General features: G+C 72.3%; 817 protein-coding genes, 15 pseudogenes and 1 riboswitch (1 of these 833 running past the window's edge). Of the genes and pseudogenes, 425 read left to right on the forward strand and 407 right to left on the reverse strand.

From position 1 onward, the window contains the following. Positions 1-2536: PQQ-dependent sugar dehydrogenase (locus DI272_RS02460; RefSeq protein ID WP_181387066.1), on the reverse strand; the 2536-nt coding region annotated here is incomplete at its 3' end. 817 nt (positions 2537-3353) lie between these two features. On the opposite strand from DI272_RS02460, the gene DI272_RS02465 reads away from it, so the two are divergent. Then, complete coding sequence (locus tag DI272_RS02465) at positions 3354-5501, forward strand: glycoside hydrolase family 9 protein (protein WP_109493479.1); 2148 nt, start codon at positions 3354-3356, stop codon at positions 5499-5501. Between the two features lie 294 nt (positions 5502-5795). After that, positions 5796-7136, forward strand: a complete 1341-nt coding sequence (locus DI272_RS02470) for a jacalin-like lectin (protein WP_109493480.1) — start codon at positions 5796-5798, stop codon at positions 7134-7136. 195 nt (positions 7137-7331) lie between these two features. Here DI272_RS02470 and DI272_RS02475 read toward each other — a convergent pair whose 3' ends face one another. Further along, positions 7332-8471, reverse strand: a complete 1140-nt coding sequence (locus DI272_RS02475; protein ID WP_109493481.1) for a CdaR family transcriptional regulator — start codon at positions 8469-8471, stop codon at positions 7332-7334. Positions 8472-8558: 87 nt separating this feature from the next. On the opposite strand from DI272_RS02475, the gene DI272_RS02480 reads away from it, so the two are divergent. The 14 genes and pseudogenes from DI272_RS02480 to DI272_RS02545 all read left to right on the forward strand — a co-directional run bounded on the left by DI272_RS02480 (position 8559) and on the right by DI272_RS02545 (position 22041). Then, the gene (locus DI272_RS02480; RefSeq protein ID WP_109493482.1) at positions 8559-9614 is read left to right on the forward strand and encodes a ferredoxin reductase; all 1056 of its coding nucleotides are present in this window, start codon (positions 8559-8561) and stop codon (positions 9612-9614) included. A gap of 7 nt (positions 9615-9621) precedes the next feature. After that, positions 9622-10740 carry an acyl-CoA desaturase gene (locus DI272_RS02485; protein WP_109493483.1) on the forward strand — a complete coding sequence of 373 codons (1119 nt, stop codon included), beginning with the start codon at positions 9622-9624 and terminating at the stop codon, positions 10738-10740. 261 nt (positions 10741-11001) lie between these two features. Further along, positions 11002-11133 (forward strand): annotated as a pseudogene (locus DI272_RS02490) (transcriptional regulator); the annotation flags it as partial. Between the two features lie 8 nt (positions 11134-11141). Beyond that, a complete protein-coding gene (locus DI272_RS02495) occupies positions 11142-12887 on the forward strand; it encodes a SulP family inorganic anion transporter (protein WP_109493484.1) in 1746 nt (581 codons plus the stop codon). After that, positions 12884-13294, forward strand: coding sequence for a pyridoxamine 5'-phosphate oxidase family protein (locus tag DI272_RS02500; RefSeq protein WP_109493485.1), 411 nt, complete (start codon positions 12884-12886; stop codon positions 13292-13294). The genes DI272_RS02495 and DI272_RS02500 overlap by 4 nt, the downstream gene beginning before the upstream one ends. Next, a complete protein-coding gene (locus DI272_RS02505; RefSeq protein ID WP_109493486.1) occupies positions 13294-13719 on the forward strand; it encodes an ATP-binding protein in 426 nt (141 codons plus the stop codon). The genes DI272_RS02500 and DI272_RS02505 overlap by 1 nt, the downstream gene beginning before the upstream one ends. Positions 13720-13771: 52 nt before the next feature. Then, a complete protein-coding gene (locus tag DI272_RS02510) occupies positions 13772-14230 on the forward strand; it encodes a hypothetical protein (RefSeq protein ID WP_109493487.1) in 459 nt (152 codons plus the stop codon). A 97-nt stretch (positions 14231-14327) separates the two neighbouring features. Then, positions 14328-14696, forward strand: coding sequence for a metalloregulator ArsR/SmtB family transcription factor (locus DI272_RS02515; RefSeq protein ID WP_109500642.1), 369 nt, complete (start codon positions 14328-14330; stop codon positions 14694-14696). A 151-nt stretch (positions 14697-14847) separates the two neighbouring features. Then, positions 14848-15330, forward strand: a complete 483-nt coding sequence (locus DI272_RS02520; RefSeq protein ID WP_109493488.1) for an NADH-quinone oxidoreductase subunit B family protein — start codon at positions 14848-14850, stop codon at positions 15328-15330. Beyond that, complete coding sequence (locus DI272_RS02525) at positions 15327-17360, forward strand: proton-conducting transporter membrane subunit (RefSeq protein WP_109493489.1); 2034 nt, start codon at positions 15327-15329, stop codon at positions 17358-17360. The genes DI272_RS02520 and DI272_RS02525 overlap by 4 nt, the downstream gene beginning before the upstream one ends. After that, positions 17360-18316 (forward strand): respiratory chain complex I subunit 1 family protein, encoded by a 957-nt coding sequence (locus DI272_RS02530; RefSeq protein WP_109493490.1) that lies wholly within the window; start codon positions 17360-17362, stop codon positions 18314-18316. Before DI272_RS02525 ends, DI272_RS02530 begins: the two co-directional genes overlap by 1 nt. Next, entirely contained in the window at positions 18313-18993 is a 681-nt protein-coding gene (locus tag DI272_RS02535; protein WP_109493491.1) for a hypothetical protein, read from the forward strand. The genes DI272_RS02530 and DI272_RS02535 overlap by 4 nt, the downstream gene beginning before the upstream one ends. Continuing rightward, entirely contained in the window at positions 18993-20555 is a 1563-nt protein-coding gene (locus DI272_RS02540) for a proton-conducting transporter membrane subunit (RefSeq protein ID WP_109493492.1), read from the forward strand. The genes DI272_RS02535 and DI272_RS02540 overlap by 1 nt, the downstream gene beginning before the upstream one ends. A 4-nt stretch (positions 20556-20559) precedes the next feature. Then, the gene (locus tag DI272_RS02545) at positions 20560-22041 is read left to right on the forward strand and encodes an NADH-quinone oxidoreductase subunit C (protein ID WP_109493493.1); all 1482 of its coding nucleotides are present in this window, start codon (positions 20560-20562) and stop codon (positions 22039-22041) included. Positions 22042-22182: 141 nt separating this feature from the next. Here the strand turns inward: DI272_RS02545 and DI272_RS44395 are convergent, their stop codons facing one another. The 5 genes from DI272_RS44395 to DI272_RS02565 form a co-directional block, all read right to left on the reverse strand. Next, the gene (locus DI272_RS44395; RefSeq protein WP_181387067.1) at positions 22183-22335 is read right to left on the reverse strand and encodes a DUF6126 family protein; all 153 of its coding nucleotides are present in this window, start codon (positions 22333-22335) and stop codon (positions 22183-22185) included. A 36-nt stretch (positions 22336-22371) separates the two neighbouring features. Beyond that, a complete protein-coding gene (locus DI272_RS02550; protein ID WP_181387068.1) occupies positions 22372-22848 on the reverse strand; it encodes an ATP-binding protein in 477 nt (158 codons plus the stop codon). Beyond that, positions 22845-23183, reverse strand: a complete 339-nt coding sequence (locus tag DI272_RS02555; RefSeq protein WP_109493494.1) for a helix-turn-helix transcriptional regulator — start codon at positions 23181-23183, stop codon at positions 22845-22847. Before DI272_RS02555 ends, DI272_RS02550 begins: the two co-directional genes overlap by 4 nt. Positions 23184-23188: 5 nt before the next feature. Beyond that, positions 23189-23413, reverse strand: a complete 225-nt coding sequence (locus DI272_RS02560) for a hypothetical protein (protein WP_258314438.1) — start codon at positions 23411-23413, stop codon at positions 23189-23191. A gap of 105 nt (positions 23414-23518) precedes the next feature. After that, positions 23519-24211: a restriction endonuclease gene (locus DI272_RS02565; RefSeq protein ID WP_109493496.1), complete on the reverse strand. Its 693-nt coding sequence runs from the start codon at positions 24209-24211 to the stop codon at positions 23519-23521. A gap of 207 nt (positions 24212-24418) precedes the next feature. On the opposite strand from DI272_RS02565, the gene DI272_RS02570 reads away from it, so the two are divergent. Beyond that, a complete protein-coding gene (locus DI272_RS02570; protein ID WP_258314864.1) occupies positions 24419-25747 on the forward strand; it encodes a M1 family metallopeptidase in 1329 nt (442 codons plus the stop codon). Positions 25748-25817: 70 nt separating this feature from the next. Here the strand turns inward: DI272_RS02570 and DI272_RS02575 are convergent, their stop codons facing one another. The 3 genes from DI272_RS02575 to DI272_RS02585 form a co-directional block, all read right to left on the reverse strand. Continuing rightward, positions 25818-27059 (reverse strand): serine hydrolase, encoded by a 1242-nt coding sequence (locus tag DI272_RS02575; RefSeq protein WP_258314439.1) that lies wholly within the window; start codon positions 27057-27059, stop codon positions 25818-25820. Positions 27060-27220: 161 nt separating this feature from the next. Then, a complete protein-coding gene (locus DI272_RS02580) occupies positions 27221-27733 on the reverse strand; it encodes a DUF2231 domain-containing protein (protein WP_109500644.1) in 513 nt (170 codons plus the stop codon). Between the two features lie 257 nt (positions 27734-27990). Next, positions 27991-28575 carry a sigma-70 family RNA polymerase sigma factor gene (locus tag DI272_RS02585; RefSeq protein ID WP_109493499.1) on the reverse strand — a complete coding sequence of 195 codons (585 nt, stop codon included), beginning with the start codon at positions 28573-28575 and terminating at the stop codon, positions 27991-27993. Between the two features lie 428 nt (positions 28576-29003). Here DI272_RS02585 and DI272_RS02590 point away from each other — a divergent pair, with 428 nt between their 5' ends. Both DI272_RS02590 and DI272_RS02595 read left to right on the forward strand, forming a co-directional pair. Continuing rightward, positions 29004-29471, forward strand: coding sequence for an SRPBCC family protein (locus tag DI272_RS02590; RefSeq protein WP_109493500.1), 468 nt, complete (start codon positions 29004-29006; stop codon positions 29469-29471). A gap of 76 nt (positions 29472-29547) precedes the next feature. Then, a complete protein-coding gene (locus DI272_RS02595; protein ID WP_109493501.1) occupies positions 29548-30570 on the forward strand; it encodes a MerR family transcriptional regulator in 1023 nt (340 codons plus the stop codon). A 106-nt stretch (positions 30571-30676) separates the two neighbouring features. On the opposite strand, the gene DI272_RS02600 is transcribed toward DI272_RS02595, so the two are convergent. Together DI272_RS02600 and DI272_RS44115 are read right to left on the reverse strand one after the other, a co-directional pair. After that, entirely contained in the window at positions 30677-31630 is a 954-nt protein-coding gene (locus DI272_RS02600) for an AfsA-related hotdog domain-containing protein (RefSeq protein WP_109493502.1), read from the reverse strand. 91 nt (positions 31631-31721) lie between these two features. Next, entirely contained in the window at positions 31722-32300 is a 579-nt protein-coding gene (locus DI272_RS44115) for a hypothetical protein (RefSeq protein WP_146238307.1), read from the reverse strand. A gap of 197 nt (positions 32301-32497) precedes the next feature. Between DI272_RS44115 and DI272_RS02605 the strand changes: the two genes are divergently transcribed. The 4 genes from DI272_RS02605 (at position 32498) to DI272_RS02620 (ending at position 36158) form a co-directional block, all read left to right on the forward strand. Beyond that, positions 32498-32992, forward strand: a complete 495-nt coding sequence (locus DI272_RS02605; RefSeq protein ID WP_109493503.1) for an SRPBCC family protein — start codon at positions 32498-32500, stop codon at positions 32990-32992. Beyond that, positions 32985-34604 carry an NAD(P)/FAD-dependent oxidoreductase gene (locus tag DI272_RS02610; protein ID WP_109493504.1) on the forward strand — a complete coding sequence of 540 codons (1620 nt, stop codon included), beginning with the start codon at positions 32985-32987 and terminating at the stop codon, positions 34602-34604. Before DI272_RS02605 ends, DI272_RS02610 begins: the two co-directional genes overlap by 8 nt. 160 nt (positions 34605-34764) lie before the next feature. Then, positions 34765-35217: a hypothetical protein gene (locus tag DI272_RS02615; RefSeq protein WP_109500645.1), complete on the forward strand. Its 453-nt coding sequence runs from the start codon at positions 34765-34767 to the stop codon at positions 35215-35217. Between the two features lie 41 nt (positions 35218-35258). Continuing rightward, positions 35259-36158: an SDR family oxidoreductase gene (locus DI272_RS02620; RefSeq protein ID WP_375138023.1), complete on the forward strand. Its 900-nt coding sequence runs from the start codon at positions 35259-35261 to the stop codon at positions 36156-36158. A 191-nt stretch (positions 36159-36349) separates the two neighbouring features. Here DI272_RS02620 and DI272_RS02625 read toward each other — a convergent pair whose 3' ends face one another. Genes DI272_RS02625 through DI272_RS02635 form a run of 3 tightly spaced genes read right to left on the reverse strand, consistent with a single transcriptional unit; the run spans position 36350 to position 39869 of the window. Next, positions 36350-37903: an FAD-dependent oxidoreductase gene (locus DI272_RS02625; RefSeq protein ID WP_109493505.1), complete on the reverse strand. Its 1554-nt coding sequence runs from the start codon at positions 37901-37903 to the stop codon at positions 36350-36352. Continuing rightward, positions 37900-38631 (reverse strand): class I SAM-dependent methyltransferase, encoded by a 732-nt coding sequence (locus DI272_RS02630; RefSeq protein ID WP_109493506.1) that lies wholly within the window; start codon positions 38629-38631, stop codon positions 37900-37902. The genes DI272_RS02625 and DI272_RS02630 overlap by 4 nt, the downstream gene beginning before the upstream one ends. 44 nt (positions 38632-38675) lie before the next feature. Beyond that, on the reverse strand, positions 38676-39869 hold the full coding sequence (locus DI272_RS02635) for a lycopene cyclase family protein (protein ID WP_109493507.1): 1194 nt from the start codon (positions 39867-39869) through the stop codon (positions 38676-38678). Between the two features lie 479 nt (positions 39870-40348). On the opposite strand from DI272_RS02635, the gene DI272_RS02640 reads away from it, so the two are divergent. The 6 genes from DI272_RS02640 (at position 40349) to DI272_RS02665 (ending at position 46593) form a co-directional block, all read left to right on the forward strand. Further along, positions 40349-41614 (forward strand): polyprenyl synthetase family protein, encoded by a 1266-nt coding sequence (locus DI272_RS02640; protein ID WP_109493508.1) that lies wholly within the window; start codon positions 40349-40351, stop codon positions 41612-41614. A gap of 20 nt (positions 41615-41634) precedes the next feature. Continuing rightward, complete coding sequence (locus DI272_RS02645) at positions 41635-43233, forward strand: phytoene desaturase (RefSeq protein ID WP_109493509.1); 1599 nt, start codon at positions 41635-41637, stop codon at positions 43231-43233. After that, positions 43230-44261, forward strand: a complete 1032-nt coding sequence (locus tag DI272_RS02650) for a phytoene/squalene synthase family protein (RefSeq protein WP_109493510.1) — start codon at positions 43230-43232, stop codon at positions 44259-44261. Before DI272_RS02645 ends, DI272_RS02650 begins: the two co-directional genes overlap by 4 nt. A 95-nt stretch (positions 44262-44356) precedes the next feature. Then, complete coding sequence (locus DI272_RS02655) at positions 44357-45385, forward strand: DUF5914 domain-containing protein (RefSeq protein ID WP_258314865.1); 1029 nt, start codon at positions 44357-44359, stop codon at positions 45383-45385. Positions 45386-45578: 193 nt separating this feature from the next. Then, a complete protein-coding gene (locus DI272_RS02660) occupies positions 45579-45920 on the forward strand; it encodes a DUF3140 domain-containing protein (RefSeq protein WP_109500648.1) in 342 nt (113 codons plus the stop codon). A 100-nt stretch (positions 45921-46020) separates the two neighbouring features. Beyond that, the gene (locus tag DI272_RS02665; protein WP_109493511.1) at positions 46021-46593 is read left to right on the forward strand and encodes a DUF4383 domain-containing protein; all 573 of its coding nucleotides are present in this window, start codon (positions 46021-46023) and stop codon (positions 46591-46593) included. A gap of 148 nt (positions 46594-46741) precedes the next feature. Here the strand turns inward: DI272_RS02665 and DI272_RS02670 are convergent, their stop codons facing one another. After that, positions 46742-48172, reverse strand: coding sequence for an endo-1,4-beta-xylanase (locus DI272_RS02670; protein WP_109493512.1), 1431 nt, complete (start codon positions 48170-48172; stop codon positions 46742-46744). An 833-nt stretch (positions 48173-49005) separates the two neighbouring features. Between DI272_RS02670 and DI272_RS02675 the strand changes: the two genes are divergently transcribed. Next, on the forward strand, positions 49006-50472 hold the full coding sequence (locus DI272_RS02675) for a non-reducing end alpha-L-arabinofuranosidase family hydrolase (RefSeq protein ID WP_109493513.1): 1467 nt from the start codon (positions 49006-49008) through the stop codon (positions 50470-50472). Between the two features lie 152 nt (positions 50473-50624). On the opposite strand, the gene DI272_RS02680 is transcribed toward DI272_RS02675, so the two are convergent. Further along, complete coding sequence (locus DI272_RS02680) at positions 50625-51254, reverse strand: TetR/AcrR family transcriptional regulator (protein ID WP_109493514.1); 630 nt, start codon at positions 51252-51254, stop codon at positions 50625-50627. 298 nt (positions 51255-51552) lie between these two features. On the opposite strand from DI272_RS02680, the gene DI272_RS02685 reads away from it, so the two are divergent. Both DI272_RS02685 and DI272_RS02690 read left to right on the forward strand, forming a co-directional pair. Then, complete coding sequence (locus DI272_RS02685; protein ID WP_109493515.1) at positions 51553-52575, forward strand: LacI family DNA-binding transcriptional regulator; 1023 nt, start codon at positions 51553-51555, stop codon at positions 52573-52575. 232 nt (positions 52576-52807) lie between these two features. Beyond that, entirely contained in the window at positions 52808-53938 is a 1131-nt protein-coding gene (locus DI272_RS02690) for a cellulose binding domain-containing protein (protein ID WP_109493516.1), read from the forward strand. Positions 53939-54031: 93 nt separating this feature from the next. Here DI272_RS02690 and DI272_RS02695 read toward each other — a convergent pair whose 3' ends face one another. The 4 genes from DI272_RS02695 to DI272_RS02710 form a co-directional block, all read right to left on the reverse strand. Then, entirely contained in the window at positions 54032-57109 is a 3078-nt protein-coding gene (locus DI272_RS02695) for an NACHT domain-containing NTPase (protein WP_181387069.1), read from the reverse strand. A gap of 151 nt (positions 57110-57260) precedes the next feature. Continuing rightward, complete coding sequence (locus tag DI272_RS45075; RefSeq protein ID WP_258314441.1) at positions 57261-57686, reverse strand: hypothetical protein; 426 nt, start codon at positions 57684-57686, stop codon at positions 57261-57263. A 115-nt stretch (positions 57687-57801) separates the two neighbouring features. Further along, positions 57802-58215 carry a VOC family protein gene (locus tag DI272_RS02705; RefSeq protein ID WP_109493518.1) on the reverse strand — a complete coding sequence of 138 codons (414 nt, stop codon included), beginning with the start codon at positions 58213-58215 and terminating at the stop codon, positions 57802-57804. Next, positions 58212-58796, reverse strand: coding sequence for a dihydrofolate reductase family protein (locus DI272_RS02710; protein ID WP_109493519.1), 585 nt, complete (start codon positions 58794-58796; stop codon positions 58212-58214). Before DI272_RS02710 ends, DI272_RS02705 begins: the two co-directional genes overlap by 4 nt. 669 nt (positions 58797-59465) lie before the next feature. On the opposite strand from DI272_RS02710, the gene DI272_RS02715 reads away from it, so the two are divergent. The 4 genes from DI272_RS02715 to DI272_RS02730 all read left to right on the forward strand — a co-directional run bounded on the left by DI272_RS02715 (position 59466) and on the right by DI272_RS02730 (position 62883). Then, positions 59466-60701, forward strand: coding sequence for a sodium:proton antiporter (locus DI272_RS02715; protein ID WP_109493520.1), 1236 nt, complete (start codon positions 59466-59468; stop codon positions 60699-60701). Next, complete coding sequence (locus DI272_RS02720; RefSeq protein ID WP_109493521.1) at positions 60688-60975, forward strand: hypothetical protein; 288 nt, start codon at positions 60688-60690, stop codon at positions 60973-60975. Before DI272_RS02715 ends, DI272_RS02720 begins: the two co-directional genes overlap by 14 nt. Next, positions 60972-62270 (forward strand): ArsB/NhaD family transporter, encoded by a 1299-nt coding sequence (locus tag DI272_RS02725; RefSeq protein ID WP_109493522.1) that lies wholly within the window; start codon positions 60972-60974, stop codon positions 62268-62270. Before DI272_RS02720 ends, DI272_RS02725 begins: the two co-directional genes overlap by 4 nt. Before the next feature lie 136 nt (positions 62271-62406). Further along, positions 62407-62883, forward strand: coding sequence for a CBS domain-containing protein (locus DI272_RS02730; RefSeq protein WP_109493523.1), 477 nt, complete (start codon positions 62407-62409; stop codon positions 62881-62883). A gap of 81 nt (positions 62884-62964) precedes the next feature. Here DI272_RS02730 and DI272_RS02735 read toward each other — a convergent pair whose 3' ends face one another. Continuing rightward, complete coding sequence (locus DI272_RS02735; RefSeq protein WP_109493524.1) at positions 62965-63612, reverse strand: peroxiredoxin-like family protein; 648 nt, start codon at positions 63610-63612, stop codon at positions 62965-62967. A gap of 125 nt (positions 63613-63737) precedes the next feature. Here DI272_RS02735 and DI272_RS02740 point away from each other — a divergent pair, with 125 nt between their 5' ends. Further along, a complete protein-coding gene (locus DI272_RS02740) occupies positions 63738-64346 on the forward strand; it encodes a TetR/AcrR family transcriptional regulator (protein ID WP_109493525.1) in 609 nt (202 codons plus the stop codon). Positions 64347-64672: 326 nt separating this feature from the next. On the opposite strand, the gene kdpC is transcribed toward DI272_RS02740, so the two are convergent. From kdpC to DI272_RS02765, 5 genes are all read right to left on the reverse strand, one after another. After that, positions 64673-65287, reverse strand: coding sequence for a potassium-transporting ATPase subunit KdpC (kdpC, locus tag DI272_RS02745; protein ID WP_109493526.1), 615 nt, complete (start codon positions 65285-65287; stop codon positions 64673-64675). 6 nt (positions 65288-65293) lie between these two features. After that, positions 65294-67429, reverse strand: a complete 2136-nt coding sequence (gene kdpB / locus DI272_RS02750; protein WP_109493527.1) for a potassium-transporting ATPase subunit KdpB — start codon at positions 67427-67429, stop codon at positions 65294-65296. After that, positions 67426-69090, reverse strand: a complete 1665-nt coding sequence (kdpA, locus tag DI272_RS02755; protein WP_109493528.1) for a potassium-transporting ATPase subunit KdpA — start codon at positions 69088-69090, stop codon at positions 67426-67428. The genes kdpB and kdpA overlap by 4 nt, the downstream gene beginning before the upstream one ends. Before the next feature lie 9 nt (positions 69091-69099). Continuing rightward, positions 69100-69189, reverse strand: a complete 90-nt coding sequence (kdpF, locus tag DI272_RS02760; RefSeq protein ID WP_016434100.1) for a K(+)-transporting ATPase subunit F — start codon at positions 69187-69189, stop codon at positions 69100-69102. A gap of 324 nt (positions 69190-69513) precedes the next feature. Further along, complete coding sequence (locus DI272_RS02765) at positions 69514-70560, reverse strand: CdaR family transcriptional regulator (protein WP_109500649.1); 1047 nt, start codon at positions 70558-70560, stop codon at positions 69514-69516. Positions 70561-70793: 233 nt separating this feature from the next. Between DI272_RS02765 and DI272_RS44400 the strand changes: the two genes are divergently transcribed. Then, positions 70794-72659: a hypothetical protein gene (locus tag DI272_RS44400; RefSeq protein ID WP_181387070.1), complete on the forward strand. Its 1866-nt coding sequence runs from the start codon at positions 70794-70796 to the stop codon at positions 72657-72659. Between the two features lie 37 nt (positions 72660-72696). Here DI272_RS44400 and DI272_RS02775 read toward each other — a convergent pair whose 3' ends face one another. The 3 genes from DI272_RS02775 to DI272_RS02785 form a co-directional block, all read right to left on the reverse strand. Next, positions 72697-74643, reverse strand: coding sequence for a hypothetical protein (locus DI272_RS02775; RefSeq protein WP_258314442.1), 1947 nt, complete (start codon positions 74641-74643; stop codon positions 72697-72699). Between the two features lie 233 nt (positions 74644-74876). After that, positions 74877-76292 (reverse strand): C40 family peptidase, encoded by a 1416-nt coding sequence (locus DI272_RS45080; RefSeq protein WP_258314443.1) that lies wholly within the window; start codon positions 76290-76292, stop codon positions 74877-74879. A 157-nt stretch (positions 76293-76449) separates the two neighbouring features. Continuing rightward, entirely contained in the window at positions 76450-77529 is a 1080-nt protein-coding gene (locus tag DI272_RS02785; protein WP_109493530.1) for an endonuclease/exonuclease/phosphatase family protein, read from the reverse strand. A 303-nt stretch (positions 77530-77832) separates the two neighbouring features. On the opposite strand from DI272_RS02785, the gene DI272_RS02790 reads away from it, so the two are divergent. The 3 genes from DI272_RS02790 (at position 77833) to DI272_RS02800 (ending at position 81428) form a co-directional block, all read left to right on the forward strand. Next, on the forward strand, positions 77833-78528 hold the full coding sequence (locus DI272_RS02790; RefSeq protein ID WP_109493531.1) for a response regulator transcription factor: 696 nt from the start codon (positions 77833-77835) through the stop codon (positions 78526-78528). Continuing rightward, complete coding sequence (locus tag DI272_RS02795) at positions 78521-79630, forward strand: HAMP domain-containing sensor histidine kinase (RefSeq protein WP_109493532.1); 1110 nt, start codon at positions 78521-78523, stop codon at positions 79628-79630. The genes DI272_RS02790 and DI272_RS02795 overlap by 8 nt, the downstream gene beginning before the upstream one ends. 286 nt (positions 79631-79916) lie before the next feature. Beyond that, positions 79917-81428 carry an FG-GAP repeat protein gene (locus DI272_RS02800; RefSeq protein WP_109493533.1) on the forward strand — a complete coding sequence of 504 codons (1512 nt, stop codon included), beginning with the start codon at positions 79917-79919 and terminating at the stop codon, positions 81426-81428. Positions 81429-81540: 112 nt separating this feature from the next. Here the strand turns inward: DI272_RS02800 and DI272_RS45085 are convergent, their stop codons facing one another. The 3 genes from DI272_RS45085 to denD all read right to left on the reverse strand — a co-directional run bounded on the left by DI272_RS45085 (position 81541) and on the right by denD (position 84053). Continuing rightward, positions 81541-81669, reverse strand: a complete 129-nt coding sequence (locus DI272_RS45085; RefSeq protein WP_258314444.1) for a hypothetical protein — start codon at positions 81667-81669, stop codon at positions 81541-81543. A 134-nt stretch (positions 81670-81803) separates the two neighbouring features. Beyond that, complete coding sequence (locus DI272_RS02810) at positions 81804-82766, reverse strand: alpha/beta hydrolase family protein (protein ID WP_109493534.1); 963 nt, start codon at positions 82764-82766, stop codon at positions 81804-81806. A 255-nt stretch (positions 82767-83021) separates the two neighbouring features. Beyond that, positions 83022-84053 (reverse strand): D-erythronate dehydrogenase, encoded by a 1032-nt coding sequence (gene denD / locus DI272_RS02815; RefSeq protein ID WP_109493535.1) that lies wholly within the window; start codon positions 84051-84053, stop codon positions 83022-83024. Positions 84054-84188: 135 nt separating this feature from the next. Here denD and DI272_RS02820 point away from each other — a divergent pair, with 135 nt between their 5' ends. Both DI272_RS02820 and DI272_RS02825 read left to right on the forward strand, forming a co-directional pair. Next, complete coding sequence (locus tag DI272_RS02820; protein ID WP_181387071.1) at positions 84189-85007, forward strand: phytanoyl-CoA dioxygenase family protein; 819 nt, start codon at positions 84189-84191, stop codon at positions 85005-85007. Continuing rightward, the gene (locus tag DI272_RS02825) at positions 85004-85315 is read left to right on the forward strand and encodes a hypothetical protein (RefSeq protein WP_109493536.1); all 312 of its coding nucleotides are present in this window, start codon (positions 85004-85006) and stop codon (positions 85313-85315) included. Before DI272_RS02820 ends, DI272_RS02825 begins: the two co-directional genes overlap by 4 nt. Positions 85316-85367: 52 nt before the next feature. Here the strand turns inward: DI272_RS02825 and DI272_RS02830 are convergent, their stop codons facing one another. Next, the gene (locus tag DI272_RS02830; protein ID WP_258314445.1) at positions 85368-88202 is read right to left on the reverse strand and encodes a LuxR family transcriptional regulator; all 2835 of its coding nucleotides are present in this window, start codon (positions 88200-88202) and stop codon (positions 85368-85370) included. A gap of 114 nt (positions 88203-88316) precedes the next feature. On the opposite strand from DI272_RS02830, the gene DI272_RS02835 reads away from it, so the two are divergent. The 8 genes from DI272_RS02835 to DI272_RS02870 all read left to right on the forward strand — a co-directional run bounded on the left by DI272_RS02835 (position 88317) and on the right by DI272_RS02870 (position 100059). Further along, complete coding sequence (locus tag DI272_RS02835) at positions 88317-90971, forward strand: LuxR family transcriptional regulator (protein WP_109493537.1); 2655 nt, start codon at positions 88317-88319, stop codon at positions 90969-90971. A gap of 22 nt (positions 90972-90993) precedes the next feature. Then, positions 90994-91983 (forward strand): alpha/beta hydrolase, encoded by a 990-nt coding sequence (locus DI272_RS02840; protein ID WP_109493538.1) that lies wholly within the window; start codon positions 90994-90996, stop codon positions 91981-91983. Between the two features lie 36 nt (positions 91984-92019). After that, the gene (locus DI272_RS02845; RefSeq protein WP_109493539.1) at positions 92020-93054 is read left to right on the forward strand and encodes a helix-turn-helix domain-containing protein; all 1035 of its coding nucleotides are present in this window, start codon (positions 92020-92022) and stop codon (positions 93052-93054) included. Then, a complete protein-coding gene (locus DI272_RS02850; RefSeq protein WP_258314446.1) occupies positions 93051-94064 on the forward strand; it encodes a helix-turn-helix domain-containing protein in 1014 nt (337 codons plus the stop codon). The genes DI272_RS02845 and DI272_RS02850 overlap by 4 nt, the downstream gene beginning before the upstream one ends. A 277-nt stretch (positions 94065-94341) precedes the next feature. Further along, the gene (locus DI272_RS02855) at positions 94342-95310 is read left to right on the forward strand and encodes an alpha/beta hydrolase (protein ID WP_109493541.1); all 969 of its coding nucleotides are present in this window, start codon (positions 94342-94344) and stop codon (positions 95308-95310) included. A 19-nt stretch (positions 95311-95329) separates the two neighbouring features. After that, on the forward strand, positions 95330-96046 hold the full coding sequence (locus tag DI272_RS02860; RefSeq protein WP_109493542.1) for an alpha/beta fold hydrolase: 717 nt from the start codon (positions 95330-95332) through the stop codon (positions 96044-96046). 243 nt (positions 96047-96289) lie between these two features. Then, entirely contained in the window at positions 96290-99301 is a 3012-nt protein-coding gene (locus tag DI272_RS02865; RefSeq protein ID WP_109493543.1) for a glycosyl hydrolase, read from the forward strand. A 110-nt stretch (positions 99302-99411) separates the two neighbouring features. After that, the gene (locus tag DI272_RS02870; protein WP_109493544.1) at positions 99412-100059 is read left to right on the forward strand and encodes a dihydrofolate reductase family protein; all 648 of its coding nucleotides are present in this window, start codon (positions 99412-99414) and stop codon (positions 100057-100059) included. Between the two features lie 42 nt (positions 100060-100101). Here the strand turns inward: DI272_RS02870 and pgm are convergent, their stop codons facing one another. Further along, the gene (gene pgm / locus DI272_RS02875; protein ID WP_109493545.1) at positions 100102-101742 is read right to left on the reverse strand and encodes a phosphoglucomutase (alpha-D-glucose-1,6-bisphosphate-dependent); all 1641 of its coding nucleotides are present in this window, start codon (positions 101740-101742) and stop codon (positions 100102-100104) included. 146 nt (positions 101743-101888) lie between these two features. Here pgm and DI272_RS02880 point away from each other — a divergent pair, with 146 nt between their 5' ends. Both DI272_RS02880 and DI272_RS02885 read left to right on the forward strand, forming a co-directional pair. Next, complete coding sequence (locus tag DI272_RS02880; protein ID WP_109493546.1) at positions 101889-102536, forward strand: class I SAM-dependent methyltransferase; 648 nt, start codon at positions 101889-101891, stop codon at positions 102534-102536. A gap of 36 nt (positions 102537-102572) precedes the next feature. Further along, positions 102573-102917 (forward strand): annotated as a pseudogene (locus tag DI272_RS02885) (hypothetical protein). Here DI272_RS02885 and DI272_RS02890 read toward each other — a convergent pair. Both DI272_RS02890 and lexA read right to left on the reverse strand, forming a co-directional pair. Next, positions 102898-103875, reverse strand: coding sequence for an endonuclease/exonuclease/phosphatase family protein (locus tag DI272_RS02890; protein ID WP_109493547.1), 978 nt, complete (start codon positions 103873-103875; stop codon positions 102898-102900). The pseudogene DI272_RS02885 and the gene DI272_RS02890 sit on opposite strands and share 20 nt — an antisense overlap. 124 nt (positions 103876-103999) lie before the next feature. Continuing rightward, the gene (lexA, locus tag DI272_RS02895) at positions 104000-104671 is read right to left on the reverse strand and encodes a transcriptional repressor LexA (RefSeq protein WP_109493548.1); all 672 of its coding nucleotides are present in this window, start codon (positions 104669-104671) and stop codon (positions 104000-104002) included. Positions 104672-104885: 214 nt separating this feature from the next. Between lexA and DI272_RS02900 the strand changes: the two genes are divergently transcribed. From DI272_RS02900 to DI272_RS02910, 3 genes are all read left to right on the forward strand, one after another. Continuing rightward, positions 104886-105341, forward strand: a complete 456-nt coding sequence (locus DI272_RS02900) for a pyridoxamine 5'-phosphate oxidase family protein (protein WP_109500653.1) — start codon at positions 104886-104888, stop codon at positions 105339-105341. A 104-nt stretch (positions 105342-105445) separates the two neighbouring features. Continuing rightward, positions 105446-106816 (forward strand): diacylglycerol kinase family protein, encoded by a 1371-nt coding sequence (locus DI272_RS02905; protein WP_109493549.1) that lies wholly within the window; start codon positions 105446-105448, stop codon positions 106814-106816. Beyond that, entirely contained in the window at positions 106809-107405 is a 597-nt protein-coding gene (locus DI272_RS02910) for a phosphatase PAP2 family protein (RefSeq protein WP_109493550.1), read from the forward strand. Before DI272_RS02905 ends, DI272_RS02910 begins: the two co-directional genes overlap by 8 nt. 104 nt (positions 107406-107509) lie before the next feature. Here the strand turns inward: DI272_RS02910 and DI272_RS02915 are convergent, their stop codons facing one another. After that, positions 107510-107941 (reverse strand): helix-turn-helix domain-containing protein, encoded by a 432-nt coding sequence (locus DI272_RS02915; RefSeq protein WP_109493551.1) that lies wholly within the window; start codon positions 107939-107941, stop codon positions 107510-107512. 79 nt (positions 107942-108020) lie between these two features. Between DI272_RS02915 and DI272_RS02920 the strand changes: the two genes are divergently transcribed. Further along, positions 108021-108872, forward strand: a complete 852-nt coding sequence (locus DI272_RS02920; protein WP_109493552.1) for a class I SAM-dependent methyltransferase — start codon at positions 108021-108023, stop codon at positions 108870-108872. Positions 108873-108990: 118 nt separating this feature from the next. Continuing rightward, on the forward strand, positions 108991-109695 hold the full coding sequence (locus tag DI272_RS02925) for a GNAT family N-acetyltransferase (RefSeq protein WP_109493553.1): 705 nt from the start codon (positions 108991-108993) through the stop codon (positions 109693-109695). Positions 109696-109734: 39 nt separating this feature from the next. On the opposite strand, the gene ppdK is transcribed toward DI272_RS02925, so the two are convergent. Beyond that, positions 109735-112422, reverse strand: a complete 2688-nt coding sequence (ppdK, locus tag DI272_RS02930) for a pyruvate, phosphate dikinase (RefSeq protein ID WP_109493554.1) — start codon at positions 112420-112422, stop codon at positions 109735-109737. Between the two features lie 9 nt (positions 112423-112431). Continuing rightward, entirely contained in the window at positions 112432-113331 is a 900-nt protein-coding gene (locus DI272_RS02935; RefSeq protein WP_109493555.1) for a universal stress protein, read from the reverse strand. 164 nt (positions 113332-113495) lie between these two features. Between DI272_RS02935 and DI272_RS02940 the strand changes: the two genes are divergently transcribed. The 12 genes from DI272_RS02940 to hypE all read left to right on the forward strand — a co-directional run bounded on the left by DI272_RS02940 (position 113496) and on the right by hypE (position 124831). Continuing rightward, positions 113496-114317 (forward strand): universal stress protein, encoded by an 822-nt coding sequence (locus DI272_RS02940; protein WP_109493556.1) that lies wholly within the window; start codon positions 113496-113498, stop codon positions 114315-114317. Between the two features lie 76 nt (positions 114318-114393). Then, entirely contained in the window at positions 114394-114888 is a 495-nt protein-coding gene (locus DI272_RS02945) for a hydrogenase maturation protease (RefSeq protein ID WP_109493557.1), read from the forward strand. Beyond that, positions 114885-117176, forward strand: a complete 2292-nt coding sequence (gene hypF / locus DI272_RS02950; protein ID WP_109493558.1) for a carbamoyltransferase HypF — start codon at positions 114885-114887, stop codon at positions 117174-117176. The genes DI272_RS02945 and hypF overlap by 4 nt, the downstream gene beginning before the upstream one ends. A 6-nt stretch (positions 117177-117182) precedes the next feature. Then, positions 117183-117440, forward strand: a complete 258-nt coding sequence (locus tag DI272_RS02955) for a HypC/HybG/HupF family hydrogenase formation chaperone (RefSeq protein WP_109493559.1) — start codon at positions 117183-117185, stop codon at positions 117438-117440. Between the two features lie 118 nt (positions 117441-117558). Further along, positions 117559-118692, forward strand: coding sequence for a 4Fe-4S dicluster domain-containing protein (locus DI272_RS02960; RefSeq protein ID WP_109493560.1), 1134 nt, complete (start codon positions 117559-117561; stop codon positions 118690-118692). Next, positions 118692-119156 carry a Crp/Fnr family transcriptional regulator gene (locus DI272_RS02965; protein WP_109493561.1) on the forward strand — a complete coding sequence of 155 codons (465 nt, stop codon included), beginning with the start codon at positions 118692-118694 and terminating at the stop codon, positions 119154-119156. Before DI272_RS02960 ends, DI272_RS02965 begins: the two co-directional genes overlap by 1 nt. Next, on the forward strand, positions 119153-119959 hold the full coding sequence (locus DI272_RS02970) for an FAD/NAD(P)-binding protein (RefSeq protein ID WP_109493562.1): 807 nt from the start codon (positions 119153-119155) through the stop codon (positions 119957-119959). The genes DI272_RS02965 and DI272_RS02970 overlap by 4 nt, the downstream gene beginning before the upstream one ends. Continuing rightward, the gene (locus tag DI272_RS02975) at positions 119959-120720 is read left to right on the forward strand and encodes an oxidoreductase (protein WP_109493563.1); all 762 of its coding nucleotides are present in this window, start codon (positions 119959-119961) and stop codon (positions 120718-120720) included. The genes DI272_RS02970 and DI272_RS02975 overlap by 1 nt, the downstream gene beginning before the upstream one ends. Then, the gene (locus tag DI272_RS02980; RefSeq protein ID WP_109493564.1) at positions 120717-122078 is read left to right on the forward strand and encodes a Ni/Fe hydrogenase subunit alpha; all 1362 of its coding nucleotides are present in this window, start codon (positions 120717-120719) and stop codon (positions 122076-122078) included. The genes DI272_RS02975 and DI272_RS02980 overlap by 4 nt, the downstream gene beginning before the upstream one ends. Then, on the forward strand, positions 122071-122706 hold the full coding sequence (locus DI272_RS02985; RefSeq protein WP_258314447.1) for a CBS domain-containing protein: 636 nt from the start codon (positions 122071-122073) through the stop codon (positions 122704-122706). The genes DI272_RS02980 and DI272_RS02985 overlap by 8 nt, the downstream gene beginning before the upstream one ends. Beyond that, positions 122703-123800, forward strand: coding sequence for a hydrogenase formation protein HypD (gene hypD / locus DI272_RS02990; protein ID WP_109493566.1), 1098 nt, complete (start codon positions 122703-122705; stop codon positions 123798-123800). Before DI272_RS02985 ends, hypD begins: the two co-directional genes overlap by 4 nt. Continuing rightward, positions 123797-124831 (forward strand): hydrogenase expression/formation protein HypE, encoded by a 1035-nt coding sequence (gene hypE / locus DI272_RS02995; RefSeq protein WP_109493567.1) that lies wholly within the window; start codon positions 123797-123799, stop codon positions 124829-124831. Before hypD ends, hypE begins: the two co-directional genes overlap by 4 nt. 440 nt (positions 124832-125271) lie before the next feature. Here hypE and DI272_RS44120 read toward each other — a convergent pair whose 3' ends face one another. The 4 genes from DI272_RS44120 to DI272_RS03015 all read right to left on the reverse strand — a co-directional run bounded on the left by DI272_RS44120 (position 125272) and on the right by DI272_RS03015 (position 129160). Then, positions 125272-125862, reverse strand: a complete 591-nt coding sequence (locus DI272_RS44120) for a hypothetical protein (protein WP_146238308.1) — start codon at positions 125860-125862, stop codon at positions 125272-125274. Between the two features lie 212 nt (positions 125863-126074). Continuing rightward, on the reverse strand, positions 126075-127121 hold the full coding sequence (locus DI272_RS03005) for an Acg family FMN-binding oxidoreductase (protein ID WP_109500654.1): 1047 nt from the start codon (positions 127119-127121) through the stop codon (positions 126075-126077). A gap of 80 nt (positions 127122-127201) precedes the next feature. Continuing rightward, positions 127202-128107, reverse strand: coding sequence for a universal stress protein (locus DI272_RS03010; protein ID WP_109493568.1), 906 nt, complete (start codon positions 128105-128107; stop codon positions 127202-127204). 171 nt (positions 128108-128278) lie between these two features. Then, positions 128279-129160 (reverse strand): universal stress protein, encoded by an 882-nt coding sequence (locus tag DI272_RS03015; RefSeq protein WP_109493569.1) that lies wholly within the window; start codon positions 129158-129160, stop codon positions 128279-128281. Between the two features lie 192 nt (positions 129161-129352). On the opposite strand from DI272_RS03015, the gene DI272_RS03020 reads away from it, so the two are divergent. After that, positions 129353-130354 carry an Acg family FMN-binding oxidoreductase gene (locus tag DI272_RS03020; RefSeq protein WP_109493570.1) on the forward strand — a complete coding sequence of 334 codons (1002 nt, stop codon included), beginning with the start codon at positions 129353-129355 and terminating at the stop codon, positions 130352-130354. 84 nt (positions 130355-130438) lie between these two features. Here DI272_RS03020 and DI272_RS03025 read toward each other — a convergent pair whose 3' ends face one another. Together DI272_RS03025 and DI272_RS03030 are read right to left on the reverse strand one after the other, a co-directional pair. Further along, complete coding sequence (locus DI272_RS03025) at positions 130439-131434, reverse strand: Acg family FMN-binding oxidoreductase (RefSeq protein WP_109493571.1); 996 nt, start codon at positions 131432-131434, stop codon at positions 130439-130441. A gap of 79 nt (positions 131435-131513) precedes the next feature. Further along, positions 131514-132383 carry a CBS domain-containing protein gene (locus tag DI272_RS03030; RefSeq protein ID WP_109493572.1) on the reverse strand — a complete coding sequence of 290 codons (870 nt, stop codon included), beginning with the start codon at positions 132381-132383 and terminating at the stop codon, positions 131514-131516. Between the two features lie 264 nt (positions 132384-132647). On the opposite strand from DI272_RS03030, the gene DI272_RS03035 reads away from it, so the two are divergent. The 4 genes from DI272_RS03035 (at position 132648) to DI272_RS03050 (ending at position 137946) form a co-directional block, all read left to right on the forward strand. Next, positions 132648-135446 (forward strand): cation-transporting P-type ATPase, encoded by a 2799-nt coding sequence (locus DI272_RS03035; protein ID WP_258314448.1) that lies wholly within the window; start codon positions 132648-132650, stop codon positions 135444-135446. Beyond that, the gene (locus DI272_RS03040; protein WP_109493573.1) at positions 135443-136102 is read left to right on the forward strand and encodes a TrkA family potassium uptake protein; all 660 of its coding nucleotides are present in this window, start codon (positions 135443-135445) and stop codon (positions 136100-136102) included. The genes DI272_RS03035 and DI272_RS03040 overlap by 4 nt, the downstream gene beginning before the upstream one ends. Next, positions 136099-136755: a TrkA family potassium uptake protein gene (locus tag DI272_RS03045; protein ID WP_109493574.1), complete on the forward strand. Its 657-nt coding sequence runs from the start codon at positions 136099-136101 to the stop codon at positions 136753-136755. The genes DI272_RS03040 and DI272_RS03045 overlap by 4 nt, the downstream gene beginning before the upstream one ends. A gap of 153 nt (positions 136756-136908) precedes the next feature. Next, positions 136909-137946, forward strand: a complete 1038-nt coding sequence (locus DI272_RS03050) for an Acg family FMN-binding oxidoreductase (protein WP_258314449.1) — start codon at positions 136909-136911, stop codon at positions 137944-137946. 333 nt (positions 137947-138279) lie between these two features. Here the strand turns inward: DI272_RS03050 and DI272_RS03055 are convergent, their stop codons facing one another. Beyond that, positions 138280-138516 (reverse strand): DUF1918 domain-containing protein, encoded by a 237-nt coding sequence (locus DI272_RS03055; protein WP_375138024.1) that lies wholly within the window; start codon positions 138514-138516, stop codon positions 138280-138282. A 153-nt stretch (positions 138517-138669) separates the two neighbouring features. Continuing rightward, entirely contained in the window at positions 138670-139452 is a 783-nt protein-coding gene (locus DI272_RS03060; RefSeq protein WP_109493576.1) for a hypothetical protein, read from the reverse strand. A 451-nt stretch (positions 139453-139903) separates the two neighbouring features. On the opposite strand from DI272_RS03060, the gene DI272_RS03065 reads away from it, so the two are divergent. The 3 genes from DI272_RS03065 to DI272_RS03075 all read left to right on the forward strand — a co-directional run bounded on the left by DI272_RS03065 (position 139904) and on the right by DI272_RS03075 (position 142994). Further along, positions 139904-141133, forward strand: coding sequence for an FAD/NAD(P)-binding oxidoreductase (locus DI272_RS03065; protein ID WP_109493577.1), 1230 nt, complete (start codon positions 139904-139906; stop codon positions 141131-141133). Between the two features lie 40 nt (positions 141134-141173). After that, positions 141174-142559: an MBL fold metallo-hydrolase gene (locus DI272_RS03070; protein WP_109493578.1), complete on the forward strand. Its 1386-nt coding sequence runs from the start codon at positions 141174-141176 to the stop codon at positions 142557-142559. 147 nt (positions 142560-142706) lie between these two features. Further along, positions 142707-142994 carry a hypothetical protein gene (locus DI272_RS03075; protein WP_109493579.1) on the forward strand — a complete coding sequence of 96 codons (288 nt, stop codon included), beginning with the start codon at positions 142707-142709 and terminating at the stop codon, positions 142992-142994. On the opposite strand, the gene DI272_RS03080 is transcribed toward DI272_RS03075, so the two are convergent. The 3 genes from DI272_RS03080 to DI272_RS03090 are packed head-to-tail and all read right to left on the reverse strand — an operon-like array spanning position 142985 to position 145083. Next, positions 142985-143458: a DsrE/DsrF/DrsH-like family protein gene (locus DI272_RS03080; RefSeq protein ID WP_109493580.1), complete on the reverse strand. Its 474-nt coding sequence runs from the start codon at positions 143456-143458 to the stop codon at positions 142985-142987. The genes DI272_RS03075 and DI272_RS03080 overlap by 10 nt on opposite strands. Positions 143459-143491: 33 nt before the next feature. Next, a complete protein-coding gene (locus tag DI272_RS03085) occupies positions 143492-143809 on the reverse strand; it encodes a TusE/DsrC/DsvC family sulfur relay protein (protein ID WP_109493581.1) in 318 nt (105 codons plus the stop codon). Between the two features lie 32 nt (positions 143810-143841). Beyond that, the gene (locus DI272_RS03090; RefSeq protein WP_109493582.1) at positions 143842-145083 is read right to left on the reverse strand and encodes an NAD(P)/FAD-dependent oxidoreductase; all 1242 of its coding nucleotides are present in this window, start codon (positions 145081-145083) and stop codon (positions 143842-143844) included. A gap of 163 nt (positions 145084-145246) precedes the next feature. Here DI272_RS03090 and DI272_RS03095 point away from each other — a divergent pair, with 163 nt between their 5' ends. After that, on the forward strand, positions 145247-145705 hold the full coding sequence (locus DI272_RS03095; protein ID WP_109493583.1) for an OsmC family protein: 459 nt from the start codon (positions 145247-145249) through the stop codon (positions 145703-145705). A gap of 97 nt (positions 145706-145802) precedes the next feature. After that, a complete protein-coding gene (locus tag DI272_RS03100) occupies positions 145803-146072 on the forward strand; it encodes a DUF1876 domain-containing protein (protein ID WP_181387504.1) in 270 nt (89 codons plus the stop codon). A 158-nt stretch (positions 146073-146230) separates the two neighbouring features. Here the strand turns inward: DI272_RS03100 and DI272_RS03105 are convergent, their stop codons facing one another. Next, positions 146231-147247, reverse strand: coding sequence for a GerMN domain-containing protein (locus tag DI272_RS03105; protein WP_258314450.1), 1017 nt, complete (start codon positions 147245-147247; stop codon positions 146231-146233). Between the two features lie 200 nt (positions 147248-147447). Between DI272_RS03105 and DI272_RS03110 the strand changes: the two genes are divergently transcribed. Further along, positions 147448-147966 carry a flavodoxin domain-containing protein gene (locus DI272_RS03110; protein ID WP_109493585.1) on the forward strand — a complete coding sequence of 173 codons (519 nt, stop codon included), beginning with the start codon at positions 147448-147450 and terminating at the stop codon, positions 147964-147966. A gap of 101 nt (positions 147967-148067) precedes the next feature. Here DI272_RS03110 and DI272_RS03115 read toward each other — a convergent pair whose 3' ends face one another. The 13 genes from DI272_RS03115 to DI272_RS03175 form a co-directional block, all read right to left on the reverse strand. Beyond that, entirely contained in the window at positions 148068-148490 is a 423-nt protein-coding gene (locus DI272_RS03115) for an Hsp20/alpha crystallin family protein (RefSeq protein WP_109493586.1), read from the reverse strand. Positions 148491-148691: 201 nt separating this feature from the next. Continuing rightward, entirely contained in the window at positions 148692-150107 is a 1416-nt protein-coding gene (locus DI272_RS03120) for an NAD(P)(+) transhydrogenase (Re/Si-specific) subunit beta (protein ID WP_109493587.1), read from the reverse strand. A gap of 6 nt (positions 150108-150113) precedes the next feature. Continuing rightward, positions 150114-150425, reverse strand: a complete 312-nt coding sequence (locus DI272_RS03125; protein WP_109493588.1) for an NAD(P) transhydrogenase subunit alpha — start codon at positions 150423-150425, stop codon at positions 150114-150116. After that, the gene (locus tag DI272_RS03130) at positions 150422-151537 is read right to left on the reverse strand and encodes an NAD(P) transhydrogenase subunit alpha (RefSeq protein ID WP_109493589.1); all 1116 of its coding nucleotides are present in this window, start codon (positions 151535-151537) and stop codon (positions 150422-150424) included. Before DI272_RS03130 ends, DI272_RS03125 begins: the two co-directional genes overlap by 4 nt. A 51-nt stretch (positions 151538-151588) precedes the next feature. Next, positions 151589-152602 carry a zinc-dependent alcohol dehydrogenase gene (locus DI272_RS03135; RefSeq protein ID WP_109493590.1) on the reverse strand — a complete coding sequence of 338 codons (1014 nt, stop codon included), beginning with the start codon at positions 152600-152602 and terminating at the stop codon, positions 151589-151591. A 123-nt stretch (positions 152603-152725) separates the two neighbouring features. Further along, positions 152726-153796 carry a zinc-dependent alcohol dehydrogenase family protein gene (locus DI272_RS03140; protein WP_109493591.1) on the reverse strand — a complete coding sequence of 357 codons (1071 nt, stop codon included), beginning with the start codon at positions 153794-153796 and terminating at the stop codon, positions 152726-152728. Positions 153797-153986: 190 nt separating this feature from the next. After that, on the reverse strand, positions 153987-154400 hold the full coding sequence (locus DI272_RS03145) for an Hsp20/alpha crystallin family protein (protein WP_109493592.1): 414 nt from the start codon (positions 154398-154400) through the stop codon (positions 153987-153989). 45 nt (positions 154401-154445) lie between these two features. Then, entirely contained in the window at positions 154446-154955 is a 510-nt protein-coding gene (locus tag DI272_RS03150) for a flavodoxin domain-containing protein (protein ID WP_109493593.1), read from the reverse strand. Between the two features lie 45 nt (positions 154956-155000). Next, complete coding sequence (locus tag DI272_RS03155; protein WP_109493594.1) at positions 155001-155732, reverse strand: CBS domain-containing protein; 732 nt, start codon at positions 155730-155732, stop codon at positions 155001-155003. A 13-nt stretch (positions 155733-155745) separates the two neighbouring features. Then, positions 155746-158442 carry a bifunctional GNAT family N-acetyltransferase/acetate--CoA ligase family protein gene (locus tag DI272_RS03160; RefSeq protein ID WP_109493595.1) on the reverse strand — a complete coding sequence of 899 codons (2697 nt, stop codon included), beginning with the start codon at positions 158440-158442 and terminating at the stop codon, positions 155746-155748. Between the two features lie 169 nt (positions 158443-158611). Beyond that, positions 158612-159487 (reverse strand): universal stress protein, encoded by an 876-nt coding sequence (locus tag DI272_RS03165; RefSeq protein WP_109500658.1) that lies wholly within the window; start codon positions 159485-159487, stop codon positions 158612-158614. A gap of 5 nt (positions 159488-159492) precedes the next feature. After that, entirely contained in the window at positions 159493-160515 is a 1023-nt protein-coding gene (locus tag DI272_RS03170) for a zinc-dependent alcohol dehydrogenase (protein ID WP_109493596.1), read from the reverse strand. Positions 160516-160552: 37 nt separating this feature from the next. Next, positions 160553-161458 (reverse strand): universal stress protein, encoded by a 906-nt coding sequence (locus tag DI272_RS03175; RefSeq protein WP_109493597.1) that lies wholly within the window; start codon positions 161456-161458, stop codon positions 160553-160555. A gap of 185 nt (positions 161459-161643) precedes the next feature. Here DI272_RS03175 and DI272_RS03180 point away from each other — a divergent pair, with 185 nt between their 5' ends. Further along, a complete protein-coding gene (locus DI272_RS03180; protein ID WP_109493598.1) occupies positions 161644-163365 on the forward strand; it encodes a SulP family inorganic anion transporter in 1722 nt (573 codons plus the stop codon). A 10-nt stretch (positions 163366-163375) separates the two neighbouring features. Here the strand turns inward: DI272_RS03180 and DI272_RS03185 are convergent, their stop codons facing one another. Beyond that, positions 163376-164299 carry a carbamate kinase gene (locus tag DI272_RS03185; RefSeq protein WP_109493599.1) on the reverse strand — a complete coding sequence of 308 codons (924 nt, stop codon included), beginning with the start codon at positions 164297-164299 and terminating at the stop codon, positions 163376-163378. A 241-nt stretch (positions 164300-164540) separates the two neighbouring features. On the opposite strand from DI272_RS03185, the gene DI272_RS03190 reads away from it, so the two are divergent. The 3 genes from DI272_RS03190 to DI272_RS03200 all read left to right on the forward strand — a co-directional run bounded on the left by DI272_RS03190 (position 164541) and on the right by DI272_RS03200 (position 166532). Next, positions 164541-165005 (forward strand): cyclic nucleotide-binding domain-containing protein, encoded by a 465-nt coding sequence (locus tag DI272_RS03190; protein ID WP_109493600.1) that lies wholly within the window; start codon positions 164541-164543, stop codon positions 165003-165005. 48 nt (positions 165006-165053) lie between these two features. Continuing rightward, positions 165054-165716 (forward strand): CBS domain-containing protein, encoded by a 663-nt coding sequence (locus DI272_RS03195; RefSeq protein WP_109493601.1) that lies wholly within the window; start codon positions 165054-165056, stop codon positions 165714-165716. A 111-nt stretch (positions 165717-165827) separates the two neighbouring features. Then, entirely contained in the window at positions 165828-166532 is a 705-nt protein-coding gene (locus DI272_RS03200) for a response regulator transcription factor (protein WP_109493602.1), read from the forward strand. Between the two features lie 33 nt (positions 166533-166565). On the opposite strand, the gene DI272_RS03205 is transcribed toward DI272_RS03200, so the two are convergent. After that, entirely contained in the window at positions 166566-169229 is a 2664-nt protein-coding gene (locus DI272_RS03205) for a cation-translocating P-type ATPase (protein WP_109493603.1), read from the reverse strand. Then, complete coding sequence (locus tag DI272_RS03210) at positions 169226-170116, reverse strand: universal stress protein (RefSeq protein ID WP_109493604.1); 891 nt, start codon at positions 170114-170116, stop codon at positions 169226-169228. Before DI272_RS03210 ends, DI272_RS03205 begins: the two co-directional genes overlap by 4 nt. A 300-nt stretch (positions 170117-170416) precedes the next feature. Between DI272_RS03210 and DI272_RS03215 the strand changes: the two genes are divergently transcribed. The 6 genes from DI272_RS03215 (at position 170417) to DI272_RS03240 (ending at position 177638) form a co-directional block, all read left to right on the forward strand. Beyond that, positions 170417-171301, forward strand: a complete 885-nt coding sequence (locus tag DI272_RS03215; RefSeq protein WP_109493605.1) for a universal stress protein — start codon at positions 170417-170419, stop codon at positions 171299-171301. Between the two features lie 27 nt (positions 171302-171328). Further along, positions 171329-173662, forward strand: coding sequence for a heavy metal translocating P-type ATPase (locus DI272_RS03220; RefSeq protein ID WP_109493606.1), 2334 nt, complete (start codon positions 171329-171331; stop codon positions 173660-173662). A gap of 48 nt (positions 173663-173710) precedes the next feature. Then, positions 173711-174679: an ABC transporter ATP-binding protein gene (locus DI272_RS03225; RefSeq protein WP_109493607.1), complete on the forward strand. Its 969-nt coding sequence runs from the start codon at positions 173711-173713 to the stop codon at positions 174677-174679. 6 nt (positions 174680-174685) lie between these two features. After that, a complete protein-coding gene (locus DI272_RS03230; protein ID WP_109493608.1) occupies positions 174686-175855 on the forward strand; it encodes an ABC transporter permease in 1170 nt (389 codons plus the stop codon). Beyond that, positions 175852-177027 carry an ABC transporter permease gene (locus DI272_RS03235; RefSeq protein WP_109493609.1) on the forward strand — a complete coding sequence of 392 codons (1176 nt, stop codon included), beginning with the start codon at positions 175852-175854 and terminating at the stop codon, positions 177025-177027. The genes DI272_RS03230 and DI272_RS03235 overlap by 4 nt, the downstream gene beginning before the upstream one ends. 113 nt (positions 177028-177140) lie before the next feature. Next, on the forward strand, positions 177141-177638 hold the full coding sequence (locus tag DI272_RS03240) for a hypothetical protein (RefSeq protein WP_258314451.1): 498 nt from the start codon (positions 177141-177143) through the stop codon (positions 177636-177638). Positions 177639-178003: 365 nt separating this feature from the next. Here the strand turns inward: DI272_RS03240 and DI272_RS03245 are convergent, their stop codons facing one another. The 3 genes from DI272_RS03245 to DI272_RS03255 are packed head-to-tail and all read right to left on the reverse strand — an operon-like array spanning position 178004 to position 182021. Next, the gene (locus DI272_RS03245) at positions 178004-180373 is read right to left on the reverse strand and encodes a glycoside hydrolase family 65 protein (protein ID WP_109493610.1); all 2370 of its coding nucleotides are present in this window, start codon (positions 180371-180373) and stop codon (positions 178004-178006) included. After that, complete coding sequence (locus tag DI272_RS03250; RefSeq protein ID WP_181387072.1) at positions 180370-181143, reverse strand: HAD family phosphatase; 774 nt, start codon at positions 181141-181143, stop codon at positions 180370-180372. Before DI272_RS03250 ends, DI272_RS03245 begins: the two co-directional genes overlap by 4 nt. A gap of 2 nt (positions 181144-181145) precedes the next feature. Continuing rightward, a complete protein-coding gene (locus DI272_RS03255; RefSeq protein WP_109493612.1) occupies positions 181146-182021 on the reverse strand; it encodes a universal stress protein in 876 nt (291 codons plus the stop codon). A gap of 219 nt (positions 182022-182240) precedes the next feature. Between DI272_RS03255 and DI272_RS03260 the strand changes: the two genes are divergently transcribed. The 3 genes from DI272_RS03260 to DI272_RS03270 all read left to right on the forward strand — a co-directional run bounded on the left by DI272_RS03260 (position 182241) and on the right by DI272_RS03270 (position 183537). After that, positions 182241-182462, forward strand: coding sequence for a hypothetical protein (locus tag DI272_RS03260; protein WP_109493613.1), 222 nt, complete (start codon positions 182241-182243; stop codon positions 182460-182462). Positions 182463-182564: 102 nt separating this feature from the next. Beyond that, the gene (locus DI272_RS03265) at positions 182565-182942 is read left to right on the forward strand and encodes a hypothetical protein (protein WP_109493614.1); all 378 of its coding nucleotides are present in this window, start codon (positions 182565-182567) and stop codon (positions 182940-182942) included. A 109-nt stretch (positions 182943-183051) separates the two neighbouring features. Next, positions 183052-183537 (forward strand): universal stress protein, encoded by a 486-nt coding sequence (locus tag DI272_RS03270; RefSeq protein WP_109493615.1) that lies wholly within the window; start codon positions 183052-183054, stop codon positions 183535-183537. Positions 183538-183684: 147 nt separating this feature from the next. On the opposite strand, the gene DI272_RS03275 is transcribed toward DI272_RS03270, so the two are convergent. The 3 genes from DI272_RS03275 to DI272_RS03285 form a co-directional block, all read right to left on the reverse strand. Continuing rightward, the gene (locus DI272_RS03275) at positions 183685-183891 is read right to left on the reverse strand and encodes a hypothetical protein (RefSeq protein WP_109493616.1); all 207 of its coding nucleotides are present in this window, start codon (positions 183889-183891) and stop codon (positions 183685-183687) included. Between the two features lie 400 nt (positions 183892-184291). Continuing rightward, positions 184292-185728 (reverse strand): MBL fold metallo-hydrolase RNA specificity domain-containing protein, encoded by a 1437-nt coding sequence (locus tag DI272_RS03280; protein WP_109493617.1) that lies wholly within the window; start codon positions 185726-185728, stop codon positions 184292-184294. 174 nt (positions 185729-185902) lie between these two features. Continuing rightward, positions 185903-186589, reverse strand: a complete 687-nt coding sequence (locus tag DI272_RS03285) for a CBS domain-containing protein (RefSeq protein ID WP_109493618.1) — start codon at positions 186587-186589, stop codon at positions 185903-185905. A 286-nt stretch (positions 186590-186875) separates the two neighbouring features. Between DI272_RS03285 and DI272_RS03290 the strand changes: the two genes are divergently transcribed. From DI272_RS03290 to DI272_RS03310, 5 genes are all read left to right on the forward strand, one after another. After that, positions 186876-187769: a universal stress protein gene (locus DI272_RS03290; protein ID WP_109493619.1), complete on the forward strand. Its 894-nt coding sequence runs from the start codon at positions 186876-186878 to the stop codon at positions 187767-187769. Between the two features lie 171 nt (positions 187770-187940). Then, positions 187941-188516, forward strand: a complete 576-nt coding sequence (locus DI272_RS03295; protein WP_109493620.1) for a 2-oxoacid:acceptor oxidoreductase family protein — start codon at positions 187941-187943, stop codon at positions 188514-188516. Further along, positions 188500-189741 carry a pyruvate ferredoxin oxidoreductase gene (porA, locus tag DI272_RS03300; RefSeq protein WP_109493621.1) on the forward strand — a complete coding sequence of 414 codons (1242 nt, stop codon included), beginning with the start codon at positions 188500-188502 and terminating at the stop codon, positions 189739-189741. Before DI272_RS03295 ends, porA begins: the two co-directional genes overlap by 17 nt. Then, positions 189738-190742 (forward strand): thiamine pyrophosphate-dependent enzyme, encoded by a 1005-nt coding sequence (locus tag DI272_RS03305; protein WP_109493622.1) that lies wholly within the window; start codon positions 189738-189740, stop codon positions 190740-190742. The genes porA and DI272_RS03305 overlap by 4 nt, the downstream gene beginning before the upstream one ends. Then, on the forward strand, positions 190739-192364 hold the full coding sequence (locus tag DI272_RS03310) for an NAD(P)-binding protein (protein ID WP_109493623.1): 1626 nt from the start codon (positions 190739-190741) through the stop codon (positions 192362-192364). Before DI272_RS03305 ends, DI272_RS03310 begins: the two co-directional genes overlap by 4 nt. 35 nt (positions 192365-192399) lie before the next feature. Here DI272_RS03310 and DI272_RS03315 read toward each other — a convergent pair whose 3' ends face one another. Together DI272_RS03315 and gap are read right to left on the reverse strand one after the other, a co-directional pair. Further along, positions 192400-194130, reverse strand: coding sequence for a GAF domain-containing sensor histidine kinase (locus DI272_RS03315; RefSeq protein WP_109493624.1), 1731 nt, complete (start codon positions 194128-194130; stop codon positions 192400-192402). Positions 194131-194253: 123 nt separating this feature from the next. Next, positions 194254-195282 (reverse strand): type I glyceraldehyde-3-phosphate dehydrogenase, encoded by a 1029-nt coding sequence (gene gap / locus DI272_RS03320; RefSeq protein ID WP_109493625.1) that lies wholly within the window; start codon positions 195280-195282, stop codon positions 194254-194256. A 176-nt stretch (positions 195283-195458) separates the two neighbouring features. On the opposite strand from gap, the gene DI272_RS03325 reads away from it, so the two are divergent. After that, complete coding sequence (locus tag DI272_RS03325) at positions 195459-195827, forward strand: hypothetical protein (protein WP_258314452.1); 369 nt, start codon at positions 195459-195461, stop codon at positions 195825-195827. Between the two features lie 87 nt (positions 195828-195914). Here DI272_RS03325 and DI272_RS03330 read toward each other — a convergent pair whose 3' ends face one another. The 4 genes from DI272_RS03330 to DI272_RS03345 all read right to left on the reverse strand — a co-directional run bounded on the left by DI272_RS03330 (position 195915) and on the right by DI272_RS03345 (position 200386). Next, complete coding sequence (locus DI272_RS03330; RefSeq protein ID WP_109493627.1) at positions 195915-196748, reverse strand: universal stress protein; 834 nt, start codon at positions 196746-196748, stop codon at positions 195915-195917. Positions 196749-196886: 138 nt separating this feature from the next. After that, positions 196887-197327, reverse strand: a complete 441-nt coding sequence (locus tag DI272_RS03335; protein ID WP_109493628.1) for a pyridoxamine 5'-phosphate oxidase family protein — start codon at positions 197325-197327, stop codon at positions 196887-196889. Between the two features lie 245 nt (positions 197328-197572). After that, positions 197573-198478, reverse strand: coding sequence for an SDR family oxidoreductase (locus DI272_RS03340; protein WP_146238309.1), 906 nt, complete (start codon positions 198476-198478; stop codon positions 197573-197575). 420 nt (positions 198479-198898) lie between these two features. Further along, positions 198899-200386 (reverse strand): alpha/beta hydrolase, encoded by a 1488-nt coding sequence (locus DI272_RS03345; RefSeq protein ID WP_109493629.1) that lies wholly within the window; start codon positions 200384-200386, stop codon positions 198899-198901. 148 nt (positions 200387-200534) lie between these two features. On the opposite strand from DI272_RS03345, the gene DI272_RS03350 reads away from it, so the two are divergent. The 11 genes and pseudogenes from DI272_RS03350 to DI272_RS45090 all read left to right on the forward strand — a co-directional run. Beyond that, the gene (locus DI272_RS03350) at positions 200535-201791 is read left to right on the forward strand and encodes an ATP-grasp domain-containing protein (RefSeq protein ID WP_181387073.1); all 1257 of its coding nucleotides are present in this window, start codon (positions 200535-200537) and stop codon (positions 201789-201791) included. Next, positions 201788-202621, forward strand: a complete 834-nt coding sequence (locus DI272_RS03355) for a Rossmann-like domain-containing protein (RefSeq protein ID WP_109493631.1) — start codon at positions 201788-201790, stop codon at positions 202619-202621. Before DI272_RS03350 ends, DI272_RS03355 begins: the two co-directional genes overlap by 4 nt. Further along, on the forward strand, positions 202618-203691 hold the full coding sequence (locus tag DI272_RS03360) for a PLP-dependent cysteine synthase family protein (protein ID WP_109493632.1): 1074 nt from the start codon (positions 202618-202620) through the stop codon (positions 203689-203691). The genes DI272_RS03355 and DI272_RS03360 overlap by 4 nt, the downstream gene beginning before the upstream one ends. After that, complete coding sequence (locus DI272_RS03365) at positions 203688-204737, forward strand: dipeptide epimerase (RefSeq protein WP_109493633.1); 1050 nt, start codon at positions 203688-203690, stop codon at positions 204735-204737. The genes DI272_RS03360 and DI272_RS03365 overlap by 4 nt, the downstream gene beginning before the upstream one ends. Then, positions 204721-205965: an MFS transporter gene (locus tag DI272_RS03370; protein WP_109493634.1), complete on the forward strand. Its 1245-nt coding sequence runs from the start codon at positions 204721-204723 to the stop codon at positions 205963-205965. Before DI272_RS03365 ends, DI272_RS03370 begins: the two co-directional genes overlap by 17 nt. Before the next feature lie 11 nt (positions 205966-205976). Beyond that, on the forward strand, positions 205977-206765 hold the full coding sequence (locus DI272_RS03375) for a class I SAM-dependent methyltransferase (protein WP_109493635.1): 789 nt from the start codon (positions 205977-205979) through the stop codon (positions 206763-206765). Positions 206766-206787: 22 nt separating this feature from the next. Continuing rightward, complete coding sequence (locus DI272_RS03380; RefSeq protein WP_109493636.1) at positions 206788-208359, forward strand: ABC transporter substrate-binding protein; 1572 nt, start codon at positions 206788-206790, stop codon at positions 208357-208359. Then, entirely contained in the window at positions 208356-209309 is a 954-nt protein-coding gene (locus DI272_RS03385; protein ID WP_109493637.1) for an ABC transporter permease, read from the forward strand. The genes DI272_RS03380 and DI272_RS03385 overlap by 4 nt, the downstream gene beginning before the upstream one ends. Then, entirely contained in the window at positions 209306-210148 is an 843-nt protein-coding gene (locus DI272_RS03390) for an ABC transporter permease (protein ID WP_109493638.1), read from the forward strand. The genes DI272_RS03385 and DI272_RS03390 overlap by 4 nt, the downstream gene beginning before the upstream one ends. Next, positions 210145-211803: an ABC transporter ATP-binding protein gene (locus DI272_RS03395; protein ID WP_109493639.1), complete on the forward strand. Its 1659-nt coding sequence runs from the start codon at positions 210145-210147 to the stop codon at positions 211801-211803. The genes DI272_RS03390 and DI272_RS03395 overlap by 4 nt, the downstream gene beginning before the upstream one ends. Continuing rightward, positions 211800-212128 (forward strand): annotated as a pseudogene (locus DI272_RS45090) (VOC family protein); the annotation flags it as partial. The gene DI272_RS03395 and the pseudogene DI272_RS45090, both read left to right, overlap by 4 nt. Before the next feature lie 48 nt (positions 212129-212176). Here the strand turns inward: DI272_RS45090 and DI272_RS03405 are convergent. Then, positions 212177-213472 (reverse strand): hypothetical protein, encoded by a 1296-nt coding sequence (locus DI272_RS03405; protein ID WP_109493640.1) that lies wholly within the window; start codon positions 213470-213472, stop codon positions 212177-212179. 193 nt (positions 213473-213665) lie between these two features. Here DI272_RS03405 and DI272_RS03410 point away from each other — a divergent pair, with 193 nt between their 5' ends. Beyond that, complete coding sequence (locus DI272_RS03410; protein WP_109493641.1) at positions 213666-214235, forward strand: hypothetical protein; 570 nt, start codon at positions 213666-213668, stop codon at positions 214233-214235. A gap of 30 nt (positions 214236-214265) precedes the next feature. Here the strand turns inward: DI272_RS03410 and DI272_RS03415 are convergent, their stop codons facing one another. The 4 genes from DI272_RS03415 to DI272_RS03430 form a co-directional block, all read right to left on the reverse strand. Beyond that, the gene (locus DI272_RS03415; RefSeq protein WP_109500661.1) at positions 214266-215324 is read right to left on the reverse strand and encodes a P1 family peptidase; all 1059 of its coding nucleotides are present in this window, start codon (positions 215322-215324) and stop codon (positions 214266-214268) included. Between the two features lie 93 nt (positions 215325-215417). Continuing rightward, positions 215418-220619, reverse strand: coding sequence for a family 43 glycosylhydrolase (locus tag DI272_RS03420; protein ID WP_109493642.1), 5202 nt, complete (start codon positions 220617-220619; stop codon positions 215418-215420). 274 nt (positions 220620-220893) lie between these two features. Then, complete coding sequence (locus DI272_RS03425; RefSeq protein ID WP_109493643.1) at positions 220894-221346, reverse strand: iron chaperone; 453 nt, start codon at positions 221344-221346, stop codon at positions 220894-220896. 119 nt (positions 221347-221465) lie between these two features. Then, complete coding sequence (locus DI272_RS03430) at positions 221466-222014, reverse strand: FABP family protein (RefSeq protein ID WP_109493644.1); 549 nt, start codon at positions 222012-222014, stop codon at positions 221466-221468. A 177-nt stretch (positions 222015-222191) separates the two neighbouring features. Between DI272_RS03430 and DI272_RS03435 the strand changes: the two genes are divergently transcribed. From DI272_RS03435 to DI272_RS03445, 3 genes are all read left to right on the forward strand, one after another. Then, entirely contained in the window at positions 222192-222911 is a 720-nt protein-coding gene (locus tag DI272_RS03435) for a DinB family protein (RefSeq protein WP_109493645.1), read from the forward strand. 177 nt (positions 222912-223088) lie between these two features. Beyond that, a complete protein-coding gene (locus DI272_RS03440; protein ID WP_109493646.1) occupies positions 223089-224537 on the forward strand; it encodes a hypothetical protein in 1449 nt (482 codons plus the stop codon). Beyond that, positions 224534-225679 (forward strand): hypothetical protein, encoded by a 1146-nt coding sequence (locus DI272_RS03445; RefSeq protein ID WP_109493647.1) that lies wholly within the window; start codon positions 224534-224536, stop codon positions 225677-225679. The genes DI272_RS03440 and DI272_RS03445 overlap by 4 nt, the downstream gene beginning before the upstream one ends. A gap of 6 nt (positions 225680-225685) precedes the next feature. Here DI272_RS03445 and DI272_RS03450 read toward each other — a convergent pair whose 3' ends face one another. Together DI272_RS03450 and DI272_RS03455 are read right to left on the reverse strand one after the other, a co-directional pair. Next, positions 225686-226147 carry a GNAT family N-acetyltransferase gene (locus tag DI272_RS03450; RefSeq protein WP_109500662.1) on the reverse strand — a complete coding sequence of 154 codons (462 nt, stop codon included), beginning with the start codon at positions 226145-226147 and terminating at the stop codon, positions 225686-225688. 33 nt (positions 226148-226180) lie between these two features. Next, positions 226181-226840 (reverse strand): YceI family protein, encoded by a 660-nt coding sequence (locus DI272_RS03455; protein WP_109493648.1) that lies wholly within the window; start codon positions 226838-226840, stop codon positions 226181-226183. Between the two features lie 454 nt (positions 226841-227294). Here DI272_RS03455 and DI272_RS03460 point away from each other — a divergent pair, with 454 nt between their 5' ends. Further along, on the forward strand, positions 227295-228050 hold the full coding sequence (locus DI272_RS03460; RefSeq protein WP_258314453.1) for a carbonic anhydrase: 756 nt from the start codon (positions 227295-227297) through the stop codon (positions 228048-228050). A gap of 166 nt (positions 228051-228216) precedes the next feature. After that, positions 228217-229020 (forward strand): polyphosphate kinase 2, encoded by an 804-nt coding sequence (gene ppk2, locus DI272_RS03465; protein WP_109493650.1) that lies wholly within the window; start codon positions 228217-228219, stop codon positions 229018-229020. Positions 229021-229078: 58 nt separating this feature from the next. On the opposite strand, the gene DI272_RS03470 is transcribed toward ppk2, so the two are convergent. Further along, complete coding sequence (locus tag DI272_RS03470) at positions 229079-229441, reverse strand: helix-turn-helix transcriptional regulator (RefSeq protein WP_109493651.1); 363 nt, start codon at positions 229439-229441, stop codon at positions 229079-229081. 209 nt (positions 229442-229650) lie between these two features. Beyond that, complete coding sequence (locus tag DI272_RS03475; RefSeq protein ID WP_109493652.1) at positions 229651-230025, reverse strand: hypothetical protein; 375 nt, start codon at positions 230023-230025, stop codon at positions 229651-229653. A gap of 384 nt (positions 230026-230409) precedes the next feature. Here DI272_RS03475 and DI272_RS03480 point away from each other — a divergent pair, with 384 nt between their 5' ends. Together DI272_RS03480 and DI272_RS44405 are read left to right on the forward strand one after the other, a co-directional pair. After that, complete coding sequence (locus DI272_RS03480) at positions 230410-231594, forward strand: globin domain-containing protein (protein ID WP_109493653.1); 1185 nt, start codon at positions 230410-230412, stop codon at positions 231592-231594. Positions 231595-231852: 258 nt separating this feature from the next. Continuing rightward, the gene (locus DI272_RS44405) at positions 231853-233796 is read left to right on the forward strand and encodes a PAS domain S-box protein (protein WP_181387074.1); all 1944 of its coding nucleotides are present in this window, start codon (positions 231853-231855) and stop codon (positions 233794-233796) included. A 27-nt stretch (positions 233797-233823) separates the two neighbouring features. On the opposite strand, the gene DI272_RS03495 is transcribed toward DI272_RS44405, so the two are convergent. Continuing rightward, positions 233824-235515: a GAF domain-containing protein gene (locus DI272_RS03495; RefSeq protein ID WP_375138105.1), complete on the reverse strand. Its 1692-nt coding sequence runs from the start codon at positions 235513-235515 to the stop codon at positions 233824-233826. 162 nt (positions 235516-235677) lie between these two features. Further along, a complete protein-coding gene (locus DI272_RS03500) occupies positions 235678-236373 on the reverse strand; it encodes a response regulator transcription factor (protein WP_109493655.1) in 696 nt (231 codons plus the stop codon). 296 nt (positions 236374-236669) lie between these two features. Here DI272_RS03500 and DI272_RS03505 point away from each other — a divergent pair, with 296 nt between their 5' ends. Next, positions 236670-237101 carry a pyridoxamine 5'-phosphate oxidase family protein gene (locus DI272_RS03505; protein WP_109493656.1) on the forward strand — a complete coding sequence of 144 codons (432 nt, stop codon included), beginning with the start codon at positions 236670-236672 and terminating at the stop codon, positions 237099-237101. A 93-nt stretch (positions 237102-237194) separates the two neighbouring features. On the opposite strand, the gene DI272_RS03510 is transcribed toward DI272_RS03505, so the two are convergent. Continuing rightward, positions 237195-237821, reverse strand: coding sequence for a DoxX family membrane protein (locus DI272_RS03510; protein WP_109493657.1), 627 nt, complete (start codon positions 237819-237821; stop codon positions 237195-237197). A gap of 258 nt (positions 237822-238079) precedes the next feature. On the opposite strand from DI272_RS03510, the gene DI272_RS03515 reads away from it, so the two are divergent. The 3 genes and pseudogenes from DI272_RS03515 to DI272_RS03525 form a co-directional block, all read left to right on the forward strand. Next, positions 238080-238472 (forward strand): STAS domain-containing protein, encoded by a 393-nt coding sequence (locus DI272_RS03515; RefSeq protein ID WP_109493658.1) that lies wholly within the window; start codon positions 238080-238082, stop codon positions 238470-238472. A 396-nt stretch (positions 238473-238868) separates the two neighbouring features. After that, on the forward strand, positions 238869-239453 hold the full coding sequence (locus DI272_RS03520; protein WP_109493659.1) for a hypothetical protein: 585 nt from the start codon (positions 238869-238871) through the stop codon (positions 239451-239453). Positions 239454-239559: 106 nt separating this feature from the next. Then, positions 239560-239951, forward strand: a pseudogene (locus tag DI272_RS03525) (class I SAM-dependent methyltransferase); the annotation flags it as partial. A 106-nt stretch (positions 239952-240057) separates the two neighbouring features. Here DI272_RS03525 and DI272_RS03530 read toward each other — a convergent pair. Then, complete coding sequence (locus DI272_RS03530; RefSeq protein WP_109493660.1) at positions 240058-240663, reverse strand: YciI family protein; 606 nt, start codon at positions 240661-240663, stop codon at positions 240058-240060. Between the two features lie 189 nt (positions 240664-240852). Between DI272_RS03530 and DI272_RS03535 the strand changes: the two genes are divergently transcribed. Together DI272_RS03535 and DI272_RS03540 are read left to right on the forward strand one after the other, a co-directional pair. Next, on the forward strand, positions 240853-241734 hold the full coding sequence (locus DI272_RS03535; RefSeq protein ID WP_109493661.1) for a fructosamine kinase family protein: 882 nt from the start codon (positions 240853-240855) through the stop codon (positions 241732-241734). A gap of 157 nt (positions 241735-241891) precedes the next feature. Continuing rightward, complete coding sequence (locus DI272_RS03540) at positions 241892-242347, forward strand: tellurite resistance TerB family protein (RefSeq protein ID WP_109493662.1); 456 nt, start codon at positions 241892-241894, stop codon at positions 242345-242347. 87 nt (positions 242348-242434) lie between these two features. Here the strand turns inward: DI272_RS03540 and DI272_RS03545 are convergent, their stop codons facing one another. From DI272_RS03545 to DI272_RS03555, 3 genes are all read right to left on the reverse strand, one after another. After that, positions 242435-242821 carry a BlaI/MecI/CopY family transcriptional regulator gene (locus DI272_RS03545; protein ID WP_109493663.1) on the reverse strand — a complete coding sequence of 129 codons (387 nt, stop codon included), beginning with the start codon at positions 242819-242821 and terminating at the stop codon, positions 242435-242437. Between the two features lie 154 nt (positions 242822-242975). Continuing rightward, positions 242976-244649: a cellulase family glycosylhydrolase gene (locus tag DI272_RS03550; protein ID WP_109493664.1), complete on the reverse strand. Its 1674-nt coding sequence runs from the start codon at positions 244647-244649 to the stop codon at positions 242976-242978. Positions 244650-244760: 111 nt separating this feature from the next. Next, on the reverse strand, positions 244761-246446 hold the full coding sequence (locus DI272_RS03555) for a hypothetical protein (RefSeq protein WP_109493665.1): 1686 nt from the start codon (positions 246444-246446) through the stop codon (positions 244761-244763). Positions 246447-246683: 237 nt separating this feature from the next. Between DI272_RS03555 and DI272_RS03560 the strand changes: the two genes are divergently transcribed. Further along, positions 246684-247610: a GNAT family N-acetyltransferase gene (locus DI272_RS03560; RefSeq protein ID WP_109493666.1), complete on the forward strand. Its 927-nt coding sequence runs from the start codon at positions 246684-246686 to the stop codon at positions 247608-247610. Between the two features lie 23 nt (positions 247611-247633). Then, entirely contained in the window at positions 247634-248410 is a 777-nt protein-coding gene (locus DI272_RS03565) for a class I SAM-dependent methyltransferase (RefSeq protein ID WP_109493667.1), read from the forward strand. On the opposite strand, the gene DI272_RS03570 is transcribed toward DI272_RS03565, so the two are convergent. From DI272_RS03570 to DI272_RS03595, 6 genes are all read right to left on the reverse strand, one after another. Next, the gene (locus DI272_RS03570) at positions 248386-249027 is read right to left on the reverse strand and encodes a class I SAM-dependent methyltransferase (protein WP_109493668.1); all 642 of its coding nucleotides are present in this window, start codon (positions 249025-249027) and stop codon (positions 248386-248388) included. The two genes, DI272_RS03565 and DI272_RS03570, sit on opposite strands and share 25 nt — an antisense overlap. Positions 249028-249086: 59 nt before the next feature. Continuing rightward, positions 249087-249419, reverse strand: coding sequence for a hypothetical protein (locus DI272_RS46160; RefSeq protein WP_375138025.1), 333 nt, complete (start codon positions 249417-249419; stop codon positions 249087-249089). After that, the gene (locus DI272_RS03580; protein WP_109493669.1) at positions 249416-249868 is read right to left on the reverse strand and encodes a flavodoxin family protein; all 453 of its coding nucleotides are present in this window, start codon (positions 249866-249868) and stop codon (positions 249416-249418) included. Before DI272_RS03580 ends, DI272_RS46160 begins: the two co-directional genes overlap by 4 nt. Positions 249869-249926: 58 nt before the next feature. Then, complete coding sequence (locus DI272_RS03585) at positions 249927-250613, reverse strand: hypothetical protein (protein ID WP_109493670.1); 687 nt, start codon at positions 250611-250613, stop codon at positions 249927-249929. Between the two features lie 102 nt (positions 250614-250715). Beyond that, a complete protein-coding gene (locus DI272_RS03590; protein ID WP_109493671.1) occupies positions 250716-253052 on the reverse strand; it encodes an FtsX-like permease family protein in 2337 nt (778 codons plus the stop codon). Continuing rightward, on the reverse strand, positions 253049-253741 hold the full coding sequence (locus DI272_RS03595; protein WP_109493672.1) for an ABC transporter ATP-binding protein: 693 nt from the start codon (positions 253739-253741) through the stop codon (positions 253049-253051). Before DI272_RS03595 ends, DI272_RS03590 begins: the two co-directional genes overlap by 4 nt. A 230-nt stretch (positions 253742-253971) precedes the next feature. Here DI272_RS03595 and DI272_RS03600 point away from each other — a divergent pair, with 230 nt between their 5' ends. The 4 genes from DI272_RS03600 to DI272_RS03615 all read left to right on the forward strand — a co-directional run bounded on the left by DI272_RS03600 (position 253972) and on the right by DI272_RS03615 (position 258008). Then, positions 253972-255258, forward strand: a complete 1287-nt coding sequence (locus DI272_RS03600) for a sensor histidine kinase (protein ID WP_109493673.1) — start codon at positions 253972-253974, stop codon at positions 255256-255258. Then, a complete protein-coding gene (locus tag DI272_RS03605; protein WP_109493674.1) occupies positions 255243-255965 on the forward strand; it encodes a response regulator transcription factor in 723 nt (240 codons plus the stop codon). Before DI272_RS03600 ends, DI272_RS03605 begins: the two co-directional genes overlap by 16 nt. A gap of 183 nt (positions 255966-256148) precedes the next feature. Continuing rightward, positions 256149-257324 (forward strand): alanine--tRNA ligase-related protein, encoded by a 1176-nt coding sequence (locus tag DI272_RS03610; RefSeq protein ID WP_109493675.1) that lies wholly within the window; start codon positions 256149-256151, stop codon positions 257322-257324. A 120-nt stretch (positions 257325-257444) separates the two neighbouring features. Beyond that, entirely contained in the window at positions 257445-258008 is a 564-nt protein-coding gene (locus DI272_RS03615; RefSeq protein ID WP_109493676.1) for a hemerythrin domain-containing protein, read from the forward strand. Positions 258009-258113: 105 nt separating this feature from the next. On the opposite strand, the gene DI272_RS03620 is transcribed toward DI272_RS03615, so the two are convergent. The 7 genes from DI272_RS03620 to DI272_RS03650 form a co-directional block, all read right to left on the reverse strand. Then, positions 258114-258626 (reverse strand): hypothetical protein, encoded by a 513-nt coding sequence (locus tag DI272_RS03620; protein WP_109493677.1) that lies wholly within the window; start codon positions 258624-258626, stop codon positions 258114-258116. A gap of 114 nt (positions 258627-258740) precedes the next feature. Beyond that, positions 258741-260264: a methionine--tRNA ligase gene (gene metG / locus DI272_RS03625; RefSeq protein ID WP_109493678.1), complete on the reverse strand. Its 1524-nt coding sequence runs from the start codon at positions 260262-260264 to the stop codon at positions 258741-258743. A 228-nt stretch (positions 260265-260492) separates the two neighbouring features. Next, positions 260493-262223, reverse strand: coding sequence for an amylo-alpha-1,6-glucosidase (locus tag DI272_RS03630; protein WP_109493679.1), 1731 nt, complete (start codon positions 262221-262223; stop codon positions 260493-260495). Between the two features lie 86 nt (positions 262224-262309). Beyond that, positions 262310-263134, reverse strand: coding sequence for a carbohydrate ABC transporter permease (locus DI272_RS03635; RefSeq protein WP_109493680.1), 825 nt, complete (start codon positions 263132-263134; stop codon positions 262310-262312). Next, positions 263131-264087: a carbohydrate ABC transporter permease gene (locus DI272_RS03640; protein ID WP_109500664.1), complete on the reverse strand. Its 957-nt coding sequence runs from the start codon at positions 264085-264087 to the stop codon at positions 263131-263133. The genes DI272_RS03635 and DI272_RS03640 overlap by 4 nt, the downstream gene beginning before the upstream one ends. Before the next feature lie 20 nt (positions 264088-264107). After that, positions 264108-265355, reverse strand: a complete 1248-nt coding sequence (locus DI272_RS03645; RefSeq protein WP_109493681.1) for an extracellular solute-binding protein — start codon at positions 265353-265355, stop codon at positions 264108-264110. 222 nt (positions 265356-265577) lie between these two features. Beyond that, on the reverse strand, positions 265578-266597 hold the full coding sequence (locus tag DI272_RS03650) for a LacI family DNA-binding transcriptional regulator (protein ID WP_109493682.1): 1020 nt from the start codon (positions 266595-266597) through the stop codon (positions 265578-265580). Between the two features lie 261 nt (positions 266598-266858). Between DI272_RS03650 and DI272_RS03655 the strand changes: the two genes are divergently transcribed. Further along, a complete protein-coding gene (locus tag DI272_RS03655; RefSeq protein WP_109493683.1) occupies positions 266859-270512 on the forward strand; it encodes a LamG-like jellyroll fold domain-containing protein in 3654 nt (1217 codons plus the stop codon). A gap of 33 nt (positions 270513-270545) precedes the next feature. Here DI272_RS03655 and DI272_RS03660 read toward each other — a convergent pair whose 3' ends face one another. Continuing rightward, a complete protein-coding gene (locus DI272_RS03660) occupies positions 270546-271220 on the reverse strand; it encodes a DNA polymerase beta superfamily protein (RefSeq protein WP_109493684.1) in 675 nt (224 codons plus the stop codon). A gap of 139 nt (positions 271221-271359) precedes the next feature. Here DI272_RS03660 and DI272_RS03665 point away from each other — a divergent pair, with 139 nt between their 5' ends. Then, positions 271360-272058 (forward strand): lipoprotein, encoded by a 699-nt coding sequence (locus DI272_RS03665; protein WP_109493685.1) that lies wholly within the window; start codon positions 271360-271362, stop codon positions 272056-272058. Positions 272059-272071: 13 nt separating this feature from the next. On the opposite strand, the gene DI272_RS03670 is transcribed toward DI272_RS03665, so the two are convergent. The 8 genes from DI272_RS03670 to DI272_RS03705 form a co-directional block, all read right to left on the reverse strand. Beyond that, entirely contained in the window at positions 272072-272710 is a 639-nt protein-coding gene (locus DI272_RS03670) for an SRPBCC family protein (protein ID WP_109493686.1), read from the reverse strand. Beyond that, on the reverse strand, positions 272703-273056 hold the full coding sequence (locus DI272_RS03675) for a helix-turn-helix transcriptional regulator (protein WP_109493687.1): 354 nt from the start codon (positions 273054-273056) through the stop codon (positions 272703-272705). Before DI272_RS03675 ends, DI272_RS03670 begins: the two co-directional genes overlap by 8 nt. A 237-nt stretch (positions 273057-273293) precedes the next feature. Next, positions 273294-273809 carry a hypothetical protein gene (locus DI272_RS03680; protein WP_146238310.1) on the reverse strand — a complete coding sequence of 172 codons (516 nt, stop codon included), beginning with the start codon at positions 273807-273809 and terminating at the stop codon, positions 273294-273296. 54 nt (positions 273810-273863) lie between these two features. After that, the gene (locus DI272_RS03685; RefSeq protein WP_109493689.1) at positions 273864-274643 is read right to left on the reverse strand and encodes an alpha/beta fold hydrolase; all 780 of its coding nucleotides are present in this window, start codon (positions 274641-274643) and stop codon (positions 273864-273866) included. Positions 274644-274863: 220 nt separating this feature from the next. Further along, a complete protein-coding gene (locus DI272_RS03690) occupies positions 274864-275100 on the reverse strand; it encodes a hypothetical protein (RefSeq protein WP_109493690.1) in 237 nt (78 codons plus the stop codon). A gap of 82 nt (positions 275101-275182) precedes the next feature. Beyond that, complete coding sequence (locus DI272_RS03695; RefSeq protein ID WP_109493691.1) at positions 275183-275623, reverse strand: Lrp/AsnC family transcriptional regulator; 441 nt, start codon at positions 275621-275623, stop codon at positions 275183-275185. 4 nt (positions 275624-275627) lie between these two features. After that, on the reverse strand, positions 275628-276977 hold the full coding sequence (locus DI272_RS03700; protein WP_109493692.1) for a transaminase: 1350 nt from the start codon (positions 276975-276977) through the stop codon (positions 275628-275630). Positions 276978-277465: 488 nt separating this feature from the next. Then, the gene (locus tag DI272_RS03705) at positions 277466-278950 is read right to left on the reverse strand and encodes a helix-turn-helix domain-containing protein (protein WP_258314454.1); all 1485 of its coding nucleotides are present in this window, start codon (positions 278948-278950) and stop codon (positions 277466-277468) included. A gap of 196 nt (positions 278951-279146) precedes the next feature. Between DI272_RS03705 and DI272_RS03710 the strand changes: the two genes are divergently transcribed. The 7 genes and pseudogenes from DI272_RS03710 (at position 279147) to DI272_RS03740 (ending at position 285358) form a co-directional block, all read left to right on the forward strand. Then, a complete protein-coding gene (locus DI272_RS03710; RefSeq protein ID WP_181387076.1) occupies positions 279147-279767 on the forward strand; it encodes an L-threonylcarbamoyladenylate synthase in 621 nt (206 codons plus the stop codon). A 160-nt stretch (positions 279768-279927) separates the two neighbouring features. After that, complete coding sequence (locus DI272_RS03715) at positions 279928-280683, forward strand: dienelactone hydrolase family protein (protein ID WP_109493693.1); 756 nt, start codon at positions 279928-279930, stop codon at positions 280681-280683. Positions 280684-280870: 187 nt separating this feature from the next. After that, the gene (locus DI272_RS03720; RefSeq protein WP_109493694.1) at positions 280871-282070 is read left to right on the forward strand and encodes a glycoside hydrolase family 64 protein; all 1200 of its coding nucleotides are present in this window, start codon (positions 280871-280873) and stop codon (positions 282068-282070) included. Positions 282071-282113: 43 nt separating this feature from the next. Next, a complete protein-coding gene (locus DI272_RS03725; RefSeq protein ID WP_181387077.1) occupies positions 282114-282359 on the forward strand; it encodes a hypothetical protein in 246 nt (81 codons plus the stop codon). 7 nt (positions 282360-282366) lie between these two features. Beyond that, positions 282367-282647, forward strand: a pseudogene (locus DI272_RS45095) (VOC family protein); the annotation flags it as partial. Between the two features lie 217 nt (positions 282648-282864). Continuing rightward, the gene (locus tag DI272_RS03735; protein WP_109493695.1) at positions 282865-283761 is read left to right on the forward strand and encodes an MHYT domain-containing protein; all 897 of its coding nucleotides are present in this window, start codon (positions 282865-282867) and stop codon (positions 283759-283761) included. Between the two features lie 94 nt (positions 283762-283855). Next, on the forward strand, positions 283856-285358 hold the full coding sequence (locus tag DI272_RS03740; RefSeq protein ID WP_109493696.1) for a metallophosphoesterase: 1503 nt from the start codon (positions 283856-283858) through the stop codon (positions 285356-285358). A gap of 137 nt (positions 285359-285495) precedes the next feature. On the opposite strand, the gene DI272_RS03745 is transcribed toward DI272_RS03740, so the two are convergent. The 3 genes from DI272_RS03745 to DI272_RS03755 are packed head-to-tail and all read right to left on the reverse strand — an operon-like array spanning position 285496 to position 288689. Then, positions 285496-286473 carry a TauD/TfdA family dioxygenase gene (locus DI272_RS03745; protein ID WP_109500667.1) on the reverse strand — a complete coding sequence of 326 codons (978 nt, stop codon included), beginning with the start codon at positions 286471-286473 and terminating at the stop codon, positions 285496-285498. Between the two features lie 50 nt (positions 286474-286523). After that, positions 286524-287120, reverse strand: coding sequence for an AAA family ATPase (locus DI272_RS03750; protein ID WP_181387078.1), 597 nt, complete (start codon positions 287118-287120; stop codon positions 286524-286526). A gap of 21 nt (positions 287121-287141) precedes the next feature. Beyond that, positions 287142-288689 (reverse strand): glycoside hydrolase family 32 protein, encoded by a 1548-nt coding sequence (locus DI272_RS03755; RefSeq protein WP_109493697.1) that lies wholly within the window; start codon positions 288687-288689, stop codon positions 287142-287144. A 147-nt stretch (positions 288690-288836) separates the two neighbouring features. Between DI272_RS03755 and DI272_RS03760 the strand changes: the two genes are divergently transcribed. From DI272_RS03760 to DI272_RS03775, 4 genes are read left to right on the forward strand one after another with little or no spacing between them, the layout of a single operon-like run. Beyond that, the gene (locus DI272_RS03760; RefSeq protein WP_109493698.1) at positions 288837-290246 is read left to right on the forward strand and encodes an extracellular solute-binding protein; all 1410 of its coding nucleotides are present in this window, start codon (positions 288837-288839) and stop codon (positions 290244-290246) included. Further along, positions 290243-291196: a carbohydrate ABC transporter permease gene (locus tag DI272_RS03765; protein ID WP_109493699.1), complete on the forward strand. Its 954-nt coding sequence runs from the start codon at positions 290243-290245 to the stop codon at positions 291194-291196. Before DI272_RS03760 ends, DI272_RS03765 begins: the two co-directional genes overlap by 4 nt. 16 nt (positions 291197-291212) lie before the next feature. Next, positions 291213-292067, forward strand: a complete 855-nt coding sequence (locus tag DI272_RS03770) for a carbohydrate ABC transporter permease (protein WP_109493700.1) — start codon at positions 291213-291215, stop codon at positions 292065-292067. Continuing rightward, on the forward strand, positions 292064-293443 hold the full coding sequence (locus tag DI272_RS03775; RefSeq protein ID WP_109493701.1) for a glycoside hydrolase family 32 protein: 1380 nt from the start codon (positions 292064-292066) through the stop codon (positions 293441-293443). Before DI272_RS03770 ends, DI272_RS03775 begins: the two co-directional genes overlap by 4 nt. Here the strand turns inward: DI272_RS03775 and DI272_RS03780 are convergent. Further along, positions 293406-294470, reverse strand: coding sequence for a LacI family DNA-binding transcriptional regulator (locus DI272_RS03780; RefSeq protein WP_109493702.1), 1065 nt, complete (start codon positions 294468-294470; stop codon positions 293406-293408). The genes DI272_RS03775 and DI272_RS03780 overlap by 38 nt on opposite strands. Before the next feature lie 106 nt (positions 294471-294576). Here DI272_RS03780 and DI272_RS03785 point away from each other — a divergent pair, with 106 nt between their 5' ends. The 3 genes from DI272_RS03785 to DI272_RS03795 all read left to right on the forward strand — a co-directional run bounded on the left by DI272_RS03785 (position 294577) and on the right by DI272_RS03795 (position 296575). Next, the gene (locus DI272_RS03785) at positions 294577-295407 is read left to right on the forward strand and encodes an aldo/keto reductase (protein WP_109493703.1); all 831 of its coding nucleotides are present in this window, start codon (positions 294577-294579) and stop codon (positions 295405-295407) included. A 41-nt stretch (positions 295408-295448) separates the two neighbouring features. Then, on the forward strand, positions 295449-296042 hold the full coding sequence (locus DI272_RS03790) for a DNA polymerase ligase N-terminal domain-containing protein (RefSeq protein WP_109493704.1): 594 nt from the start codon (positions 295449-295451) through the stop codon (positions 296040-296042). Between the two features lie 98 nt (positions 296043-296140). Continuing rightward, positions 296141-296575 carry a cupin domain-containing protein gene (locus tag DI272_RS03795; protein WP_109493705.1) on the forward strand — a complete coding sequence of 145 codons (435 nt, stop codon included), beginning with the start codon at positions 296141-296143 and terminating at the stop codon, positions 296573-296575. Here the strand turns inward: DI272_RS03795 and DI272_RS03800 are convergent, their stop codons facing one another. The 4 genes from DI272_RS03800 to DI272_RS03815 all read right to left on the reverse strand — a co-directional run bounded on the left by DI272_RS03800 (position 296576) and on the right by DI272_RS03815 (position 300692). Continuing rightward, a complete protein-coding gene (locus tag DI272_RS03800) occupies positions 296576-298915 on the reverse strand; it encodes a SpoIIE family protein phosphatase (RefSeq protein WP_109493706.1) in 2340 nt (779 codons plus the stop codon). It abuts the gene before it with no gap. A gap of 99 nt (positions 298916-299014) precedes the next feature. Beyond that, positions 299015-299482 (reverse strand): peroxiredoxin, encoded by a 468-nt coding sequence (locus DI272_RS03805; protein WP_109493707.1) that lies wholly within the window; start codon positions 299480-299482, stop codon positions 299015-299017. Continuing rightward, a complete protein-coding gene (locus tag DI272_RS03810; protein WP_109493708.1) occupies positions 299479-299859 on the reverse strand; it encodes a MauE/DoxX family redox-associated membrane protein in 381 nt (126 codons plus the stop codon). Before DI272_RS03810 ends, DI272_RS03805 begins: the two co-directional genes overlap by 4 nt. An 83-nt stretch (positions 299860-299942) precedes the next feature. Further along, positions 299943-300692 (reverse strand): helix-turn-helix transcriptional regulator, encoded by a 750-nt coding sequence (locus DI272_RS03815; RefSeq protein ID WP_109493709.1) that lies wholly within the window; start codon positions 300690-300692, stop codon positions 299943-299945. Between the two features lie 54 nt (positions 300693-300746). Here DI272_RS03815 and DI272_RS03820 point away from each other — a divergent pair, with 54 nt between their 5' ends. Continuing rightward, complete coding sequence (locus tag DI272_RS03820; protein ID WP_109493710.1) at positions 300747-301916, forward strand: MFS transporter; 1170 nt, start codon at positions 300747-300749, stop codon at positions 301914-301916. Here DI272_RS03820 and DI272_RS03825 read toward each other — a convergent pair. From DI272_RS03825 to DI272_RS03835, 3 genes are all read right to left on the reverse strand, one after another. Beyond that, positions 301874-302389 (reverse strand): MarR family winged helix-turn-helix transcriptional regulator, encoded by a 516-nt coding sequence (locus tag DI272_RS03825; RefSeq protein ID WP_109493711.1) that lies wholly within the window; start codon positions 302387-302389, stop codon positions 301874-301876. The two genes, DI272_RS03820 and DI272_RS03825, sit on opposite strands and share 43 nt — an antisense overlap. Before the next feature lie 374 nt (positions 302390-302763). Further along, positions 302764-303417 carry a TetR/AcrR family transcriptional regulator gene (locus DI272_RS03830; RefSeq protein ID WP_109500669.1) on the reverse strand — a complete coding sequence of 218 codons (654 nt, stop codon included), beginning with the start codon at positions 303415-303417 and terminating at the stop codon, positions 302764-302766. 253 nt (positions 303418-303670) lie between these two features. Continuing rightward, positions 303671-304363: a TetR/AcrR family transcriptional regulator gene (locus tag DI272_RS03835; RefSeq protein ID WP_109493712.1), complete on the reverse strand. Its 693-nt coding sequence runs from the start codon at positions 304361-304363 to the stop codon at positions 303671-303673. A gap of 116 nt (positions 304364-304479) precedes the next feature. Here DI272_RS03835 and DI272_RS03840 point away from each other — a divergent pair, with 116 nt between their 5' ends. The 5 genes from DI272_RS03840 to hemC all read left to right on the forward strand — a co-directional run bounded on the left by DI272_RS03840 (position 304480) and on the right by hemC (position 309353). Then, positions 304480-305232 carry an SDR family oxidoreductase gene (locus tag DI272_RS03840; protein ID WP_109493713.1) on the forward strand — a complete coding sequence of 251 codons (753 nt, stop codon included), beginning with the start codon at positions 304480-304482 and terminating at the stop codon, positions 305230-305232. An 80-nt stretch (positions 305233-305312) separates the two neighbouring features. Next, positions 305313-306293, forward strand: a complete 981-nt coding sequence (gene ligD, locus DI272_RS03845) for a non-homologous end-joining DNA ligase (RefSeq protein ID WP_109493714.1) — start codon at positions 305313-305315, stop codon at positions 306291-306293. A 210-nt stretch (positions 306294-306503) separates the two neighbouring features. After that, complete coding sequence (locus DI272_RS03850) at positions 306504-307235, forward strand: NPP1 family protein (RefSeq protein ID WP_109493715.1); 732 nt, start codon at positions 306504-306506, stop codon at positions 307233-307235. Between the two features lie 116 nt (positions 307236-307351). Continuing rightward, positions 307352-308359, forward strand: coding sequence for a questin oxidase family protein (locus DI272_RS03855; RefSeq protein WP_109493716.1), 1008 nt, complete (start codon positions 307352-307354; stop codon positions 308357-308359). 58 nt (positions 308360-308417) lie between these two features. Beyond that, positions 308418-309353, forward strand: a complete 936-nt coding sequence (gene hemC, locus DI272_RS03860) for a hydroxymethylbilane synthase (protein ID WP_109493717.1) — start codon at positions 308418-308420, stop codon at positions 309351-309353. A 12-nt stretch (positions 309354-309365) separates the two neighbouring features. Here the strand turns inward: hemC and DI272_RS03865 are convergent, their stop codons facing one another. After that, a complete protein-coding gene (locus DI272_RS03865; RefSeq protein WP_109493718.1) occupies positions 309366-309881 on the reverse strand; it encodes a hypothetical protein in 516 nt (171 codons plus the stop codon). 425 nt (positions 309882-310306) lie between these two features. Between DI272_RS03865 and DI272_RS03870 the strand changes: the two genes are divergently transcribed. Then, positions 310307-311098 (forward strand): SigB/SigF/SigG family RNA polymerase sigma factor, encoded by a 792-nt coding sequence (locus DI272_RS03870; protein WP_109500670.1) that lies wholly within the window; start codon positions 310307-310309, stop codon positions 311096-311098. A 4-nt stretch (positions 311099-311102) separates the two neighbouring features. Here DI272_RS03870 and DI272_RS03875 read toward each other — a convergent pair whose 3' ends face one another. Continuing rightward, a complete protein-coding gene (locus DI272_RS03875; protein WP_109493719.1) occupies positions 311103-311435 on the reverse strand; it encodes an ANTAR domain-containing protein in 333 nt (110 codons plus the stop codon). Positions 311436-311594: 159 nt separating this feature from the next. Here DI272_RS03875 and DI272_RS03880 point away from each other — a divergent pair, with 159 nt between their 5' ends. Then, entirely contained in the window at positions 311595-312398 is an 804-nt protein-coding gene (locus tag DI272_RS03880) for a VOC family protein (protein ID WP_181387079.1), read from the forward strand. Here the strand turns inward: DI272_RS03880 and glgX are convergent. Both glgX and DI272_RS03890 read right to left on the reverse strand, forming a co-directional pair. Further along, on the reverse strand, positions 312370-314493 hold the full coding sequence (glgX, locus tag DI272_RS03885) for a glycogen debranching protein GlgX (protein WP_109500672.1): 2124 nt from the start codon (positions 314491-314493) through the stop codon (positions 312370-312372). The genes DI272_RS03880 and glgX overlap by 29 nt on opposite strands. Positions 314494-314519: 26 nt before the next feature. Next, positions 314520-315005 carry a pep a2 gene (locus tag DI272_RS03890; protein ID WP_109493720.1) on the reverse strand — a complete coding sequence of 162 codons (486 nt, stop codon included), beginning with the start codon at positions 315003-315005 and terminating at the stop codon, positions 314520-314522. 245 nt (positions 315006-315250) lie between these two features. Between DI272_RS03890 and DI272_RS03895 the strand changes: the two genes are divergently transcribed. The 10 genes from DI272_RS03895 to DI272_RS03940 all read left to right on the forward strand — a co-directional run bounded on the left by DI272_RS03895 (position 315251) and on the right by DI272_RS03940 (position 330655). Next, the gene (locus DI272_RS03895) at positions 315251-315556 is read left to right on the forward strand and encodes a DUF5133 domain-containing protein (RefSeq protein ID WP_109493721.1); all 306 of its coding nucleotides are present in this window, start codon (positions 315251-315253) and stop codon (positions 315554-315556) included. A 73-nt stretch (positions 315557-315629) separates the two neighbouring features. Then, positions 315630-317609 (forward strand): alpha-1,4-glucan--maltose-1-phosphate maltosyltransferase, encoded by a 1980-nt coding sequence (locus DI272_RS03900; RefSeq protein WP_109493722.1) that lies wholly within the window; start codon positions 315630-315632, stop codon positions 317607-317609. Then, positions 317606-319324 (forward strand): maltose alpha-D-glucosyltransferase, encoded by a 1719-nt coding sequence (gene treS, locus DI272_RS03905; RefSeq protein WP_109493723.1) that lies wholly within the window; start codon positions 317606-317608, stop codon positions 319322-319324. Before DI272_RS03900 ends, treS begins: the two co-directional genes overlap by 4 nt. Positions 319325-319352: 28 nt before the next feature. After that, entirely contained in the window at positions 319353-320789 is a 1437-nt protein-coding gene (locus tag DI272_RS03910) for a maltokinase (RefSeq protein ID WP_109493724.1), read from the forward strand. A 4-nt stretch (positions 320790-320793) separates the two neighbouring features. Then, positions 320794-322995, forward strand: coding sequence for a 1,4-alpha-glucan branching enzyme (gene glgB, locus DI272_RS03915; RefSeq protein WP_109493725.1), 2202 nt, complete (start codon positions 320794-320796; stop codon positions 322993-322995). A 64-nt stretch (positions 322996-323059) separates the two neighbouring features. Beyond that, on the forward strand, positions 323060-324145 hold the full coding sequence (locus tag DI272_RS03920) for a glutamate--cysteine ligase (protein WP_109493726.1): 1086 nt from the start codon (positions 323060-323062) through the stop codon (positions 324143-324145). Positions 324146-324332: 187 nt separating this feature from the next. Continuing rightward, the gene (locus DI272_RS03925; protein ID WP_109493727.1) at positions 324333-326234 is read left to right on the forward strand and encodes a long-chain fatty acid--CoA ligase; all 1902 of its coding nucleotides are present in this window, start codon (positions 324333-324335) and stop codon (positions 326232-326234) included. Positions 326235-326348: 114 nt separating this feature from the next. Then, positions 326349-326753: an ATP-binding protein gene (locus DI272_RS03930; RefSeq protein ID WP_109493728.1), complete on the forward strand. Its 405-nt coding sequence runs from the start codon at positions 326349-326351 to the stop codon at positions 326751-326753. Positions 326754-326954: 201 nt separating this feature from the next. Then, positions 326955-328319: an NAD(P)/FAD-dependent oxidoreductase gene (locus DI272_RS03935; RefSeq protein ID WP_258314456.1), complete on the forward strand. Its 1365-nt coding sequence runs from the start codon at positions 326955-326957 to the stop codon at positions 328317-328319. Positions 328320-328390: 71 nt separating this feature from the next. After that, positions 328391-330655, forward strand: a complete 2265-nt coding sequence (locus DI272_RS03940; protein WP_258314457.1) for an FUSC family protein — start codon at positions 328391-328393, stop codon at positions 330653-330655. 137 nt (positions 330656-330792) lie between these two features. Here the strand turns inward: DI272_RS03940 and DI272_RS03945 are convergent, their stop codons facing one another. The 3 genes from DI272_RS03945 to DI272_RS03955 form a co-directional block, all read right to left on the reverse strand. Next, positions 330793-331638 carry a DUF1206 domain-containing protein gene (locus tag DI272_RS03945; RefSeq protein WP_109493730.1) on the reverse strand — a complete coding sequence of 282 codons (846 nt, stop codon included), beginning with the start codon at positions 331636-331638 and terminating at the stop codon, positions 330793-330795. Between the two features lie 76 nt (positions 331639-331714). Continuing rightward, positions 331715-332548 carry a SigB/SigF/SigG family RNA polymerase sigma factor gene (locus DI272_RS03950; protein ID WP_109493731.1) on the reverse strand — a complete coding sequence of 278 codons (834 nt, stop codon included), beginning with the start codon at positions 332546-332548 and terminating at the stop codon, positions 331715-331717. 183 nt (positions 332549-332731) lie between these two features. After that, positions 332732-333238, reverse strand: a complete 507-nt coding sequence (locus DI272_RS03955) for an ATP-binding protein (RefSeq protein ID WP_109493732.1) — start codon at positions 333236-333238, stop codon at positions 332732-332734. Between the two features lie 225 nt (positions 333239-333463). Between DI272_RS03955 and DI272_RS03960 the strand changes: the two genes are divergently transcribed. The 3 genes from DI272_RS03960 to DI272_RS03970 all read left to right on the forward strand — a co-directional run bounded on the left by DI272_RS03960 (position 333464) and on the right by DI272_RS03970 (position 335932). Further along, positions 333464-333685 carry a hypothetical protein gene (locus DI272_RS03960; protein WP_109493733.1) on the forward strand — a complete coding sequence of 74 codons (222 nt, stop codon included), beginning with the start codon at positions 333464-333466 and terminating at the stop codon, positions 333683-333685. A gap of 42 nt (positions 333686-333727) precedes the next feature. Then, on the forward strand, positions 333728-335206 hold the full coding sequence (locus DI272_RS03965; RefSeq protein ID WP_109493734.1) for an aminotransferase class I/II-fold pyridoxal phosphate-dependent enzyme: 1479 nt from the start codon (positions 333728-333730) through the stop codon (positions 335204-335206). A gap of 273 nt (positions 335207-335479) precedes the next feature. Then, on the forward strand, positions 335480-335932 hold the full coding sequence (locus DI272_RS03970) for a cyclic nucleotide-binding domain-containing protein (protein WP_109493735.1): 453 nt from the start codon (positions 335480-335482) through the stop codon (positions 335930-335932). Positions 335933-335948: 16 nt separating this feature from the next. Here the strand turns inward: DI272_RS03970 and DI272_RS03975 are convergent, their stop codons facing one another. Further along, entirely contained in the window at positions 335949-337247 is a 1299-nt protein-coding gene (locus DI272_RS03975) for an MFS transporter (protein ID WP_109493736.1), read from the reverse strand. Between the two features lie 46 nt (positions 337248-337293). On the opposite strand from DI272_RS03975, the gene DI272_RS03980 reads away from it, so the two are divergent. Beyond that, positions 337294-337842, forward strand: a complete 549-nt coding sequence (locus DI272_RS03980; RefSeq protein ID WP_109500674.1) for a LysR substrate-binding domain-containing protein — start codon at positions 337294-337296, stop codon at positions 337840-337842. On the opposite strand, the gene DI272_RS03985 is transcribed toward DI272_RS03980, so the two are convergent. Further along, positions 337831-338556, reverse strand: coding sequence for a TetR/AcrR family transcriptional regulator (locus tag DI272_RS03985; RefSeq protein ID WP_109493737.1), 726 nt, complete (start codon positions 338554-338556; stop codon positions 337831-337833). The genes DI272_RS03980 and DI272_RS03985 overlap by 12 nt on opposite strands. A gap of 112 nt (positions 338557-338668) precedes the next feature. Here DI272_RS03985 and DI272_RS03990 point away from each other — a divergent pair, with 112 nt between their 5' ends. After that, positions 338669-339889 (forward strand): saccharopine dehydrogenase family protein, encoded by a 1221-nt coding sequence (locus DI272_RS03990; RefSeq protein WP_109493738.1) that lies wholly within the window; start codon positions 338669-338671, stop codon positions 339887-339889. Between the two features lie 108 nt (positions 339890-339997). Further along, positions 339998-340252: a WhiB family transcriptional regulator gene (locus tag DI272_RS03995; RefSeq protein ID WP_109493739.1), complete on the forward strand. Its 255-nt coding sequence runs from the start codon at positions 339998-340000 to the stop codon at positions 340250-340252. Here DI272_RS03995 and DI272_RS04000 read toward each other — a convergent pair. The 4 genes from DI272_RS04000 to DI272_RS04015 all read right to left on the reverse strand — a co-directional run bounded on the left by DI272_RS04000 (position 340208) and on the right by DI272_RS04015 (position 344953). Then, a complete protein-coding gene (locus DI272_RS04000) occupies positions 340208-342043 on the reverse strand; it encodes a HAMP domain-containing sensor histidine kinase (RefSeq protein ID WP_109493740.1) in 1836 nt (611 codons plus the stop codon). The genes DI272_RS03995 and DI272_RS04000 overlap by 45 nt on opposite strands. After that, positions 342040-342720, reverse strand: coding sequence for a response regulator transcription factor (locus DI272_RS04005; RefSeq protein WP_109493741.1), 681 nt, complete (start codon positions 342718-342720; stop codon positions 342040-342042). The genes DI272_RS04000 and DI272_RS04005 overlap by 4 nt, the downstream gene beginning before the upstream one ends. Positions 342721-342739: 19 nt before the next feature. Then, positions 342740-343477, reverse strand: coding sequence for a L,D-transpeptidase family protein (locus DI272_RS04010; RefSeq protein ID WP_109493742.1), 738 nt, complete (start codon positions 343475-343477; stop codon positions 342740-342742). Positions 343478-343567: 90 nt separating this feature from the next. Further along, on the reverse strand, positions 343568-344953 hold the full coding sequence (locus DI272_RS04015) for a M1 family metallopeptidase (protein WP_109493743.1): 1386 nt from the start codon (positions 344951-344953) through the stop codon (positions 343568-343570). Between the two features lie 140 nt (positions 344954-345093). Here DI272_RS04015 and DI272_RS04020 point away from each other — a divergent pair, with 140 nt between their 5' ends. Then, the gene (locus DI272_RS04020; RefSeq protein ID WP_109493744.1) at positions 345094-345441 is read left to right on the forward strand and encodes a DUF488 domain-containing protein; all 348 of its coding nucleotides are present in this window, start codon (positions 345094-345096) and stop codon (positions 345439-345441) included. A gap of 75 nt (positions 345442-345516) precedes the next feature. On the opposite strand, the gene DI272_RS04025 is transcribed toward DI272_RS04020, so the two are convergent. Next, complete coding sequence (locus tag DI272_RS04025; protein WP_109493745.1) at positions 345517-347190, reverse strand: FAD-binding dehydrogenase; 1674 nt, start codon at positions 347188-347190, stop codon at positions 345517-345519. A 16-nt stretch (positions 347191-347206) separates the two neighbouring features. After that, entirely contained in the window at positions 347207-347824 is a 618-nt protein-coding gene (locus DI272_RS04030; protein ID WP_109493746.1) for a TetR/AcrR family transcriptional regulator, read from the reverse strand. Between the two features lie 119 nt (positions 347825-347943). Here DI272_RS04030 and DI272_RS04035 point away from each other — a divergent pair, with 119 nt between their 5' ends. The 4 genes from DI272_RS04035 to DI272_RS04050 all read left to right on the forward strand — a co-directional run bounded on the left by DI272_RS04035 (position 347944) and on the right by DI272_RS04050 (position 351935). Then, positions 347944-348573 (forward strand): alpha-ketoglutarate-dependent dioxygenase AlkB, encoded by a 630-nt coding sequence (locus DI272_RS04035; RefSeq protein WP_109493747.1) that lies wholly within the window; start codon positions 347944-347946, stop codon positions 348571-348573. A 110-nt stretch (positions 348574-348683) separates the two neighbouring features. Further along, on the forward strand, positions 348684-349916 hold the full coding sequence (locus tag DI272_RS04040) for an acyltransferase (RefSeq protein WP_258314458.1): 1233 nt from the start codon (positions 348684-348686) through the stop codon (positions 349914-349916). Continuing rightward, on the forward strand, positions 349906-350652 hold the full coding sequence (locus DI272_RS04045) for an MBL fold metallo-hydrolase (RefSeq protein WP_109493749.1): 747 nt from the start codon (positions 349906-349908) through the stop codon (positions 350650-350652). Before DI272_RS04040 ends, DI272_RS04045 begins: the two co-directional genes overlap by 11 nt. A 41-nt stretch (positions 350653-350693) precedes the next feature. Beyond that, positions 350694-351935 (forward strand): DUF4032 domain-containing protein, encoded by a 1242-nt coding sequence (locus DI272_RS04050; RefSeq protein ID WP_109493750.1) that lies wholly within the window; start codon positions 350694-350696, stop codon positions 351933-351935. Between the two features lies 1 nt (position 351936). On the opposite strand, the gene DI272_RS04055 is transcribed toward DI272_RS04050, so the two are convergent. After that, positions 351937-352815: a universal stress protein gene (locus DI272_RS04055; protein WP_109493751.1), complete on the reverse strand. Its 879-nt coding sequence runs from the start codon at positions 352813-352815 to the stop codon at positions 351937-351939. A 63-nt stretch (positions 352816-352878) separates the two neighbouring features. On the opposite strand from DI272_RS04055, the gene DI272_RS04060 reads away from it, so the two are divergent. From DI272_RS04060 to DI272_RS04080, 5 genes are all read left to right on the forward strand, one after another. Next, positions 352879-353238 (forward strand): VOC family protein, encoded by a 360-nt coding sequence (locus tag DI272_RS04060; protein WP_109493752.1) that lies wholly within the window; start codon positions 352879-352881, stop codon positions 353236-353238. A 67-nt stretch (positions 353239-353305) separates the two neighbouring features. Further along, positions 353306-354982: an FAD-dependent oxidoreductase gene (locus DI272_RS04065; RefSeq protein ID WP_109493753.1), complete on the forward strand. Its 1677-nt coding sequence runs from the start codon at positions 353306-353308 to the stop codon at positions 354980-354982. Next, on the forward strand, positions 354979-356436 hold the full coding sequence (locus DI272_RS04070) for an ATP-binding protein (RefSeq protein WP_109493754.1): 1458 nt from the start codon (positions 354979-354981) through the stop codon (positions 356434-356436). Before DI272_RS04065 ends, DI272_RS04070 begins: the two co-directional genes overlap by 4 nt. Then, entirely contained in the window at positions 356433-356786 is a 354-nt protein-coding gene (locus tag DI272_RS04075) for a UBP-type zinc finger domain-containing protein (protein ID WP_109493755.1), read from the forward strand. The genes DI272_RS04070 and DI272_RS04075 overlap by 4 nt, the downstream gene beginning before the upstream one ends. 54 nt (positions 356787-356840) lie before the next feature. Next, the gene (locus DI272_RS04080) at positions 356841-359774 is read left to right on the forward strand and encodes an AAA family ATPase (RefSeq protein ID WP_109493756.1); all 2934 of its coding nucleotides are present in this window, start codon (positions 356841-356843) and stop codon (positions 359772-359774) included. A gap of 7 nt (positions 359775-359781) precedes the next feature. Here DI272_RS04080 and DI272_RS04085 read toward each other — a convergent pair whose 3' ends face one another. The 5 genes from DI272_RS04085 to DI272_RS04105 form a co-directional block, all read right to left on the reverse strand. Next, positions 359782-360972 carry an SGNH/GDSL hydrolase family protein gene (locus DI272_RS04085; protein WP_258314459.1) on the reverse strand — a complete coding sequence of 397 codons (1191 nt, stop codon included), beginning with the start codon at positions 360970-360972 and terminating at the stop codon, positions 359782-359784. Next, on the reverse strand, positions 360969-363317 hold the full coding sequence (locus DI272_RS04090) for a glycoside hydrolase N-terminal domain-containing protein (RefSeq protein ID WP_109493757.1): 2349 nt from the start codon (positions 363315-363317) through the stop codon (positions 360969-360971). The genes DI272_RS04085 and DI272_RS04090 overlap by 4 nt, the downstream gene beginning before the upstream one ends. A 19-nt stretch (positions 363318-363336) precedes the next feature. Further along, positions 363337-365124, reverse strand: a complete 1788-nt coding sequence (locus DI272_RS04095; RefSeq protein WP_109493758.1) for a carbohydrate-binding protein — start codon at positions 365122-365124, stop codon at positions 363337-363339. A gap of 27 nt (positions 365125-365151) precedes the next feature. Beyond that, positions 365152-366324 (reverse strand): ROK family transcriptional regulator, encoded by a 1173-nt coding sequence (locus tag DI272_RS04100; RefSeq protein ID WP_109493759.1) that lies wholly within the window; start codon positions 366322-366324, stop codon positions 365152-365154. A gap of 140 nt (positions 366325-366464) precedes the next feature. Then, entirely contained in the window at positions 366465-368222 is a 1758-nt protein-coding gene (locus DI272_RS04105) for a M4 family metallopeptidase (protein ID WP_109493760.1), read from the reverse strand. 326 nt (positions 368223-368548) lie between these two features. Here DI272_RS04105 and DI272_RS04110 point away from each other — a divergent pair, with 326 nt between their 5' ends. The 5 genes from DI272_RS04110 to DI272_RS04130 all read left to right on the forward strand — a co-directional run bounded on the left by DI272_RS04110 (position 368549) and on the right by DI272_RS04130 (position 374771). After that, positions 368549-369763, forward strand: coding sequence for a serine hydrolase domain-containing protein (locus DI272_RS04110; RefSeq protein WP_375138026.1), 1215 nt, complete (start codon positions 368549-368551; stop codon positions 369761-369763). Positions 369764-369860: 97 nt separating this feature from the next. After that, positions 369861-371156, forward strand: coding sequence for a CAP domain-containing protein (locus DI272_RS04115; protein WP_109493762.1), 1296 nt, complete (start codon positions 369861-369863; stop codon positions 371154-371156). A gap of 83 nt (positions 371157-371239) precedes the next feature. Continuing rightward, positions 371240-371917 (forward strand): AIM24 family protein, encoded by a 678-nt coding sequence (locus tag DI272_RS04120; RefSeq protein ID WP_109493763.1) that lies wholly within the window; start codon positions 371240-371242, stop codon positions 371915-371917. Positions 371918-372059: 142 nt separating this feature from the next. Further along, the gene (locus DI272_RS04125) at positions 372060-373019 is read left to right on the forward strand and encodes a threonine/serine dehydratase (protein ID WP_109493764.1); all 960 of its coding nucleotides are present in this window, start codon (positions 372060-372062) and stop codon (positions 373017-373019) included. A gap of 141 nt (positions 373020-373160) precedes the next feature. Continuing rightward, on the forward strand, positions 373161-374771 hold the full coding sequence (locus DI272_RS04130) for a serine/threonine-protein kinase (RefSeq protein WP_181387080.1): 1611 nt from the start codon (positions 373161-373163) through the stop codon (positions 374769-374771). Here DI272_RS04130 and DI272_RS04135 read toward each other — a convergent pair. Next, positions 374763-376178 carry a serine hydrolase gene (locus tag DI272_RS04135; protein WP_109493765.1) on the reverse strand — a complete coding sequence of 472 codons (1416 nt, stop codon included), beginning with the start codon at positions 376176-376178 and terminating at the stop codon, positions 374763-374765. The two genes, DI272_RS04130 and DI272_RS04135, sit on opposite strands and share 9 nt — an antisense overlap. A gap of 84 nt (positions 376179-376262) precedes the next feature. On the opposite strand from DI272_RS04135, the gene DI272_RS04140 reads away from it, so the two are divergent. The 4 genes and pseudogenes from DI272_RS04140 (at position 376263) to DI272_RS04155 (ending at position 379665) form a co-directional block, all read left to right on the forward strand. Next, positions 376263-377237: an LLM class F420-dependent oxidoreductase gene (locus DI272_RS04140; RefSeq protein ID WP_109493766.1), complete on the forward strand. Its 975-nt coding sequence runs from the start codon at positions 376263-376265 to the stop codon at positions 377235-377237. A gap of 116 nt (positions 377238-377353) precedes the next feature. Then, positions 377354-378409 carry a hypothetical protein gene (locus tag DI272_RS04145; protein ID WP_181387081.1) on the forward strand — a complete coding sequence of 352 codons (1056 nt, stop codon included), beginning with the start codon at positions 377354-377356 and terminating at the stop codon, positions 378407-378409. Between the two features lie 62 nt (positions 378410-378471). Next, on the forward strand, positions 378472-378906 hold the full coding sequence (locus DI272_RS04150) for an SsgA family sporulation/cell division regulator (protein ID WP_109493767.1): 435 nt from the start codon (positions 378472-378474) through the stop codon (positions 378904-378906). Positions 378907-378971: 65 nt separating this feature from the next. Beyond that, a pseudogene (locus DI272_RS04155) lies at positions 378972-379665 on the forward strand (DUF2238 domain-containing protein). On the opposite strand, the gene DI272_RS04160 reads toward DI272_RS04155, so the two are convergent. Together DI272_RS04160 and DI272_RS04165 are read right to left on the reverse strand one after the other, a co-directional pair. After that, positions 379586-380074 carry a DUF6328 family protein gene (locus DI272_RS04160; protein ID WP_109493769.1) on the reverse strand — a complete coding sequence of 163 codons (489 nt, stop codon included), beginning with the start codon at positions 380072-380074 and terminating at the stop codon, positions 379586-379588. The pseudogene DI272_RS04155 and the gene DI272_RS04160 sit on opposite strands and share 80 nt — an antisense overlap. Before the next feature lie 60 nt (positions 380075-380134). Continuing rightward, positions 380135-381118 (reverse strand): aldo/keto reductase, encoded by a 984-nt coding sequence (locus DI272_RS04165; RefSeq protein WP_109493770.1) that lies wholly within the window; start codon positions 381116-381118, stop codon positions 380135-380137. A 137-nt stretch (positions 381119-381255) separates the two neighbouring features. Between DI272_RS04165 and DI272_RS04170 the strand changes: the two genes are divergently transcribed. Next, entirely contained in the window at positions 381256-382935 is a 1680-nt protein-coding gene (locus DI272_RS04170; RefSeq protein ID WP_109500678.1) for a cholesterol oxidase substrate-binding domain-containing protein, read from the forward strand. Here DI272_RS04170 and DI272_RS04175 read toward each other — a convergent pair. The 3 genes from DI272_RS04175 to DI272_RS04185 all read right to left on the reverse strand — a co-directional run bounded on the left by DI272_RS04175 (position 382932) and on the right by DI272_RS04185 (position 386302). Then, entirely contained in the window at positions 382932-383522 is a 591-nt protein-coding gene (locus DI272_RS04175; RefSeq protein WP_109493771.1) for a TetR/AcrR family transcriptional regulator, read from the reverse strand. The genes DI272_RS04170 and DI272_RS04175 overlap by 4 nt on opposite strands. Continuing rightward, a complete protein-coding gene (locus DI272_RS04180) occupies positions 383519-384973 on the reverse strand; it encodes an MFS transporter (protein ID WP_109493772.1) in 1455 nt (484 codons plus the stop codon). Before DI272_RS04180 ends, DI272_RS04175 begins: the two co-directional genes overlap by 4 nt. Positions 384974-385087: 114 nt before the next feature. Beyond that, on the reverse strand, positions 385088-386302 hold the full coding sequence (locus DI272_RS04185) for an FAD-dependent monooxygenase (RefSeq protein WP_109493773.1): 1215 nt from the start codon (positions 386300-386302) through the stop codon (positions 385088-385090). Positions 386303-386616: 314 nt separating this feature from the next. Here DI272_RS04185 and DI272_RS04190 point away from each other — a divergent pair, with 314 nt between their 5' ends. After that, the gene (locus tag DI272_RS04190) at positions 386617-386967 is read left to right on the forward strand and encodes a tyrosinase cofactor (protein ID WP_109493774.1); all 351 of its coding nucleotides are present in this window, start codon (positions 386617-386619) and stop codon (positions 386965-386967) included. A 31-nt stretch (positions 386968-386998) separates the two neighbouring features. Then, complete coding sequence (locus DI272_RS04195; RefSeq protein WP_109493775.1) at positions 386999-387823, forward strand: tyrosinase family protein; 825 nt, start codon at positions 386999-387001, stop codon at positions 387821-387823. 10 nt (positions 387824-387833) lie between these two features. Here the strand turns inward: DI272_RS04195 and DI272_RS04200 are convergent, their stop codons facing one another. Further along, positions 387834-388538 (reverse strand): ribonuclease H, encoded by a 705-nt coding sequence (locus tag DI272_RS04200; protein ID WP_109493776.1) that lies wholly within the window; start codon positions 388536-388538, stop codon positions 387834-387836. 503 nt (positions 388539-389041) lie between these two features. Then, complete coding sequence (locus DI272_RS04205; protein WP_109493777.1) at positions 389042-389836, reverse strand: VOC family protein; 795 nt, start codon at positions 389834-389836, stop codon at positions 389042-389044. Positions 389837-389979: 143 nt separating this feature from the next. Here DI272_RS04205 and DI272_RS04210 point away from each other — a divergent pair, with 143 nt between their 5' ends. From DI272_RS04210 to DI272_RS04225, 4 genes are all read left to right on the forward strand, one after another. Continuing rightward, positions 389980-390981 (forward strand): zinc-binding alcohol dehydrogenase family protein, encoded by a 1002-nt coding sequence (locus tag DI272_RS04210; RefSeq protein WP_181387509.1) that lies wholly within the window; start codon positions 389980-389982, stop codon positions 390979-390981. A gap of 108 nt (positions 390982-391089) precedes the next feature. Further along, positions 391090-392604: an alpha-N-arabinofuranosidase gene (locus DI272_RS04215; RefSeq protein WP_109493779.1), complete on the forward strand. Its 1515-nt coding sequence runs from the start codon at positions 391090-391092 to the stop codon at positions 392602-392604. A 53-nt stretch (positions 392605-392657) separates the two neighbouring features. After that, on the forward strand, positions 392658-393701 hold the full coding sequence (locus tag DI272_RS04220) for a LacI family DNA-binding transcriptional regulator (protein WP_258314460.1): 1044 nt from the start codon (positions 392658-392660) through the stop codon (positions 393699-393701). A 302-nt stretch (positions 393702-394003) separates the two neighbouring features. Further along, positions 394004-394912 (forward strand): SGNH/GDSL hydrolase family protein, encoded by a 909-nt coding sequence (locus tag DI272_RS04225; RefSeq protein ID WP_109493780.1) that lies wholly within the window; start codon positions 394004-394006, stop codon positions 394910-394912. A 17-nt stretch (positions 394913-394929) separates the two neighbouring features. Here DI272_RS04225 and DI272_RS04230 read toward each other — a convergent pair whose 3' ends face one another. Beyond that, positions 394930-395412, reverse strand: coding sequence for a VOC family protein (locus DI272_RS04230; RefSeq protein ID WP_109493781.1), 483 nt, complete (start codon positions 395410-395412; stop codon positions 394930-394932). Between the two features lie 120 nt (positions 395413-395532). Here DI272_RS04230 and DI272_RS04235 point away from each other — a divergent pair, with 120 nt between their 5' ends. From DI272_RS04235 to DI272_RS04245, 3 genes are all read left to right on the forward strand, one after another. Beyond that, positions 395533-396747 carry an epoxide hydrolase family protein gene (locus DI272_RS04235; RefSeq protein WP_109493782.1) on the forward strand — a complete coding sequence of 405 codons (1215 nt, stop codon included), beginning with the start codon at positions 395533-395535 and terminating at the stop codon, positions 396745-396747. A gap of 129 nt (positions 396748-396876) precedes the next feature. Next, positions 396877-397515 carry a ClpP family protease gene (locus tag DI272_RS04240; protein WP_109493783.1) on the forward strand — a complete coding sequence of 213 codons (639 nt, stop codon included), beginning with the start codon at positions 396877-396879 and terminating at the stop codon, positions 397513-397515. A 1-nt stretch (position 397516) separates the two neighbouring features. Then, positions 397517-398119, forward strand: a complete 603-nt coding sequence (locus DI272_RS04245) for a ClpP family protease (protein WP_109493784.1) — start codon at positions 397517-397519, stop codon at positions 398117-398119. A 15-nt stretch (positions 398120-398134) separates the two neighbouring features. On the opposite strand, the gene DI272_RS45950 is transcribed toward DI272_RS04245, so the two are convergent. Beyond that, a complete protein-coding gene (locus DI272_RS45950) occupies positions 398135-398698 on the reverse strand; it encodes a RodZ family helix-turn-helix domain-containing protein (RefSeq protein ID WP_109493785.1) in 564 nt (187 codons plus the stop codon). A gap of 82 nt (positions 398699-398780) precedes the next feature. On the opposite strand from DI272_RS45950, the gene DI272_RS04255 reads away from it, so the two are divergent. Beyond that, positions 398781-399563: a class I SAM-dependent methyltransferase gene (locus DI272_RS04255; protein WP_109493786.1), complete on the forward strand. Its 783-nt coding sequence runs from the start codon at positions 398781-398783 to the stop codon at positions 399561-399563. A 126-nt stretch (positions 399564-399689) separates the two neighbouring features. Next, positions 399690-400577: an RNA polymerase sigma factor SigF gene (locus tag DI272_RS04260; RefSeq protein WP_109493787.1), complete on the forward strand. Its 888-nt coding sequence runs from the start codon at positions 399690-399692 to the stop codon at positions 400575-400577. A gap of 39 nt (positions 400578-400616) precedes the next feature. Here the strand turns inward: DI272_RS04260 and DI272_RS04265 are convergent, their stop codons facing one another. Continuing rightward, positions 400617-401084, reverse strand: a complete 468-nt coding sequence (locus DI272_RS04265; RefSeq protein ID WP_109493788.1) for an ATP-binding protein — start codon at positions 401082-401084, stop codon at positions 400617-400619. Positions 401085-401180: 96 nt separating this feature from the next. Then, the gene (locus DI272_RS04270) at positions 401181-402479 is read right to left on the reverse strand and encodes a DUF6777 domain-containing protein (protein ID WP_109493789.1); all 1299 of its coding nucleotides are present in this window, start codon (positions 402477-402479) and stop codon (positions 401181-401183) included. 161 nt (positions 402480-402640) lie between these two features. On the opposite strand from DI272_RS04270, the gene DI272_RS04275 reads away from it, so the two are divergent. Continuing rightward, positions 402641-403927: a streptophobe family protein gene (locus tag DI272_RS04275; protein WP_109493790.1), complete on the forward strand. Its 1287-nt coding sequence runs from the start codon at positions 402641-402643 to the stop codon at positions 403925-403927. Here DI272_RS04275 and DI272_RS04280 read toward each other — a convergent pair. The 4 genes from DI272_RS04280 to DI272_RS04295 form a co-directional block, all read right to left on the reverse strand. Beyond that, the gene (locus tag DI272_RS04280; protein WP_109493791.1) at positions 403914-404903 is read right to left on the reverse strand and encodes a serine/threonine-protein kinase; all 990 of its coding nucleotides are present in this window, start codon (positions 404901-404903) and stop codon (positions 403914-403916) included. The two genes, DI272_RS04275 and DI272_RS04280, sit on opposite strands and share 14 nt — an antisense overlap. Then, the gene (locus tag DI272_RS04285) at positions 404893-405438 is read right to left on the reverse strand and encodes a hypothetical protein (protein WP_109493792.1); all 546 of its coding nucleotides are present in this window, start codon (positions 405436-405438) and stop codon (positions 404893-404895) included. Before DI272_RS04285 ends, DI272_RS04280 begins: the two co-directional genes overlap by 11 nt. Continuing rightward, complete coding sequence (locus DI272_RS04290; RefSeq protein ID WP_109493793.1) at positions 405438-407774, reverse strand: FHA domain-containing protein; 2337 nt, start codon at positions 407772-407774, stop codon at positions 405438-405440. The genes DI272_RS04285 and DI272_RS04290 overlap by 1 nt, the downstream gene beginning before the upstream one ends. Positions 407775-407847: 73 nt before the next feature. Beyond that, positions 407848-408258, reverse strand: a complete 411-nt coding sequence (locus tag DI272_RS04295; RefSeq protein WP_109493794.1) for a hypothetical protein — start codon at positions 408256-408258, stop codon at positions 407848-407850. A gap of 345 nt (positions 408259-408603) precedes the next feature. On the opposite strand from DI272_RS04295, the gene DI272_RS04300 reads away from it, so the two are divergent. Next, positions 408604-408990, forward strand: coding sequence for a nuclear transport factor 2 family protein (locus tag DI272_RS04300; protein ID WP_109493795.1), 387 nt, complete (start codon positions 408604-408606; stop codon positions 408988-408990). Between the two features lie 60 nt (positions 408991-409050). Then, entirely contained in the window at positions 409051-409326 is a 276-nt protein-coding gene (locus DI272_RS04305) for a DUF1905 domain-containing protein (protein ID WP_109493796.1), read from the forward strand. Between the two features lie 12 nt (positions 409327-409338). Here the strand turns inward: DI272_RS04305 and mgrA are convergent, their stop codons facing one another. After that, positions 409339-410334: an L-glyceraldehyde 3-phosphate reductase gene (gene mgrA, locus DI272_RS04310; RefSeq protein ID WP_109493797.1), complete on the reverse strand. Its 996-nt coding sequence runs from the start codon at positions 410332-410334 to the stop codon at positions 409339-409341. Positions 410335-410493: 159 nt separating this feature from the next. On the opposite strand from mgrA, the gene DI272_RS04315 reads away from it, so the two are divergent. The 3 genes from DI272_RS04315 to DI272_RS04325 all read left to right on the forward strand — a co-directional run bounded on the left by DI272_RS04315 (position 410494) and on the right by DI272_RS04325 (position 413523). After that, positions 410494-411411 carry a LysR family transcriptional regulator gene (locus DI272_RS04315; protein ID WP_109493798.1) on the forward strand — a complete coding sequence of 306 codons (918 nt, stop codon included), beginning with the start codon at positions 410494-410496 and terminating at the stop codon, positions 411409-411411. 68 nt (positions 411412-411479) lie between these two features. Further along, a complete protein-coding gene (locus DI272_RS04320; protein WP_109493799.1) occupies positions 411480-412979 on the forward strand; it encodes a carotenoid oxygenase family protein in 1500 nt (499 codons plus the stop codon). 28 nt (positions 412980-413007) lie between these two features. Further along, positions 413008-413523: a DinB family protein gene (locus tag DI272_RS04325; RefSeq protein ID WP_109493800.1), complete on the forward strand. Its 516-nt coding sequence runs from the start codon at positions 413008-413010 to the stop codon at positions 413521-413523. Here DI272_RS04325 and DI272_RS04330 read toward each other — a convergent pair. Together DI272_RS04330 and DI272_RS04335 are read right to left on the reverse strand one after the other, a co-directional pair. Next, positions 413505-414575: an adenosine deaminase gene (locus tag DI272_RS04330; RefSeq protein ID WP_109493801.1), complete on the reverse strand. Its 1071-nt coding sequence runs from the start codon at positions 414573-414575 to the stop codon at positions 413505-413507. The genes DI272_RS04325 and DI272_RS04330 overlap by 19 nt on opposite strands. 77 nt (positions 414576-414652) lie before the next feature. Then, complete coding sequence (locus DI272_RS04335; protein ID WP_109493802.1) at positions 414653-415057, reverse strand: VOC family protein; 405 nt, start codon at positions 415055-415057, stop codon at positions 414653-414655. A 315-nt stretch (positions 415058-415372) separates the two neighbouring features. Between DI272_RS04335 and DI272_RS04340 the strand changes: the two genes are divergently transcribed. Next, positions 415373-415831, forward strand: a complete 459-nt coding sequence (locus DI272_RS04340) for a pyridoxamine 5'-phosphate oxidase family protein (protein WP_109493803.1) — start codon at positions 415373-415375, stop codon at positions 415829-415831. 25 nt (positions 415832-415856) lie between these two features. Here DI272_RS04340 and DI272_RS04345 read toward each other — a convergent pair whose 3' ends face one another. The 3 genes from DI272_RS04345 to DI272_RS04355 all read right to left on the reverse strand — a co-directional run bounded on the left by DI272_RS04345 (position 415857) and on the right by DI272_RS04355 (position 419872). Then, positions 415857-416750, reverse strand: coding sequence for an aldo/keto reductase (locus DI272_RS04345; RefSeq protein ID WP_181387082.1), 894 nt, complete (start codon positions 416748-416750; stop codon positions 415857-415859). A 75-nt stretch (positions 416751-416825) separates the two neighbouring features. Further along, positions 416826-419210: a phosphoketolase gene (locus DI272_RS04350; protein WP_109493805.1), complete on the reverse strand. Its 2385-nt coding sequence runs from the start codon at positions 419208-419210 to the stop codon at positions 416826-416828. Positions 419211-419431: 221 nt separating this feature from the next. Continuing rightward, entirely contained in the window at positions 419432-419872 is a 441-nt protein-coding gene (locus DI272_RS04355; protein WP_109493806.1) for a pyridoxamine 5'-phosphate oxidase family protein, read from the reverse strand. Positions 419873-420253: 381 nt separating this feature from the next. Between DI272_RS04355 and DI272_RS04360 the strand changes: the two genes are divergently transcribed. Then, positions 420254-420865 carry a hypothetical protein gene (locus tag DI272_RS04360; RefSeq protein WP_109493807.1) on the forward strand — a complete coding sequence of 204 codons (612 nt, stop codon included), beginning with the start codon at positions 420254-420256 and terminating at the stop codon, positions 420863-420865. A gap of 283 nt (positions 420866-421148) precedes the next feature. Here the strand turns inward: DI272_RS04360 and DI272_RS04365 are convergent, their stop codons facing one another. Together DI272_RS04365 and DI272_RS04370 are read right to left on the reverse strand one after the other, a co-directional pair. Next, on the reverse strand, positions 421149-422579 hold the full coding sequence (locus DI272_RS04365; RefSeq protein ID WP_309221647.1) for an aldehyde dehydrogenase family protein: 1431 nt from the start codon (positions 422577-422579) through the stop codon (positions 421149-421151). 26 nt (positions 422580-422605) lie between these two features. After that, complete coding sequence (locus tag DI272_RS04370; protein ID WP_109493809.1) at positions 422606-423043, reverse strand: MarR family winged helix-turn-helix transcriptional regulator; 438 nt, start codon at positions 423041-423043, stop codon at positions 422606-422608. 78 nt (positions 423044-423121) lie between these two features. On the opposite strand from DI272_RS04370, the gene DI272_RS04375 reads away from it, so the two are divergent. The 6 genes from DI272_RS04375 to urtE all read left to right on the forward strand — a co-directional run bounded on the left by DI272_RS04375 (position 423122) and on the right by urtE (position 429205). Further along, positions 423122-424234 (forward strand): substrate-binding domain-containing protein, encoded by a 1113-nt coding sequence (locus DI272_RS04375; RefSeq protein ID WP_109493810.1) that lies wholly within the window; start codon positions 423122-423124, stop codon positions 424232-424234. A gap of 207 nt (positions 424235-424441) precedes the next feature. After that, positions 424442-425719: an urea ABC transporter substrate-binding protein gene (urtA, locus tag DI272_RS04380; RefSeq protein ID WP_375138027.1), complete on the forward strand. Its 1278-nt coding sequence runs from the start codon at positions 424442-424444 to the stop codon at positions 425717-425719. Positions 425720-425782: 63 nt separating this feature from the next. Continuing rightward, positions 425783-426679 (forward strand): urea ABC transporter permease subunit UrtB, encoded by an 897-nt coding sequence (gene urtB / locus DI272_RS04385; protein ID WP_109493811.1) that lies wholly within the window; start codon positions 425783-425785, stop codon positions 426677-426679. After that, positions 426676-427764 (forward strand): urea ABC transporter permease subunit UrtC, encoded by a 1089-nt coding sequence (urtC, locus tag DI272_RS04390; protein WP_109493812.1) that lies wholly within the window; start codon positions 426676-426678, stop codon positions 427762-427764. Before urtB ends, urtC begins: the two co-directional genes overlap by 4 nt. Continuing rightward, positions 427761-428513 carry an urea ABC transporter ATP-binding protein UrtD gene (gene urtD, locus DI272_RS04395; RefSeq protein ID WP_109493813.1) on the forward strand — a complete coding sequence of 251 codons (753 nt, stop codon included), beginning with the start codon at positions 427761-427763 and terminating at the stop codon, positions 428511-428513. Before urtC ends, urtD begins: the two co-directional genes overlap by 4 nt. Beyond that, on the forward strand, positions 428513-429205 hold the full coding sequence (gene urtE / locus DI272_RS04400) for an urea ABC transporter ATP-binding subunit UrtE (RefSeq protein WP_109493814.1): 693 nt from the start codon (positions 428513-428515) through the stop codon (positions 429203-429205). Before urtD ends, urtE begins: the two co-directional genes overlap by 1 nt. On the opposite strand, the gene DI272_RS04405 is transcribed toward urtE, so the two are convergent. After that, the gene (locus DI272_RS04405; protein WP_109493815.1) at positions 429195-430361 is read right to left on the reverse strand and encodes an RNA polymerase sigma factor; all 1167 of its coding nucleotides are present in this window, start codon (positions 430359-430361) and stop codon (positions 429195-429197) included. The genes urtE and DI272_RS04405 overlap by 11 nt on opposite strands. Continuing rightward, positions 430358-430714, reverse strand: coding sequence for a YciI family protein (locus DI272_RS04410; protein ID WP_109493816.1), 357 nt, complete (start codon positions 430712-430714; stop codon positions 430358-430360). Before DI272_RS04410 ends, DI272_RS04405 begins: the two co-directional genes overlap by 4 nt. A 98-nt stretch (positions 430715-430812) precedes the next feature. Between DI272_RS04410 and DI272_RS04415 the strand changes: the two genes are divergently transcribed. Beyond that, positions 430813-431853: an acyl-CoA dehydrogenase family protein gene (locus DI272_RS04415; RefSeq protein WP_109493817.1), complete on the forward strand. Its 1041-nt coding sequence runs from the start codon at positions 430813-430815 to the stop codon at positions 431851-431853. An 86-nt stretch (positions 431854-431939) separates the two neighbouring features. Here the strand turns inward: DI272_RS04415 and DI272_RS04420 are convergent, their stop codons facing one another. The 5 genes from DI272_RS04420 to DI272_RS04435 form a co-directional block, all read right to left on the reverse strand. After that, positions 431940-433085, reverse strand: coding sequence for an LLM class flavin-dependent oxidoreductase (locus DI272_RS04420; protein WP_109500681.1), 1146 nt, complete (start codon positions 433083-433085; stop codon positions 431940-431942). Between the two features lie 193 nt (positions 433086-433278). Next, positions 433279-433362: a putative leader peptide gene (locus tag DI272_RS46165; protein ID WP_366877399.1), complete on the reverse strand. Its 84-nt coding sequence runs from the start codon at positions 433360-433362 to the stop codon at positions 433279-433281. Positions 433363-433523: 161 nt separating this feature from the next. Next, a complete protein-coding gene (locus tag DI272_RS04425) occupies positions 433524-433709 on the reverse strand; it encodes a hypothetical protein (RefSeq protein ID WP_109493818.1) in 186 nt (61 codons plus the stop codon). Between the two features lie 88 nt (positions 433710-433797). Further along, entirely contained in the window at positions 433798-435891 is a 2094-nt protein-coding gene (locus DI272_RS04430) for an MMPL family transporter (protein ID WP_109493819.1), read from the reverse strand. 141 nt (positions 435892-436032) lie between these two features. Next, entirely contained in the window at positions 436033-436467 is a 435-nt protein-coding gene (locus DI272_RS04435; RefSeq protein ID WP_375138106.1) for a MarR family winged helix-turn-helix transcriptional regulator, read from the reverse strand. A gap of 177 nt (positions 436468-436644) precedes the next feature. On the opposite strand from DI272_RS04435, the gene DI272_RS04440 reads away from it, so the two are divergent. The 3 genes from DI272_RS04440 to DI272_RS04450 are packed head-to-tail and all read left to right on the forward strand — an operon-like array spanning position 436645 to position 441112. Further along, positions 436645-438174 (forward strand): SDR family oxidoreductase, encoded by a 1530-nt coding sequence (locus DI272_RS04440; protein ID WP_109500682.1) that lies wholly within the window; start codon positions 436645-436647, stop codon positions 438172-438174. A 46-nt stretch (positions 438175-438220) separates the two neighbouring features. Next, positions 438221-439594, forward strand: coding sequence for a deoxyribodipyrimidine photo-lyase (locus DI272_RS04445; RefSeq protein ID WP_109493821.1), 1374 nt, complete (start codon positions 438221-438223; stop codon positions 439592-439594). A gap of 12 nt (positions 439595-439606) precedes the next feature. Then, entirely contained in the window at positions 439607-441112 is a 1506-nt protein-coding gene (locus DI272_RS04450; RefSeq protein ID WP_109493822.1) for a cryptochrome/photolyase family protein, read from the forward strand. Positions 441113-441170: 58 nt separating this feature from the next. Here the strand turns inward: DI272_RS04450 and DI272_RS04455 are convergent, their stop codons facing one another. Together DI272_RS04455 and DI272_RS04460 are read right to left on the reverse strand one after the other, a co-directional pair. Beyond that, positions 441171-442418: an NAD(P)/FAD-dependent oxidoreductase gene (locus DI272_RS04455; RefSeq protein ID WP_109493823.1), complete on the reverse strand. Its 1248-nt coding sequence runs from the start codon at positions 442416-442418 to the stop codon at positions 441171-441173. A gap of 137 nt (positions 442419-442555) precedes the next feature. Continuing rightward, a complete protein-coding gene (locus tag DI272_RS04460) occupies positions 442556-443584 on the reverse strand; it encodes a MerR family transcriptional regulator (RefSeq protein ID WP_109493824.1) in 1029 nt (342 codons plus the stop codon). Positions 443585-443701: 117 nt separating this feature from the next. On the opposite strand from DI272_RS04460, the gene DI272_RS04465 reads away from it, so the two are divergent. Together DI272_RS04465 and DI272_RS04470 are read left to right on the forward strand one after the other, a co-directional pair. After that, positions 443702-444307: a sigma-70 family RNA polymerase sigma factor gene (locus tag DI272_RS04465; RefSeq protein WP_109493825.1), complete on the forward strand. Its 606-nt coding sequence runs from the start codon at positions 443702-443704 to the stop codon at positions 444305-444307. 358 nt (positions 444308-444665) lie between these two features. Beyond that, complete coding sequence (locus DI272_RS04470; RefSeq protein ID WP_109493826.1) at positions 444666-445106, forward strand: SPW repeat protein; 441 nt, start codon at positions 444666-444668, stop codon at positions 445104-445106. 99 nt (positions 445107-445205) lie between these two features. Here DI272_RS04470 and DI272_RS45100 read toward each other — a convergent pair whose 3' ends face one another. Both DI272_RS45100 and DI272_RS04480 read right to left on the reverse strand, forming a co-directional pair. Beyond that, positions 445206-445424: a hypothetical protein gene (locus DI272_RS45100; RefSeq protein WP_258314463.1), complete on the reverse strand. Its 219-nt coding sequence runs from the start codon at positions 445422-445424 to the stop codon at positions 445206-445208. A gap of 28 nt (positions 445425-445452) precedes the next feature. Then, positions 445453-446190: a phosphotransferase gene (locus tag DI272_RS04480; RefSeq protein WP_258314464.1), complete on the reverse strand. Its 738-nt coding sequence runs from the start codon at positions 446188-446190 to the stop codon at positions 445453-445455. Between the two features lie 45 nt (positions 446191-446235). On the opposite strand from DI272_RS04480, the gene DI272_RS04485 reads away from it, so the two are divergent. After that, a complete protein-coding gene (locus tag DI272_RS04485; protein ID WP_258314465.1) occupies positions 446236-446781 on the forward strand; it encodes an AAA family ATPase in 546 nt (181 codons plus the stop codon). On the opposite strand, the gene DI272_RS04490 is transcribed toward DI272_RS04485, so the two are convergent. Then, on the reverse strand, positions 446774-448219 hold the full coding sequence (locus DI272_RS04490) for a hydrolase (protein WP_109493829.1): 1446 nt from the start codon (positions 448217-448219) through the stop codon (positions 446774-446776). The two genes, DI272_RS04485 and DI272_RS04490, sit on opposite strands and share 8 nt — an antisense overlap. 277 nt (positions 448220-448496) lie before the next feature. Here DI272_RS04490 and DI272_RS04495 point away from each other — a divergent pair, with 277 nt between their 5' ends. After that, positions 448497-448760, forward strand: a complete 264-nt coding sequence (locus DI272_RS04495) for a GlsB/YeaQ/YmgE family stress response membrane protein (protein ID WP_109493830.1) — start codon at positions 448497-448499, stop codon at positions 448758-448760. Positions 448761-448856: 96 nt separating this feature from the next. After that, positions 448857-449729 (forward strand): GNAT family N-acetyltransferase, encoded by an 873-nt coding sequence (locus DI272_RS04500; RefSeq protein WP_109493831.1) that lies wholly within the window; start codon positions 448857-448859, stop codon positions 449727-449729. Between the two features lie 179 nt (positions 449730-449908). On the opposite strand, the gene DI272_RS04505 is transcribed toward DI272_RS04500, so the two are convergent. Both DI272_RS04505 and DI272_RS04510 read right to left on the reverse strand, forming a co-directional pair. Next, entirely contained in the window at positions 449909-450856 is a 948-nt protein-coding gene (locus tag DI272_RS04505) for an NAD(P)-dependent oxidoreductase (protein WP_109493832.1), read from the reverse strand. A 56-nt stretch (positions 450857-450912) separates the two neighbouring features. Then, positions 450913-451689, reverse strand: a complete 777-nt coding sequence (locus DI272_RS04510; RefSeq protein ID WP_109493833.1) for a GNAT family N-acetyltransferase — start codon at positions 451687-451689, stop codon at positions 450913-450915. 100 nt (positions 451690-451789) lie between these two features. Here DI272_RS04510 and DI272_RS04515 point away from each other — a divergent pair, with 100 nt between their 5' ends. The 3 genes and pseudogenes from DI272_RS04515 to DI272_RS04525 all read left to right on the forward strand — a co-directional run. Further along, positions 451790-452269, forward strand: a complete 480-nt coding sequence (locus tag DI272_RS04515; protein ID WP_109493834.1) for a nucleoside deaminase — start codon at positions 451790-451792, stop codon at positions 452267-452269. Positions 452270-452399: 130 nt separating this feature from the next. After that, positions 452400-454424: a diguanylate cyclase domain-containing protein gene (locus tag DI272_RS04520; RefSeq protein ID WP_109493835.1), complete on the forward strand. Its 2025-nt coding sequence runs from the start codon at positions 452400-452402 to the stop codon at positions 454422-454424. Then, a pseudogene (locus DI272_RS04525) lies at positions 454358-454966 on the forward strand (class I SAM-dependent methyltransferase); the annotation flags it as partial. The gene DI272_RS04520 and the pseudogene DI272_RS04525, both read left to right, overlap by 67 nt. A gap of 66 nt (positions 454967-455032) precedes the next feature. On the opposite strand, the gene DI272_RS04530 reads toward DI272_RS04525, so the two are convergent. Beyond that, positions 455033-455668 carry a chaplin gene (locus DI272_RS04530; protein WP_309221648.1) on the reverse strand — a complete coding sequence of 212 codons (636 nt, stop codon included), beginning with the start codon at positions 455666-455668 and terminating at the stop codon, positions 455033-455035. A 295-nt stretch (positions 455669-455963) separates the two neighbouring features. On the opposite strand from DI272_RS04530, the gene DI272_RS04535 reads away from it, so the two are divergent. Next, positions 455964-457565 (forward strand): alpha/beta hydrolase, encoded by a 1602-nt coding sequence (locus DI272_RS04535; RefSeq protein ID WP_109493837.1) that lies wholly within the window; start codon positions 455964-455966, stop codon positions 457563-457565. 88 nt (positions 457566-457653) lie between these two features. Here DI272_RS04535 and DI272_RS04540 read toward each other — a convergent pair whose 3' ends face one another. Beyond that, on the reverse strand, positions 457654-458082 hold the full coding sequence (locus DI272_RS04540) for a MarR family winged helix-turn-helix transcriptional regulator (RefSeq protein ID WP_109493838.1): 429 nt from the start codon (positions 458080-458082) through the stop codon (positions 457654-457656). 79 nt (positions 458083-458161) lie between these two features. Here DI272_RS04540 and DI272_RS04545 point away from each other — a divergent pair, with 79 nt between their 5' ends. Beyond that, complete coding sequence (locus DI272_RS04545) at positions 458162-458584, forward strand: PaaI family thioesterase (protein ID WP_109500683.1); 423 nt, start codon at positions 458162-458164, stop codon at positions 458582-458584. A gap of 1 nt (position 458585) precedes the next feature. Here DI272_RS04545 and DI272_RS04550 read toward each other — a convergent pair whose 3' ends face one another. Both DI272_RS04550 and DI272_RS04555 read right to left on the reverse strand, forming a co-directional pair. Then, a complete protein-coding gene (locus DI272_RS04550) occupies positions 458586-459845 on the reverse strand; it encodes an arginine deiminase (RefSeq protein ID WP_109493839.1) in 1260 nt (419 codons plus the stop codon). A gap of 19 nt (positions 459846-459864) precedes the next feature. Then, a complete protein-coding gene (locus tag DI272_RS04555; RefSeq protein WP_109493840.1) occupies positions 459865-461283 on the reverse strand; it encodes a basic amino acid/polyamine antiporter in 1419 nt (472 codons plus the stop codon). Positions 461284-461395: 112 nt separating this feature from the next. On the opposite strand from DI272_RS04555, the gene DI272_RS04560 reads away from it, so the two are divergent. Both DI272_RS04560 and DI272_RS04565 read left to right on the forward strand, forming a co-directional pair. Further along, positions 461396-462496 (forward strand): chemotaxis protein, encoded by a 1101-nt coding sequence (locus DI272_RS04560; protein WP_109493841.1) that lies wholly within the window; start codon positions 461396-461398, stop codon positions 462494-462496. Between the two features lie 43 nt (positions 462497-462539). Continuing rightward, positions 462540-462962: a hypothetical protein gene (locus DI272_RS04565; protein ID WP_258314466.1), complete on the forward strand. Its 423-nt coding sequence runs from the start codon at positions 462540-462542 to the stop codon at positions 462960-462962. 9 nt (positions 462963-462971) lie between these two features. On the opposite strand, the gene DI272_RS04570 is transcribed toward DI272_RS04565, so the two are convergent. After that, positions 462972-463385, reverse strand: coding sequence for an SsgA family sporulation/cell division regulator (locus tag DI272_RS04570; protein WP_109493842.1), 414 nt, complete (start codon positions 463383-463385; stop codon positions 462972-462974). A gap of 190 nt (positions 463386-463575) precedes the next feature. Between DI272_RS04570 and DI272_RS04575 the strand changes: the two genes are divergently transcribed. After that, positions 463576-465150: a sigma-70 family RNA polymerase sigma factor gene (locus DI272_RS04575; RefSeq protein ID WP_109493843.1), complete on the forward strand. Its 1575-nt coding sequence runs from the start codon at positions 463576-463578 to the stop codon at positions 465148-465150. Between the two features lie 263 nt (positions 465151-465413). Then, positions 465414-466838, forward strand: a complete 1425-nt coding sequence (locus DI272_RS04580; RefSeq protein ID WP_109493844.1) for a PP2C family protein-serine/threonine phosphatase — start codon at positions 465414-465416, stop codon at positions 466836-466838. Between the two features lie 93 nt (positions 466839-466931). Here DI272_RS04580 and DI272_RS04585 read toward each other — a convergent pair whose 3' ends face one another. Next, the gene (locus DI272_RS04585; RefSeq protein WP_109493845.1) at positions 466932-468422 is read right to left on the reverse strand and encodes a hypothetical protein; all 1491 of its coding nucleotides are present in this window, start codon (positions 468420-468422) and stop codon (positions 466932-466934) included. Positions 468423-468730: 308 nt separating this feature from the next. Between DI272_RS04585 and DI272_RS04590 the strand changes: the two genes are divergently transcribed. Together DI272_RS04590 and DI272_RS04595 are read left to right on the forward strand one after the other, a co-directional pair. Further along, on the forward strand, positions 468731-469870 hold the full coding sequence (locus DI272_RS04590; protein ID WP_109493846.1) for an aminoglycoside phosphotransferase family protein: 1140 nt from the start codon (positions 468731-468733) through the stop codon (positions 469868-469870). A gap of 272 nt (positions 469871-470142) precedes the next feature. Beyond that, positions 470143-472089: an N-acetylmuramoyl-L-alanine amidase gene (locus DI272_RS04595; protein ID WP_181387084.1), complete on the forward strand. Its 1947-nt coding sequence runs from the start codon at positions 470143-470145 to the stop codon at positions 472087-472089. Between the two features lie 12 nt (positions 472090-472101). On the opposite strand, the gene DI272_RS04600 is transcribed toward DI272_RS04595, so the two are convergent. The 9 genes from DI272_RS04600 to DI272_RS04640 all read right to left on the reverse strand — a co-directional run bounded on the left by DI272_RS04600 (position 472102) and on the right by DI272_RS04640 (position 481702). After that, a complete protein-coding gene (locus tag DI272_RS04600) occupies positions 472102-472599 on the reverse strand; it encodes a hypothetical protein (protein WP_109500685.1) in 498 nt (165 codons plus the stop codon). A 117-nt stretch (positions 472600-472716) separates the two neighbouring features. Then, positions 472717-475599 (reverse strand): AAA family ATPase, encoded by a 2883-nt coding sequence (locus DI272_RS04605; protein WP_109493848.1) that lies wholly within the window; start codon positions 475597-475599, stop codon positions 472717-472719. 108 nt (positions 475600-475707) lie between these two features. Next, positions 475708-476316, reverse strand: a complete 609-nt coding sequence (locus tag DI272_RS04610; protein ID WP_109493849.1) for an ABATE domain-containing protein — start codon at positions 476314-476316, stop codon at positions 475708-475710. Between the two features lie 23 nt (positions 476317-476339). Continuing rightward, on the reverse strand, positions 476340-477242 hold the full coding sequence (locus tag DI272_RS04615; RefSeq protein WP_109493850.1) for a universal stress protein: 903 nt from the start codon (positions 477240-477242) through the stop codon (positions 476340-476342). A gap of 153 nt (positions 477243-477395) precedes the next feature. Continuing rightward, positions 477396-477638, reverse strand: a complete 243-nt coding sequence (locus DI272_RS04620; RefSeq protein WP_097260181.1) for a DUF397 domain-containing protein — start codon at positions 477636-477638, stop codon at positions 477396-477398. Positions 477639-477744: 106 nt separating this feature from the next. After that, a complete protein-coding gene (locus DI272_RS04625; RefSeq protein WP_109493851.1) occupies positions 477745-478911 on the reverse strand; it encodes a thiolase domain-containing protein in 1167 nt (388 codons plus the stop codon). Beyond that, positions 478908-479951 (reverse strand): thiolase domain-containing protein, encoded by a 1044-nt coding sequence (locus DI272_RS04630; protein ID WP_109493852.1) that lies wholly within the window; start codon positions 479949-479951, stop codon positions 478908-478910. The genes DI272_RS04625 and DI272_RS04630 overlap by 4 nt, the downstream gene beginning before the upstream one ends. Next, a complete protein-coding gene (locus DI272_RS04635) occupies positions 479948-480889 on the reverse strand; it encodes a Zn-ribbon domain-containing OB-fold protein (RefSeq protein WP_109493853.1) in 942 nt (313 codons plus the stop codon). The genes DI272_RS04630 and DI272_RS04635 overlap by 4 nt, the downstream gene beginning before the upstream one ends. Positions 480890-480901: 12 nt before the next feature. Next, positions 480902-481702 carry a crotonase/enoyl-CoA hydratase family protein gene (locus DI272_RS04640; protein ID WP_109493854.1) on the reverse strand — a complete coding sequence of 267 codons (801 nt, stop codon included), beginning with the start codon at positions 481700-481702 and terminating at the stop codon, positions 480902-480904. A 166-nt stretch (positions 481703-481868) separates the two neighbouring features. Between DI272_RS04640 and DI272_RS04645 the strand changes: the two genes are divergently transcribed. Both DI272_RS04645 and DI272_RS04650 read left to right on the forward strand, forming a co-directional pair. Next, a complete protein-coding gene (locus tag DI272_RS04645) occupies positions 481869-483479 on the forward strand; it encodes an acyl-CoA synthetase (RefSeq protein WP_109493855.1) in 1611 nt (536 codons plus the stop codon). 116 nt (positions 483480-483595) lie between these two features. Next, entirely contained in the window at positions 483596-485368 is a 1773-nt protein-coding gene (locus DI272_RS04650; RefSeq protein WP_109493856.1) for a sulfatase, read from the forward strand. Positions 485369-485372: 4 nt separating this feature from the next. Here DI272_RS04650 and DI272_RS04655 read toward each other — a convergent pair whose 3' ends face one another. Genes DI272_RS04655 through DI272_RS04665 form a run of 3 tightly spaced genes read right to left on the reverse strand, consistent with a single transcriptional unit; the run spans position 485373 to position 487468 of the window. Next, the gene (locus DI272_RS04655) at positions 485373-486059 is read right to left on the reverse strand and encodes an alpha/beta fold hydrolase (protein ID WP_109493857.1); all 687 of its coding nucleotides are present in this window, start codon (positions 486057-486059) and stop codon (positions 485373-485375) included. Positions 486060-486096: 37 nt separating this feature from the next. Continuing rightward, on the reverse strand, positions 486097-486963 hold the full coding sequence (locus DI272_RS04660) for an alpha/beta fold hydrolase (RefSeq protein WP_109493858.1): 867 nt from the start codon (positions 486961-486963) through the stop codon (positions 486097-486099). Between the two features lie 46 nt (positions 486964-487009). Then, positions 487010-487468 (reverse strand): hypothetical protein, encoded by a 459-nt coding sequence (locus DI272_RS04665; protein WP_109493859.1) that lies wholly within the window; start codon positions 487466-487468, stop codon positions 487010-487012. A gap of 145 nt (positions 487469-487613) precedes the next feature. Between DI272_RS04665 and paaK the strand changes: the two genes are divergently transcribed. Further along, positions 487614-488909 carry a phenylacetate--CoA ligase PaaK gene (gene paaK, locus DI272_RS04670; protein ID WP_109493860.1) on the forward strand — a complete coding sequence of 432 codons (1296 nt, stop codon included), beginning with the start codon at positions 487614-487616 and terminating at the stop codon, positions 488907-488909. 60 nt (positions 488910-488969) lie between these two features. On the opposite strand, the gene DI272_RS04675 is transcribed toward paaK, so the two are convergent. Beyond that, positions 488970-490463 carry an acyl-CoA synthetase gene (locus DI272_RS04675; RefSeq protein ID WP_109493861.1) on the reverse strand — a complete coding sequence of 498 codons (1494 nt, stop codon included), beginning with the start codon at positions 490461-490463 and terminating at the stop codon, positions 488970-488972. 63 nt (positions 490464-490526) lie between these two features. Here DI272_RS04675 and DI272_RS04680 point away from each other — a divergent pair, with 63 nt between their 5' ends. After that, positions 490527-492920: a penicillin acylase family protein gene (locus DI272_RS04680; protein WP_109493862.1), complete on the forward strand. Its 2394-nt coding sequence runs from the start codon at positions 490527-490529 to the stop codon at positions 492918-492920. A gap of 54 nt (positions 492921-492974) precedes the next feature. On the opposite strand, the gene DI272_RS04685 is transcribed toward DI272_RS04680, so the two are convergent. The 3 genes from DI272_RS04685 to DI272_RS04695 all read right to left on the reverse strand — a co-directional run bounded on the left by DI272_RS04685 (position 492975) and on the right by DI272_RS04695 (position 496876). After that, positions 492975-494120: a toll/interleukin-1 receptor domain-containing protein gene (locus DI272_RS04685; protein WP_181387085.1), complete on the reverse strand. Its 1146-nt coding sequence runs from the start codon at positions 494118-494120 to the stop codon at positions 492975-492977. Between the two features lie 78 nt (positions 494121-494198). After that, entirely contained in the window at positions 494199-495770 is a 1572-nt protein-coding gene (locus DI272_RS04690) for an acyl-CoA synthetase (protein ID WP_109493864.1), read from the reverse strand. Next, positions 495767-496876 carry a nitronate monooxygenase family protein gene (locus DI272_RS04695; RefSeq protein ID WP_109493865.1) on the reverse strand — a complete coding sequence of 370 codons (1110 nt, stop codon included), beginning with the start codon at positions 496874-496876 and terminating at the stop codon, positions 495767-495769. Before DI272_RS04695 ends, DI272_RS04690 begins: the two co-directional genes overlap by 4 nt. A gap of 104 nt (positions 496877-496980) precedes the next feature. Between DI272_RS04695 and DI272_RS04700 the strand changes: the two genes are divergently transcribed. The 3 genes from DI272_RS04700 (at position 496981) to DI272_RS04710 (ending at position 503049) form a co-directional block, all read left to right on the forward strand. Further along, positions 496981-498744: a serine hydrolase domain-containing protein gene (locus DI272_RS04700; protein WP_109493866.1), complete on the forward strand. Its 1764-nt coding sequence runs from the start codon at positions 496981-496983 to the stop codon at positions 498742-498744. A gap of 139 nt (positions 498745-498883) precedes the next feature. Beyond that, complete coding sequence (locus tag DI272_RS04705) at positions 498884-499267, forward strand: toll/interleukin-1 receptor domain-containing protein (protein WP_181387086.1); 384 nt, start codon at positions 498884-498886, stop codon at positions 499265-499267. Between the two features lie 20 nt (positions 499268-499287). Then, positions 499288-503049: a HEAT repeat domain-containing protein gene (locus DI272_RS04710; protein ID WP_181387087.1), complete on the forward strand. Its 3762-nt coding sequence runs from the start codon at positions 499288-499290 to the stop codon at positions 503047-503049. Positions 503050-503061: 12 nt separating this feature from the next. Here the strand turns inward: DI272_RS04710 and DI272_RS04715 are convergent, their stop codons facing one another. The 6 genes from DI272_RS04715 to DI272_RS04740 all read right to left on the reverse strand — a co-directional run bounded on the left by DI272_RS04715 (position 503062) and on the right by DI272_RS04740 (position 510326). After that, positions 503062-504630 (reverse strand): NAD(P)/FAD-dependent oxidoreductase, encoded by a 1569-nt coding sequence (locus DI272_RS04715; protein WP_181387088.1) that lies wholly within the window; start codon positions 504628-504630, stop codon positions 503062-503064. 209 nt (positions 504631-504839) lie between these two features. Then, a complete protein-coding gene (locus tag DI272_RS45955) occupies positions 504840-507083 on the reverse strand; it encodes a serine/threonine-protein kinase (RefSeq protein WP_109493869.1) in 2244 nt (747 codons plus the stop codon). 63 nt (positions 507084-507146) lie between these two features. After that, complete coding sequence (locus DI272_RS04725; protein WP_109493870.1) at positions 507147-507989, reverse strand: oxygenase MpaB family protein; 843 nt, start codon at positions 507987-507989, stop codon at positions 507147-507149. A gap of 9 nt (positions 507990-507998) precedes the next feature. Next, the gene (locus DI272_RS04730) at positions 507999-509177 is read right to left on the reverse strand and encodes an acyl-CoA dehydrogenase family protein (protein WP_109493871.1); all 1179 of its coding nucleotides are present in this window, start codon (positions 509175-509177) and stop codon (positions 507999-508001) included. Between the two features lie 137 nt (positions 509178-509314). After that, positions 509315-510079 carry a CbtA family protein gene (locus tag DI272_RS04735; protein ID WP_109493872.1) on the reverse strand — a complete coding sequence of 255 codons (765 nt, stop codon included), beginning with the start codon at positions 510077-510079 and terminating at the stop codon, positions 509315-509317. 25 nt (positions 510080-510104) lie between these two features. Further along, the gene (locus DI272_RS04740) at positions 510105-510326 is read right to left on the reverse strand and encodes a CbtB-domain containing protein (RefSeq protein ID WP_109493873.1); all 222 of its coding nucleotides are present in this window, start codon (positions 510324-510326) and stop codon (positions 510105-510107) included. Positions 510327-510363: 37 nt separating this feature from the next. Further along, positions 510364-510518, reverse strand: a riboswitch (cobalamin riboswitch). Positions 510519-510613: 95 nt separating this feature from the next. On the opposite strand from DI272_RS04740, the gene DI272_RS04745 reads away from it, so the two are divergent. Continuing rightward, on the forward strand, positions 510614-511195 hold the full coding sequence (locus DI272_RS04745; protein ID WP_109493874.1) for a histidine phosphatase family protein: 582 nt from the start codon (positions 510614-510616) through the stop codon (positions 511193-511195). Positions 511196-511225: 30 nt separating this feature from the next. Here the strand turns inward: DI272_RS04745 and DI272_RS04750 are convergent, their stop codons facing one another. Continuing rightward, on the reverse strand, positions 511226-511600 hold the full coding sequence (locus DI272_RS04750) for a ferredoxin (RefSeq protein ID WP_109493875.1): 375 nt from the start codon (positions 511598-511600) through the stop codon (positions 511226-511228). A 105-nt stretch (positions 511601-511705) separates the two neighbouring features. Between DI272_RS04750 and DI272_RS04755 the strand changes: the two genes are divergently transcribed. Both DI272_RS04755 and DI272_RS04760 read left to right on the forward strand, forming a co-directional pair. After that, a complete protein-coding gene (locus tag DI272_RS04755) occupies positions 511706-512056 on the forward strand; it encodes a DUF6479 family protein (protein ID WP_109493876.1) in 351 nt (116 codons plus the stop codon). Between the two features lie 66 nt (positions 512057-512122). Next, the gene (locus DI272_RS04760; RefSeq protein WP_109493877.1) at positions 512123-512476 is read left to right on the forward strand and encodes a hypothetical protein; all 354 of its coding nucleotides are present in this window, start codon (positions 512123-512125) and stop codon (positions 512474-512476) included. A gap of 19 nt (positions 512477-512495) precedes the next feature. On the opposite strand, the gene DI272_RS04765 is transcribed toward DI272_RS04760, so the two are convergent. Both DI272_RS04765 and DI272_RS04770 read right to left on the reverse strand, forming a co-directional pair. Next, positions 512496-514025: a carboxylesterase/lipase family protein gene (locus DI272_RS04765; protein WP_109493878.1), complete on the reverse strand. Its 1530-nt coding sequence runs from the start codon at positions 514023-514025 to the stop codon at positions 512496-512498. A gap of 115 nt (positions 514026-514140) precedes the next feature. After that, complete coding sequence (locus DI272_RS04770; RefSeq protein WP_375138107.1) at positions 514141-516288, reverse strand: RICIN domain-containing protein; 2148 nt, start codon at positions 516286-516288, stop codon at positions 514141-514143. A gap of 255 nt (positions 516289-516543) precedes the next feature. On the opposite strand from DI272_RS04770, the gene DI272_RS04775 reads away from it, so the two are divergent. The 5 genes from DI272_RS04775 to DI272_RS04795 all read left to right on the forward strand — a co-directional run bounded on the left by DI272_RS04775 (position 516544) and on the right by DI272_RS04795 (position 520558). Further along, positions 516544-517176 carry a bifunctional 4-hydroxy-2-oxoglutarate aldolase/2-dehydro-3-deoxy-phosphogluconate aldolase gene (locus DI272_RS04775; protein ID WP_109493880.1) on the forward strand — a complete coding sequence of 211 codons (633 nt, stop codon included), beginning with the start codon at positions 516544-516546 and terminating at the stop codon, positions 517174-517176. After that, entirely contained in the window at positions 517173-518189 is a 1017-nt protein-coding gene (locus tag DI272_RS04780; protein ID WP_109493881.1) for a sugar kinase, read from the forward strand. Before DI272_RS04775 ends, DI272_RS04780 begins: the two co-directional genes overlap by 4 nt. Positions 518190-518515: 326 nt before the next feature. Then, positions 518516-519508, forward strand: a complete 993-nt coding sequence (gene dhaK, locus DI272_RS04785) for a dihydroxyacetone kinase subunit DhaK (RefSeq protein WP_109493882.1) — start codon at positions 518516-518518, stop codon at positions 519506-519508. Positions 519509-519555: 47 nt separating this feature from the next. After that, positions 519556-520155, forward strand: coding sequence for a dihydroxyacetone kinase subunit DhaL (dhaL, locus tag DI272_RS04790; protein ID WP_109493883.1), 600 nt, complete (start codon positions 519556-519558; stop codon positions 520153-520155). Continuing rightward, positions 520148-520558 carry a PTS-dependent dihydroxyacetone kinase phosphotransferase subunit DhaM gene (locus DI272_RS04795; RefSeq protein ID WP_109493884.1) on the forward strand — a complete coding sequence of 137 codons (411 nt, stop codon included), beginning with the start codon at positions 520148-520150 and terminating at the stop codon, positions 520556-520558. The genes dhaL and DI272_RS04795 overlap by 8 nt, the downstream gene beginning before the upstream one ends. Before the next feature lie 102 nt (positions 520559-520660). On the opposite strand, the gene DI272_RS04800 is transcribed toward DI272_RS04795, so the two are convergent. After that, positions 520661-521359 carry a glycoside hydrolase family 75 protein gene (locus DI272_RS04800; protein WP_109493885.1) on the reverse strand — a complete coding sequence of 233 codons (699 nt, stop codon included), beginning with the start codon at positions 521357-521359 and terminating at the stop codon, positions 520661-520663. Positions 521360-521796: 437 nt separating this feature from the next. On the opposite strand from DI272_RS04800, the gene DI272_RS04805 reads away from it, so the two are divergent. Together DI272_RS04805 and DI272_RS04810 are read left to right on the forward strand one after the other, a co-directional pair. Continuing rightward, complete coding sequence (locus DI272_RS04805; RefSeq protein ID WP_109500687.1) at positions 521797-522735, forward strand: fibronectin type III domain-containing protein; 939 nt, start codon at positions 521797-521799, stop codon at positions 522733-522735. A 166-nt stretch (positions 522736-522901) separates the two neighbouring features. Continuing rightward, a complete protein-coding gene (locus DI272_RS04810; protein ID WP_109493886.1) occupies positions 522902-523435 on the forward strand; it encodes a hypothetical protein in 534 nt (177 codons plus the stop codon). Here the strand turns inward: DI272_RS04810 and DI272_RS04815 are convergent. The 4 genes from DI272_RS04815 to DI272_RS04830 form a co-directional block, all read right to left on the reverse strand. After that, on the reverse strand, positions 523423-523989 hold the full coding sequence (locus DI272_RS04815; RefSeq protein ID WP_109493887.1) for a PadR family transcriptional regulator: 567 nt from the start codon (positions 523987-523989) through the stop codon (positions 523423-523425). The genes DI272_RS04810 and DI272_RS04815 overlap by 13 nt on opposite strands. 29 nt (positions 523990-524018) lie before the next feature. Then, positions 524019-526034, reverse strand: a complete 2016-nt coding sequence (locus DI272_RS04820; RefSeq protein ID WP_109493888.1) for an NADPH-dependent 2,4-dienoyl-CoA reductase — start codon at positions 526032-526034, stop codon at positions 524019-524021. A gap of 100 nt (positions 526035-526134) precedes the next feature. Next, entirely contained in the window at positions 526135-526503 is a 369-nt protein-coding gene (locus DI272_RS04825; protein WP_109493889.1) for a hypothetical protein, read from the reverse strand. 106 nt (positions 526504-526609) lie between these two features. Continuing rightward, positions 526610-527482 carry a hypothetical protein gene (locus DI272_RS04830; RefSeq protein WP_109493890.1) on the reverse strand — a complete coding sequence of 291 codons (873 nt, stop codon included), beginning with the start codon at positions 527480-527482 and terminating at the stop codon, positions 526610-526612. Positions 527483-527738: 256 nt separating this feature from the next. Here DI272_RS04830 and DI272_RS04835 point away from each other — a divergent pair, with 256 nt between their 5' ends. Further along, on the forward strand, positions 527739-529820 hold the full coding sequence (locus tag DI272_RS04835; protein ID WP_109493891.1) for a SpoIIE family protein phosphatase: 2082 nt from the start codon (positions 527739-527741) through the stop codon (positions 529818-529820). Between the two features lie 116 nt (positions 529821-529936). Further along, positions 529937-530647, forward strand: coding sequence for a hypothetical protein (locus tag DI272_RS04840; protein ID WP_109493892.1), 711 nt, complete (start codon positions 529937-529939; stop codon positions 530645-530647). A gap of 211 nt (positions 530648-530858) precedes the next feature. Here the strand turns inward: DI272_RS04840 and DI272_RS04845 are convergent, their stop codons facing one another. Together DI272_RS04845 and DI272_RS04850 are read right to left on the reverse strand one after the other, a co-directional pair. After that, positions 530859-531671, reverse strand: coding sequence for a putative protein N(5)-glutamine methyltransferase (locus DI272_RS04845; RefSeq protein ID WP_109493893.1), 813 nt, complete (start codon positions 531669-531671; stop codon positions 530859-530861). A 172-nt stretch (positions 531672-531843) separates the two neighbouring features. Next, on the reverse strand, positions 531844-532881 hold the full coding sequence (locus DI272_RS04850; protein WP_109493894.1) for a hypothetical protein: 1038 nt from the start codon (positions 532879-532881) through the stop codon (positions 531844-531846). A 100-nt stretch (positions 532882-532981) separates the two neighbouring features. On the opposite strand from DI272_RS04850, the gene DI272_RS04855 reads away from it, so the two are divergent. The 4 genes from DI272_RS04855 (at position 532982) to DI272_RS04870 (ending at position 535514) form a co-directional block, all read left to right on the forward strand. Beyond that, positions 532982-533413: a MarR family winged helix-turn-helix transcriptional regulator gene (locus tag DI272_RS04855; protein WP_109493895.1), complete on the forward strand. Its 432-nt coding sequence runs from the start codon at positions 532982-532984 to the stop codon at positions 533411-533413. A gap of 41 nt (positions 533414-533454) precedes the next feature. After that, on the forward strand, positions 533455-534060 hold the full coding sequence (locus DI272_RS04860) for a sulfite oxidase-like oxidoreductase (protein ID WP_109493896.1): 606 nt from the start codon (positions 533455-533457) through the stop codon (positions 534058-534060). After that, positions 534053-534817 (forward strand): ferredoxin reductase, encoded by a 765-nt coding sequence (locus DI272_RS04865; RefSeq protein WP_109493897.1) that lies wholly within the window; start codon positions 534053-534055, stop codon positions 534815-534817. Before DI272_RS04860 ends, DI272_RS04865 begins: the two co-directional genes overlap by 8 nt. Before the next feature lie 109 nt (positions 534818-534926). Further along, positions 534927-535514, forward strand: coding sequence for a hypothetical protein (locus tag DI272_RS04870; protein ID WP_109493898.1), 588 nt, complete (start codon positions 534927-534929; stop codon positions 535512-535514). Positions 535515-535548: 34 nt separating this feature from the next. Here DI272_RS04870 and DI272_RS04875 read toward each other — a convergent pair whose 3' ends face one another. Continuing rightward, entirely contained in the window at positions 535549-536931 is a 1383-nt protein-coding gene (locus DI272_RS04875) for an 8-oxoguanine deaminase (RefSeq protein ID WP_109493899.1), read from the reverse strand. A gap of 102 nt (positions 536932-537033) precedes the next feature. On the opposite strand from DI272_RS04875, the gene DI272_RS04880 reads away from it, so the two are divergent. The 3 genes from DI272_RS04880 to DI272_RS04890 all read left to right on the forward strand — a co-directional run bounded on the left by DI272_RS04880 (position 537034) and on the right by DI272_RS04890 (position 540156). Next, complete coding sequence (locus DI272_RS04880) at positions 537034-538002, forward strand: acetylxylan esterase (RefSeq protein ID WP_109493900.1); 969 nt, start codon at positions 537034-537036, stop codon at positions 538000-538002. Positions 538003-538105: 103 nt separating this feature from the next. Beyond that, complete coding sequence (locus DI272_RS04885; RefSeq protein ID WP_109493901.1) at positions 538106-539272, forward strand: serine hydrolase domain-containing protein; 1167 nt, start codon at positions 538106-538108, stop codon at positions 539270-539272. Between the two features lie 119 nt (positions 539273-539391). Next, the gene (locus DI272_RS04890; RefSeq protein WP_109493902.1) at positions 539392-540156 is read left to right on the forward strand and encodes a GntR family transcriptional regulator; all 765 of its coding nucleotides are present in this window, start codon (positions 539392-539394) and stop codon (positions 540154-540156) included. Between the two features lie 62 nt (positions 540157-540218). Here the strand turns inward: DI272_RS04890 and DI272_RS04895 are convergent, their stop codons facing one another. Then, positions 540219-540950, reverse strand: a complete 732-nt coding sequence (locus DI272_RS04895; protein ID WP_109493903.1) for a class I SAM-dependent methyltransferase — start codon at positions 540948-540950, stop codon at positions 540219-540221. A gap of 105 nt (positions 540951-541055) precedes the next feature. Between DI272_RS04895 and DI272_RS04900 the strand changes: the two genes are divergently transcribed. From DI272_RS04900 to DI272_RS45120, 5 genes and pseudogenes are all read left to right on the forward strand, one after another. Next, positions 541056-541454, forward strand: coding sequence for a nuclear transport factor 2 family protein (locus DI272_RS04900; protein ID WP_109493904.1), 399 nt, complete (start codon positions 541056-541058; stop codon positions 541452-541454). 596 nt (positions 541455-542050) lie between these two features. Next, positions 542051-542188 carry a hypothetical protein gene (locus tag DI272_RS44415; protein WP_181387089.1) on the forward strand — a complete coding sequence of 46 codons (138 nt, stop codon included), beginning with the start codon at positions 542051-542053 and terminating at the stop codon, positions 542186-542188. 4 nt (positions 542189-542192) lie between these two features. After that, positions 542193-543020, forward strand: coding sequence for a class I SAM-dependent methyltransferase (locus DI272_RS04905; protein ID WP_109493905.1), 828 nt, complete (start codon positions 542193-542195; stop codon positions 543018-543020). A 235-nt stretch (positions 543021-543255) separates the two neighbouring features. Continuing rightward, positions 543256-544383, forward strand: a complete 1128-nt coding sequence (gene rho / locus DI272_RS04910; RefSeq protein WP_219933839.1) for a transcription termination factor Rho — start codon at positions 543256-543258, stop codon at positions 544381-544383. Between the two features lie 217 nt (positions 544384-544600). Further along, positions 544601-545440, forward strand: a pseudogene (locus tag DI272_RS45120) (D-alanyl-D-alanine carboxypeptidase); the annotation flags it as partial. A gap of 59 nt (positions 545441-545499) precedes the next feature. Here DI272_RS45120 and DI272_RS45960 read toward each other — a convergent pair. From DI272_RS45960 to DI272_RS04990, 15 genes are all read right to left on the reverse strand, one after another. Beyond that, positions 545500-546876: a glycosyltransferase 87 family protein gene (locus DI272_RS45960; protein ID WP_109493908.1), complete on the reverse strand. Its 1377-nt coding sequence runs from the start codon at positions 546874-546876 to the stop codon at positions 545500-545502. Continuing rightward, positions 546873-548261, reverse strand: coding sequence for a polyprenol phosphomannose-dependent alpha 1,6 mannosyltransferase MptB (gene mptB, locus DI272_RS04925; RefSeq protein WP_181387090.1), 1389 nt, complete (start codon positions 548259-548261; stop codon positions 546873-546875). The genes DI272_RS45960 and mptB overlap by 4 nt, the downstream gene beginning before the upstream one ends. Positions 548262-548604: 343 nt before the next feature. Continuing rightward, a complete protein-coding gene (locus tag DI272_RS04930; RefSeq protein ID WP_375138028.1) occupies positions 548605-549528 on the reverse strand; it encodes a glutaminase in 924 nt (307 codons plus the stop codon). Positions 549529-549586: 58 nt separating this feature from the next. After that, positions 549587-550999, reverse strand: coding sequence for an aspartate ammonia-lyase (gene aspA / locus DI272_RS04935; protein WP_109493910.1), 1413 nt, complete (start codon positions 550997-550999; stop codon positions 549587-549589). A 114-nt stretch (positions 551000-551113) separates the two neighbouring features. Further along, positions 551114-552130, reverse strand: coding sequence for an asparaginase (locus tag DI272_RS04940; protein WP_109493911.1), 1017 nt, complete (start codon positions 552128-552130; stop codon positions 551114-551116). Positions 552131-552206: 76 nt separating this feature from the next. Next, on the reverse strand, positions 552207-553661 hold the full coding sequence (locus DI272_RS04945; protein WP_109493912.1) for an amino acid permease: 1455 nt from the start codon (positions 553659-553661) through the stop codon (positions 552207-552209). Next, positions 553658-554341, reverse strand: a complete 684-nt coding sequence (locus DI272_RS04950) for a FadR/GntR family transcriptional regulator (protein WP_109493913.1) — start codon at positions 554339-554341, stop codon at positions 553658-553660. Before DI272_RS04950 ends, DI272_RS04945 begins: the two co-directional genes overlap by 4 nt. 159 nt (positions 554342-554500) lie before the next feature. Further along, the gene (locus DI272_RS04955) at positions 554501-555337 is read right to left on the reverse strand and encodes an undecaprenyl-diphosphate phosphatase (RefSeq protein WP_109493914.1); all 837 of its coding nucleotides are present in this window, start codon (positions 555335-555337) and stop codon (positions 554501-554503) included. A 45-nt stretch (positions 555338-555382) separates the two neighbouring features. Further along, the gene (gene crcB, locus DI272_RS04960) at positions 555383-555736 is read right to left on the reverse strand and encodes a fluoride efflux transporter CrcB (RefSeq protein ID WP_109493915.1); all 354 of its coding nucleotides are present in this window, start codon (positions 555734-555736) and stop codon (positions 555383-555385) included. Beyond that, a complete protein-coding gene (locus tag DI272_RS04965; RefSeq protein WP_109493916.1) occupies positions 555733-556119 on the reverse strand; it encodes a DUF190 domain-containing protein in 387 nt (128 codons plus the stop codon). The genes crcB (DI272_RS04960) and DI272_RS04965 overlap by 4 nt, the downstream gene beginning before the upstream one ends. Then, a complete protein-coding gene (crcB, locus tag DI272_RS04970) occupies positions 556116-556574 on the reverse strand; it encodes a fluoride efflux transporter CrcB (protein ID WP_109493917.1) in 459 nt (152 codons plus the stop codon). The genes DI272_RS04965 and crcB (DI272_RS04970) overlap by 4 nt, the downstream gene beginning before the upstream one ends. Before the next feature lie 61 nt (positions 556575-556635). Continuing rightward, positions 556636-557598, reverse strand: coding sequence for an SMP-30/gluconolactonase/LRE family protein (locus DI272_RS04975; protein ID WP_109493918.1), 963 nt, complete (start codon positions 557596-557598; stop codon positions 556636-556638). A 29-nt stretch (positions 557599-557627) separates the two neighbouring features. Next, entirely contained in the window at positions 557628-557915 is a 288-nt protein-coding gene (locus tag DI272_RS04980; protein WP_109493919.1) for a helix-turn-helix domain-containing protein, read from the reverse strand. Positions 557916-558106: 191 nt separating this feature from the next. After that, positions 558107-559666, reverse strand: a complete 1560-nt coding sequence (locus tag DI272_RS04985) for a glycosyl hydrolase 53 family protein (RefSeq protein ID WP_109500689.1) — start codon at positions 559664-559666, stop codon at positions 558107-558109. A gap of 131 nt (positions 559667-559797) precedes the next feature. After that, positions 559798-561819 carry a beta-galactosidase gene (locus DI272_RS04990; protein ID WP_109493920.1) on the reverse strand — a complete coding sequence of 674 codons (2022 nt, stop codon included), beginning with the start codon at positions 561817-561819 and terminating at the stop codon, positions 559798-559800. Between the two features lie 182 nt (positions 561820-562001). Between DI272_RS04990 and DI272_RS04995 the strand changes: the two genes are divergently transcribed. From DI272_RS04995 to DI272_RS05020, 6 genes are all read left to right on the forward strand, one after another. Further along, positions 562002-563330, forward strand: coding sequence for an ABC transporter substrate-binding protein (locus DI272_RS04995; protein WP_109493921.1), 1329 nt, complete (start codon positions 562002-562004; stop codon positions 563328-563330). Further along, complete coding sequence (locus DI272_RS05000) at positions 563327-564250, forward strand: carbohydrate ABC transporter permease (protein ID WP_109493922.1); 924 nt, start codon at positions 563327-563329, stop codon at positions 564248-564250. Before DI272_RS04995 ends, DI272_RS05000 begins: the two co-directional genes overlap by 4 nt. Then, positions 564247-565152 (forward strand): carbohydrate ABC transporter permease, encoded by a 906-nt coding sequence (locus tag DI272_RS05005; RefSeq protein WP_109493923.1) that lies wholly within the window; start codon positions 564247-564249, stop codon positions 565150-565152. Before DI272_RS05000 ends, DI272_RS05005 begins: the two co-directional genes overlap by 4 nt. Next, positions 565149-566180: a LacI family DNA-binding transcriptional regulator gene (locus DI272_RS05010; protein WP_109493924.1), complete on the forward strand. Its 1032-nt coding sequence runs from the start codon at positions 565149-565151 to the stop codon at positions 566178-566180. The genes DI272_RS05005 and DI272_RS05010 overlap by 4 nt, the downstream gene beginning before the upstream one ends. 168 nt (positions 566181-566348) lie before the next feature. Then, complete coding sequence (locus DI272_RS05015) at positions 566349-566693, forward strand: VOC family protein (protein WP_109493925.1); 345 nt, start codon at positions 566349-566351, stop codon at positions 566691-566693. Between the two features lie 47 nt (positions 566694-566740). Continuing rightward, a complete protein-coding gene (locus tag DI272_RS05020; protein WP_109493926.1) occupies positions 566741-567130 on the forward strand; it encodes a MarR family winged helix-turn-helix transcriptional regulator in 390 nt (129 codons plus the stop codon). 43 nt (positions 567131-567173) lie between these two features. Here DI272_RS05020 and DI272_RS05025 read toward each other — a convergent pair whose 3' ends face one another. Continuing rightward, positions 567174-567587: a nitroreductase family deazaflavin-dependent oxidoreductase gene (locus DI272_RS05025; RefSeq protein WP_109493927.1), complete on the reverse strand. Its 414-nt coding sequence runs from the start codon at positions 567585-567587 to the stop codon at positions 567174-567176. Positions 567588-567727: 140 nt separating this feature from the next. Here DI272_RS05025 and DI272_RS05030 point away from each other — a divergent pair, with 140 nt between their 5' ends. Both DI272_RS05030 and DI272_RS05035 read left to right on the forward strand, forming a co-directional pair. After that, on the forward strand, positions 567728-568381 hold the full coding sequence (locus DI272_RS05030) for a TetR family transcriptional regulator (protein ID WP_109493928.1): 654 nt from the start codon (positions 567728-567730) through the stop codon (positions 568379-568381). Positions 568382-568504: 123 nt separating this feature from the next. Then, positions 568505-569491: an AraC family transcriptional regulator gene (locus tag DI272_RS05035; protein ID WP_109493929.1), complete on the forward strand. Its 987-nt coding sequence runs from the start codon at positions 568505-568507 to the stop codon at positions 569489-569491. A gap of 246 nt (positions 569492-569737) precedes the next feature. Here DI272_RS05035 and DI272_RS05040 read toward each other — a convergent pair whose 3' ends face one another. The 8 genes from DI272_RS05040 to gndA form a co-directional block, all read right to left on the reverse strand. Next, positions 569738-570145, reverse strand: coding sequence for an SseB family protein (locus tag DI272_RS05040; RefSeq protein ID WP_109493930.1), 408 nt, complete (start codon positions 570143-570145; stop codon positions 569738-569740). Between the two features lie 103 nt (positions 570146-570248). Next, positions 570249-571001, reverse strand: a complete 753-nt coding sequence (locus DI272_RS05045; RefSeq protein WP_109493931.1) for an acyl-CoA dehydrogenase family protein — start codon at positions 570999-571001, stop codon at positions 570249-570251. Between the two features lie 94 nt (positions 571002-571095). Continuing rightward, positions 571096-574074: a carbohydrate binding domain-containing protein gene (locus DI272_RS05050; protein ID WP_109493932.1), complete on the reverse strand. Its 2979-nt coding sequence runs from the start codon at positions 574072-574074 to the stop codon at positions 571096-571098. A gap of 325 nt (positions 574075-574399) precedes the next feature. Further along, on the reverse strand, positions 574400-574966 hold the full coding sequence (locus tag DI272_RS05055) for a cysteine hydrolase family protein (protein WP_109493933.1): 567 nt from the start codon (positions 574964-574966) through the stop codon (positions 574400-574402). Continuing rightward, entirely contained in the window at positions 574963-576435 is a 1473-nt protein-coding gene (locus tag DI272_RS05060) for a cytosine permease (protein ID WP_109493934.1), read from the reverse strand. The genes DI272_RS05055 and DI272_RS05060 overlap by 4 nt, the downstream gene beginning before the upstream one ends. A 49-nt stretch (positions 576436-576484) precedes the next feature. Then, entirely contained in the window at positions 576485-576943 is a 459-nt protein-coding gene (locus tag DI272_RS05065) for a (2Fe-2S)-binding protein (protein WP_109493935.1), read from the reverse strand. Positions 576944-576960: 17 nt separating this feature from the next. Next, the gene (locus DI272_RS05070; protein ID WP_109500690.1) at positions 576961-579039 is read right to left on the reverse strand and encodes a molybdopterin cofactor-binding domain-containing protein; all 2079 of its coding nucleotides are present in this window, start codon (positions 579037-579039) and stop codon (positions 576961-576963) included. A gap of 379 nt (positions 579040-579418) precedes the next feature. Beyond that, the gene (gene gndA / locus DI272_RS05075) at positions 579419-580858 is read right to left on the reverse strand and encodes an NADP-dependent phosphogluconate dehydrogenase (protein ID WP_109493936.1); all 1440 of its coding nucleotides are present in this window, start codon (positions 580856-580858) and stop codon (positions 579419-579421) included. Between the two features lie 229 nt (positions 580859-581087). Between gndA and DI272_RS05080 the strand changes: the two genes are divergently transcribed. Both DI272_RS05080 and DI272_RS05085 read left to right on the forward strand, forming a co-directional pair. Next, complete coding sequence (locus DI272_RS05080) at positions 581088-582533, forward strand: glyceraldehyde-3-phosphate dehydrogenase (RefSeq protein ID WP_109493937.1); 1446 nt, start codon at positions 581088-581090, stop codon at positions 582531-582533. 216 nt (positions 582534-582749) lie between these two features. Continuing rightward, entirely contained in the window at positions 582750-584126 is a 1377-nt protein-coding gene (locus tag DI272_RS05085) for a Tat pathway signal sequence domain protein (RefSeq protein WP_109493938.1), read from the forward strand. Here DI272_RS05085 and DI272_RS05090 read toward each other — a convergent pair. Both DI272_RS05090 and DI272_RS05095 read right to left on the reverse strand, forming a co-directional pair. Continuing rightward, a complete protein-coding gene (locus tag DI272_RS05090) occupies positions 584123-584716 on the reverse strand; it encodes a TetR/AcrR family transcriptional regulator (protein ID WP_109493939.1) in 594 nt (197 codons plus the stop codon). The genes DI272_RS05085 and DI272_RS05090 overlap by 4 nt on opposite strands. 22 nt (positions 584717-584738) lie before the next feature. Further along, positions 584739-586799, reverse strand: a complete 2061-nt coding sequence (locus DI272_RS05095) for a discoidin domain-containing protein (RefSeq protein ID WP_109500691.1) — start codon at positions 586797-586799, stop codon at positions 584739-584741. 424 nt (positions 586800-587223) lie between these two features. Here DI272_RS05095 and DI272_RS05100 point away from each other — a divergent pair, with 424 nt between their 5' ends. The 14 genes from DI272_RS05100 (at position 587224) to DI272_RS05165 (ending at position 600470) form a co-directional block, all read left to right on the forward strand. After that, a complete protein-coding gene (locus tag DI272_RS05100; RefSeq protein ID WP_181387091.1) occupies positions 587224-587913 on the forward strand; it encodes a tetratricopeptide repeat-containing protein in 690 nt (229 codons plus the stop codon). Then, positions 587834-588046, forward strand: coding sequence for a tetratricopeptide repeat protein (locus DI272_RS46170; RefSeq protein ID WP_375138108.1), 213 nt, complete (start codon positions 587834-587836; stop codon positions 588044-588046). Before DI272_RS05100 ends, DI272_RS46170 begins: the two co-directional genes overlap by 80 nt. 124 nt (positions 588047-588170) lie before the next feature. Further along, complete coding sequence (locus DI272_RS05110; protein WP_109493942.1) at positions 588171-589028, forward strand: SDR family oxidoreductase; 858 nt, start codon at positions 588171-588173, stop codon at positions 589026-589028. 130 nt (positions 589029-589158) lie between these two features. Continuing rightward, on the forward strand, positions 589159-589758 hold the full coding sequence (locus tag DI272_RS05115) for an acyltransferase (protein WP_109493943.1): 600 nt from the start codon (positions 589159-589161) through the stop codon (positions 589756-589758). 281 nt (positions 589759-590039) lie between these two features. Beyond that, positions 590040-591206: a hypothetical protein gene (locus DI272_RS05120; protein WP_109493944.1), complete on the forward strand. Its 1167-nt coding sequence runs from the start codon at positions 590040-590042 to the stop codon at positions 591204-591206. Continuing rightward, positions 591203-591985: a WecB/TagA/CpsF family glycosyltransferase gene (locus tag DI272_RS05125; RefSeq protein WP_109493945.1), complete on the forward strand. Its 783-nt coding sequence runs from the start codon at positions 591203-591205 to the stop codon at positions 591983-591985. The genes DI272_RS05120 and DI272_RS05125 overlap by 4 nt, the downstream gene beginning before the upstream one ends. After that, positions 591985-593244, forward strand: a complete 1260-nt coding sequence (locus DI272_RS05130) for a nucleotide sugar dehydrogenase (RefSeq protein WP_109493946.1) — start codon at positions 591985-591987, stop codon at positions 593242-593244. The genes DI272_RS05125 and DI272_RS05130 overlap by 1 nt, the downstream gene beginning before the upstream one ends. A 3-nt stretch (positions 593245-593247) precedes the next feature. Beyond that, positions 593248-594381 (forward strand): non-hydrolyzing UDP-N-acetylglucosamine 2-epimerase, encoded by a 1134-nt coding sequence (gene wecB, locus DI272_RS05135; RefSeq protein ID WP_109493947.1) that lies wholly within the window; start codon positions 593248-593250, stop codon positions 594379-594381. 48 nt (positions 594382-594429) lie between these two features. Continuing rightward, positions 594430-595287 (forward strand): chain length determinant protein, encoded by an 858-nt coding sequence (locus DI272_RS05140; protein WP_109493948.1) that lies wholly within the window; start codon positions 594430-594432, stop codon positions 595285-595287. Beyond that, a complete protein-coding gene (locus DI272_RS05145) occupies positions 595250-596839 on the forward strand; it encodes a lipopolysaccharide biosynthesis protein (protein WP_109493949.1) in 1590 nt (529 codons plus the stop codon). The genes DI272_RS05140 and DI272_RS05145 overlap by 38 nt, the downstream gene beginning before the upstream one ends. Positions 596840-596985: 146 nt before the next feature. Then, on the forward strand, positions 596986-597966 hold the full coding sequence (locus tag DI272_RS05150) for a hypothetical protein (RefSeq protein WP_181387092.1): 981 nt from the start codon (positions 596986-596988) through the stop codon (positions 597964-597966). Further along, positions 597963-598763: a glycosyltransferase family 2 protein gene (locus DI272_RS05155; protein WP_109493951.1), complete on the forward strand. Its 801-nt coding sequence runs from the start codon at positions 597963-597965 to the stop codon at positions 598761-598763. The genes DI272_RS05150 and DI272_RS05155 overlap by 4 nt, the downstream gene beginning before the upstream one ends. A gap of 64 nt (positions 598764-598827) precedes the next feature. Next, a complete protein-coding gene (locus tag DI272_RS05160) occupies positions 598828-599505 on the forward strand; it encodes a hypothetical protein (RefSeq protein WP_109493952.1) in 678 nt (225 codons plus the stop codon). Continuing rightward, positions 599499-600470 carry a class I SAM-dependent methyltransferase gene (locus tag DI272_RS05165; protein ID WP_109493953.1) on the forward strand — a complete coding sequence of 324 codons (972 nt, stop codon included), beginning with the start codon at positions 599499-599501 and terminating at the stop codon, positions 600468-600470. The genes DI272_RS05160 and DI272_RS05165 overlap by 7 nt, the downstream gene beginning before the upstream one ends. A 1-nt stretch (position 600471) precedes the next feature. Here the strand turns inward: DI272_RS05165 and DI272_RS05170 are convergent, their stop codons facing one another. Next, on the reverse strand, positions 600472-601371 hold the full coding sequence (locus DI272_RS05170) for a glycosyltransferase family 2 protein (protein WP_109493954.1): 900 nt from the start codon (positions 601369-601371) through the stop codon (positions 600472-600474). After that, positions 601368-603395 (reverse strand): O-antigen ligase family protein, encoded by a 2028-nt coding sequence (locus DI272_RS05175; RefSeq protein WP_109493955.1) that lies wholly within the window; start codon positions 603393-603395, stop codon positions 601368-601370. The genes DI272_RS05170 and DI272_RS05175 overlap by 4 nt, the downstream gene beginning before the upstream one ends. An 89-nt stretch (positions 603396-603484) precedes the next feature. Here DI272_RS05175 and DI272_RS05180 point away from each other — a divergent pair, with 89 nt between their 5' ends. Continuing rightward, the gene (locus DI272_RS05180) at positions 603485-604156 is read left to right on the forward strand and encodes a hypothetical protein (RefSeq protein WP_109493956.1); all 672 of its coding nucleotides are present in this window, start codon (positions 603485-603487) and stop codon (positions 604154-604156) included. A 14-nt stretch (positions 604157-604170) separates the two neighbouring features. Here DI272_RS05180 and DI272_RS05185 read toward each other — a convergent pair whose 3' ends face one another. From DI272_RS05185 to DI272_RS05220, 8 genes are all read right to left on the reverse strand, one after another. Beyond that, complete coding sequence (locus DI272_RS05185) at positions 604171-605217, reverse strand: glycosyltransferase (protein ID WP_109493957.1); 1047 nt, start codon at positions 605215-605217, stop codon at positions 604171-604173. 75 nt (positions 605218-605292) lie between these two features. Beyond that, entirely contained in the window at positions 605293-608859 is a 3567-nt protein-coding gene (locus DI272_RS05190) for a DUF4082 domain-containing protein (RefSeq protein WP_258314467.1), read from the reverse strand. A 93-nt stretch (positions 608860-608952) separates the two neighbouring features. Next, entirely contained in the window at positions 608953-610053 is a 1101-nt protein-coding gene (locus DI272_RS05195) for a DegT/DnrJ/EryC1/StrS aminotransferase family protein (protein ID WP_258314468.1), read from the reverse strand. A gap of 17 nt (positions 610054-610070) precedes the next feature. Further along, complete coding sequence (locus DI272_RS05200) at positions 610071-610760, reverse strand: NeuD/PglB/VioB family sugar acetyltransferase (protein ID WP_109493960.1); 690 nt, start codon at positions 610758-610760, stop codon at positions 610071-610073. Next, positions 610757-611896 carry a DegT/DnrJ/EryC1/StrS aminotransferase family protein gene (locus DI272_RS05205; protein ID WP_109493961.1) on the reverse strand — a complete coding sequence of 380 codons (1140 nt, stop codon included), beginning with the start codon at positions 611894-611896 and terminating at the stop codon, positions 610757-610759. Before DI272_RS05205 ends, DI272_RS05200 begins: the two co-directional genes overlap by 4 nt. Then, positions 611893-612879 (reverse strand): SDR family NAD(P)-dependent oxidoreductase, encoded by a 987-nt coding sequence (locus DI272_RS05210; RefSeq protein ID WP_109493962.1) that lies wholly within the window; start codon positions 612877-612879, stop codon positions 611893-611895. Before DI272_RS05210 ends, DI272_RS05205 begins: the two co-directional genes overlap by 4 nt. 32 nt (positions 612880-612911) lie before the next feature. Then, on the reverse strand, positions 612912-614021 hold the full coding sequence (locus DI272_RS05215) for a Gfo/Idh/MocA family protein (protein ID WP_258314469.1): 1110 nt from the start codon (positions 614019-614021) through the stop codon (positions 612912-612914). Then, positions 614021-615460 (reverse strand): sugar transferase, encoded by a 1440-nt coding sequence (locus tag DI272_RS05220; RefSeq protein ID WP_109493964.1) that lies wholly within the window; start codon positions 615458-615460, stop codon positions 614021-614023. The genes DI272_RS05215 and DI272_RS05220 overlap by 1 nt, the downstream gene beginning before the upstream one ends. Positions 615461-615825: 365 nt before the next feature. Between DI272_RS05220 and DI272_RS05225 the strand changes: the two genes are divergently transcribed. From DI272_RS05225 to DI272_RS05240, 4 genes are all read left to right on the forward strand, one after another. Further along, entirely contained in the window at positions 615826-616674 is an 849-nt protein-coding gene (locus DI272_RS05225; RefSeq protein ID WP_109493965.1) for a glycosyltransferase family 2 protein, read from the forward strand. 149 nt (positions 616675-616823) lie between these two features. Beyond that, complete coding sequence (locus DI272_RS05230) at positions 616824-618083, forward strand: MFS transporter (RefSeq protein ID WP_181387093.1); 1260 nt, start codon at positions 616824-616826, stop codon at positions 618081-618083. Positions 618084-618459: 376 nt separating this feature from the next. Next, positions 618460-619482 (forward strand): TolB-like translocation protein, encoded by a 1023-nt coding sequence (locus DI272_RS05235; protein ID WP_109493966.1) that lies wholly within the window; start codon positions 618460-618462, stop codon positions 619480-619482. Between the two features lie 136 nt (positions 619483-619618). Next, positions 619619-621013: an MFS transporter gene (locus DI272_RS05240; protein WP_109493967.1), complete on the forward strand. Its 1395-nt coding sequence runs from the start codon at positions 619619-619621 to the stop codon at positions 621011-621013. Positions 621014-621055: 42 nt separating this feature from the next. Here the strand turns inward: DI272_RS05240 and DI272_RS05245 are convergent, their stop codons facing one another. From DI272_RS05245 to lnt, 4 genes are all read right to left on the reverse strand, one after another. Beyond that, positions 621056-622981 (reverse strand): GAF domain-containing protein, encoded by a 1926-nt coding sequence (locus tag DI272_RS05245; RefSeq protein ID WP_109493968.1) that lies wholly within the window; start codon positions 622979-622981, stop codon positions 621056-621058. 68 nt (positions 622982-623049) lie between these two features. After that, positions 623050-623850: a 3-hydroxybutyrate dehydrogenase gene (locus DI272_RS05250; RefSeq protein WP_109493969.1), complete on the reverse strand. Its 801-nt coding sequence runs from the start codon at positions 623848-623850 to the stop codon at positions 623050-623052. A gap of 54 nt (positions 623851-623904) precedes the next feature. Beyond that, the gene (locus tag DI272_RS05255) at positions 623905-624384 is read right to left on the reverse strand and encodes an NUDIX domain-containing protein (protein WP_109493970.1); all 480 of its coding nucleotides are present in this window, start codon (positions 624382-624384) and stop codon (positions 623905-623907) included. Between the two features lie 10 nt (positions 624385-624394). After that, on the reverse strand, positions 624395-626005 hold the full coding sequence (lnt, locus tag DI272_RS05260) for an apolipoprotein N-acyltransferase (RefSeq protein ID WP_109493971.1): 1611 nt from the start codon (positions 626003-626005) through the stop codon (positions 624395-624397). Positions 626006-626272: 267 nt separating this feature from the next. Here lnt and DI272_RS05265 point away from each other — a divergent pair, with 267 nt between their 5' ends. Further along, positions 626273-627343, forward strand: a complete 1071-nt coding sequence (locus DI272_RS05265; protein WP_109493972.1) for an O-antigen ligase — start codon at positions 626273-626275, stop codon at positions 627341-627343. A 2-nt stretch (positions 627344-627345) separates the two neighbouring features. Here the strand turns inward: DI272_RS05265 and DI272_RS05270 are convergent, their stop codons facing one another. Beyond that, on the reverse strand, positions 627346-627891 hold the full coding sequence (locus DI272_RS05270; protein ID WP_109493973.1) for a hypothetical protein: 546 nt from the start codon (positions 627889-627891) through the stop codon (positions 627346-627348). Positions 627892-627975: 84 nt separating this feature from the next. After that, positions 627976-628761, reverse strand: a complete 786-nt coding sequence (locus tag DI272_RS05275) for a glutamate racemase (RefSeq protein ID WP_109493974.1) — start codon at positions 628759-628761, stop codon at positions 627976-627978. 39 nt (positions 628762-628800) lie between these two features. Here DI272_RS05275 and DI272_RS05280 point away from each other — a divergent pair, with 39 nt between their 5' ends. Then, positions 628801-630006 carry a glycosyltransferase gene (locus DI272_RS05280; protein WP_109493975.1) on the forward strand — a complete coding sequence of 402 codons (1206 nt, stop codon included), beginning with the start codon at positions 628801-628803 and terminating at the stop codon, positions 630004-630006. Between the two features lie 7 nt (positions 630007-630013). Here DI272_RS05280 and DI272_RS05285 read toward each other — a convergent pair whose 3' ends face one another. Further along, entirely contained in the window at positions 630014-631306 is a 1293-nt protein-coding gene (locus DI272_RS05285; protein ID WP_109493976.1) for a TerD family protein, read from the reverse strand. 297 nt (positions 631307-631603) lie between these two features. On the opposite strand from DI272_RS05285, the gene DI272_RS05290 reads away from it, so the two are divergent. From DI272_RS05290 to DI272_RS05305, 4 genes are all read left to right on the forward strand, one after another. Beyond that, the gene (locus tag DI272_RS05290; RefSeq protein ID WP_109493977.1) at positions 631604-632041 is read left to right on the forward strand and encodes a DUF6643 family protein; all 438 of its coding nucleotides are present in this window, start codon (positions 631604-631606) and stop codon (positions 632039-632041) included. 43 nt (positions 632042-632084) lie between these two features. Next, complete coding sequence (locus DI272_RS05295; RefSeq protein ID WP_109500693.1) at positions 632085-632912, forward strand: MOSC domain-containing protein; 828 nt, start codon at positions 632085-632087, stop codon at positions 632910-632912. Between the two features lie 174 nt (positions 632913-633086). After that, positions 633087-633692: a hypothetical protein gene (locus tag DI272_RS05300; protein ID WP_109500694.1), complete on the forward strand. Its 606-nt coding sequence runs from the start codon at positions 633087-633089 to the stop codon at positions 633690-633692. Positions 633693-633801: 109 nt separating this feature from the next. Beyond that, positions 633802-636240, forward strand: a complete 2439-nt coding sequence (locus DI272_RS05305; RefSeq protein WP_181387094.1) for a right-handed parallel beta-helix repeat-containing protein — start codon at positions 633802-633804, stop codon at positions 636238-636240. A 7-nt stretch (positions 636241-636247) separates the two neighbouring features. On the opposite strand, the gene DI272_RS05310 is transcribed toward DI272_RS05305, so the two are convergent. After that, positions 636248-638533 (reverse strand): hypothetical protein, encoded by a 2286-nt coding sequence (locus DI272_RS05310; protein WP_109493979.1) that lies wholly within the window; start codon positions 638531-638533, stop codon positions 636248-636250. 290 nt (positions 638534-638823) lie between these two features. Here DI272_RS05310 and DI272_RS05315 point away from each other — a divergent pair, with 290 nt between their 5' ends. Both DI272_RS05315 and DI272_RS05320 read left to right on the forward strand, forming a co-directional pair. Next, positions 638824-639636 (forward strand): DeoR/GlpR family DNA-binding transcription regulator, encoded by an 813-nt coding sequence (locus DI272_RS05315; RefSeq protein ID WP_109493980.1) that lies wholly within the window; start codon positions 638824-638826, stop codon positions 639634-639636. 71 nt (positions 639637-639707) lie between these two features. After that, entirely contained in the window at positions 639708-640214 is a 507-nt protein-coding gene (locus tag DI272_RS05320; protein WP_109493981.1) for an SRPBCC family protein, read from the forward strand. Here the strand turns inward: DI272_RS05320 and DI272_RS05325 are convergent. Continuing rightward, positions 640182-641315: a PLP-dependent cysteine synthase family protein gene (locus DI272_RS05325; RefSeq protein ID WP_109493982.1), complete on the reverse strand. Its 1134-nt coding sequence runs from the start codon at positions 641313-641315 to the stop codon at positions 640182-640184. The two genes, DI272_RS05320 and DI272_RS05325, sit on opposite strands and share 33 nt — an antisense overlap. A gap of 344 nt (positions 641316-641659) precedes the next feature. On the opposite strand from DI272_RS05325, the gene DI272_RS05330 reads away from it, so the two are divergent. Next, positions 641660-641983: a hypothetical protein gene (locus DI272_RS05330; RefSeq protein ID WP_109493983.1), complete on the forward strand. Its 324-nt coding sequence runs from the start codon at positions 641660-641662 to the stop codon at positions 641981-641983. Between the two features lie 187 nt (positions 641984-642170). Next, complete coding sequence (locus tag DI272_RS05335) at positions 642171-642707, forward strand: ATP-binding protein (protein WP_109493984.1); 537 nt, start codon at positions 642171-642173, stop codon at positions 642705-642707. A gap of 26 nt (positions 642708-642733) precedes the next feature. Here DI272_RS05335 and DI272_RS05340 read toward each other — a convergent pair. Next, a pseudogene (locus tag DI272_RS05340) lies at positions 642734-643057 on the reverse strand (glycosyltransferase); the annotation flags it as partial. 3 nt (positions 643058-643060) lie between these two features. Beyond that, the gene (gene glyA / locus DI272_RS05345) at positions 643061-644317 is read right to left on the reverse strand and encodes a serine hydroxymethyltransferase (RefSeq protein ID WP_109493986.1); all 1257 of its coding nucleotides are present in this window, start codon (positions 644315-644317) and stop codon (positions 643061-643063) included. A 326-nt stretch (positions 644318-644643) separates the two neighbouring features. Between glyA and DI272_RS05350 the strand changes: the two genes are divergently transcribed. After that, positions 644644-645441 (forward strand): IclR family transcriptional regulator, encoded by a 798-nt coding sequence (locus tag DI272_RS05350; RefSeq protein ID WP_109493987.1) that lies wholly within the window; start codon positions 644644-644646, stop codon positions 645439-645441. A gap of 117 nt (positions 645442-645558) precedes the next feature. Here DI272_RS05350 and DI272_RS05355 read toward each other — a convergent pair whose 3' ends face one another. From DI272_RS05355 to DI272_RS05395, 9 genes are all read right to left on the reverse strand, one after another. Further along, the gene (locus DI272_RS05355) at positions 645559-646149 is read right to left on the reverse strand and encodes a sarcosine oxidase subunit gamma (protein WP_109493988.1); all 591 of its coding nucleotides are present in this window, start codon (positions 646147-646149) and stop codon (positions 645559-645561) included. Continuing rightward, positions 646142-649405 carry a sarcosine oxidase subunit alpha family protein gene (locus DI272_RS05360; protein WP_109493989.1) on the reverse strand — a complete coding sequence of 1088 codons (3264 nt, stop codon included), beginning with the start codon at positions 649403-649405 and terminating at the stop codon, positions 646142-646144. The genes DI272_RS05355 and DI272_RS05360 overlap by 8 nt, the downstream gene beginning before the upstream one ends. 25 nt (positions 649406-649430) lie before the next feature. Further along, complete coding sequence (locus tag DI272_RS05365; protein ID WP_109493990.1) at positions 649431-650663, reverse strand: sarcosine oxidase subunit beta family protein; 1233 nt, start codon at positions 650661-650663, stop codon at positions 649431-649433. A gap of 37 nt (positions 650664-650700) precedes the next feature. After that, positions 650701-651561: a bifunctional methylenetetrahydrofolate dehydrogenase/methenyltetrahydrofolate cyclohydrolase gene (locus DI272_RS05370; RefSeq protein WP_109493991.1), complete on the reverse strand. Its 861-nt coding sequence runs from the start codon at positions 651559-651561 to the stop codon at positions 650701-650703. 13 nt (positions 651562-651574) lie between these two features. Further along, entirely contained in the window at positions 651575-654013 is a 2439-nt protein-coding gene (locus tag DI272_RS05375; RefSeq protein ID WP_109493992.1) for an FAD-dependent oxidoreductase, read from the reverse strand. A gap of 204 nt (positions 654014-654217) precedes the next feature. Next, positions 654218-655180 (reverse strand): ABC transporter substrate-binding protein, encoded by a 963-nt coding sequence (locus DI272_RS05380; protein WP_109493993.1) that lies wholly within the window; start codon positions 655178-655180, stop codon positions 654218-654220. 13 nt (positions 655181-655193) lie between these two features. Continuing rightward, the gene (locus DI272_RS05385; protein WP_109493994.1) at positions 655194-657197 is read right to left on the reverse strand and encodes a proline/glycine betaine ABC transporter permease; all 2004 of its coding nucleotides are present in this window, start codon (positions 657195-657197) and stop codon (positions 655194-655196) included. Beyond that, entirely contained in the window at positions 657194-658282 is a 1089-nt protein-coding gene (locus DI272_RS05390; RefSeq protein ID WP_109493995.1) for a glycine betaine/L-proline ABC transporter ATP-binding protein, read from the reverse strand. The genes DI272_RS05385 and DI272_RS05390 overlap by 4 nt, the downstream gene beginning before the upstream one ends. A gap of 20 nt (positions 658283-658302) precedes the next feature. Next, the gene (locus tag DI272_RS05395) at positions 658303-659772 is read right to left on the reverse strand and encodes an aldehyde dehydrogenase family protein (protein WP_109493996.1); all 1470 of its coding nucleotides are present in this window, start codon (positions 659770-659772) and stop codon (positions 658303-658305) included. A 215-nt stretch (positions 659773-659987) separates the two neighbouring features. Between DI272_RS05395 and purU the strand changes: the two genes are divergently transcribed. Further along, entirely contained in the window at positions 659988-660860 is an 873-nt protein-coding gene (gene purU / locus DI272_RS05400; RefSeq protein WP_109493997.1) for a formyltetrahydrofolate deformylase, read from the forward strand. A 57-nt stretch (positions 660861-660917) separates the two neighbouring features. Here the strand turns inward: purU and DI272_RS05405 are convergent, their stop codons facing one another. Together DI272_RS05405 and betA are read right to left on the reverse strand one after the other, a co-directional pair. Continuing rightward, complete coding sequence (locus DI272_RS05405; protein ID WP_109493998.1) at positions 660918-661754, reverse strand: methylenetetrahydrofolate reductase; 837 nt, start codon at positions 661752-661754, stop codon at positions 660918-660920. 3 nt (positions 661755-661757) lie between these two features. Beyond that, entirely contained in the window at positions 661758-663434 is a 1677-nt protein-coding gene (betA, locus tag DI272_RS05410; protein ID WP_109493999.1) for a choline dehydrogenase, read from the reverse strand. A 202-nt stretch (positions 663435-663636) separates the two neighbouring features. On the opposite strand from betA, the gene DI272_RS05415 reads away from it, so the two are divergent. Further along, a complete protein-coding gene (locus tag DI272_RS05415) occupies positions 663637-664383 on the forward strand; it encodes an IclR family transcriptional regulator (protein WP_109494000.1) in 747 nt (248 codons plus the stop codon). Between the two features lie 2 nt (positions 664384-664385). Here DI272_RS05415 and DI272_RS05420 read toward each other — a convergent pair whose 3' ends face one another. The 8 genes from DI272_RS05420 to DI272_RS05455 form a co-directional block, all read right to left on the reverse strand. Beyond that, positions 664386-665516 (reverse strand): aromatic ring-hydroxylating dioxygenase subunit alpha, encoded by a 1131-nt coding sequence (locus tag DI272_RS05420; RefSeq protein WP_109494001.1) that lies wholly within the window; start codon positions 665514-665516, stop codon positions 664386-664388. A gap of 130 nt (positions 665517-665646) precedes the next feature. Beyond that, positions 665647-666807, reverse strand: coding sequence for an NAD(P)/FAD-dependent oxidoreductase (locus DI272_RS05425; RefSeq protein ID WP_109494002.1), 1161 nt, complete (start codon positions 666805-666807; stop codon positions 665647-665649). Further along, complete coding sequence (locus tag DI272_RS05430) at positions 666804-667166, reverse strand: bifunctional 3-phenylpropionate/cinnamic acid dioxygenase ferredoxin subunit (protein ID WP_109494003.1); 363 nt, start codon at positions 667164-667166, stop codon at positions 666804-666806. The genes DI272_RS05425 and DI272_RS05430 overlap by 4 nt, the downstream gene beginning before the upstream one ends. A 195-nt stretch (positions 667167-667361) precedes the next feature. Next, positions 667362-667991 carry an MBL fold metallo-hydrolase gene (locus tag DI272_RS05435; protein WP_109494004.1) on the reverse strand — a complete coding sequence of 210 codons (630 nt, stop codon included), beginning with the start codon at positions 667989-667991 and terminating at the stop codon, positions 667362-667364. After that, positions 667991-669076, reverse strand: a complete 1086-nt coding sequence (locus DI272_RS05440) for an S-(hydroxymethyl)mycothiol dehydrogenase (RefSeq protein WP_109494005.1) — start codon at positions 669074-669076, stop codon at positions 667991-667993. The genes DI272_RS05435 and DI272_RS05440 overlap by 1 nt, the downstream gene beginning before the upstream one ends. A gap of 268 nt (positions 669077-669344) precedes the next feature. Continuing rightward, the gene (locus DI272_RS05445; RefSeq protein ID WP_109494006.1) at positions 669345-671906 is read right to left on the reverse strand and encodes an ABC transporter permease; all 2562 of its coding nucleotides are present in this window, start codon (positions 671904-671906) and stop codon (positions 669345-669347) included. Continuing rightward, positions 671903-672679 carry an ABC transporter ATP-binding protein gene (locus DI272_RS05450; RefSeq protein WP_109494007.1) on the reverse strand — a complete coding sequence of 259 codons (777 nt, stop codon included), beginning with the start codon at positions 672677-672679 and terminating at the stop codon, positions 671903-671905. The genes DI272_RS05445 and DI272_RS05450 overlap by 4 nt, the downstream gene beginning before the upstream one ends. Then, positions 672676-672957 carry an SHOCT domain-containing protein gene (locus DI272_RS05455; protein WP_109494008.1) on the reverse strand — a complete coding sequence of 94 codons (282 nt, stop codon included), beginning with the start codon at positions 672955-672957 and terminating at the stop codon, positions 672676-672678. Before DI272_RS05455 ends, DI272_RS05450 begins: the two co-directional genes overlap by 4 nt. 175 nt (positions 672958-673132) lie before the next feature. Between DI272_RS05455 and DI272_RS05460 the strand changes: the two genes are divergently transcribed. From DI272_RS05460 to DI272_RS05480, 5 genes are read left to right on the forward strand one after another with little or no spacing between them, the layout of a single operon-like run. Then, positions 673133-673711: a TetR/AcrR family transcriptional regulator gene (locus tag DI272_RS05460; RefSeq protein ID WP_181387095.1), complete on the forward strand. Its 579-nt coding sequence runs from the start codon at positions 673133-673135 to the stop codon at positions 673709-673711. A gap of 16 nt (positions 673712-673727) precedes the next feature. Next, the gene (locus DI272_RS05465) at positions 673728-674312 is read left to right on the forward strand and encodes a DUF4865 family protein (RefSeq protein WP_109494010.1); all 585 of its coding nucleotides are present in this window, start codon (positions 673728-673730) and stop codon (positions 674310-674312) included. Then, positions 674309-675220, forward strand: a complete 912-nt coding sequence (locus tag DI272_RS05470) for a phosphotriesterase (RefSeq protein WP_109500695.1) — start codon at positions 674309-674311, stop codon at positions 675218-675220. The genes DI272_RS05465 and DI272_RS05470 overlap by 4 nt, the downstream gene beginning before the upstream one ends. A gap of 40 nt (positions 675221-675260) precedes the next feature. Next, positions 675261-675452, forward strand: a complete 192-nt coding sequence (locus DI272_RS05475; RefSeq protein WP_109494011.1) for a DUF1272 domain-containing protein — start codon at positions 675261-675263, stop codon at positions 675450-675452. Position 675453: 1 nt separating this feature from the next. Beyond that, the gene (locus DI272_RS05480; protein ID WP_109494012.1) at positions 675454-675852 is read left to right on the forward strand and encodes a tautomerase family protein; all 399 of its coding nucleotides are present in this window, start codon (positions 675454-675456) and stop codon (positions 675850-675852) included. Positions 675853-675863: 11 nt separating this feature from the next. On the opposite strand, the gene DI272_RS05485 is transcribed toward DI272_RS05480, so the two are convergent. Next, complete coding sequence (locus DI272_RS05485) at positions 675864-677333, reverse strand: ketol-acid reductoisomerase (RefSeq protein WP_109494013.1); 1470 nt, start codon at positions 677331-677333, stop codon at positions 675864-675866. 88 nt (positions 677334-677421) lie between these two features. On the opposite strand from DI272_RS05485, the gene ilvY reads away from it, so the two are divergent. After that, positions 677422-678273 carry an HTH-type transcriptional activator IlvY gene (gene ilvY, locus DI272_RS05490; protein ID WP_109494014.1) on the forward strand — a complete coding sequence of 284 codons (852 nt, stop codon included), beginning with the start codon at positions 677422-677424 and terminating at the stop codon, positions 678271-678273. Between the two features lie 19 nt (positions 678274-678292). On the opposite strand, the gene DI272_RS05495 is transcribed toward ilvY, so the two are convergent. Both DI272_RS05495 and DI272_RS05500 read right to left on the reverse strand, forming a co-directional pair. Beyond that, on the reverse strand, positions 678293-678727 hold the full coding sequence (locus tag DI272_RS05495) for an RpiB/LacA/LacB family sugar-phosphate isomerase (protein WP_109494015.1): 435 nt from the start codon (positions 678725-678727) through the stop codon (positions 678293-678295). A 54-nt stretch (positions 678728-678781) separates the two neighbouring features. Next, entirely contained in the window at positions 678782-679489 is a 708-nt protein-coding gene (locus tag DI272_RS05500; RefSeq protein ID WP_109494016.1) for an SDR family NAD(P)-dependent oxidoreductase, read from the reverse strand. A 101-nt stretch (positions 679490-679590) separates the two neighbouring features. On the opposite strand from DI272_RS05500, the gene DI272_RS05505 reads away from it, so the two are divergent. After that, positions 679591-680430 carry a helix-turn-helix domain-containing protein gene (locus tag DI272_RS05505; RefSeq protein ID WP_109494017.1) on the forward strand — a complete coding sequence of 280 codons (840 nt, stop codon included), beginning with the start codon at positions 679591-679593 and terminating at the stop codon, positions 680428-680430. A 30-nt stretch (positions 680431-680460) separates the two neighbouring features. Here the strand turns inward: DI272_RS05505 and DI272_RS05510 are convergent, their stop codons facing one another. Both DI272_RS05510 and DI272_RS05515 read right to left on the reverse strand, forming a co-directional pair. After that, a complete protein-coding gene (locus tag DI272_RS05510) occupies positions 680461-681711 on the reverse strand; it encodes an ROK family protein (protein WP_109494018.1) in 1251 nt (416 codons plus the stop codon). A gap of 36 nt (positions 681712-681747) precedes the next feature. Next, positions 681748-682389 carry an alpha-ketoglutarate-dependent dioxygenase AlkB gene (locus DI272_RS05515; RefSeq protein ID WP_109494019.1) on the reverse strand — a complete coding sequence of 214 codons (642 nt, stop codon included), beginning with the start codon at positions 682387-682389 and terminating at the stop codon, positions 681748-681750. A gap of 68 nt (positions 682390-682457) precedes the next feature. Between DI272_RS05515 and DI272_RS05520 the strand changes: the two genes are divergently transcribed. Next, the gene (locus DI272_RS05520) at positions 682458-683585 is read left to right on the forward strand and encodes a methyltransferase (RefSeq protein WP_109494020.1); all 1128 of its coding nucleotides are present in this window, start codon (positions 682458-682460) and stop codon (positions 683583-683585) included. 33 nt (positions 683586-683618) lie between these two features. Here the strand turns inward: DI272_RS05520 and DI272_RS05525 are convergent, their stop codons facing one another. After that, positions 683619-684470 (reverse strand): ketose-bisphosphate aldolase, encoded by an 852-nt coding sequence (locus DI272_RS05525; protein WP_109494021.1) that lies wholly within the window; start codon positions 684468-684470, stop codon positions 683619-683621. Between the two features lie 2 nt (positions 684471-684472). Then, a complete protein-coding gene (locus DI272_RS05530; protein ID WP_109494022.1) occupies positions 684473-685363 on the reverse strand; it encodes an SIS domain-containing protein in 891 nt (296 codons plus the stop codon). A 144-nt stretch (positions 685364-685507) separates the two neighbouring features. Here DI272_RS05530 and DI272_RS05535 point away from each other — a divergent pair, with 144 nt between their 5' ends. Further along, a complete protein-coding gene (locus DI272_RS05535) occupies positions 685508-686287 on the forward strand; it encodes a DeoR/GlpR family DNA-binding transcription regulator (protein WP_109494023.1) in 780 nt (259 codons plus the stop codon). 94 nt (positions 686288-686381) lie between these two features. Beyond that, a complete protein-coding gene (locus DI272_RS05540; protein ID WP_109494024.1) occupies positions 686382-688199 on the forward strand; it encodes a glycoside hydrolase family 15 protein in 1818 nt (605 codons plus the stop codon). Positions 688200-688321: 122 nt separating this feature from the next. On the opposite strand, the gene DI272_RS05545 is transcribed toward DI272_RS05540, so the two are convergent. Beyond that, on the reverse strand, positions 688322-689239 hold the full coding sequence (locus DI272_RS05545) for a hypothetical protein (RefSeq protein ID WP_109500696.1): 918 nt from the start codon (positions 689237-689239) through the stop codon (positions 688322-688324). 182 nt (positions 689240-689421) lie between these two features. Here DI272_RS05545 and DI272_RS05550 point away from each other — a divergent pair, with 182 nt between their 5' ends. After that, a complete protein-coding gene (locus DI272_RS05550; RefSeq protein WP_109494025.1) occupies positions 689422-691689 on the forward strand; it encodes a cation-translocating P-type ATPase in 2268 nt (755 codons plus the stop codon). A gap of 148 nt (positions 691690-691837) precedes the next feature. Here DI272_RS05550 and DI272_RS05555 read toward each other — a convergent pair whose 3' ends face one another. After that, positions 691838-692533 (reverse strand): type 1 glutamine amidotransferase domain-containing protein, encoded by a 696-nt coding sequence (locus DI272_RS05555; RefSeq protein ID WP_109494026.1) that lies wholly within the window; start codon positions 692531-692533, stop codon positions 691838-691840. A 49-nt stretch (positions 692534-692582) separates the two neighbouring features. On the opposite strand from DI272_RS05555, the gene DI272_RS05560 reads away from it, so the two are divergent. Next, on the forward strand, positions 692583-693527 hold the full coding sequence (locus tag DI272_RS05560; protein ID WP_109494027.1) for a LysR family transcriptional regulator: 945 nt from the start codon (positions 692583-692585) through the stop codon (positions 693525-693527). Positions 693528-693530: 3 nt separating this feature from the next. Here the strand turns inward: DI272_RS05560 and DI272_RS05565 are convergent, their stop codons facing one another. Further along, on the reverse strand, positions 693531-694487 hold the full coding sequence (locus DI272_RS05565) for a zinc metalloprotease (RefSeq protein ID WP_258314470.1): 957 nt from the start codon (positions 694485-694487) through the stop codon (positions 693531-693533). A 200-nt stretch (positions 694488-694687) separates the two neighbouring features. Between DI272_RS05565 and DI272_RS05570 the strand changes: the two genes are divergently transcribed. From DI272_RS05570 to DI272_RS05590, 5 genes are all read left to right on the forward strand, one after another. Next, positions 694688-695026, forward strand: coding sequence for a hypothetical protein (locus DI272_RS05570; protein ID WP_109494028.1), 339 nt, complete (start codon positions 694688-694690; stop codon positions 695024-695026). Beyond that, complete coding sequence (locus DI272_RS05575; protein WP_258314471.1) at positions 695016-695630, forward strand: hypothetical protein; 615 nt, start codon at positions 695016-695018, stop codon at positions 695628-695630. The genes DI272_RS05570 and DI272_RS05575 overlap by 11 nt, the downstream gene beginning before the upstream one ends. 128 nt (positions 695631-695758) lie before the next feature. Further along, positions 695759-696979, forward strand: coding sequence for an acyl-CoA dehydrogenase family protein (locus tag DI272_RS05580; RefSeq protein WP_109494029.1), 1221 nt, complete (start codon positions 695759-695761; stop codon positions 696977-696979). A 179-nt stretch (positions 696980-697158) separates the two neighbouring features. Then, the gene (locus tag DI272_RS05585; protein ID WP_109494030.1) at positions 697159-697860 is read left to right on the forward strand and encodes a response regulator transcription factor; all 702 of its coding nucleotides are present in this window, start codon (positions 697159-697161) and stop codon (positions 697858-697860) included. Between the two features lie 60 nt (positions 697861-697920). Then, positions 697921-699021, forward strand: a complete 1101-nt coding sequence (locus tag DI272_RS05590) for an acyltransferase family protein (RefSeq protein ID WP_109494031.1) — start codon at positions 697921-697923, stop codon at positions 699019-699021. Positions 699022-699032: 11 nt separating this feature from the next. Here DI272_RS05590 and DI272_RS05595 read toward each other — a convergent pair whose 3' ends face one another. Further along, on the reverse strand, positions 699033-700040 hold the full coding sequence (locus DI272_RS05595; protein ID WP_109494032.1) for a serine/threonine-protein kinase: 1008 nt from the start codon (positions 700038-700040) through the stop codon (positions 699033-699035). A gap of 132 nt (positions 700041-700172) precedes the next feature. After that, positions 700173-700667 carry a GNAT family N-acetyltransferase gene (locus DI272_RS05600; protein ID WP_109494033.1) on the reverse strand — a complete coding sequence of 165 codons (495 nt, stop codon included), beginning with the start codon at positions 700665-700667 and terminating at the stop codon, positions 700173-700175. Between the two features lie 26 nt (positions 700668-700693). Here DI272_RS05600 and DI272_RS05605 point away from each other — a divergent pair, with 26 nt between their 5' ends. Continuing rightward, complete coding sequence (locus DI272_RS05605) at positions 700694-701224, forward strand: CGNR zinc finger domain-containing protein (protein ID WP_109494034.1); 531 nt, start codon at positions 700694-700696, stop codon at positions 701222-701224. Positions 701225-701248: 24 nt separating this feature from the next. On the opposite strand, the gene DI272_RS05610 is transcribed toward DI272_RS05605, so the two are convergent. Beyond that, complete coding sequence (locus DI272_RS05610) at positions 701249-702304, reverse strand: glycoside hydrolase family 5 protein (RefSeq protein WP_109494035.1); 1056 nt, start codon at positions 702302-702304, stop codon at positions 701249-701251. A 280-nt stretch (positions 702305-702584) separates the two neighbouring features. Between DI272_RS05610 and DI272_RS05615 the strand changes: the two genes are divergently transcribed. Continuing rightward, positions 702585-705233 (forward strand): NACHT domain-containing NTPase, encoded by a 2649-nt coding sequence (locus DI272_RS05615; protein WP_109494036.1) that lies wholly within the window; start codon positions 702585-702587, stop codon positions 705231-705233. Positions 705234-705286: 53 nt separating this feature from the next. Here the strand turns inward: DI272_RS05615 and DI272_RS05620 are convergent, their stop codons facing one another. Continuing rightward, positions 705287-706441, reverse strand: a complete 1155-nt coding sequence (locus DI272_RS05620) for a S1 family peptidase (RefSeq protein ID WP_109494037.1) — start codon at positions 706439-706441, stop codon at positions 705287-705289. Between the two features lie 247 nt (positions 706442-706688). On the opposite strand from DI272_RS05620, the gene DI272_RS05625 reads away from it, so the two are divergent. The 7 genes from DI272_RS05625 to DI272_RS05655 all read left to right on the forward strand — a co-directional run bounded on the left by DI272_RS05625 (position 706689) and on the right by DI272_RS05655 (position 720530). Continuing rightward, positions 706689-714497: a type I polyketide synthase gene (locus tag DI272_RS05625; RefSeq protein ID WP_109494038.1), complete on the forward strand. Its 7809-nt coding sequence runs from the start codon at positions 706689-706691 to the stop codon at positions 714495-714497. A gap of 37 nt (positions 714498-714534) precedes the next feature. Next, positions 714535-715992, forward strand: coding sequence for a tryptophan 7-halogenase (locus DI272_RS05630; protein WP_109494039.1), 1458 nt, complete (start codon positions 714535-714537; stop codon positions 715990-715992). Positions 715993-716067: 75 nt separating this feature from the next. Further along, a complete protein-coding gene (locus tag DI272_RS05635) occupies positions 716068-717276 on the forward strand; it encodes an MFS transporter (protein WP_258314472.1) in 1209 nt (402 codons plus the stop codon). Between the two features lie 245 nt (positions 717277-717521). Beyond that, positions 717522-718355, forward strand: a complete 834-nt coding sequence (gene modA, locus DI272_RS05640) for a molybdate ABC transporter substrate-binding protein (protein ID WP_109494040.1) — start codon at positions 717522-717524, stop codon at positions 718353-718355. Then, entirely contained in the window at positions 718352-719245 is an 894-nt protein-coding gene (gene modB / locus DI272_RS05645; RefSeq protein ID WP_109494041.1) for a molybdate ABC transporter permease subunit, read from the forward strand. The genes modA and modB overlap by 4 nt, the downstream gene beginning before the upstream one ends. Then, positions 719242-719451 carry a hypothetical protein gene (locus DI272_RS05650; protein WP_109494042.1) on the forward strand — a complete coding sequence of 70 codons (210 nt, stop codon included), beginning with the start codon at positions 719242-719244 and terminating at the stop codon, positions 719449-719451. The genes modB and DI272_RS05650 overlap by 4 nt, the downstream gene beginning before the upstream one ends. Next, positions 719448-720530: an ABC transporter ATP-binding protein gene (locus DI272_RS05655; RefSeq protein ID WP_109494043.1), complete on the forward strand. Its 1083-nt coding sequence runs from the start codon at positions 719448-719450 to the stop codon at positions 720528-720530. Before DI272_RS05650 ends, DI272_RS05655 begins: the two co-directional genes overlap by 4 nt. Positions 720531-720578: 48 nt before the next feature. Here the strand turns inward: DI272_RS05655 and DI272_RS05660 are convergent, their stop codons facing one another. After that, entirely contained in the window at positions 720579-721418 is an 840-nt protein-coding gene (locus DI272_RS05660; RefSeq protein ID WP_219933889.1) for a sulfite exporter TauE/SafE family protein, read from the reverse strand. Positions 721419-721519: 101 nt separating this feature from the next. Here DI272_RS05660 and DI272_RS05665 point away from each other — a divergent pair, with 101 nt between their 5' ends. The 5 genes from DI272_RS05665 (at position 721520) to DI272_RS05685 (ending at position 727796) form a co-directional block, all read left to right on the forward strand. Further along, entirely contained in the window at positions 721520-722290 is a 771-nt protein-coding gene (locus tag DI272_RS05665; protein WP_109494045.1) for a helix-turn-helix transcriptional regulator, read from the forward strand. 168 nt (positions 722291-722458) lie between these two features. Then, positions 722459-723634 (forward strand): MFS transporter, encoded by a 1176-nt coding sequence (locus DI272_RS05670; RefSeq protein ID WP_109494046.1) that lies wholly within the window; start codon positions 722459-722461, stop codon positions 723632-723634. A 93-nt stretch (positions 723635-723727) separates the two neighbouring features. Then, positions 723728-725926, forward strand: coding sequence for an MMPL family transporter (locus tag DI272_RS05675; RefSeq protein WP_109494047.1), 2199 nt, complete (start codon positions 723728-723730; stop codon positions 725924-725926). Positions 725927-725931: 5 nt separating this feature from the next. Next, entirely contained in the window at positions 725932-727161 is a 1230-nt protein-coding gene (locus DI272_RS05680; RefSeq protein WP_181387096.1) for a sensor histidine kinase, read from the forward strand. Then, on the forward strand, positions 727158-727796 hold the full coding sequence (locus tag DI272_RS05685) for a response regulator transcription factor (RefSeq protein WP_109494048.1): 639 nt from the start codon (positions 727158-727160) through the stop codon (positions 727794-727796). The genes DI272_RS05680 and DI272_RS05685 overlap by 4 nt, the downstream gene beginning before the upstream one ends. A 36-nt stretch (positions 727797-727832) precedes the next feature. On the opposite strand, the gene DI272_RS05690 is transcribed toward DI272_RS05685, so the two are convergent. After that, positions 727833-728264, reverse strand: coding sequence for a DUF4240 domain-containing protein (locus DI272_RS05690; protein WP_109500701.1), 432 nt, complete (start codon positions 728262-728264; stop codon positions 727833-727835). Positions 728265-728334: 70 nt separating this feature from the next. Then, positions 728335-729134 (reverse strand): IS5 family transposase gene (locus DI272_RS05695; protein WP_181387513.1). Its coding sequence is split into 2 segments (ribosomal slippage): positions 728335-728786 and positions 728786-729134, totalling 801 coding nucleotides; the frame shifts between segments, so codons are not numbered across the junction. A 48-nt stretch (positions 729135-729182) separates the two neighbouring features. On the opposite strand from DI272_RS05695, the pseudogene DI272_RS05700 reads away from it, so the two are divergent. Both DI272_RS05700 and DI272_RS05705 read left to right on the forward strand, forming a co-directional pair. Then, positions 729183-729821 (forward strand): annotated as a pseudogene (locus tag DI272_RS05700) (cbb3-type cytochrome c oxidase subunit I); the annotation flags it as partial. Then, positions 729818-730135 carry a hypothetical protein gene (locus DI272_RS05705; RefSeq protein ID WP_109494050.1) on the forward strand — a complete coding sequence of 106 codons (318 nt, stop codon included), beginning with the start codon at positions 729818-729820 and terminating at the stop codon, positions 730133-730135. The pseudogene DI272_RS05700 and the gene DI272_RS05705, both read left to right, overlap by 4 nt. Positions 730136-730146: 11 nt before the next feature. Here the strand turns inward: DI272_RS05705 and DI272_RS05710 are convergent. Together DI272_RS05710 and DI272_RS05715 are read right to left on the reverse strand one after the other, a co-directional pair. After that, positions 730147-730401: pseudogene (locus DI272_RS05710) on the reverse strand (ricin-type beta-trefoil lectin domain protein); the annotation flags it as partial. Between the two features lie 25 nt (positions 730402-730426). Continuing rightward, on the reverse strand, positions 730427-731086 hold the full coding sequence (locus tag DI272_RS05715) for a TetR/AcrR family transcriptional regulator (protein WP_109494051.1): 660 nt from the start codon (positions 731084-731086) through the stop codon (positions 730427-730429). Between the two features lie 192 nt (positions 731087-731278). On the opposite strand from DI272_RS05715, the gene DI272_RS05720 reads away from it, so the two are divergent. Continuing rightward, a complete protein-coding gene (locus DI272_RS05720; RefSeq protein WP_109494052.1) occupies positions 731279-732523 on the forward strand; it encodes a YncE family protein in 1245 nt (414 codons plus the stop codon). Positions 732524-732526: 3 nt separating this feature from the next. On the opposite strand, the pseudogene DI272_RS45130 reads toward DI272_RS05720, so the two are convergent. The 4 genes and pseudogenes from DI272_RS45130 to DI272_RS05735 all read right to left on the reverse strand — a co-directional run. Further along, positions 732527-732788: pseudogene (locus DI272_RS45130) on the reverse strand (glycosyltransferase); the annotation flags it as partial. Positions 732789-732803: 15 nt separating this feature from the next. After that, positions 732804-733601 (reverse strand): MerR family transcriptional regulator, encoded by a 798-nt coding sequence (locus DI272_RS05725; protein WP_109494053.1) that lies wholly within the window; start codon positions 733599-733601, stop codon positions 732804-732806. Between the two features lie 51 nt (positions 733602-733652). After that, on the reverse strand, positions 733653-735515 hold the full coding sequence (locus DI272_RS05730) for a cellulase family glycosylhydrolase (RefSeq protein ID WP_109500702.1): 1863 nt from the start codon (positions 735513-735515) through the stop codon (positions 733653-733655). Positions 735516-735602: 87 nt separating this feature from the next. After that, positions 735603-737582 (reverse strand): translation factor GTPase family protein, encoded by a 1980-nt coding sequence (locus DI272_RS05735; protein WP_109494054.1) that lies wholly within the window; start codon positions 737580-737582, stop codon positions 735603-735605. Positions 737583-737813: 231 nt separating this feature from the next. Between DI272_RS05735 and DI272_RS05740 the strand changes: the two genes are divergently transcribed. The 7 genes from DI272_RS05740 (at position 737814) to DI272_RS05770 (ending at position 745286) form a co-directional block, all read left to right on the forward strand. After that, entirely contained in the window at positions 737814-738287 is a 474-nt protein-coding gene (locus DI272_RS05740) for a (2Fe-2S)-binding protein (protein ID WP_109494055.1), read from the forward strand. Beyond that, on the forward strand, positions 738284-740644 hold the full coding sequence (locus DI272_RS05745; RefSeq protein ID WP_109494056.1) for a xanthine dehydrogenase family protein molybdopterin-binding subunit: 2361 nt from the start codon (positions 738284-738286) through the stop codon (positions 740642-740644). The genes DI272_RS05740 and DI272_RS05745 overlap by 4 nt, the downstream gene beginning before the upstream one ends. Further along, positions 740641-741495 (forward strand): xanthine dehydrogenase family protein subunit M, encoded by an 855-nt coding sequence (locus DI272_RS05750; protein ID WP_109494057.1) that lies wholly within the window; start codon positions 740641-740643, stop codon positions 741493-741495. The genes DI272_RS05745 and DI272_RS05750 overlap by 4 nt, the downstream gene beginning before the upstream one ends. 6 nt (positions 741496-741501) lie before the next feature. Beyond that, positions 741502-742392, forward strand: a complete 891-nt coding sequence (locus tag DI272_RS05755; RefSeq protein ID WP_109494058.1) for a MoxR family ATPase — start codon at positions 741502-741504, stop codon at positions 742390-742392. Positions 742393-742463: 71 nt separating this feature from the next. Continuing rightward, the gene (locus DI272_RS05760; RefSeq protein ID WP_258314473.1) at positions 742464-743564 is read left to right on the forward strand and encodes a VWA domain-containing protein; all 1101 of its coding nucleotides are present in this window, start codon (positions 742464-742466) and stop codon (positions 743562-743564) included. After that, entirely contained in the window at positions 743557-744660 is a 1104-nt protein-coding gene (locus DI272_RS05765; RefSeq protein ID WP_109494060.1) for an XdhC family protein, read from the forward strand. Before DI272_RS05760 ends, DI272_RS05765 begins: the two co-directional genes overlap by 8 nt. 11 nt (positions 744661-744671) lie before the next feature. Next, positions 744672-745286, forward strand: a complete 615-nt coding sequence (locus DI272_RS05770) for an SRPBCC family protein (protein ID WP_109494061.1) — start codon at positions 744672-744674, stop codon at positions 745284-745286. Here the strand turns inward: DI272_RS05770 and DI272_RS05775 are convergent, their stop codons facing one another. Both DI272_RS05775 and DI272_RS05780 read right to left on the reverse strand, forming a co-directional pair. Further along, positions 745287-746207 (reverse strand): aminoglycoside phosphotransferase family protein, encoded by a 921-nt coding sequence (locus DI272_RS05775; RefSeq protein WP_109494062.1) that lies wholly within the window; start codon positions 746205-746207, stop codon positions 745287-745289. Between the two features lie 215 nt (positions 746208-746422). Further along, positions 746423-746923: a metallophosphoesterase gene (locus tag DI272_RS05780; protein ID WP_109494063.1), complete on the reverse strand. Its 501-nt coding sequence runs from the start codon at positions 746921-746923 to the stop codon at positions 746423-746425. Between the two features lie 159 nt (positions 746924-747082). Here DI272_RS05780 and DI272_RS05785 point away from each other — a divergent pair, with 159 nt between their 5' ends. Beyond that, the gene (locus tag DI272_RS05785; RefSeq protein ID WP_109494064.1) at positions 747083-749038 is read left to right on the forward strand and encodes a glycosyltransferase; all 1956 of its coding nucleotides are present in this window, start codon (positions 747083-747085) and stop codon (positions 749036-749038) included. Positions 749039-749106: 68 nt separating this feature from the next. Here DI272_RS05785 and DI272_RS05790 read toward each other — a convergent pair whose 3' ends face one another. The 4 genes from DI272_RS05790 to DI272_RS05805 all read right to left on the reverse strand — a co-directional run bounded on the left by DI272_RS05790 (position 749107) and on the right by DI272_RS05805 (position 754619). Continuing rightward, positions 749107-749925 carry a class I SAM-dependent methyltransferase gene (locus DI272_RS05790; protein WP_146238311.1) on the reverse strand — a complete coding sequence of 273 codons (819 nt, stop codon included), beginning with the start codon at positions 749923-749925 and terminating at the stop codon, positions 749107-749109. Positions 749926-749968: 43 nt separating this feature from the next. Then, complete coding sequence (gene rfbB, locus DI272_RS05795; protein WP_109494066.1) at positions 749969-750943, reverse strand: dTDP-glucose 4,6-dehydratase; 975 nt, start codon at positions 750941-750943, stop codon at positions 749969-749971. Next, positions 750940-752007 carry a glucose-1-phosphate thymidylyltransferase gene (locus tag DI272_RS05800; RefSeq protein ID WP_109500703.1) on the reverse strand — a complete coding sequence of 356 codons (1068 nt, stop codon included), beginning with the start codon at positions 752005-752007 and terminating at the stop codon, positions 750940-750942. The genes rfbB and DI272_RS05800 overlap by 4 nt, the downstream gene beginning before the upstream one ends. A 158-nt stretch (positions 752008-752165) precedes the next feature. After that, entirely contained in the window at positions 752166-754619 is a 2454-nt protein-coding gene (locus DI272_RS05805; protein WP_258314474.1) for a SpoIIE family protein phosphatase, read from the reverse strand. A 187-nt stretch (positions 754620-754806) separates the two neighbouring features. On the opposite strand from DI272_RS05805, the gene lanKC reads away from it, so the two are divergent. The 4 genes from lanKC to DI272_RS46175 all read left to right on the forward strand — a co-directional run bounded on the left by lanKC (position 754807) and on the right by DI272_RS46175 (position 761211). After that, the gene (gene lanKC / locus DI272_RS05810) at positions 754807-757407 is read left to right on the forward strand and encodes a class III lanthionine synthetase LanKC (RefSeq protein WP_109494067.1); all 2601 of its coding nucleotides are present in this window, start codon (positions 754807-754809) and stop codon (positions 757405-757407) included. 61 nt (positions 757408-757468) lie between these two features. Next, the gene (locus DI272_RS05815; protein WP_109494068.1) at positions 757469-757585 is read left to right on the forward strand and encodes a SapB/AmfS family lanthipeptide; all 117 of its coding nucleotides are present in this window, start codon (positions 757469-757471) and stop codon (positions 757583-757585) included. Between the two features lie 84 nt (positions 757586-757669). After that, positions 757670-759367, forward strand: a complete 1698-nt coding sequence (locus tag DI272_RS05820; RefSeq protein WP_109494069.1) for an ABC transporter ATP-binding protein — start codon at positions 757670-757672, stop codon at positions 759365-759367. Then, positions 759364-761211: an ATP-binding cassette domain-containing protein gene (locus DI272_RS46175; protein ID WP_375138029.1), complete on the forward strand. Its 1848-nt coding sequence runs from the start codon at positions 759364-759366 to the stop codon at positions 761209-761211. The genes DI272_RS05820 and DI272_RS46175 overlap by 4 nt, the downstream gene beginning before the upstream one ends. On the opposite strand, the pseudogene DI272_RS05830 reads toward DI272_RS46175, so the two are convergent. After that, a pseudogene (locus tag DI272_RS05830) lies at positions 761134-761826 on the reverse strand (LuxR C-terminal-related transcriptional regulator); the annotation flags it as partial. The gene DI272_RS46175 and the pseudogene DI272_RS05830 sit on opposite strands and share 78 nt — an antisense overlap. A 158-nt stretch (positions 761827-761984) precedes the next feature. Between DI272_RS05830 and DI272_RS05835 the strand changes: the two are divergent. After that, positions 761985-764144, forward strand: a complete 2160-nt coding sequence (locus DI272_RS05835; protein ID WP_109494071.1) for a PP2C family protein-serine/threonine phosphatase — start codon at positions 761985-761987, stop codon at positions 764142-764144. A 121-nt stretch (positions 764145-764265) separates the two neighbouring features. On the opposite strand, the gene DI272_RS05840 is transcribed toward DI272_RS05835, so the two are convergent. Then, entirely contained in the window at positions 764266-765630 is a 1365-nt protein-coding gene (locus DI272_RS05840) for a S1 family peptidase (protein ID WP_109494072.1), read from the reverse strand. Between the two features lie 199 nt (positions 765631-765829). Between DI272_RS05840 and DI272_RS05845 the strand changes: the two genes are divergently transcribed. From DI272_RS05845 to DI272_RS05865, 5 genes are all read left to right on the forward strand, one after another. Then, a complete protein-coding gene (locus DI272_RS05845) occupies positions 765830-766243 on the forward strand; it encodes a PaaI family thioesterase (RefSeq protein ID WP_109494073.1) in 414 nt (137 codons plus the stop codon). A 470-nt stretch (positions 766244-766713) separates the two neighbouring features. Next, positions 766714-766929: a hypothetical protein gene (locus DI272_RS05850; protein ID WP_079308961.1), complete on the forward strand. Its 216-nt coding sequence runs from the start codon at positions 766714-766716 to the stop codon at positions 766927-766929. A gap of 117 nt (positions 766930-767046) precedes the next feature. Beyond that, the gene (locus DI272_RS05855) at positions 767047-767853 is read left to right on the forward strand and encodes an HlyD family efflux transporter periplasmic adaptor subunit (protein WP_109494074.1); all 807 of its coding nucleotides are present in this window, start codon (positions 767047-767049) and stop codon (positions 767851-767853) included. Continuing rightward, positions 767850-770072 carry an NHLP family bacteriocin export ABC transporter peptidase/permease/ATPase subunit gene (locus DI272_RS05860; protein WP_109494075.1) on the forward strand — a complete coding sequence of 741 codons (2223 nt, stop codon included), beginning with the start codon at positions 767850-767852 and terminating at the stop codon, positions 770070-770072. The genes DI272_RS05855 and DI272_RS05860 overlap by 4 nt, the downstream gene beginning before the upstream one ends. Position 770073: 1 nt before the next feature. Beyond that, entirely contained in the window at positions 770074-772890 is a 2817-nt protein-coding gene (locus tag DI272_RS05865) for an NHLP bacteriocin export ABC transporter permease/ATPase subunit (RefSeq protein WP_109494076.1), read from the forward strand. Between the two features lie 4 nt (positions 772891-772894). Here DI272_RS05865 and DI272_RS05870 read toward each other — a convergent pair whose 3' ends face one another. Next, the gene (locus DI272_RS05870) at positions 772895-773407 is read right to left on the reverse strand and encodes an SRPBCC family protein (protein WP_109494077.1); all 513 of its coding nucleotides are present in this window, start codon (positions 773405-773407) and stop codon (positions 772895-772897) included. Between the two features lie 5 nt (positions 773408-773412). Further along, positions 773413-773757 carry a helix-turn-helix transcriptional regulator gene (locus tag DI272_RS05875; RefSeq protein ID WP_109494078.1) on the reverse strand — a complete coding sequence of 115 codons (345 nt, stop codon included), beginning with the start codon at positions 773755-773757 and terminating at the stop codon, positions 773413-773415. Positions 773758-774012: 255 nt separating this feature from the next. On the opposite strand from DI272_RS05875, the gene DI272_RS05880 reads away from it, so the two are divergent. From DI272_RS05880 to DI272_RS44420, 3 genes are all read left to right on the forward strand, one after another. After that, positions 774013-775518 (forward strand): MFS transporter, encoded by a 1506-nt coding sequence (locus DI272_RS05880; protein WP_109494079.1) that lies wholly within the window; start codon positions 774013-774015, stop codon positions 775516-775518. Between the two features lie 177 nt (positions 775519-775695). Then, a complete protein-coding gene (locus DI272_RS05885) occupies positions 775696-776700 on the forward strand; it encodes a hypothetical protein (protein ID WP_109494080.1) in 1005 nt (334 codons plus the stop codon). 14 nt (positions 776701-776714) lie between these two features. Continuing rightward, positions 776715-776885, forward strand: a complete 171-nt coding sequence (locus tag DI272_RS44420) for a hypothetical protein (protein ID WP_181387098.1) — start codon at positions 776715-776717, stop codon at positions 776883-776885. A 165-nt stretch (positions 776886-777050) separates the two neighbouring features. Here the strand turns inward: DI272_RS44420 and DI272_RS05890 are convergent, their stop codons facing one another. Further along, a complete protein-coding gene (locus DI272_RS05890; RefSeq protein WP_109494081.1) occupies positions 777051-777473 on the reverse strand; it encodes a protease inhibitor in 423 nt (140 codons plus the stop codon). A 324-nt stretch (positions 777474-777797) separates the two neighbouring features. Here DI272_RS05890 and DI272_RS05895 point away from each other — a divergent pair, with 324 nt between their 5' ends. The 4 genes from DI272_RS05895 (at position 777798) to DI272_RS05905 (ending at position 780771) form a co-directional block, all read left to right on the forward strand. Beyond that, positions 777798-778376 carry a hypothetical protein gene (locus tag DI272_RS05895; RefSeq protein ID WP_109494082.1) on the forward strand — a complete coding sequence of 193 codons (579 nt, stop codon included), beginning with the start codon at positions 777798-777800 and terminating at the stop codon, positions 778374-778376. Next, a complete protein-coding gene (locus DI272_RS44425; RefSeq protein ID WP_181387582.1) occupies positions 778367-778528 on the forward strand; it encodes a hypothetical protein in 162 nt (53 codons plus the stop codon). Before DI272_RS05895 ends, DI272_RS44425 begins: the two co-directional genes overlap by 10 nt. Positions 778529-778609: 81 nt before the next feature. Next, on the forward strand, positions 778610-779779 hold the full coding sequence (locus DI272_RS05900; RefSeq protein WP_109494083.1) for a lactate 2-monooxygenase: 1170 nt from the start codon (positions 778610-778612) through the stop codon (positions 779777-779779). Continuing rightward, a complete protein-coding gene (locus DI272_RS05905) occupies positions 779776-780771 on the forward strand; it encodes a 2-hydroxyacid dehydrogenase (protein ID WP_109494084.1) in 996 nt (331 codons plus the stop codon). Before DI272_RS05900 ends, DI272_RS05905 begins: the two co-directional genes overlap by 4 nt. Here DI272_RS05905 and DI272_RS05910 read toward each other — a convergent pair. From DI272_RS05910 to DI272_RS05920, 3 genes are all read right to left on the reverse strand, one after another. Next, a complete protein-coding gene (locus DI272_RS05910; protein ID WP_109494085.1) occupies positions 780746-782365 on the reverse strand; it encodes an RICIN domain-containing protein in 1620 nt (539 codons plus the stop codon). The genes DI272_RS05905 and DI272_RS05910 overlap by 26 nt on opposite strands. A 487-nt stretch (positions 782366-782852) precedes the next feature. Next, entirely contained in the window at positions 782853-783230 is a 378-nt protein-coding gene (locus tag DI272_RS05915; protein ID WP_109494086.1) for a toxin Doc, read from the reverse strand. Positions 783231-783233: 3 nt separating this feature from the next. Next, entirely contained in the window at positions 783234-783479 is a 246-nt protein-coding gene (locus tag DI272_RS05920; protein ID WP_109494087.1) for a hypothetical protein, read from the reverse strand. 137 nt (positions 783480-783616) lie between these two features. On the opposite strand from DI272_RS05920, the gene DI272_RS05925 reads away from it, so the two are divergent. Together DI272_RS05925 and DI272_RS05930 are read left to right on the forward strand one after the other, a co-directional pair. After that, on the forward strand, positions 783617-784108 hold the full coding sequence (locus DI272_RS05925) for a methylated-DNA--[protein]-cysteine S-methyltransferase (RefSeq protein ID WP_109494088.1): 492 nt from the start codon (positions 783617-783619) through the stop codon (positions 784106-784108). Positions 784109-784121: 13 nt separating this feature from the next. Further along, on the forward strand, positions 784122-784847 hold the full coding sequence (locus DI272_RS05930) for a 2OG-Fe(II) oxygenase (RefSeq protein WP_109494089.1): 726 nt from the start codon (positions 784122-784124) through the stop codon (positions 784845-784847). A 15-nt stretch (positions 784848-784862) separates the two neighbouring features. Here the strand turns inward: DI272_RS05930 and DI272_RS05935 are convergent, their stop codons facing one another. After that, entirely contained in the window at positions 784863-785474 is a 612-nt protein-coding gene (locus DI272_RS05935; RefSeq protein ID WP_258314475.1) for a hemerythrin domain-containing protein, read from the reverse strand. Between the two features lie 172 nt (positions 785475-785646). Between DI272_RS05935 and sigJ (DI272_RS05940) the strand changes: the two genes are divergently transcribed. Then, positions 785647-786567 (forward strand): RNA polymerase sigma factor SigJ, encoded by a 921-nt coding sequence (gene sigJ, locus DI272_RS05940; RefSeq protein WP_109494090.1) that lies wholly within the window; start codon positions 785647-785649, stop codon positions 786565-786567. Continuing rightward, on the forward strand, positions 786564-788009 hold the full coding sequence (locus DI272_RS05945) for a cytochrome bc complex cytochrome b subunit (protein WP_109494091.1): 1446 nt from the start codon (positions 786564-786566) through the stop codon (positions 788007-788009). The genes sigJ (DI272_RS05940) and DI272_RS05945 overlap by 4 nt, the downstream gene beginning before the upstream one ends. Before the next feature lie 107 nt (positions 788010-788116). Here the strand turns inward: DI272_RS05945 and DI272_RS05950 are convergent, their stop codons facing one another. Further along, positions 788117-790360 carry a glycoside hydrolase family 9 protein gene (locus DI272_RS05950; RefSeq protein WP_109494092.1) on the reverse strand — a complete coding sequence of 748 codons (2244 nt, stop codon included), beginning with the start codon at positions 790358-790360 and terminating at the stop codon, positions 788117-788119. Positions 790361-790513: 153 nt separating this feature from the next. Beyond that, positions 790514-793609, reverse strand: coding sequence for a glycoside hydrolase family 2 TIM barrel-domain containing protein (locus DI272_RS05955; RefSeq protein ID WP_109494094.1), 3096 nt, complete (start codon positions 793607-793609; stop codon positions 790514-790516). Positions 793610-793894: 285 nt separating this feature from the next. Here DI272_RS05955 and DI272_RS05960 point away from each other — a divergent pair, with 285 nt between their 5' ends. Further along, the gene (locus DI272_RS05960) at positions 793895-796279 is read left to right on the forward strand and encodes a SpoIIE family protein phosphatase (RefSeq protein WP_109494096.1); all 2385 of its coding nucleotides are present in this window, start codon (positions 793895-793897) and stop codon (positions 796277-796279) included. A gap of 94 nt (positions 796280-796373) precedes the next feature. Here DI272_RS05960 and DI272_RS05965 read toward each other — a convergent pair whose 3' ends face one another. Next, positions 796374-796952 carry an RNA polymerase sigma factor gene (locus tag DI272_RS05965; RefSeq protein WP_181387099.1) on the reverse strand — a complete coding sequence of 193 codons (579 nt, stop codon included), beginning with the start codon at positions 796950-796952 and terminating at the stop codon, positions 796374-796376. A gap of 9 nt (positions 796953-796961) precedes the next feature. Here DI272_RS05965 and DI272_RS05970 point away from each other — a divergent pair, with 9 nt between their 5' ends. From DI272_RS05970 to DI272_RS05980, 3 genes are all read left to right on the forward strand, one after another. Further along, positions 796962-798314, forward strand: coding sequence for a serine/threonine-protein kinase (locus DI272_RS05970; protein WP_109494099.1), 1353 nt, complete (start codon positions 796962-796964; stop codon positions 798312-798314). Positions 798315-798392: 78 nt separating this feature from the next. Then, the gene (locus DI272_RS05975) at positions 798393-799067 is read left to right on the forward strand and encodes a DUF4232 domain-containing protein (protein ID WP_109494100.1); all 675 of its coding nucleotides are present in this window, start codon (positions 798393-798395) and stop codon (positions 799065-799067) included. Positions 799068-799167: 100 nt separating this feature from the next. After that, the gene (locus tag DI272_RS05980) at positions 799168-800424 is read left to right on the forward strand and encodes an arsenic transporter (protein WP_109494102.1); all 1257 of its coding nucleotides are present in this window, start codon (positions 799168-799170) and stop codon (positions 800422-800424) included. Between the two features lie 12 nt (positions 800425-800436). On the opposite strand, the gene DI272_RS05985 is transcribed toward DI272_RS05980, so the two are convergent. Then, complete coding sequence (locus DI272_RS05985; RefSeq protein ID WP_258314476.1) at positions 800437-802335, reverse strand: RICIN domain-containing protein; 1899 nt, start codon at positions 802333-802335, stop codon at positions 800437-800439. Between the two features lie 321 nt (positions 802336-802656). Beyond that, complete coding sequence (locus tag DI272_RS05990; protein ID WP_109494106.1) at positions 802657-803529, reverse strand: helix-turn-helix domain-containing protein; 873 nt, start codon at positions 803527-803529, stop codon at positions 802657-802659. A 70-nt stretch (positions 803530-803599) separates the two neighbouring features. Between DI272_RS05990 and DI272_RS05995 the strand changes: the two genes are divergently transcribed. Continuing rightward, positions 803600-804397: a phytanoyl-CoA dioxygenase family protein gene (locus tag DI272_RS05995; protein WP_109494108.1), complete on the forward strand. Its 798-nt coding sequence runs from the start codon at positions 803600-803602 to the stop codon at positions 804395-804397. A gap of 13 nt (positions 804398-804410) precedes the next feature. Here DI272_RS05995 and DI272_RS06000 read toward each other — a convergent pair whose 3' ends face one another. From DI272_RS06000 to DI272_RS06010, 3 genes are all read right to left on the reverse strand, one after another. After that, positions 804411-805379, reverse strand: coding sequence for an aldo/keto reductase (locus tag DI272_RS06000; RefSeq protein WP_109494110.1), 969 nt, complete (start codon positions 805377-805379; stop codon positions 804411-804413). Between the two features lie 71 nt (positions 805380-805450). Then, complete coding sequence (locus DI272_RS06005; protein WP_109494112.1) at positions 805451-805966, reverse strand: flavoprotein; 516 nt, start codon at positions 805964-805966, stop codon at positions 805451-805453. An 18-nt stretch (positions 805967-805984) separates the two neighbouring features. Next, positions 805985-806443, reverse strand: a complete 459-nt coding sequence (locus tag DI272_RS06010; RefSeq protein WP_109494114.1) for a nuclear transport factor 2 family protein — start codon at positions 806441-806443, stop codon at positions 805985-805987. 112 nt (positions 806444-806555) lie between these two features. Here DI272_RS06010 and DI272_RS06015 point away from each other — a divergent pair, with 112 nt between their 5' ends. After that, on the forward strand, positions 806556-807113 hold the full coding sequence (locus tag DI272_RS06015; RefSeq protein WP_109494115.1) for a TetR/AcrR family transcriptional regulator: 558 nt from the start codon (positions 806556-806558) through the stop codon (positions 807111-807113). On the opposite strand, the gene DI272_RS06020 is transcribed toward DI272_RS06015, so the two are convergent. Next, the gene (locus DI272_RS06020; RefSeq protein ID WP_109494117.1) at positions 807108-807296 is read right to left on the reverse strand and encodes a ferredoxin; all 189 of its coding nucleotides are present in this window, start codon (positions 807294-807296) and stop codon (positions 807108-807110) included. The genes DI272_RS06015 and DI272_RS06020 overlap by 6 nt on opposite strands. Before the next feature lie 12 nt (positions 807297-807308). Further along, positions 807309-808523 (reverse strand): cytochrome P450, encoded by a 1215-nt coding sequence (locus DI272_RS06025; protein ID WP_109494119.1) that lies wholly within the window; start codon positions 808521-808523, stop codon positions 807309-807311. A 343-nt stretch (positions 808524-808866) separates the two neighbouring features. Here DI272_RS06025 and DI272_RS06030 point away from each other — a divergent pair, with 343 nt between their 5' ends. After that, complete coding sequence (locus DI272_RS06030) at positions 808867-809490, forward strand: LysE family transporter (protein WP_181387100.1); 624 nt, start codon at positions 808867-808869, stop codon at positions 809488-809490. 9 nt (positions 809491-809499) lie between these two features. On the opposite strand, the gene DI272_RS06035 is transcribed toward DI272_RS06030, so the two are convergent. Beyond that, entirely contained in the window at positions 809500-809934 is a 435-nt protein-coding gene (locus DI272_RS06035; RefSeq protein ID WP_109494121.1) for a nuclear transport factor 2 family protein, read from the reverse strand. A 157-nt stretch (positions 809935-810091) separates the two neighbouring features. Between DI272_RS06035 and DI272_RS06040 the strand changes: the two genes are divergently transcribed. Continuing rightward, entirely contained in the window at positions 810092-810541 is a 450-nt protein-coding gene (locus DI272_RS06040; RefSeq protein ID WP_109494123.1) for a nitroreductase family deazaflavin-dependent oxidoreductase, read from the forward strand. 79 nt (positions 810542-810620) lie between these two features. Here DI272_RS06040 and DI272_RS06045 read toward each other — a convergent pair whose 3' ends face one another. Then, entirely contained in the window at positions 810621-811625 is a 1005-nt protein-coding gene (locus DI272_RS06045; protein WP_109500707.1) for a cation diffusion facilitator family transporter, read from the reverse strand. Positions 811626-811761: 136 nt separating this feature from the next. Here DI272_RS06045 and DI272_RS06050 point away from each other — a divergent pair, with 136 nt between their 5' ends. Further along, positions 811762-812790 (forward strand): glutathione S-transferase family protein, encoded by a 1029-nt coding sequence (locus DI272_RS06050; RefSeq protein ID WP_109494125.1) that lies wholly within the window; start codon positions 811762-811764, stop codon positions 812788-812790. A gap of 25 nt (positions 812791-812815) precedes the next feature. Next, complete coding sequence (locus tag DI272_RS06055) at positions 812816-813127, forward strand: DUF4235 domain-containing protein (protein ID WP_109494126.1); 312 nt, start codon at positions 812816-812818, stop codon at positions 813125-813127. Positions 813128-813249: 122 nt separating this feature from the next. Here DI272_RS06055 and DI272_RS06060 read toward each other — a convergent pair whose 3' ends face one another. The 3 genes from DI272_RS06060 to DI272_RS06070 all read right to left on the reverse strand — a co-directional run bounded on the left by DI272_RS06060 (position 813250) and on the right by DI272_RS06070 (position 814432). Next, positions 813250-813642: a VOC family protein gene (locus tag DI272_RS06060; protein ID WP_109494128.1), complete on the reverse strand. Its 393-nt coding sequence runs from the start codon at positions 813640-813642 to the stop codon at positions 813250-813252. A 79-nt stretch (positions 813643-813721) separates the two neighbouring features. Beyond that, positions 813722-814186, reverse strand: coding sequence for a pyridoxamine 5'-phosphate oxidase family protein (locus DI272_RS06065; protein ID WP_109494130.1), 465 nt, complete (start codon positions 814184-814186; stop codon positions 813722-813724). A 51-nt stretch (positions 814187-814237) separates the two neighbouring features. Then, on the reverse strand, positions 814238-814432 hold the full coding sequence (locus tag DI272_RS06070) for a hypothetical protein (protein ID WP_375138030.1): 195 nt from the start codon (positions 814430-814432) through the stop codon (positions 814238-814240). 53 nt (positions 814433-814485) lie between these two features. On the opposite strand from DI272_RS06070, the pseudogene DI272_RS06075 reads away from it, so the two are divergent. Both DI272_RS06075 and DI272_RS06080 read left to right on the forward strand, forming a co-directional pair. Then, positions 814486-815335: pseudogene (locus tag DI272_RS06075) on the forward strand (amidohydrolase family protein); the annotation flags it as partial. A 191-nt stretch (positions 815336-815526) separates the two neighbouring features. Next, positions 815527-817233 (forward strand): hypothetical protein, encoded by a 1707-nt coding sequence (locus tag DI272_RS06080; protein WP_258314477.1) that lies wholly within the window; start codon positions 815527-815529, stop codon positions 817231-817233. Positions 817234-817361: 128 nt separating this feature from the next. Here DI272_RS06080 and DI272_RS06085 read toward each other — a convergent pair whose 3' ends face one another. Genes DI272_RS06085 through DI272_RS06105 form a run of 5 tightly spaced genes read right to left on the reverse strand, consistent with a single transcriptional unit; the run spans position 817362 to position 821707 of the window. Next, positions 817362-818612, reverse strand: a complete 1251-nt coding sequence (locus tag DI272_RS06085) for a cytochrome P450 (protein ID WP_109494132.1) — start codon at positions 818610-818612, stop codon at positions 817362-817364. After that, positions 818609-819214 carry an ATP/GTP-binding protein gene (locus DI272_RS06090; protein ID WP_109494134.1) on the reverse strand — a complete coding sequence of 202 codons (606 nt, stop codon included), beginning with the start codon at positions 819212-819214 and terminating at the stop codon, positions 818609-818611. Before DI272_RS06090 ends, DI272_RS06085 begins: the two co-directional genes overlap by 4 nt. After that, the gene (locus tag DI272_RS06095; RefSeq protein WP_109494135.1) at positions 819195-819566 is read right to left on the reverse strand and encodes a DUF742 domain-containing protein; all 372 of its coding nucleotides are present in this window, start codon (positions 819564-819566) and stop codon (positions 819195-819197) included. The genes DI272_RS06090 and DI272_RS06095 overlap by 20 nt, the downstream gene beginning before the upstream one ends. Next, the gene (locus tag DI272_RS06100; protein ID WP_109494137.1) at positions 819563-819973 is read right to left on the reverse strand and encodes a roadblock/LC7 domain-containing protein; all 411 of its coding nucleotides are present in this window, start codon (positions 819971-819973) and stop codon (positions 819563-819565) included. The genes DI272_RS06095 and DI272_RS06100 overlap by 4 nt, the downstream gene beginning before the upstream one ends. A gap of 6 nt (positions 819974-819979) precedes the next feature. Next, a complete protein-coding gene (locus tag DI272_RS06105; RefSeq protein ID WP_109494139.1) occupies positions 819980-821707 on the reverse strand; it encodes an ATP-binding protein in 1728 nt (575 codons plus the stop codon). A 1586-nt stretch (positions 821708-823293) separates the two neighbouring features. Between DI272_RS06105 and DI272_RS45140 the strand changes: the two genes are divergently transcribed. Next, on the forward strand, positions 823294-823794 hold the full coding sequence (locus DI272_RS45140) for a helix-turn-helix domain-containing protein (RefSeq protein ID WP_258314478.1): 501 nt from the start codon (positions 823294-823296) through the stop codon (positions 823792-823794). A gap of 36 nt (positions 823795-823830) precedes the next feature. Here DI272_RS45140 and DI272_RS06120 read toward each other — a convergent pair whose 3' ends face one another. Further along, complete coding sequence (locus tag DI272_RS06120; protein ID WP_109494143.1) at positions 823831-824307, reverse strand: GNAT family N-acetyltransferase; 477 nt, start codon at positions 824305-824307, stop codon at positions 823831-823833. Positions 824308-824402: 95 nt separating this feature from the next. Here DI272_RS06120 and DI272_RS06125 point away from each other — a divergent pair, with 95 nt between their 5' ends. After that, positions 824403-824765, forward strand: a complete 363-nt coding sequence (locus tag DI272_RS06125) for a DUF1304 domain-containing protein (protein ID WP_109494145.1) — start codon at positions 824403-824405, stop codon at positions 824763-824765. Next, positions 824762-825319, forward strand: a complete 558-nt coding sequence (locus tag DI272_RS06130; RefSeq protein WP_109494147.1) for a TetR/AcrR family transcriptional regulator — start codon at positions 824762-824764, stop codon at positions 825317-825319. Before DI272_RS06125 ends, DI272_RS06130 begins: the two co-directional genes overlap by 4 nt. A gap of 3 nt (positions 825320-825322) precedes the next feature. Here the strand turns inward: DI272_RS06130 and DI272_RS06135 are convergent, their stop codons facing one another. Further along, positions 825323-826192, reverse strand: a complete 870-nt coding sequence (locus DI272_RS06135) for a hypothetical protein (RefSeq protein WP_109494149.1) — start codon at positions 826190-826192, stop codon at positions 825323-825325. Between the two features lie 99 nt (positions 826193-826291). Next, positions 826292-827251, reverse strand: a complete 960-nt coding sequence (locus tag DI272_RS06140; RefSeq protein WP_109494151.1) for a GlxA family transcriptional regulator — start codon at positions 827249-827251, stop codon at positions 826292-826294. A gap of 71 nt (positions 827252-827322) precedes the next feature. Between DI272_RS06140 and DI272_RS06145 the strand changes: the two genes are divergently transcribed. The 3 genes and pseudogenes from DI272_RS06145 (at position 827323) to DI272_RS06155 (ending at position 829198) form a co-directional block, all read left to right on the forward strand. Continuing rightward, positions 827323-828273, forward strand: a complete 951-nt coding sequence (locus DI272_RS06145) for an NADP-dependent oxidoreductase (protein ID WP_181387102.1) — start codon at positions 827323-827325, stop codon at positions 828271-828273. Positions 828274-828412: 139 nt separating this feature from the next. Further along, positions 828413-828610, forward strand: a pseudogene (locus tag DI272_RS06150) (MarR family transcriptional regulator); the annotation flags it as partial. 207 nt (positions 828611-828817) lie between these two features. After that, positions 828818-829198, forward strand: a complete 381-nt coding sequence (locus tag DI272_RS06155; RefSeq protein ID WP_109494155.1) for an anti-sigma factor antagonist — start codon at positions 828818-828820, stop codon at positions 829196-829198. 6 nt (positions 829199-829204) lie between these two features. Here DI272_RS06155 and tuf read toward each other — a convergent pair whose 3' ends face one another. Further along, positions 829205-830398 (reverse strand): elongation factor Tu, encoded by a 1194-nt coding sequence (gene tuf / locus DI272_RS06160; RefSeq protein ID WP_109494157.1) that lies wholly within the window; start codon positions 830396-830398, stop codon positions 829205-829207. A 60-nt stretch (positions 830399-830458) separates the two neighbouring features. Further along, positions 830459-831412, reverse strand: a complete 954-nt coding sequence (locus tag DI272_RS06165; protein WP_109494159.1) for a ribose-phosphate pyrophosphokinase — start codon at positions 831410-831412, stop codon at positions 830459-830461. Between the two features lie 199 nt (positions 831413-831611). On the opposite strand from DI272_RS06165, the gene otr(A) reads away from it, so the two are divergent. Then, complete coding sequence (gene otr(A) / locus DI272_RS06170) at positions 831612-833468, forward strand: tetracycline resistance ribosomal protection protein Otr(A) (RefSeq protein ID WP_109494161.1); 1857 nt, start codon at positions 831612-831614, stop codon at positions 833466-833468. Positions 833469-833522: 54 nt separating this feature from the next. On the opposite strand, the gene DI272_RS06175 is transcribed toward otr(A), so the two are convergent. Next, positions 833523-834713: a cytochrome P450 gene (locus DI272_RS06175; RefSeq protein ID WP_109494163.1), complete on the reverse strand. Its 1191-nt coding sequence runs from the start codon at positions 834711-834713 to the stop codon at positions 833523-833525. A gap of 143 nt (positions 834714-834856) precedes the next feature. On the opposite strand from DI272_RS06175, the gene DI272_RS06180 reads away from it, so the two are divergent. Then, positions 834857-835519 (forward strand): DUF4230 domain-containing protein, encoded by a 663-nt coding sequence (locus tag DI272_RS06180; RefSeq protein ID WP_109494164.1) that lies wholly within the window; start codon positions 834857-834859, stop codon positions 835517-835519. Positions 835520-835538: 19 nt separating this feature from the next. Here DI272_RS06180 and DI272_RS06185 read toward each other — a convergent pair whose 3' ends face one another. The 6 genes from DI272_RS06185 to DI272_RS06210 are packed head-to-tail and all read right to left on the reverse strand — an operon-like array spanning position 835539 to position 839261. After that, positions 835539-837293, reverse strand: coding sequence for a complex I subunit 5 family protein (locus tag DI272_RS06185; RefSeq protein ID WP_109494166.1), 1755 nt, complete (start codon positions 837291-837293; stop codon positions 835539-835541). Then, positions 837293-837640 carry a sodium:proton antiporter gene (locus tag DI272_RS06190; protein ID WP_109494168.1) on the reverse strand — a complete coding sequence of 116 codons (348 nt, stop codon included), beginning with the start codon at positions 837638-837640 and terminating at the stop codon, positions 837293-837295. The genes DI272_RS06185 and DI272_RS06190 overlap by 1 nt, the downstream gene beginning before the upstream one ends. After that, positions 837640-838380 (reverse strand): hydrogen gas-evolving membrane-bound hydrogenase subunit E, encoded by a 741-nt coding sequence (gene mbhE / locus DI272_RS06195; protein ID WP_109494170.1) that lies wholly within the window; start codon positions 838378-838380, stop codon positions 837640-837642. Before mbhE ends, DI272_RS06190 begins: the two co-directional genes overlap by 1 nt. After that, entirely contained in the window at positions 838377-838637 is a 261-nt protein-coding gene (locus tag DI272_RS06200) for a hydrogenase subunit MbhD domain-containing protein (RefSeq protein WP_109494172.1), read from the reverse strand. The genes mbhE and DI272_RS06200 overlap by 4 nt, the downstream gene beginning before the upstream one ends. Then, positions 838630-839082, reverse strand: coding sequence for a monovalent cation/H+ antiporter complex subunit F (locus tag DI272_RS06205; RefSeq protein ID WP_109494174.1), 453 nt, complete (start codon positions 839080-839082; stop codon positions 838630-838632). The genes DI272_RS06200 and DI272_RS06205 overlap by 8 nt, the downstream gene beginning before the upstream one ends. Continuing rightward, entirely contained in the window at positions 839079-839261 is a 183-nt protein-coding gene (locus tag DI272_RS06210) for a hypothetical protein (protein ID WP_109494176.1), read from the reverse strand. The genes DI272_RS06205 and DI272_RS06210 overlap by 4 nt, the downstream gene beginning before the upstream one ends. A gap of 219 nt (positions 839262-839480) precedes the next feature. Here DI272_RS06210 and DI272_RS06215 point away from each other — a divergent pair, with 219 nt between their 5' ends. Then, on the forward strand, positions 839481-840038 hold the full coding sequence (locus tag DI272_RS06215; RefSeq protein WP_109494177.1) for a VanZ family protein: 558 nt from the start codon (positions 839481-839483) through the stop codon (positions 840036-840038). 3 nt (positions 840039-840041) lie between these two features. Here the strand turns inward: DI272_RS06215 and DI272_RS06220 are convergent, their stop codons facing one another. Next, positions 840042-840815: a sulfite exporter TauE/SafE family protein gene (locus DI272_RS06220; RefSeq protein WP_109494179.1), complete on the reverse strand. Its 774-nt coding sequence runs from the start codon at positions 840813-840815 to the stop codon at positions 840042-840044. Positions 840816-841002: 187 nt separating this feature from the next. Here DI272_RS06220 and DI272_RS06225 point away from each other — a divergent pair, with 187 nt between their 5' ends. After that, positions 841003-842232 carry a glycoside hydrolase family 16 protein gene (locus tag DI272_RS06225; protein ID WP_109494181.1) on the forward strand — a complete coding sequence of 410 codons (1230 nt, stop codon included), beginning with the start codon at positions 841003-841005 and terminating at the stop codon, positions 842230-842232. A 16-nt stretch (positions 842233-842248) separates the two neighbouring features. On the opposite strand, the gene DI272_RS06230 is transcribed toward DI272_RS06225, so the two are convergent. Further along, positions 842249-842485, reverse strand: coding sequence for a hypothetical protein (locus DI272_RS06230; RefSeq protein WP_109494183.1), 237 nt, complete (start codon positions 842483-842485; stop codon positions 842249-842251). 65 nt (positions 842486-842550) lie between these two features. Between DI272_RS06230 and DI272_RS06235 the strand changes: the two genes are divergently transcribed. The 3 genes from DI272_RS06235 to DI272_RS06245 all read left to right on the forward strand — a co-directional run bounded on the left by DI272_RS06235 (position 842551) and on the right by DI272_RS06245 (position 845506). Further along, the gene (locus DI272_RS06235) at positions 842551-843591 is read left to right on the forward strand and encodes a PHP domain-containing protein (RefSeq protein ID WP_109494185.1); all 1041 of its coding nucleotides are present in this window, start codon (positions 842551-842553) and stop codon (positions 843589-843591) included. A gap of 53 nt (positions 843592-843644) precedes the next feature. Beyond that, complete coding sequence (locus tag DI272_RS06240; protein ID WP_109494187.1) at positions 843645-844328, forward strand: HAD family hydrolase; 684 nt, start codon at positions 843645-843647, stop codon at positions 844326-844328. 218 nt (positions 844329-844546) lie between these two features. Continuing rightward, entirely contained in the window at positions 844547-845506 is a 960-nt protein-coding gene (locus DI272_RS06245) for an SDR family NAD(P)-dependent oxidoreductase (protein WP_109494189.1), read from the forward strand. 36 nt (positions 845507-845542) lie between these two features. Here the strand turns inward: DI272_RS06245 and DI272_RS06250 are convergent, their stop codons facing one another. Both DI272_RS06250 and DI272_RS06255 read right to left on the reverse strand, forming a co-directional pair. After that, positions 845543-847090, reverse strand: coding sequence for a helix-turn-helix domain-containing protein (locus tag DI272_RS06250; protein ID WP_109494191.1), 1548 nt, complete (start codon positions 847088-847090; stop codon positions 845543-845545). Continuing rightward, the gene (locus tag DI272_RS06255) at positions 847087-847368 is read right to left on the reverse strand and encodes a helix-turn-helix transcriptional regulator (protein ID WP_181387103.1); all 282 of its coding nucleotides are present in this window, start codon (positions 847366-847368) and stop codon (positions 847087-847089) included. Before DI272_RS06255 ends, DI272_RS06250 begins: the two co-directional genes overlap by 4 nt. Before the next feature lie 127 nt (positions 847369-847495). Between DI272_RS06255 and DI272_RS06260 the strand changes: the two genes are divergently transcribed. After that, positions 847496-848524: an SDR family oxidoreductase gene (locus DI272_RS06260; RefSeq protein WP_109494194.1), complete on the forward strand. Its 1029-nt coding sequence runs from the start codon at positions 847496-847498 to the stop codon at positions 848522-848524. Between the two features lie 24 nt (positions 848525-848548). On the opposite strand, the gene DI272_RS06265 is transcribed toward DI272_RS06260, so the two are convergent. From DI272_RS06265 to DI272_RS06275, 3 genes are all read right to left on the reverse strand, one after another. Further along, the gene (locus tag DI272_RS06265) at positions 848549-848782 is read right to left on the reverse strand and encodes a hypothetical protein (RefSeq protein WP_109494196.1); all 234 of its coding nucleotides are present in this window, start codon (positions 848780-848782) and stop codon (positions 848549-848551) included. Positions 848783-848867: 85 nt separating this feature from the next. After that, on the reverse strand, positions 848868-850157 hold the full coding sequence (locus DI272_RS06270) for an ROK family transcriptional regulator (RefSeq protein ID WP_109494198.1): 1290 nt from the start codon (positions 850155-850157) through the stop codon (positions 848868-848870). 333 nt (positions 850158-850490) lie between these two features. Next, entirely contained in the window at positions 850491-851399 is a 909-nt protein-coding gene (locus tag DI272_RS06275) for a DUF3626 domain-containing protein (RefSeq protein ID WP_258314479.1), read from the reverse strand. A 109-nt stretch (positions 851400-851508) separates the two neighbouring features. Here DI272_RS06275 and DI272_RS06280 point away from each other — a divergent pair, with 109 nt between their 5' ends. Then, the gene (locus tag DI272_RS06280; protein WP_109494202.1) at positions 851509-852003 is read left to right on the forward strand and encodes an FBP domain-containing protein; all 495 of its coding nucleotides are present in this window, start codon (positions 851509-851511) and stop codon (positions 852001-852003) included. Positions 852004-852025: 22 nt separating this feature from the next. On the opposite strand, the gene DI272_RS06285 is transcribed toward DI272_RS06280, so the two are convergent. After that, positions 852026-852595 carry a TIGR03086 family metal-binding protein gene (locus DI272_RS06285; protein ID WP_109494204.1) on the reverse strand — a complete coding sequence of 190 codons (570 nt, stop codon included), beginning with the start codon at positions 852593-852595 and terminating at the stop codon, positions 852026-852028. Between the two features lie 117 nt (positions 852596-852712). Here DI272_RS06285 and DI272_RS06290 point away from each other — a divergent pair, with 117 nt between their 5' ends. After that, positions 852713-853948, forward strand: coding sequence for an aromatic acid exporter family protein (locus DI272_RS06290; RefSeq protein WP_109494206.1), 1236 nt, complete (start codon positions 852713-852715; stop codon positions 853946-853948). A 267-nt stretch (positions 853949-854215) separates the two neighbouring features. Continuing rightward, positions 854216-855421, forward strand: a complete 1206-nt coding sequence (locus tag DI272_RS06295) for a lactonase family protein (RefSeq protein WP_109494208.1) — start codon at positions 854216-854218, stop codon at positions 855419-855421. On the opposite strand, the gene DI272_RS06300 is transcribed toward DI272_RS06295, so the two are convergent. Both DI272_RS06300 and DI272_RS06305 read right to left on the reverse strand, forming a co-directional pair. Then, positions 855389-856114 carry a DUF2470 domain-containing protein gene (locus DI272_RS06300; RefSeq protein WP_109494210.1) on the reverse strand — a complete coding sequence of 242 codons (726 nt, stop codon included), beginning with the start codon at positions 856112-856114 and terminating at the stop codon, positions 855389-855391. The two genes, DI272_RS06295 and DI272_RS06300, sit on opposite strands and share 33 nt — an antisense overlap. A 150-nt stretch (positions 856115-856264) precedes the next feature. Further along, on the reverse strand, positions 856265-856873 hold the full coding sequence (locus tag DI272_RS06305) for a TetR/AcrR family transcriptional regulator (RefSeq protein WP_109494212.1): 609 nt from the start codon (positions 856871-856873) through the stop codon (positions 856265-856267). 108 nt (positions 856874-856981) lie between these two features. Between DI272_RS06305 and DI272_RS06310 the strand changes: the two genes are divergently transcribed. Further along, the gene (locus DI272_RS06310; RefSeq protein ID WP_109494214.1) at positions 856982-858493 is read left to right on the forward strand and encodes a cytochrome P450; all 1512 of its coding nucleotides are present in this window, start codon (positions 856982-856984) and stop codon (positions 858491-858493) included. Positions 858494-858505: 12 nt separating this feature from the next. Here DI272_RS06310 and DI272_RS06315 read toward each other — a convergent pair whose 3' ends face one another. Further along, positions 858506-859327, reverse strand: coding sequence for a pentapeptide repeat-containing protein (locus tag DI272_RS06315; protein ID WP_109494216.1), 822 nt, complete (start codon positions 859325-859327; stop codon positions 858506-858508). 142 nt (positions 859328-859469) lie between these two features. Between DI272_RS06315 and DI272_RS06320 the strand changes: the two genes are divergently transcribed. Then, positions 859470-859670: a DUF5999 family protein gene (locus DI272_RS06320; RefSeq protein ID WP_109494218.1), complete on the forward strand. Its 201-nt coding sequence runs from the start codon at positions 859470-859472 to the stop codon at positions 859668-859670. A gap of 1 nt (position 859671) precedes the next feature. Here the strand turns inward: DI272_RS06320 and sigJ (DI272_RS06325) are convergent, their stop codons facing one another. From sigJ (DI272_RS06325) to DI272_RS06370, 10 genes are all read right to left on the reverse strand, one after another. Continuing rightward, the gene (sigJ, locus tag DI272_RS06325) at positions 859672-860565 is read right to left on the reverse strand and encodes an RNA polymerase sigma factor SigJ (RefSeq protein ID WP_109494220.1); all 894 of its coding nucleotides are present in this window, start codon (positions 860563-860565) and stop codon (positions 859672-859674) included. Positions 860566-860649: 84 nt separating this feature from the next. Then, on the reverse strand, positions 860650-861393 hold the full coding sequence (locus DI272_RS06330) for a PIG-L deacetylase family protein (protein ID WP_109494222.1): 744 nt from the start codon (positions 861391-861393) through the stop codon (positions 860650-860652). A 65-nt stretch (positions 861394-861458) separates the two neighbouring features. Beyond that, positions 861459-862760, reverse strand: a complete 1302-nt coding sequence (locus DI272_RS06335) for an alpha/beta fold hydrolase (RefSeq protein WP_109494224.1) — start codon at positions 862758-862760, stop codon at positions 861459-861461. A gap of 103 nt (positions 862761-862863) precedes the next feature. Continuing rightward, positions 862864-863889: a LacI family DNA-binding transcriptional regulator gene (locus tag DI272_RS06340; protein WP_109494226.1), complete on the reverse strand. Its 1026-nt coding sequence runs from the start codon at positions 863887-863889 to the stop codon at positions 862864-862866. Between the two features lie 79 nt (positions 863890-863968). Then, positions 863969-865393: a BNR repeat-containing protein gene (locus DI272_RS06345; protein WP_109494228.1), complete on the reverse strand. Its 1425-nt coding sequence runs from the start codon at positions 865391-865393 to the stop codon at positions 863969-863971. 32 nt (positions 865394-865425) lie between these two features. Continuing rightward, positions 865426-865746 (reverse strand): L-rhamnose mutarotase, encoded by a 321-nt coding sequence (locus DI272_RS06350; RefSeq protein ID WP_109494230.1) that lies wholly within the window; start codon positions 865744-865746, stop codon positions 865426-865428. Between the two features lie 44 nt (positions 865747-865790). After that, a complete protein-coding gene (gene rhaS / locus DI272_RS06355; protein WP_109494232.1) occupies positions 865791-866870 on the reverse strand; it encodes a rhamnose ABC transporter substrate-binding protein in 1080 nt (359 codons plus the stop codon). A gap of 30 nt (positions 866871-866900) precedes the next feature. Then, the gene (locus tag DI272_RS06360; RefSeq protein WP_109494233.1) at positions 866901-867908 is read right to left on the reverse strand and encodes an ABC transporter permease; all 1008 of its coding nucleotides are present in this window, start codon (positions 867906-867908) and stop codon (positions 866901-866903) included. After that, positions 867901-868941, reverse strand: a complete 1041-nt coding sequence (locus tag DI272_RS06365) for an ABC transporter permease (protein WP_109494235.1) — start codon at positions 868939-868941, stop codon at positions 867901-867903. The genes DI272_RS06360 and DI272_RS06365 overlap by 8 nt, the downstream gene beginning before the upstream one ends. A 40-nt stretch (positions 868942-868981) precedes the next feature. After that, complete coding sequence (locus DI272_RS06370) at positions 868982-870499, reverse strand: sugar ABC transporter ATP-binding protein (RefSeq protein ID WP_109494237.1); 1518 nt, start codon at positions 870497-870499, stop codon at positions 868982-868984. 273 nt (positions 870500-870772) lie between these two features. Between DI272_RS06370 and rhaI the strand changes: the two genes are divergently transcribed. From rhaI to DI272_RS06400, 6 genes are all read left to right on the forward strand, one after another. After that, positions 870773-871942: an L-rhamnose isomerase gene (rhaI, locus tag DI272_RS06375; RefSeq protein WP_109494239.1), complete on the forward strand. Its 1170-nt coding sequence runs from the start codon at positions 870773-870775 to the stop codon at positions 871940-871942. Positions 871943-872057: 115 nt separating this feature from the next. Next, positions 872058-874097 carry a bifunctional aldolase/short-chain dehydrogenase gene (locus DI272_RS06380; RefSeq protein ID WP_109494241.1) on the forward strand — a complete coding sequence of 680 codons (2040 nt, stop codon included), beginning with the start codon at positions 872058-872060 and terminating at the stop codon, positions 874095-874097. Between the two features lie 8 nt (positions 874098-874105). After that, positions 874106-875539, forward strand: a complete 1434-nt coding sequence (locus DI272_RS06385) for a rhamnulokinase family protein (protein WP_109494242.1) — start codon at positions 874106-874108, stop codon at positions 875537-875539. A gap of 71 nt (positions 875540-875610) precedes the next feature. Next, positions 875611-876366: a (Fe-S)-binding protein gene (locus DI272_RS06390; RefSeq protein ID WP_109494244.1), complete on the forward strand. Its 756-nt coding sequence runs from the start codon at positions 875611-875613 to the stop codon at positions 876364-876366. Further along, positions 876363-877832 carry a LutB/LldF family L-lactate oxidation iron-sulfur protein gene (locus tag DI272_RS06395; protein ID WP_109494246.1) on the forward strand — a complete coding sequence of 490 codons (1470 nt, stop codon included), beginning with the start codon at positions 876363-876365 and terminating at the stop codon, positions 877830-877832. The genes DI272_RS06390 and DI272_RS06395 overlap by 4 nt, the downstream gene beginning before the upstream one ends. Further along, positions 877829-878485, forward strand: coding sequence for an LUD domain-containing protein (locus DI272_RS06400; RefSeq protein ID WP_109494248.1), 657 nt, complete (start codon positions 877829-877831; stop codon positions 878483-878485). Before DI272_RS06395 ends, DI272_RS06400 begins: the two co-directional genes overlap by 4 nt. On the opposite strand, the gene DI272_RS06405 is transcribed toward DI272_RS06400, so the two are convergent. Beyond that, positions 878458-881514: an alpha-L-rhamnosidase gene (locus DI272_RS06405; protein WP_109494250.1), complete on the reverse strand. Its 3057-nt coding sequence runs from the start codon at positions 881512-881514 to the stop codon at positions 878458-878460. The two genes, DI272_RS06400 and DI272_RS06405, sit on opposite strands and share 28 nt — an antisense overlap. A 261-nt stretch (positions 881515-881775) precedes the next feature. Here DI272_RS06405 and DI272_RS06410 point away from each other — a divergent pair, with 261 nt between their 5' ends. The 3 genes from DI272_RS06410 (at position 881776) to DI272_RS06420 (ending at position 884827) form a co-directional block, all read left to right on the forward strand. Further along, on the forward strand, positions 881776-882930 hold the full coding sequence (locus DI272_RS06410) for an ABC transporter ATP-binding protein (RefSeq protein ID WP_109494252.1): 1155 nt from the start codon (positions 881776-881778) through the stop codon (positions 882928-882930). 180 nt (positions 882931-883110) lie between these two features. After that, positions 883111-884346 carry a glycosyltransferase gene (locus DI272_RS06415; protein ID WP_109494254.1) on the forward strand — a complete coding sequence of 412 codons (1236 nt, stop codon included), beginning with the start codon at positions 883111-883113 and terminating at the stop codon, positions 884344-884346. 55 nt (positions 884347-884401) lie between these two features. Then, positions 884402-884827, forward strand: coding sequence for a DUF3224 domain-containing protein (locus tag DI272_RS06420; protein ID WP_109494255.1), 426 nt, complete (start codon positions 884402-884404; stop codon positions 884825-884827). Here DI272_RS06420 and DI272_RS06425 read toward each other — a convergent pair. The 5 genes from DI272_RS06425 to DI272_RS06445 form a co-directional block, all read right to left on the reverse strand. Beyond that, complete coding sequence (locus DI272_RS06425; protein WP_109494257.1) at positions 884824-885750, reverse strand: hypothetical protein; 927 nt, start codon at positions 885748-885750, stop codon at positions 884824-884826. The genes DI272_RS06420 and DI272_RS06425 overlap by 4 nt on opposite strands. 83 nt (positions 885751-885833) lie before the next feature. Beyond that, complete coding sequence (locus tag DI272_RS06430) at positions 885834-886460, reverse strand: hypothetical protein (RefSeq protein ID WP_109494258.1); 627 nt, start codon at positions 886458-886460, stop codon at positions 885834-885836. Positions 886461-886497: 37 nt separating this feature from the next. Continuing rightward, on the reverse strand, positions 886498-887433 hold the full coding sequence (locus DI272_RS06435) for an ABC transporter substrate-binding protein (protein ID WP_109494260.1): 936 nt from the start codon (positions 887431-887433) through the stop codon (positions 886498-886500). Then, positions 887430-888101 (reverse strand): ABC transporter permease, encoded by a 672-nt coding sequence (locus DI272_RS06440; protein ID WP_109494261.1) that lies wholly within the window; start codon positions 888099-888101, stop codon positions 887430-887432. The genes DI272_RS06435 and DI272_RS06440 overlap by 4 nt, the downstream gene beginning before the upstream one ends. After that, positions 888098-888778 (reverse strand): ABC transporter permease, encoded by a 681-nt coding sequence (locus DI272_RS06445; RefSeq protein ID WP_109494263.1) that lies wholly within the window; start codon positions 888776-888778, stop codon positions 888098-888100. Before DI272_RS06445 ends, DI272_RS06440 begins: the two co-directional genes overlap by 4 nt. Positions 888779-888946: 168 nt before the next feature. Here DI272_RS06445 and DI272_RS06450 point away from each other — a divergent pair, with 168 nt between their 5' ends. The 4 genes from DI272_RS06450 to DI272_RS06465 all read left to right on the forward strand — a co-directional run bounded on the left by DI272_RS06450 (position 888947) and on the right by DI272_RS06465 (position 893515). After that, complete coding sequence (locus DI272_RS06450; protein WP_181387104.1) at positions 888947-889732, forward strand: ABC transporter ATP-binding protein; 786 nt, start codon at positions 888947-888949, stop codon at positions 889730-889732. 3 nt (positions 889733-889735) lie between these two features. Then, positions 889736-891046 (forward strand): FtsX-like permease family protein, encoded by a 1311-nt coding sequence (locus DI272_RS06455; RefSeq protein WP_109494267.1) that lies wholly within the window; start codon positions 889736-889738, stop codon positions 891044-891046. A gap of 262 nt (positions 891047-891308) precedes the next feature. Beyond that, positions 891309-892166, forward strand: a complete 858-nt coding sequence (locus DI272_RS06460) for a MoxR family ATPase (RefSeq protein WP_109494269.1) — start codon at positions 891309-891311, stop codon at positions 892164-892166. Further along, positions 892163-893515, forward strand: coding sequence for a VWA domain-containing protein (locus DI272_RS06465; protein ID WP_109494271.1), 1353 nt, complete (start codon positions 892163-892165; stop codon positions 893513-893515). The genes DI272_RS06460 and DI272_RS06465 overlap by 4 nt, the downstream gene beginning before the upstream one ends. 121 nt (positions 893516-893636) lie before the next feature. On the opposite strand, the gene DI272_RS06470 is transcribed toward DI272_RS06465, so the two are convergent. From DI272_RS06470 to DI272_RS06490, 5 genes are all read right to left on the reverse strand, one after another. Continuing rightward, a complete protein-coding gene (locus DI272_RS06470) occupies positions 893637-894002 on the reverse strand; it encodes a cupin domain-containing protein (protein ID WP_109494273.1) in 366 nt (121 codons plus the stop codon). Positions 894003-894081: 79 nt separating this feature from the next. Next, the gene (locus DI272_RS06475) at positions 894082-895062 is read right to left on the reverse strand and encodes a threo-3-hydroxy-L-aspartate ammonia-lyase (protein WP_109494275.1); all 981 of its coding nucleotides are present in this window, start codon (positions 895060-895062) and stop codon (positions 894082-894084) included. Further along, entirely contained in the window at positions 895059-895736 is a 678-nt protein-coding gene (locus tag DI272_RS06480; RefSeq protein WP_109494277.1) for a transcriptional regulator, read from the reverse strand. Before DI272_RS06480 ends, DI272_RS06475 begins: the two co-directional genes overlap by 4 nt. A 138-nt stretch (positions 895737-895874) precedes the next feature. After that, positions 895875-896051, reverse strand: a complete 177-nt coding sequence (locus DI272_RS06485) for an endo-1,4-beta-xylanase (RefSeq protein WP_375138031.1) — start codon at positions 896049-896051, stop codon at positions 895875-895877. Between the two features lie 60 nt (positions 896052-896111). After that, positions 896112-897698: a glycoside hydrolase 43 family protein gene (locus tag DI272_RS06490; protein ID WP_109500709.1), complete on the reverse strand. Its 1587-nt coding sequence runs from the start codon at positions 897696-897698 to the stop codon at positions 896112-896114. Positions 897699-898064: 366 nt separating this feature from the next. Between DI272_RS06490 and DI272_RS06495 the strand changes: the two genes are divergently transcribed. Both DI272_RS06495 and DI272_RS06500 read left to right on the forward strand, forming a co-directional pair. Continuing rightward, positions 898065-899708 (forward strand): RICIN domain-containing protein, encoded by a 1644-nt coding sequence (locus DI272_RS06495; RefSeq protein WP_109494278.1) that lies wholly within the window; start codon positions 898065-898067, stop codon positions 899706-899708. Between the two features lie 91 nt (positions 899709-899799). Further along, complete coding sequence (locus DI272_RS06500) at positions 899800-901008, forward strand: cellulose binding domain-containing protein (protein ID WP_109500710.1); 1209 nt, start codon at positions 899800-899802, stop codon at positions 901006-901008. 103 nt (positions 901009-901111) lie between these two features. Here DI272_RS06500 and DI272_RS06505 read toward each other — a convergent pair whose 3' ends face one another. From DI272_RS06505 to DI272_RS06515, 3 genes are read right to left on the reverse strand one after another with little or no spacing between them, the layout of a single operon-like run. Then, positions 901112-901603 (reverse strand): universal stress protein, encoded by a 492-nt coding sequence (locus DI272_RS06505; RefSeq protein ID WP_109494281.1) that lies wholly within the window; start codon positions 901601-901603, stop codon positions 901112-901114. Between the two features lie 3 nt (positions 901604-901606). After that, positions 901607-902866: an SLC13 family permease gene (locus tag DI272_RS06510; protein ID WP_109494283.1), complete on the reverse strand. Its 1260-nt coding sequence runs from the start codon at positions 902864-902866 to the stop codon at positions 901607-901609. A gap of 15 nt (positions 902867-902881) precedes the next feature. Then, positions 902882-903847, reverse strand: coding sequence for a pirin family protein (locus DI272_RS06515; RefSeq protein WP_109494285.1), 966 nt, complete (start codon positions 903845-903847; stop codon positions 902882-902884). A gap of 109 nt (positions 903848-903956) precedes the next feature. On the opposite strand from DI272_RS06515, the gene DI272_RS06520 reads away from it, so the two are divergent. The 3 genes from DI272_RS06520 (at position 903957) to DI272_RS06530 (ending at position 905327) form a co-directional block, all read left to right on the forward strand. Beyond that, on the forward strand, positions 903957-904448 hold the full coding sequence (locus tag DI272_RS06520; RefSeq protein ID WP_109494287.1) for a MarR family winged helix-turn-helix transcriptional regulator: 492 nt from the start codon (positions 903957-903959) through the stop codon (positions 904446-904448). Then, the gene (locus DI272_RS06525) at positions 904445-904903 is read left to right on the forward strand and encodes a winged helix DNA-binding protein (RefSeq protein WP_109494288.1); all 459 of its coding nucleotides are present in this window, start codon (positions 904445-904447) and stop codon (positions 904901-904903) included. The genes DI272_RS06520 and DI272_RS06525 overlap by 4 nt, the downstream gene beginning before the upstream one ends. Positions 904904-904979: 76 nt before the next feature. Then, a complete protein-coding gene (locus DI272_RS06530) occupies positions 904980-905327 on the forward strand; it encodes a tetratricopeptide repeat protein (RefSeq protein WP_109494290.1) in 348 nt (115 codons plus the stop codon). A 90-nt stretch (positions 905328-905417) separates the two neighbouring features. Here the strand turns inward: DI272_RS06530 and DI272_RS06535 are convergent, their stop codons facing one another. Beyond that, a complete protein-coding gene (locus DI272_RS06535; protein ID WP_109494292.1) occupies positions 905418-906803 on the reverse strand; it encodes a PepSY domain-containing protein in 1386 nt (461 codons plus the stop codon). A gap of 131 nt (positions 906804-906934) precedes the next feature. Here DI272_RS06535 and DI272_RS06540 point away from each other — a divergent pair, with 131 nt between their 5' ends. After that, on the forward strand, positions 906935-907582 hold the full coding sequence (locus DI272_RS06540; protein WP_109494294.1) for a peptide deformylase: 648 nt from the start codon (positions 906935-906937) through the stop codon (positions 907580-907582). A 43-nt stretch (positions 907583-907625) separates the two neighbouring features. Here the strand turns inward: DI272_RS06540 and DI272_RS06545 are convergent, their stop codons facing one another. Further along, a complete protein-coding gene (locus DI272_RS06545) occupies positions 907626-909044 on the reverse strand; it encodes an NAD(P)/FAD-dependent oxidoreductase (RefSeq protein ID WP_109494296.1) in 1419 nt (472 codons plus the stop codon). A gap of 125 nt (positions 909045-909169) precedes the next feature. Here DI272_RS06545 and trxA point away from each other — a divergent pair, with 125 nt between their 5' ends. Next, complete coding sequence (trxA, locus tag DI272_RS06550; RefSeq protein ID WP_109494297.1) at positions 909170-909556, forward strand: thioredoxin; 387 nt, start codon at positions 909170-909172, stop codon at positions 909554-909556. 25 nt (positions 909557-909581) lie between these two features. Here trxA and DI272_RS06555 read toward each other — a convergent pair whose 3' ends face one another. Genes DI272_RS06555 through DI272_RS06565 form a run of 3 tightly spaced genes read right to left on the reverse strand, consistent with a single transcriptional unit; the run spans position 909582 to position 912565 of the window. Then, a complete protein-coding gene (locus tag DI272_RS06555) occupies positions 909582-910760 on the reverse strand; it encodes a 4-hydroxybenzoate 3-monooxygenase (RefSeq protein WP_109494299.1) in 1179 nt (392 codons plus the stop codon). Positions 910761-910799: 39 nt separating this feature from the next. Beyond that, a complete protein-coding gene (locus DI272_RS06560; RefSeq protein WP_181387105.1) occupies positions 910800-911846 on the reverse strand; it encodes a LacI family DNA-binding transcriptional regulator in 1047 nt (348 codons plus the stop codon). A gap of 38 nt (positions 911847-911884) precedes the next feature. Beyond that, the gene (locus DI272_RS06565) at positions 911885-912565 is read right to left on the reverse strand and encodes a TetR/AcrR family transcriptional regulator (protein WP_181387106.1); all 681 of its coding nucleotides are present in this window, start codon (positions 912563-912565) and stop codon (positions 911885-911887) included. Positions 912566-912667: 102 nt separating this feature from the next. Here DI272_RS06565 and DI272_RS06570 point away from each other — a divergent pair, with 102 nt between their 5' ends. After that, a complete protein-coding gene (locus DI272_RS06570) occupies positions 912668-913231 on the forward strand; it encodes an NADPH-dependent FMN reductase (RefSeq protein ID WP_109494301.1) in 564 nt (187 codons plus the stop codon). Positions 913232-913307: 76 nt separating this feature from the next. On the opposite strand, the gene DI272_RS06575 is transcribed toward DI272_RS06570, so the two are convergent. Continuing rightward, positions 913308-914213, reverse strand: a complete 906-nt coding sequence (locus DI272_RS06575; RefSeq protein WP_109500713.1) for a LysR family transcriptional regulator — start codon at positions 914211-914213, stop codon at positions 913308-913310. Between the two features lie 132 nt (positions 914214-914345). Here DI272_RS06575 and DI272_RS06580 point away from each other — a divergent pair, with 132 nt between their 5' ends. Further along, positions 914346-914537, forward strand: coding sequence for a hypothetical protein (locus DI272_RS06580; protein WP_109494303.1), 192 nt, complete (start codon positions 914346-914348; stop codon positions 914535-914537). Positions 914538-914577: 40 nt separating this feature from the next. On the opposite strand, the gene DI272_RS06585 is transcribed toward DI272_RS06580, so the two are convergent. Then, complete coding sequence (locus tag DI272_RS06585; RefSeq protein ID WP_109500714.1) at positions 914578-915459, reverse strand: LLM class F420-dependent oxidoreductase; 882 nt, start codon at positions 915457-915459, stop codon at positions 914578-914580. Between the two features lie 548 nt (positions 915460-916007). Continuing rightward, on the reverse strand, positions 916008-916320 hold the end of the coding sequence (locus DI272_RS06590) for an Lrp/AsnC family transcriptional regulator (RefSeq protein WP_258314480.1). The gene runs 761 nt beyond the window's last position; the window shows 313 of its 1074 coding nt (coding positions 762-1074); its start codon lies off the right edge, out of view; the stop codon is at positions 916008-916010.

The raw sequence follows: 916320 nt of genomic DNA on the forward strand, positions 1-916320 counted from the left end.
TACCGTCCGCCGTCCCGGCGTTCGCCACGTCCAGACACTTGCCGTTCACCCCCTTCACCGGACCCGTGTGCGTTCCTCCGCCCGCGGTGGTGAAGGCGAACTCGTCGACGTCGAACAGGGCGCCACTGCCGCCCTTGAAGACGAGGTACAACTTCGTGGTGCCGCTGGGCTGGTCGGCCAGTCCGGCGGTCACGTCCTGGAAGGTCTCCCAGTCGCCGGTGACCGGTACGGTCGCCGTTCCGAGGAGGGTTCCGGTCGGCGATCCGGAGCGGACCTCGAGGGTGCCGCCCGCTCCCGCCGAGGAGACCCGGGCGGTGAATCCGGTGGTGTCGGCGAGGGCGTACGGCGTGAAGGCGATCCAGTCGCCGTTCTCGATGTTTCCGACGGTCTTGCCGCCGTGCGCCGCGGCATGGCTGATGACGTCCACGCCGGAGGAGTCACCGTAGTGCTCGGCCTGCCGGTGGGAGGGCTGGGTGATGTGCTGGTCGTGCGTGGTCAGCGCGGGCTGGCCGCCCGCGCCCTTGTCGGTGTACTCGGCGTCGATGACACCGAAGATGTTGGCGTTGGGGTCGTGCTCGCCGTCGGCCAGGGTCTGGAGTGTGCCGGTGCATCCGGTCGCCGAGGTCTGCGGATGGCCGTGGCTGTCGTGTCCGACGATGAAGGACACCTTCACCTTGGAGCAGTCGATGGTGCCGTCCTCCGGATCGGTCACCGTGACCTTGAACGGGATCGCGGCTCCGAAGTCGTGGATGCTGCCGTTGGCGGGCAGATCGAGCCGTACGGTGGGCGCGGTGTTGCCGACCGTGATCTGCACGGACGCGGTCGCGGTCTTCCCGGTCGGGTCCGTGACCTTCAGCGTGGCCGTGTACTGGCCGTTGGTGGTGTAGGTGTGGGAGGGGCCGGCGGCCGTGGAGGTCGCACCGTCTCCGAACGTCCAGGCGTAGCTGAGAGCGCCGCCGTCCGGATCCGCGCTGCCGGACGAGGAGAAGGAGACGGTCAGGGGTGCTGTTCCGGAGGTGACGTCGGCCTTGGCCTGCGCGGTCGGCGCGAGTCCGTCGATGGCGTGCTCGATGCGGTACAAGGCGGAGTTCGCGTCGCCGTTGAAGTAGCCGGTGCCGTAGTCCAGGACGTACAGCGCGCCGTCCGGCCCGAAGGCCATGTCCATCACCTGAGTGCCGCTCCAGGGGAAGGAGTTGATGGACTGGACGGTGCCGTCGGCGCCCGCCTCGATGCGTTTGATCCAGCGGCGCCCGAACTCGCCCGCGAAGAAGTCGCCGTCGTACTCCTGCGGGAACTTGACGTCAGAGGCCGACGCCGCGTCGTACCGGTAGACGGGTCCGCCCATCGGGGACTCCGAGCCGCCGCCGAACTCCGGTACGGAGGTGCCGTTGTAGGGAATCCAGGCCGGCTGTGCCGCGGGCAGATCCGTGAGACCGGTGTTGTTCGGTGAGGTGTTCCTGGGCGCCGCGCAGTTGAACGTCGCGCCCGAGGTGCCGGTGGCGAAGTCGTAGTCGACGTAGGCGTCATTGCGGCCCGTGCAGTACGGCCAGCCGTAGTTGCCGGCCTTGGTGATGCGGTTGAACTCGACCTGACCCTCGGGGCCGCGGCCGGCCGAGGCGGTTCCGGAGTCGGGGCCGTAGTCGCCGAGGTAGACGATGCCGGTGGCCTTGTCGACGCTCATGCGGAAGGGGTTGCGGAACCCCATCGCGTAGATCTCGGGGCGGGTCCTGGCGGTGCCGGGCGGGAAGAGGTTGCCGCCCGGGATCGCGTACGTCCCGTCGGCGTTGACCTTGATGCGCAGCACCTTTCCGCGCAGGTCGTTGGTGTTGCCCGCGGAACGCTGGGCGTCGTAGGCCGGGTTGCGGGAGGCCCGCTCGTCGATCGGGGTGAAACCGTCCGAGGCGAACGGGTTGCTGTCGTCGCCCGTCGACAGGTAGAGGTTTCCGGCCGCGTCGAAGTCGATGTCCCCGCCGACGTGACAGCAGATGCCGCGGGAGGCGGGAACGTCGAGGATCTTCTTCTCGCTGGCCAGGTCCAGGGTGTTGTCGGCCTTCAGCACGAACCGGGAGAGCCGGTTGACGCCGTCGAACGGCGTGAAGTCGGAGGCGGTGCCGTCGGAGGGGGCGTCCCCGCCAGGGGTGCTCAACTGAGGGGCGTAGTAGAGGTAGACGAAGCGGTTGGATGCGAAGTCCGGGTCCGCCGCGATGCCTTGCAGACCTTCCTCGTCGTGGCTGTACACGGTGAGCTTGCCGGCCACGGCGGTGTTGCCGTTGGCGTCGGTCCGCCTGACGGTGCCGTCGCGCGAGGTGTGCAGGACCGACCGGTCGGGCAGCACCGTCAGGGTCATGGGCTCGCCCATCTCGGCCACGCCCTTGGCGAGCGTGACCTGCTGGAACACCGGGGCCGCCGCGCTCGCGCCGGCCGCCTGATCCGACGGTGCGGCGGCAGCGGTGCCCGGGGCGAGGCAGCCGACGGCACACACCACCGCCAGCGCCAACGTACGGACGAACCTGGGTCTGAGCAGTCTTGTGCGCACAGAGTCTCCCGAGGGGTGGGGGTGGCAGCAGGACACAGCGGTCCTGACGAGGGGAGAACAGGCGCGCGCCGTCGCGCCGTTGAACGGCCACATGCACGTGACCGGTTCATTTCAAGGAAGTTAGCGGCCTTGGTGCGGACGCGTAACCCCTTTCGCATCCGATCCTTCGACTTTTTCCTTGATCAGGACAAAGTCGAGAGCCCGAGCGAGCCGATCCGCCCGTCCCCCTGGAAGGGCGGTCGGGCGCTGCGTGGGCAGGGCGGGGACAGTCATGGCGGAATTCGAGGTGCCTGGGCCGGAGCCGGACCGGGAACGTGCGCCGGAATACCAGGCCGGCAAGCGAAACCCGGCCCTTCAGTCCGGCATGTGGGAGTACGCGGCGAGCTCGTTCCGACTGGTCGCCGGTCTGGCGCCGCCCCTGGACGCCCTCGCCGCACGGCTGCGGTTGGACGTCGAGCGGAGCTGGGGGACCTGGGCGCCGTGGATGCGGCGATGTTCCGCATCCAGAGGATCGACTTCGCGCTCAGCCGACCGAAGGGTAACCCTCACCCCGATGTCCTCGTCCGAGTCGCCCGCACTCAGACCGGCCTCGAGGCGGCCCTCGACGTTCTGCTCGACGCCCTCGGGATCGACACCGAAGCGATGACGTTCCGCGCCGACGGTGAGTTCGGATTCATCGATCTACGGAACGGCCTCAAACCAGCACTCCCCGTACGCACCTTGATTGACGGGGCATCATGCTCATGCCATTCTCGGCGATGGGAGCGCTCCCAAACCTCACTCCCATCTCACGTCACCCCTCTCACAGGAGCCGCTCATGCCCGCGTTCACCTTGTTACGGCGCCCCAGCCGCCCCCTCACCGCCGCCCTGCTGACGAGTTCGCTGCTCCTCGGCGGCTTCCTCGCTGTCCCGGCGGCCGCCGCGGGGACCACAGCGGTGCGTGTCAATCAGGTCGGCTACCTGCCCGACGGCCCCAAGCGCGCAACGGTCGTCACCACGGCCGCGCAGTCGCTCACCTGGCAGTTGAGCAATGCCTCCGGCACGGTGGTCGCCTCCGGCTCCACGGTCCCGCGCGGTGCCGACACGGCCTCCGGTCAGTCGGTCCAGGTCGCGGACTTCTCGTCGTACCAGGGCACGGGCTCGGGATACGTCCTGAGGGTGGACGGCAGCAGCAGCGACCCGTTCGACATCCGCGCGAACCTCTACGACGGGCTGCGCTCGGACGCGATGGCGTTCTTCTACCACCAGCGCAGCGGCATAGCCATCGACGCCTCCCTGGTCGGTTCCGCCTACGCGCGCCCCGCCGGGCACCTCGGCGTCTCGCCGAACAAGGGAGACACCTCCGTCCCCTGCCAGTCCGGGGTGTGCGACTACACCCAGGACGTCAGGGGCGGCTGGTACGACGCGGGCGATCAGGGCAAGTACGTGGTCAACGGCGGCATTTCCACCTGGCTGGTCGTCAACTCCTTCGAGCGGGCCGAGCGCGTCGGCAAGGAAGCGGCCCTGGGCGACTCGACACTGAGCGTCCCCGAGCGGGGCAACGGCGTTCCCGACGTCCTGGACGAGGCGCGCTGGGAGCTCGACTTCCTGATGCGGATGCAGGTGCCCGCCGGCAAGCCGTACGCCGGGATGGCCTTCCACAAGATTCATGACGCGGCCTGGACCGGCATCCCGACCCGCCCCGAACAGGACGCCCAGCCGCGCGAGTTGCACCGGCCGTCCACCGCGGCGACCCTCAACCTCGCGGCGACCGCCGCCCAGTGTGCCCGGGTCTTCCGCCCGTACGACGCGGCGTACGCCGACCGCTGCCTGGCGGCCGCCCGCCGGGCCTGGACGGCGGCGCAGGCCAACCCCGCGATGTACGCGCCGGATTCGGACAGCACGGGCGGTGGCGCCTACGGCGACAGCCAGGTCAGCGACGAGTTCTACTGGGCTGCCGCCGAGCTGTACGCGACGACCGGTGAGAGCGCCTACCGGGACGCGGTCACCTCCTCGTCCTGGCACACCGCCGCGAACGCCTTCACCTCCTACGGCTTCGGCTGGGCGGACACGGCCGCGCTCGGCCGGCTCACCCTGGCCACCGTCCCCAACGGGCTGCCCGCCTCCGACCTCGCCCGCGTGCGCTCCTCGGTGGTCTCGGCCGCCGACGGGCACCTGTCCACGATGGCCGGACAGGGCTATGCGGTGCCCATCCCTTCGGACGGGTACTTCTGGGGCTCCAACAGCGAGGCCGCCGACAACGCGGTCGTCATGGCCGTCGCCGGGGAGCTGACCGGTGACGCGCGCTACCGCGCCGGGGTGCTGGAGGCGCTGGACTACCTGCTAGGCCGCAACGCTCTCGGGCAGTCCTATGTCACCGGCTACGGCGAGAAGTCCTCGCGCAACCAGCACCACCGCTTCTGGGCACACCAGTCGGACTCCTCGCTGCCCAACCCGCCGGCCGGTTCGCTCGCAGGCGGCCCCAACAGCGGGCTGCAGGATCCGGTGGCGCAGGAGAAGCTGGCCGGTTGCGCACCGGCCGCCTGCTACATCGACGACATCGGCTCGTACTCCACCAACGAGGTGGCCGTCAACTGGAACGCCCCACTGGCCTGGCTCGCCGCGTACGCCGCCGAGCGCACGACCGACGACGGCGGTCAACAGCCCACGGGGTCCTGTGCCGTGACGTACAAGGTGGACAACGCCTGGAGCAACGGGTTCACCGCGACCGTGACCGTCAAGAACACGGGCTCCACCGCGGTGGACGGCTGGCAGCTGACGTGGAGCTACCCGGGCGGTCAGCGCGTCACCAGCGCCTGGAACGCCTCCGTCACCCAGAGCGGCGCCGACGTCACCGCGCGCAACGTGGACTGGAACCGGACGGTCGCACCCGGCGCGACGGTGAGCTTCGGGGTCCAGGGCTCGCTGAGCGGCAGCAACCCGTCCCCCACCGCGTTCGCCCTCAACGGCAGCGCCTGCGACTGAGAGCCACGGCCCGCCGCAGTACCGCGACAGCGGTTCATCTCCTGCGGCGGGCCGTGCTCGGCGACGACCGGGAGCCGTGGCCGGTCGCGGTCGGCGAGGAGTCAGGAACACCGGTCCCGGACCCGGCCATGCTCGGAACTCCCCCTCCGGCTGCGGCAAAGCTGTGAATGTTGTTGTCCAGGATGTTCACGGGTTGGAAGGGACTGGTAAGACTTTGTCGCTACGTTCTGACATGCCCTCAGCAAGTCAGTCCCTCTCCGGATCCGCTTCACGCACCCCCAGGAGACACCCCCCATGCGCAGACTCCTCGCCTGCCTGGCAGCGGCGGCCGCCGCTCTCGGCGGGCTCACCGCGGCCGCCTCCACCGCGGCAGCCGCCGACGCGGGCACCTTCAGCGTCCTCAGCTACAACGTGGCCGGCCTGCCCGAGAGCCTCTCCAGCGCACCGACGCCCCGCGAGTCCAGCACCACGGCGATCGGCCAGCGGATAGCGCCGTACGACATCGTCCACGTCCAGGAGGACTTCAACTACCACGCCTACCTGTACGCGGCCGACACCGCCCACGCCTACCGGACGCCGACGAGCGGCGGCGCCGGCATCGGCAGCGGACTCAACACCCTGTCGAAACTCCCTTACGACGAGGGCGACTTCGAGCGGGTGCGCTGGAACTCCTGCCAGTACGACTCGGGTGACTGCCTGACGCCCAAGGGCTTCACCTTCATGCGCGAACGCCTGGCCGAGGGGGTGTACGTCGACTTCTACAACGTCCACACCAACGCGGGCACCAACGACGGCGACCTCGCCTCCCGCGCGGACAACCTCAACCAGCTCACCGCCTTCATCAAGAGCCACTCGGCGGGCAACGCGGTCGTCGTCATGGGCGACACCAACACGCGCTACACCCGCTCCGGCGACACCATCGGCGAGTTCGCCGCCGCCAACGGCCTCACGGACGCCTGGGTGCAGCTGATCCGCGGCGGCACCCCGCCCGCCAAGGGCAGTGACGCCCTGGTCTGCGACCAGACCCAGCCGACCGTTCCCAACACCTGCGAGGTCGTCGACAAGGTCCTCTACCGCGGCAGCAAGCTCGTCTCGCTCGACGCCACGTACTACAACAACGAGCACGCCAAGTTCCTCACCACCGACGGGCTCATGCTCTCCGACCACGACCCGGTCACCGTCGGCTTCTCCTGGTCGCGCAACGCCGCCTTCCAGCTCAGCGACCAGTTCGGCGGCCCGCACGGCGACTACTTCACCGACATCGACAGCGTCCCGGCCGGCGCCCGCGCCACCACTGTCGGTGTGCGGGCCGGTTCCCGCGTCGACCAGCTGAGCCTCACCCTCGCCAACGGCACCACGCTCGCCCACGGCGGCACCGGCGGCACCGCGGCCTCCCTCGCGCTGGGCAGCGGTGAGTACGTGACGACCGCTCAGCTCTGCCAGGGCGAGAAGGACGGCCACACCCGCATCTTCTACGCCAAGTTCACGACGAACCTCGGCCGCACCCTGGCCGGGGGCACGACGACCTCCGACTGCGTGACCCGCACGGCACCGTCCGGCTGGCAGATCGCCGGGCTCCACGGCCGCGCCGGCGACGAGGTCGACAAGATCGGGTTCATCTACACGCAGCGCTGACGCCCGTCGCCGCAGAACCGGCTCCGACGCTTCATGCCGTGCCCCCGCCCTCGGGTCGGGGGCACGGCCGTGTCAGGCCACGATGCCGCCCGGCGCCTGGTCGGGCCTGCGGTCCAGACGTGCACTCAGATCGCAGGGAGGCCTTCGTATCCATGGCCTTCCACTCGCCTCGGCCCCCACAGCGCGCGGTTCGGGTCAGCCGACCCGAAGACCCACCGCCAGCGTCAGTTCAAGGACCCGGTGCGGCGATGCGAGATCCGGGAACAGCTCCCGCAGCTGCGACATCCGGTAGCGGACGGTCTGGGGGTGGACGAACAACTCCGCCGCCACCTCCTCCCGCCGGCCCTGATGCAGCAACCACGCCCGCAGCGTCTCCTCCAGCCGCCGTGCCGTCGCGGCAGGCAAGGTCCGCAACGGTGCGAGGGCGCGGGCGCGCAGGTCTGCGAACGCGTCCGCGTCGGCGCTCAGCACCAGCTCCGGCAGGTGGTCCTCGGTGTCGCGGATGCCGGAGCAGAGGGAGCGCGCGCGGACGGCGCGGGCGTACGAGACGGACGCGCGTGTCCACGGCCGGGCGGGGCCGACCACGGCGGTGCGCTCGGTCAGTTGCCGCAGGAGATGTGAGCGGTCGGCATCGGGGACGAGCAGCACACCGGTGGCGTCCGGCAGATCGTCGAGGACGAGGGTGCCCGGGTCGAGCGTGCGGTAGGCGGGCCGGGCCTGGGCGGCGGGCAGCAGGACCGCGGTCAGCGAGACGGGAGGCTGCCACCCGGCCCGCTGGGCGGAGACGAGCAGCACGTCCGGGGTCGCGCCGGCGAGAAGGTCGCGGGCCAGGTGCTCCAGGTGGCGCTCGTGCTCCCGGCCCCGGGCGGCCAGTTCGTCGGCGTGGCCCGCGGCGCTCGCGGCGGAGAGCTCGTCGATGTAGGCGAAGGTCAGCTCGGCGAACTTGGCGACCTCGGCGGCGGGCAGACCCGCGGGTACGGCACCCGCGGCCAGGCACCGCCAGGCCACGCGGGCGCCGACGCGGTACGCGCTGAGCAGGGCGTCCATCGAACGGCCGTCGCGCACCTCGCCGCGGCCCAGCTCGTAGGCCGCGTCACCACCGTCGCCGCCCGTGGCGTTCCCGCTCGCGAGGTCCAGGTAATGCCCCAGGGCGGTGCGGACGGCCCGGCGGATCGTGGCGCCCATGTGGCCCGAGAGGGCGTTGGCGTAGGGCGGGACCTCGTCGATGATCGCCTGCACGACCTCGTCGGCGGTGGTCTTCAGCGCGGCGCGAAGTACGGTGACCGTCGTCTCGTCCAGGGCCAGTTCGCTGGCCCTCCGGGTTACTTGGCTCACGTTTTTATTCCCTGCGAACAATTCCACCGACCAGATTCACGTCCTACGGTCAGGACTTTACGCCCTGAGACGCAGCAAGCTGGGGGCATGACGAGTACTGCCCTGCGCAGCAGGGCGTGGAAACTGCTGGAGATGGTCACGACGCCGCTGCTGCCGTCGGACTACCTGGACCTGGTCAGCCCGCTGCGGGCGGGCGCCGACCTGCGTGGCCGGATCGAGGCCGTGCACCCCGAGACGGATGACGCCGCGACCATCGTGATCAGGCCGGGACGGGGCTGGCGCGGCCACACCGCCGGTCAGTACCTGCGGATCGGGGTCGATGTCGACGGGGTGCGCCTGTGGCGTGCCTATTCGCTCACCTCGCCGACCGACCGCCAGGACGGCCGCGTCACCATCACCGTGAAGGCGATCCCGGACGGCAAGGTCAGCAACCACCTGGTCCGCAGGGCGAAACCGGGCACGCTGATCCAGCTCGACCAGGCGACCGGTGACTTCGTGCTGCCGCGGACCCGGCCGGCCAAGGTGCTCTACCTGACGGCCGGCAGCGGCATCACGCCCGTGATGGGCATGCTGCGCGACACCGAGTTCGACGACGTCGTCATGGTCCACTCCGCGCCCCGGCCGCAAGACGTGATCTTCCGCAGCGAGTTGCACGACCTGGTCGCGCAGGGGCGGCTGCGGCTCACCGAGCTGCACACCGACACCGACGGCATGCTCGACATCGCCCGTCTCGACGCGCTCGTGCCCGACTGGACCGAGCGCGAGACCTGGGCCTGCGGGCCCGCGGGTCTGCTCGACGCCGCCGAGAAGCACTGGAGCGAACACGGCGTCCCGGAGCGCCTGCACACCGAACGCTTCCGCCCCAGCGTCGTCGTCGCCGGCGACGGCGGCGAGGTCACGTTCAGCACCACCGGCAGGACCGTCGACGCGGACGGCGCCACGCCGTTGCTGGACGTCGGCGAGGAAGCCGGCGTGCTGATGCCGTCCGGGTGCCGCATGGGCATCTGCTTCGGCTGCGTCACGCCGCTCAAGGCGGGCGCCGTCCGCGACCTGCGCACCGGCGAGATCACCGAGGCCGAGCCGGGCGTCCTCATCCAGACCTGCGTGTCCGCCGCGGCGGGCCCCTGCGACCTCGAACGGTAGGAGCATTTTGACCGCCATCGACCCCACCGCCCATCTGACCGCGGAGCAGATCGAGGAACTCGGCCGCGAGCTGGACGCGATTCGCGACGAGGTGATCGCCGACCGCGGGGAGAAGGACGCCGCCTACATCCGCAAGGTCATCTCGGCGCAGCGCAAGCTGGAGATGGCCAGCAGGGGTGTGCTGCTGTTCTCGATGTTCCCGCCCGCATGGCTGATCGGCACCGCCGGTCTGTCCGTGGCGAAGATCATGGACAACATGGAGATCGGCCACAACGTCCTGCACGGCCAGTGGGACTGGATGCGGGACCCGAAGATCCACTCCACCACCTGGGAGTGGGACCACGTCTCGCCGGCCGACCAGTGGAAGCACTCGCACAACGAGCTGCACCACACGTACACCAACGTGATCGGCAAGGACAACGACCTCGGCTACGGCATCATGCGCGTCGACGAGGACCAGAAGTGGCACCCCTTCCACCTCGGCCAGCCGCTGTGGAACTTCATCAACGCCTGCTTCTTCGAGTACGGCATCGCCGCGTACGACCTGGAGCTCGGCAAGAACCTGCACAAGCGCCGCCGCAAGAACCCGGAGTTCCGCGCGCGGGCCAAGGCGGTGGGCCGCAAGATCCGCAAGCAGGTGCTCAAGGACTACGTGATCCACCCCCTGCTGTCGGGCCCGTCGTTCCTCCCCACGCTCGCCGCCACGTTCACCGCGAACCTGGTCCGCAACATCTGGTCCCACTCGGTGATCATGTGCGGGCACTTCCCCGAGGGAGTGCAGGTCTTCGAGCGCCGGTCGATCAACGGCGAGACCCGGGGCCAGTGGTACCTGCGCCAGATGATGGGCTCGGCCAACATCAGCGGCAGCAAGGCCATGCACTTCATGACCGGCAACCTGTCGCACCAGATCGAGCACCACCTGTTCCCCGACCTGCCGAGCAACCGGTACGCCGAGGTCGCGGTGAAGGTGCGCGCGCTGTTCGAGAAGTACGAGCTGGAGTACGTCACCGGGCCGCTGCCCAAGCAGGTGTTCTCCGCGTGGCGCAAGGTCGTCCGGCTTTCCCTGCCGAACAAGAAGCGCAAGGTCACCACGCCGGACCGCGAGTGGGAGCTCGTCGCCTCCTGAGGCCGTCGTCGGGCCAGGGGTGCACGAGGTCACGTGCTCCCCTGGCCTTCTCTGCGCCTCTCGCACGCCACTTCTCTCTTCACTATCACGACATATCGTCACAAACCAGATAGCTGAATTGCTAAATTTTGCAATTGAGCACATGCTGTGACGGCTGCGCCCGTCCGTTCTGACCGGTAGCCGCGGGCGCAGCGCTGACCTGTGTGACGTGTGCCGTGTCCGACCCGCGTGGGTGGGGTCTTCGTAGGGAGCCGAGGAGCCGTGTCCGTTCCGCTGTACCAGGCCGAGGCCGAGTTCTTCCGGATGCTGGGACATCCCGCACGGACACGGGTGCCGGAGTCGCTCCAGGACGGGCCGATGCCGGTACGGGACCTGCTCGTCGCCATCCGGGTCGCCGCGCGATGACCACGGGATGCAGCCGGGCGTGGACCCGGATCGGCTCGTTGCTGCCCGGTCGTGCCGATCTAGCCGAGACGCGGCGCGATCCGCGGCGGGATCTGCTGGCCGGGTTGACCGTGGCGATCGTGGCGCTGCCGCTCGCCCTCGGTTTCGGGGTCTCCTCGGGTCTGGGCGCGGCGGCGGGGCTGGCGACCGCGGTGGTCGCGGGCGCGCTCGCCGCGGTGTTCGGTGGATCGAATCTGCAGGTGTCGGGGCCGACCGGCGCGATGACCGTGGTCCTCGTCCCGATCGTGGGCGCGTACGGTCCGACGGGCGTCCTGACAGTGGGGCTGATGGCCGGCGTCATGCTGGTCGCGCTCGCCGCGCTGCGGGCCGGCCGGTACATGCAGTACGTGCCCGCTCCGGTGGTCGAGGGCTTCACGCTCGGCATCGCCTGCGTGATCGGCCTTCAGCAGATCCCCAACGCGCTCGGCGTGCCCGCACCCGACGGGGACCGGGTGCTGGTGGTGGCCTGGCGGGCCGTCGAGGCGTTCGCCACGTCCCCGAACTGGACCGCCCCGGCCTTCGCTGCCGGGGTGGCCGTGGTGATGCTGGCCGGGGCCAGGTGGCGGCCGACGGTGCCGTTCTCCCTGCTCGCGGTCGTCGCCGCCACGGTCATCGCCCAGGTCGCGGGCCTGGACGCGGCCAAGCCGATCGGTGACCTGCCGTCCGGACTGCCCGCCCCCTCGCTGTCCTTCCTGCACCTGGGCTCGCTGGGCAGCCTGCTGGCCCCGGCCGTGGCGGTCGCGGCCCTGGCCGCGCTGGAGTCGCTGCTGTCCGCCTCGGTCGCGGACGGCATGACCGTGGGGCACAGGCACGACCCGGACCGGGAGCTGTTCGGCCAGGGCCTCGCCAACATCGCGGCGCCCCTGTTCGGCGGAGTCCCGGCGACCGGCGCCATCGCCCGTACCGCCGTCAACGTCCGCACCGGCGCCGGTTCCCGGCTGGCCGCCCTCACCCACGCCGCGATCCTCGCCGTCATCGTCTTCGCGGCCGCGCCCCTCGTCTCCCGGATCCCGCTCGCCGCGCTCGCCGGTGTCCTGCTGGCCACCGCCGTCCGCATGGTCGAGACCGGCTCGCTCAGGGCGATGGCCAAGGCCACCCGTTCCGACGCGCTGATCCTCGTCCTGACCGCCGCCGCGACCCTCGCCCTGGACCTGGTCTACGCCGTGATCATCGGCCTGGCCGCGGCGGGCGCCCTCGCCCTGCGTGCCGTGGCCCGGCAGGCCCGCTTCGATCAGGTGCCGCTGGACCGGGGCGACCACAGCGCCGAGGAACACGCCCTGCTGGCCGAGCACATCGTGGCGTACCGCATCGACGGCCCGCTCTTCTTCGCCGCCGCCCACCGCTTCCTGCTGGAACTCACCGGCGTCGCCGACGTCCGGGTCGTCATCCTGCGCATGTCGAGGGTGTCCACCATGGACGCCACCGGCGCCCTCCTCCTCAAGGACGCCGTGGAAAAGCTCCACCGCCGCGGTATCGCCGTCATGACCTCGGGGATCCGGCCCGGGCAGCGCCAGGTCCTCGACTCCGTGGGCGCACTCGACCTGCTGCGCCTGGACGGCCGGGAGTACGCCGGCACACCCGAAGCGATCCGCGCCGCCCGCGATCACCTGGAGATGGCGGGTGTCCTTCCTGCCGTCCCGGCACAGAGGCCGCGGACGGCGAGCCCGAAGACCGCAGACGTCAGTGAGGAACCAGTCCGATGAGCACCACTCCCGCCACCGCGCGCATGGTCGAGGTCTCCGGCGCGGAGGCGCTGTGGCTGGTGGAGGGCAGCAGCCTGGGGCGGCTGGTGTTCGTCCAACGCGAGCTGACCGTCGTACGACCGGCCCGGCACGTGTGGGAGTACGGCAGGCTGGTGGTGCGCACCCCGGTACAGGCCGCCGCCGTACCCGTGACAGCCGCCTACCACGTGGACGAGATCCGCGCCGTACAGGGCACCGGCTGGACGGTGACCGTGAGCGGGCCCGCCGAGGTGGTCGGCGACCCGCACGAGGCCGCCCACTACCGCCGCGCCCTCACCGGCTGGACGCACGGCCCGCACGACACGATCCTGCGCGTCCACCCCCAGACGGTCACCGGCTTCCGCCTCGCCCGCGGGACGGAGGGGTGATGGCCGGCCGGTCGGAGACCCTGCCGCACCGGCACGTGCTCACGCTGCCGAACCAGTCGGCGGCGGTCCGCGTCGCCCGGCAGACCGCCGAACAGGCTCTGATCGAGTGGGGAATCGGCCTGCGCCACCCCACCGTCGATCCCGCACTGCTGATCCTCAGTGAACTGGTCACCAACTGCGTGCGGCACGCCTCCCCGGTCTCCCCGCAGGTCACGGTGATCTACGCGGCCGGCACCGACTGCCTGGCGTTCGCCGTCCACGACCGCCACCCCTTTCAGCCATCGCTGTACGCGTCCGTCACCGGCACGGGAGCCGGGGGTCTGGGCACCGTCATGGAACTCGTGCTGGGGCTGGGCGGCACCGCCGTCGTCCGGGCCGACGCCGACGCCCTGGGCAAGAGCATCTGGATCACCCTGCCGCTCTGAGCGCACAGCAGTCCCCCGACAAGCCCCCGCAGAAGGAAGTCAGTTCACTGCCATGACCATCGACTGGCGCTACACGATCGAGCAGGACCTCGGCATTCTTGCCGTCGCCGGATATCTGGGCCCGGATGCGGTCCGCCGCTTCTCGGGGGCGGTCGGCTGGGTGCTCGCGCGCGGCACCGGGCCGGTCGTCGTGGACCTCGGCGCGCTGCGCAGCTGGTCGGCCGAGGGGCAGCTGGCGATCGCCGAGGCCGCGGTGCGGCTCGCCGCCGCGGGCCGCAGTCTGGAGCTGGCCGCGATCCCCGCCGACGGCTCCCTCGTCCCCGCCGGTGACGGTCCGGACATCCCCGTCCACGCCGACCTCGGCGCGGCCCTCGCGGCCCACAGCACCCGGCTCGAAAGGGCGGGTGCGCAGCGCCACGAGTGGCGTACCAGCGGCTTTCCCAGCGGGGAGCCGGTCGGCGACCAGGTGAGCTCCGGTACCAAGGCACGCCCGATCCCCACAGCGGAGTGATTCTCACGCAGACTTCCACCCCACCACGTAAGTAATTGCTAATGTTGGCAATTACTGAGGTCGTCATCGCTGGATGCAGCACGAGTGGGTGGATGCGATGCACCGACACGAGTCGAGGAGTACGCCGCTGTACCAGCTCAAGGCCGAGTTCTTCAAAACGCTCGGGCACCCCGCCCGTATCCGGGTCCTGGAGCTGCTGAGTGAGCGCGAGTACGCGGTCGCCGAGATGCTGCCCGAGGTCGGCATCGAGCCGGCGCATCTTTCCCAGCAGCTGGCGGTGCTGCGCCGGGCGAACCTGGTCGTCACCCGCAAGGAGGGTGCGACCGTGCACTACTCGCTGACCGACCCGCACGTCGCCGAGCTGCTCAAGGTCGCCCGGACCATTCTCTCGGGTGTGCTGGCCGGCCAGGCCGAGCTCCTCGCCGATCTGGAGGCGGCACAGGGAGAGGCGAGGCCGCCGTCGTGACGGCTGCCCTCGATCGGCGTCCGTCTTTGTCGCGAAGTCGTGTCAGCGGATCACCTCACCAGGGCAAAGCATCGGAAAAGTGCCGTAACTCCACTGGCGGGTGGGCGTGTTGGTCACCCGCGGAGCGTCCTCACCATCGCAGGGAGGGTTCATGGGCCTGTTGCGCAAGATCCGTGCCACCGGGCGGGTGGCCGAGCCCGCGCCGCCCCGGCCGGAGGGCGAACCACCGCCGGCGGCACGGGAGTTCGGCGGCTCGGTGCAGGTGCGGTGCGTGGACGCCGGGTCCTGCAACGGCTGCGAGATCGAGATCGCCGCGGCCTTCAACCCGGTGTACGACGCCGAGCGGTACGGCGCCCGCCTGGTGGCATCGCCCCGGCACGCGGACGTGGCGCTGGTGACCGGGCCGGTGACGCGCAACATGGCCGAGCCGCTGCGGCGCACGGTGGCCGCGATGGGCGAACCGCGACTGGTGGTCGCCGTCGGGGACTGCGCGATCAACTGCGGTGAGTTCGCCGGGGGTTACGGCGTCGAGGGCGCCGTCGCCGATGTCGTGCCCGTCGATCTGGCCGTGCCCGGGTGTCCGCCGGAGCCGGACGAGATCGTGGCGGCGCTCAGGCGAGTGACCGGGCGATGAGCACGATTCCGGCGGCCCTCACGACGGCCACGGCACTGGGCGGCGCGGGCGCGCTGGCCGGCGTCGGACTGCCGTACCGGGTGCGCGTCCCGGTCGTGGGGGTGCTGACGGCCGGTGTGGGGGTGGCGGGTGGTACGGCGGGGGTGGCCGCACTGGGCGGAAGCCGCTGGGCGCACGCGCTTCCCGGGGTGCTGCCGCTGGCCGGGACGCAGCTGGCGGTGGACGCGCTGGCGGGCTTCTTCGCGGCGGTGGCGGGGGCGGTCGTGGCCGCGGTCGCCGTGTACGGCATCGGCTACGCGGGCGGGCACGGGGCACACGGGCTCGGCTCGCGCACCGCGCAGGCGGTGTTGCCGCTGTTCGCGCTCACCCTGGTGCTCGTCCCCGTGGCCGCGTCGATGTCCACGTTCCTGGTGCTGTGGGAGCTGATGGCGCTCGCCTCGCTGCTGCTCGTGCTCGCCGAGCACCGGGATCGCGCGACGGTGCGGCAGGCCGGCGTCTGGTACGCGGTGATGACCCATGTGGGCCTCGTGCTGCTGCTGACCGGGTTCGCGGTCTTCGCCGGGCAGGCCGGCGGCGAGACCTTCGCCGCCTTGCGGGCCGGCGCGCCAGGTGTCTCGCCGACCGTGCGGGGACTCGTCTTCGTGCTGCTGGCGGCCGGGTTCACATCGAAGGCGGGCGCCGCCCCGTTGCACGCCTGGCTGCCGCGGGCGCATCCGGAGGCGCCCAGCCCCGTCTCGGCGTTGATGAGCGCCGCCATGGTGAACCTAGGCGTCTACGGCCTGGTGCGGACCGGGTTCGATCTGCTGGGCGGCGGACCCGCCTGGTGGTGGCTGACCGTCCTCGCGCTCGGCGGGCTGTCCGCGGTCTACGGCATCCTCCAGGCGGCGATGGCCTCCGACCTCAAACGGCTGCTGGCGTACTCGACGAGCGAGAACATGGGCCTGGTCCTGATCGGCGTGGGAGTGGCCGGACTGTTCGCCTCGTACGGCGAGCGGCCGTTGGCCGCGCTGGCGCTGACGGCGGCGCTGCTGCACGTGGCCAACCACGCGGCGTTCAAGGCCCTGTTGTTCTGCGCGGCGGGCGCGGTGCTGCGCGCCACCGGGGAACGGAACCTGGACCGGCTGGGCGGGCTGCGCGCCCGGATGCCGGTCACGGCGGGGCTGTTCACCGTCGCCGCACTGGGTGCGGTGGCGCTGCCGCCGGGCAACGGGTTCATCAGCGAGTGGCTGTTGCTGCAGTCCCTGATCCACGGGCTTCAGGTACCGGGGGTGGCTCCGGCTGTCGTCCTGCCGGTCGCCGTGGCGCTGATCGCGCTGTCGGCCGGGCTCGCGGCGGCGGTGTTCGTCAAGGCGCTCGGGGTGGGCTTCTTCGCCCGGCCGCGCAGCGAGCAGGCCGCCGCGGCCAAGGAGGCGTCCCCCTTGATGCTCGCCGGGATGGGCCTGCTCACGGCCTTCTGCGCGGCCTTGGCGGTGGTACCGGGACTGCTCGGTGACAGTCTGGACCGGGCGGTCACCGCGACCGGCCTGCCGGGCAGCGGGGCGGTGTCGGGCGGCGGCGCACGGGTACGGCTCACCGCCGTCTCCGCCGCACTGTCGCCCCTGTGGATCGTCGCGGCGCTCACCGCCGCACTCCTGCTCGCCGCCGGCCTGCCCCGGCTGAGCGCACGCCGCCGGCGCCGGAAGCACGCCCGGCTGTGGGACTGCGGCGGCGGAGCCCCGACCCCGCGGATGGCCTATACGGCGACCTCGTTCGCGGAGCCGCTGCAACGCGTCTTCGACGACGTCCTCGCCCCCGAGCAGGACGTGGACGTCACGCCGGTGCGCGAGTCGTCGTATCTGGTGGAGCGGGTGCGCTTCTCCCGGGCGGTGCCCGACCGCATCGAACACCGGCTGTACGAGCCGGTGTTGCGGACGCTGGCCGGTACGGGCCGGGCGGCCCGGCGGTTGGCGGGCGGCAGCGTGCACCTGTATCTCGGTTACGGCTTCATCGGCCTGGTGATCCTGCTCCTGGTGCTGGCGGTGGGCTGGTGATGAACGCCATCGGATACGCGGCTGTCGCGGGCCAGGTCGTCGTGGTCGGCGCGGGTGCGCCGCTGCTGACCGGCTGGATGCGGCAGGTACGGGCCCGGCTGGAGGGCCGGGCCGGGGCCGGGGTGCTGCAACCCTGGCGCGATGTGCGCAAGTTGCTGCGCAAGGAGCCGATCACCCCCGTGGGAACGGGGCCGGCGTTCCGGGCCGCGCCCGCGGTGCTGGTCGCCACCACCGTGGTGGCGGCCGGGCTGGTGCCGCTGCTGTCGACCGACACCCCGGTCAGCGGCCATGCCGACCTCGTCGTCGTGGTGGCGTTGATCGCGCTGGGCACGCTGACCCTCGCACTGGCCGGCCTCGACACGGGGACCGCGTTCGGGGGGATGGGCGCCTCCCGGGAGATGACGGTGGCCGCGCTCGTGGAGCCGACCATCCTGTTGTCGGTGTTCGCCCTGTCGATACCGGCGGGGACCACCAACCTTCCACGGATCGTCTCCGGTGCGGTCCACGAACCGGGCCGCCTCGCCTCCCCGGCGGGCCTGCTGGCCACGGCCGCGCTGGCGGTGGCGGTGCTGGCGGAGACCGGACGGCTGCCGGTCGACAACCCCGCCACCCACCTCGAACTGACCATGATCCACGAGGCGATGGTGCTGGAGTACGCCGGACCCGACCTGGCCCTGGTCGAACTCGGCGCCCAGCTGCGGCTCACCCTGCTCCTCGGGCTGCTGTCGTCGCTGTTCGTGCCGTGGGGCATCGCCACCAGCGCATCCTGGGCCGCCCTGGGCGTGGCCCTGGTGGCGTTCGCGGCGAAGCTGGTGCTGCTGGGCGCGGTGCTCGCGGCGGCCGAGGTGTGCTGGGCCAAGGTGCGTCTGTTCCGGGTGCCCGAGCTGCTCGCCGGTTCCTTCCTGCTGGCGCTGCTCGCGGTGACGTCGTCGTACTTCCTGAGCGGAGCGTCATGAGCGAGACCCTGTTCACCCAGCTCCTGGACCTGGCCTGCGGCGCGTTCCTGCTGGCGGCGGTGATCGTGCCGTGGCGGCGCGAACTGGCCGCGATCGTCCGCGTCTTCGCCTTCCAGGGCATCGCCCTGGCCGCCGTCGCCGTCCTCCTCGGCGCGCACGAGGAGCGGTGGGACCTGGTCGGCATCGGCCTGGGGGTCGGCCTTCTGCGGGCGGGTGTGCTGCCGTACGTGATCCGCCGCGCCCTGGCCGCCCTCGCACCCGGGCCCGGCTACAGCGAGGAGGTCCGTGAGACGCAGCCACTGGTGAACGTGGCCGCCTCGCTGCTGACCGCCGCCGCACTCACGCTGCTCGCCTACGCGGTGGCCCGCCCGCTGACCGAGCTGAACCCCACGCCCGCCACCCGGGCGCTGCCGGTCGGCCTCGCCGTGGTGCTGATCGGCTTCTTCGTGCTGGTCACCCGGCGGCGCGCGCCGGCCCAGGTGGTCGGCTTCCTCCTGCTGGACAACGGCATCACCGCAACCGCCTTCCTGGCCACCTCCGGGGTGCCGCTGATCGTCGAACTCGGCGTCTCCTTCGATGTGTTGCTGGCGGTACTGGTGCTGCAGATCCTCACCACGCGGATGCGGGAGGCGTTCGGCACCACCGACATCGACGACTTGCGGGAGCTGCACGACTGATGAACGCGATGTCGACCGCCGCGCTCCTGACCACGCCCGCCGCCGTGCCGCTCGCGGTCGCCGGGGCGTACGCCCTGGCAGGGCTGCGCGCCCGCGAGCCGATCCCCGCCGAAGGGCCCGTGGCACGCCCGTCGGGCTCCCTCCTGGTCGTGACGGCACCCGGACCCGAGGCAACACCGCGGCGGCACCTGGCAGTTCGGGCCGGACTCGTCTCACCCGCCGTGATCCTGCTGTGCGGCAGCCTGCTGGCGGCCGGCGTCCTCGACGGCGGCCCGCGATCGGCGTACTCCGGGCTGCTGCGCGCCGATGCCCTGACCGCATGGATGCTGCTGGTCATCGGCGCGGTCGCGCTGATCGCCTGCGCGTCGAGCCCCGCGTACCTGACGGAAGAGCGGGCCTCCGGGGCAGCCGTGTGCCGCTACCAGAGCCTCGTGCACGCCTTCCTCGCCTGCATGTGCCTGGCCGTGGTGACCGCCAACCTCGGTGTGCTGTGGGTGGCGGTCGAGGCGACCACCATTGTCACCGCGTTCCTCGTCGGGCACCGGCGCGCCCGTGCCTCGGTGGAGGCCGCGTGGAAGTACGTGGTGATCTGTTCGGCCGGTATCGCGCTCGCCTTCCTCGGCACCGTCCTCGTCTACTACGCCGCCCGGCAGGCAGGCATCGCGGAGGCCTGGGCACTGGACTGGCCCACCCTCGTCGCCCGCGCCGACCGCCTCGATCCGGCGGTCACCCGGCTCGGCATCTCCCTCGTCGTCCTCGGCTTCGGCGCCAAGGCCGGTCTCGTCCCGCTGCACGCCTGGCTGCCCGACGCCCACAGCCAGGCCCCCGCTCCGGTGTCCGCGCTGATGTCCGGCGTCCTGCTGTCGGTCGCCTTCGCCGCCATCCTGCGCTACCGGGTCATCGCCGACGCGGCTCTCGGGCCCGGCTTCACCCGGGCCCTGCTGGCGGGCATCGCCCTGCTCACCCTCGCGCTCGCCGCCGCCCTGCTGCTGGCCCAGCGCGACCACAAGCGGATGCTGGCCTATTCGTCCATGGAACACATGGGCCTGATCGCGCTCGCCGCGGCGATCGGCGGTCCGGCGGCCCTGTCCGCCGCGCTGCTGCACATCGCCGGCCACGGACTCGCCAAGTCCGTCGCCTTCTGCGCCTCCGGCCGCATCCTGCACCTCACCGGTACGACGAGGATCGACCGCGTGCACGGACTGCTGGCTCAAGTTCCCTGGCTGGGTGGGGTGTTCGGGCTTGCCGTGGCCGCGCTGCTCGGGTTCCCGCCGTTCAGCCTCTTCGCCTCCGAACTGGGTATCGCCCGCGCCGGATTCGCCGCGGCAGACGGACTGGGCTGGGTCATGGCGGTGGCCCTGCTGCTGGTCCTGATCAGCTTCGCCGCCCTCGCGACCCGCACCGCGCACATGGTGCTCGGCCCGGGCGCACCCGCGGGGGAAAGCCCGTCCGGCGGGTGGCCGCTGCTGCTGGGGCTGGCCGCCTGCGCCGCCCTGGGCGTGGCCACCGGCCCGCTCACCGACCTGCTGGACGCCGCCGCCCACGCGATCGGAGGCCACTGACCCCATGCGCAAGACCTATCAGGCCAGCCCTGTCACCCTGCCCCAGCACGCCGAGAGCCTCCTCTCCCAGGGCCACCGGCTCGCCCTGGTCGCCGCGCACACCGACGAGACCGGACCCCGCGTGGTGTATCTGTTCGTCAGCGGCCCGCCCGACACCCGGGTGGAACTGCACGTCCGTCTCGACCCCGACCATCCGCAGGTGCCCAGCCTGGCCCATCTGTCCTTTCCCGCGGGCCGGTTCGAACGGGAGATGCGGGACCTGTTCGGCATCGTCCCCGTCGGCCACCCGCTGCGCCGCCGCCTCGTCCGGCACTTCCACTGGCCCCGCGGCTGGTACCCGATGCGCCCCGACGCCGGACCGCCGCCCGACTTCGGCGAGCAGGAGGGGCCGTACCCGTTCCTGGAGGTGGAGGGCGAGGGCGTCTACGAGATCCCCGTCGGCCCGGTGCACGCCGGCCTGATCGAACCCGGGCACTTCCGCTTCTCCGTCGTCGGCGAGACCATCCTCAAACTCAAGGCCCGCCTCTGGTTCGTCCACAAGGGCATCGAGAAGCTCTTCCAGGGCCGCTCGGTGGCGGCCGGACTCCCGCTCGCCGAACGCATCAGCGGCGACACGGCCGTCGGGCACGCCCTCGCGTACTGCCTGGCCGTCGAGGAGGCCACCGGCACCGAGGTCCCGCCCGAGGCCCAGCACGCCCGCGCACTGCTCCTCGAACTGGAGCGTGTCCACAACCACGTCGCCGACCTCGGCATGCTGTGCAACGACGTCGGTCACGGCATCCTCAACGCGCACGCCCAGCGCGTACGAGAGCAACTCCTGCGCCTCAACAAGGAGGTCACCGGACACCGGCTGCTGCGCGGCGGCGTCCTGCCCGGCGGTGCCGCTCTCCGCGCGCTGCCCGACCCTGCCCTGCTGACGGCGCTCGGCGCGGACATCCGGGAGATCGCGGACCTGGCCCTGAGGCATTCCACCGTCCGTGACCGCTTCACCGGCACGGCCGTCCTGCACACCGCCGCGGCCCGGGAGATCGGCTGTCTCGGCTATGTCGCCCGCGCCAGCGGGATCGCCGACGACGCCCGCATCGCCCACCCCTTCACCGACCACGGCACACGACTCACCGGGTCCGTCCACGACAGCGGCGATGTCCTGGCCCGCTTCCTGGTCCGTGCCGAGGAGATCGACGTGTCCCTCGCCCTGGTCGCGCAGTTCAGCGAGGAACTCCGCGCACCCGCAGCCGTCCTGGCACCGACACCCGCGCCCGGTACCGGTCCCCGTACGGGGGTGGGTCTGGTCGAGGGCTGGCGCGGCACCATCGCCACCCGCGTCGAACTGGCCCCCGACGGCACGCTGGCCCGCGTCAAACCGGTGGACCCGTCCTTCTTCAACTGGCCCGCTCTGCCGGTGGCGTTGGCGGACACGATCGTCCCGGACTTCCCGCTGACCAACAAGAGCTTCAACCTGTCGTACGCGGGCAACGACCTGTAGGTCGTCAAGGCGTCCCGTCGGGCCCGGGACGTCCGACACCGTTCACGACAGTTGGCCATGTGGGACGGTTCGTCGAGCAGCAGGGACGCGACGGGACATCTGGTGGGCGGCGGCCGGGTACGGCCCCGCGAAGGGCCCTCGCTATGTGCCGGCGTGCTCGCCCAGGTAGAAGAGCAGCCACACGAAGCCCGCGAACACATGGGTGCCGAAGATGTAGAAGCCGGCCCGCAGCGCGACACCACGCTCCTTCCGGCTCTCCGCATCCCGGGGCTTGCCGTTCTTGCCTTCGCTCACCGTGCCGTTCCCTTCTTCCGTCCTGCCGTGGGGTGGCTACAGGGGTATCTCGAACCTGACGCGGACGACCTTGCCGGTGTGGTCGACGGCCGGCTCCGCGCTCAGCTCACCGTCGTAGTCGGCGGCGAGTTCGGCCACCATCCGCAGCCCGGCGCCCATGCCTTCGAGCGTGAGGTCCGGCAGACGCGGTTCGCTGTCGGCGACACTGACGACCAACTGGTCGCCGGCGACCGTCATCCCCACCTCCGTCAGCGGCGAGTGCGGGGCGTGGCGCAGCACGTTGGCGACGAGCTCGCTCACCACCAGCAGGACTCCGTCCGCGAACGCGGACCCGGCGTCGACACCGGCCTCGCCGAACTGCACAGCCACTGCCTCCCGGGCTTCGCGCACCGCGTCGGGCCCCACACGGACCGAGGTGACGTGCCGCCGCAGCGGAGCCCGCACGGGCCCGACGACCGTGGCGGGGCCGCCCCGGTGCCACCGCGTCCGGAACCGGCGGGCATCCCCCGTCATCGCACCGACTCCGTTTCGCGCAGCTCAGCGAGCAGATCCTGCCGCCCGGCCAGCAGCACGGACAGGATGCGCCGTGCCGCCGCGAGCAGCTCGGCGACATCGCCGCCGGCCAGCTCGTAGACCACCGTCGCCCCGGTCCGGGTGGCGGTGACGATCCCGGAGCGGCGCAGCACCGCCAGCTGCTGCGACAGGTTCGACGGCTCGACCTCGATCTCCGCCAGCAGCTCACGCACCGGCTTCGGCCCGTCCTGCAACAGCTCCAGCACCCGGATCCGCACCGGGTGCCCGAGCATCCGGAAGAACTCCGCCTTCGCCTCGTACAGGGGAACAGGCATCCGGATCACTCCCCTTCGCTCTCGGCCGCGGCGGGACCGACGTCGATTCCGTGCCGCCGAGCCACTCGCACCGCGTCGTCCAGCTCGTCCTGAGCCACGGCCACGGCATACGCGTCCTCGGTCTCCAGCGCCGCCCCGAGAGTCGCTCGCGCCTGGCACACCCGCGCCAGCAGCGCTGCGGCGACCACCGAACCGCCCATCCGGGCCTCCTCCCGACGGCCGCGCTTCACGGCAACTAGTGAATTGAAGAACTCTTCAAGAGTAAGGCACGCAGCCGCGCCCGAGAACCTGGCCGAGCGTGACGGCATCCGATGCCGTCGGCAGGTTCACGGATGTCAGGCGGGCGGGTTGCGTTTCGCTCTGCCGTCGCCGCGCCCGCTCAGGGGAATCAGCGTCTCCAGACGTGCACCCCTGACCCACGCTCCCAGCAGATCCCGGTGCAGGGCCGCGATGTCCTGCCGCAGCGCCAGACCCTGCGCGGCCTTGGTGAACGTACGGCAGGTGGTGACGAAGACAGCGACGTCCGCGCCGTGTTCCAGGCGGGCGGTGCCGACGAACTTCTGCATGTCCTGGGAGGACACACTCCGCTCGGGTGCGTACTTCTTGCACTGGACGACCAGTTTGCGGCCGTCCGGGAGGTGGCCGACGACGTCGGCCCCCAGGTCGCCGCTCCGGCCGCTGACGACCACGTTCGTACAGCCGTCCCTGCGGCACAGGTCAGCGACGAAGCGCTCGAAGTCCTGCCAGTCCAGCGCGTCGACCTCCGTCATCGACAGCTCCCTGGCCTTCGCCTCTTCCCGAGCCCGCCACTCCCGGTCCTGACTTACGGCGTCCCGGTGCGCACGCCACAGCAACCAGCCCGCCCCGATCACGACGATCACGGCCGGCACTGCCACCACGAACGGCCACACCGCCGCCCAGTTCCCCGCCACCCACACCACGGCGACGGCCGCTGCCGCGATGCTCCAGCCCTGCACCTGCCGACGCGTACGCTTCCCGGACGACCGGCGCCGTCGTCGTTTCGCCATCGCTCCCCCGATCCTCCGCCCCCGCCAAGCATTCCCTGACGCCTCCACACCCCAACTTCTTTGACTCGCAATCAGGCGCCCGACTGTCAGCACCGTGTGCACCGTGTGCACCGTGTGGCAGGATCCGCTGCCATGTCGTCGTTTCGTGCACCCGTGGGATGGTCAAGAGCCGCTCGCCGTCTGCTCGTTGTCCCGCTCAGCGTCCTGATGGCGGCGGGCGCCACCGATGCTGCCGCGACAGCACCCGCACCGGCACCAGCGCACGAAGCCGAGACCGCGACGCCTGAAGGGCTCCGCTACGACGTGTCCCTGCGCAGCGACGCCGACGGCTCCCACTGGGCCGGCCGCCAACGGGTGTCGTTCGGCAACGCCTCCGCCAGACCCCTGCGTGAGGTGTACCTCCGTCTGTGGGGCAACGGCGAGGACAAGTGCGGCACGGCGGGCACGCCGCGCGCGGTCGAGGTGTCCAGGATCGACGGCGGCACAGCGGGCCGCCTCACCGTGGACTGCACCGCGTTGCGCATCACCTTGCCGAAGCCGCTCGCGCACGGCGAGCGGACGGACCTCTCCTTCGACGTGTCCATCACCGTGCCCCAGCGCAACAACCGCTTCGGCCGCGAGGGCGCGTTCCGTTTCCTGGGCAACGCGCTGCCGGTGCTCGCCGTGCACGATGCAAAGGGGTGGCACCTCGATCCGTATGTGTCGACCGGCGAGAGCTTCTATGCCCTGGCGAGCGACTTCCATGTGCGCATCGACCACCCCTCCGCCCTCAAGGTCCCGGCCACGGGCCGCACTTGGACCAGCCCCGGCGAGCCCGGACGCACGGTCACGCACAGCGTCGCGCACCGGGTGCGGGACTTCGCATGGGCAGCCGGTCCGTTCCGTACGGCAACGGACACCTCACCCGGTGGTGTGCGCGTGAAGTCGTACTGGGCGCCGAACACACCCGCGGCGGGTGTACGCCTCAACCGCAAGGACGGCGTCGCCGCCGTCGACCGGTTCGGCGAGGAGTTCGGCCGCTATCCCTACGGCGAGATCGACTTCGTGATGACCAAGGACTTCGGCGGCGGTATGGAATACCCCGGCCTGGTCATGCTCGGCACCACCGAGGAGGGCAGCGCCGTCGTCCACGAGGTGGCCCACCAGTGGTGGTACGGCATCGTGGGCAACGACGAGTACGACGCCCCCTGGCTGGACGAGAGCTTCGCCCAGTACGCCAACGCACGCTTCTACGGCTGGGACACCCGCGACTGCTGGTCGGACGTCGACTGGCCGAGCGAGCACGCCGCGATCACCAACTCGATGGCCTACTGGAGCAGCCATCCGGGCGAGTACCACCTCGTCTACACGGCCGGCCCCTGTGCCCTGGCCGACCTGGAGCGCACCATCGGCGCCGGCGCGATGGCGCGACTCCTCAAGCGGTACGCCCACGACCACTGGTACGGCGTGTCCACCACCGCCGACTTCAAGAAGGCCGCGCAGTCCGTGACGGGCACCGACCTGGCTTCCTTCTGGGCGAAGCACCGCATCCGGTGAATCCGCCGGTCGCCGTGGCAGTGCGGCAGCCACCGCGACCGAGGGGGTGGAAGAGGTGCGTCCTCGCCGCTCAGGCGCCGCAGAACTCGGCGTCGACGACCCGCTGTTCGTGGACGTTCCAGTCGCCGTTGAAGTTCAGCGACAACGCGTGATCGCCGTCCGCCGTCACCATGGTCTGCGAGATGGAGCCCTGGATGCCGCCGTTGTGCCCCCACACCTCGGTGCCGCACGACAATGTCATCTTCATCAGCCCCAGGCCGTAGGAGAAGTTCGGCAGACCCTCGATCGACACCGTCGTCATCATCTTCTTCAGCTCCGGCTCTTTCAGGAGTCGGCCGGAGAACAGGGCCCGGTAGAAGCGATTGAGATCCTGGTTGTTGGAGATCATCTCTCCGGCGGCGCCCGCGAAGGAGGGGTTCAGCTCGGTGACGTCGTAGACGGTGCCGCCGGGCTCCCCGGGGCCGGCGAGTTCGCCGGTCAGCTTCGAGTAGGCGCGTCCGCTGGGCCCAGGGACGCGGACGCGGGTGCCCGGCACGCTGGTGGAGTTCAGGTGCAGGGGGCGCAGGATGCGCTGCTCGATCTCGTGGGCGTAGGAGTGGCCGGTGGCCTTCCGGATGACCATGGAGGCGATGACGTAGTTGGTGTCGGAGTAGCTCCAGTCGTCGCCGGGAGCGAAGGCGGGCCGGTGGGTCATGGCGAGCCGGACGATGCGGTGGGGCGTCCAGGTCTCGTAGCGGTGCTGGAGGAAGTCGGTGCTGAACTCCTGCCGCTTGAAGGTTTCGTCGTCGGTGTAGCTGTAGATGCCGCTGGTGTGGTTCAGGAGCTGCCGTAGCTTGATCTTGCTGCCGTCGTTGCCGTTCCCCGCCACCAGACCCGGTAGCCAGTGATCCACGGTGTCGTCCAGGCTCAGTCTGCCCTCGGCCTCCAGCTGGAGCATCACCGTGGCCACGAACGTCTTGGTGATCGAGCCGACGCGGAAACGGTCATCGGCGCGCGGCTTGCGGCCGGTTGTCAGATCTGCGGTGCCCGCGCGCCCCGCCCAGGTGGTGTGCCCCAGCTCGGCGCGCACGATGCCACCGGGCGGTCCTTCGTGGACCACCGACTCCAAGGCCGTACGGGTGGCCTCGTGCCCGGCCCGCGCGGCCGAGGCGTCCTGGGCGCCTGCGGCCGACGCGGGCAGGGTGAGCCCTGTGGTCAGCACGGCCGCCGCCATCGCGCCGACGGCCGCGATCCGCGTCCCGCGCCCTGCCCGTCTGCGAGCTCCCCGCTGGGACGAACGTGCCTCGTCTGCTGCGTGCGTGTGCTCGTACACGAAGGACTCCTCGAGTGGTGGTGCCGACCGGAGGGCCCAGTATTTTCGATCAAGGTCTGGGGCCGGGATACCGGCAGCCACCGGCTTGCGGGTGGGGCTAACCCCCGCCCGCCCACCGATCGCACGCCTCACCGCGGCCGTCGAGGCGCGTCCGCCGCGCGTCAGTCGTCGTCGCCGCCCGAGGCCGTCTTCGAAAAGCCGTCGTGCCACGCGGCCTTCGCCCCCGAGTCCCCGATGCGATAGACGTCCACGGAGGCTCCCACGGCCACGACGAGCGACAGCACGATCGTCGCGATGCGTACCGGCGCAGCGGACCACCGTGTGCGGCGCGAGCCATCGGTTCCGGAGGCGAGAGCCTGGCGGGTCGCCCACCAGACGAGCAGCGACAGCGCGAACAGACCCACGGCCCAGGGCAGCAGACCGTCGCCGAGCTCGGCGTGCCTGCGCACCAGCGCGTTGCTGTCGACGTGTTCCTCCAGCCACTCCCCCGCTTCCGTGGTCAACGGCACGCTCGCGAGCGCGACCAGGGCGAACAGCGGCAGCACGATGCCCATGCGCCGCGCCGCGCCCGGCCAGATCGCGCAGACCGCCAGCGCCAGCGCGGTCAGGGGAACCAGCACGACGACGACATGCACGAGCAGGATGTGCGCGGGCAGGCCGTTGATCAGGTTCATGGGGGCGTCCTCCACCGGGTCGGGCACACACGAGGTGCCGGTCAGGCGCGCCACCCTGGCACAGCAACTTCTCAGGTTCCTCTGAACGTGCGTGCCGCCGGGAGCATGCGCGAGCCGACCGGCACCACACGGGTGGCGCCGGTCGGCGTCGATGCCTCGTCCTTCGCCCGTCTCAGCTGTGGCGTGAGCCCGTGCGCCTGGTCGTCATCCGCTGCCGACCGGCACAGCTGACTCACTTCGCCGCTCGTGCGTCGGTGTCACGCGGCGCAGACGACGCGGTCGTCCTCGCGGAGACGGCAGGCGAGGCGGCGCAGCCCGCGGCGGGCGTGACTCTTGACCGTTCCCAGGGGCAAGCCGGTGAGCTCGGCGATCTGGGTCTGGGTGAGGTCGTCGTAGAAGGCGAGGTTGAGGACCCGGCGTTGCGGTGCCGGAAGCTGCGACATCTCGTCCGCGAGCAGGACCCGGTCGATGGCGGCCTCCGGCCGCACGGTCTCGTCGGTCCGCAGCAGCAGCTGGGCGCCCGCGGCGGCGACCAGTTCCGTGCGGCGCGTGCGAGCCGCCAGCGCGTCGGCGATCTTGCGCCGGGTGATGCCCGTGAGCCACCCGGGCAGGGTGCCGCGGTCGGGGGCGTATCCCGCCCGGCCGCGCCACGCGGCGAGGAAGACCAGCTGGGTGACGTCCTCCGCCTCCCTCGCGTCCCCCAGCGAGCGCCGGGCGAGGGTGTACACGAGGGAACCCCACCGCTGGTACATGGCCGCGAGGCATGCCTCGTCCCCGCTGAGGAATCCGTCCACCAGCGCGCTGTCGTCGGTGTCCGCGTCGGTTCGCTGTGCGGTCGTCATGGCTGCTCCTCCGCCGGTGCTGGCGGGCGCCGAGGGCGACGCCTGCTCCTCTACAGTGCGGATTCGATGCGAGTGGGACAACTCGCATCGCCTCTGCATCGAATTGCGCGAAGGCGGCCGGGCAGGACGGGACAGGGCCGGACCAAGGGTGCGACGGGTTCTGTGACCTCACTGTTCAAGGAGCCGGCTGGCAGTCAGGGGCGGAGCCCGCAGCAGCTCTCGGGGCGTCTCAAAACGCTGCAACGCAGTCTGCTTGGCGGCCGATTCGTCGGCATCTGCCTGGACGCCGCTGACCGCTCTGCCGTCGGCCCCGGCGGTCGCCCCGCGGCCGAACGCAGGTCGCGGCCCGTTCCTGCATCCGTCAGGCGTCCGGATGAGGAACGGAGCATGGCGGGAAAGAGCAGCGCACGGCCGAACGGGAGGCCTTTGTGATCGAAGTCGAGCGTGTCATGATCCTGCATCACCCGGTGACCGACGTCGTGAGTTTCCTCGCCGACTTCGCGAACACCGAGATGTGGGACCCCGGCACCGTCACCTGCGAGCGGATCGGCGGCGGCCCGCTGACCGTGGGCTCCGAGTGGCGAAACGTCTCCGTCTTCCGGGCCCGCCGTACCGAGCTGCGGTACCGGCTGACCCGCTACGACCCCGACCACCTGACCTTCGTCGGGCACAACAGCACGGCCACCTCCACCGACGACCTGCGTTTCGCGGAGGACGGTGCACGGACCCGGCTCACCTACCGGGCCCGGATCGAGTTCGCGGGGTTCGCCCGGCTGGCCGCCCCCCTGTTGAAGCGGGAGTTCGAGCGGCTCGGCGACGGGGTGGCCGAACGCCTGCCCCGTGCCGTCGACCACGCCCTGGGGGACCCGCCGACGGCAGGCGGCCGCGTCCTGTGAAGAGCGCCAGGAGACCACTCATGCCGCGGGCGGTGCGCACGCACGCCCGCTCCGCCCGGTGCGTCGGGACTTCCCCATGGACGTGAACGAGCCGGAGACAGCGCTGTCCGCGGAGGCCGGGGTGACGACCGGGTTCCTCGCCAGACGTCTGGGCGTGTCGCCCACGACGCTGCGCTCGTGGGACCGCAGGTACGGGCTCGGCCCGGCCGCCCGGACCGAGGGACGCCACCGCCGGTGGACGCCGGACGACGTCGCCATGGTCCTGGAGATGTGCCGGCTGACCGCCGCCGGCATTCCACCGGGCGAAGCCGCGCGGGCCGCCAAGAACCTCACCCGCGGGAGCCAGGCGCGCGAGACGCCCGCCCCGCTCCCCCGTGCCGTGGTCGAGGACTCCGGCTCCCCGTTCGCCTCGCGATCAGGCAGCGGCCTGCCGCTCGGAACGGTGCGGCAGGAGTGCAAGGGTCTCGCGCGCGCCGCCGTACGGCTGGACGCCGCAGCCGTGCAGGAGCAGATCACGGCATCCGTCCGCACGCACGGGCTGGTCGTCGCGTGGGACGAGATCCTGGCCCCGGCCCTCCAGGCCGTCGGACGCAAGTGGGAATCGGCGGGCGAACGCTATGTCGAGGTCGAGCACCTGCTGTCGTGGCACATCTCGGCGACGATCCGGCACGTCTACGTGAGTGCCGCGGGCGCCCGGGCATCGTCGTCGTCGGCTCCGGTCGTCCTCGCGTGCATGCCCGGGGAACAGCACACGTTGCCGTTGGAGGCGCTCAACGCCGTGCTCGCGGAGCGGGGGGCGGCCACCCTCATGCTGGGCGGCGCGGTCCCGGCGGCGGCGCTGCTGGCCGCGGTGCGACGGGTCGGGCCGAGCGCGGTCGTCCTGTGGTCGCAGTCCTCGGTGACGGCGGCCCTGGAGTTGGTCCAGCACGTCGCCGCCACCCACTGGGGCATCCGCGGCGCCCGCACCCGCAGCTCGGTCATGCTCACAGGTCCCGGCTGGGGACGCACTGCGCGCCCCGGGCTGCTGCGCCCGCGCGGCCTGCACGAGGCCCTGATCATGCTCGACGCGCTGGAGAGCAGGGGCTCCCAGGGCGCGTGAGGCACAGGCGCCCGGTGCGCGATCGTACGAAGCTGTCGGCCTCGCCCCAGGAGAAGAGCGAGGCCGACGGCTTTTCCGCGGGGCAGAAATGCGCGCCGCGTGACAGTCAGGTCCTCAGCAGACCGACGGCACCGGTCGCCACCACACGTCCGGCTGCCGTCACGACGTAGCGAGCCCCTCCCGCCTCGAACGCCACGTCGATCTCGGCGCCCCGGTCCGGAACCGGCGACCTGACGTCCGTACGCAGCCCCACCACCGCGCGCGCCGTCATCCCGCAGGACAGCAGCACCGCCTGCCGCCCCGCCTCCAGTACGGCCGCTGTGGTCAGCCTGCTGGGCCGGCCGGGCAGCAGCACCGGGTGGGCGGGGTCGCGCGGGACGATGACCAGGCGGCCATGGGGGCCACGGGCCAGCAGTACGTCCGGGGCGGCCGCCGCGCCCACCGCGGCGGGGGCCGGGTGCAGCAGCCCGGGGACGGGCGGCACCGCGCCGGTCGGCTGCGGCTCGTCCCCGAGCGGTGCCGCACAGCCCATCACACAGGTCGCGAAGATCCGCCCGGCGTACAGGTACTCCGCCGTGACGCGGAAGGAGACGGCGCTGCCGGCCCGTACCACGAGGTCGCTCAAGGTCAGCCGGACCGCCACGTCCGTGGCGCTGCCGCTCTCCATCGGCGCACAGCCCGGAAGCAGCCCCAGGCTCACCGACAGCACCTCGTAGTCGGCTTCCGTGGCCGTGGGGAGGTGACGGCGTTGCACGGCCACCGCGAGCTGCCGGGTGGACTCGACGACGATCAGCGGATGGTGCGCCACGGTGGTGGTGCGTTCGTTGAGGGGGTGCGTGCGCGGCCACTGGCAGCGGCCCTCGAAAGAGCGGTCCCCCAGCCGGCGCAGGGAGAGCACCAGCAGGGACGACATCGTCTCAAGGCCCAGAGCGTGCCAGGTGAGCACCGCGTCCGCGTCGACCGCGGTCGGATCACTCTGCGACGGCGTGTCGCGCGGCGGCCGAGCAAGGATGTCGAAGGGCTCCGCGGCCAGGACCGCCCCGTGGGCTGCGCTGTTCATGCAGCACATTCGGGTCGTCATCCGCCGCCGGATGCACAGCGGTGGCAAGGGCTCGCGGTCGCCCCGCGCTCGACGCCGGCGCCACCGTGTCTCAGGCGGCCCGGCGCCCCTGTGTGTCCGTCTGCCGGGCGGGAGCCGCGCGCGTCACCCGGTACGTCGTCTTCGTCGGGTCGACGACGGGCTCGCCCAGGACGATCCGCCCAGCCTCACGCAACTCCTCGCACACCGCCGTCGGCAGGGCCACCCAGCAGCCTCCGCCGCGTGCTCCCCGCCCGGCCGGGAGCCAATATCCGTAACGAGGCGGCCGGTTGGCGCGGACCGTGAGAAAGACCGGCGTGTCCGAGTCCCTGATGATGCGCAGCACGTCGGACGAGCGCGTCCCGGGCGGGGCACCGGGGTCCGGACAGCGCGGTGGGGAGGGAGCAGGCGGCCGGGCGGCCCCGGTGACAACCGCGGGTCCGGCGGCTTCGTGGTCACCGCGTCTGGGAGCGGGCACGGCGCGGAGCCCGTCGAGTCCGTCGAGCCCGTCGAAGGAGACGCGGGGCGCGCGGGTCGGGGCGGGGCGAGCGGCGAGGAGCATCGGCACGTTTCTTTCCTGAGAGGCGGCCACGGCACCGCTCACCCGTTCGGCCGCGGTGTTGATCTTGCTGGTGTGCAGGTGCGCGCCCACCGCTGTCAGGGCGGCCCGCCCCGCACGCCTACCCCCTGTCGAGCCGACTACCCGCCCGATCCGACCGGGGTCACGTGCCCGGTGGGGACGCGGTCGCTGCCCGGGCCCGTCCGCGGGACGAGGCGGGGGCGGTTGGCCTGGTCACGGAAGGGCACTCGCCGATCTGCCAGGACAGGCGAGTGCGCAGGGAGGCACACGTGGCGGTGCAGCATCGTTTGATCAAGGCCGGCCCGGACACGGTCTGGGGCGTCCTGGCCGATGGTCACCGCTACGCGACATGGGTGGTGGGAACCGACTCGTCGCGGCCCGAGCGCGGCCGGTGGCCGCAGAAGGGCGCCTCGCTCGGATATCTGGTCCGGCTGGGCCCCCTGCGCCTGCGCAACGAGACAGTGGTGCGCCGCTGCCAGGAAGGGTCCGTACTGGAGCTGGAGGCGCACGCGGCACACCTGGGCACCGCCCGGATCGCCATCGAGCTGCGGGACTGGGGCGAGCACTGCCTGGTCACCATCGACGAGCACCCGCTCCAGGGCGCGGGCGGCACCCTGCACAACGTGGGTCTGGACGTGGTGATCCGGCTGCGGCTGCGTGTGATGCTCGCCCGGCTCGCCCGGCACTGCGAGCAGTCGGCCCCGGACGGACAGCGGCCGGAGGTCCCCGTGGCGAACCGCGCGGGAGGCGGCCCCGATGACTGACGCGGTGGTGATCGGAGCCGGGCCCAACGGGCTGGTGGCCGCCAATGTGCTGGCGGACGCCGGCTGGAGCGTGGAGGTGCTGGAGGAGCAGCCCGAGCCGGGCGGCGCGGTCCGCCACGACCGCGGGGTCCACCCCGACTTCGTCAACGACCTCTTCAGCTCGTTCTATCCCCTGGCCGCCGCCTCCCCGCTGCTGTCAGCGCTGCGCCTGGAGGACCACGGACTGCGCTGGAGTCATGCGCCGCGGGTGCTGGCTCACCCGCTCGGCGACGGACGCTGTGCGGTGCTGGACCGCCGTATCGATGCCACGGCCGCCTCGGTCGAGGAGTTCGCGCCGGGCGACGGCGCGGCGTGGCAACGGCTGTTCGACCTGTGGCTGACCGTCCGCACGGACCTGCTCGACGCCCTGTTCACCCCCTTCCCGCCGGTGCGGGCCGGCGTCCGGCTCGCCCGCACCCTGCGCGCGGCGGGGGGCCTGCGCACGGCACGCACGCTGGTGCTGCCGGTGCGCCGGATGGGCGAGGAGGAGTTCCGGGGCGAAGGCGGCCGGCTGCTGCTGGCCGGCAACGCCCTCCACGCGGACCTGGCGCCCGAGTCCGCGGGCAGCGGCGGCTTCGGCTGGCTGATGTCCATGCTCGGCCAGACGTACGGCTTCCCCGTACCCGTCGGCGGGTCCGGCGCGCTCACCGACGCGCTGGTACGACGGCTGCGCGCGCGAGGCGGACACCTGCGCTGCGGGGAGAGGGTCGAGAAGATCGTCGTACGGGACGGACGTGCCCTCGGCGTGCGCACCGCCACCGGACTGGCGGTGCCGGTGCGCCGGGCCGTGCTCGCCGATGTCGCCGTGCCCACCCTCTACCAGGACCTGGTCGGCGCCGAGCACCTGCCCGCGCAGCTGCTGGAGGACCTCAGGCGCTTCCAGTGGGACTTCGCGACCTTCAAGGTCGACTGGGCGCTCGACGCACCGGTGCCCTGGCGGGCCGAACAGGCTCGCACGGCCGGCACCGTCCACCTGGCCGACGGCATGGACGAACTCACCCGCTTCGCCGCCCAGATCGCCATGCACCAGGTACCGGACCGCCCGTTCGCCCTGTTCGGCCAGATGACCACGGCGGACCCGTCCCGCTCCCTCCCGGGCACCGAGTCGGCCTGGGCCTACACGCACGTCCCCCGGGACATCCGGGGCGACGCCGGCGACGAGGACATCACCGGCGCGTGGGGACCGGCGGACCAGGAGCGCATGGCGGACCGGGTCGAACGCCAGGTGGAGCGGTTCGCCCCCGGCTTCCGGTCCCGTATCAGGGCCCGCCGCGTCCTCGCGCCGCCCACCCTCCAGGCACTCGACGCCAACCTTCTCGACGGGGCGATCAACGGCGGCACGACCGCCGTCCACCAGCAGCTCGTGCTGCGGCCGGTACCGGGCACCGGTCGCGCGGAGACCCCCGTCCAGCACCTGTTCCTGGCCTCGTCCGGCGCCCACCCCGGCGGCGGGGTGCACGGCGCTCCCGGCGCCAACGCCGCGCGGGCCGCGCTGCGCGCCCACCGGGCGCCGGGCCTGGCCCGCGCCCAGCACCTGCTCGCCCGTCGCGGCCGAACCGGAGACAAACGCTGATCGGGACGGCGGGCCGCCGGCGCATCCGATCAACCGTCCCGCCAGGAAGCAAGGAAGGTACGCCGCCCTTCGTTGCCCCGCGTCGAGGGCGCGGGGCAACGGCCAGAGCCCCGGGAGCACCATGAACGACCACGCCGACCGCCCGACCCCCGGGAGCACGATGAACGACCACACCGACCGCCCCGACCCCTGTCACCGACGCCCCGACGGCCTGTCCGACAAGACCGTCGAGGCCCTCGGAGCCCTGTCCAAGGCGCTGGAGACGACCGAGCGGGCCCGTGGCCACCTGTACAGCTTCCACCAGTTGACCGGCGGAGCCGATCTGGAGCTGGACCGCGCGGTACGGCTGCTGCACGAGGCCGGGCACCCGGAGTGGGCCGAGAAGGTGCGCTCGGAGATCCTGGGCCGCAATGTCATCCCCGGCCGGTGGACGTTCCAGATCGTCGAGGCCTACAACGACACCTACTACCGGCCCTTCCAGGAACTGGAGCGCAGCGCGGTCCGCGACCTGGCCGAGGGCCGTGACCACCTCTACGAAGCGGAGATGAAGGAAGCCCGCCGCACTCGTGGCCACCCCGCCCACACGGCACGTCCGCCCGCGGACGACGAGTGAGGCACCGCCGACAGGCCGTCCGGCGGCCGGAGGAGAAGCCCATGCACAGCAGCCCCGTGCGCAGCAGCCCGGTGCGGGAGCGCACCGTAGTGGTCACCGGTGCCGCCCGCGGACTCGGTGCCGCTCTCGTGCACGACATCGCCCGGCGCGGCGGCAGGCCCGCACTGCTGGGCCATGAGGGGGACCGGTTGCAGGAGATCGCCTCCCGGCTGCCGGGCCCGGCCCTGGCGATCGAGGTGGACGTCACCGACATGGCGGCACTGGAACGAGCCGCGGACGAGGTACGCCGTCGTCTCGGCCCACCGTCGGCGGTGATCGCCAACGCCGGCATCGCGGCAGGCGGCGACTTCGCCGCCACCGACCCCGACGAATGGCGCAGGGTGGTCGACGTCGACCTGACCGGCAGCGCTCAGACCGCGCGCGCCTTCCTGCCGGACCTGCGGACCACGGCCGGCTACTACCTCCAGATCGCCTCCCTGGCCTCGCTCGCCGCCGCCCCGATGATGAGCGCCTACTGCGCCGCCAAGTCCGGCGTGGAAGCCTTCGCCCACGCCTTGCGCGCCGAGGTGGCCCCGCAGCGCGTCGCCGTGGGGATCGCCTACCTGAACTGGATCGACACCGACATGGTGCGCGATGCCGACGAGACCGCCGTTCTGCGGGAGCTGCGTGCCTTCATGCCGGCACCCGCCCGCCGGGTACGCAGCGCCGAATCGGTCGCCGCCCGGCTCGTGGACGGCCTCGAACGCCGGCGTACGGCCGTGTACGCGCCACCGTGGCTACGGCTGCTGCAACCGGTGCGCGGCGCGGTGCCCCCGGTCCTGCTCCGTCTGCCCGGCCGCACGCGGCCCCTGCTGGAGGCCGGTCTGTCGGCACGGCCCACCGGCCCGCTCGGCGCCGGGGGCGCCGCGGACCGCGCCGCGACCCGGCGCACACGACCCTGACGACCCGCCACGTCCCACGGTCAGGTCGGGCACGGGTCCTCAGCGCGGGCCCGACCGTCCCGCGGACACCTCGTCCGACCCCGCGGTCGTGCCCCCCGTACAGAGCCATCGGCCCCTTGCCGTCGGAGCTGTGGCTGATGGGGCGGGCGGCAACTCCTCAGGGTTGACGAGTCACCGCCCGTTCCACGAGGTCAGGCGAGACGGGCGAGCTGTCGCAGCACGGCGCCGCGGCCGCCGTCCGGGACCGTCCACAGGGTCTGGCCCCTGACGCCCCACCGTTCCAGCAGGGCGTTGGCCGCGAGGAAGCCGCTGGTGGCCGCGCGTTCCATGAGCGCCACCGGCAGTTCGGTGCGGACCAGGTCGCCGGCGACGACGAGCCCGGGATCACTGGTGCGTACGGTCGGCCGGTCGGCATAGCCGCCGACCGGGAACAGGGGGCAGTCGGCCCGCCACTCGTGCCGTGCGTCGACCACCGTGGCCGTACGGGTCTCCGGATACACCCGGTGCAGCTGCTCCACCAGACGTTTCTGTTCCACGTCCCGGGCCACGCCCTCGGACAGGGCGTAGGCGTGCAGTTCCACCACGGAGCCCCCGGTGCGCGAGGCCCAGCGCGCCGCCTCGCCCTCCCAGCGGTCCAGGACGCTGACGTTGTCGAGGGTGCCGTAGCCGCTGGTGCCGAGGAAGCCTGGCCGGTCCGCGGCCACCGGGCGGTCCAGCCACAGCCGGGACACCAGGAAGGGCGGCGCGGTGCGCAGCGCGGCGACCCGTTCGCGCCACGCGGCGTCGGCCAGTCGCCGGGAGCGTGCCACCAGCGAGCGCAGTCCTGCCGCGTCCAGCGCCAGGACCACCGTGTCGTGGCGGTGTTCGCCCGATCCCGCGGTGACGACGAAGCCCCCGTCCGGCCGGGGCTCCACCGACTCCACCGGGGTGGCGGTACGCAGGTCCGCGCCGTGACCGGCGAGGTAGGCGGCGAGGGGGTCCCACAGAGCGGTGGGAAACGGTTCGTCCGGCACGTCGAACAGCAGGCCTTCGGCCGAGCCGAGGAAATAGATGTGGAACATCAGCACCATCTCCGCCGCCGACAGTTCGCGCGGGTCGGCGAAGAAGCTCCGGGAGAACACCTCGAAGGCCAGGTGGTGCGCGGCCTCGGGGAAGCGGATCGCCCGGAGGAAGTCGTGGGCGCTGACGTCGTCCAGCCGGGTGTAGACGCCGGGGACGCGGACATCCAGCAGGGGCAGGGCCGCCCTGGGGCTCATGCGGGCCAGGTCGCGCAGGCCGAAGGTGGGGCTCAGGGCGACGAACCCCAGGGCGCTCCAGGGCGGGGTGCGCGGCACGTGCCGGAAGCTGTCCTGCATCCCGTCGGCGTGCCGCAGGGGGTAGTCGGGCAGTGCGCGCAGCCGCTCCAGCCCGGGATCGGTACGGCGCAACAGTCCGCGCAGGTTGTAGTACTGGCGGAAGAAGGCGTGGAAGCCGCGGCTCATGGTGACGCGGGTGCCGTCCCCGAGGACTGTCGGCCAGCCCGCGAGCCGGCCGCCGAGGGTCGGCTCGCGTTCGTAGAGCGTGACCCGAACGCCCCGCTCGGCCAGCGCCGTTGCGGCTGCGAGCCCGGCGATGCCGCCGCCCACCACCGCGGTCGACACAGCGCGGTCCCCGCTCACGCGTTCCACGCCGGGGACGGGCAGCACGGCGCGGGCACGCCGGTCCCTGCCGCGTCGGACGGCCGCCTGCCGTCGCGGCGCGCTCACCGGGCGGCCTCGGCGCCGCCGGCCGGACGGCGGGCGACCACGGTGTGCGTGATGCCGGTCTGCCACCCCGGCAGGGGCAGCACCCGGACGTCGGTGAAGCGGGCGCCGCGCACCCGGGCGGCGAAGTCCCCCGCCGTGTCGAACTCCACGACGCTGCGCCACAGATGGCGGTACAGGTCACCGTCGCCGAGCAGGGTCGCCACGGGCAGGACCAGGCCCCGGCAGACTCCGGTCCACACCGCGCGGTCGACGGCCCGGCCGCTGAGGGTGTACTCGTGCACCGCCAGCCGGCCGCCGGCGGCGAGGACGCCGTGCACCGAGGCAAGCACCGCGTCGGGATCGGTGACGTTGCGGAAGAGGTAGGCGGCGAAGACGGCGTCGAACGGTCCCCGTACGCCCGCCTGCGCCAGCCGTTCCGCGGGGGACTGCACGAATCTCACGCCGGCCGGCCACCGTTTGGCGGCAGCACGTTCGAGCATGCCGGCGGAGGCGTCCACCGCGGTGATCTCCGCGTCGGGCAGTACCTCGGTGAGCGCCGCCGTGGAGGCGCCGGTACCGCACCCGAGGTCCAGCACCCGCAGGCCGCCGCCGTGGCGCGGCAGTCCGAGGCGGCGCACGGAGCGGCGCAGGTGGGCGTGGTAGCCGGGGTTCGCGGCCACCAGCATGTCGTAGCTGCGTGACGCGTGGTCGAACGCGGCGGCCAGGTCCTCGTCGCGCAGCACGCTCATGCGGTCTCCTCGGTCGGGGTGCACAGAACTCCTTCGTGCCGTCATCACGGTCCGGGAAAAGGCCTGCGGGGAAGCCAGAGCAGTTCCGCGGCCGAGCGGAGCATCGGCAGCACCGGCGTACGGCTGCCCAGGGTGAGGTCCTCGGTCAGCCGGGTCCGGCCGTCGAGGAAGCGCAACAGCCGCTCCGCGGGCACGTGCGCGAAGAGGCGGGAGAAGAAGGCCGCTCCGTCGACCCGTCCGCTGTCCAGAGCCCTGAGCAGGACGGCGTCCATGGCGAGCGAGCGCGCCGAGTGGGCGGGCGGTGGCTCCGGGCGGCGGCCCGCGTGCAGGGCCGCCGCGATCGCCCGTGTCTGGCGCTGGACGGCGGAGAAGGTGTAGCCGGTCGCCGGCCGGGTGGCGCCTCCCGCGGCCCCGATACGGAAGACCGAGGGCGCCGAGCGGCGGGCGAAGCGCGCGTCGGTCATGGGGATCACCCCGGTCTCGGTCGCCATCACCTCCAGGGGTCCGAGCCCCAGGACGTCCTCCGTGTAACCGCGCAGTTCGGCCTCGTAGGCCTGGCGGGACAGCGCGGCACGGGAGAACCGGGTGTACTCCACCAGTGCCTCGCGCGGGCTGGTGGGCAGCACGTATCCGAAGGCCAGGCCGTCGGCCGGCTGCGGGACCCGGAAGTCCATGAACTCCACCGTGCCGGGGTCGAAAACGGGCCGCTCGGTACGGACGAACCAGCCGTGGAAGTGCTGCAGCAGGGTGGTCCGGGCCGCGGGCAGGCTGCCCAGTGGCCGGGAGTCGAAGACCCAGCGCGCCCGCACCATGAGGGGGCGTCCCCGGTCGTCCCGGGCGCGGATCTCGGCTCCGTCGGCGGCGCCGTCCACCGTCTCCACGGCCGCTTCCAGCCAGCGGACGTCCCGGTGGTACGCCAGTTCACGGTCGACCAGGCGCTCGAAGTCGGTGGAGCGGATCATCTTGTAGGAGAGCGGCGCGATGTCGTCCTCCAGCGGACGGCCCGCGGGGGTGTGCACGCGCAGGCGCCGCCATGTCGCGGTGACCGCGGCATCGTAGGGTCCGGGACCGTCCTCCCAGAAGCACCAGGTCCGCTCCGGCGGCCGGAGCCGCCCGGGCGGGGCGTCCAGCAGGACGACTGACGTGCGCCGGGCGCCGGGAGCCGACCGTGCGAGTCGGTGCGCGAGGGACAGTCCCGCCGCTCCCGCGCCCACGATGGCGACCTCGGCCTCCCACATGTCCCCTCTTCCCTCCCCCGCGCGCCGCGCCGGGTTCCTGCGGCCGGCGGGACGGGCAGCTGCTCGTCGGACTCCTTCCGTGCAAACGGTAGACACGGATGCAGGCAGGCCCGGGAAACCGGCGGACGACGCGCAGAGGGCGCGGAGACAGCACAGCGGTGCGCGGGTCACCTCGGCACGGGACGGGTGGGGCGGGTGCCTTTCGCGCGTGGCCCACCGGGGTGCGCGGCGGGGCCGGGTGGCCGCTCCGCCGTGCGGGCGGTGGTCGGCCCGCCGACCATGGTCGGGACGGGCTCGGCCCCGCCTGGCACCACCGCTCGGAGCATCGTGCGGTCTTCGGGCCGCGTGGCGCCGTCCACGTCCCTGTTCGGCGCCGGTGACGAATCACGGCTTTCGGCCGCGACGGCGCATCCGGGCGGGCCGCTCGTGAAGAAGGCCTTCGGTCAGGCAGATGCGCGAGCGACATGAGAGGAACCGGGATGCGCCCCATCGAGGCGACGGATCACCCTGTGGCCGGGAGGTCGCCAGGCCCCCGTCCCACCCCGGCCCGCCTGGCCCTGGACGACAGGTCTCTGCGCGTCGTGGACGCCGATGTGCCCGCCGCCGTGGGCCGCGTGCTGAAGTCCGTGCTGGCGGACCGTGTGGAGCGGGCCACCGCCATGGACCCCGATTTCGGCCGTGATCTGGCCGAGCGGCTGGCGCGCTTCACCCTGGACGGGGGCAAGCGCATACGGTCCCGGTTCGTGTGGTGGGCGATGCGCGCCTGCGGGGGTGGAGCCGCCGAGGCCGATGCGGCCCTGCACGTCGGTGCCGCACTGGAACTCATCCAGACCTGCGCGCTGGTCCACGACGACGTGATGGACGGATCCCGACTGCGCCGCGGGCGGCTCGCGCTGCACGCGGACGTCGCCGCCCAGTACGCCGAGACCGTGCCCGGCGCCGCGGGCGCCCGCTTCGGGGAGGCCGCGGCGATCCTCGCCGGGGACCTGGCCCTGGCCTGGGCGGACGACCTGGTCGCGGACGTCGAGGCGCCCCGGCCACGGGTCCGTGCCGTACGGGACCTGTGGAGCGTCATGCGCACCGAGATGGTGGCCGGGCAGTATCTCGACCTCCAGGGGCAGGCGATCTCCTCGCGGTCCCTGCGGCGGGCGATCCGCGCCGCCTGTCTCAAGAGCGCCCTGTATTCGGTGGAACGTCCGCTGGCGCTGGGCGCCGCCCTGGCCGGAGCGGATGCCGCACGCAGCCGGGCCCTGTGCTCGGCGGGCCGGTGCGCCGGGATCGCCTTCCAGCTCCGCGACGACCTCAGCGACGTCTTCGGCGACCCCCGGCACACCGGCAAACCCGTCGGCGGTGACATCCGGGCGGGCAAGCCGACGTACCTGGTGGCCGTGGCGCACGCACGGGCCGAGGCGACCGGCGACCGGCGGGGCCTTGCCGTGCTGCGCCGCTCCCTCGGCCGCGCCGACCTGCCCGAGAGCCGCCTCACCGAAGTCCGTGACGTCCTGATCGCCACCGGCGCGCGGGACATCGTCGAGGCGAAGATCGACCGGCTGGCCGGCCATGCGATGCGCCATCTGGAGTCCGCCCAGCTGGCGCCGGAGGGCCACCTGCCGCTGCGCGACCTGCTGCTCGCCACGGCGGGTTCCGCCGCCTCTCCCCCGCCGCCACCGGGCCGCCCGGGCGGCGAGGACGGTCTGCCCGTCTCCCTGTTGCTGACCGCAGCCGTCGAAGGCGCCACCCGATGAGCCCCCTAGGAGCCCGATCGATGACCAGAACCGTTCCGGGACGCACCGACCACGTCGTGGTGGTCGGCGCCGGCCTCTCCGGTCTGTCCGCCACCCTGCATCTGCTGGGCGCGGGCCGCCGGGTGACGCTCGTGGAGCGTGACCCGCTGCCCGGCGGCCGGGCCGGACGGCTCGACCACCACGGCTACCGCATCGACACCGGTCCCACCGTCCTGACCATGCCCGACCTGGCGGACGAGGCCTTCGCGGCGGTCGGCGACAGCCTGCGGGCCCGTGTGGACCTCATCCCCCTGCACCCGGCCTACCGCGCGCTCTTCGCCGACGGCACCCGCCTCGACGTGCACACCGACGCGCAGGCGATGGAGTCGGAGCTGGAGCGGTTCGCCGGGCCCCGGGAGGCCGCCGGGTACCGACGGCTGCGCCGGTGGCTGGAGGATCTGTACCGGGCTCAGATGCGGCACTTCATCGATGCCAACTTCGACTCGCCGTTCGCCCTGCTGACGCCCGATCTGGCACGGCTGGCCGCGCTCGGCGGGTTCGGCCGCCTCGACGCGCGGATCGGCCGTCACCTGCGCGACGAACGCGTGCGCCGGGTGTTCTCGTTCCAAGCGCTGTACGCCGGAGTTCCCCCGGAGCGCGCCCTCGCCGCGTACGCCGTGATCGCCTACATGGACACCGTCGCCGGCGTGTACTTCCCCCGGGGCGGCATGCACGCGCTGCCGCAGGCCATGGCGGACGCCGCCGCCGACGCGGGCGCGGAGCTGCGCTTCGGCCAGCGGGTGACCCGGCTGGAGCGCACCGGCGACCGCGTCACCGCCGTCGTCACCGACCAGGAGCGCATCGCCTGCGACGCCGTCGTCCTCACCCCCGACCTGCCGGTCGCCTACCGTCTCCTCGGACACGCGCCCCGCCGCCTGCTGCCGCTGCGGTTCGCGCCGTCGGCCGTCGTCCTGCACGCCGGCACCGACCGGACCTGGCCCGCGCTCGCCCATCACACCCTGTCCTTCGGGGCGGAGTGGCGGCGCACGTTCGACGAACTGACCCGGACCGGGCAGCTGATGAGCGATCCGTCCCTGCTCATCACCCGCCCCACCGCCACCGATCCCTCGCTCGCCCCGCCCGGCCGCCATCTGCACTACATCCTCGCCCCATGTCCGAACACCGCCATCGGCCCCGACGCCACCACCTGGGCCGAGCTGGCGCCGCGTTACCGCGACAGCGTTCTGCGAGAGCTGGAGCGGCGCGGCTTCGAGGGCATCGCGGACGCCGTGCAGGAGGAAACCCTCATCACCCCCGCCGACTGGCAGGAGCAGGGACACGCGGCCGGCACCCCCTTCTCGGCGGCCCACACCTTCCCGCAGACCGGTCCGTTCCGGCCTCGCAACCTCGTGCGCGGCACCGAGAACGCCGTCCTCGCAGGCTGCGGCACCACCCCGGGCGTCGGGGTGCCCACCGTGCTGCTGTCCGGCAAGCTCGCCGCGGCCCGGATCACCGGGCGGCACCGGGCGCGCCCGCCCAGGCGTCGGCGGCCCGCCCCGACCACTTGGACCACCGCGGACACGACGGCCGCATCCGGCAGCCGCACCCCGCCGGCAACCTCGAAGGGAACTCCCGCATGACCGCCCGTGAACTGGACGCGGCGGGCATCACCGACCCGGCGCTGCGCGAGGCCTACACCCGCTGCCGCCGGCTCAACGCCCGGCACGGCCGGACCTACTTCCTCGCCACCCGGCTGCTGCCCGTCGAACGCCGCTCCGCCGTGCACGCCCTGTACGGCTTCGCCCGCTGGGCCGACGACATCGTCGACTCCCTCGACGCCGACATTGCGCCCCACGTCCGCGCGAGCGAACTGTCCCGCCTGCACCGGCAGCTGGAAAAGGGGCTGCGGGAGGGTGCCGGCCCCGAACCGGTGGTCCTGGCCCTCGCCGACACCGCCCGCCGGTACGACATCGACCACCGTCACTTCAGCGACTTCATGGCCGCCATGCGCAGCGACCTGAGCGTCACCGACTACCGGACCTACGCGGAGCTGCGGGCGTACATGCACGGTTCCGCCGCGGTGATCGGACTCCAGATGCTTCCCGTCCTGGGCACGGTGGTCCCCCGTGACGAAGCCGCCCCTCACGCCGCCGCCCTGGGCGTCGCCTTCCAGCTGACCAACTTCCTGCGCGACGTGGGCGAGGACCTCGACCGCGGCCGGGTCTACCTGCCCGCCGACCTCCTGCACGCACACGGCGTCGACCGGGACCTGCTGACGTGGAGCCGAGCGACCGGCAACCGCGACCCGCGCATCACCGAGGCGCTCAGGGCCTTCGAGGACCTCACCCGCGGCGTCTACCGCGAGGCGGCCCCCGGGCTGGCGATGCTCGACCCGGTCGCGCGCCCCTGCATCCGCACGGCGTTCGTCCTGTACGGCGCCATTCTGGACGCCGTCGCCGACGACGGGTACGCGGTACTGCACCGCCGGTCGGTGGTGTCCCGGCGACGGCGCACCGCGGTGGCCGTCGACGGGGCGGTACGGCTGGCAGCGGCGCGGATCGCGCACGGTCGCGGTCGGCCCCGGCAACCCGCGATCCCGCTGTCGCCTGCCCCGCTTCCCACCCCGTCCGACGCCGTCGACGGGCCGCTGCACAAGGAGGCCGTGTGAGCTCCGACCCCGTCGACGGCCGCCCCGGCGACCGCTCGGACGGCACCTCTCGGCCGGCCCGCCCCGTCCGGCCCGACCGTCGTGGACGGTTTCCGCTGTCCGTGCGCCGCAACGCCGTGGACTGGGAACGCCAGCGCCCGACCTGGCGCGAGGCGCGGCCCGCCGTCATCGCCGACGCGCTCAAGCGCGCCCAGACGCGGCCGTCCGGGAACTGGTATGTCGTGGGCGCCACCAGGGACGTACGGGACGACCGCCCGCTGGGCCGGACGATCGCCGGGCAGGAGGTCGTCGTCTGGCGCGGCGCCACGGGAGAACTGGTCGCCGGACCCGGCGTCTGCCCGCACCTCGGCGCACCGCTGCGCGACAGTCCGGTGAGCTGCGGCACTTTGGTCTGCCACTGGCACGGGCTCGGCCTTCGGGGCACCGCGTTCGCGGGCTGGGAGCCGCTGCCGGTGCACGACGACGGGCTGCTGGTGTGGGTGCGTCTGGACGACGTGGGCGGCGAACCACCGCTGGCCGCACCGGTGGTGCCGGTGCGGCCCGCGCCGGCGGGGGCGGTGTCGGCGGTGTACGTCGGCGTCGGTACCTGCGAACCCGAGGACGTCGTGGCCAACCGGCTCGATCCCTGGCACGGCGCCTGGTTCCACCCGTACTCCTTCGTCGACCTGACGGTCGTGTCGCCGGTCACCGCGAAGCGGAGGGACGAGGGGGGCGGCAATCGTGAACCCGGCGCCTCGGACGGAGCCGGTCCGGGGGACGAGGACGGTTTCACCGTCGACGTGTCGTTCAAGGTCGCCGGGCGGCTCGTCGTACCGGTACGGGCCGTGTTCACCGCCCCCGAACCCCGTACGGTCCTGATGCGCATCACCCGGGGTGAGGGCGCCGGGTCGGTGGTGGAGACGCATGCGACCCCGCTCGGCACCGACGAACACGGCCGTCCCCGGACCGCGGTGGTGGAAGCGGTGGTGGCGGCCTCCGATCGCCCCGGGTTCGCCGTGGCCCGCCGGATGACGCCGCTGCTGCGCCCCCTCATGCGGGCCGCGGCGGGCCGGCTGTGGCGCGACGATCTCGCCTATGCCGAACGGCGCTGGCTGCTCCGCTCGACCGGCCGCTTCCCGGGCTGAGAGCGGGGCAAGGGTGCCGCCTTCCGGAGGGAAGCGCCCGGAAAGCGGCACCTCGGCGAGCCCGTGTGCCGATCACCCCGGCGAACCGACCGGTCCGAGCGCGGTAGAGCGCTCCGCCGCACGGGAACCCGGCGGCCAGGAGGCTGTCGGCATGACCGGAGCCGTCAGCCAGGACACGGGAAGTGAGCCGCGCATGGACATGGACAACCAGCAGACATGGAGCGAGTTCCGCGATCTGGTCACCATGGCGCCCGCGGAACTGGAGAAGTGGCTCAAGACACCGGAGTCCCGGGACGCGGGACAGCACCAGGGAGGCGGCGAGTCCACCGGCCACGCCTCCGGCCGCCGCATCGTCGGCATCCTCCGCACCCGCAAGGACGACCTGTCCGACGCGGACTACCAGCACATGCGCAAGGTCGTCGGCTACGTGCGCCGCCACCTGGCACAGCGCCCTTCCGGGGACATCACCGACACGACGTGGCGCCACTCGCTCATGAACTGGGGTCACGACCCCCTCTCCGGCAAGGGCCGCTGACAGCCAGCCGCCGCGGTCCACGAAGCTGGCGGCAGGTGCAACCGGCGGCGCCGTATCCACAGAAAGGGGGACATACCCACTAGGGAGAGGATGACCTGTCATGCAGCTTCGCGACAAACTGCCGGTCGATCACCGGCTGGCCACCGTCCACCGCTACGGCGCCGCGTTCTGCGGGGTGGTCCTGCTGATCTTCGGCATCCTCGGCTTCGCCGACCAGCTCCGCCCCTTCAACACCGACGGCGACACCGTCGCCGGCATGACGACGAACGGCGTCCTCAGCCTCATCTCCGTCGTCGTCGGCCTCGCGCTGATCGCCGGCGGCGTGGTCGGCGGCAACTTCGCGTCCACGCTCAACATGACGGTGGGGACCCTCTTCCTCCTCAGCGGCTTCTGGCACATCTTCGTGCTGGACAAGTCCGCGAACTTCCTCGACTTCGGCATGACCAACGTCATGTTCAGCTTCGTCATGGGCCTGGTGATCCTGACCTTCGGCATGTACGGCCGCGTGACCAGCAAGCTGCCCCACGACAATCCGTACTGGCGCCGCCGCCACCCGCGCCAGGCGGCCAAGGAATCCCTGGCCCGGCGCCGGGCCGCGGCCGGAGCGCTCGGCTCCGCCGACATCCCGGCCGCAGCGCTTCCCGGTGCGACCGCCGACGGCACGGCCCGCTGAGCGGCGTCACAGCAGACATGCCGACCGGCCCCGGGACGCCGCCATCACGGCAGCGGCCGGGGCCGGCCGGCGGTTTCCTGCGGACAGGGCGAGGCAGGCCCGGCGTCAGACGGTCATCGGTTCCCGCCCCTCTCCACCGCGGGGTTCATCAGGTGCGGGTCCAGCGCTGGTTGCTGCCGCCCGAGCAGGAGTAGAGCTGGATCAGGGTGCCGTTCGCGGTGCCGCTGCCGACGGCGTCGAGGCAGAGGCCGGACTGGACTCCGACGATGGACCCGTCGGAGTTCAGGCGCCATTTCTGGTTGTCGCCGCCCCAGCAGCTGTAGATCTGGACCTTGGCGCCGTTGCCGGTGCCGGCGGCGTCCAGGCACTTGTTGCCGTAGACCCTGAGCTCACCGGCGGAGGTGGACGTCCACTGCTGGTTGGTGCCGCCGTGGCAGTCCCACAGTTGGAGCTGGGTGCCGTCGGTGGTGCTGGCGTTGGGGACGTCCAGGCAGCGGCCCGAGGCGACGCCCTTGATCAGCCCGGCGTCCGAAGGGGGCGTGGTGGTGCCGCCGTTGAGTGCGTTGAGGACGGCGGTGTAGGCGGGCTTCTTGCTGCCGTCGCCGTTGAACAGCAGCGGCGTCTGGTCCGCTCGCCAGGAGTCGGTGTCGCGCACGCCCCAGACGGTGATGCCGAGGCAGCGCGAAACGGCGAGGCAGTCGTTGGTCACGTTGGCGTAGGTCGTGGCCGGGGCGCCCTGGATGTCGAGTTCCGTGATGGCCACGTCGACGCCGAGGGCGGCGAAGTTCTGCAGGGTGGTGCGGAAGTTGCTGTTGTAGGGGCTGCCGCTGTTGAAGTGCGACTGGAAGCCGACGCAGTCGATCGGCACGCCACGCTGCTTGAAGTCACGGACCATGGAGTACATGGCCTGGGTCTTGGCCCAGGTCCAGTCCTCGACGTTGTAGTCGTTGTAGCAGAGCTTCGCGGCGGGGTCCGCGGCGCGGGCGGTACGGAAGGCGACCTCGATCCAGTCGTTTCCGGTGCGCTGCAGGTTGGAGTCGCGCCGGGCTCCCGAACTGCCGTCGGCGAAGGCCTCGTTCACGACGTCCCACTGGGCGATCTTGCCCTTGTAGTGGCTCATCACACCGTTGATGTGGTCGATCATCGCCTGGCGCAGTGTGCTGCCGCTGAGGCTCTGCATCCACCCGGGCTGCTGGGAGTGCCAGGCCAGGGTGTGTCCGCGGACCTGCTTGCCGTTCTGGACCGCCCAGTTGTAGACGCGGTCACCGGCGGTGAAGCTGAACTGGCCCCGCTGCGGTTCGGTGGCGTCGATCTTCATCTCGTTCTCGGCCGTCACCATGTTGAACTCGCGGCCGGCGATCGACGTGTACGTCGAGTCGCCCAGCCTGCCCGAGGCGATGGCGGTACCGAAGTAGCGGCCGCTCTGCGCCGCCGCGGCGCCGAGGGTGCTTTCGGCGGCGTGCGCGGCGGGCGGTGCGACCAGTGCGGCGGCCGCGCTGAGGACGCCGATGAACAGCACCAGCAGCAGACTGCGGATTCTCCGGCGGACACCGGGTCCGGGAAGGGCGTAGAAGCCCATGGCTGTGCCTCCAAAATAGACATCACGGAATGACGGGAGCCCAGGGACACCCCGGTCGTGGGACCGGGGCGAACTCGACCGGCGCATGCGGCGCCCGGTCGGCCCTCGGGTGACGTTCGGCGCGCGGCAGCGCTGTTTCGGCACAGGCACGGAGGTACTCCATCGCGGCTCAGCCGGTGGCCGTCACTCGGCGTCGCGTACCTCTCCATCTGCACGAAGAGTCAGCTGCGCCGGTGCGGACCGCACCGGAACGAAACGGGGTGGCGCAGGTGCTGTGGTGCGTGGATGGGCCGTGCGACGGCGGGTGGATCGGTGGTGCGTCGCGGGTGGCGCACGGCAAGGGCGGTTCGACATTTCGAACTGCGGTCGGCCCTTGGTGAGGGATGATTGAGGCATTGACGGTGGATCGTCAATACATTCGACAGAGAAAGTTGCTCCACTATCTCCGAAACATTCGGAGATGGATTTGGCCGTGCGACCGTCTGCGACTGACGCCGCCGGAAGACATCACGCCCCCCAGACCGCGATCGAAGCGAGTACAGGAAACAGTCGCTTCACCTTCGCGCCCCTGGTCAGCCCCCTTGAAATCGTGAGCCGTACGGCTCCTTCCCCGCCGGTTCCCAGGCTTGCGCGACACCTCGCCACCCCCCGAAGTCGGGGGGCTGTTTGCAGACAGAACAGCGACAGACCTTGACCGAGGGACCCCTCATTTCTATCTTGTGGCGTCGAAAGATCCGTGAACTCCTCGAATGTTTCGAGGAATTTCATCTCCGGCCCACCGCTCCGCGGTTCGCCGACGCCACCTCGCCCCGCGCCCCCAAGGAGGCACTCAGATGCGGTCGCGCCACCCGTCAACGGTTCCCCTCAGACGCTTACTCGCCGTCCTTGCACCGCTGCTGCTCGTGGCCACCTTCCTCGGCGCCCAGCCCGCCAGCGCGGCGACCGTCGACACCAACGCCTCGTACGTGCTGATCAACCGCAACAGTGGCAAAGCGCTGGACGTCTACAACATGGCGACCAACGACGGCGCCCGCATCACCCAGTGGACCAGAAACGATCAGAGCCAGCAGCAGTGGCAGTTCATCGATTCCGGCGACGGCTACTACCGCCTCAAGTCCCGCCTCTCGGGCAAGGTGCTGGACCTGTACAACTGGTCCACCGCGAACGGCGGTTCGATCGTCCAGTGGACCGATCTGAACGGCACCAACCAGCAGTGGCGACTGGCCGACAGTTCGGACGGGTACGTCAGGCTCATCTCGCGCCACAGCGGCAAGGCCCTCGAAGTGCAGGGCGCCTCCACCGCCGACAACGCGAACATCGTCCAGTACGACGACTGGGGCGGCACCAACCAGCAGTGGCAGCTCGTCAAGGTCGGCACCGACACGCCCGGCGCGTGCGATCTTCCGTCGACGTACCGCTGGTCGTCGACGGGCGCACTCGCGCAGCCCAAGTCGGGCTGGGTCTCTCTGAAGGACTTCACCGTCGCCCCCTACAACGGCAAGCAACTCGTCTACGCCACGACGCACGACACGGGGACGAGCTGGGGTTCGATGAACTTCGGCCTGTTCAGCAACTGGTCGGACATGGCCTCCGCCAGCCAGAACACGATGTCGTCCGCCACCGTCGCGCCCACTCTCTTCTACTTCGCGCCGAAGAACATCTGGGTGCTCGCCTACCAGTGGGGCGGGACCGCTTTCTCCTACCGGACATCGAGTGATCCCACCAACCCGAACGGCTGGTCAGCGCCGCAGGTGCTGTTCTCCGGAAGCATCTCCGGCTCCGGAACCGGACCGATCGACCAGACACTCATCGGCGACGGAACGAACATGTATCTGTTCTTCGCCGGTGACAACGGCAAGATCTACCGGGCCAGCATGCCGATCGGGAACTTCCCGGGCAGCTTCGGCAGCACCTCCACCGTCGTCATGAGCGACACGACGAACAACCTGTTCGAGGCACCGCAGGTCTACAAGCTTCAGGGTCAGAACCGCTACCTCATGATCGTCGAGGCGATCGGTTCACAGGGCCGCTACTTCCGCTCGTTCACGGCCACCAGCCTGAACGGCACGTGGACACCCCAGGCCGCCACCGAGAGCAACCCCTTCGCCGGCAAGGCCAACAGCGGCGCCACGTGGACCAACGACATCAGCCATGGCGAACTGATCCGCACCAGCGCGGACCAGACCATGACCGTCGACCCGTGCCACCTACAGCTGCTCTACCAGGGGCGCAGCCCCAACTCAGGCGGCGACTACGGCCTCCTCCCCTACCGTCCCGGGCTGCTGACTCTGCAGCGCTGACGGCACACCCCGAGTCCGCCCTCCGCCAGGGCCGGACCGGCAGCACGGGGCGGACCCGGCAACAGGCCGGGTCCGCCTCGTTCGGGCATGCAAGCCGACCTGGTCGCCGTCGGCCCCCGGGCCGTCCGCGGGGCCGGTCCAAGGTCCTGAATCTACCGGGACACATCCCGCAGCTGGGCAAGCCCGCTGAGAAGAAGATCGAGACCGAAGGAGAACTCCTCCTCGATCGGAACCGGCATCACCCCGGCAACAGCGACAGTGGCGGGGAACACGTCCGGGTCCACGCTCCGGAAGAAGGCCGCCGACTGCGTGTCGTCAACTTGCCCCGCACCGCCGTGCCCGTTGACCTGTACGGCGAAGCCGAGGACATAGCGCGCCAAGGTCGCGTACGCGTACGCGGCAGCTCGCGGCGGGAACCCGCTGCCGAGCAGCACCGCCACACAGTGCTCCCGAAGGGCCATGGCGTTCGGTCCCAGCGGAATCTGCTCGACCATGAGACGCGCCGCGTTCCGGTGCCGGGCCAAGGCGTCGAACATGGTGTGCGCGACCGTCCGCAGCGCCTGCTGCCAGCCCATCGCGAGGAGTTCGTCGCCGTCCAGCTCCACCACGCCGAACATGCGGTCCACGACGTGGGCGACCAGAGCCGCCCGGTTGTCGAAGTGCCGGTACAGCGTCGCCGTACCCGAGCCCAGACGCTGGGCCAGCGTCCGCATCGACAGGGCGTCGGAGCCTTCCTCGTCCACGATCCGCAGCGCTGTGGCGACGATGCGCTCCAACGGCACCGGCGGCCGCCCCGGAGAACGCCGAGCCGATGCCGCGCCCGCTCGCGCAGGACCAGGTTCTGCCACGGAATGTCCCACCTCCTCGCACGGCACCTTAACAGCGACGCCGTAGCCGATATGACGAGCGCCGGTCGGGCGCTCCGCGTACCCTCCCGCTCACTCACCTCCCCAGCCGACGACGGGAGCGCTCCCAGCGCTCTCGCATGCCATGGCCCCCACTCTCCCCGCACCCCGGGCAAAGTCATGTGCTCGCCACCCCCGCCCCCGTAAGATCGGTGATCTCGTGGGGGAGGTGGTCATGGGCAGACAGCGCCCGGCGACGCCGACGCTGGAGGAGGTGGCCGCCCGCGCCGGGGTGGGACGGGGCACGGTCTCCCGCGTCATCAACAACGCCGCAGGCGTCAAGGAGTCGACGCGCCGGAAGGTGCAGCGAGCCATCGAGGAACTGGGGTACGTGCCCAACCTCGCGGCTCGTTCCCTCGCCGTGCGGCGGGCCGACGCGATCGCCCTGGTCATGACGGAACCGGACTGGCGGCAGTTCGCGGAGCCCTTCTTCTCGGAGATCGTCAGCTCGCTCGGGGACGCGCTGTCCGGCACCGGAATGCAGCTGATGCTGACCCTGGTCCGCTCGGACGCCGAGCGGCAGCGCTTCCTGGAGTACGCGCGCGGCGGCCGCGTCGACGGCGTCCTGCTGATGTCGGTGCACGCCGGGGACCCACTGCCGGACATGCTCGCCGAGGCCCGGTTGCCGACCGTACTGCTGGGGCGCCGCTCCGGCGACGAGTACGTCAGTTACGTCGACGTGGACAACGTTGGCGGCGCCCGCAGCGCCGTCTCCCATCTGGTGCGACGAGGCCGCCGGAGGATCGCCACCATCACCGGGCCGGCCGACATGTACGTCACCCAGTGCCGACTGCGGGGCTACCAGGAGGCCCTGAGCCTTGCCGGCCTGGAAGGCGGGCAGACGCTCGTCGCCGAGGGCGACTTCACGGCGGAGAGCGGACGCCGCGCCATGGCCGAGCTCCTGCGGCGGCAGCCGGAGATCGACGGCGTCCTCGCCGCGTCGGACACCACGGCTGCGGGAGCCCTGGAGACGCTGCACTCGGCTGGACGCCGGGTGCCCGAGGATGTCGCCGTGATCGGTTTCGACGACTTCCCGCTGGCCCAGCAGACCGCACCCCGGCTGACCACGGTGCGTCAGCCGATCGAGGCGATGGGGCAGGCCATGGTCCGGCTGCTCCTGGAGGAGATGGAGGAGGGCGCCGTGGCCTGGCGGCACGTCATCCTCCGCACGGAACTGATGGTGCGCGAATCCACCTGACCGCCGCCGGGTGACGGGTGCGGGGAGCTCTCCTCCCTGTACCGTCGCGCTCCGCCGCGGGGTCCGTTTCCGACCTGCGCCTCACCGATCGGTCCCCTCCCTTTGCGTCGAGAGTCTTGTCATGAACCTGAATCATCTCTAGTGTCCGTGCCGACCGAGGGAATGGGAGCGCTCCCAACAGCCACCTGGGGACGCCTCCCCGAATCCCCCCATCCCTCCGAAGAGGATCCGCATGCGACCTCCACCACGCCACGCCCGCAGCGCGCGGGGCATCCTCGGCGCGCTGCTCACCTCACTCGTCTCGCTCGCCGCGCTTCTGACCACCGCGTCGGGGGCACAGGCCGACACCACGATCTGCGAACAGTTCGGGACGACGACCATCCAGGGCCGCTACGTCGTCCAGAACAACCGCTGGGGCACCAGCGCCACGCAGTGCATCGCCGTCACCGACTCCGGGTTCAGGCTCACGCAGGCCGAGGGCTCCGTCCCCACCAACGGCGCTCCGAAGTCGTATCCGTCCGTCTACAACGGCTGCCACTACACCAACTGTTCGCCCGGCACCAGCCTTCCCGCGCAGCTCAGCACCATCTCCAGCGCGCCGACGAGCACCTCGTACAGCTATGTGAACAACGCGGTGTACGACGCCGCCTACGACATCTGGCTCGACCCCACGCCCCGGACCGACGGCGTGAACCGAACCGAGATCATGATCTGGTTCAACAGGGTCGGATCCGTCCAGCCCGTGGGCGCCCCGGTCGGCTCCGCCACCGTGGGCGGGCGCGAGTGGCAGGTGTGGTCCGGAAACAACGGCTCCAACGACGTGCTGTCGTTCGTCGCCCCGTCGGCGATCAGCAGCTGGAGCTTCGACGTCATGGACTTCGCCCGGCAGGCCGTCTCCCGGGGACTGGCGCAGAGCAGCTGGTACCTGACCAGTGTTCAGGCGGGCTTCGAGCCCTGGCAGAACGGCGCGGGCCTCGCCCTGACCTCGTTCTCCTCGACCGTCAACAAGGGCTCCTCCGGTGACCCGGGAGGCCCCGGCGGCTCGGCGGCCTGCAAGGTGGCGTACACCGCGAACGTCTGGCAGGGCGCGTTCACCGCCGATGTCACCGTCACCAACACCGGTTCCTCCGCGGTCAACGGCTGGAAGCTCGCGTTCACCCTGCCCTCCGGACAGCAGATCACCAGCGCCTGGAACGCGACCGTCTCCCCTTCCTCGGGAGCTGTCACGGCGAGCAACGTCGGCTACAACCAGCAGATCGCCGCCGGCGGCCAGGCGTCCTTCGGATTCCAGGGCACCTACGGCGGCACCTTCACCAAGCCCTCGGGCTTCAGCCTCAACGGCACGGCCTGCACCACCGTTTGACCTCCGCGCCCACGCCGGGGCCCACCCGCTTCCTCCCCAGGGAACGGCGGGCCCCGGCCTCCGTACCCGGGGTGCCCGGCGCGTCGGCGCACCCTACTCGGGGGCTTGTCGGTCCATCAGCCGGATCAGCAGCGGGAGTTCGTCGTCGAGGAGGTCCGCCAGGGCCTGGCGCCGCGCCATGGGCCGGGCGACCCACAGGACGCCGGCGAAACACAGAAGTCCCACGGTGAGCGACTTCCAGGTACCCCACCATGCGGCCAGGGCGAGGAGGCAAGTGACAGGGACGGCGAAGACGAACCAGATCCAGAAGGCCAGGCGCACGGCACGAACGGGCCGGCTCCAGCTCCACAGTCTCCGCAACGGCACCTTGCCCAGCAGCAGGAACGCCGCGCTGCCCAGGCTCAGCGCCAGGAAGACGACGCTGAGCCAGCCCTGTACACCCCACAGCCGGCCTTCGCGCACGATCGCCACGGTCTTGGCGCCGGGTGCGACGGACAGCATGAAGTAGAAGGGAAGAAGCACGGGGAGCCGCGTGGCGAAGTCGTACTTGAGCAGGGAAGAGCCCGACTCCCAGGCGTCCCTGGTGGCGATGCCCTTGGACATGAGCACCTGCACCGCCCGCACGCACAGCTCAGGGCGCAGCCACTGCAGGACGCGCACACGTACGTCCGGCACCCCCGCCGCCGCTGCCACCCGTCGCGCAAGGTCAGCACGCGCGGCAGCCTCGCTGAACGGCGCCGCGGCCGGGGAGGCGTGGGAGGCGAGCCGGCGTCCCAGCGAGCCCGGTCCGTGCCGGTCGAGGAGTTGTGCCGTGGCTCCCTCTTCACCGAACAGGGCATCGAGGTCCGACCGGAGCCCTGCATCGAGGTCGTCCGCCGTCAGCCTGAGGCGTCCAGGGCGCGTGGCCACGTCCTCGACCAGGACCAGGGGCATCACCAGGCGCGGGTCGGGCTCGGTCGCCTCAGGTGGCGCCGCGCCCGCCCTCGCGGCCTCGTGGAGGAGCGCGACGAGCATCTCCGGGACGCTCGAGAGCCACAGACCAGGGAGGCTCTCGGAGTAGGGCTCCCACACCCAGGACCAGCTCAGCCAAGTCCTGCGCACGCGCAGGGACCTCGGCAGGTTCCGCATGGCTTCCGCCGCCTCCGGGTCTTTGAGGAGATCGGCCAGCAGGAAGGCCAGGTGCCAGGAATCCTCGGGCGATTCGCCTGTCGTCAGTTCGTCGAGCATGCCGCCCATCGCCAGGACGGCTCTGGGTGTCCGGATCATCCAGAGCGTCCGGGCGACGAGGGTCAGCGGCAGCTCGTCCCGCATCTCCCGCAACGCACCCACCGCTACATCGCCCAGGGCCACCAACGCCTCCTGAGCGTCGGGCGAGGAGGTCATGCGCGAGGCGAGAAACCGTGCCGCACGGGGTGAACGGGTGGCCACCAACGCCTGGACCGCAAGGCGTGCCCGCTCCGGTGCGGTGGCGGTCTCGGCGGTCGTGCACAGCAGCGCGAAGACACCGAGGCCGCGCGGCCGGCGGTCCGCGGCGACCAGACCGAACGCGGCCACGACCGCATCCGCCTGCGCGGACCGTGGCGCGTCGGGCACGAGCCGGGAATGGAAGTCGCTGACGATCCCGTCGGCAAGGGCGTCGTCGACCACGTGCGCGTCAGCCAGGCACTGGAAGGCGAGCAGGGGGTCGGCAGCGAGAACCTCGCGCACCACGTCGGAACAGTCTCGCGTGACGGCGCCGCACCACAGGCGGACGGTCTCCCGCCAGACTTCGGGGTCGCGTCGGTAGCGCTCCAGAAGCATGTCCGGTTCGTCGCCGAGCGCCATGGCGGCCAGGTATTCCTGAAGGGTCAGGTGAGCGAACTGGAAGCGCTCGCCGTTGTCGAGCGACAGCAGCAGACCGCTGCGGTCGACGATCTCGCCGAGCATGTCCTCGGCGCTCTCGGCCGGGCGACCGTAGCGCTCCAGTACCTCGCGCAGGACGCTGAGGACCTTCTCCGACGGAACCGCCAGCCGGTCGTAGGCGTCCGGGGGGACGTCCTGCGCGGCCAGGGCGAGACGTCGGAGAGCTGCTCGTTTCACCGGCTGCGCGAACCGTGCGTCACGCTGGCGGTCCCGCAGCAGGCTGACGGTGACCTGGTCGTAGAAGTCGGTCCTGTTGTGCGGCAGGGCCTGGCCGGTGCCCGCGTACTCGTAGCTGTACAGGTACGCGATCATCGTCAGCAGCAGCGGGTTCCGGGCCAGCGGCATCAGCTGCGGTGTGTCGTGCAGCGCGCCCAGCAGCTGTTCCACGGTGTCGGGCTCGAGCGTCGAAGGCCAGGGCCAGCCGTACAGGAAGCGTTGGATGAGTCGATCGTCGAACTCCTCCACCCGTACGACGGGAATGGCCTCGTCGGCGAACTCCCCCCGGTAGACCGCGATCCGGCACGTCACGACCATCCGGCACCGGTCGTACGCGTGCAGGAAGCGCCGTACTTCGTGAACGATCCTGGCGCGCTGCGCCGTCGGCACCTCGTCGAGTCCGTCGAAGTACAGCGCGAGCCTGCCGTCCGCCAAGGCGCGTTCGACCCAGGTGCGCGCGTTGGGGAAGTCGTGCTCGGCGAAGTGGTCGACGATGTGCCCGATGAGGTCGTCCGTGTCCAGGTCCACCGAGTGCAAGGGCAGCAGGACCGGTACGTCGGTGCACACCCCCAGAACGACACGATGCCTGCGGCGCGGGTCGTACCACGTGCGGGACGGCGTCAACTCGGGGCGGTAGCGTCGATGTGCCCAGGCCAGCACGGTGTGCCTGAGCAACATGGTCTTGCCGGCGCCCGGCGCTCCCAGCACCACGGCCCGGCGGCAGTCCCGCAGCGTGATCTCCGCCTGCTGATGTTCGGTTTCGGTACCGAAGCCCGTGGCGGCGCGCAGCGGGACGTAGATGGAGGCCATGTCCATCGCCTGGTGCTCGTCCGGGCGGAAGGAGACGGAGAAGCGGGCATGACGCTCGTACAGCTTGACGGTGTAACGACGCAAAGCGGTACGGCGGAGCAGAGCGCTGCCCGCCAGCCGCCGGTACACGACAGCGGCCGTACGGTCCACCGCGAGCTTCAGCCAGTCCTTGAGCTTCAGCACGAGCACCCCGAGGACGAACGCCCCCGCGGCCGGAAGCCAGTCCCGCAGCTGATCCCCCACCAGCGCCCCCCGCCTGCCCCGGACATGAACGGCTCGGGCACGCCCCGCCGTTGTGCACACGACCTGTCCATCCATGGGATACCAGCCGCACCACCGGCCCGGCTATGCGCCGGCAGCGGTCGCCGCCGGCGCGTGGGACGCCCGCTTCGTGTCACACCGCGGCGATCCCCTGCATCCCGGAGTCGGCGTACAGGAACTTCGCGTCCCGCGTCACCGCCAGGTCGATGACTCCCTGGGACCGGACCGACGGCGGGGTGGCCACGCCGACGTCGTTCGTCAGCGCGAGCCTGCCGTGGGTGCCGGTGCGGTAGCCGGTGACGGTGGAGTTGCCGGTGTTGCCGCCGCAGAAGAAGTCACCGGCACGCTCCGGCCGGCACAGCGTTTCCTGGCCGTCGGGCAACGGCCGCTGGACGACCTGGAGCCGGCCGTCACCGCCCGCGTTCATCACCTTCGCGAGGGAGCCGAGCACGGTGATGGAGGCCGGTAACTCCCCGCCGGAGCCGACGGCGAGGACTGCGCCTCCGGTGGCCGGCAGCCGGATCTGCAACGGTGACCTGCGCCTGGTGTGCCTGCTCATGCGGACGGCACCGGAGTTGCCACTGTGGCAGGAGGGGCAGGGCGGAATCACCGCCACGTCAGGCTCTCGTAGGGTCCGCCGGAGACGGGGAGGCTCAGGGCTCAGGGCTCAGGGCTCAGGCGAAGTCTGCTTCCGTGATGCCGTCCAGGTGGCCGGGCGGCCATTCCACCAGCTCGATCCGGTAACCGTCGGGGTCCGTGAGCCACGACGTCTTCGGGCCGTCCGGACCGCCGGGGAACTGGAGGGGGCCGGGCTCCAGGCCGGCTTCGGTCAGTGTCTTCAGCGTGGTGGCGAGCGTTTCCACCTGGATCGCGAGGTGGTCGAACCCGCTGCCCACGTCGACCGGCGCGTCGCCGGGACGGTGGACCAGTTCGAGCGAGGCCGCCGGTTCCCCGGGGAACTTGAGGATCACCAGGCGAGCCCCGTCACCGACCTCGACCCGGCCCAGTTCGACGTAGCCCAAGGCGGTGTAGAAGCCGAGCGAGCGGGCGAGGTCGGTGACGCGGTAGGAGACGAAGAGCGTCTTCACGCGGCCTCCTCGGATCGACGTACCTGGTAGCGCAGGTGGGTGACGTCCCGGTCCTCGAGCCGTCGGACGAGGTCGAGTTCGGTGTGCTGACCGCCGAGGTGGTCGAAGAGTCGCCGGCCGCCCCCGAGGAGGACCGGAACCAGGTGGATCTCCATCTCGTCCAGCTGCCCGGCCCGCAGCAGTGCCTGGGCCGCGCCCGCCCCGTGGACCATGACCGGCCGGTCCCCGGCGGCTGCCCGGGCCTGCCGGGCGCAGTCCTCGACGTCGGTGACGAAACGCGCGTGGCCGGGTGGCACGTCCCCGTCCTCCACCTGGTGGGTGAGGACGAAGATGGGGACGCCGTCGTGGTGGTCGCCCTGCCAACGCCCCGCGAGTTCGAAAGTCCGTCGGCCGGAGATCAGCGCGCCGGTCGCCAGCGCCTCGCGGTAGACCTGGCCGCTCGGACCGTCGGACTCCCGGTCGTCGAGCCAGTTGAACAGCCGTCCACCGCCGCGTCCGAGTTCCTGTCCCGGCCGGTCGTCCGGGCCGGCGATGAAGCCGTCGAGCGACATCGACATGTACAGCCGAATCGGAGCGTTCATCCTGGCCTCCCTCTCTCCTCCATGACACCGCCGTCCGGCAGCCTCGGAACCGCCGACGCGGCCGGGATGTCACGAGGAAGACTTCAGGCAGGCGGCAAACTCATCGGCCCGAAGCAGCCCCTGGGGTGCTCAGCAGGCCACCGCCCCTGTCCGGCAGTGGTACGCCGTCACGCCTCATGCTCCCGAGGATCACGTCCGTTTCCGAGCCGCAGCAGCTGGGACAGCAGGTCGGCGCGGCGCAGCAGGGGCTCCAGCACGTCGCTCAGCACATCCGTGGGGTGACCGGCAGGAGGCCCGCCGCCGACGGGTGTCTCCCCTCGCCCGCACGCACGCGCTGAGAAGCCCCCCGGCCTCTGCCACCGCCCGGGCATCCGACGCACCTCCTTCATAGAGCGGCCCAACGCGGCTCTCGTTGAGAAGACTGCTGACAGCGCCTGAGAGTTGTGTCGGCTGCCGAGGGGGTGCCCACACAGGCTGCGCCACCGCGCCCGCCTTGGCACAGGCTCCCCGGCTCTTGTTGCCGGGACGCGGCAACAAGCGGCACGTCAGCGTGCGGGTCAATGACCTGTCAATGCCGCGTAAAGAACGTGTAGGGTTCCTCGCGGTGTGCCGGGAAGCCTGGTCGGCGATGCACAGGACAGCTGTCTTTGCCGATCGGGGGTTCAGGTCATGGTGCTCGTCGTGGTCTTCGGCGCGGCGCTGCTCATCGCGGTGCTGCTGTCCGGGCTCGCCGCCCGGACCGTTCTGTCCACGTCCCTCCTCTTCCTGGCCGGCGGGGCTCTGGTCAGTGACGGCTTCCTCGGGCTGATCCACATCACGCCGGACAGCGAGATCGTGTCCGTGACGGCCGACCTTGCGCTGTTCGCGGTGCTGTTCACCGACGGCATGCATGTGTCCTTCCCCAAGCTGCGCGCGAACTGGCGCAACCCGGCCCGCGCGCTCGGGCTCGGCATGCCGCTCGCGTTCGTCGGCATGGCGCTGGTCACGCACTTCCTGGTGGGGCTGGACTGGACGACGTCCTTCCTGGTGGGTGCCGTACTCGCCCCCACCGACCCGGTGTTCGCGTCGGCGATCGTCGGCCGCAAGGAAGTCCCGGCGAAACTGCGGCAGTTGCTGAACGTGGAGAGCGGCATCAACGACGGGCTCGCCCTGCCGGTGGTCCTCGTCCTGATCGCCGCGGCCGGGCCGACGTCGGGGCACGCCGAGGCCGACCTCGGGAAGATCGCCCTGGAGCTGGTCCTCGGGCTGGTCTTCGGTGTCGTACTGCCATGCGTCGTGATCGAGCTCGTACGGTTCCGGCTGCTGGGCGCCGAGCCCAAGCTGCAGCCGCTGCTGCCGCTGGCGATCGGCGTGATCCTGTACGCCCTGTGCCACCTCACGCACGCCAACCCCTACCTCGCGGCGTTCTCCGCGGGCGCGGTGCTCACCGCGCGGTCGGGGGAGGCGAAGGACGTGTTCGAGCCGCTCGGCGAGGCGCTCGCGGAGCTGGCCAAGTTCGCGGCGCTGCTGGTGTTCGGCGCCCTGCTCACGCCGTCGCTCTTCGGGGACCTGTCCTTCGCCGGGTACGTCGCGGCCGTCCTGGCGATCGTGCTGATCCGGCCGGCCTCGCTGCTGCTGTCGCTGCTCGGCACCCGGTTCACCCGGCAGGAGAAGCTGGTCGCCGCCTGGTTCGGCCCGAAGGGCTTCGCCTCGGTGGTCTACGGGCTGCTGGTGCTCCAGGCCGGCATTCCGCAGGGCGAGGAGGCGTTCACGCTGATCGCCGTGTGCATCGCCTTCTCGATCGTCGCGCACAGCTCCACCGACGTCCCCATCGCCTGCCTCTTCCACGTCGAGGACATCGCCGGCGTGGACGGCACCGTCCCCACACCTGTCACCCCGAAGGAGGCCGCCCGTGTCGGCGCATGAACTCGCCGAGCCCTGTCCGTCCGTGTCCACCGACGGCGCCGCCGTCGCGCCCGTCTCGCAGCTCGTGGGGCGCACGGTGACGCGGTGGCTGCCACGCCGCGGGTTCCGGCCCCCGGCGGTCGGACCGAACGTGAACGTCAGGCACATCGCGGCCCGGATGGCCCGCACCCGTGCACCGCTGGTCGCGGTCGCCGAGCGCGGCGCCGCCCGGATCCGCCGGGGCGGGGCCGTGACGGCCGCCCGTCCGACGGAACGACTCGCCGGAGGATCGTGAACGGCTGGCAGAGCTGGGCGGCGGTCGTCGTCTTCGTCGCGACGTACGCGCTGATCATCAGCGAGAAGATCCACCGAGTGGCGGCGGCTCTCGGGGGCGCCGCCCTGATGCTGGCCATCGGCGCCACCGACGACAAGTCGGCCTTCTTCTCCGAGCACGCGGGGGTCGACTGGAACGTCATCTTCCTGCTCATGGGCATGATGATGATCGTCGGCGTGCTCAAGAGGACCGGCATGTTCGAGTACCTGGCCATCTGGGCGGTGAAGCGGGCGCGGGCCCGGCCGTTCCGGGTGATGGTGATGCTCGTCGTCATCACCGCCCTCGCCTCGGCGCTCCTCGACAACGTCACCACCGTGCTGCTGATCGCCCCGGTGACCCTGCTGGTGTGCGAGCGCCTCGCGCTGCCGGCCGCGCCCTTCCTCATCGCCGAGGTGTTCGCCTCCAACATCGGCGGCACCGCGACCCTGGTCGGCGACCCGCCCAACATCATCATCGCCAGCCGGGCGGGCCTGACCTTCAACGACTTCCTGGTCCACCTCGCCCCGCTGTCCGCGTTCCTGACCGTTGTGCTCGTCGTGCTGTGCCGTTTCCTGTTCCGCAGCTCCTTCGTCTACGACGAGACACGCGCCCTGGAGGTCATGGCGCTGGAGGAGCGCGAGGCCATCCGCGACCCCCGGCTGCTGATCCAGGGCCTGGTGGTCCTCACCCTGGTCGTCGCCGGCTTCGTGCTCCACCCCGTGCTGCACTACGAACCCAGCATCGTCGCGCTGCTCGGCGCCGGTCTGCTCGTCGCGGTCTCGGCCGTCGAGACCGGTGAGGTCCTCAGCGAGGTGGAATGGCCGACTCTCGCCTTCTTCGCCGGACTGTTCGTCATGATCGGCGGCCTCATCGAGACCGGCGTGATCGGCGAGATCTCCAGGTCTCTCGCCGACGCCATCGGTGACAACGAACTCGGCGGCTCCATGCTGCTGCTCGGCGCCTCGGCCGTACTGTCCGGCATCGTCGACAACATCCCCTACGTCGCCACCATGGCCCCCATCACCGCCGACCTCGTGCACACCATGGGCGGCGACCCCGACCACGTCATGTGGTGGGCCCTGGGCATCGGCGCGGACCTCGGGGGCAATGCCACCGCGATCGGCGCCAGCGCCAACGTGGTCGTCCTGGGCATCGCCGAACGCAACCGCCAGCCCATCTCCTTCTGGCAGTTCACCAAGTACGGCCTGGTGGTCACGGTCGTCACCGTGACGCTGTCGGCCGGGTACGTGTGGCTGCGTTACTTCGCCCTGGCCTGAGAAGGAGGTCCGCGCCTGGTCATCCGGTGTGCGCCCGGCACGGCCGCCGCGTATGTTTCGCGTCAATGTCCTGGCTCACGCTCCGCAGCTGTACGAGGCTGAGTACAGGAATGTTCCGAGGGATGAGGAGTCCGCCGTGCGCGCCCGTGATCTGGCGGTCGGATACGAGACCGTGAGCGTGGACAGTGACGCCCTGGACGCGGCCCGGCTGCTGGCCGAGCACCGGCTTCCGGGTCTGCTGGTGCTCGACGAGCGGGGCGAGCCGAAGGCGATCCTGCCCGCGTCCCAGATGGTCAAGGTGCTGGTGCCGGCCTATGTGATCGAGGATCCGACCCTCGCCGCGGTGGTCGACGAGAAGCACGCCGACCGGCTGTGCGCGTCGTTGGAGGGGCGCACCGTCGGCGACTGCCTGTCCAGCAAGGCCGAGCCGCCGCCCATCGCCGCGCCCGACGACACCGCCCTGGAGGTGGCCGCGCTGATGGCCCGGGTGCGCAGCCCCCTGGTGGCGGTCGCCGAGAAGGACAAGGCCGGAACCCACCTGATCGGCGTGATCACCGCCTCCCATCTCCTGCACGAGCTGCTCGGCGCCACGGGACGGTCGGACAAGGGCTGAGAGCCGGGGTGGCCCTCGTCCGTCCGGCACCGCCCGCCCTGCCGGAGCAGCGGCATGCCGGGCAGCGGCACCTGCGCCGGCTCAGTCCAGTGCGTCGAGGGCGGCGAGGATGTCGGCCGGTTCGGCGCGGGCGGTGTAGTCGGTGTTCACGAACGCCCAGCGGATCAGGCCGTCGCGGTCGATGACGTAGGTGGCGGGCAGTGGAAGTGTGCGCGGGTGGCCGTCGTTGACGCGCTGGAGGTCGAAGCCGAGCTTGTCGTAGACGGCGGCGAGGTCCTCGGGAAGGTCGAAGGCGAGGCCGTACCGCTGGGCGGTGTCGGAGCCGAGGTCGCTGAGGACGTCGAAGGCGAGGGCGTGCTTCTCGGTCAGGGACAGGGACTCGTCGGGGATCTGCGGAGAGAGAGCCACCAGGCGGGCGCCGCGGGCGGTGATCGCGTCGTGGTGCTGCTGGAGGGAGCGCAGGGCGATGTTGCAGTACGGGCACCAGGCGCCGCGGTAGAAGGTGAGCACCACCGGCCCGGCAGCCAGCAGATCGTCCAGGGCCACCGTCCGCCCGGTCGCGGAGGGCAGACTGAAGCGCGGGGCCCGGTCTCCTGCGGTCAGGGCGCGATCGGCCTGGCCGGAACCGGCGAGTTCCTGCCCGGCCCGGCGCATGATCTCGCGTGTCTCGGCGGGGATCTGCAGCCGGCGGGCCTCGTAGAAGGCGCGCAGCTCGGCGTTGAGGGTCATGGAAGGGCTCCTCCTGGCGTACGGGTGGGCACGGCACACGCCGCTCAACTTGGAACGACCGTTCCAAGATAACCCGGGCACGCGTATCCTGGAACCCTCGTTTCAAGATGACGGAGTGACACGACGTGCCGGACATCAAACACTTCGACCCGGACACGGCCCTGGACACGGCGGTCCGGCTGTTCTGGCGCCAAGGCGCGGCCTCGACCGGCATCCAGGACGTCGTGACCGCGACCGGGCTCAACCGCTCCAGCCTGTACGCCACCTTCGGCGGCAAGCAGGAGCTGTACCGCGCCGCCCTGCGCCGTTACATCGAGCAGCGCTCCCAGCCGGCGTTCCGCCGCCTCGCCCAGGACGAGCGGGGCCTGCCGGCCATCGCGGACTTCTTCGCCGAACTGATCCGGGCACGGTGCTCGGGCGAGCACGCCCGCTGGGGCTGCATGGTGTCCAACGCGCACGCGGGCGCCGAGAACGGCGACCCGGAGGTGCGCGGTCTTCTCGACCGGCATCACCAGCAGTTCCGGGAGGCCCTGCGCACGGCGCTCGGCACGGCCGGCGCCCGGGGCGACCTGAGCCCCGACGTCGACCCCGACACCGCCGCCGACCTGCTGGCCCTGCTCGCCTACGGCGTCAACCTGCGCTCCCGTGCCGGAGCGGACGCGAGCGCCCTCGGCAGGACGGTCACCGCGGCACTCGCCTCACTCGCCTCACTCGACGGCCGAGCGAAGCCGTAGCCACCACTCCGCTCCGGTTCCGTGCAAGGCATCGCCGTACCGCTGCACTGGACGGCGTTCTCCACGACGGCGGCAGGCATCCGCCTCGTACGTACGGGCCTTGAGGTCGACCGCGAGGGCCCTGAGAAGCCGGTGACCGCCCTCCGGCACCAGCGCCCGCGTCTACGCAGTGCCGCCTTCCGTGCCGTGCTTGCGCTGACGGGAGCCGCAGACGCGTCGCCGTCGCCGATCCCGTCCGCTGCTGATGGGGACGAGGCTGCGGCGGGAGCCGACGGCCGGGCGACGGCTCCCCTCGCGAGCTCCCGCGATCCGCTGCGGGGACACGATCAGCTCTGATCGGCCAGTTCCTTGAGCGCGATGTTCAGGTCCAGGACGTTGACCCGGGGTTCGCCGAGGAACCCCGCGGTGCGCCCCTGGGTGTGATCGTCGACGAGCTTCTGCACCCGGGCCGCGGTCAGGCCGTTCGCCCGGGCCACACGCTGGACCTGAAGGTCCGCGTAGGCAGGCGAGATGTCCGGGTCGATCGCGGAGGCCGAGCCCGTGACCGCGTCCACGGGCACCTTCGACTCGGGCACGCCGTTGAACTCGGCGACCTGCCTTTTCGCCGCCTTCACGGCCTTGACCAGCCGCGGGTCACTGGCGCCCAGCTGGCTGGAGCCGGTGGCGAGCGGGTCGTAGCCGCTGTTGGAGGGCCGTCCCTGGAACCACGTGGGGTCGGGCTTGTCGGTGCCGGGCAGGTCCCAGCGCTGGCCGATCAGCTGCGAGCCGACCTCCTTGCCGCCGGCCTCGACGACCGAGCCGTTGGCCTTGTCGTGGAAGAACGCCTGGGCGATCCCCGTCACGGCCAGCGGGTAGAGGATGCCGGTCACCACGGTCAGGACGAGCAGCATGCGCAGTGCCGCCCACGCCAGACGTCCGGTGTTCGCTACGGAGTTGTTCATGGTCCTTCACCCGATCCCGGGGATCAGAGAGATGAGCAGGTCGATGAGCTTGATGCCGAGGAACGGGGCGATCAGCCCGCCGAGGCCGTAGATGCCGAGGTTGCGCCGCAGCATCCGGTCGGCGCCCATCGGCCGGTAGCGCACGCCCCTGAGGGCGAGCGGCACCAGGACGATGATGATCAGCGCGTTGAAGATCACCGCGGACAGGATCGCCGACTCCGCCGAGGCCAGGCCCATGATGTTGAGCCTGTCCAGGGACGGGTACGCGACCGCGAACATGGCCGGGATGATCGCGAAGTACTTCGCGACGTCGTTGGCAATGGAGAACGTGGTCAACGCGCCCCGGGTGATGAGGAGTTGTTTGCCGATCTCGACGATCTCGATGAGCTTGGTCGGGTTGGAGTCGAGGTCGACCATGTTGCCGGCCTCCTTGGCGGCCGACGTGCCGGTGTTCATCGCGACACCGACGTCCGCCTGGGCCAGCGCGGGCGCGTCGTTCGTCCCGTCACCGGTCATCGCGACGAGCTTGCCGCCGGCCTGCTCCCGCTTGATGAGGGCCATCTTGTCCTCGGGCGTGGCTTCCGCGAGGAAGTCGTCGACACCCGCCTCCTCGGCGATCGCCTTGGCGGTCAGCGGGTTGTCGCCCGTGATCATGATCGTCTTGATGCCCATGCGGCGCAGTTCCTCGAACCGCTCCCGCATGCCCTCCTTGACGACGTCCTTCAGGTGGACGACCCCCAGCACGCGGGCGCCCTTGTCGTCCTCGACGGCGACCAGCAGCGGCGTGCCACCCGCCTCGGAGATCCGGTCGGTCACCCGCTGGGCGTCCTCGGCGACCGTGCCGCCCCGCTCCCGGACCCACGAGAGGACCGAGGCGGTGGCACCCTTGCGGATCTTCCTGCCGTCGACGTCGACGCCGGACATGCGGGTCTGCGCGGTGAACTCGATCCATGTGGCGTGCGCCAACTCGCCCTGGTGCCGCTCGCGCAGGCCGTACCTCTCCTTGGCGAGGACCACGACCGAGCGGCCCTCCGGCGTCTCGTCGGCCAGCGACGACAGCTGGGCGGCGTCGGCCACCTCGGCCTCGGTGGTGCCGCGCACCGGCACGAACTCCGCGGCCCGGCGGTTGCCGAGGGTGATGGTGCCGGTCTTGTCGAGCAGCAGCGTGGAGACATCGCCGGCGGCCTCGACCGCACGGCCCGACATCGCCAGGACGTTGCGCTGGACCAGCCGGTCCATGCCGGCGATGCCGATCGCCGACAGCAGGGCGCCGATCGTGGTCGGGATGAGGCAGACCAGCAGCGCCGTGAGCACGATCATCGAGGTCTGCTTGTCGGCGCCCGCGTAGACCGCGAACGGCTTCAGCGTGACGACCGCCAGCAGGAAGACGATCGTCAGCGACGCCAGCAGGATGTTCAGCGCGATCTCGTTCGGCGTCTTCTGCCGGGCCGCGCCCTCGACCAGGTTGATCATCCGGTCGATGAAGGTCTCGCCCGGCCGCGTCGTGATCTTGATGACGACGCGGTCGGAGAGCACCCTCGTACCGCCGGTCACGGCGCTCCGGTCACCGCCGGACTCCCGGATGACGGGCGCCGACTCACCGGTGATGGCCGACTCGTCGACGGAGGCGACACCCTCGACGACGTCACCGTCGCCCGGGATGATGTCGCCTGCCTCGCAGACGACCAGGTCGCCGATCTTCAGCTCGGTGCCGGCGACCACGGTCCCGTCGAGCTTGCGGGCGACGGTGTCGGTCTTGGCCCTGCGCAGCGTGTCGGCCTGTGCCTTGCCCCGCCCCTCGGCGACCGCCTCCGCCAGGTTGGCGAAGACGACGGTCAGCCACAGCCAGCCCGCGATGGTCCAGCCGAACCAGTCGCCGGGGTCCTTGACCGCGAGCACGGTGGTGACGACCGAGCCGACCAGGACGACGAACATCACGGGCGACTTGACCATCATCCGAGGGTCGAGCTTGCGCAGCGCGCCGGGCAGCGACGTCCACAGCTGCTTGGGGTCGAACAGCCCCGCACCGACACGTTGTGCGTCCTGGTGCCCGCTGGGCACGTCCGGGTGCGGCGCGAGGGCCGCGGTGGTGGGAGACGTCTGCGACACGGCGTCCTCTTGCTTCTTGATGTGGGTGGTCATGCCGCCAGCCCCTCGGCGAGGGGCCCCAGCGCCAGGGCCGGGAAGAACGTCAGACCCGTGATGATGAGGATCGCGCCGACCAGAAGGCCGGTGAACAGCGGCTTCTCGGTGCGCAAGGTGCCCGCCGTGGCGGGTACGGGGTTCTGCCCGGCGAGCGAGCCGGCCAGCGCCAGCACGAACACCATCGGCAGGAAGCGGCCCAGCAGCATGCACAGACCGAGCATCGTGTTGTGGTAGTCGGTGTTCGCGCCGAAGCCCGCGAAGGCGGAGCCGTTGTTGTTGGACGCGGATGTGTAGGCGTACAGCACCTCGGAGAACCCGTGCGCGCCGACGTTCGTCATCGACGACTCGCCCTTGCCCAGCGCCATCGCCAGCGCCGTGCCGATCAGCACCAGGGCCGGGGTGACCAGGATGAAGCAGGCGGCCAGCTTGATCTCGCGGGTGCCGATCTTCTTGCCCAGGTACTCCGGCGTACGACCGACCATCAGACCGGCGATGAACACGGCGATGACCGCCATGATCAGCATGCCGTAGAGGCCGGACCCGACGCCGCCGGGTGCGATCTCGCCGAGCATCATGCCGAGCAGCAGCACGCCGCCCGACAGGCCGCTGAAGGAGTCGTGGAAGGAGTTCACCGACCCGGTCGAGGTCATCGTCGTGGAGACCGCGAACAGGGCGGACGGCCCCTCTCCGAACCGCTGCTCCTTGCCCTCCATGGCCCCGCCCGCGAGCTGCGAGGCGGTCCCCGGGTGCGCGTACTCCACCACCGTCACCGCCACCACTGCGGCGAACCAGATGACGGCCATCGCGGCGAGGACGGCGTGGCCCTGCTTGGCCGAGCCGACCAGCGTGCCGAAGGTGCGCGGCAGCGAGAACGGGATCACCAGCAGCAGGAAGATCTCCAGCAGGTTGGTGAAACCGTCGGGGTTCTCGAAGGGGTGCGCGGAGTTGGCGTTGAAGAAGCCGCCGCCGTTGGTGCCCAGGTTCTTGATGGCCTCCTGCGAGGCGACGGCACCGGGGCTGATGGTCTGCTTGTCGCCGGTCAGCGTGGTGATCGAGTGGAGGTCGCCGAAGTTCTGGACGGCACCCGCCGCGACCAGCAACACCGCCGCGACCACGGAGACCGGGATCAGGACGCGGACGGTGCCGCGCACCAGGTCGGCCCAGAAGTTGCCCAGCACGCCGGTGCGGGACCGGGCGAAGCCGCGCACCAGGGCGACGGCCACCGCGATGCCCACAGCCGCGGAGACGAAGTTCTGCACGGCCAGGCCGGCCGTCTGGGTGACGTGGCTCATGGCCACCTCGCCCGAGTACGACTGCCAGTTGGTGTTCGACACGAACGAGGCCGCGGTGTCGAACGCCTGGTCCGGGGCGATCGGCTTGAAGCCGAGGGACAGCGGCAGCTTGTCCTGCACCCGCTGCAGCACGTACAGGAACAGCATGCTCACCGTGGAGAAGGCCAGCACTCCCCGCAGATAGGCGGGCCAGCGCATCTCCGCGTCGGGGTCGGCGCCCACCGCGCGGTAGATCCACTTCTCGGCCCGGAGATGCTTCGTCGAGGAGAAGACGGCGGCCATGTGGTCGCCGAAGGGACGGTGCACCAGGGCGAGCGCGCCGATCAGCGCGGTCACCTGGAGCACGTCAGCAAGAACGGGGCTCATGTCGGGTGCTCAGAACCTCTCCGGGAAGATCAGGGCGAGGACGAGATATCCCAGCAGGGCGACAGCCACGACGAGGCCGACGATGTTCTCGGCGGTCACAGCTTCGCCACCCCTTTGGCGATGAGAGCCACCAGCGCGAACACCGCGACCGTGGCGACGACGAAGGCCAGATCGGCCATCGCAAGCTCCTGGATGAGGTTCGAAGTTGAACGGACCTCTAGAGGGAACCCCCTGCGCCGCCCCTGTTCATCGGCCCTTGACGCAGCCCTGACGCGGGGCTGTGGGCCCTTGACGAATCCCTGACGCGGGCCGGCCCGTGATCACTCTCCGACGGGCGTCCGGCCGGGGTCCAGCGGGAGTCCGGCGAGGGCGCCGGCGCTGCTGAGCCGGGCCGGGTGCAGCTGCAGAAACCGTCCGTGGCGCTCAGACCTCGCGCTCCGGCCAGCCGAGAAGCCGGGCACCGATCACCGCGGTCTGAAGGGTGTAGCGGTGCACGGGATCGGCCGGGTCGGCGCCGGTGAGCTTGTGAATGCGCTCGAGACGGTACGTCATGGCGCGGACGCTCAGATTCAGGCGGCGGGCGGCCTCGGCGCTGACACAGCCGGAGTCGAAGTACACGGTCAGCGTGTCGACGAGCGGCTGGGCGCCACCGCGGGCGGTCCGGAGTGGGCCCAGGGTGTTGCGGACGAGGTCGGCCATGGCCTGCCGGTCGCGGGTCAGCACCGGGTAGACGAGAAGGTCCGCGGAGCGCAGCACGGGCTCGTCCAGCTCCAGGCGGTCCGCCAGGTCCAGCGCGTTGAGCGCCTCCTCATAGGAGTGGACGACGCCGCCGGCGCCGGGATGGGCACGGCCGATGGCGACCCGGCCGGCCTCCGTGGCCGCGTACGCCTGTTTGGCGAAGAACGTCAGGACGTCGTCCTGGTCACCGGGCGCGATGCAGATCAGCCGTCCGTCCTTGGTGGTGAGCAGGATCCGCCGGTCGCCGAACCGGGCGACCAGCGCACTCTCCACCTGTCGGGTGGCGGGGTGGGTGTCGTCGACAGGAAGGTCCCCCTGGGCCACGGCGACCGCATGCGCCCGGGACAGCAGCAGGCCGAAGCGTTCGGCGCGCTCGGCGAGGCGCCCCAGGTCGCTGCGGCCGTAGAGCAGGTCGTCGATGAACTCCCGCCGGGCGGCCTCCTCCTGACGTACCGCAAGCTTCTGGGCCCGTTCATGCCCCTCGGCGAACGCGTCGATCGCCTGCTCGACCGCGGCGAACACCCGGTCCGCCCCGACGCCCGGGAGCGCGGGGCACACCGTGGGGGTCGCGGCCAGATGGCGGCGTACGAGGACGCGCAGGCCGTGGCCCTTCTCCGCGGCGCGTTCCCCTTCGGCCCGCAGGAACTCCAGTTCGCCCCGGGAGAGCCGACGGCCGGTGGTGCACACGTCGGTGAGTACGCGGGCATACGCCTCCCAATACTCGTCGGACATCTCCGGCCCCGTCACTCGTCCTCCCGCTTTCTTGATGCGCTGCTGACCATTCCCTGACGCGGTGGCCAAGACTGGCAGATGCCGGCCCGGTGAGCGCACCCGGTACCGGGCAGGCGTGCGAGCGATCCGCGAGGACCGGACGGACCGGACGGACGGGACGCCCCGAGGTCCGGAACCCTCCGACGGCATCAAACCGTTTCAGTGGCGTCGGTCGTCTGCCGCATAATCCTGGCGTGTCCGAGACCCCCGTCCCGATACCGTCGGGCTCCGTTCCCGCAGGTGCGCCTGCCTGGTCGTCCGCCGACGCCGCCCAGTGGGCCCAGGCCCGCTCCGCGTCCTGGTCCCGGCCCAGTTGGTCGGTGTCCGCGCTGCTGATCACCGTCGTATGGGCGGTCGCGGTGGCACCCGTACCGCCGTGCAGCGATGCGGCGCCCTGCGGGCCGCAGTGGGGCGACCTGACGGAGGTGGGCCTGGCTGCCGGGCTGCTGTACTGGCTGGCCCGACTGCCGGAACTCGCCCTGGTGGCGGCACCCGCGCTGGCCGCCCTGGTGGCCTGGGAGGAACTGCCCGGCAGCGGCCTGATGTCCCAGGCCGCGAACATCGCCGTGATCGGTGCCCTGGCCTTCGGCTGGGCCGCGGCCCGCGAGCGGCTGGCCGCCCGCTCCAGGCAGCGCCGGCTCGCACAGCGGGCTGCCGGGGTGCGGCACCGGCTGCCGGAGCCCGTCGGCCCCCTCATGAGAGGCACGCTCCCGCTCGCCGCCGGGCTGGTCCTGTGCGCCGTGTCCGTCTGCGCGGCCCTGTCGGCGCTGGACGGCATCCGCACCGACGAGCAGCACGCGGCCCGGGCCACCCACATCACCGCGCAGGTGATCAGCCGCGGCGAGGACAGCATGCAGGTCCGCGCCGAAGACGACCGGCGGCTCACCGTAGACGCGTTCTACCCCGAGGACTACGGCGTCGGCAGCACGGTGACCGTGCTGCAGGACGGCTCGTGGCGGCGCCTGGTGAGCGAACCGTACGACGCCTTCGGTCCGCAGCTGCTGATGCTGGCCGCCGGGCTGCCCGGACTCTGCCTGCTCGCCTCCGGCGTCCTCGCCCGTCGCAGGGCCGCAGCACTGCGCCGGGCACCGGTGCCGGCCCTTCGCGTGCTGGAAGCCACGGACCGCGCAGGCCGCACCCGGGTCTACGCCGCCGACGACACGTTGGCACGCACGCCGCTCTTCACGTGCCTGTGCACGACGGCGCTCCGCGACCGCGACGGGTCGGCGAGCCGCTTCGCCTCCGCTGACGACGACTCGGAGGGCTCCCCCGTCCTCGACACACGGCTGCACGAAGCGGTCATGTTCGGCGCCCCCGGCGAGGGCGGCGAACTGGTCCTCGTCACGACCGACCGAGCGGGCCGCCCGACCGTGCTCCGCACGGCCGGACCGGGCCGCCTTCCCCGCACCGACGAGCAGTTCCTCCCGACAACCACGGCCCCCACGGACGCCGACACCGAGACCGACACCTCGGACACGCAGCAGCGGGCCCGAACGACCCACGTCGCCGCCACCTTGAAGACCACCGGCCACCCCCTGCACTGGGGACCGGGCCTCGTCGCCCGCACCGCCGGACTGGCCCTCACCGCAGGCGTGACAGCCGGACTCTCCTACGCCGCCAACTCCCTCGCCACAGACGGCTTCCACTGGGAACTCATCCCTCTCCTCGCCCTCCCGCTATGGCTCCCCTTCGCGGCCGTCCTCCTCAACTGGCGCGTCACCGCGGACAACACCGGCCTGTGGCTGACCGGCGCCTGGAGCACACAGCACGTCCCCTGGGAGCGGCTGCGAGCAGCCACGTACACCGCCGAGGGCACCGTCGAAGTGCACCAAACCGGCGGCGGCACCTGGCATCTCACGGCCCTGGGCGAACCCCGCCTCGAACGACGCCTGCGACTGCGCCCGTCGTACACCCGCATGACGGAGGAAATCACCGCCCTGCACGCCCACCCCGAGGTGCGCCCCACCGAACCAAGCGAACCACGCACCCACGGCCTGCCCCTGGGCCCCGTCCTGCTCCTCCTCGTCGGCGTCATCACCGCGGCCGTGGTCATCGGCTGAGTGCGAGGCGCGGGGGCGGGCCGTCAGCGGTCGGTGGTCAGCCGACGAGGTCGGTCTGTTCCAGGAAGGCGCGGTCCTCGGCCAGTTCCGCAGCGCCCTTGTCGGCCAGGGCGTTCACGGCCGCGTTGAAGCGTGCCTGGGAGGTGGGGTGGTCCGGTCCCAGGAGGTATTCCTTCAGGGTGCGGCGATACGGCGCCATCGCATCGTGGGCCGGCTCACGCACCGCCCGCAGGATCTGCGGCAGCCGGGCGCAGTCCCGGTCGAGGAGATAGGCGCCGCCGGCGGTGGTGTAGGCGGCCCGGAACGCCTCGTCGGACAGATCCTGGGCGTTGGTCAGGACGTACGGCTTGAGACTGGCCACGAAGTCGGCCACCACCGAGGACACGTCACTGATGAGCAGGTCGGCCTGGTTGAAGCAGGCATACAGGGTCGGCAGCCGGTCGACGATCACGCTGTGCCGCACGGTGCTGCGGCTGTCCCAGAACAGCCGGTGCCATTCGGCGTGCAGCTCCTGCCACTCGGCCGCCCCGTCCAGCCCGGGCAGCCGCGCGTCGCGGGTCTGCTGGGCGTCGTCGCCGTCCTGCCGTCCGCTCAGTTCGTCCAGGCGGGCCTGGATCTGCGCCAGCCGCGGCCGGACGGCGGCGAGAGCGGCCTGCGCCCGCCCGGCCCCCCGCCGCTCATTGTCGGCNCGGATGGCCCGGTCGGCGTCCGCCGCCTGCGCCGAGCGCTTGCCGGTGAGCGGATGCGGCTTGTACAGCACCCGCACGTCCTCGGCCAGGAGTTTCTCGATCAGGCGGGTGCCCATCGGGATCAGGGAGGTGTGGCAGTCGTCGTCGCTCCAGCCCTCCCAGGTGGGGGCGTACAAGACCGTGGGCAGCGGCCCCGGCGTGTGCTCGCCGTGCAGGCGGATCGGCGCCAGCTGCGGGCGCCCGACCTCCACGATCGCCGCGTCGCTGATGGCGTGCCGCACCCGCCGGTAACGGTCCCGGCCGGCCCGCCCGGCCACCCAGATCTCGTCGTAGACCTTGCTGACCCGGTTGCTGCTGGCCAGCTTGTCACTGTCGCCGTGGCCGATGAAGACATGCTTGGCCTCCGCCACCCGCAGCATGTGCACATTCTTTCCGGCATTGCCGGGATAGAGCACGACCCGCACCCCGGACAGCTCCAGCTCCGCCAGATCGTCCGCCTTGGGCACACACAGCACCGGCAGCCGGGTACGGCTGAGATACCGGAACGAGGCCCGCTCACGAAGAATGATCAACGGACGCCGGTCCAGCTGCTCCAGCGTCTCGATCCACATGTTCACCTGGTACATGAAGTCCCGCGACACCGCGGCAAAGCTGAAATACAGCGTGACCTCGGGCCCATACGCGGCGAGTTGACGGTTCACCTCGGCGAACACGTCTTCTCGCGAGGGCATGTGACGTGCCCTCAGGTACTGGCCCGCCAGGGCGAGCGCCGCCACCGCCGTGACACCGACGGTCAGCGCGAAGCCGGCGTACGCCCATCCCCAGGTACCCGTGGCCAGCGCCACCAGGAAGCCTGCATGGGCCGGAAGGTCCAGATGCAGCAACTTCCGCAGGAAACGCCGGAACAGCAGCGCCGGGGGTTCCTTCGGGATGGGCAGCGCACTCATGTCGAGGTTGCGCACCACCAGCGGCAGCACCCGGCGCCGCCGGATCGCGTGATGCACAGCGGTGTACAGCATCATCAGCGCGAAATGGACGCCGAACACGGCCAGCCCGGTGACCAGCACGGCGCCCGGCGCGCCCATCCGGTCGGCCAGCGCGAGCACCATCACCGTCCGCACGGCGAACCGCAGCGTGCGGTCCATCTGAAGCGCCGCCAGTCGGCGCACGAACGTCGGCGAGCGGACGTGCAACGCCTCGTCGGCGACGTAACTCACCGCGGACGCCACCGCGAAGCCGCCCAGCCACGGCAGCAACGCGAAGACCGGCAGCGCCATGAAGCCGGCTGCCAGCAACAGGACAAGAAAGAGGTCAGTCGCCCCACGTACCCGCAGAACACCACACAACTGACGCACCCACACAGACAACATTCCCCCCACGGAACGGAACTGAGCACGGTGGTAACACCGTTGGTCGCCAGTTCGACCCGGGCGGGCCACGCAAGGTTGTGCGCCCCGAGATCACGAAACGTTCAGCTTTGGTTCATGAAAGGTTCAGGCTGTTGTGGACTGCGGACGGGCCCAGGGTTTCAGGCCGGGCGGATCGCTCCCTTGATCGCGGACTGCCCGGCGAAGAACACCGACTCCTCGCGGACGGCAGCTCCCGGGCCGGGAGCGTGGATCATCATGCCGTTCCCGGCCCAGATGCCCACGTGCCCGAGGTCGTCGTGGAAGAAGACCAAGTCCCCCACCTGCACGTCGGCGAGGGCGACCGGCGTCCCGAACTCGGCCTGCGCCTGAGCGGTCCGTGGGAGTGTCACCCCGGCCACCTTCCAAGCGGCCTGGGACAGACCGGGCGCGTCGAAGGAGCCCGGACCGGCCGCACCCCACACACACGGGCGGCCGATCTGCTCCCGCGCGAAGGCGATCACCCGCTCTGCCTTCGTGCTGTGGCCTGCGCCCGCGGAGGGCGTGGGCCCTTCGAACGGGGCGGGCGCCGGGGGCGTGACGGCGGGAGGTGTGTAGGCGGCGGCAGCGGTGGTGAAGGTCGGGGCGGTGAAGGACGGAGCCGCCGGATCGGTGAACGCCGGCGCGTGAAGCGGCAGTTCAGCGACTGGCGCGATGTACGCGGTGACCGGATCGGTGATCGGATCGGCAGGCAGATCCGTGAGATACGGGGCTGTGGGCACGGTGGGCTCGGGCAGCGGCCAGTGCGACCCGTTCTCGCCGACGACCGGCAGCGGACCCGTCCGCCACATGTCCTCCTCCGGCCGGGTCTCGAAGACCTCGACAGGCGGGATGGACACGGAGGGGCCGCCGGCCAACTCCGGAACAGGGCTGACGTCGAACTCCGGAACAGGGCTGACGTCGAACTCCGGAACAGGGCTGACGTCGAACTCCGGAACGGGGCCGTGGGTCAACTCCGGAACGAGGCCGTGATTCAACTCCGGCACCGCGCCGACGTTCAACTCCGGTACAGGTGCGGCGTTCAGCTCCCCTACGGGCCCCGCAGGCAGTGCCGGCGACGGCGGACCGCTCGGCGCCGGGGACGCCGCTCCGCCTGCCGGCTCGCGCGCGCTCTCGCGAGCGCCCGCGCCAGCGCTTCGGGCGGCTTCGAGGGCAAGGGGCTCGCCGGTACGTCCCGCGGGGCGACCGGGCTGCGGCGCGCGGGCCGGTCGGATCGGTGGGTCAGTGCGCTGCGGTCCGCGTCCGTCCGGCCGGGACGCGGGGACGGTCGGGCCCAACTTGGCCCGGGCCGCGTCGAACCACTGCCGGGTCAGATCCACGAGCGCCGGCTCGGACACCTGCTGGGAACTCCCCCGGCCGGCCCCGGCCCGCTGTCGCGGAATCGCGGCGGCGCGGGTGGCGTTGAAGGTGCCCGTGTCGCTCTCGGCCCTGTCGTAAAGGCTGTTGATGCGCCGCCGGACCTCGTCGTGGCTCGGCGCCTCGCCCCCGCCTGCCGACGCGGCACCTGAGGACTGCGAGAGCAGGGGTTCCGGCGACATGGGGCGGGCTCCTTCCGTGCGAGAGCGCACGAGACGCGCCATCGATCAACGGACGTCGTGCGGGCAGCGCCCAACCTAGCCAACTTGTGATTCTTTCGTGAAGGTTGACGGGTTAAATGCCCGATACGCTTCTGTGACCTTCGTCGCCTCGCCCGGCTCACCAGCTGATTCCGGCCGCCACCGGAAGATGGTCGCTCCCCGTCGCCGACAGCACCCACGAGTTCTGCGGCTGCACTCCCCTGACCATGATCTGGTCGATCCGAGCCACCGGGAATGCCGCCGGCCAGGTGAAGCCGAAGCCGTCCCCGGCCGTCTCCTGGACCGAGCGGAGCTGTGCGGTGAGGGTGCCGAGGGCGCGGTCGTCCGTGGTGCCGTTCAGGTCGCCGAGCAGGATCACCCGCTCGCTCCGGTCGGCGGCGACCGCCTCACCGAGGGCCTGCGCGCCCCGGTCGCGCGAGTCGGTCCAGAAGCCTCCCCGGGGCATCAGGCGGACGGAGCCCAGGTGGGCCACGTACACCGTGAGCGGGCCACGGTCCGTGGCGACGGTGGTGCGCAGCGCCCGGTTGTAGCCCATCTTCTCGGCGGCCGACTTCGTGGCGCCCAGCGGCCCGGCGTCCTGCTTGATGTCGACCGGGCGGGTGCCCGACAGCGGCAGCCTGCTCCACAGCCCGACCGTGCCCAGCACCGCGTGGTGGGGGTACGCCGTCGCCAGTTCCTTCTCGTAGGTTCCCTTGGCCTGCTCGGTCAGCTCCTCCAGCGCCAGCACGTCCGCCCCGGACGCGGCGAGGTCGCGGGCGGTGCCCGCCGGGTCGGGGTTGTCGGCGCCGACGTTGTGACTGACCAGGGTGAGATCGGCGCCGCCGTGGGACTTGTCGGTGAGCAGTCCGCCGAAGAGGCTGAACCACACCGTCGTCGGCAGCAGCAGCGCGACGACCGCCGCGGCGGAGCGCCGCCACAGCGCACCGGCCAGCAGCGGCGGCACCAGCAGCCCGAACCACGGCAGGAAGGTCTCCACCAGGCTGCCGAGACCCCCGCGGTCCGGGAGCTGCGCGTGCAGCAGCATGGTCAGGCCCAGCAGCAACGCCGGCGCGGCGAGGAGCGGGCCGCGTCTCCAGGGGCCCGGCCGAAGGCCGGCGCGGATCGCCCGGCGGACGCCCGCGCGCCAGGTACCAGGGCCGGTGTCCCGCCGTTCGCCGCCTTCCCGCTCGGTCCGCTCCGGGGTGTCGACCTGCACCATGGTGTGCCCTTGCTCCTTCTTGCTGCCTGTCACTGTCAATTACCGTCCGCGACTTCCGCACGGTTCGCGGTGCCGGAGTTCGTTCTCGTGGAGACCGCCGCCCGCAGCACCTGGTGCGGCATGGAGGAGGGGGCGTTCGCGGCGGCTCCGGCGGACGAGGGCGGCGCGGCCGAAGCGGCCGAAGAAGGGCCCTGCCGGGGACGTGGTTCGGGTCATACGGCCAGTCAAGGCGGCACGGTGTTGCCGTCCCGTATGCGCTTTTCGATATGCCGACGATATGTGTCGGCTCGTAGCCTTGGTGCCATGCGTGTGCTGATCGTGGAGGACGAACCGTTTCTGGCCGAAGCCGTCCGCGACGGGCTGCGCCTGGAAGCGATCGCGGCCGACATCGCGGGGGACGGCGACACCGCGCTGGAGCTGCTGAGTGTCAACAGCTACGACATCGCCGTCCTCGATCGCGACATCCCCGGACCATCCGGCGACGAGATCGCCAAGCGCATCGTCGCCTCCGGCAGCGGCATGCCGATCCTGATGCTCACCGCGGCCGACCGCCTCGACGACAAGGCCTCCGGATTCGAACTCGGCGCGGACGACTACCTCACGAAACCCTTCGAGCTGCGCGAACTCGCGCTCAGGCTCAGGGCGCTGGACCGCAGACGGGCCCACAGCAGGCCGCCGGTGCGGGAGATCGCGGGGCTGCGCCTCGACCCGTTCCGCAGAGAGGTCTACCGGGAGGGCCGTTTCGTCGCGCTGACCAGGAAGCAGTTCGCCGTGCTCGAAGTCCTCGTCGCGGCCGAAGGCGGGGTCGTCAGCGCCGAAGAGCTGCTGGAGAGGGCCTGGGACGAGAACGCGGACCCGTTCACCAACGCGGTCCGCATCACCGTGTCCGCCCTGCGCAAACGGCTCGGCGAGCCCTGGATCATCGCCACCGTGCCGGGCGTCGGCTATCGCATCGACCCACGACCGGAGGCCGCGGGCGGCGGAGGAGACCGTGGATAGGCGGCCCGGATGGAGCGTCCGCCTCAAACTCACCCTCAGCTATGCCGGGTTCCTGATGCTCGCCGGTTCCCTCCTGCTCGCGGCGGTGTGGTTGTTCCTCCTGCGGTACGTCCCCAACCGCGCGATGCTCTACAACCCCGACGACCGGCCGGACGGGGTCTTTCCCATCCGGTCCGCCCTGCTGGAGGTCTTCGCCCCGCGGGCGGCCGCGGTCCTGGCGTTCCTGCTGGTGTTCGGGCTCGTGGGCGGGTGGATCCTCGCCGGCCGGATGCTGGCCCCGCTGACCCGCATCACGGACGCCGCCCGGCTGGCCACCCACGGCTCGCTCGCCCACCGGATCAGGCTGCCGGGGCGCCGCGACGAGTTCCGTGAACTCGCCGACGCCTTCGACGCGATGCTCGCCCGGCTGGAGGCGCACGTCGCCGAGCAGCAGCGGTTCGCGGCCAACGCCTCCCACGAGCTGCGCACTCCGCTGGCGATCTCGAAGACCCTGCTCGACGTGGCCCGCAGCGATCCGCGGGCCGACACCGGTGAACTCGTCGAACGCCTCCACGCCGTCAACGCCCGGGCGATCGACCTCACCGAGGCACTGCTCCTGCTCAGCCGCGCCAACCAGCGGTCGTTCACACGGGAAGCCGTCGACCTGTCCCTCCTCGCCGACGAGGCCACCGAAACGCTCCTGCCCCTCGCCGAGAAGCACGGCGTCACCATCGAGACCGGCGGCGACATCGCGCCCACGAGCGGATCCCCCGCGCTCCTGCTCCAGCTGACCACGAACCTCGTGCACAACGCGATCGTCCACAACCTGCCCGAAGGGGGCACCGTGCGGGTGGCCACGAGCCTCCGCCCCGCCACGGCGGTGCTCACGGTCGAGAACACCGGCGAGCACCTCACCCCGGAGCTGGCCGCGACCCTCACCGAACCGTTCCAGCGCGGCACCGAACGCATCCACGCCGACCACGCCGGTGTCGGCCTCGGCCTGGCCATCGCCAAGTCCATCACCCAGGCCCACGACGGGACCTTCACCCTGACACCCCGCCCCGCGGGCGGCATCCGCGTCACCGTGGAACTGCCACGGCCCGCTCCGGACACCGGGGGGTGACGACCCGCCAGGCGCCCCTTCCAGGGCGCCGAGGAGGTCAGGGCGCGTACGACGAAGGGGCCGGCCCCGCCGAGGACGGCCCTGCCCTGTCGGGACTCCGCAACAGATGTCACCACCGCGTCACAGCTCTCCCGGGCACCACAACTCCCGGCGGGGCACCCGTGTCGAACCTCGCGTCGGACCAAGACCAGCCGACTGACGGATCTTTGACGGATCTCTGACGCACATCTGACGGATCCCTGACGGATCTCTGACGGACCATCAACCTTCAACGGGGGAAACAGACATGGGCTTCACCCTGCGCACCACCCGCCGTACCGCGGGCTCGGCCGCCGTGGCCGCCGCCTCCTTCCTGGTGCTGGCGGGAGCGGGCATTCTGGCCGCGCCCACCGCGTTCGCGGGCGTCCCCGGCGGCACCGCCGCCGCCGACCGCAACAGCGACTTCAACGGCGACGGTTACAACGACGTCGTCATCGGTGCCCCGGACGGCACCGTCGACGGCAAGGAAGGCGCCGGTTACGTCACCGTGCAGTACGGGGCGCCCAACGGGATCGGCACCGGCAACACAGTGCCCGAGGGACATGTGCAGCTCGTCAGCCAGTCGTCGCCCGGCGTGCCCGGAACCTCCGAGTTCGGCGACCGCTTCGGGCAGGCGATCGCCACCGGCGACCTGGACGGCGACGGATACGACGACCTGGTCGCCGCCGCACCCGGCGAGGACGAGGGAAGCGTCGAGGACGCCGGCTGGGTGACCGTCCTGTACGGCTCCGCGCAGGGCCTGGACGCCGGGCGCACGTCGAGCATCACCGCCGCCCGGCCCACCGCCGACGCCCGCTTCGGCCTGTCGGTGGCCGCCGCGCGCTTCACCGGGGACATCGACGCCGACCAGCTCACCGTTCTCGACCAGGGGGGTCTGAACGTCTTCACGTACCACGCGGGCGTCCTGCGGCAGGTCGGCACGCCGCACTCCGCCGGTCACGCCCTCAACGGCGCCTACCTGACCACCGGCGACTACGACCGCAACGGCTTCGCCGACCTCGTGGTCTCCGGGTACAGCCCCGACGACGACTACGCCAAGGGCTGGTCGGCGCTCTACTCCGGCGGACCCGAGGGCCTGGCCTACCAGCGTGACCTGCACGGCGGTCTGGGCTCGGCCTCCGGCGACATCGACGGCGACGGGTACGACGACCTCGTCGTCGGCCAGCTCAGCGGCGTGGACGACGCCACGGGCGACGCGGACGCGCCCGGCGGCCTGATCGGCGTGTACTACGGCGGCCAGGACGGTCCCGCCGGCACCCAGGGCCCCGGTACCGCCCCGCAGTGGTGGTCGCAGAACTCCCCCGGTGTGCCCGGCACGGGTGAGCGCGGCGACGCCTGGGGCAACGACCTCTCGGTGGCCGACGTCGACGGTGACGGCCGCGCCGATGTGGCGGTCGGTGCGCCCGGCGAGGACGTGGGCACCGTCGCCGACGCGGGCGCGGTGTGGCTGCTGCGCGGCTCGCGGTCGGGGCTGACCGGCACCGGCGCCCAGTCCTTCGACCAGAACAGCGCGGACATCCCGGGCGCCGCCGAGGCGAGCGACGCGTGGGGCGCCCAGGTACGGCTCGTCGACACGGACGGCGACGGCCGGGCCGAGCTCGTGGCCGCCGCGCCGGACGAGAACGCCGGCGACGGCGCGGTGTGGCTCCTGCCCGCGAGCGGCAGCGGACTGCTCGCCGACGGCTCCCGGTCCTACGGGGCGGCGGCTCTCGGCGGCAACGCCCATGGCGCCCACTTCGGCTCGGTGATCGACGAGTAGATCCACAAGGCAGTCACGGGCTGCCACCGGTCGTCCGACGGGCAACGAGCCGCCGAGTGCGGCTCGTTGCTCATGGTTCCCTCCGGCGTCCGCATGCCTTTCGCCCCCTGCCTCAGCCGTACCGCAGGATGCGCGGGGCGAAGGTGCCCTCGGGGCCGTCCGCGCGGCCGACCGACCACACCGGCGCCGTGCCCGGTACGGGCGCCGACTGCAGCGTCCGGGTGTCTCCGTCCCCGGCCACCGCCGGTTCGCCGTACCCGGTGAACGACTGTCCGTTCCAGACGAGAAAATCGGGTCCGGGGACCAGCGGCGGCGTGCTGCCATCACGGGTCCCGTCGGCCCCGCAAGGCTCCCCGTCTCGTCGGGTGGCCGGGGCTACGCCTGGCGCAGGGCGCCCAGCAGCAGCGGCAGGGAGCGGTGCAGTTCGCGCTCCCAGTACGGCCAGTCGTGGGTGCCGGGACCGTAGAAGTCGGTGGTGAGCCGCACTCCCGCCGACTTCAGCCGGTCGGCGACGGCGTGGTTCATCTCGTTGAGCAGCGCCTCCAGGTCGTCGTGGGCGCCGGGCGGGTCGAAGGGGCCGGCGGTGCCGTCGCCGCTCGACAGGAAGACGGAGGCCGAGCGCAGCCGGTGCGCGAGGTAGTACGGGTCGTGTGCCTCCCAGACGGCGCGTTGGGCCACCGGGTCGCCCCACATCGCGAGCGGGTCCTCGCCGTACTCCCGCAACAGGTCCATCAGGCCGTACGGGAAGTCGCCGTACAGGGGATGCACCACGCCGCTGTAGCTTGCCGCGGCCCGGAACATGCCGGGGTGGTGCGCGGCGTAGAGAAGGGTGCCGAGGCCGCCCATGGAGAGGCCGGCGATCACCCGGCGGTGGCCGGCGCCGTAGCCGTGCTCCAGCAACGGGAGCAGCTCGCGCAGGTGGAAGGTCTCCCAGGCCGGCGGGCCGCCCTTGCCGTGGTTCCACCAGTCGCTGTACCAGCCGGTGGGGCCGCCCTCGGGCATGACGACCAGCGTGCCGCGCAGTGGGGTCAGCGAGGCGACGTCGGTCTCGCGGGTCCAGCTGTCGTAGGTGTCGCAGCAGCCGTGGAGCAGGAGGAGCACCGGCCACCGCTGGTGCTTGTTCCGCTCGTTCCAGCCGTCCGGGGTCAGCAGCCGTACCTTGGCGGTCCGGCCCAGAGCGGGCGACGAGACGGTCAGGTCGATCAGCCGGGTCCCGGCCTTCTGCTCGGCCACGACCCGGGCGCCGCCGGTTCCGCCGTCACCGCCGGCCGCCGCGGTAGCCGTCGCGGTCCCCGGCAGGACCGCCATGACCAGGGCGACCAGGGCTGTCCAGATCATCGGACGGGCGCGACCAGGGTGCACGGTGAGCCTCCACTTCCAGCGAACCGCACGACTGCGGCCACGACTACGGCTGCGGATCTGTACCACCGGGGAGCGTACGGATCGCTGGGACACGGGTCACTACGCCAGACTGCTGAAGTTCGGCGGAAGGCAGGGTTCCTGCGGCAGTCGCGCGCGAGGAGTGCCCCCGCGGCCCCCGCTGCGGCCCGAGGGCGCACGTCGCGCGCCCCGTGGTCCACCGGACTTCGTGCCTCAGGGCGCCAGTCGGCGGCGTACGTGATCCGCCAGCGCCTCGGGATGATCGGCGGCATAGTCCCGTACGACCGCTTCGAAGGTCGCGTCGGGCAGGAGGCCCAGGTCTGCCGCGCGGCGGTTGTCGAAAATGGCGGGCCAGGACCCGACGAGGGCCTCCACGGCCGGGGCGGGGGCCACGGTCACGAGATCGGCGGTCTCGGGGCCGGCCAGCCGCCGCAGCGTGTCGAGCATGTCGGCCACGGAGACGGTGAGCGCGGGCACGTTCACCGGGGTCGCTTCCCGGAGCTGTCCCGGACCGCTGCCCCGCCCGGCCTCCGCGATGCGCAGCAGGGCCCGGACCGTGGTCCGCGGCGAGGCCAGCGCCAGCTTCAGGTCGGGGGGCACCGGGCACACGGCCGGCTGTCCGGCGAGGGGTTCGCGGATGATCCCGGAGACGAAGCCGGAGGCGGCCGCGTTGGGCCGGCCCGGCCGGACCGCGACGGTCATCAGCCGGGCGACGCGTCCCTCGACGAAGCCGCGGCGGGTCATGTCCGCGATGAGCTGCTCGCACATCAACTTCTGTGTGCCATAGCTGGATCGGGGCGCCGGCAAGGTCGTCTCACCGACGGGCGGCGTGGCTTCCCCCGCCGCCGGCCGCCCGTAGACGGCGATGCTGCTGGTGAACACCACCCGCGCCGTCGGCCCGCCGGCCGCCGACTGCGCCCGGGCCGCCTCCAGCAGCGCACGGGTGGCGTCGACGTTGACCCGCATCCCGAGGTCGAAGTCCGCCTCGCACTCGGCGGACACCGCCGCGGCGAGATGGAACACGACGTCCACCGGCTCCGCGAACACCTCGGCGAGGCGGTCGACCAGGTCGCCGGTCACCACCCGTACGACCGGGTCCGTGCTCTGCCCATGGTCTGCCGGGGCGACCCGATCGACCGACACCAGCCCGGTCACCGGTGTCCCGGCGAAAGACCGGGTGCGCAGCAGCTCCCTCACCAGCAGGCGCCCCACGAAGCCGGACGCGCCCGTCACCACGACCCGCACGCGACATTCCCCCTCATCGGACAGTCGTCCTGCCGTCCCCGATTGTCCTCCGTCTGCTGCCGCATGGTGAAAAATCACCAGTGCTCGTCGATTACGGCCCATTTCAGCAACCGCGGTTGATCCTAGGCTCGCCGCATGTCAACCACACCTCAGCTGTTGAGCAGCGTCCAGATGGCGCGGTTCGTGGCGCACGGTTTCCTGCGTCTGGACGACGTCGTGCCCGCGGAGATGAACCGGGAGGCGCTCGACACCCTCCCCGCCGGGCTGCCCTCCGTGCCGTACGGCACCCCCGTGCCGAAGGCGTTCCCCGAGGGGTCGTTCGCCCGCAGGCTCGTCGAACTGCCGGCCGTGGCAGGGGCGTTGCAGAGTCTGGTGGGGCCGGACCCGACGGTCGACCACCACTTCGTGCACACCCGGGAGCCGTACGAGGGCAAGGCGCAGCCGCTGCACGCCGACGCCCTCATCGATGTGCGGCCCGACGCGTTCGACGTGCAGCTCATGTACTACCCGCAGGATGTGACCGCGGACATGGGCGGCACCCTCGTGGTGCCGGGCAGCCATCTGCGTCGTATCAACGAGTCCGACATCGGCCGCTACCAGAACCTGCTCGGGCAGACCCGGCTCACCTGTTCCGCCGGCACCGTCATGCTGCTGCACCACGGGATCTGGCACGGCGGGCGGCGCAACGACAGCGGCACCGTCCGGCACATGTACAAGATCCGTTTCAACCCGACCGTGCCGCAGGTGGGGCTGTGGGACACGTCGGACGAGAACTCCCCTGCCGTGCGCGCGGAGTTGGCGCACACCTTCCCCTGGTACGAACCGGCCACCGGGCGGCTGGAGATCCACCACCGCATCCAGTTGTGGCGCGCCCTGACCGGCGACCCCGGCTTCGACATCGACCACTGGGCGACCCGTATCGCCAACCGACCCGCCCTCAGGAGCCAGGCATGACCCGCACCGACGACACCATCGCGCAGCTCCCGGCGGGTACCAGGCGCCAGCAGGTCCTGGTCCTGTACCTGGGTTCCTCCGCCCTGGACGCGGATGTCGTCGGCTGGGCCCGCTACGACGGCACCGGCGCCGCCAGCCCCACCACCGGCGACGGTGACGAACCTCCGTACCGGACGGGCGTCGCCGCCCTGCTGGACGGCTGGCGGCTCTTCCAGGCCGCGCAGCTCATTCCGCCTTATCCGGGGGCGGAGCACGAGACGTCCTTCCTCAAGCACGAGTTCTTCTTCGAGAAACTCGTCGACCTGTGAGGCGATGAGCGGGGCGCCGGGCCCGGTCACCGGCTGGGGCGGCGGATGCTCGTCAGTCGGTGCTCGGCAACCGGCCCAGGGCATCGCGCAGTTGGGCTCGGCCGGTGACGCCGAGCTTGGGGAAGATCTTGTGCAGGTGGTAGCCGACGGTGCGCGGCGAGAGGTAGAGCCGGGCGCCGATGTCGCGGTTGGTCAGGCCCTCCGCCGCGAGTCGGGCGATCTGCATCTCCTGCGGCGTCAGACCGGCCGGGGCGTCGGCCTCGGTGGCGGGCGTCAAGGTCACGCCCGCCGCGCGGAGTTCCGCGGTGGCCCGGTCGGCCCAGGGGCGCGCGTCCAGTCGTACGAACGTGTCGAGGGCGGCCGTCAGATGGGGGCGGGCCTCGGCGGTGCGGCGGCGGCGCCGCAGCCACTCGGCGAAGTCGAGGCGGGCGAGGGCGTGTTCGAAGGGCCAGCGGGCCGCCTCGGGGTCGTCGGTCGCCGCGCGGAAGTGGGGTTCGGCGTCCTCGGTTTCGCTCAGCAGGGCCTCGGCGCGGTGCACGATCGCGGCCAGCCGGGCGGAGCGGGGCTGTTCGAGGGTGCGCTGTACGGCGTCGAGGACGGCGCGGGCGTCATCGGTCCGGCCGGCCCGGACGGCCGCGGCGGCGAGATCGGCGAGGTGGTAGAGGGAGGCGTGGTAGTGGACGGGGGCGGGACGGGCCTCGTCGGTGAAGGTGCCGCGCAGTCGCTCGTACGCCGTCTCGTGGTCGCCCTCCGCCAGGGCCGCCAGAGCGAGCGCCTGGCGGTGACGCACGTACAGGCTGCGGGAGTTGCGCAGGTTCCGGCCGCGGACCGCGTCCGCCACCTGGGCCCGCGCGCCGGCGTGGTCGCCGCGGGCGGCGCGCAGGGCGGCCTGGAGGATCGGCGATCCGACGGTGACGTTGTCCGCGCCGGCCTCCGTCGCCATCCAGTAGGCCTCCTCGGCGGCGGCCCGGGCCGCGTCCCAGGACCCGCTCTCGAAGTGCGCCAGGGCCAGGGCCTGGGCGACGGTGCAGTTGGCGCCGGCGGTCGCGGACCTGCGCAGGTGGTCCCCGGCCCGGCCGAGGAGACGCACGGCCTCCTCGGTCTCGTCGAGTATCCAGGCCGCGCCGCCGAGGGTGACGAGCCCGGACAGGGTGCGGTCGGAGTCGTCCGGCAACGTGGCGACGGCGGCGGCCAGGTTCTTCAGCAGGTGCGGCCGGTCGGTGAACGGATCGGCCGCCGCCCAGGTCCAGACACGCTCGGCTCCGTCCGGATGCGGTGCGACGAGGCCGTCGATCCGCTGGATGTCGTGCCGGTGGCGGGGGTCGCCCGAGTTGTACGCCGGGGTCGCCGCGGTGCCCAGGGCGCTCAGGGCGAGGGCCGGTGCGGGGGCGGCCATGGACTCGGCCACGGGGAGCAGGAAGGCCAGGGCGTCGTCGTGCCGCAGGGTGACGGCGAGGGACCAGCCGGCGCGCAGGGACGCCTCGGCGCGGAGTCGGGGGTCGTCGGTCAGCGCGCTGACGCGGCCGGCGATCTCCCCGACCCATTGCGGGTGCCCCGCGTACATGGCGGATTCGGCCGCGGCCAGCAGGCGGCGGGCGCGTTCCTGCGGGGCGGGGGTGAGTTCCGCGGCGCGTTCGAGGGCGGTCGCCGCGGCGGCGTGTCCGCCCCGGTGCTGAAAGCGGCGCGCGCTCTCGGCCAGGGCGTCGGCGATCTCCTCGTCGGGGCCGAGGGCGGCCGCGGCGAGGTGCCAGGCGCGGCGATCGGGTTCGTGGGCGAGCCCGGCGGCGAGGGTGAGGTGGGCGGCACGGCGTTCGGCGAAGGTCGCCGCCTGGTGGACGGCGGAGCGGACCAGCGGGTGCCGCAGCCGCACGTGGCCTCCCTCGACCCGTACCAGTCCCGCCTGTTCGGCGGGTTCCCAGACCTCCGGGCCGCCGACGTCCGGGATGTCCGAGAGCTGCGCGGTGCCCGCGGCCGCCACCAGCAGCAGGGCCCGTCGCGTCGCGGCCGGCAGTGCGGGCAGGCCGGCGGCGAAGAGGTTCTCCAGGCGGGCGGTGAGGGGCAGGGCGTCGGCCGCGGCGAGATCGTGACCGCCCGGATCGCGGGCGTGAGCACGACTGAGCTCGATGATCGCCAGGGGGTTTCCCGCCGCCTGGGCGAGGATCTGCGAGCGTATCCGGCCGCGGGGCGGCTGCGGCTGCGCGTCCAGCAGCCGCCCGGCCGCGGCCCGGTCCAGCGGGCCGGCGGTCAGATGCGGGAAGTCACGGTCGAAGCGCGCCGGCACGGCTGCCTCGCGGGCCGCGAGCAGCAGCACCACGGGTGCTCCGTCGAGGCGCCGGGCCGCGAAGGCGAGGACGTCCAGGGAGCCGACGTCCAGCCACTGGGCGTCGTCGACGGCGATCAGCAGCGGGCGCTCCGCCGCGGTGTCCATCAGGAGCGCCAGCACCGCGGCCCTGATGGTCAGGGGGTCCGGTGCCGCCGCCGGTTCGTCGGCCCGGTCCATGCCGAGCGCGTGACGCAGGGCGGCGCGCTGGTATGCGGGCAGCCGGTCGACGCCGTCGAGGGCGGGGCGCAGCAGCTGGTGCATCCCGGCGAAGCCGAGGTCCTGCTCGCCCTCACAGCCGCGGACCCGCAGCACCCGCCGTCCGCGCTCCGTGGCCTGCGTGGTCGCCCGGTCGATCAGGGCGCTCTTGCCCGCCCCCGGCTCGCCGGTCAGCACGAGAACACGGGGGCCGTCGCCGTCCGCCGCGTCGATCAGCTGTGTGATCCGCGCCAGTTCTCGCTCCCTGCCGAGCAGTGCGGGTCCGTGTTCCTGCGCGGCCCCGAAGTCACCGAAGCCGCTGATGCCACCGAAGTCCATGAAGTCCCGTTCTTGCCCGTCACCGCTCATGCCCCATCCTGCCAGGCGCCCGCACCCCGACCGGTCACATGACAGAAGCGCGGCTCGCCCGCCCGCTGGCAGCATCCGAGCAGCGGGCAGAGCGCGGGGATCGGGAGTGCGGCAGTGGGTGAGGAAGCGGACGTCGACCGGCTGCTGCGGGAAGCCGGCGGACCGCGGTGCTTGCTGGTGCTGGGGGAAACCGGCAGCGGCAGGACCCGGCTGCTGCGGATCGCCGCGCGGAAGGCCGCCGCCGACGGGGCCCGGGTGCTGGCGGCGGGTGCCTGTCCGTCGGAGGCGCGGCAGTCGTACGCCTGTCTGCACCAGCTCCTGCTGCCCGTCCAGGACGCGTGCGTAGCGCTCGCGGAGCCCGAACGGCGGGCCCTGCGGGCCCTTTTCACGCCCTCGGCACGCGACGGCCTGCCACGGGACCGGGAGCTGTCCACCGCCGTCCTGGCCCTGCTGACCCATCTCGCGCGCACCGGCCCGGTGCTGCTGGCCGTCGACGACCTCCAGGACTGCGACCGCGACTCCTGGGCCGTGCTGTCCTTCGTGACCCGGCGGCTCACCGACCCGGCCGTCACCGCGCTGTTCACGGCGTGCGGCGACGCTCCGCCTCCCGGCCTTCCCGCCGGCATCCCGGTACGGCGGCTGCGCCCCCTGACACCGACGGCAGCCGCCCGGCTGCTGGATGCGCAGCCCGGTGCGCCCACCGGACGGGCCCGGCTGGAGCTGCTGCGGCAGGCGGCGGGAAACCCTCTGGCGATCATCGAACTCAGCCGTGCCGCGGAGCGGCCCGGGTTCGTCCCGCACCGGATCACCGCGGTCCTGGACGCGCTGCCGGACGACACCCGACGTGCTCTGCTGTACGCGGCGACCGCCGAACCGCAGGAGGAACTCGCCCTCGTGATGGCCGCGTTGGGCACCCACGACCTGGGCGTGTGGGCGCCGGCGGAGGCGGCCGGAGTGATCACCGTCACCGACGGGCGCCTCAGCTTCCGCAGCGCGCTGCTGCGTGTCGCGGCCCTCCAACGGCAGCCGGCGAAAATGCGGCAGCGGGCCTACCGCGATCTGGCCGCGCGGTCCGCCCACCACGCCGGGGATCTGCCGGTCCGGTCCGCCCACCACACCAAGGATCTGACAGTCCGATCCGCCCACCACGCCGGATACCTGGCCGCGGCGGCCGTCGGCCCCGACGAATCCGTGGCGGCGGCGCTGGAAGAGGCGTCCGGCCGGGGTGACCGGTTCACCGCGGCCCGCGCGCTGGAGCGGGCCGCGCGTCTCAGCCCCCTCGCCCCGGACCGTGCCCGCCGTCTCACCGCGGCCCTCACCGCCGCGAGCGACCTCGGCGACCCGGTTTGGGTGCGCGATCTGTACGCGGCGCTGGCCCGGACGCTGCCCGGCGCGGAGGTGTCGGCTGCCGCGGCCTGTGCGCTGAGCGGGGCGCTGTCGCTGCAGTCGTACCAGCGCGAGGCGTTCGACCTGCTGCTGCGGGCGGCGCACCACACGCCCGCGGACGACGCCCCGGCGCTCTTCGCCCTGGCGGCCGTCGCGACGGGCATCGCCCGTCAGTCCGGGCTTCCCGAGCATGCGCGGGAGGCGGGCCGGATGGTCGGCGTGCATGCCGACGACGGTCCGCGGCCCACCGACGTCCTGGTGTCCCTGGCCACGCGAGCCGCGGCGGTACCGGGACTGAGCCGAGCGGAGCACCTGCTCACGGCGGCCACGCTCGCCCACCGCACCGACGACTCCGACCTGTGCGCGGAGCACTACCGCCGGGCGAGCGAACTGCTGCGCGCCGGAGGCGCCCTGGGCCCGCTGGCCCGGACCCTGCCGGACCAGGTGGACGCCCTGCTGGGCCTCGGGCGGTGGACCGAGGCCGAGGCCCTGATCGAGGAGGGTCTCGCCCATGCCGCCGTCCACCACTGGACCCGCATCGAGCTGGACCTCCAGGCCCTGCGCAGCACGCTGCGCGCCCTGCGCGGCGAGAGCGGGCCGGACACGGTGTCCACCGCCCCGCACCCGCAGGCCTTCAGCCTGTACGAGAACCGGGCCACCCACGCCCGGATGCTGCGGGCCTGCGGTCTGACCGCGCTGGCCCTCGGGGACGCGGAGGGCGCCTTCCGGCATCTGCGGACCTTGTTCACGGACGACGGTGATCCCCTGGACCCCTTCCTGTCGCCGCGGTGCATCGCCGAACTCGCGGTCGCCGCCCAGCGCACCGGCAAGCAGCGGGAGACGGCGCACGTCCTCGCCCGGGTCCGGCGCGGCCAGGGGGACCGCCCGACGACCCGGATGACCCTGCTCATGCACCACGCGGCGGCCCTGGTCGACGAGGACGCGGACCCCGAGCACCACTTCCAGCTGGCCGTGGTCAATCCGGAGGCGGCGCGCTGGCCGCTGGAACGTGCCCGGGCCCGCCTGGACCACGCCATATGGCTGCGCCGGCAAAGGCGGCAGCTGGAGGCACGCGCCCAGCTGACCGACGTACTGGAGACGGCCGTCCGCCTCGGCGCCCGGCAGCTGGCCGAGTCGGCGCGCGGGGAACTGCGCGCGAGCGGGGTGGCCGAGGCACCTCCCACCGAGAGTCCGCTGGCAGAACTGACCGCCCAGCAACGGCAGATCGTGCGGCTCGCCGCGAAGGGCCTGTCGAACCGCGAGATCGGCGAACAGCTCTTCCTGTCACCGCGTACGGTGGGCTCGCACCTCTACAACGTCTATCCCAAACTCGGCGTCAGCAGCCGCCACCAACTGCGCGATCTCCTCGTGTGCGAGAAGTGACCGGGCGAGAGGCGGACACCGCATGGATCCGGACGGGCCGCACCCGTCCCCTCAGGTTCTCGAACCGCTGGCACAGCGCCTCGTCGACGCGTCCTCGGCACCGCCGTTTCTCCACGAGCTGTCCCCGGCGGTCGGCCGTCAGGCCCTGAGGGAGTCCCAGGTGCACCGGATCGAGGATTTCGCGGTGGACGCCGTCTTCCAGGTGGCACCCGTGGGGCCGACGGGCCTGGTGGGGTTCTGGCTCTTCAGACCCGCCGGAACGCGCGGACCGCTCCCCGCCGTGCTCTACGCCCACGGCGGCCGGTGGATGCTGGGAGACGCGCAGACCCACGCACGGCTGATCAGCGACCTCGTGGTCGGGGCGGGTGTGGCCGCGGTCGTGCCCGAGTACAGCCGCACCCCCGAGGCCCGCTACCCCGTGGCCGTCGAGGAGTGCTACGCGCTGCTGGCCTGGCTGGCGCGTCATGCCGCCGAACTCGATCTGGAACAGGACCGGTTGGCGGTCGCCGGGGACTGTGCGGGCGCCACCCTGGCCATCGCGCTCACCCTGCTGGCGAAGTCGCGCGGCGGCCCGCGCATCCACGCCCAGCTGCTCTACTACCCGATCACCGACGCACGTTGCGCCAGCGCCTCCCAACGGCAGTTCGCCGAGGGCTATCTGCTCACCCGGCAGGCCCTGCGCGCCTATTGGCACCAGTACAGCGACGACCCCCGGCGGCTGGCCGAGCCGACCGCCTCCCCGCTGCGGGCCGACCGGGCTCAGCTGGCGGGGCTGCCGCCGGCGTTGGTCATCACGGCGGAGGCGGACGTGACACGCGACGAGGCGGAGCAGTACGCGCGGCGGCTGCGCGGGGCGGGCGTCGAGGTGACCGCGGTCCGCTATCTCGGCACCGTCCACGACTTCGTCTCCCTCACCGCCCTGCGCGACAGCCCCTCGACCCGGGCCGCCGTGCGGCAGGGCGCCGCCTTCCTGCGCGCCCGGCTCGGTCGCGCCAACCAGTCGACCGACTGATGCGTGCGGCGACCGGCCCCAGGCAGGCTGACGGTTATGTCAGCCTTCTACGATTCCTTCACGGAAGACGACTGCGCGACCACGGAAGACGACTGCGCGACGCGTCGACGCGGCCAGGTGTTCTGCACCCGTTCGGTGCCGCCCCGCGAGAGCCTGGAGTTCTGGCACGACGCCGTGCTCGCCACGCTGGTGGGGATGGACATCCGCACGGAGAGCGGGACGTACGACGCCACGATGCGCACGGACCGCCTGGGCGAACTCCGGATCACGACGGTCGACTGCGACCCCGGAGAGGTGCATCGGGACGCGCGCAACGTCGCCCGCGGGGACGGCACGCAGGTGTTCGTCGCCGTGCAGGCCAGCGGCACCGCCCAGGTCGAGCAGGACGGCCGGGCCACGGAACTGCGGCCCGGGGACCTCGCGTTCTTCGAGACCGTACGTCCGTACCGCACCCGTTTCCCGCAGCGGTTCCAGCTGAAGATCTTCGCCGTGCCCCGCGGTCTCCTCGGGCAGTCGGAGGCGGCCCTCGGACGGCTCACGGCACGGGCCCTCCGCCCGCAGGGCGGGCTCGCCGCACTGTTGTCGCCGTTCATGTCACGGCTGGCGGACACCTCGGAGACCTACTCCGGGCCGGTGGCCGACCGGATCGCCGGGAGCGTCGTCGCCCTGCTGGCCACGGCCGCCGCGCAGCAACTGGACGGGGAGCCGGCCGCTCTGCCGGGGGCCGAGCGGGTGTTGCTGCTGCGCGTCCAGCGGTTCATCCGCTGGAATCTGGCGGATCCCGGCCTGAGCCCCGCGGTCATCGCCCGGGCGCACGGGATCTCGGTGCGCTATCTGCACCGGCTGTTCGAGCAGGAGGGCACGACGGTCGGCCACTGGATCCGCCGGCTCCGGCTCCAGGAGTGCCGCAGGGAACTGACCGACACCGCGGGCCTGGGCGGTGTCGCCCGCCGCTGGGGCTTCAGCGGCACCGCGCACTTCGGACGGGCGTTCCGCCGGGAGTACGGCACCTCCCCCACCGACTGGCTGCTGGGCGAACGTGACCGCCGCCGCTGCCTGGAGGCGTCTTGAAGGAGCGTGATCGTCGACGGCAGTCGTTCTCCGCCGCGTACGGCGATGTCGGGCTGGTCACCGGGGCGGACCCGGCGTCCTGGCGGGGTGCCCCGCGCCTGCTCCATCTGGGCATGCTCCAGGTCGCGACGGAGGAATGCGACGCCGGGGAGATCGTACGGACCGCGCGCGACGTGACGGCGGACGGCCGGACCCACCTGTGCGCCCGCCTCCAGCTCCGGGGCAGCGCGCTGGTGTCCCAGGACGGCCGCCGCACGCGACTGCGCCCGGGGCGCCTGGCCTTCTACGACGCCGGCCGGCCGTTCAGGGTGGTGCTGCCGGAGGCACAGCGGGCGCGCATCCTCATGGTCCCGCGCCCTCTGCTCAGACTGGGCGAGACGGAGATCCGGCGGATCACCGCGAAGGCGGTCGGCGACCCGCCCGACAGCCCGGCCGCGCTGCTGCTTCCGTTGCTGGACGGACTGGTGCGGGAGCTCGAATCGGTCGCGACGGCCGCCCGCGAGGAGCTCACACGCGCCGTCGTGGACCTCCTCGCGGCCTTGGCCACCGATCAGTCGACCAGCCCCGAGCCAATGACTGCCGAGCCAGTGACTGCGGGGTTGGGCGGTGCGGGGTGCGTCCGTGCGGGGCATGTCGGTTCGGCGCATGTCGGTACAGGGCACGTCGGCGCGGGGCAGGCCGCGATGCTGGACCGCATCAAGGCCACCATCGAAACCCGCCTGGGCGAGCCCGAGCTCTCCCCAGGGCTCCTCGCCGCGGAGCACGGCATCTCCCTGCGCTATCTGCACAAGCTCTTCCAGCAGCGGGGCACCACGGTCGGCGGCTGGATCCGGCGACGCCGACTGGAAGCGTGCCGGGCCGAACTCGCCCGCCCGTCGGCGGCCGGCCGCCCCATCGCCGTCGTGGCCGGCCGCTGGGGTTTCGTCAGCCCCGCCCACTTCAGCCACGCCTTCCGCAAGGCCTACGGGGTCTCCCCGGCGCGGTACCGGGAGCAGCGGCAGGGCGGCTGACGGGCCGCGGCGGGCCGGGTGCGGGCAGGTCACGGCAATCCTGGAGCAGGTGCGCCCCGCGTCGGCAGGAAGCTCGACGGCCCGTGTGCCGCCCGGTGCCTCCCCCGCGGTCCTGTGCTCCCACCTGCTGTGCCCTGCCGGACCGGCACCGGCTCTCACCTGCTGTGCACTGCCGGACCGGCACCGGTGCACTGGTGAGCAATCGCCCCCGGCTCCGCGGTTCTAGCGTCCTCACCGAGGCGCCCGCACAGCGCAACCCAAGATCGAGGAGAACCCCATGTCCGACGCCGTCGAGCCGGTCCAGCCGGTGCTGGAGCCCGCAGCCCAGGCCTTCGCCGAGGCGACCGCCAACCCGCCCTACCTCTTCGACCTGGGCCCGGCCGAGGGCCGCAAGGCGGTCGACGAGGTGCAGTCCGGCGACATCGCCAAGCCCGCCGTCGACGAGGAATGGATCACCGTCGACGGCGGCCCCACCGGCAGTGTCCGGGCCCGCATCGTCAAGCCCGCCGGCGCCACCGGCACCCTCCCGGTCATCCTCTACCTCCACGGCGCCGGCTGGGTGTTCGGCAACGCCCACACCCACGACCGCCTGGTCCGCGAACTCGCCACCGGCGCCGAAGCCGCCGTCGTCTTCCCCGAGTACGACCTCTCGCCCGAGGCCCGCTACCCCGTCGCCATCGAGCAGAACTACACCGTCGCCCGCTGGATCGTCACCGACGGCGCGACCAGGAACCTCGACGCCGACCGCATCGCCGTGGCCGGCGACTCCGTCGGCGGCAACATGAGCGCCGCCCTCACCCTGATGGCCAAGCAGCGCGGGGACGTCCCCCTCGTCCAGCAGGTGCTGTTCTACCCGGTCACCGACGCGAGCTTCGACACCGCCTCCTACCACCAGTTCGCCACCGGCTACTTCCTCCGCCGGGACGCCATGCAGTGGTTCTGGGACCAGTACACGACCGACGCGGCCGAACGCGCCCAGATCACCGCCTCCCCGCTGCGCGCCACCACCGCACAGCTCACCGGCCTGCCCCCGGCCCTGATCATCACCGGCGAGGCCGACGTCCTGCGCGACGAGGGCGAGGCCTACGCCAACAAGCTCCGCCAGGCCGGCGTCCCCGTCACCGCCGTGCGCTACCAGGGCATCATCCACGACTTCGTCATGCTCAACGCCCTGCGCGAGACGCACGCCGCCGACGCCGCCATCGACCAGGCCGTCACCACCCTGCGCGCCGCGCTGCACGGCTGACCGGGAAGGAGCACCGCACATGTCCACCACTCCCACCGTCCTCCTCGTGCACGGCGCCTTCGCGGACGCCGGCAGCTGGGCCGGGGTGATCGAGGAACTCCAGGGCCACGGCATCCCTGTGATCGCGCCGCCCAACCCGCTGCGCGGCCTGGCGTCCGACTCCGCCTACATCGCCTCCCTGGCGTCCCAGATCGACGGCCCGGTCGTCCTCGTCGGCCACTCCTACGGCGGTGCGCTCATCACCGTGGCCGGTGTCACGGAGAACGTGGTCGGTCTGGTCTACGTGGCGGCCTACGTCCTCGAAGAGGGCGAGAGCCTGGGCGAGTTGCAGGGCCGTTTCCCGCTCTCCCCGCTCGTCGGCAGCCTCAAGCAGTGGACGTATCCGGTTCCGGGTGGTGACCCGGCGGTCGAGGTCACCATCGCCGAGGACGCCTTCCCGTCGGTGTTCGCCGCCGACGTGCCCGCGGACGTCACCAAGGTGCTCGCGGCGGCCCAACGCCCCCTGGCCGCCTCGGCGTTCGAGGAGACGGCGCCGGTGGCCGCGTGGCAGTCCAAGCCGTCCTGGGCGCTCGTCGCCGGCGCGGACGAGGCGATCAACCCCGAGGTCGAGCGCTTCGGCGCCGAGCGGGCCGGGGCCACGATCGTCGAACTGGACGGCGCCTCGCACGCGGTGGCGGTCTCGCGGCCCAAGGAGGTCGCCGACCTCATCCGTGCGGCGGTCCGCGCGACGAGCTGACACGGCGAAGGAGCGGCGCGGCCGGACATCCGTACGGTGTCCGGCCGCGCCGCCTCCGTCGGGAGCCCGAGCCGGCTGCACCGCACACGGTTCCGGGAGCCCGGGCCGGCTGCACCGCGCACGGTTCCGGGAGCCCGGGCCGGCTGCACCGTGCACGGATCTTGACGCCAGGAGGACGCCGAGATTAGCGTTCCGGCGTTTCCACTCTATTGAATCGTTTCAATACCTCTCCTGGGGCGAAAAATGCACAAGCCCGTTCCGCAGCGTGGCGGGATTTCCCGGCGTACCGTGCTGGCCGCTTCCCTGGCCGCGGGTGCGGCCTCGGCGCTCACCGCGACCGGCATCACGAGCGCCGGTGCCGCTCCCCTGACCGGCCCGCAGCAACTGTCCGGCACCTGGTTCGCCTCCGCTCCGCGCGCCGTGCGCCCCAAGTTCCGCTGGTGGTGGCCGGACGGCCTCGTCGACCCGGCGGAGATCGCCCGCGAGATCGACCAGATCGCCGACGCCGGCTTCGGCGGGGCCGAGATCGCCGCCGTCCACCACAGCATCAAGGACAAGTCCGTCCTCGACACCGCGCACCACGGCTGGGGCAGCACCCCCTGGCGCGAAGGAGTCGAGGCCGCTCTGCGGCAGGCCGCCCGCCGGGGCCTGACCGTCGACCTCACCCTCGGCCCCAGCTGGCCCGTCGCCGTCCCCGGCGTCACCCCCGACGACGAGGCGGCCGCACAGGAACTCGCTTACGGCCGCGCCTCCGTGGCCGCCGGCACCACCTATCAGGGGCCGGTCCCCGAACCGGTGCGCCCGGCCGCGAGCGGCGTCACCTCGCGCACCCTGCTCGCCGTCCAGGCGGCCCGCGTCGAGCCCGCCAACGCGACCCGCAAGGAAACCGGCCTCGACCTCGCAGGCGTCCAGGACCTCACCGGCACCGTCGAGGACGGCGCCCTGACCTGGACGGCGCCCGCCGAGGGCGACTGGGTGCTGATCTCCTACTGGCAGCGCAGCACCGCCCAACAGCCCGAGTCCGGCCCGCACTCCGCGCCCGCCGCCTACGTCGTCGACCACTTCAGCCCCGCGGGCACCGCCGCCGTCACCGGCTTCTGGGAGCGCTCCGTCCTGACGGGCACGGTCCGCAGGCTCCTCAAGGCGGCGGGCGGCGCGTTCTTCGAGGACTCCATCGAGCTGGAGACCGACTCCCTGGTGTGGACCTCGGCACTGCCCGAGGCCTTCGAGCAGCGCACCGGCCGCCCGCTGCTGCCGTATCTGCCGGCCCTGGTCCTGGACAAGAGCAACCAGGTCTTCGCCTTCGAGGCACAGCTCACCCGGCAGATCCGCCACGACTTCTGGGAGACCGTCTCCCAGCTGTTCAACACCCACCACGTCACCGCCCTCAGGGACTGGGCGCACTCCCTCGGCATGCGACTGCGGTCGCAGCCCTACGGCCTCCAGACCGACGCCATCGCCTCGGCCGCGCTCCTCGACATCCCCGAGGGCGAGTCGCTGGGCTTCAAGAACCTCGACGACTACCGGTGTCTCGCGGGCGGCCGGGACATGGCCGGGCACACGGTCCTGTCCTGCGAGTCGGGCGCCTACAACGGCTCGGCGTACAGCACGACCTGGGACCGGTTCCTGCGGACCATGGGCGGCGCCTACGCGGCCGGTGTCAACCAGACGGTCGTGCACGGCTTCTCCTATGCGACCGCCCCGGGTGTCAGCTGGCCGGGCTTCGCCGCGTTCAGCCCGTACAACGGCGCTGCCGGTTACGGCGAGTCATGGGGGCCGAGACAGCCCACCTGGCGGCACGCCGAGGACATCGCGGGCTACCTCGGGCGGGTCCACCAGGTTCTGCAGACCGGCACCCCGCAGATCGACGTCGCCGTCTTCCGGCAGACCGGCTACACGGCGACCGGCATCGGCGCCTCCTGGTTCACCTCGACCGGCGTCCCGCTCGGCTGGACCCACCAGTTCCTCAGCGGCCCCCTGCTCGACCTGCCCGCAGCCCGGGTCGCGGACGGCCGTCTGGCCCCCGACGGGCCCGCCTACAAGGCCCTGTTCGTGGAAGGTGACTTCTTCTACTCCTCTGCTCCCACCCTGGCCCTCGCCGACGCGCGCAAGCTGCTCGACCTGGCCCGGGCCGGGCTGCCCATGGTCCTGCTCGGCGCCTTCGACCAGGCGCTGACCCCGGGTGTGCCCGGCCAGGACGAGACGGTACGGCTGCGCGAGGTCCTCGCCACGCTCCTCGCCCTGCCCCACGCCAGGGCCGTCACCGACAAGGCCGCGGTCGGCGACGCCCTCACCGCTCTCGGCGTCACCCCGGACGCCCGGTACGCCACCTCGTCCACGCTCCTCAACTTCCACCGCGTCACCGGCGACACCGACCTGTACTACCTCTGCAACGGCAAGCACGCCGAGACGGTCAAGCCGCCCGTCGCCGCCGTCGACCACGACATCACCCTGCGCCCGACCAGGCGCGGCACGACCGTCCCGTACCGGCTTGACCCCTGGACGGGAGAGGTGACCCGCATCGGCCGTTACACCGAGGACGACAACGGCATCACCCTGCGCGTCAGCCTCGAACCCGGACAGGCCACGGTCATCGCCCTCGGCCGCCCGGGGCTGTTCGGGGACCGCAACGGCGCCCGGCAGCACGCCGTGGCCGCCGACGCCGACAGCGTGCTGTTCACCGACCGCGGGCTGGCCGTCCGCGCCGCGGCCGCCGGTACCTACACCACCCGCCTCTCCGGAGGCCGTACGGTCACCACCGCGCTGCCCGCGGTGCCGGCCCCGGTGACGCTGGACCGGTGGCGGCTCGACGTCGAGGACTGGTACCCCGGCTCCGCGCCGACCGACACCGAGGTCGTCCGGCGCACGCTCAGCCTCGACGCGCTGCTGCCGTGGTCGCAGATCCCCGAGCTCGCCGACTCCGCCGGCCTCGGCCGCTACCGCGCCACTGTGACCCTGCCCGCCGACTGGTCCTCGGCCCACGGCGCGGTCCTGGAACTGGGCGTGGTCAGCGACACGTTCCGGGTGACGGTCAACGGCGTGCGGCTGGCCCCCGCCGACCGGCTCCACCCGGTCGTGGACCTGGGCGGGCGGGTGCGGCCCGGCACCAATGTGATCGAGGTGGAGGTGGCCACGCCCCTCATCAACCGTCTCCGGGTCAGCCGGCCGACCGTCTTCGGCACGGCCGCCCGCCAGGCGTACGGCCTTTCCGGGCCCGTCCGTCTGGTGCCGTACGCCCAGGATCTGGTGGACTGACGACGAGCCGGCGGGGCAGCACCCCGGGTTCTTCGCCGGCTCGGTGACCGGAAGAACGGGAAGAACGGGAAGAACGGGAAGAACGGGAAGAACACCAGGAGGCGTCCGCCATGTCGCTCGTCCGTGTCCACAACTTCTCCGTCTCGCTCGACGGCTTCGCCACCGGCGAGGGGCTGAGCCTCGACGCGCCCTTCGGCCACGCGGGTGAACGGCTGCACGAGTGGATGTTCGCCACCCGCTGGTGGCAGGAGACGAGCGGCGGCTCCGGCGGCGGCAGCGGGCTGGACGACGTCTTCGTGCGGCGGTTCACGCCGGACATCGGCGCCGAGATCATGGGCGCCGGGAAGTTCGGACCCCCCGGGTGGCACAAGGACCCGGAGTGGAAGGGCTGGTGGGGCCCGAACCCGCCCTTCCACACACCGGCCTTCGTCCTCACCCACCACCTGCGGGAGTCGATCGAGATGGAGGGCGGCACGACGTTCCACTTCCTCGACACCTCGCCCGCGAAGGCGCTGGAGGCCGCCCGCGAGGCCGCGGGCGGCCTGGACGTACGCATCGGCGGCGGCCCCTCCACCATCCGCGCCTTCCTCGCCGAGGGCCTGATCGACCACCTGCACGTCGTGGTCGTCCCGATCGTCCTCGGTCGCGGTGTACGCCTCTGGGACGGGTTGGAAGGCCTGGAGAAGGACTACGCCGCGGAGGCCGTCTCCTCGCCCAGCAGGGTCACTCATCTGACGCTCACGCGCCGGGTGTCGTGAGCCGGCTCCGCCGGGCGCCCCGGCGGAGCCGTTCCGTCCGCGTCAGCTGCCGAGCGCGGCCAGCACCACGGCCTTGGCCTCCTCCTGGACCTGGCGCAGATGATCGGGGCCGAGGAAGGACTCCCCGTAGATCTTGTAGACGTCCTCGGTGCCCGAAGGGCGGGCTGCGAACCAGGCGTTGGCGGTGCCGACCTTGATGCCGCCGAGGGCGGCGCCGTTGCCGGGGGCCTCGGTGAGGACCGTGGTGACCGGCTCGCCGGCGAGGGTGTCGGCGGTGACCTGGCGCGGGGACAACTTCGCGAGCAGGGCCTTCTCCTCGCGGGAGGCCGGGGCGTCGACGCGGGCGTAGGCGGGGGCGCCGAAGCGGTCGGTGAGCCCGGCGTAGTGCTGCGAGGGGGTCTTGCCGGTGACCGCGGTGATCTCGGAGGCGAGCAGGGCGAGCAGGATGCCGTCCTTGTCGGTGGTCCACACCGAGCCGTCGCGGCGCAGGAAGGAGGCGCCGGCCGACTCCTCGCCGCCGAAACCGAGGGTGCCGTCGGACAGACCGTCCACGAACCACTTGAATCCGACGGGGACTTCGACCAGCGGGCGGCCGACGTCCGCCGCGACCCGGTCGATCATGCCGGACGACACGAGGGTCTTGCCGATCCCGGCGCCGGCCGGCCACTGCTGCCGGTGCGAGAACAGGTAGGAGATCGCCACGGCGAGGTAGTGGTTGGGGTTCATCAGGCCCCCGTCGGGGGTGACGATGCCGTGCCGGTCGGCGTCGGCGTCGTTGCCGGTGGCGATGTCGAAGCGGTCGCGCTGCTCGATGAGCGAGGCCATGGCGTACGGGGAGGAGCAGTCCATGCGGATCTTGCCGTCCCAGTCCAGGGTCATGAACCGCCAGGTGGGGTCGGCGAGCGGGTTCACCACGGTGAGGTCGAGGCCGTGCTGCTCGGCGATGCGGCCCCAGTAGGCGACCGAGGCGCCGCCCAGCGGATCGGCGCCGATACGGACACCGGCCGACCGGATCGCGTCCAGGTCCAGGACGCTCGGCAGGTCGGCCACGTAGGCGCCGAGGAAGTCGTGACGACCGGTGCCGGGGGCGGCCAGGGCGCGGGCGTACGGGATGCGTCGTACGTCCTTCAGGCCGCCCGTGATGATCTCGTTGGCGCGGTCCTGGATCCAGGTGGTCGCCTCGGAGCCGGCCGGGCCGCCGCTCGGCGGGTTGTACTTGAAGCCGCCGTCGGCGGGCGGGTTGTGCGAGGGGGTGACCACCACGCCGTCGGCGAGGCCGGAGGCGCGGCCGCGGTTGTGGGTGAGGATGGCGTGGGACACCGCCGGGGTGGGGGTGTAACCGTCGGTCTGGTCGATGAGGACGGTCACGTCGTTGGCGGCGAACACCTCCAGGGCCGTGATCCGGGCGGGCTCGGACAGGGCGTGGGTGTCGGCGCCGAGGAAGAGCGGGCCGTCGGTGCCCTGGGCGGCGCGGTACTCGCAGATGGCCTGGCTGGTGGCGGCGATGTGGTCCTCGTTGAACGCCGCCGCGAGCGCCGAGCCGCGGTGTCCGGAGGTGCCGAACGCCACGCGTTGCCCGGGCTCGGCCGGGTCGGGGTGCAGGGCGTAGTACGCCGTGACCAGACGGGCCACGTCGATGAGGTCCTCGGGCCCGGCGGCCTGTCCCGCTCGCGCGTCCTGCATTTCCCCGCTCCTCCGCAAGAGTCGACCAGTGCGTACGGCCCTCATTCTCTCCTGTCCGGGGCGGGGGGACGCTCATCGGGCGGCCGTTGTGGCACGCGGGCGGTGGATGCGACGATGCAGGTCGGCGAGGGAAGGGGAGCATCGACGTGCCGCACGAGGATCAACGGCCGCCTGCCGCAGTCCTGTTCGACGCGCTGGGCGCCGACTACGAGAAGGCGTTCGCCCACGCGCCCGCACATCTGGCGGCGCTGGAGTGGCTGAGCGAGCGGCTGCCGCCGGAGGCGCGCGTCCTGGACGTGGGCAGCGGCACCGGACGTCCCACCGCGGCCGCGCTGGTCGGGGCGGGGCACTCGGTGCTGGGGGTGGACGTCTCCCCCGTCATGGTCGAACTCGCCGCCCGTCAGGTGCCCGAGGCCGAGTTCCGGCACGCCGACATCCGTGAACTCCCGCTGGAGCCGGAGTCGTTCGACGGGGTGTGCGTGTTCTTCTCACTGCTGCAGATGACCCGGGCCGAGCAGTCGGCGCTGCTGCGGCGGCTGGCCCGGGCCCTCCGGCCCGGGGGGCATCTGGTGCTGGCCACGGTGCCCGCGGACGTGGAGGACATGGAGGTCGTCTTCATGGGCCGCCCGGTCCGCGCGACGAGCTTCGCCGAGGACGACGCCGTCGCCGTGGTGGAGGAGGCGGGCCTGACGGTGCTGTCCCGACACCGGTCCACCTTCACCCCGAACCATCCGGAGGCCGGCCCCGAACCCCACCTCTTCCTGCACTGCCGCCGGGAGCGGACGCAGCGCTGACACGCCCGAGCGGGATCAGGTCCCCGGACCTGGTACCTGTCGTACATCGCGTACCCGAAACCCCGGTGCCACGGAGACAAGGGCGAGAAGAACGCGGCCTTCCGTCCGGCCGACACCCCGCCGGACGTCTTCTCGCCCGGCGGCGCCACACACTAGAAGCGGGTCACCGGCCGGGAGGGGGATTTCCTCTACGTGCCCGTCGGCGGCCTGCACGCCCTCAAGAACGTGACCGACGAGCCGATGTCCATGCTCATGCTGTTCTCCCCCGGCGCCCAGCGCGAGGAGTACTTCGAGCAAGTCGCGGAGATGACCCGGCGCGGCAGCCGGGAGGAGCTCAAGGAGTTCCGCATCCGGCACGTGATCAGGGGGTGGGGGCCGTGAATTCCACCCACATCGGATAGTGGTCGGAGATGTGGAAGGACAGCTCGTTCAGGGTGTGTTCGCCCTGGAGCTGCGGCACGAAGTCGACCTGACCGCCGGCGCCGGCCTCCAGGGTCAGCACGGGCCGGTTCTGCCCGCCCTGGGTGAACCAGGCGATCTGGTCGTAGAAGTGCCCGGCGCCGGGGTCGTCGAAGATGGTGCGGGGCAGACCGGCCAGCTGCGGGGCGGGGACGAGGCCGGTGGAGGTGAAGGCCTCGAACAGCGGGTCGCCGACCCGGTCGATGTTGAAGTCGCCCAGCGCGATGAGGTTGTGGTCCCAGCCGAACTCGCGCTCCGCCCAGTCCGCCAGCCACCGGGCGATCGCGCGCAGTTCGGGCACCCGGTCGGCGGGCGGACCGCCGAACCGGACGTGCAGGGTGACGAGGATGAAGGTCTGTTCCCGCCACAGGAAGCTGACCGCGTAGGGGGTGCGGGCGAACTGCCGGTCCAGTTCCCCCCTCCCCAGGTCCGCCCCCTGTTCGAGAGGGACGACGAGTTCGCAGGCCAGACCGGACGGCTTGACGCGCCGGGTGTCGAAGAGGAACGCCAGTCGTTCGGGGTTGGCGTCCTCGCCCCTGGTGACGTCGGTGAGGATGAACGCCCAGTGCTCGCCGAGCAGTTTCATCAGGTGGCGCAGGGCCCGCAGATCCCCGCGCACCTCCTGTACGGCCACCACGTCGAAGCGGCGCAGCACGGCGGCGATCATGTGCAGGTCGGTGAAGTTCCGTTTCGGAGACGCGCCCTGCGGGGTCGTCCAGTCCTTGGTGAGGCCGCCGAACACCCGGAGGTTCCACGTCGCGATCCGCAGCCGCGTTCCTCCGGGCCTGCCGGGCAGCATCGCGTCGAGGGCCTCCTCCCAGCGGGCGACACGGTCGGACACGCGCTGGGGCGGCGCCAGCACATCAGCTTCTCTCGGCATGACAGGGCCTCCTCCGCTGCGGACGGACACGTCGAGCGTCGAAGAGGCGGGCGGGCCGGGGCAAGAGCCCATTGCGGTGACGCCAGGGCTCCGAGGTCGCGGGGCGAGTCGACCGGTGGAGCGTTCAGAGCACGCGCAGGACTCCGACGACCTTGCCGAGGATCTGGGCCTGGTCGCCGGGGATCGGCTCGTAGGCGGGGTTGCGGGGCATCAGCCAGACCCGTCCGTCCTGGCGGCGGAGCACCTTGACGGTGGCCTCGTCCTCCAGGAGCGCGGCGACGATGTCTCCGTGGTCGGCGCTGTCCTGGCGTCTGACGGTGACGATGTCGCCGTCGCAGATCGCCGCCTCGATCATCGAGTCGCCGGACACCGTCAGGGCGAACAGGTCTCCCTCACCGACGACTTGCCGGGGCAGGGAGTACACGTCCTCGACCATCTCGGCGGCGAGCAGCGGGGCACCGGCGGCGATCCGGCCGACGAGGGGCACCTCGACGGGTGCCGTGCTGCGGTGCCCCAGGTCGGGGGCCCAGGAGGGGCGGACCTGGTAGGCGCGGGGGGTGTGCGGGTCGCGGTAGAGGACGCCCTTGCGTTCCAGCACCATCAGCTGGTGGGCGACCGAGGACGTGCTGGCGAGTTCCACGGCCTGGCCGATCTCCCGCATCGACGGCGGGTAGCCCTGCCGCGCGACCGTCTCGGTGATGTAGCGGACGATGGCCGCCTGGCGGCTCGTCAGCTCTCCTTCGGCGACCCGGGGCCCCGGGGGACGGCCCCGGCGGGCGGGCGCGGTGTTCTCCATCCGGGGCACCTCCGTGCAAGATCCTTACGCAATGTGACCATAACCCACACTCCCCTCCAATTGGAACACTGTTTCGATCGAGAGGGCCAGACCTCCTCCCCGAGGGCGACGGGACCTGGCGGTAGCGCGGGTGTGACGTCTCCCAGGTCGCCGGGGTGCCGGTCCTTCGCCCCGGGACCAAGGACGGTGGGCAAGCGGCGTGCGGGTGCGCACCATGGGCGCCGTGACCTCTCACCCTTTCGATGTGGACGCGTTCCTGGACCGGCCGTTGACCGCCCGCCTGGCCACGAACGGACCCACCGTGCGGCCCCTGTGGTTCCTGTGGGAGGAAGGCGCCTTCTGGGTGCTCACAGGCCCGTGGACGCGGCTGTTCGGTCGGGTCGAGGTCGACCCGCACGTCTCGCTCGTGGTGGACGAGTGCGATCTCGTCACCGGCCGGGTCCGGCAAGTGGTCGCCCGGGGAGCGGCCGAGCTCGTGCCGTTCGACGTACCGCGTGGCCGCCGCAAGCTCACCCGTTGCCTCGGCGCGGACGAGACACGGTGGGACGACCGGTTCGTGCGTTATCTGTACGACGACCCCGGTGAACGGGGGACCGTGTGGTTGCGCCTGACGCCCCGTTCGCTCCGTGCCCGCGACCTGAGCTGCTCCGTACCGGCACTCGGGGACTGACCACGGCACCGCGGCCGGGCAAAGGACTGCGGTCCGCCGATCTTTGCGTGGACAATGGCAGCGACCACCCCACACCTGGGACCTCATCCATCGCCCGGAGCGTCATGAACACGGCCTCAGCGACGAACCGCCCCGAGTCGAGCGGCTTCGACGGGCGGGCGCGGGCGCTTGCCAGGCTCGCCCTGCTCTGTCTCGCGGGCGCCGTCGCGTCCGTGGCGGCCGGTGCGAGCCAGCTGCTGATCCTGCTGGCGGGCCTGTGCGGGCTGGGGCTGGCCGGCGCGGGCATCTGGTGGGGCTTGGCTCACCGGGGGCTGGCGCGGCTGTGCGGTGCCCTGCTGGCCGTGGCCGCGCCGGTGGGCGTCCTCGTCCTGTACGCCGTGTCGGGCCTGTGGCTGTTCGCGGTGGCGGCGCTGGGAGCGTGGACCGCGGCGCTGGCCTGCGCCAGGAGCGCGCTGCGGCGGCGCCGCAGGCCGCACGGCATGCGCTCGCGGTCCGTACGGCCGCCCGACCGCCCCGTGCTGATCATGAATCCGCGGTCCGGTGGCGGGAAGGTCGGCCGGCACTCCCTGGTGGAGCGGGCCGAGGCACTCGGTGCCCGGGTGATCCTGCTCGACCTGGACACCCGGCCCGATCCGGCGGCGCTGGCCCGGCAGGCCGTCGCCGAGGGCGCGGATCTTCTCGGCGTGGCCGGCGGCGACGGCACGCAGGCGTTGGTCGCGGCGGTGGCCGCCGCCCACGACGTGCCGTTCATGGTCCTGGCCGCCGGGACCCGCAACCACTTCGCCATGGACCTGGGGCTGGACCGCACCGACCCGGCGACCGGCCTGGACGCCCTGACCGACGGCGTGGAACTCCGGGTCGACCTCGGCGACGTCGCCGGGCGGCCGTTCGTCAACACGGTCTCCTTCGGGGCGTACGCCGAGATCGTGCAGAGCCCCGACTACCGCGACGCCAAAGCCGTCACCGCGCTCGACCAGCTGCCGGACCTGCTGGCCGGGGAGGGCGCCGCGAAGCTCCAGGCCCGGGCCGACGGCGAGCCGCTGCCGGTGCCGCAGGCGCTCCTGGTGAGCAACAACCCCTACGTCCTCGCCGACCCGCTGGGCGCGGGGCGCCGGTCCCGTCTCGACTCGGGCCGGCTGGGCGTGCTCGCGGTCCGGATCGAGGGTGCCGCCCAGGCGGCCGAACTGGCGTTCCGGGGCGAACGCGCCAGTGGCATCACCTCGCTGACCGCCCGTCGGGTGACCGTCGAAGCCGAAGCGGACCGGATTCCGGTGGCCGTGGACGGCGAGGCGCTCACCCTGCCGCCGCCGGTGGTGTGCGCGGTGCGGCCCGGCGCGCTGCGCGTGCGGGTGCCCCGGCAGCGTCCGGGCGCGCCCTACACGGCCCCCTCCGTGGACTGGCGGCACATTGTCCGCCTCGCCCTCGACCGTCCCTCCCCCACCACCAGCACACCGCAGGAGCACAGCGATGCCTGACCGCCCGCAGCGTGACCACGACGCCTCCCGAGCGCTGTTGCACGATCTCGCCGCCCTCGACCAGGCGCTGTACGAGGCCGTGACGGTCACGCACACGCCGACCCTGGACCACGCCCTGCGCCGGCTGTCCGCGGCGGCCGACCACTCCAAGATCTCGTTCGCGGTCGCGGGCCTGCTCGCCCTGTGGCCCGGCCGGCCCCGGCGCGCCGCGGTCCTGGGCGTCGCGGCCATCGGCCTCGCCTCGACGACGGCGAACCTGCTGGGCAAGCGGCTGGTACGGCGCCCGCGTCCGCACCGGGCCGAGGACTCGCCGTTTCCCGGGCGGCACGTGCCCATGCCGAAGTCCGCGTCGTTCCCCTCCGGCCACACCGCGTCAGCCGTCGCCTTCGCCGCCGCGGTGGGCCCGGCGCTCCCCGCCGCCACGCTGCCGCTCGGGCTGCTCGCCTGCGCGGTGGGCTACTCCCGGGTCCACACCGGCGTGCACTACCCCGGTGATGTCATCGCGGGCGCCGTCCTGGGCACCGGTGCGGCGGCCGCCGTGCTGGCCGCCACCGGATGGGACGGCCCCCACCGCAACCGGCTTCCCTGATGCCCCCAGCCCCCCAGCCCCACCGCAACCCGCTTCCCCGATGCACGCCGACCCCCAGCACACCCGGCTTCCCCCATGCCGTGCCCGTCGGCCTCCGCGCGGGATCAGCCCGGGCCCGGGGTTGCTTTCCCCGGTGCCGTCACGACGCCCGTCGCCGCCGCCCTCAGCAGGCCGCGGAAGGTGGGGCACTCCATGTGGCTCGGCGCGGGGCAGGCGGCGGCGTGTCGCAAGGAGTCGCGCAAGACGGCCAGTTCCCGCATCCGCTCCTCCAGTTCCTCCGCCTTGGCCGCGAGCATCCCGCGGTCGATGTCCGGCCGCCCGTCCGGCGCGAACACGCGCGCGATCTCGTCGAGCGAGAAGCCCGCGGTGCGGCCCAGTGCGATCAGCGCGAGGCGTTCGAGCACGCCGGGGTCGTACTGCCGGCGCAGGCCGCGGCGGCCGACGGGGGTGATCAGCCCCTTCTCCTCGTAGTACCGCAGGGTCGAGGCGGGGACGCCCGCGCGTCGCGCCACCTCGCCGATGTCCAGGACCGTCATCTTCTTGACCTCAAGTCGGCTTGAAGTAGCACGCTGTCATTCCGAACCCGACGATGGCAAGCAGGCACAGGAGACGCTCATGGAGTTCAAGCACCCGACCGAGGACGACCAGGCGGCCCGCTGGGCCCGCGCCGGCCACATCTGGGTGGAGAAGCAGGAGTTGCTGGACGGCCTGCTCAGGCCGCTGGAGGAGGTGCTCGTCGAGGGGATGCCCGCCGACACCGGGGGCCGGGTGCTCGATGTCGGCTGCGGCACCGGGAGCACCACGGTGGCCGTCGCCCGGCGACTCGGTCCGGGCGGGCGGTGCGTCGGCGTCGACATCTCCGCACCGATGATCGCCGCCGCCCGGGAACGCGCGGAGCGGGCGGGCGTGGCGGCGTCGTTCGTCGTGGCCGACGCGGCGGACCATCCCTTCGAACCGGCGAGCTTCGACGCCGTCGTGTCGCGCCTCGGTGTGATGTTCTTCGATGACCCGGTCCACGCCTTCACCCAGTTGCGGAGCGCGGCCGGGGACGGGGCCCCGCTGCGGTTCGTCGCCTGGCGCGGCGCCGCGGAGAACCCCTTCATGACGACGGCCGAACGGGCCGCCGCCCCGCTGCTGCCGCAGCTTCCGGCCCGGCGGCCGGACGGACCGGGCCAGTTCGCCTTCGCGGACCCGGACAAGGTCCGCGGCATCCTGGCACGGAGCGGCTGGGGCGAGATCGGCATCCGGCCGGCCGAACTGCCCTGCACCCTGCCGACAAGCGAACTGGAGGGCTACATCACCCGCCTCGGGCCCCTCGGCATGGTCCTCCCGGACGTGGACGAGGAGACCCGGCCGAAGGTGGTGGACGCGGTCCGCGCCGCCTTCGAACCGTTCGTGCACGGCCCCGAGGTCCGTTTCACGGCGGCCTGCTGGGTGGTGGAGGCCCGGGCCGCGGCATCGCGGTAGCCCAGGCCACCGGCCGTTCTTCCGCGGCGCGGCAGTGGGGCGGTTCGCTGCGGGCCGGGACGTACCATTCCCGGGGCCGAGCCGACCGGTCCCCGCACGTGACGAAAGGCCCCGCACGATGACGACCAGCGATGTCACCGCGCTCGACGACCCGGTGGGGTCGTCGCTGCGCGGTCCCCACGCGCACCTCGGCCGGCGACTCGGCCGGGCCGCGAGCTACGTGCCGGGGGTGGCGACCTTCTCCGCGGTGCCCGCCGACGCGGAGGCCGCGGACTGGGCGGATCTGGCCCAGTTGCTCGGGGGCGGCCAGTTCGCGGATCTGTTCAGCTGCACCGCCACCCCGCCAGACGACTGGGAGCCGGTGTTCGTCCTGGAGGGCCGGCAGCTGATCCGGCCCGCCGACAGCTCGGTGGAGCAGGTTGCCGCCGTCGGCGAGGCCGAGGTGGTGGAGCTGGGCGCCGCCGATGTGCCCGAGATGCTCGACCTCGTCACACGGGCCGAACCGGGGCCGTTCTGGCCGCGCACCCATGAACTCGGCACCTATCTCGGCATCCGCGACGGCGGGCGGCTGGTGGCCATGGCGGGTGAACGGCTGCGGCCGCCGGGCTGGACCGAGATCAGTGCCGTCTGCACCGCGCCCGAGGCTCGGGGGCGCGGCCACGCCCGGCGCCTGGTCGGCTCGCTCGCCGACCGCATCACCTCGCGCGGCGAGCGCCCCTTCCTGCACGTGGCCGAGGGCAACTCCGGTGCGCTCGCGCTCTACGAGCGGCTCGGCTTCGAGAGCCGGAAGCAGGTGACCTTCCGCGGTTTCCGTACCCCCTGATGTCCCCGAGGGGGCAGCAGGGGGTACAGGTACGGCCGGTCACCTGGTGTCGCTGTTCCCGGCCCGGTCCGCCACGGCCGCCCGGCCCGCCTCCAGCCGGGCCGCGGGGATGCGGAACGGCGAGCAGGAGACGTAGTCCAGACCGGCCCGGTGGAAGAAGTGGATCGAGTCCGGGTCGCCGCCGTGCTCGCCGCACACGCCCGTCTCCAGGCGGGGGTTGACGGCACGGCCGGCCTGTGCGGCCAGTTCCACCAGGCGGCCGACGCCCTCCTGGTCGATCGTCTCGAACGGCGAGGTCGTGAACACGCCCTTGTCCAGGTAGAGCGGGAAGAACGAGGCCTCGGCGTCGTCGCGGGACAGGCCCCAGGTCGTCTGGGTGAGGTCGTTGGTGCCGAAGGAGAAGAAGTCGGCCGCCTCGGCGATGTGTCCGGCGGTGAGGGCGGCGCGCGGGAGTTCGATCATCGTGCCGATGGGCAGGTCGAGCGGGGTGCCGGTCTCCGCCGCGACCTCGGCGAGGACCCGCTCCGTCTCGGCCCTGGCCAGGCGCAGTTCCTCGACCGTGGCGACGAGCGGGATCATGATCTCGGCGCGCGGGTCACCGCCGTCGCGCAGCCGCCGGATCACGGCCTCCGCCACCGCCCGCACCTGCATGGCCATCAGGCCGGGCACGGCGAGTCCCAGGCGGACGCCGCGCAGGCCCAGCATCGGGTTCTGCTCGTGCATACGCTCCACGGCGTGCAGCAGGGCCCGCTCGTGCGGGTCGGGGTGCGCGCGGGAGGCGAGGCGGACGGCGAGTTCGGTGCGGTCGGGCAGGAACTCGTGCAGCGGCGGGTCGAGCAGCCGGATCGTCACCGGCAGGCCGTCCATCGCCTCGAGGATGCCGGTGAAGTCCGCGCGCTGCAGCGGCAGCAGGTCGGCCAGCGCCTTCTCCCGTGCCGTGTCGTCGCGGGCCAGGATCATCGCCTCGACCAGACTGCGGCGTTCCCCGAGGAACATGTGCTCGGTGCGGCACAGGCCGATGCCCTGGGCCCCGAGGGCGCGGGCGCGGACGGCGTCCTGCGGGGTGTCGGCGTTGGCCCGCACCTCCAGGCGGCGTACGGAGTCGGCGTGCGCGAGGGCGCCCAGCACGGCCCGCGTCAGCGACCCGGTGGCGGTGCCGCTCTCCAGGGCGCGGCCGACCTCGGACGCGGTGAGCCGCAGCGCGCCCTTGTGGACGGTGCCCGCGGTGCCGTCGACGGAGACGATGTCGCCCTCGGCCACGACGATGCCCTCGGCGGTGGTGAACCGGCGGGCCACCGGGTCGACGGCGAGGCCGTCCGCACCGCAGACGCAGACCTTGCCCATGCCGCGGGCCACGACGGCCGCGTGGCTGGTCTTGCCGCCCCGGCTGGTCAGGACCGCCTCCGCGGCGATCATGCCGGGCAGGTCGTCGGGGGTGGTCTCGCGGCGGACCAGGACCGTCTTCTCGCCGGCGGCGGCCCGTCGTACGGCCTCGGCGGAGTCGAAGACCACGGCGCCGACCGCCGCCCCCGGTGAGGCAGGCACGCCGTGCGCGATGGGCACGTCGGCCGCGGTGGTGGCAAAGCGGGGGAACATCAGCCGGGTCAGTTCGGTGCCGTCGACACGGACCAGGGCCTCGTCGGCGGTGATGGTGCCGTCCTCGCTCAGGTCGTGGGCGATACGGAAGGCGGCCTCGGCGGTGCGCTTGCCGACACGGGTCTGCAGGATCCACAGCTTGCCGCGCTCGATGGTGAACTCGATGTCGCACAGGTCGCGGTAATGCTCCTCCAACGTGCGCAGGTGGTCGCCGAGTTCGACGTAGGCGCGCGGGTCGATCGACTTCAGCGCGCTGAGCGGCAGGGCGTCGCGGACACCCGCGACGACGTCCTCGCCCTGGGCGTCGGGCAGGTAGTCGCCGTACATGCCGCTGCGGCCGGTGGCCGGGTCACGGGTGAAGGTGACGCCGGTGCCGGAGTCGGGGCCGAGGTTGCCGAAGACCATCGCCTGGACGTTGACGGCGGTGCCGAGGTCCTCGGGGATGTGTTCGCGCCGGCGGTAGACGCGGGCGCGTTCGCCGTTCCAGGAGTCGAAGACCGCGCGGATGGCACGGGTGAGCTGGTCGGCGGGGTCCTGCGGGAAGTCCTCGCCCGTCTCCCGGCGGATGACGTCCTTGAACTCCTCGGTGAGCGCGGCGAGTTCGCCGGTGTCCAGGTCGTGGTCGTCCGTCGTGCCGCGCCGGGCCTTGTGGGCGGCGAGAGCCTGCTCGAACAGGTCGCCGTCCACGCCCATCACGGTGCGGCCGAACATCTGGATGAGCCTGCGGTAGGAGTCCCAGGCGAACCTCTCCTGCCCCGACGCCTTGGCGAGCCCGGTGACGGACTGGTCGTTGAGGCCGATGTCGAGGATGGTCTCCATCATGCCGGGCATGGAGAAGCGGGCGCCCGAGCGCACGGACACCAGCAGCGGGTCCTCGGGGGCCCCCAGAGTGCGGCCCATCGCGCGTTCCAGGGCGGCGAGGGCGGCGGCCGTCTCGAAGCCGAACTCGGGCGGCTCCTCGCCGGTGGCCAGGTAGACCTTGCAGGCCTCGGTGGTCACCGTGAATCCGGGCGGGACGGGCAGCCCGAGGCGGGTCATCTCGGCGAGCCCGGCTCCCTTGCCGCCGAGCAGGTCGGCCAGCTCCCGGCTGCCCTCGGCGAATGCGTAGACATACTTGACCGGCGCGTTCATCGTGGCCTCTCAGTCGTGGGGTACGACGGCCACGGGGCAGCCGACGTGATGGATGGCGGCGTGGGCGACGGGGCCGGTGCGCGGTCCCGTCGGGCGGTCGGTGGCGCGGCGGCCCACGACCAGCAGGCTCGCGCCGGACGCGGCGCGGACCAGCACGGACTGGGCGCGCCCCTCGGTGACGGTCTCGGCGACCTCGATCTCTGGGTACTTCTCGCGCCACACCTGGAGGACGGCGGTCATGAAGCCGAGCCATTCGTCCGCGCGCTGCGGCTCCTGCACCAGGCCGATGTCGCCGGGTCCGAGCGCGATCGCGGACGGCTGCTGCCAGGCGTGCACCACGCGCAGCCGGGCGGAGCGCAGCCGGGCGGCCTCGAAGGCGAACTCGATGACCTCGTCGCAGGGGTCGCCGAGGTCGAGGGCGAGGACGACGTCCCGGTAGGGGGTGCGGGTGGACTCGTGGCCGTCGGCGGCCGGGACGTGCTCGTCCGTCGCGGTCTCCTCCGCGCGGACCAGGACGACGGGCCGGGTTGCCCTGGCGACCACGCCGAGGGCGACGGAGCCGACCACGAACCCGGTGAAGCCGCTCAGGCCGCGCGAGCCCAGCACCAGCAGGTCGGCCCGGTCGGCGGCGCGCAGCAGGGCGGCGGTCGCGGGCCCCTCTACCTGTTCGTCCTCGACGCGGACGCCGGGGCAGGCCCGCTGGACGCGTTCCTCGGCCTGACGCAGGCAGCGCCGGCCCAGGTGCCGTGCGGCAGCCGTGGCGGTTTCGCCGTTCTGGCGGGGATGCCAGCTCCAGGCGTGCAGCAGTTTCAGCGGCCGGTCCCGTCGTACCGCCTCCCGGGCGGCCCATTCGGCTGCGGCGAGGCTCTCGGCGGACCCGTCGACTGCGGCGATGACGGGCAGAAGCATGACGCGCACCTCCCTGCGGTCGTCGGCTGCTCCACCTCAGCGTCGTCCTGCGGGCTACCGGCAGGTATGGGCCCCAGGGGCCCGTTCCGGGTCCGTTCGGCCCCCTGTGCGGGACCCGGCCGGGCGGTCAGGGTGAAGGTCGTAGTCCGGAAAGGCGGCACACCATGGGCCGAATGATCATCGCCGGCGTCGACCGGTCCGCCCGCAGCAGGGCGGCGGCCGACTGGGCCGCGCGTGAGGCGCTGCTGCGCGGTCTGCCGCTGCGTGTGGTGCATGTGACCGCGCCGGACGACCCGGCCGCCGCCGAGCGGCCGTACCGTCCCGAGGCGGTGGCGGACCGGGTGCTCGCCGAACTCGTCCGGCGCCACCCGCGGTTGACGGGCGATGCCGACACCGTCGCGGGTACGCCCGTGGCCGCCCTGCGGGCGCTCGCCGAGGACGCCGAATTGCTGGTGCTCGGTCTGCGCGGCGAGGGCGGCCACGCCGGTGTCGCCGTCGGGTCGACCGCCGCGGCGCTGGCCGTGGCCTGCCCGGGCCCGCTCGTGCTGGTGCCCGGCGCCCTCGCCGGCGAGGAGCCGACGGGCCCGGCCGACGGGGTCGCCCTGGGGATCGACGCCCGGCACCCGGCCGGTGCCGCGGTCGACCTCGCCTTCGAGGCGGCCCGGCTGCGCGGTGCGCGGCTGCACGCCGTGCACGCCTGGACGCTGCCGGCGCGGGCGGCGCGCACTCCCTTCCCGGTCCTGGAGGAGGACCGGGCGACCTGGGAGGACCAGGAGGTGCAGACGCTGTCCGACGCGCTGCGGCCGTGGCGCGGCACGTACCCGCACGTCGACGTGCTGGAGGACGTGGTGCTGTTCACCCCCGCCGAGGCGCTCGCCCACACGGCCCTCAACTCCGGCCTGGTGGTGACCGGCCGCCGGTCGGGCGGCACGGTGCTGGCCCTGCTGGAGCACGTGCGCTGCCCGGTCGCCGTCGTACCGGCGTGAGCCGTCCCGGTCGGCCCTCGCGACGGGGCCCTTCGGCCCCTGTGAGCCGGGGCGCCCGCACCGCACCGTGAGAGACATGCAGAGGCGTGGTCGGATCGCCGTCATCGGCGTCGGGAACGAGTTCCGGCGCGACGACGGCGTGGGCTGGGCCGTGCTGGCCCGGCTGCGCGAGCGGTCGCTGCCGCCGGGCACCGACCTGGCCACCTGCGACGGCGACCCCGGCCGGCTGATCGGCCTGTGGGAGGGCGCCCGGCTCGCGATCGTGGTCGACGCCGCCCACGCCCACCCCGGCACCCCGGGCCGGGTCCACCGCCTGGAGCTCGACGCCGGGCTCCTCGACCGGCCGCCCACCACCAGCTCGCACGGCCTGGGCCTCGGCGAGGCCGTCGAACTCGCCCGCGTCCTGGGCCTGTTGCCGGAGCACCTGGTCGTCTACGCCGTGGAGGGCACCGACAGCGCCCTGGGCACCGGCCTGTCCCCCGCCGTCGCGGACGCCGTCGAGCCCCTCGTGGCGGCCGTCGCGGACGAGATCGCGCGGGGCGCGGATGCACCGGCGAGGGGGCCGGCATGACCGTGCGCCGCTTCCAGGTGGAGGGGATCGTGCAGGGCGTCGGCTTCCGTCCGTTCGTCTACCGCACGGCGGCCGAGCTGGGCCTGGACGGCTGGGTGGCCAACGTCAACGGTCATGTGGAGGGCGAGGTCGCCGGGCCGCGCCGGGCCGTCGAGGAGTTCGCCGTCCGGCTGCGCACCGACGCCCCGGCCCTGGCCAGGGTGCGGCGCGTCCGGCTCACCGACAGCCCCGGCAGACCGTCGTACCGGGAGGGCTTCCGGGTACGGCACAGCGCGCCCCGCGCCACCGACACGACACCGCGCGAGATCCCGCCGGACGCGGCGACCTGCGCCGCCTGCCTGGCCGAACTGCGCGACCCGCACGACCGGCGGCACCGCTACCCGTTCATCAACTGCACGGACTGCGGCCCGCGCGCCACCATCATCGAGGACCTGCCCTACGACCGGGTCCGCACGACCATGCGCCGCTTCCCGATGTGTCCGGCCTGCGCGGCCGAGTACACCGACCCCGGCGACCGGCGCTTCCACGCCGAACCCGTCGCCTGCCCTGTGTGCGGACCCCGGCTGGCCTGGGGAGAGCTGCGCGGCGAGGACGCGCTGCGGGCCGCGGTGAAGACGGTCGACGAGGGCGGAATCGTCGCCGTCAAGGGGCTCGGCGGCTACCAACTGGTGTGCGACGCGGGCGACTCGGCGGCGGTGGCGGAGCTGCGGCGGCGCAAGCGCCGTCCGGCGAAACCGTTCGCGGTGATGGTCGGCGGCCTCGACGCGGTGGCCTCACTGGCCCGGTGCGGCGCGAGTGAGCGCACGGCCCTGACCTCACCGGAGCGGCCCGTGGTGCTGCTCGCCCGGCGCCGGTGGCGCGGGACGGTGCCGCCGCTGGCCCGCGAGGTGCACCCGGGGCTTAACCAGGTCGGCCTGTTCCTGCCCACGACCGGCCTGCACCACCTGCTGCTCGACGGGCTCTCCCGGCCGCTGGTCGTCACCAGCGGCAATCTCACCGACGAGCCGATCGCCGTCGACGACACGGAGGCGGCCCGGACGCTGGCCTCGGTCGCGGACGGGTTCCTCACCCACGACCGGCCGATCCGCTCCCGCTACGACGACTCCGTGGTGCAGTTCACCGGCCGGACCCGGATCACGGTGCGCCGGGCGCGCGGGCTGGCCCCCGCCCCGCTGCGGCTGGCCGTGCGGGAGCCGGTGGCGGGCGTGGGCGCCCAGCTGAAGCACACGGTCACCCTGGCCGCCGACGGCCGCGCCCACCTCGGGCCGCACACCGGGGATCTGGCCGACCTGGCGACCTACGACGCGTTCGTGGCGACGTACGAGCATCTCAAGCGGCTCACCGGCATCGAACCGCGCGTCCTGGCGCACGATCCGCACCCCGGCTACCTGTCCACCCAGTGGGCCGAGGCGCAGTCGCTGCGCCGCATGCCCGTCCAGCACCACCACGCGCACGTGGCCGCGTGCGCGGCCGAGCACGGGGTGCGGGGGCCGTTCCTCGGCGTCGCCTACGACGGTCTCGGGCTCGGTGACGACGGCACCCTGTGGGGCGGGGAGATCCTCGTCGCCGATCTGAGCGGCTACCGCCGCGTGGGCCGGTTCGCGACCGCGCCCCTGCCCGGCGGCGACGCGGCGGTACGCCACCCCTCCCGCACCGCGCTCGGCCATCTGCTGGGCGGCGAGACCCTGGGATTCCCGCGCCCGTACCCGTGGCTCACCCGGCCGTTCACGGACCGGCTCGACCCGGCCGAGGTCGCCGCCGTGAGCGCGATGATCGCACGGGACGTCAACTGCCCGCGGGCCTCCAGCGCGGGCCGCCTCTTCGACACGGTGGCCTCGCTGCTGGGGCTGTGCGACCGGGTGAGCTACGAGGGCGAGGCGGCCGTGCGGCTCGAAGCGGCGGCGGGCGGCACGTGTGCCGTGCCGCTCGCCCATCGCGTCGTCCGGGAGTCCGGTCTGTGGGTGTACGACCCCGCGCCGACCCTGGCCGACCTGCTGCGCAGACGGCTCGACGGGGAGCCGGTGGAACTGCTGGCCGCGGCCTTCCACGCGACGCTCGCGACCGTCACCGGGGAGCTCGTGGCGCGGGCCGTGGCGCAGGGCGCGCCCCGCACGGTCTGCCTGGGCGGCGGCTGCTTCGTCAACCGGCGGCTGCTCACCGAGGTCGAACGCCGACTGCGCGCGCAGGGACTGCGGGTGCTGGTCGGGGGTCAGGTCCCGGTCGGGGACGGTGGCATCAGCTACGGCCAGGCGGCGGTCGCCGCCGCACGGCTGGCCGGGGAGAGGTGAGCGCGCATGTGCCTGGGCATTCCGGGCCGGGTGGTGGAGGTCCACGACGACGCGGGCCTGCGGATGGCGACGGTCGACTTCGGCGGGATACGGCGCGAGGCGTGCCTGAGCTGCACGCCCGAGGCCGAGGCCGGCTCGTACGTCATCGTGCACGTCGGCTTCGCCATCACCCTCGTCGACGAGACGGAGGCCCGGCGGACGCTGGAGGTGCTGCGGGCGATGGCCGGGGCGGTCGAGCAGGAGCTGGGCGAGCCGTTGCCGTGAGGCGGGCGGGACCCGGTCGGCCCGTCAAGGGGGCCGGTCAGCCCCTGTCGCCGGACCGCCGTCCGGTCCGAACCTGACAGTGGACGAGCACGTGGGGCCCTACCTCCTGGAGGATCGCATGAGCGTCACCACAGCCCCGGCCCTCCTCGACCGTGACGGTCTGAACGCGCTGGTCGCAACGCTGGTGGCGCAGGGGCGGACCGTGGTCGGACCGACCGTCCGCGACGGTGCGATCGTGCTCGCCGAGCTGGACTCGGCGGACGCGCTCCCCTTCGGCTGGGGCGTCGAACTGGACGCCGGGCGCTACCGGCTGGTGCGCCGCGCGGACGGGGCCGCCTTCGCGCACAGCGCGGGACCGCAGTCGTGGAAGAACTTCCTGCACCCGGCACGCGAGCGGCTGTGGAGCGCCGAGCGGACGCCGCAGGGAGACGTCTCCTTCACCGCGGAGGAGCCCGCCGCCCCGTCGTACGCCTTTCTCGGTGTGCGGCCCTGCGACCTGCGGGCCATCGCGATCCAGGACCGGGTGCTGACCGGCGGACGCCACACCGACGGCGGTTACGCCGCGCGTCGCGCCCGGACACTGCTGATCGCCGCGGAGTGCACCGAGCCGGGCGCGACCTGCTTCTGCGTCTCCACCGGCGGCGGGCCCGCCGCCGACCCCGGGTACGACCTGGCGCTCACCGAGGTGGACGGCCGGTTCCTGGTCCGGGTCGGCAGCGACGAAGGCGCCGCGCTGCTGGCACAGCTCCCGCACCGGGACGCCGGACCGGACGCCGAGGAGACCGCCCGGGCCCGGGTGGACGCGGCCCGTGAGCGGATGGGCCGGGCGCTGCCGCCGGTCGATCTGCGGGCCCTGATGGGCGGGAGCCTCGCCGCCGAGCGCTGGGACGACGTCGCCGCGCGCTGTCTGACCTGCGGCAACTGCACGATGGTCTGCCCGACCTGCTTCTGCACGACCACGGAGGAGGTCACCGACCTCACCGGCGACCACACCGAGCGGTGGCAGCGCTGGGACTCCTGCTTCGACCTGGACTTCTCCTATCTCCACGGCGGCGCGGTCCGCTCCTCGCCGCACAGCCGCTACCGCCAGTGGCTGACCCACAAACTCGGCACCTGGCACGACCAGTTCGGCACGTCCGGGTGCGTCGGCTGCGGGCGCTGCATCGCCTGGTGCCCGGCCGGCATCGACATCACCGAGGAAGTGGCCGCGCTCGACGCCGAGCGGACGGCCCGGGGAACGGAGGCGGAGTGATGGCCCCCTCGATCGCCCTGCGCATGAACCACGCGCTGCCCGCCGAGCACCGCGACCGGCTGCTGCGTGTCGCCCGCGAGGCCCACTTCCCGCAGGGCACCCGCCTGTTCGAGGAGGGCGGGCACGCCAACCGCTTCTGGATCCTCCGGGACGGCACCGCGGCCCTCGACCTGCATGTGCCCGGCCGCCGCGCCCCGGTCGTGGAGACGCTCGGCGTCGGTGACCTGGTCGGCTGGTCGTGGCTGTACGAGCCGTACGTGTGGCAGTTGGGCGCCGGGGCCGTGACGGCGGTGCGGGCCTACGAGTTCGACGCCGTCGCCGTGCGGCTGATGTGTCTGAACGACCCCGAGTTCGGCCGGGCCGTGGAGCACTGGGTGGGCCGGGTGCTCGCCCACCGGCTGCACGCGGCCCGCACCCGGCTGCTGGACCTGTACGGCCCCTACGGCAGCGGCGGTGCGCGATGACGGATGTCCCGGTGCCCTACCGCGTGGTCGACCGCAGGCCGGAGACCGCGGACACGGTCACCCTGTGCCTGGAACCGGTCGCCGCCCCGCTGGACGACTTCGCGCCGGGCCAGTTCGCGATGGTGCACTGCTTCGGCCGCGGCGAGATCCCCGTCTCGGTGAGCTCCGTACAGGCCACCGGCGGGCTCGCGCACACGATCCGCGCGGTGGGGGCGGTCTCGTCGGGACTGTGCGAGGCGCAGGCCGGGGACGTGCTGGGCGTGCGGGGCCCGTACGGGGTCGGCTGGGAGCCGGAGCGGGCGCACGGGCGGGACGTGGTCGTGGTCGCGGGCGGCATCGGGCTGGCACCGCTCCGGCCGCTGATCCTGCGGGCGCTGGCCGAACCGGCGGCGTTCGGGCGGGTCAACGTGCTGATCGGGGCGCGGACCCCGGCCGATCTGATGTCCCGCAAGGAGATCGAACACTGGCCGACCTCGTACACCGGCGTCACCGTGGACCGGCCCGACCAGGAGTGGCGCGGGGACGTCGGGCTCGTGACCATGCTGCTGGACCGGGCGGCCTTCCACCCCGCGCGCGCCGCGGCGTTCGTCTGCGGGCCGGAGCCGATGATCCGGGCCACGGCCCGCGACCTCGTCTTCCGGGGCGTGCCCGCGGAGCGGATCAGGGTCTCCCTGGAGCGGAACATGCGCTGCGCGACCGGGCACTGCGGCCACTGCCAGCTCGGCCCGCTGCTGCTGTGCCAGGCAGGGCCGGTCGTGGACTGGAGCCATGCCGAACCGCTGCTGTCGGTAAGGGAGTTGTGATGAAACCGACCCTCGCCGTGTTCAAGCTGGCCTCCTGCGACGGCTGTCAGCTCACCCTGCTGGACTGCGAGGACGAACTCCTGGCACTGGCGGGCCAGGTGGAGATCTCGCACTTCCTGGAGGCCTCCAGCTCGGTAGCGGGCGGACCGTACGACCTGACGCTCGTCGAGGGCTCGGTCACCACGGCCGCCGACGCCGAACGGGTCCGCGCGATCCGTGCCGCCTCCCGCCATCTGGTCACGATCGGGGCGTGCGCGACGGCCGGCGGCATCCAGGCGCTCCGGAACTTCGCGGACGTCGACGCCTACCGGCGGGTGGTCTACGCGCACCCCGAGTACATCGACACGCTCGCCACCTCCACCCCCGTGTCGGCCCATGTGGACGTCGACTTCGAGCTGCGCGGCTGCCCGATCGACAAACGGCAGCTCATCGAGGTCATCACCGCCTTCCTCGCCGGGCGCAGGCCGGACGTGCCGAACCACAGCGTCTGCTTCGAGTGCAAGCGCCGCGGCACGGTGTGCGTCACCGTCGCCCACGGCACCCCCTGCCTGGGGCCGGTCACGCACGCCGGGTGCGGGGCCCTGTGTCCGGCGTACCAGCGGGGCTGCTTCGGCTGCTTCGGGCCCTCCGGGTCGGTGAACCTGCCCGCGCTCATCCCGGTGCTGCGCCGCGACGGCCTCGACGAGGACGACGTCCAGCGCTTCCTGCACACCTTCAACACCGCCGCTTTCGCCGCTCACGACAAGGAGTTGTCACCGTGACGCACCGTGGAGCCCGTGTGCTGCACGTCGGCTCGCTGTCCCGGGTCGAGGGCGAGGGCGCGCTGCGCCTGCGGGTGCACGACGGGACGGTCACCGAGGCACGGCTGGAGATCTACGAACCGCCGCGGTTCTTCGAGGCGTTCCTGCGCGGCCGTTCGTACACCGAACCGCCCGACATCACCGCCCGGGTGTGCGGCATCTGCCCGGTGGCCTACCAGATGAGCGCCTGCGCGGCGATCGAGGACGCCTGCGGGGTGCGGGTCGATCCGGTGATCCGCGAGCTGCGCCGGCTGCTGTACTGCGGGGAGTGGATCGAGAGCCAGGCCCTGCACATCTACCTGCTGCACGCCCCGGACTTCCTGGGCCGTGCGAGCGCGATCGAACTGGCCCGCACGCACCGGGCCGAGGTCGAGCGCGGGCTGCGGTTGAAGAAGGCGGGCAACTCGCTGATGGAGCTGCTCGGCGGGCGGGCGGTGCATCCCGTGAACGTCCGCCTCGGCGGCTTCCACCGGGTGCCGACGCGCCAGGAACTCCGTCCGCTGCACGAGGAGTTGAAGCGGGCCCTCGACGACGCCTGGGACACCGTCCGCTGGGTGGCGGGCTTCGAGTTCCCGGACGCGCGCGTCGAGGCCGACCTGCTGGCGCTGGCCGAGCCGGACACGTACGCCATCGAGGGCGGCACACCGACCGTGCTGCGCGCCGACGGGACCGGAACCTCCTTTCCCGTAGGGGACTTCACCGGGCACGTCACCGAGACCCACGTGCCGCACTCCACCGCGCTGCACTCCCGGCTGGACGGGCGGCTCCATCTCACCGGCTCCCTCGCCCGGTTCGCGATCAGCGGGGCACGGCTGTCGCCGGCGGCGCGGGAGGCGGCCGTGGCGGCCGGGCTGGGCGATCCCCGCGAGGGCGCCGTGTGCCGCAATCCGTTCCGGTCGATCCTGGTGCGGGCCGTGGAGACGCTCTACGCCGTCGACGAGGCCCTGCGGATCATCGGCTCGTACGAGCCGCCCGAGCACCCCTACGTGGAGGTGCCGCCGGTCGCGGGGGTCGGGCACGGCGCCACCGAGGCACCGCGCGGGCTGCTGTACCACCGCTACGAACTCGACGCCGACGGCCTGGTCGCCGATGCGCGGATGGTGCCGCCGACCGCGCAGAACCAGGGCGCGATCGAGGCCGACCTGCGCCGGATCGCCCAGCACGCCATCGCCGAACAGGACGCGGGTGACGCCGAGTTGACGCAGCTGTGCGAGCGGGCGATCCGCAATCACGACCCGTGCATCTCGTGTTCCACCCATTTCCTCGACCTGACGGTCGTGAGGACCGCAGGAGACACTGCGGGAGGCTGCGATGTCTGAATCCCCTGAATCCCCGTACACCGTGAGCGATGTGATGACCCACACGGTCATCGCCGTCGGACGCGACGCGTCCTTCAAGGAGATCGTCGGCCTGATCGACCAGTGGAAGGTCAGCGCCCTGCCGGTCCTCGAGGGCGAGGGCAGGGTGGTCGGCGTGGTCTCCGAGGCCGACCTGCTGGCCAAGGAGGGCGTCAAGGGCGACGACGACAAGGTCCTCGACCTCGTCGAGCGGGCCAAGGCCGAGGCGCTGACCGCCGGTGAGCTGATGAGCACGCCCGCCGTGACCGTCCACGCGGACGCCTCGGTCGCCGAGGCGGCCCGCATCATGGCCCGTCGGCGGGTGAAGCGGCTGCCCGTGGTGGACGCGATCGGCATCCTCCAGGGCGTGGTCAGCCGCAGCGACCTGCTGAAGGTGTTCCTGCGGCCCGACGAGGAGATCGCCGGCGAGATCGTCCACTCCGTGCTGACGAAACTGCCGGTCACCACTCCCCTGTCGGTCACGGTCTCCGACGGCGTCGCCACACTGTCCGGCTCCGCGGCCGAGCGCACCTACATGCCCATCGTGGCGCGGGCCGTGCGGGCGGTCGAAGGAGTCGTCGACGTGCGGCTGGAGCTCACCCACCGATGAAGTATCTCGACGAGTACCGCGACCCGGTCCTCGCCCGGCGTCTGCTGGACGAGCTGCGGCGGACGGCCACGCACCCCTGGCGGATCATGGAGGTGTGCGGCGGCCAGACCCACACCCTCGTCCGGCAGGGCATCGACGAGCTGCTGCCGGCCGGGATGCGGATGATCCACGGCCCCGGCTGCCCGGTCTGCGTCACCCCGCTGGAGACCCTGGACCGGGCCATGGCCGTCGCCGCCCGGCCCGGGGTGATCCTCACCAGTTTCGGCGACATGCTGCGCGTGCCCGGCACCGACACCGATCTGCTGTCGCTGCGGGCGCGCGGGGCGGACGTACGGGTCGTGTACGCCCCGATGGACGCCGTACGGCTGGCGGCGGAGCATCCGGAGCGTGAGGTGGTGTTCCTGGCCGTGGGGTTCGAGACCACGGCACCCGCCAACGCGACAGCGGTGCTGCACGCCGCCCGGCTCGGCCTCACGAACTTCTCCATGCTGGTCAGTCATGTCCTCGTGCCGCCCGCCATGACCGCGCTGCTCGACGACCCGGACTGCGAGGTGCAGGCGTTCCTCGCGGCCGGGCACGTGTGCGCGGTGATGGGCTGGCGGGAGTACGAGCCGATCGCCGCCCGGTACCGGGTGCCGATCGTGGTGACCGGGTTCGAGCCGCTGGACCTGCTGGAGGGCATCCTGCTGGCCGTACGGCAGCTGGAGTCCGGCCGGTCCGAGGTGGAGAACCAGTACGCGCGAGCCGTGCGTCGGGCCGGGAACACCGACGCGCAGGACGCCGTGCGCGCGGTCTTCCGGGTGACCGACCGGGCCTGGCGCGGCATCGGCAAACTGCCCGGCAGCGGGCTCGAACTCACCGAGGAATACGCGCGGTTCGACGCGGCCCGGCGCTTCGACGTGGGCGGGCTCAGCCCGGTCGAGGACCCCGACTGCATCGCGGGCTCGATCCTCACCGGGGCCCGGCTGCCCACGGACTGCGCGGCGTACGGCACCCGTTGCACCCCCCGCCATCCCCTGGGCGCGCCCATGGTGTCGTCCGAGGGCACCTGTGCCGCCTTCCACGCGGCCGGACGTGTCAGGAGTACGTCATGACGATCGAGTGCCCCGCTCCCCGTCACGAGGACGAGGTCGTGCTGCTCGGCCACGGTGCCGGGGGGCGCCTCACCGCGGAGCTGCTGGACCGGCTGATCCTGCCGTCCGTGGGCGGTGATCCCGGTCCCCTGGAGGACGCGGCGCTGCTGCCCGGCTACCGCGAACTGGTCATCAGCACGGACAGTTTCGTCGTCAGTCCGCTGTTCTTCCCCGGCGGGGACATCGGCTCCCTCGCCGTGCACGGCACCGTCAACGACCTCGCGATGCGGGGCGCGTGGCCGATCGCGCTGTCCGTCTCCCTCATCGTCGAGGAGGGGCTGCCGCTGGCCGAACTGCGGTCCGTCATGGAGTCGTTGGGGAAGGCGGCGCAGGAGGCCGGGGTGCCGGTGGTCACCGGCGACACCAAGGTGGTGGGGCGGGGCGCGGCCGACCGGCTGTTCGTCAACACCACCGGTGTCGGACAGCGGCACGGCTCGCTGCATCCGTCCGCGGCGCTCGCGCGGCCCGGCGACGCGGTGCTGCTGTCCGGGCCGATCGGGCTGCACGGCACGACCGTGCTGAGCACCCGCGAGGGCCTCGGTTTCGAGGGCGACATCGCCTCGGACAGCCGGCCCCTGCACCGCCTGGTCCGGGCGCTGGCCCCGTACGGCGCGGACGTCCACGTCCTGCGCGACCCGACGCGCGGCGGCCTGGCGGCGGCCCTCAACGAGATCGCCCGCGACTCCGCGGTCACCGTCGAGATCGACGAAAGCGCGGTCCCGGTCCCCGAAGCGGTCGCGGCCGCCTGCGATTTGCTGGGCCTCGACCCGCTGATCGTCGCCAACGAGGGCTGCCTGGTCGCCTTCATCTCCGCCGACGCGGCCACCGACGCCCTCGGCGCGATGCGATCGCTGCCCGAGGGTGCCCAGGCGGTACGGATCGGCGAGGTCGCCGCCGGGGAGGCACAGGGCCGGGTGGTGCTGCGGACGCTGGTGGGGGCGCGGCGGATCGTGGAGATGCCGTTGGGGGAGCAGTTGCCGCGGATCTGTTGAGGGGGGTGGGGGTTGCGGCTGAGTGGACCGAGGGCTGCGGTCGGGTGGGCCAGGGGCTGCGGTCGGGTGGGCCAGGGGCTGCGGTGGGGTGGGCCAGGGGCTGCGGTGGGGTGGGCCCCCGGGGGCGGAGGGCTTCGAGGGGGCGGGGGGCGGTCTGAAGGCTGAGAGCCCCCCCCCCCCNCCCCCCCCCCCCGGGGGGCGATGGCCTGGAGGCTGCGGGCCGGGGGCGATGGCCTGAGGTGACAGGCACGGGAGGGACGGGGCTGCCAGGCGCGGGATGCCGAGGGCGGCGGGCGGCGGGCGGCGGGCGGCGGAACGCCAAAGGCCGGCGCACGCGAGATGTCACGGGGCGTCCGGTTTGCAGGCGGCGGGTCAGGGCGGGCTGACAGGTGGTGGCCTGCCAGAGGGCTTGGGGGCGTCGGGGGTTGGGGGGCCGAGGGTCAGCCGGTCTTGTGGCCCCAGCGTGGGCCGACGTGGGCCCACTCCGTGTCCCACTGGGCCATGCGCCGTCGGTCCAGGCGGTTGTGGAGGACCCAGCCGAGGGGCAGTACGACCAGGCTCGCACACACCGCGGTCGCCGCGCCCAGGACGACGCCCTGGAGTTCCGCCTCTTCGCTGCTCACGGGCGGCGTGGCCAGGTCGCCCTGCCGGTCCAGCCAGATCCGGGTCACGCTGCCGGCCTCGATGCCGGGCTCGACCCGGGCCAGCCCGGTGCGGGTCGAGCCGTCCGACGCCGTCCAGCGCACCTTGGCCCAGGTGTAGTCGTCCGACGAGGTGGAGGCGGTGGCCGTGTCGGAGGCGTCCTGGATGAGGACGGCCGACACGGGGTGGCGCTGGCCCCGCCGGTCGTCGAGGCTCTGCTCCACCGCGCGGGCGGTCACCATGCCGGCGACGGCTCCCGCGACGAGGCCCAGGAAAAGGAGGGTGAGCAGCAGCCAGGCCTCGACGACGTCGCTGCGGCGCCTGAGCGGGTTGCGCCGCCACCGCCACAGCCACACCCGCCGTGCCTTCCCGCGAACCGTCCGCGTCATCGTCCGACACCTCCTCGCGGGCGGACCACAGCCCGTGTCCGCTCCTACCGACGAATCTCCCAGGTGCGGCACCGTGCGCGGCAGGGGCCGACCGGGCGTCCGCCAGGGACCTCCGGGTGCGTTCGGCACCCGACCGGCCCAGCGGTCCATCGGCCCAGCGGCCCGGCGGCGCGGCGGCCCGGCGGTACATCGGCCCACCGCCCCGCCGGCGCTCAGGACGCCGGTCCGGGCAGGGCCGTCACCGCGCCGGTCCGGGCGGCGTACAGCGCCGCGGCCGGGGACCGGCGCGGCGAGGCCGACACGTGGGTGGGGTAGCCCAGCCGCAGGACCATCTGCGCGGACCGGTCCCCGATGAGGCGTGCCTGCAACTCCGCCCGCAGCTCCGGCAGTTCGAGCGGCTGGGTGTGGAAGCCCGCCATGACGCCGTGGGCCGCCGCGTACAGCAGGACCCGCTGCAGCGCCTGGCCCGCCCGCAGCCAGTCCAGCCGGGTGTCGTGCGGGGTGCTGAGCACGACGACGGTGCCCGTGCGCGCGGTCCACCGCCGGGGCCGGCGGTCGCAGTCCATGACCACGCCCGTGTAGTCGCGCCCCGCGAGGAGCGAGCCGTCCGCCGGGAGCCGGCACGCGTCCCGGGACACCCGCTCCCACCAGGGCCGCCGGGCGTGGCCCGACCAGCCGCTGATCTCGGCGGCGTGCCCGGGGTGGGCGCGGTGCGTGGCCTCCGCGGCCCGTACCCACTCCCCCAGCATCCGCAGCTTCTCCGGGTTGTCGACGGTGTGCAGCAGGGCGCCCTCGGCCCTGGCCTGGTCACGCAGTCCCTCGATCAGGGACCACGGCACGGGTGTGGGGTCGAACGGCCCGCGCTGGGTGTGCCGCCGGGTCAGCGCGCGTTCCATCTCCCGCACCCGCCCGGTCACCGGGGCGTGCGCGCCCCAGGCCACATGGGCCAGGAAGGCCTGGTCGGCGGGGACCGGGAGCGGTGTCACGACGGGCCGGAAGCCCAGGTTGCGTACGGCGACCCGCACGTTGAACAGCGCGGCCCCGCAGCTGATGACCATCTCCCGGCCGGCCGGGTCGGTCAGGGGCAGCCGGCGCCCGCCGTCGGCGTGCACCTCGAAGCCGCGGTCCCGGCCCTCGTCGACGAAGAACCAGGGCTGGGTGTTGTGCACGGAAGGCGCGCAGCCGGCGGCGCGGGCGAGGTGGAAGGCCGCGCGCCCGCGGGGCGCGGAATCGAGAGGTGCGGTGTCTGTGTAGGTCATGGACATGTTGGCCACCCTTCGTGTGCCGTCCGGCTCCGGCGTCCCGGCCGGCTGTCGCGCTTCTGGAACCGCCGTTCGTGTCACCGGTGGGGAACAACGGCCACGGGAGCGCTGGAGTGGTGCAGAACGGCGTGCGTGACCGGTCCGATGTGCGCGCCGAACGGGGAGCGGCGCACGCGCCGTCCCACGACCAGCAGGGACGCCTCGCGGGAGGCGTCCACGAGGAAGTTGGCCGCCCGGCCCCAGCGGGACTCCTCGACGACCTCGACGCCGGGGTGCTTCCCTCGCCACGGGAGCACGGCCTCGGCCAGGTCCTTGGCCTGCTGGGTGCTCAGTTCGCCGTGGTACGCCAGGTCCGTGGGAAGCCGGTAGGCGTAGTAGGGCGGCGGGTTCCAGCCGTGCACGATCCGCAGGGACGTCCGCCGCCGCACCGCGGCGTCGAACGCGAACGCGAGCACCGTGTCGTCGGGGTCCTCCGTGTCGAGTCCGAGCACGACCGGACGGTACGGCGTCGTCGCGGACGGCATGCCCGTCGGGTCCGGGACGTGCTCGTCGGCGGCCTGTTCGCCGGCCCGGACGAGGACGACGGGGCGCTCGGCGTGGGCGACGACGCTCAGGCCCACGGAACCGACCATGAAGCCTTCGACACCACTGAGGCCGCGAGACCCCAGGACGAGGAGTTCGGACTCCCCGGCCAGGGCGGGGAGGACTTCGAAGGCGCTGCCGACGACGCGCTCCATGGTGACGTCGAGGCCGGGGTGACGCGACCGGAGTCCCGCGGCGGCCTCGCGGGGGATGCGCTCGCTCCAGTGCTGGAGGGTTTCGGCGCTCAGCACCGCCGACTCCGCCATGGCGTCGGGTATCCCCTCCCAGATGTTCACCAGCCGCAGCGGCAGCCCGCGCAGCTTCGCCTCCCGTGCCGCCCACTCGGCGGCGGCCCGGCTCTCCGACGAGCCGTCGAAACCCACGGTCAGGGTGCGGGGCATGGTCTCCACCTCCCCAGTAGGTCCTAGGACTTCAGCGTCTCGGAAGGCGCGTTCGGGGAGCAGGGGCCGCAGGTCCCCGGGCCGGACCGACCGGCCCCATCGGGTCCGCTTGGGCTCGCGCGGAACCAGGGCCGACGGAGCTCGCACTTGCAGCACCCGGGCGCACGGCGCTCACCCGTGCGGGACGACGGCGACGGAACAGCGGGCGTGGTGCAGCAGGGTTCGGGTGACCGGTCCGATGCGAGGAGCGAGGCGGCCGTCGCCGGTCCTTCGCCCCACGACGGCCAGGGCGGCCCCGCCCGACGCACGCACCAGCGCGTCGGCGGCCGTTTCCGCCACGACGGTCTCGACCACGGGCACGGTCGGGAACTTCTCCCGCCACGGGCGCAGCAGCGCGGCGAGCGTCTCTTCCTGCGCGTCGGACGGGCGCGCGGTCCCGTCGACGGCCCGTGCCGTCGCGGGCGGGGACGCGTGGATCACGTGCAGGACGGTCGTACGGCATCGCGCGGACGCGAAGGCGAACTCGATCAACTCGTCGCAGGGGCGGGAGATGCCGAGGCCGAGGACCACGTCGCGGTACGGGATCTCGGGTATCTCCTCCGGAGAGATGCCGTCCGGGGCCGGCAGGTGTTCGTCGGCGGAGCTCTCCCCCGCGCGGACGAGCACCACCGGGGTCCCGGACCGGGCCACGACCTGCTCGCAGACCGCGCCGACGGCCCCGCCCGTCGCATCGCCGCGGCCGCACGCCCCGAGGACCAGCAGTTCCGCCTCGCCGGCCGCCGCGAGCAGCGCGGCGACCGGCGGGTCCGGCACGGCCCGTCCCGTGATGCGCAGGCCGGGGTGCGCGGCACGCACTCCGGCGGCCACGCGCTCCAGCACCCGCTCCCCCTCCTGTGCGGGGGCGTCGGCGCCGGAAGGCACGGCGGCCGGCCACCGTGGCGTGTGCACGAGCCTCAGCCCGGCACCCCTGCGCAGGGCCTCCCGGGCCGCCCAGTGGGCGGCGGCGAGGCTCTCGGCTGTTCCGTCCACTCCCGCGGTCACGTGCCGAAGCATGATGTGCACCTCCTGCGTCCAGAACCGTCCTCGAGGAGATCGTGCGCCCACCGCCGAACGACGGGCCCGGGGCTGTCCGGTGCCCCCTTGGGGCCGTACGGCCCCTCCTCGGCCCCGTGCGGGCCCAGAACACTGGGCAGCGTCCGACAGCGCGTCCCGGGGGCTGCGTCCCGCGGGCGGGGAGGAGTTCCGATGCCGACCGCACTGCTCGCGCCCCCGACGCTGGAGACGCTGATCTCGGCCGCCGTGGCCGCGCCCTCCATCCACAACACCCAGCCCTGGCGGTTCCGGCTCGATCGGGACACCGCGACGCTGGAGGTCCGGGCCGTGGCGGACCGCGGCCTGCGCCACATCGACCCCAGCGGCCGTGCCCTGCACCTGTCCGTGGGCTGCGCGGTCCTCAACCTCCGGGTGGCCGTGGCCCACTTCGGACGGGAGCCGGTGACCCGGCTGCTGCCCAGGCCCGGCGAGCCGGATCTGCTGGCGACCGTACGACTCGGCGGTCCGGTCCGCAGCGGGGCGGCGCACCGCCTGTACGAGGCTGTGTGGCACCGGCACAGCAGCCGGTCCCCGTTCTCCGAACTTCCCCTGCCCGCCGCGGTGCTGGCCGAACTGGGCGAGGCCGCGCACACCGAGGGCGCCCTGCTGAGCCGCCCGGGTCCGGGCGGGACCGAGCGGCTGCTGCGGCTCACCCGGGACGCCGAGCAGCGCAACACCCTCGACGCCGACCGGGCCGCGGAGAGCCGCCGCTGGGTGCACGAGCCGACCGAGGCGTCCCTCGGGATACCGCCGTGGGCGCTGGGGCCGCAGGACTTCCTGGAGCGTCTCCCCATGCGGGACTTCGGCGCCCACCGGCACCCGTCCGCGCTGGCCGGCCGCCTCTTCGAGCAGCGGCCGGCGATCGCCGTGCTGTCGACCGCGCACGACCGCAGGGCCGACTGGCTGCGCGCCGGGCAGGCCCTCGAACGGGTCCTGCTGGTGGCCACCGCCCACGGTGTGCGGGCGTCCCTGCTGCACCAGGCGCTGGAGTGGCCGGACCTGCGCGAGCAGTTCGCGTCCGCCGAGGGCGACCGCCGCCACCACGCCCAGATGGTGATCCGGCTCGGCTACGGCCCCGAGGGCCCGGCGTCTCCGCGGCGTTCTGCGCGGCAGGTGGTGGACGAGGGCGAGCTGTCCGTACAGCTGCCGCGATGACGCGGCTCTCCGGCGTCCGGACGAGCACCCGGACGGGCACTTGGACAGCGACGGGCGCGCGGACAGCGCGTTCGGACGGAGCGCTCAGGTGACGTCCAGGACGTCCCGCACGGGACGGCGCGGTGTGGCCGGACCCAGCGGCCCGTAGCCGAGACGCAGCACCATCTGGACGGGGCCGTGGCCGGCCACCGGGTCGCGGGCGAGTGTGCGCAGGTCACCGCTCTCCAGCGGATGGGAGGTCAGCGACGCGGCCAGTCCGGCCGACGTGGCCTCCAGCAGGACGCGTTCGAGGGCCTGTCCGGCGCGCAGCCAGTCGGCCGTGGTGTCTGCGGGCGTGGACAGCAGCGCCAGGTGCGGACTGCTCTCGAAGGAGACGCTGCCGCGGTCGGCCACCGGGCGGCGGCCGGCGAAGTCGCGCTGTGGTGCGCGGCCGTCCCGTCGGCGCGGCCCGAAGGCGTACTCGGGAACGCCGTCGGTGGCGATGTCTGCCTCCGGACCGAGCCTGGTCCAGCGTTGCAGGTCCTCCCGGCTCGACGGGTCCAGGGCGTCGCGGCTCTCCGCGTCGCGGACCAGGTCCAGGACGGCCTCGATGTGCCAGGACCCCGGGAACAGCAGTTCGGCGCCCTCCTGGGCGGCTGCGGTCCGCAGCGCGTCCCGTACGTCCCCGGGGAGGTCCTTCTCGTCGAAGGGGTAACGGCTCGTGTGCCGTTGCCGGATGGCGGGGTGGAGCCGGGCCAGGTCGTCCGCTTGCCGGTCGGTCCCGGTGGCGTCGGTGAGTCGTACGGCGGCGAGCGCCGTCGGGTCGTCCGGGTCCGGCAGCAGCCGCACCTGCGCGGACAGGCCCGCGTGCGCGGCGGCCACGCGCAGATTGAACAGTGCGGCGCCGCAGCCGATGTGCAGCGCCCTGTTGTCGGGGTCGGTGCGGCGCATGGCCCGGCTCAGGTCGGCGCGCAGCAGCAGGAGGCGTTCGCCGGTGACGAGGCGGAACCTCCAGGGCTGGGCGTTGTGCATCGACGGTGCCGCCGTCGCGTCGGCGATCAGCGAGGTCACCGTTTTCATGTCCAGGTCCCGCTGCGTCATCGTGGCCTCCTCGGCCCGGGCGCGTGCGGCGCGCCGGTCTGCCTGTTCTCTCCGCCGAGCGGTCCTCGCACCGGCGCGTTCACACGGTCGCGACGAGCTGGTCCGCCACCTCCACCACGTCCGCGATCCGCGCGATCTCCTCGCTCAGTCGCGGGATCAGCTGCGCGTTCAGCGAACCGGTCAGGGTGACCGTGCCGTTCTCGACGTGGACGTGGACGTCGGCGGCGGCGCCGGCGAACGCTCCCTCGACCACGCGGGAGACGACCTCGGCCCGGATCGCCGCGTCGTCCCGGACCAGGGCCTGCAACAGCTCGCTGCGGCTGACGACACCCACCAGGCGGTCCTGGTAGTCCGTGACGAACACCTGCCTGATCCGGGAGCGGGCGGCCGTGCGGGCCGCTTCCACCACCAGGGTTCCGGGCTGCACGGTGAGGGCCGGCGCGGACATCAGCGTGGCCGCGGTCTCACCGCCGTCCGCGCGCGACCGGCGGTGCAGCAGGCCGGCGAGTGCGCCGGCCCGCTCGGGCACGGCGAGGGTCGCCGCCTTCGCGAGCAGGTCGGACTCGGCGACCACGCCGATGACATGCCGTTCGGCGTCGATCACGGGCGCGGCGCCGGTCTGCCGGCGGGCCAGCATCCGGGCGACGTCCAGGAACGGCATGTCGGCGCGGACACCGGTGACCGGCCGCTTCATGATGTCGCGCACCCGCAGCTCCGTGACGGGCACCGGACCGTGCCCGGCACGGCTCACCGCCATGATCCGTCCGGAGCCCGGGGACGCGGGGGGCGTGTCCGCGGTGGCGGCCCGTGACGACGGGGAGGCCATGACCTGGAGGTAGCGGACCATCAGATCGGGGCGGCGGCCTTCCGGGCGTTCCGCGCGGGCGGGCAGCTGGCGCCGTGCCTCGGCCGACGCGGCGCCGTGTTCCCGTGTCTCTCGGTCGTTCATGGCAGCTCCCGGGGTGTGCGAGGGCCGATTCCGCCGTCTCCACCGTCACGCCGGAGGCCCGGTACCGGGCAGGGGCCGTACGGCCCCTGTCGCAGGACGAGCAGCCCCTGCGAGTGCAATCCGCCCGTTTCGGGACAGCGGCTGACCGCGGTGGTCGCGGCAGCAGGGCCGCCCGGGCCGCTCCGGGGCCGGGCGGCCCATGGTGGTGAACGGGCGGGACGTCGAGGCTGGTGCCGAGATCGTCATCGCAGTCCGGAGGTCCCCGTGGGCGACGACAGTGTCACGGACCGGCGCGCACCCGCCGATGTCCCGCTCACCGGCCCGCGTCCGCGTCCGCCGCTGCAACGGCTGCGTCCGGACGAGGTCTTCGCGGCCCTCGACGTCTCGCCCCGCGGCCTGACCGCGCGGGAGGCGGAGCTGCGGCAGCGCCGCTACGGTCCGAACGAACTGCCGGCCCCGCGTCGCCAGGGGCTGGCCCGCCGGTTCTGGAGCCAGTTCACCGATCTGTTCGCGATCGTCCTGCTGGTGGCCGCGGGGCTGACCTTCGTCGCCTACACGCTCCAGGACCCGCGTGACACCGGCAATCTCCAGCTGGCCTTCGCGATCCTCGGGGTGGTCGTCCTCAACGCGGTGATCGGTTTCGTCCAGGAGTACTCGGCGGAGCGCACCGCCCAGACGTTGCAGGCCATGGTGCCGCACACGTGTGTGGTGCTGCGCGACGGTGAACGCCGGGAACTGCCCACCGCGGCGCTCACCCCGGGCGACGTGATCGTGCTGGAGGCCGGTGACGCCGTCCCGGCGGACTGCCGTGTCGTCGAGGCCCACGGACTGACGGTGAACAACGCCTCCCTCACCGGGGAGAGCGCGGCGGTGGGCCGGGGCAGCGAGGCCACGGACGCGAGCGCGGTGCTCGACTCGCGCAACTGCGTGTTCATGGGCACCACGGCGGTCGCCGGATCGGGCAAGGCCGTCGTGTTCGCCGTCGGTGCCGACACCGAGTTCGGCAGGATCTTCCGGCTCACCCAGGAGGCTCCCGAGCAGAAGACGCCGCTGCAGCACCAGGTGGCCTCCATGGCCCGCCGGGTGGCGGCGCTGGCCGTGGCGATCGGCACGATCGTGCTGGCCGTGCGGCTCCAGTCCGGCCAGCCGCTGGTGTCGACGTTCGTGTTCGCGCTCGGGGTCATGGTGGCGCTGGTGCCCGAGGGCCTGCCCGCCACCCTCTCGGTGTCGCTGGCGATCGGCGTCCGGCGGATGGCGAACCGTCAGGCCCTGGTCAAGCGGCTGCTGGCGGTGGAGGCGCTCGGCTCCACGACCGTGATCTGCACCGACAAGACCGGCACGCTGACGCAGGCCGAGATGACCGTCACGCGGGTGTGGAGCGGCGGCGGGACGCACGAGGTGTCCGGCATCGGGTACGCCCCCGTCGGCGCCGTCGCCGATCCGGGCCCCGTACGGGATCTGCTGCGTACCGGGGTGCTGTGCTCGGACGCCCGGCTGCTGCCGCCGGACGACGGGGCCGGCTGGCGGATTCTCGGCGACACCACGGAGGGCGCGCTCCTCGTGGCGGCCGTCAAGGCCGGTCTGGACCCCGGCGCCGAGCAGACCGCCGCGCCCCGGATCGGCGAGTTCCCCTTCGACCCGGCCCGCAAGCTGATGAGTACCGTCCACCGCTTCCCCGAGGGCACCGTGGTGTGTGTCAAGGGCGCGCCGCAGGAGCTCCTGGCCCGGTGCACCCACCTCGCCGGCGGCGACACGGTCCGGCCGCTGACCGACGCGGCGCGCGCCTCGGTGTCGGCGGCGAACGACGCCATGGCCGCGCAGGGACTGCGCGTCCTCGGTGTGGCCCGGCGCCGGGCCGACGCCGTCCCCCGTGCCCTGGAGGAGGCCGAGTCCGCTCTGACGTTCCTGGGGCTGGTCGGCATGTTCGACCCGCCGCGCGCGGAGGTCTCCGCCGCCGTGCGGGCCTGCCGCCGGGCCGGGATCCGCATCGTGATGGTGACCGGCGACCACCCGCTGACCGCGGAGGCCGTCGCCCGCCGGGTCGGCATCGTCACCCACCCGGCGCCGACAGTGGTGACGGGGTCCTCCCTCGACACCATGACCGGCGCCGCGCTCGACGCGCTGCTGGCGGAGCCGGGAGAGCTGCTGCTGTGCCGGGTCAGTCCCGAGCACAAGATGCGGGTGGTGGCCGCGCTCCAGGCGCGCGGCGAGGTCGTGGCGGTGACGGGCGACGGCGCCAACGACGCGCCCGCGCTCAAGCACGCGGACATCGGCGTGTCGATGGGCGCCTCCGGCACCGACGTGGCCCGCGAGGCGTCGGTCGTGGTGCTGCTCGACGACTCCTTCGCCTCCATCACCACGGCGGTGGAGCTCGGCAGGTCCGTCTACCGCAACATCGGCAAGTTCCTGACCTACCTCTTCAGCCACAACATCGCCGAGCTCGTGCCGATCCTGGTCGCCACCTTCGTGGGCTTCCCGCTGGTGCCGCTGACCGCGGTGCAGATCCTCGCGATCGACCTGGGCTCCGATGTGCTGCCCGCCCTGGCCCTCGGCGCGGAGCCGCCGGAGCCGGACACGATGGAACGCCCGCCCCGGGCCCGCCGTGAACGGCTGTTCTCCGCCGGGCTCGTCCGCCGGTTCCTGTTCCTCGGGATCGTCCAGTCGATCGGGGTGTGCGCGGTCTTCTTCTGGCAGGTGCACTCCTCCGGCATCCCGTACGCGGACTTCACCAAGGACACCCCCGCCTACCACAAGGCGATCACCCTGACCCAGGCGGCCATCGTCGTCAGCCAGTTCTTCAACGCCCTGGCCGTGCGCACGGACCGCGAGAGCGTCTTCCGCGTCGGCCTGTTCTCCAACCCCCGGCTGCTCGCCGCGGGTTGCTTCGGCATCGCCCTGATGGCCGCGATCAGCTATGCGCCGCCCCTGCAGGCGGTGTTCCACACCGCGCCCATCGGCGTCGTCGACTGGGCGGTCCTGGTCGGCTTCGGGGTGCTGGTACTGGCCGCGGAGGAGACGCGCAAAGGGCTGCGGCGCGCTCGTCAGAAGGAGGAACGACCATGAGGGTCATCATCGTGGGCTGCGGCCGCGTGGGGTCCGCGCTCGCTACCCGCCTGGCCGGCGAAGGGCACGACGTGCGCGTCATCGACCGCGATCCCAGGACCAGCGGGCTGCTGCCCGGCGGGTTCCCCGGCCGGGTCCTGCACGGCAACGGCTTCAGCCGGGCGCTCCTGGAGGCGGCGGGCATCGAGCACGCCGACGCGTTCGTCGCGGTCACCTCGGGCGACAACACCAACATCGTCAGTGCCCGGACCGCGAAGGACACCTACCGGGTGCCGATCGTCCTGGCCCGTATCTACGACCCGCGGCGCGCCGACATCTACCGGGATCTCGGCATCCCCACCATCGCGAGCGTGCGGTGGACGGTGCACCGGATCCACCAGATGCTGCTGCACCGCCATCTCACCCCCGAGCTCGGCTTCGGCAACGGCGAGACCCTGGTGGTCCGTTCCGGACTGCCCCCGCATCTGACCGGCCGGCGGCTCGGCGAGCTGGAGGTCGACGGCGAGATCCGGCTGGTCGAGGTCACGCGTGGCGGACGGTCGTTCCTGCCGACGCGCAACACCCCGGCCGAGCCCGACGATCTCGTCACCTTCGCCGTGTCCGCCGAGGCGCTGTCCCGGCTGCGCGGCTTCCTCGACAAGGAGCTGGGCACATGAAGGTACTCATCGCAGGCGCCGGGCGACTGGGCAGGCAGGTCGCCCAGGTCATGGCGGCCGCCCACAACCAGGTGACGGTCGTGGACCGGGACGACGGCCGTGTCGCGGCCCTGCGCGGGCAGCTGCCGGTGCGGCTGGAGACCGGCGACGCCTGTGAGCCCTCCGTGCTGGAGCGGGCCGGTGCCCACACCGCGGACCTGGTCATCGCCACCACCGGCGAGGACGAGGACAACCTCGTCATCTGCCTGCTCGCCAAACGCCAGTTCGCCGTGGACCGGGTGGTGGCCCGGGTCAACGACACCGAGAACGCCTGGCTGTTCGACCAGAGCTGGGGCGTCGACGCCGCGGTGCCCGCCGCGATGCCCCTCGTCTCCCTGATCGAGGAGGCGACCGGCGCCACCGACACCGTCGCCCTGCTGCGGCTGAGCAAGGCGGGAGTGAACGTGATCGAGACGACCATCACGACCCGTTCCCGAGCGGCCGGAAGCGCCCTGTCCGACGTGGCGGTCCCGCCGGGCACGGTCGTGGCGGCGGTGCTGCGCGACGGCGCCCCCGTCGCTCCCGCCCCGGAGCTGGTGCTCGCGGCGGGCGACGAGCTGCTGGTGGTCTCGCACGCGGCGACCGAGGACGAGGTGCACGCGGCCTTCCAGTGATCTCGACGGCGTACGCCCGCGCGAGCCCCCCGAGTTGGGCCGTACGGGCCGCAGGAGGGGACGGGTGGCTCCTCCCCCGCGGGTCGCCGCGGCACGACGATGGCGGCAGGACCGAGCAGGACCGACGCACGACAGACACGGAGGTGGTGCGGCATGTCACGACCGGGCGTCACCGGGGTCGAAGGCTCCGCCACCGAGGCATCCCCCTCGTCCGGGGATTCCGGAATCGACCACGCGGCCACCCACTTGGTCCGCGCGGCCGTGACCGCGCCCTCGGTCCACAACACCCAGCCCTGGCTGTTCACCCGCCGCGAGGGGGAGCTCGACCTGTACGCGGACCCCTCCCGCCGGCTCCGCCTCACCGACCCGGACGGGCGGGAGCAGCTCATCAGCTGCGGCGCGGCGCTGTTCAACGTGCGCCTCGCCATGCGCCGTCTGGGGTTCGCACCGGTGCTGCGATCGTTTCCCGACCCGCGCGACCCATCCCGTCTCGCCCACATCGGCTGGGGCCCCCACGCCAGGCCGGGCACTGAAACCTCGCTGATGTACCGCTCGATGCGGCAACGGCGCACGCACCGCGGCCCGTTCCAGCCGTTCCCGCTCTCGCGGCAGCTGGTCGGGGAGCTGCGCGCGCAGGCCCGGGCCGAGGGCGCCGAGCTGCGGACGATGGAGTCCGTTCATGCCCGGCGCCACCTCGCGGAGCTGGTGCGCACGGCCGAGGCCATCGATCGCGACGACCCCGGCCGGGTCGCCGAGCTGCTCCACTGGACACGGGCCGCCCACGGCGGATGCCCGGACGGCGTCCCGCTGGACGCCTGCACCACCGACCCCGACGGCACCGGCCTGGCCGGGCGCGACTTCCTCCGTCTCATGTCCGCCCCGCCTGCCGCCCCCACGGTGAGCTGGCCGCCCGGTACGGGGCTCGTCGTGCTCCTCACCACGCGGCACGACACCCGGGAGGACTGGCTGCGCGCCGGACAGGCCCTGCAGCGGGTACTGCTGCACGCCACCACCCGCTGGACCGCGGCCGCCTTCCACACCCAGCCCCTCGAAATACCGTGGTTGCGTGCCCAGTTGCGCACGGCGCTCGCCCTCGGCGACTTCCCCCAGCTGATCCTTCGCCTCGGTCACACCACCCGTGGCCGGACGATCCCGCGCCGCCCGGTCGACGCGGTCCTGACGGCGGGCTGAAGGCCCCGGACGGTGACACCCTGCGCATGGTCCGGGCGAGAGGCCGAGCGGCCCCGACCGGGGTCCCTTTCGGCACATCCCTCACGCATATGCGCGCCGGACAATGGAGACGGCGCGGAGGCGGCACCCCCGGAGCCCCGCGCCGGGAACACTCCGGTGGATGGGCACACCGGAGTGGCGTCCGCGGTTCGCGGCAGTGGCCGGACGCGTGCCCGCTCGGTGGACCGACCCGTGCGGGCACTTCCGTGCACGGCCCCCTCTCGGCGGCCCGGTCGCACCGGGGCGTCGCGCCACGCCCGTCTCCTCATGAGGCGACGGGCGTGGCGCGGTGGCTCAGTTCGTGCCGGACGCTCCGCCTTCACCGGCCGGCATCCCCTGACCGTGGGCGACGTGGCGGATGTGCGCGTCGGGACCCGGGAACACCAGGGTGACCCGGTCCGTGTCCGACCAGTACACGTCGTACGGGGGCGTCCCGTCCTCGTGGTGAAGTCCGACGATCTCGCCGTCGCGCTTGGTGACGCCGGTGGTCGGGCTCTCGACGACGAGTACATCACCCAGTTGAGCTCGCATGATCTCCACCCACTTCTCCGCAGGACTGCTCCTGCCCCCACGGTGGCACGGCTCGGCATTGCGCCGCATGGGCTCGAGAACCCGATCCCAGGGGGCCGAACGGCCCGCTTTCCGGGTCGTCCGGCCCGCGAACGGCCCTGCGTGGCTCAGCGATCATTGCGCTTGATAGAGCTTCCGGTCGTCGAGGTCGTAGTAGTAGTTGGCTTCGGCTGTGTACGAAAGGGAAGCGAAGGACTTTCCCTTGTAATCGATCTCGGTCACGCCGCGCTCACCCCCGGAGATCCAGTGCAGACGTGCGGTCCAGGCCGCGTAGCCGCGGGTTCGCGTGGAGATGATGAATTGTTCGGGGTCACCGGATGACACCTTGTAGGGAAAACCTGGATTGTTCGGCTGCACGACGTCCGTGTCGCAGTTGTCGCACAGCAGGCGCGCACGGGGCTTGGCCGCGTCCAGGTCGACGTCGTAGGTCCGTGCCGACATCCCGCTACCACATTGCGTTCCCATGGACACCAAATTGCCGGGCAACGTGCGATGGTGTCGCTTCATGACAATGTCGAGGCCGGTGAGGACGATCGCTTTCTCGTCGGCACCCTGCACGGTGACTTGCACCTCGCCTCCCGTCGGCAGTTCGCTGCCCTCCGCGCGTAAGGTCCGGTCGATGACGTCGCCTCTCTCCCGGGGGGCGGTGCCGGCGAGCGCGTTCGTCAGTTTGCTCGCGACCCGCCACGGATCCCTGCGCCAGAGCCAGGTGTTGTAGGACTCGTCGTCATGGGTCATCACGGTGACGATCGGCTTTCCGGGCTGCGGCTCGGACTCCGAAAGACCCGAGAACAAAGACGCGCCGCCTTGCTGCAGCCATCCCCCGACCACGGAAACCGTGATCGCGGTCACCGCGGTGACGAATGCCGGTCTGCGCCACCACCTGACCTGGCTCACGACTCCACCGGCTCCTTCGCCGGAATCGTCGCCACTTGATGATCGCCCGCCCTCACCGCTCACAGCATGCCCTTTCCGGTCTTTCCTGGACCCGCCACACTAGCGGCGCGCATATCGCCGATACGCGGGTTTCCCGACGCGGCTCCGGCACGGGAGGCACTGGCGGGGCGCACGGCATCGGGCGCGCGCCCCGCCCCGTCCGAACGGGCAGCGCCCTTTCCGTCTTGGCTCGTTCTCGACCCCGGCATCGGCCGCGTATTGCCTCTCGGGCAATTACCGCCGGGAACATTTGCACCCTTTCCGCAGGCGGCCGTAACCTCTGCGGCACGATACCCCCGGGGGTAATTAAAGAAGCAACAAAACGGCCCGGAGGTCACGTGACCCGTGCCGTCCATGATCCGAGCAAGCACCCGTCCGGCGCCCGAGCGCGCCTCACTGGAAGGAGCCCGTCTTGGCCGCCACCCCCTCCCCCTCCGACGCACCGCTCTCCGGCCGTCACCGTGTCGCCGTCGTCGGCGGCGGCAGCGCCGGCATCAGCGTCGCCGCCCGGCTGCGCCGCGCCGGCGTCACCGACATCACCCTGATCGAACCGTCCGACACCCACTGGTACCAGCCCCTGTGGACCCTCGTGGGCGGCGGTCAGGCGCCCCTGCGCAGCACCCGGCGCCCCGAGGGATCGGTCATCCCGGACGGCGTGCGCTGGATACGCCGTCGCGCACTGGCCGTCGACCCCGAGACCCGCACCCTCACCCTCTCCGGAGGCGCCGAACTCACCTACGAGTACCTGGTCATGGCGCCCGGCATCCAGCTCGACTGGGGCGGCGTGCCCGGTCTCGCCGAGGCCGTCGGCCACGACCGGGTGAGCAGCAACTACGCCCCCGAGTACGCCCCGCGCACCTGGGAGCTGATCAAGGACATGCGCTCGGGCACCGCGGTCTTCACCCACCCGGCGACCCCGCTGAAATGCGGCGGCGCACCGCAGAAGATCGCCTACCTGGCCGCCGACCACTGGCGCCGGCGCAAGGTCCTCGACGACATCCGGATCATCCTCGTCATCCCCGACCCGGCGCTGTTCAAGGTGCCCGCCTGGTCGCAGGTCCTGGAGAAGGTCGCCGAACGCTACGGCATCGAGGTGCGGCTGCGCTGCGAGATGACCGCCGTGGACGGCGCCGCCCGCGAACTCACCGTCACCGACCACGCCGACGGCACGAAGGAGACGATCGGTTACGACCTCCTGCACGCCGTGCCGCCGCAGAGCGCGCCCGACTGGATCAAGGCCGGACCGCTCGCCGACCCCGCCAGTCCGCAGGGCTTCGTCGCCGCCGACCGGCACACCCTGCGACACCCCTCGCACGCCGAGGTCTTCACGCTCGGCGACGTGGCGAACCTGCCCACCTCCAAGACCGGCGCCGCGGTGCGCAAGCAGGCCCCGGTGGTGGCCGGCAACCTGCTCGACATCATGAACGGCCGTACGCCGTCGCACCGTTACGACGGCTACACCTCCTGCCCGCTGGTGACCGCCCGCGACCGGATGCTGCTCGCCGAGTTCGACTACGACCTCAACCCCACGCCCACGTTCCCGCTCCTCGATCCCTTCAAGGAGCGGCGCACGATGTGGGCGTTCAAGCGCTACGGCCTGCCGCCGATCTACTGGCACGGCATGCTCACCGGCCGCCTCTGATCCCGACGCCGAACCCTTCTCGCACGGAGGTCACTGGACCATGTTCTTCACCCAGTACTACCTCGACTGCCTCTCCCAGGCGTCCTATCTGATCGCGGACGAGACCACCGGCAGAGCCGTCGTCGTCGATCCGCGCCGCGACGTCTCGGAGTACCTCACCGACGCCGCCGCACACGGTTTCACCATCGAGGCGGTCATCAACACCCACTTCCACGCCGACTTCCTCGCCGGACACCTGGAGCTCGCCGACCGCACCGGCGCCTGGATCGGCTACGGACGGCGCGCGGAGGCCGAGTACCCCATCCGCGAACTCGCCGACGGGGACCGCATCGCCCTCGGCGACGTCCAGCTCCAGATCCTCGAAACCCCCGGCCACACCCCGGAGTCGATCAGCGTCCTGGTGTACGAGCACGCCGACGACCCCGTCCCCTACGGCGTGCTGACCGGGGACGCGCTGTTCATCGGCGACGTCGGCCGACCGGACCTGCTGGCCTCCATCGGCGTCACCGCCGACGAACTCGGCCGCATGCTCTACGACACCGTCCAGCACAAGCTGATGGCCCTCCCGGACGCGGTCCGCGTCTTCCCCGCGCACGGTGCCGGGTCCGCCTGCGGCAAGAACCTCTCCACCCGGCGCCAGTCCACCATCGGCGAGCAGCGCGCCACCAACTACGCCTGCCGGCCCATGAGCGAGGAGAAGTTCGTGTCGCTGGTGACCGAGGGCCAGCCGTCCGCACCCGCCTACTTCGTCTACGACGCCATCCTCAACCGCAAGGAGCACGGCCTGTTCGACCCGGCCACCGCGCCCCGGCCGCTGTCGGTCGCGGAGTTCATGGCACGGCGCGCGGCCGGAGCGGTCGTCCTCGACGCCCGTTCCCCGCAGGACTTCGCTCCCGGGCATCTGCGCGGCTCGCTCAACGTCCCCGCCGACGGCCGCTTCGCCGAGCAGGCCGGCATGGTCGTCGCCCCCGAACAGGACGTCGTGGTGATCGCGCCGCAGGACCGGGAGGAAGAGATCGTCACCCGGCTCGCCCGGATCGGCTTCGACAAGGCCGGCGGGTATCTGCGCGAACCCGAGGGCGCCTTCCCGGACCTGGCCGACGAGATGGAACAGGCCAGTCGGCTGACCGCCGACGAACTGCGCCGCCTGCTGGACGGCGACGAACCCCCGCTGGTGCTGGACGTGCGCAACGCCGCCGAACGCGAGGAGGGCCGCATCGAGGGCTCGTTGCACATCCCGCTGGCCGAACTCGCCCGCCGGGCCGCCGAGATCCCGGCCGGCCGGCCGCTCGTGGTGCACTGCGCGGGCGGCCACCGCTCCGCCATCGCCGCCAGCCTGCTGCGCCACCGGGGCCGTACCGACGTCTCCGACCTGCTCGGCGGCTACGGCGCCTGGCTCGCCCTGCCCACCCGGACCGAGGCCTGAGCCATCGCGTCGCCCGCGGCGGCCGGGCCCCGAACGGAGAGGCGGAGGAGGGAACAATCCGGCCCCGACCGGCGCTGTTCCTGGTACCAAAGCCCCGTATGTGCGACCCGCCGGGGCCCACCGACCGGACGGAGGAGCGTGAGCATCATGGCGACGGCAGGACATGACCGGCCCGCGGCGGGCGAGAGCGGTTCCCTCGTGACCGCCTGCGGGCGCAGGATCGCCGTGCGCGGCCTGCGGCTGCCGCCCGCCGGCCGGCCCATCCGGCGGATCGCCCTGGACGTCGGCCGCGACCAGGGCGACGAGCCGGGCGTGTGGGCCGCCCTCACCGCGGACGAGGCCCGTGACCTGGCCCGGCTCCTGCTGACCCAGGCCGCCCTGGCCGAGCGCGGCACCGAGCCCGGCGCTCCGGTGCGGCCGGGCACTCAGGTGTAGATGATCTGCCCGCCGGCCGCGTGCCCGTAGAACTCGCCGACGGTGATGATGCCCTGCACCTGGTCCACCAGGTCGTCCTCGGCGAGTTCGAAGAGGTCGACGGACGCCTTGCAGGCGTAGATGCCCGCTCCGGTGTCGGAGATCATCTCGATGAATTCGGGGATGGGCGGGATGTCCAGCGTCTCCATCTTGCGTTCCATGTACCGGGTGACCAGGTCGGGGACGCCCGGCAGACCGCCCAACAGGGTCGGCAGGTGCAGGCCCGGGTTGCCGACGGTGGCGAGCTTGATGTGCTCCCAGCGCTTCTTCGTGATCGCGTCGAGGCCGAAGAAGGTGAAGAACAGGTCGGCCTCGATGCCCTCGGCACGGGCGCCGTTGGCCATGATCAGGGCCGGGTAGATCCCCTCCAGGGACCCCTTGGAGACGATGATCGAGACCTTCTCGATGGTGGCGGTGTCGGCCATGACGGCTCGCACTCCTTCCGCAGGCTCAGGGCCTCAGATGCAACCGCGCGGCTTGGGGATTCCGGCGATCTTCGCGGCGGTCTTCGCCGGGCCCTTGGGGAAGAGCTGGTACAGCTCCTTGACGCTCACGCCGGACGTCTTGCCGAGCACGCGCACCGTCGGGCCGGTGCCCTTGGCGGCGTACTGCTCGCGCATGAAGCGGATGACCGTCCAGTGCCGGTCGGTGAGTTCGGTGATGCCCTGCTCGCGGGCGATCTGCGCGGCCATCGGCTCGCTCCAGCGGCCGGGGTCGGTGAAGAAGCCCTCGTCGTCGACCGGGACGGCCGTGTCGGCGTAGGTGGCGGTGGGCATGGTCGGGTCCTTTCCTGGCGGTCGGCGGAGGTTCAGGCGAGGCTGTGCGACTTGCCCTGCTGGGGCATCTCCGCCCCGATGCCGGGCAGTTCACGGCCGGGCAGCAGGGCGTGCCAGTACAGCCACTCGAAGGCCAGCTTGCCGAGATGGTTGGCGTACGACTCCTTCAGCAGCGGCAGGCCGACCGCGGTCGGGAAGTGGCCGGGCAGCGGTTCGGTGTCGTAGTTGAAGTCGATGAGCAGGGCCTTGTGGAAGCCGGTCTCGACGAAGCAGTTGGTGTGGCCGTCGTAGGAGGGCTCCACGGGCCGTCCGGCCAGGAGGCGGGCGATGTTGCCGGTGAGCGTCTCGCCCTCGAAGTGGGCCACCGAGCCGGCCTTGGAGGCGGGCAGTCCGGCCGCGTCGCCGAGGGCGAAGACCTCGGGACGGCCGGGGTGCTGGAGGGTGTGCGGGTCGACGGGGACGAAGCCGAGTTCGTCGCCGAGCCCCGGGGAGCGGTCCACGTAGGCCGCGCCGCCGTGCAGCGGTACGACGACGGCCAGGTCGAAGGGGATCTCGCGGTCGTCGTACGACACCAGCCGCCCGCCCGGGCCGTCGACCTCGCCGAGCGTGAACTCGGTGACCAGTTCGACACCCTTGTCCGCGAGGAGGCCGCCCAGCGCCTTCGCGGCGACCGGCTTGGTGAACGCGGCGTCCAGCGGGGTGGCGTACGTCAGCCGGACCCGGTCGCGGATGCCGCAGCGCCGGAAGTACCAGTCGGCGAGGAAGGCGAACTCCAAGGGGGCGACCGGGCACTTGAGCGGCAGATCCGCCACGTCGACCACGACGCGACCGCCTCGGAAGTGTTCGAGCGCGTGCCGCAGGCGTACGGCGCCCGGCAGGTCGTAGAAGGTGAAGACCTTCTCGCCCCAGCCCGGACCGGTCAGCCCCTCGGTCTCCTCCGGCAGCAGCCGGGCTCCGGTGGCGACCACGAGGATGTCGTACGCCACCCAGCCGCCGACCGCGAAGTGGACCCTGCGGGCCTCCAGGTCGACCCGGTCGATGCGGGCCCGCTGGTAGTCGATGCCGGCGTGCAGCTGGTGCGGCCGGGAGCGGACGAGGTGGCGCGGCTGGGCCAGGCCGAACGGCACGAACAGCAGGCCCGGCTGGTACACGTGGTCGTCGTCCTGGTCGACGACCGTGATCCGGCACTCGTCGGCGTCGTACATCCGCCGCAGCCGGTTGGCGGTGAGCGTACCGGCGGTGCCCCCGCCGAGAATCACGATGTGTGTGCTCATGCCTTCACTGTCGTACCGGCGACGCAGGTGGGGCATGGGCCGCAGGTCCCTGCCACGTGTACCCACCCGGGTATGTCTTCGCCCGCTCGGCCCCTCGCCCGGCGGTACCGGGCGCGCTGCACTGGAGGTACCTACACGGCGTACGGAGCAGGGAGGTCCGGTCATGACCGGCACGGCGCAGCAGACTCTCGCCACGGTTCGGCCTCAGGGGACGGAGGTTGAGGTGCACAGCCTGGAGGTCACTCACGTCCACGGCGACGCGTACGCGGTGGAGGTCCGCGGTCACCAGCTCCTGGTGGACCAGCCCACGGAGGCGGGCGGTACGGACACCGCGCCCACACCGACCGAACTCTTCGCCGCCTCCCTGGCGACCTGCGTCGCCTTCTACGCGGGCCGTTACCTGAAGCGGCACGGCCTGCACCATGCGGGGCTGCGGGTGCGTGCCGAGTTCACCATGGCCACCGACCGGCCGGCCCGCGTGGGTACCGTCCGGGTGGTCATCGCGCTGCCGCCCGCCCTGTCGGAGCAGCGCCGGGCCGCTCTGCTGGCCGTGGCCTCGCACTGCACCGTCCACAACACCCTGCACGAGCCGCCCGAGGTCAGCGTGGAGCTGGCGCCCTGAGCAGCGAGGTGGTGAGGGCCGTTCGGCTCCTGGACCGGTCGCCGTGGCGGGCGCAGGCTGGAAGCGGAGGACGAGAAGCGGGACGGAAGTGATCACGATGGAAGCGAAGCAGTGGACCGTGCACATCTACATCAGCGAGGAAGGCGACGAGACGCATGCGCGCGCCGTCCTGGCCACGCGGGACACCTCGAAGCTCACGGGCCGGGGCCTGGCCCGCCGCAACCCGATCGACCGGCCCATTCCGGAGATCGGCGACGAGCTCGCCGCGAGCCGCGCCCTGGAGGACCTCGCCATCCGGCTGCACGACGTCGCCGCCGACGACATCGTGGAGCTGGCCGGGCCGGTCCGGGCGTGGATTCAGGCGTGACGTGTGAGGGGGCGAGCCGGACAGCGGAACGCGACGAGGTGGGGCACGGATGCCGACCGTGCCCCACCTCTTCTCTTCTTCTCTTCGCGCCTCTCTTCTTTTCTCTTCGCGCCTCTCTTCTTTTCTCTTCGCGCCGGGCCGTCAAGGGCGCCGGACGGTCACCGCTGGACCGTCAAGGGCACGGTGTCCTCGACCACCGCGTGACCGTCCTCCAGCGAGTTCCAGTACGCGGTGAGCAGGCCGGTGCCGGAGCGGGTCGCCCGGTAAGGGATCGTCACGTCGAACGTGCCGCGGGTGCCGGTCCCCGAGGTGGCCGTGACGTAGACGTCGGCCGCGGTGCGCCCCGCCGCGTCGGTGATCTTCAGTTTGAAGGTCGCCTCGAACGTGTTGGCGCTGCCCCAGACCCGGAGCGGGGCCCGGACGGTGTCTCCGATCAGGGGCGACTCGACGAGGATCTGCGGGGCGAGGTCCTCGAAGTCGGCGCGGCCGACGGGGTGGTTGAGGACGATGCCCTCGCCGCCGAAGGACGTCACCGGCTTGCCGTCCAGCTCGAACCGCACCTTCTCGATCGACGGGAACCGGGTCGCGGTGAAGACGACCTGGGCGAGCCGCGCCTGCATCGACAGGCTTCCGCCGCCGTCGTCGTAGCGCCCGGACAGATCGATCGTCGCCACATGACGGCGCACCACGACGGAACGCAGCGTCGTTCCCGAGGGAATGGCCGTGGTGCGGCCGTAGCGGCTCTCGTACCGGCTGGGCCCGGCCAGCAGGGCCCGTAGGGCCCCGGCCGCGGTGGTCGGCGCGGTCACCATGCGCGGTGCGGGCGAGACCTGTTCTCCGTGCAGGAAGTACACCGACGTGCGGACCTGGTGGGGGGCTGTCGGCTTCGGTGTCGTGGTCGGTCCGTTCGCGGTGCCCGGGGAGGTGGGGGCGGTGGGGGCGGTGGGGGCGGTGGTGCCGCCCTGGCCGGGGGTGGTGGTGCCGCCGTCGGTCCCTCCCGTGGTGCCGCCCGTGCTCGGGGTGCTCGTCCGGTCGGCGCCGGGGGACGTACCCCCGCTGCCGTCCTCCTGTCCGCATGCGGTGGCCAGCGACGACGCCAGTACGACGGTCGTGGCGAGGACCAGTGTGCGGCGCATTCGGTGCGGCCTGTGCGTGGTCGCGTTCTCGACACTCATGGCAGCCTCCTCCGACACTTCCAGCGAACTCCGTCCGTCGAGTCGCCCCAAGTGCCGTACGGGTCCGGGCGGATGGGCCGTCCGGGCGCCCGCCGGAGCCTGTCGGCCCATCGCCCGCCGCCCCGGTCCGGGCCCATCGTGGGAGCGACAGGCTGTCCCGGGAGCCCCCCGAAGGGGTCGAGGAAGGTCGAGGTGAGGTCATGGACGTCCTGGTGGGGTACGCGACCGCGCACGGCTCCACCCGTGGGGTCGCCGAACGGATCGCCGCCACGATCGGTCGGGCGGGTCTCAAGGCGGAGGCACGGGCCCTGGAGACGGTGGACGACGCCGACGCCTACCCGGCGTTCGTCCTCGGCAGCGCCGTGCACGACCAGACGTGGCTGGAGCCGGCGAAGACCTTCGTGCGGGACAACCTCGACATACTGGGTTCCCGGCCCGTGTGGCTGTTCAGCGTCGGCATGCCGGGCGCGCTGCGCGGACCGTGGAAGCGGCTGGCGCCGAAGGAGATCCCGGTGATTCTCCGCGCGCTGCCCGCGGAACTGCGCTACCGGAGCCACGAGTTGTTCTCCGGTGTGATCTCGTCCGCCCAGCTGTCCCGCTCCGGTCGGGTGCTCTTCCACCTGTTGGGCGGCCGCTTCGGCGACTACCGCGACTGGGGCGCGATCGACGCGTGGACGTCGGGCATCGTCGAGGAGCTGACGCGCGACAGCCGTGCGTGAGGTGTCGCGCCGCGGGTCCGTCATGGGCCCGGCCCGGCAGCACCGTGCGCAGCCGGGTGACCGCGCCGGCTGCGCACGTGGTGCGACCCGGGGGGACGTGCTCAGCCGTGCCGCACCGGGATGGTCCGGGTGCCTGCCTTCGCCTCGGGCACCGGGACCGTGATGGTCAGGACGCCGTCCTTGTACTCCGCGGTCGCCTCGTCACCCTTGGCGCCGGCCGGGAGCCGGACGGAACGGGTGAAGGTCCCGTAGCGGAACTCCGTGCGGTGCTTCTCCTCGGTCTGCTCACCGCGCTCGGCCCGCAGGGTCAGGACGCCCTCTGTGACGGTGATCTCGACGTCCTTGGCGGGGTCGATCCCCGGCAGCTCCGCCTTCAGCACGTATGTCTCGTCCGCGAGGTGCTCCTCGATGCGGATGCCGTGCGTCCCGACGGCCATGTGCGCTCCGGGCAACCCGCCCTCGACCCAGCCGAACAGGTCGGGCAGCGTGGGCCAGAGGGGCAGCCGCTCGATCATGCCGCTCATGTCTCCCTCCTCCTTGCCTGCTTCTTGCTGCTTCTTGCTGCTTCTTGTCTGCCGCGTTCTGCGTCTTTCTGCGTCTTTCAGCGTCTTTCTGCTTCCTGCCTGATGCTTTCCTTTCCGTCACTTCCAGCGTCGCGCCGCCAGGCCGCGCCGCGCGTGGGCCGAGCGGTCCCGGCGGGGAGCCACTCGGCCCTGGCGCCCCGCTCAGGTGACGAACTCGGCGACGGCCGCCTTGAGTTCGGCCAGCCCCTGCTTGGCGTCGGTGAAGAACATGCCGGTCCTGGGGTCGGTGTAGAGCTCGTTGTCGACGCCCGCGTAGCCGTGCCCCATGGAGCGCTTGATGACGACGACGCTCTTCGCCCTGTCCACGTCGAGGATCGGCATCCCCGAGATCGCGTTGCCGGGACGCCGGGCGATCGGGTTCGTCACGTCGTTGGCGCCGATCACCAGGGCGACGTCCGCCTGCGGGAACTGCGGGTTGATGTCGTCCATCTCCTTGAGCTGGGTGTAAGGCACGTTCGCCTCGGCCAGCAGCACGTTCATGTGGCCCGGCATCCGGCCCGCGACCGGGTGGACGGCGTAGCTGACGTCGATGCCGTGGTCGGTCAGCAGCTTTGCCAGGTCTCCCAGTTCGTGCTGGGCCTGGGCGGCGGCGAGGCCGTAGCCGGGGACGAGGACGACCTTGCTCGCGTAGGCCAGCTGGATCGCCACGTCGTCGGCGGAGACCGACCGCACCTGGGCCGGGGCGCCGGAGCCGGCCGCCGCGGGCGCGCTGTCGCCGGTGCCGAAGCCGCCGACGACGATGCCGGCGACGGACCGGTTCATCGCGTCGGCCATCAACTTGGTGAGGATGCCGCCGGAGGAGCTGACCAGCATGCCCGCGATGATCAGCGCGGTCTCGTCGAGCACGAAGCCCGCCATGGCGACCGCCGAACCGGTGAAGGCGTTCAGCAGGGCGATGACCACGGGCATGTCGGCGCCGCCGATCGGCAGCACCATCGTCACGCCGAACAGCAGCGCCACCGCGGTGAGTCCGTACAGGGCGGCGCGGGACTCCGGGACCAGCACCAGCCAGACCGTGCCGGCGACGAAGGAGGCGGGCAGCAGCGCGTTGAGGCGGCGCGCTCCCGGGAACACCACCGGCGCCCCGGAGACGACACCCTGCAGCTTGCCCGCGGCGACCAGTGAGCCGGAGAACGTGACCGCGCCGATGACGATGTCCAGCGCGGCGGGCAGCGACACCCGCGCCCCGATCGCGGCCGGGGTGTCGGCCTGCAGCAGGTCGTTGACCGCGATCAGTGCGGCGGCCCCGCCGCCGACCGCGTTGAAGAGGCTGACCAGTTGGGGCATGGCGGTCATCCGCACCTCGCGCGCGGCCCACAGCCCGAGGGCGGCGCCGAGGAGGCCGCCGCTGCCCAGCACCAGCCAGCCGGTGCGGCTGATGGCGCCCTCGTCGGCCACCAGCCACACGGTGGCGGCGACGGCGACGCTCATGGCCGCGCCGGACAGGGTGTTGCCGCGGCGCGCGGTGCGTGGGTGGTTCATCAGGTGCAGGCCGAGCACGAAGCAGGCCGCGGCGGCCAGGAAGACGTAGTGGACGGTGTCGGAGACGGTGTTCACGGCGGCTCACACCTCCGTCTTCTCGCGGGCCGGCGGCCTGGCCTTGAACATCCGCAGCATCCGGTCCGTGACGACGTACCCGCCGACCACGTTCATGGCGCCGAACACCATCGCCACGAAGGCCAGTGTGTACCCGACCCAGGTGTGCGCCCCGGCCGCGATCAGCATGGCGCCGACGACGACGATGCCGTGCACGGCGTTGGAGCCGGACATCAGCGGGGTGTGCAGGGTAGCGGGGACCTTGCTGATGACTTCGATGCCGACCAGCACGCTCAGCACGAACACGGTGACCGCGGTGAGCAGGTCGAGGTCGTTCATGACGGTCCGCCTCCCAGCAGGGCTCCCGTGATCTCGTCGGCCGGGTCGAGGACGAGTTCGCCGTCGCGTACCAGGTGGCGCAGGAGCGCGACGAGGTTGCGGGCGTACGCCGTGGACGCGGCGGTGGCCATCGCGGACGGCAGCCGGCCGGCGCCGATCACGGTGACCCCGTTGTCGAGGACGTCGGTCTTGTCGGGCTCGGAGCCCTCGACGTTCCCGCCGAGTTCGCCCGCCGCCAGGTCGACGACGACCGAGCCCGGCGTCATCCGCTCCAGGGCCGCGGTGCTGACCAGGAGCGGGGGCCGGCGGCCGGGGACCTGGGCGGTGGTGATCACGACGTCGGAACGCGCGATGTGCGCCTCCGTCGCCTCGCGCTGGTCGCGCTGTTCCCGGGCGGTCAACTCCCTTGCATAACCGCCCTGTCCGGCGCCCGGTCCCGGCTGCGGAGGGCTCTGGACATCGAGGAACCGGGCGCCCAGCGATTCCACCTCCCCTCGTGACTCGGGGCGTACGTCGTACGCCGTGACGACGGCGCCGAGGCGGCGGGCGGTGGCGATCGCCTGGAGTCCGGCCACGCCGGCGCCGAGGACCAGCACCTGGGCGGGGCGCATGGTGCCCGCCGCGGTGGTCAGCATCGGGAAGAAGCGGTCGTAGGACTCGGCGGCCAGCAGCGCCGCCTTGTACCCGGCGACACTGGCCTGCGAGGTCAGCGCGTCCATGGACTGGGCGCGGCTGAGGGTGCGGGGCAGCAGGTCCAGGCTCACCGTGCGTACGCCGCGGCGGTGCAGGTCCGCCACCAGGTCGGGGTGGCGCAGCGGCTCCAGCAGCCCGGCCAGGGTCTGCCCGGAGCGCAGGGCCCCGGCGGTCGCCGGGTCCGGCGGCCCCACGCACAGGACGACGTCGGCCCGTGCGTACAGGTCGTCGGCCGCCACGGCCTCGGCGCCGGTGGCGGTGTAGTCGGCGTCGGTGAACCAGGCGCCGGCCCCCGCTCCGGTCTCGACGAGGACGTCGAGACCGGCCCGGCGCAACAGGGTGACGGTCTCGGGGACGAGGGCGACGCGGCGTTCGCCGGGTGCCCTCTCCCGTACGGCTCCCACGGTGACGGTGGCCATGATCTGCTGCCTCTCCCCCTGGGCCCGGTGTCGCCGGGCACACGGAACTGGTCAGAACTGGAAGACGAGCCGTGCCTCGGCCCGGCCGCCGAGCACCTCGCCGAAGGAGTCGTTGACCTCGTCCAGGCGCCGTGGTTCGGCGATGACCTGGGTGCGTCCGGCGGCGTGCAGGGCGAAGACCTCGGCGAGGTCCTGGCGGGTGCCGACGATGGAGCCGAGCACGGAGATCCCGCCGAGCACGGTCTCGAAGATCGGTACGTGGACGGCGGCGTCGTCGGCGGGCAGGGCGACCATGACGAGGCGTCCGCCGCGGTTGAGGGACCGGTAGGCCTGCTCGAACGCCTTGGGCGCGGCGGCGAGCACGACGGCGACATCGGCGCCGCCCGCCTTCCTGATCTCCTCGACCGGGTCGTGGCTGCGCGCGTTGACGATCTGGTCGGCGCCGAGCCGGTGGGCGAGGCCGAGCTTGTCGGGTTCGAGGTCGACGGCGGTGACGAGGCCGCCGACGAGCCGCGCGTACTGAAGGGCGAGGTGGCCGAGTCCGCCGACGCCGAAGACGGCGACGCGTTCGGCCGGGACCACGCGGGCGACCTTGACCGCCTTGTACGTGGTGACGCCCGCGCAGGTCAGCGGTGCCGCGTCGATGGAGCTCACCCCGTCGGGGACGGCCACGACCGCGCCCGCGTTCGCGACGGCGTACTCGGCGTAGCAACCGTCCACGGAGTAGCCGGAGTTGACCTGGGACTCGCACAGGGTCTCCCAGCCGGAGACGCAGTGGCGGCAGGTGCCGCAGGAGGAGCCGAGCCACGGGACGGCGACCCGCTTGCCGACGAGCGACTCCGGCACGCCGGTGCCCACGGCCTCGACCGGGCCGACGCCCTCGTGGCCGGGGACGAAGGGCGGTTGCGGCTTGACCGGCCAGTCGCCGTGCGCGGCGTGGATGTCGGTGTGGCAGATCCCGGAGGCCTCCATGCGGACGAGCACCTGGCCGGGGCCCGGCTCGGGCACGGGCCGGTCCTGGATCTCCAGCGGCTTGCCGAAGCCGGTGACGACAGCTGCCTTCATGTTCCGCTCCTCCATTGGTGCGGCACCGTGGTGCCTTGATGCGCGTGACCGAACGCAGCCCGGCCCCGGCCGCGAGGGAGAAGCCGCCCGGCAGCGCGGCCCCCGCGGCAGGGACCCTGGCCGTCAGACGGCCGGCACGGCGACGACGTCGTGCCGCGGTCCGCCGAGCACCACCTTGAGCGCGCCGGTGTCGGCGGCGCGGGCGAAGACGTCGTACGCCTCCTCCATGGCGTCCAGCGGGAACGTGTGGGTGACCAGGGACGAGGTGGGCAGCCTTCCGGCGGCCGCCATCCGCAGCAGGGTGGGCGTGGAGTGGGTGTCGACGAGACCGGTGGTGATGGTCAGGTTCTTGATCCACAGTTCTTCGAGGTGCAGGGTGGCCGGCCTGCCGTGCACACCGACATTGGCCACGTGCCCGCCGGGCCGCACCACGCGGGTGCACAGCTCGAAGGTCTCCGGCACGCCGACGGCCTCGATCGCCACGTCCGCGCCGAGTCCGTCGGTGAGGTCGGCGATCAGCTGCTCGGGGGACTCGCCGGCGAGGGCGACCGCGTCGGCGCCGAACGACCGGGCGGCGTCCAGCCGGGACGGGGCGAGGTCCACGACGACGATCCGCTCGGGCGCGAACAGCCGTGCGGTGGCGACGGCCGCCAGTCCGATGGGGCCGGCGCCGACGACGGCGACGGTGTCCCCGGGCCGTACCCGCCCGTTGAGCACGCCCACCTCGTAGGCCGTCGGGAAGATGTCGGCCAGCAGCACGGCGTCCGGGCCGTCCAGGGTGCTGGGCAGCGGGTGGACGGACAGGTCGGCGTACGGGACCCGGACGTACTCGGCCTGGGTGCCGTCGATCAGGTGGCCGAGAATCCAGCCCCCGCCGCCCCGGCACTGACCGTGGACGCCTTCGCGGCAGTAACGGCAGCGTCCGCAAGCGGTGATGCACGAGACGAGCACCCGGTCTCCCGGGCGGACCGTGCGGACGTCGCCGCCGACCTCGACGATCTCGCCGACCGCCTCATGGCCGAGGACGGTGCCGGGGCGGACCTCGGACACGTCGCCCTTGAGGATGTGCAGGTCCGTTCCGCAGATGGTGACGGTGTCGACCCGGACGATGGCGTCGGTGGGTTCCTTGACACCGGGATCCGGGACGTCCTGCCAGGAGGACTGTCCCGGGCCGTGGAAGACGAAGCCCTTCATGACGATGCCTGCCTTTCTCCCCCCGCAGTTCCAGCCTGTCCCGCCGGGACGGGCCTCCGCTTGGGCCGGTCGGCCCCGCAGGACCGCCGGAGGGTTCCTTCGGACCCCCGAGAAGTTCCTGCACGGCAGAACCGTCCGCGCACCCGGTCTCCCCGGCCCGGGTGCGCGGACGTGGCGGCACGGGCCCCGATCAGCCGTGCCGCACCGGGATGGTCGTGGTGCCCGGCTTCGCCCTGGGCACCGGGACCGTGATGGTCAGCACGCCGTCCTTGTAGGCGGCGGTCGCCTTGTCGCCCTCCGCGCCGGCGGGCAGCCGGACGCAGCGGGCGAAGGTGCCGTACCGGAACTCGGTGCGGTGCTTCTCCGTGAGCTCCGCGCCGCGCTCGGCGGTCAGCGTCAGCAGCCCGTCCTCGACGGTGATCTCGACGTCCCGCGCAGGGTCGAGGCCGGGGAGCTCGGCCCGCAGCACGTACGCCTCGTCCGTCAGGTGCTCCTCGATACGGATCGGGTGCAGTCCGGGAACACCGTGCGTCCCGGCGTGACCGGCCTCGACCCATGCGAACAGGTCGGGCAGGGCCGGCCGGCCGTGCAGCCGCTCGATCATGTCTGTCTCTCCTCACTCCTCGACCGGATCGGCACCGCCACGCGTTCAGCTCGCCGTGGTGTCCTTCGTCAGCTCGTCGGCGATGCCCCGGGCCCATTCCTCGATCCGGGCGAAGTCCCGGAAGTCGCCGCCCTTGCCGTTGCGGACGATCATCTTGGCGATGCGTCCCTGAGCGCCCTCGACCAGGCAGCCGCCGAAGGTGACATGGCCGCGGGCGTCGAGCCGTTCCATGGCACGCCGGACACCGGCCACCGGCGGGATGTCCTTCTCCGACGCGGAGGCGTCCAGCGGTCCGCTGCTGAACAGCCACAGCGGCTTCTCGGCGAGTGCGCGGTGCTGGCGGCGGACGAAGCGACGCGCGTGCCGGTGCCAGCGCCCGCCGTACAGGCCTCCTCCCACCACCACGGCGTCGTAGCCGCTCACGCTGTCGACGGAGGCGGCGGGCCGGGCCCATGCCTGGAGGCCCGCCTTGTTGAGCACTTCGGCGACGGTCTGGGCGATCTGTGCGGTGGATCCGTTCGTCGTCCCGTAGGCGACCAGCACGCCACCAGACATGACGGTCCACCTCCTCTCGGTACCTGGATTCCTGGGTTACTGGGCTCAGAGCTTGCGGAGCCAGTCGTCACCGATGCCGTGCAGCGCCTGTGCCGCGGGCTCCACGTGGGAGTCGTCCAGGCGGTAGGTGAGCTTGCTGACGACATCGACCACGCCGTCGATCTGACGGGTCATCGAGACGGCGATCTCCGTCTCGCTCTTGCGCTCCATGTGTCCGGAGAGCGTGACGACGCCCTGCACCACGGTCACCTCGACACTGCGCGGCGGCAGCCACAGGGCGCGGACCAGTACCTCGTCGATGATTTCCGCGCGGATATCGGCGTCGGGCCGCAGGAAGACCTGGAGCAGGTCGCGGCGGGTGACGATGCCGACCAGGCGCTGCTCCTCGTCGAGGACGGGCAGCCGCTCTATGTGGTGCTCGGCCATGGTGCGGGCGGCCTCGACGATGGTGTCGTCGGCGAAGACCGTGACGGGCGGCGCGGTCATCAGCCGGCCTGCCGTCCGGGCCCGGGCCTTCACCGCCCGTGCGCGGCCCCGCCGTGTGAGCGCGGCGAACCGGAAGCGCTTCTTGGGTTCGTAGGGGTCCGGGGCGTCGGCCTGCCGGACCATGAGATCGGTCTCGGAGATGACACCGACGACCCTCTCGTCCTCGTCGACCACCGGCAGTCCGCTGATGCGGTGCTCGCCCAGCAGCCGGGCCACTTCCTTGAAAGGCGTGCCGTACTGGGCGCGGACGACGTCCGTGGTCATGACGGAGCCGACCTTGTTGTGCTTCATGGTTGTTCCCTCCTCAGCGGAGACGGCGCAGATACGGGTCCTGGGGCCTGCGCGGCAGCAGGCGTACGCGCGCATCGAGCACGGTGACTCCGCCCGGTGTCGCGAGAACGGGGTTGAAGTCGGCCTCGGCGAGCTGCGGCAGGTCGCTCGCCATGCGGGAGAGCCGCAGCAGGAGTTGTTCGAGGCCTTCGAGGTCCACGGGCCGGGCGCCGCCGGCTCCGAAGAGGAGCGGGGCGCAGCGCGGTGCCGTGATCAGGTCGTGCACGTCGTGGTCGGTGAGCGGGGCGAGCCGGGCGGCGTGGTCGGAGAGGATCTCGGTGGCGGTGCCGCCGAGCCCGAAGAGCACGAGCGGTCCGAACACCTGGTCCTGCACGACCCCCGCGAACAGCTCGGTGCCCCGGTCGGCGAGCGGCTGCACGACGACTCCGGTCAGCAGGCCGGCGAACCGGGTCTCCAGATCCCGGTAGGCGGCCCGGACTTGGGAGTCGCCGCGCAGGTCGAGGTGGACCGCGTGCTCGGCGGTCTTGTGCAGCAGTCCCGGCCAGTGGCCCTTCATGACGACCCGGCCGTCGGCGCCGTGCAGCCGCTGGGCGGCCAGGACGGCACCGTCCTCGGTGTCGGCCCACGCCCAGGGCAGTTGGGGGATGCCGTAGCAGTCGAGGAGCTCGGCGCAGGCACGCGGGTCGAGCCAGCCGCCGTCCTCATGGGTCCGGAGCCAGGCCTCCACGACGGCGTGGGCGCGTTCCGTCTCCACGCCGGCGAGGTCGGGGACCGTCCCGGCGGGGCGGGCGAGCCAGGCCGCCCGGCGGGCCGCGTGGGCCAACGCCCGTGCCGCCGCCTGGGGTTCGGCGTACGACGGGACGGCGCCGCCCGCCGTGGTCGGCAACAGCTCGACGGGCAGGGCCTGTTCGAGCCGGACCGCGGCGACCGGCTTCGCCAGGTGTCCGGGGGCGCCGGTGAGGGCCCGGACGAGGTCGTCGCCGGTCGCCGCGGCGACCGCAGTGGGGACCAGGGCCACGAGGACGGCGTCGATGCCGCCGTGCCGCACGATCCGGTCCACACAGTCCATGAGCTGCCCCTCCGAGACGGCGGCGGTCGCGTCGACGGGGTTGCCGACGGCAGCGCCCTCGGGGAGCACGGCGAGCAGTTCGTCGATGAGTTCGGGGGTGGGCGCCGGCAGCGTGAGTCCGGCCTCGGCACAGGCGTCGGCGGCGAGGACGCCCGCGCCGCCCGCGTTGGTGACGATCAGGACGCGGGGTCCGGCGGGCAGCGGCTGGGAGTGCAGCAGGGCGGCGGCTTCGAGGAGTTCGCCGACCGAGCGGGTGGCGGTGATGCCGGCCTGCGTGAACAGGGCGCCACGGGTCATGGTGCGGGTGGCGGCGGCCGCGGTGTGCGAGGCGGCGGCGCGTCGTCCGGCCTCGGTGCGGCCGGCGTCGACCGTGAGGACCGGCATCCGGCGGGTGACGCGGCGGGCGGTGCGGGAGAAGGCACGGGGACTGCCGAAGGACTCCAGGTGCAGCAGGGCGAGGTCGGTGCGGCCGTCGCTCTCCCACCACTGGAGCATGTCGTTGCCGCTGACGTCGTACTTGTCGCCGAGGGAGGCGAAGGAGGAGACGCCGATGCCGAGCCGGGACATCCCGTCCAGCAGGGCGATGCCGACGCCGCCGGACTGGACGGCGACGCCCGCGGTGCCGGGGCGCGGGTGGCCGGCGGCGAAGGTGGCGTCGAGGCGCAGTGCGGGGTCGGTGTTGGACAGGCCGAGGCAGTTGGGGCCGACGAGTCGCATGCCGTGTTCGCGGCAGGCCGTCAGCAGTGCCTTGGCCTGGTCGGCGTCGAGTCCGGCGGTGACGACGAGGAGGGCGCGGACGCCTGCCTTGCCGCACTCCTCGGCGGTCTCGGGGACCATGGGCGCCGGTACGGCGAGCACGGCGAGGTCCGGGGTCCGGGGCAGGGCGGTGACCGAGGGGTGGCAGGGCACGCCGAGGATGGCGTGCGCGGCGGGGTTCACCGCGAACAGCTGTCCGGTGTAGCCGCCGGTGCGCAGTTGGTGCAGCACGGCCCGGCCCACCGAGCCGGGCTTGCGTCCGGCGCCTACGACGGCGACCGTGCGCGGGCGCAGCAGGGGTTCCATGCTGGCGACGTCGGCGGCCCGGCCGCGTTCCTCGACCGCGTCGAGGTAGGTGTCGCTGTCGTCGAGGGCGATGGTGCAGCGCACTTCCGGGCCCTCGAAGCGGCGGGCGGTGCGCAGGCCGAGGTCGGCGAAGAGCCGCAGCACCTCGTGGTTCTCGCACAGCGCGTCGGCCGTGAAGGTGGTGATGCCCGCGGCGCGCGCGGCCGAGACGAGATGCTCGACGAGAAGGGTGCCGACGCCGCGGTGGTGCAGTCCGTCGGCGACCGCGATGGAGATCTCGGCCGTGCGGGCGTCGGGTTCGCCGCCGGTGTCGTACTCGGCGAGACCGATCACCTGGCCCTCCGTCTCGGCCAGCAGCGCCCGGTACCCGGGGTGCGCGGTGCAGGCGCGGTCGGCGGCCATCTCGGCGGAGCGACGGCTGGCGGCGAAGAAGCGCAGCCGGAGGTTCTCCGGGGACATCTCCTCGTACAGCCCCTGGAGTTGGTCGTGGTCGTCCCGCCGCACCGCACGGATACGGACCGTGCGGCCGTCCGCGAGCAGGGCGTGGACGGGGGGCCGGCTGAGTGCGTCGTCCGTCATGACGGATCTCCTCACAGGTCTTCTCGTCACTTAGAGCGTCCAGCGGTCGGGGCCGCGCTCCCATGGGCCGCCCGGGGGGCTCCGCTGGGCCGGTCGGCCCTCGTCGGAGGGACCGGCTCGCCGCGCGGCCCACGGACCGGGGTCCGGGACCGCGCGGCGTGTGCGCGGCTCACACCGGATGCGGTACGACCGCCACCGGGCAGGCCGAGTGGTGCAGGACGGTGTGGGCGACCCGGCCCAGTTGCAGCCCCAGGTGTCCACTGCGCCGCTTCGCTCCCACCACCAGCAGGTCGGCGCCGTGCGAGGCGGCCACCAGGACGCCGCGCGCGGGGCCCTCGACCGTGCGGGACCGCACCTCGACGTCGGGCGGAGCGTCCCGCAGCGCGTCGGCCACGGCCTTCGTGGCCTCCTCCTCGTGCAGCCGGGCGGGTGCGTCGGCCAGCAGCGGGTGGTCGGTGGTCTCGTGCGCGGGACACCGCCACGCCTTCACGGCCTCCAGGGGCACGTGGCGCCGCCGGGCCTCTTCGTAGGCGAACTTCCTTACGGCCGCCGCCTCTTCGGGGTCCTCGCCGACGCCCACCACGACGCGGCCGTGGGTGCCGTGCGCGGCCTTGGTGTCGTGGTTGCCGCGCAGCACGATCACCGGGCAGTCGGCGTGGGCGGCGACCGTCAGGCTGACGGAGCCCAGCAGCGCCTCGGCGAGGCCGCTGCGGCCACGGGTGCCCACCACCAGCACGGAGGCGTTGCGGCCCTCGCGCACCAGGGTGTACTCGGGCTCCTCGAAGACGACGTCACCGGTCACCTTCAGTTCGGGCCGGCGTGCCTGGACGCGTCGGGTGGCACCGGCGACGACGTCCTGGGGCAGCACCTCGGCGGATTGCCTGCCGAGATCCCGGGCGAGGGCGGCGCCCTCGTAGCGGTCCCACCGGCAGGCGTACACCACCCGCAGCGGCACACCCCGCAGTGCGGCCTCGTCGGCCGCCCAGTCCGCGGCGCGCAGGCTCGGCTCGGAGCCGTCGACGCCGACGACGACAGGCAGTTCCATCACGTTCACCTCCCCAGAGCGAGGTCGAAGACGATGCGGGCCTTGACCTGGCCGCGCAGCACGTCCTCGATCGACTCGTTGACGGACGACAGCGGCCTGGTCTCGCTGATGACCCTGGTGCGGCCGGCCGCGTGCAGGTCGAACACCTCGGCGAGGTCCTGCCGGGTGCCGACGATGGAGCCGATCACGCTCGTCCCGTTCAGGACGGTGTCGAAGATCGGCACCTGGATGGTGCCGTGCGCGGGCAGGGCGACCATGACGAGCTTGCCGCCGCGCCGCAGCCCGGAGTTGACGGCCGTGAAGGCGGCCTCGTTGACGGCCAGGGCGATCGCGGCGTGTGCGCCGCCGTGTTCCTTGAGCACCTGGGCGACGTCCTGCTTGCGGGCGTCGATGACGAGGTCGGCGCCGAGCTCCGCGGCGAGTTCCAGCTTGTCGTCGGTGACGTCGATCGCGGCGACGGTGGCCCCGGCGATCTTCGCGTACTGGAGGGCGAGATGACCGAGCCCGCCGACGCCGGAGATCGCGACCAGTTGGCTCGGGCGCACTCCCGCGACCTTGAGTGCCTTGTACGTCGTCACACCCGCGCAGGTCAGCGGGGCGGCGTCGACGGCGCTGACGCCGTCGGGCACCGGCTGGGCGAAGTCGGCCCAGGCGAGCATCTTCTCGGCGTAGCCGCCGTCGCAGCCGTACCCGGTGTTGATCTGCTGCTCGCACAGCGTCTCCCAGCCGGACAGGCAGTGCTCGCACCGTCCGCAGGCCTTGCCGAGCCAGGGCACGGCGACGCGCTGTCCGAGGCTCAGGTGGGTGACGCCGGCGCCGAGTTCCTCGACGATGCCGACGCCCTCGTGGCCGGGTACGAACGGGGGGCTGGGCTTGACGGGCCAGTCGCCGTGCGCGGCGTGGATGTCGGTGTGGCACAGGCCGGAGGCCTCGACCCGGATGCGGACCTGGCCGGGGCCGGGTGCCGGGTCGGGGCGCTCCTCGATGACCAGGGGCTCACCGAAGGCTCGTACGACGGCTGCCTTCATGGGGCAACTCCTTGCTGGGTGGAGGGGGTTGGGGGGCTCAGTGGTGGGCGACGACCGCGACGGGCGCGGCGGCGTGGTGCAGCACGGCGTGCGCGACGGGGCCGATGTGCGCGCCGAGCGGACTGCGCCGGACACGCCGGCCGACGACGACCAGGCAGGCGTCGCGGGCGGCGTCCACCAGCCGGTTGCCGGCGCTGCCGGACATCGACACCTCGGCGACCTCGACGTCCGGGTACTTCTGCCGCCAGGGCTTCAGCGCCTCGGTCAGGGCCGTGGCCTGCTGGCGGACGATCTCGTCGTGCAGATACGGGTCGGCGGACAGGCCGTAGACGTAGTAGGGCGGCAGGTTCCAGCCGTACACCGCACGCACGCCGGTCCCGCGCCGGGCGGCGGTCTCGAAGGCGAAGCCGATGACGGTGTCGTTCGGGCTGTGCGGGTCCAGGCCGAGGACGACGGGCTTGAAGGGGGTGGCGGCCGACGGGATGCCGACCGGGTCCGCCTCGTGCTCGTCGGCGGCCTGCTCGCCGGCCCGGATCAGGACGACGGGCCGTTCGGAGTGGGCGATGACGGACAGGCCGACCGAGCCGACCATGAATCCGCCGATCCCGCTGAGTCCCCGCGATCCGAGGACCAGCAGTTCGGCGTCCTCGGCGGCCTGGAGGAGAACCTCGGCAGCGCTGCCGGGCACCTGCTCCACGTGCACCTCGACGCCGGGGTGGCGCAGCCGCAGGCCCTCGGCTGCCTCGCGGGGGATGCGCTCGCTCCAGTGCTGCTGGGTCTCCGCGCCGAGCAGCGGGGCCTGGGCCATGGGGTCCGGGACGGGCTCCCAGACATTGACGATCTTCAACGGCAGTCCGCGCAGCTTCGCCTCGCGGGCCGCCCATTCGGCGGCGGCCCGGCTCTCGGCGGAGCCGTCGAGACCTGCGACAACGGTGCGCACCATGGTTCTGCCTCCTGTCGGTTTCCGGGTTCAGCGTCGCCCCCGGTGACGGGGGTGCAGCAGGGGCCGCAGGTCCCCGCCAGGGGCCGACCGGCCCACCGGCGGGCGGTACGGCCGAGGGACTGAACGGCCCTTTGCCGCCGGGCGTACGCTCGCCGAACCTGAAGGCAGCCGGCGAAAGGAACCCCATGTCACACGGCTCGGGCAGACGCGGCCCGCAGTGGCGTCGGCTCGCGCCCGGCCTCGTCGCGCTGGCCGGCTACCGCCGGGCGTGGCTGCGCGGTGATCTGCTGGCGGGGGTCACGGTGGCGGCCTATCTCGTGCCTCAGGTGATGGCGTACGCGGGCGTGGCCGGGCTGCCGCCGGTGGCCGGGCTGTGGGCGATCCTGCCGGCGCTCGGCCTGTACGCGGTGCTGGGTTCCTCGCGGCTGCTGTCGGTCGGCCCGGAGTCGACGACCGCCCTGATGACGGCGACGGTGGTGGCGCCCCTGGCGGGAGCGGACCCGGGCCGCTACGCCGCGCTGGCCGCGACGCTCGCGGTGACGGTCGGCCTGCTGTGCCTGGCGGCCCGGCTGCTGCGGCTCGGTTTCGTCGCCGACCTGCTGTCCCGGCCGGTCCTCATCGGGTACCTGGCGGGGGTGGCCCTGATCATGATCGTGGACCAGCTGCCGAGGCTGACCGGCGTCGGCACCTCGGGGTCGGGGTTCTTTCCGCAACTATGGTCCTTCGCACACCACTTGAGACAGCTCGACCCGGCCACCACGATCTTCTCCGCCGTCACGCTCGTGTTCCTGTTCACCGTCGCCCGGCTGTTCCGCACCGTTCCCGGCCCCCTGCTCGCCGTGGTCCTCGGGACCGCGACCGTGGCCGTCTTCGACCTCGACGGCCACGGCCTGAAGGTGATCGGTGACGTGCCCTCGGGCCTGCCCGCCTTCGCGGCCCCCGACCTGACCGAACTGCCGCGCCTGGTGCTGCCCGCCCTGGGCGTCCTCCTCGTCGCCTACACGGACGTCGTGCTCACCGCCCGCGCCTTCGTCACCCGCGACGAGACCGGGCCGGGCCTCGACGCCGACCAGGAGTTCCTGGCCCTGGGCGCCGTCAATCTGGGCTCCGGCTGGCTCCAGGGCTTCCCGGTCAGCAGCAGCGCCAGCCGCACCGCGCTCGCCTCCTCGGCGGGCGCCCGCAGTCCGGCGTACTCGCTGGTGGCAGGGGTGGCGGTGCTCTGTGTGCTGCTGTTCCTCAGCCCGCTGCTGACCCGTACGCCGTCGGCGGTGCTGGGCGCGCTCGTCGCGTACGCCGCGGTTCGCATGATGGATCTGTCGGGCTTCGCGCGCCTGGCCTCCTTCCGGCTCCGCGAACTGCTGCTGGCGGTCGGCTGCCTGGCCGGCGTGCTCACGCTGGATCTGCTGTACGGGGTGCTGGTCGCCGTCGGTCTGTCCGTCGCCGAGCTGCTCAGCCGGGTGGCCCGGCCGCACGACGCGGTGGAGGGGCTGGTGCCCGGGGTGGCCGGCATGCACGACGTGGACGACTATCCGCAGGCCCGGACCGTCCCCGGGCTGCTCGTCTACCGCTACGACTCCCCGCTGTTCTTCGCCAACGCCCAGAACTTCCACCGCCGCGCCCTGGCGGCCGTCGAGCAACAGACCGGCCCGGTCCGCTGGTTCGTCCTCAACACGGAGGCGAACGTCGAGGTGGACATCACCGCCCTGGACGCGGTGGACACCCTGCGGCGCGAACTCACGGCCCGCGGGATCGTGTTCGCGCTCGCCCGGGTGAAGCAGGATCTGCTGGACGACCTGGAGGCGTACGGGCTCGTCGCCTCGGTGGGCCGGGAGCTGATCTTCCCGACGCTGCCGACGGCCGTGGCGGCGTACCGCGCCTGGTGCGCCCGGCAGGAGGGCGCACACTGACCGGCTCCGGTCAGGCCTCCGGCAGTTCGGGCCGTACCAGCGTCCCCGAACGGCCGTGCACGATCTCGTACGCCGCGTCCAGCGCGCCGATCGCGGCGAGCCGACCGGTGTTCTCCACGAACCGGGCGGCCGCCTCCGTCTTCGGCCCCATGGAGGCGGGGTCGTAGTCGGCGGCACGGAGTTCGGCGGGTGTGGCGTCGAGCACCGGCCGCCGCTCGGGGGTGCCGTAGGCGGCGTAGACATTGGGGACGTCGGTGAGGACGAGCAGGAAGTCGGCCTTGACTTCCTCGGCGAGCCGGGCCGCGGCCAGGTCCTTGTCGACGACCGCCTCCACCCCGCGCAGCGCTCCGGTGGCCCAGTCGGAGACGACGGGGACGCCGCCGCCTCCCCCGCACACCACCACGCAGCCCGTCTCCAGCAGCACCCGGACCGTGTCGCACTCCAGGACCCGTTCGGGCTGCGGTGCGGGCACCACCCGCCGCCGGCCGCCCTGTGTGCTGATCATCGTCCAGCCGTGCTTGGCCGCCAGGAAGTCGGCGACCTTGTCCGGGTAGGCCGGCCCGACCGGCTCGGTGGGCCGCTCGAACGCCGGGTCGTCGCCGCGCACCTGGGTGTGGGTGAGCAGGGAGACGACCCGGCGCCCGGGCAGCGCGTCCTGCAGACCGCGCACCAGGAGGGTGCCGATCAGGCCCTGGGTCTGGGCGCCGAGCAGGTCCACCGGGTAGGGCTCGACGAGCGACCGGTCGGCCACGCTCTCGGTCGCCAGCAGGCCGAGCTGCGGGGTGTTGCCGTGGGTGACGACCAGGTCGTGCTCATGGGCGAGGGCCGCGACGGCGGTGGCCACGCGGACGACGTTCGCCCGCTGGACGTCGGCGTCGGGGCGCTCGCCGCGGCGCAGCAGGGCATTGCCGCCGAGGGCGACGACGATACGCATGGCTGGACTCCTCGCTCGCGGTCCGGTGGAGCTCGTCCCATCGAACGGCGTTCCGGACCCTGTCCACAGGGTGCTGAACGGCATCGACGCACTGCCGCCCGGCCCTGCGGCGGGGCCGGGTGGCCCATGGTCCGGTCCCGGCGGGAAGGCCACGCTGGTGGTGGTAGCTCCGTATGCCGTCCACGCGGCCCGCGCGCACCGTCCCGGGCCCGTGCGGCACACGACTGTCTGGAGGCACGCCATGAACGCACCCGCAACGACGAGCATGCCGCGGGCGCTGCCTGCCGCGCACCGGGACCGCCTGATGGAGATCGCCCGTGAGGTCGCCTTCCCCGAGGGCGTCCGGCTCTTCGAGGAGGGCGCCCACGCCGACCGGTTCTGGATCGTCCGCACCGGCACGGTCGACCTGGACATCCGGGTGCCGGGCCGGCGGGCCGCGGTCATCGAGTCCCTCGGGCACAACGAACTCGTCGGCTGGTCCTGGCTGTACCCGCCGTACATCTGGCACCTGGGCGCGGGAACGGCGTCGCCGCTGCGCGCCTACGAGTTCGACGCGGCCGCCGTGCGCCGGATGTGCGAGGACGACCCGGAGTTCGGCCGGACGATCGCCCGGTGGGTCGGCGAGGTCGTCGCCCATCGCCTGCAGTCGGCCCGTACCCGGCTGCTCGACCTGTACGGCCCCTACGGCAGCGGCGGAATGCGCTGACCTGGCCCCCGTGCCGATCTCGTACCGATCTCGTACCAAGGAGTCACCGTGTCCGGAACCCCGCACATCGTCAGTGACGTGATGACCCGCGACGTGGCCTGTGTGCGCCGCGACGCCGCCTTCAAGGACATCGTGCGCGCCATGCAGGACCGCAAGGTCAGCGCGCTGCCCGTGGTGGACGGCGGCGGCCGGGTCGTCGGCGTGGTCTCCGAGGCCGATCTGCTGCCCAAGGAGGAGTTCCGCGACAGCGACCCCGACCGCTACACCCAGCTGCGCCGGCTGGCCGACCTGGCGAAGGCCGGTTCGGTGACGGCCGGCGAGCTGATGACCGCGCCCGCCCTGACCGTGGAGCCCGACGTGACGCTCGCGCAGGCCGCGCGCACCATGGCGCGGGCCCGGGTCAAGCGGCTGCCCGTCGTCGGCGCCGACGGACGCCCGGTGGGCATCGTCAGCCGGGCCGACCTGCTCAAGGTGTTCCTGCGCGACGACGAGGACATCGCGGAGGAGGTGCGGCGGGAGGTCGTCGTCTATCTGTTCCCGACCCAGGCGGACGCGGTGCGCGTCGAGGTGCACGACGGCGTCGTGCGGCTGGGCGGCCGGGTCCGCGACAAGTCCCTGGTGCCGGTGGCGGCCCGGCTGGTCCGCGCGGTGGAGGGCGTCGTGGACATCGAGTTCCGGCTCGACCACGGCGAGGAAGCGGATCTTCACTGATCCTGCGCGGGACTGGGGCCGGTCGGCCCTGGTGAAGTCGGCCCCGGCGGGTGACGATCGTTTCACGGACAATTGCGCCGTCCGTCACTCACCCGTGAGCTAGGGGCCGACATGACCGAGGTACGCACCTTTTCGGCACAGGACCCGATCCGTGTCTTCCTGCTCGACGACCACGAGGTCGTCCGGCGCGGCGTGGCGGACATGCTGGACGCCGAGCCCGACATCTCCGTCGTCGGCGACGCCGCGAACGCCGAGCACGCCCTGGTCCGTGCCCCGGCCGTACGGCCGCACGTGGCCGTTCTCGACGTCCGTCTGCCGGACGGCGACGGCATCACCGTCTGCCGTGAGCTGCGCAGCAGGATGCCGGAGCTGGCGGTGCTGATGCTGACCTCGTTCGACGACGAGGAGGCCCTGCTCGACGCGATCATGGCCGGCGCGTCCGGCTATGTCCTCAAGCAGATCAAGGGCTCGGACCTGGTGTCCGCCGTGCGCACCGTCGCCACCGGCCAGTCGATGCTCGACCCCGCGACCACCGCCCGTCTGATGCGCTCGCTGCGCACCGAGCCGGTCGAGGCCCCGGCGGAGGCGCCGGAGCTGGCGGGGCTGTCCCCGCGCGAGCGGGAGATCCTCGCGCTGATCGGCGACGGGCTCACCAACCGGGAGATCGGGAAGCGGCTGTACCTGTCGGAGAAGACCGTCAAGAACCACATCTCCCGGCTGCTGGCCAAGCTCGGTGTGCAGCGGCGGGTGCAGGCGGCGGTGCTCGCCACCCACCTGGAGCATCCGGAGGGGGCCGAGGAACGCCCGGCCCGCTGATCCGCCGGCCTCGCGGTCGCCCCGGACGCCACGTCAGGCCGCGCGTCCCGCCGGCCGCCGTACCGCCCGCGCGGCCAGCTCCACCGGCAGCACCGTCGCCGCCGTGCCCAGGCACAGGGCCCACTGCCCCGCGTCCAGCGGAACCGTGCCGAAGACCGTGCGCGCCCACGCCACGTGGACGGCGACCACCTGCACGGCGAGCATGCCGGCCAGGCACAGCCACAGGGTGCGGTTGCGCAGCTGGTGGCGGCCCAGCAGGGGGCCGTCGTCGGCGCGGGCGCACAGCGAGTTGAAGAGCTGGAACAGCACGAACGTGGTGAAGGCCATGGTCAGCGCGGTGTCCGTGCCGACCCGGTCGCGGGCCAGGGCGAGCAGGCCCACCGTGCCGAGGGCCATGACGGCACCGGCCCGGGTGATGGCCATGAGGCGACGGGCGTCCAGGATGCGCTCCGCCGGGTCGCGCGGCGGATGCCGCATCACGTCGTCGCGGGCCGGGTCGACGGCCAGGGCCATGGCGGGCGGCCCGTCCATGATGATGTTGATCCACAGCAGCTGGGCCGCGGTCAGCGGGGCGGGCAGGCCCGCCAGCGAGGCGCCCAGCAGGGTGAGGATGGCGCCGATGTTGGTGGCGAGCTGGAAGCGGACGAACTTGACGATGTTGTCGTAGATGGCCCGTCCCTCGCGGACGGCCCGCACGATGGTGGAGAAGTCGTCGTCGGTGAGGACCACGTCGGCGGCCTCCTTGGCCACGTCCGTGCCGGTGCGGCCCATCGCGACACCGATGTGCGCGGCCCGCAGCGCGGCCGCGTCGTTCACCCCGTCGCCGGTCATGGCGACGATGTGGCCGCGGCTCGTCAGGGCTCGTACGATCACCACCTTGTGCTCCGGGGCGACCCGGGCGAACACCCCGATGCCGTCGATGCGCGCGGCGAGCTCGGCCTCCGTCATCCGGTCCAGCTCGGCGCCGGTCACCACGTCCCCGGCGATGTCGAGTTCGCGGGCGATCGCCGCCGCGGTGTCGGCGTGGTCGCCGGTGACCATCTTCACGGCGACGCCCGCCGAACGGCACAGCGCCATGGCGTCCCGGGCCTGGGGACGCGGCGGGTCGGCGATCCCGGCGACCGACACGAGGGTCAGCGGGGGCAGTGCCGTCGCGTCCGGCGGGTCGTCGGTGACCGCGGTGGCCGCGCCGAGCACCCGCAGGCCCGAGCCGCCGAGTTCGGCGGTGACGGCGAGGACCCTCGCCCGCTGCCCGGCGTCCAGCGGGCGCACGCCGTCCTCGGTGAGGATCTCGGCGCACCGCTCCAGCAGGACGTCCACCGCTCCTTTGACGTGGACGCGGGTGCGGCCGTCGGGGTCGGTGTGGAAGGTGGCCATGAACTTCGTGGCCGCGTCGAAGGGCAGCTCACCGGTGCGCGGCAGCTCGGCCCGCAGCCCGTCGGCGTCCATGCCCGCCTTCGCGGCGAGGACGACGAGGGCGGCCTCCGTGGGGTCGCCGACATAGCCCTCGTCGGTGAGGCGGGCGTCGTTGCAGAGGACGAACGGCAGCACCGCGTCGAGGAGCCGCCCGGCCGGGCCCTCGGCACCATGGACGACACCCTTGGTGCCGTACCCCTCACCCGTGACCTCGTGCAGCCGGCCGGCCGTCCAAAGGGCCCGGACGGTCATCTCGTTGAGCGTCAGCGTGCCGGTCTTGTCGCTGCACACGACCGTCGCCGAGCCGAGCGACTCCACGGAGGCGAGCCGTTTGACGATGGCCCCGCGGCGGGCCATCCGGTGCACGCCGAGCGCGAGGGTGAGGGCCAGGACGGCGGGCAGGCCCTCGGGGATCGCGGCGACGGCCAGGGCCACGGCCCGCAGCGCGAGGTCGGCGAGCGACTCGCCCTCGACGAGGGCGACGATCGCGTAGACGGCGACCGCGATGCCGCTGAGCAGCGCCAAGCGCCGTCCCAGGCTGTCCAGTTGGATCTGGAGGGGGCTGGCCGGTTCGGGCCCGGTGCGCAACGACTCGGCGATCGCGCCGAGTTGGGTGCGCATGCCGGTGGCCGTGACGACCATCTCCGCGCGGCCACGGGTGACGGCCGTGTTCATGAACAGCATGCCGGTGCGCTCCGCGAGGGGCACCGGGCCGGTCGCGGCGGTGTTCTTGGCGACCGGCTGGGACTCGCCGGTCAGGGCCGCCTCGGCGACCTCGACCGACTCGGCGACGGTCAGCCGTCCGTCGGCCGGCACCCGGTCGCCCGCCTCCAGCAGGACCACGTCGCCGGGGACCAGGGTGTGCGCCTCGACGAGGCGTTCCTCGCCGTCGCGGCGGACCCGGGCGGTGGGCACGAGCATCCTGCGCAGCGCCTCCAGGCTGCGCTCGGCGCGGCGTTCCTGGAGGTAGCCGAGGACGGCGTTGATCTGCAGGACGACGGTGATGACCAGGGCGTCCTTGACGTCTCCGATGGCTCCGGCGACGACCGCGGCGATGAGCAGGATGCCGATGAGCCAGTTGCGGAACTGGTCGAGGAACTTCAGCCATTCGGGCCGCCGGGCGGGCTCGGCCAGCCGGTTGGGGCCGCAGTCGGCCGCGCGCTCGGTGGCCGCTGCCGCGCTCAGACCGGTCGCCGGGTCCACGCCCAGGCGGGCGGCGGCTTCCACGGCGTCCAGTTGGTGGACTTCGGGAAGGGCCGGGACGGTCGAGGGGGCGCTCACGGCCGTTCCTCCCCCGACCGGACGACGGCGACCGGGCAGTCGGCGTGGTGCAGCACGGCCTGGCTGACCGAACCGAGGAGCAGCCCCGCGAATCCGCCGTGGCCGCGTGCGCCGACCACAAGGAGCCCGGCCTCCGACGTCGCCTCGATGAGGCTGTGCCGGACACGGCCGCGCACCAGCCTGCGGTGGACGGCGACATCGGGGTACTTCTCTCGCAGTCCCCCCAGTGCCTCGGAGAGCACCCGCTGCTCCTCGTCGCGCAGCCGGTCCTCGTCGTAGGTCACGAAGGGCGGGTCGGCGGGGCCGTCGTAGGCACGCTCGGTGCGGGTGTTCCAGATGTGCAGGGCGATCATGTCGGTGCTGTGCAGGGATGCCTGGGCGAAGGCGAACTCGACGGCGCCGCGGGAGGCGGGGGAACCGTCGACGGCGAGGAGGACCGGCCCTGCCGGGCGGGGACGGCCGCGGACCACCAGCACCGGGCAGGCGGCGTGCGCGGCGAGGTGACCGGCGGTGGAGCCGAGGAGCAGGCTGCCGAAGCGGCTCAGGCCACGGCTGCCGACGACGGCCAGCGAGGCGGTCCGGGACTCGGCCTCCAGGACCAGCACCGGTTCACCGACGACGACCTCACGCTCCACCGCCACGCCGGGCGCGGCCTTCCGGGCGCGCCGTTCGGCCTCGGTGAGCGTGCCGTCGATCAGCTCGCGCAGACCGGCGGCGCCCGGGGTCCAGGGCGCCGCACCGGTGGGCGGCACGTGGGCGGCGGGCCAGCCGAAGGCGTGCACCAGGCGGAGCCCCACGCCGCGCAGCACGGCCTCGCGCGCCGCGACGGCCACGGCCGTCAGGCTCGACGGTGAACCATCCACTCCCACCACGACGGGACCGCTCATCGCTCTCCCCTTCTCCGGCTGCCCTGCCCGCGCGAGCCCCTGTCCGGCCTCCCCCCGGGGGCAGGTGCGCGTGGCCGGGCATCCTGTGCGCCGATGCGACGGCCGGGCGGTTCTCGCCTCGTCACTCCTTCGTCCTCCCAGCCTCGGCCCGCCGGCCTACCGCGCACAGGGCCGTCCGGGCCAGCGGAACGCCCCATCCGGCCCTCGCCCGCCCGGCGCCGCGCTCGGACGCTGAAAGCAGGGGGAGCACGCGCGCGGCCGCGTCGGCAGAGGGGCCGCGCCGACAACCGGAGGTGCGTGATGACCGGACCTGTCGTCGTAGGGCTGGACGGATCGCCCGCGAGCGTGACCGCCGCGTGGTGGGCCGCCCGCGAGGCCGTGGACCGAGGTCTGCCGCTGCTGCTGCTCCACTCCTGGACCACCCAGCCGCTCAACGTGCCGGTACCGCAGGAGGCGCTCAGCAAACAGCGCTACGGCGGACAGGTGCTGCAGCGCACCGAGGCCGAGCTGCTGCACCGCCACTCCGGTCTGTCGGTCACCTCGGAGCTGGTGTCCGACCCTGCGGCCCAGGCGCTGCTGGCCGCCGGGGAGACGGCGTCCCTGCTGGTGCTGGGCTCCCGCGGACACGGCTCGGTGGCGAGTTTCCTGCTCGGCTCGATCAGCCTGCACGTCCTGGGGCTCGCCCACTGCCCCACCGTGGTGGTCCGCGCCGGTGACCCCGCCGTCCCGGAGGGGTGGCGGCCCACGGCGGACGACCGGGGCGAGATCGTCGTCGGCGTGCAGCACAACGGGCCGACCATCGCCCCGCTGCTGGAGTTCGCTCTCACCACCGCCCAGCTGCACCACACGCGCGTGCTCGCGGTACGGGCGCTGCCGCTGTCGTCCCTGATGACGCATCCGCAGGCGCTGACCGAACCGGGCGACGAGGCCTGGCAGGCGGTGGAGCACGGGCGGCTGGCCGCCGAACTCGCCCCGTGGCGGGAGAAGTTCCCGGATGTGGAGCTCGAGCAGCGGATCGACCGGGGCGCCCCGGCCCAGGTGCTGCTGGCCGCCTCCGCGCACAGCAGGCTGACCGTGGTGGGCCGCCGCCGGCATCCGTCCCGCGTCACCTGGAAGCTCGGCCCCGTCGCGCACGCGGCCCTGCACCACATGCCGTGCCCGGTCGCCGTGGTGCCGCACGACTGAACACCGTCGACGCGGGGGAGGGCCGTCATGGACCGTACGCCTTGGAGCAAGGAGCTGCGCCGGCTGGGGGCGACCGTGTCCCGCGTGCCGTCGCTCGAGACACTGCTGCTCGCGGACACGGCCGTCGCGCTCACGGTCGGGGGGATCTTCCGCCTGGCCGGGGCGACCGGGCCGGCCGACCTGTGCTGGGCGCTGGGGACGGTCGTCGCCGTCGTGCCGGCGGTGGGCTGGGTGCTGGAGGCGCTGCGGCGCGGCAAGGCGGGCGTGGACCTGATCGCCGTTCTGGCCCTGGGCGGCACCCTGGCCGTGCGCGAGTACCTGGCCGGTGCCCTGATCGCCCTGATGCTGGCCACCGGCCGCACCCTGGAGACCGCGGCGCGGCGGCGGGCCTCACGCGATCTGCGCGCCCTGCTGGCGCACGCGCCGCGCACCGCCCGGCGCCGCACCGGCACGGAGGTGCGGACGGTGCCGTTGGCCGAGGTCGCCGTCGGTGATCTGCTGGTCGTCGGTCCCGGCGAGGTCGTGCCGGTGGACGGACGCGCGGTGGGCTCGGCCGCCGAACTCGACGAGTCGGTACTCACCGGCGAGCCGCTGACCGTGCGCCGGCCGCCGGGCGAGCCGATCCGCAGCGGTGTCGTCAACGCGGGCGGCGCCTTCGAGGTGCGCGCCACGGCGACCGCCGCGGACAGCACCTACGCCGAGATCGTCCGCCTGGCCCGGCGTGCCGGCGCGGAGTCGGCTCCCGTGGTGCGGCTGGCCGACCGGTACGCGGCCTGGTTCCTGCCGCTGTCGGTGGCCGCGGCCGGACTGGCGTGGCTGGTCAGCGGTTCCGCGGTGCGGGCGGTGGCGGTCCTGGTGGTCGCCACACCCTGTCCGCTGCTGCTGGCGGCACCCGTCGCCGTGGTCTCCGGTCTGTCGCGGGCCTCACGGCTGGGCGTGGTGGTCCGGGACGGCGGCGCGCTGGAGAACCTCGGGCGGGCGCGCACCCTGCTGCTGGACAAGACCGGCACCCTGACCGTGGGCCGGCCGCGGGTGATCGACGTGGTGGCGGCACCGGGCTGGCAGCCGACGCAGGTGCTGCGGCTGACGGCGTCGCTCGACCAGTACTCGCCGCACGTCCTCGCCCGCGCCGTCGTGGACGCGGCCCGCGAACGGGGGCTGCGGCTGTCGGTCCCCGTGGACGTGGCGGAGGAACCGGGCCGCGGTGCCGTCGGCACCGTCGCGGGACGCCGGATGGGCGTGGGCCGCCTGGACGGTCGTACCGGCAAACCGGGCTGGGCCCGCGCCGCCGACAACCGGGCCGTCCTCGACGGGGCGACCGTCGTCTGGCTCACCGTCGACGCCCGCCCGGTCGGCGCCGTGCTGCTGCGCGACCCGCTGCGCCACGACGCGCCCCGCACCCTGCGCCGGCTGCGGGCGGCGGGCATCGGGCGGCTGGTGATGCTCACCGGTGACCGCGCCGACCCCGCCCGCGAGGTCGGCGCCGTCCTCGGACTCGACGGGGTGCGCTCCGGGCTGTCCCCCGCCGACAAGGTCGACGCGGTCCGTGCGGAGCGCGGGCGCGCGGTCACCGTCATGGTCGGCGACGGTGTCAACGACGCCCCCGCCCTGGCCGCCGCCGACATCGGTGTGGCGATGGGCGCGTGCGGCTCCACCGCCTCCTCCGAGGCCGCCGACATCGTGCTGACCACCGACCGGGTGGACCGGCTGGCCGACGCGGTCGCCATCGCCGTGCGGTCGCGGCGCATCGCCGTGCAGAGCGCGCTCGGCGGGATGCTGCTGTCGCTCGCCGCGATGGCGGCGGCCGCCGCCGGGCTGCTGGCACCGGCGGTCGGCGCCCTGCTCCAGGAGGGCATCGACGCCGCGGTCATCCTCAACGCCCTGCGCGCCCTGCGCGACGACCGGCCGGACCGGCCGGCGCTCACCCCGTCCGCGGAGTCGCTCATCCATCGTTTCGCCGCCGAACACGACGACCTTCAGGACGTGCTGGAGGCGGTACGCGCCGCCGCCGACCAGCTCTCGGACAGCGCGGGCCCGGCGTCCCTGGCCCCGGTGGCCGAGGTGCACCGGCTGCTCACCCAGCGGCTGCTGCCGCACGAGCACGCCGAGGAGCACCAGCTGTACCCGGCGCTCGCGCCGACGCTCGGCGGCCCCGAGGCCACGGCCCCGATGAGCCGCGCCCACGCCGAGATCGACCGCCTCGCCCACCGCATCGCCACCCATCTCGACCTTGCGGGCCCGGACGGCTCCCCCACCCCGGAGCAACTGGACGACCTGCGGGCCTGCCTGTACGGGCTGCACACCGTCCTGCGCCTGCACTTCGTCCAGGAAGAGGAGAACTACTTCTCCCTCGCGCCCTGATCTTTCTCCCGCTCCCCGGTCCCTTCTCTCGCACGCCGAGGTGATGCCATGAACACCCCCGTGGGGAACTCCGACGCCGTGCTCGACTGCGTGCACCTGGTCCGCCGGTTCGGCGAGCGCACCGCCGTGGACGACGTGAGTGTGCGGATCGCGCCGGGCGAGACGTACGGCCTGCTCGGGCCCAACGGCGCGGGGAAGACGACGACGATCCGGATGGCCTGCGGCCTGCTGCGTCCCGACGCCGGGACGGTGCGCGTCGCGGGCCTGCCGATGACCACGGCCGCCGGACCGGCCAAGAAGCTCATCGGCTTCGTCCCGCAGGACGTGGCCCTCTACCCGGATCTGAGCGTCCGGGAGAACCTGCGCTTCTTCGGCCGCCTGTACCGGCTCTCCCGCCGCGCCCTGGAGCGCCGCGTCGACGAGGTCCTCGACCTCATCGAGCTGCGCGACCGTGCGGGCGACCGGGTGGACTCGCTGTCCGGCGGCATGCGCCGGCGCCTCAACATCGGTGCCGGGCTGGTGCACTCACCGACGCTGCTGGTGCTGGACGAGCCGACCGTCGGTGTCGATCCGCAGAGCCGGCACGCGATCCTGGAGAGCGTCACCCGGTTCGGTGAGGAGGGCATGGCCGTCCTCTACACCACGCACTACATGGAGGAGGCCGAACGGCTCTGCGACCGCGTCGGCATCATCGACCGCGGCCGGCTCGTCGCCGAGGGCAGCCCCCGCGAACTGGTGGCGCTGGTGGCCGAACGCGACCGCGTCCGGCTGTCCGCCGCCGGCAACCTCGCCTCGTACGCGGATGCCTGCGGCCGTTTGGGGCGCGTCGAGGGCGCGGCCCGCACCGGCGATCACGGCGAGGTGGTGGAGCTGGTCGTCAAGGACGCGCGCAGCCTGCTGCCGGACCTGCTCGACCTCGCCCACGAGCAACAGGTCGACATCCGCAGCGTGGAGATCGACGAACCCGACCTGGAGGCGGTCTTCCTCCAGCTGACCGGCACCGCCCTGAGGGAGTGAGGAGCCGTGCGCGTCGTCCTCGCCATCGCCGCCAAGGACCTGCGGCAGCGGCTGCGGGACCGGTCGGCCTGGGTGATCGTGTTCCTGGCCCCGGTGCTGATCTCCGCGCTGATGGCCCTGGCGTTCAACAACAACTCCGAGTTCCGCGCGAACATCGGCGTCGTCGACCTCGACCGCGGCCCGGCCGCCACCGGGCTCACCCAGGTCCTGAAGAGCCCGGAGCTGCGCGGCACGGTCCAGGTGCGGTCCTACGGCGACGAGAGCGCCGCCCGCCGGGCGGTGGACGCGGGCGGTGTGCACGCCGCGATCGTCGTGCCGAAGGGGTTCACCCAGGCACTGCACGGCGGCACCGCCGCACCCGTGCAGGTCCTGGACAGCGTCGACTACGGACTCCAGGCCCAGCTCGCCCGCGCGGTCACCGAGTCCTATGTCGCCCAGGTCAACGCCGACCGGCTCTCGGTCGCCACGGCCGTCGCCGCGGGCGCACCGCAACGGGACGTGCCCGAACTCGCCGCACAGGCGGCCCTGTTGCGGCTGCCCGAGGAGGTGCGGGCGGAGGGACTGCCCGACGACGCGCTCAAGGTGATCAGCTACTTCGGGCCGAGCATGGGCATGTTCTTCGTGCTGTTCACGGTCGGCTTCGGGGCGCGCGGCTACTTCATCGAACAGCAGCAGGGCACCCTCGACCGGATCGCCGCGGCGCCCGTCGGGCGGGGAGCGCTGCTGCTCGGCAAGTCGGTGTCGACGTTCGTGTACAGCCTGGCCGGGCTCGCCACGGTCACGCTGGTGTCGTGGCTCGCGTTCGGGGCGAGCTGGGCGGACCCGCTCGGGGTGGCGGCGCTCAGTGTGGCGATGGCGGTGTGCGTGGTGTGTCTGACCGCGCTGGTCATCGCGCTGGTGCGGACGGAACAGCAGGCGCAGGGGCTGGCCTCCGTCCTCGTCTTCGCGCTCGTGCTGCTCGGCGGCAACTTCGTCTTCGCCTCCGGCACCACTCCGCTGATCCGCCGCCTCGCCCTGTTCACGCCCAACGGCTGGGCGCTGCGCGGCTTCACCGACCTGGGCACCGGGGTGCGCGGCTGGGCGGCGGTGGGCGCCCCGCTGCTGGGCATCGCCGCGTTCTCGGCGGCCGTGGCCGCGGTGACCGCTCTGCTCCTTCGGCTGAGGAGGACGGCATGACCGCTCTCGCCGTGACCCGGGCGACGCTGACACGTGTCCTGCGCGACCGGACCGCCCTGTTCTTCATGGTGCTGCTGCCGATCGCCATCATCGTCGTCATCGGGGTGACCGTCAGCGGCTTCGACCAGTTCCGTATCGGGCTGGTCCCCGCCGCCCGTCCGGGCCCGGTGGCGCAGGAGCTGGCCTCGGACCTCCGGTCCGCGCCGGGCCTGCGGACGCGGACGTACGACTCGGCGCAGGACGCCCGTACCGCGCTGCGCCGCGCCGAGCTGGACGCCGTGGTCGTGGTGCCGGCCGGTCTCGACGCGGACGTACGGGCCGGGCGCGCCGTCGCCGTGCGGGTGCTGGTGGAGCCCACGGGGAGCGCCGGGCACGGGGCCGTGTCCTCGGTGTCGGCCGTGGTCGCCGAGCACGGGGCGCGGCTCCAGGCCGCCGCCTTCGCCGGGGAGCGGATCGGCGGCACCTTCGACGCGAACCTCGCGCTCGCCCGCGGGGCGGAGCGGGTGTCCACGCCGATCGCCGTCCAGGCGCAGACCGTCAACGGCGAGAGCGACTACCTGCCGCTCGGCTACAGCTACAGCACCCCGACCATGCTGGTGCTGTTCGTGTTCATCAACGCCCTGGCGGGCGGCGCGACCATCGTGGCGACCCGCCGCACCGGCGTGTACGCGCGGGCCCTGGCGGCGCCCGTCCCCGCCCGCACCCTCGTGGTGGGCGAGACGCTCGCCTATCTGCTGCTGGCCGTCGCGCAGTCCCTGCTGATCGTCGGCATCGGGGCGCTGGCCTTCGACGTCGCGTGGGGCGATCCGCTGGCCGCGGGTGTCCTGATCGCCGTGTGGGCGCTGGTGGGCACGGGGGCCGGGGTGCTGGCGGGGGCGCTGTTCCGGACGCCGGAGCAGGTGCACGCGGTCGGTCCCGCCCTCGGTATCGGGCTGGGCATGCTGGGCGGCTGCATGTGGCCGCTGGCGCTGGTGCCGGACTGGCTGCGCACGGCCGGGCACGCGGTGCCGCAGGCGTGGGCCGTCGACGCGTGGACGACGCTGCTGTCCCGCGACGGGGACCTGCCCGCCATCCTGGGCGACCTGGCCGTCCTGACGGGCTTCGCGGCCGTGCTCGTCACGCTGGCCTCCCTGGCCCTGCGGCACAGGCTTGTGACCAGCCCCGGCAGTTGACCCCCGACCGGCCCTGCACCTCGGGCCGGTCGGCCCCCGGGGCGACCAACCGGCCCGCGCTGTACTGGAGTTGAGGAACACGCCGGTTCCTCCCCCAGGAGAGGAGTCATGGCATGGCAACGTCACGCACACTGCGGCGGATCGCGCTCATCGGTGCGGTGCTGGCCGTCGGGGCCGCGCTGCCGACGTCCGCGACCGGCGTCCGCACCCGCACCACGGCCAGTGTCTCGACCGTCAGCACGCCCGCCCGGGACGGGAGTCCGAGGTCCACGATCGACCGGGTGGCCGACTTCTACGGCGCCTACATCGACGTGCTGTACGACTCGGGTCGCGGCCGGCTCGCCGATTCCCTGCGCGAGCACTATCTGACGCCACGGCTGCGCGCCGACCTGGCCCGCTGGGAGAAGACGCACCACAAGGACGGCGTCCTGCGCGCCAAGGGTGTCCCGGCCGCCTGGAAGGTCGTCTACAACGACAGCGGGATGGGCCACTGCTGGAGCAGGGTCACGCTCACCTGGGAGGACTCCGGGAACCGGGTCCACCACATGCGGCTGCTGGTCCGCTCCGATCTGGAGACGCAGCTCATCTCCGGTATCCAGATCGCCGCGTGAAGGAGAGCGGCCCAGGAGAGCCGCAGCGCCGACACCGCGGCTCCCGCCGTCTGCCCGCCGGTCCGGAGGCCGGACCGGCGGAGCACCCGCGCGAGGGACGGTCCCATGAGACGGCCTTCGCGCACCGCCCCCGCGACCCGAAGCCATCGGGGGCCCCATCGGGCTCGCCCACCGTCCCGTCGCTCCCCGTACGACCCGTGCGACCTGCACGACCTGCACGACCTGTGCGAAGGAGTTCCGACCGGACGTCGTGAGTCCTTGCGTCCAGCCTGCGGGCCGCTGCCACCGCCTCGGAGGGGCCGAGCGGGCCCGGTCCGTGTGCCGACCGTCCCGCAACGGGGGCCGGACGGGGCGTGGCGCGTCGTTCAGTCCGGCAGGACCAGGTGCCCCGTCTCCCCCGGCGCCAGGCTCACCGCACGGTCCGGCAGCCGCACGTCGATGGGTGTGGCGTCGGACGACGGCACCGTGATCTCCAGCCGGCCGCGCTCCAGGTGGAGCCGTACGCCCCAGTGGCCCTGGTAGCGGAGGTTGTATCCGTAGGAGGAGAGTTCCGGCAGCGGCACCGGGTCGAGCCACAGGGCCCCGCCCCGTGTCTCCAGGCCCGTCAGTCCGCGCTGCACCAGGTCGAGGGTGCCCGCCATGGCGCCGAGGTGGATGCCCTCCCCGGTGGTGCCGCCCTGGATGTCGGCGATGTCGCCCTGGAGGGCCTCCTGGCAGTACTTCCAGGCCTCCCCCCGCCTCGCGCGGGCCAGCACCCAGCCGTGCACGAGGCCGCTGAGGGTGGAGCCGTGGCTGGTGCGGTGCAGGTAGTGATCGACGGTGCGGTGCCATGTCTCGTCGTCGAGCCGCAGCCCCAACCGGTCGAACAGGAACCGCAGTTCGGCCGGCGAGAAGAGGTAGCCGAGCATCAGCACGTCGGCCTGCTTGGACGCCTGGTAGCGGTTGACGCTGTCGCCCTCCGCCTCCAGGATCCGGTCCAGGCGCCGGATGTCCCCGTAACGCCTGCGGTAGCCGTCCCAGTCGAGCTCGGCGAGGTCGCCGTAGCCCTCGAACTGGCTGATGACACCGGCATGGAAGGGCACGTGCAGGGTGCGGGAGACGTCCTCCCAGACCTCCAGCTCGCCCCCGTCCAGGCCGGTGCGCTCGACGAGTTCGCGGCGACGGGGTTCGGGCAGGGCGTCGAGCAGTTCCAGGGTGCGGGTCAGGACCCAGGCGGCGGTGACGTTGGTGTAGGCGTTGTCGTCGAGGCCGGGGGTACGCGCGCCGGGGTAGGCCTCGTGGTACTCGTCGGGGCCGACCACGCCCTTGATCCGGTGGCGGCCGAGACGGTCGTCGTAGACGGCGGAGTCGGCCCAGAAGCGGGCGATCTGCAGCAGCATCTCGGCGCCCTTGGTGTGCAGGAACTCCATGTCGCCGCTGGCCTCGCAGTACTGCCAGATGTTGTAGGCGACGGCCGAGCCGACGTGGTGCTGGAGCCGGGAGTGGTCGGGCAGCCAGCGGCCGGAGCGCGGGTTGAGGTGGAGCTGCTGGGTCTCCTCGCGTCCGTCGCTGCCGCTCTGCCAGGGATACATGGCACCCTTGCGACCCGCCTGCCGCGCGGCCGTGCAGGCCTGCTCCAGGCGGCGGTGGCGGTAGCGCAGCAGGGCGCGGGAGACCTCGGGGAAGTGCAGGTTGAGGTAGGGCAGGACGAACAGCTCGTCCCAGAAGACATGGCCGCGGTAGGCCTCGCCGTGCAGGCCCCGCGCGGGCACGCCGACGTCCAGGTCCGCGGTGTGCGGGGAGAGCGTCTGCAGGACGTGGAAGAGGTGCAGCCGGAGGATGCTGCCCGCCTCCCCGGCCACGTCCAGGGCGGCCCGGCGCCACAACTGGTCCCAGGCGGTGAGGTGCGACTCCAGCAGTTCGTCGAAGCCCGGGGCACGGCCCACCCGGTCGACGGCGGCGTACAGCGGGTCGCTGATCGCCGGGTCGCGGGAGGTGTGCAGGGCGACCGTCTTGTCGACGGTGACCGTGCGGCCGGGTGCCAGGCCCAGGCTCACCTGCTGGACGGCGCACGGCAGTTCGTGCCGTACGGTGACGGGCGCGTCGGCGGTCAGCCGGGACGCCATGCCGATGCGGATGTCCGAGGTGCGGGTGCGGCAGCGCAGCCACACGGTGCCGGGGTCGGCGGTGCCGGTGTGCACATGGGTGAGATGGCGGCCGTCCAGGTCCCGGTAGCGCGGCACGCCCGCGTTGGTGACACCTCCGTCGAGGGCGGCCTCGACGTCCAGCGTGCCCGCGAAGCCCTCGGCCGTGAACTCGGTCCGCAGGAGCGCCAGATGAGGGTCGGCCATGTGCACGACCCGCTGCTGACGCACCGTCAACACCTGTCCCCCGCCCAGGTCGTAGCGGGTACGCCGTTCCAGCATCCCGGACTCGGTGAGCAGGGTGAGCCGGTGGTCGAGCACCGGCGTGCCGTCCGGGGTGAGCCAGGACCCGCCCGCGAGCCGGAAGCGCAGCGGCAGCCAGTTGGGGACGTTGACCATGTCCTCGTTCTCGACGCCGCGGCCCGCCACCTCGGAGGTGAGCCGGTTGTAGCAGCCGGCGACATAGGTGCCCGGGTAGTGCACGTCGTCCGCCGCGCACTCCGGCAGCGCGCCCCGGGTGGCGAAGTAGCCGTTGCCCAGCGTGCACAGCGACTCACGAAGCCGTTCGTCGGCGGGCGCGTAGCCCTCGTACTCCCAGGTCCAGCCCGTCACTTCGTCTCTCCTGCCACAACCAGTTCCGCGAGATCCCGTACGACGATGTCGGCACCGCTGTGCAGCAGCCGGTCCCCCGAGTCCCCCGTGGCGGCGCGGTCCACACCGACCACGAGGGCGAACCCGCCGCGCCGGCCCGCCTCCACGCCGGCCAGGGCGTCCTCCACGACGGCGGCGCCGGCGGCGGGGACGCCGAGGCGCCGTACCGCCTCCAGGAACAGGTCGGGCCGGGGCTTGCCGGGCAGGGCGAGCCGGGCGGCCTCGCCGCCGTCCACGAGCACGTCGAACAGGTCCAGCACTCCGGCGCGGTCGAGCAGTTCGCCGGCGTGCCGGGAGGCGGAGGCGGCCGCGACGGGCGTCCCCGCCCGGCGCAGGACGCGCACCAGGCGGACCGTGCCGGGGTAGGCGTCGACGCCGTGCGCGTGCAGCCGCTCGACGAACAGCCGCTCCTTGTCGGCGGCGACGGCCCGCACGGTGGCGTCCGAGGTGTCGAGGCCGCGGGAGGCGAGGAAGGCGGCGGCGCCGTCGAGGCGGGACTTGCCGTCCACGTGGCGCAGGTAGTCGTCGTGGACGTCGAACGGGCGCCGCAGGGCCGGATCGTCCGGCGGATGCGCGCCCAGGAAGGCGTCGAAGGCCGTCTTCCACGCCGCGGCGTGCACCCGGGCCGAATCAGTGATCACCCCGTCGGTGTCGAAGACGACGGCCCGGATGTCGCGCAGGGCGGGGGCGAGTGCCTCGCCGAGGTCCGCGGGGGTGTCGGGGCGGCCCACGGTCACACCGGCTGCGGAACGACGGCGACCGGGCAGTCCGCGTGGTGCAGCAGTGTGTGTCCGACGCGGCCGAGCTGGAGACCGAAGTGGCCGGTCCTGCGGCGCGCCCCGATGATCACGAGGTCGGCGGCGGCGGACCGGTGCAGCAGCACCTTGCGGGCCGGTCCCTCCACGGTGGCCCGGCGCACGGGGACTCCGGGATGGTCGGCCGCGGCGTCGTGGAGTACCGCGTCGAGCAGGGCGGACGCCTGTTCGGCGTGCTCGTGGGCGGCGTGTCCGGCCAGCAGCGGATGGTCGGCCGTCTCGTGCTCGGGGCAGCGCCAGGCGCGCACGACGTCCAGGGTGCAGCGGCGTGCCTCGGCCTCGCGGAAGGCGAACCGCACGGCCTCGCCGGACGTGGCGGGTTCACCGGCGCCGAGGAGGATCCGCTCGTGGGTGCCCTCCCGGCCCGCGCGGTCGCCGCGGACGACGATCACCGGGCAGTGGGCGCGGGCCGCCACGGTCAGGCCGACCGAGCCGAGGAGCAGTCCCTGGAGCTCGCCCCGGCCGCGGCTTCCCGTGACCAGGACGGAGGCGTTGTGGCCTTCGCGCAGCAGGGCGTCGACCGCCTCGTCGGCGATCACCTCGGTGGACACCTTGACCTGGGGGTCACGGCGGTGGGCGCGTTCGGCCGCGATGCCGACGACGTCGTCGGCCATCACCTGTTCGGAGGGCTGGTCCCGGCTCTCCGGCGGCAGGGCGCCCTCGTACCGCTCCCACAGGGACGCGTACACCAGGCGCAGCGGCAGCCCGTGCCGGGCGGCCTCGTCCACCGCCCAGTCGACCGCCAGCAGGCTCGACTCCGATCCGTCCACACCTACGACCAGGGGCAGCTCCATGGCTTCCACCGCCTTCTGTCGGGCTGCACCGTTGCAGCGCGGAGCTCCACTCTCACCGTCCCATGCGCGGGCGCACGACAGGAGGGGTGAATCGGCCCTGACCGGGGCCGATCGGCCCCTGGGACGGGCATCGCCGACCGGAGAAGCTGCAAGTGAGAACCGGAGAGAGGGCGCTTCCATCAGGAAGCGGGCTCGTCCGGGCGAACAAGGGGGACGGTCATGATTCCTGTCATCCTGATCGGCGCGGTCGTACTGGGCGCGGGCATGGTCTTCGGCTACAGCTCCGTCATCGTCGGTCTGGTTCTGATGCTCGCGGGCCTCATCGGCCTCACCGTCTTCATGTCCACGCCGGGCACGGTCCGGCGCCCGGGCGACCGGGAAACGGTCGTCGAGCGGCGCTACATGGGCAACCACGACGACCACCACAAGTACCACGCGTGACCACTCGTGGTGCTGCGGGTGGCCGCGTGCGCGGGCCTGCTCACCGATGTCCATGCGCCGTCCGGACTCCGGTCGGGGCGGCGCCGAACGGGAGTCCCTGCCGTGATCACCGCACTGGTCTCCGTCTTCCTGTTCGTGCACGGGCTCGTCCATCTGACGGTCTGGCTGCCGCGGCAGGCGGACCGTCAGCCCTTCGACCCCCGGTACTCCTGGGCACTCGCGGCGGCAGGCCTGCCGCGGGCCGGGGCCATGGACGCGGCCGCGATCGGCCTCGCCTCGGCCACCGCCGTGCTGTACCTCATCGCGGGGCTGGCCACGGCGGTGCAGAGCAGCGGCTGGGCCGCCGCGGCGCTGACGGCGGCGGCCGTCGGGCTGCTGCTGAAGACCCTGTGGTTCAACCCGTGGCTGTCGCTCGGCGTACTGCTCGACGCCGGCGTCATCACGGCCGTACTGCTGGCCTGGCCGGGTTCGCTGTACTGAACGGCGGCCCGGCAAGGGACTGTTCGGCACCCGTGCTGTCCCCCTCGGCTCACGTCGGTGTGCCTGATTCCCGGCACGCTGGAAACCCGGAACGCCGAGGGAGGCAGCCATGACGCGATGCGTCACCGAGAACAGCATCGTCGTGGGCGTCGACGGGTCCGACGCCTCCAAGGCCGCTCTGCGCTGGGCCGCCGAGCAGGCCCGGGCGCTGCACGCGGTGGTCGTCGCCGTCCATGCCTGGGAGCCGGTCGGCGCCGGGCACGCGCCCTACGCGCCCGTGGCGGCCCGGCCGACGCCCGCGGAGCAGCAGCTCAAGGCCGCGGAACTGCTGGCGTCGACAGTGCGCACGGTGTTCGGCCCCCGGATCGGGGATCGGGTGCGTGCCGTCGTCGTGGAGGGGCAGCCCGCCCGGGTGCTCCTGGAGCAGGCACGCGGAGCCCTCCTGCTCGCTCTCGGCCACCAGGTCGACACCGCGCACGGGCGGCCCGCTCTGGGGCCGACCGGCCGCGCGTGTCTGCGGGGCGCCGGCGTTCCGGTGGTGGCCGTTCCCGCCGAAGCCGGGCACCCGGCGCTGCGGGCGGTCGGAGCGGCATGACGGAGCAGGAGCAACAACGTGGCGGAAAGGTCCGCCGTCGTCTTCAGGACCGGTTCCTGGACCGGCCGGCATGGCCGACGGACGACACAGGACCTGGGGGACCGTCTGCGAGGTGTGCGGGCCGAGGCGGGTGCGCGCCCCGGTCGCTCAGCAGGAAACAGAGGTGCGGTGGTCCGTGGTACCGGTACGCGGCGGGGTCTGCGCGGGCGCCGTCGGCGGCCGGTGCGTGCGCCGGTTGATCCGGCGCAGTGCCAGCTCGTCGAAGAGCGCGGCGAGCGCGAAGGTCAGGCCCATCGCCGCGAACAGCAACAGGGCGAACCTCTCCCAGAACTCCGGTGTCAGACTCGTGCCCACTGTCCTCGCCCCCTCCTCGGTCGGCGTCGTGTCCCTCACACCTCCAGCAAACTCCGGCACGGCACGGAACACATGAGCCGACCGGCCCGGGCCCGGGGCCCGCGCGTCCCTTGTCGTCGGGCACCGCGTCCCGAAGGGCCGACCGGCCCCTTGTGTCCGGTGCCGCCCGGCCCGTGATCGGGGGTCGGTGGCCTCATGGTCCGCACGCCGGGGGCCGACGAGGATTCCTGGTACGCGCGATGCCGGCGCGGCCGGCACATCGCGGACGGCCCTCCAGGAGGCGACGATCATGAAGCGGATACAAGAGGCCAAGCGCCCCCGGACTCCGCGTCAGCCGGAGCCGCAGGATCTGCGCACGCCCTCCGGGCGCCCCATGCCCTACTGAACGGCCCCGCCGGGGTCAGCGGACGAGCACCCGCTCCCCCGAGCGCGGTACGACCGCCGTCCAGCCCAGCGTCCGGTCGATCCGGTCCCGCAGGGCGGCGGCCGCCTCCGGCTCCCCGTGCACCAGGTAGGTGGCGTGCGGCGCGGGCGCGTCCCGCAGCCAGTCGACGATCTGCCCGGCATCGGCATGGGCCGAGAAATGCGGCAGGTTCGCGACCTGCGCGCGGACCGGCACGTACTCCCCGAACATCTTCAGCACCTGAGCGCCCTCGACGAGGTCCCGGGCGCGGGTGCCCTGCGCGGCGAAGCCGACCACGACGACCGCGTTGCGCGGGTCGGGCAGCAGCCGGCGCAGATGGTGCAGGACCCGCCCGCCGGTGGCCATCCCGGACGCGGAGACGATGACGGCCGGTCCGCCGGTGTGGCCGAGGTCCACGGACTCCTGGAGGGAGCGGACCGGGCGGAACGGTTCGGGGCCGAGTGCGGCCGGGCCGGCCTCGATCACGTCGGGCCGCAGCTCGGGGGCCTTGGCGAGGACGGCGTCCCGGTAGACGTCGAGGGCGGCCAGGGCCATCGGGCTGTCGACGTACACCGGTACGGCGGCCGGCAGCGTCCCGGTGCGGCGGAGCTCGGCGAGCTCGTGCAGGACCACCTCGGTGCGGTCCAGGGCGAAGGCCGGGATGACGACGGTCCCGCCGCGGGCCAGGGTGCGGCCCAGTACCTCGGCGAAGCGTGCCCGGCCCGCCTCCTCCTCGTGCCACCGGTTGCCGTAGGTGGACTCCATCAGCAGGACGTCCGCCCCGGTGAACGGCTCCGGCGGCAGCAGCAGCGGATGGCCGGGGCGGCCGAGGTCGCCGCTGACGGCGAGGGTGTGTCCGTCCTCCAGGGTGAGGTGGGCCCAGGCCGAGCCGAGGATGTGCCCGGCCGGGTGCAGGGTGAGCCGGGTGCCGGTGGCAATGTCGACCTGGGTGTGCACGGGAACGGGGTCGAGCAGCTTCAGGGTGCGGTCGACGTCCGAGTCGTCGTACAGGGGCTGTGCGGGCCGGTGCTTGGACCAGCCGTGTTCGTTGGCGTGGTGCGCGGCCTCCATCTGGAGCTTGGCGCTGTCGCGCAGCACGATCTCCATCAGGCGTGCGGTGAACTCCGTCGTGACGATGCGGCCCCGGAAGCCGTGCCGGGCCAGCCGCGGCAGGTAGCCGCAGTGGTCCAGGTGGGCGTGGGTGACGACGATCGCCTCGATGTCGGCGCCGTCGCAGGGCAGTTCGCGCCAGTTGCGCCGGCGCAGGTCCGCCAGGCCCTGGAAGAGGCCGCAGTCGACGAGGACCCGGGCGTGGTCGCTCTCGACGAGGAACTTGCTGCCGGTGACCGTTCCCACTCCGCCCAGGAACGTCAGCAGCGCCGGCCGCGACCGCGGCGCGGTGTTCTCCTCCGGTCCTGCCACCACAGTGATCATGAGGTCGCTCTCCTTCTGGACGGGGGCCGGCCGGCCCTGGTGACTCCGTGGACGGTGTGGTCTGCTGGAGGTAGGGAAAGGACCCGACGGCGACGCGGGGAAGCGGCCCGCAGCCGCGCACCGCGCAATCAGGATCCGCGAGAAGCGGATGGGGTCCTTTCCGCTGTGCCGTGCTCAGGTCCCGTCCACGAGATCGGGGTCGAGGACCGGCCGCCGCGGCGGGCCCATGAGCGCGCTGTCCACGTCGACCACGCCTTCCACGGCCCGTGCGAGCCGTACGGCGACGGGGACGAGCGCGGTGTCCCGGACCCGCCCGGACAGGGTGACGACGCCGTCGCGCACCTCCACCCGGACCGGTTCCAGCGGGTCGGGGAAGAGCGGCTCGACGACCTCCCGGCGCACTTCCTCGGCGATGTCCGCGTCCGTGCGCAGAAAGACCTTGAGCAGGTCGGTGCGGCTGACGATGCCCGTCAGGACACCGTCGCCGTCGACGACCGGAAGGCGTTTGACCCGGTGCCGGGCCATGATCCGGGCGGCCCGGGCGAGGCTGGCCTCCGCCTCCACGGTGACGGCGGGTGCCGTCATGAGCTCGCCCGCGGTACGCACCTGGGCCCGGGCGAGCGCCTCGGGGCGGCGCAGGCGGGTGTCCGCGTCGGGGTCGTGTGCGCGGAACTCCTCCTTGGGCAGCAGGTCGGCCTCGGAGACCACGCCCACCACCCGGTGTCCGTCGTCCACCACCGGCAGCGCGCTGACCTGCCAGCGCCGCATGGCCTTCACGATGTCCTTGAACGTCGCGGCGCTCCCCAGGGCGACGACGGTGTGGGTCATCACGTCACTCACGAGGCGGGGGGTGTCGTGCATGGGGGTCTCCGGCGGTGCTCGGCGCTCGTCACGGGGACGACGTCCGTCTCCAGACTGGGGCGGGCGGCCCGCCGCGGGCTTGGGCCGACCGGCCCTCGTCAAGGGCCCCGACAGGGCAATTCGCCCGCCCCGTGCCGGCCTCGGGTCCGCGGCACGTTCCGAAGAGGCCGTTCGGCCCCTTCCCGGGCCGGGTCAGCCCCTGCCCCCGCCGGACCCGCGCGGGGACGCTGGTGACGAAGGGATCCGCGCAGCGGCGCGCGGACACTGATCCGGGGAGGTGAGGTCTGTGCCTCGCCCCGTTGTCGTAGGACTGGACGGTTCGCGGGAGAGTCTCGCCGCCGCCGAGTGGGCGGCCCGGGAGGCGCTGCGGCGCGGTCTGCCGTTGCGCCTGGTGCACGCGTGGGAGGGCGGGGCCACGGCCGGCGAGCCGGGGCTGCCCGAGCTGGCGGCGCCCCGGTACTGGTCGGAGCGGATTCTCCGCGGCGGTCTGGACCGGCTCGGCGAAAGCTATCCGCAGGTACGACTGAGCGCCGATCAGGTTCCGCACTCCGCGCCCGACGCCTTGGTGGCCGTGGGCGACGAGGCGGAGCTGCTGGTGCTCGGCAGCCGGGCCTTCAGCGGCTTCGGCGGTTTCATGGCCGGTTCGGTGGCGCTGGCGACGGTGGCCCGGGTGACCCGGCCGGTGGTGCTGGTACGGGCCCACCAGCGTCTGGAGTCCGAGCATCTGCCGGATGCCGGGGGCGGTCCTTCCGTCAGGACGCCGTACCGGGAGGTGGTGGTCGGAGTCGATCCCGCGCACCGCTGTGACGAGTTGCTCGCGTTCGCCTTCGAGAGCGCGGCGATGCGCTCCGCTCCGCTGCGCGCGTTGTTCGCGTGGCGGATGCCCTATGTGCAGAGCGCCGCGGAGGCCAAGGTCCGCGAGGCCATGGGCCGGCACGCCGAGCGGGCTCTTCGCGCGGTGCTCGGGCCGTGGCGGGAGAAGTTCCCGCTGGTGGAGATCAGCGAGATCACGACGGAAGGGCGAGCGGCCGAGCGGTTGACCCACGCCGCTCAGGACGCCGGCCTGCTGGTCGTCGGCCGCAAGATCCGGCCGGCCCGCGTCGGCACGCACACCGGGCCCGTGGCGCACGCGGTGATGCACCACGCCCGCTGCCCGGTCGCCGTCGTTGCCCACGAGTGAGCGGCGACCGGCGGATCGGGATCGTCCTTGCCCGGCCCGGCAGCAGGAGGCCGGACCGGGCAAGGGCCGCGCCGGAGCCCCTCGGCCTCGTTCGGGGGACGTTCGGCCCCTCGGGAGAGCGCGCCGGGGAGCGTTACGACGGATCTCAGGCCCGTACGTGAGGAGGGTGCCGTGTTCCAGGTTCGTATCCACGGCCGGGGCGGCCAGGGGGCCGTCACGGCGGCGGAGTTGCTGTCGGTGGCGGCGTTCGTCGAGGGCCGCCACGCGCAGGCGTTCCCGAGTTTCGGTTCGGAGCGCACCGGGGCGCCGGTCATGGCGTTCTGCCGGATCGACGACCGGCCGATCCGGGTCCGTGAGCCGGTCACCCGCCCCGACGCCCTGGTGGTCCAGGACGCGACGCTGCTGCATCAGGTGAACGTCCTCGAAGGACTCCGCCCCGGCGGCCCGGTCCTGGTCAACTCCCCGCGCGGGGCCGGCGAGCTCGGTCTGGAGTCCCTCACCGGCCCGGTCCTCACCGTCCCCGCCACCGCGCTGGCCCTGCGCCACGTGGGCCGCCCGGTGCCGAGTGCCGTCCTGCTGGGCGGGCTGGCCGCGCTGACGGGCTGTGTGTCCGTCGACGCGCTGGAGACCGCGATCCGGGGCCGGTTCCCCGGCGTGCTGGGCACGAACAACGCGGCGGCCGCCCGCGAGGCCTACGACTACGTCGAGGTGCTGTGCAAGGAGCACGCTCATGCTGAAGCAGACTGAGGGCTCGCGCGCGGTCGCCGAGACCGTCGCGTCCTGCCGTCCGGAAGTGATCGCCGCCTACCCGATCTCCCCCCAGACCCACATCGTCGAGCAGCTCAGCCGCCTGGTGAAGTCCGGTGCGCTCAAACCCTGCGAGTACGTCAACGTGGAGTCGGAGTACGCGGCGATGTCGTTGTGCATCGGCGCCTCGGCGGCCGGTGCCCGCACCTACACGGCGACGGCGAGCCAGGGCCTGCTGTACATGGTGGAGGCCCTCTACAACGCCTCCGGGCTCGGGTTGCCGATCGTGATGACGGTCGCCAACCGGGCGATCGGGGCGCCCATCAACATCTGGAACGACCACAGCGACAGCATGTCCCAGCGTGACTCGGGCTGGATCCAGCTGTACGCCCGCGACAACCAGGAGGCGGCCGATCTGCATCCGCAGGCCTTCCGGCTGGCGGAGGAGCTGTCGCTGCCGGTGATGGTGTGCATGGACGGCTTCGTGCTGACGCACGCCTGGGAGCGGATCGAGGTGCCGGAGCAGGCGCAGGTCGACGCGTTCCTGGCGCCGTACGAGCCCCGTCAGGTGCTCGATCCCGACGAGCCGGTGTCGATCGGCGCGATGGTCGGCCCGGAGGCCTTCACCGAGGTGCGCTATCTCGCGCACGCCAAGCAGATGCAGGCGCTGGAGGCGATCCCGGACATCGCGCGGGAGTTCCGGCGGGCGTTCGGGCGGGACTCCGGGGGCCTGATCCATCCCTACCGGTGCGAGCGCGCCGGCACCATCGTCGTGGCGCTCGGCTCGGTGCTGGGCACCGTCTGCGACGTCGTCGACGAGATGCGCGCGGACGGGGTGCGGATCGGGGCGCTGGGGATCACGTCCTTCCGGCCGTTCCCGCTGGAGGCGGTGCGGACGGTGCTCGGCGGCGCGCGGCGGGTGGTCGTGCTGGAGCGCGCGCTCGCCGTCGGTGTCGGCGGGATCGTCTCGCAGAACGTGCGCACCGCGCTGTCGGGCATCCGGCTGGACGGGCACACGGTGGTCGCCGGGCTCGGCGGGCGCCCGATCACCAAGGAGTCGCTGCACCGGCTGTTCGCCGACGCGGTCGGCGGGCGGCTCGGGCATCTGGAGTTCCTGGACCTCGACACCGGCCTGGTGGAGCGGGAGCTGGCGCGGATGGCGCAGTCCCGCAGGTCGGGGCCGTCGGCGGAGAACATCCTGCGCGATGTGGGGAGCAACCGATGAACGCCGCTCAGCAGGTGAAGTTCTACCAGGTGGGCAGTTTCGCCGCCGGGAACCGGCTGCTGGACCCGGAGTTGCGGTCCGACCAGGCCGATCCGGACCGCTCCAACGCGCTCACCTGCGGCCACCGCGCCTGCCAGGGCTGCGGCGAGGCGCTCGGCGCCCGGTACGTCCTGGACGCGGCGCAGCGGGCGAGCGGCGGCCGGGTGATCGCGGTCAACGCGACCGGCTGCCTGGAGGTGTTCTCGACGCCGTACCCGGAGACCTCCTGGCAACTGCCCTGGCTGCACTCGCTGTTCGGCAACGCCCCGGCCGTCGCCTCGGGGGTCGCCGCGGCGCTGCGCGCCAAGGGCCGCACCGACGTCCGGGTGGTCGGTCAGGGCGGGGACGGCGGCACCGTCGACATCGGCCTGGGCTGTCTGTCCGGCATGTTCGAACGCAACGACGACGTCCTGTACGTGTGTTACGACAACGAGGCGTACATGAACACCGGCGTGCAGCGCTCCGGGGCCACTCCCCCGGCCGCGCGCACGGCGACCACCCAGACGGTCGGCGAGGCGCCCGGCGCCCCCTTCGGCCAGGGCAAGAGCCTGCCGTTGATCGCGATGGCGCACGAGATCCCGTACGTCGCCACCGCCACCGTCGCGGGGCTGCGCGACCTGGAGGCCAAGGTGCACCGGGCGATGGGGCTGCGCGGCGCCCGCTATCTGCACGTCCTGGTGCCCTGCCCGCTCGGCTGGGGCACGGCCTCCTGCGACACGGTCCGGATCGCGCGGCTGGCCGAACAGAGCGGCCTCTTCCCGGTGTTCGAGGCCGTCGACGGTGAGGTCACCGAGGTGACGAAGATCCGCCGACGGGTGCCCGTCGAGGAGTACCTGCGCCCGCAGAAGCGGTACGCGCACCTCTTCGAGCCGGAGGTCCGCACGGACGTCATCGCCCGCCTCCAGTGGACGGCCGACCGGAACATCAAGCGCTTCGAGCTGGCCGAGGAGGTCGTGCCGTGAAGGACAAGCCGTTCGCGATCACCCTGGACGTGGGCTCCAGTCTGGCCAACCGGACCGGCGCCTGGCGCACCGAACGCCCCGAGTACGTCCACCGGTTGCCGCCGTGCAACGCGGCCTGCCCGGCCGGTGAGAACATCCAGCAGTGGCTGTTCCACGCGGAGAACGGCGACTACGCGTCCGCGTGGCGGGAGCTGATGCGGGACAACCCGCTGCCGGCCGTGATGGGCCGGATCTGCTACCACCCCTGCGAGACCGCCTGCAACCGCGTCCAGGTCGACGACGCGGTCGGCATCAACTCCGTCGAGCGCTTCCTGGGCGACGAGGCGATCCGGCAGGGCTGGACGGTCGAGGCCCCGCCGGTCACCTCCGGCAAGCGCGTCCTCGTCGTCGGCTCCGGCCCCGCCGGGCTGTCCGCCGCCTACCATCTGCGGCTGCTGGGCCACGAGGTGACGATCCGTGAGGCGCAGGACCGGCCGGGCGGCATGATGCGCTACGGCATCCCGCGCTACCGGCTGCCGCGCGAGGTGCTGGACGCGGAGATCGACCGCGTCCTGGCGCTCGGCATCACCCTGGAGCTCGGCACGCGCGTGGACGACGTCCTCGCGGCGCAGCGGGACGGCGGTTTCGACGCCGTGTTCCTGGCCGTGGGCGCGGGCATCGGCCGCCGCGCCTACATCCCGGCGGGCGACAGCGCCCGCGTCCTGGACGCCGTGACCCTGCTGGGCGGCATGGAGGGCGAGGGCCCGCCGCTGCTGGGCCGCAGGGTCGCCGTCTACGGCGGCGGCAACACGGCCATGGACGCGGCGCGTACCGCCCGCAGGCTCGGCGCGACCGATGCCGTGGTGGTCTACCGCCGCACCCGCGACCGCATGCCGGCGCACGACGAGGAGGTGACGGAGGCCCTGGAGGAGGGCGTGCGGATGAAGTGGCTGTCGACCATCAAGCACGCCGACGGCGGCCGGATCACCATCGAGCGGATGAAGCTCGACGCGACCGGATTCCCGCAGCCGACCGGCGAGTTCGAGGAGCTGGACGCCGACACGGTGGTCCTCGCCCTCGGCCAGGAGTCCGACCTGTCCCTGGTGGAGGGCGTCCCGGGGCTCGCCGTGGACCACGGCACGGTCGAGGTCGCCGACGGGCTGATGACGGGCCGTCGGGGCATCTTCGCCGGGGGCGACATGGTGCCCGCCGAGCGCACCGCGACCGTGGCCGTGGGACACGGCAAGAAGGCCGCCCGGCACATCGACGCCCATCTGCGGGGCACCTCCTACCAGCCGGGCCCGAAGCACGCGCCGGCCGCCTTCGACCGGCTCAACACCTGGTACTACGCCGACGCCCCCGCCGCCGTGCGTCCGCGGCTCGAACTCGCCCGCCGCGTCTCGACGTTCGACGAGGTGGTCCAGGGCCTCGACGAGTCCACGGCGCTCTTCGAGGCGCGCCGCTGCATGTCGTGCGGGAACTGCTTCGAGTGCGACAACTGCTACGGCGTCTGCCCGGACAACGCGATCACGAAGCTGGGACCGGGAAAGGGGTTCGCGATCGACCTGGACTACTGCAAGGGGTGCGGGCTGTGCGTGGCCGAGTGCCCCTCCGGGTCCATGGAGATGCTGCCGGAGGAGTGAGGGCGGTGCGGCACGGGGGGTGACCCGGGGCGGGGTTACCCCTCCTCGCGGGGCACCGGCACCCGCCACTCCAGCCTGGTCCCGCCGCCCTCCGGCGTGCCGATCTCGAAGTCGCCGCCCAACTGCCGGGCCCGCTCGGCCATGTTGGCCAGCCCGCTGCGCCGCCCGTCGGCCGGGACACCCACCCCGTTGTCGGCCACCGTCAGCCGCACCTCGCGGCCGTCGGTCTCCAGGGCGACCTCGGCACGGTCGGCGCGGGCGTGCCGGGCGACATTGGTCAGCGCCTCGGACAGCACGGCCGTCACCTGGTCGGCGATCTCCCGCGGCACGTCCGTGTCGACGAGGCCGACCATGCGGACGCTGGGGGCGAAGCCCAGCACGGTGGCGGCCTCGCCCGCAGCCCGCACGACACGGGCGCGCAGTCCGGTGCCCGCGGCTCCGTCACGGGCCCGCAGCCCGAAGATGGTCGACCGGATGATCTTGATGGTCTCGTCCAGGTCGTCGACCGCCCGGACCACCCGCTCGGAGGCCTCCCGGTGGTCGATGAAACGGCCGGCGCTCTGCAGGGTCATGCCAGTGGCGAAGAGCCGCTGGATGGCGAGGTCGTGCAGGTCGCGGGCGATCCGGTCGCGGTCCTTGAGCAGTGCGATCTGCTCGGCGTCCTGGCGGCGCTCGGCCAGCTCCAGCGCGATCGCGGCCTGTGCGGCGAAGCCGTGCAGCGGCTCGGTCTCCTTTTCGGAGAACGCCGTCCGGCCGGTCTCCCGCGCCAGCAGCAGCACACCGCGCAGGCCCTCCCCGGTGCCGATGGGCACGGCCACGGCCGCACCGAGACCGGTGAAGCGCGGCTCGGCGTTCGCCACCCGCTCGTCGCGGGAGACGTCCGGGCTGGTCACCGGGTTGCCACTGGCGAAGGCCCGCCCGATCAGGCTGTTGTCCGCGGACAGGACGAGCCCGTAGTGCGCCTCGGCACCTGTTCCGACGGCGAGTTCCACCCGCAGCGAGTCGGTGCCCTCCAGCGGCATGGCGATCACGGTGAGGGCGGCACCGGTGATCTCCCGGGCGCTCTCGGCGATCAGCGCGAGGGCCGCGCCGCGTTCGCTGCCGGACATCAGGTTCTGGGTGATGTCCGCGGTGGCCCGCAGCCAGCGCTCCCTAAGCCGGGACTCCTCGTACAGCCGGGCGTTGTCGATGGCGACACCGGCGGCGACGGCGAGGGTCGACAGCACCGACTCGTCCTCCTCGTCGAACTGCACCCCACCCCGCTTCTCCGTCAGATACAGGTTGCCGAACACCTGGTCCCGCACCCGGATGGGAACGCCGAGGAAGGTGTTCATCGGTGGATGGTGCGCCGGGAACCCGTAGGAGGAGGGGTGTTCGGAGAGCTTCACCAGCCGCAGCGGCTCCGGGTTGGTGATGAGCTCCCCGAGGATGCCGTGCCCCTCCGGGTACGGGCCGATCCGGGCGATCTGCTCCTCGTCCACACCGACGGTGTGGAAGGCCGACAGCCGCTTGCCGTCGGGGCCGATCACGCCCAGGGCCGCGTACTGCGCGTCGACCAGGGCCGCGGCGGCCTCCACGATGCTGTGCAGGGCCTGCTCCAGGTCGAGTTCCCGGCCGACCGAGAGCACCGCCTCCAGCAGGCTGTGCACCCGGTCGCGGGTGCCGCGGGCAGCGTCCAGCCGCGCCTGCAGCTCCTCCAGCAGCTCGTCGAGCTTGAGCTGCGGCAGCCGTACGCGAGCCTCCCCGGCCTGCTCAAGGCTTCCCACCCGTGCTCCTCCACGTCTCCTCGGCGCATTCGGGCCGACCATCGCGGTCAAGTGCCACGGTAATGGTCCACGGCGAGGAGCGATACAGGATCTGAGCAGGTGGAAGTGACCGGGGAGCCGCTGTCAGCCGCGCCCCAGCCGTGCGGCGACGTACTCGGTGAGGTCCAGGAGGCGGTTGGTGTAACCCCACTCGTTGTCGTACCAGCCGAAGACCTTGACCAGCTCGCCGCTGGCCTGGGTGAGCGGGGCGTCCAGGACGCACGAGGCCGGATCGCCGACGATGTCGCGGGACACGATCGGCGCGTCGGACACCCGGAGCACGCCCTTCAGCGCCCCGTCGGCGGCCTCCCGGAAGGCCGCGTTGACCTCGTCCGCGGTCACCGGCCGCTCCAGCACCACCGTCAGGTCGGTCAGCGAGCCGTCCTCCACGGGCACGCGCACGGCGATGCCGTCCAGGGTGCCCGCCAGCTCCGGCAGCACCAGCCCCACGGCACGGGCGGCCCCGGTGCTGGTCGGGATGATGTTGACGGCGGCGCTGCGGCCGCGGCGCAGGTCCTTGTGCGGTCCGTCGAGGACGACCTGGTCGTTGGTGTAGCCGTGGATGGTCGTCATGAGACCCTTGTCGATCCCGAAGGACTCGTCGAGGACCTTCACCATCGGCGCCACACAGTTGGTGGTGCAGGAGGCGTTGGAGACGACGTGGTCGCGCTCCGGGTCGTAGGTGTCCTCGTTCACCCCCATCACGACGGTGGCGTCGACGCCCTTGCCCGGCACGGACAGCAGCACCTTGCGGGCGCCCGACCTCAGGTGAAGGCCGGCGTCCTCGCGGGTGCGGAAGCGTCCAGTGGACTCGATGACGATGTCGACGCCCAGCTCGCCCCAGGCCAGGGCGGCCGGGTCCCGCTCGGCGGTCACCGCGATCCGCCGGCCGTCCACCGTGAGGGAGTCGCCGTCGTGTTCGACGGTGCGGCCGATACGGCCGTACGTCGAGTCGTACGCCAGCAGGTGCGCCAGCGCCGCCGGGGAGGTGATGTCGTTGACCGCCACGACCTCCACCGGCGCGCCGGCCGCCCGCTCCGCGCGCTCCAGCACGAGGCGCAGGTAGTTGCGGCCGATGCGGCCGAATCCGTTGATGCCCACGCGCACGCTCATGTCCTTCGTCCTCCTGATCGGTGTCCGGTGGTTGCGGTGCGCTCCCAGCCTCCAACCGGGGCCCCCGTAGAGGGAGGGCCTTAAGGGGGCGATGTCCGGGCCACCTGGCCCTGGGAGCGGGTGCCCGCGGGCGGGAGGGTGGAACCGTCGGAAGAGATCAGAGGGAGATGGGACACATGGCGTTCAGCGGCATCCAGGTGCGGGCGACGGGCAACGTCGACGCCGAGGCGCTCGGGTACGTCCGGGCGAAGATCGCGGCGGCCTTCGAGCGGCCCGGGCTCCCGGACGTCAGCGGTGAGGTGCGGGTCACCCACGCGACGGCACAGCACGTGGCCCAGCCGTGGTCGGCGGCGGCCGAGATCCGGGTGGGCGACGCCCTCGTCGTCGTCCACGCGCAGGAGGCGAGCGCGCACGAACTGGCCGACCGGTTGCAGGACCGGCTGCGCGGACGCGTCGACCGCGCGGCCCATCGGGGCGACGAGACGCGCAAGACGGCGACCCCGCCGCCGTGGCGCGGGGGGCCGGGTACGGATTCCGACGTGTGAGTCATGTGGGTGAGGGGTGGGGCGGCCCGGTGACCTGACCGTGTCACCGGGCCCGCCCCACCCCCTTCGTGCGGGTCACGCCTGCGCTCATCGGGTCGTCGGCACCAGCACCACGGGGCAGTGTGCGCGGTGCAGCAGCGTGTGCGCCACCGGTCCGAGCTGGGGTCCGAGGCGGCTGGTGCGGCGGTGCGCGCCGATGACGACGACGGCCGAGTCGCTCGTGGCGGCCAGCAGGGCGTGCGCCGGCCCGGTGCGGACCGTGCGGGGCTCCACGCCGACGCCGGGGTGCTGCTCCGCCAGCCGGGCGAGGCTGAAGCGCGGTACGGCTTCCTCGGCCCGGTCCTCCCGGTCGAGCCGCCGCTGCCCGGGGCTGGTGGCGGGGATCGGTGAGGGCAGCTCGGGGGTGATGTGCCGGTGGGTGCGGGCGTGCAGGACCCGCAGCCGGACGGCACGGCGCTCCGCCTCGTCGAAGGCGTACGCGGCGGCGTCGGCGTCGGAGTCGTCCTCCAGGCCCAGCAGCACCTCCCGTCCGCCGTCGCACGGGTGGTCACCGCGTACGACGAGCAGCGGGCCCCGCACCCGTGCGGCCAGTCGCAGGCTCACGGAACCGGTCATCAGGCCGGTGACGCCGTTGTGGCCTCGGGTGCCCACGACGGTGAGCGCCGCGTCCGCGCTCTCCTGCGCGAGCGCTCGTACGGGGCTGCCCGTGACGGCCCGGGAGGTCACCGTCAGGTCAGGGTGGCGTTCCCGGACGCGGGCGACGGCCGAGGCGAGGACCGGGCCGGCCTCGTCGCGATCGGGCACGGCGTAGACGATCCGCAGCTCGGCAGCGCGCCGAGCGGCCTCGTCCGAGGCCCAGTCCAGTGCCCGTACGGCGACCAGCGATCCGTCCGTTCCCACGACTACGTGCTGGGGAGTCATGTCCTCTCCTCCTCTGCTCTGTGCTCCCGATGCTCGTCCGCCCGGACCGTCCGGGGCAGGGGCCACGCGAACCCCGGTGGGGCGCCGTACGGCCCCTGTCACGGGGCCGTACGGTCCGGACCGGCGGCCGGACGCCGGTCAGTCGCCGAGGTTGACGCCGTAGAGCGTGCGCCCGCCGACGAGGGCGCGACCGGTCACCAGGTCGGCCTCGATCCGGATGAAGACCTCCGCGGGCGAGGGCACCCAGGAGCGCGGCCCGGTGCGGATCAGGCGGTCGTGCTCGGCCGGGTCCGTGACGACGGAGGCCGCGCCGGTGACGACGACGCTCCAGCCGGAGTGCGCGACGGCGTCGACCTGGTCGGCCTCGAAGGCGACGATCGTGCCGTCTATGGCGCGGGCCAGCTCCGAAGCGGCGGCGGTGCGCAGCAGCACCGCGCCGTCGCCGTCCAGGCAGAAGTTGACCGGGAGTACCGCGGGCAGGGCCTGGCGTGTGTGGACGATCCGGCCCACGGGCACCCCGGCCAGCAGTCGCAGGCATTCCTGCCGATCGAGTTCACGGAAACCGTCGTTGGGATACATGGCCAGACCGTCTTTCGCCGGAAGCGGCAGGCGTGCGGTGCACGTCGTCCGTCCATCGTTGGCGACGGGGCGCCGGGCGCGAAGGGCCGTCAGTCCCGGGTGCGCCGGCCAACGGCCCTGTCACTCCGCGGCCCGGCGTCCAGTGACAGCCGGCGGGCGCCGGTGTCCGCCGGTGTCCTCGGCGACACACGGCCGACGGGCCGCCGGCAGCGCGCCCGATCCGGCGGCCCACGGGCGCGCCGGGTCTACGCCTCTTCGCCTGTCGCCGGAGTTCGTGCTTTGTCTTCACCTGTCCCCGCCGTCCGCGCCCCTTCTTCCCCCGCGCCCGGCGTCCGCGCGGCACGTGACTTGCTCAGCTGCTTGAGGAGCACCGCCTCCAGCAGGCTGGTGACGCGCAGCGGGGCCAGTCGGCGGGCCCGCCACAGGGTGGTCGTGCCCCGGCCGGGGAAGGCCAGGACGCGCCCCCTGGCCAGGGCGCGTTCGGCGGCGCGCAGCACGACGTCGGGATGGATGCCGGGGGCGTCACTGATGACGTCGGGATGGCTGCGCTGCATCTCGGTGAGCATCGGTGTCTCCACGGCGGGCGGGCAGACGCACACGACCCGGACGCCGCTGCCGGCGCACTCCCGGGCGAGGACCTCGGCCATCGCCACGACGGCGGCCTTGGAGGCGGAGTAGGCCCCCACGGAGGTCATCGGCACCCATCCGGCGATGGACGCCACGATGATCAGGTCGCCGCGCCGCCCGGCGGCCATGCGGGGCACGACCGCGCGGGCCACCTGGACGCTGCCGAGGTAGTTGACGCGCACCAACTGCTCGATGTCGGACAGGGGTTGGTCCAGGAGCCGGCCCACGCGGGCGATGCCGGCGCTGTGCACGACCCGCGTCGGGGTGCCGACGGCGGCCGCCACGTCCTGGAGGGTCCGGTCCAGTGCGGCGGCGTCCGTGACATCGCAGGGGAAGGTGTGCAGGCCCTGGTGGCGGGGCAGGTGCGCGAGTCGCTCGGTGTCGATGTCCACGGCCGCCACCGGGTGGCCGCGCCGGGCGTAGGTGAGGGCGGCGTGTCTGCCGATGCCGCTGGCGGCCCCCGTCACGAGGACGGCGTGCGGGCCGGTGTCCGAAGTGGTGCCGCCCTGCCTGCTTCCGTTCACGTCGGCTCCCGGGGGAAGGGGGTCACGGAGGTCCGGAGGCGACGCACCGCTGCCCCGCAGCAGAATCCACGCCCACGCCTCGGCGGTCAACCGCACCGACACCGCGCCGGGCACCCTTGGCACCGACACCCGCGCAGCGCCCCCACCCTCGTCCCACCGGACCGTGCCGACGGACGCGCCGAGCGGGAGCGGCGCCTCCGCAGGCATCACCATCCCGCCAAGTGCCGGGCGGGGCGGCTCAGTTCGACCTCACCCAGCCCCCGATCCCGACGCGCGGCGGAACGGCGGGGCCGGGATCCCTCGGCGTCACCTCCTTCCGGAGCCGGTTGCGCGGCGGAAGGGCGGGGCCGGGATCGTCCTCGGCGTCACCTCCTCCCGGAGCCGGTTGCGGCCGAGCCGGAGCGTGTGGTGGGACCGCCCTCACGGCGCCTCGGGAAGCCCGGGGCCGGTGCAGCGTACGTCCGTCGTCGGCACCGTGCCGTCGACGAGGTAGGCGGCCGCGGCGCGGTCCACGCAGGCGTTGCCGCGGCTGGCGAAGACGCCGTGCGAGTAGTCGTCGTCGAGGGTGACCAGGCGGGAGCCGGGCAGGACGTGGCGCAGTCGGCGGGCTCCCTCGATGGGGGTGACGGGGTCGTGGGCGGAGGCCACCAGCAGCAGGGGCGGGGCGTCGGGGCTGCCGAGCGGGGTGCGGTGGGCGGGGCGGTGGTGCCAGTAGGCGCAGGCGGACGCCTCCATGCCGGTCAGCACGGGCTGGGGGTCCAGGCCGCGGGTGCGGCGGATGTCCGCGAGGATGCGCCGGGGGGTGGGGCCGGGGCCGTCGGCGCACTTGGTGATGCGGTTGGCGGCCTCGTAGGTGCGTGAGTCGGGGCTGTCGAAGGAAGTTGCGGGCCGGAGGGCGTCGACGGTGCCGGCCCGCAGGTAGGCACGCAGGCCGTCGGCCAGGCCCGCCCAGCGTTCCGTGCGGCCGAGGGCCCGGTACACGGCGCGGTCGAACTCCGCGGGGCCGAAGCCGGCGACCGGGTCGACGGCGAGGCCGTCACGGACATCCAGGTAGGCCTGGCGGACGGCTGGCGCCCGGTCGCCGAGGGCGAAGCGGTCGGCGTGGGCGGCGGTCCAGGCGAAGAAGGTGTCGCGCTGGCGCAGCAGGGCCCGGCTCTGCACGACGTCGAAGTCGTACCAGTCCCAGGGGCCGACGACGCTGTCGAGGACCATGCGGCCGGTGCGCTGCGGGAAGCGGGCGGCGTAGGCGGCGCCGAGGTAGCTGCCGTAGGAGACGCCGAGGAAGTTCGTCGCCGGTTCGCCGAGCGCGGCGCGTATCGCGTCCATGTCCTGGGCGATCTGCTCGGTGGAGAAGTACGCCAGCACGTCGCCCTCGCGCGCCGCGCAGTCGTCGGCCAGGTGGCGCAGGGAGGTGAGGTAGGCCCGTTCCGCGGCCGGTCCGACGGGGACGGGGTCGGCGCCCGGGCTGTCGAAGAGGCCGCCCATGGTGCCGCAGTCGGCGGGGGCGCTGTGGCCGGTGCCGCGCGGGTCGAAGCCGATGACGTCGTACGAACGCCGGACGCTCTCGGGGAGTTTGGCGCGCTTGGTGACGGCGTAGGGCAGGCCGGAGCCGCCCGGGCCGCCGGGGTTGACCAGCAGGACACCGCGGCGCTCGGCCGGGGTCCCGGAGGCGGGGACGCGGGAGATCGCCACCGTGATGCGGGCGTCCTGGGGGTGGTTCCAGTCGAGTGGGACGTCGACGCGGGCGCACTCGACGCGGTCGGGGGCGGCGGGTTCGGGGACGGAGTCGGGGCAGGTGCCGAAGCGCGGGGCCTCCGTGTGAAGGGCGGTTGCGGACTGCGCGGGGGCCGCGGGCAGCAGGGCGGCCACGGCCGTGAGCGTGGCGAGCAGGGTGGTGCGACGAAGCAAGGGGCTCTCCGGGGAGGAGGGGCGGTAAGGGACTGGTAAATGAAAATGATTATCGATAGCTTGTCTGAGCGCAATGCCCGGCCCCTCCCGTCCGAGGGTTTCCCCGGGCTGCCCTGATTGCTGAACCCACCGCACGAAAAGGGGAGTTGTGGCTCATCTGCTAATGGTCGAGAGCTGGGTCGGGTCGATGAGCAGACTGCTGCCGAGGGCCATCCGGGAGGGCGGGCACGAGTTCACCTTCCTCACGCGCGACCTGCACCACTACCTCCGCTCGGCGCCCGAGGGCACCGCCCACCCGCTGCTCGGCGCGCGCAACATCGTCACGGCCGACACCAACGACACCGGCTCCCTGCTGCCCGAGATCGAGCGGCTGCACGCGGTGCTGCGCTTCGACGGCGTCCTCACCTCCTGCGACTACTACCTGCCGGCGGTGGCCCGGATCGCCGGGCAGCTGGGCCTGCCCGGTCCCGGTCCGGAGGCGGTCGAGAACGCCTGCCGCAAGGACGCCACCCGTCGGGTCCTCGCCGACGCGGGGGTGCCCGGGCCGCGCTACGCCGTGCACGAGGAGTGGGCCGATCTCGCGCGGGCGGCGCGGGAGATCGGCTATCCGCTGGTGGTCAAACCCGTCGACCTGTGCGCGGGCATGTTGGTGCGGCGCGTCGACGACGAGGCACAACTGGCCGCCGCTGTGGCCGCGTTAGCCGACTTCCCGGTCAACGCCCGCGGTCAGCGGCGGGATCCGGCGGTTCAGCTGGAGGAACTGCTGGACGGCCCCGAGGTGAGCGTCGAGACCGTTTCGTACGCCGGTGCCGTCCACGTGGTGGGGGTGACCGACAAGAGCATCGGCGGGGCGCCCGCGTTCATCGAGACCGGGCACATGTTCCCGGCCGCCCTGCCGGCCGCCGACACCGAGGCCGCCGAGCACACCGCCCTCGCCGCGCTCAAGGCGCTCGGCCTCACCGACGGGGTCGTGGCGCACACGGAGATCAAGCTGACCTCCGCCGGCCCGCGCGTGGTCGAGGTCAATCCACGGCCCGCCGGGAACCGCATCACCGAGCTGGTCCGTCATGTGACCGGCGTCGACCTGGCCGCCGCCTTCGTGGAGGTCTCCCTCGGCCGAGCGCCCGATCTGCGGGGCGGTGAGACCGGCTTGCGCAGCGCGGCCATCGGGTTCCTGGTACCGGAGCGTCCGGGCACGCTCGAAGCGCTGGGCGGCGCCGAACTCCTGGACGCACCAGGGGTGCTGGAGGTGCAGCTCGCCGAGCCCGGCCGGCCGGTGAAGGCGGCGGGCAGCAACAACGAGTACCTGGGCCACGTCATGGCGGGCGACGCCGACGGCCCCGGCGCCCGCGACCGGGTCGAGACCCTGCTGGGCGAGCTGCGCTCGGGGCTGGTGATCCGATGAGCACGGTCACCGGCACCCTGACGTTCGACGCTCTCCTGGCGCGCGTCCGCGCCGGTGAGCTCGGCCCGGACCCGGCCGCGCAGCGCATCGCCGTGGCCTTCACAACGCGCCAGGCGGTACGGCACGACGGCCGCGGCACCGGCTACCGCAACGAGGTGCTCAGTCTGCGTCTCGGCTCGGCCGTCGGCTCCTGCGCGGTCGAGCCCGGGGCGCTGCCCGACGGGGCGGTGGAGGAGTGCGTGGGCGCCGATGTGGCCACGCTGCTCGCCCATCCGCTGCTGCCGGTGCGGGTGGCCGCGCTGGACGCCTATCTGATGCACGTCACCCCCCACACGCCGGAGCACGGGGCGCGGACCGCCGCGCTGCCCGCCGGGACGTCGCTGGAGAAGTCCCGCGCGCGGGCCAGGGCCGTGATCGGGCTGCTGGATCTGCCCGCGGGCGCGACCGTGCTGGTGGTCGGGGTCGTCAACTCCCTTCTGGAGGAGCTGCGTTCGCGTGGGCTGCGCTATGTGCCCTGCGATCTCAAGGGCGGGCTGACGGAGTGGGGCGAGGCCGTGGTCACCGACGCGCTCGCCGCGGCGGACCGCTGCGACGCGCTGCTGGTGTCGGGGATGACACTCGGCAACGGCACCTTCGATCCGCTGCGCGAGCACGCGCTCGGGCACGGCAAACAGCTGGTGGCGTTCGCGCAGACCGGCAGTGCGGTGCTACCGCGTTTCCTCGGTGACGGGGTGAGCGCGGTGTGCGCCGAGCCGTACCCGTTCTTCTGGCTCGACGGTGGCGCGGGTGTCGTCCACCGCTACGCCTGCGGTCCGGAGGGCGGGCGATGACCACGGCCGTCCGCCCCGTCGCCCGCCCGGAACTGCTCACCCTCCTCGGCCGCACTCCCCTGGTCCGGGTCACCGCCGAACTGCCCGGCCCGCACCCCGGCTTCTGGGCCAAGCTCGAAGGGCTCGCGGCGGGCGGCATGAAGTCCCGGGCCGCCGTGTCGATGCTGCTGGGCGCCCGGCAGCGGGGTGAACTTCGGCCCGGCGCACCGGTGGTGGAGTCCACGTCCGGCACGCTCGGCATCGGGCTCGCCTTCGCGGGCCAGGCCCTCGGCCATCCCGTCGTCCTGGTCGGCGACAGCGAACTGGAGCCGTCCATGCGGCAGTTGCTGCGCTCCCACGGGGTGCGGCTGGAGATCGTCGACCGTCCCGCGCCGCGGGGCGGCTGGCAGGCCGCACGCCTGGCACGGCTGCGGGAACTGCTCGCGCTACTGCCCGGCGCGTACTGGCCGGACCAGTACAACAACCCCGACAACAGCGCCGGTTACGCCTCGCTGGCCGCCGAAGTCATCGACCGGCTCGACCACCTGGACATCCTGGTGTGCAGCGTCGGCACCGGCGGCCACAGCGCCGGGATCATCGGCCCGCTGCGGCGCCGGTGGCCGGCGCTGCGGCTGATCGGCGTCGACTCCACCGGCTCGACCATCTTCGGCCAGCCCGCCCGGCCCCGGCTGATGCGCGGCCTGGGCAGCAGCATCCACCCGCGCAATGTCGCCTACGACGCCTTCGACGAGGTCCACTGGGTCGGCCCCGCCGAGGCCGTCGACAGCTGTCGGCGCCTGGCCCGCGGCAGTTTCGTCAGCGGGGGCTGGAGCACCGGCGCCGCGGCCCGCGTCGCCGCCTGGGCCGCCCGCGTCCATCCCGGCGCGGTCGTCGCCACGGTCTTCCCCGACGGCCCGCACCGCTACCTCGGCACCGTCTACGACGACGGCTTCGCCACCGCCCACGGTCTCGACCCCGCCACGGCCGCCACCCGCCCCGTGGAGATCCCGCATCCGCGCGCGGCCGAGGCCACCGGCTGGGTGCGCTGCACCCGTGTCGCCGATCCCCTGCTCCCGGAAAGGACCCCGTGAAGGCCAGCCTGCGCACCGTACGCCTCGCCCTCGCCGAGCCGCTGCGCATCTCCCGCTCCACCATGTCCGCCCGCGACGCCGTCTGGCTGACCGTCGAGCACGACGGGGTCACCGGCCACGGCGAGGCCGTCACCAGCGTCTACTACGGGCTCGGCACCGCCGCCCTGGAACGGCTCCTCACCGCCGCGGGCACGGCCCTGGCCCGCTTCCCCGATCCCGAGAGCGCCCTGTACGACGGTGAACCGACGGCCGCCGGTACACCCCCGGCCGTGACCGCGGCCGTGGAGGCGGCCCTCCTCGACCTCGTCGGCAAGCGGGCCGGCCGTCCGGTCCACCGGCTGCTCGGCACCGCCGAGCCCCCGGCCGCGGCCACCGCCCGCACCATCGGCATCACCGCACCGGCCGACGCGGCCGCCCAGGCCCGCAGGCTCGCGGCGAGCGGCTTCCAGGTCCTCAAGGTCAAGGCGGGCGCCGTCGACCCGGAGGAGGACGTGGAGCGCGTCCGCGTCATCCGCGACGCCGCTCCCCGGGCCAGGCTGCTCCTCGACCCCAACGGCGCCTGGACGGTGCCCCAGGCCGAGGCGCTGCTCCCCCGGTACGCCGAGATCGGCGTCGAGGCCGTCGAGCAGCCGCTCGCACCGGGCACCCCGGAGGCCCTGGGCGCGCTGGCCGAGCGCTCACCACTGCCGGTCATCGCCGACGAGGACGCCATGGACCTGGAGGACGTGCGCCGCCTGGCCGGACGCGTCCAGGGCGTCAACGTCAAGCTCGCCAAGTGCGGCGGCGCACGGTCCGCCCTGCGCATCGCCTCGTTGCTGCACGGCAGCGGCACCGACCTCATGCTCGGCTGCCTCACCGCCAGCTCCCTCGGTCTCGCGCCCGCCGTGCACCTCGCCGACCGCGCCCGCTGGACCGACCTCGACGGCCACCTGCTGCTCGCCCACGACCCGTGGACCGGCATCGGCGGCCAGGACGGCGTCGTGCGGACAAATGGCCTTCCGGGGCTGGGAGTTGTGGAGGTGGAGGCGTATGAAGACGTGGCGTGAGATGCGCCGCTTCCCCGTCGCCGTCCAGCTCCTGCTGGTCAACCAGCTCGGCGTCAACACCGGCTTCTACCTCCTCATCCCCTACCTCGCCACCCACCTCACCGACAACCTGGGCATGTCGGCGGCGGTCGTCGGGATCGTCCTCGGGGTGCGCAACCTCAGCCAGCAGGGCCTGTTCATCATCGGCGGCTCATCCTCCGACCGGCTCGGCGCGCGCGGCGTCATCATCGCCGGATGCGCCCTGCGGACGGTCGGGTTCGCGCTGTTCGCGCTCGGCGACGACCTGGCCGTACTGCTCGCCGCGTCCGTGCTGAGCGGGCTGGCGGGGGCGCTGTTCAACCCGGCCGTGCGCACCTACATCGCCCAGGAGGCGGACGGGCGCAGGGCGGAGGCCTTCGCGCTGTTCAACGTGTTCGCCACGACCGGTGCGCTGATCGGTCCGCTGCTGGGCAGCGCGCTGCTGCTCGTGGACTTCCGCACCTCCGCGCTCACCGCGGCCGGCATCTTCGCCGTCCTCACCGTCGCGCAGGCCCTGGTGCTGCCCGCCCGGGAGGCCGCGCCCAGCAGGGGCACGGTGCTCGCCGACTGGCGCGAGGTGCTCGGCAATCGCGCGTTCCTCGCCTTCGCGCTCGCCATGGTCGGCATGTTCACCCTGGAGAACCAGCTGTATCTGCTCCTTCCCGACGGCGCCCGGCAGGCCACCGGCTGGGACGGCGCGGCCGGGCTCGTCTTCGTCGTCGGCACCCTCACCAACCTGGCACTCCAACTGCGCATCACCCGGGCCCTCAAACAGCGCGGGAACCGGGCGCGTTGGATCGCCACGGGCCTGGGCCTGATGGCGGTCGCCTTCCTGCCGCCCGCCCTGGCCGTGGACTCCTCCGGCCATCCCGTCCTGCGCGCGCTGCCGGTCCTGGCCGGCGCCCTGCTGCTCTACCTCGGGGTGATGGTCGCCCAGCCGTTCGTCATGGAACTGATCCCCGGCTTCGGCCGCAGTGAGCTGACCGGCACCTACTTCGGCATCTTCTACGTGGTGTCCGGCATCGCCGCCGCCGTCGGCAACACCGTCGTGGGCTGGGCCATGGACGCCGGGGAGCGCGCCGACGCCGGCTGGCTGCCCTGGGCGTGCTGCGCCCTGTTCGGGCTGGCCTCGGCGCTGGGAGTGGCCTGGCTGCACCGGACGGGCTCACTGCCGACGCCGTCGCGACCCGCCGTACCGGCGACGGTCTGAGGAGGAACCGGATGACTGGTCCGCGCAACCTCCTCACCGACCACCCCGAGCTGTACGAGGCCCGCTTCCCCGACCCCGACCGGCTGGCCGGACGCTGGACGGAGGACTGCCTGCGCCGGCACGGCGCCGGACCGCGCGTCCTCGACATGGGCTGCGGCACCGGCCGCGACGCCGCGTACCTGCACGGCGTGGGCCGCACGGTCACCGGCGCCGACCTGTCGGAGGCGATGCTCGCCCATGCCCGCACTCACCACCCCGGGCCCGAGTACGTCCACGCCGACCTGCACGGGTTCGACGTGGGCCGGTTCGACGCCGTGGTGTGCCTGGACAGCGCGCTGCTGTACTGCCATACCAACACCCAGCTCGACGCGTTCCTCACCTCCTGTCGCCGGGCCCTGTCATCCGGTGGACTGCTCGTCGCGGAGCTGCGCAACGGCGCGTACTTCCTCGGCCGCACCGACCTGCTGGACCGGCCCACCGCCAACTCCTTCATCTGGCAGGGCACCGTCCACCGTTCCACGACCACGCTCACGCTGGACCGCACGGCTCAACTCCTGCGCCGCACCCGCGTATGGACCGCGGACGACGGCTCGCAGCCGGTCGAGCAGCGCTCGGCGTGGCGGCTGCTGTTCCCGCAGGAGCTGCGGCACCTGCTGGCCGCGCACGGCTTCGAGGTCCTGGAACTCCACGACGGCCCCGGCCCGCGCACCGAACCCCCGTGGCAGGACGGCCGGTTGCCCGGCGACACGGCGGACGCGGACCGGCTGCATGTCGTCGCGCGCCTCAATTTCCCTGTCTGATCCCATCCTTCAAGGACCATCCATGTACGACGAACGTCATCCCGGCCTGCGTCGCCGCGGTTTCCTCGCCGCCACCTCGCTCGGCGCGCTCGCCCTCACCACCGGGTGCGGCAACAGCGGCGACAGCGGCGACAGCGACACGAAGAGCCACGGTGCTCCGCGGCGCGGCGGGCGGCTGCGTGCCGCCTTCGCGGGCGGCGGCGCGAGCGAGACCCTCGATCCGCACCTGGCCAACCTCTTCGCCGACGTGGCCCGCGCCAAGGCGCTGTACGACAAACTCGCCGACTACGGTGCCGACCTCTCGGCACAGCCCCGGCTGGCCGGCAAATGGGAGTCCAACAAGACCCTCGACCGCTGGCAGGTCACCCTGCGCGAGGCCACCTTCCACGACGGCAGGCCGGTCACCGCCGCGGACGTCCTGTACAGCTACCGCCGGATCGCCGACCCCGAGAAGGCGTTCCGCGCCAAGGCGTCCCTGGAGCCCATCGACCTGGCCGCCAGCCGCGCCACCGGGCAGCGGTCGATCGAGTTCGTGCTCAAGCGCCCCACGGCCGAATTCCCCAACGTGCTCGCCGCGTTCGGGGCGTACATCGTCCCGGACAAGGCGACCTCCTTCGACGACAGGCCGATCGGCTCCGGCCCCTTCCGGTTCGTGTCCTTCGCCCCCGGCCGCTCCGCCGTCTTCCGCCGGTACGACGACTACTGGGAGGGCGCCCCGCACCTGGACGAGCTCGAGTTCGTGGTCGCCAACGAGGAGTCGGCCCGCGTCAACGCCCTGCTCGGCGGACAGGTCGAGTACGCGCACGAGCTCAACCCGACCACCGCCCGCGCCCACGAGGGCAGGGGCCGGATCGAGATCGTGCGGCTGCGCAACAGCGCGATGCAGGCCTTCTGCATGAAGACGGACCGGCCGCCGTTCGACGACCCCAGGGTGCGGCAGGCGTTCTTCCTCATCGCCGACCGCAAGGAACTCGTCGACGGGGCCCTGTCCGGGGCGGGGGTCGTCGGCAACGACCTGTTCGGCAAGGGGTACGAGTACTACGCCGCCTCCCTCCCGCAGCGCGAGCAGGACCTCGCCAGGGCCCGTGCCCTGCTCAAGCAGGCCGGAGCGGAGAACCTGAAGGTCACCCTGGACACCTCGGCGGTCGCCGCCGGGTTCACCGAGGCCGCGAGCATCTTCCGCGACCAGGCCGCCCGGGCCGGCGTCACGATCGACGTGAAGATGGGCAGCAAGGACTCCTACTGGGCCGACATCCTGAACAACGGCACCCTGTGCTGCTACCGCTCCGGCGCCATGCCCATCGAGGCCCACATCTCCCAGCGGCTGCTCACCGGCTCCACCACCAATGCCACCAAGTGGCAGCACAAGGACTTCGACGCCCTCTACGAGCAGGCCCAGTCCACCCGCGACGAGACGGCGCGGGCCGCCGTCTTCGACCGGATGCAGCGCCGCCTCCACGCCGAGGGCGGCTTCCTGGTCTGGGGGTTCGCCGACTGGATTCTCGGAACGGCTCGCTCGGTGCGCGGAGTCGAGACCGAGGCACCCGCCAACACGCTGGACTGGGCGCGCTTCGACAAGGTCTGGCTGGCGTGAGCGGACTGCGTTCCTTCGTCGCCCGGCGGCTGCTCCTCGGGGTCGCGCAGACCGTGGCCGTCGTGCTGCTGGTCTTCGCGCTCACCGAGGCGCTGCCGGGCGACGCGGCCGTGGCCCTGGCCGGCGACCAGCCCGATCCGGCGCGGATCGCCGCGATCCGCGAGACCATGCGCCTCGACGAGCCCGCCCACGAACGGCTGGCCGGCTGGGCGGCGGGTCTGCTCCACGGCGACCTCGGCACCTCGCTGGTCTCCGGCCGCCCGGTCGGCCAGTACATCGCCGACGGTTTCGGCCCTACCCTGCTGCTGGCCGCGCTCACCCTGGCACTGCTCGTGCCCCTCGGGTTCGGCCTCGGCGTGTTCGCCGCCCGCCACGAGGGCCGCCTGGCCGACCGGTTGATCAGCTCGGTGACGCTCGCGGTGTACGCGGTGCCCGAGTTCGCCCTCGGGGTGCTGCTGGTGACCGTCCTGGCGCTGCAACTGGCGTGGCTGCCGCCGACCGCCGTCGGCTACGGCACGGACCTGATCGGCCATCCGGCCGCGCTCGTCCTGCCGGTGCTGGTACTGCTGGCGCGGCCGGTGTGCTCGCTGTCCCGCCTGGTCCGCGCGGGCATGATCGACGCCCTCGCCTCGCCCTACGTCGCGCACGCCCGCCGCTACGGGATACCGGGTTCCCGCGTCCGCTACGCCCACGCCCTGCCCAACGCCCTCGCCCCCGCCGCCCAGCAACTCGCCCGGACCGTCGACTGGCTGCTGTGCGGTGTCATCGTCGTGGAGGCGCTGTACGTGATCCCGGGCCTCGGCACCGTGCTGCTCGACGCCGTCGCCGAACGCGACGTGCCGGTGGTCCAGGGGCTCGCCGTGGTGTTCGGCGTCCTGACCGTCGTGCTGAATCTCGGCGCCGACCTCGTGGCCCACCGGCTGGCTCCCCGGGCGGGGGTGGTCGCATGAGCAAGGTGCGCACGGGGCGCTTCGCGGCCGGGGTCGCGATCATCGCCGTACCGCTGCTGATCGCGTTGCTGGGGCCGGTGTTCGCGGGTCGGCCGGGGCCGCGGGCAGCGTCGTTCACGCTGGGCGGCGGTCACTGGCTCGGTACCGACTTCGTGGGCCGGGACGTGTGGCGGCAGGTGCTGCACGGGGGCCGACCGGTCGTACTGACCGCGCTGGCCGCGACCGCGCTGTCCTACCTCGTGGCGCTCCCCGTCGGTCTGGCCGCGGCGCTGACCCGGCGGCGCCGGCTGGAGGAGTTGCTGATGCGGCCCCTGGACGTGCTGCTCGCGGTGCCGTCCCTGCTGCTGATCCTGCTGGCCGCGACCGTGTTCGCGCCGGGCGCCGTCGGGCTTGCGCTGCTGGTGGCGCTCGTCAACGTGCCCGATGCGGCGCGCCTGGTGCGGGCCGCCGCGGCGGAGGCCGCCGCCCGGCCCGCGGTCGAGGCGCTGCGCATGCAGGGCGAGACCTGGTGGCGGATGGCCGTCGGCTATGTCGGCCGGTCCATCCTGCGCACCCTGGCCGCCGACGCCGGAACCCGGCTGACCGGTGTGCTGTACCTGGTCGCCACCGCCGCGTTCCTCGGCGTGGGGGTGGCCCCGGACGCCGCCGACTGGGCCGTCATGGTCGACCGCAACCGTACGGGCCTGTTCGTCCAGCCGTGGGCCGTCGTCGTCCCCGCCCTGCTGATCGTCGCGCTGACGACGGGCACCAATCTGCTCTTCGACGCGGCGCTCGGGGGCGACCGAGCCGGCGGCCCGGACAAGCCCCTGCTGCGGGCGGGAAGTGAAGCACGCGCGTGAACCACACGGAAGACAACACCCGTCCGGCCGGGGAGCCCTTGGCCGAACTGTGCGGCCTGCGGGTCGAGGTGGACGGCAGGGCGATCGTCGACGGAGTGCGCCTCAGGGCGCTGCCCGGCCAGGTCACGGCCCTGGTCGGTGCGTCCGGCAGCGGCAAGACCACCACCGGCCTCGCCCTGCTCGGCGAGTTCCCGCGCGGCGCCCGTGTCACCGGTGAGGTGCGCCGGGCCGCCGACGGTCCGGTGGGCTACGTCCCGCAACACCCCGCGGCCGTGCTCAACCCCGCCCGCCGGATCTCCGCGCTCCTCACCGACATCGCCCGCGCCCAGGTGACCGAGCTGCCGCGCGCGCGGCGCCGGGCGGCGGCCCGCGAACGCGTCCTGCACGCCCTGACCCAGGCCCAACTACCGGACGCAGAAACGCTGTTGGGACGTCATCCCCACCAGCTCTCCGGGGGGCAGCAGCAGCGCGTCGTCCTCGCGCAGGCGCTGCTGCTGGGCGCCCGGGTGGTCGTCGCGGACGAACCCACCACCGGACAGGACGCCCTGACCAAGAGCCGGGTCGTCGAGCAGTTGGCGGCCCTCGCCGCCCGCGGCATCGCCGTCGTCCTGCTCAGCCATGACCTCGACGTCGTCAGGGCCCTCGCGGACGAGGTGATCGTCATGCGCGCGGGCCGGGTCGTGGAATCGGGGCCGCCGCAACGCCTGTGGACGGCACCCCGGCATCCATGGACGCGGGAACTGCTCACCGAACAGCCGTGGTGCACGGCGGCCGAGTCCTCCTCCGGGCGCCCCGTCCTGCAGATCCGTGACCTCGTCGCCCGCCACCGCGACACCGCCGCGCGCGGCAGGACCGAGGTGCTGCGCGCACCCCGGCTGGACCTGCACCGGGGCGAATGCCTGGCCGTCGTCGGCCGCTCCGGCAGCGGCAAGACGACCCTCGCCCGCTGTCTGGCCGGGCTGCACCGCGACCACGACGGTGACGTCCTCCTCGACGGCATCCCGCTGCCGCGCAGCCTGCGCGCCCGCAGCCGCGCGCAGCTGGCGGCCGTCCAGTACGTCTTCCAGGACGCGCGCGCCGCCTTCGACGAGCATCGGCCGGTGCTGCACCAGGTCGCCCGCACCGCGGTCCGGCTGCGCGGCACCGACCCGGACGCCGCGACGCACGAAGCCCTCACCACGCTGGCCGGCCTCGGGCTGGAGGAGGACCTCGCCCGGCGGCGCCCGGGGCGGCTGTCCGGCGGTGAACTGCAGCGCGCCGCCCTCGCCCGTGCCCTGCTGGCCCGCCCCCGCGTCCTCGTCTGCGACGAGATCACCTCCGGCCTGGACACCGTCACCCGGCGCGGCATTCTCGACCTGCTCACCATGCTGCTCGCCGAGCGCGGGGAGGACCTGTCCCTCGTCCTGATCACCCATGACCTGGAGACCGCCGCCATCGCCCACCGCATCGCCGTGCTGGACGCGGGCGCCGTCGTCGAACAGGGGCCGGCCCGGCGCGTCCTCACCGACCCGCGCCATCCGTTCACCAGGTCGCTCATGGGCAGTACGTCTCGTCGACCGGCCGCACAGGAGTCGCCGACCGTCCAGGACAGCGACCGGCCTACAGGCGTCCCACCGTCGCAGCGGCAGGCACCGCCGGCGAGAAGAACACCATGACCGAGCAGAAGACCGCCGCTCCGCAGGGCTGCACCAGCGTCGCCCCGTGGGTCGTCACCGACGGCACAGGCGCCTTCCTCGACTTCGTCGCCCAGGCGTCCGGCGGTGCGGAGCTCGCACGGGTGGCGACCGAGGACGGTCTGATCGGACACGGTGAGATCTCGGCGACATCTGGTGGGTGGTCAGCCAGATGGAGGACGTACCCGAGGACGAGATGTGGGAGCGGTGGCGGCGGCCGGTGTACGCCGAGGCGATGCGCGTGGCCCAGGAGACGCTGGACGCCGAGCTCGGCGGACGGCGCGAAGGACGCAGCAGCGCGCCCGTCACGGACAGGGACTGGCCTGGCCTGCCTCCGAGCCCGGGAGGAGGTGTTCTACGGCGTGTCGCTCGCTTGGGGCACCGCGGCCCGGATCTCGCGCAGAAGCGTCTCGTAATGCTCGCCGTAGGTGACCACGCCCGCGTACACCGCGTCGAGCGCGGCCCGCAGCGGGTCCGCCTCGGCCGCTCCGGTCACGGCCGGAAGCGCCATGTGCGGCTGGGACACCCGCAGGGACGGATCGGGGGCGCCGAACGTGACCGCCATGGTGGACGAGCCGGCCCAGGAAACCCGCCCGGGCTCCCGCGGCGGGCTCGACGACTCCGCAGCGGCAGCCGCGGGACCGACCAGCTGAGGGGTCTCCGCCGCTGACACCCCGGCCCGTGGCGCTGACGGCTGGAACGGGGGCCGCTCGGGCGGGACGGCCTGCCCCACGGTCCCGGCGGGGGCGTGCGGGTCGGCGGCCAGGGTCTGCCACATCTCGGTCCAGTCATCGAACGGCGGCGGCAGCGGACACCCCTGCGCCAGCGCGGTGAGACCGTCGGCAACCCAGTCGAGGGCGGTGAGACCGGACTGCTCGCACGCCCGGCGGGCCGCCAGCAAGGCCACCGCGCGCTGCACTTCGGGTCCGGCGGCGTCGATGGCGTGGACCAGGGGCGGGTCGAAGGGCAGCAGACCACGGACGTTGCCGCGGACCTCGCGCAGCGCCTGGCTGGGCGACTGCCCGCCCCACTCCCAGCGTTCCAGGGCCTGCTGGTGCTCCCGCTCGGCCTGCTCCAGTGCGAGCCGCTCACGGCGCTCGGCCTCGGCCCGCTCCTCGGGGGTCGGCGGCGGCGGTTGCTCGCGGGCGTAGGAATGCCAGTAGGCGGCGGTCCGCGACGTCTCCTTGACGACGCGGTCGGCCTGCGGCGGGGCAGGCCAGAACTGAAGCAGATAGCAGTCCAGTTGTGGTTCGGAGCCCAACCGGGTGTCCTCCTCGCGCGCCCGGTCCATGCCCTTGGCGCAATAGCGCACCCGGTAGTCCATCTCCGCCAGGTCCAGGTCCCACGCGGCCTCCCACGCCCACTGCACCAGCCGGCTCTCCGCGGAGGCGGGGCGGAAGGACACCTCCACCACGTCCTCCCACTGCGGGTCCAGGGGCGGGGGTTCCTCATGGATCTCGACGGTGAAGCCGACGTCGCCCGTGTGCAGACCGGTCGACAGCCACAGGGCGCCCGGTACGGCCGCGCCGCACATCCCGGCGCTCTGTCCGGCGAAGGACTCGGCGAGATCCGGGCCGTGACTGTCCGGGTCGCTCTCGACGTAGATCTGCCCGTAATGGACGTGCACTTCGCCCTCGACCGGCCTGCGCATCGCTGCCTCCCCTGGGATGTGCTCGTCACCCTAATGACGGCCACTGACAGCGGCGGGAGGCGTTGCGTTCCCTGGTGCCCAGGCACAGCACCCTGAAGTGCATCACCCACCACCCGCCGGGGTGCGGGAACCGCCGGCCCCTCTTGCGCATACGGTGAGCACAGCTTCGTGACGTGCGCGAGAAGGAGACAGGATGAGCGGGCGGCGGCCTACCGGGTCCGGCGGGTTCGTGAAGGTGTGCGGACTGACCCGGGAGGAGCACATCGACTGGGCCATCGAGCTGGGCTACGACGCCATCGGGATCGTGGTGACCCCCAAGAGCAAGCGGTACTGCCCGCCCGAGCGAGCCGTGGCGCTCGCCGCCCACGCGCACGGGCGGATTCCGGCGTTCGCCGTCGCCCTGGCCCATGCCGAGACCCAGGACGTCGCCGAGCACTTCGACACGATCCAGGTCTACGAGATGGCCGACATCCCGAATCTCGCCCTCGCGTCCGGCACCCCGCCCGAGCACCCGGACGCCCTTCAGTACTTCTTCTACGACGCCAGCACGGGCAGCGGGGTCTTCGCGGACATCCCCGAGTGGGTCCGTGACGTGCCCGGACGGGTCGTGATCGCCGGCGGGCTGGACGAGCACAATGTGGCGGGCGTGATCGACGCCTACGCCCCGTTCGGGGTGGACGTCTCCAGCAGCGTCGAGACCGCGCCGGGGATCAAGAGCCGGGAGAAGATGGCCGCGTTCATCGCCGCGGCCCGCTCGCGCTGACCCGCCGCGGAGCGAGCCGGGCCCGCCCGTTCACCGCAGCAGGGCGAGCAGCGGTGCCGCGGGGAGCGGATGCCGGGTGTCCCCGTGCGGGCCCGTGGTCGTGGTGGCGGTCAGCAGGGAGTTGAGGACGGCCTCCTCCACGGCGTCGAGCACGGCGACGAAGAGGGGGTCGAGCCGGTCGTCCGACAGCACGGCCGGTCCGGCGGGCTGCCCCAGGGGACGGGTGCCGAGGGCGAGCCCGTAGTCGCCGCTGCCGTGGCCGTACCCGGCACCGACCCGGGCCAGCGCGTAGACGGACCGCCGTGCCAGCCGGGTCAGCTGACGGGCGTCCAGTGGAGCGTCGGTGGCGGTCACGACCATGCAGGAACCACGGTCGGGACCGGTCTCCGGCGCGGGCAGACCGACGTCGGCGGGCGTGACCGTACGTCCCGAAACCCGCAGCGTGCCGCCGAAGTTGGCCTGCACCAGCACCCCCACCGTCACCTCCCGGCCCGCCACCGGCACCCGCCGGGACGAGGTGCCCACACCGGCCTTGAAGCCGAGCGCGGTGGTCCCCGTGCCCGCCCCCACACACCCCTCGGCCACCGGTCCGCCGGACGCGGTCTCCAGGGCGGCATGGACGTGTTCCGCACGGACGGGTCGCGCCCGGATGTCGGACAGCAGCCCGTCGTTGCACTCCCCCACGACCGGATTCAGGCTCCGCACATCTTCGTTGCCCGGCCGCTCCAGCAGCCAGCCGACCAGCGCGTCGGCGACCCGGAACGCGGAGAGGGTGGAGGTGAGCAGCACCGGCGTCTCCACGGCGCCGAGTTCGGCCAGCTGCGTGGCGCCCAGCAGCTTGCCGTACCCGTTGCCCGCGAACACCCCGGCCGGCAGCGGACGTGCGGGGCTCACCCCGTCGGGCACGATCGCGGTGACGCCGCTGTGCACCCGCGGCGCGTCGACCAGCGTGGCGTGCCCGACGCGCATGCCCGGCACGTCGGTGAGCGCGTTGTGGGCACCCGTGGGCAGGTCCCCGACGCCCAGGCCGAGGTCCCGGGCCCGCGGGCGGCCGGCGGAGCAGGGCGGGCGGGGAGCCGTGGCGTTCATGATCGGCACCCTACGCGAGCGCGGTTCCCCACCTCGCCGGACGGCCGTGGCGGCGCGGGCAGCCGTCGCAGCCCGCGCCGTCCGGGGTCCCGTTCAACCTCGGGCGGTGCCGAAGGTGATGATGCCGGCCATCTTCGGGCTGGTGGCGTTGTCGTAGCCGACGTCGCCGCCCGCCTTCTTCCAGATCCTGATGCGGTACGAGTCCGTGGTGGCCGTGACCCGGAACGCGTAGCCGCCGGCACCGGCGACCGTGCCGGAGCCCTGGTAGACGGCCTGGGAGCCGGTGACCACGAGCCAGTCGGAGCCGGTCGAGCGGAACTTCAGCCGGGCCGGGCCGAAGTCGAAGGACGCCCACCCCGTGGGCACGGCGGCCCCCTTCTCGTACCGGGCCACGAAGGAGAAGGCGGCCTTGCCGGTCAGGTCCGGGCGGGCGGGACAGGCCCCGGCCGGGGAGGTGAAGACGCCGGTGCCGAACACGGGCCCGGCCGCGCGGTCGTACACGACCAGCTCGGGGAGGGTGGTGGCGTCCGAGGCGCCGTCGTCGTCGGTGATCGTGATCACCGGGCGGCGGATACCGGCCTTGGTGTAGGTGTGCTCGGCCCGGCAGCCGGTGGCGGTGATCCTGCCGGGCTGCGGTGCGCCGCCGTCCTTCCACTCGACGGTGCAGGTGTGGGTGTCGGAGCCGCCCGGGTCGGTGAAGGCGGCCGTGACGACGGCCGTCCTGCCGACGGACACCGCCGACTCGGGTCCGGTGGCGGAGGTGACGGCCGGGGCCGCGTTGGCGGTCTTCACGGTCGCCGTGTCGCTGCTGCGGCCTCCGGTCAGGGTGAGGGTGTAGGTGCCGTCGTCGGTGCAGGTGACCGTGGTCCGCGCCGCCGCCGGTTCGGCGAAGGTGCAGGGTGCCCCGTCCTCGGCCGTCCACTTCGGGCTGCCCGCGCCCGAGAGGGTGCCGTGCAGGGCGACCGCCTCGCCTTCGGTGCCCTCGGCGTCCGGGCCGGCGTGCACGATCGTGACGGGGTCGATACCGGTGAGCGTCGGAACGACCTTCTTGATCAGGCCGTCCGCGTCGAACTCCATCTTGTCCACGGTCGTTTCGCGATGCGTGCCGTCACCGCCGGGGACGGCGAACCGGTGATAGGCGATGTACCAGTCGTCGGTGCCGGGGACGTGGACGACGGAGTGGTGGCCCGTCCCCTTGATGCCGAGCGACAGGTCCTTCTCCAGGATCACCCCGCGCTTGGTCCACGGACCGGTGGGCGAGGGGCCGGTGGCGTAGGCGACCCGGTAGTTCTCGTCCCGGGTGTCGTTCTCCGACCACATGAAGTAGTAGGTGCCCTTGCGCTTGATGACGAAGGAGCCCTCGTTGTAGCCGCCGGGGGTGATGTCCTTCGTCTTCGCGGTGCCGAGGGAGACCATGTCGGCGTTGAGCGGCGCGACGTAGGCGTGGCCGTTGCCCCAGTACAGGTACGACGTGCCGTCGTCGTCCGTGAACACGGCCGGGTCGATCATCTGGCCGCTGAACTGGCCCGCCTTGAGCAGGGGTTGGCCGAGCGCGTCCTTGAACGGGCCGGTCGGCGAGTCCGACACCGCGACACCGATGCTGGCGTCGGCGCAGAAGTAGAAGTAGTACTTGCCGTCCTTCTCGGCGATGGTGGGCGCCCAGGCCCTGCTGTCCGCCCAGGAGATGTCGGGGCCGAGGTCGAGGATGACGCCGTGGTCCTTCCAGTGGACCAGGTCGGTGGAGGAGTACGCCTTGAACTGGGTGCCGCTCCAGCCCTCGAAGCCGTCGGTGGTCGGGTAGAGGTAGAAGGTGTCACCGAAGCGGACGATGTTCGGGTCGGCGTTGAGGCCGGGCAGCACCGGGCTCTTCATGACGAGCGCGGCGACCGTCCAGGTGCGCTTCTTGCCGTCGGAGCCCGTCACTTCGTACGTCACCGGCTTGCTGAGGTCCTGGACGCTGCCGGACGCGGGGCTGATCGCCGCGCCGTGCGCGAGGGTGAACTCCGGTGCCAGCGCGGTGAGATCTGTGCCCTCCGTCATCGGCAGCGTGATCCTGCCGCCGGCGTTGTCGATGATCGCGTCGACCTTCAGGCCGGTCTGCGTGGCCTTGGCGATGCCCGCGGTGTTGCCGCTGAGCTCCATGACCTCCGCGGCCGTGAGGGCGCGGTCGTAGATGCGGAAGTCGTCGACCTCGCCGCCGAAGTAGGGGTCGGCCGCGTACAGGGAGCGGCCGATGTAGCCGCTGTAGTCCTTGTTCGCGTCGTACAGCTCGGACGGCGTGATGCCGGTCGTGGTGCGGGCCGCCTCGATGCCGTCGACGTACAGGACCATCGTGCCGGTGGTGCCGTCGAGGGTGACGGTGACGTGCCGCCACTCGCCCGGGGTGAGCTGCGAGCCGGCCGTCAGTTTCGACTCGGCGGACCAACTCGCCTTGGTGATGGCCGAGTAGAGGCTGGAGCCGCCGTTGGAGGGAGTGGCGAAGAGGTACTTGTCGCTGTCGGGGCCGAGGCCGAACAGCCACTGGAAGCTCGCGCCGCCCTGCCACTTGGCGTACGCCGACACGGTCACGCTGCCGGCGTTCTTCAGGACCCCGTTGGGGATCTTCACGTACGGGGACGTGGCGGAGTCGCCGGACATCTTGAACGAGCCGCCGTCGACTCCGGTGCCGAAGGCGGGAGTTCGGACGTAGGTCCCGTGGTGGCCGTGGCCGCTGGCGTCGCGGGCGATGTTGCCGCCGGCCTCGTCGAAGTCGTACTCCAGGAGCAGGTCGGCGGGGACGTCCGGGCCCTCCTGCGAGACGGTGACCTCGGCCCGGACCGGGAGTGCGGCACCGTCGGGCAGGCTGCCGGTGACCGTGAAGGTGCCGGGCTGCGCGTACTTCGACGCGGGAACGTCCTCCCAGGTGACGGCGACGGGGCGCTTGACGCCGTCGGCGTAGGTGGCGATCACGGTGGCCGGGAGAACGGGGGCCTCGCCGGTCCTGGTCTGCACGTCCACGCTCTCGACGCTCTCCACCAGCTGGTCGGGCTGGTAGGCGCGCAGCAGGCGGTCGTACTCGGCCTGGGTGACCGGCAGGACGGTGCCGTGGCGGGGCTTGGCGGGCAGGTCGTAGTCGGTGGCCGGGGTCCAGACTCCGGAGTCGAGGTCGGTCGTCTCGAAGGGGAGGTAGCCGCGACCGCCGAACTCGTCGAGGAACGCGTACCACTTCTCCTCGGTGTTGGACTTGAACACCAAAGGTCCTTCGGCGGCGCTCATCGCGCCCTTGCCGATGCCCTCGGCCACCGCGGTCCACGAACCCAGGATCGAGTCGCTCTTCTCCTCGAAGATGAACTTGCTGTTGGGGGTGGAGGAGGTGTTGTTCCGCTCGTCCTTGGACAATCGGTAGTAGGTGCCGTCGTGCCGGATCATCGTGGAGTCGATGACCGAGTAGCCGCGGTCGATCCAGACCTTGGGCTCGCTGAAGGTGTAGAAGTCGCGCGTGGTGGCGTACATCATGCGGTTGTAGGTGTCGCCGGAGTGCGCCTCGTTGTCGTACAGCTTCGAAGCCCAGAAGACGACGTACTCACCGCGCTCGGCGTCGTAGAACGCCTCCGGCGCCCAGGTGTTGCCGGCGCTGTCCGGGGAGACCTTCACCAGGCGCTGGTTCGTCCAGTGGACCAGGTCGGTGGACTCCCAGACCATGATGGATTTGCTGCCGCTGCGCTGGGCGGCGTCCCAGTCGCCGTTGCCGTAGATCCGCAGGTCGGTGGCGATCTGGTAGAACTTGTCGCCCTCCGGGGAGCGGATGATGAACGGGTCGCGCAGGCCCTTCTCGCCGAGCGTGGAGGTCAGGACGGGCTTGCCGTCGTTCAGCTCCCGCCACTTGAGCGGGTCGTCGCCCTTGCTGAGGGCGGCGTAGAGCTGTTCGCCGTCCGCGGTGCCCTCGCCGGTGAAGTAGCTGAACATGTAGCCCTTGAGGGCCTGTTTCGCGGGGAGTTCGGGGACCTCGGCGGTGAAGGTGCGGGTCGTGCTCGCCGTGCCCTTGGTGACGGTGGCGGTCAGCTCGACGGTGGTGGCGCCGTCGCCGTGCGCGGGCCGGTGGACCACGCCGTCGGCGGTGATGACGTCCGGATTCGCCGAGGACCAGGCGACCTTGGTGCCGTGGTCGGCGTCCGCGGGGAGGGTGAGGTTGCCGCGTACGTCGTCGAGGTTGTGGACGGTGAGTGCCTGCGCGGCCTGCTCGGTGGCGGTCTTGTCGTCGAAGTCGGGCAGGACGGTGATCGCGAAGGTCCTGGTGTCGCTGACCGTGCCCTTCTTCAGGGTCGCGGTGAGCGTGGCGTGCGCGTCCGGTGCGCCTGCGGCGGGGCGGGTCACCTTGCCGGTGTCCGAGACGGCGGCGGTGTTGTCGCTGGCCCAGCTGATCGTGGAGCCGCCCGCCGTACCGGTCTTCGGCAGGTCCAGGTCGGCGGTGACGGCGCTGGTGTCGCCCAGGTCGAGGGCGGCCTTGTCGTCGGCGACGCCCTGGGTGGCGACGGGAAGGGACAGCTGCTCCACCTCGGCGGCGTCCAGGGCACGGTCGTAGACCCGGAAGTCGCGGATGCGGCCCTTGAAGAGCTTGTCGCCCGAGTAGACGGACTTGCCTATGTAGTTGGCGGTGGTGGTGCCGGAGCCGATGGCGCCGGGGGTGGTGCTGACCGAGGTGTTGCGGCCGACCTCGACGCCGTCCTCGTAGAGGATGCCGGTCGAGCCGGTCTGCGTGTAGGTGAGGTGCTTCCACACCGCGCGGGTGAGGTTGTGCGAGTCCGCCGGCCTGGTCGTCTGCTCCGTCGACCAGTTGCCGGTCGCTATGGAGGTGCGCAGGGAGTTGCCGGTGGTGAACAGGTAGCCGTTGCCGCTGCTGCCGCTGGAGTTGCCGAAGCCGTAGATGAAGTACGGCGTGGTCTGCGCCGAGTCGATCAGTACGTCCGTCGAGACGGTGATCGCGGTCATGCCCTTCATGACGTCGTTCGGCACCTTGACGTAGGTGTCGGAGCCGTTGAAGGCGAGGCCCTGGCCGGTGTCCGACCAGTCGGCGGTGCCGTTGACGGTGCCGTCGCGGCCGTTTCCGGAGGCGTCGGTGACGGTGCTGCCGGAGGCGGCGTCGAGCTTGTACCAGAGGGCCAGTCCGTCGGTGACGTCGGCGGTGCCCGCGGCGGTCGCCGCGGTCGCGGAGGTGACGGGAGCGGTGAGGCCCAGGAACAGCGACACGGCGGTCAGGCCCGCGAGGCGGCCCGCCCGGCGTCTCGCGCGGGTACGCGGACGTGCGAGGTGCGTCATGTGGGGTTTCCCTGCTGAGGCGTGGCTGACGGGGGGAGGGAGGGCAAGCAGGAGTCAGCCGGGAACGGGCGCCTCGGCCATGGGCGCCCTGACGTTTCGGCTGGGTGACGTCGTGTTGCGAGAGTGTCAAACGGGTTGTGGGGCAGCGTCAAGAGGTTTCGAACAATGTCCGACCCGTCGAACAGCCGATGTCATCAGGGTGCAACAGCGGGAGTTCCACGCCGTGTTGGCGTACGCCCACCGAGCCGGGTGGACGTACGCCGGAGGCCCGGTCTCAGCCGACGGCGCGCTTCACCAGCGCCCCGATCCGTTCCTCCACCTCGGCCGTCACCTCGGTCAGGGCGAAACCGGCCGCCCACATCGGGCCGTCGTCCAGCTGCGCGAGGTCGCTGAACCCGAGGGTCGCGTACCGCGCCTTGAACTTCTCCGCGCTCTGGAAGAAGCAGACGACCTTGCCGTCCAGCGCGTAGGCCGGCATGCCGTACCAGAGCTTGGGCGCGAGGACCGGGGCGGCGGCGGTGACGACGGCGTGGACCCGTTCGGCCATCACCCGGTCCGAGTCCTGCATCTCGGCGATCTTCGCGAGCACGTCCCGCTCCGCCTCCGCCGCCTTGTCCGCGTTCGAGCGACGGCTCGCGGCGGTCTTCATCTCCCGCGCGTGGTCCTTCATCGCGGCGCGCTCCTCGGCCGTGAACCCCTCGTACGCGCTGCTTTCCGTGCCGGCCATGGCAGATCTCCCCGTGTGTGGATCTTGCGGTGCGGGACTTCGGGACGGGACTTTATCCCGATCATGCGGGAGGGGACATACCCGCGCGACCGCGACTCGGGGCGGGTGCGCGACGGCGGTCAGCCCCGGTCCGCGCGCCGCAGTTCCGCCGTGAGGTGGTGCTGCAGCGGCTGGCCGACCGCCGCGAGATCGTGGACGAACGTGAGCGTGTCCTCGTCGGTCAGCGTGTAGCGGCGGCGGGTGGCCTCGACCTCCTTGGCCGTGGGGGTGAGCGCCACCTGGTGGGTGGCCAGGTCGACGGCGTCCTCCGTGGCCCGCCCGACGGCGATCTCCGCGATGCCGGTCGGCTGGGTGATCAGGGCCTCCACCCGCCCGTCGGGCTGCATGCGCCACCAGCCGCTCTCCCGGGCGGCCGGGCGCAGCGGGGTGTCGTCCGCGTCGATCAGCCAGGCCCTGGCCTCGTACCGGAGGAACGGCCGGCCGTCGTGGCTGAAGGTGACCTCCTGGGCGTAGGCGAAATCCCCGTCGAGCGTCGGGTATCCCCCGCGGCCCCGGCCGCGCCAGGTCCCCAGAAGGCCGAGCACCGGCTTCAGCAACGCGTGCGGTGCGGGTGTCCCGTCCGGCTCGTGGGCGTCGCGGTAGGGGTGGTCGGGTACGGGGTGGGACATGGTGGGGCCTCTCCTGGGGGTGAGCCGGCGGGATCGCGCCGGCGGCGGGAAAAGCCTAGGCGTCGTGGGAGCAACCGCGTTTCCGCCGCCGGTAATTCACTCGCCCGGCCGGAGCCCCCGCCCCTAGGCTCCCCCCTCGGACCAGGGACGCGACACACGACCGCGAGGAGAGCCCCCATGGAGACGCCCGGCTCACGCACCGACCGTTTCGGCCTGCTGCTCGACCAGTTCGACCGCGCCCGGGAGATGGCCGAGGTCCGGCTCATCGGCCTCGGCGACGAGGAGTACCTGTGGGAGCCCGCACCCGGCTGCTGGTCGCTGCGGCGCCGCGGCGAGGCGGTGACGCCGCGGGCGTTCGGGCCCGGTGACTGGGTGCTCGACCTCGGCGCGCCGGACATCCCGGCGAACGAGTACGAGGAGGTCGCCCGGCAGGCCGCCTCCGGCATGTCCGTCGAGAAGATCGCCGAGGACTGGAGCGTCAGCGTCGAACGGGTCCAGGAGGTCCTCGACCACACCGGTCCGCTGGAGCCCGACAGGACACCGGTCACCACCATCGCGTGGCGCCTCGGGCATCTGCACTTCGAGTTCGCCGGAGCGTGGGAATGGGCCTTCGGCGAGCGGCGTCAGGACCCGAAACTGATGGTCGACTTCTCGCCGTCGGCCGCCGTGACGCTGGAGCGGTTCTGGCCGGTGATCGACCGCTGGCGGGAGAGCGTGGGCCGGATGACCGAGGAGCAGCTCGACACCGTCGGGTTCTCCCAGTACCCGTACGGCGGCGACGCCGACGAGCCGTACATCAGTGTGCTGTGGGGCGCGAACCTCGAGTTCATCCACCACATGGCGGAGATCGCGCTCCTGCGCGACCTGTGGCGGGCCCGCTCCGACGGTGCCCGGTAGCCGGTGCCCGGGGCCGGCGAAATGCCGTGGAGGCGCGGCTCGGCGGCGTGTTAACGTCCACGCGCCGGCCGCGGGACTTCGGTGCGACTTCCGGAACCTGCCTGTACAGCAATGATTCGCAGCTCGTGCCCTCATTCCCCGGCCGGCATTCGGCACCACGGGGGGCGGAGCACAGGCATGGAGTCGTTCGGGGATCTCGTCGCGGCCGACGACGTGCTGCTGTTCGTCAACGCGGCGATCACCGCGACCGGGCAGCGCGAGTTCCACTCCGACGCGGGCGCCCAGCGGCTCTCCCTCGAATTCCTGCACGCGTACATGCTCGGCAACTACCGGGATCTGTACGCGGGTGTGCTGGCCCTCGACATCAACGACCACAACGCCGCGCTGATCGTGCGCGGGCTGCTGGAGACGTCCGCCGAGGCCACCGCGGAGCAGCGCCGCAGCGAGGGCCGGCTGATCGCCGGGCGGCTGGCGCTGCTGCCGCCCCAGCGGGTCTACGGGCTGTTCCGCGCACTGCGTCGGGCCGGGGTGAACAACCGCCGTACCCGCGCCCTGCTGCGCGACTGGCTGGCCGCCCGGCCCGATCTGGCCTTCGACGCGGTCAAGTACCGGAGCGGCCTGAAGCAGGCCCTGCGGCACGCTCATCTCGCGTCGGCCGGCGACGAGTTGGGCACGTTCCTGTTCGCGCCGCTGAGCCGCGCCCACTACGACACCCCGATCCTGGAGACCTGGCGCCGTGCGCACTACGAGCAGGCGGCGGTCTACGAGCTGCCGTACACCGTGGCCGAGGGCTTCGCGGCGAAGCACGGCATTCCGCGTGCCGTCTTCCTGGAGCGGATCGCGCCCCGGCTGACGCGGCTGGAGACGCTGCGGCTCCAGGAGGCGGCGGTGCGGCAGGGCGCCGCGGCGGTCGCGGTCGATCTGGCCCGGATGCCGCTGACGCGGCTCGCCGGGTATGTGCTCTCGCTGCCCGCCTCCGAGCGGGTCGAACGGCGTGATGAGCTCACCGGCGCGCTGCGGGCGGCTGCCGCGCGCGTGGCCGGTGCGCACCGCGGCACGTGGGGCCAGGTCACCGCCGTACTGGACGACAGCTTCTCCTCCTACGGTTCGGGAGTGAAGCGGCGTCGGCCGCTGGTGGTCGCCCTCGCCTGCCACTACCTGCTCGAAGCGCTCGCCGGCCGCTATGCCGGGCTGTGGACCTCCGGCCGTCGTGACGCCCTGCTCGCGCATCCGGTCGGTCCGACCCCGCTGGGCGAGCGGATTCTCGACGCGCTGGAGACGGCCCCGGACCGGCTGGTGATCGTCTCCGACGGCTGGGACAACGCCCCGCCCGGGCTGGCGGCGGAGGTGCTGCGCGTCTGGCGCACCCGTCTCGATCCGGAGCGCCGCACGAGTGTGGTCCACCTCAACCCGGTGTACGACGCCGACGACTTCGACGTACGACGGCTCGCGCCGAGCGTGCCGACCGCGGGTGTCCGTGACGCGGAGGATCTGCCGGCGCTCGTGGAGATCGCGCAGTTCGCCGAGGGGCGGACCGGGCTCGCCGAGCTGACGGCCTATCTGGACGCCCGCGCGGAGCGGCTCGCCGCCGTGCCGGGGCAGCGGGCGAACGGGGGCGCGCGATGACGTCGTACAGCAAGGCTCAGGCGCCCTTCGCCGCCTCCTCCGGCCTGTTCGACGGGTTGCGGACGCGCCCCTCGCAGGTGTGGGGTGCGGTACGGCTGGTGCCCCTGGTGCGGGCCGAGCCGGTGACGGACCTGCGGCTGCATCCGCGCGTCCACGCCGGTCCCGGCGTGGTCGACCTGGGGCGTGCGGGCAGCTACTGCTCCTACATCCCGCACAGCTTCGTCGCCGAGTGGACCGGGGACGGCTCCCCCGCCGCCGCCTACGGCACCCAGCTGGCCGGGAGCCGGGCGGAGCAGGAGCCGGTGGCGGCGGCGCGGCTGCACTTCCATCGCCGGATGGCCCGTCAGGAGGCCAGGGGGCGGCTGCGGTTCCTGCCGCTGCACCTCGCTCTGGAGGGCTATCTCGCGCTGCACTTCGGCGGCCCCGCCGTCGCGTGGGAGGAGTGGTCGCGGCAGGCCCTGCGGCAGGGACTGTCACCGCGCGTCGAGGCCGCCTGTCTGGGACTGCAGGTGCCGGGGCTGGCCGACGCGCTGAGCGTCTTCGAGATCCATCCCGGTCAGTGCGGCGTCCTCGTCCATCTGGCCGACGCGCTGGCCGCCGTGTTCGTGGTGCCGCATCCCGACGACTACCGCACGCTGCATCCGACGCTGGTGCAGGACCTGTACGGCGATCTGGTGCACCACTACGCGACGCTGATGCCGCCGGTGGCGGACTTCCGGGCGCGCATCGCCGACGCCGGTATCCGCTCGCCGGCCGAGCTGCGGGCGGCCGCCGTGGCCCAGACGGAACAGTGGGAGGAGTTCCACGACGCGACCATGGCGGCCGGGCTGGTGGAGCAGGAGAGCGTCTGGCAGCCGGTCCGGCGGATGGGCCGCTTCACGCTCTCCCGGTTCCTGCCCGAGTTCCGTCCGAAGCGGGACAACCACATCGGCGAGGCGATCACCGACGAGCACGGCCGGACCGTCTACCTCAAGACCTTCCGGCTCTCCGAGAACCAGGTCCGCCGCGGTCACCTGCTCAGCCGTCTGGCCGCGCACGACTGGCATCTCGCGGACACGGCGGCCGAGTTCGGCATCGACAGCGCCGCGCTCGGCAAGCGCCTGGAGAGCGCCGGCTTCGGTCATCTGCTGCGCCGGCGCTGACGCGGCTCAGCGCGTACGGTGTGCCCGGTCCGCCGGCACGCGGACCATGTACACGTCCACCTCGTCCTCGGACTCCGGCGTGAACCCGTGCCGCTCGTACAGTCTGCGGGCCGCGCTGCCCTGGAGGACGTTCAGCCGGGTCAGGGCCCCCTCCCGGTCGGCGCGTTCCAGCAGGCCGCTCAGGACGGCCGAGCCGATGCCCCGGCCCTGGAGCTCCGGGGCGAGGAGGAAGTGCTCCAGCCAGTAGGCGTCGCCGGCCGGCCGCAGTGCCACGCAGCCGGCCAGGGCGCCGGCCACCTCGATCGCCCAGGTGTGCTCGGGCTGGTACGCGTCGCGCAGCCGCTGCCGCACCCGGTGCTCGTCGTAGCGGCCGAGCCGCTCCAGGTCCGCCCTCATCACGACGGCCCGGATCTCGGCGAACTCCTCGAGATCCGCTGCCGTCGCCGCTCGGAGTTCCCAGTCCGCCATGATCATGATCATATCGTCCGGGACGGTACCGCCTCAGCCGGCGGGAGCCGTGCGGATGGCCGCGATGTCGAACTGGAGGCGTACCTTCTCGCTCACCATGGCCCCGCCTTCGGCCAGCCTGGAGCTGTAGTTAAGGCCCCACTCCGTGCGGTCGATCGTCGTGGTGCCGTCGAAACCCGCCCGCTGGTAGCCGAAGGGGTCGGTGACCTGACCGATGTAGGTGAGTTCGAGGACCACGGGACGGGTGGTGGCCCTGATGGTGAGGTCGCCGGTCATGCGGTAGACATCGTTGCCGACGGGTTCCACGGCGGTGCTGGTGAAGCGCATCCGGGGATGGTTCTTGGAGTCGAAGAAGTCGCGGCCCACGAGGTGGGCGTCGCGCTGCTCCACTCCGGTGTCGACGCTGGCCGTGGACACCGTGATCTCCGCCTGCGAACGGGACGGGTCCCGGCCGTCGAAGTAGAGACGGCTCTGGTATTCCGTGAAGGCTCCGCGGACCGTGGTCACCATGGCGTGCCGTACGGAGAAGCCGATCCTGCTGTGCGCCGGGTCGATGACCCATTCACCGGTCAGGGCGGCCAGGGCGGGGTCCGGGAGAAGTGCGGTGGGGGCGCCCGGACGGCCGGTGGGGGGTTGGGGGGTGAGTGTGGGCTCCGTGCGGCGGAACGGAGTGCCACGGCTGAACAAATTCATGATTCACCTAGTTACTGCACGGGAGTTGACGAGGCAAGTCCGCCCGGGGAATTGGCGAAATATCCACAGGTCCCCCATCCAACTCCCCCCTCATCAAAGGATTCTGACTACTTCTCGTCGTTTTCCGCCGGCGCGCGAAAATCGAAGTCAGCATAGTTTTCAGGCATTTCAGGGCGTGTCAGCATGGCCGGAGAAAAGGTGCATACCCATTCCGTGCGGCGCTCTTTGTACAGGCTGCCTCACTTCGAGTGCGGACCTGGAGGCATGTGAATGAGTCAGTCCCGAATTCCCCCGCGCACAGCCCGTGGTCCGCGGCGGGGCTGCCCCCGCGGCCCGCCGCCGCCCCGGGTGCGGGTCAAGCAGGATCCATCGTCCCGTCATGCTTCTCCCCTGTTTTGCCCCGCTGTTGGCAACGCGACGGACCAGATCGGGACTCGGACCTACGTTCCTCTCCGTGACCTCTCAAGCCACCCCCGACAGGCCCGTCCGCCGCACTTTCCTGCGGGCCGGACTGACCGGCGCCGCCGCCCTCGGCACCGGCCTCGCACTCGGCGCGTCCCCGGCCTCCGCGGCCCCCGCGGTCTCCGCCGCCTCCACGCCCTCCCCGGCGGCACGTCCTCGGCCCGGCACACCCGACGAGGCGCTGCGGGAGCTGGCGGCGGGCAATCGCCGCTGGCGCACCTTCCACGAGCGGCACCCTGACGAGACACCGGCCACCCGCCAGGCCCTGGTCTCGGGACAGCACCCCTTCGCGGTCGTCCTCGGCTGCATCGACTCCCGGGTCCCTCCGGAGCTCGTCTTCGACCAGGGACTCGGCGACCTGATGACCGTGCGCAGCGCGGGAGAGGTGCTGGACGAGGCCGTGCTCGGCAGCATCGCGTACGGGGTGCTGGAGCTCGGAATACCCCTCGTCCTCGTCCTCGGCCATCAGTCGTGCGGCGCGGTGCGGGCGGCGGTGGAGGCGGAGGAGTCCGACGAACCCCTGCCCGCGCACATCCAGTACCTGGCCGACCAGATACGACCGAACATCGATCACGGCGAGGAAGGTGACGCCCGTGTCGACGCGACCATCGACGCCAACGTGCGGGCGGTCCGCGCGCGGCTGGCGGCGGAGCCCGACCTCGCGGCGAAGGTCGCGGGCGGCGAGCTGGCCGTCGTGGGTGCCCGCTACGAGTTGAGCACGCAGCGCGTGCACCGCATCGCCGGCTGACGGAGGAGCACGGGGGGGGCGGCGCCGGCGTCGTTCCAGCCGACGTCGCCCGATGGCCCCCCGAGGGTTCCGACGGCCCCGGCGTTCCCGCCTGCCGGACCTCGCGCTGATCGGACAGTACTGTGCCGACACGGGGACCCGACCACGTAGGCGAAGAGGTGGACGCATGGCCGGCAAGGCGAAGGAGAAGGTGTCACGCAAGGTCTACGAGCGTGAACTGCTGCGTCTGCAGACGGAGTTGGTGAGGCTCCAGGAGTGGGTGCGGGCCGAGGGGGCCCGGCTGGTCGTCGTCTTCGAGGGGCGGGACGCGGCCGGCAAGGGCGGCACCATCAAGCGGGTCTCCGAGCACCTCAACCCCCGCGTCGCCCGGATCGCGGCCCTGCCGAAGCCGACCGAGCGGGAGCGGACGCAGTGGTACTTCCAGCGGTACGTCGAGCATCTGCCGGCCGCCGGGGAGATCGTGCTGTTCGACCGGTCCTGGTACAACCGGGCCGGCGTGGAGCACGTGATGGGTTTCTGCACCAAGGAGGAGTACCAGCTGTTCCTGCGCCAGTGCCCGATCTTCGAGCGGATGCTGGTGGAGGACGGCATCCTGCTGCGCAAGTACTGGTTCTCGGTGAGCGACACCGAGCAGCAGGACCGTTTCCGGCGCCGCCTGGAGGACCCGCTGCGGCGCTGGAAGCTGTCCCCGATGGACCTGGAGTCGCTCACCCGCTGGGAGGCGTACTCCCGCGCCAAGGACGAGATGATGGTGCACACCGACATCGCCGAGGCCCCTTGGTACGTCGTCGAGAGCGACGACAAGAAGCGGGCCCGGCTCAACATGATCGCCCACCTCCTCGACTCGGTGCCGTACCAGGAGGTGCCGCCGCCCGTGCTCGAACTGCCCGAGCGCCCGGCCTCCACCGGCTATGTACGCACCCCGCGCGATCTCCAGACCTACGTCCCCGACCACGCGGCAGATCTCTGACGGCCCCCGCGCGGCTGATCTCCGACGGCTCCCGCGCGGCGGTCACCTCGCCGTGCCGTCATCCGCCGGTGTGCACGGGCTCCACGGGAGTGTCGTCCGCCTGGCGCAACTCGGCGAGCAGCTGGTGCTGGCCGGTGAGCAGTTCGGTGAGGATGCGGCGGGCGGCGCGCAGGAGTTCGGCGACGTCGCCGCCTGCGAGCGCGTAGCGGACGGTCGAGCCCTCCCGCATGGACACGACGATGCCGGATCTGCGCAGCACGGCCAGTTGCTGGGAGAGGCTGGACGGCTCGATCTCGATGTCGGCGAGCAGATCCCGTACGGACACGGGCCCGTGCTGGAGGAGCTCCAGCACCCTGATGCGCACGGGGTGGCCGAGCATGCGGAAGAACTCCGCCTTGACCTGGTAGAGGGGGGCCTGCATGGATGCTCGCTCCTTGTCGGCTGGGTGGGACTGCGGCTGCCGGGGTGCGACGGCACCTGAGGGGGCACCGCCGCATCACAGGCCGCCCTCGGATGCCGATCCTTCACGCCCCGGGCCGTGCGCGAACACACATTGGGACCATGCTGATGTGGTGACTTGAAGAAGTCTTCACATGATGGGCAGCAGTGGCCCCGGCTGCGTCGCCCGAGTCAGATCTCGATCACCTCCTCGACGCGTTTGAGCTGGTGCCGGGCCATGGCCAGGTTCGAGCGGGCCTTGTCGAGGACGAGGTAGAGGAACAGGCCGTTGCCGCTGCGGCCGGTGACCGGGCGGATCAGGTGGTACTGGCTGTCCAGCGTGATCAGCACGTCCTCGATACGGCTCTTGAGGCCGATCTGCTCCATCGTGCGCACCTTGGCACGGACCACGTCCGTGTTGCCGGCCGCGGCGACCGTGAGATCCAGGTCCTTGCCGCCGCCGAGCGTGCCCAGCGCCATTCCGCTGGTGTAGTCGACGACCGCGGCTCCCAGGGCCCCCTCGATCCCCGCCATCATCTCCTTCAACGACACTTCCACACTCGCCACAGTGCCTCCAATGGCTCCATTGACTGCGACGGACCGGCGCCGCCGGACCGCCTCGATGCCACGGACCGTACGCAAGCGGCCCGCCCGTCAGGACCGACTCTCTGGGACTGATCTGTGACGGCCGGACAACGACCGAACAACGGCGCGACCGGATCGTTCGGTTGTCCGGAACTTCCGTGATCGACCAAGAAGTTGACGCCCCGGCCGCCGAGCCGTCGCCGGATCGCATCCCGACCCCGAGGGTCCCTCCTGCAATAGGGCCGGTCGGCCCTGGACTCCGTGCCCATGGGGCCCTGGAGCACCCGAGGGGCCGGGGACGAAGGTGGTGTGTCGCGGGGCCGATGCCCCGCGCTCCCTTGTTCCACCTCTTTTCCCGGAGGCTTCATGCTGTCCGCAGAGTCCGCCACCGTCGTTCGGGCCACGCTGCCCGCCGTGGCCGGAGCCCTCGACGAGATCACCACGCGCTTCTACGGCGCGATGTTCCGCGACCGCCCCGAACTGCTGGACGGAATGTTCAACCGGGGCAACCAGGCCAGCGGGGACCAGCGCCGGGCACTGGCCGGGTCGATAGCGGGCTTCGCGAGCGCGCTCCTCGCCGCCCCGGACACCCGCCCGGACGCGCTGCTGGCGCGGATCGCCCACAAGCACACCGCGGTCGGGGTCACCGAGGACCAGTACACGATCGTCCACAAGTACCTGTTCGGTGCGATCGCCGAGGTCCTCGGCGACGCGGTCACCCCGGAGGTGGCCGCGGCCTGGGACGAGGTCTACTGGCTGATGGCCGGCGCCCTGATCGCCCAGGAGGCCCGTATCTACCTGGAGGCCGGTGTCGAGCCGGGCGAGGTGTGGCGGCCGTGGACGGTCGTCGAGCGGAACGAGGAGACCTCCGACGTGGTCTCCTTCGTGCTGCGTCCCGCCGACGGCGCCCCGGCCCCCGAGGCGAAGGCCGGGCAGTACGTCAGCGTCCGGGTCCTGATGCCGGACGGTGTGCACCAGTTGCGCCAGTACACCCTGTCCGGCGACCCCGGTGGGGAGCTGCGCCGTATCACCGTCAAGCGGGTGGGCGGCGGAGAGGTGTCCACCCTGCTGCACGGCACGGTGCGTGTCGGCGACGAGCTGACCCTCTCCGCGCCCTTCGGTGACGTCGTCCTCGACGAAGCGGACACCCCGCTCGTCCTGGTCTCCGCCGGCATCGGCTGCACGCCCATGGTCGGCATGCTCGCCCACCTCGCCGCCACCGGCTCCACCCGCCGGGTGCTGGCCCTGCACGCGGACGTCTCCCCCGGCACCCACGCCCTGCGCACCGAGACGCGCGCGCTCACCGAACGGCTGCCGGACGCCGAAGCCGTGTTCTGGTACGAGCGTTTCGGGATCGCCGAGCCCGGGGCCCGCTCCGGCCTGATGGACCTCGACGGGCTCGACGTGCCGTCGGACGCCACCGTGTACCTGTGCGGCCCGCTGCCGTTCATGCGCGCCGTCCGTGCTCAGCTGCTGGACCGGGGTGTCCCGCCGCGGCACATCCGCTACGAGGTGTTCGGCCCCGACCTGTGGCTGGCCGACGCCTCCTGACGCGGAATCACCCGTCCGCTCCACCGGAGACACCGGACGACTCGCCGGGCCGGATTCCCGTCGGCACCCTCACCGACCGGGATCCGGCCCGCTTGTTTCCTGGCCGTGATCACCGCCCCGACGCGAGACGGGCAACGAACGTCCATGCGGCGGACAGGTTCCGCCCGGGTACGGACAGTAAGCGACAAAGCGTCTCGATTCCCGTCCGAGTGCGGTGAGATGACCCGAACCGTCACCGGCAGTGGGTTGGGGAGAGACATGGGCCTGATTCCAGTACGGGACGTGGCGGACGGCCCGCAGCGGACGCCGTGCGCCTGCGGAGAGTCCGCCCCCCTCGGGCCGGGCGCCGCCGAGGACCGGTTCCGCGGCCTGCTGGAGGCGGCACCGGACGCCATGGTCATCGTCGACGACAGCGGCATCATCAAACTCGTCAATGCCCAGACCGAGGCCCTGTTCGGCTACCGCCGCGAGGAACTCCTCGGCCATCCGGTGGAGTTGCTGATCCCGCACCGCTTCCGCCCGCACCACACCCGGCACCGCGGGGGCTACGCCGCCAACCGCCAGGTCCGCCCCATGGGCGCCGGACTCGATCTGCACGGACTGCGCAAGGACGGCACCGAGTTCCCGGTCGAGATCAGCCTCAGCCCGCTGGAGACCGCGGACGGGCTCCTGGTGTCCGCCGCGGTCCGTGACGTCAGCGACCGCAGAGCCGCCGAGGCCCGGATCAACGAACTCGCCGCGCTGGTGGAGTCCTCCCAGGACGCGATCCTCGCCAAGACCCTCGACGGCTACATCACCTACTGGAACGCCGCGGCGCAGAACCTCTACGGCTACACCGCCCAGGAGGTCATCGGCCGTCATGTGTCCGTGCTGGCCCCGCGGGAGAAGCGCGAGGAGATCACCGCCCTGCTGCACCGGCTGCGGCACGGGGAGAAGGTCGAGCACTTCGAGACGCTGCGCCTGACCCGCGCCAACGAGCTGCTGGACGTGGACGTCACCCTGTGGCCCACCCGCGACACCCAGGGCCGGATCTTCGGCGCCTGCGCCATCGTCCGGGACATCAGCGACCGCAAACGGGCCGAGGCCGAGCTCACCGTCCTCTACGAGCAGCAGCGGCACATCGCGCTCACGCTGCAACGCAGCCTCATGGGCACCCCGTCCGCGGTCCCGGGGCTGGCGACCGCGAGCCGGTACCGGCCCGCCACCCAGGGCGCGGGCGTGGGCGGCGACTGGTTCGACCTGATCCCCCTGGGAGCCGGCCGGGTGGGGGTCCTCATCGGTGACGTGATGGGCCGCGGTCTCGAAGCCGCCGCCGTGATGGGCCAGTTGCGCTCCGCCGCGCACGCCCTGGCCAAGACCGGCATGCAACCCCGCCAGCTGATGCAGGCCCTGGACACCTGCGTCGCCGACCTGGACGTCCCCGACCAGCTCGTCACCTGCTGCTATCTGGTCGTGGCCCCGGACAGCGGAACCGTTACTGTCTGCTCGGCCGGTCACCTGCCCGTGCTGGTCGCTCCCCCGGGCTGCGGCGTCTCCGGCCTGACGACCCCGGTGAACGCACCGCTCGGCGTCGGCGGCATCCTCTACGAGCAGTCCTGCGCGGACATACCGCCCGGCTCCACCCTCGTCCTCTACACCGACGGGCTGATCGAGACACCCGGCAGCGACATCGAGGTGCGCCTCGGGCAGCTCACCTCCGTCCTGGACGGCTTCTTCGTCGACGCCCCCGATCTGGAGACCGCCGCGGACCACGTCCTGACCAGTCTGCTGCCCGACGCCGACAGCCACGACGACGACGTGACCCTGCTGCTGGCACAGCTTCCGGCGGCGCCGCTGGCGGCGGTCACCACCGATCTGCCCGCCCTGCCGTCCTCGGTGCCGGAGGGACGCACGTTCCTCAACAAGGCGCTCGTCGCCTGGGAGTGCACCGGCCCGGCGGAGGAGGCCCGGCTGCTGCTCTCCGAGATCCTCACCAACGCGGTCCAGCACGCCGAGGGCCCCATCGCGCTGCATCTGTGCCGGACCGCCACGGACCTCACGGTCGAGGTGAGCGACCGCAGTCCGCACCTGCCGCAGCCGCGGATCGCGGCGGAGGACGAGGAGTCCGGCCGCGGCCTGCTGCTCGTCCGTACCCTGGCCGACGGCTGGGGGGTACGTCCCACCGACGAGGGCAAGACCACGTGGTTCACGCTCAAACTGTGAGACGCACCCGCGTACGGGACGCGGCCGCTACTTCTCCTGGACGGGCACCCGCCACACGAGCGTCGTCCCGCCGCCGGGCGGCGAGGTCGACTCCAGTTCCCCGCCCAGCTGTTCGGCGCGTTCGGCCATGTTGCGCAGTCCGCTGCGACGGCCCCCGGCCGGGATGCCCACACCGTCGTCCGAGACGGTCAGCCTGAGCTCACGGCCGTCCGTCTCCAGCACCACGTCGGCGCGCGTCGCACGGGCGTGCCGGGCGACATTGGTCAGGGCCTCGGACAGGACGGCCACCGCGTGCTCGGCGACGTCCTTGGCCACATGGGTGTCGAGCAGGCCTTCCATCCGCACGCTCGGCGCGAACCCCAGCACCGGTGCGGCCTCCCCGACGACACGCACCACGCGGGCCCGCAGACCGGAGCCGGGGGTGTCCTCGCGGGCCCGCAGGCCGAAGATGGTCGACCGGATGATCTTGATGGTCTCGTCGAGGTCGTCGACCGCCCGCACCACGCGCTTCGACGCCTCGGGGTGGTCGATGAAGCGGCCCGCGCTCTGCAGGGTCATGCCGGTGGCGAAGAGCCGCTGGATGGCGAGGTCGTGCAGGTCGCGGGCGATCCGGTCGCGGTCCTGGAGGACGGCGATCTGCGCGGCATCACGCCGGCGCTCCGCGAGCTCCATGGCTACCGCGGCCTGCGCGGCGAACGCCTGGAGCGGCTCGATCTCCTGTCCGGAGTACGGGGGGTGGCCGGCCGGCCGCACCAGCAGGACGACGCCCCGGACGCCCTCCCCCGTCCCGATCGGCACGGCCACCGCGGGACCGAGCCCGGTGGCGCCCGCCGGGACCGAGGCGATCCACGGGTCCCGTGAGACGTCGGCGACGGTGGCGGGGACCCCGCTGGAGAAGGCCCGGCCGACCAGCCCGTCGTCCACGGGAGCCAGGAGGCCGCGGTAGGCCTCGGCGCCCTCTCCGATGGCCAGCTCCGTCGTCAGCGAGCCGGTGCCCTCGACGGGGACGGCGACGAGCGCGAGCTCGGCGCCGGTGATCTCCCGGGCCCGTTCCGCGATCACCCGGAGGACCTTGCCGCGCTCACTGCCGGACATCACGCTGTGCGTGATCTCCGCGCTCGCCCGCAGCCAGCGCTCCCTGAGCCGGGACTCCTCGTACAGCCGGGCGTTGTCGATGGCGACACCGGCGGCGACGGCAAGGGTCGACAGGACCGACTCGTCCTCCTCGTCGAACTGCACCCCGCCGCGCTTCTCCGTCAGATACAGGTTGCCGAACACCTGGTCCCGCACCCGGATGGGAACGCCGAGGAAGGTGTTCATGGGTGGGTGATGGGCCGGGAACCCGTAGGAGGAGGGGTGTTCGGAGAGCTTCGCCAGCCGCAGCGGCTCGGGATGGGTGATCAACTCTCCGAGGATGCCGTGCCCCTCCGGGTACGGGCCGATCCGGGCGATCTGTTCCTCGGAGACGCCGACGGTGTGGAAGGCGGACAGCCGCCTGCCGTCGGGGCCGATCACGCCGAGGGCCGCGTACTGCGCGTCGACCAGGGCCGCGGCGGCCTCCACGATGCTCCGCAGCGCCTGCTCCAGGTCGAGCTCGCGCCCCACCGAGAGCACCGCCTCCAGCAGGCTGTGCACCCGGTCACGAGTGCCGCGGGCCGCGTCCAGCCGGGCCTGCAACTCCTCCAGCAGCTCGTCCAGCCTCAGCTGCGGCAGCCGCATCCGGGCCTTCGAGAACTCCTCGGAGCTTCCCACCTGCGATCCTCCAGGTCCCGTCCGCCCCGCGGCGGCCGACCGTGCCAGTTTCCTGCCACGGTATCGGCCCGCCCGAGCGGACGGTAAGGAGCCCCTGGTGATCACGTCGGGGCCCTGTCGGGGCCCTGATCAGTGGCCGTCCTGCCGGAGCCGGTCCTGGGCCTGGGTGGCTATGACGGCGGCCTGGATGCGCCGCTCCACGCCGAGCTTGGCCAGCAGCCGGGAGATGTGGTTCTTGACGGTCTTCTCGGCGAGATACAGCCGCTGCCCGATCTGGCGGTTGGTGAGCCCCTCGCCGATCAGGGTCAGGATCTCCCGCTCCCGCTCTGTCAGTCCGGGCAGCGCCTCGGGCTCCTCCTCCTGCTGCTGGCCCTGCCGGAGCCGGGCCATCAGCTTGGTGGTGGCGCTGGGGTCGAGCAGCGACTGGCCCGCGGCCACCGTGCGCACCGCCGACACCAGGTCGGAGCCCTGGATCTGCTTGAGGACGTACCCGGACGCCCCGGCCATGATCGAGTCCAGCAGGGCCTCCTCGTCGTCGAAGGAGGTCAGCATCAGACAGGTCAGCTCGGGCATGCGGGAGCGCAGCTCCCGGCAGACGGTCACGCCGTCGCCGTCGGGCAGGCGCACGTCGAGGACGGCGACCTGCGGGCGCAGGGCGGGGACCCGGACCAGGGCCTGCTCGACGGTGCCCGCCTCGCCGACGACGGTGATGTCCGGTTCGTCGTCGAGCAGGTCGCGCACTCCGCGCCGTACCACCTCGTGGTCGTCGAGCAGGAAGACCCTGATCGGGTTGTCGGGGCCGGGCTGTCCCGCGCCGTCCGCCATTGAACGCTCCTCGTTCCGTGTGCCGTGCCGGTGCCCGCTCGTGGGTCATCGGCTCCTTCTGGAGATCTTTCTCGTTCCCGGGTCGAAAGACCAGGGCCGGTCGGCCCTCTTTCGACCCGGGCCGCGTCCGCGAGGGGCCGGAGGGACGGCGGGCAGGGCCGAACGGCCCTAGCCCCCGCCGGACGCCAGGGCGTTCCATCGGTCTGTCCCCTACCCGCAGCACGCACCGTCACTCGCAGCGCGCTCAGCCACCGGCAGCACGCAGGGTCGACGCCGCAGCCTCACGGAAGACCTTCATGACCATCAAGAGGGAACTGGACAGCTCCGAAGCCCTGAGACTGCTCGGTGGGGTGTCCCTGGGCCGGGTCGTCTTCACACGGCACGCGCTGCCGCAGATCCGCCCGGTCAACCACGTGGTGGACGGCGGCGACATCGTCATCCGCACTCATGAGGGCGCCGCCCTGACCTCGCACACCCGGCAGGCGCCCAGCACCGGCGTGGTGGTCGCCTACGAGGCCGACGTCATCGACCCCGACACGCACCTCGGCTGGAGCGTCGTCGTCACGGGGTACGCCCGTCTGGTGACGGACCCGCGTGAGCTGGCCCGGTACCGGGAGATGCTGCGGCCCTGGGTGGACCGGACGATGGACTACGCGGTCCGGATCCGCCCCGATCTGGTGACCGGGGTCCTGCTCACCGCGGCGGACGCGGCGGTCCCGGATGCCTGAGCGGCACCGCCCGACGGGCCGCCGGTCTCCCCCGCACAGCCCGGGGCCCCGCCGCGTCAGTGCGGCGGGGCCCCGGTCATGGGCGGGGTCGGTTCAGATCAGCCAGCGGTTCCGGCTGACGAAGGGCAGTCGCGCCCAGAGCTTGCCCAGCCCCCAGGTGGCACCGGCGCCCGCGGCCGCGAGGGCGATCAGGACGACGGCGTACACGAGGTGGTAGTCGGCGAACGGGTTGGTCGACATGCTCGCGGACCCGTCGGACAGGTGCTTGGCGGGCGGCCACTCGGCGATCCACATCAGGGCCATCATCGCCGTACCGGCGACGGCGGCGAGCCGCAGCCCGATGCCCGCGATCAGCGCGAGACCGATGCCGAGGAGGCCGAGCATGAACAGCCAGTCGGCCCAGCCGGCCCCGGCCCAGTCGTGGAACGTGGACTCCATCGGACCGGCGGCGACCCCGCTCAGGAAGCCCTTGGTGGGCGAGCCGCCGTCGATCCAGCCCTTGCCGGACGGGGTGGCGTAGCCGAAGCCGAAGGTCTTGTCGAGGAACGCCCACAGGAAGACGAAGCCGGTCAGGACGCGGAGCACGGCCAGGACGTACGGGCTGGTCGCGGTCGCCGTGGTGGCAGCGCTCGCCTCGGTCGTGGGCCTCGCCGTCCCGCTCCTGCGCAGGGACGGGAAGCGGAATCCCGGGTGACGGTGCGGGTGATCGTGAACGGCCATGGTGCTCATCCCTTCCAGGGGTGATGCTGGGGCACTCGACGACGGTCGTCGCACCTTCAATGTCCCGCTCCGCCACCCCGGCCCGGAGGGGCTGCGAGGCCCGTGGCAGGGGGCCGAACGTCCTTGTCCGCAGGGCCCTTTCAGTACCGGGCGCACCGGGCCGGCCCGCTGTCGGCCGGCGTTCGCCGCACGGCCGACCTCCCGAACAGGGCCGTCCGGCCCTTCCGCGCGGGCCCGCGCACGGGGTTGGCTCACACCATGTTCAAGGACCACGAGGTGTCCGCCCCCAGCCACACGGAACGTGTCGTCGACGACACGACCGTGGTGGAGCTGTGCGGCGAGATCGATCTGTGCACGGGGCCGCCGCTGTCGGCCCGCCTCGACTCGCTGACCGCCGTACCGTTCCCCGACCTGGTGCTGGACCTGCGTCAGGTGGCCTTCATCGACTGCAGCGGACTGCGCACCCTGTGCCGCGCCCGCAACCGGGTCCTCGCCCGCGGCGGCCGGCTCCGTCTGGTCATCGAGAGCGCCCGGCTGCTGAGCATCCTGCGGTGCGTGGATCTGGGCGAGGCGTTCGAGGTGGTGCCCGGTCCGCCCGACGGTGCCCGCCCCGCGTCCCGCGCGGATCGCGTCGCCGCCACCGCCTGCTGACGGAGCGGCACCCAGCTGTCCGCCCCGGCATGCGGGGCGCAGCGCGCGTCGGGCCGCTGCATCGGCCGGTGCGGCAGCGATGCGCGCAGCCCGTGCGCGACGGTGACCGGCAGGGCGTGTCGAGCGCGAACTCCCGCACGGACGCCGGTCCTTCGACGGCCGGCCTGTCGTGGCGCGACGTGACGGGGCGCCGGCCTTCCCCCGGCAGCTGTCGGGCGGGGCCGCCGCCCCCGTGGCCGACGGCACGTGCCGGTCTCCCCGCGTGGGCTGAACGGCCCCTGCGGCGTCCGCACTTGGGCCCGAACAGCCCGGCGATGCCGTCTGGTCGGCCCCTGCCCGTCAGGTGCGGCGCGATGTCACCTTCCTGGGAGTGGCAGACAGAAGGAGGTGCCACCGATGCGCGGCGGCAGGCGTACGAAGCAGTGGTGGTGGCGGTGGCGGAGCAATCCGCTGCGCCGACGTGACGACGTTCTCGAGGCGTGGCTCGTGCTGGCCGCGTGGGTCCTCGTCGTGGTGGGCGGGACGTTCGCCGGCGCGGTGGCCGCCCGTGCCGCCGACGAGACCTTCGCCCGGCAGCGCGCCGATCGCACCCCCGTCCGGGCGGTGCTCCTGGCCGACGTTCCCCGCACGACCGGGGCCAGGGGCAATGTGTACAGCGACCGCGCGATGGCGAAGGTCCGCTGGACGGCCGCCGACGGCTCCCGCCGTACCGGCAGCACCCTGGTGGACGCCGGGCTGCGCACCGGGTCCACGGTCACCGTCTGGACGAACCGGCAGGGCGACCTCACCAGCCGGCCGCCCGGCCCGACCGACGCGGCCGTCGAGGCGGGCTTCCTGGGGGCGGGCGCCGCCCTCGCCCTGAGCGGCCTCGTGATCGGCGCGGGAGCGGCCGCACGGTGCCGGCTCGACCGGCGCCGGATCGCCCAGTGGGGCAGGGAATGGGACATGGTGGGCCCGCGGTGGGGTCACAAGACCGGCTGACGCCGCGACGCCTCGGCAACGGGCCCTCTCAGCCCCGGAGCGCACAGAACCCATATCGGTACGACTATCGGAAAACTATTTGTAGCGGCACCGAAGGAGCATTTCTGTGAGCACCCCCGCCGACGCGTCCGACTACGGGAACCTGCGGCTCGACCGCACAGGTCTGGCCGCGGCCTTCGACGCCCTCGGCGACCGCTACGACGAAGCCTTCCCGCACAAGGAGGGGCAGGTCACGGCCGCCGAGTGGCTCATCAGGTCGTTGCCGACCGGCTCCCGCGCGCTCGATCTGGGGTGCGGCACGGGCATTCCGACCGCGCTCCAGTTCGCCGAGGCGGGTTTCGAGGTCGTCGGTGTCGATCTCTCGGACGGCATGGTGGCGCTGGCCGCAAACATGTGCCCGCCGGGGTGTTCCACCGGGCGGACATCGCCGATCTGCGCCCCGGCGGCCCGCTGGAGCCGGGCCGTTTCGAGGCGGTGGCGGCCCTGGTCGACCAGCTGTCGGGGCGCTGGGGGGCGAGGAGACTGAGCATGGGCAGAATGGTCTGGTTCGAGCAGCGGTTGCCCGACGACGCCCTCCGCTGAGCACACGCGCCCCCCCTGCCGGTCAGTCCGCCGGGCGGCCGCCGAACCGCCAGTCATGGATCTCGACGCTGTCGTAGCGCCCGGCCGTGGCGTACGGCTCCCCCGCCATCATGGCCTCGGCGGCCGCGCGGTCCGCCAACTCGGCCAGCACGGCGGTGCCCAGCCAGGTGACACCGTCCTCGGCGAGCAGCGGGCCGTACGCGATCAGCCGGTCGCGGTAGCCGTCGTCGAGATGGCGCCGCTGCGCCGCGTCCAGGGGACCGAGGTCCGCGATCGGCTCCGGCCCGCCCTGCGCGATGATCAGGAAGCGACTGAATCCGGCCGTCGTTCCCGCGTACTCCCACATGGTGCGCCCCAGCGTGTTGCGCCAGCGGCGGATGAGCACGTCACGGTAGACACCGGCCCGGTAGTTGGGTTCCTCGAACGCGAACCGCTGCGCGGCGGCGGCGTCGGGCAGGTCGACGATGTGCATGCTGCCGGTCACGCCGTCGCCCTCGGCCGGGAACGTGGGCCCCCGCGCGATCATCTCCTCGGCGTAGCCGTCCATGAACGTCCAGTGGTCCTCGTTCAGTTGCATGCGCAGGTCGAGGGAATCCTCCCTGTCCCGGCAGTAGACGAAGTACTCCATGTCGCTCCCCTGGTTCACATCGCTGATACGCGTCGCCGGTCACGGCGGCGGTGCACATCGTCTCCCGAATTCGATCTTCCGGTGTCCGTGTTCATGACGGCGGCCCGCACTTCCTCGACGCACCGGCTCATAGACTCGTGGGTCGGATGTGAGGGAGGTCGTCATGGTGCCGGCCGTGGAGTGCACCGTATGAGCGGTGAAGGCGTCGACCGTACGGGCGGTGAAGGTCCCGAAGCCGTGGCGGCCCGGCTCACCGGGCGGGCCGTGGTGTCGCGGCGGCGGCTCGCCGGGGCCGTCACCGAAGTCGTCCTCGACGACGGGCCGGTGATCGTCAAGGACGCCGGCGGCTCCGGGGCGGCGCAGGCCGAGGCCGCGGGGCTGGGGTGGCTGGCCGAGGCCGGTGCGGTGCGGGTGCCGGCGGTGCGCGGACGTGACCGGCAGTGGCTGGTCACCTCCTGTGTCGCGCAGGGGCGTGCGGGGGCCGCGGCGGCGTCCCGGTTCGGCCGTGAGCTGGCCGCGCTGCACGCCACCGGTGGCGACGCGTTCGGCGCCCCGCCGCCGGGCGGCCCGAGGGACGCGTACATCGGCACCGCCCCGATGAGCAACGTGCCCGGCGACGACTGGCCCGACTGGTATGCCCGGTACCGGGTGCTGCCCTATCTGCGCCGGGCGGTCGACGCCGGCACGCTGCGGCCCGCCGAGGCCGCCGTGTTCGAGCGGGTCTGCGAGCGGGTCGACCGGCTGGCCGGCCCCGCCGAGCGGCCCGCGCGACTGCACGGCGACCTGTGGAACGGCAATGTGCTGTGGGGCGCCGACGGCCACGTCCGGCTGATCGACCCGGCGGCGCACGGCGGACACCGCGAGACCGACCTGGCCATGCTCCAGCTGTTCGGCTGCCCGTATCTCGCCCAGGTGCTGGAGGGCTACCAGGAGGCGGCCCCCCTCGCACCGGGCTGGCGGCAGCGCGTCGGCCTGCACCAGCTGTTTCCGCTTCTCGTCCACACCGTGCTGTTCGGCCGCTCCTACGCCGAACAGGCGCTGGCCGCCGCCCGCCCCTACGCGGGTCTCTGACCTCACGCCGGCCGCGGCGAGGACCGCGGTGTCAGGATGACGGCGGATCTCCGGAACTTCTCGGCCCGGCCGCTAGTTTCTACGTTGCTGTAGACATAAGAGGGTGCCGGTCCGTCGTCGGGGCGGGTCGGTCACCGAGAGACCTTTGGGAGTTCGCATGGCTCTGTGGGACCGCATCAAGGACTCGGCATCGACGATGCAGACCCAGCTCGTGGCGAAGAAGAACGACCTCAAGAGCGGCGCGTTCCGCGATGCCAGCATGGCGATGTGCGCCCTGGTGGCCGCCGCCGACGGCACGGTGGACCCCTCCGAGCGGCAGCGGGTGGCCCAGCTGATCGCCTCCAACGAGGTGCTCCAGAACTTCGACGCCATGGACCTCCAGCGGCGCTTCGACGAGAACCTGAACAAGCTCACGGCCGACTTCGCGTTCGGCAAGGTGAGCGTGCTCCAGGAGATCGGGAAGGCGAAGAAGAAGCCGGCCGAGGCGCGTGCCGTGATCCAGATCGGCATCGTGATCGGCGGGGCCGACGGCGACTTCGACAAGACCGAGCAGGCCGTCGTCCGCGAGGCCTGCTTCGCGCTGGACCTGCCGCCGCACGAGTTCGACCTCTGAGACGAGTGCCCGGCGGCGCCTCACCACAGAGGCGTCGCCGCGCAGGACCGGGCCAGCGGCACGGAGACGGACACCCCGACGGGGGTCTCAGTCCGACTTTTCGCTCTCCGCCCGCCCCAGCAGCTCCCTCAGCAGCCGCTCGTCGTCGGGTTCGAGGGAGGTGACGAAGCTGGCCAGCACCGCCTCCCGGTCGCTCTCGCCGTCGAGGAGCCTGCGCATCCGGTGCGCGGCGAGTCCCGCCTCGTCGGACACGGGCGTCCACGCGAAGGAGCGGCCCGCGCGCTCGCGGGTCACCACCCCCTTGGCCAGCAGCCGGGTCAGGATCGTGATCACCGTCGTATAGGCCAGATCCGCGCCGAGCCGCTCCTGCACCCAGCCCGCGGTCGCCGGTCCGTCCGCCTCCCGCAGGGCGGACAGGACCTGCACCTCCAGCTCGCCCTGCCCCCGTCGCCGAGGACGCCGGTGATCCGTCACTCCCTGTCTCCCTTCCGCTGCCGCGCACGTCACGGGCGGTCCATCGTAAGGACACCGGGGTGCGGACCACACCTCCCCGCGCCAGGCGGTGACTGACCGGCGGCAAGGTGCCGCCGGTCAGCGCGGAGGAGCCGGCCCTCGGCCGGAGACGGGATCAACCGGTCGCGCAGGCACTGCCGTTCAGCGTGAAGGCGGTCGGCGCCGCGTTGGTCGTGCCCTTGGCGCCGATGAAGCCGACGGTCACCGAGCCGGCGGCGGGGATGGTGGAGGTGTAGGACGCGGGGGTGACGCTGACGTCCGCCCCGCTCTGGGTCGGGGTGCCGCCCCACATGTTGGAGATCGTCTGGCCGTTGGCGAAGGAGAAGCCGAGCGTCCAGCCGTTGACGGCGGTGCTCCCGGTGTTGCGGAGGGTGATCTCGCCCTGGAATCCGCCCTGCCACTCCCCCACGATCCGGTAGCCGACCGAGCAGTCGAGCGCCGGGGCCTTGCCGGTCGTGACGTTGACCGTCGCCGAGCGGGCCGAGCGATTGCCCGCCGCGTCCCGGGCGTAGACGGCGAAGGTGTACGCCGTCTCGGCCGAAAGACCGGTCACCGTCACCGAGTTGGTGGTGGAGGCCGCGACCTTGGTCTCGGTGCCGCCGCTGACGCGGACGACGTCGTACCCGGCGACGCCGACGTTGTCGGTGGACGCGGTCCAGGTGAGGGCCGCGGAGGTGGCCGTCACCGCCGAGGCGCTCGGCGTGCCGGGGGCCGTCGGGGCCTGGGTGTCGCCGGTGCCGCCCCCGCCGTAGATCGTGGCTTCCTTGGCGGTCTGGGCGATGCCGTTGGTGCCGTTGAAGATGCGCTGTCCCCAGGAGCTGAGCCGGTTGGGGTCGAAGTCGACGGCGAGGTCGAGGATCGGGTCGGTGTTGCCGCTCCAGGACCAGGCCAGGTAGCCGAGGTCGAGTTGCTCGGCGGTGGCCATCATGGTGTCCTCGTCGGGGTCGCCCCACTGGTCGGCGGGGCCGCCGAACTCGCCGATGAGGATGGGGAGTTTGGCGTTGACGAAGGCGTTGAGGTAGTCGGTGATCTCCGCCGCGGTGTCGAAGACGCTGTACATGTGGATGGAGAAGATCAGATTGCCGGTGGTGTCGGCGTTGTAGACGCTCTGGGCGTTGGCGCGCATGACGCCCTGCCAGTCCTGGCCCCAGTTGGGCGCGTCCACCATGATCGTGTGCTGGAAACCGGCGTTCCGCAGCTTCTTGATCGCGGCGATGGTGGGGTCGGTCCAGCCCTCGGGGTTGGTGTTGCCCCAGGGCTCGTTGCCGATGTTGATGACGATGTAGTTCTCCTGGCCCGCCAGGACGTCCTTCAGGCCGATCCAGTAGTCGGCGGCCTGGTCCAACGTGCCGGCCGCGCTGTCCTCGCCGTATCCGGTGGTGTCGTGCACCTCCAGGACGCAGATGAGGCGGTTGGCCTTGCACTGGGTGACAACGTTGGCAACGTCCGCCGCGCTGTTGGCGGTCCAGCGGTGACCGTCGGCCAGGACGACGCGGACGGCGTTGGCGCCGAGCGCCTTGATGTCCGACAGCGACTGCGTCTCGTTCGGATACCAGGTGTGGGCGTGGTTGACGCCACGCATCACGAAGTCGTTGCCGTTGCCTTCGACCAGGCGGCCGTTGCTGATGTGCAGGCCGGTGGCCTGGACGCCCGGCGGCTCGGCCTGGGCGTGCGCGGCGGCGGGCCACAGGGCACCGAGGAGGACGAGCCCGAGCAGGGCCGCCGCCAGGCGGGCGAGGAGGCTGCCTGCTGTCGTGCTCTTTCTTGTCGTGCTTCTTGTTCTTCTCACTGCGACTCCTGGGAGTGAGCGCCAAGAAACTCAGGCTGGGAGGAGAGTTGTATGGGAGCGCTCCCATACAACCGACCGCGCCAGGTACACGTCAAGAGAGCGCGCAAGACCTCATCCGCAGCACCCCTCCTCCGGCACCGGCCCCGCGTCGAGCCGGCAGAAGCACGACGCCTCGATCGGCACGTCCGCCAGCGCGACCGCGATCTTCAGCTGCTGGGCGACGATCCGCGCCTCCCCCGCCCTGCCGAGCCGGACCAGGCACTCGTGGAACCCGTGCAGGGCCCAGACGTTGCCCGGATGCTGCACCGCGCGCGGCAGCGTGTCGTCGAGCCCGAGGTCGGCGCGGTAGACCGCCTCGGCCTCGGCGACCCGGCCCTGTTCCAGAAGCAGGGCTCCGTAGGCGTGCCGGGTGGGTTGCATCCAGCCCCAGGGTTCGTCATAGGGCAGGTTGTCGTCGAGTTCGACCGACCGTTCCAGGGCGGCGAATGCGGCGTCGAAGTCGCCTTTGCGGTAGGCGAGTTCGCCGTCGAGCATCGCGGCGGCGACGGCCAGGACGTCGGCACAGGTGTTGTTGAAGAGCATGCGCGACTCCGGGACGCGGGTCACCGCCTCCTGGAAGAGGGCGCGTTCGGCCTCGGCCGCGGGAATGCGGCCGAGGGCGGACAGGGCCACCCCGCGGGCGTAGTGGAGCATCGCGGTGGTCACGCAGTACAGCCGCGGGTCGGCGGGCAGGGGCAGTTCGAGGAGGTCGGCCCAGCGGCCGAAGCGGATCAGCACGTGGACCCGCATGGCGAGGAAGCCCTCCAGCCAGTCGGCCATGGGCGGGCTCTGCACGCGCAGCAGTTCCTCCGGGACGGATGCCTCCAGCTGGGCGGCGGTCTCCAGCGCGACCCGGGACTGGCCGAGGAACATCGCGCCGTAGATCTTGAAGTGGTAGTTGTGCGACCGGTAGAGGGTGTAGAAGTTCATCGCCCCGGCCCGGGCGCGGTACTTCTCGTCGGCGGCGACGGCCGCGCTGTTGTCCGCCACCACACGGCGGTAGTCGCCGCAGAGCACGTCCAGGTGCGAGGGCATGTGCTGGAGGTGCCCGGCGTCGGGGACGAGCCCGCGCAACCGGTCGGCGACGGGCAGGGCCGTCTCGGGGGTCGGGGACATCTCCATGAGGTGGATGTACAGGTGCAGCACGCCCGGGTGCCGTTTGCCCGCGTCCGAGGCGAGCACCCGGTCGAGGACCGCCTTGGCCTCCAAGGTGCGGGCGCCTTCCGCCGGTTCGCCGGTCCGGAGGTTCCACAGCCGCCAAGGGGTGAGGTTCAGCAGGGCGTCGGCGTACAGGGCGGCGATGTCGGCGTCGTCGGGGGCGAGTTCATGGACGGCGCGCATGCTGTCGGCGTAGGGCGCGTTCCACACCGCGCAGTCCGCGACCGGGCTGGCCCGCGGATAGCGGGCGCGCAGCGCGCCGATGAGGGACCGCTCGACGGGGGTCGCGGCGGTTCGCGCCTTCTCATGGGCCCGTTCCACGGCGGCGTGGGTGCGCTCGACGGTCCGGGCCAGGTCGTCGCCGTCGAAGAACTCCCACGGCTTGTTGTAGTGGGGGCCGAGGGCGTAGGCGATGCCCCAATGAGCCATGGCGCAGTCGGGATCGGCCGCGGCGGCGGCCTCGAAACAGGCGACCGCCTCCTCGTGGTGGAAGGCGTACGTCCACACCAGCCCGCGGTCGAACCACCGTTGGGCCTCGGGCGACGACGTGGTCACGGGGCGGCCATGGCTGCCGAGGTCGTAGTACTCCGTGTGCTCCATACGAATTCCCCGAGCGTGAGCAGGGCCTGGATTCGCGACGTTACCGGGTGTTTTGTACCCGACACGCCGAGAACCGGTTCCGCCGGTCCGCGCTCAGCCCTCGCGTTCGTCCGGCACCGCCGCCTCGCAGGGCGGCAGAATCCCGGCGCAGAGACGCCGCTGCGCGGGCGGACCGCATCGGTCCGGGGCTCCGAAAACCCGTTGCGGCCGCCCGCCGCCCCCAGGACCCTGGCCCTCATGCCTCCTCTCCTGCGCCCCGCTCGGCTCGCCGACGCGCCCGCGATCACCGAGCTGCTCAACCTCGTCGACGAGATCGAGATCGGCCGGCGCGAGACCGACCTCGCCACCGTCGAGGCCGATCTCCGGCGTCCCGATGTCGACCTGGAGCGCGACTCCTGGCTGGCCTTCGCCGGGGAGCGGCTGGTGGCGTACGGGCTGCTGTGGGACGACTCCGGGAACGAGCGGATCGACATCGACCACTACGTCCTGCCCGACCACCAGGAGGCCGGGGAGCACCTCTTCGACGCCATGCAGCTCCGCGCCGTCGAGCGGGCCCGGGGCAACGGCGCCGCCAAGGCCGTCGTCCATCTGCACCTCAACACCCGGCCGACCCTGGACACTTCACTGATCGAAGCCCGGGGCTGGTCCGTCGTACGCCGCTACCACGTGCTGCAACGCCGCCTCGACCGGGCCCGGGACCGCGCCCCGGAGGCGCCCGCCGGGGTGCACCTGCGTCCCTGCACCACCGAGCCGGACCGCCGCCGCGTCCACCAGCTCTACCAGGCGGGCTTCGCCGAGCACTTCGACTTCCAGCCGCGCACCTACGGCCAGTGGCTGCACGACATCGACGCCGAGCGCCTCGACTGGTCGCTGGTGTGGATCGTGGGCACCGAGGAGCTGGGGGACACCGGGTTCCTGCTCGCGCGGGACGACCGTGCGGCCATGGGCTGGATCCGCAGTGTCGGGGTGCTCCGGGAGGCGCGGGGCCGGGGGCTGGGCGGGCTGCTGCTGCGCCAGGCCTTCGCGGCGTTCGCCGCCCGCGGACGGGACACCGTGGGGCTCGGGGTGGACACGGCCAACGCCACCGGCGCGCCCGAGCTGTACGGGCGCAACGGGATGTCTCTGCACTACGCCGTCGATACTTGGGAGGCGGTGCTGACCTGATCGTGGCGGCGAAAGGCGCGCGTATGTCCTCGACCCGGGATTTCTACGACGACCTGGCCTGCGACTACCACCTGATGTTCGCGGACTGGGACGCGAGCACGGCCCGCCAGGCCGCCGTCCTCGACACCCTCGTCCGACGGCGGCTGGGCGCGGGCCCGCAGCGCGTCCTGGACTGCTCCTGCGGGATCGGCACCCAGGCGATCGGGCTGGCCGGGGCCGGGTACGACGTAGTCGGCAGCGACCTCAGCCCCCGCGCCGCCGCGCGCGCCGCGGTCGAGGCGGCCGAGCGGGGCCTCCGCCTCCCGACGGCCGCCGCGGACATGCGCCGGCTGCCGTTCGCGCCGTCGGTCTTCGACGTCGTGGTGTGCGCCGACAACTCGCTCCCGCACCTGCTGTCCGCAGCGGACGTCTCGGCGGCGCTGGGCGAGATGCGCCGCGTCCTGCGGGACGGCGGGCTGCTGGTGCTCACGGTCCGGAACTACGACGAACTGCGGCGCACCCGGCCCGCCTCGACACCGCCCCAGGTCAAGGAGACGCCGGACGGCCGGGTGATCACCTTCCAGCTCTGGCACTGGCACGAGGACGGCGAGCGCTACGACCTGGAGCACTTCCAGGTGATCCCCGCGGGGGACGCCTGGACGGTACGGCGGCGGACGGCCACCTACTGGGCGCTGTCCCGGCCGCAGTTGACGCGGCTTCTCGCCGGGGCGGGCTTCGCCGACGTCACCTGGCACGCGCCGGAGGCGACGGGGTTCCACCAGCCGGTCGTGACCTGTCAGGTGCGGCGGGCCAGCACATAGGCGCGGCGGGTCTCCGCCTCGTGGGCGTAGTGGGTGCGCTCCAGTCTCATCTCCACCGTGAAGCCCCCCGATGCGAGCAGACCGGCGATGTGCGCCGGGTCGAGGAAGCGGAAGTCGACGTCCACCGGGTGCCCCCACCACTCGTCCAGGTGCCGGACCTCCTCGCCGATGTGGAAGGAGAGGAGGAGCAGGCCCGCGGGGCGCAGGACCCGGCGCATCTCCGCGAAGGCGCGGGGCAGTTCGCCGGGGTCGAGATGGATGACGGTGTAGAGCGCGACCAGGGAGCCGAATTCCGCATCTCCTGCCGGGAGTTCCAGCAGGTCGCCCTGGCGGAACTCCACCGCCGGGAAGCGGGCCCGGCCCGCCGCGACCATGCCGGCGGACAGGTCGACGCCGACCGTGCGCGCGCCCCGCTCCGCGAGCCAGGCGGCCACATGGCCCGGTCCGCAGCCCAAGTCGCCCACCGGCGCCCCCGGTTCGGTCTGTTCGAGGAGAGCGGTGAGCAACGCCCGGTCGAGGGGCTTGCCTTCGAGCTCGGCATGGAGGCGGGTCGTGTACTCCTGGGCCACGGTGTCGTAGCTGTGCCGGACGGAGTCGTGCCGCGCGTGATCGTCCATGGGCTCAGCATGCCAGCCACGGTCCCGACGGCCCGGCGCGCGTCACCGCGCGGCCGGCGTCACCGGGGTCCGGAGGCGGGGCGTACCAGGCCGGCCGGGTAGGCGATGACGGCCAGTCGGGCGCGGTCGCGGGCGCCGAGCTCGGTCATGGCGCGCCGGAACGGGGGTGAGAGCAGCGCCTCCCCGGCCGCGACGGTGCGGATGCCCGCGAGCAGGGCGTCGGTGGTGACGTTCTTGCCGAGGGGCGGCGGCGCGACCGTCCGTGCCGGGATTCTCCGCGGTGGTCGTGCCTCCCGGTACGGCGTCGACGCTGCTGAACGTCCCCTGGCCGCCGGCGCGGTCCGTCGTCCGGAGGGAGGGCAGGGGCCTTTCCTTCCCTGCGGCCCGGTCACTCCATGAGGCCGGCCGCGACCGTCGCCCCCAGTTCCCGGCACGCCTCCACATCGGGCTTCTCCGGCGCCCCGGTCACCGTCACGGGGTTGGCGGCTCGGCGCCAGCCGAGGCCCGTGGTGACGGACTCGACGGCGCGCACCGCGCCGGTGACGTCGTTGCCGCCGTGCACGTAGTAGCCGAAGGGCCGTCCCCGGGTCTCGTCCAGACACGGGTAGTAGACCTGGTCGAAGAAGTGCTTGAGGGCGCCGGACATGTAGCCGAGGTTCGCCGGGGTGCCCAGCAGGAAGCCGTCGGCGGCGAGCACGTCGGACGCGGTGGCGGCGAGCGCGGCCCGCCGTACGACCTGGACGTTCTCGATCTCCGGGTCCGTCGCCCCGGAGACGACGGCTTCCAGCAGCGCCTGGCAGTGGGGCGAGGGCGTGTGATGCACGATCAGCAAGGTAGCCACACCCCGAACCCTGCCGTCGGCCCGGCGCCCGGCGCAAACGCGACGGGCGCCGTGTCGGCTACTTCACCTGGCCGGCGAAGATCGCGGTCTCCGACTCGTAGTCGGGTGCCACCTCGATCTGGAGGAAGGATTCGCCCTTGGGCAGTTCGCAGCCCCACGGCACGGTCAGGGAGCGGCCGGCGAGGATGCTGGTGTCCGGCAGGCCGTCGAGTCCGTCGTCGTAGATGGCCTCCCCTTCCTTGCCCTCGTCGCCGTAGGCGCAGTTGACCGTCATCATCGAGGCGTCGACCTTCTTGTCCGACTTGTTGACGATCTTGATGGTGAACTTGGCGTACGGGGTCCTCTCCGGGGACGCGTACTCACTGGAGACCGCGCGAGTGATCTTGGTCAGGCTGATCTCGACGTCGTTGTCATAGGCGATGGTGTCGCCGAACCCGTAGGAGTCGTCGCCGGATTCCTCGGTCGGCGCGGCGGACTCCTCGTCGGCGGCGGTGTCGCCGGTCTCGGCCGGCACCGTCTTCGTGACGGTGACGGTCGGCGCCGCCTCGGCCTCGCCGTCGCCGGTCACGCTCGCGGTGACGACGGCGGCGAGGACGGCCGCGACCACCGCCGCCCCGGCGGCGATGAGGACCGTGGCGGTCTTCTTCGGCGCCGGAGACGGCTGCGGGGGCTGCGGGTAGTAGCCCGGCCCGGGCGGCGGGGTGTAGCCGGGCATGGGCGGCGGCGGAGTGCTGTCGTGGTTCATGGTCCCCCCAGGGATGTTTCTGTTGCGCGATCAATCATCGCCCGCGAAATCACCCTTGTGGAGATGCCGTAATGAAAATGTGCTGATGGGGCGCCGGTCGGGCTATTCCGTGCGAAGCGCCGTCGCCGTCCGGGCGTTGGCCGCCCACCCCGCCGGCAGGAGCGCGCCCAGCACGGCGATGATGACGCCCGCGAGGCCCAGCACCACCAACTCGGGCGCGTCGTACACGTCGAGGACGGCCTTCGGCAGTCCGGTGCCCGCGGCCTCGGCCATCCGCGGCAGCACCACGCCGTGCAGCGCGTACCCGGCCGGGACGCCGATCAGGCCGCCGAGCACGCCGATCCCGGCGACGGACGCGAGGACGAGGCTTACGGTCTGCCGCGGCGACATGCCGAGCGCCTTGCACACACCCAGGTCGTGGACGCGCTCCCGGGTGTCCAGGACCACGGAGTTGAGCACCCCGAGACCCGCCACGGAGACCAGCATGAGGGTGAGCAGCGCGGCCATCGTGTCGATGACGAGGATGAGACCGCCCTGCCCCGAGGGGGCGTTGGCCTGGGCGTCGCCGCCCAGCGGCCGCACCGTCTCCGAGAGGTCGCGCGCGTAGGCGGCGGCGTCGACGCCCCGGTCCAGGTCGACGAGGAACATCTGCGGTCCGATCGCGGGGAAGTCGGCGAGCTCGGCGGAGATGTCCAGCACGTCGTCGGAGGTGCCGAAGGCCTCTCCGACGATCCGCAGCGTCCTCGTCTCCTCGCCGATCCGCACCCGCACGGTGTCACCGACCTTCGCGCCGGTGCTCTCCAGGAAGCGCCTTTGCACCACGGCCTGCCCCCGGCCGGTGAGCCAGTGCCCGGACACGATCTCGTCGTGACCGTCGCCCAGGTCGCCCTGGTAGAGCACGGCCCGGACCCTGCCGGACACCCCGGCCACGGCGGCGTCCGCCTCGGACCGGCTGTAGTGCGAGGCGGTCCCCTCCTGCGCCTCGACGGCGGCCCGGATCTTCGCGGGGTCGGAGGCGACGACCCCGGTCGCGTCCGGTGGTACGTCGGTCGGACCGGCGAACACGCTGACCGCGGCGCGGCTCTCGGGGTCGCCCGCCACGCTGACCACGTGCAGCGAGGTCGTCAGCCCCACCGCGAAGGTCGCCGCGACGGTACCGAAGGCCACCGCGAGCAGCATGGCGAGCGCCCGCACCGGGTGGGCGAAGGGACTCGCCAGCCCGTAGGTGACCGCGCGCGGCAGCGGCAGCCGCCCCGCCGCCCGCTGCGCCCACTGGCCGCGTCCGGTGCGCGGTGCCCGGCCGACCGCGATGGCCTCCACCGTGCGCAGCCGCCCGGCCCGCAGGGCGGGAACCAGCGCCGCGACCCCCACGACGAGCAGCGCGACACCCGCCACGAGGACGTCCACCCACCACGCCACCGTCAGCGAGACGGCCCCGTAGACGGTCTCAGCGTCCGCGAGCAGCGGGAGCGCCATCAGGTTGCCGAGGACGACGCCCAGCGCGATGCCCGCGGTGGCGGGGACGAGCGCCTGGGCGACGTAGGCCCGGACGACCTCGCGGGGCGTGAAGCCGATGGCCTTGAGGATGCCGATGCGGCGCAGGCTGGTGCCGACCGCGCCGCTGATGACACTGCCGACGATGATCACCGACATGACGATGCCGAGGATGCCGAAGGCCACCAGGAAGGGGATCGTCGGTGCCGCGTTCCGGTCGGCGGCCCGCTTGGCGTCCAGCCACGACTCGGCGCCGAGCAGCGCCCCGGACGGCACTGCGGCGCCCAGCTTCCTGCGGTCGGCGGCGATGGCGCCCTTGCTGCCCGCGGAGTCGAACCGGTAGAGCATCTGGCTGGTGACCTGCGTGTCCTTGGACGCCAGCGCACTGACCTGGGCGGGTGTCGCCCAGGCGTCCGCGGTCCGGCTGACCGACCGGGCGAAGCCGACGACCTTCAGCGCCGGGCTGTCCGGGGCGTCCGAGGTCTTGAGGGTGTCGCCGATCCGGAAGGCGGGGCCGCTGAAGGCGTCGTCGAGGACGATCTCGCCCGGCCCGGTCGCCCACCGCCCGGACTTCAGGTCGAGCCGGTCGACGTCGGTGCCCGGACCGGAGCGCCCGGCCAGTGTCATCGCCGGGACGTGCCGGCCCTGCCCGTCGACGGCGTTGACCGTCGTGGCGGGGTACGGCCCGGCGCTCGCCGTGACGCCGTCGAGCCGTCCCGTGGCCCGCAGTTGTGCCGCGCCGGCCTTGGCCGGGTCGAACGCGACGGTGAGGTGCGCGCCGTCCTGCCGGGCGAAGGCGTGGTCGAAGGGCGCGCTGGTGGCGACCATGAGCGACCCCGCGACCACGGCCGCGGCGACGGCCATCATCGTGGCCAGCGCGATCACCACGGTCTGGACCCGGCGCCGGCTCACCCCGGACCGTACGACCCGTGCGAGGGCGCTCATCGGACGGCCTCCGCCTGGGTGTCGAGGGCGAGGTGGCCGTCGACCAGATGGATGGCGCGGTCGGCGCAGGCGTCGGCCAGGGACGGGTCGTGGGTGACCAGCACGATGGTCTGGCCGCCCCGGTGCAGTTCCCGCAGCAGCTCGCGCACGTCCCGGCCGGAGGCGGTGTCGAGGGCGCCGGTCGGTTCGTCGGCGAGGAGCAGCGCGGGCTTGTTGATCAGCGCCCGGGCCACCGCGACGCGCTGCCGCTCACCGCCGGAGAGCCGCCCGGGGTAGGCGCGGGCGTGCTTCTGGATGCCGAGCGCCTCCATGAGCTCGTCGGCGCGGGCGGCGGTCCTGCGCCGTGCGGTGCCGGTCAGCTGGGCGGGCAGCTGGATGTTGTCGCTGACGGTGAGGTCGTCGAGCAGGTTGAAGAACTGGAAGACCATGCCGATCTGTTCGCGGCGGAACCGGGCCAGCGCGTGCTCGCCGAGCCGGTCGATGCGCTGCCCGGCCACGGTCACCGTGCCGGTGGTGGGCTTGTCGAGGCCGGCGACGAGGTTCAGCAAAGTGGACTTGCCGCTGCCCGAAGGGCCCGTGACGGCGAGCGCCTCACCCTGCGCGACCCCGAGGTCGATCGGGCCGAGCGCAGGTGCGCCCGCGTTGTCGTAGCGCTTGGCCACGCCCGTCAGTTCGATCACTTCAGTCATGGGTGTCGTCCGTCCTTGCGGTCGAGTGGGCCGCCCCTGTGCGGCCGCTGTGCCGGCCTGGTGAAGGTAGGCGCGCGAGCCACGGCCCCGCGTCGGCCGGGGCACCGACATGCGGCCGTTCCCGCGGAGGATCCGCCGGCGGGGTCATCCCTGCGGCGTACGCCCCGAGGACGGTTCGCTGGTCGCTCGGGGGGACGCGGGCACGGCCGGGCGGGCCGCACAATGTGCGGATGGACACGGAGGACCGCCGCGGACGGCGTCGGCAACTGCTCGAAGCCCTGCGACCGGAGCCGCGGCCCGGCCCGCAGGCGCGGCGGTCGAAGTACTACGACGTGCTGCTGGCCGTGCTGCTGACCGTGGTCGCGCTGATCGTCGCGGCGCGCTTCCCTGGAGACGGGCCGATCGACGGTGCCACGAAGGTGATACCCGGCGTCCCCCCGCCACCGGGTCCGGGTCCGGACCCGCTGGTCCCGGACGCCGAGGGTGTCGTGCCGCCCTGGCCGCTGATCGTGCTGTCGGCGCTGCCGCTCGTCGTCCGACGGCGGTATCCGCTGGCGGTGTTCGGGATCGTGGTGTCCGCGGTGCTGTCCATCGGCGAGGAGGCCTCCTGGATCAACGTGCTGACGTGTGTCATCGGCGCGTACACCGCCGTCATGTACAGCAGGTACCGGGTGGGATCGATGGCCGCGCTGGTGCTCGTGGCCGTGCTGGCGGGGGTCACCTTCCGCGGGACGGAGCCCATCCTGCCCGGCTGGACCAGCCCCGCCGTGGTGCTGCTGGTCGCCGGGGTGCTGGCCGGGGTCGTCCGGTTCTGGCAGCGGCGGACGGCGGACGGCCGCGAGCGGTTCGAGCGGCTGGAGCGGGACCAGCAGGAGGCGACACGTCGGGCGGTCGCGGAGGAACGGGCCCGGATCGCCGCCGAGTTGCACGACGTCGTGACCCACAATGTGAGCGTGATGGTCATTCAGGCGGGGGCGGCGCGCAAGGTGATGGACACGGAGCCGGAGCGGTCGAAGGAGGCGCTGCTGGCGGTGGAGGCGGGCGGCCGGGCCGCGATGGCCGAACTGCGCCACGTCATGGGGCTGCTGGCGGCGCCGGACCCCGACCGGCCCGAGGCGCTGGAGCCGCAGCCGGGGCTCGCGCAGCTCGACGCGCTGATCGTGCGGGTAAGGGCCGCCGGCACGCCGGTCGGCGTCGCGATGTCCCTGCCGCCCGAACCCCTGCCGTCCGGCGTCGACCTGACGGCGTACCGGGTGGTCCAGGAGGCGCTGACCAACACCATCAAGCACGCGCCGGGGGCCGATGCCTCCGTCACGGTCGGCTACAGCGACGACAGACTGGAGATCGAGGTGGTCGACACGGGGGCCGTCGGCGACGCGGCACGGGCGGACGGCAACGGCCGCGGCCTCATCGGGCTGCGCGAGCGACTGGCCGTCTACGGCGGGGAGTTGGCGGCCGGCCCGACGCCGGCCGGCGGCTACCGCGTCAGAGCCCTCGTCCCGTGGCGGGCCGCGTGAGCGGGGCGGCGCTGCGCGCCGTCATCGCCGACGACCAGGCCCTGGTGCGGACCGGCTTCGGGATGATCCTGGCCGCGGACGGCATCGAGGTGACGGCGGAGGCGGCCGACGGCGCCGAGGCGGTCACCGCGGTCCGGCGGACGAGGCCCGATGTCGTGCTGATGGACATCCGGATGCCCGGCATGGACGGCATCGAGGCCACCCGCCGCATCCTCGCCGACGACACGGCGGCCGGCACCCGCGTCCTCATCCTCACCACGTACGACCTCGACCACTACGTGTACGCGGCGCTCACCGCGGGCGCCTCCGGCTTCCTGCTCAAGGACGTCACCCCCGAGCACCTGGTCGCCGCCGTGCGCCTCGTGCAGTCCGGCGACGCGCTGCTGGCACCGGTGATCACCCGCCGGCTGATCGAGCGCTTCGCCCAGCACGAGGAGCCTCGCCCCACGGTGTCCCTGCACCGCGACCTGTCCGGTCTGACGCCGCGCGAGCTGGAGGTGCTGCGGCTGCTCGCGACGGGCCTGAGCAACGCCGAGCTCGCGGAACGCCTCTTCCTCAGCCCCACCACGGTGAAGACCCACATCGGCCGCATCCTGTCCAAGCTGGACCTGCGCGACCGCGTCCAGGCGGTCGTCCTCGCCTACGAGACGGGACTGATCACCCCGGGAAATACGGAAGACGTTCCGGGCCCGGATCGTTACCGTTGACCCATGGAGGTCACCCAGCACACCCGCACCGCAGCCGCGCGAGCGACCAGCTCCCCGGCTGCCGACGCCTGACCTCACCCTCTCTCCCCCGGCGGCCGGAAACGGGCCGCCGGTGCAGTGTGCTTCGCCTTCCTGCGCGTCTCCGCGGTTCTTTCCGGTCCCCCGACCCGAAGGACCATGACCATGGACACGGACCGCACCCTGCGCACCTTCACCGACTTCTACGTCGAACGCGGCCACCACCTGATCACCGGCAGCACCCTGCTTCCGCCGCCCTCGGACCCGGTGCTGTTCACCACCTCCGGAATGCACCCCCTCACCCCGTACCTGGAGGGCCGCCCGCACCCGCAGGGCCGCCGCCTGCTCAATGTCCAGCGCTGTCTGCGCACCACCGACCTGGAGGAAGTCGGCGACCCCACCCATCTGACGGTGTTCGAGATGCTCGGCTCGTGGTCGCTGGGCGACTACGGCCATTCCCAGAGCCTGCGCTGGGGGTACGAGCTGCTGCGCGACGGGTTCGGCATCCCCGAACGACGGTTGTACGCCACCGTCTTCGGCGGCGACGACCAGGTCGGCCAGGACACCGGATCGCTGCGCACCTGGGAGGAGTTGGGCGTCCCCGTGGAGCTGACCGTGGAGGACAACTGGTGGTCCAACGGTCCCGTCGGCCCGTGCGGCCCCGACTCGGAGATCTTCGTGTGGACCGGCGGCTCCTCCCCCGAGGGCACCCCCACCACCGACCCGCGCTGGGTCGAGGTCTGGAACCACGTCGGCATGCGCCACCACCGCCACGAGGACGGCAGCCTGTCCCCGCTGTCGCAGCCGAACATCGACACCGGCATGGGCCTGGAGCGCCTGCTGACCATTCTCCAGGGCCGCGACTCGGTCTACGACACGGACCTGTTCGAGCCGTGGACGCGCCTCCTCCCGCGCCTGTGGGACCTCGACGAGCCGTCGTTCCGCCTGGTCTGCGACCATCTGCGGTCCGGCGTCGTCGTCATCGGCGACGGCGTACGGCCCTCCGCCACCGGGCGCGGCTATGTCCTGCGCCGCCTGATCCGCCGCCTCCTGACCACCCTCTGGCAGCAGGACCCCACCCGCACCCTGTCCGACCTGCCCCGGGAGCTGGTGGAGCACACCCTGGACCACTTCCGGCTGCCCGTCGGCACCGACCCGGTCCTCGGCCTCCTCAAGGACGAGGAGGTCCGCTTCGGCCGGCTCCTCGACCGGGGCCACCGTGTGCTGTCCCGACCGCGATACCAGGGGCGGCTGACCGAGGAGGACTACCGCTACCTGCACGACACCCACGGTCTGCCCCGCGATCTCGTCACCGGTCTGCGGAGCCTGCGGCACCGATGAGCTGCCGCACCCGCTCCTGACCAGGTCGCCCGGGCCGCGTTACCGCCCGGGCGGCCGGGGCACTCGGGGCCGTGGCGGCTCCCCTCCCGGAGTCGTCTGGTCCGGCCGGAGGTGGAGAGCATGGGGCACGGTGGAAACGTCATCGACGAGCTGGTGACCGATCACCGCGAGGTCGAGGAACTGTTCGGTCGCATCGAGGCGCTGCCGTCCGGCGACAAGGATCGCAAGGTCCACGCCGACCAGGTCACCATGGAACTGGTCCGGCACTCGGTCGCCGAGGAGGCCTATCTGTATCCCGCCGTGCGGGAGCATCTGGCGAACGGCAACACCCTCGCCGACCGGGAGATCGAGGACCACTCCAAGGCCGAACAGCTCATGAAGGACCTGGAGTCCTGCGAGGCGGGGGACCCCGAGTTCGACCGGATCGTCGGCGAGCTGATGGCCGAGGTGCGCTCGCACATCGCCGACGAGGAGGAGAACCTGTTCCCGCAGCTCCGCGCGGTCTGTCCGCCGGACCGGCTGGACGAGCTCGGCGACAAGATCCGCATGGCCAAGAAGGTGGCGCCGACCCGGCCGCACCCGTCCTCCCCGAGCGAGCCGCCGGCGAACAAGCTGCTGGCGCCGGGTATGGGCCTCGTCGACCGGATGCGCGACGCGCTGACCGGCCGCGGCAAGAAGGACTGACGAAGGACTGACGGGAACGGGCCGCGGGCACGGTGGACCGACGGGGACGGTCCACCGGCAGCAGGGCCAACGGCGACACGACACACAGAAGGACCGCCTCCGTCCTCAGGCGACGAGCGGCTCCCGGGGGCCGAGGAGGTCCAGGAGCCGCGCGCGATGCAGTTCCGCGACGGGCGCGACGAGGTCGGGATGGCGCAGCAGCGCCGCCGCCCTCTGGTCGCGCTCGTCCGGCGCGGTCAGGCGCCGGAACTCCGCCGGCGTCCCGACCAGGTGGTCACCCTCCCCCACCGCGACCGCGGCGAGCCGGGCCAGCTCCGGGTCGGTGAGCAGGCAGAGGGCCCAGCTGGCGACGACCTCGTCCACCCAGGTGCGCCAGGCCTCCTCCTGGCGGTGGTCCGCGCCGGTGATCCGGTCGAGTCGCGCCGAACCACCAGGTCCCGCCATCTCCACCAGCCCGGCATCCATCGACGTCGGGTAACACAGCCATGCCGCCACGGTCGCGGCCTGCCGCGCCTGCACCTCGCAGAGCGCCGCGGCCAGCGCTCCGCCGGAGGCGGGATAGGCGCGCGTCAGCCACTGGGCGGTCGCCGCGATGACCGGGGAGAGATCTGCCTGCACTGCCGAACCGTCCGAACTGCCGGGTGAGGGGGTGCGAAAACGGTAGCCCGCGCGGCCGTTCCACGGGGAATCCGTGACCTCGACGAGACCTCCGCCCCATGCCCGGACATGCGGTCAGCGCGGCTCCTGGAGGCGGGCGAAGAGCGGTGACGCCTCCGGGAGCGAGCGGTCGGCCGGCGTCACCTGACGGGCGACGCGCTCCGCCGCGCCCGGGACGAAGGGCCGCAGTTCCTCGGCCAGGACGCGGCATGCCGTGACCAGCGCGGCGAGGACCGCGTCGAGGCGCTCGGCGGCGCCGGCGTTGCCCTGGCGTTCCGCACGGGCCAGTTCCCAGGGACGGGTCGCGTCGATGCAACGGTTGGCCTCCTCCACGATCTCGCGGACGGCGTCCAACGCCCGGCGGAAGTCGTAGCCCGCCAACGCGGCATCCACCCGCCCCGGCGCCGTCCGGCACACGTCGAGCAGGGCCGTCACCGCGAACCGGTCGGTACCGGGTTCCGGCACGACCCCGGCGCGGTACCGGTGGACCATCGTCACGATCCGGTGGACCAGGTTCCCCAGCCCGCCCGCGAAGTCCGCGTCCGCGCGGGCGATCAGCCGGTCGACGGTGAAGTCGGCGTCCCCGACCCGGGGAACGTCGCGCAGCAGCCACCACCGCACCGCGTCCGTGCCGTACGCGGCGGTCAGGGCGACGGGGTCGACGGCGGCTCCGCTCCCCGACTTGCTGATCTTGCGCCCACCGACCGTCAGATAGTCGTGGACGAGGATGTCGGTGGGCAGCGGCAGGCCCGCCGACAGCAGCATGGCCGGCCAGTAGACGGCGTGGAAGCGTACGACGCCCTTGCCGACAAGATGGACGCGGCGGTTTCCGCCGGCCCACCACCGCTCGTAGGCGGGGCCGTCGGTGCCGTAGCCGAGGCTGGTGACGTAGTTGCCGAGGGCGTCCCACCAGACGTAGACGACCTGGTCGGGGTCGTCGGGCACGGGGATGCCCCAGCCGCGGGCACGGGTGTGCGAGCGGGAGACGGAGAAGTCGTGCAGCCCGCCCTCGATGAGTGCCAGGACCTCGTTGCGGCGCGCGGCGGGTTCGATGCGCAGGGCGCCGCCGGTGATCAGTTCGCGGAGGCGGTCGGTGTGGCGCGAGAGCCTGAAGAACCAGTTCTCCTCGGCGACCCGCTGCGGCACGGTGCCGTGCTCGGCGCAGCGGCCGTCGACCAGTTCCTCCGGGGTCCAGAACTGCTCGCAGCCGACGCAGTAGAGGCCCTCGTACGCCTTGCGGTACAGGTCTCCGGAGGCCGCGCAGCGACGCCACAGCCGTTCCACACCGATGCGGTGGCGGGGGTCGCTGCTGGTGCGGATGAAGTCGTCGAGGGACAGCGCCAGGGGGTCGCGCAGGGCGGCGAACGCGTCGGCGTTGCGGTTCACCAGGGTCTGGACGTCGACGCCCGCGGCCTCGGCGGCCAGCACGTTCTTCAGCGAGTTGTCGTCCGTGCCGCTCAGCAGCCGGACGTCGGCGCCGCGTCGGCGGTGGTGCCGGGCGAGCGTGTCGGCCTGCACCAGCTCCAGCGCGAAGCCCAGGTGCGGGCGGGCGTTGACGTAGGGAATGGTGGTGGTGATGTAGTGGCGTGGTGCGGTCATCGGTCCTCCTGCCGGCGGCGGGACCCGGTTCACGCAACGCGTCGAGGCCCCGTCCCGGGGCCTCGGATTCGGTGTGCGTCCGTGCTCAGCAGCCCCTGTGCGGGGGCATCATCCGGTGCTGAGTCGAAGGCGTGATCATGCGGTCGAGGGTAGCAAGGGGCCTTGGCGGCGGGCATCTGCTTTGTCGGGGCGTCCTCCGGGGGCGGTCGTCGTGTGAGGTCGGCCCGGTCAGCGGCCGTCGCGGTGCGCGTGCGCCTCGGCCAGCAGGAGGTACGCGGCCGCGGTCCAGGTGTAGGCGCGGTCGCGCAGGCCCGTGCCGGTGAGGGCGTCGAAGTTCTCGGCGAAGCCGTGCGCCTCGCACAGGGCACGGAAGCGGGCGCTGATGTCGTCGGCGAGCCGGTGGTGGCCGGCCCGGCGCAGGCCGTCCTCCACGAGGACGGTGGCGGGGGCCCAGATGGGGCCGCGCCAGTAGCCGTCGGCGAGGTAGTGCGGGGAGGTGGTGAGTTCGGTGGCCAGCCCGTACGGCGTGAGGTGGGCCTTGATGCGGTCGGCCAGCGCGCTGCCGATCTCGGCGGGCAGATGCTCGCCGAGCACGATGGGCATCAGGTCGAGCAGGCTGGAGGTGCTCCAGGTCTCCCCCGTGGCGACGCCGCGGGCGACGAACCGGTCGCCGGTCCACAGCTGGCCGAGGAGCGCGGCCTGCGTCTCCTCCGCCGCCCGCGTCCACCGACGGACGTGCTCCTGCTCGCCGACCTCCGCGGCGAGGAAGGCGAGTTCACGCATCTGCAGGACCATGAAGGCGGCCAGGTCCGCGGTGACGACCACCCGCTCGGGGTCGAAGGTGGTGGCGTTGTCCCAGCCGCTGTCGTTGCCGTGCTGGTAGTGGGGCAGTTCGGCGCCGGGGGCACGCCGGGCGGTCAGCCAGAAGTCGGTCCAGCGCGCCAACCGCTGGTAGGTCTCGGCCAGTTCGGCCCGGCTCGGCGGCGTCGGCAACCGGCGGCGCAGATGGCCGAAGGCCCAGCCGTGGATGGGTGGTTTGACGAAGTTGTGGAGCACCTCGGAGTGGGTGACCGAGTCGGGCAGGGCGCCACTGCCGTCCTGATGGTCGAAGGGCAGGTGGAACTGGTCGAGCGCGAGGCCGGGGCAACCGGGGGCGAGGGCAAGGGCGTTGAAGCAGTGGTCCCAGCTCCAGACCTTGTCCATCCAGTGCTTGGACATCAGCACACCGGGCCGGGTGACGAGCCCCGCCGGCCGTACGGTCGCCGACCAGACGACGTAGGCGGCGAGTTCGGCGGCCGGAGTGTCGGGCGAGCGCCAGGGGGCCACGGCGTCGACGAAGTCGGCGAAGGCACCCTGCGCGCGCTTGACGACCTCGTCGAAGGCCGTCGAGGCCGTGTAGGGCGGGCTGGCGGTGTCGAGTTCCTCGATCGCGAGCTCCCAGCCGTCGCCCGCCGTCGCCCCGACGGTGAGTCCGCGGTCGGTGCTGCCCAGGCTCTGCTCGCCGGCGGTGTCGGTGGTCGTGCCGGACAGCACGGTGACGCGGTAGCGGCGGCCGGTCTCGTACGACGTGAACACGTGCGCGTCGGCCGCCGGGTCCCGGAAGAAGTACGTGCCGCTGAACGGGGTCAGGGCCTGTTCCGCCGCGAACACCCCGATGTGCAGGCCGCTGCCCCGCAGCCGCACGGTGTCCGGCGACTCGTAGGCCAGGTCGATGCGGCCGCCTTCCGCGGTCCAGGTGAGCCGTCCCGGGGTGGCCCGGCGCTCGGTCCGGGCGCGCTCGCCCCCGGTCAGGGGGACCAGGCGCAGGACGGCGTGCATGCCGTTCTGGTGCGAGACGAGGTGGAGGTCCTCGGCGTACGTCTTCTCCGCCACCACCGGGGAGATGTCGAACCACGACCCGTAGGTGCTGAAGGGGATGTCGGAGAGGGAGAAGGCCGGGCCGGTACGGGCGACGGTCATGAAGGGGCAACTCGTTTCTTGGGCGAGGGCAGGCCGACGGGTCGGCCGGGACAGGCGGGGCGGGCGGCGCGGGACAGGCCGGGGCTTCAGTCCTTCACGGCACCGGCGGTCACACCGGCGGCGACATGGCGCTGGGCGAGGACGAGGATGACCGCGGCGGGAAGCGAGGCCACGACGGCGGTCGCCATGATCGCGTTCCACTCCTGGTTGTTGTTGCCGATGTAGTGGTAGATGCCGAGCGTGATCGGCTCGTGGGCGCCGCCGTTGACGAGGGTGCCGGCCAGCACGAAGTCGGACCAGGACCACAGGAACGCGAACAGCGACACCGTGACGACGGCGTTGCGGCTCATCGGCAGCACGACGGACCAGAAGGTGCGCAGCGGTCCGGCGCCGTCGGTCCGCGCGGCCTGGAGGAGTTCGCCGGGGATGCCGGACATGAACGCGGTGAAGATGAGCACCGCGAAGGGGACGGCCAGGGTGGAGTCGGCGACGATGAGACCGGGGACGGACTGGAGCATGTCCAGCTGGAGGTAGATGGCGTAGAAGCCCATCGCCATGATGATGCCGGGGATCATCTGGGCGGCCAGCAGGAGGAAGCTCAGGACGCCGCCGCCGCGCGGGCGCAGCTTGGCCAGGGCGTAGCCGGCGGGCGCGGCCAGGGCCACGGTCAGGGCCACGGTGCCCAGTCCGACGACGAGGCTGGTGCCCAGGTAGGGCAACTGCTCGTCGAGGACCGTGCGATAGCCGGCCAGGGTGCCGTGCACCGGGAACAGGTCGGGTGGGCTCTTGCGCATGTCCTGGTCGCGGGTGAAGGACACGTTGACCATCCAGTAGACCGGGAAGAGCATGATCCCGGTCAGGAGGACGCCGATCGCGGTCTTTCCCCAGCCGCGCTTGCCGTTCGGGTTCATGACAGCGCCTGCTTTCTCTGCACCCGTACATAGACCAGGCCGAAGGCCAGGGCGGCGACCACGAGCAGGTTGCCGACGGCCGCGCCCGGGCCGAAGGCGGGCACCAGGTTGCCGAAGCCGAGCTGGTAGGACCAGGTGGCGAAGGTGGTGGACGAGTCGGCGGGACCGCCCTTGGTCATGATCCAGATGATGTCGAAGACCTTGAGGGTGTAGACGAGGCCGAGCAGCAGGGTGATCGCGGACACCGGGCGGAGCAGCGGGAAGGTGATCCGCCAGAACCGCTGCCAGGCGTTCGCGCCGTCGATGGCGGCGGCCTCGTACAGCGAGGCCGGGACGGACTGGAGGCCGCTGTAGAGCACGACCAGGTTGAAGGGGACGCCGATCCAGATGTTCGCGATGATCACCGAGGTCAGTGACCGGTCCGGTGCGGTCAGCCAGTTGACCTGATCGATGCCGACGGCGCTCAGCAGGGCGTTGACGACGCCCGATTCGCTGTTGAGCATCCACGACCAGGTGGAGGCCGACACGATCAGCGGCAGCAGCCAGGGCACCAGGAACAGGGCGCGCAGGGTGGCCGAGAGCCGGAAGTGCTGGTTGAAGAAGACGGCGAGGGCCAGGCCCAGGGCGTACTGGAAGGCCAGGCACACGGCGGTGAAGACCACGGTGTGCACAAGGGCGGGGGCGAAGGTCGGATCGTCCAGGACGGTGCGGTAGTTGGCGAGGCCGGTGAAGGGTGCGTCGCCCTGGACGAAGGAGCGGACGGTGTAGTCGCGCAGGCTCAGGTCGAGGTTGCGGTAGAGCGGATAGGCGTAGAAGAGGACGAGGTAGAGGGTGACCGGGGTGAGGAAGGCCCAGGCTGCCCACTGCTGGGAGGTGGGGCGGCGGCGCGGTGCGCGGGGGGCCGGGTCGCTCGACGCGGCTCGGCCGTCCGGCTTGTGGGCGGTGACAGCCATCAAGGAGCCCTGGTGTGCGGTCACTTGACGGCCGACTGGGCTGCGGCCAGGGCGTCCTTCGGGGACTTCGAGCCGCTGAGGGCGGACTGGACGGCCTTCCACATCTGTTCGGAGATCTTCGGGTACTTGGTGCCGAGGTCGTCGCTCGTCCGTCCCCTGGCCGCCTTGACCGCGTCCACCCACGGCTTCAACTCGGCGTTCGCGCTGACCTGTTTGGCCTGGACCTCGCTGGTGGGTGCCACGTAGGACAGCGTGGTGTCGGTGTCGTAGAGGTTGTCGGTGTTGGTCAGGCAGGCGACCAGCTTCTGCGAGGTGGCGTAGCGGCCGGTGTCGCCCTGGACGGGGAGGGTGACGAACTCGCCGCCGGTCGGGGCCGCCGCGGTGCCGCCCCGCGCGCCGGGTATCGGCAGGACGCCGTACGCGAAACCGGCCTTCTTCGCGTTGGCGAGCTGCCAGGTCCCGTTCTCGGCGAAGGCGTAGTCACCGCTCGCGAACTCCTGCCAGCTGGTGGTCTGGGTGTTGTTGATGACGGAGTTGGGCGCGTACCCCTTCTTCACCCAGTCGGTCCACAGCTGGAGGGCGGCGGTGCCCTCGGCGGAGTCCAGTGCGGTGAGCTCGGCGCCCGCTCCCCAGAACCACGGCAGGAACTGGAAGCTGCCCTCCTCGGTGCCGATCGCGGAGAAGGTGATGCCCTTCTTGCCGGCCTGGTCGACCTTGGCCAGGGCCGCGGTCAGGGAGGTCCAGTCCTTGACCGAGGCGATGTCGACGCCGGCCTCCTTCAGGACCTCCTTGTTGTAGTAGAGGGCGAGGGTGTTGGCGCCGATCGGGGTGCCGTAGGTCTTGCCGCCGGTCCGGCCCGCCGCCAGCAGGTTGGGGTCGGTCTCGGAGGTGTCCAGCTTGTTGTCGTCGGTCGTGGTGAGCACGCCCGCCTCGGCCAGCGTCGAGACCACCGGGTTGTCGACGACGAGGAGGTCGGCGGAGTTGTCCTGCTGGGCCGCCAGCAGCGCCTTGTTCGGCAGGTCGCTGGTGTCGAAGGCGGTCCGCTTGATCTTCACGCCGGCCTCGGTGCCGCAGGAGTCCAGCAGCTTCGCCCAGGCCGAGCTCTTGTCGAACTGCGGGTAGGGGTCCCAGATCGTGTACGTCCCGCTGTCCGCCGTGTTCGAGCCGGCGCCGTCCGAGCCGGAGCCGCAGGCGGTGGCGGTGACGGCGACGGCCAGGGCGGTGAGGGCGGCGGCGGTCAGGCGGCGGTGCCTGGGGGTGCTGTTCATCGCGGGTTCCTTCGGGTTCTTGGCATGCGGGCGCCGGGGCACGGGCTTTTCGAGCATGGCGGTGCCGAAGCAGCGGCACGCGTTCGGGCATGGCGGTGCCGAGGCAGCGGCACGGGCCTTCGGGCACGGCGTGCCGGAGGCAGTGGGCTGCCGGGCGGAACGGGCACGGCGAGCGGCGCCGTGCCGCGAGGGCGCTGGGAAGGGTTTCCGAGAGGGCCGGGGTCAGGCGGTGGCGGCTCCCGCGGGGCCGGTGCTGGCCCGCAGCGAGATCGGCGGCGTGAGCAGATGGTGGCGGGGTGGCGAGGCGGGCTGGTCCAGCCGCTCCACCAGCAGCTCGACGGCGAGTCGGCCCAGCTCGGCCGCCGGTACGTCCGCCGCGGTGAGCTGCGGTGTCACCGTCTCCGCCCAGCGGCCCGCCACGACCCCGGTGACGGAGAAGTCCCGCGGCACATGGCGGCCCGCCTGGGCGAGGCCCCGGTAGAGGCCGCCCAGGGCGGCCTCGTTCAGGGTGACCAGGGCGGTGGTGTCCGGGTCGTCGTGCAGGATGCGTTCCACGCAGCTCTGGCCCGAGGCCGCGTCGTCCCCGCAGCAGTACGTCCGGACCGTCAGCCCCCGCTCGGCCGCGGCCTTGGTGAAGCCGTCCAGGCCGCGGTGCGCGGACTCGTACCCGGCCCGCATCAGCTGCTCGGGCCGGTTGACGAAGGCGACCCGGCGGTGGCCGAGGTCCGCCAGGTGGTGGACGCAGGCCGCCGCGAGGGCGGTGTGGTCCAGGGCCACCCACCAGCCGCCCTCGGGGCGGGCGGTGCGTCCGATGGTGACGGAGGGGAAGTCCAGCTCGGCCAGGTGATCGACCCGGTCGTCGGTCAGCCTGATCTCCATCAGGATCGCGCCGTCGACCCGCCGCTCCCCCAGCAGCCGCTGGAAGGAACGGTCGCTGTCGACGCCGCTGGGCGACAGCAGCACGTCGTAGTCGTACGCCGCGGCGGCCTCCACCACGCTGCCGATGAAGTCCAGCTGCATGCCCGTGTAGTGGTTCCCGGCCGGCGGGAAGACCAGGCCGAGCGTGCTGGTCCGCCCGTTGGCCAGGGCGCGGGCGCTGGCGCTGGGCCGGTAGCCCAGTTCGTCGACGACCTGCTGGATCTTCCGGCGGGTCTCCTCCGAGACGGGACGCTTGCCGCTCAGTGCATAGGACACGGTGCTCCGCGACACACCGGCCCGGCGGGCGATCTCACCGATGTTCACGGCGACTCCTTGTCGGGAGAGAGGCGAACTCCGACTGTCGAACCGGTTCGCGTGAAGTGACGGTAGGAAGCACCCGTGGCGCTGTCAACACCCCGGACAGCATCAGGACTTCCTGCTGTCGAGGGGATTGCCCGCCCGATACCCCGGTGCTAGCTTGCCGAACCGGTTCGACAGGAAGATCCGCAGCGACCGCCGGTCCCAGAACCGTGCGCCGTCGAACGGGTTCGCATTGCCGTTACTCAAGGATCGAGGACGCAATCCATGTCATCCCCCGACAGACCGGCGCGGCGCCGCGCCCCTGCCGCCGTGGCCCTGACCCTCGGCGCGGGCCTGCTGGCCGCACCCGTCGCGCCCGCGCAGGCGGCCGACGTGCCCGGGCCCACCGCCCGCTACACCTTCGACCAGGACGACCTCGCCTCCGGCCGGATCACCGACAGCTCCGGCAACGGCCTGACCGCGACCCTGGTGAACGGCTCCACCGCCCGCTCGGTCGACGGCACCGGCGGCGGCCGGGCCCTCTCCCTGCCGGGCGGGGCCCCGACCTCCGACGGCGCCTACGTCCGCCTGCCCCGCGAGGTGGTCGGCGACGCCAGCGACCTGACGGTCTCCGCCCGGGTGAAGTGGAGCGGCGAGAAGTCGTCCTGGCAGCGCATCTTCGACCTCGGCACCGACACCACCAGGTACCTGTTCAGCACTCCGTACAACGGCGGCGGGCTGTTCCAGACCTCGGTGACCACCGGCGGAGGCGGCGCGGAGGCCCAGGTCCGCGGCTATGCGATGCTGCCGGCCGACGAGTGGCGGACGGTCACCGTCACCCTCGACACCACCGCCGGCCGGCTGACCACCTACCTCGACGGCGTGGCGGTCTCCTCCGCGGCGACCGGCATCAAGGCCAGGGAACTGCTGGGGGATTCGGCCACGGCGGCCGGTTACATCGGCAAGTCCTTCTGGCCCGACCCGCTCCTCAAGGGCGCCATCGACGACTTCACGGTGTGGCACTCGGCGTTGAACGCGGAACAGGTGGCGGGCCTGGTCGACGCCGTCCCGACCGTCGGCGAGCTGTCGCGGACCTCCTTCGACGTCCGCACGACGACCGGAACCGCCCCGTCGCTCCCCGCCGCCGTCCGCTCCGCCTTCTCCGACGGCTACGACCGCGACACCCCGATCGTCTGGGACGCCGTACCGCCCGAGAAGTACGCGCGGCCCGGCACCTTCACCGTCCCGGGGGTGGCGGCCGGACGGGCCGTCGAGGCCACCGTCACCGTGGTCCGCGAGGGAGCCCTCACCGTGGATCTCGGCTCGGACACCGGCGCGTTCCACGGCGGCGCGTCCGGCACCCTCTACGGCGTGTACGGACCGGACGTCCCGACGAACAACCTGTTGGAGGGCATGGGCCTGCGCACGGTCTCCACCAAGGCGCAGGACGGGCCGCAGCACCCCGGTGCCGACGCGCTGGAGGTGGTGAAGCCGCTGGCCGACTCCACCGACGGCGATGTGTACATCTACATGACGGACATCCACCGCGGATTCCCGTACGAGTGGCCGGGCGACACCCCGGCGGAGAAGCTCAAGCTCTACGAGGACAAGCTCGCCCGGCAGGTCGACCAGGTGCTGCAACTGCCGAGGGAGTACCAGGACAACATCGTCTTCGTGCCGTTCAACGAGCCCGAGGGCAACATGTTCGGCACCGGGCAGTGGAGTTACGACAAGGTCAGCTGGCTCACCGACCCCACCGCCTACTTCGCCGCCTGGGACTCCGCGTACCGGCTCATCAAGGGCAGGATGCCGGACGCCCGCATAGCCGGCCCCAACACCAGCGTCCTGTACGACCAGGTGAAGGGCTTCCTGACGCACGCGCTGGCCGCCGGCACCCTCCCGGACGTCATCACCTGGCACGAGCTCAGCCACCCGGAGGCGGTCCGGGAGAGCGTCGCCGAGTACCGCACGTGGGAGAAGGATCTGTTCGAGGGCACAGCCCGGGAAGGCACCCGGCTCCCCGTCAACATCAACGAGTACGCGTTCAACTACCACACCTCGGTCCCGGGCCAGATGATCCAGTGGGTGTCCGCGATCGAGGAGTCCAAGGTGGACGCCGACATCGCGTACTGGAACATCGACGGCAACCTGTCCGACTCCGCCGTGCAGTCCAACCGCGGCAACGGCCAGTGGTGGCTGCTGAACGCGTACGCCTCGATGACCGGGCACACCGTGACGGTGGCCCCGCCGTTCCCCGGCCAGAACTACACCATGCAGGGTGTCGGCACCCTCGACACCGGGAAGAAGCAGGCCCGGCTGCTCTTCGGCGGGTCCACCGGCAAGGGCCACATCACCTTCGACAACGTCCCGAAGAAACTCTTCGGCGGCCAAGTGCACGCCTGGGTGAGGGAGATCGAGTGGAGCGGCCAGGTCGGCGACAACTCCGGCCCGAAGCTGCTCACGGAGACCGACCTGAAGGTCGGTGACGACGGCACGGTGGTCATGGACTTCGGCGACGGTGGTCTGCCGACGCTGAAGGAGTCCTCGGCGTACGAGATCGTCCTCAGCCCGGCCGGGAAGGCGCAGGGCACGCAGGCGCCGCCGGTGCGCTGGCAGGGTTCCTACGAGGCGGAGGACGCCGCGCACTCCGGGTCCGGCTGGTCGAAGAACGGCCCCGAGGGGTCGCCGCGCGACGTGTCGAAGTTCTACACCTCCGGCGGCCACGACGTCGGCGGCCTGCGCACCGGCTCGGACGTCGCCCTCGACTTCACCGTGGACGTGCCCGCGGACGGCACCTACGACCTGAGCGTCTTCGCCAACTCCCTCAACACCTACGACAAGGTGCAGGAGCAGGGCCCCACCAACGTCTTCCTGCGTGTCGACGGCAAGGCGGAGGGCGAGCAGGAGCTGCATCTGCCGCTCGGCTACAAGTGGGTGGTGTGGGACCACACCGACACCCAGGTGCGTCTCACCAAGGGCAGGCACACCCTGACGCTCGCCGCGAAGAGTCACGACGGCAAGCGCACGACCAAGGGGGACGCCATCGTCGACCGCCTCACCCTGGCACTCCCGGACGGCTCCGCCGGCACCCGCGTGTACGAGGGTGAGCTGGCCTGGCTGGGCGGTGGCGCCCGTGCCGTGTACGACCTGCCGCGGCGCGCGGCCACGGGGTCGGGTGCGGCCCGGCTCGCGCAGGGCCAGACGGCCACGTTCTGGGTCTACTCCCCCGCCGACCGCGAGGCCACGATCGACGTGGCCACCCTCGGCGGCACCGGTGCCCGGCTCGCCGTCAACGGTCACGGCGTCCTGCGCCTGGCCAAGGGCCGGAGCAGCGTGGCGGTCTCCCTCTCGGGCGGCGTCAACAAGGTGACCCTGACCGGCGGTTCGACCCCGGTACTGGTGGACCGCCTGTCGGTCACGCCCACCGAGGGCACCCTGCCGAGCCGTACGTACCGGGCCCGGGACGCGGTCCTCGCGGGCTCGGCCGAGCTGACCCCGCTGTCCCTGGCGACGGACGGGACGGCCGTCACGGGCGTCGGCGGTGCACCGGGCAACGCCAACACCGCGACGTTCACCGTCTCCGCTGACCGGGCCGGTCTGCACGCGCTCCGCATCCGCTACTCCAACCCCGAGCAGTCCGAGGCCACCCACTACAACCCGGACCCGCTCGCCCGTCACGCCGACATCAGCGTCAACGGCGGCGAGCCGCAGCGGGTCGGCTTCCCGCACAGCTTCCACCGGAACAACTTCTGGGAACTGACCGTCCCGGTCCGGCTGGAGAAGGGAGCGAACACTGTCACCTTCCGCTCCGAGGAACTGCCGGACTTCGACGGCACGACCTACGCCTCGGACACCTTCCCCGGTGTCCTGCTCCGGTCCCGGTACGCGCCGCTGATCGACCGCATCACGGTCACGCCGTACGCGAGGGAGGTCCGGTGAGGTGAGCGGCGCGGGCGCGCCCCGAGTGGTGCGCTACACCGCTGCCGTCGCGTAGAAGTGCGCCCGCACGCGCAGCAACCACGCCTCCACGGCCGCCTCGTCGGGCTGTTCGGGCAGTGCCGTGCGGGTCTCGGCGAAGGCCGCCTCGTAGTGGGCGAGGAGCGGGCGCGCGGCGGTCGGGTCGGCGGCCACGCGGTCGCCGAACTCGACGTACTCCTCCGGGTCGTCGAGGCGGATCGTGAGGGCACCGGTGGTGTACAGCTCCAGGCCCTGGTGGCACAGCCGCTTGAGATGGCGGGCGTGCTTCGCGGTGCGGGCGCCCGCCTCGCGGCCCTCCAGGCGGCGGAACTGCTGGGTGGCGTACCCGAGATAGGCGTCCCGGACCCGCTTGGCGCTCAGGAACGAGGTGCGCAGGCCGATGAGTTCGTCGCCGAGCGGCGTGCGCACCTCGTACAACTCCGCGGGCAGCCAGGCGAGTTCCATGGCGGTGGGGTTGCCGCTCAGGGCGAGTCGGCACCACTTGGCGGCCTCGTGCAGGGTGCTGTCCGGGTCGGTGCTCACGTGCGACTCCTTCGGCCGGTGCAGGCCGTGCAGGGCCTCGGTGGGCGCGGCGAACATGCCGAGGCGGTCCACGTCGGAGCACGCGTGGGCGAGGCCGTAGGCGGTGGAACCGACGATGCCGGACAGCAGTACGTTCGGGACGGTCATGGTCGGTCACCTCTCCTCGGGGTGGGGTCGTGTGGGTTCATTGTGGTGACCTGCGAGGATGCGGTCATCACATTTTCTGTGCGGGTGAACCGAGGGAGACGGCGCGGTGCTGGCAGGGGCGGGGAAGGCTTGGCGGCGGATGGCTCACGCGGCCTTGCTGGCGGGCGTGTTGGCGGGCTGTTCCGGTGCCGGTGCCGGGGAGGACGGCGCGGGGCAGGACAGCGACTCGCCGTCGAGCCCCTCGGCGAGCGCGGCGAAGAGCTCCCCGACGAGTACCGCGACGAGTACCGCCGCCCGCGCCGAGGGCGGCGGCACGATCGGGGCGGCCGGCTCCGCCTGTCTGCTGCCGGTCCGTTTCGACCTCGCCGCCGAGTGGAAGGCGGACGCCATCGACGGCTCGGCCGCGGACGCCGAGGCGAAGGGCGGTGACACACCAGTGGCCGACGAGGACCTGGCTGCGCTGCTGCGTCAGGGGCCCGTCACTGTGGTGTGCGAGGTGGACGCCAAGCCCGCGGGGCACCTCGGCTTCCTCCGGGTCTTCACCGGCGGGCCGGGCGAGGGCGGCGACGCCCGGGCCGTACTGGAGGGCTTCGTCGCGGCCCAGGACGGGGCGACGAAGGCGAAGTACGGCACGTTCGAGGCGGGCGGCCTCCCCGGCGTCGAGGTCGACTACCTCTCCACCAACGAGCTCCTGGGCGAGACGAAGCAGGAGTGCGCCTTCGCCGTCGTCACGCCCGACGGGCCGGTCGTCGTCCACCTCGGCGGCGCGGACACGGAGGAGCACCAGGACATGCTCCCGGCGTACGAACTGGCGAAGAAGACGCTGCACACCGCCTGAGCGGACGGCTCCTTCAGCCCTGCTCGCCCGTGTAGAAGGCGATCGTCGCGGCGGTCGTGGACTCGACCGTCCCGGCGTCCGCGCCCGACGCGCTGTACGCCGCGCCCCAGGCGTTGCCGGAGAGGGTCGCGCACTTCTTGCCCTCGTCCGAGAGCTGCCAGGCCACCGCCTCCTCCTGGGTCATGGCGCCGCCCGCGAGGTGCAGGGCGAGGCCGAGGGACATGAGGTCCCAGCCGACTCCGGTGGCGCCCGGGCCGTACCGGCCCCAGAACTCGTCCGGTACGACGGCCACGTGCTCCAGCACGAACACGGTCCGCCCGTCGTCCTCGGGCGTCAGCCGGACCTCGACCTCGCTGAAGCCGGGGTCGGGTCCGAACAGCCAGCTCACCCGCAGCCGTTCGGGCTCCACGCACTCGAGGATCTCGCCGCCGGCCTGGCCCTCAAGCTGGTAGTGGCCGCCGACCTTGAAGTCCCCGCTGACCGGAAGGAACCAGCGGCTGATCCGCTCGGGGGACGTCACCGCGTCCCACACGTCGGCGATGTCGGCGTCGTAGGTGCGCCGCAGCAGCACGGTGCGGGCCTCACCCGCGTCGACCTTGCGGCTGCCGACCTCCCGGTGGAGCCGGTTGATCTCGTCGGCGAAGTCAGTCATCTGCGCTCGTTTCCTCTCTCGTTCTCCGCTCGCGCTCACCTCGCGCGAGCTCCGTGGCCAGCGCGTCGAGGCGCTGCTCCCAGAACCCCCGGAACCGGTCCAGCCAGGCGTCCACCTCCCGGAGGGGGTCGGCCTGGACGGCGTAGAGCCGTCGCGTTCCCTCGGCCCGTACGGACGCGAATCCGTTGTCCCGCAGCACCCGCAAGTGCTGTGAGACGGCCGGTTGGGAGATCCCGAACTCACTCCGGATCACCGCGCTGACCTCGCCCGACGTCTGCTCACCCGAGGCAAGCAGCTCCAATATCCGGCGTCTGACCGGATCTCCCAGTACGTCGAAGGCGTGCACGGTCCCGACTATGCCACGAGCCACTTATATAAGACAACACTTAAATAAGCCGCCCTTTTCGGTTGTTCCGCCGCGCCCTCGGGCAGGCGGGGCGGTCGGGCCGGGAGTCGGGGGCCGGTGATGACCGTGCGGATATGTGCGGGCCGCGGTTGGCCAGCCAATGGTCCGGAACAGCGGTGCGGTGCGCGCGCTGCGACGCCCTCCGGTCACGCCTTGGGATGGTGACGACGCAAAGGCTCAGTCGTCGGCCTCCCGGCGCAGGTACCAGACCGTCGCGGCAACTGCCGCCAGCCATACCGCCGTCACGGCGACCGGACCGCCGATCAGGTCGCCGTACTTGTAGGACGGCATCGCGAGGACGACGGCGAACCAGGCGACCAGTCCCCACCTGCCGAACGACCGCGGCAGGTCCCGCCCCGCCCGGAACACGACGACGCCGCCCGCCCCCATGCCGTAGAGCCCGGCCGCGAGCAGGGCGAGGGCGAGGGCGGTGTCGAACGCGGGGTCGTCCTGCGCCGCTCGGACCTCGAAGGCGGTCAGCACCGTGAAGGCGCCCAGCAGGACGGCGCCCGTTCCCCACACCCGTCGCCACCCGGCGCGCCGGCGGCGCCGGACCTCCTGGTGGGTCAGTCCCTGCGCACGGCGCCGCTCCGCGTCCCGCCGGGAACGCCGTGCGGCCCGCAGCCGGTCCCTGCGCCTACGGATCTCACGCCGTCGGCGCCGCCCGGCCGTCTCTCCCCAAGGTCCGGCCATCAGCCGACTCCCCCCGTCGTCCCCTAGGGAGGAGTTCCCGGCCCGGCCGCTGATTCAGGCCGGGACCCTCACGAACCGCTCCAGCGCCCGGGTGAGTTCCTCCGGTTTCTCGACCGGGAGCTCGTGACCGGCGTCGATGATGCGGACCTCGGCGTCCGGATACGCCTTCGCCATCCGCAGCATCTGCCGCACCGGCAGTTGGATGTCGTGGTAGCCGTGGATCATCAGGGTGGGGACACGGATCTCGCCGACCCGGTCCAGGACGTCGAAGGCGCGCATGGCGCCGTACAGCGTCATGACGACCTCGCGCGGGGTGGCCGCCGAGGCCTTGATGTACGCGCGGATCTCGTCGCGCGGATAGCCGGGAGCGAAGGCGCGCTTTATGTTGGCGGCGACGAACAGCTTGAAGGGCAGCAGCGTCGAGGCGCCCATCAGCAGCCCCCTGCCCCGGCTGTAGGTCATGCGGCCGATCGAGTCGACCAGCACCAGGCGCTCGACCCGCTCGGGGTGGGCCAGCACGATGGTCTGCGCGATCATGCCGCCCATCGAATGGCCGACGAGGACGCACCGCCCGACCTCCAGGTGGTCGAGCAGGGCGAGAACGTCGTCGGCAAGCTCCGCGACCGTGCGCACTCCGGCCCCGCCGCTCTCGCCGTGGCCCCGCAGGTCGAGCCGGATCACCCGGCGCTTCGGGGCGAAGTGCGCGAACTGGTGGTCCCAGCGGTGCCGGTCGGCCGTCCAGCCGTGGACGAACACCAGGGGCACGCCCTCGCCGTCGCGCGGGCCCTCGTCGTCGTACGTCAGCGCTGCGCCGTCGACTTCGAGCTGCGGCATGGCGGCCTCCCTGCGGTCCCGTTGGTTACTGACCGGTACGGTAGCCGTCCGCCGGGCCGTCGTCACCGTGCGGTGGGCCACTGCGTCCCGCTCGTGCAGACCGATGGGGCCACTGCTTCCCGTTCGTGCAAACCCGTGGGGCCACTGCCTCTCCCCCGAGTGCGCCCATGACGAGGCGCCCGGCCGGGAGAACCGTGCCGGGCGCCGCCATGAACCGGGATCAGCCGCCGTTCAGCCGCGCGCGCAGGAGCCCCTTGCCGAGCTCGGCTCCCTTGCGGCTGTCCGCCTGGGCCTTGCGGAAGAGGTCGGCGACCTCACTGTCCTTCTCGCGTTCGGCGTCCTGGATGTACGACTCCAGGCGCAGCGCGTTGCTGAGGCACGCCTCGACGTACCAGATGAGGTTGTAGTCCTTGTCCGGCGTACCGGTCACGCCGCCGGTCTCCGTGCTGCTGGTCATGAGGGCCTCCTCCAGCGGTTGTCGTTCCGGGGCTGGCCGGGTACCCGCTCCGCGCCGCTCAATCAGCTTCCGCGCAGGTCTGTCAGCCGACGTCCCACAGGAACCGGTGGGTGTGGATGCCGAAGTAGGGGAACGAGCGGACCTCACGGACGCCTTCGACGGCCCGTACGACGTCGTTGACGAAGTCCAGCAGGTCCCGCGGGCCCGGCGCGACCACCTCGACGAACAGGTCGAAGCCGCCGGAGGTCAGCACCGAGTAGACCACCTCGGGGCGCCCGGCGAGTTCGTCGGCGACGGCACGGGGGTCGCCGTCCACGCCGATGCCCAGCAGGGCCATGGCCTGCCCGCCCATGGCCATCGGGTCGGTGACCCCGACGACCTGAACGGCCTTGGAGTCCAGCAGGCGTTGGAGCCGCTGCCGGGCGGCGGACGCGGAGAGGCCGACCTTGGGACCGAGGTCGGCGTAGGCGATACGGCCGTCGGTCTGGAGTTCGCGCAGGATGGCGCGGTCGATGTCGTCCATGGGCTCAGCCCGCCAGCTCGGCGAGGGCGGCGGCGAAGACCTCGGTGTGGGTGTCCACGTCGCTGTCGGTGGTGTCGGGGCACATCAGCGCCATGTTGTGGAAGGGCGTCATGAGGATGCCCCGGTTGGCGAGGTGGAGGTGGAGGAAGTCCTCCAGCTCCTCGTCGGCGGCCGCCGCGGACTCGGTGCCGGTGCGGGGTGCGGGGGAGGCGAAGCGGTACTCGGTGCGGGCGCCGAGCCGGCTCACCGACCAGGGCAGCGCATGGGCGTCGATGCCCGCGCGGACACCCGCCTCGAAGCGCTCGGACAGCTTCGCCATGTGGGCGAACGCGTCGTCGGTCAGCACGTGTTCGAGAGTGGCGCGCATCGCGGCGACCGAGAGGGCGTTCCCGGCCAGGGTGCCGCCGACGCCGCCCATGTCGACGAGGTCGAGGTCGGCCCGGCCGAGGAGCCGGTCGGCGAGTTCGGCGGACAGGCCGTAGGCGCCGGCGGGGATGCCGCCGCCGATCGCCTTGCCGACGGTGAGCAGGTCGGGCTCCAGGTCCCAGGCCGCCGTGCAGCCGCCGGGTCCCGCGGAGAGGGTGTGCGTCTCGTCGTTGATCAGCAGAGTGCCGTGCCGCCGGGTCAGCTCGCGCACGCCCGTCAGGTATCCGGGCTCCGGCAGCACGATGCCGATGTTGGTGAGGGCGGGCTCCATGAGGACGGCGGCCACGTCGCCGTGGGCCAGCTCGCGCTCCAGCTGCTCCAGGTCGTTGAACTCGGCGACCCGGCTGGTGAGCGTGACGTCGCAGGGCGCACCCACGTTGCCGGGTCGGGCCGTGCCCGCGCCGTCCGGTCCGACGACGATGAGGGACTCGTCGACGCTGCCGTGGTAGCTGTAGCTGTTCACGAGGATCTTCGGGCGGCCGGTGACGGCCCGCGCCAGCCGGATCGCCCACCGGTTGGCGTCCGTCGCGGTCAGCGAGAAGCTCCAGCGGGCCAGTCCGAAGCGGCGGGTCAGTTCGGCGCCGACCCACTCGGCGTCCTCGGTGGGCAGCATCGCGGTCGCCCCGCCGAGCTCGGCGAACCGGCGCTGGACGGCCTCGGCCACGGGCGCCGGGGAGTGTCCGGCCATGGCGCCGGTGTCGCCGAGGCAGAAGTCGACGTACTCATGGCCGTCGATGTCGGTGACCCTGGCGCCCCGGGCGCTGTCCAGGTAGCGCGGGAAGGGGCCGGCGGTCTTGTTCATCCAGGTCATCGGGACCCGTCCGAAGAGATGGCCGGCGCGCGCGTAGGCCTCGCGGGAGCGCGGGCAGCGCCGCTCGGCCTCCGCCCTCTCGCGGGCCAGCAGGTGCTGAAGGCGGGTGCGGTCCATGGGTACCTCTGACGGTGAGTGCCGACTGATCGACGGCAGGGTACGGCTGAAAACGCACTGATCTCAAGCATTGAGAACTGATTCAATTGCCGTGACAATCGATTCGAGCGTCGGACGACCGGTCTCGGGTGTCAGACGACGGGTCTCGGGTGTCAGACCACCAGGCCCGGGCGCCAGATGGCCAGTCTCAGGTGCCGGTCGACCCGTCTCAGGTGCCGGTCGGCCCGTTGCAGATGTCGGCCGACCGGTCAGGAGTGCCCGCTGCCCGCGTGCCGGTCGCCGGCCGCGTCGGCTTCCGGCTGAAACGGGTGCAGGGGCGCGACCGGTCCCCCGTACCGGTCGCGCCCCTGCGGCTCGACGAACTTACGTGAATGACCGCGCGATTGTGAATCGCGTTCATGCCAGATGCGGCGCCCCGGGCACTCACCTGTGCACAGGTGAGTCCGAATAGCACGCTTTCTGACGGTGCACCACCCCCGGCACGACGCCTATCGGGTGAGCCGAGGCTGCTCGACGTCCCCCGTCGCCAGATGGGCGAGGACGACCTCGTACAGGTCGCTGCCGCCCGCCAGCAGCTGGCGCTGGAGCACCGGTTCCGCGCTGCGCACATGCTCGCGCACGGTCTGCGCGTGCACGCCGAGCGCCTGCGCGGTCCGCTCGGAGTTGCCGCCGGCGGCGATCCACGTGCGCACGGTGCGGCGCAGATCACGGGCGTCCGCGGCGAGGCGTCCGACGAGATCCTGGCCCCAGGTGCGCAGGGCGGGTCCGGACAGCACCTCCCCCAGCCCGGCGGGCGCCCCGAGTTCGGGCGTCGCGACGACGGGCGCCGGCTCCAGGCAGACCTGGGTGTTGAGCGCCAGATGGACGACGGCCCGGGCGGTGAGATCGGAGAAGGACACGCCCAGCAGCCCCTCGACCCGCTCCATCCGGGCCCGCACGGTGTTGCGGCTGACGCCGAGGACCTTGGCCGCGTTGACCGCGGTGAACTCCAGACCGAGCCGTGTGGTGGCGAGGAGCTCGGCCCGGGTGTGGTGGGCCAGCGTGTCGAGGGGGCGCAGCAGATGGGCCGTCCAGCTGCGCAGGAGCGCGGGGTCCATCAGGCGTTCGGGGTGGGTGCGTTCGGCGTAGACCGCCGCGTTGTCCGGGCGGAAGCGGGCGACCGCGAGGGCGCTGACGGCCTGCCCGTAGGCGACGGAGGTGCGGGCCAGGCCCTGCCGGGCGCTGCCGCCGAGGAAAGTGCCGGGACGCCGGCCGATCACCGCCCGCAGCTCCTGGGCCGCGGCGTCGCCGGGTACGACGACGATGACGTGCTGGTCCATCGCGGGGCAGCGCACGACGAGGGCGCGCTCGGCGGTGGCGTGCAGGCACTCCGCCAGCAGCTGCTCGCGTTCCCCGGCGGGGCTCTCGACGACATAGACGCAGGCCGAGTCGGTGTCGAGCAGCCCCGGCCACAGGCCCGCGGCGACGCGGCGGGCCGAGACGACGTCCTCCACCATCAGCAGTTGCAGGATCGCCAGCCGCAGGTCGGACGTGGCCTGTCGCAGCCGGTGCCCCGCGGCGGTCGACTCACGTGCTCTGAGCAGGAGTTCGACGACCTGCGCGGTGTGCGTCACCATGTCGGAGGCGCGCCGGTCGAACGGGGCGTCGCGGGAGACCGCCAGCACACCCGCCGCGGCCGTGCGCGGCTGCCCGACCCTGACCAGGCGCTGGTGCTGTCCCCCGGCCTCCCAGGCGGCGGAGGCGATCCGGCCCGTGACGAGGTCGGCGACGAGGGCCTCGTCGAGCGGCAGAGGGGTGCCGGCGAGGAGCGTCCCCGTGTCGTCCTGGAGGACGGCCGCGCCCTGCACCCGGTCCGCGAGCCAGGCCACCACCCGCCGTACATCCCGCCCGGTCGGCCGCAGGTGCTCCAGCAGTTGCTGCGCCCACGGCACCTCGGCGTCCGTCCTCCGCGCGCCGTCCTCGCTGCCCGCCACGTCGCCCTTCTCCTCGTCCCTCGCCTCTGCCTCGCCCTGCCGGTCCCGGGACGGTACCTCACCCCCGGGCGGGGGTCTCCCCGTCACACACGGCCGTACGAAGTGCCGAACACCGGCCCGCGAACCGAACGGTCCGTAGGTCCTCTCACCACCCTCCCGCACGGCCGACGCGTCCGGAACGGCATAAGCTCGGCGAATGGCGAAGTACTTCGACGTGCACCCCGACAACCCCCAGCCGCGCACCATCTCCCAGGTCGCGAACAGCATCCGGGACGGGGCACTCATCGCGTATCCGACGGACTCCTGTTACGCGCTCGGCTGCCGCCTCGGCAGCCGTGACGGCATCGAGCGCATCCGCACGATCCGCCATCTGGACGACCGGCACCACTTCACCCTCGTGTGCCAGGACTTCGCTCAGCTGGGCCAGTTCGTACGGGTGGACAACGACGTGTTCCGTGTCATCAAGGCCTCGACACCGGGCAGTTACACGTTCATCCTGCCGGCGACCCGGGAGGTGCCGCGCATGCTGCAGCACCCGAAGAAGAAGACGGTCGGCGTCCGCATCCCCGACCACGTCGTCACCCAGGCCCTGCTCGCCGAGCTGGGCGAGCCGCTGCTCTCCAGCACTCTGCTCCTGCCCGACGAGGACGAACCGATGACCCAGGGCTGGGAGATCAAGGACCGCCTCGACCATGTACTGGACGCGGTGCTCGACTCCGGCGAGTGCGGCACCGAGCCGACGACCGTCATCGACTTCTCCGACGGCGAGGCGGAGATCGTGCGGCGGGGAGCGGGCGACACGACGCGGTTCGAGTGAGCAGAGCGTGCGCCGAGGGGCTTTCGCATCCTGACCACGGAGTACTGGGGCAGGGGGCCTCGCGGTCCACTTACATGCAGCATGAAACGATATCCGCCGGCCCGCCCCACCCCAGGGCCGGCGAGCCGCTCGCCACCGCATGCACAGAGAGGCACCCCCCATGACCTCCGTACAGGGAACAGCCGTGGACATCCGTACCGCGGACGGCGTCGCCGACGCCTATCTCGCCCGCCCCGACGACGGGCTCCCCCACCCCGGCGTCCTGCTCTACCAGGACGCCTTCGGCCTGCGCCCGCACCTGAGGTCGATGGCCGACCGGCTCGCCGCGGAGGGGTACACGGTCCTGGTGCCCAACGTCTTCTACCGGCACGGCCGTTCGCCGGTGTTCGAGCTGCCGGAGTTCATCGACACCGACGCGCGGCCCGACCTGTGGCACGCGATCGGCCCCGTCATGCAGTCCCTCACCCCCGAGCTCGCGATGCGCGACGCCGGCGCCTACCTGGCCTGGCTGGCCGAGAGCCCGTTCACGGCCGACGGTCCGGTGGCGCTGACCGGCTACTGCATGGGCGCCCGGCTCGCCCTGCTCACCGCCGGCACCTACCCGGACCGGGTGGCCGCCGCGGCCGGCTTCCACGGCGGCAGGCTCGCCACCGACGCCCCGGAAAGCCCGCACCTGGTGGCCGAACGGGTCACCGCCGAGCTGTACTTCGGGCACGCCGACGAGGACCCCTCGATGCCGCCGGAGCAGATCAAGCTCCTGGACGACACCCTCACCGCGGCGGGCGTACGGCACCGCAGCGAGGTCTACCCCGGCGCGCACCACGGCTACACGCAGGCCGACACCGCGGCGTACCACCACGAGGGCGCCGAGCGGCACTGGGCGGCGCTGCTGGACCTGCTGAAGCGGACGTTCTGAAGCAACCTCGGGGCGGCGCACCGGGCCCCCGTGACCGCCGCCCCGCCCCTCCCCGCTCCCTCCCCCTTCGGGCGCATTCCGTCGATCTCATTGACATGCCCGCGTCGCAGCGCAACTCTGAGAGCGCTCTCACAAACAGGTACGGACCAATCTCCGTCCCTCCCCTATCCCCCCACGGAGGTGGAGAGTGCTCGGACGACTCAGGCATCGGCTCCTGGCGGCGGCAGGATCGGCAGCCCTGCTCGGCGCGCTGCTCACACTCGGCGCGCCGACGACCGCGAGCGGCGCGGTACCCGCCACGATCCCGCTCAAGCTGACCAACAACTCGGGCCGCGGCGACCCGGTCTACGTCTACAACCTCGGCACGAACCTGGCGACCGGCCAGCAGGGCTGGGCGGACGCGGACGGCACCTTCCACGCCTGGCCCACGGGCGGCAACCCGCCCACGCCGGCACCGGACGCGTCGATATCGGGCCCGGCGGCGGGCCAGTCGAAGACGATCCGCATCCCCAAGTTCTCGGGCCGCATCTACTTCTCGTACGGCCAGAAGCTGGTGTTCCGCCTGACCACCGGCGGTCTGGTGCAGCCGGCGGTGCAGAACCCGAGCGACCCGAACCGCGACATCCTCTTCAACTGGTCGGAGTACACGCTCAACGACTCGGGCCTGTGGCTCAACAGCACCCAGGTCGACATGTTCTCCGCCCCCTACGCGGTCGGCGTCCAGCGTTCCGACGGCACCACGATCAGCACCGGCCGCCTCAAGTCCGGTGGCTACAAGGCCGTCTTCGACGCCCTGCGCGGCCAGTCGGGCGGCTGGGCCGGCCTGGTCCAGACCCGCGCCGACGGCACGGCACTGCGCGCCCTCTCCCCCGCCTACGGCCTGGAGACCGGGGCCCTGCCGGCCTCCGTCCTGGACGACTACATCAACCGGGTCTGGCAGAAGTACGCCACGACGACCCTCACGGTGAGCCCGTTCGCCGACCAGCCGAACACGAAGTACTACGGCCGGGTCTCCGGCGGCGTCATGAACTTCACCGACTCCTCCGGCGCGGTCGTCACCAGCTTCCAGAAGCCGGACGCCAGCAGTGTCTTCGGCTGCCACAAGCTCCTCGACGCCCCGAACGACGCCGTCCGCGGCCCGATCTCCCGCACGCTGTGCGCCGGCTTCAACCGCTCGACCCTGCTCACCAACCCCGCCCAGCCGGACACGTCGTCGGCGTCCTTCTACCAGGACCCGGTGACCAACCACTACGCCCGCGTCATCCACGGCCAGATGGCGGACGGCAAGGCGTACGCGTTCGCCTTCGACGACGTCGGACAACACGAGTCCCTGGTGCACGACGGCAATCCGCTCCAGGCGTATCTGACGCTGGACCCGTTGAGCTGAGCCGTCCGGAACGACCAGCGCGGTGCGGGATGCCGGGACCCCGATGACGACCACCCACCGCACGATCACCAACCCGCCCGCCCCGCACGACCCGACACCGTCCGGCTCCCGCCACGCGGTGTCGGCGTCCGGTGAACTCGCCCACATCGGCGGCCAGTACGTACGCCTCCAACGCCACCGACGCCCCGGCACCGGGCGGCTTCGCGGCGCAGTCGGAGCGGCGTTCGCCCGGGCGCCCGCCCGGACGCCGAGGCAGGTTCTCGGCGGCACAGAGGAGGGGTGGACGTAGAGGAGGGATGGACGCAGCCGACGGGAACGTTCTGGCGCGGGGCCGCGTGGCGACCAGGCTGCCGGCGCAGGACCTGGACCGGGCGCGGCGGTTCTACTCCGAGGTGCTCGGCCCGGAGCCCGTCGACGAGCGGCCCGGTGGCCTGCTGCACCGTTGCGGCGGAACGGAGTTCGCCCTGTTCAGCTCGGCGGGCGCCGCCTCCGGCACGTCCACCCGGATGGACTGGGAGGTCGCGCCGCCTGGTTCCGGGACAGCGAGGGCAATCTGCTGGGCATCGGGGAGCCGGTGGCGTGCGAGCGACGGCGGGCCGACCGGCCAGGCAGCGCCGCAAGAAGTCACGCGCCCCACAGGCACGATCATGGCCCGATCTCGCCCCCATGTGACCGAAGTGAACACACAGCAGTCCAGAGTTCCTCTGTTACTCCCGGTAAATGCTTGCTTTATACGGCCCTTACGGCGTAGACCTTGCCCCCAGACCTCGCGTGACTCTGGGGGGAGTTGGCGTATGGAAGGCACCGTCGACGGATTCCGCTACGGCGCGGTGACCCCGGTCGCGGCCTATGTGATGGCGTGTCTGGGAGGGGCCCTGGGGCTGCGCTGTATCGTGCGGTCGCTGCTGAACACCCAGTCGTGGAAGCCCGGTTGGCTGGCGCTCGGTGCCGCGTCGATCGGGTGCGGCATCTGGACCATGCACTTCATCGCGATGATCGGGTTCCAGGTCGAGGAGACCCGCATCCGCTACGACACGGGCCTCACGCTTCTCAGCCTGGCCGTGGCGATCGTCGTGGTCGGCATCGGAGTCTTCATCGTCGGCTACCGCGGCGCCGGCACCGCCAGCCTGTCCTTCGCGGGCATCGTCACCGGGCTCGGCGTGGCGGCGATGCACTACCTGGGCATGTACGCCATGCGCCTCAACGGCGCCATCAACTATGACGCGTTGACCGTCGGCCTCTCCATCGTCATCGCGATCGTCGCCGCCACCGCGGCCCTCTGGGCGGCCGTCACCATCCGGGGCTTCCTGACCAGCCTCGGCGCCAGCCTGGTGATGGGCGTCGCCGTCTCGGGCATGCACTACACGGCGATGGCCGCCGTCTCCGTCCATGTGCACGGCACCACCGGCGGCGCCTGGGCCGGCGCCTCGGCGTCCTCGCTGCTGCTGCCCATGCTGGTGGGGCCCGTCATCTTCCTCGTGCTGGCCGGCGTGGTCGTGATGTTCGACCCCCTGCTGGTGCTGGGCGACGGCGACTGGAACCGCCCCACCGCGCATCGCAGGCCGGCCGTGCGACCCGCCGAAGGGACGACCCCCGCACCGACGCACAGTTCGCTCTTCGAGACCCCCACCGGCCCCACGAGCGCACGCCCGCACCCGTACGACACCCCGCGACGCACCGTCGAACGGTGACCCGGCCCCCAACAACCGCCCTTCCCAGGTCCGTTCACCGGCAGCATGCCTCCCCGCCGACCGGCCTCTCCTAGATCATTGTTACGGTGCACCGGTGTCTGACTCTTCACGTGATACCGCCGAGGGCGCCGGCTGGGGTGCCGCCGAACGCGGCGAGTACGAACGCCGGATGCCGTCCGAGGTCGAGAAGATCTCCTGGCTCGACCCCCGGATGCTGTGGGCGGCCCGCAACGGCGTGCTGGCCTCCTGGTTCGGCGACCCGACGGGCCGGACCAGAAGCCGCTGGGTCGCCCAGCGGGCCGCGGCCGGCGCACCGGCGGACAAGGTGATCCGGCGCGACGACCCGGACCGCTTCTCCTTCATGGTCATCGGCGACACCGGCGAGGGCGACGCACCGCAATACGCTGTCGTGCCGGGCTTTCTGAGGATCAGTCAGGACACCAGCTTCACGGTGCTCGCCAGCGACGTGATCTACCCCGTCGGCAGCGCCGACGACTACGGCACCAAGTTCTTCCGCCCGTACCAGGACTACCGGGCGCCCATCTACGCGATACCCGGCAACCACGACTGGTACGAGGACCTCGGCGGGTTCATGCGCGTCTTCTGCGACGACGCCCCACCGCTCACCCCCGAACCCGCCCCGCGCCCGCTCAGCCGTGCCTGGCTGCGCTCCCTGCTCTGGCACCGCCCGCGTCGCGGCGACGGCCGACACCTCGACGAGGCACGGCAGTTGAGGTCCGCACCGGCCCAACAGGCCGTCCAGCCGGGCCCGTACTGGGCGATCGACGCCGGACCGGTGCGGATCATAGGCATCGACACCGGACTGCTCGGCACCCTCGACGCCGAGCAGGGCGCCTGGCTGCGCGAGGTGTCCCGGGGGCCGCGCCCGAAGATACTGGTCACCGGCTCGCCCCTGTACGTGGACGGCGAGCACCACCCCTGCCCCATCGACGGCGGCGGCACGGTCGACGACATCGTCCGCGACCCGGCGCACCACTACGTCGCGGCGATAGGCGGCGACATCCACAACTACCAGCGCTACCCGGTCGACGTGGACGGCCGCACCATCCAGTACGTGGTCTCGGGCGGCGGCGGTGCCTTCATGCACGCCACCCACACCATCCCGCGCGTCGACATCGCGAACGTCACCGAGGACACCTTCCGCTGCTATCCCCTGCGCGGCGACTCGCTGGCCTTCTACAGCAGGCTCTACGGCCGTCGGCTGCGGCTGCGCCGCTTCTTCACCCTCACCGACGCGGAGGCGGCGGCCGTCGTCGCCGAACGGCTGCGGATCCGGCCGGGCCGCGCCCCCGGCCCGGCGGCCCGCATCACCTGGCGCACCCGTCTGGTCGCCGGGTTGCTGGGCACCGGGCGGCGCCCCGACCGGCCGAAGCGGTTCCGGCTTCCCGTGCGGAAGATCTACACCCAGTTGTTCTCACCGAGTTCGGCGACGTACAGCCCGCCGTTCTTCAAGTGCTTCCTGCGCCTGGACGTCACCCCGGAGTCCATGAGGCTGCGCTGCCACGCGGCGACCGGCAACCTCGCCCAGGAGCTCGATCCGCCGGTGGAGGACGAGGTCACCATCGCCCTGACCTGAGGGCAGCACGCCGGGACACGGCCGGGTCGGCCCCGCCGCACGCCATCGACCCATGACCCGTGGCGGGGCCGTGCCACCCGCCCTGGAGCACGAGAATCACGTCCCCATCCCCGCTGTCGGCCGGTCGGCGGCCAGGCTCACCACCGCCCTGCCCCGGTCCCCACGATCGGCTCCGACGGCTCGCCGTCCACGCCCACCGGCACGTCCCCGGCCAGCATCACCCGGTGCATGGTCCGGGGGTAACCGAGGTGGGCGTTGTCGCTCGGGGCGAGATGGATGGTGGCCCGGTTGTCCCAGAACGCCACGCTGCCCGGCTCCCAGCGGAAGCGGACCGTGTACTCGGGCCGCACCGCCTGCTCCAGCAGCAGCTCCAGCAGGGCCCGGCTCTCCGCCCGGGAGACGTCGGCGATCTGCTCGACGTAGTAGCCGTTGACGTACAGGATCCGCTCCCCCGTCTCCGGATGGACGCGGACCAGCGGGTGCAGCGAGGCGACCTGGTGGTCCAGCAGGTGGCGCACGTAGGCGTCGTCGCCGGGGCGGGGCTGGTAGCCGACGCCAAGGCGGTGTTCGGCGCGCAGGCCGTCCACGAACCGCCGTACCGGGGCGGAGAGTCCGGCGTAGGCGGCGGCCAGGTTGGACCAGGTGGTGTCGCCGCCGTACGGCGGAACGGTCTCGGCCCGCAGGATCGTGGCGGCGGGCGGGTCGATGCGGGCGCCGTGGTCGCAGTGCCAGCCGCGCAGCAGGGTGTGCCGGCGGCGCTGGAGCCACTCGTCGTGCTCCATGCCGAACCTCCCGCCCAGCTCCAGCCGGTCGGCGGTCGTCTCCACCGCGGGGAAGTCCGGCGGCGAGGCGCTCCCGCGCTTGCGCAGCACGACCGGTTCGCCGAACCGGCGCGCGAACGCGACATGCCCGGCGTGGTCGAGCTTCTGGTCCCGGAAGAACACCACCTTCCACCGCAGGACGGCCGCACGGATCGCGGCGACCACGGTGTCGTCGAGTTCCCCGGCCAGGTCGACACCCGTGATCTCCGCCCCGATGTGTCCGGCGACCGGTTTCACCTCGATCCCGGGGATGCCCTCCGCTGCCGTCGCGTCCATGCCCGTGTTCGTCGTCATGCGTGCTCCGTCGGTCGTCCGCGGCTCCTTGACGAAGATCGTGTCAGCGATCACGGGCCCTGGCGACAGTGCCCGACCAGGATCTCCTCCACCAGGTCGGGCACGGACCGTCCGCTGGTGTCGATGCGGCGCAGTCCGGCCGCGTCGACGGATTCCCGCATCAGCTGCTGAAAGCGCCTGGTGCGGGCGAGGAACGTGTCGACGAGCTGCCGCTCCTCGGCCGTCGCCGCCGCGTAGCGTGCCGACGCGTGCATCCTGTCCGCCAGCACCTCGTCGTCCGCGGTGAGCCAGACGGCCTCCGTGTGCGGGACGTCGAGCGCGGCGACCCGGCCGGGCCAGAGCGCGGAGCCCTCCAGCACCAGGCCCGGCCCGTCGCCGCGGGCATGCTCGGTGACGATCTCCTCGATGCGCGGCCACAGGCGTGCGTAGTGGTCGAGCACCGAGCGGATCAGCTCGTCGACGCCGAGCGTGCCGTAGTGCTCGGCGACGTGCGGCGGCACCTCCCGCTCCGGTGTCCGCCAGGGCCGGCCCGGGTGCCGGGCCAGCAGATCCGTCGGCCGATACGCGAACCCGAGCCGCTCGGCGGCGGCCCGGGCCACGGTCGACTTGCCGGTGTGGGACGTCCCTCCGATGAGCAGCACGCGCATGCCACCGACCCTAGTGGGGCCTCACACGGCGAACTCGCGTATCACGGTGTTCCGGAAGACCGCCGTGCCGTCGATCGAGAACAGTGCCAGCCCGGTGTCGACCAGGTACGGGAACGCCTCCGAGGAGTGCACGTGGCGACCGTCGTCGACGAACATCTCCACCGACGTGCGGTCGACGAGGATGCGCAGCTTCACCGTGCGGGCGGACGCGTCGAAGGGGCTGTGGCTCTCCTGCCACCTGCCGGAGGCGTCGGGGTTGACGGTGTTGCGGCGGTTGAGGAACGCGTAGTCGCCGTAGACGCCCGCGTCGATGTGCCGGCTTCCGTCGGCGGAGCGCCGCAGCTGGAGGCCGGCGCCGGTCAGCGACTCCCAGGTGATCTCGGTCGTCACCTCGTAGGAGATGCCCGTGTGGTCGAGGACGCGGGTGCCGGACACCGGCAGGTCGCCGAGTTCGATCGTGCGGGAGACGTGGTCGTCCAGGGTGGCCACCGGCCGTGACGCCAGGTAGTAGGTGCCGGTCGCGGCTCGTTTCAGGGTGAGCTCACGGACGATCGAGTCGGTGCCGTTGAAGCCGTCGCAGTCGATGGTGGGGGTCGTGTTGGCGTAGTCCCAGTTGTTGAGCCAGCCGATCGCGTACCGGGCGCGGTCGTCGAGGGTGCCGTCGGCATCGCGCTTCTCGAAGGTGACGGCCCCGTACCAGTCCCAGCCGTGGTCGAGCCACTGCGGATCGCTCGCGTCGGCGGTGAAGGCGGTGCCGTCGAAGGAACCGGTCCAGTACGCGTACGTGTTGGGCAGCCCGGACGCCTTGCCGTTGGCGCTCGCTCCCAGCACCCATTTCACGGTGCCGTCGGAGGCGGTGATGCGGAACAGGTCCGGGCATTCGAGGACGCCGATGCCGTCCTTGACGAAGTCGCCCGCGTACGTCCAGGACCTCAGGTCCGCCGAGTGGTAGAAGCCGATCTTGGTGTTCTCGGCGAGGGCCATGACCCAGCGGCCGCGTTCCTCGTCGCGGATCACCTTGGGGTCGCGGAAGTCGCGCACACCGGGGTTGGGCAGCACCGGGTCGGTGCCGTGGTTGCGGAAGGTGCGGCCGCCGTCGGTGGAGTAGTACAGGAACTGCTCCTGGTGGTCGGTGCCGCCGCCGGGCGACATCGTGACCAGGGCGATCACCGCGCCCGCGCCGAAGCCCGCGGTGTTCTCGGTGTCGACGACCGCCGAGCCCGACCAGACGTCGCCGTTGACGGTGGTGTCCTTCGGTACGGCGATCCCCTGGTCGGTGAAGGAGACCAGGTCCCGGCTGGTGGCCAGCCGCCAGGCGGTGCCCGCCTCGGTGCCGCCGGTGAGGTAGTCGGGGTTGTAGAGGTAGTAGTAGTGGTACTCGCCGTCGATCCACACCGGTCGCTGGGGGTCGTTCTTCCACTGGTCGGGGACCGTGAAGTGGTACGCGGCGCGGTAACTCGCGCAGGTCCCGGCCGCCCTGGGTCTCGCGGTGGCCGGTGACGCCGGCAGCAGGGCACCGGCCGCCCCGGCCGCCGAACCCACGAAGAGCGCTCTTCTGGAAACTGTCATGGCCTCAGGACTGTGCGACCTAACTCGTTAAAGGTCAAGGGTTCTAACTCGTTAAAGGAGAACCTGTCACGAGCCTTGACAGCACCGCGTCACCCTTCCCATCATCTGGGGCGTCAACCCTGAACTAACACGAGTTAGGCCCGTTGGATGACCGACTCGCACTTCTCCCGCCGCGCGCTGTTGCGGTACGGCGCCTACGGCGCGGGCGCCGCCGCGCTGGCCGGTACCGCCGCGAGCTGGGACCGGCTCACCGGAGCCGACATACCCGGCAGGGACGACGGTTCCCTCGTCGTCGCCACCCTCGGCCCGGCCTACGGCCCGGAGGCGATCCGCACGCTCACCGAGGGCTTCAAGCGGGTCCACCCCGACATCAAGCTGCGGATCAACGCGGTGCAGGCCACCGACTGGTCGGACTTCTTCGCGAAGATCCTCACCCAGATCGCCGCGGGCACCGCCCCCGACCTCGTCTACGTCGCGACCGAGGGCGTCCAGTTGTTCGCCCAGCGCCTCGGCGTCGCGCTGGACAAGTGGGTGAAGCGGGACGCGGACGAACTGCGCGAGTACTTCGCCGACGTCCACCCCTCGCTGGTCGAGTCGATGATGTACGAGGGGAGCCTCTACCAGCTCCCCGTCGAGTTCAACGCCGCCGACATCTACCTCAACAACCAGGTCCTGAAGCGGGCGGGCGCGTCCTTCCCGGCCGCCGACTGGACCCGCGACGACTTCACCGCGCTGCTGCGGGACATGAAGAAGTCCAGCGGTTCGCAGTTCACGCCGTACTTCTGGACCAACCGCCTGTGGGGCGGGGTGGTGCCGTGGCTGTTCGCCAACGGCACCAACCTGCTGAGCGAGTCCAAGGCGCCGGGCGGCGCCTGGCTGTGGGACTCCTTCTATCCGGCCGCCGACCGGCGGGGCCGCGGCGGCGGCTACCGGTGGACGACCCCGCAGGCCACCCACGAACGCGTGGAGGAGGCGTACGACTACCTCGCCTCTCTCATCCAGGAGGACCTGTGCACCCGCCCCGAGGGCGGCAACGGCCAGAACCTCATCGGTGTGTTCTCCACCGGCCGGGTCGGCGTCACCCCGGCGGGCGGCTTCTGGGCGGGCGGTCTGAATCTGGCGGGGATGAAGCCCGGCAGCTTCGACGTGCAGTACTTCCCGCGCTGGCGCACCCAGCGCATGCAGTTCGGCGCCGCCGGCTATGCCCTGCTGCGGACCTCGAAACGGCAGGACGAGGCATGGGAGTTCATCAAGTTCGCCGCCCGGCGGGACACCCTGATGCGGCTCTTCGAGACCAACCAGACCACCCCGGCCCGCCGTTCGATGCTGACCGCCGACCGCTACCGGGAGATGGGCCCGAACCACTGGCAGGTCTTCTACGACACCCTCGACAAGTTCCCCGACACCGGGCCGATCCCCGCCCCGCCGCAGGTCGCCGAGGTCGAGCAGGTACTGCTCAAGCACACCGGGACCGCCCTCGCCTCGCGCCGCTCGGTGGCCCCCGCGCTGCGCCGGATGCAGTCCGACCTGGAGACGGCCATGGAGCGTGACGTATGACGAACACCCAGATACCGCCCGTACGGCCGCGGCCGCCGGCCGCACCGGAGGCTCCCGCGCCCCGGGCGTCCGCCCGTGACCGCGGCACCCGGCTGCTGGCCGCGCTGTTCCTGGCGCCGACGGTCGTCGGCATCGTGATCTTCACGGTCGTCCCGATCGCCGGATCGGTCGTGCTGAGCCTCTTCCACTGGAACGTGATCGACTCGCCCACGTTCGCCGGTGCGGCCAACTACCGGGAGATGGTGAGCGACTCGACCGTTCTGGTCTCCTTCCGCAACACGCTCGTGTTCATGGTGCTCGCGGTGGCGCTCCAGTTGTCGATCGCGCTCGTCCTCGCCCTGGCCGTCAACGGACGTATGCCGGTGTGGCTGCGGTCGGTGTTCCGCTCGGCGTTCTTCTTCCCCCTCATCCTCTCCGCCGCGTCGATCTCGGTGGTGATGAAGTACTTGTTCAACCAGGACTTCGGGGTGGTGAACTGGCTGCTCGGGCTGATCGGGATCGCTCCGGTGCCCTGGCTGACCTCGGAGAACTCCGCGATGGCGGCGGTGATCCTGGTCTATGTCTGGCAGCAGTTCGGCTTCTCGTTCCTGCTGTTCGTCGGCGGTCTGAACAACATCCCCAAGGAGATCCACGAGGCCGCCTCCCTCGACGGCGCGACCGGGCTGCGCAAGCACCTCAGCGTCACGCTGCCCCTGCTGTCGCCGACCCTGCTCGTCGCGTCGGTGGTCGGCATCATCAACGCGCTCCAGGTCTTCGAGCAGCCGTACGTCCTGACCGACGGCGGGCCCGGCGACTCCACCCGCACCGTCGTGATGGTCATCTACGAGACCGCGTTCGAGCAGCTCCGTTTCGGCGAGGCGTCCGCCGTGGGCGTGCTGCTGTTCGTGCTCGTCATGGCGGTCACCGCCCTCCAGTTCCGGCTCAGCCGGCGTTTCGTCCACTACCAGTGAGCCGGGTGAACTCCCCATGAGCCAAGCGACCCTGACCGCGAGCCGGGCACGGCACACCCTCGCGCCCTGGGCGCGGATCGCCGGACTGGCGATCTGCGCCCTGCTGACCCTGGGCCCGGTCATCTGGACCGTCTCGACCTCGCTGCGCACCCCCGCCGAGTCCTTCGACCTGCCCCCGAAGATCATTCCGACCAGTCCGACCGTGGAGTCGTATCGCGGGGTCTTCGACCAGATCGACGTGTGGCTGCTCGCGCTGAACTCCACCCTGGTGACCGGATTGATCGCGGTCGGCCAGATGATCACGGCCGGACTCGCGGGCTATGCCTTCGCCCGCCTGGAGTTCCGTTTCAAGAAGCCGCTGTTCGGTCTGGTCCTGGCGACCATGATGGTCCCCCTGCAGGTCACGATCGTTCCGGTGTTCCTGGTGCTCAAGTCGATGGGGCTGACCGACACGCTGCTCGGTCTGATCATTCCGGCGTTCCCGACCGCTTTCGGCACCTTCCTGATGCGGCAGTACTTCCTCGGCATGCCGAAGGACCTGGGCGAGGCCGCGATGCTGGACGGCTGCGGGCCCTGGCGGACCTTCCGCTCGGTCTACGCGCCGCTGGCCACGCCCGGCCTGGCGATCGTCGGCGTGCTGGCCTTCAACTACCACTGGAACGAGTTCTTCCGCCCGCTGATCCTGGAGACCTCCGGCCAGAACTACACCCTGCCGCTGGGTCTGGTCTCCCTCCAGGGCAACCTCGGCACCGGCTCCATCTCGGTGGTCCTCGCCGGTGTCGTGCTCTCCATGATCCCCGCCGTCGCCGTGTTCGTCGTCGGCCAGCGCCCTCTGCGTGAGGGCATCACGTCCGCAGGAGTCAACCGTTGAACGTCGACCCCGACGCCCCGCGTTTCCGGGTCCGCCCGCCCGCCCACTGGATCAACGACCCGAACGGGCCGTTCCGTTGGCGGGACCGCTACCACCTCTTCTACCAGCACAACCCGGACGCCCCAGTGCACGCGAACGTCCACTGGGGCCATGTCTCCAGCCCCGACCTCGCCCACTGGGAGCACCATCCGATCGCGCTCACACCGACCCCCGGCGGCCCCGACGAGGCGGGCTGCTGGTCGGGCTGCGTGGTCGACGACGACGGCGTGCCGACCGCCGTCTACACCGGCATCGACCGCCGGCACACCGGCCTCGGCGCCATCTGCCTGGCCCGGGCGGTGGTCCCGGACGACGAGACCCTCACCGACTGGAAGCCGCTGCCCGCACCCGTCGTGAGCGGACCGCCGGACGGCCTGGACGTGGTGATGTTCCGCGACCCGTTCGTCTTCCGCCGGGGCGGGCGACGCTGGGCCCTGGTCGGCGCGGGCCATGCCGACGGCACGCCTTCGGTCCTGCTCTACGACTGCGACGACCTGGCCGACTGGCGGTTCGCGGGCGTGCTGCTGGACGGCAACGACCCTGTCGCGACGCAGGTGTTCGGCGACAAGGCCGTCGGTTGGGAGTGCCCGCAGCTGTATGCGACGGCGGGCGGGGAGTGGGTGCTGGTGGTGTCGCTGTGGGACGGCGACCCGATGACCACCGGCTGTCTGACGGGCCGTCTGGAGGCCGACGGCGAGGCCGGATTGCGGTTCGTGGCGCGCGGCGGCGGCCAACTCGACCACGGGCGTGACTTCTACGCCCCCGCCGTGCTCCAGGAGTCGGACCGGGCCCTGCTGTGGGGCTGGTCCTGGGAGGCCCGCGAACAGGGGGAGGTCGACCGCGCGGGCTGGGCCGGCACCCTCACCGCGCCCAGGGTCGTCGGCGTCCATGCCGACGGGGCCCCGAGCGTCGTACCGGCGCCGGAACTCGAACTGCTGCGCGCGCCCGAGCCGTTCGTGACCGCGCCGCGGGAGCGCACCCCGCTGCCGCGGTCGTACGACCTGACGGTCACCGCGCGCACCCGGACGACCGTCGCTCTGCTGCGGTCGGCCGGGGGCGCGGAGCTGACCGTCCGGCTCGATCCGGACGAGGGCACCGTGACGGTGGACCGCGGCGGGTGGCCGCGTCCGGGGAGTGCGGCGCCGATCGTGGTGCGGGTGCCCGCCCGGCGGGTGCGCATCCTTGTCGACGGCTCCCTGCTGGAGGTGTTCGCCGACGACCGGGCGACGGTCACCGAACGGGTCTACCGGCGCGGCGACGACGTACCGGAGCTCACCGTGACGGGGTCCGGGGCGACCGTCATCGGATGGGAGCAGGTCCCACCGACGAGCGGGTGATCACCGGACAGGCGAGACGCCGTACCGTCGCGGGCGGCGTCCGGCCCGTCTCGATCGCGTCCAGGAGCAGCCGCGTCGCCGCCTCGCCCATCGCCCGGTGCGGCAGCGCGACCGTGGTCAGCGGCGGCGAGAGGTGGGCGGCCATGTGCTCCTGGTCGTCGTAGCCGACCACGGACAGGTCCTCGGGGACGCTGATCCCGAGCCGGGTCGCGGCGTGCAGGACGCCTGCCGCGACCCGGTCGTTGTAGCAGAAGATGCCGGTGGGGCGGCGGTCGGCGGGCACCCCGTCGAGCAGCCGGAGCGCGCCCTCGTGGCCGCCGGAGATCTCGCCGCCCGTCCGCACCACCCACTCCTTCGGCACCGTGATGCCCTCGGCGCGCAGGGCGTCGCGGAAGCCGCGCAGCCGTTCCACGGAGGCGATGTCGTCGAGGCCGCCGACATGGGCGATCCTGCGGTGGCCCGCGTCGAGGAGCAGACGGGCCGCCGTGCGGCCGCCGGCACGCTCGGCGGGGATGACGGCGGGCAGCGAGTCGTCCTCGGGGATGCAGTTGGCGAGGACGGAATGGGTGCGGTGCAGTCCCTCGGGGACCCGGACCCGGCGCAGCGAGAACGCCGCGTAGATGATGCCGTCCACGCGCCGGTCGAGGAGTTCGGCGACCGCCGCGTCCTCCTTGGCCGGGTCGCCGCCGGAGTCGACGGTCAGGACGAGGTGCTCGCTGTCCCAGGCGGTCTCCATGGCGCCGCGCAGCAGCCGGCCCGCGAAGGGCGAGGAGGCGATCTCGTCGGTGACCAGGCCGATCACGGCCGTACGGCGGCGGCGCAGGCCGCGGGCGACGGGGTCGGGGCGGTAGCCGAGCTGGGCGGCGGCCCGGCGGATGCGTTCCTGGGTGGCGGGCGAGAGGTTGCCCTCGGCGCGGCCGTTGAAGACGAAGGAGACCGCGGTGTGCGAGACCCCGGCGAGCCGCGCCACATCCCGTGACGTGGGGCGTCCGGTGCCCGTCGGCTGCCGCTCCTCGGTGCTGCCCATGCCGTCCGCTGTCCTCATTTCGCGCGTTGTCCCGCCGTCCACTTGATCACCGCTCACCCTATCCGTGAGGCTGGAAGGAGGACATGGTCGAGGGAAAGGTCCTGCAGTGATCAGCATCCCGGCACACACGCTCAACGACGGCACGCGGTTCCCGGCCATCGGCCTGGGCACCTGGCCCCTGGACGACGCGGAGGCGGAAGGGGCGGTGGCCGGGGCGCTGGGCATGGGCTACCGCCTGGTCGACACGGCGACGAACTACCGCAACGAGGCCGGTGTCGGGCTCGGCATCGCCCGCAGCGGTGTCCCGCGCGAGGAGGTCGTGGTGACCACCAAGGTCCCGGGCCGCCACCACGGCTACGAGGAGACCCTGGCGTCCTTCGAGGAGTCCCGCCGCCGCCTGGGGCTCGACTACGTCGACCTCTACCTCATCCACTGGCCGCTCCCCCGCGTCGACAAGTACGTGGACTCCTGGCGGGCCATGATCAAGCTGCGCGAGGACGGCCTCGTGCGGTCGATCGGGGTCTCCAACTTCACTCCGGAGCACATCGAGCGGCTGGAGAAGGAGACCGGCGTACTGCCGTCCGTCAACCAGATCGAGCTGCACCCGCTCTTCCCGCAGGAGGAGCTGCGGGCCTTCCACGCCGCGAAGGGCATCGTCACCGAGAGCTGGAGCCCGCTGGGCCACGGCTCCGACCTGCTGGACGACCCCGTCGTGTCCGGTGTCGCCGAGGCCCACGGGGTGACGCCCGGGCAGGTGGTGCTGCGCTGGCACACCCAGCTCGGCGCGGTCCCGATCCCGAAGTCGTCCGATCCTGAGCGGCAGCGCGCGAACCTCGACGTCTTCGGCTTCGAACTCGACCCCGCCCAGCTCACGGCGCTCGCCGACCGCAGCCACCGGCGCATCGGCGGCGACCCGGAGACGCACGAGGAGTTCTGAGCCCGCGGGGTACTCGGTGCGGCCCGGCGAAGGAGGCACGGATGGCTGAGCGGGAGCGGCTGCGGGACTACCACGGCAAGCGGGACTTCGGCCGGACCGGAGAACCGCGGGGGCGGCGGGCGCCGGCGGGCGCCGGGCCCCGGTTCGTCGTGCAGATCCATGACGCGAGCACCCTGCACTTCGACTTCCGCTTGCAGGTGGGCGACGTTCTGAAGTCCTGGTCGGTACCCAAGGGGCCGTCGGGCGATCCCCGCGACAGGCGACTGGCCGTGCCGACCGAGGACCATCCGCTGGAGTACGAGGAGTACGAAGGGGTGATCCCGTCGGGCGAGTACGGCGGCGGGACCGTGATCGTGTGGGACCGCGGGACGTTCGAGCCGCTCAGCCACGACCGGAAGGGGCGGCCCGTCGGCTTCGAGGAGTCGCTGGACCGCGGGCACGCCACCTTCCGGCTGCACGGGGAGAAGCTGCGCGGCGAGTACGCCCTCACCCGGTTCCGCACCGGGAAGGACGAGTCCTGGCTGCTGGTGAAGGGCTCCGCGGACCGCGCGCGGCGGCAGGGGACGCCCGATCCGCGCCGGGCCCGCTCGGTCCGTTCCGGCCGCACCCTCGCCCAGGTCGCCGGGGACGGCTGATGACAGTCTGCTGAACCTGCCCCCAACTGCCCCGCCCTGCCTCTATGTTCGCAGCGGTACGTCGTCGATCGACCGCTCGAACCCCTGGAGGCCCTCGTATGCGCACGTCGCTCCGCGTCGGTACGGCCGCGGCGGTGGCCGTGGCCGCCGTCCTCACCGGTGGCACCGCTGGTGCCACGCCGCCGGGTCCCGGCGTCACCGCGAAGCTGATCAGCCAGAAGACCGTGGGCGACACGGACTACGTCGTCCGGGAGATCACGGTTCCGCCCGGTCAGGCCACCGGCTGGCACTACCACGACGGCCCGCTCTACGCGTTCGTGCGGCAGGGCACGCTGAGCCACTTCGACTCCACCTGTGCCTCCGACGGGGTGTACGACCAGGGCGACTTCGTCCAGGAGCCGGCCGGTCCGGGCCATGTGCACATCGGGCGCAACCTCGGCGACACCCCGCTCGTTTTGGACGTGCTGTACGTGCTGCCGCACGGCTCGCCGTTCTCCGAGGACGCGCCCAACCCGGGCTGCGCGTTCGAGTGATCAGGGGGGCGGCAGCGGCTGTTCGGCCCAGATCGTCTTGCCGGAGCCGGTCTGTCTGCTGCCCCAGCGCTGGGTGAGCTGGGCCACCAGCAGCAGTCCGCGCCCGCCCTCGTCGTAGGCGTGGGCGCGGCGCAGGTGGGGTGAGGTGGAACTGCCGTCGGAGACCTCGCAGATGAGGCTGCGGTCGCGGATCAGGCGGAGCTGGACGGGTGGTTGGCCGTACCGGATGGCGTTGGTGACGAGTTCGCTGACGACGAGTTCGGTGACGAAGGCGGCCTCGTCCAGTCCCCAGGTGGTCAGTTGCTCGGTGGCGGCCTGCCGGGCCTGGGCCACCTGCGCGGGGTCGGGCGTGATGTCCCAGGTGGCGACGCGGTCCGCGCCGAGCGCCCGGGTGCGGGCCAGCAGCAGGGCCACGTCGTCGCTGGGCTCCTCCGGCAGGACGGCCTTCAGGACCGTGTCGCACAGGGCGTCGAGGGAAGTCGCGGGCGCGGTCAGCGCCCGGCACAGTTCGCTCGTCGCGTGGTCGATGTCCCGGTCGCGGTCCTCGACGAGGCCGTCGGTGTAGAGGGCGACGATCGCGCCCTCGGGCAGGTCCATCTCGGTGGCCTCGAAAGGCAGGCCGCCGACGCCGAGCGGGGGCCCCGCCGTCATGGGGACGCATTCCGCGGTTCCGTCGGGCAGGAGGAGGGCGGGCGGCGGATGGCCGGCGGCGGCGAACGTGAGACGGCGCGAGACGGGGTCGTAGACGGCGTAGAGGCAGGTCGCGCCCAGTTCCGCCACCTCCTCGTCGCCGTCGTGGGCGGCGAGGTGGGAGACCAGGTCGTCGAGGTGGGTGAGGAGTTCGTCGGGCGGCAGGTCGACGTCGGCGAGGGTGCGGACGGCCGTGCACAGGCGGCCCATCGTGGCGGAGGACGCGATGCCGTGGCCGACGACGTCACCGACGACCAGGGCGACCCGGCTGCCGGACAGCGGGATCACGTCGAACCAGTCGCCGCCGATGCCGGCGAGCGAGCCGGACGGCAGATAGCGGTGGGCGACCTCGACGGCGGCCTGGCCGGGGAGCCCGCGCGGCAGCAGACTGTGCTGGAGGGCCAGGGCGGTGGTGCGTTCGCGGGCGAAGCGGCGGGAGTTGTCGACGCAGACCGCGGCCCGGCTGGCGAGTTCCTCGGCGAGGGCGGCGTCGTCCTGGACGTAGGGGTCGGAGTGGCCGATGCGGACGGTGACGGCGACCCCCAGCATGGTCCCCCGGGCCCGCAGCGGCACCGCGATCATCGAGTGCGCGCCCTCGCGGTAGCGCTTGCCCCGGGGTGCGCGGGCGTTGCGTTCCCGGACCCAGCGGTCGAAGGCCGGGTCCCCGGCGCGGCCGAGCACGGCGCGGCCCTCCCGCATGGCGCGCGCGGGCGGCGAGTACGGCGGGTAGACGTCCGTGAAGCCCAGGTGCACGGCGGCCTCGGGGGTGCCCTCGGTGGCCGAGCCGTGGGCGACCCGGCGCAGCACGAGGTCCTCGGGCAGCATGCTCGGCGGCTCGTCGGGGCCGAGCACCCATTCGAAGAGGTCGGCGCTGGCGAAGTCGGCGAACCGGGGCACCACGAGCGAGACGAGTTCCTCGGCGGTGCGGACGACGTCCAGGGTGGTGCCGATGGCGTCCGCGGCCTCGTTCAGCAGGGCCAGCCGTTGCCGGGCCCAGTGCTGCTCGGTGCTGTCGAAGGCCGCCAGGGCCACGCCGACGAGTTCGTCGAGGGCGTTGCGCACCGGCCACATCTCGATGTTCCAGGCGTGGTAGCGGCTGCCGGAGGGGGCGCGGGTGTGGCTCTCGTAGTGCAGGGGCCGGCCGGTCTCGGCGACGTGCCGCAGATGCCGGCCGAAGCCCGGGCTGTGCTCGGCGTCCTCGACGGCCGCGGCGAAGTGGCGGCCGAGCAGGTGTTCCTCGGGGACTCCCATCACCTGGCAGGCGGCGTCGTTGAGCCGTAGGTAGTGCTGGTCCGCGTCGAAGACCGCCATGGCCATGGAGGCCTGCTGGAAGGCCTGTCCGGCCAGGGTGGGATCGGCTTCGGCGGGCTGCTCGGCGGTGATCACGAATCCGGCGGGCGCTCCGTCCGGGCCGAGCACCTCGCAGGCCCGCAGGGGCACGGCGACGGGTGTGCCGTCGCGGTGGCGCAGCAGGACGGTGCCCGCCCGGGCCGCGACGGCCTCGGGCGGCGGGTCCTCGGCGAGCAGCTCGTACGCCGCACGTCCCACGGCCTCCTCGGCCGGGTAGCCGGTCAGTCGCCGGGCACCGTCGCTCCACCCCGTCACCGTGCCGCGGGCGTCGATGATCGCCGCGGCGGAGGCGTGCTCCATAGCGTCCAGGATGGTCCCTTTGCCGCACCGCATCAACCTCGGTACGGCCTCCAGGACTCGGGCGTCACACAGAGGTGCCCTGCCGGCCCCGGCCCCGCGTCACTTCCGATGGGCCCGCAGGGCGGCGAGCGCCTTGTCGGCGTGGGTGTTCATGCGCAGTTCGCTGCGGACGACCTCCAGGACGGTGCGGTCCTGCGCGATGACGAAGGTGACCCGCTTGGTGGGCGCCAGCGAGAACCCGCGGGTCACACCGAACCGCTCCCGGATCGCCCCGTCCTCGTCCGACAGCAGCGGCATGCCGAGCGCGTGCTTGCCGGCGAACTCCTGCTGGCGCGCCACGGAGTCCCCGCTGATGCCGACGGGGCGAGCGCCGACGGCGGCGAACTCGGCGGCCAGGTCACGGAAGTGGCAGGCCTCGGCGGTGCAGCCCGGCGTCATCGCGGCCGGGTAGAAGAACAGCACGATCGGCCCGTCGGCCAGCAGCGAGGTCAGGCTGCGCGGCGTGCCGGACTCGTCCGGCAGCTCGAAGTCCTCGATCGTGTCACCGACCGCTATCGCCTTGGTCATGCCCGGCCCTTTCCGTTGTTCGCGACGTTGCGTGCCCACAGCACGAGGGGGAGTTGCAGCGGCAGCCGTCCGAGGGCGGCCGCTTTCTGCGGAGCGGGCCGGTCGCGCCAGTCGACGGCCATCTTCACGTTGGCGGGGAAGACCCCGACGAAGAACGCGGCCGTGGCGAGCGCCGCCGCGCGCCGGGTCCGCGGCAGCGCCACCCCGGCGGCCAGCGCCAGCTCCACGGCACCGCTGGCGTACGTCCAGGTCCGCGGCTTGCCCGGCAGGGCGCTGGGGACGATGGCGTCGAACTGGCGGGGGTTGGCGAAATGGGCGGCGCCCGCGGTGGCCAGCAGGCCGGCGAGCAGCAGGGGGGAGCGTTGGGACCGCGGCACGGTTCCTCCTATGGGGGGCCTGCCGCGCGATATTACTGGACGGTACAGGCAGGTCGTGCGGCGGCCTCCCCCGGCCGCCTCGCCTACGGGGAACGCCGGTTGTGGGTTCCGGGGGTGTGGCCGAAGGAACGGCGGAAGACGTCGATGAAGGCGCTGGTGGAGGACCAGCCGCAGCGGTGGGCGACGGTGGTGACGGGGTGGCCGTCGGCCAGCATGCGCAGGGCGTGGTAGAGGCGGGACTGGGTGCGCCACTGCGGGAAGGTCATGCCGAACTCGGCGCGGAAGAGGCGGCTGAGGGTGCGCTCGCTCGCGCCGGTGGCGGTGCCCAAGGCGGCGAGGGTGCGGGGGTCGGCCGGGTCGGCGTGGAGGATCTCGCAGACGGCGGCGAGGCGCGGATCGGTGGCGGTGGGCAGGCGCAGGGGCTGCTGGGGCGAGGCGCGGAGCTGGTCGCGCAGGACGCCGAGCAGCCGCCCGCGTTCGGGGCCGCGGTCGTCGGGGTCGCGGGTGTAGGCGACGATCAGCTCGCGCAGCAGCGGGCTGACGGCGAGGACGGTGGGGGCGTCCAGGCCGAGCGGGTTGTCGTCGGCGGGCAGACCGACCAGGTGCAGGCCCAGGTGGCCGTGGGCGCGGTGGGCGTGGACCGTGCCCGCGGGGACCCAGATGGCGCGGTTGCCGGGTGCGAACCAGGTCCCGGCGTCGGTGGTGACGGCCAGGACGCCCGAGCCCGCGTAGACGATCTGGTGGTCGTCGTGCCGGTGGGCGTCGATGCGCGCGCCGGCGGCCAGGCTCTGCGCCCGGGTCGGTGCGGTCGGAGTATGGCGGATGTCCGGCACAAGCAGGCAGATTATCGGAAGCACGCCATCCACCGGCGCCGGGACGATCGGTTCATGACCGCGATACGCCCTCTCTCCCTGGGGCATGCCTGCGTCGACGTCTATCAGGGTGCCGTCGCCGCCCTGGTGCCGTACTTCGTCGCCGAGCGTGCCTACACCTACGCCGCCGCCTCGGGACTCGTGCTCGCCGCGTCGCTGCTGTCGTCGGTGGTGCAGCCGCTGTTCGGGGCGCTCACCGACCGGTGGGCGATGCCGTGGCTGCTGCCGCTGAGCACGCTGACCGGCGGGGCGGGGGTGGCGCTGAGCGGGGTCACGGACTCGTACGGGCTGACGCTCGCGGCGGTGGCCGTCTCCGGTGTCGGGGTCGCCGCCTACCACCCGGAGGCCGCCCGCGCGGCCCGCGCCGCCGCACGCGGCAGCCACGCGGCGATGGGCTGGTTCGCGCTGGGCGGCAACGTGGGTTTTGCCGCGGCGCCGCTGCTGGTCATGGCGGTCGTAACGGCGGGCGGTCTGCGCGCCACCCCCCTGCTGGTCGTGCCCGCGCTCGCGGGGGCGGTCCTGTGTGCGGCGGGGGTACGCGCCGCGGGCGACCGGGCGGGGACGTCCGCTGCGACCCGTGACCCGGGCCACGACGACTGGTCGTCGTTCCTGCGGCTGTCGGGGGCGATCGTCTGCCGGTCGGTGGTGTTCGTCGGCCTGAGCGCGTTCGTCTCGCTGTACGTCCGTCAGCGCACCGGCGGCGGGAACGCGGTGGGCACCGCCGCGCTGTGCGTGCTGTACGCCGGGGGCGCCTTCGGCACGGTGCTGGGGGGCCGGCTCGCGGAGCGGTACGGGCGGCTGACGGTCGTGCGGTGGTCGTACGTCGTGACGGTGTTCGCGGTCGCGGGCGTGGTGCTCGTGCCCGGCCCGTCGGTCCTCGTGTGCGTCGGGCTCGCCTCGGCCGGGCTGTATGTGCCGTTCTCCCTGCACGTCACGCTCGGGCAGGACTGTCTGCCGCGCCGGGTCGGCACCGCGAGCGGGGTCACGCTGGGGCTGACCGTGAGCGTGGGCGGACTGGCCGCCCCGGCGGTGGGTGCCCTCGCGGACGCCACGTCCTTGCAGGTCGCCCTGGTTCCGCTCATCGGCCTGCCGATGGTGGGCCGGCTGCTGCTGTGCGGGCTGCGGGAGCCGGGCCGCGAGGCTCAGGCGGTGCCCGCCGGCTCCGGCTCCTCGTCGACGGCGTAGGCCAGGAAGTCGTCCACCATGCGGTGGAACAGCGCGGCAAGCTGGCCCAGCTCCTCCGGCGACCACTCCGCCAGGGCGAGCATCATGCCGCGCGCCCCGGCGTCCCGGACCCGGTCGACGGCCTGGCGGCCGGCCTCGGTGAGTTCGATGCGCTGGGCGCGCCGGTCGTCGGGGTCGGGGACCCGGGTGACATGGCCGGACTTCTGCAACTGCTGCACCGTGCGGGTCACGTGCGAGGCCTCCACGCCCAGCCGGCTGGCCAGTTCCCCCGGCCGCAGCGGCTCGGAGTCGGCGATCTGCCGCAGCAGCGCCACGGCGGCACGGTCCAGGGGCACTCCCGCGAGCGCCATGAGCCGTTCGTGCCGCCGGGCGCGCGTGCTCAGGTAGGTGATGCGGGTGAGCGCCCGCTCGATCTCTCTCACCTCGGCGGGCACGGGACCGTCGGGGATCTCGGGCAGCGGTGGCATGGACATACGAGCCATTTCACCCTACCGTTGCGTAACTCAAGTAATCTACTGCGGGCGTTACCCGACGCCCTGCGCGGGAGCGACCCCTGCCACCGCACCGGCGGCAACCGCCTGCCGGCACCCCCGGATCACCTTCGGCGGCATGTCATGGCCGCGCAGGAACCCGTACGCCTGAAGCCGAGCTCGCCCTCGCCGGCGTCGGGCGGGGCCTTGGCCGTACATCCGGGCCGGTCGGGGTCCGCACCGACCGCGGGCAGCGGGTCGATGAGACCGCGGCAAACTCGGGGCGGCGTGCGGCACTTCGGGCGCGGCGCCGGGCGCCTCAGGCGCGAGCCAGGGGCTTTCTGACATGACCCGGCTCACACCGAAGGTGCCCGCCCTCAGCGTTCCGGCGTCACCGGTGCCTGCCACAGCCCGATGACCGCGTCGGCGAGACCGGACGCGGTCTGCTGCCAACTGGCGCGCGGGGTGGGGGTGTTGTGGGCGAGGGCCCGCTCACGCTCGGCGGAGACGTGCAGGATGAGGTGGCGGGCCATCTCCCCGCGTTCGGCGCGGACTTCGGCGGGCAGCTCGGGCAGACAGCGCCTGAGCCCCTCGACGATCTGCCGCAGCGACGGGGAGGATAGGGACTCCTCGACCATGATCCGGTGCAGCGCCGGGTCGGTCGCGACCTGGGCGCAGAACCGTGCGTACCAGGTGGGGCTGCCGAGGGCCGCCAGGTGCTCCGGAACCGGGCGTACCAGGCAGTCCACCCAGTCCCGTACGTCCGTGGAGTCGCCGATCCCGGCCAGCAGCCGGACCCGGATCTCCTCGATCCGTGCCGCGTGCTTGCGGATGATGGCGCGGACCAGGTCGTCCTTGGTGCCGAAGTGGTAGCCGACGGCGGTGTTGTTGCCCTGTCCGGCGGCCTCGCCGACCTGGCGGTTGGAGACGGCGTAGACACCTCGCTCGGCGAACAGCCGCTCGGCCGCCGTCAGGATGAGCTCCCGGGTCGCGCTGACCTGCTCCGCCCGTACCGCCCTGCCTGCCGCCATCGTCGCCTTCCGTCCGTTCGCCGTGTCGACGTACCCGAGTTCCGTCATGCCGAGTTCCGTCACGCCACGTTTCCTCATGCCGAGGACGGAAGCCTACGCAACAGCACGTCAGGGGCGCTTCCACGGTCCCGCGTGCACAGCGGACCCGCTCCGGCCCCGAGCCGCACGCCCCCGGCCGGCGTCGGCCATGACGGCCCGCACGAAGGCCGTCATCAGGGGCGCAGGAGCGCGAAGCCATGGCCGCCGCGCCGACTCAGCCGGCGGCGAGCTCGTCCAGCCACTGCTGGAGCAGGCCCGACTCCGCCGCGGTGAACGTCTGCGGCGGTGCGGCGCGCAGCCGGGCGGCGAGCGTGGCTGCGGCGACCGGCACGCCGTCCCCCCGCACTTCTTGCCGCTCGGGCGCGGCGGGACGGGTGAGCGAGTCGATCACCGCGTCGCGCAGCCGGGTCGCGAACGCCGGGTCCGGGTACTGCTCCGGCCTGGTGAGCATCGACAGCGCCGCACCGACGTTGGCGGACATGATCACCTGGGTGGCGACGGCGGGCGGCACGGTGAGGCGTCCGGCCGCCGCGCAGCGTTCGAGGATCGCGTGCAGCAGGGCGTGGGCCTCGCGGGCCGCGGCGGGCGGGACGGTCAGCTCGGGCGAGTACATCAGCCGGTAGTGGTGGGGGTGCTCCAGCGCGAAGCGCATGTGGTTGTCCCAACCGTTCCTGAGGTCGGCGACGGGGTCGTCGCCGGGCCGGGCCGCCCGCTTGGAGGCGAGGTACTGCTCGAATCCGCGGTCCACCACGGCGGCCAGCAGTCCGGCCTTGTCACCGAAGAGCCGGTAGAGCATCGGCGCCCCGACCCCGGCCGCCTCGCACACGGCCCGCGTAGAGACATCGGCGGCCGGCGCCTCGGCCAGCAGCCGTGCGGCGGCTTCCAGGATCTTTTCCCTCGCGTCCATGGGTGAACGGTACGTCATTCGTAGCGTCGATACGAGTAGGAGTTAGCGCCGCTACGATCCTGTGTTATCGTTGCTACAAGAATGACGTAGCGCCGCTATCACACGAGGGAGCCATCATGACCACCACCGAACCCGGCACCGAACAGCGCGTCGCGATCGTGACCGGCGGTTCGCGCGGCATCGGGCGCCGGATCGCGCGGCAGCTCGCCGCCGACGGTCTCGCCGTCGTGGTCGGCTACGCGGGCAGCGAGGACGCGGCCGACGAGGTCGTGCGCGAGATCGAGGCCGCGGGCGGCAGCGCCTTCGCCGGCCGCGCGGACGTCGGCGACGAGGCCGAGGTCGCCGCCGTGTTCGACCGGGCCGAGACGGTGTACGGCGGTGTGGACGTCGTGGTGCACGCGGCGGGCCGGATGCCGTTGGCCCCGCTCGCGGAGCTGGACCTGAGCGAGCTCGACGCGCTCTACCGCACCAACATCCGCGGCATCTTCGTCGTCGACCAGCAGGCCGCCCGGCGACTGCGTCCGGGCGGGGCGCTCGTGAACCTCTCGTCCTCGGTCGTCGGCCTCGCCTTCCCCGGCTACGGCGCCTACGCCGCGAGCAAGGGCGCGGTCGAGGCGCTGACGCTGATCCTCGCGCGGGAACTGCGCGGCCGTGACGTGACGGTCAACGCCGTGGCGCCCGGCCCGACCGCGACCGACCTCTTCCTCGACGGCAAGGACGAGGAGACCGTCGCCCGGCTGGCCGCACAGCCCCCGCTGGAGCGCCTGGGCACCCCGCAGGACATCGCCTCCGTGGTGTCCTTCCTGACCGGCCCCGGCGGGCGCTGGGTCAACGGGCAGGTGCTGCGGGCCAACGGCGGCATCATCTGAGGCAGCCCCGACGGACGCCGTTCAGGGGAAACCACCCGGCAAGGGGCGTGCCGGAGCGAGCGCCCGTCGACAACTGAGCCGTGAGCCTCCCCCTGATCCCGCCCATGCTGGCCACCCCCGGCCCCCTGCCGCCCGCCGCACAGGACGCCCGCTGGGCCTACGAGACCAAGCAGGACGGCCAGCGCGTCGTGGCCTACCTGGCCGGGGACGGAAGCGTCCTGCTGCGCGCCCGGTCCGGGGAGGAGATCACCGCCGCCTATCCGGAACTCGGGTCGCTGGGCGGCGCCCTCGGCAAGGTTCCGGCCGTCCTGGACGGGGAGATCCTGGCGCTCGACGAACAGGGGCGCGCCGACTTCCAGTTGCTCCAGTCCCGGATGGGCCTGGCCCACGCGCCCGCACGGGCCGCACGGAAAGCGGCCGAAGCACCCGTCCATCTGGTGCTGTTCGACGTGCTGCACCTGGCGGGCCGGCCCCTGATCACCCTGCCTTACCTGCGACGGCGTGAACAGCTCCAGGAGCTGGCCCTGGAGGGCCCGTTCTGGTCCACGCCGGGCGCCCTCGTCGGCCACGGCGCGCAGGCCCTGGAGGCCACGCGCGCGCACGGCCTGGAGGGCCTCGTCTGCAAGCGGCTGGACTCGGTGTACGAGCCCGGGGTGCGCTCCCGCGCCTGGATCAAGATCCGGAACATGCAGAGCGAGGACGTGATCATCGGGGGCTGGCTGCCCGGCAAGGGGCGGCTCACCGGTCTGCCGGGCGCCGTGCTGATGGGGCAGCGGGCCGCCGGGCGGCTGCGGTATGCCGGCAGCGTCGGCACGGGGTGGAGCGAAGCGGAACGGACGCACCTGGCGGAGCTGTTGCGGGCCGCCGCCACGGACACCTGCCCTTTCAGCCCGGTGCCGCGGATCGCGGGCGCCCGCTGGGTGCTGCCCCGGCTGGTCGGGGAGGTCCGCTACAGCACCCGCACGCGCGCGGGTCTGCTGCGTCAGCCGTCCTGGCTGCGGCTGCGACCGGACCTCGCCCCGGAGGAGTCGGCGGCCGACCTGCCGGACGATCCGGTCTGAAATGCCGGACACGATCCGAGCGTTCGGACGTTTGTTACCTGTGAGTCGCTTACGACCTCTTGGCGCGGACATGAAAAGCCGGGAAGCTGTCCTGGCCCGGGAAGTGGAACTTCCCTTTCCCCCACAGCCGTTGGGCTGCGCCCGCATCAAGAGGAGGACGCAGTGTCATCACAGCGTTCCGGAACTCATCGCAGGAGATGGGCCGTCGGCATGGCCGGCGCCGCCGCTCTCGTGCTCGCCTTCCCCAGCACGGCCCTGGCCGCCCCGCCCTCGGCGCTGCCGACCAGCGCCGAAGCCGCCGAGTACACGTACCAGCCCGCCTTCGACTACGACACCGACGGCTGCTACCCCACCCCCGCGATCGGACCCGACGGCACCGTCAACGGCGGCCTGCAGCCGACCGGTTCGCTCAGCGGCGACTGCCACGACCTCGCCGATCTGAACAACACCAACAGCTACTCGCGCTACAAGTGCAACAACGGCTGGTGCGCCTACATGTACGGCCTGTACTTCGAGAAGGACCAGGCCCTGGCGAACAGCAGCATCGGCGGCCACCGGCACGACTGGGAGCACGTCGTGATCTGGGTGCAGAACGGCGCGGTCCAGTACGTGTCGACGTCGAACCACGGCTCGTTCACGGTGACCGCGGCCTCCGGCGTCCGCTTCGACGGCACCCACGCGAAGATCATCTACCACAAGGACGGCATCAGCACCCACTGCTTCCGGCTCGCCAACTCGGGCGACGAGCCGCCGGAGAACGCCAAGGGCACCTGGCAGTACCCGCCGCTGGTCGGCTGGAACGGCTACCCGTCGACGGCCGTCCGCGACAAGCTCAGCGCGTACGACTTCGGCAGCGCCAACTTCGGCCTGAAGGACGCCAACTTCGCCGCGCACCTCAGCTCGGCCAAGCCCTCCGGCATCGCCTTCGACCCGAACGCCTGACCACCCGAGCCGCTGGCCGGCTCAGCCCTCGGGCGCGGGACCTAGGTCCCCGGCACCCGCCGGTTTCCGCCCCGCGCCCGATCACGGGCCTCCCGTGCGCCGCATACCGTCTGGTCATGACCACGACCGGACACCTCGAAGAAGCCCTCGAACGCCTCCACACCGCCGGCCCGGAACGCGACGGCTGGCTGACCAACCACGCCCCCATGGTCGTCGAGGCCCTCGCCGCGCACGGCCAGGAGAGGGCGGTCCACCGCTGGGTGGATCTCTACCAGGACAAGCTGGAGGACTTCCCCGACCGCTCGGAGCCGGTCACGGACGCCAACTGGGCCGAGGCGCTGGGCGATCCGCGCCGGATCGCCGACTGGACCGACTACTACGCCCGCACCCTCGCGGAACAGCCCTGGCGAGACGTCCTCGCCACCTGGTGGCCGCGGCTGCTGTCCGGCATGTACGGCGGCGCCACCCACACCATCATCCGCGTCGGCCACGCCGTGCGCGCCCTCGAAGCCGCCGAGAACGCGCCCCGCACAGCCGAGTTCGCGCATGCCCTCGGCTACTGGGCGGCACGGCACCAGCCGGTCACCGGTGTCACCGCCGTGCCGGGCGCGCCGACGGCCGCCGAGGCGCTGGACGCCGTCCCCGCCATCGCCCCGGGCACCGTGGGCTTCCGCAAGCGTCTGGCCGCCGTACACCGACTGCCCGTCTGGGCGGACGACGTGCACGACCCCGACACCGCCCGCGCCCGCCTCACCGAACTCGTGCACGCCGCGACCCACCGCTACGCCACCCACGGCCACGGCGAGCCGACCATGCTCGTGCACGCGGCCACGGCCCCCAACGCCGTGCTGCGCAGCCTGGATTCGCTGCCCCGCGAGCTGTGGGCACCGAGCCTGCACGCCGCGTGGACCGCGTCCGCGGCGGTGACCGCGATGTACGGGCCGGTGGAACCGGTGCTCTACACGCCTCCCGCCCGCCTCACCGCCGAGGAGGTCGTCGAACGCGCCCTCGCCCATGGCGACGAGCACGTCATCAAGCTCACCGACACCGCCCTGGACGTCGGTGACGAGCAGGCTCTGGCCGCCGCACTGCGCTCGGTGGAGATGAGCGATCCGCTGGTCTGACTCCACGGGTCCACCGGTACGGCAGGGAGTGACCACCGTGAGGGTCTATCGTGTCCGCATGTCCGTGCCCGAGCTGATCCGTATCGTCTCCCGCGACTCGCCCATGGCGCTGGCCCAAGTGGAGCGTGTCCGCGCCGAGTTGACCGTCCTGCATCCCGAAGTGCGCACCGAGGTCGTGCCGGTGAGGACGACCGGCGACAAGTGGCTGGGCGACCTGTCCGAGGTGGAGGGCAAGGGGGCGTTCACCAAGGAGGTCGACGCCGCGCTGCTGGCGGGCGAGGCCGACCTCGCGGTGCACTGTGTGAAGGACGTGCCCGCCGACCGGCCGCTCCCGGCCGGCACCACGTTCGCCGCGTTCCTCAAGCGCGACGACATCCGGGACGCCCTGATCCACCCCGACGGGCTCACCCTGGACGAGCTTCCCGAGGGCACCCGGATCGGCACTTCCTCGGTGCGCCGGGTGGCCCAGCTGGCCGCCACCCACCCGCATCTTCAGTGCGTGCCCTTCCGGGGCAACGCCAACCGGCGGCTGGCGAAGCTGGCGGCCGGGGAGGCGGACGCGCTGCTGCTCGCGGTGTCCGGCCTGGAGCGCATCGGCCGTGCGGACGTGATCAGCGAGATCCTCTCCCCCGAGGCGATGATGCCGCCGATCGGCGCGGGCATCCTCGCCCTTCAGTGCCGGGAGGGGGACACCGAGCTGATCGACGCGGTCAGCGGACTGGGCGACCCGGACACGCACCGGGAGGCGACCGCGGAGCGCATGTTCCTGCACGTCCTCCAGGGGCACTGCAACAGCCCGATCGCCGGGTACGCGCGCGTGGACCACGGTGGCGAACTGTCCCTGCGGGCCTGCGTGTTCACCCCGGACGGCAAGACCCGGCTGAACGCCCACGAGTGGGCGGGCCGCCTCGACCCGGCCACGCTCGGCACGTCGGTGGCCGTGGCGCTGCTGCGCCAGGGCGCCCGCGAGATCATCGACGGCATCCCGCACTGACGGCGACGACCGTCAGGCGGTGCCCTCCTCGGCCTGGTCCCGCAGGAAGTTGCTGACCTGGTGGGCCAGGCCCTCGCGCACCGTGCCCGGCTGCACGACACCCTCCGACAGGCCGATCCCGCCGACCCACAGCCGCCGGTCGGCCCAGTCGTCGTCGACCCGCACCTGGATCTGCACGTCGACCTGGTGCAAGGAGGCCTCCGGGCCGGCCGCGTAGAGCACGGCGGTGGCCCGGCGCAGCGGGTAGACGTCGAAGCCCTCGATGAACTGCGAGTTGCGCCAGTCGATGAACGCGCTCTCACCGTCGGGGCCGACCCGTACGTCGATCTGACCGTCCTCGAGGTGGATGGTGGCGTGCCGGCCGCCGCGGTTCTCGACGGTCACCCGGAGACAGAAATAGGTGAGCCCCTCGGCGGCGTCGTCGCGTCCGCGTGGCGGCTCCGCGGCCTCCAGACGGTGGACGCGGACACGCAGGCCGGCATGCTCGTCGTACTCCTGCCAGTCCCCGACCACGTTCGGCTCGTACACAATCCACCTCTCCACCCACCAGAGAGCTGCTTCCTATCTGTGTGCTCAGTGCACTGTCAAATGAGCAGAATGCGCTGTGGCCAGCCCATTCACCCCCTTTGATCAGCGATCATGCCGTGCGCAGCAGGAATCCCCCCGGAGCGCTCCTCGCGCCGCGGTCGGGCGTGCCGCACATCACGTCCGCCCGCATGATCACCGAGCGTCGCGGCCGCCGCCCCCGGGGACGGCCGGGATCTGGACGCCCTCCCCGTGTCCGGAAATGAGTTTGAGGCGGTTTGTAGCGGGAATTCGCTTTTATGTGCTTCGGACAGGAGGCACGTCCATGGGAGCCGCTCTTCGGCCCCGGCGTCCTCCGCCTGTCGTCCGCACAGCGCTCCTCCCATGGTGTTCGACCTATCCGGCACCCGCTGAGGGAGGTGCGCATGATGCCTGTCACGAGCAGGACGAAGCCGCACCCGCATGACGACGCCCCCGACACCACCGATGACTTCGCCCGGCTGATCGAGCTCCCGGACGGGCCCGAGCGCCAGGCGCTGCGCGACGAGCTGATCCGGCTGTGGCTGCCCATGGCCGAGCGGATCGCCGTCCGCTTCAAGGGCCGCGGCGAGTCCCTGGAGGACCTGTACCAGGTCGCGGCCCTCGGGCTGGTCAAGGCGGTCGACCACTACGACCCGCGGCGCGGCCACGCCTTCGAGGCGTACGCGGTGCCGACCGTGACCGGCGAGATCAAACGCCACTTCCGCGACCACATGTGGACGCTGCACGTACCGCGCCGGGTCCAGGATCTGCGCAACCGGGTGCGGCGCTCGGCGAAGGAGCTGTCGCAGACGGTGTCGGGGCGGCCCCCGACCGTCGCCGAGATCGCCGAGCACGCCCAGCTCACCGAGGACGAGGTGCGCACCGGGATGGAGGCGCTGGAGTGCTTCTCCGCGCTGTCCCTGGAGGCGGAGATGCCCGGCACCGACGGGTACGCCCTGGGTGACGCCCTCGGCGGTCCGGACCCCGGCTACGACGTGGTCGTCGACCGGGTCTCCGTCGCGCCCTGCCTGCTGGCCCTCCCGGAACGCGAGCAGACCATTCTCTATCTGCGGTTCTTCCGTGGAATGACCCAGAGCAGCATCGCGCGGCAGCTCGGCATCTCGCAGATGCACGTCTCCCGGCTGCTCAGCGCGTGCTTCGCCAGACTGCGCACGGAACTGGAGGCGGAGGCGCGCTGAGCGGTCACTCCGAGGGGGCCCCGGGGATCTGGGTCGGGCCGATGCGGTCCAGGGCCGCTTCCAGCTCGGCCCGGATCTCCGGGGGCATGTGCCCGTCACGGCCCCAGATCAAGATGAGTTCCGCGACGTTGCGGAGCTTGATGTTCGTCCGCTGGGACACCTCCCGCAGGACCACCCAGCCCTCGTCCGGCGTGACCCGGCCGAGAGCGACCATCATGCCGATGGCCTGGTCCACCACGGCGTGCGAGGCGACGGCCTCCTTCAGCTGCTCGACCTCTTCCTGCAGCTCGAAGATGCGGTCGCTCTCGTCGGACGAATCGTGCGATGCCGGTTTCACTCCTCCATCCTGCTCACTCGCGCGGCCCAGTGCCACCGGGTTCGGGGTGTCGTTTCGAGGGCCTCGCGGGGGTACTCGACAGGCGCCCGGCGCGGTTCCGGTTGGACACTGGAGACAGACCGCCTGCCGCCGGGCCGGCGAGACCAGGACGCGACTGACATGAATCACGACATGAGAATTCCCCGGGGCACGACGGACGTCGTCTCCACGCACTCGGTGTTCGGCGCACCCTGCTGGGTGAGCCTGACCAGCCGCGACCTGGAGACCACCGAGGGGTTCTACGCCGCCGTGCTGGGCTGGGAGTGGCGGCCGGCCAAGCTCGGCGACCGGTTCCGGATGGCGGTGGTGGGCGACACACCGGTGGCGGGGATCGCCGCGGTCGCCTCGATGTGGCAGATGGCGGTCGCCTGGACGCCGTACTTCGCGGTGCGCAGCGCCGACGAGGCGGTGGCCCGGGCCCAGGAGCGCGGCGGCACGGCCGCGGTCGGCCCGCTGTCCTTCCCGCCGGGACGGGCCGCGCTGCTGGCCGACCGGGACGGCGCGGCCTTCGGGATCTGGGAGGGCGAGCTCTTCTCCGACTGGGAGAGCTGGCGCCGCGCGGCACCGGCCTTCATCCGCCTGCACACCCGGGACGCCTTCGACGCCGCGATCTTCTACGGCGAGATCCTCGACTGGGCGTCGGACCGCCCGGGGTGCTGCGAGGTCAACTACGAGGGCGGCGAGGTCGTGCTGCGCAGCCAGGGCGAGATCGTGGCGCGGATCGAGTCGGGCGCGCTGGGCGCGGCGCCCGACCCCACGATCCGCCCGCACTGGCAGGTGCACTTCGCGGTGTCGGACGTCTCCGCCTGCACCCGGGCCGCGGAACTGCACGGCGGCAGCGTGTTGTCCAAGAGCGGCGACGAGGCGGTGCTGCGCGACCCCGACGGCGCCCAGTTCACCGTGACGTCGCGCCCGGCCCGCTGACCGGCGCGCTCGCCGAGGGCCGCGACAACACCACCAGGCTGCGCGCCCCGACGCTCACCACCGACTCCGCCTTGTGCTCCACCTCGTCCGCACCCTGCGGTTCCGCGGTGTCGATCAGCGTCGTCCAGCGTTCGCCGTACGCGGGTTCCGGCAGCCGGAAGTCCACCGGCTCCCAGTAGCTGTTCAGCAGCAGCAGGAAGGAGTCGTCGACCACCGGGCGGCCGCACGCGTCGGGTTCGGCGATGGCGTCGCCGTTGAGGAAGGCACCGACGGAGTGCGCGTCGGGGCGCAGCCAGTCGGCGTCGGTCATCTCGCGCGCGTCGGGCGCGAACCACACGAGGTCGGGCAGCGGCTGACCCGCGTACGTCACGGTCTCCCCGCGGAAGTAGCGGCGCCGGCGCAGCACCGGGTGGGCGGCGCGCAGGGCGACGACGTACCGGGTGAAGTCCGCGAGGTCGCGCTGTGCGCCGGTCAGCCGCCAGTCGATCCAGGAGACCTCGTTGTCCTGGCAGTAGGCGTTGTTGTTGCCGCGCTGGGTGCGGCCGAGTTCGTCGCCGTGGCAGAGCATCGGGATGCCCTGGGAGAGCAGCAGGGTGGCGAGCAGGTTGCGCTGCTGACGGGCGCGCAGTTCCAGGATCTCGGGGTCGTCGGTCTCCCCCTCGGCCCCGCAGTTCCAGGAGCGGTTGGCGCTCTCGCCGTCGCGATTGCCCTCGCCGTTGGCCTCGTTGTGCTTGTCGTTGTAGGAGACGAGGTCGCGCAGGGTGAAGCCGTCGTGCGCGGTCACGAAGTTGACGCTGGCGCGCGGGCGGCGCCTGCTGTGCTGGTACAGGTCGGAGGAACCCGTCAGCCGGGACGCGAACTCGCCGAGCGAGCCGGGCTGGCCGCGCCAGAAGTCCCGTACGGTGTCCCGGTACTTGCCGTTCCACTCCGACCACAGCGGCGGGAAGTTGCCCACCTGGTAGCCGCCCTCGCCGACGTCCCAGGGCTCCGCGATCAGTTTGACGCGGCTGATCACCGGGTCCTGCTGGATCAGGTCGAAGAACGCCGACAGCCGGTCCACCTCGTGGAACTGCCGGGCCAGGGTCGCCGCGAGGTCGAAGCGGAAGCCGTCGACGTGCATCTCGGTCACCCAGTAGCGCAGCGAGTCCATGATCAGCTGGAGCACGTACGGGTGCCGCATCAGCAGGCTGTTGCCGGTGCCGGTGGTGTCGTAGTAGTGGCCCCAGTCGCCGTCCACCAGCCGGTAGTAGGAGGCGTTGTCGATGCCGCGGAAGGAGAGGGTGGGGCCCCTCTCGTTGCCCTCGGCGGTGTGGTTGTAGACGACGTCCAGGATCACTTCGAGGCCGGCCGCGTGCAGCGCCTTCACCATCGCCTTGAACTCGGCGACCTGGCCGCCGCGGGTGCCGTGGGCGGCGTAGGCGTTGTGCGGGGCGAAGAAGCCGATCGTGTTGTAGCCCCAGTAGTTGGCCAGACCGCGGTCCTGGAGGACGCCGTCGTGCACGAACTGGTGGACCGGCATCAGCTCGACGGCCGTCACCCCGAGGGACGTCAGGTGGCCGACGACCGCGGGGTGGGCCAACCCGGCGTAGGTGCCGCGCAGTTCTGCGGGGACCTCGGGGTGGGTGCGGGTCAGGCCGCGGACGTGGGCCTCGTAGATGACCGTGTCCGCGTACGGCCGGCAGGGCGGGCGGTCCGTGCCCCAGTCGAAGTCGGGGTCCGTGACCACACCGAGCATGGTGTGCCCGGCGCTGTCGGCGTCGGGGGTGTAGAGCGAGGGGTCGTTGTCCGTCCGGCCGTCCACCGCCCGGGCGTAGGGGTCCAGCAACAGCTTCGCCGGATCGCAGCGGTGGCCGAGCTCCGGCTGCCAGGGCCCGTGCACCCGGTAGCCGTACCGCTGCCCCGGGCCGATCCCGGGCAGGTAGCAGTGCCACACGAAGCCGTCGACCTCGGCGAGCGGAACGCTGTGATGGCTGCCGTCGTCGTCGACGAGGACCAGCTCCACGCACTCGGCGACCTCGCTGAACAGCGCGAAGTTGGTGCCCTTTCCGTCGAACGAGGCACCCAACGGGTAGGGGTGCCCGTTCCAGACGGGCACCCCTGCCGTGCGTCGGCGCTTCGCGGTCACCGGGCGTCCTCCAGGACGCCGCCCGCGACCGGTTCCTCGCGGGGCACCTGGAGCACCTCGCGCAGGCTCGGCGCAGGCGCCGTCGGCACCAGCGGGACGCGTTCGCCGGCCCTGGCGCGCTGCGAGAACCAGATGACCTTGCTGCCGGTCTCCGTGGCGCAGCAGCCCCAGCCGTCGCTCGTCGCGGCGATGTGCTCCAGGCAGCCGCGGAGTTCCTGGTCCGGGCGCAGATCGCGGTCGTTGTCCCCGACAGCGGTGATCAGATGCTGGCCGTTCCACCACATCTCGATCGATGTCTCCTTGTCGGTCGCGTGCTCGTCGATGGCCTTCAACAGCATCTCGGCACCGCGGCAGACGGGCTCGACGAGGGGGTCGAGATCCCAGTACCGGAGATGAGCGGCCAGAATGCGCTTGACCTGGCCGACCCGCTCCGGGGTGACTTCCACGTCGAGGTGGTAGTAGCAGGGCACTGCGGTCTTCATCTTCGTTGGCTCCTCACCGGCGAAGCTCCGCCGCCGCCTCGCCCCTGCGGGACGAGCCCCGAACGCGGAGCGTGAGCAGTGATCGCTCCTGAGTCACCTCAAGCGTGCGAGGGCTACGCCATTCGTGCAACACGAGCACCTCGCCGCGACAGCCGCAGCTCACGAGACGGTTGAAGATCCAACAAGACGCTGCGTCGTCACACGTGCACCATGGGTGAAACTCCCCACGGAAGGTGAACCGCGCCATGCTGCTACCGGCCAAGGCCGAAGTCGCCCGGCAACTGCGGCGGTACCGGGCCTGGGAGCGGATGATGCTCGCCTCCCCCGCCGACCGCACCGTCCGGGCCACGTTCGAGGACTCGGGATACACCCTCTGCGTGCTCATGGGGAAGCGCTGCGCCCGGGAGGCCGCCGACGCCGCCGAACGCTTTCTGCGGATCGGCCTCGTGCCCTACCTCCAGGAGCAGGACACGCAGCTCTGCGGCACCGCTGCCGCGCCCGTGCACCGGGGCCCGCCGGTGGTGCTGACGCGTTCCCCCGCGGGGAGGTAGATCCCTTCCGGCGCAGCTTGGACCCCCGGCCGGGCCTCATGGCCCGGCCCTCGGCACGGCGGAGGCGAGATCCATGAGTGCGAGCGAGACCATCGGCCGCATCCCGGTGCGGGACGTCCGCCCGGTTGTCGACGGCGGCCGGAGCCCGGCCAAGGCGGTCGAGGGAGAAACCTTCGAGGTCACCGCCACGGTGTTCCGTGAGGGCCATGACGCGGTCGCCGCGAACGTCGTCCTCACCGACCCCGAGGGCCGGCCCGGCCCCTGGACGCCGATGCGTGAACTCGCCCCCGGCACCGACCGCTGGGGCGCCGAGGTCACTCCCGGCTCGGTGGGCCGCTGGACGTTCCACGTCGAGGCCTGGGGCGACCCGATCACCACCTGGCGCCACCACGCCCGCATCAAGATCCCCGCCGGCATCGACGTCGGTCTGGTTCTGGAGGAGGGCGGCGAGCTCTACCAGCGGGCGGCGACCGGCGTGCCCGAGCCCTCGGACCGGGCACTGGTGCAGGCCGCGGCGGACGCCCTGCGCGACGACTCCCTGACCGTCTCGGCCCGGTTGGCGGCGGCGTTGACGCCGCGGGTGGACGCGGTGCTGGCGGCCTATCCGCTGCGGGAGTTCGTCACCGCCTCCGAGCCGCTGCCGCTGCTGGTGGAACGCGAACGCGCCCTGTACGGCGCGTGGTACGAGTTCTTCCCCCGCTCCGAGGGCACCCCGCAGCGCCCGCACGGCACCTTCCGCACCGCGGCCCGCCGCCTGCCGGCGATCGCCGGCATGGGCTTCGACGTCGTCTACCTGCCGCCGATCCACCCCATCGGCACCACCTTCCGCAAGGGCGCGAACAACACCCTGTCGGCCGGGCCGGACGATGTGGGGGTGCCCTGGGCGATCGGCTCGCCCGAGGGCGGCCACGACGCGGTCCATCCGGATCTGGGCACGCTGGAGGACTTCGACTTCTTCGTCGCCGAGGCCGCCCGGCACGGCCTGGAAGTGGCGCTGGACTTCGCCCTGCAGTGCTCGCCGGACCATCCCTGGGTGCACAAGCACCCGGAGTGGTTCCACCACCGCCCCGACGGCACCATCGCCTACGCGGAGAACCCGCCGAAGAAGTACCAGGACATCTACCCCATCGCCTTCGACGCCGACCTGGACGGCCTGGTCGCGGAGACCGAGCGGGTGCTGCGGCACTGGATGGACCACGGGGTGCGGATCTTCCGGGTGGACAACCCGCACACCAAGCCGGTGGTCTTCTGGCAGCGGGTGCTCGCGGACATCAACGCCACCGACCCGGACGTGATCTTCCTGGCGGAGGCGTTCACCCGCCCGGCGATGATGCACACCCTCGCCCAGATCGGCTTCCAGCAGTCCTACACCTACTTCACCTGGCGCAACACCAAGCAGGAACTCACCGAGTACCTGACCGAGCTGTCCGGCGAGGCGGCCTCCTACATGCGGCCCAACTTCTTCGCCAACACCCCCGACATCCTGCACGCCTACCTCCAGCACGGCGGCCGGCCCGCCTTCGAGATCCGCGCCGTGCTGGCCGCCACCCTCTCCCCCACCTGGGGCATCTACTCGGGCTACGAGCTGTGCGAGAACACCCCGGTACGCGAGGGCAGCGAGGAGTACCTGCACTCGGAGAAGTACCAGCTCCGGCCCCGCGACTGGGACACCGCCGACACCATCGCCCCCCTCATCACCAGGCTCAACGAGGTCAGGCGCCGCCACCCCGCGCTCCGCCGCCTCAGGAACATCCGCTTCCACACCACCGACAACGACGCCGTGATCGCGTACAGCAAGCGCAGCGGCGCGGACACGGTTCTGGTGGTCGCCAACCTCGACCCGCACCACACCCAGGAGGCCACGGTCTCGTTGGACATGCCACAACTCGGCCTGGACGGAGGCGCGTCCATGGCGGTGCACGACGAACTGACGGGTGAGACCTACCAGTGGGGCAGGAGCAACTATGTGCGCCTGGAACCCGGTCGGGCTCCCGCGCACGTGCTCCACGTCCGGCCATCGACAGCGCACATCGGAGGGTCAAGCGCGTCATGACTGTCAACGAGCCCGTTCACGACACCTTCGAGGACACCCCGGCCAAGGACCGGGACCCCGACTGGTTCAAGCGCGCCGTCTTCTACGAGGTGCTGGTCCGCTCCTTCCAGGACAGCAACGGCGACGGCGTCGGCGACCTCAAGGGCCTGACCGCCAAGCTCGACTACCTGCAATGGCTGGGCGTCGACTGCCTCTGGCTGCCGCCCTTCTTCAAGTCACCGCTGCGCGACGGCGGTTACGACGTCTCCGACTACACCGCCGTGCTGCCCGAGTTCGGCGACCTCGCCGACTTCGTGGAGTTCGTCGACGCCGCCCACCAGCGCGGCATGCGCGTCATCATCGACTTCGTCATGAACCACACCAGCGACCAGCACCCGTGGTTCCAGGAATCGCGTGCCAACCCCGAAGGCCCGTACGGCGACTACTACATGTGGGCCGACGACGACAAGCAGTACGCCGACGCCCGGATCATCTTCGTCGACACCGAGGCCTCCAACTGGACCTTCGACCCGGTCCGGCAGCAGTACTTCTTCCACCGGTTCTTCTCCCACCAGCCCGACCTCAACTACGAGAACCCGGCGGTCCAGGAAGAGATCCTGGCGGCCCTGCGGTTCTGGCTGGACCTGGGCATCGACGGCTTCCGCCTGGACGCCGTCCCCTATCTGTACGCGGCCGAGGGCACCAACTGCGAGAACCTGCCCCCCACCCATGAGTTCCTGAAGCGCGTGCGCCGCGAGATCGACCTCATGTACCCGGACACGGTGCTGCTGGCGGAGGCGAACCAGTGGCCCGAGGACGTCGTCGACTACTTCGGCGACTACCGGTCCGGCGGCGACGAATGCCACATGGCCTTCCACTTCCCCGTCATGCCCCGCATCTTCATGGCCGTCCGCCGGGAGTCCCGCTACCCGGTCTCGGAGATCCTCGCCAAGACCCCGGCCATCCCGCAGAACTGCCAGTGGGGCATCTTCCTGCGCAACCACGACGAGCTGACGCTGGAGATGGTCACCGACGAGGAACGCGACTACATGTGGGCCGAGTACGCCAAGGACCCACGGATGCGCGCCAACATCGGCATCCGCCGCCGCCTCGCCCCCCTCCTCGACAACGACCGCAACCAGATCGAGCTGTTCACCGCCCTGCTGCTGTCGCTGCCCGGCTCGCCGATCCTCTACTACGGCGACGAGATCGGCATGGGCGACAACATCTGGCTCGGCGACCGCGACGCCGTCCGCACCCCGATGCAGTGGACACCCGACCGCAACGCCGGCTTCTCCACCGCCGACCCCGGACGGCTGTTCCTGCCGACCATCATGGACCCGGTCTACGGCCATCAGGTCACCAACGTCGAGGCGTCGATGTCGTCGCCCTCGTCGCTGCTGCACTGGACCCGCCGCATGATCGAGATCCGCAAGCAGAACCCGGCGTTCGGACTCGGCACCTTCACGGAACTCCCGTCCTCCAACCCCGCCGTCCTGGCCTTCCTGCGCGAGTACGAGGACGACCTCGTGCTGTGCGTGCACAACTTCTCCCGCTTCGCCCAGCCGACCGAACTCGATCTGCGTGAGTTCGACGGCCGCCACCCCGTGGAGCTGTTCGGCGGGGTGCGATTCCCGGCCATCGGCGAACTGCCGTACTTGCTGACGCTGGCGGGACATGGCTTCTACTGGTTCCGGCTCTCCCGAGTCGCATCCCGCATCGGTCGACGACTTTGAGCGTGTGCCCACGAAAGGACGCCTCACCATGCCGAAGACCGCCATCCCGAGCCCGATCGGCACGGCCGTCACGGGGCCCATGGCCTCGCTGGCCGGGCTGCTGCGCGACTGGCTGCCCCGGCAGCGCTGGTTCGCGGGCAAGGACCGGCCCGTCACGGACCTGGCACTGCTGTCCCTGACGGAGTTGTTCCCGGGCTGTCTGCATCTGCTGGTCCACGCCGGACCCGCGGCCGTCCCCGCCCCCGGCGGCACCACGACCGCGTCCGGGGACTGCTACCAGCTGCTGCTCGGCGTACGGCAGCACCTGTCGCCACGGCTGGGCCGGGCGTTGATCGGACGGGCGGAGACCGGGCCGCTGGCCGGGCTGACGGTGTTCGACGCGCTCCAGGACCCCCGGTCGGCACAGCTGCTCCTGGACCGGCTGCGGCACCCGGGCGCGGCGGGCCCGCTGCGCTTCGAGGCCGACCCGTCGGTGCCGGTGCCGACCGGGCTCGTGCCGCGGGTGCTGGACGCCGAGCAGTCGAACTCCTCGCTGGTGTACGGCGACGCGTTCATCCTCAAGGTCTTCCGGCGCATCCAGCCGGGCGTCAACCCCGACCTGGAGGTGCCGGGCGCGCTGGCCGGGCAGGGATGCGGGCGGGTGCCGGCGCCCGTGGCCTGGTTCCGGACGACGCATCCACACCAGGCCACGCTCGGTGTGCTCCAGCCGTTCCTGCCGAACGCCTCCGACGGCTGGGCCCTGGCCCTGGCGGCGCTGGCCCGCGGCGAGGACTTCACAGCCGAGGCCCATGAGCTGGGCCGGGCCACGGCGGACGTCCATCTCGCGCTGGCCGCCGCGTTCCCGGCCGGGGCCGCCGCGCCGGGCGGCCCGACGGCCGGCCGGCAGAACGGCTCGACGCCCGCCGGCGTTCCCGGGGACCCCGGTACCGCCCAGAACAGCCGCACGGCGGCGGCGATGACCGAGCGATTGGCCTCCGCCGCGCACTGCGTCCCGGCCCTCCAGCCCTTCGTACCGCATCTGCGGACGGCCTTCGCCGCCCTGGAGACCTGCGATCCCGGGCCGCCGGCCCAGCGCATCCACGGCGATCTGCACCTGGGCCAGGTGCTGCGGGCCGGGCGCGAGTGGTTCGTCATCGACTTCGAGGGCGAGCCGTCCCGCCCGCTCGCCGAGCGCCGCAGCACGCATTCCCCGGTCCGGGACATCGCCGGCATGCTGCGCTCCTTCGACTACGCCGCCCGGCAGCGCCGCCCCTGGCGTCCGGAGTGGGCGCGCCGCTGCCGGGAGGCCTTCTGCGCCGGCTACGCCGCCCGGGCCGGCTGGGACCCCCGCAAGAAGCACGGACTGCTGCGCGCCTACGAGACGGACAGAGCCGTGTACGAAGTCCTGTACGAGGCCCGGCATCGCCCCGACTGGCTGCCGGTGCCCATGGCGGCGATCGAACGACTCGCCGTAAGGGGAGGCTGAAGCCATGGCTCTGCGTGACACCTCACCCCCCGAGGCGGGCGGCCCGGTCCCCTGCCGTGCCGCACCCGCCCTGGACCCTGGCGACCGGGCCCGTCTGCTGGCGGGCGCCCACCACAACCCGCACGCCCTGCTGGGCGCCCATCCGGTGCCCGGCGGGATCGCCTTCCGGGCGCTGCGCCCGTTCGCGCGGGCCGTGAGCGTGGTCGTCGACGGGGAGCGCAGCCGGCTCGTCTCGGAGGGCGACGGACTCTTCGCCGGCGTCCTGCCCCTGGCCGCGATCCCCTCGTACACCCTGCTGGTGGTGTACGAGGACGGTGAGCACGAGGTCCACGACCCGTACCGCTTCCTGCCCGCCCTCGGCGACACCGACCTGCATCTCATCCGTGAGGGCCGGCACGAGGAGCTCTGGACGGCGCTCGGTGCGCAGCCCATGACCCACCAGGGCGTCACCGGCACCCGCTTCACGGTGTGGGCGCCCAACGCGCAGGGGGTGCGGGTCGCCGGGGACTTCACCTGCTGGGACGGCACCGCCTTCCCGATGCGCTCGCTCGGTGCGTCCGGGGTGTGGGAGCTGTTCCTGCCGGGGATCGGCGAGGGCACGCGGTACAAGTTCGAGATCACCTCCCGGTCGGGCCATCGCTTCCTCAAGGCGGACCCGATGGCCCGTCAAGCCGAGATCCCTCCGGACACCGCGTCGATCGTGAGCGTGTCGCACTACGAGTGGGGCGACGCCGAGTGGATGGCCCATCGGGGCGACGTTCCCGTGCACGAGGCGCCGTTCTCCGTGTACGAGGTCCATCTGCCGTCCTGGCGACCGGGGCTGACGTACCGTCAACTCGCCGAGGAGCTCCCGGCGTACGTCAAGGATCTCGGCTTCACCCATGTCGAGTTGATGCCGGTCGCCCAGCACCCCTTCAGCGGTTCGTGGGGCTACCAGGTGACCGGCTTCTATGCGCCGACGGCCCGGCTCGGCTCGCCGGACGACTTCAAGTACCTGGTCGACGCCCTGCACCGGGCGGGCCTCGGCGTGATCATGGACTGGGTGCCCGCTCATTTCCCCAAGGACGACTGGGCGTTGGGCCGGTTCGACGGGGAGCCGCTGTACGAGCCCGGGGACTGGCGGCGGGCGGAGCATCCGGACTGGGGGACGTACGAGTTCGACTACGGGCGGGTCGAGGTGCGCAACTTCCTCGTCGCCAACGCCGTGTACTGGTGCGAGGAGTTCCACATCGACGGGCTGCGGGTGGACGCGGTGGCCTCGATGCTCTACCTCGACTACTCCCGGGACTCCGGCCAGTGGACGCCCAATGTGTTCGGCGGGCGTGAGGACCTGGACGCGATGGCGTTCCTCCAGGAGATGAACGCGACCGTGTACCGGCGGGTGCCCGGTGTCATGACGATCGCCGAGGAGTCCACCGCCTGGGACGGGGTGACCCGGCCGACCGAGAGCGGCGGGCTGGGGTTCGGGCTGAAGTGGAACATGGGCTGGATGCACGACTCGCTGGGCTATGTCCAGCACGAGCCGGTGCACCGCAGGTACCACCACCACGAGATGACCTTCTCGATGGTGTACGCGTACAGCGAGAACTACGTGCTGCCCATCTCGCACGACGAGGTGGTGCACGGCAAGCGGTCCCTGGTGTCGAAGATGCCGGGCGACTGGTGGCAGCAGCGCGCCACCCACCGGGCCTACCTCGGCTTCATGTGGGCCCACCCCGGCAAGCAACTCCTCTTCATGGGACAGGAGTTCGCCCAGGGCGCGGAGTGGTCCGAGGCCCACGGCCCCGACTGGTGGCTGCTGGACCCGGCCTACGGTGCCGAAGCCGATCACCGGGGCGTCCAGGACCTGGTCCGCGACCTCAACACCGTCTACCGCCACACCCCGGCGCTGTGGCAGTGCGACACCACCCCCGACGGCTTCCAGTGGGTCCTCGGCGACGCGGCGGACGACAACGTCTTCGCGTTCCTGCGCCACGACGCCGAGGGCGGCCCGCTGCTGTCGGTCACCAACTTCTCCCCCGTGGTCCGCCACGACTACCGCCTCGGCGTCCCCGGTGACGTCCCCGCCTGGCAGGAGGTCCTGAACACCGACGCCGGGCGCTACGGCGGCAGCGGGGTCGGCACCTCCGATCCGGTCAAACCGGAGGACGGTCTCCTCCCGCTCACGTTGCCACCGCTCGCCACGGTGTGGCTGACGCCTGTGTGATTGGCCGCCGCGTGGGCAGTCGGGGCGTACGGACCCCGTCGTCGCGGCAGAAGGGCGGCCCCACGTGCGCACCGTCGGAGTGGAGGAGGAACTCCTCCTGGTCGACCCGGAGACCGGCGAGCCACGCGCTCTGTCCGCGGCCGTGCTCGCGCGTGCCGCGCTGGACGACGTGGACGGTGAGGTCTTCGAGAAGGAACTGCACACCGAGATGCTGGAGTTCGCCACGCACCCGCAGTCGGGGATGGCGGACCTCGGTGCGGAGATCGTCCGGTGCCGCAAGGAGGCGGCGCGGCTCGCCGAGGGGATCGGCTGCACGGTGGCGGCGCTGGCGACGTCGCCGCTGCCCGTCAGTCCCTCCATAGGGGTGGGGCGCCGCTACCAGTGGATGGCGGAGCAGTACGGGATCACCAGCCGGGACCTGGTCCTCGGCTGTCACGTGCATGTCTCCGTGGAGTCCGACGCCGAGGGCGTCGCGGTGATCGACCGGATCCGGCCGTGGCTGTCCGTGCTGTCCGCCATAAGCGCCAACTCGCCCTTCTGGCAGGGCGGGGACACCCGGTACAGCAGTTATCGCAGCCGGGTGTGGCAGCGCTGGCCGTCGGCCGGGCCGACCGAGGTGTTCGGGTCGGCGGAGCGCTATCACCGGCGGGTCGCGGACATGGTCGCGACCGGGGTGCTCCTCGACGAGGCGATGGTCTACTTCGACGCGCGGCTGTCCCAGCGGTATCCGACGGTGGAGATCCGGGTGGCGGACGTGTGTCTGCGGGCGTCGACCGCCGTCCTGATCGCGACCCTCGCCCGCGGCCTGGTGGAGACGGCGGCCCGCGAGTGGCGGGCGGGGCAGGAGCCGCTGCCGCACAGCGTGAGCCTGCTGCGACTGGCCGCCTGGCGGGCCGCCCGGTCCGGGCTGACCGAGGAACTGCTGCACCCGGCGACCATGCGCCGGCTGCCCGCGGAGGCCGTCGTACGGGCCCTGCTGGACCATGTCGGCGAGGCTCTGGCCGAGACCGGTGACCTCGACTGTGCGCGGGAGGCCTGTGCGGAGCTGCTGCGGTGCGGCAACGGGGCGCGGGTGCAGCGGGAGCTGATGGAGCGGACCGGGAGTCTGCGGGAGGTCGTCAGGGAGTGCGCGCGCCGCACGCAGGCGTAGGAGCGGGGCGCCGGGCGGCCGGGCCCGCTGGCACTCCTTTCGCGGGGCCCCGATCACGGCGAGATCAACAAACCGGCGCTCCTTGTCGAATCCGGACACTCACCGCTCTCGCCTGGGCTAGATTCAGGCACCGCCGATAACGGGTCTCGTCGGTGGAGTCACACCCCGTACACATCAGGAGCAGCGCATGCGCGACGTCGCCCTCGCTCCCCCGTCCCTCTCCCCGCTGACCGGCGGGCTCGCCGACAGCGTCTTCACGACGGCGGACCGCAATCCCACCCTTCCGATGCTCGCGCGCCGCTCCGGTCCCTCCGCCCCGTGGGAGGAGGTGACCGCCGTGGAGGTGCGGGACGAGGTGGTCGATCTGGCCAAGGGCCTGGTGGCCTCGGGGATCGCGCCGGGCCACCGGGTGGCGATCATGGCGCGCACCCGTTACGAGTGGACGGTGCTCAGCCATGCGCTGTGGGCGGTGGGCGCCGAAGTGGTGCCGATCTATCCGACGTCGTCGCGCGATCAGGTGGAGTGCATCCTCCGGGACGCGGGCTGTGTGGGTGTGGTCGTCGAGGACGAACAGAGCGTGATGACCGTGGGGTCGGTGTGCGCCTCGCTGCCTCAGCTGCGCCACGTCTGGCAGTTGGACGCGGGGGCGTGGGAACAGCTCGTGGAACGGGGCGAGTTGATTCCGTTCACGACGGTGGAGTCGCTGCGCCGCATCGTGCTGCCGGACTCCACCGCGGCGATCGTCTACACCTCCGGCACCTCCGGCCGGCCGCAGGGCTGTGCGGTGAGCCACCGGGGCCTGGCGAGCGCCTGCGACGTCCTGCTGGAGGGCTGGGGGCACACGGTGGTGCCGCCCGGCGGTCAGGGCAGCGTCCTGGCCTTCCTGCCGTTCTCCCATGTGTACGGCCTGCTGGTGCAGAGCCTGTGCATCCGCGGCGGGCTGCTGATGGGCCACGAGCCGGACCTGAGCCCGGAGACGCTGTCGGCGTCCCTGTTGTCGTTCCGGCCCACGTACTTCTGCGGTGTGCCGTCGCTCTTCGAGAAGATCTACAAGAACTTCCTGCGGATGGCCCAGCAGGCGGGCCGCGGCGCCCTGTTCGAGCGGGCCGCGGAGACGGCACGGGACTTCGCGGCGGCCGTCGAACGCCACCGGCTGGGCCTCGGCCCGGGGCCCGGCCTGGACCTGCGGCTCCAGCACGCGCTGTACGAACGGACGGTGTACCGCAGGCTGCGGGCCGCGCTGGGCGGCCGGGTGCTCCGCGCGGCCTCGGGCGGGTCGCCGCTGGGCCGCGAACTGTGCCTGTTCTACGAAGGCATCGGCCTCTACGTGAACGACGCCTACGGGCTGACCGAGACCAGCGGCGGCATCACGGCACAGCCCGTGGGCCGGGAGAAGTCGGGCACCGTCGGTCAGCCCCTGCCGGGCACCGACGTCCGGGTGGCCGACGACGGGGAGATCCTGGTGCGCGGCCCCTCGGTGTTCCAGGGCTACGTCAACGACGAGGCCGCCACCCGGGCGGCGCTGCGCGGCGGCTGGCTGGCCACGGGAGATTTGGGGTACCTCGACCCCGAGGGCTATCTGACGATCACCGGCCGCAAGAAGGACGTCGTCATCACCAGCGGCGGCAAGAGTGTCGTCCCGGCCTTCCTGGAGCAGCGGCTGCGGATGCACCCGCTCATCCACCAGGCGGTCCTGGTGGGCGACAACCGGCCCTGCATCGGGGCCCTGATCACGCTGGACCCGGACTTCCTGACCCACTGGCGCGGCGCCCTCGCGCTGCCGGGGGACGCGCCGAGCCGCGAGGCACGGGAGGAGAACGCGCTGCGGGAGGAGATCGGGCGGGCGGTGGCCGCGGCGAACAGCGCCGTGTCCCGTTCGGAGTCCATCCGCGTCTTCCGGGTGCTGCCGGAACCCTTCGACCGCACCAGCGCGCTGCTCACCCCGTCGATGAAACTGCGCCGGGACGCGATCGTCGAGCACTACGCGTTCGAGATCGACGCGATGTACCAGGCGCGCTCGCACGGCACGCGGCAGCGGGTGCCCGAGGAGCCCGCGGGCTGGGACGACTCGGACAACGTGTTCCGGTGACGGGGACTCCCCGGTGGGGCGCGATTGACCTCGGCACGCCCGGGAACTCGCACAACCACCGACGTCGACGGACGCTGGACGAAAGAAACAGCCGATGAACTCGTAGGGACGACAGTGGCCTCCGTGGAGATCCCGAGCCGCACCACGAGCTTCGCGGGCGAGCCGCAGAGCGTGACGGGGGCGCGGCTGGCCGCGGAGGACTTCCTGGGCGCCCTCGCCGACGTCCGCCCGCCCGGCGCGCCCGAGTACTGGCACGACATCCTGCTGGTCGTCACCGAGCTGGCCGCCAACGCCGTGCAGTACGCGCCCGGGGACTTCTCCCTGACCATGCGGCGGACCTTCGACGGGGTGCATGTGACGCTGCACGACTCCAATCCCACCCCGCCGGCCCCGCGGCCCTTCCACCCGCGCACTGGCGGTGGCGGCGTCGGCTGGCATCTGATCCACGCCCTGTGCGAGCAGGTGAGCGTGGTGACGGAGGCACGCGGCAAGGACGTGCACGTGTTTCTGCCCTGGTGAGTCACACGACTTTCACGTGCATCCCGTGCACTCGCGCACCCGTGCGGGCAAGGTGGTGCACGACGCGTTCGTCTGCCTGCCGCACCCGGCTGGCGGAACGGCTCAGGGCACGGTGGGATCGGAGGGGTGGGCAGCAGCGATCCAGGGCAGACGAACGACGTTCGACTCGGACCGCCGGAGCCGCAGAAGGGAAGAAAGACCGTGACACGACCCAGGATCCTGGTGGTTGGCGCAGGTTTCGCCGGCGTGGAGTGCGTACGCCGGCTGGAACGCAAACTCGGCGCGGACGAGGCCGACGTCACGCTCGTGACGCCGTTCGCCTATCAGCTCTACCTTCCGCTGCTCCCGCAGGTCGCCTCCGGGGTGCTGACGCCCCAGTCGATCGCCGTGTCGCTGCGGCGGAGCAAGAAGTACCGCACCCGGATCATCCCGGGCGGCGCCATCGGCGTGGATCTCAAGGCGAAGGTGTGCGTGATCCGCACCATCACCGACGAGATCGTCGACGAGCGGTACGACTACATCGTGCTGGCCCCGGGCAGTGTGACCCGCACCTTCGACATCCCCGGCCTGACGGACCACGCGTTCGGCATGAAGACGCTGGCCGAGGCCGCCTACATCCGCGACCACGTCATCTCGCAGCTCGACCTCGCCGACGCCAGCCACGACGAGGCGGAACGCGCGGCGCGGCTGCAGTTCGTGGTCGTCGGCGGCGGCTACGCGGGCACCGAGACCGCGGCCTGTCTGCAGAAGCTCACCCACGCCGCCGTCAAGCGCTACCCGCGCATCGACCCGGCGCTCATCAAGTGGCATCTGATCGACATCGCCCCGAAGCTGATGCCCGAACTGGGCGACAAGCTGGGCAGCACCGCGCAGAACATCCTTGCCAAGCGCGGGATCGACATCTCCCTCGGCACGTCCGTCGCCAAGGCGGGCCCGGAGGAGGTCACCTTCACCGACGGCCGTGTCATCCCGACACGCACCCTGATCTGGACGGCCGGGGTGGTGGCGAGCCCGCTCATCGCGACGCTGGGCGCCGAGACGGTACGGGGGCGGCTCGTGGTGGGCGCGGACATGAGGATGCGGGGCCAGGACGGCGTCTTCGCCCTCGGTGACTCCGCCGCGGTGCCGGACGAGGCCAAGGGCGAGGAGGGCGCGATCTGCCCGCCCACCGCGCAGCACGCGATGCGCCAGGGCAAGCACGTCGCGGACAACGTCATCGCCACGCTGCGGGGCGGGGCGACGACCCCGTACACCCACAAGGACCTCGGTCTGGTCGTGGATCTCGGCGGCACGGACGCCGTGTCCAAGCCGCTGGGCATCGAGCTGACGGGGCTGCCTGCCCAGTTCGCGGCCCGCGGCTACCACTGGGCGGCGCTGCGCACCAATGTGGCCAAGGTGCGGGTGGCGACGAACTGGACGCTCAACGCGATCGCGGGCGACGATTTCGTCCGCACGGGGTTCCAGGCCCGCCGGGCGGCGAAGCTGAAGGACTTCGAGTACACGAACGCGTACCTCAGCCCGGAACAGGTGCGCGCCCATGTGGACGGCACGGAACGGCAGGACTAGGGCCTGTCCGGTGGCACGGGTGGCGGGGAAAGAGTGGCGGCTCGGGTGAGGCGGAAGGGGCGGGGCGTCGGGTGCCGTCGGAACGATTCCGGTACCGCGTCGTGACGGGGTCCGGGCGGGCGCGGCTGCGGGATCTCGTGGCGGCGTCCGATCCCGGGCTGCTCCGGCTGACGGCCGGGCTGCGGACGGTGGGGGCCATCGCCCTGACGCTGGCAGTCCTGGCCCCGTTCCGCACGGACGTGCGGCATCTGGTGGCGGGGGCGATCGCGGCGATGGTCGCCACCTTCGCGGTCCGCGACAAGGAGCGCTCCGGGCAGGCGGTGACGCTCGGGCTCGGGCTGCCGGTGGCGCTGACCGCCGTGACGCTGGGGGCGCTGCTGGCGGACCAGGTGGTCGCCGGTGACCTGTTCTTCGTCGCGCTGATCTTCTGCGCGGTCTACGGGCGGCGGTTCGGCGACCGTGGCACCGCGCTCGGGCTGATCGGCTTCCAGGTGTACTTCCTGTCGCTGTTCGTCGGCGCGACGGTGCCCGGACTGCCGTCGCTGTACGGGGCGATCGGCGTCGCCTTCCTGAGCAGTGCCGTGGTGCGGTTCGCGCTGGTGCCGGAGACGCCGGCGGGGACGCTGGAGCGGCTGCGGTCCGCCTTCCGCGCCCGCCTGGCCCGGTTGGTGACCGCGCACCTCGAACTGCTCGACGCGGGCCCCGAGGACGTGGAGCGGGCACTGGAGCATGTCCGGGAAGGAACCGCGCGGCTGCACGACACCGCTCTGATGATCCAGGGGCGGCTGGAGGCGGGGACCGCCGACGAGGGCGTGGCCCGGCTCGTGCAGCGGCGGGTGGCGGACGCCGAGGTGGCCGCCGAGCGGCTGGGGTTGCTGCTGCTGACCGCGCGCAGCGCCGAGCGGGCGGACACCCTGACCCTGCATCTGCCGGGTGCGCCGGTGCCCTCAGGCGGGCTGCTGCCCGTGCGGGACAAGGCCATCGACCAGCTGCGCCGGGATCTGGCGGCCCTGCGGCTGCTCGTCCTGCGGCCGGTGTCCGCACAGCACGGGACGGCGCTGTCGCATGTCCGCAACCGGCTCCTCGGCTACCGGGACGAGGAGAACCTCCCGGTGGCCCCGCCCGCGGTCCAGGACGTCTTCAGGGGCGTGGGCGAGACCGCCCGGGCGGTGCTGGGGCTGCGGGTCGCGCTCGACGGGCCGCAGGACGAGTCGGACGACAGCCCCGCGACGGCCCGCTCGCGGGAGGAGCTGGACGCCGAGGACGCGGCCATCGACGCCGGCGAGGAGGCGGCGCAGGAGGAACCGACGGGGCTGCGGCGGCCGACGACGCGGGCGGCGGTGCAGGTGGCGGTGGGGTCGTCGCTGGCCATCGCGGGCGGTGAGCTGCTGTCCAGCCAGCGCTGGTACTGGGCGGTGCTGACCTGCTGGATCGTGTTCATCAACACCGCCTCCACGGGCGAGATCCTGGTCAAGGGCTACCGGCGGCTGCTCGGCACGGTGCTCGGCGTGGTGGCGGGCATCGGGCTGGCGGCGCTGGTCGGGCACCACACCTGGACGGCGTTCGCGCTGGTGCTGGTGTGCGTGTTCCTGATGTTCTACTCGGCGCCGCTGTCGTACACGCTGATGTCGTTCTTCGTGACCGCCGCGCTGGGGCTGCTCTACACCCTGCTGCACACGTACAGCTTCTCGGTGCTCGTGCTGCGGGTGGAGGAGACGGCGCTCGGGGCGGCCTGCGGGGTGCTGGCGGCGGCGTTCGTGCTGCCGGTGCGGACGGACCGCCGTACGAACGATCTGCTGGTCGCCGTGCTGGACCGGCTCGCGGACGTCACCGAGACGGCCGTGGACCAGCTCAGCGGCGGTCCGCCGGCCGATCTGCTGGACCAGGCGCGCGAGCTGGATCAGGCACTGGCCGACCTGCGGGCCGCCACCCAGCCGCTCACCCATCCCGTCACCCCGCTGCGGGCCCGGCGGGACACCGCGCGCTATGTCGTGGCCCTGCTGGAGACGTGCGCGTACCAGGCGCGGGCCCTGGCCGCGACCGCGGAACTCCTGCCCACGCACCCCTCGATCGCGGCCGACCCGCGGCTGCGCGGCGCCGGGCAGCGCATCCTGCGCAACATCCGCGCCCTCGCCGCGCACGTCGCCGACGAGCACGCCGCCGACGAAATCGGTACCGGGCCGAGCATCGCCGCGCTGCTGGAGACCGGCGCAGCGGGCGCCCCCCGCTTCGGCCGCGTCACGGACCGGGTGCTGCGGCACCTGGGTCGGCTGGACGAGGGTGTGGTGGGCCTGGCCCGCCCGCTACGGGTACCGGTGGCCCGGCCGCCGGGGTGACGTGGGCGCGCCTGACGCCCTCCGCCCCGCCGGGCCACTTGCCTGAATCCGGTGGGCCGCAGGCCCGATCGCCCACGCGCATCCGACAGGCGGCATACATCCGCCCCACCCGCTCGCCCGCGCGAACCCGGCGGGCCTCACACCCTCCCCCACCGCGCCATGGCGAAGGAGAACAGGCCGAACAGCACCAGGCCGGCCGCGACGCAGGCCAGCAGCCACGGGCCCGCCGGGAGGTCGGCGAAGGAGCGGAGGGTGTCGTCCAGGCCCTTGGCCTTGTCGGGTTCGTAGTCGACCGCGGCCCGCACCGCGAAGGCTCCGGCCGTCGCGAACACCAGCCCGCGGGCCGCGCCTCCGCCGACGCCCGTCACGTCCACCAGACGCCGGGTCCGCGGGGACATCTCGCCGAGTTTGAACTTGTCGCGGTACGCCCGCATGACCGCCCGGGCACCGATCCACACCCCCGCCACGGCGACCCCGGCCCCGGCCAGCGCCACGAGCCACTGACCGGCGGGCATTTCCAGCGCCTTCGCGGTGACGTCCTTGGACTGCTCGTCGCTCGACCCGTTGCCGCCCCCGCCCGACCCGCCGCCGGCCGCGAACGACAGCACCGAGTAGGCGACGAAGCAGTAGAAGACGAACCGGGTCAGCGCCAGCAGCCGCTTCTTCGCCGTACGGCCCTCCGGCCCGACCGAGCCGAACAGCGCCTCGGAAAGCCGCCACAGCGCCATGCCGGCGAGCCCGGCGCCCAGGGCCCACAGCAGGACGGCCCCGAAGGGCTTCTCGGACAGTTCGGCGAGGGCGCCGCCGCGGTCCGCCTGGCGTTTTCCGTCGCCGAAGGCGATCTGGAGCGCCAGCACTCCGACCAGCAGGTAGATCACACCGCGAGCCGTGAGACCCGCGCGGGCCGCGCCCTCGGTCACGGAGCCGCGGGCAGCGCGTTGGGCACCGATACGGCCCTCGCGGGCGATGGCAGTCGGATTCATCTGGACCTCCCGTGCTCCGAATGCCCCGGTCGCCACGCGGCACACCCGGGAGGCCGGCCGACCGGCACACCGCTGCTCAAACCGCGACCCGCTCGCCGAGCGCCTCGGCGCGGACCCGGGCGCAACTGCGGCTGATCAGACGGGAGACGTGCATCTGCGAGATGCCGAGCTGGTCGGCGATGCGGCTCTGCGTCATGTCCTCGAAGAACCGCATGTAGAGGATGGCGCGTTCGCGCTCGGGCAGCCTGCGCAGGCCCGCCTTGACGGACTCGCGGTCGACCACGACGTCGTACGAGGAGTCGGAGCCTCCCAGGGTGTCGGCGAGGCTGTATCCGTCGTCACCGGTGGAGAGTTCGGCGTCCAGGGACAGGGCGCTGTAGCTCTCCAGCGCCTCCAGGCCCGCGTTGACCTCCTCCTCGGTCAGGCCGGTGTGGGCGGCGAGGTCGGCGGGGGTGGGTTCGGGGGTGCCCGGCGTCTGGGTGAGCTCGCGGCGGGCCACCCGCACCTTGTTGCGCAGTTCCTGGACCCGGCGGGGCACCCGCAGGGCCCACATCCGGTCCCGGAAGTGCCGCTTGACCTCGCCGGTGATGGTCGGGACGGCGTAGCTCTCGAAGGCGCCGCGTTCGGGGTCGAAGCGGTCGACGGCCTTGACGAGGCCGAGGGCGGCGACCTGCCGCAGGTCCTCCAGCGACTCGCCGCGTTCGCGGAACCGGCCGGCGATGCGGTGGGCCATGGGGAGCCAGGCGGTGACGAGTTCGTCGCGGACGGCGTCCCGTTCGGGGCCGGGCTCCAGGGTGGTGAGCCGGGCGAAGAGGGTCGCGGTGTCGGGGGCGTCGTCATGGCGCCGCCGCGGGGCCGCGGTCGGCGCGTCGGGGAGGCCGGGACGGCTTGTCGATTTGTCGATAAGCATGCGGAATCGCTCCTGAACGATGGTTTCAGGGACTTGACCGCGGGAGGAGTGCTGCCCGGACACCGGGGCCCCGGAGCAGCCCTACCGCTCCCGTCGGCGCGCCTCCGGTCCGAAGCACGACTGTGCGTCTGCCCTGCCGCCGGGGGAGCAAACTCCGCTTCGCGACGGAAGGCGGACGTCGGGTCAGGACAGCGGCACGAGCGCGGTGATGCACTTGCCTCCGGAGGCGAGGCCGGTGACCCGGACGTCGCGCGCCAGCCGGCAGACGATCGGCCAGCCGCGGCCGCCCACCCGCCACCGGCCGTGCGGGTCGACGGGCTCCTCGGTCACCGGCAGCGCGTCGCTGCGGTCGCTGACCGAGACCCGTACGCCGGGCTCGTCGACGTCCACGTGGAAGTCGGTGATGCCGCCGCCGTGCAGGATCGCGTTGGAGGTGAGCTCGGAGGCGACGAGCAGGGCGTCGGCCACGGACTCCCGGTCGCAAGGGGTCCCGGTGGCCCGGCAGCGCGCGGCCACGGCCCGCTCCACGGCGCGGCGCGCCTCGGCGGGCTTGCACGGGCAGTGCTGCCGCGGCCTGCCGGTCGCGGACGGCTGGGGGACGGGTGCCGGCCGCGGACGGCCGGCTGTCGCCTGATCGGCGGTGGATGCCGTCGTTTCGGGGGCGGATTCGGTCCTGTGCTCCCTACACATGGTCTGGGCTCCCTGAACGGTTTGGGACGAGCCGGACCCTTCCGTGCCCTCGGCCACCGCACTCGGCGGGCCCTCGCCGGCCACGGCCCTCGGCCGACCGGCGGCGGCGCAGTGGTTCGCGCCGCGTGAGCATCGCAGGTCTCCTCTTTCGGCTGACCGTTCCGGGACCCGACAAACCTCGAAGGCGCGGGCCATCCGGCAGCCGGGACGGGGTACCCGGCTCGCATGACCGATGTCGTGGACTCAGACGAGCTGTTGCGGCGCATCCAGCGCGCCCGGGCCTGCGCCCTGGAGGAGGAGCGGGCGTGGCGGACCCGGGGCGACGCCCTGCGGTCGAGCGATCCGGAGGGCGCGCGGGATGCCACCGTGCGGACGCTGGCCTACGAGGCCGTGCTCAGAGTGCTGGACGAGATCCTCACGCCGGGCAAGAGGGCCGGTGACCACTGACGGTCGCGATTGGCGACGCCGCACCCGGGAACCCGGGAGCGCATGGCACTGGATCACACGCGGGCACCGGTACTGGAAGCGCTGGAGACCTACCGGCGCGAGGGCTTGCTGGCCTTCACGCCACCGGGCCACAAACAGGCGCGGGGCGCCGACCCGGCGGTGCGGGAGGTGCTGGGCGACGCGGTGTTCCTCGGCGACGTCCTGGCGTCGGGAGGTCTCGACGACCGGCTCACCCGGGGCCGGGTGCTGGAGCGCGCCGAGGAGCTGATGGCGGACGCCGTGCACGCCGACCACACGTTCTTCACCACGTGCGGCAGTTCCTTGTCGGTGAAGGCGGCGATGCTGTCCGTGGCGGGCCCGCACGAGCAGTTGCTGATCGGCCGGGACGCCCACAAGTCGGTCGTGTCGGGCCTGATCCTCTCGGGCATCGAGCCGGTCTGGGTCGAACCCCGCTGGGACGCCGAGCGGCATCTCGCGCACCCGCCGTCCGCGGAGGCCTTCGAGAAGGCGTTCGCCGACCACCCCGACGCCAAGGGCGCGCTGGTGACCAGTCCGACGCCGTACGGGACGAGCGCTGATCTGCGGGCCGTCGCCGAGGTGTGCCACCGGCGCGGGCGGCCCCTGATCGTCGACGAGGCCTGGGGCGCGCACCTGCCGTTCCATCCCGACCTGCCGTCCTGGGCGATGGACGCGGGCGCCGACATCTGCGTGACCAGCATCCACAAGATGGGCAGCGGCCTGGAACAGGGTTCCGTCTTCCATCTCCAGGGCGATCTGGTGCCGCCCGAGGTGCTGAAGCTGCGCGCGGATCTGCTGGGCACCACCAGTCCGTCGGTGCTGCTGTACGCCGGGCTGGACGGCTGGCGGCGGCAGATGATGCTGCACGGCAAGGACCTCATGGGCGCCGCCCTGGATCTCGTGACCGAACTACGGGCGGCCGTCGGACGCATCGAGGGGCTGCACGTAGAGGGCCGGGAGGACTTCTGCGGTCCGGGGCTCGCCGACGACTTCGATCCGCTGCAGGTCATCGTGGACCTCAGCGGGCTCGGGATCAGCGGGTTCCAGGCGGCGGACTGGCTGCGGGCCGAGCGGAACATCGAGGCGCATCTGGCCGACCACCGGCGGCTGGGCGCCCAGATCACGCACGGCGACGACCGGGAGACGACCGGGGAGCTCCTGTCCGCGCTGCGGGATCTCGCGCAGGCGGCTCCGGAGCTGCGTCCGGCGCCCGAGGTGTATGTGCCGCCGCCGTCCGAACTGCGGCTGGCGCAGGCCCGGCCGCCCCGGGACGCGTTCTTCGGGCCTGCGGAGAACGTGCCGGTCGAGAAGGCCGCGGGACGGATCGCCGCCGAGATGATCACGCCGTATCCCCCCGGCATCCCGGCCGTCCTGCCGGGCGAACGGCTGACCGAGCCCGTACTGCGCTATCTGCGCACGGGCAAGGAGGCGGGCATGAACCTGCCCGATCCGAGCGACCCAGAGCTGAATACGATCAGGGTGCTGGAGGCCGAGGAGGAGTGAAACGGGTCACGTGGCCCGGTTCTGGTTTCGCACCAGCCCCCAAGATGGTTTACGGTTCATCCATACGTGGTCGTGGAGTTGACGCCGACAGTCCTCCGCTCACCACCCCTGAACCGCCCTGGCTGGCCTCCCCCGTCCAGCCAGGGCTTTTCCATGCCCGGGTGGCTCCGGTGCCGGAAGTGCCGGCCGCCGAGGTGCCCGAGACGGCGGCAGCGGCTGAAATGGGCGTAGGGAAAGCCCCGGAACCGAATCGCCGGCGAGGAGCCCCGCGTCATGACCAAAGCGACGAAACTGCTGACCGCCCTGCCCCCGCCGCAGCGCCAGCGTCTGATGACGCTCGCCCGCGAGATCTCCTTCCCCGAGGACACCCGGATCTTCGAGGCGGGCGGCACGGCCGACCGGTTCTGGGTCATCCGCTCGGGCGCGGTCTCCCTCGACCAGCAGGTGACGGCGCAGCAACGGGTGACCGTGGCCAGTCTCGGCTCGGGGGACCTGCTCGGCTGGTCCTGGCTGTTCCCGCCGCACCAGTGGGACTTCGGCGCGGTGGCGTTCAGCCCGGTCCGCGCCTACGAGTTCGACGCGGCGACCGTGCTCGGCCTGTGCGAGGAGGACCCGGCACTGGGGCTGATCCTGGTGCGCAGCGTCGCCGAGATCCTCGCGTACCGGCTGGAGATGACGCGGGGCAAGCTCATGGAGCAGTACGCGATGCGCCGCCGCGCCCTGTAGGGACCGACCGGCGGGGTCAGACCCGGTAGCGCCGCAGCGCCGGGACCGTGGCGGCCAGCACCAGCATGACGGCGACGACGAGGAGCCCGCCGCCCGCCACGGCCGCGCGCGGCCCGAAGGCGGAGCCGGCGGTGCCGTGCAGGACGTCGGCGAGGCGCGGACCGCCCGCGACGACGACGGTGAAGACGCCCTGCATCCGGCCGCGCATCTCGTCGGTCGCCGCGGACAGCAGGATCGCCCCGCGGAACACCATGGAGACCATGTCCGCCACCCCGGCGAGGGCCAGGAAGGCGACCGCGAGCCACAGGCTGTCGCTCAGTCCGAACCCGGTGACGGCCACGCCCCAGGCCACCACCGCGCCGATGACCATCCAGCCGTGCCGGCGGGCCCGGGAGAACGTGCCGGAGAACAGACCGCCGAGCACCGCGCCGATGGGGATCGCGGCGAACAGCAGACCGAGCGCCAGCCCTTCGCCGTACGGCGCGTAGGTCTCGGCGGCGAGCTGCGGGAACAGCGCGCGGGGCATGCCGAGGACCATCGCGACGAAGTCGGCGAGGAACGACAGCAGCAGCACCTTGTGCAGGGCGATGTAGCGGAACCCCTCCGCGATCTCGCGCAGGCCGGCCCGGCGCCCGGCCTGAGCCGCGAGGGGCGGCAGCGGGGGCAGCCGGTAGACCGCCCACACGGTCACGCACAGCGCCAGGGCGTCGATCAGATACAGCTCGGGCAGCCCGATCACCGGGATCAGGGCGCCCGCCAGCAGCGGTCCGACCACCTGGCCGGTCTGGGCGACGGTCGAGCCCAGGGCGTTGGCCGCGGTCAGTTCCTCGGCGGGCACCAGCCGGGCGATGGAGGCGTTGCGGGCAGGCGCGTTCAGGCCCCAGAACGCCTGTTGCAGCGCGAGCAGCACCATCAGCGCGGCCACCGACCCCAGACCGGCCGCCGCCTGGAGCCAGAACAGCAGCGAGGTGAGCGCGATGCCGCTGTTGGTGACCAGGAGAAGCTTGCGGCGGTCCATGCTGTCGGCGATCGCGCCGCCCCACAGCGCGAACACCATCAGCGGCAGCAGCCCGGCGAGGCTGGCGTAGCCGACCCACGCCGAGGAGCCGGTGATGTCGTAGACCTGCTTGGGCACGGCGACGGCCGTGAGCTGGCTGCCCACGGCCGTGACGACGGTCGAGGACCACAGCCGGCGGTAGGCCGGGATGCGCAGCGGGCGGGTGTCCATCGCCCAGCGCCGCCAGCCGCGGCGGGGCGGCGGCCCCCCGGCCGGGGCCGGCGTCTGCGGTTCTGTGCTGCTTTCGCTGGTGTCCACGGACTTCCTGGTTGCTCGTTACATCTTTCCGGAACCAGGGTTCACTATGGCACTTCCGTCCGAGCGTGCGGGACGCGCGATCTCAGCTTGCGGAACGGCCGTTGCCGGGCTCCTCAGGCCCCGGCGATCAGCAGAAGGCGGAGGGCGATCATCGTCGCGGCGACCAGGCCGACGTCCGCTGGGCCGCATGCGGTACGTCGCGGCGGCGAGCCCCGGTCTCGTGGACCGGCACTTCGGCGGGCCGCTGGGCGACGCGCCGGCGAAGGCACCGGTGGTGACCTTCGACCGGCGGGACTCCTACCAGGACCGCTTCGCGCGGGAGCTGCGGGGCGGTGCCGGCGGGGCGAGCCCGGCACGGCACGCCATCCCCACCTCCGAGGGGTTCGTGGGGGCGGTCACGCTGGGGCTGGGCTGGGGCATGGTCCCGGAGGTGCAGGCGGGCCCCCTGCTGCGCGCCGGGCGCCTGATCCAGCCGGCGCCGGAGCGGCCGGTCGACGCCCCGCTGTACTGGCAGCAGTGCAAACCGGACTCCCCCGCCCTGGCCGCGGTCGCCGACGCCGTCACCACCGCGGCGGCGGAGGCGCTACGGAGCTGAGCACTCCTCGCCGGTCAGCGCCGCCAGCTGCGCCGCCGCGCTGTCCAGGAGCATCTCCAGCGCCGTCGGATAGGCGCTGTCCACCATGCGTTTGGCCAGCAGGGGCGCCGCCTCGGCGATGCGGGGGTGGGTGGTGCGGGGCAGCCGGGCGTACGTCGAGCTCCACATGTCCTCGTCGGCGTGGAGCGCGGCGCTCGGCAGGGCGAGGGAGGCGGCGTCCAGGGCGGCGAAGGCCAGGGTCTGGTCGATGAAGGCGTGGTAGATCCGCACGGTGTCGGGCACGGGGAAGCCGGCCGTGCGCAGCACGTCCAACACCGCTTCGTCGGCGGCCAGTTCGTTCGGGCGGCCGGTGACCCGGTTCGTCGTGAGCAGGGCGGCCTGCGGGTGGGCGACGTACGCGGCGTGGAGGCGCAGGCCGACGGCCCGCAGGTCCGCCCGCCACTCCCCCGTCGGGCGCCAGCCGCGCAGGGCCTGGCCGATGAGCGCGTCGCCGATCGCGAGGGTCAGGTCGTCCATGCCGCGGAAGTAGCGGTACAGGGTGCTCGGGTCGGCGTCCAGGGCGAGTCCCAGGCGCCGGGCCGTCAGCCCTGTGCTGCCGTGTTCGCGCAGCATGCGCAGCGCGGTCTCGACGATCAGTTCCTCGGACAGGACGGTGCCGCTCTTGGTGGGCCGGCGGCGGCGCCGCTTCTCCTCGGGCACCACGGGTTTCGGCACGGCCGCTCCTTTCCCTCTTATGCCAACGCCATTGACCTTACGTGAGCAGGCGGCGTTGTATCTCAGCCGGGGCCCCGTCACGTCGTAGACCTTCAGCCGTAGGAGTCTTGTCATGCGTGTACTGCTCGTGGGTGCCGGAGGGGTGGGCACCGCCATCACCCGGATCGCCGCCCGGAGGCCGTTCTTCGAGGCGATGGTGGTGGCCGACTACGACCTGGCGCGGGCCGAGGCGGCCGTGGCGGCGCTCGACGACGCCGGGACCCGGTTCCGGGCCGAGCGCGTCGACGCGGGCGACGAGGCGGCCGTGACGGAGCTGCTGGCGCGGCACGCCTGTGACGTCCTGCTCAACGCCACCGATCCGCGCTTCGTGATGCCGCTGTTCCGTGCGGCACGCGCCGCCTCCGCCACGTATGTCGACATGGCGATGTCCCTGTCGCGCCCGCACCCCGAGCGCCCCTACGAGGAGTGCGGGGTCAAGCTGGGCGACGCGCAGTTCGAGGACGCCGCGGAGTGGGAGAAGGCGGGGCTGCTGGCCCTGGTCGGCATGGGTGTCGAGCCGGGCCTGTCGGACGTCTTCGCGCGCTACGCGGCGGACGAACTCTTCGACGAGATCGAGGAGATCGGGGTCCGCGACGGCGCGAACCTCACCGTCGACGGCTACGACTTCGCCCCGTCCTTCAGCATCTGGACCACGATCGAGGAGTGCCTGAACCCGCCGGTCGTCTACGAGGCCGACCGCGGCTGGTTCACCACCGCCCCGTTCAGCGAGCCCGAGGTGTTCGACTTCCCCGCGGGCATCGGCCCCGTGGAGTGCGTCAACGTCGAGCACGAGGAGGTGCTGCTGATGCCCCGCTGGATCGGGGCCGGGCGGGTCACCTTCAAGTACGGGCTGGGCAACGAGTTCATCGAGACGCTCAAGACGCTCCGTCTGCTGGGTCTTGACCGCACCGGCCCGGTGACGGTCCCGGGCCCCGACGGGCCCGTCCGGGTCTCGCCCCGGGACGTCGTCGCCGCGTGCCTGCCCGACCCGGCGACGCTGGGCGAGCGGATGCACGGCAAGACCTGCGCGGGCACCTGGGTGAAGGGCGTGAAGGACGGGGCGCCGCGCGAGGTGTACCTCTACCACGTGGTCGACAACCAGTGGTCCATGGCGGAGTACGGCAGCCAGGCGGTGGTGTGGCAGACGGCGGTCAACCCGGTCGTCGCGCTCGAACTGCTGGCCGACGGCGCCTGGAAGGGCGCGGGCGTCCTCGGCCCGGAGGCCTTCCCCGCCGGCCCGTTCCTGGAGCTGCTCACCGCGTACGGCTCGCCCTGGGGTCTGCGCGAGCAGTAGAACCGCGCCTCCCAGAACTCCGTTGTTTCACATACGCATCGACAGGTGACCCGAAAGCGAGTAAGCCATCCGCGAGGGCACGGACGACTTCGAGCGCAGGTGACATCGATGGACGACTGGCGAGACCATGCCGCGTGCCGCCACGAGGACCCCGACCTCTTCTTCCCGATCGGCAACACCGGCCCTGCACTGGTCCAGACGGAACAGGCGAAGGCGGTCTGCCGCCGCTGTCCCGTCCGGGAGCGGTGCCTCGAGTGGGCCATGGAGACCGGGCAGGCCATAGGCGTCTGGGGCGGCACCAGCGAGGCCGAACGACGTTCACTGCAACGGCGCCGGGCCAGGGCCGGACGCTCCTCCGGCTAGGCCGGGGACGCGCAGCGTGAAGACGCTTCCGGCGCCGGGCTCGCTCGCCGCCTCCACGGTGCCGCCGTGCGCGGCCATCAGATGGCGGACGATCGGCAGGCCCAGGCCGCTGCCCCCGGTGCGGCGGCTGCGGGACTTCTCGGCGCGCCAGAAGCGCTCGAAGACGTGCGGCAGGTCCTCGGCGGCGATGCCGCTGCCGGTGTCGGCGACCTCCAGGACGACGTCGGCGCCGTCGGCACGCGCGGACAGCGTGACCGAGCCGCCCGCGGGCGTGTGGCGCAGGGCGTTGGAGACGAGGTTGCCGAGCGCCTGCCGCATCCGCACCGGGTCGGCGTCCGACCAGGGCGCGCCCTGGGTGTCGGTGCGCAGGGCGACACCGGCCGCGTCGGCCGCGACGCGGTGGGCGGCGGCGACCTGGCCGAGCAGTTCACCGACGGCGACGGGTTCGCGGTGCAGCCGCAGCGTGCCGGCGTCGGCGGCGGCCAGGTCCTGGAGGTCGTCGATGACGCGCTGGAGGACGAGGGCCTCCTCGTGCAGGGAGGTGAGCAGGGCGGTGTCCGGCTCGACGAGGCCGTCCTTGGTCACCTCCAGCCAGCCGCGGATGTTGGTGAGCGGGCTGCGCAGTTCGTGGGCGATGTCGCTGACCATCGCCTTGCGCTGCTCCTCCAGGCGTTCGCGGCGTTCGGTCAGCGCGTTGAAGGCGGCGGCGAGGATGCCGGTCTCGTCCCGGGTGGTGACGGGCACCCGCACATGGAGCTCGGGCGGCTGCCGGGCCGCCTCGGTCAGCGCCCGCAGCGGCCGGACGAGCCGGGTGGCGACCACGACGGTCACGGCGACGGTGACGGCGAGCACCAGCCCGGCGGCGCCGAAGACCTTGGCCTTGTTGGCCGCGGACATGTCGAAGCGCACGGCGGGGGTGTCGCCGATGCCGAGGAACAGTTCGGCGCGCGGCGCCACGTACGGGTCGAGCTGGACCCGGCGCGCGCTGTCCAGGCAGCGCTGTGCGGCGCGGGCGGCCTGGTTCTGGGGCTGGGCGGCGAGCTTGCCGATGCCGTACCGGGTGGGCAGGTTCCGGTCGCCGACGTCGACGGTCACGAACAGCGGCGGGGTGAAGTCCAGGTGGTGCCGGTCCAGGCAGTCGCGTGCCAGTTCCGACAGCTGCCCGAGCGCCTTCTCCTCGGTCTGGGTCGGGGAGTTGAGTCTGCCGTCGGCGCACTCCAGGGGCACGTCGTCGTCGTTGCTGAGGGCGGGACGGCCACTGGGGGTGTCCACGATCGTGGTCACGATGCCGTGGCGGGCGAAGCAGCGCTTCCTGGCCTCGGCCAGCTTGCCGAGCCTGGCACGTTCCTGGGCCGGCAGCAGATAGGGACCCACCACGCGCGGATCGATGCCGCTGCGCTGTGCCCCGCGGTCGGTGTAGGTGTCCGTGCGCAGCGGGTCGATGGTGGCGGCGGCGCGCGGCGGCAGGGCGGTGCCCGGTGGTGCGGAGTCGGCGATGGTGGTGCGCTCGGTGGTGGTCAGGGCGATCCGCCGCCCGGTCTTCGCGGACAGCTCCCGTACGGTCTTCTCGATGCCCTTCCAGTCGGGGTGGGTGGCGGCGTGGCCGCTGAGCCGGGCCAGGACGTCGGTGTCCTCGGCGAGGACCTGTCCCTGTTCGTCGCGCAGGGCGCGGGTGGTCGTCTCCACCGCCAGCCACGCGGTCGCCGCCACGGAGCAGACGGCGATCAGGACGGTGGCGACGAGCAGCCGGACCAGCAGCCGCTTGCGCAGCGGGATACCGGGGCGTCTCATCCGCGACCGCCGCTCAGCTTGTACCCGACGCCGAACACCGTCAGCAGCCGCACCGGTCTGCGCGGGTCGGCCTCGATCTTCCGGCGCAGGTTCATGATGTGGACGTCGACGGCCCGCTCGGTGGACGCCCGGTCGATGCCGCGGGTGCATTCCAGCAACTGCCGCCGGGAGAAGACGCGTTCGGGCTCGGCGGTCATGGCGAGCAGGATGGCGAACTCGGCGGGCGTGCACTCCACCGTCTCGCCGTCGCAGCGCACCTCGTGCCGCACGGGGTCGACGTGCAGCCCGGCCGCCCGAACGGGGGCGGCGCCGCGTCCGCTGCGGCGCAGGACCGTCCGGATCCGCGCCATCAGCTCGCGCGGACTGTAGGGCTTGGTCATGTAGTCGTCGGCGCCCGTGTCCAGGCCGAGCAGCACGTCGTCCTCGGTGGCCCGGGCCGTGAGCATGAGCACCGGGACGTCGCCCTCCCGGCGCAGCGCCCGGCACACGCCGAGCCCGTCGAACACGGGCAGCATCAGGTCCAGCACGACCAGGTCGGGCCGCAGCCGCCGCACCGCGTCCAGGGCCGCTCCGCCGTCGTGGACCACGGTGGCGGTGTGGCCCTCCGCCAGCAGGGAGCGGCGTATGAGTTCGGCCTGCATCTCGTCGTCCTCGGCGACCAGCACATGTGCGCACACCCGGCGGATCCTAGACGGCTCAGCGGGCGAGGGAATCGTTGTCACCCATCACGACGACCGGGTGCCGGTCGGGGTCCAGGGCCCGGAGCAGTTCCTTCATGTGCTCCTTGGCGATGCTGACGCAGCCCTGGGTCGGCCCGTCGTGGTCGACGTGGAACCATATGCCGCCGCCGCGCTCCGCACCGAGGGGGCGGGTCCAGTCCAGCGGGGTGGTGCCGGGCACGCGGTTGTAGTTGATGGCGACGACGTAGTCGAAGGAGCCCGCGAGGGGCTCGCCCCGGGAGCCGGTGCCGTTCGCGGTGAAGCCGGGGCCCTGGTCGTACGGGAGCCGGGTGCCGGGGTCGCGGAGCCGTCCGCCGGCGTCGGTAAGGGTGAACACGCCGACGGGTGAGCGCAGATCGCCGACGCGGTGGTGGTCGGTCCAGCCGCGCAGCGCGTTGTGCGCGGGCCAGCTCTCCCCCTCCTGCCAGCCGTGGCCGGTGCGCTCGTAGAGGACGACCGTGGAGAGCGGGGAGTTCCGGCCGCGGCCGGTGACCACCACGGCCTGCCGGGCGTCGTCGGGCACCTTCGCCCAGGTCTTCGGGCCGAGGCCGGGCAGTTGCTGCGGGGCCACGTCGAGGGAGACCGGCGGTGCGGGCCGAATCGACGTGGGGGCCGGCGGTCGCGGGGGTTCGGCGGTGGCCGCGGCGCCTCCCCCGCACCCGGTGAGGACGAGGGAGGCGGCGAGCAGCGCGGCATGCGGTCTGCGAGTGATCATGGGTCGACCTTCGCGGACACTTGTTTGGAACTCGTCAGGTTGCGGCTCGGGTCGTCGCCCCCTTCTCAGGAGCGCTCGGCCGACCCTTCCCTAGGGTGCGCTCGGCTTGCCCTGTCCGTACACCCAGGTCTGGAACAGACCGTCCAGGTCCTTCCCCGACGCGCGCTCCGCCAGTCGCACGAACTGGGCGGTGGTGCCGTGGCCGTCGCGGTGTCCGGCGGCCCAGGCCCGCAGGATCAGGAAGAACGTCCGGTCGCCGACGGCCGTGCGGAGCTTGTGCAGGGCCATGGCGCCGCGGGCGTACACGGGGGTGCCGAAGATGTTCGCGCCGCTGCCCGGGTCGCCCGGCGGGAACTCCCACAGGCCGTCGCTCGCCGGCCGGGCGTACAGCGCGTCGAAGGTCTTCTGCGCGCTGTCGCCGCCGTGCTGTTCCTCGTAGAGCCACTCGGCGTAGGTCGCGAAGCCCTCGTTGAGCCAGATGTCCTTCCAGGAGGTGAGGGTGACGGAGTCGCCGAACCACTGGTGGGCGCTCTCGTGGACGAGGGTCCCGAGGTCGGGTGCCCGGTCGTACACGGGACGCGTCTGGGTCTCCAGCGCGTAGCCGACGTTCGGGGCCCGGTCGACGATCGAACCGGCGGCCTTGAAGGGGTAGGGCCCGAAGAGCTTGCTCTCCCATTCCAGGACGGACGGCAGTTTCCTCAGCACCGGCGCGGCGGCGCCGGCCTCCCGGGGGTCGACGGCGTTGTAGACCTGGATGCCGTCGCGGGTGGTGAACTGCTCCACCTTGAACTTCCCGACCGTCGCCGTGGCCAGGTAGGCGGCCATGGGCTCGCTCTGGCGCCAGCGGAACGTGGTGTACCCGCGCGCGGTGTGCCGGCCGAGCAGGACACCGTTGGCGACGGCGGTGCGGCCGTCGGGGACGGTGATCGTGAAGTCGTACGACGCCTTGTCCTTGGGGTGGTTGTTCGCCGGGAACCAGGTCATCGCGCCCTGCGGCTCGCCCGCGACGAAGGCGCCGTCGTCGGTGGGGATCCAGCCGTCGAGCGAGCCGTCCGGGTCGGTGACCGGTGCCGGGGTGCCCCGGTAGGTGACGGTGACGCGGAACCACTGGCCCCGGTGGAGGGCGTGGCGCGGGGTGACGGTGAGTTCCTGTCCGTCGCGGCTGAAGTCCGCCTTGTCGCGGCCGACCGTGAGGCCGGTGACCTTCAGTCCGTTCAGGTCGAGGTTGAAACGGCTCAGGTTCTGGCCGGCGCGGGCGGTGAGGACGGCCGTGCCGGAGAGGTGGCGGCCGGCCGGGTCGTAACGGAGGGTCAGATCGTAGTGGTGGACGTGGTAGCCGCCGTTGCCGGCCAGCGGGAAGTAGGGGTCGCCGACACCGGACGTCCCCGACGACGGGGGTGCCGCGGCGCCGAGCAGGGTGACGAGGGCGACGGGGACGGTTCCGAGGACGAAGGCGCGTCTGACGGATCTGGGCACGTGCGCTCCTGCGGTCGAGGGGCGGAAGACGGCTTCACACTAAGGGTGATCTCCGCGGAACTCGCCCTGGATCAGGTCAAGTCGTGGCGTGCCCGGAGTTACGCTCCGGGCACGCCCCCGACCCCGGAGAGAGGCCCGCCGTGAGCATTCGCGTCCGCCGCGTCTATGAATCGCCCGAGCCCGAGGACGGCGTCCGAGTCCTGGTCGACCGGCTGTGGCCGCGCGGCCTGTCGAAGGACGCGGCCCGGGTGGACGAGTGGCCCAAGGCCATGACCCCGTCGACCGAGCTGCGCCGCTGGTACCACGCGGGCGAGGGGTCCTACGAGGAGTTCGCCCGCCGGTACGAGGCGGAGCTGGCCGCACCGGAGGCGTCCGAACTCCTCGATCACGTCCGGGAGTTGGCGGGCAAGGGGACGGTGACGCTGCTGACGGCCGCGAAGGCTCCCGAGGAGAGCCACGCGGCCGTGCTCGTACAGCTGTTGGGGTGAGAGGCCGGGCGATCGCCCGGCCGCGGGGCGGCGGGGCCTCCGATCGGATCGCCGCCCGACCGCCCGACCGACGCGTCAGCCCGTCTGCCGCGCCGCCGCTCGTCCCGCCGCCCGCCCCGAGAACAGGCAGCCGCCCAGGAACGTCCCCTCCAGCGCGTTGTAGCCGTGCACGCCGCCGCCACCGAAGCCGGCCACCTCGCCGGCCGCGTACAGGCCCTCGATCGGCGCGCCGTCGGCACCCAGTGCCCGTGAGTCCAGGTCGGTCTGGATGCCGCCGAGGGTCTTGCGGGTCAGGACGTGCAGCTTGACGCCGATGAGGGGCCCGGCCGCGGGGTCGAGGATGCGGTGCGGGGCGGCGACCCGGCCGAGCTTGTCGCCGATGTAGCGGCGGGCGTTGCGGATGCCCTGGACCTGGGCGTCCTTGCTGTACGGGTTGGCCATCTGGAGGTCGCGGGCCTCGATCTGGCGCCGCATGTCGGCCGCGTCGAGGAGCGGCTTGTCGGTGAGGGCGTTCATCTTCTCGACGAGCTCCTCCAGGCCGGGCGCGGACACGAAGTCGGCGCCCTTGCGCAGGAACGCGTCGACCGGGCCCGGGGCCCCCTTGCCCAGCACCCGCGTCCTGAGGAACCCGACGCGGTCCTTGGCGGTGATGTCGGGGTTCTGCTCGGAGCCCGACAGCGCGAACTCCTTCTCGATGATCTTCTGGGTGAGGATGAACCAGGAGTGGTCGTACCCGGCGATGTCCTCGGTGGTGCGCAGGTGCTTGAGGGTGCCGAGGGTGTCGTAGCCGGGCAGGCAGGGGTCGGGCAGCCGGCGGCCGAGGGCGTCGAACCACAGGGAGGACGGGCCGGGCAGGATGCGGATGCCGTGTCCCGGCCAGATCGGGTCCCAGTTCTGCAGGCCCTCGGTGTAGTGCCACATGCGGTCGCGGTTGACCAGGCGGACGCCGGCCTCGGCGCTGATGTCGAGCATGCGGCCGTCGACGTAGGCGGGGACGCCGGTGACCATCTCGGTGGGCGGGGTGCCGAGGCGTGCGGGCCAGTAGCGGCGGACGATGTCGTGGTTGGCGCCGATGCCGCCGGTGGTGACGACGACGGCCTGGGCGGTGAGTTCGAAGTCGCCGACGCGGTCGCGGTTGGACCGCACGCCGCGGGCGGAACTGTCCTCGGCGAGGACGGTGCCGCGTACGCCGCGGGCCTGGCCGTCCTCGATGACGAGGGCGTCGACCTGGTGGCGGTGGTGGAAGGTCAGCAGTCCGTCCCGGGCGGCCTGCTTGGCGTGGTTCACGAAGGGTTCGACGACGCCGGTGCCGGTGCCCCAGGCGATGTGGAAGCGGGGCACGGAGTTGCCGTGGCCGTGGGCGCGCAGGTCACCGCGCTCGGCCCAGCCGACGGTGGGCAGGAACGTGATGCCGTGCCCTTCCAGCCAGGACCGCTTCTCACCGGCCGCGAACTCGACGTAGGCGCGGGCCCAGCGCACCGCCCAGGAGTCCTCGTCGTCGACGCGGTCGAAGCCGGCGCTGCCCTGCCAGTCGTTCCAGGCGAGGTCGAAGGAGTCCCTGATGCCGAGCCGCCGCTGTTCCGGGGAGTCGACGAGGAACAGCCCGCCGAAGGACCAGAAGGCCTGACCGCCGAGGTTGGCGGCGTTCTCCTGGTCGACGAGCGCGACCCGGCGGCCCCGGCTGGTCAGTTCGTGCGCGGCGACCAGGCCGGCGAGGCCGGCTCCGACGACGATGACGTCGGCATCCATGGCGACCGTCCCTTCCTCATGCGGTGGTGTGACTGCCGTCGGTCAGCAGTGCGGTGAGCAGTTGCTTGAGCCAGGCCCGGGCGCGTTCCACGTCCCGGTCGAGGAGCAGTTGGGTGGTGACCCCGTCGTACGCGGCCACCACGGCATGGGCGGCGCCGTCACGGCCGCCCAGCACGGCGGGCAGCTCGGTGTGGCCCCGTGCCCGGGCCAGCCGTTCGGCGATCGCCTCGCGCAGCCGCGCACGGTGCTCCAGCAGGGTCTCGGCGACGGCCGGTTCCCGGGCGGCGTGCACCAGGAAGTCCGTCTTCACCAGGAGCCAGTCCCGGTCGAGGAGCAGCACCTCGGTGACCCGGTCGACGGCGGCGGGCACGTCGAGGTCGGGTCCGTCGAGGGCCAGTGCGCCGGAGACCTGCTCGGCGATCAGGTCGGCGCGCTGCCGGTAGAGGGCGAAGAACAGCTCGTCCAGGCTGTCGAAGTTCGAGTAGAAGGCGCCCCTGCTGTACCCGGCGGCCTCGCAGACCTCCTCGATGGAGACCCGCCCGAAGCCCTTGGCGGCGAAGACGGCGAAGGCGGCGTCGAGCAGGTTGGCGCGGGTGCGCACCCGGCGTTTGGTCACGCGCCGCGCTGTCTCCATGACTGCCCTCCGTTCGATACGCGAATGTATCCGATACACCGATGTATCGAAAGAGCCCTTTTCCCGGCGGGAACTTCTTCAATGGGAACATGTTTTCGAATAAGGAGTACGCTGGTTCCATGAGCACGCACCTCCAGTCCTCGCTCTTCGACCAGACCGACCGCCTGAGCCTCGGCCCCCTGGACGGAGTCACCCGCACCGAGCTCGGCTCCGGCGCCTGGATCGACGTGCTGCCCGGCTGGCTGGCGGGCTCGGACGCCCTGTTCGAACAGCTCGCCGCCGAGGTCCCCTGGCGCGCCGAGCGACGGAAGATGTACGACAACGTCGTCGCCGTCCCCCGACTGCTCGCGTACTACGGCCGCGGCGAGGCGCTCCCGCACCCGGTGCTGGCCGAGGCCCGCGAGGCGCTCAGCGCCCACTACGCCGACGAACTGGGCGAGCCCTTCACCACCGCCGGGCTCTGCCACTACCGCGACGGCCGGGACAGCGTCGCCTGGCACGGCGACCGGATCGGCCGGGGCGCCCGCGAGGACACCATGGTCGCCATCCTCTCGGTCGGCGCGCCCCGCGATCTGCTGCTGCGACCGGTGCGCGGCGGTTCCGGCACGGTCCGGCGCCCGCTGGGCCACGGCGATCTCATCGTGATGGGCGGCTCCTGCCAGCGGACCTGGGAGCACTGCGTACCGAAGACCGCACGCGCCGCGGGACCGCGCATCAGCGTCCAGTTCCGCCCGCACGGCGTGCACTGAGGCGGAGAGGCGGCCGCTTCGGATGCGCGCAGGGGGCTGCCTCCGGCGGACGGTGCCGGAGGCAGCCCTTCCTCTGTGCCGGGCTGTGCGGCGCCCGCACACTGGAGCACGTGACGGTGGAAACCCGGGCCCGCCGCGGCGAGTTGGACGCACTGCGCGTCTTCGTCGTCCTCGGGCTGGTCTTCTTCCACTCGGCCCTGGTGTTCTCCCCGGACGACGACTACTACGTCAAGAACGCGGACACCACCGAGGCGATCACCGTGCTCGCCGGACTCGGGGTGGTCTGGGCGATGCCGATGCTGTTCCTGGTCGCCGGCCTCGGTTCGCGCCACTCGATCCGCCGTCGCGGCGCCTCCCGCTTCACCCGCGAACGCCTGTTGCGCCTGGGCGTCCCGCTGGTCGTCGGGACGGTCGTGCTCTGCCCGCTCCCGCAGTGGCTGCGCCTGCGGGCGGCCCACTCCGGGTACCACGAGTCGTACCTGCACTTCTGGTCCCGTTTCCTCACCGTCCACCTCGACCTCGGCGACTTCCCGTTCGTGCTCGACGGGGAGTACTTCGAGACGGGGCATCTGTGGTTCGTGGTGCTGCTGCTCGTCTTCAGCCTGTTCCTCGCCCCGGTCGCCGGGCCGTTGGCGGCCTGGGGCGAGCGGGCGGGCGAGCGGGTGGCGCGCCGCCCGGCCCTGCTGCTGCTCCCCGCCCTGCCGGTCGCCGCGATCAACGCGCTGCTGGGGACGGAGGAGGGCTTCGCGGGCTGGAACCGGTGGGCCTACCTGCTGTTCTTCCTCTTCGGTTACGTCCACGCCGACGACGACCGGGTCCGCGCCGCCCTGCGGCGGATCGCCGTGCCGGTGGGCTGGACCGGCGTGCTGCTGTTCGCCGGGAGCGCCCCGGGGTTCCTCACACTGGACGACCCGTTCACCGAGTGGAACGCGGTGGCACTGGTGACGCGGGCGGTGTTCGGGGCGGCGGGCTGGTGCTGGGTGGTGGCGATCCTGGGACTGCTGGACCGGCCGCGCGCGGTCCGGCGGTCACCGTCGCGCGTGCTGGTGTACCTCGGGATCGCGGCGCTGCCGGTGTACGTCCTGCACCAGCCGGTCGTGGTCGCCCTCGCCTACGGGGTGGTCGGCTGGTCCGCGCCGCTCGTGGTCAAGTACGCGGCGATCGTGGCCGGTTCGCTGGCGGTGATCTTCGCGGTCTACGAGTACGGGGTGCGCCGGACGCGGCCGACGCGCATCCTGTTCGGCATGCGGGCGGCCCCGCCGGACACCTCTCCCACCCCGTCTGATGTGATGCCCCCGTCGGGCAGGGAACCTCCTCACACTCGGGACGATCATGCGGGCTGAAGTGCAGCAAGTCGCCGACGGCACCTACCTGGTGCACGGCTCGAACACCAACTGGGTGATCCTCACCGAGGGCGACGCCGTCACCCTCGTCGACACCGGCTACCCCGGGGACCGCGAACAGCTCCTCGACTCCCTCACCCGGGTGGGCGGTTCCCCGGCGGCGGTCACGGCGGTGCTGATCACGCACGCCCACAACGACCACCTGGGCTCCGCCGAGCACCTGCGTGCCGCGTACGGCACCCCCGTCCTGCTGCACGAGGCCGAAGTACCGCACGCCCGACGGGAGTTCCTGCACCAGGTCACCGTCGGCGACGTGCTGAGGAACGGCTGGCGGCCGGGCGTGCTGCCGTGGGCGCTGCACGCGATCCGCTCCGGCGGCAAGGAGCACGTCCCGGTGACCGCGCCGGAGGCGTTCGCGAAGCCGGGCCCGCTCGACGTGCCCGGCCGCCCGGTCCCCGTGCACACGCCGGGGCACACCGACGGTCACGTCGCCTTCCACCTCCCGGACGCCGGGGTGCTGATCTCCGGGGACGCCCTGGTGACCGGGCACCCGACCGCGCGGCTGAAGGGCCCGCAGCTGCTGCCGGACATGTTCCACCACGAGCGCGCCCGTGCCGTGGCCTCGCTCGACGTCCTCGCGGAGCTGGAGGGCGACCTCATGCTGCCCGGGCACGGCCCGGTCCACCGCGGTCCGGTCCGTGAAGCGGCACTTCAGGCCAAGGAGCGCGCCCTCTAAGGTGAGGTGACGATCACCGGCGAGACGAGGACGAACGCCCCATGGCACTGCAGATCAGCGCGACGAACCCGGAGCACCCCGCGCTCCTGCTGGAGCTGCCGTGGGACGTCCCCCTTGAGGAGTGGCCGGAGGAGGTCCTGGTCCCGCTGCCGCGCGGCATATCCCGGCACGTGGTGCGCTACGCCCGCGCCGGGAACGAGGTCATCGCCGTCAAGGAGCTCGCCGAGCGGCCCGCCCTCAACGAGTACGACATGCTGCGCGACCTCGACCGGCTCGCCATCCCCTCCGTCGACCCCCTCGCCGTGGTCACGGGCCGCACCGACACCGACGGCAACCCGCTGGAGTCCGTGCTGGTCACCCGGCACCTGGGCGGCTCGATGCCGTACCGCTCGATGTTCGAGACGACGATGCGGCCCGCGACCATGCACCGGCTCATGGACGCCCTGGCCGTCCTGCTCGTCCGCCTGCACCTGGCCGGTTTCGCGTGGGGCGACTGCTCGCTGTCGAACACCCTCTTCCGCCGGGACGCGGGCGCCTACGCCGCCTACCTGGTGGACGCCGAGACCGGCGAACTGCACCCCCAGCTGAGCAACGGGCAGCGCGAGTACGACCTCGATCTCGCCCGTGTGAACATCAGCGGCGAGCTCCTCGACCTGGAGGCCTCCGGGGCGCTGCACCCCTCCGTCGACCCGATCGAGTTCGGCATGGAGATCTGCAACCGCTACCGCGGCCTGTGGGAGGAGCTGACCCGCACCTCGGTCTACCCGGCGGGCAAGTACCACTACATCGAGCGCCGCATCCGCCGCCTCAACGACCTCGGTTTCGACGTGGCCGAGATGCAGATCGAGCACGCGACCAACGGCGACACGGTCACCTTCGTGCCCAAGGTCGTCGACGCCGGCCACCACCAGCGCCAGTTGCTGCGCCTGACGGGTCTGGACACCGAGGAGAACCAGGCCCGGCGGCTGCTCAACGACCTGGAGAGCTGGATGGCCACCCAGGACGACTACGCCCCGGGCGACCCCCTCGGCGCCCGCCCCGAGGTGCTCGCGCACCGCTGGGTGCGGGACGTGTTCCGGCCGACCGTGCGCGCCGTACCGCTGGAACTGCGCGGTTCGATGGACCCGGCGGAGATCTACCACGAGCTGCTGGAGCACCGCTGGTACCTGTCCGAGCGGGCGCAGCACGACATCGGCCTGGACACGGCGGTCGAGGACTACATCGAGAACATCCTCCCCAAGGCCCGCGAGACGCTCCAGCCCACCGAGCCCGTGGCGGAGTGACTCAGGCGGGCGGAACGACGGCCACCGGGCAGCCCGCGTGGTGCACGACGCCGTGCGCGACCGATCCGATGCGGGCGCCCACGGCGGTACGCCGGGCGCGGCGGCCGACCACCATCAACTGGGCCCGCCCGGCCACCGACAGCAGCACCTGACCGGCGCTGCCCATCTCGACGTGCTCGACGACGGGGACGTCGGGGAAACGCTGCCGCCAGGGCTTCAGGGCCGCCTCCAGCGCCTGCTTCTCGCGCGGCTCCAGACCGCCCGCCTCGTCGAGGAGCGCGAGCGAGGCGGGGCTGTAGGCGAACACCGGGGGCAGCGTCCAGGCCCGTACCGCCCGCACGGTCGCCCCGCGGGCGGCGGCGGTCTCGAAGGCGAACCCGAGGGCGGCGGCGCTGTCCTCGGGGTCCTCGCCCTGCTGGCCGACGACGATCTCCCGGCCCGCGGCCTCGGCGGCCGGCTCGTCCCCGGCGCGGACGAGGACGACGGGCCGGGTCGTCTCGGCGATCACCTGCTGTCCGACCGAGCCGAGCAGGAACCCGACGACCGGACCGTGCCCGCGCGAGCCCAGCACCAGCATCTCGGCGCCCGCCGCGGCCTCCACCAGCGCCTCGACGGTGTCGCCCTCCAGGACGTCGGTGGTCACGACGAGCCCCTGGTGCCGGGCGGCGACGCCCTCGGCGGCCTCGGCGATCGCCGCCCGCACCCACTGGGCCTGCTGCTCAGGGTCGGCCAGCACGTCGAGCGCCACGTCCGTCTGGAACCGCCAGGCCTGCACGACCCGCAGCTCCCGCCCCCGGCGGACGGCCTCCCGGGCCGCCCACTCCAGGGCGGCGAGGCTCTCCTCGGTTCCGTCGAGACCTGCGGTGATCGGGCGCGTCATACGGCTGTCTCCCTCGGCGTAAATGATCAGGCACCTGCCCTTAGTCTTCACTACGCTGCCGCCATGAGCCTGGTGTGGGAACAAGTGAACGTGGACGCGGCCGATCCCGTGGCCCTGGGCCGCTGGTGGACCGAGGCGCTGGGCTGGGTCGTCGTCAACGACGACCCGCAGGAGTACGAGATCCGTCCGGAGAAGGACCGGCTGCCGGGCCTGCTCTTCGCTCCGGTACCCGAGGGCAAGACGATCAAGAACCGGCTCCATCTCGACTTCCGCCCCGACGACCAGGCGGCCGAGGTGGCCCGCCTCCTCGCGCTCGGCGCCCGGCACGCCGATCCCGCGTACGGCGGGTTCTCGTGGGTGACGCTCCTCGATCCCGAGGGCAACGAGTTCTGTGTGCTGAGCGGCGGGACACCGCATACCTGAGCGAAGCAGGACGTTCGAACATACGATGGGCGACAGCCACAGCCGACAAACCCGGGGTGGGAGACGCATGGCACAGGCCGCCGAAGCAGCGCGGACCGTCATCCTGACCGTGGACGACGACCCGGGAGTCTCCCGTGCCGTCGCCCGAGACCTGCGGCGGCGCTACGGCGAGTCGTACCGGATCGTGCGCGCCGAGTCCGGCGAGTCCGCGCTGGAGGCGCTGCGCGAGCTGAAGCTGCGCGGCGACCTGGTGGCCGTGATCCTCGCCGACTACCGGATGCCGCAGATGAACGGCATCGAGTTCCTGGAGCGGGCCCTCGACGTGTACCCGGGTGCGCGCCGGGTGCTGCTGACGGCGTACGCCGACACCAGTGCGGCGATCGACGCGATCAACGTCGTCGATCTCGACCACTACCTGCTCAAGCCCTGGGACCCGCCGGAGGAGAAGCTCTACCCGGTCCTCGACGACCTGCTGGAGGCGTGGAGGTGCAGCGACTACCGGCCGGTGCCGGCCACCAAGGTGGTCGGGCACCGCTGGTCGGCCCGCTCCTCCGACGTCCGCGAGTTCCTGGCCCGCAACCAGGTGCCGTACCGCTGGTACTCCGCCGACGAGCCGGAGGGGCAGCGGCTGCTGGCGGCGGCCGGGCAGGACGGGCAGCGGCTGCCGCTGGTGGTCACGCCGGACGGGACGCCGCTGGTCGCCCCCGAGGCGCCCGAGCTCGCCGCGCAGGTGGGGCTCGCGACCACGCCCACGGCCGAGTTCTACGACCTGGTCGTCATCGGCGGCGGTCCGGCCGGGCTCGGCTCGGCCGTGTACGGGGCGTCGGAGGGGCTGCGGACCGTGCTCGTGGAGCGGTCGGCGACCGGCGGGCAGGCCGGGCAGAGCTCCCGGATCGAGAACTACCTCGGCTTCCCGGACGGCGTGTCCGGTGCCCAGCTCACCGACCGGGCCCGGCGGCAGGCCGCGAAGTTCGGCGCCGAGATCCTCACCGCACGCGATGTCACGGCACTGGAGATCAACGGCGCGGCCCGCGTCGTACGGTTCTCCGACGGCTCCGCGATCGCCGCGCACAGCGTGATCCTGGCGACCGGTGTGTCGTACCGGCAGCTGGAGGCGCCGGGCTGCACCGACCTGACCGGGTGCGGGGTCTACTACGGCTCGGCGCTGACCGAGGCGGCCTCCTGCCAGGGGCAGGACATCTACATCGTCGGCGGCGCCAACTCGGCCGGTCAGGCGGCGATGTACCTGTCCAGGGGCGCCAAGTCGGTGACCCTGCTGGTGCGCGGGCCCGACCTGGCCGCGTCGATGTCGTACTACCTGATCCAGCAGATCAACGAGGCGCCCAACATCTCGGTGCGCGCCCGGACCGTCGTGGAGGCCGCGCACGGCTCCGACCACCTGGAGCAGCTCACCCTGCGCGATGTCGACACCGGGGAGACCGAACTCGTCGACGCGCAGTGGATGTTCGTGTTCATCGGCGCGGCCCCGCTCACCGACTGGCTGGACGGCACCGTGCTGCGGGACGACCACGGGTTCATCCTGGCCGGGCCCGACCTGACCGCCGACGGACGGCCGCCGGCGGGCTGGGAGCTGGACCGGCCGCCGTACCACCTGGAGACCAACATCCCCGGCGTGTTCGTGGCGGGCGACGCCCGCGCCGAGTCCGCCAAGCGGGTCGCGTCCGCCGTCGGAGAGGGAGCCATGGCCGTGATGCTCGTCCACCGGTATCTGGAGCAGTCGTGAGCGGGCAGTTGATGCCGTGCAGCCCGGAGGAGGTCGGGTCGCTGTTCCTGTTCGAGAAGCTGTCCGCCGAGCAGTTGGGGCAGCTGTGCAGCGCGGGCCGGGTGGAGCGGTTCGAGCCCGGCCCCGTCTACACCGAGGGCGAGCCCGCCACCTGCTTCTACGTGATGATCGAGGGCACGGTGGTGCTCTCGCGCCGGGTCGGCGGCGACGACGTCGAGGTCACCCGCACCTCCCAACGGGGGGTCTACGCCGGGTCGATGCAGGCCTATCTGGGCGACCGGGTGCCGCAGGTCTACAACAACTCCATGCGGGTCACCGAGCCCACCCGGTTCTTCGTGCTGCCGGGAGAGACGTTCTCGGACTTCATGCAGGAGTGGTTCCCGATGGCGGTCCATCTGCTGGAGGGACTGTTCTTCGGTTCGAAGAGCACCCAGCGGGCCGTCGGGCAGCGCGAACGGCTGCTGGCGCTCGGCTCGTTGTCGGCGGGACTCACGCACGAGCTGAACAATCCGGCCGCGGCGGCGGTGCGGGCGACGGCGACCCTGCGGGAGCGAGTGGGCAAGATGCGCCACAAGCTCGCCGTCATCGCCCAGGGGAACTACGCCCCCGAGGTGATGGCGAACCTCATCGACATCCAGGACCGCACCGCCGAACGCGTCGCCAAGGCGCCGACGTTGAGCCCACTGGAGGCCTCCGACCGGGAGGACGCGGTCACCGACTGGCTGGACGACCACGACATCCAGAACGGCTGGCGGCTCGCCCCCACCTTCGTCCAGGCCGGACTGGACGTGGACTGGCTGGACCAGGTCGCGGCGACCGTGGACGCGGAGCTGCTGCCGAACGCGATCGGCTGGCTCAACTACACCGTCGAGACCGAGCTGTTGATGGACGAGATCAACGACTCCACCAACCGCATCTCGCATCTCGTCGACGCCGCCAAGCAGTACTCGCAGCTCGACCGGGCGCCGTTCCAGAACGCCGACGTGCACGAACTCCTCGACAGCACGCTGCTGATGCTCTCCGGCAAGATCGGGCAGCAGATCAAGGTCGTCAAGGACTACGACCGGACGCTGCCGAAGATCCCCGCCTACCCGGCGGAGCTCAACCAGGTGTGGACGAACCTGATCGACAACGCGGTCGCGGCGATCAACGGCGCGGGCGGTGAAGGGACGCTGACCGTGCGGACCGCTCTCGAGAACGAGCGGCTGCTGGTGGAGTTCCGGGACACCGGGCCCGGCGTGCCGAAGGAGATCCGGGGCCGGATCTTCGACCCGTTCTTCACCACCAAGCCGGTCGGCGAGGGCACGGGGCTCGGACTGGACATCTCGTGGCGGATCGTGGTGAACAAGCACCACGGCACGCTCCAGGTCGAGTCGGAGCCCGGCGACACCCGCTTCCAGGTGCTGCTGCCGCTCACCGCCGAGGAAAACGACACGATCGAGGAGCTGGCATGAGCGACATCGACGGACTCGACCCCAGCGTGCCGCCGAGCGGGAACGGATGCCTGGAGTGCGACGCCGCCGGCGGCTGGTGGTTCCATCTGCGCCGGTGCGCGCAGTGCGGGCACGTGGGGTGCTGCGACTCCTCCCCCGCCAAGCACGCGACGGCCCATTTCGAGGAGACCGGGCACCCGTTGGTGCAGAGCTACGAGCCCGGCGAGGAGTGGTTCTGGAACTTCCGGACCGAGGAGCTGTTCGAGTCCGGGCCCTCGCTGGCGGGCCCGGACAGCCATCCGGCGGACCAGCCCGCGCCGGGACCCGCGGGCCGGGTGCCCGCGGACTGGGCGAGGGCGCCGCGCGGCTGAGCGCCGGGGCTCCCCCCGCGCCCGAACGGGTCGGCACAGTGACAGGATGTATCCGTGCCTCTGACCTCCTTCTCCTCTCCACTCGTCGGGCGTGACGACGAACTGGCCCGCCTCGGCGCGCTCCTTGAGCGGGCCCGCGGCGGGGCCGCCCGGGCCGTGCTGATCGGCGGGGACGCCGGGGTCGGCAAGACCCGGTTGCTGGACGAGGTCACTCAAGGGGCCGCGCGGGCCGGGATGACGGTGCTCACCGGGCACTGTGTCGACCTCGGTGACGTCGGTCTGCCGTATCTGCCGTTCACCGAGATCCTCGGGGCGCTGGCCGCCGACGAGCGGTTCGCCGACGTTCTCGCCGGGCACCCGGTGGTCGACCGGCTGCTCGGCGGCGGCACCGACGACGTGCGGGACATGGGCGGGCGGCTGCGGCTCTTCGAGGGGATGGCGGGGCTGCTGGCCGATCTGGCGGACGTGGCCCCCGTGCTGCTGGTCCTGGAGGACCTGCACTGGGCCGACCAGTCCTCGCGGGACCTGCTGCGGTTCCTGCTCAGCCGGGGGATTCTGCAACGGCCCGCCGGCGGGGCGCCCACGCACCGGATCGCACTGTTCGCCTCCTACCGCGCCGACGATCTGCACCGGCGCCATCCCCTGCGCCCGTTGCTGGCCGAGCTGGTGCGGCTGCCCGCCGTGGAGCGGCTGGAGCTGCGGCCGCTGGCCGACCCGGAGGTGGCGCAGCTCGTACAGGCGCTGCGGGACCGGCCGCTGCCGGACGCCACGGTCCGGCGGATCGTGGAGCGGGCCGAGGGCAACGCCTTCTACGCCGAGGAACTGGTCGCGGCGACCGACACCGAGCTGGGCGGGGTGCCGAGCGGGCTGGCCGACGTCCTGCTGATCCGGTTCGAGCAGCTGCCAGACACCGCTCAGCTGGTGCTGCGCACGGCGGCCGTCGCCGGGCGGCGGGTCGAGCACGACCTGCTGCGGGAGGCCGTCGGGCTTCCGGAGGACGAGCTGGAGGCGGCGCTGCGCGAGGCCGTCGGGCGGCAGCTGCTGGTGCCGGGGGACGGGGACACGTACTCGTTCCGGCACGCCCTCGCCCGCGAGGCGGTCTACGCCGATCTGCTGCCCGGCGAACGGGCCCGGCTGCACGGCGCGTTCGCCCGGCTGCTGACCGGCCGCGGCCGTCGGGCCGAGTCGGCGGCGGAGCGGGCCCACCACTACCGGGAGAGCCATGATCTCCCCGAGGCCCTGACCGCCTCGCTGGAGGCGGCCGACCACGCCCAGCGCGTCGGGGCGCCGGCCGAGGAGCTGCGGCATCTGGAGACGGCTCTCGACCTGTGGTCGGCGGTGGAGGTGTCCGCGCGTCCGTCCGAGGACCGGGTCACCCTCACACTGCGGGCCTCCGCCGCGGCCGCGCACGCCGGTGAGTCGCACCGCGCGGTCTCCCTGACCCGGGCCGCGCTGGCGGGCATCGACCAGGACGCCGACTCCGAGCTCGCCGCCCGGGTCCGCTACACCCTCGCCGGGAACCTGATCAGCGTGGACAACCTGACCGCGGCGTTCGCGTACAGCAGCGAGGCGCTCGCCCTCATCCCGGCCGATCCGCCGTCGCGGACCTGGGTGTGGGCGGCGGCCACCCACGTCATGGCGGCCCGTCATGTCGGGGAGGACGAGACCGCGTTGCGGATCGCCCACCAGGCCCTGCGGGTCGCCGACCAGCTGGGAGCGGCGGATGCCCGGGCGGATCTGCTCATCTCCCTCACCGGTCTGGAAGGCGCCGGCCGACGCAGCCCGGAAGGGCGGGCGCTCCTCGGTCAGGCACGGGAGCTGGCGCACGGCTCGGGCAACACCTCGGTGGAGCTGCGCGCGCTGTTCAACCTCGCCATCGGCAGCTACGAGTCCGGTGACCTGGAGGAGGCGCTCCCCCATCTGTCCGAGGGCATCGACCGGGCCCGCCGGGCCGGGCTGCTGTCCTCGCTGTACCCCCAGGCGATGCGGCATCTCCAGCTCCTGGTGCTCTACACGCTGGGCCGCTGGGACGAGACGCTGCGCGCGGCGAACGGCGGCGACATGCTGCCCGCGATCGAGGGGTACGCGGCGGGGCCGGCCCTCTATGTCGCCCTCGCGCGAGGCGACTTCACGGCCGTCGACCGGGCCAGGAACCTGCTCCAGGGCCCCTTCGACTGGATGGCCACCCTCGTCGCGGCCATCGCGCTGACCGAGGCGGCGGCGCTGCGCGGGGACGCCGAGGCCGCGGTGGAGCAGTTGCGTTCGTCCGTCAAGGCCCTCACCGACGACGCCGGCACCCGTCCCGACGTCGCCGTCCGGCTCGCCGCCCTCGCCCTGTCCGCGGTCGCCGACACCACCGTGGCGCTGCGGATGACCGGTGACGAGGCGGGCGCCGGACGCTGGACGGCGACGGCGGACGAGCTGGTGGAGCTGGCCCGGCACACGGCCCGGCGCGGCGAGGACCGCACCCCGCAGGGGCCGGAGGGGCAGGCGTGGCTGGCGCGCGCCGAGGCGGAGTGGGCGCGGGCGGTCTCCGGTCCGGACGTGGCGGCCTGGGAGAAGGCGGTCGCCGCGTTCGACTTCGGTGACATCTATCAGCGCGCCCGCTGCCAACTGCGGTACGCCGAGGCGCTGTTGGCGGCGGATCGGCGCGAGGAGGCGGCTGTCGAGGCCGCCGCGGCGCGGGAGGCGGCGGTACGGCTGGGGGCCACGCTCCTGCTGGAGCAGACGGACACGCTGATCCGCCGGGGCCGGCTGTCGGCGCCGAAGGACCCGGACGGGCCCTCGCCGCTGACCGCTCGTGAACAGGACGTGCTGCGGCTCCTCGCCCTCGGCCGCAGCAACCGGCAGATCGGCGAGGAGCTGTTCATCAGCGGCAAGACGGCCAGTGTCCACGTCTCCAACATCCTGGCCAAGCTGGGCGCCGCGAGCCGCACCGAGGCGGTGGCCGTCGCCTACCGCGAGGGCCTGATAGCCACCGCCGAGTGACGGCACGTCAGTTGTCAGTGCAGTCCAGGCTGTCGAGGGCGACGGCGTCCGCCATCGCCTGCATGCCCTTGTCGTTGGGGTGGATGTGGTCGCCGCCGTCGAAGAAGGGCAGCATCCGTTCGTGGTCGTAGGGGCTGCGCAGGACGCGGTCGAAGTCGGTGACCGCGTCGAACTCCCCGCTCTCCCTGATGAATTGGTTCACCTCCTGCCGTACCGCCTCGGCCGCCGGGTCCCATTCCGACCATCCCTTGAAGGGGCCGACGGTGGACACGACCAGGCACTTGCCGGCCGCGTGCACCCGGTCGGCGATCTGCCGGTAGCCGTCGATCAGGTCCTGGGCGGTGACCCCGGTGTGGGACTTGATGTCGTTGACGCCCTCGAAGAGGAACACGGTCCGTACGCCCGGCAGCGAGAGCACGTCCCGGTCCAGCCGGTTCAGGGCGCTCTGGCCGGGGCCGTCGGTGAGCACCCGATTGCCGGAGATGCCCTCGTCGGCCACGCCCTTGACCGTGCTCGACGACTTCTGGAGCCGTCGGGCCAGGTAGTCGGGCCAGCGGCGGTTCAGGTCGGTCGTGGACTGCCAGCCGTCCGTGATGGAGTCCCCGAGCGCGACGACCGCCCCGGTGCCGGGGGCCGCCCGCACGGAGACCGCGTCGAGGTAGAACCAGGAGCCGATCGACGCGGCCCACCGGTCGCCGCTCTCCTCGGCGGTGTGGTCGCCGTCGGTGAGGTACGAGGTCTGCATCGCCATCCAGTGCCCGGTGGCCGGGCCCGCCGCGTCCGGGCTGTGGACGCTGATGACCAGGTCGGTCCCGGCGGACAGCTTCCCCGGCAGCGGGTCGCTGTAGACGGTGGTGCCGGCCGTGACGGTCACGGAGTCCGAGCCGGCGAAGGTCAGCCGCCGGTTGCTGCCGCGGACCAGCTCGGCGCCCTGCTGCTGCACCCCGGCGTAGACGCTGTCGAAGGTCACCGGCCGGTCGCCGAAGGCGTTGGACAGCCGGATGCGCAGGTCCCGGCCCGCGGCGCTGGTGTGCACGACCATGCGGTAGCCGCGGCCGGCGACCGCGTCGCCCATGCGGTCGGCACTCGCGCCCCAGGTGACGACGCCGTCGGGCGGGTTCTCCGCCGCCGAGGCCGACGGGATCTGAAGGGCCGCGGCGGTCAGGGCGGCGGCCAGCAGGCGGCGCGCCCGGGTCACCGGGTGAAGTCCTTCAGCGTGACGGAGGCGCCCGGTCGCAGCGTCACGGTGCGGCTCGTTCCCCCGTACTCCACGGTCGTGGTGCGGCCGCCGACGCTGCGTATGCGTGCTTCGATCGGTTTCCCATCCCTCCACCGTAGATCGACGACGAATCCACCGCGTGCCCCCACCCCGCTGACGGCGCCGGCGGCGGCCCATGCCCCGGGAAGAGCCGGGAGGAGTTCGATGCGGCCCGGCCGGGAGTAGAGGAGCATCTCGATCATCGCGGCGGGGGTGCCGAAGTTGGCGTCGATCTGGAAGATGCCGCGTCCCTTCTCCACCTCGTAGATGTCGAAGAGGTTGAACGCGGTGCCGTTGCTGCCGTCGCCGGACGGGCGGAGGTTGTTGACGACCAGCCGGTAGGCGTTCTCCGCGTTCTTGAGGCGGGCCCAGCACAGCGCGCGCCAGGCGTTCGCCCAGCCGAAGCTCTCCATGCCGCGGGCGGTGAGCAGCGCGGTGGCGCCCGCCACCAGCTCGGGCGGGGAGTCGGGGCGGATGCGGTCGCCGGGGAAGAGACCGACGAGCGGGGACAGGTGCCGGTGGGTGGTCTCCCCCAGGTTGTCCGGGGACATCCACTCCTCCAGCCAGCCCGTCCTCGGGCTGACCTGCGGCAGATGGAGCCGCTTGCGCAACCCGGCGACGGTGTCGGCGAATCCGCTGTCGCGCTTCAGCTCCGCGGCTGCGACGCAGTAGTTGCCGAAGAGCGCCCATACGAGTTCCTGGGCGTAGGTGATGCCCTTGGCGTCGAGCGGGCCGTGTTCGGGCGACCAGTCGCTGTCGGCGATGAGCACCTCCCGCGTGGTGCCGGGCAGGGTGGTGGTGAGCAGCCGGGCCTCCCAGAACTCGCAGGCGCCCTTCAGGAGGGGGTAGATCTTCTCCAGATGGGTGCGGGAGCCGGTGAACTCGTAATGCTCCCAGAGGGAGTTGCACAGCCAGGCGTTGCCCGCCGGGTGCCACCACCAGCCGCCTCCGCCGTGCGGGTTGGTGGAGATGGCGACGGTCCATCCGGCGTTCCTGCCGGTGGAGTTGCGGTAGCGGTTGCGCGGGTCGTTGAAGAGCCGGCGGGTCGTGTCCGTCCAGGAGGGGAGCTGGGCGAGGCAGTAGTCGGTGAGGGCGTCGAAGGACCGGGTGAGCCCCGCCCGGTCGGCCATCCAGTAGTTCATCTGGATGTTGATGTCGGTGTGGTAGTCGCCCATCCAGTCCGGGTCGTTGCCGTCCAGCCACAGGCCCTGGAGGTTGAGCGGGAGGCTGTCCCGGGAACCGGCGATCATCAGGTACCGGCCGAACTGGAGGTACTGCGCTTCCAGTTCGGGGTCGGGCACGCCGTCGCGGGCGCGGGCCTTCAGCCGTTCCCAGGTGTCCAGCGCACGCTGCTCGTCCGTGGAGGTTCCGAGGGAGAGGCCGAGTTGCCCGAAGAGGGCCCGGTGGTCGGCGACATGGGTGCGCAGCAGGACGTCGGCCGTGTGCGCGGCGGCGTCGCGGACCTTGGTGCGGGCGAGCTCCTCCGGGTCGAGGGCGGGATCGCGGTAGTCGGTGCGCGCGTCGGGCGCATAGTCGGTGCCGCCGCTGACGACGACGGTCAGGTCGCGGCAGCCGGAGAAGTCGATGCGGTTGCCGTTCACGGCGACGCGTCCGCCCGTGCCGTACGCCTTGACCGCGGCGCCGTACCGCAGCCCGTTGGGGAAGGCGGCCCCGAAGGACGCCGCCGTGGCGCCCTCCCCGTGTGTGCCCTCCAGGGTCACGGAGCCGGTGTACCGGCCGCCGCCGTTCTGGGTGAAGTGCAGGACGATCACGTCGTCGGGGCGGCTGGCGAAGATCTCCCGGCGGTAGGTGACACCGGCGCGGACGTACGACGTGGTGACCACGCCCCGGGCGAGGTCGAGGGTGCGGCGGTAGCCGTTGACGGCGGACAGGTCGTGGTCGGGGATGTCCACGGCGAGCCGGGCGAGCAGTGTGAAGGAACCGAAGTCGTCGCGCCCGTAGGGGAATTGGCCGTCGGCGTCGAGGGTGTCGTTGCGGCCGCCGGTCCACATCGTGGCGTCGGTGACGAGGAGGAGTTCACGCCCCGGGTCGTTGCTCGCGAGGGCGCCGAGGCGGCCGTTGCCGACGGGCAGGCCCTGTTCGATCATCGAGTGCTCGTCGGCGGGGGCCCGCCACCAGAGCGTGTCGTGTGAAGTGCCTTCGTACGAGGCCGAGTCGGCCGGCCGGTCCGGGGCGGCGGAGGCCGTGAAGGCCGGCAGGCCGGAGAGAGCGCCGGTCGCCGCGGCGAGGGCCAGCAGGGTGCGTCTGGACGGTTCGATGGTCATGACGGCTCCTGGTGAGGGGTCAGGACTGGGGGACGTCGATCCGGTCGATGTCCGGCGCGTAGCCGGTGCCGCTGTCGAAGGTGACCGTGTTGGCGCCCGCCTTGAGCGTCACGGGCACGTGGACGGTGGCCACGGTCCCCCAGTCGCCGGTGGACGGGAACTTGTGGCGGGTGGCGCCGCCCCCGTTCGCCGAGACGTCCACCGAGCGGGCGTCACCGCTGATGTAGGCGACCTTGAGCTGGTAGGTGCCGGGCTGGTCGACGACGATGTCGTTGACGGTCAGCTTGCCGCCGAGGTAGAGGTTGCCGACCTTCTTGCCGCCGGAGCAGGCGGAGCAGTCGGCCACGGAGGCGTTGCCGGAGAGGGTGTTCGACGGGGCCTCTGCCTCGATGCCGGTCCAGGTCAGGGCGGTGCCGCGCGGGGTGACGGTGAACAGGCGGGAGCCGTGGGCGGGCAGTGCCTGGGTGATCCTGTTCTTGTAGGTGCCGAGGTTCTCGTGGTTCCACAGGTCCCGGACGGCGGCCTTGCCGGTGAAGCCGAGGGTGGACCAGTCGGCGGTCACCGAGGCGGGCTTGTCGGCCAGGTTGAACAGGGCGACGGTGTAGCTGCCGTCGGTGTTCTTCGCGGCCCACACCTGCTGCGGGTCGGACGGGGTGACCGGGTGTGCGGGCGGGTTGGCGCCCTGGTCGACGGCGATGACCTCGCGGTTGGTCAGCAGGGACAGGCCGTAGGAGTCGAGGCGGGTGAGGTCGTCGCCGGTGTAGAGGGGGGACTTGGCGATGGCCCACAGCGTGGCGTAGCTCTGCCGCTCGGCCTTGGTCAGGCCGTCCATCTCGCCGTTGCCGACGTCGAGGGAGTCGAGGTCGTTCCAGCCGCCGGGCCCCGCGTGCCGGGTCCAGGCGGGGGTGTCGTCCCAGCGGTCGTCGACGGAGTTCTCCCAGCTGACGAGGGTGTTGCAGTAGCACTCGACGTCGGTGTCCACGCGCCAGCCCTGTGAGTACTTCTTCCAGTCGGCGGCGCGGCCGATGTCGAGGGACCAGGACAGTTCGAGGTGGATGGGGCGGCCGGTGGCGGCGATCGCCTTGTTCCAGGCGGCCACGTCGGCAACGTTGTCGTACTGGTCGCCGCTCTTGCCGGAGCCGGGGCCGACGCCGTCGAGCTTGAGGAAGTCGTAGCCCCAGTCGGCGATCATTTGGGCTTGCGAGTCGATGTACTTGGGGGTGCAGGGCTTGGCGAAGTCGAGCTTGTAGGCGCTGTCCCAGCCGTTGGTGGTGCGCAGGTCGTCGTAGACGATGTCGGCGGTGGTGCAGCCGTCGGCGTTCCAGATCGGCGTCCGTCCGTCGCCGTACGCGCCCTTCTCCAGACCGGCGGGCAGATAGATGCCCGCCTTCAGGCCCTTGGCGTGGAGGTCGTCGGCGACGGCCTTCATGCCGCGCGGGAACCGGGCGGGGTCGGGCTTCTGGCGGCCGTACGCGTCGAAGCCGGACTTCCACGCCTTGTCCATCCACCAGCCGGCGTCGATGTTGACGTATTCGTAGCCGTACTTCTTCAGCTTGGCGGCCAGGGCGCCGGCCTGCTTCAGGACGTTGGCCTCGGTGAGGTAGCTGTAGTCGCCGTCCGGGTTGAGGCCGGGGTACTTGGAGGACTGCATGCTCCAGCTGGACCAGCCCATGTAGGGCTTGGCGGCGAGGGGAGCGGTCTCGGCGCGGGCCGGGGGTGCGGTGACGGCGGCACCGGCGGCCAGGGCCAGGACCACCAGGCTTCTGAGGGTGCGTGCGGGCATGACGGAGTACGAGGATGACCGCATGGGTCGTACCTCCAAGGTCGGTGACGGCTAGGTGTCGGCTCGGACGAAGGACTGGATGGCGGTGGCCGCGGCCCCGCGGGCCCACTCCTCGAAGGGGAGCGGGCGGGTCTGGACGTCGCACTGGGCGGCGGAGCCGAAGGCGGCTGCGGTGAAGGCGTCGCGGATGTGCTCGGCGAACAGGTCGTAGGCGGCCAGGCCCTCACCGGAGATGATCACGCGTTCGGGGCCGAGGAGGTTGGCGACGGTGGCGATGCCGCGGCCGATCGCCTCACCGGCGCGGGCGTACACCTCCCGCGCCCCGGGGACGCCGTCGTGAGCCATGGCCAGGGCCTGGTCGGCGTCGGCGAGTTCGGCGCCGGTGGCCGCACGGATGCCGCGGACGATGGCGGCCTCTCCGGCGATCGCCTCCACGCAGCCGCGGTTGCCGCAGTGGCAGAGCGGCCCGGCGGGATCGACGGTGACGTGGCCGATCTCCCCGGCCACCCCGTGCGCCCCGGCGACCACCCGGCCGTGCACGACGAGACCGCAGCCGATGCCGGCGCCGACGGTCACCACGGCGAAGTCGGACAGTCCGGCGCCGGCGCCGAACCACTGCTCGGCGACGGTCAGGGCACGCACGTCGTTGTCGACGGTGACCGGCAACCCCGTGGTCATCGTGACGAGTTCGCCGAGCGGCACGTCACGCCAGTCGAGGAACGGCGAGTAGCGGACGGCGCCTTCGCCGCGGTCCACGTCCCCGGAGACGGCGACACCGAGGCCCAGGACGGGTGCCCGCAGGCCGGTCGCCTCCGCGAGGAGGCCGTGCACCAGCTCCGCGATCGACGCCAGCACCGCCTTCGGGGCGCGGTCGGGCAGCGCTACGTGCCGGGCGACGCGGATGCGGCAGCGCAGGTCGGTGAGGACGCCGATGATCTCGTCGCCGGTCACCTTGACACCGACGAACAGGGCCCGGCCGCCGTCCACCCGGACGAGATTGGCGGGCCGCCCGAGCGCCGGACGGGCCTCCTCGTCCACGTCCTCCACCAGGTACCCGGCCTCGATCAGGGGCCGGACGGCCTTGGTGACGGCGGCCGGGGAGAGGCCCGCGCGCCGGGCCACTTCCAGCCGGGCGAGGGGGCCTTGGGTGAGGACGGTGGTGAACACCTGCGCGGCGGCAGGTGTGTTGACGGGGAACGACTCGGCGCGAGGGATCGGGCGCATGGCCGGAAACCTATGGGGGTTCTTTTCCGTCGTCAATAAAAGAAACGGAATTGGCTGTGCGACGGCTCCGGGACGCGCGTGCCCCGGGTGAGCCGCGAGGCCCGGCCGCCGGGCGAAAGGCGCCCGGCGGCCGGGGCGCGTCAGTGCCGTGCCGCGGGCGTGTTGGCCGGGGTCACGTTCACGGCGGCCCAGGAGCGGTCAACCGCCCGGTACTCCGCGCTGCCGGCGCCGTAGAGGTCCTTCGCCGCCTTCAGCGTCGCCACGCGGGCGTCGTGGAAGTCGGTGGTGGAGACCATGTAGCGGGTCAGGGCGCGGTAGTAGATCGCCGTGGCCTTGGCGCGGCCGATGCCCTTCACGGGCAGGCCGTCGAAGGTCGGCGAGTCGTAGGTGACGCTGCCGATCTTCTTGCGGCCGCTGCCCTCGGCGAGCAGGTAGTACGCGTGCGAGGAGATGCCGGACCCGGCGTGCACCTCGGCGTCGTAGGCGGCCGGCGACCAGTAGTCGATGGCGCCTTCGAGGACGTCCAGGGACGGCTTGTCGAGGCGGCGCAGGAACTTCTGATCCAGGCCGAGCTTCTCGCCCAGCAGGTAGTTGGGCGGGTTCTTGGCGTTGTTCGCGCTGAACTCGACGTTGGAGCCGAAGATGTCGGCCAGGGACTCATTGAGGGAGCCGGCCTCGCCGTACTGGTTGCCGTCCGCGTCCACCCGGGTGGGCTCCAGGCGGGCGGTGGCGTCCACGACGCCGTGGGTGAGTTCGTGGCCGGTGACGTCGAGGACGACGAGCGGCTTCTTGAACATGTCCCCGTCGCCGTCGCCGTACAGCATGCAGCCGCAGGCCGGGTCCCAGAACGCGTTGGCCACCTTGTTGCCGAAGTGGACCATCGCCTTGGCGCCCTTGGAGTTGTTGGCGATGCCCTTGCGGCCGAAGGTCTTCTTGTAGAAGTCGAGGGTCTTGGTGATGCCGTACTGAGCGTCGACGGCGGCGCTGGCCCGGTTGGAGACGGCGCCGTTGCCCCACTTGTTGGTGGTGGAGGTGAACTTCTTGCCGCGGGCGAAGTTCTCCAGCTCCTGCCCCTTGGCGTCGCGGGTCTCGGTGCCCCAGCGGCTGGGGTCCTTCAGGAGGTAGCTGCGGCTGCCCGTCTTGGTGGTGGTCAGCGGGACCTTCCCGGCGAAGAGGGAGGTGCCGGTGCCGTTCGCTGTCGCCGCGAGCGCGGAGGCCTGCGGGGCGGTGCCGGTGGCCGGGTCGAGCGTCTCGCCGCGCTCGCGCAGGGTGTCGACGAGCCGGGGCGACAGGAACTCGTCGCTGTCGGGCGTGTTGCTGCGCACCTTGCCGGTGAGCGCGTCGACGACGACGGTGCGGGAGCCGCCGGCCTCGGTGGTGGCGCTGTCGGTGACCTGGACCTGGTAGGCGAGGGCCGCGGCGCCGTCGCGGGCGTCGACGACGAGTTCGGCCGGGCCGGCGTCGCCCTTCGCGACGGTCGCGGCCTTCTCCTCGGCCTGGCGGGCCGTCAGCCGGGCGCGCGTGGCCGCGGGGTCGACCTGGTGGTCGGCCGCTCGGGTGACACCCGCGTAGGTCAGCCGCTCGGTGAGGTGGACGACGAGGTCGCCGCCGAGGACGGGCATGCCCTGGTGCGCCCGGACGAACCGGACGTGCCGGGCCCCCTCCGGGTCGATCAGCACGTCTTGGGCGTGGAGTTCGTCGCCCTGGGCGACTCCGGTCGCGGCGGCGTGGGCGAACGCGGCGGTGCGGGCCGCGTCGACGACGGACGTGGCGGTGACAGCCGGAGCCTGGGCCGGCTTCCCCGTGGACGGGCCGGCGAAGGCCGTGCCCGCGAGCCCCGTGGCGGCCGTCGTCACCGCGACGGCGACGGCCAGGCTGCGTATGTGGGGTCTACGCACTGTTGAGGGTTCCTTCGTGCGAAGGCGGCCGGGATCACCAACCGCCCTGGGACATGGCGCGGTTGAGCACCATGGGGGCTGGTCGGGCCCCGGGTCGCAACCCTTACGGATGAGTCATGTCCACGTAAAGCCCAAATCATCGGTTTTCTGGCTTTTCATGGCAATACTTTGCAAATCCGCACCACTCAGTGATCAGCGGCTGACCAACTGTGCGTCGGCTGTGGAGATGTGACGGGGTGCGAAAAGGTTGCCCGACGCCCGTGTGACCGATCTCGCACCGAGGACCGACCGCCAGGAACGGGAGAAACAGTCGGATGTCATCACAAATGCTGCGCAGAGCAACGGTGTCAGGGACGGTACTGCTCTCCCTGCTGGCGGTCCCGGCCCACGCCACGGCGGACAGCGCCCCCGCCCCGGCCGGCGCCGCGGCTCTGGCCGAACCGGACCTCGCCGGGGTCCGTGCGGTGCTGCGCACGGCCCTGCGACAGGGCGCGCCCGGCGCGCTGGCCCGCATCGACGACCGCGACACGGTCTACCGGGCGGTGACCGGTGTCGCCGACCGGAAGACCGGACGCACCATCAGCACCCGCGACCGGTTCCGCATCGGCAGCGTCACCAAGACCTTCTCCGCCGTGGTGCTGCTGCAACTGGTCGACGAGCGGAAGCTCAGGCTCGACACGTCGGTCAACCACTACCTGCCGGGCCTGCTGCCCGACGACCGCATCACCGTGCGCCACGTCCTGAGCCACCGCAGCGGCCTGTACGACTACACGAACGACATGTTCGCGCGCACGGTCCCGGGCTTCGAGGCCGTCCGCACCAAGGTCTTCAGCTACCGCGAGCTGGTGAACCGCTCCCTGCGCCACCCCCGCACCAACCGCCCCGGCGTGGCCTACTCGTACTCCAACACCAACTTCGTCGTCGCCGGGATGCTCATCGAGAAGCTGACCGGTCAGTCCGTGCAGACCGCGTACGAGAAGCGCATCTTCGAGCCCCTCGGACTGCGGAACACCTTCTACGTCCACCCGGGTGTGAAGCTCCCCGGCCGCCACGCCCGCGGCTACCTCACCCCGGACACGCCCGGCGCCGCCCTGGTCGACGCCACCCGGCAGACCACGTCCTGGGCGCAGAGCGCGGGCTCGATCATCTCCACCGCCGGGGACCTCAACACCTTCCTGTCGGCCCTGCTCCGCGGGAAACTGACCTCCGCCGCGAGCCTGGACCAGATGCAGCGCTGGTGGAAGGTGAACGGCAACACGTCGTACGGCCTCGGTCTGCGCCGCCGCACCCTGTCGTGCGGGGTGTCGGTGTACGGCCACACGGGTGCCGTTCAGGGCTACTACACGTACGCCTTCACCTCGAAGAACGGCAGGCGCAGCGTCAGCGCGCTCGTCAACACCTCCAACAACGGGACCGTCCTCAACACGATGTTCGGCACGCTGGAGTCGGCGTTCTGCGGGAAGCGGGCGAAGACGCTCCGCGGCTCGGCGACGGGGGCGGAGCGGTACGAGGACATCGCGCCGGGGGTGGTCAGGGACTGAGGCGCTCCTGCTCGGACGGGAACCCCCGGGGGGCGGGGCGGACGTTGTCCGGACACCCCCGCCGGGGCCCCGCACCACGACACCGCAGGACGGCACGATGACCGAGTTGGTTCCCGGGGGCAATCTGCCCCTCCCGGCCGGTGCCGTGACCGTCCGGGTGCCCGGCCCGTTCGACGTGTCCGCGTTGATCACCGGCGAGGACGGCAAGGTCGGGGGCGACGCCGACTTCGTCTTCTACAACCAGCCCGCCGCCCCCGGAGCCCGGCTGACCGGCGACACCCTGTCCCTCGACCCGGCACGTCTGCGCGCCGGTGCCGCCAAGGTCACCGTCGTGGTCAGCCCGGCCGACCCGGGCACCGCGTCGGGGCGCCTGCCCGCCCCCGTCCTCGACGTCACGGGGCCCGGCGGGCGTCTCCTGGCCCGGTTCGCCCCGCCCCGCCCCCGTGAGGAGACCGTGCTGCTCCTCGCCGAGGTCTACCGGCGCGGCACCGGCTGGAAACTGCGCGCCCTCGGCCAGGGCTACGCCGACGGACTCGCCGGACTGGCACGCGACTTCGGGGTGGACGTCGCCGATGGCACGCCCCCGCCACCCGCCCCGGGACACGCCCCCTCCCCCGACCCCGACGGCTTCCTCGGGCTGGTCAACTCCGCCCGCGCCGCCGCCGGTTCCCCGCCCGTCGCGCTCGACGCCCGCCTGACCTCCGCGGCCCGGGCGCACGCCCTGGCCATGGCCGCGGCGGGCCGCCTCGGCATCGAGGGCGGGGACGGCGTCTCCGTCCACCAGCGTCTGACCGCCACCGGCTACTCGTACGTCACCGTCGGCGAGCACCTCGTTTCGGGCCCCCGCTCCCCCGCCGAGTTCGTCGCCTACTGCCTGCGCACCGCCCCGCCCCGGCAGACCCTGCACGACCCGGCGTTCCTGCACGCGGGTCTGGCGTACGTCGCCGACAGCCGCTCCGGCGACACCTACTGGACGGCTCTGTGGGCCCGCCCGCTCACCCCCACCGAACTGGCCCGCACCGCGTCCGAGGTCGTCGACCGCACCAACCACGAGCGCACCCGGCACGGTCTGCCGCCCCTGGCCGTGGACCCCCGTCTCACCGCCGCCGCGCAGGCACACAGCACGGACATGATCGCCCGCGCCTTCTACTCCCACACGTCCCCCGACGGGAGCCGGCCCTGGGACCGGGCCGCCGCCGCGGGCGCCACCCGGCGCTCGATCGGCGAGAACATAGCCTGCGGTCAGCGTTCGCCCGCCGAGGTCGTCGAAGGGTGGATGAACAGCCCCGGCCATCGCGCCAACATCCTGAAACCGGACTTCACCCACATCGGCATCGGCTTCGCGGGCGGCGGTCCGGCCGGTACGTACTGGACCCAGCTCTTCGGCGCCTGACCGCACCACCTCCGCCGTTCCGTGCGGACACACCGCCGACCGGCCCCGTGACGGAAGGAAACCCTCCGGGACACCATGCCCTCATGAAGGGTGACCTGTTTTCCAGTGAGCACATGGTCCAGCCGGCCACGGCGCCGGGCATGACCGTCGAGAACGCCAAGTGCATCAGATACGCGGTGAACGGCGAGATGCTCGCCCGCCAGGGATCGATGATCGCCTACCGCGGCAACCTCCAGTTCGAACGCAAGGGCCAGGGCGTGGGCGGCATGCTCAAACGCGCGGTCACCGGCGAGGGCCTGCCCCTCATGGCCGCGCGCGGGCAGGGCGAGGCCTGGTTCGCGCAGGAGGCGCAGAACTGCTTCGTCGTCGACATCGACCCCGGCGACGAATTCACCGTCAACGGCCGCAACGTCCTGTGTTTCGACGCCTCGCTGTCGTACCGGATCGCGACGGTGAAGGGCGCCGGGATCAGCGGGGGCGGCCTGTTCAACAGCGTCTTCACCGGACAGGGCCGGCTGGGCCTGGTCTGCGAGGGCAACCCGCTGGTCATCCCGGTCTCGGCGCAGTTCCCGGTGTACGTCGACACGGACGCGGTCGTGGGCTGGACGGCCGGCCTCGACACCTCGCTGCACCGTTCGCAGTCCATCGGCTCGATGCTGCGCGGCGGTTCGGGCGAAGCGGTCCAGCTGATGCTGCGGGGCGAGGGATACGTCGTCGTACGGCCGAGCGAGACGACACCGCACAAGCCGCAGCAGCACTAACCCGACGACCGAGGGCCCTGCTGGACCTCCCCTGGCCCGGCAGGGGTGCTGCGGCGGCCCTTTCGGAACCCGGTTGACCGGCGGCGCGCGCCGCGTCAGGGTCGAAGCGGTGCGGGCCGTCCGCACCGGAAGGGTGACTGCCTTGATCGGGATCTCCGAGATCGAAGCCGCGGCCGAGCGGATCGCCGGACACGTCGTCCGCACCCCCACCGTGCCGAGCCCCGGCCTGTCCGCGCTGCTCGGTGCCCCGGTCACCGCCAAGCTCGAACTGCTCCAGCGCACCGGCTCGTTCAAGGCGCGCGGCGCGACGGCGAAGCTGCTGTCGTTGAGCGAGGCGGAGCGGGCCGCGGGTGTGGTGGCGGTCAGCGGCGGCAATCACGGCATCGCGCTCGCGCTGACGGCCGCGGCCCTCCATGTGAAGGCCACGGTGGTCATGCCGCGTTCGGCGCCCGCCCGTGCCGTCCAGATCGCCGAGGAGGCCGGTGCCGCGGTACGGCTGACCGAGGACATGGGCGGCGCGTTCTCGCTCGTGACGCGGCTGCGGGACGAGGGGCTGACGCTGGTCCACCCCTTCGACGACCCGGTGGTCGTCGCCGGACAGGGCACCGTGGGACTGGAGTTCGCGGACGACGCCGGCGAACTCACCGACGTCCTCGTCAGCATCGGGGGCGGCGGCTTGATGGCGGGGGTCGCGGCGGCGCTGCGGGCCCGGCGGCCGGGGGTGCGGATCTGGGGTGTGGAGACCGAGGGCGCCACGGCCATGTCCGAGGCGCTGGCGGCGGGCGGACCGGTGCCGGTCGCACTGTCGTCGATCGTGTCCACGCTCAGCGCCCCCGCGGTGTCGCAGCTGACGTACGACCATGTGTCGGCCCTGGTCGACGAGGTGCTCGTGGTCACCGACCGGGAGGCCGTGCAGGGCTCGCTCGGGCTCGCCGACCACGCCAAGGTGTGGGCCGAGCCCGCCGCCGGCTGTCTGCTGCCGGCGGCCCGGCGGGTGCTGGAGCGGGTCGGGGACGGTGCCCGGCTGGGGCTGGTCGTCTGCGGCGGCAACGCGACGACCGGGGACGTCATGGCCTGGGCGGAACGATTCGGCCTTCTCTGACCATTCGTCACTCATCCTTGACCATTCGTCAATTCCCGTGCGGTGACCGCATGTCAGGAAACCGGCCGGCTTTCGGCTGAACGCACCCCGTCGCGCCCTTCGTACCTGTGGGAAAGGTGAGAGCCAGGGGTTCAGCGAGGGATGACCATGGTCAAGGCGCACGTCTCCACACAAGAGCTGGTCGCCGGACGGTACCGGCTCGTGGAGGTCCTTCACCGCGAGACCAACCGCGTCTGCTGGTACGGCGAGGACGTCGAGGCCGGTCGGCCCTGCCTCCTCACCCAAACGGGGCTGCCGCCCGATCCGGACGGGGAGAGCGCGCGGCGGGCCGTCGCCCGGGTCGTCCGGATGGCCGAGACCATGGGCCGGCTGTGCCCGGGCCGGGTCGCCGCGGTCGTCGACGCCGTCGAGGAGTACGGCACCCTGTGGACCGTCACCGAGTGGATCGACGGCATACCGCTGGGCGAACTCCTCGAACGGCAGGGCGCGTTCGGCCATGCCCGCGCGGCCCGCATCGGCCTGGAGCTGCTCGACGTGCTGGAGGCCGGGCACAGCGAGGGCATCACACACGGCGAGCTCAGTCCGGGCCAGGTGTTCGTGCCCGACCGGGGCCCCGTCGTGGTGACCGGCTTCGGGCTGGCCGGGGCGACCCTCGTCCCCAGAGTCAGCGCACCGTCGTACGCCTCCCCGGAACAGGCCCGCGACGAGCGCATCGGTCCGGCGGCCGATCTGTGGGCGCTGGGCGCGATGCTCTACGCGATGGTCGAGGGCCGGCCGCCGTTCCGTGACCGGGACAGCCCGGAGACCACGCTGAAGGGGGTGGACCGGCTGCCGCTGCGCGGCCCGGTGCGGGCCGGTCCGCTCACCCCGACCGTGCAGGGGCTGCTGCGCAAGAACTCCCGCGAACGGCTGGGCCGTCAGGCGGTGCGCGAGGCCCTGTCCCGCGTGGTGACGGAGGAACCCGACGCCCTCCCGGACGAGACCCCGGTGCCGCTGCTGCGCCGCCTCCACGATGCCGGGCCGGGCCGCGGCCGGCGCACGATGGCCGCGGGAACGGCGCTGGCCGTCGTCACCGTGACCGTCGCCGTTCTCGCCGCGACGGGCCGGCTGTCCACGGATGCCGACGACTCCGCGGCGGATGCCCCGCCGGCCGGCCCCACCGCCTCGGCCACCGGCGGTGAGCCGGCACAGCCCGCACCCGAGCCGACCCCCACGCGGCAGCCGACGCAGAAACCGACTCCGACGCCGAGTCCGACACGGTCCCCGACCACCGCGGCCCCGTCCCCCACCCCGGCCTTCCAGCACTACACCGCGCCCCAGGGCTTCTCCGTCTCCCTCCCCCGGGGCTGGACGGCGCTGAGCACGACGCAGCAGGACGACCTGGCCTACCGCGTCGTCCTCGGCGCCGAGGGCGACCCCCGCACGCTCGCCGTCACCTACAGCACGCGCGTGGGCGACGACCCGGTCGCCGTCTGGCGGGACGACGTCGAGCCGGGGCTGCGGCAGAGCGGCGACTACCGGCGCGTCGGGGAGATCCGGGCGACGACGTACCAGGGCCGCGAGGCCGCCGACATGGAGTGGCTCGCCACCGTCGACGGCACCCGGGTGCACACCCTGGGCCGGGGCTTCCTGATCGGCGGGGGCCGCGGCTACTCGCTGCGCTGGACGACCCCGGCGGCGGACTGGGACGACCCCGCCGACCAGCAGACCCTGGAGACGGTCCTGCGGACCTTCGAGGTGCCGTCAGTCTGAGTCGCGAGGCGCGCGCAGGGCCCTGATGCGGGGACCGCCCAGCGGCTGGGTGCCCCACTTCACACGGAACGTGCCGTCCGTGAGCGAGCAGGTCAGCTCCATGCGGTGCGGTGTCTCCAGCAGCGCCAGGTCGAGGGCGAGGGTGCCCTCGCCGGTCCATCCGCCGCTCACCGCGGTCGGCACCGGGCCCTCGGTGACGGTCCAGCCGGGCTCACCGCACCGCAGCTCCAGCCGTTCCCCCTTCTCCACGAGGGTCAGCGTGCGGCCGTCCGCGTCGAGCTCCACGGCCGTCAGCATCGGCGCCTCCGCGCAGACACCGTCGTACGGCGTGAAGACGAGGGGCCGCTCCGGCGGGGCCGGCCTGCCCGCGGCCGGCGGCAGCGCCAGCCGGGACAGCCGCTCGGCCAGCGCGGCGTCCTGCGCGTCCCGGCCGGACAGCGGCTCGCCGCCGAAGGCGGGCAGCAGCTTGTCCCAGACCAGGTCCAGGAGCTGCTGCATCTGCTCGGTGGCGCCGGTGATCGCGACGACCGCGTCCTGCTCGGGCAGCACGATGCAGTACTGCCCGTACGCCCCGTCGCCGCGGAAGCCGTGCCGGGACATCCAGAACTGGAAGCCGTAGCCCCGCCGCCAGTCCGCCGACCAGGTCTCGTCACCGCTGGGGATGTGCGACCGGGTGGCCTCCGCGACCCACTCCTCGGACAGCAGCCGCTCGCCGTCCCACACGCCGCTCTGGAGGTACAGCCGGCCCAGCCGGGCGATCGCGTCGGTCGTGGCGTGCAGCCCGCTGAAGCCCAGCTCGCGACCGGCACGGTCGCGCTGCCAGGCCACGTCGCCGATGCCGATCGGGTCGAAGAGACGCGGGCGCAGATAGTCGGTGAGGGACTGGCCGGTCACCCGCTGGACGATGGCGGCGAGGGTGTAGGTGGTGGGCTGGTTGTAGGCGAAGACCGTGCCCGGGTCGCCGTCCGGCGGCAGCAGCAGGAAGCCGCGCACCGGCTCCTCGCGGTCCGCCTCCAGTGCCCGCTCGTGCGTCTCGGCCGCATGGCCGCTGGACATGGTCGCGACATGCCGGACGAGCATCGCTCGGCTGCGCGGGTCGGTGATGTCCGCGTCGAACTCCGGGAAGTACGAGATCACCGGGTCGTCCAGGCGCAGCAGCCCCTCGGCCACGGCGAAGGCGGCGGCCGTGGCGGTGAAGCTCTTGCTGAGGGAGTACAGCAGATGGGGGCGCTCGGCGGTGTACGGCGCCCACCAGCCGGACGCCACGACCTTGCCGTGGCGCAGGATCATCAGGCTGTGCGGCTCGATGTCGGGGGCGGCTTCGACGGCGTCCAGGAAGGCGTGCACACCGGACGCGTCGACACCCTCGGCGGACGGGGGGCTCGTGGGCAGGGGGCGGGCACTCATACGGGCATCCTGCCCCGGGAGCCGCGGCATGATCCAGATGCCGGTCGGCCGTTTTCCCTGGCCCGGTCAGGGGACTCGCGCCTTATGGTGCAAATCGGATACACGATGATGACCGAGCAGGCCGGGCCCCGAGAGCTGGTCGACCATGTGGTGCGCGCCGAGGACGTGGGCTTCGACTTCTCGGTGACCTCGGACCACTACTTTCCGTGGCTGCGTTCGCAGGGTCATTCGCCGTACGCGTGGAGTGTGCTGGGCGCCGCCGCGCAGGCGACCTCCCGCATTCCGCTGATGACCTATGTGACGTGTCCGACCTTCCGCTATCACCCGGCGGTCGTGGCGCAGAAGGCGGTGACGATGCAACTGCTCTCGGAGGGCCGCTTCCGGCTGGGGCTCGGCTCCGGGGAGAATCTCAACGAGCATGTGGTGGGCGGCGGTTGGCCGTCGGTCGACGTGCGGCACGAGATGCTCCAGGAGGCGGTCGAGATCATCCGGGCGCTCTTCGAGGGCGATCATGTGAACCACCGCGGCACGCACTTCGACGTGGAGTCGGCCCGGTTGTGGGACCTGCCGGACGCGCCGGTGCCGATCGGACTCGCGGTGTCCGGCGAGCAGTCCTGTGCCCTCGCGGGCCGGCTCGCCGACCTGGCGATCGCGACGGAGCCGAAGGCGGGCCTGCTCGACTCCTTCGACCGGCACGGCGGCGCGGGCAAGCCGCGCGTCGGCCAGCTGCCGGTCTGCTACGACCCCGACCGGGACACGGCCGTGCACCGGGCGCACGCGCAGTTCCGCTGGTTCGGCGGCGGCTGGAAGGTCAACTCCGAGCTTCCGCACCCGGATTCGTTCGAGTCGGCCACCCAGTTCGTGACGCCGGACGATGTCACCGCGTCCATTCCGTGCGGCGACGACCCGGACGACTTCGTCGAGGCCGTACGTCCCTACGCGGACGCCGGTTTCACGGAGATCGCCCTGGTGCAGATCGGCGGCGAGTCGCAGCCGGCGTATCTGGACTGGGCGGAGAAGACGCTGCTGCCCACGCTTCACGACGCTCTGGACGCGTAGCGACGCAGGGCCCAGGACCGACACACGGGGTCTGCCAAAGCATTGCCAATGGGTCCATATAGGCTGCCGGTCTGCACCTGTGCAGTCCCACCAGCCCCTCCTCAGGAGAGACCCCTGTGACCCTAGCGATCGCTCCGTCCGAGACGTCGCCGGAGGCGTCGTCCGAGACGTCCCCCGCGCCCCTGTCCGACCTCGTGGCGCGCGACGCCCGTGAGTTCGGTGCCTATGCGCGGACCGGCGGATGGGCCTTCGGCCTGATGGTGGCGCGCAGCGTACGGCCCGGCGGCCAGGGCGCGGACGAGACGCCGAAGGTGTCGGCGAAGGAGTTCGCCGAGCTGGCCGGCTGCTCCGCCGAGCGCGTCATGCGCTACTACAAGGCGTGGGACCGGGCCGCCGACGACGGTCTCGTCCCGCAGTTCGAGGCGCTCACGCCGGGTCAGGAGGTGGAGCTCCCGGACGCCGACGTGTGGCTGAGCTACTACGTCTCCCGCAACAGCGCCACGTCCGAGCGCGGCACCGCCATCGCCGAGGCCGCCGAGGCGGAGGGCATCCGGCCGACGAAGGCGCTGGAGGTCGCCGAGAACCCGACCGCGCTGCGGGCCGCGATCCTGGCCGACCCCTCCACCGCCCGCGCCGCCCGCCAGGCGCTTCTGGACCGGGTGCGCGAGGACCCCGAGCTCCAGTCCGAGCTGGCCCGTGACGTCGTACGCACCGACGACCTGAAGAAGGCCGTCGCCACCGAGAGCCGCGCCGCCGACCGGATCGGCTACGTCCGCCAGATCGCCGAGTCCGGCCAGATCAAGACCCCCGCGGGTCAGACCGTCGACGCGCCCGCCGACCTCCGTCAGGAGGCCGAGCGCCATCTGTCGCTCCTCGACGAGCTGGAGGACGACGAGGACACCGGCGAGTGGGCCACCGAGGCCTACGACACCATGAAGACCCTCGTCGTCGAGGCCGTGGAGGCCGACCCCGAACTCCGGGTCCAGGAGCGGCGGACGAAGTTCTACAGCAGCCTGCAGAAGGCGACGAAGGTGTTCGAGGAGCTCACCTTCGACGACGCGCAGGACTTCTACGAGGACGACATGGTCCAGCAGCTGGAGGAGTTGCAGCAGGCCATCGGCGCGTGCATCACGGCGCTGCGCGGGGCCCGCACGAATCAACCGCAGGAGTGAGCATCTTGTGCGCGACGGGGGTACTAGAGGGAGCCAAGTCCGTTCTCCCCGGAGGCCCTCAGGTGAACCCCCTCGTGCACAAGTCCCTGGTCGTGCAGCTCCAGGCGGGCGTCTCGCACCGCTTTCCCGTGCTCGCCCACCTGTCGTACGAAGCCTCCGACCCGTTCGCCGTCACGGCGGTGTTCAGCCATGACGGCCGGGTGCTCGCACGGTGGCGCCTGGACCGGGAGATGCTGGCGGAGGGGCTGCGCGGCCCGGTGGGGGCGGGTGACGTACGGCTGCGCCCCGTGTCCTCGGAGATGGGGCAGGAGCTGCGCATGGAGTTCCTCGGCGACTCCCGTGCCGACGGCGGCCGGCATCACGCCGTGGTCTTCGCGTGGGCCCCGGCGGTGACCGCGTTCCTGCGCAGAACGCGCGAACTGGTTCCGCCGGGCAGCGAGCGCACCGGTGTCGACGCCTTCCTCGCCGAGTTGTTCGCCCAGGACCGGGCTGAGTAGCCGTACTCATGCCAGGCGTCCGCGGCGTCGGCACGATGAGGGCTCCGACGAGGAGGAGCCCCACCATGACAGCAGTCCGCCGCCCGCTGCCCGTCCCGCTCGCGGGGGCCGTGGTCGTGGGCCTGGCCCTCTCCGCGTGGGACCCGCGGGACCGCACGACGTGGCTGCTGGAGACGGTGTGGGTGCTGGTGGGCCTGCCGCTGATCGTGCTGGTGTGGCGCCGCTTCCCGCTCACCGGCCTGCTGTGCTGCCTGCTGGCCGTCCACGCGGTGGTGCTCATGGTGGGCGGCCACTACACCTACGCGCAGGTGCCGCTCGGGAACTGGCTGCGCGACGAACTGGGCCTGGAGCGCAACCCGTACGACCGTTTCGGCCACCTCATGCAGGGGTTCGTACCGGCGGTACTGGTGCGGGAGGTGCTCAGCCGTACCTCGCCGCTGCGCGGCAGCCGCTGGCTGGGGCCGCTGACGGTGTGCGCGTGTCTCGCCTTCAGTGCCGTCTTCGAGATGCTGGAGTGGCTGGCCGCGGTGATCGGCGGTCAGGCGGCGGACGCCTTCCTGGCGACGCAGGGCGATGTGTGGGACACCCAGTGGGACATGTTCTGCGCGCTCGTCGGGGCGACCGTGTCGGTGCTGGTCCTCGGCCGCGTGCACGACCACCAGTTGGCGGGCCTGCAGGGTCACTTCGTCGTGTAGCGGCGGCGGATCCACAGCGGGACGACGAACCAGCACACGAGGTACCACGCCACAACCGCGGTGACCAGCCAGGGCACGAACGGGTCGTGGGTGGCGACCCGGAGGATCAGCAGCAGCGAGGAGGCGGTCGTGACGAGGAGCAGGAGCAGGCCGACGAAGGTCAGCCGGGAGGCCCACTCCACGGCCCGCGGTTTGATGCGCCGCCCGGAGACCAGGCGGTGCAGGGAGACCGGCCCGATGAGGGCGCCGGTGGCGGTGGCGCCGAGGACGACCGTGACGATGTAGATGGTCCGCTCGGTGTCGCCGAGGTCGGCGTACTTCGGGGTGAACACGACGGTCAGCAGAAAACCGAACAGGATCTGCACGCCCATCTGGGCGACCCTGATCTCCTGCATGAGCTCGCCCCACATGCGGTCGGCTCGCTCGTCCGCGGTCTCGTCGCGGCCCGTACGCCTCTCCGGTGCCTGCACCATGCGGGACGGGTAACCCGGTGTCTGATCGTTCAAACAGCCGGGTCACCCGCCCTCACGGGGCTACCAGCGGTGCTCCACCTGGTCCTTGACGCGCCGGTCGTAGATGTCCTGGATCGCGGTGAGCGTCTCGGCGGACAGCTCGGGCAGCGCGGCGGCGGCCGCGTTGGCGCGGGCCTGCTCCGGGTTGCGAGCGCCCGGGATGACGGTGGTGACACCGGGCTGCTGGATGATCCAGCGCAGGGCGAGCTGGGCCGGGGTGTATCCCTCGGGGGCGAGCGCGGAGAACTCGGCGGCGGCCTCCACGCCCGTCGTGTAGTCGACGCCGGAGAAGGTCTCGCCGACGTCGAAGGACTCGCCGTGCCGGTTGTAGGTGCGGTGGTCGTTCTCGGGGAAGACGGTGTCCTTGGTGTACTTGCCCGACAGCAGACCGGAGGCCAGCGGCACCCGGGCGATGATCCCGACGCCCGCCTCCTGGGCGGCGGGGAGCACCTCGCGCAGCGGCTTCATGCGGAAGGCGTTGAAGATGATCTGCACGCTGGCCACGCCGGGCCGGGCGATCGCGGTGAGAGCCTCCTCGCAGGTCTCCACGCTGACGCCGTACGCGGCGATGCGCTCCTCCGCGACGAGGGTGTCGAGGGCGTCGAAGACCTCGTCGCTGGAGTAGACGGGCGTGGGCGGGCAGTGCAGCTGCACCAGGTCGAGGCGGTCGACGCCGAGGTTGCGCCGTGAACGGTCGTTCCAGGCGCGGAAGTTGTCGAGGACGTAGTTCTCCGGGATCTGGTCGACGCGGCGGCCCATCTTCGTCGCCACGAACACGTGCAGATCGGGGCGGCTGCGCAGGAACGTGGCGATGGTCTGCTCGCTGCGGCCGTCGCCGTAGACGTCCGCGGTGTCGAAGAAGGTGACGCCGGACTCGGCCGCCGCCTCCAGCACCGAAAGGGCTTCCTTGTCGTCCACGTCTCCCCAGTCGGCACCCAGCTGCCACGTACCGAGACCGACGACCGATGCCTGCTGACCCAACCTGCCGAAAGTGCGCTCGTCCATGGCGTCAGTCTGTCATCTGTCATCGCCTCGCGCGGAACGGGCCCCTCCGGGGCGCCACCCGTGAATCCTTCACTCACACGAGTGAGGAGAATCGGCGAGCAAGCGCTCTCTGCCGGGTCGGCCCCTAGTTTGTGCCCGTGACGGACAACTGGACCCGCCGAAGCTTCCTCCTGAGCGCCGCCGCGCTGACCCTGCTGCCGGCCGACCCGGCCGTGGCCGCGCGGGAGCTGCCCGACTTCCCCGCGGACGTGGCCCTCTACCGCTCGGCCTACCGGAACTGGGCCGGGGAGATCACCGCGGTCGGCCTGTGGGCCTGCGCCCCGGCCGACGGGGGCCAGGTGGTCGCCGTCGTCAACTGGGCCTGGCGGAACGGCTGGCGGGTGCGCGGCCGGGGCTCCTCGCACGGCTGGTCCCCGCTGACCCTCACGGAGGGCACACCGCCCGACGCCCCCGTCCTGCTGGTGGACACCGCCACGCATCTGACCGGCCTGGCCCTGGAGTCACCGCATGCCGTGCGGGCCGGCAGCGGCGTCACGCTGGAGGCCCTGCTGACCTTCCTGGAGGGGCACGGTCTCGGGGTCACCGCCTGCCCCGCCCCCGGCGACCTCACCCTGGGCGGCGCCCTGGCGATCGACGCGCACGGCACCGCCGTACCGGCGCGGGGCGAGGAGCGGCTGCCGGGTCAGACGTACGGCTCGCTGAGCAATCGGCTGCTGAGCGTGACGGCGGTGGTGTGGGACGAGGCGAGCGGAGCGTATGTGCTGCGGACGTACGACCGGTCCGAGTCCGACGCCGCGGCCCTGCTGACCCACCTCGGGCGGACCCTCGTCACCGAGGTGGTGCTGCGGGTGGGTGCGAACAGCAACCTGCGGTGCGTGAGCCGCACGGACATCCCGGCCGCGGAACTCTTCGCCCCTCCCGGCGGCGACGGGCGCACGCTCGCGAGCCGGCTCGACGAGGCCGGGCGGGTCGAGGCGATCTGGTTCGCCTTCACGGAGTTCCCGTGGCTGAAGGTGTGGAGTGTCGAGCCGGCGAAGCCGCTCACCTCGCGGCGCGTGACGACGCCGTACAACTACCCGTTCTCCGACAACGTCCCCACACCGGTCGCGGACATCGCGGGGCGGATGGTGTCGGACGCGGCCTGGTATCTGGCGCCGGTGCTCGGGAACGCGCAGTACGACGCCGCCGCGCTCGGGCTGGTGGCGACGCTGTCGGCCGACATCTGGGGGCCGTCCAAGAACACGCTGCTCTATCTGAGGCCGACCACGCTGCGGGTCAACGCCAACGGGTACGCGGTGCTGACGCGGCGGGACCGGGTGCAGCACGTCGTCGCCGGGTTCACCGCCTTCTACCGGGAGCGGCTGGCCGCCTACGCCGCGCTCGGCCGGTTCCCGGTCAACGGCTCGGTGGAGATCCGGGTGACGGGCCTGGACGACCCGGCCGACGCCGAACTCGACGGCGCCCGCGCCCCGTTGCTGTCCGCGCTGCGGCCCGACGCCGGGCATCCCGAGTGGGACACCGCGGTCTGGCTGGACATCCTGACGCTGCCGGGGACGCCGTACGCGGAGATGTTCCTGCGGGAGATCGAGCGGTTCCTGCTGGACCGCCACGACGGCACGGACTCCCTCAGCCGGGTGGAGTGGTCCAAGGGGTGGGCCTACACCGAGGACGCGGTGTGGGACGACGACGAGGTGCTCAACGCGGTGGTGCCGGGGTCGCTCGGGGAGGGGGCCTGGGGGCAGGCGGCGGGAATCCTGCACCGGCTCGATCCGCACGAGGTGTTCGGGAACGCCTTTCTGGACCGGTTGTTCGGCTAGGGCGTCAACTGGGCCTGGACCACGGGGGCGTAGCGGTTCACGATGTCCTCGATCGCGCTCTCCCTCAGGTGCGGGCCGCGGGCGATGCCGTACATCACGCCCAGGCCCAGCAGGGTGCCGACGGCCAGTTCGGCGCGCAGGCCGGCGTCGGGGCCGGGGAGGCGGGCGGCGAGGTGTTCGGTCACCTGGGTACGGAAGTTGGCGCGCAGGATGTCGCCCTGCGCGCCGTGCAGGGGCGCGAACGCGATCCGCAGCAGCGGGTCGGCGCCGCGCTCGCGCTGGCTCTCCAGGACGTGCCGCACCATGTGCCGGCCCAGTTCGTGCGGCGGGGCGTCCAGCAGGGCCCGCGCGTCCGCCTCGAAGGACATCACGCGGGCGAAGAGGGCGTCCTTGTTGCCGAAGTACTTGAGGATCAACGGCGGGCTCACCCCGGCGCGTTCGGCGACGTCCTTGAGGGTGATGTCGGCGTGGGCGTGCCGGGCCAGGAGATAGCGGGCCGACTTGAGGATCGCCGCCTTGGTGGCCTCGGCGTCCCGGCGTGCGGGCGTCGCGTCGGGGGCGGTGGGTGGGGTGCTCACGGCTCTCATACTCCCTTCACCGCCTCCTTCCGGGCTCCCCTGGCGCGCCGGGTGCCGTCCTTCGCCGGGTCGCCGGGGATGCAGAGCGCGGTCGCGCCGGCCAGCAGGGCGATGACGCCCGCGATGCCGAAGGCCAGCAGATATCCGTGCAGGGTGGGCACCGGGAGGCCGCCCACGGGGCTGGTGTGCCGGACCAGGACGGCGGCGACGGCGGCGCTCGACACGGCCTGTCCGATGGTGCGCATCAGGACGTTGACGCCGTTGGCGGACGCGGTCTGTCCGGCCGGGACGGCGTGCAGGATGAGGGTGGGCAGCGCCGAGTACGCCAGGGTGGTGCCGGTGCCCACGACCGCCGCGCCCACCATGATCATCCACAGGTCGCGGCTGTCGGCGATCCGCACCGCGTACCCCGCCGCGATGACCGCGGCCCCCAGGGCCAGGGTGACGCGCGGCCCGCGGGCGGCCGAGATCCGGGCGGAGAGGGGCGAGAGCAGCAGCATGATGAGACCGCCCGGCAGCAGCACCAGACCGGTCTGCACGATCGACAGCCCGAGCCCGTAGCCGGTGGCCTCCGGCGCCTGCACCAGCTGAGCGGTGACGAGCGAGTTGGCGTAGAAGGCGAACCCGGTGAGCAGCGCGGCCACGTGCGACAGCCCGACGCGCGGCCGGGACACCAACCGCAGGTCGACCAGCGGCCGTTCGGCCCGCAACTGCTGCCACCACCACAGCGCGAGGACGAGCACGGCCGCCGCGAACAGCCCGGCGATCCGCCGGCTCCCCCACCCCCACTGCCCGCCCTGCGACACCCCGAGCAGCAGGCACACCAGACCGGTGGCCAGCCCCAGCGTGCCCGGCACGTCGAACCGGCCCGGCTCGCGCACCGGCGACTCCCGCACCGCCCACCACACCGCGCCGACGCCCATGGCCCCCAGGGCCGCGGTCACCCAGAACATGGTGTGCCAGTCGGCGTACTGCACGATCACCGCGGCGAGCGGCAGCCCCAGCGCGGCGCCGATGCCGACGGTCGAGCTCATCAGCGCCACGGCGCTCCCCCGCCGCTCCGGCGGGAGTTCGTCGCGCAGGATGCTGATGGACAGCGGTACGACGGCGGAGGCGGCGCCGGACAGGGCGCGGGCCGCGATGAGCACCCGGATGTCGGAGGACAGGGCGCACAGCACCGACCCCACGGCCATCAGTGCGAGCGCCGCCATGAGGACCCGCCGTTTGCCGTACATGTCCCCGGCCCGGCCGAGGACGGGGGTGAGGACGGCTCCGGAGAGCAGGGTCGCGGTGACCATCCAGGAGACGGTGCCGGGCGAGGCCCCGGTGAGCCGGGGCAGGTCGGGCAGCAGCGGGACGACCACGGTCTGCATCACGGCCATGAGGATGCCGCCGAAGGCCAGCACCGGGACCGTCAGCCGGTCGCGCAGCGGGCGGGGTATCGGGGCAGGTCCGTCCATCGGCGCTCCAGCGGGTCACAAAGAAAGAAGGGGTGAATGGCCATTCACCCTAGCCGGTGAATGGCCATTCACCCAGAGAATTCCCCGACTGCCGCTCGCCCCTCGGGCGAAACCTCAGTCCTTGCGGGAGCTCAGCGCCCGCGCGTGCACGTTCCGCGCGATCTTCGGCCCCAGCCAGCGCTTCAGCCGGCGCAGCGCCTCCAGCTGCCCCGCCGCCCGGTCGATCCGGTAGTACAACTGGGGCGGGACGTACGGCAGCAGCGGTGAGTGGCGCTGACCGAGCAGGGCGAACATCTGCTGCGGGGGCAGGTGGATGTAGCGCGGCAGGTTCTCGTACCACTGGGCGCTGTAGCGGGCGGCGCTCTGGACGGAGAGGAGTTCCGCCTTGCGCCGTCGCTCGTAGCGGGCGAGGGCGTCGGGCAGTGCGGCGTGCTCGCGCAGCGCCTCCGCCAGGGCCATGGCGTCCTCCAGGGCGAGGGTCGTGCCCGCGCCGATGGAGTAGTGCGTGGTGTGGGCGGCGTCGCCCATCAGCACGAGGTTGCCGCGGGACCAGGTGCGGTTGGTCAGGGTGCGGAAGTTCAGCCACTGGGCGCTGCCGTCGGCCGAGGGCCGGCCGATGAGACCGTGGCCGTCGAGGACGTCCGCGAAGAGCTTCTCCAGCAGGATCAGGCCCTCGCCCTCGTCCGCCCGGTCCAGGCCGAGGCCGGACCAGGTCTCGGGAGCGCATTCGATGACGCAGGTGCTGCGGTCGGGGCCGAATGCGTAGCCGTAGCACCAGATCCAGCCGTGGCCGGTCTCGACGAAGGCGAAGGTGAAGGCGTCGAAGACCTTGGTGGTGCCGAGCCAGATGTAGTGGTTGCGGCCGGCCCTGAGCTCGGTGCCGAAGTGCTCGGCGTGCGCGGTGCGCAGCGCGCTGTGGACGCCGTCACCGGCCACGACCAGGTCGGCTGCGGGCAGGTCCTCCGGCGTGACGCCGTGCTCGAACTCCAGGCGGACGCCCAGCTCGCGGGCGCGGCCGGCGAGGAGTTCCAGGAGGCGGTGGCGGCCGATGCCGTGGCCCTCGTCGCCGTGCTGGCGGGTGGCCAGGTCCCGGACATGGGCGACGCCGTGGTCCCAGCGGACGGAGTGCTCCTCGACGGCACGGGCCGACTCGGGGTCGCGTTCGTGCAGCTTGTCGAGGAGTCCGCGCCAGTAGGTGACGCCCCAGCCATAGGTCGAACCCTCGGGGTTGCGTTCGTAGACGGTGATGTCGTGGGACGGGTCCTGCACCTTGAGCAGGATCGACAGATACAGGCCGGCGGGCCCGCCGCCGACACAGGCGACCTTCACGCGTACCCCTGGGAATCACTCAGAGCGGTCATTTGACGACGCAGGGTAGCAGGGCTTTGCGTCAGCTTCCGCAGGTGAGGCAGGTCACCGGCGAGGCGCGCGCACAGGAAAGATCACGCGGAAGACGGGGGCCGGGCAGCGGAATTTCCCCCTCCGGGGCCCGCCACCCCCTCCGCGCAGCAAGATCATTTTCGTTCAAACCTGCACCGGATATCGGGAATTGTCCGGATCGCAGCCAACCGGTCGCAGATGCCTCTTCAGCACCGATAGGCATACGGGGTCACCCAGCACACCTGTCCGAAAGGAAAGCCCCCGTGCCCGAACTGACCCGGCGTCACGCCCTCGCCGCCGCGGCCGCCGTCGCCACCGCGGTCGCCGTCACCCCGCAGGCATCGGCCCACGACCACCACTCCCCCGACACCTTCGACGAGGTCTACAAGGGCCGCCGGATACAGGGCCGCCCGGCCCCGGCGGGCGGTCACCACCACGGCGCCGGTTACGCCGTGTTCATCGACGGGGTGGAACTGCACGTGATGCGGAACGCCGACGGCAGCTGGATCAGCGTCGTCAGCCACTACGACCCGGTGCCGACGCCGAAGGCCGCCGCACGCGCCGCCGTCGACGAGCTGCAGGGCGCGTCCCTCGTCCCGTTCCCGGCCAACTGACCCACCCCGTAAGCATTTTGGAGCACCACACATGACCGTCCGCAAGAACCAGGCCAGCCTGACCGCCGACGAGAAGCGGCGGTTCGTCGCCGCCGTCCTGGAGCTGAAGCGCAGCGGCCGCTACGACGCCTTCGTCACCACGCACAACGCGTTCATCATGTCCGACACCGACAACAGCGAGCGTACGGGCCACCGTTCACCGTCCTTCCTGCCCTGGCACCGCAGATACCTCCTGGAGTTCGAGCGGGCGCTGCAGTCGGTGGACGCCTCGGTCGCGCTGCCGTACTGGGACTGGTCGACGGACCGCTCGCCGCGCGCCTCGCTGTGGGCGCCGGACTTCCTCGGCGGCACGGGGCGCAGCCGGGACGGCCAGGTGATGGACGGGCCGTTCGCCGCGTCGACGGGCAACTGGCCCATCTCCGTACGGGTGGACGGCCGTACGTTCCTGCGCCGCTCGCTCGGCACCTCCGTGCGCGAGCTGCCGACCCGGGCCGAGGTGGACTCCGTGCTGGCGATGGCGACGTACGACATGGCCCCCTGGAACAGCGCGTCGGACGGCTTCCGCAACCACCTGGAGGGCTGGCGCGGGGTCAACCTGCACAACCGGGTGCATGTCTGGGTCGGCGGCCAGATGGCGACCGGGGTCTCCCCCAACGACCCGGTGTTCTGGCTGCACCACGCCTACGTCGACAAACTGTGGGCCGAGTGGCAGCGCAGGCACCCGGGCTCGGGCTACCTGCCGGTCGGCGGGACGCCGAACGTGGTCGACCGGGACGAGACGATGAAGCCGTGGAACGACGTGCGCCCGGCGGATCTGCTGGACCACCGGGCGCACTACACGTTCGACACGGACTGATCGCCCGGGGTCAGGCCCCTGCCGTACGGCACTCGGGGTGACCCCAGCCCTGGTCGTTCTTGGCGATGTCCGCACCCGCCGCGTAGGAACGCCCGCACAGGCAGCGGCCCGGGAACTTCGCCTTGATCGTGCGGGACGACGAGGCGGACCCCGAACCACCGCTGCGCCGGGGAGACTTGGCCCTGGCGGGGCGGGCGGTCTTCGGAGTGTCCGGCGACGGCGGCGGCTCGGGCGAACCCTGGTCGCTGCCCGCGGGCTCCTGGACCGTGGCCGCCTGGCTGGCGGCGCGGTCGGCGAAGTCGTTGAGGCGGTCGCCGTCGACCTGGTGGGCGGGGACGTAGCGGAAGTCGACGGAACGGCCGTCGAGCAGTTCGTCGATCCGCACGACCAACTCCTGGTTGGCGACCGGCTTGCCCCCGGACGTCTTCCAGCCGTTGCGCTTCCAGCCGGGCAGCCAGGTGGTGACGGCCTTCATGGCGTACTGGGAGTCCATCCGGATCTCCAGCGGCACGTCCGGGTCCACGGCGGTCAACAGGCGTTCCAGCGCCGTCAGTTCGGCGACGTTGTTGGTGGCCCTGCCCAGCGGCCCCGCCTCCCAGCGGGCCGGGGTCTCCGCCTCGTCGGCGACGACCCAGGCCCAGCCGGCCGGTCCGGGGTTTCCCTTGGAAGCGCCGTCGCAAGCGGCCACCACACGTTCACGCATGCCCCCGATCATGCCACGACCTACCGGACCAACCGGCCATCGGGCCGGTGACCTCGCCGGCCATCAGGCCGGTGACCTCGCCCGTCACCGGGACGGTCACTCCGTCGCGCATCGGGCCTGGGGGCACGCCGGCATTTCGGCCCAGAGGGGGCCGCGCCGAACTCGGGGCTCAGGGGGCACGGCTCCGGGCTCAGAGGGCACGCCGGCATTTGGGGCCCAGGGGGCACGCCGAACTCCGATCTCAGGGAGCACGGCCCCGAGCTCAGAGGGCACGCCGGCGTACGAGGCCCGGGGGCCACGCAGGCCGCCGGGCTCAGGGGGCGACGCCCCTCCCTCGGCTCGCGAGCACGCCGGCCCTCGGGCCGAGAGGGGCACACCGCCCTCCGGGCCGGAAGGCGCGTGCTGCTTCCCAGCCCCAGGGACGCGCCGGCTCTCGCGCCGAGAGGCACAGTGCCCCACAGGCCCAGGAGAGCACTCCGCCCCTCCGCCCCAGAGGGCCGCGCCCCCCTCCCTCCTCACACCTCGCTGATCTTCGGCATCTCACCCTGCGTCGTCGTCATGTCGATCACCGAGAAGCTCGCGCCCTGCGGGTCGCTGAGGGCGGCGAAGCGGCCGAAGGGGCTGTCCATGGGCCCGAAACGCAGGGTGCCGCCGAGTTTCGTGGCCTTGGCCACCGCCTCGTCGCAGTCGGTGACCGCGAAGTAGACGTTGATGTAGGACGGGACCTCCGGCGGGAACTCCTCCGTCATCTTCATGCGGCCGAGCACCGTGTTCTCGCCGACGTCGAACATGCGGAAGTCCATCGCGTCGTCCTCCATCTGCTTGACGGAGTACGGGAAGACGGCCGGGAAGAACGTGTCCACCTTCTCGGGGTCCCGCGTGAAGATCTCCGCCCAGGCGTACGCGCCGGGCGTGCCGACGGCCTCGAACCCCTCGTGGACGCCGGCCTGCCAGACGCCGAACACGGCGCCGCCCGGATCGCGGGCCAGGCACATCGTGCCGAAGTCGCCGACCGCCATGGGCTCCATCAGGACCTCGCCGCCGTTCTCCCGGATCTTGGCGGCGGTCGCCGCGGCGTCCGGGCTCGCCAGGTACAGGCACCATTGCGCCTGGCCCTCCTGGCCGGGCATGGGCGGCACGACCGCCGCGACCGCCTTGCCGTCCGCGTAGGCCTGCGTGTAGTTGCCGTACTCCGACGACTCCTCGCCGAAGGTCCAGCCGAGGACGTCGCCGTAGAAGGTCTTCGCTCCCTCCACGTCACTGAACATCGCGTCGGCCCAACAGGGGGTTCCCTCAGGTTGTACGGCCATGGCTGCGGCCCTCTCCGAGTCGGTGGTGGTCCGGTTTCTCACGCTAGCCACCCGTCTGCCGGGGCGCGCGCCGAACGGTTCGGTCCGTTTCAGACTGGAAAGAGGCCTTCCGTGAGAGGGGGAACCGGATGACAGCCGGAACGATGCGCGCGTGGTCCGTGGTGCGGCCGGGGCCGGTGCGGGAGGGGCCCCTCCGGTGGGTCGAGAAGCCGGTGCCGGAGCCGGCGGACGACGAACTGCTCGTGCGGGTGACCGCCTGCGGGGTGTGCCGGACCGATCTGCATGTCGCCGAGGGAGACCTGCCGGTACGCCGGCCCGGGGTGACACCGGGGCACGAGGTCGTCGGGGTGGTGGCGCGGGCGGCGGGCGGATTCGCCGTGGGCGACCGGGTGGGCGTGGCCTGGCTGCGCCGGACCGACGGCACCTGCGCGTACTGCCTGCGGGGCGCCGAGAACCTCTGCCCGGCCTCCCGGTACACGGGCTGGGACGCCGACGGCGGCTACGCCGAGTACACCACCGTCCCGGCCGCGTTCGCCCACCGGCTCCCCTCCGGCCTGGACGACGCGGCGGCGGCGCCGCTGCTGTGCGCGGGCATCATCGGCTACCGCGCGCTGCGCCGGGCCGCGCTGCCGCCGGGCGGACGGCTCGGGCTGTACGGGTTCGGCGGCAGCGCCCATCTGTGCGCCCAGGTCGCGCTCGCCGAGGGTGCCACCGTGCACGTGCTGACGCGGGGCGCGGCGGCGCGACGGCTGGCGCTCGCCCTGGGAGCCGCTTCCGCGCAGGACGCGTACGCGGCGCCGCCCGAGCCGCTGGACAGCGCGATCCTGTTCGCCCCGGCCGGCGAGCTGGTCCCGGTGGCCCTGCGGGCCCTCGACCGGGGCGGGACGCTGGCGGTCGCCGGCATCCACCTCAGCGACATCCCGTCGCTGCGCTACGAGAGCGAGCTGTTCTACGAGAAGCAGCTGCGCAGCGTCACCTCCAACACCCGCGAGGACGCGCGTGAGTTCCTGGCCCTGGCCGCCCGTCACGGTGTCCGCGCCACCACGCACGCCTATCCGATGCAGCGGGCCGACGAGGCATTGCGGGATCTGGAGGCGGGGCGTTTCGAGGGGGCGGCGGTGCTGGTCAACGGTCCGGACCGGTGAGGCGGGCGGGGCCGAGGCGGCGGCGGACTGGAAGTACGGCCTCTTGACTCAGGTCGTACAGGTAGGCCAGTTTAACGATAAACACGGCCTCGTCCTGGAGCGCATCAAGTGTCAGACGTCACCGCGGTCATCAACCTCGACATCGAGGGCCCGACGATCAGCCGCCACCTCTACGGCCACTTCGCCGAACACCTCGGCCGCTGCATCTACGGCGGGTTCTGGGTCGGAGAGGACTCGCCGATCCCCAACGAAGGAGGCATCCGGCTGGATGTCGTCGAGGCGCTGCGCGCCCTGGACATCCCCAACCTCCGCTGGCCGGGCGGCTGTTTCGCCGACGAGTACCACTGGAAGGACGGCATCGGGCCGCGCGAGGAGCGGCCCCGGATGGTCAACACCCACTGGGGGAACGTCGAGGAGAACAACCACTTCGGCACCCACGAGTTCATGGCGCTGTGCGAACTCCTGGGCGCCGAGCCGTACATCAACGGCAACGTCGGCTCCGGCACCGTGCAGGAGATGAGCGAGTGGGTCGAATACCTCACCCGTGACGGCGACAGCCCGATGGTGCGGCTGCGCAAGGCCAACGGCCGTGCGGAGCCCTGGCGGGTGAGGTTCTGGGGCATCGGCAACGAGACCTGGGGCTGCGGCGGCAACATGCGCGCCGAGTACTCCGCGGACCTGGCCCGGCAGTACGCCACGTACTGCCGCGACCACGGCGACAACAAGCTGTACCGGATCGCCTCGGGCGCCTCCGACGACGACTACAAGTGGACCGAGACGCTGATGCAGCAGATCAGCTGCTTCGGCTGCGAGGCCACCCCGAAGAGCTTCTTCCAGGGCATCTCTCTCCACTACTACACGCTGTCCGGCCCGTGGGAGGCGAAGGGCAGCGCCACGTCCTTCGACACCGAGGACTACTACCGCACGATGGCCGCGGCGCAGCGGATCGACCGGATCATCGCCGGTCACTCCGCGGTCATGGACGTCTACGACCCCGGCCGCACCGTGGGCCTGGTGCTGGACGAGTGGGGCACCTGGTGGGACGTCGAGCCCGGCACCGACCCCGGCTTCCTTTTCCAGCAGAACACCCTGCGGGACGCGCTCGTGGCCGGCACCCACTTCGACATCTTCCACAAGCACGCCGCCCGTCTGCACATGGCCAACATCGCGCAGACCGTCAACGTCCTGCAGGCGATGGTCCTGACCGACGGGGACGCGCTGGTCCTGACCCCGACGTACCACGTGTTCGAGATGAACAAGGGGCACCAGGACGCCGCGTCACTCGCCGTCCATCTGCGCGGCGACGCCCGCCGGACCGCCGGGGACACGGAACTCCGGACGCTCTCCGCCTCCGCCAGCGTCAAGGACGGCACGGTCCTCGTCTCCCTGTCCAACCTCGACGCCGACGAGCCCGCCGAGGTGACCCTGGACCTTCGCGGCGGGAGCCTCGGCGAGCCGACCGCACGCATCCTGACGGCCGGCCGTCTCCAGGACCACAACACCCCGGGCGCGCCGGAGGCGGTCAGCCCACGCCCCTTCGACGGCCTCAGGACGCACGACCGGGGCCTCGCCCTGACCCTGCCACCGCACTCGTTCGTCACCGTCCGCGCCCCACTGGCCTGATGAGCCGTACCGCGGCGGCGGTGTAGTAATGGTCCCCGGACGAAGTCGGCACCATGGAACCGGGGGTGTACATGGCGACCATGCAGGACGTGGCGCGCGCGGCCGGGGTCTCGGCGATGACGGTGTCCAACGTCATCAACGGTCACCCCAAGGTGAGCGCGGCGACGCGGGAGAAGGTCCTCGCGGCCATGGCGCGGCTCGACTACCGCGTCAACCTCTCCGCCCGCAACCTCCGCAAGGGCCGGACCGGCACGATCGGCCTCGCCGTCCCGGAGATCGACCGTCCGTATTACGGCCGGCTGGCCGCGGCGATCATCGCCGCGGCCGCCCCCCACGGCCTGCGGGTCGCCATCGAGCAGACCTCCGCCCTGCGCGAGACCGAACTCGAGGCGCTGGCCCTGTCCCGCAACCGCCTCTACGACGGCCTGATCCTCAGCACGGTCGGCATGGGACCGCAGGACGCCGAGTGGCTGGTCATGGACCACCCGGTGGTCATTCTCGGGGAGCGGATCTTCGGCGGTCCCGTGGACCATGTCGCGATGCCCAATGTCGAGGCGTCCCGCGCGGCCACCCGGCACCTGATCGAACGGGGCTGCCGGCGTATCGCGTTCGTGAGCGGCGCGGTGGGCGAGGAGGTCGACGTGTCGAGCCTGCGGCACGCCGGCTACCAGGAGGCTCTGCTGGAGGCCGGTCTGCCCCTGGACCCCGGCCTGCGGCGGCGCGTGGCGGCGTTGTCCATGGCCGACGGGGCGCGCTGCGCCCACGAGCTGGTGGAGAGCGGGCTCGATGTCGACGGGGTGTTCTGTGTGACGGACACCGTCGCCATGGGCGTGCTGCGCGGCCTGGCCGATGCCGGGGTCCGGGTGCCGGACCAGGTCAAGGTGATCGGCTTCGACAACGTCACGGAGAGCGGTTTCCTGGTCCCCTCCCTCTCCACCGTCGACCCCGACCACGACGCGATGGCCGCACGGGCCGTCGGCCTCCTGGTCCGGCGCATCGAACAGCCCGCGTCCCGCCCGGAGCCGGAGGAGTTCGTCGGCCCGTACACGGTGGTGGCGCGGGAATCCACGGGCGGCCCGGCCCGAGACAGGGACTGACGCGGACCGTTCGCACGGACCGAGGCGGACCGCTCGCACGGACTGGCGTGGACCGATCGCACGGCCAAACGGTCGCGCACCGCTGTGCCGGACTGGCCCCGTCAGGTCCCGTGCCCGTGGCCCGGACGCGCCGCGATCACGACCGCGCCGAGGGTGACCTCGGGGGCCGGCAGGTCGAGCGCCCTCGCCCGGCACCACCCCTGCGAACGACGCCCGGCGGTGACCGGCGGACGTCTTCCCCCTGCTGCCCGCCTGTGCTTGCCTGGGGAGCCGTTTTCCGTGGGCGTGGCGGGAGTTGCCGTATGCGCAAGCCGTGGATCGTGGGAGTGCTGCTGGCCGCCGCGCTGCTCGGTGCGTGCGGGGACCCGGAGTCCGGGCCGGAGGCGGCCCCGCCGTCGCCGGCCGTTGTCACCACGCACCAGCGCGCCGCCGCCAGCCCCAGCGCTACGGTCAGCGCGCCGGTCCGGGCGCCGAAGGTGCTGTATCTCGGGGACTCCCTGGCGATGGAGGCGCAGAAGGTGCTCGGTCAGGAGCTGCGCCGGGAGCTGCGCGCCGCCTACACGAGCCGGCCGTACTCGGGGACGACGGTCTGCGACTACCTGGAGGGCACCGGCGCCAAGTCCCTCGTACCGGACGGCGACAAGGCGGCGGCGCTGGTGCGGGCGCTGCACCCGGACTTCGTGGTGCTCCAGTTCTGGGGCAACGCGTGGGGCTACACCTGGTGCATGGACGGCATCACCCACGCCGGCGACCCCACGACGTACTACAAGCGCTACCGGGCCGACATGGCCCGGCTGACCGAGCAGATCGCCGCCGCGGGCGGCGCCGTACGGCCGCGGATCGTGTGGGTCGCGCAGGGCCCGGACCCGATCACCCCGGACCGGGTCCGGCGGGTCAACGAGCTGTACGCGAAGCAGGCCGCGGCGTCCGGGGACGTCGTCGCGGACGCGGGGGCCCGGGTGAGCGCGGCCGGGGACCGCTACGCCTGGGTGCAGTACCTGCCGTGCGACGCCTACGAGCACGAGCACCCGGACTACTGCACCCAGCCGGGCCGCGACCGGACCGCCCTGCACCTCGACAAGGACTACCTGCACTTCTGTCTGGCACCCACGACGGCCACGCCGAAGCCCTGCCCGGTCCGCTCACCCGGCATCCTGCGGATCGCCCGGGAGATCACCCGGACGATCGCCGCGGGAACCCGGTCGCCCTGACCGCACGCGCCCGCTGTTCACTCACCCGCGTAGACCCGCTCCAGCTCCGCCTTGTCGAACTTGCCCATCGCCATGAACGCCTTGGTCACCCGGGTCGCCTTCGCCGGGTCGGGGTCGTTGACCATGTCCATCAGGTTGTCCGGGATGATCTGCCAGGACACGCCGTACTTGTCCTTCAGCCAGCCGCAGGGGCCGGGCTCGCCGCCGTTCTCGGTGAGCTCGGCCCAGTAGTAGTCGATCTCCTCCTGGTTCTCGCAGAAGAGCTGGAAGGAGACCGCCTCGGTGAACTTGAACTGCGGTCCGCCGTTCAGCGCGACGAACTTGTGACCGTTGGCCGTGAAGTCCACGGCCATCACGGAACCGGGCTCGCCCATGCCCGCCTCGTTGACCCGGGCGATGGAGCCGATGCTGGAGTTCTTGAAGATCGAGACGTAGTGGTGGGCGGCCTCCTCGGCCTGGCCGTCGAACCAGAGACACGTGGTGAAACCGTCGGTCGCCATGAGTACCTCCTGGGGCGTGGATCCGCTGTCATGGGGGTCGACTGATCCATGCCGCGAAACTCATCGCTCACGCCACCGGCAGCCTCGAACGGCCGACGCGTCGGCCCTAGCATCCGAACCATGACGTCAGCTCGCACGGACCGCAGCACGGAGAGCATCCGGCCCTACCGCATCGACATCCCGCAGAGCGACCTCGACGACCTCCGCGCCCGCCTCGACCGCACCCGCTGGCCCGACGACCTGTCGGCGACCGGATGGGCGTACGGCGTCCCGGCGGACTACCTGCGCGACCTCGTCCACCACTGGCGGCACTCCTACGACTGGCGGGCCGCCGAGGCACGGCTCAACGAGTGGCCCCAGTTCACCACCGTCATCGACGGCACGACCGTGCACTTCGCCCACGTCCGCTCCCCCGAACCGGACGCCGTCCCGCTGATCGTGACGCACGGCTGGCCCGGTTCGATCGTCGAATTCCTGGACATCGTGGGCCCGTTGACCGATCCCGTGGCCCACGGCGGCGATCCCGCCGACGCCTTCCACGTCGTCCTGCCGAGCATTCCCGGCTTCACGCTCTCCGGGCCGCCCGCGGACACCGGCTGGGAGCCGGGCCGGGTCGCCCACGCCTGGGCCGAGCTGATGCGACGGCTGGGCTACGCCCGGTTCGGGGCGCAGGGCGGCGACTGGGGTTCGGCGATCTCCCGTGAGCTGGGCCGGGCGTACCCCGACCGGGTCGTCGGCGTGCACCTCAATCTGCTGATGGGCGCGCAGGCCACCCACGAGCCGACCGAGGAGGAGCTCGCCGCGCTCGGCCCCGGGGAGCGGGAGCGCACACGGGAGTCCTGGCGCCGGTGGAGCGACTGGTCGCGCGACGGGATCGGGTACGCGATCCTGCAGTCCACCAGGCCACAGACCCTGGCCTACGCCCTGACCGACTCACCGGTCGGCCAACTCGCCTGGATCGTCGAGAAGTTCCAGGCGTGGACGGACTCGGAGCGGTACCCGGAGGAGGCCGTCGACCGGGACCGGATGCTGACCAACGTGATGCTGTACTGGCTGACGGGCACGGCCGGTTCGGCCGCCCGCATCTACTACGAGCGCGGCCACGCCCGGGGCGAGCGGGTGGCCCGGCCGGCCGAGCCGTCCGCGGCCCCGACGGCCGTGGCCGTCTTCCCGGCCGAGATCTCGATCCCGCTGCGGCGGCACGCGGAACGCACCGAGAACATCGTGCGCTGGACGGAACTCGACCGCGGCGGGCACTTCGCGGCGATGGAGGAGCCGGACCTGCTGGTCGCGGACGTGCGGGCGTTCTTCCGGCAGTTGCGCGAAAAGGCCTGATCAGAGGGGCTCTGCTGGGCTGCTCTGCCGGTGGCGAATCTGCCACCGGCAGAGAAATCCCCCGGCCGCGTCCCCCGGGGCCGACAGTGAGGTGGACGGCATCCCCGACCACTTCGCACGGAGGAACCGATGACTTCACTCACCCCGCTCCTGCCGCGGGCCGAGGAGGGCGACACCCCGCCCTCCCGGTTCGACGACGATCTGGCCGCCCAGTTGCTCGGGCAGCGGATCGTCCTGCTCGGCACCCAGGTCGACGAGGTCTCCGCCAACCGCGTCTGCTCACAGCTGCTGATCCTGTCCGCCGAGGACCCCCGCACCGACATCAGCCTGTACATCAACAGCCCGGGCGGTTCCGTGTACGCGGGCCTCGCCATCTACGACACCATGCGGCTGATCCCGAACGACGTGTCGACGCTCGCCATGGGGTTCGCGGCGAGCATGGGCCAGTTCCTGCTCTGCGCCGGCGCGCCCGGCAAGCGGTACGCCCTGCCCAACGCGCGGATCATGATGCACCAGGGGTCGGCGGGCATCGGCGGCACCACGGCCGACATCGAGATCCAGGCGGAGAACCTGGAGCACAGCAAGCGGACCATGGAGCGGCTGCTGGCCGAGAACACGGGCCAGACCCCGGAGACCATCGCCCGCGACGGCGACCGGGACCGCTGGTTCACGGCCGAGGAGGCCAGGGAGTACGGCATGGTGGACCGGGTCCTGGAGTCCCTCGCGGACGTCCGCCCGGCCGCCTCGAAGCGACGGATGGGGCTGTGACATGGCGAACTACACGATTCCGTACGTCGTCGAGCGCACCGCGCACGGCGAGCGCTCCTCCGATGTGTTCAGCCGGCTGCTGTCGGAGCGGATCATCTTCCTCGGCACCGAGATCGACGACGGCGTGGCCAACGTCGTCATCGCGCAACTGCTCCATCTGGAGTCGTCGGCGCCGGACCACGAGATCTCGATCTACATCAACTCCCCCGGCGGATCGTTCACTTCGCTGATGGCGATCTACGACGCGATGACCTACGTCCAGGCGCCGATCTCCACGGTCTGCGTCGGCCAGGCGGCCTCCACCGCGGCCGTGCTCCTCGCCGGCGGGGACCCGGGGCGACGGATCGTGCTGGAGCACGCGCGCGTGCTGCTCGGCCAGCCGGCCAGCGGCGGCAGCCGGGGCATGATCTCCGACCTCGCGCTCCAGGCCAAGGAGATGATCCGGATCCGGGCGCAGGTGGAGGAGGTGCTCGCGCGGCACACCCATCACGACATCGCGACGCTGCGCGCCGACATGGACCGCGACAAGGTCTTCACCGCGCAGGAGGCCGTGGCGTACGGGCTGGCCGACGAGGTCCTCAGCCGGCGCCTCGTGAGGGTGTGAGGCGCCGGGTGCGCGTCAGGCGGCCAGGCAGAGTCCGTCGTACGACGATGTCGTCGCCCGGCGACTGCCGGCGGACGTGCGGCTGGTGAGCCGGACGAGCTCGCCCTGGGCCCGTGCGAGCAGGTCGCCGAGGCCGAGGCCGAGGGCCTGGGCGGCGGCCGCGAGGACCTCCGACGAGGCTTCCTTGCGGCCCCGCTCCACCTCGGAGAGATAGGGCATGGAGATCCGGGCGGCGTCGGCGACGTCCTTCAACGTGCGTTCCTGAGCGAGTCGTTCACGCCGCAGGACGTCACCGACCAGGTCTCGCCAGAGGGGTTCTTTGGCGGGCGGCACGACATCGGCGGGGCTGCCGGAAACCGGGCGGACGACGGTGGACCCGCCGGAGACCGGCCGGACGACGGTGGACCCGCCGGAGACCGGCCGGACCACGGGACGCTCGCTCACCCGGCGGGCAGCCGTGGAGCCGTCAGGCGCCGGGCGGGCGGTGGGGCGGTCGGTCACCGGGCGGGCGGTTCCTGGGCGCGCGGCGGCCGGGCGCAGCGGGACGACGCGGGCTTGGTTCGGCGCTTGTTCGCTCACCTTCCCAGCCTAAAAGCGCTGGACGCCCTGGGAAGGGATCAGCATTCTGCCCTGGGTGAATTCCGGCTGTGGAGGTGCGGGCATGGAACTGCGGGAGACGTTCGACGGGTCGGCGGAGCTGTACGACCGGGTGCGCCCGCACTATCCCCCCGATCTCATCGACGAGTTGACGGCTCTCGCCGGCCTCGGTCCCGGCCGTCGCGTCCTGGAGGTGGGCCCGGGTACGGGCCGGCTCACCGTCCCCCTCGCGGAGACGGGCTGCCAGGTCACCGGCGTCGAACTGGGGCGGGAGCTGGCCGCCGTGGCCCGGCGCCGATTGCGGGCGTTCCCCCAGGCCGACGTGCAGGTGGCGGAGTTCGAGAGCTGGCCGCTGCCCGCGGAGCCCTTCGACCTCGTGGTGTGCGCGACCGCCTGGCACTGGATCGATCCGGCGGTGCGGGTGCCGAAGGCGGCCCGGGCGCTGCGCCCCGGCGGCCGGGTGGCGGTCTTCGGGTCCGAGCATGTCGCCGGCGGCACCGTCGACTTCTTCGCCGACGCACAGCGCTGCTACGAACGCTGGGACCCGGCCACCCCGCCGGACCTGCGGCTCCTGCCGGAGGAGGAGATCCCCTCCGACACCCGCGAGTGGGACGACTCCCCCGACTTCGAGGACGTCGCCGTGCAGCGCTTCCGGCAGGACATCACGTACACCGCAGACGAGTACATCGACGTCCTGCTCACGTACTCGGGCCACCGCGCGCTCCGCGAGGATCTCCGGGACGGCCTGCTGACCTGCATCCGCAGGCTGATCGAGACCCGGTACGACGGCACCGTCACCAAGCGCTACCTCCACGAGCTGATCACGGCCACCCGCGCCGCAGGTTGACCGCTGTCACTGTGACGTCCGTCACGTCATCCGCGCGCCACGCGCATGCACCGCGCCACCAGGGGTACGCGCAGGAACGAGGACCCGCGGGTGGCCCGCTGGTCGAACCGTGACGTGGGAGAGGAAATGGACACCGCCGTGATCCGGTCGGAGGCAGAGGTCATGGAGAAGGCCGCCGGGACCAGCACGGGTGACGGACCGCTGCCAGGGGTCGTGGACCCGCGGAGCGTGGCTCCGCGTGACGCCCGGGAGCTGTCCCGCCAGTTCTTCCAGCGCCTGACGGAGGTCGAGGAGGGCACGCCCGAGTACCAGTACGCGCGCAACACTCTTATTGAGATGAACATGTCCCTCGTGCGGTTCGCCGCCGGCCGGTTCCGCGGCCGTGGGGACGACATGGAGGACATCGTCCAGACCGGCATGATCGGCCTGATCAAGGCCATAGACCGGTTCGAACTCGCGCGGGAGGTCGAGTTCACGTCCTTCGCCCTGCCGTACATCGTCGGCGAGATCAAGCGGTTCTTCCGGGACACCACCTGGGCGGTGCACGTGCCCAGGCGGCTGCAGGAGCTGCGCGTGGAGCTGGCCAAGGCGCGCGAGGAGCTGGCCAGCAGGCTGGACCGGGAGCCGACGGTGGCGGAGCTCGCCACCTTGATGAACATCTCCGAGGACCAGGTCATCGAGGGCCAGATCGCCTCCAACGGCTACAACTCCGCGTCGCTGGACGCCGCCCTGACCGGCGACGGCCCCGAGCACGGCGAGTCGGTGCTCGCCGACTTCATCGGCGTCGAGGAGGACGGGCTGCGGCTGGTCGAGGACTTCCATGCGCTCGCACCGCTGATGGCCGAGCTCAGCGATCGTGACCGGCAGATCATTCATCTGCGGTTCGTCGAGGAGGCCACCCAGGCGGAGATAGGCGAACAGCTGGGCTGCTCGCAGATGCATGTCTCGCGGCTGATCAAGCGGATCATCGCGCGGCTGCGCCAGGGCATGCTGGGCGAGCTGGGCTGCGCCTGAGGACCGTGGCACGGGGTGATCGCCGGGAGGTTCCGGCGATCACCCCTCGCCGGGTTTGTCGCTCAGTCTGAGGACCGCGCTGACCCGCTTTCCGACCGGTACGCGCTCGGCGGTGACCTCGGACGCCAGCGCGTGGACGATCTCCAGGCCGTGCCGGCCGACCCGCTCGGGGTCCTTGGGGAAGCGCAGGGGCAGTGCGGCGCTGCTGTCGTAGACGGACACGGTCACGGTGGCGTCCGTGCCCTCCAGGTCCAGGATGTACGGGCCGTTGCTGTGCCGGTCGGCGTTGGTGACCAGCTCGCTCACCACCAGGAGCACCTCGTCGTCGGCCCGCGCCGCGATGTCCGCGCACCACTCGGTCCTGAGCTGGTCGAGGAAGTGCGCGGCGAAGTGCCGGGCCTCGGCGATGCATCCCGGTTCCCCGGTGTAGTGGGCCGCCCGCCTGAGGGGATCGACGGGCACGTCGAAACCGGTGGGTACCACTGCCCCGTCCAGGTGCTCGATCATGCGTTTCTCTCTCGGAAGCCGGACTGGCCGGACGCTGCTGCACCAGTGCTCGTACCCCGAGCGGGGCGCCGCAGTCCCCAAAACGGGTCGTGTCGGTCACACCGCCGGTGACGTCACGGGCGAGGCGGGCGTGCTGCGGGTGGACGCCGACCCTGTCGTGGTGTCGGAGGCGAGCGGGGGCTGCGGTGCGGAGGTGTCGGGCGCGGACTCCTCGTCCGGCGACTCCTGCGGTGTCGTCCCGGGCTCGGTCGTCCCCGGTTCCGTGGCCGGCGACTCGGAGCTCGGCGTGGGCGAGGACGGGCTCGGGAAGGTCGGCGGGCACGGGGTCGCCGAGCCGGTGGGTGTTCCGGTCGGGGTGCCGGTGGGCGTTCCGGTGGCCGTGGAGACACAGGGCGCCGGGGAGGACGGGGAGGTGGACGGCGACGTCGGTGACGTGGGGGCCGTCGGGGTCGTCACGCTCACGGACGGCGAGGGGTTCACCGGCGGGTCGGTGTGCTGGTCCTTGTGGCCCGTGTCGCCGCGGTGGCGGGCGATCCACTCGTCCTCGTCGGGGTCGTAGATCACGAAGATGTTGATGACCGTGACCGAGGGCGAGACCACGACGACGTTCGTGGGCCGGTACGACGCCCAGGTGTCGCCCGTCCGCTTGGGCGTGGTCTGCTGGGCGACCGGCGGCGAGAGGGGGTTGCCGCAGGCGCAGCGGACGCGGGGCACGCCGTGGTCGTCGACGAGGACGGCGGTGCCGGCCTGGAGGACGGCCTGGTAGCTGGTGGCGGCGCCGTCGCGGTAGCCGTGGTTGGTGACGCGGGTGTCCATGCGCAGTTGCACCGGGGTGAGCGAGCGCAGGTAGGCGGGGACGCCCGAGGGCTGGACGCCGGCGACGGAGGCGAAGGCCTTGTTCTTCGCGGGGGCGGTCTGGAGTGCCTTGATCTGGGCCTCCACATCGCAGCTGGAGACGTTGCGGGTGCCGCCGTAGAGGCCGGGCGCGGCGCCGTCGACCCCGCGCACGGCGTTGGCCGCGGCGGTCTCGGTGGCCGGGGAGGCGGAGACGGGTGGGGCGGAGCTGTCGTTCGCGGTGGACTCGGTGAAGGGCTCGGGGCCGGTCTTGGACGCGGCCTGCAGGAAGACCTCGCCGCCCTTGGCGGTGCCGCCGCCCCCGCCGGAGCCGGAGCGGCTGAGGACGAGCGCCAGCACCACGGCGGCCACGACCGCGGTGGCGAGGACGGCCACCCGCGGCACGGAACGCCACCAGGGGCGGTGGGGTTCCGGCGGAACCGCTCCGCCGCTGCTGCCCGGCGGCTGCGAAGGCGGCCCCGAGGGCGGCTGGGAGGGACCCGACAGCGGACCTGAGGGCGGTCCGGTGGGCCGGCCGGAGGACGGAGGTTCGGCGCTCACGAGCCCTTCTTCCCGACGTGGGATCGCGCGGCTTTTCTCCATTTACGCCGCTTTTATCCACGACGTTTCCATTGTGTGCTCCGGTCGGGTGCGGCTCGCAAGCGGACGCGGACGGCCCTCCCGGCGGGCGGGGTCCGGGGGCGCTGCTTAGCGTGGGCAGGGTGAGCCCGAGAACCCGCTCCGACCAGGCCGTCGCCCCGCACGGCTGGGTGCAGGCCGCCGTCACCGTGCTGTCCGCACTGCTCGTCATGGGCGCGACCGCGGCCCTGGGGCTGTGGGCGGCCGGGGCGACGGATCTGCCCAACGGGGCGTTCCCCCGGGTCGTCGCGGCGACCGTGGTGACCGCGGTGGGCGGCACGATCGAACTCTCCGGCAACGCCGGCGGCCTCGCCGACACCCAGGCCGGTCTGACCGTGATCCCGCTGTCGGTCACGCTGGCCGGCGCCCTCGTCATCGCGGCGGGGTTCCTGCGGCCGCTACGGCACCGGGCGGTGGCGAGCGCCACAGAACTGGCGGGCTGGGCGGCGCGGGTCGCCGTCCTGTGGCTGCTCGCCCTGATCGCGCTGGCGCTCGGCGCCCGCCAGACCTTCACGCTCTCCCTCGGCGACAGCGCGCTCTCCGACCTCGGCGACCTGTTCGGCGTCACCCCGAAGGTCGGTTTCGAGACGAACATGCCCCTGACGCTGCTCTTCGGCCTCCTGTGGCTGGCCGGTGTGCTGGCTCTGGCGCTGCTGGTCTCGCGCGGGGCGCCGCTGCCGGGACGGCTGCTGCGCTTCCAGGCGTCGGTACGGCCGGCGGCGTACGCGATGGTCGTGCTGCTGCTCGCCTACGTGGTCCTGGGCGTCGTGATCGGTCTGATCGTGGCGGTGACGCGCGGTCACGCGGTGGAGACCCTGGCGGTGCTCCTGCTCGGCCTGCCGAACCTGGTCTGGCTGACGTTGACGCTGGGGCTCGGCGCCACCTGGAACGGCCGCGTGGAGGGCCCGTTCGGGCTGCCGATGCCGCACGTCCTCGACGAGGTGCTCCGCTCGCAGGACACCGCGACCCTGAACCTGTCCACGCTCGCCGAGTACGACGGCCGGGTGTGGTGGCTGGTGGCCGTGGACGCGGTCCTGCTGCTCGCCGCCGCGTTCGTGATGGCGGCCCGCTCCCCGGCCCGCATGCGCGCCTGGCAGCACGCCCTGCACCTGGCGGTCGCCCTCGCCCTCACGGTCCTGACGATCTGCCTGCTGGCCCGCATCACCGCCCACTACGGCCTGTCGGTCCTCGGCATCGGCGACCTGGGCGGCGACCTGAACGGGGAGCTGCTGCTGAAGCCGGAGCTGTGGTCCGCGGTCGGCCTGGGCGCGCTGTGGGGTCTGGTCGCGGGCTTCCTGGGCGGGTTGCTGGCGCGGCCGGTGCGGCGGCGAGGGGAGACGCTGCCATCGGACGGGACTAGCGCCCTCTGAAGACCGGCCGGGCCCACGGCGGTGGCTGCTTCGGCCCGTTCTGCGGGAACGGCACGGCTCTCGCGGCGACCTCCGTCGGTGCGTGGCCGCCCGCCGGGACGCCGGTCAGGGCCGTGCGCAGGGCGGCGACGAAGGCGAGGCAGGTGCCGTAGCGGTCGTCGGGGCTCTTCGCGAGGGACGTGGCCAGGACGCCGTCGACGGCCGGGGGGAGGTCGGGGCGGGACTCGGTCAGCGGGGGCGGTTCGTCGTACTGGTGGGCCCACAGCAGGGCCATGTCGTCGTCGCGGCGGAACGGGGGGCGGCCCGCGAGGGTCTCGTAGACGACGCAGGCGAAGCCGTAGACGTCGCAGCGGCCGTCGACGGGTTTGCCGGAGATCTGTTCGGGGGCGACGTAGTCGAGCGTGCCGACGAACTGGCCGACCGTGGTGAAGCCGGTCAGGGACAGGGACTTCTTCGTCAGGCCGAAGTCGGTGAGGTAGGCGTGCTCGGGGTGGTCGCTGTCGGTGCCGCGGGCGATCAGGATGTTGCCGGGTTTCACGTCCCGGTGGACCAGGCCGTGGTCGTGGGCCTCGTCCAGCGCGGAGGCGATCTGGGCGGCGATGCGCAGGGCGACGGCGGGCGCCAGCGGGCCCTGGCGGTCGAGGAGATGACGCAGGTCGCTGCCTTCGACGTACCGCATGGCGATGTACAGGACGCCGTCCGTCTCGCCCGCCTCGAAGACCGGGACGATGTGCGGGTGGTCGATCGCGGCGGCGGCCCGGGACTCGTGGGTGAAGCGGCGGCGGAAGGTGTCGTTGCGGGCGAGTTCGGGGGCGAGGAGCTTGAGCGCGACGGTGCGGTCCAGCCGCAGGTCGCGGGCGCGGTAGACGACGGCCATGCCGCCGCGGCCGATCTCGCGCTCGATCCGGTAGCCGGCGATCCGGCGCCCGATCAGCTCGGAGGGCCGGCCGGAGAAGAGGCTGGTGTCACGGGCCATCGGGCGTCACGACCTGGGTGGGGGCGTGTCCGGGGTCCCCGGCGGCGGCGCGGGGCGCGTCCTCGGCGGCGTAGACGCTCAGGCGGGTGCCGTCGGCGTAGGCCCAGCGGCCGTGCTGGGCGTCGTACAGCCAGACCGACTCCCCGTCGACGACCACGCCGATCCGCAGGCCCCGGGTGCGGCTCTGGAAGGTCTCGGCGTCCAGGCCGCCGCCCGCCAGCTCCTCGACCGCGGCACGGTAGCGCGCGAGGGTTTCGTCGGCGCGGGCGAGCAGCGGGCGGGGGTCGGCGGTGTGGGCGAGCGGGGCGTCCGCCACGGGTGGGTCCTTGGGGACGGCGACCAGGAGGCGGCCGTCGACCCAGGCGGACCAGCCGTTGGCGCACCGCACATGGCCCCAGTCGCCGCGCCGCTCCACGAGCTGGACGGGCAGCAGCGGGTCGAGGGGGACGGTGGGGCGGGCGGGGTCGGGTGCCTCCCAGGCGGGCATGCCGTGCTGGGGGACGACGTGGGTGGGCCGGAAGCCGGGGGTGGTCATCACGACTTCCGCAGGACGGCCGGTTCGTGGCGGCGCAGCAGGCGGGAGACGACGTATCCGAAGACCGCGGACAGAACGACGAGCATGCCCACGTTGAGCAGCCACACCTGCGCCGTGTGCCGGAACAGCGGATCGCCGGTCAGTTCGCCGGGCACGATCCGGGCGAGGCCGACCGTGCCGGCCATCGCGCCGAGCGCCCACCGCGAGGGCACCAGCCAGGACAGCTGCTCCAGGCCCGGCACGCCGTCGAGCTTCAGCAGGGCCCCGCAGAAGACCACTTGGACGATGGCGAGCAGCACCAGCAGCGGCATCGTCACCTCCTCCTTGCGGACCAGCGCGGAGATCAGCAGACCGAGCATCATCGCGGTGAACGCCAGCAGGGCGACCGCGACGGTGATTTCGACAAGGGGCGGCATCAACACGCCTTCGCCGCCGGGCGCGTTCAGGTCGACGCCGAGGAGGGCGACCAGGGTGAGGACGACGGCTTGCAGGACGGTGACCGTGCCCAGGACGACGATCTTCGACATCAGGTACGCCGATCTGGACAGGCCGACGGCGCGCTCGCGCTGGTAGATGGTGCGTTCCTTGACCAGTTCGCGCACCGCGTTGGCCGCCCCGGTGAGCACCCCGCCGACGCACAGGATCAGCAGCGCGTTCATCGCCGTCTCCTGGGTGAGCCTGCTGCCCGCCAGGGCGCGGGCCATGGCGCCCATCACGAACGGCAGCGCGATCATGATGGCGAGGAAGGTGCGGTCGGCGCTGAGGGCGGTGGCGTAGCGGCGGATCAGCGTGCCGAGCTGGGCGCCCCGGCTGCGGGGGCGCGGCGGAGGGGTGATCACCACGGGGCCGGATCTGGGCACCCGGGGCTGGCCGGTGGCCTCGGTGACGTACTGCCGCTGGAAGGGCGAGGCGCGGAACTCCCCCGCCCAGTCCCGCCCCTGATCCCGTTCGAAGGCCTCGAAGGCCTCCGGCCACTGCTGGTAGCCGAAGTAGGCGAGGGTGTCCTCGGGCGGCCCGTAGTAGGCGATCCGCCCGCCGGGCGCGAGGACCAGGAGCCGGTCGCAGACGTCGAGGCTGAGGACGCTGTGGGTGACGACGATGACGGTCCGGCCGTCGTCGGCGAGGCCGCGCAGCATGTGCATCACCGAGCGGTCCATGCCGGGGTCGAGGCCCGAGGTCGGTTCGTCGAGGAAGAGCAGGGAGGGCTTGGTGAGCAGTTCCAGGGCGACGCTGACGCGTTTGCGCTGGCCGCCGGAGAGGCTGTGCACGGGCTGGTCGGCGCGCTGGCGCAGGCCGAGTTCGTCGATGACCTCCTCGACCCGCGCCTGCCGCTCCGCCTTCGCGGTGTCCTGCGGGAAGCGGAGCTCGGCGGCATAGGCGAGGGCGGCGCGGACGGTGAGCTGGGCGTGCAGGATGTCGTCCTGCGGGACCAGGCCGATGCGCTGGCGCAGCTCGGCGTAGTCGCGGTAGAGGTCGCGGCCGTCGTACAGCACCGTGCCGTGGTCGGCGGGGCGCTGGCCGGTGAGGGCGCCGAGGAGGGTGGACTTGCCGGCGCCGCTCGGGCCGACCACCGCGAGCAGGCACTTCTCCCCCACCGGGAACGACACGTGGTCGAGGAGCGTCTTGCGGCCGCGGTCGACGGCGACCGACAGGTCCTGTACGTCGAGGGAGACCTCACCGGTGTCGACGTACTCCTGGAGCTGGTCGCCGACCAGGCAGAACGCCGAGTGGCCGATGCCGACGACGTCACCGGGGCCGAGCAGGGCGCGGGTGACGGGGCCGCCGTTGAGGTACGTGCCGTTGTGGCTGCCGAGGTCGACGATCTCGTACGTGCCGTCGGGGTGGGCGCGCAGTTCGGCGTGCCGGCGGGAGACCACCAGGTCGTCGATGACCAGGTCGTTGTCGTCGGCGCGGCCGATGCGGACGGTCCGGGTGGGCAGCGGACGGACCGTGGTGGGCTGCCGGAAGGTGCCGGTGAGGGCGGGCATCGACACGGCCGCCACGGCCGAGGGACGTTCCGGGGCGACCAGGATCGCGCGCGGCCCGTCGGAGGGGCTGCCGAAGCGGATCACGCAGCCGGGGCCGACGTCGTGTTCGTGGATGCGCAGACCGTCGGCGTAGGTGCCGTTGGTGCTGTGCTCGTCCTCCAGTGTCCAGTGGTCGGCCTCGGGTCTCAGCACCGCGTGGTGCCAGGAGACCCGGGCGTCGTCGATCACGATGTCGCTCAGGGGATCGCGTCCGACGTGGTAGTCGTGGCCCGGACTCATCACGGTGGAGCCCGTCTCGGTCTCCAGGACGAGTTCGGGCGCAGTCGGCGCGCTGGGCCGCTCTGCCATGCCGAGATTCTATCTATTCGTCCAGATGTGCGCCCTTTGTGCGCAGCACCTCGCCGGTTCGGGGGGGCGCCCCTCACCCCACGGAAACGACCAGCGCCGGAATGGTCCGCTGCATCCGCAGGGCGTCCACCGACTCGGCGAGCAGCTCGTACTCGGTGGTGTCGTCGCTGGTGGCGACCCTGATCAACCGGCCCGCCGCCAACTCCTCGGCGACCAGCTCCTGTTGGGCGGCGTCCCCGCACCAGGCGCGGAGCACGGCGGGCACGTCGGGCACGGAGGGAGCGACCGGGACGAGCGCGCTCGTCGGAATACGGCTGATCTCCGGCTGCGGGTCGAGGCGCTCGGCGATCCAGGACGCCCGGTCCCGTAACCACCACAGGGCGAGGGCGAGGGTGGGGGCCCGGTAGCTGCCGAGCGGTACGCCGATGCGCTGCCCTCCGCAGGTTCCGTACGCGGTGACATGGCACAGGAATTCGTCGTGCACGTTCACTCCCCCGGTGCGTAGAGCGCCTGTCGGCTGGCCTCGCTTTCGATGCGGCTCCGGACGTACGAGTACCGCGGCTCATGTGCGGTGTGTGATGGCATCCTCGCTGGATGTGAATGCCCTGTCAGTTGAGTATGTTCACTACTGAAACACTGTCACCACGACTTTCCGGCCACTCTCCTGGCATATTCACAGCGGGAGTTGGCCGAAACGGCGCCTCCGCGCGCATTACCCGAGGGGTAATCGACGGTCCGCGGCGCGGCGGGCATGGTTGCGGTACCGGGTCACCGCGACCGGGACCCGGTCCTCACCAGCAGAGACGACCTCGACGGAGGCTGATGCCGCATGTCCGCGAACACCGAGCGTCACGAGCTTGCCGTGGCCCGCTACTTCGAGGCCTGGAACGCCGCCGACCAGGAGACCCTGGCGAAAGCGGTGGCGGCCACCTGGGCCGCGGACGGCAGCTACACCGACCCCCTGGTCGACGTCAGCGGCCATGAGCAGATCGCCGCGGTGATCGCGGCGGCGCACGAGCAGTTCCCGGGGTTCGTCTTCCGGCCGACCGGGGTGGTGGACGGCCATCACGACACCGCGCGCTTCTCCTGGGAGCTGGTGAACGAGGCCGACGGCTCCGCACCGGTGGCGGGATTCGACGTGATCACGCTGGACGAGCAGGGCCGGGTCCGGTCGGTGCTGGGGTTCCTGGACCGGATTCCCGCCGGGGCGCGATGAGTTTCGGCGCCCGCGGTGGTCTCTTGAAGGAGAGATCACCACGAGCGAGAGGCGGACGTCATGACCGCGAAGATCGACCGGCAGTTCACCGCCGAGCTGGTCAAGAGCCCTAGCGCCGGTGGCTGGACCTATCTGGTCTGGCCGGAGTCCGTCGCGTTCTTCGGCACCCGCGGCCTGGTCAAGGTCAGCGGGACCATCGACGGGCACCCGTTCCGCAGTTCCTTCATGGCGCTGGGCGACGGCCGGCACAAACTGCCGGTCAACGCCGAGGTGCGCAGGGCCATCGGCAAGGAGGCGGGCGACACCGTGACCGTCCGCCTCCAGGAACGCATCTGAGCGCGGGACGCGCTACTTCTTGATCACCGCGTCGATGCGAGCCAGTTCCTCCGCGTCGAAGTCAAGGTTGGCGATCGTGCCGACACTGTCCTCGATCTGCTGCGGGCTGCTCGCGCCGACGAGGGCGGAGGTGACCCGGCCGCCGCGCAGCACCCAGGCCAGCGCCAGCTGGGCCAGGGTCTGGCCGCGGGACTCGGCGATGCCGTTCAGCTCGCGCAGCTGGGAGACCAGGTCCTCGGTGAGGGCATCGGAGTTCAGGAAGGGGCTGTCGCTCGCCGCCCGCGAGTCCTCGGGGATGCCGTCGAGGTAGCGGCCGGTGAGCACGCCCTGCTCCAGCGGGGAGAAGACGATGGAGCCGACCTGGAGCTCGTCCAGGGTGTCGAGCAGGCCCTCGTCCTCGGGGCGCCGGTCGAGCATCGAGTAGCGCGGCTGGTGGATGAGGAGCGGGGTGCCCAGCTCGCCCAGGATGCGGGCGGCCTCGCGGGTCTGCTCGGCGGAGTAGTTGGAGATGCCGACGTAGAGCGCCTTGCCCTGCTGCACGGCGGAGTGCAGGGCGCCCATCGTCTCCTCCAGCGGAGTCTCCGGGTCGGGGCGGTGCGAGTAGAAGATGTCGACGTAGTCCAGGCCCATTCGCGTCAGGCTCTGGTCCAGCGAGGACAGCAGGTACTTGCGGGAGCCCCACTCGCCGTACGGGCCGGGCCACATCAGATAGCCGGCCTTGGTGGAGATGATCAGCTCGTCGCGGTAGGCGGCGAGGTCGGACTTGAGGGCCTCACCGAAGGCGGACTCGGCGGCGCCGGGCGGCGGGCCGTAGTTGTTGGCCAGGTCGAAGTGGGTGACGCCGAGATCGAAGGCGCGACGCAGGATGGCACGCTGGGTCTCGACGGTGCGGTCCGCCGGGCCGAAGTTGTGCCACAGGCCGAGCGAGATCGCGGGGAGCTTCAGGCCGCTGCGTCCGGTGCGCCGGTAGGGCATGTCCGCGTAGCGGTCGGGGTGTGCGGTGTACAACGCGACTCCAGAGGGGTTGGCACGGTTTCCCGAGAGCCCGGGTCACCTGGGACCCGGCGCTCTCTACCGATGCCCACTCTTTCGCGACCTGGGGGCATTGGTCCAACAGAAGAATCCGATGGAATTCAGCGGACGGGTTTCTGAGTAGGCTTCCGCCTCATGGAACTCCGCCATCTCCAGCACTTCGTCGCGGTCGCCGAGGACCAGCACTTCACCCGCGCCGCCGAACGGCTGCTGGTGTCCCAGTCGGGTCTCTCGGCCTCGATCCGGGCACTGGAGCGGGAACTGCAGACCCCGCTCTTCGTGCGTACGACCCGACGGGTGACGCTCACCCCGGCCGGGCGCGCGCTGCTCGGCGAGGCGGAGCGCATCCTGGCGCAGGTCCGCTCGGCCCACGAGGCGGTGGCCGCGGTGCAGGGGGTGCTCCGCGGGATGCTCGCGCTCGGGTCCGAGCAGTGCATCGCGGGGGTGCATGTGGCGGGGCTACTCGCCGCGTTCCGCCGGCGGCACCCGGACGTCGAGATCTGTCTGCGGCAGGCCGGCTCCGGGGCGCTCGCGGAGGAGGTCGCGGCCGGACGCCTCGACCTGGCCTTCGCGGTACGGACGGCACAGGAGGACACCGACCAGCTGCGCGTCGTACCGCTGGCCGCCGAGCCGATGACCGTCCTGTGCCACCCCGACCACCGGCTCGCCCGCGCCGGGGCCGCCGTGACCCCGGAGGACCTGGGCGGCGAGGTCTTCGTGGACTTCCACCCGGACTGGGGCCCGCGCCGCACCACCGACGCCGCGTTCACCGCGGCGGGTGTGCGGCGGGCGGTCGCGCTGGAGGTGAACGACGTGCACAGCCTGCTGGACCTGGTCGACGAGAACCTCGGCGTCGCCGTCGTACCGCGCCACTTCCGGCACAAGCGCCCGTCGCTGACCGCGCTGCCGGTGAAGGGCACCGGGGAGGCCGTGTACGAGACCGTCGCCCTGCTGCCGCCCGAGCAGGCCACCAGCCCGGCGGCCAGGGCGCTGATGGCGCTGCTGGAAACAGGGGGTTCAGGTACACCCCAGGAAGGGGCTCACCCCTCCTGATCCGGCCCGTCTTCCACCGCAGACTCATGACTGTCCACTTACGGCAACTGCGGTCAGGAGTCAGGAACATGACGGACCACACACGACGGAAGGTGCTGCGCGGCGCGGCGGCGGTCGCGGCGGCGGGCGGACTGCTCGGCGCGGGCGCGGTGACCGGGCCGGGGCAGGCGGTCGCGGCCGCCCGGACCGCCGAGGCGCGCCGGTTCCCCTTCCTGGAGGGCGCGTTCGCGCCCGTCACGAAGGAACTGACGGCCTTCGACCTGCCGGTGACCGGGCGCATCCCGCACGATCTGAACGGCCGCTATCTGCGCAACGGCCCCAATGTGCTGGGACTCGAGGACCCGCGCGCGCACCACTGGATGCTCGGTGACGGCATGGTGCACGGTGTGCGGCTGCGTGGCGGCCGGGCCGAGTGGTACCGCAACCGCTGGGTGCGCTCCTCCCAGGTGGCGAAGAAGCTGGGCGAGCCCTACCCGGGCCCGGTGCCACCGGACGACTTCCCGTGCAACACGCATGTGATCCCGTACCGGGGACGCATCCTCACGCTCCAGGAGAGCGGCCCGCTGCCGTACGAACTCGACGACGAGCTCAACACCGTCGGGACGTACGACTTCCGGGGCACCCTGAAGGGCCCGCTCACCGCGCACACCAAGTTCGACGTCCACGCCGGCGAGCTGCACGCCATCGCCTACTACCCGACCTGGGACCACGTCCGGCACCTGGTCGTGGACCCGACGGGGCGGGTGTCCCGCACCACCAGGATTCCGGTCGCGGACGCGCCGATGATCCACGACTTCGCCCTCACCGAGCACCACGTGGTCATCCTCGACATGCCGGTCACCTTCGACCCGGCGGGCGCCGAACGCGGCGACATCGTGCCGTACGTCTGGAACGACACGCACCCGGCGCGGGTCGGAGTGCTGCCGCGCGACGGCGGCACGGCGCGCTGGTTCGAGGTCGACCCGGTCTACTACTCGCACACCCTGAACGCCTATGAGCAGGGGTCGGAGATCGTCGTCGACATGACGAACTTCGACGCGCCCTTCTTCGTGGCGGGCAAGGGCTCGGGCGGCCCGTACGGAGCGAGCACCCCGCGACTCGACCGCTGGACGATCGATCTGCGGCACGGCCGGGTGCGGACCCGGACCCTCGACGACCGCCCGCAGGAATTCCCGCGCGTGAACGAGGCGTTGGTGTCCCGCCGGCACCGCTACGGCTACTCGGCGGCGTCCGCCGAGATGGCGCAGGCGTACCTGACTCTCGACGGCAACCCGCCCGACCGGGCGTTCGGCAACGCGCTCATCAAGCAGGACCTGCTGCGCGGCACGACCCAGGTGCACCGGCTGCCGCGCGGGGCGGCGGCCAGCGAGGCCGTGTTCGTGCCGCGCGAACACAGCGCGGCCGAGGACGACGGATACGCGATCGCGTACGTCCACAATCCCGATCGCGGGGCGTCCGACCTGCTGATCCTCGCCGCGCAGGACTTCACCGGCGAACCGGTGGCCCGTATCCATCTGCCGGGGCGGGTGCCGCTCGGTTTCCACGGGAGCTGGATTCCGGACGCGTGAGGCGGCCGGGTGCGCGAAGGTGGAAGGCATGCATGCAAAGGACATCCTCATCGACGGTTTCAGCCGCATCCAGGAAGAAGTCCATGCCGCCGTCAAGGACCTGCCCCCCGACGACCTCAACCACCGTCCCGGTCCCGACGCCAACTCCATCGCCTGGCTCGTCTGGCATCTCACGCGGGTCCAGGACGACCACCTGGCCGACGCCTTCGGGCTCGACCAGGTGTGGCTGACCCAGGGCTGGGAGAAGCGGTTCGGGCTCGATCTCGAACCAGGTGAGATCGGGTACGGCCACAGCTCCGCGCAGGTGGCCAAGGTACGGGTGGACTCCGCCGAGCTGCTGACCGGCTACTACGACGCCGTCCACGCGCAGAGCCTGGAGGCGCTGCGCGGGGTGAGCGCGGCGGACCTGGAACGGGTCGTGGACGACAACTGGGACCCGCCGGTCACCCTGGGCGTACGCCTGGTCAGCGTCCTGTCCGACGATCTCCAGCACGTCGGACAGGCCGCGTATCTGCGGGGGCTGCGTCAGAGCGCGGCTTCGTAGCCCGGCAGGACGACGTCCTCGATGAGGGCCTTGCGCTCGTCGAACGGGACGAACGCGCTCTTGAGGGCGTTCACCGTGACCGTGCGCAGGTCCTCGACCGTCCAGCCCGCCTCCTCGACCAGCAGGGACATCTCGCGGGTCATCGTCGTGCCCGACACCAGCCGGTTGTCGGTGTTGAGGGTGACGCGGAAACCCAGGTCCTTCAGGGCCGTGATCGGGTGCTCGGCGATCGAGTCGGCGGCGCCGGTCTGGAGGTTGGAGGTCGGGCACATCTCCAGGGCGATCCGGCGGTCGCGCACCCAGCTCGCCAGACGGCCGAGCTTGCCGTCGACGATGTCCTCGGTGATCCGCACGCCGTGGCCGATGCGCTGGGCGCCGCAGACCTGGAGGGCCTGGTGGATGCTGGGCAGGCCGTGGGCCTCACCGGCGTGGATGGTGAACGGCACGCTCTCGCGGCGCAGGTGCTCGAAGGCGGCCAGGTGGTCGGCGGGCGGGAAGCCGTCCTCGGCGCCGGCGATGTCGAAGCCGACGACGCCGGCGTCCCGGAACGCGACGGCGAGGCCGGCCGCCTCGGCGACCCGGTCGAACATGCGCATGCCGCAGAGCAGGGTGCCGACGCGGACGGGGGTGCCGGCCGCGGCCGCCTTGGCCATGCCGGCGGCGAGGCCCTCCTGCACGGTCTCCACGACCTCGCTCATGGCGAGGCCGCCCCGGGTGTTCAGCTCGGGGGCGTAGCGCACCTCGCCGTAGACCACGCCGTCCGCGGCGAGGTCCAGGACGTACTCCTCGGCGGTGCGCAGCAGGCCCTCGCGGGTCTGCATCACCGCGAGGGTGTGCTCGAAGGTGGCTATGTAGCGCACCAGGTCGCCGGAGTTCGCGGCGTCGTAGTACCAGGCCGCCAGCTCGTCCGGGTCCGTGGTGGGCAGGGTGTGGCCGACCTCCGCCGCGAGCTCGATCACGGTGGCGGGGCGCAGGCCGCCGTCGAGGTGGTCGTGCAGGACGGCCTTGGGGAGGCGGCGGATCACATCGGCATCTACGCGCGTAGCGGTCATGGCGGAGTCTTCCTGAGGTGCTGAGGCGGAACGGCGGGGAGGGAGGGAGGAGCGGAGCGGAGCGGAGCGGGAGCGTGTCAGCCGGCGGGCTGGAGCAGGTCCCAGCGGTTGCCGTACAGGTCCTGGAAGACGGCGACCGAGCCATACGGCTCGTGCCGGGGCTCCTCCAGGAAGGTCACGCCGGCGGCCAGCATCCGGGCGTGATCGCGGGCGAAGTCGTCGGTGTGCAGGAAGAAGCCGACGCGCCCGCCGGTCTGGTCGCCGACGCGGGTGCGCTGGGCGTCGTTCTTGGCGCGGGCCAGCAGCAGTCCGGTGCCGCCCGACTCCGCGCCGGGCTCCACGCCGGGCTCCACGACGACCCAGCGGGAGCCGTCGGGACGCGGGGCGTCCTCGACGAGCCGGAAGCCGAGGGCCTCGGTGTAGAAGCGGATCGCCTCGTCGTAGTCGTCGACGACGAGGGTGACCAGGGCGATGCGTCTCATCGGGGCCTTTCTGGGCGTGCGGTTAGCCGGAGAGGTTATACGTAAAACCCGATGGACGCCAGTCGTGTCCTCGGCGGGGCATCTGCGGGTTTCACGGCGGGCGTCCGGCGGGCTTCTATGGGGGGCATCCGCGGGTTCCGCTGCGGACGCCCAGCGTTCCTATGCGGGGCATCCGCGGGTTTCGCGGCGGGCGTCCGGCGGGTTTCGCGAGGGCGTCCGGCGCCCTTCCCGGCGGTTCCCGGTTCCCGGATGGGGCCGCAGCCCTAGGTCCGGCGCCCGATGCGGAGGGCCGGTGAGGCCGTTAGCGTCCGCGGCATGAAGATCACCAAGCAGCCCCGCGATCCCGCTCAGCGCAAGCGTGAGCTCCTCGCCCGGCTGGAGCAGGAGCGGGACGTCTGGGTGGCCACGGCCGACGGTGCCGGGCTTCCCTGCCTGGTCCCGCTCTGGTTCCGGTGGGACGGCGAGGCCCTGTGGCTGGCGACTCGTCTGTCGACGCCGACCGGGCGCAATCTGCGGGAGGCCGGGCATGCCCGGCTGGCGCTCGGGGACACCGAGGACGTCGTGCTGGTCGACGGCGACGCGGAGATGTACGCCGCGGACGAGGTGCCGTCGGCCGCGGCGGAGGGGTTCCTCGCGAAGACCGGCTGGGACCCGCGGGCGGACAGCCTGCCGTACGTCTACTTCCGGGTGCGTCCGCGTACGGTGCAGGCGCGGAACGGTGAGCACGAGATGCGGGGCCGGTTCCTGATGCGGGACGGCGCCTGGACCGTGTGAGGAGGTGACCGGTTCCCGGCGCTGATCAACCGGCCTGTACGTGCACGGAGTCGAGGCGGGCCAGCTCGTCCTCGGTGAGCCGGATCGCGCCCGCCGCCACGTTCTCGGCCAGGTGGTCGGGGTTGCCCGTGCCGGGGATGGCGAGCAGGTGCGGGCCTTGGTGCAGGGTCCAGGCGATGCGGATCTGGGCGGGGCTCGCCCCGTGCGCCCGGGCGACGGCGAGCACTGCGGCGTCGTGGTCCGCGGTGGCGCCGTGCGCGCCCGCGTCACCGGCGACCGCGTAGAACGGGACGTAGGCGATGCCCTGTTCACCGCAGATGCGCAGCAGTTCGTCGGGGTGGTCCAGGGCACAGCGGTTCTGCACGCTCACCACCGGTGCGATGGCCTGCGCCTCGGCCAGGTGGCGGGGCTCGACCCCGGAGATCCCCAGGTGGCGGATCATGCCTGCCTCGCGCAGTGCGGCCAGGGCACCGAAGTGCTCGGCGATCGAGTCCTGCCGCATGCGTCGCAGGTAGACGAGGTCGAGGTGGTCGCGGCCCAACTGCCGCAGGTTCTCCTCGACATGGCCGCGCAGGTCCTCGGGCCGGGCGGAGGTGCCCCACTCCCCCGTCCAGTCGCGGAAGGGGCCGACCTTGGTGGCGATGACGAGGTCGTCGGCGTACGGCGCCAGCGCGGTGTTGATCAGTTCGTTGGCGGAGCGCAGGGCGGAGAAGTAGAAGGCGGCGGTGTCGATGTGGTTGACGCCGAGTTCGACCGCCCTGCGCAGCACGGTGATCGCCTGCCGTCGGTCGCTCGGTGTCCCGTGGTGGAAGGCGGCGCTGCCCGTCACCCGCATCGCGCCGTAGCCGAGGCGGTTGACGGACAGGTCGCCGAGCTTCCAGGTGCCCGCGGCATCCGCGGTGATCGTTTCGGAGGTCATCAGCGGAGTGTCACACAGGACTCCCGCTGAAGTCCCTCTTGAACGACCTGATCGAACCTCTTTGCGGACTCGGGATCAGCCGTCCCAGGACCAGTCCGCCACTTCCGGCAGGTCCGTGCCGTGTTCGCGGATCCACTCCTGGTGGCGCAGCCGGGTGTCCTCCATCTCCTGACGTACGGCGGCGGCGCGGACGGCGAGGCCCGGGACGCGGTCGATGACGTCCATGACGAGGCGGTAGCGGTCGAGGTCGTTGCGGACGACCATGTCGAAGGGCGTGGTCGTGGTGCCGATCTCCTTGTAGCCGCGGACGTGCAGATGGGGGTGGCCGGTGCGGCGGTAGGCCAGGCGGTGGATCAGCCAGGGGTAGCCGTGGTAGGCGAAGATCACCGGCTTGTCCGGCGTGAAGAGGCCGTCGTACTCGAAGTCGCTCATCCCGTGCGGGTGTTCCTCGCTCGGCAGCAGCCGGGCGATGTCGACGACGTTCACCACGCGGACGGCGAGGTCCGGCAGGTGGCGGCGGAGCAACTGGGCGGCGGCCAGCACCTCCTGGGTCGGCACGTCGCCCGCACAGGCCAGCACCACGTCGGGTTCACGGCTGCCGTCCTCGGTGCCCGCCCAGTCCCAGACGCCGAGTCCGCGGGCGCAGTGGATGCGGGCCTGGTCCATGGACAGCCAGTCGAAGCAGGGCTGTTTGCCGGCGACGACGACGTTGACGTAGTCGCGGCTGCGCAGCGCGTGGTCGGCGACGGAGAGGAGGGTGTTGGCGTCCGGCGGCAGGTAGACCCGGACCGCCTCGGGGCTCTTGTTGAGGATGTGGTCGACGAAGCCGGGGTCCTGGTGGGAGAAGCCGTTGTGGTCCTGGCGCCAGACGTGTGAGGTGAGCAGGTAGTTGAGGGAGGCGATGGGCGCGCGCCAGGGCAGCCGGCGGGTGACGCGCAGCCATTTGATGTGCTGGTTGACCATCGAGTCGACGATGTGGACGAAGGCCTCGTAGCAGGAGAACAGTCCGTGGCGGCCGGTGAGGAGGTAGCCCTCCAGCCAGCCCTGGCAGGTGTGTTCGGAGAGGATCTCCATCACCCGGCCGTGCCGGTCGAGGTGTTCGTCGACCTCGTAGGTGTCGGCCTGCCATGCCTTGCCGCTGGCGGAGTAGACGGCCTGGAGGCGGTTGGAGGCGGTCTCGTCGGGGCCGACCAGGCGGAAGTCCCGGCGGTCGGCCGTGGCCTGCATGACGTGTTCGAGCATGTCGCCCAGGACTCGGGTCGGTTCGTGGAGGGTGGCGCCCGGTTTGTCGACCGGGACGGCGAACCGCTCCAGCGGCGGCAGGGGCAACGACCGCAGCAGGAGCCCGCCGTTGGCGTGCGGGGTGGCACCGAGCCGGTGCGGCCCCTCGGGGACGTGGGTCAGCAGGTGGGGCCGCGGACGGCCCTGCTCGTCGAAGAGTTCCCCGGGACGGTAGGAGCGCAGCCAGGTCTCCAACTCCCGCAGGTGGGCCGGGTTGTCGCGGACGGCGGACAGCGGGACCTGGTGGGAACGCCAGGTGTCGGCCACAGGCAGGCCGTCGACCTCGGCGGGGCCGGTCCAGCCCTTCGGCGTGCGCAGCACGATCATCGGCCAGCTGGGGCGTTCGCCGGCGTCCTGCTCGCGGGCGGCGTGCTGGATGGCGGCGATGCGGTCGAGCGCGGTGTCCAGGGCGTGGGCCATGGCGCGGTGGACGGTGGCCGGGTCGTCGCCGGTGACGTGGATCGGGTCGTGGCCGTATCCCCTGAGCAGGGCGTCGAGTTCGTCCTCGGGGATGCGGGCGAGCACCGTCGGGTTGGCGATCTTGTAGCCGTTGAGGTGGAGGATCGGCAGGACGGCCCCGTCGTGGACGGGGTCGAGGAACTTGTTGGAGTGCCAGGACGCGGCCAGCGGGCCCGTCTCGGCCTCGCCGTCGCCGATGACGCAGGCGACCAGCAGCTCGGGGTTGTCGAGTGCGGCGCCGTAGGCGTGCGAGAGGGAGTAGCCGAGTTCGCCGCCCTCGTGGATCGAGCCGGGGGTCTCGGGGGCGACATGGCTGGGCACGCCGCCCGGGAACGAGAACTGCTTGAAGAGGCGGGCCATGCCCTGCTCGTCGCGGGTGACGTCCGGGTAGGTCTCGCTGTACGAGCCCTCCAGCCAGGCGTTGGCGAGGACCGCGGGGCCGCCGTGGCCGGGGCCCCAGATGCACAGGGCGTCCAGGTCGCGGGCCTTGATGACCCGGTTCAGGTGGGTGTGGACCAGGTTGAGGCCGGGCGAGGTGCCCCAGTGGCCGAGCAGGCGCGGCTTGACGTGCTCCGGGCGCAGCGGCTCGGTCAGCAGGGGGTTGGACATGAGGTAGATCTGGCCGACGGCGAGGTAGTTCGCTGCGCGCCAGTGGGCGTCCAGGGAGGCCAGCTCCTCGTCCGTGAGTGCGCCGGGCTCCTGCCGGGTGGCGGCGGACATGGGTTCCCCTTCCGGGTCGGTGTCGGGCTGTGCCGGGATGTTCCGGGGTGTGCCGGGCGAGCGCGGTGGCCGCGCCTCGCATCCACCTTTGTCGTCGCGCCGGGTACCCGACAGGGCCGACCGGGCCACATGTGGGGAGACCGCTGGGGCTTCTCGGTACGTCGGTACTGCTCGGGTACTCCTTCTCGTCCTTCGACACCGCTTCGGCACCGCTTCGGCCCTCAGGAGGCGAGTGACACTCCGTACATCGTGCGTCCACCGACGAGAGAGCGCCCGGTGACCAGTTCGGGCTCGATGCGGACGAAGGCCTCGCGGGGCGCCGGGGCCCAGGAGAGCGGGCCGGTGCGGGACAGTCGGGCGTGTTCGGCCGGGTCGGTGACGACGGCGGCGTGGCCGGTGACGACGACGCTCCAGCCGGCGTGCGTGGTGGTGTCGACCTCGTCGGCCTCGAAGGCGACCACGGCGCCGTCGACGGCCCGGGCCAGCTCGGAGGTGGCGGAGGTGCGCAGCAGGATCGCTCCGTCCTCGTCGAGGGCGAAGTTCACGGGGAGCACGGCGGGGAGTGCCTGACGGGTGTGGACGATCCGGCCGATGGGCGCGGACGCCAGCAGCCGGAGGCACTCCTCCCGGTCGAGCTCGCGGAATCCGTCGTTGGCATACATGGCTCGCCGTCTTTCGCCTGGAGTCACGGGGTGCGTTCTTCGCGGGATCTCTGTCCGGGTTCCATCGTCGCGCGGCCGGGGGCAGGGCGTGAGGGACCAGAGGCCCTCATCGCATGGACGGTGGTCATACCCGACGGGGGCCGCATGGCCGGAATGACCGTCCCAGAGCGGTGGCGGCGTGGGCAGGGGGCGGGCTGACGGGCGACGGAGCGACCTGTCCACGCCGACGGCAGAAGCAGCCGACGCGCTGCGCAGCCACGGCGCCCTCGGCGGCCGAACCCCTGTGAACGTCTCAAGCAGAAGATCCAGATCCGCGTGCAAGCCGGCTCCGGCAGATGCGCGGCTGGCCACTGGAGGTCATTGCAGCTACAAGACAGGGACATGGCGACCAACCTCGCACCAGCGATCATCACCGCCACGGCCGGCCTCCTGGCCGCCGGCGTCACCGCATACGTGGCCTCCCTCGGGGCACACCTGGCCCACGACTTCCGCCGCCAACTCGACTTGAAGACCGCCGAGCGTCGCCTTCAGGCCTACGCCGCTCTGTGGGCCTTGTTCAGGGTCGCCTCTCCCACGCGAACTCAGCCGATGGACGATGCAGAGCGGTATGACCTCCATCAGAAGGTGACCGACTGGTACTACGCCGATGGCAACGGCATGCTCCTCACCGACCGGACTCTCATGCTCTACCTCAAGGCGAAGGCGAACCTGACTTGTCCTGTGGAGGAGCTCTTTCCGCCCAGCCTCCGTGCCCGAGCCCCCAAGGACCCCAGCGTCCTAGCACCGTGGAGAGGAGATCTCTCCCAGAAGCAACTGTCACTGCTGCGCACCCAGATGAAGGTCGACCTCGCCATCTACGGTGAAGTCTCCGCCGGCTCGCTGTCCGGACGCGACCACGAGCTGGAGAGGATGTTCCTCGAGGCGTGTGGCGTCGAGTTGACCGAGGAGCCGTGGATCCGCTCACTTTCTGAAGGGCCGCCCGCGGACGGCTGAGGACGAGCCCGCTGGCCCCTCGGCTCCGGATCGTTTGCTCGATCCGACGTCTTCGCAGGCAACGGCGGTGGCGGCGGGAGCTGTATGACTCGTCGCCGCTGAGCCGGTCGGGCCCAGCACATGATCGCTGCGGCACGTCGACGGCGGCCGGGGCGTATCCGTCCACGGCCGCCGAATCGGCGTCGGCTCCCGTCACGCCTGTGCGTACGCGGGTGCTTGCGCCCGGTCCGCCCGCTCCTGCGCCGATCGGCGCAGGGGGCACGCACCCGCCGAACGTCCCGCGTCAGCCCAGCGGCTTCGACAGGATCGCCTTGCGGTGGCTGAACGTCTCGATCGAGTAGCGGCCGTGGTAGTTGCCCATGCCGCTCTCCCCCACCCCGCCGAAGGGCAGGTCGGAGACGGTGAGGTGGGCGAGCGGGAGGCCGTAGCCGAGGCCGCCCGAGGAGGTTTCGGCGGCGAGGCGCTCGCGGGTGGTCTGCGAGTCGGCGAAGACGTACAGGGCGAGGGGCTTGTCGCGGTCGTTGATGAAGTCGATGGCCTCGTCCAGGCCGGAGACGGTGACGATCGGCAGGATCGGTCCGAAGATCTCCTCCTGCATGACGGGGGACGCCGGGTCGACGTCCGCCAGGACCGTCGGGGCGATGTACTTCGCGTCGCGGTCGGTCTCGCCGCCGACCACCACGCGGCCCGAGCCGAGCAGGCCGCTGAGCCGGTCGAAGTGGCGTTCGTTGATGATCCGGCCGTACTCACCGGAGACGGACGCGTCGGTGCCGTACACCGCCTGGACCGCCTTGGTCAGCAGGGGTTCGAGGGCCGCCGCGGTCTCCGGGTCGGTCAGGACGTAGTCGGGGGCGACGCAGGTCTGGCCCGCGTTGAGGAACTTGCCGCGGGCCAGTCGGTCCGCGACGACGGCCAGGTCCGCGTCGGGGCCGACGAACGCCGGGGACTTGCCGCCGAGTTCGAGGGTGACCGGGGTGAGGTGCTCGGCGGCGGCGCGCATGACGATCCGGCCGACGGTGCCGTTGCCGGTGTAGAAGATGTGGTCGAAGCGCTCGGCCAGCAGCGCCGTGGTCTCCGGGACGCCGCCCTCGACGACCGCGAAGGCCTCGGTGTCGAGGAACTCCGGCAGCAGCCGGGCCAGCGCGACCGAGGTGGCGGGGGCCAGCTCGCTCGGCTTGACGACCACCGCGTTGCCCGCGGCCAGGGCGCCCACGACCGGGGCGAGCAGCAGCTGGGCCGGGTAGTTCCAGGGGGCGATGACGAGGACGACGCCGAGCGGGTCGTACTGCGTCCAGGCCGTCGCGTCGGCGCCGAGGTGCGCGGGGACCGGGGCGGACTCGGGGCGCAGCCACTCCTCCAGGTGGTCGAGGGTGTGGTCGATCTCGCGGATCGTGAAGTCGATCTCGGTGCGGTAGGCCTCGGTGGAGCTCTTGCCCAGGTCGGTGTGGAGGGCGGCGGCCAGGTCGGCGCCGCGTTCCGTGAGCATCTCGCGCAGGCGGCGCAGCTGCGTGGTGCGCCAGGCGAGGGGCTTGGTGCGGCCGGTGCGGAAGGTGGCGCGCAGGCGGGCCACGATGTCGGCGGGCTGCTCGGGGGTGGGCTGCTGGTTCACGGTGCCTCGCTGGTGCTGCGCGGGCCGCTGGGCACGGCCTCGACGGTCGGATGTATTAGATGCAAATGCCAACCTTTTCTGCACCGAAATACATTCCCCTACCACGCAGACAACTTTGCGTTACTCCCCGATCACACCCGGGTGGCGGCGTCGAGCGTTCCCGCCAGCCGCTCCAGCAGCCCCCGCAGCAGCTCCTCGTCCCCCTCGCCCAGCACGGGCCAGTCGGCCCGGACCGCGCGGTCGACGCGCCGCCAGTACTCCTGGCCGCGCGGGGTGAGGTGGGCGAGGATGCGCCGCCGGTCCAGCGGGTCCACCCGGCGGTGGACGAGGTTCTGGTCGACGAGGTGGTCCACCAGCTTGGTCAGCGTCGGCGGCGGCAGGAACGCGGCCTCGGCTATCGCCGTCATGTGGTGCCCCTGCCCGTCGGAGAGCAGCCCGAGCACCCGCCAGGCGTCGAGCGAGCAGCCCTCCTCGTCCAGCACCGCCTGGAGGCGGCGGGCCGCCAGCCGCTCGGCGCGCGTCAGGAGCTGCACCAGGTCGCGGGGCCGGCGCGGGGATGAGGTGGGCATCGCGCTCCTAGGTCACGGGGTGCGTACATCGTATGAGACAGGCTGGAGTTCACCGGGCGGACCGGAAATCATGACGCCATGTTCCGGCACCAGCCACCCGCCCCCGACTGGTTCACGGCCGACGACTCCGTGCTCGGCGTGGCCCTGGTCTTCCCCCTTCAGGGGCCTGCCGGGATCTTCGGGCCCACCTGTGAACTGTGCGCACAGCTCGCGGCGGAGGAGGTCAACCGGGCCGGCGGGGTCCTCGGGCGGGAGCTGAAGCTGGTGCCCGTCGACGGGGGCGGGTCGCCGCGCGAGATCGCCGACCAGGTCGAGGCGCTGGTGGACCTGGGGGTCGTGCAGGGCGTCACGGGCTGGCACATCTCCTCGGTGCGGCAGGCGCTGGCGCCGAGGATCGCCCATCGGGTGCCGTACGTCTACACCGCCCTGTACGAGGGCGGCGAGCACACGGCGGGCGTCTTCCTGACCAGCGAGACGCCGCGCGATCAACTGCGCCCCGCCATGGGTCTGTTGGCGCACGAGCGCGGGGTGCGCCGCTGGTTCGTCGTCGGCAACGACTATGTGTGGCCCCGGCGTACGGCACGGGCGGCCCGCGGATACGCCCGCGAGTCCGGTGCGACGGTGGACGGCGAGGTCTACCTCCCGCTCGGCACGCACGACTTCGAGCCCGTGCTGCGGCGCATCGAGCGCTCGGCCGCGGACGGGGTGCTCATGCTGCTGGTGGGCAGCGACGCGGTGCGCTTCAACCGGGCGTTCGCCGCTTACGGGTTGGCGGCGCGCTGTCTGCGGCTGAGCACGCTGATGGACGAGAACATGCTGATGGCGAGCGGCCCTTCGGCGACCGAGGACCTGTACAGCACGGCCGGCTTCTTCGCCTCGCTCGCCAATCAGGACACCCTCGACCTGCACGGGCAGTACGCCGGCCGGTACGGGATCGAGGCGCCCGCCCTCGGCAGTCTCGGCGAATCCTGTTACGAGGGCGTCCTGTTGCTCGCCGCGCTCCTCAAGCGGGCCGGGACGCTGGATGTGACGGCGATCGGGGCGGCGGCCGGCGGAGTGTCGTACGAGGGCCCGCGCGGGCTCATGCATCTGCGGGACCGGCATGTGCGCCAGCGGATCTACCTGGCCCGCGCGGACGGACTGGACTTCGATGTCCTCACCGAGCTCGACCTTCACGGTTCCCGCTCTTGACATGTCCGCACGACCGCGCAGATACTTCCCACAGAAAGTAATTAGAATGCCTCGGGCGAATTGTGAATTCAGTTTCTGAATGCCTCTCACACGTCGCCAGGGGCGTTTTTTGTTGCCTCCGGGAAAGTAGAGCGAAACACCCCGGAAACAGGGGGACTTGAGTCTGTGGACCGCACTTCAGCAGGCCGTTCACCCTAGGGGGTTGGTTTGTCCAGCGGTTCCATCGGTTCCCGCAGTACCCGTGTTCCGCGCCGTGGCCTCCTCGCCGCCGGCGCCGCCCTCACCGCGCTGGTGACGCTGTCCGCGTGCGGCGCCAAGACCGACGCGGCCGGCTCGTCGTCCGACAAGGCGGCGAAGATCGACGTCAGCGGTGACACCGTCAAGGTCGGCCTGCTCAACTCGCTCTCCGGCACGATGGCGATCAGCGAGGTGACCGTCCGCGACTCGCTGAAGCTCGCGATCGACGAGATCAACGCCTCCGGCGGCGTCCTCGGCAAGAAGATCCAGCCGATCAGCGAGGACGGCGCCTCCGACTGGCCGACCTTCGCCGAGAAGGCGCAGAAGCTCATCAAGGAGGACGGGGTCGCCGCCACCTTCGGCTGCTGGACCTCCGCCAGCCGCAAGGCCGTCAAGCCGGTCTTCGAGAAGAACAAGTCGCTGCTGTTCTACCCGGTGCAGTACGAGGGCCTGGAGGAGTCCCCCTACATCTTCTACACGGGCGCCACCACCAACCAGCAGATCGTCCCGGCGCTCGACTACCTCAAGAGCAAGGGCCTGAAGAAGATCTATCTGGTCGGCAGCGACTACGTCTTCCCGCGCACCGCCAACAAGGAGATCAAGGCGTACGCGCAGGCCAACGGCATGACGATCGCCGGTGAGGACTACGCGCCGCTGGGCTCCACCGAGTTCTCCACGATCGCCAACAAGGTGAAGGCGTCGAAGGCGGACGCCGTCTTCAACACCCTCAACGGCGACTCCAACGTGGCCTTCTTCAAGGAGTACAAGTCGGCGGGCCTGACCGCGAAGGCCATGCCGGTCGTCTCGGTGTCGATCGCCGAGGAGGAGGTCAAGTCGATCGGAACGCAGTACCTGGCGGGCCAGTTGACCGCCTGGAACTACTACCAGACCACCCCGGGCGACGCGAACGCGAAGTTCGTGAAGGCGTACAAGGCCGAGTACGGCCAGGACAAGCCGACCAGTGACCCGATGGAGGCCGCGTACACGTCGGTCTACCTGTGGAAGGCGATGGTCGAGAAGGCGAAGTCCTTCGACCCGGAGAAGGTGAAGGCCGCCTCCGACGGCATCACCTTCGACGCCCCCGAGGGCAAGGTCACCGTCGACGGCGCCTCGCAGCACGTCCACAAGACCGCCCGCATCGGCGAGATCGGCACCGACGGCCAGATCAAGGAGGTCTGGAACTCCGGCAAGCCCATCAAGCCGGACCCGTACCTCAAGGGCTACTCCTGGGCCTCCGGCCTGTCCTGACCGACCGTCACCCGCCGTGGGGTCCTCAGGGGCCCCACGGCGGCCGTCTCCCGGAGCCGCCTCATGACCGTGATCCTCGGTCAGACCTTCACCGGCGTCAGCATCGGTGCCGTCCTGCTGCTCATCGCGCTCGGACTCTCGCTCACCTTCGGCCAGATGAACGTCATCAACATGGCCCACGGCGAATTCATCATGGCGGGCGCCTACACGACGTACGTCCTGCAGAAGTCCATTTCGAGCGCGGGAATTTCGCTGCTCGTCGCTCTTCCCGTCGCATTTCTCGTCTCGGGCGCGCTCGGCGCGCTGCTGGAATGGCTGCTGATACGACGCCTGTATCTGCGGCCCCTCGACACACTGCTCGTCACCTGGGGCGTCTCGCTGATGCTCCAGCAACTCGCCCGGGACATCTTCGGCGCACCGAACGTGCAGACCCGCGCGCCGAACCGGCTGACCGGCAACATCACCGTCATCGGCGGGGACGACCCGCTCACCTTCGCCAACAGCCGCCTGTTCATCCTGGGGTTGGCGGTCGCGGCCGTCGTCGCGCTGTCGCTGACGCTGCGGCTCACGCCGCTGGGCCGGCGCATCCGGGCCGTGGTGCAGAACCGGGACCTCGCGGAGGTGTCCGGCATCTCGACGTCGACCGTGGACCGCACGGCGTTCTTCCTCGGCTCCGGGCTCGCGGGCGTGGCCGGGGTCGCGCTGACGCTGGTCGGACCGATCGGGCCGACGATGGGCACCAACGTCATCATCGACGCCTTCCTGGTGATCGTGGTCGGCGGCATCGGACAGCTCAAGGGCACGGTCATCACGGCGTTCGTGCTGGGCGTGCTCCAGTCGGTCCTGGAGTACTCCACGACCGTCAGCGTCGCCAAGGTACTGGTGCTCGTCGCGATCGTCGCGTTCCTCCAGTGGCGGCCCCAGGGGCTGTACACGCTGCGCACGAGGAGTCTCGTATGAACCTGTCGCTCAAGGGTCGTTCGGCGCGTTCCGCGGCCGGTTTCGCGGGCTCGGCCGTCCTGCTCTTCGCCGTCGCCCCGCTCGCGCTGTCCGACTTCCGGCTCGGGCTGCTCGCCAAGTACCTGTGCACCGCCATGGTCGCCGTCGGCATCTGTCTGGCCTGGGGCCGCGGCGGGCTGCTGACGCTCGGACAGGGGGTGTTCTTCGGGCTGGGCGGCTACGCCATGGCGATGCATCTGAAGATCGCCGACGCGGGGCCCGGCAACCTGCCCGACTTCATGCAGCTGTACGGCACGGCCACCGAACTCCCCTGGTGGTGGCGGCCGTTCGCGAACCCGCTGTTCGCCCTGGCCGCGACCGTGCTGCTGCCGATGGCGGTGGCCGCGCTGCTGGGCCTGTTCGTCTTCCGGCGCCGGGTCAAGGGCGCCTACTTCGCGATCCTCAGCCAGGCACTCGCCGCCGCGCTGGCCATCTGGCTGGTCGGCCAGCAGGCCACGACCGGCGGCACCAACGGACTCACCGACATCCAGGGCTTCTTCGGCTACCGGCTCGACGACCCGGTCAACCAGCGGATGGTGTACTTCGTCATCGCCGCCGCCCTGCTGCTGCTCATCGCGATCGCCCGGCAGCTGATCAACAGCCGGTACGGCGAACTCCTCGTCGCCGTGCGGGACTCGGAGGAGCGGGTGCGTTTCCTCGGCTACGACCCGGCGAACGTCAAGCTCGTCGCCTACGTGGTCGCGGCCGGGATGGCGGGCCTCGCGGGCGCCCTGTTCGTGCCGGCCGTCGGGATCATCTCGCCCGCGCTGATCGGCATCGTGCCGTCCATCGAGTTCGTGATCGGCGCCGCGGTGGGCGGCCGGGCCAGCCTGGTCGGCGCGGTGCTCGGCGCGATCGCGGTCGCCTGGGCCAAGACCGCGCTGTCGGAGGAGTTCCCGGCGGCGTGGACGTACTTCCAGGGGCTGCTGTTCATCGTGGCGCTGGCCTTCCTGCCGGGCGGGCTCGCCTCGCTGGCGGTGTTCGTGCGGCGGCGCAGGGCCGTCGGGCGCAGGTCGGCCGTGATACCCGTAGGAGAGGCAGCATGAGCGGACTGGAGATTCGCGGACTGCGCGTGTCCTTCGACGGGTTCACGGCCGTCGACGGCGTGGACCTCGACGTCGCCCCGGGCGATCTGCGCTTCCTGATCGGACCGAACGGCGCGGGCAAGACGACCCTCGTCGACGCGGTCACCGGACTGGTCAAGGCGGAGGGCTCGGCGAAGTTCGGCGGTGCGGAGCTGCTCGGCCGCCCCGTGCACCGGATCGCGCGGTCCGGCATCGGGCGGACCTTCCAGACCGCCACCGTCTTCGAGGAGTTGACGGTCCTTCAGAACCTGGACATCGCGGCGGGCGCGAGCCGCGGTGTGTGGACCATGCTGCGGCGCCGCAAGGACGTCCCGGCGTCCGTCACCAGGGCCCTGGAGACGGTCGGGCTCGCCGACCTCGCCGACTCCCCCGCCGGCACCCTCGCGCACGGGCAGAAGCAGTGGCTGGAGATCGGCATGCTGCTCGTGCAGCACGTGCGGCTGCTGCTCCTCGACGAGCCGGTGGCGGGCATGAGCCACGACGAACGGCAGGCGACCGGCGAGCTGTTGCGGCGCATCAGCGAGGAGCGCACGGTCGTCGTCATCGAGCACGACATGGACTTCATGCGGTCCTTCGCGCGCAGCGTCAGCGTGCTGCACGCCGGCCGGGTGCTCAGCGAGGGGACGGTGGCGCAGGTGCAGGCGGACCCGAAGGTGCAGGAGGTGTACCTCGGGCACGTGGAGGACACCCCCGTTGTTCAGGAGGCGTGATGCTGGAGATCGACGACGTCCGCGTGGGCTACCACCGCAGTACGGTGCTGCACGGGGTGTCCGTGACCGTCCCGGAGGACGGCGTGGCCGCCGTGCTCGGGCACAACGGCGCGGGCAAGAGCACGCTTCTGCGCGCCGCCGCTGGCCTGCTCACCCCGGCCGCCGGGACGATCCGCCTGGACGGCGAGGACATCACCCGCCGCAAGCCGCACGAGCGGGTCGCACGCGGCATGGCGTACGTCCCCCAGGGCCAGCAGTCGTTCCCGCACCTCACCACCGCCGAGAACCTCCAGCTCGTCGCCGACGGCCGCAGGCGCGGCAGGGCGGCGGTGGCGGAGGCGCTGGACCTCTTCCCCGCGCTCAGGGCGCTGTCGAACCGGCGTGCCGGGCTGCTCTCCGGCGGTCAGCGGCAGCAACTCGCCCTGGCGCGCGCTTTGGTGACGGAGCCTCGGTTCCTCCTCCTCGACGAGCCGACCGAGGGCATCCAGCCGTCGGTGGTCGCCGAGATCGAGGAGACGATCCTCGCGCTGGCCGCCCGCGGCGGGCTGTCGGTGCTGCTGGTCGAGCAGCACGTCGGCTTCGCGATGCGGGCCGCCGAACGCTACTACGTCCTTGAGGCGGGCCGGGTGACCTCCTCCGGTGAGGGCGGCAAGGAGTCGGAGCTCGCGGTGCGGGAGGCGCTCAGCGTGTGAAGCGTGCCAGGTAGGCACGCTCGGCCGGACTGCGGCTCAACGCGATGGCGGCCTCGTACTCCGCACGGGCCTCCGCGTCCCGGCCCAGCCGGCGCAGCAGGTCGGCACGGACGGCGTGCAGGACGTGGTAGCGGTCGAGGTCGAGGGTGTCGACGAGGTCGAGGGCCGGTCCCGGGCCCTCGACCTCGGCCACGGCGACCGCCCGGTTCAACGCCACGACCGGGCCGGGGGCCAGCGCCATCAGCTGGTCGTACAGCTGGAGGATCTGACCCCAGTCGGTGGGCGGTACGTCGCTGTGGACGGCCTGGATGGCGGCCTGGATCTGGTACGGCCCCGGCTGGTTGCGGCGCAGACACCGTCGTACGAGATCGTGCCCCTCGGCCACGAGCGCGCGGTCCCAGCGGTCGCGGTCCTGCTCGGGCAGGGGGACGAGGACCTCGTCGGCGTCCTCCCGGGCCGCCCTGCGGGACTCCACGAGGAGCATCAGCGCGAGCAGGCCCGTGGCCTCGGGCTCGTCGGGCATCAGCTCGGTCAGCAGCCGGCCGAGGCGGATCGCCTCCGCGCACAGGTCGGCCGAGCCCTCGTTGAAGATCAGGTAGAGGACGGCGAGGACCCCTTTCAGCCGGTCCGGGAGGTCCGCGTCCCTCGGTACCCGGTACGGGATGCGGGCGTCGCGGATCTTCGCCTTGGCGCGCACCAGGCGCTGGGCCGTGGTCGGCTCGGGCACCAGGAAGGCGCGGGCGATCTGGGGTGTGGTCAGTCCGCCGAGGAGGCGCAGGGTCAGGGCGACCTGCGCCTGCGGGGCGAGCGCGGGGTGACAGCAGGTGAAGATCAGGCGGAGCCGGTCGTCGCGCACGGGGCCCTCCTCGGCCGGTGCGTCGGGGGTGTGCAGCAGGGCGGCCTCGGCGTGGCGGGCCGCCCTGGAGGACTCGCGGCGCAGCCGGTCGATCGCCCGGTTGCGGGCGGTGGTGATGATCCACCCGGCGGGGCTCGGCGGGACGCCGGTCTCGGGCCAGCGCCGTACCGCCGTGGTGAAGGCGTCCTGCACCGCTTCCTCGGCGAGGTCGATGTCGCCGAGGAAGCGGACGAGGACGGCGACGGCGCGGCCGTACTCCGCGCGGAAGACGGCCTCGACGTCGACGGGCCGCGCCCTCACTCCTCGGCCTGGTGCATGAAGGGGCGCACCTCGATGGGCAGGGTGGTGGCCCGCAGCGCCTTCCTTCCCCACTCCAGGGCGGCGTCCAGGTCGGGCGCCTTGATCAGGCAGATGCCGCCGAGGTACTCCTTGCCCTCGGCGTACGGGCCGTCGGTGATCAGGACGTCACCGTTGCCGGGGCGCAGCACGGTGGCCGTCTCGGGGCCGTGCAGCCCGCCCGCGAAGACCCAGGCGCCCGCGTCGCGCAGCTCGTCGTGGAAGGTGTCGAGGTTGCGGACGATCTCCGCCATGGCCTCGGGCCCGGGCGGCGTCCCGTCGGTGGGTGTGATCACGCTGAGCAGGTAGTACTGCATGACGTCCTCCTTGGTGTCGGGTCGTTCTCTCACCTCCTACACGAACGGCACACCCCCGGATCGACACCGCGCACGACGGGATCGGGAGAATCCTTCCCATGACCACCTCGCCACTGATCGCCCGCGCCCGAGAACTCGCCGACAGTCTCCTCGCCCCGAACGCGGCGCGGGTCGACCAGGGAGAGGTGCCCGCGAGCCACCTCGACGCGATCCGGCGGTCGGGGCTGCTCGGGGTGAGCGCGCCTGAGGCGTACGGCGGGGCGGGCGCCCCCGACGCGGTGGCGCGGGAGATCCAGGAGATCCTGGCCGGGGCATGCTGCTCGACCTGGTTCGTGCAGACCCAGCACCACACCCCGGTACGGCTGCTGGCGAAGTCCGAACTCCCGGTGCGGGAGCGGCTGTTGCGTCCGCTCGCGACCGGTGGGCTGCTGGCCGGGATCGCCTACGCCCATGTCCGCGCCTTCCCGCGCATCGCCGTACGGGCCACGGCGGAGCGCGACGGCTGGCGGTTCGACGGGACGGTGCCCTGGTACACGGGCTGGGGTCTGAACGACGTGATGCTGCTCGCGGGGGTCACCGACGCGGACGAGATCGTGTTCGCGTTCGCCGACGCCCGCAAGCAGCCGGGGCTGCGGGCCTCGGCGCCGATGCGGCTGGCCGCGCTGACGGCCGCCCGTACCGTCTCCCTGGACCTGGACGGCCTGTGGCTGCCGGAATCGGCCGTGGTGCTGCGCACCCCGCAGGAGAAGTTCGCCCTCCTCGACATCCCCCGCAGCACCAACGCCTCGCCGGCCGTCTTCGGGGTGACGTACGCGGCGCTGCGGGTGCTGGCGGAGAGCGGGGAGCCGGGGACGGCCGACGCGCTGCGCGCTCGCGTCGACGAGGTACGCGGGAGGGCGTACGAACTGGCCGACCACCCCGTCCCGCACGAGCACGCCGAGGAGCGGCTCGCCCTCAGGACACGGGCCTACGACCTGATGCGGGCGGCCACGACGGCGGCGGTCGTGGCCGGCGGCGGCCGCACCATGGATCTGCGCGGCCCGGCCCAACGACTGGCCCGGGAAGGGATGTTCCTGCTGATCCAGGGGCAGACCTCGGTGGTCCGCCGAGCCCATCTCGACGCGCTCGCGCAGAGCTAGGCCAGGAAGTCGGGCAGCGCCGCCGCCAGTTGCGCCGGGGCGTCCGCCTGTCTGCTGCGCGCGGCGCGCCCGCCCGGCCGCCGGGCTCAGCTCGCGAACGGGACCTGTGCCGAAGACGTGGCCTCCGTCCCGGACGGGTGCCGCCACAATCCCTGCGCGGCCAGGCGCGGGAGCACTCCCTCGCCGAACCAGTACGCCTCCTCCAGGTGCGGGTAGCCGGAGAGGACGAACTCGTCGATACCGAGGGCGTGGTACTCCTTGATCCGCTCCGCGACCTCGTCGTGGCTGCCGACCAGGGCGGTGCCGGCGCCGCCACGCACCAGGCCGATGCCGGCCCAGAGGTTGGGATGGATCTCCAGGCCGTCCCGGTGGCCGCCGCCGTGCAGGGCCAGCATGCGCCGCTGCCCCTCGGACTCGCTGCGGGCGAGCCCCGCCTGGACGGACCGCACGGTCTCCGGGTCGAAGCCGTCGAGGAGCCGGCGCGCCTCGGCCCACGCCTGCGCGGAGGTGTCGCGGGTGATGACGTGCAGCCGGATGCCGAAGCGGAGGGTGCGGCCGTGCCGCGCCGCCAGTCCGCGTACCCACGCGATCTTCTCGGCCACCTGGGCGGGCGGTTCACCCCAGGTGAGGTACACGTCCACGTGTTTCGCGGCGACCTGCCCGGCGATGGGCGAGGAGCCGCCGAAGTACACCTCGGGCACCGGGTCGGGCACCCGGGCCAGCTTCGCGTCCTCGACCCGAAGGTGCTCGCCCTTCAGCTCGACCGTCTTTCCGTCCCACAACTCCCGGACGACTTGGAGGAATTCGTCGGTACGACGGTAGCGGTCGTCCTTGTCGAGGAAGTCGCCGTAGGCCCGCTGCTCGCGGCTCTCGCCACCGGTGACCACGTTGAGCAACAGCCGTCCGCCGGACTGCCGTTGGAAGGTGGCCGCCATCTGCGCGGCCAGCGTGGGCGAGACGAAGCCGGGGCGGAAGGCGACGAAGAACTTCAGGCGCTCGGTGTGCCGGCTGACCATCGCGGTCGTCAGCCACGCGTCCTCGCACCAGGCGCCGGTCGGCGTGAGCGCGCCGACGAAGCCGAGGTCCTCGGCGGCACGGGCGATCTGGCTCAGGTAGGCCACCGTCGGCGGCCGGTCCTGTCCGGAGACGGTGGCCGGCGTGCCGTGGCCGCCGCCGACGACGTGCCGGCTGTCGCCGTTGGTGGGCAGGAACCAGTGGAAGGTGAGGGACACGCGAGGGTCTCCGATCGGGACGGGCGCGGCGGGCAGGCCGAACTCCTGCTGCGGAAGCGGACCGGTGCCGAACGCTGCGGACTGCATGCGGGCACACCGAACGCACTTGGGGCGCGGGCGGGGTCAACAGGCGTGCGGGCGCGGTGAATTCAGGCGAGGAGAAGAAGAAGCGCGGGGGATCGCGGAACGCTGATCAGGCCGCGGGGCGACAGGAGGCGCTGGAGACGCGCGCGAGGTCGACATGGCGTCGCCGCGTGAGGTCCAGTCGCATCTTCATGCCGGCGATCGTGACAGTCGCCGGTCGGGGCCGTCAAGACAGACCCGACGGGTCTCGAATCGCGGACCGTTGAGCTTCCCGGAACACTCACCCGGCTGGGACCGGCACCCCGGTCATGGGTGCCGGTCCGGCCCGGTTCGGCTTGGTTCGGTTCGGTTCGGTCAGTCGTCGTCGCGCTGGAGCACCACGAGAAACGCGTCGGAGTTCAGGTCCATGACGACTGTCGCGGGTTCACCCTGGGCTCGGCGCTGCGCCGCGTACTCCTCCGCCGGCCACGATCCGCGCGGAGCGCCCGCCGGGAATCGCTCCAACACCTGCGCGCCCATAGCGGCGATCACCTCCGGCATCGATCTGCGGTTCGGTACGGCGGCGGGACGACGTCCCGCCGCCGTACTGTCCGGTTGCCCGCGAACCGCGCGGACAGTCCGCCGGATGTCAGTCGGTGTCGACTTCCCCTCGTCCGCCGTCCGTCGGGAACGCCCTCGCCCCCGGCCACCAGGCGACGGCGCCCAGATCGCGGGCCAGCGCGGGCACGAGCAGCGACCGCACCACCAGGGTGTCGAGAAGCACACCGAAGGCGACGATGAAGGCGATCTGCACGAGGAAGGCCAGCGGGATCACCCCGAGGGCGGCGAACGTCGCGGCGAGCACCACGCCCGCCGAGGTGATGACACCGCCGGTGCCGACCAGTCCGCGCAGCACGCCCTGGCGTACGCCGTGCCGCAGGGCCTCCTCCCGCACCCGGGACATGAGGAAGATGTTGTAGTCGACGCCCAGGGCCACGAGGAAGACGAATCCGTACAGCGGTACGGACGGGTCCGTACCGCCGAAGCCCAGGAGGTGTTCGAAGACCAGGGCCGAAACACCCAGTGTGGCGAGGAAGTTGAGCGCGACGGTCGCCACCAGCAGCGCCGGCAGCAGCAGGGACCGGAGCAGCACGGTCAGGATGACGAAGATGATCGCGAGGACCACGGGGACGATCAGGGTCCGGTCCCGTTCGGCGGTGCGCAGGGTGTCGTACTGCTGGGCCGTGTAACCGCCGACGAGCGCGTCGGCGCCGGGCACCGCGTGCAGGGCCGAACGCAGTCGCGCCACGGTGTCCTTGGCGGCGTCGCTGTCGGCTGCGGAGGCGAGGGTGACGTCGACGCGGACCCGCCCGTCGACGACCAGCGGAGTGCCCCCCGGCTGCCCGGTCTCGGTGACGCCGGCCGCGGCGGCGACGCCCTTGGTGGCGAGGGCGGTGTCGACGACGCGGTCCAGGCGGTCGGCGTCGGCGATGACGACGGTGGGGTTGCCGGAGCCGCCCGGGAAGTGGCGTACGAGGGTCTGCTGGGCGGTCACGGAGGGGGCGTCGTCGACGAAGGTCTCGTCGAGCGCGACGCCCCGGGAGGCGAGGGTGGGCGCGAAGGCGGCGCAGACCAGCAGCGCGAGGAGGGAGCCCGCCCAGACCTTGCGGGGTGCCCGGTCCACCAGGGAGGCGACGCGCCGCCAGACGCCGTGGCCGGCGTCGGGGCGCGGGGCGGCGGGCCAGTAGGCGGCGCGGCCCAGCAGGACGAGCACGGCCGGCAGGAAGGTGAGTGTGCTGAGCACGGCGCAGCCGACGCCGATCGCGCCGACCGGTCCGAGCGCCCGGTTGTTGGTCAGGTCGCTGATCAGAAGGGCGAGCAGGCCCAGGGCGACCGTCGCGGCGCTGGCCACGATGGCGCCCCACGACTGCCGCAGTGCGCGCCGGACGGCCGTGAACCGGTCCGGGTGGAGGGCGAGTTCCTCCCGGAAGCGGGCGGTCAGCAGCAGGGCGTAGTCGGTGGCGGCGCCGATGACCAGGATCGACAGGATGCCCTGCACCTGTCCGTCGACGCGGACCACCCCGTGGTCGGCGAGCACGTAGACGATCGCGCAGGCCAGGCCGAGCGCGAAGACGGCTCCGACGATGATGACGAAGGGCAGCAGCACACTGCGGTAGACCAGCAGCAGGATCACCAGGACGGTGACCAGCGCCACGGCCAGCAGCAGTCCGTCGATGCCGGCGAAGGCGTCGGACAGGTCCGCCTGGGTGGCGGCGGGGCCGGCCAGCTGGACGGTGCTGCCGGGTACCTGCTCGGCCGCCGCGCGGATCCGGTCCAGGGTGCCGGGCAGCTGCTCCCCGAGGTCGGGCCGGAGCTGGACGACGCCTTCGAGGGCCTGGCCGTCCTTCGACGGCAGCGCGGGCGACACGTCACCCACCACGCCCGCGGTGCCGGCGAGGGAGGCGAGCGCGCGCCCGGCTGCGGACCGCCGGTCGTCGACGCGGCCGTCCTGGTCGTCGGTCCAGAGCACGATCACCGGCAGCGTCTCGTCCTGGCGGAAGGCCCGCTGGGCGGCGACGACCTCGGTGGACTCGGCGCTGCGGGGCAGGAAGGCCGCCTGGTCGTTGGTCGCGACCTCGCCGAGCCGGCCGGCGAACGGGCCGAGGATCCCGCCGACGCCGAGCCAGACGGCGAGCAGCAGGAGCGGCACGAGGAAGCGGCCTCGGCGCGGGGTGAGGGACATGGTTCTCCAAGCTGGTGAGCAGATGCCTCGATGCGATGACTCGAGGGGGTACCTCAATGACAAACAATCTCAATCATTGAGTCTTCTGTTCACACCGGGTCCCCGGATGCGGCTGCTGGGGCGAGTTTCGGCGGTGCCCGCTCAGGCGCCGCCGGTCCTGAGCAGGGACAGTTCCTCGTTCATCGCCGTGAGGAAGCGGGCGACGACCGCCAGCTCGTCCGCACTGAAACGCCCCCTGGCCTCTTCGGCGGCACGGGCCAGTGGGCGGAAGTAGGTGCGGGCCGCGACCCGGGCGTCGGCGGCGTAGTACAGGTGCACCACCCGGCGGTCACTGCTCTCCCTGACCCGCCGGATGTGGCCCGCGCTCTCCAGCCGGTCCACACAGGCCGTGACGGCCCCCGAGGTCAGCCCCAGATGTTCGCGCAGCCGCCCCGGGGTCATCGGCTCCTCGGCGTCCAGGATCGCCGCCAGCGCCTGGACGTCCGTGGCGTGCAGACCTTGGTCGCCCGCGAAACCATGGACCAGCCGGTTGATCTCACCGTTCATCCGGCGCAACTGGACGGCCAGGGCCTGCAGATCCGTCCCCGCGCCGGGGCGGGGCCCTCGCGGCGCTGTCTCGTGCGGCTTCGGTTCGTCTGCGGTGACCACGTGAGAAGCCTATAGAAGCGAGCGCGCGGGGAAGCGACCGCATCCGGCACGGGCCCGTCCGTGGAAGTGATCACAAAGGGACGCGACACGAAGGGCCCGCGGCAGATGAACGACGAACACACCGCACCGGCACCACGCTGTCTGGTGACCGGCGCGACGGGGTACATCGGTGGCCGGCTCGTGCCCGAACTGCTGGCCGCCGGACACCGGGTGCGCTGTCTGGCCAGGTCTCCCGGCAAACTCCGCGACCAGCCGTGGGCGGGTGACGTGGAGGTGGCACGCGGTGATGTCCTGGACGCCGAGGCGGTCGCCGAGGCCCTGCGCGGCGTCGACGTCGCCTACTACCTGGTGCACGCGCTGGGCAGCGGTGACACCTTCGAGGAGACCGACCGGCGGGCCGCGCGGATCTTCGGCGAGCAGGCCCGGGCCGCGGGCGTGCGCCGCATCGTCTACCTGGGCGGGCTCACACCGGCGGACGTCCCCGAGCGGGAGCTGTCACCGCATCTGCGGTCCCGGGCCGAGGTGGGCCGCATCCTGCTGGCCTGCGGGGTCCCCACCACCGTCCTGCGGGCGGCGGTCGTCATCGGCTCCGGCTCGGTCTCCTTCGAGATGCTGCGCTACCTCACCGAGCGCCTGCCGGTGATGGTCACCCCGAGCTGGGTGCGCACCCGTATCCAGCCCGTGGCGGTGCGCGACGTGCTGCGTGCCCTGGTGGGCAGCGCCGGCATGCCGCCCGAGGTCAACCGCGCCTTCGACATCGGCGGGCCGGACGTCCTGACGTACCGGGAGATGATGATCCGGTACGCGGCCGTCGCCGAGCTGCGGCCCCGCGTCATCGTGTCCCTCCCCATGCTCACCCCCGGCCTGTCCAGTCACTGGGTGGGGCTGGTGACCCCCGTGCCGGCGTCCATCGCCCGTCCGCTGACGGAGTCCCTGCGGCACGAGGTCGTCTGCCGCGAGCACGACATCGCACAGTACGTCCCGGATCCGCCCGGTCACCCGATCGGCTTCGACGAGGCCGTCCGCCTGGCCCTGCGGCGGGTCCGTGACGCGCAGGTGGCGACCCGCTGGTCCTCGGCCTCCGTCCCGGGCGCCCCCAGCGATCCGCTGCCCACCGACCCGGACTGGGCGGGCGGCAGTCTCTACACCGATGTGCGGGAGATCGACGTCGACGCCCCGCGTGCCGCGCTGTGGCGGGTCATCGAGGGCATCGGCGGGGAGAACGGCTGGTACTCCTTCCCGCTGGCCTGGGCGCTGCGCGGCTGGCTGGACCGGATGGTCGGCGGGGTGGGGCTGCGCCGGGGGCGCCGGGACGCGGCCAGGCTGCGGGTCGGCGACTCGCTGGACTTCTGGCGGGTCGAGGAGGTGGAGCCGGGGCGGCTGCTGCGGCTGCGCGCCGAGATGCGCCTGCCGGGTCTGGCCTGGCTGGAGATGAGCGCACAGACCGACGAGGCGGGCCGCACCCACTACCACCAGCGCGCTCTGTTCCACCCCCGCGGCCTGCTCGGGCACGCCTACTGGTGGAGCATCTCCCCCTTCCACGCCGTCGTCTTCGGCGGCATGGCCCGCAACATCGCCCGCGCCGCGGCCCGGGCACCGGCCGAGCCGGCCGACCGCCCCGCCCCCACCCGCTGACCTCCCCACCCCCGGCCCGCCGCCCCTCTCCCCCGGAGCCCGCGTCATGCACGTCTCGATCGTCCTGTTCACCTCGGACCTCCGCCTCCACGACCACCCGCCGCTGCGGGCCGCGCACGAGGCCCGTCAGGTGGTGCCCCTCTTCGTGCGCGACCGGGGCGTGACCGACGCCGGGTTCGGCGCCCCGAACCGGCTGGCGTTCCTCGCCGACTGCCTGCGGGACCTCGACGCGGGCCTGCGCGAGCGGGGCGGCCGTCTGGTGGTGCGCAGCGGGGACGTCGTCGAGGAGGTCTGCAAGGTGGCCACCGAGACGGACGCCGACGAGGTGCACATGGCGGCCGACTTCAGCGCCTATGCGCACCGGCGCGAACGGCGGCTGCGGCGTGCCCTGGAGGCGGAGGGCCGCCGTCTGCACGTCCACGACACGGTGACCTCGGCCGTCGCACCCGGCGCGGTGGCCCCGGCCTCCTCCGACCACTTCGCCGTCTTCACCCCGTACTTCCGGCACTGGAGCGGCGTACGGCTGCGGGAGCCGATGGCCGCGCCGCGCGTGATCCGGGTCCCGGACGGGGTCGGCTCGGACGAACTGCCCTCGCGCGACGGGCTGTCCGGAGTCTCGGCGGGGCTGGCCGCGGGCGGCGAGGCGGCGGGCCGGTCCCGGATGGCGTCCTGGCTGCGCGATGACGCCGGCGCGTACGAGGACCGCCACGACGACCTGGCGGGCGACGCCACCTCCCGCTTCTCGCCGCATCTGCACTTCGGCACCCTCTCCCCGGTCGAGCTGGTCCACCGGGCGCGCAAGGCCGGCGGGCCGGGCGCCGAGGCGTTCGTACGACAGCTCGCCTGGCGGGACTTCCACCGCCAGGTGCTCGCGGCGCGCCCCGCCGCCGCCACCGCCGACTACCGCACGAAACACGACCGCTGGCGGTCCGGGCGGGCGGCCCACGATGACATCGAGGCATGGAAGGAGGGACGCACCGGCTATCCCGTGGTCGACGCGGCGATGCGCCAGCTGCGCCACGAGGGCTGGATGCACAACCGCGGCCGGCTCCTCACCGCGAGCTTCCTCACCAAGACCCTGTACGTCGACTGGCGCGAGGGCGCCCGGCACTTCCTGGAGCTCCTGGTCGACGGCGACATCGCCAACAACCAGCTGAACTGGCAGTGGATGGCGGGCACCGGCACCGACTCCCGACCCAACCGGGTGCTCAACCCGGTCACGCAGGCCAAGCGGTACGACCCGGACGGCGCCTATGTACGGCGCTGGGTGCCGGAACTGGCGGGCCTGGAGGCCCCCGCGGTGCACGAGCCGTGGAAACTGCGCGGCCTGGACCGGGCCGCGATCGACGACTACCCGGACCCGATCGTCGACCTCTCCGAGGGTCTCGCCCGCTTCAAGCGGGCCCGCGGACTCGACTGAAGGGAGCCGGAGATGGCCACCCCCCACTGGCTGTTCGGTGACCAGCTCGGCCCGGCCTTCCTGGCGCCGGGCGACGACGGGCCCGACCGGGACGCCCCGGTCGTCATGATCGAGGCCCGCTCGGTGTTCCGCCGCCGCCGCTTCCACCGCGCCAAGGCCCATCTGGTGCTCTCCGCCATGCGGCATCGCGCCGCCGAACTCGGCGACCGGGTGCGCTATGTGCAGGCCGAGACCTACCGCGAGGGCCTGCGCAAGGCGGTCGGCGACGGACCCCTGACGGTGCGGCACCCGACCACCAGGGCGGCCCTGGCGCTGGTGCGGTCGCTGCCGGAGGTGACGGTGCTGCCCCCGCGCGGTTTCCTCGTCCCGCACGAGGCCTTCCGCGCGTGGGCCGACGGACGCGGCGGGCAACGTCTGCTCCAGGAGGACTTCTACCGCCGGGTACGCCGCGAGTACGGCCTGCTCATGGACGGCGACGCCCCGGCGGGCGGGCGCTGGAACCACGACCACGACAACCGCGAGCCCCCGCCGAGAGGCGCGGCCGGGCTCGACGCCCCGGCTCCCTACCGGCCGCGTGAGGACGACATCGACGCTCAGGTGCGGGAGGACCTGGACCGGTGGGAACAGCGGGAGGGCATCCGGTTCGTCGGCCGGGACGGACCGCGGCTCTTCCCCGCCACCCGCCGGGAGGCGCTGGCCGCCCTCCGCCGTTTCGTCGAGCACCGCCTCGCCGGGTTCGGGCCGCACGAGGACGCGGTGCTGGCGGCCGACCCCGTCATGAGCCACAGCCTGCTGTCCTCCTCCCTCAACCTGGGCCTGCTCGACCCGCTGGAGTGCGTCGAGCGGGCCGAGGAGGCGTGGCGGGCCGGACGGGTGCCGGTCAACAGCGCCGAGGGCTTCGTCCGGCAGATCGCCGGCTGGCGCGAGTACGTGTGGCAGTTGTACTGGTACTTCGGCGAGGAGTACCGGCACCGCAACGCGCTGCGCCACCATGCCCCGTTGCCCGAGTGGTTCCTCGAACTGGACGCCGACGCGGTGGGGGCGCGCTGTCTGGCCACGGTGCTGGCACAGGTCCGTGACACCGGCTGGACCCACCACATCCCGCGGCTGATGCTGCTCGGCAGCCACGCACTGCAACGCGGGTGGGACCCGGCCGCGGTGACCGACTGGTTCCACCGGTGCTTCGTCGACGGCTACGACTGGGTGATGCTGCCGAACGTGGTCGGCATGTCCCAGTACGCCGACGGCGGCCGGATGACGACCAAGCCCTACACCTCGGGCGGCGCTTACGTGCATCGCATGAGCGACCTGTGCGGTCCGTGCCGCTACCGGCCCACCGAGCGGGTCGGCGACCAGGCCTGCCCGTTCACCGCGGGCTACTGGGCGTTCCTGCACCGCCACCGCGCCCGTCTGGAGGGCAACCCGCGCATGACCCGGGCGGTGCGGGGACTCGACCGCTTGTCCGACCTGCCCGAACTGCTCCACCAGGAGAAGGCCCGGGGCGACACCCCTCCGTGACCCCCTGCTCCGCGGACTCACCGAGGGGCGGCGCCCTCCGCGCCCCCGCCCCGTGGACTCACCGGGCTTGGACGTGCCGCTCCCGCAGCACCTCCCGGGCCGCGCGGGCGCCGGAGGCCAGTGCGCCCTGGACCGAGCCCGTGCCCCGGTGGTCGCCGCACACATGGCGTCCCGGTCCGACCCGGGTGGTCCGGCTCAGGGGCTGCGGCGGTGTCATGGCCGGCAGCGCGTCCGGGATCGTGCGGACGGTGAGGAGGTCCCAGCTCCCGGTGTCCGTCCCGTACGCCTCGGCGAGCGCCGTCCGGACGGCCGCTTCCCGTCCGTCGGCGTCCCCGCCCAGCACGGAGGTCGCGACGAGGGCGTGTCCGGTCGGCGCGTGTCCCGGTACCACCTCACTCAGCACGCAGGTGTTGAGGAACCGGCGCTCTTCGTCGACCAGGAGCGTCGGCTCACCCAGCGGCGACCGCGACACGACGTGGTAGTACGTGGTCACCACCCGGCAGTCGGGCACCTCCAGGCCGGGCAGCAGGCGGGCCGCGGGACCGGGGCCGGTGGCCACCACGACCGTGCGGGCGGGCAGTTCGCGGCCGGAGTCCGTGACGGCGCCGTCGTCGGTGAGGGCGCTCACGGCGGTCTCCAGACGGACCGTCCCCGTGGGCAAGGCGGCGGCGAGCGCCTCGGGGACGGCGCCGATCCCGGCGCCCGGCAGGCACAGGGTGCCGCGCAGCATGCTGCGCCAGACGAGGTGGAAGAAGCGGCTGGACGTCTCCAGCTCGTCCTCCAGGAAGACCCCGGACAGAAACGGGCGGAAGAAGCGTTCGACGAACTGCTCGGAGAAGCCGGCGTCGGCGAGGGCGGTGCGGGTGGTCCGGTCCCGTGCCGCCTTCACCCGGCTCACCGGGGCGAGCAGGGCGCGGGCCGACAGCAGACCGAGGGCCGCGAGGTCCCGGGGTCCCGCGAGCCGTCCCGGCAGCAGAGCCGACCAGGCGTGCGGGCGCCGCGTGGGGTCCTGGAAGCGCAGTGTGCCCTGCCCGGCGGTGTGGATCAGGACGCCCGCCGTGAAGGGACGCAGCCGCAGTTCGCGCAGCCGCAGCCGCCGGCGCACCTGTGGATAGGAGGTGTTGAAGACCTGGAAACCCCGGTCCACGACGAAGCCGTCGACACGGTCGGAGCGCATCCGGCCGCCCACGGCGTCGGAGGCTTCCACGACCTGGACGTCCAGCCCGGCCGCCAGGAGGTCCCGCGCGCAGGCGAGTCCTGCCACGCCCGCGCCGATGACCAGGACGTCGGGGGTGTTCGGGGACATGGGCACGGAAGCCTCCTTCGTGGCTCCGACGGCATCGAGGCGGCCGGAACGCCAGGGACACACGGGTACGGAGGGATTCCGTCCGCACAGCGGGACCGGATGCACCGGTCACCCGCGTGCCGCGCCGCAAGCACCTGTCAGAACCCGGCCCCGGCAGCCTGCCCAGAGCCGACGCCGGCCAGCATCTCGACCGCGTCCTTCAGGGCGGTCGGCCGCAGCATCTCGCGCGCCCCGGGGCCGGACCAGCCGGGGCCGCCGAGCATGACCACCGGCTGCCGTCGGGCTCCCTTCACGCCCCATCGGGTGGCGGCCACGTAACGGGCGAGCGGCAGATTCGCGGTGGAGCGCGCCTGCGCCCACAGGAACACGGCCGTGGGGCCGAGCCGCTGAACGGCGGCGGCCAGCGCCTCCCCCGGCACCGCCGCGCCGAACATCCGCGTGGGCGTACCGAGTTCACCCAGTGCGGCGTTGAGCGCTTCGAGCGGCAGGGTGTGCTGTTCACCGGGGACGCAGGCCAGGACGACGGGACCGGCCACGGAGGGCTCCGCCTGCTGTGCGGCGGCGGGGGTGCAGCGGCGCAGCGCGGTGGAGACATGCCAGGACAGCAGGTGCTCGACCTCGACGTAACGGTCGCCCGAGGACGCCCACTTGCGCCCCACCGCGTGCAGCGTGGGCATCATCACCTCGTGCCAGGCGGTGACGACGCCGTACTGTTCCACGGCGGCGGTGAGCAGTTCCTCGACGGCGGGGGCGTCGAGCCGGACGGCGGCGCGGGCCAGGCCGCGGCACTCCTGGCGTACGTCCCCGAGCGGCAGGGTGCCGGCCGCCCGCGAGCGCGGCGGCTCCCGGTCGGCCGCCTCGGCGGCCTGCCGCGGCACGCCGGTGCCGGAGCGGGCGGCACGAGCGGCCTCGGCGGGCGGCACCCCGGACGAGGTCAGCCGGCACATCGTCTCCAGGATCTCGACGTCCTGCGGGCTCCAGCGCCGGTGCCGTCCCTCGTCGCGCACGGCGGGCCCGATCCCGTAGCGGCGGTCCCAGGAACGCAGGGTGGTGGGCGACACCCCCAGCCGCCGGGCGACGGCGCCTGTGGTGAGGGGCGCGTCGGCGGCTCGGGGGGCTTGCTCGGGCTGATCCCGGGGAGTCCGGTGCGCGGGCGACTCACTCATGACGCGACTATACGACGCAGAAACGACGCAAGTTGATGACCTTGGTCGGCGGCTTCCACGATGGGCGAACCGGGCCGAGCTCCCCGGAGGTGTTCCGAGAGGTGAGGAGCCGTCGCCATGAACGAGCAGCAGATCCCCGCCCCACCCGCCGCCGCGCCCCCTCATGCGCCCGCGGAGGCGAGCCTCGCCGAGGAGGAGCTCGCCCGACGGCTCGTGGCGGGCGACGAGGCGTGCCTGGCGGAGGCCTACCGCCGCTGGTCGACGCTGGTCCACACGCTGGCCCGGCGATCCCTGGGCGACGCCGAGGAGGCCGCGGACGTGACGCAGCAGGTCTTCCTCGGGGTGTGGCGCGGGCGCCGGGGATTCCGTCCCGACCGCGGGGCGATCGGCGGCTGGATCGTCGGCATCACCCGGCGCAAGATCGCCGACGCACTGTCCGCCCGCACCCGGCGCACGGACCTCGCGGCGGCCGTCGGCTCGTCGTCCGCGCTCGCCGTACGCGACGGGCACCCGGAAGCGGTCCTCGACCGGATTCTCGTCCAGCACGAGCTGGCCAAGCTGCCGGCCGCCCAGCAGCGCGTGCTGCGGCTGGCCTTCTACGCGGATCTGACGCAGACCCAGATCGCCGAGCACACCGGCTGGCCGCTGGGCACGGTGAAGAGCCATGCCCGGCGCGGGCTGCATCAGCTGCGCGGGGGGCTGGCGCCGGACGTCTGCGTGTGAGGCCCGGACCGCCGCACCCGCCGCTCGTATCCGTACAGCTATTCGACGCAAAAACGCTGCGGATTCGGTGCATCCGAAGGCCCCGCAGCGACGGAAGTGGGGGTGAGCAGTGAACTCGGGCGCCGCGGACATGCTTGTCGGCATGGGCCGCCCCCTTGTTCCGTGACGGCCTCCGGGGAGAGTCGGTGCTTCCCGGGGGTCGTCACCTCACTCCACCGCACCACGCCATGATCCCGTCATCGGCAGACCTCACGGACATCTACACATAAAGGAAAAATAAGAGCAGAATATTCGCAGGCGGCGCTTACCGCACACCGCACCACACGCGGTCAGGCCTGCGAATCAAAGGAGACGAGTCATGGCCAACGTCTCGCCCACCCGAGGTGACATATCCAGCCACCCTGACGTTTCCGAGATGCGGGCGCGGTACGCCCGTATGCTCGGCGGTCGCGACGTGGCGCTCGTGGACGGACCGGTGTTCCTGCTCGGTCTGTACTGCGCCGTGTCCCCCTGGATACTCCACTACACGACGAGTCAGCCCGCCCTCGTGACGCACAACCTCATCGTCGGCATCGCGATCGGCATGCTCGCCCTCGGTTTCACCCAGACTCCCGAGCGGATGTACGGCCTGAGCTGGGCGTTCTGCGCGGTCGGGGTCTGGATGATCATTGCCCCGTGGGTCGTCGGCGACAGCCCGGACACCGGTGTCGCCCTGAACAACATCATCATCGGCGGCCTCGCCGTGATCCTGGGGCTGCTGTGCACCAGCGCGGCGGCGAAGAGCGCCCCCAGGGCGTGACAGCCTCCCCCGGGCCCCGCAAGTCCCGCACGCGAGTTCCGAAAGGACGCCATTCCGGCCGGTCCGCACCCCTCGCGGACCGGCCGTCGCGCGTGCGGCTCAGCCGTTCGGCACCAGCCACGGCTCCTGCGGCAGCGGACTGACCGTCTCCAGCAGCGACTTGAGAGGGGACAGCACCGCCGACCAGTAGCTTCGCATGCGTAGGAACGAACCCGACCGAAGGGCGCCGGACAAGGTGTCGACGGCGAGAACAACGGCCTGCATGTCGCCCTCCGGCGCCGGCCAGAGCACGCAGAGCCCGGTCACGGGCTTCGTCATCACCCACTGACACCCGCGGTGCGCCTCCTCAGCGCAGCAGCGCGCCCAGCTCCCGCCGATGCCGGTCGACCCACTCGTACGCGGCCCGCACCTCGGCCACGGCCCCGCGCTCGCGCAGCCCCACCAACGCGGGCTCGCCGCGGTCCGCCCCGGCCTGGATGCCTCGCCAGCACCGGTCCTGCCACCACAGCACCGCCTCGACCAGACCGGCCCCGCCGGTCAGCCCGTAGGCGTCGTGGACAAGCCGCATCCTGCGGGCGGCCTCCGCCACGTCCGTCACGCCCGGTCCGAGATCCAGGTACTGCCAGCAGACATGGGCCACGTCGTGCACCCGCTCGCCAGGGGCGGCGAGGTCCCAGTCGACGAAGGCCGACGGCCGCCATCCGGTGCCGTCGACCGCGTAGACGGTGTTCTTCGGCGCGAGGTCGTTGTGGCAGACCACGTCCTGGTCGCCCGCCAGCGGTGTGCCGTGGGTGAGGTCGTGGAACTCCCGGACCAGCCGGGCGACCCGGACGAGCGTCTCGTCGGCGCGGGCGACGGCCCGCTGCTCCGGGGTCACGGCCGCCCGCCCCTCCAGATAGCCGAGCATCTCGCGGCCCCGCGCGTCCACGCCCAGGAACCTGGGCGCCCCCGGCCAGCCCCGCTCCTCGAACAACGCCAGCAGCGCGCGCACGTACTCCGATCCGGCCGACGGGCTGCGGCGCACGGTCGATCCGATCCGTACGGCCCCGCTGACGGCTCCGCCGTCCAAGGTCGTCTCCTCCACGAAAAGAAGTATCCGGCCCTCGTCCCCGGCTGGCACGCTCCCCTCATGGATCACTCCGAGGTACTGCTCATCGGCGGACGGGCCGGGGTCGGGAAGACGACCGTGGGGTGGGAGGTGTCGGCGCGGCTGCGGAGTGCGGAGGTCGCGCACGCCGTGATCGACGGGGATTTCATGGGTGCCGTGCATCCCGCGCCCGCGGGCGATCCGCACCGGTCCCTCGTCGCCGAGCGCAACATCACCGCCGTGTGGGCGCATTACGCCGAACTCGGCTGCCGAAGGCTCGTCTACACGAACACCGTGTCCGTGCTGGCGGAGGCGACCGACATGTGGCGCCGGGTCATGGGGGACGACGTGCGGATCGTTCGGGTTCTGCTCACCGCCACCGACGAGACGGCCGGACGACGCCTGGCCGGGCGGGAGTTGGGGTCCGAGTTGGAGCGGGAGCTGCTCGGCAGCGCGCGCAAGGCGCGGCTGCTGGACGAGCGTGCGCCCGCCGACACCCTGCGGGTGGTGACCGACGGGCGCACGGTGATCGACATCGCGGCCGAGGTGGTGGCCGCGACCGGATGGGGCGCGGCGCGGATCAGCTGACGTTGAGCGCCGTGTCGTCGATGACGAACGACGTCTGCAGCGTGGAGCCCTCCGTGCCGGTGAACTTCAGGGTCACGGTCTGGCCGGCGTAGCCCGCCAGGCTGAAGCTGCGCTGGGTGTAGCCGCTCGCGGCGTTGAGGTTGGAGTAGGTGGCCAGGGTGCCGAGCACCGTGGCCGAACCGTTGAGCACCTGCACCTTGAGGGTGTCGTAGGCGGTGCTGGTGGTGGTCTCGGCGGTGTCGACGTGCAGAAAGAAGCTGAGCGTCGCGGTGGTGCAGGCGGCCGGGATGGTCACCGACTGGGACAGCGTGTCGGTGTGCGCGGAGCCGTAGCCGTTCAGCCAGGCGTAGTACGAGCCCGAACGGGCGGACTCGCTGCTGGAGTTGGTGATCACTCCGCTGGAGGCGGTCCAGGTGGCGCTGCCCGACTCGAAGCCGCTGTTGCCCAGGAGCTGGGCCGCGGTGCAGGTGGAGCCGCCCCCGCCGCCACCGCTGCCGCTTCCGCCGGCCAGCCATTCGGTGGCGTTGAGGGCGAGGGGGGCGTTGGTGGCGCCGGTGTCGTTCCAGCCGTCGTAGAGGGTGTTGCCGGACTGGCCGGTGCCGTCGTCGATGGGCGAACTGTCGCCCCAGAACGCCACCCGGCCGCTGCCGAAGGTGCTGGTCGCGAAGAAGGCACCGGTGTTGCCGGAGTAACCGGTGCGGTACACAAGGCCCTTGACGGAGGAGTTGTCGGCCGGTTTCAGCGTCGCCGTGGTGCCGCTGGCGATGAGGCTCTTGCTGACCGTGCCGAACGAGCCGTGCAGCACCGGGTCGCTGCTGTCGCTGATCGCGCTCGGGTGGTCGGAGCTGATGCTCAGCGAGTCGATCGAGAAGCCGAACGGGTCGGTGGAGTCGACGCTGTTGTTCGTCATCAGGTCGTTGAGGATCTCCACCGCGTCCTCACCGTCGTTGTTGCGGTCGGCACCGGTGTGGTCGGAGATCATGAACAGTCCGCCGCCGTTCTTCACGAAGGTCATGATCGCCGTCTTCTCGGCGGTCGTGAACAGCGTGTTGGGCTCGGGCAGCACCAGCGTGTCGAAGTTCGACAGGTCGGTGGCGGCGGAGCCGCCGTAGGAGAGGCTGGACCCCGACGGCAGCGTCTTCAGGCTGTAGTCACCGGTCTTCTGCAGGGCCACGCCCCAGGAGGACAGGGCGCCGGTCCAGTCGGTCTCGGCGGACGGCGAGGAGTCCTCGCCCAGTGGGTCGGGCTGGCTGGTGGAGACGATCCAGTCGGCGTTGCCCGCCGTCTCCGCGTGCGCGTTGTCGAACAGGACGCGGTGCGGGGTGGCCGCGGCGGCGGGAACGGCCGTGGCCGCCTCGACGGCGACGCCCGCGACCAGCAGGCCGAACACGGTGACGGCGGTGGTGAGCCGGTGGCGGGATCTGGGGAGCTGGGGCATCCGGATTACCTCCGTGTGGGGTGGGGGCAGAAGTGGGTGCGGGCAGGATTACGCGCGTAGACACAGGGCATGTCTGCGCGCGTAGACACCCGGTCGGGGGGACCCCTTCGACCGTTGAAATTGAAAGGTACATGGCGACCAGAGCACTGAACAGACGTCACTTCGCACACCGGGCCAACGATTGACTCCGCGTTGACCGTTGGTTGAAACGGCACGGACTGTCCCCGGCATCCGCGGGCATGCGAACCATGCGGGGGCCTGGAGAAGAGGGGCTGAGATGGAGATCTCGGGGATCATCAGTGCCATCGTGATCGGCATCGTCATCGGCGTGCTGGGACGGCTCGTGGTCCCGGGCCGGCAGCACATCGGTGTCCTGCTGACCATCCTCGTCGGCATCGTCGCCGCGCTGCTCGGCTCGGCGATCGCGGCGGGGCTCGACGTGGCCGACACCAAGGGCGTGGACTGGATCGAGTGGCTCATCCAGATCGGGCTCGCCGCGCTGGGCGTCGCCGCGCTGGACCGGACCAGGGTGCGCCGCTGAGCGCGGACGACGGATCGATAACCCGTTGCGGACAGGTCCGGGCGGCGGCTAGCTTCGGCGGGCCCGCCGCCCCGAACCGACCGTGACGGAGCTCCGTTGACCCTGCGTATCGTCCCCCTGGCCGACCCCGAACCCGGCACGTCGAGCCGCCGTCTGGCGTGGCTGGCCTCGGCCGGCGACGGAGCGCCGGTCGGCTCCGCGTTCCTCCGGCTGTTCACCAAGGAGGGCCAGGACCACCTCGCGGAACTGGAGATCGCCGTGCACGCCGCCGAGCGACGGCGCGGGGTCGGCACCCGGCTGCTGGACGCCGCCGTGGCCGCGGCCCGGGCCGAGGGACGGCGGTCGGTCATCGCCCAGGCCGAACGGGGCTCCGCCGCCGACCGGTTCCTGGCGGCGCGCGGCTTTCGCCGGGTGCTGTCCCTGACGTACGCCCGGCTCGCGCTGAAGGACGTCGACCTCGCGGCGCTCCCCGAACAGGGGTGTCCCGGCTACGAGTTGACCGAGTGGGAGGGCACGGTCCCCGCCGAACTGGCGCAGTCCTACGCCGATTCACGGCGCGCCATGGACGACATGCCCATGGAGGACACCGACTTCGGCACGGTCTTGTGGGACGTGGAACGCGTGGTCGCGGCAGCCGAGGCGGTGGCGCGGCGCGGCGACCTGCTGCACACCGTGGCCGCGGTGGACACCGCGGACGGAACGATCGTCGGCTTCTCCGAGCTGGTCGTGCCGGGTGACGGGCTCGGGGACGGCCAGCACTACGGGACGGCCGTCCTGCCCGAGCACCGCGGACGCAGGCTCGCCCGCTGGATGAAGGCGGCGTCCGTGCGCCGGACCCGGGAGCGGTACCCGGAGCTGGCCGGGCTGCTCACCGACACCGCGGACAGCAACGCGCCCATGCTCGCCGTCAACGCGGCCCTCGGGTACGTGCCCACGCACCAGGCGGTGGAGTATCAGCTGGACCTGTGAGCCGACGCGGGCCCCGCAGCCGACCGCAAGGCGGCACCGGCCGCCCCCACCGGCCAGCCATGAGCCGGTGGCGCGGCCCGCAGCCGACCGCAACGCAGCACCGGCCGCCCCCGTCGGCAGCCATGAGCCGGCGCGTGGCCCGCGGCGGGCCGGGAGGCGGCACCGGCCGCCCGCGCCGGTCAGCGCTGGGCCGCCCGCATCGCGGCGAGGCCCTCGTGAGCCGACGGGTACACCGGCGTCCAGCCCAGCTCCCGTTCCGCCTTCGCGATCGACACCCGCAGCGTCGAGGCCATGATCGCGTGCGCGTACGTCATCGGCCGCATCATCCACAGCGGCACGGCCATCGGCTTCGGCAGCCCGAACTCCCGGGCCACGGCCAGGAGATGGGCCCGGAACCCGAGGGGTGTGCGGTCGGCGACGTTGTACGCCTGGCCGGGGCGGCCGTGCTCGACGGCGGCGACCATCGCGCGGGCGGCGTCCGTCAGCTCGATCCAGGGGACGACGTGGCCGTGGTCCGCGGGGGCGGGCAGTTGCCGCCTGCGCAGCATGGGCAGGAGGTTCTCGGTGCCGCCGGGGCCGTAGAACGCGCCGTAGCGCAGGGCCACGCCCTCGAGGCCGGCGGCCTCGAAGGTCAGCTGTTCCTTGGTGCGCATCCCGGCGAGATGCCGCTCGAACTCCGGGTCGGTGCCGCGCGGGCCGAAGGCGTCGTCCTCGGTGAGCTCCCGGTCGCCGTGCTCGCCGTAGCCGTAGCCGAAGACCATCGACTCCGCGACGAAGCGGCGGGCGCCGGTCGCCCGCGCGGCCTCGATGAGGTGAGCGGTGCCCTCGATGCGCAGGGCGTTGGTGGCGTACATGTCGCGGTGGCGCAGGGGCGGCTTGCTCAGGGCCGTCACGGCGTGGATCACCGTGTCGAAGTGGTGCCCGTCGACCGCGCGGAGCACGGCGTCGCGGTCCATGAGGTCGGCCCGCACCCCGTTGTCCCGGCCGCGGCCGAGGCCGGTGACCTTGTGCCCCGCCTCGGTCAGCGCGCGGGTGATGTGCCGGCCGAGGACGCCGCTGGCCCCCGCGAGCAGGATGCTCTGGCTCTGGCTGCTCCGGCGGCTCTCGTTGTTCTGATTCGTCGTCATGCCTCTGCGACGGATCGAGCGAGCGCCGATGTGACATCGCGCCCGTGTGTACTAGGTCACGGCGTGTACAGGTACGGGGTGGTCGTGGTCAGCGGTTCGAAGCCGAGGCGCTCCAGGATGGGCCGGCTGGTGCTCATGGCGTCGACCTGGAGGTAGCGGTAGCCGCGCTCCGCGGCCTCGCGGGCCCGCAGGGCGACCAGGGCGCGGTAGATGCCGCGACCGCGCCAGGACTCGACGGTGCCGCCTCCCCAGAGCCCGGCGAACCGGGTGCCGGGCACCAGCTCCATCCGGGCCGCGCTGACCGGCGTGTCCCCGTCCAGGGCGACGACGGCGACCACGTTCTCCGGGTCGGCGGTGAGCTGGGCGAGCAGTTGGTGCCGCAGCCGGGTGCTGTCGGTGCCGAAGGCCGCCTCGTGCACGTCGGCCACGAGGTCGACGCCCGCCCGGTCGGTCACGGGCAGGACGCGGATGCCCGCGGGCGGCTCGGCGTCCAGGATCAGGTCGTTGACCTCGCCGATCATCAGGGTCTCCTCGGGCTGCGGGGTGAACCCCGCGGACCTGAGCCGCTGCCCGAGATCGACCGGCAGGTCATGGCCGTACAGCTTCCACTCGAACTCGTGGCCGAGCCCGGAGTAGTACGCGATCTGCTCGGCGATCGCCGCGTCGGCGCCGCCGTCGTCCAGATCGGACCAGACCACGCCGTTCCAGCCGCGCGCGGTGGAGACCTGCCGGACCACCCTTCCCGTCCGTTCGATCCGGGACTCCGGGCTGTCCGGCTGTGCGCCCTCGCGCATGTCCCGGTCGTACAGGGCGAGCACCGCGGCATGATCCATGGGTTCACTCCAGCAGCAGGAAGCATCCGGGGCAACACCTTTACGGGCCATGATGTCCAGGAACATTCCCGCGAGGACCGGTCGAGGAGGGCCGTACGCCATGGTCGTGAAGGACGAGGAGCTGTCGTATCTGCGCCGCTGTGTGGAGCTGGCCGCCGAGGCGCTGGAGGCCGGGGACGAGCCGTTCGGCTCGGTCCTGGTGGGCGGGGACGGCACGGTGCTCGCCGAGGACCACAACCGGGTGGCCTCCGGGGACCGCACCCGGCACCCCGAGTTCGAGCTGGCGCGCTGGTCCGCGGCGCGTCTGACGCCCGAGGAACGGGCGGCGGCGACGGTGTACACCTCCGGCGAGCACTGCCCGATGTGCGCGGCGGCGCACGCCTGGGTGGGCCTCGGCCGCATCGTGTACGTGGCCTCGTCGGAGCAACTGGTCGGCTGGCTGCAGGAGTTGGGTGTGGCCCCGGCTCCGGTGCGCGCCCTGCCGGTCCGGGAGGTGGCTCCCGGCGTGGTCGTCGAGGGGCCGGTGCCGGAGCTCGCGGAGGAGGTGCACGCCCTGCACCGCCGTTTCCACCGGCGGTGAGGCCCGTGGGGTTCCGGATGCAGCCGTCCGGGTGGGGTGCCTACGATCGGAAAGGATCCCGGACCAGGTAGGACGGCCCGGTCTCCTCCACCGGGGGAGGCGCTTGCCCTTGCTGCCGGCACATCGGCTGATGGCGGCCCACATCACGACGGTCGCCGTCGCCACCCTCGTCCACCTGACGGTCCCCAGCGCCCGCACCTCGCTGTGGGCCGTCATCGGACTCGCCGGCGTCGCCGCCGTACTCGCCGGTAGCCTTCTGCACCGCCCCGCGCACCGCTGGCCCTGGTGGGTGCTGGCCGCCGGTCTGCTGACCTTCATCGCGGGCGACACGTACTACAACGTGATGGAGACGTACTTCCACGCGGCCAACCCCTTCCCCTCCCCCGCGGACGCCTGCTACCTCGCGACCTATCCGCTCTTCGCGGTCGGCCTGTCCGGACTGGTGCGCCACCGCTGGTCGGGCCACGACCTGCCGAGTCTGCTGGACGCCCTGATCCTGACCAGCGGTCTCGCGCTGCCGGTGTGGGTGTACCTGGTCCAGCCGCTCACCGAGGTCGAGGGACTGACCTGGCAGCAGCGGGCGATCAGCGTCACCTATCCGCTCGGCGACGTCCTGGTGCTCGCCCTGCTGGCCCGGCTGCTGGCCCCGGGCCCGGTGGACGGCCCCAACCGGTCGGTGCAACTCCTGGTCGTCGGCACCGCGACGCTGCTGGGCTTCGACATCGCGTACGGCATCCTCCAGCTGAACCTGATGTGGGAGACCGGCACGCTGCTGGACACGGGGTGGATCGTCTTCTACACGGCGTGGGGACTGGCCGCGCTGCATCCCTCGATGGTGGCGCTGACCGCGACCGCACCGCAGCAGGTGTCCCTCCTCCCCCGGCCGCGCCGACTGGTCATGCTGACCGTCGCGACCCTCGTCGCGCCCGGCATCCTGCTGTACGAGGGGCTGAGCGGCTCACCCCACCACGCCTCCGTGATCGCCGCCTTCTCCAGCGTGCTGTTCCTGCTGGTCATCCTGCGTCTGGCGGGCATCGTCGTGGTGCACCGCAAAGCGGTGGCGCGGGAGCTGGCGCTGCGCCGTGCGGGAGCGTCGCTGGTCTCGGCGGTGCGGCTGGAGGAGGTGGCCCGGTCCTGTGAGGCGGCCGTCGACACGCTGCTCGGTCCCACGGTCCGCCACCGCACGCTGCTGCTGTCCGCCGGCCGGGCCGCGGAGTTCACGCCGGGCGGCAGTCGCATGGTGCCCCGCGCCGAGCTCGGTCCCGACCTCGCCGACGACCTCGGGACCCTGCCCGCCGTCCTGGCCTACCCGATGACACCGCCCGACCGTCCCGCCGCCCAGGTCCCGGGGGTCCTGCTGGTCGCGGGACCGTCCGAGCCGCTCCACGAGACCCGGGCCTCGCTGGAGATCCTCGCCTCCCACGCGGGCCTGGCCGTCGAGCGGGTCGCGCTGCGCCAGGAGATCGTCCGCCGGGAGAGCGAGGCGTACTTCCGCACCCTCGTGCGGAACACCTCCGACGTCATCCTGATCGTCGAGGACGACAACACCGTCCGCTACGCCAGCCCGTCCGCCGCCTCCGTCTTCGGCGACACGGATCTCGTCGGGGCCTCGCTGCCCGGGCTGGTGGACCCCCGCGACCGGAGCCGGGCGGCCCGGGAGCTCGACGCCGTACGGGAGAGCGGGCCGCGCGCCACCCACGACCACTGGTGGGTGCGGCACCGGGAGGGCCGGGTCGAGGTGGAGGTGCGGTGCAGCGACTTCCGGGACGAGCGCACCGTGGCCGGGCTCGTGGTCACCCTGCGCGATGTGACCGAGCAGCGGCGTCTGGAGCACGAGCTGACCCAGCGGGCCTTCCACGACTCCCTGACCGGGCTGCCCAACCGCACGCTGCTCCTGGAACGCATCGAGCGGGCGCTGCTGCGCGGCCGCCGCGAGGGCTCCCTGACCTGTCTGCTCTTCGTCGACCTGGACGACTTCAAGCAGGTCAACGACACCCTCGGACACTTGGCGGGAGACCATCTGCTGATGGCCGTCGGCAGCCGGCTGGCCAAGGCGCTGCGGCGCACCGACACGGCCGCCCGGCTGGGCGGTTCGCGCCCGGCGAGATCGCCCGGTCGGTGGAGTTCGGCGCCGGGCCCAATCTCTACCCGCTGATCCTCGCCTCCGCGGCCGGCCGCCGTATCGAGGCCGTGGAGGCGGGGGCCGGCAACATCGCCTATCTGGAACGGCAGATCGTGTGCGGGCCGGAGGCGAGCTGGCTGCCCTTCCACGCGCTGTGCCGGCGGCTCAACCCCGAGCTGCCCTCGACGCCGGCCCGGTCGCTGGCGCGGGTGCACGTCGTCCACCAGGATGTCCGCACCCTCGAACGGGGCGGATACGGGCTCGCGTCCATGCACTTCGTCGCGGAGGGCGCCACCGAGGACCGCGAGGAGTTCGCGGACTTCTGCCGGGCGTTCGCGCGGTGCGTGCGGCCGGGCGGCCATCTGGTGGCGGCGTTCATGGAGAACATGCCGACGTACCGGATCGGGCCGGCGTCGAGATGGCCGGGCTGCCCGGTGGACCCGGCCACGGTCGAAGCCGTATTCGCGCCGCTGACCCGCGACTTGACGGTCCGTCATATCGACCGGGATCCGACGCTGCCGGATTACGGCGACTCGGGGATGGTGCTGCTGACGGCCACCGTGGCGCCCTCGTGAACACGGCGGAGGCCCCGCCGGTCGCCATTCCGGCAGGGCCTTCCGTCGTCCTCCTGAGGAGGGGGATCAGCGCTCCGTCCCGGGGCGGAAGCGCCGGTACAGCGCCGCCCCGCCGAGCAGCAGCGCGGCGCTGCCCGCCGCGGCCGGGAGCGTCAGGTCGGTGCCGGTGCGGGCGAGGGAGGCCACGGGCAGCCGGGGTGCGGGCGCGGTGGCCTTGGGGCCGGGGTGCGCCTCGGGCGGTGCGGGCGGCTTCGGGGCCGGGTGCCGGGGGGTCTCACCGGGAGCGTCGCCGGGTTCGTCGCCGGAGGTGTTGACGGACTCGTTGCCGGTGGCCGGGTTGCCGACGCCGACCACGTCGACGCTGTTGCCGGTGACGTTCACGGGGAGGTGGACGGGGAGCTGGACGCCGTTGCCGGAGATCACCCCGGGCGAGCCCTCCTCGTCGCCCCGGGCCGCGGCGCCCGCCGGTGCGGGGGAGCCGCCTGCGCCCTCGTCGGCGCAGCGGTTGCCCGCGGCCGGGTTGAGGAGCCCCACCACGTTCACGGTGTTGCCGCACACGTCGACCGGTACGTGGACCGGCAGCTGGATCGTGTTGCCGGAGACCGCACCGGGCGAGTCGGCCGCGGCACCGTCCGCCGCCGAGTCGGCGAACGCCGGCATCGTCACGGCCATGGCGCCGGACACCGCGGCGACGGCGATCACACCGTTTCGGGTAACCCGTTTCATAGGTTCCCTGCCTTCCAGACTTGGTCGCGGGCGTTCGCCCGCACCGGATAAAACGCAGGCGAACCATCCGAGTTATGGCTTATCGGCCTTTCACCCCATCGAGCGGCATGGTTGTCGAACTGGCAGTAAAACCGTCGAATGCACATGGAGCGGCGCAGGATAAGGCATTTCATATGATCCCGCCCGCCCGGAGGCGCCCCTTCCGGGGGCCGCCTATCGTGAGCGTGGGTGCCGCTCTCCCGGTCCGCGACGGGCGCCCTTGGAGGCATCGATGCTGGCCAAGCTGTCTGGGCGGCCCCGGCTCCGGCGCTGCGCGCTCGCCGGAGCGGTCGGCCTGACGCTGCTGGGCGCGGGACTGCCGACGGTGACCGCGGACAAGGACAAGCCGGACCTCTCGCGGTTCTACGACCAGAAGGTCACATGGTCCAAGTGCGCGGGCCTGGAGGCGCCCAAGGACCTTCAGTGCGGCAAGGTGACCGTCCCCCTGGACTACTCCGCGCCCGCGTCCGGCACGCTGGAACTGGCCCTGGCCCGCTACCGGGCCACGGGGAGGCCTCGGGGTTCGGTGCTGCTGAACTTCGGCGGTCCGGGCGGCGCCGGCGTCAGCGAACTCGCCGCCGGAGGCGACGAGTTCATGGGGCTGACCAAGGGCTACGACGTGGTGTCCTTCGATCCGCGCGGCGTCGGCCGGTCCTCGCCGGTCAGTTGCGGGGACGGCGCCGACCAGGCGCTGGCGGCGACGGACGACGGTTCCGAGGTGAGCGACGACCCGCGATCCGTGCTCACGCAGTTGAGGAAGGCCGCCGCCGCGTGCGCCGAGCACTCCGGCCCCGTCCTGCCCCACATCGGCACGGTGAACGCCGCCCGCGACCTCGATGTGATGCGTCAGGTCCTCGGCGACAAGAAGCTCAACTACCTCGGCTTCTCCTACGGAACCCGGCTCGGCGCGGTGTACGCGGCCCAGTTCCCCAAGAGGGTCGGCCGGTTGGTGCTCGACGGCGTCGACACACTGACCGAGCCCATGCCCGAGCAGGCGCTCGTGGGAGCCGAGGGCCAGCAGAAGGCGCTGGACGACTTCGTCGACTGGTGCGCCGACGACATCGCCTGTCCGTTCGGTCAGGACACACGCTCCGCCCGGGAACAGGTCGTACGGCTGATCGACTCGCTCGACGAGGACCCGGTGCCGACCGACTGGGGCGGCACCTTCTCCGGCCAGGATCTCGTCGGCGCCCTCTCGCAGGCCCTCTACAGCAGGGAGCTGTGGCCGTCCCTGGAGCGGGCCGTCGCCCAGCTCGTCGAGGACGGCGACACGCGGGGCGTCCTGAGCTTCTCGGGCGGCGGCTACGCGCTGCCGCGCCGGGCGGCCGGCGACGACGGACACGACGACAGCGAGGGTCAGCTCGCCGACCAGGAGGACGTCCCGCTGGACAACCTGCCGGCCGCGCTCATGGCGATCAACTGCGCGGACGACCCCGATCGCCCCACCGCCGACGAGATCACCCGGAACCTCGGCCGGCTGCGCGCCGAGTACGAGCAGGTCTCCCCCGTCTTCGGCCGCTACCGCCTGACCGAGGTGCTGATGTGCTACGGCCGCCCCAAGGGCACCGACTACATCCGCACGCACGTACGGGACGTCGACGGCCCGAAGATGCTCCTCGTCGGCACCCGCGGCGACCCTGCGACGCCGTACCGCTGGACCGTGGAGACCGCGAAGCGGCTGGGCGACGCGGCCGTGGTGCTGGACAACAAGGGCGACGGCCACACCGGGTACGGCTCCTCGACATGCGTGCAGCGCAAGGTGGACGCCTTCCTGCTCTACGGCTCCCTGCCGCCCAGCGGCAGCTCCTGCGGGCCGGAGGACGACGACCGCTGAGCCGTTGTGATCCGTGGCGAGCCGTCGTCGGCAGGTCCCGCGGGAGGTCGCGGGAGGCCCCGGGAGGCCCCGGGAGGCCCCGGGAGGTTCATGCCTCCCAGTGGGCCAGCTGCCGCAGGGCGTGCGCGGCCCGGCCGAACCCGTCGTCGCCGAGCACGCCACGCAGTTCGGCGTTGAAACGGTCGATCTCCGGCTGCGCCGCCGTCAGTGCCGCCTCCCCCGCCTCGGTCAACTCCAGCACCACGGCCCGGTGTTCGCGCGGATGCGCCGACTTCGCGACGAGTCCGGCCGCGGTGAGCCGGGCGACCAGCGCGGTGACCGCCGACTCGCGCAGTCCGAGTGTGCGGGCCAGCTGCTGCTGGGTCTGGCGAGGCCGGTCGCGCACCGCGAACAGGGCGCCGAGCTGGGCCGTGGTCACCCCCGCGGCGGCCAGGCAGCGCCGGTCCGCGCTGGTGCGCAGACGGTGGGCCGCCCGCTGGAGGAGGAAGTAGAGGCGCAGGTCGGGCTCGGCGGGCATGGGCCGATGTTGACAGAGGACACCCGCTCGCGCCACCCTCACTTCACTGATGAAGTGAGGTGACGGGGTGAGCGGCACGATGGATCTGGAGCTGGCGCGGAAGGTCCTCGGGGAACAGCCCTTCAGCAGGCTGCTGGGCGCCCGGGTGACGGCCTTCGGGGACGGCGAGGCGGCCCTGGAGCTGGACATCCGTGAGGAACTGCTCCAGCAGTACGGCTTCGTCCACGGCGGAGTGCTCTCCTACGCCGCCGACAACACCCTCACGCTCGCCGCGGCGACCGTCGCCGGTGCGGGGCTGATCACGTCCGGGTTCACCATCGACTACCTGCGTCCGGCGACGGGCGCCGTCCTGCGCGCGCACGGCCAAGTGGTGCGGGCCGGCCGCACCCGGGTCGTGACCCGTTGCGACGTCGTGACGGTGGACGACGCAGGGACGGAGACCCTGTGCGCGGTGGCGCAGGGGAACATCGCCGTGCTCGAAGCGCCGGGCGGGAAGGCCTAGTTCAGAACTCGACCGGGTCCCGCACGATCGGGCAGGTCATGCAGTGGCCGCCGCCCCGGCCGCGGCCCAGTTCCGCGCCGACGATGGTGATCACCTCGATGCCGGCCTTGCGCAGCAGGGTGTTGGTCTGGGTGTTGCGGTCGTAGGTGAACACCACGCCGGGCTCCAGGGCGACCGCGTTGTTGCCGCTGTCCCACTGCTGGCGCTCGGAGGCGTAGGCGTCCCCGCCGGTCTCCACGACCCGCAGTCCGGGCAGGCCGAGCGCCTTGGCGACGACGTCCACGAAGGGGGTCGAGCCCTCGTCGACGAGTTCGATGCCGGGCGCCTTGTCGCTGGGCCGCAGGGAGAAGGTGTGGACGCCGTCCATGATGGTCGGGTACAGGGTGACCAGGTCACGGTCGGCGAAGGTGAAGACGGTGTCGAGGTGCATCGCGGAGCGCAGCTTCGGCATCCCGGCGACGATGACGTGCTCGGCGGCACCGTTCTTGAACAGCGCCGCGGCCACCTGGGTGATGGCCTGGCGCGAGGTGCGCTCGCTCATGCCCATCAGGACCACGCCGTTGCCGACCGGCATGATGTCCCCGCCCTCGAACGTGGCCTGGCCCCAGTCGAGTTCGGGGTCGCCCCACCAGACGGTGGAGCCCACGTAGTCGGGGTGGAAGCTGTAGACCGCCTTCATCAGCAGCGTCTCGTCGTGCCGGGCGGGCCAGTACAGCGGGTTGAGCGTGAGGCCGCCGTAGAGCCAGCACGTGGTGTCGCGGGTGTAGAGGGTGTTGGGCAGCGGCGGCATCAAGTACTCGCGTACGCCGGTCGATTCGCGGGCGAGTTCCAGGTAGCCGGAGCGGAAGTCCTCGGGCAGGTCGGTGGTGGCCAGGCCGCCGATCAGGTACTTGGCGAGCCGTTCGGGTTCGAGGGACTCCAGGTAGGCGCGGGTGGCGTCGACGAGGCCGAGGCCGACCTCGTTGGCGACGATCTTCCGGTCCAGGAGCCAGTCCCGGGCGCCCGGCACGGCCATGGTCTGGGCGAGCAGATCGTGCAACTCGACCACGTCGACGTCGCGTTCGCGCAGCTTGTTCACGAAGTCGGCGTGGTCGCGCTGGGCGTTCTCCACCCACATGACGTCGTCGAAGAGCAGATCGTCGGAGTTGGTGGGGGTGAGCCTGCGGTGGGCGAGTCCGGGTGCGCAGACCAGCACCTTGCGGAGTCTGCCGACCTCGGAGTGGACGCCGTACGCGGGACGGGTGTCTTGACTACTGGTCACGGTGCACCTTCCGGGGACTTCACAGGCTGATCCAGCCCAGTGCCAGGGCCACGATGCCGAGGACCGCGCCGGCCACCGACACGGCGAGGATGACGAACTCGCGTGGCGAGAAGGGCCGTCGGCCCTGCTCCCTGCGGGCCATCACGAACAGCACGCTGGCGGGGGCGTAGATGATGAAGGAGACGAGTACGAACTTGAGGCCGGCCGCGTAGATGAGGAACGCGGTGTAGAGGGTGGCGACGACGGCGATCACCAGCCGGCCCCGCGGCCCGCCCAGGCCGATCTTCACCGCGAAGGCCGCCGCCAGCAGGAACGGGATCAGGGTCAGCGCGCTGGTCAGGTCGAGGGCGAAGTTGAAGGCGTCGTCGGAGAACAGCGTGACGACCAGGACGATCTGGCTGAGCACGGTGGACATCACCAGCGCCGGCACCGGTACGTCGGCGGCGGTGGCGCGCTTGAGGAAGCGCGGCATGTCGTCGTCCTTGGCGGCCACGTACAGCACTTCGGCCGCCATCAGCGTCCAGGCCAGATAGGCGCCGAGCACGGAGACGATCAGGCCGACGCTGACGAACACCTTGCCCCAGGTGCCGACCGCGTGCTCCAGCACCTCGGCCATGGAGGGCTGCCGCAGCTCGGCGATCTCCGCCATCGGCATCAGGCCGTACGACACGATCGTCACCGACGCGAAGATCGCGAAGACGCTGACGAAACCGAGGATCGTGGCCCGCCCGACGTCCTCGCGGCGCCTGGCGTGCCGGGAGTAGACGCTCGCGCCCTCGACGCCGAGGAACACGAACACCGTGGCCAGCATGGTGCCCTTGACCTGGTTGAAGAGGGAGCCCGCGTAGTCGGCGCCGCCGAAGTTGTCGGCGAAGACGGCCGGCTTGAGGTAGAAGAGCGCGAGGATGACGAAGACGATGATCGGCACGACCTTGGCGACCGTGACGATGCGGTTGATCGCCGCCGCTTCCTTCACCCCCCGGCTGATCAGGGCGAAGAACAGCCAGAGCCCGATCGAGGACAGCACCACCGCGAGGACCGTGTCGCCGTCGCCGAGGGCGGGGGCGATCGCGCCGATCGTCGACATGATCAGCACCCAGTACGTCACGTTGCCGACGCAGGCACTCGCCCAGTAGCCGAACGCCGAGAAGAAGCCCAGGTATTCACCGAAACCGGCCTTGGCGTACGCGTACACACCCGCGTCCAGGTCGGGCCTGCGCACCGCGAGCGTCTGGAAGACGAAGGCGAGCATCAGCATGCCGGTGCCGGCCACGGCCCAGGCGATCAGGGCACCGGCCACGCCGGTCTCCTGCGCGAACCGGCGCGGCAGGGAGAACACGCCGGCGCCCACCATCGAGCCGACCACCATGGTGGTCAGCGTCGGCAGCGACAGTTTCGCGGCGGGGGGCGACTGGGTCTTGGTGTCGGCCTGACTCATCGGAGACCTACCGTCATGAGGAGACCCAAGCGACGCTAACAGCGAAATGTTCTGATTGCCTGACTTCGTTGCCCCTAATGCCCTATCCGGCGATCAGTCCTATCGTGCTGATATGGAGCACGCACTCAGTCCCACGACCCTTTCCGAGCTGCGGCGCCCGCGCCGCTATCCGGCGGTGTCCGTGCTGACTCCGACCCATCGCCGGGAGCCCGAGAACACCCAGGACCCGGTCCGGCTGCGCAATGTCGTGGCCGAGGCCAAGAAGCAGCTGGAAGCCGATCCCGCGGTCCCCCGCGAGCGGCGCATCGACGTCGCCCGCCAGCTCGACCAGGCCCTCACCGAAGTCGACCTGGCACACGCCGAGGACGGTCTGGTGATCTTCGCCGCGCCGGGTGAGCACCAGGTCTGGTCGCTGGCCCGCAGCGTGCCCGAACGCGTGGTGCTGTCGGACACCTTCCTCACCCGCAACCTCGTCTCCGCACAGGCCTCCGAGCGGCCCTTCTGGGTTCTGTCGGTCGCCCCCGACCGCGCCACGCTCTGGAACGGCGGCACGGACCGGGTCGCAGAGGAGCGCATCGCGGGCTTCCCGCTCACCAGGGACCACCGCGAGAACTTCGACGCCGAACGCCAGGAGCGCATCGGCGACATGCCGAGCACGTTCCGGGACGAGAGCACCCGGCACTTCCTGCGCGACGCCGACACCGCGATGGCGAAGCTCCTCAGGGATCAGCCACGGCCGCTCTACGTCACCGGCGAGCAGGCGGCGCTGTCCGTCCTGGACGAGGTCGGCACCTGCACCAAGGACGCCGTGCACGTCCCGCACGGCGGACTCGCCCACGGCACCCCGGACGCCGTGTGGCAGGCGGTACGGCCACTGCACGAGGCCGAGACCCGCAAGACCACCGCGGCCGTGACCCGGGAGCTGGAGACGGCGCGCGGCAGGCGTGCCTTCGCGGCCGGGGTCGACGAGGTCTGGCAGAACGCCCGGGAAGGCCGCGTCCGGCTGCTCGCCGTCGAGGAGAACTTCCGGATCACCGTGCGTGACACCGGCGGCGACCATCTGGTCCCGGCCGCGAGCGACGACCTCGACGCCCGCGAGGACATCGTGGACGAGATCGTCGAGCAGTGCCTGGAGACGGGCGCCGACGTGCGCTTCGTACCGGACGGAACCCTGAGCGACGCGCGCGGGATCGCGGGGGTGCTGCGGTACTGACATTGAACTCGGGGACGACCGCACCGCACGGGAAGGTCCTGACATGGCGCAGACATCCGGCGGGGGACACCCCGACATCAGCGCACGACGCCTGGGCGGCGGCCTCACGCTCTTCGCCGGCTGGGCGCTGGAGCTGAGCGGCACGCTCAGCATCCTCCTCGGTGTCGTCGCCGTCACCCGCGACACCATTTTCAGCTCGCCCGACTACACCTACGAGTTCAGTCTGACGGCGTGGGGCTGGATCCACATCGTCGTCGGCATCGGGCTCGTCGCCGCCGGCCTGGGAGTGCTCCTCGGCAAGAGCTGGGGCACCGGGGCCGGCGCCGCACTGGGCGCGGTGAGCCTGATCACCCAGTTCATGTTCATCCCCTTCTATCCCCTGTGGTCGATCAGCGTGATGACGCTCGACATCGTCGCGGTCTGGACCCTGGCCAGAGCCGGCTTCGTGGACGACCGGCGACCTTGACAGGGCCCGTCAGACGCTCCCGAACAGCGCGCTCAGCCCGCGTTCGACCTCCGCGCCGACGTCCTCCTGCCCGGCCGCCACGACGGCGTACGTGCGCAGCAGGAAGCGGCGGAGCGCGGCGGTGTCGAACTGGAGCAGGGCCAGCCCGTACGGGGAGTGCAGCTCCACGACCGTACGGGCCCGGCCGCACGGCCACAGGTGCACGTCCCCGCCGCCGGCCGGGCCGCGCAGGCCCGCCTCCAGCAGACCCCGCGCGAAGCTCCAGGTGACGGTGGAGCCGTCCAGGGAGATCTCCGGCGGGAAGTCGATGTGCACCGCGAGCGGGTCCGCGGAGGTATAGCGGAAGGTCGCGGCGACGGGCAGCTCCTGCTCGTCGGCCGTGACCAGACGCCCCTTGGCGGACTGCTCGATGGTGATGTCCATGGTCGGTCTCCCCTGCGGATCGGAGGGCGGCCCTCTTGCCGGTACGTCTTTACGACCTCGCAGGTGCCGCCTGCATTACGCGGAGACCCCCATCAATTGCTGTGACCTACGTCACCCATAAAAGGGATGTTCGTCATTTAAGGTTACGAACTTGTCCGAACCCACCGCAGGGGACGGGAGAGTTCCTGCCATGTCCGACGGCCCCGCCGCCACGTCCGCGTCCACACCCGCGTCCGCCGACTCCTCCATAGCCGCGTACACCCGCGTCTACGAGGAGGAACAGCCGCGCCTGGTCGCCTACGCCCGCTCGCTGACCCGTGACCCCTGGGTCGCCGAGGACCTGGTGGCCGAGGCGCACTTCCGGGTCTGGCGGCGGCTGTCGGCCGGCCATGAGGTCGACAACGTCCCGGCGTACCTGATGACGACCGTCCGGCACCTCGCCGCGACGGTCGGCGCCGCCGCGGCCCGTGAGACCCCGCAGGACCCGTGGGCCGCCGAGGGGGTGCAGGTCGGCACCGCCGGGGACGACCCGGCCGAGCGGGTCTCCTCCGTGGACCTGCTGGCCCGGGTGCTGGGCCAGCTACCGCAGCGGTGGGTCAAGGCGCTGTGGCTCGCGGAGGCGGAGGACGTCCCGCTGGAGGACATCGGCCGCCGCATCGGCACGAAGCGCGGCGCCACCGCCGTACTGCTGCACCGGGCCCGCGAGGGCATGCGCCAGGCGTTCCTGCGCGCACATCCCGGCACCCCGGCCGACCCGGCGTGCGAAGCGCACTGGGACCGTATGCCCGCCCATGTACGGGAGGCCTCCACACCCCGTCAGTCCGCGCAGCTCCTCGCGCACCTCGATGACTGCGCCGACTGCCGTGCGCGGCTCGCGGTGCTGATGCGCGCCAACGACCGGCTGCCGGCGCTGGCGGGTCCGGCGCTGCTGATCTTCGTCCTGGGCGGCTCGGGCAAGTTCCTGCTGCCGCTCGCGGCCGGGTCGGCGGGCGCGGGTGCCGCCGCGGCCTCGGGCTCCGGGGCGCACGGGGGCGGCGGTCTGCTGCATGCCGCACGCCATGTCGTGACCGGCGGGTCCAAGGTACCCGGCGCTGCGATGACCGCGATCGGCGCGACGGTGGCAGGCGCGGCGGTCGTGGCCGGGATCGTGCTGAGCAGCGCGGGTCACTCGACGCCGGTACCGCAGCAGCGGGCGGCGACGGTGCAGAGCACACCCGCGCAGACACAGGAGGCGGCGCCGACGGAAGCGCGGGCGAACGGCGTGGTCGGCGACGACTCGCCGCCCGCCGCCGCGCCGGAGGCACCTCAGGCAGCGCCCGCTGAGGAGGGGACGGTCGCTGCGGAGGTGTCCACTCCGGCCGCAACTCCGACTCCGACTTCGGCTCCGACTCCGACTTCGACTCCGGCTTCAACTCTGTTTTCAGCGCCGACTGCGACTCCGGCTCAGGAGACGACAGCCGAGCCCGAGGCCACGGCGTCCGAGCCGGAGCCGGTCACACCTGTGGCGACACCGCCCTCGATGGAAGCGACGCCCCCAGCACCGCCGACGCCCCCCACCCCGGCACCTGTCACATCCACGCCTACGCCCGCCCTCACGCCCACGCCGGCCCCCACCCCGACACCCATCGCGTCCACACCCACGACACCGACATCCGTCGACCCGACCCCCGCCGATCCCACCCCCGTGGACCCGACTCCCGAGCCCACCTCCCCGTCCCGGATCTGCGTCTGGCACGGCCCTGTCCTGATGTGTTACGCCTCTTAGAACACCCGCCCGTCGAACACACAAATGAATCCGCACACGAAAGCCTCGACGCTCCGTCAACTCACGTACGCTCACTACGACTTGCCCCAAAGGCGGCGTACATCATTCGGATGGCGAAACCGCTCCGTGAAGACTGTGGCATATGCCAGAAGCACCACCGTATCGTGTGTTGCCAAATCCCTTACAGGGCGTCGCGGGCTGTGCAACAGTCGTAACGGTCCCTCCGCCCGCCTTGGTCGTACCGTCCCGCATCGGAGTGCGTCATGCCGTCCCACCTCTCCGCGGACCGCCCAGCCGCCCAACCACCCGGGCGCGGCTCGGTCGACGCGCTGATATCGCAGGCGCGGCGGCTCAAGGGCGACGTGGACGCCGTACGGCGGGACGCCCAGGAGGACGGATCGGACCCGCAGGGACGCTGGCAGCGCGCGCTCTACGACCTGGCACTGCACCAACTCGACGACCTCGACGAGCACTTGGCCCAACTGCGGGACGGCCCCGCCCTCGCCGGGCCCGCCGATCCCGCGCCCGCCGAGCAGCCCGCGCCGGCCCCCGCCCGCGGCTCCCTGCTCAGCAGGGTGGGCAGCGCGGAATGGAACCTGCTGACGGACGAGGCGAGTTGGTCCGGAGAGCTCTATCAGATCCTGGGCCGCGACCCGGCCGCTCCCCCGCTCACCCTCGACGAGCTGCCGGCCCTGGTCCTCGACGAGGACCGGCCGAAGCTGACCTCGATGGTCACGGACTGTCTTGTCGACGCCAGGCCCATCGACGGCGAGTTCCGCGTGCTGCACCCGGACGGCGCCGTGCGCACGGTGCACATGATGGGCGAGCCCGTACTCGCCCCGGACGGCAGCACCGCTTCCATGTGGGCCGTGCTGCGGGACGTCAGCGAACTGCGCCGCAGTCAGAAGGTGGTGAGCGAGACGCATGACTCGCTGCAGCGCCACCGGCACCGCGCGCAGACCGAGCACCGGCTCGCGGTCGAGCTGCAGGCGGCCGTGCTGCCGCCGTGGCGCGGTTCCCTGCGGCTCCCGCGGCAGGGGCCGGAAACTCTGGATCTGGCGGCCCACTATCTGCCGTCGTCGACGAACGCTCGCATCGGCGGCGACTGGTACGACGCCCTCCAACTCGCCGGCGGCGACCTGCTGCTCAGCGTCGGCGATCTCACCGGACACGGCGTCGCCGTGACGTCCGGCATGGCGACGCTGCTCGGCGCCGTACGCGGCATGGCGATGGCGGGCACCGAGCCGGGGCAGCTGCTGTCCTGGCTGAACCAGTTACTCGACACCACCGCTCAACCGGCCCTGGGCAGCACCGTCTGCTGCCGGTACCGCCCCGAGACCCGCACGCTGACCTGGGCGCAAGCCGGGCACCCCGCCCCGCTGCTGTTCCGCAACGGGACGGGGCGCAGGCTGAGCGCACCGGACGGCGTCCTGCTAGGCGCGACCTCGGGTGCCGTCTACGAACAGGCCGAAGAGCCTCTCGAGGCCGGCGACCTGCTGGTACTGCACACCGAACAACTGGTGCCCGGGCACCACGGCACGGAGGCCGTGAACCGTCTCCTCGACCTGGCCCCGCGCTTCGACGAGACGTGCACCGCACAGGACTGTGTACGGATGGTCGTGGAGGAGTTCGGCGAGACCGAGCGCACGGACGACGCCTGCGTACTCATCGCAAGGGTGACCCACTGAGCCCGAAAGCACCGCACAAGGCCAGAAGGCGGCTCGCAGGCTGGGCCTGACGGCACCTCAGAGGTTCAGTGTGAGGTTCAGCGCACAAGCCCCCTATGCCCGTGCGCTGTTGCCACCCTTCACCTGCTTCGGCAGGGCCAGCTTGATCTCCTCCCTCAACTCGTGGATCTTCGGGTAGCTGGAGTACTCGGCGGTGAGCCGGTACATCTGGCGCAGCCGGTCCCAGGTGCGGTGCGAGGAGTTGGAACCCATCGACACCAGGGCCAGCCGGGCGTACGTACCGCCCTGTTCCGGGTCGTCCGCGATGAAGCAGGCGGAGGCCATCGACAGGAAGTCGAAGATCTTCGACCGCTGCCGCCCGTCGACCCGCAGGGCCAGGGCCTTCTCCGCGTAGTGCTGGGCGTGCACGGCCGCGCCGGGCTCGTGCTCCGCGAGCGTGCGGTAGGCCAGGGCCTGCATGCCGTACAGGTCCTCCTCCTTGAACATCTGCATCCAGCTCGGCGGCGGCACGTCGCTGCGGTCGGAGACGAAGAGGTCCTCCGCCTGGCCGAGCGTGCGGCGCATCGCCTGCCCCTTGCCCATGGACGCCTGCGCCCAGGCCTCCACGGTGTAGAGCATCGCCATGGTCCGCGGCAGCACTTCGTCGCCGGAACCGGACTGGGCGAGCTTCATCAGGTCGAGTGCGTCGTCGGGCCGGCCCAGGTGCACCATCTGGCGAGCCGCTCTGGAGAGCGCCTCCCCGGCGCGGGGCCGGTCACCGCCCTCACGGGCCGCATGGGCGGCGATGACGAAGTACTTCTGGGCCGTGGGCTCCAGGCCGACGTCGTGCGACATCCAGCCCGCGAGAACGGCGAGGTTGGCGGCGACGCCCCACAGGCGCCGCTGGAGATGGTCGGGGTGACGGTAGGCGAGCATGCCGCCCACCTCGTTGAGTTGGCCCACGACTGCCTTGCGCTGCAGCCCGCCACCGCGGGCCGCGTCCCACGCCCGGAACACCTCGACCGAGCGCTCCAGTTCCTCGATCTCCTGCGACCCGATGGGGGCGGCCTCGTAGCGGTCGAACCCAGCGGGGTCGGCGTGCAGAGGATCGTCGAGCTGGGGGGCGTCGGCCGTGAGGGCCGGATCGGTGTGGAGCCAGTCGTGCATGGCGCTGCTGAGTGCGGATCCTGCGGCGAGCGCGGCACCCGCGCCCACCAAGCCGCGTCGGTTGAGCATGAGGTCCATTCCCGTGAATTCGGTGAGGACCGCAGCAGTCCGCTCGGGCGCCCACGGCACACCGTCGGGATGTTCCGCATTCCCGCCGCCCTGCCGTTTCCCCGCACGCCCGTGCCGGACCAGACCGAGGTCCTCGATGGTCACGACACGGCCGAGACGCTCGGTGAACAGGGCAGCCAGCACCCGCGGTACGGGATCGCGCGGGATCTCTCCCATGTCGATCCAGCGCCGCACCCGCGAGGTGTCGGTCGACAGCTGGGGGTGGCCCATGGCCGCCGCCTGCCGGTTGACCAGCCTCGCGAGTTCACCCTTGGACCAGCCGGCCAGGCCGAACAGGTCCGAAAGGCGGGTGTTGGGTTGTCCGCTCACGTCAAGCCCCCAGGTTCTCGGCTGAGTTGACAGTAGCCCGGCGAGAGTTGCCGGGCGACTATTCGCCAGGGTTCGCCAGGGTGCGCCAGATGGTGTGCCACTGGCCGTCGGGTGTCAGGTAGGAACGCGCCACCCCGACCCGGCCGCTGCCATATGACGGGTGCATTCCCCAGGGTGCACCCGGGCGGCCGGGCCGGGTAGCGCGACAGCGCAACGTACGTGATTGCGCAGGCACGACTGTTGGCGCAGACACATTTGTTGCGCAGACACACCTGTACTGCTGGCACACGAAGGGATCTGTTTCGCCCATGTACGCAGCATCGTCCTCCGTGTCCGCCCCGCCCCGGCCGCTGCAGCCCCGCCCGGCGGGCAGCGGCCCCTACCTCGACCCCGCTCGCCCGGCGGCCCCCGTGCTCGGTGCCGGCAGGACGCGGCGCGTGCCGGGGATCGGTACCCAACCGCTCAGCGGGAGACTCGACTTGTCCGGCCCTCAGGGCGCGCAGTTGCGTGCGGCGATCGCGTCGGTGCACCGGATCTGCCCGGAGTTCGCTCCGGTGCAGGTGCTGCGCCGCAGCGGACGCTCCGTCCTCCTGGTGGGGACGACCGGACGCAGCACGGCCGTCGCGAAGTGTTTACTGGACCACTCCCCGGTGTGGGCCGAGCGGATCCGCCACGAGATAGCGGCGTACCGTTCGTTCGTCCGGCAGCGCCCGCCCGTGCGGGTGCCCCGGCTGATCGCGGCGGACCCGGACAACTGCACCCTGGTGATCGAGCGGATGCCGGGCCGGGTGGCGGCCCTGCACCGGCACCCGACGGAGGCGCCGCCGCGGGCGGACATCCGGGCGGCACTCGGCGCGATCTGCCGGCTCAACGCCTGGCGCCCCCCGGCGGGCACCTTCGACGCCCCGCTGGACTACGCGGCCCGCATCTCCCGCTATCACGAGCTGGGGCTGCTCACCGACCGCGACATGGGCGACCTCCAGAAACTGCTGCACGGCATCGCGCACTCCGCGGGCCGGCAGGGCATGGGCCAGTTCTGCCACGGCGACGCACTTCTCTCGAACATCCTCCTCTCACCGGCCGGTCCAGTGCTGGTGGACTGGGAGCACGCGGGCTGGTACCTGCCGGGGTACGACCTGGCGACGCTGTGGTCGGTGCTCGGGGACGCCCCGGCGGCCCGTCGTCAGATCAGCCAGATCGCACAGTCGGCGGGCCTGGCCTCGCGCGACGCGTTCCTGGTCAACCTGATGCTCGTACTGACCCGTGAGATCCGTACCTACGAGACGGCCGTGCAGCGTTCGATGCACGACACGACCCCGGCGGCACCGGGGGTGGCCCACCCAGGTGCTGCGCCGTCCGGCGAGGAACAGCGGCTGCTGCTGAGGCGGCTGCACGACGACTGCCAGCTGGCCCGGCGGGCCGTACGCGCGGCGGTCGGGACTCGCTGACGGGGACGGAGGTCCGCGGTGCGCCAGGGACAGCCGCGCGCCGCGGACCTTCGTATGTCCGCTCACCGTCTCCCTGCTGAGCGGACCATTGGTGTACGCCACTGACGCCCCGCAGGCACGCGGGCCGCCGCCACGAAACTCCCGCATCCCCTGGTTGACGAGGGAATTCGCCCTCTCCTGGGCATGATTGACGGATCGTCGGCAAGCCGGTACCACTGACGCACGCCCGGCCCCGCACGGCTCATCGCGCCCGACCGTCCCAGGAGGCTGCATTGCGAGTCCCCGCCCAGAGTGCCTCCGGGCACAGACGTACGCGTACCGCCGCAGTGACGGCGGCCCTGCTCTTCCCGCTGCTCGGCGCCGCTCCCTCCGGCGCGCAGACGTCCACGAACAGCCTCCAGCTGGCGTTCGCCTCGGCGGCCGCCGAGTACCAGGTGCCGCAGAGCGTCCTCCTCGGCGTCTCCTACCTCCAGTCCCGTTGGGACACGCATGCCGGCGCGCCGAGCGTGACCGGCGGCTACGGCCCGATGCACCTCACCGACGCCCGCACCGCGCTGGCCGGAGCCGCCCACCACAGTGAGGGCACGGAGGACGCGCGCGGCGACAGCGCCCGCACACCGCTGCTCCCGTCCGCCGAGGTCCCGGCGCCCGCCGAGCTCCCGGCCCGCCTGACGACGCTGCCGAAGGCGGCGGAGCTGACCGGTCTGAGCGCGGCGGAGCTGCGCACCGACCCGGCGGCGAACGTGGCCGGCGGTGCCGCGCTGCTGGCCGACGCCCAGCGCGATCTGGGCGAGCCGCTGAGCGACGATCCGGCGGACTGGTACGCGGCGGTGGCGCGCTTCTCCGGCGCGGACGACACCGCGACGGCGGCGGCGTACGCGAACGACGTGTACGACGTGATCCGCAGCGGCGAGGAGCGCACCACCGACGCGGGCCAGCGGGTCGCCCTGGCGGCCCGGCCCGGCCTCTCCCCCGCGACGGACCAGCTCGCGGACGCCGGTCTGCGCACACTGGCCACGGGTGACACCGAGTGCCCGAAGTCGGTGTCCTGCGAGTGGATCCCGGCTCCGTACGAGGAGTTCGGCGACAACGACTACGGCAACCACGACCTGGGCGACCGCCCGGCGTCGCAGAGCATCAAGTACATCGTCATCCATGACACGGAGGGGGCCTGGGACGGCGTCCTCAACCTGGTCCAGGACCCCACCTATGTGTCGTGGAACTACACCCTGCGCTCCACCGACGGCCACATCGCCCAGCATGTGAAGGCCAAGGACGTGGCCTGGCACGCGGGCAACTGGTATGTCAACGCCAAGTCGATCGGCCTGGAGCACGAGGGTTTCCTGGCGAACCCGGACGCCTGGTACACGGAGGCGATGTACCGCTCGTCGGCGCGGCTGGTGAAGTACCTGACGAGGAAGTACGGCATCCCGCTGGACCGGCAGCACATCCTCGGCCACGACAACGTGCCGGGCCCGACGACGGGAACCGTCCCCGGCATGCACACCGACCCCGGCCCCTACTGGGACTGGCGGCACTACTTCGAGCTGCTGGGCCGCCCCTTGGACGGGCCCGGCTCGAAGCAGGGGCACGGTGTGCTGACGATCCTGCCGGACTACGCGACGAACCAGCCCGTGTACACCGGCTGCGTCACCAAGGGCGAACCCTGCGCGGCGCACGGGTCGAGCGAGGTGCGGCTGTACTCCGGGCCCGGCGAGGACTACCCCCTGATCAAGGACATCGGCCTGGGGACGACACCGGGCACGGGCGTCAACGACATCTCCTCCCGGGTCTCCACCGGCCAGCAGTACGCGGTCGCCGGCCGTGAGGGCCAGTGGACGGCGATCTGGTACCTGGGCCAGAAGGCATGGTTCAGGAACCCGGCGAAGGACCCGACCGCGGTGCGCGCGAGCGGCCTGGTGGTGACGCCCAAGGAGGGCCTGACGTCCGTGCCGGTGTACGGCCGGGCCTACCCCGAGGCCGCCGCGTACCCGGCGGGGGTGCCCGCGCAGGCGGTGTCGCCGTTGCCGTACACCCTGCCCGCGGGCCAGCGGTACGTGGTCGGGGACAAGGTGCCCGGCGAGTACTACTACGCGGTCACCTTCACCACGGACTCCCACCGGGTCGTGGTCGGCAAGGACCTGTACTACGAGATCCAGTACGGCCATCGGGTCGCGTTCGTGCGGGCGGCCGACGTGGACGTGCGGCCGGCCCGCTAGCGGCGCCCGGGTTCAGCCCTGCTGGAACAGCTCCGCCGGGAGCGGCTTCAGCAGGGCGTACAGGTCGTCGGTGATCGGGCGGTCCCAGGCCGCGATGGTCACCAGGACGTTGTCGCTGCGGTCGAACTGCACGCAGGAGATCCGGCTCTCGGAGAGCTTGAGGCGGCGCACGATCATGAGGTTGTCGCCCTGCATCACGGGCATGTCCTCGGTCTCGGTGACGGTCACCTCCTCGTCGTTCTCCAGCGCGATGAGCAGCTGGGCGACCTCGAAGGGGATCTCACCCTCGCCCAGCTCACGGGCCGGGGAGCCCTCGGGGAGGTTGCCGATGATCATCGCGGGGCCGCGGCCGCCGAACAGGTCGTAGCGCAGGAAGACGCCCTGGCAGGTGCCGTCGGGGGCGGGCAGCAGGCCGGCGCCGAGGTTGCCGGGCCAGTCGCCCGGGTCCATGGCCAGTACGTCGAAGTCTGGGCCGGCGGGAGTCGCGCTGCGGCGGCGGAGGAACGACATGTACCCATCGTACGGGGCCTGGACGTCGTGGGGCTGCTGCGGGTGCGTGGGGACCGGGCGCACCCACGCGGCACAGCCGTACCTGGATCCAGGCCGCGCCCCCTCGGGGCGTCGCCCTCAGGTCGCTGCCAGTGCCTCCCGCAGTCCTGTACTGTCCGTGCCCATCTTGCGGTAGACCGCCGAGAGCAGCTGTACGACGGTCTGCTCGTCGCTGTGCAGTTCCCGCGCGATCTCCGGCTTCGAGCGGCCCTCGGCCGCCAGCGTGGCCGCAGTGCGCTCCCGGGTCGTGAGGGTGTCCGTCTCCGTGCTGTGCAGGCGGCGTGGGCGCAGGCCCGCCGCGGCCAGCTCGTCGCGGGCCTCTTCCACCAGGCCGTCGGCACCGCACTGTGCGGCCGCGTCCAGTCCCCGGTAGAGGTGCTCGGCGGCCTCCGTCGCCCGCCCCGTACGTCGCAGCTCGGTCCCCAGGGACACCAGCGCGCACGCCAGCTCGTACCCGGCCGGGGAGCAGTCCAGCTGGGCGACGGCCTCCTCCAGGTACTTCACCCGCATCGAACCCGACGAGACCTCCGCCGCCGTCCGCAGCGCCTGGCCGATGGCGGACGGCGTGCCGAACTGGCGGGCGCGGGCGAGCGCTTCGAGAGCGGTGGTGACGGCCCGTTCAGGGGTGTCGTGGCTCTCGGCGCGGGCGAGGTGGAGTTGCCAGGGGCACCAGGCGGGGTTGCGGATGCCGCGCGGGTCGAGGCGGCGGCCCGCGGAGGCCAGCTGGTTGACGGCGTCCTTGGTCCGGCCGCGGGCGAGGAGGAGTTCGCCGTACACGGTCTGGGCGTCGGGGAAGACGACGGCGGCCGGGAAGGGCTCGTTGAAGGCGTAGTCCTCGGCGGTCTGCGCGGCCTCGGTGACCCGGCCGCGGGCGAGGAGGACCTCGATGAGGATGCCCACGGCGTACCAGTGGGCGGGGGTGCCGGGGCCGACGCGTTCGGCGAGCCTGAGGCCCGCGCGGACGAAGTCCTCGGCCTCGGCGAGGCGCCCGCGGCGGTAGCGGACGTAGGCGAGGAGCGTGTACCCGAAGGAGAGGTGGGCGCCGCGCCAGCCCTGGCGTTCGAAGTCGGCGATCCCGGCGGCGAAGAGTTCTTCGGTGCGGCCGGGGCGGTCGGCGTACATGAAGGCCAGCGCGACCAGGACCGGTACCTCGAAGCCGCGGTCGGGCTCGGCCCAGCCGAGGCCGCCGTCGAGGGCGCGTTCGGCGTGCTGGAGGGCGACGTGGGCGGGTTCGCCGCGCAGGACGGCGTCCCAGGTGCGCAGGCCGATGATGTAGCGCTCGGTGAGGTCGCGGCCCTTGAGGCGGTCGGCGAGCTTGGCGAGTCGGCGGGAGCGGGAGGGGTGGTCGGGTTCGTCGGCGCGGAAGGCGTCCCACATGAACTGCTCGGAGAGCATGCGCAGTTTGACGCGGGCGTCGTCGCCGGCCCGGATCTCGCGGGCGAGGGTGTCGGAGGCCTCGGCGAGGTGGTCGCTGTGGGCGAGGACCTGGGAGAGCCGGTAGACGATGCGGTGGCGCAGGCCGGGGTCGGCGATCGGCTCTTCCAGGGCGGCGCGCAGGTGGTTGACGGTGGTGGCCGGTTCGGTGAGCAGGGAGGCGCTGCCGAGTTCGTAGAGGACGGCGGCCCGGTCCTCGAAGGGCGGGGGTTCGCGCAGGGCGCGGGCGAGGTAGCCGCGGGCGGCGTCGGGGGCGCCGGTGCGGAGGGTCTCGGCGGCGGCGGCGCGCAGTTGCTGTACGACCCAGTTGTCGCCGTCGGGGTGGGTCTCCAGCAGGTGGCGGGCGGCGGCGGAGGGGCCCTGGCCGTCGTTGACGAGGCACCAGGCGGCCTGGCCGTGCAGGGCGACGCGGACGCCGGAGGGGATGGCCCGGTAGACGGCCGTGGCGATGAGCGGGTGGACGAACTCCAGGGTCTCGGCGCCGGTGAGGATGCGGGCGCCGCGCAGGGCGTCGGCGGCGTCGGCGGCCTCCTCGTGGCCGAGCCCGGCGACGGCGGCCGCCAGGCCGGGGTGGATCTCGGTGCCGAGGACGGCGCAGGCCCAGGCGAAGCGGACGGTGGAGGTGCCGAGGCGTTCGAGGCGGGCGATCAGGCCGCTGCCCTTGACGGCGGCGGCGAGGTCGCGCAGCAGATGGGCGCCGGCCTCGGTGGGGGTGAGGCCGCGGTCGTGGACCTTGGCGGTGAGTTCGACGGCCTCGAAGGGGTTGCCCGCGGTGACCGCCCAGCACTCGCGGCAGAACGCGTCGTCGGCGTGGGTGCCGAGGGCCTCGCGGACCAGGCCGGCGACGGCGACGGCGCTGAGCGGTTCGAGATCGATGGGGCGCCCGCCGGCCCGGCCGGGCAGCCCCCTGAACGACTCGGCGTGGTCGGGGAGTTCGTCGGGCCGGTACGCCACGACGAGCAGCAGCGGGAGTTCCTCGGCGCGGGGTGCGAACGCGGCCAGCCAGCGCAGGGATTCGGGGTCGGCCCAGTGCGCGTCGTCGAGGACGAGGACCATGGGGGCGCGTTGAACGGCGAGGTGGGTGAGCACCCAGTCGAGGCCGTCGCGCAGGCCCTGCGGGTCGGGCGGGGCGCCGTCGGTCGGGGCGCACAGGCCGAGGGCGGGACCGACGATGTCGTACCAACTGCCCAGCCGGGCCCGGAGATCGGCCTCGGCCGCACCGGCGAACTGGGGTTGCAGCAGTTGCCGGGCGACGTGGAAGGCGACGCGCTGTTCCTGGTCGCCGCCGCGGGCGGAGATGACGGTGCAGCCGCGGGCGGCGGCGCGGCGGCGGACCTCGGCCATCAGGGTCGTCTTGCCGAGTCCGGCCGGTCCGGCGAAGGCGAGGAGGCCGCCGTGGGGCCGCCCCACCGCTTCGGCGCCGTCCGCGCGCAGCCCGGTGAGCTCTCCCAACGCCTCGTCCACAGCCGCGAGTTCGTGCTCGCGCTCGAAGAGCGTCCGGTCGCTCCGCATGCTGCGCCGCCCCATGGCACACCCCCTGCCACGGTGCTGCGTCCGCGCGGGGAGCGGCCGCGCAGCGTGGCCTACGGCCCCTCAGCGTACGCCCGACGGGGGCTGCGCGCCCCGGTTAGGCGGTTACTGAGCGAGGTTGTCGGTGGACTTCCTGTGCCGCTCGTGATGCCGCGCCACCCGTGCCCGGTTCCCGCAGGACGGCTTGCACCACTCCTGTCGCGGATGCTCCTTGAGGAAGTACCGCACGCACCGCGGCCCGTGGCAGGCGCGCAGCCGGTGTCGCTCGGGTCCGGCGAGGAAGGCGATCGCGGCTCGCGCGAGGACCGCGGTGAGGTCGTCCGCGCCGTCCGACGCCCGGTGCGTCACGACGGGTTCGGTGTCCTCGGCCCAGTGCAGCACCGGGACCGTGGGGGTGCGGGCGGCCGCCGTGTTCAACAGGTCCACGGCGGCCGGCACCGGCATCAGGCGGGCCGCGTCGGCGGGGCTCGGCGCCCCTGGGCGTACCGCGCGGGCGAACAGGGCGCGGACCGCCGCGCGCAGTTCGCGTACGGCGGCCAGCTCCGCGTCCCCGGCGGTGAAGCCGGGCGGCACGGTGCCGGGGTGGGCCTGGACCCAGGTGGTGAGTCCGGCGGGGTCGCTCAGGTCGTCGGCGACGCCGCCGTGGCCGTCGTGGCGGACGGTGAGGGCGAGGTCGAGGGCGAGGCGGGCGTCGCCGCTGATCGGTTCCGACATGCCCCTAATGATAAGGGGACCCCTTACCCATTAGTCGGGTCCGGTGGCACCACCGCCACCGGACCCGCCGCGTGCAGCAGCACCGCCTGTGTCACGGACCCGATCATGCGGGCCGGCACCAGCAGTCGTCGCCGGTGGCGGCCGACCACGACCAGGTCGGCGTCCTTGGAGGCGGCGACGAGATGGCCGGCGGCATCGCCCGGCGCCGTGACGACATCGACCCGGAGGTCCGGGTGGTGCTTGCGGTGCGGGGCGAGGAAGCCCTCGGCGAGGGTGCGGGTCTCGTTCTCGACGGCGTCCTGGTCGATGACCGGCGGGACGAGTTCGCCGGGGACGGCCCAGGCCAGGAGCGGCCACTGGTAGGCGGCGACGACCTGGAGGCGGGCGCCGCGCAGGGCGGCCTCGGTGTGCGCGAAGGCGAGCGTCGCCTCGTCGGGTGCCTCGACCTGGAGGCCGACGACCACGCGCGGTCCCGGCTCCGCCGCCGCGCCGTCGTGGACCTCGCGGCCTGGGCGGGGCACCACGACCACCGGGCACTCCGCGTCGCGGGCCGCGGCCATGCCGTTGGAGCCGAGCAGCAGGCCGGCGAAGCCGCCCCGGCCCCGGGAGCCGAGTACCAGCAGCTGCGCGGTGGAGCCCAGTCCGGGCACCACGGCGCTCGGCGCGCCCTCCAGGGCGAGGTACTCCGTGACGGGCCGGTCGGCGACGTCCGCGAGGCGGTCGCGGACCTCGTCGAGCACCGGATCGTCGTCCGGCGCGGGCGGCCCGGCGACGAGCACGTCGGGCTGGGTCCAGGCGGCGTACTGGCGTACATGGACCACCCGCAGGGGCGCCCGGCGTCTGCGGGCGGCGTCCAGCGCCCAGTCCAGGGCACGTCGGCTGTCGTCCGAACCGTCGACCGCCGCGATGACCGGCAGGGTGCTCATGGGTTCCTCACCTCCGGGATACGACCGTCCCCCGGGAGCCAGCCTCGCTCAGGCCCGCACCCCGGGGGTGTGCTCACGGTCGCGTGTCCGGAAAAACGGGCGGAACACCCCCGGATCAGCGGCTCGCTTCGAGCCGCGCCGCGTCACTCCGTCTCACGTGAGGTCGAACTCCCCTTCCCGCGCGCCCGACACGAAGGCACCCCACTCGGCGGGGGTGAAGATCAGGGAAGGGCTCTCCGGGCGGCCGCTGTTGCGCATCGCGATGAATCCCTCGACAAAGGCGATCTGGACATCCCCCAGGCCGCGGCTGCTGGACTGCCATTCGGCGGTGCTGAGGTCCAGCTCGGGCTTGTCCCAGCCCATGAGCGGCTGCTGCTGGATGGTGGTCTCGGCCACGTCCGTGCTCCTCCCGATTGCGTCGTCCGCGGCCAGCCTAGCGATCGACTTCGGCTGCCGACAGGCCACGTGAGGGGGACCTTTCAACGACCTTTCAGGGGACGTTTCACGCATCAGGGGGTTCGGACCCCACCAGCCACATGGAGAAGAACTGCGAGCCGCCGCCGTAGGCGTGCCCGAGGACCTTCCGCGCTCCGTCCACCTGGTGCTCGCCGGCCTGGCCGCGCACCTGCAGGGCCGCCTCGGCGAAGCGGATCATGCCGGAGGCGCCGATGGGGTTGGTGGACAGGACGCCGCCGGACATGTTGACGGGCAGGTCGCCGTCGAGTTCCGTCACGCCCGACTCGGTGAGCTTCCAGCCCTCGCCCTCGTCGGCGAAGCCGAGGTTCTCCAGCCACATGGGCTCGTACCAGGAGAACGGCACGTACATCTCGACCGCGTCGATGTCCCGGCGCGGGTCGGCGATCCCGGCCTGCCGGTACACGTCCGCGGCGCAGTCCTTGCCGGCCTGCGGGGACACCGCGTCCTTGCCGGCGAAGAGGGTGGGTTCGCTGCGCATCGCGCCGCCCAGCATCCAGGCGGCCGGGCGGGGGGCGCGGGCGGCTCCGGCCCGGTCGGTGAGCACCATCGCGCAGGCGCCGTCGGAGGACGGGCAGGTCTCGGAGTAGCGGATCGGGTCCCAGAGCATGGGTGAGGCCTGGACCTTCTCCAGGGTGATGTCGTGCTCGTGGAGGTGCGCGTAGGGGTTCTTCAGGGCGTTGCGCCGGTCCTTGTACGCGACCAGGGAGCCGACCGTGTCGGGTGCGCCGGTGCGCCGCATGTACGCGCGTACGTGCGGGGCGAAGAAGCCGCCCGCGCCGGCCAGCAACGGCTGCTGGAAAGGGATCGGCAGGGAGAGCCCCCACATGGCGTTGGACTCGGACTGCTTCTCGAAGGCGAGGGTGAGCACGGTCCCGTGCACCCGGGCCGCGACCAGGTTGGCCGCGACCAGTGCCGTCGACCCGCCGACCGAGCCCGCCGTGTGCACCCGCAGCATCGGCTTGCCCACCGCGCCGAGGGCGTCGGCGAGGTACAGCTCCGGCATCATGACGCCCTCGAAGAAGTCGGGCGCCTTGCCGATGACGACCGCGTCGATGTCGGCCCAGCTCAACTCGGCGTCTTCAAGGGCCCGTTGGGCCGCCTCCCGGACGAGCCCGGCGATCGACACGTCCCGGCGTGCGGCGACGTGCTTGGTCTGGCCGATGCCGGTGACGGCCACGGGCTCCTTGCTCATCGCGGATCCCCTTCGAGTACGGCGACCAGGTTCTGTTGCAGACAGGGGCCGGAGGTGGCGTGCGCCAGGGCCCGGTCCGACTCGCCCCGGTGGATGCGGGCCGCGGCCTCCCCGATGCGCAGCAGACCGGCGGCCATCATGGGGTTGGCGGCGAGGGCACCGCCGGACGGGTTGACGCGCACCGTCTCGTCCAGCCGCAGGGCCTTGCGCAGCACGAGCTCCTGCGAGCTGAACGGCGCGTGCAACTCGGCGGTGTCGACGGGGCGTTCGAAAGCGCCCGCCTTCTCGGCGGCCAGCCGGGCGGACGGTGAGTCGGTGAGGTCGCGGACGCCCAGGCCGTGGGCCTCGATGCGGTGGTCGATGCCGCGGATCCAGGCGGGCCGGTCGCACAGTTCCCGGGCCCGCTCCCCCGCGGCGAGGATCACGGCGGCGGCGCCGTCGCCGATGGGCGGGCAGTCGCCGGTGCGCAACGGCCGTACGACGTAGTCGCCTTGCGGCACCGGGCCGCGCAGCTGGGCGTGCGGGTTGTCGGTGGCGCGGCTGCGGGCGGCGACCGCGGCCAGGGCCGGTTCGTCGGTGGCGCCCGCGTCGATGAGGGCCTGGGCCTGGAGGGCGGCGAGGGCGACGGAGTCGGGCCACAGGGGTGCCACGTAGTACGGGTCGAGCTGCCGGGTCAGGACGTCGCGGACCGAGCCCGGCGAGGCCTTGCCGTAGGAGTACACCAGCGCGGTGTCGGCGTCCCCCGACAGGAGCTTGGTCCACGCCTCGTACAGCGCCCACGCGCCGTCCGTCTCGACGTGCGACTCGGAGATGGGCGGCCAGGCGCCCACGCCGTCGAGGGCGAGGGTGAAGGAGAAGGCCCGGCCGGCGAGGTAGTCGCAGGAGCCGGAGCAGGTGAAGCCGATGTCGGCGGTCTTCAGGCCGGTCCGGTCGAGGACGTCGTGCAGGACCGGCATCAGCATCTCCACCTCGGACATCTCCTCGGTGGTGCGCAGGACGTCGGACTGCGCTACGGCGACGACGGCGATGTCCCTGGTCACAGCAGCTCCTTGTACGTCTCGTAGGCCGCGTCGGGTTCGCCGGTGGGCCGGTAGTGGTCGGGGTAGCGGCCCCCTTCCGTCCACACCGGCTCGACCCGCAGGCCCATCCGCACCTGGTCGTACGGGATGCCGCCGATGCGTCCGTGCAGGGCGAGGTCGGCGCCGTCGAGGGCGATGTGGGCGTAGACGTACGGCACTTCGATGTCGAGGTTCTTGGCCTTGATGTTGACGATGCAGAACGTGGTGACCGTGCCCGCCGGGCCCACCTCGACCTGTTCCGAGGTGGCGACACCGCAGGTGGGGCAGGCGCCGCGCGGGGGCACGTAGACCTTGCGGCAGGAGGGGCAGCGTTCGCCGACGGCGCGGTGGCCGGCGAGGGCGTTGATGTAGGCGGTCTGGGCGCGGCCGGGCGAGTAGGTGTAGTCGAGGCGGGCGGGCGCGACGATGCCGGTGACGGGGTCCGCGAACTCGCCGCTGTGGCCCTGGGGCTGGAGCGCCTCTCCGTCGTACGGCTCGAAGCAGGCGATGTCCGTGATCGCGCCGACGCGGTCCTCGGCCCAGCGGACGCGGACCCGCATGCCCGTGTGCACGGTGTCCGGGCCGGGGGCGTCGAGGGCGTGGAGGAGGGCGGTGTCGGCGCCGTCGAGGCGGACGAGGACCCAGGCGAAGGGGGTGTCCAGCGGCTGGCCGCGGCGGGGCTCATGGTTCCAGGCCCAGGTGGTGACCGTGCCGGTGGCGGCGACCTCGACGAGCTCGCCGATCTCCTCGGCGGTGACGGGGTCGTACTCGACGGGCGGGACCAGGGTGCGGCCGTCGCGGGTCTTCACGCCGAGGACGACGCGTTCGCGCAGGCCGGTCAGGAAGGCGCTCTGGACGGGGCCGAGGGATCGGGTGAAGGGGAACTCGACGACCAGCGGGGCTTTCAGGACTTCCGGCATCGCCGGCCTCCTTCAGTGGCGCTTGTAGACGGGCGGGCGCTTCTCCGCGAAGGCGCGGGCGCCTTCCTTGGCGTCGGCGGTGTCGAACACCGGCCAGCCGCGCTTGAGTTCGGCGGCGAGGCCCTCGGTCTCGGTGAGTTCGGCGGTCTCGTAGACGGATGCTTTGACGGCCTCCACCGCCAGCGGGCCGCAGGCGTTGATCTGTTCGGCGATCTCCAGCGCCTTGTCCAGGGCCGTGCCGTCCGGGACGACATGCCCGATCAGGCCGACGCCGGCGGCCTCCCGGGCGCTGTACGGGCGGCCGGTGAGCAGCATCTCCAGGGCGTGGGTGCGCGGGATCTGGCGCTGGAGGCGGACCGTGGAGCCGCCGATCGGGAACAGGCCGCGCCTGACCTCGAACAGCCCGAAGGTCGCCGATTCACCGGCGACGCGGATGTCGGTGCCCTGGAGCATCTCGGTGCCGCCCGCGACGCAGTGGCCCTCGACGGCGGCGATCACCGGCTTGCGGGGGCGGTGGTGGCGCAGCATGGCCTTCCAGTGCAGGTCGGGGTCGGCCTTGAGCCGGTCCCGGTACTGCTCGCCCGCCATGCCCTTGCCGGCCAGGGCCTTGAGGTCCATGCCGGCGCAGAACGAGCCGCCCGCGCCGGTGAGCACGATGGAGCGGACCGTGTCGTCGGCGTCGGCTTCCAGCCAGCCGTCGTACAGCCCGACGAGCATCGCCGACGAGAGCGCGTTCTTGGCCTCCGGCCGGTTGAGCGTGAGCACCAGTGTGGCGCCCTCGCGCCGCACGGTGAGGTGTTCCGTGCCACCCATGAACCGTCTCCCCTCTGAAAGAACGAGAACAGGTTGCAGGAGCGGACCGGCCTCTTCAAGAGTTTTCTGACAGACAGTCAGATTTGTTGTGCGCGGCCCCTTCCCAGTTGTGCCGCCCTTTGCTCTGATGACCGGCAACCGGTGCAGGGCGAGGTCAGGAGGAGCGGTGGAGTACAACCTTGTCGACCTGTTCGAGTCGGTCGTGGACGTGGTCCCGGACCGCGAGGCGCTCGTGTACCTCGACATCCCCGGCACGGGAGCGGAGCGCCGGTTGACCTACGCGGGGCTCGACACGGCAGCCAACCGCATCGCCCACCACCTGATCGACAGCGGCATCCGGCCCGGTGAGCACGTGGGGCTGCACCTGTACAACGGCATCGAGTACCTCCAGGCCGCGATCGGCTGCCTCAAGGCGCGGATCGTGCCGGTGAACGTCAACTACCGTTACGTCGAGGACGAGTTGGTGTACCTGTACCGGGACGCCGACCTGGTGGGGCTGTTCTTCGACGCGGAGTTCGGCGACCGGGTGGCGGCGGCGCTGCCGTCGGCCGGCAAGCTGCGGCATCTCGTCCGAGTGGGGGACGGGGAGGGCGGGCCGGACGCCGTGGCGTTCGCGGACGCCGAGGCCGCCGGGTCACCCGGGCGCGGCTTCCCGCCCCGCTCGCCGGACGACCAGTTCATCATCTACACCGGCGGCACCACCGGGATGCCCAAGGGCGTGATGTGGCGTCAGGAGGACCTGTTCTTCTCGGGGATGGGCGGCGGCGCCCCGACCGGTGAGCCGGTGCGGAAGCCGGAGGAACTCGCGGAGCGGGTCGCCGCGGGCGGCGCGGGGATCACCTTCTTCCCCACTCCCCCGCTGATGCACGGCACCTCCACCCTCACCGCCTTCATCGGCTTCAACTTCGGCCAACGCGTCGTGATCCACCGCAAGTTCGTGCCCGAGGAGGTGCTGCGCACCGTCGAGAAGGAGCGCGTCACCAGCATGTCCCTGGTCGGCGACGCGATGCTGCGGCCGCTGATCGACGCCCTCGAGGGCCCCATGAAGGGCACGGACACCTCGTCGATGTTCAGCGTGTCGTCCTCGGGGGCGATCATGTCGGACACCGTGCGCCGGCAGTTCCAGGCACTGGTGCCGAACGTGATGCTGCTCAACAACTTCGGTTCCTCGGAGTCCGGCTTCAACGGCACCGCGACGGACGACTCCGGCCCCGAGCGGGGCTTCCGCGTCCGGGTCAACTCCCGTACCCAGGTGGTCGATCCGGCCACCTACGAGCCGGTCGCGCCGGGCGAGGTGGGCCGGGTCGCCCAGTGCGGCCACGTGCCGCTCGGCTACTACAACGACCCGCGGAAAACCGCCGAGACCTTCTTCGAGAAGGACAGCGAACGGTGGGTGCTGCTCGGCGACATGGCCACCGTCGACGAGGACGGGGTCGTCGTCGTGCTCGGGCGCGGCTCGCAGTGCATCAACACCGGGGGCGAGAAGGTGTACCCCGAGGAGGTCGAGCAGGCGCTCAAGTCCCATCCGGACGTGTACGACGCGCTGGTGGCCGGGGTGCCGGACGCGAAGTGGGGCCACCACGTGGCCGCCGTCGTACAGCTGCGGGACGGAGCGTCCCGGCCGTCCCTCGACGACATCCAGGCACACTGCCGCTCCCACCTGGCCGGCTACAAGATCCCCCGTCAACTGGTGATCACCGGGGCCATCCGGCGCTCCCCCAGCGGCAAGGCGGACTACCGGTGGGCGCGGGAGGTGGCGGTCCGGGCGGACGGGTGAATTCCGCTCGCCCTCGATTGAACCGTCGGTGACACGCGGACGTACTGGTGGTGGCAGGCTCGCTCGCAGAGCTCTGTTCGTCATGCCATCGCAAGACCGTACGGAAGGACCGCCGGGTGTCGCTCTTCACACCTCGCTCTCGTCAGTCGTCGGACAGCACCGAGGGGTCGGACGGCACCGGGAGCGAGGAACCGGCTGAGACGGAAGCGGCAGCGGAGCCGGAGGAGACGGTCCCCGCCGGGAAACCCGGCTGGTTCGGCTGGCGCCGCCGCTTCCCCCGGACCGCACGCGGCGTGGGCATCGGTACGACCGTGCTGGCCGCCGCGCTGGTGCTCGGCGCGCTCCTCGTGCCCAACCGCCTCGACTGGATCAGGTTCGAGTCCTTCCTGCGCCTGCCCGTCGAGGCGATCCTCCTCGCGGGGCTGCTCCTGGCGCTGCCGGGCCGGGCACGCCGGATCACCGCCGTCGTCTCGGGGGTGTTCCTGGGGCTGTTCACGGTCGTCAAGTTCCTCGACATGGGCTTCCGGCAGACTCTGGCCCGGCCGTTCGACCTGGTCTTCGACTGGATCCTGCTGGACGACGCGGCGGATTTCGTCCGGGAGTCCTACGGCCGTTCCGGCGAGCTGCTCGCGATCACCGCGGTGATCGTGCTGTTCGTGTCCGTGCTCGCGCTCTGCACGCTCTCCGTGGTGCGGCTGACGAACCTCATGGCCCGGCACCGGGCGGTGGCCGCCCGGACGACGCTCGTCCTGGGCACCGTCTGGATCGTCTGCTTCACCATGGGCGTGCAGTTCAGCGGGCTCACCTTCGCCACCAAGGGCAACATCCAGTTCGTCGCCAACCGGGTCCAGCAGGTGCACGACGGGCTCGTCGACGCCAAGGTCTTCGAGAAGCAGGCCGAGGTCGACGCCTTCGCCAACACCCCGCCGGACCAGCTGCTGACGGGGCTGCGCGGCAAGGACGTGCTGTTCACCTTCATCGAGAGCTACGGCCGGGTCGCGATCGACGACCCGGCGATGGCCCCGCAGATCGACGCGGCGCTCCAGGACGGCGACAGCAGGCTGAAGGCGGCCGGTTTCCAGTCCCGCAGCGGCTGGCTCCGCTCGCCCGTCACCGGCGCGGGCAGCTGGCTGGCGCACTCCACGTTCCTGTCCGGTCTGTGGGTGAAGAACCAGCAGCGGTACCGCAGCCTGACCACCGGCGACCGCGCGACCCTCACCAGCTACTTCCGGAAGACCGGGGCCTGGCGGACGGTCGGGATCGTGCCCGGGGTGCGCAAGTCCTGGCCCGAGGGCAAGTACTTCGGCCTCGACCACATCTACGACTCCACCCACCTCGGCTACAACGGCCCCTACTTCAGCTGGACACCGGTGCCCGACCAGTTCAGCCTGGAGTCCTTCGAGCGGCTGGAGCACGGCAAGAAGAACCGCGACCCGATCATGGCGGAGATCATCCTCGCCTCCAGCCACAACCCCTGGTCCCCCATCGCCCACATGATCGACTGGGACCGGCTCGGCGACGGCTCGGTCTTCGAGCAGATCAAGAAGGAGGGCACCGACCCCAAGGAGGTCTGGAAGAGCGCGAAGCGGGTGCGCACGGAATACCGCAAGGCCATCGAGTACTCCCTGCAGAGCCTCACCGAGTGGGTCGAGCGGTACGGCGACGACAACACCGTCCTCGTCTTCCTCGGCGACCACCAGCCCGTCCCGACCGTCACCGGCGGCGACACCGACAAGGACGTGCCGATCACCGTCGTGGCCCGCGACCCGAAGGTGCTGGACCGGATCTCCTCCTGGGGCTGGACGAACGGCCTCAAGCCGGCCGGGAACGCACCGGTGTGGGGCATGGACACGTTCCGGGACCGATTCATGACGGCGTACGCGAAGTAGCGCGTCAGCCCACCAGAAAGGGCTCCACCGCGTCCAGGAACTCATCGGGACGTGTCTCGTGCACGAGATGCCCGGCCCCATCGACGGTGACGAGCCGTGCGTCGGGAATGACATCGGCGACGGCCGCCACCTGGGCCTGCGGGACCAGGCTGCTCGAACCGCCCCCGATCACCAGCGTGGGCATGGTGATCCGCCCCATGTGGTCCCACCACACCGGATCGGGAGCGTTCCGCTGCCCGTCCGTCTGCTCGACCATGGCCCAGTCGAACGGCAGATCACCCTCGGGCCGCGCGGCGGGCGGCCGGGGCGGGTCGAGGGGGAAGGGCGCCGGTACGTCCTCCAGGACGAGGCGCCGTACGCGGCCGGGGGCCCGCTGGGCGAGCAGGTAGGCGACGGTGCCGCCGAGGGAGTGGCCGACGAGGTCGGTCCGCCGGATGCCGAGCGCGGCGAGGAAACCACGGACGTCGTCGCACATCGCCTCGCACGCATAGCCGCCCGGCCAGTCGCTGCGCCCGTGACCCCGCAGGTCCGGGGCGTACACCCGGCGCGGCCTCGCGGCGAGACGTTCGGCGATCGGGGTCCAGTCCGCGCCGTCGGCGCCACGGCAGTGCAGCAGGACGACGGGGGGCGCCTCCTCGGGGCCCCAGGTGCGGTACGCGAGGGTGATGCCGTTGGTCTTGACGGTGTCCATGCCGGGCAACGTATCCGGGCGCCGGCGCTGTGGGTCGCTACTCTGTCGTGGGCAGAGGCGGCGTCCCGTTCCCGGTGAGGAACGCGCCGACCCGTCGTGCGAACCACTCCGGGTCGTCCAGCCATGGATAGTGCGCGGCGCCGGGCTGGACGGCGAGTTCGGCGTGCGGGAAGACGTCGGCGGTGCGGCGGGCCAGCTCGGGCCGAGGGGCACCGTCGAGTTCGCCGGCGAGGATGAGGACCGGGGCGGTCAGGCGGGTGAGCGCGGCGCGGGTGGCGGGTGGGTCGTAGGCGCCGGCGGAGCCGTACACCTCTGCGGCCGCGTCGTTGAACTCCTCGTCGCCGCGGGCGTGGTGCTCCTCGGCGGCCTTGTCCCAGCGGCCGTAGAAGAACGGCGCGAACGCCGGATCGTAGTCGCCCGCCCCGCTCAGCCAGGCCTCGTAGGCCGGGAACGCCGTACGGAACCACGGCTCACCCTCCCGCAGGCGCGCGGCTGCCAGCCGGTCCTCGGCGGTGGCCGTCGTGCCGAGGGCCCACGGGTTGGCGGCGACCAGCACCAGCCGTCCCAGCCGCTCCGGATGCCGGGCGGCGTACAGCATGGCGAGGGCACCGCCGGCCGAGTGCGCGAGGACGTCCATGCGCTCCAGCCCCAGCCGCGCCCGCAGCGCCTCCACGTCGGCCACGAGCCGGTCGCACCGATACGTCGCGGGGTCCGACGGGACGGCGGAGTCGCCGGTGCCCCGCAGATCGAGCAGCACGAGCTGCCGGTGCGCGGCGAGACCGCCCAGGTCGCCGAGGTAGCGCGAGGCCTGCATCGGCCCTCCGGGCAGGACGACGAGCGGGGTGCCCTCGCCCTTCAGGTGGTAGACGAGCTCGGTTCCGTCGGGCGCGGTGAAGGTCGGCATGGCGCCGATCCTCATGACCGACCGGCGCCGCCGCAACGGATTTCGTTCACAGGGCGAGGGGGCGGTGGGCGAGGGCCGCGTCGACGATCTGCTCGGCGGAGGCGTCCACCAGGTCGGCGGGCGGATGGAAGAGCAGGTCCGAGGCGCCGGGATGGGCCACGTTCGCCCGGAAGAGGAGCAGGAAGTACGGCTGGTCCGGTCCGGGCTCCAGGGCTCCGCGGACGATCTCGACGAGTTCGTCGCGGGTGATGTCCGGGACCCGCGGCCACGCCGGGCGGGCCGCTTCCCGCGCGAATTCCTCCGCGCTCCGCCAGCCGTCATAGGTGAGGAAGTCGTGGCGGCCGTAGGAGTGCCCGGTGTCCTCGTCGAACGCGGCGATCGCGGCGTCCGCCGCCCGCTGTTCGCCCTTGTGCAGCAGCTCCTCGATTCGCACGATGTCACGCGCCAGGTCACGCAGCCGCTGTTCCGGCACCGGGGCCGGTCTGAGTTCGGGTCGCAGGTCCACCCGCCCATCCTGGCGCCCCGGCCCTGCCGGAAAAGTGTCGGCCCACCTCTTGCTTGATCCTCGATGGCCTGAATTACTGATCCCGAAGACATCGACCGAATGATCGGTCGCCCGGATTGCTGTGGTTGGTGAGGGAGGCGTCCCGATGGCGGATGCGGCGGAGCTGCTGGACTCGGGGGAACGTCTGGACGGGCCGGGGCTGCGGACCCTTCAGCTGGAGCGGCTGCGGGCGTCGCTGCGGCACGCCTACGACCAGGTGCCGTTCTACCGGGAGTCCTTCGACAAGGCGGGCGTCCACCCCGACGACTGCCGCTCGCTCGCCGACCTCGCCCGCTTCCCCTTCACCAGCAAGGCCGACCTGCGGGAGAACTACCCGTACGGCATGTTCGCGGTCCCCCAGGACCGCATCCGCCGCATCCACGCCTCCAGCGGCACCACCGGACGCCCGACGGTCGTCGGCTACACCGACGGCGACCTCTCCCTCTGGTCGGACATGGTGGCCCGTTCGCTGCGCGCCGCCGGCGTCCGGCCCGGTGACATCGTCCATGTCGCCTATGGATACGGACTGTTCACCGGCGGACTCGGCGCGCACTACGGTGCCGAACGGCTCGGCTGTACGGTCGTCCCCGCGTCCGGCGGCATGACCGCCCGCCAGGTCCAGCTGATCCAGGACCTCAAGCCCCGCGTGATCATGGTGACGCCGTCGTACATGCTCACGATCCTCGACGAGTTCGAGCGGCAGGGCGTGGACCCCCGCGGCACCTCCCTGGAGGTGGGCGTCTTCGGGGCCGAGCCGTGGACGGAGCAGATGCGGCGGGAGATCGAGGAGCGGTTCGCGATCGACGCGGTCGACATATACGGGCTGTCGGAGGTGATCGGCCCGGGCGTGGCGCAGGAGTGCGTGGAGACCAAGGACGGGCTGCACGTGTGGGAGGACCACTTCTACCCCGAGGTCGTCGACCCGATCACCGGTGAGGTGCTGCCGGACGGCGAGCAGGGGGAACTGGTCTTCACCTCGCTGACGAAGGAGGCGATGCCCGTCGTCCGGTACCGGACGCGGGATCTCACGCGGCTGCTGCCGGGCACCGCACGGGTGTTCCGGCGGATGGAGAAGGTCACCGGGCGCAGCGACGACATGGTGATCCTGCGGGGCGTCAATCTCTTCCCCACGCAGATCGAGGAGATCGTGCTGCGCACTCCCGGTGTCGCGCCGCACTTCCAGTTGCGGCTCACCCGGGAGGGGCGCCTCGACGCCCTCACCGTACGGGCCGAGGCCCGGCCCGATGCCACGCCGGACGACCGGGACGCCGCCGCGCGGTCCATCGCCGCGGCCGTGAAGGACGGCATCGGTGTGTCGGTCGGCGTCGAGGTCGTCGAACCCGAGTCGCTGGAGCGGTCGGTGGGCAAGATCCGGCGGATCGTGGACCTGCGGCCCCGCTAGGGCCTGTCGTCAAATTCCCGTCGTCCGCCCGCCGGGCAGGCGGGAATTTGACGACAGGCCCTAGGAGAACCGGTCCCGCAGTTCCCGCTTCAGGATCTTCCCGCTCGCGTTGCGCGGCAGCTCGGCCACGAACACCACCCGCTTCGGTGCCTTGAAGTGGGCGAGCTTCTCGCGGGCGTGGGCGATGAGCTGGGCCTCGTCGACTTCGCCGCGCGGGACGACGACCGCTGTCACCGCCTCGATCCAGCGTTCGTCGGGCAGGCCGATGACCGCGACCTCGGCGACGCCCTCGTGGGTGTAGAGCGCGTCCTCCACCTGCCGTGAAGCGACCAGTACGCCACCGGAGTTGATGACGTCCTTCACCCGGTCGACGATAGTGAAGTAGCCGTGCGCGTCACGCACCGCGAGGTCGCCGGAGTGGAACCAGCCGTCCCGGAACGCCTCCTGGGTCTCCTCGGGCTTGTCCCAGTACCCCTCGCACAACTGGGGTGATCTGTAGACGATTTCGCCGGGCGTGCCGTCGGGGACGTCCTTGCCGTCCTCGTCCACGACCCGCGCGTCGACGAAGAGCACCGGGCGTCCGCAGGAGTCCATCCGCCCCTTGTGCTCGTCGGGGGCGAGCACGGTGGCCAGCGGGCCGATCTCGCTCTGCCCGAAGCAGTTGTAGAAGGCGAGGCGGGGCAGGCGTTCACGCAGGCGCTCCAGGACCGGCACCGGCATGATCGACGCGCCGTAGTAGGCCTTGCGCAGGCCGTCGAGGTCGCGGGTGGTGAAGTCGGGGCGGTGGGACAGGGCGATCCACACCGTGGGCGGCGCGAAGAGGCTGTCCGCGCGGCCCGCCTCGATCAGGTCGAAGAGGCGGTCGCCGTCGGGGGCGTCGAGGATGATGTTCGTCGCGCCGACGGCGAGGTAGGGCAGCAGGAACACGTGCATCTGCGCGGAGTGGTAGAGCGGGAGCGAGTGCACGGGGCGGTCGCCGGCGCTCAGGTCGAGGGCGGTGATCGCGCTCAGGTACTCGTGCACCAGGGCGCGGTGCGTCATCATCGCGCCCTTCGGCAGGGCGGTCGTGCCCGAGGTGTAGAGCAGTTGGACGAGGTCCTCGCTGCGCGCCTCCGGGCCGTCGTACGCGGGCGCCGCGGGCAGCCGGGCGAGCAGCGAGTCGTCGGCTTCCCGCAGTGCCAACGACCGGACGCCGTCCGGGAGTCGGGCGGCGAGGTCCGGATCGGTGAGGACCAGTGCGCTGCCCGACTGGCCGATGATGTACGCGAGGTCGTCGCCGGTCAGGTTCTGGTTCACCGGGACGTGCACGAGGCCGGCGCGGGCGCAGGCGAGGAAGGCGATGAGGTAGGCGTCGGAGTTGTGGCCGTAGGCGCCGACCCGGTCGCCGGGCGCGAGGCCCGCGCCGAGGAGGACGCTCGCCGCGCGGGAGACGGCCGCGTCGAGTTCCTCGTACGTCCACGAGCGGTCGCCGTACTCCACCGCGACGCGCGCCGGGGTGCGCCGGGCGGTGCGTCGAAGCACCCCGTCAACCGTGCTGCCGTGTCCTGGCGTCATGCAGGACAACCTACCCGTTGGTACGCTCAACCGCTCCTTCCCTCAATGACGTTGGGAGGCACCATGCGCACCCGCCACAGACGAGCCGTCGTCGCGGCCGTCGCTCTGCTCACCGCCGCCTCGGCCCTGCCGGCCGCCGCGGCCCAGAGCCAGGGCCGTCAGGAACATCCCTCGCACGGCGGTCTGTCCGCCACCATCCGCTACACCGAGTACGGCATCCCGCACATCGTCGCCAAGGACTACGCGGACCTGGGCTTCGGCACCGGCTGGGCGCAGGCCGCCGACCAGGTGTGCACGCTCGCCGACGGTTTCGTGACCGTGCGCGGCGAGCGGTCCCGCTTCTTCGGGCCCGATGCCGCGCCCGACTTCTCGCTCTCCTCCGCCACCAAGAACCTCTCCAGCGACCTCTACTTCCGCGGCGTCCGGGAGTCGGGGACGGTGGAGAGGCTGCTCGCGCAGCCGGCTCCGGCGGGGCCGAGCCGGCAGTCGAAGGACCTGATGCGGGGCTTCGCCGCCGGGTACAACGCCTGGCTGCGGCAGAACCGGATCACCGACCCGGCGTGCAAGGGCGCCGCCTGGGTCCGGCCGGTGACCGAACTGGACGTGGCGGCCCGCGGGTTCGCGTTCGCCGTGCTCGGCGGTCAGGGCAGGGGCGTGGACGGCATCACGGCCGCCCAGCCGCCGGCCACGGCCGTGACAGCCGCGCCGAAGGCCCAGGACACGGCTCGCGCGGCCCGCGAGCTGCTGGCGGCCGACTCCGCCGACATGGGTTCCAACGCCGTCGCCTTCAGCGGCGCCACCACCGCGAACGGCCGCGGTCTGCTGCTGGGCAACCCGCACTACCCCTGGCAGGGCGGCCGCCGCTTCTGGCAGTCGCAGCAGACGATCCCCGGTGAACTGAACGTCTCCGGAGGCTCGTTGCTGGGCTCGGCGACGATCTCCATAGGCCACAACGCCCGGGTGGCGTGGAGCCACACCGTCGCCACGGGCGTGCCCCTCGACCTTCACCAGCTGACCCTCGACCCGGCCGACCCGACGGCGTACCTCGTGGACGGCACGTCCGAGCGGATGACGAAGCGCACGGTCACCGTCGAGGTGAAGGACGGCGCCCCGGTGACCCGGACCCAGTGGTGGACGCGGTACGGCCCTGTCGTCAACTCGCTCGGCGCGTCGGTGCCGCTGCCCTGGACGACCACGACGGCGTATGCCCTCAACGACCCGAACGCGGCCAACCTGCGCGCCTCCGACACCGCCCTCGGCTTCAGCAGGGCACGCGGCACGGCGGACGTCCTGCAGTCCCTCCGGCGGACGCAGGGACTGCCGTGGGTGAACACGATCGCCGCCGACGCGGCCGGTCACTCGCTGTTCACCCAGTCCCAGGTGCTCCCCCGCATCACCGACGACCTGGCCCAGCGCTGCTCCACCCCGCTCGGCAAGGTCACCTACCCGTCCGCCGGTCTGGCCGTCCTCGACGGCTCGCGCGGCGACTGCGCGCTCGGCAGCGACCCCGACGCCGTGCAGCCGGGGATCTTCGGCCCGGCGAGGATGCCGACCCTCACGGACGCCCCGTACGCCGAGAACTCCAACGACAGTGCCTGGCTGGCCAATGCCGACCGGCCGTTGACCGGGTACGAGCGGATCTTCGGCACGATCGGCACCCAGCGCTCGATGCGGACGCGCGGGGCGATCGAGGACGTGGCGGCGATGGCGCGCAGTGGCGACCTGAGCGTGCGGGACCTGCAACGCCAGCAGTTCGCCAACCGCGTCCCGGCGGGCGATCTGGCCGCCGCCGACGCGGCGAAGGCCTGCGCCACGCTGCCGGGCGGCACCGCAACCGGCAGTGACGGCAGGGCCGTCGACGTCACCGAGGCGTGCGGAGTGCTCGCGGCCTGGGACCGTACGGCCAACACCGGCAGCCGGGGCGCGCTGCTCTTCGACCGCCTGTGGCGCCGTATCCCGGCGGCCCAGCTGTGGAAGGTCCCGTTCTCGGCGTCCGATCCGGTCGGCACCCCGAACACCCTCGCCACGGACACCCCGGCGTTCACCGCCGCGCTGGCGGACGCGGTCACCGAGCTGCGCGCGGCGGGCATCGCGCTCGACTCCCCGCTCGGGGACCACCAGTTCGTCGTCCGCAACGGCAAGCGCATCCCCGTCCCGGGCGGTACGGAGTCGCTGGGTGTGTGGAACAAGGTCGAGCCCGTGTGGGACGCCGCGAACGGCGGCTACACCGAGGTCACGACCGGCTCCAGCTACATCCAGGCGGTCGGCTGGGACGGCAGCCGCTGCCCGGTGGCCCGCACCCTCCTGACGTACTCCCAGTCCTCGAACCCCAACTCCCCGCACTACAGCGACCAGACCCGCCTCTTCTCCCAGGAACGCTGGGTGACGTCCCGGTTCTGCGAGAAGGACATCCTGTCGTCGCCGGGACTGAAGATCGTGCACGTGCGCGAGCGTTGACCGGGGGTGGTCCCGTCCGGCACGGAACCACCGTTCCGTGCCGGACGGGGCCGCTCAGTCCTCCCCGGCGAGAAAGGCGCGCAACTCGGCGTGGGTGCGCACATAGAAGTGGTCCCAGTCGTACGGCCGCATGTCCGCGCTCAGCTCGATCAGCCGACCGGACAGGGTCACCGGCGGCAACTCGGCGAGTCCGGCAAGCCCGAAGAGCCCGTTGGCGACCCGGAGGATCTCGTTGCGTCCCGTGTCGACCCGGTCCATGAGAGCGATCGCGTCCCGCACGTACTGCCGTGACACGCTTCCTGAGGAGATGAGACCGCGCAGGTAGAACTCCATGTGCCAGATCCTGCCGTCCTCGCGCCCCGGCGCCTGCTTGCCGATCTCGCGGGATGCCTGGTCCGGGGCCGCAAGATGGCTGTGCAGATGAGCTACGGCACGCTCCAGGGCGGCGATGTGGTTCCTGATCCGGTCGAGCGACGAGACGAACGGTTCGGTCTCGAACTCGCTGCGCCTGGCGATCTCGTAGAGGTTGCCCTCCCAGGCCGGGGTGCGGACCTGCCCGGTCAGCATCGCCAGACTGATCTGGTTGCAGGCCTGGTGCACCGCCTCCAGTGAGGCTTCGAAGATGCACGGCATGGTGAACGCGGGGCGATCGAGGAGGTCCCGGTATCCCCGGATCCGGTCCAGGTCGCGCGAGCGTGCGGGAGTGGACTCTCGCTCGCCAACGCTGTGCGCGCGCCGCCCGTCCACCGTGGCGAGGCGCGTCACCGCCTTTCTGATGCCGGTGGCGACGTCGGCGAAGGCGTTGTCCCTGTCCTCCCACGACGTCACCGGCCGGGCGCCGGAGGGCAGCGCCTGGAGTGCCATGAAGCGCACGCCCACCAGGTCGACCGGCCTCAGCAGCACCGGTATCACGACGCACTCACCGAGCTCGTGGCGGCGCAACGCCTCGGCCAGTTCCACGTCATGGCAGTAGTCCGAAGCCATGAAGTCGGGGCTGATCAGCAGCAGGACGACATCCGCCGTCCGCAGATGCCGGTCGATCTCTCCCTGCCACTCCGCGCCGGCCGAGATCTCGCGATCGTGCCAGCCTCTGAGGACGCCCTGCCGTTCCATGGTGCGTAGATGCTTCGACAGCTCGTCACGCAGCGCTTCGTCCTCATGGGCGTACGAGTAGAAAAGAGTGAAGCCCTGCTCTTCCACGGAAGCCCCCGCAACGCTGACGCACAGAACTCGCGCCTCGTAGCGTAGGACGCGTGAGCCCACGGCGCAGCGGCTCCGTCAGACCGCCCGCGTGCGCCCCTCCCAGTACGGATCGCGCAACCGCCGCTTGTACAGCTTGCCGTTGGGGTCGCGGGGCATCTCGGTGATGAAGTCGACCGTCTTGGGGCACTTGTAGCCGGCGAGTTGTCCGGCGCAGTGGGCGAGGAGGTCAGCCGCCAGGTCCGGTCCGGGGTCGTGGCCCGGAGCCGGTTCGACGACCGCCTTGACCTCCTCGCCCCAGTCGTCGTGCGGGATGCCGAAGGCGGCGGCGTCGGCGACGGCGGGGTGGGACAGGAGGGCGGACTCGATCTCGGCGGGGTAGATGTTGACGCCGCCGGAGATGATCATGTCGATCTTGCGGTCGCGGAGGAAGAGATAGCCGTCCTCGTCGAGGTAGCCGAGGTCGCCGACGGTGAAGAAGTCGCCGATGCGGTTCCTCCTCGTCTTGGTCTCGTCCTTGTGGTACGAGAAGCCGCCGGTGTTCATCTTCAGGTAGACGGTGCCGAGTTCGCCCGCCGGCAGCCGGTTGCCGTCGTCGTCGAAGATCGCCAGTTCGCTGATGGGCCAGGCCTTGCCGACCGTGCCGGGCTTCTTCAGCCAGTCCTCCGCCGTGGCGAAGGCGCCGCCGCCCTCGCTGGCGGCGTAGTACTCCTCCACGCACGGACCCCACCAGTCGAGCATCGCCCGCTTGACGTGGTCGGGGCAGGGTGCGGCGCCGTGGATGGCGTGGCGCATCGAGGACACGTCGTAGCGTGCGCGGACGTCCTCGGGCAGGGCCAGCAGACGGTGGAACTGGGTGGGGACCATGTGGGTGTGGGTGCAGCGGTGCGCGTCGATCAGGCGGAGCATCTCCTCGGGCGTCCATTTGTCCATCAGGACGAGTCGGTGGCCGATGTGCAGGGACGCGGCCGCGAACTGGAGCACCGCCGTGTGGTAGAGCGGCGAGCAGACGAGGTGGACATTGTCGTCGTACGGCTTGATGCCGAAGATGCCGAGGAAACCGCCCAGGTACGCCTCCTCCGGGAGCCTGCCGGGCAGCGGGCGGCGGATGCCGCGGGGGCGGCCGGTGGTGCCCGAGGTGTAGTTCATGACCCAGCCGAGCTCGCGGTGCTCGGGCGCCGACTCCGGCTGCCCGTCGAGGAGTTCGGCGTACGGCCGGAAGCCCTCGATCTCGCCGACGGCGTACCGGTGGGTGGCGGGGAGGCCGGCTTCCTCGGCGGCCTGGCGGGCCGGTCCCGCGAAGCGCTCATGGGCGAGGAACACCTTGGCGCCGGAGTCGGCGACGATCCAGGCGATCTCGGGGCCGACGAAGTGGTGGTTGATCGGGACGAGGTAGAACCCGGCCTGGGTGGCGGCGAGGTGGGCGGTGAAGAACTCGACGCCGTTGGGCAGGACGACCGCGAAGGCGTCACCGCGGCGCAGACCGGCGGCGCGCAGACCGTGCACGAGCCGGTTGGCGGCGCCGTGCAGACGCCCGGCGGTCCACTGCTCGCCGTCGGGAGCGACGAGGACGGCACGGTCGGGGTCGGCGGCGGCCTGCGCCCAGAATCCGGCGGGGGGCGTACTCGACGTGTTCGTCGCACTCGTCACCGGTCGCTCCTTCCGGCGATGCGGTTGATGTGGTCGACGGCCCGCTCGAAGCCGCGGGTGAGGTCGTCGAAGACGTCCTGGACGCTGCGTTCGCGGTTCATGCGGCCGACGATCTGTCCGACGGGGGTGCCGAGCAGGGGCTCGACCTCGTACTTCTGGATGCGGGTGAGGGCGTCGGCGACGAGGAGGCCCTGGAGCGGCATGGGGAGGGTGCCGGGGCCGTTCGGGTCGTCCCAGGCGTCGGTCCACTCGGTGCGCAGCTGGCGTGCGGGCTTCCCGGTGAGGGCGCGGGAGCGGACGGTGTCGGAGGAGCTCGCGGCGAGGAGTTTGCGGGTCACCGCGGGCGAGGACATGTCGGCCTCGGTGCAGGTGAGCCAGAGCGAGCCCAGCCACACGCCCTGGGCGCCGAGGGCCAGGGCTGCCGCCACCTGCTGCCCGCTGCCGATGCCGCCCGCGGCCAGCACCGGGAGCGGGGCGACGGCGTCCACGACCTCCGGGGTCAGCACCATGGAGGCGATCTCGCCGGTGTGGCCACCGGCCTCGTAGCCCTGGGCGACGACGATGTCGATGCCGCCCGCCTTGTGCTTGACGGCGTGCCGGGCGCTGCCCGCGAGCGCGGCGACGAGGACTCCGCGGTCGTGGGCGCGCTCCACGACATCGGGGGGCGGGGAGCCGAGCGCGTTGGCGAGCAGCTTGATCGGGTAGTCGAAGGCGACGTCGAGCTGGTTGCGGGCGACCTGCTCCATCCAGCCGGTGATGCGCCACCCGGCGGCCTCGCCCTCGGCCAGCTCCGGTACGCCGTACTTGGCGAGGGTGTCGCGGACGAACTGCCGGTGCCCTTCGGGGATCATCGCCTCGACGTCGGCCTCCGTGACGCCCTCGACCTTCTTGGCGGGCATGACGACGTCCAGGCCGTACGGCTTGCCGTCCACATGCGCCTCGATCCAGTCGAGGTCGCGTTTGAGGTCGTCGGGGGCGGTGTAGCGGACCGCGCCGAGCACGCCGAAACCACCGGCCCGGCTGATGGCCGCAGCGACGGCGGGGAACGGCGTGAAGCCGAAGATGGCGTGCTCGGCTCCCAGTTTCTTGCTCAGCTCCGTCTGCATGGGCGCAGGATGCCGCAGTCCCGCGGAGGACGGAAGAGTTTTTCTGATGCTCCGTCAGATTACGGCCCGGGTCCAGGGTTTCCTCCCGGGGATAGAGTTTCCCGATGACTGATGAGGCGCACACCGGACCGACCCGTCGTCAGCTCGCCCGAAGAGCGCTCGCGCTGGGCGGCGCACTCGCCCTCGCCCCGTTCCCCGCCGGTCCCGTCTCAGCGGCGACTCCCGGCGGACAGCCGACCCTCCGCCATGGAACCGCACGACAGGCCGGTCTCCTTGAGGACCATCTCCGCCGACTCGTCACCGAAGCCGAGCAGTTCCTCGGCCCCTCCCCCAAACACCCGTGGTACGCGGGCGCCGTGCTCCTCGCCGGGCGCGGCGGCACCGTGGCCCTGCACCAGCCGATCGGGACGGCGGTCCGCTACTCCGCGTACGACGAGAAGACGGACACCGGCGTCGAGTTCCCGCCCGCCGACCGGATCGCGATGGCCGAGGACACCGTCTTCGACCTCGCCTCGGTCTCCAAGCTGTTCACCTCGATCCTCGCCGTGCAGCAGATCGAACGGGGTGCACTGGAGCTGGAGGCGCCGGTCGCCTCCTACCTCCCCGACTTCGGCGGCGCGGGCAAGCAGGACATCACGATCCGCCAGCTCCTCACGCACACCTCGGGCTTCCGCGCCTGGATCCCGCTCTACAACGCGCCGACGTACGAGGAGAAGCTCCGCCTCATCTGGAACGAGGCCCCGCTCAACCCACCGGGCACCAAGTACCTGTACTCCGACCTGAATCTGATCTCGCTCCAACTGGTCCTGGAGAAGCTCACCGGCCGCCCTCTGGACGTCCTCCTCCACGACGAGATCACCGCCCCGCTCGGCATGCGCCGCACCCGCTACAACCCGCCCGCCTCCTGGAAGGCCGAGATCGCGGCGACGGAGGACGCCCGCAAGCCCTGGTCCGGCCTGGACCGGGGGCTCGTGTGGGGCGAGGTGCACGACGAGAACGCCTTCAGCCTGGGCGGCGTCGCCGGTCACGCGGGGGTCTTCTCCTGCGCCTGGGACCTGGCGGTGCTCGGCAGGACCCTCCTGAACGGCGGGACGTACGGCACGGCACGCATCCTGCGCCGGGACTCCGTGGAGCTGATGTTCACCGACTTCAACACCGCCTTCCCCGGCGACGAGCACGGCCTCGGCTTCGAGCTCTACCAGCACTGGTACATGGGGGCGATGGCCACCCCGCGCACCGCGGGCCACACCGGCTTCACCGGCACCTCACTGGTCCTCGACCCCACGACCGACTCCTTCCTGATCGTGCTGGGCAACTCGGTCCATCCGGTGCGCAGTTGGCGCTCCGGTTCCGCGCCCCGGGTCGCCGCCGCCAACCACATGGCCCGCGCCGTGCCGGTCCGCCCACGGCACGGCCGCACCGCCTGGTTCTCCGGCATGACGAGTGCGGCGACCGCGACGCTCACCCTCCCCGCCCTCGACACGTCCGCCGGCGGCGCGCGGCTGCGCTGCGCCCTGTGGTGGGACACCGAACCCCAGGCGGACGTCCTGGCGTTGGAGGCTTCGACGGACGGTGGCACGACCTGGCAGCCGGTGCCGTTCACGACCGACCGCCCGGACGAGCGGCACCCGTCGGGAACGGTCACCGGCTGGTCCGGCCGGGTCTGGCACCGGCTCACGGCGGACCTTCCGGCACACACTCAACTGGCCCTGCGCTGGCGGTATCTGACGGACCGGCTGTACGTGGGGCGCGGGGCGTATGTCGACGGGCTGCGCGTACGGGCAGGCGAGGCCGTCCTGTTCGACGGGGCGCGGCCGGCGGACGCGGCACGGATCGCGGCCGTGGGCTGGAGTACATCCGCCGACTGACTCCGTCGTGGTCCGCCGACGGCACCGGTGGGTAGCATATGTCGGCATCACATGAACAAGCCTTGCGATCCGGACCGGGATCGCGAGGGTTTCCCTGTGCGCGACTCCGTGTGCGCGACCGTCGGACCTGGGAATGGGCATGGCGAACGTCTTCATCAGCCACCGCAAGGTGGACGTGTCCGCCGCGCAACGGCTCGCCGAGGAGGTCTCCGCCGCGGGGCACCGCGTGTGGTTCGACGAATGGGAGATCGGACTCGGCGATTCCGTCGTGGAGCGCATCAACGCGGGCCTCGAAGGCACCTCGTATCTGGTGCTGTGCTACTCCGCGGCCGGGGTCACGAGCCCCTGGATCAGCCGGGAATGGATGTCGACCCTGCACCGCCAGCTGGAGGGCTGTGGCGTGCGCATCCTGCCGGTGAGGTTCGGTGGTGCGGCTCCGGCGATTCTGTCCGATCTCCGGTCCGCGGACCTGTCGCAGGACTGGGACCGCGGATGCGAGCAGCTCATGAAGGCGATTCGCTGAACGAACGACACGGGGGCTCGATGGTCCGGATCCTGATCGCGCATGCCGACGGCGACGAGGCTCTCGCCGCCGAGATCGCGGCACCGCTGGAGAAGGCCGGCTATGAAGTGCTGCACCACGGCAGCCTGTTCGTCGGCGACTCGCTCATGCAGCAGGCGTCCCAGGCGATCGCCCAGGGCAGCCCGGTCATCCTGTGCGGAACCGTCACCGCCATCGGGACGGGCTGGGCGAACTTCCTCGTCAACGCGGCACGCAGGCACGGAGAAGCCCGGATCTTCGCCCTCCAGATGGAGAAGAACGCCTATCTCGACTTCCTGACCCTCGACGGCCGGATCGCCCGGTACTGGCAGGATCCCGCCCGCGCGATGAACGAGCTCATGGAGGCGCTGTCGGAGTACTACCCGACCCGGCGACCGGCGGGCGCCGACCCGCGGCTGGACCAGCTCGAACAGCGCTATCGGGAACTGACCCTCGAGACCTGCGACATCGTCGATCTGGCGAACCTCCCCATCGGGGACCGTGATCTCATCACCAGGGACCTGCAACTGCGCAGCCTGTACGTGTCCCTGCGCGTGACCGTCGACATCCCCCCGGGGATCGACCCGCACGATCTCGACCGGAAACTGCAGAGTCTCGAGGCACGGCGCAACGACCACGACGACGACACGCAGGACGCCGGCGCGCGCTTCTCGGTCGGGGAACGGCTCGCGGACTCCACTCACCTGGTGGTCCTGGGCGATCCGGGCGCCGGGAAGAGCACCATGCTGCGCTGGATAGCGACCGCGTACCTGCTGCGTCTGAAGTCCGATCCCGAATGGAGCCAGCTGCCGGACGTCGACACCCTTCCCGACACCGACTGGCTGCCCCTCTTCATCCGCTGCCGCGATCTGGACGAGCGGAGGATCACGGGATCGCTGGAGGACATGATCCAGCACCATCTGTGCGACACGGAGTTCTCCAGCGACGAGGCCACCGAACTGACCCCGCTCCTGCTGCGCCGCCTTCGGGAGGGCAGAGCGCTCCTGCTGATCGACGGTCTGGACGAGATCTCCGACACCGCCCTGCGGGCCCGCTTCTGCCGCAAGGTCGAGAAGATCCACCTCGGCTTTCCCGAGGCCCCGATCATCGTCACCTCACGGATCGTCGGCTACCGGGAGATGGGGCTGCGCATCACCCGGGGATTCGAGCACGTGACGGTCCAGGACCTGACGTCCGAGGACAAGGACGACTTCGCCCGCCGCTGGTGCGTGGTGACCGAGCCGTCGGCCCGCCGGGACAGCGCGGCGCAGGAGCTGATCAGCGACATCCACAGCACCGACCGCATCGAGCGGCTCACCGGCAACCCCATGCTGCTGACCACCATGGCGCTGGTGAAGAAGAAGGTCGGGAAGCTGCCGAGCCGCCGGGCGGACCTGTACCGGGAAGCCGTGGACGTGCTGCTGCACTGGCGCAGCGACGTGGACGAGCGCATGGATCCGCACGAGGCGCTCCCGCAACTCCAGTACCTCGCCTACGCCATGTGCGAGTCCGGCACCCAGCAGATCCGCCAGGACGAGGTCATCGACGTCCTGGAGCGGATGCGCCGGGAGTTCCCGGCCGTGCACGCGGTCAGCCGGCGTTCGTCGGTCGAGTTCCTGCGCCGGTTGGAGCGGCAGACCGGAATTCTCGTCGAGTCCGGCCATGTCAGGCGTGACGGCCGGCTGGTGCCCGTCTACGAGTTCCGGCATCTGACCTTCCAGGAGTACCTGGCGGGCCTGGCCCTGGTCGCCCGCAGATATCCCGGGCGTGACCGGCGGATATCGCTCGCGGACCACGTCGCCGCCCTGACCTCGGAGACCTCCGTCGTCACCACTTCGATGGAGCACCTCGACGAAGTGGTCTCGGACAACTGGCGGGAAGCCATCCGGCTGTGCGTGATGACCTGCAACGACGACGACGTGGACAGCGTCCTGCGCGCCATCGCCACACCTCGGTCGGCAGAGGCACCGGCCACCGCACGCCCGCGGGCCACCCTCGCGTGTGCCTGCCTGGCGGACGAGCCCAATGCCAGCAAGGAAGCCGCGACGGAGATCGTCACCCGGTTCGTCGCGGCGCTGACCGCGGAGGACGGGACAGGTCCTTCGGTCACCGTCGCCGACACCGTCCTCAGAGAGATGGGAGGTTCCCGCTGGGCCGCCCTCCTCAGCCGGACCATCGTCACCCACTGGCTGGAGAACCCTTCGCAGCACGAACGGCTGGCGGGCCCCGCCTCCTTGGTGCTGGGCCAGACGGCACCGAAAGAGGAGGAGGAGGCTCTGACCACCTGGGTCCGGAACCAGGTCGCCCTCCTCGACGAACCCGAGCCGGCGGTGGCCGTCGAAGCCGCCCTGGCACTCATGGACCTCGCCTACAGCCGAGGACTCGTCATGGAGCCAGGTCTGCTGCCTGGCCTCATCTCCATGCTGACCCGCGGTCCCTGCGAGGCGACGGCGGCGGCGTGGGCCCTCGGCTGGACCAAGATGTCCTCCATGGACGCGCACTGGGCCGACACATCCCAGGAGCTGGCGGCTGTCATCACCTCCAGGAGCCTCACTCCCGCGGCCGTCATGTATCTCCTGTGGTGCTTCGACCAGGTCGCGCCGGCACAGCGCGATGACATGGCCGCGGCGGTGATGGACGCCTTTGTCGCCGCTACCGAAGCAGGGCGCAAGCAGCTCGGCGACTCCTACTGCACCCTGTTCCCCGATGTGGTCGCGCCCGTCGTCCGGGCGACCGGGCACCCGCGGTACGACGTACGCCTCGAAGCCGCGCTGCTGCTGAAACAGCTGGACGGGCCGCAGGCGGTGAAGCCCTTGTCGGACCTGCTGACCGACGAAGAGGGCGCAGCACAGCGTGAGGTGGTCGTCAGGGCTCTCGCCGAGCTGAACGACTCACGAGCGGTGGAGCCCCTGTTCCGCTTCCTGCGGTTCCCCGACGGCACCACGAACCCCGTGGTCGCCTCCGCCCTCGGTGTCCTGCGCGACCCGCGCGCGCTCCCACCCCTGCTGGACGTCCTCCCGCGCACCAGTGGCATGACGCGCGCGGGAGTCGTCAGCGCTCTGGGGCGACTTCGTGATCCCAGAGCCGTGGAACCCCTGCTCGCCCTGCTGGTCACCCCCAGGAACCGGCCGGACCCCGCCGTCGCGAAGGCCCTGGGTGAGATCGGGGACGCGCGGGCGGTGGAGCCCCTGCTCGGCGCGCTGCCCAAGGCGCGGGGCGATGCACGCATGGCCGTCGTGGAAGCGCTGGGACTTCTCGGCGACGCCCGCGCTGTCGAACCACTCCTGACCGCGCTGACGCAGACCTCCGACGACGCGGCCTCCTACACCGAGGAGGAACTCCCGGACATCGTCAGGGCCATCGTTCTCATCGGCGACCCGGGGGCGGCGCGACGCCTGTCCGAACTCCGCACGGAGGAGGACCGGCGACTCGATGTCGTCCTGACCGCCGCGCTGGGGGCACTGGGAGACACCACGGCCCGCCGTGCCGTGCACGAGGCCATGGCGCACAGCGACAAGGAGATCAGGCGCAAGGCACTGTGGTCGCTCGCGACCCTGGAGCGCGACGAGGTGACCAGGGTGCTGCTCTCCAGGGACCATGACGGCATCGCCCCCGGCCTCGACCCCCAGGACGAGATCGAGGAATCGAGCCTGGGACCGTACGCCAGGATTCTGGGCCTGCCGGTCCGGGAAGTCCGCTCCCGGTACGAGGAATTGGCGGAACGCTTCCCCCTCACCCTGGGTTGGCGCCCGCCGCCCGCCTGAGAACCGCGCCTCTCACCCTCCGACCGCCTCCAGCACCGCCTTCGCCGCGTTGTGCCCCGGCACCCCGCTCACCCCGCCCCCGCGGACCGCGCCCGCGCCGCACAGCAGCACATTGGGGTGTCGGGTCTCGACGCCCCACCGGCCGGTGTGCTCCTGGGCGTACGGCCAGGACAGCTCACGGTGGAAGATGTTGCCGCCCGGCAGCCGCAGGTCACGCTCCAGGTCCAGCGGTGTCTTCGCCTCGATGCACGGCCGCCCCTCCGCGTCGGTGGCGAGGCAGTCGGCGATCGGCTCGGCGAGGTGGGCGTCGAGCTGGGCGACGGTCGCCTTCAGCAGCTCCTCGCGCACGGCGGAGTTGTCGCCGTCGAAGAGCCGCGCGGGCGTGTGCAGTCCGAACAGCGTCAGCGTCTGGTACCCCCGCGCGACCAGCTCCGGTCCCAGGATCGAGGGGTCCGTCAGCGAGTGGCAGTAGATCTCCGAGGGCGGCGCGGAGGGCAGCCGGCCCGCGGCGGCCTCCGCGTGGGCGGTGGCGAGTTGCCGGTAGCCCTCGGCGATGTGGAAGGTGCCCGAGAACGCCTCGCGCGGGTCGACGGAGGTGTCCCGCAGCCGCGGCAGCCGCTTGAGCAGCATGTTCACCTTCAGCTGGGCGCCCTCGGCGGGGGCCGGAGGCGCGTCGCCGGTGAGTTCGGCGAGCGCCTGCGGGGAGGCGTTCACCAGCACGTGCCGGGCCGCGGCCACGCTCTCGCCCTCGGCCGTCCGGTACGTCACCTCCGCCGTACGCCCGTCCGTGGCGATCCGCACCGCCTCGTGTCCGGTGGCGAGGACCGCGCCCGCGTCCCGCGCCGCCGCGGCCAGGGCGTCGGTCAGGGCGCCCATGCCGCCGACGGGCACGTCCCAGGCGCCGGTGCCGCCGCCGATCACGTGGTAGAGGAAACAGCGGTTCTGCGCGAGGGACGGGTCGTGGGCGTCGGCGAAGGTGCCGATCAGGGCGTCGGTGAGGACCACGCCCCGGACCAGGTCATCGGCGAAACGGTCCTCCACGGCGACGCCGATCGGCTCCTCGAACAGGGCCCGCCATGCCTCCTCGTCGTCCACCCGGCGGCGCAGCTCCTCCCGGGTGGGCAACGGCTCGGTGAGGGTCGGGAAGACCCGTTCGGCGACCCGGCCGGTCATGCCGTAGAAGCGCTGCCAGGCCTGGTACTCGCGCTCGCCGCCGGTGAGCCGCGCGAAGGCCTCCCGGGTGCGCCGCTCGCCGCCGCCGACCAAAAGGCCGGTCGCCCGGCCGTCCCGTTCGACGGGGGTGTACGACGAGATCGTGCGCGTACGGACCCGGAAGTCGAGGCCGAGATCCCGCACGATCTTCTTCGGCAGCAGGCTGACCAGGTAGGAGTAGCGCGACAGCCGGGCGTCGACCCCGGAGAAGGGCCGGGTGGAGACGGCTGCGCCGCCGGTGCGGTCCAGCCGCTCCAGGACCAGGACGGACCGTCCGGCCCGGGCCAGGTAGGCGGCGGCGACGAGGCCGTTGTGTCCGCCACCGACGATCACGGCGTCGTACCTGCGAGGTGCCTCGGATGCGCTCATGGTCCTTGGTAACACGCGATGATCTAGGTCGGCCAGAGGGCGACGGCGGGGCCCGGGCGCGGGCTCGCCGCGGTCGCCCCGTTCCGAACGTCACCTCCCCCTTGCGGGAACCGCCCGCCTTCGCACACTGCAGCCCCGCGCTGCACACGTCGCCGCCCCGGTCAGCTCACTGCCCGCCCGCCCCGCGCCGAACCCGTCACCGCCTCTGGTCAGCCGCCGCCCGCCGCGCGCTGCTGCCGCAGCACCGCCACCCTCCGGTACAGCTCGACGGCCTCGGCGCCGCGGCCGAGTTGTTCCAGGCAGTGGGCCTCGTCGTTGCGGCTGGCGAGGGTGTCGGGGTGGCCCGCGCCGAGGACGCGTTCGCGGGCGGCGGCCACGCGGCGGTACTCGGTGAGGGCGTCGGTCCAACGGCCCAGCCAGCCGAGGCCGACGGCGACCTCGCGGCGGCTCACCAAGGTGTCGGGGTGCTCGGGGCCCAGGACGCGCTCCCGGATGGCGCACACGTCGCGGGACTCGGCGAGGGCCTCCTCCCAGCGGCCGAGGCGGCCGAGGTTGACGCCGAGGCCGTGCCGGGCGCGCAGGGTCTCGGGGTGGGCGGGGCCGTTCACGCGGGTGCGGTCCTCGATGAGGTCGCGGTAGAGCTGGAGGGCCTCGGCGCTGCGGCCCAGGCGGCCGAGGCTGATGCCGACCTCGTAGCGGGCGGCGAGGGTGTCCGGATGGTCGGGGCCGAGGGCCTGTGCGCGGGCCTCTGCGACCTCGTGGTAGGTCTGCAGGGCCTCCGGCCAGCGGCCCAACTGGCCGAGCGCGTAGGCGACTTCGTAGCGGGTGACCAGGGTGTCGGGGTGGGTCGGACCGAGGACACGGGCGCGGGCCGCGGCCACGTCGCGGGCCATGCGGTAGGAGTCCTCCAGACGGCCGAGGCGACTGAGGTTGAAGGCGAGGTTGTGGCGGCAGCGCAGGGTGTCGGGGTGGTCGGCGCCCATGGTGCGTTCGCGGGCGGCCAGGACCGACTGGTAGACCTGGTGGGCGTCGAAGTGGCGGCCCAACTGGCCGAGCACGTAAGCCATTTCCTGGCGGGCGGCGAGGGTTTCGGGGTGGTCGGGGCCGAGGGCGAGGCTGCGGGCCCGGGCCACGTGCTTGTACTCGCGCAGGGCGTCGGCGGCGCGGCCGGTGCGGGAGAGGGTGAAGGCGACCTCGTAGCGGCTGGCGAGGGTGTCCGGGTGGTCGGGGCCCAACAGGTGCTCGCGCTCGGCGGCGACCGCGCGGTGCACCTCGCCCGCCTCCGCCCAGCGGCCGAGGCGGCCCAGGCTGAGCCCCGCGTTGTGCCGTCCGGCCAGGGCGGTGATCGCTTCCTGGGAGGGCGCGGGCGGTTCGTCGGGGACGGGTTCGGAGGGCCGGGCGACGACCGTCCGCGGGATCCACTCGCCGGTGAGGGCGGCGCCTTCCCCGGGCGGCGCGGGACCGGCGCCGGGGCCGATCGCCTTGTGGCCGGTGGTCATGCCCCGGGTCCAGGAGGGCAGGCGGGTCTCGCGAGCAGGCGGCGGTCCGAGGGCCGGGCGGAGCGTCGGCTGCGGGGTCACCACGGTGGGCACGTACGTCGGCGTGGTACGGCCCAGGCTGAGCCGGCGAGCCAACTCACGTGCGTCGTGCGGGCGTTGTTCGGGCAGCTTGGCCAGCAGATCCAGGATGATCTTCTCGAAGTACGCGGGCACCTCCGGGCGGTGGCTGCGCGGCGGGCGGGGCGGGGTGTCGCGGTGGCCGACGAGGATCGCCCAGGCGTCGTCGAGGTCGAACGGCGGCACGCCGGTGGTGATCTCGTACAGCACGCACCCCAGCGAGTACAGGTCGCTGCGCTGGTCGACCTCGGAGCCGCCGATCTGCTCGGGGGACATGTAGTGCGGGGTGCCCATCGCGATGCCGGTGCCGGTGAGCCGGGACGTGAAGCCGATGTCGTGGCCGAGCCGGGCGATGCCGAAGTCGCAGATCTTCACGGTGCCGTCGGCCAGCCGCATGATGTTGGCCGGCTTCAGGTCGCGGTGCACGATGCCCTGCTGGTGGGTGTAGGCGAGCGCGGCGGCCACCTGGTCGGCGATGTCGACGACGTCCGGGACGGGCAGCGGATGGTGCCTGTTGTCCTCCAGGAGCTGGCTGAGGTTGCGGCCCTCCAGCAGCTCCATGACGAGGAAGAGGATGCCGTCGGACTCGCCGAAGTCATGGACGACGGTGATCCCGCGGTGCTGGAGGGCGGCGGCGACGCGGGCCTCCCGCCGGAACCGCTCGCGCAGGACGCGGGTGAAGGCCTGGTCGTGGGACGGGCCGAGCGGCTTGAGGCACTTCACGGCGACCCGGCGGCCCAGCGACTCGTCGCGGGCCCGCCACACCTCGCCCATGCCGCCGCGCCCGATCAGGTCGAGCAACCGGTAGCGGCCCTGGATCAGCTTGCTGTCCCCCATCTGCTGCGATCGCCCCCGTCGAAGTCTCGCCGCCCCGCCCCTGGTCCCGTCCAGTATGGCGAGCTATCTCCCGACTTTGTACGGTGCGGGGCGGGAGCCGGGGCCGAGCCGTGACATGGCGCGGAGGATGTGTTTGGGCGGCAGTTGCCAGCGCAGACGTGCGGGAACAGCGCGCAGCAGGGTGCCGGTGAGCCGCAACTGGCGGGTGACGGTGGCGGGTTCGGGAGCCGGTCTGCCGTACAGGTCGTGGGCGTACGGCGGCAGGGCGGCGTACGCCAGGTGTGCCACGCGCCGCCACAGCACCTCGCGCGCCGGGACGAGCAGGGGGTGCGTCGGCGGGCGGAGCAGGAAGTCGTCGACCGCGCGCGCCTCGGGCCCGGCGGCGAGTTCGGGCCGGACCTTCTCGAAGTAGGCGGCCATCTCGGCCTGGTTCGCCGGTACGGCGTCGGGGTCGAGGCCCACCAGGCGGGCGCTGACCCGGTGTTCGGCGATGTAGCGGTCGGCGAGCTCGTCGGTGAGGCGGAACCCGGAGCGGCGGGCGACGTGCAGATAGGAGTCGATCTCGGCGCAGTGCACCCACAGCAGCAGCTCGGGTTCGTCGACGCCGTAGGTCTCGCCGGTGTCGGGGTCGGTCGCGGACAGCATGCGGTGGATCTTCCGGACCCGGGCGCCCGCTCGCTCGGCGGCCCCGGTGGTGCCGTAGGTCGTGGTGCCGACGAAGTTCGCGGTGCGCAGCAGCCGGCCCCAGGCGTCCTGCCGGAAGTCGGAGTTCTGCATGACACCGCGCACGGCGCGTGGGTGCAGGGCCTGGAGATACAGTGCGCGGACACCGGCGACCCACATCATCGGGTCGCCGTGCATCTGCCAGGTGACCGAGGTCGGGGTGAACAGCCCGGGATCTGCCATACCGGCAGGCTAGCGCCGCACCCGCGGCATCCCCAGACCGATCCACGAGATGATCTCCCGCTGGATCTCGTTGTTGCCGCCGCCGAAGGTGAAGATGACGGCGGACCGGTAGCCGCGCTCCAGTTCGCCGTGGAGCACCGTGCCCGCGGAGCCCTCCTTCAGGGCGCCGGCCGCGGCGACCACCTCCATGAGCCAGGCGTAGGCGTCGCGGCGGGCCTCGGAGCCGTAGACCTTGACCGCGGAGGCGTCCTGCGGGGTGAGCGTGCCGTTCTGGACGGCGTTGACCATCTGCCAGTTGAGCAGCTTCATCGCGTCGAGCCGCACATGGGTCTGGGCGAGGCGGCGGCGTACCCAGGGCAGGTCGACGACGCGGCGGCCGTCGGCGAGTTTGGTCTCCATGGCCCAGCGCTGGACGTCGTTCAGGGCGCGGATCGCCATGGTGCCGTGGGCGGCGAGGGTGACGCGCTCGTGGTTGAGCTGGTTGGTGATCAGCCGCCAGCCCTGATTCTCCTCGCCGACGCGGTGGGTGACGGGGACGCGGATGTCCTCGTAGTAGCTGGCCGTGGTGTCGTGGCCGGCGAGGGTGTTGATGACGGTGCAGGAGTAGCCGGGTTCGGTGGTCGGGACCAGGAGCATGGTGATGCCCTTGTGCGGCGGGGCGTCCGGGTCGGTGCGGGTGGCCAGCCACACCCAGTCCGCCGTGTCGCCGTTGGTGGTCCAGATCTTCTGGCCGTTGACGACGTACTCGTCCCCGTCGCGCACGGCGCGCGTCTTCAACGACGCCAGATCCGTACCGGCGTCGGGCTCGCTGTAGCCGATCGCGAAGTCGATCTCGCCGGAGAGGATCTTGGGGAGGAAGTAGTCCTTCTGCTCGTCGGTGCCGTACTGCATGATCGTCGGGCCGACGGTGTTCAGGGCCATCAGCGGCAGCGGTACGCCGGCCTGGGCGGCCTCGTCGAAGAAGATGAACTGTTCCATCGCGCTCAGACCGCGCCCGCCGTACTCCTCGGGCCAGCCCACCCCCAGCCAGCGGTCGGCGCCGAGGCGGCGGATGATCTCGCGGTAGAACCGCTTCTGTTCGCGCCGGTCGCCGTGCCGGGCGTTCGCGTCCTCGGGCACCAAGCCGGCGAAGTACGCGCGCAGTTCGGTGCGCAGCCGCTGCTGCTCGGGTGTGTATGCGAGATGCACGGCGCCTCCAGGCTCCCCGGGACCGGTCCTGACGGCGCACACGGTAGAACGTGTTCCAGAAATAGGGAATGGTCAGGTCCCGCCGAGGCATACGAAAAGGCCCCCGCGACGCGGGGGCCCGTTCGGTCGTGAACCGCTCAGCGCGCGACGGGCGTCGGCTGCTTCCCGGCGCCCGCCGACGGCTCGGCGGGTTTCGGAGCCAACTGCCGCTCCGCCAGCAGCCCGAAGACCAGCCCGAAGGCGGTCCACAGGGTCACCTGCACGGCGAGCGCGGCGAGCCGGTACTGCCACAGCAAGGTGGCCGGGAAGTGCTCCGGCACCTCGTTGAAGGACGGCAGGAACGCGTACGCCAGACCGACGACGAGGACGAAGAACGCGCCCGCGGCGAGGGTGGCGTTCCAGTTGCCCAGCCGGGGTGCGAGGCGCTTGCCCAGGATGACCGTGCCCACCGTCAGCAGCACACTGAGGACGATCATCAGGAAGAACAGCGCGGTCCGCTGGTTCAGCGTGTCGGGGTCACCGACGGCCGGCGGGTTGGCGGGGTACTTGAGGAACGGGACGACGTACACCGCGACCAGTCCGGCGACCGCCAGGAGCAGCGCGCTCGCGCGCGGCCCGAAGCGGCCGATCCGGCCGAGCGCGAAGCAGTACGCGAGCGCCGCGATGCCGCCGAAGGCGACCCCGTAGACGAGGACGCCGGTGGACAGGCCCGCGGTGGACTGGAGCGTACGGCTGAAGAGTTCCTCGCCGCCGTGCTCGTGCGCGTGGGTCTCCTCGAAGGCGATGGCCTGATCGACGCGCGGCTCCCCGAGGAAGTACGCGACGACGAGGGCGGCCAGCCCCGCGACGAGGCCCGCGAGCATGCCGCGGACCAGGAGGTTTCTGACAGTTGCGGAGTTCATGCGCGGCTACGCTTCCTCGCCGCCGTCAGTGGCACGGGAAGCCGAGCAGATGGCGGGCGTCATGCACCCACTCGTGGACCCCCTCGCCGGAGAGGAGGGAGGTGGCGCCCTGCTCGGCGCCGACGAAGTAGAGCAGGACCAGCATCAGGACGCCGAAGAAGACCGCCCAGGGGACGATGGCGCCGATCGGCAGCTTGGCGGGTACGGCGGTGGAACTGGTTGTCGGCTGAGCGACGGTCTGCGCCATGGCAGGACCTCCTGGGGGAACTCGCGTCCCGTCTCGGTGGTGCACAGGACGACAGGGCGGGTCTGACTCACCCGGCCCGCACCCTGGGGGGCGTGCCCGGCATACAGTGGCGCGACCGTGCCGGAATCCCACCGGCTTCCACCGAACCGTCGTCGATATCGACGAGACGGTACCGCGTGGAAGAGGTACGGCCAAGAGCGCACGGGTCGGCCCCGAGCGCCCCTGAAGCGCGGTTCTGCATGTCAAGTACCCGACAAAGAAGGGATGTTGAGCGGGAGAATGGACGGATGACCAGCCGAGTGATGTTGATCTCACCCGCGGTCAGCGCGGCGCTGCGGGAGGCCCGCTTCGACGACGGCTGCCCGCTCGACCCCGCCGGACTGCGGCTGGCCCGGGCCGCCGCGGGGACGCTCCCGGCGGCCCGGCGGGTCCGCTCCTCCCCCACCGCGCGCTGCCGCGAGACGGCCGGAGCGCTCGGCCTCGACGCCCTGGACGCACCGGAGTTGGCCGCCCTCGACCCGGGCCGCTGGCGCGGCTCGACCCTCGCCGAGGTGGGCGCGGCGGAGCCCGAGGCGCTCGCGCGCTGGCTGGCCGACCCGGAAGCGGCGCCGCACGGCGGGGAGTCGGTGGACGCGCTGTGCGCACGGGTCGGGGCGTGGCTGGAGTCGATCGCCGAGAACCCCGAAGGGACTTCGGATCCGGCCCGGACGATCGCCGTCGTCGAACCCGAGATCGCGCGCGCGGCGCTCGTGCACGCGCTGGGCGCGCCGCGGCCGGCCTTCTGGCGGACCGACGTCCCGCCGCTCACGGCCGTCGAACTCAGCGGCAGGGCGGGGCGCTGGAACGTGCGGATGGGGCGGCCCCTGTGAGGGGCGCGCCCGGCGCCGGTCCGCGATGGCTCAGTTCAGCGTGGCGATGAAGTCCGTGCAGGCCTGCGCGCAGTTCCGGCAGGCCTTGGCGGCGTCCTCCGCGCCCGGCTGGTCGTCGAAGGCGTGCGCGCACTCCAGGCAGACCGTCCGGCACCACTCGAGCTGGACGCGGATGCCGTCCTCGTCCAGCCGGTTCTGCTCGGACAGCACCCGGCAGGTCGCGTCGCAGACCTCCGCGCACATGATGCCCTTGCGTCGTACGAGTTCTTGCTGCTCGGTTCCGTCCGGATCCACGAGGCTGGCACGCACCGCGCATGCCCGGGCGCAATCGGTGCACGCCTGCGCACACGCGAAACGGTCCTCCAGGAACCGGATGAGCTCCTGTTGGGGTGTCGTCGCTGTCACACCGCGCGGGTAGCCGCCGCAGATCGCGTCAAACCCTGCCGACGGAAGTTTCCGCCGGTCGCGGCGGTCGGGTTCACACCGGACGTCGGGGGTACTCGCGGGATCATGAACAGCGCATCGATGGAGATGGCCGCGGGCCGCGGCGCCCTGGGCGTCGGGCTGCTCGTGGCGGGCCTGGTCGTGGTCGCCCTGTTGCTGGGGGCGTTCTGGATGGGTGCGCGCGTCCGGCGGCGCGAGCCTCCGCCGCCCCGTCCCGAGGAACAGCCTCGGCTGCCCGAGGGCGGGCCCGTGCGTGAGGTCGCGGAGAACAGGGAGCCCGACGAGGTGCCCAGGAGCGACCACCGGCTCACCCCGCACGAGATGCCGGCCTTCGGCAACAGCAGCACCCGGACCGGCCCCGAGAAGGCCCGCCGCCGGTGGACCGACGGCAACAGCGGATCGTTCGGCAGCGGGTGACCGGACGGTCCACGATCCGCCGCCCGCGGGAGCGTATCCAGCACAGCACCGAGGGAAGTGAGTTCCATGGCCGACGGCGGCCGCAGCGCCCTGCCACTGCCCGACTACGATCATCTGCCCATCGGCGGCCTGGAGAGCCGCGTGCGATCACTGGCGCCGGAGGAGGTGGAGACGCTGCTCTCCTACGAGCGCAGCCACGCCGACCGGCTCCCGGTGACCGAGTTGCTGACGGCCCGCCTGGAACAGCTGGACGCCGGCGCCGAACCGACGTCCGGCGACCCCCAGGCGCTGCGCCCGGAACAGCACGGCACGGGACGCCACGGCTCGCCCGTCTCCCCGACGACGTCGCCGGAACCGCACAGCCCGCCCCCGCACGGCACCCCCGACCAGCGGGGCAGGCCGAAGGGCGACCGCACCTAGGCGGTCCGCTGCGGGGCTGTCAGCCCGCGATCAGGGGCAGCGCCTCGAAGACGTGCCGCTCCCACAGCCGCCGTGCGGCCTCCTCCGGGTAGGCGGCCACCGCGGGCTCGGTGTCGAGGAGCCGGACGAGCCGGTTCTCGGCGTCGTACGCGGGCCATCCGGGGTCGCCCGTGCCGGCGAAGGCGGTCCAGGCGGACCGGACATGTGCGGAGAGTTGTTCGGCCTCGGGCGTCGGCTCGGGGCCGATCAGCATGCCGCCGAGCCCGCCGCCCTGGGGGCCGAAGACCAGGGGCACGTCCAGGCCGTGGCAGGCGCCGAGCGCGCCGCCGTGCACCGGCGCCGACCAGGTGAGCTCGTACAGGTACGCCCGGCCGCCGCCCGCCGTCTGCGCGTCCGCCAGGTGGAGGGAGGGCATGCGGAACAGCCAGTCGGACTGGACGAGTTCGAAGAGCCGCTCCGCCGGGGCGTCCGGGAACGCGGTCCGGTAGGCCCGCTCGGCGTCGGGCGCCGGGCCGAACGCCGCCAGCGCCGCCGTGGCCAGGTTCTCGTCGACCTTTCCGAGCAGGCCGCCCATCATCAGGAAGAGGCGGTACTCGTCCCGGTTGTGCCCGACGATCAGCTCCACGTCCCGGGCGGCGCCGTCCGCCAGGGCCGCCCAGGGCGCGACCGGCAGGACCTCGCCGTCGACGACCGGGGAGTACGGGGTGGCGGTGCGGGCGACCGAGCCCCACCGGAGGAGGAACTCGCTCATCCGGCCGCCCAGCGCGGCCCCCGCCTCCGGGAGCTTGCGCGGGTCCACGCCGGACAGGTCGGCGGCGGTGGCGCGCAGCCCCAGCTCACCCGCGACGGCCGCGCCGATGTCGCGGGCCAGCGCGTCCGAGAAGAACGTGCCCGGCACGCTCTGCGCGATCGCCCTGCGGAACAGCCCGCGCGCCCGCGGCATGGCCAGCAGCGCGGCGACGGACCCGGCGCCGGCCGACTCGCCGAAGACGGTGACCTGGTCCGGGTCCCCGCCGAAGGCGCTGATGTTCTCCCGCACCCACTCCAGGGCGGCCACCTGGTCGAGCAGCCCCCGGTTCGCGGGGGCGCCCTCGATGTGGAGGAACCCCTCGATGCCGACCCGGTAGTTGAGGGTGACCACAACGACGTTCCCGTCCGCGGCGAGCCGGCCGCCGTCATAGGTGGGGTCGTCACTGGAGCCCAGCTTGTAGGCGCCGCCGTGGATCCACACCATCACCGGGCGCCGGCCCGCGGGGTCCGCCTCGGGGGTCCAGACGTTGACGGTCAGCCAGTCGTCGCCGGCCGGCAGGCTCCAGGGCGCGGCGGCAGGGGCGTCGGGGCCGAACGGCTCCTGCGGGGGCGGCGGACCGAAGGCGGTCGCCTCCCGCACCCCCTCCCACCGCCCCGCCGGGCGCGGTGCCGCGAACCGCGCCTCCCCCACCGGGGGGTGCGCGTAGGGGATGCCGCGGAAGACATCGAGGCCTCCCTCGCGGCGACCACGGACCGCACCTGCTGCCGTGCCGGCCTCGGGCGACTCGCTCCTGCTCATCGACGACTCCTTGACGGGCCTGTGTTGCGCCGAGTGTCACATCGGGGGCCGCACTTGGCCAGCCCCTGATGAAAGTTCATCCACTAGGCGAACACACGACTCCTTGCGCCGGACGTCACGGGTAGCTCACCAGGTTGGCCACGTTCGTCGACGAGTTGGACGGGCCGCCCCGGTCGTTGATGACGTGCCGGATCGTGCCGGTGCCGCCGAGCGAGACGGTCACCATGTTCTGAAAGCGCACGTTCGGGGTGCTGGGCACCTCGAAGGCGTGCTCGGCGGTGACGCTCGGATTGACGTTGAAGTAGCAGTAGCTGCCCAGCCCGTAGGCCTGGTGGCTGGTGACGGTGTTCGCGACCTTGTAGGCGGCGTACCCCTGGGTGGAGCCGCTCATCCAGGCCGACTGGCTGGGCGGGTCGTAGGGCATCTCGTTCTGGTAGAAGTACGTCCGGCCGCCGTTGCCGTTCCAGATCGTCTGGTGCTTCTGGTAGTGCTCGACGAACAGGCCGTACGTCGTCACGTCGTCGCCGTTGACGACCAGCCCGGTGTCGGCCGTGTTGGTGGTCCAGCCGACGCCGGTGCCGTGGTCGGCGCGCCAGATCCACATGTGGTCGGCGATGACGTCGTCGCTGTTGACGACAAGGCTGGTGGTGGCCCTGCCCACGGCGGCGCCGCCGATCCGGAAGTACACGTCGTGCAGCGAGGTGGGGTTGGCCGCGTGGTCGGCGGCGGCGCCGGACGGGCCGATCTCCACCAGGGTCTGGGAGTTGGTGGTGCCGGCGTCGAAGAGGACGCCCGCGAGCTTCACGCCGTCGACGTCGGCGACCGTCATGGCGGTGATGCCGTTGTCGGGGACGAAGGTGGCGAGTCCCAGGCCGAGCACGACGGTGTCCGGCCGGGTCACGCGGAGGGTCTGGTCGAGGTGGTAGACACCCGGAGTCACCAGGAGGTTCTTCCCCGCGGCGAGAGCGGAGTTGATCTGCGTGGCGGTCGCGCCCGGCTTCACGACGTAGAACTGGTCGATGCCGAGCGAGGTGCCCGGGGCGTTGCCGTCGGCCCATGTGGTGGCCGACGAGTTGGTCCGTACGCCGGGCACGAACACCTTGTAGGCGCCCGCGCCGTCCACGTACAGGAAGGGCTTCTCACGGACGGTCGGCGTCTGGTTCACCGTGGTGTAGGGCGGGTTGGGGAAGCTGTTGCCGGGGACGCCCTGGCTGCCGACGAAGACCATGTTCCAGTTGGAGCCGGTCCAGCTGCCCAGCTGGGAGTTGCGGGTGAGCCACTGCTGCTGGGTGCCGGAGCGGACCTGACCGTCGATCTTGGTGTCGGCCATGAAGCCGCCGCTGGACCAACCGCCGTCGCTCAGCTCCAGGTTGCCGCGGACATGCATGCGCCGGTATCCGGAGGCCTGCGAGACCGCCCAACGGTCCGTGCCGCCCGTCGGGTTGACGGACAGGTTCTCGGCGCCGCGCCAGAAGTTCTGGGTGGCGTTCTGCGGCGGGAACCAGTCGGCCTCCACATGCACGGCGCCGTTGATCGTGACCGAGTCGGGCGACTGGCCGAGGCCCAGCACCTGGGTGTAGAAGCCGACGTTGACGTCGTTGTTGTAGGTGCCGGGCTTGAACATCACGGCATAGCGCTGGGAGCCGAACTGGTTGGTCTCCTGCTGCTGGAAGATCTGGTTCAGCCGGCTCTGGATCGTGGACGAGGGCATCGACGGGTCGAAGACGACGACGTTGGGGCCGAGGTCGACATCGCCGGGCGCGGTGCTCACCGGTGTGACCTGGAAGCGCTGGGCGCCCGTGCCGTTGCAGGTGTACTGCACGAGCTGGACGCTGTCGGCCGTCGAGGCGGCGGGGACGTCGAGGCACTTGCCGCTGTTGCGGTTGACGAAGTGGTAGGCGCCGCCGCCCTCGTCGACGGGCAGCCACTGCTGGTTGGCGCCGCCGCCGTAGGTCCACAGGTGCACGGCCGCGTTGTCCGCGGTGGACACGTCGCTGACGTCGGCGACCTGCTGGGGGTCGTTGCGGTTGTTGATGCGGACGTAGCCGTCACCGGTCGCGGTGAAACTCCACTGCTGGGCGGTGGTGTTGTTGCAGGTGTACTGCTGCACGGCGGTGCCGTTGACGGTCGCCGCCCCGCGGGCGTCCAGGCACTTGCCGCTGCCCGTGTTGACGACCGTGGCCCAGTCGGTGGGCAGGGCGGTGGCCGCCGCCTCGGCGGGCTGCACTCCGGTGAGGATCGAGGCGGCGGTGGCAGCGGCCACTGCGACCGCGGCGATACGTGGTCTGGGGGTACGGGGTCCGGTGAGTCGGAGCACGTCATCTCCTGTGCCGGCGCGGCGGCTTGAGGTGGGGGGTGGGGAGGCTCGGTTCACTGCACAGACTTAGTTCACTGCGTGATTTAAGAAGTGAGGGATGGACATGTCAAGAGTTTGGTATGGACCAGTTGTCGGCACCCGTGGCGCACAATGATCACGAACCGCTCTGCGGACCGGCCCGCTGACAAGGAGTTCCCAGCCATGGACCTGCGAGCGGCGCTCACAGCCCACCGCCTCGTCGCGATCGTGCGCGGCGCCGACCCCGAGGCCGCCCTGCGCACCGTGCTGACCCTCGCCGACGCGGGTGTCGCGCTCATCGAGGTGTCGCTGACCGGGCAGGGCGCCCTCTCCGTCATCGAGCGCGCCCGCAAGGCCCTCGGCCCGGACCGGCCCCTCGGCGCGGGCACCGTCCTGACCGCGCACGACGCACAGGCCGCCCGCCGCGCCGGGGCGGACTTCGCCGTGACCCCGGCACTGGGTGCGGGGGTCACCGCGGCACGCGCCCTGGGGATGCCGGTGCTCGCGGGCGTCATGACCCCCACCGAGATCGTGGCCGCGCGCGGCCAGGGCGCCACCGCGCTGAAGATCTTCCCGGCGGCGCAGGCCGGCGGCCCCGCCTATCTCAAGGCATTGCGCGGGCCGTTCCCGGACGAACTCCTCGTGCCGGTGGGCGGAGTCGACGAGGCCGCCGCCCGCGCCCACCTCGCGGCCGGGGCGAGCGCCGTCGGCGTCGGCTCACCGCTGATCGGCGACGCCGCCGACGGCGGCAGCCAGGCCGCCCTGCGCGAGCGCGCCCGCGCGTTCCTCGCCGCGGTGCGCGAGGCCACGGCATGAGCGCACCCTGGCGGCCCGCCGCGGGCCCCGTCGTCTGCCTCGGCGAGGCCATGGCCGCCCTGGCCCCCGCCGCGCCGGAGCCGCTGGAGACCGCCCGGGACCTGCGGGTGTCGGTCGCGGGGGCGGAGTCGAACGTGGCGATGTACCTCGCCGGTCTCGGCGTCCCCGTCGCCTGGATCTCCGCGCTCGGGAACGATCCGTTCGGGCGGCGCGTGCGTGCCGCGATCGCTGCGGCGGGCGTCGATGTCGGCGCCGTACGCCACGATCCCGAGCGGCCGACCGGGCTGCTCGTGAAGGAACCGGGCCCCGACGGCACCCGCGTCCACTACTACCGCGCCGGTTCGGCCGCGTCGGCCATGGCGCCCGACGTCCTGGACGACCCGAGACTGGCCGCCGCCGCGCTCGTCCACCTCACCGGCGTGACCCCGGCGCTGTCCCCGTCCTGCCGCGCCCTGGTGGAGCGGGCTCTCGCCACCCCGCCGGACGAACGCGCCCACGCGGTCAGCTTCGACGTCAACCACCGCCCCGCCCTGTGGCCGGACGGCACGGCCGCCGGCGTGCTCCGCGAGCTGGCCGACCGCGCGGACATCGCCTTCGTCGGCCTGGACGAGGCGCAGGGCCTGTGGGGCGACCGGCTCCGACCGGCCGACGTACGGCGGCTGTTGCCGCGGCCACGGCTCCTGGTCGTCAAGGACGGCGGACGGGCGGCCACGGCCTTCGGCGAGGACCGTAGCTGGACCGTGCCCGCCCTGCCGGTGGACGTGGTGGAACCCGTCGGCGCCGGGGACGCCTTCGCGGCCGGATTCCTGGCGGGGCTCCTCCGCGACGGGGACGTGGAGCGCGCTCTGCGGCTGGGGCACATCACGGCCGCGTCGGCGCTCGGGGTGACGGGCGACCACGGCCCGCTGCCGGACCCCGCCCGCATCGAGCAGCTCCTCGGCCTGCCCACGCACACATGGGCACGACAGGCCGGCCCCGCTCGCCCGTCGCAACCTGCGCCGCCGCGAACGTAGCGGCAGCCGTGGTGGCTGGTCGCCGAGCACAACCGCGGACCGTGGGGGTCTTCCCCGGCCGGCTCACCCCGCGCGCGTTCGGCACCGGCCGCCACCGTGGACCGCAGCGTCTCGGTTGCCGCCCGGACGGACGGCGACGCCGGCTCACCGGGGAGCCGCCGCGTACGTGACCTTCGCCAGAACCCGCTCACGACGGACGCGGACCGCCGCAGAGCGCCGGAGAGCGCCTTAGATCGCCAAGATCGGCCACCGACCTGAACCGCCCCATCACGGCCTGCCGGAAGTAAGGTCATAAGCCCACCTTCCCGTCTCAGCAGGAGGTACCCATGAGGATGCTGATCAACGTCCCGGAGACCGTCGTCGCGGACGCGCTGCGCGGACTGGCGGCCGCCCATCCGGAACTCGCCGTCGACGTGGAGAACCGGGTGATCGTGCGGCGGGACGCTCCCGTGGCCGGAAAGGTGGCCCTGGTCTCCGGCGGGGGTTCCGGGCACGAGCCGCTGCACGGCGGGTTCGTGGGCCCCGGCATGCTCTCGGCGGCCTGCCCCGGCGAGGTGTTCACCTCCCCCGTGCCCGACCAGATGGTGCGGGCGGCGGCGGCCGTGGACAGCGGTGCGGGCGTGCTGTTCATCGTGAAGAACTACACCGGTGACGTCCTGAACTTCGACATGGCCGCCGAACTCGCCGAGGACGAGGGCATCCAGGTGGCGAAGGTCCTCGTCAACGATGACGTGGCCGTCACCGACAGCCTCTACACGGCCGGCCGGCGCGGCACCGGCGCCACCCTCTTCGTGGAGAAGATCGCCGGCGCCGCCGCGGACGAGGGGCAGCCGCTGGAGCGCGTGGAGTCGATCGCCCGTCAGGTCAACGAGAACTCCCGCAGCTTCGGCGTCGCGCTCAGCGCCTGCACCACGTACGCCAAGGGCAGCCCCACCTTCGACCTGCCCGACGGGGAGCTGGAGCTCGGCATCGGCATCCACGGCGAGCCAGGCCGGGAGCGCCGGGCGATGATGACCTCGCGGGAGATCGCGGACTTCGCCGTGCACGCGATCCTGGAGGACATGAACCCGCGCAACCCGGTGCTGCTGCTGGTCAACGGCATGGGCGCGACGCCGCTGCTGGAGCTGTACGGGTTCAACGCCGAGGTGCAGCGGGTGCTGACCGAGCGCGGTGTGGCCGTCGCCCGCACGCTCGTCGGCAACTACGTCACCTCCCTCGACATGGCGGGCGCCTCGGTCACCCTGTGCCAGATCGACGAGGAGCTGCTGCGGCTGTGGGACGCGCCGGTGAAGACCGCGGGGCTGCGCTGGGGCATGTGAGCCGGACTGCCGACCGACGCAACCGACCTATCACGCAAGGAGATCCAGTGCTCGACGCCGACTTCTTCCGCCGTTGGATGACAGCGACCGACGCGTCCGTGGACCGCGAGGCGGAACGGCTCACCGCCCTCGACTCCCCCATCGGGGACGCCGACCACGGCAGCAACCTCCAGCGCGGGTTCCACGCCGTGACGGCCGTCCTGGAGAAGGAGGCCCCCGGTACGCCCGGCGCGGTGCTCGTCCTCGCCGGGCGGCAGCTGATCTCCACGGTCGGCGGAGCGTCCGGGCCGCTCTACGGCACGCTGCTGCGGCGCACCGGGAAGGCGCTCGGGGACGCCGCCGAGGTCAGCGAGGAGCAGTTGGCCGAGGCGTTCCGGGCGGGGGTGGACGCGGTGATGGCCCTGGGCGGTGCCGCGCCCGGCGACAAGACCATGATCGACGCGCTGGTGCCGGCCGTGGACGCGCTCGGCGACGGGTTCGGCGCCGCGCGGGCCGCCGCCGAGCAGGGCGCGCTCGCGACGACGCCGCTGCAGGCCCGCAAGGGCCGGGCGAGCTATCTGGGCGAGCGCAGCATCGGACACCAGGACCCGGGCGCCACGTCGTCCGCGCTGCTGGTCGCGGCCCTGGCGGAGGCGAACGGTGAGTGACGGCAAGCTCGTCGGGATCGTGCTGGTCTCGCACAGCGCGGCGGTGGCCGCCTCGGTGGCCGAGTTGGCGAAGGGTTTGGCAGGGGCGGGTACCGCGGTGCCCGTCGCGCCCGCCGGCGGCACCGAGGGCGGTGACTTCGGCACCAGTTCCGAGCTGATCGCCGCGGCGGCGGCCGCGGTGGACCAGGGGGCGGGCGTCGCCGTCCTCACCGACCTCGGCAGTGCCGTCCTCACCGTGAAGGCGCTGCTCGCGGAGGGCGACGAACTGCCCGACGGCACCCGCCTGGTGGACGCTCCCTTCGTGGAGGGCGCGATCGCGGCGGTCGTCACCGCGTCCACCGGCGCCGACCTGGCGGCGGTGGAGGCGGCGGCAGCGGAGGCGTACACCTACCGCAAGGTCTGAGACCGGCCCCTGGGAGAGCCCCCGCGACGCGACGGCGAGGGCCGAGCGCACGGTGTCCGCCGGCTCGGCCTCGCCCATGAGCCCGTCCGCCCGAGGGCGCGCTCACCGGCCGCGTACGAACAGTCGCGCCAGCCGCTCCCCGGTCGCGACCGCGGCCTCGTGGTCCTCGATGGGTTTGACCTGCGAGTCCTTGAAGACGATGTAGGTGACGCCGGAGGCCGTGCCGCCGCCGCGCGGGTCGGGGCGGATGCCGAGGGCCTTGGCGCTCGCATAGGAGGCCTCGCCGATGATGTCGCGGGGGCCGACGTCGCCGACCACCGCGTACTGCACCCGGTCCTTGTAGATCACCGCAGCGACTGAGCCGCCCCGGACGCCGCTGTCGCGGTAGTCCCAGATGCGGCTCGGGGTGGGCACGACGATGTAGGGCAGCCGCTCGGCGCTCAACTGGCGGCCGTCGGCCTGCTGGTAGGCGGTGGCGTCGGAGAACAGCGGGTCGGTGCGCCGGTTGCAGCGGCGGCCGGGCCGTCCGTCGCAGTCGATGTCCATGTCGGCCTTCCAGAACACGGCCTCGTCGGTGCCGCAGACCGGGACGGTCGCGGGCAGGCCGTCGTCGGTGGCGTAGCGGCCCCGGGAGACGGGGTCGCAGTCACGCACCCTGGCCAGCAGGTCGGCGGCGCGGACATCGCCCTCGTGCCGCACCGCCACCGGCTCCTGGAAGGCGGCGGGCCGGACGGCGGGCGACGTCGTCGGGGCGAGCAGGGCGACGCCTGCCGCGGCCAGTGTCAGCGACTGGACACGCACGATAAGGGACCCTCTCCTGGGGGACACTGACGGACACTCAGCCCAATCTGATGCCGCGTCGGACACCCGGCCACCCTGAGGGGGCCGGACGGTGCACGCCCCCCACGCGGTCGGGCGTGTCCCCCTGGTTCCCGGCAGGGGCCGGGCGCCTGAGCCTGCGTCGGCTCCGGCTGCCCGGCCGCCCGCGCCCGGCGCGGGGACAGCGACGACAGCGGCCCGCGCCAACGGCGTGAACTCCCGAGCCCTCGAAGGGAGTTCGCCATGAGGTGGTTCAGCATACGTAACGGTCGGCCGCGTTCACCAATGACGCCCCTCTTGATGCGATCACATCAAGCGCGGCATAGTGAGTGGCGCCATATTGGTACGGACCATTGCCGCGGCACGGGTCAAGGGGAGGCGGAGTCGTGCGACGCGTTGCCGCCCTCTGCGCGGCGCTCATGCTGACGGCGGGCTGCGGCTGGGGCGGCGCCGATGCGGACGAGGGCAGGCTGCCCGGCGCCCCGGCGGGCGTCACGGCCGCCGCGGGCAGCGCGACCAGCGTGCACGTGACGTGGAGCGCGGTGACGTCGGCGGACGGGATCGACGCCTACGAGGTCTATCGCGGCTCCACGAAGGTGAAGGAGGTGCCGGGTTCCGAGCACATGGTGGACGTCTCCAGGCTCAGGCCGTCCACCGGCTACGTGTTCACCGTGCGGGCCCGGGACACCGCCGGACGTCTCGGCCCGCCCAGCCGCGAGGTCCGCGCGGCGACCCCGGCGGCCACCCGCGCGAACACCTCGGCACCGACTCGTCCGGGGCACGTGACGGGCCGGGCGGTCGGCGGCCGGGCGGTACAGCTGTCGTGGTCCGCGGCCTCGGACGACGTGGGTGTGGTGTCGTACGACATCCATCAGGGCGGCACGAAGATCCACAGTGTCGGCGGCAACCAGACGGCGACCGTGGTGACGGGACTCCGCCCCGGTGTCCGCTATGTCTTCACCGTGCGGGCCCGCGACGCGGCCGACAACGTCTCCCCGGCGAGTGCCGTCGTCCGGCTCACCACGGCCCCCGGCACCGACGACGGGCGCGGCACGGCCCCCACCGGCTTCCGCGCGGCGACCCGGCTCGCCGACGACGGGGCGTACTACTACGACCTCTCCTGGGTGCCGCCCCGCGCGGACGGGGTGATCACGGAGTACCGGATCCGGCTGGACGGACGTCCGGCCACGTCGCTGGTGTACGGCGGGACGGCGCCCACCGGGCGGGCGACGTACAGCTTCTACGCGGGGCGGGACGCGGGGGCCGTGCACCGGTTGCAAGTGCGCGCCAGGCTGCCGGACGGCACCTGGGGCGGGTGGTCACCGGAGCGGACGGTCACCACCGGCGCCGCGCCCTGAGGGCACGCCGCCCATCGGCCGGACGAAGTAATCCGTCACCTGCCCGGGGGCGGTCCGCATGCGCGGCGGGCCGGGGCCACGTTGGCTGCCCCTGAGGCGCACGGGCCTTCCCCGATCCTCGGCGGCGCATGGGACGTACCGCCAACCGTGCCGCCGGAGGCAGTCCATGCGTACAAGTCAGCTTCTCCTCCGCTCCGGCCCGACCGCGGCTGCCGCGGCTGCCGTGGCCGCGCTGGCCGCCGTCCCGGCGGTCGCGGCTTCCGGAATCTCGGTGAGCACCACCGGCTCCACGGTCTCGGTGACGACCAGTGCCTGCACCCAGGTCAACGGCGGCTGGGGCACCGCCTCGCTCCTCAACAGCAGCCAGGCGAACTTCGCCCAGGGCCGTCAGGTGACGCTGTCGGGGACGGCTTCCCTGCAGTCGGCCGCCTGGTCCGGCGTGAGCCCCGGCACCTACACGGTCGTCGTCATGTGCTCCAACAACAACACCGCCGGCACCCAGTCGGTCATCGTCTCGACGGCCTCCACACCCACCATCTCCGCGACCGCCTCCCCGTCGCGCGGTGTCATGGGCGGACTGGGCGGCGGCATCAAGGACTACGGCCCGCTCACCCTGGGCGCGGGCGCCGCGCTCGTCGGGATCGGCGGCATCGCGGCGGCCTGGTTCCTGCGCCGCCGCGCCAAGCCCTACCGGCTCTGAGCGGACCGCTCGGGCAGTTCGGCGAACTCCTCCAGCGCGTGGGTGAGCCACCGCGTCCAGAAGGTCTCCAGATCGATCCCCGCCCGCAGGATCAGGTGCTGCAACCGGTCCTGCGGGCTGTCCTTGCCCGGTGGGAAGTCGCGCGTCTCGATCTCCTCGTACTCCGACAGCTGCCGCCGGTGCAGTTCCAGGTGGCGGCGCAGATCGGCCTCGATGCCCCGGACGCCCTCGGTGCCGACCACGGCCGCCGCCCGCAGCCGCAGGAACAGGGTCTCGCGGTACGGCTTGGGGTCCTGGGAGGCGGCCGTCCAGCGGGCCAGTTCCGCGCGGCCCGCGGGCAGGACCTCGTACGACTTCTTCTGCCCGCGGGCCGGCTGCTCGGACGGCAGTGCCCGGATGTGCCCCTCGGCCTCCAGTTTTCCCAGCTCGCGATAGATCTGCTGGTGCGTGGCCGACCAGAAGTAGCCGATCGACTTGTCGAAACGCCGGGTCAGGTCCAGGCCCGAGGACGGCTTTTCCAGCAGGGCGGTCAGGATCGCGTGCGGGAGTGACATGGAGTCATCCTAGGGAGGCCCGGCGGCCCCTAGAGGGCGGCCGCGACCTCGGTGCCCTGCTTGATGGCGCGCTTGGCGTCCAGTTCGGCGGCCACGTCGGCGCCGCCGATGAGGTGGGCCTTCACACCGGCGGCGATCAGCTCCTCGTACAGGTCGCGGCGCGGTTCCTGCCCGGTGCACAGCACGATGGTGTCGACCTCCAGGACCGTGCTCTCCTCGCCGACGGTGACGTGCAGTCCGGCGTCGTCGATGCGGTCGTAGCGGACGCCCGGGACCATGGTGACGCCGCGGTGCTTGAGCTCGGTGCGGTGGATCCAGCCGGTGGTCTTGCCGAGGCCGGCGCCGACCTTGCTGGTCTTGCGCTGGAGCAGGTGCACGGTGCGCGGCGGGACGGGGCGCTCGGGGGCGGTGAGGCCGCCGGGGCCCGTGTGGTCCATGTCGACGCCCCAGTGGCGGAAGTACGTCGCCGGGTCCTCGTTGGCCTTGTCGCCGGTGTCGGTGAGGAACTCGGCCACGTCGAAGCCGATGCCGCCGGCGCCGAGGACGGCGACGCGGTCGCCGACGGGCACCTTGTCGCGCAGGACGTCGAGGTAGCCGACGACGCTCGGGTGGTCGACGCCGGGGATGTCGGGGGTGCGCGGGGTGACACCGGTGGCGACGACGACCTCGTCGTAGCCGTCCAGATCGGCCGCCGTCACGGGGGTGTCGAGGCGTACGTCGACCCCATGGGCGTCGAGCTGGTGGCGGAAGTAGCGCAGGGTCTCGTCGAACTCCTGCTTCCCGGGGACCTGGCGGGCGACGTTGAGCTGGCCGCCGATCTCGCTCGCGGCGTCGAACAGGACGACGTCGTGGCCGCGTTCGGCGGCGGAGACGGCGCAGGCGAGACCGGCCGGGCCGGCGCCGACCACCGCGACGCGCTTCTTCAGCCGGGTCGGGGCCAGCACCAACTCGGTCTCGTGGCAGGCACGCGGGTTGACCAGGCAGGAGGTGATCTGGAGGCTGAAGGTGTGGTCGAGGCATGCCTGGTTGCAGCCGATGCAGGTGTTGATGGCCTCGGGGGTGCCGGCCGCGGCCTTGTTCACGAAGTCGGGGTCGGCGAGCATCGGGCGGGCCATGGACACCATGTCGGCGTACCCCTCGGCGAGCAACTCCTCGGCCACTTCGGGGGTGTTGATGCGGTTGGTGGTGACGAGGGGGATGCCGACCGCGCCCATGAGCTTCTTGGTGACCCAGGTGTACGCGGCGCGCGGCACCGAGGTGGCGATGGTGGGGATGCGGGCCTCGTGCCAGCCGATGCCGGTGTTGATGATGGTCGCGCCGGCCGCCTCGACGGCCCGGGCGAGCGTGACCACCTCGTCATGGGTGGAGCCGCCGGGGACCAGGTCCAGCATGGACAGCCGGTAGATGATGATGAAGTCCTCGCCGACGGCCTCGCGGACGCGCTTCACGATCTCCACCGGGAACCGCATCCGGTTCTCGTACGAGCCGCCCCAGCGGTCGGTGCGGTGGTTGGTCTGCGTGGCGATGAACTCGTTGATCAGGTAGCCCTCGGAGCCCATGATCTCCACGCCGTCGTAGCCGGCCTGCCGGGCGAGGCGGGCGGCGCGGGCGTAGTCGTCGACGGTCTGCTCGACCTCGGCGTCGGTGAGCTCGCGGGGCGGGAAGGGGCTGATCGGCGCCTGGAGCGGGCTCGGGGCGACGAGGTCCTGGTGGTAGGCGTACCGGCCGAAGTGCAGGAGCTGCATCGCGATCCGGCCGCCCTCCCGGTGCACGGCGTCGGTGACGACCCGGTGCTGCTCGGCCTCCGCCTCGGTGGTGAGCTTCGCGCCGCCCTCGTAGGGGCGTCCGGCGTCGTTGGGCGCGATGCCGCCGGTGACGATCAGGCCCACTCCGCCGCGCGCCCGCTCGGCGTAGAAGGCCGCCATGCGCTCGAAGCCGCGCTCGGCCTCCTCCAGACCGACGTGCATGGAGCCCATGAGGACCCGGTTGGGCAGCGTGGTGAAGCCCAGGTCGAGCGGGCTCAGAAGGTGGGGGTAACGGCTCAAGGCAGGCCTCCGTGCGCGGTGTCGTCCCTCCTGTTGTAGAGGACCGCGCACGGTTTATGCAACTAGTTGCACAACCAGGCCCGGGGTGATGTGCCGCAGGTCACCTGCTCTCCAGCAGTACGTGCAGTTCCCGCTCCTGGTCCCCGGAGGCCGAGGAGAGGTCGCGCACCGCGAACAGCGAGTCGAGGGTGGAGCGCAGCCGCTCGATGGCCCAGTAGCCGCCCTGCGCGTCCGCCTCGACGGAGGACGACAGCCGGGGCGGGGGCGCGCACTCGTGGGCGTCGGTGACCTCGAAGGTGCCGAGCCACACCATCGGGCGGGTCTCATGGAGCTGCTGGGGCACGTCCTCCGCGGACCGGTCGGACTCGAAGCACTGGCAGAGCACGTCGAAGACGATCCGGGCGTCCTCCTTGCTGCATCCGCTGATCTCCAAGGAGACGGGTTCCTCGTGCATGCGCACACGGTCCATCGTGATCGCTCCTCTCATGGTGATGGCGCGGTCGCACGAGTTCCCCCGTGCACCGCGCCACACCTTTCAGATAAGCACCACTGCCGCGCCGGGACCAGCGGCGGCCTCAGCCCTTGGTGAAGCGGTACGTCTTGCTGTCGGTCAGCACGCAGAACCCGGGCGACACGACGATCACCCGGAGGGTGCCGGTGCGCCGGTCGTAGTCGATGCCCTCGGCCTCGAAGGTGCCCGAGCAGGAACTGCGCAGCGGGAGCTGCCGGAGCGCCGTGACATGGCCGGTGACGTCCGTCGCGCCCGGCTCGGCGGACAGGTCGATCTGGAGCAGTGGCTTGGTGATGCCGAAGAGGGTGCCCGCCGGGTCGTCGGAGGAGCACAGCAGCCGCGTCGCGGTGACGAAGTCGCAGCCCTGCACGTCCCGCACGGCGTGGTCCAGGGTGACGGTGGACGCCTGCGGGAGGTTCGCCGAGGGAGAGGTGCTCGCGTTCACGCCGGGGGTCGGGAAGACCAGGAACCTGGTCATGGTGCCCCACTCCCCCGACAGCATCCACTGGCCGGCGGGGGTGATGGCGACCCAGGAGTTGTTGAGCGCCTCCCCGCCGCTCAGCGTGTGGACGTACTCCGCCCACGCGCCGCCCGGCGCCTGCACCCGGTACATCTTCGCGGTGCCCGAGTCCGCCTGGTACGGCTCGACGTAGTAGCCGTCGTAGGAGGCATCGGGGTCGCCGACGTGGTTCCAGCCGCGAGTGGACACGCTCAGCGGGATGGTGCCGATGCCCGTGTAGCGGTTGGCGCTGTTCGCCGGGACCTCGACCGAGGTCAGGCCCTGGCTCTCGGTGAGCGGGTCGGCGCGGTCGGAGCCGACCTCGGTCCAGGTGTCGGCGGCCGTCGCGGGCGTGGCGCTCGACAGGACGGCGGCGGTGGCGAGGGCGACGAGGCCGGTCAGGGCGGCGTGCCAGCGGTGCCGGGTGCGCAGGGGCATGACGGGCGGCTCCTCGGAGGGGGTGGGTGTGCTCGGCGGACAGTGTGGCCGCCCGAGATGGTCATGTACAGACCAAACGGCAGTCCGGCCGGGCAACGGGAACCGAACTTCTGACCTCGCCGAACGTCCGCCGCTGTGTTGAGGGATGGTGGAGGAGGACGCGGATGACGCCCCAGAGACGGTTGAACGCGGTAGAACAGGGGAGTCGGCACGGGGGACGACGTGCCGTGTGGACGGTCGAAGGACGGTGCGTGCGATGAGTGCAGCCCGGTCTCCCGTCGCCGAGGGCGACGAACCGGTGCGCGGGGCGGTAGGGCCCAGCGGGCTGCTCGATGTGCTGGCAGTGGCCTCCGTGGTGCTGGACGCCCAGGGCCGCATCGTGCTGTGGAGCCCCCAGGCGGAGGAGCTGTTCGGCTACTCGGCACCTGAGGCGCTCGGCCAGTACGCCGCCCGGATCATGGTCCACGAGCAGTACCTCGATCTCGTGGTGAGACTGTTCGCCGACGTGATGGCCACCGGGCAGAGCTGGGCCGGCGCCTTCCCGATCCGGCGCAAGGACGGCACCACGCGCCTGGTGGAGTTCCGCAACATGCGGCTCCTCGACGACCACGGCGACGTGTTCGCCCTGGGACTGGCGGCCGACCGGTCGACCGTGCGCAGCCTGGAGCGGGACGTGGCGCTGTCGACCCGGGTGGTGGCGCACTCCCCCATCGGCCTCGCCGTCCTGGACACCGATCTGCGGTACGTCTCCGTCAACCCGGCACTCGAACGGCTCAACGGCGTCCCGGCGGAGGACCACATCGGCCGCACGGTCCACGAGATCCTGCCCCACATGGACGCCGACGCCCTGGAGGCGGCGGCGCGCGACGTCCTGAAGACCGGCCGCCCGCTCATCGACCGCGAGACCGTCGGCCGTACCCCCGCCGATCCGGACGAGGAGCACGCCTGGTCCGTCTCGCTGTACCGGCTGGAGGATGCCTTCGGCACCGTCCTGGGCGTGGCCGCCTCGGTCGTGGACGTCACCGAGCAGCACCGGGCGGCCGTCGAGGCCGAGGCCGCGCGGCGGCGGCTCGCCGTCATCGCGGACGCCTCCGCGCGGATCGGCACCACCCTGGAGCTGGACCGTACGGCCCGGGAGCTGGCCGACGTCGCCGTGCCGGAGCTGGCCGACATAGCCGCCGTGGATCTGCTGGAGGCGGTGGTGGACGGCAGGCGCAGCAGTCTCGGGCCCAGCGAACCGGCCGTGATCCGCGCCCTCGCCGTCAAGGCGGAGGACGAGACCTCGATGGCGCTCGGCGCGGCCGACCCGCCCGGACAGGTGGCCCGGTACGGGCCCGACCGCCTCGTCACCGAGTGCGTGCGCACGGGGCAGCCGGTCATGGTGACCGAGGTCGCGGCGGCCGACCTGCCGCGTATCGCCCGTTCCCCGGAGGCGGCCGGGCTGCTGGCCCGCGCGGGGGTGCACTCGTATCTGGCGGTGCCGTTGATCGCGCGCGGCGAGGTGCTCGGTGCCCTCGATCTCAAGCGCACCCGCAATCCGTGCCCGTTCAGCGAGGACGACGTGCTGCTCGCCCGGGAACTGGCGGCGCGGGCGGCCGTGCAGATCGACAACGCCCGCTGGTACCAGAACGCCCGCGACACCGCCCTCACCCTCCAGCGCAGTCTGCTGCCCAGCCATCCGCCGGTCACGGGCGGCCTGGAGGTCGCCTCCCGCTACCAGCCGGCCGGGGCCACGGCCGAGGTCGGCGGTGACTGGTTCGACGTCATCCCCCTCGACGGCTGCAAGACCGCGCTCGTCGTCGGCGACGTGATGGGCAGCGGCATCAACGCCGCGGCCACCATGGGCCGGCTGCGCACCGCGACCAACACCCTGGCCTCCCTCGACCTGGAACCGGCCCGGCTCCTGGAGCACCTGGACCGGATCACCCAGGACCTCGACCACTCCATCGCCACCTGCGTCTACGCCATCCACGACCCGCATCTGCGGCAGTGCCGGATCGCCAACGCCGGGCATCTGCCGCCGGTGCGGCTGCGCGCCGGACGCAAGCCGGAACTCCTCGAACTGCCCACCGGGGCACCGCTGGGCGTGGGCGGGGTGGCCTTCTCCACCACGACCGTCGACCTCGAGCCGGGCGACCGGCTGGTCCTCTACACGGACGGGCTGGTCGAGACCCGCCAGCACCCCCTCGACGAACGCCTCGACGCCCTCCTGGAACTCCTCGACGGCCCCGACCGGCCCCTGGAGGAGGTCTGCGACCTGCTCGTCCGCACCCTGCACCAGCCGGACAACTCCGACGACGTGGCGCTGCTCATAGCCCGCGCACAGACGCCGAGTTGACCTTCATGGGCTCGCGCGTGGATGCACAGGAAGGCATTACCCGCTCCTTATCGGCCGCCCACGACAATCACAGCAAGGCAGGGCACAGGGCCTGAGGACGTCGGCGGGAGCGAGCCATGACGGACGATCCGCATCAGGAAGTGACACCGCCCGAGGTGCTCGTCGGACCCGGCGGAGCAGAGGAACGCACTCCGCTGCGGGGCCGCCGGCGGCGCCGGTCCGTCCGCGCGCGGGCGGTGACCGCGGCGGCCGCGACGGCCGTCCTCACCCTCGGCGGCGCGGCCCTCGCCTACGCCGCGACCTCGTCGGGCCCGGACGGCGGGGCGACTCCCGCCGCCCCGGGGTCGGCGTCACCGGCGCCGGGCGAGCGCGGACCGGGGCACCGGCACGGCTGGTGGTTCGGCGGGGGCGAGGGGGCGCACGGGGAGGCGACGGTCAAGGACCGCGACACCGGCACGTGGGTCGTACGGGTGTGGCAGCGCGGCACCGTGGCGAAGGCGGACGGCGACCAGGTGACCGTCAGGAGCGAAGACGGCGCCCGGTGGACGTGGACCGTGCCGTCCGACGCCACGGTGCTGCGGGACGGCGGCCGGGGTACGGGGGCATCCGCCCTGAAGCAGGGCGAGACGGTCCTGCTGTCCGGCACCCGCGACGGGGACGACACCAGGACCGCCGACCGCGTCCTCGCGGGCACCTGGGAGAAGCCGGACCCGGACACGTGGCGGGACAGGATGCCGGGGCCGGAAAACCGGCGTGACGGGTTCCCGGGGCATGGCCGCGGCGGCATGCCGACACCGTCACCCTCGGAGAACGGCACCACGACCTGACGCCACCCTCACGGCCAAGCTCCACACACCGACGCCACCCTCACGGCCAAGCTCCACACACCGACGCCACCCTCACCGCCGAGCTCCACATCCCGGCGCCACCCTCCCCGGCGCCACTCGCACGGCCAAGCTCCGCATCCCGGCGCCACCCTCCCCGGTGCCACTCGCACGGCCAAGCTCCACACCCGAACACCACTCGCCCAGGCGGCCGCTACGCCCTGACGCCGATCACGACGTTGGCGTACAGCTCCTCGGAGGTGAGCAGCCGGGCCGTCAGGCCGCCGTGGGTGAAGGCGTCGACGGCCGCCGTGGACTGCCGCTCGCTCGTCTCGACGAGCACGCAGCCGCCGGGGGCGAGCCAGCGCGGCGCCTCGGCGGCCACCCGGCGCAGTACGTCGAGGCCGTCGGTGCCGCCGTCCAGGGCGACCAGGGGTTCGTGGTCGCGGGCCTCCGCGGGCAGCAGCCCGACCTCTTCGGAGGGGACGTACGGCACATTGGCGGCGAGGATGTCGACGCGCCCGCGGAGTCGCTCGGGCAGCGCCGTGAAGAGGTCGCCCGCGTGCACCTGCCCGGCGAAGGCGGCGACGTTGTGGCGGGCACAGCGCACCGCGGCCGGGTCGATGTCGGCGGCGTGCAGTTCGGCTCCGTCGAGAGCGGCGGCCAGGGCCGCGCCGACGGCCCCCGAGCCGCAGCACAGGTCCACGACCACGGAGGCGTCCGGGGCGTGGGCGAGGGCCTGCTCGACCAGGAACTCGGTGCGGCGCCGGGGGACGAAGACGCCGGGTGCGACGGTGATGCGCAGACCGCGGAACTCGGCCCAGCCGACGACCAGTTCCAGCGGTACGCCGGTCGCGCGACGGGTCACCATGGACGACACCTCGTCCGGGGTGCGCGCCGCGGCGAGGATCAACTCCGCCTCGTCCTCGGCGAAGACGCAGCCGGCCGCACGCAGCGCGGCCACCACGGAGTCACGGGAACCGGGCAGAGAAGAACCAGGAAGAGAAGGGGGGAACGAGGGAGGCATGGAAGCCGAGGGCCTTTCGGTAGCCGAAGGGCGCTCTCGCGGTCACCTACTGCCGGTGATCCGCGCCGACTCGGGGAGAGAGCACCCGACCTGACACAGCGGTAATGGGTCTCACCTCCTCGGTCCACCGGCCGGGGACCATCCGCGACCGGACGGCCACCCTACCCGAAGATCACACCGCGACCGCCTCCTCGATCTCCTCCTCTTCCTCCGCCTCCACGACGGCGCTGACCTGCGGGGCCGCTTCCTCGGGCGCCCTGTGCCGCTCGTGGACCGCGGCGAGGGCCGTGACGGCGAGGCCGAGCATCAGCCAGACCACCAGCGTCCAGACGGTGCGGGCGATACCGTCGCCGCCGAAGTACAGCAGGCTGCGGGCACCCTCGACGAACCCGGCACCGTTCCAGAAAGCGTGCAGGGTGCCGAAGAAGCCGTTCTGGAGCTCGGGGCGGTACAGGCCGCCGGAGCTGGTGAAGTTGAGCATCACGAAGAGGACCATCATCGCGAGGGTGGTCCAGCGCTTGAGGAAGGTGTGCAGGCCGACGCCGATGAGCAGGATGCCCGCGGAGTAGAGCCAGGCCATGCCCCACAGGCCGGCGAGGTCGTGGTGGGCGAGGTGGAAGACCGGACCGGCGAGCAGCGCGCCGATGCCGCTGACCACCGCGGAGACGCCGACCGCCAGCAGGGCCCGCGCGCGCAGGGACAGTCCCGCACCCGCGGCGCCGATCGCCGCGACCGAGGCGTACGAGCCGATGCTCAGCGCGATCAGCAGGAAGAACAGGCCCTGTCCGGTGGGGTCGTCGTCGACGGGGGCGGCCACGTCGGTCACCGTGAGCGGGACGCCCTGCCGGGCGGCGACGGGGGTGAAGACCTTCTCCACGGCCAGCGCGTCCATGTCGGAGGCGGCACTGGCGACCACGAGCTCGGGCGTCCTGGCGCTCGGCACGTAGGCGCCGGTTATCTCACGGGACTCGAGCAGGTGGACGGCCTCGGCACGGGTGGCCACCGTGCGTACGTCGAGGGCCTCCCCCGCCGCGTCCTTGACCGTCTGGGCGAACACCTTCGCCTCCGGTGCCGAGCCGACGACGGCGACCGGCAGGTGGTGCGGTTCCGGGGTCACGAACGCCCCCATGTACGCGAGCCCCATGCCGACGCACATCAGCAGGGGGGTGATCAGGTGGGTGAGCACATGGCGCAACGCAGGCGACCTCATCGCTCGCGACCTCCGACGACAGATGGTTGGCTTATACAACTCTCACTTCAAGTTGTACTATACAACTAGGACTGGGAAGAGGGTCCGGAGGAGGGTTTCCATGGACGCCACCGAGGCCGTCGAGAGCATCCAGCGCGAGATGACGGCCTTCGCCCGCCGTGCCCGGGCCTCGGCGGGGCGCATGCACCCCGAGCTGTCGCTCGTCTCCTACACCCTGCTCGGGCACCTGGAGGAGCGCGACGGCTGCCGCGCGACCGATCTGGCCGCGCACTACGCCCTGGACAAGTCCACGGTCAGCCGCCAGGTGGCCGCCCTGGAGCGGGCCGCGCTCGTCGAGCGGCGGGTCGATCCGGACGACCACCGCGTACAGGTGCTGCACCTGACGGACGCCGGGCGGGAGATCCTCGCCCAGGTCACGGAGAGCCGCCGGGCCGCCTTCGAGGAGCGGCTGGCGGACTGGCCGGCGGAGGATCTCGCACGGTTCGCCGACTATCTCGTGCGCTACAACGCGTGGTCGAGACCGACGCCCTGACCAGGGACGGGGCACCCGGGACGACAGCGTACGGTTGAACCATGAACGTCACCCGAGGCTTCACCGGACGCCCCCGCGTCCACAACGCGGGCCTGCCGCCCGGCCAGTACGACGCGGGCGACGACTGGCCCGTGCTGTCCGCGGAGGTCACGCCGGAGCTGTCGCCGGCCGAGTGGACCTTCCGCGTCGACGGGCTGGTCGAGGAGCCCCGCACCTGGGACTGGGACACGGCGCACGCGCTGCCCGGTTCGGCCTACGAGGGCGACATCCACTGTGTGACGAGCTGGTCGAAGTTCGGCGTGCGGTTCGGGGGCGTGTCCCTGGACGCGTTCCTGGACGTCGTCCGCCCCCGGGCCTCCGCCACGCATGTCGTCGCCTATTCGCACACCGGGTACACCACGAACCTGCCGCTGGCGGACCTGACCGGCGGACGGGCCTGGATCGCCTGGGAGTTCGACGGCCGGCCGCTGTCCGCCGAGCACGGCGGTCCGGCGCGGCTGCTGGTGCCGCACCTGTACTTCTGGAAGAGCGCCAAGTGGATCGCGGGGCTGCGCGTCCTCGACCACGACGAGCCGGGGTTCTGGGAGCAGAACGGCTATCACGCGCGGGGCAACCCGTGGGAGGAGCAGCGTTACTCCGGTGACTGAGACCTTGACTTCCTTCACTCCCCCGACCCGGTTCGCCGTGCCCGGCCGCATCGCGGTCAGCGAGCAGGCCGCCGCGCTGTGGCAGACGGCGACCCTCACCGGGATCCGCCGGGAGACCCCGCGTGCCGCCACCTACCGGTTCGCGGTGCCCGCCTGGGCGGGGCATCTGCCCGGCCAGCACCTGATGCTGCGGCTGACGGCCGCGGACGGCTATGTGGCCCAGCGGCACTATTCGATCGCCTCCGCGCCCGACGACGCGGGGCACATCGAGCTGACGCTGGACCATGTCGAGGGCGGCGAGGTGTCGGGCTGGTTCCACTCCGTGGCCCGGCCCGGCGATCAGGTCGAGGTGCGCGGCCCGCTGAGCGGCTTCTTCGCCTGGCCCGGCGACCGGCCCGCCCTGCTGATCGGCGCCGGCTCCGGTGTCGTACCGCTGATGTCGATGGTGCGCCACCACCGGGCGCGCGGACTGGCCGTCCCGCTGCGGCTCCTGGTGTCCGCGCGCGGTCCCGAGGATCTCATCTACGCGGACGAGTTGGGCGCCGAGACGACGCCCGTCTTCACGCGGAGCGCGCCCCGGGGTGTGCCGGTGGGACGTATGGCCGCCGCACATGTGGCGCCGCTCCTGGCCGAGCCGCCCGAAGGCGGGTGGGAGGCCTATGTGTGCGGGTCGAACGCCTTCGCCGAGCACGCGTCGCGGCTGCTGGTGGCGGCCGGGCAGCCGGTGGACCGGATCCGGATCGAGCGCTTCGGCTGACCCGTCCGCGGGGGGCCGCGTCAGGGTCCGCCGGCGCGGCCGGACAATGTCCTGCATACGGGGTATCGGAGAACGATGTGGGCACTCGCACAGGTGCGAGGAGGTCGACATGCGAACCCGGGTCCGCGGCTGGCGCTGGCGGCACAACCCGCTACGGCGCCGGTCGGACGTCGTCGAGGCGTGGACGACGCTGGTGGTCGTCCTGTTGCTGCTCCTGGTCGCGCCCCTGGCCGGGGCCCTGACGGCCCGGTGGGCGTACTCCGGGGCGGAGGCGACCGCGCTGGCGCAGCGCGCCGACCGTCACAGCGTGCGCGCCGAGGTCGTCGGGAAGATCCCGGACGAACTGCCCACGGTGCAGGGCGGCCGGGCGCACAGTTTCCGTACGACGGTGTCCTGGACCGAGCCGGGCGAGGGGCGCAGGACGGCCACGGCCCGGGTGCCGGCCGGTTCGGGCGACGGTGACCTGGTCACGGTCTGGTTCGACGCCCGTGGGCGCAATGTCCCCGAACCGCCGGACGCCGTCTCCGTGTGGCAGCACGCCGCCACCATGGGTGTCTGCGCGACGGCCGGTACGGCCGGTGTGATCCTCCTCGGCCGGGTCGCCGTACGCCAGGTGGCCACCCGGCGCCGCCTCGCCGAGTGGGAGGCGGAGTGGGCCCGCACGGAACCGGAGTGGACGCGCCGCCGCCCGGCGTGAGCGGCCCCCGCGCGCACACCCGACCTCAGCCGGTCTACTGACCGATGCCCTGCATCCTGCGCGCGGCCCGCCCGTGGTCGCGCAGCACGTCCCCGAGCCCCGGCAGCACCGGCTCGCCGCGGTCCACCAGCACCCGCCCCGCCACCACCGTCGTCCACGCGCGCGCCGGTCCGCAGCGCAGCCATGCCTCCACCGGGTCGGTCAAGGCGCCCGCGAGCGCGATCTCGTGGAGGTCCCAGACGACGAGGTCGGCACAGGCACCGGGGCGGAGGTGGCCCAGTTCGTCGGCGCGGCCGAGGCAGCGGGCCGAGCCGCGGGTGGCCATGGCGAGGGCGTCGCGGGCGGTCATGGCGCCGGGGCCGCCGCGGTAGCGGCCGAGCAGCAGGGCGTTGCGGGTCTCCATCCAGAGGGAGGCGTGGTCGGTGGAGGCGGAGCCGTCGCAGCCGATGCCGACGGGCAGTCCGAGTTCGCGCATCTCACGCACCCGGGCCGTGCCGCCGCCGATCAGCATGTTGGAGCTGGGGCAGTGCGCCACGCCGACGCCCGCCGCCGCCAGCCGCTCCAACTCGGCGTCGTCCGGGTAGATGCAGTGGGCCACCCACGTGCGATCGGTCAGCCAGCCGCAGTCCTCGAAGTACTCCACGGGCCGGCAGCCGTACGTCTCCAGGCAGTACGTGTCCTCGTCGTGGTCCTCGGCGAGGTGGGTGTGGAGGCGGACGTCGTGACGCTCGGCGAGTTCGGCGGTGGCCGTCATGACCTCCTTGGTCACCGAGAACGGCGAGCAGGGCGCGAGCGCGACCCGGATCAGGGCGCCCGGCCGGGGGTCGTGATGCGCCTTGATCAGCCGCTCGCTGTCGGCGAGCACCTCGTCGGTGGACTGCGTGACGCTCCGCGGCGGCAGTCCCCCGTCCTCGACGGAGCGGGTCATCGAGCCGCGGGTGGCGTGGAAGCGGAAGCCGATGTCGCGGGCGGCGCGGATCTCGGCGTCGACCAGGCGGGGGCGCGGGTGGACGTAGAGGTGGTCGGAGGAGGTGGTGCAGCCGCCCATGAGGAGCTCGGCCATGCCGACGTACGCCGACACGTACGCGGCCTCCTCGTCGAGGCCGGCCCACAGCGGGTAGAGCGTGGTCAGCCAGTCGAAGAGGGAGCCGTTCACCGCGGGGGCGTAGGAGCGGGTGAGGTTCTGGTAGATGTGGTGATGGGTGTTGATCAGTCCCGGTGTGACCAGCCGTCCGGCGGCCGACACGGTCGTACGGGCCTCCGGTTCGTTTCCCGCAGTTCCGACGCCGGTGACCCGACCACCTGTTATGGCCACCCAGCCGCCCGGGATCTCCCGATCTCCGTCCACGACGAGCAGTTCGGCATCCCTGACCAGCAGTTCGACATTCCGAACAGGCACTTCGGAGGCAGCTGACATGGCGCCATCGTAGGCCCGCTGCCGGGCAAAGGCCTGGCGATTCGTCCGACCACTCACGTACCGTGTGATCATCCGCACTCTTCATCCCAAAGGCGGTCCTCCATGGCCCTGTTCGACCTTCCCCTCGATGAGCTCCGCGTGTACCGCAGCACTTCGCCGGAGCCGTCCGATTTCGACGCGTTCTGGTCGAAGACCCTCCAGGAGGCCCGCGAGCACGACCTGGACGCCCGCTTCGAGCCGGTCGACACGGGGCTGTCCACGGTGCGGGTGTACGACGTGACGTTCGCCGGGTTCGGCGGCCATCCGGTGAAGGGCTGGCTGACGGTGCCCGCCGGGGCGGAGGAACCGCTCCCGGTCGTCGTGGAGTTCATGGGCTACGGCCTCGGGCGCGGACTGCCGCACGAGCACCTGCTGTGGGCCTCCACGGGCCGGGCGCACTTCGTGATGGACACCCGCGGCCAGGGCAGCGGCAACGGCGGCGGAGGCGCCACGGCCGATCCGATCGGCGCCGGGCCCGCCTACCCCGGTTACATGACCCGGGGCATAGAGTCGCCCGAGACCTACTACTACCGCCGTCTGTTCACGGACGCCGTGCGCGCCGTCGAGGCGGCCCGCTCCCATCCGCTGGTCGACGCCGCGCGCACCGCCGTCACCGGCATCAGCCAGGGCGGCGGCATCACCCTCGCGGTGGGCGGGCTGGTGCCCGACCTGGTGGCGGTCGCGCCCGACGTGCCGTTCCTGTGCCACTTCCCGCGCGCGGCGACCGTGACGGACCGTCACCCGTACCGCGAGATCGGTCTCTTCCTCCGGACGCACCGCGGACGCACCGAGGACACGCTGCGCACCCTCTCCTACTTCGACGGCGTCCACTTCGCCGCGCGGGGCAGCGCCCCGGCCCTCTTCTCCACGGCCCTGGAGGACATGACCTGCCCGCCCTCCACCGTCTTCGCGGCCTTCAACAACTGGGCGCACGACGACAAGGAGATCGAGGTGTACGACTTCAACGACCATGAGGGCGGCGGCCCTTACCAGGAGGCGGCGAAGCTGCGCTGGCTGCGCTCGCGCCTCTGACGAACGTCGGGCACCTTCCCGCCGGTCCGACCAGTCGGTACGTTCGGAGATCCGGGTCGCGGTGTCGCGGCCCGGTTTCCGATGCCCGACACGGAGGCGGCCCATGCCCGATCACGATCTCCCGGTCCAAGGCCACTGCGACGAGCGGTTCGCGGCGGTGCGCACGGCATTCGAGGAGAACTTCCGGGACCGGGGCGAGCTGGGTGCCGCCGTCGCCGTGACCGCGGGCGGGCGGCTCGTGGTGGACCTGTGGGGCGGCTGGGCCGACTCGGCACGCACCCGGCCGTGGGAGCGGGACACGCTGGTCAACGTGTGGTCGACGTCGAAGGGGCCGACGGCCCTGTGCGCCCACGTCCTCGCCGACCGGGGGCTGCTCGACCTCGATGCGCCGGTGGCCGCGTACTGGCCCGAGTTCGCCGCGGCGGGCAAGGAGAAGGTGCTGGTACGGCATCTGCTGTCGCACCGGTCCGGACTGTCCGGGCTGCGTGAGCCGCACTCGCTCCAGGAGCTGTACGACTGGGAGTTCACCACGCGCCGGCTGGCGGTGACGGAACCGTGGTGGGAGCCCGGGACCCGGTCCGGGTACCACGCGCTGACGTACGGCTTCCTGGTCGGGGAGGTGGTGCGGCGAGTGTCGGGGCTGCTGCCGGGGGCCTTCCTGCGGCGGGAGGTGACCGGGCCGCTCGGCATCGACTTCGGCATCGGCCTGCCGGAGTCGGAGTACGGCCGGGCCGCGGAGCTGGAGCACATGGCGCCCGTGGCGAACACCGAACAGGACGCGGCGGCCGCCCAGTTGCCGCCCCTGGCGCTGGCCGCGCTGGCCAACCCCCCGGTGGGCGCGGCGGACGCCAACTCGCCGCAGTGGCGGGCCGCGGAGATCCCCGCCGCCAACGGGCACGGCACCGCGCGTGCGGTCGCGCAGCTGTACGGGGTCTTCGCGGGCCGGGGGACGTACGACGGCCACCGGGTCCTGTCGCCGGAGGCGGCCGAGCGGGTGCGCGAGGGGCAGGGAAGCTGCCGCGACCTGGTGCTGGGCGGCGGGCTCGGCCGGGACACCGAGGTGGCGCTCGGTCTGTGGCTGAGCGGGGAGAGCGGGTCGTACGGGCCGAACCCGCGCGCTTTCGGACACGACGGGTTCGGGGGTTCCTGCGGCCTGGCCGACCCGGAGGCGGGGGTGTCGCTCGGCTATGTCATGAACCGCATGGGGCCGCGGATCGCCGACGACCCGCGCAAGACGGCGCTCGTCGACGCCCTGTACAGCACGCTGTGAGGGCGGTCCGGTTTCGGCCGAACCGGTGGGCCGCTCTTCCCTATTGGTTTAGACCAATGCTAGATCTGGTGGCGCAATGAGGCCGCACGGCCACGGAACGTCACTACAGGAGGCGGGGCATGGCCCGCACCACCCCCCACCAGGTCCAGGACCAACCGCTGTACTGGAGGATCGCCGCGCAACTCCTCGGGGAGCTGCGCGACGGGACCGTCCCGCCCGGTGAACGACTGCCGGGCGAGCGCCGGCTGGCCGAGCACTTCGGGGTCAGCAGGGAGACCGTACGGCAGGCGCTGGAGGTGCTGCGGCGCGACGGAATGGTCGCCACCGACCGGCGCGGCAGCCACGCCGCACTGCCCGGCGAGCCCGTCCGGGCCCCTTCCGCGCTCGCCTTCCCGGTCGGTGCCGCCACTGCCGTCGCCGCCGACCGGGCCACCGTCACCTGGGAGACTCCCCCGCCGGAACACGCCGAGGCGCTCGGGCTCGCCCCGCACCGGCCGACCTTGGTGCACCGCTACGAGTCGGCCGCCGCGGGAGGCCGCCGTACCGCCGTGACCTCCTTCTCCGCGGTGGCGCTCGCCGAGGTCGAGGAGCTCGCCCGGTACCGGGAGCGGGCCGACGGCACCGCCTCGGCACAGCTGTGGCGGGCGTACGACTGGATGCGCCGGGCGGGCCTGACCCTGCACCACCGCGACGCCATCACCCCGCTCCCGGACCCGCCCGCGGTACGGGTGACCCGGCGGGTGCACGACCAGTACGCCCGGCCGCTGGAGATCACCGATCTGATGCTGGACGCCCCCCAGGAGGCGCTGGTCTACGAGTTCACGCTGCCGGCCGACGACAGGGCAGCCGCACCACGGAGCATGCCGGACGCGGCCGTTCGGTGACGACGCCGGCCACCTGTCGTGCCGGCCTCGGCCGGCGGGGCACCGTCGTTCAGGGTGCCCCGTCAGCGCGGCAGGCTCGCCACGACCATCCGCACTCGCGGGCTCCCGTCCCCGCGTCGCCCGAACTCCGGCAGGGCCTCCAGGTCGACACGGAAGCCGGCGGCCTCCAGCTGCCGGCGCACCTCCCCCAGCCGGAAGGCCCGGTAGTACATGACGAACGGGGGCCGCCACACAGCGTTGCGCACCCGCATCACCAGGTCGAAGCCGAGCAGCATCCAGTAGCCGAGGGAGCCGGGGCGGGGCGGCGCGACCACCGGGAAGGCGAAGCGGCCACCGGGCCGCAGCACGGAGCGGACCTGGTCGAAGAGCCCCGGCAGCTCGCGCGGCAGGAAGTGTCCGAACGCCCCGAAGCTGACGACGAGGTCGAAGGCGGGCCCGAACGGCAGGGCCCGGGCGTCGGCGCGGACCCAGCCGACCCGAGGCCCACCGGCGCGGGGCCGGACGCGTTCCCGCGCCACGGCCAGCATCCCGGTGCTGAAGTCGACGCCGGTGACGCTCTCCCGGCAGACCCGCGCGAGCACGCCCACTCCGGCGCCCGTGCCGCAGCACAGGTCGAGGCCGGCCTCGTAGGGGCCGCCGCGGGCCAGGGCCTGCGCGACGGAGTCCAGCACGGCGTCGGGGGTCCGGAAGGGGGTGTGGTCGAACTTCGGGGCGAGGAGGTCGTAGCCGCGTTCCACGGACGACAGGGCCTGGACGGCGAGTTCGCGGAGGCTCGGGCCTTCGGGGCTGAACATCGCGTCAGCTTAGGCGAGCCGCCGACCGGCCCCATGGACACGCCGCCGGTCGAGGTTTACTCTCACCCACACCTATTCAAATAATTGACTATGAGGTGAGGTCGGATGCGTGCTTTCCGGGAGGCCGTCGAGGCATGGGACTTCGACGCCGTCGAGGCGCTGCTGGCGGAGGACGTCGTCTTCACCAGCCCGGTGGTCTTCAAGCCGTACCCGGGCAAGGCGATCACGGCCGCGATCCTGCGCGGTGTCTCGCGGGTCTTCGAGGACTTCCGCTATGTGCGGGAGATCGAGGGGACGGACGGCGCCGACCACGCGCTCGTCTTCGCCGCGCGGGTGGGCGACCGGGAGATCACCGGCTGCGACTTCCTGCATGTGAACGAGGACGGCCTGATCGACGAGTTCACGGTGATGGTCCGTCCGCTGTCGGGCGCCCAGGCCCTGGCGCAGGCCATGGGCGCACAGTTCGAGCGGATCGAGCAGGAGGCGCGGGCGCGACTCGCGTGAGAGCGGTGCCCTCGGCACCCTCGGCGACGGACAGGCCGGCTGCCCCTGCGGATCAGACGGCCGGCAGGGGACACAGCGCCTCGGCGAAGCCCTTCGGGTGGGTGATGTCGCCGTTGTGTCCGCCGGGGAGGTGGGCGAACGCGACGCCGTCTCGAAGAGGAACGTGAAGTCGGCCTCGCGTGAGGCGTCCAGCGGGGTGAGGCGGGCGCCGGGTTCGGTCTGCCGCCGGGCGGGGTCGATGCCGAGGAGCTCGCCGATCTTCCGCACGCCGGCCATCCAGCCCTGCTCTCGGCAGGCGGTGCGCGTTTCGTCCAACTCGACCTGCGTGTGCAGCCGTTCGGCGTCGGGCAGCAGCCCGGGGATGGCGGACACGTGGGCCACGAGTGCGGTCGGCCGCCCGGGGTGGCGCAGCGCGAGGCGCAGTCCGACGCCGGCGCCCATAACCGCAGCCGACCATCAAGGCGGGCTCGTCGGCGAGTTGGACGCGAGCATCTGGTGGACGTCCTCCGCGTGCTGGTCGAGGCCCGCGGCGGCGGCCTCGTCACGGAGAACGCTGCGGGACAGGCCGCGGCAGGCGAAGGGCGCCGCGCCCCCCGGTGGACGACGCGATCGGCGCCGCCCTGGGCACCGACGACGCGGAGTGGATCGCGGAGACCGTCGCGCTGCTGGAGCAACTCGCCGAGCGCCTCTCCCCGACGGCCCTGGACCGGCTGCGTCAGCGACCGGTTGGATGACCCCATGACCACCGACGAGCACGCGCGGTTCATGCGGGCCAACCAGGCGAACTGGGACGCGCGCACGCCCGTCCACCTCGCCAGCCGCTTCTACGGGCTCGACGAGAACCTGGACCCCGCCCGCTGGTTCGCCGGCTTCGAATGGGACGACCTCGGCGACCTCGCCCGCCGGGACGTCCTCCACCTCCAGTGCCACCTGGGCACGGAGACGCTCGCCTTCGCCCACCGCGGCGCCCGCGTGACCGGCCTCGACTTCTCCGCGGCGTCGGTTGCGGCGGCGCGGGACATCGCGGCGCAGGCGGGTGCCGACGTCGATTACGTCCAGGCCAATGTGTACGACGCCGTCGAGGCCCTGGGCGGGCGGCAGTTCGACGTCCTCTACACCGGCAAGGGCGCCCTGTGCTACCTGCCCGACCTGTCGGCGTGGGCCGGCGTGGTGGCTCGACTCCTGCGTCCCGGAGGCCAGTTGTACGTCGCGGAGTTCCATCCGCTGCTCAACTCGCTGGGCCCGAAGCCCGCGCCGGGCGAGGGCCCCGAACTGCTGCTGCGCCACGACTACCTGGGCGGCGCCGGAGCCGTGCGCCGGGACGCGACCCACACGTACACCGACGGCCCGGCGGTCGAGGGGGCCACGGACAGTTACGAGTGGATGCACGGAATAAGCGAAGTCGTCAACGCGTTGGTCGGAGCGGGACTGACCATTCGGCGCCTCACGGAGAGCGACGAACTTCCCTGGCCGCGCTGGCCACGGATGGTTCGCACACCGTCCGGCTGGTGGCGGCTCCCCGAGCCGCGCATCCCGCTCCTCTACGGACTCCTCGCCACCCGCTGAACCGACGTGGTACGGTCCTGATAGCACTTGTGTACGCCCAGTCCTGGGCGCCGGTGCCAGTTCTCCTTCACTCGGCCGGTCGTCGTGCCGGCCTCTCCGCACCACCTCGTGACCCACAGGTCCGATGTGCTGTTCCCCGCCGCCCGAAGGCGTTCTGACCGCCTTCCCGCACGTTCGCGGCACTCCCCTTCCTTCCGCATGTCGCATGCCACCCGTCCGTGAAAGGACCACCCTCATGACCACCACCCTCGAACACCCCCCTGTCCAGCAGGAGCCCCCGGTCCGCGCCGTCACCGGCGTCCTGGACGTCGACGCGAGCGGGAAGGGGCACCTGCGCGCCGAGCACCTGCTGCCCCAGCCCTCCGACCTCCAGGTCTCCCCCGCGCTGATCCGCCGGTACGGCCTGCGCAAGGGCGACCGGGTCGACGGCGTGCGCGGCACGCAGCGCGCGCTCACCGAGGTCGCCCGCATCAACGGCCGCGTCCCCGACAAGGCCCGCCGCCACTTCCGCGACCTCACCCCGCTCCACCCCCACCAGCGCCTGCGCCTCGAACACCCCGCGGCCGGCCTGACCGGCCGGGTCACCGACCTCCTCGCCCCCGTCGGCAAGGGGCAGCGCGGCCTGATCGTCGCCCCGCCCAAGACCGGCAAGACCGTGCTGCTCCAGCAGATCGCGGCCGCCGTCGCCGGCAACCACCCCGAGGCCCGGCTGATGGTGGTGCTCCTCGACGAGCGCCCCGAGGAGGTCACCGACATGCGGCGCTCCGTGCGCGGCGAGGTGTACGCCTCCACCTTCGACCGCACGCCCAAGCAGCACATCGCGCTCGCCGAGCTCATCATCGAGCGGGCCAAGCGGCTCGTCGAGGCCGGCGAGGACGTCGTGATCCTGCTCGACTCGCTCACCCGGCTGTGCCGGGCCCACAACAACGCGGCCACCGGCAACGGCCGCACCCTCAGCGGCGGCGTCGACGCGACCGCGCTGCTCGGCCCCAAGCGGTTCTTCGGCGCCGCCCGCGCGGCCGAGGAAGGCGGCTCCCTCACCATCCTCGCCACCGCCCTGGTGGAGACCGGCTCCCGTGCCGACGACTTCTTCTTCGAGGAACTCAAGAGCACCGGCAACATGGAGCTCCGCCTCGACCGCGAACTCGCCTCCCGCCGCGTCTTCCCTGCCGTCGCCGTCAACCCCTCCGGCACCCGCCGCGAGGAACTCCTCCTCGCCCCGGCCGAGTTGACCGCCGTACGAGGACTGCGGCGAGCCCTGCGGGACAAGGACGGCCTGGAAACCCTCCTGGAGCGCATGCGGGAGACTCCGGACAACGCGACGTTCCTGCGCCGCATCCAGCCGACGCTGCCCTCTTCCTGACGCGCCGTCGGCTCCTCCGGCCGACACGGTCCGCGGCCCGATCCGCAGCCGGCTCCTCCGGCCAGACACGGTCCGCGGCCACACCCGCAGCCGACTCATCCGGCCAACACGCTTCGCTGCCCGACCCGCAGCCGGCTCATCCCCCGTCCGGGTGCTCGCGCCCCCTGTACGGCCCGGGCAGCGTGGCAGACGTCAGGTCCCTTCCTACGTTTGCGGTATGACCATCGGATTTCCTTCCCGGGCTGTCGCGTCGGCCTGTGCGCTGTGCACGGCGGGGCTGCTCGTGCTCGCCCCCGTCCCGGCCGCCGCGTCCACCGGCTCCGACCCCGACGCGCCCGGCGGGCCGCAGGCCACCGCCCCGCAGCCCCGGTTGCTGTACCGGCCCGGCACCCAGGTGCGGCCGCTGTCGAAGGCTGCGCCGCGTCTCCCGGACGTCTCCGCGCTGTCGTGGGTCGTGGCCGACGCGGACAGCGGGGAGGTGCTCGCGGCGCACGACGCGCATCGCAGGCTGCCGCCGGCCAGCACGCTCAAGACACTGTTCGCGCTGACGGTGCTGCCGCTGCTGCCCGGCGGCATCCGGCACCGGGTCGGAAACGACGAGCTGGCGGACGTCGGCGACGGCAGCAGCCTGGTCGGGGTGCGGGAGGGGCGGACGTACCAGGTCGCCGACCTGTGGCGCGGGGTCTTCCTCAACTCCGGCAACGACGCCGTGCACGTCCTCGCCGGACTCAGCGGCGGCTGGCGCGCCACGGCCGTCCGCATGCAGGCCAAGGCGCGGGCTCTCGGCGCCCTCGACACGCAGGTGCGCTCCCCGGACGGGTACGACACCCCGGGCCAGGTCTCTTCCGCGTACGACCTCGCCGTCTTCGGGCGGGCGGGGCTGCGCAACGCCGACTTCGCGCGGTACTGCCGCACCGCCGAGGCCAGGTTCCCCGGCGGGGGCGGATGGTCGTACGAGATCCAGAACACCAACCGGCTGCTCACCGGCGCCGACGGCGTCGAGCCGTACGACGGGCTGGTCGGCATCAAGAACGGCTACACCAGCCACGCCGGCAACACCCTCGTCGCCGCCGCGAAGCGGGGCGGGCGCAGTCTCGTCGTGACCGTCATGAACCCTCAGGCGGGCGGCGGCTTCGCCGTGTACGAGGAGGCGCGGGAACTGCTCGACTGGGGGTTCGGCGCGGCCGGACGCGTCGCGGCCGTGGGTTCGCTGGACGCTCTGCGCGGCAGGCCGCGGCCGGGGCCGCCCGCGGTGCCGGCGGCTGTCGCGACCGGGGCGGACGGCGGGCCCGGCTGGCTGCGGGCCGGGTTCATCGTGGCCTCCTCCGCGCTCGGCGCGGCGGCGGTCGCCTTCGCCCTGCGCGCCAGGAGCAGGCGGACCGCACGCGGCTGACCGGCCGGCAGCCACAGCAGCAGACCGAGCGTGATCCAGGTGTAGGTGTTGCCGCCGAGGAATCCGTCGACGCCGGACGCGTCGTCGAACCACAGCCACACCACGCTGGTGCAGAGGACCGTGTACAGGGCGCCCGCCACGCGTGGGTGCCCGGCGCGGACCAGTACGGCGAAGGCCGGCAGCAGCCACACCAGGTGGTGCACCCAGGTGATGGGGCTGACCAGGCAGGCGGTCAGCCCGGTGAGGGCGAAGGCCGCCGCCCAGTTCCCGGCAGCGGCCGCGCGGCCCGCTCGCACGGCCCATACGCACAGCACCAGCAGGACCGCGCCGGCCCACACCGCGCGGTCCTGCACAGCCAGCCGGGCCAGGATGCCTTGCAGCGACTGGTTGGAGACGTAGTCGAGGCGGCCCACCCGCGTGGTGTCCCACATCGCCTCCGTCCAGTAGAAGCGCGAGGCGTCCGGGTCCACGCAGGCCGCGAGGGCGGTCGCGCCCAGGGCCACCGCCGTCGCCACGGCCGCGGGACGTCGGCGCCCGGTGAGCAGCAGCAGACCGATGAAGAGCGCCGGGGTCAGCTTGATCGCCGCCGCGAGACCGATGCCCCAGCCCGCGCGGCGCTCTCGCCCCGTGGCGAGCAGCCGGCAGTCGGTCAGCACCAGGGCGAGCAGCAACAGGTTCACCTGCCCGAAACTGAACGTGTCCCGCAACGGCTCGAACAGCGCGAGCCCGCACGCCCCCAGCGCACAGCCGTACCAGCCGAAACGCCGCCAGAAGCGTCCGGTCAGCAGCCGGGCCACCACCCCGAGGGCCACCAGGTTCAGCAGCAGCGACACCACGACGACGGCCGATGGGGGGAGCACCGCCATCGGCAGCATGGCGACGGCGGCGAAGGGCGGGTAGGTGAAGCCGTAGGCCGTGCCGGGGACCCGGTAGTCGTAGATGCGTCCGCCGTGGTGGACCCAGCTGCCGACGGTGCCGTAGTAGACGCGCAGGTCGAACCAGTCGCGCAGCAGCGGCACCGTCGCGGTGAAGACGGTGACGGCGGTGCCGAGGGCGAGGACCAGCAGCAGCCGGCCGCGGTCGGTGCGGGGTGGGGTCATGCCGCACGACTCCGCGCCGGGGCCCGGTCCGTCTGGTGGGCCTGCCACAGGACGACCACGGCCAGAACGCCCCCGCACACCGCGAGCACCAGCTGTCCGGTGTCGGCCGGGCGGCCGCTGGGCAGGGTGGCGAGCGCGAGGACACCGGTCACGGCCGCCACCCGGTGCCGTACCGGGGCCGTGGGAGCCGCGGCGGCGATGAGGAACAGTCCCCACAGCGCGTACCAGGGGCGGATCGCCGGGCCGAGCGCGGCGACCGTGGCGAGACTCAGGCCGAGCGCGTACACCGGGCGGCGCCGCAGCCGCCACCATGTGATCGCGAGCAGGAGCGTGGTGACCGCGATACCGAGGGCGTGCCAGACCGGTACGGCCAGGGGCGCCAGGTCACTGCCGAGGTGTTCCAGCAGGGCACGGGTGGCGCGGCCGAGGAGGCTGGTGAGAGCCCAGTTCTGGGGCGACACGGGGGTGTCGAGGGCGCGTGTCCAGCCGTACCCGGTGCCGGCCGCGGCGGTCGCGGCGACCGTGGTGGCGGCCGCGGCGAGAGCGGTGGTCACCACCGCCCTGGCCGGGTCGCGTCCGGCTCGTGTCTGCAGCACGACGACCGCGGCGAGCCCGAGCGCGGCGGGTGCCTTGACCAGCGCGGCGAGGGTGACGAGCACGGCGCCCAGGACCGGCCACCGGCCGAGCGCCGCAACCAGTCCGGCACCGAGCAGCCCGAGCATGATCGCGTCGTTGTGGGCGCCGGCGACCAGGTGGAGCAGGACCAGTGGGTTGAGGGCGCCGAGCCAGAGCGCCGCGGCCGGGTCGGCGCCGCTGTGCCGGGCGAGTCGGGGCAGCACGGCCGCCATCAGGGCCACTCCGGACAGCGCGACGAGCCGCAGGCCGAGCAGCCCGGCGGGCAGTTCGCCGCGGGTGAGGCCGGCCAGCGCCGAGGCCAGGACGAGGAAGACCGGGCCGTACGGGGCCGCCGTGTGCCGCCACAGCGGGGCGACCTCGTCGGCGAGCGGCCCGCCGAGCTGCGCGGGACCGTGCGTGTACACGTCCATGTGGGCGTCGACCATGGCGCCCTGGGCCAGATAGCTGTACACGTCGCGGCTGAAGAGCGGCGGGGCCAGCAGCAGGGGCGCCGCCCACAGGGCGAGGAGCAGCAGCAGTTGCCGCGGGGTGGGCGACGGCTCGGGGCCGCGGATCAGACGGCCCAGCAGCGCCCACGCGGCGATCAGCAGGACGACGCCGAAGTAGACGCCGATCAGACCGACGGCGGCGTGCACCGAGGCGGGGCCGAGGAGTTCCCGCACGGGAAGGGCCCCGGCCGTCTCACCGCCTGCCGCGAGGACGGTGGTTCCGGCCAGGCCGAGTATCTGACAGCGGCGGAGGACGACCACGGGGAGAGCGTGTCGCCAAGAGGTGACCGGAAACCGACGGGGCACACTCCGGCCGGCGGCCGCCGTGTGACCGCCGTGTGATCGGAACGCCGGGGGCCGAGCGCGGCACGCACGGAACGCCGGGAGCCGCGTCAGCGGTGCACCGAAGACGGCGTGAACAGAACACCGGAGGCCGCGTCAACGCTGTGCCGACCACGGCATGAACAGAACACCCGAGGCCGCGTCAACGCTGTGCCGACCACGGCGTGAACAAAACACCCGAGGCCGCGTCAACGCTGTGCCGACCACGGCGTGAACAGAACACCCGAGGCCGCGTCAACGCTGTGCCGTGCGGGGGAAGTGGTCAGAACACCGACAGCCCGGTGAGCGTCGTGAAGCGGTCGAGTGCCGCCACGCCCGCCACCGAGTTGCCGCGTTCGTCCAGCCCCGGGCTCCACACGCACAGCGTGCACCGGCCCGGCACCACCGCGATGATGCCGCCGCCGACCCCGCTCTTGCCCGGCAGACCGACCCGGTAGGCGAAATCGCCCGCCGCGTCGTAGGTCCCGCACGTCAGCATCACGGCGTTGACCTGCTTGGCCTGGCTGCGGGTGAGCAGCCGGGACCCGTCCGCGCGGATGCCGTGCCGGGCCAGGAAGCCCGTCGCGAGGGCCAGGTCGGCGCAGGAGGCCATCAGGGAGCACTGCCGGAAGTACTGGTCGAGCAGGCCCGGCACGGGGTTGTCGATGTTTCCGTACGACGCCATGAAGTGGGCGAGTGCGGCGTTGCGGTCGCCGTGGGCCGACTCGGAGGCGGCGACCTCCTCGTCGAACTCCAGGGCGGGGTTGCCGCTCTCCGCGCGCAGGAAGGTGAGGAGCTCGTGCGCCGCGTCTCCGGTACGGGTCAGCAGGCGGTCGGTGACGACGAGGGCGCCCGCGTTGATGAACGGGTTGCGCGGGATGCCGTTCTCGTACTCCAGCTGGACCAGGGAGTTGAAGGGGTTGCCCGAGGGCTCCCGGCCCACGTGCTCCCAGAGTTCGTCGCCCTCGCGGGCCAGGTCGAGGGCGAGGGTGAAGACCTTGGTGATGGACTGCGTGGAGAACGGCTGCCGCCAGTCCCCCACGCCGTACACCGTGCCGTCGAGTTCGGCGACGGCCATGCCGAAGCGGCGCGGGTCGCAGGCGGCGAGCGCCGGGATGTAGTCGGCGGGGCGGCCCCGTCCCGGCGTCCGCCCGATCTCCTCGGCGATGCGCTCCAGGACCGGCTCGAAGGTCAGGGACGTACTCATGATCACTATTCTGCCTCCGGGCCGGTCGCGGCGCGCATCCGCCGTTTTCGGGGGTTGGTCAGGCCAGGGCCTGCCCGCTGCCCGCGACGACCTCGGGCCGCAGCAGGTCGGCGAGCGTCTCGGCGGGCAACAGGCCCTTCTCCAGCACCAGTTCGGCCACTCCGCGGCCGGTGACGAGGGCCTCCTTGGCGATGCCGGTGGCGGCCTCGTACCCGATGTGCGGGTTGAGGGCGGTGACCAGGCCGATGGAGTTCTCGACGCTCGCGCGCAGCTTCTCGGTGTTGGCGGTGATGCCGTCGACACAGCGTTCGGCGAGGGTGCGGCAGGCGGCGCCCAGGTGCGTGATGCTCTCCGAGAGGGAGTGCAGGATGATGGGCTCGAAGGCGTTCAGCTGGAGCTGTCCCGCCTCGGCGGCCATGGTGATGGCGACGTCGTTGCCGATGACCTCGAAGGCGACCTGGTTGACGACCTCGGGGATCACCGGGTTGACCTTGCCGGGCATGATCGACGAACCGGCCTGCACGGGCGGCAGGTTGATCTCGCCGAGACCCGCGCGCGGACCCGACGACAGCAGCCGCAGGTCGTTGCAGCTCTTGCTGAGCTTGACGGCGATCCGCTTGAGCACTCCGGACATCTGGACGAACGCCCCGCAGTCCTGCGTGGCCTCCACCAGGTTGGCGGCCGTGACGAGCGGCAGGCCGGTGATCGCGGAGAGGTGGCGGCGGGCCGATTCGGCGTAACCGGCAGGTGCATTGAGTCCGGTACCGATGGCCGTGGCCCCGAGGTTGATCTCATGGATCAACTGCACGGCCTCGTCAAGGCGGTTGCGGTCCTCGTCAATCATGACGGCGTACGCGGAGAACTCTTGACCGAGTGTCATCGGCACCGCGTCCTGCAACTGTGTACGGCCCATCTTGAGCACGTCACGGAACTCGACCGCCTTACGGGCGAAGGAGTCCTGGAGTACAGCCATCGACTTGAGCAGTCCACGCACCGCGAAGACCGTCGCGATCTTGACGGCGGTCGGGTAGACGTCATTGGTGGACTGCCCCAGGTTGACGTCCTCGTTGGGGTGCAGGTGCTGATACTCGCCCTTGGCGTGCCCCAGCAGTTCCAACGCCCGGTTGGCGACGACCTCGTTGGCGTTCATGTTGGTCGAGGTGCCGGCCCCGCCCTGGATGACGTCGACGACGAACTGGTCGTGCAGCTTTCCGTCCCGGATCTCCCGGCATGCCTCGACGATCGCGGCGGCCTTGCGGGGCTCCAGCAGTCCCAGCTCCTCGTTGGCGAGGGCGGCGGCCTCCTTGACGGCGGCGAGGGCGTCGATGAGGTGCGGGTAGGCGGAGATGGGGGTCCCGGTGATGGGGAAGTTCTCGGTGGCCCGCAGGGTGTGCACACCCCAGTAGGCGTCGGCGGGGACGTCCCGGTGGCCGAGCAGGTCGTGCTCGGAACGTGCGACGACGGAGGTCATGAGGTTCAGTTCCTCTTTCTGAGAGGGGTGAGGGTGAGTGTCTTGGGGGCGCGGGGAACTGCGCGACCGGCCACAACCGGCCCGCAGTCGCGATTCAGAGAACGAGGCACATCCCTAGGCGCAGGCCGACACCGCAACGGGCTCGAGCGAACGAACCGGCCGCACACACCCGACCGGCTCCCCGCCCCCCAGCAGTGCCTCGCCCTGGAACTCGGTGAGCAGCGAGGCATCCACCCCGGCCCACCCGAGGGCCGCCGCCGCCACCGGAATGCGCGCCCGGTCGGCCCCGTCCGCGATCTTCACGGCCACCGCCCGGCCATCAGGCAGCGCGGCGACCTGCACGCCCTCGAACCCGTCCTTGGCGAGCAGACCGGGCACGGCCCGCATCAGCGCGGCGACGTCCCGTCCGGCCCCGGACGCCATCTCCGCGTGCTCACGCATCGCATCGGCGACCCGCGCCTCGGGCGTACCGGGGACGGCGGAGGTGATCCGGGAGACGGCGCGGGCCAGCCCGTGCAGGGACACGGAGAACAGGGGTGCCCCGCATCCGTCGACGGTCACCCGCGCGATGCGCTGCCCGGTGAGGTCCTCGACGATCTCGGCGATTGCCTGCTGCAAGGGGTGCGCGGGGTCGAGGTAGCCCTCCAGGGGCCAGTCGTTGAGCACGCACGTGTACAGCATCGCCGCGTGCTTCCCGGAGCAGTTCTGCGCGAGCCGCGACGGAAGCCGACCCTCCCGTACCCACCCGTCCCGCACGACCGGGTCGAACGGCAGGTCGGGAACGTTGCGCAGGGCGTCCTCGGAGACGCCGGCCAGTTCGAGGATGCGGCGGGTCCCGGCGAGATGCCGCTCCTCGCCGGAGTGGCTCGCGGCGGCCAGCGAGAGCAGTTCGCCGTCCAGCGGCAGCCCGGCCCGCACCATGGCGACCGCCTGCACCGGCTTGAGCGCCGAGCGCGGGTAGAACGCGGCCTCGATGTCGCCGAGCTGGAACTCGACCCGCCCGTCGGCGCCGAGGACGACGACGGAACCGTAGTGGATGCCCTCCACGACCCCGCCGCGTATCAGGTGGGCGACGGGGGCGTGGAGGGGCTCGCGGATCAGGGGTGCGTCCGCGACGGAACTGCTCAACATAACTGCCTTCTCGGGAAGCGCCGCGCGGGTCACGCGTCGGTGCCGGCGGGATGGATCTCGGCGCTCACGTGCGTGTTCACGCGTCGGCGCCTGCGGATTCGGTCTCGGTGGACGTACGGGCGACCCGGCCGCGGACGGCGTACCACCCGACGACCAGCGCCCCGACGATCAGCGGCAGGCACAGCACGGTGGTGCGTCCGACGCCGCCGTCGGCGTACATCAGGACCAGGACGGAGGCGAGGAACGCCAGCGTCACGATCTCGGTCCAGGGGGATCCCGGCAGTCGGTAGCCGGGGCGGGTCAGTTCGCCCCTCTCGGTCTTCTGCCAGAAGAGCGCGTGGCAGACCATGATCATGCCCCAGGTGGACAGGATCCCGATCGCGGCGAAGTTCAGCACGATCTCGAACGCGTCGGCGGGGACGACGGCGTTGAGGCCGACACCGAGGACGCAGATGCCGCTGGTGAGCAGGATGCCGCCGTAGGGGACCTGGCTGCGGCTCATGACACCGGTGAACCTGGGCGCGGAGCCGGACTTGGCCATGGAGCGCAGGATGCGGCCGGTGGAGTAGAGCCCGGAGTTGAGGGAGGACATGGCCGCGGTGAGGACGACGAGGTTCATCACGCCGCCGGCCGCGGGGACGCCGATGTTGGAGAGCACGGTCACGAAGGGGCTCTCGCCGCCGGTGTACTTGTTCCAGGGCAGCAGCATCGACAGCAGGACGACCGAACCGACGTAGAACAGGCCGACGCGCCACATGATCGAGTTGATCGCCTTCGGCATGATCTTCTCGGGGTTCTCGGTCTCGCCGGCCGCGACGCCCACCAGTTCCACCGAGGCGTAGGCGAAGACGACGCCCTGGAGGATCAGCAGCATGGGCAGCAGGCCGTTGGGGAAGATGCCGCCGTGGTCGGTGATCAGGGCGGGGCCCGGGGTGGTGTCGCCGACCTCGTGCTGGGTGACCAGCAGGAAGATGCCGATCAGCATGAACGCCACGAGCGCGCCCACCTTGACGATGGCGAACCAGAACTCCATCTCGCCGAACATCCTCACCGAGATGAGGTTGACGGTGAGGACGACCGCGAGCGCGATGAGCGCGATCACCCACTGGGGGATGTCGGAGAACATGCCCCAGTAGTGGGTGTAGACGGCCACGGCGGTGATGTCGGCGATGCCGGTGGTGGCCCAGTTCAGGAAGTACATCCAGCCCGCGACATAGGCGCCCTTCTCGCCGAGGAACTCCCGGGCGTACGACACGAAGGCGCCGGAGGACGGGCGGTACAGGACGAGTTCGCCGAGGGCCCGCACGACCAGGAAGGCGAAGACGCCGCACACCGCGTAGGCGATGAACAACGAGGGGCCGGCGTCGGCGAGGCGGCCGCCGGCGCCGAGAAAGAGGCCGGTGCCGATGGCACCGCCGATGGCGATCATGTTGACGTGCCGGTGCTTGAGGGACTTGCTGTATCCCTCGTCTCCGGCGTCGACATGGCCGGAACGTTTCTGCACGCCTTCGTGCAGGGACTGCTCGCTCACGCCTGGGGTTCGCCTTCCGTGGGGGTGTCCGTGCCCTTGCCAGGGGGACGCACGATGTCGGTGAGGGTGGTCTCGACGCGGTCGAGGTGGTGGGACATGGCCTCCACCGCGTCGAGCTCGGAACCGTCGATCAGCGCTTCGACGATCGCCCGGTGCTCGCGGTTGGACTGCTCGCGGCGCCCGCCCAGCTCGTTGAGGAAGGCCGACTGACGCGCCAGTGCGTCGCGGATCTCCTCGATGACCCGGCGGAAGACCGGGTTCTGGGCGGCCTCGGCGACGGCCAGATGGAACAGCGTGTCCATCGCGACCCAGGCGGTGGTGTCCGTCTCCCGCTCCATGCGGTCGAGCAGGTGCGCCAGGTGGTCGAGGTTCTCCGGGGTGCGGCGCAGGGCCGCGTACCCGGCGACGGGGATCTCGACGTGCCGGCGCACCTCCAGCAGGTCGCTGGCCGCGTAGTCGCCGAAGGTGGGGTCCTCCACCGCGTTGGCGACCACGAAGGTGCCCTTGCCTGTCTTGGAGACCGTCAGCCCCATGGTCTGCAGGGCCCTGAGGGCCTCGCGCAGCACGGGGCGGCTGATCTCCAGGGTGCGGCAGAGCTCCGCCTCGGAGGGGAGCTTGTCGCCGATGGCGTAGTCACCGCGCTCGATGGCGGCGCGTAGATGCGCCAGCACCGCTTCCATGGCACTGACGCGCCGTGGGGGCTGTCCGGCTGTCCGGCTGTCTGACAGGTTCACGGGAGTGATACTCCGGGCGACGGGAGGGTGCTGTCAAGGCGCCTGAAAGGAGATTTTCACGGGGCGTGAGGGCTGAATGCCGGCTCACGCCCCGTCGTGGGCCGGTCAGCTGTCGAGCACGCCCGTGGCCAGCAGGCCGAAGAGCAGCACGCCGACGGCGATCCGGTAGATCACGAAGGCGTTGAAGGAGTGCTTGGCGACGAACTTCAGCAGCCAGGCGATGGAGGCGTAGGCGACGACGAAGGACACGGCCGTGCCGACGGCCAGCGGGGCGGCGCCCGCGCCGGTGCCCAGGGCGTCCTTGAGCTCGTAGATGCCGGCGCCGGTCAGGGCGGGGATGCCGAGGAAGAACGACAGCCGGGTGGCGGCGACGCGGTCCAGGTCGAGCATGAGCGCGGTGGACATGGTGGCACCGGAGCGGGAGAAGCCGGGGAAGAGCAGGGCGAGGATCTGGGAGCTGCCGACGAGCATCGCGTCCTTGAAGGAGGTGTCGTCCTCCCCCCTCTTGTGGCGGCCCATCTGGTCGGCCGCCCACATCACACCGCTGCCGACGATGAGCGAGCCGGCCACCACCCACAGCGAGGCGAGCGGCCCCTCGATGAGCGGCTTGGCGGCCAGGCCCACGGCGACGATCGGAAGGGTGGCGTAGATGACCCACCAGGCGAACTTGTAGTCGTGGTGGTACCGCTCCTCCTTGTCGCGCAGTCCGCGGAACCAGGCGGAGACGATCCGCGCGATGTCCTTGCGGAAGTACACGAGCACGGCGGCGATCGCGCCGACCTGGATGACGGCCGAGAACCCGACGACGGCGTCGTCGTCGACGGGGATGTCCATGAGCCCCTCGGTGATCTTCAGATGGCCGGTCGAGGAGACGGGCAGGAATTCGGTCACCCCCTCGACGGCTCCGAGGACGACGGCCTGACCGACGCTGATGACGCTCATGGGATCCAGTTCTTCCGGCGGGGAGGAGGCAGGGCGGGCACAGTTTTACACCGCCTGGGCAAGCTCCACGCCCACGAAGGCCGCCCCCAGACCGGCCACCAGGCTCGCGCCGACGTTGGCCAGGGCGTAGAGACCCGCTCCCGTCTCGGCCAGCCGCAGGGTCTCGTAGGAGAACGTCGAGTACGTCGTCAGCGCCCCGCACAGGCCCGTGCCGAGCAGCAGTTGCAGGTGCGGTCCCGCCGCTCCGGTGACCAGGCCGAGCACCAGACAGCCGGTGACGTTGACCGCGAAGGTGCCCCAGGGGAAGACCGAGTCGTGGCGGGACTGTATGGCCCGGTCGGTGAGATAGCGCAGCGGAGCGCCGACCGCGGCGCCCGCGACCACCAGCAACCAGTTCACAACGAGCTCTTACCCTTCGTGTCCGTTTCGTCGGAGTCTGCGTCGGCGTCGCGGCCGACGTACCGGATGACCTCGCAGTCGTCGAGGATCACCAGCCCCTCGGTGACGAGTTCGTCGAGCTGCGGCAGGAAGGCCCGCACCCGGTCCTCGGTGTCGACGACGACGATCGCGACGGGCAGGTCCTCGCTCAGGGACAGCAGCCGGGAGGTGTGGATCAGGGAGGAGGCGCCGAAGCCCTCGATGCCGCGGAAGACACTGGCTCCCGCCAGGCCCGCCGCGTGGGCGCGGTGGACGATCTCGCTGTAGAGGGGCTTGTGGTGCCAGGTGTCGTTCTCCCCGACGAACACGGTCACGCGCAGGGCACTGCCGGTCAGCCTTGTCATGGCTGCCTCCGCTTCAGGACGCGGCGGGTGGCGGTCGCGGCGAGCCACACCGCGGTGAGGGCCGCGAGCAGGGTCGCGGCGAGGTAGGCCAACCCGGTTGCGGGGTGGCCGGAGTCGACCAGTTTCCGGATGTCGACGGCGTAGGTGGAGAAGGTGGTGAAGCCGCCGAGGACACCGGTGCCGAAGAAGGGGCGGACCAGCTTGTGGGCGGCCCATAGGTCGGTGATGACCACCATGAACACGCCTATGACCGCGCAGCCCACGACGTTGGTGCAGAAGGTCGCCCAGGGGAATCCGCCCGGCCGGTGCGGCCACCAGAGGGAGAGCGCCCAGCGGGCCGTGGCGCCGACGGCGCCGCCGAGCGCGACCACGGCGACCACGGGCGCCTGGCCGCGCAGCACGGGCGGTCGCCCCGGGGTGGGGGCACGGAGGCTCTCGGTCTCCGGGGCTGTCATGGTCGTACGTCTCCCTGCCTGAACGGCCCGGTCATGGCCGGTCAACAGGGTAACGCCGGGGTCACTTACCGCTGGGCGGCTCGCACAGGGCCACGCCCCGCTCCCACAGGCTGCCCAGGACCAGATGGCCGGCCGCCTCGCAGACGCTGGTGACCATGCGGAAGCCGGAGTGGCGGCGGGCGAGGTGGTGGACGACCCCGCCGTGTTCGTCGACGGCGAGGACGCCGATGGTGCCGGAGGGCCGGAAAGGGGCGCGGACGGCCAGCCGGGCGGCGGAACGGCGGACGGTGGGGCCGGCACGGTGCAGCAGGCCGAGCGGGGGGACGCGGGGGCCGGCCAGGGAGACCCAGATCGGTCCGTCGGGGCCCGAGCGCCAGAGGTTGTCGGGCATGCCGGGGAGGTGCTCGGCGAAGGGTTCGGTGTGTCCCGCGCGCGGTCCGGTGAGCCAATGGCGGCTGAGGCGGTACGCGCCGGACTCGGCGACGACGAGGAACGACTCGTCGGCGCTCAGGGCCAGCCCGTTGGCGAACTCAAGGTCCTCCGCGAGGACTTCGGGGGTCTCGCTGCCGGGCGCGAGACGCAGGAGCCGTCCCGTGGCGGTGCGCTCGACGAGGTCGCCGATCCATGCGTCGAGCGGGTAGCGCCGGCTGGAGACCGTGAAGCAGACGCTGCCGTCGGACAGGGCGACGGTGTTGCTGCAGAAACGCAGCCTCTCCCCCGCCACCGAGTCGGCGAGGATGCGCACCAGGCCGTCGGTGAGGTCGACGCGCAGCAGTCCGAGTTCGGCGTCGCACACCAGCAGGTCGTCGTCCGCGAGGAGTTCCAGGCCGAGGGGTCTGCCGCCGGTCTCGGCGAGCACCTCGACACGGGTCGTGGCCGGGTCGGCGAGGCCGTCGAGGCGGAGGATGCGGCCGTCGGCCACGCCGGTCAGCACCCGGCCCCGGCTGTCGGGCACCACGTCCTCGGGGCCGTGACCGCCGATGGCGACGTACCGGTGCGGGACCAGCTTCTGCGCGCGCTCCACGAACTGTCCTCTCTCTCGCCCTGCTCTGTCTACCAGCCCTTCTCGAACATGCGCGCCACCTCGGCTATCCGCACCTCGTCGCGCCGGTAGTAGATCCGGCGGCGGATCCGCTTGGTGCGCAGCAGGCCGATGTCGGCGAGCAACTCCAGGTGGGTGTCGGCGACTTGGCGGCGTACGCCGAGCTTGGCGGCGACGGCGTCCGCGGTGACGCCGTCCTCGGCCGGGCTGCCGTGGCGCCGGCCCGGGAAGTGCGTCACCGGGTCCTTGAGCCACTCCAGGATGTCCAGCCGTCGCTGACCGACAGGAGTCCTCAGCATGTCGTCCCCTCCGTCCGACCTCCTCGAACCGCGTGTTCCCACTGTCCCGCAGTCGACGCCGCCATGGGCGGACTTCTCATACCTTGTCCGGTACCGAACGTACCTGCGGGAAAAGGAAGTTCGGCCCTTGCGCGGGACAGCACCAGGGCCCGGCCGCGTCGGCGCGGCCGGGCCCTGGTCGTGCGGTGGGACTACCGGTGGCGGAACCACGCCATCGCGGGCTGCGCCTTGTTGTCGTAGTCGAACAGGGCCTGGTTCTCCCAGCCGTTGCCGGACGAGGAGTCGGTCGGGTCCCAGCCGTTGCCGGTGACCGCGGTCCAGGTCGACTCCCAGTAGAAGACGCCGAGGCCACGGCCGTTCGGGACGGCCTCCACGATGCTCGCGACGTCGTTCATCCAGCGTGTCTGCCCGGCCGTGCTTGCGGGGTAGCCGGAGACCAGCTCGCCGGTGAGGTCGATGATGTTCTCGTAGGAGTCGTCGCTGTCGAGGCGGAAGGGGTAGGCCGTCTCGGCGACGAAGACCGGCTTGCCGTAACGCGAGGCCGCGTCGTCCAGGGTCGTCTGGAAGTCGTGGAGCGAGCCGTGCCAGTAGCCGTAGTAGGACAGGCCGATGACGTCGAAGCTGACGCCGTTGGCGACCGCGTTGTCGAACCACCAGCGGGTGCCGGTCAGGTCACCGCCCTTGGCGAGATGCAGCGCCACCTGGGTGGAGGAGCTGACCGCCTTGGCCGCGCTGTAGCCGGAGTTGAGCAGACCGGCGAGCTGCGACCAGTTGTCGGTGGAGCCCGCGGACCACAGCATGCCGCCGTTGATCTCGTTGCCCACCTGGACCATGTCGGCCGTGGTCCCCTGCGCCTTCAGCGCGTTGAGGACGTCGTAGGTGTGGTTGTAGACGTCCGTCTTGAGCTGGCTGTAGCTGTGGCCCGACCAGGCGGCGGGCACGGTCTGGGCACCCGGGTCGGCCCAGGTGTCCGAGTAGTGGAAGTCCACCAGCAGCTTCATGCCCTGCGCCTTGATGCGCTTGGCCATCGCCAGGACCTGGGTCCTGCCGTTGTAGCCGTCGGCCGCGTTGACCCAGACCTTGACGCGCGCGTAGTTCTGTCCGGCGGACTTCAGGATGGCGAGCGCGTCGCCGGCCGTGCCGGAGCTGGTCTTGTAGGTTCCGCCCAGGGCCTCGCTCTTGGCGAGGGAGGAGACGTCGGACCCCTTGATCGACGTACTGGACGTGCCGGAGGCGAAGGTCAGGTCGTCGACGTTGATCCAGTTACCGGCGTTCGCGTCACTGTTGATGCTGATGGTGCACTGGTTGCTGGTCACGTTGACCGGCACGACGATGTGGATCCACCCGCTCGGGGAGACCGGGAGGTCGGTGCGCTGGTCGGTGCCGCCGCAGTTCTTCAGGGCTATGTAGGCGGAGTTCTGGCCGCCGCCGGAGCGGACCCACGCGGTGAGCTTGTAGTTCCCGTTGGTCAGCCCGGACAGGTACTGGTACGTCTCCACCTTGTAGGCGGAGGACGAGTAGTGGGTGAGGCGGTAACTGCCGCCGTGGCCGCCCGCCTCGGTGTAGGAGGCGGCGGCCGTGCCGTACTCGGACCAGCCGGCGGGGGCCGCCACGCCCGCGCCGTCGGACTCGAACCCGCCGTTGGTCAGCGTGCTCGCCGCCTGGGCCGTCTGCGCGGGCAGGGCGGTGAGGGCGAGCCCCGCGGTGAGCGGGAGGAGCAGGGCGCGCAGGGTGCGTCTGGGATGGAACATCGTCGTCCGTCGTCCCTTCGACATCATGGGTTGGGGGTGTCCTTCGCCGGGGTGACGAAGGAGCCCCTCCGCCCGCGGCTCTCGCGGCTCGCGCGGGCGGAGGGGAGTCGCTGGGTCCCCGAGGGCCGGGTTCAGCCGTCGAGTCGTACGACCCGCACCGCGCCCGCGGGGATCTCCAGGCGGCCCGCGGCGCGTTCACCGGTCAGCAGTTCGGTGCCGGAGGCCTCCAGCGCCACCTTGGCGTCCGCCCCGGTGTGGTTGATCGCGAACAGGTAGGTGCCCGACTCGCCGGTGCGGCGCACCACCTCGATGTCGCGGGGCAGGTCGGCGCGCGGTGCGATCCGGGCGTCCTCGGCGGCCCAGCCCAGCAGGGCGTCCAGGCCCTCGGCGCCGAGCCGGGTGGAGACGTACCAGGCGGAGCCCTGGCCGAAGCGGTGCCGGGTGACGGCGGGGTGGCCCGCGGTGAGGCCGTCGGCGTAGGCCCAGACGGTCTCGGCGCCGCGCGGGACGACGAACTCGGTCCATACGTCGCCGCTGAGCTCGGAGCCGTCGGGGCCGGTGATGCGCACCGACTGGTCCTTGAGCAGCGGCGAGAACTCCTCGATCGTCAGGCCCAGGACGTCCCGCAGGGGGCCCGGGTAGGCACCCTCGTGCACGGCGTCGTGCTCGTCGACGATGCCGGAGAAGTACGAGACGACGAGGGTGCCGCCGTTCTCTACGTACTCCTTGAGGTTGTGCCCGGCGGCCTCGGTCATCAGGTAGAGGGCCGGTACGACGACAAGGGGATATCTCGACAAGTCGGCTTCGGGGTGGGCGAAGTCGACCGTGAGGTGGCGGTCGTAGAGGGTCTCGTAGAAGGCGTCGGCGCGTTCACGGGCGTCGTGGTCCTCACTGGGGCGCCAGTCCAGGTTCTGCGCCCACCAGGAGTGCCAGTCCCACAGGACGGCGACGTCGGCCTCGGTGCGGGTGCCGCGGATCGTGCTCAACGAGTCGAGGGAGGAGCCGAGTTCGACGACCTCGCGCCACACGCGCGTGTCGGTGCCGGCGTGCGGAAGCATCGAGGAGTGGAACTTCTCGGCGCCGCGCCGGGACTGGCGCCACTGGAAGAACATGGCGCCCTCGGAGCCGCGCGCCACGTGGGCGAGGGAGTTGCGGGCCATCTGGCCGGGGGCCTTGGCGGGGTTGCGGGGCTGCCAGTTGACGCCCGAGGTGGAGTGCTCCAGGAGGATCCAGGGCGCTCCCCCGGCCACCGAGCGGGTCAGGTCGGCGGCCATCGCGAGATTGACGTGGGTGCGGCGGCCGTCGGTGATCAGGTAGTGGTCGTTGGTGACGATGTCGACCTCGCGGCCCCAGGCCCAGTAGTCGACGGAGTCGCACTGGCTGAGGGCGGTCATGAAGTTGGTCGTCACCGGGACACCGGGCGAGAGCCGGTGCAGGATGTCCCGCTCCATGACGAAGTTCTCGCGCATGGTGGCGTCGGCGAAGCGCTTGTAGTCCAGCGCCTGGGCCGGGTTGCCGACGGTGGGGCTCAGGCGCGGCGGGTTGATGTCCGCGAAGGCGCCGTAGCGCTGGCCCCAGAAGGCGGTGCCCCAGGCCTCGTTGACGGCGTCGACCGTGCCGTACACCGACTCCAGCCAGCGGCGGAAGTGGGCGGCGCACGAGTCGCAGTAGCAGGCCGAGACGGGGACGCCGTACTCGTTGTGCACGTGCCACATCGCGAGCGCCGGGTGGTCGCCGTAGCGTTCGGCCAGCTTGGTGGTGATGTTCGCGGCGGCGGCGCGGTAGTCGGCGTTGCTGTGGCAGATCGCGCCGCGCGAGCCGAACTCGTAGCGCACGCCCTCCGCCGTCACCGGCAGGGCGTCGGGGTGGGTCCGGTAGAACCAGACCGGCGGCACCACGGTGGGGGTGCCCAGGTCGACGCGGATGCCGTTCTCATGGAGCAGATCGAACAGGCGGTCGAGCCAGCCGAAGTCGTACACCCCGGGCGAGGGCTCCAGGAGCGCCCAGGAGAAGATCCCGGCACTCACCATGGTGACGCCAGCCTCGCGCATCAGGCGGACGTCCTCCTGCCAGACGCTCTCCGGCCACTGCTCGGGGTTGTAATCCCCACCGAAGGCGAGCCTGGTGAGGCCCTTGGGGGTGGACTCCGGCATGGATCTCTCCCGTTTAATCGATCATTTGGGAACGTGCACACACTTGATCAGCGGTGCGAGGCCAACATAACCGCACAGCAACAACCATTGACAAGTGTCCGGGATGTTTCTCTACTGTGAACGCTCACAGAAGCATGGCAGGTTCTCGCAGCAGGCGAGAACCCTGGTCAGGGGAGAGATCCATGCCCATCACGAAGCGCAGCCGGCTCAGCAGAGTGGCAGCATCCACCGTCGCCGTCGCCCTCGGCGCCACCGCACTCGCCGCCTGCGGTTCGGACGACGACGACACGAAGACCGACTCGGGTCCGGTGTCGCTGACGTACTGGACCTGGACCCCCGGTATGGACAAGGTCGTCGACCTGTGGAACAAGGGCCAGGGCAAGAAGGACCGGATCACCGTCACGGTGAAGAAGCAGGCGTCCGGCGACACGCTGGTCACCAAGATCCTCACCGCGCACAAGGCCGGCAAGGCCCCCGACCTGGTCCAGGCCGAGTACCAGGCGCTGCCCACCCTGGTCAGCAACGACGCGCTGGCGGACATCTCGAAGAACGTGGGCGACGCGAAGGGCAAGTTCGCCGAGGGGGTCTGGCAGCAGACCACGCTGGGCACGGACGCCGTCTACGCGGTGCCGCAGGACATCGGCCCGATGATGTTCTACTACCGCCAGGACCTCTTCAAGAAGTACGGCCTGACCGTCCCGACCACCTGGGACGCGTTCGCCGAGACGGCCCGGGCGCTGAAGAAGAAGTCCCCCGACACGGACCTGACGACGTTCTCCGCCAACGACTCCGGCCTGTTCGCGGGCTTGGCGCAGCAGGCCGGCGCCCAGTGGTGGACCACCGAGGGCGACAAGTGGAAGGTCGGCATCAACGACGCCGCCACCAAGAAGGTCGCCGACTTCTGGGGCGGCCTGGTCAAGGAGGGCGCCATCGACAACCAGCCGATGTACACCCCGGCCTGGAACAAGGCGCTCAACACCGGCAAGCAGATCGCCTGGGTCTCCGCCGTGTGGGCGCCGGGCACGCTGACCACGGCCGCGCCGGACACCAAGGGCAAGTGGGCCATGGCCCCGCTCCCCCAGTGGTCCGCCGGTGAGAACAAGACCGGCAGCTGGGGCGGCTCCTCGACGGCCGTGACGACGGACTCCAAGCACCAGGAGGCCGCGGCCAAGTTCGCCGCCTGGCTGAACACCGACGGCGCGGCCCTGACCGCGCTGGCCAAGGAGAGCGGCATCTACCCGGCCGCCACCAACGCCCAGACCTCGGGCGCCTTCGCCGAGCCGCCCGCGTTCTTCTCCAACCAGGCCGACTTCTACACCAAGGCCGCCGAGATCGCGAAGACCACGGCGCCCTCCGCCTGGGGCCCGAACGTGAACGTCGCCTACACGGCCTTCAACGACGCCTTCGGTGCCGCCGCCAAGAGCAAGTCGGACTTCGCCGCGGCCCTGGACACGATGCAGGACGCCACCGTCGCCGACCTCAAGAAGCAGGGCTTCGGGGTCTCCGAGTGACGAGCGCACGCCGGAAGTCGTACGGGGTCAAGGGGGCCCCGTACGCCTTTCTCATCCCCGCCACGGTCCTGTTCGCCGTCTTCTTCGCGCTGCCCATCGGGTACGCGGTCTGGCTCAGCTTCCGCAAGGTGCACGTCTCCGGGCTCGGCCTCGGCAAGGGCGCACGCGAGGAGGTCTGGGCCGGCCTGTCGAACTACACGGACGCCCTCCAGGACAGCGAGCTGCTGCACGGGGCCCTGCGCGTCCTCGGGTACGGCTGCATCGTCGTCCCCGTCATGCTCGGCCTCGCCCTGCTGTTCGCGCTGATGCTCGACTCCGACAAGGTCCGCTTCACCCCCTTCACCCGCCTCGCGATCTTCCTGCCGTACGCCATCCCCGGCGTCGTGGCGGCCATGCTGTGGGGCTTCCTGTACCTGCCGGACGTCAGCCCCTTCTACTACGTGCTGGACAAGTTCGGGCTGCCGCAGCCGGACCTGCTCAGCGGTGGTCCGCTGTACCTCGCCCTGTCGAACATCGCGGTGTGGGGCGGTACCGGCTTCAACATGATCGTCATCTACACCGCGCTCCAGGCCATCCCGGCCGAGGTGTACGAGGCGGCGAAACTGGACGGCGCCACCCCGCGCCAGATCGCACTGAAGATCAAGATCCCGATGGTGGCGCCCTCGCTGGTGCTGACCTTCTTCTTCTCGATCATCGCCACGCTCCAGGTGTACAACGAGCCGACCACCCTCAAGCCCCTCACCAACTCGGTGTCCACGACCTGGAGCCCGTTGATGAAGGTCTACCGGGACGCGTTCGGCACCAACGACATCTACGCGGCGGCCGCGCAGGCCGTGATCATCGCGCTCGCCACGCTGCTGCTGTCCTTCGGGTTCCTGCGGGCCGCGAACCGTCGTCAGAAGCAGGAGGCAGCACGATGAGTTCTCTTGCCGTCCGCAAGGCCGAACCGGCGGCAGGCACCACGCCCGGCGCCGCCCAGGGCCCGCCCCTGCGCGGCCGGATCGCGCTCGTCCCGACGCTCACCCTGCTGATCGGCGCGCTGTACACGCTGCTGCCGGTGGCCTGGGTCGTCATCGCGTCCACCAAGTCGGGCAAGGAGCTGTTCTCCACCTTCACCTTCCTGCCGGGCACGGGCTTCGTCGACAACCTGAAGGACCTCAACGCCTACCGCGACGGCGTCTACTGGGAATGGATGGGCAACTCCGCCTTCTACGCCGGTTTCGGCGCGCTGCTGTCCACGGTGGTGTCGGCGTTCAGCGGCTACGCGCTGGCGACGTACCGCTTCCGGGGCCGCGAGACGATCTTCAACGTGCTGCTCGCGGGCGTGCTGATGCCGCCGGTCATCCTGGCCGTCCCGCAGTATCTGCTGCTGGCACAGGCGGACTTGACGGACTCCTACCTGTCCGTGCTGCTGCCGCAGATCCTCTCGCCGTACGGTGTCTACCTCGCCCGTATCTACGCCGCCGCGGCCGTGCCCGCCGACGTGGTGGAGGCCGGGCGGATGGACGGGGCGAGCGAGTGGCGGATCTTCACGCGGGTCGCGCTGCCGATGATGGTCCCGGGCATGGTCACGGTGTTCCTGTTCCAGTTCGTGGCGATCTGGAACAACTTCCTCCTTCCGTACATCATGCTGAGCGACGACGAGAAGTTCCCGATCACGCTCGGTCTGTACACGCTCCTGGAGCAGGGCTCCAACACCCCCGCCCTGTACACCCTGGTGATCACCGGCGCGTTCCTCGCGGTGTTCCCGCTGATCGCGCTCTTCCTGGTCATCCAGCGGTTCTGGAGCCTGGATCTGCTGTCCGGGGCCGTAAAGTCATGACCATGAACAATGCGGGGGGTCGGCGCAAACCGCCGACGATCCACGACGTGGCGCGCGAGGCCGGCGTCTCGCGCGGCACGGTCTCGCGGGTGCTGAACGGCGGGCACTACGTCAGCCCGGCCGCCCAGGAGGCGGTCAACGCGGCGATCCGCAAGACGGGTTACGTCGTCAACCGCCACGCCCGCTCGCTGATCACCGGACGTTCGGACTCCATCGGCTTCCTGCTGACGGAGCCTCAGGAGCGGTTCTTCGAGGACCCGAACTTCAACGTCCTGCTCAGCAGCTGCACGCAGGCGCTGGCCGCGCACGACATCCCGCTGCTGCTGATGCTGGCGGGCACGAAGGACGAACGGCGGCGCATAACGCGGTACATCACCGCGGGGCACGTCGACGGGGTGCTGCTGGTCTCCAGCCACTCCGGCGACCCGGTCGCGGAGGAGCTGCGCGAGGCGGGTGTGCCGCTCGTCCAGTGCGGCAAGCCCATGGGGCCCGGCGCCAAGGTGAGTTACGTGGCCGCGGACGACCGGGACGGCGCCCGGGACATGGTGCGCCATCTGCTGTCGCTGGGGCGGCGCCGGATCGCCATGGTCAGCGGTCCGCTGGACACGCCGGGCGGGGTTGACCGGCTCGCCGGGTACAAGGAGGTGCTCACGGACGCGGGGATCGCGATCGACGAGCGGCTCATCGTCTCCGGCGACTACAGCCGGGCGAGCGGCGAGGCGGGGGCCGAGCGGCTGCTGGCGCAGGCCCCCGACCTGGACGCCATGTTCGTGGCCTCCGACCTGATGGCGCAGGGCGCGCTCGCCGCCCTGGCGAGGGCGGGCCGCCGGGTCCCCGAGGACGTGTCCGTGGGCGGCTTCGACGACTCCGTCGCCGCCCTGGAGGCGACCCCGGCCCTGACCACGATCCGCCAGCCCTACGACCGGATCAGCGCGGAGATGGTGCGGGTGCTGCTGGCGCAGATCAACGGCGAGGACCCGATGGCGGTGATCCTGCCCACGGAGCTGGTGACACGCGACTCGACCTGAGGGGCCCCTGCGACACGGGCGCGTCGCCGGCTGTTCAGCCGGGGGCGCGCCCTTCGTCGTACGGGCGACCGGCGCGGCCCCGGCAAGCGGTCAGGATCGGAGAAGCGGTGCCCCGCTCCCCCCTCCTACGGTGAATCCACCGACGAAAACCCAACGGAGGAGCAGACCATGACCGCCGGACTGAAGACCATCATCTACCCCGTCAAGGACGTCGCCCGTGCCAAGGCTGTCTTCAGCGCCCTGCTGCAGACCGAGCCCTATGCCGACGAGCCGTACTACGTCGGTTTCAAGGACGCCGGGCAGGACGTGGGCCTCGACCCGAACGGCCACGCCCGCGGCATGACCGGTCCCGTCCCGTACTGGCACGTCGACGACATCCGGGCGCGTCTCGCCGCGCTCCTCGACGCGGGCGCCGAACTGCTGCAGGACGTCACGGACGTCGGCGGCGGCAAGCTGATCGCCTCCGTGAAGGACGCGGACGGCAACCTCATCGGGATCACCCAGGACAGCTGAGACCCGCCCCGCCCCGATATGGATGCACGCGCATTAACATGGGGCCCATGGCAGTGAACGCGGCCGACACCCGGCTCGAGGAACAATGGCGGGACATCCTGGCGGTCCACGCCCGCACGATGTGCGAGATCGACCGGGAGCTGCACCCGCACGGGCTCGGTGCGAGTGACTTCGAGGTGCTCGACCTCCTCGCCACCGAGACCCCGGCGGAGGGCGACCTGTGCCGGGTGCAGAACCTGGTCGGGCGGGTCCACCTCAGCCAGAGTGCGCTCTCCCGTCTCATCGGGCGGCTGGAGAAGGACGGCCTGGTGGAGCGTTCCGTGTGCGTGGAGGACCGGCGCGGCGTGTGGGTGGCGCTGACCCGCAAGGGGCGCGATCTGCACGCCGAGGTGCTGCCGCTGCAGCGGCGCGCGTTGGAGCGCATGCTGGGCGGCTGAGCGGCATCGCTCGCGATCTGCCGCAGCTGCTGCCGCTCTTGGTTCAGCTCCGGGCGCGCAGGCGGAAGACGGGATGGTCGGCCGGGTCGGGCAGGGCCGTGAGGACCCGGGAGACGGTCGGCATGCCGCCGTACTTGGCGCGGTAGGCCGCCATCAGGGGCGGGCGGTCGGCCTCGGGCACCTCCTCGGCGGTGAGCTCCTCGGTGCGACCGCGGACCGTCAGCCGGCAGTGCGGTGCCGCCCGCAGATTCAGGGCCCAGTCGCTGAGACCGCGATAGGAGACGAGGTAGCGCTCGCCCTCGTGCTCCAGCACGGCGACGGGCACGGTCCGCCACTGCCCGCTGCGGCGTCCGCGCACCGACAGCCGCGACACCACGGACCGGCCGAACAGCGGGGCCAGCCGGTTGCCGACGTGCCGCTGCATCCACGGCGGCCTGAGATACGTGCGGCTGCTCACCGGCCCGCCTCCCGTCCCGGGATCAGGTCGAGGACTGCTGTCTGTGCCGTCATGGATGACCCCCTGGTCATGACCTGTCGGACACTCGCAGAATGTTAGGGTAACTCTAATTTTCGGGTCACCCCAAACAGGAGTGGTGCGTGAGCCTCCGGGAGCTGAAGAAGCAGCAGACGCGTGAGCGGATCGCCGACACCGCGTGGCGGCTGTTCGCCGAGCGCGGCTTCGAGCGGGTCACGGTCGTCGAGGTGGCCCGCGCCGCCCAGGTCTCCGAGGCGACGGTGTTCAACTACTTCCCCGCCAAGGAGGACCTCTTCTTCTCCCGCCTCGAAGCCTTCGGAGAGCACCTCGTCGAGGCCGTACGCACCCGCCCGCCCGGCGAGTCGGCCCTGTCCGCCTTCCGGCGCCGGCTCCTGCGGTCCGAGGGACTGCCGGCCCGGGTGGAGGCGGGCGACGCGGACGCCCTGGCGCAGTTGCGCACGGTCAACCGGCTGATCGCGGACAGCCCCGCGCTCCAGGCCCGCGAGCAGCAGGCCCACGCCGCCTGCGTGGACGCCCTGACCGCCGCGCTGGCCGGCGGCATCACCGCGCGGGTGGCCGCGAGCGCCCTGTTCGGGGTGCACCGGGCTCTCGTCGATCATGTCCGGCACCGGATGCTGACGGACGTCGCTCCGGCCACACTCGCCACCGAGGTGCGCGAGCTGGCCACCGAGGCCTTCGCTCTGCTGGAGAATGGGATGCACGACTACGGCGACAGCACCGGAGCGGCACCTTCCGTCCACCGGTCGAGCCACTGAACCCCCGCGGAATCCTCGCTCCTGGGCAGAGCCTGTGAAAACCGGAAGCGGGCCGGGTGTATCCGGCCCGGCGCGTGGCCATGCTGAACGAAGTACTGCGCGCACAGAACGGAGAAACCCGCAGTGACCGTGGTACCGGACCGGACGGCCGACTTCAGCTCCTACGCGACGCGCTCACCGGAAGAGGCGCACGAGGCGATCGCCGCCCACTACTACGACATGAATCTGCAAGTCATCGGTCCCACCGAGGACTTCGCGACCAGTCTGAGCGTGCTGAACCTCGGCTCGCTGACGGTCGGCGACATCTGTTTCGGCACCGAGATCCGCTGCGGCTTCGCCGAGCCGGGTGCCTATCACGTGGCCGTTCCGGTACGCGGGTGCTTCAGCGTCCAACAGGGGCGCGGGGACGTCGTGTTCGCCACGGAGGGCAGTGCCGTCTTCTTCGATCCGTCCCAGCACATCCGGATCGACGCCTGGTCGCCCGACTGCCAGGCACTCACCGTGAAGATCGACAGATCCGCCCTCCATCTCGCCCTGGAGTCGCTGCTCGACCGGCCGTTGTCCCGTCCGCCGGTCTTCGGACCGTCCGTCGACGTGCGGGGCGGACCCGGCCGCAGCTGGGCAGGGCTGGCCACCTGGGCGCTGCTGGACAAGGACACCTCTCTCGGCCTGTTGCGGCAGCCGTTGATCCGGTCTCGTATCGAACAGACGCTGCTGGAAGGGGTGTTGCTGGCGGCGGAGCACACCCACCGGGAGGAACTGGAGGCTCCCGCGCCGCCGATGCGCCCCGCTTCGGTCAAGCGGGTCATGGACGCCGTGCAGGAACGCCCGGCCGAGGCCTACGACGCCACCCGGCTGGCGCAGCTCGCCCGGGTGAGCGTGCGTACGCTCCAGGAGGCGTTCCGCAGACACGTCGGGATGTCGCCGATGGCGTACGTGTACGACGTACGCCTGCAGCGGGTGCGTGACGAACTGCGGGCCGCGGGACCGGGGACGACGACCGTGTCGGACGTGGCGCACCGGTGGGGGTTCGTGCACCTGGGCCGGTTCGCGTCACGGTACCGGGAGCGGTTCGGCGAGACGCCCTCGCGGACGCTGCGCGGCGCGTGACGCGCTCCGGCTGAATCAGCCGCGCTTTGCGGACAGTTGCCGCGCATCCCGGAGCGACGCCACCGCCATCGCGGTCATATCGTCACATCACGTCGATCGTGGGCGTCCGGGGAGGAGCGGAGTCGGCGCCGCTCCTCCTCCACGACGCCAGGCATCGACCGGAGCGCGGGTGCGGGAGACTTCCGTGCTCCGTCCGCCGGGCCCGGCCGCTCCCCCTCCGTCATCGGTGGCCGGGCCCCTCCCGGGTCAGCCGTGCGAGCGGCCCAGCAGGGTGCGTACGCCCTCCGAGGTCAGCGTCAGCGGGTGCGCGGACGCCGCGTCGATGGTCAGGGCCAGATCGTCGGTCGGCCATTCCGCGGCGAGCGCGCCCAGCGGCACCAGCCGGTAGCGGGAGACGAAGGGCAGCAGCCCGGCCATCTCGTCCTCCGAGGTGAAGACCGGCACCACCGGGTCGCCACCGGGCTGCTCGATGACCGGCAGCGCCACCGCCGACGGGTTGTCGGCCTCCTCCTCACTGGCGTCGTCCGGCACCGGCACCAGGACCTCACTGCTCACGAGCGTGTCCAGCGCCACCGTGTCCTCGGTGTTCTCGACCAGCGCGTCCAGTGCCCGCCGGGCCGGTGTGGTGGTGTTGTCGTGTGCGGGTGTCTCCATGGTGAATCCCCTGGTAGCGGTGGTCTTACGGCTCGCTCGGGGCGCTGCCCCGGGCGCGGTCCTGCTCACGTACCCGATCCGGACGGCGGCATTCCCCAGTGGCTCAGGGAATGAGCGGGATGTGGTCCGAGGGCAGGCCGAGGCGGTCGCAGCCGACCCTGCGGAACAGCGGTTCGGCCATGCCGGGGCCGACATGCGTCCAGTACGTCGCCGCGTCCCGGAAGTAGCGCTGCATGCGCTCGCCGTCCCGGGCGTGGCGGGAGCCTGCCGTGCCGCTGCCGCGCAGGCCGAGGACGCCGTGCCAGTCGTCGAGGACGGTCCACACCGAGCGGGGGGCGACGAACAGGAGCACGGGGCCGGGCGGGTCGCCGGCCCGCAGGGTCTGGCCGACGTAGTGGGTGGAGTACGGGGAGCCGGAGGAGTACGGCCAGGTGCCGTCGAGGACGACATGCCCCTCGCCGTCGGGGCGGGCGACGCCGACGGGGGCGACGGTGGAGGCGGCCCGGAAGTCGCCGTCGGCGCCGAAGATCTCGTCCTGGGCCCGCTCCTCGAAGAAGCCGGCGACCTGAAGGACATGGGCGGCGGTGAGCGACAGGGCCCAGCCGGTGGAAGGGCAGCCGCGGGCGATCTCGGTGACCACTCGGTAGAAGACGGGCAGGCCGACCTCGTAGCCGCCGTAGCGGCGTGGCTGGAGCATGCGGTAGAAGCCGGCCCGCAGGAAGTCGTCGTGGGTGGACTTCGGGTAGTGCGTCAGCCGTTCGGTCTCCGGCTGGCGTTCGAGCAGAACGGGCCGCAGCCGCACGGCCCGTTCGATGAGGTCCTCGGCGGTGAGTCCGGGTTCGGGAGCGGCGATCACGGTGCCTCCTGACGTGTGGGGACGTCCGAACGTGTCGCGATACGAGTGATTGAACACGGCAACCGCCGCTCCCGTACCCACCGGATAACGCCAACTACTTCAGATACGGACCGTCCGTCCCGATCTTCCCGGTGCCGTTCAGGACGTACACCCGCAGGTTGCCCTTGCCCGGCGCCGGCACCGTGAGGGTGCCGCCGGTGACGGTCTTCGTGTCGCCCGTGACGGCGTCCCGGTAGGTGCCGTTCGGGATACCGGTGTAGGTGGCGTCGCCGGTGACCGTGACGAGCGCGAAGCTGTCCGTGCTGCCGCTCGTGTAGCGGCGCTTGAAGGCCATCGAGCCGCTGACGCCGTCGGTGGAGTACTGGCCCGTCTGCAGCGCCGGGACCGCCCGGCGGATCTGGTTCAGCCGCTGGAGATGCTTGACGAGCGGCTGGGACAGGGTGGTGGCGACCTGACCGGTGGCGGCATCCGCCTTGCCGAACTCCGAGGCGGTGACGGTGCCTTCGACGTTGTCCCCGTAGTACGCCCGGCCCGTGGACGCCAGCGGGCAGGTGGGACCGCAGTCGATCTGCTTGCCCTTCTGGAACTCGATCTCCGAGCCGTAGTACAGGGTCGGGATACCGCGGAAGGTCCACATCAGGGACATGTTCTCGGCCCAGGCGTCGGTGCCGCCGCTGTAGCGGGTGCTCGACTTGTTCGGGCCGTAGTCGTGGCTGTCGACGTAGACGACGTTGTACGTGGCGTCGTTGACGCTGTCGTCGGAGTCCTTGCCGTTGCTGAACGCGTTCTGCGCCTCGCCGAAGTTCATGTGCATGCGCATGTCGATGATGTTCATGCCGCTGAACTGGCTGTGGTCCGGGGTGTGGTAGCTGTTGCCGTTCAGGAAGGCGTTGGTGGACGTGGGCTGTTGGCCCGTGCCGAGCTGCTCCTCGTAGTTGTACTGCTCGATCGCGGCCGTCTCGTCGTCGGCGCTGTACTCCTTGCGCTCCTTCCAGGTGAAGAACTGCGCGGAGTGGTTCACCGAGCCGCGGTTCCACTTGTCGTTGACGAAGGCGCCGACCTCACCGAAGACATAGAAGTTCTGCGCGGCCGACGTGCCGAACTTCTGGGTGACGCGGTCGTAGATCGCGGGCAGGAAGCGGCGGTTCCAGGTGACGCGCGGGATGTGCACGGCGGTGTCGATGCGGAAGCCGTCCACGCCCATGTCGATGTACTTGTCGTACGCGCCGATCAGGTAGTTCTGCACGGGCGTCGACTCGGTGTCGAAGTCGGCCAGGTCCTCGTGCAGCCAGCAGGAACGGGAGTCCTCGCCCTCCCAGTTGCCGATCCAGCACTGGTGGTAGTACGCCTTCGGGAACATGCCCGAAGTGGGGCTCGGCCACTGGCAGTTGTACAGGGTGTAGCCCTCGGCGCTCTTGCCGCCGGTGGGCTTGCCCCAGTTGACGCAGGTGTTGCCGGTGGGCTCGGCGGTCGACCACAGGTCGCCGTTGTAGTAGGACTTCCCGGACTTGGGCTCGACGGTCAGGCCGTCGTACTCGAATCCCTCGTTCTTCTCGTCGTAGTACCAGCTCCACTGCGCGTCCCGGACGCCGTACACGGTGGGTGTGAACAGGCCCTTGGCGCCCCAGCGGGAGCTGTGGTTGTAGACGACGTCCTGGTAGATCTTCATGCCCTTGGCGTGGGCCGCGTTGATCAGGTCCTGGTAGGTGGCGCCGGCCGACTCCAGGCGCGGGTCGACCTTGTAGAAGTCGTAGCCGTGGTAGCCGTGGTAGTCGTAGTCGGAGCGGTTGAGGACGACCGGGGTGATCCAGACCGCGGAGAAGCCCAGCGCCTTGATGTAGTCGAGCTTCTCGACCAGGCCCTTGAAGTCGCCCCGGAACATGGGGTCGTTGTTGGCCGCGTTGCCGGACTTGGTGTGCTGGCTGCCGCCGCGGTTGTTGGAGCTGTCGCCGTCGTAGAAGCGGGCGGTGAGGACGAAGTAGATGGGGTCCTTGCGGGGGTCGGTGCCCAGCGGGGTGCCGGCGGCGGGGGCGGGTGCCGCCTCGCCGGTCGTCGCGGTCGCCTCGGCGGAGGCGGGCGAGGTGTTGCCGGCCGCGTCGACCGCCTTCACGGTGTAGGTGTAGGCGGTCTTCTCCTCAAGTCCCGTGTCCGTGTACACGGTTGAACCGACGTCCGTGACGACCGTGCCCTTGCTGCCGCCGGTGCGGGTGACCTGGTATTTCGTCACGGCCGTGTTGTCGGTGGCGGCTTCCCAGGTCACCACGATCGAGGTGTCGGTGGCGCTCGCGGTGACCTTGGCGGGCGCGGTGGGTGCCTCGGTGTCGGGGGCCTCCGCGGCACAGGGGTTCGCGGCACCGGCGGTGACCGTCTTGTCCTTCACGGTCGTGGTGCCGGCCGGGATCGTGTAGTCGGCGCTGTTGTTGTTGTCCCAGACGCCGTTGCCGTTGTTGAACGCCGCCTTCAGGGAGGTGGCGGTGCCGATGTCGAGGGTCTTCTTCCACCAGCCGGTGCAGGCGGACTCCATGCCGAGACCGGGGGCGGTCGTCCACGAGCCGCCGCTCGGCGCGTAGTGGATGTTGGCGGTGGTCCAGCCGGAGGTGGCGGTGGAGTAGTAGACGGTGGCCTGGTTGCCGCTGCCCGTACCGGTGTCGGCGCACGGGTCGCTGTGGGCGATGACGCCGTCCTTGACGGTGATGGTGCCGGTGCCCAGCGCGTAGTTGTTGCCGCCGTTGTTGTCCCAGGTGCCGCTGCCGTTGTTGAACGTGGCCTGGAGTCCGGCGGCGGAGCCGAGGTCGACGGTCTTCTTCACCCAGTCCGTGCAGGCGCTCTCCATCCGGACGCCGGGGACGGTGGTCCACGCGCCGCCGTCCGGGGCGTAGTGCAGATAGGTCGACGACCAGTTCTTCGTCTTCGTGTAGTAGAAGACCGTCGCCGTGCTGGTGCTGTCCGCAACGGTTTGCAAAGGGACCGAGGTTCCGGTGTCCGGTGCGGCGGACAGCAGTCCGAGCAGTCCGGACGCCGCCACGAACGCCACCAGGGGGCGTCGTGGCAGGCGTGGGGGTGCAGATCTCATGGCGGCTCTCATGACACGGCTCCCATACGGGTCGAGGACCCGCCGGCCCGCCTCCGCCCCGCAAGAAGCACCGGCAAGTTCCTGAAAGTTCTTGCGACGGTCGGGAAGCTACAGGGACATGACAGCCGCGTAAAGAGTTCTGCGGGTTGCTCGTACGCCGGTTCCCACACGGGAGCCGAGGGGGCCGGTCCGACCGGAGCCGGCCGCACCGGTGGGCGAACTCGGCGTGCACCGAGCCCACGTGGTGGTCGTCGCCGTCTCAGATCACCTCACGGAAGGCGTCCTTGACCCCGATGGCGCCGAACGCGGCGGCGGGCGGCGTGGTTCAGCCGGCCGACGAGACAGGCGTGCCCTCTCCCAGCACCTCCGCGACCGTGCTCACCCGGATCAGCGGCCGGTACAGGTCCAGCAACCGCAGGGCGTTCGCGTGCGAGTCGTCGTCCGCTCCCGCACAGGCGTCGGAGACGACCACCACCTCGACTCCGGCGTCCGCCGCGGGGAGCGCAGTGGACAGGACGCAGCAGTCGGTGCTGACGCCGGCGAGGACCAGACGCCCCTGCGGGGCTGCGCGCTCGGCGAGTTGCGCGGTCCACTTGCCGAACGTGGGGGCGTCCAGGACGTGTTGAGCGGCGGTGGCGAAGTCGTCCGTGAGCTGCCAGAGGGGGGCGTCCGGCGGCTGGAGGGCGAACGGCCACTGCTCGTAGTAGGCGTGCCAGGCGCCGGTGGGCCGGTCCGGTGCCACGAAACGGGTGAACGTCACCCGGTCGCCGAAGGCCGGCAGCAGGCGCCGTACGCCCTCCGCGGCCTCCGCGTAACGCGGGGCGGCCCAGGGGCTTTCCGGGTCGGCGAAGACGCGCTGCATGTCGATGACAGTCAGGTGGCCGGTGGTCATACGGCACTCACCCGCGCCTCCTGCGCACGCACCCGCCCGCTCCGCAACGTCAGCGTGCCCACGAAGCCGAGTGCCAGAGCCGCGAGAACGCCCAGGTTGGCGTAGGCCCAGGCGCCCGACTTGCCGCCCAGGCCCAGCGGGTCGAGCAGATATCCCTGCCACTCCAGCCAGTCCGCGGTCGAGTTGGTGACCAGGCCCCACCCGACGGCGGTCGCGGCCAGCGTGAGGAGCAGGGGCGTCGCAGGGACGTCGCCGTAGCGGCCGTCCGGGCGGTAGAGGTCGGCCTCGGCGTAGTCGCGGCGGCGGAGCAGGATGTCCGCGAGCATGATGCCGCACCACGCGGCGATCGGGACGCCGAGAGTGGTCAGGAAGCCCATGAAGGGCCCCAGGAAGTCGTCGGCGAAGAAGACGATGTAGACCGCGCCCGCGATCATCAGCACGCCGTCGACGAGGGCGGCCACCGGGCGCGGGATCCGGATGCCGGCCGACAGCAGCGCCAGGCCGGACGAGTAGATGTCCAGGACCGCGCCCCCGACCAGGCCCAGGACCGCCACCATGGCGAACGGGACCAGGAACCACGTGGGCAGGATCGTCGTCAGCGCGCCGATGGGGTCGGCGGCCACGGCCGCGTTCAGACCGCTCGACGAACCCGCCAGCAGCAGCCCGAACACGAGCAGGAGCAACGGTGCCAGCGACGCCCCGAACGTCGTCCACCCGATCACGCCCCGGCTCGAAGCCGTGCGCGGCAGATAGCGCGAGTAGTCCGCGGCGGCGTTGACCCAGCCCAGTCCGAACCCGGTCATCATGAAGACCAGGGCACCGATGAACTCCTGTGCCGAACCCGCGGGAATGTCACCGACCGTGCTCCAGTGGATGTGGTCGGCGACCAGGCACACGTACACGACCGTCAGCACACCCGTGACCGCCGTGATCACGGTCTGCAGTCGCATGATCGCGTCGAAGCCCATGACACCGCCGACGACGGTGAGCCCCGCGACCACGATCAGGGCGACCACCTGGGTTCCGGTGCCGCCGCCCCAGCCGAGCCGGTCGAAGACGGTCGCGGTGGCCAGCGTGGCCAGGGCGCACAGGACGGTTTCCCAGCCGACCGTGAGGACCCAGGAGATCACCGACGGCAGGCGGTTGCCGCGCACTCCGTACGCGGCACGGCTGAGGACCATCGTCGGGGCGGAGCCGCGCTTGCCCGGGACCGCCACGAACCCGCACAACAGGAAGGAGAAGACGATGCCGATGACACCCGCGGCCAGGGCCTGCCAGAAGGAGACGCCGAAGCCCAGCGCGAAGGCGCCGTAGCTCAGTCCCAGGATGGAGACATTGGCACCGAACCACGGCCAGAACAGGGTCCGCGGGGTGCCCTTGCGTTCGGCGTCGCCGATCACGTCGAGCCCGTGTGTCTCCACCTGGAGCGGTCTGGGACTGCTGTCGGTGAAATCCCGGGCTTTCGTCATCAGCGACCTACCTGTCCACTCGTGGCTGGGTGGACTTTACCCAGATCGCTCAGTTCCCGGCGGTCGCCGCCTTCCTGATCGCCTCCCGGATGCGGGTGTACGTGCCGCACCGGCAGACGTTCTCGATCCGGTCGATGTCGGCGTCGGTCGGCTCGGGCGTGTGCTTCAGCAGGGCCACCGCCGCCATGATCTGGCCCGGCTGGCAGAAACCGCACTGCGCCACGTCGCAGTCGAGCCAGGCCTGCTGCACGGGGTGCAGGGTGTCGCCGTCGGCCAGGCCCTCGATGGTGGTGACCTCCCGCCGGGCGCAGTCCGCGACGGGGACGACGCAGGGCTGTATCTCGGCGCCGTCGAGATGGCTCGTACAGGCGCGGCAGACGCCGACGCCACAGCCGTACTTGGGGCCGGTGACGTGCAGCAGGTCGCGCAGCACCCACAGCAGGGGCATGTCGTCGGGGGCCTCCACGGTGACCGGTTTGCCGTTGAGGACGAAGGAGTGACGGGGCATCAAGGACCTTCCACGGGTCAGAAGTCGAGAGGGAAGCGGCGGGGTGCGGTGCCGGTCGCGCGGGCGTAGGCGTTCGCGACGGCTCCGGCCGCCGCCGGGACGCCGAGTTCGCCCGCGCCGCCCGGTGCCCCGCCCGTGGGCAGGATGTGCGCCTCGAAGCGGAGCGGGGCGTGGCGTTGGCGGGCGTAGCGGAAGTCGGCGTAACTGCCCTCTCGGACGGCGCCCCGGTCGATGTGGAGGCCGGCCCGCAGGATGGTGGAGATGCCGTCGATCGCCGTGCCCATGAGCTGTGCCTCCAGTCCGCGCGGGTTGACGACCGTGCCGACGTCGGCCGCCATGACGACCTTGGTCACCCGCGGGTTCTTCGGGTCGGTGACGTCGATCTCGGCGAGGCAGGCCACGCAGGACCCGTACTCCTCGTGGACGGCGACGCCCTGGGCCTGCCCCTCGGGCAACGCCCGGCCCCAGTGGCCGGCGGTGGCGACCTTGTCGAGGACGGCCCTGACGGCCTTGCTCCGCAGGGTCGTACGACGGAACGCCACCGGGTCCTGGCCCAGGGCCCGGGCCGTCTCGTCGACGACGATCTCCTCGGCCGTCCGCACCGTCCCGGAGTCGACCGACCGCCAGGCGCCCAGTGGGATCGCCGCCAGTTCGACGGAGCCCGCATCCCCGGACAAGGTGCCGAAGTTGTAGAGGCCGCTGTCGCTGGGCACCGGGGCGGCGGCCGCTGTGACGCTCCCGCCCCTGATGCCGCCCTGGACGGAGGCCCCCTCCCACGCCTCGCTCACCGAGGCCGTCGCGTGGGCGAAGGCGACGACGCGGCCGTGGGCGTGGCTGACCCGTATGCGGTGCTGGGAGGCCGGGCGCATCCGGCCGTGCCGGATGTCGTCGGCGCGGCTCCACATCAGCTTGACCGGGCGGCGCGCCTTCTTGGAGATCAGGGCGGCCTCGATCGCCGCGTCGTGGTTCAGCCGGCGGCCGAACGAGCCGCCGCCGCGCACGACATGGACGCGTACGGCGGACGACGGCAGCCCGACCGTCGAGGCGATGACCTCCCGCGCGTCCATCGGCGACTGGGAGGAGAACCAGATCTCGGCGCGGTGGGCGCGCACGTCCGCCACGGCGGTGAGCACCTCCATCGGGGCGTGGCTGACGAAGGCGAACTCGAACCGGGCCTCCCACTGGGCCGATCCGCGCGGCGGAGCGGCGAGCGGCGGCACCGCGGCCCGCAGCCGGGAGCGGATCCCGGCGTCGGACAGCCGGGCCAGCGGGCCGGGGGCCCAGGTGATCTTCAGGGCGTCCCTGGCCTCGAAGGCATGGTGGAAGGACTCCGCCACGACGGCAACTCCCCCGGGAATCCGCACCACTTCGAGGACACCCGGCAGCGCGCGGGCGGCTCGGTCGTCCACCGAGACGGCCTTCCCGCCGAGCGTGGGCGGGCGGGCCACCACGGTCGGTTTCGCACCGGCCGCGGTCAGGTCGCCGGTGTAGCGCGCCCGTCCGGTGACGATGTCGCGGGCGTCGATGCGGGGTGTCGGATGCCCGATCACCCGGTGCCTGGACGCCGGTTTGGGCTTGCTCGACACGCGGGGCCGACGGACCCGGGCGGCGCTCTCGGTGAGGGAGCCGAAGGTGGCGGTGCGTCCGTCGGGGGCGACGACCGTGGTGTCCCGGGTGCGCAGGACGCGGGCGGGCAGGTGCCAGCGCTGCGCGGCCGCGGTGACGAGACGGGCGCGGGCCGTCGCGGCGAGGTTGCGGGCGGGACCGTACAGCGAACTGACGGAGCTGGAACCGCCGGTGAACTGATTGCCCCTGGTCCGGGCTTCGGCCAGCGGGATGTCGACGTCGGTGAGCCGGGCGTCGAGCTCCTCGGCGATCATCATGGCGACCGCGGTGGTGACGCCCTGCCCGACCTCGACGCGCGGCAGCCGGACGACGACCCTGTTCTCCCGGGTGATCTCCAGGACCAGCATCTCGTCGTCGGTGCCGGTCACCACGACGTCGGAACGCCGGGCGGTCGCGCCCGCGGCCGTCGGGGCGTCGCAGCCGAGCGGCGCCGCGACGGTCAGCGTGGACGCCGCCAGCGTGTAGACCATGAACCGGCGGCGGGACAGCTCTGCCACGGCGTACTCCCCCTGTGAACGTCTTGTGTCTGCGGTTGGCTCAGCAGATAGGAGGGTTCTGTCCGGGCGAGGGTTGCGTCCGCGGGTCAACTCCCTCTCCCGGCCCCTTCGGAAGGCGCTCAGCGTTCAGCTCGTGACTCACGGACACCCGTTGCGGACTGCGGGACATGACGGCACGTCACCTCATCGAGCGGCTGGACGGGCTGCCATAGGACGGCGGGGGGTGGGAGGCCGGTGCCTGGACGGACTTGCAACGCGTGCCGAGCACCCGGCACGGCTCTGCGCAGTATCGGCAGGTGAGCCGGGGAACGCTGCTGGGCCCCCGTGCCGGGACGCGGCCGAAAGGGTGCCGTCAGCTCGTCGTCTCCGGGCGGCCGGGGGCGGCCCAGTGGGTGTGGAAGGTGCCGGGGCGGTCGACGCGGGCGTAGGTGTGCGCGCCGAAGTAGTCGCGCTGCCCCTGGAGCAGCGCGGCGGGCAGGCGTTCCGCGCGCAGGGTGTCGTAGTGGGCGAGCGCGGCGGAGATCGCCGGGACGGGGATGCCGCGGCGGGCCGCGGAGGCCACGGTCTCGCGCCAGGGGACCTGCGCGTCGGTGATCTCCATGGCGAACTCCATCTCGCCGAGCAGGCTGACCAGGTCCCGGTCGGCTGCGTACGCGGCCCGGATGCGGTCCAGGAAGGCGGCCCGGATGATGCAGCCGCCGCGCCAGATGCGGGCGACGGTGCCGAGGTCGATCTTCCAGCCGTACTCGGCCGCCGCGTCCTGGATCATCGTCCAGCCCTGGTCGTAGGCGATGACCTTGGAGGCGTACAGCGCGTGTTCCACCTGCGAGGTGAAGCGCTCGGCCTCGGTGCGGCTGAGCGGGGGTGTGGTGCCGCCGGGCAGGCCCCGGTAGGCGGCGCGCAGGTCGCCCTGCCCGGAGGCGGCGCGGGCGAAGGTGGCCTGCGCGACCGCGGTGACCGGGGAGGCCAGGTCGAGGGCGGTCTGCACGGTCCAGCGGCCGGTGCCCTTCTGGCCTGCCGCGTCCGCGACGACGTCGACGAAGGGCGCCCCGGTGGCCGGGTCGGTGTGGGCGAGGACCTCGGCGGTGATCTCGATCAGGTACGAGCCGAGCCGGCCCGCGTTCCAGCGGCGGAAGACGGCCGCGATCTCGGCCGGGGTGTACCCGGCCACCTGGCGCAGCAGGTCGTAGGCCTCGGCGATGAGCTGCATGTCGGCGTACTCGATGCCGTTGTGGACCATCTTCACGAAGTGCCCGGCGCCGTCGGTGCCGATATGGGCGGCGCAGGGCTCGCCGTCGACGTGGGCGCTGATGTTCTCGAACAGGGGGCCGAGCACGGCGTACGACTCCGTGGACCCGCCGACCATCACGGACGGGCCGGCGAGGGCGCCCTCCTCGCCGCCGGAGATGCCGGTGCCGACGAAGTGGAGGCCCCGCTCGCGCAGGGCGGCCTCGCGGCGGCGGGTGTCGGCGAAGTGGGCGTTGCCGCCGTCGACGACGATGTCGCCGGTCTCCAGGAGCGGGACGAACTCCTCGATGACCGCGTCGGTGGCCGCGCCCGCCTGGACCATGATGATCAGCTTCCGGGGGCGCTCGAGCGCGGCGACGAAGTCCTCGGCCGACTCCGCCGCGACGAACGTGCCCTCGTGGCCGTACTCCTCGACGAGCGCGCGGGTGCGGCCGGCGGAGCGGTTGTGCACGGCGACGGTGGCCCCGTGGCGGGCGAAGTTCCGCGCCAGGTTGCGGCCCATCACGCCCAGCCCGGTGACGCCGATGGATGCGCTTGCGTTCATGAGGTCCGTCCCTTGGTCGATCGGTGGCGGGTACGCGGAGCGGCGGCCCCGTGCCGGCAGGTACGGGCGGCGGGCCGGTTCTTCTCGATGCCGCCGATGAAACCGTCAGCCGCTCGCGACGTCCTCCAGTGCCGCCGGGGCCGCCGGGGCCTTCGACCCCACCCCGTTCGAGGGGCCAGACGAACATGTGGTTAACATATGAGCGCTGCCTAGCTCGAAAGATGGATCTGTGACTGTCAACGAGGACTCGTTCACCAACTGGAAGACCCGCGAGGAGATCGCGGAGTCGATGATCCCGATCATCGGGAAGCTGCACCGCGAGCGGGACGTCACCGTCCTGCTGCACAGCCGCTCCCTGGTGAACAAGTCGGTGGTCAGCATCCTCAAGACCCACCGTTTCGCCCGGCAGATCGCCGGCGAGGAGCTGTCGGTCACCGAGACCCTGCCTTTCCTCCAGGCGCTGACCACCCTCGATCTCGGCCCGTCCCAGATCGACATCGGCATGCTGGCCGCCACGTACCGTGCCGACGACCGCGGCCTGACGATCGAGGCCTTCACCGCCGAGGCCGTCGCCGGCGCCACCGGCGCCAACAAGATCGAGCGCGGCGAGGGCCGTGACGTCGTCCTGTACGGCTTCGGCCGCATCGGCCGGCTCGTCGCCCGGCTGCTGATCGAGAAGGCGGGCTCCGGCAGCGGGCTGCGGCTGCGTGCGATCGTCGTCCGCGGCGGCGGCGACCAGGACCTCGTGAAGCGGGCCTCGCTGCTGCGCCGCGACTCGATCCACGGCCAGTTCCAGGGCACGATCACCGTCGACGAGGCGACCGACACGATCGTCGCCAACGGCAACGCGATCAAGGTGATCTACGCGAGCGACCCGTCCGAGGTCGACTACACGGCGTACGGCATCAAGAACGCGATCCTCATCGACAACACCGGCAAGTGGCGGGACCGCGAGGGCCTCTCGCAGCACCTGCGTCCCGGGATCGACAAGGTCGTCCTCACCGCGCCCGGCAAGGGTGACGTCCCGAACATCGTGCACGGCGTCAACCACGACACCGTCAAGCCGGACGAGCAGATCCTGTCCTGCGCCTCCTGCACCACCAACGCGATCGTGCCGCCGCTGAAGGCGATGGACGACGAGTACGGCGTGCTGCGCGGCCATGTCGAGACGGTCCACTCGTTCACCAACGACCAGAACCTGCTGGACAACTACCACAAGGCCGACCGTCGCGGCCGTTCGGCGCCGCTGAACATGGTGATCACCGAGACGGGTGCCGCCTCGGCCGTCGCCAAGGCGCTGCCCGACCTCAAGGCGCCGATCACGGGCAGCTCGATCCGGGTGCCGGTGCCGGACGTGTCCATCGCGATCCTCAGCCTGCGCCTGGGCCGTGAGACGACCCGCGAGGAGGTTCTCGGCTACCTGCGCGACGTCTCGCTGAACTCGCCGCTCAAGCGCCAGATCGACTTCACCACCGCCCCCGACGCCGTGTCGATGGACTTCGTCGGCTCGCGCCACGCCTCCATCGTCGACGCCGGCGCCACGAAGGTCGACGGCGACAACGCGATCCTCTACCTCTGGTACGACAACGAGTTCGGCTACTCCTGCCAGGTGATCCGGGTCGTCCAGCACGTCTCCGGGGTGGAGTACCCGACGTACCCGTCGACGGCGGTCTGATCCCCGACATACCCGTCGACAGCGGTCTGACCCCCGACGCACCCGCCGACAGCGGTCTGATCCCCGACGTCCACACCTTCGACGCGACGGCCCCAGGATTCCTGGGGCCGTTTCGTCTGCTCGAACTACTCCTCCGGGCAAGGGCGTTGACCGGGCCTCCTCGCGACAGCAGAATGAGCGCGCATTTGAGAGCGCTCTCAAACCTTGAGGAGACCCATGACCGGCAGCCATGGCCCGGCACTCAGCCGCCGCGCACTGATAGCAACCGGCCTCGGTGTCGGCGCCGCAGCCCTGACCGCCGGTTCCGCCGCGGCGGCCGCCCCCGGGACGGCCGCCGCGGCCCGGCACCGCGCACTGGGGTTCCTCGCCGCCGCCATGGACGCCTACCCGGAGCACGGCACGATCCGGCTGGCGCAGAGCTACACCGACCAGGCCGGGCTGTTCAGCACGGCGTTCACCTACGACAACGCCCTCACGATCCTGGCGTTCCTCGCGAACCGGACGCACGACGGCGTCGTGCGGGCCACGGTGCTCGGCGACGCGCTGCTGTACGCGCAGGCCCACGACCCCGACCACGACGACGGCCGCCTCCGGCAGGCCTACAACGTGGGGCCGTACACCTTCTACGACGGCTCCCCGCAGCCGGACGGGTTCGTCCGGGCGGACGGCACGGCCAACATCGGCCGGCAGTTCGGCTTCACCGGCACGGCCGTGGGCGACATGGCGTGGGCCGGTGTCGCGCTGGCCGCGCTCGCCCGGCGCACCGGGGAGCACCGTTTCCTGAAGGGCGCGGTGCGGATCGGTGAGTGGATCGACCGGACGGGCCGTACCGACGAGCCGCTCGGCGGGTTCAAGTTCGGCGTCGACGGGGCGAACGCGAAGCTGCCGTTCACCTCGACCGAGCACAACACCGATCTAGTCGGCTTCTTCGGGCAGCTGGCACGGCTGACCGGCGACCGGGTGTGGCGGGAACGGCGGTCGGTGGCACGGAAGTTCGTGGAGCGGATGTGGGAGCCGGACGGCGGCTACTTCTACACCGGCACCAACGACGGCGTGACGATCAACAAGTCCCCGATACCCGAGGACACCCAGACCTGGACGCACCTGGCACTCGACTCGCCCGCCTACCGCGGCTCGTTGGACTGGGTGGCCCGTGAACTCGCCGTCCTGGACTCGGCCGACCGCCGCAACAGCGCGGTACCCGCGGGGCAGTCGTACCGTGGGGTCACCTTCAGCTCGGCGAGTCTGCGAGCGGACGAGGACGCCCCGATCGCCGACGGCCAGCCGAAGCCCTGCCGCCACGGGGTGTGGTTCGAGGGCACGGCCCACCTGGCCCTCGCCCTGCGGGACCGGCGAGCCGCCGAGGACGAGAAGCGCGCCCGTGGTCTGCTCGCCTCCATCGAGCGGGCACAGGAACTGCTGGGTGGCGGCCAGACGTTGGGCGGCGCTCCGGTCGCCCCGGGGTCGGGTGTCGTCTCCGCTTCCAGCCCCCTCGACACCGGTTTCGGGTTCGGCTACTACCCGTACCGGCACGCCGGCGCGACGGCCTGGTACCTGCTGGCGGCGGCCCGCGCCAACCCGCTGCGCGCCTAGGCGGAGACCAGCCCCGCGATGTGGGCGGTGACGGTGTCGAGGATGTCGGTCCAGGCGTCCTCGTCGCCGAGCACCAGGTAGTTGAGGGTCAGTCCGTCGGTCATGGCGGCGAGGTAGCGGGCCAGCGCCGGGACGGGGATGCGGAGTCGGAAGCCCGTGGACCGGGAGAGCTGCTCGATGATGCCGGTGTAGAGCTCGCCGTAGAGCTCGTACTGCCGTCGTGCCAGATGCTCGAACCCCGGTCGGCGCAGGGCGTACTGGGTGAGTTCGTAGGTGAGCATGTGTTCGTCGGGGTGCGCGCGTACGTGGCTCCAGTAGGCCTGGAAGCCGGCCCGTACCGTCTCCTCCAGGGAGGCCCTGGGGGTCAGGGCCTCCCTCACGATGCCGACGTAGTGGTCGGTGATGGTGGTGATGACCGACTCCACCAGCTCCTGCTTGGAGTCGAAGCAGTAGTGGAAGACGCTCAGGGAGACGCCGGCCTCGGCGGCGATGGAGCGGGTCGTGGTCCGGGCCACGCCGTCCCGGGCCATCGCCCTGATCGCCGCCTCGGTCAGCTGCCGACGCCGTTGTGCCGACGGCATGCGTGCCATGTGCGCGTCCCCCGTCGTCGCGTCAGGCGCTGTGGACGCCCACTTCGTACAGCGAGTATCCCCAGTCTGTGCCCCGGTCGAGGCCGTGCACCCGAACATAGCGGGCCGGCGTGCCGGTGAACCGGGCCGTGTCCAGGCCGCCGTCGCCGGCGGTGGTGGACCAGGCGGTCTGCCAGTTCGTGCCGTCGGTGGACAGCTCGATCCGGTACGACTTGCCGTACGCCCGCTCCCAGTCGAGCGTGACGCGCGAGACGAGGTGGGTGGAGCCCAGGTCCACCTGCCACGACTGGTCGTCGCTCCAGTCACTCGCCCAGCGGGTGTCGTCGTCGCCGTCGGCGGCGCGGCCCGGCTGATAGCTGGTGAACGGGTTCCATTCCGAGGAACTGGCGGTCGCCGTCCGGCCCTTGGCGAGGTTCACGCCGGCCTGGTGCTGTTCGGAGGCGGACCAGGTACCGAGGTAGGACTCGGCGCCCCGGAAGAGGTCGTTGACGACGTCCTGCCCGCCGACCTGCCGGATGTCCTCGATCCAGTCCGGGATCATGCCGACGTGGGCGCCGCCGTCGGTGTTGTAGTCCCAGGTGCGCTCGCCGGTCTTCTGCCGGTCGATGACGGAGCCGCCGTCGACGCTCCGGAACGGGTACTTCACCGGGTTGGAGGTGTTCGCGCCGCGCGGTCCGGGGTGGTCGCCGACGCCGTTGAAGTCGGTACCGAAGCCGTAGCCGACGCCGTACTTCTCGCGCAGCGCGTCGGTGCGGGCGGCCTCGGCGACGAAGCCCTCGGAGCCGTGCATGTACTGGGCGACGAAGCCGCCGAGGGAGTAGACCCGTTCGGTCCAGTTGAGGTCCATCCAGCTGTGCGAGGAGAGCACGCCGGGGTAGGAGGCGGCCTCGAACATGTCGAGGACCCGGCCGGTGGCCTTGACGCTCATGTGGTCGATCTCGAGCATCATCTTGCGCTGCATCATGCCCTTGACGGCGTACTCACCGAGGTCGGTGAGCCCTCGGACGTTGCACTGCGCGTCCGCGTCGTAGGACGGCACCTCGGTGCCGGCGGGCAGATCCGCCTCCGCGGCGGAGGGGGCGGTGCCGATGGGGTTGTCGTGCTGGGGGCCGGTGCACTTCTCGGTCTTCCAGAAGGTGCCGGTGGACAGGAACTGCCCGACGTTGATGGCGGTGCCGAGCCCGCCCTCGTCGAAGCGGACGCCACACAGCGCGTTGTCGAACTTGTGGCACAGGAACATGCTGCGCACGCCGAGGTCGTAGAGCTCGTCGAGCCCCTTGTCGATGTCGGCCTTGCTGCACTGCGGGATGTCGAGGATCTGCTTGCACCCGAAGGGCTCGGAGGTCTCGACACCGAGGATGACGGCGAGCTTGCCCTCCTTGATCACCTGCCGCGCCTGGGCGCTGTCGGTGACGATCCGGAACCAGCCCTTGCCGGTGCCGCCGTACATCGCGTCGATGTAGTCCTGCAGTTGGTACGTCAGCTTCGCCTGGAGCCGGATCGAGGTCATCTCGTCACAACTGCGGTCCTTGAAGGGGTAGACCGAGCAGATCACGCCGTTGGTGACGAGGTCGTTGACCAGCACGCGCTGTCCGCCGCGCCAGGCACGTTCGATCCACGCGTAGTAGTTGGCCTGGTGGGTCATCGAGTCGTACGCCGGCCAGTCCTTGAACGTCGGCCAGCCGACCGGGTCGTGTCTCCCGTCCCCGCCGTGGGTGATGTAGTCGAAGATCGCGAGGGTGCCGTCGGGGTAGTGCTCGGGGCAGTCCTTGAGCGCGTCGGCCACGCCCTGCGGGGAGAAGACCTTGCCGCAGATGAGCCGGCCACCGAAGGCCTCGTTGGAGAAGAGGTGGTTGTGGGCGTCGACGAACCCCCGCACCTCACCTGCCGAGTCGGTACCGGTGAACGGCTCGCCGGTGACGTTGATCTGCGAGTCGGGGGCGGGGCGGGCCGTCGGGTTCCACCAGTCGACCGCGGCCGCCGAGCTCGGGGCGGGGCCGAGCGCGACGGCGAACACGAGGAGGAGGAGCGACACGACGGTGACGTGTGTGCGTCTGCCGTACGGGCGTCGAGGTTTGGTCATGACCCACGTCCCTCGGTCGGCGGCCATGCGTCTTTGTCATGACCGGCGCAAGCTGTGGGACGAGGATGGCTACTGGGGGGTAGCGAGTCAAGGGTCCGGGACGGTTGACCTGATAGAGGGACGTCCACATCTCGTACACATGCGGGCCCCTCAGTGACTACCCTGGTGAACGGGGCTGTTCAGGCGGGGCGTTGACTACGGGGTGGGTGCGTGACCAAGCGGCTGGTGTTCCTCAGCCACACCTCGGAGTTGCGGAAGCATCCGGCCGATCTGTCGTATGTCGCGGCGGCGGAGAAGGCCGTCAGCGGGGCCCTGGACGCGTGCATCGACCCGAGCTCAGCTCCCCGCGCGCTGGCCGGAATGGGCCGAGCTGACCGCGCACCTCCTGGGGCGTCCACACCCCAGCGACACCGATCAGTTCCTCGTGCGCGACGCGCTCCTGGGCTCGGCCCGGTATCTGATGCACAGCGGCAGGCTCCAAGAAGCGCGCCGGGTGTGTGTGGAGTTCCACGACCTCTGGAACGTCCACTTCGGTGCGGACCACCTCGACACGCTGGCGTGGGCCGCCGCCCGTGCGGAGGCGGAGGCGGAGGCGGCGGTCGGTGAATACGCCGACGCGCGCCCACTGGCCCTGGACGTCCTCGAACGCCGCCGCCGCCTCCTCGGCGACGACCACCCCGACACCCTTGCCGGCGCCAACGGACTGGCCGGGACCTTCGGCGCCCTCGGTGCGCACGAGGAGGCGCGCCGCCTGTACGAGGACATCTTCCAGCGGCGCCGGCGCGTCCTCGGGGACGACCATCCCGACACCCTCGTCTCCGCGAACTGCCTGGGCACGGCCCTCTCCGCCCTGAGTGAGTACGAGGCCGCACGCCGGCTGCTTCAGGACGTCCTCGGCCACAGCCGCCGCACCCTGGGCGAGGACCATCCGCGCACCCTCGTCGCGGCGGCGGACCTGGCCACCGTTCTGACCTCCCTCAAGGCGCATGAACCATCCCTGGACTCTCACCGCGGCCCACCATCTGGCCGCCATCCTGAACCGGCTCCGCAGCAGCGCCGAAGCCGCGCGCCTGCTCGAGGACGCGCTCGTCCGAAGCCGCCGTGTCCTCGGTGACGGCCACCCCGTCACCGGGAACATCCTCCGTACCCTCGCCATGAGCTACCAGGCCATGGGGCTGGCCCACCGCGCCCAGAAGCTGCTGGCAACAGCGCCCAGGAGCCCGTCCCCTCGCGCCCCCCGCCCGTGACCCCCGCCCCGGCTCCCGGGCTTCGGCACACCGGTGCCGCTGGGCGTCCCGCTCCCCGCCCCGCCCGCAGAGTAGGTTGCGCCCGAACTCCTGAAAGCGCTCACCGAGGGACGTGAAGCCAGCCATGACCACCACGCCGGAAACCCCGCTCGTCGTCACCGGCGCCACAGGCCGCCTCGGTGGGCGGGTCGCCCGTCTCCTCGCCGAGCGGGGCGTGTCCCAGCGGCTCCTGGTGCGCAGTCCGGACCGGGCGCCCGCGCTCCCCGGCGTCACCACGGTCCCGGCGGAGTACGCCGATCACGACGCCGTCGTGCGCGGACTCGCCGGTGTCGCCACCGTGTTCATGGTGTCCGCGGCCGAGAGCGCCGACCGGCTCGCCGAGCACAAGTCGTTCGTGGACGCCGCCGTCGAGGCCGGGGTACGGCAGCTGGTCTACGTCTCCTTCTTCGGCGCGGCGCCCGACGCCACGTTCACGCTGGCCCGCGACCACTTCCACACCGAGGAGCACATCCGCACGACCGGGCTGGCGTACACCTTCCTGCGGGACAACATCTACGCCGACTTCGTGCCGGCGTTGGTCGGCGAGGACGGTGTCGTCCGGGGCCCGGGCGGGCAGGGGCGGGCCGCGTTCGTCGCCCAGGACGACATCGCGGAGGCCGCCGCGGCGGTCCTGGCCCGGCCGGACGCGCATGCCGGTGCCGTGTACGACCTGACCGGTCCGGAGTCCCTGTCCCTGGCGGAGGCCGCGGCCGTCCTCTCCGAGGTCCAGGGCCGTACCGTCACCTACCACCCCGAGACGGTCGAGGAGGCGTACGCCTCCCGCGCGTCCTACGGTGCCCCGCCCTGGCAGCTCGACGCCTGGGTGTCGACGTACACGGCGATCGCGGCCGGTGAACTCGACGGGGTCAGCGATGCCGTGCCCCGCCTCACCGGACGTCCCGCGACACCTCTGGTGGACGTCGTCCGGGCGGCACGGGGGTGAACGGGCCCCGTCGGCGGTGATTGGCCGGATCTGCCGCTGTCCGGCGGGGGAAGCGCCCGACCCGTGGCGCGCGGACGACCGGTGATCGATGATGAGCGCCCCCGCTCGCATCGAAGAGAGGTTCACCCCGATGAGCGTCAGAATCCAGCCCACCGCCCAGGTCGACGAGACGGCCACCCTCGGCGACGGGACGACGGTCTGGGACCTGGCCCAGATCCGGGAGGGCGCCCGGCTGGGCGGCGGATGCATCGTGGGCCGCGGGGCGTACGTCGGCCCGGGGGTGCGGATCGGCGACAACGTCAAGCTGCAGAACTACGCGCTGGTGTACGAACCCGCGGTGCTGGAGGACGGGGTGTTCGTCGGCCCGGCGGCCGTGTTCACCAACGACTACTTCCCTCGTTCCGTGGACCCCCGGGGCAAGTTGAAGCGTGGCGGGGACTGGGAGGCCGTGGCCGTCACCGTGGCCGAGGGGGCGTCCATCGGGGCGCGTTCGGTGTGCGTGGCCCCCGTTCACATCGGCCGCTGGGCGCTGGTCGCGGCCGGGGCCGTGGTGACCAAGGACGTCCCGGACTTCGCGCTCGTGGCGGGGGTGCCGGCCCGCCGTATCGGCTGGGTGGGCCGGGCCGGGGTGCGCCTGGTGGAGCGGGACGGCGAGCCGGGGACGTGGGAGTGCCCGGAGACCGGCGGGCGGTACGACGAGAAGGACGGGCAACTCGTCGAGCGCGCATGACTCTTGTTTCCAGCCGTTCCCAACTGTTTCCCTCAAAGCGCAAATCTTCGAACATCTACCGGCATAACATGTGTGCGAAGTGTGCAGAGCGTGCACACTGACCGCACAAGCCAGTAGTGCCCAGGGGGGGGTTACGGGGTGGTGGGGACACCTGTGTCTGCGTCCGGGAGCGTCGACCGCTCCGGCGCCTGACGTCCTCCTTCCGTCGCGCGGCCGGACCGCCGCGCGGCGTTCACGTCCGTTCAGCACAGGACCCACAGGGGGGTTGGTGTGTCCCAAACATGACCATTTCACGTCTGACGGCGCTCGGTCGTGAAGATCCGTCGCTGCTCGCCCTGACCCAACGACTGCTGACGGTGGCCGAGTTGGGGCTCCCGGCCATGCTGCTGCCCGGCAAGGAGGCGTTCGCCTTCACCATGGCCGGGCGGCGGGACCCCGACGGCTCCTGGGCCCTGGACCGACGCGGCACCAGCACCCGGTACGCGGCCATCACCGCGCTCGGCGTGCGGTTCCTGCCCGAGGAGCGGCAGCGGGCCGCGCTCGGCGGGCGCACCGCCCAGGAGTTCACCGGCCTGCTGGTGGAGTCGCTGCCCGGGGTGACCAACCTCGGGGACGCGGCCCTCATCGCCTGGGCCGCCGCCGAGACCGGGCACCCCAAACTGTCCGACGCCGTCGCCCGGGTCGAGGCGCTGGACGCCTACGACCGGCCGCAGTACACCGTCGAGGCGGCATGGGTGCTGTCCGCGTTCGCGGCGGCCCGTGACACGGTCGACGTGGAGAGACGTTTCACCGCCGCGCGTGACCGGCTGCTGCGGGCCCGCATCGGCGACGGCCCGCTGTTCCCGCACGCCACCGGGCCCGGCCTGCTGCCCTGGTACCGGGCCCATGTGAGCTGCTTCGCCGACCAGACGTACCCGCTCCAGGCCCTGGCCCTCGCGCACGCGAGCGGCGACGGGGACGACGAGGCGCTGGCCGCGTCCGAGGCGTGCGCGGCGCGCATCTGCGCGCTGCAGGGCGAGGGCGGGCAGTGGTGGTGGCACTACGACGCGCGCACCGGCGGTGTCGTGGAGGGTTACCCGGTCTACAGCGTCCACCAGCACGCCATGGCGCCGACCGCGCTGTTCGATCTCACGGACGCGGGCGGCAGCGACTTCGGCGCGGCGATCCGCAAGGGGCTGCGCTGGATGACGGACGTACCGGAATTCGCCGAACGCCCGGAGATCAGCGAGCCGTTGATCCTCGACGAGCTCGGCGTGACCTGGCGCAAGGTCTACCGGGGTGATCCGAAGAAGGCCGTGCGCGCCGTCCGGGGACTGACCACCCGGGCCGTTCCGGGCCTTCGGCTGAAGTCCCTGGACCGGGTGTACCGCCCGCTGTCCGTGGACCGCGAATGCCGGCCCTACGAGTTCGGCTGGATGCTCCACGCCTGGCAGGGGGGCCGGATATGAGCGGGCTGACGCGCGGCCGTCGGACGCTGTTCGGCATCGAGCTGGACCCGCTGACCATGGACCAGACCGTCGCGCGCTGTCTCGAAGCGGTGCGGGACGGACGGCAGTTGGAGATCGGGGTGGTCAACGCCGCGAAGCTGGTCACCATGCGGCGCGACGAACGGCTCGCCAGGGCGGTGTCCGGCTGCGACCTGGTCCTCGCCGACGGACAGGCCGTGGTCTGGGCCGGGCGGGTACTGAAGGCCCCGCTACCCGAGCGGGTGGCCGGGATCGACCTGTTCCTGCGGCTGCTGGCCGAGGCGGAGACGGCGGGCATGTCGGTGTACTTCCTCGGCGCCCGGCAGGAGGTGCTGGAGGAGATGCTGCGGCGGGTGGCCGCGCGCTTCCCGGGGCTGAAGGTGGCGGGCCACCGCAACGGCTACTTCGACGACGCCGAGCAGGAGGCGATCGCCGAGTCGATCGCGCACAGCGGCGCCCAGATGCTCTTCCTTGGCATGACCTCGCCGAAAAAGGAGATCTTCACGGCCGCCTACGGCGAACGCACCGGCGCCCGCGTCGTGCACGGCGTCGGCGGCTCCTTCGACATCCTGGCCGGCGTCACCAGGCGGGCGCCCGCCTCCTGGCAGCGCCACGGCCTCGAATGGCTCTACCGCGCGCTGCAGGAACCGCGCCGCCTGGGCCGGCGCTATCTCACCACCAACGCCGCCTTCCTCCTCATGACGGCCCGCGAGCGTTTCCGGCTCGCCCCGTCGACCGCTCCCGCGAACAGGAGTCACTGATGCGTGTCGTCGTGGTGGGACAGGGATACGTCGGGCTGCCGCTGGCCATTCGTGCCGCGGAGGCCGGGCACGAGGTGATCGGGTACGACGTCGACTCACGGCGGATCAAGAGCCTCGCCGCCGGTGAGTCCTTCGTGGAGGACGTCTCCTCCGAGCGGATCCGCGCCGCACTGGACAACGGCACCTACCGGGCCACCGAGTCGGCCCGCGACTGCGGCGGCTTCGACATCGCCGTGGTGACGGTGCCGACCCCGCTGCACGAGGGCACCCCCGACCTGCGGTACGTGAAGGAGTCGGCCGTCACCCTCGGCCGCTATCTGCGCCCCGGCGCCACGGTCGTCCTGGAGTCGACCACCTACCCCGGCACCACCCAGGAGCTGTTCGCACCGCTCCTGGAGGAGGGCTCGGGTCTGACCGCGGGCACCGACTTCCATCTCGGCTACAGCCCGGAGCGGATCGACCCCGGGAACGCGGTGTGGGGCTTCAAGGAGACGCCGAAGGTCGTCTCAGGGGTGAACGAGACCTCCCTGAAGGCGGTCGAGGGCTTCTACGCCCAACTCGTCGACACCACCGTGCCGGTGAGCTCTCCGAAGGAGGCCGAGCTCGCCAAGCTGCTGGAGAACACCTTCCGGCACGTGAACATCGCGCTCGTCAACGAGATCGCGATGTTCGCGCACCACCTGGACATCGACGTGTGGCAGGCCATCGAGGCGGCGTCCAGCAAGCCGTTCGGTTTCATGAAGTTCACGCCGGGACCGGGGGTCGGCGGCCACTGCCTGCCCATCGACCCGTCGTACCTGTCCTGGCGGGTGCAGCGCGAACTCGGCCAGAGCTTCCGGTTCGTGGAGCTGGCCAACGACATCAACAACCACATGCCCGAGTACGTGACCCGGCGCATCACCGACCTGTTCAACACCAGAAGCAGATCCGTCAACGGCTCGCGCGTGCTGCTGCTGGGGCTGGCGTACAAGAAGAACACCGGTGACGCCCGCGAGTCGCCCGCCCTGCGCATCTCCCAACTGCTGCTGGACATGGGGGCCCAGGTCAGGGCCGCCGATCCGCATGTCGTGGAGGATCTGCCGGTGGACGCCCGGCTGGTCCGGGTCGAGCCGGACGCGGAGGAGCTCTCGGCCGCCGACGTGGTGGTGCTGCTCACCGACCACGACAGCTTCGACTACGAACTCGTCGCCGAACAGGCCCCGTTCGTCCTCGACTGCCGTCGGCGGCTGTCCCCCGGCCCCACGATCGAGGTGCTCTGAACCATGCCGCGGATCGTCTGCGTCGCCGGGGCCCGCCCCAACTACATGAAGATCAAACCGGTGATGGACGCCCTGGAGCGCCGGGGCGCCGAGGTGCTCCTCGTCCACACCGGACAGCACTACGACCCGGCGATGAACGACGTGTTCTTCGCCGACCTCGGCATCCGGCCGCCCGACCGCTTCCTCGGGGTGGGCTCCGGCAGCCACGCCGAGCAGACCGGACGCGTGATGACGGCGTTCGAGCCGCTGCTGGACGAGGTCTGCCCGGACATCGTCGTCGTGGTCGGAGACATCAACTCCACGCTCGCCTCCGCCCTGGTCACCGCCAAGGCGGGCCCGCTGCTCGCCCATGTGGAGTCCGGGCTGCGCAGCCGCGACTGGAGCATGCCCGAGGAGGTCAACCGGGTCGCCACCGACCGGGTCAGCGACTATCTGCTGGCCCCCTCCCCCGACGCCGTCGAGAACCTGCGGGCGGAGGGGTACCGGGAGGACCAGATCCACCTGGTCGGCAATGTCATGATCGACACCCTGCTGGTGAACCTGGAACGGGCCCGCGCCTCGGACGTCCTGGACCGGTTCGGGCTGTCCCGGGGCGAGTTCGGCCTGGTCACCCTGCACCGCCCCGCCAACGTGGACGAGCCCGAGGTGCTCTCGGGGCTCCTCAAGGCCCTGGGTGAGATCGCCGGCCGCTGCCCGCTCGTGCTGCCCGTGCATCCCCGCGCGGCCGCCAAGCTGGCCGCGCTGGGTGTTCCCGGCGGCATCCAACTCGTACCGCCCGCAGGCTACTTGGACTTCATCGCGTTGCAGGACGCCGCCCGGGTCGTACTGACGGACTCGGGCGGCGTGCAGGAGGAGACCACCGCACTCGGTGTGCCGTGCGTGACCCTGCGGGACAACACCGAGCGGCCGATCACCGTCGAGCAGGGCACCAATGTGCTGGCGGGACGCGACCCCGCGCGGATCGTGGCGACCGTGAACCGGGTGCTGGACGCCCCGCCCGCACCGCGCCGGCCCGAACTCTGGGACGGCCGGGCCAGCGAGCGCATCGCCGAGGTGCTGGTGAAAGGAGGCACCTCCGGCACCCGGCCGAGACCCACCGCTCAACCGAGACCCACGGACCGAACGCTCCCCATATGATCCGCTTGCAACATATGCTCGTCGAACATCTGGTCACTAGGGGGGACCATGGATCTCGCGGAGATCTTCCGTGTCATGCGCAGGCGCTGGTACGTCCTGCTGCCGGGGCTGCTGGTCACCGCGGGCCTGGTGTTCGGCGTGACGCGGGTGGTTCACGTCACCTACCAGTCGCAGAGCACGGTGGTCCTGCTGAACTCCCAGAAGGCGACGCTGGCTTACGACGGCAACCCCTTCCTCAGCACCCAGACCTCGCTCACCGGCATGGCCGACAGCCTGGCGCGCAATCTCAACTCCGACGACTCGGTCCGGGATCTCAAGTCCCGTGGCGCGAAGGGGACGTTCGAGGCGAAGCTCGCCGACAACGCCCAGGGGCCGCTGCTCTGGCTGACCGTCACCGGCACCGACAAGGCGTCCGTCCTGTCCTCGGACAAGATCCTGACCGCCTACGCCGAGGAGCGGCTGGAGCAGTTCCAGCAGGACCAGTCGGTCGCCTCGAAGGCCATGATCCGGATGACCACGATCGTGGCCCCGCAGAGCCCGGTGGCCCAGACCAAGACGCGGCTCGAATACATGATCATGGCGGGGGGCGCGGGCCTGGTGCTCAGCCTGGTCGCGGTCTTCTACGTCGAGGCGCGCAAGCGGCCGCGGCGGCCCTCCGCACCGGAGGACGGGACCGCCGACCGGGACGCGGCGGCCGACGTGCCGGTCGTGGAGGAGACGCTGGCCATCCGCAGGCCGCCGAGCTGGTCGCAGTCCGCCGGGAACGAGCGGGCCACCGCGGACGGCCGGTCCGCCGCCGGCCCGAAGGAGCCACGGCCCGTGATGGCCGGAGCATCAGCCGCAGAGCCGCGCGACGAGGAGTCGACCCATGGACATCGCCCGCGCACCGGACAGCGCGACCGGTGAGACGAGCGACACTCCCGGCGCGACGGGCGACGAACCCGCTCCGCCGCCTCCCGCCGAACCCGCCGCCCCCTCCCTCGGCCGCAAGGTCCGTTCGGCGGCCCGCTGGAGCCTGATCAACACCGTCGTCCTGCGCCTGGGCAACTTCGCCACCGGCATCGTGCTGGCCCGCTTCGCCCTCGGCCCCGCCGAATGGGGCGTGTACGGCATCGCCCAGACCGTGCTGCTGGTCCTGCTGTCCGCGAACGAACTGGGCGTCGGCCTGGCCATCGTGCGCTGGGAGGGCGACGCGCGGCGGTTCGCGCCGACCGTGCTGACCCTCAGCACCCTCTCCAGCGGCCTGCTGTACGTGGCGCTGTTCGCGGCGGCGCCCACGGTGGCCGGGCTGCTGGACTCGCCCGACGCCGCGGGCGTGCTGCGGGTGATGTGCCTGTGCGTGGTCATCGACGGGGTGGCCCAGGTGCCGGGCGGCTTCCTCACCCGGGAGTTCGCCCAGGGCAAGCGGATGGCCGTCGACGGGCTCAACTTCGTCGTCGGCACCGGCGTGACCCTCGTACTCGCCTTCGCGGGCTGGGGCGCGATGAGCTTCGCCGTCGGCGCCGTGGCCGGGAACGTGGTGACGCTCATCGGCTGCGCGCTGGCGGCACCGGGCACCCTCAAGTACGGCTGGGATCCCGAACAGGCCCGCGCCCTGCTGCGGTTCGGGCTGCCGCTGGCCGGGGCGAGCATGCTGGCGCTCGCGGTGGTCAACGTCGACACCATGGTGGTGGGCGCGACCCTGGGGAACATCTCCCTGGGCTTCTACGTGCTCGCCTTCAACATCTCCGGCTGGCCCGTGCGGATCATCTCCGAGGCCGCCCGCCGGGTCTCCTTCGCCGGGTTCTCCCGCCTGGCCGACTCGCCGCAGGCGCTGGCCCAGGGCTTCAGCCGCGCCCTGGGCGTACTGATGACCGGCACCGTCCCGCTGTGCGTGCTGCTGGCCGGCCTCGCGGAGCCCGTCATCCGGCTCATCTACGGCGACCAGTGGGCGCCCGCGGCCGGTGCGCTGCCGTGGCTGATGGCCCTCGGCCTGATCCGCATCGGCAGCGAACTCGCCTACGACTGCCTGGTCGCGGTCGGCCGGCGCCGCTCGCTCTTCCTGGTGCAGGGGCTGTGGCTCGTCGCCCTGATCCCCGTACTGCTCATCGCCGCCCGCCTCAACGACACCACCGGGGTCGCACAGGGCCATGTCCTGGTCGCGGGCGGGCTGGTGGTGCCCGTGTTCCTGATCGCCCTCGGGCGCGGCGGCATCGGCGTGGGCCTGATCGCCCGGGCCTGCGCCTGGCCCTTCCTCGGCGGGGCCGTGATGGCGGCGGTCATCCTCGGCCTGGAACCCCACTGGGGTGACGGCCGCCTCGCGCTTCTCGCCATCGGCACGATCGCCCTGGCCGGCTACACGGTGTGCGTCCTGCCCAGCCGCGACTTCCTGCGCGGCGCCGACTCCGGCGACCGGCGCCCTCGCGGCCGGCACCGGGCGACCGCACCGGTCCGGTCTCCCCGACAGGACTTGAGGTGAACCGGATGTCACGGCCCACCAGCCGACGCACGTTCCGCGGGCTGCTGCTCGCGGCCTTACTGACGGTCGCGAGCGCGGCCTGCTCGGGATCGGACAAGCCCGCCTCGGCGGGCTGCCCGAAAGACTCACCGTCGTGCCGTACGGGCGTGACCTCGGCGCCGCCGGTCGGCACACCGTCGGCCGGAACCGGCGAGGCCACGGGCACCCCGGCCGTCTCGTCGAGCCCGCCGTCCGCCCCGTCCCCGACCTCCCCGGCCCCCTCGGCGAAGGCCCCCGCGCCGAGCGGCACCTCCGCCGCCCGGACCGGCTGCTCCTCCCCCGGCGCCTGCGGCTTCCCCGACGCCCGCACCACCGGCCCCCGCACCCGGCTGACGCCCAAGAAGACCGGGTACCGGACCATCCGCACCGACGGCACGGTCATCCGGGGCCAGGACATCACCGGCTCGCTCGACATCTACGCGAACGACGTCACCATCATCGACACCAAGATCACCTCGGACAGCTGGTGGGGCATCAACCTGCGCCCCGGCTTCAGCGGTCTGCGGGTCCTGCACTCCACCATCACCGCCGTACCCGGCACCGGGCCCGACAACGGCGGCGTGGACTACGCCGTGTCGAACATGGGCGGCAGCTCCGTCGAGGTCGGCTGGTGCGACATCTCGGTGTTCGGGGACGCCCTGTCCATGGGGCAGGGCGACATCCACGACAACTACGTCCACGACATCGAGCCGTTCGTGAACCTCGGTGGCGAGTGGCAGCACACCAACGCGGTGATCAGCGGCGGCGGCAACACCGGCCACCTGAGCATCCGCCACAACACCCTCCTCAACGAGACCAGCCTCAAGCAGGGCGCCTCGGGCAGCATCGGTCTGTTCGCGGACGTCGGCGTGGTCCGCAACGTCACGGTCGAGAACAACTGGATCGCCGGCGGCGCGTACGCCCTCTACGGCGGTTCCACGGGCGCCACGGGAATCAAGGTCACCGACAACATCTTCTCGACGGAGTTCCACCCCGCCTCGGGCGGCTACGGCGTGGTCGCGCACTGGAACGACAAGGGAGCCGGGAACGTGTGGCGCAACAACCGCCTCTCCGACGGCCGCCTAGTCACCCCGGAACCGACGTCATGAGGGGCGTCGTGCCGCGCCGCATCGCGCGGGCGCCCTGGGCACTGCTGAAGGCGGCCTTCGGCTGGCTGGTGCTGTTCGAGGTCCGCAACAAGGTCCTGCTGGCGCCCTCCGCGCTGCGGTTGCGCCGGGTCGAGAACACTGAGGTCCGCCGGCTGGCCGCCGCGCTGCCCGCGCCGCCCTCGGCCCTCGTCGCGACGGTGATCGCCACCCACCGACGCCCCGAGCCGCTGCTGGCCGCGGTCCGCTCGGCCCTGGACCAGACCGTGCGCGACCACGTCGTGATCGTGGTCGACGACGGCGCAGGACTCCCCGAACTCCCCTCCGACCCGCGGCTGTTCGCCGTCTCGCTGTCCCGCAACACCGGCGTGGCGGGCGTCGTGCGCAACATCGGCATCCGCCTCACGCGGTCCCGGTACGTCGCGTTCCTGGACGACGACAACCTGTGGGAACCCGACCATCTGGAGCGGGCGTTGGCGACCCTGGAGTCCGCCGACGGTCCCGCGGGCGTCTACACGGCGCTGCGCCGCGTGCTCCCCGACGGCAGCGAGAAGGACGTCCTGTCGGTGCCCTACGACCGCCACCGCGCCGCCCGCGAGTCGTTCCTGGACACCAACGCCTTCGTCGCCCGCCGCAGCCGCTCCCTGCGCTTCAGCCGGCTGCGCCGGCCGCCGGAGGTGCTGCCCCGGGAGGACTGGGAGCTCATCCACCGGTACGGCCGGTGGCACCGGGTGCGCCATGTGCCGCACCCGACCGTCCGGTACCTGGTGAACCCGGACAGCTACTACACGGACTGGTGACGGCCCGTGCCCTGCGCCCTCCACTGCTCCTCTTGTTCCGCTCCGACGTCAGGTGGTTGACCCGATGCCCCGATCCCGTGCCCTCAGAAACAAGTTCGTCGACGCGCCCGGCTCACTGGGCGAACGCATGCGCCTCGCCCGCTGGGAGCGGTTCCGGCGCTGCTTCCCCGGCATCGAGGGCATGCGGGTCGTGGACCTGGGCGGCACGGCCGAGATGTGGCTGCGCGCCCCGGTGCGCGCCAAGCACGTCCACCTGATCAACCTGGAGGCGCACCCCGCCGACCTGCCCGACTGGATCACCGCGGAGAACGCCGACGTCACCGATCCGGAGGTCGCCGCCGAGCTGAGCACCCAGGGCGGCTACGACCTGGTGTTCTCCAACTCGACCATCGAGCACGTCGGCGGCCACAGCCAGCGGCAGAAGTTCGTCGCCGCGGTCGAGCAACTGGCGCCGCTGCACTGGATCCAGACGCCGTACCGCTACTTCCCCGTCGAGCCGCACTTCGTCGCGCCCGGCTTCCAGTTCCTGCCGCTGGCCGCCCGGGCCCGCCTCGTCCGGCACTGGCCGCTCGTCCACAGCCGTCCCGACAGTCCCGAGTCGGCCATGAACGCCGTGATCAACATCGAGCTCCTGACCCGCACCGAGATGCGCTACCTGTTCCCCCGGTCGGTGCTGCTCAGCGAGCGGGTGCTCGGTGCCCCCAAGTCGCTCATCGCCGTGAGAACGGAGACCGCATGCTGAACAACCTGGTCAACAGGCACGACGCGGACCGGCTCCTGCGCAAGGTGCGCAGACTCGAACTCAACCCCGTGCTGGCCAAGTTGCGGGTGCGGGGCGGCGCGCGGGTGGTCCAGCACTGGTCGCGGGTCGACCCGTCGCTGACCGAGTGGTGGGCGATCCCCTCGGTGATCAAACGGTGGAACCTGCTGATGACCGGCGACGCGGAGGTGTCCTTCCCGCAGTACGTGGCCGCCAAGCACTTCGCGCCGCGTACCGATCTGCGCGGCCTGTCCCTGGGCTGCGGCACCGGCGGCAACGAGCTGCTGTGGGCCAAGACCGGCGCGTTCTCCCTCCTGGAGGGGGTGGACGTGGCGCCGGATCGCATCGACTTCGCCACCCGCACGGCTGCGGAGGAGGGGCTGGCCGATGTCCTGCGCTTCCGGGTCACGGACGTCAACCGGATGACCGCGGACGGGGAACGCTTCGACGTGCTGCTGGGCCTGCAGTCGCTGCACCACTTCGACAACCTCGACGAGACGCTGCCGCGGCTGGCCCGACTGATCGAGCCCGACGGACTGTTCGTGGTCGACGAGTTCGTCGGACCCACGCGCTTCCAGTGGAGCGATGCCCAACTCGACGCGGCCAACGCCCTCCTTGCCCTGCTTCCCGAGGAGCGGCGGCGGCTGGCCGACGGGCGGATCAAGCGGCGGGTGGTACGGCCCAGCAGAATGTCGATGGTGCTGGACGACCCTTCGGAGGCGGTGGACGCGGCGGCACTGCTGCCGGGGTTGCGGCGGGAGTTCGACGTGGTGGAGGAACGCCCGTACGGAGGAACGGTGCTGCACATCGCCTTCTCCGGGATCGCCCACAACTTCCGCGATCAGGAACCGGAGACCCTGGAGCTGCTGGAGCGCTGCTTCGCCCTGGAGGACGCGGCACTGCCTGAGGTGGGGCACGACTTCGTCGCGATGGTGTGCCGGAGGTGAGTCAGGGCCCCGGTGTCTCCTGAAGCGCCCCCGGCCGGATCAGAGCCACCGCTGCCGCCCTGCTCGCGGGGCGGCCCAGGGCCGCGCGAGAGGTCTCCCGGAGGAGGACTGCCGTGCGGAACGCCGCCGTGGCCAGTGGCCCGTGCCTGCGGCCGTAGAGGCGGACCCGGTTGAGGGTGAGCAGGGTCCAGAGCCGGGGTGACACCTGGGAGTCGCCTCCCAGGTGGACCGCCTCCGCCGACGGCTCCAACTGCGTGGCAAAGCCCAAGTCCCGCGCACGGAGGCAGAATTCCGTCTCCTCCGAGTAGAGGAAGAAGGACTCGTCCCACGGGCCGCACGCGGCCGTGCACTCCCGGGAGACGGCCATCAGCGCGCCCGTCGCCCAGTCCGCGCGCGTGGGGCGCCGGTACGCGGCGGGGTCCGTGACCAGCTCGCTCAGGGCTGGGAAGCGGCCCGCCCGGGTGTTGCCGATGACGGCCTCGCCCAGCGCCCTGAGCACGGTCGACTCACGCCGCAGGGAGCGGTGGGGGGTGTTGCGGCCTTCCTCGTAGAGCAGGGGTACGGCGATCCCGACACCGCCCCCGAGACTGTCCACCAGGCGTTTGGCGCACCCCTGCCGCATCCGGACGTCCGGGTTGCAGATGAGGGCGACGTCGTACTCCCCCGCCGCCCCCAGCGCCGCGTTGATCCCGGCCGCGTACCCGGCGTTGCGGCCGGTCTGGACGACGGTGGTGCCGGGGGCGAGGGTCTGGATCACGTCGACCGTGTCGTCGGCCGAGTCGTTGTCGGCGACGACCAGCCGCCAGTCCAGGCCCGCCATGCCGTCCGGAAGGGCGGCGAGGAATCCGGGGAGCACCGGGGCGCTGTTCCAGGTGACGACGATGACGGCGACGGTACTCATCGGGACTCCACGAGTCGGGGCTGCTCGGTCTCGGTCGGCGTGCGGGGTGCGGGAAGTCCGGGGGCCGCTGCCGCCTCGCGGCGCACGAAGCCCAGGTAGCTGCCGCCCGCGCCCAGGACCAGGAAGAACATTCCCGCGTACATGGGGAAGCTGAGCGCGTCGAAGGTGGCGCTGATGACCAGGGCGACCAGCGCCGAGGCGAGGAACGCCTGTCCGAGTTCGCGGTCGGACTCGGTGCGGGCGAGCCTGCGGATCGCGCCGCCGGTGTGCATCCCGGTGATGAAGAGGGCGAACAGGGCGACGAGCCCCAGGATGCCCATCTCGGCCAGGGTCAGCATGTACTGGTTGTCCGTGAAGAAGTACAGGTCGGGGGTGAAGGTGCCGAAGCCCCGCCCGAACCACGGGTGTTCGTCGAAGTACGGCACGATCGCGCTGTACTTCACCGTGCGCGCCTGGGTGCTGCTGTCGGAGTTGGACAGGAAGCTGGCGAACAGGTTGGTGATCGTGCCGATCAGGCCGGGGATGATCACCTTGAAGCCGGCCACCGAGCCCAGGATCAGGCCGATCGCTGCCCAGCGGCGCTGCGGCCTCCAGCGGGGCACCATCACCACGATCACGATGAACGCGCCGATGATGGACGTCCTGGACACCGTCAGCGGAAGCGCGCCCGCCATGACCGCCACCGGGGCCCAGCGGCGCAGCGCGCCCGCGTGGCGGCGTACCGGGTCGAAGGCCTGGTGGACGGCGAAGGGCACCAGGATGGCCAGCATGCCGCCGAACTCCAGCGGGTGTGCCGTGGTGGAGCGGGGCCGGGTGAACGAGCCGCGGTCCATCGCACTGATCCCGGCGGTGCTGGACTGGAGGCCCGGGATGTGGATGGAGTCGGCGATGTTGGTGGCGGCGAAGAAGTCGTAGTAGCCGATCAGGGCGACCACGGTGCCCATGACGACGAGGCGCCGCATCAGGGTCTCCAGGCGGCTGCGCTCCTGGATGCCGGCCGAGGCCAGCACCACCAGCGCCACCCAGACGCCGAGGCCGATGAGTCCGCGGTCGGCCCCGAGGACCTCCTCGTGCGAGCTCTCCCGGGACGCGTTCGCGAGGTACGACAGCAGGACCGCCGCGGCCAGCAGGCACATCACCACGCGTACCAGCCGGGTGCCCGGGGCCGGCAGGATGCGGCCGCCGAGCCAGGTCGCGAGGTACCAGAGCAGTCCGAGCAGGGCAAAGACGTTGGCCGGGGTGCCGACGCCGCCGAGCGCGGGCAGGGTGAGGTTCGACGGGACGAAGAAGGCGAGCGCCAGATAGCCGGTGAGGATCGTCGTGGCGTCCAGTCTCCGCGCCAGCAGGCCCTTGGGCCGTTCGGGCGGGCGGGCACGGTGGCGCCGGGGGACGTATCCGGGCTGGGCACGGCCCCTGCGGCGTACCACCGCGACGCCCTCGGCCAGGATGGACAGCAGGAACGCGGCGACCATCCCGACGATGACGACGGCCGCGATGTTCTGGTAGCGGCTCTTGGGCTGGGAGACGGGTGTCTGGGGCAGGACGACGGGCGCGGCCTGCACGGCGTACACCGACGGCACCTTGGACGCGGCCTGAAGGGCCTTGAGCTGTTCCCCGGTGAACTTGGTGAGGGTCGTGGTCTCGCGGAGCACCTTCGCCCGGTCGGTGCCGGTCACGCTCAGGGTGAGCAGCGGACTGTCGGCGTCAGGTGCGAATCCGACCGTGTAGCGGTCCGTGACGCCCCGGGAGTGCAACTCCTTGGCGGAGTCGTTCGACTGGAGCGTCCTGATCAGCACGTCGGCGGTGACGACCAGCGAACCCCCGGCGTTCGACAGGGGGTTGCCGAAGGTCGGCGCCAGTTCGGCGATGGCCGAGGAGTCGAGCAGGGTGACGGAGCTCTGCGACTCGTAGGACACCGGGACGGTGCGGAAGAGGTAGCCGCCGGCGAGGACGCTGAGCAGGGTGAGCGGCACCATGCAGTACCAGCGTCTGCGCATGATCGCCAGGAGGTCGCCGAGGCTCACGCGCCCTCCTCTCGTCGCAACCGCCGTGATCCGCTGGCGACTTGCCCTGGTTGATGCGAGTATCGGTGGCGACGGAAGGACTCCCCGCTGTGTCGCCTCGTGAGGTCGCCGAAGCGCTGCTGCGCCGCTGGTACGTGCTGGTGTTCGCGCTCGTGCTGACGGCCGCCGGAGCGTACCGAGTGCTGCATCCCGCCCCTGAGTTCCTGAGTTCGGCGGTGGTCGTCCTCAAGCCCCCGGTCACGGGAAACCAGCCCAACCAGCTGACCAACCTCCAACCGCCGCTCGCCACCCTCTCGTACGGCGTCGTCGAGCAGCTGGAGTCGCCCGCCGGGCGCAAGGAGCTTCGGGCCGCCGGTGTCCACGGCGCGTACCAGCTGATCCCGCGCAACAGCGGCACCAGCGCGACGCCCCGCTATCTCATCCCCTCGTTGCAGGTGCAGGTGAAGGGCGCGAGCGCCGAGGAGGCGGACGCGGCGGTCGGCCGGGTCATCGACGTCTACACCCGACATGTGACCGACCTCCAGGAGGCCCAGGGCATCCCGGCCGGGTCGCGGATCAACGCGTCCGTCCTGGTGGCGCCGAGCGCCGCCGCGGTGCAGGGCACCAGGACGCGCGCCCTGGCGGGCACGGCGCTGCTGGGCGGCATCGGCGGCATGCTGGCCGCGCTGTGGTTCGACCAGTACGCACTGCGCCGCAGGAGCCGCGGTAAAGGCGCCCAGGAGGCGCCTCGTGCCGCCGAGGAGCTCGCGGTGACGGGCTGAGTGGTTCACGGGCATCAGATTCCGCGGCGCTTCCAGGACTCCCACCACAGCCACTCCCGGCCGCGCTCGGCCACGGCCGACCACACCAGTGGCTGGAGGTACGGCATGGCTTTCGGCCCGATGCGTCGGCGCAGCCGCAGGGCGCGGTACTCGGGCAGGGTTCGGTATCCCGGCAGGCATTCCTCGGCGAACGCCACGCACTCGTCGACGGGTACGACGGCGGTGCGGCCCCGGTCGTAGGCGCGGTAGGCGCGGCGCAGGGCGTAGCGGGCGAGCCGGGTGTGGACCCGGTCGGCCAGGCGGTCGGCGTGCGGGAGCCGGTCGCCGCACTTGGCGAGCACCGAGTCGTAGGCCACCAGGCGCTGGCGGAGGTCGTCGAGCTGGCCGCCGAAATCGGTGGTCGACATGTTGTTCCCGTGGACGCGGTAGAAGGCCTGGTCGGCGCCGCGGATGTAGCCGACGTCGGCGTGGGCGGCGAGTCGCATCCACATCTCGATGTCGCCCGCGTGCGGGAGGGCCGGGTCGTAGCCGCCGACCTTGCGCTGGAGGTCGGTGCGGACGACAACCTCCGGTGAGGTGATGCAGCCGGTGCCCTCGCGGAAGCGCCGCTCCAGCCACCACTGGCCGGGGTAGACGACCGAACCGGTGCTCCGCGTGCGGGCCTTGGGCAGCGGGCCGCCGTGCTGGAAGCGCAGCGGCCGCCCGTAGGCGAAGCCCGCTTCGGGGTGGGCGTCCAGGAGCGCGGCGGCCCGGGCCAGGGCGCCGGGTACGAGTCGGTCGTCGGCGGAGAGCAGGGCCACGTAGTCCCCGTCCGCCCACTCCAGGAGGCCTTCGTTGTAGGTGGCGATGTGGCCCTTGTTGGTCCGGTGGGCGTGGACCTCGATCCGCGGGTCGGTGGCGGCCAGCTTGCGCGCGACGTCCGCGGAGTCGTCGGGCGAGGCGTCGTCGATGATGAGCACCCGGACGTCGACCCCGGGGTTCTCGTCCAGGACGCTGCTCACGCAGTCGGCGAGGAAATGGCCGTACTTGAAGCACGGGATGACAACACTGACGCTGCTCATCGGTGGGGGTAGCCAATCCCCGGCGGCGGTCCCCCTGTTGCGGGCGGGAGACCACCACCGGTGGGTTCTCGTCGGTCAGTTCTTCTTCTTGCGGACGGTCTTGCTGGTCAGGGTCCAGCTGTGGGACTTCACCGTCTTGTGGTGTCTGTCCCGGGCCGTGGCCGTGACCTTGAACCTGGTGCCGTCCGGCAACGGGGCGGACAGGTGGACGGACACCTTGTGCGTGCTGCGGTTGTAGGAGACGACCGCCGTGACGTGCAGCTTCCTGGCGGCCTCGGTGCCCTCGAGGATGGTCAGGTCCGCGTCGGCGGAGGTCACCTCGGCGTCGGCGGACACGGCCGTCACGAGGGCGTGCTGCTCGTCGGCGGTGAAGGTCACCGTGGACGCGCCCTCCTCGGAGGCCGTCTCCGCCGCCAGCGAGTTGCCGGGGTCGGTGGCGGTGAAGACCGGGCCGACCCAGTAGTTGGCCGATCCGTAGGAGCCGGTCGGGAAGGCCGAGTCGGCGCCGTACTTGTAGAGCCCGTTGTGGTGGGCGGTGGTGTCGGCGGTGCCGGTCAGCGGATAGGACTGGTGGGCCGAGGCGAAGTAGCCGCCGTCGACCGCGTAGTGGCCGTTGGGTGCGTGGTAGGAGACGACGTAGGCGGTGTCCGCGGTGACGGCCACCGGGGTGGCGAAGGTCAGCGTCTGCCAGCCCGTCGCCGTCTCGTTGACGAAGGTCCCGGCGGCCAGCAGTGTGCCGTCGTCGGTCCACAGGCTGCCGGTGTGGGTGCCCGTGTTGCCGGTGCCCTTGTAGAAGGTGACGCCGGTGATCCAGCCGGCCGCCGAGGACGTGAACCGGGTGCCCAGCTCCACGGAGTTGGGGTCGGCGGTCATGTCGGTGGTCGACGGCACCGTGGACGGACTCCACAGCGTGCAGGGGCAGGTGACCGGCGGCGGGGTGGCGCTGGTCGTGAAGGACCAGGTCACCGGGTCCGCCATGGCGTTGCCCCAGACGTCGGACGCCTGGACCGAGGCGGTGTACTGGGTGTGCAGCAACAGTTCGGTCGACGGGGTGAACGTCGCTTTGTTGGCCGCGGGCAGGGTCACCGACCCCGGCACGGTGTTGCCGTTCGGGTCCTTCAGCGTGAACGTCAGGTTCTCGGAGTCGACGGACGCGCTGAAGACCGCCGACACCGATGCGGTGATCGCGGTGTCGGTCGCCCCGGAGGTCGGGGAGGTGGAGGTGACGGTGGGCGGGGTGGTGCTGGCCGTCGAGGTGTCCAGGACCACGTCGACCCAGTAGTTGCTGCCGGAGGACTGCGAGGTCGGGAAGGCGCTCGTCGAGGTGTAGCGGTAGACGCCGTTGCCGCCGTCGGTGCCGGACTTCAGGGCCGTCAGCGGGGCGAGGCCCGCGTCACTGTCCGAGAAGTAGCCGCCGTCGTAGGAGTATCCGCCGTTGGGGGCGAAGTACGAGGCGACGTAGGTGGTGTTGGCCTTGACGGTGACCGGGGTCGAGAAGTTCATCTGCTGCCACCCGGAGGCCGACTCGCCCGAGAAGGTGCCCGTGGCGAGCAGCTTGCCGTCCTTGGTCCACAGGTTGCCGGTGTGGGTGCCGGTGTTGTACGGCGACTTGTAGAAGCGGACGCCGGTGATGGAACCGGCCACCGTGGTACGGAACTTGACGCCCAGCTCGACCGAGCCGCCGTCACCGGCGTTGACGGTGCCGGGCACGGCCGTGGCCGGCCAGACGGTGCACGGGCAGGCCTGCGGGCCGACCGTGATCGGGATCGTCGTGACGGCGCCGATGTTGACGCTGTCGTCGACCGCGCGGACCTTGATCGAGGCAGCGCCCGGGGTCGTCGGGGTCCAGCTGTAGGTCCAGGAGCCGAGCCCGGTCGCGGCCTTCCAGGTCGTACCGCCGTCCGTGGACACCTCGACGCGGGCGACCACGCCACCGGAGTCGGTGGCGGTGCCCTTGACGGTGACCGGCTTCAGCGCGGGCACGGTGACCCCGGCGGCGGGGCTGGACACGGTGATCGCCGGGCCGGTGGTGTCGGTGGACTTGGTGGCGGCGATGAGCCCGCTCTGCCGGGTCAGCGGCTGGACGCCCATGTCGGCGAGGAGATTCACCGTCGCCTGCTGCATCCGGGCGTCCTCGGTGACGACCTGGTCCTCCGGGTTGTACGTCGGCAGGTTGGTCAGGCCCCACGACCACTGCACGGTTCCCGACCCGAACACCAGGGCCCCGGAGTCCTGGTCGCGGAAGGCGACGAGGCTGTGCGTCGCCGTGCCGTTGCCGTAGGTGTTGCCCCAGTCCAGGCGCAGCTTGCCGTCGTTGATGTCCACGGTCGTGGACGACAGGTCGATGGCCCCGGCGGGCCGGGTGGCGTTGTCGATGTCGCTGTCCCACTCGTAGCCGAGGGTGCCCTCCGGGAAGGTGGCCGTCTGGCCCGACGTCAGGTTGGCGATGGAGGTGTTGCGCCACAGCCGGTTCTTGCCGTACGAGCCGGGGACCGTGATCGCGTCGGCGCGGTAGCCGTTCACCGTGAACATGGAACCGGTGAGGATGTTCGGCGGCTGGTAGGACTGCCCGTACTGGGTGCTGGTCGGGTCCATCCAGGTGCCGGTCCACTGGCCGCTGGGGTCGGCGACGCCGTTGTTCTGCGCCATCTTGGTCATCTTGTAGCAGACCAGGGTGCGGTTGGCGGTGTTCGCGCCGTCGATGCTCGGGGCGAGACGGGTCTTCCAGAAGACCTCGTTGCCGCTGAAGAAGGCCTCCTGCACGCCGGCCTTCCGGGCGGCGAGGACCTTGGAGTACTGGTCCTGCGTCCAGTACTCGTCGTGTCCGGAGGACAGGTACACCTTGTGGTTCTTCAGCAGCGTCTCGCCGCGGGTCGACACGTCCACGCCGGACAGGTAGCTGACGTCATAGCCGTTGCGCTCCAGCCACGCCAGCATCATGTACTCGGAGCCGTAGATGCCGTTGTCGCCGCCGATGTCCAGCGGCCGGTTGTAGCTGACCTCGTAGGCCCGGCCGTCGGGCGCGGGCCCGGCGCCGCCGTACAGGTCCTGGCCGCCGTAGTCGTTGTATGCCTGCCAGGTCTGGTCGCTGGTCTGTACGACGATGTCGGAGGTGCTGGAGTCCTTGCGGACGACGAACGGGTACGGCATCAGGCCGTCGCCGTCGGTCTGCGTCAGGTTGGCGATGTACAGGCCGGACACCGCGTCGCTCGGCACCGTCCAGGTCGCGGTCACGGGCCAGTTGCCGCAGTCGACCAGGCCGGTGCCGGCCTTGGTGGTGCAACTCGCCGCTTTTGTCGTGTAGTTGGCGGGATAGGTCGTCGCCGCCTGCGCCGCCGTCGACATCAGGCGGGCGCCGTCACCGCCGTACCAGCCCAGCCGGTAGATCTCGATGCGGTACGAGGTCTTCGACTGGACCTTGAACTGAACGGTGTCCCCCGCCTGGACGCTCTCCTTGGTGGTGAACCCCTGGATGTCACCATAGGAGTTGGGCGAGTACCAGTCCGTCGACGGGCTGCCCGTCTTGGAGTTCTCGCAGACGACCGGATTCGAGCCCGACCCGCACGGATCGGCTGCCGCCTGGGCGGTTCCGGCCTGCGGGAGCACCGCCCATATCAACGCTGCCGCGACGGCGAGGCGCACGCCTCGCAACCGTCTGCTCCATCTGTTCATGTCGTACCTCTCAGCGGTGCTGTGCAGGACCGACCCGTGCGGTCGGGGAGAAGCGGGGGCCGGTCAGCCGGCGAGCGCGTCGGTGAGCGTCTCGACGACGCGCTGCTGCTGGTCGGGGGTGATCTGCGGGTACAGCGGCAGTGACAGCATCCGGTCCGCCGCCTTCTCGGCGTTCGGGAAGTCGCCGCGCGCATGGCCGAGGTGGGCGTACGCCGGGGTGAGGTGGACCGGCGCCGGATAGTGCACCCCGGCGCCGATGCCCTCGGCGTTCAGCTTGCCGACCAGGTCGTCGCGGTCGGCGTCGGTGACCTGGACGACGTACAGGTGCCAGACGTGGACGTTGCCGGGGACGGTCACCGGCAGCACGATCCGGCCGGCGGCAAGGAGCCCGGCGAGCAGTTCGTCGTAGCGGGCCGCCGCGGCTCGCCGGGCCGCGTTGCCGTCCGCGAGGCGTTTGAGCTTGGCTCGCAGGACGACGGCCTGGAGTCCGTCGAGGCGGCTGTTGAACCCGGGGACGTCGTGGCGGTACTTGGCGACACCGCCGTGGTTGGCGATCGCGCGGACCAGGTCGGCGGCTTGTTCGTCGTCGGTCAGCACGGCGCCCGCGTCGCCGTAGGCGCCGAGGTTCTTGCCCGGGTAGAAGCTGGTCGCCGCGATGCCACCCCTGCCGGGGGTCCGGCCGTCGCGGGCGGCGCCCTGACACTGGGCGGCGTCCTCCACGACCCGGACCCGGTCGGGCAGTCGGTCCACCAGCTCGCCCACGTCGGCCATCTGGCCGTACAGGTGCACCGGCACGACCGCCTTGGTGGCCGGGCCGACCGCGGCCAACGCGGCCTGCGGGTCGAGGAGATGACTGTCGGGAAGGCAGTCCGCGAGGACCGGTCGGGCGCCGATCCGGGCCACGGCGCCGGCGGTGGCGATGAAGGTGTTGGCGGGTACGACGACCTCGTCGCCGGGCCCGACACCGCTCGCACGCAGGGCGAGTTCGACGGCGTCGGTGCCGTTGGCGACGCCCACGGCGTGCGCGACCCGGCCGAAGTCGGCGTACTCCCGCTCGAATCGGCGTACCTCGTCGCCTCCGACGAACGCGGTGCCGGCGAGGACCCGTTCGAAGCCGGACCGCACCTCCTCGGCGACCTCCTCGTGGGCAGCTTTCAGGTCCACGAGCGGAATCTGGTTGTTCACGTGACCGGTCCCCCCATTGTTCGCGTCACCAGTTCTTCCAGCGCCGGAGCGCCCGCCTCGCGCAGCCGCCGGGCCGGGCTCCCCACCCAGACCTCGCCCGGCGGTACGTCGTCGAGCACGCTGCTGCCCAGGCCGATCTGCGACCAGGCGCCGATCGTGGTGCCCTCCCTGACCAGGGCGCCGGAGCCGACGTAGGCCCCCCGCCCGAGCCGTACTCCCCCACCGAGCCGGACGCCCGCGGTGAGCGTCGCGAAGTCCTCGATCACATCGTCGTGGGTGAGGACGACGTGCGGCATGACCGAGACGTGGGCGCCGACGCGCACGGCGGCGGTGAGGACGCAGTGCGCGAGCAGGACCGAGCCGTGCCCGATCCGCGAGGTCGCGGACACCACGGCGGTCGGGTGGACGACGGTGGCGTACCGCTCCTCGGGCAGCGCGAAGCGGCGGACCAGGCGGGCCCGCGCCGCGTAGTCCCGCGGGTTGCCGATGCAGACCACGACCCGGGCCGCGGGCAGGTCGTGCACGAGGTCGCTCCCGCCCAGCACGGGGACGCCGTCCACCTCGGTGCCGTGCAGCCCGGGATTGTCGTCGAGATGCCCGAGCAGCTCGAACTCGCCCGCGTCCCGCACCGCTTGGGCGGTCTCGCGGGCGAAGCCGCCCGCGCCGACGATGACAAGTCCGTTCATCTGCGCGCCTGTTCGCGCAGGACGGCGACGACGCGGTCCTGCTGGGCCTCGGTCATCGTGTGGAACAGCGGCAGAATCAGCGAGTTGCGGGTGATCCGCTCGGTGCCGGGCAGCGGTGCGCGCGGGTGGTCGGCGTAGGCGGGTTCGAGATGCGCGGCCATGATGCCGCGGCGGGCGGAGACCCCGGCGTCGGCGAGCGCGCCCAGCAGGTCGTCCCGGCCGACGGGGAAGTCCTCGTCGAGCAGCACCCAGTAGGACTGGAAGTTGGACTGCCCGTGCGCGGGGTCGCGCACGGCGGTCAGGCCGGGGATGTCGTGCAGCAACGTCTCGTAGCGAGCGGCCAGTTCACGGCGGCGGGCGATCATCGCGTCGAGCTTGCCGAGCTGGACCATGCCGATCGCGGCCTGGACGTCGGTCATCCGGTAGTTGAAGCCGACCTCCAGGTAGCGCTCCAGGACCGGCTTGTTGCTGGCGTGGCGCTCGGCGGCCGAGGCGTTCATGCCGTGCTCCCGCAGGCGGCGCAGCCGGCCCGCCCACTCGGCGTCGTCGGTGGTGAGCATCCCGCCCTCGCCGGTGGTGACGAGCTTGCGGGGGTGGAAGGACCAGGCGGCGAGCAGCGCGCCGTGCCCGACGGGCTTGCCGCCGACGGTCGAGCCGATGGCGCAGGCCGCGTCCTCGACCAGGGGCAGGTCCCAGTCGGCGCACGCGGCGCGCAGGGCGGTCACATCGGCGGGGACGCCGCCCTGGTGAACGGCCAGTACCGCTCTGGTACCCGGGGTACGGACCGCGTCCACGGTGGCCGGGGTGAGGTTGCCGGTGGCGAGGTCGACGTCGGCGAACACCGGCTCGGCGCCGACGTACCGTACGGCGTTGGCGGTGGCGATGAACGACAGCGAGGGCACCACGACCTCGTCGCCGGGCCCGATGCCGAGGGCGACGAGGGACAGGTGCAGGGCGGTGGTGCAGGAGCTGACGGCGATGCCGTGCTCGGCACCCACCCGCTCGGCGAAGGCCTTTTCGAAGGCGGCGACGCGCGGGCCCTGGGCGACCCACCCCGACAGCACGGCGTCGGAGGCGGCCCGGGCCTCCTCCTCGCCGAGCCAGGGGATCATCACCGGGATGCGGTCGGTGCTCACTCGGCGGACTCCTTCGCGGCGGAACGCTCGGCGCGCCACCACTCGACCAGGTCCTTGAGCCCGGTGCGCAGATCGATCTGTGCCGTGAACCCGAGCCGTTCGGCCGCCCGTGAGGTGTCGGCGAGCCGTCGGCTCACGCCGTTCACGGCGCGGGCGGGCCCGTGCACCGGCTCAAGTCCCGTCGCCCCCATGGCTTCCAGCAGGCCCTCGGCGAGCTCCTTCAGCGAAGTCTCGGTACCGCTGGCGATGTTGAACACCTCGTCGGTGAGGTCCGACTCGGCGGCCAGCACATTGGCCCTCGCGATGTCACGGACGTCGACGAAGTCCATCGTCTGCGTGCCGTCGCCGAGGATCAGCGGCGGCTCTCCCGCCTCGATGCGCTCCATCCAGCGGATGAGGACCTCGGTGTAGAGGCCGTGGATGTCCATGCGCGGCCCGTAGACGTTGAAGTAGCGCAGCGCCACGTAGTCCAGGTCGTACATGGCGTGGAAACTGCGCAGCATGCCCTCGTTGAAGGCTTTCGCGGCGCCGTAGAAGGTGTCGTTGTTGTAGGGATGGTGCCGCTCGGTCGTCGGGAACTCCTCGGCCATGCCGTAGACGGACGCCGAGGACGAGGCGATCACCTTGGACACTCCGGCCTCGGCGGCTGCCTCCAGGACGTTGAACGTCCCGTCGACCAGTACCTCGTTGGCGAGCCGCGGCTCCTCCGCGCACTGGGTGATACGGATCGCGGCGAGGTGGAACACCAGGTCGGCGCCGTCGGTGACCTTCTTGACCGTGGCGGCGTCCCGGACGTCGCCCTCGACGATCTCGACGGCGCCGCTGTGCAGCGCCCGGGCGAGGTTGGCCCGCCGCCCGCGGACGAAGTTGTCCAGGACTACGATCTCGCGGGCGCCGCCCTCGGCCAGGAGGTCGACGAGGTTGGAGCCGATGGTGCCCGCTCCCCCGGTGACCAGGATCTTCTTGCCACGTACGCTGCTCAACTGCTGTGCCCTCCCAGGTGTTCCGACTTGGTTCAACGCCCGGCGCGCAGGCCGACGACCGCGCCCTTGAACTCGAGACTTCGGGACGCCGCCTCCAGGATGTCCAGCACCCGCAGGCCCGCCCGGCCGTCGGTCAGCGGCGCCCGCCGCTCCCTGATGGCGTCGCCGAACTCGTCGACCATGCTGCGCAGCGCTTCCTTCTCGCCGATGGCGGGCGCGACCATGTCGCCGGAGCGGTACGAGATGAGCATGTCGCGGCGTTCGTCGGCGCCGATCTCCTGCGGCGAGGCGAGGTCCACGCCACGGTCGTAGACAGCCACCCGCTGCAGGGGGTTGAGGTCGTCCCAGACCAGGGTGCGCTTGGCACCGCCCACCATGGTGGTCCGTACCTTGGTCGGGGACAGCCAGTTGACGTGCACGTGGGCGATGGCGCCGGTGTTGAGCGTGAGTGTCAGGTAGGCGACGCAGGCCTGTCCGGCGCCGATCGGGTCGGCCCCGTGGGCGGCGACGGCGACCGGCTCGACGTGGTCGGGGAGGATGAAGTCCAGGATCGACAGGTCGTGCGGGGCCAGGTCCCACAGCACGTCGATGTCCTTCTGGACCAGCCCGAGGTTGATGCGGACCGAGTCGACGAAGTGGATCTCGCCGAGTTCACCGGAGCGGACCAGGTCCCGGATGTGGCCGACGGCGGGTGTGTAGCAGTAGGTGTGGTCGCACATCAGGGTGAGCCCGCGCTCCTCCGCCTCCGCCACCAGGCGCATCCCGTCGGCGTAGGTCGCCGCGAGCGGCTTCTCGACGAGGACGTGCTTCCCGGCGCGCAGGGCGGCCAGGGCGATGTCGAGGTGAGTGCCGGCGGGCGTGGCCACGGCGACGGCGGCCACGTCGGGGTCGGCGAGGACGGCCGCGTAGTCGGCGGTGGCCTGGACCGTGGAGTAGCCGCCGAGCACACGCTGGGCCCGGTCGACGTCGAGGTCGCACAGCCAGCGCAGCCGGAACCGCTCGCTGGCCTGGAAGTTGCGGACGAGGTTGGGCCCCCAGTAACCGGCCCCGACGACCGCGACCCCCAACGGCTCCTGCGTCACAGCTGTCCTCTTTCGTCGGTCGGCCCGCAGGTCCTGGTCCTTGGACTGCTCTCGGCTCATCAGTAGGCCCCCGTTCCGCGCACCACCGCGGACCCGGTGCGCAGGAGGATGGTCAGGTCGAGGCCCATCGACCAGTTGTCCACGTATCCCAGGTCGAGCCGGACGGCCTCGTCCCAGGGCAGGTCGGAACGGCCGCTGACCTGCCACAGTCCGGTGAGTCCGGGCTTGACGAGCAGTCGGCGCTTGATGTCCGAGGTGTACTCCTCGACCTCCGCCGGCAGCGGCGGCCGGGGGCCGACGAGCGACATGTGGCCCCGCACCACATTGAGCAGCTGGGGCAGTTCGTCGAGCGAGCTGCGGCGCAGGAACGCGCCGACGCGGGTAATGCGCGGGTCTTCCTTCACCTTGAACAGCAGGCCGTCGCTGTTCTCGTTGAGGTGCTCCAGCTGGGCCTTGAGTGCTTCTGAGTCCGGCCGCATCGTACGGAACTTGAGCATGGTGAAGTGATCGCCGTACCGGCCCACCCGCTGCTGGCGGAAGAGCGCCGGCCCGGAGCTGTCCAGCCGGACGACGAGCGCGATCAGCAGCATGGGCACGGCCAGGAGAAGCAGCAGCACAGCGGCGAGGGAACGATCCAGCAGTTCCTTGGGCAGCCGGGCGAACCGGGAGAGGTTGGGCGGCTGGATCCGCACCAGCGGCACGCCGTTGGTGGGCCGCACCGCGAGCCGCGCGGCGGAGACGTCGGCCAGCATCGGGGCCAGCAGGAAGTCGACGCCCTGCGCGGCTGCCGTCCAGGACATCCGGCGCAGGACGAAGGCGTCGAGCTCGGGCGCCGGGAGCACCACCATGGTGCTGACTCCCATGACCCGGACGACGTCGTTCATGTCGTCGACGCCGCCGAGGACGGGGATACCCAGCTTGCGGATGTCCGTGGCGTTCTCGGGGTCGGTGAGGCACACCCCGGCCAGCTGGAGTTCCTGCGCGCCGCCGCGGCGCAGTACGGCGACCAGCTCCAGGATGCCGCGTGACGGCCCGACCAGGAGCGTCGCGCTGCGGTCCCGGCCACGCGCCCAGCGGTGCAGCAGTGCGCGGCGCAGCAGGTGCCGGACGGGCAGGGCGATCACGACAGCGGGTACCGCGGCCATGGTCATGTCATGGAGAAGGGCGGAATCGTGCGTTCCCAGCCAGTACGCGAGGGCGGACAGGGCCGGCAGCGCGACGGCGCCGCGCAGCACCCTGCGGTACTCCTCGGTGCCCCGTCCCAGGGCACTGCGGTCGTAGGTGCGATGAGCGAGCATCGCCAGGATCCACGTCGGAGGCAGCACGAGGGCCACCGCCCAGCGGCCGTAGGCGCCGTGGACCACTAATGCCGCGACAACGGCCGTGACACCGTCCGCGACCAGCAGAACAGTCCGGTACTTACGGTCCCAGGGTCTTCGGCGAGCTGCCGGACGCCTACGTTCCACATCCCGTTGCTCATGCGTGACCTCAATGGTCATGGCCCCCCACCACAGGCGCAGCTACCCCTGGCCGCAAGAGATCAGGACCTACCGTCGCACGTCCCCGGCCAGGGCTGGATCAGTGCCGATGTGTCTCCTCCACACAGCGGCACCGGAATCAAAAGCAGAGCCAGAAATCAATCAAGAAGGTCTGCGACGGTTCCCCAACCGCCCCATGGCCTTTGCACGTTGGTCAATGCGATTTCCCCATCCGGTTACCAAGGCCGCGCCTTGACATGCCATCAGAGGCAAGTTCCCCTCCCCCATCGGCCCGGCGGGTCTCAATCTAGAGCATTGACCGCAGCCACGGGAACAGTTGGACGAAACACACATCGCATTCGCGACACCGACGTCATACTGCCCAGGTGACGAGCATCGTGATCCCGGCGCACAACGAGGCGCGCGTCATCGGCCGGCTCCTCGATTCGCTGCTGGAGGGCCCCGCGGACGACGGGACGGACATCGTGGTCGTATGCAATGGCTGCACCGACGACACCGCACGGATCGCAGCCGAACGCGGGCCCCGCGTAAGGGTGGTGGAGATCCCCGTCCCTTCGAAACATGCCGCGCTGCGGGCCGGTGACGACCACGCGCTCGGCTTCCCGCGGCTCTACGTGGACGCCGATGTCGTCCTGACCGGCGCGGACGTACGGGCCCTCGCCGAGCCGCTGGCCGACGACACCTCGGGCATCCTCGCCACCGCGCCCGAACGGCACCTCCCGCTGGCGGGCTGCGCCTGGCGGGTGCGGGCCTACTACCGGGTGTGGCAACGCCTGCCCGCGGTGCGGGAGGGCCTGTTCGGCCGGGGCGTCATCGCGGTCTCCAAGGCGGGGCACGCCCGGATCGCCGCGCTGCCCCCGCTGATGGCGGACGACCTGGCGGCGTCCCTGGCGTTCACCGCCGAGGAGCGGCGCGTCGTCGACACCGCCCGGGTCGTGGTCCATCCGCCGCGCACCTGGCGGGACTTGATCAAACGGCGGATCCGGGCCATGGTCTCCACCGCGCAGGTGGAGGAGCACCGCAAGCCGGAGCAGGCGCCGGCCCGCACCAGCACGGCGGATCTCAAGGCCATGCTGCGCAAGGAGCCGAAGCTGATCCCGAGCGTCGTCGTCTTCGCCTCGGCGGCGGTCGTCGCCCGGCGACGTGGCCAAAAAGCCATCAGGGAACGGGACTTCGACACCTGGTTGCGGGACGACAGCAGCCGCCGGAACTGAACGCACCGCAGCCGCCGGAACCGGGCCCACGACAGCCGGCTGACCCGAGCACACCGCAGCCGACCGGCTGACCCGAGCACACGGCAGCCGGCAGAACCGGGCGCACCGTACCCCGCGTCCATGGGCACACCGCACCTGGAGTCCAGATCATGTATCTCACCGACCGCTCCGCCACGCCGAAGGCGGACACCGCGACGGACCGAAGACGCGGCCCGGGGCCCAAGGTCGCCCCGGTCGTGCTCGTGCTGGGCACGGTCAGTCTGATCACCGATGTCTCCGCGGAGATGGTCACCGCCGTCCTCCCGCTCTACCTCGTCAGCACGCTCGGCTTCAGCCCCCTCGGGTTCGGTGCCCTCGACGGCGTCTACAACGGCGTCAGCGCGCTGGTCCAGCTCACCGGCGGCCACCTCGCCGACCGGATCCGCAACCACAAGCTGCTGGCCGGGCTCGGCTACGGCCTGTCCGCGCTGTGCAAACCGCTGCTCCTGCTCGCCGGCAGCATCGGCGCCCTCGGCACCGTTCTCGCCCTGGACCGGACCGGCAAGGGCCTGCGCACCGCCCCGCGCGACGCGATGATCTCCCTGTCCACGCCGGTCGAGCGGCAGGGCAGGGCCTTCGGTGTGCACCGGGCGATGGACACCACCGGCGCGATGCTCGGCCCGCTGGCCGCCTTCTTCATCCTGCGTGCCGCGGCCGACGGCTACGACGCCGTGTTCGGTGTCAGCGCGTGCGTCGCCGTGCTCGGCGTGGTCGTCCTGCTGCTGTTCGTGCCCGGCAGGCGGCGTGACGCGCCCGAGGGCGCCGGGGCCAGGCCGCCGGTGCGGGTCGGGGCGGCGCTGGCGCTGCTGCGGGTGCCCCGGATGCGGGCGCTCGCGGGCTGTGCCGCGCTGCTCGGTCTGACCACCGTCAGCGACGCGTTCGTCTATCTGCTGCTGCAACGCCGGGCCGGGGTCGGCGAGGAGTGGTTCACGCTGCTGCCGCTGGGCACCGCGACGGTGTTCCTGCTGCTGGCCGTGCCGTTGGGCGCGCTGGCGGACCGGATCGGGCGGCGCACGGTGTTCCTCGCCGGGCACATCGGTCTGCTGTCCGCGTACGCCCTGCTGCTGTGGGCGCCGGACACGTCGCTGCTGGTACCTGCCGTGCTCGCTCTGCACGGCGCGTTCTACGCGGCGACCGACGGCGTGCTGCCGGCCGCGCTGGCCGCCGTCGTGCCCGAGCATCTGCGCGCCAGCGGCCTCGCCATCGTCGGCACCAGTCAGGCACTGGCCCGTTTCTGCTGCTCACTGGCCTTCGGCGCCGCCTGGACGATGTGGGGCGACGGCCCGGCCCTGGCCGGTTCGGCGGTCGGCCTGCTGTGCTGTGCGGTGGTGGCAGGCGTGGTGCTGCGACCGGCGGGCGGCTCGCGATGACCGCCGAGAACACGGGCGGTTCGCGATGACCGCCCAGGACTCGGGCGGCACGCGATGACCGCCGAGGACACGGCGAACGCCGTCCGGCACCGCGCGCCCCGACGCCCCCCACGGAACCGGAACCGCCGGGCACCGCACCGGCCCCTGACACCGCCGCGGAACCGTGCACTGGCCCACCGATCCCCGGCACCGCCACGGAACCGCACACCGGCACACCGCCCCCCGGCACCGCCACGGACCCGCACACCGGCACACCGCCCCCCGGCACCGCCACGGACCCGCGTAATGGCACTCCAAGCCGCCGCCACCGCCCCGGGCCGACTCGCACCGGCCCCGACACCACCACGCCCGACCAGCAACCGTCCCGAGGAACTCCATGACTTCGCTCCGCCGCCGTCTGCTCATACTCGTCGCGGCGGTCGTGCTGCTCGCGGGCGTGGCGACCGCCATGGTCCTGCACGCCGCCGACCGCGCAGACCGGGCCGACCAGCCGCAGGCCGGCGGGCCCGCCGTCAGTTCCGGCAAGCTGACGCTCGACCGGAAGAATTTCCTGACCTTCGTCAACGCGGCCGCCGGCCCGCACCGGACCGCGGTCGCCGCGGTGCCGTCCGCCGACCCCGGCGCCGGGCGCACCGCGTCGGACCTGAAGTGCGCCCGGTTCTACGCGGCGGCGGGCACGGGGGTCTGCCTCCAGTCCGACACCGGCGTCCTCAAGCAGAGCAACCGCGCCCTGATCCTGGACGCCGGCCTGCGCACCGAACGCACCTTCCCGCTCGCGGGCATCCCCAGCCGGGCCCGGGTCTCGCCCAGCGGCCACTTGGTCGCCTGGACGGTCTTCGTCTCCGGCGAGTCCTACGCGTCCGCCTTCTTCTCCACCCGCACCTCGATCCTCGACACCCGCACGATGAAGCTCATCCCCAGCCTGGAGACGTTCGCCATCACCCTGGACGGCACGTCGTACAAGGCGGCGGACGTCAACTTCTGGGGCGTCACCTTCGCCTCCGACGACGACACCTTCTACGCGACCCTGAACACCGCCAACAAGACGTACCTGGTGCGGGGTTCCGTCTCCCGGCAGTCGGTGACGACCTTGCGCGAGAACGTGGAGTGCCCGTCCCTCTCCCCCGACGGCACCCGCGTGGCCTTCAAGAAGCGCGTGCTGTCACGCACCGATCTCTGGCGTGAACACGTCCTCGATCTGCGCACCCTGCGCGAGACCCCGCTCGCCGAACGCCACAGCGTCGACGACCAGGCCACCTGGCTCGACAACAACACCCTCGCCTACGCCCTGCCCACCGAGGGCAAGGTCGGCAGCACGGATCTGTGGAGCGTGCCCGCGAACGGCAAGGGGACGCCACGCCTGCTCATCGCGGGTGCGTCGTCCCCCGCCCCCCTCTAGGGCATGGCGCCGACACGCATACCTCGGGGCCGAACTATGTAGTCCCGCCATATATCAGCCTGACCTGCGCCTTCCTACGGTGTGCCAGCACGTACAGCACGTACCCGTCCCCACCGCACACGAGGAAGTGGCGCTCATGGCCTCCGCAGCATCCGCTCCGCCCCCACCCACCGCACCGGGCAACCTGAAGCGCATCGTCGCCGCCAGCCTCATCGGCACGACCATCGAGTGGTACGACTTCTTCCTCTACGGCTCCGCCGCCGCCCTCGTCTTCAACAAGCTGTTCTTCCCGGACTCCGACCCCCTCGTCGGCACCCTGCTGTCGTTCCTGACGTACGCCGTCGGCTTCGCCGCCCGTCCGCTCGGCGCGCTGGTCTTCGGGCACTACGGCGACCGGCTGGGCCGCAAGAAGCTGCTGGTGCTGAGCCTGCTGATGATGGGCGGGGCGACCTTCGCGATCGGGCTGCTGCCCACCCATGCGACGGTCGGCTCGGCCGCGCCCGTGCTGCTGACCGCGCTGCGCCTGGTCCAGGGCTTCGCGCTCGGCGGCGAGTGGGGCGGGGCCGTGCTCCTGGTGTCCGAGCACGGCGACGCCCGGCGGCGCGGATTCTGGGCCTCCTGGCCGCAGACCGGCGCGCCCGCGGGTCAGCTCCTGGCCACCGGTGTGCTGTCCCTGCTCACCGCGGTCCTCTCCGACAGCGCCTTCACCAGCTGGGGCTGGCGGATTCCGTTCCTGCTCTCCGGCGTCCTGGTGATGGTCGGTCTGTGGATTCGTCTGTCCGTCGACGAGTCGCCCGTTTTCAAGCAGGCGCTGGCACAGGCGGAGGCCCGCAAGGCGGGACAGGCGGCCGACGCCGAGAAGCTGCCGCTCGTCTCCGTGCTGCGCCACCACTGGCGTGACGTCCTGGTCGCGATGGGCGCGCGCATGGCCGAGAACATCAGCTACTACGTCATCACCGCCTTCATCCTGGTCTACGCGACCACCGCGGCCGACGTCTCCAAGCAGACCGCGCTCAACGCGGTCCTGATCGCCTCGGCCGTGCACTTCGCGGTGATCCCGCTGTGGGGCGCGCTGTCGGACCGCATCGGCCGGCGTCCGGTGTACCTGCTGGGCGCCGCCGGCATCGGCCTGTGGATGTTCCCGTTCTTCTCCCTCATCGACACCGGCGACTTCGGCAACCTGATCCTCGCCATCACCGTGGGTCTGGTGCTGCACGGCGCGATGTACGCGCCCCAGGCCGCCTTCTTCGCCGAGATGTTCGCGACCCGGATGCGCTACTCCGGTGCCTCGATCGGCGCGCAGTTCGCCTCGGTCGCGGCGGGCGCCCCGGCGCCGCTCATCGCCACGGCCCTGCTGGACGACTACGGCAGCTCGACCCCGATCGCCCTGTACGTCATCGCCGCGGCGCTGCTGACGCTGGTCGCGGTGGGCGTGGCCAAGGAGACCCGCGACCGGGACCTGGCGGACGTGGAGTCCGCGGCCGACGCGGCGCCCACGACGACGGCACCGGCGGACGCCCGCACCGTGTGACCCCCTGCCGCACCGGCCCCCGTACGCCCGCGCGTACGGGGGTCAGTGCGCTGCGGGTGCGGCCAGCACGTGCAGGCGCAGGGCGAGCTGGATCTCCAGGGCGCGGGCGGGGCTCTGCCAGTCGTCACCGAGGAGGCGGCCGATGCGCTCCAGGCGCTGGGCGACGGTGTTCACATGGACGTGCAGTTCGTCCTTGGTGCGGGCCGGGCTCATGCCGCAGGCGAAGTAGGCGTCGAGGGTGCGCAGCAGGTCCGTGCCGCGTCGTTCGTCGTACGAGACGACCTGGCCGATCGTGCGGTCGACGAAGCCGGTGATGTCCCGGTCTCCGGCCAGGAGCAGGCCGAGGAATCCGAAGTCCTCGGCTGCCGCCCCGTCCCCGGTGCGGCCGAGGAGGCGCAGCGCGTCGAGGCAGCGCCGGCCCTCCTCGTAGGCGGCGGTCACGGCGTCCGGGCGGCCGGCGAGGTCCTCGACGGGGGCGGAGGCTCCCACGGTGACGGCCTCGTGGACGGCCGTGCCCAGGTGGTGGGCGGTGCGGCGGGCCAGGGCGGTGGCGGTGTCGCCGGGTTGCAGGGGCAGCAGCAGGACGGTGCCGCCGTCCCGGGCGGCGGCCAGGCCGTGCCTTGTGGCGGCCAGGTGGGAGGCGGCGGACCACAGGCGTCTGCGGGCGTCGGCCTCCTGCTCGGCGTCGGCGGTGGTGCCGTCGAGGCGCGCGGCGAGCACGACGTGGGTGGCGTCCAGGTCGGCGTGGAGGCGGAAGGCGCGCTCGCGCAGCAGGCGGGGGTCGCGGTCGCGGGCGTCGAGGAGGTCGTCGAGAAGCTCGCCGCGGACCCGCTGTTCGGCCTCGGCGGCGGAGCGTCTGGCGAGCAGGAGCAGCGAGGTGACCATCGCCGCGCGCTCCAGGGTGAGCTGGTCGACGGGGTCGAGTCCGGGATGGCCGTGCAGCACGAGCGCGCCGAGCAGTTCGCCGCCGGCGGCCACGGCCGCGATCCAGTCGTCCCCGTGCCGCACCGCGTGTCCCTCGGCGCTTGAGGTCTCCAGGGCGTCAGCCGGTGCGGAGGCAGCGTCCAGGAACTCGACGGTGCCGTGGAGGACCTCGGCGACGGCCGCCGCCACGTCGTGCACCCCGCCGCCGCGCAGGACGAGTTCGGCGAGCCGGTCGTGGACGTCGGAGGCGCGCTCGATGACACCGCTGCGGTCGCGGATGATCTCGTTGGCCCGCTCCAGGTCGGCGAGGGCCGAGCGGGTCTCGGTGAGCAGGTTCGCGGTGTCGATGGCGGCCGCGGCCAGCGCGGCGAAGGAGCCGAGCAGCGCGATCTGCTCCCGCTCGAAGACCCGGGCGCGCCGGTCGGCGGCGAAGAGTACCCCGATCACGTGGTGCCCCAGGGTGAGCGGCACGCCGAGGATGGCCACCAGGCCCTCGTCCCGTACTCCGGCGTCGATGGTGCGGGTGTGCTGGAAGCGCTCGTCCTTGAAGTAGTCGTCGGTGACGTAGGGGCGGGCGGTCTGGGCGACGAGGCCGCCGAGCCCTTCCCCCATGCCGAGCCGGAGCTGCTGGAAGCGGGCGGCGACGGAGCCCTCGGTGACCCGCATGTAGGTGTCGCCGCGCGCGGGGTCGTTCAGGCTGAGGTAGGCGACGTCGGTGTTGAGCAGTGACCGGGCACGCTGCACGATCGCCCGCAGCACGGCGTCGAGGTCGCGCAGTCCCGCCAGGTCGTGCGCGGTCTCGAAGAGGGCGGACAGCTCGGCCTCGCGGCGGCGCCTGCCCTCCAGCTCCGAGCGCACCCGCAGCGCGATCAGCTTGGCCTCCTCGAGCGCGGCGATCCGCTCGGGGGGCCGTCCCTCGGCGCGGGCGAGCAGCACCGGCTGCTCGTAGGCGTCGGCGGACGCGCCCCGGGCCAGCAGTGCGAGGAACGGGGCCTCGGTGCTGCCGGTCGGGCGTTCGGCGGACTGCACGTGATCGCGGGACATGCTCACAGGATTCCTCATCGCACGCTCACCTCGTCAGCCCTGTGGACAACCCCGGCGGGCCGCACGGCTCAGTGCGCCGTCCAGCCCCCGTCCAGCACCAGCGAGGTGCCGGTCACGAACGAGGCGTGCGGGCTGCACAGATACGCGACGGCGTCGGCGACCTCCTCCGGCTCGATGAGCCGCTTGACCGCGCTGTCCTGGAGGAGCACCTCGGTCAGGACGCGCTCCTCGGGGATGCCGTGCGCCCGTGCCTGGTCGACGAGCTGCTTCTCGACCAGGGGGGTTCGCACATAGGCCGGGTTCACGCAGTTGGAGGTGACGCCGTGCGGCGCGCCTTCCAGGGCGGCGGTCTTGGAGAGCCCTTCCAGGCCGTGCTTGGCGGCCACGTACGCCGATTTGAAGGCGGAGGCGCGCAGTCCGTGCACCGAGGAGATGTTGACGATGCGGCCCCAGCCCTGCCCGTACATGTGCGGCAGGGCGCCTCTGACGAGCCGGAACGGGGCCTCCAGCATCACGGTGAGCACCGTGTGGAAGACGTCCGGCGGGAACTCCTCGATGGGGCGGACCAGTTGCAGCCCGGCGTTGTTGACGAGGACGTCGGTCCCGGCGGCGGCGAGCTCGGCGGCGTCCAGGTCGGTGAGGTCGAGGACATGGGGTTCGACGGCGCCCGCGAGGTCGCGGGCGCCGTCGACGAGGTCCTCCAACCCTGCGGCGTCCCGGTCCACCGCTCTCACCTTGGCGCCGGCCGCGGCGAGCCGCAGCACGCAGGCGCGCCCGATGCCGCCGGCGGCACCGGTGACGAGGGCGGTACGGCCGCCGAGGTCGAGCGTGGGGGCGTGGGGGGCCGGGAGGGCGCGAGCGACTGTCATGGCACGACCCTAGGCAGCCGCCTCACCTCACCCCATGTGGCCGCAACCCACACTTCAGTCGGAACCAGTGGAGTCGAACCATGTGGGGCCGTCCGCCAGGGCCTGCTTGATGCGGAACTTGCCGAATTCGTTCAGGTCCGGCAGCGCGTCCACGTCGAACCAGCCCACCTCGAGCGACTCGTCGTCGTTCACCGCGGCCTCGCCCCCGACGGCCCGGCAGCGCACCGTGATGTCCATGTACTGGCAGACGTCACCGTTGGGGTAGGTGATCGGCTCCAGTGCCTGGACGAGGACGACTCGCTCGGCGACGCAGCGCACCGCCGTCTCCTCGAACACCTCGCGCACGGCGCAGGCGGCGGGCTGCTCCCCCGGCTCCGGGATGCCGCCGATCAACGACCACCGGCGGGTGTCGGAGCGTCGGTTCAGCAGCACTCTGCCCTCGTCGTCGAAGACGACGGCGGCGACTCCGGGGAGCCACAGCAGCTGATGACCGACGGAGGCACGGAGATCGCGGATGAAGTCGGGAGTAGCCATGCCCCCGACCCTAACCGGCGGACCCCGCCCGCCTGTTGCGCGCCCGCGCGCCGATCGCCCAGCCCAGTCCGCCCGCGGCGACCAGCACCAGCGCCATCTCGGGCAGGATGCCGAGCTTGGTGGCGGGCGTCTCGGAGGACCGCAGCGGCACCTTCTGGACGAGGGAGTCGGCGACGAACATGCCGGTCTTCTGGGTGATCCTGCCGTCCGGCATGATGATCGCGCTGACGCCGCTGGTGACCGGCACGGTCACGGTCCGGCTGTGCTCGACGGCGCGGACGCGGGACATGGCGAGCTGCTGGTAGGTCATCTCGCTGCGGTCGAAGGTGGCGTTGTTGCTGGGCACGGAGATCATCTGGGCGCCATCGGTGACCTCGGAGCGCACGGCCCAGTCGAAGGCCGCCTCGTAGCAGGTGACCAGGCCGACCTTGGCGCCGGCCATGGTGAACACGCCCGGTTCGGTGCCGCGGCTGAAGTCCTGGCGGACCATCGAGGTCCAGTCGCTGTTGATCGCGCCGATCAGCGAGCGCAGCGGGAGGTACTCGCCGAAGGGCTGGATCTGCCGCTTGTCGTAGGTGTCGGTCGGGCCCTTCACCGGGTCCCACAGGATCTGCTCGTTGTAGAGCTTGCCGTCCCGCTCGACGACCCCGCCGACCGAGATCGGCACACCGATCGCCCTGGCGGCGCCCTCGATGACGGCGCGCGCGTCGGAGTTGGCGAAGGGGTCGACGTCAGAGGAGTTCTCGGGCCACAGCACAAGGTCCGGCTTGGGCACCTTGCCGGCCCTGACCCGCTCGGCCAGCCGCTCGGTCTCGCGCGCGTGGTAGTCGAGGACGGCCCGCCGCTGGGCGTTGAAGTCGAGACCCGCGCGAGGCACGTTGCCCTGGATGAGGGCGACCGTCACGGTGCCGTTCTCGGCCTTGTCGCTGACCAGCGGGCGGGCGGCCAGGGCCGCGGCGACGGGGACGAGCAGGCTGAGCAGGGCGACCGCGGCGGTCGGCCGGCGTATGTCCTGGCCGCGGCGCCTGTCGACGACCAGCCGGACGACGTCGTACAGCCCGAAGCCGCACAGGACGACCGCGAAGCCGAGCACCGGTGTGCCGCCCACCGCGGCCAGCGGCAGGAACACCCCGTCGGCCTGGCCGAAGGCGATCTTGCCCCAGGGGAAGCCGTTGAACGGCACGCGCGCGCGTGCCGCCTCGCCGGCGATCCACAGCGCGGCCGACCACAGGGGGGCGCCGGGCAGCTTCGACACCGTGGCGATGCCCGCGCCGACCAGTGCCACGAAGACCGCCTCGATCGCCACCAGCGCGATCCACGGCCCGGGGCCGACCTCCACGCCGGTCCACACCAGCAGCGGCAGCAGGAAGCCCAGGCCGAAGAGGTAGCCGAGGCCCAGGCCCGCCTTCCAGCCACGGCCGCGCAGCACCCAGCCGAGGACGGCGAAGGCGGGCAGTGCGAGCCACCACAGGGTGCGGGGCGGGAAGCTGACGTAGAGCAGCACTCCGGAGAGCGCGGCGGCGAGGGCCGGGACGAAGCGCACGAGGCGTGCTGCGCGCGCGGTGGCGGCGAGCGGCTGAGCCTGGTCCGACTCGTCCACGGATGTTGCGGTGACGGTCACTCGGGGAGTGTACGGCGGGTGACCTTGGCACCGACAGCGCGGTCCGCACGCCCCCTTCCCCGGGGCGGCGCAAGCGATCATGGTGTGGTCCGCCCCGCAGGACCCGCCGTGACCGTGCCGCATCCGTCCTGCGCAACTCGTCCACAAACCGCCCATCAGCCGTTACGGTGTGCCGGAGCCTTTGTCGTACCGCCGGTCAGGCGGCGGTACGAGCAGGCCCGCACAGGTCGGGGGACCGGTTCGGGGGGTCGGGTGGGATCGACGGGGATGACGTCTGCTGCCGGTCCGGGTGAGGACGCCGACAGACGAAACGTTTCTGACGCCGCGGGTGTGGTGGTGCTGGGGGCCTGCGCCGTCTGGGCCCTGATCACGGCGACCGTGCACGGCGGCCGGCCCGAGGGCGTGCTGCTGGCGGTTCTCGCGGTGGCCGCCGGGTACGCGGCGGGGCGCATCTGCGGGGCGCTCCTGCCGGTCGCGGCGCTGTGCGCGGCGGCGTCGGCCGGGGTCGGCCTCGCGGTGGCCGCTCCGCGCCTCTCCCCCGGTCCCGAGATCATCGCCCCGCTCGGCCACGCCGGGGGCACCGCGGCCGTGCTGACCCTGTCCACGGGCGCCGTGTGCTGCGCCGCGTGGGCCGCGCGCACTCCGGCGAAACGGCTCGCCCTGCGCGTACCGGCCGCCGGGATCGTCGCGACGGCCGCGGTGCTCGGCTCGGTCGGCGGCTGCGTCGCGAGCGCCGCCGTGCTGCTGGCCTCCCTCGCCGCCGGCCGGATGCGCGGCCACCGGACCGCGGGCTTCGCCGGACTGGCCCTGGCGGCGGCTCTCAGCACGGGCCTGCCCTGGGCGATCGGCGGGAAGACGCTGCCGGAAGGACTCAGCGTGGCGCTGGAGGGCCAGCTCACCCGGCATCGGATCGACCTGTGGCACGACGCGCTGCACATGGCGCACCACGATGCCGCCCTGGGCGTGGGCCCCGGCCGGTTCGGCGAGCTCAGCGCCACGGCGACCCGCACACTGCTGTCCGACGGCAAACCGCACTCGGCGCCGCTTCAGCAGGCGGCCGAGCAGGGAGTCGTCGGCGTAATCCTGCTCGCCGCGGCGTTCTGCTGGATGCTCTACACCCTGTGGCGCTCCCCGCGGCCGACGCCGGTCGTGCTCACCGCGGGGGCGGCGCTCACGGCCCTCGCGGCGATCGCCTCGGTGGGCAACGCGCTCAGCTTCACGACGGTGTCGGTGGGCGCCGGACTGCTGGCGGGACTGGCCACGGCCCGCCCGCTCACGGACGGGTCACCGCTCCAGGAGACGACGGCACGCCCCACGGGCGACCGGTCGGCTCCCTGAGCTCAGTGGGCCGTCCCGGGCGTACGCGACCGCAGCCGGTCCCGGATGATCTGTACGGCGGCCTCCGCGTCGTCCACGGTGATCGTGAACGTGTGTCCGTCCCAGAGGCTCAGCCGCACACCCTCACCACGCCGGACGACGACGGCGGTGCCCTTCTCGGGCCGCCAGCGGTAGCCCCAGCCGCCCCAGTGCCGCGGGGTGACGTGCGGGTCGACCTCGGCGCCGGCCACCAGGGACAGCGGAATGCGGCGGCGCGGCAGGCCCATGTGGCCGCAGCGCACCTCCAGGGACTCCTTGTCGACCTTCAGCGCGACATGGACGAAGGCCAGGGTGCCGAACAGGACCAGCAGCCCGGCCGCGATGCAGCCGACCACGGCCATGGCGAGCGGGGCGATGCCGGAGGTCCAGGCCGAGTCCACGGCCAGCTCGATACCGAGCGCCATGCACGCGGCGCCGACGAGCGCCAGCAGCCACTGGAACCGGTTGGTGGCCCGTCCGGTCCAGACGTCGGGGTGCGGCGCGTTCTCGCCGTGGGGGTGGTCCCTCATGCCTACGAGGTTACTCAGGTTTCGCCGCGCGGGTAGCGCGTCGCGGAGAGCGACCGGGCCGGACAGGGCCTTGGGGGCCTTCGGTCAGCGGGCGGGCGTGACCGCCTGAAGGAACCTTCCTTCTTCGTACGCCAGGGCGGTGGCCGGCAGGGCCTCCTGGCGTCCGCTGAGCAGTACCGTGAGCGTGCCGTCCGCGGCGGCGTCCGTCGCGGGGGCCGCGCCGACCCGGCGCAGCGCCTGGGCCACCACGGCGCCGGCGGTGCCGTGCAGGATCAGCGGCGGCCGGCCGGGCTTCTGGACGGCCGCCCGGATGCGTTCGGCGACCAGTTCGTAGTTGGTGCAGCCCAGGACGACGGTCGTCACGTCCTCGGGCGTGAGCGCGGCAGCAGCGGCGACGGCGACATCGACGGCCGCCTCGTCCGCGTGGTGCACGGCGTCCGCGAGCCCGGGGCAGGGCACCTCGGTGACCTCCACGCCGGCCGCGAACTGCTCGATCAGACCGCGCTGGTAGGCGCTCCCGGTCGTGGCGGGCGTCGCCCAGATGGCGACGTGGCCGCCTCCGGCCGCGGCCGGCTTGATCGCCGGGACGGTGCCGATGATCGGCAGGCCCGGTTCGAAGCCGGCCCGCAGGGCGGGCAGGGAGTGCACGGAGGCGGTGTTGCAGGCGACGATCAGGACGTCCGGGTCGTGCGCGGCGGCGGCCGCGGCGACGGCCAGGGCGCGCTCGGTGATGTCCTCGGGGGTACGCGGGCCCCAGGGCATGCCGTCGGGGTCCCAGGACAGGACGAGATCCGCGTCGGGCCGCAGCCGGCGTACCGCGGCCGAGGCGGGCAGGAGGCCGAGTCCGGAGTCCATGAGCGCGATCTTCACCCGGCCACGATAGACGATGAGCCCCTGACGGCCGGTCCCGTGGGGCAGACTGCGCGGGTGAGCGCCATCGCGTGGACCGCCGCCGTCTCCCTCACCGCCTGGCTGTGGCTGCTGCTCTGCCAGGGCTTCTTCTGGCGTACGGACGTCAGGCTCCCCGCACGGCGGGAGCCGGACGACTGGCCGTCGGTCTGTGTCGTCGTCCCCGCGCGCGACGAGGCCGAGGTGCTGCCGGCGAGCCTGCCCTCGCTGCTCGCCCAGGACTACCCGGGGCGGGCCGAGGTCTTCCTCGTCGACGACGGCAGCTCGGACGGCACCGGAGAGCTGGCCCGGGCCCTGGCCCGACGGCACGGCGGGCTGCCGCTGACGGTCGGGACGCCCGGCGAACCGCCCGCGGGCTGGACCGGCAAGCTCTGGGCGGTGCGCCACGGCATCGATCTGGCACGCGCGCGTGACCCCGAGTACCTCCTCCTGACGGACGCCGACATCGCCCACGCCCCCGACAGCCTGCGCATGCTGGTCGCGGCGGCGGGCAGCGGCGGGTTCGACGTCGTCTCCCAGATGGCCCGGCTGCGGGTGGCGAGCACGTGGGAGCGGCTGGTGGTGCCGGCCTTCGTCTACTTCTTCGCCCAGCTGTATCCGTTCCGCCGGATCGGGAGGAAGGGGTCGCGTACGGCGGCCGCGGCGGGCGGCTGCGTGCTGCTGCGCGCCGATGCCGCCGAGCGGGCCCGGATCCCGGACGCGATCCGGCATGCCGTCATCGACGACGTGGCGCTCGCGCGGGCGGTCAAGGGCGGGGGCGGTCACATCTGGCTGGGGCTGGCGGAGCGGGTGGACAGCGTGCGTCCGTATCCGCGGCTGCACGACCTGTGGCGCATGGTGTCGCGCAGCGCGTACGCGCAACTGCGGCACAGCCTCGCGCTGCTGACCGGCACGGTGGCGGGGCTGGCACTGGTCTACCTGGTGCCGCCGGTGGCGCTGGCCGCGGGGCTCGCCACGGGCGACGCGGGGGCCGCGGCCCTCGGCGGCGCGGCGTGGCTGGTGATGGCGGGCACGTACGCGCCGATGCTCCGTTACTACCGGCAGCCGCTGTGGCTCGCGCCGCTGCTGCCGTTCACGGCGTTCCTCTATCTGCTGATGACGGCCGACTCCGCGGTGCAGCACTACCGGGGGCGCGGCGCGGCCTGGAAGGGCCGCACCTACGCACGTCCGGACACCGTCCCGGAATCCGTCCCGGAAGAGGGGTGACCGTGGCCTACTTGCGGCCGGGGGTCCAGTTCATGCCCCAGCCGTAGGCGTAGTCGACGGTCCGCTGCGGGCTCACGCCACGCTCGGGCACCAGGTAGCGGGCCTCGCGCTGGACGACGAGGTCGGAGCCTGTGTTGGTGATGAGGGCGAGCGCGCACACCGTCGAGGGGACGGTGCACTCGTCGAGCGAGAAGTCGATCGCGGCGCCGTACTGCGGTTGCAGGGTCACGGTGGCATGCAGGTCGGCGAAGGAGCGCGCGCCCTCGTAGATGGTGACGAAGACCAGGATGCGGCGGAAGTGCTGCTTGTGGTCGAGGTTGATCGTGAGGTTCTCGCCGCTCGCCACGGCGCCGGTGCGGTCGTCGCCGTCGAGGTGGATGAAGGGCGGCTGGTGCAGCGCGCCGAAGGCGTTGCCCAGGGCCTGCACGACGCCCTTGCTGCCGTCGGTGAGTTCGTACAGCGCGCACAGGTCCAGGTCGAGGTCGTTGTGCATCGCGACCGGGCGCCCGAGCTTGCTGGCCCACCCCGAGAACTGCTTGCGCACCTGCCAGTTGAGGTTGACGCGCATCGCGCCGGACGTGCCGCCCTGCTTGGTCAGCGAGACCGAGGGGGCGGACTTGGTGAGCGTGACCTTGGTCAGGCGGACCGGCTGGGCCGGGGTCGCCGGAGGTGCGGGCGGCGCGGCGGGAGGCGGCGGCATGGTCGCCGGGGGCACGGGCGGGGGCACGGTGACCGGGAACGCCACGGGCGGGGCTGTCGGCGCCGCGGCGGCGGCCTGCTGGGGTTCGTCCACGGTGATGCCGTAGTCCGTGGCCAGGCCCTCCAGTCCGCTGCTGTAGCCCTGGCCGACGGCACGGAACTTCCAGGCGCCCTGACGGCGGTAGAACTCGCCCAGCACGAAAGCGGTTTCGACGGTGGCCCCGGCGCTGTCGAAGCGGGCGGTGACAGCCCCCTGGGCGGCGTCCTTGACCTCGATGTACAGGCCGGGCACCTGCCCGAACGCGCCGCCGTCCGCGGACGCGGCCAGCACGATCGTCTCGATCGCGGGCTCCACGCGCGCGAGGTCGACGAGCAGGCTGTCGATCACCTGACCGCCGGCGTTGCGCTTGCCCTCGTGCCGGACCGCGCCGGAGGAGTGCGCCGGCTGGTTGTAGAAGACGAAGTCGCCGTCGGAGCGGACCTTCCCACCGACCAGGAGCAGCGCGGACGCGTCGGCGTCGGGCACGCCCGGCCCAGTGTTCCAGCCCAATTCGACCCGCAGCGCCGTGGTCGGCACCGGAGTATTCGACCCTTTCGGCATTGACATGTCCGCCCCCATCACGTGTCACCGTGCCAGGCATGTCCCCGGCAGCCCATTGATTGTCTACGGGGCCAACCTATTCCCCGTGACAGCGAAGTCCCATGACGGGCACAGGAAGATCACCGTCCAACCGCCGGTAACCCGCTCGGAACTCGGCCTTTACCGGCTTCGAACGCAGGTCGCGGTCCCTTTTTGCCGAGTTCGCTCGCATTGGGGATCCCAAGCCACTGCCGACACGGAAAACAACCCTCTTATCGGTCTCCCCAACCAGCACATCGTGGGCTTAACTTATGTGCCATGACCTCCCCCCGCTCCACTTATGGCGGCGGCTACTACTCCGCCTCCTTCCCGGACACTCCGATCTACGACTCGCTCGTGGCCGAGCGGGGCACCCCGCAGATCGCCCCGATCCGGGTCCCGGCCGAGTACGCCATGCCGAGCAGCGGCAACCTGCCCGCGCTGCCGTCCGCGCTGCCCGCCCTCCCGGCGGCACCGTCCCAGCCCTCCTACGGCTATCCGCAGGCGCAGCAGCCCTCGCCGCTGCAGCAGGCGCCCGCCGCCTACATCCCGCAGCAGGCCTCCGCGCCGCGGGGGTACCCCGGGCCGCAGCAGCAGCCGCCGCGCCCGATGAACCAGGGCATGGGCTACGAGGCGATGCGCCCCGCGACTCCCCGGCCCACTCCGGCGCCGTACCAGGAGCAGCCTTACAACAACCAGCAGTACCGCGGCTACTGAGCCGACCCCGGGACTGTCCGTGCCGGGTGGCACGATGGGGTCCATGGGGAATGCGCAGCTGCACTCGATTCATGTACATCCGGTCAAGGCGTTCCGGGGCCTGGCGCCCCGGGAGGCCGTCGTGGAGCCCTGGGGGCTGGCCGGGGACCGGCGCTGGGCGCTGATCGACGACGGGGGAAAGGTCGTCACCCAACGCCAGCAGCCGCGCATCGCACTCGCCGCCGCCGAGCTTCTGCCCGGCGGCGGCGTTCGCCTGTCCGCGCCCGGTATGGAGCCGCTGACCGTGCCCGTGCCGCGGCCGGTCGACACCGTGCCCATGCAGATCTTCCGCGACAAGGTGGAGGCGGTGCCCGCCGAGGACCCGGCCGTGCACGCCTGGTGCAGCGCCTATCTGGGCGCGGACGTACGGCTCGTGCACATGGACGATCCCGCGACGCGCCGGCCCGTCGACCCCGAGTACGCGCGCGAGGGCGAGACCGTCAGCTTCGCCGACGGCTATCCGCTGCTGGTCACCACGACCGCCTCCCTCGACGCCCTCAACTCCCTGATCGCGCAGGGTGATCACGCGGCCGAGGGGCCGCTGCCCATGAACCGGTTCCGGCCCAACGTGGTCGTGTCGGGCACGGAGGCCTGGGCCGAGGACCACTGGTCGCGGATCGCGATCGGCGGGGTCGTCCTGCGCGTCGCCAAGTCCTGCGGACGCTGCGTCGTGACGACCACGGACCAGGACAGCGCCGAGCGCGGCAAGGAGCCCCTGCTCACGCTGGGCCGCCATCGGCGCCTCGACGGCAAGCTGGTCTTCGGGCAGAACCTGGTCCCCCTGTCACCTGGGGTGATCCGCCTCGGCGATCCGGTCCGGGTCCTGGAGTAGCAGAGATCCGTTCGAGGGCCGCTCGCGGGAACTCGCGCCGGGGGGCGCGGCGTTGGCTTGTGTGAGAAGTTCGTCAGGGGGCCCGGCCCAGGTGATTTCGCTCTCTCTTTGCCCGGGCCCGCGGGTGATCTGCCGTCCCGAGGGTTATCACGGAGCGGGAAGGGGGTGCGGACGGTGCGAGCGATCAGCGGACTCTGGCGCTGGCGGCGCAATCCGCTGCGCCGTGCGACCGACCTGGCCGAGGCCTGGCTCGCGCTGGCGGCGCTGCTGCTCGTCCTGATGGTCGCGCCGCTGGTGGGCGCGTTCGTCGGCGGCGTGGCGCAGGACGCCCTGCAGAAGTCCGTCCGGCAGCAGCAGGCGTCCCGGCACCAGATCACGGCCACCGTGACCCGCGCGCTGGGCCGCTCCCCGCTCGACGCCGACCCCGAGACGACCACCGGCCGGGACCAGCGCAGCCGCGTCCTAGCCGACTGGACCGCCCCGGACGGCACCGCGCAGCACGGCCCGGCCCTGGCCAACCTCAAACACCCGCACAGCGGCGACCACTTCCCGATATGGACCGACGCCCACGGCCGTATAGTGGCCCGCCCGCTGGACCCCGCGACCGCCACCACGCACGCCGTCCTCGCCGGAGTCGGCGCGACGCTGCTGGGCATGGGGCTCGTCGAGGGCGCCAGGCGACTGATCGTCTGGCGCATGGTCCGTCGCCGGTACGCCCGTTGGGACCAGGCGTGGGCCCAGGCGGGCCCGGACTGGGGCAGGACCGGCACCGGCAGCTGACAGCCTTCCCACTCTGGTCAACCCACCGCCCGCACGCACGCTACGGTGGACCGGCCGAGTCAATCGGCATCCAGACCCGCGTACCACGAGGTGGGGGCACAGCAGCGCCATGGCACAGGGCACGGTCCAGGTGACGCACACCGGCACATCGCGGTGGCGGCGCCGCACAGGTGAGTACGCGTCGCTCGCCGCCGCCCTGGAGGCCGCGGCCGACGGCGACGTCCTCACCATCGCCCCCGGCACCTACCGGGAGAACCTCGTCCTGCAGCGGGCGGTGACCCTGCGCGGCCCCGAGGGCTCCCCCGGCTCCGTGCGGATCGCGCCCGTGGACGGGGTGCCGCTCACCGTGCGGGCCTCGGCCGTGGTGCAGGACCTGCATGTGGAGGGCCAGGACGCGGCGGCACCGGCGCTGCTGGTCGAGGAGGGCACCCCGGAGCTGACGGACATCCGGATCGTCACCCGCTCCGCGGCCGGCATCGAGGTGCGCGGCGGCGCTCGCCCGACGGTGCGGCGCTGCTCGGTCGACAACCCGGCCGGGGTCGGCATCGCCGTACTCGACGGCGGGGGCGGGGTGTTCGAGGAGTGCGAGGTCGTCGCCGCCGGTCAGGCGGGTGTCGCGGTCCGCGGCGGTGCCCACCCGCGCCTGGAGCGCTGCCGGGTGCACCACGCCTCGGGCGTGGGCCTGTCGGCGACCGGGGAGAACTCCGCGCTGGAAGCGGTGGGTTGCGAGGTCTACGAGGTCCGCGGCAGCGGCGTCCAGGTCACCGCCCGGGCCACCGCCCACCTCACCGACTGCGATGTGCACCGCACCACCGCCGACGGCGTCACCCTCGACACGGACGCCGTGCTGACCCTGGCCGACTGCCGTATCCACGACATCCCCGAGAACGCCGTGGACCTGCGTTCGCGTTCGGTCCTGACGCTGACGCGCACGACGGTGCGTCAGTTCGGGCGCAACGGCCTGTCGGTGTGGGACCCGGGCACCCGCGTGGACGCCAACCAGTGCGAGATCTTCGACAGCACCGGCGACTACCCCGCGGTGTGGGTCAGCGACGGCGCGACCGCGGTGCTGGACTCCTGCCGGGTGCACGACGTGCCGGACGCGCTGTTCGTCCTCGACCGCGGCTCCCGCGCGGACGTCGTCGACAGCGACATCTCCCAGGTGCGCAACACGGCCGTGTCGGTGAGCGACGGCGCAACCGCCCAGCTCGACGACTGCCGCATCCGCGACGCCGCGACCGGCGCCTGGTTCCGCGACCACGGCAGCGGCGGCACCCTCAACAACTGCACGGTGGACGGCACCCAGACCGGCGTGATCGTCACCAAGGGCGCCGATCCCACCATCGAGCGGTGCACGGTCGACTCCCCCGCCGAGGCCGGCTTCTACGTCTCCGCCGGCGGCCGGGGCAGTTTCCTCAACTGCCGGGTCACGGGCAGCTCCGGCTACGGCTTCCACGTGATAGACGGCTGCCGCACCACGCTGCGCAAGTGCCGCACGGAACGCTGCTCGCGCGGCGGTTACGAGTTCGCGGACGCGGGCCCCGACACCGGTTCCGGCACCGGTCCCGTCGTCGAGGACTGCACCAGCGACGAGAGCGCGGGTCTGCGACCCCCCGCCGCCCACGAGACGGCTGTGCAGACGGCGAGCCAGTCCCCCGGCCTGCTCGGCGCCATCCCCGGGCAGCGCAGCACCGAACCGGAACCGCTGGTCGCCCCCGCCGAGCCGGAACAGCCCGCGCGCACCTCGAAGGCCGTCCTCGGTGAACTCGACGCGCTGGTGGGCCTGGACAGCGTCAAGCGCGAGGTGCGCGCCCTCACCGACATGATCGAGGTCGGCCGCCGCCGTCAGCAGGCGGGCCTGAAGGCGGCGTCCGTCAAACGCCACCTGGTCTTCACCGGCTCCCCCGGCACCGGCAAGACGACGGTCGCACGCCTCTACGGCGAGATCCTCGCCTCCCTCGGGGTGCTGGAGAAGGGCCATCTCGTCGAGGTCTCCCGCGTCGACCTGGTCGGCGAGCACATCGGCTCGACGGCCATCCGCACCCAGGAGGCCTTCGACAAGGCGCGCGGCGGCGTGCTGTTCATCGACGAGGCGTACGCGCTGTCGCCGGAGGACTCGGGCCGTGACTTCGGCAAGGAGGCCATCGACACGCTGGTGAAGCTGATGGAGGACCACCGGGACGCGGTCGTGGTGATCGTCGCGGGCTACACGGCCGAGATGGAGCGCTTCCTCTCGGTCAACCCCGGTGTGGCGTCGCGCTTCTCGCGGACCATCACCTTCGGCGACTACGCACCCGACGAGCTGCTGCGGATCGTCGAGCAGCAGGCCGAGGAGCACGAGTACCGGCTGGCGCCGGGTGCGCCGGAGGCCCTGCTGAAGTACTTCACGGCGATCCCCAAGGGCCCCGCCTTCGGCAACGGCCGCACCGCCCGCCAGACCTTCGAGGCGATGGTGGAGCGGCACGCGAGCCGGGTCGCCCAGGTCGAGGAGCCGAGCACGGACGACCTGACCCTGCTGTTCGCGCAGGACCTGCCGGACCTGCCCTGACCGCGAGCTATCGCTGGGCCGGCACGTCCGGCCGCAGCCGGGCCAGCAGTCGCGCCCGCTCCTGCGCGAAGGCCGGGTCCGCCTGATAGTCGGAGTGGCCCAGGATCGGCGCGGGCAGCGGGTGTTGATCGGTGCGGCCGTACGCCAGCGGGTCCGCGAGGGGTTCGTGGTCGACCTCGGGGCCGCAGTCGCCGGGCAGGCGCATGGGCCCGCCGATCGGGTCGGTGGGCCGGTACAGATTGCGCCAGCAGGCCACTTCGTGGTGCAGGGCGCTGAGCGCGGCCGGCCCGAAGTGGGCCGGGAACCAGCGGCCGTAGAGGCGCTCCAGGGGTGAGCCGTAGGTGAGCAGGGCGACCCTGCGACGGTCGGCGGGTGTCAGCTGCCAGGCCGCGGCGGCGGCGAGGACGCTGCCCTGGGAGTGTCCGGAGATCACCAGACGGCCGCCGGTGGCCCGCGTCCAGGTGGCCATCCGCCAGGTCAGGTCGGGTACCGCGCGCTCGGCGTAGCAGGGCGGGGCGAAGGGGTGTGCGGCGCGCGGCCAGAAGGTGCCGACGTCCCACAGGATGCCGATGGTGCGGCGCGCGGAGGGGTCCTTGTAGGCGCGCCTGCCCCAGGTGACGAACAGTATGAAGCCCACCCCGATCAGCCAGGAGCCGAGGGCCTGCGCGGTGTCGGCGGCACCCTGGAGGACGGCGTAGGAGTTCCCCGCCGCCTCGGCGGGCACCTTCTCCGTCGTCATGGCGCCCACCAGCGCTCCGGCGCCGAGCAGCAGGGTGGTGGCGGAGGTGACGGCGAGGATGCGCGGGGCGCGGTCGGTGAGGGTGGCCAGGGCGCGGGCGGTGGCGATGCCCCGGCTGCGGGCCCGGTCCTTGGGTTCGCCCGGGTACTCGGTGTCGACGGCGGCCAGCTCCGCCCGGCGCAGCACCCAGGCACGGCGGCCGAGCCTGCCGCCCAGGACCAGCAGGACGACGAGGAGCGGCGGGATCACCGACGCCTGCCAGGTCAGCAGGACCGGCGGCCCGGGGATCGAGGCGCCGGTGCCGTCCAGCCAGTCGGAGACCCGTTGGGAGACCCCGCCGGACATCACTCCGCCGAGCGCGCAGGCCAGCATCGCGACGGCCGGACCGCCGAGGCCGCGCATCGCGGCGCGCGGGTCGGGGTGCGTGCGGTGCAGGACCCGGGCGACGACGGCCATGGCGATGACGATCAGGCCCTGGACGAGGGCGATGCCGCCGAAGGTCGCGTCCCCCGGCAGCCGCCCCCGTGACTCCCACCCCGGCCGCTCCCAGCCTGCGTACACGAGGGTGAGCAGGAGCAGCGCGAGCGCGGCGAACGGCAGACGTCGTACGAGGTGCTCGTCGACCTCCCGGTCGAGGCGGTTCTCGCTGCGGCCGCGGCGGCAGACCACCCACACGACGGTCACCGCACCCGCGGTGAGCGCCGCGAGCAGGAGCCGGCCGAGCGCGTCGAGCAGGGCGGGGCCGCCCGCGCGGAAGTCGAAACCGGCCGCCGCAGAGCCGACCGCCGCGGCGACCGTGAGCAGGGCGGCGGCGGTGTGCGCGGCGCGCAGCCGGGCCACCAGCCGGCGTCCGTACCAGAAGCCGGGGCGGCCGAGCGCGGTGCGGGCGGTGTCCTCGTCGTGCTCGGCCGGGTGGACCAGGGGCTGCTGGGACTCGTACGCGTTCCAGGTGCGGTGGGACAGATACCAGAGCAGGCCGGTCAGCGCGGCGGGCAGCAGGGCGGCGAGCGCGAGGCGGCGGCCGGGGCGGCTCCACCAGCCGCCGTCGGAGACGGTCGGCGACAGGAAGCCCAGCCAGGTGTGCCGGTCGGCGCACGCGCGCGTGCCCGCGCACTGCCAGGCGGTCAGGTCGAGGGCGACCTCGCAGACGGCCGCGACCAGCAGCACCGTCAGGGTCAGCGCGGCGAGGCGTACCAGCAGCCCGTAGAGACGGACCGTCCGCTTGCGGCCGCGGGCGCTGGGGCGCATCCAGTGCGCGAGGTTGACCACCATGAACGGCAGCAGCAACAGCCACAGGGCGCGGGAGGAGTTGCCGGAGGTGAGGTTGCACCAGACGTACGCCTCGGGCACCGGCTCCTCGCGGCGCTCCCGCGGGCCCGCGCTCTCGGCCCCGACGTCCTCGGCGCGCCGGAACACGGCCGCCGTGTCGTCGCCGGTGATCCGTACGGTCCGCGGATCGTCGAGCATCTTCTCGGGCGTCGTCCCGCCCACCCCGTGGACCAGGAGCTCCAGGGCGGAGCCGGTCGTCGAGGCACGTTCCTGTGCACGTTCCACTGTTCGCACTTCCCCCGTGACGCGCCGTCGGCATGTGTCGGTGCGGCCTCCAGGATCTCCGCTGGGGCGGCCTCGTACACCTCTCGTCACGGAATCTCCCCGATCCGTGTGACCCTCGGCGGATCTCTGCGGGCGAGGTGACATGCGCGCGTCGTGACAGTCGGTGCCGCGGCCCGTACCGTGACGTGCGAGGATGGGGCGTCCACGCACCGAGGACGGGGAGGATGTCCTGGTCGGAGCTGGTGCGCAGGGCGTGTCGGACGGATTGCGGCGAAAGGACCGGAGCGTACGTGAGTGAGAATCAGAACCTCCTCGCGGAGCAGCGGCGCGCCCTCATCCTGGACGAGGTGCGGCGGCGCGGCGGCGTCCGGGTGAACGAGCTGACCCGCAAGCTCGGCGTGTCGGACATGACGGTGCGCCGCGATCTCGACGCGCTGGCCCGCCAGGGGGTCCTGGAGAAGGTGCACGGCGGCGCGGTGCCGGTGGTGGAGGCCAGCACCCACGAGCCGGGTTTCGAGGCCAAGTCGGGCCTGGAGCTGACGGCCAAGGAGGACATCGCGCGCGCGGCGGCCGAACTGGTCGCGCCGGGCAGCGCGATCGCGCTGTCGGGCGGTACGACGACGTACGCGCTGGCCCAGCATCTGCTCGACGTGCCGGATCTCACGGTCGTGACGAACTCGGTGCGGGTGGCCGACGTCTTCCACGCGGCGCAGCGCACCTCGGGTCCGCGGCAGGGGGCCGCCACGGTCGTGCTGACCGGCGGCGTGCGCACGCCGTCCGACTCCCTGGTGGGGCCGGTTGCCGACCAGGCGATCGCGGCGCTCCACTTCGACGTGCTCTTCCTGGGCGTGCACGGCATATCGGTCGAGGCGGGACTGTCCACGCCGAACCTCGCGGAGGCGGAGACCAACCGCCGTCTGGTGCAGTCGGCGCGCCGGGTCGTGGTGGTCGCCGACCACACCAAGTGGGGCACGGTGGGCCTGAGTTCGTTCGCGGCGCTGGAGCAGGTCGACACGCTGGTGACGGACGCCGGACTGCCCGCCGCGGCGCGCGAGGAGGTCGCCGAGCATCTGCGGCGGCTGGTGGTGGCGGGCGAGTCCTGAGCGGGTAAAGACAGTTGATGGAGCGTCAGCTACGGTGACACCCTCCGATCGTCACGAGGAGGGTGTCGGCCATGGCGCACCAACTGCGCGAGGTGGGGCTCGACTTCGTCGAGTCGGCTCCCGTACGGCTGGTCTTCGCAAGGGAGTTGTCCGCCCCGCCGGAGAAGGTGTTCCGGGCGCTCGCCGATGACGTGCCGGGCTGGGCGGAGTGGTTCTCCGCGGTGACCGTGGCCCGGCTCGCGGATGACGGCATCACGCGCGAGATACGCCTCAAGGGCGGTGGGCGCTTCCAGGAGACGGTCATCGCGGCGAAGAAGCCCGAGCTGTACGCCTACCGCGTCGACGTCGCCAATGCCCCCGGCGCCCGGGCTCTCGTCGAGGAGTGGCGGCTCACCCCCTCAGGGGCGGGTACCCGGGTGCGGTGGACGTTCGCCACGGACGGCACGGCCGCGTACCGCGCCGTCGCGAAGCTCGCGGCACCGGGACTGGGGCGCGCGTTCCGCGGTGCGGCCGCCGCACTGGACCGGCGGCTGGCACGACAGAGCTCAGCAGGGCCAGACGCCCGTCGCCAGCAGTGAGTCGATCGCCGCGCTGTACGGCGCGATGTCCAGGCCCTGTTCGGTGAGCCACGCGTCCGAGTAGTACTTGTCGAGGTAGCGGTCGCCCGGGTCGCACAGCAGGGTCACCACGCTTCCCTGCCGGCCCTCGGCCACCATCTCGGCGACGATCTTCAGCGCGCTCCACAGCCCGGTCCCGGTCGAACCGCCGGCCTTGCGGCCGATGGCCCGCTCCAGGGCGCGTACGGCGGCGACGCTCGCCGCGTCGGGGACCTTCATCATCCGGTCGACGGCGCCGGGCACGAAGCTCGGTTCCATGCGCGGTCGGCCGATGCCCTCGATACGGGACCCGCAGTCGCAGGTGACGTCCGGATCGCCGGTGGTCCAGCCCTCGAAGAAACAGGAGTTCTCCGGGTCGGCGACACAGATGCGGGTGTCGCGCTGCGTGTAGTGGACGTACCGGGCGATGGTCGCCGAGGTGCCGCCGGTGCCGGCCGTGGCGACGATCCAGGCCGGCTCCGGGAACCGCTCCAACTCCAGCTGGCGGAAGACGGATTCGGCGATGTTGTTGTTGCCGCGCCAGTCCGTGGCCCGTTCCGCGTAGGTGAACTGGTCCATGTAGTGGCCGCCGGTGTCGGCCGCGAGACGGGCCGACTCCTCGTACATCTTGCGCGAGTCGTCCACGAAGTGGCACCGCCCGCCGTGGAACTCGATCAGTCGGATCTTCTCGGCGCTCGTCGTGCGCGGCATGACGGCGATGAAGGGCACCCCGATCAGCCCCGCGAAGTACGCCTCGGAGACCGCCGTCGAGCCGCTGGACGCCTCGATCACCGGGCGGTCCGGCCGGATCCAGCCATTGCACAGGGCGTAGAGGAAGAGGGACCGGGCCAGCCGGTGCTTGAGGCTGCCGGTCGGGTGGGTCGACTCGTCCTTCAGGTACAGGTCGATGCCCCACCGCTCGGGCAGCGGGAAGCGCAGGAGGTGGGTGTCGGCCGAGCGGTTGGCGTCGGCCTGGACCTTTCGGACGGCCTCTTTCAGCCAGTCACGGTAGGCGGGGTCGCTGCGGTCGACGTCGAGGGTGTCGAGGGTCTCGCCCGTCCGGGATTGCTGGGGAGTGGGCACGGCGCGGCTCCTAAGGGGTGGCGTCGACGACGGATCGCGCTGCCGACGCACCGATCATAAACACCTTCCGCACGCTTCTCACCTGCATAAACACACCTTTGAGCACCTCAAAGAGCACCCTGGGGGCGCGCTTCGCAGCACTCTGGGGGCGCATTCGCGCGAGTGCTCCGGGCGGTCCGGCCGAGGGCGTCATGCGCACTGGTGCTCGACGCCGGGTGCGGGCAGACTGCACCGGACGGGACGAAGGTCCCCACGGGGGCGCACACTGGATCACGCAGGCGGCCGGTTCACGATCACACGATCGCGGGCCGGCTCGACGAGGGCGCACTAGGGGGCGGGGAGGCATGGCGGAACCGGAGTTCACGGCCACGGGCGTGCGGATCGGGAAGCGGCTGCGCTCCCTCACCCGGGCCGGACAGGTGCGGATCAGCGGCGGCAGACTGGAACTGCTCACCAGCTACGGCAGCGAGATCGACAGCGCGCCGGTGCAGGCGGTGCGCGCCTCCAAGCCCTGGTTCGCCCCCGACGACAGGGCACTTGCCGACCTCAACGGCAAGCGGTACCTGCTCACACTCGGCGACCACGATCCCGCTCCGGGCGAGCCGGGACCACCGGCGGCACGCCGGTTCATCGAGGCGGTGCGGAAGGCCGCGGGGCGCAAGGGGTGAGGCACCGCGAGTTGCGGTGACCCACCCCCTGGGTCACGCTGTTCTCACGTCACTCTGGGTTTACCGGCGATAACGCTGCGAACCAGCCCGCCGGGCATGGCAGCAGGCGGCCGCTTCACCAGGCGCCCTGCTGGATCGATCCGAACTCCGTGTTCTTCCGGACCTCTTCAGTCGGGGAGTCGCAGCCGTGATCAGTCACCCAAGCAGGCACTGCACGGTGGAGCTCCAAGCCCTGCCGTCGCGGATCGGCCAGGTCCGCAGAATCGTCTCTGCGCAGTTGCGCTACTGGCATCTGGACCCCCTCATAGACCGGGCGGCGCTCGGTGTGACGGAGCTGTTGACCAACGTCCACCGGCACGCCCAGCCCGACAAGATGTGCACCGTGGAGATCGAGCTGCTGCTCGACCGGCTCACGGTCTCGGTGCACGACCACGACCCGCGACTGCCGGCCGTGGAGACCATGACGGACGACGCCGACTCGCTCGCCACGTGCGGACGCGGGCTCGCGATGGTGGCCGCCGTCAGCGAGAGCTGGGGCGTGCGGGCGAACGGCGAGTCGGGGAAGGTCGTGTGGTTCACGCTCTCCGCAGCCGCCGCCGCTTCGGCGCGCGCGCCGCGCAGGACCCCGGGCAAGACCACCGGCGGCATGTTCGCCGAGGTCGAGCACGCCATCGACGGCCGCAGGGCCGAACACGCTCCCGCCCGGTCGGCCGTTGCCGGCTGACCGGGCGGTGACAGGCGCCGCCGCTCTCAGGGCACCGGCTGAAGCCGGCGCTCGCGCAGGGCCGCCGTGCACACGTCCGCCGTCGCCCGGGCGTGGTCCGCCGGATCGTGCCCGGGTACGAGAACGCCGCTCACCCCGTCGCGGACCGCCGCCGGCAGACCGCCGGCCTCGGCGGCGATGACCGGGATGCCGCAGGCCTGCGCCTCGACGGCCACCCGGCCGAAGGAGTCGCTGCGGGACGGCATGACCGGCACGGAGGCCGCCCGGTACCAGGCGGCGAACCGGTCTTCAGCGCCCGGCGGCCGGAACCGTATGGTGTCGCAGCTGCCCGGGCGTGCCGTCAGTTCCTGCGGTCACAGGCCGGGGTAAAGCGGGTGCTTGTCGGCCAGGGCCTTGACCCGGGCCTTGAGCGCCTCGGCGTCGTACGACGGCTTCAGCACCGCCGCGATCACGTCCGCGACCTCGGCGAAGTCCTCGGCCGTGAAGCCGCGGGTGGCCAGCGCCGGGGTGCCGATACGCAGGCCCGACGTCACCATGGGCGGGCGCGGATCGTTGGGGACGGCGTTGCGGTTGACCGTGATGCCGACCTCGTGCAGCCGGTCCTCGGCCTGCCGGCCGTCCAGCTCCGACTCGCGCAGGTCCACCAGGATCAGGTGCACGTCCGTGCCACCGGAGAGCACGTTGACCCCGGCCTCGCGGGCGTCGTCGGCCGTCAGACGCTCGGCGAGGATGCGCGCACCCTCCACGGTACGCCGCTGCCGCTCCTTGAACTCCTCGCTCGCGGCGACCTTGAAGGACACCGCCTTCGCCGCGATCACATGCTCCAGCGGACCGCCCTGGAAGCCCGGGAAGACGGACGAGTTCAGCTTCTTGGCGAAGTCCTGCCTGGCCAGGATGATCCCGCCGCGCGGGCCGCCCAGGGTCTTGTGGGTGGTGGAGGTGACCACGTCGGCGTACTCGACCGGGTTGGGGTGCAGCCCGGCCGCGACCAGACCGGCGAAGTGCGCCATGTCGACCCACAGGTGGGCCTCGACCTCGTCGGCGATCCGCCGGAACTCCGCGAAGTCCAGCTGCCGCGGGTAGGCGGACCAGCCGGCGATGATCACCTTCGGGCGGTGCTCCTTGGCCAGGCGCTCCACCTCGGCCATGTCGACCAGACCGGCGTCGTCGACGTGGTAGGCGACCACGTTGAACTGCTTGCCGGAGAAGTTCAGCCGCATGCCGTGGGTGAGGTGCCCGCCGTGCGCGAGGTCCAGGCCGAGGATCGTGTCGCCGGGCTGGGCCAGCGCGAACAGCGCGGCCTGGTTGGCGGAGGCGCCGGAGTGGGGCTGGACGTTGGCGTACTCGGCGCCGAACAGCTCCTTGACCCGGTCGATGGCGATCTGCTCGGTGACGTCGACGTGCTCACAGCCGCCGTAGTAGCGCCGTCCCGGGTAGCCCTCGGCGTACTTGTTGGTCAGGACCGAGCCCTGCGCCTCCATGACCGCCAGCGGAGCGAAGTTCTCCGAGGCGATCATCTCCAGCGTGGACTGCTGACGGTGCAGCTCGGCGTCGACCGCCGCGGCGACCTCCGGATCGAACTCATGCAGGGAGGCGTTGAACAGGGTCATCGGCGGTCTCCTTCGGCGGGGAAGAGCGGGGACAGGAGACGAGAGGTGTCTCATATGAAACAACGTCAATCGCTATACGCAACATGGTTTCCGTGCGGCCCGGCGCTTGTCAAGGGAGCGGTCGCGCATCAATTTCCTATGGCGCTCCATGTTGCATGTAACGCAACATAGGGAGCTCATGCCACGTTCGAGCGCGCAGTCTCCTTCCCCTGAGGAACGGGCGGCCTTAAGGTGCGCACAGACACCCGGAGTCGAGTGCCCAACCGGCCCCGAGCGCGGGCGCCATGCCCCCTCGCCACGCATCGGCGATCGCGTACAGTTGCGTCATGAGCAACGGAAGCGCAGATAGCGAAACAGTGGTTCCCGCCTCGAACGGGGTGCAGTCCGTCGACCGTGCCGTCAGCGTCCTGGAGATCCTCGCCCAGCGCGGCGAGGCGGGCGTCAGCGAGGTAGCGGCCGAGATCGAGGTCCACAAGTCGACCGCGTTCCGGCTGCTCGGCGCCCTGGAGGCGCGCGGCCTCGTCGAGCAGACCGCCGAACGCGGCAAGTACCGGCTGGGTTTCGGGGTCGTACGACTGGCCGGTGCGGTCACGGGCCGGCTCGACGTCACCCAGCAGGGCCGGCAGGTGTGCGAGCGGCTCAGCGAGGAGATCGGCGAGACCGTCAACATCGCTGTCCTCCAGGAGCACTATGCGGTCAACCTCCACCAGGTCCGCGGCCCCGGCGCCGTCGGCACCCACAACTGGGTCGGCCAGCTCACCCCGGTGCACGCCACGTCGAGCGGCAAGATCCTGCTGGCCCACCTGTCCGAGAAGGAGCGCGCCGACGTGCTCGCGGCGTCCGGGACGAAGAAGCTGACGCCGCACACGCTGACCGTCAGGACGAAGCTGGAGAAGGACCTGGCCGCGGCGCGCGAACGCGGATACGCCGTGACACTGGAGGAACTCGAGCTCGGACTGCACGCCATGGCGGCCCCGATCCGGGCCCGGGACGGCGAGGTCGTCGCCGCTCTCAGCGCCTCCGGACCGGCGTACCGCTTCACCGAGGACCGCATCCATGAACTCGCGCCCCTGCTGATGAAGGGCGCGCAGGAGATCAGCCACCGGATGGGCTTCCTGGGCTGAGCCGCCCTCTCCCCGACCGCCTCGGCGCCCCTACGGGCCGCGTACCGGTGGTGGGGGTCGTGACGGTCGCAGGGTTCGGCTTTCCGTGCGGATGACGGCGGACGCGGCAGACGCCGGTCAGACGTATTCGGTTGCCGCGTCGAGCAGCCAGTCCGCCAGGTAGCCGGCGAACGTCGAGCGGACCAGCACCCAGAACCCTGCCCTGGTTTCGTCCCGGGCGACCAGGATCACCTGCGTGCGCCCCAGGGTGGTCTGGGCGCAGCGGCCCGGACCGAAGGCCCGCGGGTGCAGGTCCAGGGCACAGCCGTGGGCCAGCAGGTCGACCGCGCGGGGGCCGGTGACCAGGAGCGTGGTGCGCTGCGCGGAGACGTCGGTGACGGAGACCGGCTCGTCTGCCGCGGCCTCCCGGATCCGGCTCTCCAGGTCCCGTGCGCCGCCCGGCCGGCCCACCAGCAGCCATTCGTCCGGGCCGAGCCACAGTGCGGTCGACTCCCCCGCGCGGACCACGGTGTTGGGCTGGAGGGGAAGCTGGAGGCCCAGCGCCAGCCCGACGGCCTCCGCCGCCGGTCCCTTGGCGTCGAACCGGACGTTGAGCTGGGTGAGGAAGGGGAGTTCGGCCAGCCGGATCGCGCCGCCGGAACCGCGGGTGGCGGCGGCCAGACGGGCGGCGGCGTGGGCCAGGGGGCTGGTGAGTGCGGTGTCAGCCATCACGGCGGGCTCCCTCGGGGTCGTAGAGGACGGGGCCGGCGACGGTCACCGGGACCAGCCGGTCGCCGACGGGGGCGTAGAGCCGCTCGCCGATGCGGTCCCGGCCGCCCTTGATCAGGGCGAGCGCGAAGGTCCGGCCCAGCGCCGCGCTGCGGTAGCTGGAGGTGACGTGGCCCAGCATCGGGACGGGCGGGGCGGGCAGCGCACTGTCGGCGACCAGCTGCGTGCCCTCGGGCAGGAAGGCCGCCGGGTCCTCGGGGAGCAGGCCGACCAGGTGCTTGCGGTCGGGGCGGGCGGTGTCGGCGCGGGCGTAGGAGCGCTTGCCGATGAAGTCGGGCTTCTTCTTCGAGACCGCCCAGCTCATGCCGAGGTCGTGCGGGGTGACCGTGCCGTCGGTGTCCTGGCCGATGATCGGGTAGCCCTTCTCGGCGCGCAGCACGTGCATGGTCTCGGTGCCGTACGGGGTGATGCCGTACGGGGCGCCGGCCTCGTGCACCGCCTCCCAGAGGGGCAGGGCCTGCCACGGGGACACGTTGATCTCGTAGGCGAGTTCACCGGAGAAGCTGATCCGGCAGACCCTCGCCTCGATGCCCGCGACGGTCGTCTCCCGCCACGCCATGAACGGGAAGTCCTCGTTGGACACGGCCAGTTCGGGAGCGAGCGAGGCGAGCACCGCGCGGGACTGCGGGCCGACCAGGGCGACCGTGGCCCACTGCTCGGTCACGGAGGTGCAGTGGACCTTCAGTTCTGGCCACTCCGTCTGGAGCCACTCCTCCATCCAGTCCAGGACGGCGGCGGCGTTGCCGGTCGTCGTGGTGACCAGGAAGCGGTCCTGGGCGACGCGGATGACGGTGCCGTCGTCGAAGACCATGCCGTCCGGGCGGCACATCACGCCGTAGCGGATCATGCCGACCTTCAGAGTACTCATCATGTTGGTGTAGAGCAGGTCGAGGAAGGCGCCGGCGTCCGGGCCCTGGACGTCGATCTTGCCCAGGGTGGAGGCGTCCATGAACCCCACGCTCTGGCGCGTCGCGGCGCACTCGCGCAGCACCGCGGCCTCCATGTCCTCGCCGTCCCGCGGGTAGTACCAGGGGCGCTTCCACTGGCCGACGTTCTCGAACAGCGCGCCGTGCGCGACGTGCCACGCGTGGAGGGCGGTCGTGCGGACCGGGTCGCTCAGGGCGCCCCGGTCGCGGCCCGCGAGGGCGGCGAAGGAGACCGGGGTGTACGGCGGGCGGAACGTGGTCGTGCCGAGCGCCGAGATGTCCACGCCGAGCAGTTCGGCGACGACGCCACCGGCCAGGACTCCGGACGTCTTGCCCTGGTCGTTGGCGGTGCCCGCGGTCGTGTAGCGCTTGGTGTGCTCGACCGAGCGCATGCCGGCGCCGGTGGCGCGGGCCAGGTCGGCGACGGTGACGTCGCGTTGGAGGTCGACGAAGCACGGGCCGTCCGTGGCGCCCGGGACGACGTACACGTGCATGGGCGGGGTGTACGGCTGGGCGGCGACGGCCGGGAGGCGGGGCGCCTCGGCGGTGTAGCCCTCCGCCTCGATCGCGCGGGCGCCCGCCGCGGCGCCCTGGGCGAGGGCTCCGGCCAGGTCGGACACTCCGCTCGCGCTGCCCGCGACCTCGACGGCCTGGCGACCGCTGTCCGGGACGAAGGAGCCGAGTTCCTCGTCGTGGCGGAGCCTGCCGCCGGACTGGCTGAACAGGTGGGCCACCGGGTTCCAGCCGCCGGAGACCAGCAGCAGGTCCACGGCGAACTGCCGCTGCCCGGCGGACTCGCCGTACGGGGCGACGGTCACGGAGGTGATCCGCGGGTTGCCTTCCGTGCCGATGACGGCGTGGCCTGGGAGGACCTCGATGCCGGCCGCGCGGGCGCGCGCCGCCCACTCCCCCGGTTCCGGGCGCGTGTCGACGACGGCGGTGATCTCGATGCCCGCCGCCTTGGCGTCCAACGCCGCCGCGTAGGCGCTGTCGTTGGTGGTGAGGACGACCGCGCGGCGGCCCGGCAGGGCGCCGTGCCGGTTGATGTGGGTGCGGGCCGAGGAGGCCAGCATCACGCCGGGGCGGTCGTTGTCCGGGAAGGCCAGTGAGCGTTCGTGGGCGCCGGTGGCGAGGACGACCCGGCGGGCGCGGATGCGCCAGACGCGTTCGCGGGCGGTGGTGGCGGGGGCGGCCGAGCCGAGGTGGTTGGTGCGGCGTTCGACGGCGAGGAGGTGGTTGTCGTCGTAGTAGCCGAAGACGGTGGTGCGGGGCAGGACGCGGACCTCGGGGGCGGCGGCCAGCCGGTCGGCGGTCTCCCGCACCCAGTCGAGGTGTTCGCCCGTGCCGAGGAGGCTGCCACCGGGTTCCGGCTGGTCGTCGGCGAGGATCACGCGGGCGCCGCTGCTCGCCGCGGCGGCGGCAGCGGCGAGTCCGGCCGGGCCCGCGCCCACGATCAGGAGGTCGCAGTGGGCGTGTACGGCGTCGTAGCGGGCGGGGTCGGGGGTGGTGGCGAGGCGGCCCTGGCCGGGGAGGGCGGTGGCGACGAGGCCGTCGTAGAGCTCGACGGTCGTCGCGGGGAGCATGGGCTCGGGGAAGGGTTCCTCGATCTGGATCACCGCGTTGGGCTCTTCGACGCCTGCGGAGAAGATGCCCCGGGGGCGGCCGAGCTTGATGCTGGTGCCGGTCTGGATGACGCCGTTGGCGAGGAGGGCGGAGGCGAGGGTGTCGCCCTGGTAGCCCTGGTATGCGGTGCCGTCGAAGGTGAAGGTGAGGGGGGTGGTGCGGTCTATGCGGCCCCGGGTGGGGTGGCGGAACGGCTGGGTTTCCTCACCCCCGCCGCCCCTGCCCGTCCCATCCTCCAGGGGTTCCGCCCCTTCGGCCCCGGCCGGGGGCTCTGCCCCCAGACCCCCGGTCGGCCCTGAAAGGGCCTTGTCCTCAGACGCCGGACGGGCTGGGATGGCCGGACTCGGCTGAGACCTGACCGGCTTGGGTTCCGGCACCGCCGGGCGTTCCTCTCCTGTCCTGTACACCGTCAGGATCTCGTTCGTCGATGTGTCGCGTACCGCGTTGAACCAGCGGCGGCAGCCTGCCGCGTGGCTCCAGCGCTCCGCGAAGGGGCCCTTGGGGTTGTCGCGGAAGAAGAGGTAGCGGGCCCATTCATCGTCGCTGAGGGACGACGGGTTCTCCGGGTAGGGGACGTGGGCCTGTCCGCCGTAGTGGAACTCGGCCTCGTCGCGGGGCCCGCACCACGGGCAGGGGATCAGCAGCATGTCGTTCGGCTCCCTTGAGGATCCCTTAGTGGGCCACGGCGGCGGCGCCGTGCTCGTCGACGAGCGCGCCGGTGGTGAAACGGTCGAGCGAGAAGGGGGCGTTGAGCGGGTGGGGGGTGTCGTGGGCGATCGTGTGGGCGTAGACCCAGCCCACCCCCGGGGTGGCCTTGAAGCCGCCCGTTCCCCAGCCGCAGTTGAGGTAGAGGTTCTGCACCGGGCTGAGACCGACGATCGGTGAGGCGTCGGGGCTCACGTCCACGATGCCGCCCCAGGTGCGCAGGACGTGGGCGCGGGCGAAGACCGGGAAGAGCTCCAGGGCCGCCGCCATCTGCTCCTCGATGATGTGGAAGGCGCCGCGCTGGGTGTACGAGTTGTACGCGTCGATGCCCGCGCCCATCACCAACTCGCCCTTGTGGGCCTGGCTGACGTAGACGTGGACGGCGTTGGACATGACCACCGTGGGGTGGACCGGTTCCAGGAGCTCCGAGACCAGGGCCTGCAACGGGTGGCTCTGGAGGGGCAGTTCGACACCCGCCATGGCGGCCAGTACGGACGTGTGGCCCGCCGAGCAGAGGGCGACCTTGCCCGCGGCTATCGGGCCCAGGTTCGTCCGGACCCCGACGACCTGGTTGCCGACCACGTCGAGGCCGGTGACCTCGCAGTTCTGGATGATGTCGATGCCTGCCGCGTCCGCCGAGCGGGCCAGGCCCCAGGCCACGTGGTCGTGCTTGGCGATGCCCGCGCGGGGCTGGTACGTCGCGCCCAGCACCGGGTAGCGCACGTCCGGGGAGATGTTCACGATCGGGCAGACCTCGCGCACGCCCTCCGCGTCCAGCCACTCCGCGTCCACGCCGTTGAGGCGGTTCGCCTCCACGCGGCGCACGCTGTCGCGGACGTCCTGGAGGCTGTGCGCCAGGTTCAGCACACCGCGCTGGGAGAAGAGGATCGGGTAGTCGAGCTCCTCCGCCAGGCCCTCCCAGAGCTTGAGGGCGTGCTCGTAGATGCCGGCGCTCTCGTCCCAGAGGTAGTTGGAGCGGATGATCGTGGTGTTGCGGGCCATGTTGCCGCCCGCGAGCCAGCCCTTCTCCAGCACCGCTACGTTCGTGATGCCGTGGTTCTTCGCCAGGTAGTGGGCGGTGGCCAGGCCGTGGCCGCCGCCGCCGACGATGACGACGTCGTACGACCGCTTCGGCTCAGGGGTGCGCCACAGCCGGTCGGGGTGTTCCGGCAGTTCGGCGCCGGGGGTGCGGGGGCTCATCGGGCGGCTCCGTCCGCTCGGCGCGACAGGGGCAGGTTCATACGGTGTTCGCGTTCCTCTCGGCGGCCTCGACGACGTTGGCGAGCAGCATCGCGCGGGTCATGGGGCCCACTCCGCCGGGCATGGGCGCGAGCCATCCGGCGATCTGGGCGGCGTCCGGGTGGGTGTCGCCGACCAGTCCGGCGTCGGTGCGGGTGATGCCGACGTCCAGGACGGCCGCGCCGGGGCGGAGCATGTCGGGGGTGATGAGTGCGGGTGAGCCGGCGGCGGCGATCACGATGTCGGCCTCGCGGACGTGCCAGGCCAGGCCCTTGGTGCCGGTGTGGCAAAGGGTGACCGTCGCGTTCTCGGAGCGGCGGGTCAGGAGAAGGCCGATGGGGCGGCCGACCGTGATGCCGCGGCCGATCACGCACACCCGTGCTCCGGCCAGGGGGACGTCGTGGCGGCGCAGGAGTTCGACGATGCCGCGCGGGGTGCACGGCAGCGGGGCCTCGACGCCGAGGGTGAGGCGGCCGAGGTTGACGGGGTGCAGGCCGTCGGCGTCCTTGGCCGGGTCCATGCGTTCCAGTACGGCGTTGGCGTCCAGGTGCTGCGGGAGCGGGAGTTGGACGATGTAGCCGGTGCAGGCCGGGTCGGCGTTGAGTTCGTCGATGACGTCCTCGACCTGCCGGCGGCCGGCGTCGGCGGGCAGGTCGCGGCGGATCGACGCGATGCCGACCTCGGCGCAGTCGCGGTGCTTGCCGCCGACGTAGGCGCGGCTGCCGGGGTCGTCGCCGACCAGGACGGTGCCGAGGCCCGGCGGGCGGCCGGTGAGGGCGGTCAACTTGGCGACGCGCTCGGTGAGTTCACGGCGGATGGCGGCGGCGGTCGCCTTGCCGTCGAGGAGTTGGGCGGTCATCGTCTTCCCTCGGTCAGCCGCGCAGGCGGGACATGGTGGGGTCGAACAGGGGCTCCTCGGCGACGACCGCCTCGATGCGCTGGTCGAAGTAACCGATGTGCAGCGTGCTGCCGGGGGTGGCGAGGTCCGTCGGGAGCCAGGCGTAGGCGATGCCCTTGCCGATGGTGTAGCCGTAGGCGGCGCTGGTGACGTAGCCGACGGCGCGGTCACCGTCGTAGACCGGCTCCTTGCCCAGGACGACCGACCGCGGGTCGGCGATGGTCAGGCAGGTCAGTGTGCGCCGGACGGCGGACTTGCGGCGCTCCAGTGCGGCCTTGCCGATGAAGTCGTCCTTGTCGAGCTTGACGGCGAAGCCGACGCCGGCCTCGTAGGGGTCGTGCTCGTAGGTCATGTCGGTGCCGAAGGAGCGGTAACCCCTCTCCAGGCGGAGGCTGTTGAAGGCGCCACGGCCGGCGATCACACCGCCGAGCGGCTGCGCCGCCTGCCAGAGGGTGTCCCAGAGTTTCTGGCCCTGGTCGGCGGTGGTGTACAGCTCCCAGCCGAGTTCGCCGACGTAGGACAGGCGCATCGCGGTGACCGGGACGCTGCCGATGTAGGCGCGCTTGGCGCGGAAGTATGTGAGGCCCTCGTTGCTGAAGTCCGCGTCCGTCAGCGGCTGGAGGACCTTGCGGGCGAGCGGGCCCCACAGGCCGATGCAGCAGGTGCCGGGCGTGATGTCGCGGACCTGGACGGTGCCGTCGGCCGGGAGGTGGCGGGTGAACCAGTCGAGGTCGAGGTTGCCGTTGGCGCCGACCTGGAAGAGGTCGCGGGCGAGCCGGGCGACGGTGATGTCGCTGCGGATGCCGCCGTCGTGGTCGAGGAGCAGGGTGTACGTCACCGAGCCCACGGACTTGGCGACCTTGCCGGTGCACAGGCGCTCCAGCAGGTCGGCGGCGCCGGGGCCGCTCACCTCCAGCCGCTTGAGGGCCGTCATGTCGTACAGGGCGACGGTCTCGCGGGTGGCCTGGGCCTCGGCGCCGACGATGGGCGACCAGTACTGCGCGGCCCAGTCGTTGGGGGTGGGGATCGAACGGCCCTCCACCAGGCCCGCGTTGGCCTCGTACCACTGCGGGCGTTCCCAGCCGTTCGCCTCCAGGAAGAAGGCGCCGTGCTCCTGCTGGCGGGCGTGGAAGGGGCTGGTGCGGATCGGGCGCGGGTCCCCGGAGGGCTGGAGGGGGTGGAGGATGTCGTAGACCTCGACGAAGTTGCGGCAGTCGCGGGCCAGGACGTACTCCGGGGAGAGCTGGTGCGGCTCGAAGCGGTTGACGTCGCACTCGTGCAGGTCGAAGGACGAGCAGTGGCCGTCGACCAGCCACTCGGCCATCGCCCGGCCGACGCCCGCGGAGTGGGTGACCCAGACGGCCTCGGCGACCCAGAAGCCCTTGAGGTCCGGGGACTCGCCGAGGAGCGGGAAGTTGTCGGTGGTGAAGGAGAACAGGCCGTTGATGCCCTCCTCCACCTTGGCCTCGCGGGTCGAGGGGAGCAGGGACCGGGTCTCCGCCCAGGCGGGCTCGAAGTCCTCCTCGGTGAACTTCAGGACGGACGGCATCTCGGCGTTCTCGTCGAAGGCGCGGATGTCGTCCGCGGAGATCGGCATCGGGCGGTGGCCGTAGTAGCCGATGCCGATGCCGTCGTAGCGGTCGCGGTAGTAGAGGTCGGCGTCCTGGTGGCGCAGGATCGGGCGGACGGCCTCCTCGGTCTGGCCGGCCAGCGCGGGGATCGGGCCGGTCCAGGCGAGCTGGTGGGCGAGCGGGGTCAGCGGGAGGTTCATGCCGGCCATGCGGGCGATCTTCGGGCCCCAGATGCCGGCGCAGCACACGACGATGTCGGCCGGGATCTCGCCCTGGTCGGTCAGGACGCCGGTGACCTCGCCATCGGCCTTGAGGACGTCGAGGACCTCGTGCCGGGCGAGGAAGCGGACGCCGCGCTCGGTGGCCCGGCGGATCTGCGCCTCGACGGCGAGGACGGCCTTGGCGAGGCCGTCGGTGGGGACCAGCAGGCCGCCGAGGACCTTGTCGCGGTCGACGAGCGGGTGCCGCTCGACGCACTCCTCGGGGCTCAGCAGCCGGGACTCGATGCCCCAGGCGGTGATCCAGCCGTGGCGGCGGTGCAGTTCCGTCAGCCGCTCCGGGGTGGTCGCCACTTCCAGGCCGCCGACCTGGAGGAAGCAGGGCCGGCCGTCGACGTCGAGGGAGCAGAACTTCTCGACGGTGTAGCGGGCCAGCTCGGTCATGGTCTTGGAGGAGTTGGTCTGGAAGACCAGGCCCGGGGCGTGCGACGTGGAGCCCCCGGTGGCGGGCAGCGGGCCCTGGTCGACCACGGTCACTTCGGTCCAGCCGCGTGCGGAGATCTCGTCCGCGAGAGCCGCGCCGACGACTCCCGCTCCGATGATGACCACTCGGGGTCCCGCCATCGCCGCACCTCCGGTTGAGTTGCTTTGTACGCAACATGGTTCAGGCTGCGCAACTCAATGTGCCTCCCGTGCAGGTGGGTGTCAAGAGGTCCGCTGACGTCGGGGAACAGCCGGAAAGCAGTCGGCGGAACGGCCGGAGGAACAGCAATGCCCGGTGAGCGGTGCGCGTCCGCGCGCACCGCTCACCGGGCATCCGGGAACGTTCTACTTGATCCAGGCGTCGACCTTGGAACGGTTGGCCTCGACCCACTTCTCCGCCGCCGCCTCGGGCGTCATCTTGTCCACCGCGATGTACTTGGCGACGGTGTTCTGGTCGTCATTGGTCCAGGTGAAGTTCTTGACCAGGTCATAGGCGGGGCTGCTCGACTTGGCGAACTTCGCGCTGACGATCTTGTCCAGCTTGTACACGGGGTAGTCGCAGGCGACCTTCTCCGCGTCGGCGTCACAACCCGACTTGTACTCCGGCAACTTGACCTTCTTCAGCGGCACCTCGGACATGAACCACTGGGGCTCGTAGAAGTAGCCGATCACCCATTCCTTGTCCTTCTCCGCCTTGCGGAAGGCCTGGATGAGGGCGGTCTCGCTGCCCGCGTACACCACCTTGAAGTCCAGCTTGAGGTTCTTCACCAGCGCCTCGTCGTTGGTGACGTACGACGGGTCGCCGTCGAGGAGCTGGCCCTTGCCGCCGGACTCGGAGGTCTTGAAGTTCGCCGCGTACTTGTTCAGGTTCTTCCAGTCCAGGATGTCGGGGTGCGCCTTGGCCAGCCACGGCGGCACGTACCAGCCGATGAGGCCTTCGTTGCCGGTCGCGCCCGCCTCGACGGCGGTCTTCTGGTCGGTGATGTACTTCTTCTTCAGGTCGTCGTGGCCCCAGTTCTCGACGATGGCGTCGACCTCGCCGGTCCCGAAGCCCTGCCAGGCGATCTCCTCCTTGAGGTCCTTCTGGTTGACCTTGCAGTGCAGGTCGTTCTCGGCGACGTGGGCGAGGACCGCCGCGTTGGCCTCGTAGCCGACCCACGGGTTGACCGCCAGGTTGAAGGTGCCGCACTTGCCGGACTCGCCCGCGCCGCCGGCGTCGTCCTCGCCGACCTTCGCGCCGCCGCAGGCCGTCAGGGTGAGACCGAGTATCGCCATGCCGGCCGCGCCGGCCCGCCAGTGTCCTGCCATGGTGTGGTGCTCCTTATGCGCCGGCGCGGCGAGCCGCTGCCTGAGTGATCCGGTCGAACATGACTCCGAGAAGGACGATGGCGAGCCCCGCGGCGAGCCCCTTCCCGTACAACTGGCCCTGCGAGAAGCCGGCCACGACGTCGTAGCCGAGGGCGCCGGCCCCCACCAGGCCGCCCACCACGACCATCGACAGCACGTAGATCAGGCCCTGGTTGGTCGCGAGGGTCAGGGCGCTGCGGGCCATCGGCAGCTGGACCTTGGTGATGATCTGCCAGGTGTTGCACCCGGCCGAGGTGGCCGCTTCCACGGTGGTGGCGGGCACGTTGCGCACCCCGTCGGCGACGATCTTCATCGCCACGGGGGCCGCGTAGACGACGGCCGCGACGATCGCCGTGAAGCGGGTGGCGCCGAACAGCGCGAGGAACGGCACGAGGTAGACGAACGGCGGCATGACCTGGGCGGCGTCGAGCGTGGGGCGCAGCACCCGGTCGACGACTCGGCTTCGTCCCATCCAGACCCCGAAGCCGATGCCGAGCACCATCACCAGGACGGTGGCGACCACGGTGGAGGCGAGCGTCGTCATGCTGTCCGACCACACTCCGGTGGCGACCAGCAGACCGACGCACACCGCGGTGGTGATGCCCGCGGTCCGGCCGCCGAGGACGACGCCGAGTGCGACGAGGGCCGCGCCGACGAGCCACCACGGGGAGTCGGTGAGCAGGGTCTGGAACGGGTTGAGCAGGCCGTTGGTGATCGCGTCACGGAAGCCGTTGGTGAGGCCGGACAGGTTGTCCTGGGCCCAGGTGGTGGCGGTGGCGGCGGCGCTCGCGATGTCGGTACCGATGCCGCCCTCGCCGGGGAACTCCGCGGCCCACACGTAGGTGTGCGACAGGTAGACCAGTACGGCCGTGACCGCGGCGCCCGCTCCCAGCAGCGGTCGCCGCCAGGCGAGGAACCGGCTGCCGGAACCGCGGGCCGTCTCCTCACGCGCGCTCGCGGCGGTGGTGACCCGGTCCAGCACGATGGCCATGACGACGATGGCCAGACCCGCGTTGAAGGCGGTGCCGACGTCGAGCGACTGGAGCGCCTGGACGACGGTCTTGCCGAGGCCGGGCGCGTCGATCAGGGCGGCGATGGTCACCATGGCCAGCGCGGCCATGATCGTCTGGTTGACGCCCATCACCACGGTCCGCTTGGACATCGGCAGCAGGACCTTCAGCAGGGACTGCCGGCGCGTGGCGCCGAGCGAGTCGGCGGCCTCGACCGTCGTCTCCGGTACGGAGCGGATGGCGTGCGCGGTGATGCGGATCGTCGGCGGGGCCGCGTAGATCAGGGTGGCGATGGTGGCGGAGGCCGGGCCGATCTGGAAGAACAGGGTCAGCGGGGCCAGGTAGACGAAGGTCGGCATCGTCTGCATGAGGTCCAGGAAGGGCGTCACGATCGCGTTGAACCGGTCGGACAGTCCCGCCCACACGCCCAGCGGGATCGCGAACAGCAGCGCCACGAACACGGCGGAGGCGGTGAGCGCCAGGGTGTCCATGCTCTCCTGCCACAGGCCCTGGAGGCCGAGGAAGGTGAAGCCGGCCACGGCCAGCAGCGCGACCCGCCAGTTGCCCACGGCCCAGGAGACGTAGCCGGTGATGCCGACGACGCCCAGCCAGCCGATCTGCGGGACCGGGCGGTCGCCGGTCGGCTGCGAGATCAGCTCCTGGACGAAGGTCACCAGGTTGTCGATGACCAGGCGGATCTCGTTGAAGAAGTACAGGAAGAGCGGGTTGGAGTTGCGGTTCGCGCCGATCGAGTCGTTGACGTCGTTGAACCAGCGGTGCAGGTCCGTCAGGTCGGCCGCGGCCAGGGCGAGGGTCTGCCTGCCGCGCAGCACGACGAAGAGGACGAGCCAGACGACGAAGATCGCCGCCACCACCATGGAGCGGCTGATCCTGCGTTCGGTTTTCGCGGGAGCCGCCGGTTTCCCGACGCTCTCGGTCCTCTCGGGTTTCTCCATCGCGACGGTCATCGGACGCCGCCTTCCTGCCCGGCGACCACCGCGAGGATCTCCTCGTCGCCGACGATCCCGAGCAGCTTGCCGTCCTCGACGACCTTGACCGGCCTGTCGGCGGCGAGGACCGCGCGGGTGGCCTCCTTGACGACCACGTCCGGACCGAGCTCGGGGCCGTCCAGTTCGTCGCCGTCGGCCGGGGGGCGCATGATCCAGCGCAGGGTGAGGACGTCGCCGCGCGGCACGTCCTTCACGAACTCCCGTACGTAGTCGTCGGCGGGGGCGCCCACGAGCTCGTCGCCGGTGCCGCACTGGACCGTCTTGCCGTCGCGCATGATGAGGATGCGGTCGCCGAGTTTGAGGGCCTCGGAGAGGTCGTGGGTGATGAACACCATGGTCTTGCCGACCTCGTGGTGCAGCCGGATGACCTCGTTCTGCATGTCCCGGCGGATCAGCGGGTCGAGCGCGGAGAACGGTTCGTCGAAGAAGAGCACGTCCGGGTCCCCGGCCAACGCCCGGGCGAGACCGACGCGTTGCTGCATGCCGCCGGAGAGCTGGGCGGGGTAGGAGTTCTCGTACCCGGCGAGGCCGACCAGGTCGACGACCTCCATCGCCCGCTCGGTGCGCTCGGCCCGGCTCGTCCCCCGGATCTCCAGTCCGAACGCCACGTTGTCGACGACGCGACGGTGGGGCAGCAGACCGAAGTGCTGGAAGACCATGGAGAACTTGCGGCGGCGCAGGTCGCGCAGGCGTGCCGGGTCCGCCTGGCGGATGTCCTCGCCCTCGAAGACGACCTCGCCGGCGGTGGGTTCGATCAGCCGGGTCAGACAGCGCACCAGGGTGGACTTGCCGGACCCGGACAGGCCCATCACGACGAAGACCTCGCCGGGCGAGACGTCGAAGTGGACGTCGCGCACGGCGGCGGTGCAGCCGGTGCGGTCCATGAGCTCGCGGCGGGTCAGGCCGCACAACTCCTCGGAGTCCGGCACCCGGTCGGCCTTCGGCCCGAACACCTTCCACAGCCTGCGCACGGAGATGACCGGGGTCGCGCCCGAGTCCTGAGGGGTGCTGCCCCGCTGCGGCACCTCGGTCTGTGTGGTCACGTTCGACCTTCTTTCGGCGGTCAGCCGCGGAACCAGTGCTGCGGCCGGGGTTGGATGTTCTGCCAGATGTGTTTGGGCTCTCGGTACTCCGCGAGGCCGGTCGGTCCCAGTTCCCGGCCCACTCCCGAGTGCCCGAAGCCACCCCATTCCGCCTGCGGCACATAAGGGTGGTAGTCGTTGATCCACACCGTGCCGTGCCGCAGCCGCCGGGCGACCCGCTGGGCCTTGCCGGCGTCCTGTGTCCACACGGCTCCGGCGAGTCCGTACTCGGTGTCGTTGGCGATGCGGACGGCGTCGTCCTCGTCGGTGAAGCGCTCCACGGTGAGCACGGGCCCGAAGGACTCCTCGTGCACCACGCGCATGTCCTGGCGGCACTCGTCGAGGACGGTCGGCGGGTAGTAGTGGCCGTTCGCCAGCGCCGGGTCGGTGGGGCGCCGGCCGCCGCAGCGCAGGACCGCGCCCTCGGCGAGGCCAGCGGCCACGTACGCCTCGACTTTCTCCAGGTGCTGGGCGGAGATCAGCGCCCCGGTCTCGGCCTCGGTGTCGAAGGGGCCGCCGAGGCGGATCTGCGCCGCCCGGCGCACGACCTCGTCGACGAAGCGGTCGTGCAGCGAGTCCTCGACGATCAGCCGGGCACCGGCCGAGCAGACCTGGCCCGAGTGCAGGAAGACGGCCGTGAGGGCGAAGTCCACGGCCGTCTCGAAGTCGGCGTCGGCGAACACGACGTTGGGGTTCTTGCCGCCCAGCTCCAGCGCCACCTTCTTCACGCTCGCCGCGGCGGTGGCCATGATGCGCTTGCCGGTCTCCAGGCCGCCGGTGAAGGAGACCATGTCGACGTCCGGGTGCTCGGCGAGCGGGGCGCCCGCCTCGGGGCCGGTGCCCAGCACGAGGTTGGCGGCACCGGCCGGGAGTCCTGCCTCCTCCAGCGCCCGCATCAGCAGGACGGAGGTGGAGGGGGTGAGCTCACTGGGCTTGAGGACGATGGTGTTGCCGGCCAGGAGGGCCGGCGCGACCTTCCAACTGGCTTGCAGGAGCGGGTAGTTCCACGGCGTGATCAGGCCGCACACCCCGATGGGCTCGTACACGACGCGGCTGACGGCGTCGTCCCGGCCGGTGTCGATGACGCGTCCGGCGTCGGTGCCGCCGATGCCGCCGTAGTGGCGGAAGCAGGAGACGACGTCGGCGATGTCGTACTCGCTCTCCACCAGCCGCTTGCCGGTGTCCAGCGACTCGGCGCGGGCGAACTCCTTGGCGTCGCGCTCGATCAGGTCGGCGGTGCGCAGCAGGAGTGCGCCGCGCTCCCGTTCGGGGGTGCCCGGCCAGGGCCCTTCGTCGAAGGCTCGGCGGGCCGCGGCGATCGCCGCCTCCGTGTCGGGGCGGGTCCCCTCCGAGACGGTCGCCACGACGGTGCCGTCTGCGGGGCAGCGGATCTCCCGGTGGCCGCCGGCCACCGCGTCCCGCCACTGTCCATCCACGTACAGGTCTGCCACGCGCCGAACCTTTCAGAGAAGTCGTTGCGCATTGTGCACCCGATTGCTTGTGATGGAACACCCTGGCGAATGTCCAGACAGGCGTCAAGAGGTTGGTGGATGACGATTTCGCAAGTGCCCATCAGCCCCTCTCTCTTGACCGACGAGCCCCTTCAGGCCAACTATGTTGCGTATCGCTCACTGTGTTGTGTAATACGCACCGACGGAGGCCGCACATGTCCCCTCGACCGCAACCTGGCCGCGAATACGTCCTCACCCTCTCCTGTCCCGACAGCGCCGGGCTGGTCCACGCCGTGAGCGGCTTTCTCGTCAGGAACTCCGGAAACATCCTGGAAAGCCAGCAGTTCGACGACCGACTCCAGGGCCGCTTCTTCATGAGGGTCCACTTCGACGTCTCCGACCCCGAGGCCGACGTGGAACAACTGCGTTACCGGTTCGGCCCGGTGGCGCAGGCGTACAACATCTCCTGGGCGCTCAGCGACGCGTCGACGCCGACCCGGACCCTGATCATGGTGTCCAGGTTCGGCCACTGCCTCAACGACCTGCTCTTCCGCCGGCGCACCGGCGCCCTCAACATCGAGATCCCCGCGATCGTCTCCAACCACCGGGACTTCGAGGGCCTGGCCGAGACCTACGGCATCCCCTTCCACCACGTCCCGGTCACCAAGGACACCAAGCCGGAAGCCGAGGCACGGCTCCTCGAACTCGTGCGTGACCTGGACATCGACCTGGTGGTGCTGGCCCGGTACATGCAGATCCTCTCGGACGACCTGTGCAAGCAGCTGGAGGGGCGCGCCATCAACATCCACCACTCCTTCCTCCCCAGCTTCAAGGGCGCCAAGCCGTACGACCAGGCCTACCAGCGCGGTGTGAAGCTGGTCGGCGCGACGGCGCACTATGTGACGTCCGACCTCGACGAGGGCCAGATCATCGAGCAGGACGTGGTCCGGGTGGACCACTCGCTGGACCCCGGCGACCTGGCCACGGTGGGCCGGGACGTGGAGGCGCAGGTGCTCGCGCACGCGGTGAAGTGGCACAGCGAGAGCCGGGTGATGGTGGACGACAACCGCACGGTGGTCTTCCGCTGAGCGACCCGTGAGAGGGGGCGGGGCCGGCATCCGGCCCCGCCCCCGTCGTATACGGCGTCAGGCGCCCAGCCGGTCCAGCAGGGCGCGCCGCCACCTCTCCGTCTCGGCGATCTGGTTGAACGTGAACAGGTGCAGGCCCGCGACCCCGGCCGAGGGCGCGGTGAGGGCGGCCTCGGCACGGGACAGCAGCCGCTCGGGGTCATACCCGCCGGGCGTCGCGAACCGCACGAACCACGAGGCGTGCTTCGTCAGGAACCGCGTCGACTCCCCCACCCCGATCTTCGTGGCCATCGCCAGCAGCTTGGCCCGCTGCACGGGACCGGCGACGCCCACATGGACGGGCAGGGTGACGTCCCGGCGCCGTACCCGGACCAGCCACTCCCCCAGGACCCGCGGGTCGAAGCAGAGGTTGCTGACGATGTACGTGGCGTGCTCGCGCTTGTCCCACATCGCCTGGATCGTGATGTCGTCGTCGAGGAGCGGATGACTCTCGGGGTAGCCGGTGACACCGACACGGGCGAAGGGACTGCCGAGCTCGCTCAGCCTGCGCAGCACCGGCAGCGCCCCGTCGAAGCCGCCGACGGGCGGATCGGCGTCGCCGGCCGGGACGAAGACGTCGTCCACGCCCGCCCCGGCCAGCCGGTCGACGACGTCCTTCAGGTGGGCGTCGTCCCGCAGCAGCCGCGCGGGCACGTGCGGGACGACGCGGTAGCCGTGGCCCGCGAGCCGGGCGGCCAGATCGAGGGTCGGCTCCAGGCCCTTGACCGGCGACGCCGTCACGGTGACGACGACGTCGCGCGGGACATGGGCGAGGACCTTGTCCTCGGTGGCCTTCGCGGGCAGCACCTCGTAGCGGACGCGCTCCAGCAGCGCCCCGAGTCCTGCGGCGCCCAATGCCTACCCCGCCTGCTTCTGGGCGTCGCGGTGACGGTAGTACGCGGCCTTCGACGGCGCCTCCGGCTCCTTGCCCAGGATCAGGTCGGCGGCCTTCTCGGCGATCATCATGACCGGCGCGTAGATGTTGCCGTTGGTGACGTACGGCATCACCGACGCGTCGACGACCCGCAGGCCCTGCGTGCCGTGCACCCGCATGCTCAGGGGGTCGACGACGGCCGTCCCGTCGGTGGCGGGGCCCATCTTGCAGGTGCAGGACGGGTGCAGGGCGGTCTCGCCGTCCTCGGCCACCCAGGCGAGGATCTCCTCGTCCGTCTCGACGGACGGCCCGGGCGAGATCTCGCCGCCGTTGTACGCGGCCAGCGCGGGCTGGTTGAGGAGCTTGCGGGCCACCCGGATCGCCTCCACCCACTCGCGCCGGTCCTGCTCGGTGGAGAGGTAGTTGAAGCGCAGCGCGGGCTGTTCGCGCGGGTCCTTGCTCTTGATCTTCACCGAGCCGACGGCGTCGGAGTACATGGGTCCGACGTGCACCTGGTAGCCGTGGCCGCCGGCGGGCACGGAGCCGTCGTAACGGACCGCGACGGGCAGGAAGTGGAACATCAGGTTGGGGTAGTCCACGTCCTCGTTGCTGCGGGCGAAGCCGCCGGCCTCGAAGTGGTTGGTGGCGGCCGGGCCCTTCCGGAACAGCCATTGCAGGCCGATGAAGGGGGCGCGCCACTTCGCCAGGTACGGCTGCATCGAGACGGGCTGCTTGCAGGCGTACTGGATGTAGACCTCCAGGTGGTCCTGCATGTTCTCGCCGACGCCCGGCAGGTCGTGGACGACGTCGATGCCGAGGGCGCGCAGTTCCGCGGCGTTGCCGACGCCGGAGAGCTGGAGCAGTTGCGGGGAGTTGATGGCGCCGCCGCAGAGGATGACCTCCTTGGCGCGGACCTGCTGGAGGGCGCCCTTGCCGCGCTGGTACTCGACGCCGACGGCCCGCTTGCCCTCGAAGAGCACGCGCGTGACGAGGGCGCGGGTCCTGACGGTGAGGTTGGGGCGCTTTCGCGCGGGCCTGAGGTACGCCTTGGAGGCCGACAGCCGGCGTCCGCGGTGGACGTTGCGGTCGAACTTGGCGAAACCTTCCTGCCGGTAGCCGTTGACGTCGTCGGTGGGCGCGTAGCCCGCCTCCTCGGTGGCCTTCTGGAAGGCGGCGAAGAGGGGGTTGGTGGCGGGGCCGCGTTCGAGGACGAGCGGGCCGTCGTGGCCGCGGAACTCGTCGTCGGGGTCGGCGGCGAGGCAGTTCTCCATCCGCTTGAAGTACGGCAGGCAGTGCGCGTAGTCCCAGGTCTCCATGCCGGGGTCGGCGGCCCAGCGCTCGTAGTCCATGGGGTTGCCGCGCTGGAAGATCATGCCGTTGATGCTGCTGGAGCCGCCCAGCACCTTGCCACGGGCGTGATAGATGCGCCGGCCACCCATATGGGGCTCGGGCTCGGACTCGTACTTCCAGTCGTAGAAACGGCTGCCGATCGGGTAGGTCAGCGCCGCGGGCATGTGGATGAAGACGTCCCACGGGTAGTCGGGCCGGCCCGCCTCCAGCACCAGCACCCGGTTGGCCGGGTCCGCGGAGAGCCGGTTCGCCAGTGCGCTGCCGGCCGAACCGCCGCCGACGATGACGAAGTCGTACTGCACAGGAGCCATGGTGCCTCGTCTCGCTCGCGCCGTAGATATGCGGGGCATGCTAGCGCCAGTCCCGCTATACGCACCAGGTTGCGAACAACGCAACCTTGAACGGCTTGGTTTCGGGGGCGTTACTTGCAGGCGTGTTGTTTACTGCGCGTATAGTTTCACTGTGAGCAACTACAGCACTGATACGGAAACGTCGAGTTCACACGCCGGCGGCGTGCAGTCGGTCGACCGCGCCATCAGCGTCCTGGAGATCCTCGCGCAGCGTGGCGAAGCGGGCGTCAGCGAGGTCGCGGGCGAGATCGACGTCCACAAGTCCACCGCCTTCCGCCTGCTCGGCGCCCTGGAGGCGCGCGGCCTGGTCGAGCAGGCCGGCGAGCGCGGCAAGTACCGCCTCGGCTTCGGCATCGTCCGGCTGGCCGGCGCGGTCACGGGGCGTATCGACATCACCCAGCAGGGCCGCCCGGTCTGCGAGCGGCTCGCCGAGGAGATCGGCGAGACGGTGAACATCGCCGTCATGCAGGAGCACTACGCGATCAACCTGTACCAGGTGCGCGGTCCGGGAGCGATCACCGCACACAACTGGGTGGGCCAGCTGACCCCGCTGCACGCCACCTCCAGCGGCAAGATCCTCCTCGCCCACCTGCCCGCGAAGGAGCGCGCCGCGCTGCTCGCCGAGGCCGGCCTGAAGAAGCTCACCCCGGCCACCATCACCGCGAAGACGAAGCTGGAGAAGAACCTCGCCGAGGCACGGGAGCGCGGCTACGCCTTCACCCTGGAGGAGCTGGAGGTCGGGCTGCACGCCATGGCCGCCCCGATCCGCAACCGGGACGGCGAGGTCATCGCGGCGCTCAGCGCCTCCGGCCCCGCCTACCGCTTCACCGAGGAGCGTCTGCACGAGCTCTCCCCGGTGCTGATCAAGGGCGCCGAGGAGATCAGCCACCGCATGGGCCACCTGGGCTGAGGTCAGCCCTGGGACAGCCCCAGGCGCTCGTTCACCCAGTCGTGGAAGGCACCGATGTGGTGCTCGCTGGGCACCAGCACACCGCCCTTGGCGTACATACGGGAGCTCATGCCGGGCTGGGTGCGCTCGCAGGCGTCGAAGTCCTGCTGGTTGACCCGGTGGAAGAGTTCCACGGACCGGCTGACGTCCTTGCCGCTCTCCACGACGTGCGGCAGGTACAGCCAGTCGCACTCCACGATCGTGCGGTCCACGGACACCGGGTACATGCGGTGGAAGATCACGTGGTCCGGGACGAGGTTGATGAAAACCTGCGGCTTGACCGTGATCGCGTAGTAGCGGCGGTCCTGGTCCTCCGCCACGCCCGGGATGCGGTCCAGCCCCTCGGAGCCGTCGACCGTGAAGCCCCGCACCTCCTCCCCGAACTCCGCACCGTGCCCCACGTAGTACTGGGCCGCGTAGCCGTCCGCGAACTCCGGCAGCACCTCGGTGAGTTCGGGGTGAATCGTGGCGCAGTGGTAGCACTCCATGAAGTTCTCGATGATGAGCTTCCAGTTGGCCTTCACGTCGTACGTGATACGGCGGCCCACCTTGAGGCTGTCGATGTCGTAGCGCTCGATCGACTCGACGTCGCCGAGCCGCTCGACGATCGCGCCCTGCACGTCCGCCTCGAAGGACGGCGGGTTCTCCGCGAGGCACACCCACACATAGCCGAGCCACTCGCGCACGGCCACGCTCACCAGGCCGTACTCGGTGCGGCCGACGTCGGGCATCTTGGTGAGGTTGGGAGCGGCGACCAGCTTGCCGTTCAGGTCGTACGTCCAGGCGTGGTACGGGCATTGGAAGGCCCGCTTGACCTCGCCGGACTCCTCGGTGCACAGCTTGGCGCCGCGATGCCGGCAGACGTTGAAGTACGCGCGGATGCTGTTGTCCCGCGCCCGGGTGACGAGGATGCTCTCGCGGCCCACGTCGACGGTGCGGAAGGCACCGGGCTTCGCCAGTTCGGAGGCGCGCACGACACAGAACCACATGGTCTCGAAGATGCGCTCCTGCTCCTGGGCGAAGACCGCCGGATCGGTGTAGGAGGAGCCGGGAAGGGTGGCGATCAGGCTGTCCGGCAGGCTGGTCGAGGTCACGGGACACTCCTCGGGAAACGTCATGGAGGGGTCATTCACGCGCCGGGAAGAGCGACTCCGGACGGCGTTGTGTATAGAGCAACGCTGCACGCCATATGAAACGGCAGCATGGGATGCCTCGGGGGTGGTGTCAAGAGGCCGCGGCGAGCTGCTTGCGCCAGCGTGTGAACAGCCTCGGCTGGTTCATCCCGAGCACGGCGACCGGGTCACCGGCCCGCCGATAGACGGCCAGCACGTCACGGCTGTCCGCGGCGCCCGTCTCGACGGTGACACTGTCGGCGGCGGCGGCGTGGCCGGCGAACTGGATCTTCACGCCGTACTGGTCGGACCAGAAGTACGGCGGCCGGGGCACGCCCGGTTCCACCGCGCCCCGCGCCAGCAGCGTCGCGATCGCGGCGTCGGGGCGCTCGAGCGCGCCGGTCCAGTGCTCGACGCGGCGATGGTGGCCGGCGCGCGGGTCGTACCAGTTGGCGCAGTCGCCGACCGCGACCACTCCGGCCAGGTTCGTGCGGCCGTCGGCGCCGCACTTGACGCCGTTGTCGAGGGCGATGCCGGAGCCTTCCAGCCACTCGACGTTGGGGCGGGCGCCCACGCCGACGACCACGATGTCGGCGGGGAGACTGCGGCCGCCCTCCAGCAGAACGGCGTCGACGCGACTCTCGCCGCTCAGCCCCTTCACACCGACCCCGCACACCAGTCGGACACCGTGATCGGCGTGGAGACCGGCGACGACGGCGCCCATCGCCTCGCCCAGTGGCCCGGCGAGCGGTGTCGGGGCGGCCTCGACGACGGTCACCTCCAGGCCGAGGGCGTACGCGGTGGAGGCGACCTCGGCGCCGATGAAGCCGCCGCCGATCACCACCAGCCGTCCGCCGCGGGCCAGTTCGGCGCGCAGGGCGCGGGCGTCGTCCAGGGTGCGCAGGGTGTGCACGCCGGCGAGCCCCTCGGAGCCGGGCAGGGTGCGGGCCGCGGCGCCGGTCGCGAGGACGAAGCCGTCGGCGCGGACCTCCCGTCCGTCGGCGAGGCGGACGGTACGGCCGACGTGGTCGAGACCGACGGCACGGGTGCCGAGCAGCCACTGCGCCGCCAGGTCCTCGCCGTCCGCCTCCAGGGCGAGTTCGGCCTCACCGAGGGTGCCGGCCAGGAACTCCTTGGAGAGCGGGGGCCGGTCGTAGGGGCGGTGCGGCTCGTCCCCGATGACGACAAGCCGGCCGTCGTAGCCCCGTTTCCGCAACGAGCGTGCCGCCGACAGTCCGGCCAGCGAGGCACCGACCACGGCGACGGTCCTCACGCGGGGCCTCCGGCGAGCCGGGCCGCGAGGCAGGGCGGCAGGTTCGGGGCGGCGGTGGACAGCAGGACGTAGACCATGCCGTCCTCGACGACGACCTCGTGGGTCCGCACCGGGAGCTTGGCCGGCGGGGCGTCCACCGCGCCGGTGCGCAGGTCGAACTTCGAGGCGTGCAACGGGCATTCCACCTCGCAGCCCTCCAGCCAGCCGTCGGCGAGCGACGCGTCCTGGTGGGTGCAGGTGTCGTCGATGGCGAAGAGTTCGCCGTCGTCGGTGTGGAACACCGAGACCGGCGGGTCGATGTCGAGCCGGTGGGCCTCGCCTCGGGGGAGCTCCTCGAGACGGCACGCGGGAATCATCATGACACCTCGGTGCGTATAGCGAAACGGATTGCGATTGACGCAACGCCAGTCTGCGGGCCGCTCCGAACCGTTGTCAAGGCATCACCGGGCCCGGTTCGAACGGTTCCGCGGACCACCCTCAGGGCAGCCCGCGGCGCCCGCTCCACCTGCAGAAACAGGCGGAACGGGCGCCGCGCGCGAGCCCCGTGGGAGCGGTCAGAAGCCGCGGTCGATCCACTCCTGGAGGTGCGGGGCCTCCGCACCGAGGACGGTCGTCTCCCCGTGTCCGGTGTGAACGACGGTGTCGCCGGGCAGCGTCAGCAACCGGTCCCGGATCGAGTCGATGATGGTCGGGAAGTGGCTGTACGACCTCCCGGTGGCCCCGGGACCACCCGCGAACAGCGTGTCTCCGCTGAACAACGCCGTCAGGGCGGGGGCGTGCAGACAGACCGCGCCGGGCGCGTGGCCGGGCGTGTGCAGCACGGTGAGCTCGATGCCGGCCACCGCGATCGTCTGGCCGTCGGCGAGTTCGGCGTCCGGCGCGCGGTCGGGATGGGTCTGCTTCCACAGCGGCAGGTCGTCCGGATGCAGCAGCACCGGGGCGCCGGTGCGTTCGGCGAGTGCGGGCGCGGCGTCGATGTGGTCGTTGTGGGCGTGGGTGCAGACGACGGCCCGCAGGGTGCGCCCGCCGACCGCGCGGGCGATGGCCTCGGCGTCGTGCGCGGCGTCGATGACGATGACCTCGTGGTCGTCGCCGACGATCCACACGTTGTTGTCGACGTCCCAGGTGCCGCCGTCCAGGGAGAACGTCCCCGAGGTGACGAGGCGTTCGATGCGGGCCTCCATCAGAGGACCACCACCGAGCGCAGGACGTCGCCGTCGTGCATCCGCTCGAAGGCCTTCTCGACCTCGTCCAGGGCGATGGTCTCGGTGACGAAGGCGTCGAGGTCGAGGCGGCCCTGGAGGTAGAGGTCGATGAGCATGGGGAAGTCGCGGCTGGGGAGGCAGTCGCCGTACCAGGAGGACTTCAGGGCCCCGCCGCGGCCGAAAACGTCCAGCAGCGGCAGCTCCAGCTTCATCTCCGGGGTGGGGACGCCGACCAAAACGACCGTACCGGCCAGGTCGCGCGCGTAGAACGCCTGCCGGTACGTCTCCGGACGGCCGACCGCCTCGATGACGACGTCGGCGCCGAAGCCGCCGGTCAGCTCCCGGATCGCCTCGACCGGGTCGCTCTCGCGCGAGTTGACCGTGTGCGTGGCGCCCAGCTTCTGCGCGGTCTCCAGCTTGCGGTCGTCGATGTCGACGGCGATGATCCGCGCCGCGCCCGCGAGGTTCGACCCGGCGATCGCCGCGTCCCCGACCCCGCCGCAGCCGATGACCGCGACCGTGTCACCCCGGCCGACGTTGCCGGTGTTGATGGCCGCGCCGATGCCCGCCATCACCCCGCAGCCCAGCAGCCCGGCGGCGGCCGCCGAGGCCGAGCGGTCGACCTTGGTGCACTGCCCGGCCGCGACCAGCGTCTTCTCCGCGAACGCCCCGATGCCCAGGGCGGGCGACAGCTCGGTGCCGTCGGTGAGGGTCATCTTCTGCTTGGCGTTGTGGGTGTTGAAGCAGTACCAGGGCCGGCCGCGCAGACAGGCCCGGCACTGCCCGCACACCGCCCGCCAGTTGAGGATCACGAAGTCACCGGGCGCGACGTCGGTGACGCCCTCCCCCACCGACTCCACCACGCCCGCGGCCTCATGGCCGAGCAGGAAGGGGAAGTCGTCGTTGATGCCGCCCTCGCGGTAGTGCAGATCCGTGTGGCACACCCCGCAGGCCTCGATCTTCACCAGCGCCTCGCCCGGACCCGGGTCGGGCACGATGATCGTCTCCAGGCTGACAGGGGCGCCCTTGCCCCGCGCGACGACAGCACGGACCTGGTGCGTCATGGTCACTCCTCGGCTGATCGAGACCGGCATCAGATGTTGCTCATTACGGCACACATTTCATGTGTCGCAACACAGCATCATGGAGTGCCGACCGGGGGTCAAGGAGCTCGACACGGTTGCCCCTCCATGCCGACGACCACGTCCGGAACCGAGGCCGACACCGCGGGCTCTCGCGGTCACGTCCGGAACCCGGCCGGCAGCACGGGCGCCCGCAGGACGCGCCGGATCGGCGCCCTGCGGGCGGTGCTCGTCGGCAGGCACTCGTCCATCACTCCGTGGCGATGGCCCGCAGTACGTCCATGCGGGCCGCCCGTCCGGCCGGGCGGAGGCCGGCCAGGGCGCCCGCCGCGAGGCCCATCAGGGCCACGATCGTCAGTTGCGTCGGCGGGATCGCGAAGGCGAAGGCGCTGTCGCTCGCGCCGTCGGAGGCCTTGACCAGGACCCAGCCCAGGAAGGCGCCGAGTCCGAGACCGCCGACGGTGCCGAAGGCGGCGACGAGGACCGCCTCCCAGCGGACCATGGCCCGCAGTTGGGAACGAGTCTGCCCGACGGCCCGCAACAGGCCCAGTTCGCGGGTGCGTTCGTGGATCGCCAGGGTCAGGGTGTTGGCGATGCCGAGGAGCGCGATGAGGACGGCGAGGGCCAGCAGGGCGTAGACGAGGGTGAGCATCATGTCGATGCCGCCCGCCGACGACTGCGCGTACTCGTCCCGGGTCTGCACCTCCGGAGCACCGTAGCGCTCGGCCACCTTCTCCACCGCGGCCTTGCCCGCGCCGGTGCTCACGCCGTCCTTGAAGGACACGGCCAGCAGGGTGTCGGAGTCCTGGGTGCGGTGCGGTTCCCAGGCGGTGCGGGTGATGACGTAGTCCCCCGCCAGTTCGGACCGCCCGTAGACGGCACGCACCGTGAAGGTCCTCGTCTCGCCGTCGGTGAAGGTGAGCCGCGCCTTGTCGCCGGTCTTCAGTCCCTGGCTCTCGGCCTCGCTCTCGGTGACGGCGATGCCGTCGGTGCCGAGGCCGCCCAGGGAGCCCCGGATGTCTCCCAGGTCGAAGGTGCGCTCCAGTGCGAGCGGATCGGTGACGGTCAATGCCCGTCCCTTTCCGTCGACTTCGGCGACCCCGCGCCCGAGGCCGACGGCCGTGTCCACCTCGGGCAGCGCGGCCACGGCGCCCGCCAGGCGCGGGCTCAGGCCACTGCCGCCCGCACCGAACGCCGGGGTGCTCACGGCCACGTCACCCGCGAAGGAGCGCGAGACCGTCTGGTCCATCGTCGCCTTCAACGAGGCGGCGAAGACGGTGAACAGGGCCACGACGGCGACGCCGATCATCAGCGCGCTCGCGGTGGCGGCCGTCCGCCGGGGGCTGCGCAGGGCGTTGCGGCGGGCGAGGCCGCCGGTGACGCCCCGCACGCGGTCGAGGGGGCCGCCGAGGACGCGTACCGCCGTGGTGGAGGCGACCGGGCCGAGCACCACGAACGAGGCCAGGGCGAGGACGGCACCGGCGCCGGCGAGCCACAGCGACGGGGTCACCAGGACGCCGCCGAACGTCAGGCCCAGGGCGAGGGCGCCGAGGCCCAGACCGGTGACGGCGCGGACGGGGGAGGCGCCGGAGGAGTCGACGGCCGTTTCCCGCAGGGCCGCCATGGGCGCGGTGCGGCCCGCGCGGACGGCGGGCAGCAGGGCGGAGCCGAGACAGACGGCGACACCGACCGCCAGGGGCAGCAGCATGGACAGCGCGCTGATGACCAAGTCGCCCTCGGGGAAGGGGAATCCGATCGCCGGGAACAGGGCCTGCAGACCCGCGGCGATGCCGATGCCGCCCGCCAGACCCGCCAGTGAGGCCGTCACCGCGACCGCGACCGCCTCCACGAGGGTCGCCGCCGTGACCTGGCCGCGGGAGGCGCCCAGTGCGCGCAACAGGGCGTTCTCGCGGGTGCGTTGGGCGACGACGATCGCGAAGGTGTTGTGGATGGAGAAGGTGGCGACCAGGAGGGCCACCCCGGAGAACACGAGGAGGAAGAGGGTGAAGACGGTCAGGAACTGGCTGGAGATCATCTCGGTGTTCTCCTCCGCCGCCGCCTGCCCGGTGATCGCCTCGACGCCGTCGGGGAGTACGGGAGCCAGCCGGTCGACCAGTTGCTGCTGGCCCACCCCGGAGGCGGCCCGGACCTTGATGGTGGAGGCCTGGCCCGGGCGTGCCGTCAGGTACTTCTCGGCGTCCGCCCGGGTCATGCCGGTGAAGGTCACCTGGGCCATGCCGTCCTCGCCGGCGAAGGTGGCCAGGCCGACCACGGTCACCCGCACCGGGTCGGGGGTGCGCAGGGTCGTCGTGTCGCCGAGGTGCAGGCCGCCCCGCCTGGCCGCGCCCCGGTCGATGACGACCTCGCCGGACCGGGCCGGGGCACGGCCTTCGGCCAGCTGGTAGGCGTTGAGCTCGGGGTCGGTGATCCAGTTGCCGGCGAGCGTGGGCGGGCCCTTGCCGCCGATGGGGTCGCCGTCGGCGCCGACGAGCTGCCCGGCGCCCTGGATGTCGGGGGCGGCGGCGGCCACGCCGGGGACGTTCTCGATGGTGTCCACCAGGTCCGCGGGTACCGGCGCCCGCACGCCCTGGCTCTCGCCGGGCGTGGTGATCGCGTCGGCGCTGCGGACCACGGCGTCCGTGCCGCTCGCGGCCCGCCCGAACATCGTGTCGAAACTGGCGCGCAGGGTGTCGCCCATGACGAGGGTGCCGGCCAGGAAGGCGACGCCGAGGAACACGGCCAGGAAGGTGCCGGCGAAACGCCGCTTGTGGGCCCGCAGGGAGGACCTGCTCAGGAGGACGGCGGCGGTCATGACGACACCTCCGAGGCGTTCGCGGGCGTCCCGGAGTCGAAGGCCTTCATGCGGTCCAGGACCCGTTCGGCGGTCGGTGCGGCCATACGGTCCACGAGGCGCCCGTCGGCGAGGAAGACGACCTCGTCGGCGTGGGCGGCGGCCACCGGGTCGTGGGTGACCATGACGACCGTGCGGGCCGTGTGGCGCACCGTGCGGCCGAGGAGGCCGAGCACCTCCTCGCCGGCCCGGGAGTCGAGGTTGCCGGTCGGCTCGTCGGCGAACACGACGTCCGGCTGTCCGGCGAACGCCCGTGCCACGGCGACGCGTTGCTGCTGCCCGCCGGAGAGCTCGGAGGGGCGGTGGTGGAGGCGGTCGCGCAGGCCCACGACGTCGATCAGGGCGTCGACCCACTCCTGGTCGCCCTTGCCGCCGGCCAGGTCCAGGGGAAGCGTGATGTTCTCCCGTACGGTCAGCGTCGGCACCAGGTTGAACGCCTGGAAGACAAAACCCACCCGGTCGCGGCGGAGCAGGGTCAGGCGGCGGTCGTCCAGGGCGCCCAGCTCCGTGTCGCCGATGTAGGCGGCGCCCGCGCTGAGCGTGTCGAGGCCGGCCGCGCAGTGCATGAGGGTGGACTTGCCCGAGCCCGAGGGCCCCATGATCGCGGTGAAGCGGCCGGCGGCGAAGTCGATGCTCACGCCGTCCAGGGCGCGTACGGCGGTGTCGCCACCGCCGTACACCTTCACCGCGTCGACGACGCGTGCGGCGGTGCGCACCTCGGTCGTGACGGTCATGCCGCACCGCCCTTGCCCGGCCGGCGGCCGAACTGCTCGTCCAGGACGGACAGCCGGCGCCAGTACTCGTCCTCGTCGATCTCGCCGGAGGCGAAGCGGTGGCCGAGCACGGTGAGGGGCGAGTTGTCGTCGGCGGCGAACCGCCGGGGACCGCCACGGCCGCGCCACACCGTACGGCGGAGGACGGTGACGGCGCCGACGACGACGGCCGCCCAGATCAGCGGGAAGAGGAGGATCCACGGGCCGGGCCCGCCGTCCCAGTGCGCCAGGGTCTGCATCTCGGGTCATCTCCCTAGTGAGGGGTTCCGGTGATGCTTCGAGAGTGGCCGCGGCGGTGGGTCCGGGTCGTCGTACGGCCAGCGGCAGTGCGCCTACCTCCCGGGGAGTACGAGGAGCCTCCCGGGCTGCTCCCCCTGAGCCCCGGCCCGGATCTCGACGTCTGTAACTACTAGTATGTACAGTGCTTGCATGAGCACCCCGGAACGACTGATCGAGTCCACCCGCGAGCTGCTGTGGGAGCGCGGTTACGTCGGTACGAGCCCCAAGGCCATCCTGGAGCGTTCGGGCGCCGGGCAGGGCAGCATGTACCACCACTTCAAGGGCAAGCCCGACCTCGCGCTGGCCGCGATCCGGCGGACGGCGGCGCAGCTGCGGGCTACCGCGGAGGGAGTACTGGGCGGGCCCGGCACGCCGTACGAACGCATCGAGGCGTATCTGCTGCGCGAGCGCGACGTGCTGCGCGGCTGCCCGGTCGGGCGGCTGACCATGGACCCGGACGTCATCGCGAGCGACGAGCTGCGCGCGCCGGTCGACGAGACCCTCGACTGGCTGCGGGAGCGGATCGCCGGAATCGTCGAAGAGGGCCAGGAGCAGGGCCGGTTCGCGCCCGAACTGGACGGCGAGGCCATCGCGGCCACCGTCGTCGCCACCGTCCAGGGCGGCTACGTCCTGGCCCGCGCGTCCGGGGCGCCGGGAGCGTTCGACGCGGCCGTCCGGGGGCTGTTGTCCCTGCTCTCGCCCCGATCCCGATAGACAGGAGGCCGCCTTCGTGCATGCCATGCAGTACGAGCTCACTCTGCCCGCCGACTACGACATGGACATCATCCGCGCCAGAGTCGCCGCCAAGGGACATCTGCTGGACGACTGGACGGGCCTGGGCCTGAAGGCGTACCTGATACGGGAGCGCGGCGTCCACGCGTCCGCGGTCAACCAGTACGCCCCCTTCTACCTCTGGAACACGGTACACGGCATGAACTCCTTTCTCTGGGGCGGCGGTTTCCAGGGGGTGAGCGACGACTTCGGGCGGCCGTCGGTGCGGCAGTGGACCGGTCTGGCGTACGAGGAGGGCGCCGCCGCCGGCTCCCCCGCGCGGGTGGCGGTACGGCGGCGCCAACCCGTCCCGGACGGGGCCGAGTCGGCGCGGTGCGCGTCGGAGGCGGCGGACGAGGCGAGGCGGCTGGCGGCCGAGGACGGGGCGCTGCTCGCGGCGGCCGTCGTCGACACGTCCCGCTGGGAGCTCGTCCACTTCTCCCTCTGGACGCACGACGCGCCCAAGGCCGCGGGCGACGTCTTCCAGGTCCTGCACCTGTCGGCACCGGGTGTGGGGCTTCTGGCCCGCGGTCGCCAGTGGTGAGCGCGGTCCGCACGGTCCTCGGCGACCTCGACCCGGCCGGCCTCGGGGTGTGCAATGCGCACGACCACCTGTTCTTCGGCAGCCCGCAACTCCCCGGCCAGGAGCTGCGCGACGTGGCCGCGGCCCGCGCCGAGCTCTTCGCCTTCCGGGCGGAGGGCGGCGGCGCAGTGGTGCAGTGGACGCCGTACGGGCTGGGCCGGCGGGCCGCCGATCTCCCGCCGCTGTCCCGGGATACGGGGGTCGCCGTCGTCGCCGCGACCGGGCTGCACCAGGCCGTCCACTACACGGAGAGCGTCCTGGCGGAGGTGCGGGGCGCCCGTCTCGCGGAGGTCTTCGTCGCCGAACTGACCGACGGCATCGGCACGTCCGGGGTGCGGGCCGGGCTGATCAAGGTGGCGGGGGGATTCCACGCCCTCGACGCGCACGCGCGCTGGACCATGGCGGCGGCGGCCGAGGCGCACCACGCGACGGGGGCGCCGATCGCGGTGCATCTGGAGCTGGGCACGGGCGCGCTGGACGTACTGGACCTCCTGTGCGGCGAGTTGGGGGTGCCACCGCGCCGGGTGATCCTCGGGCACCTCAACCGCTCCCCCGACCCGGTCACCCAGCTTCAGGCGGCGGCATCCGGTTGCTACCTCGCCTTCGACGGGCCCTCGCGTGCCCATCACGCCACCGACTGGCGGATGCCGGACGCGGTGCGGGCCCTGGCGGAGGCGGGGTTCGGCGACCGGCTGCTGCTCGGCGGCGACACCACGACCGCGGCGGCGCGTTCGGTCGACGGCGGGCCGGGGATGCCGTATCTGCTGCGCCGGGTGCGTCCGCGGCTGGCGGCGGCCGTCGGTGCGGAGGCGGCCGAGCGTATGGTCACGGCGAATCCCGCCCGGGCCTTCGCCGTCGAGTGGCGGTGAGCGATCATGACGGTCACGGGCGCACCGGAGGAGGAAGACCATGGCACTGGAGATGCGGGGCCGTTGCGAGCGCTGCGAGACGACCGAACTGCCGCCGGACGCGGATGCCCGCATCTGCGCCTACGAGTGCACCTTCTGCGTGGCGTGCAGTGAGGCCCTGCACGCCATCTGCCCGAACTGCGGCGGGGAACTGGTCCCGAGGCCGCGCCTCCTCCGAAAGGACCCCGCCTGACATGCCGTTCGTCCGGATCGACGCCCTGAACGCCGGCCCCGAGCGCCTCGACGCCCTCGGCCGGGCCGTGCACGAGGCCCTGGTGGAGACGCTGGGCATCCCGCCGGACGACCACTTCCAGGTGCTCACCGGTCACGACGGAGCGCGCGGCACGCTGCGGTACGGCGACTACCTCGGGGTGCGCCGCGACGAGGGCATCGTGTACGTCGCGATCACGATGCGCGCCGGACGCACCCCGGAACAGAAGCGCGCCCTGTACCGGCGCATCGCCGAACTCGCCCACGGCTACGCGGGCACCGCACCGCGGAACGTGTTCGTGACCGTGACCGAGAACGCGTCAATCGACTGGTCGCTCGGTCACGGGGAGGCCCAGTACGCGCCCGGGACGTCCGACGCCTGAGCCTTCGCCGGTCAGTTCACCGAGATGTCCACCGACGGGCGCAGCTTCGCCGCCGCGGCCAGTGCCTGGTGGGCGGGGTGAGTGTCGAAGGCCCGCAACAGGGCGGAATCCGCCGGGAGTTCGGCGGCCGGGTAGGCGATCTGCTCATACGCGGCCTGGAAGCGGGGGCCCCAGCGGCGGGCGCCGAGGCGGGCCGTGCGGGAGCAGTTGTCGACCATGTGGGCCACGTCGCGGGCGTGCATGTAGGGCAGCAGGGAGTCGACGGCCTCGATGACGGACTCGTTGACGATCTCCGACCAGGGGTGGCCGCGGTCGGCGAACTCGTCGATCTGGGCGGTCATCGTGGCGATGAAGACCCCGGCCGTGAACGGGTCGACGGGCAGCTCGCGGGCGCCGCGCCGCGCCCGCACACGCGCCGCGGCGGACCACATGGGTGAACCGCCGATCTCGCTCATCGGCCGGGTGCCGAGGCGGCGTTCGGCGAGGATCACGCTGCGCAGTTCGGTGCCGTCGGCGACCTCGTCGTAGATCTCGGCGACGATCTCCCGGGCGGGCCCGTACGTGGCCGTGTACGCGCGGTCGAAGACGTCCCGGGCGGACGGGGCGAGTCCGTCGCGGACCGCCTTCAGGCCGCTTCGGGAGATGGTGCGGGCGACGGGGCCGGTCACGTTCTCGCAGGAGCGCTCGTACGCCGTGACCTCGTCGTCCCCGGCGAGCCGGTACCGCCTGTACAGGGTCTCGACGATGCCGTGGACGGCGCCGAGCAGGATGGCGCGTTCGCCGACGATGTCCGAGCGGTACTCGCTGTCGAGGGTGGTGCGGAAGGTGTACGGCGAGCCCAGGGCGACCGCCCAGCCGAGGGCCAGGTCGACGGCGCGGCCGTCCGGGTCGGCGTGGACGGCGTAACTGCTGTTGATCCCGGCGCCGTTGATCTCCGCGCCCTGCTGATAGAGCCGCCGCACGGAGTCGCCCATGCCCTTGGGGCAGACGGCGATCACCGGGTGTCCGGGCGGGAAGTCGCCGCCGGTCTCGCGGAGGTGGCCGAGCAGGAAGCCGTGCGAGAGGCCGATCGCGGCGCCCGGCCGCAACGCGGCGAAGATCTCGGGGTGATGGGCGGCCAGGGCCGCGTCGGCGATCAGCAGGATCACCAGGTCGCTGTCGGCGGCGACGGCGAGCCAGTCGCCGAGGGTGCCGTTCTCCTCGGTGAAGCCGTGAGCGCGGGCGTCGGCGGCCGACGCCGATCCGGGGCGCAGTCCGACGGTCACCGTGAGGTCGGTGCCGGCGAGGGAGTCGCGAAGGTTGAGGGCCTGGGCACGGCCCTGCGGGCCCCAGCCGAGGACGCCGATGCGGCGGACTGCGGCGAAGGCCTGCGGCAGCAGCGGGAACAGATGCCGGCCGCCGCGCAGGATCGTCTCCGTGCCGCCGGGCACGTCCATCGTCTCGAAGCCGAAGACACGGGAGGTGTGCGTGGGCGAGGTCATGGTGGAGTTGTAGGCTCCGGCCGAACGTTGCGGCAAGCGCAACTTCCGCAGCGCACTCTTGCACAAACTGAAAGAGGCAGGTCATGGCATGCGCGACAACCATCGGGAACTGCGGCTCTTCCTGCATCTGGCGCAGACGCTGAACTTCGGGCGGACCAGTCTCGACTGCCATGTCAGCCCGGCGACGCTGACGCGGACCGTGCAGCGGCTGGAGGCGGAGCTGGGGCACCGGCTGTTCGACCGGGGGCCGCGCGGGGTGTCGCTGACGGCCGAGGGGCACCGGTTCCGGGAATACGCCGTCCAGGCCACGGAGTTGTGGCGCTCCTATCGCGAGGAGCACCCCGACCCGGCCGAACTGACCGGCCGTCTGGCGGTGTTCGCCACGGTCACCGCCTGCCAGGCGCTGCTGCCCGACCTGTTGGCCCCCTTCCGGGCCGCCCATCCGCAGGTGCGGCTCGATCTGCGCACCGGCGACGCGGCGGCGGCGCTGGCCCGGCTGGACGAGGGTGAGGTCGACGTGGCCGTGGCGGGCCTTCCGGCGCGGCTGCCGGAGCCGTTGGCGGGACGGACGGTCGCGGTGACCGAACTGGTCCTGGTCACCGCCCGGGACCGCCCCGGTCCCGGCCTCGACGGGCCCTTCGTCCTCCCCCACCGCGGGCTCGTCCGGGACGCCGCCGACCGCTGGTTCCGGGCCCGCGGCACGACACCGGAGGTGGCCTGCGAACCGGACGGCCACGAGGGGCTGTTGACGCTGGTCGCCCTCGGGTGCGGGACGGGGGTGGTGCCCCGGCTGGTGCTGGAGCACAGCGCCGTACGGGAGCGCCTCGCGGTGGTACCGGCGGAGCCGCCGCCCGAGCCGTTCCCGATCGGCCTGTGCGTACGCCGGGCCGACCTGCGGCGGCCGTTGGTGGCGGCGCTGTGGAGCCTCACGGCTCCCTGAGCCGCGGACCCCGCCGCCCTCACCGTCCCCTGAGGCGCTCCACGTTCTCCCGGTCCTCCGCGTCCTCGCTGGCCTCGGCCGCGAACCACGCGTCGAGGATCTCCTTCATCAGCGGCTCGGACGTCAGGCGCAGGCCGAGGGCGAGGACGTTGGCGTCGTTCCAGCGGCGGGCCCCGTCCGCGGTGTAGGCGTCGGTGCACAGGGCGGCCCGGACGCCGGGGACCTTGTTGGCGGCAATCGACGCGCCCGTGCCGGTCCAGCAGCACACGACCGCCTGGTCCGCCGTCCCGGCGGCGACGTCCCGGGCCGCCGCCTCCGAGCAGGCGGCCCACTGGGAGTCGGCGCCGGGTCGGAGGGCGCCGTGGGCGGTGACCTCGTGGCCGCGGGCGCGCAGCTCGGCGACCAGGGCCCGCGCCACGGGTTCGTCCATGTCGGAGGAGACTGAGATCCGCATGGCCGCGAGCCTACGCGCCGGGCGGACGCGGGCGACGGCCCGGCGGGCCGCCGGCTACCAGGGAAGCGGGCCGTGGACGTCGACGTAGCCGCCGGTCGGGCCGTCGGGGGGCGTCAGGGCCGCGCGGACGATGATCTCGGCGCCCTGCTCGACGGTCTGGGTGCCGGTGCGGCCGTTGAGGTCGGTGTCGGTGAAGCCGGGCTCGACGGCGTTGATGCGCATCCCCGGGAAGGCCTTGGCGTACTGGACGGTGATCATGTTGACGGCGGCCTTGGACGACGGGTAGGCGACGGCCGGGTAGAAGTGCGCCGGGGAGTCCGGGTCGGAGAGGCGGGCGAGGGAGGCCAGGCCGCTGCTGACGTTCACCACGACAGGCGCGGCGGAGCGCTGGAGCAGCGGCAGGAAGGCGTGCAGGACGCGGACGACACCGAAGACGTTCGTCTCGAACACCGTGCGCATCTCGTCGGCGGTGGTGTCCGCGGCGCGGGGGATGCCGTTGTCCTCGCCCCTGACCTCGATGCCCGCGTTGTTGACGAGGACGTCGAGTCCGCCCTCGGCCTCGACGGTCTTGGCCGCGGCGGCCACGGACGCGTCGTCGGTGACGTCGACGAGGACGAACCGGGCGCCCAGCTGCTCGGCGGCGCGGCGTCCGCGTTGCTCGTCGCGGGCGCCGACGTAGACGGTGTGACCTGCTGCGACGAGGCGGCGGGCGGTCTCGAGGCCCAGTCCCTTGTTCGCTCCGGTGATCAGTGTGGTGGTCATGGCTCCACGGTCGCTCCCGCCCCGGCGGGCAGCCAGACGACTCCTTTTCCTGGGACTCCCAGTACCAGGCACCCGCCCGCCCGGCGCGGTTGACTGGGGGCATGACGACGACGGAGCTGGGGCAGGCGCTGCGGCGCTGGCGGGACCGGGTCGTGCCGGAGACCGCGGGTCTGCCCGCCGGGGGCCGGCGGCGTGCGGCGGGGTTGCGGCGCGAGGAGCTGGCGCTGCTGGCGGGGATCTCGGTCGACTACGTCACCCGGCTCGAACAGGGACGGGCGGCGAACCCGTCGGGTCAGGTCGTGGAGGCGCTGGCGCGGGCGCTGAGGCTGTCGGCGGACGAACGGGGGTATCTGTTCCGGCTGGCGGGGCTGGTGCCGCCGGGGCCGGAGACGGTGCCCGGGTATCTCACGCCGAGTGTGCAGCGGCTGCTGGACCGGCTGGTGGACACGCCCGTCGGGGTGTCCGACGCGGCGATGACGCTGCTGGTCGCCAACCCCCTGTACGCGGCGCTGATGGGCGATCCGTCCGGGTGGCGCGGTTTCGAGCGCAATGGGGTGTGGCGCGCCTTCCTGGGCGCCTCCACCCGGGTCCGGCACACCCCGCAGGAGCGGCGGGATTTCGAGTCCGGGATGGTGGCGGAGCTGCGGGCGACGGTCTCCCGGTATCCCGGTGACCGGCAACTGCGGCGCCTGGTGGCGGAGTTGAGGGAGGGCAGTGCGCGGTTCGCCGAGCTGTGGGACGCGGGTGTCGTCGGCCGCCTCCAGGCCTCGCGCAAGACGATCGAGCACCCTCAGGTGGGTCTGCTGACGCTGGACTGCGATCTGCTGCGGGTGGACGGCAACGACCTGCACATCCTGGTGTATTCGGCCGAGCCGGGCACCGAGGCCGCCGAGAAGCTCGCGCTGCTCTCCGTCCTCGGTACGCAGTCGCTCGTGGGCTAGAACGCCCTTCGGGGTAGCGCGGGCGGCGGGCTACCCCGCCGCTTCGGACAGGGCCCGCAGCGGGTCGTCGAGCACCGGCTGCCACGCCAGCTCGGCCGCGCCGACCAGGCTGTTGTGGTCCAGGGTGCACGGCAGGATCGGTACGCCGCCGCTCTGCCCCCACAGGCTGCGGGCGGCGACGACCGCGCGCAGCCGGTCGGGGTCGGCGGCGAGGAGGGTGCGGTGCAGGCCGCCGAGGATGATGCGGTCGGGGTTGAGGATGTTCACCAGTCCGGCCAGGCCGAGGCCCAGCCGGTCGACGAGGGTCTCGGCGGCGGTGCGGACGGCCGGGTCGTCGTAGTGGTCCCGGATCAGGTCGTTGGCCTGCTGGAGCAGCGACACCACGGGCCCCGGCTCGCGCCCCGCGACGGTGAGGAGGGCCAGCGGGTCGGCCTCGACGTCGAGGCAGCCGCGGCTGCCGCAGTGGCAGGGGCGGCCCTCCGGGTTCACCGTGAGGTGGCCGACCTCCAGCGCCAGGCCCGAACTGCCCGTGTGCAGACGGCCGTCGAGGACGAGGGCGCCACCGACGCCCCGGTGTCCGGTCGCCACGCACAGCAGGTCCCGGGCGCCCCGGCCCGCGCCGTGCCGGTGCTCGGCGAGGGCGGCGAGGTTGACGTCGTTGCCCGCGAAGGCCGGCCCGGTGATTCCGGCCGCGCGCACGCACTCGGCGAAGATCCGGCGCACGGGGGCGCCCACGGGCCAGGCCAGGTGGAGCGGGTTGAGCGCGGTGCCGTCGGGTTCGGCCACGGCGGACGGCACGGCGAGACCCGCGCCGACGCAGCGGCGGCCGGTGGTGCGCAGCAGTTCGGCGCCGGCCTCGACGACCGAGCCGATGATCTTCGCCGGGTCGGCGTCGACGGTCTCGCAGGCGGGCGCGGTGGCGGCGATCCGGCCGCCGAGCCCGACCAGCGCCGCGCGGAACCCGTCGGCGTGCACCTGGGCGGCGAGGACGACCGGCCCGTCCTCGGCGACCGAGAGCCGGTGCGAGGGCCGCCCCTGGGAACCGGCGGCGGCAGCGGGCCGGGCGTCGACCCGGATCAGCCCGAGCGCCTCCAGTTCGGCGGCGACCGCGCCGGCCGTGGCACGCGTCACCCCGAGCTCGGCGGTGAGCACGGCCCGGGTCGGGGCCCGCCCGGTGTGCACGAGCTCCAGCGCGGGCCCGAGCGCACCGCGCCCCCGGTCCAGCCGCGTCCTAGAGGTGGTTCCTTCCCCCGCCGGCCGGGGGTCCGCGTTGCCGCTCATGAGGGCGAGTCTCCCATGATCCGCCGCACCGGCTGCCTACAGGCCACCGACTCTGAGCGTGATGTTCAGGCGCCCGGTCAGCCCCAACTCCGGGGGCGCGGTGCCCGGGTACACCTTGGGCACGCCGTGGTGGGCGAGCCGTGACGGCCCGCCGAACACGAAGAGGTCGCCGCTGCGCAGCTCGACGTCCGTCCAGGGCCGCGTCCGCGTCTCGGTGTTCCCGAACCGGAAGACACAGGTGTCGCCGAGGCTCAGCGACACCACCGGCGCGTCCGCCTTCTCGTCGCTGTCGCGGTGCATGCCCATGCGGGCGTCGCCGTCGTAGAAATTGATCAGCGCGATGTCGTACGGCGGAGGCGTCACCCCGAGGGCGTCCCGTGCCGCGCGGCTCCCCAGTTCTCCCAGCCACTCCGGGAACGGTTTCACGGGCGTGCCGTCGCCGTCGACGACCGTGCGGGCGTAGCCGTAGGGGTACCAGTGCAGGCCCAGGCAGACCTGCCGGGCGGTCATCGTGCCGCCGCCGGGCGTGCGGACAGTCCGCAGTCCGGCCGGCGGGCGGGCCCACTCCCGGCAGGCGGCCAGCAGGTCGCGTTGCAGCGGGGCATCGAGCCAGTCGGGGACGTGCACCGCGCCCGGCGCCACCTCGGTCCGGTCCCTGGGGAACAGCTCGGCATCCATGGGGACCATCCTGCCGGAGAAGCCCTGAGCTGCGGCTCCGCTAGCCTGGACGCACGATGAACGACCGTATGACGACGCCCTGGGGCGAGCTCGCGCTGGCCCGTTTCCCCGAGGACCCGCGTGACCGGCTGCGTGCCTGGGACGCCGCCGACGAATATCTGCTGCGGCACCTGCGGGAGGTCCCGCTGTCCGGCACGGTCGTGGTCCTCGGCGACCGCTGGGGCGCGCTGGTCACGGCGCTGGCCGCGCACGGGCCGACGCAGATCACGGACTCGTACCTGGGCCAGGAGGCGACCCGGGCGAATCTCGCCCGCAACGGGGTCGGGACCGGCATGGTACGGCTGCTGACGACCCAGGACCCGCCGCCGGGGCGGATCGACGTGCTGCTGGTACGGGTGCCGAAGAGCCTGGCCCTGCTGGAGGACCAGCTGCTGCGGCTGGCGCCCGCGGTGCACGAGGGCACGGTCGTCGTCGGCACCGGGATGGTGAAGGAGATCCACACCTCCACGCTGAAGCTCTTCGAGCGGATTCTCGGGCCGACCCGTACCTCCCTCGCCGAGAAGAAGGCCCGGCTGATCTTCTGCGCGCCGCGGGCGTCCGCGCAGCCGCTGCCGAACCCGTGGCCGTACCGCTACGCCCTCCCCGAGGGCATCGGGGCGGTCTCGGGGCGGACGGTCGTCAACCACGCGGGCGTCTTCTGCGCGGACCGGCTGGACATCGGCACCCGGTTCTTCCTGGGTCACCTGCCGGACAGCAAGGGCGCCCGGCGCGTCGTGGACCTCGGCTGCGGCAACGGAGTGGTCGGTACGGCGGTGGCGCTGGCCGATCCCGAGGCCGAGGTGCTGTTCGTGGACGAGTCGTTCCAGGCCGTGGCCTCCGCGGAGGCGACGTACCGGGCGAACGGCGTGCCGGGGCACGCCGAGTTCCGGGTCGGGGACGCGCTGACCGGGGTGCCGGACGGGAGCGTCGACCTCGTCCTGAACAACCCGCCGTTCCACTCCCACCAGGCCACGACCGACGCCACCGCGCGCCGTATGTTCGCCGACGCCCGGCGCGCGTTGCGGCCGGGCGGCGAGCTGTGGGTGATCGGCAACCGGCACCTCGGGTACCACGTGACTCTGCGCAGGCTGTTCGGGAACAGCCGACTCGTCGCCGGTGACCCGAAGTTCGTGGTGCTGAAGGCCGTCAAACGGTAGCGCCGGCGGCGCCCGGGAGCCGGCCGGTCGGACTCAGCCGGCCAGCACCCGGATGATCCGGGCCACCTCCGCGGCCATCGCCTCCCGCCCCACGCCCAGGTAGGCGCGCGTGTCGACGGCCTCGGGATGGGTGGTGAGGAACTCCCGTACGGCGCCCGTCATGGCGATGCTCAGGGCGGTGCCGACGTTGACCTTGGCGATGCCGCCCGTGACGGCGGTGGCCAGTTCGCCGTCCGGCACCCCGGACGAGCCGTGCAGGACGAGCGGTACGTCGAGGGTGGCGGCCAGGCGTTCGATGAGGTCGTGGTCGAGGGTGGCGGTGCGGCTGGTCATGGCGTGCGCACTGCCGACGGCCACGGCCAGGGCGTCCACGCCGGAGTCCGCCACGAAGGCGCGGGCCTCGGTGGGGTCGGTGCGGGCGCCGGGGGCGTGGGCATCGAGCGGCGGGGCGCCGTCCTTGCCGCCGATCTGACCCAACTCGGCCTCGATCCAGAGGCCTTGGGCGTGGGCCCAGTCGGCCGCGGCACGGGTGGCGGCGAGGTTCTCCGCGTACGGCAGCCGTGCGGCGTCGTACATCACTGAGCTGAATCCGGCGTCCGCGGCCTGTCGCAGCAGGACGTCGCTGTGGACGTGGTCGAGGTGCAACGCGACGGGAACGGCGGCGCGTTCGGCCGCGGCGACGGCGGCACGGGCGAGGGGTTGCAGCCGCCCCCTTCTGAACTTGACCGCGTTCTCACTGACTTGCACGACAACGGGTGCGTCGGTCGACTCCGCGCCGGTGACGATCGCCTCGACGTGTTCGAGCGTGACGGCGTTGAAGGCGGCGACGGCGGACTGCGCGGCGGCGGCCCGCGTGACGAGTTCGCCGGTGGTCACGAGAGGCATGGCTACTCCTGCGCGCCGGCGAGGATCACCGAACGGGTGAGGTGGCGCGGCCGGTCCGGATCGAGGCCCCGGGCCGCCGCGACGGCCACGGCGAGGCGCTGGGCGCGGACCAGTTCGGCGAGCGGGTCGAGGCCGCCCTCGACCCACAACGCGCCGGTGCCCCGCACCTGTTCGGCCAGCCCGTCGGGGGCCTCGCCGAGCATCCAGGTCGCGGTGGAGCGGGTGGTGACGCTGATGGGGCCGTGCCGGTACTCCATCGCCGGGTAGGCCTCGGTCCAGGCCAGCGCGGCCTCGCGCATCTTCAGCCCGGCCTCGTTGGCCAGGCCGACGGTCCAGCCGCGGCCGAGGAAGGTGAACTGCGTGCACTGAACCAGCCCTTCGGGCAGCGGGTCGGCGAGCGCGGCGCGGGCGTCGGTGACGGCGGAGCCGGGGTGCAGTCCGAGATGCGCCCGGAGCAGGGTGAGCGCGGTCGTCGCGAACCGCGTCTGCACGACGGACCGTTCGTCCGCGTAGTCGAGCACGACGACGTCGTCCGCGGCGGTCATGACGGGTGTGCGGGGATCGGCGGTGACGGCCGTGGTGCGTGTGCGCCCCTTCAACTGCCCCAGCAGCTCCAGGACTTCGGTGGTGGTGCCGGACCGGGTCAGGGCGACGACCCGGTCGTAGGACCGCCGCTGCGGGAACTCGGACGCGGCGAAGGCGTCCGTCTCGCCCTGACCCGCCCCTTCGCGCAGCGCGGCCGCGGACTGCGCCATGAAGTACGAGGTGCCGCACCCCACGATCGCGACCCGTTCCCCCGGCGCCGGCAGCGCTCCGGCGTGCCCCTCCGCCTCGCTCGCCGCACGGGTCCAGCACTCGGGCTGACTGGTCAGCTCGTCCTCGACATGCGTCATGACGCAACCCCTCCCCACCGATGGCACCGATGACATCGATGCTTGTTTATGCAAGATATAGCGGCCTTCCGAGCAGAATCAAGCATTCGGACGCCTGTGGAGGTGCGCTAGGGTCGCCGGGTGATCGAGGATGGGAGAGTGCGGATGTCCCGCGACGCCCGCTGGAAGGCGCTGCTGGAGCTGCTGGTGGAGCGCGGCCGGCTCGACGTCGAGGAGGCCGCCGCCGAACTGGAGGTCTCGGCCGCCACGATCCGGCGCGACTTCGACCAGCTGGCCGAGCAGCAGATGCTCGTGCGCACGCGGGGCGGCGCGGTCGTGCACGGGGTGTCGTACGAGCTGCCGCTGCGCTACAAGACCGCCCGGCACGCCTCCGAGAAGCAGCGCATCGCCAAGGCGGTCGCCGATCTCGTCGCGCCCGGCGAGGCCGTGGGGCTGACCGGCGGGACGACCACCACCGAGGTGGCGCGCGCCCTCGCGGTGCGCAGCGACCTCGGGTCCGGCTCGCCCGCGCTGACCGTCGTCACCAACGCGCTCAACATCGCCAACGAGCTGGCCGTGCGCCCCCAGTTCAAGATCGTGGTGACCGGCGGGGTCGCGCGGGCGCAGTCGTACGAGCTCATCGGGCCGCTCGCGGACGGCGTGCTGAGCCAGATCACCCTGGATGTGGCGGTGCTCGGCGTGGTCGCCCTCGACGTCACGCACGGGGCGGCCGCGGCCGACGAGGCGGAGGCGGCGATCAACCGGCTGCTGTGCGAGCGGGCCGAGCGCGTGGTCGTGGCCGCCGACTCCAGCAAGCTGGGGCAGCGGGCGTTCGCCCGGATCTGCCCCGCCGGGTCGGTGGACACCCTGGTCACGGACACCGCCGTGAGCGCGGAGACGGTACGGCGCTTCGAGGAGGCGGGGGTCCGGGTGATCGCGGTCTGAGGGAGCCGGGGATCACCCCGGTCGGCCGCTCCCCGACTCGTTCTCGATACCGGCGCTACCGGATCGACCTACGCTGGGTCCCAGGGAGGCTGCTATGAGCGGAACGCCGACGAACCAGCCGTATCTGCCGATCGCCGAGCACGGGCTGATCGGCGATCTGCGCAGCGTCGCCCTGGTGGGCACGGACGGCACGATCGACTGGTACTGCTGTCCGTCCTTCGACGCGCCGAGCGTCTTCGCGGCGATCCTGGACGCGGAGCGGGGCGGCGCGTTCGAGCTCGCGGCGTCGGTGCCGGCCCGGACCAAGCAGTTCTACTTCCCCGACACCAACGTCCTGATCACCCGGTTCTTCACTGAGGACGGCGTCGGCGAGGTCCAGGACTTCATGCCCGTGGACGGCGACGCGGCCGAGGTCGACCGGCACCGGCTGATCCGCCGGGTGGTGTGCGTACGGGGATCGATCCCGTTCCGGACCCGGGTCGCCCCGCGCTTCGACTACGGCCGGCAGCCGCACCGCCTGCGCATGGTCGGCGACGTGGCCGTCTTCGAGTCGGACAAGCTGTCGCTGGGCCTGACCGCGACCGTGCCGCTGGAGATCGACGACCTGGACGCGTGCGCCGACTTCAAGCTCGCGGAGGGCGAGTCGGCGGTGTTCGCGCTGGACCAGGTCGGCGGTGACGTGTCGCCGCGCCGGTGCGCGCGGACCGAGGCGGAGGAGCAGTTCGCGACGACGGTGGCGTACTGGCGGCGCTGGCTGTCGCAGTCCCAGTACCGCGGTCGCTGGCGGGAGATGGTGCACCGCTCGGCACTCACCCTCAAGCTCCTCACCTACGCCCCGACCGGCGCGATCGTCGCCGCGCCGACGACGAGCCTGCCCGAGCAGCTCGGCGGCGAACGCAACTGGGACTACCGGTACGTGTGGGTGCGCGACGCCGCCTTCTGCGTCTACGCACTGCTGCGCCTCGGTTTCACCGAGGAGGCCGAGGCGTTCATGAACTTCGTGACCCGGCACGTCAGTCCGGGCGACGGCAAGCCGTCCGGGCCGTTGCAGATCATGTACGGCATCGACGGCCGCACCGACCTCGCCGAGTCCGAACTCCCGCACCTGGAAGGGCATCAGGGTTCCGCGCCGGTCCGGATCGGCAACGCGGCCTCGGATCAGCTCCAGCTCGACATCTACGGCGCCCTGATCGACTCCATCTATCTGTACGACAAGTGGGCCAAGCCCATCTCCAGCGCCCAGTGGGACGACGTGTGCGCCCTGGTGGAGTGGGTGTGCGAACACTGGGACCAGCCCGACGAGGGCATCTGGGAGACCCGTGGCGGCCGGAAGAACTTCCTGTACTCGCGCCTGATGTGCTGGGTGGCGATCGAGCGGGCGATCCGCATGGCCAACCGGCGCGGTCTGCCCGCCGACCTGCCGCGCTGGCGGGAGTGTCGCGACACCATCTACCGGCGGATCATGCGCCGCGGCTGGTCGGAGGCCCGGCAGGCGTTCGTGCAGCACGAGGACGGTGACGTCCTGGACGCGGCCGTGCTGATGATGCCGCTGTCGAAGTTCATCGCGCCGACCGACCCCAAGTGGCTGTCCACGCTGGACGCGTTGACGCAGGAACTGGTCTCGGACTCGCTGGTCTACCGCTACGACCCGCTGGCCAGCCCGGACGGACTGCGGGGCGACGAGGGCACGTTCTCGATCTGCTCCTTCTGGTACGTCGAGGCGATGGTGCACGCCGGCCGGGTCGACGAGGCGCGGCTCGCCTTCGAGAAGATGCTGACGTACGCCAACCATCTGGGCCTGTACGCCGAGGAGATCAGCCACACCGGCGAGCAACAGGGCAACTTCCCGCAGGCGTTCACCCATCTCGCGCTGATCAGTGCGGCCTTCAACCTGGACCGGGCGCTGGGCTGAGCCGGGCGCTGGGCTGAGCCGGGCGCTGGGCTGAGCCGGCGCCCCCCGTGCCGGGTCGGGCACCTTGAGGGAGCGCAGGCACAGTGGCAGGTCGACGCGTGTCCGGGCCGGCGGGCGGGCCCTCAGTGGCCGTGCCCGTCCCCGGCGCCCTCGTGTCCGGCCCCGGTCCGCACCGTGAACGCCGCCGTGTGGACCTGCCCCTGGTGCTTGAAGTCGAGGAACAGGCGGTACGTCCCGTCACTGGGCGCGGTGGCCGTGAAGGAGATGCCGGGGCCCGACTCGGTCTTGCCGTCGCCCGGTTCGCCGTTGGGGTGGACGTGCAGGTAGGCCAGGTCGCCGGAGCGCAGGGCGACGAGGTGACCGTAGGCACCGAGGTAGGGCTGGAGGTCGGTGACGGGCCTGCCGACGCGGGTGACCTCGAGCTTGAGCTCGGTCGCGGTGTTCGGGGTCAGCCCGCCGCTCAGCCGCACCTTGTAGCCGTCGACGTCGGCGGTGCCGCTCGGGGCCGGGAGCCGCTGGGGCGCGTAGCTGCCCGAGGCCGCCAGGTCCGCGCCGAGGACGAGGTTCTCGGCGCCCTTCTTGGCCGGGGTGAAATCGGCGAAGACGCGGTAGCCGCCCGCGCGGGGCAGTTCGACGGGGATGCTCCAGGTGCCGTCGGCGGCGCGGACGGGGTGCAGATGCCGGTAGGTGACGAGGTCGCGTGAGGCGACGATGAGGTGGAGTTCCTTGTCGTGCTCGCGCTGGTACGCGGTGACGGCACGCCCCGTGGAGTCCCGTACGGCGAAGCGCAGCTCGGTGCGCTGTCCGGCCGTGAGGTGCGGAGTCTCCAGGTCCAGGGCGTAGCCGGCCTCGGAGATCTGCAGCCCGCCCGCCGGGCTCTCCTCGTGCCCCGCCTCACCACCCCCTCCTTCGTGACTTTCATGTGGGGCGGGCGCGCTCTCCGTGACGATCGGGTCGACGCCCTTGCCCACGCCGTAGGCGGTACCGAAGGTCGCGGCGAGCGCTGCGGCGAACGCGGAGATCTTGAGTCCGGCATGCATGGCCAGCTCCTTGTGGATCACGGCCGCCGCGTCGGTCACGGGGCCTTCGATACCGCAGACCATACCCCTGGGGGGTATAAAGTCAAGCCGCTCGACCCGCTTGCATCTAATACCCCCTGGGGGTATACATGGTCACGGCGGAAACACCCGCCCCCTGTCGATCAGCACGAGGAGCAGCAGCGATGAACACCACCGCGACCGGAGCCCCCTCCGCGGCCGTCCCTGCCGAGGTCGAGCTCGCCATCGGCGGCATGACCTGCGCCTCGTGCGCCGCACGCATCGAGAAGAAGCTCAACCGCATGGACGGCGTCACCGCCACCGTCAACTACGCCACCGAGAAGGCGAAGGTCAGCTACGCCGGTGACGTCTCGGTCCAGGACCTGATAGCGACCGTCGAGAAGACCGGCTACACCGCGCAGGAGCCGTCGCCGCCGGAGGAACCCGGGGGCGACGAGCCCGTGGACGACGAACTGCGCACCCTGCGGCAGCGGTTGACGACCGCGGTGCTGCTCGCCGTTCCGGTCGTCGCGATGGCCATGGTCCCGGCCCTGCAGTTCGAGTACTGGCAGTGGCTGTCGCTCACCCTGGCGGCGCCGGTCGTGACATACGCCGGATGGCCCTTCCACAAGGCGGCGTTCACCAACGCGCGGCACGGGGCCGCGACCATGGACACGTTGATCTCGGTGGGCACGCTGGCCGCGTTCGGCTGGTCGCTGTGGGCGCTGTTCCTCGGCACCGCCGGCACCCCGGGCATGACACACCCCTTCGAGCTGACGATCGCCCGGGGCGACGGCGCCGGAAACATCTACCTGGAGGCCGCGGCCGGCGTCACCGCCTTCATCCTGGCCGGGCGCTACTTCGAGGCGCGGTCCAAGCGCAAGGCGGGCGCCGCGCTGCGGGCACTGCTGGAGCTGGGCGCCAAGGACGTGACCGTGCTGGGCGCCGACGGTCGCGAACAGACGGTACCGGTCGGCGAGTTGAAGGTCGGCGACCGCTTCCTGGTGCGGCCCGGCGAGAAGATCGCCACCGACGGAACGGTCGTCGAGGGCTCCTCGGCCGTCGACGCCTCGATGCTGACCGGAGAGTCCGTGCCGGTGGAGGTCGCCCCGGGCGACGCGGTCACCGGAGCCACGGTCAACGCCGGCGGGCGGCTCGTCGTCGAGGCCACCCGGGTCGGCACCGACACCCAACTCGCCCGCATGGCCAAGCTGGTGGAGGACGCGCAGAACGGGAAGGCGGCGGCGCAGCGGCTCGCGGACCGGATCTCCGCGGTGTTCGTCCCGATCGTGATCGCCCTCGCGCTCGGCACCCTCGGCTTCTGGCTCGGCAACGGCGCCGGGCTGACGGCCGCGTTCACCGCCGCGGTGGCCGTGCTGATCATTGCCTGCCCGTGCGCCCTGGGGCTGGCCACACCGACCGCGCTGCTGGTGGGCACGGGCCGGGGTGCGCAGCTCGGCATCCTCATCAAGGGCCCGGAGGTCCTGGAGTCCACCCGCAAGGTCGACACGATCGTCCTCGACAAGACCGGTACGGTCACCACGGGCCGGATGACGCTGCTGGCCGTGCACACCGCCGACGGCACGGACGAGGCCGAAGTCCTGCGGCTGGCGGGCGCGTTGGAGCACGCCTCGGAGCACCCGATCGCCCGTGCGGTCGCCGACGGCGCGCTGGAGAAGCTCGGTTCACTGCCGACGCCCGAGGACTTCGCGAACGTGCCGGGGCTCGGCGTGCAGGGCATCGTCGACGGCCACGCGGTGCTGGTCGGCCGGGAGCGGCTGCTCAGTGAGTGGGCGATGGAACTGCCGGGAACGCTGGCGCTGCTGAAGGCACAGGCCGAGGAGTCCGGTCGTACGGCGATCGCCGTCGCCTGGGACGGCGAGGCGCGGGCGGTCCTCGAAGTCGCCGACGCCGTCAAGGAGACCAGCGCGGAGGCGATCACGCGGCTGCGGGCGCTCGGTCTGACGCCGATCCTGCTGACCGGTGACAACGAGGCGGTGGCGCGGTCCGTCGCCCGCGAGGTCGGCATCGCCCCCGAGCACGTCATCGCCGAGGTGCTGCCGCAGGACAAGGTCGACGTCGTCAAGCGCCTTCAGGGCGAGGGGCGTTCGGTGGCGATGGTCGGCGACGGCGTCAACGACGCGGCCGCCCTGGCCCAGGCCGACCTGGGGCTCGCCATGGGCACCGGCACGGACGCCGCGATCGAGGCCGGTGACCTGACCCTGGTCCGCGGTGACCTGCGCGCCGCGGCGGACGCCATCCGGCTGGCCCGGCGGACCCTCGGCACCATCCGGTCCAACCTGTTCTGGGCGTTCGCGTACAACGTGGCCGCCCTGCCGTTGGCCGCGGCCGGACTGCTCAACCCGATGCTCGCCGGGGCGGCCATGGCCTTCTCGTCGGTGTTCGTGGTGGGCAACTCGCTGCGGCTGCGGTCGTTCAAGGCGGCGGACTGAACGGCCGCGGGGCTGAGAGGCCGACGGACTGAGAGGCCGATGGACTGAACCGCACACTGAACGGAACACTGAACCGCATACGACACGGGCGACGGCCCGCTGAAGAGGACTTCAGCGGGCCGTCGTCCCTACGCGTGCCGGAGCCCGGTCAGCCCAGCTTCTTCAGCAGCTCGTCGGCGAGCGGCGCGGAGGAGGCCGGGTTCTGGCCGGTGACGAGGTTGCGGTCGACGACGACCTTCGGGGTCCACGGCTCACCCACCTCGACCTGCACGCCCGCCTCGGTCAGCCGGTCCTGGAGCAGCCACTTGGCCCGGTCGGCGAGGCCGCCCTGGATCTCCTCGGCGTTGGTGAACGCGGCCACCCGGTAGCCCGAGAAGGAGTTGGTGCCGTCGTCCTTGACCGCGGCGAGCAGCGCGGCCGGGCCGTGGCAGACCACGCCGAGCGGCTTGCCCGACTCCAGGGCGAGGGTGAGCAGCTTGCCGGAGTCGGCGTCGACGGCCAGGTCCTCCATGGGGCCGTGGCCGCCCGGGTAGAAGACGGCGGCGTAGTCGTCGAGGTCGACGTCCGCGAGCTTGACCGGCTGCTGGAGCTCGGTCATCGCGGCGAGCGCGGCGGCGGTCCGGTCGGCGCCTTCCTGGCCGCCGTTGAACTCGGGCGCGAGGCTGCCCTGGTCGACCGGGGGGACGACACCGCCGGGAGTGGCCACGACGACCTCGTGACCGGCGGCCTTGACGGCCTGGTACGGGGCGACGGCCTCCTCGGCCCAGAAGCCGGTGGGGTGCGGGGTGCCGTCCGCGAGGGTCCAGTGGTCGGCGCCGGTCATCACGAAGAGGATCTTTGACATGGTTCGAACGTAGGTCGTCCACTCATAGAAATCCAATAGGCTCATATATATGAGAGATAGGGAAACCAATGTCCACCCGGTCGGAGGCCCGCTGGACCTGAACCTGCTGCGCACCTTCCTGACCGTGTACCGCACCGGCTCCTTCACCGCCGCCGCCCGCCTCCTCGGCCTGTCCCAGCCGACGGTGACCACGCAGATCCGGGCCTTGGAGCGGCAGCTGGACCGGGAGCTGTTCGAGCGGCTGGCCCGCGGGGTGGCGCCCGCGCCCTACGCGGACGAGCTGGCCGCCCGGATCGTCGAGCCCCTGGACTCGCTGGCCTCGGTGGCGCGACCCGACGACGACACCCCGGCCGAGCCCGTGCACCTCGCCGGACCGGCCGAGTACCTGGCCCGTTCCGTCCTGCCGGGCATCGCGCCGCTCGTGGAACGGGGCGTACGGCTGCGCGTCACGCCCGGGCTGACCGAGCCGCTCCTGGAGGATCTGCGTGCGGGCCGGCACGACCTGGTGATCGCCACGTTCCGGCCGCGCGGCCGGACCCTGACCTCCGTGCCGCTGAACGACGAGGAGTTCGTGCTGGTCGCCGGGCCCGCCTGGGCGGAGCGGATCGGCGGAGCGGGCCGGATCGCGGCGGAGGGGGCCGCCGCCCTGCACGGTGTCCCCCTGGTCGCGTACGCCGAGGACCTGCCCATCGTGCGCCGCTACTGGCGGCATGTGTTCGGCAAGCGCCTGGTGTGCCAGCCCGCGGTGACGATGCCCGACCTGACCGCGGTGCGGGCGGCGGTCGCGGGCGGTACGGGCTTCTCGGTGCTCCCCCGCTACCTCTGCGCCGACGAGCTGGCGTCCGGCGCGCTGGTCCTGCTGCACGACCCGGACGACCCGCCCATCAACACCGGCTTCCTGGTGCAGCGCCCCGGCGTCTCGGGCAACCCGCACGTGGCCGTCGTACGCGACCATCTGCTGAGGGCAGCCCGGGAGCAGCAGCCGAACCCCTGATCTTCAGGGCTTCAGGAAGGACGAGCGCGCGCCTTCGAGGGTGGCGTCCATCCGGGCCGCCTGCCCCTGAGTGAACATGAACATGCCCGCGTCGTCCGTGTAGTCCATGTAGTTCACGAACATGTCCCCGTCGGGCGCGTTGTTGCACGTCACATGCGGGAACGCGGGCATGCCGAAGTTGGGGCCGCCGGCGTTGGGGGTGTCCGCGACGAAGTCGCTGCCGCTGCAGCCCTGGCCGTCGTCGCCCCAGATGTGGAACAGGTTGAGCCAGTGGCCGACTTCGTGGGTCGCGGTCCGGCCCAGGTTGAACGGCGCCCGCGCCGTCCCCGTCGTACCGAAGAAGCCGTGGCCGATGACCACGCCGTCCGTCTCGGCGGGCCCGCCCGGGAACTGGGCGTAGCCGAGGATCTCCCCGAGGCCGGGGTCGGGGTCCTGGATGCGCGGGGCGACCCAGAGGTTGAGGTACTGGTCGGCGGGCCAGGCGTCGTGGCCGCCGCTCGACGCGAACTTGATCGCGTCGTCCGTGCCGAAGGTGTCCGTCGCGGTCTCGGTGCGGGTGATCCCGCTGGTGGGCCCGCCGGAGGGGTCCTGAGTGGCGAGCGCGAACTCGATGCGGCAGTCGGCGGTGAGCGACTGCCAGACCGCGGGGACCTCGGAGACATCCGGGTTGAGCATCCGGTAGTCCTGGTTCAGGACCTCGATCTGGCTCGCGATCTGCGCGTCGTCGATGTTCTGCTCGGGCGTGTGGTGGACGACGTGCACGACCACCGGGATCACCGTCACACCGACGCGGGCCGAGGTCTGCAGGCCGGTCTCGAAGGCGAAGGCCCGGTTCTCCACCGCGTCCCGCGCGAGAGCGTAGGCGGGGTTCTCGGTCAGCAGCCGCCGGTGGACCGGCATCGTGCCGCAGACGCGGCGGGCCGGGGCGGGGGTGGTCTCGTCGGTCTCGATCTCGGGCACGCTGCACCGCCTGACGATGGCCGCGCCTGCGGGGCGCGGAGGTGAGGGTGGAACGGGCCCGTTGAGGATTACGGTAGGGCGATCGCACGGACGCGGTAAGCCGAATCCCGGAATCCGCAGTAAGTACGGCGTTGCATTCCGTATCGGGTCAACTGGACAGGTTTCCTGCTCAACATGCACGGAACAGGAGGTGACCGGCGATGAGCGGTCCGCCGCCGGAACTGATCGGGACGTGGGTCCATGCGTACGAGGAGGACTCCCCCGGCGTGACGGTGTACCGCCCGGCCGGGTACCCGCTGCCGCCCGCGCGGGGTCGCCGGGGATTGGAGTTCGCCGCGGACGGCACGTACGTCGAGCACCTCATCGGACGCGGCGACACTCCGGGCCGGCGCACCGGCCGGTGGACGTCGGCGGACCCGGAGGGCCGTCGGCTGGCGCTGAGCCTCCCCGACACGGAGCAGCGCCGGCTGGAGATACTCCATGTCGACGGGCAGATCCTCAAGGTACGGGCTTCGGACGGAGGGCATCTTGTTCCGTAGCGGTGCGGTGGAGACGGTCGGTGCGATGCGCGGACATGCCGTGGCGGCGGTCGGTGCGGTGCGCGGACATGCCGTGGCGGTAGCGGTGGCGGTGGTCGGCGCGGTCACGCTCGTCGGTTGCGGCACGGAAGGGAGTGGCGGTTCGGCTCCGCATGGCTCGGGAGTGACGGCCGAGGCCTCGGCTTCGACACCGTCGCCCGCGCCGAAGCCGCCGCGGTCCCCCACCTCTGCACCCGCCCCCACCCCCACCCCGGTCCCCGTCACCAGCCCCGGCCAGCAGCTCGTGTCCCTGAGCATCAGCGGTGGCTTCGCCGGCGTCTCCCAGCAGGTGGTGCTGCGCGGCGACGGCACCGTCCACGCCCGTGACAACGGCAGGACCGCGGTGCACCGTCTCAGCGCGGCCGAGTTCCGCGAGCTGCGGACGCTGCTCGGCGATCCGGCACTGGACGAGGTCCCGGACTTCACGGTGAACACCGGCGCTGCGGACCTGTTCCAGTACGAGCTCCGCTTCGACGACCGCACGGTCGTCACCGACCGCTCCGCCGCGCATCCCGCCCTCGACCGCCTCATCGACGCCCTGAGCGAGTTTCTGCCGAAGAGCTGACGGCGTGCTCCCGCCTCGGTACGCAGACCAACTCCCGCCGCTTGAGGCGGCATTGACGGCCGACGCCGAACAGCGTCACGGTGATGGTGCGTCAGACACGGTCTGCCAGAGAACTCCGGAGGGCGTCCATGACTTCAGCGTCGACACCCCGCTCCGAATCCGACCACGTCCCCGTCCCCGGCCTCGACCCCGACCCCGACTCCGATTCCCAACTCCTGGCCCGGGTAAGGGAGATCCGTCCGCTGATCGAGGCCCACGCGCTGCGTACCGAGCAGCGCCGGAGGGTGACGGCCGAGGTCGTCGCGGCGCTCACGGAGGCCGGCGTCTACCGGATGAACGTCCCCCGGCGGTACGGCGGTTACCAGACGCGACCGCGCACCCAGGTCGACACGCTGGCCGAGGTGGCGGGGGCGTGCGGTTCGGCCGGGTTCACGGCCCTGATCCAGGCCGGCTGCGCGTTCATCGCCGCACTCTTCCCCGACCAGGCGCAGGACGAGATCTTCACAAGCCCCGATGTCCGGGTCGGCGGCACGCTCGTGCCGGACGCCACCGCCGTCGCGGTGGACGGGGGCTATCTGGTCAACGGCACCTCGGGCTTCGCCACCGGCTGCCAGGACGCCGACTGGCATCTGCTGACGGTCCGGGTCGAGTCGGACGAGGGTCCCCCCGAGGTGCTGTGGACGGCCGTGCCCATGTCGGAGCTGGAGATCCTGGACGACTGGCACGTCTCCGGGCTGGCCGGCTCCGGCAGCAACAGCGTCGTCGCCCATGACGTCCTCGTGCCCGCGCACCGCGTCCTGCCCGTCCAACCGCTGCTGGCGGGCGAGTTCCCCTCGAAGGCGAACGCGGACGACCCCTTCTACCGGGTGCCCGTCCTGCTGATGTTCTGCGCGTGGACGGCCCCGCACGCGCTCGGTGTGGCCCGCGCCTCCCTGGCGGGGTTCCGGGACCGCATCCACCGGCGGGGCATCACGTACACGTTCCATGCGCGGCAGCACGAGGCGGCCGTGACGCATCTCCAGACCGCCGAGGCGGCGATGAAGATCTCCTGCGCGGAGCTGCTGACGGACGACTTCGTCGCGCGGATCGAGGCCGGGGAGCCGTTCACGCCGGAGGAGCGCGCGAAGATCCGGGCGCAGACCGGTTATGTGGCGCGACTGTGCAAGGAGGCCGTAGATCTCGTCGCCTCCGCCTCCGGAGCGTCCTCGCTGCGCCTGGAGGTGCCGGTGCAGCGGGCGGTACGCGACCTGCACGCTCTGAACCTGCACTCCTTCGTCAATCCGACGACCAATCTGGAGCTGTACGGGCGGGTGCTGTCCGGGCTGGACGCGGGGACGCCGTTCCTCTGAGCCGGAGGCAGTCGTGCCGGTGAGCCCAGGCACTCGCGCCACTCTCACCGCTGAGCCGCAGGCCCTCGCGCTCCGCTGGAGAGGTGATCCAGACCACGAGGGAAACGATGCCGTTTCTCTGGCGGCGGGACTATGCTGACCCCAAGCGAACGAAACCGTTTCGTTCAGGAGGGTCGCCCATGACCTCTGTCCTCATCGTCAGCAGCCAGTCGCTCCAGCGTCTCGGCCTGCGCATGCTCCTGACGGACCAGCCCGACCTGACCGTCTCCGGCGAGGCGACCACCGGCGCCGAGGCGCTCCGCCTGAGTGCCGCGCTGCGCCCGGACGTCGTGCTGCTGGACGGCCGCGTCCAGGACACCGACGGCACCGATGTCATCCGCCGGATCACCCATCCCCCGGCCTTCGCGGCCTCCCCCGGCCTCTCCGAGGCGGCGGCTCGCCCGCCGCGCGTGCTCGTGCTGACGCCCGACACCCACGAGCAGTCCGCCTACGCCGCGCTGCGGGCCGGAGCCGGCGGTTTCGTCCTGGAGAGCGCCGCCCCCGAGGAACTCGTCGCGGCGATCCGGGTCGTGGCCGTCGGGGACGCCGTCATCACCCCGAATCTGACCCGCGCCCTCATCGACACCGTCCGGCAGCAGCAGCAGCCGGTCCGTCCCGCCACGACCGGGGTCGGCCTGGACACGCTCACCGAGCGGGAACGCGACGTCCTGACCGCCATCGCCTCCGGCTGGTCCAATGCGGAGATCGCGGAGCGGCTGAACATCGCCCCGACGACCGTGAAGTCCCACGTCAGCCACATCCTCGCCAAGATCGGGGCACGCGCCCGCGTGCACGCGGTGGTCTTCGCCTACGAGACGGGCCTGGTACGGCCCGCCGCCTGAGGGTGCGCGGGCCTCTCGCCACGGAGGTTTGAGCCACCGAGAAGTGGTCAGGCGCGAGGGATGTCCCAGCCTCCCTCCGCCGCGGTCCCGCCACCCACGCCCGACCGGAGAGCGGCCCCGCGTCCCGCCCCGGCCGGGAAACGCGACGCGTTCTTCGACAACGCCAAGTACCTGGCCATCGTGCTGGTGGCGGTGGGCCACGGGTGGGAGCCGCTGCGCGACGGCAGCCGGACGGTCAGCGCGCTCTACATGACCGTGTACGCCTTCCACATGCCGGCGTTCATCGTCGTGGCGGGCTATTTCTCCCGGAACTTCGACGCGAGCCCGCGGCGGCTCAGGCGGCTGGTGACCGGGGTCGCCCTCCCGTACGTCGTCTTCGAGACGGCGTACACCCTCTGGACACGCTGGACCGACGGCGCTCCGGACCGTCCGGTCAGCCTGCTGGAACCGCTGTATCTGACGTGGTTCCTGGCCGCGCTGTTCATCTGGCGGCTCACCGCCCCCGTGTGGCGGTCCGTGCGGTGGCCCCTGCCCCTCGCGCTCGGTGTCGCCGTACTGGCGAGCGTGACGCCGTCGATCGGCGAGGACCTCGACCTCCAGCGCACGCTCCAGTTCCTGCCGTACTTCGTCCTGGGCCTGTGTCTGAAACCGGACCACTTCCGCCTGCTGCGCCGCCGTTCTGTGCGCCTCCTGGCGGTGCCGGTGTTCGCGGGCGCGCTCGGCGTGGCCTACTGGGCGGTGCCGCGGCTGAGCGGCGCCTGGTTCTACCACCGTGACAGCGCCCAGGAACTCGGGGCACCCGGCTGGTACGGCCTGTTCATGACGCCGGTCGTCTTCGCCTGCTCGACGCTGCTGGTGGCCTGCTTCCTCGCGTGGGTGCCCGGCCGCCGGACGTGGTGCACCACCCTGGGCGCGGGCACGCTGTACGGCTATCTGCTGCACGGATTCGTGGCACGGGGCGCCGCGTCCTGGGGCTGGTACGACCCCGCGCGGGCCCACGAACCGCTCGGCGCCGTCGTCGTCACGGCCGTCGCCGCGGTGATCGTGACGTTGCTGTGCACCCCGCCCGTGCGCCGGGTGTTCCGCTGCGTCATGGAGCCGGACATGGCGTGGGCCTTCGGACGCGACCGGTCACGGGAACGCGTCGCCGCACCTGTGTGAGGCCCGGACCGTCACGGCGACGGCGGCCGGGAGGTGCCCGCGACCGTGGGCGTCGGGGTGATCTCGGGCAGGCGGGTCTCGCCGCCCGACGGGATCAGGGTGATGATCATGACGACGACCACGGCCGCGGCGACGAGCAGCACCAGCGCGACGAGCAGCCGGGAACGCACATCACGGACGGGCACGGACTCGGGGCGTGCCCTCGGACGCGTGGCGGGGCGTGCCGCCACGGCGGCCAACGCGGCCACGATCTCGTCCGCGCCCGGGCGGCGCGCCGGGTCCTTGACCAGGAGCCTGCGCAGCAGCGGTGTCAACGCGCAGTCCGGGCCCGGCAGTTCGGGTTCCTCGTAGACCACCGCGTACAGCGTCCCCGGCGTCGAAGGGCGCGCGAACGGGGACCGGCCGGTCAGCGCCGTGCAGAGAGTGGCGCCGAGCGACCACCAGTCGGAGGCGGGGCCCGGCGCCCCTCCGGTGGCCCGCTCCGGAGGCATGTACTCGGGGGAGCCGACGAGCAGGCCGTCCCGGGTCAGGCTCTGCGCGCCCTGTACGGCGGCGATCCCGAAGTCGGTGAGCACGACCCGGCGGCCGGGTCCCAGCAGGACGTTGCCGGGCTTGACGTCGCGGTGCAGCACCCCGGCGGCGTGCACCCGGCGCAGCGCCTCGGCGAGCGCGAGTCCGATGCGTGCCGTCTCCCGCACGCCCAGCGTCCCGTACCGGGCGACGGTCTGCTCCAGCGAGGGTGCCTCGACCAACTCCATGACGATCCACAGCCGGTCGCCCTCCTCGGCCACGTCGTAGACGCGGACCACGCCCGGGTGGTCGATGCGTGCGCTCGCCCGTGCCTCGCGCAGCGCGCGTTCCCGGCGGGTGCGTTCGTCGGGGTCGGTGCCGGGGCCGTCGAGCCACAACTCCTTGATCGCGACCTGCCGTTCGAGCATCTCGTCGCGAGCCCGCCACACCCGTCCCATGCCTCCCTGTCCGACGCTCTCCGCAAGGCGGTAGCGGCCGGCGATGCGCATGGGTGTCCACCTCCCCCGCCTTCCATCACAACACAGGCCGCCGGTCCACGACAGGGCACGACCGGCCGACCGCCGTACGGCCCACTGGACTCCGGTGCCCCGCGCGCGACGCCGGGCGCGCGGACGCGCGGCTCAGGGGCGCCAGTACAGCGCGGGGTCGGGGTGGTCGGTGAACCCCAGGTCGCGGTAGAGGGGTTCGCCCTCGGCGGAGGCGTACAGGTCCACGCGGGCCACCTCGCGCTCCCGGAACCAGTCGAGCAACTCCCGCATGATCGCCCGGCTGTGCCCGCGTCGCCGCTCGGCGGGGTCCGTGACGACGCCGAGGACCTGGCCGATCCGGCCGTTGAGGAGGTGCGGTCCCGGCAGGCGCTGTTCGACGACACCGATCCCGCAGGCGGCGAGGCGACCGCCCGTGCCGTCGACGACGAGGATGCGCACGGTGTCCGAGGTCAGCTTCTCGGTCAGCACCACGGCCAGTGCGTCCAGCCAACTGCCGTTCTCGGAGGGTGGGTTGAAGAAGGAGTCGTCGAGTCCGTCGAACAGCAGGGCCCGCAGGCGCAGGAGTTCGACGAGGTCGTACTCCCCCGCCCGGCGGACGGCGGAGCGGACGGCGGTGCGTTGTCCCATGCCGACGAGCCTGATGTAATGACCTTATGCATCTCAACCCTTACGGCGAGGATGCCGTGAACCTCGCCGCCGACCTGGCCAACCGCCGCCCTGCCGACGCCGGGGAGCTCGCGGACCGCTGCCGGGCCGCCGGGTTGGCGGTGGAGGGGCCGGTCACCCCGGACGACCTCGCCCGGGTCGGGGCGACGCTCGACGCGTGGGAGAAGGTCGTCGACGCGACCGCCGGGCACGAACGCGCCGCGCTGGTCAACGAGATGCTGGCCGCTGCCGCCGCCCACCCGCGGATGACCGACCACGTCGGCAGCGGCTGGCACCTGCACTACCGCGACGACGACCAGCCGCTCGGCGGCGTGCTGTCCTCGCTCATCTCGGTCGGCACGGCACTGCATCTGGCGGGCCGCGGCATGCACCGCCTCAGCCGCTGCGCCGTGACCGAGTGCACCACGATCTTCGCGGACACCTCCCGCACCGGAAGGCAGCGCTACTGCTCCCAGCGGTGCGCCAACCGCGACGCGGTACGACGTCATCGCGCCCGCGGGGGGCCGTCCGCCCACTAGCGGACGGCGCCCCGCGGGGCCGGCTCACTCGCCGACCGGCGTGCCGCGCTGCCACGCCCAGGCCAGCCGGTCCGCGCCCGACTGGTTGGTGGTCCTCAGCCAGGGCTTCGCCGGGTCGCCGGTGAGCTCCTGTATCGAGTAGATGTCGTCGGTGCGCAGGCCCGGCCAGTACACCGAGCCCATCCTCAGCTCGCGGAAGGTGTCGGTGACGGCCTGGATGAAGTTGACGTAGTTGTCGTCCGGCGTCTTCACGTTGTAGTTCAGGCCCGTGGTCATCGGGGCGCCGAACTCGTCGGCGACCGTGCGGTTGGCGCAGTCGCCGATGCGCACCTTCAGGTCGGCGACCCACTCGTCGTAGGTGGCGTACGACTTCCAGAAGCCGTAGTGGTGCAGGGACAGGTAGGTGCCTTTCAGACGCGGGTCGGCGCAGACGGACGTGACGTGGTCGTTGTAGCCGGCGCCACTGACGAAGACGCGGTTGCGCGGCACCGACGGGTAGGTCTGGAGCCACTTCGCCGCGATGTCGGCCCATTCGGTGTCGGTGTAGCCGTGCGGCTCGTTCATCGGCTCGAAGTAGACCCGGGAGTTGCCCTTGTAGGCCTTGACGACCGTGTTCCACATCGGCCAGTAGGTGGCCTCGTCGTCGATGTAGCCGTCCTTGCGGTCGCCGGTCCCCTCCCAGTAGCTGACGATCACCTTGAAGCCGTGGGCCGTCGCGGCGTCGACGACCCCGCGGTACGACTTCCAGTAACTGCCGTTGACCGTGTACGGGTTGATCGGCAGCCGCACCGTGTTGGCGCCGAGGTTCGCGCGGAACGCCGAGATGATGCGGCTCGCCTTGGTGTAGGTCTGCGCGTAGGTGTCCGAGGTCGACAGGCCGGACAGCTGGAGGGTGTCGTCGGCGAAGTTGTCGCGCGGATCGGCCCAGTTGACGCCCTTGAACTGGGTGGTGTCGATGCTCGGCGCGGCTGCGGCGGGGCTGCCCGCGAGCCCGGCACCGGTGACGGCGGCGATCGCGACCGCGGCGAGGACGGCCCGTGTACGGGGCTTGAGACGGGTGCTGACAGGGGTCTTGCGCATCGACGTACCCTTCCGGAGCGACAGGATGTTTACGTAAACATCACGGCGCCGGAATCGTGGCACCCACCCCCACGAGCGTCAAGGTTTCCCACACGTAACATCCATTGCGACGGCAGCGACTTGAGCGGGCGGCGACGGCCGAGGGCCGTCCGGAAGGGCGCCGGCGCGTCCGGCGCGGAGCGGGACACCGCCCCGCGGCGGCAGCCCGCTGTCACTCGTCCGTGGGGCGAAACCGCAGTTCCGGCGGACGGGAGGGGCCCGCGCCCCGAGAATCCGGGCCATGGGAACTGGTCGGCGAACCCGACGGATCGGTCTGCTCTATCTCCTGCTGTCGGTCGCCGGCATGGCCGGGGCGGTGAGCGTGACGCTCCGCTTCGATCTGCGGACGGCCGAGACGATCGCGGCGCTGCTGCCGTCCCTCGGTGGCACGTACCTGTCCTGGGCGACGTTCCGGGCCGGCCCCCGGGAGGCGGAGCAGCGGGACGACCCGGCCGCGGTCGCCGACCGGCTGGCGGTCGCCGTGCGCCGCCAGTGGGAGGCCGAGGCGGCGGTGCGGCGGCTGAACGACCCTTATCCCCTTCCGGTGTCCTGGCGACCGGCCGACGTGCGCTTCGGGGAACCGCCGGCAGTGCTGCGGGAGATCGCCGAGAGCTGGCCCGGCGCCCGGTCGGGGGCTCGCTCGGGCTGGGCCGGCGAACCGGCCGCGCTGGCCGGGACGGGCGGGGAGATCGCCGAGGTGTTCCTGGAGCGGGTGCCGACCCGCCGCCTGGTGGTCCTGGGCGGTCCCGGCAGCGGCAAGACGATGCTCCTGGTCCGGCTGCTGCTGGCGCTGCTCGCCGACCGTCCGGCGGGCGGCCCGGTCCCGGTGCTGTTCTCACCGGCCTCCTGGAACCCCGCCGAACAGCCGCTGGAGTCATGGCTGGCGGAACAGCTCGCGCGTGACTACAGCGGACTCGGCGATCCGGAGGCCGGGGCGGCGGACCGTGCCGGACGGATCGGGCGGGCCCGGCTGCTGCTGGAGCACCGGCTCGTGCTGCCGGTCCTCGACGGCTTCGACGAGATCCCCGAACCGTTCCGCGCCCGGGCGCTGGACGCCGTCAACTCCGCCCTGCGGCCCGGGCAGCCGCTCGTGCTGTCCAGCAGGGCGGAGGAGTACGGGGCGACGCTGGCCCCGGCCGACGGGGTGCCGGTCCGGCTCAGCGGGGCCGCCACCGTGGAGCTGCGACCGCTCCAGGTGCCGGACGTCGCCGCCTATCTGCGCCGGGACGCCGGCGGCGGGGAGAGCGCGGACGCCCGCTGGGAGCCGGTGGTGCGGCTGCTCGGCACCGACACCCCCGTGGCCCGGGCGCTGACCTCACCGCTGATGCTGTTCCTGGCCCGGACCGTCTACAACCCCCGGCCGGGCGAAGGAGCGGCCGGTCTCCCCGACCCCGCGGACCTGTGCGACCGGGACCGTTTCCCCGATCCCGCCGCGGTGCGCGCCCACCTCTTCGACGCGTACGTGCCCGCCGCCTACCGGCCGCACCCGGACCACCCCTGCCGCTGGACCCCCGAGCAGGCCGAGCACGCCTTGCGCCAGTTGGCCCGGCAGTTGCGCGGTTCCACCGACCTCGCCTGGTGGCAGTTGCGCAGGGTGCTGCCGGTCCGCGTCGCCCAGGTGGTGACCGGGCTCGTCCTCAGCGTCGTGGCCTGGGTCTCCGCGACCGGGGCGGGCCGGGTCACCGCGTATGTCGGCGGCCTGGACTCCGGGTGGCTGACGGGCCCGCCCGCGCCGATGGTCGCGGGCCTGGCCGGAGGCATCGCGGGCGGCATCGGCTGCGGACTGGTCGCCGGGGTCACCGGCGGCGTCGCCGAGGGGCTGACGCATCTGCTGGCCACCGGTCAGGCGGCCTGGCCCGCGACCACGACGGCCGGGGGCCTCGCCTACGGTTTCGCGGGCGGCATCGTCGGCGCGCTGTCCAGCAGAGTGGCCGTGCAGCGGTCCGACTCGGCGGCCCGGCGCTGGAACTGGCGCAAGTGCGCCCTCGGTTTCCTGACGGGTGCGGCGCTCTGGTTCTCGTACCGCCTCACGTACGGCCCGCGGGCCGCGCTGGTCGGCGCCCTGCTCACCGGCACGGTCTACGCGGTGGCGGGTGGTGCCCTGGGGGGCCGGGCGAGCAGTCTGTCGGCGCACCGGGCGGGCGCGGTACCGACGGTCAGGACTCGGTGGGCCTGGGACTGGCGGGGGTTCGGGACGGGACTGGCCTGCGGTTCCGCCATCGGTGTCACCCACTGGGCGGTCCTGCGCGTGCTGGGTCTGCTGGCCGGGTCGTCCTCGTACCCGCTGAGCACGATGCTGGCGTTCTCCTGCGCGTTCGGTCTCGCCGTGGGCCTCGCCCGCGGTCTCACCGGGAAGCCCGCCGACCTCACCGCGCCGGTGGCGCCCGCCCTGCTCCTGGAGCAGGACCGCAGGATCGTCGGCCGGCTGTGGGCCGTCGTCGGCCTGGCGGTCGGCGCCGGGTTCCTGCTCACCTACGGCGTCGACGCCGTCGTCCGGGGCAGCCTCTTCTACGGCCTCGGCCGCGGCACCACGGACGGCCGGGCCATCGCGATGAGCCCGCTGCACATCCTCGACCGGGGTCTGGCCTACGGCGTCACCGTCGGCCTCGCCGCCGCGCTCAGCCACAACGCCTGGTGGTACCACACCCTCGCCCGTCACTATCTGGCCGTGCGCCGGGGCCTGCCCCGCGACCTGACGGCCTTTCTCACCGACGCCCACGAGCGGCACGGGGTGCTGCGGCAGACGGGTGCCGTCCACCAGTTCCGCCACCTCGACCTGCAACGCCATCTCGCGGAGTCGGACCCCCCGGCGGGCATCCGACCCCGGCCACCCCGGCCCCGGCAGCAGGTGCCGGACAGCACGGACCCGGATCGGGTGAGCCGGACGTGAGCGTGCGCGTCGGGGACGGGCCCGGCCCCGAGTGCGGCCGGGCCCGGGCCGGTTCAGGCCGTGTGGAGGGTCAGGCCGTACCGGTTGAGGATCTCGTTGACCGGCTGAAACCAGGTCTCTCCCCCGCTGGAGCAGTTGCCCCAGCCGCCGGAGGTGACGCCCTGCGCCTGGTCACCGCTGATGAACGAGCCGCCGGAGTCGCCCGGTTCGGCGCAGACGCTGGTCTTGGTCATCTGATGCACCGCGCCCTGGCTGTAGTTGACGGTCTCGTTCATCGCCAGGACCGTGCCGCAGTGCCAGTGCGTGGTCGAGCCCGAACGGCAGACGGAGGACCCCACGGGTGCCACGTTCGAGCCGCGCACCAGCTGGTCGGAGACGGTGCCCCAGCCGAGCACGACCGGCACCGTCCACCAGCCGCTGCCCACGTTGACCCAGGCGTAGTCGTTGTCCGGGAAGGACGAGCCCTGGAAGTTGCCGACGTAGCTGCGGTCCCACCCGTAGACGGCGCCGGTGTGCTGGTCGCAGTGTCCGGCGGTGATGAACCCGCCGTAGACCGAGAAGCCTATGGAGCAGCGGACGTTGCCGGTGTAGAAGGGGTCGCCGCCGACGGTTCCGGCGGCGAAGGTCCGGGGTGCGGTGGCGATGGGCCGGACGGTGACGGGGCCCGCGCGGTGGGCCTGGGACACGAAGCGCCGGACATCGTTGTCGGCCCGTTCACTCGCGACGACGTCGACGACGACGGTGCTCGCCTGCGGGTCGACGTGCCACCCGGCGACGCCGGCCGGTGCGGAGAGCTTGTCGAGCCGGGTCTGGGCCGCGGCGAGTTCGCGGGCGGTGTGGCCGACGGTGCGGACGGCGGCGCCGGTGGCCCGCACCGCCCGGACGGTCGCCTCCGTCGCGTCCGGGGTGAGGCCGACGGCCAGTGTGCCGGCGGTGGCGTCGAACCAGGTCCCGCCGAGTGAGCTCCCGGCGGCCTCGCGGGCCTTGGGCTCGGCGGCGGTGGCCCGCTGTTCGGCCGCGAGCCGCTGCTCGGCCTGCGTCTTCGTCAGGTGCAGGTCGCGTTGCATGGCGGTGAGGAGACCGGCGGAGGCGGGCGCCTTCTCCGGTCGGGTGTCGTGGGCGGAGGCGGGGGCGGCACCTGCGGCGAGGCCGGCGCCGAGAGTGAGCAGTGCGGCCAGGGCGGTGTGCGTGAATCCGGTGCGTCTCATGGAGGTTGCCCTTCGTCGTTCCATGGCAGTGGGGGTGGAACAATAGGGATCTGAGAGCGCTCTCATAGTGGGGCCGGGCAGAGCGTAGCGGTTGGCCGCGGGCAGGTCCATACCAATCCGGCCACTCTCTCGGACGTCGTACGCCCCGCGCCCAACTGACCATGGCCGGGCACGTCGTTGGGGCGGCCCGACATAGGCTTCTCGAAGATCCGCCGCGGAGTGGAGTCCCCCCTCGACAGGAGGCCCGATGGGTTTGCCGGATGCGATCCGGGTTCGGCCGGTGCCGGAACTGCTCGCGCAGAACGCCCTGCGGTACGGCGGGAAGTCGGCCTTCGCCGACGACCGGCGCGAGGTGAGCTGGGCCGAACTGGACCGCAGGACCGCCCGGTTGGCGACCGGACTCGGGGTCGAGCGCGGCACCAGGGTGGCGTTCTTCCTCGCCAACGGCGTGGAGCTGGTCGAGGGTCTGCTGGCGACCGTGCGCGCCGCGGCGGTCGGGGTGCCGCTGCCGCCACGCGCCACCCACACCGAGCTGGCCCAGCTGCTGGCGGACTGCGACCCGGCCGTGGTCGTCACCGACCAGCGGCGACTGCCCCGGATCGCGGGGATGGTCGTGGGACGGCCCGTGCGACTGGTGGTGGTCGGCGAGGGGCCCGTACCGGACGGCGCCGAGCACTTCGAGGACCTCGCGGAGGGGGCCGCCCCGGCTCCCCGCGACGACCTGGACCTGGACGAACCCGCCTGGCTGCTCTACACGTCCGGCACCTCCGGCACGCCCACGGCGGCCGTCTCCAGCCAACGCTCCGCGCTCTGGTCGTCGTTCGCCTGCTATCTGCCCCGGCTCGGCCTCACCGCCACGGACCGCGTGCTCTGGCCGCTGCCGCTCGCCCACACCTACGCCCACTCCCTGTGCGTGCTGGGCACGACCGCGGCCGGGGCCGGCGCACGGCTCACCTCGGCATCGGCGCCGGCGCAACTCGCGCGCCTGGTCGCCGAGTTCGAGCCGACCGTGCTCGGCGGAGTCCCGCTCACCTTCCGGCAGCTCCTCGACACCGGCCTCGGCGCGGTGCCCTCGCTGCGGGTGTGCGTCACCGCGGGCGCGCCGAGCGACCCGGAGCTGCGGGAGCAGGTGGAACGCCGGTTCGGGGCACCGCTGCTCGACGGGTACGGCTCCACGGAGACCTGCGGGAAGATCGCCATGGAGGCGCTCGACGGGCCGCGGGTGCCGGGCAGCAGCGGGACACCGGTTCCCGGCATGGCCGTCCGGCTGGTCGATCCGGACAGCGGTCTGGATGTCGTCGGGCGCGAAGGTGAGATCTGGGTGCGCGGCCCCGGTGTCATGCTCGGCTACCACAACCGGCCCGAGACGGACGCCGACACCGTGCGGGACGGCTGGTACCGCACGGGTGACCTCGGCCGGTTCGGCGCGGGCGGCTGCCTGACCGTCACCGGACGGCTCAACGACCGGATCGTGCGGGGCGGCGAGAACGTCGACCCGGCCGAGGTCGAACGGGTGCTGCGCGCTCTGCCCGGGGTACGGGACGCAGCCGTGGTGGCACGGGCGCATCCGCTGCTGGGCGAGGTCCCGGTGGCGTTCGTGGTCCCGGCGGAACCGTCGCTGGACCCCGCCGGGCTGCTGCGGGGCTGCGCCGCGGTGCTGTCGGCGCACAAGGTGCCCGAGGAGGTGCTGTTCACCCCGGCCGTCCCGCGCACGGCGGCGGGCAAGCCGCGACGGGCGGTGCTGCGCGAGACCCTCGCCGAGCGGCCCCCGGCACCGGACCTCGCCGGACTGGCCGGTCTGACAGCGGGCGAACGGCGCGCGCTGCTCACGGAGTTGGTGTGCCGGGAGGCCGAGGCGATCCGGGGCACGGCCGCCGATCCCGGCACCGCGTTCGCCGATCTCGGTCTGACCTCGATGGACGCCATGACCTTGTGGCACCGGCTCAGTCTGCGCACCGGGCTGCGGCTGCCCGCGACCCTGGTCTGGGACCACCCGAACCCGGCCGCGGTCGCCGCCCACCTGGACACCCGGATGAGCGGCGAGGCCCCCGAGCGGACCGCACCGCCGCGCGGTCCGCAGGCCGAGCCGGTGGCGATCGTCGCCGTCGGCTGCCGCTACCCGGGCGGGGTGAGCTCCCCGGAGGACCTGTGGCGGCTGGTGTCCGACGGGGTCGACGCCACCGGCGACTTCCCCGCCGACCGCGGCTGGGACCTCGACGCCCTGCACCATCCTGACCCCGACCGACTCGGCACGACGTACACCCGGCGCGGCGGATTCCTCGACGGCGTGGCCGACTTCGACCCGCTGTTCTTCGGGATCTCACCCCGCGAGGCCCTGGCCATGGACCCGCAGCACCGGCTGCTCCTGGAGGTGGCCTGGGAGACGCTGGAGCGCGCCGGCATCCCCGCGCCGGCACTGCGCGGCAGCGCCACCGGGGTGTTCGTGGGCCTGATGCACGCCGGGTACGGCACCGGGTTGTCGCCGCACGAGTTGGAGTCGCACATCGGCATCGGCTCGGCGGGCAGTGTGGCCTCCGGCCGGATCTCCTACGTCCTGGGGCTGCGCGGCCCGACCATGACCGTGGACACGGCCTGTTCGTCGTCGCTGGTCGCGATGGACCTGGCGGCGAAGGCGCTGCGGGCGGGCGAGTGCACCCTCGCGCTGGCCGGCGGGGTGACGGTGCTGTCGAGCCCGCAGCCGTTCATCGCGTTCAGCAGGCAGCGCGGCCTGGCGGCGGACGGCCGCTGCCGGTCGTTCGCGGCGGGCGCGGAGGGCACCGCGTGGGGCGAGGGGGCCGGCCTGGTACTGCTGGAGAAACTCTCGGACGCCCGGCGCAACGGCCACCCGGTGCTGGCGGTGCTGCGCGGGTCCGCGGTGAACTCCGACGGCGCGTCGAACGGCCTGACCGCCCCCAGCGGCGAGGCGCAGCGCGAGCTGATCCGCCGGGCACTGGCCGACGCGGGCCTCGGTCCGGCCGACGTCGACGTGGTCGAGGGCCACGGCACCGGCACCGCGCTCGGCGATCCGATCGAGGCGGGCGCCCTGCTGGCCACGTACGGCCAGGGCCGCGACCCGTCCGACCCGGTGTGGCTGGGCTCCGTGAAGTCCAACCTCGGACATCCGCAGGCCGCCGCCGGGGTGGCCGGTGTGATCAAGATGATCGAGGCGATGCGCCACGGCGAACTGCCCCGCTCGCTCCACGCGGAGCAGCCGTCGCCGCACGTGGACTGGTCCCAGGGGGCGGTACGCCTCCTCGACCGCCCGCGCCCGTGGCCGGACCGCGACCGGCCGCGCCGGGCGGCCGTGTCGTCCTTCGGCATCGGCGGCACCAACGCCCATCTGATCATCGAGGAGCCGCCGTCGGAGACCGGGCCCGGCGCACCGCAGGGCACCCGTCCGCCGCTCACGCCCTGGCTGGTCACCGGCGCCGACGAGGCCGGACTGCGGGCCCACGCCGGGAAGTTGGCGGAGGCACTGGCGGACGTCACGGACGAGGCCGCGCCGGACGTGGCGTACTCGCTGGCCACCACCAGGACCCCGCTCCCCCACCGCGCGGCCGTGCCGGCCGGCAGCGCCTACGAACTCCTGGCGGGGCTGCGCCGGTTGGCCGCCGGGGCGGAGGATCCCGCACTGTTCAGGGGTACCGTGCGCGGCATCCCCAGGTCGGCGCTGCTCCTGGCCGGCCAGGGCGCGCAACGCGCCGGGATGGGCCGCGAACTCGCCGTCGCCTTTCCGGTGTTCGACACCGCGTTCACCGAAGTGTGCGAGCTGTTCGGCCCGTTGCTGGACCGTCCGCTGCGGGAGGTGGCCGACGATCCCGACGGCCGCCTGCTGGACCGTACGGACTACGCGCAGCCCGCGCTGTTCGCCTTCGAGGTCGCCCTGCACCGGCTGCTCGCCGAGTGGGGTGTGCGGCCGGACTATCTGGTCGGCCACTCGATCGGCGAGCTGGCCGCCGCGCACCTCGCGGGCGTCTTCTCGCTCCCCGACGCGGTCCGGCTGGTGGCCGCCCGGGGCCGGCTGATGGCGGCCCTGCCCGCGGGCGGTGCGATGGTCGCGGTGCGGGCCTCGGAGGCGGAGGTCGCGCGCCGGCTCGCCGAGCTGCCCGGCCGGGTGGCGATCGCGGCCGTCAACGGGCCGGCGTCGGTCGTGGTCTCCGGCGACGAGGACGCGGTGACCGCGCTGGCCGCGGCGTTCGGCGGCCGGAGCACCCGGCTGCGGGTGAGCCACGCCTTCCACTCGCCGCTGCTCGACCCCGTGCTGGCCGAGTTCCGCGCGGTCGCCGAGACCGTGACCTACCGGCGGCCGTCCGTGCCGGTGGTCTCCACGGTGACCGGCCGCCCCGAGCCGGACGCCCTCGCCACCGCCGACCACTGGGTGCGGCAGGCGCGCGAGACCGTCCGGTTCGCCGCCGCGGTGAACTGGCTGGCGGCAGCGGGGGTGACAGCCTTCGTCGTCGCCGGGCCCACCGCCGCGCTCGGTGTGGCGGCCGAGGAATGCCTCGCGCCGGACACGGGCTCGGTGTTCACGTCGTGCTCCGATGCGCGTGGGACGCTCGCGGCGCTGGCCGCGCTGCATGTGCACGGGGTGCCCGTCGACTGGCGGTCGGTGTACGCGGGCAGCGGCGCCCGTCGGCGCACGTTGCCGACCTACCCCTTCCAACGGCAGCGCTACTGGCTGCACGCGGTACGGCACCCGGTCGCCACCGGGCACCCCCTGCTGGGCGCGCCCCAGCCGGACGCGGACGGCCCCGGCGTACGGCACAGCGGGACGCTGTCCGCGGTACGGCAGGCCTGGCTCGCCGACCATGTGATCGGCGGCCAAGTGCTGTTGCCCGCGGCGGCCTTCGCCGAGCTGGCCTGCCACGCGGCCGGGGTGTCCGGTCCGGTCCGGCTGGCCGACCTGGCCTTCCGGGAGCCGCTGGTGCTGCCCGCGGCGGAGGCGGTGCACGTGCAGGTCGTCACCGGCGGGCCGGACGAGGCGGGTAACCGGGCGGTCGCCGTCTATGCGCGGACGGGCGAGACGTGGACGCGGCACGCCACGGCGACGATCGCCCCGGTCGGCGCGGCTCCCGTCGTACCGCCGAGGGTCTGGCCGCCCGCCGGAGCCGAGCGGCTCCCGGTCGACTACGACCGCCTCGCCGCGCACGGCCACGCCTACGGACCGGCCTTCCGCGCGGTGACCGCGCTGTGGCGCCGGGGGACCTCCCTGTACGCCGAACTGGCCCTGCCGCCGCGGGAAGCGGCGACCGCCGGCTCCTACGTCCTGCACCCCGCGCTGCTCGACGCGGCCCTGCACGCGGCGCTCCTGGCCGAGGGCCCCGGCGCGGCGCGGGTCCCGCTCACCTGCGCCGGGCTCACCGTCCACGCGACCGGCGCGACCGCCGCACGGGCCCATCTGGAACGGCTCGGCCCGGACGAGTTCCGGGTCACCCTCACCGACCCGGCCGGAGCGCCCGTCGCCGCGGTCGAGTCACTGGTCACGCGGGCACTTCCCCCTCAACGCGCGCACGGGCGTGCCGAGTTGTACCGGCCGGCATGGCGTCCCGGGGCGCCGGGCGGCACGGCCGACACGCGTCATGAACAATTCGACCTGACGGGCCCGGCCATGGGCACGGACCTGCCCGAGCGCGTGCGGAGCCTGCTGGGCGCCACGCTCGCGCGCATCCAGGACTGGGTCGCCGACGCCCGCCCGGGGCGGCTGCTGATCCTCACCGACAACGCCACCGGGGACGACCCCGACCCGGCCGGGGCGGCGGTGGCCGGACTCGTACGCAGCGCCCAGTCCGAGCACCCCGGCCGGATCGTGCTCGTCGACCGGCGCGGGGGCCCGGCGTCCGCGGCGGACCTGGAGACGGCGCTGCGCACCGGCGAACCACAGGTCGCCCTGCACGACGGCACCGTACTGGTCCCGCGGCTGACCACACCGAAGCCTGCCACCGACCCCGGGACACCGGTGCTCGATCCTGAGGGCACCGTGCTGGCGCCGCGGACGGCCACGCCGAGGTCTCCCGCCGAGCCCGGGACGCCGGTGCTCGATCCCGACGGCACCACACTGGCGCCGCGACCGATCACACCGAAGCCTCCCACCGACCCCGGGACACCGGTGCTCGATCCTGAGGGCACCGTGCTGGTCACCGGCGGTACCGGGGCGCTCGGGGCGAGCCTCGCCCGGTACCTGGTCGGGCGGCGCGGGGTGCGTCATCTCGTGTTGGCCGGGCGCAGCGGTCGTACGCCGGCGTGGGTCGGCGAACTGGACGCGGCGGTACGGGTGGTGGCGTGCGACGTGCGCGACCGGGCGGCCGTCGACGCGCTGGTCGCGTCCTGCCGCGCGCCGCTGACCGCGGTGTTCCATCTGGCCGGTGTGGTGGACGACGGCGTCGTGGACGGCCTGACGCCGGAGCGGCTGGCGGATGTGCTGGCGCCGAAGGCGGACGCGGCCTGGCATCTGCACGAGGCCACCAAGGACCTCGGGCTGTCCGCCTTCGTGCTCTACTCCTCCGCCGCGGGTGTGCTGGGCCGCCCCGGACAGGCCAACTACGCGGCGGCCAACGGTTTTCTCGACGCGCTGGCCCGCCACCGCACCGCACGGGGCCTGCCCGCCCAGTCCCTGGCCTGGGGGCCGTGGGCCACGGCCGACGACGATGGCATGGCGGCCCGGGTCGCTCCGCACCGGCTCACCGACGGCGGTGTCCGCACGGTCGGCGAGGAGGAGGGCGTCGACCTGCTCGATCGTGCGCTGCGCACCCCGGAGCCGGTGCTCGTGCCGATCGCGCTGGACCTGACGGCACTCGGCGCCGCGACCGCCCCGCCGGTCCTCACGGATCTGCTGCCGCGGCGTCCGGCCACCACTCAGGCCACCGCCCCTGACGGCACCCCCGCCGCACAGGCGCCCGGCGCCTGGCGTGAGCGTCTGGCGGCCGTGCCGACGGACGAACGCCAGGCGGTGCTGGCCGAGTTGCTGCGTGCCGAGATGGCCCTGGTCCTGGGCTTTCCGGACGCGGCGGCCCTCCCCGCCGAACGGGCCGTCACCGAGCTCGGCTTCGACTCGCTGACGGCGGTGCAGTTCCGCAACCGGCTCAGCGCGTTCACGCGGGTACGGCTGGCGGCGTCGGTCGTGTTCGACCATCCGACGCTGCCCGAGCTGGCCGCGCACGTGTACGAGGCCCTGCGCCAGGTGCTGCCGGACACCGAGGCCGATGCCGAGGACCCGGCCCCGACTCCGGCGGACGAGGCGTCGCCCTACCGCTTCGGGCTCCTCTACCACCAAGTCCTGCGCGAACGAGGCCCGTTGGAGGCCATGGGCCTGCGCTACCTCGCCTCCCACGCCCTGCCCTCCTTCTCCGTCCCGGACGGGCCCCGGCACGCCGTGGCTCCGGTCCGGCTGGCCCGGGGCACGGGCCCGACCCTGCTGTACATCCCGGACTACCTCACGCCGTACCACCGCGTTCCCACCGGTCTGGCGAAGCAGTTCGACGGCGAGCGCGACCTTTTCCTGCTGGAGCATCCCGGGTTCGGCGTCCGGCGTGCCGTTCCGGACGGCCCGGCGGCGCTCGTGCGCACGCATGTCGACACGGTGCGGTCCCTGTCGGTGAACGGTCCGGTGGTCCTGGTCGGCCACTGCGCGGGCGGCGTGATCGCGCACGCCGTGGCGCGGGAGCTGGCGCTGGCCGGTGCGCCACCGGTGGGGCTGGTCCTGCTCGACGCGCACACGGGTGTGCTGCGCCGGGACGACGCGCGGGCGCTGGCACTGATGGCCGCCGGGGCAGAACTGCCGGACGACGTCGTCGCCGAGTTCGACGACTCCCTGCTGATCGCGGGCGGCGGTTACGCGCGCGTGCTGGAGAACTGGGAGCCCGAGCCGTCACCGGTCCCGACCCTGCTGGTGCGGGGCCGGCCGACCGCGCAGATGCTGCGTGTCGACCCCGCCGCCGACTGGCGGCCGCGCTGGCCGCTCCCGCACGAGGCCGTCGACGTCCCCGGCGACCACTACACCCTCGTCCACCACGACGCCGACACCACGGCCGCGGCGATGCGCACCTGGCTGACGTCCTGACCCGCCATAACAGGCCCCGCACCACGGGAGTTGACGCATGACCCAGGAGTACGACCTGATCGTCATCGGCGGCGGACCGGCCGGCTCTACGGCCGCGACCGCCGTGGCCCGGCGCGGACACCGGGTCCTGCTGCTGGAACGCGAGACCTTCCCGCGCTACCAGATCGGCGAGTCGCTGCTGCCCGCGACGGTCCACGGCCTGTGCCGCATCCTCGGCGTCGCCGACGAGGTCCAGCGGGCCGGCTTCACCCTCAAGCGCGGCGGCACGCTGCGCTGGGGCCGTGACCCGGAGCCGTGGCAGTTCTCCTTCGCCATGACCCCGCGGGTGCCCGAGCCGACCGCGACGGCCTTCCAGGTGGAGCGCTCGCGCTTCGACGAGATCCTGCTGCGGGGGGCCCGGCGGGCCGGCGCCGAGGTCCGCGAGGGCAGCACGGTACGGCGCGTCGTCGCCGACGACGAGCGGGTGCGCGGCGTCGAGTTCACCGACGCCGACGGCAACTCCCGTACGGTGCACGCCCGGTACGTCATCGACGCGTCAGGCAGCACCAGCCGCGTGCACGCCGAGGTCGGCGGTGGCCGGGTGTACTCCGACTTCTTCCGCAACCTGGCCGTGTTCGGCTATGTCGCGGGCGGGGCGCGGCTGCCCGAGCCGAACACCGGCAACATCTTCTGCGCCGCGTTCGACGCGGGCTGGCTGTGGTACATCCCGCTGCGCGACGACCTGACGAGCGTCGGCGCGGTGATCTCACCCGAGCACACGGCGGCCGTGCAGCGGGACGCGCGGGGCACCTGGCGGGACATGATCGACGCGTGCCCGGAGGTGAGCCGCCTGGTCGCGGGGGTCCCCGAGGCGACCGAGGCGCCGTACGACCAGGTGCGGGTGCGCAGGGACTGGTCGTACTGGAAGCAGTCCTTCTGGAGGCCGGGCATGGCGCTGGTCGGCGACGCCGCCTGCTTCGTGGACCCGGTGCTGTCCTCCGGTGTCCATCTGGCCACGTACGGGGCCCTGTTGGCGGCCCGCTCGGTGAACGCGGCGCTGGACGGCAGCGTGCCGGAAGCACGGGGCTTCGCCGCGTTCGAGGAGCGCTACCGGCGCGAGTACCGCGTGTTCTACGAATTCCTCATCGCCTTCTACGACATGGAGCGCAACGAGGACTCCTACTTCTGGTCGGCGAAGAAGATCACCGAGGTGGATCTCGGCGAGGCGGCCGCGTTCGCCGAGCTGGCGGGCGGGCTGGTCTCCCGCGACTCCGTGATGGTCCGCACCGACTGGCACACGGCGGCGGCCCAACTGGACGGCGCCGTGGGCCGGTTGGCGGCCTCCGACGGCCGAGTCAACCCCCTCCTCGCCGCCCCGGTCGTCGGCGAGACCTTCCGGACCGGCAACGACCTCCAGGAGCAGGCCCTTTACGGCGGCCCGCTCGACGGCCCCGGCCCGGCCGCGCCCGGCGGGCTCACGGTCACTCCGGACGGCCTGTCCTGGGCGAAGGGATAGCGGCGACGCCCTGTTGACCTTGCCCGAAGGGGAACCCGCAGCATCGGCGTACCGATGCCTGCGGGAGGGACGAGGGTGCGCGCGCTGTTGATCGACGTACGGCCGTTGCGACGGTCCGGGTTCCGGCGGTTGTGGGCGAGCGGCATGGTGACCACGCTGGGCGCCCAACTGACGGCGCTCGCCGTGCCGATGCAGCTCTACGACCTCACCGGTTCCTCGGCGTACGTGGGGCTCGCCGGGTTCGTCGGGTTCGCTCCGATGGCGCTCGCGGCACTGTGGGGCGGCAGGCTGGCGGACGTACGGGACCGGCGGCGGGTGCTGCTGGCGACCACGGCCGGAATCGCCGTGACGTCGTCGCTGCTGTGGGCGCAGGCGTGGGCACGGCTGGAGTCGGCGGGCGTGCTGCTGGCGCTGGTCGGGGTGCAGCAGGCCCTGTTCGGCGCCCATGCGGCGGTGAGCGGGGCGGTCGTACCCCGGCTGGTACCGCGGGAGTTGCTGCCCGCCGCGAACACGTTGCAGTCGCTGGTGTCCTGGTCGGCCGGGATCGCCGGACCACTGCTGGCCGGGGGCCTGCTGCCGGTGGTCGGGGCCGGCTCGCTGTATCTGGCGGACGCGGCGACGCTCGGCGTCACGCTGTGGGCGGTGTGGCGACTGCCGCCCCTTCCGCCCACCGCCGAACCGGGCACGAGGTGCAGGCAGTTCACGGCGGGTTTCCGGCTGCTCGCCACCCGGCGGGTGCTGCTGGTGGTCTATCTCGCCGACTTCGCGGCCCTGTTCCTGGGCATGCCCGCCGCGCTGTTCCCGCAACTGGCGAGGGAGACGTACCCGGGGGCGAACGTCGGGGTGCTGTACGCGGCGATCTCCGCCGGAGGTGTGCTCGCGGCGCTGTTCTCCGGCGGTTTCACCCGCGCGTCCCGTCACGGGGTCGCGGTCGCCGGGTCGGTGTGCGTGTGGGGGCTGGCGCTGGCCGCGTTCGGGCTGGCCGACTCGCTCACCGTGGCGGTGGGCTGGCTGGTGCTGGCGGGCGGCGCCCTGCTGACACTGGGTGTGTTCCGCAAGTCGGTGCTGCAGTCTGCGGTGCCGGACGGGATGCGGGGCCGCCTCCAGGGCATCGACACCGTGATCGCCGCGGGAGGTCCACGGCTGGGCGACCTCGCGCACGGCGTGGCCGGCGCCTCCGTCGGGGCGACCTGGGCCGTCACCGGCGGCGGGCTGCTGACGGTGACGGCCGGGCTGGCGCTGCTGCTGTCGTTCCCCGACTTCAGACGGCACCGGGCCGCGTGACGGCCGACCGCCGTTCCGGCGGAGGCGGCGTGTCGTAGGTGCAGCCCTGAGCAGCCCTGAGCAGCCCTGTACAAACGCACATGCCATGCTCTGAGCGCCAAGGTTCCGCTCATGCGATGACACGGAAGACTTTCACCTCGCATCTGCGGCATCATTGTCGGCGCGGCCGAGGTCGAGAGGCCGCGATCGGCCCCTCAGGGCTGATGCGAGCGTGCCCGTGAGGACCAGAGGGAGTTGGACCCGTGATGACCCGTTCCGTGCATCGGACCCGCCGGATGGTGCAGGTGACCGGCGTCGGCGCCGCCGCCCTGCTGGCCCTGACCGCCTGCTCGTCCTCCGGCGACGACTCCTCCGCGCAGTCGGGCTCCTCCGCGTCGGACGCCGCCTCCACCTCCGGCAAGCTGTCCGGCGAGGTGACCGTGTTCGCGGCGGCCTCACTGAAGGAGAGCTTCGAGACGCTGGGCAAGGAGTTCGAGCAGGCCCACCCCGGCACGAAGGTCACCTTCAGCTTCGGGGGCTCCGACGCCCTCGCCGCGAGCATCACCGGTGGCGCCCCTGCGGACGTGTTCGCCTCCGCCAGCCCCAAGACGATGAAGATCGTGACGGACGCGGGCGACAACGCCACCGAGCCGGCCACGTTCGTGCGCAACCAGCTGGAGATCGCCACCCTGCCGGGCAACCCCGACAAGGTCGCCTCCCTCAAGGACCTGACGAACCCGGACCTCAAAGTCGTCCTGTGCGACAAGTCGGTACCGTGCGGCGCCGCCGCGGAGACGGCCCTGACCGCGAGCGAGCTGAAGCTCACCCCGGTCTCCTACGAGCAGGACGTCAAGTCCGCCCTCAACAAGGTGGTGCTCAAGGAAGCCGACGCCGCGGTCGTCTACAAGACCGATGTGAAGGCCGCGGGTGACAAGGTGGAGGGCGTGGAGTTCCCCGAGTCCGCCGACGCCGTCAACGACTACCCGATCACCCTGCTGAAGGAGTCGGAGAACACCGGCACCGCCAAGGCGTTCATCGCGCTGGTGCGGTCCGCCGAGGGCCAGAAGGTGTTGACCGCGGCCGGGTTCCTGAAGCCGTGACGTCCACCTCCTCGGGCAAGGGCGACGGCGGCAGGTCCGTGGACGCACGCAGCGGTGGTCCGCGGCGCCGCCCTGTCCGGGCGGGCCGGACCGGGGGTACGAGCCGTTCTGGGGGCGGCGCCCCCCTGCCCCTGCTCGTGCCCGCGCTGATCGGTCTGGCGTTCCTCGTCCTGCCGCTCGTCGCCCTGCTGATCCGGGCCCCCTGGCGCAGCATGCCCCACCTGCTGACCAGCACCGAGGTGTGGCAGGCGCTGCGGTTGTCCCTGGTCTGCGCGACGGCGGCGACCGCGGTGAGCCTGGTGATCGGGGTGCCGCTGGCCTGGCTGCTGGCCCGGGTGGAGTTCCCGGGACGCGGGCTCGTGCGGGCCCTGGTCACCCTGCCGCTCGTCCTGCCGCCGGTTGTCGGCGGTGTGGCGCTGCTGATGGCTCTGGGCCGCAACGGCGTGGTGGGGAAGTGGCTGGACTCCTGGTTCGGGCTCACCCTGCCGTTCACCACCACCGGGGTCGTCATCGCGGAGGCGTTCGTCGCGATGCCGTTCCTGGTGATCAGCGTGGAGGGCACCCTGAGGGCGGCCGACCCGCGCTACGAGGAGGCGGCCACGACCCTCGGCGCCTCCCGCTTCACCGCGTTCCGCCGGGTCACCCTCCCCCTGATCGCCCCCGGCATCGCCGCCGGCGCCGTCCTGGCCTGGGCGCGGGCGCTCGGCGAGTTCGGCGCGACGATCACGTTCGCCGGCAACTTTCCCGGCCGCACCCAGACCATGCCGCTCGCCGTCTACCTGGCCCTCCAGAACGACCCGGAGGCGGCCATCGCCCTCAGCCTGGTGCTGCTCGCCGTGTCGATCGCGGTCCTCGCGGGCCTGCGCGACCGCTGGATGACCGCGAGATGATGACCTCACGGCTGCCGGACGACCACGGGATGCCTGCCGAACGGCTTCCCGACAACCACGGGATGCCCGCCGAACGGCTTCCCGACAACCACGGGATGCCCGCCGAACGGCATCCCGACAACCACGGGATGCCTGCCGACCCGCTGCCGGGCAGCCACCAGACGCCTCCCGAACCGCCCCCGGACGACAGCTGGACGCCCTCATGACCGAGATCCAAGACGCCCGCAGCGACACCGACGCCACCCTGGGCGGTCTCGACGCCCGTCTCGTCGTCGAGCGCGGCGCCTTCCGTCTCGACGTGGCGCTGACGGCGGCCCCCGGCGACGTCGTCGCCCTCCTCGGCCCCAACGGTGCCGGGAAGACCACCGCCCTCCGGGCGCTCGCCGGCCTCGTTCCGCTCTCCGACGGCCACCTCCGCCTGGACGGCGCGGAGTTGGACCGCACGCCCCCGGAGTCCCGCCCGGTCGGCGTGGTCTTCCAGGACTACCTGCTCTTCCCCCACCTCACCGCGCTCGACAACGTGGCCTTCGGCCCCCGCTGCCAGGGCCTCGGCAAGGCGCGGGCCCGCGCCCAGGCCGCCGTGTGGCTGGAGCGCATGGGCCTCGCCGAGCACGCGTCCGCCAAGCCCCGCCGGCTCTCCGGCGGTCAGGCGCAGCGTGTCGCGCTCGCCCGCGCCCTCGCCACGCACCCCCGGCTGCTCCTGCTCGACGAGCCGCTCGCGGCTCTCGACGCCCGCACCCGCCTCGACGTGCGCGCCCAGCTCCGGCACCATCTCGCCGACTTCGAGGCGGTCGCCGTTCTCGTCACGCACGACCCGCTGGACGCGATGGTCCTGGCGGACCATCTCGTCGTCGTCGAGGAGGGCCGGGTCGTCCAGCGCGGTACGCCCGCCGACATCGCCCGCCGTCCGCGTACCGACTACATCGCCCACCTGGTCGGCCTGAACCTCTACCGGGGGCGGGCCGAGGGGCACACGGTCCAGATCGAGAACGGCTCCGCGGTCATGACCTCGGAGGACCTCAGCGGCCCGGTCTTCGTCGCCTTCCCGCCCAGCGCGGTCACCCTGCACCGCGACCGGCCCACCGGGTCCAGCGCCCGCAACCTCTGGCGCTGCGAGGTGACCGGACTGGAGAGCCACGGCGACCAGATCCGCGTCGCGCTCGGGGGCGGATTCCCTTTGGCCGCGGACCTCACCACGGTCGCCGCGGCGGAACTCGACCTCCACACGGGGGCCACGGTCTGGGCGACGGTGAAGGCGGCCCAGACCCACGCCTACCCTGCCTGAGCCGGCTCCGGGACCGCGGCGCTCACCGCGCGGCCGGCGCCACCGGGCTCAGAGATCCAGGAACCCGGTGGATTCGAAGGACAGCATCACGGCCAGGACGACGACGAGCAGAGCGACGTAGGCACGGGAATGGATCCGGTCCGGTACCCGGCCGGCGACGCGGCGCGTCAGCGCGATGGCGGGCAGGGAGCCCAGCAGCAGCGCGGCGCCGGCGGTGAGGTCGACGTAGCCGAGCGGACCGGTACCGGTGGGGGCGAGGACGTAGACGAGGGTGCCGGCCACGGCGACGGGGACGCTGAGCGGGTTCGCCATGGCGGTCGCCTCGGCCATGGGCAGGCCCCTGCGGCGCAGCAGCGGCACCGTCATGACGCTGCCGCCCACCCCCAGGGCGGCGGCCACCAGGCCGATGCCGGTGCCGCCGAAAGTGGTGGTGGCCGGGCCGAGCGGCTTCGGGCTCGTCTCGGGCGACACGGAGAGGAACCCCTTGCGCAGCACGCTGTCGGCGATCGTGACCAGCAGGTAGGCGGCGAACAGCAGGCGCAGCGCGGTACCGCCGAGCAGGGTGGCCGCGAAGGAACCGGCGGCGGCGCCGATGGCGACGTACGCCGCCAGCGGCCAGACGTAGGCGCGTCGCAGGCGGCCCTGACGCCACTGGCCGCGCGTCGCCACGACGGCGTTCACGACCATCACCGCCGCCGACGTCGCCACCGCGACATGCATGGCGTCCGCCGGGTGCACGGCGTCCGCGGGGATCCCCGGACGCGCCGTGGCGGTCAGGACGCCGTAGACGACGGGAACCGTGACGAAGCCACCGCCGAAGCCGAACAGAACGGTCGTCACACCGGTCAGGCAGCCGAAGAACAGGAGGGTGAGGCAGAAGGTCAGCACGGTCACGACGTTAAGGATCATGAGGTATGGCGGGCAATCGATGAATCGCCAGCTTGCTACGCGCAGCGGACACCGGGCGCCTTCCCGCGTAATCTCCCGGCATGCGCAACATCCCCGTCGCGGAGGTGGACCACCTCGACCGTGCCGTCCTCGCCATCGGCACCGACTATCCCGCGGACCACCTGCTGCCCTGGCACGAACACCGCCGGGCCCAGGTCCTGTACGCGGCGACCGGTGTGATGCGGGTCGAGACGGCGGACGGCACCTGGACCGTTCCCACCGCCCGCGCCGTCCTGATCCCGCCAAAGACCAGGCATCAGGTCGCCATGACGGGCGTCAGCACCCGCAGCCTCTACCTCGAACCGGCCGCCGTCCCCTGGTTCCCGGCCCGCTGCCGGGCCGTCGACGTCTCCGCCCTGCTCCGGGAACTGATCCTGGAGGCGGCCGAGTTGGACCCGTACCACCCCGAACACGGCCGTGACGCGGCGCTCACCGCCCTGCTGCTCCACGAGCTCAGGAACCTCGCGCCGCTCCCGCTCGACGTGCCGCTGCCCGTCGAGCCCCGACTGCGCGGCCTGTGCGAGGAGTTCCTCCACAAGCCCGACATCCACGATCCGCCCGCGCGCTGGTGCGCGGCCCTCAACATCAGCGAACGCACCCTCGCCCGCCGGTTCCAGCACGGCACCGGCCTGAACTTCGCCCAGTGGCGGCAGCGCGCCTGTGTCCTGCACTCCCTCCCGCACCTCACCGCGGGCATGCCCGTCACCCGCATCGCGGCCCTGCTGGGCTACGACAACCCCGCCGCCTACACGGCCGCGTTCAGGAAGCTCCTCGGCCGGCCGCCGACGGCGTACCGGAGTCAGGGGGCTTGATCGCCAGAGACACCGGGGCACCCCGTCCCGCCCCCGCTCCCCCTCCCCTTCCCCTCCCACTCCCTCTGCGGCTCCCGCTCCGCTCACCTGAACACCCTTGCCCACAGCCGAGCACACACCTACTCTGACTTTGTGCCGCCAATAAACAAATCCCGATCGCACAACGCCGTGCCGGGCCACACCCGCACCGACCTCACCCGCCTCCGCGCCGCCCTGACGATCTTCTTCGCCCTCGACGGCTTCCTCTTCGCCGGCTGGGTGGTCCGCATCCCCGCGATCAAAGAGCAGACCAACGCCTCCGCCACCACCCTCGGTCTCGCCCTCCTGGGCGTCTCCGCAGGCGCCGTCATCACGATGATCCTCACCGGCCGCCTCTGCCGCCGTTACGGAAACCACCAGGTCACCGTCGCCTGCGCCGTCCTGCTCTGCCTCAGCGTCGCCCTGCCCCCGCTCACCCACTCGCCCGTCGCGCTCGGCGCCGTGCTGCTGGTCTTCGGCAGCGCCTACGGCGGGATCAACGTCGCCTTCAACAGCGCCGCGGTCGACCTGGTGCGCACCCTGCGACGCCCGATCATGCCCAGCTTCCACGCCGCCTTCAGCCTCGGCGGCATGATCGGCGCCGGGCTGGGGGCGCTGCTCGCCGGAGTGCTCTCCGCCACCCAGCACCTGGTCGGCCTCACCGTCTTCGGGCTGCTCGTCACACTGCCGGCGGGGCGCACGCTGCTGCGCATCCCCGCCCCCACTCCACCGGACAGCGCCCCACGCGCGGAGTCCCGGCCGCCGCGCCGCCCCGCACCCCGTACCCGCGCTCTCGTGATCACCTTCGGTGTCATCGCCCTGTGCACCGCCTACGGCGAAGGCGCCCTGGCCGACTGGAGCGCGCTGCACCTGGAACAGGACCTGGACACCACGCCCGGTATGGCCGCCGCCGGTTACTCGTGCTTCGCGCTCGCCATGACCCTGGGCCGCCTGACCGGCACAAGGCTGCTCGAACGGCTCGGGCAGACCCGCACCCTGGTGGCCGGCGGGACGACCGCCGCGCTCGGCATGCTGCTCGGCGCCCTCGCCCCCGTCCTGTGGATCGTGCTCCTCGGCTTCGTCGTCACGGGGCTGGGGCTGGCCAACCTCTTCCCGGTCGCCATCGAGCGCGCGGGCACCCTCGCCGGGCCCGACGGCGTCGCCGTCGCCTCCACCCTCGGTTACGGAGGCATGCTCCTCGGACCGCCCGCCATCGGTTTCATGGCCGACTGGTTCTCCCTGTCCGTCGCCCTCACCAGTGTGGCGGTGCTGGCCGCCACGGCGGCCGCCGTCGCGCTCCTCACGCACCGGGCGACCCAGCGCTGACCACGCGGCCGGTCGCGTCCACCGATCGGTGGACGCGAAGTTCAACCGAGCACCTCTGTCTGCCAACCGCCCTGGTCAGCAAGGCTTTTGGGCATGAAATCATTCACTGTGCGCATGGCGCGCTGGAGTGCCCGGCACCCCTGGCGGGCGGTTGTCGGCTGGTTCGTGTTCGTGGTGCTGTGCCTGGGGCTCGGCAGTGCCGTCGGCACCCACAGCGCGACCACGGCCGACTACCGGGTCGGTGAGGCCGGGCGGGCGGAGGCGATGGCCGCCGAGGGGCACTTGGAGCGCCGGTCGACCGAGCAGGTACTGATCTCCTCCCGGTCAGGGGCACTCGACCGAGGCACTGCCGGGGCCGCCGCGCGGGACCTGACCGCCCGGATGCGTGCACTGCCCGAAGTGGCGGGAGTGGCCGAGCCGTTGCTGTCGAAGGACCGGCGGATCCTCCTGGTCGAGGTGGCCCTGAAGGGCGAGGAACGGGACGCCAAGGACAAGGTCGACGCGCTGGTGGCCCAGACCGAGGCCGTGGCAAGAACCTATCCGGGGCTGCTGCTGCAGGAGACCGGGTCGCCCTCGATCAGCAAGGGCGTCGACCAGCAGCGCAGCGACGATCTGGCGCTCTCGGAGAAGATCACGCTCCCCGTCACCCTGCTCACCCTCCTCGTCGTCTTCGGGTCGGTGACCATGGCGGGGGTGCCGTTGCTGCTCGCCCTGTCGTCCATCGCGGCGGCCGTCGGGCTGTCGATGGTGGTCTCCCATCTCTCTCCCGATGCCGGGGTCGGCACGAACGTCATCCTGATGATCGGGCTCGCGGTCGGCGTCGACTACACGCTCTTCCACCTCAAGCGGGAGCGCGAGGAGCGCGCCCGCGCGGGCGGACGGCTGAGTTCCGAGGCGCTGGTGGAGCTGGCCGCCGCCACCTCGGGCCGGGCCGTCGTGATCTCCGGACTCGCGGTGGTGGCCTCCACCGCGACGCTCTACCTCGCCTCCGACGTCATCTTCTCCTCGCTCGCCACCGGCACCATCGTGGTCGTCCTGGTCGCGGTGGCCAGTTCCCTGACGGCGCTGCCCGCCCTGCTGGTCCTCCTCGGGAAGCGCCAGGAACGCCGGGCGCGACGCCGTGCCGAGCGCGGAGAGCCGGTGCGCCGCACGCGGGGCGAGGGCGGCAGCCGGACGTGGAACGCACTGCTGCGGCCGGCCAGTCGGCACCCGCTGGCCACCCTGTGCGTCTCCGTCCTCGCCCTGCTCGCGCTCGTCACCCCGCTGGCCGGCCTGAAGATCACGGAGATGAGCCGGGACACCCACTCCCGTGACATCCCCGCCATGCGGGTCTACGACCGCCTCAACGAGGCGTTCCCCGCACAACGGGTCACCCACCAGGTCGTCGTACGGGCCGCCGCCGCCCGCTCCGCCGAGGTGGCCGGGGCACTGCGCGAGCTGGCCCGCCGCGCCGACGCCGATCCCCTGTTCGCCGGCTCCTCGCGCGTCCGGACATCCGCCGACCACCGGATCAGCACCTTGGAACTGAAGGTGCCCCACCTGGGCAACTCCCGGCAGGCGTACGACTCCCTCGACCAGCTGCGGGACACCTATCTGCCCGCGACCGTCGGCCGGATCGCCGGGGCGGAGTTCGGGGTGAGCGGGGACGTCGCCCGGTACACCGACTATCCCGCGCACCAGAACAGCAAACTCCCCCTGGTTCTCGGCGCGTTGCTGCTGGTGACCTTCGCCATGACCGTGTACGCGTTCCGCTCGGTGGTGCTGGGCGTGATCGGTGTCGTCCTGAATCTGCTGTCCGCCGCGGCCTCTCTCGGGCTGCTCGTCCTGGTCTTCCAAGGGACGTGGGCCGAGGGGGTGTTGGACTTCCACTCCACGGGCTCGATCGGGTCACGCGTACCGCTGTTCCTCTTCGTGATCCTCTTCGGGCTCTCGATGGACTACCAGGTGTTCGTGGTGAGCCGCATCCGGGAGGCCGTGCTCGCGGGCGTGTCGACGCGGCAGGCCGTGCTGGACGGGATCCGCCGGTCGGCGAGCGTGGTGACCAGTGCGGCGGTGGTGATGACGACCGTGTTCGTGAGTTTCGTCTTCCTGCACATCATCGAGATGAAGCAGATCGGGTTCGTGCTCGCGGTGGCTGTGCTGCTGGACGCGTTCGTCGTGCGGATCATGGTGCTGCCGGCCGCGATGCTGCTGCTCGGTGAGGCGAGTTGGTGGCCCTCGCGGGCGGCGCGGCGGACCCCGGCGGTACCGGCGCGATTCCCCGACGGGCGAGCGGTGGTCGACGTACGTTGATCGGTATGACTGCTCTCGCCGACCCCCTGGCCGACGCCTTCTGGGCCCGATCACTGCGCCGCTGGAACACGGTGTGCTGGGCGCTGTTCGGCGCGATGGCCGTCGGACTGGTGCTGGCCGCCCCGCCCGGTGGGAGCACGTACCGGGCGCTGGCGCTGCTGGGGTGCGTGGTGCTGTGCTACGCGGTGCTCGACCGCTTCCCGGAGAATCCCGTCGTACGCCCACGGGTCTATCTGTCGGTGCTCGTGCTCGCGCTGGGCGGACTGGCGTATCTGGGCGGCAGTTACGCGGCGCTGTTCATGGTGACGCTGCCGCACTACTGGATGTTCGGGCGCACCCCGAGGATCTCGATGGGGTTCCTGGGGGTGGCCGCCGCGACCACGCTCACCGGGGCGCTGGTCCGGGAGGGCTGGTCGGCCCAGTACGTCGGCGAGACGATGGTGTCCGTCCTCATCGTGGTCGCGGTGGGTGTGCTGATCGGGCTGTGGGCGCACTCGGTCGTGGCGCAGAGCAGCGAACGGGCGCGGCTGATCGAGGAGTTGGAGCGAACCCAGGCCGAACTCTCCGCAGCGCACCAGCGTCAGGGGGCGGCGGACGAGCGGGAGCGCATCGCACGTGACATCCATGACACCCTCGCCCAGGGCTTCGCGTCGATCATCGTGCTGGCGGAGGCGGCGCGGGCGGGCCTGTCGGACGATCCGGTGCGCAGCACTCAGCAGTTGCGCTCGATCGAGTCCACCGCCCGGGAAAACCTCGCCGAGGCACGCGAGTTGGTGGCCTCGGCGGGACGGACGGGGCCGGGCCGGGTGGCGTCCGGCTCGGTGGCGCAGACCTTGCGCCGCACGCTGGACCGTTTCGCGGAGGACACCGGACTCGCCGTGGACAGCGACCTCGCCGACCTCGACTGCGACCAGCAGACCCGGATCGCGCTGCTGCGCTGCACCCAGGAGTCGCTGGCCAACGTGCGCCGGCACGCGCGGGCGACCACGGTCGGGGTGGTGCTGGCGCGGCGGCCGTACGGGGTGGAGCTGGAAGTCACCGACGACGGGACCGGGTTCGTGGTGGAGGAGTCGACGGGCTTCGGCCTCGACGGCATGCGCAGACGACTGGCGGAACTGGGCGGGAGGCTCACGGTGACGAGTTCGGTGGGCGACGGTACACGCGTCCTGGCGACGATCCCTCTGCCGGCGGACGAGACCGACGAGGCCCTCGACGCCTTCGGGGTCGAGGCATGAGCGCGGGACGTCTGCGCATCGTCGTGGTGGACGACCACACCGTGATGCGGGCCGGAGTGATCGCCCTGCTCGCCGGCGAGGACAGCATCGAGATCGTCGGCGAGGCGGGCGACGGACGCGCGGCACTGGCGCTGGTGGAGCGCCACGACCCCGATGTGGCCCTGGTGGATCTGCGGATGCCGATCCTGGACGGGGTGGCGACGACGACCGAGATCGTCGGCCGGTACCCGCGCACCCGGGTGCTGATCCTGACGACGTACGACACCGACGCGGACATCGAACGCGGCGTGGAGGCCGGTGCCATCGGCTATCTGCTCAAGGACACCACGCGCGAGCAGCTCGTGGACGCCGTCCACGCCGCGGCGCGCGGCGAGACGGTGCTGGCTCCCCGGGTGGCCGAGAAGCTGGTCGCCCGGATGCGGCGTCCCGCCCACGAGCCGCTGACCGACCGCGAGACCGAGGTCCTGAGCGCGGTGGCCGACGGCCTCACCAATGCCGAGATCGGCAGACGCCTCGTCATCGGCGAGGCGACCGTGAAGACGCACCTGCTGCGCCTGTTCGCCAAGCTCGACGTGAACGACCGGACGAGGGCGGTGGTGGTGGCCATGGAACGGGGGCTGCTACGACGTCCTTAGACGCCGTTTCTTTTGGTGTGATTGGGGCTACCGGGGCTATGCGTCGGCCCATCCCGCAGTGTTCGAGTAGGACTCGTAGGAGTAGCGGGTGTTGCGGTCCCACTCGTCACCAGTGATGCGTCTGTATGCCTCGTCTGGTACGTAGAGCAGGCTCTCTGCCCAGATGAGGTCTCGGGCGTACGGAGCAAAGAGCTGCGGATCGCGAAGCGTTGCTTCGTAGGTTTCACGGCCGGCGGCCACGATGGCTGCGCGGGTGTAGAGGAAGCTGTCGCTCGACAGGTCGTGTCCGTACTCCTTGCGATCCAGCCGGTAGAGCGCCCATGACAGCTGTTCGGCGAACGCGATGACAGTCGCCAGCGGTCCAGCGGAGAGACGGCTTGTCAATGTCGCGGCCAGTTGTTCGGCGTCCGGGTCGGACGTGGACGGTGTGCAGTCGTCGATGAGCTGCCAGAAGGCGTTCTCGTTCATGGGCAGAGCATGACGGATGGCTGTGACAGCGGCGGGGCGGCGCCTGTCCACCGTTCCACCGGGGCGCGCTCTACCTGACGAGACGGCGATGGCAGATGAGGGCTGCTGCGATGCCGACGAAGGCGAGGAAGTGATCGGCCTTGCGTTCGTAGCGCCGGTGCAGGCGGCGGCATCCGGCCAGCCAGGACACCGTGCGCTCGACGACCCACCGGTGCTGCCCAAGCCGCTGGGACGAGTCGATGCCCTTGCGGGCAATCCGGTGGCGGATGCCTCTCTCCCGGAGCCATCTCCGCAGGTGGTCGTAGTCGTAGCCCTTGTCGGCATGAAGCTTGGCTGGCCGTCGGCGCCGCGGCCCCCGGCGGGAGCGGATGGGAGGGATCCCGCGCACGAGCGGCTTCAGCCCCAGGCTGTCGTGGGTGTTGGCAGCGGAGATTCCGAGGGACAGGGGCAGCCCATTCCGGTCGGTGACCAGGTGGATCTTCGATCCGCTCTTGCCTCGGTCGGTCGGATTCGGTCCGGTCAGTGGCCCCCTTTTGCCGCTCTGAGGCTGACGGAGTCGATCGCGCACCGCGACCAGTCCAACTTGCCGCGGGCGCCGAGCTCGTCCAGGAGGACGCGGTGGAGCCTGGCCCACACACGATCCCGGCTCCACTGGGCGAAACGTCGGTAGACGGTGGGCCAGGCAGGGCCGAAGACCGGCGGCAGCTGTCGCCAGGTGCAGCCCGAGGTGGCCACGAAAATGATCGCGGCCAGTGCTTCGCGGTCACCTGCTCGAGCTCGCCCACCGCCCTGAGGGCGCTTGACCTCTGAAGGCGGCACTACCCGCCGGAACAGCACCCACAACTCGTCTGGAACTAACCGCTCAACCAGGTCTCCCACGAAGCATTCAACGACCCGCAGGTACCAAAAGAAACGGCGTCTATGTGGAAGGGGTCCCTGAGTTTCGAGACCCCGATGCTCTGGGCCACCGGCTTCCTGATCACCTTCGTCTTCGGTGGTCTGACGGGAGTGATGCTGGCGTCGCCGCCCATCGACTTCGCGGTCTCCGACTCGTACTTCGTCGTCGCCCACTTCCACTACGTCGTCTTCGGCACGGTCGTCTTCGCGATGTTCTCCGGCTTCCACTTCTGGTGGCCGAAGTTCACCGGCAAGATGCTCGACGAGCGCCTCGGCAAGGTCACGTTCTGGACGCTGTTCATCGGCTTCCACGGCACGTTCCTGGTCCAGCACTGGCTGGGGGTGAACGGCATGCAGCGGCGGATTCCCGACTATCTGGCGGTGGAGGGCCTGACCCCGCTCAACACCCTGTCGAGCATCTTCTCGCTGGTGCTGGGCGCCTCGCTCCTGCCGTTCTTCTACAACGTGTGGAAGACGGCCAAGTACGGCAAGCCGGTGGAGGCGGACGACCCGTGGGGTTACGGACGTTCCCTGGAGTGGGCGACCAGTTGTCCCCCGCCGCGGCACAACTTCGTCACCCTGCCCCGTATCCGCAGCGAGTCCCCCGCCTACGACCTGCACCACGCACCGTCTCCGGCCCGGGAGCTGACGGCGTCGTGAGGGACACCTTCCTCAACGACATCGAGGGCCACCTGCTGCTCACGGCGACGCGCCAGGAGGGCCGTACGGCCGCCGAGCGTTTCACCGCACCGCTGCACTGGCTGACGGACACGCAGCGCGCCGATCTGGAAGGCCGCTTCGAGGCGGAGTACCTCGCACTCGCCCGCGCCTCCTGGCAGCGCACCGCGGTGCGGGCCGGGAGCCTGCGGGACGAGTACGAGGCGAGATACCGCGCGCTGCGCCGACGGCTGCTGGCGGGCGTGCTGCTGGGCGGTGTGCTGGCCGTCGGCGCCCTCACCCTGTGTCTGGCCTGACTGCGCATCCGCTTCTGGTTGTTCTGGCCGTTGCAGTCCCAGATGACGACCTTGGTGCCGTTGGCGGTGCCGAGGTTGCAGGCGTCCAGGCACTTGCTGCCGTACAGCACGAGTCTCTTGCGGGAAGTGTACGTCCGCTGCTGGTTCTGCCCGCCGTTGCAGTCCCACAGCTCGGCCTGGGTGCCGTTGGTGACGGTGCTGTCGAAGACGTCGGGGCAGCGGCTGGACTGGGTGCCGACGACGAAGGTGGTGTCGCCGTCCGGCAGGGCGGGCCGCCCGCCGACGGTCGCGTCAGGCTCCCGGACGCCACCCCACCGGCCGCAGGATCGCCAGCAGTTGCCGTACGAGTTCCTCCACGGCCTCCTCCAGTGTCGCCTCCACCCACCCCGCGCTCCAGTCGTGCAGCAGGCCGTTGACGGCGCCGATGAACGCCGTGGCGGGGAGGCGGTAGTCCCGGGGCGCCGCCTCGCCGCGCGCCACGGCCGCGTTCGCCTCGGCGCACAGCAGCTCGACCCAGCGTGCGCGGCGGGCCAGGCGCTGTTCCTCCAGGCGCGGACTGACCCCGATGATCTCGACGAAGGTGATGCGCACCCGGCGCGGGTCGCCGGTGACGTCGGCGGCGTAGGCGCGGAAGATCGCGGCGACGCGGTCGACCAGCGGGAGGTCGGCCGCGTCGCCCACCGCCGCGAGGACCGCCTGCTCCGCCCAGTCGTTGACCTGGAGGTGCAGGGCGGCGAGGACGTCCTCCAGGGTGCGGAACTCCTCGTAGAACTGCCGGGTGGACAGCCCCGCGGCCTCGCTGAGCGCGGCCACCGTGGTGTTGCGGTAGCCCGGGGTGTCGCCGAACAGCTGGAGCGCTGCGTCCAGGAAACGCCGGCGCCGCTCCGCCTGCCGTTCCTCGGCGGTCTTGCCGCCGTAGCGGCCGGTCGGCGCCTTGAGCCTGCCCGCCACGGTCACCTCCGTTGATCGTTCCGCCGGCCCGCCAATTTTGTCGTGCGCGCGGTCTTGTGGACAGGGCGCCGCTTCCTTACTTTTCAGTAAGTTGACTCTGAAAGCACCTGTGTTCAGTTTTCGAGAGCCGCGTTTCCGAGCCCTGCCTTGGCATGTCCTACTCATGAACCCCACTCAGAGGAGAGAGCCGTCATGCCTGCCTTCAGACCCCGGCATCTGTGCGCCCTGGCCGCCGCCGTCGTCCTGACCGCCACCGCCCCCGCGACCGCCGCCTCCGCCGCCGACGCCGCCGCCCTGCGCGAGGTGCTGTTCGTCGGCAACAACTGGGACGGCACCGCCGACGTCCTCAAGTCCAGCGGCGATCTCGCGAAGATCGGCCGCATCAACGTCATCCCCGACAAGGACGCGCGGATGGCGGAGATCAACGCCGATCCGATCAAGTGGATCTACTTCATGGCGATCCGCAACGGTGTCGGCGAGGGCCACGACCAGTTCGTCGACGACATGTACACCACGCCGGACGGCACCTCGGTCGTCGTCTCGCGGCCCAGCTTCGCCGACGTCGTCTCGATCGACCTGGCCACCGGGAAGATCAACTGGCGTTTCGCCGTGTCCGGTTACCGCTCGGACCACATGGCGGTCTCCCCCGACGGCACCCGGGTGGCGGTGTCCGCCTCGACCGCCAACACCGTGCACGTCCTGGACATCGACACCGGCAAGCAGCTCGGCAAGTTCGCCACCGGCGACAAGCCGCACGAGAACATCTTCAGCAAGGACGGCAAGTACCTCTACAACATGGCGATCGGTGACGTGAACACCGACACCGACGCCCCGTGGCTGGACTGGACGAAGGGCGACCGGCACATCACGGTCGTCGACGCGACGACGTACCAGCAGGTCAGGACCATCGACATGCGGCCGAAACTGGACGCGCTCGGCCTCAAGGACTACTCCGACGCGGTCCGCCCGGCCGTGTTCTCCCCGGACGAGTCCAAGCTGTACTTCCAGGTGTCGTTCTTCAACGGCTTCTTCGAGTACGACCTCGCCACGGACAAGATCACCCGGATGAAGACGCTGCCGAAGAACCCCGCGACCAGCGACGACCGCACCACGTACGTCAACGACTCGCGCCACCACGGTCTTTCGATGAGCCCGGACGGCTCCAAACTGTGTGTCGCGGGGACGATGGACGACTACGCGACCGTCGTCAACCGCAGCACGCTCCAGGAGGGCCCGCTGGTCACCGCGTCCAAGCCGTACTGGGCGACGGTCAGCGGCGACGGCAAGAGCTGCGTCATCTCCGAGAGCGGCGCCGACCAGGTCACCGCGATCGACTTCGCCACCGGGCAGAAGACGGTGTCGGTGCCGGTGGGCGACCACCCCCAGCGGGTGCGGCTCGGGCACGTGGCCGCGGACTGGACCGGCCCGGCCTCCTGACCCTCAGCCCGTGAGCCGCCGCACCGCCTTCCGTGCCTGCCCCGCGCCGTCCTCCGCCGCCAGGTGCCGGGCGGCGGTCGCGGCGGCGCGGGCACAGGACTGTTCCCGGGGGACGCGGGTGAGCGCCTCGGCGAGTCTCCCGGCGGTGAGGGAGGCGAAGGGGATCGGGGACGTGGCGGCGCCGAGCGCCGCCGGCCGCCGGCCGCCGCGCCCAGAACGGCTGGTCCGCCGTCACCGGTACCGCAGGGGGCGACGTCACCGCGCGATCCGGCGGCGGCGATCACGATCCTCGTGCCGCGTCCTCCGGTGCCGGGCCACGGGCGGCGTTGGCGTGCACGGCCTTGGCCAAGTAGGCGGCCAGGCCCGGTCGTTGTTGCGACGGGGGGACGACGACGGCGAAGGCGCGCGGGTCGGCCACGAAGTCGTCCGCGATCCGCCGGTGCATGGCGGGCGGGCAGGTGGTGAACCAGCGGGTGATGTGCTGCCGGTGCTCCTCGGCGAGGTCCATGACCGCCGGGCCGTCGCCGGGCTCGCCCGCCTCGAAGGCCGCGAGCAGCCGTTCGCGCCACTCCCCGGCCTCGCTCATCGCCCGCCGCCAGTCCTCCTTGGTGTGGGCGGCGGCCCGCGCCATGGCCTCGCGCTGTCCTTCCGAATCGGCCCACTTCACCTGCCGTTCGGTGGCGTAGCTGAGGTCGAAGCCGATCTCGCCGAAGACCTCGAAGCGTTCCTGCGGGGTGAGGGTCACGCCGGTCTGCTGGACCTCGATGGCCCGTTCGGCGACCTCGGAGAGGCACTGGAGGCGGGCGATCTCCTCGCTCAGCTGCCGTTGCCGGGCCCGTAGCTGGTCCAGGACGTCGGCCTGCGGGTCCGCCAGGATCGCGGCGATCTCGTCGAGCGGGAAGCCGAGTTCGCGGTAGAAGAGGATCTGCTGGAGCCGGGCCAGGTCCGTCTCCTCGTAGAGACGGTAGCCGGCCCGGCTGCGGGTACTGGGCGTGAGGAGGCCGGTCCGGTCGTAGTGATGGAGCGTGCGCACCGTCACTCCGGCCCAGGACGCGACCTGCCGCACGGAGTAGCTCATTGACCTGCCCTTTCGTCGGGGTCCAGCTTCAACCCTGACGCAGGGAGAGGGTCAAGCGAACTTCTGCGCCAGCCAGGCCGACAGTTCGGACTTCGCGGCGTTCAGCACGGCCGCGGAGGGCGCGGTGGCGCCGTTGGTGACCAGTGCGTAGTGCAGCGTGCCGGAGTCCGTGTCGGTGAGCAGCAGCCGCCGGCTGCCCGTGCCGCCCGGTTCCAGGGCTGTGCCGACGGGGGTCGAGGACGTGTGGGCGGGCGGGGCGTGGGCCGTGCCCAGGTCGGAGACGACCGTGGTCGTGGCGGTGGGGAAGGAGGCGGGCAGGTGGAGTTCGGTGGGGGCGGTGCCGCTGCCCGAGCGCCACACCAGCAGTCCGTACTGTCCCGAGCCCACCAGTGAGGACACGTTCGGCAGCGAGCTCGGCACGGGGTTCCAGGTCAGGGTGGTGGAGCCGTCGCGGGAGCGGTCCTCGTAGGTGAAGGCGAGCGTGCTGCCGGAGGTGGCGCTCGGGTAGAGGCGGTCGAGGAGCCTGGCGTCCTGACGGAGCGTCACCGTGCCGTTGTCGTCGAGGCGTACGGCGGAGAGGTCCTCGTCGTTCCAGGCGTCCCCGCCGGTCCGCACCTTGTCGGGGTTGCCGTTCATCAGCTCGCTGTGGCGGCCGTTGTAGATGTCCCACTGCCACTGGGAGCCGGACAGCACCGGGCCCGAACCGGACGGCGAGGTCCACCAGTTGGCGCCCTTCACCCGGGAGTCGAGGGCCTGGTACATCGCCTTCAGGACGGTCGGCGCCTTGCCCGCGGTGGTGCCGTCGAGGGGGTGGCCGAACTCGCTGACGATCGCGGTGGTGCCGAGCGCCGAGGCGCGGTCCCGGACGGCGCCGAAGTCGCTCACGTACTGGCCGTCCGAGGCGTTGCCCCACATCAGGATGCCGGAGATGGCCTTCTGGTCGTAGAAGTGGGTGTTGAAGACGTACCGGGAGCCGAGGGTGCCCGCGTCGAGGAGGCCGCCCTCCTCCTTGCTGACGTTGCCGTTCCAGAAGAGATTCGGCTCGACGAGGGCGGGCTTGTCCTGCCAGCCGGCCGCGTCCATCCGGGCGCGGAACCGCACGTAGAAGGGCCACAGCAGGTCGCGTTCCCAACTGCGGCTGGCCTGCCCGGAGTCGTAGGTGCCGGCGTAGGGCTCGTTGTAGGGGTCGAAGCCGATGACGCCCGCGAACTCCTCGGTGGTGAGGTTCTGCCTGAGATACGTCATGACCTTCTGGGCCGTGGCGAGGAAAGCGTCCTGGAGGCCGTGGGCGTTGTGCCAGAAGTCGTACTGGGCGGCCTTCACCGCGCCGTTCTGGGTGATGTTCTGGCCCCACAGGAAGCAGATGCCGCAGGACTCGTCCGGGTAATCGCCGAGCTCCACGGCCCACTTGGGGGCGCCGTCGCCCGTGTACCAGCTGTCCTCGTCGAAGAGGTACCGGGAGTACAGGTCCTGGTGGAAGTCGGGGTAGACGCGGATGCCCGCGTCCAGGAAGGCGCGCATCTGCGCGGTGGCGGCGGCCAGGTACGCGGTGTCGACCTGGCCCTGCACGGGTTCGGCGTAGGCCCAGGAGAGCAGGAAGCGGACGGAGTTGCCGCCGCCGAGGGTGCGCAGGGCCTTCGCCGACTTCTGGGCGTCGGCGACCGAGGCGAAGGGCAGGCCGTGGTTCTCGTCGAGCTTGGTCTCGCCGGAGACGTTGTAGCCGCGCAGCACGACCTCACGGCCGGCCGCGTCCACGAAGCGGCCGCCGGACACCGTGAGCGCCGTGCCGTCGAAGGGGAGGGAGTCGGGGACGGTGGCCGCGGTGGCGGACGGGGAGCCCGCCACCGTCAGGAAACCGCAGAGTCCGCTAAGGACAACCAGAACAGCCAGCAGACGCGCCCGGATATTCGGCATGTTCACTACAGTCCGGTGATATCAGGACACCGTCAATACCTTCTGACTCATGAGTAAGTCTCAGGTTTTCCACGCTCTTCCGCCCCACTAACCCCTTCGGCCCGTTACGTTCAGCAGGTACTCCTTGCGGTCGAGCGGGTTGTGGTCGGTGCGCGGACGCTCGGGGACGGTCTCTCCGCCCGCGACCGGCGCGTAGTCCTCGAAGGCGCTCCCCCACTCGCCCTCCCCGCGGGTCAGTCCCGGCAGGCGCTGTTCGAGGGCGTGCACCCGGGCCGCCGGAACGACTCCTTCCAGCACGCACAGCGCACCCCGCGTCTCGGTGGTCTCCGGCACCGCACGCGCCGCGGACAGCATCGGCAGCAGCGCGCCCAGCGTGTCCGCCGGGGCCTCCAGACGGAAGCGGTGCATCGGCTCGTACACCCGCGTCCCCGCCCGGCGCAGCGCCTCGACCAGGACCAGCGGGGTCAGGCCGCGGAAGTCCGCGCCGGTGCTGGACATGCTCTTGTCGAAGCCCTGGTGGGCGTGGCTCTGCCGGGGCCAGTAGCCGGAGTGGGTCATGGTGACCGCGCAGTCGGCGACCTGCCAGCCGTGCAGCCCCTGGGCGAGGGTCTCGCGGACGGTGTCCTCGACCGCCCGGAAGAAGGCGTACGGCATCGCGCCCAGCTCCACCTCCAGGCCGAAGGTGACGCCGGTGCCGGGCGGGGCCGGATCGACGCGCAGCCCGACGGTGGCGAGGAACGGGTTCGCGTCCTTCTTGATGAACTCGGCGGCGGCGCCCGTGCCCACCGGGCGTTCGACGCACAGCGGCGTGGTCTCCCGGAAGGCGACGGCGAGCCCGAACTCCTCGGCGAGGGTGGCCTCGATGACCTCCTTCTGGACCTCGCCGTAGAGGGAGACGGACAGCTCCTGCCGCACCTCGTCGTGGCGCAGGCCGATCAGCGGGTCCTGCTCGGCGAGCCGGCCGAGGGCGATGTGCAGGGCCCTGCGGTCGGTGCCCGGGCCGGGGACGACCACGGTCTCCAGGGTGGGCGGCGCGAAGAAGTGCCCGTGGGCCTTGCGGGGTTCGCCGAGCGGGTCGCCGATCCTGATGTCGCCGAGCCCCCACAGCCGGGCGATGCGCCCCGCCGGGACGCCGTCCTCGCGGACGTCCGTGCCGTGGTCGAAGACGCTGACCGCGGTGACCCGGCCCTCCCGGCGACCGCCTCCGCCACGGGCCTCCCCGAAGGGGACGCGGTCACGGACGCGCAGGGTCCCGGAGAACATCCGCGCATAGGCGACCTTCTCCCCCGCCGGCCCCCGCTCGACCTTGAACACGCTCCCGGAGACCGGCCCTTCGGGGTCGCCGTCGGCGCCGGGCAGCAACTCCGCGATGCCGGCGATCAGTTCGGGCACACCGGCACCGGTGACGGCCGAGCCGAAGTACACGGGGTGGACGAGGGCCTGCCGGGTCTGCGCGACCAGGGCGGCACGCACCCGGTCCGCCGCGAGCGACCCGTCGACGTACGCGGCGAGCAACTCCTCGTCCTGCTCGGCGAGGACGTCGGCCGCCACCGGGCCGGGCTCGAAGGCGGCCTCGCGGGTGCCGAGTCCGACGGCCCGCCCCATCGGCACGAGCGCCGGTGTGAGCCGCTCGGCGAGGGCGTCGAGGACGCTCCCGTAGCGCGCCCCGCGCCGGTCGATCTTGTTGACGAAGATCAGCGTGGGAATGCGCAGCCGCTGCAACGTCCGCATCAGGACGCGGGTCTGCGCCTGGACGCCCTCGACGGCGGAGACGACCAGGACGACGCCGTCCAGCACCCCGAGGACCCGCTCCACCTCGGCGATGAAGTCCGGGTGGCCGGGGGTGTCGATGAGGTTGACGGTGACGTCGTCGACCGGGAAGGAGACCACGGCCGACTTGATGGTGATGCCGCGCCGCCGTTCCAGCGCGAGGGTGTCGGTCTGCGTACTGCCGGCGTCGACGCTGCCAATCTCGTCGATCACCCCGACCGAGTGCAGCAGCCGCTCGGTCAGGCTGGTCTTACCGGCGTCGACATGGGCGAGAATTCCGAGGTTGAGCAAGTGCACGAAGCGTCATGTCCTTCGAGGAGGGGTTCATTCCTACTGGGGTGGACATGCGTGCAGGGCGCACTACTGCTCTCCTTCATCGATCGCCGACCGGTCTCCCGCAGTGCAGCAGAACCACGCGCGGGACGCCAACGGATTAACGCTCAACAAACCCCCGCCGCGGCCCTCGCCCCCTCCCCCGGCCAGTCCTAGAGTGACGCCCATCACGTCCGGTGTTTCCTGGGAGGGCACATGACCCGTGTCTCGGTGAAGGTGGACGGAACGAACTACGAGGACGAGGTGGAACCCCGCCTCCTGCTGATCCACTACCTGCGTGACCGCCTCGGCCTGACCGGGACGCCGATCGGCTGCGACACCTCCAACTGCGGGGCCTGCACGGTCGACCTGGACGGCGAGAGCGTCAAGAGCTGCTCGGTCCTCGCCGTCCAGGCGGACGGGAGCGAGGTGACCACCGTCCAGGGGCTCGCCGACGGGAACGGGGAGTGGAGCGGCCTCCAGCGCGCCTTCCACGAACGGCACGCGCTCCAGTGCGGCTACTGCACACCGGGGATGATCATGGCCGCGCGCGACCTGCTGCGGGACAACCCCACACCCACCTCGGACGAGGTGCGCCACGCCCTCGAGGGCAACCTGTGCCGCTGCACGGGCTACCAGAACATCGTGCGCGCGGTCCTCGCCGCCTCCGGTCAGGAGGCCGGCACATGAGCGGCACCGTCGAGCGGGAGGTCGGCCGGGCCCGCCCCCGCAAGGAGGACGCCCGGCTGGTCACCGGACAGACCACGTGGACCGACAACATCGCCGTCAACGGACTGCTCCACCTGGCGATCCTGCGCAGCCCCATGGCGCATGCCCGCATCGACCGCGTCGACGTGGCCCCCGCGCTCGAACGCCCCGGCGTGGTCGCGGCGTTCAGCGGCGCCGACCTCGCGGAGGGTCTGGGGTCGCTGCCCTGCGCGTGGCCGGTGACCGAGGACATCGTGCTGCCCGACCACCCGCCGATCGCGGGCGACGAGGTGCGCCACGCGGGCGACCCGGTGGCCGTCGTGGTGGCCCGCGACCGGTACGCGGCGGCCGACGCCCTGGAGGCGATCGAGGTCGACTACACGCCGCTCCCCCCGGTCCTCGACCTGGCGGCGGCCCTGGCCGGGAACAGCCCCCTGGTCCACGCCGACAAGGGCACCAACCGCTGCTACGACTGGCCGTTGAAGGCCGGCGAGGACTTCGCGGCCGTCCGGCAGCGCGCCGAGGTGACGCTCAAGCGCCGCTACCACCAGCAGCGCCTCATCCCCAACGCGATGGAGCCGCGCGCCGTCGTGGTCACCCCGCTCACCGCGTCCGGCGAGTACACCCTCCACTCCTCCACCCAGATCCCGCACATCCTGCGGATCATGCTGGCCGTGGTCACCGGGATACCCGAGCACAAACTCCGGGTCGTCGCCCCCGACGTGGGCGGCGGCTTCGGCTCCAAGCTCCAGGTCTACGGCGAGGAGGCCCTCGCCCTCGCGGTCGCCCGCCGCCTCGGCCGCCCGGTGAAGTGGACGGAGTCCCGCAGCGAGGGCTATCTGGCCACCCACCACGGCCGCGGCATGATCCAGGACATCGAGATCGCCGCGAACCGCGACGGCACCCTGCTCGGCCTCAAGGCCGACCTGCTCGTCGACATGGGCGCCTATCTGATGCTCGTCACGCCGGGCATCCCGATCCTGGGCGCGTTCATGTACCCGGGGATCTACAAGATGTCCTCCTACGAGCTCAACGTCACGGGCGTCTTCACGACCCGGACCCCGACCGACGCCTACCGGGGCGCCGGACGCCCGGAGGCGACGTACGCCATCGAACGGATCATGGACGAGCTGGCCGCCGAACTCGGCCTCGATCCAGTGGAGTTGCGGCGCCGCAACTGGATCCGGCACGAGGAGTTCCCGTACACGACGGTCGCGGGCCTGACGTACGACAGCGGCAACTACGAGGCCGCGACCGAGAAGGCGCTCGCCCTGTTCGACTACGACAAGCTGCGCGCCGAGCAGGCCGACCGCAATCACCGGGGCGACACGGTCCGTCTGGGCATCGGGGTGTCGACGTACACCGAGATGTGCGGGCTCGCCCCGAGCCGGGTGCTCAGGGATCTGCGCTACGCGGCCGGCGGCTGGGAGGCGGCGGCCGTCCGCATGCTGCCGACCGGCAAGGTCGAGGTGGTCACCGGCACCAGCCCGCACGGCCAGGGCCATGTGACCTGCTGGAGCCAGATCGCCGCCGACGTGCTGGGCGTGCCGTTCGAGGACGTCGAGGTCGTCCACGGCGACACCCGGGCGGCCCCGCAGGGCATGGACACCTACGGCTCGCGGTCGCTCGTCGTGGGCGGGACGGCCGTGCACCATGCGGCGCTGAAGGTGGTGGACAAGGCCCGGAGGATCGCCGCGCATCTGCTCGAAGCGAGCGAGCGGGACCTGGAGTTCACCGACGGCGTCTTCTCGGTGAAGGGCTCGCCGGACGCCCGCAGGACCATCCAGGAGGTCGCCTTCGAGACCTTCACCTCGCACGACCTGCCCGACGGCCTGGTGCCCACCATCAACGCCGAGCACCTGGTCGACCCGGACAACTTCTCCTACCCGCACGGCACCCACCTGTGCGCGGTCGAGGTCGACACCGAGACCGGGCAGACCCGGATCAGGTCGTACGTCTGCGTCGACGACGTCGGCCGGGTCGTCAACCCGACGATCGTCGAAGGACAGGTGCACGGCGGCCTCGCGCAGGGCATCGCGCAGGCACTGTACGAGGAGGCGGTCTACGACGACGAGGGCAACCTGGTCTCGGGCACGATGGCCGACTATCTCGTGCCCTCGGCGGCGGACCTGCCGGACTTCGTGACGGACCGGACGGAGACGCCGGCCACCTCGAACCCCCTGGGGGTGAAGGGCGTCGGCGAGGCCGGGACGATCGCCTCCACGCCCGCCGTCGTCAACGCGATCGTGGACGCGCTGCGTCCGCTGGGCGTGCGCGACGTGCGGATGCCCTGCACACCCGAGCGGGTCTGGCGAGCGGTCAGGGAGGCCTCGCGATGATTCCCCCGGCATTCGACTACGCCCGCCCGGCCGGCGTCGACGAGGCGGTGCGCGTGCTCGCCGACGCCGGTGAGGACGCCAAGGTGCTGGCCGGCGGGCAGAGCCTGCTGCCGCTGCTGCGGCTCCGGCTGGCCTTCCCCGAACTGGTCGTGGACGTCGGTCGCATCCCCGAGCTGCGCGGGGTCCGCGAGGACGGCGACACGCTCGTCATCGGCGCGCTGACCACGCACCACGACGTGCTCCGCGACCCGCTGGTCCGCCGCCACGCGGGCCTGCTCGCCGCCGCCACGGCGACCGTCGCCGATCCGGCCGCACGGCATCGCGGGACCCTCGGCGGCGCCCTCGCGCACGCCGACCCGGCCGGTGACCTGCCCGCGGTGGTGCTGGCGATGGACGGCGAGCTGGTGGCGCAGGGACCGGGTGGCCGACGCACTGTCCCCGCCCGGGAGTTCTTCGTCGACTACCTCCAATCCGCGCTGGAGCCGGACGAGTTGCTCGTCGAGGTGCGGGTTCCGAAGGCGGACGGCTGGGGCTTCCACTACGAGAAGTTCCACCGGGTCGCCCAGTCGTGGGCGATCGTCGGCGTGGCCGCGCTCGTCCGGCGCGACAACGGCCGGGTCGCCGAGGCACGCATCGGGCTGACCAACATGGGCACGACCCCGCTGCGGGCCACGGCCACCGAGGCTGCCCTCGCCGGTGCCGGGGACGCGGCGGCAGTGGCGCGGGCCGCGGAGTCGGCGGCGGCCGGGACCCGGCCGTCCCAGGACACGTCGGCGTCACCGGAGTACCGGGCCCATCTGGCACGGGTGCTGACCGGGCGCGCGGTGCTGGCCGCCGCCGGGATGGGGTGAGCGGCGATCACGCGGATCGACGGCCCGGACCAGGTGCGGGCCCGCCTGGAGGCGACGGGATACCTCGTCGACGAAGGACTGGCCGTCGCCTGCTTCCTGGCGCTGCGGCTGGCCCGGCCGATCTTCTGCGAGGGCGACGCGGGCGTCGGCAAGACCGCGCTCGCCGCCGCCCTCGCCGAGGCCCTCGACGCCCCGCTGATCCGGCTCCAGTGCCATGAGGGCATCGACGCCTCACAGGCCCTGTACGACTGGGACTTCCCCCGTCAGCTGCTGCATCTGCGGGCCGCCGAGGCCGCCGGGATCACCGATGCCGGACGGCTGGAGAGCGAGCTGTACGACCGGCGCTTCCTGATCGCCCGTCCCCTGCTCAGGGCGCTGGAGACGCAGCCGTCGGTGCTGCTGGTCGACGAGATCGACCGGGCCGACGACGAGTTCGAGGCGTTCCTGCTGGAGCTGCTCTCGGAATACGCCGTGACGATTCCGGAGCTGGGCACACTGCGGGCCGAGTCCCCGCCCGTGGTCGTGCTGACCTCCAACCGCACCCGCGAGGTGCACGACGCGCTGAAGCGGCGGTGTCTGTACCACTGGTTCGACCATCCCGGCTTCGGCCGTGAACTGGCCATTGTGCGGCGGCGGTTGCCGGGGGTCTCGGCGCGGTTGGCGGAGCAGGTGACCACTCTTGTGCAGGCGCTTCGGGAGCAGGATCTGGTCAAGCCCCCTGGTGTCGCGGAGACCATCGACTGGACGCAGGCGCTGGATGCGCTGGGGGCGAGTGAGGTGGACGCGGAGTCGGCGGTGCGCACGCTGGGGTCGGTACTCAAGTACCGGGAGGATGTGGAGCGGGGGCGGGGGCTGGATTTCGCCGCGTTGCTCGGTGTCTCGACGGAAGTCCGGTGATGGAGTCGTCTGCGGGTTCGTCGCGGCGCGTCGCGCCCCGCGGTGGAGCCGCACATGAACCTCTGAGGGACGTGGACGCCGCCCTTCTCGGATTCGGCCGTGCCCTGCGTGCGGCGGGGGTGGACGCGAGTGCCGAGCGGCTGCACGCCTTTCTGCGGGCCGTGGACGCACTGGGGCCGGCGCGGCGGACGGATGTGTACTGGGCAGGGCGGCTGACTCTGTGCGGGGACCGGGACGACCTGGAGCGTTACGAGCGGGTGTTCACCGCCTGCTTCGGCTCCGTCGAGCCGGCGACCGGGCCCGTGCCAGCCGCTCCCGCCATGAACCTGCGGGGCGTCGCACGCGATGCCACCGTGCCTCGTACACAGACCCGACGCGAAGCCGAAGCACCCCCCATGGCCGCCCTCGCCGCTTCCGCCGAAGTACTGCGTCACCGGGACTTCGGCCGGCTGAACGCCGACGAACGCGAACAACTCCACCGTCTGCTCGCCGCGTTCGCGCTGCACGGCGAAACCCGGCGCAGCGCGCGGCGGCGGCCGGCCCGGCGCGGCGAGGTCGATCCGCGCCGGACCGTGCGCGAGCTGCTCCGGCGCGGCGGCGAGCCCGCCCGGCTGCTGCGGCACACCCGGGCCGTGCGCCCCCGGCGGGTCGTGCTGCTGGTGGACGTCAGCGGGTCCATGGCGCCGTACGCCGACGCGCTGCTGCGTTTCGCCCATGCCGCCGTCCGGGGGCCGCGCACCGAGGTGTTCACCATCGGCACCCGGCTGACGCGGGTGACGCGGGAGCTGTCGCACCGTGATCCGGACCTGGCGATGGCGGCGGTGTCGGCGGCCGTTCCCGACTGGCGGGGCGGCACCCGGCTCGGGGTGCTGCTGCGCGCGTTCCTGGACCGATGGGGGCAGCGCGGGATGGCGCGTGGCGCCGTCGTGGTGCTGTTGTCCGACGGCTGGGAGCGTGGCGATCCGGAGCTGCTGGCGGCCCAGATGCGACGCTTGCGGCGGCTGGCGCACCGGGTGATCTGGGCGAATCCCCGCAAGGCACGCCCCGGGTACGCGCCCCTGGCGGCCGGGATGGCGGCGGCGCTGCCGAGCGTGGACGCGTTCGTCGAGGGGCACAGCCTGGCCGCTCTGGAGAGCCTGGCGGCGGTCGTGAGAGGAGCGGGTGGTGCGTGAGATTCTCCCGGCGCTGAGCGCCTGGTACGCGGCGGGATCGCCGTTCGGACTGGCCACCGTCGTCGCCGTGAGCCGCAGCGCCCCGCGTGATCCGGGGGCCGCGATGGCGGTCGGGCCCGGCGACGAGGTCGTCGGCAGTGTGTCCGGGGGGTGTGTGGAGGGGGCCGTGTTCGAGCTGGCGCAGGAGGTGGTGGCGAGCGGCGAGGCGCAGGTGCGGACCTTCGGCTACAGCGACGAGGACGCCTTCGCCGTCGGCCTCACCTGCGGCGGTGAGATCACGCTGCTGGTGCGGCCGGTGACCGCGGCGCTGGACCCGTCCTTCGGTGAGGTCGCAGCGTCGGTGGCGGCGGGGCGTCCGGTGACCGTGGCCACGGTGACGGACGGCCCCGCGCCGCGCGGCGCGACCCTCGCGGTGTGGCCGGACCGGGTCTCGGGGAGTCTCGGCACGAGCGGTCTCGATGTGGCCGTGACCGCCGATGCGCGCGGTGAACTCGCCCTCGGCGCCACGGGGTTGCGGCACTACGGGCCGCGCGGCGAGCGCCGCGAGGACGCGGTGAGCGTCTTCCTGCACTCCTTCGCCCCGCCCCCGAGGATGCTGGTGTTCGGCGCCATCGACTACGCCGCCGCGGTCGCCCGGATCGGCGACTTCCTCGGCTACCGGGTCACGGTCTGCGACGCCCGCTCCGTCTTCGCCACCGCCAAGCGCTTTCCGCCGGGCGTGGAGGTCGTCGTGGACTGGCCGCACCGCTACCTCCAGGGCACGGACACCGACGAACGGACGGTGATCTGCGTCCTCACCCACGACCCCAAGTTCGACGTCCCGCTGCTCCAGGAGGCGCTGCGCCGGCCCGCCGCGTACATCGGCGCGATGGGCAGCCGCCGTACCCACGACGACCGGATGAAGCGCCTGGTCGAGGGCGGCCTCACCGACCGCGAGCTGTCCCGGCTGCGCTCCCCGGTCGGGCTCGATCTCGGGGCCCGTACCCCCGAGGAGGTGGCCGTGTCCGTCGCCGCGGAGATCGTCGCGCTGCGGTGGGGCGGCACCGGCACCCCGCTGACGGCGACCGCGGGCGCCATCCATCCCCAGGGAACCTGACGGAGGAAGTCATGGAACTGCACCACGAGTTCACCGTGCCCGTCCCGGTCGACGACGCCTGGCAGGCCCTCCTCGACATCGAGCGCGTCGCGCCCTGCATGCCGGGGGCGAGCGTCGAGGAGTACGACGGCAAGACCGTGACGGGCTCGGTGAAGGTCAAGGTCGGCCCGATCACCGTGACGTACCAGGGCACCGCGGTCTTCGAGGAGCAGGACGACGCCGCCCATCGCATGGTTCTGATCGCCAGTGGCCGGGAGACCCGCGGCCAGGGCACCGCACGCGCCACCGTCACCAGCACACTCGTGGAACGGGACGGCGCCACCGCCGTCTCGGTGCGCACCGATCTGACGGTGACCGGGCGGCCCGCGCAGTTCGGGCGCGGGGTGATGGCGGAGGTCGGCGACCGGGTCATCGGCCAGTTCGCCGGGTGCCTGGCCGAGAAGCTGGCGCCGGTGCCGGACACGGCGGCACCGGCGGAGGAGGAGTCGCTGGACCTGATCCGCACGGCCGGGGTGCCGGTCGCCCGGCGTCTCGCGCCGGTGGTCGTGGCCGCCCTGGTGACAGTGCTGGTGGTGCTGCGGACACGGCGGTGGCGGCGGGGCCGAGCCGCCCACGCCCGTGGGTGATCACCCGTACCGTCGATGGTCCTCGACGACCTGCGCCAGGTGGTCCAGGGCCGCCGTCACCCGCGCCGGGTCCTGCTGGAAGAAGGGGTCGTCCGGCACCGGGAGCGACCCGGCCAGTGCCCAGCCGCGGGCGCGCGCCCAGGTGGCGTCGTCGGCGTCGACCGCCTCCCGGAAGATCTCCCGGGCCGACGCGGGCAGGAACATCCACGCGGGTTGCAGATCCACCGCCGGATCGGCGACGGCGAGCGTGCCGAAGTCGATGACGGCGCTCAGCCGGCCGTCCCGCATCAGCAGGTTGCCGGCCGCGAGGTCGCCGTGGATCCACACCGGCGGCTTGTGCCAGGCGGGCGCCGCGAGGGCCGCCTCCCACACCTCCGTCACGGCGTCGATGTCGACCAGCCCGGTGCCCCGCAGCGCCGCCAGCTTGGGCCGTACCCGCGCCTCGGCGGCCAGCGAGTCGCGCGGGTCGCCCATGGGCACGCCGCGGAAGGCGTTGCTCTGCTCCGGTCCGGGACCACCGGTCGCGTCGACGCCCTGGAGGGCGGTGACGAACCCGGCGAGGTCCAGGGCGGCCCGCACCGGGTCGGCCAGCCCGTCGGTGGTCGCCGTCTCGCCCTCCAGCCAGCGGTACACCGACCACGGGTACGGGTAGCCCTCGCCGGGTTCGCCGATCTCCAGCGGCTCGGACACGGTCAGCGGCAGGTGCGGGGCGAGCCGGGGCAGCCAGCGGTGCTCCCGGGCCACCTGCCCCGCCCAGTGCGCGTAGCGGGGCAGCCGCACGGACAGTTCCGCGCCGAGCCGGAAGGTCGCGTTGTCCATGCCGGACTGCGGCACCGGGGTGAGCGGGAGGTGGGCCCATTGCGGGAACTGTGCGGTCAGCAGACGGCGTACGAGCGTGGTGTCGATCAGCACGCCCTCCATCTCAGCGGGGTGACGGCGGCGGCGTCCAACGAATTAGAGGGTTGGGTCCGGCTGCCAGGGGTAGGCGGCGCGCAACGGAAGAGGAACACGCACCGGTGCACACCCTCTTCGGCACACCTCTGTGGAAGGAGGTCCGTGACAGCGCACACTCGCAGCGCCCGGGCCGCTTCCGGACACCTGGAGCGGCCCGGATCCTCGTGAGGTGCCGCCGCCGGCTACCGCGGAGGCAGCCGGTGCAGCAGCACGTCGTCCAGGCGGCCGTCCTCGACGGCCGCCGTCATGTACGTGCAGTGCGGCTGCCGCCGCCGGTCCGTCGGGGAGCCAGGGTTGAGCAGCCGCAGACCGGTCGGGGCGGTGGTGTCCCAGGGGATGTGGCTGTGGCCGAAGACCAGCACGTCGGTGTCGGGGAAGCGGGCGGCACAGCGTGCCTCGCGGCCCTGCGCGGGGCCGGTCTCGTGGACCACCGCGAAGCGCAGGCCGCCGAGTTCGGCATAGGCGGTCTCCGGCAGCCGGGCCCGCAGTGCCGGTCCGTCGTTGTTGCCGTGGACGCCGACGAGACGCCGGCTGAGGCGCTCCAGCAGGTCGAGGGTGGCGGTGTCCACCCAGTCGCCCGCGTGGAACACCACGTCGGCGCGCGGGAGTTCGGCCAGCAGCGGGGCCGGGAGTTCCTTGGCGCGCTGGGGCAGATGCGTGTCGGAGAGCAGAAGCAGACGCACGCGGTCAGACTATCCGTGAAAGATCGTCAACCTTGACACGATCGGTATGCGATCCGAGCGGTGGTCGGAACATCGACCACACAGGCGTCGGGTTAGCATCTGGCCACAAGTACCGCACCATGACAGAAACGACAAGCGACCCAAGGGGGACCGAGCCTCATGCCGGTCAAGGTCAGCGTCGTCGTCCCCGTGTACAACCCCGGGGTTTACATCGAGGACTGCATCGCATCTCTGAAGAGGCAGTCGCTGCCTCCCGACGAGTACGAAGTGATCTTCGTCGACGACGGCTCCACCGACGGAACACCCGGCCGGCTCGATGAGCTCGCTGCCGAGGACTCACGCGTCCGTGTCATCCACCAGGAGAACTCCGGCTGGTCCGGCAAGCCCCGCAACGTCGGGATCGAGGCCGCCCGGGGCGAGTTCGTGATGTTCGTCGACAACGACGACTATCTCGGCGACGAGGCCCTGGAGCGGATGTACGACTACGGCGTGGCCAACGGCGCCGATGTGATCGTGGGCAAGATGGCCGGCAAGGGGCGTCCCGTGCCGGTCGAGCTGTTCCGCCGCAACCGCCCGCACGCGAGCGTCGAGAACGCGCCGCTGATCGACAGCCTCACCCCGCACAAGATGTTCCGCCGGGCCTTCCTCGACGACATCGGCCTGCGCTTCCCGGAGGGCAGGCGGCGCCTGGAGGACCACGTCTTCATCGCCGAGGCGTATCTGCGCGCCGACAACGTCTCCGTGCTCAGCGACTACGTCTGCTACTACCACGTACGGCGTGACGACGCCTCCAACGCCGGTTTCCAGCAGTTCGAGCCGGCCGGCTACTTCAAGAACCTGCGCGAGGCGCTCGACGTCGTCGAGACGTACACCAAGCCGGGTGAGCTGCGCGACCGGCTCTTCCGGCGCTGGCTGCGCAACGAGATGGTCGAGCGGATGCGCGGCCGGCGCCTGCTCGGGCTGCCCGAGGACTACCGCCGGGCCCTGTTCGCGGAGATCCACTCGACCGTCGTGGACCGCTTCGGCCCCGGTGTGGCGGCCGGTCTGCCGCCCGCCCAGCGGGTGGTGGCCGCGCTGATCACCGCGGACCGCTACGACGACATCGTGGCGTTCGCCGAGTGGGAGGCCGGGATCGCCCTCAAGGCCGTTCCGGAGGGCGTGGAGTGGCGTGACGGGGTGCTGGAGGTGTCGCTGAGCGCCGAGTTCACCTCGGGCGGCGAGCCGATGACGTTCCCCGCGCGGGGTGCCCTGGCCGAGGGCGCCCCGCCGCTGGACGCCGCCGAGGCCGTCGCCTGGGTGTGCGCCGACTCCGTCGCGCGCTTCGACCAGGCCGCGGGCGATCTGCTGCTGCGGGAACGGGGCAGCTCCGCCCAGCACTTCCAGCCCGTGCGGGTCGTCCGGGACAAGGTGTCCGGCGAGGACGGCGAGCGGGTGCGGCTGGTGCTGCGGGCGACGGCCGACGTCGACCCCGCCACGGCGGCCGGCGGGGCGGCGCCGGACGAGGGGCTGTGGGACGCCTTCGTGCGCGTCCGGCTGGGCGGCTGGACCAAGGAGTGCCGGCTCGGTCCGGCCCCGGCCGAGCACCGGCCGACGCCGCAGGCCGGTGTGGCGGGCGGGCACGTGGTCCTGCCGTACTGGACCCGTCCGCACGGCAACCTCGCCCTCGACGTGGACCGGGCGGCCAAGCGGCTGGGCCTGGACCGCGTCACGCCGGGCACGGTCGCCGTCGACGGACCGCGCATCAGCACGGCGGTGCCGTTCCAGGTGGGCGGGGAGACCAAGGTGGTGCTGCGGCTCGGGGCGGCACGGATCGTGGATGTGCCGGGCACCCTCTCCCCCGCCGCGGACGAGCGGCTGGGGTCGGTGCTGGAGGCCGATCTGCCGCTCGCCGAGTTGAGCGGCGCGCGGTGGCGGGTGGCGCTGAGCCCGGTGCCGAACGCGCCCGAGCCGCGTTTCCTCGTGCTGCCGTTCGCACTGCGCGTCTCCGGCGGGACCGTCCGTCCGGTGGCGGTGCCCGGACACGGCGGTGCGCAGCGGCTGGCCCGCAAGGTCCGGCGCGCGCTCGGCCGGGTGCTGCGCGGGGCGGCGGCCCGGGTCAGGAACCGCGGGAAGTAGCGGACCGATCGAGCGCGGCCCCCGTGAAGTTCACGGGGGCCGCGCTCACTTGCTCTTTCTGACCGGGATCACTTCTTGGCGTAACGCGCCTTCAGGGCGTTGCGCTTGTTGGTGCCCTCGGCGTTCCTGCCCTTCTCGATGATCACCAGGTTGTGGTAGAAGTGCACGCCCACGACGTTGAGGTCCGTGTAGCTGGGCTGGTAGTTCTCGTCGACGAACTCCTCGTAGTTCAGGCCGTCCGTCAGCCGCTTCAGCATCGCCATGCTGGTGTTGGGGTCGTCGAGGTCCTCGCTGCCCATCCACTCGGGCCAGTACGACGACTGCGTGTCCTCGACGACGTAGATGCCGCCGTCCTTGAGGCGGGGGAAGAGCGTGGCGAACGTGGTGAGGACGTGCGGGGGCCGGTGGCTGCCGTCGTCGATGATGACGTCGAGGTCGCCGATCTTGTCCGCGACGGCGTTCAGGGACGAGGGGTCGGACTGGTCGCCGATGAACGTCGTGATGCGCTCCTCGTCGACATGGGACTTGTCCTGGATGTCCATGCCGTAGATCTGCGCGTTCGGGAAGAACGCCTTCCACATGCGCAGCGAGGCGCCGCCCTGGCCGGGCCGGTTGTAACCGCCGATACCGATCTCCAGAAGGTTGAACTTCTCGTTCTTCAGGTGCTGGAGATGCTTCTGGTAATGCTGCGTGTAGCGGTGCGCTCCCCACTTGTCCGTCTTGAAGTGGACGGCGAGTTTGTTGAGGTCGTGCGAGATGGCGGCGAGTCCGGTCGGCTTCTTCTGGACCGGCTGCGGCGGCTGCCCGGAAATGCGTCGCTTCAATTGGCGCACGATCCGCACGTTCTTCTCACCCAACACGTTCTTCACTGTTGTTCTGATCGACATGGTTCGACGTATTCCTTTCAGGGGGCCAACGGTCGGATCGTGCTCAGTGAGGGGTGATACGTCGCTTGAGCGGCTCCCACCAGGTGCGGTGGGTCCGGTACCAGACGACGGTGTCGGCGAGGCCGGTCGCGAAGTCGTGCCGGGGCTCGTAGCCGAGTTCGGTGTGAATCCTGGTCCAGTCGACGGAGTAGCGCAGGTCGTGTCCCTTGCGGTCCTCGACGTACTCGACCATGTCCCAGCCGGCGCCGCACGCTTCGAGGAGCAGCCCGGTGAGTTCCTTGTTGCTCAGTTCGGTGCCGCCGCCGATGTTGTACACGCGCCCGGCCCGGCCCGCGGTACGGACCAGGTCGACGCCCTGGCAGTGGTCGTCGACGTGCAGCCAGTCGCGGACGTTGCGGCCGTCACCGTAGAGCGGGACCTTCCTGCCGTCGAGGAGGTGGGTGATGAAGAGCGGGATGACCTTCTCCGGGAACTGGTGCGGCCCGTAGTTGTTGGAGCAGCGGGTGACGCGGACGTCCAGGCCGTGGGTGCGGTGGTAGGCGAGGGCGAGCAGGTCGGAGGAGGCCTTGGAGGCGGAGTAGGGCGAGTTGGGCGCGAGCGGGTGGGTCTCGGGCCAGGAGCCCTCGTCGATGGAGCCGTAGACCTCGTCGGTGGACACGTGCACGAACGGGCCGGTGCCGTGCCGGAGGGCGGCGTCCAGCAGGGTCTGGGTGCCCACCACGTTGGTCAGCACGAAGTCGCCCGCCCCGGCGATCGAGCGGTCCACGTGGGACTCGGCGGCGAAGTGCACGACCTGGTCCGCGTCGGCCATCAGCTGGTCGACCAGCTCCGCGTCCCGGATGTCGCCCTGCACGAACTCCAGCCGGGGGTGGCCGAGTTCGAGGTTGTCCAGGGTGCCGGCGTAGGTGAGCTTGTCCAGCACGACGATCCGTGGCGCGTCGGCCGCCTCCGAGGCGAGGAGCCCGCGCACGTACTGGGAGCCGATGAAGCCGGCGGCGCCGGTGACGAGGAGCTTCATGAACGGATCTGCACCTTGCTGTGGTCTCCGAGCACTAGACGGTGGGCAGCGGGCATACCGGTCGTCGGGGTCACCTCCACGTGACGGCCGATGAGGGAGGACTCTATACGGCCCACGCCGCGGATCGAGGAGTCCCGCAGGACGATCGAGAACTCCAACTCGCTGTCCGTCACGCGGCAGTTCTCGGCGACGGACGTGAAGGGGCCGATGTAGGAGTCCTCGACGACGGTCCCGGAGCCGATGATCACCGGTCCGACGACGCGGGACCTGACGATGCGCGCCCCCTCCTCCACGACGACCCGCCCGATCAGCTCGGAGGCCTCGTCGACCGCGCCGTCGACGCGGTGCTCGACGGTCTCCAGGACGGTGCGGTTGACCTCCAGCATGTCGGTGACATTGCCGGTGTCCTTCCAGTAGCCCTTGATCACCGTGGAGCGGACGTCGGCGCGTTCGTCGATGAGGTGCTGGATGGCGTGGGTGATCTCCAGTTCGCCGCGCCCGGACGGGGTGATGGCCCGGACCGCGTCGTGGATCACGGGCGTGAACAGGTAGACGCCGACCAGGGCGAGATCGCTCTTGGGGGTCTCGGGCTTCTCCTCCAGGCCGATCACCTGGCCCGCGGCGTCGAGTTCGGCGACGCCGAAGGCGCGCGGGTCGGGGACGTGGGTGAGGAGGATCTGGGCGTCGGGGCGGTGGGCCCGGAACTCGTCGACGAGGGCGGCGATGCCGCCGACGATGAAGTTGTCGCCCAGGTACATGACGAAGTCGTCGTCGCCGAGGAACTCCCGGGCGATCAGCACCGCGTGGGCCAGGCCGAGAGGACGCTCCTGCGGAATGTAGGTGACCTCGAGACCGAACTTCGAGCCGTCGCCGACCGCTTCCTCGATCTCGGCGGCCGTCTCCCCGACGATCACGCCGACTTCGGTGATCCCGGCCGCCGCGATGGACTCCAGGCCGTAGAACAGGACGGGTTTGTTGGCCACGGGCACGAGTTGTTTGGCCGATGTGTGGGTGATCGGCCTCAGACGCGTACCGGCGCCACCAGACAGGACGAGAGCCTTCATCTGCTTCACCTTAGTCTCGTTCGTCCGTGACGGGCCGTTCGCGATATGCCTTGCATCGTAGGAAAACCCGAGGTCGCACACGGTGAATTCGATCAACTCGCGGCTTTTTCGATCACTTCACGGTGCACTCGTACGAGTGGACCGCCGGCGTCGCGCGCTCAGCGGTCCAGCGTGACCTCGCTCCACACCTGTTTGCCGCCGCTGACCGGCACGGTCCCCCAGGCCGCCGACATGGCCTCGACGAGGAGGATGCCGCGACCGCCGGTCGCCTCCCAGCCGATGCTGGTCGGCTTGACCGGGGTGCGCGGCGAGGCGTCGGCGACGGCGACGCGCAACCGGTGGTTGACGAGGGTGAGGTCGAGGCGGACCCGGCCGTCGGTGTGCACGAGGGCGTTGGTGACGAGCTCGGAGACGATCAGCAGGACGGCGTCCTGGGCGTCGGCGGGGACGTTCCAGGAGCGCAGGGTGCGGCGGGTGAAGCGGCGGGCCTGGCCGACGGCCTGCGGGACCCGCCACACCGTCCAGCTCTCGCGCAGCGGGTGCGAGGCCATGCCGTCGTAGCGGACCAGGAGCAGGGCGACGTCGTCGCTGCGGCGGGCGTTGCCGAGCAGGGCGTCGGCGACCATGCCGAGGTGGGCGGGGTCGGAGGCGGACAGCCCGTGGGCGAGGCGGTCCATGCCCTCGTCGATGTCCTCGTCGGCGGACTCCACCAGGCCGTCGGTGGCCAGGGCGATCAGGGTGCCGGGCCGCAGCCGCAGCGGGGCCATCGGGAAGTCCGCCTGCGTCACGACGCCGAGCGGCGGCCCGCCCTCGGCCTCGGCGATCTCGGTCGTGCCGTCGGGGTGCCGCAGCACGGGCGGGAGGTGGCCGGCCCGGACGAACCAGGCGGAACCTTCCTCCATGTCGAGGTCGACGTAGCAGCAGGTGGCGAAGAGGTCGGTCTCCAGGTCCACGAGCAGCCGGTTGGCGTGCGAGACGACGACGTCCGGCGGGTGGCCCTCGACGGCGTAGGCCCGCAGGGCGGTGCGCATCTGGCCCATGAGGGTGGCGGCGCCGGCGCTGTGGCCCTGGACGTCGCCGATGACGAGGGCCACGTGGTTGTCGGGCAGCGGGATCACGTCGTACCAGTCGCCGCCGAGCTCCAGTCCGGCCGTGCTCGGCAGATAGCGGGCGACGGCGATCGCGCCCGGGAGCTTGGGCAGCCTGCGGGGCAGCAGCTGGCGCTGGAGCATGCCGACGAGTTCGTGTTCGGCGTCGAAGGCGTGGGCCCGCATCAGGGCCTGCCCGGCGAGCCCGGCGGATGCGGTGAGCAGGGCGCGTTCGTCGGGGCCGAACTCGTGCGGGGTGTCCCAGCCGATCAGGCACGCGCCGGCCATGCGGCCGGAGGCGGGCAGCGGCAGTACGGCGAGGCCGCCGGGGCCGACGTCGGCGAGGGCGGGCTCCAGGGCGGTGCCGGCGGGCCAGATCTGCGCGCGGCCCTCGCTGAGCGCGGCGGCGAGGGTGGGCATGGCCCGCACGGGGGCGTCGGGCCACTCCGTGCGCCACTCCAGGCGCCACAGCTCGGGCCAGGACTCGGGGTCGGGCGGGTCGAGGACGGTCACCACCAGCCGGTCGTTCTCCAGCTCGGCGAGGGCGATCCGGTCGGCCCGCAGCGGCTTGCGCAGCGCGGAGACGACGGCCTGGCTGACGTCGCGGACGGTGCCCGCGGTGGCGAGGGCGGCGGCCAGGCGCTGGACGCGGGCCACGTCGGTGACGTCGGAGCGCAGCGTGGAGACGTCGGCGACGGTGCCGGCGAGGCGGGCGGGGCGGCCCTCGCCGCCGGGCAGCAGCCGGCCGCGCAGCCTGAGCCACTTGGGTGGTCCGGCGGGCTGCAGGGCCCGGAACTCCAGCTCGCGGTCGCCGAGGGACATGTGGTCGGCCTCGGTGACGGACATCAGCGCCGGCAGGTCCTCGGGCACGGTGAGCGCCAGCAGCGTCTCCACGCGGCCGTCGAAGTCCTCCCTGGCCAGCGCGAACAGGTCGAGGATGTCGTCGCCGACCTCGATGCGTCCGGTGTCCATGGCGAGGCTGAACGCGCCCGCGGGCAGTTCCCCGCCCTCGGCCGCCTCGGCTGGGGCGGGGCAGGCCACGGCGTCGGCGAGGAGCTCCAGGCACTTGCGGTCGTCGGTGTCGAAGCCGTCGGGGCGCTCGCTCACGGCGACGAGGCAGCCCCCGCCGTCGCCGCGGGCGGGCAGGGCCGCCAGATGGAAGTCCCGGGACGGCACGCGCCGCGCCTCGGCGCCCTCGGCCAGCTCCTCCGGGCCCAGCCAGGCCGCCCGCCCGCCGCGGTGGACCTCGGCCACCGGGGAGCCGCCGACCGCGGGGTAGGCGTCCCGCAGTCCGAACAGGGTGCGCGGCACTCCTGCCGCGTCCACCAGGCAGAGCAGCTCGCCGTCCTCGCTCGGGCCGTACACGGCGGCGAGGGAGGCCCGGGCGAAGACGAGCACCTGTTCGAGGACGCTCCGCAGCCGTTCGGGTGAGCCGGGACCGGCCGTGAGCGCTTTGAGGGCAACTTCGGCACGCAGCGTTCTCGTTCTGCGCCCCGCGGCTCCCTCACTGACCACGTCCGCCATTACAGCGCTTATACGGCACGTGCGCAGCCCCTGTGACCGTTCGGTGGAGTGTCTGCGGGGGTCACGCTCGAAAGTCACCGAACAAGTCTTTACGCATGCGTTCCGCACGGTGGTCTCATGACAGCGGTGACTGTCCGTGCCCACCGCCTCCGCTGGAAGCTCGATTCCGGGCCAAGGAGGGGGTGGCATGGACAAGCGGTACGAGGTGTACGCGCTCGCCGACCGGCACTTCTACGACACGCCGGACCGGCTGTCCGCGGGCGCGCGCCAGGCGGCGCCGCTGTTCGAGGCGGCGCGGCGCGAGGTGCCGGCCGGCTGGGACGCGGCGCGCATCGGTGACTGGCTGACCTTGACGCCGCTCGACGCGGACGGGGCGCCGGTGTCCGGTCCGGCGCAGGGCTGGAAGGTCCACGCCTCGGCCACCCGGGCGAACGCGGAGCGGATCGCGGCGATCGTCTGGGACTACTGCGTGCCCCGGCGTATCCCGTTCAAGTTCGTGCCGGGACCGCACCTGCTGCATCTGCGCAACACCAAGTACGCCGCCCGCGACAGCAGCGGCAAGTTCGTCACCCTGTACCCGGCCGACGAGGAGCAGCTCCACCTCGTGCTGCGCGAGCTGGGCGAGCTGCTGGAGGGGTTCGAGGGGCCGTACATCCTGACCGACCTGCGCTGGGGCGAGGGACCGCTCTATGTGCGCTACGGGGCGTTCGCACGCCAGTTCGTGGTCGACGAGCGGGGCTCGCTGGTGCCGGCGGTGCGGGACGGCGCGGGGCGTCTGATCCCCGACCGCCGGGCGCCGTCCTTCCAGGTCCCGGAGTGGGTGACGCTCCCGGCCTTCCTCACGCCGCATCTGGCGGCGCGCAACACCACGACGGTGGGCGAACTGCCGTACCGCATCGAGAAGGCGCTGCACTTCTCCAACGGCGGCGGGGTCTACGTCGGCACCGACACCCGGGACGGCAGCAGAGTCGTGCTCAAGGAGGGCCGGCCGCACGCGGGCCTCGCCGCCGACGGGGCGGACGCGATCACCCGGCTGGAGCGCGAGAAGAACGCCCTGGAGCGGCTGGCGGGGACGGGCGTGGTGCCGGAGGTGCGGGACTGGTTCACGCTCGGCGACCACCGGTTCCTGGTCATGGAGTTCCTGGAGGGGCGGCCGCTGAACTCGTTCTTCGCCGAACGGCACCCGCTGCTCACCCCCGACCCCGATCCGCGGGCGGTGGCCGACTACACGGCCTGGGCACTGCGCATCCACGCCGGTGTCGAGCGGGCCGTGGCGGCGATCCACGCGCGCGGGATCGTCTTCAACGACCTGCACGTCTTCAACATCATGGTCGGCCCCGACGGGGAGTCGGTGTCCCTGCTCGACTTCGAGGCCGCCGCGCCGGTCGACGAGCGGGGCCGACAGGTGGTCGCGCACCCCGGCTTCTTCGCCCCGCCGGACCGCACGGGCGCGGACGTCGACCGGTACGCGCTGGCCTGTCTGCGGATCGCCCTGTTCCTGCCGGTCACCACGCTGTTCGTGGTCGACCGCGGCAAGGCGGCCCATCTCGCGGAAGTGATTCTCCGTCAGTTCCCGGACGTGCCCAAGGAGTTCCTCGACGAAGCGGTCGCGGAGATCACCCGGGACAACGGGGTGTCCGCACCCGCGCTGGTCAAACCCTTCGTGGAGCCGGCCGACTGGCCCTACAGCCGCGACTCGATGGTGAAGGCGATCCTCGCCTCGGCCACCCCGGAACGCGACGACCGGCTCTTCCCGGGCGACATCAGCCAGTTCGGCGACGGCGGCGGTCTCGGCCTCGCGCACGGCGCGGCCGGGGTGCTGTACGCGCTGGACGCAGTCGGCGCCGAACGGTACGAGGAGGGCGAGCGCTGGCTCCTCGCCCGCACCGCGCCAGCGCCGACGGGCACCCCGCTCGGACTGTACGACGGTCTCGCGGGCGTCGCCCACGTCCTGGACCGGCTCGGCCACCGGCAGCGCGCCCTGGACCTGATCGGCTCGATCCTCGCCGAACGCTGGCAGAACCTCTCCTCCGACCTGCACGGCGGGCTGGCCGGCCTCGGCCTGGTCCTCGCCGAACTCGCCCGCACCACCGGCGAGTCGGAACTCGGGGACCGTGCCGCGGAGGCCGCCGACCTCCTCGTACGGCGTCTCGCGGAGCCCCTGCCGGACGGCCCCCGGCGGCGCCGGGCCGGGCTGCTGCGCGGGGCGAGCGGGCCCGCGCTGTTCCTGCTGCGGGAGTACGAACGCACCGGCGAGGCGCGGCTGCTGGAGGCGGCCGGGGTCGCGCTGCGGCGGGACCTGGACGGCTGTGTGCGGCAGCCCAACGGCTCACTGCAAGTCGACGAGGGCTGGCGGACCCTGCCCTACCTCGGCGAGGGGAGCGCGGGCATCGGGATGGTGCTGGACGACCATCTCGCCCACACCGGCGACCAGTGGGCGGACGTCAGGTCCGGCATCCTCACCGCCGCCACCTCCCGCTTCTACGTGCAGCCGGGCCTCTTCCAGGGCCGTGCCGGGCTGATCCTGCACCTCGCCCGCACCTCCACACCCGGCGCGAGCCGGGAGCGGCTCGCCGAGCAGATCGACGGACTCGGCTGGTTCGCCATGTCCTACCAGGGCCAACTGGCCTTCCCCGGACACCAGATGATGCGGCTGTCGATGGACCTGGGCACCGGCACGGCCGGCTGCCTGCTCGCGCTCGGCGCGGCCCACGACGCCGGGGCAGGCGCTCACCTGCCCTTCCTGCCGCCGCTCGGGCGGCCCCCACAGCGCGGTTCCGCGACCTGACGGAGCCGTGATCCGACCCCGTCCCCACGGGTGACGACACCACCGAAGAGAGGAAACAGACATGGCACTTCTCGACCTTCAGACGATGGAAGCCGACGAGACCACGGGTGGCGGCGGCGAAAGCACCGTGAGCCTGCTGTCCTGCATCAGCGCCGCGAGCGTCCTCCTCTGTCTCTGACGCGCAGTGCCTGTACGGCTCCGGGCGGTCCGCTCCCGTGAGGGAGGGGCCGCCCGGGGTCCCGCATGTACCGAGGAGGGCACCATGACGACGCCACCGGCAGCGCGTACCGCGGTGTTCGGCCCGCTCGGTCCGGCCCCCGCCCGCTGGGTGGCCCTGTGCCTGGTGAGCACGGCCGCCACCGGTGCCGGGCTGCTGCTGCCCGCCGCGCTGGGCCGCGCCCTCGATCTGCTGCTGGCCGGAGCGCCGGCCACGCGCTGGGTGGGGTACTGCGCCGGGCTGGTGCTGCTGCTCGCCCTTCTCGACGCGGCGGAGACCGTGCTCGGCGGCACGCTCGACGCCCGCACCACCTCCTGGCTGCGCAGGCGCCTGACCGGCCATGTCCTGGCCGTAGGCCCGCGCGCCGGTGACCGCTTCGGCCCCGGCGACCTGGTCGCCCGCCTCGTCGGCAACGCCGCGCAGGCCGGCACCGCGCCGACCGCCCGCGCCGCTCTGCCGGCCGCCCTCGCCGGACCGCTCGGCGGACTGATCGCCCTCGCCCTGATCGACCCGTGGCTCGCGGCCGTCCTGCTGGCCGGAGCCCCGGTGCTGGCCCTGCTGCTGCGCGCCTTCGCCCGCGACACCCGCGAGTGCGCCGCCCGCTACCAGCGCGCCCAGGGACGGATCGCGGCGGCGCTCACGGAGGCCGTCGACGGGCACCGCACCATACAGGCGGCCGGCACCGCGGAGCGGGAGACGGCGCGCATCCTGCGGCCGCTGCCCGAACTGTCCCGGGCCGGGCACCTGATGTGGCGGGTGCAGGGGCGGGCCGCCGGACAGTCCGTCGCCGTGGCCCCGCTGCTCCAGCTCGGTGTCGTCGCGGTCGCCGGGCTGCTCCTCGCCCGCCACCGGGTCACGGTCGGCGAGGTGCTCGCCGCCTCCCGGTACGCCCTGCTCGCCACCGGCGTCGGCGTGCTGGTGGGCCAGTTGTCGGGCCTGGCCCGCGCCCGGGCCGCCGCCGGTCGCCTCACGGAGGTGCTGGACGAGCCGCCTCCGCGGTACGGCGATCGTCAGCTCCCCTCCGGGAGCGGCACGCTGGAGTTCCGCGGGGTGAGTGTCCGGCGCGGCGGGCGGGCGGTCCTGGAGGGCGTCGACCTGGTCGTGCCCGGCGGGACGACCTTCGCCGTGGTCGGCCGGTCCGGTGCCGGCAAGTCGCTGCTCGCCGCGCTCGCCGGACGGCTCGCCGACCCGGACGCCGGGGCGGTCCTCCTCGACGGCGTGCCGCTGCGGGAGCTGACCCACGACGCGCTGCGCGGGGCGGTCCGGCACGCCTTCGACCGGCCCGCGCTGCTGGGCGGCACCCTGGAGGAGGAGATCGGCCTGGGGCCCACGCCCGCCTCCCCCGTGCGGGTCCGCGAGGCCGCCCGCGCCGCGCACGCGGACGACTTCGTGAACCGGCTGCCCGGCGGGTACGCCACCCGCTGCGCCGACGCCCCGCACTCCGGTGGTGAGGCCCAACGCCTGGGACTGGCCCGGGCGTTCGCCCACGACGCCCGTCTGCTCGTCCTCGACGACGCGCTCTCCAGTCTCGACACCGTGACGGAGGCGCAGATCACCGCGTCGCTGGTGGGCTCCGGCGCGGGCCGCACCCGGCTGCTGGTCGCCCACCGCGCGGCCACCGCGGCCCGGGCGGACGCGGTGGCCTGGCTCGACGGGGGGCGGGTGCGGGCGGTGGGGCCGCACGAGAAGTTGTGGCGCCTTCCCGCCTACCGGGCGGTGTTCGCGGACGGGGAGGCGGAGTGAGCGCCCGCCGGGGGCTGCGCTTCCTGCGCAACCGGTGGCGGGTCGTCGCGCGACTGGCCGCCTGGTCGGTGCTGGAGACCGGGCAGACGTTCCTCACCGGCTACGCCCCCGCCCGCGCCCTGGACGAGGGCTTCCTGGCGGGGCGGGCGGGCATCGGCCTGGCCTGGCTGGGTGTCGCCGGACTCGGGGTGCTGGCCGGGGCGTTCGGCACGGCCCGGGTCCACACGGCGGTGGCCGACCTGGTCGAACCGCTGCGGGACGGTCTGGTGACCGGGGTCGTGGCGCGCGGCGTCCGGGAGGGGGACCGCACGGCGCTGTCCGGCCTCACCCAGCAGGCCGAGATCGCCCGGGACGCCTCCGCGGGGCTGCTCATGGTGTCGCGGTCCTTCGTGTTCACCGCGGCCGGCGCGCTGATCGGCCTGTTCTCGCTGGCCCCGCCCCTGCTGGCGGTCGTCGGCCTCCCCCTGCTCGCGGGCGTGGCCCTCTTCCTGGTGACGCTCCGTCCGCTGGCCCGCCGTCAGGAGGCCTTCCTGGTCGCCGACGAGGCGCTCGCCGAGCGCTGCGGCACGGTCTGCCCGGGGCTGCGGGACATCACGGCGGCCGGCGCGGAGGACCGCGTGGCCGCCGACACCGGGCGTCACATCGACGCCGAACAACGAGCCGCGGCCACGCTGGCCCGGTGGGGCGTCCTGCGGGTGGCCGCCCTGACCATCGGCGGCGAGCTGCCGATCGTGCTGCTGCTGGTGACGGCCCCCTGGCTGCTCGGCCTCGGCGTCACCCCTGGGGCCCTGGTCGGCGCGCTCTCGTACGTCACCCAGTCCCTGCTGCCCGCGCTGCGCCACCTGGTCCACGGTCTCGGCACCAGCGGCTCACGGCTGGTGGTGGTCCTGCGCCGACTGGTCCGTGACGACGGAGTCGCGTCGGCCACCCCCACCGGGCAGCTGCGGCGACCGGCCGACGATCCGCCCGGCGTCCCCGCCCTCACCCTGAAGTCCGCCACCTTCGCCTACGGGCCCGCCGCGGCCCCCGTCGTCGACGGCCTCGACCTCGACCTGCGGACCGGCGCCCATCTGGCCGTCGTGGGCCCGAGCGGCATCGGCAAGTCCACGCTGACCGCGCTGGTCGCCGGGGTGCTGGAGCCCGGGCACGGCGCGATCCGGGTGTGCGGGTATCCGGTGCCGGGAGCCGCGGCCGCCGCCCGCCGGGTGCTGGTCCCGCAGCAGGCGTACGTCCACACCGGCACCCTTGCCGAGAACCTGGGGCACCTGCGGCCCGAGCCGGTGCCCGAGCCGGAACTCCGCGCCGCCGCCGAGGCGGTGGGGCTGCTGCCGCTGCTCGACGCGCTCGGCGGCCCCGCCGCCACCGTCGATCCGGCCGCGCTCTCCGCGGGGGAACGCCAGCTGATCGCCCTCACCCGCGCCTATCTGTCGTACGCCCCGCTCGTCCTGCTGGACGAGGCGACCTGTCATCTGGACCCGCGTGCCGAGGAGCGGGCGGAGCGGGCCTTCGCGGCGCGGCCCGGCGGCACGCTGGTGGTCGTCGCGCACCGCATCAGCTCGGCCCGCCGGGCCGACCGGGTCCTGGTCATGGACGGCCGGACGACGGCGTACGGCACGCACGACGAACTGCTGCAGCGTTCGGCGCTCTACCGCGACCTCGTGGGCAGCTGGTGGCCGGTGCCGTCACAGCCAGCCCTCGCCCTGGGAGATCCGGATCGCGTCGATGCGGTTGCGGGCCCCGGTCTTGCGGGTGATGGCCGCCATGTAGTTGCGCACGGTCCCGTGGGACAGGTGCAGGTTCCTGGCGATCTCCCCGACGGAGGCCCCCTCGGCGGCCAGGGATAACACGCTCAGCTCCCGCCGGGTCAGCGGCATCTCGGCGGCCTTGAGGAAGCCGAAGCCGAGGGAGTCGTCGACGAAACGTTTGCCTTCCGCGACCCGGCGAATCCCGTACACCAGGTGTTCCGGCGAGCCCTCCTTGTCGACATAGCCGAGCGCACCCGCCTCGACGGCCCGTTTCAGCAGCCCCGGCCGGTTGGCACTGGCGAGTACCAGGAGGTGGGGCGCCCGCGTCCCGGCCGGGCGGGCGCCGAGTTCGCCGAGCGGCGGGATGCCGTAGGTGTCCGCGCATTCCAGGTCGGCCGCGCAGACGTCGGGCAGCAGGGTTCGCAGACGGCCCGGCGCACTGCGCCAAGGGGCGTCGTAGACCCCCAGGTCCGGTTCCCGGCGTAACCACTCCGCCAGGACCGACCTGACCAGACACTCGTCGTGCACCAGAAGAACCCGGATCACTGCCCGTCCCCTCGCGTTGCCGTTCGCCGGTTCCATGGGTGAGAAGAAGCGTCTGCCCCATTGTTCGCGTCCCGCACCTTTCCCGGGCGCGAAGAACCGGCCATCAGGGTGCGCGGGGGCGCACTCACTGTTCGTGTACGCCGCCCAACGCTTCGAATGCAGGGGCATGGGCAGGGGGCGACGGGGTAAGGGGCGGCCCGCGTGGCGGGACTCCCTTGCATTGCCCGGGTCCGGTCCGCTCGCCGTGCGCGTCCCGCCGCCAGGGGGCAGATTTGATCCCGGAGCCCGTCGCGTGCCGGGCTCCGGGCCCTCCGGGCCGCGAGGAGGTGGTCGGCGTGGCCGACGGGCCGAGGGCGGCGCAGGCGCCGGCGACCGCCCGGACGCGGGTCGGCCGGCCGCTGCTGTCCCTGGCGCTGGCCTCGATGATGGACGAGGTGCACGCCCACTCCGGCGCGGTGTACCTGCTGGCGTCCGACGAGCCGGTCCTGGAGATGGCGGTGATGGCCGGGCTGCCCCGGGCCTTCGCGGCGCCGTGGGAGCGGGTGGGGCTCAGCGCGCCCATCCCGGTCGCGGAGGCGGTCCGGGAGCGGCGGCTGGTGTGGGTGGGCGGCGAGGAGGACATGGCCCGCCGCTATCCGCGGATCGCGGTGGTTCTCCCCTACCCCTTCGCGCTGGCGGCGCTGCCGGTGGCCACGGACAGCAAGGTGTTCGGGGCGATCTTCGTGACCTGGCCCGGCTCGCATCCGCCGGAGCTGTCCGAGCGGGAGCGGGACCACCTGCGCGCGGCCTGCGGGCGGCTCGCGGTCCGGCTGCAGCGGGCCGCGGAGGAGAGCCGCCCGGTGTTCCCGGAGCCCGACCTGGTGGCGGCAGCGCCGGTGGGCGGTGCGGCGGGCACGCTCGGCACGGTGGAGGCGGCCCGGATGGTGGCCCGGCTGCCGTACGGGTTGTGCTCGCTCGATCTGCACGGCCGGATCGCCTTCGCCAACGCGGCGGCGGCCGAGCTGATCGGTGTCCCGGTCAGCAGGCTGCTCGGCACCCAGCTGTGGGCATCGGTGCCGTGGCTCAACGATCCCGTGTACGAGGACCGCTACCGGGCCGCGCTGCTCAGTCAGCACACGACGTCGTTCGTGGCGCTGCGGCCGCCCGGCGACTGGCTGTCGTTCCGGCTGTATCCGAGCACGACCGGGCTGAGCGTGCGCATCAGCCGGGCGCGGGCGGTGGCGGAGATGAGCCGGGGCGCGTCGCAGCCGGACGGCGCCCCGGCCCGGCTGGTCACCATCTCGCAGGTGCTGAGCCTGGCCGGGGCGCTCACCGAGGCGGCGGGGGTGGAGGACGTGGTGCAGCTGGTCGCGGACGAGATCGTCCCGGCGGTGGGCGGGCAGGCCCTGGTCATGCTCGGTTCCCGGGCGGGGCGGCTGCATGTGCTGGGCCACCGCGGCTATCCCGACCCGCATGTCGTCGAGCGCTTCGACGGACTGCCGCTGACCGAGCCGACGCCGGGGACGCACGCCCTGAACAGCGGGGTGCCCGCGTTCTTCGCCTCGCGGCGGGAGCTGGAGCATCTGTATCCGGCCCGGCACGCGACCCCCGACGGCTTCGCCGCCTGGGCGTACCTGCCGCTGATCGCCTCCGGCCGGCCGGTGGGCACCTGTGTGCTGGCCTACGCCGAGCCGCACGCCTTCCCCACGGACGAACGGGCCGTCCTCACGAGCCTCGGCGGGCTCATCGCGCAGGCCCTGGAACGGGCCATGCTGTACGACGCCAAGCACCGGCTCGCCCACGGCCTCCAGGAGGCGCTGCTGCCGCACTCGCTGCCGGCGCTGCCCGGTGTCGACGCGGCGGCCCGCTATCTGCCGGCCACGCAGGGCATGGACATCGGCGGCGACTTCTACGACCTGGTGCCCTCGCACGGAGTGGCGGCGGCCGTGATCGGGGACGTGCAGGGGCACAACGTCACGGCGGCCGGGCTGATGGGGCAGATCCGGACCGCGGTACGGGCGTACACGACCGTCGGGCAGAGCCCGCAGGACGTCATGAGCAGCACCAACCGGCTGCTCATCGACCTGGGCTCGGACCTTTTCGCGAGCTGTCTCTATCTACGGCTCGACCCGGCCCACGGACGGGCCGTGATGGCGCGCGCGGGCCACCCGCCGCCGCTGCTGCGCCGCCCGGACGGCAAGGTCCGCGTCCTGGACCTGGCCGGGGGCCCGCTGCTGGGGATCGACAGCTCGGCGACGTATCCGACGACGGAGGTCGAGCTGGCCCCGGGCAGTGTGCTCGTCCTGTACACCGACGGGCTGATCGAGTCACCGGGTGTCGACATCGAGGACGCCCTGGCCGATCTGGGGCAGCGGCTGGCGGAGGCCGGCGATCTGCCGCTGGACGAGCTGGCGGACCGGTTGGTGGGGCGGAGCGGGGCCCTGGAGGAGCGGATCGACGACGTGGCGTTGCTGCTGTTGCGGGCGCGGGGCGGTACGCCCGCGTGAGGACGACAAGGGCAGGGGCCCCGCTCACGGGAGCGCCCGCCCCGGCGCCGGCACGGACGCGGTCCGGCCCTCCCGCCGGAGGGTCGGACCGCGCGTCTGCCTACCGCTGGTGCGGCGTGGGTCAGTGGGTCCCCGTCAGGCCGGAGTCGCCCTGCCCGGCGCCCGCCCCGGTGTCCTCACCGCCGACGTCCTGGCCGCCGACATCCTGGCCGCCGACGTCCTGACCACCGGCCTCTTCGCCGCCGACCTCCTGACCGGCCCCGGCCTCGTCACCCGCGCCCGCCTCGTCACCCGCACCGGCTCCTGCGCCGGCACCCGCCTCGTCGCCCGCACCGGCTCCTGCGCCGCCGCCCGCCGCGTCGCCCGCGCCGAGGGTCGCGCCGACCGCCTCCAGGGCGGTGGTGACCGGCTGGAAGAAGGTCTCGCCGCCCACCGTGCAGTCGCCGCTGCCCCCGGAGGTCAGGCCGATGGCCAGCCCGTCCTGGGTGAACAGGGAGCCGCCGCTGTCGCCGGGCTCGGCGCAGACGTCGGTCTGGATGAGGCCGGTGACCGTGCCCTCCGGGTAGTTGACGGTCGCGTCGAGGCCGAGGACCTGGCCGTCGTTGAGCCCGGTGGTGCTGCCCATTCTGAAGACCTGGAGACCGACCTCGGCGTCCGCGGCCTGGGTGATCTGCACGGTCCGGCCGTCACCGACGTTGACCTCGCTGGGCGCGACGGTCGCCGGGTCGTCGTACTTCACCAGGGCGAAGTCACCGTCGCCGGGGAAGGTGGCCTGGTCGACGGTGGCGATCGGCTGACCGTCCTGCGCGTCCGACCACTCGGCCGCCGCGACCCCGCAGTGACCGGCCGTCAGGAAGGCGGGGCTGCCGTCGCCCGCGACGACGTTGAAGCCGGCCGAGCAGCGGGCGCCACCGCCGAAGATGGCGTCGCCGCCGGAGAGGAAGGTCTTGAAGGTGCCCGCCGACTTCTTGATGGTCGCCATGCCCGAGCCGAGGCTGTCGACCGTCGACTCCAGCTGATCCCACTTGGCGCCGGTGACCGTGCTGTCCGCGGTGACCAGGATCTTGTTCGTGCGGGGGTCCACGGCCCAGGAGGTGCCCGGGATGGTCGCGTCGGCCTTCAGTGTCCGCGCGCCCGCGGCGAGTTCGGCGAGGCTGTTGTCGACTTCGCGTATCTCCGCGCCGGCCTTCTTCGCCTGGACGATCACGTTGTTGTTGTCGCCCGGGACGACGTTGACGACGAGCTGCTGCTGGTCCGTGTCGTAGTACGAACCGGCGAAGGCGTCACCGAGCAGTTCCTGGAGATGTGAGGCGAGGTCCGAGGCGTCCGACGCCTTGAGGGTCTTCGGGGCTGCCGCGGCTCCGTTCGCGGAGGAGCCGTCCTGGGAGGCGTTCGCGTTGGGCAGGAGGATCGCCGCCGCTCCGAGCGCCACCACGCCGCCTGCCGCGATCGCGGCCTTGCGCTTGGGGATTCGCTTGTGACTCAAACTTCTCGACCTCCTGAAGGACGGGGTCAGTGCCACCGTTCGTCGGCGGCTGTTCGGGGCGCCTGGATGGCAGTGGGTACGCAGGAGTCACGTGGGGCGTTCAATTCCGTTTGCCGGCCGTCCCTTTGCGGAACCGAATCGGCCACGGGATCGGCCGGGGTCCGCGTCCCGCGGCCCGGGGGCGGGAACAATCCCCCATATGACGATGACCACCGCCGAAGCCGACAAGATCCTCTCCGCCAACTTCGCCCCCTGGGTGCTCGACCTGGGGCTGTCGGTCGAGTCCCTGGGCGCGGACCGGGCGACCCTGCGCCTTCCCTGGTCGGAGCGCCTGTCCCGGGAGGGCGGGGCGCTGTCGGGCCAGGCCCTGATGGCCGCCGCGGACACCGCCACCGTGCTCGCCGTCTCTGCGGCGCGCGGCGCCTACGGACCGATGACGACCGTGCAGCAGTCGACGTCGTTCCAGCGCGCGGTGTCCGGTTCGGATGTCCTGATCCAGGCGGTGATCACCAAGCTGGGCCGACGCATGGCGTTCGCGGACATCACGATGACCGACGCGGAGTCGGGTGACCTCGCGGCCCGCGCGAGCACGGTCTACGCGCTTCTGGGCTGACGCACGGGCCCGGTTCCGAACAGACACGGACCGCGGTCGATCGGCAACGGTCCGTTTCGAAGTTCCCGCGGAATCCCTGCTCCAGGGAATCTGCACATCCAATACTCAACCAAGTCACCGTGCGCGGCGGATCTGCACAAGCGTGCGCCGCCGCGTACGTCATTGGGGCGGGAGTGTCGGATTCGCCTCGCGGGCCGCAAGTCCTCGTGTGAACCGAAGGCGCGCCGCATGTGAAGAAGTCGCCGCAGAGACGTGCGCGCGCCTGCACGGTTCGGTACCGCTGGGGCTCAAGTGCCCTGGTGAGGGCGTTGGTTGATTGGAAGCGCGCGCCCGCCGCGTGCTTTTATCCATCGCACCGCGGGAGCCGCGAAGGGCCCCCGGAAACGGGTGCCCGGCACCCGCGGCACGCGGCCGCCCCTGCCAGGGGTCCGCTCCCCCTTGTGAATATCCATATGAAGGGAAGTTCCACCATGAACTCCACCCCCCAGGTTGAGACCGTCGAGATCTCCGACGCCGAGCTCGACAACGTCTCCGGCGGCCTGCAGCTGAACGCCCTCGGCACCGTCACCGGCCTGGTGGACGGCGTTGCCCCGGTCTCCGGCCTGGTCGACACGGTCGTCGGCACGGTCGAGGGCACCACCGGCCTCTCCGTGGCCCCGGTCACGAACCTGGTCGCCGGTCTCTGATCGCACCTCGTGCCCTGAGTCCCGGAGCCGTTTCCCGGCTCCGGGGCTCTCGGATGTCATGACGCAACCGGCTGCCCACAGCCGGTCCTTCCTCGTTTTCAGGTGAGGGAAAGTTCCGTGCAGTTCCGCCAACAGGCCCTCGCCAAGCTCCAGTCGCCGGAGGAGCTCGACCTTCCGGTGCGGTTCGCCCGCCCGCAGGGCTGGCTCGCGCTCTCCGTGACGGTGGTCGTGATGGCCGCCGCGTCGGTGTGGGCGGTGACCGGTTCGGTCGCCTCCACCGTGGGCGCGCCCGCCATCCTCACGCACGGGCAGGGCAGTTACATCCTGCAGAGCCCGGTCGCGGGCCAGGTCACCGCCGTGCTGGCGAAGCAGGGCGAGCGGCTGCCCGCCGATTCCCCGGTGCTGAAGGTGCGCACCGCCGACGGCGACACCGTCGTCCGCTCGGTCGCCGCGGGCCGCGTCACCGCGCTCGCCGCCACCATCGGCCAGATCATCCAGACCGGTGCCAACGTGGCCGCGGTCGAGAAGGTCGCGCACTCCACTGATCCGCTCTACGCCACCGTGTACGTCCCCGCAGAGAACGCCGCCTCGATCCCCGCGAACGCCGCCGTCGACCTGACGGTGTCGTCCGTGCCGACGCAGGAGTACGGCGTGCTGCGCGGCCATGTGAAGTCGGTGGACCGCTCGGCGCAGTCGGCGCAGCAGATCTCCGCGTTCCTCGGGGACAGCCAGCTGGGCGAGCAGTTCACGAAGGACGGCAGGCCGGTCGCCGTGACGGTGAGGCTGGACAAGGCGTCCGGCACGAAGAGCGGCTACCGGTGGTCGTCCGCGGACGGGCCGCCGTTCCCCCTCACCTCCATGACCGTGGCCCAGGGTTCGATCCGCCTCGCCGACCAGCGTCCCGTCGATTGGCTGCTGCCATGAGCACCGCACCGGAGACCCGCGGCCGGCGCCGGTCCGCCCCGCCCAAGCGCCCGGTGCCCAAGGGCAGGGGCAAGACCGTCCGCACCCCCAGCGTGCTCCAGATGGAGGCCGTGGAGTGCGGCGCCGCCTCCTTGGCGATGGTGCTGGGCCACTTCGGCAAGCACGTCCCGCTGGAGGAGCTGCGCATCGCGTGCGGGGTCTCGCGCGACGGCTCACGTGCCAGCAACCTGCTGAAGGCGGCCCGCAGTTACGGTCTGACCGCCAAGGGCATGCAGATGGACACGGCCGCCCTGGCCGAGGTGAAGGCACCGGCGGTGCTGTTCTGGGAGTTCAACCACTACGTCGTCTACGACGGCATGGGGCGCCGCTTCGGCCGCCGCGGGGTGTACATCAACGACCCCGGCAAGGGCCGCCGGTTCGTGCCGATGGAGGACTTCGACTCCAGCTTCACCGGCGTCGTGCTGATCATGGAGCCGGGCCACGGCTTCACCAAGGGCGGTCGCAAGCCCGGCGTGCTCGGCGCGATGCCGGCCCGGCTGCGCGGCACCGCGGGCACCATGCCGGCCGCCGTGCTGGCGAGTCTGCTGCTGGTGCTGGTGGGCGCGGCGGTGCCCGCGCTGAGCCGTACCTACATCGACATGTTCCTGATCGGCGGTCAGACGTCGTTGCTGGGCGTGCTGTTCGCCTCGATGGGCACGTGCGTGGCGCTCACCCTGGTCCTGACCTGGTTGCAGCAGGCGAACCTGCTGCACGGCCGCATCATCTCCTCCACCCTCTCCAGCGCCCGCTTCCTGCGCCATCTGCTGCGGCTGCCGGTGACGTTCTTCTCCCAGCGCAGCCCGGCCGACCTGGTGCAGCGGCTCCAGTCGAACGACGCGGTGGCCGAGACGCTGGCCCGTGACCTGGCGGCGGCGGGTGTGGACGCGGTGGTCGTCGTCCTCTACGCCGTCCTCCTCTACACCTATGACCCGCAGCTGACGTTCGTCGGCATCGGGGTCGCGCTGCTGAACATCGTGGCGATGCGGGTGGTGATCAGGCTCCGTGCGACGCGCACGGCGAAGCTGCGTGCGGACAGCGCCCGGCTCACCAACACCGCTTACACCGGTCTTCAGTTGATCGAGACGATGAAGGCGACCGGCGGTGAGGACGGCTACTTCCGCAAGTGGGCCGGGCAGCACGCCACCACGCTGGAGGAGCAGCAGCGGCTCGGGGTGCCGTCCGCCTGGCTGGGCGTGGTCGCGCCCACGCTGGCCTCGCTGAACGCCGCGGTGATCCTGTGGATCGGCGGGATGCGGGCGGTCGAGGGCGGCATCTCGGTCGGCCTGCTGGTCGCCTTCCAGTCGCTGGTCACCCGTTTCACCGCCCCGATCACCCGGCTCAACGGGGTCGCGGGCCGCATCCAGGACTTCGCGGCCGACGTGGCCCGCCTGAAGGACGTGGAGAACTTCCAGGCCGACCCGCTCTACGGCCGCCCCGGGGCCGGTGATTCGACCCGCCGGCTGCACGGGCACGTGGAACTCCAGAACATCTCCTTCGGCTACAACCCGCTGGACAAGCCCCTGCTGGCCGGCTTCGACCTGACGGTCGGCCCCGGTCAGCAGGTGGCGCTGGTCGGCGGTTCGGGCAGCGGCAAGTCCACGGTCTCCCGGCTGATATCGGGCCTGTACGCGCCCTGGGAGGGCGTCATCCGCATCGACGGCCGGCGCCTGGAGGACATTCCGCGCGGCGCGCTCGCCTCCTCCGTCTCCTTCGTGGACCAGGACGTCTTCCTCTTCGAGGGCTCGGTCCGCGACAACGTGGCGCTGTGGGACCCGTCGATCCCGGATGACGCGGTGGTGGACGCGCTGCGCGACGCGGCGCTCTACGACGTGGTGATGCGCCGCCCCGGCGGCATCAACAGCCGGGTCGAGCAGGACGGCCGGAACTTCTCCGGCGGCCAGCGCCAACGCCTGGAGATCGCGCGGGCGTTGGTCCGCAGGCCGAGCATCCTGGTGCTCGACGAGGTGACGAGCGCGCTGGACGCCGAGACCGAGCTGACGGTGATGGACAACCTCCGCAAGCGCGGCTGTGCCTGTGTGGTGATCGCGCACCGGCTGAGCACCGTGCGGGACAGCGACGAGATCGTCGTGCTCCAGCACGGCACGATCGTGGAACGCGGACGGCACGAGGAGCTGGTGGCGCGCGGTGGCGCGTACGCGGCTCTGGTCAGGGAGCGCTGAGATGACGACCGCACCCGAAGGGGACCTGGTTCTCCAGGCCCTCGGCTCGATGGGCACCCCGTACGACCTCGCCGGGCACAACCGCCTGGACCTCGAAGGGCCGCAGGTGCTGTGGCTGGTGGCGTCCGGCGCCGTGGACCTGTTCGCGGTCGACGCCGAACAGCAGGGCCACTGGCACCACCTGGGCCGCCTGGAGGCGGGCTCCCTGCTGCTCGGCCCGACACCGGGACCGCAGCACACCCTGGTCGCCCGCCCGCTCAGGGACTGCGTGGTGCACCGCATCGGACTGCGCGAGCTGTACCAGCCCGCGAACACCCAGACCTGGTCCTACGACGAGCACGGCAACCCGCAGTACGTACCGCCGACGACGAGCCCGCTGGAGTACGCCCTCGCCCTCGGCGTCGGCCGCAGCCTCTCCGTCCTCTTCCAGGCGCCGATGGCGAACGAACGCGCCGCGGAGATCACCGACGACGACGTCTTCTGGATGCAGGTGCCGCCGGGCAGCGTGCAGTACGGCTCGCTGTACGGCGCGGAGGCCGCCGCCGACCTGCTGATGGACCCCGCGGTCTGGCAGAGCATGGTCGACCAGCAGTACCGGCTGCTGACCACGCTGGACCGCTGGATCGAGCAGGTGGAGCGCACCCACGAGACGCGCACGGCCGAGGGCATCAAGGCCGGTGAGGCGGTCCGCGCCCAGGCCGACCGCACGCTGCTCGCCTCCATCGGCAAGTCCTCGGGCAAGCGGGCCACGGCCGCCGACGCGGACGCCTCGTACGCGGCGTGCAAGCTGGTCGCGCAGGCGGCCGGGATCACCCTGGCCGATCCGGCGCAGTCCGGTACCGGCGGCGACCGGCTGGACCCGGTGGAGCGGATCGCGCTCGCCTCCCGGGTGCGCGCCCGGGCCGTGCGGCTGGACGGCACATGGTGGCGGGACAACGTCGGCCCGCTGGTGGGTCATCGGGCGCTGTCCGGAGCGCCGGTCGCGCTGCTGTGGCGGCGGGGCGGCTATGTGGCGGTGCATCCGGCGACGGGCCGGGAGACGCCGGTCGAGAAGGCCAACGCGGAGGAGTTCGAGCCGCGCGCGGTGATGTTCTACCGCCCGCTGCCGGACCGCGCGCTCAGCCCGCTGCGGCTGCTGCGGTTCAGCATGCAGAACATGGGCGGGGACCTGACGAACCTGCTTCTCAGCGGCCTCGTGACCGTCGCGATCGGCGCGATCGTGCCCATCGCGACCGGGAAGGTGCTCGGCGAGTTCGTGCCGAAGGCGCAGACGCATCTGATCGTCCAGGTCTGTCTGGCGGTGATGGTCGGCAGTCTCGTCGCCGCGACCTTCATGCTGCTGCAGAACCTGACGATCCTGCGGTTGGAGGGCCGTATCGAGGCGACCCTCCAACCGGCCGTCTGGGACCGCCTGTTGAGGTTGCCCACCAAGTTCTTCACCGAGCGCTCCACGGGTGAGCTGGCGAGCGCGGCGATGGGCATCAGCGCGATCCGGCGGCTGCTGGCGGGGGTCGGGCCCGTGGTCGCGCAATCGGTGACGGTCGGCGCGATGAACCTGGGGCTGCTGTTCTGGTACAGCGTGCCGATGGCGTGCGCGGCGATCGGCATGCTCGTCGTGATCGCCGGGGTCTTCCTGGGGCTCGGGCTGTGGCAGGTGCGCTGGCAGCGGCGCCTGGTGGTGCTCGGCAACAAGCTGAACAACCAGGCGTTCCAGACCCTGCGCGGGCTGCCCAAGCTGCGGGTGGCGGCGGCCGAGAACTACGCCTACGCCGCCTGGGCCGCGGAGTTCGCGCGCAGTCGGGAGCTCCAGCAGAAGGTGGGGCGGATCAAGAACCTCACCACCGTGATGGGCGCGGTCTACCTGCCCGCCTGCACCCTGCTGATGTTCATGCTGCTGGCGGGCCCGGCGCGCGGGTCGATGTCGGCGGCGGCGTTCTTGAGCTTCAACACCTCGGTGACGATGGTGCTGACGTCCGTGACCCAGCTGACCGGCGCGTTCGTGTCGGCGGTGGGTGCGCTGCCGCTGTTCGAGGAGATCAAGCCGGTTCTCCGGGCCGCCCCGGAGGTGCGCACGGCGAGCACCCGGCCGGGTCCGCTGACCGGCGCCATCGAGGCCCGCCGGGTCTCCTTCCGCTACTCGGACGACGGTCCGCTGATCCTGGACGACGTGTCCTTCGAGGTGCGGCCAGGCGAGTTCGTGGCGATCGTCGGCCCGAGCGGCTGCGGCAAGTCGACGCTGCTCAGGCTGCTGATCGGCTTCGACCCGCCGGTCTCCGGCAGCGTGCTCTACGACGGGCAGGATTTGGCGGCCCTCGACCAGTCGGCGGTGCGCCGGCAGTGCGGGGTGGTGCTCCAGCACGCGCAGCCGTTCACCGGCTCGATCATGGACGTCATCTGCGGCACCGAGCCGTACACGCCGGAGGAGGTGATGGCGGCGGCGCAGATGGCGGGGCTCGCGGAGGACATCCAGCGGATGCCGATGGGGCTGCACACGATCGTCTCCGGCAGCGGTGCCGTCTCCGGCGGCCAGCGTCAACGGCTCATGATCGCCCAGGCGTTGATCCGCCGCCCGCGCATCCTCTTCTTCGACGAGGCGACCAGCGCCCTGGACAACGAGACGCAGCGCACGGTCATCGAGTCCACCAAGGCCCTCAACGCCACCCGCATCGTCATCGCGCACCGCCTGTCCACGGTGCTGGACGCGGACCGTGTGATCGTGATGGAGGACGGCAAGGTCGCCCAGCAGGGCCCGCCCGCGCAGTTGCTCGCGGACACCGGCGGGCGGCTGCACGAGCTGGTGCGGCGGCAGCTGGCGTAGGGCCTCAGTCGAGGCCGGGGACGGGGGCGCCGGAGGGCACATCGGCGTTCACATAGGCGTCGTAGAACACCTTCCAGGGCGCCCGGGTCGCGGTGGCCGTCCCGTCGGCGTACCTGTCCAGCGCGCCCAGGCAGACCTCCCAGCCGGCGCCGTTGCGGGCGGCGGTGTTCGCCTCGCTCAGCACATTGGTGAGCGTGAAGCGGGTGGTCTTCTCCCCCAACGGCTCCAGGTCGAAGCGCAGTTCGTCGTCGCCCCACGCGAAGGAGAGGTGACGGGGCGCGTCGACGGCGAGGACGCGCCCCGTCGACTCCGGCATGTGGGGGTCGCCGCTGAACCTGACCTCACCGCCGGGGCGCAGGTCGATCTCGGCGCGGGAGGGGAACCAGTGGGCGAGTTCGTCGGCGTCGGTCACGAACCGCCAGACGCGGTCGACGGGGTGGTCGTAGGTGCGGCTGAAGCGGACGGCGGGGCGGCCGTCAGCAAGGGTCAGGTAGGTGCCGGTGAGCTCTGCGGACATGGGGATCAGTCCTTCGGAAGGGGTTCCTCGGGGTCGTCCGGCGCGGTCTCGTCGAGGCGGCGGCCCAGGGTGTCCAGGCTGCGGTTCCACAGCTTCCGGTACGGGGCGAGCCAGGCGTCCAGCTCGGCGATCGGGGCCGGGTCGAGGGCGTAGACGCGGCGCTGCGCGTCCTGCCTGACCCGGACCAGGCCCGCCTCGCGGAGCACTCTCAGGTGCTTCGAGGTGCTCGGCTGACTCTGCCCGCATGCCTCCACGATCTCCCCGACGGGCCGCGGCCGCTCCAGGAGCAGCGCGACGATGGCCCGGCGGTGGGGATCGGCGAGCGCGGTCCAGAGCGAGGCGTCGGACATACATCCAATATGCCTCTACGGTTATATGCCGGTCAAGGCATGCACAGCCCGCACGACACCCCGATTCCGCGGGCGATCCCGATCGACGGCCGCCCGCAGTGCGCGCCAACCTCGACTGTGCCGCTGGTCACACTCACCCACCACCCCCAGCGAAACGTTGCCGTTTCGCTGAAACTGCCCTAGCCTCGATGTGTACGAAACAGTTTCGTTTATGGCTTCGTAAAATCCGGACGACTTCCCTGGAGTGGTTCTGCCATGTCCCAGAAGACCCTGACCGACGGCGCCCCGGCCGCCGGGGTCGAGGCCTCATCCGAGGCCCCCTCGAACAAGCGGTGGTGGATCCTCGCCGTCATCGCGCTCGCCCAGCTGATGGTGGTGCTCGACGCCACCATCGTGAACATCGCCCTCCCCTCGGCCCAGGCCGACCTCGGGTTCTCCGACGGCAACCGGCAGTGGATCGTCACCGCCTACGCGCTGGCCTTCGCCTCCCTCCTGCTGCTCGGCGGCCGCATCGCCGACCTCTTCGGCCGCAAGACGGCGTTCCTGGTCGGTGTCGTCGGCTTCGCCGCCGTCTCCGCGCTCGGCGGCGCCGCGACCAACTTCGAGATGCTGGTCACCGCCCGCGCTCTCCAGGGCGCCTTCGGCGCCCTCCTCGCGCCCGCCGCGCTCTCGCTGCTCAACACGACGTTCACCGACGCGCGGGAGCGGGCCAAGGCCTTCAGCGTCTACGGCGCCATCGCCGGTGCCGGCGGTGCGGTGGGCCTGCTGCTCGGCGGCGTCCTGACCGACGCCCTCGACTGGCGCTGGACCCTGTACGTCAACGTCGTCATCGCCGTCGTCGCCTTCGCCGGGGGCTGGGTGCTGCTGCACAACCACCGCGACGCCGCGAACTCCAAGCTGGACGTGCCGGGCACGGTCCTGGTCGCCGCCGGTCTGTTCTCCCTGGTCTACGGCTTCTCCAACGCCGAGACCCACGACTGGGGATCGCCCGCCACCTGGGGCTTCCTGATCGCCGGCGGGGTCCTGCTGGCGGCCTTCACCTGGTGGCAGACCAAGGCCGCGCACCCGCTGCTGCCGCTGCGCATCCTGCTCGACCGCAACCGGGCCGCCTCGTTCCTCGCCGTGCTGATCTCCGGCGGCGGCATGTTCGGCGTGTTCCTCTTCCTCACCTACTACCTCCAGCTCAACCTCGGCTTCAGCCCGACGAAGACCGGTGTCGCGTTCCTGCCGATGGTCGCGGCGCTGATGGTGGCGGCGCAGGTCGGCACCACGACGCTGGTACCGCGGATGGGCCCGAAGGCCGTCATCCCGCTCGGCTTCGGGATCGCCGCGGTCGGCATGGCCTGGCTGACCGGCATCGGCGTCGGGTCGTCGTACATGAGCGCGGTGCTGCCGCAGCTGATCGTGGTCGGGCTCGGACTCGGTCTGGTCATGCCGCCCGCGATGCAGCTGGCCACCGGCGGGGTCGCCGCCGAGGACGCCGGTGTCGCCTCCGCCACCGTCAACGCCATGCAGCAGGTGGGCGGTTCGATCGGTACGGCGCTGCTGAACACCCTGGCCGCGAGCGCCGCGACCGACTACCTGGCCGGCAAGGACCCGAGCAACAAGCTGGTCCAGGCCCAGGCCACGATCGAGAGTTACACCACCGCCTTCTGGTGGTCGGCCGGCCTCTTCGCCGCCGGCACGCTGATCGCGTTCCTGCTCTACCGCCGCGGGGTGCCGGAGCAGGACCCGGACGCCGCACCCGTGGTCCACATGTAGCTCCCCCACAGCCGAGGGGCCGCCGTCATCAGGGAGACGGCGGCCCCTCTTCGCTGCCGTGGTGGCGGTCCGCGCACTCCGGCGGCGCTCTCACCGCCGTCCCCCGTTCTGGCTGGTTGCCGCGCCTCAGCGCCCGGCGCGGTGAGTGAACGCCCCGAAAGGGGTACTCACGGGTCCATGCGAATCAGCGTGGTGGATGTGGGGTCGAACACGGTCCGGCTCGTGGTGGCGGACGCCGAGGGCGGCGTACCGCTGCCGGTGCACACCGCGAAGTGGCGGCTGCGGCTGTCCGAACAGGTCCATCCGGGCGGCGAGGTGCCCGAGGAGGCCGTCGACAGACTCGTCGCCGCCGTCGCCGAGGCGGACCGGACGGCGGCGAAGTGGGGCTCGACACCTCCCCTGGCCTTCGCGACGGCGGTGGTGCGCAACGCGCCCAACTGCCGTGAGGTGCTACGGGCCGTGCGGACCCGCACCGGGGTCGAGCTGTGCACGATGCCGGGCGAGCTGGAGGCGGAGCTCACCTTCCTCGGGGCGCGGCGCTGGATGGGGTGGCGGGCCGGGCCGCTGGCACTGCTGGACATCGGCGGCGGCTCGCTCGAAGTGGCCTTCGGGCGCGGCCGGTTGCCGGACTTCGTGGCCTCGCTGCCGCTGGGTGCGGGCCGGTTGACCCACGAGTTCTTCGGCGCGGAGCCGCCGACCCCGGAACTGCTGCGAGCGCTGCGCCGCCGCGTCCGGCACCAACTGCGGGATGTGGCGGCCCGGATCCGCTGGGAGGGACCGCACACCGCGGTGGCCACCTCGCGTACGTTCCAGCAGCTCGGCCGGTTGTGCGGGGCGCCGCCGGGGCGGCACGGGCCGTTCGTGGAGAGGGAGTTGCGCCGCACGGACCTGAAGGCCGCGATCAGCCGGCTCGCCGCCCTGCCGGCCGTCGACCGCGCCCGGCTCCCCGGCATCTCCGCCCCGCGTGCCGCGCAGAGCCTGGCCGGCGCGGTGGTCGGGCACACGGCCCTGAAGCTGACCGGCATCAAGTCCGTCAGCGTCTGCCCGTGGGCGATCCGCGAGGGCGTCCTGCTGCGCCACATCGAGGACGGCCCGTCCTGGTGGGCGGGGATCGGCCGCCGCGGCGGGGAGCCCGGCGAACAGGAGCCGGTGCCGCTGCGTATTGCGGCCGCGACGAACTGAGAGAGGACAGCGCCATGACCCACGACGAGAAGCACCCCGAGACGGCGGCCGAGGAAGTGCTGCGCGAGATCGAGAAGGCGGAACGCCGCACCCGGGACACCGAGGAGCAGCGCCGCCACCGGGGCGAGGCCGGCGAGGCCATCACGCCCAACGCGCGCGCCCAGGAGGAGTCCGAGGGCGAGTAGGACGCTCTGGGCGGGGGCCGCCGCCATGGGTGCGAAGGCCGGCCGGGCGGCCCCACTCCGCCCGGCCGGCCTTCGGTGCGAGATCGCCACGGTTCTCGTGACAGCGCCCGCGCTCCCCAGCCACGGGCGGCCGTCCGGTTTCACGAGAGCCGTGCGACCCCGGCTCTAGAAGGCGAAGAGACTCGCTCCGAGGGAGCCCTTCACGCACTCGTTGGCGAAGGTGCGCTCGTAGGCCACGCGTCTGCCCTGCCAGACCCCGTCGACGGTGACGAGCACCGGGTCGTACTCCTTGGTGCACTGCACGTCGTCGCGGGCTGCGAACGCATCGAGGTCCCCGCCGACGGCACGCATCTCGGCGCAGGCCCGAGCCGCCGCGGGGTGGGTGCCGGACGGCGTCGGGGCGCAGTTCAGGGTGACCGCGCGGGCCGGGGTGACGGTGGCGGCGCTGTCGCCGTGGCCCACGGTGAGGACCAGGGCCGACGGGGCGTAGAGCGACTCGGGGGCGGCCTGCGCGGCTCCCGTGAGGGGGCCGCAGACGGCGGTGGCCGTGAGGGCGAGGGTCGCTGCCCAGCGCGCGGTGTTCCGCATGGTGTGCATCCTTCCGCTGATACGAGGGTGGTGCCGCACCCGGCACGGTCGGCGCCGGGGCGGCGAGCGCGAGTCTGCCGAGTCGGCGGCCGGAACACACATCGACCCCACGCGTTTCGGTAACCTTGCGTGTTGAATCAGTGGCGTGAAGTCACGGAATTCGAACACCGGAGCCCAGTAGCCGCACGGCTCTTGATCGACAGCCCCGACCGAATGGCCGGTTCACATCGGCTCTGCAATCGGCCTGAAACATTCCGGTTGAGCTGTCGGCGGACTTCTCCCCGCTCCCTTGTGTTCATGTCCCGGCGGAGTAACGGTCATTACATGATTACGACCGAGCAACGAGAGAAGCTGCGCGGCTGGTTCGCCGGGCGGCTGCCCGACGACCTCTTCGAGGAACTGGCCGAACTGACCGTGGACCGCGAGGAGATCACCGTCATCGGACGCATCCCCGCGCCGCGGCTGGCCGAGGGCGTCCCGGCCACCGAGCGGGAGGCGGCCGTGCAGGCCCGGATACAGGAGTTCCGGGACCGCACCCGCGAGGCCCGGATCGACGTGGCCCGGGAGGCCGAGCACCGGTTCCGCCGCAAGGTGTCCTGGGGCGTGGAGTGCGCCGGGGAACGCGCCCTGTTCACGCACGTGGCCGCGCCCGTGATGACCCGGCTGCGGCAGCCCGAGCGCGAGGTCCTGGACACGCTCATCGCGGGCGGGGTGGCGCGCAGCCGCAGCGACGCGCTCGCCTGGTGCGTGCGCCTGGTCCAGAAGCACACCGACGACTGGCTCACCGAACTGCGCGAGTCCCTCGAACACGTCCAGCGGGTACGGGCTCAGGGACCCGACACGGAACCGGAGGACGCGCCGACGGACGCGAGCGAGGGAGGCAGCGGCGCCGAGTGTTCCTGACGCTGCTGCGGGTGTTCCCCGAACCCCGGGCCGTGTACGGGGCGAAGGGCGCGCGGCCGGCCCGGACCGTCGAGGTCCTGGTGCCGCCCGTCACCGGGCCGGGCGCGGAGTCCGCGGCACCGACACCCGTCACTGCGGCGAACGGCGGCTGACCCCGGTGTTCTGACCGGCCCTTACTCGCCAGTATCGTCGGAGCGCAACGCGTTCTCAGCGACGAGAGGCGGGACCCACGGATGGCCAAGCACTGGGCGGACTTCCAGTACGAGATCTATCTCAACGGGATGTCGGGGGCCGTACCGCGGCTCCCGACGGATCTGACCCGCCTGGAGGAGCTCACCGAGCAGCGGCTCGGGCCCGGCCCGGTCGGGTACGTGGCGGGCAGCGCCGGCGACGGCAGCACCGCCCGGGCCAACCGGGCGGCGCTGGAGCGGCGGCGGATCGTGCCGCGGATGCTGCGGGACGTGCACGAGCGGGACCTCGCCGTCGAGGTCCTCGGCCGGCCCCTGCCCGCCCCGCTGGCCCTGGCGCCGGTCGGCGTGCTGTCGATCATGCACCCGGACGCCGAGCCGGCCGCCGCGCGGGCCGCCGCCGCGCAGGGCGTGCCGTACATCCTGTCCTCCGCCTCCAGCACACCGATGGAGCAGGTGGCGGAGGCGATGGGGGACGCCGAGCGGTGGTTCCAGCTGTACTGGCCCAAGGACCCGGAGGTCGCCCGCAGCTTTCTGCGGCGTGCGAAGGCGGCCGGGTTCACCGTGCTCGTCGTCACGCTCGACACCCCCATGCTGGCGTGGCGGCCCCGCGACCTGGACCAGGCGTATCTGCCGTTCCTGCACGGCGTCGGCACCGCCAACTACTTCTCCGACCCGGCGTTCCGGGCCGGCCTGGCCAAGCCGGTGCACGAGGACCCGAACGCGGCGGTCCTGCACTGGGTGGGCATGTTCGCCGACCCCGCGAAGACCTGGCCCGACCTGGCGTTCCTGCGCGAGAACTGGGACGGCCCGATCGTGCTGAAGGGCATCCAGCACCCGGACGACGCACGGCTGGCCGCCGACGCCGGGATGGACGGCGTGGTCGTCTCCAACCACGGCGGCCGGCAGGTCGCCGGGGCCGTCGGCGCGGCCGACATGCTGCCCCGGGTCGCCGAGGCGGTCGGCGACCGGCTCACCGTCCTGTTCGACAGCGGCATCCGCACCGGCGACGACGTCTTCAAGGCACTCGCGCTCGGCGCCCGGGCGGTGCTCGTCGGGCGGCCGTACGTCTACGGCCTCGGCCTCGACGGACAGGCCGGCGTCGAGCACGTCATCCGCTGCCTGCTCGCCGAACTCGACCTCACCCTCGCCCTGTCCGGGCACGCCTCCCCCACCACCGTGGGCCCCGCCGACCTCACCGAGGACCTCGTATGACCGCGCCGAAGAACGTACTCGCCGTCATCGCCCCGCACGTCGGCGGCCGTACCGCCGGAGCCGGGCTCGCCACGCTCTTCCCCGACCAGGCCGAGGTCACGGTGGTCGAGCGGACCGACGAGGACCCGGCGGCGCTGCGCGCGGCCCACGTCGTCATCACGGCACTCGCCCCGGTCACCGCCGAACACCTCGCCGCCGCGCCCGAGTTGCGGCTGGTGCAGTGCGCGAGCCACGGCTTCGACTACGTCGACGTGGACGCCGCGCGCGATCTCGGTGTGCCGGTGTGCACCATCGGCTCCAGCGGCGCCGAGGCGCAGAACGTGGCCGAGCAGACCTTCGCCCTGATGCTCGCGCTGGCCAAGCAACTGGTCCCGGCCCACACCGCGCTGGTCGGGGCCGACTGGGCACTCCCCCGGCTCCAGCGGTCGCTGACCGAACTGTCCGGCAAGACGCTGGGCATCGTGGGTCTGGGGCAGATCGGGCGGGAAGTCGCCCGGCGCGCGGTCGCGTTCGACATGAGCGTCGTCTACGCCGGGCGGAACCGGGCACCGCAGGAGACGGAGGCGCGGCTGGGCGGCGCCCGCCAGGTGCCGCTCGACGAGCTGCTGCGCGTCTCCGACTACGTCTCCCTGCACGCCCCGCTGACCGACGACACCCGCAACCTGCTGGACGCGGCACGGCTCGCGCTGCTCAAGCCCACCGCGTTCGTGATCAACACCGCGCGGGGCGCCCTGATCGACCAGGACGCCCTCGCCGACGCCCTGGAGAAGGGCGCCCTCGCCGGAGCGGGCATCGACGTCTTCGACCCCGAACCGCCCACCCCGGCCCTGCGGTTGCTGCGCGCCCCGAACGTGGTGCTGTCGCCGCACGTCGGGGGTGTCACCCGCGAGACGCTGGTGCGGATCGCCCTGGCAGCCGTCGAGAACGTGACCGGCTATCTGGCGGGCGACCCGCCCCGGGACGTGATCAGCGGGTCCGCGCCCGGCCGTTGAGGTCGACGGCCCGGACCGAGGGGGCACCGGAGTCGGGGACCGACAGGGTACCGGCGCTGGGCGAGACGGGGTCCGACACCCAGCGCTGCTGGTCGGACCCGTCACGGACCTTGACGACGATGTCGGAGTCCGGCTCCCCGCTCGCGGAGGTGACGGCGAGCTGCTCGTCCCAGCGGGTGAGCAGCTCGCCCTGCGCGGTGATGTCGTAGCGGACGTCGTCGGCCCGCCCGCTCCGGTCGTCCGCACAGGTGCCGAGGATCACCACGCCGGCGTCGGCGCGTGAGTCGAGGCACAGATCGGGGTCGGCGGCACTGCGCAGCAGCCCGTCGTCCTCGTCGTACGTCCACTTCTGGGTGTCGTCGTCCGAGCAGGCCGCCAGCGCGGTCCCGGCGCCCTTCTTCACCTCGCCCCGGATGTCGAGGCAGAGGTCGGCGCCGACGTTGCGCAGCCTGGACCGGCTGGGCGCGACGGGGAGTTGGGCGGTGCCCGGCGGGGAGGCGGACACGCCGCCGGCGGCCGACCCGGTACCGCCGGTCGCGCTGGTGGAGGCCGCCGGGTCGGCGCCGCCGTCGTCCGACCAGAGGCTGGCGGCGAGCACACTGGCGATCAGGCCCGCGGAGGCGAGGCCCACGCCGGTGAGCAGCACCCGGGAGGCGCGGAGCCCCTCGGGGGGACGGCGGCCGGGGGACGGGATGCGGGACAGCAGCCGCCGGCGTCCGCGGCCGTGCCGGGCGCCGCCCTGCGCCCGCGGGCCCTGCTGGCCGCGCCCCCGGCGGGAGTCGAGGTAGCGGCGGGCTCCCCAGCCGAGCACCGACTCGGCGAGGAGGATGCCCAATCCGCCCTCGAAATGGCTGAGTTGCTCAGCGGCGAAACGGCAGTAGCGGCACTCGTCCAGATGCTGCTGGACATCCGGCAACAGGGCTCCGCCGCGGCGAATCGGGACGTCGAGGAGGCGGTTGTAGAACCGGCAGTCCTTCGTCGGCGCGAGTTCCCGATGGGCATGTACACAACCCTCGCGGAATTTGTCACGCGCCTGTTCGAGCGCCGCCGCGGCGCTGACGGTGTCCATACCGAGCAGACCGGCGGGGACGGCCAGCGGCTCGGCCTCGACCTCGGTGTGCCACAGCAGACAGCGGGCGAGTCCGGGCAGCGCGAGGAAAGAACGCTCGGCGAGTTTGCGGTTTTCGGGCGTCATGGACTTCGCGGCCCGCATACCGCGACCGCCGGCGGGTTTCTGAAGGTCCGGAAGAACGCCGGATATTCGCTCCTCGGCCGACCACTCCCGGACGATGTCCCGCGCGCGCACGAGAAGGCGGGGGCGCAGCGCGGTGCCGGGCTCGCCGAGCGCGAGCCGGTCGAGAACCTGGTGGAAGGCGGCCGCGGTGACCATGGAGGCCACCTCCGAGCGGGCGGCGAGGCAGATGACGGCGTATTCGTGGACCGGCTGCCAGTGACGCGCCATCAAAAGCGCCGCCGACTGGGCGGCTTCGCCGTCCGGGCGGCCCCGGAGACGGCCGGCGAGGTCGTCGTCGGATTCCCCCGGCACGCCGCCGGGCGGCGGGTACGGAGGGCGAGGGGGGTGGGGGGTGGGCACTGAGCGGGTTCCTTCCCACGCGCAGGTGGCTCTGAGCTTCAACTCGCCGAAAAGGAGCGGGGACGGTTGTGTCCTCTTCGGTGATGCGCGAGGAGCGTGAATTCACCCACGGCTCGTTCGTCCCGGTTCCCCACGGGACGAATGAAGACCCGGCCTTTACCCCCCGCACGGGAACTTCACCCTTGCACAAAGGAGTCATGACCAACAAGGCACTTGAGCAACATCCGCATCGTTGAAAGAAAGTCAGAAACGGGGTCGGCGCAGCTCTCCCCGCCCGGCTTTCGGTATTTCACACGCCCCGTGTGAAACACGCGCACGCGCCGGAGCACCACGCACGCTCCCGGCGCGCACCACCGCGTAGTGCACTGGTACCGGCCCCTCGGAGGCCACGCGGCGGAACCGGCCGCCGACCCCGGTCCTCCCGCCCTCGGTCGGCGGCCCCGAGGGCGGGCCGGGGCCGGCCGGGCCCGGGGCCTGCCGGAGCGGCTCAGATCTGCCAGGAGCGCAGCCGGTCCGCGGCGCCGTAGACGTCGGTCTTGCCGGAGATCAGGTCGCGGGTGAGGTCGACGAGGGAACCGTAGGGCGGGTCGATGCCGACGCCGCTGACGAACATGTACGCCACGGCCGTCGCGCAGGCGAAGCGGGCGTTGGCCGACGGCAGCGGCTTGAGCAGGGCGAGGGTGTGCAGCAGGGCCGCGGCCCGCCAGGCCGGGTCGGAGTCCACGCCGAGGCGCGGCGGGTCGACGCGGTGCCGGGCGACGGCGGCCACCAGCGCGGAGAAGTCGTTGACGGTGGGCTGGTCCGGCAGCACCTCTTCGTGACGCTGGAGCAGCCAGGGCACGTCGATGTGGACGACAGGAGCCATCGCTCAGACGGCCCGCCGCTCGCCGTGGGCGGCCGGCTCGTCGTCGGGGAAGGCCGCCGCGAACTCGTCGGCGTGGGCCGCGAAGAACCGCCGGAACGCCTCGGCGCCTTCCTGGAGGGCGCGGTGCCGCGCGATGTCGGCGGCGGCGGCCTCCCGGACGAGGGCCTTCATCGACGTACCGCGCTCCTTGGCGATCTGCCGCAGGTCCTCTAGCTCACGATCACTGAACTCCACGTTGAGAGCTGGCATGCCCTCACGGTACCGCCGAGGTACTCCACCGTAAATACTCCCTGCTCAGAGGTATCGCGCTCGGGTACCGCGGACCGTTCAGCGCGACGTCCGATTCCCGCCGGTGACGGGCCGAGCGGCGCGGCAGACTCGGAGCCATGACGACGTACACGACGACCGGAAGCCCGCTCGGTGAGCTGCTCCTGGTGGGCGAGGCAGGGGTGCTCACCGCACTGTCGATGCCGGGGCGGCGCACCGCCCCGGCCGTCCGCGCCGACTGGCGGCGCGACGACGACGCCTTCGCCGAGGCCACCGCCCAGCTCGCCGCGTACTTCGCGGGCCGGCTCACCCGCTTCGACCTCCGGTGCGCCGCCCACGGCACGGAGTTCCAGCGGCGCGTGTGGCAGGCGGTCGACACGATCCCGTACGGCACCACGACGACGTACGGCGCGCTTGCCGCGCGGCTCGGGGTGGCGCGGGCCGACACCCCGGCCGTGGGCGCGGCGCTCGGCGCCAACCCCTTGCTGATCGTGCGGCCCTGTCACCGGGTGATCGGCGCCGACGGCTCGATGCGCGGGTACGCGGGCGGGGTCGAGCGCAAGGTGCGGCTGCTCACGCACGAGGGCGCGCTGCAGCCGACGCTCGTCTGACGGGAGGAGCATCATGACGACCCTCACCCCGACGCAGGCCCGTCGCCGCGTCGCCGGGACCGACTGGGTCGCGCTCGCCACGGAGCTGGACGAGCTCGGCAGCGCGCCCACGGGGCCGTTGCTGACGCCCGCCGAGTGCCGTGACCTGGCGGCGCTGTACGAGAAGCCGGAGCTGTTCCGCACGACCGTCGACCTCGCCCGGCACCGCTTCGGCTCGGGCGAGTACCGGTACTTCACGCACGACCTGCCCGCCCCGGTGGCCGCTCTGCGGGACGCGCTCTACCCGCGCCTGCTGCCGGTCGCCCGCGACTGGGCGGCCCGGCTCGGCCGCCCGGCGCCCTGGCCGGACTCCCTCGCCGAGTGGCTGGAGCGCTGCCACGCCGCGGGCCAGAACCGATCGGCGCAGATCCTGCTGCGCTACGGGGCGGGCGACTGGAACGCCCTGCACCGGGACGTCTTCGGCGACCTGGTCTTCCCGCTCCAGGTCGTCATCGGGCTCGACGAACACGGCACGGACTACACGGGCGGTGAGTTCCTGATGGTGGAGCAGCGGCCCAGGGCACAGTCCCGGGGCACGTCGACCGTGCTGCGGCAGGGCCACGGCCTGGTCTTCACCACCCGGGACCGCCCGGTGCGCAGCCGCCGGGGCTGGTCCGCGGGCGCCTTGCGGCACGGTGTGAGCACGGTCCGCTCGGGCCGGCGGCACGCCCTGGGCCTGGTCTTCCACGACGCGACCTGAGCCCGCCTCTCCGGTCTAGCCGTGCGCCCACAACCCCCTGCGCCGGTAACCGCCCTCCCAGAACAGCCGGTTGAGGACGCGGACCGGGGGCGGCATGGCGGCGAGAAAGGCGGCTCGGTCCGCGGGCGGGGCCCCGTCGACGACCCAAGGCACGAACACGGCCGCGCCGCGCATCCCCTGGGTCTCCCGGATACGGCCGGTGAAGGCACCCCAGTCGGCCTCGGTCAGGACGTCCTGGATCAGCGGCAGGGCGCTGTCCTCCTCGTGCTTGAGATGGTCGTCCAGCAGGGCGGTCAGCGCCCGCACGAGATCGCCGAGTTCGGGTGCGCCGTCGGCCAGCGCGGTGTCGACGGCGGCGAGCAGGGGGTCGATACGGGAGTGTTCGTCCTCCATCGCGTCGAGCAGCGCGAGCTCACGCGGTCGCCCGGCGACCCGCTCCCTGACCCGCGGCCACAGCCCGGCGTCCTCGGCGGTGTGGTGGATGTGCAGCTGGTGCGTGAAGTTCTGCCAGCCGGCCCGGACCGCGGGCGTACCGGCCCGCCCCTCGGCGACGGCGTCGGCCAGCCGCGCCAGATCGCGGCGGAAGGCGTCGTGGGACGCGTACATGGCGGTGAAGTCGATGGTCACCGGTCCTCCTCAGTGCCCACGGATGCGGACTCACGGTCAAGAGGCCGGGCCGTCGCGGCGGTGTGACACGGTCCCTCCGCGATGAGGCACACGTCACATTCAGACCTTCCGATGTCACATTCGCGCCCCCGGGAGCCCTCGCAGTAGTGAGCGCGTACCGGGAGGGCCACGCATGACCGAGATCCGTTTTCCCGCGGCCGACGAGGCGACGGACGTCTTCGTCGACCACCGTGAGCTGCTGTTCGGCATCGTCTACAACATGCTGGGCAGCGTCGCCGACACCGAGGACGTCCTCCAGGAGACCTGGCTGTCCTGGACGGCCCGCCGGGCCACCGGCTCGCCCCTGGACGGGATCAGCAACCCCCGCGCCTACCTCGTCCGCATCGCCGTGAACCACGCCCTGGCCCGCCGGGCCGCGGTCAACCGGCGGCGCGAGACGTACGTCGGCCCGTGGCTGCCCGAGCCCCTGGTCGCGGGCGATGCCGCCGACGACCCCGCGTTGCGCACCGAGTCGGTCTCCCTGGCGATGCTGGTGGTCCTGGAGTCCCTGACCCCGCTGGAACGCGCGGTGTTCGTGCTGAACGAGGTGTTCGGTTACCCCCACACCGAGATCGCGGACATCCTCGACCGCACCCCCGCGGCGGTGCGGCAGGTGGCACACCGGGCCCGGACGCACGTGCATGCGCGGCGGCCGCTGTACGAGGCGCATCCGCGGGTGCGGCGGGAGGCGACCGAGCGGTTCGTGGAGGCCGCGCTCGGCGGGGACATCGGCGCGCTGATGGAGATCCTCGCGCCGGACGTGACGGTGTGGACGGACGGCGGCGGCAAACGCCGCGGGGCGGGGCTGCGCCCGGTGCGCGGGCGGGACAAGGTGGCACGCCTCATCGCCGGGTTCCGCGCCCGCGGCGCCTCGCTCGACCTGGACGTGCGCTACGGGCAGGCCAACGGCGACGCGGCGGCGGTGCTCTTCGAGGGCGGGGCGCCGTACGCGGTGATGGTCATGGATCTCACACCCGAGGGCGACCAGGTGTCCGACGTCTACATCGTCACCAATCCCGACAAGCTCGAACACGTCGAGCGGGAGGAGCGGTGAGCGGCGAGCGGCTCGCCGACTGGTTCGACGGCCGGCTCGGCATCCACTCCCTCGGCCGGCGCTATCTGCGCAAGGTCTTCCCGGACCATTGGTCGTTCCTGCTCGGCGAGATCTGCCTCTACAGCTTCGTCGTGCTGGTGCTGAGCGGCGTGTGGCTGACCCTGTTCTTCCATCCCTCGATGAACGAGGTGACGTACCACGGCAGTTACGTCCCGCTCAACGGGGTGCGGATGTCCGAGGCGTACGCCTCCACGCTGGAGATCAGCTTCGACGTGCGCGGCGGTCTGCTGATCCGGCAGTTGCACCACTGGTCGGCGCTGGTGTTCGTGGCCGGGATGCTGACGCACATGATGCGGCACTTCTTCACCGGCTCGTTCCGCAAGCCGCGCGAGGTCAACTGGGTGCTGGGCTGGACCCTGTTGTTCCTGGGGCTGTTCGAGGGCCTCTTCGGCTACTCGCTGCCGGACGACCTGCTGTCGGGCACGGGGCTGCGGTTCGTCAACGGGGCGCTGCTGGCGGTGCCGGTCGTGGGGACGTATCTGTCGATGTTCCTGCTGGGCGGCGAGTTCCCCGGGGACGACATCGTGGCCCGGTTCTACGCGCTGCACGTCCTGGTGGTCCCGGGCATCATGGCGGCGCTGGTCGTGGCGCACGTCCTCCTCGTCGTGTACCACAAGCACACCCAGTTCGCGGGGCCCGGGCGGACCGAACGCAACGTGGTGGGTGCCCCGTTCCTGCCGGTGTACCTCGCGAAGGCGGGCGGCTTCTTCTTCCTGGTCCTCGGTGTGCTCACGCTGATCGCGGCCGTGGCGAGCATCAACCCCGTCTGGGAGTACGGCCCCTTCCGTGCGGACCAGGTCTCCACGGGCGCCCAGCCGGACTGGTACCTGGGCTTCGCCGAGGGGCTGGTGCGGATCATGCCGGGCTGGGAGATCGACCTCTGGGGCCACACGCTGGTGCCGGGCGTTCTGATCCCGATCGTGGTGTTCCCGCTGCTGCTCGTCCTCATCGGCGTGTACCCGTTCGTCGAGGCCGGGTTCACGGGCGACCGCCGGGAGCACCACCTTCTGGACCGCCCGCGCAACCGTCCGGTCCGCACCGCGATCGGCGCGGCCTGGATCAGCCTCTATCTGGTCCTGCTGGCGGGCGGCGGCAACGACATCGTGGCGACCCGCCTCCATCTGTCGATCAACACGGTGACGTGGGTGGTGCGGGTGGGGGTGTTCGTGATCCCGGCGGTGGTCCTCGTCGTCACCCGCCGGATCTGCCTGGGCCTCCAGCTGCGGGACCGGGAGCTGGTGGCGCACGGCCGGGAGACGGGCGTGATCAAACGCCTCCCGCACGGCGAGTACGTCGAACTGCACGAGCCCCTGGACCAGGCGCGGCGCCACACCCTGACCGCACACGAGCGGCCGAAGGAGCTCGTGGAGCACGACCGATAGTCAACGGGCGGGCCCGGCCGTGCGTGGACGCCGCCGCCGAGGGAGCCGGATCGGTGCGAACCTCCCCTTCCGGCTCCGCTCGGCGTCGTGTCCCGGTCGGTGTGCGCCTACGTCTGGTCCGCCACGAAGGAGGCCATCCGGCTCAGGGCGGAGTTCCAGTTGATGGTGTGCTCGTTGGTCGACCACGACTGGATGTCGTCGATGTAGCAGAACTGGCCGACGCAGCCCTGGAGTTTGCTCTGCGCGTAGGGGTCCTGGATGCTCGAGTTCGGCCCGCCGGCGAGGGTGCCCCTGGGCGGGTTCGGGAGGTTCGGGTCGAGCTGGTGGGCGTACCAGCGGCTGTGCTGGTTGTGGGAGTTCACCTCGCCGTACCCGGTCACGTACGACATGTTCAGCGCGTTGCGGCCGAAGAGGTAGTCGACGCTCTGGAGGGCGCCGTCGCGGTACTTCGTGGCGCCGGTGATGTCGTACGCGGTGGCGATGACGATGCCGTTGTGCAGGATCTGGTGGTTGGAGCCCCAGTCGTAGAGGTTGTCGGTGGGCGCGTACGGCATGCCGTACGGCTGTGACTTCAGGGTGGCCAGGTAGCGGTCGGCGCCCTTGACGACGGACCGGCGGACCTTGTCACGGCCGGGCAGCTTGCTGGGGACGGTCGCGAGGTCGAGGCGGGCCGCCGCGGCCGTGCGGGCCCAGTCGTAGCCGAGGGGGCCGAAGATGTCAGCGGTGTGGACGGGCGAGTCGAGGACGTGGTCGGCGAACTGCTTCTCGCCGGTGGTGAGATACAGCTCGGCCGCCGCCCAGTAGAACTCGTCGGTGGCGTCGGTGTCCGGGTAGGCGCCGCCGCCGGTGCCGTCGTCGGGGTCGGCGTGCAGGTCGGGGTGGGCGAGCGCCGCCGTCCAGGCCGTGCGGGCCGCGGCGAGGGTCTTCGCCGCGAACGCCTTGTCGTAGGGCTTGTAGAGGCGGGCCGCCTGGGCCGCGGTGGCCGCGAGGTTCAGGGTCGCCTCGGTGGTCGCCGGGTGCAGTTCCCGCTTCTGCGGGTCGTCGCTGGGCAGCAGCGGCAGGCCGGTCCACGCCTCGTCGTGGATCTTGTGGTGGGCCATTCCGGCCAGCGGCTGTCCGGCGGGCACCTGCATCTTCAGCAGGAACTCCAGCTCCCAGCGGGTCTCGTCGAGGATGTCCGGCACCTTGTTGCCGCTCTCGGGGATGGCGAGGGTGTTGTCGCCGAGCTTCGCGGGCTGTCCGGTGCGGGCGTGCAGGGCGCGCTCGTAGGTGCTCAGCAGCTCCCAGGTGGAGATGCCGCCGTTGACCACGTACTTGCCGTGGTCGCCGGCGTCGTACCAGCCGCCGGTGACGTCGAGCTTGTAGTCGCAGACGCCCGGCTGGCACGGGACGGCGGAGTCGCCCTGATTGGGTGCCACGTCGACGTGACCGGCCGCGCGGCCGTAGCCGGGGCGCAGGTCGTCGCGGATCGCGATGCCGCTGCGCTGTGTGTAGTAGTACTTCAGGGCGTCCAGGCGGAGCTGCCGATAGGCGCCGGTGCCGATGTCGAAGGGGCGGCTCGTCTCCCCGTCGGCGACCAGCGTGTAGCCCGTGCCCGCCTTCTTGTAGGCCCCGAAGTCGATCGAGTGGACGTTCTGCGCGGACGAGGCGTCGACGCCCCGCGGCACGGTCGTCCCCTGTGCCACCACGGTGCCGGAGGCGTTCTTCAGCTGCCAGGGCAGCTTCCCGGTCGCGTCCGTCACGAGCGTGGCGTTCTTCGGGCCGGAGGGCAGATAGGCGACCTGGTTGACCCGCACACGCGGCCCGGTGTCGGGCTCGTACACCTCCGGCGGCACCCCGCCGAGCAGGGACACGTCGTCCATGCAGAACTTCCAGGCGTCCGCGCTGCCGCCGAGCTGGAAGCCGACCTGCGCCTGGGTGGCGTCGACGGGCGAGGTGAAGGTGTAGGAGTAGCTGTTGCCGGAGACGCTGAGCTGCGGGCTGACCTCGAAGTAGGTGTCGTACGGGGCCACTTGGAGCCCCACGATCGCGCGCACGACATGGCCGTCGGGTGAACCGTCCGCGGTGAAGGCGAACTTGTACGTCTCCCCCTTGACCAGCGTGACGTCGTTCTGGCCGACGGCGGCGTCCCAGCGGTTGGTCGTGCCGCCCGGCACGTCCGCGCACAGCCGCCCGCCGGACAGGCCCGCGGTGACGTTGCTGGTCGCCCACCAGGGTTCGGTGGTGGTGTCGAAGGTGCCGTTCTTGAGCTGCTCGACCTCGTCGGCGGTTGCCGGGGAGGTCGGCGCGGCGACAAGTACCGCACCCAGCAAGGCCGTCAGGGACAACAGGGTGGTGCTGCGTCTTTTCACGTCCGGGCTCCTCGGTGAGCTACGGGCACGCTCGGCATGGGAGCGCTCCCAATAGACGGTCGAAGGCCATGCTTGTTGCAGCCATGACACCCCGTCAACGGTCCGGACGGGACTGATCGATCGGATTCCGTCCGGACCGCGCCGGAGAACGGGTCAGGCGGCCGGCACCTCCAGCTTGCTGATCCGGACCGCGCCCCGGGCCTCACCGGGGTGAGCACTGGTCAGGGTGAGCCGCAGCCGGGACCCGGCGATCGCGTCGAAGGTGACCACCGTCGGCGCGTCCGACTCGGCGGCCCACTCGACCGCCACCCCGTCCACCGGCACCCAGCGCCCGCCGTCCCAGACCGCCGGCTCGACGGCGGCGGGCAGGCTGTGGGTGGCGCTCACGGTGAACGAGACCTCCGCACGGTCGAAGGTCCGGATCCGCCCGAAGTCGACGGAGACCCAGTCCTCGGCCCTGGCCCCGTCGAACGCGGGCAGCAGGGCGGTGGCGGCCTTGCGGAAGGCGTTGGACCAGCCGGTGGCCGGGTCGCCGTCGAGCATCGCGGCGGGCAGGGTGTCCGGGCGGCCGGAGTAACTGGCGTCCGGGTGGGGGTGGTTCGGCGGTGCCGGGTGGTCCGGCCGGAGGTCGGCCGGCGGGGTGGTCGCGGCCGAGCGGGCGGGTGTGGTGCGCAGGGCCGCGGTGTCCGGGCGCAGTCCTTCGGCCCGGGCGGTCACCTCCAGCGCGCCCGGCGCGGTGCCCGAGCGCACGATGGCGAGGGCCTTGCCGTGGAAGGCGGTGCGAGTGGCGGCCTGGTACCGCTCGGCGCTCTCCTCGCGGCCGTTGTCGAGCCCGGCGAGGGAGCCGCCCCGCACCTCGAAGGAGATCAGGTCCTCGGCGTCCGGCACCACCACTCCGCGGGCGTCGACGATCTCCGCGGTCACGAATGCCAGCGAACGACCGTCCGCGGCCAGGGACTTGCGGTCGGCGGTGAGCCGCACGGCGTGCGCCTCACCCGCGGTGCGCAGCACGTCGGTGGCGACGGTCCTGCCGTGCCGCCGGGCCACCGCCTTCAACTCGCCCGGCCGGTACGGCACTCTCCACGTCAGATGGAGCTTGCCCGCGCTGCCGTTCGGGCTGGTGTAGCTGCCGGGGTAGGGGCCGTCGGTGAAGGTCTTGTCGTCGCCGGTCGCCTCGGTGGTCTCCAGGTAGGTGCGGCCGTCGACGGTTCTCTTCGTGTCGAACGTCCGTGTCCCCAGGGATTTTCCGTTGAGGTACAGCTCCACGGTGCCGACGTTGGAGTACGCCCACACCTCCACCGTGTCGCCCTCCTCGTGGTTCCAGGTCATCGGCAGCAGATGGACCATCGGTTCGCTGGTCCACTGGCTCCGGAAGAGGTGGTACATGTCCTTCGGGAAGCCGGCCGTGTCGACCGCGCCGAAGAAGGACGCCTTCACGGGGAAGACGTCGTACGGCGTGGGCTCGCCGATGTAGTCGATGCCGGACCACAGGAACTGGCCCGTGAACCACTTCCGGTCGCGGTCCTTCTTGTGGCCGTACTCGCCGCTCATGGTCCAGGAGGCGAGGTTGTTGTCGTAGGAGGAGACGGCCCGCTTGCCGGGGGTGTGGTTCTCGCCGGTGTTGAGGTGCTCCGGCTCCTGGTAGGTGCCGCGGGTCGAGGTCTCGGAGGACGACTCGGACTCGAACAGGAACAGGTGCGGGTAGCGGGCGTGCAGGGCGTCCACCGACTTGGCGGTGTTGTAGTTGAGGCCGAGGCCGTCCAGTTTGGCGAGGATCAGGTCGGCCGGGGTGCCGGGGGCGGGCAGGCTGCGGTGCCGGTCGGAGCCGATGACGACGGGGCGGGTGTCGTCGTGCGCCTTGACGCCGGCGATGAGCCGGTCGGCGATGGTGAGACCGGCGGTGGAGGCGACGTCGGGTATCTCGTTGCCGATCGACCACATGATCACGGCGGGTGAGTTCCGGGCGGCCAGCACCATCTCCGCGATGTCCCGGTCGGACCACTCGTCGAAGAACCGGCCGTAGTCGTAGCGGTTCTTGGGACTGCGCCAGCAGTCGAAGGCCTCCACCATCATCACGATCCCGAGCTCCTCGCAGACCCGGATCATCTCCGGCGAGGGCGGATTGTGGGAGGTGCGGAGGGCGTTGACGCCCATCGACTTCATGATGGCCATCTGCCGTCGGATCGCGTCGACGTGCACGGCCGCACCCAGGGCACCGAGGTCGTGGTGCAGGTCGACGCCCTTGAACTTGGCGTGGACGCCGTTGAGATGGAAACCCTCGTCGGGGTCGATGCGGACGGTGCGGATGCCGAAGGGCGTGCGGTAGGTGTCGACGGTCCGCCCGCCGACGCGCAGTTCGGTCAGCAGGGTGTAGCGGTGCGGGTCGGCGAAGTCCCACAACCTCGGTTCGGGGACGGTGAGCTCATGGACCTCGGCCGCATTGTCGCCGACGCCGGCCGTGGACGCGGTGCGAGCGACCGTCCGGCCCCTGGCGTCCTTCACCGTCGAGCGGATCTCGACCTGGTGCGCGGCGCCGGACGCGTTCACCACGGAGGTCCGCACCCGGACGACCGCCCGCTCCTCGGTCACGTCGGGGGTCGTGACGTACGTGCCCCAGCGCTCCACGTGCACCGGCTCGGTGACGACCAGGCGGGCCTCGCGGTAGATGCCGCTGCCCGAGTACCAGCGGCTGCTGGGCAGACGGTTCTGCACCTTGACGGCGATGACGTTCTCGGTGGTGCCGTCGGTGTGCAGCAGTTCGGTGAGGTCGAACGCGAAGCCGGTGTAGCCGTAGGGGTGGCGGCCGACCTCGGTGCCGTTGCAGTAGACGTACGAGTCCATGTAGACGCCGTCGAACTCCACCGAGATCCGCTTGCCGGCGCAGACGGGCGGCAGGGTGAAGGCCAGGCGGTACCAGCCGAGGCCGCCGGGGAAGAAGCCGGTGCCGCTGGTGGTGCCGTTCTGGGTGGTCGGGGAGAGTTCGATACTCCAGTCGTGCGGGACGGCGACCTCGCGCCACGTCGAGTCGTCGTGGGCGGGGTCGGCGGCGTCGGCATAGGCGCCGGTCGGGTCGGTGATGCCGCCCGGATCGACCAGGGCGAAGCGCCATCCGTCGCGCAGGGCGACCGTGCTGCGGCCCGCGGCGCCGCCCACCACCTCGGCGGCGCGGGCCACCGGGGTGCCGGGCAGGGCTCCGGCCGCGGGCGCGGCGGCGGAGGCGATCAGAACAGATCTGCGAGTGACCGTCATGACGTGCGGCTCTCCTTCATCCGGCTCTCTCTCATCAAGGCCCAGAAGTACTCACAACTGATCGTGAACACACAGATTCTGACGTGCCGCCACACAGGACCGTCAAGGGTACGGAGACACGGGGGCGTCCCACCGGCCACATCGGCCGGATTTCCCCCTTGACCCGGGATGCTCCGGCCGCGGGGCGCCTGAGGGGGTTCCCGTCCGCGCTCGGGCCGGACGCACTAGGCTGGAACTCAAGTGACGCGCCTGTTCACTGTGAGTGTGCGCAATGGAGTGGCGACGATGAGCCCGGACTACCCGTTCGACGATGCCGCGACGGCACGGGCTGTCATCGACGACCGGGGCAGGGTCGTGGAGTGGAACGGCGGCGCGGAGCGGCTGCTCGGCCACCGGGCCGCCGACGTCGTGGGCAGCTGCGCCGAGAACCTGCTGGTGGGCACCGGTACGCGCGTGCCCCTCGACGCGACCGGGCCGCGCTGGGACGGCACCGTCACGCTCCGCCACCGCGACGGCGGCACCGTCTCCGTATGGCTGCTCGCCCACCACCGCCCCGCCGACGGCGGCACACCGGGCGACTGGCTCGTCGTCACCCCGCTGGAGGGTGACGCACCCCGCTCCGCCGACGACCCGCTCGCCACCGCGGCGCTCGTGCAGTCTCCGTGCGCCGTCGCGGTCTACGACGAGCGGCTGCGTCTGGTCCGCCTCAACGACGCCATGTCCGAGGTGATAGGGCTGCCCGAGGAGCGCATCCGGGGCCTGCGGCTGTCGGAGATCGGCGGCAAGCCGCAGAGCGCGGAGCTGGAGGGGCATCTGCTGCGGGTGCTCGCCTCCGGCCGGGCCGAGGACGTCCAGACGTACATGCGCACCGGCGGCGAGCCGCTGGCGCACGCCTGGCTGGCCCGGATGGCCCCGGTGACCGACGCCCAGGGACGGGTGCGGGGCGTGTGCCTGGCGGCGCACGACTTCACCGAGAACTACCTCGCCCGGGAGCGGCTGCAACTGGTCAACGAGGCGAGCGTCCGCATCGGCAGCACCCTCGACGTCACCCGGACGGCCCAGGAGCTCGCGGACGTCTGCGTGCCCGCGCTCGCCGACTTCGTCAGCGTCGACCTGCTGGACCCGCAGGACGACGGCGATCCGCACCCGCCGGTCACCGCCCCCATCGGGCTGCGCCGGGCCGCGCACCAGTCGGTCAACCCGGGCACCCCGGAGGCGGTGGCCAAGCCGGGGCAGGTCGAGGTGTATCCCGCCTCCTCCCCGCAGGCGGACTCGCTGGTGGCGGGCCGTACGATCGTCGCCACCGTGGCCTCCGGGCAGCTGGACGAGTGGCTGACCTGGAACCGGGCGCGCGGTGAGGTCGTCCGGGAGTTCGGCATCCACTCCACGATGTCGGTGCCGATCCAGGCCCGCGGTCTGACCCTCGGGGTCGCGGTGCTGAGCCGGTTCCGGCGGCCCGATCCGTTCACGCCGGACGACGTGCTGCTGGCCGAGGAGGTGACGGCCCGGGCGGCCGTCTGCATCGACAACGCCCGGCGCTTCTCCCGCGAGCGGGAGACCGCGCTCGCGCTCCAGCGCAGCCTGCTGCCCCGCTCACTGCCGCGCACCGCGGCCGTGACGGCCGCCTCGCGGTATCTGCCGGCCGCGCGGGCCGGGGTGGGCGGCGACTGGTTCGACGTCATCCCGCTGTCCGGGATGCGGGTCGCGATGGTCGTCGGGGACGTCGTCGGCCACGGCATCCAGGCCTCGGCCACCATGGGCCGGCTGCGCACCGCCGTACGCACCCTCGCCGACATCGACCTGGCCCCGGACGAGCTCCTCACCCACCTCGACGACCTCGTCGTACGGCTGTCCGCGGAGGCCGGTGCCGAGGGGCGTCCGGGCGAGGTCGGGGCGACCTGTGTGTACGCGGTGTACGACCCGGTGTCCCGGCGCTGCACCCTGGCCCGGGCCGGGCATCCGACGCCGGTGCTGGTCCCGCCGGGCGGCGCGCCCGAGCGGATCGACCTGCCGTCCGGACCGCCGCTGGGCGTGGGCGGGCTGCCGTTCGAGTCGACGGAGCTGGAGCTGCGCGAGGGCTCGGTGCTGGCGTTCTACACGGACGGGCTGATCGAGTCCGCGGAGCGCGAGGTCGACGCCGGGCACGCGCTGCTGAGCGAGGCGCTGGCGGCGTTCTCCGACTCGCTGGAGGAGACCTGCGACCGGGTGCTGCACACCCTCCTGCCGGTCGGCGGCTCCACCGACGACGTGGCCCTGCTGCTGGCCCGCACCCGGGGGCTGCCCGCCTCCCAGGTGGCGACCTGGCACATCCCCGCCGACCCCTCCCTCGTCGCCCCCATCCGCAAGCAGGTCGTCGACCAGCTGGGCGCCTGGGGCCTGTCGGAGGCGTCGTTCACCGCGGAACTGGTGGTGAGCGAGCTGGTCACCAACGCCATCCGGTACGGCGCCCACCCCATCCGGCTGCGGCTGATCCACGACGAGACCACGCTGATCTGCGAGGTGTCCGACACCAGCCACACGGCACCGCATCTGCGCCGCGCCAAGACCTGGGACGAAGGAGGCCGCGGTCTGCTGCTGGTCGCCCAGCTCACCCAGCGCTGGGGCAGCCGGCACACGGCCGACGGCAAGACGATCTGGGCGGAGATCGGACTGCTCGAGGAGGACGTCTGACCCGCGGGCCCGAAGGAGCCTGGGCCGGGCCCGGGAGAGCCAAGGCTCCGGACAGCCAACGCCCAGGACAGCCAACGCCCAGGACAGCCAAGGCTCAGGACAGCCACGGCCGTACCTGGCGACGTGCCTCGTGCAGCCGTGACTTGAGCGTGCCGAGCGGGATACCGGCCCGCTCGGCGGCCTCGGCGTACCCGAGTTGGCAGATGTCGCGGTAGACGAGCGGCGCGACGAGGTGCGGATGCTCCCGCTCCAGCCGGTCCAGGGCCTCCAGCAGATCGATGCGGGAGCCGGCGATGACACTGGTGGTGCGCGGGTCGGCCTGCTGCGCGGCGTCGGCCGGGACCGGCTGTTCGGCCGAACGGCGTTTCAGTTCCCGGTACTTCTGCCGGGCGCAGTTGGCCACCACCGTGTACAGCCAGGTGCTGAAGCGGCTGCGCCCCTCGAACGTGCCGATCCCCCGGGCGACTTGGAGCAGGACGTCCTGGGCCGCGTCCTCCGCGTCCTCACGGCAGGGCAGGAACCGCCCGCAGCGCCGGACCACCTCGGGCCGGATCGCCGCCAGCAGTCCGTCGAGCGCCGCCCGGTCACCGCCGGCCGCACGCCGGGCGAGCTCCTCGGTCGGCGACGGGTCCGGCACGGCTGCTCCCCTCGGTGCGGTCGGTGCGGCAGGCATGATAGTCGTATGCACTCCGTCGAGCGGATCGGCCGCTACCGGATCGAACGGCGCCTGGGGACAGGCGCGTTCGGGACGGTGTGGCTCGCGCACGACGACACGCTCGACGCACCGGTGGCCGTCAAGGTGCTCGCCGACAACTGGTCCCACCGCCTCGACATCCGCGAACGCTTCCTCTCCGAGGCGCGGTTGCTGCGCCGGGCGGCCTCGCGGCGGGTGGTGCAGGTCCACGACATCGGTGAACTCCCCGACGGCAGACCGTACTTCGTGATGGAGTACGCCGACGGCGGCACCCTCGCCGAGCTGCTCGACGACGGCCCGCTCCCCGTCGCGGAGGCACTGCGGCTGACGGCGTCGGCGGCGCTCGGGGCGGCCGCCCTGCACGAGGCCGGGATCGTGCACCGGGACATCAAGCCGTCCAACCTCCTGCTGCGCACCGGCCCGGACGGCACCCCGCAGGTGCTGCTCGCCGACCTGGGGCTGGCCAAGATCCTGGCCGAGGCGTCCGGTCTGACGCAGGCCGCGGGTTCGGCGGGATACCGGCCGCCCGAACAGGCCGAGCCGGGCACCGGCATCGACGCGCGCGCCGACGTCTACAGCCTGGGCGCGGTGGGCTACCACCTGATCACCGGGGTGGTCCCGGGCGCACCCGGCAAGGTCGTCCGGCCCGACCGGCTGCGTCCGGGCCTGGCCCCCGGCGTCCGGCGGGCCCTGCTGCGCGCCCTGCGCCCGGACCGGGCGCGGCGCTGGCCCGACGCACGGGCGTTCGCGGCGGAGCTGGGACGGCTGACGGCGCAGCCCCGGCCGCGGCGACGGGGCGCGCTCCTCGCCGCCGCGCTCGCGGCGGTGGCCATGACCGGCACGGCCTGGGTGCTGTGGCCGGACGGTGCCGCGCCCGCCGAGCGGCGGATCGAGGACGTGACCGGGCACGTGGCGGCCGACGTCCCCGCCGCCTGGGCCGGTCAGGTGCGGAACTCGGGGTGGAACCCGGCGGTCCTCGGCCTGCGGGCCGGCCACCGGCCGGGGTTCGCCGTGGCGGACGACCTTGCGAAGTGGCAGGACCTCGACGCCGACGTCAACGGGGTGTTCGTCGGCGTGCTCGCCCACGGGGACGTCACGGCCGTGGTGAACGCCCTCGCCCATCCCGGGTGCCACTACGACGGCGCCCGTGACCACACACTGGAACGCTGGTACGGCAGGGTCCGCACCTGGAGCGACTGCCCGGGCGGCGGCTCCGTCGTCGAGGCCGGGCTCACGCCACCGGACGGCGGCGGGCAGCCGCAGGTCTACGTGCAGATCAGGACTGGCGGCGACAGCGCGGCGGCGGAGGGCGTCCTCCGCTCGGTGCGGATCGCCGGCTGAGCGCGCGAACTTTTCCGGCCGTCCGCGCATCGGACTCTCATGACGGGGCACAACGCGCCGTACGAGGAGTGAGAAGACATGGCGAACACGTACCGGTCCGGGCACCGGGCGGCCCTGCTCGCGGGCGCCGCCGCCGTGCTGAGCCTGCTGACCGCCTGCGGCGGCGGTGGCGGTGGCGGTGGGAACTCCGCGACGTCGCCCTCGACGCTGCCGGGCACGGCCGCACCGGCCACCAGCGGCGTGACGTCGGCGACGCCCTCGGTGCCGCCCAGCGCCGGCCCGACCACGTCCACCCCCGCGCACACCCCCTCGCCCACCGCGAGCCCGGCCGCCGGCAGCCGCTGCCACACCTCCGAACTGGAGGCCGTGCTCGGGCGCAACGACCCGGGCGCCGGACAGGAGAACTTCCCCGTGATCCTGACGAACACCTCCTCGCGCACCTGCACGATCCACGGCTACCCGGGCGCCGCCTTCGTCGACGCCGCCGGCAAGCAGCTGGGACGGGACCCCGAACGCTCCCCCGGCACGCCGCCGACCGTACGCCTGGCACCGGGGCAGAACGTCTGGTCGGGGATCACGTTCGCCAACCCGAAGATCAGCGGCGCCCGCGCCGCCGTTCCCGATGCCCTGCTGGTGACGCCCCCGGACGAGCGGGACCCGCTGAAGGTGTCGTGGTCGGCGGGAGAGGTGCCGGTGTCGGGCAACGAGTCCACGGTGTTCCTGACGGCGTTCGACCAGGGCCCCGGCAGCTGACCGGGCACCGCGGCGGGCGCCCCGCATAGCAGCACGGTCTCTTACCCGCGCCTGTTCTCATGCGCGGGTACGGCCCGCCCGCGCTCCGAAGGAACCCTCCCTGAACACCCCGCTCGCCGAAGTCCTTTCCATATCCCTGCTCGTCGCCGTACTCGCCTGGGCCGTGATCCGTCCGCGCGGGCTGCCGGAGGCGGTGCTGGCGGTCCCCGCGGCCGGGCTCGCGATCGCCACCGGAGCGATCTCGCCGGACCACGCGTGGTCCGAGGCAGAACGGCTCGGACCGGTCGTCGGCTTCCTCGCCGCGGTGCTGGTGCTCGCCCACTTCTGTGACGTCGAGGGGCTCTTCCGGGCCTGCGGCGCCTGGATGTCCCGCCGGGCCGCGGGCCGTCCCGGCGCCCTGCTGACGTCGGTGTTCGGGCTCGCCTCGGCGATCACGGCGGTCCTCAGCCTGGACGCCACGGTGGTGCTGCTCACGCCGGTCGTGCTGGCCACCGCCGCCCGCGGCGGCGTACGGGCCCGGCCGCACCTGTACGCCTGCGCGCATCTGTCGAACACCGCGTCGCTGCTGCTGCCGGTGTCCAACCTGACCAACCTGCTGGCGTTCGAGGCGAGCGGACTGAGCTTCACCCGGTTCGCGGCGCTCATGGCGCTGCCGTGGCTGGTCGCGATCGGCGCCGAGTTCCTGGTGTTCCGGCGCTTCTTCGCGGACGACCTCCAGGCCGCCGTCACCGCCCCCGACTCCGGCGAGGCGCCCGAGCTGCCGGTGTTCGCGCTCGTCACCGTCGGCTGCACCCTGGCCGGGTTCGTGGTGGCGTCCGCCGTCGGGATCGAGCCGGCGTGGGTGGCGCTGGCGGGTGCGCTGGTGCTGGCCGGGCGGGCGCTCGCGCGGCGCCGGGCCACGCCGCTCACCGTGGTGCGGGCCGCCGCTCCGGGGTTCCTGGCGTTCGTGCTCGCGCTGGGCGTGGTGGTGCGCGCGGTCGTCGACAACGGGCTCGCCGACGCCCTCGACCGCGTGCTGCCCGCGGGGTCCGGTGCGGTGGCCCTGCTCGGGATCGCCGTACTGGCCGCCGTGCTGGCCAACCTGATCAACAATCTGCCCGCGGTGCTGGTCCTGCTGCCGCTCACCGCCGCGGCCGGGCCGGGCGCCGTGCTCGCGGTGCTGATCGGCGTCAACATCGGCCCGAACCTCACGTACGCCGGTTCGCTGGCGACGCTGCTGTGGCGGCGGATCGTGCAGCGCGCCGGGCAGGACGTCGAGCTCGGCGAGTTCACCCGCCTCGGCCTGCTCGCCGTCCCGGCGGCGCTGGTGCCGGCCACGCTGGCCCTGTGGGGATCGATCCAGTTGCTCGGGATCTGAGCCCCGGCCAGGTCAGCGCCGACCGCCGCCGTGACCGCCGTAGCCCCCGTATCCGCCATATCCGCCGCCGTACCCGGAGCCGTACTGGCCGTCCCAGGAGCAGGTGTTTCCGTAGGAGTAGCAGGGCGCGTCGCTCGGGTACGCGCTGCTGGGGGCCGGTGCGGCGGTCGACGGGGCCGGGGACGGCGTCGGTGCGGGGCTCGCCTTCTCCGGCGTGGGCGTGGGGGTCGGTGCGGGCCTCCGAGTGGACTCGGCCATCGCGCCCCAGTTGACCCACTCCATCTGGAGGTCGGCCTTGGAGGTGTCGAACACCCAGCGCTGGACGGCGGTGTCGTCCGCGCGGGACTTCAGGACCAGGGCGCCGGTGCCGTCGGTGGCGGCGGGGGTCAGGGCCAGGTCCTGGTCCGAGCGCGGCACCAGGTTGCCGCGCCGGGTGAAGTCGTACCGGACGTTGCGGGTCCCGGTCTTCGCGGTGCCGGTGCACGGGGCCAGCTGCACCGAGTAGCCGAGGTGCGAGTCGAGGCAGAGCTCGGGGTCGGCGGCGCTGCGCAGCAGTCCGTCGGTCTCGTACGTCCACTGCTGTGCGGCGTCCGAGGAACAGTCGGTGACCTCGGTCTCGGCGCCCTTGACGGCCTTCTCGCCGACGACGGCGACACAGAGCCCGGAGTCGACGTTGTGGATGCGCCCGCTCAGGGGGCCCTGCCCCTTCTCCCCGGCGCCGACCCAGGCCGGGTCGGTGGTGGAGCGGTCCGTGCCGGTGCCGGGCGTGTCGGAGGCCCGGGGGCCCGCTGCGGGGGCGGTGTCGTCGCCGTCGCCGACGGACCACAGGACCAGCGGGAGGACGACGAGGGCGCTCGCGGTCGCGACGGCCGCGGAGAGGTTGCGGCGGCGGGCCGCGGCCTTCTTCGCCGAGTGGCGTCTGCGGGTTCTTCGCCCCGGTGCGGGGGCCGCGTCGGCGACCGGGGCGCCGGGGACGGAGGGCGCGGTGCGGGGCACGGGCGGCGCGTCGAAGAAGGGCTCGCCCGCGAGGGTGGGGACGCCGGATTCCTCGGCCGCCGCCGGTGTCCGCGCCACCTCCTGCGCGGCCCGGATCTCCGCGTAGGCGCGTCCGCCCCAGCCGAGGACCGCCTCGGCCAGGGCGACGCCGAGGCCCTGGTCGTTGAACTGGTTCAGCTGGTCGGCGGTGTGCCGGCAGTGCGCGCAGCGGTCCAGGTGGGCCCGCAGGTCGGGGTCGACGGCGATGCCGCCGCGCCGGTACGTGACGTCCAGCATCCGCAGGAAGCTGCGGCACTCCTGCTCGGGCGCGAGTTCGCGGTGGACCTGGAGGCACTCCTCGCGCAACCGCTCGCGGGCCCGGCCCAGTTCGACCGGGACGTCCTCCGTTTCCAGGCCCAGCAGGGCGCCCGGTATCTCCAGCGGCTCGGCCTCGGCCTCGCTGTGCCACAGCAGTGCGCGGGCGGACTGGGGCAGCCGCTGGAACGCGCCGGACAGCAGCCGCCGGTCGGCCGGCGGCAGCAGCCGGGCCGCGGCCCGCTCGCCGTCGCCCGTCCCGGAGCGCAGTTCGGGGTGGAGCTGTTCACGCCGGCGGTCGGTGTCCCACTCGGCGGCGATCCGCCGCACGGTGACGAGGATCTGCGGGCGCCAGGCGGCCGTCGGTCCGTTGTGCCGCAGGGATTCGCCGAAGAGCCGGGTGAACGCGGCGGTGGTGAGCATTCCCGCGGAACGCGGTCCGTCGGTGCACAGCCGGGCGTAGGCGAAGGCCGCTTCCCAGTGCCGGTCGAGGAGTTCGCCGACGGGATGGAGGGCGGGTGCCGTTCCCGTCCACTTCTTCAGCTCCGCGCTGAGTTGTGCGTCCGTCACGTCGAAGAGGCGGGCCGAGGCGGGGGAATTCGGCAGGCCTGCGTCTTTCACGGCGGCATTCCTCTCGGGGGCACAGCGATAAAGTCCATACCAATGGGTATGCGGTCCCGCCGACGACAGCTCTTGTGAAGCGTGGGGGGCGTACGGGAGGGGGGTCGCGCACGAACCGGAATGACCTTGTCCATGCGCCGGCAAGGCCCCACCTTTGCACAGGTCATCGAGGCGTAACAAGGGATCTCGCGGTTCTGTGCAATGCGTGCGCACAGCAGGTGTATTTGACATCGGGTCAATACCGGGAGTGTTAGTGAATGACTTTCCTGCGGCAAACCATTGAATCGCCACTCCACCGACCGTCCGACGGGTCGACGCGCGTCACGCACCAACCATTGGGCCGCCGGACCGGTACACGCCCGGCGGCATACCGAATCGCTCACGGAAGACGCGGTGGAAATGGAACGGACTCGCGAAACCCGAGGCCAGAGCCACCCGTTCCACGGACAGATCGGTGACCTCCAGCAGCCGTGCGGCGTGCCGCAGCCGCGCCTCGCGCAGGGCCCGCATCGGTGACCGGCCGACCTGCCGGGTGAACAGGTGCGTCAGCCGGGAGGGGGACAGCGAGACGTGCGCGGCGAGTGAATCGACGGTGTGGGGTGCGCCGGGGTCGGCGGCGATGAGCTCCTGGACGCGGGCGATGCGGGGGTCGAGGCCGGGGATCGGGGACCGTCGACGGGCGCCGGTGGCGGTGAGCAGGACGACCTCCTCCAGGGCGCACAGGGCGAGTTCACGGGCGGCGGTGTCGTGCGCGACGGCGATGCGGTCGTCCGGGGAGTCGTGCATGCGGTGGAAGGCGGCCTCGACGCGCCCGTGCAGTGCGGTCGGGGTGGGGGTGACGACGTACAGGCCGTCGCCGCGGTCGTACGGGCGCAGCCAGGGCAGCCAGGTGGGCCGGGCCTGGCAGTGCACCCACCAGAACCGCCAGTGCCCGGCGCCCGGTTCGACGCCGTAGCCGTGCGGGGAGCCGGGGGCGAGGGCGACGAGGTCCCCGGTCCCGGCCCGGGCCACGGCCGACCCGTGGCGCAGGTGCCCGCTGCCGCCCGTGGTCCAGGTGAACAGCCAACTGTCCGGCCCCTGCGGACGGTTGACGAAGTAGCCCGGCGACTCGTCGTAGCGGCCCAGCACGACCAGGCCCGGGGGCGGTGCGGGAACGCCCGGAGCAGCAGTCCCGGGCAGTCCGTCAGCGGTCATGGGCATCCTCTCGAAGTCGCGTCCTGCCTAGCGTGACATGCGGCACGAACACCGACCGAGGAGTGGACGCATGACAGTGGCGGGCAGGGAAGCCGTCGACCTGGTGAGGCGGTTCGAGGAGGACGGGTTCATCGTCGTACGCGGGTTGTTCGATGAGGACGAGATCGACCGGCTGTGCGCGGAGTTCGCGGCGCTGCACGCGGCCGGACCGGTGCGCGGGCACTTCGAGCCGCGGCCCGGCGACGACCCGCTGGCGGCGTGGCCGCGGGTGATGCAGCCGCACGAGATCAACGCGGTCGCCCGGCAGGTGCTGCTCGACGCGCGGCTGCGGGAGGTGCTGGAGACGCTGCTCGGCGAGGAGGTGCTGGCCGCGCAGAGCATGTTCTACTTCAAGCCGCCGGGCGCGCGCGGGCAGGCGCTGCACCAGGACAACTTCTATCTGCGGGTCGAGCCGGGCACGTGTGTCGCCGCCTGGGTGGCGTGCGAGGCGATCGACCGGGAGAACGGCGGGCTGGAGGTCGTGCCCGGCACCCACCGGATGGAGCTGTTCTGCCCGGAGGAGGCGGACGAGGGCGTGTCGTTCGCCCGGGAGTACGTGCCGCCGCCGGCGGGGCTGTCGGCCGTTCCGGTCGACATGGCGCCGGGGGACGTCCTGTTCTTCAACGGCAGCGTGGTGCACGGGTCGCAGCCGAACCGTAGTGCGGCGCGGTTCCGGCGCTCGTTCATCGGGCACTACGTGGGGGCGTCCGCCGAACGGATCGGGGCGTACTACCGGACGCTGTCCATGCGGGGAGAGCGCGTCGCCCTGCCGGAGAGCGAGGGCGCGGGGCCCTGCGGGACGGAGTTCGCACCGCAGGGGCCGCACTAGCCGGTGCCTGGGTTCAGTGGCCCACGACGGGGCGGGCCGTGTACGGGCGCTCCAGCTCCTCCAACTCCTTGTCGCTGAGCTTCAGTTCGACCGCCGCCACGGCGTCCTCGAGGTGGTGGGGCCGGGCCGCGCCGACGATCGGGGCGGCCACCGTCTCCTGCTGGAGGAGCCAGGCCAAGGCCACCCGGGCACGGGGCACGCCCCGGTCGTCGGCGATGCGGGTGACCGCCTCGACAATGGTGCGGTCGCCCTCCTGGTAGAGGCGGCTGCCGAAGTTGTCGTTGGCGCTGCGGTCGGTGACCGTGCCCCAGTCCCGGGTCAGGCGGCCCCGGGCGAGCGGGCTCCAGGGCAGGGCGCTGACGCCCTGGTCGGCGCAGAGCGGGAGCATCTCGCGCTCCTCCTCGCGGTAGAGGAGGTTGTAGTGGTTCTGCATGGAGACGAACTTGGTCCAGCCGTGCCGTTCCGCGGTGTACTGCATCTTGGAGAACTGCCAGGCGTACATCGAACTCGCTCCGAGGTAGCGGACCTTGCCGGCCTTGACCAGGTCGTGCAGGGCCTCCATGGTCTCCTCGACCGGGGTGTGCGGGTCGAAGCGGTGGATCTGGTAGAGGTCGACGTAGTCGGTGCCGAGGCGGGTCAGGCTGTGGTCGATCTCCGTCATGATGGCCTTGCGGGACAGACCGCCGCCGTTGGGGCCGGGCCGCATCCGGCCGTGCACCTTGGTGGCCAGCACGATCTCGTCCCGGTCGGCGAAGTCCCGCAGCGCCTTGCCGACGATCTCCTCGCTGGTGCCGTCGGAGTAGACGTTGGCCGTGTCGAAGAAGTTGATGCCCGCGTCCAGCGCCTGCCGGATCAGCGGCCGGGACGCCTCCTCGTCGAGGGTCCACTCGTGCACGCCGCGGTCGGGCAGGCCGTAGGTCATGCACCCCAGACAGATCCGCGAGACGTCCAGGCCGGTCGAACCGAGCTTCACGTACTGCATCGTTGCTGCTCCTGCCTTCCGAGTGGTTACGAAAGGGGAGCGTACGGTGTCCGGCCGCGACGATCGGCCGGTCACCGCCCGATCAGCTCCAGGGCCCGCTCCCAGCCGAACTCCGCTCCCGCCGCCCCCGTGAACGGCGGACCGAACCGTACGCCCATGCCCCGCAGCCGTGTCAGGCTGTCCCGGTAGGCGGGATGGGCCGCCAACGCGTCGGCCACGCACGGCAGTACGGCTATGGGGACGCCCAGGCCGGACGCCTCGCACAGGGTGCCCACGGCGAGCGTGTCGGCGAGTCCGGCCGCCCACTTGTTGATCGTGTTGAAGGTGGCGGGCGCGACCACGACGGCGTCCGGCGGCGGGAAGGGCCGCGGGTCGGCCGGGGTGCGCCAGGCGGAGCGGATCGGGCGCCCCGTCTGCGCCTCGACGGCGGCGGTGTCGAAGAAGCCGTTCATCGCGACGGGGGTGGCGATGACACCGACCTCCCAGTTCCGCTCCTGGGCCGCGGTGATGAGTTTGCTGACGTCGGCGGCGACACCGGCGGCGCAGACGATGACGTAGAGGAAGGGTTTCTCGGCGTGTCGGGTCACCTCGAAACCCTACTGAGGCTACTGGAGCGGGAAGGACCGCCCCTGTTCGGTCTCGGGGCGCGGGCCGAAGATGCGGCGTTCGTTCTCCTCGATGGGCACGTCGTTGATGCTGGCCTCGCGCCGGGTCATCAGGCCGTGCTCGTCGAACTCCCAGAGCTCGTTGCCGTAACTGCGCCACCACTGCCCGTCGGTGTCGCGGGACTCGTACTGGAAGCGGACGGCGATGCGGTTGCCGTCGAACGCCCACAGGTCCTTGCGCAGGGCGTACTCCGTCTCGCGGGCCCACTTCGCGGCGAGGAACGCGACGATCTCGGCGCGGCCGGTGACGAAGGTGTCGCGGTTGCGCCACACCGAGTCCTCCGAGTACGCGAGCGCCACCTTGTGCGGGTCGCGGGTGTTCCAGGCGTCCTCGGCGGCCTGCACCTTCCGGGCTGCGGTCTCGCGGGTGAACGGCGGCAGGGGCGGGCGGGCGGTCATGTCAGCCTCCAGGGACAGCAGCGGAGAACGTGCGTTCTCCCGATTGCTGCTACCGTAGGAGAACGCACGTTCTCCCGTCAAGGATCGTCGGCAACCGCCAAGGAGTGACCGCATGGACAGCGCCACCGCCCGGGAGCGGGCCCTGGACGCCGCGGAGGAGCTGTTCTACGGCCGCGGCATCCAGTCCGTCGGCATGGACGCCGTCCGGGGCGCCTCGGGCGTCTCCCTCAAGCGGCTCTACCAGCTCTTCCCCACCAAGGAGCAGTTGGTCGAGGCGTATCTGGAGCGCCGCGACGTGCGCTGGCGCGGACGGCTGGCCGAGCACGTGGCCCGGCACACGGACCCCGAGGAGCGGATCCTCGCCGTGTTCGACTGGCTGGAGTCCTGGTTCGGCGAGGACGGTTTCCGCGGGTGCGCGTGGATCAACTCGTACGGCGAGCTGGGCGCGACCTCGGCCCGGGTCACGGCTCAGGTGCAGGCGCACAAAGGGGCGTTCCGGGACGACCTCGGCGCCCTGGTCGCGGACGCGAAACTGCCCGGCGCAGTGGCCGGGCAGCTGTTCCTGCTCGCCGAGGGGGCGATGGTGACGGCGGGCATCACGGGCGGCACCGCTCCCGCGCGGGAGGCGCGCGAGGCGGCACGAGTCCTGATGCGGGCCGCCGCCCTATGACACCGTGATGGCACCCACGGGACAGGCCCGCGCCGCCTCACGCACCATCGGGTCCCCCGCGCCGTCCTCCCGGTCGGGCAGCAGCGTGCTGAATCCGTCGTCGTCCTGCGTGAATACGGACGGGGCGGCCAGCGCGCACTGGCCGGCGCCGATGCAGACGTCCTTGTCGATGTCGATGTGCATGGGCTGAGCCTCTTACCAGGTCACGGGGAGTTCCAGCATCCCCTGGACGGTGTCGCCGGGCTTGAAGGGGATCTCGTCCGCGGGGGCGGCGAGACGCAGTGCGGGCAGCCGGGTGAGCAGGGCGCGCAGGGCGATCTCCATCTCTGCGCGGGCCAGGTTCTGGCCGAGGCACTGGTGGACGCCGAAGCCGAAGCCGACGTGGTGACGGGCGGACCGGTGCCAGTCCAGGGTGTCGGGATCGGCGTAGACCTCCTCGTCACGGTTGATGACCGAGGTCGAGAAGAGCACCCCGTCGCCCGCCCGGATGGTCTCGCCGCCCGCCTCGATGTCCTCGGTGGCCAGCCGGAGCAGCCCGTCGGCGATCGAGAGCATGCGCATCAGCTCCTCGACGGCGGCGGGCAGCAGCTCGGGCCGCTCGCGCAACTCGGCGAGCCGCTCGGGGTGCTGGAGCAGGGTGAAGGTGCCGAGCGAGATCATGTTCGCGGTCGTCTCGTGACCGGCGATCAACAGGATGCTGGCGAGGGAGAGGATCTCGCCGCGGTCCAGTTCCCCGGCGCGCAGCCGGCCATGGACCAGTTCGTCCAGCACCCCGTCGCCGGGCCGCTCCTCCTTCAGCTTCCGGTCGATCAACTCCTCGAAGTAGGCGTCCAGTTGAACGCGCGCGTCCTGGGTGTCGGCGGCCCGCGGACCGCGCAGCAGCCGGCGCGACTGCTCCTCGAAGAACTCGTGGTCGGCGTACGGCACCCCGAGCAGGGCGCAGATGACCATGGACGGCACCGGCAGCGCGAACGCGCTCACCAGCTCCGCGGGCGGGCCCTGCGCGATCATCGCGTCGAGCTGCTCGTCGACGATCCGCTGGATCTGCGGACGCAGTTCGGTGGCCCGGCGCAGTGTGAAGCTGGACACCAGCATCCGCCGCTGCGTGTGGTGCCGGGGGTCGTCGACGCCGAGCAGCGCCAGGTTCCGGTTGCGCACAGCGGCGAACCGTTCCGTGACCACGGGGAAGTCCGGGCGGGCGCGGTCGGTCGACAGACGCGGGTCGGCGAGCAGGGCGCGCGCGAGGGCGTGGCCCGTGACCAGCCACGCCGGCCGGCCGTCGTAGAGGGAGACACGGGCCAGCGGGCGGCTGTCCCGGAAGGGGGTGTAGGCGGTGGGGGGATGGTAGGGACAGCTGCGGTCCTGCGGGAAGGCGACGGGTTCCGTCTGGGTGCGGGGGGTTGCCGTCATGAATGACCTCGCAGACGAAGTGAGCTACGTGCCTGATGCGTGATGCGGCATCGTGCAGATCTTCATTAGATGCCCGGGGCATCTACCTCGCGACGGCAAGTTCGGCCAGATCAGCGGCGGGGGCAGGTTGGCCGGGGATGCTCGCTCGCAATTCGAAACCGGGTGGGGCCCCCTCGGCCGTGGGGACGGGCGGCGGCCGAAAACCGGTTGTGGGCCGGCGGGCCCGCCCGCAGAATCCGGTCATGCCCACGACCCACGCCTCCCTGCCGCCGACCGCCGCCGCCACGCCGGTGCGGTTCCAGCAGCAGCCCGGCCGTCCGAAGGGGCCGACGCCTCTCGCGTCGTGACCGGGGCGCTCGTCGCGGGGCTGCTCGCGGGCTACGGCATCGCCATGCCCGTCGGCGCGGTCGCGACCTACCTCGTCTCGCTCACCGCCCGTACCTCCCTGCGCACCGGCGTCTGTGCCGCGCTCGGCGTCGCGCTCGCCGACGGGCTCTACGCCCTGGTGGCCACGGTCGGGGGCGCCGCCCTGGCGGCCGCGCTGCGTCCGGTGCTCGGGCCGCTGCGCTGGGCCTCGGCGCTGCTGCTGCTCGCGCTGGCGGTGCGCGGCGCGATCGTCGCCGTACACCGCCACCGCGCCCGCCGCACCGCCGCCCGTCCCGACCCGCCGCCGCCGAGCCCCGCCCGCGCCTTCCTGGCACTGCTCGGGATCACACTGCTCAACCCGACCACCGTGATCTACTTCGCGGCCCTGGTGCTCGGTTCCCGCACCGCGGACGCGGTCCGGCCGCTGGAGCAGGGCGTGTTCGTCCTGGCGGCCTTCGTCGCCTCCGCGAGCTGGCAGGTACTGCTGGCCGGGGGCGGGGCGCTGCTCGGCCGGGCCCTGACGGGGCGGCGGGGCCGACTGGTGACGGCGCTGGTGTCGAGCACGGTGATCGCGGCGCTCGCCGTGCGGACGACGGGGTGAGTCCGCCGCTCAGGGGGCGAAGGCCCGGGCCACGGCGAGGCTGTCCTCGTACACGTGGTGCCGGACGATCAGCCCGTCGGCGACGGTCAGGTGCAGGGCGAACCTGGCGCGGTAGGGGCGGCAGGTGGCCCGCGCCGTCTGCCGGATCTCGCCGAGGACCACCGCGTCCGCGCCGTCCACCAGGACCCGCTCGATCCGCGTGGCCGCCCGCTCCGCCACATGGTGGGCGGCCAGTTCCCGGTAGTGGGCGGCGGCGTCCGCGCGGGTCACGCGGTGGCGGATCCACGGGGTGGCGGCGCGACCGTGCTCGTCCTCGGGCCAGTCGAGCTTCCAGTCGGCGTGGTCGGCGTAGAGTTCGGCGATCCGGTCCGGGTCGCCCTGGCCGATGCGCTCCAGCAGCTCCGCGATCACCGCACGGGTCGTGGTCTCGATGGTGGCGGTCATGGGTACTCCTCCCCTTCGGCGGTTGCCACTGTGCCCCCGGCGAACCGGGCGAGGCGATTACCTCCGAGGTCATGGCGGGGTGGATGAATCCCCGGCGTTCCGGTGTTGTGGGTGGTGGCGGTCAGCCGCAGGACACGACGACGATGGGACGGATGCCATGCCTCTCAAGGGCGAGTACGAACCCAGCCCGACCGGGTGGGTGCGCGAGCAGGTGGAGCTGTACGAAAGCTCCGGCGGCACCGAGGGGACGACCCTCCGGGGCACCGGTCTGCCCGTGATCCTGCTGACCACCCTGGGCGCCCGGAGCGGCAAGATCCGCAAGACGCCGCTGATGCGGGTCGAGCACGGGGGCCGGTACGCCGTGGTGGCCTCGCAGGGCGGAGCGCCCAAGCACCCGGTCTGGTACCACAACATCAAGGCCGACCCCCGCGTGGAGCTCCAGGACGGCCCCGAGAAGACCGACATGATCGCCCGTGAGGTCACCGGCGCGGAGAAGGCCGAGTGGTGGGAGCGGGCCGTGGCGGCCTATCCCCCGTACGCGGACTACCAGCGGAAGACGGACCGCGAGATCCCGGTCTTCGTGCTGGAACCGGCCGCCGGGCACTGACCGGCCGGCACCGCGGAGGTGCTCCCGGAAAAATCTCGGGACGGGGCGCATGAAGCCCCGTCGGCCGGGCACCTGTGCGTCAGGCCCCGCCGCGCTCCCCCGTCGCGGCGGGGCTTTCTCGTGCCTCGCGCGCGGGCCGGTCGGTGATGTCGAGGAAGATCTGGTCCGTCTCGGCGAAGGTGTCGGCGACGGATCGTTTGATGCGTACGGCGACCTCCTCGACGTGCTCGCTGTCCAGCCCCGGCACCAGGTCGACCCGGGCCGCCACCAGCACGGATTCCAGTCCCGTCTTCATCGTGAACAGCGCCTCCACGCTGTCGATCTCGGGCTGCTCCTGGAGCAGTGCCCGGATCCGGCCGCTCGTCTCCGCGTCGACGGCCTCCCCGATCAGCTGGTCGCGTGCCTCCCGGCCGAGCCGGTAGGCGACGTAGACGAGCAGCGCCCCGATGGCCAGCGAGGCGGACGCCTCCCACACGACCTGCCCGGTGACCATGTGCAGGGCCATGCCGGCCATGGCCAGGGTGACGCCCAGCACCGCCGTGCCGTCCTCGGCGACGACCGTGCGCAGCGCCGGGTCGCGCAGCCCGTCGCCCATGCCGCCCTGCCGGCGCGTCTGGTACAGCGCCCGTACCAGCGACGCGCCCTCGGCGACGAGGGCGACCGCGAGGACGACGAGTCCGGCGACGTATCCGCTGAACTTCTCCTCGGCCCCGCCGCGCAGTGCCTCGAAGCCCTGGAAGAAGGAGAAGCAGCCGCCCATGACGAAGATGCCCACCGCGGCGAGGAGCGACCAGAAGAACCGCTCCTTGCCGTAGCCGAAGGGGTGCCGGGTGTCGGCGGGGCGGCGGCTGCGGCGCAGGGCGGCCAGCAGGAAGACCTCGTTGAGGCTGTCGGCGACCGAGTGGGCGGCCTCCGACAGCAGGGCCGGGGAGTGCGCGATCAGGCCGCCGACCGCCTTGGCGACCGCGATGACCAGATTGGCCGTGAGGGCCACCAGGACGGTGACCCGCGTTCTGCGGTCGGCCTGCCGGCTCTCGGCCGCCCGCGCCGAAGCCTTGGAGGCGTCCCGGGGGCGTGTGTTCAGGGGTGCGTTCGATGATGTGTTCGAAGGTGTCCCGCTCACCTTCGCCGTCTGCCCCGACTGGCGGGGCTCACACGCCGAAATCGGGGAACGCGGTCAGGGACGTCCGCACAGTGACAGGGCATGGCAAGGAGGCGGCATGAGCGGCTCGGACGGAGGCAACCGCGCGTACGGCAACCAGAAGTTCCAGCGGTCCAAGGCCCACTTCACGGACCGGATCACGGCGGACGGACGCGACGGCTGGCCGGTGGAGCCCGGCCGGTACCGCCTGGTCGTCAGCCGGGCCTGCCCCTGGGCGAGCCGGGCCCTGGTCTCCCGGCGGCTGCTGGGCCTGGAGGGCGCCCTGTCGCTCGCGGTGGCCGACCCGATCCAGGACGACCGCAGCTGGCGCTTCACCCTCGACCCCGACGGCCGCGACCCCGTCCTCGGCATCCGCTACCTCGCCGAGGCCTACGACCGGCGCGAGACCGGCTTCCCGGGCGGGGTGAGCGTGCCCGCGATCGTCGACGTACCCAGCGGGCGGCTGGTCACCAACGACTACCAGCAGCTCACCCTCGACCTCGCCACCGAGTGGCGGGCCCTGCACCGGGACGGCGCCCCCGACCTGTATCCGAGGGCGCTGCGCGACGAGATCGACACGGTGATGGCGGACGTCTACGAGGACGTCAACAACGGTGTGTACCGGGCGGGGTTCGCCACCGGGCAGGCGGAGTACGAGGACGCCTGCGCGGCGGTGTTCCGGCGGCTGGAGCTGCTGACCGCGCGGCTCGCCCGGCAGCGCTATCTCGTCGGCGACACCATCACCGAGGCGGACATCCGGCTCTTCACCACACTGGTACGTTTCGACGCCGTCTATCACGGCCACTTCAAGTGCAACCGCTGGAAGCTGGCCGAGAACGAGGTGCTGTGGGGGTACGTCCGGGATCTCTACCAGACGCCGGGCTTCGGTGACACCGTCGACTTCGACCACATCAAGCGGCACTACTACCAGGTGCACACCGGCATCAATCCGACCCGGATCGTGCCGCTCGGACCGGATCTGTCGCACTGGCTGACCGCGCATCACCGCGAGGAGCTGGGCGGCAGGCCGTTCGGCGACGGGACACCGCCGGGACCCCCGCCCCCGGACGAGCGCGTGCCCCCGCGGGGCAGGCCCGCACCGGCGTAGCCGACAACCGACGAAGGAGAGACGGATGGCCAAGAAGAGCAAGAAGAAGAAGCTGAAGCTGCCCCTCGCCTACAAGCCCCTCGGTTTCGTGCTGGGTTGGTCGAGCGGGGCGCTGGCCGGGGTCGCGTTCCGCAAGACGTGGAAGGTGATCCGGCACGAGGACGACGCGCCCGACGCCCTGGACCGCAACCGGAGTTGGGGCGAGGTGCTGCTCGCGGCGGCCGTGCAGGGCGCGATCTTCGCGGTGGTGCGCAGTGCGGTGGACCGCACGGGCGCGAAGGCCATCGAGCGGTCCACCGGCGTCTGGCCCACCGACGACGAGGGCGGCCGGGACTGACGCGGGGGCCGGCCCCGCACCGGCGCCGGGCCGGCCTCGCTTCGACTCGGGGCCGGCCCCGCACCGGCGCCGGGGTCAGCCCTGCTCCGGCACGGGGGGCCGGCCTCGCCTTCAGGCCGAGGTCAGCCCTGCTTGGGTGCGGTGGGCGTGACACGGCGCAGGGTGAAGGAGTGGCCCGCCGGGTCGGCGTAGCCGCGCTCCTCGTACGGGCCCGAGGCATCCTTGGTGTCGAGCGGGCGCCCGCCGAGTCCGACGACCTTGCGCTCGGCCTCGTCCAGGTCCTCGACGACGAAGTCGAGATGGGCCTGGAGGGCGTTCTCCGGGCGCGGCCAGCTCGGCGGCGTGGCGTTCATGTCCCGGCGGAACGCCATCCGCATCCCCTCCGACCCCCTGATCTCCACGCGGTTGGCGGTCGCGTCCGTCTCCTCGGCCTCCAGCAACTCCTTGTAGAACACGGCGAGCTTCTCCGGCTCGGCACAGTCGAGCACCACGACGCCCGCTTTCACCAGTGCCATGTCTCCTCCGAACGGTCCGGGGCGCGAGGCGTTCGTACCCCGCAGCCCTGTACCTCACGGATATCCCGGTCGACCCGGATCAGTCGGAGACCAGCCACTCCCCGTCCCGCATCAACTCCCGCCCGCCGAGTTCATTTGCCTCGCGCCAGGCCTGAACGCGCACCGGGCGGACCCTGAAGTACTCGTAAGGGGTGGACAGTTGACGTGGATCGAAGCCTGTCTTCGCCGCGAAGCGGTCACCGTCCGCAGGGGACAGTTCGGCGATGGTGACCGTCTCGACGGTGCCCTCGATCATCGTGACGTCCCTGGTCGGCCCGATGCCGAGCCGGGTGCGGCCGGTGGTGCGCAGGTTGCGGCCGGTGGGGCTCGCGGCCGGGGTGGCGAGCAGCAGGGTGGTGCCGTCCCAGAGGAAGGAGAGCGGGACGAGGAACGGCACCCCGCCGGCGGCGTCGGCCGTCGCGACCCACACGTCCTCGTCGTGCTCCAGGCGGTGCAGGGTGTCTCGCTTGCGCTGTTTCGCGGGACGTGCGGGCGGGTTCGCCATCGGCGGTCGGCCTCCTCGGGTCAACGGTCACGGACCTGACCAGTCTCGCGGTCAGACGCCCGTCCCGTCCTGGATCTCCGCGAGCCGGGCCCCGGCCGCGCTCAGCAGCAGGTCCAGCGCCATCGGGTAGGAGCTGCGCGGCATGTCCGTCACGAGGTGGCGGGCGGTCGCGGCGATGTGCGGGTGAGTGTCGGCGGGGAGCCGGGCGTACGTCGCCTCGCAGGCCCAGGTCCCGCAGGTCGGCACGCCCGTCCCCGGTGGGCCGCCAGCTGCGCAGGGTGCGGCCGATGGGCTCGTCTGTCGGCGACTTCCCCGGCATGGACGACCCGGCGCAGGCGTATCCGACGGCAGCCCGGGACAGCTCCCTGACCGCGCGGGGCGTCGGCGCCCTGTGGTGGGACCGGGGGCACGGAGCCGTGCAGATACCCGAACTGGTGGAGAAGCGGGCCGCGTTGAGCCACAGCCGGTTCCGGGCGGGCGCCGTCAAGCCGATGCTGGACGGGGTCGCCGAGACCGGGATGGCCGCACTCCTCGGCCCGTACCTGGACAATGCGGCTGCGCCACCGCCAACCGGGGCACCAGCTTCATCGACCAGAACCAACTCCCCCAGCACACGACGGAGTTGGACGCGCTCGGCTTCCAGTGCCACTTCCACGCACTGGGCGACCGCGCCGTACGCGACGCGCTGGACGCGATCGAGGCCGCGCGCGCCGCGAACGGACGGAGCGACACGCGAGCCCACCTGGCACATCTTCAGGTGGTGCACCCCGCCGACATGCCGCGGTTCGCCCGCCTCGGCGCCACGGCCACCATCCAGCCGCTGCGGGCGGCGCACGAACCGCAGATGGACGAGCCGACCATCCCCTTCCTCGGGTCCGAACGGGCCGCGTGGCACTACCCGTTCGGCGCGCTGCCGCGCTCCGGCGCCACGCTCGCGGCGGGCAGCGACGGGCCGGCCAGCAGCCCCGGTCCACCGGAGGCCATCCATGTCGCGGTCAACCCGCGGGGGCCGGGCGCGGACGGCGCGCCGGTGCGCCGGCGGACCTGGTGGTGCTGGACCGCGACCCGTTCGCCGTTCCGCCCGAGGGGATCGCGCGGACGCGCGTGGCGCTGACGTACGTGGGGGGCGCGCGAGTATACGCAGCTCAAGAGGCGTCAGCAGTAACGGAGATCACGGTCGGGTCACGGTGTAGATCATTTACGCTCTGGGAAGTCTCGTTCCGCTTCTCGCTTCAACTTTCGCATCACGAAGCTGAGTTCGAGTACGTGGGCGGTCTCCCCCTGGACCGCCCACTCCCAGGGGTGGGGGGTTCTGCGCGCCGTCTCCCGAAAGGAACCACATGCCTCAGGCCGTCACGTCCGACCTGCCCTCCGACGTCCCCACCGGCCGGCACCAGCCCACGGAAGCGGGGGACGCCCTGGCCCGCCTCCTGGTGCACCGCATCAAGGGCATCACCGAGCGGCACCGCAGGGCCCAGGACTCCGTCCGGCGGCGACTCGACGCACTAGGCACCGCCCCCGCCACCACCACGCTGCGACTGGAGGGTGCCCTCCCCCTGGCGGGACCCGCATACCTTGCGCCGGACGAAGAGGGCCAGGCCCGGCTGCGGGCGCTCGACGCCGGCCTGCGCGTGATCGAGGCAGCCTTCCCGCAGGTCGGCACCGACGCCGAGATCTGCCGACTGACCTGCGCAATGCTGGAAGGGGCCTGGCGCAGTCGCGCGCTCGCCCCGCCGCGCGAGGAGAAGCCGGCGACCGCCTGCACCTGCGCGTTGTGCCGCCGGCTGCCCGTGCCCCCCGCGCGGACGCTGGACGACTACGGCTGGCGGCAGAGCGCCGGTCGCCCCCTCGCCGTCAAGACCTGGCCGTACCGCCGGGAGCTGGACAGCGTCCTGACCGGCGGCTGGTCCTGGACCCGGCAGATGAACGACCTGGAGCACGACCTCGGCCACCGCCACCGCTTCGAGGACGACATCCTCGTCTTCCACGAGTACAAACGCGTGGTCGACACCATAGACACCACCCGCCTGACCCAGCTCATCGAGGGCCGCCTGGCCGAGAATTTCAGCACCAACACGGCGCGGGCCCTGGTCGCCGGACTCTTCGCCGCCCACAAGCGATCCGTCGACGAGTACTGGCTCCGGCAGCACGGCTCGGGCAGCGTCACGCTCCCCCAGACCAACCCGCTCAGCCACGGCACCTACTCGGCGCTGCAGATGATGGACTGCCTGTTCTGGCACGTCGCGCCGGACGCCGAGCTCTGGCAGGAGGAGAACCTCGCCTCGCTGCTGCTGTGCCGTGTCATCGACGACATGGCCGACGTCCGGGCCGACGCCCTCACCGGCGAGATCAGCAACTTCTGGCTCGCCGACCTGCCCGCCCACACCAAGGCGCTCTACGCCGCCTGCGCCATCGCCATCGTCAAGTACGGCTGCACGCCCGAGGCGCACGAGCCGATGTGGAACACCTGGCTGATGACGACGACCATCGTCTGGATGGGGCTCACGGGCCGTCACGCCCTGTGGTTCGACGGCATCACCGAGGACCTCCCGCCGGCCGAGGGCTGCCCGCTGTGCGACCTCCAGCCCAACCCGTGCACCGGCATCCTCACCGGCGGCACCACGCTCACCGTCGCCCCGCGGGCCAGTGTGCGGGCGCTGAGCGACCGGGCCGCCGAGCTGTCCGCCCGCTGCAAGGACCAACACCCGCGGGCATGGCCCCTGTTCGACGCCGAGCTGCACGCCTTCGAAGCGGTCCACGGGCCCTGGTCCGGCGACGTCGACAACGCGTGGGAGATCCTGCGCCGCACCTACGTCGCCGGTGTGGAGGCGTCCCTGGCCGAGCCGTCCCCGGAGCGCGCCCGGGGCGTCCAGGTGGACGCCGGCCTGGTCGGATCCGAACGGTTCCACGTCCTGCACGACCCTCGCACCGGCAGGGAGGACATAGCCCTGCTCGCCTACATGTTCGCCTGCGCCCACCCGCATTTCCTGTGGAACGCCACGGGGTACCGGCCGGGCGACGTCGCGGGCGACTGGCTCGACGGCTGACACCGAGAACGCCGCCGCCCGGCCGGGACTCCGGCCGGGCGGCGGTGGTGTCCGGCGGCCGCGGTGACGGCACCGGACGGTGGTGACTGCGGTGTCGGGCAGCGGTGGTGTCCGACGGCCGAGGCGTGTCAGACGGAGAACTCGACCGGCAGACGGTCCAGTCGGGACTCCCAGGTGGACGCGGTCGAGGAGAGCTCCTCCGACGGCACGGCCAGGCGCAGGCCCGGCAGCCGGTGCAGCAGCACGTCCACGCCGATCTCGATGATGGACTGGCCGATGTTCTGCCCCGGGCATTCGTGCGGTCCGGAGCTGAACGCCAGGTGCGACTGGTTGCCCTGCACGGCGACGCCCGTGTCGGGCCGTACCTCCGGGTCGACGTTGCCCGCGGCCAGGCCCAGCAGGAGCATCTCGCCCTCCTGGATGTGGTGGCCGCCGATCTCCAGGTCGGAGGCGGCGAACCGGCCCGGCAGCACGGACAGCGGCGGGGTGTCCCACATGACCTCCTCCACCACGGAGGAGATGTTCAACTGCCCGCTGACCAGACCGGCCAGCCGGGCGGCGTCGGTGAGGACCAGGTGCAGCACCCGGGCCAGCAGGTTGCTGGTGGTGGTGTGGGCGGCGATCAGCACCAGACGCAGATGGCTGACGACCTCGTCGTGGTCGAGCCCGGCCGGGTGCTCCAGCAGGGCCGTGGTGAAGTCGGCGCCCGGCTCGGTCCGCTTGCGCTCGGTCAGTTCCGACAGGATCTGCATGATCCGGTCGTTGTGCTCCAGGGCACCCTCGCCGCCCTTGAGGACCTGCGCGCACGACTCGACCAGGCGTCGCCCCTCCGCCGTGGGAAGGCCGAGGATCCGGGTGAGCACGAGCATCGGCAGGTACTCGGCGTAGTCGGCCACCAGGTCGGCGCGCCCGGCGTCGGCGAACGCGTCGATCTGCTTGTTCGCGAAGAACGTGGCGTGGCGGCGCACCCCCCGGCTGGACGCCGCGAGCAGCCCGTCGGTGACCGCGCCGCGCAGCCGGCGGTGCGGTTCGCCGTCCTGGGAGATGCAGTCGGGCCGCCAGCCGACCATCGGGATCAGCGGGTGCGTCTCCGGGATGTGCCCCTCCCGCCAGTCCCGCCAGATCCGCGCGTCCCGGCTGAACTGGCGCGGGTTGTCCAGCACCCGCCGGTTGTCCCGGTAGCCGAGGACCAGCCAGGCGGGGACGTCGCCCTCCAGGAGCACCGGCGCGATCGAACCGTGCTCCTTGCGCAGCCGCTCGTAGATCCCCTGCGGGTCGGTCTCCGCCTCCGGCCCGTACAGCCGGGTGACATCGACTCCGGCGTGGGCGACGGGGCAGCCGCGCGGGGCGTCGGTGCCGTTTAAGGGCTGATCGGTCATCGGGACTCCAGAGCGACGGCAGAGCGGTCCTTCAGGTGACGTATCAGGGTGACGAGCACGTCCCGGCTGGACGCCCGGTCACGGGCGTCGCAGGCCACGACCGGAATGTGCTCGGGGATGTCGAGGGCGTCGCGGATCTCCTCGACCGGATAGTCCTTGGAGTCCGGGAAGACGTTCAGGGCGACGACGAAGGGGACGTTCTGCCGCTCCATCTCCTCGATCGCCCGGAAGCTGGAGGCCAGCCGGCGGGTGTCCACCAGCACGACCGCGCCGAGCGCGCCCTTGAACAGTCCGTTCCACAGGAACCAGAACCGCTCCTGGCCGGGAGTGCCGAACAGGTACAGCATCAGGCTGTCGTTGAGGCTGATCTTGCCGAAGTCCAGGCTGACGGTGGTCTCCGTCTTCTCCGCGACGCCGATCAGGTGGTCGACGTCGGCGCTGGCCTGGGTGAGGGTCTCCTCGGTGGTCAGCGGCTTGATGTCGCTGACGGAGCGGACCATGGTGGTCTTCCCGGTGCCGAAGCCGCCGGCGATCATCACCTTCACCGAGCGGGTGCCCTCGCCACCCGGCCCGCCGGGGTGGTCAAAGCCTTTCAAGTCCACTGAGTACCTCCTCAAGCAGCGCGAGGTCGGGCCCGCGGCGGGCGTCGTGCGCCGGGATGGGGTCACGGGCTTCCACACGGTCTGCCTCCAGCAGGTCCGCCAGCAGCACCGCGAGAATGTTGAACGGCAATCCGAGGTGGGCGCCGAGTTCGGCGACCGACAGCGGATCACGGCAGCGCCGGAGGATCTCCTCGTGCTCGTGCTGCATCCCCGGGACGGGGGCGGTGCGGGAGACGATGAGGGTCGCCACGTCGAGACTCGACGCCGAACCGCCCGGTCCGCTGCGTCCTCCGGTGAGGACGTAGTAACGCTCGAGACCGGACGGATCCGTGGGCCGGCGGGGAGCACTCATGCAGAGTGCTCCTCCAGGCGCGGAGTGGTGCCGAGGAGCTCGCCCATCCTGCGGGCCAGATCCCTCATCTGATGTCCGAGCAGGCCCTGGTCGAGACCTTCCCGGGCGAGCACGCCGAGGTACGTCTCCACGCCCGCGCGGACGACGAAGAGGTGGCCGCCGTCGACCTCGATCATCGCCAGCCGAAGCTGCCCCGCGTACTTGGGGAACTGCTCCGCGACCGGCTGGGCCAGCGCCTGGAGGCCGGCCACCACCGCCGCGAAGCGGTCCACGTCGTCGGGGTCCTCGGCGCCGAAGGAGGTGATGGCCTTGCCGTCGCTGGAGGCCACGAGGGCGAAACGGATCTCCGGGATGGACTCCACGAGATCGCGGAGCGCCCAGCTCACGTCGGTTCCCTGTTGCGTCATGTCGACTCAGTCGCTCTCTTCAGTGCGGTGCTCGGTGGACTCGCGGCCGTCGGCCGTGGCGTCGCTGCCACGGTCCGGGTCGGACTCGCGTCCGGCGGTGGCGAAGGCGGCCAGACCGGCGAAGGACGCGTCCGGCGGGACGGCGGAGACGGCCGACGTCTCCTCCGGAGTCCGCTCGGTGCGCTCGCCCGGCTGGTGACGGGCCTCCTCGCTCCGCCTGCTTCTGCGCCGGGGCAGCCCGCCGGGCGTGGTCTCCGTGGTCTCCGTGGTCTCGGGGACCTCGGTCGTCCCGGTCGCCGGGGGCATCGGCTTGCCCTCCCGGACAGGTGCCGGGGCGGAGGCCTGCACCACCGGTGCCGCCGTGGGCAGCGGGCTGAAGTACTTGTGCGGGACCACCACGACCACCGAGGTACCGAGCCAGGGCGAGTCCGCGAAGGTGACGCGGATGCCGTAGCGGCGGGCGAGGATGCCGACGACCCGCAGGCCGATCGTGGCGTCCTCGGAGACACCGCCGAGGCCGGGACCGGAGCCGGTACCGGCTAGGGCCTGCTCGGCCTCGCGCTTCTTCTCCTCGCTCAGACCCTTGCCGGAGTCCTGGATCTCGATGCCGACACCGTTCGGCACCTCCTTGCCGGAGACGAGCACCGGCTCGGTGGGCGGCGAGTAGCGGGCCGCGTTGTCCAGGAGGTGGGCGAAGATGAGCGTGAGGTGGTCCACCAGACCGCCGTCGACGCCGAGTTCGGGCAGCTGGCGTACGTCCACCCGGTGGAAGTCCTTGATCCGGCCGATGCCGCCGCGGACCACGCTGAGCAGTCGCTGCGGTTCCTGCCACTGCCGGCCGGGCCGGTCGGAGCCGCCCAGCACACCGATGCTGGCGGCGAGACAGTCGGCGGGGCCGATCTCCTGGTCCAGCTCCATGAGCCCTCGCGCCACCGACGGCAACCGGCCGTGCTCGCCTTGCATCTCGTGCAGCCGGCCGCGGAGCTTGCTGGTCAGCACGTGGATGCGGTTGCCGATGCCGATGACGGCCTGCTCGGCGGCGGTGGACCGGTCGAATTCGCGCTCCACGCCGATGAGCGAGGTCCGCAGCACCTTGCGCAGCTCGGCCTGGAGCTCCGAACTCACCTTGGCGCACTGGTTGGTGGCCGGCAGCAGGTCGTCCACGGCCTCACCGGAGCGCAGTTGCTCCAGAGCGTCGGGCAGCTGCTCGTCGGCGAGCCGGGCGACCGCGGACAACTGGTGGGCCAGCTGCTCCTGCCAGACCTCCGCCTGATCGGCGAGCTGCGCCTCGTACGACGAGGCCTGCTCGGTCAGCCGGTCCTCGTAGGCGCGGGCCTGTTCGGCGAGCCGCTCCTCGTAACCGGCGATCTGCTCGGCGAGCCGCTCCTCGTACCCCGCGGCCTGGTCGGCGAGCCGGGCGTCCTGGGCGGCGTGCTCGGCGGCGAACTTCCGCTCCAGCCCCGCGACATGGTGCTGCCACTGCTGGGAGTGCTCGGCCTGCGAGGCGCGGAAACCGCTCTCGGCCTGGTGGAGCTGCTTGCGGGTGCGGACCAGGAGCCGGACGCACACGGAGCTCGCCGCCGTCGCGGCGGCTCCGGCGACGGCCGCGGTGACCTGCTCCGAACTCATGAACGTGGCGGCAACCGTCCCGCCTCCTAAGGCCAGCGGCATCAGCCACCAGCTGTACCAGGCGACCGGGGCCCGCGCCGCCGGCGGCGGAGTGGCGAGTTCCATCTGCATCCTTCGAAGCAACACGATCGAACAGGGGGGGGTGTGCATGGGGAAAGCGCACTGACCAATACGCACCGCGGGACGACCGATCACGACCGAGTCAACTCGCAGCGCCGCCAGGGAGCTTATCGGGTTTGAACCCGAAAGGATCAACTCCCCGCCCCCGGCGGAGGTGAGGGTTCCGTCACGCTCGGCCAGTTTCGAACAGTCGACAAATACCCATACTGACCAGCACAGTTGTAAAAACGGACGTTGTCAGCGGGCGACAAATCACCACCCCACGGCTGTCCGCCGGTGATAAGCCCTGACGTATTACTGATGGGTATCGTCGCAGTAGTGTCGAAGAGAGCCGCCATGGTGACCGATGACGGGGGCGGTCCGTTCGCGGCGTTGCTCCCGGGTCTGCACCATCACCTCAGACCGTTCTTCGCCGGCATCACCGAGGAGGTCGAACGGGCGATCAGGACCGAGATCCCCGAGTACGCGCGCCCCGCGGACGACACCTGCATGCAAGCGGTGCGCCGGGGTGTGGACCACGCCCTCCACGGGTTCCTGGAACGGATGGGGAAGCCGGACAGCGACTGGGAGCCGGCGCAGGAGACCTACCGACGCATCGGGCGCGGGGAGGCCGAGGAGGGGCGCAGCCTGGACTCGTTCCAGTCGGCGCTGCGGCTCGGGGCGCGGGTGACCTGGCGCCGGGTGAACGCACTGGTGGACGCCGATCTGCTGCCGCACACCGTGCTGGGGGCGTTCGGCGAGGCCCTGTTCCTGCACCTGGACGAGACGGCCGAGGCCACGACCACCGGGGACACCGAGGCCCGGCTGCATGCCGCCGGTGAGCTCCAGCAGCGCCGGACGCGCCTGGTCGACCTGCCGACCGCCGACCCGCCGGCGTCGCCGGAGGCCGTCGCGGAACTGGCACACAGCGCACGCCGGCCGGTCCCGAAGTCCCTCGCGGTGGCGGCGATCGGCTACGCCCCACCGACGCCGACCGAGACCACCGCACCGGCCTCACCGCCGACGGCCGGGTGGGGCACGAAGCCCTCCGCGCAGACAGACGAACCGGGCACGAAGCAGGCGTCGTCGGCAGGCGGATCGAGAGGGAAGCCCTCGGCGACAGGCGGACCAACCGCGAACCCACCGCCCCTCAACCGGCGGAACGGGCGCGAACCCACCGCCCCTCAACCGGCGGAACGGGCGCGAACCCGCCACCACGAACGGGCACCCCAGGCGCACCCCCACCCACAACCGCCACCCCAGGCGCACCCCCACCCTGGCCCGGCGATTCGGCGGGCGGGGTGTCCGTTTCGGCGCGCGAGCCCGTCGCCGGGCCGCCGCATCCGGCGCACGGTCCCACGGCGGCCCCCTCGTCGCCACCACCCGGCCCCGCGACGAATCCGTCGCCGCCGGCACCCGCCCGTACGGCGAAACCACCGGCTCCGGCACCCGTCCGTACGGCGAGACCTGCCCCTCCGGCAGCCGCCCGTGCGGCACGACCTTCCGCTCCGGCAGCCGCCCGCGCGGCAGGACCGCCCCTTCCGGCAGCCGCCCGCGCGGCAGGACCGTCGTCTCCGGTCCGTGGCCCCATCGTGCCGCCGGAGTTTCTCGGCCGGTTCGATGTGCAGCCCGCGGTGCTGGTGGTGCCCGATCCCGAGGGGCCCGGTCGGGCGCGGGCGGTGGCCCGGGCGTTGCAGGGGCTGCGCGCGGCCATGGGGCCGGCGGTGTCCCCGCAGGAGGGCGCGCGATCACTGCGGTGGGCGGCCGAGGCGCTGGAGCTGGTGCGCCGGGGCGTACTGTGGGGCGCCGAAATGGTGCGCTGCCAGGACCACTTGGCCACGCCTCTGCTGCTGCACGACGACGCCATGGCCGACGCCATGGCCGAACGCCGGCCGCGCCCGCTGGAGCAGGTACGGCCCCCGCAGCGCGAGCGGCTCGCGGAGACGCTGCTGACCTGGCTGAGCTCCGGCCACAACGCCGGCGAGGTCGCCGCCCGGCTCGCCGTGCACCCGCAGACGGTGCGCTACCGCCTGTGCCAGCCGGACGCGTTGTCGGGGACCGACTCCAGGACTCCGTGGCCCGGTTCGAGATGATGCCGGCGCTGCGGGCGCTGCACCTGCGCCGGGGCGCTAGAGGGTCCGGCGCAGAGTGAGCAACTGCGGCCCGAAGCCGCTGCGTTCGTAGAAGCGGATTGCGTCCGTGTTGGCGCTGTAGGCGGTCACCTCGGCCTGCTCCGCCCCCGCGCCCTTGGCCCAGGCGAGGAACTCCCCCATCAGGCGGGCCCCGGCCCGGGCCCGCCGGTGGGCCGGGCTGACGTACATGCTGATCAGCGTGGCCGAGGTGATCCGCCGCTTGTCCGTCGGCCCGGTCACCGAACCCATCAGGTGACCGACGACCTGTCCGCCGTGGTCGACCACGAGCACCAGCCTGGCCGGGTCCTCGATGGCCGCGGCGAACGACTGCGCCCCGTGCTCCCGCGGCCAGTCGACGTTGATGGCCGGGTCCCGGGTGCCGCCGTCCTCCGCAAAAAGCCCCGCGCTGGAGGCGACGAGTCCCGGTATGTCCTCCGCGCGGGCCCGCCGCACGATCACGTCCTGATCACTCATGTCCGGCACGCTAGCGCCCCGCGCCGACATCATGGACACCTGTCCAGCTATAGTGGACACCTGTCCAGGAAAATCCGCAGAGACCGAGGGAGATCATGGAAGCCGTCGCGAACGTTCTGGTGGGCCTGGTGGCCGCACTGCACGTCTACATCCTGGTGATGGAGATGTTCCTGTGGCAGAGGAAGCCCGGCATGCGCTTCCACGGCTTCGACCGCGAGATGGCCAAGGCCACCGCCGGGATGGCCGCCAACCAGGGCCTCTACAACGGCTTTCTGGCGGCCGGCCTGGTCTGGGGCCTGATCGCCGCCGACCCGACCGGCTTCCGCGCCCAGGTGTTCTTCCTGTCGTGCGTCGTCGTCGCGGGCGTGTACGGCGCGGTCACCGCCAACATCCGCATCCTCGTCGCGCAGGCGCTGCCCGGTGCGCTGGCGCTGGGCGCGGTCCTGCTGGCGCGGTGACGGCCGCCGAGGACCCGCGCGCGGCCCGCACCCGCGAGAAGCTGCGGCGCGCGCTGCTCGCCGAGTGCGCCGAACGCCCGCTCGCCGAGGTCGGCGTGGCCGCCCTGGTGCGCCGGGCGGGGGTCGGCCGGGCCACGTTCTACGTGCACTACGACGGCCTGGAGGCGCTGGCCGTCGACGCCTGCGCCGATGTCGTACGCGAGGCCGTGGAGGCGCTGCACGCCTGGCGCGGACGGCCCGACCCGGTGCACGCCCCGCCCGCGCTCCCGGCGTTCTTCGCCTCCCTCGCCCCGCACGCCGGGCTGTACCGGGCCCTGTTGAGCCCGGGCGGCGGCGGTCCGCTGGGCCGGGTCCTGCACCGGGACCTGCGGGCCTACAGCCTGCGGGAGCGGGAGCTCGCGGGGGCGCCGGACGCCCCGCTGGTGGCCTCGGCGGTCGCCGCCACGTTCGCCGGGGTGCTGGCCGACTGGCTGCACGGACTCCTGGAGGCCGACGCGCACGACATCGCCGACCAGGTCTGGCAGTTGCTGGTCGCGCTGCACGCCAGCCGGTGACGGTCACCGGCAGAGGTGGTCCTTCTTCACCATCGGCCAGGCCTCCACGCCGTCGGACGTGCGGACGTACGCCGTGCCCTCGTCCTTCGTGAGCCACAACGCCCAGTCGCGCAGCCGGTATCCGGTGTCGTGGGCGTCGGCGGGCATCGTGACGTCTCCGTCGTACGTGCCCAGGAGCATGTCGGTGCCGAGGACGCCGTGCGGATCGCGGGCGTAGAGCTTGCTGTCCCTGCCCTCGCCGGTGCCCAGGAAGTGCGCGTCCTGCCAGTCGCAGTGCGCGGAGCCGGCCGAGCTGTTGATGACGGTGAGCGGTACGCGCCGGCCGTTCCGGTCCGTCCAGACCTCGTACTCCTGGGAGTCGGTGAAGCTCGGGTCGAACTCGGCGGGATCGCACGAGGCGCTGGTCTCCGGCCCCCAACCGGGCCTGTTCTTGCGGTCCTTGGCGACGATCACCGCCACCTTGGTCCGGCCGTCGACGTCGTACGAGAACAGCACGCGGCCGTCCTCCTCGCGCTCCACCCGGTAGCCCTCCCGCGGCACGCCGGGCTGCTCGATGTCGAAGTACGCCCTGAGCCCGTCCTCCGGTGTCCCGCCGCCGTCGCCCTCGCTCCACGGCTCGCTGCCACCCGCGGTGTCGATCTTCCAGTCGCACTCCAGGGCGCGGGCCGCGGCACCGGTGTTCACGAGTTCGGACCGGTCGTCCTTCTCCTCGTCCCATGCCTTGCCGGGGATGTACAGCGGACCGCTGTAGGGCGTGGGCGGGGCCGTGCCCGCGACGACCAGGTCCGCCCCGTCCTCGGTCCCGCACCCCACGGCCGCCACCGCCACCAGCGCCGTCAGTGCCGTCAGTCCCACGAATCGTCCTCTGTGCATCCCCACCCCTGTTCACCGGCCGTCGTTCCGGTCCTTCGACGCGGCAGGGGCGGGAAACGTTCGCCGCGGCTCACGGCGGGGGGCGACGACCGTGCGGGCTCAGCGGGCGGCCGCCTGGAACGTCCGCCGGTAGGCCTGCGGCGACACCCCGATCGCCGCGTGCAGATGCTGGCGCAGCGAGGCGCCGGTGGCGAAGCCGACCCGGCCCGCGATCTGGTCCACGGACAGGTCGCTGGACTCCAGCAGGTGCCGGGCCCGCGCCACACGCTGCTGGATCAGCCAGCGGCCGGGGCTGAGGCCGACCTCGTCGTGGAAGCGGCGGGCGAAGGTGCGCAGGCTCATCCGGGCGTGCGTGGCGAGATCGGTCAGCGTCAGGGGCTCGTCGAGCCGGGTCAGGGCCCACTCGCGGGTGGCGGCGGTGCTCGCCGCCCCGGGCTGCGGCACGGGCTGCTCGATGTACTGGGCCTGGCCGCCGTCCCGGAAGGGCGGCACGACGCAGCGTCGGGCCACCGCGTTCGCCACCTCGCTCCCGTGGTCGGTGCGGACGATGTGCAGGCACACGTCCACGCCGGAGGCCGCGCCGGCCGAGGTGAGGATGCGGCCGTCGTGGACGAACAGCACGTCCGGATCCAGGTCGACGTCCGGGTGCAGTCGCCGGAACGCCTCGGTCACCTGCCAGTGGGTGGTGGCCCTGCGGCCCTTGAGCAGGCCCGCCGCGGCGAGCACGAAGGCCGCGGTGCAGATCGACACGATGCGGGCGTCCGGGCGGATGAGCGCGAGCGCGGCGGCGACCTCGGGGGGCAGTTCAGCGGGGATGTGCGCGGGCGCCATGGACGCGACCACCACGGTGTCCGCCGTGGCCAGGATCTCCGGACCGTGCTCGACCCCGATCGTGAAGTCCGCGTTGCTGTGCACCGGACGTCCGTCGACGCTGCACGTCAGCACTTCGTAGTGCCCGTCGGCCGCGCCGAAGATCCGGCTGGGGATGCCCAGCTCGAAGGGGTAGACGCCCTCCAGGGCCAGGACCACGACTCGTTCGACCCGCCGCTCCGCTTGCATGGCACGATTCTATCGAAGCTTGGCAATCATGCCATTTTCCGGGGAGGCGGCCCCCGGCAGGCTGGACGACCATGAGCACTGTGAAGACGATGCGAGCCATCAGCCAGGACGTTCTCGGCGGTCCCGAGGTCCTGAAGGAGATCGAGGCGGAGCGGCCGGAGCCGCGCACCAACGAGGTACTGGTCCGGGTCCGGGCCGCCGGGGTCAACCCCACCGACTGGAAGCACCGCGCCACCGGCGGCTTCCTGGGCGAACCGCCCTTCGTGCTGGGCTGGGACGTCTCCGGCGTGGTCGAGGCCGTCGGCATCGGTGTGGCCCGGTTCAAGCCCGGCGACGAGGTGTTCGGCATGCTGTCGTACCCGTTCGGCCACGGTTCGCACGCCGAGTACGTCACCGGCCCGGCGCGCTGGTTCGCGCACAAGCCGGCCGCGCTCGACCACACCGAGGCGGGCGCGCTGCCGCTGGTCTCGCTGACCGCGTGGCAGGCGCTGGTGGAGTACGCCGACGTGCAGCCCGGACAGCGGGTGCTGATCCACGCGGCGGCCGGCGGAGTCGGGCATGTGGCGGTGCAGATCGCCAAGGCGCGGGGCGCGTATGTGATCGGCACGGCGAGCGCGGGCAAGCACGAGTTCCTGCGCGGGCTCGGCGCGGACGAGGCGATCGACTACCGGGAGACGGACTTCGCCGAGGCGGTCAAGGACGTGGACGTCGTGCTGGACACCCTCGGCGGGGACACGTCCGTGCGCTCGTTGCGGGTGCTGCGGCCGGGCGGGATCGTGGTGTCGATCCTGCCGGTCGGCTCGGGCGAGTTCTTCGAGGAGGCCGAGCGGCTCGGCGTCCGGGCGCTGCGCATGCTGGTCGACGCCTCCCACAGCGGGCTGACGGCGATCACCGAGCTGGTCGAGGCGGGGAAGCTGCGCCCCACCGTCGCCGGCACCTTCCCGCTGGCCGACGCCGCCGACGCGCACGCGCTCGGCGACACCGGCCGGACCACGGGGAAGCTGGTCCTGACGGTCGACTGAGGCGGGCCGGCCGCGTCAGAAGGTCAGGACCGGCTGGATCGCCTTGCCGGCTTCCATGTCCCGCACCGCCCGGTCGATGTCCGCGAACGCGTAGGTGCTGACCGGGCGGTGCAGCGGCAGCCAGGTCGCGCAGTACGCCGGGCTGGTGCGGCGGGAGCGCAGTCCGCGCGACCGCCGGGAGCTGCTGATGCTGCTGAACGACGCCGGGCGCGAGCTGCTCGCCCGGCACGAGGAGCCGGTCCGGGAGCTGGAGGAGCGGATGGTCCGGGACCTCACCGCGCACCAGACCGAGCAGTTCCGGAAGGCCCTGTCCCGGGCCCGGCACGCCCTGTCATGAGGCTGGTCCGGAATTCGAAGACATATGTCAATCGAACATGCTCAAATTCACTCCATCGAGGGTAACTTGCAGGGCGGGGAAAGAAGTTGCACTCGCTCCGGGCACGGTGACACGGCGGCAGTTCGTACGCTCGCCGCACGATGTCACCCCAGCCCCCGGTGACCTGCACCCCGTCCCTTGTCGGGCCCGGATGGAGGCGATGTCGTCGTGCAGCAGGAATCTGCGCCGGTCGGTCGGCACCTGCGCGTCCGCCAGGCCCGGGGTCACACCGTGCTGGAGTTCCACGGCGAGATCGACATCGCGGCCGCCCTGGAGATCGTCCCGCACCTGGACCGGGCGACCGGGCGCCAAGGCTCCCGGGTCGTGATCGACCTGCGGGGGATCGAGTTCTTCGACTGCTCCGGCCTGCGGCTGCTGTACCGCGCCCGCAGCCGGGTGCTCGACCACGGCGGGCAGCTGCACCTGGTCTGCGCGCACCCTCTGACCCTGCGCATCCTGCGGGTCACCGGACTGCACCGGCTGTTACCGCCCCACGCGACGCTGGACGCGGCCCTGGAACACTCCGAGGCCGCGTCCGGGTCGCTGTGACCGCGCCTATTTCAGGATCTTGGTGACCTGCCCCGCGCCGACGGTCCGCCCGCCCTCACGGATGGCGAACTTCAGCCCCTCCTCCATGGCGACGGGCTGGATCAGCTGCACGTTCATGGTCGTGTTGTCGCCGGGCATGACCATCTCGGTGCCCTTGGGCAGCGTCACCACACCGGTGACGTCGGTGGTGCGGAAATAGAACTGCGGGCGGTAGTTGTCGAAGAACGGCGTGTGCCGGCCGCCCTCGTCCTTGGACAGGATGTACGCGCGCGCCTCGAAGTCCTTGTGCGGGGTCACCGAGCCCGGCTGGATCACGACCTGCCCGCGTTCGACGTCCTCCCGTTTGATGCCGCGCAGCAGCAGTCCCACGTTCTCCCCGGCCCGCCCCTCGTCGAGGAGCTTGCGGAACATCTCGATGCCGGTGACCGTGGTCTTCGTCTTCTGCTCGTGGATGCCGATGATCTCGACCTCCTTGTTGACGTGCAGCACACCGCGCTCGATCCGGCCGGTGACCACCGTGCCGCGGCCGGTGATCGTGAAGACGTCCTCGATCGGCATCAGGAACGGCTTGTCCACGTCGCGCTGCGGCTCGGGGACGGCCGTGTCGACGGCGTCGAGCAGCTCCAGCACCGACTGCGTCCACCGCTCGTCGCCCTCCAGGGCCCTGAGCGCGGACACCCTGACCACGGGCACGTCGTCGCCGGGGAACTCGTACTCGGTGAGCAGCTCGCGCACCTCCAGCTCGACGAGCTCCAGGATCTCCTCGTCGTCGACCATGTCGGTCTTGTTGAGAGCCACGACGATGTACGGCACCCCCACCTGCCGGGCGAGCAGGACGTGTTCCTTGGTCTGCGGCATCGGCCCGTCGGTGGCGGCCACGACGAGGATCGCGCCGTCCATCTGGGCCGCGCCGGTGATCATGTTCTTGATGTAGTCCGCGTGGCCGGGGCAGTCCACGTGCGCGTAGTGCCGGCGCTCGGTCTGGTACTCGACGTGGGCGATCGAGATGGTGATGCCGCGCTGCCGCTCCTCGGGCGCCTTGTCGATCTGGTCGAAGGGCGTGAACGGGTTCAGGTCGGGAAACCTGTCGTGCAGCACCTTCGTGATGGCCGCGGTGAGCGTCGTCTTGCCGTGGTCGATGTGACCGATGGTGCCGATGTTCACATGCGGCTTGGTCCGCTCGAACTTCGCCTTCGCCACTGGGGCCTCCAGGTCACCTGAGTGATGCCGGGCCGTCCACGGCCCGGCTACCTCTCATGTCTATTCGCTCCGTGGCGCGTCGAACAGGGCGCTGACGGACTCGCCGTTGTGAATGCGGCGCACGGCCTCGGCGAGGGCCGGGGCGATGGACAGGATGCGCAGCTTGTCGGTCCGCTCCGCCTCGGGCACCGGCACGGTGTTGGTGCACACGATCTCCAGCACGTCCGGCTGCTCCCCGATCCGCTTGAGCGCGCCGCCCGCGAACAGCCCGTGGGTGCACGCGACCCGGATCGAGCGGGGCTCCAACTCCCTGAGCCGGTCCAGGAGTTCGAGCACGGTACTGCCCTTGGCGATCTCGTCGTCCAGCACGATGACGTCCCGGCCCGTCACCTCGCCGATGACGTCGCTGATGCTGACCCGGTCGTCGGCGAACCGCTGCTTGGCCCCGGCCGCGACCTGCGCGCCGATGAGCCGCGCGAACGCCGCGGCCTCCTTGGCGTTGCCGAGGTCCGGGGAGACGACGGTGGTGCGCGAGAGGTCGTACTGCTGGAAGTGCGCGGCCAGTTCCCGCAGCGCGTGCAGATGGTCGACGGGGACCGAGAAGAAGCCGTGCACCTGCGGCGAGTGCAGTGTCATGGCCAGGACCCGGCTCGCGCCGGCCGACACCATCAGGTCGGCGACGAGACGGCCGCCGAGCGAGATGCGGGGTGCGTCCTTCTTGTCGGAGCGGGCGTAGGAATAGTGCGGCATGACGACGGTGATCCGCCGGGCGGAGGCGCCGCGGGCCGCGTCGCACATCAGGAGCAGCTCGACGAGGTGCTCCTGGACGGGCTTGACCAGCGGCTGGACCAGAAAGACGTCCCGCTCCCGGCAGTTGGCCTGGAGCTGCACCTCCAGGCAGTCGTTGGCGAACCGGCTGACCCGGGTGGGGCTGAGCGGCACGCCGAGATGCGCGCAGACCTCCGCCGCCAGCTCGGGGTGGGCACTACCGCTGAACACGGCGATGTCTCGCACGATCCGCTCCTCGCATGATCATCTCGGGCTGCCGCCCCTCATGCTACTGACCAGGGAAATTCGCTTGCGCGCCGCCCGTACCGCCCGGCCATGATGGTGCCGTCCGTGTTCCCTCACGTCAGGATGACCCGCATGCGCCGACTCCTCGGAATCCCCCAGCCCTTCCCCAGGCCCACGGTTCTCGAGGACTCGACTCAGCATGCACACCCTGAACATCGGAATTCTGGCCCACGTCGACGCCGGTAAGACCAGCCTCACCGAGCGGCTGCTGTTCGACCACGGCGCGATCGACCGGCTCGGCAGCGTCGACGCCGGTGACACCCGGACGGACGACGGGGCGATCGAGCGGCAGCGCGGCATCACCATCCGCTCGGCGGTCGCCGCGTTCACCGTCGGCGACACCCAGGTCAACCTCATCGACACCCCGGGGCACTCCGACTTCATCGCCGAGGTCGAGCGCGCCCTCGCCGTGCTGGACGGCGCGGTCCTGGTGCTCTCCGCCGTGGAGGGCGTCCAGGCGCAGACCCGCGTCCTCATGCGGACCCTGCGCCGGCTGCGGCTGCCCACGCTCGTGTTCGTCAACAAGGTCGACCGGGCGGGCGCCCGCGCGGAGGGTCTGCTCGCCGACGTCCGGCGCCTGCTCACGCCGCATGTCGCCGCGCTCACCACCGTCGAGGCGCTCGGCACCCCGCAGGCCCGGGTGACCCCCCTGCCGGTCGATTCCCTGGCCGAACCGCTGGCCGACGTCGACCAGGACATCCTGGCGGCGGTCGTCGACGGTCCCGCGCCCACCCCGGACGATCTGCGCAAGGCGCTCGCGGCACGCACCGCCGACGGCTCCTTCCACCCGGTGTGCTTCGGCTCCGCCCTCGGCGGCCAGGGCGTGGACGCCCTCGTGGACAGCCTGGTCCGGCTCGTCCCGCCGGCACCCCCGGCCGAGGGCGTCACGCCTCGCGGCACGGTATTCGCCGTCCGGCCCGGCCCGGGCGGCGAACGCACGGCCTATCTGCGGCTGTACGGCGGCGAGGTGACGGAACGTCAAAGGCTCACGCTGCTGCGGCGCGACGCCGACGGCCGGACCGTCAAGGTCGCGGGCCGGGTGACGCGCCTCGACGTGATCGGCGGCGGTGGCCCGCTCACCGCGGGGAACATCGCGGCGGTCACCGGCCTCGCGGGCGTCCGCGTGGGCGACCGGCTCGGTGAACTCGCCGTGGGAGAAGCCCAGTTCGCCCCTCCGACACTGGAGACCGTCGTCTCCGCCCGGCGCCCCGGGCAGGCGGCCCGGCTCCGCTCCGCACTGCTCGCCCTGGCCGACCAGGACCCGCTGATCCACGCCCGTCCGGCGGCCGACGGCACCACCGCCCTGCTCCTCTACGGCGAGGTCCAGCTGGAGGTGCTCGCGGCGACCCTCGTCCAGGACTTCGGCATCGAGGCGGAGTTCACGCCGGGCCGGGTGCGGTTCCTGGAGCGCCCCCGCGGGGTCGGTGAGGCCTGGCTGGAGCGGCCCTGGCTCGACGGCACCCGATTCTGGGCCACGATCGGGCTGCGGGTGGAGCCGGGCGGGCGCGGTTCCGGCGGGGTGTTCACGTACGAGACCGAACTCGGCGCCCTCCCCCGGGCCTTCCACCAGGCCATCGAGGACACCGTGCACACGAGCATGCGCACCGGCCTGTGCGGCGCGGCCGTGACGGACTACCGGGTCACCCTGATCCGCTCCGGTTTCGTCGCCCCGCTCAGCACGGCCGGGGACTTCCGCGGGCTCACCCCGTACGTGCTGCGCCGCGCCCTGGAGCGGGCACGGACCCGGCTCTACGAGCCGTACCACGCCTTCGAGACGGAGGTCCCGCTCGACGCGCTGGCCCCGGTGACCGCGCAACTCGCCGCCTTGGGAGCCGAGTTCACCGGCACCACCGGTGGCGGCACGGCATGGGTGATCACCGGGGAACTGCCGGCCCGGCGGGTGCGCGAGATGGAACTGCGGCTGCCGGGGCTCACGCACGGGGAGGGGGTGTGGTGGTCCCGCACCTCGGGGGACCGTGAACTGCGGGCCCACTGAGCCGCGTCCTCGGCGCGACCGCGACCGCGGCCCCGGCCGCGCCGCCCCACGTGGTCACCACGACACCGGCAGCCGCAGCGGACTGCGGGTCATCTGGCCCACCCGCCACTCGATGGTCTCGGGCGTGAACTCGGCCCGCAGCTCCGGGAAGCGGGCGGCGAGATGGTGCAGGGCGAGTTCGAGTTCCAGGCGGGCGAGCCAGGCACCGAGGCAGTGGTGGGGTCCGGCGCCGAAGGCGATGCCGGGCGAGGTGAGGGGCGCGGACAGGTCGGGCGGGCCGGACGGGAAGACGTCGGGGTCGCGGCCGGCGGAGTTGGTCTGCACGGCGACCACGCTCCCCGCGGGGATCGTCACCCCGCCGACCTCGGCATCGGCGACCGCGCGCCGGATCAGCCCGGGCAGCACCCGCCCCTCACTGAGCGGGACGGTGCGCAGCAACTGCTCGGCCGCCGTCACCGCCGCTTCCTCGTCGCGGGCGAGCAGCGGCCAGCCGTCGTGCCCGTCGGTGAGAAGGTAGACGACGGCGTTGCCGAGGGCGCTCATGGTGGTCTCGTGCCCGGCCACCACCAGTCCCATGGTCAGGGCGATCAACTGCTGTTCCCCGATGCCGAGTTCGTCGCCGGCTGCGACCAGTCCGCTGACCAGGTCGTCGCCCGGCTCCGTGCGCCGCTGGGCGATCAGCCCGGCGGCGAAGGCGCCGAACTCCGTCATCGCCGCCACCACCTCCTCGGCCGTGTGGGCGCCCCCGGACAGGGCGTGGTCGGCCCAGTGCCGGATGCGGTCGCGGTCCAGGTGGTCGAGTCCCATCAGCCGGCAGATCACGGAGACGGGCAACGGCCGGGTGAACCCCTCGATGATGTCGGCGGGTCGGGGCCGCTCGGCGAAGTCGTCGAGCAGCGAGGCCACCACGGACCCCACCCAGGGCCGCCAGCGGGCGATGGCCCGTGGTGTGAACGCCCGCTGCACGGTGCCGCGCAGCCGCTGGTGGGCGGGCCCGTCCTGGTTGAGCAGCCCGTCGGGGTCGTCGAGCAGATTCGGTACGACGAGCAGCGGCGGGGCGTTCTCCGCGTGCAGCGACCGCCGGTCGAACCGCGGGTCCATGAGCACCTGCCGCACCTCGGCGTACCGGGTGACGAGCCACACCGGGGTACCGGTGGCGAGGGTGACGAGCCGGGGCGGCCCGGGCTCGGGAAGGCTGATGCGGTGCATGGGACGTAACGGCCGGGACGTGCTTTCTGCACTCATCCGGTTCTCCAGAAGCGCCGTTCGGGACGGCCTTCCACGCTAGTGCGCCGCCGCTGCCTCCGTCAGGGGCGCCAATCGGCCAACGGCCCGGTCTGCCAAGGGCTTTGGGGGGCATTCGTTGAAGGAGGAAGGAGGGCCGTCGCATGACGACTCCCATCAGGCGCATGTCCAAGCGCATGCCCGGCTGGGCGAAGTTCGTGAGCGCCGTCGTTCTGGTGCTCGTCGTGTTCTTCGCCGGAATCCGGCTGAGTCTGCTCCCGGGGCTCAAGGAGCTGTTCGGCACCGAGACCCATGACCGGTCGGGGCCCGCTCTGCTCCAGTCCATCCAGGACCTCAGCCGTTACGACGCCGCCTCCGGCAACTTCCAGGTCGTCGTGGACCTGGAGAAGGACGCCAAGTACCTGCCCGACGCGATCCGCGGCACCCGCACCCTGTACGTCGGGGCGGGCACCGTCGACGCCTATGTCGACCTCGGCAAGGTGGGCGAGGACGACGTCACGGTCAACGAGGACCGTACGTCCGCCACGCTGGTGCTGCCGCACGCCAGGCTGGGCAAGCCCGCCCTCGACGCCGACCGCTCCTACGCGGTGTCGAAGCAGCGGGGCCTCCTGGACCGCCTGGGCGACCTGTTCTCGGACAACCCCAACGGTGAGCAGGCCGTGCAGAAGCTCGCGGTCGAGCACATCGGTGACGCGGCGAAGGACAGCGCGCTGACCGGGCGTGCCGAGAAGAACACCACGGACATGCTCGAAGGTCTGCTGCGCTCCCTGGGCTTCGAGGAGGTGAGGGTCACGTACCAGGCCTGACCACACCTGCGTGCCCGGTTCAGAAGGCCGAGATCCCGGGCAGGGCGAGCGCGCCGAGCAGCGTGGCGCCGACCAGCAGCCAGGCCACGTAGTCCCCGATGTGCCCGGACTGGAGCCGGCGCAGCGCCAGCGCCCGGTCCGGGGCGGCAAGCAGGTGCGGGCGGGTGACCGCCACACCGGCGAGGCCCGCCGCCAGCAGGGTCGAGGTGATCCCCAGCAGGACGCCCGGCAGGGTCCAGTGCACCGGGGGCACCACGAACCCGCCGGACCCGGCTTCGTTCACGGCGTGGGTGACCACGTCGGCGAAGCCGGGCGCCACGCCCACCGCGAGCGATCCGGCGAGCAGCAGCGCGGGGACCGCGGTCATCGTGCCGGGAACCCGGCGCAGCCGCTGCCCGGTCTCGGGCTCCTCCCCGGAGCCGGTCGTCTCGTAGCCGCCGCCGTCCGACGGCCTGGGCCCGAGGCCGAGGAAGACGCGGGCGGCGACGCGCAGCACGGCACCGGCCGTGACGGCGACGTACAGCACGGTGAGGGGGCCGCCCGCGGCCTCCTCGGTGAGGGCCTTGCCGAGTGCCGTGCCGAAGGGCGGCAGTCCGGCGAGTCCGAGGGCGCCCAGGGTGAACAGCACGGCGACTCCGCGCAGGGGGCGGGCCCTGCCGTGCAGGGCGTGCTCGTCGACGCTGCCGTAGCGGTCGAGGAGGATGCCGGTGCAGGCGAACAGGGCGGCCTTCACTCCGGCGTGGCCGAGCAGGTAGAGGGCGATCCCGTCGTCCGCCTCGGGGGTGAGGAGGCCGATGCCGACGAGGAACAGGCCGGTGTGGGCGACGGTCGAACAGGCGAGCAGGCGTTTGATGTGGCGCTGGTACCAGCACATGACGGCGCCGACGGCGGCCGTGAGCACGCCGAGCACGACGAGCAGCCGTTGCAGGTCGCCGGCCGGGACGCCGCCGGGCCCGGCGAACACGGTGCCGTACACCCGCCAGACGCCGTAGGTGCCGAGTTCGACCATCACGCCGGACAGCAGCATGCACACCGGGGTGGGGGCGACGGCGTGGGCGTCGGGGAGCCAGAAGTGGAAGGGGACGGCGGCGGCCTTCACCAGCAGCCCGGTCAGGACGAGGACGAAGGCGCCGAGGACGAGCGCGTCGGGCGGCCCGTGCGCGTCCAGGCCCCGCCCGATCCGGGTCATCGCCAGCTCCCCGGTACGGGCGTAGAGCAGCCCGATGCCCATCAGCAAGGCGTACCCGGCGAGGGAGGTGACGACGGCGAAGGTGAGGGCACCCTGCACCGCCTTGGCCTCCTCCACCCGGTGGCCGGTGAGGGCGTAGGCGCACACGCTCATCAGCTCGAACCACACGAAGGCGTTGAACAGGTCGCCCGCGAGCGCGAATCCGCACATGCCCGCCTGAAAGAGCAGCATCAGCGCGGGGAAGGAACCCGCGTGCCTGCGGGGCGGTTCGTCGAAGTAGTGCCAGGAGTACGCGAGGGCGGCGAGGGTCAGCAGCGAGGCGAGCGCGGCCATGCCGAGCCCCGGCCCGTCGCCGACGAGGACGATGCCCACGCTCGCGCCGTTCACGGGAATCCAGCCGCCCACCCACTCGACCATGGGCGGCGAGGAGTCGAGCAGCAGCACGAGGGCGAGGGCGGCCGTGCCCGCCGACACCGCGCAGCCGGTGGTCTCGGCGGCGACGCGGGGCAGCCGGCGGCCCCCGGCGACCAGCAGGGCGGCCCCGAGCAGGGGGACGGCGACGAGGAGCGGCAGCAGGTCGTTCATCAGCCGCGCAGCTCCGAGAGTTCGTCGGGGTCGAGCGTGCCGTGCCGCTTGGAGACCTGGACGACGAGCGCGAGCAGCAGGGCGGTGACGGTGGCGCCGACCACGACGTCGGTCAGGGTCAGCGCCTGCACGACGGGGTCGACGACCGGCCGGGAGCCGGGTTTCACGTCGGAGAACACGGGCGCGGTCGCGTCGTCGCGGTAGCCGACGGCCAGCAGCAGGACGTATGTGGCGGCCTGGCACACGGACAGACAGCCGACGGCGTGGATCAGATTGCGGCTGGTGGCGAGGCCGTAGCAGCCGGCCAGGAAGATCCACGCGGCGACGAGGTACGGCAGGACGCCCATCAGGTGCCCGCTCCCTTCTCGATCTCGACGGCCTGGTCCAGGAAGCGGGCGAGCAGCACCACCACCGCGCAGGCGACCTCCATGCCGACGGCCGCGTTCAGCAGCGGGACGGTGCCGCCGGAGGAGAGCGTGTCGAACGTGCCGTACGGCAGGAGCGTGTCGGCCAGGAAGGCGGTGCCGCCGATGAGGCCCGCGAGGCCGGTGACGAGGTAGGCGCAGACGGCGAGCGCGTCGCCGACCTCGTACAGGCCGACCGGGCGGATGCGTTCCAGGGCGCGGTAGTCGGCGCCCAGGTAGAGCAGGTGCAGGGAGGTCGCGGCGACGACGCCGCCCTGGAAGCCGCCGCCGGGGCTGAGCTGGCCGTGGGCGACGACGTAGAGGCCGGTGAGCAGGGCGACGGGCAGCGCGACGAGGGCGTAGCGGCGGACCGGGAGGGCCACCGGCTCGGGCTCGGGGCGGGCGCGGTGTTCGTCGCGGGTCTGGCGCAGCAGGACCACACAGCCGAGGACGGCCGCGAAGAGGATGGTCATCTCGCCGAGGGTGTCGAAGGCCCGCTGGTCGAAGTTGACGGAGGCGACCGTGTTGGCGGTGTGCCGGGCGAGGGACTCCCGCACGGCGCGGTCGCCGTACGGGTGCCGGTCGCCGCCGAAGGCCGGCAGGTCGAGACAGGCGGCCACGAGGAGGGCGGCGAGGCCGCCACCGCCGACGGCCACGAGCCACAGCCGAAGGCGCCGGCTCACTCCTGGCGTCCCTTGTCCTGGGCCCGCCGTCTGACCTTGCGGACCGTGAGCAGCAGCAACAGCGGTGTGAGGGCGGAGCCCACGGCGAGTTGAGACAGCCCCACGTCCGGCGCCTGGAGCACGGTGAACAGCACGGCGAGGACGACGCCGAGGACGGCCAGGACGAGGGCCTGGCGCACCGGGTCGCGGACCACGACGGCCGTGGTGGCGGTGGCGGCGACCAGCAGCAGGACGACGACGATCACGGTGTCAGCCACGGCCGGCCCCGCGGAATCCGCCGGACAGGGCGCGGGAGGCGACGACGTTGCCGCCGATCAGCAGCACCCCGGTCACCAGGAGCTTCACCAGGGCGCGGCTCGGCCCGGTGGCCACGCACACGGCACCCACGACGAGGGCGCCGAACCCGGCGGCGGCCCAGGTCACGGCCCAGGCGCGGGGCGGGTCGTCGGCCAGCTCGGCGGCGAGCAGCCGGGCGAAGACGAGGGTGCCGACCGGGCCGAGCAGCGCGAGCACCAGGGCGAGATCGACGTACGACGGTCGGGTGCAGCCCTGCGCCAGCAGCAGGAGGGCCGGGCAGGCCAGCGCGGTCGACATGTTCTGGGCCACCACCCGGCGGCGCAGCGGACCGGTGGCGACGCCCCACAGGGCGGTGCCGAGGCCGGCGCCGAGCGTGCCGGTCGCGGCGAGGATCCAGCCGTTCACCGTGCGCTCACCACCCTCCGGGCGGCGGTGGCCGCGAGGGCCGCCACGCCCGCGGCGCTCGCGCCGACCACGAGCTCCAGGGTGTCCACCGTGCTGACGAGGACCAGCCACAGGGCGGCGAGCGCGCACCACCAGGCCAGGGTCTCGGCCGCGATGAGGAGGGTCGTCCGCCGGTTCATGCGCCACCTCCTCACCACTTGCCGGACACGGCTTTCGCGCCATCCAAACACCGGCCCGGGGACGGGTGGTGGCGGCGCGCGCGGGTCTCAGCCCGGAGTGCCCCGCCCGTACGAAGGGAAACCGCGGGCCCCCGCGGCCGGACCGGGCGGCGCCGCATTCTCGGCGGGTTCGCGGGTAATCGCCTTACGACGCAGGGAAGTTGAAGACTGGAGGACCGCATGGCCCGTGCCGCCTTACGTCCGCGTTCCGCGTTCCGCCTGCGCACCACCAGGCCCGGCAAGGCCGACAGGGCCGGGCCCGACCGGGTCGAGCCCACCCCGGAGCGGCGGCGCGGTCCCCTCGCCGTCCTCCGCCGGCTGGTGGCGATGATGGCCGCGTTCGCCTTCATGGTGGCGTTCGCGGTCGTGCTGGCCCGGCTGACCCTGGAGCCGTCGCCCGCGTCGGAGGCGCTGACGCACACCAATCTGCACCCGGGCCGCTCCCTGCGGGCCTACCTCGACCAGCCGGAGCTGCGGGACGCCGTCAAACAGATCGGCGGCAACCTGCTGCTGGGGGTGCCCTTCGGCGTGCTGGTCCCGGTGCTCGCGCCGCGGACCCGTGGGGTGCTGCGCGTGCTGCTGCTGACGGCCGTCGTCATGCTGCTGGTGGAGTTCGCGCAGGGCGCGCTGATCACGGGGCGGGCCTTCGACATCGACGACGTCATCCTCAACACCACGGGGGCGCTGATCGGTTATCTGCTGCTGGGGCGGCGGTTGAGCCGGGCGGTGCACCGCTGAGGGTCAGCGTGCCGACAGCTGGACGACGGCCACGGTGCCGATCACCACGATGAGCGTGCGCAGGACCGCCGGGCGCAACCGGCGGCCCGCCGCGGCACCGATCCGACCGCCGGCCGCGGAACCGACCGCGAGCAGCGCGACGGCCGTCCAGTCGAAGTCGGCGGCGAAGAGGAAGAAGAGCGCGGCGACGGTGTTCACGAGGGCGACGAGGACGTTCTTGACGGCGTTGAGGCGTTGCAGGCCGTCGTCGAGGCGCAGGCCCATGAGGGAGACGTAGACGATCCCCTGGGCGGCGGAGAAGTAGCCGCCGTAGACGCTCGCGAGCGCCAGTCCGACGAGCAGGGACGGGCCGCCGTCGGCACGGGCGGAGGCCCGGCCGGTGCGGGCGCGGCGGTCGCGCAGCCGTCGGCCGATCAGGGGCTGGAGGGCGACCAGCACGAGCGCGAGCCCCACCAGGACGGGGACGATCGTCTCGAACGCCGCCGCGGGCAGGACCAGCAGCAGCGTGGCCCCTGTCAGGCCGCCGAGCACGGCACCGGCGCTCCACTTGAGGACGCGTCCGCGCTGTCCCGCGAGTTCCCTGCGGTACCCGACGGCGGCGCTGACCGAGCCGGGGACCAGGCCGAGGGCGTTGGACACGGTCGCGGTGACCGGGGAGAGGCCGGTCGCGAGCAGCACCGGGAAGCTGATCAGCGTGCCCGAGCCGACGGCGGCGTTGACGGCACCGGCGCCGACGCCCGCGGCGAGGACGGCGAGTATCTCTGGAAGGCCTTCCATGCGGGCGATCTTAGGAACCGGATGCTTCGGCGGTGACCGAAGCGTCTGCGCGCACGAAACCGGCACGCCCGACTCCTGGTCTGCACCAGGGTATTGACGGCTCCTTATCTCACTTCTTAAATCAAGAGGCGACGCCTTCACCCCCCACCTCAGTCGGCGCATCAGCCGCCGTACGGAAGGGAGAGCCGTGGCACCCCCACGCCTGCTCCGGAAGTGCCTGTTCGCCGCCCTGTCCGCCGTCCTCGTGGCCTCCGCCGCGACCGGCTCCGCGCAAGCGGAGCAACCCGCCGCGGCCGCCGCGGCCGTGGCCTTCTCCGACACCTTCGACGGTCCCGCCGGGGCCTCCGTGGACACCTCCAAGTGGCAGATCGAGACCGGCGACAACGTCAACAACCACGAACGGCAGTACTACACGGCGGGCACCCGGAACGCGGCGCTGGACGGCCAGGGCCACCTGGTCATCACGGCCCGCCGCGAGAACCCCGCCGACTACCAGTGCTGGTACGGCACCTGCCAGTACACCTCGGCGCGCCTGAACACCTCGGGGAAGTTCACCGCGCAGTACGGGCACGTCGAGGCGCGGATGAAGATCCCGCGCGGACAGGGCATGTGGCCTGCGTTCTGGATGCTCGGCACGCCCGTGAACTGGCCGGACTCGGGCGAGATCGACGTCATGGAGAACGTCGGCTTCGAGCCCGCCACCGTGCACGGCACGATCCACGGCCCCGGCTACTCCGGCTCGGGCGGCATCGGCGCGGCCTACACCCTGCCGGGCGGCCAGGCCTTCGCGGACGCCTTCCACACCTTCGCCGTCGACTGGGCGCCGGACTCGATCACCTGGTCCGTGGACGGGAACGTCTACCAGCGGCGCACCCCGGCCGACCTGGGTGGGCGCACCTGGGTGTTCAACAAGCCGTTCTTCCTGATCCTGAACCTCGCGGTCGGCGGCTACTGGCCCGGCGACCCCGACGGTTCCACCGTCTTCCCGCAGCAACTGGTGGTGGACCACGTCTCGGTGACGACCGGCGACACGGCCGCCGGCGTCGCGATCAAGGGGCTCGCCGGCAAGTGCGTCGACGTCGCCGGGGCGAACCCCGCGAACGGCACCCCCGTACAGCTCTACGACTGCAACGGCACCGCCGCCCAGCAGTGGACCGTGGGCACCGACGGCACCCTCCGCGCGCTCGGCAAGTGCCTGGACGTGACCGGCGGCAGCACCGCGGACGGCACGGCGGTGCAGCTCTACGACTGCAACGGCACCGGCGCCCAGCGATGGACCGTCACCGCCGCGCACGACATCGTCAACCCGCAGGCCGACAAGTGCCTGGACGTGACCGGCAACAGCTCGGCCAACGGCACCCGGCTGCAGATCTGGACCTGCACGGGCGGCGCCAACCAGAAGTGGACCGTCGGCTGAGCCCTGCGGCCCGTCCCTAGTGCAGCTTCCAGGTGAACTTGTCGCCGCCCACCCAGCGCACCACGTCCGGGTCGTCCAGGTCGTGGACCGTGATGCCGAACGCGGCGGCGGCCTCCAGGACGTCGGTGACGGTCTTCGCCTCACCGACCACTTCTCCGTCGATCTCCACGATGCGGAACGGCGGCGTACCGGGCTGGACGCCGAGCACCAGGATCCGCGGGTGGGAGATGTGCGGACTCGCGACTTCGGTCATGCAATAGAGCGTAGAACGCATTTCGGACGGGGGAACCCTGGAAGGGACGCCGCGGAGGTGGTGGCATGGAGCCGGTACAGGCATTGGATCGGATCGCCTTCCTGCTGGAACGGTCCCTCGCGCCCTCGTACCGGGTGCGCGCCTTCCGTACGGCCGCCCGGGTGCTGGCGGGGCTGCCGGAGGCCGAGCTGCGCCGGCGGGCCGCCGCCGGCACGCTGGAGGAGCTGAAGGGGGTCGGCCCGAAGACCGCGCAGGTGGCGCGCGAGGCGCTGGCAGGCGGGATGCCGGGCTATCTGGAGAAGCTGGAGGGCGAGGCGGCGACGCGGCCGGCCGTCCGGGGCGGCGGGGAGCTGCGGGCGCTGCTGCGCGGGGACTGCCATCTGCATTCGGACTGGTCGGACGGGGGCAGCCCGATCGAGGAGATGGGCCGGACCGCGGCGGAGCTCGGGCACGAGTGGGCGGTACTGACCGACCACTCCCCCCGTCTCACCGTCGCCCGCGGCCTCTCCCCCGAGCGGCTGCGCGAGCAACTGGACGTGGTGGCGGAGCTGAACGCGACCTGGGCGCCGTTCCGGCTGCTCACCGGCATCGAGTGCGACATCCTCGACGACGGCGCGCTCGACCAGGAGGAGGAACTGCTGGAGCGGCTCGACGTCGTGGTCGTCTCCGTGCACTCCAAGCTGCGCATGGACGCCCGCTCGATGACCCGCCGGATGGTGGCCGCCGTACGCAATCCGCACGCCGACGTCCTCGGGCACTGCACCGGGCGGCTGGTCACCGGGCGCGGGCGGCCGGAGTCGGAGTTCGACGCGGACGACGTGTTCGGCGCGTGCGCGGAGTCCGGCACGGCCGTGGAGATCAACAGCCGGCCCGAGCGGCTCGACCCGCCGCGGCGGCTGCTGCGCCGGGCCGTGGCCGCGGGCACGCTCTTCTCGATCGACACCGACGCGCACGCGCCGGGCCAGCTCGACTGGCAGCTCCTCGGCTGCGCCCGCGCCGAGGAGTGCGGGGTGCCCGCCGAGCGGGTGGTCACCACCTGGTCGCTGGACGAACTGCTCGCCTGGACCCGGGAGCGCCGTACGCCCTCCCGAGTGACCGGCACGTGACGTGGTACTCGACCGGTGGGCGCGAGAAGGACGGGCAAGAAGGGACGGGACACATGGAACGGGCGGAACGGGCGGCCGTCTTCGACGTCGACGGGACCCTGGTCGACACCAACCATCTGCATGTGACCACCTGGTGGGAGGCGTTCCGCCAGGCGGGGCACACCGTGCCCATGCACGCCGTCCACCGGGCGATCGGGCTCGGCTCCGAGGACCTCGTCGCGCATCTGCTGGGCGAGGACCGGGACCGGGACGAGGACGCCCGCCTCAGCGCCGCGCACAAGGCCCTCTACGGGCAGTACTTCGACCGGCTGCCCGCGCTGCGGGACGCCGGACGGCTGCTGCGGCGCCTGGACCACGAGGGCTGGGCGGTGGTGCTCGCCACCTCGGCGGGCGGCGCGGAGCTGTCCGCGCTGCGCCGGGCCATCGGCGCGGACGACGCGATCACCGCGACCGCGAGCGCCGACGACGTCGACGAGGGCAAGCCCGCGCCGGAGCCCGTGGAGCACGCCCTGGAACTGGCGGGTGTCCCCGCTGAGCGGGCGGTGTTCGTGGGCGACACGGTGTGGGACATGAAGGCGGGCCGCAGGGCCGGGGTGCGCTGCGTGGGCGTGCTGTGCGGCGGCATCCCGCGCGCCGACCTCGTGGCCGCGGGCGCCGAGGCGGTCTACGACGACCCCGCCGAGCTGCTCGCCGCACTCGCGGACAGCCCCTTCGCCGCGCTCCCGTCCGGCCGGTGACGCACCTCACGCCATAACTCGACAGCAGGGGGAACACGCAAGGGTGGTTGCCCGTTGAATCAGACGTGGGGTTGTACGGGACGGTGTCCCGCCCACCACAGGACCGCCCCGACCGTGATTCCCCCGTCCGGTCGGGGCTTTCTTCTGCCCCTTTCCAGGCGCGCGCGTGCCGACCCGCGCTTGACTTCGAGAGCACTCCAATTCGTAGCGTTCCGAGCATGAGCACTGCACAGCACAAGATCGGTTCGGGATACGACGCCCACAGCACGGCCGACGACGTCCTCGCCGGCATCGACCTGTCCGGGAAGCTCGCCGTCGTCACCGGCGGCTATTCGGGACTCGGCCTGGAGACGACCCGGGCGCTCACCGCGGCGGGCGCCCGCGTGGTCGTCCCGGCCCGCCGCCCCGACACCGCCCGGGAGGCGCTGGCGGGCGTCGACGGCGTCGAGGTGGACTCGCTCGACCTCGGCGACCTGGAGAGCGTCCGGGCCTTCGCCGAACGGTTCCTCGCCTCGGACCGCACCATCGACCTGATGATCGACAACGCCGGGATCATGGCCTGCCCCGAGACCCGGGTCGGCCCCGGCTGGGAGGCCCAGTTCGCCACCAACCACCTCGGTCACTTCGCCCTCGTCAACCGGCTGTGGCCGGCGATCGCGCCCGGCGGCGCCCGCGTGGTCTCGGTGTCCTCGCGCGCCCACCACTTCTCGGGGATGCGCTGGGACGACGTCCACTGGCGGCAGGGCTACGACAAGTGGGAGGCCTACGGGCAGGCGAAGACCGCGAACGTCCTGTTCGCCGTCCACCTCGACGCGCTCGCCGCCGGCCAGGGCGTGCGCGCCTTCTCGCTGCACCCCGGCGGCATCCACACCCCGCTGCAGCGCCACATCCCCAAGGAGGAGATGATCGAGCGCGGCTGGATCGACGACGAGGGCAACCTCCTCAACCCGGGCGCGTTCAAGACCCCGGAGCAGGGCGCGGCCACCCAGGTGTGGGCGGCGACCTCGCCGCAGCTGGCCGGGATGGGCGGCGTCTACCTGGAGGACTGCGACATCGCCGAGCCCGCCGCCGACGGCGGGACGAGCGGCGTCAAGGCCTGGGCGACCGACCCGGAGCAGGCGGCCCGCCTGTGGGAGCTGTCGGCGGACCTGACGGGCGTGAACGCCTTCGCCTCCTAGGCCCTCCCGGGCTCTCTCCGGCGGTCCCGGGCGCTCCTAGGCGTCCTCACCCGCGGCCGCGGGGTCCGGTTCCTCGCCGAGGGTGTACGTGTCCTTGACCTTCACCTCGGAGACCCCGCGGCCCTCCGGGAAGACCCGCCGCCAGTCGCCGATCACGTGCAGCTCGTCGGTGCCCATGGCGCGGACGACCGTGAGGCCCTCCTCGTGGGCCTTCAGCGCCTTCAACCAGAGGTTGGCGAAGGCCTGCGAGCGGATCAGGTGCATCCAGTCGGGGCGGTACAGCTCCCGGTTGTAGTTCGACTCCCCCATCGTGGAGACGAACTTGGAGTACATCGCCTTCACGTACTCCAGCGTCACGTCGTCGTCCTCGGCGATCGCCCGGTCCCGGGCCTCCTTCAGCGCGACGCGGAACTTCTCCAGCAGCCCCTCGGTGGCCCCCGAGGTGAACGACTCGTGGATCTCCGGCGGGTCGCACAGCCCGTACTTCGGCCCCGACAGGCGCAGCAGCAGCCTCAGGGTCGGTTCGGTGACCCAGAGCGGGCCGGGCTCGTCGCGGTTGCCGATCGGGTTCGGCAGCTCGGCCTCGTGGTCCCACGCGGGCGGGGTGATCAGATGGACGCCGGCCCGGCGGCGGTCGTGGTCGAAGCCGGTGGAGTGCTCCAGCTGCCCGATCGGCAGATGGGTCTTGAGCGCCGACAGGTACGCGCCGTTGATGTCGAGGGCGGTCACCTCGTGCAGACCCGGCGGGAGTTCGGTGCGGGCCCACTTGGGGCGCGCCTCCCAGATCCGGTCGGCGCCGCGCGCGGTCTGCTTGCGCAGGATGTCCGGGATCCACGGGTGCGCGACGACGTCGTACCGGCCGCCCTTGCGGGTCTCGTCCAGCAGCGCCATGGCATCCGGAATGGCCCTCTTGACCAGCGCCGCGGTCGCGGCTTCCAGGTCGCCGCCGTGCTGGGCGAGGGCGGCGGCGACCGCCGAGGCGATGAGGTCCGGGTCCTGGGAGGCGGTCTGCATACGACGGCCCACGGGGACGACGCGGACGGGCGCGGCGGCGCGGGCGGAGGTGGCGGGGCGGACGGGCCTCGGCTGTTCCTCCGGTTCCGGCTCGGGGGCCGGAGCCGTCGCCGTCGCCGCCGGCGTCCCGCAGTCCGCGGGGTCGAGGTGCTGCGGGAAACCGGCGACCTGGTGGCGGGCCGGCGCACCGCACAGGACGCAGGGCTGCGGCGCGGCGAGGGCCTCGACCTCGTCGGCCTCCCCCGGCCCGGCAGGGGCGGCGACGGGCTCCGGCTCCTCCTGGGCGTCCTGCGCCCCGGCGCCCCCGCCCGGCTCGTCCTCCGCCTGAGCCGCCAGCTTGGTCTGCGCCCCTTCGAGGAAGTACGCGTACTTCTCGCGCACCTCGCCGCTCGGGTCCCGACCCGACTCCCAGCCGCCGACGGTGGAGGGGCTCACCCCGAGGGCCTGGGCCACCTGGGCGCGGGAGAGGCTGAGCCCTTCGCGCAGTGCGCGCCGTACGTCGACAGACGGCAGCGGAACTTCCTGGCGGGCCCCGGCCAGCAGGGCGTCGATCGCGTCGAAGTCGGTCATCGGGCCACCTCCGTCGAACCGGCGGAGCGGCGCCTGCGCACCGGCAGGGTCTCGCAGGCGCGGGTCGGTCCGGCGAGGAGGTCGAGGACGTCGATGCCGAAGTGCGCCGCCAGCGCGTCGCAGTCGGCCAGGCTCCAGGCGGCGCTGCCGGACTGGCGGCGGCTCACCTGCGCCTGGCTCACACCGAGCGCGACGGCGACGTCCGCCTGCGACTCTCCCGTCGCGTGCAGCAACGCGGCCACCGACGACCTCACTCGTTCTCCCAAGGACAGTCCCACCCCGCCCACCCTACCCGGCCTCATGCGTCAGCCGTATGAAACATGCTGTGGACGCAAGGGTGCGTCGGGTCCCGCCGCCCGGGTACTCGGGGGCTTCCGCGCAGCGCAGGTCCGGAAGGAGCCGAAGGTGAGCAGCACAACGGGCAGCAGGATCGTCGTCACGGGCGCCACCGGCAATGTCGGCACCAGTGTGGTGCGGCTCCTGTCGGAGGATCCGGAGGTCGGCTCCGTGGTGGGGCTGGCCCGTCGGGCCCCCCAGTGGTCGCCGCCGAAGACGGAGTGGGTCGCCGTCGACCTGTCCGACGAGGAGACCGACCTGGCGGCGGAGTTCGCCGGGGCGTCCGCCGTGGTGCATCTGGCCTGGGCGTTCCAGCCGACCCATGATCCGGCGGTGACCTGGCGCACCAACGTCCTCGGTTCCATCCGGGTGTTCGAGGCGGTGGCCGCGGCCAAGGTGCCGACGCTGGTGCACACGTCGTCGGTCGGCGCGTACTCGCCGGGCCCGAAGGACGAGGCCGTCGACGAGTCGTGGCCGACGCACGGCTGGCCGGACGCCGCGTACTGCCGGGAGAAGGCCTATCTGGAGCGGGCCCTGGACACGTTCGAGCGCGACCATCCCGATGTGCGGGTGGTGCGGATGCGGCCGGCGTTCCTGTTCAAGCGGGAGTCGGCGAGCGAGCAGCGCCGCATCTTCGGCGGCCGTTTCCTGCCCGGGCCGCTGATCCGCCCGGAGCTGCTGCCGTTCCTGCCGGACATCCCGGGGCTGCGGGTGCAGGCGCTGCACACGGACGACGCGGCCAAGGCGTACCGGCTCGCGCTGCACTCGGAGGCGCGCGGCGCCTTCAACCTGGCGGCCGAGCCACCGGTGGACGCGGAGCTGCTGGGCGAGCTGCTCGGCGCGCGCCGGGTCCGGCTGCCGCGCACCGCGGCCCGCTCGGCGATCGCCGCCGCCTGGAACCTTCATCTGCTGCCCGCCTCGCCCCATCTCTTCGACGCGGTCCTGCGCCTGCCGCTGATGGACTGCACGCGCGCCCGCACGGAGCTGCGCTGGCGTCCGGAGCACACGGCGAACGAGGTGCTGGAGGAGTTCCTGAAGGGTCTCCAGCAGGGAGCCGGCGCGGACACGGAGCCGATGCGGGGGCGGAAGGCGGGCTGAGTCACCGCCCCCAGGTGGCCCCGGTCAGCCGGACGGCTCCTGCGGTTCCGGATGCTCGGGGTGGACGGTGGCGGAGTGCGGTGTGCCCTGGCGGCCCGTGCCCGCCTCGTCCGTGTCGGGGACGTCGGTGGCGGGTTCGTCCTCGTCGGACAGGTCGGGGGCCGCGTCCCAGCGGTCCTCCCCCTGTCCGGCCTGCTGGTCCGGCAGATCCCTGGGAACGGGCTCGCCGTCCGGGCCCGGGCGGTGCTTGTCGGCCACGGCGTCCTCCCTTCGCGTCGTAGGGAAGTCACGCGAGTACCTCCACCGGTCACCGGCGAAACCCGGTGACCGGTATGCGGAGACCTCAGTGCGGGGCCCGCTCCTCCAGGGCCGTGCGCCAGGCCGGGTGCGGGCCCTCGGGGGCGGGTTCGGGGCGGCGGCCGCCGCGGGCGAAGAAGTCGGCGAGCGGCAGGATCGCGGCGCCGACGGTGACCGCGTCGGGGCCGAGCCGGCCGAGGTCGATGGTGACCTTCTCGGCCGGGTGCCGCAGGGCGTACGAGGCGGCGTGGCGGCGTACCGCGGGCAGGAAGCGGGTGCCCAGCTGGAGGCCGGCCCAGCCGCCGATGAGGATGCGCTCGGGCTGGAAGAGGTTGATCAGGTCGGACAGACCGGCGCCGAGGTACTCGGCGGTCTCCTCCAGCACGGCCAACGCCACCGGGTCGGCCGCGCCGCCGTCGGCCGGGTAGGCGGCCGCCAGCATCGCCGTCAGCGCGGTCTCCTCGTCGGTGCCCTCGGGCGGCCGGCCGCCCTCCTCACGCCAGCGGTCGAGCAGCGACTCGGCGCCCGCGTACGCCTCCAGGCAGCCGAGCGCGCCGCACCGGCAGCGGCGCCCGCGCACCCCTACCGTCAGATGCCCCCACTCGACCGCCCGGCCGTTCTCCACCTCGGGTGTGACCAGGCAGGCGCCGACGCCGGAGCCGAAGAGGACGACGAGCGCGTTGTGCGCACCGCGCCCGCCGCCGAACCACATCTCGGCCTGACCGAGGGTCTTGGCGCCGTTGTCGATGAAGTACCGGACGCTGTCGGGGAGCCGGGAGGTGGAGCGGAGCAGGGCCTCCAGCGGGACGGCGTCCCAGCCGATGGTCTGGCCGTGCACCACCGCGCCGCGCTCCGGGGTGTGTTCGACGATGCCGGGGACGCCGATGCCGACGCCGAGGAGCTGTTCGGGGGCGATGCCCGCGTCGGCCAGGACCTCGGCGACGCCGTCGCGGATGTGGCCGACGATGACCTCCACGTCGTACCGCTGCTGGGTCAACGGCCGTTCGGCGCGGGCGAGTTCGGTGAGGGTGAGGTCGAACAGCTCGACGCGGACCCGGGTCTCGCCGACATCGACGCCGATCATGTGGCCGCTGCCGGGGGCCACGCGCAGCAGGGTGCGGGGGCGGCCGCCGTCGGAGTCGACGCTGCCCGCCTCCTCCAGCAGACCGTCGGCGACGAGGTCGGCGACGACATTGCTGACCGAGCCGGAGCTGAGGCCGGTCGCCGGGCCGAGTTCGAAGCGGCTGAGGGGTCCGTCGAAGTAGAGCCGTTGCAGCACGGCCGTCCGGTTGGCCCGCCTCAGATCGCGTACCGTGCGCCCGTTCCGCCCCGCCATGTGGCTCCCCTCCGAACCCTGTCCGACCTGCAACATACCGCTGCGGGGCCGTCGAAGGCGACTTTCCCCACCCTCTTAATTCACGATGTGAACTATGAAGGGTCCCGCTAGGGGAAGCCTATGAGAGCCCAGACGGGCGGCCCGGGCCCGGGCCGGCAGGGCCCGCACGAAGGCCGCCCGCGCAAGGCCGGCCGCGTGAAGGCCGCCCGCACGAAGGCTGCCCGCGTGAAGGCCGTACGCGCACCCGCCGCCCGGCGGCGTACACCGCCTCGGCGCGACGTCCGTCAACGACCGGGCCGTTCGGCCGTTCCCCGGCGGCCGTCCGGCGCGCGCTCACGCCGGGCGGGTGGTGGCCCGGCGGGGGGCGGGCGCGGGGTCGTCGGCTCGGGCGGTGCCCGCGCCCTCGGGTGCGCCGAAGCGGGCGAGGGTGTGCCACACCATCTTCAGGTCCTGGAGCTCATGGCGGCCGGTACGGGCGGCGTCGCCGATGATCCGCGGGTCGATGTGCCCGTCCTCGGCGATCCGGGCGCCCAGTGCGGCGTACTCCTCGCCCCGGTAGTCCGCGTGCCGGCGCAGCTCGGCGACGCTCAGCCGGTACCCGGGGTGCCATGCGACAGGGCAGGGCAGCAGCCGGGCCGCCGCCTCGACCGGCGTGCCGCGATAACACGCGTCCAGCACGAGCGCCTCCACGTCGTCGGCGAGGGCCACGCCGCCGTGGACCTGAGCCTCGATGTAGTCGTTGAGGGCGTCCTGTTCGTCCGCCTCGGCGAGGGCGATCAGGGACATCCCGGCGGCGACGCCGAAGTGGGCGGGCTCGGCGGCGCTGTCGGGGTAGCAGAAGGTGGCCCGCGACAGTGCGGCGCCGGTCAGCCGGAAGTGGGAGGAGCCGAAGCGCGGGGCGGCGCCGACGATCTGGCGGCGGAAGTCCAGCGCGCCGTACACGGGCCGGTCGTACGGGCCGGCCGCGTCGTAGGCGCCGCCGAAGATGCGGCTCTCCCAGCGCCGGCGATCGCCCCCGGGGTGCGCGGTGAGGCCGCCGTTGCTGGTGCCGGTCACGAACTGGGAGTGGTAGGCGCCGTCCCGCAGCAGCGCCTCCAGAAGGGGCAGCCCGCCGGCCAGGCGGTCGGGGTGGAAGTTCAGCGTGATGCGCACCGCGGGGTCCACGGCCGGTCCCGCCGACCGGGCCGCCACGTGCCGCAGCGCCGCCCGTGCCCGTGGTGACCGGACGCTCTCGATATTCACTGGCCCCTCCTCGGCGGGGTCGACTACCCTGACAGAACCAGAACCTAGGGGCACTAGGTAATTCACCACCGGCTTTCGGAAGAAGCGGAAGCCACCAGGAGGCTCCCCCATGAGATCACTGACCGAGCACGACATCCGCAACGCTTTCGTCAACTGCTCCAAGGGCGAGGCCAAGCGCGTGGCCGTGCCGCGCGATCTCGACGAACGCCCCTGGGACGACCTGGACTTCCTCGGCTGGCGAGATCCGGGTGCGCCGGACCGCACCTATCTCGTCACCGAGCGGCGCGGGCGGCCGGTCGCCCTGAGCATGCGCCTCGCGTCCGCGCACCGCGGCTTCCTGCACCGCAGCATGTGTTCGCTGTGCCTGACGACCCACCCGGGCGGCGGCGTCTCACTGATGACCGCGCGCAAGGCGGGCGCGGCCGGGCGCGAGGGCAATTCGGTCGGCCTGTACATGTGCACCGACCTGGCCTGTTCGCTCTATGTGCGCGGCAAGAAGGTGCCGCAGAGCACGCTGCGGATCGAGGAGAGCCTGACGCTGGAGGAGCAGATTGCCCGCGCCACGGGCAATCTGACCGCCTTCCTCGACAAGCTGGACGTCTGACCCGGTCCAGGTCAGGCGCCGTTCAGGGCGTCCAGTGCGGGTCGCGGCCCAGGAAGGCGAGCAGGGCCTCGGCCCGGCCCGCGCCGGCCGGCACCTGCCGCGCGGGGGCGAACACCCGGTAGGAGTCGCGGAGATGGTCCACGAGGCGTTCCGCGAGCGGCCAGACGCCCTCGGCCAGCTCGTCCGTGAGTGGTAGGTCCTGGCCGTCCCAGGCGTGCACGCCCGCGTCCATCGCGGCCGCAGCGGCGGCAAGCGGCAGGGGCAGCGGGCCCAGCGGGGTGGGCACGGCGGCGCTGCGGGCGGGCAGCCCGGCGTAGGCCTCCGCCACGGCGCACAGCACCTCGTCGAGCTCCGCGGACGGGTCGGGGGCGAGCGCGTCCTGCGGGTGGAACGGGTCCGAGCCGGGACGCCCGCCGGTGATCGCGAGCCCGTAGCCCTGCTGGTCGATCCGCGCGTGGTTGAGCACCTGGCGTGCCGTCCACTCGCTGCACGGCGTCGCCGCGCCCCAGGCCGTCGCCGGGACCGCCGCGACCACCTGCCGCAGGTAGTCGTGCGCGCCCGTGAGAACCTCGAGCCCTCGGGTGTCCGCCATCACCGGTCTCCCCTCTTGCCGCCGATCGGCTGCTGCCATCAATCTAGGCAGCCTTGCGGACAGTTACGGTCCGCAATGAGTACGACGGTGCGCATGTGGAAGAGGAACAGCCTGAGGATGCGAGATGTACGTGAGTGGATGTGGTCCCTCGTGCGCTTCGTGAAGCGCCGCAGGGACCCTTCGGTCGTCCATGCGCTGCGGTCCGCGGCCGCGGCGACGATCGCCTACGTCATCGCGCTGCGCGTGAGCCCTGAGGCGGCCCCGCTCACCGCGCCGCTGACCGCACTGCTCGTCGTCCAGGTCACCCTCTACGCCACGCTCACCAACGGCATCCGGCGGGTCAACTCCGTGGTGGCCGGTGTGCTGGTCGCCATCGCCTTCAGCCTGCTGGTCGGCCTGACCTGGTGGAGCCTCGCGCTGCTGATCCTGGCCTCGCTGGCGGTGGGGCATCTGGTGCGGGTCGACGAGTACGTGCCCGAGGTGGCGATCAGCGCGATGCTGGTCCTCGGGGTGACGACGGTCGGGGACACCGCGTGGGCGCGGGTGCTGGAGACGCTGATCGGGGCGGTCGTCGGGCTCGGCCTCAACCTGCTGTTCGCGCCGCCGGTGTGGGTGGGCGAGGCGGGCGAGTCGATCGAGGGGCTGGCACGCCGGGTCCGGCAGCTGATGCTGCGCATGGGTGAGGAGGCCGCGGGCCGCACGCCCGTGGAGCACGCCCGGGAACGGCTCCACGAGGCCCGCCGGCTGGACCACGACATCGTGGAGGTGGACGCCGCCCTGAGGCAGGCCGAGGACAGTCTGCGGCTCAATCCCCGCGTCCGCGAGGGGCTGCTGCACCGGGTGGTGCTGCGCACCGGCCTGGACACCCTGGAGATCTGCACGGTCGTGCTGCGCGTCCTCGCCCGTACCCTCGCCGACCTCGCCGAGGCCCGCGACCCCGAGCCGCTGTTCGCGCCGCAGCCGGGCGCCGTCGTGGACCAGCTGCTGTCCGAGGTCGCGGACGCCGTCGTCAGCTTCGCGGTGCTGGTCACCGCCCATGTCAGCCAGAGCGCCGAGTCGGCCGAGGAGCGGCTCGCCGCCGAGTTGCGGCAGGCCGCGGCCACCCGCGACAAGCTCGCCCAGCTGCTCCTGGAGGAGGTGCAGCGCGACGCCCGGCAGTGGCAGCTGCACGGGGCGGTGCTGACCGAGGTGAACCGCATCCTCGACGAGCTGGACACCGAGCACCGCTCGCGCCGGCTGCTGGAGGAACTGGACCGCACTTCCCGAGAGCAGCGCGAGCGCCTGCCACGACTCACCAAGCTCCAGGAACGACTGCGCGGGAACCGGCGCACCCTCGCCCGGCGTTCCAGGTGAGGCGAGCCGGTGGAGGACAGGCATTGGTAGGGGCGGAGCGCGATACGGCGGGGACTGGAAGAAGCGCGCAGCACAGCGGACAGGGGCCGAGGCAGCGCGCGCGGCACGGCGGACGGGGCTGAAGAAGCGCGCGGCACAGCGAACGGAGACCGAGGCAGCTTGCGCGGCGCGGCGGGCGTCGTCTCGGGGAGGTGTGTGTTGCACGCGAGGTGCCGTCCGGGTCAAGGTGGCTGGCGACCGCGGAACCGACCGACCTGAGGTGCGTGCATGGGCAGGGGCGACTGGAGCAGGCGCCGGTTCGTCGGCGCGCTTGCCGGAACGGCCGCGGCGACGGCCCTGCCCTCGTGCGACGACGCCGGGCCCGAGGCGTCCCCGGCGTCTCGGGGAGCGGCTCCCGCGACGCGTCCGAGCACCCCCGCCGGGTCCCCCTCCCCCACGCCGTCCGGCCCCCGCCCGCTGCTCCTCGGCACGTACACCTCCGTCGAGGACGGCGGCACCGGCATCACCTTCGCCTCGTACGACACCGACACGGGCGAGGTGACCGGTGGCAGGACGCTCACCGGCGTCGGTGACCCGTCGTATCTCGCCCTGCATCCGGACGGCCGCACGCTGTACGCGGTGAACGAGCGCGAGAAGGGCGCCGTGACCGCCGTACGGCTCTCCGACCGCAAGGTGCTCGGCAGCCGGAGCACCGGCGGCGGGGCGCCCTGCCATCTGTCGGTGCATCCGGGCGGGCGCTGGCTGCTGAGCGCGAACTACGGCGACGGCAGTGTGGCCGTGCACCCCCTCGACGCCTCGGGGGCGGTCGGCGAGCGCGCCGACCTCGTCACGCACTCCGCGCCGCAGCCGGGGCCGGGGCAGCAGGGGCCGCACGCCCACCAGTGCGTCACGAGCCCGGACGGCGCCCATCTCCTCGCCGTCGACCTGGGCACCGACACGGTCTACACGTACCGCCTCGACGACCGCACCGGGCAGCTCACCGAGGTCGCGCAGGCCCACACCCGGCCGGGGGCCGGACCGCGGCATCTGACGTTCCACCCCGGCGGCCGGTACGCCTATCTGGCCAACGAGGTCGACAACACCGTCGCCGTCTGCGCCTACGACACCGCCACCGGGCGCCTGCGGATCGGCGGGGCGCAGTCCACCGGCACGGGCTCGGGCACCAGCTATCCGGCGCAGCTGCTGGTGACAGCGGACGGCCGGTTCGCCTACCTCGCCAACCGGGGTCACAACAGCCTCACCCGCTATGCGGTGGAGGCGGACGGCGCCCGGCTCAGGCTCCTCGACACGGTGCCGGTGGCCGGGGACTTCCCTCGGCAGATCGCCTTCTCGCCGGACGGGACACTGCTGTTCGCGGCGAATCAGCGGTCCGGCACGGTGAGCGTGTTCCGCGTGGCCGCGGCCGACGGTCGGCTGCGGCTCGCGGGCGAGCCGTTCGCGTCACCCGTCGCCGTCTGTGCGCTGCCGCTGTAGCGCGCGGGGGCAGGCCGCCGAGGCGGCCTGGCCGAGCAGCACGTGCATGCGCTCGGTGAGCTGCGCGACATCGTCGGCGGGCCGGTGGAAAGGCAGGCGTACGTCGCCGTGGGCGCGGGCGCGTTCGATCCGCAGGGTCAGTCCGTGCCGGTCGACCGCGACGGGCTGGACCTTGACCGCGCCGTGCAGGCTGTCGGGCTCCACGAGCCGGGTGAGGCGCTCGACCGCCTCGGAGTGGCAGTCGGCGAGATGCGTGAGCAGCCGTGCCTCGGCGGCGGCCAGCGGGTCGGGCGCGGCGGCGGCGAACTCGTCGAGGCCGACGACGACGGCACCGGACGGCTGCCGCAGCACCACGCGTGTCGGCGTGAACGCCAGCCGCCCGTCCTCGGGAGCGAACCAGCCGGCGAGCCACATGCGGGCCCGGACACGGTTGCGCACGGGAACGGGCGAGACGTCGGCGAACTCCAGCACGGCGGACGGCTCTCCGCGCGGGGCGCAGATCGCGGTGGCGAGCAGAGCGCTGTCGTCGGGCACGTCGAGCAGCAACCGGCCGTCCTCCGCCACGGTGTGCGCGCCGACGAGCTCCTCACGACCGCCGTCCGCGGTCACCGCGCACGACCACGCGGTGGCGAGCACCGAGCGCGCCCGCTCCGCCGCGGAAGGCGCGGCCGTCCAGCTGTGGCCGTCATCCATCCCAGCACCCATCCCGGAACCTCCTTAGGTAAGCCTTGCCTAACCTATCGGAGATCGAGGTGTACGCCAACCAGTACCGCCGATCCTTTGCGGAGGCGCACGACACAAACTCACCACGCACCGGAACTCCGGAAGCGCACGCGGACGGTGTCAGGCGCCGAGAACGCCCAGCAACGCGCGGGCGCACAGATCGCGCACCTCGTCCCGGGACAACTCCGAGCCCCTGAGCCACTCCAGGCAGACGGCCGTGACGAAGGCCAGCCAACCGCGCACGGCGAGGGTCGTGTCGGGACGCGCCGCGAAGCCCGCGCCGAACTCGGGGGCCGCGGCGAGCGCCGCCAGGATCTGGCGCTCCTGCGCGGCCAGGGACCGCTGATAGACCTTGCGCACCGCCTGGTCCCCCGCCGCGTCGGCCCGATGGAAGGCGCGGAAACCGTGGGCATGGGCCTCGACGTACTCCAGGAACGTGTCGAGCCCCGCGGCCAGTTGCTCCCGCACCGGGACCCCGGGGACGGCCGCGGTCATCCGCAGCATCCGCCCGCTCTCCCGCTCGACGACCGCCGCGAAGAAGTCCCGCTTGGTCGGGAAGTAGTGGTAGAGCAGCCCGCGCGAGACCCCGGCGATCTCGGCGACCCGCTCGATCCACACGTCGTCGTACGGGCTCTCCGAGAACAGCCGCGCCCCGACGGCGAGGAGCTGCTCCCGGCGCTCCTCGGTGGTCAGCCGGCGGCGGGTGCGCTCCCCCTGGTTGGCGGCCATGCCCGCACTTTACTTGACGTCGGTTCAACAACGGGCCCAGACTGGATCACGCTATTGAACCCACGTACAACACGCTCAACGCGCGGGTGGATCAAGGGAGATGGCGGTATGACGGACACGACGGCCGGGACCGGACTGCCGAAGGGGTTCCGCAGCGCCGAACAGGGCTGGCCCGAGCTGCACCGCATCCCGCATCCGCCCCGCCGGATCCCGCTGCTCGGGGACATCCTGGGCGCCAACCGGCGCACACCCCTTCAGGACTCCCTCCGCTTCGCCCGCCTCTTGGGGCCGATCCACCGGCGCAAGGCCTTCAACCGGGAGTTCGTCTTCGTGTGGGGCGCGGACCTCGTGGCCGACCTCGCCGACGAGACGCGCTTCGCCAAACACGTCGGGCTGGGCATCGCCAATCTGCGGCCGATCGCCGGGGACGGGCTGTTCACGGCGTACAACCACGAGCCGAACTGGCAGCTGGCGCACGACGTGCTCGCCCCGGGCTTCAGCCGTGAGGCGATGGCGGCCTACCACCCCATGATGCTGGCCGTGGCCGAACGGCTCACGGACCACTGGGACCGGGAGTCCGCCGCGGGGCGCACGGTGGACGTGCCCGGGGACATGACCAAGCTGACGCTGGAGACGATCGCGCGGACCGGGTTCGGGCACGACTTCGGTTCCTTCGAACGCGACCGGCCGCACCCCTTCATCACCGCGATGGTGGGCACGCTCACCTATGCGCAGCGGCTGAACTCGGTTCCCTGGCCCGGACTGTTGCGGGAGGCCGCGCGGCGCAACGAGGCCGACATCGCCTATCTGAACCGTACGGTCGACGACCTGGTCCGGGAGCGCCGAAGCACCAGCGGGAGCGGGGACCTGCTGGACCGGATGCTGGAGACGGCACACCCGGAGACCGGGGAGCGGCTGTCGGCGGAGAACGTCCGGCGCCAGGTGATCACCTTCCTGGTCGCCGGGCACGAGACCACCTCGGGCGCCCTCTCCTTCGCCCTGCACTACCTCTCCCGGCACCCGGACGTCGCGGCCCGCGCGCGTGCCGAGGTGGACCGGGTGTGGGGCGACGCGGAGGTGCCCGGGTACGACCAGGTGGCCAAGCTGCGCTACGTCCGCCGGGTCCTCGACGAGTCGCTGCGGCTGTGGCCGACGGCGCCCGCCTTCGCCCGGGAGGCGCGCGAGGACACGGTGCTGGCCGGGCAGCATCCGATGCGGCGGGGCGCGTGGACGCTGGTCCTCACGCCGATGCTGCACCGCGACCCCGAGGTGTGGGGCGCGGACGCCGAGCGCTTCGACCCCGACCGGTTCGACCCCAAAGCCGTACGGTCCCGCGCCCCGCACACCTTCAAGCCGTGGGGCACGGGGGCGCGCGCCTGCATCGGCCGCCAGTTCGCGCTGCACGAGGCGACGCTGGTCCTGGGGCTGCTCCTGCGGCGGTACGAGCTGGGCGCCGACCCGGACTACCGGCTGCGGATCGCCGAGCGGCTGACGCTGATGCCGGAAGGACTGCGGCTGCGGCTGACGCGGCGGCGCGTGACGGCGGCGGTCGGGGCGACGGCCGGCGAGGAAGCGGCGCCTTCGGAGCCGCGGTGCCCGGTGCACCGGGCGGGTGACTGAACCGAGCGGACGTCAGGACCGCGGCTGCGTCCAGTGCCCGGGGCGCGTCACCCGCTCCGGCAGCCTCGTCCCCGCGCTCCCCCGCGCCGCGTTGAGCTGCGGCTGGGTCAGGAAGAAGGCGCCGGTCAGGTCGGCGTCCGTGAGGTCGGTGTCACGGAGGTCGGCACCGATCAGGTCCGCGCCGCGCAGGTCGGCGCCGGTGAGGTCGGCGGCGATGAGGTAGGCGCCACGGAGGTTCGCGCCCCGCAGGTCGGCGCCCTTGAGACGGGCGCCCATCAGGTCCGCGCCCCGGCGGTCCTTCTTCTTGCCGCGGATGCCCGCGCGGACCAGTTCGCTGGTCCTCAGGAGCAGCACATTGACCTCCTGGCGGTGCGCGGCGACGTCCAGCTCGCCGAGCTCCTCCGGGATCCGCAGGGTGAGCTCGTCCGTCTCCGCCAGCAGGCGGCGCGCGTCGGCGTGGACCGGGCGGGCGGCGGGCAGGGTGAGCACCTCGGTGAGGTACCAGAGCAGTTCGTGCAGCTGCCGTACGACCGGGAAGACGTCGAACATGCGGCGCGCGTGCTCACGCCCGCCGGTGCGCCAGTCCAGGCCGCCGAAGGTCACCTGCGAGACCTTCTGCCCGGCACCGAAGCAGTCGTAGACCGTGCAGCCCGTGAAACCTTTCTGCCGCAGCCGGGCGTGGATGCCGCACCGGTGGTCGTCCTGGAGGTTCGAACAGGGCCGGCCGGCCGGCTTGTCCACGGCGAAGTCCGCCGAGGCCGCGAAGGGCAGGGCGACGCAGCACAGCCCGAAGCAGCTCCCGCAGTCGCCGCGAAGGGCTGTGTGATCTTGCATGTGCCCAGGATACGGAACGGGAACTCACCGATGAATTTTCCGCGGTGTGGGGGTCTCCACATACAGGAGAAAACAAACTCGGCTACCACTGAGGTGCAGCCGACCGAAGCAGGAGCGAGCCACCGCGTCGAGGAGAGACATCATGTGCAGCCACCAGCCCGCGTGCCCCACCGCCGAGAGCCCCGACCACCACGCCGCGGTGATCGTCTCGGCCCATCCCGAACAGGGCTGGAGCCTGCTGTGCAACGGCACCATCGTCTTCGACGACACCGGTGAACTCCTCCCGGACGGGCGGGCGGTGAGCCCGCACCGCCCGGTCGGCGCGCTGCTGGTGGCCGCCTGACTCAGCCCTCCGCGACCGGCACGTCGAGACGGGCGAGCCGCTCGGGGTCGGCCAGGATGTGCAGTTCGGTGATCCGGCCGTCCACGACGGTTACGCCCATGACCGACTGCAGCTGTCCCTCGTGCGCGTTGAGGACCCCGACCGCGCCGTTGACCAGCGCCAGCTCCGCGAACTGCGCGAACTGCCGGAACAGCACGGCCTGTTCGGCCACCGGCCGCGCGCCGCGCACGAGCTTGGACGCCGCCGCGCCGCCGACCAGCGCACCGGAGTCGGCCCGCAGCACGACGTCCGGGTCCAGGACCGCGAGCAGGGCCTCGAAGTCCCCGGCGCGGGCCGCGCTCATGAAGGCGTCGACGACCTGCCGCTGCCGGCCGAGGTCGGGCTCGGCGGACGGGGTGGCGCCCTTGACCCGGCGCCGGGCGCGGCTGGCCAGCTGCCGGGTGGCGGCCGGGCTGCGCTCCACGATCGCCGCGATGTCGTCGAACGGCACGGCGAACATGTCGTGCAGCACGAACGCGAGCCGTTCGGCGGGCTCCAGGGTCTCCAGGACCACGAGCAGGGCGAGGCCGACGGAGTCCGCCTGGAGCACCTCCTGTTCGGGGTCGATCCGCGTCAGCGGGGTGAGCACCGGGTCCGGGACGAACGTGTCGTCCAGCGGGTCCTCGCGGCGCGTGGTGCGCGAGCGGAGCATGTCCAGGCAGACCCGGCCGACAACCGTGGTGAGCCAGCCGCCCAGGTTGCGGATCTCCTCCGCGTCACTGCGGCCGAGCTTGAGCCACGCCTCCTGCACGGCGTCCTCCGCCTCGGCGAGCGAGCCGAGCATGCGGTAGGCGACCGCCTTGAGATGGGGCCGGTGCTCCTCGAAGCGGTCCGCCAAGGCCTCGGTGTCCGTCATGTTCTCCCCCGTTGTCATGGTCTCCCCCGGTCGTCGTCCGTCGCCGTATGCCGTCGCCCGTCGCCGCTGTCGCGTCCGTCGTCGTCATCTGCTGAACAGTTCGAAGGCCACGGCGGGTGTCCCGCCGAACCTCTCCGCGGTCCGCTCCGCCACGCCGGTGAGGAATCCCCGGGCGTACGTCTCCGGGTCCTCGTCCGTCAACGCCTCGATGTACGCGCGGTGTTCGAGCAGCGAGCGCACCGCGCGCTCCAGGCCCGGCGTCGCGTCCACGGCATGGGTGGGCGAGGCCGATCCCGCCACGGCCACCCAGCGGACGCCGTTCCACGGCTCCAGGCCCTGTTCCACCAGCTCCGGGAAGATCCATCGGTTGCCCGCGTCACCGGCCGCGTCCAGCGTGGCCCGGCCCACCGCCACATGGTCCGGGGTGTTCCAGGCGACGCCGCCCCAGGTGTCGCGGTGGTTGAGGGTGATGACCAGCTCCGGCCGGTGCCGGCGGATGGCGGCGGCGATGTCCCGGCGCAGCGCGGTGCCGTACTCGATCACCCCGTCGCGGTGGTCCAGGAACTCCACCGTCGAGACCCCCACGACCGCGGCGCTGGCCCGCTGCTCCTGCTCGCGCAGCGGGCCGCACTTGGCCGGTTCCAGGGTGTCGATGCCCGCCTCGCCGCGGCTCGCCAGGACGTAGGCGACCTCGCGGCCCCCGTCGGTCCAGGCGGCGATCGCCGCCGAGCAGCCGTATTCGAGGTCGTCGGGGTGGGCCACGACGGCGAGTGCGCGCCGCCAGTCGTCGGGCATGGGCTGGAGTTGACTGATCGTCGGCTCTGTCATGGGTGCAGACTAATCCGCCCCGCCGCCGGTGCCACCGGCATTTCGCCTCGTCACGGCGGTGCCCGCTACACCTCGTCGCGGGTGAGCGCGAGCAGCCGGTCCAGGACGCGCGGGCCGCCGGCCCGGACACCGTCGTGCTCGAACTCGTCGGTGACCCAGGTGCGCAGCCCGCGGACGGTGCGGGCGGTGCGCAGGGAGTGGGCCGTGTCGACGTACATGTCGTCGTGGTAGACGGCCGCGGCGACCGGGACCTCGTTGGCGGCGAGCCGCTCGGCGTCGTAGAGGGGCCGCCAGTCGGTGCGGGCGGCGAGCAGGTCGGCGGTCTCCCGCAGGGGGCGCAGCGCCGGGTCCGTCTCGAACATCCACGGGTGGATGGACTCGCCGGTGAACAGCAGCGGTCCGTCGCCGGTGAGCGCCTTGGCGGCGTCGAACTGGGGGAACTCGGCGCGCACGCGTTCCGCCGACCATGCGGTGGGGCGGTGGTCCTGGCCGTAGATCGCCTCGTGGACCAGGGCGTAGAGCGGGTGGCCGGCGTACGACAGCAGGCCCTGGACCTCTTCCTGGAAGGCGTCGGAGAGGGCCGGGCCCTGCGGGGTGCGGACGAAGGCATGTTCCAGGAGGAAGTGCAGGCGGTGGCTGCCCTCGCCGCCGCCGAGGAGGATGCCGAGGGACTGGAAGGCCTCCACGGTGAGGCGGTAGCCGTTCGGCAGGACGACCTCGTGGTTGAGGAGGTGGTCGGCGATCCGGCGGGCACGCTCGACGTCCTGCGGGTAGCGGGCGTAGTGGGCGGCGACCTTGCGTTCGATGCGCGGGTAGGCCGCCCGGTAGACGTCGTCGGCGTGGGCGTCGAGGGAGGGCAGGCCGCCGGTGATCACGGCGGCGCGCAGCCCCTCGGCGGCGAGGGAGAGGTAGCTGACCGTGCAGAAGCCGCCGAAGCTCTGGCCGAGGACGGTCCAGGGGGCGCCGCCGGTGAGCTTCGGGCGGATCGTCTCGCAGTCCCGGACGATCGAGTCGGCGCGGAAGTGCGTGAGGTAGTCGGCCTGCTCGGCGGGGCCGCCGCGCAGCGGGAGGGTCTGCCGGTTGGCAGGCGTGGAGTGGCCGGTGCCGCGCTGGTCGAGGAGGAGGACCCGGTACTCCTTGAGGGCGCGGCCGAGCCAGGCCGGCCGGCCGACGAAGCGGTTCGCCCCGAAGCCGGGGCCGCCCTGGAGGTACACCAGCCACGGCAGGTCCTGCCGCGCCTTGTCACTGGCGACCACCTCACGGGCGTAGAGCTCGATCGTCTCCCCCGCGGGGTCGCCGTGATCGAGGGGCACGGTGAAGTGGTGGTCGGTGAGGACGACGCCGGGCTGGCGGTAGGTCGCGGTCAACAGGGCTCCTGGGACGGACGGACACGTACGAGCGCGTCCCAGTTCAGCACATGTCCGTCCGGTATCCGATGCCCGGGATCATGAAATCGGACTGAACGGCGGATCAGCGGGCGGAGAGGCTGGAGCGCCGTACGACCAGTTCGGGCTGGAGCACGACCCGGCGGTGCTCGTGCCGGCGCCGGGTGGTCTCCGCCTCCGTCTCCTCCAGCAGCAGCTCGGCGGCCAGGGCGCCCATGGTGACGGCGGGCTGGCGGACCGAGGTGAGCGGGACGGCCGCGGCGGCGGCGAACTCGATGTCGTCATAGCCGACGATGGCGAGGTCGTCGGGGACGTTTATCCCGGCCGCGTACATGGCCTGGAGGACACCCAGGGCCAGCAGGTCGTTGGCGCAGAAGACGGCGGTGGGCCGGTCGGCGAGGCCGAGGAGGCGGGCGCCGGCGTCCCGGCCCGCGGCGACGTCGAGGCGTTCGGTGGGCAGCTCGCGCAGCACGTCGGGGCTCAGGCCGGCCTCGGCGAGGGCGTTGAGGGCGCCGGTGCGGCGGTCGCGGACCTGGTTGAAGCCGGGCGGGCCGCTGACGTACGCGATGGTGCGGTGCCCGGCGTCGATGAGGTGCCGCACGGCCAGGGCGCCGCCGGCGACGTCGTCGACGGAGACCGAGCACTCGGTGGTGCCCTCGGCGACCCGGTCGACGAGGACGAACGGGATGCCGTGGCGGCGGAAGGTGTCGATGTTGCGGCCGGTGGCGTCGGCGGGGGTCAGCAGCACGCCGCGGACCCGCTGCTCGGCGAAGAGGGAGAGGTACTCAGCCTCCTCGCCGGGGCTCTGCGCGCTGTTGCAGACCATCACACCGAGGCCGGCGTCCCGGGCGGCCCGCTCGGCGCCGCGCGCGACGTCGACGAAGAAAGGGTTGCCCATGTCGAGGACGAGCAGCCCCATGATCCTGCTGCGTCCGGCGCGCAGCTGGCGGGCGGACTCGCTGCGGACGTAGCCGAGCCGGTCGATCGCGGAGAGCACACGCGCGCGTGTCTCGGTCGCGACGGAGTCCGGGCGGTTGATGACGTTGGAGACCGTGCCCACCGACACTCCGGCGGCGCGGGCCACGTCCTTGATACCCACCGACTGGGCCATCGGGCAGGAACCTCCAGGTGAACGAGGGGCGGCAGGCAGGCCATCACATTACCGGCATGCCGCCCCGGAGCGACCCCGATCAGGCGGGCAGTGCGAAGTCGACGACGTGGAGCGCCGACGGCGTCGTACCGCTGGACTTCTCCTGGTACATCACCGACAGGACGTTGTCCTGGGCGATGCGCATCTCGTCGATCACGACCTCGCCGAAGGCGTTGAGGCCGCTGCCGTCGTACAGGAGCGTCCAGTCGGTGTAGCCGGACGCCTTGGAGGCGCCGGCGATCCGGCCGAACGGGAAGATCGCGTAGGCGTTGTCGTACTTGTCCAGGATCAGCTTGGTGCGCTGGCTGGAGTTGAGCGGGACCGGGATCTCGGTCTTCTGCCAGGTGCCCGCGGAGTTCTTGCGGACGTGGAAGGCGCGGCCGTTGGCGGTGCGGTCGGTGACGTAGTTGGTGGTGCACTGGCCGAAGCGGCCGGGGACGTAACTGATGATCGCGTGCGGCAGGCCGGCCGAGTCGGTGAACTGGCTCTCCTGGTTCATCAGGGAGTGGTCCGGGTTCAGCGCGTCGATCACCAGGCCGGCGTCGGTGACGGCGACCTTGTCGGAGCCGCCGGTGGTGCCGACGACGGTGCCCGCGTTGTTGCGCCAGGTCCGGCCGCGGTCGTCGGAGTAGACGTAGCCGGTGTCGTGGTTGGTGATGCCGCCGGAGGAGCACATCACGGCGCCGTTCTGCTCCCGCCAGGTGAAGAAGGAGTGCAGCCGGCCGTTCCTGTCGTAGTCGATGCCGTGCAGGTACATGTTGCGGGCCGTCGAGGAGCCGTGCTCGCTGGTGTACGTGCCGGTGGAGCTCGACCATTCGCCGAGGTTCGTCCAGGTCGAACCGTCGTACTCGGCGAGGGCGTTGCGGCCGTTGCCGGAGATCGCGACCCGGTAGCTGAGCTGGAGCTTGCCGTCGGGGGTGGAGATGAACTGCGGGTAGGTGAACTGCGAGGTGAGGGCGAGACCGTCGAGTGTGGACTGGGGAGCCCCGAAGCGGGCGGCGGTCCAGCTCAGTCCGGCCGGGTTGTCCATGAGCCCGGCGACCGACTTGACGTAGGTGAAGCCGTCGCTGTGCGAGTCCATGTTGAGGTGGAGCCGGCCGTCGGTCTTGGAGACGCCCATGGAGATGACGTTGTGGGAGTCGCTGGCCTTGAGGGTGTGGCCGACCTGGACCGTGGACCAGGTGCTGCCGCCGAGGACACGGCGGCCGACGACGGCGTTCTTGTCGGCCGTGTACCAGACGGCGTACTGGTAGCCCTTGTAGGTCAGCAGGCCGTTCTTCTGGAACGAGTTGTTGTTGACCAGGCCGTCGTAGGAGACGAAGAAGACGGCCTGGCTGTCGAGCGTGGTGGTGCCGGTCCTGGTCACCGAGGGGCCGGGGTCGGCGGCGCGGGCGGTGCCGCCGGTGAGCGCGGAGGTGGACATGGCGGTCACGATGGCACCTGTGAGGAGGGTGCGTCTTCTCATGGAGCGGCTCCAGATGATCCTGAGTGGGGAGGTCAGGCGAGGTGGAACACTTCGGTGAGCGGTTTCATGGCCTCGTCGGGGCGGGCGCCGTCGAGGGCTTCGAAGAACGGTGACATCTCGGCCTGCCAGCGGGCGTTGACCTCGGTGCCCTCCATGCCGGCCTTGGCGGCCTCGAAGTCCTCGGTCTCCAGGTAGCCGACCAGCAGGCCGTCGTCTCTGAGGAAGAGCGAGTAGTTGTGCCAGCCGGTGGCGGAGAGCGCTTCGCGCATCTCCGGCCACACGGCGGCGTGTCGTTCGCGGTACTCGTCGAGCTTGTCCTGACGGACCTTGAGCAGGAAACAGACGCGCTGCATGAAGTACCGCTCCTTGAAGGGGAGTTGAGAAGAGAACCGGTCGATCAGAAGTTGAACTGGTCGATGTTCTTGGCGTCGAACACGGTCGGCTTGCCGAGGTTGATCACGCCGTCCTTGCCGATGGTGTACGTGGTGTCGCCGGCCTTGAAGGTCTCGCCCTCCTTGCCGGTGATCTGACCGGACGCCAGCGCGACGGCGGTACGGGCGGCCAGGTCGCCGAGCTTCGCCGGGTCCCACAGCTCGAAACCCTCGACGGTGCCGTTCTTGACGTACTTGCGCATGTCGTTGGGGGTGCCGAGGCCGGTCAGCTTGACCTTGCCCTTGTACTTGGAGCCCGACAGGTACTGGGCGGCGGCCTTGATGCCGACGGTGGTCGGGGAGATGATCCCCTTCAGGTTCGGGTACTCCTGGAGCAGTCCCTGGGTCTGCTGGAAGGACTTCTGGGCGTCGTCGTCGCCGTAGGCGACCTTGACGAGCTTGATGTCCTTGTACTTGGCGTCCTTCAGCTCCTCCTTCATGAAGTCGATCCAGATGTTCTGGTTCGTCGCGGTCTGCGCGGCGGACAGGATCGCGATCTCGCCCTTGTAGCCGATCTGCTCGGCGAGCAGCTGGACCTCGGTGCGGCCCAGGTCCTCGGCGGAGGCCTGCGAGACGAAGGCGTTGCGGCACTCCGGCTTGGTGTCGGAGTCGTAGGTGACGACCTTGATGTCGTTGCTCATCGCCTGCTTGAGCGCGGTGCACAGGGCGCCCGGGTCCTGCGCGGACACGGCCATCGCGTCGACCTGCTGCTGGGTCAGGGTGTTGACGTAGGAGACCTGCCCCGCGGTGTCGGTGGCGCTGGAGGGGCCGACCTCCTTGTAGCTGGAGCCGAGCTCCTTCAGGGCCGCCTCGCCGCCCTTGTCGGCGGAGGTGAAGTACGGGTTGTTGACCTGCTTGGGCAGGAAGCCGACGGTCAGGCCCTTCTTGGTGGCCGCGTTCGGGTCGGCCTTGGCGGTGGAGGCGGCCGAGGCGCCCTCGTTCTCCACGTCCTTCTTGGTGGTGCCGCCACAGGCGGTGAGCGCCAGGGCGAGGGAGGTTCCGGCGGCGAGGGCCGCGCAGGCACGGCGGAGGGACGACTTGCGCATGATGAAGGTCCTTTACGAGGGTGAGCGGATTTACGAGGTCGGAGTCGAGGCGGCGCTACGGCCCGCCCTCGCCACCGCGATCTGCCGGGCGACCCGCGGGCCGAGCACGGAGAGGACGAGAAGTACACCGGTGACGACGATCTGCGACTGCGCCGAGACGTCCTGGAGGCTCATCACGTTCTGGAGCGCCCCCAGCAGGAACACCCCGGCGATCGCGCCACCGAGCGTCCCCTTGCCGCCGTCGAAGTCGATGCCGCCGAGCAGCACCGCGGCGATGACGGACAGTTCGAGCCCGGTCGCGTTGTCATACCGAGCGGACGCGTAGTGCAGGGCCCAGAAGATGCCGGTGAGCGAGGCCATCAGGCCCGTCACCGTGAAGAGGATCAGCTTCTGGCGCTTGACCCGGATGCCGGCGAACCGCGCGGCCTCCTCGCTGGCGCCGATCGCGAACGTGGCCCGTCCGAACGCGGTGGCGTGCAGGACGATCACGGCGATCGCGAGCAGCACCAGGAAGGGCACGAAGGCCTGCGGAACGAACGTGTCACCGATCCGCCCCGCCGCGAAGTCGAGGTACTGCGTGGGGAAGTCGGTCACCGCGTCGGAGCCGAGCACGATCTGTGCGATGCCCCGGTAGGCGGCGAGGGTGCCGATGGTGACAGCGAGGGAGGGCAGCCCGAGCCGGGTGACGAGCAGACCGTTGATCAGGCCGCAGACCACACCGAGCAGCAGGCAGATCGGGATGATCGTCTCGATCGTCATGCCCTGGTTCCACAGGTAGCCCATCACGGCGCCGGAGAGACCGGCGGTGGAGGCGACGGAGAGATCGATCTCGCCCGAGACGACCAGCAGGGTCATCGGGAGGGCGATCAGGGCGATCGGAAGGGTGTTTCCGATCAGGAAGGACAGGTTGAGAGCGTTTCCGAAGCCGTCGACCGTTCCGAAGGACAGCAGGAGCACGACGATCAGCAGGGCGCCGACGATCGTGTCCCACCGCACCGCGTCGGACCAGCGGTTCGCTCGCTCGAGTGACTCAGGCATGGCGGGCGTTCCTCTTCTTCAGGGCCGAGGCCACGCGCAGCGCGACGACCCGGTCGACCGCGATGGCGAGGATGAGCAGGATGCCGTTGATGGCGAGCACCCACACGGAGCTGACGCCGAGGGCGGGCAGCACGCTGTTGATGGAGGTCAGCAGCAGGGCGCCGAGGGCCGCTCCGTAGACGCTGCCGGAACCGCCGGTGAAGACGACACCGCCGACGACGACCGCGCTGACGACGGTGAGCTCGTAGCCGTTGCCGGTACCGGAGTCGACGTTGCCGAAGCGGGCCAGGTACATCGCGCCGGCGAGACCGGCCAGGGCCCCGCAGAAGGTGTACGCGGCGAGGATGCGCTTGCGGACCGGGATGCCGGCGAGGCGGGCGGCCTCGGGGTTGGAGCCGAGGGCGTAGAGCTCGCGCCCGCTGCCGAAGTGCTTGAGGTAGTACGCGGTGGCCACCAGGACCACCAGCGCGATGAGCGCGAGGTAGGGCACGGCGGAGATGCCGCCGGAGCCGAAGTCGATGAAGCCGTCCGGCAGGCCCGCCGCGGTGATCTGCCGGGAGCCGACCCAGATGGAGTCGATGCCGCGGATGATGTAGAGGGTGCCGAGGGTGACGACGAGAGCGGGTACCTGGCCGAGGCTGACGAGCAGACCGTTGACGAGGCCGAACCCGATGCCCATGAGGACGGAGAGGGCGATCGCCACGACCGGGTTCCCGCCGCCCTGGAGGTAGGTGCCGGCGGCGAAGGCGCTGATGCCGAGGGTGGAGCCGACCGACAGGTCGACGTTCCTGGTGATCACGACCAGGGACTGGCCGGTGGCGACCAGCACCAGGATGGTCGCGTTGAGCAGCAGGTCCTTGATCCCCTGCTCGGACAGGAACTCGCTGTTGCCGGCCTGGGTGATGGCGATCATCACCAGGAAGACGACCAGGATGGCCAGTTCGCGCATCTTGAAGACACGGTCGACCAGCCGGGTGCCGCTGGACCTGGGCACCTCGGCGACGGGCGCCTTGTCGGGGGTGGTGACCGTCATGCGGCGGCCCTCCGGAGGACAGGGGACGTCGTGGTGGGCCTCATGCGGCGGCCCTCCCGGTGGCTGCTGCCATCACGGATTCCTCGGTTGCTTCGGAGCGCGGGATCTCGGCGGTGAGCCGGCCCTCGTGCATCACCAGCACGCGGTCGGCCATGCCGAGGATCTCGGGCAGGTCGGAGGAGATCATCAGGACCGCCACACCGTCGGCGGCCAGCTCACTGAGGAGCCGGTGCACCTCGGCCTTGGTGCCGACGTCGATGCCGCGGGTGGGCTCGTCGACGATCAGCACCTTGGGGCCGGTGGCCAGCCATTTGGCGAGGACGACCTTCTGCTGGTTGCCGCCGGACAGGGTGTTGACCGTGTCGGCGATGCGGGCGTACTTGACCTGGAGCTTGACGGCCCAGTCGAGGGACCGGCTGCGTTCGGCGCCGCGGTCCATCAGTCCGGCCTTCACGGTCGTACGGAGACCGGTGAGGCCGATGTTGCGCTCGATGGACATGTCCATCACCAGGCCCTGGGCCCGCCGGTCCTCGGGGACGAGGGCGAGTCCGGAGGACATCGCGACCGACGGGGCGCCGTTGGTGAGCTTCCTCCCGTCGAGTTCGACCTCGCCCGCGTCCCAGCGGTCGATGCCGAAGACGGCCCGGGCGACCTCGGTGCGGCCGGCGCCGACGAGTCCGGCGAGGCCGACGATCTCGCCGCGGCGGACGTCGAAGGAGACGTCGGTGAAGACGCCCTCCCGGGTCAGCCGGCGCACGCTGAGCGCCACCTCGCCGGGCTGCACGTCCTGCTTGGGGTAGAGCTCGTCGAGGTCGCGGCCGACCATGCGGCGCACGAGGTCGTCCTCGGTCATGCCGTCGAGGAGCTCGCTGGAGATCCAGGCGCCGTCGCGCAGCGTGGTGACCCGTCGGCAGATCTGGAAGATCTCCTCCAGGCGGTGCGAGATGAACAGCACCGCCGCGCCCTGTTCGCGCAGGGTGCGCACGACGCCGAAGAGGCGGGCGACCTCGCTGCCGGTCAGGGCGGCGGTCGGCTCGTCCATGATCAGGACGCGGGCCTCGAAGGAGAGCGCCTTGGCGATCTCGACGATCTGCTGGTCCGCGATGGACAGCCCGCGTGCCGGGCGGTCGGGGTCGAGCTCGACGCCGAGGCGCTGCATCAGGGCGGCGGTGGCGTCGTGGGTGGCCTTGTGGTCGATGCGGCCGAGGGCCTTCCGGGGCTGGCGTCCCATGAAGATGTTCTCGGCGATCGACAGGTCGGGGAAGAGCGTGGGCTCCTGGTAGATCACGGCGATACCGGCGTCGCGGGCGTCACCGGGGCCGTGGAAGACGACGGGCTCGCCGTCGAGGAGTACCTGACCGGCGTCCGGTCGGTGCACCCCTGCAAGGGTCTTGATGAGAGTCGACTTGCCCGCGCCGTTCTCGCCGGCGAGGGCGTGGACCTCACCGGGAAACAGCTCCAGGGAGGCGTCCCGCAGGGCGCGTACGGCGCCGAAGGACTTCGAGATGTCCTTGAGCGCCAGCACCGGGGCCGGTCCCGCGTCGGACGGGTGGGTCATGAGGGGCTCCTCGACGACGCCCGGGGACTGCCCTCACGGCGTCGTGAAAGGTTTCAACTTGGTTGCCGGGACGTTAGGCACGGCGCCCATGTCACGTCAATGGGTTCGTGTCGAAAAAATTTCGAGACTCATAGGTCACAGCCGGGTCACGAGCAACAGGCTTGGTCGCGGGGCTTGACACCCCTTCGGACGGCTCATACTTTCCCGTCTTGAATCGTTTCACAGTGAAGCCGTTCGGAAACCCTTCGGACCCGACGTCACAGGAGCCCTCAAGTGACCGAGCTCGCCGCGGTGAAAGCCGCGCTCAAGACACAGGCAGTCGAGACACCGTCGTGGGCGTACGGGAACTCGGGGACCCGCTTCAAGGTGTTCGCGCAACAGGGTGTCCCGCGCGATCCCTGGGAGAAGCTCGACGATGCCGCACAGGTGCACAAGTTCACCGGGGTGGCGCCGACCGTGGCGCTGCACATCCCGTGGGACAAGGTCGAGGGCTCCGATGGATACGCAGAGCTGGCCAAGCACGCGCAGGAGCGCGGGGTGAAGCTCGGCGCGATCAACTCCAACACCTTCCAGGACGACGACTACAAGCTGGGCAGCATCTGTCACCCGGATGCGGCGGTGCGCCGCAAGGCCGTCGACCACCTGCTGGAATGCGTCGACATCATGGACGCGACCGGGTCCCGTGACCTGAAGCTGTGGTTCGCCGACGGCACGAACTATCCCGGGCAGGACGACATCCGCGCCCGCCAGGACCGGCTCGCCGAGGGCCTGGCCGAGGTCTACGAGCGGCTGGGCGACGGGCAGCGGATGCTGCTGGAGTACAAGTTCTTCGAGCCCGCCTTCTACTCGACGGACGTGCCGGACTGGGGCACGGCGTACGCCCACTGCCTCAAGCTCGGCGAGAAGGCGCAGGTCGTGGTCGACACCGGGCACCACGCGCCCGGGACCAACATCGAGTTCATCGTCGCCACGCTGCTGCGGGAGGGGAAGCTCGGCGGGTTCGACTTCAACTCGCGGTTCTACGCGGACGACGACCTGATGGTCGGGGCCGCCGACCCGTTCCAGCTGTTCCGGATCATGTACGAGGTGGTCCGCGGGGGCGGGTTCACGCCCGAGGTCGCGTTCATGCTCGACCAGTGCCACAACATCGAGGCGAAGATTCCGGCGATCATCCGGTCGGTGATGAACGTGCAGGAGGCGACGGCCAAGGCGCTGCTGGTCGACCGGGACGCGCTGTCCGCCGCGCAGGCTTCGGGGGATGTGCTCGAGGCCAACGCCGTGATCATGGATGCGTACAACACGGATGTGCGGCCGCTTCTCCGTGAGGTGCGGGAGGAGATGGGGCTGGACGCCGACCCGATGGCTGCGTATCGCCGGTCCGGGTGGGCGGAGAAGATCGTGACCGAGCGTGTGGGTGGGCAGCAGGCCGGTTGGGGGGCGTAAGCGTCTGCCGGATTCTGTTTCGTTGCGGGGTGCGGGCCGGTCGTGGCTGGTCGCGCAGTTCCCCGCGCCCCTAGGGGCAGGTACTCACCCCTCTCTTCAGAAGGAACTGGAAGTCATGGCCGTACATCCCGAGGCTGCCGCTCTCCTCGCTCGCTCCCATCGGCTCGGTGCCGACCCCCGCAACACCAACTACGCCGGCGGCAACGCGTCGGCGAAAGGTATCGATAGCGATCCCGTCACCGGGGGCGATGTCGAGCTGATGTGGGTCAAGGGGTCCGGTGGGGACCTCGGGACCCTGACCGAGGCGGGGCTGGCCGTACTGCGGCTGGACCGGCTGCGGGCGCTCGTCGACGTCTACCCGGGTGTCGAGCGCGAGGACGAGATGGTCGCCGCGTTCGACTACTGCCTGCACGGCAAGGGCGGGGCCGCCCCCTCCATCGACACCGCGATGCACGGGCTCGTCGACGCCGCCCACGTCGATCACCTGCACCCCGACTCCGGGATCGCGCTGGCCTGTGCCGCCGACGGCGAGAAGCTGACCGCCGAGTGCTTCGGCGACACCGTGGCCTGGGTGCCGTGGCGGCGGCCCGGGTTCCAGCTGGGCCTGGACATCGCCGCGATCAAGGAGGCCAACCCGCAGGCGATCGGTGTCGTCCTGGGCGGGCACGGCATCACGGCCTGGGGCGCGACCGCCGAGGAGTGCGAGCGCAACTCCCTGCACATCATCCGTACCGCCGAGGCCTTCCTCGCCGAGCACGGCAAGGCCGAGCCCTTCGGGCCGGTGATCGAGGGGTACGAGGCCCTCGGTGAGAGGGAGCGGCGCGAGCGGGCCGCCGCGCTGGCTCCTCATGTACGGGCCATCGCCTCGCAGGACCGGCCCCAGGTCGGGCACTTCACCGACTCGGACGTGGTGCTGGAGTTCCTCTCCCGTGCCGAGCACCCGCGGCTCGCCGCGCTGGGCACCTCCTGCCCGGACCACTTCCTGCGCACCAAGGTGGCCCCGCTCGTCCTCGACCTGCCGCCCGCCGCCCCGCTGGAGGAGGCGATCGCACGGCTGAAGGAGCTGCACGCCGCCTACCGCGAGGAGTACGCCGCCTACTACCAGCGGCACGCCCTGCCCGACTCCCCCGCCATGCGCGGTGCGGACCCGGCGATCGTGCTGATCCCCGGTGTGGGCATGTTCTCCTTCGGCAAGGACAAGCAGACCGCCCGGGTGGCCGGCGAGTTCTACGTCAACGCCATCAACGTGATGCGGGGCGCCGAGGCCGTCTCCGCCTACTCCCCCATCGAGGAGTCGGAGAAGTTCCGGATCGAGTACTGGGCGCTGGAGGAGGCCAAGCTCCAGCGGATGCCGAGGCCGAAGCCGCTGGCGACCCGGGTCGCGCTGGTGACGGGGGCGGGCAGCGGGATCGGCAAGGCCATCGCGCAGCGGCTGGTCGCCGAGGGTGCGTGTGTCGTGGTCGCCGATCTCAACGGTGACAACGCCTCCGCCGTCGCCGAGGAGCTCGGCGGGCCCGACAAGGCCGTCGCCGTGACCGTGGACGTGACCTCCGAGGAGCAGATCGCCGCGGCCTTCAAGGCGGCCGTGCTCGCCTTCGGTGGCGTGGACCTCGTCGTCAACAACGCCGGCATCTCCATCTCCAAGCCGCTGCTGGAGACCTCCGCCAAGGACTGGGACCTCCAGCACGACATCATGGCCCGCGGGTCGTTCCTCGTCTCGCGTGAGGCGGCCCGGGTGATGACCGCGCAGCAGCTGGGCGGCGACATCGTCTACATCGCCTCGAAGAACGCCGTCTTCGCCGGGCCCAACAACATCGCCTACTCCGCCACCAAGGCCGACCAGGCCCACCAGGTGCGGCTGCTGGCCGCCGAGTTGGGTGAGCACGGCATCCGCGTCAACGGGGTCAACCCGGACGGCGTGGTGCGCGGTTCCGGGATTTTCGCCGGTGGCTGGGGCGCCCAGCGCGCGGCGACCTACGGGATCGAGGAGGAGAAGCTGGGCGAGTTCTACGCCCAGCGGACCATCCTCAAGCGCGAGGTGCTGCCCGAGCACGTCGCCAACGCCGTCTTCGCGCTGACCGGTGGCGAGTTGACCCACACCACCGGTCTGCATGTCCCCGTCGACGCCGGCGTCGCGGCCGCCTTCCTGCGGTGAGCGCGCTCGTGAAGTCGTACGCCGCGGTCGACCTCGGCGCGTCCAGCGGACGTGTCATGGTCGGCCGCGTCGGCCCCGACAGCCTGGAGCTGGCCGAGGCGCACCGGTTCGTGAACCGGCCGGTGCGGGTGCCGGAGGGGCTGCGGTGGGACGTCCTGGCGCTGTACGCCGGGGTGCTGGACGGGCTGAGGGCCGCCGGGCAGGTCGACTCCGTCGGCATCGACAGCTGGGCCGTGGACTACGGCCTGCTGGACGCCGACGGGGCGCTGCTCGGCAACCCGGTGCACTACCGGGACTCCCGCACCGAGGGCGTCGCGGAGAAGGTGTGGGCGACCGTCCCGGCGGAGGAGCTGTACGCCGCCACCGGATTGCAGTACGCGCCGTTCAACACCCTCTACCAGTTGATCGCCGCCAAGGAGCAACTCCCCTCCGCACAGCGCTTGTTGCTGATGCCGGATCTGCTGGCGTACTGGCTCACCGGCGAGCAGGGCACCGAGCTGACCAACGCCTCGACGACCCAGCTGATCGATCCCCGGACGCGCCAGTGGTCGTACGACATCGCCTCCCGGCTGGGGATCGACCTCGGGCTGTTCGCGCCGCTGCGGCAGCCCGGTGATCCGGCGGGAGTGCTGCGGCCCGAAGTGCTGGAGGAGACGGGGCTGCGCGGGCCGGTCCCGGTGACGACGGTCGGGTCGCACGACACCGCGTCCGCAGTGGCCGCCGTGCCGGCCGCCGCCGCCGAGCGGTTCGCGTACATCTGCACCGGCACCTGGTCGCTGGCGGGCCTCGAACTCGGCGCCCCCGTGCTGACCGAGGAGAGCCGGGCCGCCAACTTCACCAACGAACTGGGGCTGGACGGCACGGTCCGGTACCTGCGCAACATCATGGGGCTCTGGCTGCTCCAGGAGTGCGTACGGGCCTGGGGCGAGCCGGAGTTGGGGACGCTGCTCCTCGACGCGGCGAAGGCGCCGGCGCTGCGGTCGGTGGTGGACGCCTCCGATCCCGCGTTCCTCGCGCCGGGCCGGATGCCGGAGCGGATCGCCGAGGCCTGCCGCGCCTCGGGGCAGCCGGTGCCCGGGACGCCCGGCGAGATCACGCGCTGCATCCTCGACTCGCTGGCGCTCGCCCACCGCAAGGCCGTCGCCGACGCGCAGCGGCTCGCGGGGCAGGAGGCCGACGTCGTGTACGTCGTCGGCGGCGGCACCCGCAACGCGCTGCTGTGCCAGCTCACCGCCGACGCCTGCGGGCTGCCGGTGGTGGCGGGCCCGACGGAGGCGGCGGCTCTCGGGAACGTGCTGGTCCAGGCGCGCGCCCACGGCCTGGTCGGCGACCTCGTGGACGGGCGGCGCCTGCTCACCCGTACCCAGCCGCTGACCCGGTACGAGCCCCAGGGGGACACGGCGCCCTGGCGTGCGGCGGAGGCCCGGCTCGCCGTGCGGTGAGCGGGGTCTCCCCCTGGCCGCGGGTCCGCACTACCCTGCACTCATCCGATGATCGATCACAAGGAGCCGCGATGCGTGTCGCCCTGTTCCTGACCTGTGTCAACGACACGCTCTATCCGGACACCGGGCGCGCCGTGGTGAAACTGCTGACCAGGCTGGGCGTCGAGGTCGACTTCCCGATGGCCCAGACCTGCTGCGGGCAGGCGCACTACAACACCGGATACCGGCATGAGACCGAGCCGATGGCCCGGCACTTCTCCGATGTCTTCGGGGAGTACGAGGCGATCGTCACGCCGTCCGGTTCGTGCGGGGCGATGGTGCGGGAGCTGTATCCGCGGCTGGGTGAGCGGGCGCGGGCGGAGGGGCGCGGGGACGGGCTCGCGACCGCGCTGGCGCCGGTGGTGCCGAAGACGTACGAACTCACGGAGTTCCTGGTGGACGTGGTCGGGGTGACGGACGTGGGCGCGTACTACCCGCACAAGGTGACCTACCATCCGACCTGCCACGGGCTGCGCGGACTGGGGTTGGGCGACCGGCCCCGGCGGCTGCTCCAGGCGGTGCGGGGGCTGGAGCTGGTGGAGCTGCCGGGGGCGGAGGAGTGCTGTGGCTTCGGCGGCACCTTCTCCCTGAAGAACTCCGATGTCTCGGCGGCGATGGGCGCGGACAAGGTGCGCAACGCCGAGTCGACCGGCGCAGAAGTGCTGTGCGCGGCCGACAACTCCTGTCTTATGCACATCGGCGGCACCATGGCCCGGCTGAGCACGGAGATGCGGCCGGTGCACATCGCGGAGATCCTGGCGAGCACGGAGGAGGAGCCGGCGGCATGAGCGGCACGTTCGTAGGGATGCCGGCCTTCCCCGAGGCCGCGCACGAGGCCGTCAACAACCCGACGCTGCGCGGCAATCTGCGGCATGCCACGCACACGATCCGCGCCAAGCGCGAGAAGGCCGTCGCCGAGGTCTCCGACTGGGCGGAGCTGCGCGAGGCGGGCAAGCGGATCAAGGATCACACACTCCGTCATCTCGACAGGTATCTGGTCCAGTTGGAGGAGTCGGTGACGGCGGCGGGCGGCACCGTTCACTGGGCCGCCGACGCCGACGAGGCGAACCGGATCGTCACCGAACTGGTCAAGGCCACCGGCGAGTCGGAGGTCGTCAAGGTCAAGTCGATGGCCACGCAGGAGATCGGGCTCAACGAGGCGCTGGAGGCCGCGGGCATCCACGCCTACGAGACCGATCTCGCCGAGCTGATCGTGCAGTTGGGCAAGGAGCGCCCCTCGCACATCCTGGTGCCCGCCATCCACCGCAACCGGGGCGAGATCCGGGACATCTTCACGCGCGAGATGAGCGAGTGGGGGCGCCCGGCCCCCGAGGGCCTGACCGACACCCCCGCCGAACTCGCCGAGGCCGCCCGCCTCCACCTGCGCGAGAAGTTCCTGCGCGCCAAGGTCGGCGTCTCCGGCGCCAACTTCATGGTCGCCGAGACCGGCACGCTGGTGGTCGTGGAATCGGAGGGCAACGGGCGGATGTGCCTGACCCTGCCCGAGACGCTGATCTCGGTGGTGGGCATCGAGAAGATCGTGCCGACCTGGCAGGACCTGGAGGTCTTCCTCCAGACGCTCCCGCGCTCCTCCACCGCCGAGCGGATGAACCCGTACACGTCGACGTGGACGGGCACGACCGACGGGGACGGGCCGAGGACCTTCCACCTGGTGCTGCTGGACAACGGCCGCACCGACACCCTCGCCGACGAGGTCGGCCGCCAGGCGCTGCGCTGCATCCGCTGCTCGGCCTGTCTGAACGTGTGCCCGGTGTACGAGCGGGCGGGCGGCCACGCCTACGGCTCGGTGTACCCCGGGCCGATCGGCGCCATCCTCAGCCCTCAGCTCCGCGGCACGCAGAGCGAGATCGACGCCTCCCTGCCGTACGCCTCCTCGCTGTGCGGCGCCTGCTACGAGGTGTGCCCCGTCGCCATCGACATCCCCGAGGTGCTGGTGCATCTGCGGGAACGCGTCGTGCAGGGCGGTGAGGTGACGCGGGCGGGCAACAAGGTGGTGCTCAAGCCGGCCAAGGGACACGCGGCCGAGCGGGCGACGATGCGGGCGGCCCGCTGGGCGTTCGCGCGTCCGGGCGTCCTGCGTACCGGCCAGCGGCTCGCCTCCCGCACCCGCCGGCTGCATCCGCGCACCCTGCCGGGGCCGGGCAAGGCGTGGAGCGGGACACGGGATCTGCCACCCGTGCCCGCGGAGCCGTTCCGTGACTGGTGGCAGCGGACTCAGGGCGGTGCCGAGTGAGCAGCAGGGAACGGATTCTGGGCCGGGTGCGGCGGGCTCTGGCCGACGCGCCGGGCGAGGACGCCCCGGTCGAGCGCACGTACCTGCGCGAGCACGGCGACCGCAGCGTCGGGGAGACCACCGAGCTCCTCGCCGAGAACCTCGCCGACTACCGGGCGATCGTGCACCGTTGCGCCCCCGGCGACCTCGCGGTGACGCTCGCCGGGATGCTGGCCGCGCGCGGGGCGAAGACGGTGCTCGTGCCGCCGGGTCTGGACCCGGCGTGGCTCGCGGACACCGACGCCGAGCAGGTTCCCGACCGGATCGAGAGCACCCCGCACGAACTGGACCGGATCGACAGCGTGGTCACCGCCTGCGCGGTCGCCGTCGCCGAGACCGGCACGATCGTGCTGGACGGCGGCCCGGACCAGGGCCGCCGCCGGATCACGCTCGTCCCCGACCACCACATCTGTGTCGTACGGGTCCCCGACCAGGTCGTCTCGTCGGTGCCGCAGGCCCTCGAACGCCTCGACCCGGCACGCCCGTTGACGTGGATCTCCGGTCCGTCGGCGACCAGCGACATCGAGCTGGACCGGGTCGAGGGGGTGCACGGCCCGCGCACCCTGGAGGTGGTGCTGGTCGGCCCTCAGCCGAGCGCGGAGGTCACCTCGTAGCGCCCTGAGGGCAGTCGGTAGGACGCGGTGCCGTCCGCGAAGTCGAGGTACTCCACGCCCCGGGCGCGTGACAGGGGGGTGCGGCCTTCGCGGACGGTGTCCGGGTCGGAGGCGGGGATGCGCAGGGTCGCGGTGCTGTTGGCGGGCACGGCGGCCCGGTAGGTCAACTCGCTTCCCTCTACCGCCCATTGGCTGACGATCTCCCCGTACGGTGACCGGTGCGAACCCGTCACACGGGTGATCCTGCCCGTCGGGTCGAGGTGCGGCCTGAGGAAGAAGTGCCGAAAGCCCGGGTGGGCGGCGTCCTTGGCGATGCCCGCCATGCTCTCGTACATCCACTCCATGATCGCGCCGTAGGAGTAGTGGTTGAACGAGTTCATCGCGACCGGTCCGAAGCCGTCCTTCTTCGCGTACGAGTTCCAGCGCTCCCAGACCGTGGTGGCCCCGTTCCGCACCGAGAACAGCCAGGACGGCATCGCGTCCTGGTGCAGGAGCCGGTAGGCGAGGTCGGCGTGGCCGGTGTCGGTGAGCACGGGCGCGAGGACGTTCACGCCGAGGAAGCCGACGGAGAGGGTGTTCTCGGCGTGGTCGACGCGGGTGCTGTCGGGGTGGGCGGCCTTGTAGGCGGCGTCGTTGCCGATGTTCTCGGCCAGCATGGTGATCAGCCGGCGGCGCTGGGCCTCGGTGTCGTGGAAGCCGAGCTTCAGGATCCACAGCAGGGCGGTCTGGGTGTCGTCCTCGGTCCTGGTGGGGGTGTCGCCCGGGGTGGGCGGCGGGTCGCCGAGGCTGGAGCGGACGGTGAGGGTGCCGTTCTCGGTGCTCAGGTACTTGGCGACGAAGGCGCGTTTGACGCGGGCGAAGAGGTCGTCGTAGGCGTGGCTCTCGGTGGTGCGGCCGGTGGCGCGGGCCATGTCGGCCATGAGCCGGGCGCTGTAGCCGTAGTAGACGTCGCTCATGAGCTGGGTGCTGGTGTTCTGGAAGGCCAGCCAGTCGCCGAAGATCGCGCCCTGTCCGGCGTAGGTGTCGCCGGTGCGTCGGTGGATCCAGTCCAGGTATGTGGTCATCGCCGCCCAACTGCGGTCGATGATCGTGGTGTCGCCGGACATCTGCCACACCGTCCAGGGCAGGACGACTCCGCAGTCCGCCCAACCGCTGGCCGGTATCGGCTGGTTGTAGCGGTTGCCGGGGGCCACCCAGGTGAACTGGGCGCCGTCCTGGCCGTAGATCCGCTGCGAGTCGATGAGGCTCTCCTCGAAGTGGCTGAGGAAATTGACCGCGTCGGCGTTGTAGAGGCCGGTGTTGGAGAACAGCTGGGTGTCGCCGGTCCAGCCGAGGCGTTCGTCGCGCTGGGGGCAGTCGGTCGGCACCCACAGGTAATTGCCGCGCTGGCCCCAACGGACGTTGCTGATCAGCTGGTTGACGTCGGTGTCGTCCGTGGTGACCGTGCCGATGTCGTGGAGGGCGGAGGTGGCGACCCGGCCGGTGAGGTCGCTCAGGGTCACGGTGCCGGTGGTGGTGACGGAGACGTAGCGGAAGCCGTAGAAGGTCAGCGAGTCCTGGTGGGTCTCGCCGTCCGGGGCGCCCTTGAGGACGTAGGTGCTGGTGGCCTTGGCGGAGCGGAGGTTGGCGCGGTAGACGGTGCCCGCCGGGCCGTCGGCGCCCGCGCTGTCGTCGTTGAGCATCTCGCCGGGCCGGACGGTGACTTGGGCGCCTTCGGGGCCGCGCAGCGAGTAGCGGGGGACGCCGACCATGTTCTGGCCGAGGTCGATCACGGCGGTCTCGCCGGGGTGGAGGGTGAGGGGGAGGGCGGCCGTGCGGTGCTCACCGGTCGCGTCGGTGTGGACGGTGACCGACTGCGGCCTGCGGTCCCACTCGGGGATCAGGCGGGCGCTCTCCCCCGGGTAGGCGACGAGCCGGGAGTCCGGGAACCGCGCGGCGAAGCCGTGTTCCTCGACGCCGGACCAGCCGCCGGCGTCGTAGCCGTTCTCCGTCCAGCCGGGCAGTTCCCTGCGGGCGTCGTAGGTCTGCCCGTCGTAGATGTCGTCGGCGCGGTAGGGGCCGGTGTCCGTGGCCTTCCAGTCGGTGCCGGGTTCGGTCACGACGGTCTGGGTCGAGCCGTCGGCGTAGCGGATCAGGAGCTTGGCCTTGAGGGCGAGCCGGTCGCCGTCCGGGGAGTAGTACGTACTCCCCTCCGAGATCCGGCTGTTGTACCAGCCGTTGCCCAGCACGGCGGCGAGCGTGACCTGCCGCTCCCCCGCGACGAGAGAGGTGACGTCGTAGGTCAGGTAGCTGACGCGGGCGTCGTAGTTCGTCCAGCCGGGCGTGAGCAGTTCACGGGTCGTCGCCCTGCCGTGCGGCACCGTGACCCGGCGGCCGTTGACGTAGGCGTCGTACACGCCGAGCGCGGACACGTAGAGCCGTGCCTCGTGCACCCGCCGGCCCGTCAGCTCCGCCTGCCGTCTCAGGAGGGGCGCGCCGGCGCTGTTCGGTGCCTTGCCCGCCATGCTGATCCAGCGGGCGCCGTCCCAGCCGGTGACGCCGTCGGTGCTGAGCAGGGCGGTCTCGAAGTGGGCGGGCGGGGCGGCGGGGAGCGCGCGGCCGTTCTCGTCCCAGACCCGGACCGTCCAGTGGTAGCGGGTGGAGGGGCGCAGCTCGTCGCCCGCGTGGCGGACCGCCACCGAGTCGGCGGAGGTGACCCGTCCGCTGTTCCAGACATCCGCGCGGCTCACGGTGAGGCGGTCGGGCGCGGAGGCGACCAGGATCTGATAGGCCGTCTGGCGTCGGCCCCGGGTGGCGGAAGCGGTGCGCCAGCCGAATCTCGGCCGGGGGGCGTCCACGCCGAGGGGGTTCGTGCGGTGTTCGACGGTGAGGCCCTCGACGGCGGTCCGGTCTCCGGACGGCGCCGCCGCGGCCGGTCCCGCGCCGCCGATACCGCCCGCCACGGCCGCCGGCACGGCGCCCAGCGCCGTGGTGAGGACCGTCCTGCGGCGCACGGTCCCGCCGTTCGTGCTGTCGACTCCGTCTGTCATGCCGTTGTCCCTTCGGCCGCTCGTCGACTGTTCGGAGTTGTATCGATTCAGCCCATTCGACGGTTGAAGCTAGTGGCGGATGTGGCAGGTGTCCATCGCTTCGGCGTGGCGCATTCCTGCCAGATTCCAACAGAACCGCCCAGTGGCTTAACGTGGCGAGAAGGCATCATTTGAAACCGTTCAAAACCGGAGCAAGCCATTCACCAACCGGTGGGACCGTGCCGGAGGGCGTGATCGCACGGGCGCCGTTAGCGTGAGGTCATGATCCGGTTCGAGCAGGTCAGCAAGCGGTATCCGGACGGTACGACGGCCGTGGACGACCTCAGTTTCGAAGTGTCCGAGGGCGAACTCGTCACGCTCGTGGGCCCGTCCGGCTGCGGCAAGACGACGACCATGATGATGGTCAACCGGCTGATCGAGCCGACCTCGGGCCGGATCTACGTGAACGGCGACGACATCGCCGGCGTCGACCCGGTACGGCTGCGGCGCCGCATCGGGTACGTCATCCAGCAGGTCGGCCTCTTCCCGCACCGCACGATCCTCGACAACACCGCGACCGTCCCGGCGCTCGTCGGCTGGAAGAAGGCGAAGGCGCGGGCCCGCGCCGCCGAACTGCTCGACCTGGTGGGCCTCGACCCCAAGCGGTACGGGCCGCGCTACCCCGACCAGCTGTCCGGCGGGCAGCGGCAACGGGTCGGCGTGGCGCGGGCGCTGGCCGCCGATCCCCCGGTGCTGCTGATGGACGAGCCGTTCGGCGCGGTCGACCCGGTGGTGCGCGAGCAGTTGCAGGACGAGTTCCTGCGGATGCAGGCCGCCGTGCGCAAGACGGTGCTGCTGGTGACGCACGACATCGAGGAGGCGGTACGGCTGGGCGACCGGATCGCCGTGTACGGGCAGGGCCGCATCGAGCAGTTCGACACGCCCGGCACGGTGCTGGGGGCTCCGGCGACGCCGTACGTGGCCGAGTTCGTGGGCGCCGATCGGGGCCTGAAGCGGCTGTCGGTCACCGAGATCGAGGCCGACGACCTGGAACAGCCGCCGCTGGCCCGCCTGGACGAGCCGACCCGGGCGGCGGCCGAGCGGCTGGGGGCGGAAGGAGCGCGCTGGGCAGTGGTGCTCGACGAGGACGGCACACTGCACGGCTGGATCGGCGTCGACGACCTCGCGACGGACGGGACGGTCGGGGACCACGCGCACCGGATGAACGCCTGGGTGCCGGTGGGCGCACCCCTGAAACAGGCCTTCGGGGTGATGCTCCAGCACGACGCCGGGTGGGTCGCGGTACTGGACGGGGCGCGCTTCCTGGGCGTGCTGACCCCGGCGAAGCTGCACGAGGCGCTGCGGCGCTCGGTGGACGCGGACGCGCTCGGGGTGGCGCGGGACCAGGTGCGGTTCGACTCGGTGGCGGACGCGTAGCCGGGCGCCCCGTCCCCGTGCGGCCGACTGCCTCGCGAGCCGGCATACGAAAGGCAGGGAGTCCTTCAACTCCCCGCCACTATCAACCTATAGCGCACCGGGGGGCTTGCGGCAAGACCCCCCTCATGCCGCAGAATCTCCGGCCTGACCGCCTGGACCAGCGGAAACGGGAGTTTTGCAGTGCGTGTATTGCTGATGGCGTACGGATCGCGTGGGGACATCGAACCGCTGGCGGGGCTGGCGGCGGCACTGCGGCAACTCGGTGTCGAGGTGCGGGCGTGCGTGCCTCCGGACGAGGAGCTCGCCGCGCTGCTGACCGGCGCCGGTGCGGAGGTGGTGGCGTTCGGCTCGTCGGTGCGGGCGCTGGTGACGGGGGCACGGGGACCGTCCCCCGATCTCGCCTTCAAGGTCGCGGCCGAGTTGGTCGCGGGGCACTTCGCTGAGGTGGCCGCGGCGGCCGAAGGGTGTGACGCGCTGCTGGCGACCGGCCTGATGCCGGCCGGCGCGCGGTCGGTGGCCGAGCACTTGGGCATCCCCTACGTGCTCGCCAGTTTCCATCCGTGCGGCCTGCCGTCGTCGCGGTACGCGCCGCTGAAGCGGCCGGGCAAGCCGAACCCGCCGGGCGTGACCGACCTCAAGGAACTGTGGCGCCTGGACGCCGAGCGCGTGAACGCCCTGTACGGCGAGGCCCTCAACACCCACCGGGCGGCGCTCGGCATGCCGCCGGTGGACAACGTCCGCGACCACGTCCTCACCGAGCGCCCGTGGCTGGCCGCGGACCCGGCGCTGGGCCCGTGGCAGGAGATGACCGATCTCGAACTGGTGCCGACCGGCGCGTGGATCCGGCCGGACGACCGGCCGCTCCCGGCCGACCTGGAGGCGTTCCTGGCGGCCGGCGCGCCCCCGGTGTACGTGGGGTTCGGCAGCATGGCGATGCATGCCGCGAGCGATGTCGCCCCGGTGGCGATCGCGGCGGTCCGCGCGCAGGGCCGTTGGGTGCTGCTGGGGCGCGGCTGGGCGGACCTGGCGCCGGCCGACGGGCAGGACGACTGCTTCGCCGTCGGCGACGTCAACCACCAGGCGCTGTTCCCCCGGGTGGCCGCCGTCGTCCATCACGGCGGCGCGGGTACGACGACCACGGCCGCGCGGTCCGGTGCTCCGCAGGTGATCGTCCCGCAGGTCGCGGACCAGCCGCTGTGGGCGGCCCGAGTGGCCGAGCTGGGCATCGGCGTGGCGCACGACGGTCCGGCGCCGACCGTCGCGTCGCTGTCGGCCGCACTGGAGACGGCCCTGTCCCCGGCGGTGCGCGAGCGGGCCCGGGCGGTGGCGGGCACGATGCGCACCGACGGGGCGATGATCGCCGCGAAGCTGCTGATCGACGAGATCGGCCGGGAGAGGCGGCCCGCACCCGCGTGATGCCCGCCGGGGCGGGACCGGGGTCGTTGTCAGTGGTGCGTCCTACGCTCGGGGCATGAGAGCTTCGGGAACGTTCAAGGTCGCGGACTTCACACCGGCCCCGGTGCCGGCACCGGGCATCGAGACGGCCGTGCCGGTCGGTGTCGCCACGATGGAGAAGATGTACGAGGGCGAGGTCACGGGGCGCTCGGCCACCCTGTTCACCGCCGCGTACGACCAGGGGTCCGGCGTCGGTACGTATGTCGCGATGGAGTCCTTCGAGGGCACGCTCGACGGCCGGGCGGGCGCTTTCAACTTCGCGCACTCGGCGACGACCCTGGGCACGGACCGGCAGAGCGAGTTCTTCGTGATCGTCCCGGGCAGCGGTTCGGGAGAGCTGACCGGGATCACCGGCTCGGGCGGCATCGCGGTCGACGCGGACGGCACGCACCGGGTGTGGTTCGAGTACGACCTCGGCACGCAACGGCCGTCCGACGGCTAACTCTTGCTCGGCCGGCGCGCGGCGTCCCGCCCGAGGATGCCGAAGGCCCAGCGCTCGTTGAAGCCCGCCACGAAACCGACCGCGCACCAGAATCCCCAGAACTCGGTGCCCTTGACGGGCGCGCCCGGGTGGCCGGGAGCGGGGCAGATGTCGGCCGCCGTGGCGGGCACCTCGAAGACCGGCACCATTCCGCCGCTGAGGAGGAAGTAGACGGCCAGCGCGAGGACCCAGCCGACGAACACCCGGTAGAGGCCCTCGTGCCGCATGCTGCGGGCCATCTGGCCGGGGACGGCCACGCCTTCCCGGCCGTTGGTCTGCCGCCGCGCCAGCTGGTCCGCGCTGCCCCGCAGCCGTACCAGCACACTGAGCACCGCGCCGAAGGCACCGACCCCGCCGCACACGAACGCGCCCAGCAGGCTCCAGCGGTTGGTGCAGTTGAGGGTGATGCCCAGCGCGCCGAGCAGACCGACGCCGCCCAGCAGCGGCAGCGCGAGCAGCACCAGGCTCGCGGCGGAGCCCAGACCGAGGCCGATGTTGAGGCCGCGGCTGACGGCCGTCGCACTGTCCTGGGCGAGGCGGCCCCGCAGGTCGGCGATCTCCTCGTCGAGGTACTCGGACAGATGCTCGTTCGGCTTGGCGTCACCGAGCCGCGGGTCGCTCAGCGCGTTGCCGAGCACGCGTCGCACGGTGGCCCGGGCCGAGACCCGGGTCCGCTGTTCGAAGGCGCTCTGCGAGGCCCCGTAGAGCAGTTGCAGCTGGAGCTGCTGCTCCGGGTACAGATCTCCGAACTGCACATAGGCGCGGTCGAGCCCGGCCGCCACCACATCCATGAGTCCCTCGGGCCGCAGTTCGCTGTCCGCCCGGTCGACCGATTCGCGTGTTCCCCGCCACCACGGGTGACGGTTTCCCCCGTTGTCCCCCATGCACTGGGTGTACCCGCCCCGGCGGGCGTCGGAAAGGGCCGCCGCGGCACCAGTACGGTCACCGACGTCACGGACCCGTCACGTCAGGTGAGGACGATCGGGCAGCCGCGGCGCAGGGAGTGCTGGGCGGCGCGGAGGAAGAGGGCGACGTAGAAGGCGGCGTCCAGGTCCTCGGCCCAGGGGCCGGGGCGGGCGGCGGCGGTCTCCTTGGCCGGGCCGTCGAGGAACCAGGTGGTGAGATCGAGGTTGTCGCAGGCGACCGGTATCGCGTCGACCGGCAGCCCGACGGCGTCGGCCAGCCGCTCGGCGAGGGCGAGGACCCGAGGGGCCCCGGCGATCACCGTCGTGTCCGAGTACGCCGACTCGAAGGGCAGCTCGACTTCTTCCTCGAGCGGCGACGGCACCATGACCGTCCAGCCGCAGAGAGAGTCCACGTCCTCTTCCGACAGGTGCACGCTGCACAGTCCGAGGAAACCGTCCATCGGCGGGACGAGCTTCTCCTCGAACTGCGCTCCGGAGCCGCGGACGAACTCGGTGTCCTCGGGCACGGACTCGTAGGGCGGCAGCCCGCGCCGTCTCAGCTCCTCGTTCAGTCCCGTGGCGACAGCTCCGAATCCGCCGCCCTCCTCGCCCTCGCCCTCGTCCGCGTACTCGTCCCCGTCTTCGGCGAACCACTCGTCCGCGCCGACGCTCACCAGGTAGATCCCCATGCCCCGCAACGTACAGGGCCCCACTGACAACGCCGGTTCACTTCAGCAGGCCCTTGTCCTCCAGATAAGCCCGCGCCACATCCCGCGCCAACCGCCGCCAGCTGTCCACCTGTTGGTTCATCGACGCGAGGTCCGCCGTCGTCAGCACGGCGTTGAGCTTGCCCAGCGCCTTCGTGACGCCCTCGCTGCCGGCGCGGGCGCGATTGACGACGGGCACGATGTAGTCGGCGTTCTGGAGATGCTTGTCGTCGGCCAGCAGTACCAGACCGAAGTCGCTCAGCGTGGCGTCGGTCGTGGTCGTCAGCACCATCTGGTCGTGCCCGCTCTGCACGGCCCGCTTGGCCTGCGTGGTGCCCACCCCCTTCGGATCGACGCCGCTGATGCCGATGCCGTAGGTCTTCTTCAACCCCGGTGCGCAGTAGGGCCGTTGGACGCACTCGTCACCGGCCGCGAGCCGGACCGTCAGCCCGGACGCGCCGAGGTCGCTCAAGGTCCTCAGGTCGTGCTCGCGGGCGTAGGACGCGGCGACCGCGAACGCGTTCTGGTCCACCGCCCGCCCGGGGTCGAGGACCGTGAGACCGCGCGGCGCGGCCAGCCGCCGCAGGGCCGTCATCGTGGCGCCGAGGTCCGGCGAGCCGACCGGGGCCGCGTCGGCGCCGTGCGTCTTGGCGTTGAGCCAGTCGGCGAAGGTGGCCGCGTATTCGGGCACGACGTCGATCTGGCCCGATTCCAGGGCCGGTTCGTACAGCTCACGGTTGGCCACGGTCAGCAGGGACGTCCGGTAGCCGGCCTGGTCCAGCAGCAGCGCGTACATCTGGGCGAGCAGGTCGCTCTCGGTGAAGCCGGCGGAGCCGATGGTCAGATGGCGGCTGTCACCGGGTGCCGCCGTGACCGCGCCCTGGTTCTCCAGGGAGGGCCCGGTGGCACAGCCCGTCAGCAGCAAGGCGGCCAGTGCTCCCCAGCACCGTCTCATCGGCTTCCCCTCGCCCAGTGCGGCGCGAGCCGCTCCGCGATCTCGAAGACCCCTTCGACGATCAGCGCGAACACGGCGACCAGCACCGCCCCGGCCACCACCTGGGGCGTACTGGCGAGGTTGAAACCCGCCGTGATGATCCGGCCCAGCCCTCCCCCGCCCGCCAGCGCGGCGATCGTGGCCGTCGCGACGAGCTGGACGGCGGCGATCCTGACCCCGTTCAGGACCATCGGGAGCGAAAGGGGCAGCTCCACGTGAAACAGCATCTGCCGTCCCGTCATGCCCATCCCGCGCGCCGCCTGGACGACGCTGCGGTCGACCTCCCGCATGCCGACGTACGCGTTGGTGAGCAGGGGCGGCAGGGCGAAGAGGACGAGCGCCACGACCGTCGGGCCCTCCCCCCAGTCGCCGATCGGCGTCAGAAGCAGCAGGACCAGCACCGCGAACGTGGGCACCGCCCGGCCGATGTTGGAGATGTTGACCGCCAGGGCGCCGCCCTTGCCGAGGTGCCCCAGCACCAGCGCGACCGGCAGCGCGATCAGACAGCTCACCACCAGGCAGACGACCGTGAGGACGAGGTGTTGCAGCAGCCGGTGCCAGATGCCGTCGTCGCCCGCCCAGTGCGCGGAGTCGGTGAGCCAGTCCCAGGCGTCGGTGAGGGTCGTCATCCGCGCCTCGCCCTCGTCCAGGGGGTGAGCAGCCGCTGCACACCGAGGAGCAGGACGTCGGCGGCTACCGCGATGACGACACACAGCACGGAGGCGGTCAGGACCTGTGCCTTGAAGTAGGTGTTCATCCCGGCGTAGATGAGGTTGCCGAGTCCGCCGTGGCCGACGATCGCGCCGACCGTCACCAGGGACACCGCGGAGACCATGGCGATGCGGAGCCCGGCCATCGCGGCGGGCAGGGCCAGGGGCAGTTCCACGGTGAGCAGGAGGCGGATCGGGCCGTATCCCATCCCGCGCGCGGCCTGCCGGGTCTCCTCGGGGACGGCCCGCAGCCCGGCGAGGATGTTGCGGACCAGCAGGGTGAGCGAGTAGAGGACGAGACCCGCGACGACCAGGCTCGCGGAGAGCCCGTAGACGGGCAGGAGCAGGGAGAACATCGCCAGGGACGGGATCGTGTAGAGGATCGTGGTGACGGCGAGGACGGGTCCGGCCGCCCAGCCCCAGCGCCGTGCCAGGACGGCGAGCGGCAGGGCGATGACGAGGCCGATGAGCACCGAGACCGCGGTCAGTTGCAGGTGCTGGACGACGGCGTCCACGAGGATCTGGCGGCGGGTGCTCAGATACTCGCCGCAGATCCACTCGTTGCGTGCGAGGCAGTCGTCCGGGGGCGCGGTCACGGGTCCATTGCACCGGGCGGGCCCGGGGGTCGGCTCGTTGTGGTGACCCGTACGGGGTGGTGCTGAGTACACCATCCGATACGGGTTCTGCGCCCCGTGTGCGCCGGGCCCGGTCTCCGTAGGTTCTTCGGCAGGGCACAGGGGGTGCCCGGCCGAGAGGTGATGAGGATGTTGCGCACAGGTTCGCGACGCAGGCACGACACGGGACCCGCCGCCGAGGCGCTGCGGCTGGTCAAGGTCACCAAGACCTACGGCAGTGACGACAGTGCGGTGACGGCCCTGGACGGCATCACGCTCAGCCTGGGCCGGGGCACGTTCACCGCGGTCATGGGGCCGTCGGGGTCCGGGAAGTCCACGCTGCTCCAGTGCGCGGCCGGGCTGGACCGCCCGGATCACGGCATCGTGGCCGTGGACGGCACCGAGTTGAACGGCGGTACGGAGGCGGAGCTGACGAAGTTCCGGCGCGGGCGGGTGGGGTTCGTGTTCCAGCAGTACAACCTGCTGGACACGTTGACCGTCGCGCAGAACACGGTGCTGCCCCTGAAACTGGCCGGGCGGCGGGTCGACCGCGCACGGGCCCGCGAGATCCTCAGCCAGGTCGGTCTGGGCGACCGGCTGGGACACCGCCCCGACCAGTTGTCCGGCGGGCAGCGGCAGCGGGTCGCGATCGCCCGGGCGCTGGTCTGCGAACCCCGGGTGATCTTCGCGGACGAGCCGACCGGCGCCCTGGACACCCGCAGCGCGCGCACGGTGCTGCGGCTGCTCCAGGAGGCGGTACGGGTGCACGGGCGGACGGTGGTGATGGTGACGCACGACCCGGTCGCCGCCAGCTACGCCGACTCGGTGCTCTTCCTCGCGGACGGCCGGCTGGCCGGTCAGCTCGCCGCGCCCACCGCGGACGCGGTCGCCGAGCGCCTCGCGCACCTCGGCGACGACGTGACGGCGGGGGTGTGAGCGATGTTCGTGCTGGCCATGCGGTCGATCCGGCAGCGTCCCGGACGGTTCCTCGCGACGCTGCTGTCCGCCTTCCTGGGCGCGGCGATCATCATGACGTTCAACTCGATGCACGACACGGCGGCCGGGAGCGGCGTCGACTCGGTGAGCTCGGACACGCTGACGACGGCGGCGAGCGTGGTGGGCGGTTACGGCTCCCTGCTGGTGTTCTTCGCCGTCGCCTCCACGCTGACGGTGAATGTCCGTCAGCGGTCGGCCGAGCTGGAGCTGCTGCGCTGCTCGGGGGCGACCCCGGCGCAGCTCAAGCGGATGGTCGTCGGTGAGGCGCTGGCCGTCGCGCTGGTGGGGGCGGCGCTGGCGGTCGGGCCCGCGATGCTCGGTGGGCGAGCGCTGCTGGAGGTGTTCCAGGACAGCGGTCAGGTGGCGGATTCGGTCGCGTACTCCTTCGGTCCGATCGCCCTGCTGACGGGTGTCGACATCACGCTGGTGGCCGCGGTGGGCGCCGCGTTCCTCGCCGTGCGGCGGGCGACGCGCGGGAGCCGGCGGCGGGGCGGGGCGCGGCGGGTCCTCGCGTACGCCGCGCTGGCGACCGGCGCCCTGGCGGTGTGCTGCACCTTCTTGATGAAGGCGACGGACGAGGCGTTGATGGCGCCGCCCGCGTACGGGGCGATCCTGCTGTCGGTCGGCTTCGCGCTGCTGTCGCCGCGGCTGCTGAAGGGGCTGCTGGACCGGCTGACGCTGTCCGGGGCGAGCGGCTGGCTCGCGGTGCGGAATCTGCGGCAGCGGGCCGGGGAACTCGCCGGCATCCTCATGGCGCTGATCCTGTTCACGGCGGTGGCCACCACCACGCTCACCGTGCAGTCCGTGGAGAGCGACGCCGTCGAGGCCTCGGGGCTGGTGAAGTCGGTGGACGCGAAGAACCTGGAGACGCTGAACTTCACGGTCGTCGGGATCATCGTCGTCTTCGTCTGCGTGATGCTGGTCAACTCGCTGTACGCGGCGACCACGTACCGCAGCCGGGAATTCGGCCAGCAGCGGCTGGCGGGCGCGACGCCGGGTCAGGTGCTCGGCATGGTGGGCGCCGAGGGGCTGGTCCTCACGGTCGCCGGTGTCTTCCTCGGCACGGTCGCGGCGCTGGCGGGGATCGTTCCGTTCACCGTCGTGCGCAGCGACGCGGTGCTGCCGGGGCAGCTGTTCGGCGTCTGGCTCGCGGTCGGGTCCGTCGCGGCGGCGGTGACGGTGGGGACGAGTCTGGCGACGGCCCGCAAGGTGCTGCGGACACCGGCGACGGAGGCGGTGGCCCTGGCCGCCTGAGCGGATTCGGTCCGAGCGGCGGCTGTCACGGCAGCGGATTCGGTCCGAGCGGCGGCTGTCACGGCAGCGGATTCGGTCGGAGGGGGCGGCTGCCACGGCAGCGGATTCGGTCGGAGGGGGCGGCTGCCACGGCAGTCGCCTCCTCGGCATGTTCGGCGCCGCCGGCTGAGACCACTGGGTGACAGGAGCCCTGAACAAGCGCTTAGATAGGTGGACCGCCCGCGCTCCGCGGCCCGCCGTCGCCACCGCCCAGGAGGCCCCGTTGTTCACGTCCGTCGACGACGTCTCCGCACGCCTCGCCGAGACCGGCTACCTCGCCTCGCCCTCGGTCGCCACCACCGTCTTCCTCGCGGACCGGCTCGGCAAGCCGCTGCTGGTGGAGGGACCCGCCGGGGTCGGCAAGACCGAGCTCGCCAAGGCCGTCGCCGAGATCGCGGGCGCCGAGCTGGTGCGGTTGCAGTGCTACGAGGGCGTCGACGAGTCCCGGGCGCTGTACGAGTGGAACCACGCCAAGCAGCTGCTGCGCATCAGCGCGGGCCGCGACGAGACCTGGGACGAGACCCGCACGGACATCTTCAGCGAGGAGTTCCTGCTCACCCGTCCGCTGCTCACGGCGATCCGCGGCGACGAGCCGAAGGTCCTGCTGATCGACGAGACGGACAAGGCCGACGTCGAGGTGGAGGGCCTGCTCCTGGAGGTGCTGAGCGACTTCCAGGTCACCGTGCCCGAGCTGGGCACGATCGCCGCCACCCGGCGCCCCTTCGTCGTCCTCACCTCGAACGCGAGCCGTGAGCTGTCCGAGGCGCTGCGCCGCCGCTGCCTGTTCCTGCACATCGGGTTCCCCGAGGAGGAGTTGGAGCGCCGGATCGTCCGCCTGAAGGTGCCGGGCCTCGACGCGGCGCTGGCCGAGTCGGTGGTCCGGGTGGTGGGGGCGCTGCGGGCGATGGACCTGCGCAAGGTGCCCTCCGTCGCGGAGACCATCGACTGGGCGCGCACCCTGCTCGCGCTCGGCGCCGACGCGCTGGACGAGACCGTCGTACGGGACACCCTGGGCGTCCTGCTCAAGCATCAGGACGACGTCCTGAAGGCGGCCGCGAAGCTCGATCTGGACGCGCTGTGACCACGCCCGTCGCCGAGCGCCTCACCTCGCTCGTCGCCGCCCTGCGCGCCCACGGCATCCGGGTCGGGACCGGCGAGACCGTGGACGCGGCCCGGGCGATGGAGGCGCTCGGCCTCGCCGACCGGGAGCTGCTGCGCGAGGGGCTGGCGGCGACGCTGCTGCACGGCACCGCCCAGCGGCCGGTGTTCGACCCGGTCTTCGACCTCTACTTCCCGCGCGGTGTCGGCGCGCCGGAGTCGGCGACGACCGACCGGGACGAGCTGCGCAACCGGCTGGCGGCGGCGCTCGCGGCCAACGACGAGGCGCTGCTGGCGCGGCTGGCCGCGGAGGCCGTCGACGGTTTCGGCGGTTACGGGTCCTCCCCCGGCTCCGACGGCTGGTCGTCGTACCAGACCCTCGACCGGCTGCGTCCGCAGACGCTGCTCGCGCGGGTGCGCGCCGACGTGCGCGCGCGGAGCGGGAGTGCGGGATTCGCCGACCGGTTGCTCGACGACGAGATCCGGCGCCGGGTCGAGGTCTTCTGGGGGCTGGTGGCGACGGAGGCGCGGCGCCGGGTGGCCGAGCGGCGCGACCGGGACCGGATCGCCCGCCGCGCGGTGGCGCCGACGGCGGACCGGGTCGACTTCCTGTTCGCCGGGAAGGACCGGCTGGCCGAGCTGCGCCGGACGGTGCAGCCGCTCGCCCGGAAGCTGGCCACCCGGCTCGCGGCCCGTCGGCGCCGGGCCGCCCGGGGCAGCATCGATCTGCGGCGCACCTTGCGCGGGTCGCTGTCCACGGGTGGGGTGCCGATGCGGCCGGTGCTGCGCCGGCGCCGCCCGGCCCGGCCCGAACTGGTGCTGCTGTGCGATGTGTCGGGCTCGGTGTCCGGGTTCTCCGACTTCACGATGCTGCTGGTGCAGGCGTTGCACGACCAGTTCAGCAAGGTGCGGGTGTTCGCGTTCGTCAACCGGATCGACGAGGTGACCCGGCTGCTGGAGCACGGCGCGGCCGACGCTGCGGGGCTCGGCGCCCGCATCCAGGCCGAGGCGAGGCTCACGGGCTATCACGGCAGCAGCGACTACGGCGTCGCGCTCGGGGAGTTCGCCGAACTCCACCATGACGCGGTCGGCTCCCGCACGACGGTGTTCGTCCTCGGTGACGCGCGCACGAACATGAGCGACCCGAACCTCGCCGCCGTCCGGCAGATCACCGAACGGGCCCGCCGCGTCTACTGGCTGAACCCCGAGCAGCGCTCCCTGTGGGGCACGGGCGACTCCGCGGCACCCGAGTACGCCGACCTCGTGGAGATGCACGAGTGCCGCAACGTCCGGCAGTTGGGCGCGCTGGTCGGACGACTGCTGCCGATCTAGGCGGCCGGCCGCGGGGAGCGGACGCTGTGACCGACGGCGCGGCCGGCCGCACGGAGAACCGATCGGGTCGCCTGTCGCCGACAGGGCGAACCGATCGGCTTCCGCGCGGCAGCGGCGCCTGTCACCCTTCGGAAGGCTTGGCGTACTCGTTGGCCATCGTCCCCGCGAAGTCGTAGACCACGCACTGTTCGTCGCCGACCACCCAGGCGTCATGGCCGGGCGCGGCCACGAAGACGTCGCCGGGGCCCACCTCGCCCTCGCCGCCGTCGTCCATGACCATGTGCATCCGGCCCTGGACGACATAACCGTTGTGGTGCACTTGGCAGCTCTTGGTCCCGACGATGGGCCCCACGCACTCGGACCAGCGCCATCCGGGTTCGAACGTCCCCACCGCGAAGTCGAGGCCGGTGAGGTGAACGGCTTCCAGATGCCCTCGGGGGAAGTCCCGCCGCTCGTCCGGCTTGTCGAGGGTCTTCATCTCCAGCATGTCGGCTCTCCCTTCAGCACAGAGCCCCATTCACCTCATCGTCCGCCTGTCCACCCGAGGCCGCCATTCGGGTGAGCCCTCACGCCCTGGCGGGTCCGCAGAGCTCGGCGAACCGCGCCGCGTCGACGTTCCCGCCGGAGACGATCACCCCGACGCGGCCCGGCAGGTCCGTCAGCCGGCCGGACAGCAGCGCGGCCAGCGGAGTCGCGCCGCTCGGCTCGACCACGATCTTCAGATGCTCGAAGGCGAACCGCATCGCGTCCCGGATCTCGTCGTCGCTGACCAGCACGATCTCGTCGACGAGCCGCTGGTTGACGGGGAACGTCAGCTCCCCCGGGGTGTCCAGGGCCTGCCCGTCGGCGATGGTGCGGGGCACCGGGACCGTGACGCGATGACCGGCCGCCAGGGAACGCCTGGTGTCGTCCCCGGCCTCCGGTTCGATGCCGACGACGCGGACACCGGGGTGCAGCCCCTTGGCCGCCGTGGCGCTCCCGGCGATGAGCCCGCCCCCGCCGACGGGCACCAGCAGCGCCCCCAGCTCCCCTGTCTCCTCCAGCAGCTCCAGGGCCGCCGTGCCCTGCCCGGCCATGACGTCCGGGTGGTCGTACGGCGGGATCACCGCGAGGCCCCGCTCGGCGGCCAGGGCCGCGGCGATGGCCGCCCGGTCGCCGGTGTAGCGGTCGTACGAGACGATCTCGGCGCCGTAGCCGGCGGTGGCGGCGCGCTTGGCAGACGGGGCGTCCTCGGGCATGACGATCACCGCGGTGCTGCCGAGTTCGCGGGCGGCGAGGGCGACCGCCTGGGCATGGTTGCCGGAGGAGTAGGCGGCGATGCCCCGGGCCAGCTGCTCGGGTGTCAGGCGGGAGGCCGCGTTGTAGGCGCCGCGGAACTTGAAGGCGCCGACCCGCTGGAAGTTCTCGCACTTGAGGAAGACCTCGGCTCCCACGCGCGCGTCGAGTGTGCGCGAGTGCAGCACCGGGGTGCGGTGGGCGACGCCCTTGAGCCGGTCGGCGGCGGAGCGGATGTCGTCGAGGGTGACGGGCGGGGGCGTACTGGTCACGCGGGTCCTCCAGGGGTGGCGGGGGTCGTGGCGCGGGCCTGGGAGAGGTAGCTGTAGGCGGAGGCGCGGGAGATGCCGAGCCGGGCGGCCACCTGCTCGACAGCGCGGCGCACGGCGAAGACGCCGCGCTCGTCGAGGCTGCGGAACAGCGCGAGGCGGCCGGCACGGTCGAGCGCGCCCCACGGCTGGTCCCGGTGGGTGTCGAGGATGACGTCGACCACGGAGTCGATGTCGTCGCCGAAGGTGGTGACCGGCAGGTCGGCCGGGGCCGCCCCGATTCCGGCCAGGGCGCCGAGCAGCGCGTGCGCGTCGCTGACGGCGGTCACGTCGAGGTTGACGCAGAGGGCGCCGAACACCGTGCCCGTGGAGTCGCGCAGCACCATCGTGGACGACTTCACGGTCCGGCCGGTCCGCGTGCGGGTGACGTAGTTCAGCTCGTCGCGCGCCTCGTCCCCGCGGGCCACGATCCGCAGGCCGATCTCGCTCATCGCCCCGCCCACCGCGCGCCCGGTCACCGATCCGGCGAGGGCGACGACGGACTTCTCGGGGGTCCGGTAGTCGTGCAGGACCACTTCGCACAGGGGCCCGAAGGTCGCCACCAGCCCGTCGACGACCGGGGTCAGCGCGGCGACGATCGCATCCCGCTCGGCTTCCCGTGCTCGCTCGGACGTCATGCCGTACTCCGGACTCTCGCGACGGACCAGGACTTCTAGATTACAAGTCCAACCCTTGGACGTACAGTCCAAAGCATGGCCGTCGGCGGAATCCCCTTTTGAACCGCTGCACGAGCAAGATCTACGCCTGGGACGTGGTCAACGAGCTGCGCAGGGTGTCCGCGTCCCCGATGGACCGACCCAGCCGGGCAGCTGGGAGTGCCAGACGAGAGCGTGGCCGTGCAGCCGCCGGCCGTGGGCGCCCGGGCGCGGTGCGCGATCTGGTCGCCGGGGCCGAAGTCGAACGAGCCGCGGGACGGCTCGGTGGTCTGCCACTTCCTCTCGTGGCTCTCCTCGGGCGGTCGGTGGGAGGTGGTGGTGCGGGCCTGCTTCCGGTCAGGGGGTCGACAGCTCGAACCGTGCGACGCGGACCGCGCCGCCGAGCGCCTGGGTGGCGTGGTTGAAGAGGGCGAAGCGGTATCCCATGAAGAACCGCCAGTCGTTGCCCAGGGAGGCGGCGGGGCCGAGGCGGGTGAAGGTGGTGCCGTCGGTGCTGTACGAGAAGGTTCCGGTGCGGGGCGAGCCGGGCCGGATGTCCGCGGTGGCCCGCAGCCAGATGCGACCGCCGGATGCGGGCGCACTCGCGGCCTCGGTGCCGGTGCCGGTGGTGTTCCAGTTGGTGTCCATGGTCAGCCCGTTGACCATCACCACCCGGGTCGCCCCGCCGTCGCGCTTGAGGCCGATCCAGGCGGAGGAGTCACGCAGCAGCGCGAGCCCGGCCCGGTCGCCGTCCCGCATCGCGGAGTGGTCGAGCTGGACCGTGGCGGTGGAGGTGGGGCCCTGGATGCGGTGGGTGAGGGTGTTGCGGGCCCAGTAGAGGTCGCCGGTGACCGTCGCGGTCCCCAGGGTCAGGCCGTTGTTGACCGACCACTTGCTGTTGTCCGGGTTGTGGTTCCACTCCCAGCGCGGTTTCAGGACCGTGCCGTCGAAGGTGTCGACGCCGGTCAGCGGGGTGACCTGACGGGGTGGTGGCGGTACGACGGGACTGGGGTAGGAGGCACCCCATGCGCCGTTGACGAGCTGCACGACGGGCCAGCCGTCCGAGGTCCAGGTGACCGGTGCCAGCGCGGGCATCCGGCCGCCGGGGTAGGCGTCGACGAACGCCATGTAGTACCAGGCACCGCTCTGGGTCTGCACCAGCCCGCCCTGGTGCGGGACACCGCCGCCGGGGATCGGCCCGCGCAGGTCGAGGAGGACCTGCCGCATCGTGTACGGGCCGAAGGGACCGCTCGACGACTTGAGGATGTACTGGCCGTTCGCGGGGCGGGTCAGGAAGATGTAGTACTGCCCGTTGATCTTGTAGAAGCGGGAGCCCTCCAGCGTGCCGACGCTCGACGGGGTGCGGAACACCTCCTGGGTGCGGACCTGGCTGCGGCCGTCCGGCGAGAGCTGGGCCACGCTGATGGTGGTGTTGCCGTACGCCACGTACAGGGTGTCGTCGCTGTCGACGAGCAGTCCGGCGTCGTAGTAGGGGGTGCTGATCGTCGTCAGCCTGTTCCACGGCCCCTCGACGGCGGTGGCGGTGTAGACGTACGTCCGGGCGAAGTCGATCTGGCCGAGCCAGTAGAAGGTCCTGTTGCTCGGCCGGTAGGCAAGCGACGATGCCCAGATGCCTCTGACGTAGCCGCGGGCGCCGTTCAGGTCGTACTTGGCGCCGAAGTCGAGGACGGGCACCGAGTGACCGGCGATCTCCCAGTTGACCAGGTCGTAGGAGCGTAGAACGGGGGCGCCCGGCGAGTAGTGCATCGTCGAGGCCGAGGCGTAGTAGGTGTCACCGACGCGGATGATGTCGATGTCCGCGAAGTCCTGCCAGATCACCGGGTTCGGGTAGGTCGCCGCGGCGGCGCGGGAGGTCCCGGCCGAGGGCAGGACCGCGGCGGCGGCGAGGCCGGTGGCCGCGGCCAGGGCGTGGCGCCGGGACAGCGGTAGGCCAAGCGGCCGGCCGGGTGCCTGTTCAGAGCATGACAGGTCAGGGTTCGATGGATCCATGGCGGCGGCTCCTTGCGGCGTGATGCGCTACGTTCGGAATATCGGACATGGATCGACGGGGCGAGCAACCTGGATGATTGGGGAGACGGCCGACACCGTCAATACCCTTCGCAGAATTCGCCGTTCACATCGAAAGTTTCGACCGGCCGATCGCAGGTCTCCGCAGGTGAACGAGGAAACCGGCACACCCCGTTGACATGTCCGATCGCCTCTCTAGTATCCGTTGCACCTTGAGTTTCCGAATGGCGTTCGAAATTTCGGAACTCAGTCTGTGGCGTCCTCTCAGAAAGGGAGCCTTAGGTGCACCGACGATCAGGCGGACTGCTCCGCCTTCTCGCCGCCGCCGCGCTGACGGTCACCGCGACCGTGACGGCCTCCGCTCACTCCCCCGCCTCGGCCGCGCCGGGCAGTCCGGCCCTCACCCCGCCGCTGGGGTGGAACAGCTGGAACAGCTTCGGGTGCGGGATCACCGAGACCCAGGTCCGCCAGGCCGCCGACGCGATGGTGTCCTCGGGCATGCGGGACGCCGGCTACCGGTACGTGGTGGTGGACGACTGCTGGTTCGACCCGCAGCGTGACGCGCAGGGCAACCTGCGGGCCAGCCCGACCAAGTTCCCCAGCGGCATGAAGGCGCTCGGGGACTATATCCACGACAAGGGCCTGAAGTTCGGCATCTACCAGGTGCCGGGCGACCGCACCTGCGCGCAGACCAGCGGCGCCTACCCGGGCTCCACCGGCAGCAGAGGGCACGAGGCCCAGGACGCCGCGACGTTCGCCTCGTGGGGCGTGGACTACCTCAAGTACGACTGGTGTTCCTCCAGCGGCACCCGCGACGAGCAGGTCGCGCGGTTCTCGCTGATGCGCGACGCGCTGCGCGCCACCGGCCGGCCGATCGTCTACTCCATCAACCCCAACAGCTTCCACGCCATCACCGGTTCGACCTACAACTGGGGCGAGGTCGCCGACCTGTGGCGCACGACCGAGGACCTGCTCGACATCTGGCAGAACGGCAACACCAACAGCTACCCCATGGGCGTCGGCAACGTCCTGGACGTCAACGCGCCGCTGGCGGCGCAGTCCGGGCCGGGGCACTGGAACGACCCCGACATGCTGGTCGTCGGCCGTCCGGGCCTGTCGCTGACGGAGTCCCGCTCGCACTTCTCCCTGTGGGCGCTGATGGCCGCCCCGCTCATGGCCGGCAACGACATCCGCACCATGTCCGCCGACGTGAGCGCAATTCTGCGCAACCCGCGGCTGCTGGCGGTGAACCAGGACCCGCTGGGCGCGGGCGGGCGCCGGGTCCGCGACGACGGCAACACCGAGGTGTTCGCCAAACCGCTGTCGGACGGCTCGGTCGCGGTCGGCCTGTTCAACCGGGGAAGCGGCACCGCGACGGTCACCACCACGGCCGCGCAAGTCGGCCTGTCCGGCGGGCCGTTCACCCTCACCGACCTGTGGACCGGCGGCACGTCGAGCAGCTCCGGGCAGATCTCGGCGAGCGTCCCCGCGCACGGCGTGGCCGTCTTCCGGGTGAGTGGCGGCAGCCCCGTCGCAGCCACCACCTCCCGCCTGCGCGGCACCGCGTCCGGCCGCTGCGTGGACGTCGACAACGCCTCCACCGCAGCCGGCGCCACGGCACTGCTGTGGGACTGCCACACGGCCGCCAACCAGCTGTGGACCACCTGGGCGGGCGGCGAGATCCGTGTCTACGGCGACAAGTGCCTGGACGCCTACGACCAGGGCACCGTCAACGGCACCCGCGTCATCACCTGGCCCTGCAACGGCCAGGACAACCAGAAGTGGACCCTCGGCTCCGACGGGTCGATCCGCAACGTCCACGCCGGGCTGTGCCTGGACACCAACGGCGCCGGCACCGCGAACGGGACCCCGCTGGTCCTGTGGAGCTGCACCGGCCAGCCCGGCCAGAAGTGGCCCCGGGCGTGAGCAACCGCCTTTCCGCGAAGGGAGTTTCACGGTGACGAGAATCAGAAGCCTGTTATGGCCGACCGTGGCCGCAGTGCTGGCCGTCCTGGGCATGGGCGGCACCGCGCTGGGCCAAGGCCAGGCCGCGACCGCCCCGGACCGGGCGTCCGCCGCCGCGGCCCCGAGCACCGGGTGCGGCAAGGCCCCGACCCTGACCAGCGGGACGCACACGATCACCAGCGGCGGCAAGAACCGCAGCTTCATCCTGAAGATCCCCGACGGCTACGACCCCGGCCACCCCTACCGGCTGGTCTTCGGCTTCCACTGGCTGGGCGGCACCTCCACCGACGTCGCCACCGGCCGCACCGTGGAGACCGGCACCTGGGCGTACTACGGGCTCCAGCGACTGGCCGGCACCAGCACCGTCTTCGTCGCGCCGCAGGGCCTCAACAACGGCTGGGCCAACAACGGCGGCGAGGACGTCGCCTTCGTCGACGACATGCTCCGGCGGATCGAGTCCGACCTGTGCGTCGACACGACACAGCGCTTCGCGCTGGGCTTCAGCTACGGCGCCGCCATGTCGTACTCCCTCGCCTGCTCCCGGGCGACGGTGTTCCGCGCCGTCGCGGTCCAGAGCGGCGGACAGCTCAGCGGATGCAGCGGCGGCACCCAGCCCATCGCCTACCTCGGCGTGCACGGACTCAGGGACAACGTCCTCAGCATCTCCGGAGGCCGGGCGCTGCGGGACAGGTTCGTCAAGAACAACGGCTGCACCCCCCAGAACCCGCCGGAGCCCGCCCAGGGCAGCCTGACACACAGGATCACCTCCTACTCCGGCTGCTCGGCCGGGCACCCGGTGGCCTGGGCCGCGTTCGACGAGGGGCACATCGCCGCCCCGCAGGACGGCGCCCCCGGCGACAGCGGCCGGACCTGGCTGCCCGCCGAAGTGTGGAAGTTCTTCACCCAGTTCCAGGACTCCACCCCGGAGCCGGAGCCGGAGCCGGCCGCCTGCCGGGTCACCACCGGCGTGAACGCCTGGAACACCGGCCTCACGTCCAGCATCACCCTCACCAACACCGGTGACACGGCGATCGACGGCTGGTCCCTGGCCTTCACCCTGCCCGCCGGCCAGACCATCACCTCCGGCTGGAACGCGACCTACTCGCCCACCTCCGGGCAGGTCACCGCCAGGAACGTCGCTTACAACGCCACCATCGCCCCGGGCGCCTCCGTCGACCTCGGCTTCCAGGCCACCCACACCGGCGACACCGCTCCGCCCGGCTCCTACACGCTCAACGGCACGGCCTGTACGACGTCCTGACCCCGACCCGTGCCCGACGCGGTACGCCCGCCAGGGCACAAGCCTCGTCGGGGCGAACGCGCGTCCCGCCGGAGCGGCCGCTCCGGCGGGACGCCGTCGTCCGTCACGGGTGCGGGGGCGGGGGCGGCAGGGTGGACAGACCCGGTGACGACTCGGGCCAGACCAGCAGCATCGGGCACGGGGCGTGGTCGACGACGAAACGGCTGGCGGGCCCGAGGCTGTGCGGGCCGAGGTGCGTACGGTCCCCGTCGCGGGCCAGGATCAGCAGGTCGCAGCCCTCGGCCGCGGCGACGACCTCCCGCTCGACATGTCCGGTGCGCTCGGTGCGGGTGCAGGGACGGCCCAGCCGGTCGGCGGCGGAGCGCAGCAACTCCCCCGCGGACTCCGCGGCGAGGCGCTCCATGCGCGCGCCGGGGTCCCGCTCGCGATGCCCCCGGCCGAGCAGGCCGGCGAACGCACCGTGCGCCGCGCCGGGGACGTCCCCCGGCGTGACGTGCAGCAGGACGATCTCGGCGTCCGCCGGGGCATGGGCGCGGGCGGCGTCCACGCAGGCGGGCCAAGTGCCCTCGACGATCCAGACGACCACGGACGACATGGGTCACCCTCCTCCGACGACGGCCAGCGAGCCCCACAGTGCCAGCACCGCGACGCCCAGACTCGCGGGCACCGCGTACACACCGAGCCGGGTGAACTCCTTCAGCTCCACCTCGCTGTCGTGGGCGTGCACGATACGCCGCCACAACAGGGTGGCCAGCGAGCCCGCGTAGGTGAGGTTGGGGCCGATGTTCACCCCGAGCAGCACGGCGAGGACGGCGCCCGGCCCCGACGGGGCGGTCAGCGGCAGCAGCACCAGCACTGCGGGCAGGTTGTTGATGACGTTGGCGAGCACGGCGGCCAGCCCGGCGAGCGCGAGCAGCTCCCACAGTCCGGTGCCCGCGGGGATCAGGTGGCCGAGCGCCTCGTCCAGCCCGTTGTCGACGACCGCCCGGACCACGATCCCGAGGGCCAGCACGAAGGCGAGGAACGGCACCGAGGCCGCGCCCAGCAGCGCCCGCGGGGTGGTGCGCCGCCGCAGCAGGGCCCGCGCGGCGAGGGCCAGGGCGCCGCCGAGGGCCGCCCAGGCGGGGTCGACGCCGACCGCCGAGGTCAGCACGAACCCGGCCAGCGTGCACCCCACGGTCACCAGGGAGAACATCGGCAGCCGCGGCGGCTCGGCGCCGGAGGGAGCCTGCGCCCCGGCGTCCAGGTCCACGGCGAAGAAGCGGCGGAAGACGGCGTACTCGACGGCGATCGCGGCCAGCCACGGCAGGGCCATCAGCGCGGCGAACCGGGTGAAGCTCAGCCCGCTGGCGGCGAACGCCAGCAGGTTGGTGAGGTTGGAGACCGGCAGCAGCAGGGACGCCGTGTTGGACAGATGGGTGCAGGCGTAGACGTGCGGCTTGGGGCGGGCGCCGAGCCGGGCCGCGGTGGCGAACACCACCGGCGTCAGCAGCACCACCGTGGCGTCCAGACTGAGCGCCGCCGTGATCACCGACGCCGCGACGAACACCTGCGCCAGCAACCGCCGCGGCCGCCCCGCCGCGGTCCTCGCCATCCAGGCGCCGCAGGCCTGGAACAGTCCGTCGTCGTCGCAGAGCTGAGCCAGTACCAGGACCGCCGCGAGGAAGCCGACCACCGGCCCCAGCCGTTCGACCTCGTCCAGCGCGTCGTCCAGCGGGATCGCGCCGGAGACGACCGCCAGTCCGGCCGCCGGCACGGCGACCACCGCCTCCGGCCAGCCGAAGGGCCGGATGACCGCGCAGGCCAGTACCAGGACGAGCAGGGCCGCGGAAAGGACTTCCGCGAACTGGGTGTTCAGGATCGGGCCCTTCGCTCAGCGCACCCGGCCGCGCGGCTTCAGCGGCGTCACCGGCAGTTCGGGGGCGGGCAGCGGAGCACCGTCGTACCCCTTCACCTCGCCGAAGCGCGTCCCTTCCATCCAGTCCTGACGCGCCTGCACGATCTCCTCCTGGGACCGTCCGATCCAGTTCCAGAACATGATCAGCTCCTCCTCGAACGGCTCACCGCCCAGGAGCATCAGGCCCGCGTCCGACGCGGCGCGCAGCGGCAGTTCGGTGCGTCCGCAGCCGAGGTAGAGCATGGAGCCGGGCAGGACCGGGACGCCGTCCACATGGGCCTCGCCGGACATGGACAGCACGGCGTACTCGAAGTCCGGCTCCAGCGGAAGGCGTACGTCCGCACCGGCGGCGAGGGCGAGGTCGGCGCCGACGATCGGGGTGTACGCCGTTCCCGGCGAGGTCGCGCCGTCGAGGTCGCCGAGGATGAGGGTGGCGGTCAGGCCGGGGGCGGTGACCTGCGGCAGCTCGGCGTGGTGCTCGAAGCGCGGGTCGGTGTGGCGGTGGCTGTCGGGGAGGGCGACCCACAGCTGGGCGCCGTGCAGGAACCGGGCGTGCGACCTGGGGCTCTCCTCGGAGTGGCTGATGGCCCGTCCGGAGGTCATGAGGCCCAGCTCGCGCGGGCGGATGGTCTGGAGGCTGCCGGTCGAGTCGCGGTGCAGGACCTCGCCCTCGTGCAGCCAGCTGACGGTCTGCAGGCCCATGTGCGGGTGCGGGGGCACCTGCATGCCTGGCTCGTCGGCGATGTCGTCGGGGCCGTAGTGGTCGACGAAGCACCAGGCACCCACCATGCGCCGCCCCAGGTTGGGCAGCAGTCGGCGGACCTCGCTGGACTCGCCGAGTCTGACGGTGCGCGGGCTGAGGAGTTCGCGAACGGGCTCCGCCACCACGAAGCCGCGGCCACCGCACAGGGCGGGAGCCGCCTCGCGATCAAGATTGCTCATGGCGCCCAACCTAGCCCCGCGGACCGCGTCCCGTCAGTCCGTCGTTCCGGCTGTCCCGCCGACCCCTACTTAGTAGCCAAGTACATAGTAGCCATGTACTGTATCTGTCATGAGCAAGGGTTCCGAGAACGCGACGCCCGGTTTCCTGGTGTGGCGACTGTCGATGAAGTGGCGGACCGCCGTCGACCGCGCGGTGGCCCCGCTGGGCCTGACCCACGCGCAGTACTCGCTGACGGCGTCCCTCTACGGCATGCAGCGCGCCGGCGAGCGCCCCAGCCAGCGGCGGCTGGCCGACCACACCGGACTGGAGCCGCTGTACGTGTCCAAGCTGGCGCGCTCCCTGGAGTCGGCCGGCCTCCTCGAACGCACCCGGGACCCGCGCGACCCGCGCGCCGTCCAGTTGGCGCTCACCGAGCAGGGCCGCACCACGGTCCGGCAGGCCATCGACGTCGTCCACGAGCTGCTCCAGCAACTGCTGGCCCCGCTCGGCGGGCTCGACAGCGACCGCACCCGGGAGCTGAGCCGCGACCTCGCGACCCTGCTCGACGCACCTCTCGATCCCTTCGTCCACACGAGTGAGCAGATCAAGGAGCAGCCATGACCACCACCACGCCCGCCCCGACCCCCCTGGTCGACCCCCGCGTCATAGCCCTGGCCCACTACGCGGGCCGCGCCCTCCTGGAGAAGGTGCTGGCCCGGCACGGCGTGACGTTCCAGCAGTCCGTCACCCTCCGGGTGGCGGCCGTCGCCGACGGCCCGGTCGAGCGCGCGCACCTCGTCGGCAGCGTCGTCGACTCGCTCAAGGTTGCTGCGAACGAGGTGCACACCGTGGTCGACGGGCTGATCGCGGCGGGACTGCTGACTCCGCACGGCGCGTCCCAGGTCCGGATCACGGAGACCGGCCGGGAGCTGTACGCCACGACGTCCGGCGAGACCGCCCCCATCTCCGCCCGGATCTACGAGGGCATCCCGGCGGAGGACCTGGCCGCGGCCGGGCGGGTGCTGACCCTCATCACCGAGCGGGCCGACGCCGAACTGGCCGCGATGGACCGGTGACCCGGCATCCGCGGAGGAATCGGTAGTGGAATATTGAACAAACGCGCTCCGTTGACGGCGTCGAAGGAGGTCACGAGTGGACACGACGTACTACGACCACGGAACGCCGGCGGAGCGCTGGGAGCGCGCGCGGATGTTCTTCGACGCCAAGGACTACGCCGCCGCGGCACGCGTCCTGGGCACGCTGGTCGAGGAGGTGCCGGAGCAGACCGGACCGCGGCTGCTGCTGGCGCGCTCCTACTACCACTCGGCCCAACTGCGTCGCGCGGAGGCCGAGTTGCGCATCATCGTGGAGCGCGACCCGGTGGAGCACTACGCCCGTCTGATGCTGGGCCGCACACTGGAGCGGCAGAGCCGCCACGAGGAGGCCGAGCCGCACCTGCGCATGGCGTCCGCGCTGGCCGGCGACTTCGACGAGCTCTGAGCGACACCGTACGAAGCGACGCCGGACCAAGCGGCGCCGTACGACACGAGGGCCCGGTTCCGCGACGGAACCGGGCCCTCGCGCGAGGTCTCAGACGCGGCTCGCCCGCCGGTGCGCGAGCTCACCCAGCGCCACGTCGACGACGAGGAACACGGCCAGCGGAATGCCCAGCAGCGGCACGAAGTACCCGAGGGCCGCGATCAGCGCCACGCACGGCAGCAGGATCTGCGGGGGCACCTTCTGCCAGGCGCCGCGCGGGACCGGACGGCCGAAGCCGTTGCCGCGGCCGCGCATCCACCACATGCGGTAGCCCCAGACGATCAGCAGGACCAGGGAGAGCGCCACGAGCATCAGCACGATCTGGTTGCCCAGGCCGAAGAGAGTCCCGGTGTGCAGGTCGATGCCCCAGCGGGTCAGCTTCGCGAGCACCGGGAAATCGTCGAACCGCAGCACGTCGGTGACCTGGCCGGTGGCCGGGTCGACAGCGACCGCGTCCTGCTTCTCGGGCCAGCTGCGCTGGATCTGCTTGACCACGTACGCCGACGACGCGTCCGCCGGCGGCACGATCTCGACGGGGTCGCCCAGCCCCTCGGCGCGCGCCGCCGCCAGGACCGTGTCGAGGCCGACGCCGTGCTCGGCGGCCCCGGCAGAGGCGGCGGCACCGTGTCCGGAGTGGTCGCCGCCCGCGGTGGCCGACACCGACGGCGTGGCCTGATCGAGCGCACCGCGCAGGTCGTCGATGCTCGCGCCGGCGTAGGTGGACCAGGTCAGACCGGTCACCGACAGGAAGAAGAACCCGAGGGCGGCCCAGACGCCGACCGTGGCGTGCAGTCCGAGCGTGCGGCGCCGCCCTTCGGTGCCGCGCACGGTGCGCCGCGCCCGGCGCCGGGTGAACCACAGCACCAGTCCGGCCCCCGCGATCACCCACAGCCAGCTCGCGGCGAACTCCGTGTAGAGACGGCCGGTCTCGCCGAGGTGCAGATTGCGGTGCAGTTCGGAGATCCAGGTGCGCAGCGGCAACGCGCCCGTGGAGCCGTACTGTTCGAGGGCGCCCTCCACCTTTCCGGTGTACGGGTCGACGAAGACCGCGAGGGTGTGGCCGGGGTCGACGCCCTTGACCCCGGAGAGCAGGACCCTGGTCGTCGCGTCGTCCGCCGGGGAGGGCCGCACGGCCGCGACGGAGCCCTCGGGGTGGGCCGCGCGGGCGGCGCCGACCTGCTCGGAGATCGGCAGCTTGGCGTCGCCGACGGCGGAGACGGTCATCTCGTCGGCGTACACGATCTTCTCGGCCTGGAACGACGCGGCGTACAGGAATCCGGTGACCGCGGCCACCAGCAGGAAGGGCGCGACGAACAGTCCGGCGTAGAAGTGCAGGCGCAGCACCAACGGGCGCAGCGGTGCCCAACTGCTGGGTTTCGGGAGCGGTTCGGCGGCTTTCGGGGCCTCGTCGGTGGTCGTCGAGGGAGCGGAGGTCATCGGCGGCTTACTCCGGTGGGTGGGGACGTGCTCGGTTCGGTCGGTCCAGTAGTCGGACGGAACGCGCCCCGAGTTCCCGGGGGTTGAAGTGGCCCGCGTCACACAGAGGGTCGGCATGGCATGCTGGCGCGATGGCAACTCCCCCTGATCGACCGTCCCTTGCCGAGCTGGTCGAGGAACTCCTCGCCACCGGCGGCCCGCTGCCGATCGTGACGGCCGGCGAGCCGGTCCTGCGGCACGGCACCGAGCGTTTCGAGGGCCAGCTGGACTCCGCGCTGCTGGCCCGGTTCGTCGAGGCGCTGCGCGTCACCATGCACGCGGCGCCCGGTGTCGGCCTCGCGGCGCCGCAGGTGGGGGTGCCGCTGCGGATCGCGGTGATCGAGGACCCGGCGCCGGTGCCGGACGAGGTGCGCCTCGCGCGGGGGCGGGTGCCGCAGCCGTTCCGGGTCCTGGTCAATCCGTCGTACGAGGGGGTGGGCGCCGCGCGGGCCGCGTTCTTCGAGGGCTGTCTGAGTGTGCCGGGCTGGCAGGCGGTCGTGGACCGGTACGACAGGGTGCGGCTGACGGGCGAGGACGAGCACGGACGGTCGGTGGACGAGGTGTTCTCCGGGTGGCCCGCGCGGATCGTGCAGCACGAGACGGACCACCTGGACGGCACCCTGTACCTGGACCGGGCGGAGCTGCGCTCGCTGTCCTCGAACCAGGCGATGGCCGAGCGCTGGTCCCAGCCGACGCCCAGGGACGCCGCCGCCTCCCTGGGCTTCCGGCTGCCGGACTGACGGCCGGCGGTCCCGCGCCGCCGCGCACCGCCGGACGTCACCGTCAGCTGTCCCGGAACGTCTCCAGCAGGCGCAGCCACACCTCGCTGATCGTCGGATAGGACGGGACGGTGTGCCACAGCCGGCTGATCGGCACCTCTCCGGCGACGGCGACGGTCGCCGAGTGGATGAGCTCGCCGACGCCCGGGCCCACGAAGGTGACGCCGAGCAGGATCTCGCGTTCCAGGTCGACGACCATGCGGGCCCGGCCGCGGTAGCCGTCGCCGTACAGGCTCGCGCCGGCCACGTTGGCGAGGTCGTAGTCGACCGCGCGGACCCGGCGGCCGGCCTGTTCGGCCTCCGCGAGGGAGAGGCCGACGGCGGCGGCCTCGGGGTCGGTGAAGACGACCTGGGGTACGGCGGCGTGGTCGGCGGTGGCGGCGTGCGCGCCCCACGGGTCGGTCTCCAGCAGCGGGGTGCCGGAGGCGCGGGCGGCGATGGCGGCGCCGGCGATGCGGGCCTGGTACTTGCCCTGGTGGGTGAGGAGCGCGCGGTGGTTGACGTCACCGACGGCGTAGAGCCAGTCGGTGCCGGTGACGCGGAGGCTGTCGTCGACGTCCAGCCAGGAGCCGGGTTCCAGGCCGACGGTGTCCAGGCCGATGTCGTCGGTGCGCGGGGCGCGGCCGGTGGCGAAGAGGATCTCGTCGGCCTCGATACGGTCGCCGGTGTCGGTGACGACCACGACGGTGCCGTTCTCGCGGGTCACCGACTCGACGGAGGTCCCGGTGCGGACGTCGGCGCCGGCCGCGGTGAGCGCCTCGGCGACCAGTTCGCCGGCGAAGGGCTCCATGCGGTTGAGCAGGCCCTTGCCGCGGACGAGGAGGGTGACCCGGGAGCCGAGGGCCTGCCAGGCGGTGGCCATCTCGGTGGCGACGACTCCCCCGCCGACGACGATCAGCCGGCCGGGCGCGGCCTTGGCGCTGGTGGCCTCGCGGCTGGTCCAGGGTTTGACCGTGTCGAGTCCGGGCAGGCCGGGCAGGAGGGCGCGGGTGCCGGTGCAGACGGCGACGGCGTGCCGGGCGGTGAGGACCGTGTCGCCCACGGTCACGGTGCGCGGGCCGGTCAGGCGGCCGTGTCCGCGGTAGAGGTCGGCCCCGATGCCGTCGAGCCACTGGACCTGGCCGTCGTCCTTCCAGTGGGAGGTGTAGTCGTCGCGCCGGGCGAGGACCGCGGCGGTGTCGAGGGGGCCCTGTACGGCCGGGGCGAGCCCCGGCAGGCGGCGGGCGTCGGCCTGGGCGATGACCGGGCGCAGCAGGGCCTTGCTGGGCATGCAGGCCCAGTACGAGCACTCGCCGCCGACCAGCTCGCTCTCCACGACCGCGGTGGCGAGGCCGGCCGCACGGGTGCGGTCGGCGACGTTCTCCCCCACCGGCCCCGCTCCGAGCACCACGACGTCGTACACAGTGGATTCCGTTTCCGTCATGGGGTCAGTCTGAAGGGTGGTGTGCGCTCGGGTCACATGGGTACGCGCGCGGAATACCTACCCGGCAGGCCGTGTTTGTGCGGACAGGCCCGATGGCCCCGACCCCAGGAAGAGGGATTGACGTCATGAGCAACACCGTGGAGCTCACCAAGGAGAACTTCGACCAGACGGTCACGGACAACGACTTCGTCCTGATCGACTTCTGGGCGTCCTGGTGCGGGCCGTGCCGTCAGTTCGCGCCCGTCTACGACAAGGCGGCCGAGGAGAACCCGGACCTGGTCTTCGGCAAGGTGGACACCGAGGCGCAGCCGGAGCTGGCGGCGGCCTTCGGCATCCAGTCGATCCCGACGCTGATGATCGTCCGTGACCGGGTGGCCGTGTTCGCGCAGCCGGGTGCGCTGCCGGAGGCCGCGCTGACGGACGTGATCGGGCAGGCCCGCAAGCTGGACATGGACGAGGTCCGCAAGGCCGTCGCCGAGCAGCAGGCCAGCGCCGAGCAGAACGGCCAGTGACGTACCGGGACTTGCCCTGGGGTGCTCACCACTCCAGGGGAAGTCCCGTGTAGTTGGCGGCCAGTTCGGCGGCGGCGTGCCGGGACGCGGTGATCCGCCGCAGCCGGGCCAGCTGGAGCCGGTGGTCGAAGGGGTCGGCGTCCGGGCGGGTGTGCAGCATGGTCGTCATGTCGTACGAGAACCGGGTGGCCTGCCAGACGCGGGCGAGGCACGACTGCGAGTAGCGGTCGAGGAGTTGCTCGGAGCCGCTGCGGTGCAGCTCGGCGAAGGCCCGGGCCAGCAGGCATACGTCGGAGACCGCGAGGTTGAGGCCCTTGGCGCCGGTCGGTGGGACGATGTGGGCGGCGTCACCCGCCAGCAGCAGCCGGCCGTGGCGCATGGGTTCGTGGACGTAACTGCGCATCGGCGTCACGGACTTGGCGGTGATCGGGCCGCGGTTCAGGGTCCAGTCGGCGTCGATGGCGAAGCGGGCGGCGAGTTCGTCCCAGATGCGGTCGTCGGGCCAGTCGCGGGGGTCGGTGCCGTTGGGCACCTGGAGGTAGAGCCGGGACACCTGCGGTGAGCGCATGCTGTGCAGGGCGAAGCCGCCGGCGCCGCGCGCGTAGATCAACTCCTCGCAGGACGGGGCCACATCGGCGAGGATGCCGAGCCAGGAGTACGGGTAGTCGTGGGCGTACGCCCGCCCGGTCCCGGCCGGGAAGGTGTCGCGGGCGATGCCGTGGAAGCCGTCGCAGCCGACGACCCAGTCGCAGCTCAGGGTCTGCTCGCGGCCCTCGTGCAGGAACCGGACGACGGGCGTCGCCGACTCCGGCTTCTCGATCGTCAGCGCCTCCGCCTCGAACAACAGCGGTGGCCCGTCGGCGAGTTGGAGGGACACGAGATCCTTCACGATCTCGGTCTGGGCGTAGATCGTGACGGTACGGCCGCCGGTGAGGACCGGGAAGTCGATGTGGTGGCGTTCCCGGTCGAAGCGCAGCTCGATGCCCTGGTGGACCAGGCCCTGCACCCCCAGCCGTTCGGCGGCGCCGCACGCGCGCAGGGCGTCGACCGTGCCCTGCTCCAGCATGCCGGCCCGTTGGCGCTGCTCGACGTATTCCCGCGTCCTCGCCTCCAGCACGACGCAGTCGATGCCCGCGTGGTGCAGCAGACGGGCGAGGAGCAGTCCGGCGGGGCCGCCGCCGATGATGCCGACCGTCGTGCGCATGGCACGCCTCCCCTCGGTGACAGCTTGGCCGACAGCCTCTCAGGTGGACTCGCGGTGCACCACCGCGGCCGCCAGCACCTTGTGTGTCTCGGGTGCGGCGGAGGGGGTGCGCACCGCGCGGTCGACGAGTTCGGCGAGGGCGCGGCCGGAGGGCAGGTCGAGGCGGACCGTGCTCAGCCGGGGCCGCAGCAGCCGGCCGAGCATGAGGTCGTCGGCGCCGATGACGGCCGCCTCGCCGGGGATGCCGATGCCCTGGTCCAGCAGAGCGCGGGTGAGGAGCATCGCGTACTCGTCGTTGTACGCGAACACCGCGTCCAGGCCCAGCTCGCGCCAGCGGTTGGCGAGCCGGCCGGCGGCCTCCTCGGTGTACGCGAGGGGCAGGTCGGTGACGGTGGCGTCGGTGCCGCGCAGGGCGGCGCGCACACCGGCCAGCCGGGGCCGGGAGAAGGCCTCCAGGCCCGCCTCCTCGGGGACGACCACGCCGATCCGGCGCCTGCCGCGGTCGTACAGGTGGCGTCCGGCGCGGTGACCGACGGTCTCGTGGTCCATGAGCAGGGCGTGGGCGCCCTCGACGCTCTCGGGGCCCAAGGTGACCACGGCCCGGGCGCCGGAGCGCTTGAGCACGGCGACGCCCTTCGGGCCCAGTCCCGCGCCGGGCACCAGGACGGCGACGGGCCGCAGTTCGGCCCAGGCGCGGGCGGCCTCGTCGCCGTGGAGTCCGACGCCGCCGTGCTGGACGACGGTGTAGTCGAGACGGCTGAGGGCCCACTGGAGTTCGTTGATGAACTGGCCGTAGAGCCGGCCGACGGGGATGGAGGGGGCGGGCATCAGGACCAGGCGGCTGTGTCCGGCGCGCAGGCTGCGGGCGGCGGCGTGCGGCACGTACCCCAGCTCCTTGGCGGCCTCGTGGACCCGGCGGCGGGTGGGTTCGCTGATCCGGACGGCGCTGGTGTTGTTCAGGACGTAGGAGACGGTCGCGCGCGAGACGCCTGCCAGGCGGGCCACATCGGCGCTCGTGGGCACGGAGCGCGGTGCGGGGGCCCCGGGGGCGGGCGTTTTCGGTATCTGCACCATGACGTACGGCATCTTTGCAGAACCTGTGGAGACGGGCCCGGGCGGGGCTCTCAGGCGGGCGGCGCGGTGCGTGTCACCCGGGCGACGAGGTCGGTCCAGCCCGCCTCCAGCCGCTCCAGGGGCATCTCGCGCTCCCTGGTCAGGTGGTGGATCTGGGCGGGTTCGAGGTACGCCAGCAGCGGCCGGGCCAGGAGGTCGCTGTCGGCGTCCGGGACGATCTGCCGCAGCAGCATCGTGACGTGCATGGTCAGGGCACGGTTGGAGGGGTGCGAGTAGCGGCGGGCGGGCTCCGGCTCGGCGGCGAGCTGGAGGTCGAGCTGTTCCACCGTGCGGTACAGCAGGGCCACGCCGAAGGCGCGCAGCCGCTCCACGGGCGGGGCGCCGGGGCCCAGGGGCGGCGGGCCGCTCATGAAGTCCGTCTGGAACTGCCGCGCCGAGTGGTCCAGCAGTGCCATCAGCAGGCCGGTGCGGTCGCCGAAGCGGCGGAAGACGGTGCCCTTGCCGACCTGGGCGGCGGCGGCCACCGCCTCCATGGTGACCCCGGCCGCGCCGTGCTCGGCGATCAGCCGGGCGGCGGCCTCCAGCAGCCGGGCCCGGTTGCGCGCGGCGTCGGCGCGCAGGCACGGCTCCTCCTCGCGCGCGCCGAGCTGGAACAACCCGGTCTCGCCCAGGGGTTCGTGGGACCGCGGGAAGGGCGGCAGGTCGGCGGACATGGAGACAGCGTAAAGCATCGGGAATGAAACTGGACCGCGGTCCGGTTAGGGTGATAGAAACTTAAACGGACCCCGGTCCGGATTGTGACGGCAGTGTTTCAGCACCCCCCTGGAGTTAGCATGTCTGTTCGTATCCTTGCGCTCGTCGGCAGTCTTCGCGCCGGTTCGCACAACCGCCAGCTCGCGGAGGCGGCCGTCAAGTTCGCGCCCGAAGGTGCCTCCGTCGAGGTGTACGAGGGCCTGGCCGAGATCCCCTTCTACAACGAGGACATCGACGTCGAGGGCAGCGTCCCGGCCGCCGCCGCCAGGCTGCGCGAGACCGCCCAGGCCGCCGACGGCTTCCTGCTCTTCGTCCCCGAGTACAACGGCACCATCCCGGCCGTCCTGAAGAACGCCATCGACTGGCTGTCCCGCCCGTACGGCGCCGGCGCCTTCGGCGGCAAGCCAGCCGCCGTGGTCGGCACCGCGTTCGGCCAGTTCGGCGGCGTGTGGGCGCAGGACGAGACCCGCAAGGCCCTGGGCATCGCCGGTGCGAAGGTGCTGGAGGACGTCAAGCTGTCCATCCCCGGTTCCGTGGTCCGCTTCGCCGAGACCCACCCGGCCGACGACACCGAGGTCGCCGAGCAGCTGACCGAGGTCGTCGCCCGACTGCACGGCCACGCCGGCCAGACCGTCGCCGCCTGACCGTCCGGATCACCTCACGCGAGGGGCCGGGGCTCTTTCGAGCTCCGGCCCCTTTCGCGCGTGAGCGGCCTGCGGGTCAGTACCCCGCGATCGGCGCCAGCTCCCGCAGTTGCGCCAAAGCGGCCTCCACCGCGGGACGTGCACGGCCGCCACGCCGGGTGCAGGTGAGGAACTTGCGGTGCGGATCGCCCGCGCAGGGCACCCGGGTCACGGGCAGGTCCGGGGTGAGCTGGGCCAGCCGCGGGACGAGCGCGACGCCGAGGCCGTGGGCGACGAGCTGGGCGGTGACGTTCCAGTCCACGGCCTGGTGGACCACCGCGGGACGGAAACCGGCCTCCCCGCAGGCGGAGATGACATGCGTGTGGCAGGGACTGTCCGGCATGGGCGCGATCCAGTCCTCGTGCGCGGCCTCCGACAGGTCGACGCGCTCCCGGCCGGCCAGCGGGTGACCGACCGGGACGACGAGGTCGAACGGGTCGTCCAGGAGCGGCCGTTGATCGAAACGGGCGTCGCTCAGCGGCGGGTTGTACGGGGTCGCCTCGACGATCGCCAGGTCGATCTCGCCCTCGAAGAGCAGGTCGAAGCTCTCCGGCACGCCCGCCTCCCGGATGTGCACGGCCAGCCGCGGATACCGCTCCTGGAGCCGGACCGCCATCGGTGCCAGCAGCACCGAGATCGCCACCGGGTACCCGCTCACCCGCAACGGCCCCGCCGGGGCGCCCTGTTCGGCCCGCAGATCGAGCTCGGCCTCCTCCCAGCGGGCCTGGATGGCGTCGGCGTGGACCAGCAGGCTCTCCGCGGCCGGGGTGAGGCGCACCCCGCGCCCCTGGGGTTCGAGGAGGTCGACGCCCAGGTCACGGGCGAGCTGACGGATCTGCTGCGAGGCGGCGGACGGGGTGAAGTGCAGGGCCCGGGCGGCCGCGGTGACCGTGCCGTAGTGCGCGACCGCTCGCAGGACATGAAGCCGGCGCAGGTCAATCATGAAGCCCACGCTTCAAGGTGCCGTCCAGAAAGTCAACCTGGACGTGTACGAAAGCGATGCCGCACCCTGGATCGTGTCGCGACGGTCCACCAGCCGCGCCGGCCAATCGGCCACGACGTACGAGGAGTTCCCATGACCAGCACGATCCGCACCGGCTGCCCGCACTGCGGCTGGCCGGACGACGCCGAGCCCTTCCAGGTGGTGTCCCGGCACGTGACCGCCGCGGGCAGCACCCTGTGGACGCGCTGCGGCTGCGGTTCCCTGCAGGTCCGCACGGTGGACGACCGCGGCATGCGCATCGTCTCCCGCAGCCGCCCCGCCTAGGCCGGCGCTCAGGCGGTGGCCCCGGGGACGCGGCCCGGCCTCAGTCGAGTCCCGCCAGCCGCTCGACGGCAGGGGCCGCGAACCGCTCGACGAAGGCCGCCGGTTCGCCGGTGCGCGGGGCGAGGATCACCGTCTCGACGCCGAGCTTGGTGTAGCCCTCGATGTCCCGGGTGAAGGCGTCGAGATCGCCCGTGGCGAGCGGTTCGCCGGAGTAGGCGACGGTCTTGCGGATCGTGTCGTAGTCCCGGCCCTCGGTGTCGCAGTGACCGCGCAGGACGTCCAGTTTGTGCGCGACCTCCTCCGGCGTGGTGGTGAACAGGTTGCAGGCGTCGCCGTACCGGGCGACCAGCCGGAGCGTCTTCTTCTCGCCCCCGCCGCCGATCATGATCTCGGGCCGCGGGCTGCTGACCGGCGCGGGGACGCACAGGGTCTCGGCGAGCCGGTAGTACTTGCCCTCGAACGGCCCGTCGGTCCCGGGGTCCCACATCTGCAGGCAGATCCGCAGGGTCTCCTCCAGCCGCTCGAACCGCTCGGCGAGCGGCGGGAACGGTACGCCGAGGCCCGCGTGCTCCCGGTCGTACCAGGCCGCGCCGATCCCGAGGGTGGCCCGGCCGCCGGACAGCACGTCCAGCGTGGTGGCGATCTTGGCGAGCAGCCCCGGGTGCCGGTAGGTCACCCCGGTCACCAGGGCGCCGAGCTGCACCGTGGCGGTGCGGCCCGCGAGATAGCCGAGGGTTGTGTAGGCCTCCAGCATGGGGTCCTCGGCGCCGCCGTTGAACTCCATCTGGAAGTAGTGGTCCATGACCGACAGCCAGCTCACTCCCCCGGCCTCGGCCGCGGCACCCGCCGCGGCGAGTTCGGCGGCGAGCGCGGGCCCGCCTCCGGGGTGGTCGAACCGGTTGATGTGCACGCCGACCCGCATGGCCGTCTCCGTTCCGCCGGGCTCCGTCACTGTCCACCGACCTCCGTCGACCGCAGTCGACCTCCGTCGTCCAGGCCGACGCTAGGTCTTGGAGCGTTCTCGAAGTCAAGGGGTGCGGCGGCTCTTGGGGAGGCTGTCTCGTGGGGGCGCGGGGGCCGCCAGGGGCCACCTGGAACCGTGGAGGGGCAGGGGTGGCGAGGGGGCGCGGGCGGCGGACGGGGGCCGGGGCGCGAGGGGCCACCGGGGGCCGGGGGCGCGGGCGGCCACCGGGGGCCGGGGGCGCGGACGGGCCGCGAGGGCCGGGGCGCGAGGGGCCACTGGGAACCGCGGAGGGACAGGGGCCGCGAGGGGGCCAGAGACCGTGAAGCGCACCGAGGGCCACCAGGAGCCACTCACGGGCACGGGCCGCGAGGGGCGCCGGAGGCCGCGAAGCACACCTAGGGCCATCAGGAGCCGCTGACCGGCAAGGGCCGCGAGGGGTGCCGGAGGCTCATGGGAGGGGTGGGACGAGGGGCGCCGGGACGGCCGTTCTCGGTCCGTCGGGCCGCTCACTCCCCCGGCCGCGTCCGCAGTCGCTCCAGGAGGGCCGCTTCCGCCGCCTCGGAGCGTGGGTCGTGCCAGGGGCCCAGGGTGACGGCGCGCAGACGGCGGCCCCTCGGGTCCAGGAGGTGGCCGCCGAGTTTCATCGGCCAGAGCGTCAACGCCCGGTCCGCGACGTCGAGTTCGGGGAAGCGTTCGGTGAGCCGCGTCTCGAAGGGCGCGATGTCGTCGACCGAGCGCAGCCAGGCCGCGAGCAGCAGGTTGTGCGGTCCGGACAGGGAGGCGCAGAGCCGGATCTCGCGCAGGGCGCTGATCCGTTCG

The organism is Streptomyces sp. Act143 (genome assembly GCF_003143935.1).
Taxonomy (GTDB): domain Bacteria; phylum Actinomycetota; class Actinomycetes; order Streptomycetales; family Streptomycetaceae; genus Streptomyces.

Coding starts and splice junctions, on each gene's coding strand:
- DI272_RS02465 (WP_109493479.1), top strand. CDS start 3,354: ATGCCCGCGTTCACCTTGTTACGGCGCCCCAGCCGCCCCCTCACCGCC.
- DI272_RS02470 (WP_109493480.1), top strand. CDS start 5,796: ATGCGCAGACTCCTCGCCTGCCTGGCAGCGGCGGCCGCCGCTCTCGGC.
- DI272_RS02480 (WP_109493482.1), top strand. CDS start 8,559: ATGACGAGTACTGCCCTGCGCAGCAGGGCGTGGAAACTGCTGGAGATG.
- DI272_RS02495 (WP_109493484.1), top strand. CDS start 11,142: ATGACCACGGGATGCAGCCGGGCGTGGACCCGGATCGGCTCGTTGCTG.
- DI272_RS02500 (WP_109493485.1), top strand. CDS start 12,884: ATGAGCACCACTCCCGCCACCGCGCGCATGGTCGAGGTCTCCGGCGCG.
- DI272_RS02505 (WP_109493486.1), top strand. CDS start 13,294: ATGGCCGGCCGGTCGGAGACCCTGCCGCACCGGCACGTGCTCACGCTG.
- DI272_RS02510 (WP_109493487.1), top strand. CDS start 13,772: ATGACCATCGACTGGCGCTACACGATCGAGCAGGACCTCGGCATTCTT.
- DI272_RS02515 (WP_109500642.1), top strand. CDS start 14,328: ATGCACCGACACGAGTCGAGGAGTACGCCGCTGTACCAGCTCAAGGCC.
- DI272_RS02520 (WP_109493488.1), top strand. CDS start 14,848: ATGGGCCTGTTGCGCAAGATCCGTGCCACCGGGCGGGTGGCCGAGCCC.
- DI272_RS02525 (WP_109493489.1), top strand. CDS start 15,327: ATGAGCACGATTCCGGCGGCCCTCACGACGGCCACGGCACTGGGCGGC.
- DI272_RS02530 (WP_109493490.1), top strand. CDS start 17,360: ATGAACGCCATCGGATACGCGGCTGTCGCGGGCCAGGTCGTCGTGGTC.
- DI272_RS02535 (WP_109493491.1), top strand. CDS start 18,313: ATGAGCGAGACCCTGTTCACCCAGCTCCTGGACCTGGCCTGCGGCGCG.
- DI272_RS02540 (WP_109493492.1), top strand. CDS start 18,993: ATGAACGCGATGTCGACCGCCGCGCTCCTGACCACGCCCGCCGCCGTG.
- DI272_RS02545 (WP_109493493.1), top strand. CDS start 20,560: ATGCGCAAGACCTATCAGGCCAGCCCTGTCACCCTGCCCCAGCACGCC.
- DI272_RS02550 (WP_181387068.1), bottom strand. CDS start 22,848: ATGACGGGGGATGCCCGCCGGTTCCGGACGCGGTGGCACCGGGGCGGC.
- DI272_RS02555 (WP_109493494.1), bottom strand. CDS start 23,183: ATGCCTGTTCCCCTGTACGAGGCGAAGGCGGAGTTCTTCCGGATGCTC.
- DI272_RS02565 (WP_109493496.1), bottom strand. CDS start 24,211: ATGGCGAAACGACGACGGCGCCGGTCGTCCGGGAAGCGTACGCGTCGG.
- DI272_RS02570 (WP_258314864.1), top strand. CDS start 24,419: ATGGCGGCGGGCGCCACCGATGCTGCCGCGACAGCACCCGCACCGGCA.
- DI272_RS02580 (WP_109500644.1), bottom strand. CDS start 27,733: ATGAACCTGATCAACGGCCTGCCCGCGCACATCCTGCTCGTGCATGTC.
- DI272_RS02585 (WP_109493499.1), bottom strand. CDS start 28,575: ATGACGACCGCACAGCGAACCGACGCGGACACCGACGACAGCGCGCTG.
- DI272_RS02595 (WP_109493501.1), top strand. CDS start 29,548: ATGGACGTGAACGAGCCGGAGACAGCGCTGTCCGCGGAGGCCGGGGTG.
- DI272_RS02600 (WP_109493502.1), bottom strand. CDS start 31,630: ATGAACAGCGCAGCCCACGGGGCGGTCCTGGCCGCGGAGCCCTTCGAC.
- DI272_RS02610 (WP_109493504.1), top strand. CDS start 32,985: ATGACTGACGCGGTGGTGATCGGAGCCGGGCCCAACGGGCTGGTGGCC.
- DI272_RS02615 (WP_109500645.1), top strand. CDS start 34,765: ATGAACGACCACACCGACCGCCCCGACCCCTGTCACCGACGCCCCGAC.
- DI272_RS02620 (WP_375138023.1), top strand. CDS start 35,259: ATGCACAGCAGCCCCGTGCGCAGCAGCCCGGTGCGGGAGCGCACCGTA.
- DI272_RS02630 (WP_109493506.1), bottom strand. CDS start 38,631: ATGAGCGTGCTGCGCGACGAGGACCTGGCCGCCGCGTTCGACCACGCG.
- DI272_RS02635 (WP_109493507.1), bottom strand. CDS start 39,869: ATGTGGGAGGCCGAGGTCGCCATCGTGGGCGCGGGAGCGGCGGGACTG.
- DI272_RS02640 (WP_109493508.1), top strand. CDS start 40,349: ATGCGCCCCATCGAGGCGACGGATCACCCTGTGGCCGGGAGGTCGCCA.
- DI272_RS02645 (WP_109493509.1), top strand. CDS start 41,635: ATGACCAGAACCGTTCCGGGACGCACCGACCACGTCGTGGTGGTCGGC.
- DI272_RS02650 (WP_109493510.1), top strand. CDS start 43,230: ATGACCGCCCGTGAACTGGACGCGGCGGGCATCACCGACCCGGCGCTG.
- DI272_RS02660 (WP_109500648.1), top strand. CDS start 45,579: ATGGACATGGACAACCAGCAGACATGGAGCGAGTTCCGCGATCTGGTC.
- DI272_RS02665 (WP_109493511.1), top strand. CDS start 46,021: ATGCAGCTTCGCGACAAACTGCCGGTCGATCACCGGCTGGCCACCGTC.
- DI272_RS02670 (WP_109493512.1), bottom strand. CDS start 48,172: ATGGGCTTCTACGCCCTTCCCGGACCCGGTGTCCGCCGGAGAATCCGC.
- DI272_RS02675 (WP_109493513.1), top strand. CDS start 49,006: ATGCGGTCGCGCCACCCGTCAACGGTTCCCCTCAGACGCTTACTCGCC.
- DI272_RS02685 (WP_109493515.1), top strand. CDS start 51,553: ATGGGCAGACAGCGCCCGGCGACGCCGACGCTGGAGGAGGTGGCCGCC.
- DI272_RS02690 (WP_109493516.1), top strand. CDS start 52,808: ATGCGACCTCCACCACGCCACGCCCGCAGCGCGCGGGGCATCCTCGGC.
- DI272_RS45075 (WP_258314441.1), bottom strand. CDS start 57,686: ATGAGCAGGCACACCAGGCGCAGGTCACCGTTGCAGATCCGGCTGCCG.
- DI272_RS02710 (WP_109493519.1), bottom strand. CDS start 58,796: ATGAACGCTCCGATTCGGCTGTACATGTCGATGTCGCTCGACGGCTTC.
- DI272_RS02715 (WP_109493520.1), top strand. CDS start 59,466: ATGGTGCTCGTCGTGGTCTTCGGCGCGGCGCTGCTCATCGCGGTGCTG.
- DI272_RS02735 (WP_109493524.1), bottom strand. CDS start 63,612: ATGACCCTCAACGCCGAGCTGCGCGCCTTCTACGAGGCCCGCCGGCTG.
- kdpC (WP_109493526.1), bottom strand. CDS start 65,287: ATGAACAACTCCGTAGCGAACACCGGACGTCTGGCGTGGGCGGCACTG.
- kdpB (WP_109493527.1), bottom strand. CDS start 67,429: ATGACCACCCACATCAAGAAGCAAGAGGACGCCGTGTCGCAGACGTCT.
- kdpA (WP_109493528.1), bottom strand. CDS start 69,090: ATGAGCCCCGTTCTTGCTGACGTGCTCCAGGTGACCGCGCTGATCGGC.
- DI272_RS02765 (WP_109500649.1), bottom strand. CDS start 70,560: ATGTCCGACGAGTATTGGGAGGCGTATGCCCGCGTACTCACCGACGTG.
- DI272_RS45080 (WP_258314443.1), bottom strand. CDS start 76,292: ATGTCGCCGGAACCCCTGCTCTCGCAGTCCTCAGGTGCCGCGTCGGCA.
- DI272_RS02785 (WP_109493530.1), bottom strand. CDS start 77,529: ATGGTGCAGGTCGACACCCCGGAGCGGACCGAGCGGGAAGGCGGCGAA.
- DI272_RS02790 (WP_109493531.1), top strand. CDS start 77,833: ATGCGTGTGCTGATCGTGGAGGACGAACCGTTTCTGGCCGAAGCCGTC.
- DI272_RS02800 (WP_109493533.1), top strand. CDS start 79,917: ATGGGCTTCACCCTGCGCACCACCCGCCGTACCGCGGGCTCGGCCGCC.
- DI272_RS02810 (WP_109493534.1), bottom strand. CDS start 82,766: ATGATCTGGACAGCCCTGGTCGCCCTGGTCATGGCGGTCCTGCCGGGG.
- DI272_RS02820 (WP_181387071.1), top strand. CDS start 84,189: ATGTCAACCACACCTCAGCTGTTGAGCAGCGTCCAGATGGCGCGGTTC.
- DI272_RS02825 (WP_109493536.1), top strand. CDS start 85,004: ATGACCCGCACCGACGACACCATCGCGCAGCTCCCGGCGGGTACCAGG.
- DI272_RS02830 (WP_258314445.1), bottom strand. CDS start 88,202: ATGAGCGGTGACGGGCAAGAACGGGACTTCATGGACTTCGGTGGCATC.
- DI272_RS02840 (WP_109493538.1), top strand. CDS start 90,994: ATGGATCCGGACGGGCCGCACCCGTCCCCTCAGGTTCTCGAACCGCTG.
- DI272_RS02845 (WP_109493539.1), top strand. CDS start 92,020: ATGTCAGCCTTCTACGATTCCTTCACGGAAGACGACTGCGCGACCACG.
- DI272_RS02855 (WP_109493541.1), top strand. CDS start 94,342: ATGTCCGACGCCGTCGAGCCGGTCCAGCCGGTGCTGGAGCCCGCAGCC.
- DI272_RS02860 (WP_109493542.1), top strand. CDS start 95,330: ATGTCCACCACTCCCACCGTCCTCCTCGTGCACGGCGCCTTCGCGGAC.
- DI272_RS02865 (WP_109493543.1), top strand. CDS start 96,290: ATGCACAAGCCCGTTCCGCAGCGTGGCGGGATTTCCCGGCGTACCGTG.
- DI272_RS02870 (WP_109493544.1), top strand. CDS start 99,412: ATGTCGCTCGTCCGTGTCCACAACTTCTCCGTCTCGCTCGACGGCTTC.
- pgm (WP_109493545.1), bottom strand. CDS start 101,742: ATGCAGGACGCGCGAGCGGGACAGGCCGCCGGGCCCGAGGACCTCATC.
- DI272_RS02890 (WP_109493547.1), bottom strand. CDS start 103,875: ATGCCGAGAGAAGCTGATGTGCTGGCGCCGCCCCAGCGCGTGTCCGAC.
- lexA (WP_109493548.1), bottom strand. CDS start 104,671: ATGGAGAACACCGCGCCCGCCCGCCGGGGCCGTCCCCCGGGGCCCCGG.
- DI272_RS02900 (WP_109500653.1), top strand. CDS start 104,886: ATGGGCGCCGTGACCTCTCACCCTTTCGATGTGGACGCGTTCCTGGAC.
- DI272_RS02905 (WP_109493549.1), top strand. CDS start 105,446: ATGAACACGGCCTCAGCGACGAACCGCCCCGAGTCGAGCGGCTTCGAC.
- DI272_RS02910 (WP_109493550.1), top strand. CDS start 106,809: ATGCCTGACCGCCCGCAGCGTGACCACGACGCCTCCCGAGCGCTGTTG.
- DI272_RS02915 (WP_109493551.1), bottom strand. CDS start 107,941: ATGACGGTCCTGGACATCGGCGAGGTGGCGCGACGCGCGGGCGTCCCC.
- DI272_RS02920 (WP_109493552.1), top strand. CDS start 108,021: ATGGAGTTCAAGCACCCGACCGAGGACGACCAGGCGGCCCGCTGGGCC.
- DI272_RS02925 (WP_109493553.1), top strand. CDS start 108,991: ATGACGACCAGCGATGTCACCGCGCTCGACGACCCGGTGGGGTCGTCG.
- ppdK (WP_109493554.1), bottom strand. CDS start 112,422: ATGAACGCGCCGGTCAAGTATGTCTACGCATTCGCCGAGGGCAGCCGG.
- DI272_RS02935 (WP_109493555.1), bottom strand. CDS start 113,331: ATGCTTCTGCCCGTCATCGCCGCAGTCGACGGGTCCGCCGAGAGCCTC.
- DI272_RS02940 (WP_109493556.1), top strand. CDS start 113,496: ATGGGCCGAATGATCATCGCCGGCGTCGACCGGTCCGCCCGCAGCAGG.
- DI272_RS02945 (WP_109493557.1), top strand. CDS start 114,394: ATGCAGAGGCGTGGTCGGATCGCCGTCATCGGCGTCGGGAACGAGTTC.
- hypF (WP_109493558.1), top strand. CDS start 114,885: ATGACCGTGCGCCGCTTCCAGGTGGAGGGGATCGTGCAGGGCGTCGGC.
- DI272_RS02955 (WP_109493559.1), top strand. CDS start 117,183: ATGTGCCTGGGCATTCCGGGCCGGGTGGTGGAGGTCCACGACGACGCG.
- DI272_RS02960 (WP_109493560.1), top strand. CDS start 117,559: ATGAGCGTCACCACAGCCCCGGCCCTCCTCGACCGTGACGGTCTGAAC.
- DI272_RS02965 (WP_109493561.1), top strand. CDS start 118,692: ATGGCCCCCTCGATCGCCCTGCGCATGAACCACGCGCTGCCCGCCGAG.
- DI272_RS02970 (WP_109493562.1), top strand. CDS start 119,153: ATGACGGATGTCCCGGTGCCCTACCGCGTGGTCGACCGCAGGCCGGAG.
- DI272_RS02975 (WP_109493563.1), top strand. CDS start 119,959: ATGAAACCGACCCTCGCCGTGTTCAAGCTGGCCTCCTGCGACGGCTGT.
- DI272_RS02985 (WP_258314447.1), top strand. CDS start 122,071: ATGTCTGAATCCCCTGAATCCCCGTACACCGTGAGCGATGTGATGACC.
- hypD (WP_109493566.1), top strand. CDS start 122,703: ATGAAGTATCTCGACGAGTACCGCGACCCGGTCCTCGCCCGGCGTCTG.
- hypE (WP_109493567.1), top strand. CDS start 123,797: ATGACGATCGAGTGCCCCGCTCCCCGTCACGAGGACGAGGTCGTGCTG.
- DI272_RS44120 (WP_146238308.1), bottom strand. CDS start 125,862: ATGACGCGGACGGTTCGCGGGAAGGCACGGCGGGTGTGGCTGTGGCGG.
- DI272_RS03005 (WP_109500654.1), bottom strand. CDS start 127,121: ATGACCTACACAGACACCGCACCTCTCGATTCCGCGCCCCGCGGGCGC.
- DI272_RS03010 (WP_109493568.1), bottom strand. CDS start 128,107: ATGCCCCGCACCCTGACCGTGGGTTTCGACGGCTCGTCGGAGAGCCGG.
- DI272_RS03015 (WP_109493569.1), bottom strand. CDS start 129,160: ATGCTTCGGCACGTGACCGCGGGAGTGGACGGAACAGCCGAGAGCCTC.
- DI272_RS03020 (WP_109493570.1), top strand. CDS start 129,353: ATGCCGACCGCACTGCTCGCGCCCCCGACGCTGGAGACGCTGATCTCG.
- DI272_RS03025 (WP_109493571.1), bottom strand. CDS start 131,434: ATGACGCAGCGGGACCTGGACATGAAAACGGTGACCTCGCTGATCGCC.
- DI272_RS03030 (WP_109493572.1), bottom strand. CDS start 132,383: ATGAACGACCGAGAGACACGGGAACACGGCGCCGCGTCGGCCGAGGCA.
- DI272_RS03040 (WP_109493573.1), top strand. CDS start 135,443: ATGAGGGTCATCATCGTGGGCTGCGGCCGCGTGGGGTCCGCGCTCGCT.
- DI272_RS03045 (WP_109493574.1), top strand. CDS start 136,099: ATGAAGGTACTCATCGCAGGCGCCGGGCGACTGGGCAGGCAGGTCGCC.
- DI272_RS03050 (WP_258314449.1), top strand. CDS start 136,909: ATGTCACGACCGGGCGTCACCGGGGTCGAAGGCTCCGCCACCGAGGCA.
- DI272_RS03055 (WP_375138024.1), bottom strand. CDS start 138,516: ATGCGAGCTCAACTGGGTGATGTACTCGTCGTCGAGAGCCCGACCACC.
- DI272_RS03070 (WP_109493578.1), top strand. CDS start 141,174: ATGTTCTTCACCCAGTACTACCTCGACTGCCTCTCCCAGGCGTCCTAT.
- DI272_RS03075 (WP_109493579.1), top strand. CDS start 142,707: ATGGCGACGGCAGGACATGACCGGCCCGCGGCGGGCGAGAGCGGTTCC.
- DI272_RS03080 (WP_109493580.1), bottom strand. CDS start 143,458: ATGGCCGACACCGCCACCATCGAGAAGGTCTCGATCATCGTCTCCAAG.
- DI272_RS03085 (WP_109493581.1), bottom strand. CDS start 143,809: ATGCCCACCGCCACCTACGCCGACACGGCCGTCCCGGTCGACGACGAG.
- DI272_RS03090 (WP_109493582.1), bottom strand. CDS start 145,083: ATGAGCACACACATCGTGATTCTCGGCGGGGGCACCGCCGGTACGCTC.
- DI272_RS03095 (WP_109493583.1), top strand. CDS start 145,247: ATGACCGGCACGGCGCAGCAGACTCTCGCCACGGTTCGGCCTCAGGGG.
- DI272_RS03100 (WP_181387504.1), top strand. CDS start 145,803: ATGGAAGCGAAGCAGTGGACCGTGCACATCTACATCAGCGAGGAAGGC.
- DI272_RS03105 (WP_258314450.1), bottom strand. CDS start 147,247: ATGAGTGTCGAGAACGCGACCACGCACAGGCCGCACCGAATGCGCCGC.
- DI272_RS03110 (WP_109493585.1), top strand. CDS start 147,448: ATGGACGTCCTGGTGGGGTACGCGACCGCGCACGGCTCCACCCGTGGG.
- DI272_RS03115 (WP_109493586.1), bottom strand. CDS start 148,490: ATGAGCGGCATGATCGAGCGGCTGCCCCTCTGGCCCACGCTGCCCGAC.
- DI272_RS03125 (WP_109493588.1), bottom strand. CDS start 150,425: ATGAACGACCTCGACCTGCTCACCGCGGTCACCGTGTTCGTGCTGAGC.
- DI272_RS03130 (WP_109493589.1), bottom strand. CDS start 151,537: ATGGCCACCGTCACCGTGGGAGCCGTACGGGAGAGGGCACCCGGCGAA.
- DI272_RS03135 (WP_109493590.1), bottom strand. CDS start 152,602: ATGAAGGCAGCTGTCGTCACCGGCTTCGGCAAGCCGCTGGAGATCCAG.
- DI272_RS03140 (WP_109493591.1), bottom strand. CDS start 153,796: ATGAAGGGCTTCGTCTTCCACGGCCCGGGACAGTCCTCCTGGCAGGAC.
- DI272_RS03145 (WP_109493592.1), bottom strand. CDS start 154,400: ATGATCGAGCGGCTGCACGGCCGGCCGGCCCTGCCCGACCTGTTCGCA.
- DI272_RS03150 (WP_109493593.1), bottom strand. CDS start 154,955: ATGTCTGGTGGCGTGCTGGTCGCCTACGGGACGACGAACGGATCCACC.
- DI272_RS03155 (WP_109493594.1), bottom strand. CDS start 155,732: ATGAAGCACAACAAGGTCGGCTCCGTCATGACCACGGACGTCGTCCGC.
- DI272_RS03160 (WP_109493595.1), bottom strand. CDS start 158,442: ATGACGGACGACGCACTCAGCCGGCCCCCCGTCCACGCCCTGCTCGCG.
- DI272_RS03165 (WP_109500658.1), bottom strand. CDS start 159,487: ATGGAACTGCCTGTCGTCGTCGGCGTCGACGGCTCCGAGCCGAGCCTG.
- DI272_RS03170 (WP_109493596.1), bottom strand. CDS start 160,515: ATGAAGGCAGCCGTCGTACGAGCCTTCGGTGAGCCCCTGGTCATCGAG.
- DI272_RS03175 (WP_109493597.1), bottom strand. CDS start 161,458: ATGGTGCGCACCGTTGTCGCAGGTCTCGACGGCTCCGCCGAGAGCCGG.
- DI272_RS03180 (WP_109493598.1), top strand. CDS start 161,644: ATGTCACACGGCTCGGGCAGACGCGGCCCGCAGTGGCGTCGGCTCGCG.
- DI272_RS03185 (WP_109493599.1), bottom strand. CDS start 164,299: ATGCGTATCGTCGTCGCCCTCGGCGGCAATGCCCTGCTGCGCCGCGGC.
- DI272_RS03190 (WP_109493600.1), top strand. CDS start 164,541: ATGAACGCACCCGCAACGACGAGCATGCCGCGGGCGCTGCCTGCCGCG.
- DI272_RS03200 (WP_109493602.1), top strand. CDS start 165,828: ATGACCGAGGTACGCACCTTTTCGGCACAGGACCCGATCCGTGTCTTC.
- DI272_RS03210 (WP_109493604.1), bottom strand. CDS start 170,116: ATGAGCGGTCCCGTCGTGGTGGGAGTGGATGGTTCACCGTCGAGCCTG.
- DI272_RS03215 (WP_109493605.1), top strand. CDS start 170,417: ATGACCGGACCTGTCGTCGTAGGGCTGGACGGATCGCCCGCGAGCGTG.
- DI272_RS03220 (WP_109493606.1), top strand. CDS start 171,329: ATGGACCGTACGCCTTGGAGCAAGGAGCTGCGCCGGCTGGGGGCGACC.
- DI272_RS03225 (WP_109493607.1), top strand. CDS start 173,711: ATGAACACCCCCGTGGGGAACTCCGACGCCGTGCTCGACTGCGTGCAC.
- DI272_RS03235 (WP_109493609.1), top strand. CDS start 175,852: ATGACCGCTCTCGCCGTGACCCGGGCGACGCTGACACGTGTCCTGCGC.
- DI272_RS03240 (WP_258314451.1), top strand. CDS start 177,141: ATGGCAACGTCACGCACACTGCGGCGGATCGCGCTCATCGGTGCGGTG.
- DI272_RS03255 (WP_109493612.1), bottom strand. CDS start 182,021: ATGGAGCTGCCCCTGGTCGTAGGTGTGGACGGATCGGAGTCGAGCCTG.
- DI272_RS03260 (WP_109493613.1), top strand. CDS start 182,241: ATGATTCCTGTCATCCTGATCGGCGCGGTCGTACTGGGCGCGGGCATG.
- DI272_RS03270 (WP_109493615.1), top strand. CDS start 183,052: ATGACGCGATGCGTCACCGAGAACAGCATCGTCGTGGGCGTCGACGGG.
- DI272_RS03280 (WP_109493617.1), bottom strand. CDS start 185,728: ATGATCACTGTGGTGGCAGGACCGGAGGAGAACACCGCGCCGCGGTCG.
- DI272_RS03285 (WP_109493618.1), bottom strand. CDS start 186,589: ATGCACGACACCCCCCGCCTCGTGAGTGACGTGATGACCCACACCGTC.
- porA (WP_109493621.1), top strand. CDS start 188,500: ATGCTGAAGCAGACTGAGGGCTCGCGCGCGGTCGCCGAGACCGTCGCG.
- DI272_RS03305 (WP_109493622.1), top strand. CDS start 189,738: ATGAACGCCGCTCAGCAGGTGAAGTTCTACCAGGTGGGCAGTTTCGCC.
- gap (WP_109493625.1), bottom strand. CDS start 195,282: ATGAGCGTGCGCGTGGGCATCAACGGATTCGGCCGCATCGGCCGCAAC.
- DI272_RS03325 (WP_258314452.1), top strand. CDS start 195,459: ATGGCGTTCAGCGGCATCCAGGTGCGGGCGACGGGCAACGTCGACGCC.
- DI272_RS03330 (WP_109493627.1), bottom strand. CDS start 196,748: ATGACTCCCCAGCACGTAGTCGTGGGAACGGACGGATCGCTGGTCGCC.
- DI272_RS03335 (WP_109493628.1), bottom strand. CDS start 197,327: ATGTATCCCAACGACGGTTTCCGTGAACTCGATCGGCAGGAATGCCTG.
- DI272_RS03355 (WP_109493631.1), top strand. CDS start 201,788: ATGAGCACGGTCACCGGCACCCTGACGTTCGACGCTCTCCTGGCGCGC.
- DI272_RS03360 (WP_109493632.1), top strand. CDS start 202,618: ATGACCACGGCCGTCCGCCCCGTCGCCCGCCCGGAACTGCTCACCCTC.
- DI272_RS03370 (WP_109493634.1), top strand. CDS start 204,721: ATGAAGACGTGGCGTGAGATGCGCCGCTTCCCCGTCGCCGTCCAGCTC.
- DI272_RS03375 (WP_109493635.1), top strand. CDS start 205,977: ATGACTGGTCCGCGCAACCTCCTCACCGACCACCCCGAGCTGTACGAG.
- DI272_RS03380 (WP_109493636.1), top strand. CDS start 206,788: ATGTACGACGAACGTCATCCCGGCCTGCGTCGCCGCGGTTTCCTCGCC.
- DI272_RS03390 (WP_109493638.1), top strand. CDS start 209,306: ATGAGCAAGGTGCGCACGGGGCGCTTCGCGGCCGGGGTCGCGATCATC.
- DI272_RS03405 (WP_109493640.1), bottom strand. CDS start 213,472: ATGCGCAGGCCGGTCGAGGGCGAAGTGCACGTCCATTACGGGCAGATC.
- DI272_RS03410 (WP_109493641.1), top strand. CDS start 213,666: ATGAGCGGGCGGCGGCCTACCGGGTCCGGCGGGTTCGTGAAGGTGTGC.
- DI272_RS03415 (WP_109500661.1), bottom strand. CDS start 215,324: ATGAACGCCACGGCTCCCCGCCCGCCCTGCTCCGCCGGCCGCCCGCGG.
- DI272_RS03420 (WP_109493642.1), bottom strand. CDS start 220,619: ATGACGCACCTCGCACGTCCGCGTACCCGCGCGAGACGCCGGGCGGGC.
- DI272_RS03425 (WP_109493643.1), bottom strand. CDS start 221,346: ATGGCCGGCACGGAAAGCAGCGCGTACGAGGGGTTCACGGCCGAGGAG.
- DI272_RS03430 (WP_109493644.1), bottom strand. CDS start 222,014: ATGTCCCACCCCGTACCCGACCACCCCTACCGCGACGCCCACGAGCCG.
- DI272_RS03435 (WP_109493645.1), top strand. CDS start 222,192: ATGGAGACGCCCGGCTCACGCACCGACCGTTTCGGCCTGCTGCTCGAC.
- DI272_RS03440 (WP_109493646.1), top strand. CDS start 223,089: ATGGAGTCGTTCGGGGATCTCGTCGCGGCCGACGACGTGCTGCTGTTC.
- DI272_RS03445 (WP_109493647.1), top strand. CDS start 224,534: ATGACGTCGTACAGCAAGGCTCAGGCGCCCTTCGCCGCCTCCTCCGGC.
- DI272_RS03450 (WP_109500662.1), bottom strand. CDS start 226,147: ATGGCGGACTGGGAACTCCGAGCGGCGACGGCAGCGGATCTCGAGGAG.
- DI272_RS03455 (WP_109493648.1), bottom strand. CDS start 226,840: ATGAATTTGTTCAGCCGTGGCACTCCGTTCCGCCGCACGGAGCCCACA.
- ppk2 (WP_109493650.1), top strand. CDS start 228,217: ATGGCCGGCAAGGCGAAGGAGAAGGTGTCACGCAAGGTCTACGAGCGT.
- DI272_RS03470 (WP_109493651.1), bottom strand. CDS start 229,441: ATGCAGGCCCCCCTCTACCAGGTCAAGGCGGAGTTCTTCCGCATGCTC.
- DI272_RS03480 (WP_109493653.1), top strand. CDS start 230,410: ATGCTGTCCGCAGAGTCCGCCACCGTCGTTCGGGCCACGCTGCCCGCC.
- DI272_RS44405 (WP_181387074.1), top strand. CDS start 231,853: ATGGGCCTGATTCCAGTACGGGACGTGGCGGACGGCCCGCAGCGGACG.
- DI272_RS03495 (WP_375138105.1), bottom strand. CDS start 235,515: ATGCGGCTGCCGCAGCTGAGGCTGGACGAGCTGCTGGAGGAGTTGCAG.
- DI272_RS03500 (WP_109493655.1), bottom strand. CDS start 236,373: ATGGCGGACGGCGCGGGACAGCCCGGCCCCGACAACCCGATCAGGGTC.
- DI272_RS03505 (WP_109493656.1), top strand. CDS start 236,670: ATGACCATCAAGAGGGAACTGGACAGCTCCGAAGCCCTGAGACTGCTC.
- DI272_RS03510 (WP_109493657.1), bottom strand. CDS start 237,821: ATGGCCGTTCACGATCACCCGCACCGTCACCCGGGATTCCGCTTCCCG.
- DI272_RS03515 (WP_109493658.1), top strand. CDS start 238,080: ATGTTCAAGGACCACGAGGTGTCCGCCCCCAGCCACACGGAACGTGTC.
- DI272_RS03520 (WP_109493659.1), top strand. CDS start 238,869: ATGCGCGGCGGCAGGCGTACGAAGCAGTGGTGGTGGCGGTGGCGGAGC.
- DI272_RS03530 (WP_109493660.1), bottom strand. CDS start 240,663: ATGGAGTACTTCGTCTACTGCCGGGACAGGGAGGATTCCCTCGACCTG.
- DI272_RS03535 (WP_109493661.1), top strand. CDS start 240,853: ATGAGCGGTGAAGGCGTCGACCGTACGGGCGGTGAAGGTCCCGAAGCC.
- DI272_RS03540 (WP_109493662.1), top strand. CDS start 241,892: ATGGCTCTGTGGGACCGCATCAAGGACTCGGCATCGACGATGCAGACC.
- DI272_RS03555 (WP_109493665.1), bottom strand. CDS start 246,446: ATGGAGCACACGGAGTACTACGACCTCGGCAGCCATGGCCGCCCCGTG.
- DI272_RS03560 (WP_109493666.1), top strand. CDS start 246,684: ATGCCTCCTCTCCTGCGCCCCGCTCGGCTCGCCGACGCGCCCGCGATC.
- DI272_RS03565 (WP_109493667.1), top strand. CDS start 247,634: ATGTCCTCGACCCGGGATTTCTACGACGACCTGGCCTGCGACTACCAC.
- DI272_RS03570 (WP_109493668.1), bottom strand. CDS start 249,027: ATGGACGATCACGCGCGGCACGACTCCGTCCGGCACAGCTACGACACC.
- DI272_RS03585 (WP_109493670.1), bottom strand. CDS start 250,613: ATGAACCACGACAGCACTCCGCCGCCGCCCATGCCCGGCTACACCCCG.
- DI272_RS03590 (WP_109493671.1), bottom strand. CDS start 253,052: ATGAGCGCCCTCGCACGGGTCGTACGGTCCGGGGTGAGCCGGCGCCGG.
- DI272_RS03595 (WP_109493672.1), bottom strand. CDS start 253,741: ATGACTGAAGTGATCGAACTGACGGGCGTGGCCAAGCGCTACGACAAC.
- DI272_RS03600 (WP_109493673.1), top strand. CDS start 253,972: ATGGACACGGAGGACCGCCGCGGACGGCGTCGGCAACTGCTCGAAGCC.
- DI272_RS03610 (WP_109493675.1), top strand. CDS start 256,149: ATGGACACGGACCGCACCCTGCGCACCTTCACCGACTTCTACGTCGAA.
- DI272_RS03615 (WP_109493676.1), top strand. CDS start 257,445: ATGGGGCACGGTGGAAACGTCATCGACGAGCTGGTGACCGATCACCGC.
- metG (WP_109493678.1), bottom strand. CDS start 260,264: ATGACCGCACCACGCCACTACATCACCACCACCATTCCCTACGTCAAC.
- DI272_RS03630 (WP_109493679.1), bottom strand. CDS start 262,223: ATGACCGTCGCCCGTACCGGCCCGGCCTTCTCCCTCTCCGACATCCCC.
- DI272_RS03635 (WP_109493680.1), bottom strand. CDS start 263,134: ATGAACCCGAACGGCAAGCGCGGCTGGGGAAAGACCGCGATCGGCGTC.
- DI272_RS03640 (WP_109500664.1), bottom strand. CDS start 264,087: ATGGCTGTCACCGCCCACAAGCCGGACGGCCGAGCCGCGTCGAGCGAC.
- DI272_RS03645 (WP_109493681.1), bottom strand. CDS start 265,355: ATGAACAGCACCCCCAGGCACCGCCGCCTGACCGCCGCCGCCCTCACC.
- DI272_RS03655 (WP_109493683.1), top strand. CDS start 266,859: ATGTCATCCCCCGACAGACCGGCGCGGCGCCGCGCCCCTGCCGCCGTG.
- DI272_RS03660 (WP_109493684.1), bottom strand. CDS start 271,220: ATGACCGTCCCGAACGTACTGCTGTCCGGCATCGTCGGTTCCACCGCC.
- DI272_RS03665 (WP_109493685.1), top strand. CDS start 271,360: ATGGCTCACGCGGCCTTGCTGGCGGGCGTGTTGGCGGGCTGTTCCGGT.
- DI272_RS03670 (WP_109493686.1), bottom strand. CDS start 272,710: ATGACTGACTTCGCCGACGAGATCAACCGGCTCCACCGGGAGGTCGGC.
- DI272_RS03680 (WP_146238310.1), bottom strand. CDS start 273,809: ATGGCCGGACCTTGGGGAGAGACGGCCGGGCGGCGCCGACGGCGTGAG.
- DI272_RS03685 (WP_109493689.1), bottom strand. CDS start 274,643: ATGCCGCAGCTCGAAGTCGACGGCGCAGCGCTGACGTACGACGACGAG.
- DI272_RS03690 (WP_109493690.1), bottom strand. CDS start 275,100: ATGACCAGCAGCACGGAGACCGGCGGCGTGACCGGTACGCCGGACAAG.
- DI272_RS03695 (WP_109493691.1), bottom strand. CDS start 275,623: ATGGACGACATCGACCGCGCCATCCTGCGCGAACTCCAGACCGACGGC.
- DI272_RS03700 (WP_109493692.1), bottom strand. CDS start 276,977: ATGGACCGCACCCGCCTTCAGCACCTGCTGGCCCGCGAGAGGGCGGAG.
- DI272_RS03710 (WP_181387076.1), top strand. CDS start 279,147: ATGGCGAAGTACTTCGACGTGCACCCCGACAACCCCCAGCCGCGCACC.
- DI272_RS03715 (WP_109493693.1), top strand. CDS start 279,928: ATGACCTCCGTACAGGGAACAGCCGTGGACATCCGTACCGCGGACGGC.
- DI272_RS03725 (WP_181387077.1), top strand. CDS start 282,114: ATGACGACCACCCACCGCACGATCACCAACCCGCCCGCCCCGCACGAC.
- DI272_RS03735 (WP_109493695.1), top strand. CDS start 282,865: ATGGAAGGCACCGTCGACGGATTCCGCTACGGCGCGGTGACCCCGGTC.
- DI272_RS03745 (WP_109500667.1), bottom strand. CDS start 286,473: ATGACGACGAACACGGGCATGGACGCGACGGCAGCGGAGGGCATCCCC.
- DI272_RS03750 (WP_181387078.1), bottom strand. CDS start 287,120: ATGCGCGTGCTGCTCATCGGAGGGACGTCCCACACCGGCAAGTCGACC.
- DI272_RS03755 (WP_109493697.1), bottom strand. CDS start 288,689: ATGACAGTTTCCAGAAGAGCGCTCTTCGTGGGTTCGGCGGCCGGGGCG.
- DI272_RS03760 (WP_109493698.1), top strand. CDS start 288,837: ATGACCGACTCGCACTTCTCCCGCCGCGCGCTGTTGCGGTACGGCGCC.
- DI272_RS03765 (WP_109493699.1), top strand. CDS start 290,243: ATGACGAACACCCAGATACCGCCCGTACGGCCGCGGCCGCCGGCCGCA.
- DI272_RS03770 (WP_109493700.1), top strand. CDS start 291,213: ATGAGCCAAGCGACCCTGACCGCGAGCCGGGCACGGCACACCCTCGCG.
- DI272_RS03780 (WP_109493702.1), bottom strand. CDS start 294,470: ATGGGCAGCACCGAGGAGCGGCAGCCGACGGGCACCGGACGCCCCACG.
- DI272_RS03790 (WP_109493704.1), top strand. CDS start 295,449: ATGGCTGAGCGGGAGCGGCTGCGGGACTACCACGGCAAGCGGGACTTC.
- DI272_RS03795 (WP_109493705.1), top strand. CDS start 296,141: ATGCGCACGTCGCTCCGCGTCGGTACGGCCGCGGCGGTGGCCGTGGCC.
- DI272_RS03800 (WP_109493706.1), bottom strand. CDS start 298,915: ATGGAGCACGCCTCCGCCGCGGCGATCATCGACGCCCGCGGCACGGTG.
- DI272_RS03805 (WP_109493707.1), bottom strand. CDS start 299,482: ATGACCAAGGCGATAGCGGTCGGTGACACGATCGAGGACTTCGAGCTG.
- DI272_RS03820 (WP_109493710.1), top strand. CDS start 300,747: ATGACCGCGATACGCCCTCTCTCCCTGGGGCATGCCTGCGTCGACGTC.
- DI272_RS03825 (WP_109493711.1), bottom strand. CDS start 302,389: ATGTCCATGCCACCGCTGCCCGAGATCCCCGACGGTCCCGTGCCCGCC.
- DI272_RS03830 (WP_109500669.1), bottom strand. CDS start 303,417: ATGGCGGCAGGCAGGGCGGTACGGGCGGAGCAGGTCAGCGCGACCCGG.
- DI272_RS03835 (WP_109493712.1), bottom strand. CDS start 304,363: ATGGACGCGAGGGAAAAGATCCTGGAAGCCGCCGCACGGCTGCTGGCC.
- DI272_RS03840 (WP_109493713.1), top strand. CDS start 304,480: ATGACCACCACCGAACCCGGCACCGAACAGCGCGTCGCGATCGTGACC.
- DI272_RS03850 (WP_109493715.1), top strand. CDS start 306,504: ATGGCCGGCGCCGCCGCTCTCGTGCTCGCCTTCCCCAGCACGGCCCTG.
- DI272_RS03855 (WP_109493716.1), top strand. CDS start 307,352: ATGACCACGACCGGACACCTCGAAGAAGCCCTCGAACGCCTCCACACC.
- hemC (WP_109493717.1), top strand. CDS start 308,418: ATGTCCGTGCCCGAGCTGATCCGTATCGTCTCCCGCGACTCGCCCATG.
- DI272_RS03870 (WP_109500670.1), top strand. CDS start 310,307: ATGCCTGTCACGAGCAGGACGAAGCCGCACCCGCATGACGACGCCCCC.
- DI272_RS03880 (WP_181387079.1), top strand. CDS start 311,595: ATGAATCACGACATGAGAATTCCCCGGGGCACGACGGACGTCGTCTCC.
- DI272_RS03890 (WP_109493720.1), bottom strand. CDS start 315,005: ATGAAGACCGCAGTGCCCTGCTACTACCACCTCGACGTGGAAGTCACC.
- DI272_RS03895 (WP_109493721.1), top strand. CDS start 315,251: ATGCTGCTACCGGCCAAGGCCGAAGTCGCCCGGCAACTGCGGCGGTAC.
- DI272_RS03900 (WP_109493722.1), top strand. CDS start 315,630: ATGAGTGCGAGCGAGACCATCGGCCGCATCCCGGTGCGGGACGTCCGC.
- treS (WP_109493723.1), top strand. CDS start 317,606: ATGACTGTCAACGAGCCCGTTCACGACACCTTCGAGGACACCCCGGCC.
- DI272_RS03910 (WP_109493724.1), top strand. CDS start 319,353: ATGCCGAAGACCGCCATCCCGAGCCCGATCGGCACGGCCGTCACGGGG.
- glgB (WP_109493725.1), top strand. CDS start 320,794: ATGGCTCTGCGTGACACCTCACCCCCCGAGGCGGGCGGCCCGGTCCCC.
- DI272_RS03925 (WP_109493727.1), top strand. CDS start 324,333: ATGCGCGACGTCGCCCTCGCTCCCCCGTCCCTCTCCCCGCTGACCGGC.
- DI272_RS03945 (WP_109493730.1), bottom strand. CDS start 331,638: ATGAATCCGACTGCCATCGCCCGCGAGGGCCGTATCGGTGCCCAACGC.
- DI272_RS03950 (WP_109493731.1), bottom strand. CDS start 332,548: ATGCTTATCGACAAATCGACAAGCCGTCCCGGCCTCCCCGACGCGCCG.
- DI272_RS03955 (WP_109493732.1), bottom strand. CDS start 333,238: ATGTGTAGGGAGCACAGGACCGAATCCGCCCCCGAAACGACGGCATCC.
- DI272_RS03960 (WP_109493733.1), top strand. CDS start 333,464: ATGACCGATGTCGTGGACTCAGACGAGCTGTTGCGGCGCATCCAGCGC.
- DI272_RS03965 (WP_109493734.1), top strand. CDS start 333,728: ATGGCACTGGATCACACGCGGGCACCGGTACTGGAAGCGCTGGAGACC.
- DI272_RS03970 (WP_109493735.1), top strand. CDS start 335,480: ATGACCAAAGCGACGAAACTGCTGACCGCCCTGCCCCCGCCGCAGCGC.
- DI272_RS03980 (WP_109500674.1), top strand. CDS start 337,294: ATGGCACTTCCGTCCGAGCGTGCGGGACGCGCGATCTCAGCTTGCGGA.
- DI272_RS03990 (WP_109493738.1), top strand. CDS start 338,669: ATGCGTGTACTGCTCGTGGGTGCCGGAGGGGTGGGCACCGCCATCACC.
- DI272_RS03995 (WP_109493739.1), top strand. CDS start 339,998: ATGGACGACTGGCGAGACCATGCCGCGTGCCGCCACGAGGACCCCGAC.
- DI272_RS04000 (WP_109493740.1), bottom strand. CDS start 342,043: ATGAGACGCCCCGGTATCCCGCTGCGCAAGCGGCTGCTGGTCCGGCTG.
- DI272_RS04010 (WP_109493742.1), bottom strand. CDS start 343,477: ATGATCACTCGCAGACCGCATGCCGCGCTGCTCGCCGCCTCCCTCGTC.
- DI272_RS04025 (WP_109493745.1), bottom strand. CDS start 347,190: ATGGATGCCGACGTCATCGTCGTCGGAGCCGGCCTCGCCGGCCTGGTC.
- DI272_RS04030 (WP_109493746.1), bottom strand. CDS start 347,824: ATGGAGACAGCGCGGCGCGTGACCAAACGCCGGGTGCGCACCCGCGCC.
- DI272_RS04035 (WP_109493747.1), top strand. CDS start 347,944: ATGAGCACGCACCTCCAGTCCTCGCTCTTCGACCAGACCGACCGCCTG.
- DI272_RS04045 (WP_109493749.1), top strand. CDS start 349,906: ATGCGGGCTGAAGTGCAGCAAGTCGCCGACGGCACCTACCTGGTGCAC.
- DI272_RS04050 (WP_109493750.1), top strand. CDS start 350,694: ATGGCACTGCAGATCAGCGCGACGAACCCGGAGCACCCCGCGCTCCTG.
- DI272_RS04055 (WP_109493751.1), bottom strand. CDS start 352,815: ATGACGCGCCCGATCACCGCAGGTCTCGACGGAACCGAGGAGAGCCTC.
- DI272_RS04060 (WP_109493752.1), top strand. CDS start 352,879: ATGAGCCTGGTGTGGGAACAAGTGAACGTGGACGCGGCCGATCCCGTG.
- DI272_RS04065 (WP_109493753.1), top strand. CDS start 353,306: ATGGCACAGGCCGCCGAAGCAGCGCGGACCGTCATCCTGACCGTGGAC.
- DI272_RS04075 (WP_109493755.1), top strand. CDS start 356,433: ATGAGCGACATCGACGGACTCGACCCCAGCGTGCCGCCGAGCGGGAAC.
- DI272_RS04090 (WP_109493757.1), bottom strand. CDS start 363,317: ATGACCATCGAACCGTCCAGACGCACCCTGCTGGCCCTCGCCGCGGCG.
- DI272_RS04095 (WP_109493758.1), bottom strand. CDS start 365,124: ATGCGGTCATCCTCGTACTCCGTCATGCCCGCACGCACCCTCAGAAGC.
- DI272_RS04100 (WP_109493759.1), bottom strand. CDS start 366,324: ATGCGCCCGATCCCTCGCGCCGAGTCGTTCCCCGTCAACACACCTGCC.
- DI272_RS04110 (WP_375138026.1), top strand. CDS start 368,549: ATGCTGCGCAGAGCAACGGTGTCAGGGACGGTACTGCTCTCCCTGCTG.
- DI272_RS04115 (WP_109493762.1), top strand. CDS start 369,861: ATGACCGAGTTGGTTCCCGGGGGCAATCTGCCCCTCCCGGCCGGTGCC.
- DI272_RS04120 (WP_109493763.1), top strand. CDS start 371,240: ATGAAGGGTGACCTGTTTTCCAGTGAGCACATGGTCCAGCCGGCCACG.
- DI272_RS04130 (WP_181387080.1), top strand. CDS start 373,161: ATGACCATGGTCAAGGCGCACGTCTCCACACAAGAGCTGGTCGCCGGA.
- DI272_RS04135 (WP_109493765.1), bottom strand. CDS start 376,178: ATGAGTGCCCGCCCCCTGCCCACGAGCCCCCCGTCCGCCGAGGGTGTC.
- DI272_RS04140 (WP_109493766.1), top strand. CDS start 376,263: ATGGTGCAAATCGGATACACGATGATGACCGAGCAGGCCGGGCCCCGA.
- DI272_RS04160 (WP_109493769.1), bottom strand. CDS start 380,074: ATGGTGCAGGCACCGGAGAGGCGTACGGGCCGCGACGAGACCGCGGAC.
- DI272_RS04165 (WP_109493770.1), bottom strand. CDS start 381,118: ATGGACGAGCGCACTTTCGGCAGGTTGGGTCAGCAGGCATCGGTCGTC.
- DI272_RS04175 (WP_109493771.1), bottom strand. CDS start 383,522: ATGAGAGCCGTGAGCACCCCACCCACCGCCCCCGACGCGACGCCCGCA.
- DI272_RS04180 (WP_109493772.1), bottom strand. CDS start 384,973: ATGGACGGACCTGCCCCGATACCCCGCCCGCTGCGCGACCGGCTGACG.
- DI272_RS04195 (WP_109493775.1), top strand. CDS start 386,999: ATGACCGTCCGCAAGAACCAGGCCAGCCTGACCGCCGACGAGAAGCGG.
- DI272_RS04200 (WP_109493776.1), bottom strand. CDS start 388,538: ATGATCGGGGGCATGCGTGAACGTGTGGTGGCCGCTTGCGACGGCGCT.
- DI272_RS04205 (WP_109493777.1), bottom strand. CDS start 389,836: ATGGCCGTACAACCTGAGGGAACCCCCTGTTGGGCCGACGCGATGTTC.
- DI272_RS04210 (WP_181387509.1), top strand. CDS start 389,980: ATGCGCGCGTGGTCCGTGGTGCGGCCGGGGCCGGTGCGGGAGGGGCCC.
- DI272_RS04220 (WP_258314460.1), top strand. CDS start 392,658: ATGGAACCGGGGGTGTACATGGCGACCATGCAGGACGTGGCGCGCGCG.
- DI272_RS04225 (WP_109493780.1), top strand. CDS start 394,004: ATGCGCAAGCCGTGGATCGTGGGAGTGCTGCTGGCCGCCGCGCTGCTC.
- DI272_RS04230 (WP_109493781.1), bottom strand. CDS start 395,412: ATGGCGACCGACGGTTTCACCACGTGTCTCTGGTTCGACGGCCAGGCC.
- DI272_RS04235 (WP_109493782.1), top strand. CDS start 395,533: ATGACGTCAGCTCGCACGGACCGCAGCACGGAGAGCATCCGGCCCTAC.
- DI272_RS04240 (WP_109493783.1), top strand. CDS start 396,877: ATGACTTCACTCACCCCGCTCCTGCCGCGGGCCGAGGAGGGCGACACC.
- DI272_RS04245 (WP_109493784.1), top strand. CDS start 397,517: ATGGCGAACTACACGATTCCGTACGTCGTCGAGCGCACCGCGCACGGC.
- DI272_RS04255 (WP_109493786.1), top strand. CDS start 398,781: ATGGAACTGCGGGAGACGTTCGACGGGTCGGCGGAGCTGTACGACCGG.
- DI272_RS04260 (WP_109493787.1), top strand. CDS start 399,690: ATGGACACCGCCGTGATCCGGTCGGAGGCAGAGGTCATGGAGAAGGCC.
- DI272_RS04265 (WP_109493788.1), bottom strand. CDS start 401,084: ATGATCGAGCACCTGGACGGGGCAGTGGTACCCACCGGTTTCGACGTG.
- DI272_RS04280 (WP_109493791.1), bottom strand. CDS start 404,903: ATGGCCCGTGACACCAGCCTCTTCTCCGGCCGGCCCTCCGAGCTGATC.
- DI272_RS04285 (WP_109493792.1), bottom strand. CDS start 405,438: ATGACCACCCCCGGCTTCCGGCCCACCCACGTCGTCCCCCAGCACGGC.
- DI272_RS04290 (WP_109493793.1), bottom strand. CDS start 407,774: ATGGCAGAGCGGCCCAGCGCGCCGACTGCGCCCGAACTCGTCCTGGAG.
- DI272_RS04300 (WP_109493795.1), top strand. CDS start 408,604: ATGTCCGCGAACACCGAGCGTCACGAGCTTGCCGTGGCCCGCTACTTC.
- DI272_RS04305 (WP_109493796.1), top strand. CDS start 409,051: ATGACCGCGAAGATCGACCGGCAGTTCACCGCCGAGCTGGTCAAGAGC.
- DI272_RS04315 (WP_109493798.1), top strand. CDS start 410,494: ATGGAACTCCGCCATCTCCAGCACTTCGTCGCGGTCGCCGAGGACCAG.
- DI272_RS04320 (WP_109493799.1), top strand. CDS start 411,480: ATGACGGACCACACACGACGGAAGGTGCTGCGCGGCGCGGCGGCGGTC.
- DI272_RS04325 (WP_109493800.1), top strand. CDS start 413,008: ATGCATGCAAAGGACATCCTCATCGACGGTTTCAGCCGCATCCAGGAA.
- DI272_RS04330 (WP_109493801.1), bottom strand. CDS start 414,575: ATGACCGCTACGCGCGTAGATGCCGATGTGATCCGCCGCCTCCCCAAG.
- DI272_RS04335 (WP_109493802.1), bottom strand. CDS start 415,057: ATGAGACGCATCGCCCTGGTCACCCTCGTCGTCGACGACTACGACGAG.
- DI272_RS04340 (WP_109493803.1), top strand. CDS start 415,373: ATGAAGATCACCAAGCAGCCCCGCGATCCCGCTCAGCGCAAGCGTGAG.
- DI272_RS04345 (WP_181387082.1), bottom strand. CDS start 416,750: ATGACCTCCGAAACGATCACCGCGGATGCCGCGGGCACCTGGAAGCTC.
- DI272_RS04350 (WP_109493805.1), bottom strand. CDS start 419,210: ATGTCCGCCGCCACCCGGCAGGAGCCCGGCGCACTCACGGACGAGGAG.
- DI272_RS04355 (WP_109493806.1), bottom strand. CDS start 419,872: ATGTATGCCAACGACGGATTCCGCGAGCTCGACCGGGAGGAGTGCCTC.
- DI272_RS04360 (WP_109493807.1), top strand. CDS start 420,254: ATGGCGACCAACCTCGCACCAGCGATCATCACCGCCACGGCCGGCCTC.
- DI272_RS04370 (WP_109493809.1), bottom strand. CDS start 423,043: ATGCCCACCTCATCCCCGCGCCGGCCCCGCGACCTGGTGCAGCTCCTG.
- DI272_RS04375 (WP_109493810.1), top strand. CDS start 423,122: ATGTTCCGGCACCAGCCACCCGCCCCCGACTGGTTCACGGCCGACGAC.
- urtB (WP_109493811.1), top strand. CDS start 425,783: ATGACCGTGATCCTCGGTCAGACCTTCACCGGCGTCAGCATCGGTGCC.
- urtC (WP_109493812.1), top strand. CDS start 426,676: ATGAACCTGTCGCTCAAGGGTCGTTCGGCGCGTTCCGCGGCCGGTTTC.
- urtD (WP_109493813.1), top strand. CDS start 427,761: ATGAGCGGACTGGAGATTCGCGGACTGCGCGTGTCCTTCGACGGGTTC.
- urtE (WP_109493814.1), top strand. CDS start 428,513: ATGCTGGAGATCGACGACGTCCGCGTGGGCTACCACCGCAGTACGGTG.
- DI272_RS04410 (WP_109493816.1), bottom strand. CDS start 430,714: ATGCAGTACTACCTGCTCAGCGTGATCACACCCACCGACGGGACGCCG.
- DI272_RS04415 (WP_109493817.1), top strand. CDS start 430,813: ATGACCACCTCGCCACTGATCGCCCGCGCCCGAGAACTCGCCGACAGT.
- DI272_RS46165 (WP_366877399.1), bottom strand. CDS start 433,362: ATGAAGATGCGACTGGACCTCACGCGGCGACGCCATGTCGACCTCGCG.
- DI272_RS04425 (WP_109493818.1), bottom strand. CDS start 433,709: ATGCCGGAGGTGATCGCCGCTATGGGCGCGCAGGTGTTGGAGCGATTC.
- DI272_RS04430 (WP_109493819.1), bottom strand. CDS start 435,891: ATGTCCCTCACCCCGCGCCGAGGCCGCTTCCTCGTGCCGCTCCTGCTG.
- DI272_RS04440 (WP_109500682.1), top strand. CDS start 436,645: ATGAACGACGAACACACCGCACCGGCACCACGCTGTCTGGTGACCGGC.
- DI272_RS04445 (WP_109493821.1), top strand. CDS start 438,221: ATGCACGTCTCGATCGTCCTGTTCACCTCGGACCTCCGCCTCCACGAC.
- DI272_RS04450 (WP_109493822.1), top strand. CDS start 439,607: ATGGCCACCCCCCACTGGCTGTTCGGTGACCAGCTCGGCCCGGCCTTC.
- DI272_RS04455 (WP_109493823.1), bottom strand. CDS start 442,418: ATGTCCCCGAACACCCCCGACGTCCTGGTCATCGGCGCGGGCGTGGCA.
- DI272_RS04460 (WP_109493824.1), bottom strand. CDS start 443,584: ATGAGTGAGTCGCCCGCGCACCGGACTCCCCGGGATCAGCCCGAGCAA.
- DI272_RS04465 (WP_109493825.1), top strand. CDS start 443,702: ATGAACGAGCAGCAGATCCCCGCCCCACCCGCCGCCGCGCCCCCTCAT.
- DI272_RS04470 (WP_109493826.1), top strand. CDS start 444,666: ATGGCCAACGTCTCGCCCACCCGAGGTGACATATCCAGCCACCCTGAC.
- DI272_RS45100 (WP_258314463.1), bottom strand. CDS start 445,424: ATGACGAAGCCCGTGACCGGGCTCTGCGTGCTCTGGCCGGCGCCGGAG.
- DI272_RS04485 (WP_258314465.1), top strand. CDS start 446,236: ATGGATCACTCCGAGGTACTGCTCATCGGCGGACGGGCCGGGGTCGGG.
- DI272_RS04490 (WP_109493829.1), bottom strand. CDS start 448,219: ATGCCCCAGCTCCCCAGATCCCGCCACCGGCTCACCACCGCCGTCACC.
- DI272_RS04495 (WP_109493830.1), top strand. CDS start 448,497: ATGGAGATCTCGGGGATCATCAGTGCCATCGTGATCGGCATCGTCATC.
- DI272_RS04505 (WP_109493832.1), bottom strand. CDS start 450,856: ATGACGACGAATCAGAACAACGAGAGCCGCCGGAGCAGCCAGAGCCAG.
- DI272_RS04510 (WP_109493833.1), bottom strand. CDS start 451,689: ATGGATCATGCCGCGGTGCTCGCCCTGTACGACCGGGACATGCGCGAG.
- DI272_RS04515 (WP_109493834.1), top strand. CDS start 451,790: ATGGTCGTGAAGGACGAGGAGCTGTCGTATCTGCGCCGCTGTGTGGAG.
- DI272_RS04520 (WP_109493835.1), top strand. CDS start 452,400: ATGGCGGCCCACATCACGACGGTCGCCGTCGCCACCCTCGTCCACCTG.
- DI272_RS04535 (WP_109493837.1), top strand. CDS start 455,964: ATGCTGGCCAAGCTGTCTGGGCGGCCCCGGCTCCGGCGCTGCGCGCTC.
- DI272_RS04540 (WP_109493838.1), bottom strand. CDS start 458,082: ATGCCCGCCGAGCCCGACCTGCGCCTCTACTTCCTCCTCCAGCGGGCG.
- DI272_RS04545 (WP_109500683.1), top strand. CDS start 458,162: ATGGATCTGGAGCTGGCGCGGAAGGTCCTCGGGGAACAGCCCTTCAGC.
- DI272_RS04555 (WP_109493840.1), bottom strand. CDS start 461,283: ATGAGTCAGGCCGACACCAAGACCCAGTCGCCCCCCGCCGCGAAACTG.
- DI272_RS04560 (WP_109493841.1), top strand. CDS start 461,396: ATGGAGCACGCACTCAGTCCCACGACCCTTTCCGAGCTGCGGCGCCCG.
- DI272_RS04565 (WP_258314466.1), top strand. CDS start 462,540: ATGGCGCAGACATCCGGCGGGGGACACCCCGACATCAGCGCACGACGC.
- DI272_RS04570 (WP_109493842.1), bottom strand. CDS start 463,385: ATGGACATCACCATCGAGCAGTCCGCCAAGGGGCGTCTGGTCACGGCC.
- DI272_RS04575 (WP_109493843.1), top strand. CDS start 463,576: ATGTCCGACGGCCCCGCCGCCACGTCCGCGTCCACACCCGCGTCCGCC.
- DI272_RS04580 (WP_109493844.1), top strand. CDS start 465,414: ATGCCGTCCCACCTCTCCGCGGACCGCCCAGCCGCCCAACCACCCGGG.
- DI272_RS04590 (WP_109493846.1), top strand. CDS start 468,731: ATGTACGCAGCATCGTCCTCCGTGTCCGCCCCGCCCCGGCCGCTGCAG.
- DI272_RS04600 (WP_109500685.1), bottom strand. CDS start 472,599: ATGTCGTTCCTCCGCCGCCGCAGCGCGACTCCCGCCGGCCCAGACTTC.
- DI272_RS04605 (WP_109493848.1), bottom strand. CDS start 475,599: ATGGGGCGGCGCAGCATGCGGAGCGACCGGACGCTCTTCGAGCGCGAG.
- DI272_RS04610 (WP_109493849.1), bottom strand. CDS start 476,316: ATGTCGGAACCGATCAGCGGCGACGCCCGCCTCGCCCTCGACCTCGCC.
- DI272_RS04615 (WP_109493850.1), bottom strand. CDS start 477,242: ATGAGCACCCTGCCGGTCATCGCGGCGGTCGACGGTTCGGACGACAGC.
- DI272_RS04625 (WP_109493851.1), bottom strand. CDS start 478,911: ATGAGCAAGGAGCCCGTGGCCGTCACCGGCATCGGCCAGACCAAGCAC.
- DI272_RS04635 (WP_109493853.1), bottom strand. CDS start 480,889: ATGCCGGAAGTCCTGAAAGCCCCGCTGGTCGTCGAGTTCCCCTTCACC.
- DI272_RS04640 (WP_109493854.1), bottom strand. CDS start 481,702: ATGGGTGGCACGGAACACCTCACCGTGCGGCGCGAGGGCGCCACACTG.
- DI272_RS04655 (WP_109493857.1), bottom strand. CDS start 486,059: ATGGACACCGTCAAGACCAACGGCATCACCCTCGCGTACCGCACCTGG.
- DI272_RS04660 (WP_109493858.1), bottom strand. CDS start 486,963: ATGCCGACCTTCACCGCGCCCGACGGAACCGAGCTCGTCTACCACCTG.
- paaK (WP_109493860.1), top strand. CDS start 487,614: ATGGCGGATGCGGCGGAGCTGCTGGACTCGGGGGAACGTCTGGACGGG.
- DI272_RS04675 (WP_109493861.1), bottom strand. CDS start 490,463: ATGACGCCAGGACACGGCAGCACGGTTGACGGGGTGCTTCGACGCACC.
- DI272_RS04680 (WP_109493862.1), top strand. CDS start 490,527: ATGCGCACCCGCCACAGACGAGCCGTCGTCGCGGCCGTCGCTCTGCTC.
- DI272_RS04695 (WP_109493865.1), bottom strand. CDS start 496,876: ATGCAGACGGAGCTGAGCAAGAAACTGGGAGCCGAGCACGCCATCTTC.
- DI272_RS04700 (WP_109493866.1), top strand. CDS start 496,981: ATGACTGATGAGGCGCACACCGGACCGACCCGTCGTCAGCTCGCCCGA.
- DI272_RS04705 (WP_181387086.1), top strand. CDS start 498,884: ATGGCGAACGTCTTCATCAGCCACCGCAAGGTGGACGTGTCCGCCGCG.
- DI272_RS04710 (WP_181387087.1), top strand. CDS start 499,288: ATGGTCCGGATCCTGATCGCGCATGCCGACGGCGACGAGGCTCTCGCC.
- DI272_RS04715 (WP_181387088.1), bottom strand. CDS start 504,630: ATGAGCGCATCCGAGGCACCTCGCAGGTACGACGCCGTGATCGTCGGT.
- DI272_RS45955 (WP_109493869.1), bottom strand. CDS start 507,083: ATGGGGGACAGCAAGCTGATCCAGGGCCGCTACCGGTTGCTCGACCTG.
- DI272_RS04725 (WP_109493870.1), bottom strand. CDS start 507,989: ATGGCAGATCCCGGGCTGTTCACCCCGACCTCGGTCACCTGGCAGATG.
- DI272_RS04735 (WP_109493872.1), bottom strand. CDS start 510,079: ATGAACTCCGCAACTGTCAGAAACCTCCTGGTCCGCGGCATGCTCGCG.
- DI272_RS04740 (WP_109493873.1), bottom strand. CDS start 510,326: ATGGCGCAGACCGTCGCTCAGCCGACAACCAGTTCCACCGCCGTACCC.
- DI272_RS04745 (WP_109493874.1), top strand. CDS start 510,614: ATGACCAGCCGAGTGATGTTGATCTCACCCGCGGTCAGCGCGGCGCTG.
- DI272_RS04755 (WP_109493876.1), top strand. CDS start 511,706: ATGAACAGCGCATCGATGGAGATGGCCGCGGGCCGCGGCGCCCTGGGC.
- DI272_RS04760 (WP_109493877.1), top strand. CDS start 512,123: ATGGCCGACGGCGGCCGCAGCGCCCTGCCACTGCCCGACTACGATCAT.
- DI272_RS04765 (WP_109493878.1), bottom strand. CDS start 514,025: ATGAGCAGGAGCGAGTCGCCCGAGGCCGGCACGGCAGCAGGTGCGGTC.
- DI272_RS04775 (WP_109493880.1), top strand. CDS start 516,544: ATGGACCTGCGAGCGGCGCTCACAGCCCACCGCCTCGTCGCGATCGTG.
- DI272_RS04780 (WP_109493881.1), top strand. CDS start 517,173: ATGAGCGCACCCTGGCGGCCCGCCGCGGGCCCCGTCGTCTGCCTCGGC.
- dhaK (WP_109493882.1), top strand. CDS start 518,516: ATGAGGATGCTGATCAACGTCCCGGAGACCGTCGTCGCGGACGCGCTG.
- DI272_RS04805 (WP_109500687.1), top strand. CDS start 521,797: ATGCTGACGGCGGGCTGCGGCTGGGGCGGCGCCGATGCGGACGAGGGC.
- DI272_RS04810 (WP_109493886.1), top strand. CDS start 522,902: ATGCGTACAAGTCAGCTTCTCCTCCGCTCCGGCCCGACCGCGGCTGCC.
- DI272_RS04815 (WP_109493887.1), bottom strand. CDS start 523,989: ATGTCACTCCCGCACGCGATCCTGACCGCCCTGCTGGAAAAGCCGTCC.
- DI272_RS04825 (WP_109493889.1), bottom strand. CDS start 526,503: ATGGACCGTGTGCGCATGCACGAGGAACCCGTCTCCTTGGAGATCAGC.
- DI272_RS04830 (WP_109493890.1), bottom strand. CDS start 527,482: ATGCCCCTGCGCACCCGGCACCGCTGGCACGCCGCCCTGACCGGCCTC.
- DI272_RS04835 (WP_109493891.1), top strand. CDS start 527,739: ATGAGTGCAGCCCGGTCTCCCGTCGCCGAGGGCGACGAACCGGTGCGC.
- DI272_RS04840 (WP_109493892.1), top strand. CDS start 529,937: ATGACGGACGATCCGCATCAGGAAGTGACACCGCCCGAGGTGCTCGTC.
- DI272_RS04845 (WP_109493893.1), bottom strand. CDS start 531,671: ATGCCTCCCTCGTTCCCCCCTTCTCTTCCTGGTTCTTCTCTGCCCGGT.
- DI272_RS04850 (WP_109493894.1), bottom strand. CDS start 532,881: ATGAGGTCGCCTGCGTTGCGCCATGTGCTCACCCACCTGATCACCCCC.
- DI272_RS04855 (WP_109493895.1), top strand. CDS start 532,982: ATGGACGCCACCGAGGCCGTCGAGAGCATCCAGCGCGAGATGACGGCC.
- DI272_RS04860 (WP_109493896.1), top strand. CDS start 533,455: ATGAACGTCACCCGAGGCTTCACCGGACGCCCCCGCGTCCACAACGCG.
- DI272_RS04870 (WP_109493898.1), top strand. CDS start 534,927: ATGCGAACCCGGGTCCGCGGCTGGCGCTGGCGGCACAACCCGCTACGG.
- DI272_RS04875 (WP_109493899.1), bottom strand. CDS start 536,931: ATGTCAGCTGCCTCCGAAGTGCCTGTTCGGAATGTCGAACTGCTGGTC.
- DI272_RS04880 (WP_109493900.1), top strand. CDS start 537,034: ATGGCCCTGTTCGACCTTCCCCTCGATGAGCTCCGCGTGTACCGCAGC.
- DI272_RS04885 (WP_109493901.1), top strand. CDS start 538,106: ATGCCCGATCACGATCTCCCGGTCCAAGGCCACTGCGACGAGCGGTTC.
- DI272_RS04890 (WP_109493902.1), top strand. CDS start 539,392: ATGGCCCGCACCACCCCCCACCAGGTCCAGGACCAACCGCTGTACTGG.
- DI272_RS04895 (WP_109493903.1), bottom strand. CDS start 540,950: ATGTTCAGCCCCGAAGGCCCGAGCCTCCGCGAACTCGCCGTCCAGGCC.
- DI272_RS04900 (WP_109493904.1), top strand. CDS start 541,056: ATGCGTGCTTTCCGGGAGGCCGTCGAGGCATGGGACTTCGACGCCGTC.
- DI272_RS04905 (WP_109493905.1), top strand. CDS start 542,193: ATGACCACCGACGAGCACGCGCGGTTCATGCGGGCCAACCAGGCGAAC.
- rho (WP_219933839.1), top strand. CDS start 543,256: ATGACCACCACCCTCGAACACCCCCCTGTCCAGCAGGAGCCCCCGGTC.
- DI272_RS45960 (WP_109493908.1), bottom strand. CDS start 546,876: ATGACCCCACCCCGCACCGACCGCGGCCGGCTGCTGCTGGTCCTCGCC.
- DI272_RS04930 (WP_375138028.1), bottom strand. CDS start 549,528: ATGAGTACGTCCCTGACCTTCGAGCCGGTCCTGGAGCGCATCGCCGAG.
- aspA (WP_109493910.1), bottom strand. CDS start 550,999: ATGACCTCCGTCGTCGCACGTTCCGAGCACGACCTGCTCGGCCACCGG.
- DI272_RS04940 (WP_109493911.1), bottom strand. CDS start 552,130: ATGTTGAGCAGTTCCGTCGCGGACGCACCCCTGATCCGCGAGCCCCTC.
- DI272_RS04950 (WP_109493913.1), bottom strand. CDS start 554,341: ATGGAAGCGGTGCTGGCGCATCTACGCGCCGCCATCGAGCGCGGTGAC.
- DI272_RS04955 (WP_109493914.1), bottom strand. CDS start 555,337: ATGAGCGTCATCAGCGTCGGTCAGGCCGTCGTCCTCGGAGCCGTCGAG.
- DI272_RS04965 (WP_109493916.1), bottom strand. CDS start 556,119: ATGACAAGGCTGACCGGCAGTGCCCTGCGCGTGACCGTGTTCGTCGGG.
- crcB (WP_109493917.1), bottom strand. CDS start 556,574: ATGACAGCCCCGGAGACCGAGAGCCTCCGTGCCCCCACCCCGGGGCGA.
- DI272_RS04980 (WP_109493919.1), bottom strand. CDS start 557,915: ATGCTGAGGACTCCTGTCGGTCAGCGACGGCTGGACATCCTGGAGTGG.
- DI272_RS04985 (WP_109500689.1), bottom strand. CDS start 559,666: ATGTTCCATCCCAGACGCACCCTGCGCGCCCTGCTCCTCCCGCTCACC.
- DI272_RS04990 (WP_109493920.1), bottom strand. CDS start 561,819: ATGCCGGAGTCCACCCCCAAGGGCCTCACCAGGCTCGCCTTCGGTGGG.
- DI272_RS04995 (WP_109493921.1), top strand. CDS start 562,002: ATGCCCATCACGAAGCGCAGCCGGCTCAGCAGAGTGGCAGCATCCACC.
- DI272_RS05005 (WP_109493923.1), top strand. CDS start 564,247: ATGAGTTCTCTTGCCGTCCGCAAGGCCGAACCGGCGGCAGGCACCACG.
- DI272_RS05010 (WP_109493924.1), top strand. CDS start 565,149: ATGACCATGAACAATGCGGGGGGTCGGCGCAAACCGCCGACGATCCAC.
- DI272_RS05015 (WP_109493925.1), top strand. CDS start 566,349: ATGACCGCCGGACTGAAGACCATCATCTACCCCGTCAAGGACGTCGCC.
- DI272_RS05020 (WP_109493926.1), top strand. CDS start 566,741: ATGGCAGTGAACGCGGCCGACACCCGGCTCGAGGAACAATGGCGGGAC.
- DI272_RS05040 (WP_109493930.1), bottom strand. CDS start 570,145: ATGGAGACACCCGCACACGACAACACCACCACACCGGCCCGGCGGGCA.
- DI272_RS05050 (WP_109493932.1), bottom strand. CDS start 574,074: ATGAGATCTGCACCCCCACGCCTGCCACGACGCCCCCTGGTGGCGTTC.
- DI272_RS05055 (WP_109493933.1), bottom strand. CDS start 574,966: ATGACCACCGGCCACCTGACTGTCATCGACATGCAGCGCGTCTTCGCC.
- DI272_RS05060 (WP_109493934.1), bottom strand. CDS start 576,435: ATGACGAAAGCCCGGGATTTCACCGACAGCAGTCCCAGACCGCTCCAG.
- DI272_RS05065 (WP_109493935.1), bottom strand. CDS start 576,943: ATGCCCCGTCACTCCTTCGTCCTCAACGGCAAACCGGTCACCGTGGAG.
- DI272_RS05070 (WP_109500690.1), bottom strand. CDS start 579,039: ATGGTCTACACGCTGGCGGCGTCCACGCTGACCGTCGCGGCGCCGCTC.
- gndA (WP_109493936.1), bottom strand. CDS start 580,858: ATGAACGCAAGCGCATCCATCGGCGTCACCGGGCTGGGCGTGATGGGC.
- DI272_RS05085 (WP_109493938.1), top strand. CDS start 582,750: ATGACCGGCAGCCATGGCCCGGCACTCAGCCGCCGCGCACTGATAGCA.
- DI272_RS05090 (WP_109493939.1), bottom strand. CDS start 584,716: ATGGCACGCATGCCGTCGGCACAACGGCGTCGGCAGCTGACCGAGGCG.
- DI272_RS05095 (WP_109500691.1), bottom strand. CDS start 586,799: ATGACCAAACCTCGACGCCCGTACGGCAGACGCACACACGTCACCGTC.
- DI272_RS05110 (WP_109493942.1), top strand. CDS start 588,171: ATGACCACCACGCCGGAAACCCCGCTCGTCGTCACCGGCGCCACAGGC.
- DI272_RS05115 (WP_109493943.1), top strand. CDS start 589,159: ATGAGCGTCAGAATCCAGCCCACCGCCCAGGTCGACGAGACGGCCACC.
- DI272_RS05120 (WP_109493944.1), top strand. CDS start 590,040: ATGACCATTTCACGTCTGACGGCGCTCGGTCGTGAAGATCCGTCGCTG.
- DI272_RS05125 (WP_109493945.1), top strand. CDS start 591,203: ATGAGCGGGCTGACGCGCGGCCGTCGGACGCTGTTCGGCATCGAGCTG.
- DI272_RS05130 (WP_109493946.1), top strand. CDS start 591,985: ATGCGTGTCGTCGTGGTGGGACAGGGATACGTCGGGCTGCCGCTGGCC.
- wecB (WP_109493947.1), top strand. CDS start 593,248: ATGCCGCGGATCGTCTGCGTCGCCGGGGCCCGCCCCAACTACATGAAG.
- DI272_RS05140 (WP_109493948.1), top strand. CDS start 594,430: ATGGATCTCGCGGAGATCTTCCGTGTCATGCGCAGGCGCTGGTACGTC.
- DI272_RS05145 (WP_109493949.1), top strand. CDS start 595,250: ATGGACATCGCCCGCGCACCGGACAGCGCGACCGGTGAGACGAGCGAC.
- DI272_RS05155 (WP_109493951.1), top strand. CDS start 597,963: ATGAGGGGCGTCGTGCCGCGCCGCATCGCGCGGGCGCCCTGGGCACTG.
- DI272_RS05160 (WP_109493952.1), top strand. CDS start 598,828: ATGCCCCGATCCCGTGCCCTCAGAAACAAGTTCGTCGACGCGCCCGGC.
- DI272_RS05165 (WP_109493953.1), top strand. CDS start 599,499: ATGCTGAACAACCTGGTCAACAGGCACGACGCGGACCGGCTCCTGCGC.
- DI272_RS05170 (WP_109493954.1), bottom strand. CDS start 601,371: ATGAGTACCGTCGCCGTCATCGTCGTCACCTGGAACAGCGCCCCGGTG.
- DI272_RS05185 (WP_109493957.1), bottom strand. CDS start 605,217: ATGAGCAGCGTCAGTGTTGTCATCCCGTGCTTCAAGTACGGCCATTTC.
- DI272_RS05200 (WP_109493960.1), bottom strand. CDS start 610,760: ATGAACGGACTTGTCATCGTCGGCGCGGGCGGCTTCGCCCGCGAGACC.
- DI272_RS05215 (WP_258314469.1), bottom strand. CDS start 614,021: ATGAGCCGAGAGCAGTCCAAGGACCAGGACCTGCGGGCCGACCGACGA.
- DI272_RS05220 (WP_109493964.1), bottom strand. CDS start 615,460: ATGACCATTGAGGTCACGCATGAGCAACGGGATGTGGAACGTAGGCGT.
- DI272_RS05230 (WP_181387093.1), top strand. CDS start 616,824: ATGTATCTCACCGACCGCTCCGCCACGCCGAAGGCGGACACCGCGACG.
- DI272_RS05235 (WP_109493966.1), top strand. CDS start 618,460: ATGACTTCGCTCCGCCGCCGTCTGCTCATACTCGTCGCGGCGGTCGTG.
- DI272_RS05240 (WP_109493967.1), top strand. CDS start 619,619: ATGGCCTCCGCAGCATCCGCTCCGCCCCCACCCACCGCACCGGGCAAC.
- DI272_RS05245 (WP_109493968.1), bottom strand. CDS start 622,981: ATGTCCCGCGATCACGTGCAGTCCGCCGAACGCCCGACCGGCAGCACC.
- DI272_RS05250 (WP_109493969.1), bottom strand. CDS start 623,850: ATGACAGTCGCTCGCGCCCTCCCGGCCCCCCACGCCCCCACGCTCGAC.
- DI272_RS05255 (WP_109493970.1), bottom strand. CDS start 624,384: ATGGCTACTCCCGACTTCATCCGCGATCTCCGTGCCTCCGTCGGTCAT.
- DI272_RS05265 (WP_109493972.1), top strand. CDS start 626,273: ATGACGTCTGCTGCCGGTCCGGGTGAGGACGCCGACAGACGAAACGTT.
- DI272_RS05270 (WP_109493973.1), bottom strand. CDS start 627,891: ATGAGGGACCACCCCCACGGCGAGAACGCGCCGCACCCCGACGTCTGG.
- DI272_RS05285 (WP_109493976.1), bottom strand. CDS start 631,306: ATGCCGAAAGGGTCGAATACTCCGGTGCCGACCACGGCGCTGCGGGTC.
- DI272_RS05290 (WP_109493977.1), top strand. CDS start 631,604: ATGACCTCCCCCCGCTCCACTTATGGCGGCGGCTACTACTCCGCCTCC.
- DI272_RS05295 (WP_109500693.1), top strand. CDS start 632,085: ATGGGGAATGCGCAGCTGCACTCGATTCATGTACATCCGGTCAAGGCG.
- DI272_RS05305 (WP_181387094.1), top strand. CDS start 633,802: ATGGCACAGGGCACGGTCCAGGTGACGCACACCGGCACATCGCGGTGG.
- DI272_RS05320 (WP_109493981.1), top strand. CDS start 639,708: ATGGCGCACCAACTGCGCGAGGTGGGGCTCGACTTCGTCGAGTCGGCT.
- DI272_RS05330 (WP_109493983.1), top strand. CDS start 641,660: ATGGCGGAACCGGAGTTCACGGCCACGGGCGTGCGGATCGGGAAGCGG.
- glyA (WP_109493986.1), bottom strand. CDS start 644,317: ATGACCCTGTTCAACGCCTCCCTGCATGAGTTCGATCCGGAGGTCGCC.
- DI272_RS05350 (WP_109493987.1), top strand. CDS start 644,644: ATGAGCAACGGAAGCGCAGATAGCGAAACAGTGGTTCCCGCCTCGAAC.
- DI272_RS05355 (WP_109493988.1), bottom strand. CDS start 646,149: ATGGCTGACACCGCACTCACCAGCCCCCTGGCCCACGCCGCCGCCCGT.
- DI272_RS05360 (WP_109493989.1), bottom strand. CDS start 649,405: ATGCTGCTGATCCCCTGCCCGTGGTGCGGGCCCCGCGACGAGGCCGAG.
- DI272_RS05365 (WP_109493990.1), bottom strand. CDS start 650,663: ATGAGCCCCCGCACCCCCGGCGCCGAACTGCCGGAACACCCCGACCGG.
- DI272_RS05370 (WP_109493991.1), bottom strand. CDS start 651,561: ATGACCGCCCAACTCCTCGACGGCAAGGCGACCGCCGCCGCCATCCGC.
- DI272_RS05375 (WP_109493992.1), bottom strand. CDS start 654,013: ATGGCGGGACCCCGAGTGGTCATCATCGGAGCGGGAGTCGTCGGCGCG.
- DI272_RS05380 (WP_109493993.1), bottom strand. CDS start 655,180: ATGGCAGGACACTGGCGGGCCGGCGCGGCCGGCATGGCGATACTCGGT.
- DI272_RS05385 (WP_109493994.1), bottom strand. CDS start 657,197: ATGACCGTCGCGATGGAGAAACCCGAGAGGACCGAGAGCGTCGGGAAA.
- purU (WP_109493997.1), top strand. CDS start 659,988: ATGTCCCCTCGACCGCAACCTGGCCGCGAATACGTCCTCACCCTCTCC.
- betA (WP_109493999.1), bottom strand. CDS start 663,434: ATGGCTCCTGTGCAGTACGACTTCGTCATCGTCGGCGGCGGTTCGGCC.
- DI272_RS05430 (WP_109494003.1), bottom strand. CDS start 667,166: ATGATGATTCCCGCGTGCCGTCTCGAGGAGCTCCCCCGAGGCGAGGCC.
- DI272_RS05435 (WP_109494004.1), bottom strand. CDS start 667,991: ATGGAGGCCCGCATCGAACGCCTCGTCACCTCGGGGACGTTCTCCCTG.
- DI272_RS05440 (WP_109494005.1), bottom strand. CDS start 669,076: ATGACGCACCAGGTCCGTGCTGTCGTCGCGCGGGGCAAGGGCGCCCCT.
- DI272_RS05445 (WP_109494006.1), bottom strand. CDS start 671,906: ATGACCGCCGCCGTCCTCCTGAGCAGGTCCTCCCTGCGGGCCCACAAG.
- DI272_RS05450 (WP_109494007.1), bottom strand. CDS start 672,679: ATGACCGTCACGACCGAGGTGCGCACCGCCGCACGCGTCGTCGACGCG.
- DI272_RS05455 (WP_109494008.1), bottom strand. CDS start 672,957: ATGCAGACCCTGGCGCACTGGGACGGCGGGCCCGGCCCGTGGATCCTC.
- DI272_RS05460 (WP_181387095.1), top strand. CDS start 673,133: ATGTACAGTGCTTGCATGAGCACCCCGGAACGACTGATCGAGTCCACC.
- DI272_RS05475 (WP_109494011.1), top strand. CDS start 675,261: ATGGCACTGGAGATGCGGGGCCGTTGCGAGCGCTGCGAGACGACCGAA.
- DI272_RS05480 (WP_109494012.1), top strand. CDS start 675,454: ATGCCGTTCGTCCGGATCGACGCCCTGAACGCCGGCCCCGAGCGCCTC.
- DI272_RS05485 (WP_109494013.1), bottom strand. CDS start 677,333: ATGACCTCGCCCACGCACACCTCCCGTGTCTTCGGCTTCGAGACGATG.
- ilvY (WP_109494014.1), top strand. CDS start 677,422: ATGCGCGACAACCATCGGGAACTGCGGCTCTTCCTGCATCTGGCGCAG.
- DI272_RS05495 (WP_109494015.1), bottom strand. CDS start 678,727: ATGCGGATCTCAGTCTCCTCCGACATGGACGAACCCGTGGCGCGGGCC.
- DI272_RS05500 (WP_109494016.1), bottom strand. CDS start 679,489: ATGACCACCACACTGATCACCGGAGCGAACAAGGGACTGGGCCTCGAG.
- DI272_RS05505 (WP_109494017.1), top strand. CDS start 679,591: ATGACGACGACGGAGCTGGGGCAGGCGCTGCGGCGCTGGCGGGACCGG.
- DI272_RS05510 (WP_109494018.1), bottom strand. CDS start 681,711: ATGAGCGGCAACGCGGACCCCCGGCCGGCGGGGGAAGGAACCACCTCT.
- DI272_RS05515 (WP_109494019.1), bottom strand. CDS start 682,389: ATGGATGCCGAGCTGTTCCCCAGGGACCGGACCGAGGTGGCGCCGGGC.
- DI272_RS05520 (WP_109494020.1), top strand. CDS start 682,458: ATGACGACGCCCTGGGGCGAGCTCGCGCTGGCCCGTTTCCCCGAGGAC.
- DI272_RS05525 (WP_109494021.1), bottom strand. CDS start 684,470: ATGCCTCTCGTGACCACCGGCGAACTCGTCACGCGGGCCGCCGCCGCG.
- DI272_RS05530 (WP_109494022.1), bottom strand. CDS start 685,363: ATGACGCATGTCGAGGACGAGCTGACCAGTCAGCCCGAGTGCTGGACC.
- DI272_RS05535 (WP_109494023.1), top strand. CDS start 685,508: ATGTCCCGCGACGCCCGCTGGAAGGCGCTGCTGGAGCTGCTGGTGGAG.
- DI272_RS05540 (WP_109494024.1), top strand. CDS start 686,382: ATGAGCGGAACGCCGACGAACCAGCCGTATCTGCCGATCGCCGAGCAC.
- DI272_RS05545 (WP_109500696.1), bottom strand. CDS start 689,239: ATGCATGCCGGACTCAAGATCTCCGCGTTCGCCGCAGCGCTCGCCGCG.
- DI272_RS05550 (WP_109494025.1), top strand. CDS start 689,422: ATGAACACCACCGCGACCGGAGCCCCCTCCGCGGCCGTCCCTGCCGAG.
- DI272_RS05555 (WP_109494026.1), bottom strand. CDS start 692,533: ATGTCAAAGATCCTCTTCGTGATGACCGGCGCCGACCACTGGACCCTC.
- DI272_RS05560 (WP_109494027.1), top strand. CDS start 692,583: ATGAGAGATAGGGAAACCAATGTCCACCCGGTCGGAGGCCCGCTGGAC.
- DI272_RS05570 (WP_109494028.1), top strand. CDS start 694,688: ATGAGCGGTCCGCCGCCGGAACTGATCGGGACGTGGGTCCATGCGTAC.
- DI272_RS05580 (WP_109494029.1), top strand. CDS start 695,759: ATGACTTCAGCGTCGACACCCCGCTCCGAATCCGACCACGTCCCCGTC.
- DI272_RS05585 (WP_109494030.1), top strand. CDS start 697,159: ATGACCTCTGTCCTCATCGTCAGCAGCCAGTCGCTCCAGCGTCTCGGC.
- DI272_RS05590 (WP_109494031.1), top strand. CDS start 697,921: ATGTCCCAGCCTCCCTCCGCCGCGGTCCCGCCACCCACGCCCGACCGG.
- DI272_RS05595 (WP_109494032.1), bottom strand. CDS start 700,040: ATGCGCATCGCCGGCCGCTACCGCCTTGCGGAGAGCGTCGGACAGGGA.
- DI272_RS05600 (WP_109494033.1), bottom strand. CDS start 700,667: ATGGGACAACGCACCGCCGTCCGCTCCGCCGTCCGCCGGGCGGGGGAG.
- DI272_RS05605 (WP_109494034.1), top strand. CDS start 700,694: ATGCATCTCAACCCTTACGGCGAGGATGCCGTGAACCTCGCCGCCGAC.
- DI272_RS05610 (WP_109494035.1), bottom strand. CDS start 702,304: ATGCGCAAGACCCCTGTCAGCACCCGTCTCAAGCCCCGTACACGGGCC.
- DI272_RS05615 (WP_109494036.1), top strand. CDS start 702,585: ATGGGAACTGGTCGGCGAACCCGACGGATCGGTCTGCTCTATCTCCTG.
- DI272_RS05620 (WP_109494037.1), bottom strand. CDS start 706,441: ATGAGACGCACCGGATTCACGCACACCGCCCTGGCCGCACTGCTCACT.
- DI272_RS05625 (WP_109494038.1), top strand. CDS start 706,689: ATGGGTTTGCCGGATGCGATCCGGGTTCGGCCGGTGCCGGAACTGCTC.
- DI272_RS05630 (WP_109494039.1), top strand. CDS start 714,535: ATGACCCAGGAGTACGACCTGATCGTCATCGGCGGCGGACCGGCCGGC.
- modA (WP_109494040.1), top strand. CDS start 717,522: ATGACCCGTTCCGTGCATCGGACCCGCCGGATGGTGCAGGTGACCGGC.
- DI272_RS05650 (WP_109494042.1), top strand. CDS start 719,242: ATGATGACCTCACGGCTGCCGGACGACCACGGGATGCCTGCCGAACGG.
- DI272_RS05655 (WP_109494043.1), top strand. CDS start 719,448: ATGACCGAGATCCAAGACGCCCGCAGCGACACCGACGCCACCCTGGGC.
- DI272_RS05665 (WP_109494045.1), top strand. CDS start 721,520: ATGCGCAACATCCCCGTCGCGGAGGTGGACCACCTCGACCGTGCCGTC.
- DI272_RS05675 (WP_109494047.1), top strand. CDS start 723,728: ATGAAATCATTCACTGTGCGCATGGCGCGCTGGAGTGCCCGGCACCCC.
- DI272_RS05680 (WP_181387096.1), top strand. CDS start 725,932: ATGACTGCTCTCGCCGACCCCCTGGCCGACGCCTTCTGGGCCCGATCA.
- DI272_RS05685 (WP_109494048.1), top strand. CDS start 727,158: ATGAGCGCGGGACGTCTGCGCATCGTCGTGGTGGACGACCACACCGTG.
- DI272_RS05690 (WP_109500701.1), bottom strand. CDS start 728,264: ATGAACGAGAACGCCTTCTGGCAGCTCATCGACGACTGCACACCGTCC.
- DI272_RS05720 (WP_109494052.1), top strand. CDS start 731,279: ATGCCTGCCTTCAGACCCCGGCATCTGTGCGCCCTGGCCGCCGCCGTC.
- DI272_RS05725 (WP_109494053.1), bottom strand. CDS start 733,601: ATGAGCTACTCCGTGCGGCAGGTCGCGTCCTGGGCCGGAGTGACGGTG.
- DI272_RS05730 (WP_109500702.1), bottom strand. CDS start 735,515: ATGCCGAATATCCGGGCGCGTCTGCTGGCTGTTCTGGTTGTCCTTAGC.
- DI272_RS05740 (WP_109494055.1), top strand. CDS start 737,814: ATGACCCGTGTCTCGGTGAAGGTGGACGGAACGAACTACGAGGACGAG.
- DI272_RS05745 (WP_109494056.1), top strand. CDS start 738,284: ATGAGCGGCACCGTCGAGCGGGAGGTCGGCCGGGCCCGCCCCCGCAAG.
- DI272_RS05750 (WP_109494057.1), top strand. CDS start 740,641: ATGATTCCCCCGGCATTCGACTACGCCCGCCCGGCCGGCGTCGACGAG.
- DI272_RS05770 (WP_109494061.1), top strand. CDS start 744,672: ATGGAACTGCACCACGAGTTCACCGTGCCCGTCCCGGTCGACGACGCC.
- DI272_RS05775 (WP_109494062.1), bottom strand. CDS start 746,207: ATGGAGGGCGTGCTGATCGACACCACGCTCGTACGCCGTCTGCTGACC.
- DI272_RS05785 (WP_109494064.1), top strand. CDS start 747,083: ATGCCGGTCAAGGTCAGCGTCGTCGTCCCCGTGTACAACCCCGGGGTT.
- DI272_RS05790 (WP_146238311.1), bottom strand. CDS start 749,925: ATGTCGATCAGAACAACAGTGAAGAACGTGTTGGGTGAGAAGAACGTG.
- rfbB (WP_109494066.1), bottom strand. CDS start 750,943: ATGAAGCTCCTCGTCACCGGCGCCGCCGGCTTCATCGGCTCCCAGTAC.
- DI272_RS05800 (WP_109500703.1), bottom strand. CDS start 752,007: ATGAAGGCTCTCGTCCTGTCTGGTGGCGCCGGTACGCGTCTGAGGCCG.
- DI272_RS05805 (WP_258314474.1), bottom strand. CDS start 754,619: ATGGCGGACGTGGTCAGTGAGGGAGCCGCGGGGCGCAGAACGAGAACG.
- lanKC (WP_109494067.1), top strand. CDS start 754,807: ATGGACAAGCGGTACGAGGTGTACGCGCTCGCCGACCGGCACTTCTAC.
- DI272_RS05815 (WP_109494068.1), top strand. CDS start 757,469: ATGGCACTTCTCGACCTTCAGACGATGGAAGCCGACGAGACCACGGGT.
- DI272_RS05820 (WP_109494069.1), top strand. CDS start 757,670: ATGACGACGCCACCGGCAGCGCGTACCGCGGTGTTCGGCCCGCTCGGT.
- DI272_RS05845 (WP_109494073.1), top strand. CDS start 765,830: ATGACGATGACCACCGCCGAAGCCGACAAGATCCTCTCCGCCAACTTC.
- DI272_RS05850 (WP_079308961.1), top strand. CDS start 766,714: ATGAACTCCACCCCCCAGGTTGAGACCGTCGAGATCTCCGACGCCGAG.
- DI272_RS05860 (WP_109494075.1), top strand. CDS start 767,850: ATGAGCACCGCACCGGAGACCCGCGGCCGGCGCCGGTCCGCCCCGCCC.
- DI272_RS05865 (WP_109494076.1), top strand. CDS start 770,074: ATGACGACCGCACCCGAAGGGGACCTGGTTCTCCAGGCCCTCGGCTCG.
- DI272_RS05870 (WP_109494077.1), bottom strand. CDS start 773,407: ATGTCCGCAGAGCTCACCGGCACCTACCTGACCCTTGCTGACGGCCGC.
- DI272_RS05875 (WP_109494078.1), bottom strand. CDS start 773,757: ATGTCCGACGCCTCGCTCTGGACCGCGCTCGCCGATCCCCACCGCCGG.
- DI272_RS05880 (WP_109494079.1), top strand. CDS start 774,013: ATGTCCCAGAAGACCCTGACCGACGGCGCCCCGGCCGCCGGGGTCGAG.
- DI272_RS05885 (WP_109494080.1), top strand. CDS start 775,696: ATGCGAATCAGCGTGGTGGATGTGGGGTCGAACACGGTCCGGCTCGTG.
- DI272_RS44420 (WP_181387098.1), top strand. CDS start 776,715: ATGACCCACGACGAGAAGCACCCCGAGACGGCGGCCGAGGAAGTGCTG.
- DI272_RS05890 (WP_109494081.1), bottom strand. CDS start 777,473: ATGCGGAACACCGCGCGCTGGGCAGCGACCCTCGCCCTCACGGCCACC.
- DI272_RS05895 (WP_109494082.1), top strand. CDS start 777,798: ATGATTACGACCGAGCAACGAGAGAAGCTGCGCGGCTGGTTCGCCGGG.
- DI272_RS05900 (WP_109494083.1), top strand. CDS start 778,610: ATGGCCAAGCACTGGGCGGACTTCCAGTACGAGATCTATCTCAACGGG.
- DI272_RS05905 (WP_109494084.1), top strand. CDS start 779,776: ATGACCGCGCCGAAGAACGTACTCGCCGTCATCGCCCCGCACGTCGGC.
- DI272_RS05915 (WP_109494086.1), bottom strand. CDS start 783,230: ATGGCTCCTGTCGTCCACATCGACGTGCCCTGGCTGCTCCAGCGTCAC.
- DI272_RS05920 (WP_109494087.1), bottom strand. CDS start 783,479: ATGCCAGCTCTCAACGTGGAGTTCAGTGATCGTGAGCTAGAGGACCTG.
- DI272_RS05925 (WP_109494088.1), top strand. CDS start 783,617: ATGACGACGTACACGACGACCGGAAGCCCGCTCGGTGAGCTGCTCCTG.
- DI272_RS05930 (WP_109494089.1), top strand. CDS start 784,122: ATGACGACCCTCACCCCGACGCAGGCCCGTCGCCGCGTCGCCGGGACC.
- sigJ (WP_109494090.1), top strand. CDS start 785,647: ATGACCGAGATCCGTTTTCCCGCGGCCGACGAGGCGACGGACGTCTTC.
- DI272_RS05955 (WP_109494094.1), bottom strand. CDS start 793,609: ATGACGGTCACTCGCAGATCTGTTCTGATCGCCTCCGCCGCCGCGCCC.
- DI272_RS05960 (WP_109494096.1), top strand. CDS start 793,895: ATGAGCCCGGACTACCCGTTCGACGATGCCGCGACGGCACGGGCTGTC.
- DI272_RS05965 (WP_181387099.1), bottom strand. CDS start 796,952: ATGCCTGCCGCACCGACCGCACCGAGGGGAGCAGCCGTGCCGGACCCG.
- DI272_RS05970 (WP_109494099.1), top strand. CDS start 796,962: ATGCACTCCGTCGAGCGGATCGGCCGCTACCGGATCGAACGGCGCCTG.
- DI272_RS05975 (WP_109494100.1), top strand. CDS start 798,393: ATGGCGAACACGTACCGGTCCGGGCACCGGGCGGCCCTGCTCGCGGGC.
- DI272_RS05990 (WP_109494106.1), bottom strand. CDS start 803,529: ATGACCGCTGACGGACTGCCCGGGACTGCTGCTCCGGGCGTTCCCGCA.
- DI272_RS05995 (WP_109494108.1), top strand. CDS start 803,600: ATGACAGTGGCGGGCAGGGAAGCCGTCGACCTGGTGAGGCGGTTCGAG.
- DI272_RS06000 (WP_109494110.1), bottom strand. CDS start 805,379: ATGCAGTACGTGAAGCTCGGTTCGACCGGCCTGGACGTCTCGCGGATC.
- DI272_RS06010 (WP_109494114.1), bottom strand. CDS start 806,443: ATGACCGCCCGCCCGCCCCTGCCGCCGTTCACCCGCGAGACCGCAGCC.
- DI272_RS06015 (WP_109494115.1), top strand. CDS start 806,556: ATGGACAGCGCCACCGCCCGGGAGCGGGCCCTGGACGCCGCGGAGGAG.
- DI272_RS06020 (WP_109494117.1), bottom strand. CDS start 807,296: ATGCACATCGACATCGACAAGGACGTCTGCATCGGCGCCGGCCAGTGC.
- DI272_RS06025 (WP_109494119.1), bottom strand. CDS start 808,523: ATGACGGCAACCCCCCGCACCCAGACGGAACCCGTCGCCTTCCCGCAG.
- DI272_RS06035 (WP_109494121.1), bottom strand. CDS start 809,934: ATGACCGCCACCATCGAGACCACGACCCGTGCGGTGATCGCGGAGCTG.
- DI272_RS06040 (WP_109494123.1), top strand. CDS start 810,092: ATGCCTCTCAAGGGCGAGTACGAACCCAGCCCGACCGGGTGGGTGCGC.
- DI272_RS06050 (WP_109494125.1), top strand. CDS start 811,762: ATGAGCGGCTCGGACGGAGGCAACCGCGCGTACGGCAACCAGAAGTTC.
- DI272_RS06055 (WP_109494126.1), top strand. CDS start 812,816: ATGGCCAAGAAGAGCAAGAAGAAGAAGCTGAAGCTGCCCCTCGCCTAC.
- DI272_RS06060 (WP_109494128.1), bottom strand. CDS start 813,642: ATGGCACTGGTGAAAGCGGGCGTCGTGGTGCTCGACTGTGCCGAGCCG.
- DI272_RS06065 (WP_109494130.1), bottom strand. CDS start 814,186: ATGGCGAACCCGCCCGCACGTCCCGCGAAACAGCGCAAGCGAGACACC.
- DI272_RS06080 (WP_258314477.1), top strand. CDS start 815,527: ATGCCTCAGGCCGTCACGTCCGACCTGCCCTCCGACGTCCCCACCGGC.
- DI272_RS06085 (WP_109494132.1), bottom strand. CDS start 818,612: ATGACCGATCAGCCCTTAAACGGCACCGACGCCCCGCGCGGCTGCCCC.
- DI272_RS06095 (WP_109494135.1), bottom strand. CDS start 819,566: ATGAGTGCTCCCCGCCGGCCCACGGATCCGTCCGGTCTCGAGCGTTAC.
- DI272_RS06100 (WP_109494137.1), bottom strand. CDS start 819,973: ATGACGCAACAGGGAACCGACGTGAGCTGGGCGCTCCGCGATCTCGTG.
- DI272_RS06105 (WP_109494139.1), bottom strand. CDS start 821,707: ATGGAACTCGCCACTCCGCCGCCGGCGGCGCGGGCCCCGGTCGCCTGG.
- DI272_RS06120 (WP_109494143.1), bottom strand. CDS start 824,307: ATGAGTGATCAGGACGTGATCGTGCGGCGGGCCCGCGCGGAGGACATA.
- DI272_RS06125 (WP_109494145.1), top strand. CDS start 824,403: ATGGAAGCCGTCGCGAACGTTCTGGTGGGCCTGGTGGCCGCACTGCAC.
- DI272_RS06135 (WP_109494149.1), bottom strand. CDS start 826,192: ATGCACAGAGGACGATTCGTGGGACTGACGGCACTGACGGCGCTGGTG.
- DI272_RS06140 (WP_109494151.1), bottom strand. CDS start 827,251: ATGCAAGCGGAGCGGCGGGTCGAACGAGTCGTGGTCCTGGCCCTGGAG.
- DI272_RS06145 (WP_181387102.1), top strand. CDS start 827,323: ATGAGCACTGTGAAGACGATGCGAGCCATCAGCCAGGACGTTCTCGGC.
- DI272_RS06175 (WP_109494163.1), bottom strand. CDS start 834,713: ATGAGTGCAGAAAGCACGTCCCGGCCGTTACGTCCCATGCACCGCATC.
- DI272_RS06180 (WP_109494164.1), top strand. CDS start 834,857: ATGACGACTCCCATCAGGCGCATGTCCAAGCGCATGCCCGGCTGGGCG.
- DI272_RS06185 (WP_109494166.1), bottom strand. CDS start 837,293: ATGAACGACCTGCTGCCGCTCCTCGTCGCCGTCCCCCTGCTCGGGGCC.
- DI272_RS06190 (WP_109494168.1), bottom strand. CDS start 837,640: ATGGGCGTCCTGCCGTACCTCGTCGCCGCGTGGATCTTCCTGGCCGGC.
- DI272_RS06210 (WP_109494176.1), bottom strand. CDS start 839,261: ATGAACCGGCGGACGACCCTCCTCATCGCGGCCGAGACCCTGGCCTGG.
- DI272_RS06215 (WP_109494177.1), top strand. CDS start 839,481: ATGGCCCGTGCCGCCTTACGTCCGCGTTCCGCGTTCCGCCTGCGCACC.
- DI272_RS06220 (WP_109494179.1), bottom strand. CDS start 840,815: ATGGAAGGCCTTCCAGAGATACTCGCCGTCCTCGCCGCGGGCGTCGGC.
- DI272_RS06230 (WP_109494183.1), bottom strand. CDS start 842,485: ATGACCGAAGTCGCGAGTCCGCACATCTCCCACCCGCGGATCCTGGTG.
- DI272_RS06235 (WP_109494185.1), top strand. CDS start 842,551: ATGGAGCCGGTACAGGCATTGGATCGGATCGCCTTCCTGCTGGAACGG.
- DI272_RS06240 (WP_109494187.1), top strand. CDS start 843,645: ATGGAACGGGCGGAACGGGCGGCCGTCTTCGACGTCGACGGGACCCTG.
- DI272_RS06245 (WP_109494189.1), top strand. CDS start 844,547: ATGAGCACTGCACAGCACAAGATCGGTTCGGGATACGACGCCCACAGC.
- DI272_RS06250 (WP_109494191.1), bottom strand. CDS start 847,090: ATGACCGACTTCGACGCGATCGACGCCCTGCTGGCCGGGGCCCGCCAG.
- DI272_RS06270 (WP_109494198.1), bottom strand. CDS start 850,157: ATGGCGGGGCGGAACGGGCGCACGGTACGCGATCTGAGGCGGGCCAAC.
- DI272_RS06280 (WP_109494202.1), top strand. CDS start 851,509: ATGAGATCACTGACCGAGCACGACATCCGCAACGCTTTCGTCAACTGC.
- DI272_RS06285 (WP_109494204.1), bottom strand. CDS start 852,595: ATGGCGGACACCCGAGGGCTCGAGGTTCTCACGGGCGCGCACGACTAC.
- DI272_RS06290 (WP_109494206.1), top strand. CDS start 852,713: ATGCGAGATGTACGTGAGTGGATGTGGTCCCTCGTGCGCTTCGTGAAG.
- DI272_RS06295 (WP_109494208.1), top strand. CDS start 854,216: ATGGGCAGGGGCGACTGGAGCAGGCGCCGGTTCGTCGGCGCGCTTGCC.
- DI272_RS06300 (WP_109494210.1), bottom strand. CDS start 856,114: ATGGATGACGGCCACAGCTGGACGGCCGCGCCTTCCGCGGCGGAGCGG.
- DI272_RS06305 (WP_109494212.1), bottom strand. CDS start 856,873: ATGGCCGCCAACCAGGGGGAGCGCACCCGCCGCCGGCTGACCACCGAG.
- DI272_RS06310 (WP_109494214.1), top strand. CDS start 856,982: ATGACGGACACGACGGCCGGGACCGGACTGCCGAAGGGGTTCCGCAGC.
- DI272_RS06315 (WP_109494216.1), bottom strand. CDS start 859,327: ATGCAAGATCACACAGCCCTTCGCGGCGACTGCGGGAGCTGCTTCGGG.
- DI272_RS06320 (WP_109494218.1), top strand. CDS start 859,470: ATGTGCAGCCACCAGCCCGCGTGCCCCACCGCCGAGAGCCCCGACCAC.
- sigJ (WP_109494220.1), bottom strand. CDS start 860,565: ATGACGGACACCGAGGCCTTGGCGGACCGCTTCGAGGAGCACCGGCCC.
- DI272_RS06330 (WP_109494222.1), bottom strand. CDS start 861,393: ATGACAGAGCCGACGATCAGTCAACTCCAGCCCATGCCCGACGACTGG.
- DI272_RS06340 (WP_109494226.1), bottom strand. CDS start 863,889: ATGGCCCAGTCGGTGGGTATCAAGGACGTGGCCCGCGCCGCCGGAGTG.
- DI272_RS06345 (WP_109494228.1), bottom strand. CDS start 865,393: ATGAGAAGACGCACCCTCCTCACAGGTGCCATCGTGACCGCCATGTCC.
- DI272_RS06350 (WP_109494230.1), bottom strand. CDS start 865,746: ATGCAGCGCGTCTGTTTCCTGCTCAAGGTCCGTCAGGACAAGCTCGAC.
- rhaS (WP_109494232.1), bottom strand. CDS start 866,870: ATGCGCAAGTCGTCCCTCCGCCGTGCCTGCGCGGCCCTCGCCGCCGGA.
- DI272_RS06360 (WP_109494233.1), bottom strand. CDS start 867,908: ATGCCTGAGTCACTCGAGCGAGCGAACCGCTGGTCCGACGCGGTGCGG.
- DI272_RS06365 (WP_109494235.1), bottom strand. CDS start 868,941: ATGACGGTCACCACCCCCGACAAGGCGCCCGTCGCCGAGGTGCCCAGG.
- DI272_RS06370 (WP_109494237.1), bottom strand. CDS start 870,499: ATGACCCACCCGTCCGACGCGGGACCGGCCCCGGTGCTGGCGCTCAAG.
- DI272_RS06380 (WP_109494241.1), top strand. CDS start 872,058: ATGGCCGTACATCCCGAGGCTGCCGCTCTCCTCGCTCGCTCCCATCGG.
- DI272_RS06390 (WP_109494244.1), top strand. CDS start 875,611: ATGCGTGTCGCCCTGTTCCTGACCTGTGTCAACGACACGCTCTATCCG.
- DI272_RS06395 (WP_109494246.1), top strand. CDS start 876,363: ATGAGCGGCACGTTCGTAGGGATGCCGGCCTTCCCCGAGGCCGCGCAC.
- DI272_RS06405 (WP_109494250.1), bottom strand. CDS start 881,514: ATGACAGACGGAGTCGACAGCACGAACGGCGGGACCGTGCGCCGCAGG.
- DI272_RS06410 (WP_109494252.1), top strand. CDS start 881,776: ATGATCCGGTTCGAGCAGGTCAGCAAGCGGTATCCGGACGGTACGACG.
- DI272_RS06420 (WP_109494255.1), top strand. CDS start 884,402: ATGAGAGCTTCGGGAACGTTCAAGGTCGCGGACTTCACACCGGCCCCG.
- DI272_RS06425 (WP_109494257.1), bottom strand. CDS start 885,750: ATGGGGGACAACGGGGGAAACCGTCACCCGTGGTGGCGGGGAACACGC.
- DI272_RS06430 (WP_109494258.1), bottom strand. CDS start 886,460: ATGGGGATCTACCTGGTGAGCGTCGGCGCGGACGAGTGGTTCGCCGAA.
- DI272_RS06435 (WP_109494260.1), bottom strand. CDS start 887,433: ATGAGACGGTGCTGGGGAGCACTGGCCGCCTTGCTGCTGACGGGCTGT.
- DI272_RS06440 (WP_109494261.1), bottom strand. CDS start 888,101: ATGACGACCCTCACCGACGCCTGGGACTGGCTCACCGACTCCGCGCAC.
- DI272_RS06450 (WP_181387104.1), top strand. CDS start 888,947: ATGTTGCGCACAGGTTCGCGACGCAGGCACGACACGGGACCCGCCGCC.
- DI272_RS06455 (WP_109494267.1), top strand. CDS start 889,736: ATGTTCGTGCTGGCCATGCGGTCGATCCGGCAGCGTCCCGGACGGTTC.
- DI272_RS06470 (WP_109494273.1), bottom strand. CDS start 894,002: ATGCTGGAGATGAAGACCCTCGACAAGCCGGACGAGCGGCGGGACTTC.
- DI272_RS06480 (WP_109494277.1), bottom strand. CDS start 895,736: ATGACGTCCGAGCGAGCACGGGAAGCCGAGCGGGATGCGATCGTCGCC.
- DI272_RS06500 (WP_109500710.1), top strand. CDS start 899,800: ATGGGCGGCACCGCGCTGGGCCAAGGCCAGGCCGCGACCGCCCCGGAC.
- DI272_RS06505 (WP_109494281.1), bottom strand. CDS start 901,603: ATGTCGTCCGTGGTCGTCTGGATCGTCGAGGGCACTTGGCCCGCCTGC.
- DI272_RS06515 (WP_109494285.1), bottom strand. CDS start 903,847: ATGAGCAATCTTGATCGCGAGGCGGCTCCCGCCCTGTGCGGTGGCCGC.
- DI272_RS06520 (WP_109494287.1), top strand. CDS start 903,957: ATGAGCAAGGGTTCCGAGAACGCGACGCCCGGTTTCCTGGTGTGGCGA.
- DI272_RS06525 (WP_109494288.1), top strand. CDS start 904,445: ATGACCACCACCACGCCCGCCCCGACCCCCCTGGTCGACCCCCGCGTC.
- DI272_RS06535 (WP_109494292.1), bottom strand. CDS start 906,803: ATGACCTCCGCTCCCTCGACGACCACCGACGAGGCCCCGAAAGCCGCC.
- DI272_RS06540 (WP_109494294.1), top strand. CDS start 906,935: ATGGCAACTCCCCCTGATCGACCGTCCCTTGCCGAGCTGGTCGAGGAA.
- DI272_RS06545 (WP_109494296.1), bottom strand. CDS start 909,044: ATGACGGAAACGGAATCCACTGTGTACGACGTCGTGGTGCTCGGAGCG.
- trxA (WP_109494297.1), top strand. CDS start 909,170: ATGAGCAACACCGTGGAGCTCACCAAGGAGAACTTCGACCAGACGGTC.
- DI272_RS06555 (WP_109494299.1), bottom strand. CDS start 910,760: ATGCGCACGACGGTCGGCATCATCGGCGGCGGCCCCGCCGGACTGCTC.
- DI272_RS06560 (WP_181387105.1), bottom strand. CDS start 911,846: ATGCCGTACGTCATGGTGCAGATACCGAAAACGCCCGCCCCCGGGGCC.
- DI272_RS06565 (WP_181387106.1), bottom strand. CDS start 912,565: ATGCTTTACGCTGTCTCCATGTCCGCCGACCTGCCGCCCTTCCCGCGG.
- DI272_RS06570 (WP_109494301.1), top strand. CDS start 912,668: ATGTCTGTTCGTATCCTTGCGCTCGTCGGCAGTCTTCGCGCCGGTTCG.
- DI272_RS06575 (WP_109500713.1), bottom strand. CDS start 914,213: ATGATTGACCTGCGCCGGCTTCATGTCCTGCGAGCGGTCGCGCACTAC.
- DI272_RS06580 (WP_109494303.1), top strand. CDS start 914,346: ATGACCAGCACGATCCGCACCGGCTGCCCGCACTGCGGCTGGCCGGAC.
- DI272_RS06585 (WP_109500714.1), bottom strand. CDS start 915,459: ATGCGGGTCGGCGTGCACATCAACCGGTTCGACCACCCCGGAGGCGGG.